Origin of the sequence: Microbacterium maritypicum (assembly GCF_008868125.1) — a bacterium.
Lineage (GTDB): Bacteria > Actinomycetota > Actinomycetes > Actinomycetales > Microbacteriaceae > Microbacterium > Microbacterium maritypicum.
On record NZ_WAAQ01000001.1, the window covers coordinates 668,556 to 1,585,829 of the forward strand.

A 917,274-nucleotide genomic window follows, 5' to 3' on the forward strand; every position below is an offset into this window, starting at 1 on the left:
CGCATGGCGAGGACTATCGGCTCGACTTCGCCTTTCGGGGAGCGCAGACGTTCGGCGAGTTCGACGGGCGAGGAAAGTACCTCGATCCGACGTTGCGTACAGGGATGTCGGCGGAGGCCGTGGTGCTCGCGGAGAAGCATCGGGAGGATGCGATTCGCGGTGTCACCGGGTGGTGGATCGTCCGCTGGGGATCCGAGCACCTCGTCACGTCAGATGCTCTCGGCGCGCGGCTCGGTGCGTTCGGCCTCCGCCCCTGATCCCGGGCTTCGAGACCTCTCGTGCGCTGGCCCGCGCCGCGCGCTCCTGTGCGCCACGTCCCCGAGACCCATGTGTGCCGCCGAGGCCCACGCTCGGATGCGTATCCAAGTGTGGGCCTCGGCGGGGAACGTGGGTCTCATCAGGGCGCGTGGGTCTCGTCAGGGGAGGGGGGAGAGGGAGAGGGACGGGGGCGAGTGGATTTGGGGGAGAGGTGCGGGTGGGGTACAGTTATCCCGAACCGAAGACCGCTGGTCATCGTCGTGTGCGAAAGCGCGCAGCGATCGAAGCTCTGCACAGCAGGGGCCCGCGCAGGACACGAACTTTCCAAAGCTCCGTGCGCTTGCGCCGGAGCTTTTCTCTTTGCAGGTGGTCCAGGTCGGCGCCTCACCACCGTGCGGCGCCTCGTACACACCAAGGAGTGACCATGGCGCAGAAGGATGCATCGGTCGCCGAGCTCACGAAGTCATTCGAGAACTCGACTGCCGTTCTGCTGACCGAGTACCGCGGTCTGACGGTTGCCCAGCTCAAGGAGCTGCGCAACAGCATCCGTCAGGACGCTGAGTACGCCGTGGTGAAGAACACGCTGACCAAGATCGCCGCCAACAAGGCTGGCATCTCCGCGCTGGACGACGACCTCAAGGGTCCGTCGGCTGTCGCGTTCGTGCACGGTGACTTCGTCGCCACCGCCAAGGCTCTGCGTGACTTCGCCAAGGCCAACCCGCTTCTCGTGATCAAGTCCGGCATCTTCGAGGGCAACGCCCTCACCGCGGACGAGGTCAACAAGTACGCCGCGCTCGAGAGCCGTGAGGTTCTGCTGGCGAAGGCTGCGGGCATGATGAAGGCGACGATGGGCAAGGCTGCCGCCACCATCGATGCTCTTCGCGAAAAGCTGGAGACCGCAGAGGCCGCGTAAGCGACCTGCGATCTCGTCTACAAACCCCATCTATCTAGGAGATACATCATGGCGAAGCTTTCCACCGAGGAACTGCTCGAGCAGTTCGCCGGCCTGACCCTCATCGAGCTCAACGAGTTCGTGAAGGCGTTCGAGGAGAAGTTCGAGGTCACCGCTGCTGCTCCCGTCGCCGTCGCCGGTGCTGCGGGTGGCGCAGGCGCTGCTGAGGCTGAGGAAGAGAAGGACTCCTTCGACGTCATCCTCGAGGCTGCTGGCGACAAGAAGATCCAGGTCATCAAGACCGTCCGCGAGCTCACCTCGCTGGGTCTCGGCGAGGCCAAGGCTGTCGTCGACGGTGCCCCGAAGGCTGTCCTTGAGGGCGCCAACAAGGAGACCGCCGAGAAGGCCAAGGCTGCTCTCGAAGAGGCAGGCGCAACGGTTACCCTCAAGTAATCGCGACGCTCACGCGTTTCTCAACGAAGGCCCCGGGTTCGCCCCGGGGCCTTCGTGCGTTTCCCGCCGGTCTCGCGGCCGCCCCGCATGCCGGAGTGCCGCAAGGTCAGCGCGGGGGAGCCGTGGAGCTGCGCACCACGAGGGCGGAGGCCGCGTCGACGAGTTCGAGCGGAGCATCGGGGTGTTCCATTTGCCGCGTCAGCAGGCGCACCGCCTCGTGTCCCTGGTCGCGTGGCGACTGCCCGATCGTGGTCAGGGCGAACATGTCCGCGTGCTCGTGGTCGTCGATGCCGACGACGCTCAGCTCGGTCGGCACGGCGATTCCCAGTCGCCGGGCGGCGATGATCGCGCCGATCGCGGCTTCGTCGCACACCCCGACGATGGCCGTCGGACGCCGTCGCCGGTCGCCGAGCAGCCCCGCCGCAGCCGTGTAGCCGCCCGGCATGGTCGGGGCGGCGCCGGCCACGCGTGCATGCGCCGCGAGTCCTGCGGCCTGCAGTGCGCCGCGGTACCCCTCGAGACGCTGGGCGTCGCCGAAGCTCAGCTCCGCGGTGTCCGTCGAGCCGCCGACGAAGGCGATGTCGGTGTGTCCGAGTTCGATGAGGTGCTCGGTGGCGATGCGCGCGGCCGCCGTGTCATCGATCGACACGGCGCTCGAGCCGTCGCTGTACGGACCGACGCTGACGAGCGGTCGTCCTGTTCGCTTCAGCCGCTCGAGCTCGTGAGCGCTCGGCTGGATGCCGACGGCGATGATCCCGTCGAAGCGCCTCCCGGGAAGCACGCTCTCGAACAGCCGCTCCCTGGTCTTCGACCCCTCGGGGACGCCGTACAGCGAAAGGTCGTAGTCGAGGGCGAACAGCGACTCCTGCACCCCGGCGAGCAGCTCGGCGAAGAACCACCGGTCCACGGGTGGCATGACGATGCCCACGGTCTGGGTGCGTCCTGTCGCCAAGCTCGTGGCGGAGGAGTGCGCGACATAGGAGAGATCGCGAGCTGCGCTCTCGACGCGCTGCCGGGTCGCCTCGGACACGTATCCGCGGCCGCTCAGGGCGCGACTGGCGGTGGCCTTCGATACGCCTGCACGTGACGCGACATCCGCGATCGTGCTCATCGGTCCTCCTCGACCTGATCACGCGGCCTGCGTGGCCTCGACGCGGGGTGCGCGCCGCGTCACAGCGTAGTCGTCGTCGCCGAAAAAGGGAACCGGTTCCAGGCGCATGGTGAGGGAGCGCTCCCATATCGTCGGGAGCCGGTGCATCGAATGGTTGCGAGCTTGTGACCCTAGCGTGTTGTGCAGGGATGCGGATGGCCAGTAGGTTGGCCTGGAATCGGTTCCCTAACGATGCCCCGGGGTGGCATCGCACAGCCGGGAACCTGTACTCGAAGAGGAGAATTCACATGGCTCTGTCACAGCGTTCCCGGCGTTACGCGCCGCTCGCCCTGCTGGGGGTCGCGGGCATCGCGCTCGCCGGATGTGGGGCTCCGGGTGGGGCACCCGGCACCGACGGGGGTGACGGGGGCGACGCCACCGTCACGATCTACGGCACGATCGTCGATGATGAGGCGAAGCTCCTCCAGGAGTCCTGGAAGGACTGGGCCGACGAGAACGGCATCACGATCAAGTACGAGGGCAGCCAGGACTTCGAGACCCAGCTCGGCACGCGTGCGCAGGGCGGCAACCCGCCGGACATCGCGATATTCCCGCAGCCCGGTCTGCTCAAGGACTTCGCCGACCGCGAGTACCTCAAGCCCGCGCCCGAAGAGGTCGAGAAGAACGCCAACGAGTACTGGACCAAGGACTGGGTCAACTACGGCACGGTCGACGGCACGTTCTACGGCGCACCGCTGATGGCCAACGTCAAGGGCTGGATCTGGTATTCGCCGACGAAGTTCGCGGAGTGGGGCGTCGAGGTTCCCACCACTCTCGACGAGCTCAACACGCTCACCGCCACCATCCAGAGCACGAGCGGCACCGCGCCGTGGTGTGCAGGCTTCGAATCCGGCACCGCGACCGGCTGGCCGGGAACGGACTGGATCGAGGACTACGTGCTGCGTCAGGCGGGCACCGAGGTCTACGATCAGTGGGTCGCCAACGAGGTGCCCTTCACGGACCCGCAGATCAAGACCGCCTTCGACTCTGTCGGCGAGATCCTGCTCAACCCGGACTACGTCAACGCCGGCTTCGGCGACGTGCGCTCGATCAACTCGACCGCATTCGGCGACGTGGCGCCGGCTCTGGCCAAGGGAGACTGCGCGCTGACGCACCAGGCCTCGTTCCTCTCGGGCTTCTACCCCGAGGGAACGAACATCGCCGAGGACGGCGACGTCTGGGCGTTCATGCTCCCGGGTGAGACCGCGGGCGAGACCACGGTCACGGGCGGTGGCGAGATCGTCGGCGCGTTCAGCGACTCCGAGGCCACCCAGAAGGTGCTCGCGTACCTGTCCAGCCCCGAGTGGGCGAACAGCCGCGTCAGCCTCGGCGGCGTCACCTCGGCGAACAACGGGCTCGACCCGGAGAACGCGAAGGACCCGATCCTGCAGGAGACCATCAAGATCCTGCAGGACCCGGAGACGACGTTCCGCTTCGACGCCTCCGACCTGATGCCGGGTGCTGTCGGCGCCGGTACCTTCTGGAAGGGCATGGTGGCGTGGGTCAACGGCACCCCCACGGACGACGTCCTCACGCAGATCCAGACGGGCTGGCCCGCCAGCTGAGAGAAGAGGAGGGCCGCCCTCTGGGGGGCGGCCCTTCTTCTCTCATGACGCCGCACGTCGATGTGCGGTCCGTCGATCCGCTCCGCGTGATGAAGGGGAATCCGTGAACGCGACAATTTTCTTCCAGTGGATCGGCTCGCTCCCGCCGATCCTGCAGGCGGTCGCCGTCGTCATCGCATTCGCGGTGGTCGTGGCGGTCATCCTGCTCCTCGTGGACATCGCTCCACGCAGGGGGGCGCTGTACACCGGCATCCGGCTGGCGATGTGCTTGCTCATCCCGCTCGCCGTGATGTGGTTCTTCAACTCCTACTACTGGGCGATGGGTGTGGCCGTCGCCGTGGGTGCGCTGTTCTTCTGGCTGGACTATCGATCACGCGATGGCGCGGGATACCTGATCCAGCTCGTCGCCTTCATGGCACCGGCGATCCTGCTGCTGCTGGTCGGCTTGATCCTGCCGTCGATACAGACGATGTACTCGTCGTTTCTGAGCTCGTCGGGCAAGGACTTCGTCGGGTTCGCCAACTATCTGTGGATCTTCACGCAGTCCGACGGCATCACCGCGGTGGTCAACACGATCATCTGGGTGCTCGTGGTCCCCACCGTCTCGACGATCGTCGGTCTCGCCTACGCGGTGTTCATCGATCGCACCCGCGGCGAGAAGATCTACAAGGTCCTCGTCTTCATGCCGATGGCCATCTCGTTCGTCGGCGCCGGCATCATCTGGCGCTTCATGTACGAGTACCGCGGGCCCCAGTTCGAGCAGATCGGACTCCTCAACCAGATCATGGTCTGGTTCGGGGGTGAGCCGCAGCAGTGGCTGCTGAACGAGCCGTGGAACACTCTGTTCCTCATCGTCGTGCTCATCTGGGTGCAGACCGGTTTCGCGATGGTGCTGCTGTCGGCGTCGATCAAGGGTGTGCCGCAGGAGCTTCTCGAGGCGGCGGAACTCGACGGTGCGAACGCCTGGGAGCGGTTCGTCTCGGTGACCGTCCCGTCCATCCGGCCCGCTCTGATCGTGGTGCTGACCACGATCTCCATCGCCTCTCTCAAGGTGTTCGACATCGTGCGGACGATGACCGCCGGCAACTACGGAACCTCGGTGCTCGCGAACGAGATGTACACGCAGTTCTCGAAGTTCGAGGCCGGCCGCAGTGCCGCGCTCTCCGTCATCCTGTTCATCCTGGTGCTGCCGATCGTCATCTACAACGCACGCCAGATCAAGAAGCAGCGGGAGATCCGATGACCGACACTGTGAAGTCCGAATCCGCTGTCAGCACACGAGCGATCACGACCGGGGGCGGCCTCGACGGCGCCGCAGGGCGCACTCGCAAGAAGCTGTCGCGCCCCTGGGCATCCGTCGCCTCCATCCTGATCGCGGTGCTGTGGACCCTTCCGACGCTGGGGCTGTTCATCTCCTCGTTCCGTCCTCGCGATCAGATCCAGTCGTCCGGATGGTGGACGTTCTTCTCCGACCCGCAGGTGACGTTCGAGAACTATGTCGACGTGCTGCAGTCCGGCACGACCCAGCTGACCATCCTCGAATCGTTCATCAACTCGATCGCGATCACCATCCCGGCGACGCTGGTGCCGTTGATGATCGCCTCGATGGCGGCGTACGCTTTCGCATGGATCGACTTCAAGGGTCGCAACGCGCTGTTCATCTTCGTGTTCGCCCTGCAGATCGTGCCGATCCAGATGGCGCTGGTGCCGCTGCTGAGCTCGTTCTCCCGAGGCATCAGCCTCTTCGGGCTGCAGGTCACGACGCCGCTGGATGCGTCCTCCGGCTACGCGCAGGTGTGGATCGCGCACACCATGTTCGCGCTGCCGCTGGCGATCTACCTCCTGCACAACTTCATGTCGGAGATCCCGGGGGAGATCATCGAGGCGGCACGCGTCGACGGTGCCTCCCGCGGACAGATCTTCTTCCGTGTGGTGCTGCCCCTGACGATGCCGGCGATCGCGTCCGTCGCGATCTTCCAGTTCCTGTGGGTGTGGAACGACCTGCTCGTCGGACTGGTGTTCGCCGACGGCGCCGCGGCGCCGATCACGAAGCTGCTCGCCGAGATCACGGGCACGAGAGGAAACGATTGGTACCTGCTCACGGCGGGCGCCTTCGTCTCGATCATGGTGCCGCTGATCGTGTTCTTCGCCCTGCAGCGCTACTTCGTCCGCGGCCTGCTGGCCGGATCGACGAAGGGCTGAGCTTCGAGAGACGGCGGGGGCCTTTCGAGAGGACGGATGCCGCGGTCGGGTGCAACACAGCCCCGGTCGCGGCATCCGCGCGTCTACCCTGAAGTCATGAAGTACGCAGACTCCATCGTGGACCTCGTCGGCGACACGCCCCTCGTGAAGCTCCAGCACGTCACCGAGGGCGTCGCGTGCACGGTGCTCGTAAAGCTCGAGTACATGAACCCCGGCGGCTCCTCGAAAGACCGCATCGCCGCGCGCATCATCGACGCCGCCGAGGCATCGGGCGAGCTGAAGCCCGGGGGCACGATCGTCGAACCCACCAGCGGCAACACCGGCGTGGGCCTGGCGCTGGTCGCGCAGCAGCGTGGCTACAAGTGCGTGTTCGTGCTGCCGGACAAGGTCGGTGAGGACAAGATCGACGTGCTGCGGGCCTACGGCGCGGACGTCGTGGTCACTCCGACGTCGGTCTCTCCCGACAGCCCGGAGTCGTACTACAGCGTGAGCGACCGACTGGCCAGGGAGATCCCCGGGGCGTTCAAGCCGAACCAGCACGAGAACCCGAACGGTCCGCGCAGCCACTACGAGACCACGGGACCGGAGATCTGGCGTGACACCGACGGCGAGGTCACGCACTTCGTGGCGGGCGTCGGCACGGGCGGCACGATCACAGGGACGGGCCGGTACTTGCGTGAGATCTCGGAAGGACGGGTGCGGATCGTCGGCGTCGACCCGGAAGGCAGCGTCTACAGCGGCGGCACCGGGAGGCCGTACCTCGTGGAGGGCGTGGGCGAGGACATCTGGCCCGGCGCGTATGATCCGTCGGTGCCGCATGAGATCGTCGCGGTCGACGATGCCGAGTCTTTCGCGATGACGCGGCGCCTCGCGCGCGAGGAGGGAATCCTCGTCGGCGGGTCGAGCGGCATGGCCGTCGTCGGTGCGCTGCGCGTGGCGCGGGAGCTGCCGGCGGACGCTGTGATGGTGGTGCTGCTTCCCGACGGAGGGCGCGGCTACCTGGGGAAGATCTTCAACGACGGATGGATGCGCTCCTACGGATTCAGCGAGGTGGAGGACGGGGAGACCGTCGCCGACGTGCTCGCAGCTCGTCCGACCCGGCAGGGCGCCGCAATCCCCGACCTCGTGCACGCCCACCCGACCGACACCGTGCTCGAGGCGATCGGCATCATGACCGAGTACGACGTCTCGCAGCTGGTCGTGCTCAGCGCCGAACCGCCGGTCATGATGGGCGAGGTGGTCGGCACGGTCGACGAGAAAGGGCTGCTCGATCTGCTGTTCCGTGGCGAGGCGAATGCGACCGATGCCGTCGGTGCGCACGTGGGGGAGCGGCTTCCGCTCGTCGGCATCCACACCTCGGTCGCGCAGGCCAAGGCCGCGCTCGCCGACGCCGACGCGCTTCTGGTGACCGAGGACGGCAAGCCTCACACGGTCCTGACGCGTCAGGACCTGCTGGCGTATCTGTCGCGCTGAGCCGATGCCCCGACCCGGAGCGTAACCGGGAGGCCGTCCCCGTGAGGGCGGACGTAGGCTGAGGGGCATGTCCGATCACGCCTTCGCCACCCGAGCCATCCACGCAGGACAAGCGCCAGACCCCGTCACGGGCGCGATCATCCCGCCGATCTATCAGTCCTCGACGCACGTGCAGGACAGCGTCGGCGGTCTGCGCGGCGGATACGAGTACAACCGTGCGGGCAACCCGACGCGTTCCTCGCTCGAGACGCAGCTCGCGGCCCTGGAAGGGGGTGCGAGCGCGCTGTCGTTCGCATCCGGACTCGCCGCGGAGGATGCACTGCTGCGCGGGATCCTGAAGCCGGGCGACCACATCCTCCTGGGCAACGACGTGTACGGCGGCACGTACCGGCTGCTCACCCGCGTGCTCGCTCCCTGGGGCATCGAGACCACAACGGTCGAGCTCTCCGACGTCGATGCCCTCCGTGCGGCGATCCGTCCCGAGACGAAGGTCGTGTGGCTGGAGACGCCGAGCAATCCGCTCCTGAAGATCGTCGACATCGCCCTGATCGCCGAGATCGCGCACACGGCCGGTCTGATCGTCGTCGTGGACAACACCTTCGCCTCGCCGGCGCTGCAGCAGCCGCTCGCGCTCGGCGCCGATGTGGTCGTGCACTCCACGACCAAGTACCTGGGCGGGCACTCGGATGTGCTCGGCGGCACGGTCGTGTTCGCCGACGACCGCTTCTTCGACCAGGTCAAGTTCCAGCAGTTCGCGGTCGGCGCCGTCTCTGCGCCGTTGGATGCCTGGCTGACCACTCGCGGCATCAAGACCCTGGCGCTGCGGATGCGGCAGCACTCCGAGAACGCCCAGGCCATCGCCGAGTGGGCGCAGGAGCGTCCGGAGTTCGCGCAGGTGTACTTCCCCGGGTTGCCCTCGCACCCCGGCCACGAGATCGCCGCGAAGCAGATGAGCGGATTCGGCGGGATGCTGTCGTTCGGGCTCGCCGCGGGAGCCGGCACGGCGCGGGCGTTCGTCGAGAGCACCTCGCTGTTCCAGCTCGCCGAGTCGCTGGGCGGCGTCGAGTCGCTCATCGGGTACCCGCCGGACATGACGCATGCCTCGGTGCGCGGCACCGAGCTCGCGGTCCCGGAGAACATCGTGCGGCTCTCGGTCGGCATCGAAGACGTGAGCGATCTGATCGCCGACCTCGAGCAGGCGCTGGAGCGCGTCTCGCGCTGACCGCGCGAGACGCGGTTTCCGAGACGCATCCCGCGCAGGTGCCAGGGTGCGTCTCGGATCTGTGGCGGTCGGAGGAGGGCAGAGCGGCGGTAACATAGGGGCTTCCCCAGGTCGAATCGATTCGACCCATGTATTCCCCCGAACTCTGGAAGGACGTCGTGTCCGACGCTCCCCGCACTGATTCCCTCCCCGTCGTGAAGGCGGACGATTCCGCTGCCGACGCGCAACAGGCCCCGCATCCGGAGCGCACCGCGACGGGGAGCATCCGCATCCCGAGCGCGACCGGCGCGATCCGCACACTCGGCGCGAACCCCGCGACCGCGCCGGTCATGCTGCACCCCGGAGATGCCATCTCCCTCGGACGCCGGACGCTGTACATCATCCTGCTCGGCGCGCTCACGGCCCTCGGCCCGTTCACGATCGACCTGTACCTCCCGGCATTCCCGGTGCTGGAAGAGGACTTCCAGACCACCGCCGCCGCGATCCAGCTGACCCTGACCGGGACGATGATCGGGTTCGCGCTCGGGCAGCTCGTGGTCGGACCGCTCAGCGACAAGGTCGGGCGTCGGGTGCCGCTCATCGCGGTCACCGCGCTGCACGTGCTCGCCAGCGTCGGGGCGGCCTTCGCGCCGGACCTCGGACTGCTCAGCGTCGCCCGCGTGCTCATGGGCGTGGGAGCGGCGGCCGGTGGCGTCGTGGCCATGGCGATCGTGCGCGACCTGTTCGGCGGGCGGCGACTGGTCGTCATGCTCTCGCGCCTCGCCCTGGTCTCGGGTGTGGCTCCGGTGATCGCGCCCCTGATCGGCTCGTGGCTGCTCACGCTCATGCCCTGGCGTGGGATCTTCGGCGTGCTCGCCGCCTACGGCGTGGTCATGCTGCTGTCGACGATCCTGTTCGTCCCGGAGACCCTGCCCGTCGCACGTCGCCAGGGCCGGGGAGGGGCGACCATGCTGCAGCGGTACCGCTCCGTGCTCTCGGACCGGGTGTTCCTCGGCGTGCTCGTGATCGGCGGGATGACCTTCTCCGGCCTGTTCTCCTACCTGTCGGCATCGCCGTTCCTGTTCCAGGTGACGCACGGGCTCGATGCGCAGCAGTACGGTCTGCTGTTCGCCGTGAACTCGCTCGGTGTCGTCTTCGGCGTGCAGACCGCGTCCCGACTCGCCGCGCGCTTCGGGCCGCAGTGGGTCATGGCCTACTCGACCGCGGTGCTGCTGCTCGCCGGAGTCGCGATCATCGTCACGGATCAGCTCGGCCTCGGGTTGTGGGGCACGGTGATCCCGCTGTTCGTGTTCATGACCGCGTGCGGATTCACGTTCCCGAACGTGCAGGTGCTGGCGCTCGACCGTCACGGAAAAGCCGCAGGAACCGCGGCGTCCATCATCGGTGCGACGAACTTCGGCGTCGCCGGCCTCATCTCGCCCGTCGTCGGATGGCTCTCGCACGACGCCGGGATCACCGCGACGACCATGGCCTCCGTCATGGTCGGATGTGCCGCGATCGGCATCCTGTCGCTCTGGTTCGTCGTGCGTCCGCGCACGGTCGGGATGCTCGCTCCCTGAGTGTTCAGGCATCGTCCGACAGAATGGGACGATGAACAGGCGGATGCTGCTGTGGTGGGGAGTGGGCCTCCTCGCGCTCGCGACGGTGCTGGGTGCCGTGGTCGTGTTCGCCTACCCGGCGACCCCCGGGTTCGATCGGTGGTGGAACGACACGATCGCCGGGGCCCGTGCGGACTGGATGGTCGACTTCGCCCTCGCGCTGAACTGGGTCGGTGGTGGCTGGGTCGCCATCCTCGGAATACCGCTGCTGACGATCCTGGTGCTCGTGATCGCACGGCGGTGGCGCGGTGCGCTGTTCGCCGCTCTCTGCTTCGCCGCGAGTGCCGCCGGTGTGCAGCTGCTCAAGCAGCTCTTCGGGCGTGCGCGGCCCGACGACATGCTGGTGGTGAGCGACTACGGCTCGTTCCCTTCCGGTCACACCGCGAACGCCGCGACGATCGCGCTCGTGCTCTGGGTGCTCTTCCCGCGGGTCTGGGTCGCGATCGTCGGTGCGGCATGGGTGCTCGCGATGGCGCTCTCGCGCACCTTCCTCTCGGTGCACTGGGCGACCGACACCCTCGGCGGTGCGCTGGTCGGCGCCGGTGTCGTGCTGGTGCTCGCCGCCTGGCTGCTCCCGTGGGTGCAGCGCAACAGAGTCGCGGTCGAGGCGCCGATAGGCTGACAGGACCCGTTCCCTCCCGAGGAGTCGCCGTGTCCCGCATTCGTCCGTACCGCCCCACCGATCGTGCCGCGCTGTACGAGATCTGCGTGAAGACGGCGGATGCCGGGGCGGATGCGACCGGTGTGCTGTCGGACGATTCGCTGTGGGGCGACCTGTTCGCGGTGCCCTACGCCGAGCGTCATCCCGATCTCGCGTGGGTGGTCGAGAGCGACGACGAGCGCACGATCGGCTACATCGTGGCGACGGACGACACCGACGCCTTCTACACCTGGTTCCGTGAGGAGTGGTGGCCGACGCTCGAGGGACGCCACCCCCGGCCGGTGGAGGTGGCCACGCGGGAGGATCGGATGATCGACTACGGATACAGCCGTGCCGCCGGCATCGAGCCGAACGTCGCGGATCACCCGGCCCACCTGCACATCGACCTGCTTCCCGAGACTCAGGGGCAGGGTCTCGGTCGCCAGCTCATCGAGACGCTGTTCGCCGAGCTGACCCGGCGTGGGGTGCGCGGGCTGCACCTGGGGATCGACCCGAACAATGCCGGTGCCGCCGCCTTCTACGAGCGGCTCGGGATGACGCGCCTGCCGGCGGAGCCGGGTGGTCAGATCTACGGCGTGCGCTTCGACGGCTGAGCCCTCGCGATTCCGGCGGCGAGGGCGGGCCCCGGTGCCCGCCCCTTCGGGGTCCCCAATGCCCCATAAACAAGAAGAGAGCCCCCGCACCAGCGGGGGCTCTCTTCTTGTTTGGCGGTGACGGCGGGATTCGAACCCGCGGTTGCTTGCACAACACACGCTTTCCAAGCGTGCTCCTTCGGCCGCTCGGACACGTCACCAAGGAACAACCTGTCCATCCTATCCGATGCCGGGCGTGCGACAGGACAGATCGCCGACACCCGGACCTTCGGCACCCCCGGATGTGAAATATTGCAAGTCACCTGCCGTCTGTATAGCCTCATCTGAGGACGTATCGCCTTCTATCGTGATACGACGTTTCTCTGGGGGAAGCATGCAGGCGAGTTCGACGGCGACACGAAGCGGCCACCGCACCGCGACGGCTTTCGAGCAGTATGTGAGCGCACGGCGCGGGTTCGTCGAGGGAGCGGTGTTCTTCCTGGAATCCGGCACGCACCTCGAGGCGGTGCTGAGCGGGAGCAGGGCGGGGGACGTCGTCTTCACCCCGGCAGGCACGGCCGTGCGGAGCGATCCGCGAGTCGTCGAATACGACGGGCGCTTCTGCAGGCCCGGAGACCAGCTGACCCTCGACGGCCGCCAGACGCTCGAACTGCAGGAGTACGTCGCCGTGCCCTTCGTGTCGATCGTCGGGCCCACCGTCATCCGGCAGTGCAGCGCGGAAGGCGTGGCCGCCTTCTTCAGCGACGCCGACACGGCGAGGGAATCCGGCGTCTTCGTCGAGCAGCTGCTGAGCAGCGCCGTTCTCATCGACTCCCTCGTCTCCTTCGTCGGGACCGACCACCAGCCGGACGCTCTCGTGCGGGTCCACGTGAGCGCAGATGGCGAGTATCGGGACGGCCCCGACGGACTCGTTATCGGGGAGGTCGGAGATGAGCGTGCGGACGTCGAGGCCCGCGCCGTCGACGGCGCGGGCCGAGGGCGGGCCTTCGCGCGCATCGTCGACCGCGGCATGTTCGAGGCCGACCTCGACGACAGACGGTGGCTCGCGCGGTACGTGGCGGCGCTCGAGATACTGCGTCAGTGGGACGGGATCCCGGCGCGTCCGGCGATCTCGGGGTTCGGTGGGCACATCGTGCGCGCGCTCGACGAACTCCCCGCGCTCCTGGGCGTCGTATCCGCGGACGCGCCGTTCCTGCTGACCGGCGGCGATGACGAGTATCTGCTGGTGGATCCCGTGACTCGTCGTCGGTTCCGCCTCGGGGTCGACGCCGCGCGTGCGGCCGAATGTCTGATCGCGACGGGAGACGAGTCGGCGGCGGTGTCCCTGCTCGCTGCCGAGCTCGACAGACGCGCGAGCAGCGTCGCTCCCGTGGTGCGGGAGGTCCGCGGCGACCTGGCAGCGGCGGGTCTCGACGTGGCCGCGAGCCGGGACGAAGGCCTCTGATGCGAGACGACGACCACGCTGCTCAGCCGGAGCTCTTCGGCGCCAGGGCGCTGCGCGAATGGATCACCGGCGAGCATACGGAGCACTCCCGGATCTTCCTCCTCGAGGGCGGAGCAGACGTCAGCGACCTCGACGACGTGGCCGGTCACGACGACGTGGTCCTGTTGCCGGCGGAGAGCGCGCCGTATGACGGGCCGGCCGGCACCGCCCGGTACAGCGGCGCGCTGCGCGAGGTCGGCGACGAGCTCTTCTTCGGCGAACGCGGCGTCGAGCTCCAGGACTACGTCGCGGCGGCGTTCGTGCAGATCATCGGTCCCACCGCCGTCCGCTTCTTCGATGAGACCAGCTGGCGAGCCTTCCTCGACGATGCGGAACTCGCGCGCCGCACCGGAGTCTTCCCCTCGGCGTTGACCGATCCGCGGGTGCTTCTCGCCGATCGCGCTGCGCTGGTGAGGCCGGATGGGCTGGAGGCCCCGAGCGCTCTCAGACTGAGCCCGGACGGCGCGGTCAGCCTGGGCCTGCAGGGCGAGATCCTCGGCAGCACCGCCGATCTCGAGGCGCTGCTCACGGTTCCGCTGCCCGGTGCTGCGGCACTGGGAGGCGTCGTGCCCCGTGATGTGCTCGCAGCCGACCTGGCGTGTCGCGAGTGGATCGCGCGATACCTCGGAGCAACGGACCTCATCAAGATGCTCCGGCTGGAGACTGCGACCGCCAAGATCTCCGGCTTCGGCTGGTCGCTCATCGATGACGGGCGCGCCGACGCCGAACCGCTGGCCACGGATCCGTTCCTGCTCGACACCGACGACGGCTTCCTGCTCGCGGACATCGGATCCCTGCGCCGCCAACTGCTCTCGGCGTCGACGGCCGTCGTCGTCGCCGCCACGCAGACCTCCCGTTCGACCGAGGTCGCGGCCGACCGCGTGGCTCGACGGCTCGGCATCGCGACATCCGACGCCCGCGCCCTGTGCCGCGAAGCCCGCACGGCGCTCAGCGTCCACGTCGGCACGCCCGACGATGCGCGCTGCCGAACCGCGGGGGTCGAAGGGTGAGCCTGCCGCACGCGCTGTGGACGTCGATGCTCCCTGCGGACGAGATCTTCACGCACGACCGCGTGGCCGTCGGCGCGGCAGGGAACCGCATCGAGTTCGCTGACGGATCCACACGTCTGTGCGCGACGAGCGGTCTGTGGAACGTTCCGCTCGGCTTCGGGAACCCGGCGGTCGCCGACGCGGTGGACAGGGCCACGCGTGACGCCTCGTACCTGTCGTTGTTCAGAGCGCCCCATCGGTACGCGCAAGACGCGGCGGAAGCCCTCATCGAATTGGCGGACCCGAGCCGCTACCGCCGCGTCATCTTCTCCACGTCGGGCGGGGCGGCGAATGACGCTGCGATGAAGCTCGCACGCCAGTACTGGTCGCAGAAGTCGGGCGGGTCCCGTTCGATCGTGGTCGGTCTCCGAGGCGGCTATCACGGCACGATGTACGGAAGTCATGCCCTGAGCGGAGACGACCTCCTCCAATCCGCCTACTTCGTCGACCGCAGAGCGGTGAGACACGTCTCTCACAGCGACGACGGCGAAGAGCTGGAGACGCTGCTCAAGCGAGAAGGATCCAGGGTGGCGTCGGTCGTCGTGGAACCCGTCCTCGGCAGCGGCGCGTACGCGCTGTCGGAAGCGTTCATCGATCGCCTCCTCGCCCTCAGGGAGGAGTACGGCTTCCTGATTGTCGCCGATGAGGTCGCCACGGGGTTCGGCCGCACCGGGACGATGCTCGCCACCGACACCTGGGCGGCGGCACCGGATGTCCTGATCCTCTCCAAGGCACTGACGAACGGCGCGATGGGCGCCGCGGCGCTTCTGGTGGGTGACCGGGTCGCTTCCGAATTCGTCCGCGGGGGCTGGACGTTCGTCCACGGCGAGACGCAGGCGGGGACCCCGGCCTGCGCGGCGGCCATCATCGCGGTGATCGAGGAACTGCGCCGCATCGATGTGGAATCGACCACCCGAGCGCTGGGAGCCGGGCTGGGGGAGTTGGCGACGTCGTTGCTGTCGGACGGCGTGGTCACGGAGATCACCGGAAGGGGATGCTTCATAGGGCTCGGGCTTCGCACCGAGGATCAGGCCCCGCTCTCCGGGGCGGAGGTGCTCCACGCCGTCGCGGCCATCGCGCGCAACGGCGTCCTGGTGCAGCCCGGTCCCAGCTCGATCGAGCTGATTCCCGCCTACGGGTTCACCGCGGACGAGCTCCATGAGGTGGGCGCAGCCATCCGCTCAGGGCTGGCTCAGGCGCAGGAGGCATCCGCATGACCTCGGACTTCGCTGGTCGAGTTCCCACCCTGTGGCACGGAGAAGGGATCGCCCGGCAGATGATGGAGCGCCTCACGGCGGGCCGCGAGACTCTCGTGGTGGCGGACGCGGCTGTCGCGGCCCCCTTCCTGGACGGCCACTCGGCGAGAACGGTGACGATCGACGCACCCGCGGTGAACGTGGCAGCCGTCGTCACGATGGCGCAGGAGATCGTCGACCGGTCGCCGAGCGTCATCGTGGCCGTCGGCGGAGGAACCGTGCTCGACGCCAGCAAGATCGCCGCACTGGCGCTCGCCCGCGGGCGCGTGTTCGACTACGCGATCGGGCATGCGTCGAGGTCGGCGCTCACGTTCCTGCCCCACGCTCTGCCGGCTGTGGACATCATCGCCGTGCCGACGACGCTGGGCACGTCGTCCGAGACGAACAGCGTCGGCATCCTCACGACCGACCGCGGTCACCGACTCATCGTGGGGCACGCCCTGAGACCACGGCACGCGATCATCGATCCCTGCAACCTCACCTCCCTCACGCCCGAAGCCGTGAGGGAGGGAGCGCTGGAGGCGTTCCTCCGTCTGGCGGGCGCCTCGACGAGCGCGCGGAGAAGCGCCAGGGGGAACCGCGACGCCGTCGCCCTCGGCCGAGCGCTCATCGACGCGGCGACCCGCGACCCCGACTCCGCGGCGGGAAGGCTCCGCATCGCGCGACTGAGTGCCGCGACCCAGCGCAGCGCGGCGCTCAGAGGGCGGGATCCCTACAGTGCCCGTCATTGGTATGTGGCGAACGAAGTGGCCTTTCTGCTGCAGGTCCGCAAGATCGTCGCCACGGCGGCGGTCATCGCCGCGGTCTGGCGACGAATCTGCTCGGGAGACACGCGCTGGGGCGATCGGAAGAGCCTGGAGGGGTTCTGGGCGCGGGCGTCGATCGGAACGACATTGCCCGTCGAACCGCCCGCCGGGATCGCTGCGCTCCTCGACCGCTGGGGGATTCCGCGTCCGCCCGAGCCGAGCGCTCATGACGTGGACCGCATCTCCGCCGCCACCGAAGCGGCATGGGGAAATCGCCAGCCGATGCTCCCCGGTCTCACCGCGGGCGACTTCCGTGATCTGCTCCGCGAATCGTGCTGGAGCCCTGAGCCGGTCGGCGCAGATCGCCGACCATCGACCGTGCTTTCGAAGGAGGTGAATTAGATGGGCAGAAATGAGGAGACGAGTATCCGGTTCCAGGAACTGGAAACGATGGAGGCCCCCAGCTGGGAGAGCTTCTATCAGGGCGCGATAGGTGCGCTGGTTCTCATCGGGATCGGCGCAGCCGCCGCGACGTGACCTCTGGTGGCGGAACACGAAAAGCGGAAGGGAGGTAAGAATGCACACCGCAATGCCGACGCTCGAGTTCACGGAACTCGAGGCCATGGAGACCCTGAACGACACCGATGACTACATTCGCGGATTCGCCGTGGGCGTGATCATCGGAATTCTCGCCTTGACCTAAGCCCAGCATTCGAAAGCTCGACAAAGGAGGTTCGCCTTGCAGACGGAATCGCTGGAATTCACAGAACTCGAACACATCGACGCACCGCTCGAATGGTGGGAGCACGCCAGCTACATCATCGCCATCATCGGCGGAGCGGCAGCGATCGCAACCTGACCGCGGGGTGCGGGCGTATCTCGCACGCCCGCACCCCCTGTTCCCCCGGAGAGGCGATGTGCGAATGTCAGACCTGATCACCGAAGCGCTGTCGGCGCGACTCGAGGCGGTCGGCGCGGTGCCCAAGGCACAAGACCTGTACGCCGGAGTCGGCACCGACTTCTACGAGCGGCTCGTCGGCGCGGACCGTGCCGAGATCCGCGAAGTGCTCGCGCTCGCAAGAGACTCCGCGGGGCCGATCCTCGACGTCGCGGCGGGGAGCGGGAGGCTGACGATCCCGCTGGTGAGATCGGGCAAGACGGTGACCGCGATGGATCTCTCCGACGACATGCTCTCCCACCTACGACGGGCGCTGCCGGACCACGCCTCACTCGACTGCGTCGTCGCGGACATGCGCGACTTCTCCCTGGGGCGTCTCTACGACCTGATCGTCATCGGGGCGACCTCCATCACGCTGCTCGATCGTGCGGGAAGGTCCGGCCTCTACGCGAGCGTGCGACGGCATCTCGCCGATAGAGGTGTCTTCGCCTTCACCGTCGCCGGCGGCGACGCTGCCGAGAGCCTCGCGGTTGCCCGAGATCACGAGATCGGTGTGCCCGGACCCGAGGGAGAGGAGACCTACCTCTTCTCACAGCAGCTGGACCATGACGGCGGGGCACGTGTGGTCAATTGGGTTCGCGCCTCCGACCTCGTGGCCGGTGCGGAGGTGACCGTCCTCACGAGCCGCCTGCAGGTGCTCAGCCAGGAGATGCTCTCTCGAGAGGCTGTGGAGGCCGGTTTCGCCCCACCCGCCGTCTCGCCCGTGCGCACGAGTCACGGAGTGGAGATCCTCCTCCTCACGACTTCGCTCGCGGGACCCAGGAGAGAGGCACCTGGCGATGCCTCCGACTAGTTTCGTGCGTCGAAGAGCGCCGCGGACCGCAACGGCGCTCACCCCCGACGCGCGCCCGCTCCTGGCCGCCGGCGTCGCCTTCGAGAAGGGGATCGACGAAGCGGCATGGATCGTGATGCTGCACGGCGTGCCTTCGTCGCGGGTCTCGGGCGCGGTCGTCGACATGCTGACGGCGCTGGACGGCGAGACCCCGCTTCACGCTCTGCACATGCGCTTCGCCGCCGCCGAGTCGTGGGAGAGCTTTCTCGGTCTGGTGCTTCGCTTCCGCGCGAGCGGACTCCTCGACGGAGACACGAAGCTGCCACCTGGCCGCTGGGACTATCGGCCCCCGTTCACCCTGCAGATCGCGACGCTTCGAGCGCCTGCCCTGTTCGGCCGCGTGGACCATCTGGTCGTTCCGCTCTCGGGCAGGGCGGTCCGTGCCACCGTCGCCGTGCTGCTCGGCCTCGGACTCGTGGCGGCGATCCTGCAGGCGGGAGAGCTGCGCAGCGCGCTCACCTCGCCGATACCGTTGTCCGGCCTCGTGATCCTCGTCGCCGTGCTCTCGCTCCTGACCCTGCTCCACGAGGGCGCGCACGGCCTCACGCTCACGAGGTTCGGGGGAAGACCCCGCAGGGCCGGCTTCATGATCTTCTATCTCACCCCCGCCTTCTTCGTCGACGTGACCGATGGCTGGCGCCTCCCCGATCGCCGGCAACGCGTCGCGATCGCCCTGGCCGGGCCCGCCGTGCATGCCGCCGTCGCCGCCGTGGCCCTTCTCGTCGCGCTCGCGCTGCCCGACACCGAGGTGCGCCAGACGCTGGTGCTTCTCGCGCTCGCCTGCGCTGCCATCGTCCTCGTCAACCTGATCCCGTTCGTGCGGTTCGACGGGTACATCGCCCTCATGAGCGCGCTGGATGAGCCCAACCTGAGAGCACGGACGATTCGTGACGGCGCGAACTTCCTGACCCGCTTCCTGTTCGGCGGGCAGAGGGCGGCCAAGAGCCTGAACACGTGGTGGAGCGTGCCGTTCGGCCTGGCGAGCCTGCTCGCTCCGGTGGTCCTGGTGCTGTTCGCCGTCGGCCGGGCGGCTCGAGCGGTCGCCGGCGGCGGACCGGTCCTCGGTCTGCTCGTGGTCGCCCTGGAAGCCGTCGTGGTCGTCGTCGGCGTCGTCCTCGTCTCGAGGGCACTGCACCGCGCCTTCCGGTCAGGTGTCTCGCGACTGCGGTTCTTCACCGTCCTCGCCGCACTGGTCTCGACCATCGCGGTCGCAGGAGTCCTGATCCCCGTACCGGTGACCACCACGCTCGGCTTTTCGGCGCAGGGCGGCCACGTGGTCCTCCTGCACGCCGGCGGCGCCGCCGAGACGGAAGTGCCGGAAGGCGCGCGCGTCGTGCTGATGAGCAGCGGCATCCTCGCCGATGAGCGGGTCGGCGAGGGGACGGTCACCCGACCGCGAGCGATACCGACGGAGGTGCCGCTCGACGCGCTCTTCCCCGTGACGGCGGAGGGTGTGACCCTGCCGGCGGTGATCGTCGCGGGCGTGGATCTCAGCGACGGGAACCCGAGACTGCCTGCGACGGGGCAGGCACGCGTCGAACTCGGCGTCCGAAACGTGTGGTAGTCGCTCTGGGCGACGGGCGTGACGCTGCCACTGGCGACCCTGCAGAGCGAGAGAGCGGAAGAGGATGAGAATGAACGACTACGCCATTGAGGTGCGCGGACTCACGAAGAGGTACGGCCAGCGGACCGCCGTCGAGGAGCTGTCCTTCGTCGTCCCGCGCGGATCGATCGTCGGGCTGCTGGGCCCGAACGGGGCGGGGAAATCGACGACTCTGCGAGCGATCGTCGGCCTTCTCCGGCCCTCGGGCGGAGACAGCCTGATCGACGGTGTGCCGTTCTCGGCCCTCGACAACCCCGCATCGCACGTCGGCGTCCACATGGACGGGTTCGGGTTCGAAGCGGGCATCTCCGCCAGAAGACACCTGGAGATCTGCCGACTCGCGGCTGGGGCACCGCGCAGCAGGGTCGACGAGGTGCTGGACGAGGTGGGGCTGGCAGCGGATGCCCGTCGCCGGGTGAAGACGTTCTCGACGGGCATGGCCCAGCGTCTCGGGCTGGCGACGGCTCTGGTGGGTTCCCCGCGCACACTCGTCCTGGACGAGCCGGCCAACGGTCTGGATCCCGACGGCATCCGCTGGCTCCGCCGGTTCCTGCGCGCCTTCGCCGAACGCGGGGGCACCGTCCTGCTCTCCAGTCATCAGCTCGCCGAACTGGAACAGGTCGTGGATGAGGTCGTCGTCATCAAGGGACGAGCCCTGTTCGCCGGGCGGCTTGGCGACCTGGTCACCAGCGACGACGATTCGCTCGAGAGCAAGTACTTCGACCTGGTCGGCGGTGCGTCCGCATGAGGAACGCGATTCGCAGTGAGCTGCTGCGCGCGGTGAGCGGACCCTCCGTTCTGCCGGTCTATCTCGTGGCCCTGCTCATGCCGCTGTTCGTGCTGTTCTCCGACGGCTCACGCTTCGACCTCGCCGGGGTCGACTCCCACACGGCGACCTCCCGTCTTCTGGAGCCGCTCGCGTGGTCGGTGATCTCCGCAGCGTTCGTCGGGGCGTACGCGGTCACGCGCGAGTACTACTACTCCTCGATGGAGCGAACCCTCACCGGGGTCGGCTTCCGACGTGCCTTCTCGGGAAAGCTCATCGCCGGGGCGCTCATCGCGATCGCGCTGTCCGTGTGCATCTTCGTCACCTGGACGCTGGGGATCTTCCTCGTCCTGGCCGAGAACGGGCTGACACTCGCTCTGTCGTTGCAGTCCTGGCAGCTGTACGCCGGCGCGCTGGCCGGTGCGGTGCTCGGTGCGCTCATCGGAGGAGCCGTCGGCTGGATCACCCGCAACTACTATGCGACGGCGATCATCGTCCTCGTTCTGCCGATGGTCCTCGAGTTCGCGTTGCTGCGCACGGCACCCGAGGTGGCGAAGTTCTCGCCAGGATTGGCCATCGCCGCCGTGGGGGTTCCCGGATTCCAGGACCGGCTGCTCGCGTTCGCCCCCGCCCTCGGAGTCGGACTCGCATGGACCGCAGGGCTCGTGGCGGTCGCCTGGTTCACAGGACGCCGGAGGGTGGGGTGATCGGCCGCGCCCTGCGAGCACAGGCGCGCAGCTTCGCGGGCGACATCGTTCTCCTCGGGGTGACCGTGGCGGCGCTGCTGATGTCCCTCTCCCTGGCGATGAGCATCCCACCTGACCTCGCGGGTGCTCCGCTCGAGGCCAGAGAAGCGCTCGCCGGGTCGCTCACGGCCGTGATCGCGATGTACGGCGCGGTTCTCGCAGCGGTGTACGGTTCGTTCCGCTACACGGTCGACCGGCGTGACGGTGTGATCGCTCAGCGCCTGATGCTGCAGTCCCGGTGGGTGACCCTGCTCGTCCGCGTACCCGGCGCCGTCGTCGGCGGGGCGGTCGTGTCCCTCGCAGGAATGGTCGGCGGTCACCTCGCACTGACCGTCACCGCGGGCGGCATTCCCGCGGAGTGGTCCACCGTCGGATCCACACTCGCCCTCGGCGCCGTGGCAGGACTGTGGGGGATGGGACTGGGAGTGGTCGTGCAGGTCCATCTCGTGGCTCTCTTCCTCGTGTCCCTGTCGATGAGCGGGCCGGTGCTTCTCGCGATGCTCTGGGGAGCGGGTGCCGTCTACCTTCCACCCCTCGTGATGCTCGAAGCCTTCCGCCTCGACATCGGCGCGCTCGGAGTCGCAGCGACCGATCGGCTCGACGGCTCCCTGGCCGCGGGGGTGACGGCCGGATGGATGGTGGCGGCTCTTCTGGCGGGGGCGCTCGCGTTCCTGAGGCGCGATGTGACGTAGCCGCCTCGACGGCGCGTCAGCGCAGGTTCGGATCGGCCGTGGCCCACGACGTAGGATCCCTAGGTGGCAACACCCAAGATCGTCCTCTTCTACGCGTTCACCCCGCTCGCCGACCCCGACGCCATCCGCGTCTGGCAGCGAGACATCGGCGAGGCGCTGGGCCTGCGTGGGCGTCTGATCATCTCGAAGGACGGGATCAACGGCACCCTCGGGGGCGACATCGGTGCGCTCAAGAAATGGCTGCGGTCGTTCCGCTCGTACCAGCCCTTCGCCGACGCCGACATCAAATGGAGCGAAGGCACCGGGGTGGACGCCCAAGGGCGCAGCGTCGACTTCCCGAAGCTCAGCGTCAAGGTGCGCGACGAGATCGTGTCGTTCGGCGCACCGGGGGAGCTGCGCGTCGATGAGAACGGCGTCGTCGGCGGCGGCACTCGTCTGACGCCCGAAGAGCTGCACGGTCTGATCGACGAGCGCGGCGAGGAAGTGGTGTTCTTCGACGGGAGGAACGCGCTCGAAGCGCAGATCGGGCGCTTCCGCGGCGCGGTCGTGCCCGACACCGAGACCACCAGAGACTTCGTCGAGCTCCTCGACTCTGGCGTCTACGACGACCTCAAGGGCAAGCCGGTCGTGACCTACTGCACCGGCGGCATCCGCTGCGAGGTGCTGTCGAGCCTGATGACGGCCCGTGGCTTCGGAGAGGTCTACCAGCTCGAGGGCGGCATCGTCCGATACGGCGAGAAGTACGGCGACGACGGCCTCTGGGACGGTTCCCTGTACGTCTTCGACGGCCGCGGCTCCGTCGACTTCTCCGACCACGCCGCGGTCATCGGAGAATGCGTCGGATGCGGGGCCGCGACCAAGCGCACCGCCAACTGTCCCGATCCGTCGTGCCGCTCGCAATTCGTCGTGTGCGAGGACTGCGTCGCGGTCCCCTGCACCGCCCACGCCGCCTGACCCGCACGCCGCCTGACCCGCACGCCACTTGACGCCTACGGTTCAGGCCGTCATACCGGGTTCGGCGGCTCGCGGCGCATACAGGGAGCGGGGCACCAGCACCGCCCGCACCCTCGTCGCTCGATCGGCGCTCTGTCGCAGGCTCGCGAGCACCTCACCCAGTGGTTCGGCGAGATCGTCCGATGCCTCGCCGGAGCGGGCATAGTTCGACCGCTCGACCGCATCCGTCAGCCGACGCATCGCGTGTGCATCCACCCCGTTCTGCCGTACCAGACCGGCCGCGCGCACGCGGGGAGTGTCGGCGTCGGTGACGGGAATCTGCAGGTCGATCAGGGTGTCGCGCAACTCCGCCCAGGCGGCGGCCGGGTCGCCACGGCGCGCCCTGCTCAGGCGCGCCCGACGTTCCGCGAGCCGGATGAGCGCGGGAAGCAGGAGCAGCACGACGACGCCGAGGGCGGTGAGGGCGACCGGTGTCGGGTCGAGGCGGCGCAGCTCGCCGCCGCTGGCCGAGTCTCCGCCGGCGTCGTTGCGGTCGACCTCGGGACCCGAGGTCTGCTCGGCCTGCGGTGCCGTGGTGGGTGCCGGTGCGGACGGGGTCCCGGATCCGCTGCCCTGCGTCGCCCCCGGGCGGAAGGCCGTGGGCACACCCAGCGACGCGGTGGGTTCGAACGGGACCCATCCGACACCGGGGAACAGCACCTCGGGCCAGGAGTGCAGCCGATCGCTGGTCACCGAGAACACCGACTCGCTGCCGCGCTTCTCGTCGGTGAGCGAGCCGGGGAGGTATCCCACGACGATGCGCACCTGCATGCCGAGGCTCTCTGCCATCAGTGCGAACGCCCCCGCGAAATGCACGCAATACCCGGATCGCGCGTCGAGGAACTCCGCGACGGCTTCTGCTCCCGTGCCGTCGAAGCCTTCCTCCACCGGGGTCTCCAGGGAGTAGGCGAACTGCGAACGGAACCAGTTCTGCAGCGCGATGAGCCGGTCGTAGTCGGCGCTCGCGGCTGCGGTCACCTCGGTGGCCAGCTCGCCGATGATGCCGGGCAGCTCGACCGGTTCGGCGTCGGGATCGACGACGGGAGCGGCGGCATCGATGGCTCGGATCTGCTCGAGCGTGGGGAGGAGTCGCGACGAGGTGACCGTGTAGTCGTTCCCGACGGCATCGGCGCCGCGGGAGTACAGCGTGCGGTTCTCGGGGGCGATCCGCCATGCGTTGCTGAGCCCCTGCACGGTGGTGGCGGGGTAGGGCACGGGGAGCCAGGAACTCGACATCCGCAGCACGCGGATGGAGGTGGTCTGCTCCTCCGTCGTGATGTCCTCTCCCCATTCCGGGGGACCGAATCCGTCGTCCTGCGACTGCAGATCCCCGTCGTCGGGTTGCCACACGCGTCCGTCGAACCGCGAGAGCGTCGTCAGGCGCAGATACGGCGCGGTCTCGCCTTTCGCCGCCACGGTCAGGACCTCGACCGGATTGGGCTGGCGCAGATCGTCACCCAGACGCAGCGATGCATCGACCGTGACGCCGACGCCGGTGCCGGCGAGGCTGGTGCTGACAGGAAGCATCGGGGCGACGGCGATGGTCGTCGCCATCGCGGCGGCCCCGATCGCGACGGCGACCGATGCGGAGGAGCGGCGTGGGGATTCCGGATGTCTGCGCGCCGTGTGGCGGAAGACGAGGAGGGCGACCGCACCGAAGAGCACGAACCAGACGACGTTCGTCTCGCCGAGGGTGACGATCATCGGCACAGCGCCGACGGCCCCGGTCAGCAGCACCGCCAATACGGCGGAACGGTGGGTGACGAGGTGGTCCAGGAGTATCGCGACGACCGCGAAGCCGATGCCCATGGCGGCCGCGAGCCCGGGGGAGGGATCCAGCGGCGCGGAGCCGAACACGACCGCCTCGACAGCGGAGGCGCCGAGCACCCCGAACAGCGTCAGCGTCGCGGAGGTCGGGATGATCCCGAAGAGGGCGGTGTCACCGGCGATGAGCAGCGTCACGACCGCGACGGCGACCACGACCTGCGTGGCGAGCGTGGCGAGGTCCTGCACCCACTCGGCTCGTCGGCGCAGCAGGTGCCGCATCAGCATTCCGGTGCCGGCCACGGCGACGATCACGGCGATGACGGTGAACGACCAGGCTCCGGGAGCGATGACCGAGGTGAACGGCCACATGGCCACGAGCGCCGCCGTCGCCGCGAGCGCCCCGGTGCCGACCACCCCGGCCGGCTCCTCGTGATCGCGGTGCCAGAACGCCGGTCGGCGCACCGCGGCGGGCGCGGCCGGCGGGGCCTGTTCAGCGCGGAACATCGCCGACTCCGATCCGTGCCGAGACGGCATCCTCCCAGGCGGCGGAGATGTCGTCGCCGAGCCGTGCCACGGTCCAGCCGTGACGGGTGGAGGCCTCGGTGGCGCCCGGGAGCAGTTCGGTGCTGAACAGCATCGGCGCAGCAGCGCCGGCGGCACGCAGCACCGCGGCGTCCTCTTCGTCGAGGCGGCCGGTGATGTAGACGAGTGGGCCGGGCGGTGTTCCGCCGATGAGTGCCACCAGGTCGCGGCTCTCGCCGCGGGGCGTGACCATCGCGAGAGCCGTGAGCAGCCCGTCGCGGTCGTCTTCGTGGCCGCGGAGAGCGCCGAGGAGGGTGCCCGCGCTGTCGAGAACGTCGACGCTGTAGCCCTCGGAGGCCAGGTGCACCGCAGCGGAGGCGCACAGCGAGACGGCGGCTTCGAAGGCCGGATCGGCCTCGGCCCCGGGGGCATCCCAGCGGCGACCGCTCCGGTCGAGCACGACCACCGCGTCGGGGCTGGACTCCTCCTCTTCCTGCCGCACCATCAGCTGACCCCGGTGCGCCGTCGCCCTCCAATGGATGCGACGCATCGAGTCGCCCGGGATGTATCCCCGCGGCGAGAGGTTGTCGCTGCCCTGTCCGAGCCGGGTCGACGAGGTGTGCGCGGTTCCACCGGCGGCACCGACCCGCACGGCGAGAGGTGCGAGGGCGAACACCTCGGGGACGACGGTCACGCTCCTGGTCTCCCCGAACGCCTGCTCGCGCTGTGCCAGACCGAACGGGTCCACCGTGCGCAGCATCAGCGGGCCGACGGGCCAGACGCCGCGCCGCACACCCGTGATCAGGTAGCTGAGCCGGCCGTTCTCCGGAGGATACTCGCCGCCGGAGTCCGCGGAGACGGCGTCGGGGAGCACGTCGTGCCAGAGTCCGCGCGGCACGCGGATGGCGCGCAGGGAGAACCGCACGGTCACTCGTGAGGTCTCGGACACGGTCAGCAGGTCGGTCGAGATCTGGCGGGTGACGGTGCCGGATCGTCGCGGCAGGCGGACCGCGAGGAGCGAGAAGAGGGTGACGGCAGCGAGCAGCACACCGAGGTAGAGCAGCACGCGCGCGCCCAGGAGGTTCGCAGCGATCAGGCAGCAGAGCGCGGCGACGAGCGCTCCGGCACCGCGGCCGGTGAGGGATCGACGTCGTCGCATGATGAGAGCTGTCAGGAACGCGTCGCGACGGGCACGCGCACCCGCTCGACGATCTGGGTCAGGGCGGCCTCGATCGGCTGTGCGCCTGCGCGGTGCGCGCCGCGCGCCGGGAGCAGACGGTGCGCGAGGACCGGGATGAGCAGGGCGGTGATGTCGTCGGGGATCACGTACTCGCGTCCGTCGAGGGCCGCCCACACCTTCGCGGCCCTGACCAGCTGCAGAGTGGCCCTGGGGCTTGCGCCGAGGTGGAGGTTCGGGTCGGAGCGGGTGGCCTGGGCGAGGGCGACCGTGTACTCCTCGAGAGCCGGGGCCACGTGCACCGCCCGCGCCCACGCGATGAGCTGGGCGATGGATGCCGCGTCCGCGACGGGCGTGACGGCGGCGAGCGGGCTGACGACGTCGCGCTGACGCAGCATGAGCGCCTCGGCGGCGGCATCCGGATACCCCATCGAGATGCGCATCATGAATCGGTCGCGCTGCGCTTCCGGGAGGGCGTAGGTGCCCTCCATCTCCAGGGGATTCTGCGTCGCGACGACCAGGAACGGCTGGGGCAGCAGGTGCGTGGCGCCGTCGACCGTGACCTGACCCTCCTCCATCGCCTCCAGCAGGGCGGACTGCGTCTTGGGGGAGGAGCGGTTGATCTCGTCGGCGATCACGATGTGGGCGAACACGGCGCCGCGCTTGAACTCGAACTCGCGATCGACCGGGTTGTAGACCGACACACCCGTGACGTCACCGGGGAGCAGGTCGGGCGTGAACTGGATGCGGCGCACGGTCGCGTCCACGCTCGCGGCGAGAGCCCTGGCGAGCATGGTCTTGCCGACGCCCGGCACGTCTTCGATCAGCAGGTGCCCCTCGGCCAGCAGGCAGACGAGAGCGCTGCGCACCGCATCCGGCTTGCCGTCGATGACCTGGCCGATCGAACCGAGGATCGCAGAGGTCTGCGCGGCGAACGTCTCGGCATCGATCGATACCGGGATCAGGGGGGCGTTCTCTGGCATGCGTTCCCTCTCACGTCGGCGCAGCGGTGCGCGTTATTCGATCGTAACCCTGCACAGGGTGCGCCGCTCTGGCAGGTTCCCCTGAGGATGCGCGGGGAGGAGAGACACGATTCGGACCATTGCGCCGGTCGGGTTAGGATGGTTGACGGCTCTCCGCGTGGCGGCATCCAGGCCAATTCCCCCAGGGCGGAAACGCAGCAAGGGTAACCGGGCTCTGCTGGGTGCGCGGAGAGTCATTTTCTTTTCCCGCGGGCTCTCCCGACCGCACGCTCAGGCCGCTCGTGGCTGCACCTGCGACAATCGTCCGGTGACCGTCACCCCGCCGCAGAAGGCGCAGCATCCGCTCGGCCGATTCGCTTCGCCGGTGCTCCTGCTCGTCGTGATGTGGGTCGTGCAGTTCGCTGATGCGATCCTTCCCGGCTCGTTCACCGGATTCGGGCTGCGGTCCTGGGACGCCTCGGGGCTCGGCGGCATCGTGCTCGGTCCGCTCCTGCACGCGAACTGGCAGCACCTCATCGCCAACTCCGTGCCTCTGCTCGTGCTGGGCTGTCTCGTGGCGGTCGAGGGAACGCGTCGGTTCTGGGCCGTCACCGCCATCGTCGCGGTCGTGGGCGGTATCGGCACCTGGGTGTTCAACGCCCCAGGAACCCTGACGGTCGGTGCCTCGGGTCTGGTCTTCGGCTACTTCGGCTACGTCGTGATGCGGGTGTTCGCCCCCGGTCGCGTCGCGCACCGCATCCTCTACGCCGTGATCGCCGTCATCGTGATCGCGCTCTACGGCGGATCCATGCTCGCCGGGGTCTTCGGCGTCGCCGAGGGCATCTCCTGGCAGGGGCACCTGTTCGGCGCGATCGGCGGCGGCCTCGCCGCTCTCGTCGGGCGTCGTGCTCGCACCTCCGGCGGAGCCCTCACGTCATGAGCGCCGCACCGGCATCGAGGGCGAAGCGCCGGCAGGCGAGGAAGAGGCCTGCGGCGAGACGCACCAGGACACCGAGACATCGCAAGACCGGGACGAGAGGGAAGGCGGCGAACCGTCGGCGACGTCGCGGGATCCTGCGACGGACGCTGCTGTCGGCCGGTGCGCTGGCCGTCGCCGTCGGACTGCTCGTGCTCATCCCGTTGGGCCTCGCGCGCGATCCCGCCCCGATCTGCATCGACGATCCGCAGACGTTCCCCGAAGCGGGGATCGAGGGCTGGAGCGGAGAGCAGCTCGAGAACGCCGCGACGATCATCCGCACGGCCGGCGCCCTCGGCTTCCCGAGAGAGGGGCAGATCCTCGGGGTGATGACGGCGATGGGCGAGAGCAGCCTGCGCAACATCGACTACGGCGACTGGGAGACGCGCGGATTCACAAATCCCGACGGGACGCGCACGACCAGCATCGGCCTCTTCCAGCAGCAGGAGTGGTGGGGGAGCGTCGAGCAGCGGATGGACCCGGCCACCGCGACGACGCTGTTCTTCGATCGCCTCGGGCGGCTGCCCGAGTGGCAGACGATGGAGCCCTCGCAAGCGATCCACCGGGTGCAGATCAACACCGACCGCGACTACTACTCGCGGTTCCAGACGGATGCCACGGCGGTCGTCGACGCGATGTCCGGCCCGTGCGAGTGATGCCGCGCCATTTGCTCCGGTGAGATGCTCGGTGGGTTCACGGGCGCCGCGCCTAAGCTGAAGCCGTGGCGCAGAGCATCTACATCACCTCGGCCGAAGGCCATACCGGAAAGTCGACGATCGCCCTCGGGGCGCTCGACGCCCTCATGCGCGTGTCGCCGCGGGTGGGCGTGTTCCGCCCCCTCGCCCGCTCGGTCACCGCGCGAGACGAGATCCTCGAGCTGATGCTCGCGCACGACGGGGTCAACCTCGACTACGAGGACTGCATCGGCGTCACCTACGACGACGTGCGAGCCGACCCCGAGGCTGCCCTGTCGACCATCGTGGCGAGGTTCAAGGCGGTCGAGGCGCAGTGCGACGCGGTCGTCGTCATCGGCAGCGACTACACCGACGTCGCGAGCCCCGCCGAACTCGGGTTCAACGCCAGGATCGCCGCCAACCTCGGAGCACCCGTTCTCCTCGTGCTCAGCGGCCGCGATCAGCAGCGCCAGGCCGAGCAGCTGGGGACCACCACGGCGCGTCCCGCCGGGGCGATCGCGCAGATCGCGGCCCTCGCGCTGTCCGAGCTGGCCGAGGAGCGGGCCGAGCTGTTCGCCGTCGCCGTCAACCGCGCCGATCCCGAAGCCCTCGACGCCATCATCGAGGCCGTGCACGCCGCACTCCCCGCCGAGAACACCCCGGTATGGGCGATCCCCGAGGACCGCGCGCTGGTGGCACCGTCGATCCGCGGCATCCTCGCCGCCGTCGACGGCACCCTGCTCCAAGGCGATGACGATCGTCTGACGAGGGAGGCGCTGACGATCGTCGTCGCGGGCATGTCGATGGTGAACGTGCTGCCGCGACTCACCGAGGAAGCGGTCGTGGTGATCCCCGCCGACCGTACCGAGGTGCTGCTGGCCGCGTTGCTGGCCGACTCCTCCGGCACGTTCCCCCGCATCGCCGGCATCATCCTGAACGGCCCATTCCCGCTGCCGGAGCCGATCGTTCGGCTGCTCGACGGCTTCGCCTCGTCGGTGCCGATCATCACGACGGACCTCGGCACCTACGACACGGCGGTGCGTGTGATGAGCACCCGCGGCCGCATCTCGGCGGATTCGCGCGCAAGGTATGACCGTGCGCTCGGTCTCTTCCAATCCCACGTCGACATCGCCGAGCTCACCGAGCAGCTCGGGCTCGCCGAGGCGCACGTCGTGACGCCCCTGATGTTCCAGTACGGACTCATCGAACGCGCCCGCGCCGACCGTCGTCGCATCGTGCTGCCGGAGGGCGACGACGATCGCATCCTGCGTGCCGCCGCCACGCTCCTCGCGAGGGAGGTCGCCGATCTGACGATCCTCGGCGACGAGTCGTCCATCCGTGCGCGGGCCGTCGAACTCGGCATCGACATCACCGCCGCCCAGGTGCTGAGCCCGACCGACCCCGACCTCGTCGAACGGTTCGCCGCGGAGTACGCGCGGCTGCGGGCGCACAAGGGCATCACCCTCGCCCAGGCCGCAGACACCGTGACGGACGTGTCGTACTTCGGCACGATGATGGTGCACCTGGGTCTCGCCGACGGCATGGTGTCCGGCGCCGCGCACACGACGGCGCACACGATCCGTCCGTCGTTCGAGATCATCAAGACCAAACCGGGCGTCAACGTGGTCTCCAGCGTGTTCCTGATGGCTCTCGCCGACCGGGTGCTCGTCTACGGCGACTGCGCCGTGATCCCCGACCCGACGAGCGAGCAGCTCGCCGACATCGCGATCTCGTCGGCGACGACCGCCCGCCAGTTCGGCATCGAACCGCGCGTGGCCATGCTGTCGTACTCGACGGGGGAGTCCGGATCGGGAGCGGACGTCGACAAGGTCCGCGCGGCGACCGCCCTGGTGCGCGAGCGTGCACCCGAGCTGCCGGTGGAGGGGCCGATCCAGTACGACGCTGCCGCGGATGCGGCGGTCGCCAAGGCGAAGCTCCCCGGCTCCGCTGTGGCGGGGCGCGCGACGGTCTTCGTGTTCCCCGATCTGAACACCGGCAACAACACCTACAAGGCGGTGCAGCGTTCGGCCGGCGCGGTCGCGATCGGCCCGGTGCTGCAGGGGCTCAACAAACCCATCAACGACCTCTCCCGTGGCGCGCTCGTCGACGACATCGTCAACACGGTCGCCATCACGGCCATCCAGGCCCAGGGGTCTGCGCAGACGGGAGGCGCTGCATGAGCGCGATCCTGGTGATCAACAGCGGGTCCTCCTCGCTGAAGTACAGCCTGATCGACATCGAGCAGGAGAACCTGCTCGCCAGCGGACTGATCGAGCGCATCGGGCAGGACGTCAGCCCGGTCGCGCACACGGTGCGCCCCGCGGTCGACGGCGACGCCGTGCCGACCATGCTCGATGCGACCTATCGCAGCGAGAGGCCGATCGCCGATCACGCCGCGGCCTTCGAGATGATGCGTGAGCAGTTCGCCGCGCACGGCCCCTCGCTCGAGGAGCATCGCCCCGTCGCGGTCGGGCACCGTGTGGTCCACGGCGGCGCCCGCTTCTACGCCCCGACGCTCATCGACGCCGACGTGGAGCGGCAGATCGACGAGCTCGCGGTGCTCGCGCCGCTGCACAACCCCGCGAACCTCGCCGGCATCGTCGCCGCGCGCGCGGTGTTCGACGAGGTGCCGCACGTGGCGGTGTTCGATACCGCGTTCCACCAGACGCTCCCGCCCGCCGCCTACACCTATGCGATCGATGCCGCGCTCGCCGCGGAGCACCGGGTGCGCCGCTACGGCTTCCACGGCACGAGCCACCAGTACGTGAGCGCGGCGGCGGCAGACTTCCTCGGCCGTGACCTCGCCGATCTCCGCCAGCTGGTGTTCCACCTCGGCAACGGGGCGTCGGTCACCGCGATCGACGGCGGACGATCGGTGGAGACCTCGATGGGCCTCACCCCGCTCGAGGGACTCGTGATGGGGACGCGCTCGGGTGACATCGATCCTGCGGCACTCGTGCACCTGTCCCGCCGTGCCGGTCTCTCGATCGACGACCTCGACTCCCTGCTCAACACCCGCAGCGGGCTCGCAGGTCTCGCCGGACGCAGCGACATGCGCGACATCCTCGCCGGGGTCGAGGCGGGGGAGGACGCGGCGGTTCTGGCCTTCGACGTGTACGTGCACCGGCTGCGCGCCTACGCGGGGGCCTACATCGCACAGCTCGGGGGAGTGGACGTCATCTCCTTCACCGCCGGTGTGGGCGAGAACGCCGCGCTGGTGCGCGCTGCCGCGATGGCCACGCTCGGCTTCGCCGGCGTGGAGATCGACCCCGTCAGGAACGCGGCACGCGAGCGCGGCATCCGTCGGATCTCCGCGGATGCGTCCCCGGTGACCGTGCTCGTCGTGCCGACCGACGAAGAGCTGCAGATCGCCCGGCAGACGGCCGAGCTGATCTGATCCGTCCGCGGGGGTTACCCCGCGGCGCGCCGCCGCATTACGCTTGCACAGTGGCACGGAGAGGTGCCGGCCCGACGATCGCCCTTCTCCTGGAGGCTCTGTGCCTGAAGCACTGCCCGACCTGTTCCACGCCGACGGCGTGCTCTTCGACCTCGACGGCGTGCTCACCCCGACGGCCGAGGTGCACATGCGTGCCTGGAAGGCCGTCTTCGACGATGTGTTCGCGCGATGGGGCATCACGGTGCCCTACACCGACGCCGACTATTACGACTACGTCGACGGCAAGAAGCGCTACGACGGTGTCGCGAGCCTGATGCGCAGCCGCAACGTTGAGCTGCCCTGGGGCGATGTCGACGACGAGCCGACCGCCGAGACCGTCTGCGGCATCGGCAACCGCAAGAACGCTGCGTTCGCCGCGTCTCTGCGCGCTCAGGGGATCGCGCCGTACCCCGGCTCGCTCGCGCTCGTCGAGAGCCTGCACGCCGTGGGCATCCCGCTCGGCGTGGTGTCGAGCTCCAAGAACGCCGAAGAGGTGCTGGGGGCCGCGGGCCTGCGCTCCTTCTTCCGGATCGTGGTCGACGGCGTCGTCGCCGAACGCGACGGACTCGCCTCCAAGCCCGCGGCCGACATGTTCGCCGCCGGTGCCGCAGCCCTCGGGGTCGACCCGGCACGTGCCGTCGCCGTCGAGGACGCCACCTCCGGCGCCGCATCCGCAGCCGCAGCCGGCTTCGCGACCGTGGTCGGCGTCGACCGCGGTGCGGGCGCCGACGCCCTGCGTGCCGCCGGCGCCACCGTCGTGGTCGACGACCTCGACGTGTTCCTTCCCGCTTCCCGCAACGACATCCCGGAGACCGCATGATCGACCGCGACCGCTTCCCCGTCGACCCGTGGCGTCTGATCGACACGCACTACTCGGAGGAGGGCGTCGGCGAGACGCTGTTCTCCGTCGGTAACGGCTACCTCGGCCTGCGCGGCAACCACATCGAGGGCCGCGGCGCTCAGGAGCACGGGACGTTCATCAACGGCCTGCACGAGACCTGGCCGATCCGTCACGCCGAGCAGGCCTACGGCTTCGCGGAGGTCGGGCAGACGATCGTCAACGCCCCCGACGCGAAGGTCATGCGCGTGTACGTCGACGACGAGCCCGTCTCGCTCGACGACGCCGACGTGCGCGAGTACCGGCGCACGCTCGATCTGCGCACCGGTGTGCTGGAGCGCCTCGTGGTCTGGGAGACCCCGTCGGGAAAGCGTGTGCGCATGCGCGACGAGCGCATCGTGAGCTTCGAGGAGCGCCACCTCGCGGTGCTGCGGCTCGAGGTCGTGGTGGAGAACTCCGATGCCCCGGTCACGATCAGCTGCCAGCTGCTCAACCGGCAGGACGGTGCCGGTGTCTATGCGGGCACACCGATCGGCACGAAGGCCGCGGCATTCGACCCGCGCAAGGCCGAGAAGATCGCCGATCGCGTTCTGGAGCCCGCTGAGCACTGGCAGGACGGGCTGCGCTCGGCCCTGTCGTACCGTGTCGCCGACTCGGGGATGACCGTCGCCGTGGTCGCCGATCACGTCGTCGAGACCGAGAACGAGTACAACGCCCGCACGCTCATCGAGGCCGACATCGCCAAGAACGTGTTCCGCGTGCAGGCGAAGGCCGGGGTGCCGATCACGGTCACCAAGCTCGTGAGCTACCACACGTCACGAGGCGTGCCTCCGCGTGAGCTGGTCGATCGCTGCCGCCGCTCCCTCGACCGCGCGGCGGACGAGGGCGTCGAGACCGTGTTCCGCCGTCAGCGGGAGTGGCTCGACGCGTTCTGGGAGCGCAGCGACGTGCAGATCGGCGGACGCGACGATCTGCAGCAGGCCACGCGCTGGTGCCTGTTCCAGCTCGCCCAGGCGTCGGCGCGCGCCGACGGGGCCGGAGTCCCCGCCAAGGGCGTCTCCGGTTCGGGGTACAGCGGGCACTACTTCTGGGACACCGAGATCTACGTGCTCCCGTTCCTGACATACACGTCACCGCGATGGGCGTACAACGCGCTGCGTGCACGGGTGCGCATGCTCCCGGCGGCGCGTCGACGGGCATCGCAGCTCAACGAGGCGGGGGCGCTGTTCCCCTGGCGCTCCATCAACGGCGAGGAGGCCTCGGCCTACTACGCCGCCGGTACCGCGCAGTACCACATCAACGCCGACATCAGCTTCGCGCTGGGCAAGTACGTGCGCGCGACGGGCGACGAGGAGTTCCTGCGGCGCGAGGGCGCCGACATCGCGATCGAGACGGCGCGGCTGTGGGCGACCCTCGGCTTCTGGCGTGCCTCGCGTCTCGTCGAGGGAGCGCCGGGAGACGGGATCGAGACCTTCCACATCCACGGCGTCACCGGGCCGGATGAGTACACGACCGTCGTGAACGACAATCTCTACACGAACGTGATGGCGCGCTACAACCTGCGCTACGCGGCCAAGATCGTGCGCGAGATCAAGGAGAGCCACCCTGACGACTACGTGAAGCTTGTCGACCGCACCGGCCTCGGTCCGGGCGAGGCCGAAGCGTGGGACCGCGCCGCAGAGGCCATGTACATCCCGTACAGCGAGGGGCTCGGCATCCATCCGCAGGACTCCCTGTTCCTCGAGCGCGAGGTGTGGGATCTGGCCAACACACCCGCCGAGCAGCGACCGCTCCTGCTGCACTTCCACCCGCTGGTGATCTACCGGTTCCAGGTGCTCAAGCAGGCCGATGTCGTGCTCGCGCTGTTCCTGCAGGGCAACCACTTCACGCCCGAGGAGAAGAAGGCCGACTTCGACTACTACGACCCGCTGACCACGGGCGACTCGACCCTGTCGGCGGTCGTGCAGTCGATCCTCGCGGCCGAGGTCGGCTACCAGGACCTCGCGCAGAAGTACTTCGAGCAGTCGCTGTTCGTCGACCTGCATGATCTGCACCACAACGCGGCGGACGGCGTGCACGTCGCCTCCGCCGGCGGGGTGTGGACGGCCCTGGTGTGCGGCTTCGGCGGCATGCGCGACTACGCAGGCGACCTGAGCTTCGACCCGCGACTGCCGGCGAGCTGGCCGTCGCTGTCGTTCCCGCTCCAGTGGCAGGGATCGACTCTGCACGTGACGGTGACGAAGGACGAGCTGCGCGTGCAGGTGCGCAGCGGCCCCCCGGTGCCGTTCAGCGTGCGGGAGGCCTCGTACATCGCGACGGTCGAGGACGAGGTCGTCGTGCCGCTCGCCGATCAGGGTCCGCTGATCCCCGGTCGCCCGACGCTCCGGCAGTTCGCCGACGCCCGACGCGAGGACGGCACGCGCATGTCGGCGTCCGTTCCCGTGATCACGACGACGATCCCGGTGATCGAAGCGATCGACTGACGCTCGGGCCCGCCGAAGGTCGGTGGCACGCCGTAGGCTGTTGAGGTGACCACAGCCCTCTACCGCCGCTACCGACCCGAGACGTTCGGCGAGATGATCGGGCAGTCCCAGGTGACCGATCCGCTCATGACGGCGCTGCGCGGTGACCGGGTCGGACATGCCTACCTGTTCTCCGGGCCTCGCGGGTGCGGAAAGACCACGTCAGCGCGCATCCTGGCGCGCTGCCTGAACTGCGCCGAGGGGCCGACAGACGTGCCCTGCGGCGTCTGCCCCAGCTGCGTCGAGCTCTCACGCGCCGGCGGTGGATCGCTCGATGTCGTCGAGATCGACGCGGCGAGCCACAACGGCGTCGACGACGCACGCGACCTGCGCGAGCGGGCGACGTTCGCCCCCAGCCGCGACCGGTACAAGATCTTCATCCTCGATGAGGCGCACATGGTGACGCCGCAGGGCTTCAACGCACTGCTGAAGCTCGTCGAAGAGCCGCCGGAGCACGTCAAGTTCATCTTCGCGACCACCGAGCCAGAGAAGGTGCTCGGCACCATCCGCTCCCGCACGCACCACTATCCGTTCCGGCTCGTGCCGCCGGCCGCGATGCTCGAGTACGTCGCCAAGCTGTGCGCCGAAGAGGGCGTGATCGTCGAACAGGGTGTCCTCCCGCTCGTGGTCCGCGCCGGTGGCGGCTCGCCCCGTGACACGCTCTCGCTGCTCGACCAGCTGATCGCCGGCTCCGACGCACCTGCCGGATCCGAGACCGTCACCGTCGGCTACGCGCGCGCCGTCTCCCTGCTCGGCTACACGCACGGCGCCCTCCTCGACGAGATCGTCGACGCGCTCGCCGCAGGAGATGCGGCAGCCGCGTTCCCCGCGATCGACCGCGTGGTGCAGACCGGGCAAGACCCTCGCCGTTTCGTCGACGACCTGCTCGAGCGCCTGCGCGACCTCATCGTGATCGCCGCGGTCGGTCCCGGTGCCTCGGCCGTTCTGCGCGGTATCGCGGAAGACGACCTGGAGCGCATGCGCACCCAGGCCGACGTGTTCGGCTCCGCGCGGCTCTCGCGCACGGCCGACGTGGTGAGTGCGGCCCTCGACGACATGTCGGGTGCCACATCGCCGCGCCTGCACCTCGAGCTCATGGTCGCGCGCGTCCTCGCCGGCGCGACCGAGGCTGCAGCCGTGGCGCCTGCCCCCGCGGGCGAGCGTGCGGTGGCCCCCGTTCGTCAGGCCGCCCCGACGGTCTCCGCTCCCGCCCCGACGGTCTCCGCTCCTGCTGCCGCGGCATCCGCACCGGCCGCACCGAGTGGCGCGGGCGCGCAGAGCCCCGCCGCAGAACCGAGCCCTGCTCCCGAGCAGAGCCCTGTCGCCGATCAGAGTCCTGTCGCCGCGCAGAGTCCTGTCGCCGCGCAGAGTCCCGTCGCCGAGCCGGCGAGTGAGACCACCGCGCCGGAGGCCGCTCCCGCCGAGCCGGCCGCCCCGCAGGGACCGGTCACGTTCGAGCGTGTCCGGGCTGCCTGGCCGGCGGTTCTCACGCGGCTCGAGAGCATCAGCCGCACATCCTGGCTCCTGGCCACGGCCGTGCAGCCGCTGGCGTACGTCACCGAGACCGAGGTGCTGACGCTCGGGTTCACCAGCCAGCACGACGTCGCGAAGTTCAAGGGGACGACTCCGGGCTCAGGCCCGTCCGATCACCTGCGCTCGGCGATCGAGAACGAGCTCGGCGTGCGGGTGAAGTACCTTCCCGCGCCGATGCCCGCCGGGGGCGCTCCGCGCCAGCCTGCATCGTCCGGCGCATCGACACCGGCCGATTCCGCCCCCGCATCGGAGCCTGCGTCAGCGGGGTCTCCTCGTTCGCAGGTCCGTGGCGCATCCGCATCGTCGGTGACGGAGTGGGCCGTCGCACCGATCCCGACCGCGCACGAGGAGCAGGTGCGCGACGCCCCGGCTCCTTCGGCGCCCCTTCCCGTCGACGAGGAGCCCGAAGAGGTGGAGGCTGCGGCCTCGGCTCCGGTTCCCCCTGCGGACGGTGTCGTGGACCGCGACGAGCCCCCGCTGCCCGGCGACGACGAGGCTCCGGCCTATGACGACGAACCTCCGTACGACCCGTCGTACGAGCCGCCGGCCGAGCCGTCCGTGTCGCGCCACTCTCCTCCCGAACGGTCCGCGCCGCAGACGCAGCGCACGGCCGTGGCCGCTCCGCCGGTCGTCATCGAGCGCTCGCCCTCCGTCGGGGGAGTGCAGCGCTATGGTGAGGCCGTGATCCGCCAAGTGCTCGGCGCGACGTTCTTGCGCGAAGAGCCCTACGAGCCCCCGACGAGGTTCTCCTGATGTACGACGGCATCGTTCAGGAGCTGATCGACGAGTTCGGTCGGCTCCCCGGCATCGGCCCGAAATCCGCCCAGCGGATCGCCTTCCATATCCTGCAGACGCCGACGTTCGACGTCGCACGTCTTGCCGAGCTGCTCAGCGAGATCCGCATCCGTGTGCGGTTCTGCGAGATCTGCGGCAACGTCGCCGAGCAGGAGCGCTGCGCCATCTGCCGTGACCCGCGTCGCAGCCAGGCACTGATCTGTGTGGTCGAAGACGCGAAAGACGTCGCGGCCATCGAGCGCACCAGGGAGTTCCGCGGCCTCTATCACGTGCTCGGCGGAGCCATCAGCCCCATCGCTGGCATCGGACCGGACGATCTGCGCATCGCCCAGCTCATGACCCGTCTCGCCGACGGCACGGTGCAGGAGGTCATCCTCGCCACCAACCCGAACCTCGAGGGGGAGGCGACTGCGAGCTACCTCAGCCGTCTGCTGACGACGATGCAGATCACGGTCTCCCGCCTCGCCTCCGGGCTGCCCGTGGGCGGCGACCTCGAGTACGCCGATGAGGTCACCCTCGGGCGTGCCTTCGAGGGCCGACGGATCCTGTGAGCCCGAACGCGGGTTTCTCGCGTCGCGGCTGGCTTCTCTTCGGAGCCATGGCGCTGCTGTGGGGAGTACCGTATCTGTTCATCAGTGTCGCGGTCGAGTCGTTCTCGCCCCCGGCGATCGTGGCGGGGCGCACGCTCATCGCCGCTCTGCTGCTGCTGCCGTTCGCGATCCGCAGCGGCGCGTTGCGTGCCGCGCTGAAGCACTGGCCCTGGGTGCTCGCCTTCGGCGCGGTCGAGATGGCCGGGCCCTTCCTGCTGCTCGGCCACGCCGAGATGACGCTGCCTTCGGGAATGACCGGTCTGCTCGTGGCGACCGTTCCGCTGTTCGCCGCACTGATCGCCCTCGGCGGCGGCGACCGTGGAGTGCTCCGGCCTGCCCGCGGGATCGGACTGCTCATCGGTTTCATCGGCGTCGCGATCGTGGTCGCAGGTCCCGGGCTCTTCGGCGGCGAGGTCAGTCTTCTCGCTGCGGGGGAGGTGCTCCTGGTCGCCGTGCTGTATGCGATCGCTCCCTTCATCGTCGCGCGCAAGCTCAACGATGTGCCCTCGCTCGGCACCATCACCCTGTCGCTTCTGATGATCGGCGTCTTCTACCTCCCGATCGGCCTGCTCACCCAGCATCAGGTGCCCAGCGTGCCCTCGATCGCCGCGCTCCTCGCGCTCGCCGTGATCTGCACGGCGGTGGCGTTCCTGGCGTTCTTCGCGCTCATCCGGGAGGTGGGGCCGGTGCGCGCACCGCTGTTCACCTACGTGAACCCGGTGGTCGCGATCATCCTCGGCGCGATCGTCCTCGCCGAACCCCTGACCCCCGGCCTGCTGATCGGCTTCCCGTTGATCATCATCGGCTGCTGGTTCGCCGCCACGGGCGGACGACTGCGTCCGGTCTCGGCCCAGGCGCTCCCGCCCGCCCTCTAGCCGCGCTCGCGCATCCGGTCACGCGGACGAGGCCAGACAACCGGACGGGTGACACATGCGCAACGGAGCATACGCGCCGATCGTAGAATGAGCGTGGGCGGATCCGCCCACCATCCCAGGGAGTGATCGTGGCCCTCATCGTGCAGAAGTACGGCGGCTCGTCCGTCGCCGACGCAGAGAGCATCAAACGCGTCGCCAAGCGCATCGTCGACACGCGTCGTGCAGGCCACGACGTGGTCGTCGCCGTGAGCGCGATGGGCGACACCACCGACGAGCTGCTCGACCTCGCGAACGAGGTCGCACCGATCCCCGCCCCGCGCGAGCTCGACATGCTCCTCTCCAGCGGAGAGCGCATCTCGATGGCGCTGCTGGCCATGGCGATCCACTCGATGGGGTTCGAAGCGCGCTCCTTCACGGGCAGCCAGGCGGGCATGATCACCGACTCCCAGCACGGGGCCGCTCGCATCGTCGACGTCACTCCCGTGCGGTTGCGTGAAGCCCTCGACGAGGGGGCGATCGTGATCGTCGCCGGTTTCCAGGGCTTCAACCGCGACACCCGCGACATCACCACGCTCGGCCGTGGTGGCTCCGACACCACGGCCGTCGCCCTCGCCGCTGCGCTCGACGCCGACGTGTGCGAGATCTACAGCGACGTCGACGGCATCTTCACCGCCGATCCGCGCGTGATCCCCAAGGCGCAGAAGCTCGATCATGTCTCCAGCGAGGAGATGCTCGAGCTCGCCGCCAACGGCGCCAAGGTGCTGTACATCCGCGCCGTCGAGTACGCGCGCCGTCACGGCGTCCTCATTCACGCTCGGTCGACCTTCTCGTCGGCCGAGGGCACATACGTTCTGGGCGAGGGTATGAAGAACCCCCGCGAAGCCGAGGGAGCAGTCATGGAAGAACCGATCGTCGCCGGTGTCGCCACCGACTTCAGCCAGGCCAAGATCACCGTCGCGGGTGTGCCCGACGTGCCGGGCAAGGCTGCCGAGATCTTCAAGATCGTCGCCAAGTCGGGCGCGAACGTCGACATGATCGTGCAGAACGTCTCTGCCACCGGACGCACCGACATCTCCTTCACGGTGCCCAAGGCCGATGCGGCGGGAGCTCTCAAGGCCCTCGCCGGTGAGCAGACCGAGGTCGGATTCCAGAACCTGATCCACGACGACCAGATCGGCAAGCTCTCCGTCGTCGGTGCGGGGATGCGCACGCATTCGGGCGTCTCCGCCACCCTCTTCGAGGCGCTGTCGGCCGGCGGCATCAACATCGAGATGATCTCGACCTCCGAGATCCGCATCTCCGTGGTGCTGCGCGACACCGACCTGACCGAGGCCGCACGCACCGTGCACACGGCCTACGGGCTCGACGGCGACGCCGAGGCCACGGTCCACGCCGGCACCGGCCGCTGATCTCTGCCGCTCGCCGCCGTTTTCCTGCCGACCGTGCGAGAGCCGGCAGCGCAGGGCCGGCGGCCTGTCGGGGGCACGGTAGACTCACCGAAACCCTGACACCGGCGCCAGGCGCAGCCTCAGCACCCCGACGCCGCGCCCGAAGCCTCGTACGCAGTACCGCACGACGCCAAGGAACATCATGACCCGCATCTCCGAATCAGGACTCTCCGTCGCCATCGTCGGCGCCACCGGCCAGGTGGGCACCGTCATGCGCGAGATTCTCGCCGAGCGGTCGTTCCCGATCCGCGACCTGCGGCTGTTCTCCTCCGCGCGCTCCGCCGGCACGGCCATCGAGTTCGGCGGCGCGACCGTCATCGTCGAAGACGTCGAGACGGCGGATGCCACGGGCATCGACATCGCCCTGTTCTCGGCGGGAGCCACGGCGAGCCGCGCCTATGCGCCGCGCTTCGCCGCTGCCGGTGCCGTGGTCGTCGACAACTCCAGTGCCTGGCGCATGGACCCCGAGGTTCCGCTCGTGGTCAGCGAGGTGAACCCGCACGCGATCGACGAGCGCCCCAAGGGCATCATCGCGAACCCGAACTGCACCACGATGGCCGCGATGCCGGTGCTGAAGGCGCTGCACGCCGAGGCCGGCCTCGAGCGTCTGATCGTGTCGACCTACCAGGCCGTGTCCGGCTCGGGACTCGCCGGCGCTCAGGAGCTGCTCGGCCAGGTCGAGGGTGTGCTCGCCCAGGGCGACACCCTCCGTCTCGTGCACGACGGATCCGCGGTCGATTTCCCCGAACCTGAGAAGTACATCGCCCCGATCGCGTTCGACGTGATCCCCTTCGCCGGCAACCTGGTCGACGACGGCGACAACGAGACCGACGAGGAGAAGAAGCTCCGCAACGAGAGCCGCAAGATCCTCGAACTCCCCGGCCTCCGCGTGGCCGGCACCTGCGTGCGAGTCCCGGTCTTCACCGGCCACTCGCTCTCGATCAACGTCGAATTCGCGCGTGACATCACTCCCGAGCGTGCCAGGGAGGTGCTGAGCGCGGCCCCCGGTGTCGTCCTCGACGAGGTTCCCACGCCGCTGCAGGCTGCCGGCAAGGACCCGAGCTTCGTCGGTCGCATCCGCGCCGACCAGTCCGCACCCGAGGGTAAGGGACTCGTGCTCTTCCTGAGCAACGACAACCTGCGCAAGGGCGCCGCGCTGAACGCCGTGCAGATCGCCGAGATCCTGGCTGAGCGCCTGGCGGTCATAGCCTGACGGTATGCCCGCGATGCGGAAGCGGTCTGGCGCAGCAGGCCCGCATGGTCTGCGACGACGCGCCCGCGAACTAGACTGGTTGGGTGACTGAAAACGTCGATGTCGTCCTGATCGGCGGTGGCATCATGAGCGCCACCCTGGGTACTCTCCTGCACGAGCTGCAGCCGGAGTGGAAGATCGTCGCCTTCGAGCGACTCTCCGAGGTGGCTCAGGAGAGCTCGAATCCGTGGAACAACGCCGGCACGGGGCACGCTGCGCTGTGCGAGTTGAACTACATGCCGCAGCAGGGAGACGCTCCGCTCGACCCGGCCAAGGCGGTCTCGATCAACGAGCAGTTCCAGCAGAGCCGTCAGTTCTGGTCGTCGCTCGTGGAGAAGGGTGTGCTCGACGCGCCGTCGACCTTCATCAACGCGACGCCGCACATGACGTTCGTGCGCGGCGAGAAGGATGTCGCGTACCTCAGGAACCGCTACGAGGTGCTCAAGAAGCAGCCGCTGTTCGCCGGTATCGAGTACAGCGAGGACTCCCGCGTCATCAACAAGTGGGCGCCGCTGCTCATGCAGCAGCGCGTCAAGGGTGAGCCGTTCGCCGCGACCCGCGTCCCCGCCGGCACCGACGTCGACTTCGGCGCCCTCACCAACCAGCTCTTCGACCACCTGACCGACTCCGGCGTCACGCTGCGCACGAACCACGAGGTGCGCAGCCTGAAGAAGCAGAAGGACGGCACCTGGCTGGTCAAGTACCGCAACCGCATCGGGCACACCCCGAACGAGGTCAAGGCGCGCTTCGTGTTCGTCGGGGCCGGCGGCTGGGCGCTCAAGCTGCTGCAGAACTCCGGCATCCCCGAGATCAAGGGCTACGGCGTCTTCCCCATCGGCGGACAGTTCCTCAAGACCACGAACCCGACCGTCGTCGCTCAGCACAAGGCGAAGGTGTACTCGCAGGCGTCCGTCGGTGCTCCGCCCATGTCGGTTCCGCACCTCGACACTCGTGTCGTCGACGGCGAGGCCTCCCTCATGTTCGGGCCGTTCGCGACCTTCAGCCCCAAGTTCCTGAAGAACGGGTCGATGCTCGACATCGTCACCCAGGTGCGCCCGCACAACCTGCTGCCGATGCTGCAGGTGGCGGTGAAGAACCCCGACCTCATCACCTACCTCGTCAGCGAGCTGCTGAAGAACCACGCCAAGAAGGTCGACAGCCTGCGCACCTTCATGCCGACCGCGAAGGATGAGGACTGGACCCTCATCGACGCCGGTCAGCGTGCTCAGGTCATGAAGAAAGACCCGAAGAAGGGTGGCATCCTGCAGTTCGGCACCGAGGTCGTCGCCGCGTCCGACGGGTCGATCGCCGGTCTGCTGGGCGCCTCTCCCGGTGCCTCGACCGCCGTCCCGATCATGCTCGATCTGCTCAAGAAGTGCTTCCCCGCGGAGTACCCGGGCTGGGAGCCCGAGCTGCGCGCGCTGATCCCCACCTTCGGCGAGAAGCTGAACGAGGACGCGGCACTCGCGGAGAAGTCGACCGAAGCGACCGCAGCCGCACTCGGCATCAACGTCTGAGCCGGCACCGTGGCGAAGCTCTACTTCCGCTACGGCGCGATGAACTCGGGCAAGTCGACGGCATTGCTGCAGGCCGCCTACAACTACGAAGAGCGCGGACAGCGGGTGCTGCTGGCGAAGCCGGCGATCGACACCAAAGGAGCGTCAGAGATCGAGAGTCGACTGGGCGTGACGCGCCAGGTCGATTTCCTCATCGCTCCCGACGACGATGCCCGCGTGATCTTCGCCACTCATCGAGGACGCATGCAGCACACGTCGGATGACGAGCTGCTCCCCGAAGGCCCGATCGACGTGGCCTGCCTGCTGATCGATGAGGCCCAGTTCCTCACACCGTCGCAGGTCGACGACCTCTTCCGCATCGCGGTGGTCGACGGAATCCCGGTCATCGCGTACGGCATCCGCAACGACTTCCTCACGCACGCGTTCCCCGGGTCCGCGCGCCTGCTCGCGATCGCGCACTCCCTCGAGGAGCTCAAGACCATCTGCCGCTGCGGACGCAAGGCCGTGTTCAACGGTCGCGTGGTCGGCGGGCGCTTCGTGTTCGACGGCGACCAGGTCGCGATCGACGAGGGCACCACCGGCTCGGCCTCGCCCGAGCTGACCACCTATGAGTCGCTGTGCGGCACCTGCTACCTCGAAGAGTCCGGCGGGCGCCTGGGCTGAGACGCCGCCCGGCTCATCTCTCTACGCTCCAGGAAGAGCGCCTTTCGTCGCGCGCGCTGAAGGTGCTCCCTCGTGGCTCCCGCGAGGGGCGGCTCTTCTGGCGCCTGTTTGCGTGGTCTGACCACAGGCGATACTCTGTGGTCAGACCACAGGAGGATCGATGGCGGAACAGCCGGCGCGCGCATGGCGACTCGTGCTCGAGCACATCGAAGGCGACCTCCTCGATGCCCGCCTCGGCCCGGGCGACCGGCTGCCCTCCGAGCGGGATCTGGCCACCGAGCTCGGCGTCGGCCGATCCAGTGTTCGGGAGGCGTTCCGCGTCCTCGAGGTGATGGGACTCATCCGCACCGCGACCGGCTCAGGCCCGCAGTCGGGCGCCATCGTCATCGCCACGCCCACCGGGGGCATGTCGGCGCTGTTGCGGCTGCAGGTCGCGGCTCAGGGCTTCCCTCTGGACGATGTCGTACGCACACGTCTGGTGCTCGAAGACGCGGTCGTCCAGGTGCTGGCTGCGGCGTCCGACCGCGACACGAGCCGCGCCCACGAACTGCTCGAGGCGATGGATGCTCGAGGCCTCGCCCCGGCGGAGTTCCTCGCCCTCGACGCTCAGCTGCATCTCGCCCTCGCCGAAGCCAGCGGCAACACGGTCATCGCCGCGATGATGGCGGGTCTTCGTTCCTCGATCGAGTCCTATGTGCAGGCGGGAGTCTCCGCGATCCCGGACTGGGAAGCGATGGCGACTCGTCTCCGCTCCGAGCACCGCGCCCTCGTCGCCGCCATCGATGCCGCCGACGTCGAAGCCGCGCGCGCGCTGGTCCATACCCACATCACCGGCTACTACACGTCCGCGGGGCTCACCCGTGACACCCACCCCCAGACCTGAGAGGCACATCATGGTGCAGCGCCAGTTCCCGAACCCCGTCGAGCTCCTCGAGCTGATGAAGTTCAAGAAGCCCGAACTCGACGGGCGCAAGCGGCGTCTGGAGGGTGCCCTCACGATCGACGATCTGCGTCTCATCGCCAAGCGGCGCACGCCCAAGGCCGCCTTCGACTACACCGACGGGGCGGCCGAAGGCGAGCTTTCCCTCACTCGCGCGCGCCAGGCGTTCCAGGACGTGGAGTTCCACCCCGGCATCCTGCGCCCGGCGCCCACGGTCGACACGAGCGTCGAGATCCTCGGCGGGCCTTCTGCCCTGCCGTTCGGAATCGCGCCCACCGGATTCACACGTCTGATGCAGACCGAGGGGGAGACCGCGGGTGCGGGCGCCGCGGCGGCAGCCGGCATCCCGTTCACGCTCTCGACGCTCGGCACCACCTCGATCGAGGGTGTGAAGGCCGCCAACCCGCACGGGCGCAACTGGTTCCAGCTCTACGTCATGCGCGATCGCGAGATCTCGTACGAGCTCACCCGTCGAGCGGCCGCCTCGGGGTTCGATACCCTGCAGTTCACGGTGGACACCCCCGTCGCCGGTGCCCGCCTGCGCGACAAGCGCAACGGGTTCAGCATCCCGCCGCAGCTCACCCTCGGCACGATCATCAATGCGATCCCGCGGCCCTGGTGGTGGTACGACTTCCTCACCACCCCGAAGCTCGAGTTCGCGTCTCTCAGCACCACGGGTGGCACGGTCGGCGAGCTGCTGGACGCGGCGATGGACCCGACGATCAGCTACGACGACCTCGCGGTCATCCGCGACATCTGGCCCGGCAAGATCGTGATCAAGGGCGTGCAGAACGTCGAGGACTCTGTGCGCCTGCGTGATGCGGGTGTCGACGGCATCGTGCTCTCCAATCACGGAGGACGCCAGCTCGACCGTGCGCCGATCCCTTTCCACCTGCTCCCCGAGGTGCGCAAGGCCGTCGGCGACGACTTCACCGTCATGATCGACACCGGCATCATGAACGGCGCGGACATCGTCGCGGCAGTGGCCCTCGGAGCGGACTTCACCCTGATCGGACGGGCGTACCTCTACGGGCTGATGGCGGGTGGGCGTCAGGGCGTCGACCGGACTATCACGATCCTGCGCAGCGAGATCGAGCGCACGATGCGCCTACTGGGGGTCGCCTCCCTCGCCGAGCTCGAGCCCGCGCACGTGACGCAGCTGACCCGTCTGGTCCCGGTCGCCCGGGCTGCCGCCGAGGCTCGCGTGCGCTGAGACCCCGCTCGTTCGATCCCGCTCGCGCGGTGGCTCTGCGGTCTCAGGACTGCGTGGCCACCGCTCGTGCGCGCGGGGGCCACGGCACGAGCATCGACGTCGTGCGGCGGTAGTCGGCGTAGGCCGGGTACTTCGACGCGGTGATCGACTCGGTGAAGATCGTCGACCCGATGAACAGCACCGTGAGCAGGGCGGGGCCGACGATGGTCGGGTTCAGTACTCCTCCGATGACACCGGCGCCGCCGGTGACCGCTGCGGTCGCGCCGATCGCGTAGAAGGCCCACCACTGCGCCTGTTCGAAGAAGAAGTTCGGGTGCCGGCTGTAGCGGAACAGGCCCGTCGTGGCGAAGCCGGTTGCGAGAGTGCCGCCCGCCTCCTTCTTGCGCTGATGGAACCGCCACTGCTGCTGGTCGGCGACGGTCTCCCCGGCCAGGAAGGCGACGAAGGCGGCGATGAACAGCGCATCCCACCCAGTGAGGGCGGAGGGATTCTGCGCGGCGACGGCGGCGGGGAGCGTGATGAGCACGAGCAGCGCCATCTGGTAGCAGATGATGAACAGCACGTTGAAGATCTGGAACTGCCAGGGGCGCATCCGTCCCCGCAGTATGGCCCACCGGTAGTCCTCCATCCCCGTGTAGCCGCCCTTGCGGGCGAAGTTGAAGGTCAGGCGTGCGCCCCACGCGGTGGCGAGCACTCCCATCACGACCACACGGGCGGATCCTTCGCCGTTCACGAAGGCCCCGGCGACGAAGATCCAGACGTAGACAACCGGCACGATCGACCATGCGCGGTCGACCCAGGATGTGTCTCGGGTGATCAGGGAGAGCACCCAGCAGGCGGCACTGGTGACTGCGGCGACGATGATGACGATCAGCAGGGCATCCATGACGCCATGCTAGGACCCTGCTGCAGTGTCGCGCTGCGCGACACTGCTGAGGTCAGAGCGTGAGCAGAAGAGCGTCGAGCTTGTCGGCGGTGTCTTCCCAGCCCTCCACAGCCACCGAGGGCACACCGATCGCGAGCACGGGGTAGTCGTTGCCGCCCTCGTCGAGCCGGTCGCCGTAGAACAGCATGTCGGTCAGCGCTATGCCCGTGCGGGCGGCGAGCTGCCGCATCCCGAAGGCCTTGTCGATGCCGGCCTGGGTGATGTCGATAGAGGTCGAGCCGCCCGAGCGCACCTCGAGACCGGGAAGACGCGCAGCGACCGCATCGCGCAGCGCACCGCGCTTGGCCCCCGTCGGGTCCCAGTCATGCTTCGCCTCGCGTGGGGCGCTCTGTCCCAGCGCCGAGAAAGTGATCTGCGAACCGCGGTCTTCGAGGATCTCACCCCACGGCTCGGCCTCCCAGAGTCCGAGTCGTTCGGCCTCTTCGCGCAGGGCCGTCAGCGCGGCCTGCTTCTCGGCGTCGCTGAGGTCGTGGGCGTAGACCGGCATGAAGTCGGTGCCGTCGTGGCGGAGGTAGCGGGTGCCGCACGTGGGCAGCAGGTGCAGACGCGCGAGATCCGCGGGGTCGGCGTCGCCGAGGCGTGACACCACCTGCGAGCGGAACTGGGCCTCGTTGCCACCCGAGATGATGGCGACGTCGACCGTGCGCAGGAGGGCGCGCAGCAGGGCGGCGATTCGCGGGTCGATCAGACCCTTCGAGGGAGCGAGCGTGTCATCGAGGTCGAAGGCGACGAGTGTGGGCGCGGTCATGATGTCTCCAGCCTAGAAGGTGGACGCTGGGAGGAAAGCGGGGCGACGAGCAGAGTGACCACGACAGCGAGGGCGACCCCGAGGATCGCGCCCGTGGAGTTGGCCACGACGTCGTTCACCGTCGCCGCGCGGTGGGGGAGTGCCACGCGCTGCGCTGTCTCGATCGCCGCCGAAAGCACGGGACCGACCAGGAGCGCGAGGAACCACACCCGACGGGGGAGGAGCAGGAAGGCGAGGATGCCGACCGGCACGAACACGAGCACGTTCGCGATGACCTCGAGGCGGGTGAAGTCGAGCGATTCCCAGCCGAGACGATGGGCTGTGGTGAGCACGACATCGAGCAGGTTCGGCATGGTCTCCTCGACCCGGGAGGGCGTGAGGGTGAGAGCGGCCAGGCCGATCAGGAAAGGGATGCCGAGGACGAGGGCCCAGGCACGTGTGAAGCGGCGCGGCGGCGGGAGCAGAGAGCTCATGCGTTCCCTTCGTGCGCGATCCCGATACAGAGAAGGCCGCCCCTGAGGGCGGCCTTCTGGTGTCACTGGTCGGGGTGACAGGATTTGAACCTGCGACCTCTTCGTCCCGAACGAAGCGCGCTACCAAGCTGCGCCACACCCCGTTTGCAACCCTCCGAGTCTACAGGGAAATGCTCTCTGCGCCGAATCGAGGCAGGATCAGTCCCGCGCGGTCAGCGTGAGCAGCGTCGCCTCGGGCCGACACGCGAAGCGCACGGGGGCGTAGATGGAGTGTCCGCAGCCCGCGCTGACGTTGAGCGGCACGGTGCGGTCGCCGTGCGACCACGTGCTCAGGCCCTTGGCTTGCTTGAGGGGGATGTCGCAGTTCGCCACGAGCGCGCCGAATCCCGGGAGGCAGACCTGACCGCCGTGCGTGTGGCCACCGAGGATCGCGTCGGCTCCGAGATCGGTGAAGCCGTTGAGCACGCGCTGATAGGGCGCGTGTGTGACCCCGAGCACCGGAGTCGTGGACTCGCGGGCCCCGAGAGCGGCGATGGCGTCGGGAAGCTCATCCAGCCGGTCCCAGTCGCGGTGGGCGTCATTGACGCCGAAGAGGTCGACCTCGGCGCCGGCGATGCGCAGCCGCGCCGCCGTATTGTTCAGGTCGGTCCAGCCGAGCTCGTCCGTGAAGTAGCGGTCCATCGCGTCGGTGTCCAGAAGCTCCGGCTTGTGGTGCTTCTTGGACGGTCCGAGGAAGTAGCGAAACGGGTTGCGCGGCGACGGCGCGGCGACGTCGTTCGATCCGTGCACGAAGACGCCGGGGACGCCCGCGAGCGGCGCGAAGGCGCGTCGGATGCCTTCCAGGCCGTTCTCGTGGCCGAGGTTGTCTCCGGTGTTCACGATGAGGTCGGGCTTCAACTCCGCGAGGGAGGCGAGCCAGTCCTGTTTGCGGTGTTGCCACGGTGCCATGTGCGCATCGGAGATATGCAGGATGCGCAGTGGCGCTGAGCCGGACGGCAGCGCCGGCGCCGTGGCCTCCCGCACGGTGAAGAGGTACCTCTCGATGCCGATGCCCCAGATCGCGGCCGCCGCACCCACGGCCCCCACCGCGCCGAGCGCGACGAGGGCCGGGTGTGCGGCGCGGCGTGCGACTACTGGCACGTCACACGGACGGACGTGGACTTGCTGGCCGCGGTACCCGGCGCAGGATCCGAACCCCCCACGACGGAGGTCGGTGGATTGCAGGAGTTGTCGAACTCGATGTTCGTGAATCCCGCGGCCCCGAGCGCGGCAGTGGCCTGGGCTCTCGACATCCCGACGAGATTCGCGGGAACGGTCGTGCCCTGTCCGTTGCTCGTGGCGAGTGTGACGGTCGCGCCGGTCGCCGCTTCCCCGTTGGGATCTTGAGCTGCGACGAGACCGGCGGCGAGGTCGCTGTCGACGGCTCCTCCGACGGAAACCTGGAAGCCCGCGTCCGTCAGGATCGCGGTCGCCTCCTCCACGGATTTACCGACGACACTCGGAACCGTCGCCAACTGCTGACGGGTGAGCTTGCCGTCGGGCTTCGGGAACGCGTCCCCACCGTATGCGGCGTTGGCTGCGGCCTGTGCGGCCTGCGCCACCGGGTAACGCATGTCGTTGAGGTTCCAGCCGTTGGCCCTCTTGCGGTAGATGTTCTCCTGACCCTGCCAGCGACCGGCCCAGACCGCCGTGGCGACCTTGGTGCTGGACTCGATCATCATGGTGGACCAGGTGTCGTGCGTTCCGGTCTTGCCGATCAGTGGCGTCCCGTCGTTGGGGTTGGCCCGGGAACCGGTGCCGCCGCCGCCCATCACGCTCTGCAGCGCGAAGGCTGCCGTCGCCGCAACCTCAGGCTGAAGCACACCGTCGGTGCACGACGATGCGGGAAGCTCACGGTCCTTCCCATCCGCGCCGATTACACGATCGATCGCGCGCGGTGTGCAGTACCTGCCCCCGCTCGCGACGGTCGCGTAGGCGTTCGCCATCGCGAGGGGTGAGATGTTCTTCGGCCCGAGTACGTCAAAGGGCACGTTCTCATCGGTGACCTTGTCGCCGTTCGCCAGCGTGACGCCCATGCGGTCCGCCACCTTGTTGATGTCGCAGATGTCGAGCTTCGACGCCATCGCGAAGTACCCACTGTTGAGGGAGTTCTTCGTGAAGCTCAGCACGGACCCGGTGCCGCCGCCACCGCCGCCGAAGTTGCCGATCTCCTTCGTGTTGGTGTTCTGTCTCGCGCCGCAGACGGGGATCTTGAGGTTCGTCTGCACGCTTCCGTTCAGTACCTCATTGACCGAGTGTCCCTTCTCGAGCCAGTCGATCAGGGTGAACAGCTTGTAGGTCGAGCCGACCTGGAACCCGCCGGAGTTGCCGTGCTCCCTGTCGCCGGCGAACACCAGCGACGAATATGCCTGATCGTCGGTGGGAGTCTCGGTGAACAACGTGTTCTGCGTCATCGAGAGGATACGTCCAGTGCCCACCTCGACCGAGACGCCGGCAGCGCCGAAGTACGCGTTGTCGGCGTTCACGGGTACGATCTCGGCCATCTTCTCGGCGGCGGGGGTCTGGATGCGGTAGTCCAGCGACGTGTAGATCTTCAGGCCGCCGCGGCGGAGCAGGTCCGTTCGCTCCTGCGGGCTCTTGCCGAAAGCCTCGTCGCTCAGCACGATCGACTTCACGTACTGGCAGAAATACGCGCTGGCCCCGGCGGACGCGCAGCCCTGGGTCGGAGGATTCAGGGCCGGCGCGACGTCCGAGGCGTCGGCCTCGTCGTACTGCGCCTGCGTGATCTTGCCGTCGGCGAGCATACGACCGAGCACGTAGTGGCGGCGGTCCTTCGTGAGCGCGTAGCCGTCAGCGGCGTTGTTCAGCGCGACGCCCTCGGCGTTCGTGATCGTGCCCTGTTCCGCCTTGTCGATGCGGTAGGTGTTGGGGTTCTGCACGATGCCGGCGAGCGTTGCCGACTGCGCGACCGTGAGGTTCGCCGCCGTCGTCGAGAAGTAGTAGTTCGCTGCGGCTTCGATGCCGTAAACGGTGCCACCGAAGTTGGCGATGTTCAGGTACCCGAGCAGGATGTCGTTCTTCGAGAAGTCCTTCTCGATCTGGATCGCGTACCGCATCTCCTGCAGCTTGCGCTCGATACCCTTGCTCCCTGTCGCGTTGGTCGCGTCGAGCCAGCACTGCTGGAGATCCTCGGAGTAGGTGTCGGAGGTCGTGTCGACCTCCTGCTCGCACTTCTGGATGAGCACGTTCTTCACGTACTGCTGACTGATCGTCGAAGCGCCGCGGCTGGACGTGCCGCGCACGTTGTCGACGAGAGCCTTCACCGTGGCGCCGATGTTCACGCCGCCATGGCTGTAGAAGTTCTTGTCCTCACTCGAGAGGATCGCGTCGTACAGGTTCGGGGAGACCTGCTCGTAGGTGACGGGGACGCGGTTCTGCTCGTAGAACGACGCGAGCTCGACCGTCGAGCCGTCCGGGGCGGTCGCGTAGATCGTCGACTGCTCCATCGGCGTGCTCGGGTCGAGGCTCTCGGGGAGCTGATCGAAGAGGGTGAGAGCCTGGGTGCCTGCGAGGCCGGTCATCGCGAGCACCGGGGTGACGCTGGCCGTGACGAGGAGACCGGCGACGGCGCTCAGGCCGACGAGCCCGACGAGACCGCCGAGCACGCCTCTCACCGTGCGATTCTTTTGGGGCATACGCTTGATCGTAGGGGAGTTCCCTGAATACCGCCTTTGACGAGCTCGCCCCGGAATTCCGGTGTCGCGCCCCGATCGACAGGAGTGCCATGACCACGTGGGAGTACCTCACCACGCCGCTGCTGATCCACAACACGGCAGCCATCCTCAACAACTGGGGCAAGCAGGGCTGGGAGCTCGTGCAGGTCGTGCAGGGACCGGAGGGCGGACTCGTCGCCTATCTGAAGCGCCCCGTGACCTCCGACGCGTCGGCCAACGCAGGCCTCGCTGCCGCCGAGCAGGCCGCACGCCAGTTCGAGGGAGATCAGGCATGAGCGTCTCGGACCGTCTCGCCGAGCTCGGCATCGAACTGCCCGCTGTCGCCGCTCCGGTCGCCGCCTACGTGCCGGCCGTCGTGCACGGCGGTCTCGTCTACACCTCGGGACAGCTGCCCTTCGTCGACGGCGCGCTTCCCGCCGTGGGCAAGGTGGGCGCCGAGGTCTCCGCGGAAGACGCGAAGACCTACGCCCGCACGTGCGCGCTGAACGCTCTCGCCGCAGCAGCGGATGCCGCCGGCGGCGTCGACCGCATCGCGGGTGTGCTGCGAGTCGGGGGCTTCGTCGCCTCCGCTGAGGGATTCACCGGTCAGCCCGGCGTGATCAACGGCTCGAGCGACGTGCTCGGAGAGATCTTCGGTGATGCGGGTCGTCATGCCCGTGCGGCGGTCGGCGTCGCGGAGCTCCCGCTCGGCAGCCCGGTCGAGGTCGAGGTCGCCTTCCTTCTCGCCTGAGTACGACGTGCGCGGCGTGGACCGTCGCATCAGAACGAGAGAACGCGCCTCCCCGGAAAGGGGAGGCGCGTTCTGTGTCTGTCACGCCTCGGAGGCGTGAGCCGACCTACTTCACCTGGGCCGAGATGATGCTCATCACCGCGGTGTCGGCGAGCGTGGTGGTGTCGCCGACCTCGCGGCCCTCGGCGACGTCGCGGAGCAGACGGCGCATGATCTTGCCGGAGCGGGTCTTCGGCAGCTCGCCGACGATGTAGACGTCGCGCGGGCGGGCGATGGCACCGATCTGCTCGCCCACCCACAGACGCAGCTGCTGGGCGAGGCCCGCAGGCTCGTGTGCGGCGAGGTAGCTCTCCTTGATGATGACGAAGGCGACGACCGCCTGTCCGGTCGTCTCGTCGGAGGCGCCGACCACGGCAGCCTCGGCGGTCGCCTCGTGCGCGACCAGGGACGACTCGATCTCCGCCGTCGACAGGCGGTGCCCCGAGACGTTCATGACGTCGTCGACGCGGCCCAGCAGCCAGAGGTCGCCGTCTTCGTCGAGGCGCGCTCCGTCGCCGGCGAAGTAGTAGCCCTGGTCCTCGAACTTCTCCCAATAGGTCTCGCGATAGCGCTCGGGGTCGCCCCAGATGCCGCGCAGCATGCTCGGCCACGGCTCGGTGATCACGAGCAGGCCGCCGCTGCCGTTGCCGACCTCGATGCCGCTCTCGTCGACGACGTCGATCGAGATCCCGGGGAGCGGGACCTGGGCGGACCCGGGCTTGGTCTCTGTGACTCCCGGAAGAGCGGACACCATGATCGCGCCGGTCTCGGTCTGCCACCAGGTGTCGACGATCGGCGTCTTGTTCGCCCCGATGACCTCGCGGTACCACATCCACGCCTCGGGGTTGATGGGCTCTCCCACCGAACCGAGCAGTCGCAGCGACGAAAGGTCGAACTTCGCCGGGACGCTGCGACCGATCTTCATGAACGAGCGGATCGCGGTCGGGGCGGTGTAGAAGATCGACACCTTGTACTTCTCGATGATCTCCCACCACCGGCCGGGGTGCGGGGCATCGGGGGTTCCCTCGTAGAGCACCTGGGTGGCGCCGTTGGCGAGGGGCCCGTAGGCGACGTAGCTGTGTCCGGTGATCCAGCCGATGTCGGCCGTGCACCAGAACACGTCGGTCTCCGGGTGCAGGTCGAAGACGTACTTGTGCGAGTACGCCACCTGGGTCAGATACCCACCGGAGGTGTGCAGGATGCCCTTGGGCTTCCCCGTCGTTCCCGAGGTGTAGAGGATGAAGAGCGGGTTCTCCGCAGGGAAGGCCTGTGCCGTGTGCTCGGCGGATGCGGCGGGAACGGCGTCGTGCCACCAGATATCGCGGCCGTCGGTCCAGTCGACCTCGTTCTCGCCGCGCTTGACGACCAGCACGTGCTCGACGGTCTGCTGCTCGCCGTCGCCGCGGTCGGCGAGAGCCTGATCGACGGCGGGCTTGAGCGCCGAGACGCGGCCCTTGCGGTAGCCGCCGTCGGCCGTGATGACCAGCTTGGCGCCGGCGTCGTCGATGCGTGAGCGCAGGCTGTCCGCGCTGAAACCACCGAACACGACGGAGTGGATGGCGCCGACGCGCGCGACCGCGAGCATCGAGGCGATCGCCTCGGGGATCATGGGCAGGTAGATCGCGACGCGGTCGCCCTGGCCGATGCCCAGTCCCTCGAGCACGTTGGCGACGCGCTTGACCTCGTCGGTGAGCTCGGCGTAGGTGATGCGGCGGGTGTCACCCGGTTCGCCCTCCCAGTGCAGGGCGACGCGGTCGCCGTTGCCCGCTTCGACGTGACGGTCGAGGCAGTTGTAGGCGACGTTCAGCTCGCCATCGTCGAACCACTTCGCGAACGGCGGGTTGTTCCAGTCGAGCACCTGGGTGAAGGGCTTGTGCCAGTGCACGAGTTCGCGGGACTGCTCGCCCCAGAAGGCCTCGCGGTCGGCGTCGGCGCGCTCGTACAGTTCGGGCGACGTGATGGATTGGGCGACGAACTCCTCCGACGGCGGGAACTTCCGGGTCTCGTCGAGAAGATGGTCGATCTGGCTGCTCATCGGCAGGCGCTCCTTTGCGGCATACGGGTCTTGCGAGCATGGTCGTGGGGGTCGGCGACCAGGTCACGGCGAATCTATCCGTGCGACCACCCATCGCATACTGCCGAAAGTCGGTAGTGCTGCCGGTTTTGTCCGGACGGTCGCCTTGCGTACACTCGACGACAGCCGAAATCTCATTCCGGCCTTGGCGTGCCCGATTCCCCCAATCGTGGACCGCCGTGGGCGGCATCTCATTCCCCCCGTGAGATGCCGCCCATTCCTTTGGGAGCGCTCCCTTCTCGTTCGACTGCGATCGTCACCCGGTCCTGCACCGCGGGCACAGGAGTCGGCTTCTTCACAGGGGTCGAGTCGTCCGGCGATCGGCGCCCTCTCCTCGGCGCGGCGCCGCATAGCGTCACCGTCATGCCCGATTCCTTCGTCATCCAGCCCAGGGGAGAGCGGTCTGCCGCATCGGTGGCGGAAGCCTCGCCCGAGCGCTTTCGCATGGATCCTGCCTTCGGACCGCTCCTCGCCCATCTCGACGATGCCGTCACCGATGTGTTCGTGAACGGGGCCGGCGGGCTGTTCGTCGACCGCGGGAACGGAGCCGAGCCCGCAGAGGGTTGGAGGGCATCGGAGCGAGAGGTCCGAGATCTCGCGGTCGCGCTCGTCGGCCTCGGAGGCCGGCATCTCGATGACCAGGCGCCCTGCGTCGACGTCCGCCTCGACTCCGGTATCCGCGTGCATGCGGTGCTCTCGCCGGTCTCGACCACCGGAACCGCGCTGTCGATACGCATTCCCCGTGTGCGCGCCGCCGACCTCGACGCGCTCGCCGCTCTCGGAGCCTTCGACGCGTCCCAGCAGGTCTGGCTTCTGGGACTGGTGGCCGAGCGGGCGAACATCCTCATCACCGGGGGAACGGGTACGGGCAAGACCACGCTGCTGTCGGCCCTGCTGTCGGAAGTGCCTCCGACGGAGCGCATCGTCACGATCGAAGACGTCGCCGAGCTGCGCCCGCGCCACCCGCATCACGTCTCCCTCGAGGCCCGGCAATCGAACCTGGAGGGAGCAGGCGCCATCACCCTGGCGCGGCTGGTTCGAGAGTCGCTGCGCATGCGTCCTGATCGGCTGGTGGTCGGTGAGTGTCGCGGAGAAGAGGTGCGCGAGCTGCTGACCGCTCTCAACACCGGGCACGACGGCGGCGCCGGCACTCTGCACGCGAGCGGGCTGCGTGACGTTCCCGCTCGGCTCGAAGCTCTCGGGGCCCTCGCCGGGATGGATGCGGTCGCTCTCGCACGTCAGGCGGTCAGCGCGTTCACCATCGTCCTCCATCTCGATCGGGCACCCGGAGGTACCCGTCGCATCCGCCAGGCAGGGCGGCTCGTGATCGCCGGGGATCGACTCGACATCGAAGAGGTGCAGCCGTGGTGATGCGGCCGCGTCGCTTGCCGCGAAAGGCGCAGACGGGTGCGACGGATGCCGCGACCGCGGTGCAGACGCTGGCCGTGCTGCTGCAGGCCGGGGCGGTGCCGGTCGTCGCCTGGCGGCACCTGGCTGACACCGATGATCCCCAGGCCCGGGCAGTGGTCGGCCGAGTCGATCGCGGAGTCCCGCTGCTCGACGCCATCGAGGCCGAGGGTGGGGCGTGGGTCGATCTCGCCGCCGCCTGGGAGATCGCGACGACCGTGGGCGCACCGCTCGCCGAGGTTCTCCGGACGATCGCGGAGACCCTGAGGGATGCGGCTGCCGCAGCCGATGACGTGCGCATCGCACTCGCAGAACCGGCGGGTACGGCGCGGCTGCTGCTCTGGATGCCGTTCGCCGGATTGCTGCTCGGGTTCGCGCTCGGCTTCGACACCATCGGCGTGATCTTCGGGAACGTCCTCGGCGCCGCCTGTGTGGTCCTCGGCCTGCTCCTCGTGGCGGCGGCACGCGTGTGGACAGCACGCCTGCTTCGTCGGGCGCGGCCTGATCCCGGCACCCCGGGCATGCGAGCGGAGCTGGTCGCCATCGCGCTCTCGGGCGGTGCCTCCATCGATCGCGCGTTGCAGCTGGTGTCGCAGAGCGGCACCTCGGGCGACAGTGAGGAACGCGTCCGCGCGGTGCTCGACCTCTCCCGTGCTGCGGGTGTGCCGGCTGCGGAACTTCTTCGGGCATCCGCAGCCCAGGACCGGCACGCCGCCAGGGTGCAGGGACGCCTCCGCGCCGCGAAGCTCTCGACGCGCCTGCTTTTCCCCCTCGGCGTCTGCACGCTGCCCGCATTCCTCCTCCTCGGGGTCGCGCCGCTCCTGCTCAGCGTCCTCGCCTCCACGCCGATGTCGCTGTGACCGTATCCAGCCCACCGCCACCATCCGATGCCCACGCATCCCATAGAAAGAAGGAACACCATGAAGAGCATCCCCCCGCTGGACCGTCGGCGTGCTGCGACTCTGTTCGGCGACGACACCGGCGCCGCCACAGCCGAGTATGCGATCACGACGATGGCGGCCGTCGCGTTCGCCGGGCTCCTCGTCGTCATCATGCGATCCGACGAGGTCCGCGGCATCCTCACCGATCTCGTGCGGCGGGCGCTGACGGTGTCATGATGCGCGGAGCTCGACGGATGCCCCCTCCTCGCACCCCCGAGGATGCGCCACGACGGCCGCGACACGCGGGTGACCGCGGGTCCGTCTCGGCGGAGTTGGCGCTGGCCCTGCCCGCGGTCGTGCTCGCGTTTCTGCTCGGCGCGGGTGCACTCGGTGCGGCATCTCGCCAGGTGGCGCTTCAAGATGCCTCGGCCGATGCGGCGCGTCTTCTCGGACGCGGCGAAGGGCAGGATGCGGCGGAGCGCGTGGTGCACGCGGCGGTCTCCGGAGCAGGCATGTCCTCCTCGCCCTCCGGCGACCTCGTGTGCGTCACCGCTTCGGTCGACGCCTCCATCGGGTCGCTGATCCGCATGCCGCTTCGGGCCACGAGCTGCGCGCTCGACGGGGGCCTCTGATGGCGGGCTCCGCTCTCGCGTCCGGAGTTCTCGCCGTCGCCGCTGCCCTGTCCCTCGGGCTCGCTGCCGTCGGCGGCGCGGCGGTGACGGCGCAGCGCACGGCGGGGGCGGCCGACGCCGCCGCGCTCGCCGCAGCAGACGCCGCGAGCGGCGCAGTGCCCACCGGGGAGCAGCCGTGCGAACTCGCCGCGAGGGTCGCGCAGGCGGCGGGTGCCACCCTCACGGGGTGCGTTCTCGAGGGCTTCGTGGCGACCGTGGAGGTGCAGGCGGCGTACGCTGGACTCGCAGCCGTCTCCCGAGCCCGTGCCGGGCCACCCGAGGGATAGCGACGGCAGCGCGACCTCGCTCACTGTGAACGACCCCACACAGTGGTGTGTATGGTGTGCTTCGAAGAAAGGACGCACCCTTGGCTGAAGGCAAGAAGCTCGTCATCGTCGAGTCCCCGACGAAGATGCGGTCTATTCAGGGATACCTCGGCGACGGCTACGAGGTGCTCAGCTCCGTCGGCCACATCCGCGACCTCGCTGACAAGAAGGACATCCCGGCCGCTGACAAGCAGGCCTATGGGAAGTACTCCATCGACATCGACAACGGATTCGACCCGTACTACGTCGTCTCCGATCGGAAGACCAAGACGGTCGCCGAACTCAAGCGTGCGCTGAAGAATGCCGACGAGCTCCTGCTCGCCACTGATGAGGACCGCGAGGGTGAGGCGATCGCCTGGCACCTGCTCGAGACTCTCAAGCCCAAGGTTCCCGTCAAGCGCATGGTCTTCCACGAGATCACCAAGGACGCGATCCAGGCTGCGGTCGGCAACACCCGCGAACTCGACCACGACCTCGTCGACGCGCAGGAGACCCGCCGCATCCTCGACCGCCTGTACGGCTGGGACGTCTCGCCCGTGCTCTGGTACAAGGTCAAGACCGGAATCTCGGCCGGACGCGTGCAGTCCGCGGCCACCCGTCTGATCGTCGATCGAGAGCGCGAGCGCATGGCGTTCACCTCCGCCGAGTACTGGGACGTCGATGCCGCGGCTTCGGCGACGGGCACCTCGTTCAAGATCCGTCTCGTCCGCGTCGACGGTGGCCAGCTCGCGCGGGGCACCGACTTCGATGACGACGGCAAGCTCAAGAAGGCCGTCGTCATCCTCGACGAGGCGGCCGCAACCGCTCTCGCCCAGGCGGTCGATGCCGTGGGCACCGGAAGCGTGACGAAGGTCGAGGCCAAGCCGGGAACGCGCAGCCCCTACGCGCCGTTCACGACCTCCACGATGCAGCAGGAGGCCGGGCGCAAGCTCTCGATGGGAGCCAAGCAGGCGATGGGTGTCGCCCAGCGTCTGTACGAGAAGGGCTACATCACCTATATGCGTACCGACTCCACGTCGCTGAGCACCCAGGCGGTGCAGGCGGCGCGGAGCCAGGCGGTGGCACTCTACGGCGACGCCGCGGTGCCGCTGAAGCCGCGGGTGTACAAGTCCAAGAGCAAGAACGCGCAGGAGGCCCACGAGGCCATCCGCCCCTCCGGTGACAACTTCCGCACGCCGGCCTCGCTGTCCTCCGAGCTCGATCGCGACGAGCAGCGCCTCTACGACCTCATCTGGAAGCGCACCGTCGCGAGCCAGATGTCGGACGCCAAGTACGAGACCACAACCGTCACGATCGCCGTCGACGCCGCCGGGAAGAAGGCCGAGTTCACGGCCTCCGGAACCGTCTACACCTTCAAGGGCTTCCTGGAGGCGTACGAGGAGGGCCGCGACGAGAAGCGCGGTGACGCGGACGCTGCGGAGAACCAGTCGCTGCCGGCTGTCGCGGTCGGCGATCAGCTCGCCGTGTCCGACGCCGAGGCCAAGGGGCACCGCACCACGCCGAAGCCCCGTTACACCGAGGCCTCGCTCGTGAAGGTTCTCGAGGAGAAGGGCATCGGTCGTCCTTCGACGTTCGCCTCGATCCCCGAGACGATCCTCGACCGTGGATACGCGGTCAAGCGCGGCCAGGCCCTCGTGCCGACGTGGCTCGCGTTCAGCGTCGTGCGTCTGCTCGAAGAGCACTTCGCCGACCTCGTCGACTACGACTTCACGGCTGCGCTCGAAGACGACCTCGACACGATCGCCCGCGGCGAGCAGAACCGGGTCGAGTGGCTCAAATCCTTCTACTTCGGCTCCGACAACCACGTGGGTCTGCGCCAGGTCGTCGACAACCTCGGCGAGATCGACGCTCGTGCGCTGAACTCCACGCGCATCACCGACACGGCCACGCTTCGCTTCGGCAAGTACGGCCCGTATCTCGAGGTGGCCGACCCCGCGAACCCCGAGGCCAAGCCGCGCATCGTCAACGTGCCGGAAGACCTCGCACCCGACGAGCTGACCGCCCAGAAGGCTCAGGAGCTCATCGACGCTCCCGTCGCCGGCGACCGCGTGCTGGGGGAGAACCCCGACAACGGCAAGATCATCGTGGTGAAGGACGGCCGGTTCGGGCCGTACGTGCAGGAGAACGACCCTGTGTCGGAAGACGCCGCGGTCGACGAGACCACCGGCGAGGTCGTCGAGGCTCCCAAGCCCAAGCGCGGCGCGAAGAAGGAAGCAGCGCCCAAGCCGCGCACGGCCTCGCTCTTCCGCTCGATGTCGGTCGACGAGATCGATCTCGACACCGCGCTGCGTCTGCTGAGCCTCCCGCGCGTCGTGGGCGTCGACCCGGAGTCGGGCGATGAGATCACGGCGCAGAACGGCCGGTTCGGGCCCTACCTGAAGAAGGGTGCGGATTCACGGTCGCTCGAGTCGGAGTCGCAGATCTTCGATGTGACGCTCGACCAGGCGCTCGAGATCTACGCGCAGCCGAAGTACGGCGCGGGTCGCCGGGCATCGAGCGCGCTCGCCGAGTTCGAAGCCGATCCCGTCAGCGGGAAGCCGATCCGCATCCGCGACGGACGTTTCGGCGCGTATGTGACCGACGGTGAGACGAACGTGACGATCCCGCGGGGTCAGACCGTCGAGGACATCACCTTCGAGGTCGCGGTGCAGATGCTCGCCGACAAGCGTGCCAAGGGTCCGGCTACCAAGCGCGGAGCGAAGAAGGCTCCTGCGAAGAAGCCTGCCGCGAAGAAGGCTCCTGCCACCAAGAAGCCGGCCGCGAAGAAGCCTGCCGCCAAGAAGGCGCCCGCGAAGAAGACCACGGCTGCCACGTCCGCTGCCCGGTCGGCTGCTGCGAAGAAGGCGGCAGCCACGCGCGCCGCCAACGCTGCGGCGAAGGCAGCGGAGAAGGCGGACTCGTGACCTCAGGTCACGGGGTGTGGATCACGCTCGAGGGCGGTGACGGCTCGGGCAAGACCACGCAGTCGAACCTGCTCGCGCAGTGGCTCGAAGACACCGGGCGTACCGTCGTCCGTACCCGCGAACCCGGCGGTTCCGAGGTCGGGCAGCTCATCCGCGACATCGTCCTGCACCATCGCGGCGACATCGCGCCGCGCGCCGAGGCGCTGCTGTACGCCGCGGATCGGGCGCACCATGTCGCGACCGTCGTGCGACCGGCGCTCCGTCGTGGCGAGATCGTGCTGCAGGATCGCTACCTCGATTCGTCCGTGGCCTACCAGGGCGCCGGACGGGTTCTCGACGCGACCGAGATCCGAGATCTGTCGCTCTGGGCGGCGGAGGGCGCGCTCCCGGACTTGACGATCCTGCTCGATCTCGACCCCGCCGAGGCCCGCACCCGTCTGGACTCCGCCGACAAGCCCTTCGACCGGCTCGAGGCCGAGCAGGCGGAGTTCCATGGCCGTGTCCGCGATGCCTTCCTCGATCTCGCGGCGGCCGAGCCGGACAGGTTCCTCGTCCTCGACGCGGCAGCGGCGCCGGAGGTCATCGCCGAGCAGATCAGGACCAGAGTCGCAGCGCTGCTCGACTGAGCCGGCTCTACCGAGCGAGGAAGCGATCCTCCGTGCCGTGAGCGTCGGTGGTCGCGATTAGGCTGAGACCATGCCCCAGACCGTTCCCGCCCCGTTTCCCTGGGCGGATGTGTGGGGGCAGGACGCCGCCGTCGACACGCTCCGCGCCGCGGCATCCGATCCGTCTGCCCTCTCGCACGCCTGGTTGATCACGGGCCCGCCGGGCTCGGGACGCTCCACCCTCGCGTACGCCTTCGCCGCCGCGTTGATCGCCGACCGGCCCGATGACGAGAATGTCATGCGCCAGGTGCTCGCCGGCACGCACCCCGACGTCACGGCGTTGCGCACCGACAAGGTCATCATCACCATCGCCGAGGCGCGCGGTCTCGTCGAACGCTCCTACTTCGCACCTTCTGCGGGGCGCTATCGGGTCATCGTCGTCGAAGACGCCGATCGCATGGTCGAGCGCACCTCCAACGTGCTCCTGAAGGCGCTCGAAGAGCCGCCGGAGCAGACGGTGTGGATCCTGTGCGCGCCCAGCGAGGCCGACCTGCTGCCCACGATCCGATCCCGCGTGCGCTCACTGCGGTTGCGGGAACCCGACGTCGCCGATGTCGCCCGGCTCATCAGCCTGCGCACCGGCGTCGACGAGGTCGTCGCAGAACAGGCGGCGCGGCACGCGCAGCGTCACATCGGCATGGCCCAGCGGCTCGCCACCGACGATGCGGCTCGGCGTCGCCGCGACGAGACTCTTCGCTCCGTCCTCGGTGTCAGGGGAGTGGGCGATGCGGTCGAGGTCGCCGGTCGCATCATCCAGGCCGCCACTGAGGATGCGAAGGCGCTCACCGCCGAGCGCGACGCCCAGGAGCGGGCGTCGCTGCTGCGCACGATCGGCATCGCCGAGGGGCAGGCGGTCCCGCCGGCCCTGCGCACGCAGCTCTCCGCGCTCGAAGACGATCAGAAGAAGCGTGCGACGCGCAGCCTGCGCGACGGGATCGACCGCGTGCTCACCGATCTGCAGTCGCTGTTCCGCGACGTCGTGATGCTGCAGTTCGGCCGTGGCGACGATCTCATCAACAGTGAGCTGCGCCCCGAGCTGACCGACCTCGCATCCGCCTGGTCCGAGACCCGTACGCTTGTCGTACTTGACCACCTTGCCGACACGCGGCAGTCGTTGGAGCGCAACGTCGCCCCTCTGCTCGCCCTGGAGAGCTTGCTCGTGACCATCACGAGCGGGAGGAAACCGTGAACAATCGATCGACTTCCCGCTTGCGTCGAGCCGCCGCGATCATCGCAGGGCTGGCCGCTGCGTCCGTCGCGCTCTCGGGCTGTCTGTACGCGATGATCCCCGAGCAGTCCTCGCGGCCGTCGACGACCAGCGCCCCCGATACCGTGGGCGTCGCCGAAGACCTGCTGCCCTTCTACTCGCAGGAGCTGACGTGGACGGAGTGCGGTGTCGGCTTCGACTGCACCGACGTCACGGCGCCTCTCGACTGGGAAGACCCGGGTAAGGGCGAGATCACCCTTTCGGTGGTTCGGCACCGCGCCGAGGGCACCCCCGTCGGCTCGCTGCTGATGAACCCGGGTGGCCCCGGGGCGAGCGGTGTCGACCTGATCCTCAACAACCTCGACTACGCCGTCGGCTCCGACCTCATCGAGAACTTCGACGTCATCGGGTTCGACCCGCGCGGGGTCGGGGCATCGACCGCGGTGACCTGCTACGACGCCCCGCAGATGGACGAGTACCTGTACAGCATCCCCGCTGCGGCCCGTGGCACGGCGGAGTGGGAGGCTGAGCTGCTCGACTCGCACAAGGCCTTCGCCGAGGCGTGCGACGCGAACAGCGGCGGCATCCTGCCCTACATCACCACGGTCAACGCCGCCCGCGACATGGATCTGATCCGCGCGGTGCTGGGCGACAAGCAGCTGAACTACCTCGGCTACTCGTACGGCACGTTCCTGGGGGCGACCTACGCGAAGCTGTACCCCGAGAAGGCCGGTCGTCTCGTGCTCGACGGTGCCATCGATCCCGCCGTTCCGGGGCTCGAGGTCGGAGCGACACAGGCGCTCGGGTTCGAATCCGCGCTGCGCGCCTACATGCAGGACTGCCTCGACTCGGGGGAGTGCCCGTTCAACGGCACCGTCGATGAGGCGATGACCGACCTGGGAGCGCTGCTCGCGAGCGTCGACAGCGCACCGCTCAAGAGTGGAGACGGCCGCATGCTCGGCGCGGACTCCCTGATGACCGCCATCATCGCGGCGCTCTACTCGCAGGACAGCTGGGGCTACCTCACGCAGGCGCTCGATGAGGCGCTGCAGGGCGACCCGACATCGGCGCTGTTCCTCGCCGACTTCTACAACGGACGCGAGAACGGCACCTACACCGACAACTCCGCCGAAGCTTTCCGTGCCTACAACTGCATGGACTACCCGGTGGAAGACGATCCCGCAGCAGAGGCAGCGATCAACGCGAAGATCGCTCAGGGCGCACCGACGATCGCGCCGTACTGGACCGGCCCCGATTCCTGCTCGGTCTGGCCGTACCCCCCTACGGGCACGCGTGGCGAGATCAAGGCCGAAGGTGCGGGCCCCATCCTCGTGATCGGCACCACGAACGACCCGGCTACCCCGTACGAGTGGTCCGAGTCACTCGCGAACCAGCTCGAAGAGGGTGTTCTGATCACGCGCGTCGGCGAAGGGCACACCGGGTACAACAAGGGCAACGCCTGCGTCGACGACGCGGTCGAGGCTTTCCTGCTCGATGATGTCGTGCCCGAAGACGGCCTCCGCTGCGAGTGATGCGGCCTCGATTCGCGAGAGAGCGCGAGACAGGGTAACATCGGTGATCGCGCCGCTCACGCGTCGCACGCCGCTTTAGCTCAGTCGGCAGAGCATTTCACTCGTAATGAAAAGGTCGTCAGTTCGATTCTGACAAGCGGCTCCGAAGGCCCCGTGATGCGAAGAACATCACGGGGCCTTTCCCGTTCCTCACGGCGTACTCTCGAAGCATGAGCAGAGCGCTTCTCATCGTCGACGTCCAGAACGACTTCACCGAAGGCGGGGCACTCGCCGTCGAGGGAGGCGATGCGGTCGCCGCGGCCGTCACCGTCTTTCTCACCGCCCACGCCGGCGACTACGACGTGATCATCGCCTCGCGCGACTGGCACGACGCCGACGGTGACAACGGAGGGCACTTCGCGCCGACTCCCGACTACGTCGACTCGTGGCCCGTGCACTGCGTCGCGGGAACTGAGGGGGCCGAGTACGACCCGCTTCTGGCGACCGATGCCGTCACCCACCATGTCCGCAAGGGGCAGGGGAAGCCGGCGTACTCGATGTTCGAGGGTCGGACGGAGGCGGGGGAGACGGTGGGCGCGATCCTGACCGCGGCGGGCGCGCTCACGGCCGATGTGGTGGGCATCGCGACCGACCACTGCGTGCGGGCGACAGCCCTCGACGCCATCGCGCACGGCGTTCGCGTCCGCATCTTCACCGACCTCGTCGCCGGAGTCGCACCCGCGCCCAGCGAGGCCGCACTCGCCGAGCTCGTGCACGCGGGAGCGGAACTGGCCGAGAGCCCCAAGGCGTGAGCCGGAGCGTCCTGCTCCTGCGGGCCGTGAACGTCAGCGGCCGCAACAGCGTTCCGATGGTGCGTCTCCGCGAAGTGCTCGCCGCCGAGACCGACCTGGGCGACGTCTCCACCTACATCGCCAGCGGCAACATCCTCTGCCGCACGCCACTGGATCCCGATGCCGCGTGCGACGCTGTGCGCGCGGCCATCCGGGTCGAGTTCGGGGTGGACACCCCCGTCATCCACCGCACGCACGCGCAGTTGGTGTCCTCGGAATCCGCGCAGCCGTTCCCCGAGGGCGACGTGAAGTTCGTGCATGCGATGTTCCTCCAGGGCTCGCCGTCGGAGGGTGCGATCGAAGCGTTGGAGCAGCGCCTCCTTCCGGCGGAGCGGATCGCGCTGGTCGGTGACGACATGTGGATCGACTACGGCGAGGGCGGCATGCACTCCACCCGACTCACGAAGGCGGTGCTGGATCGGGCGCTCGGCGTCGCGGGGACGGCACGCAACCTGCGGACGACGCGGACGCTCATCGAGTTGACGGCGTGACTCCGCCCAGATCTGTACTCATCGCTGCCGGTGGCGTGTGCGGGTGGGCTTGCAGGTCGACCCGGCGGGTGTCGCAGGCCGGGCACCGCACATAGAGCACGATGCCCTCGCTCGTCGGATGACGTGACTCCACGAGCCAGGCATGCTCGTGCGCCAGCGCAGCGGGGTGGACGCGGGGGATCGGAAGCGTGTTCAGCGAGGTCATGCATCCAGCGTGATGTAATGGTCTTATGCATCTCAACCCTTACGGCGAGTATGCCGTGCTGTTGGCCGCGTCACTGGCCAACGACTGGCCGGTGGATCGAGCAGGGATCGAGGCGCGCACACTCGAACTGGGGATGACGCAGACCTTCCCGCCCGCCGCGGATGACCATGAGCGGGTCAGGGTGGTCATCGACGAATGGCTCTCGATCGTCGATGAACCCGACCCCGACGCGCGAGCGGCCCTCCTCAACGCACAACTCGCCGCCGCAGCCGCCTACCCGCGCCTGACGAACCACGACGACGAAGGATGGCACCTGCACTACCGCGACGACGTGCCGTCGATGCCCTACGTGCTCCGGGCGGTCATCAGCCTGGGTACCTCGCTGCATCTGGTCACCCGGGGGATGAGCCGGCTGAGTCGTTGCCAGGCCGCGCCCTGCACGAGAGTCGTCGCGGACGTGACCCGCAACGGCCGCCAGCGCTTCTGCTCCGTGCGTTGCGCCAACCGTGCGGCGGTGCGCAGACACCGCGCCCGGATCTGACAGACGGCGAATCGAGACTTTCGGCCACACCATGCGCGAGGCTTCCGTGCCACGATGGCCGAGAGACGATGAGGAGACGACGTGTCTGATGTGATCGTGAATGTCGACAACTTCGCCCGTGCTGAGACGGACGTGATGATCGATCGGATTCTGCAACAGGCCGGGGCCGTGAACGCGATCTACCACGATCGGCAGTTGGCACCGCTCGACAGGCAGCCCGTGATCCGACAGAACCGCGACACGCTCTACTCGGTCGCGATCGTCGACATCTCTCACGGAGCGACGTTCACGCTTCCGCCGTTCGGCGACCGATACGTCTCGGTCATGATCATCAACCAGGACCACTACATCAACCGGGTGCTGCACGAGCCGGGAACATACGATCTCACGGTCGACGAGTTCGGTTCCGACTACGTGGTGGTAGCCGCCCGCGTGCTGTTCGATCCGACTGATCCCGACGACCTCGATGCCGTCCACCGCATCCAGGACGGCATGCGTGTGGATGCGGGCTCTGCCACCCCGTTCGCACCGTCGGCGTTCGACCCGGTGACCCATAAGGTCACCCGTGATCATCTCCTGGGGCTCGCGGAGGGTCTTCCCGGATTCTCGCGGAGCTTCGGGAGCGTCGAGCAGGTGGACCCCGTGCATCACCTGCTGGGAACCGCTGCCGGCTGGGGCGGGCTCCCCGACGATGAGGCGCAGTACGTCGCACTGTTCCCCGGGCTCGAGCCCGGGCGCTACCGGCTCACGCTCCGCGACGTGCCGGCGGATGCGTTCTACTCGGTCAGCGTGTACAACGGCGACGGATACTTCGAGCCGAGCGCTTCCGGCATCACGAACGTCAACGACGTGTTCGGCGTCAAGAACGACGACGGATCCATGACGGTGTGGCTCGGCGACTTCGACGACGATCGCCCCAACCGGATACCGACGCCCGAGGGATGGAACCTGTTGATCCGCCTCTACCGTCCACGGCTGGCCGAGGTGGCGGGCTGGACCGTTCCCTCGGTCGAGCCCGCCCACTGAAGACGGTCAGGCGGTCTGCCCGGCGTGCTTCCCCTCGCCGATCTCCTCGACGAGCTTCGCGTTGAACGCCGGCAGATCGTCGGGCGTGCGGCTGGAGACGAGGCCCTCATCGACCACGACCTCTTCGTCGACCCACGTCGCGCCTGCGTTGCGCAGGTCGGTGGTCAGGCTCGGGTAGCTGGTGAGCGTGCGCCCGTCGACGACACCGGCCTCGATGAGGATCCAGGCGCCGTGGCAGATCACGCCGACCGGCTTGTGCTGCTCGAAGAAGGCCCTGGCCAGATCGACGGAGGCCTTGTCCATGCGCAGATGGTCCGCGTTGACGACGCCGCCGGGCAGAACAAGCGCGTCGAACTGATCCGCAGTGGTCGCAGACGCGTGCAGATCCACCGCCAGTTCATGTCCGTTCTTGCCGGTGATGGCCGCACCGTCCGGGGCGATCATGGTCGCGCTCGCGCCTTCCGCCGTCACTGCATCCCAGGGACTCGTGAGCTCGCTGTCCTCGAATCCGTCGGTCGCGAGGAATGCCACGCGGCTGCCGCTGAGAGTCATCGTTCGTCCTTTCCTGGAGAGTCGTCCGCCGTTCGGGGGACGATTCCACGATCCCCCGCAGCGGAAGAGGAGGGAAGGGGGTAGCCGCGCAGGCGAGCCGGTGATACAGGTGAGCGGGAGAAGCGGCGGCCCGCGGAGCGCTCCGCTCGGATCGAGGAGCCTCGGCAGTACGATCCAGACATGCGCGTTCGTCCTGCACTCGTCCTCCTCTCGGCGCTCGTCCTGCTCGCGGGGTGCGCTCCCGAGCCGGCGGCGAGCCCCTCGCCCTCCGCCTCCAAGACGTCTTCGCCGACCCCCACGCCGTCTCCCTCGGCGTCCGAGACCGCGGAACCGCCGGCGGCGGGGACGGAATTCACTCCCTCGGTGCTCGTGCAGCTCTGCACCGAGAGGACTCGCGCCCTGGCCCCGAACGCGACGTACTTCGGCGACATGGCGACCACCGAACGGCTCGAACCGTCATCGCTCTGGTTCGTGGTCATCCCCAAGACGCTCGACGGTGCGGACAGCGTCGCGGTGTGCGGCATCGGCGGCACCCAGGAGGCGCCGGTGTTCGCCCTCGAAGGGGAGACCCTCCCGGATGGAGTGGCCGACATCCGCGAAGAACTGCTGACCGGAGCGCCTGGCGGCGAGTCCTGAGACGGCTGCCGAGAGGCGAACTGCGGCGGAGAGAGCATCCGCGCGTCTTCGACGTCACCGTAGAGTGATCCTGTCGGTGGGGCGACCTGACCGAACAAGAATGAGGGGGCCACGTGGTTGAGGGGATCGAATCGTTCTTCACCGTGATCGCGGTGGGCTTCGAGGTGCTCGGTGCGCTCGCGATGGTCGTCGGGTTCATCATCGCCGTGGTGCTCGCCGTCCGTTCGCTGCGACGGTCGGGCGACGGCCACGCCGCCTATCTGCTCCTGCGCAACACGCTCGGCGCCGCTATCCTGCTCGGCCTCGAAGTCCTGGTCGCTGCCGATCTCATCCGCACCATCACGTCGAAGCCGTCGATCGAGGACGCCGTGATCCTCGGCCTCATCGTGCTGATCCGGACGGTGCTCTCGATGTCGATCCAGATCGAGATCGAGGGTGTCGCGCCCTGGCGTCGAGCCCTCCTGACCAGTGGCGGCCAGCTGATCGCGGAGAACGTCCGCCGAGACCGTGCCGCGGAGGCGACGGCCGTTGCATCCGAAAAGCCGACACCCTGAGCGACCTGCGCGCGGTGCGCGCGGATGTGCCGTCCTCCTCGACGGAGGCGTGGACGCCCGGGGCTACTGACGGCTCGTGCGGATACCCCAAGCACATCGTCTTCTGGGTGGGCCCCGTGGGGCTCGAACCCACGACCCGCGGATTAAAAGTCCGATGTTAACTTCGTACTTTGCCGTGGTGTCTATACCGTCATTGCGGATCCTTCGGAGCTCCTGATATGTTCGGCGTATACACACAGCCAGCTATTGTCTAGACGGAGAATCCGTGCGCATACAGATCATCGGCAGGACGTCGTCCGGGGTTCCCGTTCGATGGGCGATCCTGGGAGCCAATGACGAACTCGTGGTTGAGCCCAATCGCTACCTGGCTTATCTCGAGAACATCCGTCGTTCTCCAAACACTTTGCGGGCGACTGCCTACGACCTCCGTCTCTACACAGAATTCCTCGAGGAAACGAAGAAGACGCTCGACGATGTGACTAACGAGGTACTCGCCGCGTTCGCTCGCTGGCTGCGCGACCCATCTGAGAACGTCACGGTGGTTGATGAGTCGGAAACCGTTCTCGCGGATAGCAGCGTGAATCGAGCACTTTCCTCAGTTGCAGCCTTCTACGCGTTCCTCGGTTCCCTGGGGCCGGGAGCGCCGGGCGAGCGCGGATTCCAGCGGCTGAAGGATACGGCCGCCACGGTGCGGCGACCGCGCTTCACGGTCGTCGACAGCGTTGGACGGGCGAACAAGCATCGGACGAGGCGAGTCTTAGGCCCGAGGATCCGGCGCAAGAAGAAGCGTACGAAGGTCCTTCGCCTTGATCAGGTTTTGGAGATCGTGCATGCATGCCGAGATCACCGCGACCGCCTTTTCATCATGATGGCGTTCTCAACCGGGATGAGGATGGGACAGATTCTCGGGCTGAAGCATGAGGATATAGACACGCGCGTCGCGACCCTGACAGTAGAGGCTCGTAACAACAATCCCAACGGTGCGCGGTCGAAGCGCCATGGGACCGGAACGATTCCGATCTCCGAGCAGCTTGCGCGTCTCTACATCGAGTACATGCACGAACAATACGGTTACATTGACAGCGAGTTCGTGTTCATCGACTTTCGCACCCTGCAGCCCATGAATGCCCGCGCGGGTCACTCTATAGTCGAGCGCCTACGACGAGCTTCCGGCGTGCACGACTGGTCGCTCCATACGCTGCGCCATAGCTTCGTCACGATGTGCCAGAAGTCCGGCATGTCCCCGAAGGTCATCAGCAAACTTGTGTTCCACGCGAGCGTGGCGACGACGATGGACATTTACTCCCATCTCGATGTCGAGGATCTCAGACAAGTCCTCATCGAGTCGGGAGCTTGGGAGGTCGAGTCGTCTTGAGTTCAGATGATGCTCGGATCTCCCCGGTCGCGACTGGTGGCAGCAGCGAAGGATCCTCCGAAGATGCTCGATACCTCGCTTGGCTCGTCGAGGAGACGCCGGAGGACTACCGTCGGCTTAAATTCCCGCCCGATCCGCGCGGCCTGTACTCGCCAAGACCGTGCAGCGTGAGTGGTTGCGAAAGGGGCTCCTCGTCCACCGGACTTACTCTTTGCAGGATCCATCGGGAACAGTACTTGGGGGGAGAGTGGTCAAGCCTAGGGGAGTTTCTGCCCAACGCTGCTGTAGCAAAGCCGGTTGTCGACAAGGGGCATGGTGGCAATTCGGGGAAGGGGATCATCAACCTCGAAGCTTGCTCCGCTGAGATCCTGCGTGCAGAGCTCGCGTTCGTGATCAGCCGAAGGGGCACCGGGGAGTACGGCGCCGCCTTCGTTGTAAGCACGATAAACGCATTCATTCAGCGGCTCGAGGCAGTCGGCGTGACGTCGATTCGTGATCTTGACTCCGAGCTGAAGCGCACCGAGGTGATAGGCGGTACGAAGAGCTACCTACAGCCGTTCGGAATGTATATGAAGGAGTTCCCGAGCTGGATACGGATGGCGGCGGGCGACGTCAACGTCAAGCGGCGCCTCGGCCGTATTCGTGGTGGCTCACACCGCTGGTCGGCCGGACAGCTCATCGAGATCCCCTGGCTGCGCCAAATGGTTTCACGCTGGGTGACATACAGGCTCAACACGCGCGCCGCGTCACCGCAGCACATCGGAGCACAGGAACGGCACCTCGTTCTGTTCGCCGAGTGGGCAAAGAAGAAGGGGCTGGCTGAACCGGAAGACCTAACAAGGGACCTGCTCCTGGCATGGATTGGCAAGGTCAACAGCATGCAGAACGAGGACGGGAGGCCTCAGTCTGCGGGGTGGAGAAGCAAACGGATCGCGGCGGTGAGCGCACTGATTCAGTTCGCTCGGATAGAAGTCACGGACCGAATCCCTGGCAACGCGTTCTATCTGCCCGGAGAGCTGCCCGAAAGAGATAAGCCGAAACCGCGTTTCCTGGAACCCCGAGTCATCGACACATTGCGGAGGCAGGAAAACCTCGCACTGATCTCAGACCCGTCGCATCGCACCGCCATGCTGATAATGATGCAAGTCGGGCTTCGCGCGGGTCACACATGCAGCCTGCCGTTCGATTGCCTCATCGATCTGAACCGAGGCGCGCCGAACAACAAGTGGGCTTTGTCATTTCTCGACACGAAGTCGAACGAAGTGTTGACCGTTCCTGTGGAGCCTCTCGTCGCGGCGGCCATTCGCGAGCAGCAATCGCGAGCTATCGAAACCTCCAAATCGATGGGGATGGCGCACGCTGAGTATCTGTTCCCGAACCCAGTGGCGCCCATAACGAAAAGACTGGCGCCGGAGCGGCTCAGCACGGTGCTCAAAGACTGGGTTCGGAAACTGGACGTTCGTGAGCATACGGGAGAACTTGTCGTAGTCACAGCTCATCGTTTTCGACACACGTTCGCAACGGAGATGCTGGCGAAGGGCGTGCCGATGGAGATCGTGCAGAAGCTGCTCGGTCATCGCAGCATCGCATCCACCGAGATCTATGCACACGCGACGGATACGCTCGTTCGCGCAGAGTGGGAAAAGGCCAAGTTCATCAACGTGCAGGGGGAGCTGCTGGATCTACCCACCGGAGAAGCTGCAGAGGCAGAGTTCCTCTTGTACAAGATCGGTAGGGCCGTGCAACCTCTTCCGAACGGTTGGTGCGGGCTTCCGATTCAACAATCATGTCCCCATGCGAATGCGTGCTTGGACAACTGCCCCAACTTCTTGACTTCCGCGGCGTTTCTTCCAGTCCACGAAGCGCAGAGTGCAGATTTTGACAGGACGATCAGCGCCGCGGAGAAAGCCGGACATCTTCGAATCATCGAGATCAATCGCCGCCCGAACGATAACCTGAAACGGATAATCGCGACCATCCGTGAACAGGAGGTGGAGGATGCGACCGAACCGTGAGGATCGAGTCGCCGTGCTGCAAGGCGCTAACAGACGAAAGTCTGCAAGGGCCAGAGCGGATGTTGAGCTTGGTGTCAGCGTGCTCAGAAAACGCGGTGCCACTATCAACGTGAACGCGGTAGCTCGCGAATCCGGAGTCTCGAGAGGCTTCATTTACACGCACGAAGATCTTCGCCAACTCATTGCCAAGGCTAGCGAGGAGTCGAAGGTTGGGATGCGACGAGTGGCGGCGACACCGAACGAGAAGTCGCTGACGGCCAGGCTTGCGACCGCGCTTCGCGAGATCGAGAAATTGAAACTCGCCAAGAAGAAGCTTGAGGATGAGAAATCAGAACTCGTGGCGCGAGTAGAGAACCTGACAGCCCAACTCTTCGATCAGGAAGCACGAAGGCGTTAAGGCCAAGACAGTGCCCCCACAGGGGCTCGAACCCTGGACCCACGGATTAACCTGCTGCACTGAGTTTCCCCAGCCACCGTCACCGGCTTGCAGTCTGGACTATATCTTCACCTTCGGCCGAGCCGGTCAGGTGCGCCGCGTGTAGTCTCTGAGGTTCCCTTGCGGTTACCTGCTGATTGCCCAATCCATCGGATTTTCACTGCCCTCGCGGGCGAGTACCTCAGGCTCTAAGGGTGTTCCAGCATATAGCGGCGGTCATCTGACGCATTTCTACGCCAGCGCTCCATTTTTTGTGTTGAAGTCCGTTGCTCTAACCAACTGAGCTATAGGGGCGGACCCAGCCTAGCAACTCGAACGCGCTTGGAGGTCCTTCAGCGGCTTCGAGGTGAGCATTGAGCGCGCAGACCCAGCGGGTGACGCGACGGAACGCAGGCTATCGCGTTGTCACGTCCGGGAGATCCGAAGGCAACAGCTTGTGGAGCGGCACATCAAGCACCTGCGACAAGGCGACCATCACGAACAGCGTCGGATTCGCCGGGGTGTGGGCCTGCGACCGACCTCGCTCGTAGGCTTGATACGTGTATCTCGTGAGGCCAGCTCGGTAAGCGACGGCCTCCTGTGAGAGGCCGGACGCGATCCGAGCACGATGGAGGTTCACACCGAGTTCGCCGGCGAAGGCTTCCCACTCTGCGCTGTGACTCGCCGGCTTCTTTCCCACACTTCTAGCCTGACGAGAAGCCTTCCTCGTATGGCCTTTCTGATATGGCATAATCGTGGACAGCCATACGAAACATTCACTCCATCGACAGACGCAACCGCGCGTCTCGACCTGCACGTGTGCCGCTGCGCATCGGCTCCGGGTCGCCTCGATGCGTAGGTCCCGTTCAGGTCGACCCCGATTGTTGAGTAGCAGTGATTGATTCGCGACCGATCTGGTGGAGTGCCACAGAGGTCGAGGCTCCTCGGGCTTGGATCGAAGCGTTTGACGCGCTCACCGAAGGTGCATCGGTGGGCCGGCGCGGTCTTGCCGCGGGCATCTTCATCGCGCGCGTGCGCCGCCGCACCGGACGCGGCCCAACGTTCTCGGAGCTCTTCTCCGAACTATTCAAAGACGAGCCTCTCCACCCGGAGTGGCCTGCCGGTCTGGCCTATCCCGTGCGCGCGAGCATTCACCACGCGTTCCGCCTCCACATCGCGATTCAATGGAGACGCAGCGGATGGATCAGCTGGGATCCCGGAGTGGAGCGCAGCCTTCGAGTGGGACCGGCGTTCCGAGAGCAGTCACGAGCCCGGCAGGCAGCGAGGTCGAGGTGAAGGCACTTGAGCACACGACGACCATCACGCTGCCGGACGAGCGGGTGGCGGTTTGTGGCGACTGGCACGGGAACCTTGGATGGGCGCGGATGCTGGCAAGGGCCCTCCCTGCCCTCGCGCCCGACGTGACCACGATGCTGCACCTCGGCGACTGGTGGATGTCGCCGGCGGCGACCGACGAGGTCTTCGCCGAGACGAACATCGAGCGCATCTACGTCACCCTCGGCAACCATGAACCCTGGGGCGAGATCACCCCTCTCCTCAACGAACATCCAGGCGCAGCCGTTCGCGTCTCCGACATCATCTGGCTACTCCCCCGCCCGGCGCGCCTATCCATCGGGGGACGTCGTGTTCTGTCCCTCGGCGGTGCCGCGTCCGTCGACCGGCAGTCGCGGATCGAAGGTCTGACGTGGTGGCCGGACGAGGCCATCAGCGACCAAAACGTAGCCGAGGCCAGCGCCGGTGGTCCTGCTGACTTGATGCTCACCCACGAGTCGCCTGCGGGCACTCCTGTCCGGCCCGTCCGGGAGATCCTGCGCACGAACCCGCACGGCTTCCCGAAGACCGCGCTCGACGCGTCCGCGGCATCTCGAGCTAGGGTCGCAGAAGTCTGGGATGCGGTGCGCCCAGAGCTGCTCACGCACGGGCACCTTCATGCGCCGGGCGGCGGTAAGACCGAGGACGGCCGCCGCGTCGCAAGCATGGGCCGCGATGGGCAGGAGGGGAATCTCGGGATCCTCGACATGAAGACGTTGATGACGGCGACGCCGAGCCTCGCCATCATCCGCGGGATGGCAGATCAGTGGGAGGAGGACTACCTCGCTCGCGAGAAGCGCGCGAAGGGGGCCGCCGAGGCACTGCACTCCGGGGTACTTGACGGGCTCTCCCCGAGTCCCGCGGCTCTCCAGGACGCTCAGGATTACGTCGACGGCCGGCGCACCCTTGACGAGATGATTGAAGACGTCCGTCGACGCCACACTCGACGGGAGAACGAGAGGCGCGACGATGACGGACGATGAGTCGCCGAGCCCCTGGGCCGAGATCGTCGGCCCCTGCTACACGGTGGTGTCTATCGCCCGCACACTCGAATGGACATCCGAGCAGGTGACTGCGGCCGTCGAATCACTCTCTCTCCTCGAGCTCGAGACAGACGACGGCGTTCTCCTTTACCCGGCATTCCAGATTGCCGACCGTCACGTCGTCGACGGCGTCGGAGATGTCCTTCATGTGCTGAGAACAGGGACCAAATCGACGTGGACGTGGGCGCAGTGGCTCAACACGCGAGTCGACGACGAGACCGGCGAGGAAACACTCAGCGCCATCGAACAGTTACGCGCCGGGCAGATCGACGACGTCCTCCGCGATGATTACCAAGCCGCAGCGGCGTGGACTAGCTGAGTGCTCTGCGTGCCGGAGCATGCCGCTGTCGTTGCCATGCAGAGCAACCGCTCTTCTTCCACGCCGGCAGCACTAGGGGGCGGCTTCTGGCCACGGAGAGCCACGTATTGGCCGTTCTGCGGACCCGGTACGGCCAGCCCCTGAACCCAGGCGCTATGGCTGAACACCGCGCTGACTGATGAGGGCCTGCCGCTCCATCGAGGCGCTGCGCGCGAAACGTCTCGACGAGGTGGCGCGCGATGCCGAGCGAGATGCATCGGCGTGGCGCTCATGAAGCTACGTGTTCAAAGTCCATTCTCTGCGCCGAGCTCTCCTCGAGCGTGGAGAACTTTCGGGTTCGACTGCACTGGAGTTTTGGTCTGCAGGGGTGCGACCTCGGTCCCGGAACTCCCCTTCAAATCGCGTAATAAAACCGCTGGTACTGCGTCTACTCAGTGAAGCCGACGCTGGTCCTAGGACCTGAGCTGGCTTTATCTGGGCCGCGTTCTCCCTTCAAGAGCAAGGCTCGCGGGTAGGGCTGCTCCCCAGCCCTACCCGCTGGCTCCGGCGAATCATGGGTTAGGTCCTGAGCGTCGAGGCCCCGTGGCGGCTCAACTTCCTGACGATCCCGCGCCCGTGCGGTCGCTAGCCGGTCGTCTGAATGCAGTTCTAGAATCACATCAAGGGGGAACCCAATGCCGCATAGGCGTCGTCTTCGCAGGGAATCGACGGTCCCTTTCGACCGCGCGAGTATCGCCGTGCGAGGTTTGGGAGCAGCGCGTCGCGACGATTCGCTGACTGACTATCTAGCGTTCGCGAACATCCAGATGGAATCTCTCGCCGACGAGCAGGCCCTTCGCGCTCAGATCACGCGGTTCAGTGACATCACCTTCGTGCACGTCACCCTTCCCCGGTCGAAGGTCGTCTGGCGACGCGATCAAATATCCCTCGACCGCGGTCTCGTCATGGCATGTCTAGTGGGCGGACTTGAGGTCGAGTCTGCGGGAGTCGTCTTCCGGAAGCCGCCTGGGTTGTTCCTCATCCCGCCGGGACTGCAGGAGGTCGTGTTCCATTCGACCGCTGAGAACAACGAGATTCTGTACATCAGCATGCATTCGCGCCTGATGAACGGCCTCGACCTTTCCGGCACTCAATACGATCCAGCTGCGCCGGTGCCTGGGGGGCTGCTCGCGCCGCTCTTCTCCTTCATGAGGACGGTGTGCGCGATCTCGGTCAACGAATCAGCCCTGGTCGCGCCGCTCGAGACGGCAGCAACCGAAGTTGCGCGGTCGCTCGTGCGGCTAGTCGCCGATGGAGTTCCCTCCGAACTCAGCCTATTCACGCAGACGATGCGCGTCATCGCTCGCGAATACTCACGGCCCCACATGAGCACTGCCAGTCTGGCGAAAAACGCCGGACGCTCCGAAAGGACCCTGCAAGCTGCCTTCGCCGTGGAAGGCACCTCGGTGATGCGAGAAGTACGCGCCATGAGGGCACGCGCCTCGCATGAATATCTGCGGGCGAAGCCAAAGGCCACGACAGCGGAGGTCGCCTCAGCCGTCGGATTCGGCTCAGTGTCTTCACTTACGCGAGCGCTTCGGGAGTTCCAGCCCGAGGGGCCGCGTCAACACACGGCCGACACGATAGACCAACCTCATGAGTGACTTCGGTCGACAGAGACACGGCGATGCCTGGTCGTTGCGAACCAACGCATGCAGTCCGCATCAGCGTCTAGACAACACGTCATTCTGCGCAGAAACCACGTCAATGCCCGCATGGATATACCGGCATTCGTCGCGTTCTGCCAGGTTCAGTTCAAAGCTGTGCTTGAGTTCCGCCCCGATGTTCAAGGGTGAACAAGGACAGTTCGGGGTAGTCAGTTTTCGCGTTCGTTACAGCCGCGCGCATCTAGGGGGAGTTTCTTGATGGTCAATTCATTCAGCATCGGCGAGGCACCGAACGGCGGGGTCGTCTGATGAGTCGTACTGCAATGGGTGGAACGCGACACGCTTCCCTCTCGCCGAATTCCATCGGCTTCAAGCTCAGCGCGATGCTCATCGTGCTTGTCACTGTGGCGATGTCCCTCCTCGGGGCAATGCCATCCGCTCAGGCCGCCGTGCCAGCTCCACCTCCTGGATCTGCGGTGATCTCGGTCAAGGTCGGCGGGGACCGCGCAGCGAACGGCACGGTCCAGGGCGTCGCGGGCGTCCAGCTGTCGCTGTTCGGCGCGGGCACGGCGTCGACTGAACCGACCGCTGTCTCCTTCAGCCAGGGCGCTGTGGGAGCGCAGTACGACAGCTCATGGTCCTGGACGACGTGTGTGTCGGATGCCGATGGCGACTGCAACTTCATCATCCCGATCCGCGCCGGCGCAGCATCAGCTACTGGCGTGCCGCAGGACACCCGATTCTGGGTCGCGCAGACGGGCGCTTCCCCGGCCGGGTGGTACTCGAACCCGGATGCTCGAGTCGGTGGATTCGGTGCTACTCCCGACTTCGACGTGGACTACCGATTCCGCACGGACACGCAGCTCCGTGCCGGCGTCACCTACCTTTCCACGACGGCGATGACAGACGCGGCCGCGTTCACGAACCCCGATCTGGGGTTCATGCGCAACCGACTGGATGCGAACACCGAAGGTGGGCAGGGATCGAACGTCACGCGCACGACGGGCCTCTGGAACCAGTCCCGCGTCAACCCGGCTTTCCCCGCTGCTCAGTGCGGGCTCAACATCGCCATCGTCGCCGACACATCGGGATCTCTCGGCGCGACAGGCATCGCCGCTCTGAAGGACACGATGGGCGGCTTCGTTGATGCCTTCCGTGGCACCCCCACAACGATGTCTCTCTTCTCGTTCTCGACGGTGAGCCCTGGTAACAACGCCAGCAACAACCCCACGCCGCTCTCTGTTACGACGACCGCAGAGGCCGACGCCTTCAAGGCGCAGTATGCGGCCTGGAACTTCGGCGGCGGCACGAGCTGGGATCGCGGCCTCGCCGCTGCGGCCAACTCGGGCAACGCGTACGACCTTGTCGTGATGCTCACCGACGGAAACCCAACGGTCTACTCTGACGCGCCCGGCGCCTCGTCCTCGGCGTTCAACGCCTTCCAGGACATCGACGCCGGCATCTTCTCGGCCAACCAGCTCAAGGCACAGGGTTCACGCGTCATCGCCGTCGGTGTCGGTCCCGCCCTGACCCCCGCCAGTGCCTATAACCTCCGCGCAGTGTCGGGTACCGTCGCGAACTCGGACTACGTCCTCGCGGCTGACTTCGACGATGCTTCCGAGTACCTCGCATCACTCGCTGCGGACTGTGACTCCAGCCTCCAGGTGCAGAAGATGATTGTCCCCGAGGGCGGGACCATTGCACAGGCGACTCCGGGCGAGAACTGGGAGATGACCGCGTCGACCACCGCGACCGGTACCTCGCTTGTCGGAGCCACCACGGCCCTCACGCTTGCGGATGGCACCGTGAACTACGGTGTCGCGTACACCGCCCCCACGACGTCTGGCGTCGTGCAGGTGCTCGAGACGCAGCAACCTGGCTACGAGCTGTTCCCCGTCGCGGGTTCCAACGCTGTTTGTATCAATCAGGAGACCGGCGCTCCCGTCGCCGTCACGAATGCAGGTACGACGTCGAACCCTGGCTTTGGCGTCAACACGCAACAGGGCGTTCAGGTTTCGTGCATCATCTACAACACTCCGGCAGCCGTACCCGCCGAACCGGGCTTCACGTTGACGAAGACCTCCGACCCCGTGTCCGGATCTGCGGTTGCTGGTGGCGACACCATCACGTACACCGTGACTGGCACGAACACCGGTTCGACGGTTCTCGACCCGGTGACGATCACGGACGACCTCTCCGACGTGCTGAACAACGCGACGTTGACCGGCACGCCGACGGCATCCGTGGGTGCCGCCCCGGTGCTCACTGGCGACGACCTGGCCTGGACCGGTAGCCTGCCTGTCGGTGGCTCGGTGACGCTGACCTATACGGTGACGTTGGATGCGAATGTCCCTGCGGGCACTGTCATCAATAACGTTGCCTCCGGCTCTGCGACGCCTCCGGGTCTGCCGCCCATCGTCCCGCCGCCCGTGGAGACCGAGCACCCCGTGCCTGGCTTCACTCTCACCAAGACGAGTGACCCCGAAACCGGTTCTGCCGTCGCCGGTGGCGACACGATCACGTACACCGTGACCGGAACCAACACCGGTGCGACGGTTCTCGATCCGGTGGCGATCACGGACGACCTGTCTCAGGTGCTGAACAACGCGACGTTGACGGGCACGCCCTCGGCATCGCTGGGAGCCGCGCCTGCGCTGACGGGTACGACGCTGACCTGGAACGGGTCGCTCACCGTCGGTCAATCGGTCGAACTGACATACACGGTGACACTGGATGCGGATGTTCCTGCGGGGACCGTGGTGAACAACCGCGTCGAGGGATCGGCAACGCCTCCGGGTCTGCCGCCCATCGTGCCTCCGCCCGTGGAGACCGAACACCCCGTGCCCGGCTTCACATTGACGAAGACCTCCGACCCCGTGTCGGGCACGACAGTCGACGGTGGCGACACCATCACATACACCGTGACCGGAACAAACACCGGTGCGACGGTGCTCGACCCAGTCACCATTACGGACGACCTGTCCGATGTTCTGAACAACGCGGCATTGACGGGAACACCGACAGCATCTGTCGGTTCTGCACCGGTACTTGCCGGCGACGAGATGACATGGACGGGTGTGCTGCCCGTGGGTGGTGTCGTCGTGCTCACCTACACCGTCACGTTGGATGCCGATGTTCCCACCGGCACTTTCGTGAACAACAGGGCTGAGGGCTCGGCGACACCCCCGGGCCTCCCGCCCATCGTGCCGCCTCCGGTCGAGACTGAACACCCCACGCCGGGTACCCCCGGTTTCGAGCTCACCAAGACCTCTGACCCGGTGTCGGGCTCCGCGGTCGCCGGTGGCAGCACCATCACCTACACGGTGACGGGTACGAACACGGGCGCGACAGTCTTGGACCCGGTGACGATCACGGACGACCTGTCGCAGGTGCTGAATCACGCCGAGCTCACCGGAACTCCGACGGCATCGTTGGGTGCTGCGCCTGTGCTGGCTGGGACGACTCTGACGTGGAACGGATCGCTCGCTGTCGGTGAGTCCGTGGTCCTGACGTACACAGTGACAATCGATGCGGATGTACCTGCCGGAACGATTGTGAACAACGTCGCTGAGGGCTCGGCAACGCCTCCCGGCCTGCCGCCCATCACCCCACCTCCGGTACAGACCGAGCACCCCGTGCCCGGCTTCGCGCTCACGAAGACCTCTGACCCGGTCTCCGGTTCCGCAGTCATCGGTGGCGACACCATCACCTACACGGTGACGGGTACGAACACCGGCGCCACCGTTCTGGACCCGGTGACGATCACGGATGACCTCTCCCAGGTGCTCAACAACGCCGAGCTCACCGGAACACCGACTGCATCGTTGGGTGCTGCGCCGGTGCTGACGGGGACGACTCTGACGTGGAACGGATCGCTCGCTGTCGGTGAGTCCGTGGAACTGACGTACACGGTGACGTTGGATGCGGACGTTCCGGCGGGGACGGTCATCAACAACGTCGCTGAGGGCTCAGCAACGCCTCCGGGTTTGCCGCCCATCGTTCCGCCGCCTGTGGAGACCGAGCACCCCGTGCCCGGCTTCGCCCTGACAAAGACCTCCGACCCTGTGTCGGGGTCTGCGGTTGCTGGCGGCAGCACCATCACGTACACGGTGACGGGTACGAACACGGGTGCGACGATCCTGGATCCGGTCACGATCACCGATGATCTGTCTGACGTGCTGAACAATGCGACGTTGACCGGAACCCCGACGGCATCCGTGGGTGCCGTCCCGGTGCTCACCGGCGATGAACTGGCCTGGACCGGCAGTCTGCCTGTGGGTGGTTCGGTCGTCCTCACATACACGGTGACGTTGGATGCGGATGTCCCTGCGGGGACGATCATCAATAACGTTGCTGAGGGCTCTGCGACGCCTCCGGGTTTGCCGCCCATCGTCCCGCCGCCCGTGGAGACCGAGCACCCCGTGCCCGGCTTCACCCTCACCAAGACCAGCGACCCCATCCCGGGCACGCTCGTCCGCGGCGGAGACACCATCACCTACACCGTGACCGGAACCAACACCGGTGCCACGGTCCTCGATCCGGTGACGATCACGGACGACCTGTCCCAAGTGCTGAACAACGCGACGCTGACGGGTACGCCCACTGCATCGCTGGGAGCTGCGCCTGCACTGACGGGGACGACGCTCACCTGGAATGGGTCGCTTGCCGTAGGTGAAGCGGTGGTCCTGACGTACACGGTGACACTGAATGCGGATGTTCCCCCGGCTACGGTCGTGAAGAACCACGTCGAGGGATCGGCAACACCTCCGGGTCTGCCGCCCATCGTGCCCCCGCCCGTGGAGACCGAGCACCCCACGCCGGGAGCTCCCGGTTTCTCGCTCACCAAGACGTCTGACCCGGCGTCGGGATCGACGGTCGTTGGCGGCGACACCATCACCTACACCGTGACGGGTACGAACACCGGTGCCACGGTTCTCGATCCGGTGACGATCACGGACGACCTGTCTCAAGTGCTGAACAACGCAACGTTGACGGGAACGCCCACCGCGTCACTCGGGACTGCCCCTGCTCTGACCGGCACGACGCTGACCTGGAACGGTTCGCTCGCCGTCGGTGAGTCCGTGGTCTTGACCTACACGGTGACTCTGGACGCGGATGTTCCTGCGGGAACAATTGTGAACAACGTTGCTCAGGGCTCAGCGACGCCTCCCGGCCTGCCGCCCATCACCCCGCCTCCGGTTGAGACCGAGCACCCCGTGCCCGGCTTCACGGTCACAAAGACCTCCGACCCGGCATCCGGGACACGAGTCAAGGGCGGTGACACCATCACCTACACCGTCACTGGCACTAACACCGGCGCGACGGTTCTCGACCCCGTGGTCCTCACGGACGACATGTCAAAGGTACTCAACCACGCCGAGCTGACAGGCACGCCGAGCGCGACTGTCAACGGGGCGGCGGCCACCGCGCCAACGCTTTCGGGAACGACTCTGTCCTGGACAGGTGCTCTGCCGGTCGGCGCACAGGTCGTGGTCGTTTACTCGGTGAAGGTCGACGCCTCGGTGCCGGGAGGCACGGTCGTGAACAACCATCTCGAGGGGTCAGCGCAGCCGCCGTCGACGCCGGAGAACCCCGTGCCGCCCATCACTCCGCCGCCCGTCGAGACAAACCACGACACTCCGCCAGCTCCTGGCCTCGCCATCACAGGTGGTGAGATCGCCACCGGCGTGGTCCTCGTCGGTCTGTTGATGCTGGGAGCCGGTGGGCTGCTGGTCATGGCTCGCCGCCGCCGAGACGACGCACAGGTCTGACGCGAAACGGATCAGACTGGAAACTCGGAGGCGCCGCTCAGCAGCGGCGCCTCCGAGCACCCGGCAAGAGGAAGATCAGCCACCGCACACGGTGACGGCAGGTCTAAGCGGGGATCTGCACCCCATGCATCACAACGAAATCGCCCACCGCGCTCGACCGCGTCAGCGAACCGGCCGAATGTCATCCGCCGGAAGCGAGCTAGCTCGTAGACTCTTCGTCCCTCTCAGGCGCCTCGAGAACCTCATCGATGAGCATGATGCCGCCGGTCGAGTTCGCCGAGTGCATGAGCTCCTCGATCCACTTCACATTCAACTGTGGAGCGTCTGGCTCATCGAAGGTGAAACGGAGCGGGATTGACGGATGGATCCAGATCGTCGAACGCCCGACCGGATCGCCCTCCGGATGCTTCCACGACAGGGTGAAGCTCTCATTCCGGCGCAGCTTTGTCGCGATGGCAACCTTCAGATGCGCGAGCGCACGGTCATCGATGTGGACTGGATCGTTCGCCGCACCGTAGTTGAGAGTCGCCATAGCTCAACGGTATCGGCAGCCCCGGCGAATGAGAGCGTCGGCGTCGTGAGACGTCACGCATCGACGGGTGGGTGGGGCTCCGCGCGCAGAGCTCTCCACGCGGACAACTTTGCTAGTCGTAGCTTTGGTGCACGTGCCAGCCATCCTCACCTCTGAAGACGTCGAACACCAGCGAGTAACCCTCGTCATCCGTGCCCTGGAACCGCCACCCGCACAGTCCTCGGTCCGACCCTGGAACCGCTGACCAAATCGAGCGTCTGAGTCGCGTGGGCCTGTCAGAGACCTTCCAACGACGCCCGGCGAAGACCATGCGCGAGGGGATGTCGTCGACCATCCATATAGTCGCAGGTAGATGAGCAGGAGCCGGTCGCATGAATCGACTATAGAACAAATCTTCGAATCTTGCTACCATTGTCACGGAGCCGGAGAAGGGAGCCGGCATGGGCACAAGCAAGCGCCTGGCGGCCCACTATGACATGCGCTCCCAGAATCAGACCATCCTCGCCGCCGCCCGTGTCGGTCCTCTTCAATCGCTGACGGACCGCGAGCTCGCGCTCCGGGAACAGCCGGTCACGATCTACCCGCAGCCGTTTCGTACGGTCCGCGCCTGGGTGCGCTTCGGAGCCGAAGCGGTAAGGGTCGATGCGAAGCTCGCGCGGTCGACGCCATTGGCTGCAGGCATCGAGTTCCGGGCCGGTGACCAGACGTTCCGCTGCTGGGTCTGGGGCAATGCTGTCGCCGTCGACGAGGATTATGCGTAACTGCCGACAACGCCTCGACGACTACGAGTCCGACACCAGCTGCTCGCGTTGGGCTCGTCGCGTCTTCAAGACCTTTCGAGAGTGCCAGGCAAGCAGCGCCGCCGACCCGGTCACCATGATCCCGATGAAGATCCATTGCGGGGACGGAGTAGGCGATGTTCCAGGTCAGCGTCAGCAGCAAGAGCCTGGCCATGTATGGGAAGAGCAGTGCGGAGCCGGCTGTCATCAACCACTCCCGGCGGTACCGCCGACCGGCTCCCCGCTTCGCCATGTGGTGAAAAAACGCGACAGTCGCCGATGTCCGTTCTAGGCAAGAGTCAGCGCCGCCTTCGTGATGCTGGCACGGCCTCCGGCAAGACAGAAACGGCGCTCCATCTGACACCGCTCCGGAAGTCGCCTGTCGCGCTGATTCGCGCTCTGCATCGCACTGATCACACGCAGGCTTATCGAAGAGCGCGCGCCCACAACAGTCAAGACACAGTTGGACCGTCAGGCGCCTCTCGGCATCGTAAACCGACCGCTAGCGAAGGCGTAGAGAAGGTATGACCCGGCGATGGCGACAGCAGTGCTCAACGAGATCATGAGCTCCCCGTTGGCGACGACCACCGCGCGACCGACCGGGTCGACAATGAAGAGGTTCACCCAGAGGAACATCCCGAGAACGATGAGTGTCGGGAGGACATTCTCTGCCACTCCAGCGCGCTCACGATAAACCCGAAGGTTGCGAGCACGTTCGTCGTACGACGCCTGCCACGCGCGTCGCTCGCGAGAGCCGGTCACCCGGTCCATAATGTTCTGATCGCGCTCGAGTTGACGTGACCAGCGCGCGGTCGGCTGGATTCGGGAGATCATCGCTCCAAGAACTGTGATCGTCAATGCGGTGATGACCGCGCGGGCGTCCGGAACAAGGTTCATACACCAACGTTACTGACAGGGGCAGACACGCCACCGGTCACACGCATGCTGGGTCTCGAACCTCTGCTTGCCTGGTCAGGTGGTGACTAGCCGGTCGTGGGCGTTGCTCTGCCGGAGGCGGAACCGGAACCGGGATGAGGAGGAAGAGCGCGAGCGAACACCGCGCTTCGAGTGACACGTGACATGAGGAGTTTCGCTGTACTCAACGTCGAGTCGACGACGGAAGCCCGCTGTTTCATTGGGACGGCACCTCCTCTACGAGACTTCTGTCCCGTCCTCGGTGTCGTGGTCGCCAGCTACCTCCCGTCAGCCTGGCTCAGTTGCGGCAGTCGGCTGAATCCGGGGTGTTCGCGTATCCCCTCGATTCCCCAAGGCTGAGGGATCACTACTTCGTCGGCCACGCCGGAAAGCGGGGGAGCGTAGAGGAGCCAGGGCAGGCCGTCGATGGGCCGGAGTGCGATCTTCATACCCGCCCCCTTGCCGTCGGCTAAAGCCTTGTTGAGCTGCTCGGCATCGTCAACCGTCGCGTGGTGTGCGTAGTAGCGAACCCTCTCAATTTCGAGCGGTTCTCCGAACAGCTCGACGCCGAAGCCGAGCTGCTCGATGAGGATCGCATTTCCTTCTCTGATCAGCGCCTCGAGGGTCTCGTCCGGCGTGCCGTCCAGTGTCCCGCCGAATGTTCCGTTGTACGGGTGCGCCACGGCCGAGCCCTCGAGAACCATGCGCATGATGCGAGCCCAGATGAAATCAGAACTGTCGATCTCCCTCGGCAGGCGAAGTGCTACGTCGAAATGGTCCTCGAGTGCGCAGACGTCGTCTATGAGCGCCGCAAACCGAGCGTCCGGTATATCCGTCCCGGCCTCGCCTACTGTCAGAACAGTGGGCCCTGCATCGTTCAAAGAGAAAGCGAGGATGGGGGTGTTGCTCGATGCAGCCGTGAACCGCAACGCTCGGCGGACCTCGCGCGCACTGTGGCCCTCGAAGTCGGTGCTGAAGGTGATGGTCCCAGGTTCCGTGTGGTCGAGTGGCAAGATCCAACGCTGATTAAGTCCACCTTCCATGGCAACGTCGAACGTGTAGCCACCGAACCCATGCGCGAAGGATGTCGTCTTACCTCGGAGCACCGCGTGCACCCGCCCCGCGTCATCCCGAGCTTCCAGGCGAACAGTCATCGGCTGGTGCTCTGCTCCGTTCGGGCCAAGGTGGATCTCGACCTGGTCCAGCACTTCGCGGAACCAGTCGGGCCCGGTCTTCTCGAAAGAATGGATGACGCGGGTCGGCAGGACGATGCGTTCGAGGGTCCCGAACTTCATAGCGGATTCCCACTGCACCTTCAAACGTTCATCGTCTTTGGTGAAACCCAATGTCACGTTCGCGCCGAGTGGTTCGCGTTTCAGGGCGTCGGGACGCTTCGGGAAGTAGGTCTCGGTGTAAGAACCATCGGGCTCGTAGGCGAAGGACGTGCCCCAATACTCACTGCGGCTGTTGAGCCGATCCGTGATGCGGCTGACCTCCGAGTGCAGATCACCGGGACGCGCGAGAGCCGCTTCCTCGCGATTCACAGCGCGAAGCAGCTCGACGGCGCGGTCGACGGAGAAGCGCTCTTCGATGTCAGGGTGTTTGGCGAGCAACGCGTTCATCTCGGTTGGTGTCACGAAGGAGATGCGGACGTCGTGGCCTTTGCGCATCGCACGCACAACCTGTCGCTCCTTGTTTGTGACGTTCCGCGGCACGACAAGCGTCCAGACAGGTGGCTTATGTGCCAATGCCTTGGTCAGCGATCTCTTGATCTGCTCCCGTCGCTTCACAAACCCTCCCGAGAAGCCTTCAGGGAAATGTTTGAGTTGGAAGATTCGAACCAGCTGATCCGTCCGTTTGACTCGCACGTCGATGTCGATTCCTCCGTCGCCGCCGCGTCCGTCGATTGCCATCGCCACGAGACCGTCGCCTGAGAACTCGCGCACAAGCAGCGTCTCCACCAGTTCATTGAATGTCGCTTCATCGAGGTGCGACCATCGGATCCGGGACTGCTGCATCTTCGTCCTCCGTTGTTGTCCTCTCAGACTAGAGCCGCGCCGGACGCCGGTTCTGGATCAATCACTACGGACGGAGGTGATTCACGAAAGGCTCTATCACGGTGCCCCCTCCGGCCCTGCGGGGCGCGTTAACTCGAAGCTACGGGACAAGGATCGGTTCAACGACGCCTTGAGTTCTCAGCGCGCCGACGAGATCGCTGGCGCCGACGGCGAAGAGTATCTCTTGTGCCGAACGCTGCCTCTGGTGCTTAGTTCCGCTCACTATTCCCGGGGGCGCTTTCTACTCGACCCGTCGTCGGCGTCAGGTGCTGCCGAGTCCGCCCCTCGGGTCGTTTCGTCGGACGATGAGGGATCAGCGGCGACCACGCTGCGTGTTGCGATCTGGATGACAATCGAATCGTCGTCGCAGAGCACGCGACGAGCGAGATGCGCCGCATGTGAGAGAACCGGGTGCTCATCCACGGCCTTCGACAAGACCGCCTGCGGGACGCCGAGCTCGTGGAGCAGGTTGAGGATCACCACCGCCGCTGTCACTTCGGTGACTGCGTGTAGGTGTTCCAGATCGTTTGAGGCTGTGCCGGTATGAGCGAGGAGGTTACGTCCGTCCTTGGCTGACTTGGCCCATATCCCCGGGTCATGCACGAGTCGAAGCCCAGCGTCCCCGAGACGGCTAACCAAGTCGAGGAGTCGTTGTTTGAGAGTCGGGACGTTTGAATGTTCGGTGAGTCGGTCGGCGAGCCATGCCTTTTGTTCGGGCGCGACGGCGCCCAGCAGGGTTCTTCTCATCTCCTTGAACTCGGCGGGCGGAATGGGCGGCGATGGTTCGAGTGCGCGGTGCATTGACTCGGCAGCGGCAACTGCTGTCACGAGGCGGGTCTCGACGTATCCGTTGCGCACATACCGCAGACCAAGGATCATGCTGCGCGCGGCTGCGAACTTGTCGCGCACCTCTAGCCAGCGCGGCATGAGCTCCTCGAAGGGTAAATCGTCGAGTGTGAGTACGTAGTTCCGAAATGGGAGAGCATCGTCGTCAGGACGCGGCTTGACGACCCTTTCCATGTAGATGGCGACCTCGTGCTGCTGGTCACGCATCGGATGATCTCCCGGCCACTGATCTGGTGTGGGCGGGACATACACTCGCATGCTGACGATGCCGCAAGCGCGAAGCGTTGACAGCGACATCAGGTCGGCAGTTGAGCTGAGCAAGTCGACCCAATACTTGAGCGGCTGCGGATCATCGCGCTCGAAGCGGATCACTTGGCTTTCCCGCACCCGGGTTACCCGTTGCGCACGGGAATCCTCCGAGAATGGATACCAGGCATAGTGGCTCAGCTTCACGCGGAGGGGCCCCGCTGTCGCAGTTAACGGAGCGAGGCGACGGAGCTCGATCTCACCCATCGTCTCGCCGCCCTGCGCATTGAACTGAACTCTTGAGTCAACGCCACTCCTTCGTGACCAGACAGTCAGATCCTCGATGTCACCGACGCCCGCAACGAACGCCGCTTCGTCCGGCGCTTCCATTAACGCCCCGACAAGAGCGGTGTTTGCTCGCACTTCGAGGGTGTCTGGCTCACCGAAGAAGCCGCCTCGGGCGGTGACAAGACTTACATTGAGGAGGGTGACAGGCGCGTTGTCGCCATACCCGTGAACCATCGGCCAGACCTTCGTCTGATCGGTGATGATCGTCGAGCCATTCGGACCTGGGCGGGTCACTTGGTAGTCCCAGCCACCGATGAGTCGGAGCCGAAGCCCGGTTCCCGGGGCAAAGGATAATATCCCGGGCACCTTCTTGTCCGGTTCGTCGGGAAGCCACCAATGCCCCGTCCAGTCGCGCGATTCACTTAGCTGGGCCTCAGTCATAGGGGCATCATTGCGCACACGTCCGACACGCGTCGGAAATCGAGTCGTTAGGCTCCTGCCAGTCGGAGGGCCCGCAACTCAGAAGGCTCAGGTGCCCAGCTCGCCATCTCGAGGGTGGCAGCGAACTGGCTGAAGCTCTCCACTCTCGTGAAGAACAGGTCGTCGTGACCCACGGGCAGAAGATCCCGCGAGTCCTTTCGCGGTGTGAAGATGAGCTCCGGGAGCAGAACAAAGCCCTCGATGTCGTATCCGGAGAAGTCGTAGTTGTCGCCTATCGGATCGGTACGTAGGGTCGCGATTCGGTCATGCCATTCGTCGAGAGCCTTATCGAGCCGGGTTCGTCCGTTCCTTGCTGCCGAATATTCCCCTGCCAAGTAGCTCACCTTGGTCAAGAACTTCTTGCATGAGACGAGGAATAGTTTGGTGCCCGCCACGAGTAGCGCATCGACGTCGGTGATCTGTTTGCCGTTCAACTTGAGAGTCCGCCCGCGCATCGCTTGTATTGATGCTGGGGGTGCGAAAACGCTCTGATTGATCAGCTCCTGGCTTGCGAGCTCAAACTCCTCTGCCGACAGGTTAGCGATTGCGCCCCCTGTGTGTGGCGAGAGCTTGAGCTCGTGAGTGACATGCCATGTGTACGCCCAAACGTCCACCGTTGTTCGTCCCTCGCGTTCCTGGACTATCGGGCCCGGCAAGCTGCGTTCGCCTTGAACGTATCTCTCGCGGACTTGATCGAGTACTCGCGCCGCCGTGAGGCCACTCTGCTCGTTTGCGTCCAGCCATTCGGCGACCGGCTGACTGTCGAGCGTTCGTTCGAGCAGTGATAGGAGCTCGTCGGCGGCGACGTCCACGAGTCCCAGACGAGGTATCGATTGCCCCGCGTTCTCGGCATGTTCAAGGATGAAGCCGAGTAAAGCGTTTCCCAGCACGATTAGTGAGGCGGTGGCCTCGGGATTATCGAAGGATGCGAGGACTCCATGCCTTCCAAGAACCGTGTATGTTTCGTCTCCGGTCGTGAACATGCGCACCGTGAACTGGACAATCTTCTCCTGCGTCTGATCCGACCGGAACGGCCCGTTCCAGGTCTGGTCAGGGGCAACACCGCCCTGGAATCTGTATGCCACAAGCATTGGGGGATCGCCATCAAGATCCACGCTCGTGTGTTCCGTCAGACGGGCTACGCCATCAGCCGTCTTCCAAGAGTTGCGGATGTCGAATTCTCGAAGAGACTCGCGGAGCTCGTCGCTGTTCCACGGGCGCGGACGACGGTGGCGAGCGACCTTGTACTTGACGCCTTTGGTAGCACTTCGTACTGCGCCTTCGAGGCTATCGACCATGCCAGCCAGAGCCATGAGTCGTGCGAGCTTCATCGAGACGTCAGTGGGCGTCGTCGTGGCTTCGGTGTCGAAGCGCGTACCTCGAGCAGTACCAACCAAGTTCTCAGCGACGCGTTGTGTCGAATCGCCTTCATGATCCATCGTCCCCGACTCTGCATATGTGAGCGCGTGGGGGCCGAGCCGACGGATTAACCGCAGCCATGTTTCGGAGTCGTACTGGCCGGCAACGTCGGTCGCTGCAAGCACCATCTGTTGTCGCAGCGCGACCATGTATTCAAAAGCTGCAGCGCCTTCGAGAACATCGCCGTCCTCCACCCTCGGGAGAGCGGCAAGGAGGCGATCCATTGCGGAGTCGAGTGCGGCTGGGTAACAGCGCACAAAGGCTTCGTCAAATGCATTGAAGTCAGATCGCGTCTGTGGCCCGGGATGCGTCCGCTCGAGCTCCGATGGGGTCGCAGGCAGAGCGACCGTCTTCGGCGCGGATGCGTCCGGAGTCGGACGTCTGAATGCGTCTCCTGCAGGCATACGACCATAGTGCCGCACTCGCGCGGACTCGACATGCCGGGATCGGTCTTGACATGTTCACGCCGTGAAATGTTCCGTGAACACGGGAGTGAACCCTCATCTGCGTAGATAACCGGTGCTCTGCCAACTGAGCTAGAGGCCCCTCATCAAAGTCTAGTGCGCACGACGAGGGGCCGTCGGCGACACAGCACCACCGACGGCCCCTTTCCTTCCCGGGTCTCTCCTCCAGAACCCGAGAAGGGCGTGTGCCGGGCGTCCTCCCACCCGGCTGTCCCTGGCTTAGGAAGCCGGGGGCATCAGAACCGTGTCGATCAGGTACACGGTCGCGTTCGCGGTCTGCACTCCACCGCAGATGACGCTGGCGCCGTTGACCTTCAGGTCATCGCCGCTGCCGGTCACCTCGAGGTCGGCGCCCTGCACGGTCGTGTGCATGCCGTCGATGTCAGCCGGCTCGATCTGTCCGGGGACCACGTGGTACGTCAGGATCGAGCTCAGCGTGGCGCTGTCGGTCTTGAGGGCCTCGATCGTGGCGGGGTCGATCTTCGCGAAGGCGTCATCCACCGGTGCGAAGACGGTGAACTCGCCACCGTTCAGGGTGTCAACGAGGTCGACGTCGGGGTTGAGCTGTCCGCTCACCGCAGCGACCAGCGTGGTCAGCAGCGGGTTGTTCGAAGCCGCGACCGCAACCGGGTCCTGCGACATTCCCTCGACCGAGCCTGCGCCGTCCGGCACGGCGTCGGCGTATGCCGCGCAGCCGGGGCCGACCAGGTTGGCCGCCGGGTCCATCTCCATCGGCGTCGACTCCGACGTCTCCGGTGCCGTCGGCTCGGACGATTCCGTGGTGCTGCCGCTGCCCATGGAACAGGCGGAGAGCAGGAACGCGCTCGCCAGGCCGAGGGTGATCGCTGCGGTGACCTTCTTCTTGGTGCTGAACATGTCGAGCTCCTTCAGAACTGAGCCACGGCCTCTCCGTGGCGTCGAGGGCTGTTCGGAGCCCGCTCGCGATCGGATGGGACGAATCTGAGAAATCTTTGAAACCGCCTCCACGACCGCGCAGGAGCGGACATTTCCGCGATCTCTTTTCCTTCACATTCGGGCGACGTCTGCACGTGATCGGGGAGGAGATACGGCATGCTTATGGAGATGGTCATCGATGGGTTCGACGTTCCCGAGGACGGAGCGACGCAGGATGCTGTCGCCGACCTCATCGTCCGCGTCGCCTCCGGTGATCAGGCTGCCTTCGCGACTCTCTATGACATGCTCTCCTCCCGCGTGTTCGGCCTCATCCTCCGTGTGCTGATCAATCGCGCGCAGAGCGAGGAGGTGCTCCAGGAGGTCTTTCTGGAGATCTGGCAATCCGCTTCCCGCTTCGCTCCGAACAGAGGTCAGGGACGAGCGTGGATCATGACGATCGCTCATCGCCGGGCCGTCGATCGGGTGCGAGCTTCGCAGTCGAGCGCCGACCGAGACGTACGAGCAGGATTCAAGGACATCGGCGTCGCGCACGACAGTGTCGCGGAGCAGGTCGAATTGGGGATCGAGGGAGGAAAGGTCGTCGAAGCGCTGTCGGGTCTTCCGGAAGCGCAACGCGAAGCGCTCGTCCTCGCGTACTACGGCGGTTACAGTCAGAACGAGATCGCGGCCCTCGTGGGAGCGCCGCTGGGGACTATCAAGACACGGATGCGAGACGGGCTCACTCGTCTGCGCACGGCGATGGGGGTGACGGCATGAACGAGAAGGACTTCGCGGAACTCGCGGCAGGTGCCGCGCTGCACTCGCTCGACGCAGAAGACGAGCGACGCTATCGCGCTGCCCTCACTGAGCACCCGGAATGGGAGGACACTGTGGATGCGGACACCGCCACCGCTGCGTCGCTCGCAGACCCGGTCGAGCCTGTCACCCCGCCCTCGCACATTCGTACCGCTCTGCTCGCGCGGATCGCGGACATGCCGCAGGACGATGGATCGCGAACGGATCCGGACCCCTCCTCGGCGAACGCCGAGAGCACAGCCGACTCGTACGGCGCCGGCGCCGGTGCCGAGCCCGCGATCTCACCGAAGCCGAAGCAGCGCCGCTGGACGCGGAGCGTGTTCGCCCTGGCCGCATGCCTCGCCGTGCTCGTGGGCGTCGGAATCGGTGCGGTCGCTCTCAATCAGCAGCTGAACCCGCCCGCGAGCGTGGTCGCTCTGCAGGAGATCGAAGCCGCCGGAGATGCCCAGCAGGCGACCGTCGAGCTCGACGACGGCGGCAGTGCCACAGCGCACTGGTCGGCGTCCGCCGGCAAGGCGGTACTGGTGGCCGACGGCCTGCCGAGCCCGGGTGACGGACAGACCTACGAACTGTGGTTCGTGCGCGGCGACGGCCCCGTCGCCGCCGGCGTCTTCGACGTCGACGGTGGGGAAGCCACAGCCCTGCTCACGGGGGACATGCAGGCAGGCGACGCGATCGCCGTGACCGTCGAGCAGGCCGGCGGCTCGCCGTCCGGTCAGCCGACCACCGACCCGGTGATCGTGATCCCCACGGCGTGAGCCGCACTGATCGCGCGTACCCTGGAGGGATGCCCGAGCAGTACCACCGCCCTGTGCGCCGCCCCACGAGTGCCTTCGACAACATCGTCGGCGCGCACGATCCCGCCGAGGAGACGCGCGTCGCGCATGCCACGGCATCCGCTCTGCTGACCCGTGTCCGCGCAGATGAGAGTGGGGTGAGTGCGGAACGTCTCGTGGCCTTCACCGCCGAGCACGGGATCGACGAGATCGCCGAACTGTGGTCGAAGGCGCCGTCGCGCACGCTGCCCGGCGCACTCTGGCGCCTCTACGTCCTGCAGCTCGCGATCCACGGCGACCCGCAGACCGCCGCACTCCTTTACGACCGGGGGCGCGTCGAACTGCCGTCGGCGGATGCGGTCATCGCGGGGGCGCCCGTGCCGGCGAGTCCGGGCGAGCTGGTCGCATTGATCGACACGATCCTGCGGGGGGCGTTCCGCGGCGACTTCGCCGTCGCACTCGACCGCGCGGCGGCGTTCTGCCGCGTGCAGGCCTCGGGGGCGACCCATGCCGCCGACGATTACGAGCCGACCGAGCCGGCTCGGGCCAGCGAGCTGACCACACGCGCGCTGCGGCTGAGCAGCTACGGTCAGGATCTGGGCGCGGCCGCTGTGCTGTGGCGGATGGATGCTCTCGCCTGAGGCGACGGAGAGACTGCCCGGACATGAAAAGACCGGGCCGCAAGAACGCCTCTCGGCGGAAGGCCGCTCAAAGCGGCAAAAATTGGAGCCCGGGGTTATGCGGCCCGGCCATTCAATTGTAACGCGATGAGGCGGTGGGTATTCCCGCCATCTAGGCTCGGATCATGACAGGGCGCTTTGCACTCATGATCGATCCCGTCGCCGCCGACGTGCAGCGCAGCGACTTCGCCGACACCTTCACGCAGGTCGACGCTGCGGCCCCCGCGCTCAGTGTCGGGGAGCTGAGCACACAGCGCGGTGACGGCGTGTTCGAGTCGATCGGCGTGGTCGACGGGCATGCCCAGGAGGTCGTGCCCCACCTGGAACGCCTCGCGCATTCGGCCCGACTGTGCGACCTTCCCGTGCCGAACCTCGCGCAGTGGCGCCAGGCCATCGACCACGCGGCCGTGCAGCTGGGTGCGGGCGAGTCGGTCATCAAGCTCATCCTCAGCCGTGGGGTGGAGCACGGCCCCACGCCGACCGCGTGGGTGACCGCGGCCCCGGCTGCCGACTTCTCGGCCGTGCGCGAGAGAGGCGTACGCGTCGTCACGCTCGACCGCGGGTACGACCTGGGTGCGGCGGAACGGGCCCCGTGGCTGTTGCTGGGCGCGAAGACGCTGTCGTACGCCGTGAACATGGCCGCCCTGCGTGAGGCGCACCGACGCGGCGCCGACGATGCGATCTTCCTCTCGAGCGACGGGTTCGTGCTGGAGGCTCCGACCGCCTCTCTGATCCTCCGCTTCGATGACCGGTTCGTGACCCCGGCTCCGAACGGCGGCATCCTGCACGGCACGACGCAGCTCAGCGTCTACGAGTATCTCGCCGCCCAGGGGTTCGACGTCGGCTACGACCGCATCCCGGCGACCGACCTCCCCCAAGCGGATGCCGCGTGGCTGGTGTCGAGCGTGCGTCTCACCGCCGCGATCACGGCCGTCGACGATGTCGCACTTCCGGTCGACCACACGCTGACCGCCGACCTGAACCGCTACCTGCTCTCGCCCCGCGACTGATCCCTCGAGGCGCCGGCACGCGAAGACGCGCCGGAACGCGAAGAGGGCCCGGAACCGAAGTTCCTGGGCCCTCTTCACGTGTTTGCTCAGCTCACCCGAAGCGGCCGGAGACGTAGTCCTCTGTGGCCTGCACGGAGGGGGTCGTGAAGATCGACGTGGTGTCGTCGTACTCGATCAGCTTCCCGGGCTTGCCGGTGCCGGCGATGTTGAAGAACGCGGTCTTGTCGGACACGCGGCTCGCCTGCTGCATGTTGTGCGTCACGATCACGATCGTGAACTCGTTCTTGAGCTCGCCGATCAGCTCCTCGATCGCATAGGTCGAGATGGGGTCGAGAGCCGAGCACGGCTCGTCCATCAGCAGCACCTGGGGCGACACAGCGATCGCGCGGGCGATGCACAGACGCTGCTGCTGACCGCCCGAGAGGCCGGACCCGGGCTTGTCGAGGCGGTCCTTGACCTCGTTCCACAGGTTCGCGCCCGTGAGCGACTTCTCGACGAGGGCGTCCTGGTCGCTCTTCGACATGCGGCTGTTGTTGAGCTTCACACCGGCGAGGACGTTCTCCTTGATCGACATCGTGGGGAACGGGTTCGGACGCTGGAAGACCATGCCCACCTGGCGGCGGACGAGCACCGGATCGATGCCGGGGCCGTAGAGGTCCTTGCCGTCGAGCAGCACCTCGCCCTCGACGCGGGCGCCGGGGATGACCTCGTGCATGCGGTTGAGGGTGCGCAGGAACGTGGACTTGCCGCAGCCGGAGGGGCCGATGAACGCGGTGACGCTGCGCGGCTGGATGTCGAGGGACACGCCCTCTACGGCGAGGAAGTCGCCGTAGTAGACGTTCAGGTCGTTGACTTCAATGCTCTTGGACACTGCAGTTCCTTGCTTGTCGGGTCGAGGCTCAGCGGCCGGTCTTGGGTGCGAAGATCTTCGCGACGAGCCGCGCGATCAGGTTGAGCAGCATGACGATAATGATGAGCGTCAGGGCGGCGGCCCAGGCCCGTTCCACGTATGCCTCAGCGGGGATGCCCTGGTACGCGTACTGCGAGTACGTGAACACCGGGAGGGTCTGCATGCGTCCGCTGAACAGGTTGTAGTTCATGGCATCGGTGAATCCGGCCGTGAGCAGCAGCGGCGCGGTCTCGCCGATCACGCGGGAGATGGCGAGCATCACACCCGTCGTGATGCCGGCGATCGAGGTCGGAAGGACCACCTTGACGATGGTGAGCCACTTCGGCACGCCGAGAGCGTACGACGCCTCGCGCAGCTCGTTCGGCACCAGCCGCAGCATCTCCTCGGTGGAGCGCACGACGACCGGGATCATGAGCACGGCCAGGGCGACCGAGCCCGCGATGCCCATGCGCACACCGGGACCGAAGATCAAGGCGAAGACCGCGTAGGCGAACAGACCCGCGACGATCGAGGGGATGCCGGTCATGACGTCGACGAGGAACGTGATGGTGCGCGCCATGCGCCCGCCCTTGCCGTACTCGACCAGGTAGACGGCCGTCATCAGACCGATCGGGATCGAGATGACCGCCGCGGCGAGAGTGACCAGGAGCGTGCCGATGACGGCGTGCAGGGCGCCGCCGCCCTCGCCGAGCACTCCGCGCATCGATGACGAGAAGAAGAGCCCGTCGAAGCGGGCGACTCCGTTGGCGACCACGGTGATCGCGACCGACACCAGCGGCACCATCGCGATCGCGAACGCCGAGGTGACGACGCCGGTGATGAGGCGGTCCAGCGCCTTCCGCGAGCCTTCGATGATGCGCGACATCACGTAGATGAGCACCAGGTAGATGACCGCCCCGAGCACGACGGAGCCTGCGACGTTGAGGTCGGATCCGCTGGCGACTGCTTCGAGCGCGAAGGGCGTGAAGCCGATGAGGAAGGAGAGGGCGAGGAGGGCCCAGGGCGACCAGCGGGGGAGGTGGCCCGAGCTGAGCGAGAGTTGGGAAGGAGCCGCGCTCGCCGTGCGAGCCGATTCAGGGGCGGTAACGGTCATGTCAGTTCGCTCCCGAGAATTCCTTGCGGCGGTTCACGAACCAGCGTGCGAGAGCGTTCACCGCGAACGTCACGACGAACAGGATCAGACCGGTCGCGATGAGGATGTTGATGTTGACCTGGTACGCCTCGGGGAACGTCAGCGCGATGTTGGCTGCGATCGTGGAGGGGTTCGTGGAGGTGAGCAGTTCGAACGTGACGGCCTTGCTCACCGAGAGGACCATGGCGACGGCCATGGTCTCACCGAGCGCACGGCCGAGGCCGAGCATGGAGGCGGAGACGATGCCGGAGCGGCCGAAGGGCAGCACGGCCATGCGCACCATCTCCCACCGGGTGGCGCCGAGGGCGAGAGCGGCTTCCTCATGCAGTCGTGGCGTCTGCAGGAAGATCTCGCGGCAGATGGCCGTGATGATCGGGACGACCATGACCGCCAGCACCATGGCTGCGGTGAGGATCGTGCGGCCGGTGGGGGAGACGACGCCGCTGAAGAGCGGGATCCAGGAGGCGTTCGTGTTCAGCCAGACGTAGATGGGCTGCACGGCCGGGGCCAGGACGAGGATGCCCCAGAGGCCGAAGACGACCGAGGGGACGGCGGCGAGCAGGTCGACCACGTAGCCCAGGCCCTGAGCGAGTCGTCGCGGGGCGTAGTGCGTGATGAAGAGGGCGACGCCGAGGGAGAGCGGCACGGCCAGCAGGAGGGCCAGGAAGGCCGCCCAGACGGTGCCGAACAGGAGCGGACCGACGTAGTCCCAGAAGTTCGTCTTGAGGAGTGAGGCGTCCTCAGCGGTCGCGGTGAAGGCCGGGATCGACTGAACGATGAGGAAGATCGCGACCGCGGCCAGCGTGATCATGATCATGGACCCGGCGGCGACCGCCGTTCCGGAGAACCAGAGGTCACCGGCGCGCTTCTTCGCGACGATGCGCGTCGACGCCGGCGAGGTCGTGGCTGTCATGGGAGCTGCTTCCTGCTCAGTGGAGATCGGGTGTCTGACGCGAGCAGACGGTCTCCGGGATGCCGTGAGGCATCCCGGAGACCGTCATTCACTCACTTGATGAGGTCGATCGCAGCCTGGGCCTGCGTGCGCAGGTCGTCCGAGATCGGGGCGCTGCCCGCGTTGGTCGCGGCGGCGTCCTGGCCCTCGGCGCTGATCGCGGTGGTGAAGAACGCCTTGGTCAGTGCGGCGACGTTCTCGTCCTCGTACTCGGCGCAGCCGATGAGGTAGCTGACGAGGAGCACGGGGTAGGCGCCGTCAGCGGTGGTGGTGCGGTCGATCGCGAAGGCGAGGTCGCCGTCGGTGCGGCCTTCCTCGATCTTCGATGCGTCGAGCGTCGCGGCGGCGCCTTCGGCCGAGTGCGGCACGAACTTGTCGCCGACCTTCACGTTGACGGCCGAGAAGTCGGCGGCCTGCGAGGAGTCGATGTAGCCGATGAGGCCCTGTCCGCCCTTGACGGCGTTGGCGACACCCGAGGTCTTCTCGGCGGACTCGCCGGCGAGGTCGGCCGGCCACTCCTCGACGCTGCCTGCGGTCCACACGTCGCCCGCGGTCTGTGCGAGGTAGTCGGTGAAGTTACCCGTCGTGCCCGACTTGTCGGAGCGGTGCACCGGCGTGATGGCGAGGTCGGGCAGCTTGGCGTCGGGGTTGTCCTTGGCGATCGCCGGGTCGTTCCAGTTGGTGATCTTGCCGGCGAAGATCGACGCGATCGTCTCGGGGGCGAGGTTCAGCTCGTCCACGCCGTCGAGCGAGAACACGATCGCGATCGGGGAGATGTAGGCCGGGATCTCGATGATGTCGGAGCCGTCGACGCACGCGCCGAAGCCGCCGGCCGAGATCTCGTCCGTCTTGAACGCACGGTCGGAACCGGCGAAGTTGACCGCACCCTGCTGGAAGGACTCGCGGCCACCGCCCGAGCCCTGCGGGTCGTACTCGACCTGGGCGTCGGGGTTGGTCTTCTGGAACTCGGCGGTCCACGCCTGGATGGCGACCTGCTGCGAGGAAGCGCCCGCGCCGACCAGGGAGCCGCTGACGGCGGAAGTGTTGGAGGTGGGCTCGTCGGTGGAGCCGGTGCCGCCTTCGTTCGCGGCGCAGCCGGCGAGGGCGAGAGCGGCGACGGCGCCGATGGCGCCGATTCGTGCGATTCGGGAGATCTTCACTGTGGATCCTTCGATCTGGAATGGGTGGGGCCCGGTGCAGGGCACACAGTGACGCTATGGGCGACGGTTAACGAGACTCTCCCGAGCAGGTGAACGGCAGGTGAACGACGGGCGACTCTCTGGGGTGCTCCCGCGAGAAATCAGGGGACGTCAGACTTTGGGGATGTGCGTCTCGATGGCGATGATCCCGGATCCGGGGTTCGTGGCCGAGAGGTGCACGACCGAGAACGCGGCAGGCTCGAGGTCTGCTGCGCTGCTGAGGTAGGACCCCTGGATGGTGCCGGTGGCCAGCGCGATCTCCGAGAGCAGGCCGGGGAGCACCGGGCCGTGGCTGCACAGCACGGCCGGCTTGCCGGCGCGGATGCGGCGGCCGACGACCGCACGCAGGTCGGACCCGCCGTCCTCCCAGGCGTCCTGGCTGATCTTCTCGGTCTTCACAGGCTTGCGATCGAGCGCGCGGGAGAGCGGGGTGATCGTCTCGACGCAGCGCACCGCGTCACTGGTCACGATCCGACGCACGCCGAACGCGCGCAACGGTCCGACGATGGACTTCGCCTGCGTGCGCCCGCGCTCGGTGAGCGGTCGCGAGGCATCCGAACCGTCCCACTCCGAACGAGGTGTGGCCTTCGCATGACGCAGCGCGATCACCGGGAAGGTGCGCAGCACGCCGTCGTCGACGAGGTTGGAGAAGAAGTCGAGGATCTCCAGGTCGACGGGGTAGCTCAGGCGTGCGCGCGCCTTCTTCACACTGACCCACTCCAGCGCGGCGATCTCGCGGTTGGGAACGAACGTCGATTCCCGGATCGCCGCGTCCGTCGCCTCCGCAGCCCAGTAGTGCACGACCTTCTGCTTCTGCGAGGCGAGGTGGTACCGGCTCACGCCGACCGACACCCCGAGAGAGACGCGGATGCCGGTCTCCTCGTGCACCTCGCGCACGGCCGTCTCGGCGAGCATCTCACCGGGATCGACCTTGCCCTTGGGGAGGGTGATGTCGCGGTACTTGGTGCGGTGGATCAGCAGGATGCGAAGTTTGCCGTCGACCAGGCGCCACACGACGGCCCCCGCCGCGTACACGGCCTTGTCCGTCCACTTCGAGCTCGTCGCCGTGTCGGCCGGGAGCTGCAGCTGTCGCGCAGTCATCGAACCGCCCGTGCGCGACGGCGCCGCTGGATCAACCCCATGGTCTTATCCTGCAGGTCGATGAGGGGCTTGCCCTCCGCATCGACGGCGTGGCGTTCCCAGACGCCGCCGGCGCCGAGGTGCCACGACGTCGTTCCTGCGTCCATCGCCAGGTCGAAGAACGTCCCGAGCTCCTTGAGGTGCGCGGGGTCGGTCACGCGCACCAGAGCCTCGACGCGGCGGTCGAGGTTGCGGTGCATCATGTCGGCGCTGCCGATGTACACCTGCGGGTCACCGGCGTTCTCGAACGCGAAGATGCGCGAGTGCTCCAGGTAACGCCCCAGGATGCTGCGCACCGTGATGTTGTCGCTGATGCCGTCGAGGTCGGTGCGGAGGCTGCAGATGCCGCGCACCCAGACATCGACCTTCACACCCGCTGCGCTCGCGCGGTAGAGCGCATCGATGATCTCCTCATCGACCATCGAGTTCACCTTGATGCGGATGTGCGCGGGAATCCCGGCCTCGGCGTTCTTCCGTTCGGCGTCGATCTGGCGGATCAGCCCCTTGCGCAGATGCAGCGGCGCCACCAGGAGGCGCTTGAACTTCTTCTCGATCGCGTAGCCGCTGAGCTCGTTGAAGAGTCGCGTCAGGTCTTTGCCGACCTGCGCATCCGCGGTGAACAGTCCGAAGTCTTCGTAGATGCGGCTGGTCTTCGGGTTGTAGTTGCCGGTGCCCACGTGGGAGTAGTGACGCAGCATCCCGTCTTCCTCGCGGATCACGAGCGCGAGCTTGCAGTGCGTCTTGAGCCCGACGAGCCCATAGACCACGTGCACGCCGGCCTTCTCGAGCTTGCGCGCCCAGACGATGTTGTTCGCCTCGTCGAAGCGTGCCTTCACCTCGACGAGGGCCAGTACCTGCTTGCCCGCTTCCGCCGCGTCGATGAGGGCCTGCACGACGGGGCTGTCGCCGGAGGTGCGGTAGAGCGTCTGCTTGATGGCGAGCACGTGCGGATCGCGTGCGGCCTGCTCGAGGAACGCCTGCACGCTCGTGGTGAACGACTCGTACGGGTGGTGCACCAGCACGTCCGACTTGCGGATCGCCTTGAAGATGTCGGCGCGGGCGCTCGATCCCGCGGGCTGGAACGCCACCGCCGTGGTGGGCAGATGCGGCGGGTAGCGCAGGTCGGGGCGGTCGATGCGCGAGAGGTCGAACAGACCGCGCAGGTCGAGCGGCCCGGGGAGGCGGTAGACCTCGAGGTCGGTGATGTCGAGCTCGCGGACCAGCAGGTCCATCGTGACGTCATCCATGTCGTCGGTGATCTCGAGACGGATGGGCGGGCCGAACCGCCTGCGCAGGAGCTCGGCCTCTAGCGCCTGGATGAGGTTCTCGCTCTCGTCCTCCTCGATCTCCACATCCTCGTTGCGGGTGAGGCGGAACGCGTGGTGGTCGAGCACCTCCATGCCGGGGAACAGATCGCCTAGATGGTTGGCGATGAGCTCTTCCAGACGCAGGAAGCGCTTGATCTCGCCGCCTCCTGGCACCTCGACGAAGCGCGGAAGCATGGGCGGCACCTTGAGGCGCGCGAACTCCTGGCGCCCCGTGCGGGCGTTGCGGATGCGGATCGCGAGGTTCAGCGACAGGCCGGAGATGTAGGGGAACGGATGGGCGGGATCGACCGCGAGCGGCATCAGCACCGGGAAGACCTGGGCACCGAAGTACTCCGACAGCGCCGCGCGCTCGCCGTCGGTGAGCTCGGACCACTCGGTGATCTCCACTCCGGATTCGGCGAGGGCGGGTCGCACCAGCGATGTCCAGGCGTCGGCATGACGCAGCTGCAGAGCGTGCGCCTCGCGAGAGATGTCGGCGAGCGCGTCGACGGGGGAGCGGCCGATGTTGGTGGGCACGGCCAGACCGGTCATGATGCGGCGCTTGAGTCCGGCGACGCGCACCATGAAGAACTCGTCGAGATTGCTCGCGAAGATCGCCAGGAAGTTGGCGCGTTCGAGTTCGGGGAGCGACGGATCCTCTGCCAGCTCGAGCACGCGCTGGTTGAAGGCGAGCCAGCTGAGCTCGCGATCCAGGTAGCGGTGGTCCGGGAGCTGGGAGTCGTAGGACTCGATGGCGTCGAAGTCGTCGTCTTCGGCGTCACCCAGCCCGGCGTCGGCGAGTGCGGGATCGATCATGGGGTACATCTAAGCACCGAGAGGTGACGCGCGTGTGAACGGAGTCGATCGTCAGACCACGCTCGCGAGGCTCTCGTCCTCGTTGACGTTGAAGCGGTAGCCGACGTTTCGCACCGTGCCGATGATCTGCTCCTGGTCGCCGAGCTTCGCCCTGAGCCGTCGCACATGCACGTCGACGGTGCGGGTGCCTCCGAAGTAGTCGTAGCCCCAGACCTCGCTCAGCAGCTGTTCGCGGGTGAACACACGAGCGGGGTGGGTCGCCAGGAAGTGCAGCAGCTGGAACTCCTTGTAGGTGAGATCCAGAGGCCTGCCGCGCAACTTCGCCGAGTAGGACTGCTCGTCGATCGTGACGCCGGATGCCTGCACGCGTGCGGGCTCGGCGACCTCGTCGCGTCGAGCCAGCGCGAGACGCAGCCGGGCATCGATCTCGGCAGGACCGGCTGTGGCGAGCAGGACGTCGTCGATTCCCCAGTCTCCCGAGAGCGCGCTCATCCCGCCTTCCGTGACGACGAGCAGCAGTGGCGCATCCTGCCCTGCTGTCCGCAGCAGGCGGCACAGCGACTTCGCGGCGACGAGATCGTGGCGGCCGTCGACGATCACGACGTCGTAGTCGGGGGCGCTGACCAGCTGCGACGTCTCTGCGGGGATCTGGCGCGTGCGGTGGCTCAGCAGCTCGAGCGCGGGGAGCACTTGCTCGGAGAGCGGAGCGTTGGTCAGAACCAGCACCTGGGCCACGCGCACTCCTCACAGACGCGGATCGACGTCGTGCCGCCATGATACCGGGAGCGATGCGCAACAATGGAGACATGACGGATCCCGCACTCGCACCACGCAATGCGTTCGTCGGTGTGCTCGTCGTCTGGGCCACGGCCTTCCTCGCCACCGTCGCCATCGGCATCTTCGTGCCGGAGGAATGGCGTGTGCCCTGGCTGCTCGTCGGGTTCGGAGGCGTCGTACTGCTCTCCTTCGCGGTGCAGCTCTGGTACGGGCGCACCCAGGGCTTCATCTTCCGCGTTTCCGGAAGCGTCATCGGCGCTCTGCTGCTGATGGGCATCATCTCCGTCGGTTTCGGCCTCGCGGCACTGATCCCCTCCTGACACCGGCGCGGCGCGGTAAGGTGGATGACATGGACCTCATGGCGCTCGAAATCTTCTTCATCGGCCTGCTGGGCCTTGCGAGCCTCGCTATCGTCTTCGTCTCGGCAGTGGTGCTGCGCAACCTCTTCCGCGGCCAGCGCTGACGCGATAATGCTCGAACTGCCCGTCGACCTTCCGGCCGATATCGTTCCCTTCGCGTGGCTTATCGGCGTCTGGGAGGGCACCGGCGTCATCGACTATCCGGTCGGGGATGAGCGTCTGCAGGGCGAGTTCACCCACCGGATCAGCTTCAGCCACGACGGCGGACCGTTCCTGAACTACTCCAGCACGGCCACGTTCCTCACGGAGGACGGCGCTCCCGCCGCGGCGCTCCTCGCCGAGACGGGCTTCTGGCGACTCGCGCGCCCGGCGACGGCCGCAGATCCCGGCCCCGCGCTGCTTCCCCCGACCGCGCCCGTGCACACGCGCACGGTCGACGACGTGGAAGAGCTGCGCGCACCGAGCGGTGGGTTCCCGATCGAGGTCTCGCTCGCGCACGCCGACGGCGCTCTCGAGCTCTACCTCGGTGAGATCAACGGTCCGCGCATCGACATCGGCTCCGACGCCGTCGTACGCAGCGCCGGTGCGAAGGTGCACACGGCATCGTCGCGCATGTACGGCCTCGTCGACGGACATCTGCTGTGGGCGTGGGACATCGCCGCGCTCGGCACCCCGCTGCGCTCGCACGCGTCGGCGCGCCTGGCCAAGGTCTGACGTGTCCGGCTTCAGCCAGATCGACGGCGTCGTGTCCGACGGCGACCTCATCGTGCACTTCGGAGACGCCTTCCGCGAGCAGCGGCGTCTTGCCGGTGGTTCGGCTTTCGCACCGCTCGGCGACCGCACCGTGATCGAGGTGGCGGGCCCCGAGCGGTTGACCTGGCTCGACTCGATCACGTCGCAGGCCGTGGGGCGTCTCACCCCCGGCGACAGCACAGAGCTCCTCGTGCTCGATCCACAGGGCCGCGTCGAGCACGCGGCCGGTGTGCTCGACGACGGCGCATCCACGTGGCTCATCGTCGACGCCGACGACGCCGATGCGCTCGCCGCCTGGCTGACGCGCATGAAGTTCCGCACCCAGGCCACGGTCGACATCCGACCCGACCTCGTGCTGGTCGGTTATGTCGAGGGCGGCTCCGTCGCATCGACGGTGACCGCTGCCGCGTCAGTTCCGAACGGCACCGCCCTCGTCTGGGCCGACCCGTGGCAGCGGATCAGCGTCGGAGGACACCAGTACTCCGAGGTCGCCGAGCACCCCGCCGCCGACTTCGCCTGGCGCGTCGCGATCCTCGAGGAGGAGGCTGCTGACGCCCTCGCCGCATCCATCGATCGGGAGTCGCTCGCGGGCCTCCTCGCCGCGGAGGCGCTGCGCGTGGCCGCCTGGCGCCCGCGGTGGAAGACAGAGGTCGACGAGCGCTCGCTGCCGCACGAGTCCGACTGGATCCGCAGCGCGGTGCACCTGAACAAGGGCTGCTACCGCGGGCAGGAGACCGTCGCGAAGGTGCACAACCTCGGTCACCCGCCCCGCCGTCTGGCCGCCCTCCACCTCGATGGCAGCGATGCGGTGCTGCCCGCGCCGGGTGCGCCGGTGTTCGCCGGCGACGACGAGGTCGGGCACCTGACCTCGGTGGCGCGTCATCACGAAGACGGTCCGATCGCGCTCGCGATCCTCTCTCGGCGCGCACCGATCGGCGACCTCGTGGTTCGCGCCGACGGCATCGACATCGCCGCCTCTCAGCAGGTGATCGTCCCGGCGGATGCAGGTGCGACGGCGGATATCCCGCGCCTCACCCGGCTGTCGCGACGGCCCACGGCTCCCGACCCTCGCGGTTCCGGCGTCGAGCTCTGACCCGCCCTCGGCGGCAGGACGACTCAGTCCGTCAGCGGAGCGACTGCGGCCCACGGCAGCGTGAGTTCCCCCAGACGCCAACGCGTGCGTCCGCCGAGGACCGGCCAGCCCTGCGCGCGAAGAGCGGATACGGCGGCGAGGAAGCGCTGCGTGGCTCCGAAGGTCGACAGGGGCGCCGCGCGGTCCCACTCGCGGTCGAGATCGACGAGCAGCCCGTGGATGCGTTCTCCGGTGACGTTGCGGTGGATCAGCGCCTTCGGCAATCGCTCGGCGACGATGCTCGGGCGCTCGAGGTCGGCGAGCCGGAGGGAGATCGTGAAGCGCAGCGGTGAGCCGTGCGCATCGACGTCGATCCAGCTCGAGACGCGGCCGATCTCATCACAGGTGCCCTCGAAGAGCAGCCCGTCCGGCGCCAGGCGTGAGGCCATGCGGGACCACGCATCGGGAACGTCCTGCTCGTCGTACTGCCGCAGAACGTTCATGGCACGGATGACCGCGGCCCGGCGTCCGCCGGGAAGCGGAACCTCGAAACCGCCGCGCCCGAACGAGACCGGGAGGTCCGGGGCGAAGGGTGTCCGCTCCGCGCGCACCTCGGCGAGCTGGGCGTCGGCCGTCGCGACGCGCGCCGGATCGATCTCCAGGCCGCGCACCTCGACGTCGTCGCGCACCCGGACGAGGCGCGTCGCGAGCTCGAACGCGGTCACGCCGCTGGCTCCGTAGCCGAGATCGACGACCAGCGGATCGGATGCTCGGCGCAGGGCGTCGCTTGCGGCGATCCAGCGATCGTTGCGTCGCAGCCGGTTGGTCCCCGTGGTGCCGCGGGTCGGCCGACCGAGGGGAGATGACGCCATGTCTCCATCCTCCCAGCATCCGACTAGGGCTTCGGCTCCGGGCGGATAAACTGGCCGCATGACTGCGACGCGCACCCTCATCCTGCTCCGCCACGGCCGGAGCGAGTGGAACGAACTGAACCTGTTCACCGGTTGGGTGGACGTCCGCCTCAACGCGCAGGGCGAGAAGGAGGCGCGCCGCGGCGGCGAGCTGCTGGCAGAGTCCGGCATCCTCCCCGACGTGCTGCACACCTCGTTGCTCAGCCGTGCGATCCAGACGGCGAACATCGCCCTCGACGCCGCCGACCGTCTGTGGATCCCGGTGACCCGCTCCTGGCGGCTCAACGAGCGTCACTACGGTGCGCTCCAGGGCAAGGACAAGGCGCAGACCCTCGAGGAGTTCGGCCCCGAGCAGTTCCAGCTGTGGCGCCGCTCGTTCGACGTGCCGCCGCCCGTGCTCGACGACGAGAGCGAGTTCAGCCAGGTGAACGACGTCCGCTACGCGGGCATCGACGGCGAGGTGCCGCGCACCGAGTCGCTCAAGCTCGTCATCGACCGTCTGCTGCCGTACTGGGAGAGCGCGATCGTCCCCGACCTCGAGGCCGGGAAGACCGTGCTCGTCACGGCGCACGGCAACTCGCTGCGTGGCCTGGTGAAGCACCTCGAGGGCATCAGCGACGACGACATCGCCGAGCTGAACATCCCCACCGGCATCCCGCTGGTCTACGAGCTGGACGAGAACAACGTTCCCACCGGCCCAGGACGCTACCTCGACCCGGAGGCTGCGGCCGCCGGTGCCGCAGCGGTCGCGGCCCAGGGCAAGAAGTAGGAGCCTCCGCTCCTCACGCAGAAGCCCCCGATGCGAAGGCATCGGGGGCTTCTGCGTTGCCGTGGGTGCGATCAGGCGTGGCCGAACTCCTGCTGGCCGAGCTCCTGCTGCTCGACGGCGAGGGGGATGTCCTCCTCGTCGACCGCCCAGTCGCCGGTGGCGAGATAGACGACCTTCTTCGCGACGGCGACCGCGTGGTCGGCGAAGCGCTCGTGGTACCGGCTGGCGAGCGTGGCGTCGACGGTCGCCGTCGCCTCACCCTTCCAGTTGTCGCTGAGCACCTTCTCGAAGACGGTGGCGTGCAGTTCGTCGACATCGTCGTCCGCGTTGCGGATGGCGTCGGCGAAGCGCAGATCCTGGGTGCGCAGCAGCTCGGAGAGCGTGCGGGCCACCTCGACGTCGAGCTCGCCCATCTTCACAAAGGTGCCCTTGAGGCCCTTCGGGATGGCGCGCTCGGGGAAGCGGAGGCGGGCGAGCTGGGCGATGTGCTCCGACATGTCGCCCATGCGCTCGAGCGAGGCGCTCACACGCAGAGCGGTCACGACGATGCGCAGATCGCGCGCGACCGGCTGCTGGCGGGCGAGGATCTCGATCGCCTGCTCATCGAGGGCGACGGCCAGCTCGTCGATCTTGGCGTCATCGGCGATGACCTCCTCGGCCAGTGCCACATCGCTCGTGGCGAATGCCCTGGTGGCCTTGTCGATCGAGACCGTGACGAGGTCGGCGATCTCGACGAGGCGGTTCTGAAGGTCCTCGAGGGACTGGTGGAAGACTTCGCGCATGTTGGGGCGCAACCTTTCATTCGGATCTCGGCTGTGTCAGCGCGAGACGGCGGGTCGTCCGCACGAGAGCAGGTCTGTGCTCCCGCACAAGCCCGAAGCGATTGTCTGCTTCGAAGGTTAACGAACGGTGCCCAGCACGTGAATAGTACTTCTCCTGTTCCCGCCAGGGCGCGGAAACCCGCCGGACGGACGGTGAACGCACTCTACGCTTATGTCATGACCTTGCCGCAGCTCGCGCTGTCTTCGCTCGCCATCGGGCTTGTGATCGGCGTCGGCCTCTCCCTGCTCGTCGTGTGGGCATACCGGGCGCGGGCCCGCGTGCAGGAGGAGACATCGCTGGCGATTCCCGCCGGCATCACCGATGTCCTGCACAGCATGGACGATGCCGCGGCGATCGTCGACACCTCCGGTCTGGTACTCGCCTCCTCGCAAGCGGCGACCCGGTTCGGGATCGATGTCGGCTCGACGCTCGACAACCCGGAGCTGCGCCAGCTCGTGCGCGGCGTCAGGGAGGCCGGCGGCACAGCCACCGAGTCGATGCGCCTCACCCGAGGGGGTCTGAGCCTCGACCCCCGCCTGGTCTCGGCCCGTGCCAGCGTGATCGGCACGCGTCTGGTGCTGCTGATCATCCGCGACGTCACGGAGCAGGAGCGGCTCGATCAGATGCGTCGTGACTTCGTGGCGAACACGAGCCACGAGCTCAAGACGCCCGTGGGCGCGGTGAGTCTTCTCGCCGAGGCCATCGAGTCCGCGGCCGACGATCCCGCCCAGGTGCGCATCTTCGCCGCGCGCATCTCCGCGGAGGCGGGGCGGCTCGGACAGCTCACCGGGCGCATCATGAGCCTGTCCCGGCTCCAGGCCGAGGACGGTCTGACGAAGGTCGGCCCGGTCGCGATCGACGAGGTGATCGCCTCCTCGATCGAGGCTCACGTCGTGCAGGCCGATTCCGCAGGGGTCGAGCTCACCAGGGGAGGGGACCGTGGCGTCTTCGTGCGCGGCGACGCCCAGATCCTGATCGAGGCGGTCGGAAACCTGATCGCCAATGCGATCGTCTATTCGCCCCGCGGCTCCCGCGTCGGAGTCGGCGTCCGCGCGGAGGACGGCGTGGTCGAGATCGCGGTGTCCGACCAGGGGATCGGCATTGCAGAAGCCGATCGCGAGCGCATCTTCGAGCGGTTCTACCGGGCCGATGAGGCCCGTTCGCGGCGCACCGGAGGGACCGGCCTCGGGCTCTCCATCGTCAAGCACGCCACCCAGCGGCACGGCGGCGAGGTGCGGCTGTGGTCGCGTCCGGGCCGCGGATCCACGTTCACGATCCGTCTTCCCCGGATCGATGCCCCCGACAACCTCGACACGGGCAAGAAGAGCAAGAAGAAGCGCGCGCGCAAAGCGGCCAAGTCCGCCGCATCCGCGCGCGTTCGAAACGGAGAGAGAGCATGACCCGAATCCTTCTCGTCGAAGACGAGCCCGACCTCGCCGACCCGCTCGCGTACCTGCTCCGGCGTGAGGGCTACGAGGTGGAGATCGCGGAGGACGGCCCCGGAGCGCTCGCGGCCTTCCGGGAGCGCGGGGCCGACATCGTGCTGCTCGACCTGATGCTTCCCGGCATGCCGGGAACAGAGGTGTGCAGGCAGATCCGGTCGACCTCCGCCGTTCCCATCATCATGCTCACGGCCAAGGACTCCGAGGTCGACATCGTGGTGGGCCTCGAACTCGGAGCCGACGACTACATCACGAAGCCCTACTCGTCCCGGGAGCTGCTCGCCCGCATGCGTGCTGTGCTGCGCCGGGTCGTGCAGGCGGACAGCGAGCTCGACGAGCGCGTGCTCGACGGCGGACGGGTCTCGCTCGACATCGATCGGCACACCGTCTCCGTGGCCGGAGCCCAGATCAACATGCCGCTGAAGGAGTTCGAGCTGCTCGAGGTGCTGATGCGCAACTCCGGGCGCGTACTGACCCGCGGCCAGCTCATCGACCGGGTCTGGGGGAGCGACTACTTCGGCGACACCAAGACGCTCGATGTGCACATCAAGCGGATCCGCTCGCGCATCGAGGAGAACCCGAGCGAGCCGGTGATGCTCGTCACTGTGCGCGGTCTGGGATACCGCTTCGAAGGCTGATCTCCCGGCGGGACGGAGAGCCCGTCGAGACAGCGAAGAGGCCGGCGCCCCTGGGCGCCGGCCTCTTCGTCTTCGTGCTCTGAGGTGTCAGTTGCTGGGGGCCGGAGCCGCCGTGTCGGTGGGCTTCGGCGTCGGCGTCGAAGGGGCCGTCTTCTCCGAGGGGGCGAGGTCCGAGTAGTAGGGGAGCGTTCCGTCGAGCACGGGAACCTCCGTCTTGACCCCGGTGGAGTCGCCGGACTGGAAGTGCATCTCCACCGTCGCGCCCGGCTTGGTGTCGAGGCCGACGATGCGCAGCGGTTCGGCACCGGCGCCCAGGCTCACCGTGTCGCCGGCGGGGACGGTGACGACGAGCGGGTCGACGCCCGCGACCGTGATCGTGAGAGTCGCCTTCTCATCGGTGGGGTTGACGAACGCCGCGATGAGATTGCCCACAGAGCCGTCTTCGGTGGCCACCACGAGGGCGTTGCGCACGTCGATCGGGCCGTCGGCGTCGGAGACGTTCACGCCGTCGGATGCGGCGTACTCGGTCTTGGTGGACTGTGGGGTGATGAACGTGCACCCGGTCGCGCCGAGCAGAACGAGGGCGCTGAGGGCTGCAGACGCAACAAGGCGCGATTTCATGGGTCCTCCTGAGGTCCGGCGGGGATATCCGCATCCATTCTATGCGTAAGTCGTGAGGCCTCCTGCGGCACCGGGGGCGCGAACCTTAGCGCATGTCCCCTGTGGTATCCTTGAGGTTGCCGAAAGGACACGTTTTTATGCTTTTTGAGGTTGGCGAGACCGTCGTCTATCCCCACCATGGCGCTGCGACCATCATCGAGGTCAAGGAGCGCATCATCAAGGGTGAGGCGAAGAAATACCTGAAGCTCAACGTCACCCAGGGTGATCTCATCATTGAGGTCCCCGCGGAGAATGTCGACCTGGTCGGCGTGCGTGACGTCATCGGCAAGGAAGGCCTCGATCATGTTTTCGAGGTGCTGCGAGCACCCTTCACGGAAGAACCCACGAACTGGTCGCGCCGGTACAAGGCGAACCTCGAGAAGCTCGCCTCCGGCGATGTGATCAAGGTGAGCGAGGTCGTACGCGATCTGTGGCGTCGCGATCAGGACCGCGGCCTCTCCGCGGGCGAGAAGCGCATGCTGGCGAAGGCTCGTCAGATCCTCATCTCCGAGCTCGCGCTCGCCGAGAAGACCGACGAGGACAAGGCGGGCGCACTGCTCGACGAGGTCCTCGCTTCCTGAGCTCTTTTCACGACGAAAGGCGGGTGCTTCGGCATCCGCCTTTCGTCGTCTTCGCCGGTAACGTGATGCTGTGACCATCCTCCCTGTCCCGCGTTCAGCGATCATCGTCGTGGCTGCAGGCTCCGGCACGCGTCTGGGTGCCGAAGCTCCGAAGGCCTTCGTCGGCATCGACGCCCGTTCCGTCCTCCGCCACGCGCTCGACGGCGTCTTCGCCGCATCGCCTGCGCAGGTCGTCGTCGTCGCCCCCGATGGATGGGAGGGCGACGCCGAGACGGAACTGCGCGCCGCGGCCGGCGACCGGGCTGATCTCGGTCGTGTGGTCACCGGTGGTGCGACCAGGCAGCAGTCGGTGGCGGCAGGTCTCGCCGCGCTCTGGGGAGACGTCGAGATCGTGCTGGTGCACGATGCGGCGCGCGCGCTCACCCCTCCGTCGCAGATCGACGCCGTCACCGCTGCAGTGACAGCAGAGCACGGCATCATCCCGGCCCTGCCCGTCGTCGACACGCTCAAGAAGGTCGTGGACGGGGCCGTCGTCGGGGCCGTCGACCGCTCTGAGCTCGCTGCGGCGCAGACGCCGCAGGGGTTTCCGAGGGGCCCGCTCGAGGCGGCGTACGCTGCCGCCGGCGACAGCGGGATCGAGTACACCGATGATGCGGCCCTGTTCTCGGCGGCCGGCCACCCCGTGCGGTACATCGCCGGTTCGGAACGCGCCTTCAAGATCACCACGCCCGCTGACCTCCAGCGCGCCCGCCACCTGCTGGGTGCGAGCGTCGCGGCGACCGGCACCCCCCGGGTGGGCATCGGCACGGACGTCCACGCCTTCGGGGGCGAGGGGAACCTGTGGCTCGCCGGCCTCGAGTGGCCGGGGGAGCGGCCCCTCTCCGGTCATTCGGACGGAGACGCCGTCGCCCATGCGATCGTCGACGCGCTGCTGGGTGCCGCGGGGCTCGGTGACATCGGAGAGCACTTCGGCACCTCCCACCCCGAGTACGCCGGCGCGCATGCGGACGTCTTCCTCGCTCGCACCCGGGAGCTGCTGGCCGAAGCCGGGTTCGAGATCGGCAATGTCTCGGTGCAGTTCCAGGGCAATCGACCGCGCTTCAGCCCGCGGCGGGCCGAGGCCGAAGGGGTTCTGTCCGCCGTCCTGGGCGCTCCGGTGTCCGTGACGGCGACGACCACGGACGGGCTCGGGTTCCCCGGCAGGGGAGAGGGCATCGCGGTGACGGCCATCGCGTCGGTGGTTCCCGGCGTTCATCGTCATCTGAAGGCGGGCGCTCAGCCGTCCCCGAGTAGGCTTGAGCGGTGACAGTCCGCCTCTACGACACCCGCGCGCAGCAGCTGCGCGACTTCGTGCCTCTCGATCCCGAGAACATCACGATGTACGTGTGCGGACCCACGGTGCAATCAGGCCCCCACATCGGGCACGTCAGGGCGGCCTTGAGCTTCGATCTGCTGCGCCGCTGGCTGCAGTACCGCCACGGTCGGGTCACCTTCGTGCGCAACGTCACCGACATCGACGACAAGGTGCTCGCGAACGCCACCGACTCCGAGCCGTGGTGGGCGCTCGCGTATCGCATGGAGCAGGAGTTCAGCGCGGCGTATGCGGGGGTCGGCATCCTGCCCCCGACGTACGAGCCGCGAGCCACGGCATCGGTGCCGCAGATGCAGGAGCTCATCGCGCTGCTGATCGAGCGCGGTCACGCATATCCGGCCCCTGATGGTTCGGGAGACGTGTACTTCGACGTGCGCTCCTGGCCGGACTACGGATCGCTCACCCATCAATCCCTCGATGCCATGGAAGCCGCGGAGGACGCCGACCCTCGGGGCAAGCGCAATCCGCAGGACTTCGCCCTGTGGAAGGGCAGCAAGCCCGAAGAGCCGGCAGACGCCACCTGGGCGTCGCCGTGGGGCGCCGGGCGTCCGGGATGGCACATCGAGTGCTCCGCGATGTCGAAGCGCTATCTCGGGCCCGAGTTCGACATCCACGGCGGTGGGCTCGACCTGCGATTCCCGCATCACGAGAACGAGCTCGCCCAGTCGACGGCGGCAGGTGACGGCTTCGCGCGCTACTGGATGCACAACGGTCTCGTCACCGTCGACGGCCAGAAGATGTCGAAGTCGCTTGGGAACTTCACGTTGGCAGCAGACGTGCTGGCCGCGCACCATCCGCTGGTGGTGCGCTACGCGCTCGCCGCCGCTCACTACCGGTCGAGCCTCGATCTCGGCGACTCATCGTGGGCCGAGGCCGAAGCGGCTCTGAGCCGGATCAGCACGTTCCAGCAGCGCGCCGCACGTGTTGCCGGAGGCGGCATCGGGTTCTTCCTGTCGCAGAGCCTCCCCGCGGCGTTCGCGGCGGCGATGGACGATGATCTCGGCGTGCCCCAGGCGCTCGCCGTGCTGCACGAGACGGTGCGTGCGGGAAATGCGGCGCTGGACGCGGGGGAGGACGACGCCGCGCTCGACGCGCTGCGCGCCGTGCTGGCGATGACGTCGGTCCTGGGCCTCACACACACATCCGGGGCGAAGGCCGACGCCTCGCAATCCGCTCTGGACGCCCTCGTCCAGACGATGATCACCCAGCGCGCTCAGGCACGCGCTGACAAGGACTGGGCGGCGGCGGATCGCATCCGAGATGCGATCGCCGCCGCAGGAATCACGCTGGAGGACACTCCGGCCGGAACTCATTGGAGTATCGATGGCTAAGCCAGGGCGCCCCGGCGCGAGCAAGGGAAACAAGAAGGGCCCGACCAAGGGCACCGGCGGACTCGGGCGCAAGGCGCTCGAGGGTCGGGGACCGACGCCGAAGGCGGAGGACCGCGCGTGGCACCCCGCCGGCAAGCGCAAGGCCGCGGCCGAGCGCTACGCCGCCGCGACGGGCGGCAAGGGCCGCCCCGGTGGCAGCCGGCCGGGCTCCGGTGGCGGGGGCAACCGTGCGCCGAAGGCCAAGGCGGGAGACGACACCGAGAACGTGACGGGTCGCAACTCGGTCCTCGAGGCACTGCGGGCGAAGATCCCGGCGACGGCGTTCTACATCGCGCAGCGCGTCGAGATGGACGACCGCGTGAAGGAGATGCTCTCGATCGCCACGCATCGGGGCATCCCCGTGATGGAGGTCACACGTCCGGAGCTCGACCGCATGGCCGGGTTCGACGGTGTGCACCAGGGCGTCGCGATCAAGGTGCCGCCGTACGAGTACGCGCACCCGCAGGATCTGCTCGAGCAGGTCATCGACCGCGGCGAGGTGCCGCTGTTCGTGGCGCTCGACGGCATCACCGACCCCCGCAACCTCGGCGCCATCATCCGTTCCACCGCGGCGTTCGGCGGTCAGGGGATCATCCTTCCCCAGCGTCGCTCGGCCGGCGTCAACTCCGCCGCCTGGAAGACCAGTGCCGGAGCCGTCGCTCGCACCCCGGTAGCGCTGGCGACCAACCTCACCACGCAGCTCAAGGAGTTCAAGAAGCAGGGCGTGTTCGTGCTCGGCCTCGACGGCGACGGCGATGTGTCGCTCCCGGAGCTCCAGCTCGCCGATCGTCCCGTGGTGATCGTCGTCGGCTCGGAGGGCAAGGGGCTGTCCCGCCTGGTCTCCGAGACCTGCGATCAGATCGTCTCGATCCCGATCTCTGCGGCCACCGAGTCGCTGAACGCCGGCATCGCGACCTCCGTCGCGCTCTACCAGGTCGCGTCGCTCCGCGCCGCGAAGAAGAACTAGACCGTTCGAGGGAAGGCAGACCATGGCTCGCATCATCGTGCTCGGAGGGACCGGTTACGCCGGTCGTCACATCGTCACGGAGGCGGTGAGCCGTGGCCATGCCGTGATCGCGATCTCGCGTTCCGCGCCGGCCGATCCGGTGGCGGGGGCCGCATATCTGCAGGGCTCCGCTCTCGACCTGGCGCCGCTCGCGGAAGCGTTCGTCGGCACGGACGCCGTGGTCTCGGCTCTCTCGCCGCGCGGTGACATGGCCGACCGTGCGCTCGAGGCGCTGTCGAATGTCGTCGAGCAGCTCGCGGGTACGGACACGCGTCTCGGCGTCGTCGGCGGCGCCGGCGGGAGCCTCGTGGCCCCCGGCGGGCCGCGCCTGTTCGATCAGGGCTTCCCGGAGGAGTACAAGCACGAGGCGCAGGTCGGCATCGACTCGCTGGCCCTCCTCGAGGCGACCGATGCGGGCCTGGACTGGTTCTTCATCCACCCCGCCGAGGTCTTCGGACCGTGGGCGGAGGGCGAGCGCACCGGTCACTACCGGGACGGCGGCGACGTGATCGTCCGCGACGCCGAAGGCAAGTCGTACATCTCGGGTGCCGACTTCGCCGTCGCGGTGGTCGACGAGATCGAGCAGGGCAACCACCACAGGGAGCGGTTCACCGTCGGCTACTGAGCCGCCGGTCGATCAGACCAGATCCCGCCAGTCGACGTCCTCGTCCTCATCGGCGACCGGCGTCATGCCGGTGATGACGGGAAGACTCATCGTCTCGGTGGGCGGACCCATGATGGTGGCTTCGTCGCGCCGATGCCGCAGCACCTCGTTGATGTAGCTGGTGAGCACCTCGGCGAGCGGGATGGAGCGTCCTTCCGCCTGAGACAGGTACCAGCGGTGCTCCAGCACCTGGTGGAACACCTCGGCCGGCTCGAGTTTGGCGCGCAGCTCGTAGGGGATCGCACGCACGACCGGCTCGAACACTCGGGTCAGCCACTCGTGCGCGTACATCTCCTCGTCCGCCCACTGCTTCGTCGAGCGGGCCCGGAACTCGTCGAGGTCGTTGAGCAGACGTCGTGCCTGGTTCTCCTCGACGTCGAGGCCGGTCAGGCGGATGAGACGGCGCTGATGATGTCCGGCATCCACGACCTTCGGCTGGATCTCCACCACGGTGCCGTCTGCGGTCGTCGACATCGACATCTCGTCGATGTCGAAGCCGAGGGCGTTGAGCCGCTCGACACGTTCGGTGATGCGCCATGTCTCCGCGGCGGAGAACGACTCCTGTGCAGTCAGCTCTGCCCACAGCGACCGATACGACGACACGATGCCGTCGGCGATCGCGACCGCGTCCACGCCGTGCTCGAGCCGTCCGCCGGCAGCGAGGTCCATGATCTCGCCGGCGATGTTGGTGCGGGCGAGGTCGAGGTCGTAGGCGCGCTGGCCGTCGGTGAGCCCCTCCTCATGCAGCTCTCCCGTCTCCGCGTCGACGAGGTAGGCGGCGAATGCGCCGGCGTCCCGACGGAACAGGGTGTTCGACAGTGAGACGTCGCCCCAGTAGAAGCCCACGTTGTGCAGGCGGACGAGCAGCAGCGCGAGTGCGTCCACCAGACGGTTGGCGGTGTCCGGGCGCAGAACGCGTGTGAACAGAGCGCGGTACGGCATCGAGAAGCGCAGGTGCGAGGTGACCAGCGCGGCGGGGAGTGGGTCACCATGCGCGTCGGTGCGCCCGGCGATCACGGCCACCCGGTCGACGCAGGGTACATCGAGTCGGGCGAGGTTGCCGAGCATGTCGTACTCGCGCTGCGCCATCTCCGCGGTGGTCTCCTTGACGGCGACGACGCGACCGGAGAGGTCGGCGAAGCGCACGAGGTGGCGGGAGAGCCCCTTCGGGAGCGAGACGATGTGCTCGGACGGCCACTTCGCCAACGTGGTGGACCAGGGGAGGGAGAGCAACCCCGGGTCGATCTTGCTGGCGGTGATCCGCAGCGAATCCTGCATGGTGCTCCCTGGTTGCGTGCGAAGAGGAAAAAGAGACGCGGCGCAGGCGACCGAAGTCAGCCTGCGCCGCGTCTGTGGATCCGATCAGGCGGAGACGACCGGCTTGTCGTTCAGGCGCTCGCCCGACTCGATGTCGAACGCGTGCACGTGGCCGGCCGAAGCTGCGAGCGTGACCGTCTCACCCGCGTTCGGGTGGTTGCGGCCATCGACGCGAGCGACGAGGTCGGCGCGCTTGCCGTTGATCTCGGTGTGCCCGTAGAGGTAGCCGTCAGCGCCGAGCTCCTCGACGAGGTCGACCGTGACCGAGAGGCCCTTGCCATCGGCGGGGCCGACGACGATGTCCTCCGGGCGCACGCCGACCGTGACCTGCGAACCGTTCGCGCGGCCGACGGTGTCGCGGTCGAGCGGGACCACCTCGGTGCCGAAGCGGATGCCGCCCTCGGCGAGGTCCGCCGAGAACAGGTTCATCGCGGGCGAGCCGATGAAGCCGGCCACGAAGACGTTGTTCGGCTTCTCGTAGAGGTCGCGCGGGGAGCCGACCTGCTGGAGCAGGCCGTCCTTGAGGACCGCGATGCGGTCACCCATGGTCAGCGCCTCGGTCTGGTCGTGGGTGACGTAGACCGTGGTGACGCCGAGACGACGCTGCAGCGACGCGATCTGCGTACGGGTCTGGACGCGGAGCTTGGCGTCGAGGTTCGACAGCGGCTCGTCCATGAGGAACACCTGCGGCTGGCGCACGATCGCACGGCCCATGGCGACACGCTGACGCTGACCACCCGAGAGGGCCTTCGGCTTGCGGGTCAGGTAGGGCTCGAGGTCGAGGAGCTTCGCAGCCTCGAGCACGCGAGTGGCGCGCTCTTCCTTGCCGACGCCGGCGATCTTGAGAGCGAAGCCCATGTTCTCGGCGACGGTCATGTGCGGGTACAGCGCGTAGTTCTGGAAGACCATCGCGATGTCGCGGTCCTTCGGCGGGACGTCGGTCACGTCGCGGTCGCCGATGAGGATGCGGCCGGCGTTGACCTCTTCGAGGCCGGCGAGCATGCGCAGGGACGTGGACTTACCGCAACCGGAAGGACCGACGAGGACGAGGAACTCGCCGTCACCGACCTCGAGGTTCAGCTTGTCGACGGCCGGACGGGTTCCACCGGGGTACAGGCGGGTGGCTTCGTCGAAAGTCACAGATGCCATTGTCGTTTCTCCTTCACCGGCAGGTACGTGCCGGACGATCCGTAGTGATGAAGCGGTGAGATGAGTCACCGTGACCCGTCTTTGGGTCGAATTCAGTATGACATGAACGGCTGTACCTGGGTATTTCTCAGCCTCACTGGTTAGCATCGAACTCGGCCGCGCGCAGCGGCGATCGTCGCTGAGCGGCGGTCGGGGCCAACCCGGACCCCCGCAGACTCACAAGAGGAACGATGTCGAGCGACGAAACGCCGAACGTCCCCACACCTCGCAATTCTCGCGAGGCCGTGCGGGAGAAGGCTCAGCAAGTGCACGCCCAGCAGTCGAGGGCGCGCCTCATGCGACGTATCATCATCGGCGCCGTCGCGGTCGTCGCGGTGGGGGCGATCGGCACTGCGGTGACCCTTGCGGTGTCCGCCCAGGTGTCCAAGCCCAAGCTCACCCCGACGGGGATGGAGTCGGACGGCGTGGTCGTCACAGACATCACCGCGGTCGCAGGATCCGACGAGGTCCCCGCGACACCGTCCGCAGAGCCGACCGATGCGGGTGCGTCGACCGAGCCGACGCCCAAGGCGACCACGTCTGAGAAGGTCGACATCCACGTCTACGTCGACTACCTCTCGCCGGACGCGGGGAAGTTCGAGCGGGCGAACGCGCGTCAGTTCGCCGGCTGGATCAGCGAGGGCGCCGTGACCGTCAGCTACCACCCGGTCGCTCTCCTCACCGCGAGCTCGAACGGCACCAAGTACTCGCTGCGCTCGGCGGCCGCAGCCGCCTGCGTCGCCACGCACTCGCCCGCGCAGTTCTACGCGTTCAACCACGACCTGCTGGACAACCAGCCCGAGGTCGGCAGCGACGGCATGTCCGATGAAGAGCTCGCGAACCTCGCCGCGGCGGTCGGCACCGACAACACCAAGGCCGTGCGGTCGTGCATCGAGAACGGCGACTTCGTCAGCTGGGCGAAGGATGCGACCACGCGCGCGCTGGACGGACCGCTCGCGGGCTCCAAGGACCTGGTCCTGCAGTCGGCTCCGATGGTCGTCGCGAACGGCGAAGCGTACGTCGGAGCGCTCGACGACCCGGCCGAGTTCTCGCAGTTCGTGCTCAGCGTCGCGAGCGATGCCTCGCGTGCCACGCCGACGCCGACTCCCACACCGACCACCACGCCTGCCCCCTAGGTCGAAGCGGGGTCGATGCCATCGCTAAGCTTGTGGGTGGCATCCGCCGACTTGGCGCAATTGGTAGCGCACCGTACTTGTAATACGGGGGTTACGGGTTCGAGTCCCGTAGTCGGCTCAACAAACACCGACGGCATCAGCCGAGATGCGTATTGCACGCTCCCGCATTGCTATCGTCGCCCTGATGGCGAACCTAGATAGTCGGGGGATGACTCCTGAAGAGCGTATGAACACGTTTCTGCTGCACCCGGAGTGGTTCGGAGGCGACCGGATACCGGAGAGGTTTGTGGTCTCAGCTGAGCTGCGAAAGCGGCTCCGGGAGTGGAATCAGGTCTGGGAGACCGTGCTGGATCCGGTCACTGAAATGCGATGGCCAGATCCACAGATCAGACGCACATGGATCGCTGAGGGCGAGCAGCTCGTGGCAGATCTGCAGGCAGAGCTCGGGCCGGGCTTGTCCGTCGTCGGCGATTTTGCCCGGTATGCCCCGCCGCGTAGGTCGTAGGCTCTGCGCATGAGCGAGCCCGATGCGGAGCCGACCCCGTCGCTGATCCAGCAGCGACTCGCCCTACAGCGCAGGCGGGTGGGGGCGGTATCTCAACTGGGGTTCTCAGCCGTCGTCTTGGCCGGCTGGATCTTCGTTCTCGTCCTCGACGGCCCCAACGTGTGGCGCTGGATCGGCATCGTCGTGTTCGCGCTCGGTGCCGCGATCGGGGCTGTCCAGCTCCGCACGGCGCTGCGGGAGACCCGGGCTTTCGAGACTCGACACGGCCCGGGAGCTGGCGTCCAGAAGCGAACGGAGTGAGCGGTTCTTCGCTTCGCTACCTCCGGCTCCGGCGGGTCGGCTGATGTCCGTCTCACGGGGGATGCGCCTGCTCACGTGCCTGCGTACCGTTGCACCCATGACCGCATCAGAGGAGAGTTCGAAGAAGAAGCCGGGGTATGGCATCGCCACAGGGATGGCGCTCGGGCTGCCGCTGGGCGTTGCGGCCGGGCTGATCTTCTTCGACAGCGTTGCGATCGGCGCAGGTGTGGGTATCTCTGTGGGTCTCGCGATCGGTGCAGGACTCGAGTATTCGTGGAAGAACGGCGAGCCCAAGGCCGAGGCCGAGGACGAGTAGGTCACTCTTCCGGCCCTTCGCAGAGCAGGGGTGCAGGGGAGTGAGCGGAACATCCGCCCCTCCCTCGTCCTAGGCTGGTGTGATGCTCCACGGACTGATTCGCCCTGTCGAAGCCCACAGCGTGACGCTGAAGGGCGAAGACCTCGCCGAGGTTCGCGCGCAGCTCACCGCTCAGGCTCCCGCCGGATGGGACCTCGTCTCGGCGATGGCGACGATGGAGAAAGCAGGATCGATGCGCTCGGTCGAAGGCAAGTTCCTGCGTCGTGACGGTATCCGTGAGATCGAAGGCGACGACATGGCTGCCCTCGAGTCGCAGGTGCCCGAGGGATGGCAGCTGCTCTCCGTATGGCGGACGAGCTGAGGCTCACGCGTCTCTGATCGTGGTCTCGGCGTACTCAGTCCACTGAGACGGGTTCTGGTGTGTCGACGACCTCGTCGATGAGGCCGATCCCGCCTGTCGAGCTCGCGGACTGCATGAGGTCCTGAATCCACGAGGGGTTCAGCGGGGGCGCCTCCGGCTCGTCGAAGGTGAAGCGGAGCGGAATCGAGGGGTGCAGCCAGATCGTCGAGCGTCCTGCGGGATCTCCGTCGGGATGACGCCACGACAGGGTGAAGCTCTCGTTGCGTCGCAACTTGGTGGCGATGACCACCTTCAGATGCGCGAGCGCGCGGTCCTCGATATGGATCTCCTCGCCGTTGCCGTACTGGATCGTTCCCATCTCTGCACCATAGCCGCCACCGCGCGCACTTTCCGCGCCAGATCGTGATGGTGAAAGAGCATATCGGAGTATCGCATTAGAGGGTGATATGTTACTGAACGTTGAGTTTCCTGGTGGGTACGACGTCGTGACACCAGGTGGATGACTGCGCAGGTGGCCGACTCCCCGCCGCGGCCACCTGCGCTTGCCCCTGAAGGGCGTGATCCATGGAGCACCGGGGGAGGGGTATGTCATGAGCAGCTCGCCGGAGTCGCAGCGGTCCATGCCGGAGTGGCAGAGCGGCGACCCCTATGAGACCGCGCTCACGCGGGAGGCGTACGCATGCGAGAAGCGCCTGCTGCAGATCGAACTCCTCAGACTCCAGGCGCACATCACGCGCTCGTCCGACCGCGTGCTCATCCTGTTCGAGGGAAGAGACGCGGCGGGCAAAGGCGGCGCGATCACGCGCTTCATGGAGCACCTGAACCCCCGGGGTGCCCGTGTCGTGGCACTCGACAAACCCACCGATGCGGAGCGGACGCAGTGGTATTTCCAGCGCTACGTCGCGCATCTCCCCTCCGGCGGCGAGATCGTGATGATGGATCGCTCCTGGTACAACCGCGCCGGTGTCGAGCGGGTCATGGGCTACTGCTCGTCGGCCGAGTACGAGGAGTTCATCCAGACCGTGCCGGAGTTCGAGCGCATGCTCGTCGGCTCGGGCATCCGCCTCGTGAAGCTGTGGTTCTCGATAGATGAGGCGGAGCAGCGGCGCCGCTTCGCGTACCGGGGCGAAGACGCGGTCGCGCAGTGGAAGCTCAGCCCGACTGACCTCGCGAGCGTCGACCGCTGGGACGAGTACATCGCAGCGGAGGAGGCGATGTTCCTCCGCACGGACACCCCTGCCCTCCCCTGGGTCGTCATCGCGTCGAACGACAAGAGGCGCGCGCGGCTGGAGGCGATGAGGTGCGTCCTCTCGCGGTTCGACTACCCGGGCAAGGATCCGTTGATCGCTCACGCCCCTGATCCGCGGCTCGTGGGGCGCCCCTCTCAGATCCGCCACGAGGGGGAGAGGCCGACGCGGTGATGTCTGCGGGTCGCCACCGGAGGGCATCCGGGAATGCGAGGGGTGGACTCGGAGGTTTTTCCCCTCATGACTCGCATCGGCACCAGTGATCTCGACGTCCTCCCGCTCTCGCTCGGCGGCAACGTGTTCGGCTGGACGGCCGACCGTGACACCTCCTTCGCGGTTCTCGACGCGTTCGTGGACGGCGGTGGCGACTTCATCGACACCGCTGACTCGTACAGCTCCTGGGTGCCGGGGAACGAGGGCGGAGAGAGTGAGACGATCGTCGGTGAATGGCTGGCTTCTCGCAGGCCCGCAGGGGTGGTCGTCGCGACCAAGGTGAGCCAGCACCCGAAGTTCCGCGGTCTTGCCGCGTCGAACGTCCGCAAGGCCGCCGAAGCCTCGCTGGCGCGCCTGGGCGTCGATGAGATCGACCTCTACTACGCGCACTTCGATGACGAGACGGTTCCGCTGGAGGAGACTGTCGCCGCGTTCGGTCAGCTCGTCGACGACGGTCTGGTGCGGCACATCGCCGTGTCGAACTACTCCGCCGATCGCATCCGCGAGTGGATCGAGATCGCCCGTCGCACCGGTGCCGCGCTGCCGGTCGCTGTGCAGCCGCATTACAACCTCGTGCACCGCAACGAGGTCGAGGACACGATCATCCCGGTCGCCGAGGAGTACGGGCTCGGTCTCGTCCCGTACTACTCGCTGGCGAGCGGCTTCCTCACCGGCAAGTACCGCTCGACGGATGCCGAAGGGCAGAGCTCGCCGCGGGCCCACGGCGCGGCGAAGTACGCGACGCCGGCGGGGCTGCGGGTCATCGATGCGCTCCAGGAGATCGGCGACGTGCATGACGCCTCGATCGCCGCGACCTCACTCGCCTGGCTCCGCGCGCAGCCGACGGTCGTCGCACCGATCGCGAGCGCGCGCAACGTGGACCAGGTTCCCGATCTCCTCGCCGGTGCCCGCCTCGAGCTCTCGGACGACGAGGTGCAGCGGCTCAACCAGGTCTCGGAGTGGACTCCGGCCCGGACCTGAGCTAGCCTCGCTCGTCGCCGACGAGTCCGTGCCGGTGCGCCAGGATGACTGCGTGGATCCTGTCGCGGGCACCGAGTTTCGCGAGCACGCGACCGACGTGCGTCTTCACCGTGGACTCGCCGACATAGAGAGTCTGGGCGATCTCCGCGTTGGTGAGGCCGCGGCCGATCGCGAGGAACACGTCGCGCTCGCGATCGGTGAGCGATTCGAGTGCGGCGCTCTCCTCGGCGGCCGGAGCGGCGGAAGAGGTCGCTCCGAGTCGGGGTGTCACATGCTCCATAAGCGCTCTCGTGACCCGAGGGGAGAGCGCTGCATCTCCGCGGGACACGGCGCGCACTGCAGAGATCATCTCGTGGCGCTGCGCGTCCTTCAACAGGAACCCACTCGCGCCCGCGCGGATCGCTCCGAACGCGTACTCGTCGAGATCGAACGTGGTGAGAACGAGCACCTTGGTCTGCGGGTGGTCGCGGACGATCGCCTCGGTGGCGGCGATGCCGTCCAGCTCCGGCATCCGGATGTCCATGAGCACCAGGTCGGGGGCGAGCAGGGCGGTCTGCGTGATCGCCGCCTTGCCGTCGCCGGCCTCACCGACCACCACGATGTCTTCCTCGGCGTCGAGCACCATCCGGAACCCGACTCGGATAAGCTCCTGGTCATCCACCAGCAGCACCCTGATCGCATCCGTCATCCGTCGTCCTCCATCGTCTCTCGTCGTGCGGCGGGTGTGCTTCCCGAGGTGGGGAGCACGGCGCGCAGAACCCATCGTCCCCCGTCCGCAGATGCCGACCGCACCGTTCCGTGAACGTGCGCAGCGCGCTCGGACAGTCCGCGTACGCCGAATCCATCCGACCCGACCTCGCCTGTGACGCCGTCGTTCACGATCTCGATCGTGACCGTCTCGGTCGTGTACTCCAGTCGCACCGCGATGGTCTTCGCGGTGGGAGCATGACGCATCGCGTTGGTCACCCCCTCCTGGACGATCCTTCCGATCGCATGCGCGACGGCGGGGGAGACCTCCGCCTGCCCGACGACGGTGAGCGTCGCCGGGTAGCCGGCTCGTTGCGCGGTCTCCACGGTGTCCCGCGCGGGTACGGGCTGCATCGGGGCCAGCGGCAACGGGGACTCGTCGTCGCGCAGCACACCGAGCATCGAGCGCATCTCGGTGAGCGCACCTCTGGCGGTGTCGGCGGCGGATGCCGCGGCCTTGCGTGCCTGCTCCTGGTCCGGTGTCGCGGCCGCACCTTCGGACAGGGCGACGATGACGGTGAGCGAGTGGGAGACGATGTCATGCATCTCTCGGGCGATGCGGGCGCGTTCGGACGCGGCTGCGAGCTGCGCCTGCTGGTCGCGCTCGATCAGGAGCTGGCGTGAGCGGTCGATGATGGCGAGGAGGTAGCGCTTGCGGTCACCGACGTTGACTCCGACGAGTGTGCCGATGAGACCGAGCGCGACGTAGCTGAGTGCGGTGTCGAGGCCGACCTGGAGCACGGTCGCGCCGGTCAGCATGAGCACCGTGGTGAAGCCGAGGAACCATGCCGCGCCGATCCCGTAGCAGATCCAGGCCAGGCGGGCCGAGCGATAGACCGCGACGCCGTAGCAGGCGACGAGCAGGAGGACGATGCCGCCGGACATGCCCGTGAACAGACCGACGGTACCCAGGATCACCGCAGCGAGGAAGGGGCCCAGCGGTGCTCGACGGCGCCAGAGAAGGGTGCTGCACCCGATCGCGACCATCGCCAGCGTCGCGATGTTGAGGGCGATGTAGGTGCCCTCCGGGAGCGAGGGGTCGGGGTAGGGCGCGGCCGGTGCGAGCGACAGGAACAGGCAGATCAGGGCGAGCAGGATGTCGGCGAACAGCGGGTGGCGCGCCCAGAAGCGTCGGAACAGGCCAGGGGCACGCGGAAGCCGCAGCTCCTCGTCCTCACGGATCGAGTCGCTGCGGCTTCGCGTTCTGCTCACAGGCCGACTTTACGCGTCGCGCGTGCGCAGCACGCCCCACGCGACCAGGGCACCACCGGCGACCCAGCAGCCCAGCGTCAGGAACGCGGTGGGTGCGTCGAGAGCCGCCGTCTCACTGGGCATGATCGCGGCTTGCGCAGCCGCCACCGGGAGGTAGGACGAGGCCTCGATGACCCACGCCCACGCCTCGCCGGCGAAGGAGAAGAAACTCGCGACGATAGGCAGCACGAACAGCACGCCGACGGTGGCGGCGATGGCTCCGGCTCCCGAGCGCAGGATGAACCCGAACGAGACGCCGATGAGGGCGAAGACAGCCATGGACAGCGAGGCTACGACGATCGGCAGGATCGAGGCCGACGGATCGGACCAGTCGATGCTCTGATCCCGCGGCGCCACGATGAGAGTGACGGCGAGGGCGGCGATGGCGAAGATCACCAGCGACGACAGGAACATGAAGACGGCCAGCACGGTCGACTTCGCCGCCAGCACCGATCCGCGAACAGGATTCGCCGTGAGCGTCGAGCGGATCATTCCGGTCGAGTACTCGCCGGTGACCGAGATCGCACCGATGATGCCGGCGAGCAGCATCGTGAACTGGATGGGCATGATGACGGCCTGGATCGGCTCGAAGTCCGGCATGTCGAGGGCCTGGGCGATGAGAACCGCGATCCCCACGGTCAGAGCGGCGGCGATCCCGATGGACCACCAGGTCGAGCGCAGGGTGGCGAGCTTGATCCATTCACCGCGCAGCGCGCGCACGAACGTCAGCTTTCGACCGGTGTCCACGCGCGGCCGTGTGGCGGCGGGGGCCTGTGTCGTGGTCATGAGATCTCCTTGGTGCGGTACTCGACGGAGTCGCCGGTGAGGGCGAGGTAGGCGTCTTCGAGCGAACCGGTGGTCGGGGTGAGTTCGTGCAGCGCAATGCCGCGGTCCGCAGCGAGGTCGCCGATGCGCGCAGCAGGCAGCCCCACGATGTCGAGCAGGTCGGGAGCCGAGCTCACGATCTCGACATCGGGTCCGCCGACGGCTGCGGCCAGATCGGCCGGGCGGGGAGTGCGCACCCTGACCGTGTTGCGGGTCCACGAGCGCACGAGTTCGGGGAGCGGCGCATCCGCGAGCACGCGGCCTCGTCCCATCACGATGACGTGGTCGGCGGTCTGCGCCATCTCGCTCATCAGATGGCTCGAGAGGAGCACGGTGCGCCCCTCGGATGCGGCGTGGCGGACGAACTGGCGGACCCAGCGGACGCCCTCGGGGTCGAGGCCGTTGACCGGCTCGTCGAGGATCAGCGTGTGCGGGTCGCCGAGCAGCGCCGAGGCGATACCGAGGCGCTGTCCCATGCCGAGCGAGAACCCGCCTGCACGCTTGCGGGCCACCGATCCGATGCCGGCGAGGTCGATCACCTCGTCGACGCGAGAGGAGGGGATGCCGTGGGTCGCGGCCATCGCGCGGAGATGGTTGCGCGCGGTGCGGCCGGTGTGCACCGCCTTCGCGTCGAGGAGCACGCCCACCTCGGTGAGCGGTGCGCGCAGCTTGCGGTACTCGCGGCCGGCGATGGCGGCACGGCCGGACGTCGGCCGGTCGAGGCCGACGATCATCCGCATGGTGGTCGACTTCCCGGCGCCGTTCGGGCCCAGGAATCCGGTGACGCTGCCCGGCTTGACCGTGAACGACACGTCATCGACGGCGGTCTTGTCTCCGAATCTCTTGGTGAGGCCTTCTGCTGTGATCATGAGGACAACGTTACGGAGCGACCCCGGGATCGCGCGTCCTCCTCAGGTACACATCTGATGGAGAGAGGGTCCGCCCGGCGACGGACATCCGCACCTCAGGGCCGAGGACGTGCCTGCACGCGCGCGGCCATCTCATCGGAGGCGAGGACCGCCTCGTCGATGATCTCCCTCGACGCCGGCGCGGTCAGCCAGTCGTGGCTCAACGAGGAGGGGACCAGCAGCGGCATCCGATCGTGCAGATCGACGAGGTGGGCCGGGGCGGGGCGCATCACGATCGAGTAGCACGTGAACCACTCGCCGTCGGCGGTGCGCCCGCGCTGGGTGACCGCGGCCATGCCGAACAGGGTGCCGTCGTCGATGATGAACTCGTTCCACTGGCGAGAGGGCTTCTGCATCTCGTACCAGCTCGTCGCCGGCACGATCGCTCTCGACTTCGCCCCTCCTGGACGCTCCTGAAGGCGTTCGGCGCGGGTGTTGATCGAGGGGAACTTCGCCGGCTCGCCGTTCACGAGGAAGCCCCACCACGCGGGCTCCAGGGTCGGCGCGGCATCGGGCTGCACGACCAGGGGATTGAGGTTGCGCAGGTTCTTGCCCGTGGGGCGGACGGTCTCACCCGCATTCTCGCGTGCCCACACCCGCAGGCCCTCGAGCACCGCGTCGTCGGCGGCGGCGAGGAGCTCCGCATCGGTGAATCGGGGATCGAGACCGTAGCTCGCGCACATGCCGCCAGCGTAGCGCCGGGCTCCGACATCCGCAGGAACGAGAGCGCCCACGGGCTCGGGTAGGGTCGACAGGTGCCAGAGCCCCGTCGACTTCCCGCCCCGGTGGCACTGGGCGGTGCGGTGGCGATCGGGGTGATGACGGCGATCCAGGCGCGGATCAACGGAGTGCTCGGAGTGCGTGTCGACGATGGGATCGTCGCCGGCTTCGTCTCCTTCTCCGTGGGCCTCCTGGCGCTCGCGCTCGTGATCATCTGTCTCCCCTCGGCCCGACGAGGAGTGGCGAGACTCCGCGTCGGCATCCGGCAGCAGACGATCCCGTTCTGGATGCTGCTCGGGGGCGCCTGCGGCGCGCTCACCGTCTCCACCCAGGGACTCACGGCGGGGGTGCTCGGCGTCTCGCTGTTCACCGTCGGCGTGGTGGCCGGGCAGACGGTGCACGGCCTCGTGCTCGATCGGATCGGCTTCGGCCCGGCCGGTGTCGTCGCGGTCACTCCCGGTCGGGTCCTCGGCGGTCTGCTCGCGCTCGCGGCGGTCGGCATCTCGCTCTCCGGCGATGTGCTCGCCTCCGCACCGCTGTGGATGCTGCTGCTGCCGTTCGCAGCGGGCGTCGGCATCGCGTGGCAGGCGGCGACCAACGGGCGGCTGGCGCAGCGCGCGCGCTCGCCGCTGGCCGCGACTCTGATGAGCTTCATCGCCGGCACCGTGGTCCTCGCGCTGGCGTCGGGTGTGAGCGTCGCGTTCCGCGGCGCACCTGCTGCGCTGCCGACGGAGCCCTGGCTCTACCTCGGGGGCTTCCTGGGCGCCGCCTACATCCTGCTCGGCACCTTCATCGTGGCCCAGACGGGTGTGCTGCTGATGGGCCTGGGATCGGTGCTCGGGCAGCTGGTCACGTCGGTCGTGATCGACCTCCGGTGGCCACCGGCGGCGGGACCTGCGCTCTGGCAGGTGCTCGCGATGGTCGTGGTCGCCGTCGGGTCGGTCGTCGTGGCCATGCCGTGGCGGCGTCGACGCTGAGGCGCTACTTCTTCTTCGCCTTCTCGGTGCTCGCCGCGGGCAGGCGCGTGACGAGCTTGCGGGCATCGACGCTCTTGCGCCGGCCGGGCTTCTTGCCTTCGGGCTTGCCACCCACGTAGAGCCAGCCGAGGAGCTCCTCGTTCTTGCCGAGGCCGTGGGCCTTGGCCACCGCCTTGGCACGCGTGTAGTGGCCCGTGCGCCAGATGACGCCCCACCCGGCCTCGTCGAGCAGAAGACTCAGCACGTGCGCGACACCGGACGCGACCGCCTCCTGCTCCCACCGGGGCACCTTCTCACTCTTGCGGTAGCTCGCGACGACGGCGATGAGCAGCGGAGCGCGAAGCGGCTTCGACGAGGGTGAGGAATCTCCCTGGGCCTTCGCGATCGCCGCGCCCAGCACCTCGCGATCCGCGCCGCGCAGCTCGATCAGCCGCCAGGGCCGCAGCGATGAGTGGTCGGCGACGCGGCCTGCCGCAGCGACGAACGTCAGCAGCTCCTCGCGGGTCGGCGCGGTGTCTTCGACCTTCGACCAGGACTGCCGTGCCCGGACGGCGTCGAGGGCGCTCACGACGCGTCGGGGGTGAAGTTCAGTGCGATCGAGTTCATGCAGTAGCGGTCGCCCGTCGGAGTTCCGAACCCGTCGGGGAACACGTGGCCGAGGTGCGACCCGCAGTTGGCGCAGCGCACCTCGGTGCGCACCATCCCGAGGCTGTCGTCTTCGATGAGCTCGACCGCATCGGGGCGGATCGACTCGTAGAAGCTGGGCCATCCGCATCCGGAGTCGAACTTCGTGCCGCTCTTGAAGAGCTCGGCGTTGCAGGCGCCGCACGTGTAGAGGCCCGCACGCTCCTCATCGAGCAGCTCACCGGTCCAGGCCCGTTCGGTCGCGGCCTGCCGCAGCACGGCGTACTGCTCCTCGCCGAGCTCTTCGCGCCATTCGTCTTCGGTCTTGTCCACGCTGTACGACATGTGTCCTCCTGAGTCGTCTCCATTCTCCCCCGCGCGGCGAGGTCTCGGGTGCTCCGGGTCAGAATGGACGGATGACGGATGCTGTGCAGGAGCGCTACGCACGATTCGCCCGTGACGAGGCGCCCGGTCGCAGCGCCCTCTACGCGGCATGGGCCACCGGAGTCGCCGCTGACGAAGAGGTGCGGGGTGTCCTGCTGCGGATTCCGGAGACGCGGAGGCAACCGCCTCTCGTGTTCGCCGTGACCCGGATGCTCGGCGCCGGACTCGCGGCGTATCCGCAGTGGCGGGAGTTCGTGCTCCGCAACGCCGACGAGGTCGTCGCGGAGTGCGCGAGTCGCAGCCTGCAGACCAATGAGCCGCTCCGCCTCGCCGCGCTGCTTCCCGTGCTGTCCGAGATCGACGGCCCGATCGCGTTGCTCGAGGTCGGAGCCTCTGCGGGGCTCTGCCTCTACCCGGACCGCTACTCGTATCGCTTCCTCGGTGACGACGGCGCGCTCCGAGCCGCGCTCGACCCCGTGGAAGGACCGTCGACAGTCGTGCTGGAGAGCACGGTGACCGGACCTCTGCCCCGGTTGCGTCTTCCGGAGATCGTCTGGAGGGCAGGCATCGATCTGGCTCCGCTGGATGCGGCGGACGAACGGGATCGGAGGTGGCTGCGCGGACTCGTGTGGCCGGGGGAGAGGGGGAGGGACGAGCGCATCGATGCCGCGCTGAACATCGCGGCATCCCATCCGCCTCTGCTCGTCGCCGGGGATGCTCTGGAGGGTATCGAGGCGCTCGCGGCCGCCGCACCGACGGAGGCGACGCTCGTCATCACGACACCCGGCGTTCTTGTCCACATCCCGCGGGAGCGCAGGAGCGCCCTGGTCGCGCGCATCTCCGCCCTGGACGCGCGCTGGGTCACGATCGATCCGCCCGGTGCCCTGGATGTCTGGGTGCCTCCGGTGGACACGGAAGATTGGCCGGGCTTCGTCGTCGCGATCGACGGGCAGGTGCGTGCGGCCGCGGATCCTCTCGGCGCCTGGTGGGAGTGGCGAACAGCCCTCCCCGCGGATGCGTCCTAACCTGGACCCATGCTCGGAGATCTCACGGAGCGCGACCGCGCGATCCTCGCGATGGAGGTCGCGTGGCCGCGCCACGGCTCGGCCAAGGAAGAGGTCATCCGTGCCCAGCTGGGGATGAGCGCGGCGCGCTACTACCAGCTCCTCGGGCGACTGATCGAATCGGAAGCCGCTCTGGAGTACGACCCGATGCTGGTGCGGAGACTGCGTCGGATCCGGGATTCCCGTGCCAGGCAGCGCTCGGCCCGGACGCCGGGTTTCGTGGGCTGAACGCACGCACTGACAGCCTTGTGCATCGCATGATCCGCGCCGAGGAACGGATTGCCAGGAAGGTGCCGCTAGCATCGAGGGGTGTCCAAGCCCTCCCGCGATCGCTTCGATGACGTTCCCCGTTCCTCCGGACGTGTAGGAGCGCACCGCGCCGAAGCGCCGGGGATGAACGGCTGGGTCGTGCTGCTGTGGTCCTTCGTCGCCGCGCTCGTGCTCATCATCGGCGGGATCTTCGGGTCCCTCGTGGTGATGGGTCGAGTCTCGCTCTTCCCCGAGGCCGTGCCCACCGCCGTGCCCACCCCGGAGGAGACCGGCGTGGTGGACACCTCGATCTCCGTGCTGATCCTCAACGGCACGCCGGACGAGGGCCTGGACACGCAGATGAGGGATCTGCTCATCAACAACGGGTGGGCGTCGGACATCGTCTTCGCGGGCGACAGCTCCAGCCAGGACTTCCCCGCCACGACGGTCTTCTACCTCAACGACGAGGACGAGCTCGCAGCGATCGGGTTGGCGAACCTCCTCGGCGGCGCAGCCGTGCAGCAGAGCGACTACTACTCCGGTCAGACGGAGGACGGGCAGAAGCAGTTCACCGTGGTGATCGGCCTCGATCGATCGAGCTCGGCGTCCGAGACGCCCGGGGAGACTCCGGCCCCCTGACCCCCGGGTGGACCTCACCTCCGGCGGCTTGCACTCGAAGGTGTCGAGTGCCAGAATGGCGTTAGCACTCTCTCACTCTGAGTGCTAAACCCAACGTCTACGTCCAGGAGGGACGAAAAAACTCATGGCAAAGATCATTGCTTTCGATGAGGAGGCCCGCCGCGGCCTCGAGCGCGGCCTGAACATCCTCGCCGACGCGGTCAAGGTCACCCTCGGCCCGCGCGGCCGCAACGTCGTTCTCGAGAAGAAGTGGGGCGCCCCCACGATCACGAACGACGGCGTCTCCATCGCCAAGGAGATCGAGCTGGACGACCCGTACGAGAAGATCGGCGCGGAGCTCGTCAAGGAGGTCGCCAAGAAGACCGACGACGTCGCAGGTGACGGCACCACGACCGCCACGGTCCTCGCCCAGGCTCTGGTCCGCGAGGGTCTGCGCAACGTCGCAGCCGGCGCCGACCCCATCTCGCTCAAGCGCGGCATCGAGAAGGCCGTCGCTGCGATCACCGAGGAGCTGCTCGCCAGCGCCAAGGAGATCGACTCCAAGGAGCAGATCGCCGCCACGGCCTCGATCTCCGCTGCTGACCCCGCGATCGGCGAGCTCATCGCCGAGGCGATCGACAAGGTCGGCAAGGAGGGCGTCGTCACCGTCGAGGAGTCGCAGACGTTCGGCACCGAGCTCGAGCTCACCGAGGGCATGCGCTTCGACAAGGGTTACCTGAACCCCTACTTCGTCACGGACCCGGAGCGCCAGGAGGCGGTCTTCGAGGACCCGTACATCCTCATCGCGAACCAGAAGGTCTCCAACATCAAGGACCTCCTGCCCATCGTCGACAAGGTGATCCAGGACGGCAAGGAGCTCGTCATCATCGCCGAGGACGTCGAGGGCGAGGCTCTCGCGACGCTCGTGCTGAACAAGCTCAAGGGCATCTTCAAGTCGGTCGCCGTCAAGGCTCCCGGCTTCGGCGACCGCCGCAAGGCGCAGCTGCAGGACATCGCGATCCTCACCGGTGGTCAGGTCATCACCGAAGAGGTCGGCCTCAAGCTCGAGAACGCCACGCTCGACCTGCTCGGTCGTGCACGCAAGGTGATCGTCACCAAGGACGAGACCACCATCGTCGAGGGTGCCGGCGAGGCAGACCAGATCGAGGGTCGCGTCACGCAGATCCGTCGCGAGATCGAGAACACCGACAGCGACTACGACCGCGAGAAGCTCCAGGAGCGCCTGGCGAAGCTCGCCGGTGGCGTTGCCGTCATCAAGGCCGGAGCTGCGACCGAGGTCGAGCTCAAGGAGCGCAAGCACCGCATCGAGGACGCCGTTCGCAACGCGAAGGCAGCCGTCGAGGAGGGCATCGTCCCCGGTGGTGGCGTCGCGCTCATCCAGTCGGGCACCAAGGCCCTCGACTCCCTCTCGCTCTCGGGCGACGAGGCGACCGGTGCGAACATCGTCCGCGTCGCGATCGAGGCTCCGCTCAAGCAGATCGCGCTGAACGCCGGTCTCGAGCCGGGTGTCGTCGCGAACAAGGTCTCCGAGCTCCCCTCGGGCCAGGGCCTCAACGCGGCCACGGGTGAGTACGTCGACATGTTCGCTGCGGGAATCATCGACCCGGCGAAGGTGACCCGCTCGGCGCTGCAGAACGCAGCCTCGATCGCGGCCCTCTTCCTCACCACCGAGGTCGTCGTCGCTGACAAGCCCGAGAAGGCTGCAGCTCCCATGGGTGACCCGTCGGGTGGCATGGACTTCTGATCCCGCTCTCCTGACAGAACGCCCCCGGCTTCGGCCGGGGGCGTTCTGCGTTGATGCCGAGGTGGTGTCACCGGAACAGACTGGCCGAGTACTGATCGGCGTCTGCGTACTGGGTGGCGACCGAGCCGAGAGAGCTGCCGATCGATTCGAGCACCTGCTCCACGTGGACCTGAGCGCCCTGCCACTGCTCCGCGCACGTCTGGAAGGCATTGGACGCCGTCCCCGACCAGGTGGACTGCAGCTGGCGGAGCTGGGCCATCAGGGTCGCGGACTCGCTCTGCAAGCGCTCGATGGTGGCGCGTGTCGCTGCGTGGGCCGCATGGACGGCTTCGGTGTCGACGGTGAAGACAGACATGGGAACTCCTTCTCGTAGGGGTTCCGAGGCTAAGCGGACGTCGCTGCCGTGTGCACCTACGAAGACAGTGAGCTCCGCGTGCTGTGCGCAATCGGTGCGCGGCAGCGGTGGTGCAGGGGCGCAGGCGGTCCGGGCCTGGGCTCAGGGCAGATCGAGCCGTTCCAGAGGCTGCGTGTCCTCGAGGAGATGCGCGGGAGTGGCCTGCGCCGGTGCGAGAGGAAGTGTGACGGTGAACGTCGCGCCGCCACCAGGGGTCTCCGAGACGTCGACGCCGCCGTGCAGCGCCTTCAGGATCGATGCGACGATGGCGAGCCCGAGGCCGGAGCCTCCCGTCTCCCTGGCGCGTGAGGTGTCGGCTCGCCAGAACCGCTCGAAGATCTGCTCACGGATCTGCGGAGGGATCCCCTCGCCGTGATCGACGATCGCGATGCTTCCGGTTCCCGCGACGCGGTCCGAGTCGACGACGATCTCGATCGGACCGTCTTCCGGGGAGAATCGGCGCGCATTGCCCAGCAGATTGGTGACCACCTGACGGACCTTGTTCTCTTCGCCGAGCACGATCGGCGGTGTGCGCACAGGGAGATCGGTGACCTCTGTGAAGTCGATGGCTGGGGCCTGCTCCTGCGGCCGGGGACGACGGCGAAGGCGCGAGAGCGTGGCGCGCGACAGGCCGCGCGGGGTCGGGGGCTGCGGCGGCTGAAGCGGTGGGATCTCGTGAACGGGGATCACGGTCTTGCTGTCGGCGGTGCGGTCGATCACGGTGACCGTGCGTCCGGGAGCCGCGGCACGCAGATCGAGGGCGGCGTCCCTCGCGATCGGCCGCAGATCGAGCGGCACGATCTCCGGCTCGCGTTCCTCGTCCAACCGGGCGAGAGCGAGAAGGTCCTCCACCAGGACACCCATCCTGATGGCTTCCTTCTCGATGCGCTCCATGGCCCGGGCCGTATCCTCCTCGCCCTTGATCGCGCCCATGCGGTACAGCTCCGCGTAGCCGCGGACACTCACCAGCGGCGTGCGCAGCTCGTGGCTCGCATCGCCGATGAACCGCCGCATGTGCTGCACCGTGCGGTCCCGCTGCGCGAGAGAGCGGTCGACGCGATCGAGCATCGTGTTGATGGCGGTGTTCAACCGCCCGACCTCTGTGGTCGGCTCGAGGTCGGTCAGCCGCTGCCGGAAGTCGCCGGCGGCGATCGACATGGCCGTCGCCTCGACCTGGCCGAGCCTGCGGAACGTCAGGGTCACGAGTCCACGCGTGAGGAGTGCGGCGATCAGGATGGTGATCAGGGCGATCGTGATGTAGATGCCGAAGTACTGGCTGATGATGCGATCGGCAGGCGAGAGCGGCAGGGCCACCAGCTGAATGCGCAGCACTCCGCCCTCCGAGGGGACCACGGCGACGGCGGCATGGAAGCGCTGGCCGTCGGCTCCCTCCATCTCGAGCGGGATCTGGTCGGTGTTCGCCGTCGCTTTCGTGAGGGAGTACTGGGCGGGGAACAGAGGCGCCTGGCCCGCGGTGCCGCGTGCCGTCGCGCGGAGCTCGCCCGTCGCGTCGTAGATCGCGAAGGAGAAGTCCCGAGGCTGCTCGTCGCGGGGGGTGTAGGTGCTGACGCCATCGACCGTCACGGTGTCGAAGTAGCGATCGACCAGGTCACTGGAGACCAGGGCGGGAAGCTGGGCGTCGATGTTCGCGACCAGGGCGTTGCGCAGGATCGGCACCGTGCCGATACCCGCGACGAGCAGGCCGAGGGCGAGTACCGCGACCGTGACGCCGGTGACCTTCGCCCGAAGGCTGATGCGTCGCCACCAGCTGGTGACCGCATCGGGCTTGTGCGCCATGCGGTCCTCCCTCATGCGGCGACTCCGCCGCGGGGCGGCGTCGATGGTGGTGCGGTGGTCGTCAGACCGTCTTGCCGACCTTGAGCATGTAGCCGAAGCCGCGCTTGGTCTGGATCAACGACTCTTCGGTGTGCGGATCGATCTTGCGGCGGAGGTAGGAGATGTAGCTCTCCACGATGCCGGCGTCGCCGTTGAAGTCGTACTCCCAGACGTGGTCGAGGATCTGGGCCTTCGACAGCACGCGGTTCGGGTTGAGCATCAGGTAGCGGAGCAGCTTGAACTCCGTCGGGCTCAACTCGATCGGCTCCTTGCCGACGTGGACGTCGTGCGTGTCCTGATCCATGGAGAGCTCACCGGCGCGGATGATCGACTCCTCGTCGGCCTGCATCGTGCGGCGGAGGATCGCCTGGGCCCTGGCGACGATCTCGTCGAGGCTGAACGGCTTGGTGACGTAGTCGTCGCCACCCGCGTTGAGGCCTTCGATCTTGTCGTCGGTGCCGTCCTTCGCCGTCAGGAACAGGATCGGGGCGGTGAAACCCGCGCCGCGGAGGCGCTTGGTCACGCTGAACCCGTTCATGTCGGGCAGCATGACATCCAGGATGATGAGGTCTGGCTCCTCTTCGAGGACGGCCGAGATCGTGGCGGCGCCGTTGGCGACCGTCTTCACCTGGAATCCGGCGAAGCTGAGACCCGTGGAGAGCAGGTCGCGGATGTTGGGTTCGTCATCGACGACCAGGATGCGCGGAGCAGTCATGTCCCCATTATGGTGACTCCGGCCATGTGGATGCTGACTATTGTGCGGAACGGCGTGGAGTCGCCCCCTTCGAGCGAGCCGGGCGCGCGGCAAGTGGACGGCGGGAGCCGAGATCGTCCCACGGTCGGATGCGGCGCACAGCTGCGCACGGGAGGATCGAGGTATGAGCTTGAACGAGGACGCCACCCCCGCCCCCGGAAACACCGTCGCACAGGCCGGACTGCCCGGTGTCGAGCAGCTCGCCTACCACCGGCTGGCACGCCTGCGGCCGCGGTATCGCTGGTGGCGCATGCTGCTGACCGGGCTCGTCGGCATCGCCCTCTACATCGCGATCCTGCTCATCGTGATCGTGCCGCTGGCCATCGTGTCGATGCTCGTCCCGGGGTGGGGCATCGATGCGCAGGTGCTCCTCACGACGTCGCAGTATTTCGACCTCGACCGCCCGTGGCTGCTCGTGGCGCTGGTGCTGCCGCTGATCCTGATGATCCCCGCCCTGCTGCTGGCCTCGCGGATCGTCGAGGGACGCGGGGTCGGTCTGCTGTCGTCCGTCACCGGGCGTCTGCGGATGGGATGGCTCGGCAGGAGTCTGCTGTTGGCACTCGCGGTGTTCGTCGTCTACTTCGCCGTCGTGCTGGGGTGGTCGGCGCTCACCGGCGACGCGGTGACCGCCGACTTCTCGCACCCGGGGCTGTGGATCATGGTGCTGCTCGTGCTGTTGCTGATCCCCTTCCAGGCCGCGGCCGAGGAGTACGTGTTCCGCGGGTATCTGATGCAGCTGGTCGGGGGATGGCTGCGTCATCCCGCCTTCGCCATCCTCCTGCCCGTGCCGCTGTTCGTGCTCGGCCACGGCTACGACATCTGGGGCGCGGCCAGCGTGGGCATGTTCGCGATCGTCGCCGCCTGGCTGACCTGGCGCACGGGTGGACTCGAGGCGGCGATCTCGCTGCACATCGTCAACAACGTGCTCATCTTCCTGCTCGGATCCGTCACCTTGGTCGACGCCAACGCGACCTCGGGCACGGCTGTCGACCTTCTCGCGTCAGCGCTGGCCATGGTCGTCTACGCCCTGCTCGCCGACCGTTGGGCGGCGAGGCTCGGGATCGCACGCACGGCGCGGGCCGCATCGCCCACCGTGGGGGCGACCGGTACCCATCACCTCGGCCTCGCCCTGCAGGGACGTTCCGCCCGAGCGTGATCTTCCGCGGTCAGGCGGCGATCGCGTCCGAGTCCATGATCGTGTAGCTGTATCCCTGCTCGGCCAGGAAACGCTGGCGGTTCTGGGCGTAGTCCTGATCGATCGTGTCGCGGGCGACGAGGGTGTAGAAGCTCGCGGTGTGCCCCGACTGCTTCGGGCGCAGCAGGCGACCCAGTCGCTGGGCCTCCTCCTGACGCGATCCGAAGGAGCCGGACACCTGGATCGCGACCGAGGCCTCAGGGAGGTCGATCGAGAAGTTCGCCACCTTGGAGACCACGAGGAGCGAGATGTCGCCTTCGCGGAAGGCGCGGTAGAGCTCTTCGCGCTCGTCGATGGGGGTCGCGCCGGTGATCTGCGGCGCGTTCAGAGCCTCGGACAGCGACTCGAGCTGATCGAGATACTGTCCGATCACGAGGATGCGCTCGCCCTCGTGCTTGGCGATGAGTTCACGCACCGCCTGGACCTTCGCCGGGGCGGAGGCCGCCAGGCGATAGCGTTCGTCGTCGGTCGCCGCGGCGTATTCGAGCCGGTCGCTCGGCGGCAGATCGACGCGCACCTCGTAGCACGCGGCGGGGGAGATGAAGCCCTGCGCCTCGATCTGCTTCCAGGGAGCGTCGAAGCGCTTGGGGCCGATCAGGCTGAAGACGTCGCCCTCGCGTCCGTCCTCGCGTACGAGGGTGGCGGTGAGGCCGATGCGTCGACGCGCCTGCAGGTCGGCGGTGAGCTTGAACACCGGAGCCGGCAGCAGGTGCACCTCGTCGTACACGATGAGGCCCCAGTCGAGGGCATCGAGCAGCGCCAGGTGCGCGTACTCGCCCTTACGCTTCGCAGTCAGGATCTGGTAGGTCGCGATCGTGACGGGCTTGACCTCTTTGGCCTGGCCCGAATACTCGCCGATCTCCTCGGGAGTGAGGCTGGTGCGCTTGAGCAACTCGTCGCGCCACTGGCGGGCCGAGACGGTGTTGGTGACGAGGATCAACGTGGTGGTCTTGGTCGCGGCCATCGCGCCGGCGCCCACGATCGTCTTGCCGGCGCCACAGGGGAGCACGACGACGCCGGAGCCGTCCTTCGAGAAAGCATCGACGGCATCCTGCTGGTAGGGGCGGATGTGCCAGCCGTCCTCGGCGAGGTCGATCTCGTGCGGTGTCCCCGGGGTGTACCCGGCGAGGTCTTCGGCGGGCCAGCCGATCTTCAGCAGCTCCTGCTTGATCTGCCCGCGAGCCCAGGCATCGACGACGAACGTCTCAGGCGTCGGGTGGCCGATGAGCAACGGCTGGATGCGCTTGTTGTTCGCGACCTGCGCCAGCACGGCGGGATCGGTGGAGCGCAGGATCAGGGTCCCCTCGTCGTCGCGTTCGATGACCAGCCGCCCGTAGCGGTTCACCGTCTCGCGCAGGTCGACGGACACGGAAGGCGGCACGGGGAAGCGCGACCAGCGATCGAGCGTCTCGAGCATGTCTTCGGCGGTGTGCCCTGCGGCTCTGGCGTTCCACAGCCCCAGACGCGTGATCCGGTAGGTGTGGATGTGCTCGGGGGCGCGTTCCAGCTCGGCGAAGATCGCCAGCTCGTGGCGGGCGCTCTCGGCGTCGGCGTGGGCGACTTCGAGCAGCACGGTGCGATCGCTCTGGACGATCAGTGGGCCATCAGACATAGCTCACCAGTTTAGCGGTCGAGACAGGTGCAGGGCCCTACGGCGCGACGATCGTCGCCGTGAGGATGCTCGACACCGGGAGGGTCCGCTCCACGTCGGCCGCCCGGTCTCGTCCGCGGAGCCTGCCGCCGCCGATCCCTGTCGCTTCCAGGAGGAGTTCCCTGGTCGATCCGTCCGGCATCCCGACCGTGACCTGGAGGACGGACTTCGCGCGCACGGCAGCCTCGAGCTCACGGTCGAGCCACGCCGCATCGGCATCCGGTCCCTGATGCGAGCGCAACCGGGTGATGAGCGGCATCAGGTCGATCGAGTCCCCGGTCGATGCCGACGACGGGGGCGCCGGATGCCGCTCGCGGACGAGCAGGGCGCCGTCGGGGCCGACGAGCGTCGCCGGATATCGCGCATCGGTGAGCGCCCAGTACACCGTGTCCCGGCCGACGCGGGTGGTCAGGGCGTCGAGGTGCGCGGTGAGGGCGAGCGGGCGGAGGGACTGATCCACCGCCATCGCCTGGATGAGGTGCGAGTCGGAGCTCTCGATCCGCGTGCGGCCGGTCTCGTCATCGGTCGAGACGCGGACCAGTCCGTGTCGCTGGGCGGTCTGGGCGATCAGGTAGCTGAGGGGCTGAGGGAGACCCGTGAGGGAGACGGAGGAGAGGAAATCGAGGATCGACTGCTCGGTCTCGCCTGCGACGAACGCGTGCGCCACCGACTCGGAGGTGAAGCGGTAGGACGACGCCTGGGCTGCGGACTCCCGGGCCGCGATCGTGCGCAGTCGCACGTCGAGCGCCGGCTCCAGCGGACCCGGTGCGATCGCCGTCAGATCGTTCTGCAAGAAGATGCGGTCGACCTCGGTCGGCAGCAGGCGCACGAGAGCTTCCGGGTCGGCGGCATCCCCGCGACGCAGGCTCACGGCCCACTCGGGCTCGGTTCCGTCCTCGGCGATCAGACCGAGCAGCGAAGCCGCTTCCTGCAGGGTGCGCGAACGCTCGGCCCAGGCGGGATCCCACGGGTGTGCGAACGGCCATACCTCGGGCGGGATCCATCCGCCGGTCTCGGAGCGGACTCCGCGTGGCAGCGCGTCGCGGAACGCGGTCGCAAGGACCGCCCATCGATCGGCAGCGGACGAGCGCAGCCAGTCCTCCGCCGACTGGCTCGATCGCAGCCGCCGGTCTGCGGAGACGGCGAGCCCGGACTGGAGGGCGATGGCGGCGAGGGTGTCGACGATCTCGGCGGGGACGCCGGCTTCGGTGAGCTGACGCTTCTCGCCGGCGCTGACGCCACCGCCCGTGAGCAGGGCGAACGGGCTCTCCCTCGCGATCATCAGAAGGTCGGCGAGCACGGCCACGGTCGTGAAGGCGCGCTCGGCCGCGTGCGCTGCGGCAGCCTCGGACGAGGCCGGTGCCGGTGCTTCGGCGGGCGGTCCGGAGGCGGTGCGCCCGGCGATCGCGGCGACCACCGGGGGATAGGGCGTGCCGTCGGGACGGAGCAGCGCGAGCGCTTTCAGTTGCTCCGTCTCGCGTCCGGCGTCCTGTCCGGCGGCGGCGGAGACCAGCGCGCTCGCCTCGGATGCCGTGAGCGTGGGGAGCACACGCGTCAGCGATGCCGGATCGAGCAGTGCCTCAGCGGCATCGAAGAAGTCCTGCCACGGCGCATCCGCTCGCACGCCCCGTGCGCGGAAGAGGTGGCGGAGGTCGTCATCGCTCGCTGCCGCCAGCCAATCCGCCAGCGGTCGCGCGTGAGTGCTCATGGCCGATGCCTCAGGAACGCGAAGACGCGCGTCCCTTCCGGATGAAGCTCATCGTCAGGAGCGTGATGATCATGAGGAAGGCGACCGGCAGTCCCCAGTAGGGGATCGCGGCGACGACGGGCCAGATGCCCTCGCCAAACGCGGCCTGGTCCATCCCGAGCGCGGTGCCGATGATGATCGCGAAGAAGCACACCACGGACGCCGCGGCGATTCCGAGCGCGGTGAACGCCAGGATACGATCCAGCCGGCGGATGGGAACCTCCGGTTCGGAATTCTGCATGCTCATCCGCCTCAGCCTACTCGCACTGAGGCCTTCGGCTGCGCGAGCGCCACGACCGGTAGGCTGGGGGCACGCGCACGAGCGCGTCCACTGTTCTGCATATCGATCTCAGCGAGGTTCTCCCATGCCCACCGGCAAGGTCAGGTTCTACGACGAAGACAAGGGTTTCGGCTTCATCGCCAGCGATGACGGCCAGGACGTCTTCCTGCACGCCTCCGCGATGCCCACCGGCACCGCGGTGAAGGCCGGTGCACGCGTGGAGTTCGGCGTCGCCGACGGCAAGCGCGGACTCCAGGCGCTGTCCGTGCGTGTGCTCGAGGCACCGCCCAGCCTCTCGAAGGCCAAGCGCAAGCCTGCAGACGACATGGCCATCATCGTCGAGGATCTCGTGAAGCTCCTCGACGGCATCGGCGGGGATCTGCGCCGCGGGCGCTACCCCTCTTCCGGACAGGGCCGCAAGATCGCGGCCGTCCTGCGCAAGGTCGCTGATGACCTCGACGCCTGACGCCGACGCGCGTCTCATCGCCGCCCACGACCTCGCGCTGGCCGCGCTGGCCGAGATCACCCCGGCGTCCACTGTCGGCCCCGCCGCCGGATACCTCGCCGAGGAAGACGGCTCGGTCTCGCTGCGCTTCCAGAACCGACTCCCCGGCTACCCGGGGTGGTTCTGGACCGTGACCGTCGCCCGCGTCGAGGGCGAGGAGCCTACGGTCCTCGAGATCGAACTCCTGCCCGGCGACGGCGCGCTGCTCGCGCCGGAGTGGGTCCCCTGGGCCGAGAGGCTGGCCGAGTACCGCGCCCATCAGGTCGAGCTCGCCGAGGCGGCCGCTGCTGCCGGCGGCGACGTGGCGATCGGCGACGATGCGTTGGCCGACGATGGTCTCGACGACGACGACCTCGATGACGACGACCTCGACGACGGCGAAGCGGACATCCTGCACGCCGGCGATCTGGACGGCGTGGACATCGACGAACTCGACGACGGCGCCGCCGAAGACGAAGAGTCGGAAGACGACGACGCCGACGCCCTCGATGAGGACGCCGGCGAGGTCGACGAGGAGGAGTGACTCCAGGCGCTCAGGCGCCCAGGTTCTCCAGCACGTACTCGATCGATCGGGTCAGCTGACGCACGTCATCCGGCTCGATCGAGACGAACGTGGCCACGCGCAGCTGGTTTCGCCCGAGCTTGCGATAGGGCTCCGTGTCGACGATCCCGTTCGCGCGGAGCGTCTTCGCGATCGCCGCGGCATCGATGCTGTCGTCGAAGTCGATCGTGGCGACCACGGGTGAGCGGTGTGCGGCTTCCGTGACGAACGGCGTCGCGACGGAGGAGGCCTCGGCCCAGTCGTACAGAACCGAAGACGACTCGGCGGTGCGCGCCGCCGCCCAGGCGAGGCCGCCGTTGTCGAGGATCCAGCGCAGCTGGCTGTCGAGCAGGTGCAGGGTCGTCAGTGCCGGGGTGTTCAACGTCTGGTTGAGCCGCGAGTTGTCGACCGCGTTCTTCAGGCTCAGGAACTCGGGGATGTAGCGACCCGACGCGGCGATGCGATCGATGCGCTCGATCGCGGCCGGCGAGACCGCGGCGAACCACAGGCCACCGTCGGAGCCGAGGTTCTTCTGCGGTGCGAAGTAGTACACGTCGGCCTGTGCGGCATCGAAGTCGATACCTCCCGCCGCGCTCGTGGCGTCGATGACGGTCAGTGCGCCATCGACGGCGATGCGCTGGATCGGTGCGGCGACGCCGGTCGAGGTCTCGTTGTGCGGCCAGGCGTACACGTCGACGCCTTCCACGACCTCGGCGACGGTCAGCGAGCCGGGCTCGGCCTTGCGCACGTCGGGTGCCTCGAGCCAAGGCGCGGCGGCGGAGGCGGCGAACTTGCCGCCGAACTCGCCGAACACGAGGTTCTGGCTGCGGCGTTCGATGAGGCCGAAAGCTGCCGCGTCCCAGAACGCGGTCGATCCGCCGTTGCCGAGGATGATCTCGTATCCCTCGGGAATGCGGAACAGGGCGGCGAGCTGCTCGCGGACGCTGCCGACGAGGTTCTTCACCGGCGCCTGACGATGCGATGTCCCCAGGATCGTCGACCCCGAAGAGACCAGTGCCTCGAGCTGCGCAGGGCGCACTTTCGAGGGACCGCAGCCGAAGCGGCCGTCGATGGGCAGGAGGTCACGGGGAATCTCGATCGCCATGGGTCGATTCTAGGGGGCGCTCGACCTGTCGCAGGACCGCTCGAGAGTCCGATGTCCGCCGAGGAATGTAGGCTTGCCTAAGAACCTCGGAGGGCCTGCACATGACCGACCTGATCGACACCACGGAGATGTATCTCCGCACCATCCTCGAACTCGAGGAGGAGAACATCGTGCCGCTGCGCGCGCGCATCTCCGAACGTCTCGGCCACTCCGGTCCGACCGTGTCGCAGACGGTCGGCCGCATGGAGCGCGACGGTCTCGTCATCGTCTCCGAGGACCGCACTCTCGAGCTCACAGACGCGGGGCGCAACAAGGCCGTCAACGTCATGCGCAAGCATCGGCTCGCCGAGCGTCTGCTGTCCGACGTCATCGGACTCGACTGGGCGTTCGTGCATGAAGAGGCCTGCCGCTGGGAGCACGTCATGAGCGAGCAGGTCGAACGCCGCCTCGTCGAGCTGCTCGGACATCCCACCGAGTCGCCGTACGGCAATCCGATCCCCGGACTCGACCAGCTCGGAGACGTTCCCGCGCGCACCTTCGACGAGGGCGTCATCGGACTCGTCCAGCGCCTGAACGCCGCGGGTGCACCCGTCGAGGGCACGGTCCGTCGTCTCGCCGAGCCGGCTCAGGTCGATCCCGAGCTGCTCGAGCAGTTGCGTGACGCAGGTGTCGTTCCCGGCGCCCACGGAGACTTCCGCTTCAGCGAGGGCTACGTGCTCATCCAGATGGACGGCAAAGACGAGGGGCTCGAGCTCCCGGTGGAGCTGGCATCGCACATCTTCCTGGTCGGCGAACCGGCCTGATCCCGCGAGAAATCCGGGGCCGACGCCAACTCAGCGGCGGGGCGCCGGAGGCTTCTGCGGTGATTGTCAGATTCCCGGGGTGACATGATCGTTATCTTCCGGTAACCTCGGACAGGTCGCCAGCGAAGAAGCCCGCTGGAGATGAACCCGCGAAGATTGCCTTCCAGGCTCGTCGTCTTCACGGCAGGAACGCACAAAGTACCCGAGCTACATTCGTGCCACGAGAGCAGAGTGCCGACGAGCCAGCGCTGACCCGAACAGCGCGAGGGCCCAGGAGGACCAAGTTTTGGCCGCAGACATCGAACCGCCCGCGAAGAAGACATCTGAAGACCGAGTACCCGCCCGCCGATCCGGTGCGCGCATGAGTGCTCGCAAGGCCGTCAAGCCACTCCGATCCATCGCCATCTTCGGGGCCGTCGGTGCACTGGTCGCCGGAATCGCGCTGCCCGCCTTCGCCTCGACGAAGCCGAGCGAAGCCGCGCCGACGACTGTTCAGCAGCTCGCGGCCGTCGACGCGCAGTCGCTCGTCGTCGCTTCGCAGGCCACTGCGGCACCGCTCGCTCGCGGCACCTTCAGCGCGACCACCCCCGAGGAGATCGCGAAGAAGAAGGCGGAAGAGGCAGCCGCAGCACGTGCAGCCGCCGCCGCTTCCACCGCAGGGACCGCCTCCTCGCGCTTCAACACCGCGGGCTACGCGCTCACCTCGCCGGGTTCCGGTGAGGTGCGCTATCCGCTTCCCATGGGTTCGTGGAACGTCAGTCGCACGGTGGGTGGTGCGCACAACGGTGCCGACATGCTCGCTCCGGCCGGTACGCCGATCTATGCGGCCGCCGCCGGCGTCGTCCGTGCTTCCGCCGAGAGCATCGGCGGCTACGGCGTTGCCGTGATGCTCGACAGCGTCGTCGGTGGGCAGCGTGTGCAGACCACCTACGGCCACATGCTCTACGGCTCGCGTCAGGTGCAGGCGGGGCAGTCGGTCTCCGCCGGGCAGCTGATCGGCTACGTCGGCAGCACCGGCCGCTCGACCGCCAACCACCTCCACTTCGAGGTCTGGATCAACGGCGGACTCGTGGAGCCCATGTCCTGGCTCTCGGTCAACGCCGGCTGATTTCCGGACACGCCTCACTCCATTCACCCGCTGTTTCGCCCTGCACCCAGCGCGATGGGTTAGCCTGATCCCGTTGTCGTACAGGTGGGAGAGGCTGATGGAGCGAATACCGAGCATCCGAACCATGGATGCCCTCGGTCGTCACGTCCTTCTGCATAGCCCGCAGGGATGCCACGGCGTTGCCGTGCGCGAAAGGCGCTGTCTCTAGACGGCGCCTTTTTTCGTCCCCGCGATCGATCTGTCTCCTGCACGACCTCGTGTGAGTCGAGAGTGCCGGGAAGCCGTCCCGGCGGATCGAGAGGATGACGAATGCGCACACTGGTCCTGAATGCCGGATACGAGCCGCTGGCGATCGTGTCGTTCAAACGAGCCCTGGTGCTGGTGATGAACGACAAGGCGACCGTGATCGAACGGGTCGAGGAAGACCCCGTCTGGGGCACGCACGGCGTCTACGATCGCCCGGCGGTCATCATCCTGGCCCGCTACGTGCGGGTCCCGACGAGCAGGCGTGTGCCGGTCACCCGGCGCGGTGTGCTCCGCCGCGACAACCACCGCTGCGGATACTGCGGGAAGGCGGCATCGACGATCGATCACGTGCTGCCGCGCTCGCGCGGGGGAGCGGACTCCTGGGAGAACCTCGTCGCGTGCTGCCTGCGCTGCAACAACGTCAAGAGTGATCGCACGCCGCAGGAGATGCGCTGGCAGCTGCGCTTCACCCCTCGACCGCCGCACGGCACCGCCTGGACCGTGCGCGGAACCGAACGCAGCGACCCGCGATGGGAGCCGTACCTCGCTCTGGCCGCCTGACGCCGCGGACCCGCTGACGAGGGCCTGAGACATCGAAGAGGGGCCACCCTCTCGGGCGGCCCCTCTTCTCTTCGACGTCGTGCCCGCGACAGGATTCGAACCTGCGACCTGCCCTTTAGGAGAGGGCTGCTCTATCCCCTGAGCTACGTGGGCGTGCATCCAGTCTAAGCGACTGGATGCACGCCGCCACGTCTCAGTCCTTCCCGCGCCGCCACAGCTTCGACGGCCACCAGATCGCCTTGCCGATGTCGTAGGTCAGTGCCGGGACCAGCAGCGAACGCACGACGAAGGTGTCCAGGAGCACACCGAAGGCGACGATGAAGGCGAGTTGTACCAGGAACAGGATCGGGATCACCGACAGCGCGGCGAAGGTCGCGGCGAGCACGAGACCCGCCGACGTGATCACGCCGCCGGTGATCGAGAGACCACGCAGGATGCCCTCCCGCGTCCCATGCGCCTTCGACTCCTCGCGCACTCGCGTCATCAGGAAGATGTTGTAGTCGATGCCGAGCGCGACGAGGAAGACGAAACCGAAGAGAGGAACTGCGGGATCGGCACCGGGGAAGGCGAAGATGCCGTTGAAGACGAGCGCCGACACCCCCATCGCCGTGCCGAAGGACAGCACCGTGGTGAGGATCAGCAGCACGGGCGCGAGGACCGAGCGCAACAGCAGCATCAGGATGAACATGATCACCACGAGGATGACGGGAATGATGAGGTTCCGGTCGTGGATCGAGGCGTCGTTGGTGTCGATCGAGGTCGCCGTGACTCCTCCCACCAGGGCATCCACGCCGTCGAGCTCGCCGCGAAGCTCGCGCACCGTGGAGGCTGCGGCCTCGGAGTCCGCGGCATCGGTCAGAGTGCCCTGCAGGAGCACGTCGCCCTTCACCGTGGTCGGCTCGGGGACCGGCGTTCCGGGAGGGCCCACGGCCGTGATCCCGTCTGCGGTCACAGGGGCCGAGCCGCTCGGGGAGTCGGCGGAGGTCACGGAGACCGCGTCGACGCCGTCGTTCGCGAGCAGGATGTCAGCGGCGTCCTGCAGCTGTTCCTCGGCGACGACGACGTAGACCGGACTGCCGGATCCGCCGGGGAAGTGCTCGCCGAGCGCCACCTGGCCGTCGCGCGCTTCCGATGCACCGAGGACCAGGTCGGACTGCGGTACGCCGTCCACATCGAGCTGGGTGACTCCCGCCGCTCCCGCGAGCAGGACGAGCGTGGTCACGATCCAGATTACGCGCGGACGGCGCTTGATGAAGCCGGCGAGTCGCGCCCACAGACCCGTGGTGCGCATGCCGTGCTCTGCGGCGACGACCTCCGGCTCGAAGCGCGGGCGTCGCGGCCAGAAGACGGCGCGTCCGAAGAGCAGCAGCAGTGACGGCAGCAGCGTCAGGGCGGAGAGCATCGCGAACACGATGCCGATCGCCGCGACCGGCCCGAGCGTGCTGTTGGATTTCAGATCGCTGAGCAGCAGGCACAGGAGCCCTGCGATCACCGTGCCGCCCGATGCGACGATCGGCTCGACCGAGCCCTTCCACGCCGCCATGATCGCGGTGCCCTTGTCCTGTGAGACGCGCAGCTCTTCTCGGAAGCGCGCGACCAGCAGCAGGGCGTAGTCGGTGGCAGCGCCGATCACCAGGATGAAGAGGATTCCCTGCGTCTGGCCGCTGAGCAGCAGGATCTCGAACTTCGCGAGCCACCACACCACGAGCAGCGCGACGCAGAGGGCGAAGAGGCTGGTGGACAGCACGACCAACGGGAGGAGGAACGAGCGATACACCAGCACCAGGATGACCAGCACGGCGAGGAGCGCGACGCCCAGGAGTAGGCCGTCGATACCGGCGAAGCCCGCCACCAGGTCGGCACTGAACCCCGCGGGTCCCGTGATGTAGACCGTGATCCCGTCGGGGACCGCAGCGCGCAGCTCTTCCCCGAGAGCGCTCGTCGCGTCCGCGAGCTCGGCGTCGGAGTCGATCGGGATGAAGGCCTGCACCGCGCGGCCGTCATCCGAGGGGAGTGCGGGAGAGACGTCTTCGCCGACGCCCTCGACCTTCGGCGCGTCCGCGACGGCGCCGGAGATCGCGTCGAGCTCGGCAGCGGTGAGCTTCTCGTCGGAGGTGAACACGGCGATGGCCGGGATCGAGTCGCTGTCGTTGAACTCGCCCAGCAGCTTCTGCACCTGGGTCGCATCCGCGGACTCGGGGAGGTAGGTGGTCTGCTCGTTGGAGGAGACCTCGTCGACCTTGCCGAACAGGGGTCCGCCGAGCGATGCGCCCACCAGCCACACGAGGATCAGGGCCACGGGGAGGAAGACGCGCACCCAGGAGTGTCGTCGTGAACGCTCCCTCGTGGACGGGGTCGGCGTCGGTTCGCGGCGGGACATCGGGTTCCTTTCGGGTGTGCTGCGGGTCAGGAGATCCACGCGAGGATGAGGATCATCGTGGCGAGGAAACCGGCGAAGTAGTTCAGGGCGATGAAACGTCGCCAGGCGCGGTTCGTGGAGCCGGAGGTCTCATCGGTCACGTTCCACCACCGAGCCGCGTTCACGACGTAGGGCAGAGCCAGGGCCGCGGCGAGCGGGCCCGGCCAGGGCGTCAGCAGCATGGCTGCGCCCGCGATCACCCACAGGGAGAGGGACAGGCGTACGGTCGCGCGCGCTCCGATGACGGTGGCGATCGACGAGATCCCGGCCTCCCGATCGGGCCCGATGTCCTGCACGGCGCCGAAGGCGTGTGCGGCCATGCCCCAGAGGAAGAAGGCGCTGAGCGTGATGACCGTGGCGGCGGTCGCCGGCGCCCCGGCGAGGGCGAGGCCGACGATGGCAGGACTCACGAAGTGCGTGCTCGAGGTGATGGAATCGAGGAACGGGCGCTCTTTGAAGCGCAGGACGGGGGCGGAGTACGCGATCACGGCGAACACGCTGACCGCCAGCCAGAGCCAGGACGCCGGATTCCCGACGATCACGAGGTAGACGAGGAAGGGGATGTTCGTCACCGCCGCCGCCCAGATCGTCGTCCGGTGCATGCGGGGTGCGAGGAGGGCCCCCTCGATCCCGCCCTTGCGGGGGTTCGCGAGGTCGGAGGCGTAGTCGAAGACGTCGTTGATCCCGTACATCGCGAGGTTGTAGGGGATGAGGAAGTACAGCGTGCCGATCACCAGCGTCAGATCGATCTCGCGTGTGCTGAGCAGATACGCGGCGGCGAACGGGAAGGCCGTGTTGATCCAGCTGATCGGACGCGACGACAGCACGATCTGGGCGATGTCGCGTCCGATGCTGTTCGACGGGGCTGCGGCAGTGCTCATCGTCGTTCCTCCTGTTCGAGCGTTCGACGATCCTGCACTCGCCTCCGGGCGCGCATCGCCGTCCACAGGGCCGGAAGGAGCAGCGCGCCCGCCAGGGGGTACGCGAAGTCCTCGATGGGAGCCAGTCCGATGTGCACCCCGAGCAGCGGGTCCTGCGCGTAGTGGAAGAGGCCGCTTGCGATCATCGCGGTGTCGAAGGCCGCGGTGAGCAGGAACAGCACGATCACGGTCAGCACGACGGCGAGCGGTCGCGGGCCCTTTCCGCGGGATGCGAGCGCGAGCCCGATGCCGCCGAGGACGGCGACGGCGACGAAGCACGCGGAGAGCTGGATGTAGGTCATGACCCGCCGCCTTCCGCCTGCTCGCGGCGCCGTGTCAGCACCCGTTCTGCTCCGGTGTAGATGATCATGGTGCACACCACGAGGAACAGCAGGAAGATCGGTTCCTCGAGGGGCAGCTCCGGCGCGAGCACCAATCCCGTCGCGATCATGCCGTCGCCCCGGAAGAAGATCCCGTTGGCGATGCCGGCGACATCCCAGATCAGGAAGAAGACGAGACCGACGGCCGTCACCACCGCAGCCGATACCGCATCGCGCCAGAAGAAGAGTCGAAATCGCCAGTCCAGCAGCAGCATGCAGCCCAGCGACAGGAGAAGGGCCGCCAGGTACACCACGCCCATCAGGACGCCTCTGTCCCCGCAGGTGAGGTGCGGGGGACGGGGAGCGGACCGGGGGAGTGATCGCCGCGGATGCGCTTGAGGACGATCTCCGCACTGATCAGGCACATCGGGACACCGACACCCGGCGCGGTGGTGGCACCCGCGTAGAACAGACCCTTTACGCGCTTCGACGTGTTCTGAGCACGGAACATGGCGCTCTGCGAGAGGATGTGCGCGGGCCCCAGCATGCCGCCGTGCCAGGAGTGGTAGTCGTCGCGGAAGTCGGCGGGACCCTTCGTCTCGCGCACCACGATGCGGTCGCGGAGATCGGGGATCCCGGCCCAGGTCGCGACCTGATCGATCGCCGCGTCCGCTGCGCGTTCGATCGCGGGTGATCCCTCTCCGTCGGGTCCACCGTGTCCGAGATCGACGTCCGCGGGTACCGGGATCAACACGAAAAGGTTCTCGTGGTCGGCGGGCGCGACCTCGGGGTCCGTGGCACTGGGGCGGCACACGTAGATCGACGCCGGGTCCGGCACGGTCGGGGAGGCCCCGAAGATCGCGTCGAAGTTCGCGTCCCAGTCGTCGGTGAAGAACAGGGAGTGGTGCGGGAGCTCGGGGAGCGCGCCGCGCACGCCGAGCATCACGAGCACGCCGCCCGGTCCGCTGGTGCGTCGCGCCCACCACGACTCGGGGTAGGTCTGCAGCGAGGGCGGGAGCAGAGTGGTCTCGGTGTGGTGCAGGTCGGCCGCGGATACCACCACATCGGCGCTCTCGAAGTGCGAGGAACCGGCGCCGTCGACCCAGCCGACACCCGTCACACGGGTGCCGTCGGCGCCGTCCTGCGTGCGGATTCCGGTGACGTTCGCCTCGGTGATGATCCGTACCCCCGCGTCGAGGGCCAGCGCTTCGATCCGCTCGATCACACGCCAGAAACCGCCCTGCGGATAGCTGACGCCCTGGTCGAGATCGAGCGCGCTCATGAGGTGGTACATCGCCGGCGCGCTTCGGGGGTCGGTTCCGAGGAACACCGCGGGGTAGCCGAGGATCTGGCGCACCACGGGGTGCGTGAAGCGTCGGGCAGCGAAGGACTGCAGCCGCGTTCCGAGCAGGGTGGCGAGGCGAGGCAGCGCCCGGAGCACCTCCGGTGCGAGGAGCGAGCGCATGCGGGTGAACGGGTTGTAGAGGAAGTACTTCTGCGCCATCGCTCCGGCATGCTGCGCGGAGTCGAGGTAGGAGTCGAGCTCCGCTGTGGAGCCGGGCTCCAGTTCTTCGAAGAGCCGGGTGACCTGCTCGCGTCCGGCGGGCACCGTCACGGGGGAGCGGTCGGCATCCGTCGCGTCCGGGGCGCGGAACACCCGGTAGCCGGGGTCGAGGCGGATGAGGTCGAGCTGCTCCGCGGTCGAGGTGCCCATCATCGCGAAGAAGTGGTCGAAGACCTCGGGCATGAGGTACCACGAGGGGCCGGAGTCGAAGCGGAAGCCGTCGCGCTCGATCGTCCCCGCGCGTCCGCCGACGCGGTCGTTCTTCTCGAGCACGACCACCTCGTGCCCGTCCCGAGCGAGCAGGCCCGCTGTCGCGAGACCGGCGACTCCTGCACCGATGACCACGACCCGGCTCATCGGTCGCGCTCCATCGCGGTGGTGAGGACGGCGCGGGTGGCGAGTGCGGCCTTGATCGGATCGGGAACGCGCACGCGGCGTCGGTAGAGGACGTCGGCAGGTGTCTGGGACACACGTCGGGTGAGCGCGGCGAACAGAGCCAGGGCGCTGCGCACCGCCGCACGGGCGTCCTTCGGCAGCAGCGGGATCGTGTCGCGGGCGTCGGACAGCTGCCGGAACACGGTCGCAACCCATGCGTCCCGATCGGCATCCGTCAGACGCGCGGTCCCACCGAGGTAGCCGCGGTGGAGTCGGTCGGTGTCGTCTGCGAGGTCTCGGAGGAAGTTCACGTTCTGGAACGCCGCACCGAGCTGGCGTGCACCGTGGCGCAGGGTCTCGAGCTCTTCGGGCGTGCGCTCGACTCCGCGCAGGAAGACCTGCAGACACATGAGACCCACGACCTCGGCGGAGCCGTAGACGTACGCCGCATGGGCGTCGATGTCGTAGGCGGCGAAGCCGGCGTCCTCCTCGATGTCCGCGCGCATCGAATCGAAGAACGGCTGTGTCAGGTCCTCGCCGATCCCGCACTCCCGTGCGGTCCGCGCGAACGCATGCAGGATCAGGTCGCTACTGTAGCCGCTGCGCATCGATCGATGAGTCTCGGCGATATAGGAATCGAGGGCGGCCGATTGCGCGGCGACGTCCAGCCCTGCCTCGGCGGCCACGCCGTCGACGATCTCATCGGCGATGCGCACCATGGCATAGATGTTGCGCACGTGCTGGCGATGGCGCTTTCCGAGAAGACGGGTGGCGAGCCCGAACGATGTCGAATAGGTGCGGATCACATCGGTCGTCGCGATCTCCGCCGTGCGGTTGAAGCGACGAAGGGCGGTGTCGTCCCTGTGGCCGGCCGAGTTCGCGGTCATCGGCTGCGGCTTCCGACTCGGGACGCGAGTGCGCGGATGGCATCCCCGGCCGCTGCCGGGAGCAGCCCGGCGGCCTCCGCCTCGCGCAGCGCGGCGTCCGCCGACTCGAGGTGCTCCCGCACCAGGCCTCGCACGAAGCTCTCCGAGCCGCATTCGCGCAGTCGATCGCGGGCAGCTGCTCCGTCCGTGGGGCTGAGGTCGGCTCTGCCGAAGTGCAGCTCGATCCCGTCCCACTGGCTCGTCATGCGCGCGTAGGCGATGATCGCGGTCTCCTTGCCCTCTCGCAGATCGGAGAACGGGTCCTTGCCGTGCTCATCGGGGTCGCCGAACACGGAGAGCAGATCGTCCTGCAGCTGGTAGGCGAGGCCGAGGTGCCGGCCGATCACGGCGAGGTGATCTTCTGCCGCGGTCGACGAGCCGACGAGCACCGCGGCCGCCCGCAGCGGGAGCACGAAGGAGTACGTCGAGGTCTTGTACGCGCTCGTGGAGAGTATCGTCCGCAGATCGGGGGTGATGATGCCGTCGCTGAGTGCCACATCGGCGTGCTCACCGGCGACGGTCTCGAAGATCGTCTCCTCGAGCAGGCCGAGCAGACGCTCGCGGGCCTCGTCCGTGACGCCCGCCCGCGCGAATCCCAGCACCGCCGACGACAGCAGCAGGTCTCCGAGGAGGATCGCGCTCGAGCGCGCCCAGTGGAGGGCGGGTTCGGTCGGGCCCGCCGGGCGTCCCGCGACGAGCGCACCGATCAGATTGGGGCGCCGCCGCCGCATCAGATCGCCGTCGATGACGTCGTCGTGCAGGAGGAAGGCGAAGTGGAGGAGCTCGACATGGGCCGCGACATCGATGGCGGAGCGCATCTCGTCGGCGGTCAGAGGGGCGGGTGCCAAAGCACGCGCGAGGTCCAGGAGCAGACGCGGGCGGATGAGCTTTCCACCGAGAGCGTGCTCCTCAGCCGCCTGCCACAGTCCGACGAACTCGCTCCCGTACCGTTCGGCGGCGGCGCTCCGCTCGGAGAAGCGGTGTCGCAGAGCCTGCTCGATCCGGGTCCCCAGCGATTCTTCCGTCGTCGTCGTGCTCATCTCTCACACCTCGCCGAGCCGCCGCAGCAGCGGGAGCTGCTCGACCAGCCAGGGACTGAAGGCGAAGGGCGCATGCGTGACGGCCTCGACGAGCGGACCGACGGTGACCCACGTCCATTCGGACACCTCGTCGGGGTTGGCGGCGGGTTCGCCGTCGAAGACCGCGACGTGCACGGGGCAGATCTCGTTCTCGACGATTCCGCTGGCATCCACCGCGCGGTATCGGTAATCGGGGAGGATCATCCGGATCTCGGAGAGCTGCAGGCCGAGCTCGCCGGCGCCGTGTCGACGCACGGCATCGGACATCGCTTCGTCGGGCCGAGGATGCCCGCAGAAGCTGTTCGTCCAGACACCGGGCCAGGTCTTCTTCGAGAGTGCTCGGCGCGTCAGCAGGAGTCGTCCTTCGCGGTCGAGGACGTAGCACGAGAAGGCGAGGTGCAGGGGAGTGTCGTGGGTATGGACTTCGCTCTTGGGAAGGGTGCCGATGGCTGTCCCGTCTTCCGCGAGGAGGGTCACGTCGTCCATGGCATCTCCCTGTTCTGAAGCTTCTCCATTTAGCTAACTTGGTGAGTAGTCAACTTAGCATGAAACTGTTGGTGTGTAACATGATCGCATGGACACGGAGCCCGGCACCACCCCGCACGCGGGCGCGCAGGATTCGCTCCCCGTCGCAGGCGAAGGATCGCGGTCATCCGGGGCGGCCCCGGACGGGTTGACCCATTCGGCCATCTACGACGTCGAGGCGAGCGATCCTCGCAGTGTCCTGATCGACCGGACCGGCGTCTCGCCGGAGGAGCTCAAGCAGATCTCGAGGGTCATGGAGGCGCTCGCCGGACTGCGCGAGGCGGAGCAGACGCTCTCCCAGGCATCGCGTCGATACATGCGCCTGAACGAGACCGACATGCGCGCGCTGCACTATCTGATCGTGTGCGCGAACCGGAACCTGGTGGCGACGCCCGGAGGGATCGCGCATCACCTGGGGGTCTCGACCGCGGCGACGACCAAGCTACTCGACCGTCTGGAACAGGGAGGGCACATCACGCGTGCCCCGCACCCGACGGATCGCAGGGCGCTGCAGATCAACATCACCGCGCAGACGCGTCATGCCGCGATGGAAACCGTCGGACGGCAGCAGGCGAAGCGCTTCTATTCTGCCGCCCGACTCGCGCCTGCCGAAAGGGAAGTCGTGATCCGATTCCTCATGGATATGACAGAAGAGATCACGCTCCGCGACGAACCCTGGTTGCAGGGAGGCGCTTAATACCCGCCTGCCGGTGCAGGCGGAAGTGCTGCTTAATTGCGACCGAGGTCAGTGTGCGGCGTTGTATGCGTCCACGACCTGTGCGGGAATGCGGCCGCGCTCGGAGAGCTTGTGTCCATTCTCGTTCGCCCAGGCGCGGATGGCTGCGACCTCGGGGTTGCGCGCGGGCCGCTTCCGAGCCGCGGAGGTGCGAGGAGCGCTCGAGGAGCCGGCCTTTCGCCCCGCAGTCACGTAAGGCTCGAGGGCCTTGCGCAATTCATCGGCGTGCGCGGAGTTCAAGTCGATCTCATAAGCGGCGCCGTTGAGCGAGAAATGTACAGTCTCGCCCTCGCCGACCTCCAGGATGCTGCCGTCGATGTCGTCTACCAGCTGATGCACAATTCGTCTTGCCATACGGGGACTTTACCCGTCAGGACGAGATGCGACAAGTCGGAACAATCATTAGCCCAATGGAATTCACGCGAAGCAATAAATCAATTCCCTGTGGTCAGGGAAGAAGTCCCGCACGCCGCGCTCTGGTGACAGCCGCATGACGCGTGGAAGCATCGAGCTTCGACATCGCGGTTCCGAGGTACGCCTTGATCGTGCCTTCGCGCAGGCCGAGCTGCGCGGCGATCTCCGCGTTCGTCGAACCGAGCGCCGCGCACGCGAGCACATCGGTCTCGCGGGGGGAGAGGCGGACCGTGGGGATGGGGCCTGTCGCCGGCGCGGATGTGCTCCCCGCGAGCATCATCAGTCGGCGTTCGACGTGCGCGATCCTCGCGCGGATATCGACGTCGTCGACAGAGGCGGCGATGCTGCGAAGTTCCGCGAAGCTCTGACGCAGTTCCTCCCGGTGCGCCGGTGCCACGCTGTCGACGCCGAGGGGCGCCTCCTGCATCCGTCGCTGCACCTCGTCGCGGATGCGCAGTTCGTCGGCGACGGACTGCGCGACCTGCATAGCGGGAGCGGTGGTCACCCCGCCGACCCGCTCCTCATCCCAGCCTCCTGCGTAGAGCACGCCGCGAGAACGACCCTGGACGACGATCGGAAGGGCGAGAAGAGTGCGCAGTCCCTCACCCAGCACGAAGACGTCGTAGTCGTGCGTGATCTGCTGCGAAGACCCGTAGTCGCTCGTCATCCTGGGGCGCAGCTCCATCATCGCCCGTCCGCCGAGTCCACGTTCCGGCCGCACGCGCAGACCGTCCAGTGATCGGGTGCGCGCACCGACGATGCTGGTGACGCTCACGACGCCTTCTTCTATGAGGCCGCCGAAAGCGACCGGGAAGCGCGTGCGCCTGGCAAGCTCGCGCACCGCATTGGCGATGAGATCCGCCTCGGATTCGCGGGTGACGGGTGAAGACACGACTACCTACTTCCGGGGTGACGACGCAGTTCCCCGTTTCGTAGCGTCGACGATATCACTCACATCGAGATGCGCGTGGGCCCGGCGGCCTACACGCCGGGCCCACGAGATCAGCGGCCGGCGGCTCTGCTCGCCTCGAGGTCGAGCAGGAACCGCTTGCGTTCGGGGTGCGCTCCGTACTGACCAGCGCTCCCATCGGAGCGCACGACGCGATGCACCGGCACGATGATCGAGAACGGGGTGATGCGGCACGCCGTGCCCACGGCGCGCGCCGCACCGGGGTGCCCGGCGAGCACCGCGACCTCTCCGTAGCTCATCGTCTCTCCCCACCCGATGTCGCAGATCGTCTGCAGCGCGGTCAGGGCGAACCCGTCGACGAGTCGCCAGTCGAGCCGGATGTGCTCCTCGAAGCGCACCGGTTCGCCGTCGAAGTACTCGGCGAGCAGGTGTGCGAGCTCGTCGGCGGCACCGGGGTCGGGCTCGGGCACCGCGCTCAGCTGCCGGGAGACGCCTTCGAGCAGCCAGGGCACGCGCGGGTCTTCGGATTCGGAGAGGTCGAAGCGCACGATGCCCTCGTCGGAGAACACCGCGAGAGCATCGCCGAACGGTGTCGGCGCGAAGTCGTAGCGGAAGGTCATGCCCCCATCCTGACCGCCCGATCCGACTCGGAGTCCTGCGCCGGCCGCTCCGGGTGGAGAACGCGAGCGGCGACCAGACCGGGCAGGAGGAGTGCAGGTTGCCTCTCGGGCGGCGGAAATTCGGCGGAAACCCGCCCGGGATACCCCGCCTCCACGGGTCACGCGCCTAGGGTGTCAGTGTGTGGCGACGTGAAGACAAGTCTGCGGACGACACAGCGGTGGACCCTGCTGTGCCGATCGGCGACCTGCACGGGACCACGACGGGCATCGACATCGCGCACGCGGCCGAGGCCGAGCGCACGCGTCTGAGGGCCGAAGCGGCCGATCTCGGCGGCCCCTCGCCGCTGGTCAGCTTCCGCGACACCCCGGAGTCCGGCATCGACATCTCCAAGGCGCACCCGGGCAGCCTGCCGCAGTTCATCACCGGGAAGTCGACGCTGCTGTCGAACCTCTTCCGTGATGAGGTCGGACTGCGCACGGCACGACTGGCCGCGGAGCGGATCACGGCGAAGAACACCGAGCTGCGTACGGTCCGCGGCATCGAAGCGGTGCATCTCGCCGTGGGCGTCGCACGGTGGCGCATCGGCGGCGCAGGTTTCGCCGCCCCCGTGCTGCTGCGCCCGCTGGCCATCCGCCGCCACCACTCCGATTTCGAGTTGAAGCTCCAGGGAACCTTCGAGGTGAACCCGGAACTCGTGCGGATCGCGCGCGACCACTTCGGCCTCACGATCGATGCCGTAGCCCTCGCCGCGCTGGCCTACGACGGCGGCATCTTCAAACCGCAGCCCGTGATCGACAGCCTGCGCGCGCTGACGCGCTCGATCGACACCTTCTCGGTCGAGCCGCGCCTGGTCGTCTCGACGTTCGCCGACGTGTCCGGCGTGATGTCCCGCGACGGCGGCAGTCTCGACCATCAGGTGCTGAACGCGCTCGCCGGCCACGTGGGCGACCGCGAGCAGGTCACCGCCCCGCGCGCCACCCCTCATCACATCGGCCCGGACGATCGCGCTCCGGCATCCGACAACCTCCTCCTCGACGCCGACGCGGAGCAGGAGGCGGTGCTCGCCCGTATCGCTGCAGGGCACTCCCTCACCGTGGCCACTCTTCCGGGTACCGGGGGGACGCAGACCGTCATCAACGCGCTCGGGGAGCTGGTGCGCGGCGGCAAGCGGGTACTGGTCGTCTCCGCCCGTCGCTCCACGCTGGACGGCGTGCGCCATCGACTCGCCGGGATCGGGCTCGACAGCCTGGCGATCTCGCCGGCGAGCGTGCGCCGCGACCTGGTGAGGGCGATCGGACGCAACGAGAAGGCCACGGCGCCCAAGGTCAGCGAGGTCGACGACGCGCTCGTGCGCCTGCGCACGGTCCTTCGCGACTACCGCCAGGCGCTCAGTGCGCCGGTGGCCGGGCTGAACGCCTCCGTGCTCGATGCGACCAGGCAGCTGACGCGGCTGGCATCGCTCCCGGTGCCGCCGTCGACCACGGCTCGGCTGGGACCCGATGCGCTGCGCCGTCTCGCCGCGGATCGCAGCGAAGCCGCCGAGGCTCTCGCGCAGGCCGCCCGTCTCGGAGAGTTCCGCTTCGGCCCGAACGATTCGCCCTGGTACGGGGTGACCTTCTCCAGCACCGAAGCGGCTCGTGCGGCTCATGAACTCGCCGGTCGCCTGCACTCCGACAGCGTGCCGGCCCTCCTCGAGCGCGGCTACGAGCTGATCGCCCAGACGCACATGCGCCCGTTTGCGACCATCGACGAGCTGGGCGAGTACCTGCGACTGCTGCAGGGCATCCGCGACTCCCTCGACCGCTTCAGCCCGACCGTGTTCGAGCGTCCGCTGGGTGAGCTCATCCAGGCGCACGGTTCGCGTCGCGACGCCCCTGGGCTGTCGGGTGCGAACAGGCGGCGGTTGCGGCGCTTGGCCAAGGAGTACGTGCGCCCCGGCGTGCATGTCACCGAGATGCACGAGGCGCTTCTGCGGATCCAGGCGCAGCGCACGCAGTGGCAGCGCTTCGTCGAAGCCGGCGTCGCGCCGGAGATTCCCCTCGGTCTCGCCGATGTGTACGCGGCCTGGCAGCGGGTCGAGGCTGAACTCAGCGAGCTCGACGCCGCACTGGGGCGTCGCGAACCGTTGGCCTCGCTCCCGGTCGCGCGACTCGTCCGCACCCTCGCGGGGCTCGCTGCGAAGTCCGATGTCTTCGAGAACCTCGTCGAGCGCGCTCAGCTGCGCGATCGGCTCGCCCTTCTCGGGCTGGAGCCCCTGCTCGCCGAGCTCTCGGTGCGCCATGTCGCGGAGTCCCAGGTGGGGGAGGAGCTCGAATTCGCCTGGTGGCAGTCCCTCCTCGAGCGTGCCCTGCAGGACAACCGCGCGCTGCTCGGCGCGAACACCGCTGTCGTCGACCGCCTCGAACGGGACTTCCGCCTGGTCGATGAGGCCCATGCCGCCATGGCCGGACCGCTGCTCGCATGGCAGTTGGCCAACCAGTGGCGGATCGCGATCGTCGACGAGCCTCAGCAGTCGCAGCACCTGCGCCGTGCGCTGACGCAGTCAGCGACCACGACCGCGCAGGTCGTCAGTGCCGCGCCCACCCTGGTCGATGTGCTCGCACCGGTCTGGATCTCGTCGCCGTACCTCGTCCCGGAGATTCCGGACTCCGTGGAGTTCGACACCGTGATCCTGGTCGACTCCGCAGCGATCAACCTCGCGGAGGCCGCCCCGGCGATCCGTCGCGCGCGCCAGATCGTCGCGTTCGGCGACCCGGTGACGCAGCGCCCGACTCCCTTCCGCATCGCGGTGGATCCTGAGGAGTCGTGGGAGCCCGAGGTGCCGTTCGACGACGTCTCGGCTTTCGAGCGTCTTTCCGAGCTCCTGCCGGTGATGACCCTGACCCGCAGCTATCGTGCCGGCGGTGAGGACCTCGCGGAACTGATCAACGACGCGTTCTATGGCGGCGAGATCGTCTCCCTTCCCTGGGCGGGTTCGTACCTCGGTCGTGGCAGCCTCACGGTCGACTACGTGGAGGGCGGGACGGGAACGCCCGATCCGATCTCCGGCGCGGTCGAGAGTCCGGATGCCGAGGTCGCCAGGGTCGTGACCCTCGTTGTCGAGCACGCCGTGCACCGTCCGGCTGAGTCCCTCATGGTCGTGACCGCGAGCGCCCGTCACGCCGAGCGCGTGCGTGCAGCCGTCACCTCGGCGTTCGCCGGACGTTCGGATGTGGCGGACTTCGTCGGGCGCGACACGGTCGAACCCTTCGCGGTGCTGACCCTCGAGGAGTCGGTCGCCGAGAGTCGCGACCGCGTGATCTTCTCGCTGGGGTTCGGGCTCACCAAGCACGGCCGCGTCCTGAGCGACTTCGGCGATCTCTCCACTCCGGACGGAGAGCGACTTCTCACGGTCGGGATGACCAGGGCCCGCCGGTCGATGGTGCTCGTGTCGTCGATCCGCCCCTCGTCCTTCGACGACGGACGCCTGGAGCACGGAGCGGCGACCCTGATGTCGATCCTCGGCGGCCTGGCCGCGCGCAGCAGGGATGCCCGCCTGGAGGATCTCGCCGATCCGCTCACGCTCGCCCTCGCACGGGAGCTGCGGCGACTCGGAGCCTCGGTGGATGTCGACTATCGCGGGCTGCTCCCGCTGGTCGCGCAGCACGGCGGCAAGGCGGTCGTCATCGAGTCCGACCCGGAGTCGCGAGGAGAATCGCTGCGGGAGACCCTGCGTCTGCGACCGCATGTGCTGCGTCGCCTCGGCTGGCATTACGTGCGGGTGCACGCCTTCGATCTCTACAGCGACCCCGCGACTGTCGCGACGCGGATCGCTGCGGTGCTCGGCATCTCGGATTCCGCCCCGCGTGCCGAGAACGACACGCAGCCGATCGACATCGTCGACCCCCGGAATGACTGACGAGCCCGACACCCCCGAACCGCGCCAGCGCGTCGTACGGGTATCCGGATCCCGACGTGCGCGTCTCACGCCGGTGCCGGGAAGCGATCCCGAACCGGAGTCCGGCCCCGCCGAGGTGTCGCCTCCGCCGACACGGCCGAAGGGCGCCAGGGGGCCGAACGACGATCAGCTGATGCGGGACGTGCCGCCGCACTACTGAGGGTGAGTCTCGGTCTGCGCCCGCCGACGAGAAACGCACGGCCCCTCCGAAGAGGAACCGTGCGTCTCGTCGTGCGAGTGGAAGCTCTCAGGCCCCGCGCTGTGCCTTGAGCAGATCGCGGATCTCGACGAGCAGCTCGGACTCGGTCGATGCGGCCGGCTCCTCCTCGGGCTCCTCGGCCGGCGTGCCCTTGCGAGCCTCGACACGGGCCTTGAAAGTGTTCATCGGCAGCACGAAGACGAAGTAGACGACGGCGGCGACGGCGAGGAAGCTGATGATCGCCGAGATCAGTTCGCCGATCGGGAACGTCACCATCTCTCCGTAGATGTTCGGGACCTGGATGCCGAACTTGCCTGTCGCATCCGCCTTCAGGAAGAGCGCGATGAGCGGATTGATGATGCTGTTGACGACAGCCGTGACGATCGCGGTGAAAGCGGTGCCGATGACGACAGCGACGGCCAGGTCGATGACGTTGCCGCGCAGCAGGAAGTCCTTGAAACCTTTGAGCATGGGATCCCCCAACAGATCGGGGCCTCAGGAAGAGGCCGGAGTCGACGCAGCCGCCGGTTTGGCGCTCGTCGTCGATTCCGTCTTCGATGATGCCGAACCATCCTTCGAAGCCCCGGATTTCGCGCGCGAGTCCGTGCGATAGAAGCCGGAGCCGTTGAAGGTCACACCGATCGAGCCGTACTGCTTGCGCAGCGCGCCACCGCACTCGGGGCACACGGTGAGAGCGTCGTCGGCGAAGCTCTGCACGGCGTCGAAAGTGTGTCCGCACGCGGTGCAGGCATAGGCGTAGGTGGGCATGGGGGTCCTTGCGATCAGCGCCGGCGTGGCGACAGGGTGAGGGTCTGCGACGGGGTGACGACGCCGTTCACCGGCTGGTCGTGCACCTCTCGCGGAAGTTCGTCGAGTACCTCGGAATCATAGATCACGGCGTAGACGGGAGGGCACTTCTCCATCGAGCCGATCGTCTTGTCGAAGTAGCCGCGTCCCCACCCCATGCGCATGCCGGTGCGATCGACCGCCGCGGCGGGGACGATCATCAGGTCCACGTCGTTCACCGCGATCGGGCCCAGCACCTCGCCGGTGGGCTCGGGCAGGCCGAAGAGTCCCTCGGTGACCTCGTCGTCATCGGTGGCGACAGCCCAGTCCAGCAGCCCGTCGGCGCGGGTGACGGGCAGGAGCACGCGGATGCCGCGGCGCACGGCCCTGGTCACGAACTCGCGGGTGCCCGGCTCGGTGGTGGTGGAGAGGAAGCACGAGATGGATCGGGCGCCGAGCTCGTCGACCAGGGCGTCGAGGCGTTCGCCGATGGCCGTGGCCGCGGCTTCGCGCTGCGTGTCGGAGAGGAGCTGGCGTCGTTCGCGGAGTTCGGCGCGGAGTGCGCGCTTCGCATGTTCGACGTCGTTCGACATGGCTCCGAGTCTACGTCGGCGCTCACCACTAGGCTGGCAAGATGGCTGACCACAAGATCAAAGCCGTCATTCCCGCAGCAGGCCTGGGTACGAGATTCCTCCCTGCGACGAAGGCGATGCCGAAAGAGATGCTCCCCGTCGTCGACAAGCCGGCGATCCAGTACGTCGTCGAAGAGGCGGCCAACGCCGGCATCGACGACATCCTCGTCATCATCGGACGCAACAAGAACGCCATCTCCAACCACTTCGACTCCGTGCCGGAGCTCGAGGTCAGGCTCATGGAGAAGGGCGACACCGGGCGTCTCGAGCGTGTGATGAAGTCGAGCGACCTCGCCGACATCCACTTCGTGCGCCAGGGAGAGCCGAAGGGGCTCGGACACGCGGTCCTTCGTGCACGCACCCACGTCGGCGACAGCCCCTTCGCCGTGCTCCTCGGAGACGACCTCATCGACGAGCGCGACGCGCTGCTGACCGACATGATCGCCGAGCACGAGCGCTCCGGCGCCGCGGTGATCGCGCTCATGGAGGTCGACCCCGCCAACATCCACATGTACGGTGCAGCCGCGGTCGAGCCGCTCGAAGGATCCGACGCCGTCCGCGTCACCGGACTCGTCGAGAAGCCCGCCCAGGAAGACGCACCGTCGAACCTGGCCGTCATCGGCCGCTACGTGCTTCCGGCCTCGGTGTTCGACATCCTCGAGCACACCGAGCCGGGCAAGGGCGGCGAGATCCAGCTCACCGACGCGCTGCAGGTGCTCGCGACCGATCCCGACGGCCCCGGCGTCGTCGGCGTCATCTTCGGCGGACGCCGCTACGACACGGGCGACCGCGTCGACTACATCAAGGCGATCGTGCAGCTCGCGGCAGACCGGGACGACCTCGGTCCCGAGCTGCGCCCCTGGCTCAAGGAGTTCGCGGAACGCCTCTAGGCGACTCTGCGGGCGTCGGTGCGGCATGGATCTGGCGGCGGGAATGCGACACGGACCCATAGAACTGCGGCTCGTCCGTGCCAAGGATGCGAGACCGCTGCAGCATGAGCTGCTCGCCAACAGGTCGTGGCTCCAGCCGTGGGAGGCGACGGTCCCGTACGGCTCGGTGTCGTTCGACATGAGGCTCAGCATCCGACGACTGCTCCAGCAGTATCGCGACGGCTCGGGCTACCCGTTCGTCATGGAGTACGACGGCGAGGTCGCAGGGCAGCTCAACGTGTGGGGAGTCTCGCGCGGGTCCCTGTGCTCGGCCACGATCGGGTACTGGGTGAGCGAGCGGTTCGCCGGTCGGGGAATCACCCCGACGGCGGTCGCGATGGCCACCGATGCGTGCTTCACCGAGTACGGGCTCCACCGGATGGAGATCTGCATCCGCCCGGAGAACGACGCGAGTCTGCGCATCGTGCAGAAGCTGGGGTTCCGCTACGAGGGACTGCGTCGTCGCTACATCCATATCGACGGCGACTGGCGCGACCATTACGCGTTCGCTCTGACCAGGGAAGACGTGCCCCAGGGTGTGCTCGCGCGCTGGCTCAGCGGCCAGGTGCCGCCCGATGCCGCGACGGTGCCGCCCTCGGACCGCATCTCGCACTGAAACGGGTGCTCCGGCGGCGGATCCGCACGGACTCGCCGCGACACGCGCCCGTGTGTACGGCGCTGCCCGCTCGCAACCCTTAGCGTGGACGGTATGGATGGGCCGGTGCTGAGCGGGGGAGTGATCGTACTCGTCTCCGTGCTGCTCTGGATGCTCTATCTGCTGCCTTCGTGGCGGGGCCGCTTCCAGTACAACGCCGCCGAACGCAATGCCGTGCGGCTGAACCAAGCCCTGCGCGTGCTCGCCGAGACGAGCGAGACCCCCGGTGAGGTGCGCTTCGAGTTGAACGCGCGCACCGCGCTCGCGCAGCAGAAGCTGGCCAAGCGCGTACAGTCCGAACGCGAGGCCGCCGAGCTCGAGGCGCTCCGTGAAGAACTCGCCGCCACCCGAGCCGATCCCGTGATCCGTCGTGCGCGCGCGCGTCGACGTGTGCGGGTCGCGGCGACCAGTACTCTCCTCGTCGGGCTCGTGCTCGCCGGCCTCGGTGTGTGGCAGCTGCTGGCCGCGGGAAGCGCGCTGCTGCTCTGGCTCGGCGGTGCCGCGATCGTCGTCGCCGGTGTCGCGCTGCAGCGCATGGCCGCCGTCGCCGGCCGGGTCGCGCGAGCGACGCACGTCGTCTCCGCTCCCGCCGCTCCTCGCGTCGCGCCGGAGCTGCACGATCAGGGACGGGCGACGTGGACGCCGCGGCCGCTGCCGGAGCCCCTGGTCTCGGTGGCGGGATCCCGCGCGCAGGCCGCGCAGGCCCAGCTGGAGGCGCAGGAGCAGCGTCGCAAGGCAGCCAGGGTCGCTGCTCTGCGCGAGCGTGCCGAGCAGATGGCGCCCGAGGCCCCGGTGGCCCTGCCTGCGGCCTCATCGCCGTATGCGCGGATGGGCTTCGTCGACGACGCCGAGATCGAAGCGCACGTGCGCGAGATGCTCTCGCGCCGCGCCGCCGGATGACCGTCCGCGGCACGAACAGCTTCTCCGTCGTGATAGCGTAGATGTCGTTCACGGGCCTATGGCGCAGTTGGTAGCGCGCCTCGTTCGCATCGAGGAGGTCAGGGGTTCGAATCCCCTTAGGTCCACCGAACACTGAAGCCCCCAGGCACATGCCCGGGGGCTTCAGTCATCTCCTGCGTGACGGCGCACGGGCGTTAGAGTGAGCTGTGCCGTCGCAACCCGGGAGCGTTCCGCTCGACAACGCCGTGATGCGCTCGCATGCGTTCCGATGAGTGAGGTGCTGGCCCGTCTGCGCGGGCAGATCCTCGATGGAACCTACGCCGGGGGAGCAGGACTTCCCAGCGAGATGGAGTTGGCCGCCCTCCACGGCGTCTCTCGACGCACGATCCGCACCGTGCTCGCCACCCTGGCGCGTCAGGGGCTGGTCGAGTCGCACCGGGGCTCCGGATGGTTCGTGCAGCCCAGCCAGCCGCAGGGATTCGACCGGATGCGGTCGTTCACGCAGTGGGCCCGCGGTCGCGGGCGCACACCCGGCGGTCTCATCGTGGCACGCGCGACGAGGAAGGCGACGGCGCGGGAGGCGCGTCTGCTGGCTATTCGGACGGATGCCGACGTCCTGACCTTCACCCGGGTCCGGACCCTCGACAAGCGTGCCGTGATGGTGGAGCGCTCGACCTGGGCGCCCTGGGTGGTGCCGCATGTGACCGGCGTCCCCGACGATGTCGTCTCCACGACACGGGTGCTCGCGGATGCCGGAATCCTGGTGTCGTCGGGGAACCACAGGATCGAGGCGGTGGCCGCAGCCACCGAGGATGCGCGTCTGCTCGGGGTGCGCAGGTCCAGTCCGCTCCTGCAGGTGCGACGGGAGACCTTCGCATCGAACGGCCGCCCCGTCGAATGCGCCGAGGACCGCTACGTCCCGCACACGATCTCGTTCGAGGCGCAGGCCTTCGGCGCCGCCGCGCTTCCGGGCGAGGACTGAAGTCCGGGCTGACGGCACGCGCCCACTGTGCGCACCGGGTCGCCCGGATCGTCGTGCGGGCGCGCGATGACACGCGCAGGTCGGTCGGAGTTCACCCACCGGACATCTCGCGGCGGTCGATTGGGTGGGTCCGATTTCTTCTCTTCTCACAGAGGATGCTCCGTGTCTCGTCGTAAACCGCCCGCCCCCGATCCGACCCTCTCCCGCCGTGGATTCACCCGGCTCCTGCGCCCCGCATCGCTGGTCGCCGTCGCCGCCTGCATCGCGGCGCCCGCTCTGACGGCGGCACCGGCCTTCGCCGCACCCAACTTCACTGCACCGGCTGTCGCCGCCTCCGACCGGTCGGCTCTCGCCGTGTCCGACAGCGAGGCTCCTGGCTCCACCGAGACCGGCGGCACCATCATCCGTCTCGACGGCGAGGCGCCGACGAGCGGTCAGGTCGGGCGCGCGATCGTGCTCCCGCCGGCCGCGGCGGTCGACGTCGACGGCTCCGCGAGCGAGCTCGTCGTCACGGTGAAAGACCCTTCCGGTGTCGTCACGATGGTGATGCCGGAAGAGTCCGGCGGGTATCGATTCACCCCGACGATCCCCGGCGAGTACGTCGTCGCCTACTCGATCAGCGATGCCGCGGGCGGTGTGAGCGAGGAGACCCGCACGATCACCGTGACCGGTGCGCCGGATGCGGCCGTGGCCGCGGCTCCGAGCGTCGCGGCGGCGCCGGCGGTCGAGGCCGGAGGACCGGACGTGCGCTTCGCGGCGATCGGTGACATCCACGTCAATTGGGACGAGCTCGCCGAGGCCTACGACTTCTGGGCGCAGGAGAACGTGCAGACCGCCCTGTTCGTCGGCGACCTCACCAACAGTGCGACGCCGGGCGAGTTCGCCGGGCTCAAGCAGACGATGGATTCGAAGGCAGGCCTCGGCATCCCGGCGATCGCGTCGCTCGGAAACCACGATGTCTCGGGCATCTCGTCGTACGACCTGTTCACGCAGGCGACGGGCGGTCAGAAGCCGAACGCCGACTACACCGTGAACGGATACCACGTCATCACGGTGTCGCCGGGCAGCGGCACCATCGACCCCGACACGGGCAAGCCCTCGGGAGCGAGCGGCGGCAACTACGCCTACGCCCAGTCCTGGCTGCAGCAGAGGCTGGCGGCCGCCACGGCCGAGGACCCGAACAAGCCCGTCATGGTGCTGGTGCACCACCCGCTCCAGTGCACCCACTACGTCTCGAACGAGTGGTACGGCACCGGTCTCTCCAGTGGGTGCGGCGACGGCTTCCAGTCCGTGTTCGATGACTTCCCGCAGGCTGTCGTCTGGGGTGGTCACATCCACACGCCGCAGAACATCCCGACCTCGATCTGGCAGGGCCAGGAGAACCGGAGCGGCGAGCGGTCCACTCAGGGATTCACCACCGTGAACGCGCCGCCGCTGGCGTACTACGAGTTCGAGTCCGGCGTCGTGAACTCGAGCCCGACCAGCCGCGGCAACGACACCACGCCGGATGACGCGGGCAACAACCGCCAGACGGCCATCGTCGAGATCACCGGCTCCACCGTCACCATCAAGAACTACGATCTGCTCGCCGATCAGTGGATCGACCAGACGTGGACCTGGGACGTGGCTGACTCCGTGGATGAGACCAAGAGCTACGACGAGCGGTTCCCGTTCAACGACACCTACCGAGCGAGCCAGTCCGCAGGACCGGTCTGGCCGGAGGGTGCGGCCGTGACCGTGGGCGACATCGCGAGCGCGAAGGCGATGGTCTCGTTCCCGCAGGCCGTCCCCGCGCCGAACTCCGTCGGCGACATCGTGCACAAGTACCGCTACTCGACGGTCGACGTGGCCACCGGCGAGGAGGTCAACTCCTTCCTGCAGTGGTCGGGCTTCTACAACCTGCCGATGCCTGCCGACCGCAGGCACGAGGTGTGGAACCTGCTCCCCGGAAAGGAGTACGAGGTGCGGGTCACCCCCATCAACGCCTGGGGCAAGGAGGGGTCGGCGTTGACGGCCCGGTTCACGAGCACCGAGGGCAGCGGCGGTGAGGGGCCCTTCGACCCCAGCAGCCTGACCTTCGACGACCTCCGCGCCGCCCTGCCCACGGCTGATCTCCTGGATGTCGGCTTCGCGGGCGGCACGGCGAGCGACTCCTCTCCGGCCGCGCGTCCGCTCACCGCAGGCGCCGATGCCCGGATCGAGAACGATCCCGCCGTGGGATCCGATGTCGTGATCGGCGCGGAGGGGGCTGCCACCGGCATCCGCACTCCGAAGTGGACGGACGCGGAGTATGCAGCGCTGCAGGACGGCTTCACGCTCGATGCGACCTTCCGTCTCGACGCGATCGCCGGCGGATACGTCGACGTGTTCGGCGGCATGCAGAGCGGCGGCATCGGTCTCGAGGCCGTCGGCACCAGCGCGACGACGTACGAGCTGCAGTTCTGGTACGCCTCGCCTCGTCCGGCGGTCAGCCTGAAGTACGGCCAGTGGTACCACGTGACCGCCTGGTATGACGGTCAGGATGCACGGCTGTACGTCGACGGTGTCCGAAAGGCCGAGTCCGAGGGAGTGTCGTTCTCCGTCAAGCCCAGCGCGGCCGATGCGCGCTACATGGTGATCGGCGGCGACGCGAACACGTCGGGCGCGCTCGACGACGCCACCATGGACGGGCGGATCGCCGGAGTCGAGGTCTACAGCGCTCCGCTCTCCGACAAGGACGTGTACCGGGTGGCGACGCGGGAGCTCACCGCATTGGACACCATGCCGCCGCTCGTGCGCGTTACCCCGGAACCCGCGGGTGAGGCCACGGTCGGAACCGCCTACACCGCCCCGCGTGCCGAGGCCGTGGACAACTCGGGGCGCGTGAGCACGATGCTCGAGGTGACCGACCCGTCGGGTGCCCCGGTGGCGGTCGACGACCCGGCGTCCGGCCTGCGGGCACTCGCCGCGGCTGCCGGAGACGGATACACGTTCACCCCGACCGCGACCGGCACCTACACCCTGAAGTACATCGCGACCGACGCGGCCGCCCGGCAGAACCAGGTCACGTTCACCGTGACCTCGACAGCCGGCTCCGACGGCGGCAACCCCGGCGGCAACCCCGGTGGCACCCCCGGCGGTAACCCCGGTGGCGGTAACACCGGAGGCGGCGCGAACCAGGGCGGCGGTTCCGTCGGTGGACAGTCCGATCCGCTGGCGGCGACCGGTGGCCCGGCCCCGACGATGCTCGCCTTCGCCGGACTGCTGCTGCTCACCGGAGGCGGCGTTCTGCTCCGCCGGCGGATGCTGCGCCGCCCGGAGGGACAGGAATGAGCACGGGGCGTCGGCATCCGGGTGCGCGCCAGCGCCCCCGACCGGCGATCCGCACCCTGGTCGCCGGAGTCGTCGCCCTCACCGGGGTCGCCGTCAGCGTGATGCTGACGGCGGCCCCGGCCGCGGCGCACAGCTATGCGGCGACGGTCTTCGCCGATGTGTCCGAACCCGAGCGCGGCGTCGTGCGCACCGTGCTCGACATCGAGTACGTCCTGCTCGCCACCGACGGAGCGCGGGCGATGGGCGACACGGCCTTCGAGCAGGACGCCTACGCCGACGTGCAGGCGAGCGGCCGGGATCCGGAGAAGCTCACGCCCGCGGTGCTCGAAGACCATGCCGACTCCGTCGAGGGATACGTGCTGCCTCGGTTCTCGGTGAGCGTGGCGCAGGACGGGGAGCCGTCGCAGGCGTGCCCCAACGCCGTGGTGGCGCCCTACGAGATCGTCATCCGGGACGGCGTGCCGCATGCGCGCCTGGTGATCGAAGCCGACTGCACGGCGCAGGTCGAGGCGATGCCCGTGCCGTATCGGATCATGACCGAGCTGTTCCCCGGAACGGCTCCCGGGGGCATGACGACGACGATCGTCGACTACGACGTGCGTTCGGGCGCGGGTGTGGCCAGTCTCGACACCGACACGAACCCCTCGATGGTCACCACGACCGACTGGGGCTCTCGGATGGGTGAGTTCCTCGTGCTGGGGGCGGAGCATCTGCTGCTCGGCCCCGACCACCTGCTGTTCCTGCTGGCGCTGATCATCGGATCTCGCCGGCTCAGGGACATCGTGCTGGCGGCGACGGCGTTCACGGTCGCGCACTCGGCGACCTTCATCCTCGCCGCCCTCGGGGTGGTGAGCATTCCCGCGTGGATCGTGGAGCCGGCCATCGCCCTGTCGATCGCCGTCGTCGCGCTCTGGGAGATGCGACGGTTCCGGCGTGCCAGGAGGACGGATGCGATGGGGGCGGACGGGACGCTTCGGCTTCTTTCCGGGAAGGCCCAGGGTCCTCTCGACGGGCAGCCGCTCGTCGGAGGCGGCGGGAGCGCTGTCGCTGTGCGAGAGCGGATCCTCGCGGCGCCGGCATCCGCACCGGTGGTCGACGGCTTCACCCGAGGGGATCTGCTGCGTATCGGCGTGGTCTTCGCCTTCGGGCTGATGCACGGCGTGGGCTTCGCCGGAGCGCTGGGAATCGACGAGCCGTTCTCGTGGGATCTGCTCGGGGCGCTCCTCGTCTTCAACGTGGGCATCGAGCTAGCGCAGCTTCTGGTGATCGCGGTGGTGTTCCCGCTGTTCGTGCTGCTGCGGCGGCGGCTGCCCTCGGCGGGATTCTGGATCGCCGCGGTCGTCGCCGCCGTCGGGCTGTTCTGGTTCATCGAGAGGCTGATCGCCGGAGCCTGAACCGGTGCACCCGCCTCCGTGGCGGAGGCGGGTACACCGGCCCCGAGGAGTTCGTTCACGACGAGGGTGCGCTGGCCTCGAGGAGCAGCCGAAGTCGTGCTTCAGGGCTGCCGGTGATCGTGATCGTGCGGGGGAGAAGGCCGTCGCGATCGAGATCGTCGACGAGCTCGGGCAATGCTTCGTCCATCGCGAGGCGCAATGCCGGGTCTTCGTCATCGGGCACGTGGATGATCCTGGCAGCCTCCAGCGGCACGATCGCGAGGAGATCGATGTCGGACATCGATGCCTCCACGAGAGCGGTCGCGCGCGGGAGGAGGTCGCCGTCGCTGCACCCGAGCCGCTCCAGCGCAGTGAGATAGGCGAGGAAGTCGAGCGGTCCTCGTTCGCTGATGACCGAAGACCAGCTGGCCGATTCCTGCACCCGTGAGGCGGTGACGCGCAGCTGCCGGGCGAAACTCCGCTCGCCGGTCGGGTCGTCGAGGTCGAGGTCGTCGAAGGGGTCGGTGAGGACGCGGAACTCGGGTCGGATGGCGTGGAAGTCCGAGATCAGCGTGCTCTTGCCGCTGGCATGCGTTCCCGAGACGACGATCCTCATCCGCGTGCGGCGAGGCCGGCGAGCAGCTCCAACACGCACAGCGCCGCCAGGCGCACGGTGCGGGCATCGTCGGCGTCGGCGGTCGCATCGACCTCTGCGAGGTCGGCACTCACCACACGGGAGTCCGAGGCCACGGCACGCGTGAGCGCCCGAAGCTCCCAGGCCTGCAGTCCGCCGGGAACGCTCGCGGGGCAGCCGGGCGCCACCGAGCGGTCGCACACGTCGACGTCGATGTCGAGGTGGATCCGCGGATCGGCTCCTGCTCCTGCGACGTCCAGGGCCTCAGCGATCACGTCGGCGATGCCGCGGCGGCGGAGCTCGTCGAGGGTGATCACTCGGATGCCCCAGTCGGCTGCGCGCCGGGCGTAGGCGGCGGAGTTCGCGAAGTCGGCGATGCCGATCTGCACGATCCGGGTCGGGTCGATCCGGGTGGTGTCGACCGGCGATGTGGCGGGGATGTCTTCCACGAGGCGTCGCACCGGCGTGCCGTTGGAGACGCCGTCGCGCAGGTCGAAGTGCGCGTCGAACGTGATCAGTCCGGTGGCCTCGACCCCGAGCGCCGTCGGATAGGTGAGCGAGTTGTCGCCGCCGAGCGCGATGACGAGCTTCGAGGCCGCGGCGAGTTCGCGCACGCGGGAGATGACCCGTGCCTCGCCGGCGGAACCGTCGGGATCGGCGACATCACCGGCGTCGGCGATGCGCAGCACCTCGTCGAGCTCGATCGCGGGCGGACCCATCAGCGTCGTCCCGTAGCGGGGGAGGGCCTCGCGGATCGCGGCCGGCGTCGCGTGCGCTCCCGTCGGTGACAGCGAGGTGCGCCAGGTCGGCACTCCGAGCACGACGGCGTCGGCGGTGCCGTCGAATGCGGGCCAGGATCCGGCACGCGGCCAGAGCGGGTCGTTGCTGAGCTGTGCGGTATGGGGGCTCATGATCAGACTCCGGGGATCAGGGCATGGGCGATGGAGAAGATGACGAGACCTGCCAGCGCACCGACGAACGTGCCGTTCAGTCGGATGTACTGCAGGTCGCGGCCGACCATCAGCTCGATCTTCTCGGTCGTCTCGGCGGGGTCCCAGCGCTCGACGGTGTCGGTGATGATCGAGGCGATGTCGTGCCGGTAGCGGTCGACGAGGAACACGGCCGCATCTGACACCCAGGTGTCGACGCGGTGCTGCAGTGCGGTGTCGGTCGTGAGGCGTTCTCCGACCTCCTGCAGGGCCTGCACCGCGCGGCGGCGCAGACCGCTCTCCGGATCTGCGAGGGCGCTGAGCAGGCCGTTCTTCGCGGTGTTCCACGCCTCGGCGGCCAGGGCGCCCACACGCGGGCTGTCGAAGAGCGAGGCCTTGGCGTTCTCGAGCTTCGCGCGGGTCGCCGGGTCGTTCTGCAGACTGTCCGCCAGACGCGCCAGATACCCGTCGACGGCGATGCGGGCCGGGTGATGCGGGTCGGCCTGCACGGCATGCACGAACTTGACGGCCTCGTGGTAGACCGTGTCGTCGACGAAGCGATGAGCCAGCTTCGGCACCCACCCTGGCAGGCGACGGGAGACGAGTCCGCTGAACGATTCGGCATTCGCGTCGAGCCAGCGCGCGATGCTGTCGGCGGCCAGGTCGACGGCGCCGTGATGGGCGTCGGCCTCGACGATCTTCTCGAGCCAGGCTCCCGCGGGCGGACCCCACTCGGGATCGACCAGGTGCTCACGGGCGAGGTCGGTGATGAGGTCTCGCACATCGTCATCGCTCAGCGCGTTGAGCACGGCCGTGGCGATGGTCGCGCCCTCGGCGCCCACTCGCTCGGCGTGCGGGGCCTCGCGCAGCCATTCGCCCGCGCGGAGCGCGATCCGCGTGCTCGACAACTTGGTGCGCACCACGTCGGCTGCGAGGAAGTTCGTCTCCACGAACTCGCCGAGCGTGCGGCCGATCTCGTCCTTGCGGTTGGGGATGATCGCGGTGTGCGGGATCGGGAGGCCGAGCGGACGGCGGAACAGTGCGGTGACGGCGAACCAGTCCGCGAGCGCACCCACCATGCCGCCCTCGGCCGCAGCGCGCACATAGGCGAGCCCCTCGAACCGCTGCTGGAACGCGAAGGCGAACACGAAGACGACGGCCATGAACACCAGAGCTCCGAGGGCGACGGCCTTCATTCTTCGGAGCGCGCGCAGGCGCTCCTGGTCGGAGGGGGACAGCATCGCCATCGGTGTTCGCGGCATGACGTCATCCTTTCACGCCGTCGTCGTCGCGGTGCCGACGGCGCAGGTGCGGTGTCTCGGTGCTCAGACAGCCGTCCGCCTCGACGGACGAGTACCCTCAAGGGGTGATCGAAGACATCAAGAAGCGTGCTCTGCACCGCACCAGCATCCTCGAGGGCCAGATGCGCGGCGTCGCGCGGATGATCGAGAACGAGGAGTACTGCATGGACATCATCACGCAGTCCCGCGCCATCCAGCGCTCGCTGGAGTCGTTGAACCGCCTGCTGCTGGAGAACCACCTCCGCACACACGTCACCCACATGTTCGACGAGGGCGGCGAGGAGCGCGACAAGGCCGTCGTCGAACTCCTCAAGGCCTTCGACTTCGACCGCAAGTAGGGCGTTCCGAGCCGGGCACGACACAGCGCCCCGACCGAGTCGTCGAGGCGCTGCGCGGTGATTCACCTGCCGCTGTCGTCGAAGACCTCACCCTCCATGGCGTCGTAGCCCTCGGCCTGCGGGTCGCCGTGGGTGCCGCCCGAGATCGCGTACTCCTCCTCGGGGGAGAGCACCAGGCGGTGGCGGAAGAAGAGTCCGAACCCGAGCAGGATCACGACGTAGACGATCGCGATCGCCACGATCGCCGGGCCGAACGTCGGGTTGAGCAGGAACCCGACGAAGATCAGTGCGGCGATCACCAGCGCGACCGCGGCACCGGGGATGCCCCACGGGCTGCGATACGGACGGTCGACGTTCGGGTACTTCTTGCGCAGGATCATGAACGAGACCAGCTGGAGGCCGTAGGCCAGCACGGCTCCCCACACGGCGATGTTCAGCACGATCGCACCGGCGACGGAACCCGCACCCTCGGCGTCGACGGCTGCGAGGACGTCGAGCACGATGAGGGCGACGAAGCCGATCGCCGCACCCACGACGAGGGCGACCCACGGGGTCTGGCGCTTGCCGGTCAGTGACAGGAAGCGCGGGTAGTAGCCGGCGCGTGACAGCGAGTACATGTTGCGGCCGTAGGCGAACATGATCCCCTGCAGCGAGGCGAGCAGTCCGATGAGGGCGAAGAGGGCGAGCACGGCGGCGAGCTGATCGCCGACGATCGCACGGAAGCCGTCGAGCAGGGGCTCGCCCGCAGTGCCGGTGGCCTCGGCTCCGATCACGCCGGTGTTCAGGAACAGCACGAGCAGACCCGTGACGATGAGCGTGCCGCGAGCCCAGAATCCGGCCTTCGGGATGTCGCGGGTCGGGTTGTGCGATTCCTCGGCGGCCAGCGGCAGCTCTTCGATACCGAGGAAGAACCACATCGCGAACGGGAGAGCGAACAGGATCGGCAGCACGCCGTGCGGCAGGAACTCCGTCTGGCCGGGGTCGGGGGCGATGTCCCACAGTGCGTCCCAGCTGAAGGCGCCGGAGAAGACCGCCATCGCGGAGAAGACCAGGATGATGCCGATCGAGATGATCGAGACGACGATCGCGAAGCGGAAGGAGATCGCCGCACCCGCGGAGTTCAGAGCAATGAAGACGATGTAGAGGATGAGGTACCAGGCCCACCCCGGCAGCTCGAGGCCGAGCAGCTCACTGGTGATGCCGTTCGCATACGACGCCGAGAAGTAGACGATCACCGCCGTGGTGGCGACGTACTCGATCGTCTCGGCAGCCCCGGTCACGAGACCACCCCACGGTCCCATCGCCGATCGTGCGAAGGAGTACGCGCCACCGGTGTGCGGCATCATCGCGGCCATCTCGCCGATCGCGAAGATCATGCCGTAGTACATGAGCACGAGGATCGCGAAGGCGATCAGCATCCCGCCGAAGCCCGCGAAGTCGATGCCGAAGTTCCAGCCGGAGAAGTCGCCGGAGATGACGGCAGCGACCGCAAGGCCCCACAGGCCCCAGACGCCGGCGGATCTCTTCAGCGTCCGTTTCTCGAAGTACTCGCTCCCGGCACGTGTATAGGTCGCCCCAGCGACCTTGCGGGATTCATTGCTCTGCTCAGACATCCGCTCTCCGTTCGCATGCACACAGGCGCCGGGTGCACCTTGCGGATGATTGTGGCAGTCAATGGTGGTTTCGTCTACCTTTAAACGCGACAGTGATCTACTCTGATGGCGAAGCCGGTCGGTCGATCGCTTCACCACGACGACGGGAGCGAGAAGATGTCGGGAAACCTCAGCATCGAGCAGCTGGATGCCGGCATCGCCGCCGGTGAGATCGACACGGTGATCGTGGCCTTCGCCGATGCGCAGGGTCGACTGGTCGGAAAGCGGGTCTCCGCGCGGCTGTTCCAGGACGACATCCTTCATCACGGCGCCGAGGCCTGCGACTACCTGCTGTCCGTCGACGTCGACATGAACACGGTCGACGGCTACGCGATGTCGGGGTGGAACCGCGGGTACGGCGACATGGTGCTGCGCCCCGATGTCGCGACCCTGCGGCGGATGCCGTGGCTCGAGGGCAGCGTGCTGATCATGGCCGACCTGGTCTGGCAGAACGGCGAGCCCGTCGGTCCCTCGCCGCGGGCGATCCTCGACCGGCAGCGCGACCGGCTCGCAGAGCGCGGATGGACGGCCTTCTCCGGCACCGAGCTCGAATTCATCGTGTTCGAGAACACCTACCGCGACGCGTGGGCGCGCAAGTACGAGGGGCTGACACCGGCCACCGACTACAACGTCGACTACAACCTGCAGGCCTCGACCCGCATGGAACCGCTGCTGCGCGACATCCGCCTCGGCATGGACGGAGCGGGTCTCTACTGCGAAGGCGTGAAGGGCGAGTGCAACCTCGGGCAGCAGGAGATCGCGTTCCGCTATGCCGAGGTGCGCGAGACGGCCGATCAGCACGTGATCTACAAGAACGGCGCGAAGGAGATCGCCGCGCAGCACGGGCAGTCGCTCACGTTCATGGCGAAGTTCAACGAGCGCGAGGGCAACAGCTGCCACATCCACCTCTCCCTGCGCGCCGACGACGGGACGCCGGTGATGGCCGGCGACGGTGCGCACGGCTTCAGCCCCGTCATGGAGCACTGGATCGCCGGCATCCTCGCCACCCTGCGCGAGTTCACGCTGCTGTATGCGCCCAACATCAACTCGTACAAGCGCTTCGCGAAGGGCAGTTTCGCGCCGACCGGCGTGGCCTGGGGCATCGACAACCGCACCTGTGCGCTGCGCGTGATCGGCAGCGGATCGGGGCTGCGGGTCGAGAACCGGGTGCCCGGCGGCGATGTGAACCCGTACATGGGCATCTCGGCGATCATCGCCGGTGGCCTGTACGGCATCGAGAACGAGCTGGCCCTGCCCGAGCGGTTCGAGGGCAACGCCTACGAGGCGGGCGTCGACCACCTGCCGACGACCTTGCGCGAGGCCGCACAGCTGTTCAGCGCGTCGACTATCGCCAGGGAGGCCTTCGGCGATGACGTCGTGGACCACTATCTGAACCAGGCGCGCATCGAGCTGGAAGCCTACGATGCCGCCGTGACCGACTGGGAGCGCGTCCGTGGTTTCGAGCGGCTCTGACCCGGCACCCCTGATCGGGGTCACGACCTACCTGGAGCGGGCGCAGCAGGGGGTGTGGGATGTGCGGGCGGCATTCCTGCCCGAGCAGTACCTGACCGGTGTGACGGCGTCCGGCGGCATCGCGCTGCTGCTGCCCCCGCAGGACCCGGAATCGGCGGATGCGGCGATCGCCGGGATGGACGGACTGATCCTCTCCGGCGGGGCCGATGTCGCGCCCGAGCTCTACGGCGCGCAGCGGCATCCGCTGACCGACCCCGCTCGTGTCGACCGTGACGCGTGGGAGCTGGCGCTGTTCCGGGCGGCGGAGCGGCGGCGCATCCCGGTGCTCGCGATCTGCCGGGGGCTGCAGCTGGTCAACGTGGCGCGCGGCGGCACTCTCCAGCAGCACCTCCCCGAGTCGCTCGGCACCGAACGGTACCGCCTCGGCGGAGGCGTGTTCGCCGAGAACGACATCGAGGTCTCGGACGAGACCGCGCTCGCCGAGGTGCTCGGCGCGGGAGATGTGCGGGTGCACAGCTACCACCATCAGGGCATCGATCGACTCGGGGAGGGGCTGGTCGCGGCCGCCCGCTCCGACGATGGACTCGTGCAGGCGTTCGTCGACACCTCGGCCGGCCGCATCGTCGGCATCCAATGGCATCCGGAGGAGAACGCCGAAGACCGGCGTCTCTTCGCAGATCTCGTCTCACAGGCGCGTGCGTTCGCCGCGCAGCGGAAGGAGGACGCCCGATGAGTGCGTTCACAGTCATCAACCCGTCGACCGGAGCCGCGATCCGCGACGTCGCGCGCGCGGATGTCGGAGAGACCGATGCGGCGATCGCCCGTGCGGTCGCCGCCCAGCGCCGGTGGGCGGCACTGGCTCCGATCGCCAGAGCCGACGCGCTTCGGGCGTTCGCCCGTGCGGTCGAGGGCGCGGTCGAGGAGCTGGCCCAGCTGGAGGTGCTCAACTCCGGGCATCCGATCGGCTCCGCACGGTGGGAGGCCGGGCACGTCGCCCAGGTGCTCAACTACTATTCCGCCGACCCGGAGCGGCTGTCCGGGCGGCAGATCCCGGTGGCCGGCGGGCTCGATGTCACCTTCCACGACCCCTACGGCGTCGTCGGCGTCATCGTGCCCTGGAACTTCCCCATGACGATCGCCTCCTGGGCGTTCGCGCCGGCGCTCGCCGCGGGCAACGCCGTGGTGCTGAAGCCCGCCGAACTGACCCCGCTCACTGCGATCCGCCTCGGTGAGCTCGCGCTCGAGGCCGGACTCCCGGAAGGGCTGTTCGAGGTCGTCACGGGCTCGGGCTCGGTCGTCGGTCAGCGTCTGGTCGAGCACCCCGACGTGCGCAAGGTGGTCTTCACCGGCTCGACCGAGGTCGGCATCGAGGTCGCGGCCGGCTGCGCGAGAGCGCTCAAGCCGGTCACTCTCGAACTCGGCGGCAAGAGCGCGAACATCGTCTTCGCCGATGCCGACCTCGAACGCGCGGCGGCGGGGGTGCCCGGTTCGGTGTTCGACAACGCAGGCCAGGACTGCTGCGCTCGCAGTCGCCTGCTCGTGCAGCGCTCGGTGTACGACCGCTTCCTCGAACTGCTCGAACCGGCCGTGGCCGCCTGGCGCGTGGGCGACCCCGCACGCGAGGACACCGACATGGGGCCGCTCATCTCGGCAGGGCACCGCGACACCGTCGCCTCTTTCCTCGACGGCGCCGACATCGCGTTCCGGGGAAGCGCGCCGGACGGGGACGGGTTCTGGTTCGCTCCGGCCGTCGTGCTCGCCGACCCCGCCGACCGCATCGCCCAGCAGGAGGTGTTCGGGCCCGTCGTCGCGGTGATGCCGTTCGAGGATGAGGCCGACGCCATCCGTCTGGCCAACGACACCGCCTACGGGCTCGCCGGCTCCGTGTGGACCGAGAGCCTGGGGCGCGGTGTGCGCGTGGCACGGGGTGTGCGCAGCGGCGTGCTGTCGGTGAACTCCCACTCCTCGGTGCGGTACTCCACACCGTTCGGCGGCATGAAGGCGTCGGGCCTGGGGCGCGAGCTCGGCCCCGACGCCGCCGAGCACTTCACCGAGACCAAGAACGTCTTCTTCGCGACCGATGAAGCCTGATCGCGTCGTCCCCTCACCCACCCGGAACGGAGAACCCACATGAGCATCGATCTGACCCAGCGACTGAAGGACCGCGTCGCCATCATCACCGGTGGCGCGAGCGGCATCGGGTTCGCCACCGCCCAGCGGTTCGCCGCGGAGGGCGCCTTCGTCGTGATCGCCGACGTCGATCCGACGACCGGAGAGGCGGCGGCGGCCGCGGTGGGCGGGGCGTTCCGTCCGGTCGACGTCGCCGACGAGGCCAAGGTCGACGCGCTGTTCGACGGCGTCGCCGAGGAGTTCGGCCGCATCGACATCGCCTTCAACAACGCGGGCATCTCGCCGGCCGACGACGACTCCATCGAGACGACCGAGCTCCCGGCCTGGGATCGGGTGCAGGACGTGAACCTCAAGAGCGTGTACCTGTGCAGCCGTGCGGCGCTGCGCCACATGGTGCCTGCGGGGCGCGGCTCCATCATCAACACCGCGTCGTTCGTCGCGCTGCTCGGATCGGCGACCTCGCAGATCAGCTACACCGCGTCGAAGGGCGGCGTGCTGGCGATGTCCCGTGAGCTCGGGGTGCAGTTCGCGCGTCAGGGGGTGCGGGTCAACGCGCTGTGCCCTGGACCGGTGAACACCCCGCTGCTGCAGGAGCTGTTCGCCAAGGACCCGGAACGTGCGCAGCGGCGCCTCGTCCACGTGCCGATGGGCCGCTTCGCCGAGCCCGCGGAACTCGCGGCGGCCGTGGCCTTCCTCGCCTCGGACGACTCGTCGTTCATCACCGCGAGCGCCTTCGTCGTCGACGGCGGGATCACGAACGCCTACGTCACCCCGCTGTGAGCGACCCTCACCTCGCTGTGACAGGGTGAAGGCATGAGCGAGCACCCCCACGACGGCGACCTCGTCGAGGTTCGCAAAGCGGTCTACCGACCGCTGCGGCGCGGCAACGCCCTCGAGGACACGGTCGCCCGCCTCGTGCAGACGATCCGGCTCGGCGTGGTCGCTCCGGGGGAGTCGCTGCCGCCGGAGCGCGAGCTCGCCGCGTCGTTCGGGGTGAGCCGGGACACCGTGCGCGAGGCGATCCGCGAACTGGCGGACACCGGCTACCTGCTGCCGCGGCGCGGGCGGTACGGGGGGACGTTCGTCGCCGACCCGCTGCCTCACCCGACCACGTCGGGGACGGTGACGCCCGAGGAGATCGACGACGTCCTCGGACTGCGCCGCGTGCTCGAGACCGGGGCCGTGCGCGCCGCGGCGAGTCGATCGCTCGACGCCTCGACCCGTGCCGACCTGTGGGCGCGACATGAAGCGGCGCTGCCGGCCGGACCGGAGGAGTATCGGCGACTGGACACGCTGCTCCACCTGGCGATCGCCGAGGCCGCGGGCATCCCGTCGCTCGTCGCGCTCGTCGCCGAGAACAGAGCCGATGTCAACGTGTGGCTCGACACGTTCCCGCTGATGCCGCGCAACATCCAGCACTCGGGCGAGCAGCACGAGAGCATCGTCACCGCGATCCTCGCCGGGCGTCCGGATGCGGCAGAGGCGGCGATGCGCGACCACCTCGCCGGCTCCGAGGCGCTGCTGCGCGGCTTCCTCATCTGATCAGCGCTAATCGGTCGCTTTTTTGAGATTTCGCAACGGATACAGTTGCGAACGGATCAAGAGACTTCCGATTTCGCTATACCTGGCGCCTTTCCTATGACAGACTCGCGACAAGCGAATCTCAATGGGGAGGCTCCATGCCCGACACCACCCGAACGTCGACGGCGACACTCGACGCACCCGCCACCACCGGTGCGGTCCGCATCGACGGCGTCACCAAGCGCTACGGTGCTGCCACCGCCGTCGACGACCTGAGTCTGGATGTGCAGCCGGGAGAGTTCCTCTCTCTCCTCGGGCCCTCCGGCTGCGGCAAGACGACGACTCTGCGCATGATCGCGGGCTTCGAGTTCCCGGACGCCGGCGACATCCTCATCTCCGGTCGCAGCGTCCTGAACCTCCCGCCCTATCGGCGCGAGGTCAACACCGTCTTCCAGGCGTATGCCCTCTTCCCGCATCTGACGGTCGCCGAGAACGTCGCGTACGGGCTGCAGCAGCGGCGCGTGCCGAAAGCCGAGCAGCGCGAGCGCGTGAGCGAAGCGCTCGACATGGTGCAGCTGCGGGCGTTCGCCGACCGCAAGCCGACGCAGCTCTCCGGAGGGCAGCAACAGCGCATCGCCCTGTCGCGGGCGCTCATCAACAGGCCGAGCGTCCTCCTGCTGGACGAGCCGCTGGCAGCGCTGGACCGGCAGCTGCGCGAAGAGATGCAGCTCGAGCTGAAGCTGCTGCAGGCACGGCTCGGCACGACCTTCGTGTTCGTCACGCACGATCAGGCCGAGGCGCTGTCGATGAGCGATCGGATCGCCGTGATGCGTGCGGGGCGGATCGAGCAGCTCGACGCACCGGCGGCCATCTACGCGGAGCCCGCCTCGGCGTACGTCGCCTCCTTCATCGGGCAGCAGAACTTCGTGCACGGCACCGTGCGCGCAGACGGGAACGCGGTCGACACCGCCATCGGGGCGATCTCCGGTCGGTGGGGTGGCGAGCGTGTCGCCGCAGGACAACCGGCCGTCGCCGCGATCCGGCCGGAGTACATCCGTCTGGAGCAGGGGGAGGGCGCCGGAGTCCCCGGACGTGTGCTGGGGGTCTCCCACCTCGGCGAGACCCTGCAGGTCGCGGTCCGCATCGGTGAGGACGCCACATTCCTCTCGCGTATGCCCGCACCGACCGCCCCGTCGGTGGGGGTCGACGACGTCGTCCGCTGTGTCTGGAGCCCGGCGGATGCACGGTTGTTCGCCGCCGAGGGCATCCCGACCACCGCGACGCACGTGATCACCCTGCCCAAGGACGGCGGCCGGTGACGGGCGTGCCCCCGGTGCGCGTGCTGGCGCATCGGAGCGCTGCGCGGGTGATCCGCACCGAGCTGACCCGGCGCGGCTTCCTCGCCACCGCGATCATGGCGGGAGGGGCGGTCGTGCTCAGCGCATGCGCGCCGGGGCAGAACGCCGCGGCGGTGCACGCCAAGGGCGGCCCCCTCGAGGACAAGCTCTCCATCTACAGCTGGGGCGACTACGACGCCCCGGAGGTGCTCGAGCAGTTCACCGCGGAGAACGGCCCGCGCATCGTGCTCGACGCCTTCAACTCGAACGAGGAGCTGATCGCCAAGCTCGTCGCGGCGCGCGGCACCTCGGGATACGACATCGTCGTACCGACCGGAGTCTTCGTCGGGCCGATGGCCGAGAACGGACTCCTGCAGAAGTTCAACCTCGACCTGCTCCCGAACATGAAGCACGTGGCGCCCGAGTTCCGCGGGCGCTCGTGGGACCCCGGCAACGAGTACTCGGTGTGCAAGGCCTGGGGGACCACGGGCTTCGTCTACGACAAGAGGGTGATCTCGCGAGAGCTCACGACCTGGAACGACTTCATCGACGCCGCGCAGAACGAGGCCTCCGGTTCGACCTCGGTGCTCGACGACCCGGCGCCGCTGCTGGGCATCTACTTCTGGGCCAACGGCATCGACTGGACGACCACGGATCCCGACGACCTCGACGCCGTCGAGAAGTTCCTGGTGAAGGATCTCGCGCCGCACGTCTCGGCGTTCGACTCGTATCCCGGCGGTTCATCGATTCCCCAGGCCTCGCACGCGCTGCTGCAGTCCTACAATGGCGACGCGCGGCTCGGCATCTTCGAGTCCGACGACCCCGACCGCTGGCAGTGGGTGCTGGGGAGCCCGGCGACCGAGCTGTGGATGGACAACTGGGCGATCGCCGCCGGTGCCCCGCACCCCGAGGCCGCGCACGCGTTCATCGACTTCGTGCTGCAGCCCGATGTGCAGCTCGCGCAGGTGGACTACATCGGCTACGACACCGGGATCAGCGGCATCCGCGAAGAGGCGGAGGCCGCGGGTCTCGAACGACTCGACATGGTGTTCTTCGACGAGAACCAGGTGGAGACCATGCACGAGGGCAAGCTCACCGATGCGCAGGACCGCGTCGTCTCGATCTGGAACTCGATGAAGGCGGCTGCCGGTGCCTAAGCTCAAGTTCGGTCTCGCCATCCCCGCGTGGGCCTGGCTGCTCATCTTCTTCGTCGCCCCGATCTTCATGGTCGTGGTGTTCAGCTTCGGCTACAAGCCGAGCATCTTCGCCACGCACGCGCTCGACCACCTCTCCTTCGACCGCTATCTCGAGGCGCTCTCTCCGACGTTCTTCAGCACCTTCCTGAACACGCTGTGGATCGGCATCCTCGGCACCGTGCTGTGCCTGGTCATCGGCGGCCCCGTCGCGTACTGGATCGCGGTGAAAGCCCCGCCGTCGAAGCGCGGGCTGCTGCTCGCGCTGGTGATGGTGCCGTTCTGGACGAACTTCCTCGTGCGCACCATCGGCTGGCAGGTGATCCTCGCCCCCGAGGGGTGGCTCTCGCAGCTGCTGCAGGGCATCGGGGTCATCCCCGGCCCGCTCGATCTGCTGTACTCGCGCGGGGCCGTGCTGCTCGGCGTCGTCTACAACTATCTGCCGCTGATGATCCTGCCCCTGTTCGTGGCGTTCGACCGGGTCTCCGGCCCGCTGCGAGAGGCGAGCAAGGATCTCGGGGCGAACAGCATCACGACCTTCCTCCGGGTGACCGTGCCGTTGGCCAGGCCCGGCATCATCGCCGGTGTGCTCCTCGTCTACATCCCGCTGATGGGCGACTACATCACCGCCACCGTGCTCGGAGGAGCGAAGGGCAACATGATCGGGCAGGTGGTGGCGAGTCAGTTCCAGACCGCCCAGAACTGGGCGCTGGGCTCGGCGATGGCCGTGCTGCTGATCATCGTCATCATGATCTCGATCGCGCTCGCCGCAGGTCTGCTCTGGCTCGTGACGCTGCCGCTCCGACAACGCCACCGCCTCGTCCTGGGGGAGGGATCATGACCGATACCAAGACCACCGTGCCGGCGCCGCGCGCGCGCCGCGGAGCCGGACGCTTCGTGCTCCCGATCTGGGCGGCACTGGTGTTCCTGTTCCTGTTCCTGCCGATCCTCGTGATCATCGCCTACTCGTTCAACGTCGGGCGCCTGCTGGTGTCATGGGACCACTTCGGGTTCGACTCCTTCCTCGCGATCGTGAACAAACCGGCGATCCGCGACGCCGTGCTCGTGTCGGTGCGCACCGGTCTGCTGGCCGCCCTGCTCGCGACAGCACTGGGCACCCTCGCCGGCATCGCGATGGCCCGTAACCCCGGCAAGTGGGTGTGGTGGTTCCTCGGACTCCTGCTGCTCGTGTCGGTAACCCCCGAGATCGTGGATGCCGTCGCGCTGCTGCCGTGGCTCGTCTTCCTCGGACAGGACGCGGGCATCGGCATCTTCAACGACGGCACCATGCGGCTCGTCGTCGGACAGTCGCTGTTCTCGATCGCCATCGTGTCGTACGTCGTGCGGGCCCGCCTGGTGGGACTCGACGCCCGCCTGGAAGAGGCCTCGGCCGACCTCTACGCTCCGCCCGTGCGCACCTTCTTCAAGGTCACGCTCCCGCTCGCGATGCCCGCGGTGCTCGCCGGGTTCCTGCTGTCGTTCACGCTGAGCCTCGACAACACGGTCGTGTCGGCATTCGTGCAGGTCTCGGGAACCACGCCGTGGCCGGTGTACGTGCTCAGCGCGCTGCGCAGCGGCCTGCGTCCCGAGATCGCCGCGGTGTCGACGATCATGCTGGTGCTCACGCTGTTCGCTCTCGCGCTGGTGGCGGTGGTGCTCAAGAGAGCGGGCGACTCGGCGACCGAGATCGCCCGCACGATGGCCGGGGGATGACAGTGACGTATGCAGATCTGGTGTTCACCGGCGGCGTGCGGGGAGGACGGGTGTTCCTCTCGGATGCCGCGCGTTCCACCGCGCGCGCCGTGGCGGTCACCGCCGGTCGCATCAGCGCGGTGGGGCACGACGTCTCGGCGCTGATCGGACCGGACACCGAGGTCGTAGACCTCGATGGCGGGCTGCTGGTTCCCGGGTTCCAGGACGCGCACGTGCACCCGGTCTGGGGTGGTCTCGACATGCTGCGCTGCGACCTGTCGGCGCTGGCGACGCGGGAGGAGTACCTGGCGCGGATCGCGGAGTACGCGGCGGAGCATCCGGACGACGAGTGGATCCTCGGCGGCGGCTGGCAGATGTCGGCGTTCCCCGGCGGCACACCGACCGCGGCCGACCTGGACTCCGTGCTGCCCGATCGCCCCGCGTTCCTGCCCAACCGCGACGGACACGGGGCCTGGGTCAATTCCCGGGCACTGGCGCTCGCCGGCATCACCCGCGACACCGCAGATCCTGCCGACGGTCGGATCGAACGCGACGCCGGCGGCGCCCCGAGCGGCACGCTGCACGAGGGCGCGATGGGTCTGGTCAACCGGCTCCTCCCGGTCGAGGTGCCGGAGCGACTCGTGGAGGCGCTCCTGCAGGGGCAGCGGCACCTGCACTCGTACGGTGTCACCGCCTGGCAGGATGCGATCGTCGGCACCGAGTACGGCGACGCGGGCGACCCGCTCCCTGCGTATCTGTCGGCCGCGGCCTCCGGTGCCCTCACCGGTCGCGTCGTCGGTTCCCTGTGGTGGGACCGTTCGCGCGGGTTGGAGCAGATCGACGACATCGTCGCCCGCCGCGACGCCGGCACTGTCGGCCGCTTCCGGGCCCGCAGCGTGAAGATCATGCAGGACGGCGTCGCCGAGAACTTCACTGCGGCCATGCTCGAGCCCTACTGCGACGGCCATGGGCATCCGCGCGAGGACTCCGGGATCTCGTTCGTCGAACCGGAGCTGCTCAAAGAGGCCGCGACCCGGCTCGATGCCCTGGGCTTCACACTGCACTTCCACGCGATCGGCGACCGCGCCGTGCGGGAGTGCCTGGATGCGGTCGAGGCCGCCCTCGTGCGCAATGGGCCACGCGGCAACAGGCATCACATCTCCCACATCCAGGTCGTGCACCCCGACGACATCCCGCGGTTCCGGGCGCTCGACGTCACCGCCAACATGCAGATGCTGTGGGCGACGCTCGAGCCGCAGATGGTCGACCTCACCATCCCGTTCCTCGGAGAGCAGCGCAGCACCTGGCAGTATCCGTTCGGCGACCTGCTGCGCTCCGGCGCCACGCTCGCCGCGGGCAGCGACTGGTCGGTGAGCACGCCCAACCCGCTCGCCGCTATCCACGTGGCCGTCAACCGCCGCTCCGCGCCGACCGAGTGGGAGGGCGACTACGAGGCGTTCCTGCCCGAGCAGGCGATCGACCTCGCCACCGCGCTCGTCGCGTACACCGCCGGCTCCGCACGCGTGAACCATCTCGACGACACCGGCACGATCGCGGTGGGCATGCGGGCGGACCTCGCCCTGCTCGACCGGGATCCGTTCGAGCATCCGGCGGAGGAGATCGGTCTGACCGAGGTGCGCGGCACCTGGGTCGAGGGGGAGCGGGTGTTCGACTCCGCGGGATGAGCCGCAGGAGGAGCCCGCACACACACGAAGCCCCGGCGACCTCGCGTCGCCGGGGCTTCGTCTGTGAGTGTGCGCGTGTCAGCCGGCGGCTGCCTCGTCGGCCACGGAGAGCGCGTCGTCGAGCGCGGCGAGTCCGCGCACCAGGTCGTCCTCGCTGATCACCAGCGGCGGCGCCACGTGCATGCGGTTGAAGTGCGTGAACGGCCAGACCCCGCCCTTCTTGGCGGCCGCGGCGAAGGCTCCCATCGGGGCGGCGTCGGCACCCGAGGCGTTGAACGGCACGAGGGGCTCGCGCGTCTGCGTGTCGCGCACCAGCTCGACCGCCCAGAACAGCCCGAGGCCGCGCACGTCGCCGACGCTCGGGTGCTTCTCGGCCCAGGAGCGCACCGTCGGCTCGACGATTCGCGTGCCGAGGTCGCGCACGCGCTCCAGGATGCCGTCACGGCGGAACACCTCGAACGTCGCCACACCCGCCGCACACGCCAGCGGGTGACCGGAGTAGGTCAGTCCGCCGGCGAACGGCATCGTGTCGAAGGCGCTCGCGATGCGGTCGGAGATCACCACGCCGCCGAGGGGCACGTATCCGGAGTTCACACCCTTCGCGAAGGTGATCAGGTCAGGGCTCGCGTCGAACGCGTCGATGCCGAACCACTCGCCCAGGCGACCGAAGCCGACCATGACCTCGTCGGCGATGTACACGATGCCGTAGCGGTCGCACAGCGCGCGCACGCCCTGCAGGTAGCCCGGCGGCGGCACGAGCACGCCGTTCGTGCCGACCACGGTCTCGATGATGATCGCCGCGATCGTCTGCGGTCCCTCGAGCTGGATCGTCTGCTCCAGATGGGCGAGCGCTCGCTCCGACTCCTGCTCCGGGGTCTCGGCGTGGAACGGCGAGCGGTACAGGTAGGGCCCGAAGAAGCGCACGGCCCCGGAATCGACGGTGTCGTTGGCCCAGCGCCGGGGGTCGCCGGTGAGCGAGATCGCGGTCGACGTGGAGCCGTGGTAGCTGCGGTACATCGAGAGCACCTTGCGGCGGCCGGTGAACTGGCGGGCCATGCGCACCGCGTATTCGTTGGCTTCGGCGCCGCCGTTCGTGAAGAAGACCTTCTCGAGTCCTTCCGGGGCGACCTCGGCGATCAGGCGCGCGAGCTCCCCGCGCACGTCGTTCGCGATCGAGGGCTGGATCGTCGCGAGACGCCCCGCCTGCTGCTGGATCGCGGCGACCAGGTCGGGATGCTGGTGCCCGAGGTTGAGGTTCACGAGCTGGCTGGAGAAGTCGAGGTACGCGTTGCCCTGGTAGTCCCAGAACGTCGAGCCCTCGCCCGTCGCGACGGGCATCGGGTCGATCATGCCCTGCGCGCTCCAGGAGTGGAACACGTGGCCGCGGTCGTCGGCACGCACCTGCGCCTCGGCCTCGGGGGCGGGGAGCGGGTGCGAGACGCCGTGGCGGTCGGTGAAGTTCGTCATCGTGGTCGCTCCTGTCAGTGGTTGCTCGGGAAGCCGAGGTCGATCTGCGACGGGGTGTGGTCGGGCCAGCGGGTCGTGACGACCTTGGAGCGCGTGTAGAAGTGCACCGACTCGGGGCCGTAGATATGGGAGTCGCCGAACAGCGAGTCCTTCCAGCCGCCGAACGAGTAGGCGCCGATCGGCACAGGGATCGGTACGTTGACCCCGACCATGCCGACCTCGATGTCGAACTCGTACTGACGGGCCGTGCCGCCGTCTCGCGTGAAGATCGCGGTGCCGTTGCCGTAGGCGTTCGCGTTCACGAGGGCCACCGCCTCGGCGTAGGTCTCGACGCGCACGACCGACAGCACCGGGCCGAAGATCTCGTCGTCGTAGACCTTCATGCCGGGGGCGACCTGGTCGATCAGGCTGACGCCGAGGAAGAAGCCCTCGGAGTCGAACTGCTTCTGCGTGCCGTCGACGACGACCGTCGCGCCCTCGGCTTCGGCGCCGGTGACATAGGAGGCGACCTTGTCGCGGTGCTCGCGGGTGATGAGCGGACCCATCTCGCTTTCGGCATCCGTGCCGGCGCCGATCTTCAGCCCGCCGATGCGGGAGGCGATGGCGGAGACCAGGTCATCGGCGATGTCGCCCACCGCGACCAGCACCGAGACGGCCATGCAGCGCTCGCCGGCGGAGCCGTAGGCGGCGGAGACCGCGGCGTCTGCGGCCGCATCGATGTCGGCGTCGGGCATGACGACCATGTGGTTCTTGGCGCCGCCGAGGGCCTGCACGCGCTTGCCGGCAGCCGAGGCGCGCTGGTAGATCGAGCGGGCGATCGGGGTGGAGCCGACGAAGCTGACGGCGTCGACCCTGGAGGAGTCGAGGATCGCGTCCACGGCCTCCTTGTCGCCGTGGACGACGTTGAGCACGCCGTCGGGGAGACCGGCCTCGGTGAAGAGCTTCGCGAGCCACACCGCGGCGGACGGGTCCTTCTCGCTCGGCTTGAGCACGACCGTGTTGCCGCAGGCGATGGCCGAGGCCACCATCCACAGCGGCACCATCACGGGGAAGTTGAACGGGGTGATCGCGGCGACGACGCCGACCGGCTGCTTGACCGAGTGCACGTCGACACCGCGCGAGACCTGCTCGCTGCGCTCGCCCTTGAGAAGGTGCACGAGTCCGGCAGCGAACTCGACGTTCTCGATGCCGCGCGACACCTCGCCGGCGGCATCCGAGAGCACCTTGCCGTGCTCGGAGGTGACGATCGCGGCCAGCTCGGGCGTGCGCTCCTTCAACAGCTGGCGAAGGCGGAAGAACACGTCGGCGCGTTTGATCAGGCTCGTCTCGCGCCAGGCCGTCAGGGCGGCCGCAGCCGCGGCGATCGCGGTCTCCACCTCGGCCGCCGATGCGAAGGCGACCTGCTTGGACACCTGACCCGTTGCGGGGTCGAAGATCTGACCGGTGCGGGCCGCTTCGGCGGTCTCCGTGCCGTTGATGACGTGACGGACGATGTCCACGATGTTCCTCCGAGGGCTGAAGAATGCGGGGTTCGAACACTCTGACCGGTGTTCGATAGGCTTGTGCTCCTCAATGATCACAGAGCGAGGGAGCTGATCGTGATGTCAGAACGTCAGGACTTCCGCTTCATCCGGACAGATCGTCCGACACGCGGTGACGCACTCCTCACGGTCGCCGATGTGCTCGCAGAGCCCGTGCTGCAGGCGGGCGCTCCCGAGCTGATCGTCGGCGGCAGTGCGCTCGATGCCGCCGTGCGCTGGGTGCACGTGTCCGACAGCGCCGGTGTCGCCCGTCTGCTCGACGGCGGGGAACTCCTGCTCAGCACCGGGGCCGGCTGGCCGACCGCTGCGGCGGAGCTGCGTGCTTTCGCCCAGGGACTGCACCAGGCCGGGGTCGCGGGCATCGTGGTCGAGCTCGGCTCCGGTCAGGCGCGCATCCCGGATGCCGTGGTCGAGGTGTGCGATCAGCGCGGGCTCGCGCTGATCGCACTGACCAGCGAGGTCAAGTTCGTCGCCGTCACCGAGACCGTGCACCGCGCGCTGATCGCCGCGCAGACCATGGCGCTGCGCGAACGCCAGCACCTGCACGAACTCTTCACGGCGCTGAGCCTGCGGGGAGCCCCGGCCGACGTCGTCGTCGCCGAGACGGCGCGGGCGCTCGGCGCACCCGTCGTGCTGGAGAACCTGGCGCGCGAGGTGATCGCGCACGAGACCCTGCGGATGCCGGTGGCCCAGGCGCTGGGAATGCTGCGCTCCGCCGACCGCGTGCCGGTGCAGGCGCGCGGCGTGCGGTGGGGGACCCTGCTCGCGCTCCCCGGACCCGCGCATCCGGCCGGCCGGCTCACCGTGCTCGAACAGGGGGCCACGGCCCTCGCCTTCGGGTGCCTCGCGGACGGCGGTGATTCCGAGTGGTCGCTGCTTGCACAGCGCGGCCTCATCGACGACCTGCTCGGCGCGCGGTTCGCGAGTCCGGATGACATCGAGGCCCGCCTCGCGACCAGCGGCTTCCTGCTCGCGGGGCGGCACTGCCACGGCATCGTGGCACGTGGCACGGAACCTGCGGTGCACCTTGCGCACCGCGCGGCGCAGCTCGGGGTCGCGGTGGTCGCCGCGCGGGTGGGTGACGACGATGTCGCACTGCTGTCGCTGCCGGCATCCGTTCCGCTGTCGGATGCGCTCGTCGCGAGCCTGGTCGGTCCTGACCGCACGGTCTTCGTCGGGCCCCCTGCGGAGGAGGTGCTGGGTCTGCTCGCCTCGCTGCGGGCCGCGCGCGATCTGGCGGCCAGCGACCGTTCGGATGGCGGTCCGCGCGTGCGGCGCGTGGACGACCGTCCGCTCGAGCGCTTCGTCGCCTCGTTGCGCGACGACCATCGCCTGCTCGCACACAGCGAGCGGATGCTGGCGCCGCTCGTGACGCACGACCGCGAGCGCCGTGGCGACCTGCTCGATGTGCTGGCGGCGCTCGTGGCGCACCCCGGCAACCGCTCGGCAGCCGCAGCCGCGAGCCACCTCTCACGCTCCGTCTTCTACCAGCGACTCACGCTGATCGGCGACCTGCTCGATGTCGACCTCGACGACGGGGAGACCCTCGCCGCACTCCACCTCGCGCTGCTGGCGAAGCGGAGCGCGGCGCCGGTCGTGTGACCTTCGCGCCGCGCAGTGCCGTATCCGCGACGGTCAGAGGACCGACTGCGCGCGCGTGAGCACATCCCGCAGGATCTGCTCGATCTCGCGGAACTCCGAAGGCCCGACGGTGAGCGGCGGTGCGAGCTGGATCACGGGGTCGCCGCGGTCATCCGCACGGCAGTACAGACCGGCTTCGAACAGGGCGGGGGAGAGGAAGCCGCGCAGCAGCCGCTCCGACTCGGCGTCGTCGAAGGTCTCCTTGGTCGCCTTGTCCTTCACGAGCTCGATGCCGAAGAAGTACCCGTCGCCGCGCACGTCGCCGACCAGCGGCAGATCGAGCAGCTTCTCGAGCTCGGAGCGGAACAGCGGGGAGTTCTCACGCACGTGCGCGTTCAGCCCCTCCTCGTCGAAGATCGCGAGGTTCTCCAGCGCGACCGCGGCCGAGACCGGGTGTCCGCCGAAGGTGTAGCCGTGCGGGAAGGACATGTCGCCCTTCGAGAAGGGCTCGTAGATGCGGTCGCTGATGATCGTCGCCCCGATGGGGGAGTAGCCGCTCGTCATGCCCTTGGCGCACGTGATCATGTCGGGCACGTAGCCCAGGCCCGTGCACGCGAACGTGTGTCCGAGGCGGCCGAAGGCGCAGATGACCTCGTCCGAGACGAGCAGCACGTCGTGGCGGTCGCAGATCTCGCGCACGCGGGCGAAGTAGCCGGGAGGGGGCGGGAAGCATCCGCCGGAGTTCTGCACGGGCTCGAGGAAGACCGCGGCCACGGTGTCGGCCCCTTCGAAGAGGATCATCTCCTCGATGCGGTCGGCCGCCCACCGGCCGAAGGCCTCGAGGTCATCGGCGGGCCCGCCCATCTCGGCCGCGCGGTAGAAGTTGGTGTTCGGCACGCGGAAGCCGCCGGGGGTGACCGGTTCGAACATCGACTTCATCGCCGGGATGCCGGTGATCGCCAGAGCGCCCTGCGGGGTGCCGTGGTACGCCACCGCGCGCGAGATGACCTTGTGCTTGGCGGGCTTTCCCTGCAGCTTCCAGTAGTGCTTGGCGAGCTTGAAGGCGGTCTCGACCGCCTCGCCGCCACCGGTGGAGAAGAAGACCTTGTTCAGGTCGCCGGGTGCCTCGTCTGCGAGGCGGTCGGCCAGTTCGATCGCCGCCGGGTGCGCATACGACCACAGCGGGAAGAACGCCAGCTCGGACGCCTGTGCCGCCGCGGCCTCTGCCAGTCGTCGCCGACCGTGGCCGGCGTTCACGACGAAGAGTCCGGCGAGGCCGTCGAAGTACTCCTTGCCCTTGGCGTCCCAGATCCGATGACCCTCGCCCTTGACGATGATGGGCACACCAGACTCGGCCATCGTGGACTGCCGGGTGAAGTGCATCCAGAGATGATCCTTCGCCATCGTCTGCAGCTCGGATTCCGACGGGATGGTGCGTGCGATGCTCATCTGGTCCCCCAGTTGTAGAGCTGCTTCTGCAGCTTGGCGTATATGAAGGTTTCGGTGGAGAGGACGCCCTCGATCGGGCGGATGACGTCGTTGATCAGTGCGAGCAGGTCGTCATCGTCCTCGCAGACCACCTCGGCGAGGACGTCGAAGGAGCCGACCGTGATGACGACGTAGTCCACGGCGTCGATCGCGGCGATCGCCTCGGCGACGCGGCGGGCATCGCCGGACACGCGCACGCCGATCATGGCCTGGCGATGGAAGCCCAGCTGCATCGGATCGGTGACGGCGACGATCTGCATGACACCGGACTCGGTCAGCCGCTGCACCCTCTGGCGCACGGCCGCTTCGCTCATCCCGACGGTGCGGCCGATCTCGGAGTAGGAACGACGGCCGTCCTCTTGGAGCAGCTCGACGATCGTCTTCGAGACCGCATCGAGGGAAGGGTGCTTCTTCGCCGGACTCATGGTGCGATCCTCGCACTCCACGATGCTCTCGGCAACCGATTTCGCAGAATATGGCCATTCGTCCAGCGGAATCGGCAGAAAAACTCAGCTTTCGAGAGGGCCCAGCCACGCGCTCGCCGCGGTGGCGTGCGCGGATTCGGGGTCGGAGGGGTGGAACGCCCCGGCCAGCACGTCGCGGTAGAGGCGGGAGAGCTCGTTGGCGGAGAAGTACGACCCGCCGCCGGCGACGAGCATCGCCTCGTCGACGACATGCTTGGCCATCGTGATCGCACGGTGCTTGACGCCGGAGAGCTGCGGGAACCACCGCGCGCCGTGATCGACACGGTCGTCCACATCGCGTGCGAGCGCGGCGATCTGCGGCGGCAGCGCGTCATAGGCGATCGCCATGTCGGCGATGCGCCAGCGGATGTCGGGATCCTGGCTGTAGGCGAGACCCGTCTTCTTCGAGTGCCGCTTCTGCGCCGTCGTGACGGCGAGTTCCAGTGCTCGGCGGGCGATGCCTGTGTAGACGGACGCGAGCAGGATCTCGAAGACCGAGAAGATGCCGAACACGATGGGGTCGGGGCTGGGGCCCGGGTCGATACGGCGCACCACGTGCGCGGCATCGGCGACGGCGCCGTTCAGCCGCGTGGTGCGACTCTGCGTGCCGCGCATGCCGAGGGTGTCCCAGTCGTCGGAGGTGGTGACCGCATCCGTCCGCTCGATGAAGGCGAACACGAGCTGGGGCGCGTCGGGGCTCGTGGTGTCGAGCCCGTGCAGGCCCAGTCGCGTCCACACCGGGGCGAGGGAGGTGAAGATCTTGGTGCCGGTGAAGGAGTATCCGCCGTCGCCATCGGGCACGGCTGCGGTGTCGCTGCCGAACAGCACCAGGTCGTTGCCTCCCTCGCTGATGCCGAAGGCGAAGACCTCGCCCGCGACCGCCCCGTCCTGCACGAACTCCAGTCCGGGTACGCCGCGGTCGGAGAAGACCTTGGCGACGCCCGTCCACACGAGGTGCATGTTGACGGCCAGGGCGGTCGCCGGTGCGGCACCCGCGAGACGCTGCTGCAGGATCGCGGCTTCGGCGAGTCCGAGTCCGGCGCCCCCGCGCGCGGTCGGCACCAGGATCGACAGGTATCCCGCGGCCCGCAGCTCGTCCAGGTCCTGCGCGGGGAAGGTGTTCTCGCGGTCATGGATCGGTGCGCGCTCGCGGATGCGCTCGAGAAGGTCGTCGGGGAGGAACTTCGCGGGATCGAACGTGCTCATGCCAGTGCCTCCAGAAGCTGACGGACGGATTCCTCCGGGCGATCGCGGTGCAGGGAGTGCCCCGCGCCCTCGACGACCGACAGGGAGATCAAGGGGTTCGCGGCGAGGACCTCGTCGGCGAGAGCACCCGTGAAGATGCTGTAGACAGCGGGGTCGGCGCCGATCACGTGCGTGGGCACGCACAGCCGCGCGGCCTCGGCGCGCACGTCCCACGGCTGGTTCTGGGCGCTGGTCTGCTCCACGGCCCAGGCGCTCGCGCGCAGGACGGCGTCGACCTTGAGCTCCTGATCCTGCGGATGCCAGTGCGGATGCTCCTGCTGCACGACCTCGAGCCGGGTGTCGGCGAATGCGCGCTCCTGGCTGCGGCGGACGATCGCCGCATCGCGTCCGTCCACGTGGATCGCGGGATCGATGAGCACGAGACGCCGCGTCCATTCCGCAGCGGATGCTGCGGCGACCGTGCTGGCGGCGCCGCCGAGCGAGTGGCCGATGACTGCGTCCCACGCGCCGCCGCCTTCGGGGAGCGTGACGGCGAGGTCGACACCGTATGCGGCGACCGAGTAGTCCAGGGAGCGCGGCGCGTCGCCGTGACCCCGCAGATCCACGGCTGTCGCCTGCCATCCCGCATCGGCGAGAGCGTCGCCGAGACGCCACATCAGAGCGCCGGACGACCCGAGGCCGTGAACCAGAAGCGCTCGCCGGGATGCCGACGGGGAGCCCCACGAGATGCGGGGCAGAGTGAGCGGTGCGGGCATGGCACCAGCCTACGACCGGGGGAGCGGGGTAGCCCTGGCGGGGGAGCCCGCGGCGTTCAGCTGAGCGTCACCAGCGGCGGAAGGTCGGCAGCGATCGTCAGCACGCGCTCGGCGGCCGCGTGGCCGGCGGACAGGCGTGCGGCGAGGTCGGCTCCCTCGAGGGTGGCCGCCAGGAATCCGGAGGCGAACGCGTCGCCTGCGCCAACCGGTTCGACGACGTCGACCACGGGGGCGGGGACGAACACCGGTTCGGCGTCGCCGTCGAAGGCGGTGGCGCCGACGTCGCCGTCCTTGACGACCAGCAGCGCGCAGTTCGGGAGGAATGCGCGGATCTCGGCCGGCGTCGCCGTGCCCCAGATGCGTTCGGCCTCGTCGCGGCCGACGAAGGTGATGTCCGCGGCGTCCGCGAGGCGGGCGAGAGTCTCGGCCGCCTCCTGCGTGCTCCACAGCGGACGACGGTCGTTCACGTCGAACGACACGAGAGCGCCTGCCGCCCGTGCGTCGTTGAAGAGCCGATCGACCATCTCACGACACGACGCGGAGAGCGCAGGGGTGATCCCGGTGGTGTGCACGATCCGCACGCCCTGGAGCTGCGCGGTCGTGAGGAATCCCGGCTCCATGCGGGAAGCGGCTGATCCCTGACGGTAGTAGTAGACGGAGGACGACTCCGCTCCCGGATCCTTGAACATGACGCCGGTCGGCGCGGTGGCATCGCGGTCGATCCACAGCTCCACGCCTCGGTGCTCGAGCTCGGTGGCGACGCGGTCGCCGAGGGGGTCAGCGCCCAGACGCGATGCCCAGGCGACGCGGTGCCCGGTGGAGGCTGCGCCGGCAGCCACGTTGGACTCCGCGCCGGCGAGACCGATCGTCGCCGCGGCGGCATCGGCCAGCCGGGCGTCCGTCGGGGTGATCAGCGCCATGGTCTCGCCGATGCAGACGATCTCGGGGGCAGAGGTCGAGGAGGAGGAGCTCATGAGGGGGTGACCGCCAGGGGTTCGGTGTCGGGATGCGGGCTCGCGTCGCGGTGACGCAGGTCGGGGAAGGAGCGGACGAAGACGACGGCGACGAGGAGCCCGACCGCGGCGAAGATCGTGGCGGCGAGGTACGCACCGCGCCAGTCGCCGACATCGACGAGGAAGCCTGCGACGGCGGACCCTGCCGCGGCGCCGATGAGCTGACCGGTGCCTGCCCATCCGAACGCCTCAGCGGTCTCGCTGAACTTCACGCTGGCCGAGGTGATGGCGAAGAGCACGGCGAGAGCGGGGGCGATGCCGATGCCGGCGAGGATCAGGGTGCCGCCCAGCCAGAAGACGTTGAGCATGACCATCGTCAGGCCGAGCCCGATCGTCACGATCAGCAGCCGGCGCGCCATGGCCCACGGCCCGATGGGGATGTGTCCGAACGCCAGACCGCCGGCGAGGCTTCCGGCCGAGAACACGGCGAGCACGAGACCGGCGGCGAGGCTTCCGTGCTCGAACGTCGCGACCACGCCGACCTCCACGGCGGCGCAGGCCCCGATCAGGAGGAAGCCGATCACGGTCGCCAGCAGCACGGGCGGCTTGAGCACGACCTTGCCGAGAGCGTTGCGACTGCGTGGGATGCGCACGCGCCCGACCTCGGGGGAGAGGATGAACCACGCTCCGCCGCCGACGAGGATGATCGCCACCAGCAGCAGTCCCTCCGCGGTGCCGACCTGGGTGGAGACGAGCGTGATCACGACGGGGGCCAGCACCCAGATGATCTCCTGCAGCGAGGCGTCGAGGGAGAACAACGGAGTGAGGTTCGACGAGTTCACGAGCTTGGGGTAGATCGTACGGACCGCGGCCTGGACCGGCGGAGTGGAGAGGCCCGCGACCATCCCGAGCGCCATGTACCCCGGTACTTCGAGCGGGAGCAGGGCGAGGCACAGCACCGCCACGACGCATACCGACAGGGTGAGGGTGATCACGCGACGCATGCCCCAGACGCCCATCCACCGGCTGGTGATGGGGCCGGCGATCGCCTGCCCCACACTGGTCGCGGCGAGCACCAGACCGGCAGATCCGTAAGACCCCGTCTGCTGCTCGACATGCAGCAGGATCGCCAGCGACATCATCCCGTTGGGGAAGCGCGCCGTCAGCTGAGCAGCGATCATGCGCGCCACTCCCGGCGTGCGAAGAAGATCCCGATATCCCGCCACCAGACAACGGTACCGGCACCCGGCGGGGAGCGTCGAAGCGGGTACGGATGCGACACGCCGCCGACACGCCGAGAGGGAGTTTCCACAGGTCTCGGAATGTCCGAAGCCCCTCGTATGGTCGCCCCTGTGGACAGATCGCTCACGGGTGCTTCCCAGCCGCGATTTCCTGCGGTTCGAGTGTCCCCGTACGGGGTCTCTGCCTGTGGAAGAAACGGTGGAGAACCTGTGTTGTATCTGTAGAGAACGGTGGATAACTACAAGGATGTAACTACTACCCCTTGTGGTCGCCCCCAATGTCGGTCCCCATATGTAGTATTGAAGTCCCGGCAGGGGTCTACCGGGAAACAGCCTGATGAGAAGCAGGCCAGAGATTTGAGGGGTTACGAAAAAGATGTCGATCACGGTCTACACAAAGCCTTCCTGCGTTCAGTGCAACGCCACCTACCGTGCCCTGGATGCCAAGGGCATCGAGTACGAGATCCTCGACCTGTCGGAAGACCCGACGGCGCTCGAGCAGGTCAAGGCGCTCGGCTACATGCAGGCACCCGTCGTCGTCACCGACGAGGGTCACTGGTCGGGCTTCCGTCCCGACAAGATCGACGAGCTCGCCTCCCGTCTGGCGTGACGCCCCATGAGCGCCGTCGCGACCGCAGCGCCGCTCCTGATCTACTTCTCGAGCGTCTCGGGTAACACCGCGCGGTTCATCGAGAAGCTCGGGCTCCCGTCCCGACGCATCCCCCTCCACCGGCACGAAGAAGACCTCGTCATCGACGAGCCCTTCGTGCTGGTCACCCCCACCTACGGCGGGGGAGCAGGGCGCGGCGTCGAGAAGGGCGCCGTTCCGAAACAGGTGATCCGGTTTCTCAACGACGAGCGCAACCGGCGCCACATCCGCGGCGTGATCTCCGCGGGCAACACCAACTTCGGCGAGGCGTTCTGCCTCGCCGGCGACATCATCAGCCGCAAGTGCAACGTGCCTCACTTGTATCGGCTCGAGATCTTCGGCACACAAGACGATGTGGATCGCGTGAGCGACGGATTGGAACGACGGTGGCAGCTTCAGTGACCGAGACAGCGGCATTCAAGGCGAACCCCTCCTATGAGGGTCTCGACTATCACGCCCTCAACGCGATGCTCAACCTGTACGACGCGGACGGCAAGATCCAGTTCGACGCCGACAAGCGCGCCGCACGGGAGTACTTCCTGCAGCACGTGAACCAGAACACGGTGTTCTTCCACTCGCTCAAGGAGCGCCTGGACTACCTCGTGGAGAAGGAGTACTACGAGGGTGCCGTCATCGAGAAGTACTCGATGGAGTTCATCCAGAAGCTCAACGACCTCGCCTACGGCAAGAAGTTCCGCTTCGAGACCTTCCTCGGCGCGTTCAAGTACTACACGAGCTACACGCTCAAGACGTTCGACGGCAAGCGCTACCTCGAGCGCTTCGAGGACCGTGTCGTCATGACCGCCCTCGGACTCGCAGACGGCGATGAGAAGCTCGCCGTCGCCCTCGTCGAGGAGATCATCTCCGGCCGCTTCCAGCCGGCCACCCCGACCTTCCTCAACGCCGGAAAGGCGCAGCGCGGCGAGCTCGTCAGCTGCTTCCTGCTGCGCATCGAAGACAACATGGAGTCGATCGCCCGCGGCATCAACTCCGCCCTGCAGCTCTCCAAGCGCGGCGGCGGCGTCGCCCTGCTGCTGTCGAACATCCGCGAATCGGGTGCGCCGATCAAGCAGATCGAGAACCAGTCCTCGGGCATCATCCCGGTGATGAAGCTCCTCGAAGACAGCTTCAGCTACGCCAACCAGCTCGGTGCGCGTCAGGGCGCCGGCGCGGTGTACCTCAACGCCCACCACCCCGACATCATGCGCTTCCTCGACACCAAGCGCGAGAACGCCGACGAGAAGATCCGCATCAAGACGCTGTCTCTGGGCGTCGTTGTGCCGGACATCACGTTCGAGCTCGCCAAGAACGACGAGGACATGTACCTGTTCTCGCCGTACGACGTCGAGAAGGTCTACGGCGTTCCGTTCGGCGACATCTCGGTCACCGAGAAGTACCGCGAGATGGTCGACGACCCGCGCATCAAGAAGACCAAGATCAACGCGCGCGAGTTCTTCCAGACCGTCGCCGAGATCCAGTTCGAGTCCGGCTACCCGTACGTCATGTTCGAAGACACGGTGAACAAGGCCAACCCGATCAAGGGTCGGATCAACATGTCCAACCTCTGCAGCGAGATCCTGCAGGTGAACACGCCGACCACGTACAACGCCGACCTGTCGTACGACAACATCGGCAAGGACATCTCCTGCAACCTCGGCTCGATGAACATCGCGCTGTCGATGGACGCCGACGACCTCGGACAGACCGTCGAGACGGCGATCCGCGCTCTCACCGCAGTGAGCGACCAGAGCCACATCGGCTCGGTGCGCTCGATCGAAGACGGCAACGACCGCTCTCACGCGATCGGCCTCGGCCAGATGAACCTGCACGGGTACCTCGCTCGCGAGCACGTGTACTACGGCTCCGAAGAGGGCATCGACTTCACGAACATCTACTTCTACACGGTGCTGTTCCACGCGCTGCGTGCGTCGAACAACCTCGCCATCGAGCGCGGCACCACGTTCGACGGGTTCGAGGACTCGACCTACGCATCGGGCGAGTTCTTCGACAAGTACATCGACCAGGCCTGGGTCCCCGCGACCGAGAAGGTCAAGGAGCTCTTCGCCGGCAAGCACATCCCGACACAGGACGACTGGGCTGAGCTGAAGGCGTCGATCCAGAAGCACGGCATCTACAACCAGAACCTGCAGGCCGTGCCGCCGACCGGTTCGATCTCGTACATCAACAACTCGACGTCGTCGATCCACCCGATCGCGTCGAAGATCGAGATCCGCAAGGAAGGCAAGCTCGGTCGCGTCTACTACCCGGCGGCGTTCATGACGAACGACAACCTGGAGTACTACCAGGACGCGTACGAGATCGGCTACGAGAAGGTCATCGACACGTACGCCGCGGCCACGCAGCACGTCGACCAGGGCCTGTCGCTGACGCTGTTCTTCAAGGACACCGCCACCACGCGTGACATCAACAAGGCGCAGATCTACGCATGGCGCAAGGGCATCAAGACGATCTACTACATCCGCCTGCGTCAGCTGGCGCTCGAGGGCACCGACATGGCCGAGTGCGTCTCGTGCATGCTCTGACCTGTTGTTGACCTGAGAACTCTGAATCCCGAGAAACGACGAAGAAAATGACTCCCGAAAGACTCAAGCTGGTCTCCAGCGTGCAGGCGATCAACTGGAACCGCATCCAGGACGACAAAGACCTCGAGGTCTGGAACCGTCTGGTGAACAACTTCTGGCTGCCCGAGAAGGTGCCGCTGTCGAACGACGTGCAGTCGTGGAACACGCTCACCCCCGACGAGCAGCTGCTCACCATGCGGGTGTTCACCGGTCTCACGCTGCTCGACACGATCCAGGGCACCGTGGGCGCGGTGTCGCTGATCCCCGACGCGATCACGCCTCACGAAGAGGCCGTCTACACGAACATCGCGTTCATGGAGTCGGTGCACGCGAAGAGCTACTCCTCGATCTTCTCGACGCTCGCGTCGACGAAGGAGATCGACGAGGCGTTCCGCTGGTCCACCGAGAACCCGAACCTTCAGAAGAAGGCTCAGATCATCATGGACTACTACCAGGGCGACGACCCGCTCAAGCGCAAGGTGGCCTCCACCCTGCTGGAGTCCTTCCTGTTCTATTCGGGCTTCTACCTGCCGATCTACTGGTCCTCGAAGGCGAAGCTGACGAACACGGCCGACCTGATCCGCCTCATCATCCGTGACGAGGCCGTGCACGGGTACTACATCGGCTACAAGTTCCAGAAGGGGCTCGAGAACGAGACCCAGGAGCGCCGCGATGAGCTCAAGGACTACACGTTCTCGCTCATGTACGAGCTCTACGACAACGAGGTGCAGTACACGCAGGACCTCTACGACGGCGTCGGTCTGACCGAAGACGTCAAGAAGTTCCTGCACTACAACGCCAACAAGGCCCTCATGAACCTGGGCTACGAGGCGATGTTCCCCTCCAGCGTCACGAACGTGAACCCGGCGATCCTGTCGGCGCTCTCGCCGAACGCCGACGAGAACCACGACTTCTTCTCGGGGTCGGGCTCGTCGTACGTGATCGGCAAGGCCGAGGCCACAGAAGACGACGACTGGGACTTCTGAGTCCGTCGCGTCGGCACCGGATTCGCTGACGTATCAAAGGCTCCGGCCGGCTGCTCACCACGAGCGGCCGGCCGGGGCCTGCATTTGTCTCCCGGAGCGCGTGGCCACCCCGCCCGGACCTAGAATCATCCCGATGACCGAGGAGACCGCCGCCGAAGCGCGCGTTCGCGTGAAGGTGACGCGGACGCTCGTGCGCACCCCACTGGTCGTGGGCACGGTGCTGCTGCTCGCGGCCATCGGTTTCACGCTCCTCGGCGACGACCTGAGCATCTTCCCGTTCCTGCTCATGCTGGTCGGGGGCTGGTGCTTCGGCTTCGCGTTCGTGAACGCGACCCTGGGCATGGTGCCGACTCGCAACGGCGCGATTCTGCATCTCGGCGTCGCCATCGTGCTCGGAGCCGTCCTGGCCTTCGTGGTCGAGTTCGGGGGAGACCTGATCGAGCCGTTCCCCGACGAGGTGCGCGGCATCGCCGTGGTGCTGCAACTCGCGGCCATCCCGGCGACCGGCTGGATCTGGCTCGCGCTCATCTCTCGGGTCACGGATCTCTTCGGGCGCAGAGACGCGAAGAAGAGGCCGTCGCCGGTGGCACCGGAGTGGGAACGGGAGGAGAGCGGCGACGGGTCGATCGTGCGCTTCCCCGCCGTCGAGCTGCGGCTGCGCACCCTCACGCAGGCGATCGTCGGGATCACTGTGGTCGGCGGGCTGCTCGGTGTCGCACTCGTGATCGCGCTCGACGACATCGTGATGCGGATGGGGCCTCGGATGATGATCCTCTTCCTGGGCATCACGGTCGCGCTTCCGGTGTATCTCGTGTTCACGGCGATCCTGCGTCGGCGAACAGTGCCCTGCACGGTCGCCTTCGGGAACGACGAGCTGCGTGTGGGAGTGGGGGACGAGCTGCACAGGATCCCGTTCCGGGAGCTCGAGTTCCTGCGCTGGCGGTGCCGCAGCGACTACGCGCGCATCGAGGTGCGCGGCGCCGGTGCCGATCTGTCGCTCTTCGCCGGGCTCGCCAAACCGCCCCGCGGCTTCTCCGCTGAGCTTCCCGCCCTGCCCCGCCGGGTCTATCGACGTCTGGAGCTCGCAGGATTCACGCTCGAGAAAGCGCGCAGGGGCGAGGTCATCACCTTCCGCGGGCGCTCGGAGCCTGCCTCGCGCGCCCCTGCGCACTGACCGGATGTCGGCGGCCGGCGCTCGACCTCGAGCCGTTGCCCCAGGTCACTCCGCCGGGTATTGCTGCGCCGCGAGCAGCCGCGCCAGGTGCGCGGCGTTCCTCGCGGCCGTCTCGATCGCGGAGGCGACCTTCTCGGGTGTCTCGTCGAGATCCTTGTAGTCGGTGGTGTGCATCGCCTCGCCGTTCCAGTAGACCGAGCTCTGGGCGGGAACCGTGAAGCCGACGTCGTTCAGCGACTGGAAGAGGATCGCGGCGATGTGATGGGCCCCGTCTTCGTTGCCGACGATGCCCGCGATGGCCACCTTGTCGAACAGCGTGGGTCGTCCGTCAGTATCCGTCTCGCCGAGTTCTGCATCGAGGCGTTCGAGCACACGTTGCGCGACGCTCGAATGCTGCCCCATCCAGGTGGGGGTGACGAAGATGAGGATGTCGGCGTCCAGCACCTGCTCACGGATGCGCGGCCACTCGTCGTCGCCGCCCATGTCCTTCTCGACTCCGGGGTTGAGGGAGAGATCCACGGCGCGGACCAGGTCTCCGGTGACGCCGTGCGCGGAGAGGGCTTCGAGCAGCTGCGTCGCGAGGAGATCGGAGCTGGAGGCTGCGGGTGACGGCTTCAACGTGCACGACACGGCGACAGCGGTGAGTGGTGTCTTCATGCTCAGAGCAGACCAGACGACGACGAACGTGCACAGGGGGTTTCCGAGTCCGGGCTATCCTGGTAGATGGCACCGACGACAGGAGATCCCGTGATCCTCAGCTTCCTCTTCTTCATGATCCTCTTCATCGGAGGGATCCTGCTGATGGGCATCTCGTTCGGGCTGCCCGCGTTCCAGGCGATCGCATTCTGCGGGGGGCTCCTTCTGGTCACGCTGGCCATGGCCTTCCTCCTCCGCCAGGGCGGCACCGCCACCCGTCGGTCGAACAACTGGTCGGGCAAGGCCGCCGAGTGACTCATCGCGGTCTGCGCGTCGCGCCGCGGCGCGTCTGACCGCTCACCGTCGTCTGGCGAGCCGCGCTTCGAGGTTCGCCCTGACTGCGGGCCACTCCGGCTCGATGATCGAGTACTCCACGCTGTCGCGCAGCGCGCCGTTGCGGTACCGGCTCATCGCCCGCATCACGCCGTCCTGCTTGGCCCCGAGGCGCTCGATCGCCGCGCGCGATTGGAAGTTCACCCACTGCGTCGTCAGGCCGACTCGGAACACTCCGAGCGTCTCGAACGCATGCCGCAGCAGCAGGAGCTTGGATTCGGCGTTGGTACCGGTGCCGTGCGCGGAGGGGCGGTTCCAGGTGAAGCCGATGTGCAGACGAGGCACGTCGGCGACGATGTCGTAGTACGACGTGAGTCCCAGGATGCGGCCGGACGCGTCGAAGGTCGTGAACGGGACCATCTCGCCCTTCTCGATGAGTCCGATCCGTCGCTCGACCTCTGCCGCCACCCCGTCCGGTGAGGGCACCGAGGTGTACCACGCCGTCTTCCACAGGTCGTCCTCCTGTACGGCCTCGATCAGTCCCTCGATGTGCGAGCGATCGAGAGGGCGCAGTTCGACGAGTCGGCCGGTGAGGGTGACGGGGGAGGGCGTGACGAGGAAGGCCATGTCGATATTCAACCAGCGACGAGCAGCGTCTGACGCAACAGGCGCTGGTAGGCCACGACCAGCTCGATCGTGACATCCATCTCGAAGGCGAGGCTCGCCAGATGCGGTCCCCGAACCTCCTCCGCCTCGGCGTAGGCGCGCGGGGTGATCAACCGGGATGCCGCCCATTCGTCTGCCTGGCGCTCCTGAAGCGCACGGATGGCGGGGGTGGGCGCGGGAAGATGGCCGAGGCAGGCGTGACCGAGTTCGTGGGCGAGGACGCTGCGAGTCGTGCGCGCGCTCATCCCGGGGCTGAGGCGGATCGTGCGCGTCACGGGGTCATAGCCCCCGCGCGTGCGGCCGACCCGTTCGACGACGCGCACCCCCTGCTCGTCGGCGAGGCGGAGAAGGTGCTGCATGGTCCCCCTCCTCGTGCCGGTCTCTCGCTCCGGGGCGGAAGCCCGGCCTATTCGTAGAGGTCGTCGGTGTCGGCATCGTGCCTGACGCCGGATTCGAAGGCGACCTCTCGGGTATCTTCGCGCGGGCCGGCGACATCGGGTGCGCGGCGGATCGGCGTGATGCGCGCGGTGGCATCGCCGTCTGCGCGCAGCCGCTCTTCTGCGCGGGAGAAGAGCACGTGGGGCTCGACGCCGAGGTCGGCGCAGACCGCGTAGACGACGGGGACCGGGATCGCGCGCTTGCCCGTCACGTAGTTGTCGAGAGCGCTCCGGGCGATCCCGATGCTGCGCGCCATCGCTGCGATGCTGCTCCGTGACGCGGCGATCTCCGCGCGCATCTGGCGACCGACAGCGTCGTTGAACTCCTCGGCAGGTGTCTTCACCTGGCTCACCATAGCAGCGTGGCGACTCCAGAATGCCGCTATTCTGGCTCATTCGAGCCCCATGCGCGTCTATTCGTGGCGCTAGTGTAGGCAGATGGGGCAGAATTACGTCATTTGCTGGCATCTGAGGTCGACGGGGCGCGGTTCCACGCGGGGGTGTCCTTCTCCGAGCTGTCCGAGCGCTCGGGTATCGGGCCCGACGCCCTGGGAAATCTGCTCGACGGCATCGACGACTTCACGGTCGTCGACCTCGCGCGCATCGCCGAGGTCCTCGGCGTTCCTGTCACCGCTCTGCTCCCCGGTGCGGCGCCCGACGACTCCTGACGACGTCGGCGCCGGAGGGTAGCGTTGTGCGCATGAAGACAGTGTCGTTCGGATCAGCCACCGCCCCCGCCGTCATCGCCGGAATGATGCGCATCGACGACAAGGACGACGCTCACATCCGCACGCTGTACGAAACCGCCCGCACCGCCGGTATCGACTTCTTCGACCACGCCGACATCTACGGCGGGAGCATGCATCACTGCGAGGCGCGGTTCGCCGATGCGCTGCAGCTCACCTCTTCCGAGCGCGACGAGATCGTCCTCCAGACGAAGTGCGGCATCGTGCCGTCGCAGGGGATGTTCGACTTCTCGTACGCGCACATCGTGGCGCAGGTCGAGGGATCGCTCGCAGCCCTGCGGACCGACCGCCTCGACGTGCTCCTGCTCCACCGCCCCGACGCCCTCGTCGAGCCCGAGGAGGTCGCTCGCGCCTTCGACGATCTGGAGAGCGCGGGAAAGGTGAAGGCGTTCGGCGTCTCCAACCACACGCCGCGCCAGATCGACCTCCTCCGCACGGCGGTCCGGCAGCCGTTGGTCGCGAATCAGCTGCAGCTGTCGATCACGCACGCGCCGATCATCGCGCAGCCGGTCGCGGCCAACATGGCCGGGCACGCGCAGAGCGTCGTGCGCGACGGCGGCGGCATCGTGGAGTACTGCCGGATCAACGGCATCACGATCCAGGCCTGGTCGCCGTTCCAGGACGGCTTCTCCCACGGCGTCTTCCTCGGCAATCCCGAGTACGCAGAGCTGAACGCCGTGATCGATCGCCTCGCGGCGGCGCACGACGTGACACCCATCGCCATCGCGACCGCCTGGATCACCCGCCACCCCGCGGGCATGCAGGTCGTCCTCGGCACCACGACGCCGCAGCGGGTGCAGGACGCGGCGGCCGGCGCCGACATCGAGCTCACCCGCCCCGAGTGGTACGAGCTGTTCCGCGCCGGCGGTCACCTGCTTCCGTAGCCCGAGCGGTATGCCGCGGCGTCGTCTACCCTGAATCCATGGCGTTCCTGTTCTCGCTCCTCGTCATCGCCCTGATGATCGGCGCGCTGATCGACATCATCACGCGGGACAGCTCGCTGGTGAAGTTCCTGCCCAAGCTGGCATGGATCATCATCGTCATCCTGCTGCCGTTGATCGGCGGGCTGCTGTGGTTCGGGCTCGGTCGCGAGTACGGCGAGTCCGGCATCCAGATGCCGCGGATGCGCAGAGCGGAACGCCCTGCGGCGCCGACCGACGTGCGTCCGGCACCGCCGAGGGACACCAGGACGACCGAGCAGCAGATCGCCGACCTCGACCGAGAGATCGAGGAGTGGCGGCTGCGCCAGGAGATCGAGAAGAACCGCGGGACCGACGGCGAGGGGTCGACCGGACCTGCGGGCACCGCCTAGGCGACGGACTCGGCCTCAGCGACCTGCGAGCGGTCGAACGACTCGCGGATCGCGTCTTCGAGCGTCGGGTACCGGAACTCGAACCCGGCCGCGGCGAGCTTCTCCGGCAGCACCCACCGGCTCTTCAGGATCAGCTCGGTCTCGGTGCGCATGCCGATCGCTCCGAGCTCCAGCATCCATCGCGGCATCGGCACACCGACACGCACGCCCAGGACGCGGCGCACCGTCGCCATGAACTCGGCGTTGTCGACGGGGTGCGGCGACGCGGCGTTGACCGGACCGTCCAGCGACGGAGTCTGCTCGAGGAACTCGATGATGCGGGCGACGTCTTCGATGTGCACCCAGCTGAAGCGCTGGCGGCCCCGACGCGCACCGGGGAGATGACCGGTTCCTGCCGCCCGTCGTGCCGCGCTGATCGGCCAGCGTCCGTCGTACTGCGACCCGCCGAGCCCGAACCGCGCGAGCTTCTCCACGGGACCGAGCACGCCCCCGTGGCCGAGGACGATCGTGCTGCGCAGGGCGACGCGGCGGGTGGAGGGCAGCTCGTCGGCGAACAGTGCCTTCTCCCATGCCTTCGCGACCTCGACCGAGAACCCGGTGCCGATCTCTCCGGTCGACTCGGTCATCGGGCGGTCTTCGGCGTGACGGTAGATGGTCGCCGTCGAGGAGTTCACCCAGAGCGCCGGAGGGGCCGACGCGCGCCGGATCGCGGTGCTCAGCGACGCCGTGGTGTCGAGGCGGGAGCGGAAGATCTCGGCGCGGTTCTCCGGCGTGTAACGGCAGTTGACGCTCTTGCCGGCGAGGCCGATCACGAGGGCCGCACCGTCGACGGCGCGGTCGATCTCGACCTGATCGCCCCAGCGGATGTCGGCACCCGAACGGGAGATCGTGACGACCTCGCGACCCTCGGCGCGGAATCTCGGCAGGAGGAAGCGGCCCATGAATCCGGTGGATCCGCCGATGACGACCCGTCCTGCGCTCATGTGGTCTGCTCCTTCTCGGAATGGTGGATGCGATAGGTGAAGTCGCCCCGGTACTCGTACACGCGGCCGAGGAACGGCGCGTCGACGGTCAGGGCCATGCGCTGCCGATCGAGGGCATCGTCGAAGCGCTCGGTGAGGCGGATGAGGGGAGCGATGGGCGCGGGGATGCGCATCCGGAGGCGTCCGAGGCGCAGGCCGACCGCGCGGCTGACGAGGTGCAGCGCGCCCTGGTGCACCTCGACGTCGAAGCACGCGGCGACCAGGCCCGGCTCGCCCAGCTCGTCGACGACGCGGCCGTGTCGTGTGAGCGCCGCCGCATCGCGCATGGTCCACGGTCCGCGGTCGAAGTGGAAGGTGCGTTCGCCGATGGCCCTGGAGGCGATCGTGCGGTTCTCCACGCGGAACGGCACGTCACTCTCCCAGACCGCGGCGACCACGCCCCGGCGCTCGAGGAGACGGAGGAACGGCCACAACCATCGTCGCGGGGTGCCGACGCGCTGGAACACGCCCTCGCCGATGCCCACTGCGCCATCGGGGATCGCCTCGAAGTACGCGCGCAGCCGGGGGTGCAGGTCATCGATGCGCTCGCCCAGCGCCCTGGCGTACGGGGACTGCGGCGGGGGCGTCACTCTTCGAGCCTAGCCCTGTCGTCGGCGCCTCTCCTCCGCGCCGGCGGAGCCCTCAGGAGGCGGGTCGCAGCAGCCGGTCGAGGAGGGCGAGCGCCTCGTGCTGAGGGGCGGTCTCGTCAAGCAGCCATTGCGTCTGGAGGCCGTCGGAGGCCGCCACGACGAGGGCGGCGACCGCGTCGGGATCGATGTCGTCGCGGATCCTGCCCTCGTCCTGCTGATGCCGGACGATGTCGGCGAGTCGGGCGCGGAGGCGGGTGAACCGACCGGTCGCGAACGTGCGCGCCGCCGGGTGCCCTTCCTCGAGCGCCGTGGCGACGAGGGTCGAGTACAGCTGCACAAGTCCGGGGATCGCGCGGTTGATGCGCGCGGACTCGATCATCATCTCCACCGGCGTCGCATCCACCGCGGGCGCGCTGGGCTGTCGGGCCGGCACCGTGCTCTCCTCGTAGACGGCCACGAGAAGCTCTTCCAAGGAGCCGAAGTAGTGGGTGAGAGCCGCGTGGGTGACGCCCACCTCGCGGGCGATCGCCCGCAGGCTCGTGCGATCGGCGCCGCGCTCGGCGAACACCTCGATGGCGCGATCGAGGATCTCCTGTCGTCGAGCGATCCCCTTGGCGTAGGTGCCGCGCTGTCGTGACGGCTCGGCGGGCTCGGACGTGTCGACGGGCATGAGGGGAGTCTAGCGAACCAAAACTTCCGCATGGAGGTATTTGGTGGTAGCGTGCCTGCACGGGACAGCGGTCCCGCCACGTCACCGATGACCGAAGGAGCACGACCGATGACGATTCGGACTTCCCTGCAGCTGTTCACGATCAAGGACGAGCTGGAGGCCGACCTCGAATCCTCCCTCGCGGCGGTGGCCGCCCGTGGCTTCACTGCGGTCGAGCCCTACGACTTCGTCCGCCGCGCCGAGCCCCTCGCCGCGGCGCTGACCGCCGCCGGTCTGGTCGCCCCTTCCGGCCACGCCTTCCTGGCGTCTTCGTCGTTCGTGAACCCAGACGGCAGCGGCACCACGGTGCCCGTGCCGACCCCGGCCGAGGTCTTCGCCGCGGCGAAGGTGCTGGGCATGGACACCGTCATCGACCCCTACACGGAGCCCGCGCGCTGGGAGTCGGTCGAGCAGATCGAGGAGACCGCGCGGCTGCTGAACGAGGCCGCCGAGGTCGGGGCCGGCGTCGGCGTGCGCGTCGGATATCACAACCACGCGCACGAGCTGGAGGCCGTGTTCGACGGCGTCACCGGACTCGAGATCCTCGCCGGTCTCCTCGACGAGCGCGTCGTGCTCGAGGTCGACCTGTACTGGGTGGCTCGTGGCGGCGTCGACCCCGTCGCGCTGCTCGGACGTCTGGGCAGCCGCGTGATCGCCGTGCACGCGAAGGACGGCACTCTCGACCCCGCACTCGCCGGTGCCTACCCGCCCGCAGACCAGGTGACGGCAGGAGACGGCTCGGTGCCGCTCGTCGAGGCCATCGCTGCGGCCCCCGCGCTCGAACTCGCGATCGTGGAGTTCGACCACTACGAGGGCGACCTGTTCGACGCCATCGAGCGCAGCCGGGTCTACCTCGACGAGAAGGTCGCCGGCTGATGGCGATCGGTGCAGGACCCGTCGGCGTCGGCATCATCGGCGCCGGGAACATCAGCGACCAGTACCTGTCGAACCTCACCACGTTCCCCGACGTGCGCGTCCTCGCGATCGGCGACCTCCTCGAGGAGCGTGCCAAGGCGCAGGCCGAGAAGTACGGCGTCCCGCGCTCCGGCGGCGTGGACACGGTTCTCGGCGACCCGGAGATCGACATCGTCGTGAACCTCACCATCCCGGCCGTGCACGTCGAGGTCTCCGAGGCGATCATCGCGGCGGGCAAGCACGTGTGGACCGAGAAGCCGATCGGCGTCGACCGCGAGGAGTCCCGTCGACTGCTCGAGAAGGCGGATGCCGCCGGTCTCCGTGTCGGCGTCGCCCCCGACACCGTGCTCGGACCCGGCGTGCAGACGGCGAAGCGTGCCATCGCGCGCGGCGACATCGGTCGTCCGCTGTTCGCGCAGACCACGTTCCAGTGGTCGGGGCCGGAGATCTTCCACCCGAATCCCGCGTTCCTGTACGCCAAGGGAGCGGGCCCCCTGCTCGACATGGGTCCCTACTACGTGTCGGCCCTCGTGCACGTCTTCGGTCCGGTCGCCTCGGTGGCCGCACTCGGGCTGCAGGGCACGCCCACCCGTCGCGTGCAGGTCGGCGAGCTGGCCGGTCAGGAGTTCCCGGTCGAGATCCCCTCGACGCTGAGCGTGCTGATGGACTTCGAGCAGGGCGGCCAGGCGCAGAGCGTCTACAGCACCGATTCGCCCGTCATCCGGCAGGGGATCGTCGAGATCACCGGCACCGAGGGCACCATCGTGATCCCGGACCCGAACACATTCGGCGGCGCGATCTCGATCACCCGACCGCTCACGCGCCTGTTCATCCCGCCGGAGCCGATCGAGCAGGAGGTCATCGACGTCGAGCAGGAGGGCGTGCTCTCCGGTCGCGGCGTGGGACTGCTCGACATGGCGCGCGCGATCGCCGCCGACCGTCCGCACGTGGCCACGGGAGAGTTCGGCTACCACGTGCTCGACACGCTGCTCTCGATCGAGGAGGCCGCGGAATCGCGCCGCTTCGTCGAGGTCGAGAGCACGCTCGATCAGGTCGGCTCCATCGCCGGTGACTTCGACCCGTTCGAGGCCACCCTCTGACAGGGCCTCGTGGCGGCGGAGACGCGGATCAACGCGCCTTCGCCGCCACGGCGTTGATCAGGCGGCGGGCTCGCGCAAGCGGACCAGCCGCTCGTGCCCGGTCTCCTCGAGCTCGGCGATGTCGTCGCGCGACTTCAGGAAGTCGGAGAACGAGCGGTAGCCGAGGGCCTTCTCGCTGAACGAGGGGTCCATGCGGCGCATGTGCGTCTTGACGGCGGAGCTGTGCAGCCACTCGTCGGCGTCGGCCTTGTCGTGACCGAGGCGCAGCGCGCGCTCCAGCAACTGCGTCGCCACCTCCTGGTCATCGACCTTGTCCTCGACCCGGGGCTCTTCCACCTTGGGCGCGGGCTTGGAGCGCGTGCGCTTGGAAGCGGTCTTCGGCTTCGAAGCGGTCCCCGCAGCGGTTTCGGCGACGGCGTCGGCGACCGGGGCAGGCGGCTCCACCACGGCCTGGGTCTTCGCGGCGGCGACCGGTGCGGCCTTCACCGGGCGGACGACGCCGGGCAGCGAGTCGTACGACTCGAACTCGTCGCACGCTGCGGCCAGAGACTTCGCGGTGGAACCCGACACCCCGACGCCGATCACGTAGCGACCGAGCCGCTTGCAGCGCTGGGCCAGCGGCACGTAGTCGCTGTCGCCGGCCACGATCACGACATGCGTGAGATCGGGGAGTCGGAACATGTCCTCGACCGCGTCGACGGCGAGGCGGATGTCGGCACCGTTCTTCGCGTAGGCGGCCGCCGGGAACAGCTGCACGAGGTCGACCGCACGGGCCACGAGCTGTGAGCGGTACTCGGCGTTCACCGGGGAGGACCAGTCGGCGTAGGCCCGGGTGAGCACCAGTGTGCCGAAGGAGGCGGCGTAGTCGATGATGGCGCCGACCTCGATCATCGCGCGGCTCAGCCGGTCGGTGACCTCCGGATCGTTCGGGTTCTCGCTGATCCGCTGGCGGTCCTTGCCGTAGGCGTTGCGTCCGTGGACGCGGTCGTACCAGGAGATGACGATGTTGTCGAAGTCGAGATAGACGGCGACGCGGGCATCGGTGGCCTCAGCCATGATCAGACCTCCTCACGGGGATAGCGGACGCCGATCTGCGCTCTGATCTCATCGAGGGTGCCCATGATCGCGACGCTCTCGGCGATCGGCAGGATGTCGCCCTCGAGGATGCCGTCGCGCACCAGCCGTTCGGCGGCGAGCGCCTGAAACTGCATGCCACGACCGTCGACCTCTGAGGTGTAGCTCTCCTGCACCGTGCCGTCCGGCAGGACCAGACGGAAGGTGGTGGGGCTGTACCAGACGGTGTCGATGTCGATGCGGCCGGCCGTGCCGATGATGCTCGCCACGTTGGGTCCTGCGGCGCGCGACGACGAGAGGCTGGTCGAGACTGCTCCTCCCTCGTGCGTCATCACGGTCGCGACCTCGGAGTCCGCTCCGGTCTCCACGAGTCGACCGACGGCGTGGATGGTGGTCGGTGCGCCGAGGATGTCCCAGATGAAAGAGATCGGGTAGATGCCGAGGTCGAGCAGGGCACCGCCGCCGAGTTCGAGGGCGTTGAGCCGGTGCGCGGGGTCGGAGGGGAGCAGCTGCGTGTGGTCGGCGCTCACCGCGCGGATCTCGCCGAGGGCGCCGTCGGCGATGAGCTCGCGGATGCGGACCATGTGCGGCAGGTACCGCGTCCACATCGCCTCCATGACCAGCAGGCCGCGCTCGGCCGCGAGCGCCTGCAGGTCTTCCGCCTCTGCCCGATTCAGCGTGAACGCCTTCTCGGCGAGCACGTGCTTGCCGTTCTCGAGCGCGAGCCGGGCGTTCTCATGGTGCATCGGGTGCGGCGTCGACACGTAGACGATGTCGATGTCGGGGTCGGCCACCAGGGCCTCGTACGAGGCGTGCGCGTGGGGGATGTCGAAGCGGGCGGCGAACGCGTCTGCCGACTCCTGTGAGCGGGATCCGACGGCCACGAGGTCGAGCCCCGCAGTTCGCAGATCGGACGCGAATGCGCCGGCGATACCGCCGGTCGCGAGGATTCCCCACCGAAGACCTGTCATGGTCTCAGCGTAGGGGGTGCTCCGGCCGTGACGGACTGTTACATCCCGTGACGCCCGGCATCGGCCCCGTGGCAGCGGCAGCCGAGGGCTCCTACCGTGACGGCATGACCGAACCCCTCATCATCGGCGCCATGGTGCGCACCCTGGGCGCGTACCCCTCGGGCTGGCGTCAGCCCGGTGCGCACCGCGACCCCGCGACCGACGCCGACATCCTGCGCCGCATCGCCCGCGAGGGGGAGGACGCTGGTCTCGACTACCTCTTCTTCGGCGACTGGCTCGCGACGGGGCCGGATCTGGAATTCCGCGACCCGTACCTGCTCGCCCGCATCGACCCCGTGAGTGCCGTGCTCTTCCTCGCCGGTGTGACGTCGCGGATCGGTCTGATCGCCACGGTGAACACGACCTACGCCGACCCGTACACGACCGCGCGCTCGCTGGCCTCGCTCGACGTGCTCACCCGCGGTCGGGCCGGCATAAACCTCGTCACGGGGGCCGAACCGCGAGCCGCGGGCAACCACGGTCGCGACGCGCACGCCGACAACGAGACCCGCTACGACCGGGCGGAGGAGTTCGTGGAGGCGCTGCGGCGGCTGTGGGGTTCGTGGGGAGAGGATGCGTGGATCGCGGATGCCGAACGCGGCGTGCTGATCGACCCGGAAGAGCTCCATGCCGCCGACCTGCGAGGCGCGCACGTGCAGGTCGCCGGTCCGCTCAACGTCGCCCGCCCACCGCAGGGGCAGATCCCGATCGTGCACGCCGGCACGTCGCCGCGGTCGAAAGCGCTCGCGGCCACCGAGGCCGATCTCGCGCTGATCGCCGCGCCCACCCTGGGCGATGCGATCGCCACCCGCCGGCTGCTGCGGGACATCGCTGCCGAAGCCGGGAGATCTCCCGATGCGCTGAACGTGATCGCCCCGGTGCTCCCCGTGGTCGCGGACACGGATGCCGATGCGCGACGCATCGTGGAGCGTCTACTCGCGCTGGTGCCCCTCGCCGACGAGCACCAGCGCGCACGGAGGGCTTTCCCGCACGACCGCACCGTCGCCGCGCTCGCCGACGCGTTCGATGTCCCGGCGGACGACCCGCTGCGCTCCGCCGCCTTCGACGCACCGGTGACCGCCGCCGAGGCCGTGCGACTGGGGGAACACGGCGCCCGGCTGATCGAGCGGCTCGGCCTCATCGCGGGACTGCGCGTGGCCGGAGCGGGCGTCTCCGGATCGGGAGCCGCCGGCGACGACCCCCTCACGTGGCGGCACCTCGTCGCCGCGCACGCGGTGCCCGCGGCCTTCGTCGTCGGAGATGCCGGGACGATCGCGGATCACTTCGAGACCTGGCGCGACGAGGGCGCCGCGGACGGATTCAACGTGCTGTCGGCCTTCCAGCCCGCGCAGTTCGAGGCGTTCGCACGCCAGGCCGCCCCCGAACTGCGCCGTCGTGGACTGCTGCGGAGTGCAAACGAGAGCGCGGGAGCGACGCTCCGCGATCGCCTGCGCATTTCCTCGTATGTCGACGCGTGACCACGCGTTTCCCCACGCGACATCCGGAGTCCGCCGGCTCGCGCCGCAAGAGCCGCGATTCCTACGGTGAGACCCACCTCACCTCACCACCGCGCCGCACCACAGCACCGCACCCGCAGCACCGCACCCGAAGCCTGGAGGGCCCACCCATGAACCGTCGTCTCATCCGCGTCGCCGCCATCGCGCTGCCGCTCGTCCTCGCCGGCGGCCTCGCCGCCTGCGCATCGACACCCGCACCGGCGAACGCGCCCGCCGAGGGCGGTGACCCCGTCGAGGGAGGAACCCTCACCTACCTCGAGCACCAGGCGTACACGAACCTGTACCCGCCGCAGGCCGGCTTCTACCCGAACGGCGGCATCGTGAACAACATCGCGGCCCGTCTCACCTGGCAGAACCCGGACACGCTCGAGATCGAGCCGTGGATCGCCTCCGACTGGACGGTGAACGATGACGCCACCGAGTACACGTTCGACCTCAACCCCGACGTCACGTTCTCCGACGGCACGGTGCTCGATGCCGCGGCCGTGAAGAAGAACTTCGACACCTACGGCCTGGGCGACGCGGAGCGGGGCCTCACGGTCTCGGAGGCGATCAACAACTACGCCAGCAGTGAGGTCGTCGACGAGGACACCGTGACGTTCCGCTTCTCGGCGCCGTCGCCCGGGTTCCTGCAGGCGACCTCCACCATCAACTCGGGTCTGCTGTCGCCGGAGACCCTCGACGGCACGATCGAGGACTTCGGCGCGGGCAACGCCGCCGAGATCATCGGATCCGGACCCTTCACGGTCACGGGCGAGAAGCTCGGCACCGAGTACACGCTCACCGCCCGCGACGACTACGACTGGGGTCCCGACAGCGTCGACAACGACGGCCGCCCCTACCTCGACGCCGTGCACGTGCTGATCACCCCCGAGGACTCGGTGCGCATCGGCTCGCTGCTGGCAGGCCAGGCCGACTACGTCCGCTACGTGCAGGCGTTCGACGAGGACCGCGTCGAGAGCGCCGGCTTCACGCTCTACGCCCCGCAGACCCGCGGCGTGAACAACTCCATCGCGCTGCGGCCCGAGAATCCGCTGCTCACCGACATCCGCGTCCGACAGGCCCTCATCGCCGCGGTGAACGCCCAGGAGGTCGTCGACACCCTCTTCACGGAGAACTACCCGGTGGCGACCTCGGTGCTGTCGTCCCAGGCGCTCGGCTACAAGGACGAGTCGGAGCACTACGCCTACGACCCGGAGAAGGCGGAGAAGCTGCTCGACGAGGCAGGATGGACGCCCGGCGCCGACGGCATCCGCGAGAAGGACGGGGAGCGCCTCTCGATCACGGTGTACGAGGCGAAGCCCCAGCCGCTGTCGAAGCAGACCCTCGAACTCGTCGCGCAGCAGCTCGCGAAGGTGGGCGTCGAGCTCTCGATCAAGCCCGGTGACGCCGGCAGCTACGCCGAGGACACCCGCGACCCGCTGAAGACCGGCTTCTACCACTCCATGGTCGGCCGGGCGGATCTCGACGTGATCAAGAGCCAGTACTTCACGAAGAACCGTGACGTGCTGATCTCGAAGGACGCGAAGCTCGACGAGCTGCTGCTCGCCGTGGCTTCGGAGCCCGACGCCGACGCGCGCGTCGCCGCGTCCCAGGCCGTGCAGGACTACATCGCCGAGCAGGCCTATGTGATCCCGCTGTTCGAGGAGCCGCAGGTGTACGGCACCGCGACCTCCGTGCACGGCGTCGCCTTCGAGTCGGTGGGACGCCCCACGTTCTCCGGCGTCTGGCTCGCCGAGCACTGATCGGCATGGTGCTTCGATGACGTTCGTCCTCCGACGAGCCGGGCAGGCCGCGATCGTTCTGATCGCGGCCTTCACGGCCACCTTCTTCCTGCTGCAGCTGCTGCCGGGCGATGCGATCCTGATCAAGTTCTCCGACCCCAGCCTCGGGCTGTCGCCGGACCAGCTCGACAGCATCCGCACCACCTACGGCGCCGATCTGCCCTGGTGGGAGCAGTACGTGCATGCGGGCCTCGGCTTCCTCGCCGGGGACTTCGGCTTCTCGACGCAGTTCGGCACGCCCGTGCTGACGATGCTCACCGAGGCGCTTCCCGCGACTCTGCTGCTCGCATCGCTCGGACTCGTCGTCGCCCTGCTGCTGGCCGTCCTGATCGCCGGGCTCTCCTGGCTCGCCCCCTTCGCCTGGCTGCGCGACGGCCTCCGCCAGGTGCCGGGCCTGTTCGTGGCGGTGCCGGTGTTCTGGCTCGGCATCCTGCTCATCCAGGTGTTCTCGTTCGGGCTCTGCTGGGTGCCCATCGTCGGAGCCGACCCGGTGAGCGGGCTCGTCCTTCCCGTGCTGACGCTCGCCGTGCCGATCTCGGCCCCGCTCGCCCAGGTGCTGGTCCGCGCGATCGACCAGGTGCAGGCGCAGCCGTTCATCACCGTGGTGCGGGCGAAGGGCGCCCCGCCGCTGTGGGTGCTCACGCGCTCGGTGGCCCGCAACGCCGCCGTGCCGACCCTCACGATCGCCGGAGTGCTGTTCGGCGAACTCGTCGGGGGAGCGGTCGTGACCGAGACCGTCTTCGGACGCACGGGCATCGGCCGCCTCACCGAGCAGGCCGTCGCGAACCAGGACATCCCGGTGCTGCAGGGCGTCGTGCTGCTCTCGGCCCTCGGCTTCGTGGTGATCAGCTTCGCGGTCGATCTCGTCACCCCTCTCATCGACCCCCGCCAGCGCACGCTCTCGCGCTCCACCGCATCCGCCGCCTCGCGACCCGCACCCCAGGAGGTGTCCGCATGACCGCTCCCGTGATCGCCGAGACGAGCGTCGACCCCGACGTCGTCGCGGCGCCGGTCGTTCCGGAGGGCACGCAGCCGCCTCGCTCGGACGGTCGTCTGCGCCGCCGCGGGTGGGGGCTGTACCTGGCCTTCGCCGTGGTCGCCGTCGCCGTGCTCTGGGCCGTCGTCCCCGGGGTGTTCGCGCCCGGTGACCCGCTCACCGGCGTGCCGGCGGACAAGCTGCTGCCCCCGAGCGTCGCGCACTGGTTCGGCACCGACACCCTCGGCCGTGACCTGTTCGGCCGCGTGGTCCACGGCGCCGTGCACTCGCTCTCGGGCGCGCTGATCGCCGTCACGGTCGGTCTCGCCCTCGGCACGGTGCTCGGCGCGATCGCCGGAGCCGTTGGTGGCGTGGTCGACGACGTCCTGATGCGGATCGTCGACGTGCTGCTCGCGATCCCCGGGCTGCTGCTGTCGCTCTCGGTGATCATCCTGCTCGGGTTCGGCACGGTCAACGCCGCCCTCGCGGTGGGCCTCGGCAGCGTGGCGGCCTTCGCACGTCTGATGCGCGCCGAGGTCGCCCGCGTACGGCGCACCGAGTACGTCGAGGCGGCCTTCGGCAGCGGTGCCACGTTCTTCGCAGCCCTCCGCCGACACGTGCTGCCCAACTCCCTCACCCCGATCGTCGCGCTCGCCGCGCTGCAGTTCGGCACCGCGATCCTCGCGATCTCGACCCTCGGCTTCCTCGGCTACGGTGCTCCGCCGCCCACCCCGGAATGGGGCCTGCTGATCGCCGAGGGCCGCAACTACGTGGGCACCGCCTGGTGGCTCACCGCGCTCCCCGGTCTCGTCGTCGTCGCGGTCGTGCTCAGCGCCAACCGCATCAGCCACCGCATCGGAAGGAGGACGCGATGAGCGTTCTGGCAGCGTCGGATCTGCGGATCTCCTACAACGGCAGGGAAGTCGTGCACGGCATCTCGTTCGAGATCGAGGAAGGCGAGACGCTCGCCCTGGTCGGCGAGTCGGGATCGGGCAAGTCCACGACCGCCCATGCGATCCTCGGTCTCCTGCCCTCCGGCGGCACGGTCGACGGAGGCAGCGTGGTACTCGGAGACCTCGACATCTCGGGATGGACCGATCGCGCGCTGCGGGGCATCCGTGGTGCGGAGATCGGTCTGGTGCCGCAGGACCCCACCGCCTCCCTCGACCCCGTGCGTCCGATCGGGGCGCAGGTCGAGGAGATCCTGCGCCTGCACGGACATCGGGACCGGCGCTCGCGTCGCGCACGGGTGATCGAGCTGCTCGACCGCGTCGGCATCGACGACCCGGATCTGCGGGCTCGGCAGTATCCGCACGAGCTCTCCGGCGGCATGCGTCAGCGGGTGCTGATCGCCACGGCGATCGCGCTGCGGCCCCGTGTGCTGATCGCGGACGAGCCGACCAGTGCGCTCGATGCCACCGTGCAGCGCACCGTGCTCGATCTGCTCGACGAACTCCAGCGCGAGGAGGGCACCAGCATCCTGCTCGTGACCCATGATCTCGGTGTGGCCGCGGACCGTGCCGAGCGTCTCGTCGTGCTCAAGGACGGACGGATCGTGGAACAGGGGCCGAGCGAGGCGGTGCTGGCCGCGCCCTCCGATCCCTACACGCGACAGCTGCTCGCCGATGCTCCGGCGTTCGCGACCGGATTCCGTCGGCCCGAGGCCCCGCCGTTCCTGCGCGATGCGGCGGCCGTGGCGGCGGAGAACCCCTATGCGATCGTGGCCGAGGGGCTCGTGAAGGAGTTCCGGGTGGCGGGGCGCGAGCGGTTCCGCGCGGTGGACGACGTCTCGTTCCGTGTGCGCCGGGGCACCACTCACGCGCTCGTGGGGGAGTCGGGCTCGGGCAAGACCACCACGGCGCGGCTGATCACGCGATTCCACCAGCCCGATGCCGGGGCCATCGAGGTCGCGGGAGAAGACGTCAGGCACGCGAAGCGCGAGCAGCTGCGCGCTCTGCGCCGACGCGTGCAGCTGGTCTACCAGAACCCCTTCGCCTCATTGGATCCCCGTCAGCAGATCGTCGACATCGTCGCGGAGCCGCTGCAGAACTTCCGCGTCGGCTCGCGTGCCGAGCGCAGGGAGCGGGCGCTCGCCCTCCTCGACCGGGTCTCGCTGCCCGCCGACCTCGCACGCCGCACCCCGCGCGAACTCTCGGGCGGACAGCGGCAGCGCGTCGCGATCGCCAGGGCCCTCGCGATCGATCCGGAGGTCGTGGTGCTCGACGAGGCCGTGTCGGCGCTGGATGTCACGGTGCAGGCACGCATCCTCGAACTGCTCACCTCGTTGCAGGCGGAGCTCGCGCTCACATACCTGTTCATCTCGCACGACCTCGCCGTCGTGCGCAGGATCAGCCACACGGTCTCGGTCATGCGCCGTGGCCGGATCGTGGAGGAGGGACAGACGGAGGACCTCTTCCGCGATCCGCAGCACGAGTACACCAGGGAGCTGCTGGCCGCGGTCCCCGGACGAACGGAGAACCTCGTATGACCACCGCCCCCACCGTCGCCTTCTTCACCCGCCTGCTCGACGACGCATCCGCGGCTTCGCGGTACGCGCTGGCGACCGCACAGATCCAGCAGGCGGAGCGGCACGGGATCGGGAGGGCCTGGGTCGCCCAGCATCACTTCCACGCGGCGGAGGGAGGCCTGCCGTCGCCGCTCGTCTTCCTCGCGCACGTGGCCGCCGCGACCAGGGACATCCGCCTCGGCACCGGGGTGATCACCCTGCCCTTGGAGGATCCGGTGCGCGTGGCCGAAGACGCCGCTGTCGCCGATCTGCTCTCCGGGGGGCGTGTGGATCTGGGACTCGGCAGCGGCGGCACCCCCTCGTCGTTCGTGCCCTTCGGGGAGGACGTTCGCGACAAAGCGCCGACCTACGACCGCAAGCTGCGAACACTGCTCGACGGCCTCGCCGGGCGCGACGTCGGCGCGGGCAACACGCTCTACCCGGATGCCGGCGACCTCGCCGACCGCATCTGGCAGGCCACCTTCTCAGCTCCCGGCGGGCACCGTGCCGGGGTGCACGGGCACGGCCTGCTGCTCTCCCGCACGCAGCCGCGCCGTGCTGACCGCCTGCACGCGCCGTTGTCGGAACTGCAGGACCCGATCATCGACGCGTACCTCGACGCTCTGCCGGAGGGAGCGACTCCGAGGATAACCGCCTCACGCACCGTGTTCGTCGCGGACGACCGTGCCGAGGCGCTGCGGTTCGCCGAGGTCGGGCTGCGCCGGGCGGCGGAGGGCTTCCGCCGGCAGGGGCAGACGATCCCCGGCGACAGCATCGACGAACTGATCGCCGCCCTCGATACGCACCTGGGCACGCCCGAAGACGTGGCGGAGTCTCTCGCCGCCGACCGCACCCTCGCCCGGGCGACCGAGGTGGCATTCCAGGTGCACTCGGTCGACGCACCGCATGAGCACGTGCTGCGCTCGATCGCCCTCTTCGCCGACGAGGTCGCTCCCGCCCTCGGCTATGCCCTCAGTCCCACCCCGCACAGAACCAGTGCCGATGAGAACCTCACCCTGAAGGAGAACGCATGACCGACGACATCGTGGACCGGATCGTGGAGGTGACGCCGGAGCTGGATGCCCTGCGCCGTCGCCGTCCCGTCACCAGGGAGCAGCTGCAGGCGAGCTTCGACGCCCTCTTCCGGCCGGTGACGGTCGCGCACGTCTCGCAGGCGGAGCGCGAGCTCGTCGCGGCCTTCGCGACCGGGCTGGCCGGAGCCGATGACGCGACCGCGGTGTTCTACGCCGTGCGTGCACGGGAGACGGACTCGCAGCGGGCGCGCGTCGTGTTGGCGGAGGCGGCCGATTCAGCCGTGCGCGGTCCGTTCGGCGCCTACACCGAGCTCGGCCTGCAGAACGAGAACACCGAGGGTGAGCGGTACGAGCCCGCCGGCACCGTCACCGCGGTCATCGGCGAGCGCCTCGCCGCCGCGCTCGCGCACACGCATCTGCTCGTGTTCCGCCCTCGTGAGGCCTCGGGCGCCGACCTCGGACGCCTGCTCGATGCCGGGTGGTCGGCGGACGGGATCGTGACGTTGTCGCAGCTGGTGTCGTTCCTCGCCTTCCAGCAGCGCGTGGTCACCGGGCTTCGGGCGCTCGCTGCCGCAGGGCTCGCCCGGACCGCGCTCGTCGAGGAGGAGGCAGCATGACCGCCGCTCAGACCGTGCTCCGTCACGACGACGCCCCGCACCCGCACGCCTTCACCCGCGGCGAGGTCGGCTGGGTCCCGCACCTGGAACCCCTCGCGGAGGAGGAGCTGACCGCGCGGCACTACGACGGTCTCGTCGACGTCGCGCGGGCGAAGAACGACTACTTCCGACTGTTGGCCCGCGACCCCGAGGTGCTCAAGGCGCGGACCTTGGTGGACAAGGACATCTTCTACAACGCTGCGGAGGGCCTCCCGCGTGCGGACCGCGAGCTGGCGGCCACGGCGGCATCGCGTCGCAACGGCTGCGTCTTCTGCGCCTCGGTGCACTCTCGCTTCGCCGCGCACCACAGCAGGCGCACGGACGACGTCGACCTGCTGCTGGAGGAGGGCGTCGATGCCGACCTGGGCGCGCGCTGGAACGCGATCGTCGCGGCATCCGTCGCCCTCACCGACACGCCCAGTGCGTTCGGCGAGGAGGAGATCTCGCGACTGCGCGCGGCAGGACTCGACGATCTGGAGGTCGCCGACGTCATCCACGGCGCCGCGTTCTTCAACTGGGCGAACCGGCTGATGCTGTCGATCGGACGGCCGGTGGCTCCGGCCTGATCCGGAACGGCTGCCGCTAGGGCAGCAGGATGATCTTGCCCGAGGCGGCGCCGGATTCCATGAGCTCATGGGCCCGCGCCGCTTCGGCGAGCGGCAGCTGCGGTCCGAGCTCGATCGTGAAGTCCCCGGCATCCAGGAGCGCGATCGTCTCGGGGAGGGCCTCGGCACGCCAGGCGAGTTCCTGCGCGGTCAACGGCACGGGGGAGCCGCCGGAGAAGGCGCGGATGCCGAAGGACGCGGCATCCGGCCCCCGCACGATCGTCGCGATGCGGTCTCGGTCGGCCACCAGGGCGAGGGAGGTCTCGATCGCCTCGTCGGTGCCGGCGCAGTCGAGCACCACCGTGACGGGGGACGACGCGGCCGCGCGGACCCGGTCGAGAAGGCCGTCGCCGTAGGCCACGGGGAGGGCGCCGAGCTCGCGCAGCTGGTCGTGACGGGCGGGGCTGCCGGTCGCGATCACGGTCGCACCCCAGGCGACGGCGAACTGCACGGCCGCTTGACCGACCGCTCCGGAGCCTCCGTGCACGAGCAGCACGTCGCCCTCGGCCACCCCGAGCGAGCGCAGTGCCTGGTAGGCGGTGCCGGCGGGGATGCCGATTCCGGCGCCTTCGGCGGTGGTGACGGAGTCGGGGAGCTTGGCGAGGTTCTCGGTCGGGATGGCGAGCGCCGAGGAATAGGTGCCGTGCCCGTCGCGGATGGCGACCCGGTCGCCGACGGCGAAGTCGTCGACGCCCTCACCGAGCGCTTCGATGACGCCGGCGCCGTCGAAGCCGACCGGACGCGGCTCGGTGATCGGCGGCGACGGGCGCTTGCCGCCGCGCAGCTTCGCGTCGATCGGGTTCGCCCCTGCCGCTTCGATGCGCACGACGACCTCGCCCCGTGCCGCGACGGGATCGGGGACCTCGATCAGATGCAGGACAGCGGGGGAGCCGATTTCGGTGTACACGATCGCGCGAGCCATGCGCTCAAGGCTACCCGCGGCGGGCCGAGCGGTCGCGGATCAGCGCCCCGACAGTGCCTTCATGATGCGCTGCGGCGACACCGGCTGCGCGGTGCCCAGTCGCTGTGCGAAGACGCTCACCCGATACTCCTCCAGCAGCCAGCGCACCTCGACGAGCGCGGGTGTCGCGTCGGCGGAGAGCGGGATCGTGCCGCCCGCGTCTTCGAAGGCCTTCGCCATCCGCTCGTACTCGGTCATGCGCGCGCGGTCCTTGCCGGGTTCGCTGGAGAGGGTCTTCAGCCGGTCGAGCATCCCCTCCAGGTATCGGGGGAACTGCGTGAGGCGGTCGGCGCCGGCGGCGGAGACGAACCCGGGGTGCAGCAGGCCGCTCAGCTGGGTGCGGATGTCGTTGAGGGGCCCGAGCAGGGCGAGCGAGTTCTGCGACTTGATGCCGCGCTCGACGTCGCGGGATTTGGTGAGGATGCGGGCGACCAGGGAGACGCACGCGAAGAGCTCGTCGACGAGGACGGAGGAGACCGCGTCGCGCACCCGCGCGAAGTCCGCCTCGTTGCGCACGATCCCGTCGGGCACGAGACCCTCGATGACCTTGCGCGCGACCGCCGCGCGGCAGTCCTCGATGAGGGCGGCGGCGGAGGGATAGGGCGAGGCGGCGAGCGCCAGCTTCTCCTGGCTGGTGAGGTGCTCCTGCACATAGGACGAGGGCGAGGGCACGCCGAGCAGCACGAGCCGCAGCACGCCGTCGCGCGTGGCGGCAGCGGCGGCATCCGGGGTGGATTCGACGCGTACCGAAACGGTCTTGCCCTGGTCGACGATGGCCGGATACCCCCGCACGACGCCGCCGGCGACGCGGGTGTCGAGCACCTCGGGCAGGTCGCCGAAGGTCCAGGCGGTGAGGCCCGTCTGCTCGAGCGGTGCGGCGGCCACGCGGTCGACGCCGCCGCGTTCGGCTCCGCGGCCCGCTCGTGGCGTGCCGGCGCGGGCCGGAGCGGCGATCGATCGGGCGACGCTGCTGCGTGCGCGGTCGGAGAGCTGGGCCTGCAGGGCACGCAGATCGCGCCCCGAGCCGACGATCCTGCCTCGCTCGTCCACGGCGCGGAAGTTCATGCGCAAGTGCGGCGGCACCCGCTCGTCGTCGAAGTCGGCGGCGGAGACCAGCTGATTCGCGAGCGGTTGGATGCGGCGGGCGAGGGCCTCCTTGAGCGTGCGCGGCGGCAGGCCGCCGTGCGACTCCGGTCCCTCCTCGACGAGCTCTGCACCGAACTTCTCGGCCCAATCGGCCGCGGGGACGACATGGCGGCGGATCGCCTTGGGGAGGGCGCGCAGAAGCCCGGTCACGAGTTCGGCGCGCAGGCCAGGAACCTGCCAGTCGAAGCCGCGGTCCTCGATCTGCGCGAGCAGCGGCAGCGGCACGACCACGCTCACACCGTCGTCGTCGGCGCCGGGCTCGAACCGGTACGCGAGGCCGAGCACCTGGTCGCCCTGCGTCCACCGCGTCGGGAACTCGCGCTGATCCGCTCGTTCCTCGTCATCGATCAGGTCGCTCTCGCGCATCACGAGCAGCTTCGGCGTCGTGGCCATCGCCTCGCGCCACCAGCTCTCGAACGAGCGCACGTCGAACACATCGGTGGGGATGCGTTCGTCGTAGAACCGGAAGACGGCTTCGTCGCCGGCGAGGATGTCGCGGCGGCGCTCGCGCTCCTCGAGCTTCTCGAGGCGTTTGCGCAATTCGGCGTTGCTGCGCCAGAAGGCGCTCACCCGCTTGTCGATCCGTGTCGGATCCCACTCGCCCTCGACGAGCGCATGCCGCACGAACAGCTCTCGCGAGGCGGCCCGGTCGATGCGGGCGAACTGCACGCGCCGACGCGGGATGATCTCGAGCCCGAACAGCGTCACCTTCTCGAAGGCGACCGCGGCGCCGGCATCCTTCGACCAGTGCGGCTCGGTCACCTGACGCTTGGCGAGGTCGCCGGCGAGCGGCTCGGCCCAGGCGGGATCGATCGCGGCGACCGTGCGCGCGAACGTGCGCGAGGTCTCGACGATCTCGGCGGCGATCACCGCGCGTGGGCTCTTCTTGCGCAGCCCCGACCCGGGGAAGATCGAGAAGCGGATGCCGCGGGCGCCGCGGTACTCCGCGACACGACGGCCCTTCGGCTCCTTGGCGGGGGCGTGCGATCTGCCCGCAGGGGCGGTGCGCTCGTCGAGGATGCCGATCTGCGAGAGCAGACCCGACAGCAGGGCGCGGTGGATGGCGTCGGGATCGCTGGTCGCGTCGCGCTCGTCCGTGCGGGCGTCGTCGCGCTGCCGGTCCGGTGTCTTCACGAGTGTGCGCAGCTGGCGATGCACGTCGAACCACTCGCGCACCCGCACGTAGTTGAGGTGCTCGGAGCGGCACAGCCGGCGGAAGGCGCTCGAGCCGAGTTCGCGCTGCTGCTCGCGCAGGTGGTTCCACAGATTCAGCAGGGTGAGGAAGTCGCTGGTCGGGTCGACGAATCGAGCGTGCAGACGGTCGGCCTCCTCCCGGCGTTCCTCCGGCCGCTCCCGCACATCCTGGATCGTCATGCCCGAGACGATCGCGAGCACGTCGCGCGTCACGGTGCCGCCGGAACCGGCCCGACCGGCTTCGATCAGCATGCGGGCGAACCGCGGGTCGATCGGCATGCGCGAGATGTCGCGACCCGTGCGGGTGAGGTGCGGGGCGCCGTCGCGGCGGGACGGCTCGACCGCACCGAGCTCGGTGAGCAGGTCGAACGCGGCCTTCACACCGCGGGAGTCGGGCGGGGTGAGGAAGGGGAACGCCGTGATGTCGCCGAAGCCGAGCGAGAGCATCTGCAGGATGACCGAGGCCAGAGACGTGCGCAGGATCTCGGGCTCGGTGTATTCCGGCCGCTTGGCGTAGTCCTCTTCCGAGTAGAGGCGGATGGCGATGCCGTCGCTGGTTCGACCCGCGCGGCCCGAACGCTGATTGGCCGAGGCCTGCGAGACGGCCTCGATCGGCAGCCGCTGCACCTTGGAGCGATTGCTGTACCGGGAGATGCGTGCGGTGCCGGTGTCGATGACGTACTTGATGCCGGGGACCGTGAGGCTCGTCTCGGCGACGTTGGTGGCGAGGATCACCCGGCGGCGCACCCCGGCCACCCGGCTGCGCTCGAACACCCGGTGCTGATCGGCGGCGGAGAGTCGTCCGAACAGGGGCAGCACCTCGGTGGGGGCGCGGTCGTTCGCATAGGCGCCCCGAACGGCGTCGGCGGCATCGCGGATCTCGGCCTCGCCGGGGAGGAAGACGAGCACGTCGCCCGGCGCCTCGCGGTCGAGCTCGCGCAGCGCGGCGACGATGGCCGAGACCTCGTCCTCCGGCTCGGCCGGCTCAGCCTCGTCGTCCGCATCCTCGACCGGACCGCGATAGCGGATCTCCACCGGGTAGGTGCGTCCCGAGACCTCGATGATCGGTGCCGGCGTGCCGTCGGAGGCGGCGAAGTGCTTCGCGAAGCTCTCCGGATCGATCGTCGCCGAGGTGATGATCACCTTGAGGTCGGGGCGCTCCGGGAGGATGCGGGCCAGGTAGCCGAGCAGGAAGTCGACGTTGAGGGAGCGCTCGTGCGCCTCGTCGATGATGATCGTGTCGTAGCGCGTGAGCAGCCGGTCGCGGTGGATCTCGTTGAGCAGGATGCCGTCGGTCATCAGGGCGATGCGGGTGGCGTCGGACACCTTGTCGGTGAAGCGCACCTTGTATCCGACGAGCGTGCCCATCTCGACCTGGAGCTCTTCCGCGACCCGTTCCGCGATCGTGCGGGCGGCGAGACGCCGGGGCTGCGTGTGCGCGATGCGCTCTCGCCCCAGCTCGAGCGCGATCTTCGGCAGCTGCGTGGTCTTGCCAGAGCCCGTCGCACCCGCGACGATCACGACCTGGTGGTCGCGGATGGCATCGGAGATCTCCGCCCTGGCCGCACTGACCGGCAGCTCCGGGGGATAGGAGATCACAGGGGAGGACATAGCCCTCCATCGTATGCCGGGATCGGGCATGTGCATGCCGATGTCAGCCCCTACGATCGGGGGGTGATCACTGCTCTCGCTCCCGTCCGGTGGTTCCACGAGTTCGGACGGCCCCCGCGCATCCTGGGCCTTGACATCGCCAGGGGGCTGGCGATCCTCGGCATGGCCGGAGCGCACATCGGCGAGACCGAGCCGTTCCAGTGGCTCGACCCGGCCACCTGGACCGATCTGGTGCACGGACGCTCCTCGATCCTCTTCGCGGTGCTCGCCGGCATCTCGATCGCCCTGATGACCGGGCGCAGCGCCCTCCCCGAGCGGGAGCGCATCCCGAGCATCCGGCTGAACCTGATCGGCCGGGGCGCGGTGATCTTCGTGATCGGTCTGGCCTTGGAGATGCTGAACACCCCGATCGCGGTGATCCTCACGCTCTACGGCCTGCTCTACGTCGCGGTCATCCCGTTCCTGCGCTGGCGACCCTGGCAGCTGCTGGCGGGAGCCGGGGTGCTCGCGCTCCTGGGCCCCGCGCTGCTCGCGTTCCTGAATGCGGTGATGCTCAACCCCTACGGTTCCGGCATCGGGTTCGTGCTGTACGGCACTTATCCGATCACCGTCTGGATGGCCCTGGTGCTGGCGGGCATGGCGCTCGGGCGCCTGAACATCGGGCGGCTGCGCACCGCGGTGGCGGCTCTCGGCATCGGACTCGCACTGATGGTGATCGGATACGGCCTCGGAGGCATCGGACAGGCAGCGGGTATCACCGGTGTCGTCGGCGGCAGCTCGTCCGCCGCGGAGCTCTCGTCGGGCAGCGGCTCGATCATCGACGGCGGTTCCGGCAGTTGGGCTCCGCCGGCCGGGTGGGAGGACTATCCGCAGGCGCTCGCCGCGTCCGACCCGCTTCGCGCCGTGCTCACGGCGGTCTTCGCGGTCGACCCGCACAGCGGCGGCACGGCCGAGATCCTCGGATCCGGCGGCTTCGCGCTCACGATCATCGCCCTGTGTCTGCTGCTGAGCAGGCCCTTGCGCTGGGTGCTGCTCCCGCTCGGTGCGCTCGGTTCCATGCCGTTGACGGCATACAGCGCGCACGTCCTCTCGATCATGGTGGTCGGCGGGCCGGGCGGGTTCTTCTCCAGCAACGCCTTCTGGGCCGCGACCGCGATCGGGCTGCTCGTGATCACGACGCTCTGGTCGATGTTCTTCGGACGGGGGCCGCTCGAACGTCTGGTCGGACGAGGAGCGGCGGCGATGGCGGCGGTGCCCCGGCGCTGAGCCGATCGGCGCCGGCACTCCCGGAAGCCGAGAGGGGCGATGTGCTAGCGTGGGATCGCGCACGCTGTCTGGCGTTCGCGACCGACCCGCATCTCGGGTCGGACTGGGGAGTTCTGAACTGGGGAGTTCACACCACCGCGTTGCGGCGTTCTTCGCCGCCTCGATGTCGTCGAGCGCGCGGTGGAGTGACGACCTCGCGTTCGGAACAGCATGGACTGGGGAGTCACTGTGGGGAATACGAGTTTCGGGCGACGAGCGCGGGGTGTCGTCGCGTCAGCGCTGACGGCGGGTCTGCTGATCGCCGGTCTGTCTGGTGTGGGCGCGACAGCGGCGGGTGCGGCAGAGGTGCCGCCGTCGATGCCGCCGCAGTTGCAGCGCGACGAGAACGTGGTGACGTCGGATCCGATCCCGACCGTGCAGATCGACAACGGCTACGTCTGGGCGCAGACCACGATCGGCACGACCGTCTACGCGGTGGGCAAGTTCGACAACGCGCGCGAGCCGAAGGCGGCCCCCGGTACGTCGTTGACCGCACGATCGAACGTGCTGGCGTACGACATCGTGACCGGCGCGCTGTCGTCGTTCGCCCCGAAGGTCAACGGAGTGATCAAGGCGGTCGCTGCGTCTCCTGACGGATCCCGCATCTACATCGGCGGTTCGTTCAACAGCGTGAACGGCAAGGACCGCTGGAACTTCGCCGCACTGGATGCGAAGACCGGCGAGCTCGTCCCGCAGTTCGCGCCGTCGATCGGCGGCAGCGGTGTGTACGCGATCACGACCGACGGATCGAACATCTACCTCGGCGGTCTGTTCACCCAGGCGAACGGCGTCGCCCGCAAGAACCTCGCCGCACTCGACGCCGGGAACGGCGCTCTGCTGAGCTGGGCTCCGCTGGCCGACCGTCAGGTCGATGCCCTCGTGATGGACCCGGCCGGGGCGAAGGTCATCGTCGGAGGCCGGTTCTCGACGCTCAACGGCAGCAGCCTGCGCGGATCTGCCGCGGTGGACAAGTCCACGGGGGCGGCTGACACCGACTGGGGCATCTCCAAGGTCGTCAAGAACAGCGGGAGCAGCAGCAACTCCGGCATCTTCGCTCTCGCTACCGACGCGAACACGGTCTACGGCACCGGGTGGAGCTGGTCCGGCGGGGGCAACCTCGAGGGCACGTTCGCCGCAGAGGCGGGAAGCGGCGCCGTGCGCTGGATCGCGGACTGCCACGGCGACCACTACGGCGTCTACTCCACCGGCAAGGTGGTCTACACGACGAGCCACATGCACTCCTGCAACACGATGGGGCTGCAGCCGCAGAAGAGCCCCGCGGTCTACCAGTACGCCGAGGCGTACACGACGGACGCGCGCGGCACCCTTTCCGCGAACACCTACTCCGGGTACGCCAGCTGGGCGGGAACTCCCGCACCGTCGCCGTATCAGTGGGCACCGGACTGGTCGGTGGGCACCACGACCGGACTCGGCCAGGCAGGCCTGTCGATCACCGGCTCCGGCGACATGATCTCGATCGGCGGCGAGTTCCGATCCGTCAACGGCGGTCAGTTCGAGGGACTGGTCCGGTTCTCCACCAACCCTCCGGCCGGCGCGAAGGACGGCCCCCGCGTCGCCGATGCGAACTGGAAGCCCACCGCGGGCACCTCGCCCGTTCCCGGTCGTGCTCGCGTGTCGATCCAGACCAACTGGGATCGGGATGATCTGACGCTCACCTACGAGCTGTACCGCGCCGGAACCGCTGAGCCCGTGGCGAGCACGACCGCAGACGGAACCTGGTGGAAGCGCGCGACGGTCACGCTCGACGACCCGTCGGCGACTCCGGGCGCGACCCAGAGCTACACCGTGGTCGCGAAGGACGCCGACGGCAACACCGCGACCAGTGCGAGCGTGAGCGCGAAGGCCACAGCGGGCACCGTGTCGGCATACACGACGAAGGTTCTCGCCGACAGCCCCTCGCTGTACTACCCGATGGGGAACGTCTCGAAGGACTGGGCGGGATCGAACAACCCGGTGAACGGGACGGGCGCCACGGTCTCGTCGTCCGGAATCGAGAACGGCGGCACCGGATCGACCACCGTCAACGGCACCACGAACGGACGGGTGTCCTCCGACGCCAAGGCAACTGTGTCGAAGGACTTCTCCTCGGAGATCTGGTTCAAGACCACGACGACGACCGGCGGCATGCTCATCGGCTCCGGCTCCGCCAAGACGGGGAGCTCGGCGACGGTCGACCGTCACCTCTACATGACGAACAGCGGGACGCTGACCTTCGGAGTCTTCGCAGCGCAGACCCGTGCCACCATCTCCGGAGACAAGGCGCTGAATGACGGCGCCTGGCATCACGCCGTCGTCTCGCAGAGCGCGGACGGGATGAAGCTGTACGTCGACGGGGAGCTCGTCGCGTCGGATCCGGCGGTGACGAACGCCAAGACCGATCCCGCGTATGTGCGCATCGGGGGCGACCTGCTCACGGGCTGGCCGTCGGCTCCCTCGTCGAACTACTTCAAGGGGTCGCTGGATGAGGCCGCGGTGTACTCGTTCGCGTTGAACTCCGAGCAGGTGCGCTCGCACTTCCAGGTCGGAAAGGGCCTCAAGGCTCCGACGGCGGTCTTCACCGCGCAGACGACCGATCTGAGCGTGGCGGTCGACGGCGCAGGTTCCGTCGCCGACGGTGCGGCCACCATCAGCGCCTACGCATGGGACTTCGGCGACGGCTCGACGGCCACCGGCGCCACGGCGTCGCACGAGTACGCGGCGGCGGGAACCTACACGGTGCGCATGACCGTGACCGACAGCAGCGGACTGTCCGCGTCGAGTGAGAAGCAGGTCGTCGTCACGGCGCCTGTCGCCGCCGATGTGGTGGCGGCCGCCGACGGATTCGATCGTGCGGTCGAGTCCGGATGGGGCACTGCGGACATCGGCGGTCTGTGGACGCCGATGCAGGGCAAGTCGACGGCGCTGTCGGTCAAGGACGGCGCCGGAGTGATCGACCTCGTCGCGGGACAGACGCGAGAGATGCTGTTGGACGATGCGTCTGTGCGCGATTCCGCCACGACGATGTCCTACTCGCTCTCGGGCGGTCCGGAGTCGGGCACGGTCTACGTCGGTGCGGGCTCTCGTCGCACGGGTGACGTGGGGTACCGCGCTCTGGCGTGGCATCGCGCCGATGGCTCGGTGTGGGTCGTGATCCAGCGCAACGGCACGGCGATCGCCAGCGCGGCGGTCCCCGGTATGACCTGGAGCGCGGGGACCGTGTTCCACCTGTCGACCGAGACGTCCGGTTCGCCGTCGACGACGATCCGCGCGAAGGTGTGGGCCGACGGGCAGCCGGAGCCGGCGGCGTGGCTGGTGTCCACGACCGATGCGACCCCCGCGCTGCAGGGCGAGGGCTCGCCGTCCGTGTTCTCCTATCGGGCCGGCGCCGCGACCGGCACCAACGTCGTGAGCGTGAACGAGGTCAAGACCCTTCGACAGGGCGAGTGACCGGGTGAGCGGGTGGGGGGTCCCGGCATGAGCCGGGCCCCCACCCTTTCTGTCAGAAGTGGGTGCCGCCGTCGATGCGCACCTCGGTGCCGGTGATGAAGGCGCCGTCCTCGCTCGCGAGCATCGCCACGACACCGGCGACCGACTCGGGGCCGGCGAAGCCCTGACCGATCGCGGGTGCGAGCTTCATGAACAGGCTCATGTCGGCGTCGGCAGGCAGGCCCGGTCCATTGCTCTGGTTGCTCCGACCGGATCCGTCCGTCATGCCGGAGGAGATCGAACCGGGCTGCACCGCGGTGAAGCGGATCCCGCCTTTGGCGTATTCGGCCGCCAGCGCGTGGGTCATCGACTGCACGCCGCCCTTGCTGGCGGCGTAGGCCGCCATGTACGGGTGGGCGAAGCCGGCTGAGGTCGAGCTGAAGTTGACCACGGCCGACGAAGTGCCCTCGAGCAGCGCGGGGATCGCCTCACGGATCACGAGGAACGTGCCTACCAGGTTGATCCGGATGACCTGCTCGAACTGATCGAGCGTCGTCTCGTGGGTGTGCGAGGAGCGCAGGATGCCGGCGGCGTTCACGAGGACGTCGAGTCCGCCCAGGGCGGCCACGGCCTCGGCGACGCCCGCGGCGACGGAGGCCTCATCGGCGATGTTCATCGTGACCGTCGTGAGCCGCGAGGCGAGGGTCCCGGCCCGGGCGATGGTGTCCTCGAGGCCTGCGGTGCTGACGTCGGCGGCGACGACGCTGCCGCCCTCGCGCAGCATCCGCAGCACGGTGGCCTGGCCGATGCCCGACCCTCCGCCGGTGATGAGCGCCCGACGTCCTTCGTAGCGGTTCATGGTCTTCCCTTCGTCGTGGTGTCGTGGTGCGACACTCCGTTGTAGGCAGACTATGCCTGTATGGCAGATCGTGCCACCTAGGCGTCTTCTGTCGAGCAGGCGGCCTCTTCCCGTACGCTGTGACGGTGGAGACCTCGACCCTCACCGAGCGCCGCAAGGCCGCGACCGAACGCGACATCGCCGCCGCTGCCGCCACCCTGTTCGCCGAGCAGAGCGTGACGGGTGTCACCGCTGAGCAGATCGCCGCGCGTGCCGGCGTATCGGTGCGCACGTTCTACCGGTACTTCGCGCGCAAGGAAGATGCGATCGCGCCGATCCTCAGTGTGGGAGCCCAGCGCTGGCAAGAGGCGTTCGCGGAGGTCGGAGAGCGGTCACTGCGCGCGCAGATACCGGCCGTGATCCGGGCGCAGCTCGTCGAGGACCGGTCCGATGCGGGGGAGCGCACCGAGACCGAGGGTCTCGAACTCGACACGATGCTCGGGGTGCTCCGGGGGCTCGACGACGACACCGCGATGCGCGACGTCTGGCTGCGCGTGAATGACGATTCCGAGCGTCGGCTGCGCGTGATCCTCCAGGATCGAGGGCTCGCGGTGTGGGAGGCGACGCTGCTGGCCACCGTCGCGACGGCCTCGATCCGTGTCGGGCTCGAACAGTGGGCGGCCGACCCCGACGGCCCTCGCCCCGCGGCGCGGGCGGTCGACGCCTTCCAGGCGATGTCGCAGGGGCTGCGCGGGCTCGACTGACGGCTGTGCTCGCGGGACGACAGGCGGGATGCGCCGCGCCTAGAGCGGGAGCGCCAGATACAGCTGATAGGCGGCTTGCCCGGCGAAGCTGTCCGCGGCGTTCGTCGGCGCTTCGACGATGTACAGACGCCCGGGGGTGTGCGGCCTCGATTGGGCGTCGAGATGCCACACGACGCGGCTGACGGTCGCGCCGTCGAAGTCGTATCGCGTGCCCGACCCGTCGTCGAACACCTGTTCCGTGTATGTCGGGTCGCCGATCCTGGCGCGGATGTCGAGGGCCGCCTGCGCGGCAGCGTCGTCGGTGGGGAACTGCAGCACCGTCACCGTGGCACGGCCGGCGTCGGAGGCGAACACCGCTGTTGCGGCATCGCGCGAGCCGAGGTCGTTCGCCGCGTTCGTCCAGTCGCCCTCGATCCGCCAGTCGCCGGCGGTGGCTCCGATCTCCTCGGTGGCCGCGGCGCAGAGCTCGCTGCACGCGGACGTCGGCCGATCGGGGGTCGGTGTCGGGGACGCGGATGCCGACGGCGTCGCCGATGTGCCGGGGCGTCCCTCGCCGATCTCGGCGCGCAGTCCGGCGGCGAGAAGGAGGTTCGTCGCGATCGTTCCGAGGAGCAGGACGGCGGCGACGACGGTGACCAGGATGACGATGGTTCGACTGCGCCTCTTGGTCGCGGCGACGATCCGGGTCTCCTCCTCGTCCGGCGCAGGCGTGTCCGCGGCAGGGGGAGGTGGCGGGAGATACTCCGCATCGTCGGAGGCGTCGCGCTCGTTCATCGTTCCTCAGCCTACGGAACCTCGGTTGCGGGCCGCGTCACCCGCACCGACTTCCCTCGTCATCGTTCGGATCCGCCTGTCATCACAGGTCATAGGCTGGAGGGATGACGATTCCTGCACTCGAACTGAACGACGGCAATTCCATCCCGCAGCTCGGCTACGGCGTCTTCAAGGTGCCGCCGGCAGAGACCGAGCGCGCGGTGAGCGAGGCGCTCGAGATCGGCTACCGCCACATCGACACCGCCGCGATCTACGGCAACGAGGAGGGCGTCGGTGCCGCCATCGCGGCTTCCGGCATCCCGCGCGACGAGCTGTTCGTCACGACGAAGCTCTGGAACGACCGCCACCACGACGACGAGCCGCGTGCGGCCATCGCCGAGAGCCTGGAGAAGCTCGGCCTGGAGAAGGTCGACCTGTATCTCGTGCACTGGCCCACCCCCGCCAAGGACGACTACGTGCATGCGTTCGCGAAGCTCATCGAGCTGCGGGACGCAGGGCTCACCCGCAGCATCGGGGTCTCGAACTTCCTGGTTCCGCACCTGGAGCGCACCGTGAAGGAGACCGGTGTCGTGCCGGCCGTGAACCAGATCGAGCTGCACCCCGCCTACCAGCAGCGCGACGTGGTCGCCTGGGCCGACGCGAAAGGTGTGCGCATCGAGGCGTGGGGTCCGCTCGGTCAGGGCAAGTACGACCTGTTCGGCGCTCCGGCGGTGGCGGATGCCGCGGCGGCCCACGGGGTCACGCCCGCCCAGGCCGTGCTGCGCTGGCACCTGCAGAAGGACATCATCGTGTTCCCGAAGTCGGTGCGCGCCGAGCGCCTGCGCGAGAACCTCGATGTCTTCGGCTTCGAACTGACCGATGCCGAGATCGCGGCGATCGACGCGCTCGACCCGCTCGACGGCTCCGGCCGCGTCGGCTCCCACCCGGACGAGGTCAACTGACCCGCTGCGGTGAGACGGAGCCTTCGAGCTCACATGACGCCCTGTGTCGCACCACGCGACACAGGGCGTCGTCGTGAGTACCGTCGAGGCATGACAGCTCCGTTCCGTGTCGTCGCCGTGTCGGGATCCCTGCACGAGCCCAGCAAGACGACCGCCCTCGTCCGCGCGATCACGGCCGCCGTCGCCGAGCGTGCTGAGGTCGAGGCGCAGCTCATCGAGCTGACGCGGATCGGTCCGGGACTGGCCGGCGCGCTCCAGCGCGACCAGCTGCCGCCGGAGGTCGAGGCGCAGCTGCAGGCGATCGAGTCCGCCGATCTGCTGATCGTGGGCAGCCCCGTCTACCGTGCCTCGTTCACCGGGCTCTTCAAGCACCTCTTCGACTTCGTCGGCCAGTACGACCTTGTGGGCACGCCCGTGCTGCTGGCGGCGACCGGCGGCGGCGAGAAGCATGCGCTGATCATCGAGCACCAGCTGCGTCCGCTGTTCGCGTTCTTCCAGGCGCTCACCCTTCCGGTCGGCGTCTACGCCAGCAACACGGACTTCGACGGCTACGAGATCGTCTCGGAGGTGCTCGAAGCCCGCATCGCCCTGGCGGCGGAGCGCGCTCTGCCGCTGGTGGGCTACGCGGCGTCGCGTCCGGTCGAGCTGCTCGTCGGCTGACCCCGCCGCGCCCCGCGGGCGTAGCGTGAAGGCATGACCAACCGGCTCGGCGACACCCTCAGCCCGTACCTCCGCGCGCACGCCGACAACCCCGTCGACTGGTATCCGTGGGGTGAGGAGGCGTTCGCCGAGGCGCAGCGGCGCGACGTGCCGCTGCTCATCTCGATCGGCTACTCGACCTGCCACTGGTGCCACGTGATGGCGCGGGAGTCGTTCGCCGACCCCGCCACCGCCGCGCTCATCAACGACGGGTTCGTGGCCGTGAAGGTCGACCGTGAGGAGCATCCGCAGGTCGACGGCGCCTACATGGCCGCAGCCTCGGCCTTCACGCAGAGTCTCGGCTGGCCGCTCACGGTCTTCGCCACCCCGCGCGGGCGCACCTTCTACGCCGGCACCTACTGGCCTCCGCAGGCGCGCCCCCCGATGCCCGCGTTCCGCGACGTGCTCGCGGCGGTGCGGGAAGCGTGGACGCTGCGTCGTGCGCAGGCCGAGGAGTCGGCGGATGCCGTGACCGACGCGCTCGCCCGCGCAGCGGAATCCGCGCCTTCGGCCCTGCCGGACGTCGTCGCGATCGGGACCGCGGCGCAGGCGATCGCGCAGCGCGAGGATCCGCAGTTCGGCGGCTTCGGGGGAGCCCCGAAGTTCCCTGTCGCCACGACGCTGCGCTTCCTGCAGCACCCGCTCGTGCGGGAGGGCGCTCCCGAGGCGTCGGCGGCCACCGCACGCGCGCTCGCCGCGATGGCGGACTCCGACCTTCGCGATGCGGATGGCGGGTTCTTCCGGTATGCGACCCAGCGCGACTGGACGGTGCCGCACTACGAGCGGATGCTGACCGACAACGCGCAGCTGCTCGATGTCGCGCGCGACGCGGGAGACGAGCGCACCGTGCGCGGCATCGCTTCCTTCCTGATCGATGTGCTCCGTCGCGACGGCGGCGGATTCGGCGCGGCGCAGGACTCGGAGTCGACGATCGACGGCGTGCGCAACGAGGGTGGGTACTACCTCCGCCCGCTCGCCGAACGGGCGGGGCTCGAGCCCCCGGCGGTCGACGGCAAGGTGATCACCGGCTGGAACGGACTCGCGATCGGCGCCCTCGCCAGGGCCGGCGCGGCGCTCGGCGAGCAGAGCTGGATCGATGCCGCGGCCTCTGCCGCGGACGAGGTGCTGCGGACCAACCGGGATGCCGACGGCGCCCTCGTGCGGGCGTCGCTCGACGGACGGGCATCCGTCGCGTCAGCGACCGCCGCGGACCTCGGCCTTCTCGCCGACGGCCTGTTCGCGCTCGCGCTGGCGACCGGCGAGGCGACCTGGGCGATCGCGGCGCGCAGCATCCTCGACGGGGCCCTCGACGGCACGGTAGGTGACGACCCGCTGCTGTCTGGCCAGGGCATCGCGGCCTCGCCCGACCAGACCGACGGCGACCTGCCCTCCGATGCCGCTGCGGTGGCCGGCGCCGCGCTGACCGCATGGTGGCTGGGAGCGGGGGAGCGGTATCGCGAAGCGGCGGTGACGACCGCGAGCGCGCTCGCCGCGCGTTCGCTGGAGCAGCCGTTCGCCCACGGCACCCTGCTGCGGGTGGCGGCGGGTCTCGCCGTTCCTCCCCGCCAGCTCGTCGTGGTCACCGGAGCGCGCGACAGTGCCCTCGCCGTGGTCGCCAGGGGCGCGGACGCCGAGGTCGTCGCCGTGGTGACCACGGAGGAGGCGCGGGCGTTCGCCGATGCCGGGTTCGAGCTGTTCGAGGGGAAGGACGCGTCGGCGGAACGCGCCTACGACTGCCGCGCGTTCGTGTGCCGGCTGCCGGTGAGCGACCCGGCCGAGGTCTCGCTCACGCGCTGACGGCGGCCCTCGAGGGCGCTGCGGCTCCTACGCTGGGGACTGACAGTGTTCGAGAGGGGAAGCTGCATGGCCGCGCAGCAGATCGAGTGGGTCGGCATCCCGGCGGGCACGCTGCAGCGGGGGACGCCGCCCGACGAGGTCGACGCCCTCACCGTCCGCTATGCCGACACGGGGGTTCCGCGTGCCTGGTACGAGAAGGAGACGCCGCGCACGCGGATCGTCGTCCCGGCGTTCCGGCTCGCCCGCACCCCGGTCACCGTCGCGCAGTGGGCCGCGTACGCGGAGGAGACCGGCGCCCGTGCCATCGCCGGGATCGACGAGCATCCGGTCGTCGGAGTCACCTGGGCCGAAGCATCCGCCTTCGCCGCCTGGATCGGCTCGCAACTCGGCGAAGAGGTGCGACTGCCGACCGAAGACGAGTGGGAGCGGGCGGCGCGCGGTGATGACACCCGCGAGTTCCCCTGGGGAGACGAGTACGTGCGGGGGAGGGCGAACCTGTTCGACCTCGGGCTCGGCACCACGACGCCCGTCGGGTCGTTCCCGGACGGTGCCAGTGCGTTCGGAGTGCTCGACATGGTCGGCAACGTCGACGAGTGGACCTCGACCCGGTACGCGCCGTACCCGGGTGCGCCCGACAGTGTCCCGACTGTCGAGGACTGGGCGGCCGACCCGCACATCACGCGCGGCGGCGCGTTCCGCCACGACGTCGACCTGGCCCGCTGCGCGCGGCGACACGGGGCCTACGAGGCCGACCTCGTCGCGGTGGGCATCGGGTTCCGGCTCGCGGCCTCCGCCGAGTGATCGTCGCGACTGTGCAATCTGCCTAGCAGTTCCCTGAGGAATGCCGGTCGATTGCGCGAGATGCGCAGCTTCCGGTGCGCCGATTGCCCAGTGGCCGCGATCCGTTCTACTGTTGCGCGACAGCAGGCGGTGCCGCTCGGGGGCCGCCCATGGATCACAGCAAGGACGCTCTGACGATGCCCCTCCCCACCCGCGCCGGACTCGACGCCGTTCCCGCATACCGTCAGGGGCGCTCCGCTCCGGCCGGTGCCTCGAAGCTCTCCTCGAACGAGTCCCCGCATCCGCCGCTGGCCTCGGTCGTCCAGGCCGTGCGCGATCGCCTCGACGGCATCAACCGCTATCCCGACATGAGCGCCGCCGCGCTTCGCGAACGGCTCGCCGAACGCTACGGTGTCGATGCGTCCGAGGTCACGGTCGGGGCCGGGTCGGTCGAGATCGCCTCCCAGCTCATCCACGCGGTGGCAGGTGAGGGCGACGAGGTCGTCTTCGCGTGGCGGTCGTTCGAGGCGTATCCCTCGCTGGTGCGCATCGCCGGGGCCACGCCCGTGCCGGTGCCGCTCGACGCGGACCACGGGCACGACCTCGATGCGATGATCGCGGCGATCACCCCGCGCACCCGCCTGATCTTCGTGTGCAACCCGAACAACCCGACCGGGACCGTCGTCGGCGCCGACGAGCTGGAGCGCTTCGTCTCCGCGGTTCCGCACGACGTGCTCGTGGTGATCGACGAGGCCTATGTGCACTTCGATCGCACCGAGAGCAGGGGCGCCGGTATCGAGCTGTTCCGCCGACACCCGCACGTGGCGGTGCTGCACACGTTCTCCAAGGCCTACGGGCTCGCCGGGCTCCGCATCGGCTACGCGATCGCCCCGGCAGCCGTCGCCGAGAACCAGCGCAAGGTCGCCGTGCCCTTCGGGGTGACCGACCTCGCTCAGGTCGCGGCTCTGGCCTCGCTGGACGCCGAGGACGAGCTCGCGACCCGCATCGACGACGTGGTCGCCCAACGCGATCGCCTCCACGCCGTGCTCACCGCAGCCGGATGGCCCGCCGTCCGCTCCCAGGCCAACTTCGTCTGGGTGCCGTCCGCCGACCGCACCGCAGAGCTCGAGAGCCTGCTGCAGGAGGGGGGAGTGATCGCGCGCGCCTTCGCCGGGGAGGGCATCCGCATCTCCTCGGGCTCCGCGGAGGACATCGACCGGGTGGAGGCTGCGCTCGCCGCATCCGCTCCGCTCGCGGTCGACGCTGAGCGTGTGGAGGTCGGCGCATGACCGATGACCGCATGACCGAGGTCCCCCCGACCACCACGACCACCAAGGGACTGCATCCGGGCCTGACCCGTCGTCAGATCTCGATGATGGGATTGGGCGGTGCGATCGGCGCCGGTCTGTTCGTCGGATCGGGTCAGGCGATCAGCATCGCGGGTCCCGCCGTGCTGGTGTCGTACCTCGTCGCCGGTGGCATCGTCGTTCTCGTGATGGCGATGCTCGCCGAGATGGTCGCGGCACGCCCCAGCTCCGGCGCCTTCAGCTCCTACGCCCAGAAGGCGATGGGGCGCAGCGCCGGCAGTGCGGTCGGGTGGCTCTACTGGATCCAGCTGGTCGTGGTGATCGCGGCCGAGGCGACGGGTGCGGGCGCGATCGTCGCCAACTGGACGCCGGGCATCCCCGCCTGGGTGTGGGTGCTGATCTTCGTCGTGGCGCTCACCGCGGTGAACCTGTTCGGCGTGCGCAACTACGGCCGCTTCGAGTTCTGGTTCGCGGCGATCAAGGTCGCCGCGATCATCGCCTTCCTCGTGGTGGGAGTGTGCGCGATCATCGGTCTCATCCCCGGCGTGGCGGCCACCGGCATCTCGAACCTCGTCGACGCCGGCGGCTTCGCCCCGAACGGCATCGCCGGCATCGCCGGTGCCCTGCTGATCGTGGTGTTCGCCTTCGGCGGCACCGAGGTGGTCGCGATCGCGGCCGCCGAGTCGAACGATCCCGCCCACAACATCCGCCGCATCGTCCGCGAGGTGCTCGTGCGCATCCTCGTCTTCTACGTCGGATCGATCTTCGTGATCGTCGCGGTGCTGCCCTGGAACGACCCGGCCGTGAAGGCAGGGCCGTTCTCGGCGGTGCTCGAGACCCTGAACGTGCCGGGCGTCGGACTGGTGATGGACCTCATCGTCATCATCGCGCTGCTGTCGGCCATGAACGCCAACATCTACGGCGCCTCCCGCATGGCGTACTCGCTGGGGGAGCGCGGGCTCGCGCCGCTGGCCGCCACCCGCACCAGCCTCAAGGGCGTGCCGTTCGTCGCGGTGCTGGCCTCGGTCGCCTTCGGCTTCGTCACGGTCGGGCTCAACTGGGCCTTCCCCGATGTGGTCCTGCCCGCCCTGCTCAACGTGGTCGGCTCGACGTTGCTCGTGATCTGGACGGCGACCGCCGTGGCGCAGATCATCCTCCGCCGCCGCGCGGATCGGGCGGGAGAGGCGATGCCGATGCGCATGTGGGGCTTCCCCTGGCTGTCGTGGCTGTGCCTGGTGCTGCTCGCGGCCGTGATCGCCCTCGCGATGATCGATGAGGCCGCGCGCATCCAGCTGCTGCTGACGCTGGGGCTCACCGCCGTGCTCCTCCTCGTCGCCCGCGCGACCAGGGGTGTGGCCCGGCCCGGCGTCCCCCGGGAGTAGCGATGCGCATCGATCGCCTCGACGCCCAGCTCATCCGGCTGCTCACCGAGTCGCCGCAGCTGCCCATCCTCGAATGCGCACGGCGGCTCGGCATCGCCCGCGGCACCGCGACGAGCCGGCTCGCCCGCCTGCACGAGGGCGGGGTGATCGAGGCGATCGTGCCGCGCATCGACCCGGCCGGCTTCGGCTACGGCGTCGTCGCGTTCTGCCTGGTCGAGATCGATCAGAAGGTGGGGCACGACGAGGTGGCCACGGCGCTCGCCGACGCCGTGCCCGAGATCGTCGACATGCACACCGTCACGGGTGCCAGCGACATGCAGCTGCGGCTGGTGGCGCGCGATGCCACCAGGCTGCAGGAGGTGCTCGACCGGGTCGCTCTGGTGCCGGGAGTCGCCCGCACGGCCTCGTCCATCGCGATGCGCACGCATCTCTCCGGACGGGTGCTGCCGCTCGTGGAACACGTCGCCACCGACGAGGTGCTCTCCGGCTAGCGGGTCACACCCAGCCGGGCAGCCAGTTGTGCAGGAGCCAGAACTCGTACGGCACGCTCATCCCGGTCCACAGGGGCAGGAAGAACGCCGACACCAGCACCACGAACGCGAGGAAGATCATCACCGTGCGCTCGCCGGACTGCCGACGGTGCAGCGGATCCTCGCGCGTGCCGGCGATGATCCGCAGCGTCATGGCCAGAGCGATCACGAGGAACGGCATCATCACGACCGTGTAGAACTGGAAGATCGTGCGATCGGGGAACATCAGCCACGGCACATAGGTGACCGCGAGGCCGACGAGGGGGATGCTCAGCTCCGGGCCGACGGGGCGCCGGGTGATCCAGCCGCGTACCAGGCGGTAGAGCAGGTAGATCGCCGCGGCCACGCCCGCGTACCAGATGAGCGGGTTCGGGATCGCCGAGATCACGCCGATGCAGTGGTCCGTGCCGCAGCCGGTGGGATCGGAGTCGACCCATACGGCCGTGGGACGCAGCAGCAGAGGCCACTCCCAGGCGGGGCTCGCATAGGGGTGCCCGCGAGTCAGGCCGACGTGGAACCCGAGCATCGACTCGTGGTACTTCCACAGGGCGATCAGCGGGTTCGGGTCGCTCTGGCGGTCATAGCCCCCTGCAGTCACCAGCCATCCGGTCCAGCTGATCAGGTACACGGCCAGGGCGGGGAAGACGAGCAGCACGAACGAGACGGGCCCCTGGCGGAAGGCGGCTGCCGTGGGCCACAGCACCACCCCGGCCCGCCGCCGGGCCAGCGCATCGGTGACCACGACGTACAGGCCGAATCCGGCCAGCACGTACAGCCCCGACCACTTCACGGCCGACGCTGCGCCCAGGGCCGTCCCCGCCGCGATCAGCCAGGGGCGACGCCAGAGCACCGGACCCCAGAACGGGTCGGGCTTGTCGGGGTCGCGCCTCTCGAGCACCGGGATGGTCCGCTGCCGGTCGATGATCACGAACAGCACGCCGAGCAGGACGAAGAAGGTCAGGATGCCGTCGAGCAGGGCGATGCGGCTCATGACGATGCTGAGGCCGTCGATCGCGAGCAGTGTTCCGGCCACGCTCGCGACCACCACGGAGCTGCTGAGTCGTCGCGCGATCAGGTAGACCAGCAGAACGGAGGCGGTGCCGAGCAGTGCCGTCGCGAGTCGCCAGCCCGCGCTGTTGTCGGGACCGCCGATCGCCATGCCCAGCGCGATGAGCCACTTGCCGAGAGGCGGATGCACGATGAACGCGCCCTGTTCGGACAGCGGCAGCTGCTGCAGGGTGGTGAACGCGTCGTTGGCGTTCTCACCCCAGGTGCCCTCGTAGCCGAGGGTCCACAGCGACCACGCGTCCTTGACGTAGTAGGTCTCGTCGAACGCCAGCTGATGCGGATGCGCGACGTTGATCAGACGGAGGAGGGCGGCGATCGCGGTGATCACGAGAGGGGCGAGCCAGCGGATCGCGCGTCCCCAGTCCGGATCCCGCAGCAGACGATCGCGGAGCTGCCCGTAGCGCGTCGACCGCTCCTCGGGAGCGGGAAGCAGGGGCACGGGCGCGGTCACCGCTCCAGCCTAGACAACCGGCCTTCTCCGCCGGCTGCATCCCGCCCGCCTAAGCTGGGCGGGTGATCATCCTCGCCGCCACTCCGATCGGAAATCTCGGCGACGCATCTCGCCGCCTCGTGGAGGTGCTGGAGAACGCCGAGGTCGTCGTCGCGGAGGACACCCGCACCACCCAGCGTCTGCTCAAGGCCCTGCAGATCGACAACAGGCCGCGCCTGATCGCCCTGCATGACCACAACGAGAAGCAGAAAGCGGCCGAGCTGGCAGCCCTCGCGGCGGAGACCGACATCGTGGTGATGAGCGATGCCGGGATGCCGACCGTCAGCGACCCCGGGTACGGACTGGTCGCCGAGGCCGTCGCCCAGGGCGTGACGGTGACCGCGATCCCCGGGCCGAGCGCGGTGCTGATGGCGCTCGCGATCTCGGGCCTGCCCACCGACCGCTTCACGTTCGAGGGGTTCCTGCCGCGCAAGCCGGGGGAGCGTCGCTCCACACTGCGCGCGCTGGCCGCCGAACCCCGCACCATGGTCTTCTTCGAGTCGCCCGCCCGCCTCGCCAGCGCTCTCGCCGACATGGGTGCCGCCTTCGGCGACGAGCGGCGGATCGCGGTGTGCCGCGAGCTCACGAAGCTCTACGAGGAGGTGCGCCGCGGCACCTCCTCCGAACTCGTCGCCTGGGCCGAGAACGGAGTGAAGGGCGAGATCGTCGTCGTGGTCGAAGGGGCGTCGCGTCGTGATGCCTCCCCGGAAGACGCCCTCGTCCAGGTGCAGAAGCTCGTCGCCGACGGCATCCGGCTGAAGGATGCCGCGTCCGAGGTCGCGGCCCTCACCGGTCTCTCCTCCCGAGACCTCTACCAGGCCGCCCTCGCCGCCCGATCCGGAGGGGCGTCGGCGTGAGCAAGGCGGCGACCGTGTACGACGTGGCCGATCGGGCCGGCGTCTCGATCGCCACGGTCTCGCGGGTGCTGCGCTCGCCGGACGCCGTGCGTCCGGTCACCCGCGAACGCGTGCTCGACGCCGTCGCCGCGCTGGGGTACGTCCCCAGCGGCAGTGCCAGGGGCCTCGCCGAGCGGCGGACAGGGGTGCTGGGGCTGTACTTCCCCGGATTCGACGCCGCGGAGGATGCCCCGCCTCTCGACGCCCTCTCCGCCGCCGACAGCGAGGCGCCGCCGTTCGCGATCGTCCGCGAGGAGGCGGAGGTCGACGGCCGGCACACCTCGATGCTGTTCCTCGACGAGGTGCTGCGCGGTGCGGAGCTGGAGGCGTGGAAGCAGGGCTTCGTGCTGATGGTCGGGGTCGGACGTGACGACCCCGATCGCTCCACCGTGCGGGACATGGCCGGCCGGGTTGACGGGCTCATGGTCCTCGCCAGCAGCGTGCCCGACGACGTGCTGGCTCGACTGGCGCGACGCATCCCCGTGGTGGTGCTCTCCGGCCCCCCGCGCGGCGATCACTACGACCACGTGACGGTGAGCAACGCCGAGGCGATGGCCGAGCTGACCAGGCACGTGCTGGCTCAGGTGGGGGACGGGCGGCTCGCCTTCCTCGCGGGGCCGGCGGACTCACCGGATGGACTGCAGCGCTGGGAGGGCTTCGCCGCTGCCGTGGCGGAGGCCGGCGGATCACTCGACGACGTGACGGTGCGGCGCGGCGACTTCACCCGGGCCTCCGGGCGCCAGGCCGCCGAGGAGCTTCTCGCGGCCGGCACGCCGGCCGCGCTCATCTGCGCGAACGATCAGATGGCCCTCGGCGCGCTCGACGTGTTCCGCGGCGCGGGCGTCCGGGTGCCGGACGACGTGCTGGTGACGGGCTTCGACGGCATCGAGGCCGCCGCGCTCTCGCAGCCGCCGCTGACCACGATCCGCCAGCCGATGATCGACCTCGGGCGCGCGGCGGTGCAGGTGCTCGCCCGCCGCCTCGAGAACGCCGACGCCGACCCCGTGGTCGCGCGGCTGCCGCTGCAGATCCTGCTGCGCGAGAGCTCTCTGCGCCCCGCCTGACGGCTCGACACATGCCCCGGTGGCGGTGTCAAGGGGTTGCGATCGCAAAATGTATGCGCTTACAATCACTGAGGCGGCGCAGGATGCCGTTCATGACAGAGACGACATGAGGTGGCAGATGTCCGGTGGAAGAACACCGAGAGGGCGCGTGATCCAGCGCTGGCGCCGAGCGGCGATCGTAGGCCTGGCGGCCGTCGCGGTCGCACTCAGCGGCTGCAGCATCCAGATCACATCCCAACCCGATCCGTCGATCGGCGCCGACACGATGCTGATCAACGCCGACAAGGGCAACCCGTTCTTCACGAAGAACTTCAACCCGTATCTCACCAACACGCGCACGGCGTCGCGGTGGATCTACGAGCCGCTGATCCTGATCAACCCGCTCGACGGCACCCAGAACCCGTGGCTCGCCTCCGAGTGGTCCCAGCCCGACGCCCGCACGATCGTGATGACGATCCGCGACGACGTGACCTGGAGCGACGGCGAAGACCTCACTCCCGAGGACGTCGCCTTCACGTTCCAGCTGTTGAAGGACAACCCGTCCCTCGACATCAAGGGCGCATGGCAGCACCTCGAGAGCGTCGAGACCGAGGGCGGCGACGTGATCCTGCACCTCAAGACCGACGACGCTCCTTCCCTGTCGATCCTCGGGCAGACCATGATCGTCCCTGAGCATCTCTGGGCCGATGTGAAGGACCCCGGCACCTACCGCAACGAGACGCCGGTCGGCACCGGCCCCTTCGTGCTCGGCAACTACAACGACCAGCAGTACTCGATGGACAAGAACCCCGACTACTGGCAGGCAGACTCGATCGAGATCGAGCACATCATCCTCCCCGCCACGAACTCGCAGCTGGACACCGTCAGTCGCGGCTACGACTGGGCCTACGCCTTCATCTCCGATGTCGAGGGCACCTGGGGCGCGGCGAGTGAGCACAACTCCTGGTGGTTCCCGCCGGGCGGCGTGATCGCGCTGATGCCGAACCTCGAGGTCGCGCCCTTCGACGACGTGAACGTGCGCCGTGGCATCGCGCTCTCCCTCGACCGTGCGGAGATCGCCGAGACCGCCTCCGAGGGGTACATGAAGCCGGCCGGTCAGACCGGGCTCATCCTCCCCAACCAGGAGCAGTACCTGGATCCGAGCATCCCCGACCAGGGCATGATCACGCAGGACAAGGATGCCGCCCTCGCCGCCTTCGCCGAAGCCGGATACTCCCTCGACGGCGATCGCCTGGTGGATGGGAACGGGGAGCAGCTGGAATTCGCCCTCACCACCGCCAACGGCTTCACCGACTGGACCAGGGCCGCGCAGACCGTGCGCAGCCAGCTCGCCGACGTGGGCGTGAAGGTCACGCTCAAGCTCCCGCAGCCCGCGGGCTACCAGAGCGCGATCAGCAACGGCGACTTCGAGATGGCGATCGGCGGCATGGGCAACGGCGACGTCTACCAGGCGTACAACAACCTGCTCTCCAGCGAGTTCTACGTGCCGTCGGGAGAGCCGACGGCGAACAACTTCGAGCGCTACAGCTCGGAGAAGGTCGACGCGCTGCTCGCGGAGTACCGCGAGACCGTCGACACCGCCCGCCAGGCCGAGATCGTGAAGGAGCTGCAGGGCATCGTCTACGACGAGATGCCCGTGATCGGCCTCTACTACGGCGGCATCTGGGGCCTGTTCAACGACGCCAAGTTCACCGGCTGGCCGAGTGAGGAAGACCCGTACATGATCCCGCAGAACTACGACTCCGCGCCGCTGATGATCTTCACGCACCTGAAGCGCGTCAAGGGGGACGACCGATGAAGTACGCGCTGCAGAAGTTCGGCCTGTTCGTGCTCACGCTGTGGGCCGCGGTCACCCTGAACTTCTTCCTCCCGCGGATGATGCCGGGTTCTCCGGCGGATGCCGCCATCGCGAAGCTGTCCCAGAACGGGCCGGTGTCCGATGCCACGCGTGCCGCCATCGAGGCGCAGCTGGGCGTTCCGACCGGGTCGCTGTGGGATCAGTACATCGCCTACCTCGGTCAGGTCGTCCGGCTCGACTTCGGCGTCTCGTACACGTTCTACCCGCAGTCGGTGTCGAGCATGGTGTCCACGGCCCTGCCGTACACGATCGGCCTCGTCGGCATCGTCACGATCCTCGCGTTCGTGATCGGAACGCTGATCGGCGTCTCGGCGGCCTGGCGACGGGGCACCTGGCTCGACAGCCTCCCGACGCTGACCGGCTCGTTCCTCAGCACGTTCCCCTACTTCTGGACCGCGCTGCTGCTGCTGTTCTTCTTCGGCTACGTGCTGCACTGGTTCCCGACCACGGGCGCCTACTCCGCGACGACGACCCCCGGATTCACATGGGAGTTCCTCGGAGACCTGCTCAGCCACGCGTTCCTTCCCGCGCTGACGATCCTGCTCACCTCGCTGGGCGGATGGATCATCGGGATGCGCAACGCCATGATCAACACGCTCGGCGAGGACTACATCACGTTCGGCGAGGCGAACGGCCTGCACGGGCGCACGATCGCCCTCCGCTACGCCGCGCGCAACGCGATCCTGCCCAACCTCACCGGCTTCGGGCTCACGCTCGGCGGTGTCGTCGGCGGATCGATCCTCGTGGAGCAGGTGTTCGGGTATCCGGGCATCGGGTATCTGCTGTTCAACGCCGTGATCGGGCAGGACTACCCGCTCATGCAGGCGCTCTTCCTGATGATCACCGTGAGCGTGCTCATCGCCAACTTCCTCGTTGACATCCTGTACGGGGTACTCGACCCAAGGACCCGCCGATGACTTCCACCATGAACGTCAAGATCCCCGCCGAGCGCATCGCCGCGCCCAGCCCGTGGCGTGCCTTCGGGCGCATGGTCGCCACCCTCTGGAGCAACGGCAAGGCACGGCTCGGACTGTGCATCCTCGCCTTCTTCGTGCTGGTGGCGGTGTTCGCCCCGCTCCTGGCCCCTTACGGCGCGAAGGACAACACCTTCGAGCGCAACGCCGATGCCTCCTGGGCGCACTGGCTCGGCACGACGGCGGCGGGAGAGGACGTGCTCAGCCAGCTCATCTACGGCGCGCAGATCAGCCTCCTGGTCGGCTTCGCCGCCGGCATCCTGTCCACCATCGTGGCCGTGCTCATCGGCCTCAGCTGGGGATACATGCGGGGCTTCGCCGGCGAGGTGGTCGGCTTCATCGTCAACCTCTTCCTGGTGATCCCCGGACTCCCGCTGATGATCGTGATCGCCGCGTATCTGCAGAACGGCGGCATCCTGATGATCATCGCGGTCATCGTGGTGACCGGCTGGGCGTGGGGTGCTCGCGTGCTCCGCAGCCAGACGCAGTCGCTGCGCGGCAACGACTTCGTCACCTCGGCGCAGTTCTCGGGTGACAGCAGGGCGCGCATCGTGTTCCGCGAGATCCTGCCGAACATGACGTCGATCATCGCCGGCACGCTCTTCGGAGCGGCCACGGCGGCGATCCTCGCGGAGGCGGGGCTGGAGTTCCTCGGCCTCGGCGACTCCAGCATCGTCAGCTGGGGCACCATGCTCTACTGGGCGCAGAACTCCAACTCCCTGCTCACCGGACAGTGGCTGCTGCTGTTCGCCCCCGGTCTGTGCATCGCACTGCTGGCGCTGAGCCTGACACTGATCAACTTCGGCGTGGACGGCATCTCCAATCCGCGCCTGCGAGAGGGGAAGGGCCGATGACCGCCATGGCACCCGAGACCACGCCGATGCCGAACGACATCCTGCTCGACGTGCAGGGGCTCTCCGTGGAGTACGCCTCGCCGGGCACGAAGCCCGTCACCGCGGTCGAGAACGTCTCGTTCTCGCTGCGCCGCGGCGAGTTCGTCGGGCTGGTCGGCGAGTCGGGGTCCGGCAAGTCGACCCTCGGCTTCGCGCTCACCCGACTGCAGAAGCCGCCGGCGCGGATCAGTGCAGGGCGCATCCTCTTCGGGGGCCGCGACATCCGCGAACTGGATGCGGAGGAGCTGCGTCGCCAGCGCCAGGGCGGGTTCGCCATGGTGCTGCAGTCGGGCATGAACGCGCTCAACCCGGTGCGCACGGTCGGCAACCACTTCCGCGACATCTTCGCCGCGCACGGCCACGTACCCAAAGACGCGCGCGATGCACGTGCCCGGGAACTGATCGGCAAGGTCGGACTCGACGCGTCGGTGCTCGCCCGCTACCCCGGTGAGCTCTCCGGCGGCATGCGTCAGCGCGCATCGATCGCGCTCGCGCTCTCGCTCGAACCGCAGCTGATGGTGTTCGACGAGCCCACCACCGCGCTCGACGTGCTCGTGCAGCACGCGGTCATGGACACGATCAAGGAGCTGCAGCGCGCCGAGCATTTCACGGCCATCCTCATCAGCCACGACCTCGGCATCGTGCTCGAGGCGACGGACAGGGTGATGGTGATGCACGAGGGCCACATCGTCGAGGACGCCAGGAGCATCGACATCCTCGAACGCCCGCAGGACGAGTACACGCGGATGCTGCTGAGCCACTACGCAGACCCTCGGGCGGAGAAGATCGAGATCCCCGGCTTCCTCGACGCCGGTACGCGTCGTCGCCAAGGACGCGCGCGGACCGATGTCACCGAGACGCTGCCGACCGTCTCCTCGCGCGACACCCGTCGTGCGGATGCGGCGATCGTGGTGCAGGGCGTCTCGAAGCACTACCCGGCACCGCGACGGGGACAGGACGCCGTGACCGCGGTCGACGACGTGTCGTTCCGGCTCGAACCGGGCGAGGCGCTCGCGCTCGTCGGCGCCTCGGGCTCGGGCAAGTCGACCATCGCCAAGATGCTCACCGGCGTCGAGAAGCCGACCTCCGGCACGGTGCACTTCGGCGATGTCGACGTGGCGTCCCTCAAGCGGCGGGGTCTGCGCGATCTGCGCAAGGACGTGCAGATGGTCTTCCAGGACCCGTATGCGGCACTGAACCCGCTGCACACCGTCGAGTACGCCCTCACGCGCCCGGTCATGAACTACACCACGCCGCGAGGATCCGAGGCCAGGGCCCGCGTGCTCGAACTGCTCGAGACGGTCGGCCTCACGCCCGTCGAGCAGTTCGCGGCGAAGCTGCCGCACCAGCTCTCCGGCGGACAGCGGCAGCGCGTCGTGATCGCCAGGGCACTCGCGAGCGACCCGCAGGTGCTGATCGCCGACGAGCCCGTCTCGATGCTCGACGTCTCGCTGCGCGCCGGGGTCCTGGCGCTGCTGGAGGACCTGCGCGAGAGATGGGGCATCAGCATGCTCTACATCACGCACGACCTGCTGAGCGCGAGGCTGGTGACCCAGAACATCCTGGTGCTCAACGGCGGACGCGTGGTCGAACGCGGCGAGACCGCGGAGGTGCTGCAGCATCCGGAGGATCCGTACACGATCCAGTTGCTGGACGCCGTGCCCAATCCCACACGAATCCGATAGAACCCTCGATCCGTACATCAACACCGAGAGGAGCACTCGTGCTCGCATTCCCCGACGGCTTCCTGTGGGGTGCCGCGACAGCGGCCCACCAGGTGGAGGGCAACAACACCACGAGCAACTGGTGGGCGATGGAACACGCCCCCGGCTCGCCCATGGTGGAGCCCTCCGGCGACGCCGCCGATCACTTCCATCGCTACCCGGAGGACATGCGGCTGCTCGCCGACGCCGGGCTGAACTCCTACCGATTCTCGGTGGAGTGGGCGCGGATCGAGCCCGAGCGCGGCTTCGTCTCCCGGGCGATGCTCGACCACTACCGCCGCATGATCGACACGGCGCGCGAGAACGGGCTCGACCCCACGGTCACGCTCATGCACTTCACGGTGCCGCAGTGGTTCCAGAAGGACGGCTTCTGGCGCGCCGATGATGCGGTCGACCTGTTCGCCCGCTACGTCGAGACCGTGCTGCCGATCCTCGACGGCATCGACTACGTGTGCACCATCAACGAGCCGAACATCGCCGCGATGCTGGCCGGGGGAGAGGACGCGGCGAATCTGGTCGCCTATGGCCTCCCGAACCCCGACCTCGCGGTGGCCGACACGCTGCTCGATGCGCACCACCGTGCCACCGAGATCCTGCACTCGGTACCGGGAGTCAAAGCCGGATGGACGATCGCCACGCAGGCGTTCCACTCCACCGGTGAGCCCGGCGCCGACGAGATGCTCGCCACGTACGGCGACCCGCGCGACCACTGGTACCTCGACCAGTCGGCCGGCGACGACTTCGTCGGAGTGCAGGCCTACACCCGCACCTTCATCGGCCCCGAGGGTCCGCTGCCCGTATCGCCGGACGTCGAGACCACGCTGACCGGCTGGGAGTTCTTCCCCGAGGCACTCGAGATGGGTGTGCGCAGCGCCTGGGAGCGCAGTGGCGGCGTGCCGGTGCTCGTGACCGAGAACGGCATCGCGACCGCCGACGACACCCGGCGAATCGCCTACACGCAGGGAGCGCTGGAGGGATTGCACCGCGCGATCTCCGACGGCATCGACGTGCGGGCCTACCAGCACTGGAGCGCCCTGGACAACTACGAGTGGGCCAGCGGCTTCCGGCCCACGTTCGGGCTGATCGGCTTCGACCACGAGACGTTCGCGCGCTCGCCGAAGCCCTCGCTCGCGTGGCTGGGTGAGGTCGCGCGCCGCAACGGTCTCTGAGACCGGTCGACGACCCCGCCTCGGATGCGCCCCCGGCATCCGTGGCGGGGTTACCCTCGGGTCATGACGAACGCCATGCACGCGACCAGGGAGGACACGCTCCGCTCGGCCGCAGCCGGACTGAGCGCATCGTTCCTCGCCGTCGGCCTGGCGGAACTCGTCGCCGCGGTGGTGGAGCCGAGCGCGAGTCCGTTCGCCGTGATCGGCAGCGGGCTCATCGACCTCGCACCGAGCTGGGCGAAGGACACAGCCATCGCGCTGTTCGGCACCGGCGACAAGGTGGCGCTGATCGTGGGCATCGCCTTGGTGCTCGTGGTCGTCGCCGCCGGCGCGGGCATCCTGGAGCGTCGACGGTCCGGTGTCGGCGCCGTGATCCTGGGAGCACTCGGCGTCCTCGCCGTCGTCGCCGCGATGATCCGCCCCGGTGCGGGGCCGTTCGCCTGGCTTCCCGGTCTCGTCGCCGGTCTGGTCGCGGTGATCGTCCTGCGCCTCCTCGTCGCTCGACTGCGTCCGGTCGCCGGCCTGCCACCCGACGGCGAGGATCGGAGACGGTTCCTGATCTGGACCGCCGGGGTCGCCGCCGCCGGCGCCGTCGCCCTCATCGTCGGGAACGTCGCCCGCGGCGCGACCCGTTCGATCGAGGCGGTCCGCGCGGCACTGCGACTGCCTGTCGCGGCACGACCGGCCGCCCCGGTCGCCGCCGGCGCGGAGCTGGGGATACCCGGCCTCGCCTCCGTCGTGACCCCGAACGCGGAGTTCTACCGCATCGACACCGCACTGATCGTGCCGCAGGTCGATCCTGCCGACTGGTCGCTGCGCATCCACGGGATGGTCGACCGCGAGGTGGAGATCACCTGGGACCAGCTGCTCGCCATGCCGATGCAGGAGTCCGACGTGACGCTCGCGTGCGTGTCGAACGAAGTGGGCGGCTCGCTGATCGGCAACGCCCGCTGGCTGGGTGTGCCGGTGCGGGAGCTGCTCGCACGTGCGGGCGTCGACGCCGAGGCCAACATGGTGCTCTCGACCTCCGCCGACGGCTTCACGGCATCGACCCCGATCGAGGCTCTGACCGATGACCGCGACGCCCTGCTCGCGGTCGGCATGAACGGCGAGCCGCTGCCGATCGAGCACGGCTTCCCGGTGCGGATGGTGGTGCCGGGGCTCTACGGCTACGTGTCGGCCACGAAGTGGGTCACGCAGCTGGAGGTGACGCGGTTCGACCGTGCGAAGGCCTATTGGACGACGCGGGGATGGTCCGATCGCGGACCGGTCAAGCTGCAGTCGCGCATCGACGTGCCACGCCGCGGGCAGTCGATCCCGGCGGGAGACGCGGTGATCGCCGGAATGGCCTGGCAGCAGCACGTCGGCATCGCCGGCGTCGAGGTGCGCATCGACGACGGTCCCTGGCGTGCCGCGGAACTCGCGACCGCCATCTCGGCCGACACGTGGGTGCAGTGGAGCATCGACTGGGTGGCGGAGAGCGGCGCGCACACCGTCGAATGCCGGGCGCTCAGCGTCGATGGCGAGACGCAGACAGCGGATCCGGCGGCGCCCGCGCCCGACGGCGCGCAGGGGTGGCATCGGATCGACGTGTCGGTGGCGTGAGCCGGGGGAGACCTCCGGCGCACGGCGTAACCCCCCGCGGTATCCCGCCTAGAATTGCTCCATGCCCGCAGGCGAATCCTTCTACATCACCACGCCCATCTACTACCCGTCCGACGTGCCCCACATCGGCCACGGGTACACGACGGTGGCCGTCGACACCCTCGCACGGTGGCACCGCCAGGCGGGGGATGACACCTGGATGCTCACGGGCACCGACGAGCACGGGCAGAAGATGCTGCGGGCCGCGGCGGCGAACAACGTCACCCCGCAGGAGTGGGTCGACAAGCTCGTCAGCGAGAGCTGGTTCCCGCTGCTGAAGACGCTCGACGTCGCCAACGACGACTTCATCCGCACCACGCAGGAACGCCACGAGACGAACGTGCAGACGTTCTTCCAGCGCCTGTACGACCGCGGCTACATCTACGCGGGCGAGTACGAGGCGCTCTACTGCGTGGGCTGCGAGGAGTTCAAGCCCGAGTCGGAGATCGTCGACGGCACCGGTCCCTTCGAGGGGCTGAAGGTCTGTGCGATCCACTCGAAGCCGCTGGAGCTGCTGCAGGAGAAGAACTACTTCTTCAAGCTCAGCGAGTTCCAGGACCGTCTGCTCGAGCTCTACAAGACCCAGCCCGACTTCGTGCGCCCCGACTCGGCACGCAACGAGGTCGTCTCCTTCGTGAGCCAGGGACTCAAGGACCTGTCGATCTCGCGGTCGACGTTCGACTGGGGCATCCCGCTGCCGTGGGACGAGTCGCATGTCATCTACGTGTGGGTCGACGCCCTGCTCAACTACGCCACGGCGGTGGGCTACGGCTCCGACGAGGAGACCTTCGAGCGTCGCTGGCCCGCGTACCACGTGGTCGGCAAGGACATCCTGCGCTTCCACGCGGTGATCTGGCCGGCGCTGCTGATGGCGGCAGGCCTCGAGGTGCCCAAGGGCGTCTTCGCGCACGGCTGGCTGCTCGTCGGCGGCGAGAAGATGTCGAAGTCGAAGCTCACCGGCATCGCGCCGACCGAGATCACCGATGTCTTCGGTTCCGACGCCTACCGCTTCTACTTCCTCTCCGCGATCGCCTTCGGCCAGGACGGCTCGTTCTCGTGGGAAGACCTGTCGGCCCGCTATCAGGCCGAGCTCGCGAACGGCTTCGGCAACCTCGCCTCGCGCACGACCGCGATGATCGAGAAGTACTTCGAGGGCGTCGTTCCCCCCGCGGCCGAGTACACCGAGAAGGATCTCGCTATCCAGAAGATCGTGGCGGATGCGGCGACGAACGCGGATGCCGCGGTCGCGCAGTTCCGCATCGACGAGGCGATCTCGTCGATCTGGACGATCGTCGACGCGCTGAACGGCTACATCACCGTGAACGAGCCGTGGGCGTTGGCCAAGCAGGCGAACAGCGGAGACGAGGACCAGCGCGCGCGCCTCGGCACCGTGCTGTACACCTGCGCCGAGGGCCTGCGCGCGCTCGCGGTGCTGCTCTCGCCGGTGATGCCGCAGTCGACCGAGAAGCTCTGGATCGCCCTCGGGGCCGCTGAGACCCTGGGCCGTCTGCAGGACCAGCCGATCCGCGAGGCCGGCACCTGGGGCGTGCTTCGTCCCGGTACCAGCGTGAACGGCCTCGCCCCGCTGTTCCCGCGGGTGGAGACCACGGCCTGAGTTGCGGCCCGACGACGGAGCCCGACGACATGGCCGAGACCTACGTGCGTGAGCGCTCGGGGGACGGACGCAAGGATCTGAAGTATCCGTCCGCCCCCGAGCCGCTGACGGTTCCGGTGTACGACAACCATGCGCACCTGGAGATCGTCGACGGCGACGAGCCGCTGTCGCTGACCGAGCAGCTCGACCGCGCGGCGGCCGTGGGCATCGCCGGGGTCGTCCAGGCCTCGGGCGACATCGAGTCGTCGCGGTGGGCTGTCGAGGCCGCGGCATCCGACCCGCGCGTGCTCGCCGCCGTCGCGATCCATCCCAACGACGCGCCGACCTATGCCGAGGAAGGTCGACTCGACGAGGCGATCGCGGTGATCGACGAACTCGCCGCCCACCCGCGCACCAGGGCGATCGGCGAGACGGGCCTGGACTTCTTCCGCACGGAGCCCGAGCGGCAGGCGCCGCAGTTCGAGTCGTTCGAGGCGCACATCGCCCTCGCGAAAAAGCACGGCATCGCGATGCAGATCCACGATCGCGACGCGCACGAGGCGGTGCTGGAGACGCTCGCCCGCGTCGGTGCGCCGGAGCGCACGGTGTTCCACTGCTTCTCGGGCGATGACGCGATGGCCCGCATCTGCGCCGACGCCGGTTACCACCTGTCGTTCGCGGGGAACCTCACGTTCAAGAACGCCCAGAACCTGCGCGACGCGCTGCAGGTCACCCCGCTCGATCGCATCCTGGTCGAGACGGACGCCCCGTTCCTCACTCCGGTGCCGCTGCGAGGCCGCCCGAACGCGCCGTACCTCGTGCCGATCACGGTGCGCTTCATGGCTGCGGAGCTCGGCATCGACGTGGATGAGCTGTGCGCCCAGCTCGCCCAGAACACCCTGCGGGTCTACGGCTCGTTCGCCGACTGACTCGCGGGTTCCGCGTCGTCGGGCCCGGTGTCGGCGATGGGCTTCGCCGACACGATCTGTGAGATGGGCTTCCACACCAGCAGCAGCGTGAGGGCCGCGCCGACGAACGCGAACCACCACGGCGCGGTTAGCCCCCATACCTGGGCGATCACGCCGCCGAGCGCCTGTCCGACGACCATGCCGCCGAAGACTCCGACCATGTTCACCGAGGCCACCCGCCCCTGCAGCTCGGCGGGCACCAGGCGCTGCCGCACGGTCGTGGAGATCGTGCCCCACACGAACGCATAGGCGCCGAAGAAGAACATGATGACCAGCGCGACCCAGCCGGTCGTGGTCAGCGCGAACGACAGGTGCATGAGCACTTCGAGCGACAGCACCACCCGCATCAGCGTCGCGAAGGACACGTGCCTCTCCAGCCAGCCGAAGCTGAGCGTCGCGAGGATGCCGCCGGCCGCTGACGCGGTCGTGAGCGCTCCGTAGCCGACAGCGCCCATGTGCAGGTGCTCGGTGGCGTACAGCACGAGCACGCCCCAGGGGGCTGCCCAGGTGATGTTGAAGACCAGGATGATGAGCACGAGCATGCGCACCGGAGGGTTGCGCCACAGCCAGCGCAGACCTTCGGCGATGTCGGTGTGCACGGGCGGGTGCGTATCGGTCTCGCGGGGCGGGACGGGCGTCTTGGCCATGCGCGAGATGAGCACGACCGCGAAGCTCACGCACACGACTTCGAGCAGGAACGGCCAGGCAGTGCCCGCGGCGAACAGGAACGCGCCCAGCGGCGGGCCGGCGAACTGGTTCGCCACGAGGTATCCGGCCTGCAGACGCGCGTTGCCGATCCCGAGGTCGGCGGGCTTCACGAGCATCGGCAGCAGAGTGCTGCCCGCCGTGTCGACGAAGACCTCGGCGGTGCCGTAGAGGAACGCGACGGCGAGCACGATCCAGATGTTCGCGAGGCCCGTGATGAGGAAGATGCACAGCGCCGCGAGCACCACGGCTCTGGCGGCGTTCGCGAACATGACGAGGCGCCGACGGTCGAAGCGGTCGGCGATCGCGCCCGCGTGCAGCCCGAACAGCAACCAGGGGAGGAACTCCAGGATCGCACCGGCCGCCACCAGGATCGGCGAGGATGTCATCGACGCGATGAGCAGGGGAGCGGCCGCGAGGGCGACGCCGTCGCCGATGTTGCTCGTCCACGAGGAGGCGAGCAGCCATCGGAAGTCCCGGCCCATGCGGCGGGGCGCGACGAGTTCACCGAGGGAGGGCACCAGAGAAGACTACTGACGGCGGGAGACATCGGTGCCGTGGGGGAGAATGGGAGGATGACCGTCACCCTGCTCGGCGCCACCGAGATCCGCCGCCTCGCCGCCGAGCTCGACGTCACCCCGACGAAGAAGCTCGGCCAGAACTTCGTCACCGACGCGAACACCGTGCGCAAGATCGTGCAGGCGGCCCGCGTGCAGCCGGACGAGCGCGTGGTCGAGGTCGGCCCGGGGCTCGGGTCGCTGACACTCGCGATCCTGGAGACCGGCGCATCGGTCACGGCCGTCGAGATCGATCACCGCCTCGCGGCCCGCCTCGCGCAGACCGCCGCCGAGCACGGCGTCGAAGCCGACCGCCTCACGGTCGTCGATGCCGATGCGCTGCGCATCACCGAGCTGCCTGGCGAGCCGACGGTGCTGGTGGCCAACCTGCCCTACAACGTCTCGGTGCCGGTGCTGCTGCACTTCCTCGAGAACTTCGCCTATCTGCAGCGCGGTGTCGTGATGGTCCAGGCCGAGGTCGCCGAGCGGCTGGCCGCGAAGCCCGGTTCGAAGATCTACGGCTCGCCCAGCGTCAAGGCCGCCTGGTACGGCGAGTGGAAGCTCTCCGGGAACGTCTCCCGTCAGGTGTTCTGGCCGGTGCCGAACGTCGACAGCCTGCTCGTCGGCTTCGACCGTTCCGCGGGGGAGCGGGGCACCGAAGAGGAACGTCGTCGCACGTTCCGGATCGTCGACGCCGCCTTCAACCAGCGTCGCAAGATGCTCCGTCAGGCGCTGTCCGGCATCTTCGGCAGTTCCGCGGCGGCCTCCGAGGTGCTGATCGCCGCCGGCGTCGCGCCGACGGCTCGTGGCGAGGACCTCACCGTCGAGGACTACCAGCGCATCGCACAGCATGCGGCCGCGTCCGAGGTTCTCACTGACGACGTCGCTCCCACCCAGTAACCTGGCACCGTGAACGAGTCCCCCCGCTTCCGCCCCGATGTCCCCGAGCTGCACCGTCCGTACGCGGCCGACGAGAGTCGCTATCAGCAGTTCGCCTACCGGCAGGTCGGCACCTCCGGCCTGTACCTGCCGCCGATCTCGCTCGGGCTGTGGTGGAACTTCGGCGACAACATCCCGCTCGACAATCAGCGCGCACTGCTGCGCCACGCGTTCGACCGCGGCATCACCCACTTCGATCTGGCGAACAACTACGGTCCGCCCTACGGCTCGGCCGAGAAGAACTTCGGCCGCATCTTCGCCGAGGACTTCCGCCCGTACCGCGACGAGCTGATCATCTCGTCGAAGGCCGGATGGGACATGTGGCCGGGGCCGTACGGAGACTTCGCGAGCCGCAAGTACATCCTCGCGAGCGCCGAGCAGTCGCTGACCCGCATGGGGCTCGACTACGTCGACATCTTCTACTCGCACCGGGTCGACCCGGTCACCCCGATCGCTGAGACGGTCGGCGCCCTCGATACCCTCGTCCGCCAGGGCAAGGCGCTCTACGTCGGCATCTCGTCGTACAGCGCCGAGCGCACGGCAGAAGCCGTCGCGGTCGCGAAGGATCTCGGCACACCGCTCGTCATCCACCAGCCGGCGTACTCGATCCTCAACCGCTGGGTCGAAGACGGACTGACGGACACGCTCGAGCAGTCGGGCCTCGGGGCGATCGCCTTCACGCCGCTGGCGCAGGGGCTGCTCACCGACAAGTACCTCGGAGACGGCACGGCCGAGCGTGCGCAGAAGCGCGGCTCGCTGCCCGAGGGCCGGCTCACAGAGGAGGCCGTCCAGACGCTGCGCTCGCTCAACGAGGTCGCACAGGGTCGCGGCCAGTCGCTCGCGCAGCTCGCGCTGCAGTGGACGCTGCGCACGCCCGTCGTGGCCTCCGCGCTGATCGGAGCCTCGCGTCCGGAGCAGCTCGACGAGAACATCGCGGCCGTGAACGGCCCTGCCTTCACCACCGAGGAGCTGGCCCGTATCGACGAGCTCGCCGGTGCCATCGACGTCAACCTGTGGGCGAAGTCCTCGGAGCTGTGAGCCGATCATGAGCCATGCCGCGTTCGCCGATTCCGTGCACGTGCGCGCCCCGGGCAAGATCAACGTCTTCCTCGGGGTCGGCGGCCGGCATGACGACGGCTACCACGCGCTGGCGACGGTCTTCCAGGCGGTCTCGCTCTACGAAGACGTGATCGCACGCCCTGCCGACGACTTCTCGGTCACGGTCTCTGGTGTGGAAGACATCGACTCGGTCCCCCTTGACGACCGCAACCTGGCGATGCGTGCGGCCAAGCTGCTCGCGGTGGCGGTGGATCACCGGGGCGGCGTCGCGCTCGAGATTCGCAAGAGCGTGCCCGTGGCCGGCGGCATGGGCGGCGGATCAGCCGATGCCGCGGCCGCGCTGGTCGCCTGCGACGCACTGTGGGGCACGGGCCTGTCGCAGACCCGTCTGCACGATCTGGCCGCCCGCCTCGGCGCCGATGTGCCGTTCGCGCTGCACGGCGGCACGGCGGTGGGCACCGGCCGCGGCGATCAGCTCAATCCGGCGCTCGCACGGGGTCGCTTCGACTGGATCCTGGTGCCCAGCGAGCAGGGCCTCTCGACGCCCGTGGTCTACGAACGTCTCGACCTGCTGCGCGAGGAGGAGGGCGCCCTCGCCGACGACCCGCCGCTGTCGCTGGACGTGCCGATCCCGGTGCTGCAGGCTCTCCGGTCGGGCGACCCGGTCCAGCTCGCCGAGACGCTGTTCAACGACCTGCAGGCCGCGGCCCTCTACGAACGGCCCGACCTCGCCGAGACGATCCGGCAGGGCGTCGCCGCCGGCGCGCTCCAGGGCATCGTGTCGGGATCAGGACCCACGGTCGCGCTGCTCTGCCCCGACCCCGAGACGGCACAGGACGTGCAGTCCTCCCTGCGGGAGACCGGCCTCGACCCGCTTCACGTGCACGGTCCGGTGCCCGGCGCGCGCATCATCGGCTGAGCGGACGCCGTTTCGGCACGATCCGGCCTCACCCCGCGTTGAGCAGGGCGCTCACGCGGTAGGGGATCACCTCGCGGAGGAAGAGACTCGTCGAGGTGCGGAGGATGCCGGGGCACAGGCGCACGACTTCTGCCACGCGGTAGAGGTCGTCCGGGTCCTTGGCGACGACCCGCAGCAGCAGGTCGGTGTCGCCGGCGGGAGCGAAGCACTCCAGCACCTCGGGCACGCGGCTGAGGGCATCGATGGCGGCGGTGATCTGATGCTGATCCAACTCGACCAGGATCGACGCCGCGACGCCGCGACCCAGGGCCTGAGGGAGGATGCGCGAGCTGTGCGCGCGCAGGTATCCGCCCGATTCGAGGCGGTCGAGACGGGCATGCACCGTGCCGCGGGCGAGACCCAGATCCTGGGCGATCAGGGCGACCGGCCGCCGCGGGTCCGTGTCGAGCACCGTGAGGATCCTCCGGTCGGTCTCGTCGAGGTTGGCCATTTCGATCACCGTCGCCTTCGTCATCGGGTCATGATTGATCGAATCGATCAATCAGAATCCACTCTATGGTCTTCGTGATCGCCGTGTGTTGGAATCAGTGTCAGAAACGCAGGATGTCGGCCACGAGCGGACATCGAGCACACTCGACGCGGAGGCCACGAGCCCGCAGTCGCCGAGTGCAGACGGCGACGGGCCACGAGCCTCTGTCGGCCCCGTCCCGATGAGGGGCGGGGCAGGCGCTGTCATCGCACGTCGAGCGTCAGTCCCGGGGCACCAGCAGGCGCAGCTGCACCATGGCCGAGAACCGGGCTTCCGGATCGGTCAGATCGAGTCCGCTGATCTCCGACAGGCGGCGCAACCGGTAGCGGAACGTGTTGGGGTGCGTGTAGACCCGTGCGGCGGCGACCGCCACATCTCCGAAGGCGTCGAGCCAGGCCCGCAGCGTCTCGACCAGATGCGTGCCCTTCTCCCGGTCCTGCGCCAGCAGCTGCGCGACCGGACCGGTCGGCTGGTCGCCCCGGGCGCGGACGAGGTCGCCGAGCTCGACCAGCAGGGCCTCCATCTGCACGGCCGTGAAGCGTGCCACGGGTTCGTGCGAGGGCGCCTGACGGACCACACGGAGCGCGCGGTCGGCGTTCGCGCGCGACGACGGGATGCTCGCTGCCTCCTGCGCCACGGTGCCGACCCCGATGCGGATCTCGCTCGTCGCGCCGAGCCGGCCGAGGAAGTCCGCCGCGACCCGCGCGGCACGGCTGTCGGCATCGCTGGTCTGTGCACCGCCGTGATCGGCGTCGCCCTGCTCCGGTCGGATGCCGACGACGGCGTACACGACGTTTCCGATCACGGCCACCGCCGAACGGAGATACACGGCGCCCAGATGCACGGCGAACGCATCGGCGATCCGCTGCCGCTCGGCAACTCCGCGGGCTCCGGCGGACGGCTCGTCATCGACCTCTTCTGTGGCCGACAGCGCGAGCACCACACACCGGTGGTCGCTCAGACGAAGTCGCGCCGTCGCATCCGTCGCCCCCGGGCCTCCTTCGAGGATCGTGGCGAGCAGGTCGGCGCGCAGCCGACGCTCGACGTCCGCTCCGGCGCGCAGCCGCAGCAGGTGCAGGGCCACCAGGCCCGCGGAGTCCTTGAGCGCCTGCACGCGATCGGGGGAGAGGGGCTCCTGCACCGCGGCCCAGATCGAGCCGAGGATCTCATCGCCCGCGCGCACCGCCAGTGCCACGCGGGGGAACGAGGGGAGGCCCTCGGTGTTGAGCACAGGACCGACGTCGATCGGATCCTCGCTGCGGTACAGCTCCTGGAAGACGCCGCGCTCCTCGAGCTGCCGGGCGAACCGTTCGGGCACCTGCCGACCGAGCACCGTCTCGATGCGGGCCGGATCGGCTTCGTGCTGGCGGCCGGAGAACGCGACCACCCGGGAGTTGCGGTCCTCGATCGTGACCGGCGCATTCAGCAAGGTCGCGATCGCATTCGCGAGCGCGAACAGGTCGCCGGAGGGCATCCCGCCCAGCGTCGTGGCCGCCTGGTCGCCGACGTCGCCCTCGGCGATCAGCGAGCGCAGCATCGCGGTCAGCTGTGCCCACGAAGCACCGCGGGTGAGGGCGAGGACCGGGATGCCGCTGGCCTCGGACGCTTCGCGCACCGGCTGCTCCGCCCGCACCGGAGCGCGCAGCACGAGGGCGGAGGCGTGCTGGGCGGCGAGGGTCCGCAGCAACGCGGCGATCTCATCCGGATCGCTCAGCCCGACGCCCAGCACGAGCGCACCGCGCATCGGCATCGCGTCGTCGAGAACGTCGTGGATCACGACGGTCTCGATCTCGGCGTCGTCGTCGGCCGCGCCGCTCACCACTTCGAGCAGTGTGGTGCCGAGGTCTTCGATGACCCGGCCGAGGCTGGCGCGGGGCCTGGTCGTCACGGACATGAGCACAGGGCCCAGGCTAGGGGGCGACCGCCGGTCGCGGAGCTGTGGGGCACGACGAAATCGTATCGACTCTTCGTCGATCTCGACAGGATCATCGTGCCCCACTCGGGACGTCAGCCCGCGTTCAGAGGGTGATCCACTCGGTGCGCACCGTCACGGCGTCCAGCGCGTCGGGGTCGGGGGTGACCCCGATCCCCGGCCCCGTGGGAACCGTGAGCGTGCCATCTTCCACGACGAAGGGATCGGTGATGTCGCGCGAGTAGTAGCGGCCGGAACCCGAGGTGTCGCCTGGGAGCGTGAAGCCCGGCAGGGCGGCGAGGGCGACGTTCGCCGCGCGCCCGATCCCGGTCTCCAGCATCCCGCCGCACCACACCGGGATGTCGTTGGCGACGCACACGTCGTGGATGCGACGCGCTTCGAGGTACCCGCCGACGCGACCCGGCTTGATGTTCACGATGGAGCACGCGCCGAGAGCGATCGCGTCCGCCGCCGCCCTCGCCGACACGATCGACTCGTCCAGGCACACCGGGGTCGTGATCGCCCTGGCCAGCTGCGCGTGGCCGAGCAGGTCCTCCTCGTCGAGCGGCTGCTCGATCAGGAGCAGGTCGAACGGATCGAGCTTGGCGAGATGCCGCGCATCCCCGCGGTGGTAGGCGGTGTTCGCGTCGACCTGCAGCAGCACGTCGTCGCCGAAGCGCTCACGCACGGCGCGCACGGGCTCGATGTCCCATCCCGGCTCGATCTTGAGCTTGATGCGCACGTACCCCTCGTCGAGGTAGCCGCCCACCGCGCCCAGCAGCTCGGGGATCGAGTCCATGATCCCCACCGAGACGCCGCAGTCGACCCGGTCGCGCACGGCGCCGAGCTCGCGGGAGAGGGGCACTCCGGTGGCCCGCAGCTCGGCATCGAGGATCGCCAGCTCGACGGCGGCCTTCGACATGCGATGCCCCTTGAACTTCGCGAGAGCGGGAGCGACGCCCCCGGCATCCAGATCCTTCACCTGGGCGAGCGCCGGCAGCAGGAATCGAGTGATCACATCGACGCTCGCCTCGACGTACTCCGAGGAGTACAGCGGGTCGTTCATCGCGACACCCTCGCCCCAGCCCTCCGCCTCGTCGGTGACGGCGCGGACCACCAGCGCCTCGCGCACGGTCTGCACGCCGAACGACGTCCGAAACGGCGACACCAGCGGCATCTCGATCACACGCAGCTCGAATCCGGTGAGCTTCATCCCTGTTCTCCTCTGTCGATGGTGTACGCGCCGGAGCGGTCGAACGAGAGCACGCGCCCTCCACCCTCCAGCGATGATCCGAGAGTCTCGCGCAGCGCCAGACGCCACGCGGTCGCGAGTGCCGGCTCCGTGAGGCGCAACGTCTCGATGTCGCGCGGCAGTGCCACGCGCACCAGGCGCGCGTCGGTGCGATGGCGGAGCGGTCCGAGATCCTCGCCCACACCGAGCAGCGGCTCGGCGGCCGCGATGTCGCCCGCAGCATCGAACGGCTCCCCGTGACAGGCCGCCACGACCCGGGGGTCGCGCACGTACCAGGTCACCAGCATCCGGTCGGTGTCGTCGGCACCGTTGAGAGCGTCGGCCATGTGCCCGTAGAAGTTGCGGTGGTACGACGTCGGCGTCGCGGCGAGCTTCACGAGGTTGAAGTGCGCGTTGCGGCTGATGAGCGGATCGAAGGTCCAGGAGATCTCGTCGAGTCCTTCCTCCAGCGCCCACGCGCGCTGATGCACCTTGAGGGCGAAGCCGACGCTGCGCCCCCGCATCCGCGAGGAGACACCGGCGATGTGGCTGTGCAGGGCGCGCTGATCGGGCGCGGCGAAGAACCCGAAGCATGCGCCGACGAGCTCGTCGTTCTCGAACGCGCCGCCCACATAGCTGCCGGCCTTCGACAGGGCCCGCAGCGTCTCGACGTTGACGGGGGAGGTCTCGCCCTGCTTCGTCCAGATGCTCTGGAACAGCGCGGCGACCCTGGCGAAATCGCCCACCTCGGAGAGCAGCCGGATCTCCACCCCGGCTCTCGTGGCGGCGGCGATCGCGGCGTCGGAGGCTTCCTCCGGCGAGGCGCGGAAGGCCGCGGCATCCGTCATGCTCATACCCTTCCTCCTGCCGGCGTCCCGTGCCCTGTAGCGGATCTCTCTCGGTCAGCCAGCGCGGCGGCGATCAGCTCCCGCAGCAGCAACGTGCGCTCGGGGATCATCGCGACCACCACATGCTCGTCGTCGGCGTGCGCGCCGCCGCCCACAGCGCCCAGGCCATCGAGTGTCGGCACGCCGAGAGCCGCGGTGAAGTTGCCGTCGGAGGCCCCGCCGACCGCAACACCCTGGAACGGCGTCAGGCCGGAGCTCTCGCCGATCGCGACGGCCTGTGCGAACAGGTGTGCCGATGATTCCGGCTCCAGCGGAGGACGGTTCGCGCCACCCTCCACGCGGATGGACGCACCCGGAAGCGTCGCGGGGATGGCGCGGAGTGCCGCATCCACCCTGTCCTGCTCGGCGACCGTGCGCACCCGCACATCGACCGCGAACTCCGCCTCGGCCGGCACCGTGTTCGTGGTGCTGCCGGCGCGCAGGAGCGTGGGGGTCACGCTGGTTCCGGCGTTCGCGTCGCCGAGCCGGGAGATCGCGAGCAGCAGGTGCGCGGCCTCGACCGCGGCGTTCACACCGCGTTCCGGTTCCAGTCCGGCGTGCGCCGCCCGCCCCGCGATATGCACGCGGTACAGCGAGACGCCCTTGCGGGCGATCTTCACGGCGCCGTCGTCGGCTGCCGCTTCGAGCACGAACGCCGCGGTGCAGCCGAGCGCCTCCTGCTCGATCAGCGTGCGCGAGCTGGGAGAGCCCAGCTCCTCGTCTCCCGTGATCAGGATGCTGACGCCGGTGCGGTCGGGCAGCGCCGCCACGGCGTGCAAGGCCATCACGACCCCGGTCTTCATGTCGAAGCATCCCGGGCCGCGCAGCACGCCATCGTCGACCCGGAAAGGAAGCCGCTGCAGCGAGCCGAGGGGCCAGACCGTGTCGTGGTGGCCGAGGACGAGCACGACCGGATCGCCGAACCGCCAGCGCAGGTGGGTGCGCCCGTCGATCACGATGCGCTCCGGCGCGGTGCCCAGAAGCCTCTCGCCGAGGGCCGCGAGCACATCGGCGCTGCGGGCGACGGCATCGAGGTCGTCCGACGGCGACTCGCAGGAGACGAGGGTCTCGATGTCGGCCAGGACCAGGTCGAGGTCCGGGCCCGCCTGCACGCTCATCACGACACCTTCGGCGCTGCGCGCACGCCGTGGTGCAGATAGCGCTCGCCGCTGGGCAGGGAGTAGAAGACCACGGCGTGCCAGGCCTGCTCGCCCTCCGTGCGCATCACGAACTCGCCGGGGCGGACGGGCACCAGCGGGTGCTCCTGCACGGGGTCGGGGAGTAGCGCCGCGAGGGGACCGTTCAAGGTCGTGCGCATGCGCAGTCCCTCGTCGTCGCGGAAGATCTCGGTGCGCACACCGGCCCGGTCGTAGATGCCCTCGAACTCCGAGAAGTCAGCGGTGAAGGGCTCCTCGGGCGGGACGAGTCCCGCAGGCAGGTGCACGTCGGCGACCTCGGCGAAGATCTCCCCGAAGAGCGCGTCGTACAGGTCGCGGATGTTCCCGCCGTTGGCGAGCAGCGTCACCGCGACGCCCTCGTCGAGCAGGATGCGCAGGAAGGACGACTGTCCGATGGTGTTGCCGTCGTGGCCGACGAGCTTGCGGCCGCCCCAGTCGAAGCGGATCCAGCCGATGCCCCAGCTGTCGCCGATCGAGTACGGATCCGGCACATCGACCTCGTGCTGCTGCATCCGCTCCACGCTGGCCTCCGAGAGCACCCGCGTGCCGTCGGCGGCCAGGCCCCCGGTGAGGTGCATGCGGGCGAACGCGAGCACGTCGGCGGTGGTGGAGTTGATGAGACCCGCCGGCCCCATCGAGCGGGGGAGCATCCACGCCGGGGCGAGCGTCGGTCCCTCGTCTCCGACCTCGGTGTGGCCGCTCGCCGCGCGGAACATGATCGCCTCCTCCGGCAGAGTGCACGAGTGCGTGAGCCCGAGCGGGGTGAACAGCAGGTCTCGCATGGCCTGATCCCAGCTGGTGCCGGTGATCTTCTCGATCACGCGGCCGGCGAGCACGAATCCCGAGTTGCAGTACGACATGGTCGCACCGAGCGGATGGTTCTGCGCGACCCCGTCGAGCAGCGCGACGTACTTCTCGAGGGTGTCGTCACCGCGACCGGTGTCGGTGAACACGTCGCCGTCGATCCCGCTGGTGTGACTGAGCAGGTGGCGCATCGTGACGGTGCGGGTGACTTCGGCATCGGACGAGGCGAACTCCGGCACGTAATCGACGATCGGGGCGTCGAGATCGAGCCGACCCTCGTCGACCAGGCGCATCACCACGGATGCCGTCCACACCTTGCCCATCGAGCCGATCTGGAACACCGAGTCGTCGGTGGTCTCGATCCCGGTGCGCACGTTGAGTATGCCGTGATGGGCATACACCGGATCCTCGCCGAGGCGGAGGATGCCGAGCGTCGCACCGGGAACCTTGTGCGCCTCTGCGAGGGCACTCAGTCGCTGCTGCCAGTGGCGGGCGTCGAGACGTGCGCGCACGGGCTTTCCCGCCGGCGGTGCGTACTGCTCCACCCAGTCGATCACCCGTCGGGAGTAGTCCGCCCGGTGCGAGGGAGGTCCGGAGAGCACGAACAGGTGCGAGCCGCCGGGGTACAGCACGAGCCGCGTGGGAACGTTCCGCTCGCGCAGCGCCGTGAACCATTGCTCGGCCTGACCCACCGGGCAGCGGTCGTCCGCCGCGCCATGCAGGATGAGCGTGGGAGTGGTGACCCGGTCGACCTGCGTGTACGGCGACTGCGCCGAGATGCGATCCTCGTCGCGCCAGGGCAGACCGCCGTTCTCCTTCGCGGAGAGATGGTGGCCGAAATCGGAGGTGCCGCCCATCGAGAACAGGTCGGTGACCACACCTCCGGCCACGGCCGCGGCGAAGCGGTCGTCGCGGGAAGTGAGGTAACAGGTCATGAAGCCGCCGTAGCTGTACCCGGTGACGGCGAGTCGGGCCGGGTCCGCGATGCCCTCTGCCACGAGCAGGTCGATCGGCTCGAGGAAGTCGTTCGCGTCACTGACGCCCCACTCGCCGGAGACCGCGGCGAAGAACGCGTCACCGTAGCCGTCGCTGCCGCGGGGGTTGAGGGTGAGGATCGCCCAGCCGCGGCGCGCGAGCACCTGGTGGTACGGGTGGATGAGGTCGGCGGCACCGTTCCAGGCGTTGTGCGGCCCGCCGTGCACGTCGAGCAGCAGCGGGAGAGGCCCCGTGGCGTCGGGATCGCGGCGCAGCCATCCGGTGACCACGGTGCCGTCGGAGATCGTGAAGCGACGTTCCTCGGCCGGGACGAGCTCGACGTCGGGCGTGCCGTATGCGGTGAGGATGTGCGTCGGTCCGCCGCCGAGGTCCACGAGGGCGACGTCGCCGAACGACTCCGGCGTCGCGAGCACGATCGCGGCCGAGGATCCGGCGATCGACAGCCCCGACACGTTCGCGGTGCCGTCCACGAGCGACACGGCGCCCGTGCCGTCCTGTGCCACGCGGTACACGTGCGAGTAGCCGTTGTCGCGCAGGCAGAACACGATGTCGCCGTCGTCCGTGAACTTCGGCATACCGCCGGGGTAGCCGGGACCGCCCGGCATCACGTTGCGGTCGAGGCTCGCCGTGACGTTCCGTGCATCGCCGCCGTCGATCGGGAAGAGCAGCAGGTCCGCATTGCCGACCTCGGTGTCGGTGCGTCCGACCGCGAGCACATGGCGACCATCCGGGGTCCAGCCCACGGCCGTCGCCTGCACATCGGCGGCGCTGACCTGCACGGCCTCGCTGTTCGGATCGGTCGAGGAGCGCACGAACACGGGGATCCGCATCGTCAGATCCGCGTCGTCGTCGACGCTCGTGGAGTAGGCGATCCGCGTGCCGTCGGGCGACCAGAACGGCTCGGATGCGTGCGAGCGCCCGTGAGTGAGCACCGTGATCTTCCCCGAGGCGACGTCGAGCACATGCAGCTGCTGCACCAGGGTGCCGAGGTTGCCGGCGCCGTCTGCCTTGTAGCCGAGCCGGTCGGCGGCGGTCGGTGCCGACCGGCGCGCGAGGATCGTCTCGGCCCCTTCGCCAGGGAGCGCCGCGCTGTCGACAGGCGCGGTGAAGGCGATGCGCTCCCCGTCGGGACTCCAGGCCGGTGCGCCGGCGCCGAGGGGAAGCGTCGTGACCCCGTGCGCCTCACCCCCCGCGGACGGAAGGAGCCAGATCTGCGCCGGTCCGTCCTGCGCACGCAGGAACGCCAGCTGCGAACCGTCCGGGCTCCACACCGGAGTCGAGTCCGCGGTCGCGCGGGTCAGTGCGACGGGGGTCCCGCCGGTGGCCGGCACCTGCCACAGCGCTCGCGTGTCGCGGTCGCCGTCACGGTCGGTCGTGCGCAGCACGAAGGCCACGCGCGTGCCGTCCGGAGAGAGGGCGGGCTGCTCCGGCGTGCGGACGGAGAGCAGATCGTCGACGGTGACGCAGTTCATGAGAACTCCAATCGGATGGTCAGTTCACTGTGTCCGCTGGGAGCGGGGACCGTGTTGTGGGCGGGGCCGAAACCAGGGGGATGCTTTGGGAGGTGGGCACAGTTCCGAGTGCCGCGTCGGCGTGCGTGCCCGCGAAGTGACAGGCGGCGCCGGCCGCGCCCGCGGGCAGCGGAGGTTCCGCGATCATGCAGATCTGCCGGTCCGGTCGCGCCGCAGGACCGATCGGGCACCGCGGATGGAAGCGGCATCCGCTGGGCGGCGAATGGGGGTCGGCGGGCTCGACGTCGACGGGCGCGAGCGGGTCGACCGCCAGCAGGTTCCCGTTCCGGGTGGGCGCCGCCTGGAGCAGATCCCGCGTGTAGGGGTGCTGCGGGTCGGCGAGCACCTGCTCGGTGGGCCCGAACTCCACGATGCGCCCGAGGTACATCACCGCGATGTGGTCGCTCAGGTAGCGAACGACCGACAGATTGTGCGAGATGAACAGCATGGTGAGGTCGAGTTCGCCGCGCAGCTCCCGCACGAGGTTGAGCACCGAGCCCTGGACCGACACGTCGAGCGCCGACGTGATCTCGTCGGCGATCACGACCTCGGGCCGGGCAGCGAGCGCGCGGGCCAGGGCGATGCGCTGACGCTGGCCGCCCGAGAGCGCGGCCGGGAGCGACTGCGCGCGGTCGGCGTCGAGGCTCACCAGGTCGAGCAGACGCGCGACCTCGGCCCGCCGGGCCGCGGAACCGCGGATGTCGCGGGGGAGGGCCTCGGCGATGGACTCGCCGATCGTCATGCGCGGGTCGAGCGAGGAGAACGGATCCTGGAACACCATCTGGAGGGGGCGGCGACGGCGGAAGCTGCGCACGTCCACGCCGTCGAGCGTGATCGCACCCTCGCTGATCGGTGCGAGCCCGATCGCGGCGCGGGCCAGCGTCGACTTGCCCGAACCCGACTCGCCCACCAGCCCCACCACGGATCCGGAGGGGACGACGAGGGAGACATCGTCGACGGCGGTGAGACCTGCCCGATGCGTGCCGTAGCGCACGCTGACCCGATCGAAACGCAGCTCGCTCATCGCAGGACCGTCTCTTCCTCTTCCGCCGCCGTGGCGATCGCCACCGGTACCGCTGTCTCACCGCTGACCGGATGCCAGCAGGCGACCCTGTGCCCATCGGTGTCGGCCACGAGTTCGGGGTCGCTCTCGCGACAGAGGTCGGTCGCGAGCGGGCAGCGTGCGGCGAAGGCGCAGCCGACGGGGAAGGCCCCCGGTGCCGGAGGACGGCCGGGGATCATCTTGAGCGGTTCGTCGCGGTCGGCGTCGAGCTCGGGCACGACGTCGAGCAGGGCGCGGGTGTACGGATGCCGGGCGTCGGTGTGCAGGGTCACCGCCGGCAGATCCTCGACGATGCGGCCCGCGTACATCACGAGCACGCGGTCGCAGGTCTGCGCGACGACGGCGATGTCGTGGCTGATGAGCAGGATCGCCGCATCGGTGTCGCGGCGCACACCGGCGAGGAGCTGGAGCACCTGCCGTTGCACGGTCACGTCCAGTGCCGTGGTCGGTTCGTCCGCGATGATCAGCCGGGGGTGGTTCATGAGCCCCATGGCGATCATGGCGCGCTGACGCATGCCGCCGGAGAACTCGTGCGGGTACTGGCGGGCTCGGCGCGCGGCCGCGGGCACCCGTACCGACTGCAGCCGTTCGATCGCCCGGTCCATGGCCTGCTTCCGCGTGATGCCCTGGTGCTCTGAGGCGGCTTCGGCGAGCTGCGATCCGATGCGCCTGGTCGGGTTGAACGAGGTCATCGGGTCTTGGAACACCATCGCGAGCGAGGTGCCCAGCAGGCTCCGCACCGCACGGTCTGACGTGGTCAGCAGCGGGGTGCCGCAGAAGTCGAGCCGTGCGGCGGCGACGTGGCCTGGCCGCTCGATGAGCCGGGCGGCGGCGAGCGCGGTGAGGCTCTTGCCCGATCCGGACTCGCCGACGACGCCGATCGCCTCGCCGCGCGAGACCGTGAACGAGACGCCGCGCACCGGGGTGACCCATCCGCCTGGCGTCGGGAAGGAGACGCGCAGGTCGTCGACGAGGAGCACCACTTCTTCACCGTCGACCTGCGCGGGCTGGGTGGCGCCGGAGAGCGCGATGGCGGGCAGACGCCGGCGGCGACGGGCCGATCGCCCGCCGAGGGCGGCGGCGGCGGTCTCGCCGAGGAGGTTGAACGCGAGTCCGGCGATCACCACGGCCACCGCGGGTCCGAGGGCGGCCGCCGGGTTGAGGTAGATCCGGTTCAGTCCCTCGCCGAGCAGGCGCCCCCAGTCGTACTCGGGCACCTGCACGCCCAGACCCAGGAACGACAGGCCGGCGAAGGCGAGCAGTGCGGAACCTGCCGCCACGGTCGCGTTCACGATGAGCGGTTCGCCGATGTTGGGCAGGATGTGCCGGAGCAGGATGCGCAGGCGCGAGACACCGGCCACCTGCGCGGCCGAGATGAAGTCGCGACCGGCGATCGCCGCCGACAGGGTCTGCGTGAGCCGGGCGAACTGCGGGGCCATCGCGAAGCCGATCGCGAGCACGGCGCCGGTGGAGCCGACGCCGAAGATCACCGCGAAGAACAGCGCGAGCAGGAGCCCGGGGAACGCGACCGCGATGTTCACGAACCCGACGATCGGTCGTCCGGCCCACCGCGGGAGCACCGACGGCGCCGTGCCGAGCAGGGTTCCCGCGACCACGCCGATGAGCACGGCGACCACGGCGAGCACCACGGAGAGCCGGGTGGCGACCAGGACGCGTGCGAGCACGTCGCGTCCGAGGGTGTCGGTGCCCAGCAGATGCTCGACGCTCGGGCCCTGGGTGATGGCGGCAGGGTTCACCTGTTCCGCCTGAGCGCCCCAGATCATCGGGGCGAAGATCGCGCCGAGGGTGACGAGCAGCATCAGGCCGAGAGAGGTGATCCCGAGCGGTGAGCGGACGATGCCTGACCATGCCGTGCGTGCCGACATCATGCCTCCCTGATGGTGGATCGAGGATCGAGGAGCGCGAGGATCACGTCGATCACGAGGTTCACGACGAGTACGCCGACGCCGTAGACGAGCACGATGCCCTGCACGACCGAGTAGTCCTTGGTGAGGATCGACTGCACGATCATGGTGCCGAGGCCCGGCCACGCGAAGACGTTCTCGACCAGCACCGTGCCGGCGACCATGCCCGTCAGCAGCAGGCCGGTGAGGGTGAGGGTCGCGGTCATGGCGTTCGGCAGCGCGTGGCGCGAATAGATGCGATGCGGCGCGAGACGCTTGGCGCGTGCGGTGCGGATGAAGTCCTGGCCCAGCACCGAGAGGACCTCGACCCTGATGATGCGCGAGAACACCGCGATCGGTCCGACCGCGAGCGCCACCACGGGCAGGACGAGCGAGAACGGGGCGGTGTTGCCTGCCACCGGGAACCATCCCAGTGACACCGCGAACACGTAGACGAGGCCCACGGCGAGGAGGAACTCGGGGATCGCGGCGAGGATCACGGATCCGGTGGCGAACGCCAGCTCGAGGCCACGTCGTCGACCGCCGCGGGTGGCGACGGCCATCGTCACCCCGAGGGGGACCGAGACCAGCAGCACCAGCAGCACCGCGAGCAGGGCGAGCTGCAGTGTGGCGGGGAGCCGCGTGGCGATGATCTGGGAGACCGGCTGACTGGTGATCATCGAGCTGCCCATGTCGCCGGTGAACAGGCCGCCGATGTAGCGGAAGTACTGCACGATGAGCGGCTGGTCGAGGCCGAGGGCTGCGCGCCGGGCCTCGACGAGCTCTGCCGGGGCGTTCAGCCCGAGGGCCGCGCGCACCGGGTCGCCCGGTACCAGGTGGATCATGAGGAAGGCAGCCGTGACCAGCACCCACACCGAGAGCAGGAACTGCCCTCCGCGCCGGACCAGGAAGGACACCCAGGGGTTGTCCGACCGTGCGGATCTGATCAGTATCGCCTGCGTGGCGGTGGTGCTGGCCATCGGCTGTCTCCGGTCTTCGGTCTACTCGTACATGCGGATCGACGTGGGGTCGATGCCGTCGCCCTCGGTGAAGGTGGCCTTGGTCGCGAAGGTCGACCGGTTGATGTTCGCGTACGGCATGACGCTGGTCGTCGCGTACAGGGCCTGCTCGGCGGCGCCCCAGTCGTCGCATCCCTCGCTGCCGGCCTTGGCTGATGCCGCGGTGACGGCCGCCGTGTACTCGGGGTTGTCGATGGAGGCGAAGTTGGTGCCGTCCGGCGGGTTCGGTCCGGAGTAGAACGGAACGAGCATGCTCGGCAGCGAGACCGTGAGCGGTGCGGCCGAGATGTCCCAGTCGCCGGTGGAGAACAGGGTCTCGCTCAGGGTCGGGGAGTCCACGGCGGCGACGGTGATGTCGACCCCCAGGTCCTTCCAGGCCGCCTGGGCGAGCTCTGCCGAGGCGTTTCCGGCGTCGCCGAGCTGCGAAGAGTAGATCATGCGCAGGGTCAGCTTCTCGCCGTCCTTGGTGCGCACGCCGTCGCTGCCGGCCTTCCAGCCCGAATCGTCGAGCGCGGCGGCCGCGGCCTCGGCGTCGAACTCGGGAAGGAAGTCCGCGAGCACATCCGCGCGGCACGGGTTCGGAGACACGGTCACCAGGCCCGTCGGCACGGTGCCGGCTCCGCTGCCGAGCACCTGGCGCATCTGGTCGAGGTCGAGCGCTGCGATCAGCGCTTCGCGCACGTCCTGGTCGGCGGTGGGGCGTCCCTCCGCCTGGTTGAAGATGAACTGCCCCACCGGGGTCGGGATCTCGGTGTGGAACAGGCCCGCATCCTTCAGCCGCTTGTTGTCCGGACCGATCACGAGGGCCGCGTTGACCTCGCCGGAGAGCAGCAGGTTGGTCGCGGTCGTCTCGTTCGGGACCACGCGGAAGACCACGGAGTCGGGGAGACCCTTCTGCTTCGGGTCCCAGTCGTCCGGTCCCCACGTGAAGTCGTCGCGGCGGGTCAGCGTGTACTGGCTGTTGGGCACGAGCTCGCTCATGGAGAACATGCCCGTGGCGCCCTCGCCCTTCGCGAGCGCGTCGGGGTCGTCGATCACGGTGCCGCAGACGATCGAGATGCTGCCGACGTTCTCGAGCAGGAACGAGTCGGGCCGCCCGCTGGTGACGGTGACGGTGCCGGCGGCGTCGTCGCCGACGGCACTGGTGCCCGGCTGCACCTGCAGACCGATCAGGGGTGAGCCGTTGGCCGGGTCGCCGATGTGGGTGATGTTGGCCGCCACGTCGGTGGCCGTCAGCGGCGTGCCGTCCTCGCAGGTGAGGCCGTCGCGCAGCGTGAAGGTGGCGGTGGTCGTGTCGGCCTCCCACGAGTCGGCAAGGCCGGAGGCGATGCTGCCGTCCTCCAGTACCTCCACGAGCCGCGCGTAGAGGAAGCGGTCGATGGAGCGGGCGACCGACATCACGGTGACGAACGGGTCGAGACTGCCCGGGTCGGTCGAGATCACCGAGGTGAAGGTCTTGCCGTCGGCGAGGACGCCGTCGGCTCCGTCACCTCCGCTCGGCGGGGCGCCGCCGGCGCAGGATGTCAGGGCGAGCGCCGCAGCGCCCAGCAGCGCGATCAGCGGGGTACGAGAACGCATCAGAAGCCTCCAGCAGTGTTCGGGATGGTGCAGGTGTGTCGTGCAGGGAGAGTGCAGTGGTGCGGGGAGTGCGGGTCAGACGGTCCGAGCGCGCAGCTGCTCGACGGCGGCGAACGCGGCGCGTCCGATCGACGCATCGACGAGAGGCTGCCGGTCGACGAGCGAGGCGGCCTGCGTGAACACCGCCACGGCGTACTGGCGGCCGTCGGGATACGTGACGACACCGGCCTCGTTGCGCCAGGTAGGGAGGGTGCCGGTCTTCGCCGCGATGCGCACGTCACCGGGGAACGCCGCGGTCAGCCGATGCGGCCAGGTCTGCAGGGCCATGATGTCGCGCGCCTGACGGCAGGCCTCGGCCGGTGCCGCGGTGTCGGTCCACAGCGCGTTCAGCAGGGTGGTGACGTCGCGCGGCGTGGAGTGCGAGGTGCGCAGCGGCTGCACGACGTCGAGTGCGAGGATCTGCTCTGCGGTCGCACCGGTGAACAGCTCGTCGAGGTCGCTGTCGGCGGCGCCGCCGAGGTCTGACACCACCGAGGCAAACAGGTCTTCGCAGCATCCGATGAGACGAGTGCTGCGCAGCCCCAGATCGGTGATGACCCGGTTGACGGCCTCGCCGCCGAGGCGGTGGTAGATGATGTCGGTGGCTGCGTTGTCGCTCATCGACATCATGTTCAGCGCCAGGTCGCGCCAGCTGACCTCGACGTCGTCGGCGAACCCGGCCGTGCCCACGCCGCCGATGCGATAGCGCGCCGTCACGGTGGTGCGCTCGGTCGGATCGAGCTCGCCCGCGGCGACCGCGCGGACGAAGGCGGTGAGCACCAGGATCTTGAACACCGAGGCGAGCACCACCGGCTCGTCGGCGCCGAAAGTCACCTCGGGGCCGTCGGCCCCGCCGATTTCCCGCGCATGCAGGAAGCCCGTGGCCCCCGCATCCGCGAAGATGTCGGCGACTTCGGGCACGGTCTGCGTGTCCGTCATCGAGGCGGGCGCGTTCGTCATGCGTCGATCCGGCGGTCGGCACGTCCGGTGTGCAGGTACAGGGCGCGACCGCTGCCGTCGTCGCCGACGAACGCGTGCGGCATGTGCATGCCGTTCTGCGGTTCGCGGGGGAGGAGCGTGTCCCCGGCCCAGCCGACGAGCTCGACGGGTTCGGGAGCAGGGCCCAGCTCGGCGAAGATGCCCTTCATGGTGCGTTCGAGCCAGATGCGGCCGTCTTCATCGACACGCACGGTCGAGTCGGAGACCGACGACGAGTACGTGCCGATCACCCGTTCGAGGTCGATCGCGACCGGCGATTCCGGAACAGAGGGGAGGGCCGGAACCGTGACTCCGGCGAGAGCGTCGAGCACCTTCGACGTGATCGCGTGATACGCGTCGACCGTGCGTCCGCCGTTCGTGAGCACAGCGACCGCGACACCCGCGCCCGGCACCATCCGCAGGAACGCGTTCTGCCCGATCGTTCCGCCGTCGTGACCGATGACGGGGCCGCCGTCCCAGTCGAAGATCTCCCAGCCCAGACCCCACGCATCGCCCATCAGTCCGAGTTCGGGAAGGTCGACCTGGCGCTCCTGCATGGCCCGCACGCTCTTCTCGGAGAGCACTCTGGTGCCGTCGGCTGCGACCCCGCCGTCGAGGTGCATGCGCGCATAGGTCACCAGGTCGCGTGCCGTCATGGCGAGCATCGATCCGGCCGGGGCGTTCGAGCGCACGAGGCTCCACACCGGTGCAGGTACCGGCTCATCGCTGCCGCCTGCGGGGATGTGTCCCAGAGCTGCACGGAACATGATCGCCTCGGCGGCCGTGGTGGCCACGTGCGTCAGTCCCAGCGGGGCGGCGAGGTGGGCGCGCAGCGCCTGGTCGTACGACGTTCCGCGCAGCACCTCGATGATGCGGCCGAGCACGACGAAAGCCGCGTTGTTGTAGGAGAAGCGCTCACCGGGGGCGAAGAGCTGCGGGGCGTCGGCGATCGTGGCGAGGTACTTCTCCACGGCGTCGTCGCCGACCCCGGTGTCGTTGAACAGGTCGCCCTCGAATCCGCTCACATGGCTCAGGAGCTGGCGGGTGGTGATCGCGCTCGCCGCCGCGTCGTCGCCGATCGCGAACGCGGGCACGGTGTCGCGCACCGGGACGTCGAGGTCGAGCAGACCCTCGTCGACGAGCTGCATGACGAGTGTCGCGGTCCACGTCTTCGTGATCGAGCCGATCTGGAAGACCGAGTCCTCGTCGGCTTCGACGCCGGTGTTGCGATTGAGGATCCCGGCGGCGGTGGTGAAGATCTCGCCACCGGCCAGGATCGCGACGGATGCTGCAGGGATGTGCGCGTCGGCCAGCATCGTGGGAAGGTTCTCCCGCACCCAGCTGCCGATTTCGTTCAGGTCGGACACGTGCGCTCCTCTTCGTCGAGTGGGCCGTCGTCTGCGGGCGACGGCGATGGGCCGAGACTATTCGCGCGCTCCCTCGCCTCGTTGGTGCGCGGCGACGAGACTTGCGCGGACCTTGGTGCGCTCCGACGAAGGATCGGCGGCTCAGCGGCGGCGCACCGCGCGCATGCCCACGTGCAGGAGCTGGGGGCCGCCCTCCGCCGGGTCGAGAAGACGGCCGACGGGCTGGTCCGTGTCGGTGATCAGGGCGCCGTCGGCACGCACACGCAGCCGCAGCGGCGGACGAGGAGGGATGCCGAGGGCCGCGATGTCCTCACGCAGCACCATCGCGAACTCGAGGGCGTCGCCGTCAAGGGTCACGTCGTAGCGCCACTGCCCGGCGTCGTACGTGCCGAGCAGTCCTTCGAGCTTCTCGACCGGCTGCAGCTGCGCAGCCTCCACGGACTTCTCGATGCCGCGCAGCCGCGCGAAGCACCAGTCGACGACCGCGGATCCGAGTGCCTTGCCGCTGCCGCTGTTCGTCAGCACGGTGATGGCCAGATCCTCATCCGGGGCGAGGACGAACTCGCTCAGCTGCATGTCGGAGATGTTCCCGCCGTGCATCACGACCCGTGCCGATCCGTGCCGCGTGAGCAACCAGGGCAGACCGATGGCGTCGATGGGCGGCCCCGCGGCGAGGTGGGGCTGCTGCATCAGGAGTCTGGTCGCCTCGCCCACGGGTGCTGCGCCCTCCGCCTCGCCGCGCATCTGGAAACGGGCGTAGGTGAGCTGGTCGCGCACGGACGACACGATGCCGCCCTCGGGCGCGATGTCGCGGGTCAGCGGCCACTGGGGGAACGCGGCCATCGCTGCGTCCTCACCGGGCACGTGTCCGACGGCATGGGGGCGTGCGATCACGTCCCACGGGAAGAAGAACGTCTCGGACATGCCCAGCGGGTCGAGGACGATGCGCTGCACCGCCTGCTCGAACGTCTCGCCCGTCGCCTCCTCGATCACACGACCCAGCAGGCGGATGCCGGAGTTGCTGTAGGAGGCGATCGTGCCGGGGGAGAAGAACTGCGGGAGCTCGGAGAAGCCGGCGACGCTGCGGGCGAGGGCGTCGTCGTCCCACCCCGGATGATCGTCCGCGTCGCCCAGGAAGCCGCCAGAGTGCGTGAGGAGGTGGCGGATGCGCAGCTCTGCGAGGGCGTCCTCGTCTCGGAGCCGGAAGTCGGGGAGCACATCGACCACATGGCCGTCGAGGTCGAGCACGCCGCTCTCGACCAGATGCATCGCGACGGTTCCGGTGAACGTCTTCGTCGTCGAGCCGATCTGGAAGAGCGTGCGCGCGGTCACGGCGGCACCGGTGTCGACAGCGGCGACACCGGTGGCGGCGATGACTTCCCGGTCGCGGTCGATCACGCCGACCACTGCGCCGGGCACGCCGAGCTCCGCGGCCGTGGCGTCCAGGAACTCCTGCAGCTCGTCGTCCATCAGGCATCCCCTCGTACGGCGCGCCCCGGCAGGGCATCGGTCACGATCTCTCCCGCGTGCACGACACGAGTGCCGTGCACGAAGAGCTCGCGCACACCCCGCGACGGGCGGGTCGGATCGGCATAGGTGGCTCTGTCCGTCAGCGTCGTCGGGTCGATCACCACGACGTCGGCATCCGCCCCGATCGTCAGATGGCCCTTGCCCCGCATGCCGGACGAGACCTCGTCGAGCACACGAGCGGGGAGGAACGAACAGCGCCGGAAGGCTTCGACCCAGCTCCACGTGCCGCTGTCGAGAACCATGAGCCGCAGCGACTTCGCGAACGTGCCCGCGGTGCGGGGATGCGTGTGCCCGCCCGCGGGAAGCGGCCACTCGTGCTGCTCGTACACCGTCCCCCCGCCGCTCGCCGCCCAGGAGATGGGCATCGCATCACTCGCCACGATCGAGTCGGGATAGGCCAGCGCACGGTGCAGATGCGCGCGGTCGAAGGGATCGGCCTCGTCGAGGAACGTCACGATGCAGGTGGCGCCGGGGTCGATCGCCCGCACCTCGCGCAGCCGGGCTTCGTCGGCGATGCGCTCGCCGGTGTCGACGAGCACCAGAGAACTCGGAGTGATGCCGAGCCCCGCGAGTTTCTCCGGGGCGAGGAAGAACGCGCCGATCGCCGTGCTGCCGGCGCCGTAGGGGTAGGCCTCGACCGTCACGCGGGAACCTGCGGCGCGGCTGCGATCCAGCAGGCCCAGCACCCGGTCGATGTGTCGCAGCGAGGTGCTGTTCACGTGGCAGTGATGCATCGCCGCCCCGGTCTCCGCGGCGGCGCGGACGAGCTCCTCAGAGCCGTCGATCGGTGTGCGCGGATCGGCCTCGATCAGTTCGCGCACGTGCGTGAAGGTCGGGGCGTGGGCAGCGGCGGCCAGCCGGGAGAGGGCGAGGTACTCGTCGGGGTCGGACCGCGGCGCGTAACCCATCAGCACGCCGATCCCCAGTGCGCCGGCACCCAGCTCATCCTCCAGCAGGCTCAGCCATCGGCGGCGTTCGGCGGGGGAGGAGGACCGCTGCCAGTCGGGTGTGCCGAGCAGATCCATTGACGCGGTGAAGTCGGCGACGGGCACCCGGTCGAGGTGCGCGTACGCCCGCGCCTGCGACCAGGAAGCCGAGAAGCCGTAGTTCAGCGGGCGTCCGTCCGCGGCGGCGCGGGCGAGGGCCTCGGCGATCGGCATGAGTCCGGCCTCGAGATCGAGGGCGGTGGTGACACCGTCCATCGCCTGCAGCCGGTGCCCCGCGATCGAGTGCACGTGGCTGTGCAGGTCGACGAAACCCGGTCCGACGATGAGGCCCGTCACGTCCACCACCTCGGCATCGGTCGGCGCCGTGAGCCCGTCGCCGACCGCGGCCACCCGCCCCTGGGCGATCAGCAGATCGGTGATCCGGTCGGTTTCCGTCTTCGGGTCGATGACGCGCCCGCCGCGCAGCAGTGTGTCCACGCCGCCACGATGCCATGCTGGAGGGAGCCGTTCCGGTGCCGCTCGACGAAACCGGGTGGTGCTTCCGGTGCTCGCGCACAACCCGTCACGCGCGGCAACGGCGTTCGAGTGGTGCACACGCGCGCGCCGCCAGACATAATGTAGTGACGATGTGACCGTGCACACGCGAGGAGGCAAGTGATGTCCACCGCCTCCGAGCGTGCGCGGTTGCCGAGCATCCGCGACGTCGCCAGGCTCGCCGGTGTCTCGCATCAGACGGTGTCCCGAGTGCTCAACGATCATCCGAGCATCCGTCCGGAGACGAAGGCCAAGGTCCTCGATGCGATCTCGGTGCTCGACTACCGGCCGAACCTGGCCGCCCGCGCTCTGGTCACCAGCAAGTCGAACATGCTGGGCATCCTGTCCGCCACGATCGGGGAGTTCGGTCCGACCTCGTCCATCGCCGGCATCGAGGATGCGGCGCGCGAGGAGGGGTACTCGGTCTCGACCCTGAACCTCGCCGACACGACGCCCGAGGCGATCGGCAACGCGGTGCGCCAGCTGTCGCGCGAGCAGGTCGACGGCATCGTGGTGCTCGCACCGCAGGTGCGGGTGTTCCATGTCCTTCGCGGCATGTCGGTGGACATGCCGTTCGTGACCCTGCAGACGGCATCGGGCTCGGACGGGGTGAGCCTGTCCGCCGACCAGGTGGCGGGCGCCAAGGCCGCGACGGCCCACCTGATATCGCTCGGTCACAGCGACATCCTGCATCTGGCCGGCCCGCAGGACTGGATCGAGGCGGAGTCGCGCATGCGCGGGTATCTCGACGGACTGCGCGAGGCCGACCTGCCGACGTTCCCGCCGATCCGCGGCGACTGGACAGCCGACTTCGGCTACTTCGCGGGCAAGGAGCTCTCGCGCCGTCGGGACTTCACGGCGGTGTTCGCCGCGAACGATCTGATGGCGATCGGGCTGATGCACGGCTTCCGCGATTCCGGGGTGCGGGTGCCGCACGACGTGAGCGTGATCGGGTTCGACGACATCCCGGTCGCCGCGCACGTGGCTCCGACGCTGAGCACGGTGCACCAGGACTTCCCCGAGCTCGGGCGCCGAGCCGTGCGCATCCTCCTCGCGCAGATCAGGGGAGAGCAGGTGCCGGAGTTCGGCCCGCTGCAGACGATCCTGCGTGCGCGCGAATCCGCCGCAGCACGCTGACCTGTCGCGGGACCGCTCCCAGCCGATCGGGCCGCATGCATCACGGTAGCGACACGAAATCGGCGCGCGGACTTGACAGCGGTTCGTCGTGAGTGGACTATGTAATCCAATGTGAACGGTCACATCGAAGGTGACCGCACGTCGCGAGGAAAGATCCGTGAGCACCACAGCAACGTTGCCTACCGTGTCAGGCCCCATCCTGGAGATGCGCAGCATCACCAAGGAGTTCCCGGGGGTCAAGGCACTCGCCGACGTCTCGATCACCGTCCGCGCCGGCGAGATCCACGCGATCTGCGGCGAGAACGGCGCCGGGAAGTCGACCCTGATGAAGGTCCTGTCCGGGGTGTACCCCTACGGAACCTACGACGGGGAGATCCTGCTCTACGGCGAGGAGCAGCGCTTCAAGGACATCGCCGCCAGCGAGCATGCTGGCATCGCGATCATCCACCAGGAGCTCGCCCTGATCCCCGAGCTCTCGGTCACCGAGAACATCTTCCTCGGCAACGAGATCCAGCGCGGTGGCCGCATCGACTGGAAGGCCCAGAAGGAACGGGCGATCGAACTGCTCGCCCGCGTCGGGCTGAGCGAAGACCCCGACGTGCAGATCAAGACCCTCGGTGTCGGCAAGCAGCAGCTGATCGAGATCGCGAAGGCGCTCAACAAGGACGTCAAGCTCCTGATCCTCGACGAGCCGACCGCCGCACTCAACGAGAACGACTCGCAGCACCTGCTCGACCTGATCCTGGGCCTCAAGGCCAGGGGGATCGCGTCGATCATGATCAGCCACAAGCTCAACGAGATCGAGCAGATCGCCGACGAGATCACGATCATCCGCGACGGCCGCACGGTCGAGACGCTCGACATCTCGCGCGGGGAGATCAACGAGGACCGCATCATCCGCGGCATGGTCGGCCGCTCGCTCGAGAGCCGCTACCCGGATCGCACCCCCGAGATCGGCGAGGTGTTCTTCGAGGTCAAGGACTGGTGGGTGCAGCATCCGACCGTTCCCGAGCGCATGGTCGTGAAGGGCTCGAACATCAACGTGCGCCGCGGCGAGGTGGTCGGCATCGCCGGTCTCATGGGGGCGGGGCGCACCGAGTTCGCGATGAGCATCTTCGGCCGCTCCTATGGCACCTACCTCTCCGGCACCCTGATCAAGGACGGCCAGGAGGTCGCCCTGCACGATGTGGCGTCGGCGATCAAGCACGGGCTCGCGTACGTGAGCGAGGACCGCAAGGTGCTCGGGCTCAACCTGCTCGACACGATCAAGCGTTCGGTCGTCGCCGCCAAGCTCTCCAAGATCGCCAAGCGCGGTGTCGTCGACGCCCGCGCCGAGTTCGCCGTCGCGGAGGAGTACCGCAAGGCGCTCCGCATCAAGACGCCCTCTGTGGAGGAGGGTGTCGGCAAGCTCTCCGGCGGCAACCAGCAGAAGGTCGTGCTGGCGAAGTGGATGTTCACCGACCCCGACCTGCTGATCCTCGACGAGCCCACACGCGGCATCGACGTCGGTGCCAAGTACGAGATCTACGCGATCATCAACCAGCTCGCAGCCCAGGGCAAGGGCGTCATCGTCATCTCCAGCGAGCTTCCCGAACTCCTCGGCATCTCCGACCGCATCTACACCGTCTTCGAAGGTCGGGTCACCGACTGCATCCCGGCCGATCAGGCGACACCTGAGGACCTCATGCGCAGCATGACCTCCGCGACCCAGAAAGCATCCGCATGACCACCGACACCACCGCAACGAAGCGCGGCTTCCATTTCAAGGACATCACCAAGATGTTCGGAGGCGGCCAGTCGACCCTCCGTCAGTTCGGCATCCTCGGCAGCCTCGTCGTGATCCTGGTCGTCTTCCAGGTGCTGACCTGGATCTTCAAGGGTCAGGGACTCACGCTCTCGTCGGGCAACCTGATCAACGTCGTCAACCAGTACTCCTACATCCTGATCCTCGCGATCGGCATGGTGATGGTCATCATCATGGGCCACATCGACCTGTCGGTCGGGTCGGTCGCGGCGTTCACCGGCATCATCGTCGCCAAGGCGATGGCGGACTGGAACCTGCCGTGGCCGCTGGCCATCCTCCTCGGCCTCGGCGTGGGCGTGCTGGTGGGCGCCTGGCAAGGATTCTGGGTCGCGTATGTCGGGGTGCCCGCCTTCATCGTGACGCTGGCGGGCATGCTGTTCTTCCGTGGCGCGAACCAGTGGGTCGGCGACTCGCAGTCGATCCCCGTCCCGCAGGGGTTCAAGGTCATCGGCGCCGGCTACCTGCCCGAGCTGTCTTTCATCCCCGTGCAGTTCAACGTGCTCACCATGGTCCTCGCCCTGATCGGTGTGCTCTGGATCGTCATCGCGGAGATCCGCACCCGCCGCGCGCAGGCCAAGATGGGTTCGGACATGGCGCCCCGCTGGGTGAGCATCACCAAGGTCGTGCTGATCTCGGCCGTGATCCTCATCGCCGGGTGGCTGTTCGCGACAGGGCGTGAAGGCACCAGCTTCCCGATCTCGGGCGTCATCCTGCTCGCCCTCGTCATCCTCTACTCGTTCATCACGAACAACACCGTTTTCGGCCGCCACATCTACGCCGTCGGTGGCAACCGCCAGGCAGCGCGTCTGTCGGGCGTGAAGGACCGCTGGGTCGACTTCTTCGTCATGATGAACATGTCGGTTCTCGCCTCGCTCGCCGGGATGATCTACGTGGCCCGTGCCACGGCCTCCGGTCCGCAGGACGGCAACGGCTGGGAGCTCGACGCCATCGCCTCGGTCTTCATCGGTGGTGCCGCCGTCTCGGGCGGCATCGGGACCGTGATCGGGTCGATCATCGGTGGTCTCGTGATGGCGTTCCTCAACAACGGACTCGCGCTGCTCGGCGCCGGTGCCGACGTGGTGTCGATGATCAAGGGCCTGGTGCTCCTGTTCGCGGTCGGTGTCGACGTCTGGAACAAGCAGCAGGGCCGCCCCTCGATCATCGGGTTCCTGACGCGCCGGTTCGGTCGCAAGGAAGACCCCGCCCTCGAGACCTTCGACCCGAAGGCGAACTACCCCACCAGCCAGAAGTACGAAGCCCCCGCCGTCGACGAGACGCGCGGAAAGTAAGGGTCGAGTCGCGCACCGCACACGCGCCTTGACCTTCACACACCAGAGAAAGAGATCACATGAAGAAGATTCTTCTGTCGGCGACAGCGCTTGTCGTCGCGGGCGCCTTCGCCCTCACCGGCTGCTCCTCGGAGCGCGGCGGTGACACCGGCTCCGGGTCGGGGGACGAGGCCAAGGGCTTCGCCGCTGATGCCACTATCGGTGTCGCCCTTCCTGACAAGACCTCCGAGAACTGGGTTCTCGCCGGTCAGCTGTTCACCGACGGCCTGAAGAAGGCCGGATTCAAGCCCGACGTGCAGTACGCACCGGCCAGCAACACGGTCGCCGAGCAGCAGAACCAGATCCAGGCGATGGTCACCGGTGGCGCCAAGGTCATCATCATCGGTGCGAAGGACGGCAAGCAGCTGTCGACGCAGGTCGAGGCAGCCCGCGACGCCGGCGTCACCGTCATCGCGTACGACCGTCTGATCGAGAACACCGAGGCCGTGGACTACTACGTCGCCTTCGACAACTTCAAGGTCGGCCAGCTGCAGGGCCAGGCGCTGCTCGACGGTCTCGCCGAGCGCGCGGGCCACGAGGCGCCGTACAACATCGAGCTGTTCTCGGGTTCGCCGGACGACGCCAACGCTCCCGTGTTCTTCAACGGCGCGATGGACGTGCTCCAGCCGAAGATCGATGACGGCACGCTCAAGGTCGTTTCCGGTCAGACCGAGATCTCCCAGACGGCGACCGAGGGCTGGAAGGCCGAGAACGCTCAGCGCCGCATGGACTCGATCCTCACGTCGACCTACGGTTCCGAGACGCTCGACGGCGTCCTCTCGCCGAACGACACGCTCGCCCGCGCCATCATCACCTCGGTGCAGGGAGCAGGCAAGCCGGTCCCGGTCGTCACGGGTCAGGACTCCGAGGTCGAGTCCGTCAAGTCGATCATGGAGGGCATCCAGTACTCCACGATCAACAAGGACACCACGCTCCTCGTCGAGCAGTCGATCAAGATGGTCGGCCAGCTCCAGAAGGGCGAGGAGGTCGACGTCAACGACACCGAGCAGTACGACAACGGCGTGAAGGTCGTCCCGGCCTACCTGCTCGACCCGATCATCGTCACCAAGGAGAACGCGGCCGAGGCATACGCCAACGTCCCGAGCCTCCTCGAGATCGTGAAGTCGTACCAGTAATCCGGATGCTCCTTCGAGGAACACCCCACAGCACCTCGCTGTGACCGAGAGCCACCCTGACCTTCGGGTCAGGGTGGCTCTCTCGTGTGCGGGCCGTGTCCGTCGCCGTGTTCGTCAGCCGCGGAGTGCGCGCGTCGCCTGACCCGTGCGCTGCAGGGCATCGACGGTCTCGGCGTACCGGCGTTTGGCGACACCGAGGAACAGGCAGTCGACGAGCGTGAGCTGCGCGATGCGGCTCACCATGGCGCCTGCGCGGAAGGTCGACTCGCGCACCTCAGTGAAGAGCGGGTGATCGGCCGCGCGGGTGAGAGGGGAGTCCTTCGCCGACGTGACGGCGATCGTGGTGGCGCCGCTGGTACGCGCCGTCTCCAGGAACCGCACGGTTTCGAGCGTCGAACCGGAGTGGGAGAAGCCGATCGCGACGGTCGATGCGGTCGGCAGCACGGAGACGGCGACGGCCTCGTGCGGGTCGGCGGGAATATGCGCGTTCCGTCCGACGCGGAGGAGCTTGTGGGCGAGATCCTCCGCGACGAACCGGCTGGCACCGAGCCCGTAGAGGATGATGCGCTCGGCCCCGTCGATCGCATCCACTGCCGCTTCGAGCACGGTGAAGTCGAGTCGGGCGACGGTCTCCTCGATCGCCAGCAGTTCGAGCGCCGCCACCTTCGACACCGCCTCCTGCAGGGTGTCGGCATCGGAGATCTCCGACCCATAGGCGCCGCGTGCGGAGAACTGGGCGGCTTCCTTGCCGAGCTCGGCGGCCAGGGCCATGCGCAGCGGGGCGTAGCCGCTGAAGCCGATCGCCCGGCAGAAGCGCACGACCGAAGCGACCGAGGTGTCGCATTCCGCGGCCAGCTCGTTGATCGTGTTGTCGATCACGACGGAGGGGTTCTCGCGGACGACCAGCGCGATACGGGCCAGCGACGGCGTCAGCGTGGAAGCGGCGGCTTCGATCGTCGACTGGATGCTCATCGGTTCTCCGTCTGCTCGGTGTAAATTCTTTTTGCAGAGTCTACTTCGCATGTAGTCTCTTTTCATCACCTGTTTCCACCGATCCCCGGGAGAGTCGATGAGCGCGAAGACGACCGCATCCGTCGATCTCGGCAAGTCCCGGTGCCGCGTCGTGATCGACGGCGACGGCGAGCGGGTCGCGCGCGCAGGCGTCGGAGCTCCCGGGCTCGCCGCAGCGGGCGGGGTGGAGAGTGCACTCGAGGCGATCCTCCCGCTTCTGGAGGGTGACCGCCTCGACCTGATCGGGGTGGGCGCCGCGGGCGCCTGGCTGGCGCCGCATGCGGCGCAGGAACTGTCGTCCCGGCTCGCCGCAGCGAGCGGAGCCGCGGTGGCCGTCGCCTCCGATGTGGTCACCGCTCACGCCGGTGCACTCGCCGGTGCCGGGGGAGTGCTCCTCATCGCGGGAACCGGAGCGGCGGCCCTCGGCGTCGACGCCGAGGGCGCGCGACTCGTCGACGGCTGGGGTCCGGAACTCGGCGACTTCGGCAGCGGCTCGTGGCTCGGGCGCGAGGCCCTGCGTGCCGTGCTGCGTGCGGACGACGCCCTGGGCGCCCGCACCGCCCTCACCGCGGCGATCGTGCAGCCGGTGGGTGCGCCATCCGACATCCAGGCCTGGCTCGCCCAGCGCGAACCCCTCCCTCGACGCCTCGCGACGCTCGCACCTCTCGTGCTGGATGCCGCTGCCGACGGCGATGCGGTCGCCGGCGAGATCGTGGCCGAGGCGATTCGACTCCTCACCGCGACGGCTGTCGCCGCATCCACCCGCACCACCGACGTGGTGATCCACGGCGGCCTCACCGACCACGCGTGGTTCCGCGCGTCATTGACCTCTTCCCTGCAGACCGCCGGACGCACGCTCGTGCCCGCGAGCGGCGATGCACTCGACGGCGCGCTGCTGCTCGCGCGCCGCACCGACCTCCCCCACGAAAGGTTCGTCCACCGTGCCGAATGACGATTCCCGCCTGGCCACCCTCCTCTCCGTGCTCGAGCGCCTCGACACCGAGGCCTCGACGACCGATCGCGGCGACCTCGACCTGCTGGGCACCGCCGAGCTCGTGCGACGCATGAACGCGGAGGATCGGCGGGTGCCGGAGGCCGTCGCCGAGCGGGCGGAGGAGATCGCCATCGTGGTCGACGGCATCACGGAGCGGTTCCGCCGCGGCGGACGCCTCATCTACATCGGCGCGGGCACGGCCGGGCGCATCGGCGTTCTGGATGCGAGCGAGTGCCCGCCGACCTTCGGCACCGACCCGTCGATGGTGGTCGGGCTGATCGCGGGGGGCGAGACGGCGATCCGCTCCGCCGTGGAGAATGCCGAAGACGATGACGCGGCCGCGGAAGCCTCGCTGCGCGAGCTCGGTCTCTCGGAGAACGACACGGTGGTGGGCATCTCCGCCTCCGGCCGCACGCCCTACGTCGTGGGAGGGCTGACCTACGCCCGCAGTGTCGGTGCGTTCACCGCGGCGATCGCCTCGAACGCCGGTTCCGACATCGGCGCGGCCGCGGAGGTCGCGATCGAGGTCGTCACCGGCCCCGAGTTCATCTCCGGCTCCACGCGCCTCAAGTCGGGGACGGCGCAGAAGCTCGTCGTCAACATGCTGACGACGCTGTCGATGATCAACCTCGGCAAGACCTACCGCGGCGTCATGGTCGATCTGCTGGCCACGAACGAGAAGCTGCATGCCCGCTCGATCCGCACGGTGTCGCAGCTCGCCGGCGTCGACATCGACCAGGCTGCGGCGGCGCTGCAGGCGGCGGACGGTTCGGTCAAGCTCGCGCTGCTGATGCTCGCTGCCGACGCGACGCCGCAGGACGCGGCCGCAGCTCTCCACGAGGCCGACGGCATCCTCCGCGACGCGATCGCCGCGCTCGCCTGAGGGTGATGCGAGCGCCCGGGGAGTCCGATACGGTGTGCGGATGCCCCTCGCTCTGATCACCGGCGCCGCGCGTGCCGACAGCATCGCCGCCGGTATCGTTCCTCGGCTGCGCGCCGCCGGTTGGACCGTCGTCACCAGCGACCTGCACGACGCCGATCACCTCGCCGACCTCGCCACGCCCGCGGGGCCCGAGGCGCTGATGGCTGAGGTGACCGCAGCCCACGGCCCGGTCTCGGCGCTCATCCTGAGTCATGCGCACGATGTGCAATCCGGCATCCTCGACACGACGGCCGAGAGCTTCGACCGGCACGTCGCCGTGAACGCGAGGGCGAGTCTGCTGCTGATCGCGGCCTTCGCGCGGCAGGTGGGCGACGGCGGAGGTGCGATCGTGGCGCTCACCAGCGACCACGTGACCGGCAACCTCCCCTACGGGGCCTCCAAGGGTGCTCTCGACCGGCTCGTGATCTCGGCGGCCCGCGAGCTCGGCCCGCGCGGCATCTCGGCGAACGTGCTCAACCCCGGGCCCATCGACACCGGCTGGATGGACGACGAGACGCGCCGCGGGCTGGCGGAGATGACACCGCTCGGGCGTCTCGGGCGCCCCGGCGACATCGCGGCCGTGGTGGAGTTCCTCGTGTCGGAGGAAGGGCGCTGGATCTCGGGGCAGCTGCTGCAGTCGGACGGCGCGTTCTCGGCGAGGTACTGAGCCGCGGGGCAGGCGCGGACTCGACGCGCAGAGCTCGACGCGTAGAGCTCGACGCGCAGAGGCGGCGAGACCGGGGGATGTCCCTGTGCGCCTGCCCCGGGCGGGCATCCGACTCAGTGCGCGCAGGTGCAGGTGTCTCCGCCGCAGCATGCGCTCGCTGTCGCGCCGCGGTGCGCCTGCGACGCCTCTGGCACATCCATGGCCGGGTTCTGGTCGAGGAAGCCGGCTGGCTTGAACCAGAATCCGGCGTAGTCGACCGGCATGATGGGCCAGTCCTCCGGTCGCGGGAAGTGCGTCAGGCCGAACGTGTGCCACAGCACGATGTCCTGGCCGTCGATGTCGCGGTCGGCGGCGGCGTACTCGGGCAGCCCTGCTCCGCCCTGGTGCGCGTTCGGATACCGACCGGCCGGCCAGATCTGCCCCGCCTCGAAGCGCGTCGCCCAGAGGTGCTTCGTCGCGAAGGCGGCACGCGCGGCGACGGAGGACTGCGGGTCGGCCATGAGCAGTGCCGTGGGCTGCGGCACCAGGTGGTACGCGGTGGGTCGGCCGACGTGGTTCGTGTGGGACGCGCTCTGCACCTCCCACACCCGCGCGACCGAGGAATCGGCCTCGCGCTGCGCCTCGTTCTCGGTGTGCAGAGTCGTCTCCGACCAGGTGAAGGCGTTGCCGAAGGGGTTCTCGGGGCCCATCGGCACGCGTTGGGCGTCGATCTCGACGAGCCGGTTGTCCTCGCCGTCGATCGCGACGTCGAGCCGTGCGCAGAAGAGGTGCTGGTGCACGGGGGCGAACACGCCGGGGGCCAGCTCCGTCGCATGGCGCTGGCGCACCCCGGGCTCACCGGCGCTGGCGAAGACGATGCCCGTGGCCTTGGCCACCACCTCGATAGACCCGTCCAGGCCGAAGTTCCAGTAGAACCCGTAGTCGTAGTTGCCGATCGTGGAGAAGTACGAGACCACGAACCGGCGGGAACGCCGCACGTCGGAGCGCCCGGCCAGATCGGTGTGCTTCCAGAGGATGCCGTAGTCCTCCTCGTGCATGCAGATCACGTTCGGGATGCGCACGGGGTGTCCGTGGTCGTCGGCGACGTAACCGTCGAGGTAGCGGATCACGCCCAGGCAGTCGCAGCCGAGCTCGAGGTGGTTCGCGTTCTTCCCGAGCAGGTACTCACCGGCGTCGAAGTAGCTGATCCAGAAGCGGCCGGGCGCGGTGTCGCCGTAGGGGACGACCATCTCGGGCACGCTCGCCCTGCTCAGCACCGATCGTCCCTGGAAGGTGACGTCGTGCAGCACGAGGCCTTCGCGTGCGTTGAAGTCCACGCGCATCGACCAGCCCTCCCACTCCACGAGCGAACCCGTGACGGCGAAGCTCGGCCCCTCGGGCTGGGTGATCTCGATCGGCTTCAGGGTGGTGCGCGCCTCGCCCTGCACCTCGGGGTAGTAGTTGCCGTGGCCGGCGGGAACGGGCACATCGCCGTGGTCCTCGACGCGGATCACGCTGTTCGCGGTGAGGTCGATGTGCACGATGAGTCCCTCGACCGGGTGCGCCCAGGGAGAGTCCTGCTCGTCGTACTTGAGGAAGGTCAGGGAGCGGATCACGCGTCGTCCGACCTCGTCGGCACGGCCCGTGTATCCGGGGGCGAGCGGTCCGCAGAAGGCGAGCGCCATGTGCTCTTCGAGGCCGCGGCGCTTCATCGCGGCCTGCCACTGCGGTGACGCCTTGGCGATGGCCTCGGCGCGCTCGTACTCCTCGAACAGGTACTGCGGTTGCCCGTAGGGCGGGGCGTCGTTGGGGACCCGCTGCGTGTGCAGCACCTCGCCCCGGGTGATCGAGACGATGGCTTCGGTGGCGACGCCGGTGGCGATGTCGAGCAGGGTGACGTCGACGCGGCGGTCGATGGGGGAGCCGGGCGTCCAAGTCGCGAGCTCCTCCTTGCGGGGTTCGTCGGGGAGGAGCATCGGCACCCGGGTGGTCTCGGTCATCAGGCCCGCGGCGTCGAGCACGGCGCGGGCGGCCGCGATCTCTGCACCCGTGAGGGGATCGTGGGGGTGCGGGGCGGCGATCTTCTCGATCGACACGGGCTGCGGAGCGTGGTGGGACATCATCGACCTCACTATTTTCGAGCGATTGCTCAATAAACGGGTTGGCATGATGATACGACGGACCGCCCGACGCCCGCAACGGGAGATTCGCGGGCGGGGAACTCCGTCAGGCCCGCCAGGGAGCGAGCGCCACCTCGAGCACCGCGAGGTGGGCGGCCGGTGTCTGCGGCTCCGTGACCTCGACGATCTGCTGTCCGTACGTGATGGAGCGCAGCAGTGTCACGATCGCCTCGGTGGGGGTGTCCGTGCGCAACTCACCGTCCTCGACCGCCTCGCGCAGAGCGAGTCGCGTCGTGTCCTGCCAGGTGGCGAGCGTGGGGGAGCCGGCGTCCGGTGTCGGCGCGAGCGCGGCCAGGCGCCCCCAGAATCCGACCACGACATGGGCTTCGGTGCAGGTGCGCTCATCGACCGGGAGCACTTCGCGCATGAGCGCGTGCAGTCGGTCGAGCCCGCGGCGGTCGGCTGTCGCCTCGGCGATGCGCGCCTCGGTGCGGCGGGTCACCTCGGCCGCAGCCGCACGCATGACCTCGTCGAAGCCGTCGAAGTAGTGCCAGAGCGAGCCCGTGGCGACGCCGAGTTCCTTCGCCACGGCACGCGAAGACACGCTCTCGTGTCCGTCGCGGGCGGCGACGGCCAGCAGCGCCTCGGCGATCTGCCGGCGGCGCTCATCATGGTCGACGATGCGAGGCACGCACCCATCTTGTCGCATCGCGCACAGGTATAGCTATATTGAGCGATCGCTCAATATACTTCCGGCGTGGATCACCTCATCGTTGCGGTGCCGTGGCTGATGGCCGCGGCCGCGATCGTCTCGGCCGTCGCCGGCGTGGCTGCCTGGCGCGCCGTGCCGTGGCAGGGGCGGCAGAGCGTGCTCGTCATGGCGGCGGCGATGCTGGCACTCGCCGCGACCGCCGGGCGCCACCCCGTCCTCGAGCTGGCGCTGGGGGTGGTTCTGCTGGGATCCGGCATGGTCGGGACCATGGGCGTTCGCGGCACCGCATCGGCGGCCCCGTGCTGTCACCGCGCTCTGGTCTCCCTGGTGATGGCGATGTGCGCGTTCCACGGAGCCGCCGGACCCGTCGCCGCGGTGGGTCCAGCGACGGTGACAGGACACGGCGGCCACGGGCTCTCCGGCATGCTCTCGGTGCTGCTCTTCGCGGGCGTCGGCGCGGTGGCGCTGTGGACCATCGTCGCGGAGTGGTTCGTCGCTCCGGTGCACCACGGCCGCACGGCGCGCCTGCTCCGCATCGAGTCGTGGGCGATGACCGCCGGTATCGCGGTGATGTGCCTGGGATTCTGACGGAGGGGCCGTCACCCCGCGGCGGCTGGGCGCACGAACAGCCAGGCGGCGACCGCGGCGACCGCCGCCGCTGCGGTCATCGTCACCGCCATCGTGACGGCGTTCGTACCACCGATCCCTGCGGCGACCGGCGCGAGCACCGGACCGAACAGGAACGTCGACATCCCGAGCAGAGCCGAAGCCGTGCCCGCTCGTGCGCCGTGGTGGGCGAGGGCGAGGGTCTGCCCGTTGGGCCCGCCGAGCCCTGAGCACAGCATGAATCCGATCAGCGCGGCGACGACTCCCGCGACGCCCACGTCGGCGAGCGCGAGCACCAGGAAAGCCGTCGCGGCGATCAGCGTGGCCGAGATGCCCCCGAGGTACACCCGCAGCGGTCCCCACCTGCTCACGACGAGACGGCTGAGCTGACTGCCGACGATGCTCGCGAGAGCTCCCGCCGCGAAGGCGAGGCTGAACGACTGCGGACTCAGGCCGAACTCGTCCTGCAGCACGAACGACGACATGGACAAGTACGTGAAGAAGGCGATTCCACCCCCGGCCGCCGCGCACAGCACCGCGACGAAGAGCCGATCGCGCAGGACCGCTCCGGTGTGGATGCGGAGGGTGCGCAGGCCGCCGCCGTGCCGGGCTGTGACGGGCAGCGTCTCCGGCAGGGCGAAGACGACGACAAGCAGCAGCACGACGCCCACGGCGCTGAGCACGCCGAAGATCCCGCGCCAATCCATGATCCTCGCGAGCTGACCTCCGACGACGGGCGCGATGATCGGCGCCGTTCCCGAGACCAGGAACAGCAGCGACAGCATCCGTGAGAGCTCCACGCCCTCGAACTGGTCCCGGGCGATCGCGAGGCAGATCACGATGCCCGCAGATCCCGCGAGTCCCTGCAGGAAGCGCGCGAGCAGCAGCAGCTCGATGTTCGGGGCGAGCGCGCACGCCAGGGAGAGGACGGCGAAGACGGCGACGCCGACCATCAGGGGGAGCCGTCTGCCCCATCGGTCGCTGAGGGGCCCGGCGACGAGCTGACCGAGCCCGAGCCCGATCATGCACGCCGACATCGTGGCCTGAGCGAGTGCCTCCGTGGTGCCGAGCGAGGCGGCGAGCTGCGGCAGCTGCGGCAGATACAGGTCCATCGACAGAGGGCCGAACGCCTCGAGCATGCCGAGCACGAGCATCGCGTGCACCGTGCCCATCCGCGGCCGCGAGGGCTCCCCGGGAACGGGAGTGCTCATCCTTCCAGGTGCAGCGTGCGCCGCAGCCAGCTCGCGCGCGCGGCGTCGGCCGCCTGCGAGACCTCGGCGTCGGGGGAGAAGCCGGAGAAGCCGTGGTAGCCGCCCGCCCACACATGCAGCTCGGCCTGTCCGCCGGTGGCCCAGATGCGCGTGGCGTAGTCGACCGCTTCGTCTCGGAAGGTCTCGGCCGCCCCGACCTCGATGAACGCGGGAGCGAGGCCGGACAGGTCGACGGCGCGCGCGGGGGCGGTGTAGGGCGATACCCGATCGGTGCCGCGGTCCTCGCCGGCGATCGCCTCCCACGCGGTGTGGTTGTTGTGGCGATCCCAGGCTCCGAACCCGTCGTACTGACGACTCGAGACGGTGTCGTTGCGGTCGTCGAGCATGGGGCATCCCAGCAGCTGTCCGGCCAGGCGCGGACCCCCTCGGTCTCGAGCGAGCAGCGCGACGGCGGCGGAGAGACCACCGCCCGCGCTCATGCCGGACGCGATGATGCGGTCGGGGTCGATGCCCAGGTCCTCCGCGTGCGCCGCCATCCACTCCAGCGCCGCATAGCAGTCCTCGGCCTGTGCCGGCCCCGGGTGCTCGGGGGCGAGGCGGTACTCGACCGCGACGCCGATCACCCCGTATCGCTCGGCCAGGTCGATGAGCTCGGAGGTGCCGAAGAACCGGGTGCCCAGCACCATCCCGCCGCCGTGGATCGACAGCACGGCAGGGGCCGGTCCGTTCGCCGGCTTGGTGGGCCGCACGATCGTGATCTCGATGTCCGGGGCTCCGGCGGGGCCGGAGACGGTCCGGTCCTCCCACGTGATCGCGCGCCCGTCGGCCTGCGCCGACATGGGCGGGATGATGGTCGCGAAGTGATCGCGATTGGCGTGGATGGTGTCGGCGCGCAGCGGGATGATCTCGACCATGTCGACGAAGGCCGCGAGACCGGCGACGAGCTCGGGATCGTAGGGGACCGGTGGGTGGGCGGTCATCGGGCGGCCCGCCAGATCCGTCGCAGCCAGGAGGCGCGCGCGGCGAGGGCGGCGCGGGAGATCTCGGCATCGGGCATGTACATGTCGAAGCCGTGCGCGCCGCCGCCCCACACGTGCAGCTCGGCCTGTCCGCCGGTGGCCCAGATGCGCAGGGCGTATTCGGTGTCCTCGTCGCGGAAGGCCTCGGCCTCTCCGACCTCGATGAAGGCGGGCGGCAGGCCCGAGAGGTCGGCCGCGCGGGAGGGGGCGGCATGCGCGGGTGCCTCGGGGCTGAAGGCGAGATCGTCGCCGAGCACGCACGACCAGGCGAGCAGGTTCAGCTCCCGCTGCCACGTGCCGATGCCGTCGTACTGCCGGCTCGACACCGTGGTGTTGGTGTTGTCGATCATCGGGCACAGCAGCAGCTGTCCCGCCATCACCGGGCCCCGTCGGTCGCGTGCCATCAGGGCGACGGCGGCGGTGAGTCCGCCCCCAGCGCTCCCGCCGCCGACGACGATGCCCGCAGGATCGATGCCGAGATCGTTCGCATGCGCATGCACCCAGGCGAAGGCGGCGTAGCAGTCCTCCACCCCGGCGGGGTAGGGGTGTTCGGGGGCGAGACGGTACTCGACGTTCACCGCCACCACGCGGTGCTGCGCGACGATGTCGACCACGCGCCCGGTCTCCCACGAGCGGTGACCGACGATCATCCCGCCGCCGTGGATGTTGACGAAGCCGGGAAGCACCTCGGCGCGGGTTCCGGCCGGTCGGAAGATCGTGATCTCGATGTCGGGAGCACCGGAGGGGCCGGGGATCATGCGGTCCTCCCACTCGATGTCACGGCCGGCGATGACGGTGTCGTTGTCGGGGAACATTCGGTCGGCGCCCGCGCGCGGCAGCGCGTCGCGAGTCAGGGGCGGCTGAGGATCCTTCGCGATCTCATCCAGCACGGCCTGCACCTCGGGGTCGAAGGGCACGGGGGTGACGGTGGGACGTCCGGCGGCGGTGGCGGTCATGGAACTCCTTGTGCGAGTGGTGGCGGGGGCGGTTCAGGGGCCTTCGGGGTCGAGGATGCCGCGGTCCGCCCAGAACGGTGCGACCAGGCGGCGCAGTTCTGCGGCGCCGACACGATCGACCAGATCGACGGCCACGAGGTTCGCGCGCAGCTGAGCGACGCTCGACGCCCCGAACAGCGTCGTCGTGAGAGCCGGGTGCGTGAGGGTGAAAGCGATGCCGAGCTGTGCCGGAGACGCGTCGAGCGAATCGGCGAGTGCCGCGAACGCCGGGACATCGGCGAGGATACGCCCGCGGATGTCGCCGGGGTCGCGACCGATCTGGCGGTCGCCGTTCACCTTGCCCGCCAGGATGCCGCCTTCGAGGCAGTCCGAGGCCTGCAATGTCAGTCCCTGCTCCCACAGGCCGGTGAAGGGCGCTCCGTCCGGGATGGCACGTCGCGAGACGCTGTACTTCAGCTGCGCGATCTGCGGGCCGGGCACGTCTTCGTCCGTCGCGATGTCGATCAGGGCCTGGATGCTCGACGCCGACCAGTTGTTCACTCCCCAGGCGCGGATGAGACCGGCATCGGTCAGGCGTGCCAGATCGAGCACGAGATCGCGCAGATCCAGGTCGTCGCGGCGCAGGTCTCCCAGGATCACGAGGTCGGCGTGCTCGACGCCCACGCGCATCAGGGCGTTGTCGAGTTGGGGGCGGAAGCCCTCGGTGTCGAACGTCTCGAGCCAGAGCTTCGACGACAGCAGCCACTCCTCGCGGTCGAGGCCCGCCGCGCGCACCATGGCCGAGAAGATCACGTCGGTGAACACCGGTGGGGCACCCGGTGCGGAGTAGAACCCGACATCGAAGAGGTTCACTCCGCGATCCACGGCCTCGCGGAGCATGGCCACCGCGTCGGCGAAGTCCATCCGGTCATAGGTGTGCCAGGAGCCGAGCGAGAACAGCGAGGAGTGCAGGCCGCTGCGCCCGATCTCACGGCGCGGAAGGGGAGTGGTCATGGTCGTCCTAACAGACTCGGGTCGATGACGGCCTTGACCTCATCGAGATGGTGCATGCGGGCGATCTTCGCCGAGGCCTCCGCGAGGCCGACGGGGGCGCTGAAGAGGTCATCCCACGGGAAGCGGTCGGCGAACGCCGCGAAGAAGTCGACGGCCCTGGCGTAGTCGGAGATGTCGCCGTTGAGGGATCCCACGACAGTGAGCTCCTTGCCCATGATCGTGCTGAGGGCGAATCCGTCTCCTGCCGGTCCGGTCGAACCGACGATCGCGATCGTGCCGCGCTGGGCGGCCATCCCGACGGCGTCCGGTCCCACCCCTGGGGCCCCGGCGAAGTCGAAGACGTGGTCGGCGCCGCGTCCGTTCGTCAGCTCCAGGACCTGGTCGACCACGGGACCGTCGCGGAAGTCGACGACGGCGTCTGCGCCGAAGCGCCCGGCCAGCTCCAGGCGCGCGGACGGTGCTCCGACGGTGATCACCTGGCCGGCGCCGGCGATCTTCGCGACGGCGGTGGCGAAGATGCCCAGGGCCCCGGAGCCCTGGATCACGACGCTCGATCCCGGGCGGATGCGTCCGGCACGCTCGAACGCGCGGAGCACGGTCTTGGCGGCGCATCCCGCCATCGACGCCCACGTGTCCTTGACGGCGGAGGGGAGCAGCATTTTCGCGGCGCCCGGAGTGACGTAGGCGTAGGCGGAGAGACCCGCGGTGGCGAAGGGATGCACGTCCGCGCGCTGGAGGAAGCCGTAGCCGCGGCGGGCGCACGCCACCGGTTCGCGCAGCACGACGCAGCCGTGGCATTCGCCACAGGTCGATTCCGACCAGCCGATGCGGTCGCCGGGGGAGAGGGCGCGGCCGAGGGCATCACGGGTGTCGGGGCCGGTGGCGACGATCTCGCCGACCATCTCGTGGCCGAGCACCATGGGGAGCATGCCGGGGAAGGTCATCTTCCCCTCCCAGATCTCGATATCGGTGCCGCACAGGGTCGTGCAGGTGATGCGCACCAGGGCGGCACCGGGTTCGATCTCGGCGGGGAGCGGCAGCTCCTGCAGGGTCAGGGGCTCGCCGTGGGCGGTGAGGACGGCGGCGCGGGTCGTGGTGGGCAGTTCTGCGGTGCGGGTCATGGTGTCGTCTCCGGGGAACGGTCAGACCAGGAGCTGTCCGCCGTCGACGGCGACGCAGACCCCGGTGATGTGGCTGGCGGCGTCGCTCGCGAGGAACAGCACGAGCGGGGTGACCTGGTCGACTTCGGCGATCGAGCCGAGCGGGATGCGCGACTCCCAGGCCGCACGGGCATCGGGGTTCGACGCGAAGTCGGCGGTCAGGGGAGTGAGCACGGGACCGGGGGCGACGGCGTTGACGCGGATCCCCGATCCGGCGAGTTCGATGGCGGCCGTGCGGGTGAGGGCATCGACCGCCGCCTTGGTGGCTTCGTAGTGGCCCAGACCCGGGGTGGGCTGGCGGGCGCCGATCGAGGAGATGTTGACGATCGAGCCGCCGCCGGTCGCCGCCAGCAGGGCCCCGAACGTGCGGAGCATGAGGAAGGTGCCGCGGACGTTGACGCGCAGGGCGGCGTCGACGGCCTCGACGGGCACCTCCTGCAGGGTGCCGCCGCCCGCGACGACGCCGGCGTTGTTCACCAGCACGTCGAGTCCGCCCGCGGCGGAGAGTCGATCGGCCGCCGACTGCACGGAGGCTTCGTCGGAGATGTCGAGGTGCACGGCCGTGGCGCCGAGCTCATTCGCGACGCTCTGCACGGCTTCCGCGTTCACGTCGCCGATGAACACCTCGTCCCCGGCCCGTGCGAACGCGGCGGCGATGCCTCTGCCGAGGCCCGAGGCTCCACCGGTGACGAGGATGCGGCGGGGGGATGCGGTCATGTTCGTCCTCACTGACGGGTGCTGCGACGGGGTGACTCCGTTATATTCTACAAACATAGAAAAACACAACCCCGTGTCAGAGAAGACGAAGGAGCCTTCATGCCCGAATCGACATATCCCCGCACGGCACTGCAGCACGGAGGGGTGCCGGTGCCTCCGCTGGCATTGGGGTCGTGGAACACCTGGGACCGGATGTCGAAGGATGAGGCGGTCGCGCTGATCCGGAGAGCCACGGAGCTCGATGCCGGATTCTTCGACATCGCGTACTACAACATGGGTCCGCACGCCGAGAACTCGAGGACCGACATCCTCTTCGGCGAGGCGCTGCGGGCGAGCGGCGTCGATCGCGACGGGATAACCCTGTGCGGCAAACTGTGGCTGTGGGACTGGCCGAACCAGGGATTTCGTCCACAGCTCGTCGAGTCGCTCGGGCGGGCCGGCCTCGAACGCTTCGACACGGTGGTGGTCGGCGACTACGGGGAGGCGCCCGACATGCCGCGCCTCGTCGCCGAGGTGAATGCGCTGATCTCGGAAGGCCTCATCGACAGCTGGGGCATCAACAACTGGCAGATAGCCCACACCAGGCAGGCTCTCGACGAGGCGGAGACGCAGGGGGTTGTCGCACCGGCGTTCGCACAGCTGAAATACGGCATCGCGCGCCGATCGATGGCCGAGGGGGAGGCGTACGGGGCGTTGTTCGATGCGGGCGAGCTCACCCTGCAGGCGTCCGACGTCTTCGAGGGTGGGATCCTCGCCACCGGGCGGCTGCCCGAGCGGAAGATCGGCGCGGATGTCGGAGGGATCCGCGAGCAGATCGCCGCGATCTACCCCGAGGTCGCGCGGGTGGCCGCCGGATTCGGTGTCACACCGGCGGCACTGGGCATCGCCTTCTGCCTCTCGAACCCCGCGACCGCGAACGTGCTGTTCGGTGCCTCCCAGCTCGCGCAGCTGGAGCAGAACCATGTGGCACTCGCGTTGGCGCTCGCGCATGGTCCCGAGGTGCGTGCGGCGCTCGCCGGGTGCTGGGTCGACCGTGACGTACGCGCCGACGGGGTGTGGTGAAGTCGGCTACGCCTCGCGCTCGTGCGCGAGGGCTACGGCACGCTCGAACGTCGAGACGATGACCTGGCGTCGGTCGGTGCGGTAGTCCTCGTCCGGTTCGAGCTCGTCGATGTAGTCGTCCCAGACCCGGATGTACCGGTCTCGCCAGCCCTCGAGCGTGCTGCTCGACGGGAATGTGGCACCCACTCGCCCCGCGGACCCGATGTCGGTGAGGATCTCCAACCACGCGGGAGCCATGGCTCCGCCCCATTCGTCCGGCTGCAGCTCGGTGTCGTCGTCCTCATCGGCGAACACCTCGGAGATCTTCGCGATGAGCTCGTCGGTGATCTCGCTCAGTGCGTCGGCGACCGTGTCGTCGTCGAAGTTTCCCGGTCCCCACGTACCCATGTCTTCCTCTTCCTGTCGGCTGTTGCGGTCGGACCCAGTGAACCATGTGAGCGTGGTGTCGGGCGGAGGGTCAGCGGCAGAATGCCGGCATTTATTCGAAGATGAGTTCGAATCTCGAGAGGTGATTCGGTAAAATCGAATCATGTCGAAGCTGGTCGAGTTGCACGAGGCGATGTCCCGCCTCGATGCGGCGTGGGCCGACGCCGATGGATCCGGTGAGCTGTCGCGAGAGCAGCTGATCGCCGTGAGCGCATCCATCGGAGTGCTGCAGCGGCGGCTGGATGCGGTGCACATCGAGGTCGCGGCATGCATCTCGCGCGAGTCTCGTCCCGAGTTGGGTGCGGAGGGTCTCGCGAAGCAGCAGGGCTACCGGAATCCGGCGACGTTGATCGCGGCGACCGTCGGCGTCTCGCGTGGCGATGCGACCCGGCTGGTGAAGGTCGGAGAAGCGGTCGCGCCGCGCGAGGATCTCCTCGGGGCGCCTCTGCCAGCGAAGTATCCGAGAGTGCGTGAGGCGCTCGGGTCCGGCGCCCTGAGTGCTCAGGTGGCTGCCGCGATCATCGCCCTGCTGGATCGGTGTCGCGTCTCGGTGGGTCCGGTGCGGGTCGCCGAGGCGGAGTCTCTGCTGGTGGAGAAGGCGGTCGGGCTCGCTCTCGACGACGTGCGCAAGCTGGTCGTGAGGGCGGAGGCGTGGCTGGACCCGGATGGGGTGGAGCCGCGCCTGGAGGAGCAGCGTTCCCGCCGAGCTTTGACCATTCATGAGCGCGACGGGATGGTGCATCTGAACGCCGTCCTCGACGCCGAGACCGCTGCTCCTGTCGTGACGGCCATCCGCGGCTACGTGACCGCCGCGTTCGCCGCGCGAAAGAACGCGGCCGCGCCGGACGCGCCGGACGCCGATCGTCGCACCGTTCCAATGATCCAGGCCGACGCTCTGTCCGTGTTCGCGGGCCACGTTCTCGAGTGTGACGCCCGGGTGCCGTTGGCGGGTGCGACCGTCGTGGTGCGGATGAGCCTCGACGACCTGGAAGCCGGCGCCGGTTCCGCTGAGATCGACGGAATCGAGCAGCCGGTCAGCGTCGGCGCGGCGCGACGGATGGCCGCAGGCGGGGGAGTGATCCCCTGCGTGCTCGGTGCGGCGAGCGAAGTGCTCGATTGGGGTCGGGAGAAGCGCCTGTTCACGCGCTCGCAACGGTTGGCGTTGGTCGAGCGGGATGGTGGATGCGCCATGTGCGCGCTGCCGCCCGAGATGACGAAGGCGCATCACATCCGATGGTGGAGTCGAGACCATGGTCCGACCGATCTCTCGAACGGCGTGCTGCTGTGCGAGACCTGCCACCATCGGATCCATGACAACGGGTGGGATATCCGTATCGATGGCGGTGGGAGCCGCGGCAGGGTGTGGTTTCTCCCACCGGCCACGGTCGACCCTGCGCGGGCTCCGCGCCTGGGTGGCAGGGCGCGCTTCGACATCGCCGCCTGAACGCGCTGCCTGAGCACGCTGCCTGCGCGTCTCGCCGGCGACCGGCGCTCCACCATGCCTGCACGCTCGGACAAGCCCGGTGCACGCCGGGGCATGAGCGGGGCCGCCAGGGAAGCGAAAGGCTCTTGCGCTCTTTTTCCACGCATGTAGACTAACCAGCGCGACACATCGAGGTGACGCCGGATCCGGCCTCCGGTCAGCGGCACTCCGAGCCTTCTTCACCACCCTTGCACCCGAGAGAAGGAACCATGAAACGAATGCCCCTCGCGCTCGCCGCAGCCGTGGCCGCGACCCTCGCGCTCACCAGCTGCAGCGCAGGCGCAACACCCTCCCCGTCCGACGGCAGTGCTGCCGACGGCCCCGACGCCCTCAACATCGGCAACTTCCTCGACGTCACGTCGTGGGATCCCTCGCTCGCCGACATCGGCTTCGACGGCCCCTACCTCTCCGCCGTCTACGATGCCCTGATCGCTCTGGACGCGGACGGCAAGCCGGTCCCGTCCCTCGCGACCGAATGGACCGTCGCCGACGACGACCTCAGCATCGACCTCGACATCCGTACCGATGCCGTGTTCAGCGACGGCACCCCGGTCGACGTCGACGCCGTGATCGCGAGCCTCGACTACCTCAAGCAGGGCGCGCGCTCCGGAGAGGCCTATCTGAACGTCTCCGCCTTCGAGAAGGTCGACGACGACACGGTTCGCATCCTCCTCACCCAGCGCGACGACACGATCCTCTACTTCATGGGGCTGGGCCGCAGCTACGTGGTCTCTCCGACAGCGATCGAGGCGGGAACCCTCGGCAGCGAGCCCATCGGCTCCGGACCCTACGTCCTCGACGGCGACACCAGCATCGCCGGCGCGGAGTACCACTTCACCAAGACCACCGACCACTGGGACGCCGACGCCTACCCGTTCGCCGACCTCGCGATCTTCCCGATCACCGATGCGACAGCGCGGCACAACGCCATGCTCAGCGGCCAGATCAATGTGCAGTACGGCGACGTCGCCAACCTCGAGCAGGCGAAGCAGCAGGGCTGGAACACCGCGGAGCGCGTCTCCGGCTGGGCGGGACTCGTCATCACCGATCACACCGGAGCCAAGAGCGAGCCCCTCGGCAAGCTCGAGGTCCGGCAGGCGCTGAACTACGCGTTCGACGGTGCCGCGATCCTCGCCGCCGTCGGCAGCGGTGCCGGCGTCGCCACCAACCAGGTCTTCCCGGACGGCGGCACGATCAACGATCCCGCCCTCAACGAGACCTACGCCCACAACATGGACAAGGCCAAGAAGCTGCTGGCCGACGCGGGCTACGCCGACGGCTTCGAGATCTCCATGCCGATGTCGCCGATCTTCGAGATGTGGAAGCCCTCGGCCGAGCAGGCGCTCACCGAGCTCGGCGTGAAGGTCACCTGGGACAACATGCAGATGCCGGACTACCAGCTCAACGCGCCGAACTACCCGATGTTCATCTCGTTCCTCGCGATGGACGGCAACGACGTGGCGACGGTCGCGCGCCAGGTGACCAGCGTGCAGTGGTTCAACCCCGCACCCGACTACGCCCAGAACGAGGTCATCGCCCCGCTCGTCGAGAAGGTGCAGACGGAACGCGGCGAGGCGCAGACCGACGCCGTCGAGGAGCTCAACAAGGCGCTCGTCGACCAGGCGTGGTGGTCTGTCTGGTACCAGGCGAACAACATCTACTACACGGCCTCCGGCATCCAGCTGCAGCCCATCGTCGGGATGATGTTCCCCACCCTGCGCTACATCACCCAGGGCTGACGCCCGCCGGGGCGGCCGCGACGTCGGCCGCCCCGGCATCCTCCCCCTCCGACCCCTCCACCCCCGAGAGGTTTCCATGCTTGTGTTCACGGCGAAGCGGGTGCTGTCCGGCATCCTCCTGCTCGTCGCGGTCTCGATCGGCACCTTCTTCCTGGCGCACCTCGCCATCAGCGACCCGACCGCATCGCTCCTCGGTACGACGGCGAGTCCTGCGCAACAGGCGGCGCTGGCCGAGAAGATCGGCCTCGACCGTCCGCTCCTGGTGCAGTTCTGGGACTGGCTGTCGCATGCCGCGCTGCTCGACTTCGGCGTCTCCTGGCGCAACTTCCAGCCGGTCAGCGCGCAGCTCGCGATCAAGGTCCCGGTGACCCTCTCGGTCGTGACCTTCGCGACGCTCATCACCGCGGTGGTCGGGATCGCCTTCGGCATGATCACGGGTCTGCGCCCCGGCACCTGGTTCGACCGCGTCATCAAGGGCATCTCCGTCGTGCTGTTCGCGCTCCCCGGCTTCTGGGTCAGCCTCGTGCTGGTGATGTGGCTCGCGGTACAGCTGAAATGGTTCCCCGCAGTGGGCTACGTGCCCCCGACGCAGTCCGTCGATGGGTGGCTGCGCTCCATCACCCTCCCGGCGATCTCGCTGGCGCTGGGCGGCATCGTCGCCGTCGCGGAGCAGCTGCGCAACGCCGTCATCGCGCAGAGCAGGCAGGACTGGGTGCGCACGCTGCGCAGCCGGGGCCTCTCGACCGCCCGCGTGAACCTGCACATCCTCCGCAACGCCTCACCCGCGGCGCTCACGGTGATCGCGCTGATGTTCGTCGGACTCCTCTCCGGCGCGATCGTGGTCGAGCAGATCTTCAGCCTCCCCGGTCTCGGCCAGCTCACCAACCAGTCCTCGCAGAACGGCGACATCCCGATGCTCCTCGGCATCACGGTCATCTCCGTCGTCTTCGTCGTCCTCATCAACCTCCTGCTCGACCTCGTGCTGGGCTGGATCAACCCGAAGGTGCGCGTCGCATGACCACGACAGATATCCGCGTCGCCTTCGATCGGGCAGCGCAGAAGCGCCGATCGAGCCTGTTCCGGCGCTTCCTCCGCCACCCCGGCGGCTACATCCCGCTCGCGATCTTCGTCCTCATCGTGCTCGTCGGCATCTTCGCGCCGCTGCTCGCGCCGATGGATCCGAACTTCGTCGACCTGTCCGCCGCCAAGGCCGCGCCGGGGCCGGAGCATCTGCTGGGTGGCGACTCCACCGGTCGGGACATCCTCAGCCGCCTCATCTACGGCACCCGCACCACGCTCTGGGGTGCGCTCATCACGATCGTGACCGCACTCGTGATCGGCGTGCCGGCCGGCGTCGCCGCCGGCTACTTCGGGGGAGCGTTCGACAGGGCCGCCACCTGGATCAGCGATGCCCTCCAGTCGATCCCCGGCATGATCATCCTGCTCGTCGTCGCCGCCGGCTCGCGCAACAACTTCGAACTGCTGATGGCCACGGTGGGTGTCTTCATGGTGCCGGGCTACTTCCGCATCGCCCGCTCGCAGACGCTCGCCGTGCGCGGCGAGCCCTACATCGACGCGGCGCGCGTCTCCGGTCTGTCCGACGGGCGGATCATCTTCCGCCATGTGATCACGGCCGTGTACCCGCCCGTCATCATCCAGACGGCCCTGACCGCCGGGATCGCGATGGGCATGCAGGCAGGGCTGCAGTTCCTCGGCATCGGCGACTCGAACGTCCCGAGCTGGGGCGCCATGATGCTCGAGGGCTTCCGACTCATGCTCACGTACCCGCTCATGCTGCTGTGGCCGTCGGCCGCGCTCGGACTCACGATCGCCGTGCTCGCGATCATGGGGTCGACCCTCGCAGAGCTCGTGCAGGTGCGGACGCCCCGGGTCGCCCGGCGAAAGCGCGATGAGGTCGCAGCGATGCCCGTCAGTGCTCCGACCGGCAGCGCTCACCACTCGGCGGAGGGGTCCGCGCTGCGGGTCGAGAACCTCCGCGTCGTGCACGCCACGCCGACCGGGGAGACGGAGGTCGTGCACGGCGTGACCCTCGACGTCGCGCCGGGCGAGGTGGTCGGCATCGTCGGCGAATCGGGATCCGGCAAGTCGCAGACCGTGTTCTCCGTGCTCGATCTCCTCCCCGCGACGGGGCGCGCCACCGCCGACGCCATCTGGGTGGGCGGGGTCGATGTCACATCGTCGACCCCGAAGCAGCGCCGGGCCCTGCTCGGGCGGACGATCGGCTACGTGCCGCAGGAGCCGATGAGCAACCTCGATCCGTCGTACACGATCGGTCATCAGCTCATCGAACCGCTGCGCCGCACGCAGGGGCTGAGCAGGTCGGCCGCGAAGGAGCGCGCACGCGCGATGCTCGTGCGCGTCGGCCTCACCGACCCGGACCGTGTGATGCGCAGCTACCCGCACCAGGTGTCCGGGGGGATGGCGCAGCGCGTGCTGATCGCCGGGGCCATCGCCGGCAAGCCCTCACTCCTCGTCGCCGACGAACCCACCACGGCGCTCGATGTCACGGTGCAGGCCGAGGTGCTCGAGCTGCTGCGCGAGCTGCAGGCGGAGTACGGCATGGCACTTCTCATCGTCACGCACAACTTCGGCGTCGTGGCCGACATCTGCGACCGCGTGATCGTGATGCGCAGCGGCGACATCGTGGAGTCCGGTCCCGTCGACGCCCTGTTCGCCTCCCCGGCCGAGCCGTACACGAGGGAGCTCATCGCCGCCTCGCTCGACGACGCCGTCGGCCGAGACGAACTCGACCGCACCACGACGGGGGTCCCCGCATGAGCCCCCTCCTCGAAGTGAACGACCTCGTCGTGGAGTACGGCCGCGGACGGCGGGCGTTCCGCGCCCTGCGCGGCGTCTCTCTCGACATCGCGCCGGGGGAGTGTCTCGGCCTGGTCGGGGAGTCGGGATCGGGCAAGTCCACGCTCGGCAAGGCCATCCTCGGGCTGGCTCCGGTCACCGCCGGCAGCATCCGCTTCGACGGGCAGGAGATCAGCCGTCTGAGCCATCGCGCGCGCCGAGCGCTCGCCGACGACGTGCAGGTCGTGTTTCAGGACCCCTACGGCTCGCTGAATCCGGCGATGACGATCGGAGACATCCTCGCCGAGCCCCTTCTCACGACGGGGATCGGCGCCAGGGCCGCCGAGACGAAGGTGCGGGAGATGCTCGATCGCGTGCGCCTCCCGTCGGCCGCCATGGATCGCTATCCGAGCGAGTTCTCCGGTGGGCAGAGGCAGCGAGTGGCCATCGCCCGTGCGCTGGTGCGCGGCCCGCGCCTGGTCGTGTGCGACGAGCCCGTGAGCGCGCTCGACCTCACGACCCAGGCGACGATCCTCGATCTGTTCATCGAGCTGCAGCGCGACACCGGCGTGGCCTACCTGTTCGTCTCGCACGACCTCGGCGTCGTGCGCAGAGTCTGCCACCGGGTGGCCGTGATGTATCGCGGCGAACTCGTCGAGGTCGGTGCCGGGGAGCAGGTCACCCGCGCTCCGCAGCATCCGTACTCCGAGCGGCTCCGTCTGGCATCGCCCGTCGCCGATCCGGCTGCGCAACGCGAGCGCCGTGCCCAGTGGCTCGCTCTGCGGGAGGTGCGCGATGCGGCGGTACGGTAGCTCCAGGCCGGAACACTCCACGCAGCAGAATCGGCCGGAAGGACGTCATGCCGAAGATCATCGACCACGACCAGCGTCGACGGGACATCGTCGACGTGGCCAAGAGCATCATCCTGAAGGGCGGGTTCGAGGCGGCGACGATGCGCAGCATCGCAGCCGAGGCCGGATTCGCGAACGGAGCGCTGAAGCACTACTTCCCCGGGAAGGAGAGCATCGTCGCCGCCACGTTCGAGACGGTGCTGCTCGAGCACGACACCTGGCTCCAGCAGTCGATCTCCGAGGGCGCGACGCCCGAGCGGATGCTGCAGCAGGTGCTCGAGGGCACGTTGCCCAGCAGCGTCGGCGAGATCGCGAGCGGGCGGGTGCTCCTCGCGCTGTGGGAGTACGCGATGTCGAACGATCAGCTCACGGAGCTGTACCGCACGCACCTCGGGCGGTGGCACGCGATGCTCGTCGAGCGGATGGAGGCGGCGCGCGATGCGGGCGCCATCCGCGATCAGGACTACGCGGCACTCGCGAACGAGTTCATCTCGGTCGCCGTGGGGGCGACCGTGATCAACCTCATGTATCCCGAGGGCGAGCGCATCGCCGACTATCAGGACTACATCCAGCAGTTCCTGGCGCGACTGCGCTGATCGCGAGGCGCCGCATTCGAGAGAAAGGCGTCTCATGACCGTGTCCCTGTCCGTCACCCACCGCCCCGGCCAGGGGCGTCCTGTCGCGTTCCTGCACGGCCTCGCCTCGCGGGGTTCCGTGGACTGGCCGGATCGGGAGTGGGAGGGTGTGCTCGGAGAGCGCCCGCGTATGGTGATCGATTTGCCGGCGCACGGCGACAGTGTCGCGCTCGGCTCCGCGACGACATCGGTCGTGCTCGACACCATCGCATCGTCCATCGGTGCGGAAGAGGTCGACCTGGTCGGCTACTCGCTCGGGGCACGGCTCGCGTGGGACCTGGCCCACCACCCCGGTGTCGCGGTCCGACGGCTGGTGCTCGGCGGACTCAGCGCGGGGGAGCCCTTCGCGTTCGTCGATCTTCCGGCGGCTCGAGCGGCTCTCGCGGGCGACCGCCCGCCCCGGGACCCGCTTACGGGCATGATCGTCCAGATGGTGTCGATGCCCGGAAATCGTCCTGCCGACCTGCTCTCGCTGATCGAGGGCCTGGCGGCGGAGCCCTTCGTCCCCGGCCACAGCGCGCCCGCCGTGCCCGTCCTGCTGCTCGGCGGGGCGGACGACGAGATGGCGGCGGGGATCGATGATCTCGCCGCGATGCTCCCCGATGCGCGAGCGCGGCGCGTGCCGGGCGATCATCTCTCGGCCTTGCACACGGCGGAGTTCCGCAGGGCTGTGCAGGAGTTCCTCGCGGCGTGAGCCCCCTCTCGCGGCCGGCTCTTTCATGACCTTTATTTCCAACATTTGTAGACAAATTGAAAGGCTCGTTCATGACTGACATTCCCACCGTCGATGCGGCGCGGATCCTCGACATCGCCACCGGCTACATGGCCTCCAAGCAGCTCTTCCAGGCCAGCCGGATCGGGCTGTTCGCCGCGGTCGCCGACGGGGCCGACACAGCGGGCGAGATCGCCGAGCGCTGCGGGGTCAGCGAGCGCATCGCGGCGCTGCTGGCCGACGCCATGGCCGCGAAGGGTCTGCTGATCCGCGCCGCGGGGCGCTATGAGCTCGCCGACGACGCCGCCGCGTACCTCGTCGGCGAGGAGGCAGCGATCGACCTCGCGCCGTTCCTCACCTTCCTCGACGAGATCAGCTACCCGCACTGGCTGCAGTTCGCGCACACGGTCGACACCACCGAGCCGGGCGATCTGCAGATGGACGACGCCCGCTGGGCGACCTTCATGGCGGGCGTCATGACGTACAACCGCCTGCACGCGCAGGAGTTCGGTCGTCTCGTCGACCTCGAAGGCGCGACCAGGGCACTCGACTTCGGTGGGCTCTCCGCCGAGTTCGCGCTGTCGGTCATGGCGAAGAACCCCGCGTTGCGGACGACCTTCCTCTACGCCCCCGGCTTCGAAGACGGCATCGTCGAGGCGGTGGCGGCCGCCGGGATGCACGATCGTGCCGCGGTCGAGGTCGGTGACACCGCGACCACCGCACCGGAAGGCGAGTACGACGTGGTGTTCGCCAACCACGTCATCCACCGCTTCTCCGCGCAGGAGAACGCGCAGATCTTCCGCAACCTGCGCGCGGCTGCCGTCGAGGGGGCGACCCTGACCGTGCTCGACTTCTTCCTGGACGAGGATGCGGAGCAGCGCGGCCTCGACGCGCTGCACGCGGGGGAGTACCTGGTGATCGACGGCACCGTCGTGTACCCCGAGGCGGAGGTGCGCGGATGGCTCGCCGACGCCGGGTGGTCGGTGCGCGACAAGGTGGCCCTGCCCGGCAGCCCGCGGGTGCTCGTGGCGACCGCGGTGTGAGACTCGCCCCGGCATCGGACGTGATCCGGTGCCGGGGCACACGACTGGTCCGAGGGGGATCAGAGGCGGGCGGCATGTGAGAGCATGCCGCCCGCCGTTTTCGTGTGCCACCCCTCGGCGAGGTGCGGTGGGCCGGTCGGCCGCGGGCCAGTCGGCCGCGGGGCGGTCGGTCGCGGGTGGGCCGGTCAGTCGCGGGTGAAGACCGTGCGCCCATCGACGATCGTGCGGGCGACCCCGATCGTCGCGAAGTCGCGGCCGGGGGTCAGCGGGTCCCCATCGAGCACAGTGAGATCGGCGACCCTGCCGACCTCCAGCGACCCCTTCCACGCGGAGGCGCCGTCCTGTCGGGCGGCCTCGACGGTCATGGACCGCAGCAGCCGGTTCCTGCTCTGCGCGTCGTCGGCGATCCCTGCAGCGGTGAGGAGGGCGAGCGAGGCATCGAGCCCGAGTCGCCAATCCGGGCTGGCGATGGGGGAGTCGCTGGTGACCGTGGTCAGGGCGTCGGAGGTCAGCATCTCGGCGAGCGGCCAGGCGGTGGCGAGCCGGGCCTCTCCGAGCTGCACCGCTGCCCAGGAGTGCGTGTGCGCCGCGATCAGCGGCTGCACGGCGAACCCCGCACCGATCCGCCCCATCCGGGCGATCTGCGCGGTCGTTGCGAGGTCGCCGTGCACGACGTAGTGCGGCCCCGCCGGCGTGGGGTGATCGCCGTGCCGCCGCTCCAGCACGGAGAGGAACTCGGCGATCGAGCGGTCTCCCGTCGCATGCACGGCGATCTGCATGCCGCGAGCCGAGGCGAGTTCGAGCATGCGTCGGAAGGCGGTGCGGGCGTCGGGTTCGCCACGGGTGAGCAGGCCGCCCGTCGTGCCGTCGGCATAGGGCTCATCGACCCAGGCGGTCGCCAGGGGTGGGATGCCGTCGGCGAAGATCTTCACTCCGGGGACCGCGAGCCACCGGGCATCCGAGGCGGGGGGAGGGGTGCGGATGCCTCTCTCGAAGTCGGCGAGGGTGCTCTCCCCGTCGATCGTGCCGAACAGCCGCAGCAGGGTCACGCGGGAGGTCTGCGTGCGTTCACGGTGCAGCTCGAGATAGGTGTCGAGCATGTCGGAGCCGAAGCACCCCGTCTCGCCGTCATCCTCGCCGGGGCCGATCCCGGGTTCCGTGTAGCTGGTGATGCCCAGTTCGGCCAGCAGCGCCCACGCCCGCCGCAGCGCTGTGCGGCGCTCTCCCGCGCTCGACACGAGCCGCCCGGATGGCTGCTCCTCGGGGGGAGTGTCGGAGAAGAAGAGGTGGGGCCACCGTGCGCCCAACCATGCGGCGTGCAGGTGGGCGTCGTTGATGCCGGGGATCACCGTGCGTCCATCCAGCTCGATCACGGCGCGGGCATCGAGGGATTCCGCATCGTCGCCTCGGGCGATGATCACCCCGTCACGGACGGCGAGAGCTCCGACGATCGCATCCGAGGGGTCGAGGGTGTGGATGCGGCCGCCGCGGATGATCAGATCGGCCTCGTCGCCGTGGAGTGACTGTGTCATTATTCCACCAGTGTAGACGAAAAATGACGACGAAGAGGAGCGGCTCGAGCAGACGCCGACGAGGGCTGGTGGTCAGTGTCCGCCGCCGAACTCGATCATCCCTACCCCGACGGCGATCAGCGCGACGCCGATGGCCATCATGGCCGAGAAGTGGTCCTTGAAGATCACCCGCCCCAGCACCGCGGTCAGCGCGACACCGGCCGCTGCCCAGATGCCGTAGGCGACGCCCACGGGCATCCCCAGCGCGAGGATCGTGCCCAGCAGAGTGAACGCGGCGAGATAGCCCACGACGATCACGGGGATCCAGCGGCGCCGGCGCAGGCCTTCGGAGGCGCGCAGGCTCAGCGTCGCGGTGACCTCGCTGGCGATCGCGAGGGCGAGGAGCAGCCAGGTCATGGGGTGACCTCCTTCGCCTCACGCGTGTGCGAGCCGAGCTCGACGAGCAGCACGCCGATCACGATCACGCCGACGCCGATGATCTGCACCGGTCCCAGAAGCTCGCCGAACAGCACGGTGCCGAAAACTGCGGTGAGCACGACTCCGATCGCCGACCAGATACCGTACGCCACGCCCACGGCCATGCCGCGATCGAGCACGACGGACAGCAGCCACAGCGAGCCGGAGTAGCCGATGACCACGACGATCAGCCAGAGCGGGTGGGTGAAGCCCTCGGCCGCGCGCAGCGAGAGGGTCGCGGTGACCTCGAGCGCGATCGCGAGCAGCAGGGGCGGCCACGCCGAGCGGCGAGGGTGATCTGTCATCGGCGGCCTTTCATCGAGCATCCGACGAAGAGAACGCACGCGCGGCGCGCGGGATTCCCGCCGGCGACCGGGCACCGTCGACGTCCCGATTCGGCACGCGTTCCCGCGACTTGTACGCTGGATGCATCCCCCGATTCACCCGGCAACCCGCGCGCCGGCGATCTCGGCGCGCGCTCACACATGCAAGGACGCAGATGAACGATTCCGCGGCACACCGCGACGACTGGACTGAGAGCGAAGAGCTGGCGGAGCGGATGATCCCGCTCATCGGGGCGCTCCGACGCGAACACGACGTGGTCACCTCTCTCCACGGGCACCGGCTGCTCGGCCTGTCGGCGACCGGCCTCGTCGAAGTGCACGAGCGCGTCGCGCAGCTCGGGCACGAGCGGCTCCCGATCGAAGACAGCCTCGCCGTGCTGGAAGCGATCCATGCCCTTGCTCCCGGCGCCTCCTCCCTCGACGTCGCCCGGCTCGTCGCCGGACACGCCGAGAGCGGGCAGCCGCTGGAGACCTACCTCGCCGAGGTGCTCGCGCCCGCCATGGGAGCCGTCGCCGCCGAACCCACCGACGTCGTGCTCTACGGCTTCGGACGCATCGGTCGCCTCCTCGCCCGCATCCTCATCGCCCACACCGGCGGAGGCAGCGGACTGCGTCTGCGCGCCATCGTCGTCCGCCGCGGCGCCGAGAACGACCTCGTCAAGCGCGCATCCCTGCTGCTGCGCGACTCCGTGCACGGTCGGTTCGCCGGGTCGGTCACCGTCGACGAGGAAGCCGAGCAGATCATCGCGAACGGCACCCGCATCCAGGTGATCTACTCCGACGACCCCGCGACCATCGACTACACCGCCCACGGCATCCACGACGCGATCGTCGTCGACAACACCGGGCGCTGGCGCGACGAAGCCGGCCTCTCGCAGCACCTGCGTTCCAAGGGCGTCGCCCGTGTGCTGCTCACCGCGCCGGGGAAGAGCCCTCTCAAGAACATCGTCCACGGGATCAACGACGATACGATCGCCGACACCGACCGCATCCTCTCGGCCGCATCCTGCACGACCAACGCCATCACGCCCGTGCTCGCGGCGATCGACGAGGCGTACGGCGTCGTCAAGGGGCACGTCGAGACCGTGCACTCGTTCACGAACGACCAGAACCTGATCGACAACTTCCACAAGGGCGACCGTCGCGGACGCTCGGCGGTGCTCAACATGGTCATCACCGAGACGGGGGCCGCGAAGGCGGTCGCCAAGGCGCTCCCGCAGCTGGAGGGCAAGCTCACCGGCAGCTCGATCCGCGTTCCCACCCCCGACGTCTCGCTCGCCGTGCTGCACCTGACGATCGCGCGCCCCGCCACGAAGGACCAGGTCAACGACTACCTGCGCCGCGTGTCGCTGCACTCGAAGCTGCGTCAGCAGATCGACTACGTCGAGAGCCCCGACGTGGTCTCCACCGACTTCGTCGGCTCCCACCGGGCGGGCATCGTCGACGGCCTCGCCACGATCGCCGACGAGGACACCCTCATCCTCTACGTCTGGTACGACAACGAGTTCGGGTACTCCTGCCAGGTCATCCGCGTGCTCGAGGTCATGGCGGGCTCGCACCCGATCGTGCTCCCCGAACGTCCAGAGGTCACCCTGCAGGGCTGACGCGATCCGTGCGCCGGGTCGGTGGCGCCCGGCATGATGAGGTCATGAAGACCGCGACCCTGCTCGCCGAGCGCCTCCGATCGCACCGGCTCACGGCGCCGGCGCGCACCGTGACGGATGCCGCGCATCACATGCTCGCCGTGCAGAGTCAGGACTTCACGGCCGGACGATGGGCGCTCGCCGTCCGCACCGGGAACCCGGTGCGGCTGCGCGACGTCGACCGTGCCTTCGACCGCGGTGACATCGTGCGCGGCTGGACCATGCGCGGCACACTGCACACGGTTCCCGCGCGCGACCTCGGCTGGATGCTCCAGGTCACCGCTGGGCGCCAGCGTCAGCAGGCGGCCTCCCGACACCGCGACCTCGGCATCGACGACGACATGGTCGTCGCGGCCGTCAGGGCACTGACCCCGGCGCTGCGCGACGGCGGGTGCACCCGTGCCGAGGTGTTCGAGATCCTCGAGAGCATCGGCATCGATCCCGCGGGCCAGCGCGGCATCCATCTGCTGTTCACCCTCACGATCGACGGCCTGATCTGCCAGGGACCCGTCGTCCCGCGGGAAGGTGTCACCCGCGAGCAGCGCTTCGTGCTCGTGGAGGAACACATCCGCGAGCACGCCGTCCCCGACGATCCGCTCGCCGAGTTGTTCGTCCGCTACATCGACGGACACGGCCCCGCCGCGATCGCCGACTTCGCCTGGTGGTCGGGGCTCACCCTCGGCCAGGCGCGCGAGGCGGCCGCGCGGGCGGCCGAGAGGGTGGAGGACCTCGGCGACGGACTCTTCGCGCCCCGCCGGCGCCCTCGACGCACGACCGGGGCGCCGCCCGTCCACGCCCTCGGCGCGTTCGACGAGTACTACATCTCGTACGCCGACCGCACGACCGTCTGCGCGCAGGAGCATCTCGCAGCCGTCGGCCCCGGCAAGAACGGGATGGTGCGTCCGACCCTGGTCGAGCAGGGGCGCGTGATCGGCACCTGGTCGCACGCGGGCGCGACACGCGACGCTCCGCCCGCGCTGTTCGAGCGGCCGGAGGATCCCGCCGCTGTGGCCGCCGCCCTCGCCCGGTTCGCCGCGTTCGCCGACGACTGAGCCGGCGCGGCATCCTCGCGCCTCGGCGCCCGCTCCCGCCTCGGCGCCCGCTCCCGCCTCGACCGGCGCCGGCTCCTGCCTCGACCGGCCGCCGCGACTACTCGCTCGCGTGGCGTGCGAGGAAGTTGTAGACCTCGTTGTCGTCGACACCGGGGAACGCGCCGCGGGGGAGCGGGGAGAACATGTGGGTGTGCACGCGTGCGCTCGGCCAGGCCCTTCCGCTCCAACGGTCGCTCAGCTCGGCCGAGGGGCGTCGGCAGCACGACTCGTCGGGGCAGGTCGACACGGCCCTGTCGCCGGTCTCGCGTCCACGCCACCATCGTGCGTCGTCGAAGGGCACGCCGACGGTCACCGAGAATTCGCCGTCGCTCGACGAGCCGGTCTGGGTGGAGCACCAGAACGTGCCGGAGGGGGTGTCGGTGTACTGGTGGTGCTCGACCGTGCGGTTCTGCTGCGTGAACGCCGCGCGCGCCTGGAACTTCCGGCACACCCGCTGTCCCTCGACCGCGCCCGTCACATCCATCGGCAGCGGCAGGTCGTCGTTCTCGTACACGCGGGTGATGGCGCCGGTGGAGTCGACGCGCAGGAAATGCAGCGCCATGCCGAGGTGCTGCGTCAGCAGGTTGGTCATGCGCATGCCCGCCGCCTCGTGCGTCACGCCGAAGCCGTCTCGGAAGTCCTCGACCGCGAGGTTGCGATCCTTCTTCGCCTGCTGCAGGAACGCGACCGATGCGGTCTCCGGCATCAGGCAGCACGCGGCGAAGTAGTTGATCTCGAGGCGCTGCTGCAGGAAGTCGGCGTAGTCGGTGGGCGGGGCGTGCCCGAGCAGGCGGTGCGCCATGGCCTGCAGCGCCATCGACCGCAGACCGTGACCGCCGGGGATCGAGGCCGGCGGCAGGTAGATGCGTCCGTTCTCGAGGTCGGTGACCGATCGGGTCGAATGGGGGAGGTCGTTGACGTAGATCAGCTCGAATCCGAGCTTCTCGGCCATGATGCTCACGGTGCGGTGCGTGAGAGCGCCCTGCACGTGTCCCGCGGCCTTGAGGTGCTTCTCGGCGAGCTTCTCGATCTCGGGGAGGTAGTTGTTCTGCGCGCGCATCCGCAGCCGCAGCTCGGTGTTCGCGCGCCGCGCCTCCTCCGGTGTGGCGATGGCCTCGCGTTCGCGACGCTCCAGCTCCCGGTGCAGGCCGAGGACCGATTCGATGGTCTCGTCGCTCATGCCCTTGGTCACGCGCACGGGCGCGACGCCGAGCTGGCGGAAGACCGGGCTCTCCTGTGCGCGTTCGAGGGCGATCTCGAGAGCGGCACGGCGGTTCGGCGGCTCCCCGGAGATGAGATCGGTCACCTCCGTCTTGGTCGCCTGGGCGATCGCCTGCAGCAGCGAGAGCTTGGGCTCGCGCTTGCCGTTCTCGATCAGGCTCAGCTGCGAACCGGCGACGCCGACGAGAGCACCGAGCTCGTCGAGCGTGAACCCGTTCTCCAACCGGTGGTGACGGATGCGGTGGCCGAGAGTCGTGAGGTGGATGCCGGAGGACGCCATTCCTTGAGTCTAGCGAAAGAATTGAAGTTCTTATCGCTCGAAATGGCCGAAAGTCGCGCTCGAACCGGAAGAAGATAGGTGCAACGCCCCACACTTCAAAGGAGCACACGTCATGGCTATCGCCGAAGTCTTCACCCCCCGCACGTCTCCCGTCGCACAGACGCGTACGTTCGGCGCGGCTCCGACGTATGACACCCCCGCGATGGCCGAGCTGGCCGCCTGGGTCGAGGAGATCCGCGCACTCACCCAGCCCGACGCGGTGCACTGGGTCGACGGCTCGCCCGCCGAGAACGACTGGCTCCTGCGCGGACTCGTCGACGAGGGCAAGCTGATCAAGCTCAACCCCGAATGGCGCCCCGGTTCCTACCTCGCCCGTTCGCACCCCAGCGACGTCGCCCGCACCGAGGGACGCACCTTCATCTCCTCCGAGCGCGAAGAGGACGCGGGCCCCACGAACAACTGGGCGGCCCCCGCCGAGATGCACGCCAAGATGGACGAGATCTTCGAGGGATCGATGCGCGGCCGCACGATGTACGTCGTGCCGTTCTCGATGGGACGCGTCGGCGGTCCGCTCTCGCACATCGGCGTCCAGATCACCGACAGCGCCTACGCGGTCGCCTCGATCGGCATCATGACCCGCGTCGGCGATGCCGTCACTCGTCAGATCGCCGAGGGGGCGCCGTGGGTCAAGACCGTGCACTCGGTCGGTGCTCCGCTCGCACCGGGCGAGCAGGATGCCGAGTGGCCCTGCAACGATGACAAGTACATCGTGCACTTCCCCGAGACGCTCGAGGTCTACTCCTACGGCTCGGGCTACGGCGGCAACGCGATCCTGGCCAAGAAGTGCTTCGCGCTGCGCATCGCCTCGGTGATCGCACGCGACGAGGGCTGGCTCGCCGAGCACATGCTGCTCATCCGCGTGATCGACCCCCAGGGCAAGGCGTACCACGTGGCCGCGGCCTTCCCGTCGGCCTGCGGGAAGACGAACCTCGCGATGCTCCGCCCGACCATCCCCGGCTGGCGCGTCGAGACCCTCGGTGACGACATCGCCTGGATCCGTCCGGGCGAAGACGGCCGCATGTGGGCCATCAACCCCGAGGCCGGCTTCTTCGGCGTCGCACCCGGCACCGGCGAGTCGACCAACGTCACCGCGGTCGAGACGCTGTGGGGCAACACGATCTTCACCAACGTCGCGCTCCGCCCCGACGGCGACGTGTGGTGGGAGGGTCTGACCGACGAGGCGCCCGCGCACCTGATCGACTGGGAGGGCAACGACTGGACCCCCGAGTCCGGCCGACCGGCCGCGCACCCCAACTCCCGCTTCACGGTGTCGGCGGCGCAGTGCCCGCAGATCTCCGAGGACTGGGAAGAGGCCGTGCCGCTCGACGTCATCCTGTTCGGCGGACGCCGCGCCAGCAACGTCCCGCTCGTGGTCGAGGCCACCGACTGGACGCACGGCGTCTTCCTCGGCTCGAACATCTCGTCCGAGCGCACCGCTGCCGCTGAGGGAACCGTGGGGGAGCTGCGCCGCGACCCGTTCGCGATGCTGCCCTTCTGCGGCTACAACATGGCGGACTACTTCGGTCACTGGCTCAAGGTCGGTCGCGGTCTTCGCTTCGACCGGGCGCCGCGCATCTTCCAGGTGAACTGGTTCCGCCGCGGTGCCGACGGCCGGTTCCTGTGGCCGGGCTTCGGCGACAACTCGCGTGTCGTCGACTGGATCATCCGCCGCATCGCGGGCGATGTCTCCGCGGTCGACAGCCCGATCGGACGCCTGCCGCGCGTGGAGGACCTCAACCTCGACGGACTCGACATCCCCGCCGCCGACCTCGACGAGCTGTTCTCCGTCGATGCCGAGGCGTGGAAGACCGAGGCCGACCTGACCGAGGCGTTCTACGACACCTTCGGTGACAAGGTTCCCGCGGCCCTGCGTGCCGAGCTGGCCTCGCTGCGCTACCGCCTCGACAAGGCGTAACCCCAGACCGGTGCCGGTTCGGGGGAGCCGGCACCCTCAGGGCTCCGTGCCCTGCAGACCCGCGAAGGCGGGACATCAGAGACGAACCCATGGCTGAGTGGTCTCCGACGTCCCGCCTTCGTGTTGCCCGGGAACAGGTGGCGTCAGGCGAGCAGCTGGTGACGTGCGAGGTCCCGGTACAGCGGCGTCGATTCCACGAGCTCGGTGTGCGTACCCTGGCCGACCACGACGCCGTCCTGCAGCACCACGATCAGGTCGCTGTCGACGACGGTCGAGAGGCGGTGCGCGATCACGATGAGCGTGCGGTCGGTGGATACCGCGTCGATGGCCTCGCGCATGCGCTGCTCGTTCACACCGTCGAGCGATGACGTGGACTCGTCGAGCAGCAGGATCGGGGCGTCGGTGAGCAGGGCGCGGGCGATCGCGAGGCGCTGACGCTCACCACCGGAGAGCATCACGCCGTCCTCGCCCACCGGAGCCTCGATCCCGAGCGGGTTGCGCTCCAGCACGTCGCCCAGGTTCACGGCGCGCAGCACTCGTTCGCAGTCGGCGTCCGTCGCTTCGGGGGAGGCGAGCCGCAGGTTCTCGGCGAGTGTGCCGGCCAGCGTCGGCGCATCCTGTTCGACGTAGCCGAAGTGGGCGCGGAGCTCGTCGCGCGGGTAGGTGCGCGCATCGTGACCGTGCAGGCGGATCGATCCGCCCGTGGGGTCGTAGAAGCGCTCGATCAGCGACAGGATCGTACTCTTGCCCGCCCCGCTGGGGCCGACCAGGGCGACGCGGGAGCCGTGCGGCACGGCGAAGGAGACCCCGCGCAGCACTTCGTGGTCCTGGGCGGCCGGTGCGGCATCCTCTGCCGACTCCAGGTGCGCGTCGGCGAGCAGATTCCGTGCCTCCTTGGCGGCGGCCTGACGCGCGGCCACGACATTCGCCGGGTAGTGGAAGCGCACGTCGCGGAATTCGATCGCCGGCGCATCCGGTGCTGCCGTCTCATGGGGCAGCGACGCGGCGATCTTCTCATCGTCCTGCGACTCGGTGGGCAGGTCGAGCACCTCCTGGATGCGTCCGAGCGCCCCGAGGGCCTGGTTCACCGATGTGATCGCTCCGAACGTCGTGGCCAGCGGCATCACGAGCAGGAACAGGAACATGATGAACGAGATCAGCGAGGCGATCGTGATGGCTCCTGCGGCCACGCGGAATCCGCCCACGCCGAGGACGACGAGCAGCGACAGCTGCAGGGCGATGCCGGAGACGGGCACGACCATCGAGGAGATCTTGGCGATGCGCACGCCGATGCCGTAGGCGTCGGACGCGAGCTCGGACACCGCGGTGGTCTCGCGCTCGGTCGCACCAGACGCGCGGATGGTGCGGATCGAGCCCACGGCGCGTTCGACACCGGAGGCCAGCTCGCCCACCTTCTCCTGCTGCGCGGTCGACGCGGTGCGGATGCGCCCGCTGAGCAACACGACCACTGCGACCGAGATGCCGATCACCACGACGATGAGCAGCAGCAGGAGGGGATCGATCACGAGCATCGCGATGAGCGCGCCGAGGAAGAGCACGGCGCTGCCGACCGCGTCTGCGAGGCCCTGGGTGAGCACGGCGTAGAGCAGGGTCGTGTCGGTGCCCACGCGCGAGACGAGGTCGCCGGTGCGGCGGGCGTCGAACTCCGACGTGGGCAGATGCAGGATGCGGGCGATCAGCTTGCGGCGGCTCGAGTACACGACCGCGGTGCCCGTGCGCTGGAGGAGGTAGTGCTGGAAGCCGGAGATGACAGACGACACGACCACGAAGCCCACGAGCAGCCACACGAGGATCCCGATGCCGGTGTCGGACTGCACCGCCTCGATGACCTGACCGACGAGCAACGGCTGCACGAGCGACGTCGCCGCGCCGATGACGCTGAGCACCGCGACCACGATGAGGGTGCGCTTGTGCTCGAAGAGGAAGGGGAGGAGCTGGCGGAAGGTGGCGCGGGGGCCTTCGGGCTGCGCGCCACGTCCGCGGCGGCGTGCTGTCGCCGAACCGGACATGCGGGACCTCTATCTGGAGATGGTACTTCGACCGTACTTCGTTCGCGGTCGAATCCTATGGAGGGGCTGAACGCGGCTCGGTGGCGGCAGAATCGTCGATGCATCTGGGGCGCCTGCTGCGGCACCGGCACCCACGAACTGATCGAGTGCGTGGCATCCGCACCGTGCGGCATCTCGAAAACACGACCACGATCGCCGCGATCGAGGAGTTCCTGCGGCCGTGACGTGAGTCGTCACGGCCGCAGCATCACAGCTCGACGGCCGCCGCGACGCCGAGGTCGTCGTCGTAGTCGTGGTCCTTGGTCTCCGGGCTGAGGAGGAGCGCGATGAAGGTCAGCACACCCATCGCCGACAGGTACAGGCCCACCAGCCACGGAGCGCCGTCACCGAGCGACCACAGCCAGAGCGCGATCAGCGGCGCCACGGCCGCGCCCAGGATCGACGACACGTTGTACGCGATCGCCGAGCCGGTGTACCTGACGTTGGTCGGGAACAGCTCGGGCAGCAGAGCGCCCATCGGGCCGAACGTTGCTCCCATCAGCATGAAGCCGAACACCAGGAAGGCCTGTGCGAGCGCACCGGTGAACTTCGGGTCGGCGGCAGGGAGCAGGAACGTGTTGAACGTGAAGCCGAACACGATGATCACACCTGTGACCCACAGCAGGAGCTTGCGTCGTCCGATCGCGTCGGCGATGGGACCGGAGAGCAGCGTGAAGATGCCGAAGAACACGACGCCGATGATCTGCATCAGCACGAAGTCGGTGTAGCCGAAGCCGAGGCCGGGATAGAACTGGGCCGCGAACTTGGTCGGGTCGAACGGGGCGCCCGTCGCCTCTGCCGCGGCCTTCGCTGCGGCCGATGCCGTCTCCAGCGAGGCAGGCTTGGTGCCGTAGGCGAGGGTGAAGTTCGTCATCAGATAGAACAGCACGTAGGTCGCCAGCATGATGAACGTGCCGAGGATGAGCTGCTTCCAGTGGTGACGGAAGACGGTCGCGAGCGGAAGCTTGCGGATCACGCCCTTCGTCTCGGCCTTCTTGAAGGTGTCGGACTCGACGAGCTTCAGTCGCACCCACAGCCCGATGATGACCATCACGGCCGAGAACAGGAACGGGATGCGCCAGCCCCAGGAGAGGAACGCCTCGGACTTCAGCACCGGGTTCTCGGCATGCGGCAGCAGCCAGTTGATGGCGAGGAAGAGGAAGTTCGCGATGATGAAGCCCAGCGGTGCACCCAGCTGCGGGAAGGTGCCGTACCAGGCGCGCTTGCCCTTCGGGGCGTTCTCGGTGGCGACCAGCGCCGCCCCCGACCATTCGCCGCCGAGCGCGAAGCCCTGCGCGAGCCGGAGGATCAGCAGCAGGAGTGCCGCCCACCATCCGATGTCCTGGTACGTCGGCAGCAGGCCGATGACGAAGGTCGCGATGCCCATCGTCAGCAGCGAGGCCACCAGCGTGGCTTTGCGCCCGAACTTGTCGCCGAAGTGGCCGAACACCACGGCGCCGATCGGGCGGGCGACCATCGCGGCGCCGAACACCGCGAACGACGACAGGAGCGAGGTGGTGTCGTTCCCGGTGGGGAAGAACAGCACCGGGAACACGAGTACGGCAGCCGTGGCATACGCGTAGAAGCCGTAGAACTCGATCGTGGTGCCGACCAGGCTCGCGGTGATGACGCGCGAGCGAGGATTCGCGGGCGCAGTGGCAGTACTCATGGAACTCCTCCGATCGAGTCCCCGGTATACCAAGGGACTCGGGCGAGTTTACGCCTTCCTGAGTGTTTGCTGTGCGCGCTTTTCGCGTGTCATCCGGGCGGGCGCCTCAGCGGTGCTATTCCTCCGTGTCGCCGAGCGAGGGGGCACCGACGAAGACGGCGCGCGGCTCCACGACGTTCTCGAGTTCCAGCACGACCAGACGGTTCGCACCCTCTCTCGTGGCAGGTGCGGGCACGGAGAGCGTGCGCTGCGGACCGTTGCGCCAATAGCGGCCGAGGAAGAAACCGTTCACGAACGCGTAGCCCTTGCTCCAGGCCATGGTGTCCAGGAAGAGGTCCGTCGGTGCATCCAGGGTGAACGAGCTGGTCCACGCAGCCGGGCCCGTCTTCAGGACATCGGCGGCGTCGGTGCCGGTAGTGGCGTCGAGCTCGGTATCGATCTCGGCGTCGACCTCCGCGGCGATCGCTGCGACATCCAATGGCGTCGAGCGCCAGCCCGTCACCGGCGCGCCGTCGAGGGTGATCTCGCCGATCAGACCCTTCTCCTCGCCGAGGCGGTGGTCGTAGTTCACCCGACCCTGATCCTCGACCAGGATGCTGAGGGTCCGGCCGTCCGGGATCCGGATCGCCCGGTCGTGCCGGGTGCGCGAGAGCGTGCCGACCACGCGGTCGTCGACGCTCACCCACGCCAGATCGCGCACCTCGTCGACGACGAGCAATCCGCCGCGTGCATCCCGAAGCTCGGTGTCGTAGCGCACGAGGGCGCTGAGGTGGCCGAGTGCGTCGAAGGTCTCGGGCTGCGCGGTCGTCGACGCAGGACCCGCGAGGTCCGTCCAGGCGCCCGCGGGCGTGAGCGGAACTTCGAACGCGGGCGCTGCCTCGGCCGCAGCCGGAAGCTCATCCGGCACCGGCGCATACCGGGCGATGACCTCGCGGAAGGCGAAGAACTTCTCCGTGGGGTTGCCGGCCTCGTCGAGCGGGGCGTCGTAGTCGTAGGAGGTCACCAGCGGCAGATAGCGACCCTTGTGGTTCGCGCCGTTGGTCAGCGCGAAGTTGGTGCCGCCGTGGAACATGTAGATGTTGACCGAAGCACCGGCCGCCAGCAGCTCGTCGAGGTCGGCGGCGGCCGTGGCGACATCGGTGGTGTGATGCACGCCGCCCCACCAGTCGAACCAGCCGTCCCAGAACTCCGAGCACATCAGCGGACCGGTGCTCTGGTGCCGGCGCAGGGTCGCCAGCCGTTCCGCGCTGCGGGAGCCGAATGACCCGGTCTTGTGCAGCTCGGGGAGGCTGCCGTCGCTCAGCATCTGATCGACGGGCTGATCGACGGTCGTCAGCGGAACGGTGATCCCGGCATCGCGGGTGACAGCGACCAGAGCCTCGAGATAGGCCCGGTCGGATCCGTAGGCGCCGTACTCGTTCTCGATCTGCACCAGCACGACGGGGCCGCCCCGATCGATCTGCCGCGGAGCGACGATGTCGTACACGCGGCGCAGGTAGGCGCTCACCTCGACGAGGAAGTCGGCAGCGGAGGAGCGCAGCCCCTCGACGCTCCCCGTCAGCCACACCGGAAGGCCCCCGTTGTGCCACTCGGCACAGATGTAGGGGCCGGGTCGCACGATCGCGTCGAGACCCTCGGCGTGGATCAGGTCGAGGAAGCGTCCGAGGTCGTTCCATCCGCTCGCGTCCCACTCACCGCGTCGCGGTTCGTGCGCGTTCCAGGCGACGTAGGTCTCGATCGTGTTCAGCCCCATCAACCGGGCCTTGCGGATGCGGTCCTGCCACTGGTCGGGGTGCACGCGGAAGTAGTGGATGGCGCCGGAGATCACCTGATGCGGCTGTCCGTCGCGGAGGAAGTCGGTGTCGCCGAGGGAGAAGGATGTCACGTGTCGTGGTGCTTTCGATGAGGCGGGCTGAACCGGTCCCGTGGGGTGGGGGATGGGGGGCCGGAACCGGTTCAGCCCGCGGGTATCACTTGTTGACGCTGAAGCCCTGCGCGTTGCCGTACTCGACCAGCGCGTCCTGCCAGGCGGTGAGGCCCTTGTTCAGGTCGGTGCCGTCCTGGTACGACTGGCCGACGGTGTCACCGAAGATGCTGTTCGCGTAGACCTGGTAGGGCAGGTAGCTCCAGCCCTCGACCACGTCATCGGCCGCAGCGGCGAGGACCTCGTTGATCTTCTGACCGCCGAAGTACTCCGGGGCCTCGGCGAGGAACTCCTTGCTCGACAGCTCAGCGGTGGTCGAGGGGAAGCCACCGGTCTCGAGGAAGATCGAGATGCTCTCCTCCGAGTTGTTCAGCCACCACAGGAATCCGGCAGCCAGCTCCGGGTTCTTGCTCTGCTTCGTGACGGCCTGGCCGCCACCGCCGTTCTCCGCGCTCGCGGGGGCGCCGTCGTACGTCGGCATCGGCGCGACGCGCCAGTCTCCGGCACCGTCGGGGGCACCAGAGATGAGGTTCGCGGGCATCCATGCGCCGATCACGAGGCTGGCGAGGCTGCCGTCGCCCAGGGCGCGGAACCACTCGTCGCTCCAGCTGCCGTACGGTGCGAGCAGGTCCTCCTCGACGAGGCGGTTCCAGTTCTCGGTCCACTTCACGGACCCGGCGTCCTGCAGGTCGATCGTGACGTCGGTACCCGAGGTCTCGAACGGCTTTCCGCCGGCCTGCCAGATCATCGAGGTCGCGAAGCCTGCATCTCCCGTGTCGTTGGTGATGTACGCGTCGGGGTTCGCCGCGTGGATCGCCTTGGCGGCCTCGTAGTACTCGTCCCAGGTGGTGGGCACGGCGACGCCGGCGGCGTCGAACACCGTCTTGTTGTAGAACAGCGCCATGGGGCCGGAGTCCTGCGGCAGGCCGTAGATCGCGTCGCCGTCGGTCACCGAGTTCCAGGTCGAGGCGGTGTAGTCGTCCTCGAAGTCTGCGAAGCCGTACTGGGACAGGTCGGTGAAGGCGTCGGTCAGGGCGAACTGCGGGAAGGCGTAGTACTCGATCTGCACGACATCCGGGGCGCCGGAGCCCGCCTTGATCGCGTTCTGCAGCTTGGTGTACTCCTCGTTGTTGGTCCCGGCGTTCACCAGCTTGACCTTGACGTTGGGGTATTCCTTCTGGAAAGCCTCGACCTGCGCCTCGGCAGACGGCGTCCACGACCAGTACGTGATCTCGCCGCCCTTCTCGAGTGCGGCCTCGATGGAGTCGAAGGAGCCGGAGCCCGCGTTGCCGCCTGCACCGGTGTCGCCGCCGGTGCTGCAACCGGCCAGCGCCAGCGCTGCCACGGTTCCCGCGGCCAGCACCGCGAGGGTGCGCCGCGTCGGGGAGGGAAGGTGCTTCATTGCTGTGTCCTTTCGGGAGGGGCGATCCAGCGTCGGATCGCTGAGGTGATGCAGGGGAGGTGCGGGCAGCTACTGCTTGACGCTTCCCGCGGTGAGACCTGACTGCCAGAAACGCTGCAGCAGCAGGAAGGCGATGACGATCGGGATGATCGTGAGCAGCGAGCCCATGATCACGAGGTTGTAGATGGGCTGGGATCCGGCCCCGATGGCCTGGGCGCTCCACTGGTTCAACCCGACGGTGAGCGGATACCACGCGGGGTCGGACAGCATGATCAGGGGCAGGAAGTAGTTGTTCCAGGTGGCCACCACCGTGAACAGCGCGACCGTCACGATGCCAGGTGCGAGTAGTCGCATCGAGATCGTGAAGAACGTGCGGAACTCGCCGGCGCCGTCGATACGGGCGGCTTCGAGCAGCTCGGTGGGCACCGACTCGGACGCGAACACCCAGATCAGGTACAGACCGAACGGGCTGATCAGCGACGGGATGATCACCGCCCACGGGGTGTTGGTCAGTCCGAGCTCGCTGAAGAGCAGGAAGGTCGGGACCGCGAGGGCGGTGCCGGGCACGGCCACGGCGCCCAGGACCACGGCGAACACCGCACGGCGCCCGGGGAAGCGGAACTTCGCGAGTCCGTAACCCGCCATGGTGGCCAGCAGCGTCGCTCCTCCCGCACCCACCACCACGTACAGCAGGGTGTTGCCCAACCAGCGCAGGAAGATGCCGTCGCGGTAGGAGAACGTGGCGACGAGGTTGTCGATGAAGGCGAAGTCGTCGGCGAACCACAGTCCGAACGAGCTGAAGAGTCCGGCCTGCGTCTTGGTCGAGCTGAACAGCAGCCAGACCAGCGGGACGAGGGTGTACAGCGCGTACAGGATCATGACGATGAGCAGCGTGTTGGACTTACGCGGATTCATCGGGTCATGGCGTCTGCGAGAGGGACGGGCGAGGGGGAGTGCCATGTCAGCGCACCTCCGACTTCGAGCCGCGCAGCTGCACGACGTAGGCGATGACCGCGGTGATGACGCCCATGATGATGGCGATCGTCGCGGCGTAGTTGAACTGCTGCCCGGCGAACGACAGGTTGTACGCGTACATGTTCGGGGTGAAGAACGTGGTGATCACGTTCGGCGCCAGCGGACGCAGGATGTTGGGCTCGTTGAAGAGCTGGAAGCTCCCGATGATCGAGAAGATCGTCGCGATCACGAGCGCCCCGCGCACGGAGGGGATCTTGATCGAGAAGATCGTGCGCCAGGCCCCGGCGCCGTCGAGGGAAGCGGCCTCGTACATGTCGGTCGGGATGGTCTTGAGCGAGGAGTAGAAGATCAGCATGTTGTAGCCGACGAACTCCCACGTGACGATGTTGCCGATCGAGAGCAGCATCCATTCCTTCGCGAACGGGGTGATCGCGTCGACCCCGAGGAAGTCGTTGATGTTGCTCGTGAGACCGAACTGGTCTCCGTAGATGTAGCCCCACATCAGCACCGCCACCACCGCGGGGACCGCGTAGGGCAGGAAGATCAGGATGCGGAAGAAGGATGCTCCGCGCAGGCGGGCGCTGTCGAGGGCGAGAGCGGCTCCGAGCGCGAGGATCAGCATGATCGGCACCTGCACGACGAGGAAGACCAGCACGCGGCCGAACGCCTCCCAGAACTGCGGATCGGAGAGTGCGCGTGCGTAGTTGTCCAGCCCGACGAAGGCGGTGCCGCCGATGAGCTTCTCCTGGAAGAAGCTCAGATAGAGCGCATAGGCGAGGGGTGTCAGGAACACCAGGGCGAACACGACCATGAACGGGCCGACGAAGGCCCATCCCTTCCAGTCGCGCTTGTCGCGGCGCCGGATGCCGGGGGCACCCAGGGCTGCGGGGATTTCAGTCGTCATCGACGAGTCCTTCTTACGTTTCGGGCGCACCGTGCGCCGTGTGTCAACGTCAACATATTGGATGGACTGGTAGTGTGTCAACGTCAACATATGAGGGGATGGGTGATCGTGACCCCAGAGCATCCGACAGAGACGTCGACGCGCAGACGCGAGCCCTCGATGGAAGACGTCGCCAGGGAGGCCGGTGTCTCCGGTCAGACGGTGTCCCGCGTCGTGAATGCCAGGGGATACGTCGGCGCCGCCACGCGCGAGCGCGTCGAAGCGGCCATGAACAGCCTCGGCTATCGACCCAACAGTGCCGCTCGAGCGCTGCGATCAGGGCGATTCCGCACCATCGGTGTCGTGATGTTCTCGTTCAGCTCGTACGGCAACCAGTGCACGCTCGATGCGATCGCCGTACGCGCCGCCCAGCTCGGCTACGCCCTCACTCTCATCCCCGTCGAATCCAGTGCCGGTGAGACTGTGGCCGGAGCATTCCGACGGCTGGAGGAACACGCGGTCGACGGCATCATCATCGTGATCGAGGCTCATCAGCTCGACGAGGCCGACATCGAGATCCCCGACGCGCTTCCGGTCGTGTTCGTCGACTCGAACCGCGGCGACACCCACCCGTTCGTGGACACCGACCAGGCGCAGGGTGCGCGTCTGGCGACCGAGCACCTGCTCGGGCTCGGGCACGAGACGGTGTGGCATGTCACCGGCCCTGCGCGCTCGTACTCGGCGGAGCGTCGGCGTGAAGCATGGCAGCAGACCCTCGAAGGGCACGGACGTGATGTCCCGGCTCCTCTGTCGGGCGATTGGACCGCTGCATCCGGCTACGCGGCCGGTGTGGAACTGCGCGAGATCGACGGGGTCACCGCCGTGTTCGCGGCGAACGACCAGATGGCGATCGGAGTGCTGCGCGCCTTCCGCGAGGTCGGGCGCGACGTTCCGGAAGACGTCAGCATCGTCGGGTTCGACGGCCTGCCCGATGCCGCGCAGCTGTGGCCGCCGCTGACGACGGTGCAGCAGCACCCGGAGCGTGTGGGAGCGCTCGCGGTGGACGCGCTGCTCGCGGAACTCGACGGCGTCGAACGGCAGCAGACCCCGCTGGTGGCCACCGAGCTCATCGTGCGCGAGAGCACGGCGGCACCGCGGAAGCGCTGAGTCGACTCACTCCGCGCGCTGTCGCGGAGAAGATCCTGCATGGGAAGGGGAGTGAGAACGGAATCCTCCTGAGGCGCGAGGCTCCGCCCGGGTTAGACTCCGCTCGCTCCCAGCCGCGACGAGAGCTCCCGTGCGGCGCGTGAGACGAAGACGCCCAGGGCGTCGAGGCGCTGTCCGATGCGCGCCTTGGGAGCGCTGACGTTCACCGCGGCGACGATGCGCCCCGTGAAGTCAGTGATCGGTGCGGACGCGGCGACGACGCCGAACTCGAGCTCCTCGTCGGAGAGTGCGTAACCCTGCTCGCGGATGCGGTCGAGCTCGGTCAGGAGGCTGGCGAGATCGGTCACGGGGGCGTTGCCGGGGGGCGGGGCATCGAGCACGGGGAACACCGAGGGGTCCGACTGGTCGAATCGGCCGACCAGCGGCCGGTCCTGACCGTGATCTTCGTACCATCGCGCGAGGGACTCCTCATCCCAGTCGCTCAGCAGTGCCCGCCCCGAGGGGGTGCGCCAAGCGGCCGTGGTCGTACCCGCCCAGCCTGTGGTCCGCACATCGTGCGGGCTGAGTTCGCTCAACAGGGTGAGGACGTTGCCTCCGCGAAGCACGCAGAGGTGGCTGGTCTCCCTCGTCGACTGGACCAGCCGGCGCAGGATGCTGCGCGAGGCGTGCACGAGGGTCGTGCTGGCGGTGTGGGCGGCGAGTGCGTACAGCCGCGGTCCCAGCAGGTAGCGCAGCGTGTCGTCGTCCCGTTCGACCAGGCCGCTCTCGGCCAGCGTCGCCAGGGTGCGTGACACCACCGCCTTGTCCCGTCCGGTCGACTGTGCGACCTGGGAGACGCCGAGCCCCCCGGATCTCAGCGCATCGTCGGTGCCGAGCAGTTCGAGGATCTCGATATCACGCCCCAGACCCGAGGAGTTCCGTCGGGGCGTGGGGGGAGTCGTCGAGGTGTTCACAGCGTGAGTCTATCTCGCCCAGTTGCCATAGTCACAACACCCTTTGACGAAATGGTTACAGCGGCTACGGTGAGTGACATCCCGGTACCGGCCTCAACGACGAGACAGGAGCCCTCTTGACCGGATTCAACTGGGAAGACCTCGTGGTCTTCCTCACACGTCGCGCAGACGACATCCTCGAGCTGACCCGCGATCACCTCGTCGTCGTGCTCATCTCCGTCGCGCTGGCCTCGGCCATCGGGATCGGGCTGGGGATCCTCGTCCGCAATCGACGCATCGCCCGGACGACGGTGCTGACCGCCGCCGCTGTCGCGATCACGATCCCCTCGCTCGCGCTGCTCGCCCTGCTCAGCCCGATCCTCGGCCTCGGCTGGCTGCCGACCGTGGTCGCGCTGGTCTTCTACTCCCTGCTCCCTGTCGTGCGCAACACCGTCGTCGGACTCCGTGAGGTGCCGATCTCGGTGCTGGAATCTGCACGGGGGATGGGCCTCAGCCCCACCCGGGTGCTCTTCACCGTGCAGCTGCCGATCGCCTGGCCGGTGATCATGACCGGCATCCGCGTCGCCGCGCAGCTCACGGTCGGCATCGCAGCGATCGCCGCCTATGTCGCCGGCCCAGGACTCGGCGAGTACATCTTCAAGGGGCTGTCCTCCCTGGGATCCAAGAACGCCCTCAACTACGCGCTCACCGGCACCGTCGCCGTGATCCTCCTCGCGCTCGTCCTCGACGGCATCCTCGTGCTCATCGCCCGTCTCACCACCTCAAGGGGCCTCCGTGTCTGACATCACCACGAACACCGGCGTACTCACCTCTCTCGCCTCGCAGCAGGGCGGCGTCGACATCGTCCTCGACCACATCACCAAGCAGTACCCGGGGCAGTCGACTCCCGCCGTCGAGGACTTCTCGATGCGCATCGAGCCCGGCGAGCTGGTCATGTTCGTCGGCCCCAGCGGCTGCGGCAAGACCACCACGATGAAGATGATCAACCGCATCATCGAGCCGTCATCCGGATCCATCCGCATCAACGGCGACGACGTCCTTTCCCTCGACGGCAACGAGCTGCGCCGCCACATCGGGTACGTGATCCAGCAGATCGGGCTGTTCCCGCACTTCACGATCGCGGAGAACATCGCCGTCGTGCCGAAGCTGCTCGGCTGGTCGAAGGCGCGCACCGCGGCACGTGTCGAGGAGCTCCTCGACACGGTGCAGCTCGACCCTGGTACCTTCGCGGATCGTTACCCGCGCCAGCTCTCCGGCGGGCAGCAGCAGCGGGTCGGAGTCGCTCGAGCCCTCGCCGCCGACCCTCCGGTGATGCTCATGGACGAGCCGTTCGGCGCGACCGATCCGATCACGCGCGAGAAGCTGCAGGCGGAGTTCCTCCGGCTGCAGGCCGACATCGGCAAGACGATCATCTTCGTCACGCACGACTTCGAAGAGGCCATCCGAATGGGTGATCGCATCGCGGTGCTGAGCGAGCGCAGCCGGATCGAGCAGTTCGACACCCCGGCGCGCATCCTCGCGAACCCGGCCAACGAGTACGTGCGCTCGTTCATCGGCGAAGGGGCGGCGCTGAAGCGGCTCGCGCTCATCCCCGTGAACGGCGCGCACGTGGGCGCACCGGACTCCCACGCTCCCGTGGCGACGATCGACGAGCAGACCTCGCTGCGCGAGGCGCTCGACCTCTTGGTCCTGACCGGCGCCCCGCGCGTCAACGTGACGCGTGGGGGGAGCATCGTCGGCTCCATCGATCAGGCGGCGATCTCCGCCGCGCTCGGAGCCATCGCACCCGCACGCCGCACGGAGGGCGAGTGACCATGCAGGCGCCCGATATCGTGCCCTCCGCGACGACGGTCCTGCAGACGCAGTCCGTCGAGCGGCGCGGTATGCCCGTGTTGCTGCGGAGGATGATGCCGCTCATCGTCGTCGCGGCCGTGCTGCTGGTCACGTTCCTCTGGATCTCGACGCTCGAGCTCGACTCGATCGAACAGCGCACGCTCAACGCCGACTACATCACGGCGCGCATCGGCGAGCATCTGATCCTGTCGATCACGGCATCGATCCTGGTGGCCGTGCTGGCGATCCCCGCCGGCATCGCGGTCAGCCGCTCGTCATCACGTGTCTTCCGTGGTGTCGTGATCGGCATCGCGAACATCGGACAGGCGACGCCGGCCATCGGCGTCGTGATCCTCCTCGCCATCGTGTGGCAGACAGGTTTCACGACGGCGCTCGTGGCGCTCGTCATCTACTCCTTCCTCCCCGTGCTCCAGAACACGATCGCTGGCCTCGCGCAGGTCGACCCGAACATCAAGGAATCGGCGCGGGGCATGGGGATGACCTCCGGCCAGGTGCTACGTCGGGTCGAGTTGCCGCTCGCCTCCCCCGTGATCCTCGCCGGGCTCCGCACCGCACTGGTGTTTGCGGTCGGAGTGGCGACCGTCGCGACCTTCATCAACGCTGGTGGCCTCGGCGACATGATCATCAACGGTCTGAAGCTGCAGCGCTACCCCGTGCTCATCGTCGGGGCGATCCTCGTCGCCGCGATAGCCGTGCTCATCGACTGGGCAGCCAGCGTCGTGGAAGACATCGTCCGCCCCAAAGGCCTCTGAATCATCGACTCTCGTAATCCCTCCCGAAAGGAACCTGCAATGACATCGCGCACCCTCGCAACGGCAACACTGGCGGCACTCGCCGCCGGAGCACTCCTCCTCACCGGCTGTACCGCCGGCGGCGCGGGCGGCTCCGGCGCCAAGGGCGACGAGCTGGAAGGTCTCACCGGTGAGATCGGCTCGAAGGACTTCTCCGAGCAGTACATCCTCGCCTACATGACCGCTGAGCTCCTCAACGCCCATGGCGCCGACGTCGAGGCGAACACCAAGCTCGTCGGCTCGGCGAATGTGCGCCAGGCACTCGAGAACGACCAGTTCCTGGGCTACTGGGAGTACACGGGCACGTCGTGGATCACCTACAACGGCAACACGACGCCGGTGCAAGGAGCCGAGGCGCAGTTCGAGGCCGTAAAAGAGGCCGACGCCGAGAGCGGCATCGCGTGGCTCGACCCCGCACCGTTCAACAACACCTACGCGTTCGCCATCCGGCAGAGCGAGGCCGACAAGCTCGGTGTGAAGACGCTCAGCGATGTCGCGAAGCTCCCCAGCGCCGACCAGACGTTCTGCATCGAGAGCGAGTTCTCGACGCGCGACGACGGATGGCCGGGGCTCTCTGCGGCGTACGGATTCGATGCACCCGCCGCCAATGTGACGATGCTCGACACCGGCGTGATCTACACCGCGACCCAGAAGGGCGACGACTGCAACTTCGGCGAGGTGTTCCAGACCGACGGCCGCATCCCCGCTCTCGACCTGGTCGTGATGGAGGACGACAAGGAGTTCTTCCCGAGCTACCAGGGCGGATTCACCCTCAAGCAGAGCACGCTCGACGAGCACCCCGGGATCGCCGACGTCCTCGCCGAGCTCAGCCCGCTGCTCACGACCGAGGTCATGCAGACGCTCAACGCGAAGGTCGATGTCGACGGCGAGGACCCGGAAGACGTCGCGATCGAATGGCTCGAGGACCAGGGACTCATCTGATGACCGCTGCTGTCCAGCTGGGCGAGAGTTTCGTCGGCGACGGCGTCAACGCTGCGCACATCAACACGGTCCTCGGCCACCGTGACGGGCCGGCGGGGACGGCGTGGGCCACAGCCCTCGCCAGCCCCAGTCAGGGTCACGTACCGTTCGTCGCGGTCCTGCGTCCCTCACTCCCGGTCAAGCCGATGACCCTGTTCGTCACGAAGGCAGCCCCGGCGGGCGACGAGCACGGGCTCCTCATCTGGGGTCCCGCGCAGGCCGGGGTCGCCGCGGGCGTCGCGGATGCCGTCGCAGATGGGGTCATCCCGCGCGAAGCAGCCGACACGCACGCGGTGATCGCCGCGGTGTGGGTCAACCCGGCCGCGGACGATGCCGAGACGGTCTACCGCAACAACCGCGAGGCGACCCGCGCGGCGCTCGCGAACGGGGCAGCGTCGTTGCCGGCCCTCGACGAGGTGCTCGCCGCCCGCGATCACCCGACCAATCCCTTCTTCACCCCCCTCTCCACCACGAAGGACACGTAAGCCCCATGAGTTCCCCCACGCCTCCGCTCGCCGAGGCCCTCCCCACCGTCGGGTTCATCGGACTCGGCAACATGGGATCAGGCATGACGAGGAACCTGCAGGCCGCAGGCTTCCCGCTCGTCGTCACGGATCTCCGCCGCGAGTCGGCAGCAGAGCTCATCGCCGGCGGCGCGCGATGGGCGGAGACGCCGCGCGAGGTCGCTGCCACGAGTGATCTCGTCATCACCATGCTGCCGACGCCGAAGCACGTCGCTGCGGTTGCTGCCGGGGCGGATGGCCTCATCGCCGGACTACCCGACGGCGGCACCTGGATCGACATGTCGACGTCGGTTCCCGATGTGCTCGAGGCCGTGCGCATCGAGCAGGCGGGCCGGGGGCTGCATCTGCTCGATGCTCCGGTGAGCGGGATGTCGGTCGGCGCAGCGACCGGCATGCTGCAGATCTTCATCGGGGGAGACGCCGACGACGTGGCCCGTCTGCGCCCGGTGTTCGAGGCGATGGGTGATCCAGAGCGCATCCTCCACGTCGGAGGGAACGGCGCGGGATACGCCGTCAAGCTCATGATCAACCAGCTGTGGTTCTCGCACCTGGTCGCCACCGCCGAGGTGCTCTCGGTCGGCGTCGCCGCCGGGGTGGACCTCGGGGTGCTGCGTGATGCGCTCATCGCCAGTCCGGCGAACAGCACGTTCGTCTCCCGCGACGTGCTCTCGATCCTCGACCACGGCGACTACGACGAGGGCTTCGCGATCGCGCTGGCGTGCAAGGATCTCGGCCTGTCCGTCGATCTGGCGCGCTCGGTCGGGATGCCGGTCGAGCTGTCGTCGCTGGTCGAGCAGATCTTCCGGCGGGCGCGGGCTCAGTACGGTGATCGCGCGGGGGAGATGACGCCGGTGCGACTGTACGAAGAACTCCTCGGCCGCGACCTTCGTCGGGAGGTGGCCGCATGAGCGCCGCACACGAGGCCGAGCTGCTCGCCGCCGTCCCCACGGGCCTGTTCATCGCTGGGCAGTGGCGCGTCGCGCACTCCGGGGCCACGTTCCCTGTCGTCGACCCTGCAACCGGTGAGGTGCTCGCCCAGGTGGCGGATGCGTCTCCGGAAGACGGCGCCGCGGCCCTCGATGCGGCCGCGGCCGCTCAGGCATCGTGGGCCGCCACCGCCCCGCGCGAGCGTGGGGAGATCCTGCGGCGGGCGTTCGAGCTGGTGACGGCGCGCGCCGAGGACTTCGCGCTCGTCATGACGCTCGAGATGGGCAAACCGCTCGCCGAGTCCCGTGCGGAGGTGGCGTATGGTGCGGAGTTCCTCCGGTGGTTCTCGGAAGAGGCACCGCGCATCTCGGGGCGCTACGCCACCGCGCCTGACGGCCGCAACCGCCTGCTCGTCGCGAAGCGACCTGTCGGTCCGAGCCTGCTCATCACGCCGTGGAACTTCCCGCTGGCGATGGCGACGCGCAAGATCGCACCCGCGCTCGCCGCGGGCTGCACCTCGGTGCTGAAGCCTGCCGCCCTCACGCCCCTCACCGCCCTCCTGTTCGCGGAGATACTGCGCGAGGCGGGCGTCCCTGATGGCGTCGTCAACGTCATCCCGACCACCCGCGCCGGTGCCGTGACCGGACCGCTCATCACCGACCGCCGGCTGCGCAAGCTCTCCTTCACCGGGTCCACCGAGGTGGGACGTCGCCTAATCGCCGATGCCGCGCACCAGGTGCTCCGCGTGTCAATGGAGCTCGGTGGGAATGCCCCGTTCTTGGTCTTCGAAGACGCCGATCTGGACGCAGCCGTGGAGGGCGCATTGCTCGCCAAGCTCCGCAACGGCGGAGAGGCGTGTGTCGCGGCGAACCGCTTCCATGTGCACGAGAGCATCGCCGAGGAGTTCACAGCTCGGCTGATCGAGCGCATGGCCGGCTACGTCAACGCCCGGGGTACCGAGCCCGCCTCCACTCTCGGTCCTCTCGTCGACGAGTCCACGCGGGAGAAGGTCGCCGAACTCGTCGCCGGTGCCGTCGAAGACGGTGCACGGGTCGCCCTCGGAGGTGTCGTGCCGTCCGGGCGGGGCTACTTCTATCCGGCCACGGTGCTGGTCGATGTGCCGCAGGATGCGCGCATCCTCCGCGAAGAGATCTTCGGGCCGGTCGCCCCCATCACGACGTTCCGCGATGAGGACGAGGCGGTGCGACTGGCGAACGCCAGCGAGTACGGACTCGTCTGCTTCGCCTACACCCGCGATCTGAACCGCGCGCTGCGTCTCGCGGAGCGCCTGGAGACGGGGATGCTCGGGCTGAACACCGGTCTCGTCTCCAATCCGGCCGCACCGTTCGGTGGCGTGAAGCAGTCCGGGATCGGTCGGGAGGGCGGATTCGAGGGGATCGACGAGTACCTCGAGACGACCTACATCGGCATCTCAGACCCTTTCGCCTGATCCGTCCGCACGTTCTGAAGGAGCCTGCATTGCACATCACTGATTTCTCCCTGGACCACTTCTCCCTGCGGGGTAGGAGAGCGATCGTCACGGGCGGGAACACCGGACTGGGGCAGGCATTCACGCTCGCCCTGGCCAAGGCGGGAGCGGACGTCTCCGTGCCGACACTCTTCGACGACGGCGGTGAGACCGCCGACCTCGTGCATGCGGAAGGCGGCCGGTACGAGCAGCAGATGATCGACATCACCGCGCCCGGAGCGCCCGCCAGGGCCGTGGACGCGTGCGTGGCGGCCCTGGGCGGAGTAGACATCCTCGTCAATTCCGCCGGGATAAGCCGCATCGCGGATGTCACGGAGTTCGGCCGGGAGGAATGGGACCCCATGGTCGCCGTCAACCTCACCGCGGCGTTCGACATGGCCCACGAGGTGGCGAAACGGATGATCCCGCAGGGTGCGGGCAAGATCATCAACATCGCCTCGCTGTTCTCCTTCCTCGGCGGTCTCGGCTCACCCGCCTATGCCGCGACCAAGCACGGCATCGTCGGACTGACACGCGCCTATGCGGACGAGCTCGGAGGAAGCGGCATCCAGGTGAACGCGATCGCGCCGGGCTACTTCAAGACCCGCATCACAGAGGAGTCCCGCGCCGACCCCACCGTCAATGGCCGCATCATCGATCACACCCCCGCGGGGAGGTGGGGCGATGTCGCCGACCTGATGGGAGCGACAGTGTTCCTCGCCAGCCCCGCATCCGACTTCGTCAACGGCCACGTGCTGACCGTCGACGGCGGTTATCTCGTGCGCTGATGCGCTGACCCGCTGCACCTCGAATCCACGAACGAACAGGAAATCTCTCCCATGGTTGCTTCACGATCCGCCCTCACCCGCGCGGAGATCGTCGACCGACTCCGCGATCTCATCGGCGATGATCAGGTCGACACCGACGCCCGGGAACTGCGCGAGGCGAGCGTCGATCGCTTCAAGAAGTACACGTCGGTGCACGGGATCTTCGACGGACCGATCCCCGCGGCGATCGCCTACGCCCGCTCCACGGAGGACGTCTCGGCGATCCTCTCCTTCGCAGAGGAGAACCTGATCAACATCGTGCCCCGCACGGGCAGGACCGCGACCGAGGGCGGGCTGGAGACCATCGTCGAGGACACGATCGTGCTCGACGGTTCGCGCATGGACGCGATCCTCGAGATCGACCCGATCGACATGATGGTCACCGCGCAGTGCGGGGTTCCGCTCCAGGTGCTCGAGGACACCCTCCGCGCGCAGGGCCTGACGACAGGACACTCCCCGCAGTCCAAGCCCTTGGCGCAGATGGGCGGACTCGTCGCGACGCGCTCCATCGGCCAGTTCTCCACGCTCTACGGTGGCATCGAGGATATGGTGGTCGGCCTCGAAGCGGTGCTCCCCGGTGGACGGGTCACCCGGATCAAGAACGTGCCCCGTCGTGCCGCAGGTCCCGACATCCGGCACATCGTGATCGGCAACGAAGGCGCACTCTGCGTGATCACCGAAGTGACGGTGAAGGTGTTCCGGTACCAGCCCGAGAACAACCGCTTCCTCGGATATCTGGTCGACTCGCTGCCCGCGGGCGTCGCGGGACTGCGCGAGATCATCGTCGCGGGGTATCACCCCTCGGTCGCCAGAGCATACTCCGAAGAGGATGCCGCGCAGCACTTCTCGCACTTCGCCGACGGCAAGGCCGTGGTCGTGGTCGTCACGGAGGGGCCGAAGGCGATCGCCGACGCGACCGCTGACGGCGTGGAGGCGATCTTCGCCGGCATCCCGCACGAGAAGGTCGACCCCGCACTCATCGAGAACTGGTTCGACAACCTTAACTGGGGCCAGGACAAGATCGATGCCGAGAAACGGGAGATGCTCGAGAAGTCGCACCTCGGCTACACCACCGAGGTCTCCATCGACTGGTCGGGTGTCGCGGAGCTCTTCGACTCCGTGATGCGGCGCGCGCGGACCGAGTTCCCGCACGCGGCCGACCTCACGATGCTCGGCGCGCACTCCTCCCACAGCTACCAGACCGGGACCAACCTGTACTTCGTGTACGACTACGACATCTCGTGCGAGCCGCGCGAGGAGATCACCGTGTATCACGAGCCGCTCAACGCCATCGTGGTCGAGGAGGCGCTGCGGCTCGGCGGATCCATGGTCCATCACCACGGCATCGGGAAGTACCGCACGCCCTGGACGCTCGAGGAACATGGCAGCGCTTTCGAGCTGCTGCGCGTGCTGAAGGACGGCATCGACCCTCACGGCATCATGAACCACGGCACCATCTATCCGCTGGATGCAGCGGAGACGGCGTCGCCGGCGTGACCGTGACGGCGCGAGGGTACGTCGTCGCCATAGACAACGGCTCCCAGAGCACGAAGGTGCTGATCGTCGACGGCGACGGGGTCGTGCACGCCAGCGCGCGCGTCCCGCTGCGCCCGTACGCGTCGCCTTCGCCCGGCCGCTGGGAACACCCGGACGACGACCTCTGGGACTCGGTGGTCGCCGCTGTGCGTGAGGCCCTCGCGCGCTTCGACGGTGATCACTCGGAGATCCGCGGCGTCGGCTTGTGCACCATCCGCTTCTGCCGTGCCGTGCTGCGCAACGACGGCTCCCTGGCGCAGCCGATCATGAGCTGGATGGACGAACGACTGCCTCACGCGTACGAACGAGAAGTCCAAGATGCGGCGTACGTCACGACCTCGTCGGGGTACATCGGGCATCGGCTCACCGGTGAACGTCGTGATGCTGCCGGAAACTATCAGGGCATGTGGCCGATCGACTCCGAACGGTGGACGTGGAGCGGGGACGCCTCCGAATATGCCCGCACTGGCATGGATCCGCAGATGCTCTTCGAGCTTGTTGCGCCGGGGGAGGCACTGGGACGTGTGACGGCAGCGGCTGCGCACCGGACCGGGCTCCCGGCAGGCATCCCCGTGATCGCCACTTCGAACGACAAGGCTGTGGAGGCGCTCGGGGCAGGCCTTCGGGAAGAGGGCGACGCGCTGCTGTCGCTGGGCACATATGTGGCCACCATGACGGTAGGGGATCGCCCGCTCGGCTCGAATGCGGACGTCTGGACCAACTTCGGAGCGGAGCCGGGCGCCTACCTCTACGAGAGCAACGGTGTGCGACGGGGGATGTGGACCGTCAGCTGGTTCCGTGAACTGATCTCGTCGTCCGGGTGCGGAATGACGGAAGAGGAGCTGAACGTCGGTGCCGCGCAGGTGCCTGTCGGCGCGGGCGGGATCGTCGCGGCGTTGGACTGGCTCGCACCGCCCGACGAACCGTGGCGTCGGGGTGCGCTCGTGGGTTTCGACGGAACGCAGGGCCGGTTCCACATCTACAGGGCGATCCTCGAGGCGCTCGCGATCGAGACGGCAGCCAGTGATGACCGCGCACGCGCAGTTCTCGGGAGGAGGCGGAGAAGTCTGGTGGTCACGGGCGGCGGGAGCAGTTCACCGCTGATGCTGCAGATCCTCGCCGCCGTGTATCGCGTGCCGGTGCGGACCCCGTTGGTGCGAGATGCGGCGGGCATGGGAGCGGCGATCTGCGCCGCGGTCGGTGTCGGCATGCATCGGAGCTGGGAGGGCGCGGTCGACGCGATGGTCCGGGAGGGCGAACGCGTCGACGTCGACCTCGAAATGGCGCGCGGCTACGAGGAGGTCGCGCGGACCTACGCGACGGTGATACCGCGCATCCGTCGGCTGTTCAGCGAGACGGACTGAGTGCGGTCAGCGCCAGATCGCGGCGATCGCGGCGTTAGCCGCGGTGAGGATGCCGACCAGCCAGAACACCGCGGACGGGATGGCTGCTCCGCGACGCTGACGAGCCAGGCCGATACCGAGCAGGGCGCCGATGACGAGCAGGATCACGAGCTTGACGCCGACCTTGACGTAGTTGAGCTCGTAGGAGAGCCCCCACGGTGCGGCGAGAGCGAGGCCGGCGACCGCGGCGATCGCCATGCCGATGTTCATCAGCCGGGTGAACTCCCGCTTGCCTCCGAATGCCTGGGCGGCCCAGGCGCCGAAGAGCACGGCGAATCCGATGAGGTGGACGAACAGCACGATGTGGCGGAGGGTCTCCATGCCCTCACCGTACGAGTGCGGCACCCTTCTGCGCTAGCAAGGGCAGGCTGACCTCAGCCGCGCAGCTCCCGGGTGACCAGGGCCGTCCGCAACGCGGCCTCGGCGGCTTCGGCGCCCTTGTCCTCCTTGGAGCCTTCGAGACCGGCGCGGTCGAGACCCTGCTGCTCGTCGTCGAGGGTGAGCACACCGAATCCGACAGGCTTGCCGGCATCGAGGGCGACGCGGGTGAGGCCGTCGGTGGTCGCCGCCGAGACGTACTCGAAGTGCGGAGTGCCTCCGCGGATGATCACGCCGAGCGCGACGACCGCATCCGCTCCGCCGGCGAACGCGGCCTGCGCGGCGATCGCGAGCTCGAACGAGCCGGGCACGCGCACCAGTCGGTGCGTGGCCTTCGCCTCATCCAGCACACGCTCCGCGCCGGCGATCAGGCCGTTGGAGATCGTCTCGTGCCAGGTACCGGCGACGATGACGACGTTCAGTCCCCGTCCGTCGATGTTGCCGGTCTCGGGTGCTCCTGCGCCGCTCATTCGTCGTCCTCTCCGTGGGCGAGCGCCTCTGCGAGTTCCGCTTCGCCGATGATGTGACCCATGCGGTCACGCTTGGTCTCCAGGTACTGATGGTTGTTGGGTCCCACTCCGACGATCAGCGGCACCTGCTCGATCACGTCGAGGCCGAGCTCACGCAGCTGCGCGACCTTGTCGGTGTTGTTCGTCAGCAGACGCACCTTCGACACGCCCAGGTCGGAGAGGATGCCGGCGGCCGCGGCGTAGTCGCGGGCGTCGGCGGGCAGCCCCAGCGCGAGGTTGGCATCGACCGTGTCGAGGCCCTCCTCCTGCAGGCTGTACGCGCGCAGCTTGTTGATGAGGCCGATCCCGCGCCCCTCGTGCCCGCGCATGTAGATCACGATCCCGCCCCCTTTCTCGATCGCGTCGAGCGCGGAGTCGAGCTGGGGGCCGCACTCGCATTTCAGCGAGCCGAACGCCTCGCCGGTCAGGCACTCCGAGTGCACGCGCACCAGCGCGGTCTCACTGAGTTCGCCCGAGACGACCGCGATGTGGTCGGTGCCGGTGACGCGGTCCTTGTAGGCCAGGAAGCGGAAGGTGCCGTGCGTGGTGGGCACCGTGGCGTCGGCACGCAGACTCACCCGGCGGCCCCGGTGCGCGCTCGGGTTCGCTCCGTCCGGGTCGATCTCGTTGAGGTGGGCGATGAGCTGCTCGATGGTGATCACCGGCACGCCGTCACGGGCACCGAGTTCGATCAGCCCGGGAAGGCGCATCATGCTGCCGTCCTCCGCGACGACCTCGGCGATCGCGCCGACCGGTCGGAGTCCGGCGAGCTTCATGAGCTCGACGGCGGCCTCGGTGTGGCCGCTGCGCTCGCGCACGCCGCCGTCGACAGCCCTCAGCGGCAGCACGTGCCCCGGGCGGATGATGCTCGTCGACGTCGACTCCGGGTTCGACAGCACGTTCAGGGTGTGGGCGCGATCGTGGGCGCTGATGCCGGTGGTGACGCCCTGGGCGGCATCGACGCTCACGGTGTATGCGGTCGAGCGGGCGTCTTCGCTGGCGGCCACCATCGGCGGAAGGTTCAGATGGTCGGCGAGGTCGGCCGGCATCGGAGCGCAGATGAATCCCGACGACCAGCGCACCGTCCAGGCCACCCACTCCGGCGTCGCGAGCTCAGCCGACAGGATGACGTCGCCCTCGTTCTCGCGGTTCTCGTCGTCGGCGACGAGAACGGGGCGCCCGGCGCGCAGCGCCTCCAGGGCCTCGGCGATCGTGGAAAGGCTCATCGCGAGCCTCCTTCCGGTGCGGCGCGGAACGCGAGCAGGCGCTCGACGTGCCGGGCGAGGATGTCGGTCTCCAGGTTCACGCGGTCGCCGACGGCGCGGATGCCGAGGGTGGTCGCGGCGAGGGTCTCCGGGATCAGTGAGATCTCGAACCAGGGGGAGGGGTCTGCGGGCGCGCTCACCGCGCTCACGGTCAGCGACGTGCCGTCGACCGAGATCGAACCCTTGTCGACGACGAGCGGGGCGAGGTCGGCGGGCAGGCTGATGCGCAGCACACTCCACTGGGCGCCCGGTCGTACCTCGAGCACGTCGCCGACCCCATCGACGTGGCCCTGCACGATGTGCCCGCCCAGTCGCGCCCCCACCGGCATGGCCTTCTCGATGTTGACGCGGGTGCCCACCGTCGCCGACCCGATCGCGGCGACGTCGAGCGTCTGCTTCATCACGTCGGTGTCGAAGGTGTCCGCGGTCGAGCCGACGACGGTCAGGCACACGCCGGAGACTGCGATCGACTCGCCGTGCACGGCGTCCGCTGCCGCGCGGGGTGCGCGCACGGTCAGGCGCCAGCCGTCGCCCGCAGGCGCGATCGCGGTGATCTCGCCCATCTCCTCGATGATTCCGGTGAACATCAGGCCGCTCCTTCGTTCCGCGGGTGTGCGTCGTGCGCAGGGTGCGCGATCGCGAGCAGATCGCTCCCGAGGGGGACCCATTCGTCGATGGTCAGGCGGCGTGCCTCGCCGATGGAGGCGACACCGATGTCGGTGAGGGCCAGGCGGCCGCCGCCGAGCAGCACCGGAGCGATGTAGACGAGCAGGCGGTCGGCGAGCCCGGCCTGGATGAAGGCGCTGGCGAGCGTCGGACCGCCCTCCACGAACAGGCTCTGCACCCCGCGGGCGTGCAGGTCGGCGACGACCGTGTGCAGATCGTGCGTGTCGAAGAACAGGGGGGAGTGCGGATGCCGGTGCACCGCGGCGTCGGCAGGGGTGGGCCGCGACCCGATGACCACCGGGATCGGCTGGTGCGGCAGCAGGGCGTCGCCGTCGCGGGCGGTGAGGGCCGGATCGTCGGCGAGCACGGTTCCGGTGCCGACCGCGATGGCATCGGCCTCCGCGCGGCGGCGATGCACGTCGGCGCGGGCTGCGGGACCCGTGATCCACTGGCTGGAGCCGTCGTCGGCGGCGGCGCGCCCGTCGAGGCTCTGCGCCCACTTGACGGTGATCTGCGGGCGTCCGAGGCGCTGGGCCGTGAGCCATCCGGCGATCAGGGCGTGCGCGGCATCGGCCTGCTCGCCCGCTTCGACGTCGACACCCGCGGACCGCAGACGCTCCGCACCGCCGCCCGAGACGGCGCCGGGGTCATCGAGTGCGTAGACCACCCGGGCGATCCCCGCTTCGATGAGCGCCACGGCACAGGGCCCCGTGCGGCCGGTGTGGTTGCACGGCTCCAGGGTCACGACGGCGGTGGCGCCGCGGGCTTCGCCGGGGGCGAGCTTCGAGAGCGCGTCGACCTCGGCATGCGGGGTGCCGGCGCCATGGTGCCAGCCCTCGGCGAGGACCGTACCGTCGGGGGAGAGGATGACCGCGCCGACCTGCGGGTTCGCCCCGCGCGGTCCTCGGGCGGCGAGGTGGAGCGCGCGATCCATCGCGTTGCGCTCTGCCGCGTTCACTGCCATCCGTCGTCCTCCTCTGAGGCTCCGGGGTCAGACAGGGGTGGCGGAACGGACGCACGGATGCGTCTCGTGCTGCCTCCCTTCCGGACTAGCGAGGTCTCCCTCGCATCACCGTCGGTCCCGGAATTCCACCGGATCGGCATCCCGATCTCTCGAGACGCTCGCGGACTGTCACCGCCGGTTCGGATTCCCACCGACCCCGGAGCACGTTGTTGCTCTGAGTGTACTCAACGTGTCTGCGCGCATTTCATTCCAAGACATGGATCGGCGCCCTCCGATCGCCCGCCGTCACTTGAGCAGTCGGGACAGACGCCGGTCGGCGAGCACCTTGCCGCCGGTCTGGCACGTGGGGCAGTACTCGAGAGAGCGGTCGGCGAAGAACACGCTGCGCACCGTGTCTGCGCACACCGGGCAGGCCTCGCCGCGGCGTGCATGCACCTGCATTCCCCGGCGTTTGGCGTCTTTCAGGTCGGCGGGGGGCTTGCCGGAGGCTGCGGCCACCGCCTCGCCGAGCGTCTCGCGCATGGCGGCGAACAGGCGGTCGATCTCGGCATCGTCGAGCTTTCCGGCGATCGCATACGGCGACATGCGTGCGGCATGCAGGATCTCATCGGAGTAGGCGTTGCCGATGCCGGCGATCACCGCCTGATCGCGCAGCAGCCCCTTGATCTGCATGCGCCGATCCTCGAGCAGTGCCGCGAACGCGTGGCGGGTGAAGGAGGAGTCGAGGGGGTCGGGGCCGAGTCGCGCGATGCCGGGCACATCGTGCGGATCGCGCACCACGTAGACCGCGAGCGACTTCTTCGTTCCCGCCTCGGTGAGGTCGAAGCCGCTGCCGTCGTCGAGCGCGATGCGCAGGGCGATGGGCGACTTGCCGGGTTTGATGAGCGTCGCCGGGAGCGTCTCGTACCAGCGCAGCCACCCGGCCTTGGCGAGGTGGAACACCAGGTGCAGGTCGTCGCCGCAGGAGAGCACCACGAACTTCCCGAGGCGAGCGGACGCCGTGATCGTGGCCTGCTGCAGCGCGGTGATCGGCGGATCGTAGGTCTTCAGCGCGGCGATCGCCGAGACGGTCGCGCGGGTGATCGTGCGCCCGACGGCACGTTCGGCGAGAAAGGCGGTCAGGCCCTGGACCTCCGGCATCTCCGGCATGCGTTCATCCTGTCATCGGCCGCCGACACTGTCACCTGGTGACCTGTCGCTCCTCGGGCTCGTACCCGGTGCGCTCGCGCCTCAGAGCACCGGCCAGTCCACCGGCGTGCGGTCGTCGTCCGGCAGCAGAGCGGCCATCCATCCGTCGTCGCGACCGCGGGGGCTCGTGAGCGCCTGCCGCTGGAGGCCCTCGTAGCGGAAGCCGAGAGCGCGGGCGGCGCGGGCCGAGGGGATGTTCCCGACGACGGCCTGCCAGCGGATGCGGACGAGCCCGAGCTCGCCGAAGCCCCAGTCGAGCACCGCGCGGGCGGCCTCCGTGAGATACCCCCGGCCCCGGGCGTCGGCCGTCACCCAGTAGCCGAGCTCGGCGGCAGCGCCCGTGAAGTGGTCGGCGATGTTGTGCAGCCCGATCATGCCCACGAGCAGGTCGTCGGCGTACATCGCCCAGACGACCTCCGAGCCGTCGGCCCACCACCCCGCGATGAGACGCACGAACTCCTCGGCGTCCTCGCGTGCATACGGGCTCGGCACCGTGGTCCAGCGCCCGATCTCCGGGTCCTGGCAGGCGACGGTGATCGCATCGATGTCGCCCTCCGTCGGGGGGCGCAGGACGAGGCGTTCGGTGGTGAGGGCGACGGAATCCATCCCGACAGCCTATTGAGGTGCGCACCCGTGGCAGGGGCAGCGGCCGGAGTGTCCGTGGGCGCGACTAGTCTTATCCGGTGACTGTTCCGGGGATTCTGCGCGCCTTGGAAGAGGCGTCTCTGTACCGTGACGCCCTCAGCTGGGCGCGCACCGATGCCGACCTCGGCTTGGTCGACGGGCTCGACGCCCCGGCGCTCGCCGGCCTGCTCGAGAAGCGGACGGCGGCAGGACACCCGGCCGCCCTCCTCGCCGTCGTGCCGACGGGCAGGCGGGCCGAGAGCCTCGCGCTGGCGATGCACGCCTATCTGCCCGACGCCGACATCCTCACCTTCCCCGCCTGGGAGACGCTGCCGCACGAGCGCCTCAGCCCGAGCCCCGACACCGTCGGGCAGCGCCTGCAGACGCTGCGACGGATCGCGGAGTGGTCGGGGGATCACCCGCTCGTCGTCGTGGCATCGGTGCGGGCCGCTCTCCAGCCGATCGCGGGGAACCTGGGCGAGATCGCCCCGCTCGAGCTCGCCGCCGGCAGCCGAGGACACGAACTCGACCGCGTGGTCGAACAGCTGGTCGAGCGCGCCTACTCGCGCGTCGACATGGTGTCGCGGCGCGGCGAGTTCGCGGTGCGCGGCGGCATCCTCGACGTCTTCCCTCCCACCTCCGAGCACCCGTACCGCATCGAGTTCTTCGGCGACGAGATCGACCAGATCCGCGCGTTCTCGGTTGCCGACCAGCGCTCGCTCCCGGGCGATGTCGCGAGCGTCGACCTTCCTCCGACCCGCGAACTGCTGCTCACGGCAGAGGTCCGCGAGCGCGCCCGCGCGCTCGTCGGCGGCTTCCCGGCGATCTCCGGAATGCTCGAGAAGATGGCCGAGGGCATCCCGGTCGAGGGCATGGAGTCGCTGCTGCCCGCCGTCGCCGGCCCGTTGAAGTCGCTCGCCGAGTATCTGCCCTCCGGGAGCGCCACGGCGGTCATCGACCCCGAGCGCGCGACCGCACGTGCGATCACCCTGGGCGACACGAACCGCGAGTTCCTGGATGCCGCCTGGAGCGCGGCCACCTCCGGCGCCTCCGCGCCCATCGATCTGGGCGCCGGCGACTTCCTGACGATCGCCGACCTCCGCGAGGTGGTGCGCGACCGGGGCGGCGTGTGGTGGCGGCTCAGCCCGTTCGGCGCCGGACTCGGCGAAGGCGATGCGGAGGCCACCAACCTCGGCGCCGCCGTCATCCCCTCCTTCCACGGCAACGTCGACGGCGCGATCTCCTTCGTCGAGGCGAAGGTCACCGACGGCTGGCGCGTGGTCGTGATCGCCGCCGGTCACGGCCTGGTCGACCGCGCACGCGACGTGCTCGCCGACCGAGGACTCGCGGCCCGTGTGGTCGAGACGCTCACCGAGGCGCCGGAGGGTGGTGTCGCGACGCTGGTCACCGGATCCGTCGAGGCCGGCTTCCAGGTGGCCGAGGCGAAGCTCGCCGTGCTCACCGACAACGAGTTCTACGGTCGCACGATCGGTGGCGACCAGCGCGTCGTCAAGAAGCTCGCATCGCGGCGCAAGAACGTCGTCGACCCGCTGCAGCTCAAGCAGGGCGACTTCGTGGTGCACGCGACCCACGGCATCGGCCGCTTCGTGGAGATGACCCAGCGCGAGGTGTCCACCGGCGGGCGCAACGCCACCAAGTCGATCCGCGACTACCTCGTGCTCGAATACGCGCCGTCCAAGCGCGGGTACCCGGGCGACAAGCTGTTCGTGCCCACGGATCAGCTCGACCTGCTCTCGAAGTACGTCGGCGGCGAGGCCCCGACCCTGTCGAAGATGGGCGGCAGCGACTGGTCGCAGGCAAAGGGCAAGGCCCGCAAGGCCGTCCGCGACATCGCGGTCGAGCTCGTGAAGCTCTATTCCGCACGGATGAGCGCCAAGGGCCATGCCTTCGGCCCGGACACGCCATGGCAGCGCGAGCTGGAGGAGGCGTTCCCGTTCGCGGAGACCCTGGACCAGTTGCAGACGATCGACGAGATCAAGGCCGACATGGAACGGCCCATCCCGATGGACCGCCTGCTCTCGGGAGACGTCGGCTTCGGCAAGACCGAGGTCGCCGTCCGGGCCGCATTCAAGGCGATCCAGGACGGCAAACAGGTGGCGATGCTCGTGCCGACGACGCTGCTCGTGAAGCAGCACCTCGAGACGTTCACCGAGCGCTTCGCCGGTTTCCCGGTCAAGGTGCGGCCGCTGTCGCGCTTCCAGACCGACAAGGAGGCGCGGCTCACTCTGCAGGGTCTGCTGGAGGGTTCCGTCGACATGGTGATCGGCACCCACCGCATCCTCACCGACCAGGTGATGTTCAAAGACCTCGGTCTGATGATCATCGACGAGGAGCAGCGTTTCGGCGTCGAGCACAAGGACGCGCTCAAGAAGATGAAGACCAACGTCGACATCCTTGCCATGAGCGCCACCCCGATCCCGCGCACGCTCGAGATGGCGGTGACCGGCATCCGTGAGATGTCGACGCTGGCGACTCCGCCCGAGGACCGGCATCCGATCCTGTCGTTCGTCGGTCCGCGCAGCGACAAGCAGATGGCCGCGGCGATCCGTCGCGAGATCCTCCGCGAGGGGCAGATCTTCTTCGTGCACAACCGCGTGCAGTCGATTCAGCGCGTCGCGAGCGAGCTCGCCGAACTCGTGCCCGAAGCCAGGATCGCCGTCGCGCACGGACAGATGGGCGAGCACCAGCTCGAACAGGTCGTCGACGACTTCTGGGAGCGCAAGTTCGACGTGCTCGTCTCGACGACGATCATCGAGACGGGTCTCGACATCGCGAACGCGAACACGATCATCATCGACCGCGCCGACAAGTACGGACTCAGCCAGCTGCACCAGCTGCGCGGGCGCGTCGGGCGAGGGCGCGAGCGCGCGTACGCGTACTTCCTGTACGACGAGATGAAGCCGCTGAGCGAGACCGCCGCCGACCGGCTGCAGACCATCGCGGTCAACAACGACCTGGGCTCCGGCATGCAGGTCGCCCTGAAGGACCTCGAGCTGCGCGGCGCGGGCAACCTGCTCGGCGCCGAGCAGGCCGGTCATATCGCGGGCGTCGGGTTCGACCTCTATCTGCGCATGATCGGCGAGGCAGTGGCGACCTTCCGCGGCGACGAGGTCGAGACGGGGCAGGAACTGCGTCTCGAGCTTCCCCTCGACGCGCGCATCCCCGAGTACTACATCGACAGTGAGCGGCTGCGCCTGGAGGCCTACCAGAAGCTCTCCGCCGCCTCGGCGGCGACGGCCAAGGACGACGCGATCGACCTGGTCATCGAAGAGCTCGTCGACCGGTACGGAACGCCGCCGGAAGAGGTCGATGGGCTGCTGGCGATCTCGCGCCTGCGCCGGCGCGCCGCGCGTGCGGGCCTGACGGACGTCGTGGTGATGGGGTCGAATCTGCGCATCGCGCCCGCCCGGCTCGAGGATTCGATCAAGGTACGGCTGCAGCGGCTCTACCCGAAGGCGAAGCTCGTGGGAGGGGGAGAGGCGCTGGTCGTGCCGATGCCCACGGTCCCCGCCGCCGTCGGCGTGGGGCTCGAGCCGCTTCCCGACGCGCAGCTGCTCGAATGGGTCGGTCAGCTGTTCACCGCGATCTTCCCTGAGCCGACTGCGTCCGAGTAGCGCGCCGCCGCGGCCGCGGGACTAGTCTGGCGGCATGTTGTACGAGCACCTCGGGGCTCGGCCCCGCGTCCATGACACCGCCGTCATCGCCCCCACCGCCGTGATCTCCGGCGACGTCGAGATCGGGCCGGGCTGCCAGGTGCTGCACGGCGCCGTGATCACCGCCGAGGGAGGAGCGATCACCCTCGGTGAGCACGTCATCGTGATGGAGAACGCGCTCATCCGCGCCACGGCGGCGAACGCCGTGCACATCGGGTCGCACACCCTGATCGGCACGCTGTCCAGCATCGCGGGCGCGACCGTCGGCGAGGAGACGTTCCTCGCCTCGGGGTCGCGACTGTTCAACGGTGCGCTGATCGGGCCGCGCTGCGAGGTGCGCGTCAATGCGATCGTGCTCCGTCGTGCCGTGCTGCCGGAGGGCACCGTCGTCCCGATCGGCTGGGTGGCCGTCGGCGACCCCGCGCAGTTGTTCTCGCCGGATCGCGAGGCCGAGATCGCGGCGGCGCAGCCCGATCTCGACTTCCCTGGGCATGTGTTCGGTGTCGACCGCGACACCCCCGACCTGATGGTGCAGCTGACCGAGCGCTACGGCACGTCGCTCGCACGGCATGCGCACGACGTGAGCATCGACGGCGCGCACCACCGGCAGCACCGCGCATGACGGGCGGAGTGGGCCTGGTCCGCCCCGACGTGAGCACGGCGGATGCCGCGCGCATCGCCCTGGACTGCTATGGGATCACGGCGAGCGCGCAGGAGCTCGGCAGCAATCAGGACCGGAACTTCCTCCTCACGGCGGAGGACGGCGCGAAGAGCGTGCTACGCATCGACAACGCGGTGTTCGGCGATGCGGCGCGCGACGCGCAGCATGCCGCCCTCGACGCCTACCGCGACGCGGGGGTCCGCGTGCCGGCGGTGCTCCCGGGTCTCGACGGCGCGCTCACCCAGCGCTGGAACGGATTCGCCGTGCGGCGCAGCGAGTTCGCCCCGGGGGAGCCGCTGGTGGATGCGGGGTATCTCGCCCCGGTGGTGCTCGCCGAGTTCGGCGCGCTCGCCGCCGCTTCCGTGAATGCGCTGGCGCCCCTCGGTCATCCCGGTCTCGATCGCCCGCAGATGTGGGACATGCGCGTCGCGCACGAGCAGACCACGGCACTCGCACCGTCCATCGCCGACGCCGCACTGCGAGGGCGCGTGCTGCGTGCGGCGGCGAAGGCGGATGCCGCTCTCGCCCCGCTCGCCGCGGGCCTTCCGGTGCAGGCGATCCACGGCGACCTCACCGACGACAACGTGATGGGCACGCGGGGCGACGATTCCCGCCTGCATCCGCACACGGTCCTCGATCTGGGCGATCTCGGACTCGGATGGCGCGTGGCCGAGCTTGCGGTGTGCGCATCGTCGATGCTGCACCACGAGCCTGAGCGGCCGCTGCGCGTGATCGAGACGATCGCCGCCTTCCACCGGGATGCCCCGCTGAGCGTGGCGGAGGCCAGAGCGGTCTGGCCTCTCGTGGTGCTGCGCGCCGCGCTGCTGGTGGCGAGCGGGTGGCGTCAGCTCGAGATCGACGGCGACAACGACTACGCGCGGGAGCGGATCGCGGGCGAGCAGGCGATCTTCGACGCCGCGACCCTGCTGCCGCTGGTCGAGATGACCGAGCACGTGCTCGTCGCGGTCGGAATCGACGAAGGCGGCTTCGATGCGGCGGATCTGGCGGCGGAGGCGGAGGTCGCCCCTCTCGCCTCGCTGCTGCCGGATCTCACCGGCCGCGTGGCCGTGATCGATCCCGGAGTCGAGTCCGCAGCCCTCGACGGCGGGCGCTGGATCCGGGAGGACGCGGAGGAGGAGCTGATCGCCGAGGCGATCGAGCTCGGGGTCGCCGTGGCGGTGATGCCGTACGGCGCGTTCCGGCTGACGCGAGCGCGCGTCGACGACGCAGAGGCGGGGCAGACCTGGGCGACCGCCTGCGAACTGCACTTCCCTCCGGGGCCCCGGGCGCGAGTGGCGGCGCCCGCGAGTGGGCGTGTGACGCAACGGGGCGGGACCGCTCGGCTCATCCTCGACCTCGACGGTCCTGGCGGCGGCCACGACTGGGTGCTCGAGATCACGGGACTCGATGCGGAGGAGCGCCGTGAGCGCCCTGTGGGCGCCGGCGAGACGGTGGGATGGCTCGCCGCAGCTTTCGAACCGCGGCGGCTGACGGTGGGCATCCGGCGAGACGATGCTCCGGAGCAACAGGCGGACGGCGCAGCCCTGGTCGCCCCCGACCGCGTCCCGGCGTGGAGCCGGCTGACCGCCGACCCCGCACCCGTCCTCGGACTGCCCTCTTTCACGCAGCACGACGAGGCCGCGGCGGAGCTCGGCCGTCGCGAGAGGATCTTCGCTGCGGCGCAGGAGCGCTACTACGAACGTCCCCCGCAGATCGAACGCGGCTGGCAGCACCACCTGATCGACACCACCGCGCGCACGTACGTCGACATGGTCAACAACGTCGCAGGTCTCGGCCACGCCCATCCGAAGGTCGCGGACGCCGCGGACCGCCAGCTGCGGACCCTCGCCACGAACTCCCGCTTCCTGTTCCGCGACCTCGCGGAGTACAGCGAACGACTTCTCGCCCTGATGCCCGAAGGCAGCGACCTCGACACGGTGCTGCTGGTCAACAGCGGCTCGGAGGCGGTCGATCTCGCCATCCGTCTGGCGCAGGCGGCGACCGGTCGTCGCACGGTCGTCGCGCTGCGAGAGGCCTATCACGGCTGGACGATGGCGAGCGATGCGGTGACCACCAGCGCCTATGACAACCCCTTCGCGCTCGCCACGCGCCCCGACTGGGTGCACATCGCCGATGTGCCCAACCGCTTCCGTGGCACGTATCGCGGTGCGGACGTCGCCGGCGCCTATCTCGCCGACCTCGCGACCGATCTCGATCGGCTGCGGGAGGAGGGACGGGAGGTCGCGGCGTTCCTGTGCGAGTCGATCCTCGGCAATGCGGGGGGCGTGGTGCTCCCCGACGGCTATCTCGCCGGGGCCTACGCGCAGATCAGGGCGGCGGGCGGGGTGTGCATCGCCGATGAGGTGCAGGTCGGCTTCGGGCGGATGGGGTCCGCCTTCTGGGGGTTCGAGCTCGCAGAGGTGGTGCCCGACATCATCACGATCGCGAAGCCGATGGGCAACGGATTCCCGATCGGCGGGGTCATCACCTCGAAGCGCATCGCGGACGCGCTGTCGACGCAGGGCCAGTTCTTCTCCTCCGCCGGCGGCAGCACGCTCAGCTGCCGGGTCGGCATCGCGGTGCTCGATGCGATGGCCGAGGACGGACTGCAGCACAACGCGGCAGTGATCGGCGCGCGCCTCGCCGAGGGCCTTCGGGGCCTCGCCGACCGGCATCCGCTGATCGGCGTCGTCCACGGCGAGGGGCTGTATCTCGGTGTCGAACTCGTCCGTGACCGCGACACCATGGAGCCGGCGGCCGCCGAGGCCGCGGCGATCTGCGAGCGGATGCGTGAACTCGGTGTGATCGTGCTGACGACATCCGAGCGGTCCAACGTCCTGAAGATCAAACCACCGCTGTGCCTCACGGCGCACAGTGCCGATCATGTCGTCGCGATGCTGGACAGGGTGCTGACCGAAGGGTGGTGACTCGGGTCCTCATCTTCGAATCCCGCTGTCCATCGGATTGTTAAAAGCGTATTTCGAACCGAATTCGTCGTAGCGCTGGCGATTACCTCCGGTCCATACTGTTCCTCAGCGTCGGACGATCCGAAGTCCGACCCATGCGCTGTTCCCCGAGGAGTACCCATGGCAACGAAGACGAAGCCGCTGGCGCAAGGCGGAGGGACGCTCCGACGAAATCTGGGGTTGTGGGCCATCGTCGGGCTCGGGCTCGGCTACATGACACCGACGGTCGTCTTCGACACCTTCGGCATGGTCGCCCGTGACACCGACAACGTCGTTCCGGCGGCGTACCTGGTCGCGCTGGTCGTGATGGTCTTCACCGCCATCAGCTACGGCAAGATCTCCAGCGCGATCCCGAGTGCCGGATCCGCCTACACCTACGTGCGCGAGTCGATCCATCCGAACCTCGGCTTCATGGTCGGTTGGACGTCGCTGATCGACTACGTGCTGCTGCCGATGGTGAACTGCCTCATCATCCGCAGCTATCTCGAGGCGCTCTTCCCCGAGATCCCCGGGTGGATCTGGGTCGTGCTGTACTGCATCCTCGTCACGAGCATCATCTACCTCACGATGCGCGGCACCTCGAACCTGAACATGATCCTGCTCATTTTCTCGATCATCGTGATGGTCGTCTTCGTGGTGATGGTGATCGCACAGCTGATGCGCGGCGAGGGTGCCGCGACCGTGGCCTCGATGACCCCGTTCTTCCACGACGGCGCCACGATGAGTGCGGTGCTGATGGGCGCCACGATCGTGTGCTTCTCGTTCATCGGCTTCGACGCCGTGACGATGTACGCGGAAGAGGCCAAGGACCCGAAGATCATGCCCAAGGCCATCCTGCTGACGGTGCTTCTGGGAGGCGCGATCTTCCTCATCTCCGGCTACCTCACGCAGCTGCGCTTCCCCGACTGGAACGAGTTCGCGCCGGGCGGCGACATGCAGTTCGTCGAGGACTCCACGCTGCCGGTCATCGGCAACCTGGTCGGCGGCCCCGTGCTCATGGCGGTGCTGACAGCGGCCGGCTTCTGCGCCACCCTCGCCTCCGGCCTGGCTTCGCACGCCTCGGTGTCGCGGATGCTGCTGGTGATGGGCCGCAACAACGTGCTGCCGCAGCGGGCGTTCGGCTACATCAACCCGCGCACCCACACCCCGACCTTCAACATCGTGCTGGTCGGCGCCATCTCGCTGCTGGCCATCCCGTTCACCCTCGAGCTGATCGCCGCGTGGATCAACTTCGGCGCGCTGATCGCCTTCACCTTCGTCAACATCTCGGTGATCGCGTGGTTCGCGATCCGCAAGGGCCGTCGCAAGACTCCCGGCGACATCTTCAGCTTCATCGTGATGCCCGGCATCGGCATGGTGCTCACCGGTCTGCTCTGGGCGAACCTGCACGAGGACGCCCTGCGCGGCGGCCTGGTGTGGACCGCGATCGGGGTCGTCTACCTCGCCATCATCACGAAGGGCTTCCGCAAGAAGGTCGTCGCCTTCGACGAGAACCAGGCGGTGACCGGATACAACAAGGTCGTCAAGGTTCCGGTCGACGAGAGCTGACCCGACATCCCGACACGAGAAGAGCCGCCTCCCCGGAAGGGAGGCGGCTCTTCTCGTGTCGAGGAACCTGTGTCGAGGAAGGGGTCAGATGACACCCTGGGCGAGCATCGCCGCGGCGACGCGCTCGAAGCCGGCGATGTTGGCTCCGGCGACGTAGTCGCCCGCGACATCGTGGCGCTCCGCGGCGTCGAAGGCCGCATCGTGGATGTCGGCCATGATCTCGCGCAGCTTGTTCTCGCTGTCGCCGAAGCTCCAGCGCTGACGCGAGGCGTTCTGGCTCATCTCGAGCGCGGAGGTGGCGACGCCACCGGCGTTCGCGGCCTTTCCGGGGGCGAACAGCACACCGGCCTTCTGGAACGCCTCGACCGCATCCGGCACGCACGGCATGTTCGCGCCCTCGGACACGGCGCGCACGCCGTTCGCGATCAGGGCCTGGGCATCGGCGAGGCTGACCTCGTTCTGGGTGGCGGAGGGGACGGCGATGTCGACCGGGACCTCCCACACGCTGCCGCCTTCGACGAAGCGGGCACTCGGGCGGCGGTTGGCGTACTCGACGATGCGGGCACGCTCGACCTCCTTGATCTGACGCAGCAGATCGAGGTCGATCCCGGCGTCGTCGACGACGTAGCCGGAGGAGTCCGAGGCCGTCACCGCGGTGGCGCCGAGCTGGGTGGCCTTCTGGATCGCGTAGATCGCGACGTTGCCCGATCCCGAGATGCCCACGCGCTTGCCGGTGAGGGAGTCGCTGTGCACCGCGAGCATCTCCTGCGCGAAGAACACCGCGCCGTACCCGGTGGCCTCGGTGCGCACCTCTGCACCGCCCCACCCCGTCCCCTTGCCGGTGAACATGCCGGACTCGTGGCGGTTGGTGACCTTACGGTACTGGCCGAAGAGGTAGCCGATCTCGCGGCCGCCGACGCCGATGTCGCCCGCGGGAACATCGGTGTGCTCGCCGAGGTGACGGTAGAGCTCGTTCATGAACGACTGGCAGAAGCGCATGACCTCGGCGTCGGACTTTCCGTGCGGGTCGAAGTCGGATCCGCCCTTGCCGCCGCCGATGCCCTGGCCGGTGAGCGCGTTCTTGAAGATCTGCTCGAAACCGAGGAACTTGATGATCGACAGGTTCACCGAGGGGTGGAAGCGCAGTCCGCCCTTGTACGGGCCGAGCACGGAGGAGAACTGGATGCGGTAGCCGCGGTTGACCTGCAGCCTGCCGGCGTCGTCGATCCACGGCACGCGGAAGAGGATCTGGCGCTCGGGCTCGACGAGTCGCTCGAGGATGCCGCCGTCGACGTATTCCGGGTGGCGCTCCAGCACAGGTGCGATCGAGTGCAGCACCTCGTGGACGGCCTGGTGGAACTCCGGCTCGTAGGGGCTGCGGGAGAGCACCGTGTCGAAGACGGGCTGCACGGATGCGGCGAGCGGATGGAAGTCGACGGGAGACGTAGCGGTCACGCGGAAGAGCTTTCTGGTGGGGGATGGTGGTGCAGGCGATCGTGTCGCGTGAGGCTGTGCCGGATCCGGCAGAGATTTCACTCTAGTGGGCACCGAAAGCGAGGGTTCCCGCTCGGTCGGTGGCGACGTCGGTCACCCGGTGTTCTGCAGGCCGGCGGCCACACCGCTGACGGACAGCAGCAGCAGCCGCTGCTGTTCCGGGTCGGCGCCGGAGCCGGTCGGATCCTCTGCGGCCGAGCGGAGGGCCCGCAGCGCGCGCAGCTGCAGCAGCGAGAGCGCGTCGACGTAGGGGCTGCGCAGCTGCACGGCGCGCTGCAGCACGGGCTTGTTCTCGAGCAGGCTCTCGCCCCCGGTGAGACGGATCACCCAGCGCCGCGTGGTCGCGAGCTCGTCGAGCACGAGCTGTGCCAGATCGTCGCGGTCGCCGAGGGCCAGGTACTGACGGGCGATGCGCTCGTCGGTCTTGGCGAGACTCATCGCGACGTTGTCGATCATGGTGCGAAGCAGCGGCCACTCCCGGTACGCCTCCACGAGCAGCTCTTCGTCGCCGACCGCGTCCAGGGCGGTGCCGAGTCCGAACCATCCGGCCAGGTTGATGCGGGCCTGCGTCCAGGCGAACACCCACGGGATGGCCCGCAGGTCTTCCAGCGATTCGACTGAGAGCCCCCGGCGGGCGGGGCGGGAGCCGAGAGCCAGCAGCCCGATCTCCTCCATCGGGGTCACGGTGGCGAACCAGGGGGCGAAGCCCTCCGCCTTCACGAGCGAGAAGAAACGCTCCCGGGAGGCCGCGTCCATGATCGAGGCGACCTCGGCATAGCGGGCGGCCGCCCGGCTCGTGCGCTCCTCCTCGGTGGGGGAGGAGGCCAGCAGCGTCGCCGCCGCGACCTGGTCGATGTGCCGCATGGCGATCGCGGGCTCGCCGTAGCGGGCGAAGATGACCTCGCCCTGCTCGGTGAGCTTGAACCGGCCGTCGACCGAGTGCGGAGGCTGCGCGAGGATCGCGGAGTTGGCGGGCCCGCCGCCGCGGCCGAGCGCACCGCCGCGACCGTGGAAGAGGGTCAGCTCGATGTCGGATTCCTGCGCCCACCGTGCGATCTTCTCCTGCGCCTCGTACAGGGCGAGGTTCGCGGCGACGGGGCCGACGTCCTTCGACGAGTCCGAGTAGCCGAGCATGACTTCGAGCCGATTGCCGGTGGCGGCCATGCGCTCGCGGAACTCGGGGAACGTCACGGCCTCCGCGAGGATGCCGGGTGCCGCCTGCAGATCGGCGAACGTCTCGAACAGGGGCACCACGTCGAGCACCGGGGCGTCGTCACCGAGCGCGTAGCGGGCGAGACGGTGCACGTTCGCGAGGTCGGAAGCCGCCTGGGTGAAGGAGACGACGTAGCGCCCGGCGGCGCGCAGGCCACGGTCGTTCTGGATGTCCGCGATCGCGCGGAACACCTCCAGCACCTCCTCGGTCTGCGCGCTGATGGCCTCGCCGGCATCGAGCTCGGCCAGGGCCTTCGCGTGCACCTGGGAGTGCTGGCGCACCTCGAGCTCCGTGAGGTGGAAGCCGTAGGTCTCGACCTGCCAGATCAGGTGCTGCACGCCGCCGAACGCGTGCCGCTTCGCTCCGGCGTCCGCGAGCGAGGACTGCACCGCGCGCAGATCCGCGAGCAGTTCCTCAGGACGCGAGTACGCCTGAGTGCTGTCACCGTGACGGGTCGCGGCGACGCGACGCGCCAGCACCAGCAGCACGCGACGGTGCGGCTCGTCGGGCGAGCGGGTGGCGAGTTCGGCCGCCAGGTTCGGCTCCGCCGCGGCGAACCGCTCCCACAGCGCCGTGACCTCGGCGCTGGGCGGAGTGTCGTCGGAGGCGAGAGTGAGGGTGCGGCCGATGCGATCGAGCGCGCGCTCGAGACCGCGCAGCACATGGTCGGCCGCGATCTGGGAGGCCTCGCGGGTCACGGATGCCGTCACGAAGGGGTTCCCGTCGCGGTCGCCGCCCACCCAGGAGCCGATCCGCACGAAGGCGGGAACGACCGGGGCGGTGGCGCCGGAGTCCTCTCCGCGGAGCGCATCGTCGATGCGGCGGTACACGTGCGGCACCGTCGTGAAGAGCGTCTCGTCGAACACCCCCATCACGGTGCGGACCTCGTCGGTCGGGGAGGGCTTCTGCGACCGCAGCGGGGCCGTGCGCCAGAGGGTGTCGATCTCCTCCAGCATCCGGCGGCGGGCACGGTGCTCCTCCGAGCCGCCCTCGCTCGCGGCATCGTGCTGCGTGAGCAGCTCGGACAGGCGGCGGATGCTCGACGACACCGCGCGTCGGCGGGCCTCGGTGGGGTGCGCCGTGAAGACCGGGTGGAAGCGGAGCCCCTCCAGTCGGCGGCGGGCCTCGTCGTCGCCGACCTCGGTGCGCAGCCGCGCGTACGCGGTCGCGACGGTGTCGGCGGCGTCCTCCCGGCCCGGCTGTCCGGCGCGCTCGCGCAGCACGCGCACGCGCTGGTGCTCCTCGGCGAGGTTCACGAGGTGGAAGTAGCAGGTGAACGCGCGGGCGACCTCGTCGGCCCGAGCCACCGTGAACGACTCGGCGATCGCCGCCGCGCGCTCGAAGGCGTCGGAGGTCTCCTCGTCATAGGCCTGGATCGTCGCCAGACGCAGCCGTTCGACGTCTTCGAAGAGGTCGTCGCCGCCGGCTTCGCGCAGCACCTGCCCGAGCAGCTGCCCGAGCATCCTGACATCGGTGCGCATGGCATCGGGGATGCCGCGGCCGGCTTCGAATCGGCCGATCACGCGGATGGCCTCGGTGTTCGTGGGCTCGGAGAAGGAGTGTGCGGGGGTCACACTTCGAGAGTATCCCTCGTCAGAGGAGTGTCCTGCACGCATGACGATCTGCTTCGCGATCGGGCGATGACGAGAGGCGCCGAGGCCTGTCGGCGACCTACGATGGGGGGAATGCGCATCTCAGCGAACCCCCTCCGCGGGCAGCAGTTCCCTGCCGTCCTCCTCCTCATCGCGGCCGGCCTCGGACTCCTGCTTGCGAACCTGCCGACGCACGACGCGCTCGCCGCCTTCCTCGATCTCCACATCGCGATCCCCGGCACGGCCCTGGATCTGTCGATCGCGCACTGGGTGTCCGACGGCCTTCTCGCCGTCTTCTTCCTCGTCGTGGCCATCGAGCTGCGCCACGAGCTGACCCACGGCGAGCTCGACTCCCCGCGCAAGGCCGTGCAGCCCGCCATCGCGGCGACCGGCGGCGTGCTGGTCCCGATCGCGGTGTACCTGCTGATCGCCGGCGGCGACAGCACGACGGCTCCGGGCTGGCCCATCCCCACGGCGACCGATATCGCGTTCGCCCTCGGCGTGCTGGCGATGTTCGGCAAGGGACTGCCCTCGCGCGTCCGCGTCTTCCTGCTCGCCCTCGCGATCCTCGACGACATCATCGGCATCATCTTCATCGCCGTGCTGTTCGCCGATGACGTGCAGTGGCTGCTGTTCGGGCTCGCGATCGTCGGCGTTGCCGTCTTCTGGGCGCTGAGCAGACTGCTGCACGCCAAGGGCCACCCGCTGATCGCCGTCGCCATGGCCCTGGTCGGCGTGATCACCTGGGGTCTGGTCGCCTCCTCCGGCATCCACGCCACGATCGCCGGCGTGCTGCTCGGTCTCGTGATGTCGCCCGTGCCCGCCGGGCGTACCAGGCACGCACTCGAGCCGTCCGTGAACGGCGCCATCCTGCCGCTGTTCGCCTTCGTCGCGGCGTTCGTGGTGATCCCCGCCGTCTCGATCACCGAGCTGTCGCCGGCGTTCTGGGCGATCGTGGTCGCGTTGCCCGTGGGCAAGATCATCGGCATCTCGCTGTTCGGCTGGCTCGCGATGCGCATCCGGCCGAAGGGCGCCGATCCTGCGCTGCCGTTCGCCGACATCCTCGCCGCCGGTGCCCTCGGCGGCATCGGCTTCACCGTTTCGCTGCTGCTGGCGAACCTCGCTTTCGCCGACGACGGCGGCATCAGGGACCAGGCGATCCTCGGTGTGCTCGTGGGGTCGTTGATCGCTCTCGTGTTCTCCGGGATCATCGTCTCCCTGCGGGCGCGCTGGTACCGTCGGGTCGCGTCCGCATCGTCATGAGGAATGTTCCGGCCCTCGCCGCTTCCGGCCGGGTCGATGCAAGGAGGAAGCGTGAGCTCTGAGTCCCCGGCCGCGGCGGACGCTGCCGATCCGCTGCGTCAGGCAGCCGAAACCATGCACGCCGTCCGGGAGCGTTGCGTGTGGTCGCAGCGGATCACACACCGCGACCTCGTGCCGTACCTGATCGAGGAGTCGCACGAGGTGATCGACGCCGTCGAGAGCGGCAGCCGCGACGACCTCCGCGAGGAGCTGGGGGATCTGCTCTGGCAGGTGCTGTTCCATTCGGCGATCGCGGCACAGGACCCGGACGATCCCTTCGACATCGACGACGTGGCACGCACGCTCACCGAGAAGATGGTGCGTCGGCATCCGCATGTGTTCGCCGGCGAGGTGGCCGAGACGCCGGAGCAGGTGCTGGTGCACTGGAACGCCGCGAAGGCGGCGGAGAAGCGCACCCGCCGCAGCGTGCTCGATGGTGTGCCGCGGGGGATGCCGGCGCTCGCGCTCGCCCAGAAGCTCGCCAATCGCGCGGCGGGAGTGGGCGTCGCGGTGGAGTCCGCCGCCGCCCCGGCATCGGAGGACGAGCTCGGTGAGGCGCTCCTGGCACTGGTGGCGACGGCGCGTGCGCAGGGCTGGGATGCCGAGCGGGCGCTGCGCGAGCGGTTGCGCGTACTGGAAGACGACGTGCGGGCCGCCGAAGCCGCATCCTGATCCCGGCACGGGGGCGTCGGCAGACCTGGGAAGATGGAACCGTGGCTACCGTGAACCCGCCGCGCGGCATGCGCGACATCCTCCCCGCCGACAAGGCCCGCCGTGAGCGCGTGCTCTCCGTCATCCGCGAGCGCTACCGCGCGCATGGATTCGACGAGATCGAGACGCCCGTCGTCGAGGACTACGATCGCCTGCACGCCGGCATCGGCGGCGACAACGAGAAGCTGTCGTACAACATCCTGCGCCGCGGCCTCGACGCCGACGCGATCCGCGCTGCCGCCGACGACCCGGCCGCCCTCTCGGACCTCGGCCTGCGCTACGACCTGACCGTGCCGCTCGCGCGCTTCTACGCCAGCAACCGCGGCCAGCTGCCCACGGTGTTCCGCTCGATCCAGATCGGTCCGGTCTGGCGCGCCGAACGCCCGCAGAAGGGGCGCTACCGCCAGTTCGTGCAGTGCGACATCGACATCATGGGAGATGACTCGTCGCGCGCCGAGGCCGAGCTGATGGTCGCCTCGCTCGACGCGGTCGACGCGCTCGGTCTCGACGGTGCGACCGTGCGGATCAACGACCGTCGGGTGCTGGATTGGATGCTGGACAGTTTCGGGTTCACCGCCGAGGAGCGCCCCGGGGTGCTCATCACGATCGACAAGCTCGACAAGATCGGGCCCGAGGGTGTGGCGGCCGAGCTGCGTGAGCGCAGCGCCTCCACCGCAGCCGCCGACGCGTTCGATGCGTTCCTGCGTCGTCCGCAGACCATGGAGTACAACCCGTTCGGCGAGCGGCAGATCCGCAAGGCGCTCCCCGATGGTGCCCCGACCGAGTTGGTCGAGCACCTGGTCGGAATCGGCGAGGCGGTGGCCGCGGGGCGGGGACACTCCGACATCCCCCTGGTCTTCGATCCGTTCCTCGTGCGGGGCATGGGGTACTACACCGGCACGATCTTCGAGCTCGCGCACCCCTCGGTCGGCTACTCGCTCGGCGGTGGCGGTCGCTACGACGGCATGATCGGCCGCTTCCTCGGGCAGCAGGTTCCCGCCGTGGGCTTCTCGCTCGGCTTCGAGCGCCTCGTCGACCTGATCGCCGACGAGGCCGATGCGACCGCGCAGGCCGTCGTGCTCATCCACGATGCCGACGTTCCGGTGCACGAGCTCGTCCGGCACAAGGCGGCGCTGATCGCAGGTGGCGCCAGGGTGCGGCTCGAGCGACGCACCAAGAACGTCAAGGCGCTGCTCGAGCGTTCGGCGGCCGACGGCTACACCGCCTTCGCGACCGTCTCCGCCGGCACCGGCGAGCTGGAGCTCAAGCCGCTGTCCTGACCGGTCTGGTCCGGTCCGGTCCGGTCCGGTCCGCCGCGCCGGGACACCTGTCGGGTGGATGCACGGATGTCGGGGGAATCGCCGTGGTTCTGCCCGACATCCGCCCGAAGTCCCGACAGGTGCACCCGGAATGACGGGGCGTCCTTGCTCCCGTTCACGCCGCGTTCACGATGTCGGGGTGGAATCGGGGCGTGAGTCGCGTTCGGATACCGGTCGTCGTGCCGCCTGTCCTGGTCGGGGTGGCACTCGTCGCGCTCCTGGTCGGCCTCCGTCTCGTGCTCCGGCAGCAGGCGGCGCTCGCACGACGGCGGATCGGGAAGCCGCTGGGCGAGGAAGCGCTCGACGCGGATCGCCTGTGGCGTCGAGGTCTCGACGGAGAGCCCCTCGAACTGCTCGTACTCGGCGACTCGATCGCCGCAGGCCTCGGGGCCGAGCATCGCAAGGAGACCCTCGGCGGGCGGCTGGCGAAGGCGACGGGACGCCGGATGCATCGGCCGGTGCGGCTGCGCACGGTGGCCGTCGTCGGCTCGGAGTCGCCCGATCTCCCCGGCCAGCTCGATGCCCTGCCCACGGATTACCGTCCGCACGTGGCCGTGATCGTCGTCGGAGGGAACGACGTGACGCACCGGTTGCCCGTGGCGCTGTCCGCACAGCACCTGCACGACACGATCCGCCGGCTGCGTGAGAGAGGGGCCGAGGTCGTCGTGGGCACCTGCCCCGACCTCGGTGCGCTGCGTGCGGTGCCGCAACCTCTCCGCCGCCTCGCCTCCAGCCTGTCCCGCCGTCTCGCCGAGATCCAGGACGAGACGGCACGGCGGGCGGGCGCCGAACCGGTCGATCTGCGTCGAGCGGTGGGACCGATGTTCTTCGACGAGCCCGAGGCGATGTTCAGCCTCGACCGCTTCCACCCGAGCGCGCTGGGCTATCGCCGCACGGCCGAGGCGCTGCTTCCCGCGGTGTGCCGTGCGGCCGAGGCATCGCTCAGCTCGCGCCGTCTGCCGGTGCCGCGCTGAACGAGGCCGCCCATTCCGCCACCCGGCGGCTGCTCTCCTCGTCGGAGATGTCCTCCACGCGGGTCATGACCGACCAGCGCACCCCGAACGGGTCGCGGATGCTGGCGAATCGGTCGCCCGAGACGAAGGGTGCCGGGGCTTCGCGCACGGTCGCTCCCGCGGCGACGGCCTTCTCGACGACCGCATCGACGTCGGAGACGTACAGCCCCATCGAGTAGCAGTCGTCGTCGCCCTCGGGGGAGCGCACGAGGCGGTACTCGGCGTTCGGCTCTCCGAGCTGGAGCAGGCCGAGACCGAAGTCGAGGTCGGCGTGGGCTACGACTCCGCCGAACTCGGTCACGTCGATGACGCGTGCGCCGAAGACCTCGCGGTAGAACTCGATGGCCTGCTTCGCATTCGGGATCGCCAGGAAGGGAGTGAGCGAGGTGGCGCTGTTCGGGCGGCCGTTCGTCGTGTACGTGCCGCTCGCGCCGGTCGTGGGGGTGTCGTGTGTCGTGGTGTCGTCGTTGCTCATGCCGCCACGCTAGGCCGGGCGAGGTGCCGGCGGCTTGAAGATCCGCGACAGCCTTCGGGCGTCGGCGGTGGACCCTACGCTGGGCGCATGGTGAATCCGACCCGTGGTGTGCTGTATCCCGCTCGCCTGCCGCAGTTCCACCGGCTGCCGGCACCGTCGGCGGTGACGGATCTGGTCGCATGGTTCTGGATCCCGGAGTGGGACATCGCACCAGGGCGCTCCTCGCAGCAGGAGATCGTCGCCTATCCGGCCCTCAACCTCGTCGTCGATGCGGAAGCCGTGACGCTGTCGGGCGCGACGACCCGCGCGTCGCACCGCGACCTGCGGGGGAGCGGATGGGCCGTCGGCGCACTTCTGCGTCCGGCGGCGGTCGCTGCGCTGATCGAGGATCCGTCATCCCTGGTCGACGGAGAGCGGGTGCTCGACCACGAGGCCGGCGATGTCACCGCGCTTCGTGATGCCGTCGTCTCGGCGATGGGCTCGGACGAAAGGCACAGAGAGCGTGCGGTCGAGGCTTTCTCCCGCTGGCTCGAGGAGCGCGCGTCACCGGTCGGCGATCCTGCACGCCAGGCCAACGCGGTGATGGACGTGCTGATGGGCGATGACCCGGCGTTCACCCCGGAGGAGGCGGCGACCAGGCTCGCCGTCTCGGTGCGCACCCTGCAGCGGATGACGCACCGCTACGTCGGCCTCTCACCCGCAGCGATGATCCGGCGTCGGCGGTTGCAGGAGGCGGCGCAGCGTGTGCGCGAGGAGCCGGGAGCCGATCTTGCCTCGATCGCCGCCGAGCTCGGCTACGCGGATCATGCGCACCTCACGCGCGACTTCCAGACCGTGCTCGGGATCGCCCCACGGGCGTACCGCTCCGAGGCGAGCGGCTGACCTCCGAGCGGCTGACCTCCGAGCGGTGAGCCTAGGCCCCGCACGGTTCTCACACCCGAGTGAACCGCAGCCGCAGCACCCGGTATCCCACACCGAGGAGCACCACGGCGGTTCCGACCAGCGACGCGAACACGGGCAGGGTGTTCACCAGGACCAGGCATCCGAGGGCTCCGAGCACCTGCAGGGCTCGCGGGTAGCGTCGTGCGCGTCCCGTCTGCCGGAAGGCGGCTGCATTCGCGATCAGGTAGTAAAGGAGCACGCCGAAGGACGAGAAACCGATGGCGCCGCGCAGATCGGCGACGAGCACGATGGCGATCACGATGAGGGCGATGGCGATCTCGGCGCGCTGCGGAACCTGATGGCGCCGGTCGATCTTCGCGAGGAATCGAGGAACATCGCCCTCGCGAGCCATAGCTAGAGTCGTGCGGCCGATTCCGGTCAGCAGCGCCAGGAGAGCGCCGAGCGAGGCGGCAGCCGCTGCCACGCGAAGAACCGGAGTCCACGCCGATGCGCCGGCGGCGGTGAGCAGGTCGACCAGCGGCGCCGTCGAACCGATCACATCGGCGCCGAGAACGAGCACGACGACCGCACCGACCAGTGCATAAACGACGACCGCGCCCCCCAGGGCGAACACGATGGCGCGGGGGATCGTGCGCGCGGGATCGACGACCTCTTCGCCCATCGTCGCGATGCGGGCGTAGCCGGCGAACGCGAAGAACAGCAGCCCGGCGCCCTGGAGCACCCCGTAGACCGTGGCATCGGGCAGCGGGGTGGGAGAGGCGGTCGGGGTGGCCGCGAATCCGAAGCCGACCGCGACCGCGAGCCCGAGCAGCGAGCACACGACGAGGATGCGGGTGACCAGGGCCGTGCGTGTCACACCGAAGCAGTTCACGACGGCGAGGAGCACGACCGCCGCGACGGCGACGGGCACCTGCCATCCGGCCGGGGCCGCATATGCGGCGAAGGTCATGGCCATGGCCGCGCAGCTGGCGATCTTGCCGATCACGAAGCTCCACCCCGCGATGAAGCCCCACCAGGGACCGATCTCCGCGCGGGCGTAGGCGTACGTGCCACCGGCGACGGGGTGCGCTGCGGCGAGCTGCGCCGACGAGGTGGCGTTGCAGTATGCGACGACGGCGGCGACCGCGAGGGCGATGAGGATGCCGCTCCCTGCGACGCCGATCGCGGGAGCCCACACCGCGAAGACGCCGGCGCCGATCATCGAGCCGAGGCCGATGGCGACCGCATCCGCGAGAGTCAGGCGACGGGCGAGGGGCATCCCGTCATCGTGGCACGCGACGGTGAACGGCGGGTGACGAGGCTCCCGCGTGAGCCGGGACCGTCACCTCGGCGGGCAGGGTGAGGGTGGCAGGATCGGTCCCTCCCACACGCACGGTCTGTTCGCTGGCGCGCAGGCGCGAGTGATCGGGCACCGGATCGTCCGTGCCGGGGTTGCGCAGATGCAGAGGGTGGGCACCGGACGACACCTGCACGCGCAGACGCGACCCGGCGGCGAAGCGGTGGGCGAGGGGCGCGAGTTCGAGCCGCACGGTGCCCGCCTCGATCCCCGCATCGTCGGGGGAGAGCCGTCGGTACCCGTCGGTGACCGCCCGCGAGACGCCCCGGGTGTCGACCTCGCAGAGACGCACGAACAGGTCGGCTCGGGGATTCGACGATGAGAACGGCAGGGCGATCTCGGGCACTCCGATGACCAGCAGGTCTTCCGGAAGCGGATCGCCGGTGAACACGAGCACATCGTCCCGGCGTTCGCGGACGCGCTGTCTGCGTCGTCCTGCAGAGAACGGATTGAGCGTGCGTCCGCCGCCGTCCGGGGTCGGATCCGCAGGGTCGTAGCGGTACGTCAGGTCGGCGGCGGGGTGCTCGGCACCGCTCCGGTCGAGTCGCCCGTCGGGGGTGAGCGTCACGGTCATCGCCGTGTGCGGCGGTGGCCAGCTCAGAAGCTCCCGCCGCCCACCGCCTCCGGTCACGTCGAGGCGCACGCCGTTCGTGGCCGCGTCCGCAGTGAAGGAGCGCAGCGCCTCGCGGACCCCGATGACGGTGATCTCCGGAGCGCCATGCACCCAGTCGCCGATGATGAGGCGCACCGGGCGGTCCGCGTCGCGGAGGGCGGCGTAGTCCGCCAGCTGACCGACCAGGAACAGGTCCTGCCATCCGGCGACGAGCGTGACGGGCGGGATGGTCTCCACATCCTGCGCGAAGTGCATCGGCTCCCACCACGGGTCGCCGTAGTCGCTGTGCTCGACCCAGTCGCGGAAGAACTGCGGGTCCGCGTCACGCGCCACGCGCACCGCCTCCGAGGGGGGAATCGCGAGCGCCCCACGACGGAAAGCGCGGCGGGCGCGCAGCAGCGCCCAGGCCTTCGACGGCAGCGACCGCTCCTGGATGTCCAGCGCGTAGGCCCATGTGAGAGGGGTGTCGATTGAGAATCCGCCGCCCGGGTAGAGGATCGCGTCGTCGAAGCGTCGCGCGGAGATCGCGATGCCCAGGGCGTCGGGACGCTCGTCGCCGTCGCAGTAGGCCCACTGCGTCACGCCGAAGTAGCTTCCGCCCCAGGAGTGCACACGGCCGGTCGCCCACGTCTGCGCGCGCAACCAGCGCATGGTCGCCTGCCCGTCGGCGACCTCGTCGTGCAGCGGGTCGAACGCGCCGCTCGAACCGAACGTGCCGCGGCAGCTCTGCACCACGACATGGTGCCCGCGTTCGGCGAGGAAGAGCGCCACCCCGGCGATGCCGTCACGCCCATAGGGAGTGCGGATCAGCACGGTGTGCCCGCCGGCCCCCTCCGCATGCCAATGGTCGGTGAGGAGAGTGACGCCGTCGTCCGCCGGGACGGGGATGTCGGCTGCCCGAACGACCTCGTGGTGCGTCCGTGGAGGCATGTCCGCGGCGCGGTTCAGGCGCCGGTACTCGCGACGGGCTGCGCCGCCGAGACGGGGAGCATCGGTCATCGCACGCCCTTCACTCGGGTGACCGCGAATGCGGAGATCACGGCCATCACGACCGCGCCGATGTAGAGGGCCGCGAAGTTCTCACCTGTCGGCGAGCCTATGCGGGTGGCGAAGAATCCGAAAACGGGTACGAGGATGCCCGGCAGCAGGTAGGCGAGCGCCACGATGCCGAGGTCCTTGCCCGCGTCCTCGACGGAGGGGAGGCACTCCGTCATCAGGGCGACGTCTGCCGCGATGTACGCTCCCTGCCCGGCACCGACGATCGCGATGCCGACGAGGAAGAACGCGATGTCGCCGAACGAGATCGCCAGCACCAGCCCGCCGGCGCTCGCGAGGGCGCCGATGATCACGCTCGGCTTGCGGCGCCCTGTCCGATCGGAGATCACGCCGAAGACGAATGCCATCACCAGGTTCATCAGGGTGAAGGCCGCGGTGGCCTGCGTCTGCACGGCGGCGATCTCGGTCGGGTCGTCGATCCCGAAGCGTCCGGAGATCGTCAGGTAGAGGTAGCTGGTGACCGACACGATCGATGCGGTCATGAAGAAGCGGCACACCCATGCCCAGGCGAAGTCGGGGTAGCGGCGCGGGCTCAGCCAGAAGGTATCGAGGACTCCGCTCCAGTCCATCGGCTCCGCGGGTTCCAGACGACGGATGTCCTTCAGGGTGAAGAACAGCGTGATCGCCAGGACGACGGCGAGCCCACCCGGGATCAGGAACATGCCGACCTGACCGATCGGGGCGACGGCACCCGCGAGGGAGACACCGCCCAGGATCCCGATCGCGGTGGCGGCACCGGTGACGGCCGACATGATGGCGCGGATGCTGCGGCGGATCTGGTCGGCGAAGAGGGTGTGCACGGTCATCGAGACCGCGCCCCACCCCACGAGCACCAGGATCGTGCCGACAGCGAGCACGAGGAGCGACGGGGCCGTGGCCTGCACCGCGTAGCCGGCCAGCGCGATCAGAGAGCCGGAGAGGATCCAGGGCCGACGGATGCCGAGCCTCGACATCGAGCGGTCGCTGAGGCGGCCGAAGATCGGCGTCGTGATGAGGATGGCGGCCCCGCCGAGAGTGAGGATGATGCTGAGGTCTCCCGTCGCCTGATCGGGATCCCACTCCTTGAGGAGCTGGGGGATCGCGACGCTGGCGACGCCCTGGGCGATGCCGGATCCGAGCCAGGCGAGCACGAAGGAGACCCAGAACCAGCGCGTCTGGCGCTGGCCCGGGATCGCGTCGGCGGTGAGCGGCGGAGCGGGGTCCGCGGGGAAGACTGGATCGACTGCGTGGGTGGACATCATCGTCTCCAGATCGGGGTCGGGGTGTGGAGTGGTCACCGGTGCGTACCGGTGGTCAGCGCCGGATCGGCGATCGGGAGGGGGCTCGTGCGGTAGGCGTCGGCGAGCTCGGCGACCACCACGTCGCGCCACATCCGAGCGCCCTCCCAGCGGCCGGTGAGACCGGGGGAGGCATGATCATGGCCGGGTCCGATGCGCAGCCTGACGGGGACCCCTGCCTTCCGCAGCGCATCGGCATAGGCGGTGGCCCCGTCCCTCAGGGGATCGAACTCGGCGGCGAGGATCAGTGCGGGGGCGAGCCGCCGGTGATCCGGCGCGTCCAGCGGAGAGGACTCTGCGAGGGGAGCTCCGGCGCGATAGACCTCGGCGAGGTGTTCGACGCTTTGTCTGTCGGCGGGGCGCAGGTGGCGGTGCATCGAGTCCCCGACGATCCGCAGCGCCGCGGGGAGCACTTCGAGCGTCTGGTGTTGCAGGGGTGTTCCGGCGTCGCGCATGCGCAGGGCCGTCGTGGCCGCGATCGTCGCGCCGGCGGAGTTGCCGCCGACGCCGAGTCGGTGCGCGTCGACCGCGAGCTCGTCGGCGCGCTCCCGGATGTCAGCGAGTGCGGCGACGGCGTCGTCGACCGGAGCCGGGAAGGGATGCTCGGGCGCCAGCCGGTACTCCAGTGCGATGATCTGCACCGCGGAGCGCAGGGAGCGATCAGCGCACAGGCGCTCGTTGAGAAGCTCGTCGATCGTGCCACCGCTCCAGCCGCCGCCGTGCAGCCACAACATCGTCGGCAGTGCACCGGTCGACGATCCTGGTCGGAATCGACGCGCACGCAGCGGACCCGTCCCACCGGCGACCACGAGGTCGTCGACCAGCACGCCTGCGGGAACCGCTTCGGTGAACTCCACCGCCAGGAGGTCGCTCAACTCCCGCTGCGCCCGGCGTCGCGCTCCCGGCTCGGGGGACTCGAGGTCGGGAAGGGCCGCGGAGAGCTCGCGGATGCGCTGGATCCACTCCAGGATCTCGGCACTCAACGGCGGCCGGCGGTACTCGTGGTCGCTCATGCCGCCCCTCTCGCGTGCAGCGTGCGCAGCTCGGAGACGACGAGACGGTGCGCGACGTCTGCGGCGGGCACGTATCCGGTCGAGCCGAGCGAGCCGTGCGTCTGCCCGATGAAGCGCATCGCGGTCACGGGCACACCTGCCGCGGAGAGCGCTCGGGCGTAGGCCTCTCCGTCGCCGCGCAGGGGGTCGAGCTCGGAGGTGAGGATGAGTGCTGGGGGGAGCCGCTCGTGCGACGTGGCCCGCAGCGGTGAGGCGTAGGGGAGGCGGGCGACTGCGGAGTCTTCTCCGAGGTACTGCCGAACCAGGGTGCGGCCGGCCGCGCGCACGATCACTCCCGGCATGCGCGCATCGATGCCGCGCATGTCGGCGTGCCCCATGGTCAGATCCAGCGCAGGGTTCTCCAGCAGCTGCAGGAGTATCGGGTGCGCTGAGCGATCGCGGTTCATGAGTGTCACGGCCGCGGCGAGGTCGCCTCCCGACGATGCTCCGCCCACGGCCATCCGCTCCGGCGACGCCCCCAGTTCCTCTGCGTGGGCGCGGGTCCATTCGAAGGCCGACCAGCACTGCTCCGGTTGCGCGGGGAATCGCTGCTCTGGCGCGTGCGCGTAGTCGGCCGCGACGATGACGATCCCCGCATCCCGCGCTCTCACACGGAAGCGGGCGTCCCAGGAGACCCAGTCGATCCCGGCGATCGTGAATCCTCCGCCGTAGAAGTAGACCAGCACAGGAAGACCCGATCCCGCCGGCGCGCGCTCCTCGCCGGGCCAATACACGCGGATGCGCACGTCGGGATGTCCGTCGACCGGAACCGTGTGCTCTTCCGAGGCCGTAGGGAGCGGCGTGATCCCGAGCGCGGCGCTCACGGTGTCGTCGTTGCGCGCAGCGACTCGGCGTCGTCCTGCGGGGTCTGCGGGTTCGTCTTCGAGCAGCGGGGCGACCCGTTCCTCCCACGCAGCGACCGCGCTGTCGAGCGTCGGACGCTGGAATCGGGACCGGGGTGTCGGCATCGGTCATCTCCTTCGACGAGTTCCGCACCGACGGGTTCCGATCGTGCGGGTTCCGACCTAGTCTGGGCAATCGAAGAACTTCGATGAAGAAGGAAGTCCGACCATGCGTGCACGACCGGGACGGGTCACCATCTACGACGTCGCGGAGCGCGCCGGAGTGAGCATCTCCACCGTGTCGCTGGCGGTGAGCGCCCCGCATCGGGTGCGACCCGAGACCCGCGAGCGCATCGTCGCCGCGGCCACCGCGCTCGGCTATCGGATGGCACAGGGACGACGTGTCGGAGCCGCGCGCATCGCGGTCGCCGCCCCGTTCACCACCTACCCCTCGTACCTGCGCCGCCTCTCCGGCATGCTCCGTCGGGCGAGGGACGCGGCAGTGGACATCATCCCGTACGACCTCGATTCCGCCGCGGCTGCCGACGAGCCGCTGCTCGACGTCCTGCCCACGCGCACGGATGCCACCGGGCTCGTGGTGATGGGGGTTCCACTGGGCGGGGCCGCACGCCGGGCGAGCAGGGCGGCGCGCATCCCGGTCGTCTACGTCGACGTGGTGCCGACGCGGTCGGACGTGGACGGTCCGGTCGTCCTCGTCGACGATCGCGACGGTGGTGCGCAGATCGGGCGTCACCTCGCCGAGCTCGGGCATCGCCGCGTCCTCTTCGTGCACGAGCCGCAGCGCTCGCCGGCCTACGTGTCGGCGGGGATGCTCCGTATCGAGGGGTTGACCCAGCATCTGGCGATGACCGATCTCGCCGTCGCCGACCCCTCCTCGGTCGATGGCCGGGTGATCGCCGCGGCCCGAGCCGCGGGTGCGACGGCGATCGTCGCGAACCACGACCAGTTCGCTGTGGAGGTGCTCGCGGTGCTGCGTGCGGATCCCGGCACCGCCCCGCTCGCGGTCGTCGGCTACGACGACGGCGAGGTCGCCGCGGCGCTCGACCTCACGACCGTGCGGCAGCCGTTCGAGGAGAGCGGGCGCACGGCTCTCGAACTCGTCCTCGGACTGGTGTCGGGCGCATCGACCGCTCACCGCACCCTCCGGCTCGCCCCCACCCTGATCGCGAGGTCGTCGACGCTCGCGGTCAGCCCTGGGAAGCCGTGACGCGCTTCTTCTCGCGGATGTAGACCTCGCGGCGTACCTTCGCGACGACGTCGCCCTCCCTGTCGGTGATGACCGTCTCGAACCACTCGAGCACCTTGGCTCCGCCGCGTGCGCGCTCACGGATCTCCTCGGCCTTCTCCTTCGACACCTCGAACTCGGCAGTGAGCACGCCACGGCCGGGCTTGAGGAACTCGATCTCGCCGCGGGTGTCCCACACGACGTGATCGCGTCCGAGCTGGTGCATCACCAGCATGAAGAAGTACGGGTCGGTCATCGCCGACATCGAACCGCCGAACGCGGTCTTGACGTAGTTGCGGGTGAAGACGTTCACGTGGAGCTCGACCGTGGCGTGGGTCCAATCCTCACTGAAGCGGCGGATGCGGATGCCGCTGAAGAGGTTGGGGATCCACAGGCTCATGCCGATCGCGAGACGGCGGGGAGTGATGCGCATCACGCCAGTGTGGAGGAACGAGCAGAGAGCGACAAAGACGTCTGGAGGGTTGTCACAGTTGTTATAGTTCGCATAGAATAAGTAGCGATTTTACGAGAGGAGAATCGGATGCTCATCCGTGTCGATCCCGACAGCCCCCGCGCGCTGTACGACCAGGTCGCGGCCTCCATCCGCTCCGACATCCTCACCGGGGTCCTCGCTCCGGGCGATCGCCTTCCCGCGGCACGCGATGTCGCCGAAGCGCTCGACATCAACCAGCACACCGTGCTGCACGCCTACCAGCGACTGCGCGACGAGGGCCTGGTCGATCTGCGTCGCGGCAGGGGAGCGGTCATCGCTGCCTCGGCCGCGCCGCTCGCAGAACTCGCCAACGACATCGACGATCTGGTGCGCCGTGCCGCGGCACTCGGCGTCTCCGCTGACACGCTCGCCGGCATCGTTCATGCGCACCGTGACGCCCGCACCGGCATGGACCCGATCGAGAACCACGAGGAGGATTCGCCATGACCCATCGTGACGCCACCCACGACCTCAGCCGCACCCCGCCGCAACTGCTGCGACGCGCACGAGTGGCCTTCTTCCTCGTCGCGGTGATCGTGCCGACCGTGATCACCGCCGTCGCCGTCGTGATCCTCCTCACCTGGTTGCCCACGCTGCCGGCTCAGGTCGCGACCCATTGGGGCCCTAGCGGTGCCGACGGATTCGGGGCGCCGTCCACGTACCTGTGGCTCCTCATCGCGCTCGGGCTCGGGCTGCCGGTGCTGATGGCGGTCGCGACGCTCGCTTCCGCCGGGGCGCACTGGGGCGGCACTGCCCGCCTGATGGGCGCGCTCGCCGCGGGCATGGCCGCGCTGGCGGCGATCCTGAGTCTCGGATCCCTCGCGATCCAGCGCGACCTCACCGATGTCTCCGACGTGCCGGGCATCGGCGAGACCTTCGCACTGGCCTTCGCCGGACTCGTGGCTGTCGGCGGCATCGCCTGGGCCGTGCAGCCCCGCGTCCGCCCCGAACGGGGGCGCACGCTGGAGCCACGGTATGCCGTGAACGTGGCGGAGGGAGAACGCGTCGTGTGGGTCGCCACGACGACCATGCCACGCGGCGCGCTCGCGTTCCTGTTCTTCGTGCTCCTCGGCCTGGTCGCGCTCGGTGCGTTCATGCTCGGCACCGGTGTCGAGGGTGGCTGGATCGTCGCCGTGGTGGTGCTCGTCGTGGGCCTCGCGCTGGCGGCGACAGCCTCCTTCCGCGTCAAGGTCACGCCGCAGGGCTTCTCGGCGCGGGCCCTGCTGAGGTGGCCGCGTATCCGCATCCCGCTCGACGAGATCGAGTCTGTGCGCGCAGTCGAGATCTCGCCGTTCGCCGAGTTCGGCGGCTGGGGGTGGCGCATCAGCGTCGACGGACGGTCCGGCATCGTCATGCGGCGCGGTTCGGCGATCGAGGTCTCCCGCCGTGACAGACGGCCGTTCATCGTGACGATCGACGGCGCGGAAGAAGCCGCGGCGCTGCTGCAGGCCTATGTCGACCGCTCACGAACACCCGGCACCTCCTCGACCGACTCCGGAAAGGCGACCTCATGAACCATCAGGCCCTGCACACGCGCCGCGTGCCGTGGACCGCGGTGATCGTCTTCGTGGCGGTCTCCTTCGCCCTCGCCTGGCTGGTGGCGCTGCCGTTGTGGCTGGGCGACGGTCTCGCTGAGCCGATCTCGGTCCTCCTGCTGCCGGTGATGATGTTCACACCCGCGGTGGCAGCCCTCGTCGTGACGTTCGTGATGCGCGTCCCCGCGCGCGGCCAGCGTGCACGGTTCCTCGGACTGTGGCCGATGCGGCCGGCGAAGCGGGTGATCTGGCTCATGGTCGCCGGCTGGCTCGTTCCGCCGCTGCTGGTGGGTCTGGGTATCCTGCTTTCCGCCGCGCTCGGCTTCGTGCAGCTCGATCTGACGTTCGCGGCGTTCGCCGCCGAACTCGAGAAGGCCGTCCCGGCCGGCACGCCGCTGCCTCCTGTCCAGGTCATCGTGTTCGCACAGCTCGCGATGATTCCCGTCGGCGGGCTGTTCAACAGCCTCTTCGCGTTCGGCGAGGAGCTCGGCTGGCGCGGATGGCTGCTTCCGGCGCTGCGTCCGCTCGGCACCTGGCCGGCCCTGATCCTCAGCGCGGTGATCTGGGGTGCGTGGCACAGCCCGGTCATCCTTCTCGGCTACAACTTCGGGCGCACCGACCTCACCGGCGTGCTGCTCATGATCGGCGGATGCGTGGCCTGGGGCATTCTGCTCGGTTGGCTGCGCCTGCGTTCGGCATCCGTGTGGCCGGCGGTCATCGCGCACGGCTCGCTGAACGCCGCGGCGGGGCTCGTCCTCATCGTCGCCGCGACGCAGCCCGACATGGCCCTGGCCGGACCGCTCGGCGTGGCGACGTGGATCGTCCTCGCCCTCCTCACTGTCGTGCTGGTGCTGACCGGGCAGTTCCGCGCCCAGCCCGAGCTCGCCGATGCACCGGGGCGCCTGCTCTCCGCACCGCGGTCTTGACGGACGGCAGCGGCGGGGGTTGGCTGAGGCCATGGAATCCACCCCCACCGCCTGGTCCGAAGCCGACGCCTTCCTCTCCGATCTGCTGGTCGGACCCGATGCGGATCTGGAGTCGGCGCTCAGCGCGCAGCGCGAGGCGGGCCTGCCCGAGATCGAGGTGGCTCCTGTCGCCGGCAAGCTGCTGAACCTCCTGGTCCGCATCAGCGGAGCGCGGCGGGTGCTGGAGGTCGGCACGCTCGGCGGCTATTCCACGATCTGGCTCGCGCGGGCCGTCGGCCCCGGAGGGCGCGTCGTGACGATCGAGGCGGAGTCGGACAACGCGGCGATCGCCCGCGCCAGCATCGATGCCGCGGGCGTCGGTGATCGTGTCGACATCCGCGTGGGTAGGGGAGTGGATGTGCTCCCCACCCTGGTCGGCGGGTTCGACCTGGTGTTCATCGACGCCGACAAGGAGTCGAACACGATCTACCTCGATTGGGCGGCGAAGCTCGGCCACCCCGGCACCGTGGTCGTGCTCGACAACATCGGGCGTGAGGGCGAGATCGTCCGCGATGACAGCACCGACCCCAAGGTCGTCGGCACCCGTGAGGGACTGCGGATGCTGGGGGAGGACCCGCGATTCGACGCCACGGCCCTGCAGACCGTCGGCGCGAAGGGCTGGGACGGCTTCGCCATCGCCGTGGTCGTCTGATATCGACGGCGTCGGGAGCGTGCGCGCGAACCTGTCGGTCGGGTCCCTGACCCTGTCGGAGGGCCGGGCTAGACTGAGCGCGGATCGACGACGCTCCACACAACGTTTTCCCCCTGAGCAAGGAGCACATCAGTGGCACTGATCGAGGCTGTAGGCGCACGCGAGATTCTCGACTCGCGCGGAAACCCGACCGTTGAGGTGGAGGTCCTCCTCGACGACGGCATCGTGCAGCGGGCGGCCGTGCCGTCCGGCGCATCCACGGGCGCGTTCGAGGCGTACGAGCTCCGCGACGGAGACAAGAGCCGTTACGGCGGCAAGGGCGTGCTCAAGGCCGTCGAGGCCATCATCGACGAGCTCGGACCGGCGATCGAAGGTGTCGAGGCGAGCGAGCAGCGCATCGTCGACGAGATCCTGATCGAGGTCGACGGCACCGAGAACAAGAAGCGCGTCGGAGCCAACGCCATCCTCGGCGTCAGCCTCGCCGTCGCGAAGGCAGCGGCCGACTCGGCCGACCTCCCGCTCTTCCGCTACCTGGGCGGCCCGAACGCGCACGTGCTGCCCGTTCCGCTGTTCAACGTCATCAACGGTGGCGAGCACGCCGACAACGGCATCGACATGCAGGAGTTCTTCCTCGCCCCGATCGGTGCGGAGACCTACTCCGAGGCGCTCCGCTGGGGCGTCGAGACCTACCACGTGCTGCGTGCAGAGCTGAAGGCCGCCGGCTACGCGACCGGCCTCGGCGACGAGGGCGGCTTCGCTCCCGACCTGCCCAGCAACCGCGAGGGACTGGACTTCCTGGTGAAGGCGATCGAGAAGGCCGGCTTCACGCCTGGCACCGACATCGCGCTCGGCCTCGACGTCGCCGCGACCGAGTTCTTCAAGGACGGCGTCTACCGTCTCGACAACAAGGACTGGGACGCCGCGGCGCTCACCGAGTACTACGTCGGACTCGTCAACGACTTCCCGATCGTCACGATCGAAGATGCTCTCGCCGAAGACGACTGGGACAACTGGAAGCACCTGACCGACGCGCTCGGCAGCAAGGTGCAGCTGGTCGGCGACGACCTGTTCGTCACCAACCCGCAGCGTCTCGCCGACGGCATCAAGCGCGGCGTCGCGAACTCGCTGCTCGTCAAGGTCAACCAGATCGGCACGCTCACCGAGACGTTCGACGCGGTCAGCCTCGCTCAGCGCTCCGGTTACACGGCGATGCTCTCGCACCGTTCGGGTGAGACCGAAGACACCACGATCGCCGACCTGGTCGTCGCGACCAACGCCGGACAGATCAAGGCAGGTGCTCCTGCTCGCAGCGAGCGCGTCGCGAAGTACAACCAGCTGCTGCGCATCGAGGAAGAGCTCGGCGACGCCGCGGTCTTCGCCGGCCGTTCCGCGTTCCCGCGCTACCAGGCCTGAGCGCACCGATACACCGAAGAAGCCGCCGTCTCGGCGGTGAACACCGCCGCTGAAGCGGCACGACGAAGGAGGAGCCGTGGCACGACGACCGGCTCCTCCTTCGGCGTCTCCGGGACCGCAGACGCCGCGACCCGCCGGCACGATGAAGTCGAAGAAGACGGCCACGCCCGCCGCATCGTCGTCCGCACCGCGCTCATCGAGCAGGAGCCGGGGTGAGGCGCCTCGCGTCGACGTCCGCGAGTGGGCGTCCGGCATCCGCCTCTCGGCCTTCTCTGTCATCATGCTCTCGCTGGTGGTGCTGGGTGCCTGGGTGCTCGTGCCCACGCTTGGGACCTTCATCGATCAACGTCAGAAGATCGCGGCCCTCGAAGCGTCGGTGAAGGTGAGCGAAGACCAGATCGCCTCCCTCGTCGCCGAACGTGAGCGCTGGAACGACCCCGTGTACATCACGACGCAGGCCCGCGAGCGCCTCTACTACGTCAAGCCCGGAGAGGTCGTGTATCTGATCGACAACGACCTCGATCCCGCGGCCCTTCCGCGGGAGCAGGAGCCCGTGAGCGACACGATCGTCGAGAAGCCGACGGACTGGATGCCGCAGTTGCTGCGCACCATCGTCTCGACCGGCCTCAGCGATACGGCCGCCGTCGCTCCCTGACCGTCCCGTCGAGCAACTTCCCCGGCGGCTCCCCTACGCTGGTGAGGTGACCACGCCGCCGTTCCCTGCCCCCACGCCCGCCGAGCTCGCCGTCGTATCGGCCCAGCTCGGTCGTTCCGCCCGAGGTGTGGTGGGCATCGCGGCCCGTTGCGCGTGCGGCAACCCGACGGTGGTCGCCACCACACCGCGTCTGCCGGACGGTACGCCGTTCCCGACGTTCTACTACCTGACCCACCCCGCGGCGACGGCGGCGATGTCGACGCTCGAGGCGACCCAGGTGATGCCGGAGCTCGCGGCGCTTCTCGTCGACGACGAGGCAGTGGCGTCGGCGTATCTCGCAGCCCACGAGGCCTACCTCGCTGACCGGAGGCAGTTCGGCGAGGTCTCCGAGATCGACGGCATCTCCGCCGGGGGAATGCCCACGCGCGTCAAATGCCTGCATGCTCTGGCCGGGCATGCCCTGGCCGCAGGCCCGGGAGTCAACCCGATCGGCGACGCCGCACTCGCTCGATCCTCCTGGTCGCCTTCGGTCTGCCGCTGTGAAGACCCCGGCGCCGCCCTGCGCGATGAGGCGGCTTCCTCGGTATGACCGCACGCCGGACGCTGCGCAGCGCTGCCGCCATCGTGGTGGTGGCGGCGACGGTGCTGCTCCTCGGCGTCGCACCGACTCCGGCCCCGATCCCCGACGACCCTGCCGACCCGGTGCGGGCTTCGGAGTACTGGCTCGACGGGGCGCGGATCCGTGAGGCCTGGCAGACCACTCGTGGCAAGGGCGTCACCATCGCGGTGATCGACACCGGCATCGGCAAGGTGCCCTCGGTCTTCGGCGACGCTGTGGTGGGTGGCACCGATGTCTCGGGGTCAGGCACTCCGGACGGGCGCACGCCCCTGGGCGCCGTCGATGGCAATCACGGTTCCTGGGTGGCTTCGCTGGCTGCCGGTCGCGGTGCGCCCGACGGCACCGGCATGATCGGCGTGGCGCCGGAAGCCAACCTGCTCTCGATCTCGGTGGGGTTCAGCGCGGCCGCCGCCGTTCCGTTCACCGAGCAGGTGGCGAAGGGCATGCGCTGGGCCGTCGACAACGGTGCCGACATCATCAACCTCTCGTTCACGACGAACACGCTCGATTGGGACAAGAGCTGGGACGACGCGTTCCTGTATGCCTTCGAGCATGACGTGGTGGTCGTGGTCGCCGCCGGCAATAGGGGGAGTGGGACGAACATCATCGGCGCCCCGGCGACCATTCCCGGTGTGCTCACGGTCGGTGGCGTCGACCAGACCGGCATGGCGAGCATCGAGGCGTCGACCCAGGGCATCACGATCGGGATCTCCGCGCCCAGCGAGGGGCTCATCGGCGTCTCCGCAGATGGCACGGTCGTGCCGTGGCGCGGAACCAGTGGTGCGGCGCCCATCGTCGCGGGAGTCGCAGCGCTGATCCGCTCGGCGCACCCCGACATCAAGGCGATCGATGTCATCAACCGCATCATCAAGACCGCGATCCCCGTCCCTGATGCAGTCAAACCCCAGGATCCCCTCTACGGATACGGACTGGTGGATGCCGCAGCGGCGATCTCCGCGAACCTCCCTGCGGTGAGCGAGAACCCCATGGGAGACCTCGCCGAGTGGATCCGCGTGTTCCGTCGCGCGGAGACGGAGCCGCAGCCGGTTCCGACGGTGACACCCGTCGCCGTCCCGCCTCTCCCCGCGCCCGATGCGCCCACCGAAGCCGGTTCACCGTTGCTTCCCAGCGCGGATTCATTGCGCTACGGTACCCTGCCGCTCATTGCGCTCACGGTCCCTGGTATCCTGGTAGCGCTTGGCGTCACCGCAGCTGCCCGGCGCATCCGATCGGCGCGCATTTCCGTACGCCACACCCCCGACTCCGAGGAGTAGTTCTTCTGTGCCTCAGAACAGCACTGTGCCCAAGATCCTGATCGTCGGCGGAGGGTACGCGGGTTTCTACACCGCGTGGAAGCTCGAGAAGCACCTGCGCAAGGGTGAGGCCGACGTCACCATGGTCGACCCGCTGCCGTACATGACGTACCAGCCGTTCCTCCCCGAGGTCGCCGCCGGCTCGATCGAAGCCAGGCACTCGGTGGTCGCGCACCGCCGTCACCTCAAGCGCACCAACGTCCTCACCGCCAAGGTGACGAACATCAACCACGCACAGAAGGTCGCGACGATCACGCCGCCCGTCGGCGAGCCGTACGAGTTCGCGTACGACCAGATCGTCGTCACGGCCGGTGCCGTCTCGCGCACCTTCCCGATCCCCGGGATCGCCGACAACGCGATCGGGCTGAAGACGATCGAAGAGGCCGTCGCGATCCGCGACAAGGTCATGTCGAACTTCGACAAGGCCGCCTCGCTTCCCGCCGGTCCCGAGCGCGACCGTCTGCTGACCGTCGTCGTCGTCGGTGGTGGCTTCGCGGGTATCGAGGTGTTCGCCGAGCTGCGTTCCCTGGCGTCCGCGCTGGTGGGCAAGTACCCGCAGATCAGCTTCGAAGACACCCACTTCCACCTCATCGAGGCGATGGGCCGCATCATGCCCGAGGTCTCGCTGCAGACCAGCGAGTGGGTGCTCAAGGACCTCGCCAAGCGCGGCGCCAACGTGCACCTCGACACGCAGCTGACGAGCGCGGTCGACGGCAACGTCGAGCTCTCCACCGGCGAGGTCATCCCGACCGACGTCATCGTGTGGACCGCAGGTGTCATGGCCAACCCGACCGTCGTGCGCGGCGGCGACCTGCCCGTCGAGGAGCGCGGTCGCATCCAGACCCGCGCCGACCTGCGCGTCGGAACCCCCGAGGCCTTCGTCGAGGGCGCGTGGGCAGCCGGAGACGTGTCCGCTGTCCCCGACCTCTCGGGCGGTGGCGTCGGCGGCTTCTGCGTGCCGAACGCCCAGCACGCGGTTCGCCAGGCGAAGCTGCTCGCGAAGAACCTCGTCGCCGTGCTGCGTGGGGAGAACCCCAAGGAGTACCTCCACAAGAACCTGGGCGCTGTCGCAGGGCTCGGCTTGTACAACGGTGTCTTCCAGTCCGGCAAGATCGCTCTCAAGGGCTTCGTGGCCTGGGTCGCGCACCGCGGCTACCACGGTCTCGCGATGCCGACGTGGGAGCGCAAGTTCCGCGTCATCTGGGGCTGGTGGAACAACCTGTGGCTCGGCCGCGACCTGGTGAACCTCGAGACCGTGCAGAACCCGCGTTACGTCTTCGAGGAGTTCGCCGCGCGCCCGCGTCCGGCCGCTCCCGCCGCTCCCGTGGCGGACGCTGCTCCGGCGGCATCGGCCGAGGCATCGGAGAAGCCCGCTGCGAAGAAGCCGGCTGCGAAGAAGCCCGCGGTGAAGAAGCCTGCCGCGAAGAAGCCTGTCGCCGAGAAGGCTCCCGAGCCGGCCGAGGCTGCAGCCAAGTAACTGACTCTCGAGTACGACGATCGGCCCTGTGCGCTCTGCGCCGGGGCCGATCGTCGTCTCTGCGGAGCGTCTCCGAGGCGGTGCACAGGTACAGCCGGTATCGTCGCGCAGGCAAGGGGAGTACTCCCGAATGCGGCGACGTCGTCATTACGAGCACGAGATCGTGCTCCGGCCCGCCGGCCCGTGAGGGTGGAGGAGACCTTGGCACCCGCATCGCGGGCTGCCGAGAGACCCTGCCGTCGTCCTGACGTGGTGGATCCTGGGCGGTCCGCACCACGAAAGGGACCACCCATGGGAAAGCTCTCCCGACTGATCGGCATGGCATCCGAGGCGCTCGAGAAGAACGCCGGTTCGGCGCGCAACGGTCACACGGCTGACGGATCACGCGCGCAGGACGGGTCCCGGTCGACGGATTGGGGCGGCATGCTCCGTGGCGCCGTCGACGCCGTTCGCGGGCAGGGAGAGCCGGAGCGGTCGCCGAGCCAGAGCCGTCCGGCGACGGCCGACCCGTACGCACCGCCCGCCGCGCCCAGTGAGCGGCTTCGGTCCACGAGCTCCGCACCGTCTGCCGCCGACCCCTACGCACCGCCGGTGCCCGGAGCCTCTCGGGCCTCGCAGGCCATGACCGATGCGGACCGTGCGGCCATCGCCCGCTACGACTACCTGCTGCAGACGGCGGATCCGCAGCGCGTCGAGCAGATCCACCGCGAGGCGTTCGCGCGCCTGACCCCTGAGCAGCGCTCGCTCGTCGAAGCCCGCATGCGACAGGAGCTCGAGCCGGGCGAGCGTCCGCGGTCGTCGTCGCCGGATGACCTCGCTCGCGCCGCCGGACGTGCCGAGGCCATGAACCCGGGGCGGATGCGCGGTCTGCTGTCGCGCGTGCGCGGTGCGGGTGTCGGCGGTGCTGCGGTCGTCGCTGGTGGCGCGGCGGTCGGACTGCTCGGTGCGGTGGCCGGGGGTGCGGTGCTCAGCACGGTGGCGGGTCCTCTTCTGGAGCAGGCCGCGAACATCGGCGTCGACTTCGGCGCGTTGGCAGAGGGCATCGATGTCGAGTCCCTCGCCGCCGGTATCGACGTCGAGTCCCTCGCCGGGGGTGCGGGCGATCTGATGGGCTCCGCGGGCGAGACGGTGTCGGGGCTGGGAGAGGCGGCGAGCGGCTGGGGCGAGCAGCTCGGCAACCTCGGCATCCCCGGTATCGGCGATATCTTCGGGCGCTGACCGCGGATGGCTCTCACTGCTGCTGCCGATCACGGCTTCACCGGGCTCACCGGATTCGCGGCCGATGTCCTCACCGCGCTGGGAGACATCGGCGTGGGCGTGCTGGTCTTCCTCGAGGTCCTGGTGCCGCCGATCCCGAGCGAGGTGATCCTGCCCTTCGCGGGGTACCTGAGCCAGAGCGGCTCTCTGAACCTGGGGTGGCTGATCCTCTGGAGCACGCTCGCGTCCTGGCTGGGTGCGCTGCTGCTGTACGGGCTCGGCGCGGCCATCGGGATGGATCGCGCGGTGCGGATGCTCGCGGCCACCAAGCTGGTGAGCCGCTCCGATCTCGAACGCGGATCGGAGTGGTTCGTGCGCAGCGGCGGCTGGACCGTGCTGGTGGGACGGATGGTACCCGGCGTGCGCAGCCTGATCTCGATTCCGGCCGGGGCCTCCCGCATGAACCTCGTGACGTTCAGCATCTACACCATCATCGGCAGCGGGCTCTGGAATGCTCTTCTCCTCGGAGTCGGAGCGGCGCTGGGCACGCAGCACGAGAAGCTGGAGCAGTACCTCGGGTACCTCGACTACGCCGTGTACTCGGCCATCGCGATCGCACTGGTCGTCCTGGTCGTGCGTCGCATTCGCGAGGCGGCAGGCGAGCGGAAGACGGTCGCGCCGGCGGAGGACTGAGCGAGGATGTGCCCCCGCTGGGACTCGAACCCAGACTGAAGCGATTTTAAGTCGCCTGCCTCTGCCATTGGGCTACGGGGGCCTCCTCGCCAGCCTATCTGCGTGCCCGGATGCGACGCGGTGCCTTCGGGGGTGATCCGCAGTCCGGGGAGGCCTTAGTGTGGGGGAGTGCTCGACCTCATCGACGAACTGAGCCCCGCCCACGGCGCGCCTGCGGTCGCCCCCGAATGGGAGGACCCGGCCCGCTACTGGCCGCGCCTGTCCGCCGCGACGGGGCATCTTCCCGCGCCGGTGGCGGTGATCGACAGGGAGGCGCTCCGCTACAACGCGATGGACCTTCTGGTGCGGGCGGGCGGGCTGCCGATCCGGGTCGCCTCGAAATCGGTACGGGTACGGTCCGTGCTCGATGCCGTGCTGAAGCTCCCGGGGTTCCGCGGCATCCTCGCCTTCACGCTCGAGGAGGCGCTGTGGCTCGCCGAGACCCATGACGACATCATGCTCGGGTATCCCACGGTCGATCGCGCGGGTCTGGCACGGCTCTTCGCCGACGAGCAGGCTGCTCAGCGCATCACCCTGATGATCGACGACCTCGTGCACCTCGACCTGATCGACAGCGTCGCAGGACCCGGTTCGCGTCCGGAGATCCGTGTCGCGATCGACGTCGATGCCTCCTGGCGCTCCTCGCTCCTCGGCCACATCGGCGTGCGCCGTTCGGCGCTGTTCAACGCGGGAGAGGTCGCCGCCTTCGCTCGCAAGGTCGTCGCCCGCCCGGGATTCCGGCTCGTCGGACTGCAGATGTACGACGCGCAGATCGCGGGACAGGGGGACGATGCCGGCCCCGATGCCCCGCTGATCCGGATGGTGCAGTCGCGCTCACGGAACGAGCTGCGCGAGCGCCGGGCGGCCATCGTCGCCGCGGTCGGAGAGATCACGTCGCTGGAGATCCTCAACGGCGGAGGAACGGGGTCGCTCGAGTTCACCGGAAGCGATGAGTCGCTCAGCGAGGCGAGCGCGGGAAGCGGGCTCCTCGGCGGCCATCTGTTCGACGGGTATCGCTCGTTCCGCCCCGCTCCGGCGTCCGCATTCGCGTTCGACGTGGTGCGGCGCCCGGCCATCGACATCGCCACGGTGCTCGGCGGAGGATGGATCGCCTCCGGCCCCGCTGTCGCCTCGCGCCAACCGCGGGCCGTCTGGCCACAGGGACTCCACACCCTCGCCCGTGAAGCTGCCGGTGAGGTGCAGACGCCCCTGCAGGGCCCGGCGGCGACATCGCTGGGCGTGGGCGACCGAGTCTGGTTCCGGCATGCCAAGAGCGGCGAGCCGGCCGAGCGCATCGAGAGCTATCACCTGGTCTCGGGCGACGAGATCATCGATGAGCTGCCGACCTACCGCGGCGAGGGAAAGGCCTTCCTGTGACGAGAATCGGCGGCACCTGGCAGAACTGGGCTCGCTCGGCCTCGGTGCGACCCGCACGCGTGGAGCGTCCGCGCAGCCCCGAGGGCGTGCAGCGGGCGGTGGTCGCCGCGGTGAAGCAGGGGCTTCCGGTGAAGGCCGTCGGCGCCGGCCACAGCTTCACGGGCATCGCGGTCTCCCCGGGCGTCCTGCTCGAGCTCGACGACCTGCAGGGACTCGTCTCGGCGGACGCCGCGACGGGACGCGTGACCCTGCTCGCCGGCACCCGGCTGCACCGCATCCCCGGACTTCTCGCCCCGTACGGGCTCGCGATGGAGAACCTGGGCGACATCGATCGTCAGTCGATCGCCGGCGCGATCTCGACCGGAACCCACGGCACCGGTGCCGAGTACGGTGGCCTCGCGACCCAGGTCGTCGGCGTCACCATGGTCACGGCCGCCGGCGAGTTCCTCCGCATCGACCAGGAGCACGAGAGCGAGCTGCTGCCCGCTGTGGCTCTCGGACTCGGCGCCCTCGGCATCATCGTCGAGGTGACCCTGCAGTGCGTGCCGGCGTTCGTCATGCACGCGATCGACGAGCCGGTACCCCTGGAGGAGGTGCTCGCCACCCTCGAAGAGCGCGTCGCCGCATCCGACCACTTCGAGTTCTATTGGTTCCCTCACACGGATATCGCGCTGACCAAGCGTCAGACGCGGCTGCCGGAGGCGACGGTGCGCAAGCCGCTCCCGGTGGTCGGGCGGTGGATCGATGAGACGCTGCTCTCGAACGGGGTGTATCGCGTGGCGTGCGCTGCGGGTCAGGTCGTTCCGGCGATCACTCCGTCCTTCAGCCGGCTCGCGGTCAGGCTCACCGGAGATCGCGAGTACACCGAACTCTCGCACCGGGTGCTCATCCAGAGCAGGACCGTGCGATTCCGGGAGATGGAGTACGCGATCCCCGTCGAGAACGTCGTGCCGGCCTTCGAAGCGGTGCAGGCGCTGATCGCGCGGCGCGGATGGACGATCGAGTTCCCGATCGAGGTGCGCTTCGCCGCGTCCGACGACCGCTGGCTGTCGACGGCTCACGGACGCGCAAGCGCGTACATCGCCGTGCACCGCTACTGGCGGGCCGACCCCACGGAGTACTTCGGCGCCGTGGAGGAGATCATGCACGAGTTCGGCGGGCGCCCGCACTGGGGCAAGCTCCACACGCTCACGACGCAGACCCTCCGGGAGCGATACCCGCGCTTCGACGACTTCGTCGCGTTGCGCGATCGCCTCGACCCGGAGCGTCGTTTCGGCAACCGCTACCTCGAGCGGGTCCTCGGCAGCTGATCGGGACGCAGGGACGCCCGCGCGCGCCCAGTCCACGTGCAGACTGCGCGTCTAGGATGAGAGAAACACGAGGAAGGGTGGGGCTCTGATGGAATGGCTCGTGCCGGTACTGATCGTTGTCGGAGTGATCCTGCTCGTCGGCATCTATCTGTGGGCCACGTACAACTCGCTGGTGCAGCTGAACGTCCGCGTCGATGAGGCGTGGAGCGGCATCACGGTGCAGTTGAAGCGACGAGCCGACCTCATCCCGAACCTCATCGAGACGGTGAAGGGCTACGCCTCCCACGAGAAGGCCGTCTTCGAGAACGTCACGCGGGCGCGTGCCGAGACCCTGTCAGCCGGAGGACCGGGCGAGGCGGGCATCGCCGAGGGGCACCTGCAGCAGGCGTTGCGGAGCCTCTTCGCGGTCGCCGAGGCCTACCCGCAGTTGCAGGCGAGCACGAACTTCCTCCAGGTGCAGCAGGCACTGGTCGACACCGAGGACAAGGTGCAGGCGGCGCGCCGCTTCTACAACGGCGGCGTGCGCGAGCTGAACACCAAGATCAAGGTCTTCCCCAACAACCTGTTCGCCAAGGGGCTGGGTTTCTCCGAGCGGGAGTTCTTCGAGGTCGCCGACAGCAGCGCGATCTCCGAACCGCCGCGCGTGCAGTTCTGACGCCGGTCGTTCACCACACCGACAGGAGGAGTCCGTCGGCGGTGAACGCCAGGTCGCCGCGCACGCTCCAGGAGTCCGTCCGATAGGTGGTAGTGCGGGTCTCGCCGTTATGGGCGGTCCCGGTGATGGTGGCCACGAGCACTCCACCCTCTGCGGTGAAACCGGCGGGAGTCAACGCGATGACCGGTGCCGTGTCGATCCGATAGCGGATCGCATCCACCTCGCGGAACTCGGTCCCCCAGGGGATCCGTATGCCGCATCCGTCGGGGACTTCTGTGCCCCCAGCGGTGCAGGTCTCGAGGAGCGTGTCGAGCTGGGCCTGCGCGACCGCCGTCGCCTCCGGCCGCAGCATGACGTCGAGCGTCGTCGTGGTCTTCACCCCTGGCAGCACCAGCGCCGCGCTCCCGCCCTCGAGCAGTGTCTCCGGTGCGGCCGCGAGGGCGTAGGTCGCGGGGAGCAGCGGTGCAGCCGTCTCCGCCGGAACGGTCGCATCGCCGATCGCGACATCCGACCCGATCGTCGTTTCCACGGTCAGTGTGCCGAGTCCCGTCGCATCGACGCTCCAGCGGCCGTCGACGATGCCGAGCGTCAGCTGCGCGGTGTGCGTCTTGCCGTCGAGCCGGAAGGAGATCGCGACGACGGCCGAAGTGTCGTCGTCTTCGCGTCGGACGGTCGTGACCTCGGAGTCCTCGATGAACGCGGTGGCGGCGGCGAAGGCGACCAGTGCGGTGTCCGAGACGTCGATCCCGGTGGCCGCCACGGCGTCGGGGTCACCGGACTCGAGCGCCTGGACATAGGCGAGCGCCGCTTCTTCCGGCGTGGAGGAGCGGTTCGTCGACGACCAGAGCCAGAGTCCCGCGGCGACGAGGACGAGACCGGCGACGCCGCCGAGCAGCCACCACCGGGCCCTGCTCACACCGGACTCTCTCGCGCGTGCACGTGACGACGCACGGAGGGACCAGTGCCTGCTCCGGCCGCCAGCGCCCCATGCAGTGCGTCGGTGGCGTCACCCCACCTCGACACCGAGACATGATCCAGTCCCTGCCACGCCGCTGCGAGTCGGAGCTCGGCAGCGATCTGCTCGGCATCGCCGGGGTGAGCCTGTGGTTCCCACCAGGCGGATTGCACCTGCAGCGTCGATGTCGCGCGGTCGGACTTGAGATCGACGCGCGCGACGATGCGGTCGCCCACGAGGACCGGCAAGGAGTAGTAGCCGAACCGCCGCTTCTCTGCCGGTACGTAGATCTCGATGCGGTAGTCGAGGTCGAACGCGCGGAGTGCGCGATCCCGAAACCACACCACCGGGTCGAACGGCGTCAGAATCGCCGCCGCGTCGACCTTGCGGGGCAGCACCGCATCCCGATGCCGCCAGGCGGCGAGTGGACGCCCGCCGCGTTCCCAGCCGCGCACCTGCACGGGCTCCAGCTCGCCGGCGTCGACGAGCTCTGCGATCGAGCGGGCGACGGCGGGCCGGTCGCGGATCCGGTAGTAGTCGGCCAGGTCGGACTGCGTCGCGACGCCGCTCGATCGGGCCGCGCGACGGGTCAGCTCACGGATGGCATCGGCGCGGGAGACCTCTTGCGAACGGATGGCGTCAGGGATGACGTGCTCGGCCAGCGCATAGGTGCGCTCGAACCCGCGGCGCCCGCTGATGGCGACATCGCCGGTGCGCCACAGGTGTTCGAGGGCGAGCTTGACGTCGTCCCAGTCCCACCAGGTGCCGCGTTCCCTGGGAGCATCGGCACGGAGATCGGCGGGACGCAAGGGCCCGCGCACACGCAGCTCGTCCTGGACCCACTGCAGCGTTCGCGCGTTGCTCGACATCCAGGACTCTTCGCCCGCCCAGCGTCGGCGGAAGTCGTCCATGCGAAAACGCCACAGCGGCCAGTCCTCGATCGGGATGAAGGTCGCCTCGTGAGCGAGGTATTCCACGTAATGGGTCGTGCGCGAGAGGAAGACACGGTCGAGCAGGGCCGGCTCGTAGGAGCCCAGCCGAGAGAACAACGGCAGGTAATGGGATCGTGCGAACACGTTCACGGAGTCGATCTGCAGCACACCGAGACGATCCATCACCCGGTGCACGTGGCGCCCCGCGACCGATGCGGGCCGCGCGCGGGTGAAGCCCTGCGCGGCCAGAGCGATGCGGCGTGCCTGGGTCGGAGTGAGGGTGTCGGTCACACGGTCAGGGTATCGCCGAGCGCCGACATGCACCCTCCAGGGAAAGATGCGTTCGAGGGCATACGGCGTGACCGTAGACTTGGGCGATGAGTGAGGACCAGCGACCCCGACTGAGAGATCTGTTCCGTCCGCGCCCGGTCTCCACCGAGCGCACCGTGTCGACCGAGGCCGACGAGGCGGTACCGCTGCCTCTGCGCATCACGGCGGGCTATGCCTGGCGGCTGCTGCTGATCGCGGCGGCGATCGGCGTCTTCATCTGGCTCGTGATGCTGCTCAAGCTCCTGGTCATCCCCCTCATGGTGGGTATCCTCATCACCGCGCTGCTGTGGCCGGCCTTCTCGTGGATGCTGCGGCGTGGTCTCCCTCGTTGGCTGGCGATCGCCATCTCGCTCATCGGGACGGCCGCCATCGTCACCGGGCTGATGTGGCTCGTCGTCTGGCAGGTGCGTGCTCAGCTGCCCGACGTGCAGCAGCGTTCGACCGAGGCCTTCGATCAGTTCCAGGTCTGGTTGCACGAGGGTCCTCTGAGCCTCTCCGACACGCAGATCGCGAACTACCTGCAGCAGGGACTCGACTTCCTCAACGAGCAGGCGCAGGTGCTGTGGACCGGCGCCCTGGCGATCGGGACCACCGTCGGCCACGTCGCCACGGGCGCCGTGCTGTCGTTGTTCATCCTGATCTGTCTCCTCGCCGACGGCGCCGGCATCTGGCGTTGGACCCTCCGGATCTTCCCGCGCATGGCTCAGCCGGCCGTCGACGGAGCGGCACGCAACGGCTGGACCACGATCGTGAACTACGCGCGCACGCAGCTGTTCGTCGCGACGATCGACGCGATCGGCATCGGACTCGGGGCGTTCCTGTTGCAGGTGCCCCTTGCGCTCCCGGTCGCCGTCCTGGTGTTCCTCGGCTCGTTCATCCCGATCGTGGGTGCGGTCGTGACCGGCGCCGTCGCCGTGTTCCTGGCGCTGGTGTACAACGGCCCCTGGATCGCGCTCTGGATGCTGCTGGTCGTGCTGGCCGTCCAGCAGATCGAAGGACACATCCTGCAGCCGATCATGATGGGTTCGGCTGTCAAGGTGCATCCGCTCGCCGTCGTCCTCGTGGTGGCGGGTGGAGCGATGATCGCCGGCATCCCCGGCGCACTGTTCGCGGTGCCGTTGGCGGCGTTCATCAACGTCGCAGCCGTGACCATCAGCTCGGGATCCTGGCGCACCGGCGCCGGGCCGAGCGGAGACCTTATCTGGAGCACAGTACCGCGCGAGCGGAGACGGAGGAATCGATGAGCGCAGTCCCCAGCCTGACCGAGTTCGAGCACGCTGCTCAGAGTCTGGCTGAGGTGATCTCGCACACGCCGACGCTGCCGTCGCGAGCGCTCTCCGACATCCTCGGCGCCCCGGTGCTGCTGAAGATGGAGAACCTCCAGCGCACGGGATCCTTCAAGATCCGCGGTGCGGCCTACCGGCTGTCGAAGCTGAGCGCCGAAGAGCGCTCGCGTGGCGTGGTCGCGGCCTCAGCCGGAAACCACGCGCAGGGAGTGGCGCTGGCGGCGCAGGCGCTCGGCATCCCGGCGACGATCTTCATGCCTCTGGGCGTTCCGGTGCCGAAGCTGCTCGCCACGCGCGGCTACGGAGCGGAAGTCGTGCTGGAGGGGGAGACGGTGGCGACCTCGCTGCGTCTCGCCGCGGAGTTCTCCGAGCGCACGGGTGCGGTGCTGATCCATCCGTTCGATCACCGCGACATCGTGATCGGGCAGGGAACGCTCGGACTCGAACTCCTCGAGGACGCGCCCGACGTCGACACCGTCGTGCTCGGCATCGGCGGGGGAGGTCTGATCGCCGGCGTCGCGGCAGCCGTGAAGGCACGCGCTGCCGAGCTCGGCCGCACGGTCCGCATCATCGGCGTGCAGGCTGAGAACGCCGCCGCCGTTCCGCCGTCGCTCGAGGCCGGCGAGCCCGTCGACATCGTCACCCGACCGACCATCGCCGACGGCATCCTGGTCGCTCGTCCCGGTGCCGTCCCGTTCGACATCATCAAGGACCTCGTCGACGAGGTCGTCACGGTCTCCGACGACGACCTGGCACGGGCCATCCTCATCCTGCTGGAGCAGGCGAAGGTCGTGGTCGAGCCCGCTGGTGCCGCCGGTGTGGCGGCGATCCTGGCAGGCAAGGTGACGGGCAGCGGAACCACCATGGCCGTGTTGTCGGGCGGGAACATCGATCCGCTCCTGCTGCAGCGCGTGGTCTCGCACGGACTCGCCGCTTCGGGTCGCTATCTCACGATCCGCATCCCTCTGCCCGACCGCCCCGGTCAGCTGGCCCGCGTCTCCGAGCTCATCGCCGAGGCCGGCGCGAACGTGATCGAGGCCATGCACACGCGCCACGGTCACGGTCTGCAGATCAGCGACGTCATCCTCGAGCTCAGCGTCGAGACGCGCGGTCCCGAGCACTCCGAGCACACGCTCGACACCCTGCGTCGCGCCGGCTTCGAACCCATCCTCGTCCCCGATTGAGCACGACTGCGCATTCACACAGAAGCGCCCCCGCGTCCTGAGGATGCGGGGGCGCTTCTGTGTGGTGTCTCAGCCCGTGTACGTCTCGACGTTCACGATCTCCACGCTGATCTCGCGGCCGTTCGGGGCCTCGTACGACGACTTCTCGCCGACCTTGAGGCCGAGGATGGCCTGGCCGAGCGGGCTGGCTTCGCTGTAGACATCGAGGTCGCTGCCGGCGGCGATCTCGCGGCTGCCGAGCAGGAACACCTCTTCGCCTCCGGCGACGAGGGCGGTGACCACGGTGCCGGGCTCGACGATTCCGCGGCTGGCCGGAGCTTCGCCCACCTTGGCGGTCTTCAGCAGAGCCTCCAGCGTGCGGATGCGCGCTTCCTGCTTGCCCTGCTCGTCCTTCGCAGCGTGGTATCCGCCGTTCTCCTTGAGGTCGCCCTCTTCGCGGGCCGCCTCGATGCGCTTGGCGATCTCGTCGCGGCCGAAGGTGGACAGGTGCTCCAGCTCGGCGACGAGCCGGTCATACGCTTCCTGCGTGAGGAAGGGAACCTGAGCATCGGTGGACATGACGAAGCTCCTTCTTTCGGGATCCCTCCGGCATGCTGCGGGGGATATGCCAAGACGCCCCGGCACGGTGCCGGGGCGTCGTCTTGTCTGGCACGAGTCTAGGCGACCCAGCAGGTGTTCACCAAACCTGTGGTGGCCTCCGACACCGTGGGGATCGTGACGGAGCGAGCCTGCGAGTGGCTGTCTCCGGCCTCGATCTCCACGATCTTCCAGCCGACGACACCGAACTCCTCGTCGAGGGCCTCGACGGCGCACACCACGTCTTTGCCCTGCACTCCGGTGACCTGGAAGGTGATGCTCACGGAGTGCTCGTCGACGAGCTCGAAGCCCAGATCGTCCGCGTCGACGGACGCCATCGACTGGGCCACGGTCATCCAGCTGAAGGCGCCGACGATCAGCAGTGCGATCGCACCGCCGATGATCCACGGCGCGCGGCGTCGTCGGGTTCGGCCATAGCGTTCATCGAGCTCTTGTGCGGTCGTCACGGGTGGGTCTTCCGGTCGTTAGGCTGGTGTTACCAGGTTATGCGACCTGCGTACGAAAGGCCGATTCATGTTCTCTCTGTCCGAGACCCCGATGCCGACGCCGAGCATGACCGTCGACCCGGTGTCGGTCACCCCGGGGTTCGTCGGCTTCGCCGCGATCGTCGTGGTCGTGATCGCGGTGATCCTGCTGATCTGGGACATGAACCGCCGCATCCGCCGTGTCCGGTACCGCGAAGAGGTGCGCGACGAGCTCGACGCCGAGGAAGCGGCGCGGGCCGAGGGCGATGCCGCCGCGGCTCCCGGAAAGGGTGCGCCGACCTCGGACGGCACCGCTGCCTCTGACACCGACGGCGATACGCCCGCTCGCTGACCTCGCGTCACGGCGCGCCCAGCGAGGGCGACAGCGGCGACAGGGCGATGAGCAGGCATGCGGTCCAGTGGCAGAGGAATGCGAGCACCGTGCACACGTGGAAGATCTCGTGGAACCCGAAGTGCCCGGGCCAGGGGTTCGGCTTCTTGAGCGCGTAGACGACCGCACCCCCGGTGTACAGGAGCCCGCCGACGATCACCAGCACCATCATCGCGAAGTTCGCGTTCATGAGATCGACGAGGTACATCACGGCTGCCCAGCCGAGCAGCAGGTAGAGCGCGACGTAGAGCCAGCGCGGGGCGTGGATCCAGAACACGCGGAAGAGGATGCCGACCAGCGTGCCTCCCCACACCAGGCTGAGCAGCAGCACGCCCTTCTCCGGCGGCAGCGCCAGCACCGCCAGCGGTGTGTAGGTACCGGCGATGAGCAGCAGGATGTTGGCGTGGTCGATGCGCTTGAGCAGCACCTTCACCTTCGGCCGCCAGTCGATGCGGTGGTAGAGCGCCGAGTTGCCGAACAGCAGCAGTGACGTGAGCATGAACACGGCGGAGGCCCACTTGGCCGCGGCGCCCTGGGACACGATGATCAGCACGACACCGGCGACCAGCGCCACCGGGAACGTGCCGGCATGGATCCATCCTCGCCAGGTCGGCTTGGTCTCGACGGCGGCATCGACGGCCGCGGCTTCGAGCAGAGGCAGCTGAGGGACGTCGGGACCGGAGGGCTCGGGAGTACTCACACGCTCACTCTAAGCCGACCCGCATACCGTGCAGGGCACATATATCCCAGCTTCCGCACACGATGCCGCAGGCCCTGGCACGGTAGCGTAGGGAGGTGATGTCACGCGAGAGCCCGGGGCGAGGGCCGCTGTATCGGCTCTACACCAACAGGTTGCGACGCCACCTCGATCCGGCCACGGTGCCGCATCACGTCGCGATGATGATCGACGGCAATCGCCGGTGGGCGCGTCAGCTCGGATTGGACACGCCTGCGGAGGGACACCGTGCAGGCGCTGCGAAGATGCGCGAGTTCCTCGGCTGGTGCGACGAGCTCGGCGTGCGCGTTGTGTCGCTCTATCTGCTCTCCAGCGACAACCTGAGAAAGCGCGACTCCGCGGAGCTCGCCGACCTCATCGAGATCATCGCCGAGCTCGCCGAGGCGCTGTCGCAGGAGGGGAACTGGCGAGTGAAGCACGTCGGACGCTCCGACATCCTCCCCGCAGAACTCGCACGGGTGCTCTCCGACGCGGAGAACCGCACCAAGGATCACACCGGACTGCACGTGAATCTCGCCGTCGGCTACGGCGGGCGCAATGAGATCGTCGACGCCGTGCGGAGCATCATTGCGAAGCATGAGGCCTCCGGTGGCACGCTGGAGGACCTCGCCGCCCACCTCACGCCCGAGATGATCGGCGAGCACCTCTACACGGGTGGGCAGCCCGATCCCGACCTCGTGATCCGCACGAGCGGGGAGCAGCGGCTCAGCGACTTCCTCCTGTGGCAGAGCGCACACAGCGAGTTCTACTTCGTCGAGGCGTTGGGCCCCGACCTGCGTCAGGTGGACTTCCTTCGCGCGATCCGCGACTACGCCGACCGCGACAGGCGCTTCGGTCGCTGACCCGGCGACGGGCCCGCGCAGACCCGTGCCACAATGACGAAGTGAGCACTTTCCAGGACTATGTCGACACCTTCGACAACGAGTCCGGCTACCTGAACTGGGCGGCGTTCGGCCCGCTGTCGCCTTCCGTGCGCGAAGAGGTGTTCGCCGACGCCGACCTGCTCGGAAGCGGACGACCGTCCTCCCTCTCGCTGGTGGCCGAGCGCATCGGTCAGGCCCAGGAACTCGTCGCCGAGCTGCTGGGCGGCGAAGCCGACGACGTCACCCTGCAGCCGTCTTCGACCCACGGACTCATGCACGCGCTGTTCGGCCTGTCCGGCGCTGTGATCGCGAGCACCGCCGAGTTCCCGAGCGTGAGCCTGACCCTGGAGCGCGCATCGACGGCATCGGACCGTGCGATCATCCCGCGGTGGATCACCCCGGAGGACGGACGCGTGACCGCTGATGCCGTCAGGGAGGCACTGGATGACGAGGTGGTCGCCCTCGCCGTGAGTCACGTCGACTTCCGCACCGGGTATCGCACCGACCTGGCGGCGCTTCGCGAGGCGATCGGTCCCGACCGCCTGCTCATCCTCGACGCCGTCCAATCGTTCGGCGTGATCGACGTCGACTACTCCGCGGCGGATGTGGTGGTCGGACACGGCTACAAGTGGCTGCGCGCCGGCCGGGGCAGCGCCTTCGCGTGGTTCTCACCCCGCGCCAGAGAGCGTATCTCGCCCGTGCTCTCCGGTATCACCGGAACGACGGCCGCCGGTCTGTTCGTCGACGAACTCCCGGCGCCAGCGCCCTCGGCTCGGGCCTTCACCGTGAGTCAGCCGGACACGCTCGCCGCGGGACGACTCGCGATCGGTGTGCGCGATGTGCGCGATGCCGGTGTCGCCGCCATCGAGGAGCGCCTCGCGGAACACGTCGACACCGTGATCGAGATCGCCGACCGCCATGGGATCGAGGTGCGCTCCCCGCGTGATCGCGTCGAGCGCGCCGGCATCGTGGCACTCGCCCCGGAGGAGCCCGCACGCCTCGCCGCGGCACTCGCCAACGCCGGTCTCGTCGTGACCGCACGTGGATCCTCGGTGCGGATCGCGCCCCACGCAGGCACGGATGCGGCGACGTTCGCGCTTCTCGATGAGGCCCTGCACGCGTTCGGCAACGAGACGTTCACCAGCGCTTAACGAATCGCTGGCGTGTCGAGTCCGCGTTAATCGCCCACGCGGTCGTACGTTCTAGGCATCGGGCAAGGCGCCCGTTCGAGTCGGCCTCAGGTTGACGACTCGTGACCCCCTGGTCGACTCGTTCGAATAGCCGGGATTACCCGGGTCGGGAGTGGGTCGTGACCACACGTACAGCGCAGCAGGCCACAAGCACCGCGCAGCAGTCCACCCGTAAGACCACGAGGCGAGCATCGTCCGCCGATCCGGATCAGGATCTGCGCACCTATGTTCTCGACACCTCGGTCCTGCTGAGCGATCCGCAGGCGTTCTTCCGGTTCGCCGAGCACTCGGTCGTCCTCCCCGTCGTCGTGATCACCGAGCTCGAGGGAAAAAGGCACGATCCGGAGATCGGCTACTTCGCGCGGCAGGCCCTTCGACACCTGGATGACCTGCGCATCGAGCACGGACGCCTGGATTTCCCGGTCGAGGTCGGTGAGGGCGGCACTCTCCGGGTCGAACTCGCGAACACCGACTCCTCGGTGCTCCCGGCCGGTATCCGCCTCAGCGACAACGACACCCGCATCCTCTCGGTCGCGATGCATCTCGCGCAGGACGGTCAGGACGTCACGATCGTCTCGAAGGACCTGCCGATGCGTGTGAAGGCCGCGTCCCTGGGCCTGCGCGCCGAGGAGTACCTCGCCGAGCAGGCGGTGGACTCCGGGTGGACCGGGATCTCGACGCTCGACCTCTCCGGCGACGACATCAGCGACCTCTACGAGAGCGAGGTCGGCATCAGCGAGCAGGCTCGCGGCCTTCCGGTGAACACCGGACTGATCATCCACTCCGAGCGCGGCTCTGCGCTCGGTCGGGTGACCGGAGACGGCGAGTACCGACTGGTGCGCGGAGACCGCGACATCTTCGGGATGCACGGCCGTTCGGCGGAGCAGCGCATCGCGATCGACCTGTTGCTCGATCAGGAGGTAGGCATCGTCTCCCTCGGCGGACGCGCCGGCACCGGCAAGTCGGCGCTCGCGCTCTGCGCAGGACTCGAGGCGGTTCTGGAGCGGCAGCAGCAGAAGAAGATCATCGTGTTCCGACCGTTGTTCGCGGTCGGCGGGCAGGAGCTCGGCTACCTCCCCGGTGACCAGGGCGAGAAGATGGGCCCGTGGGGACAGGCGGTGTTCGACACGCTCGGCTCGGTCGTCTCGGGCAACGTGGTCGAGGAGGTGATCGAGCGTGGATTGCTCGAAGTGCTCCCGCTGACCCACATCCGTGGGCGCTCCCTGCACGACGCGTTCGTGATCGTCGACGAGGCCCAGTCTCTCGAGCGCAATGTGCTGCTGACGGTGCTGAGCCGCATGGGACAGAACTCGCGCGTGATCCTCACGCACGACGTCGGCCAACGCGACAACCTCCGCGTCGGCCGACACGACGGGATCGCCAGCGTGATCGAGACGCTGAAGGGACACGAGCTCTTCGGCCACGTGACCCTGACCCGCTCCGAGCGTTCGGCGATCGCAGCGCTCGTCACCGAGCTCCTGGAGGGTGGAGAGCTCAGCTGACGGCGTGAGACAGCGGATGCCGCGAGGAACGAGTCCTCGCGGCATCCGCTGTCACATGTGCGGGGTGACTGTGCACAGCGGCCGGGCACTCGGCCGGGGTCAGCCCGGATGCATGAGCCATGGCCGCTTGCAGGATGGTTCCTCCTCCCCGGCTCAGACATTCGTCGGTTCCTCATGCATCCGGACAGGGGGGAGAAGGAGTATCGACCTGCACATCTGCGTGCTTCCAAGACCTGTCCACCAGTTGCGTGAGCGTGGCGGCGTCGCGGGGAGGTACGCAGCCAGGATCGAGGGATGATCGATGTCGAATTCATCCTCGGACACCTCGGCGGGGTCGCGCGCGGAACGCGACTTCAGGCATTCGGCTGTTCGCGCTCGCGACTGGGGGCCGAGTGCATGGCAGGACGGCTCGTGCGGGTACGGCCAGGCGTCTTCGCCTCAACGGGAGCGGCGTCGGAGGTGGTCGCCGCAGCGGCACACGGAGGCGCACTCACATGTGGGAGCGCGTTGAGGCTCCGTGGAGTATGGACCCTCGAGGTCTCGAATGAGGTGCATGTCTGGATGGGGCTGGGTGGGCGACGGCATCACCCGAAGCCGTGCGCGTGCGTCGCTCACTTCACTCCCGGGCGTATGGACGTCGGGATCGCCCCGATCGAGGTCGCACTGGTGCATGCGTTCGGCTGCTACGGAGAGGAGTTCTTCTTCGCCGCGTTCGAGTCGGCGTGGAACAAGCGGATGCTGACGGCGGTGGCCCGCGCGAACGTCCGCGCGGCCCTTCCCTCGACAGCGCGCTGGCTCATCGATCTCGCGCGCCCTGATGCGGAGAGCGGCCTGGAATCGGTGGTGCGGCTGAGGCTCCACCTGATCGGGGTCGCTGTGCGCACGCAGGTGATCATCGACGGTGTCGGACGCGTCGACTTCGTCATCGAGGGTCGAGTCATCCTGGAGGCAGACGGTCGGGAGAACCATGAGGGGCCGGCGAATCGCCACCGGGATCTCATGCGCGACGCCGTGGCCTCACGTCTCGGATTCGAGACGCTGCGTTTCGACTACGCGATGATCCTGCACTCCTGGGATGTGGTCGTGGCAGCGATCGCAGCGGCTCTCGGGCGGGCACGCGCCTGACCGTGACGCCTGCATGAGTTCTTGCCGGATGCATGACTGCTCACCGTCATGCGCTCCGGCATCCGTGGCCAGGTCATGCATGTGAGCGGTGCCCAAGAACAGCGGATGCCGCGAGGAACGAGTCCTCGCGGCATCCGCTGTTTCGTGGGGGAACTCAGCCCGGGTGCGTCATCGACAGCAGGTCGAGCTTCTCGTCGAGCTGCTCGAGGGTGAGGTCGCCGCGCTCGACGTAGCCGAGGTCGATCACGGCGTCGCGCACCGTGATGCCCTTGGCGACCGAGTGCTTGGCGATCTTCGCCGCAGCCTCGTAGCCGATGAGCTTGTTCAGCGGAGTCACGATCGACGGGCTCATTCCCGCGAATGCGGCGGCCCGCTCGACGTTGGCCTGAAGGCCGTCGATCGTCTTGTCAGCGAGCACGCGCGAGGCGTTCGAGAGCAGACGGATCGACTCGAGCACGGCCGTGCCCATGACCGGGATGGCGACATTCAGCTCGAAGGAGCCGGATGCGCCGGCCCAGGCGACCGTCGCGTCGTTGCCGATCACGCGTGCGCACACCATCAGCACGGCTTCGGGAACGACCGGGTTGACCTTGCCCGGCATGATCGAGGAACCAGGCTGCAGGTCGGGGATGTGCAGCTCGCCGAGACCCGTGTTGGGGCCGGAGCCCATCCAGCGCAGGTCGTTGTTGATCTTGGTCAGCGAGACCGCGATCGTGCGCAGCGCGCCGGAGGCCTCGACCAGTCCGTCGCGGTTGGCCTGCGCCTCGAAGTGATCCTTGGCCTCGGTGATGGGCAGCTCGGTCTCTGCCGCGAGCAGCGCGATGACCTTCTGCGGGAAGCCGAGCGGGGTGTTGATGCCGGTGCCGACCGCGGTGCCGCCCAGCGGGACCTCGGCGACGCGGGGGAGGGCCGACTGCACGCGCTCGATGCCCAGGCGGATCTGACGGGCGTAGCCGCCGAACTCCTGGCCCAGGGTCACCGGGGTGGCATCCATCAGGTGGGTGCGGCCGGACTTGACGGCGTCCTTCCACAGCTCGGCCTTCGCCTCGAGGGCGACGGCGAGGTGGTCGAGCGCGGGGATGAGCGTGTCGATGAGGGCCTGGGTGACCGCGATGTGCACGGAGGTCGGGAACACATCGTTCGACGACTGCGAGGCGTTCACGTGGTCGTTGGGGTGGACGGTCGCACCGAGGATGCGCGTCGCGAGCGTCGCCAGAACCTCGTTCATGTTCATGTTCGACGAGGTACCGGAGCCGGTCTGGTAGGTGTCGACCGGGAACTCGCTGTCGTGGTCTCCGGAGGCGACCTGGTCGGCGGCCTGGGCGATCGCATCGGCGATGGCACCGTCGAGAGTGCCGAGCTCCTTGTTGGCCAGCGCCGCGGCCTTCTTGATGCGGGCCAGGGCAGCGATCTGGGTCGATTCCAGTCCCTTGCCCGAGATCGGGAAGTTCTCCACGGCGCGCTGGGTCTGCGCTCCGTAGAGTGCGTTCACGGGCACCCGCACCTCACCCATGGTGTCGTGCTCGATGCGGTAGTCCTGCTCGGTCATTCCGAACCCTCCTTGGTTGCGGGGTCAGTTCCCTCGGTGGTGACGCCGTCGGCGTCGATTCCGACCGTGATCACGGGCACCGCGGTGCCCTCGGCCAGACGGTAGTTGGCGCCGACGATGCCCAGGCGACCCGCGGACACGGCGTCGCTGATGATCTCGGACGACTGCAGCAGATCACTCACGGTGTTGCGCAGATGCTCGATGCCGACCAGTTCCGAGTCGATCTCGGCGACGGTGGTCCCGCCGCTCTCGGCCAGCACCTTCCGCGCGGCGGGAACGATGGGGGCGATCAGCTTCCAGATGTGCGGGGGCAGGGGAGCGGCATCGATCGCGGTGCCGTCGATAGCCGCACGCACGGCGCCGCAGGAGTCATGGGCGAGCACGACGATCAGCGGCACCTCGAGCACCGCGACGGCATACTCCAGGCTCGCGACGATCGACTCGCCGATCACCTGTCCGGCGTTGCGCACCACGAACAGGTCGCCGAGGCCGAGGTCGAAGATGATCTCGGCGGCGAGGCGCGAGTCCGAGCAGCCGAACAGGGTGGCGACCGGATGCTGCGCTGCCGTCAGATCCTTGCGACGGGCGACGTCTTGATTCGGGTGCCGGGGCTCGTCCTGCACGAAACGGCGGTTGCCGTCCTGCATCTGCTTCCATGCGGCTGTGGGGGTCAACGGGTGCGTCATGGGGCCTCCGAGATGATGCGGATCTGCGGAATGAGGGATTCGGCGAGTTCGGCGGTCGAATCGGCCGAGCGCGAGCCGTAGAGCAGGATGTAGTCGTCGCCGGCCTGCGTGCCGATGGCATACGTCACGTTCGCGTTCGATTCGGCGTTTCCGGGCTTGTAGACGTCCCAGTCGAGGCCGCCGATGCGCACGGTGTCAGTCGGGGCGATGCCGTTCAGACGCTGCGGAGCCCAGGATGAATCGGCGTCGAAAGCCTGGGCCACCTTGATGAAGCCGCGCTCCGTGTCGGACTTCGGGGCCAGGGTGACCTCCCACACCACGGTGGCGCCACCCTGCATCTCGGCGCCGTTCGCACGCCAGAAGTCGCCGAGCTCCGGGATCAGCACGGGGCGTTCCATCGACGACTCCACGCCCTCGGCGACGGCGGCGACATCCAGTGGCTTCTGCTCGACCGGAGTGCCGCGAGGGACGGCGAAGATGATGACCGCGACCACGGCGACCGTGACCAGGAGCGCCGCCACGAGGTTTCGCACCGTCTGGCTCGACCGGTAGGCCTTGCTGAACGCGGCCTTGCGGGCGGCGGTCTCTTCCGGAGTCTCGGGGCGGCCGAGCTCGGCGATGATCGGGGGCTGCTTGCTCACGAGTCTCCTACCGGCGTCTCGACATCGGATGCCGCGGCGCGAGCCGCGTCGAGGCGGCGCTTGGCGCCCAGCAGCCACTCTTCGCAACGGGCGGCGAGAGCCTCACCACGTTCCCAGAGGGCGAGCGAGTTCTCGAGGGTCGGGGATCCCTGTTCGAGTTCAGCGACGACCTTGACGAGCTCGTCTCGAGCCGCCTCGAACGACAGCGTGTCCACAGGGGTGTCGTTCAGGGCGCTCACTCCTCCATCTTACGTCGTGTGCCGCGGGTGTCCGGCTCAGGCGTCTTCCGCGATCTCGCCCTCCGAGCGGGCGGTCAGCGAGCCCCGGTCGAGGGTGATCGTGAGCGTGCTTCCGGCCGGGGCATCGGCGGCGTCGCGCAGGATCACGCCCCCATCGAGGTGGGCGATCGCGTAACCGCGAGCCAGGGTCGCGGCGGGCGAGAGCGCGCGGAGCGAAGCCCGAAGCTCTCCGGTGCGGCGCCCGGCGTCGTCGAGCTGTCGGTTCACGGTGTCCCGGCCGCGTCCGAGCAGCAGCCAGATCTCCTGGGCGCGGGCGTCGATGATCGGAGCGGGTGAACGCAGCACCGGGCGGGAGCGGAGCTGCTCCAGTTGAGCGATGTCGTGTGTGAGGCGCTGCGTGAGCCTCGTGGTCGCGCGGGACCGCAGCTGCGCGATGAGTGCCCGCTGCTCACCGACATCGGGGACGACGCGCTTGGCGGCGTCGGTCGGCGTCGAAGCCCGCAGATCCGCCACATCGTCGAGCAGCGGATGGTCGTTCTCGTGCCCGATCGCGCTCACGACGGGTGTAGAGGCCGCGGCGACGGCGCGCACGAGCCTCTCATCGCTGAAACCGAGGAGCGTCTGCGGGTCTCCACCACCGCGGGCGATGATGATCACATCGACCTCGGGGTCGGCGTCGAGCCGGGCGAGGGCGGCGAGCGTGTCGGGAACGCAGCGGTCGCCCTGCACGGCGGCGTACTCGGTGCGGAAGCGCACCTGCGGCCAGCGCAGCTCGGCGTTGCGGTGCACATCCTTCTCGGCGTCCGAGCGCTCGCCCGTGATCAGACCGATCACATGCGGCAGGAAGGGTAGGCGCTTCTTGCGCGAAGAGTCGAACAGGCCTTCCTGTCGCAGCTGCGCCCGCAGCTTCTCGAGGCGCTCGAGCTGGTCGCCCAGCCCGACGTGCTTCATCGCGGAGACGGCGAAGCTGAAATCGCCGGCCTTGACGAAGTAATCGGCCTTGACCGCGGCGACCACATGATCGCCGATGCCGATGTCGGAGGGGATGCGCCCGCGCACACTCGACCACACCCGGATGGAGATCTGCGCATCGGAGCGGGTGTCCTTCAGCCGCGCGAACACGTTGCCGGCGCGCACATTCCAGGAAGTGATCTCTCCCTCGACCCAGACGGTGTTCCACCGCGCGATGAAGTCGCGGATGGTGGCGTTCAGCCGGGTGACCGAGGTGGGAGCGTCGGCCGTCGAGTCGCGGGGTGCGACGGAATCGGCCGGTGGCGTCTCGCCCTGGCCCGTGGTCGCTTCGAAGACTGTCATCCGCTCCCGTTCCCGCTCCCGAGTCTCCCCGGCCTCGCACAGCTGCGCGGCGGTAGAATTCAAGGGTGACTTCGACTGCCGTTCATCTCCCCGTGCCCCGCCTTCCACGAGTTCGTGCGGCGGCCGGGCGGCTTCAGGATAACCCGGTGGCCGGACACAAGCGGGTTCTGCTCGCCGCACCGCGCGGATACTGCGCGGGTGTGGACCGCGCCGTGGTGGCCGTGGAGAAGGCCCTCGAGCGCTACGGCGCCCCGGTCTACGTGCGCAAGCAGATCGTGCACAACATCCACGTGGTGACCGAGCTCGAGGAGAAGGGCGCCATCTTCGTCGAAGAGGTCGATGAGGTCCCTGAGGGGGCCCACGTCGTCTTCAGCGCTCACGGTGTCTCGCCGGCAGTCGTGAACGCGGCATCCGATCGAGGACTCCACGCGATCGATGCGACCTGCCCGCTCGTCACCAAGGTGCACCGCGAGGCCGTGCGCTTCGCACGCGACGATTTCGAGATCCTGCTCATCGGCCACGAGGGCCACGAAGAGGTCGAGGGAACAGCAGGGGAGGCCCCGGAGCACGTCACCGTCGTGAACTCTCCGGAGGAAGCCGACACCGTCGTGGTGAAGGACCCGAACAAGGTCGTCTGGCTCTCGCAGACCACCCTCTCGGTCGACGAGACGATGGAGACGGTCAACCGTCTGCGCATGCGATTCCCCGAACTCCAGAATCCGCCGTCCGATGACATCTGCTACGCGACGCAGAACCGTCAGGTCGCGATCAAGAAGGTAGCCGCCGGAGCAGACCTGGTGATCGTCGTCGGCTCATCGAACTCGTCCAACAGCGTGCGCCTCGTCGAGGTCGCCCTCGAGTACGGGGCGAAGGCCGCCTATCGCGTGGACTACGCAGAAGAGATCCAGCAGGAGTGGCTCGACGGGGTCGAGACCGTCGGCGTGACCAGCGGGGCATCCGTGCCAGAAGTACTGGTGCGCGAGGTGCTCGATGCGATCGGCGACGCCGGCTACCGCGACATCGAAGAGGTGAAGACGGCAGAGGAAGACCTCATGTTCTCCCTGCCCAAGGAACTGCGTCAAGATGCTGCGGGTCAGCGCGACGCGCGGGCCCTCGGAGGTCGCGCGTCCGGAGGAGGCGCTTAGCAGTGAGCGCCGCGGAGGCGGAGCCCACCCTCATCGGGTCGGTGCAACGCGCTCTGCGGCTGGTCGACATCGTCGCCAACTCACCTCGGCCGCTTCCTCCCAAGATGCTCGCGGCCATCACCGGTCTGACCCCCGGTACCACCTACAACCTGGTGCGCACGCTCGTGCATGAGGGATACCTCTCCTCGGAACCGGACGGTGTCGTGCTGGGCGCCCGGTTTCCGTCGTTCCAGCAGCAGATCGGCTCGCGGGGAGTGTTCCTCGCCCGCGTGCGCGCAGCGCTGCGGGAGGTGACCGAAGACGTCGGAGCCACGGCGTATCTCTCCCGCTTCGATGACGGGGAGATGCACATGGTCGACATCGTCGACGCCGTCCGCAATCCCCGGATCGAGCTGTGGGTGGGGCTGCAGTCCAGCGCTCACGCGACTGCGCTGGGCAAGCAGATCCTCGCGGAACTCCCAGAAGCCGATCGCCTGGACTACCTCTCGCGGCATCGTCTGCCCGAGCTCACACCGCACACCATCACCGATCGCAAGGCATTGCTGACGCAGCTGGAACGCTCTCCGGGGTGGACGATCGATCAGGAGGAGTACGCGATCGGCGCCACCTGCGTCGCCGTGCCGGTCATCGCCCCCGGGGTCATCGCCTCGCTGGCGATCTCGCTGCCGGCCGATGGCGCCGTGGTCGATCGCACCCTCGTCTCGACGCTCCAGCGCACTGCACGCCATCTCTCTCTGCAGCTAGGGGCTGACGTGCTGGACGAGGGTTCCTCCGGAGCCGAGTTCACTATCTGAAGGAGGGCCCCTGGCGCGTCGGCACGCGTTTTCCTACTATGGGAACAGTGGCGGCATACGTGAACGTCACCGATCGCCTCTAGCGTCCCCAGCGCTGGCGGTCAATCTGGATGAGGAGCGTCCCCACGCTCCACGTCCGCGGCCCCGAGAAGTCCCCACTTCTCCGGGGCCGCTATCGTTTGTGCCCCACAGGGTGCGGTCGCCCGCTGTGAACCGGCCCGAGGTTGTGCCGTTAGCATGGCGGGATGAGCGACCAGAGGCCCCAGTACGGCGAACTCGCGACCCCCGAGGAACAGCGACGAGCCGCCGGCCTGCCCCCGCTCGACGAGGTCGTGATCGCACCGCCGTCGGCGCCACTTCCGCCCGCGGTTCAGGCCGGGAACCCGGTGAACGAGTCTTCGACGAAGCGGTCGCATCCTGTCGATCGCTTCGCGACGATCGTGATGCTCGCCTACGGACTGATCAACGTCGTCATCACCGGTCTGTCGTACCTGGATCTGCCGAGCGTCATGAACCAGACCATGAAGGTCGTCGGCATCGAGGGGGAGTTCACGAACTTCGCGCAGGCGAAGACCTGGGGGATGATCGCCGCGATCGTCCTCGTCGTCGGATGGTCGATCACCGCCGCGCTCTCGATCCGACGCCTGCGTCGTGGCCGCCTCACCTGGTGGCTCCCGATCGTCGGAGCGATCGTCACCATGGGCGTGGTCTCCGTCTGCATCGCGGTGCCGATGATGAGTGACCCCGCCTTCGTCGCCCACCTCGAGCAGATGACGACCCCCTGACCTCAGCCGGTCGGCGTCGACGTACGCCGACCCATCGGGGACGCAGAAGGGGCCCGGCAGGAATGCCGGGCCCCTTCTGCTGTCTCGTTCGCGGATCAGCTCTGGGACTGTCCGTACGAGCCGAGCTGACGGGTCGACTCGACCACGCGGGCGGCCATCGCCGACTCGGCGATCTTGCCCCAGGCGCGCGGGTCGTACTGCTTCTTGTTGCCGACCTCGCCATCCACCTTCAGCACGCCGTCGTAGTTCTTGAACATGTAGTCGGCGATCGCACGCGTGTAGGCGTACTGCGTGTCGGTGTCGATGTTCATCTTGATGACACCGTTGGCGACCGCGAGGGCGATCTCCTCATCGGTCGAGCCGGAGCCGCCGTGGAACACCAGGTCGAGAGGCTTGGCGCCCGTGTTGTACTTCGCCGCGACCTCGGCCTGGATCTCGCCGAGCAGCTCAGGGCGCAGCTTGACGCCACCGGGCTTGTACACACCGTGCACGTTGCCGAAGGTCAGGGCGGCGATGTAGCGGCCCTGCTCGCCGAGACCCAGCGCCTGAACCGCCTGGTCGACATCGGCAAACGTCGTGTAGAGGGCCTCGTTCGAGCCCTCGTGCTGCACGCCGTCCTCTTCGCCGCCGACGACGCCGATCTCGACCTCGAGGATGGCGTTGATGTTCTTCATGCGGGGGAGCAGGTCCTTGGCGATCTCGATGTTCTCCGCGAGGGGAACAGCGGAGCCGTCCCACATGTGGGACTGGAAGATCGGGTTGCGGCCGGCCTTGACCTCTTCCTCGGAGGCGGCGATCAGCGGCTCGACGAAACCGGCCAGCGCGTCCTTCGGGCAGTGGTCGGTGTGCAGCGCGACGGTGATCGGGTAGTTCTTCGCGACCTCGGTGGCGAAGCGCGCGAACGCGAGCGCGCCCGCGGCGCGAGCCTTCACCGTGTGACCGGCGAAGTAGTCGGCGCCACCCGTGGTGACCTGGATGATGCCGTCGGAGCCGGCCTCGGTCAGCCCCTGGAGGACGGAGTTGATCGTCTGCGAGCTGGAGACGTTGAATGCGGGGTACGCGAAGCCGCCGGCCTTCGCGCGGTCGAGCATTTCGGCGTACTGATCCGGGGTGGCGACGGGCATGAGAACTCCTGCGATAGGGGAAGCCGGGACAGCTGCCACTCTATCGGGGCGCGCACGCTGATACCGCAGCCCAGATCTCCGCCGAGCACGATGGCTTCTGCCTGGCTGTTAAGAATCCGGATTCCTTCGTCGGATCCGGCTCGACAGGCGGCGGATTTGGACACGAGGGTGGCTAGGCTGACCGCATGGTGAGTCTGACAGCGGATCTGAGCCCTCTTCGTCCCGACCGTAACCTCGCGATGGAGCTGGTGCGTGCGACGGAGGCTGCGGCCATCCGCGCGGTCCCCTTTATCGGTCGCGGAGCCAAGGAGGCGGCGGACGGCGCCGCCGTCGACGCGATGCGCGCGTTCCTCGGCACGGTCGACTTCCAGGGACGAGTGGTCATCGGCGAGGGCGAGAAGGACAACGCCCCGATGCTCTTCAATGGCGAGGTCGTCGGCACGGGCCGTGGACCGCTGTGCGACATCGCGGTCGATCCCATCGACGGCACCTCGCTCACCGCAGCCGGTCGTCAGAACGCACTCTCGGTGATCGCCGTCTCGGACCGTGGCACCATGCTCGATGCCTCGACCGTCTTCTACATGGACAAGCTCGTCACCGGCCCGGCAGGCGTCGGCGTCGTCGACATCCGTCTTCCCATCGGCGAGAACATCCGCAAGCTCGCCGGCGCGCTCGACAAGCCTGTCGACGAGATCGTCGTCTCGGTGCTGAACCGTCCGCGTCACGAGCAGCTCATCCAGGAGATCCGCGATGCGGGTGCCGGCACGCGTCTCATGAGCGACGGTGACGTCGCCGGTGGCATCAACGCCGCCCGTCACGATGCTCGCACCGACATGTGCGTCGGCGTCGGCGGCAGCCCTGAGGGCATCGTCACGGCGTGCGCGATCAAGGCTCTCGGTGGACACATCCAGGGACGCCTCTGGCCGCGCGATGACGATGAGCGCCAGCGCGGCATCGATGCCGGTCTCGATATGGACAAGGTCTACGAGGCCGACGATCTGGTGCAGGGCAACAACACGATCTTCGTCGCCACCGGCGTCACCGACGGCCAGCTCGTCGCCGGTGTCCGTCGTGAACGCGGCTACGTCTACACCGAGAGCGTCGTGCTCCGAGGAGCCTCCGGAACGCTTCGTCGCATCGCTTCGGAGCACCTCGTCTCGAAGTGGCTCTGATCCTTCGCTCGTCCTCTGACACGTGATCATCGCCGGCGACATCGGCGGCATCGTTATCGAGCCGGTACCGCCTCACAGCCGCTCGATCCACGGTTCCCCTGGGTGCCGTGTCACAATTGTCACTGGGTTTGTCGCCGTCGACGGAGCCGCCAGGCACCGCAGGCACAGGAGGGCGAACAGATGACAACGCAGCACACGAGCGGTTCGAAGGCCGCCCCGACGAAGATCATCACGACCAACACGGGGCGCATCCTCCGGGTGAGCGCAGATGCGGAATCCGTTCCGACGCCCCCGGTCACGACGCCACCGGCCGCGATGGTCGATCCGGCTCGTCGCGCCGACGTCCTCTTCCGCGTCCGCCGCGATGAAGGGCACGAGATCAGCTCCTGGTGGATGATCGGAGCGTTCCTGGCCACCAGCGGACTCGTCATCCTGCTGCTCAGCGGCGTTCCCGGCATCGCCTGATCCGTCGTCGCTGAACGCCCGCGGAGCTACCGCACCACCGGCTGATGCTCTGCCGAAGGTGTCACCCTTCGTCGAGTCGAAGCCGCACGTCGCCCACATCGGCGCGGACGGCCTCGGGCTGGACGGCCTGTGTGGGATCGAGCGGGTCGATATGAGCAGAGTCGCCGTCTGAAAGAGCTTCCCGCGCCGCGGCCGAGTCTGCAGCGAGCAGCTCTGGTGCCGTAAATCGCCGGCCCGTGCTCGCCGTCGTCGAGGCGGCTGTCGCGAGCGCTGACGCGTCGACCCCGGGGAACTGACGAGCGGTAACGAGCACACGGGTCTCGAGCGATCCGGCGAACCGGTTGTAACTGTCGACAGTGCGCTCCAGCGCTCGACGCAGATCGTCGGCGTGCCCGGCGAGCGTTCCCAGCCGGTCGTAGAGCTGCGTGCCGAGCGCGAGCAGGGTACGCGCCTCAGTCGAGACCTCCTGCTGCGTCCAGGTGAAGGCCACGGTCTTCAGCACAGCCCAGAGGTTGACGGGGGAGGCGAGCGCCACTCGGCGACTGAACGCATAGTCGAGGAGGGTCGGGTCTTCATCGATGGCTGCGGCCAGCAGTGATTCGCTCGGCAGGAAGCAGATCACGAACTCCGGGCTCGCATCGAGGCCCGCCCAGTAGGCCTTCTTCGCCAGCGCGTCGATGTGCGCGCGGACCGCCTTGACGTGCTTCTGCATGAGGGTGCGGCGCTGCGGCTCCTGCGCGTCGCCGCCGGGAAGAGCGGAGGCCTCGAGATAGGCGTCGAGAGGAACCTTGGCATCGACGGCGATCGAGCTGCCCCCGGCGAGGCGGATCACCATGTCGGGGCGCCCCTGACCATGGTCGGAGGAGATCGTCGCCTGCAGATCGAAGTCGATGTGCCGGGTGAGTCCCGCGGCTTCGACGACGCGGCGCAGCTGAGTCTCGCCCCACACGCCGCGCGTGGCAGTGGAACGCAGAGCCCCGGCGAGCGACTCGGTCGTCGCCCGCAGAGCTTCATCGGACTCCTGGGCCCGGCGTAGCTGCTCTTCGAGAGTGCCGAACTGGGCGTGCCGTTCCCGCTCGATGGCGGTGACCTTGGTCTGCATCTGCTGCAGACTCTCGCGAACCGGCGCGAGCGCTGTCAGCACGGCGTTCTGCTGCTGGACGCGCTGCGCCTCTGCCCGCTGCTCGTTGCGCGCATGCTCGACGGCATCGCGGTACAGATCGTACTGGCGGTCGCGATCGTCTCGTGCGGCCGCCAGCTCGGCCTGAGCGCGCGCGAGATCGTCGGCACCGCGTCCGGCTCGCAGGAACCAGCCCATAGCGACACCCGCCGCGAGGGCGACGAGGAGAAGAACGACAGCCAGAGCATCCATGTGTTCATGATGCGGCCGGCATCCGACATTGTCCGGTCGCCGCGCACGGATGCCGCGTGACGAGTCAGACGCGACGAGGCGGGTCAGGCGACGGCGCGCTCCAGAGCGGGGGCGGCCGGAGCGACCGGCGCGGTGACACGCAGGCTCAGAGCATCGGCGAGGGCGAAGACATCGGCCGCACCTGCTCGTGCCGCCGCATCGATGACGATCTGCGCGCAGGCGCGGGCATCGGCGAGCGCATCATGGTGCGAGAACTCCTCGAACCCCGCGGCGGCCGCGGCGATCGGCAGGCGATACGAATCGAGCGTGTACGTCTTGCGGGCGACCTGCAGGCTGCACAGCGAGCGGTAGGGCGGGCAGAGCTGACCCGTCGCTTCGGATGCGCGGCGCAGCACGTTGAGGTCGAAGCCGGCGTTGTGCGCGACGAGCACGTCGGCTCCGGCGAAGGCGCACAGGCGGTCGAACTGGTCGACCCAGGTCGCGGCCGAGAGCACGTCCTCGGGCTGGATGCCGTGGATGCGCACGTTCCATTCCTGGAACTCGTCGTGTCCCGGCGGCGGCTGGATCAGCCATCCTGTGGTGGCGACGACTTCTCCGCCGCGCACACGGACGAGTCCGACCGAGCACGCGGAGGCCGGGCTGGAGTTCGCGGTCTCGAAGTCGATCGCAGTGAAGTCCAGTGGCACATCCCCACTTTCCCCCGGGTCCCCGAAGTGGGGTCGCAGACTCGCCGTATGCTGGCGACATGGCTGAGGACATGGCGACGTCGTTCGGAGCGCAGGCCGGAGACTACGAGGCCGGAAGGCCGGAGTACCCCTTCGAGGCGGTGGCCTGGATGCTCGAGCGGATGCCGGCGGATTCCCGCCGTGTCGCCGATGTCGGCGCGGGGACGGGCAAGCTCACCCGGGTGCTGACCCAGGCCCCTGACGCCGAGGTGGTCGCTGTCGACCCCGATCCCGAGATGCTCGCGGCCCTTCGCGGCGCCGTGCCGGGTGTGCCGACCTTCGTCGGGTCGGCGGAGCGGCTGCCTCTTCCGGATGCGAGTGTTGATGCCGTCGTCCTGGGCCAGGCCTGGCACTGGGTCGATCCCGTCGCGGGCTCGACAGAGATCGGTCGTGCGGTGCGCAGCGGGGGAGTGCTCGGCCTCATCTGGAACATCCGCGACGATCGCGTCGAGTGGGTGCGCAGGCTCACCGAGGTCATGCACGGCAGCCACGCCGAGATCATGCTCGCCGAGGGCGATCCGGTCGTCACCGCGCCGTTCGGACCGCTCGATCAGGAGCGCTGGGAATGGGTCCGACCCGTCACCCGCGATGTGCTGCACCGGATGGCGGCGTCGCGCAGCTACATCATCACCGCTCCCGACGAGGAGAAGGCGCGCATCCGCCGGGAGCTCGACGCTCTCTTCGACGAGCTCGACCTGCACGGCGACGCGACCATCGACCTCCCGTACGTGACCAGGGCGTACCGCGCCGTCCGCGACTGACGCGCAGCCTTCCGCAGGATCGCGGGGCTCCGGCCAGGTAGACTCGTGCCCCGTGGCTCTCACTATCGGCATCGTCGGCCTGCCCAACGTCGGCAAGTCCACCCTCTTCAACGCACTCACCAAGAACGACGTGCTCGCGGCGAACTATCCGTTCGCGACGATCGAGCCCAACGTCGGCGTGGTGAACCTGCCCGACCCGCGCCTCGAGAAGCTCGCGGAGATCTTCGGCAGCGAGCGGATCCTCCCCGCGGCAGTGTCGTTCGTCGACATCGCCGGCATCGTGCGCGGTGCCAGCGAGGGCGAGGGCCTCGGCAACAAGTTCCTCGCGAACATCCGTGAGGCCGACGCCATCGCACAGGTCGTGCGCGGTTTCGCCGACGACGACGTCGTGCACGTCGACGGCACGGTCAACCCGGCCTCCGACATGGAGACGATCAACGCCGAGCTCATGCTCGCCGACCTCGAGACCGTCGACAAGGCGATCAGCCGGTACGAGAAGGAAGTGCGCGGCAAGAAGATCGAGCCCATCGTGCTCGAGACCGCGAACGCGGCGAAGGACGCGCTGGAGCGCGGCGTGCTGCTGTCGGTCGCCGGTATCGACCTGACGCCGATCCGGGAACTGGGGCTGCTCACCGCGAAGCCCGTCATCTTCGTCTTCAACGTCGACGAGGCCGTGCTGACCGACGACGCACGCAAGGCGGAGCTCGCAGCCCTCGTCGCCCCGGCGAAGGCCATCTTCCTCGACGCGAAGATCGAATCCGAGCTCATCGACCTCGACCCGGAGGATGCGGCGGAACTGCTCGCCTCGACCGGCCAGGACGAGTCCGGCCTCGACCAGCTCGCCCGCATCGGCTTCGACACCCTGGGCCTGCAGACGTACCTCACGGCTGGCCCGAAGGAAGCGCGCGCCTGGACGATCCCCAAGGGGTCGAAGGCGCCGCAGGCCGCCGGTGTCATCCACACCGACTTCGAAAAGGGCTTCATCAAGGCCGAGATCGTCTCGTTCGAGGATCTGGTCGAGACGGGTTCCGTCGTCGAGGCCCGCGCCAAGGGCAAGGCCCGCCTCGAGGGCAAGGACTACGTCATGCAGGACGGCGACGTGGTGGAGTTCCGCTTCAACAACTGACCTCGGCCCTTCGGAGGACCCATGGCGACGGACGAGGTCTCGCAGGCGGCAGGGCTCGGGGATACGGGCATGTCGCTCGACTTCAGCGACCCGCAGTTCGACGAGTCGGGCAAACTGCGGTCTCTGCAGGCACGCCTGCACGGGACGCGGCTGGATGCTCAGCTGACCTTCTACGTGTGGGACGTCGCGGAAATCGTGTGCTACTTCCGTGCGCTCGACCAGGACTGGCGGGGGTGGTCGGGCGAGCGGCAGTACGAGTCCGTCGAGGGGGACCTGGTGCTGAGCGCACGTCATCTCGGGCGCATCGAGCTCTCGGTGACTCTGACGGGGGAAGCAGCGCGCGACATCTCGACCCACGTGGGCTGGACCGCTCAGGCGATCGTCGGAATCGAGCCGGGGGAGGAACTGTCGCTGTTCGTTCGCGACTTCGACAGCCTCGTGGCCCGAGCGACCGAATAGGTGACTCTCCTCTTCGACAGCAGACGCCCAGGAGGCCGTGATGGATGTTGACACACAGGAGGCGAACGCGCGCTTGATCGCCGTACGCCGCACACTCCTCATCCGCATCTGCCTGATCATCGTGATCCTCGGGCTCTTCGTGAGCGGGGTCACCGCCTTCCCGTTGCGCGAAGAACTCACGCTCGGGCGCGACATCCTGGGCAACACGGGCCTGAGCATGACGTTCCCCGATCTCGCCTTCTGGGTGCAGCGGGTCGCGGAGGGGCTCGACGTGACGGGGACCGACTATCCGTTCCTGGCCTACGGCACGGACTGGCTGGCATTCGCGCACCTCGCCATCGCGGTCGCCTTCGTCGGACCGCTCATCGATCCGGTCCGTAACGTGTGGGTCACCATCTGGGGTCTCATCATGTGCGCGGGCATCGTTCCGCTGGCACTCATCGCCGGGGCGATCAGAGGCTTGCCGCTCGGCTGGCAGCTCATCGACATCTCGTTCGGAGTGGTCGCCGCCGTGCCGCTGACGATCGCCCTCGTGCTGACACGTCGACTCGAGAGATCGCGCGTGGTCGTCCGCTGACGGCCCGCGTCCGCGCACCACCCGCACGGGTGACAGGATTGACGGATGACCGCAACACTCGTGGCCCACGGGCTGGCCGGCGGGTACGGCCACCGCACCCTGTTCGACTCCCTCGATCTGACCGTCACCGCGGGTGATGTCGTCGGCCTCGTCGGCGCGAACGGGGCGGGGAAGTCGACCCTCCTGAAGCTGCTGGCCGGTGTCGACGAGCCCCAGGCCGGGACGATCCGACTCTCACCGGCCGATGCCTTCGTCGGCTGGCTTCCGCAGGAGCACGAGCGCATCGCCGGCGAGAGCGTCACCGACTACATCGGCCGTCGCACGGGCTGCACGGCCGCGACCCGCGACATGGATGCCGCCGCCGCAGCACTCGGTGACCCCAGCCTCGCCGCACCGGGCACAGATCCCGCCGACACGTACTCGGCCGCGCTGGATCGTTGGCTGGCGAGCGGTGCCGCCGACCTCGACGAGCGACTGCCGGTGGTGCTCGCCGACCTCGGACTCGACCTGGGCGACGACCCGGCCGCAGCGATGATGACCTCGCTGTCGGGCGGACAGGCCGCCCGCGTAGGGCTCGCCGCGCTGCTGCTCTCGCGCTTCGACATCGCGCTGCTGGATGAGCCGACCAACGACCTCGACCTCGACGGGATCGAGCGGCTGGAGGCCTTCGTACGCGGACTCCGCGGCGGTGTCGTGGTGGTGAGCCACGACCGTGAGTTCCTCGCCCGCTGCGTGACCAGGGTGCTGGAACTCGACCTCGCGCAGGGCAGCAACCGGGTCTTCGGCGGCGGCTACGACGCGTACCTGGAGGAGCGGGCCACGGTCCGTCGTCACCAGCGCGAGAAGTACGACGAGTTCGCCGACAAGAAGGCCGACCTCGTCGCCCGTGCTCGCACCCAGCGCGAGTGGTCGAGCCAGGGCGTGCGCAACGCGATGAAGAAGGCGCCCGACAACGACAAGATCAAACGCAAGGCCTCTGCGGAGTCGAGCGAGAAGCAGGCGCAGAAGGTGCGTCAGATGGAGAGCAGGATCGCCCGGCTCGAAGAGGTCGAGGAGCCGCGCAAGGAGTGGCAGCTCGAGTTCACGATCGGTTCGGCGCCGCGCTCCAGCTCGGTCGTGTCGACGCTGAGCTCGGCCGTGTTCCGGCAGGGATCCTTCCAGCTCGGCCCGGTGTCGATCCAGGTGAACGCGGGGGAGCGGATCGGGATCACCGGTCCCAACGGCGCGGGGAAGTCGACGCTGCTGCGCGGGCTGCTCGGACGGCAGCTTCCCGATGAGGGAACCGCAAGCCTCGGTGCGAGCGTGCAGATCGGCGAGATCGACCAGGCCCGTGCGCAGCTCGTCGGCACGCAGCCGCTCGCCGTCGCCTTCGAGGAGCTCGTGCCGGAGATGGCGTCGGGCGAGGTCCGCACGCTCCTCGCGAAGTTCGGGCTCAAGGCCGATCACGTGATGCGCGCCGTCGATGAGCTCTCGCCGGGGGAGCGCACGCGGGCGGGGCTGGCGCTGCTGCAGGCACGCGGCATCAACCTGCTCGTGCTCGATGAGCCGACGAACCACCTCGACCTGCCGGCGATCGAGCAGCTCGAACAGGCGCTCGAGTCCTACGAGGGAACCCTGCTGCTCGTCACCCATGATCGGCGGATGCTCGCGACCGTGCAGACCGACCGGCAGTGGCGGGTGGAGGCGGGGCAGGTCGTCGAGATATGACGGCCGTCGACATCGACACGGTTCCCCGTGATCGTCTGAGCGCGAATGACCTGACGCGGCTGCGGGAGCTTTTCGATGCCGAGTACTTCGCCGAGTTCGGAGCGTGGGATCCCGATCAGCCCTACGGCTACGCGCCCCATGACGTTCACGTCATCGCCCGGTTCGGCCCTGCCGTGGTGGGGCACGTCGGCTGGGCGCCGCGGACGATCGGCGTCGGTACGGCGGAGGTCGTGGTCGCGGGCGTCGGTGGCGTCCTGATCTCCCCGCACGCGCGAGGGCAGCGAGCCGGTGCCCGGCTCCTCGCGCACGCAGCCCTATCGATGAAGGATGCCGGAGGCATCGATTACGGCTATCTCGGGTGTCGGGAAGAGGTCGTCGCCTTCTACGAATCGTGCGGGTGGCGCCGCATTTCGGCAGTCGAGCACTCGATCGACCGCGCCGGCCAACCCGTCGCGCAGACCCCGGGGCCGCCCCTTCTGACGCTCGCGCTCGATCCGAAACCACGGAATTGGCCCGCGGGCCCGATCGATCTTCGCGGGCGGGCCTGGTAGGCGGTCGGTGGAGGTCATCCGGATGTCATCGTCTCCCTGACCGCCCGCTCAAGATACGCTGGGACACGGCGGCTCCGGCCGCGGTCCGGTCGCTGGCGTCCGCCGTGGACGTTCCGCCTGAGTTCCTGACACCGACGGCACGAGGAGATTGACGCCGATGACCGACACCCAGATCTTCGAGCCCGACGGCCGCGCGATCCCCTTCGTCGACGAGGGCGACGGGCCGGTCAAGCTCGTCCTGATCCAGGAGCGCGATCTGGCTGCTGATGTTCTCGGCGTCGTCTCGCACTACCTCGCCGAGGAGGCGGGCTTCCACGTGCTGCGCATCGGTCATCGTGCCGAGGCCAAGCGCGAAGAGGTCTCGCTGGATGACCGTGTCGAGGATGCGCTCGCCGTGATCGAACACGTCGGGCTGGGCGACACGTGGGTCGGCGGCCATGGGTTCGGCGGCACTGTCGCGCGCGCCTTCGCTCTGGCGCACGCCGATCGCGTGAACGGTCTGGCTCTGCTCGCGGTCGAAGAGAGCGACATCCCGCTCGCGCCGGTGATGCCCGTCCTGATCATCCAGGGCACCAAGGACATCGATGCTCCGTTCGCCAACGGAGAGCAGCTGCAGTCGACGGCACCGGAGCGCGCGAGCGTGAAGAGCATCGACGGCGCCGATCACCTGTTCCCGATGACGCACCCGATCGAGACCGCGGTCGTCATCGAGGAGTACCTCGACTGGGACTGAGTCCTTCGCCGTCCCGCTAGCGGCCCTGCCGCTTCTTGTACGGCTTCGGCTGCCCCTTCACGGCGGGCGTGCGGCCCTTGCCCTTCGAGGCTTTGGCCTTTCCTCCGGCAGGGGCGGGGGCGTTGCGGACCGGCTCCGGAGCGGCAGCGACTGCCGTCTTCGCCTCCACCAGCAGGAGCTCGCCGACAGGTGTCAGCCGCGTCGGGCCCTCGCGATGGACGATCGGATGGCCGACCTCGGCCTCGAGCTTGTCGATCGACGTGTAGAGCGAGGCCAGCGGAATGCCGAGTTTCTCCGCCGCACGAGGGAAATGCAGTTCCTCCGCGAGGACGACGAAGCGGCGGAGCAGAGAGATCTTCACGGTGGCCTTTCGACTGTTCGCACGGGTTTGCGAGCTCGTTCCAGGTTACGCGGTGCAGACAGACGGATGCCGCGACCGAGTCGGCCGCGGCATCCGGAATCCTTCGGTCAGGCGACCTGAGGGGTGACGGCGAACGAGACGGAGCCTTCGTCGTCCACGCCGGCATCGAGGATCTTGTCGTCGAGAGCGGCAGCGGCCGACTCATCGAGGAAAAGCCGGGTGCCGGCGACCTCCACGACCTGATCCTGCGGCTCCGGGTCTGCGGCGACGAGCACGGCGAGGCGTGCACCGCCCTCCGGGCCCTGGGCCTCGGTCGAGTGGATGCGGAGCCCGGCATCCGGGGCGTCGGTCTGACGGCTGACGAGGGTCGTCACGATGGCGGAGGCGTTGTCGGTGAGGGTGAGCACGAGACTCTCCTTCCGGTCGGGGCATGTCACGGTCGCGACATGTCCGGGCTACGATGCCCCACCTCGGAGATGGTCTCAACCCCCTTGCGCGGATTCGGAGGAGGCTCTTACCCTGCTCGCAGCTGCTTGCGCAGAAACACCTGCGCGGTGCCGTCGCCGTCGGGCACGCGCTCGTGCTCCTCGTACCCGCACGCCTCGTAGAGACGGATGTTCGCTTCGCTCAGGCTTCCGGTGAACAGCTCGGCGACGTCAGCGCCCGACGCCTTCTCGGCGCTCTCGAGCAGCAGCCTTCCGATGCCCTCGCCCTGCATGTCGGGAGCGATCGCGATCCGGCCGATCAGGAGCACACCGTCCTTCTCGACGTATCGGATCGCGCCGACGAGTCGCCCGTCGATGCGTGCGGTCAGCCCGGACTCGGATCGGAGCTCCGCTTCCAGTTCGGGGAGCGTCTGCGTCAGGGGCGGCATGTCGACGCTTCCGTAGATCGCGGCCTCCGACACGAAAGCCGCGCGCTGCACGGTCAGCACCTCGCCGGCGTCGTCGTCGCTGATCGGGGAGATGACGATCTCCGGCGGCGTCGGGTCCTGGTCTTCTTTCACTGCGTCTGCATCACTCACCCGAGTCACATTCCGGGGTGCGTCCCCACGGTGTCAACCCCCTCGCCCCTGGCCACCGTCCGCACTAGCGTCACCCGCAGGAGGTCACACCATGGCTGAAAGCACAACGACCAAGAAGACCGGCTCGACGAAGGGCGCGGCGAAGACGACGAGGCAGCAGAACGCCGAAAAGGGATTCACCGCCTCGACGACGCTCGCGAACAACCTGCAGGCGGTGCTCGTCGACCTGCTCGATCTCGCGATCCAGGGGAAGCAGGCGCACTGGAACGTCGTGGGGCGCAACTTCCGCGACACGCACCGTCAGCTCGACGAGATCATCGACGACGCGCGCACGTTCAGCGACACGATCGCGGAGCGCATGCGCGCCCTGCACGCCGTCCCCGACGGACGCAGCGCGACCATCGCCAAGACGACGTCGCTTCCTGAGTTCCCTGCGGGCGAGGTGTCGACGACCGAGACGATCGACCTGGTCACCGAGCGCCTCGAAGCCGCAGTGGGCACGGTGCGCGAGGTGCACGACGCCGTCGACGAAGAGGACCCGACCTCGGCGGATCTTCTGCACGCCATCATCGAGCGGCTCGAGCAGTTCGCGTGGATGGTCAGCGCCGAGAACCGGAGTCCGGCAGGACGCTGAGCGCACGCGCGCTCGCGGAGCGCCGCGTCATTCCGATGCGCCTCCGCGGGCGCGGGCTCTGCCGCGCATGATGCGAGGCAGCGCCACCCAGAGCGCCGCCACGAGAACGAGGGCCGCGACGAGCGCGACGATCCCCGCCGTGCGGTTCACCGTGAAGTCGACGATCAGGGTGGTCACCCCGATGGTGAGCGCGCCGATCACGACCAGGTCGATGCGGACGATCCGGGCGGCGATGCGGACGAGGTCGGGCTTGCGGCGATACCCGAACAGCGCGCGATGCATCCCCACCGGCGCCAGGGCGAGGATGGTCGCCACGGCGGCGAGAGCGACGAGGATGACGTAGACGTCGCGCTGGAGCTCGTCCATATCGGTGAACCGGGGCTGGAACGCGACCGCCAGGAGGAAGCCGGTGAGGATCTGGGTGCCGGTCTGCATGACGCGCAGCTCCTGCAGCAACTCATCCCAGTTGCGATCAGCGCGTTCGTTCGCGGTCTCGTCCCGTCCGTCGGCACGATCGTCGAGCTCGTGCTCGCCACCCGAAGAGTCTGCTGTCATGGACTCAGTGTGGTTTCCCGGCGCGGGTGCTGTCCAGGTCTTCCCGCGGGAGGCGCAGCCTAGGTGGCGTCGGGCTCAGTGGTGGCGGGGAGCTCTTCGCGCAACCGCGGCTCGGTGCGTCGTTCGGGACGCACGCCGGCCTTGTCGGCGTAGAACGCGCGGATCCGGTCCATGTCCGCCCCGACATCCCCGGTCAGGTCGATCGTAGGCCCGAGCCCTGACGTCATGGTCGTCCTGTCGACGAACCCGAGGGTCACCGGCATGCCGGTTTCTCGCGCGATCCGGTAGAAGCCCGATTTCCAGTACTCGTTGCCGCCGCGGGTACCGTCCGGGGTGACGACGAGACCGAACACGGTCCCGGCGTGGACCTGTCCCACGACATCCTTGACCACGCGAGCCGGGTCGGAGCGATCGACGGGGATGCCGCCGAGGCGTCGCATGATCGGACCACGCCAGCCGCGGAAGAGGCTCTTCTTGCCGAGCCAGTGCACGTCGATGTCGAGCCGCCACGCGATGGCGAGCATCAGGACGAAGTCCCAGTTCGACGTATGGGGTGCCCCCACGAGAACGGTCGGACGTGTCGGTGCGGCCTCGCTCACGAGCGTCCATCTGCTGAACGCCCAGAACGTGCGGGCGAGGAGTCGTTTGAGCATGAAACAACCGTAAGCGAGAATCGCCGTCCGTCCACTGTCGAGGCGTCTCGCCCGGTTCGGCGCCACCTGCGTCGGGCAGGCGTACGATCGAGGGATGAAGAACACGCAGCAGGACTCCGTGCAGCAGGAAGCACCCCTCGGGCTGCAGCCGCTCCCGGGCTCTCTGAACCTGCTCGAAGGCGACGCCGTCGGCTACTGCAGCGATGGCGTCTGCCACATCCCCGCCCCGAAGAGCGAGTAAGAGGCAGACGCCATCGCGGGCCGTCTACGGACGGTCAGTGCCCTCCGTGGAGTCCCTCGCCGGCATCGTCTGCAGGCTTGCGGACGAACGGGCTGAGGGCCACCGCCGCGAGCGAGATGATCGCCGCGATCAGGAACGCCATGCGCGCGCCGGGGGCACCGGCGACCGCGGTCGACAGTCCCTCCTGTTCGCCGGCGTGCAGGATCGACGAGTACGTCACCAGCAGCAGCGCCACGCCCGCCGCGCCGCCGACCTGCTGCAGCGTGTTCAGCACAGCCGAACCGTGCGAGTACAGGGAGCGCTGGAGCGAACCGAGCGAGGCGGAGAACAGCGGCGTGAACGACATCGCGAGTCCGACCGACATGGCGGCCTGCACGATGATGAGGACCCACCACACGGTGTGCTCGCCCACGGTCGAGTAGAAGAACAGCGCGGCGGAGACGAGGATCGTGCCCGGGATCAGCAGCGGACGCGTGCCGCGCGCATCGTAGACGCGCCCCATGATCGGTCCGAGCAGACCCATCAGCAGCGAGCCGGGGAGCAGGATCAGACCCGACTGCAGCGGGTTCAGACCGGCGACGTTCTGCAGATACTGCGGAAGCAGCGTCAGGGTGCCGAACATCGACAGCGCCAGGATCGACATGATGATCACGGACAGGGTGAAGTTGCTGGAGCGGAACACCCGCAGGTCGAGCAGCGCGTCGTCGATGCGCTGCAGCACGAGCTGGCGCCAGACGAAGAGTCCGAGCGACAGAGCACCCACGACCAGCGAGACGATGCCGGTGGTCTCGCCCGATCCGCCCTCGCCGCCGAACTGGCTGAGTCCGAACACGATGCCGCCGAAGCCGAGCGCCGCGAGCGGGATCGAGAGAACGTCGAGCGGAACGGCTCGGGTCTCGCCGAGGTTCGTCATCCACTTCGCGCCCATGGCCAGGGCGATCAGGGCGATCGGGAGGATGATCCCGAAGAGGGCACGCCAGCTGGCGAATTCGAGGACGGCGCCCGCGAGCGTCGGGCCGATCGCGGGAGCGAGCGAGATCACCAGGCCGACACGGCCCATCATGCGGCCGCGGGACTGCGGCGGGACCACGTTCATGATCGTCGTCATCAGCAGCGGCATCATGATGCCGGTACCGGCGGCCTGGATCACGCGGCCGACGAGCAGCACCGTGAATCCGGGCGCGATGAGCGCGACGAGCGTGCCGAGCGAGAAGGCGATCATCGCGGCGATGAAGACCTGGCGCGTCGTGAACCGTTGCAGGATGAAGCCGGTGGTGGGGATCACCACAGCCATGGTCAGCATGAAGGCGCTGGTGAGCCATTGGCCGAGCTCGGGCGGGATGCCCAGGTCGGTGTTCAGATGGGGAATCGCGATCCCCATCGTGGTCTCGTTGAGGATGGCGACGAAGGCGGCGACCAGGAGGAGCCAGATCACCCGCATGTCCTTGCGGGAGATCTCGCCCCCCGCCGGTGCGGCGGTCGTGGAGAGGGAGCCGGTATCGACGGCAGACATGGGCGGCCTCCAGGGCGAAGAAGAATGGATATCGCGAGAGTTCGCAAGAGTCCTTCAGCGTAACGGCAGCCGCGGACATTTCATTCCGAACTCACAGATATCCGCGCTCGGCGCGGGCTCGGGTCTCGATGTCGTCGTGCGTGGGTACGCTGGCGCCATGAGCATGGGCGGCGGCATGGGTGGTGGACATCGCGGTGGTTTTCGCGGTGTCGATGAAGATGCGCAGCGGAGGCTGAACGCCGAGGCGCCTCGGATCAACGGCCTGGGCGCCCGGGTGGTCTCGCTGTTCCGGGCGTATCGCTGGCGCATCTTCTTCACGGGCATCCTGGTGGTGGTCGGGGCCGCGATCGCCGTCATTCCGCCCCTGATCGTGCAGCGCATCTTCGATGACGCGCTGTTCCCGGTGGCCGGGGGCGGGCCGCACCTCGAGCTGCTGGCCTGGCTCGTGGCCGCGATGATCGGATTGTTCCTGATCTCCGCGGTGCTGGGAGTCGCTCAGACGTGGCTGACCTCGACCGTCGGCAACAGCGTCACCGGAGACCTGCGGGTGAAGCTGTTCGAGCACCTGCAGGCGATGGAGCTCGGCTTCTTCACCCGCACCAAGACGGGCGTCATCCAGTCCCGGCTGCAGAACGACGTCGGCGGCGTCTCCGGTGTGCTGACCAACACCGTCACCAGCATCCTCGGCAACGTCGTGACCGTGATCGCCTCGCTCGTCGCGATGATCCTGATCGACTGGCGGCTGACGCTGATCGCGGTGATCATGATGCCGTTCCTGATCTTCGTGCAGCGCAAGGTGGGCCAGGTGCGGGCCCGCATCGCGGGGGAGACGCAGGAATCCCTGTCCGAGCTCACCTCGATCACCCAGGAGACGCTGAGCGTCTCGGGCATGCTGCTGTCGAAGGCGTTCAACCGGCAGCGCACCGAGTCGGAGCGCTACCAGGCCGAGAACCGCAACCAGGTCACGCTGCAGGTGCGTCGGGCGATGAGCGGTCAGGGTTTCTTCGCGGTCGTGCAGGTGCTCATGGCCAGTGTGCCCGCTGTCATCTATCTGGTCTCCGGCTACTTGATCGCCGGAGGCACCGGTGCGATCACCGCGGGAACCGTCGTCGCCTTCACCACCGTGCAGGCACGACTTCTCATGCCGTTGATGGGACTGATGCGGGTGTCGCTCGACCTGCAGACGTCGTCGGCACTGTTCGCCCGCATCTTCGAGTACCTCGACCTGGTGCCGGAGATCGAGGATGCCCCGGATGCGATCACGGTCGACGAGGCACCGGGGCCACGGGGGCGTCTGGAGTTCGCCGACGTCGTCTTCCGCTACCCGGACGCCTCCGCCGATGCCAGACCGACGCTCGACGGGGTGTCGTTCGTGGCGGAACCGGGGCAGCACGTCGCGTTCGTCGGACCGTCCGGCGCCGGCAAGACCACCATCCTGTACCTCGCGCCCCGACTGTACGAAGCGAAGGGAGGCGCGGTGATGTTCGCCGGCGCCGACGTGCGCGCGCTCACCCAGGAGTCGATCATCGACCATGTCGGGATCGTCTCCCAGGAGACCTACCTGTTCCACGCCACCATCCGCGAGAATCTGCGCTACGCCAAGCCGGATGCGACCGAGGACGAACTGATCGCCGCGTGCACGGCCGCGAACATCCACCACATCATCGCCGGGTTCGAGCAGGGGTACGACACGGTGGTGGGGGAGCGCGGGTACCGGCTTTCCGGCGGCGAGAAGCAGCGGATCGCGATCGCCCGTGTGCTCCTCAAGGATCCGCCGGTGCTGCTTCTGGATGAGGCCACCTCCGCGCTCGACACGGTGTCGGAGCGCGTGGTGCAGGAAGCGCTCGACGAGGCGGCGAAGGGGCGCACCACGCTCTCCATCGCCCACCGGCTCTCGACAGTGATGGGTGCCGACGTGATCCACGTGCTGGAGGCCGGACGCATCGTCGAGTCGGGAACCCATGCCGAGCTCCTCGCACTGGGCGGACTCTACGCCGAGCTCGCAGCCGAGCAGGTGGCGGCGTCGCGCGTGCTCGACACCGAGGCCGCGGTCGAAGAGGCAGTGACCGGCGGCGCCCCGGCACCCCTCGCCGAGCGCCGCGCGGACAAGGCTCCTGTCGACTCTGCGGGCGCCGATGCCGTCGCGGCCATCACCGCGGCGGTGCCGCTGTTGGCTGAGCCCCGTCCCGACGAGCGGATCTACCCGCCGGAGCCCTGAGCCGTCGGCACCGGTCCCGGAGCACCGAGGCGCCTCAGTGCACCGACAGTCCGCCGTCGACGAACAGCGAGTGGCCGGTGACGTAGGCCGATCCCGCCCCGGCGAGGAACACCGCGGCCCCGGCGAAGTCGCTCGGCAGTCCGTTGCGTCCGATCATGGTGCGTGCCGCGAGCTCGGCGACCTTCTGCGGATCCTGCTGCAGGCGGGCGTTCAACGGAGTCAGCACGAAGCCGGGGACGAGCGTGTTGCTCGTGACGCCGGTCCCACCCCAGGCCTCGGCCTCCGAGCGCATGAGCGATTCGACGGCACCCTTCGATGCGCCGTAGACCCCGCTTCCCACGAAGGCGCGGTGGGCCTGCTGGGAGCTGATGTGGAGGAGCCGGCCGTATCCGCGCGCGGCCATGCCCTTCGCGTAGCGCTGGCCGAGCAGGAAGGGCGCGAGCGCGTTGACCGTCATCGTCGCGTCCCAGTCGTCCTCGGTGATCTCCGGGAACGGCGGACGGATGTTGATGCCGGCCGAGTTCACGAGGATGTCCGGCTCGCCGAACGGCACCTCCGCGGCCTCTGCGACGGCGTGGATCCCGTCACGGGTGCCGAGGTCGCCGACGACCCCGGCTGCGCGGCAGCCGTGAGCACGCAGCTCGTCGACGGTCTCCCGGATGCGGTCCTCTCCGCGGGCGACGACGACCGTCGCCGCTCCGGCGCGTGCGAGCGCCGTGGCGATGCCGCGGCCAATGCCGGAGCTGCCACCGGTGACGATCGCTGTGCGTCCGTCGAGCGAGAAGAGGGAGGAGAGGTAGTCGTTCACGCGTTCACCGTTCCGTCGTCGGGAGGCTCGTTCTCACCACGCGAGCGCGGCGGCGATGGCAGGGTCTGGCACGGCATCGGCGAACTCGGGAAGGGCGCGGAGTTCGGCGACGAAGGCCTCGACGTCGACCGCGTAGGCCGGATCAGGGTGCGCGTCGGCGATCTCGAGAAGCGGCACGAGGTCCATCGCCAGGATCAGCTCCAGCCGTGCAGTCACGGAAGCGTGCGCCCCGGCCTCATGCAGCACCCGGATGCCGCCGCGCAGCGCCGCGAGATAGTCCCGCAGAACGGACAGCTGCGCCTTGCTCTGGGTGATCGAGGTGCCGTCGGCTCGGAGCCGCCAGCGCACGACGACATCGGGGATCACGTCGAAGGCGCGTGCCCGCGTGTACATCAGCTGGGCGACCACCTGGTCCTCGTAGGCCACGCCTTCGGGGAAGCGCAGATCGTGCCAGAAGTCGGTGCGACTCACCTTTGACCACGCGACGATGTTCGACACCACCCGCGGGTGGGACTCGAGAGTGGTCGCGAGCCGTTCGGGCGAGGTCGCCGCCGAGACCCAGGGCTGCACGCGACCGGCGACGTAGCCGCCGCCGTGCGGACGCGAGCGCACGTAGGCACCGGCGACGAAGTCGCTTCCCGTCTGCCCGAGCGTTCCCGTCAGGCGGGCCAGGGCGTCCGGCAGCAGTTCGTCGTCCGCGTCGAGGAAACCGAGGTAGGGGGTGGAGACCTGATCGAGACCGACATTGCGCGCCGCACCGAGACCGCGGGAGGCCTCGTGTCGGATCGACGTGAACCGACGGTCATCGGCCGCGGCGGCGTCGAAGATCGCCCCCGTCTCGTCGGTCGAGCCGTCGTCGATGAGGATCGCTCGCCACCGCGACTCGGTCTGCGCGCGCAGAGAGTCCAGGGCGGCGGGGGCGAAGGCGGCGATGTCGCGTCCGGGGACGATCAGCGTCACGATCGGGGCGGAGGCAGTCACCTGCCGAGTCTATGGCCGCGTGTCAGCCCCGAGCCGCGCGCACCGACTCTGTGACGAGCGCGGCCAGTCGTACGGGAGCGTCTTCGGGCAGCGGAACGCGTCCGAAGGTGAAGCGCACGGCGGTCTGCGCCACCTCGGGCGCCACGGCGCAGGCGAGGAGCACATGGGAGGGCTCATCGCTACCCGCCGCACACGCCGATCCGCTCGACGAGATGACACCGCGGCGCTCCAGCTCGAGCAGCACCGATTCCCCGCTGGTGCCGGCGAAGGTGAAGCTCGCCGTCCCCGGCAGACGATGCAGGGCGTCACCGGTGAGCACGGCTTCGGGGATGCTGTCGAGGACCAGGGCGATGAAGTGCCTCGTCGCCGCGCCGACGCGCGCGGCGACCACCTCGCGTTCGTGCTCGGCGATCTCCAGAGCCGTCGCGAGTGCCACGGCCCCCGCGACGTTCTCGGTACCGGAGCGTCGTCCGCGCTCCTGCCCGCCGCCGTGCAGCAGCGGCTCGACGGGCACCCGCCCGCGCACGGCCAGGGCGCCGATGCCCTTGGGGGTGCCGAGCTTGTGGCCGGCGATCGACACCGCATCAGCGCCGAGATCCCGCAGCCCCAGCCAGCCGGCCGACTGCACGGCATCCAGATGCAGGGGCACACGGGCGGCCCGGGTGACGGAAGCCAGTGCCGTCGCGTCCTGGATCGTGCCGATCTCGTTGTTCGCGTGGCCGATCGACACCAGCGCTGTGTCGTCGCGGATCGCCGCCGTCAGGTCGTCCGGTGCGATCCGTCCGCGCGCGTCGACGGGCAGCAGCGTCACCTCGACGGCATGGAAGCGTCGGAGGTATTCGGCGGATTCGAGGATCGACTCGTGCTCGATCGGTGAGATCACCAGGTGACGTCGCCCTGCCTCGAGAGCCGCCAGCACGATGCCCTTCACCGCGAGGTTGTTCGCCTCGGTGCCCCCTGCGGTGAACACGACATCGCCCGTGCGCATCCCGAGGATCCGGGCCACCCGTGCGCGGGCATCGTGCAGAGCACCCGCGGCGGCTTCGCCGGCAGTGTGATGGCTCGACGGGTTGCCGGACACCCCGGAGAGATACGGACCCATCGCCTCGAGCACCTCCGGTCGTACCGGGGAGGTCGCGGCGTGATCGAGATACAACATGCCAGGGTGCGACATCGCGGTCAGTCGATCCGTAGATCCAGGCCCAGGTCGAGGGCGCGTGCGGAGTGCGTCAGAGCGCCGACCGAGATCACATCCACTCCGGTGCGGGCGATGTCGCCGACGGTGTCGAGGTTCACCCCGCCGGAGGCTTCGACGGTGGCGCGGTCGCCGATCAGGGCAACCCCCTCGCGCAGGTCGTCGAGCGAGAAGTTGTCGAGCAGCACGGTGTGGGCACCGCCGTCGAGCACCGCCTCGATCTGGTCGAGACGATCCACCTCGACCACGACGTGGGTCGTGTGGGGAAGGCGGGACAAGGCCTCGCGCAGTGCGGTCGCGAGGTCGCGGCCGGAGCGTTTCAGCACCGCGAGGTGGTTGTCCTTCGCCATAACGGCATCGGACAGCGAGTAGCGGTGGTTGTGGCCGCCACCGGACTCGACGGCATGACGCTCGAACGCGCGCAGCCCCGGCGTGGTCTTGCGGGTGTCGGCTATCCGGGCGCCCGTGCCGTCGATCGCTGCCACGTAGGCGGCGGTGAGAGTGGCGATGCCGCTCATCCGCTGCGTGAAGTTCAGTGCGACGCGTTCCGCCGTGAGCACGCTGCGCGCTGAGCCAGAGACCGACGCGAGGACGTCGCCCGCGGCGAAGTCGTCACCGTCGCCGACGTGCAGGTCCACGTCGAGAGCCGTGTCGGTGAGCCGGAACGCGGCGGCGAACACCTCACCACCGCTGAAGACCCCGGCCTCGCGAGCAACGAGATCGGCGGTGGCGGTGGCATCTGCGGGCAGCAGCGTGGTGCTGGTCAGGTCGCCCCAGGGGGCGTCCTCTTCGAGGGCCGCGCCGACGACGCGGTTCACAGTGGCAGTGGTCAGCATCAGACGGTCTCCAGGATCGATGAGGGGGCGTGCGAGCGCGCACCGGGTTCGGGAATGGGGGCGTCGACACGATGATGAGCGCCGACCGACACCGTTCGCGCCAGCGCCGCAGATGCCGTCGCCTCCGCCAGAAGCAGCAGGTTGGCGTCTTCGTGGGCGCTCGCCGTCGTCGGCGCTGAGCTCGATGAAGACCACGCCCGCAGCGTGCGGAGTGCGTGGGTGAGCCCCTCGCCCGTCCGCAGCAGTCCGACCTCGTCCCACATGAGCTGCTGCAGGGCGGCCCGGGTGAAGGCGGGCGCTCCCGTGTCGCGGCTCTCGTGCGCGCGCGGGTCGACCGGGCAGGACTCGTGATCGACCTCCGTCCACGGCTGCGTCAGGGCGGCAGCCGCGCGGGCCCCGAACACCGCGCCCTCGAGGAGCGAGTTCGACGCCAGCCGGTTGGCCCCGTGCACTCCCGTGCGGGCGACCTCTCCCACGGCGAACAGACCGCGGACCGTCGTGCGTCCATCGAGATCGGTCACCACGCCGCCCATCAGATAGTGCGCGGCCGGTGTCACGGGAATCGGCTCATGCGCCCAGTCGAAGCCGCGCTCTCTGGTCACCCGGTCGATGGTGGGGAAGCGTCGCGCGAGGACGGCGGCGCCGAGCATCGTGGCGTCGAGCCTGACCGGTGCGCCCTGAGCCGCGGCGCGGCGGGCGATCGCCCGCGACACGACGTCGCGCGGTGCGAGCTCGCCGTCGGGGTGGCTGTCGAACACGAACCGGCGGCCCTCGTCGTCGATCAGCGTCGCACCTTCGCCGCGCACGGCCTCAGAGATCAGGAAGGCCGGGCCCGAGGCGAGGATCGTCGGGTGGAACTGGACGAACTCCAGGTCGGCGACCGCTGCTCCCGCGCGCAGCGCGGCGGCGATGCCGTCTCCCGTCGCTCCCGCCGGGTTCGTCGTGTGCGCATACAGGTGCCCTGCGCCCCCGGTGGCGAGGATCACCGCATCGGCCGACGTGTCGGAGACCACGCTGTCGCGAAGGGTCCGCAGACCGCGCACCGCACCCCCGACGCGCACGAGATCGATCAGGAAGGCGCGCTCGATGACATCGATTCGCGTCCGGCGCACAGACGCGACCAGCGCTGCGGAGATCGCCGCTCCCGTGGCGTCGCCACCCGCATGCACGATGCGGGCGTGGCGGTGCGCGGCTTCACGTCCGAGCTGCAGCGAGCCGTCAGCCGCGCGATCGAAGGCGACGCCGCGGGCGATCAGCTCGGCGATCCGGGACGCGCCCTCCGCGACCAGCACACCGACGGCTTCCGGGTCGGACAGCCCCGCACCGGCGTCCATCGTGTCGTCGGCGTGCTGCGCGGCGGAGTCGCGAGGCCCGTAGATCCCGGCGACACCGCCCTGGGCGAGTCCGGTGCAGCCGTCGCCGAGGTCGCCCTTGGTGACGATCGTCACCTCGTGGCCGGACTCGTGCGCGTGGAGCGCCGCGGTGAGTCCCGCGATGCCCGAGCCGACGACCACGACGTTCATCGCGCGCCTGCGACCGCCGGAGGCTTCGCCGCGAGCATCCGCTCCAGTGCCACCCGTGCGGGATCGGCGACGTCTTCGGAGACGGTGATCCGGTTCGGCGTGCGGCCGGCGACCAGCTCTTCCAGCACCCAGGCCAGGTATCCGGGGTGGATGCGGTACATCGTCGAGCAGGGGCACACCACAGGGTCGAGGCAGAAGATCTCGTGCTGCGGGTACTGCGCCGCGAGTCGGCGGACCAGGTTGATCTCGGTGCCGATCGCGAACGTGGTGGGCTCCGTGGCCGCGTCGATCGCGCGGCGGATGTACTCGGTCGAGCCCGCCTCGTCTGCGGCGTCGACGACCTCCATCGGGCATTCGGGGTGCACGATCACACGCACGCCGGGGTGCTCGGCACGGGCCTGGTCGATCTGGCCGACCGTGAAGCGGCGGTGCACCGAGCAGAACCCGTGCCACAGGATCACGCGTGCGTCGACGATCTCTGTCGCGGACGATCCGCCGAGCGCTCGCCGCGGGTTCCACATCGGCATCTGCTCGAGCGGCACACCCATCGCCTTCGCGGTGTTGCGGCCGAGGTGCTGGTCGGGGAAGAACAGCACCCGGTGTCCGCGCTCGAACGCCCACTCGAGGACCGTCTGGGCGTTGGAGGAGGTGCAGACGATCCCGCCGTGCCGTCCGACGAAGCCCTTGATCGCTGCGGAGGAGTTCATGTAGGTCACGGGGATCACCGGCACACGCCCGTCGGCGTCTACGGCGTCGAGGTCACCGAGCACCTCTTCGAGCTGCTCCCAGCACTCCTCGACCTGGTCGATGTCGGCCATGTCGGCCATCGAGCAGCCGGCGGCGAGGTTGGGAAGGATCACCGCCTGGTCGGGCTGTGAGAGCAGGTCGGCGGTCTCGGCCATGAAGTGCACTCCACAGAACACGATGGCCTCGGCGTCGGAGCGTCCCTTGGCTGCAGTCGCGAGCTGGAAGGAGTCCCCGACGTAGTCCGCGTGCTGCACGACCTCCTCCCGCTGGTAGAAGTGGCCGAGGACCACGACCCTGTCGCCGAGGGTGGCCTTCGCCGCCCGGATCCGCCCGTCGAGTTCTTCCTCCGAGGCTTCGCGGTACTCGACGGGCAGTTCGCCCTGTCGGGGTGCGCCGGTCGGGATGACATCCCCCATGGACGAGCCCGGTCCGTAGCCCGGTCGTGCGTCGAAATCCCAGGGGCCGGCTGCGAGATCGGTGGCGCACGTGGCATCGGTCGACGCTCCGCTGACGATGGCCTGGATCGCATGGTCGACCGAGGCGTCCAGGGGCGGGACAGCAGGAGCGGGTACGAAGGTGATGCTCATCGGGTGCTCGTTTCTTCGGGACCGAGCGGGCCACGATCGGCCAGCTCGACATCGGTGTTGTCGCGATACAGACGCGCGGGGCGGTGGCTTCCGGTACGGAACCGGTCGGTGGGGAGCAGGTTGCCCGCTGCCTCCACCTGGCGACGGAAGTTGGCGGGATCGAGGGTGCGGTCGAGGATCGCCTCATAGGCCTCCCGCAGCTCGGCGAGCGTGAACTCCGCGGGCAGGAATCCCTGCGCGACGCGGCTGTATCCGACCTTGTTGCGCAGTCGCCACAGTGCGTACTCGACGATCTCGGTGTGATCGAAGGCCAGCTGCGGCAGCTCGTCGACGTCGAACCACTTCACGTTCTCGGGGGCGGCGCCGGATGCGCGATGTGCTGCGCTCTGCGCCGTCACGTCGTCCTGTCGCAGCAGCGCCCAGTACACGATCGACACGACCCTGGTGGGGGAGCGGTCGACGGCGCCGAAGGCGTAGAGCTGCTCGAGGTAGCTGGGGGCGAGGCCGGTGGTCTCGGCGAGGGTGCGCGCCGAGGCATCGACGGGCGACTCGGTCGGCGTGAGCCACCCGCCGGGAAGGGCCCATTGGTCGGCGAAGGGCTCGCGGGTGCGCAGCACGAGCGGCAGCGCGAGCACCGCGCGTCCGTCATCCGTGCGTCGCAACGTCAGGATGACCGTCGAGACGGCGACGCGGATGTCGCTGCTTTGAGTCATGGGCACCTTAACCTCCGGGATCGATCTTAGTGTCATTCGCACCCTTAGTGCGCGTATATGACCACGATGGCGGTCGAGTCCGAAACGTTATCTGGCGGGCTCGGGGAGTCTTGTCCACCGGGACGGGGTTTGTTAGGTTACTGTCCTAACAAACCCCTTCGAGAGCGGCCGACCGGCCGCCTCCGCGGGGCCCATGAACCCCGCATCCGGGGTTCTGCTCCATCCGGAGCGATCCCTCCTGCAGTGCAGCACCGAGAGGAAACAAGAGAAATGATCCGTAACGGAAGGCGCAAGATTGCGCTCACCGCGATTGCCGGAGCATCCGTCCTCGCCCTGGGCCTCACGGCCTGTGGCGGCGGTAGCGACAGCGGCAACGCCGATGGCGACCGGGCCCTGCGTGTCTGGGCCGGCAGCCAGACCCCGATCACCGCGAACTACAACCCGTTCGCACCGACCGTGCTCCACGGCGCGCTGGGCCCGATCTACGAGCCGCTGTTCTTCTACAACAAGACGGCCGACTCCGAGCCGGTCGGCCTGATCGGCGACTCGTTCGAGTACAACGAGGACGGCACGGTGATCACCATCACCATCAAGCCCGACCTCAAGTGGAGCGACGGCAAGCCGCTCACCGCGAAGGACGTCGCGTTCTCCTTCAACTACGAGGCCAACAACCCCGAGGGCAACGGCCTGGTCTCCGCCGAGGCCACCGACGACACCACCGTCGTGCTGACCTACTCCTCGGCGCAGTACACCACCGAGTTCCAGCGCCTCGGGTCGACCTACATCCTCCCCGAGCACGTCTGGGCAGACGTCACCGACTTCGCGAACTTCGCGAACGAGGAGCCGGTCGGCTCGGGCGCCTACGTCGTCGACAAGACCACGAGCGAGTCGTACACCCTCGTCGCGAACGAGAACTTCCGCGACGCCGACAAGCTGGGTGTCAAGAAGGTCCAGTACATCGCCGTCGACAACAACCAGACCGCGCAGGACCTGCTGGCCGCAGGCAAGCTCGACTGGACCGGCATGTTCATCCCGAACCCGGATGATGTGACCGCCAACGGCAAGATCGACTGGATCAACACGCCGCAGGACCCGACGGTGCTCTACACCTGCTCGAACGCCGAGCTCGGCTGCACCGGTCCGCAGACCGACGTCGCCGTGCGTCAGGCGCTCAACGCCGCGATCGACCGCTCCACGATCAAGGACAAGGCGTTCGTCGGCCTCACCGGCGACATCTCGCCGACGTTCGCTCTGCTGCCCCGCGACGAGAAGTGGGTCGCCGACCCCGCCAACGAGGTCAGCCCGCAGGAGGCGAACGCCGCCGAGGCGGGTTCGATCCTCGAAGCCGCCGGCTACACCAAGGGCTCCAGCGGCATCTACGAGAAGGACGGCGCTCCGCTCGAGCTCACGCTCACCTCGGTCGACGGCTGGACGGACTACAACGACGCCGCGAAGCTGATCGCCGAGCAGGCCGAGGCCGCCGGCATCAAGATCACGGCCTCCACGGTGCAGTGGCAGGAGTTCTCCGACTCCCGTCAGGGTGGCGACTTCCAGCTGATCGTCGGTGGTGTGATCGGCACCTCCGTCGCCGACCCGTTCCAGATCTACCGTGACTGGTTCGGCGGTACCGCCGTCGAGTCGACGAGCCCCGTCGGCACGGAGATCCCGGCAGGGCGCTGGAACTTCAGCCGGTACAGCAACCCGGTCGTCGACACCGCCATCCAGGCGGCGATCAGCACGAACGACGAGGCCACGAAGAAGGAGCTGTACGGCACGATCCAGACCGAGATCGTCCGCGACCTGCCCTACATCCCGCTCGTCATCAACGCGACCCAGACCTTCTACAACACGAAGGACTACACGGGCTGGCCGACCGAGGAAGACCTCTACGCCTTCCCGCCGTCCTGGGGTGCCATCGCGGCAGGCTACGTCCTCACGCAGCTGCAGCCGGTCAAGTAGGAGAGGAGTCGGGGAAGAAGGCAGTCAGGAAACAAGTGACATGAAGTTCTATGCACGAAGAATCGGGTTCTACGCGTTCACGCTCTGGGCCGCGATCTCCATCAACTTCCTTCTTCCCCGGCTCATGCCGGGGAACCCGGCAGACATCATGATCGCCAAGATGCAGAGAGCAGGCGGTGAGGTCTCCGAGACCACCATCCGCAACATCAAGCTCCTGCTCGGCGGCGATGACTCCTCCCTCTGGGAGCAGTATCTGGCCTACTGGGGGCGCATGTTCCAGGGCGACCTCGGCGTCTCGGTCACCAAGTTCCCCACCCCGGTGACGGAACTCATCGCGGGTGCCCTGCCCTGGACGCTCATCCTGGTCGGCACCGCGACCGTGATCTCCTTCGTCCTCGGCGTCGTGCTCGGCGCCTGGGCCGGATGGAAGCGCGGCACCTGGGTCGATCACCTCATCCCCGCCACCACGGTGCTGCAGTCGATCCCGTACTTCTGGATGGCGCTGATCCTGGTGGCCGTGTTCGCGGTCGGTCTGGGATGGTTCCCCATCTTCGGCGGCTACGACGTCTTCGACTACCCTGACGGCCCCGAGCCGACCTGGGCGTTCTTCACCGACGCGGTGGCGCACGCGATCCTCCCGGCGCTCACGATCGTGATCAGCTCGGTCGGCGGCTGGATGTTCGGCATGCGCAACATGATGGTGTCCACGCTCGCCGAGGACTACGTGCTCACGGCCGAGGCGAAGGGGCTCCGGCCGCGCCGGGTCCTCACGACGTACGCTGCCCGCAACGCCGCCATCCCCTCGATCGCCGGCTTCTCGATCACCCTCGGGTTCGTCGTGGCCGGATCCATCGTGATGGAGCAGGTGTTCACCTATCCCGGCATCGGCAAGCTGATGTTCCAGGCCGTGACCAACAACGACTACGCGCTGATGCAGGGACTGTTCCTCGTCATCACCCTGACGGTGCTCGCCGCCAACTTCATCATGGACCTCGTCTATGGCTTCATCGACCCGAGGGCTCGCCAGAATGTCTGACACCAAGAACCCGCTCCTGACCCAGGAGCCGCCGATCACGGCACCGGCCAGCACGATCTCGCTCGCTACGCAGCAGGGACGCAAGCGTCGCCGCATCCTGCCCAGCACGTCGCCGAAGTTCATCGTCGGCGCGATCATCGTGGTCGCGATCGTGCTGTTCGCGATCATCGCGCCGATGTTCTCGCAGGACCCGCGCAGCACCGCCAACCCCGCGCTCCAGCCGCCTTCCGCGGAGCACTGGCTCGGCACGACCAAGCTCGGCAACGACATGTTCGCCCAGCTCGCGATCGGCGCGCAGGGCTCGCTGCTCATCGGCGTGACGGCCGGAGCCATCGCGATCGTGCTGTCCCTGCTGTTCGGTGTCCTCGCCGGATACCTGGGTGGCTGGCGCGAAGACGGTCTCGCGCTCCTCACCAACGTCATGATCGTGATCCCCGGACTCCCGCTCGTGATGGTGATCGCCTCCTTCGTGCCGCAGCGCAGCTGGCAGCTCGTCGCATTCGTGCTCGGCATCACCTCCTGGGCAGGGGCTGCCTATGTGCTCCGGCTCCAGACGCGCTCTCTCCGCACACGCGACTACGTGTACGCCGCGAAGGTCGCGGGGGAGCGGTCGTTCCGCGTGATCCTCGTCGAGATCATGCCGAACCTCCTGCCGTTGCTCGCGGCGCAGTTCCTGTTCGCGATCATCTTCGCGATCCTCGGTGAGGCAGGGCTCTCGTACCTGGGCCTCGGCCCCAACTCGTCGATCACCTGGGGCTCGATCCTCAACGACGCGCAGTCGGGGCAGGCTCTCGGACGCGGAGCCTGGTGGTGGTTCGTCCCGCCCGGACTCATGATCGCGCTCCTCGGTGCCGGCCTTTCGCTCATCAACTTCGCGATCGACGAGGTCATCAACCCGAAGCTGCGCAATGCGCCCGAAGCCGCGCGCCGCGTGCGCAAGGCTGCCAAGACCAAGGGAGTCACCGCATGAGCGAGCCCGTCCTGACGGCGCGGAACGTGTCGATCGAGTATGAGGTGGATCCGCCGGTGAAGGCCGTGCGTGACGTCTCCTTGACGCTGAACCGAGGCGAGATCCTGGGGCTGGCGGGGGAGTCGGGGTGCGGGAAGACGACCCTGGCGTACGGGATGAACCGTCTGCTGAAGGCGCCGGCCCTGATGACGGGTGGCGAGATCGTGTTCCATGACCGGGATGGTCATGACATCGACATCGTGGGCCTGGATGGAGAAGGCCTCAGGGCGTTCCGATGGGACAAGATCTCGATGGTGTTCCAGGGCGCGATGAACTCGCTGAACCCGGTCATCTCGGTCAAGGCGCAGATCTTCGACATCTTCGACACACACCGCCCGGGGATGAGCAAGAAGGCGAAGACCGCTCGGGCGGAGGAGCTGCTCACCCTCGTCGGGGTCGACCCGAATCGCCTGTCGAGCTTCCCGCATGAGCTCTCGGGCGGGATGCGGCAGCGCATGATGATCGCGATGGCCCTGGCCCTCGACCCCCAGGTGATGATCATGGACGAGCCGACCACCGCGTTGGACGTGGTCGTGCAGCGCGGGATCATCCGGGAGATCATGCGGTTGCGGGAGAAGCTCGGTTTCGCGGTGATCTTCATCACGCATGATCTGCCGATGCTGATCGAGATCAGCGACAGGATCGCGATCATGCTGCAGGGACAGATCGTGGAGGAGGGGACGGCGGAGGAGATCTACAGGTCCCCCCAGCACGAATACACGAAGCGGTTGCTGTCGAGCTTCCCGTCGCTCAAGGGCGAGCGGGGCGACTTCGTGCGTACCGGTGTGAGCCAGGAGGGCGTCCGATGACCACCCACAGCAACCGCGCCGACACGGCGCCGCCGCAGACGGCACGTCTGGAGGCGCGGAATCTGGTGAAGGACTTCCATCTGCGTTCCGGATTCCGCACCAACGTGCTGCACGCGGTGAAGGACGTGTCCTTCACGATCGAGGCCGGCAAGACGGTCGCTCTGGTAGGGGAGTCGGGGTCGGGGAAGTCCACGATCGCCAGGATGCTGATGAAGTTGGAGACTCCCACTAGCGGGGAGATCCTTCTGGATGGGAAGCCCTCTGGCGCCCGAGGGCGGGCCTTGGAGCGCTACCGCGCGGATGTGCAGATGGTGTTCCAGGACCCGTTCGCGTCTCTGAACCCCTTCCACACCATCGTGCATCACCTCGAGCGTCCGATCCGCCTGCACCACCCCGACCTGTCCCGCTCGCAGGTGCGCGAACGTGCGGTCGAGCTGCTGGAGCGGGTGCGGTTGACGCCGGGGGAGAGCTTCGCAGAGCGCCGCCCGCACGAGCTGTCCGGCGGGCAGCGACAGCGGGTCGCGATCGCTCGTGCCCTCGCTCCGGGGGCGCGGTTCATCGTCGCGGATGAGCCGGTCTCGATGCTCGACGTGTCGATCCGGCTGGGCGTTCTCAACCTGCTGGCTGACCTGCAGCGCGAGGAGAACCTCGGTGTGCTCTACATCACGCACGACCTGGCGACGGCTCGGCACTTCTCCGACGAGATCATGGTGCTCTACAAGGGCGACGTGGTCGAGCGCGGTCCTGCGGACGAGGTGATCCTGAATCCGCAGCACGAGTACACCCGGACTCTCCTCGGCGCGGCGCCAGAGCCCGACAACCTTGGCCGCCTCCGCGACGAGGTCCGTGCCGAACTCGGCATCGCGCGCTGACGGGCACCGGCCACACCCTCGCTCCCGTCGCACTCTCGGTCGCTCGCGCACGTTCGCAGCGGCCGAGGGCGCGACGGGAGCTTTGTTGTCGGGACGCAGGCCTCGGCGCGGGGGCCGCACCGGCTAGACTGAACCCACAACTGAAGACAGGCCGAATGACCCACGCGGGAGAGCCCCGGCGAACGCAGCCGGGCACCGAAGGAGCAAGCCTCCCCGCCAATCTCTCAGGTACGCGTACCGCGCGGTTCCGGCCACTCTGAAAAGCGATCCCGCGACCGCGCGGATCCGCCGACGGTGAAAGCCCCGCCTCCGTGCGCGGGTGAAACTCTCAGGCCTATGACAGAGGGGGAGTTCCGAGGAACGGCGATGCCGCCGTTCCGCCCGACACAGCCCGGGAGAACTCCATGTCCGACCCCCGCTACACCCCGCTCCGCGAACGCCATGAGGCGCTCGGCGCGTCGTTCACCGACTTCGGCGGCTGGCAGATGCCGGTGCGCTACACGTCCGACCTCGCCGAGCACCACGCCGTGCGCGAGAGCGCGGGCATCTTCGACATCTCGCACATGGCCGAGTTCCTGGTGACGGGCGAGGCCGCAGCGGAATTCCTCGACTACGCTCTGGCCGGCCGCATCTCGGCGATGCCGGTCGGGAAGGCGAAGTACTCGCTCCTGCTCGCGGAGGGCGGCGGCATCATCGATGATGTCATCGCCTACCGGCTGGCCGAGGACCGCTACCTCGTGATCGCGAACGCCGGCAATCGGGGCTTCGTCGACTCGGCATTCGCGAAACGCGTCCGTGATTTCCCGTCGCTCGTCGAGCGCGACCTCCCCGCTCGGGCACCGGGCGAGGAGCGCAGCTTCGCGGGGTTCCTCGGCGATCGCGGAGTCGACGTCGAAGACGTCTCCGACGACTACGCCCTCATCGCCGTACAGGGTCCGAACGCCGAGGCCATCCTCGCCGCGACCGCTGACATCACCGACGTGAGCATTCCCTGGTCCGAGCAGAAGTACTATGCCTGGGCGTCGGCGAACTACCGCGGCAAGCCGCTCCTCCTCGCGCGCACCGGCTACACGGGCGAGGACGGCTTCGAGCTTCTCGTCGCCGCTGACGACGCGGCGGCGCTGTGGGATGCTCTGCTCGCTGCCGGCACGCCGCACGGCCTGGTTCCCGCCGGGCTCGCCGCGCGCGACACCCTTCGCCTCGAGGCGGGGATGCCGCTCTACGGGCACGAACTGAGCCTTGACACCCAGCCGTCTCAGGCAGGCCTCGGACGCGTCGTCGTGACCGCGAAGGAGCACTTCGTCGGCAAGGAGGCGCTCTCCGCCGCCGCGGAGTCGACCGAGGCAGCGCAAGCGCCGGTCCTGGTCGGACTCGTGGCCGAGGGCAAGCGCGCCGGCCGCGCCGGATACGCCGTCGTCGACGAAGACGGATCGGTGCTCGGCGAGATCACGAGCGGGGCGCTCAGCCCCACGCTCGGTCATCCGATCGCGATGGCCTACGTGAAACCTTCTTCCGCGGAAGAGGGAACCGCAGTATTCCTTGATGTGCGGGGCACCAGGATCCCCGCGACCGTGACCGCCCTGCCTTTCTACCGGAGGACCAAATGACCGATCTCGCCGCACTCCACTACACCGAAGAGCACGAGTGGATCGCCGCTGACGGCGACACCGTGACCATCGGCATCACCGACTACGCCGCCGAGAAGCTGGGCGACGTCGTGTTCGTCGAGCTCCCCGCCGTCGGCACCGAGGTCACCGCGGGAGCGGTCGTCGGAGAGATCGAGTCCACCAAGTCGGTCGGTGAGCTGTACGCACCGGTCTCCGGCACGGTCGTCGAGATCAATGACGCGGCCGTCGATGACCCGTCGCTGGTCAACGCGGCGCCGTTCGAGGGCGGATGGCTGCTCAAGGTCGCCGTCGCCGCCGGTGCGCTGGATGGACTGCTCGACCGCGACGCCTATGTCGCACTCACGGAGGGCTGATTCGCCAGTGGTCACTTTCGCCGATCGTCACATCGGACCCACGGATGCCGCGCAGCGCACGATGCTCGCCGCCCTCGGTCTCGACAACGCCGGAGCGGACGATGCGCTGAGCCCGGTCGAGGCGCTCATGCGCCAGGCCGTGCCCGCGTCGATCTACACGGGCCCGTCATCCGAGGCGGCGGACGCGCCCTCGCGCATCCCGTCCGCCGCGAGCGAGACCGAGGCTCTCGCCGAGTTGCGCGCGCTCGCCTCGCGCAACACCGTGAACCGACCGATGATCGGCCTCGGCTACTACGGCACCATCACGCCGCAGGTGATCCAGCGCAACGTGCTGGAGAACCCGTCCTGGTACACCGCGTACACGCCGTATCAGCCGGAGATCTCGCAGGGGCGCCTGGAGGCGCTCATCAACTTCCAGACGATGGTCGCAGAACTCACCGGCCTCACCACGGCGAACGCATCGATGCTCGACGAGTCGACCGCGGTCGTCGAGGCGATGCTGCTCTCCCGTCGCGCCTCGAAGTCGTCGTCGACGGTGTTCGCGGTCGACGCGGACGCGCTCCCGCAGACCAGGGCGATGCTCGCCACGCGCGCGGAGGCGCTCGGTATCGACATCGTCACCGTCGACTTCGCTGCGGGCGAGGAGCTGCCCTCCGAGCTGTTCGGCGTCTTCGTCCAGTACCCCGGGGCATCCGGACGGGTGTGGGATCCGTCGGCCGTCTTCGAAGCGGCGCACCTCTCCGGTGCTCTCGCGGTCGCGGCCGCCGATCTGCTCGCTCTCACGCTGATCGCCTCGCCCGGTTCCCTCGGTGCGGACGTGTCGGTCGGCACGACGCAGCGCTTCGGCGTTCCGATGGGCTTCGGTGGCCCGCACGCGGGCTACATGGCGGTCCGCTCCGGTCTCGAGCGTCAGCTGCCCGGCCGTCTCGTCGGCGTCTCGGTGGATGCCGACGGCAAGCCCGCCTACCGGCTCTCGCTGCAGACGCGTGAGCAGCACATCCGCCGTGAGAAGGCGACGTCGAACATCTGCACCGCGCAGGTGCTGCTGGCCGTCATGGCGTCGATGTACGCGGTCTACCACGGTCCGGACGGGCTCCGAGCGATCGCCGTGGACGTGGCCCGCAAGGCGGACGCTCTGGCCACCTGGCTCATCGAGCTCGAACTCGACATCGAGCACAGGGAGTTCTTCGACACTCTCCGTGTCCGCGTGCCGGGCCGCGCCTCCGAGATCGTCGCCACCGCGCACGACGCGGGCTATCTCCTCCACGAGGTCGACGCCGACACCGTCGGCGTCTCGGTCGACGAGACCACGACGTTCACCGACCTCGACCGGGTCGCGGGCTGCTTCGCATCGGGTACAGGGCGCTCCTTCGGCTACATCGCCGCCTCCGAGCACGGCCGGCTTCCCGAGGCGCTGCTGCGTCAGGATGAGTACCTCACGCACCCCGTCTTCCACTCGCACCGCTCGGAGACCGCCATGATGCGGTATCTGAAGAGCCTCTCCGACCGCGACTACGCGCTCGATCGCGGCATGATCCCCCTGGGCTCGTGCACGATGAAGCTCAACGCGGCGACGGAGATGGCAGCCATCAGCTGGCCGGAGTTCGCCGGTATCCACCCGTTCGCTCCGGCCGCCGACGTGCAGGGCTACCTCGAGCTCATCGAGCAGCTCGAGGGCTGGCTGGCCGAGGTCACGGGGTATGACGCGGTCTCGCTGCAGCCGAACGCCGGTTCGCAGGGTGAGCTGGCCGGCCTCCTCGCCATCCGCGGCTATCACCACGCGAACGGCGACGCGCACCGCACGGTGTGCCTCATCCCGTCGTCGGCTCACGGCACGAACGCGGCCTCGGCCGTGCTCGCGGGGATGAAGGTCGTCGTCGTGGCGACGGACGAGCTCGGCAACGTCGACCTCGACGACCTGCGCGCGAAGATCACCCTGCACGCCGACGACCTCTCCGCTCTCATGATCACCTACCCCTCCACGCACGGCGTGTACGAGGAGCAGGTCGTCGAGATCACGGCCGCTGTGCACGACGCGGGCGGACAGGTGTACGTCGACGGCGCGAACCTCAACGCGCTGCTGGGCTATGCGCGCTTCGGCGACCTGGGCGGCGATGTCTCGCACCTCAACCTGCACAAGACCTTCGCCATCCCGCACGGCGGCGGCGGGCCCGGCATCGGACCGGTGGCGGCGAAGTCCCACCTCGCGCCGTTCCTCCCCTCGCACCCGCTCGCACAGAGCGCCGAGCACTTCGGCGGTTACACGTTCGGCGGCGGCGTGATCTCCGCGGCTCCGTACGGATCCGCGGGCATCCTGCCGATCTCCTGGGCCTACGTGCGCATGATGGGAGCCGATGGACTGCGTCGGGCCACCGCTGCGGCCGTGCTGTCGGCGAACTACATCGCGGAGCGCCTCAGCGCCCACTTCCCGGTGCTCTACACCGGCGAGAACGGCCGCGTGGCGCACGAGTGCATCCTCGACCTCCGCCCGCTCAAGGAAGCGACCGGCATCACGGTCGACGATGTCGCCAAGCGCCTCATCGACTACGGCTTCCACGCGCCGACCATGTCTTTCCCCGTCGCGGGAACCCTCATGGTCGAGCCGACCGAGTCGGAGGACCTCGACGAGATCGAGCGGTTCGTCGAGGCGATGGTCATGATCAAGGCCGAAGCGGACGCGGTCGCCGCCGGACGCTGGCCCGCGGACGACAACCCCCTCGTGCACGCGCCGCACACCGCGGTGTCGCTCATCGCGGGGGAGTGGAACCATGCGTACTCGCGAGAGGATGCCGCCTATCCCGTGCACGCCCTGGTCGCCGGCAAGTACTGGCCGCCGGTGCGTCGCATCGATCAGGCGTACGGCGACCGCAACCTCGTGTGCGCCTGCCCGCCGGTGGAGGCTTTCGCCTGAACCACGTGCTCATCTGAGCAGACGGTGCCGCGCTTCTGTATGGGAGCGCGGCACCGTCTGCTGTTTCGCGGTGTTTCCCCGGTGTTACAGATGGTCACCACTCAGTAACAGTTCGTTAGCTGAAGAGGACGGTTCGCGAACCGGCGGGTTACGCTCAGGTATCCCTGCGTGCTCGACGATGCGCACGCAGAACCCCGAATGTCCACAGGAGGACACAAAGTGAAGCGCAACAAGATCGCCCTTGCGGGCACCGCGTTGTTCGTGATCGGCGCCCTGGCGCTCGCGGGCTGCGCCAGCGGCGGAAACGAGTCGAACGGCGACGCCGGCGGAAACGTCAACGCGGACGCCATCATCACGACCAACGGATCCGAGCCGGAGAACCCGCTCATCCCGACCAACACCAACGAGGTGGGTGGCGGAAAGATCCTCGACGAGATCTTCGCAGGGCTGATCTACTACGACGCCGAGGGCAAGCCGGTCAACGACGTGGCTGAGGAGATCACCACCGAGGACCCCCAGAACCTCACGATCAAGATCAAGGAAGGCCTGACCTTCACCGACGGTGAAGAGGTCACGGCCGACAACTTCATCAAGGCGTGGAACGAGGGCGCGAAGCTCTCGAACGGCCACCTCTCCAGCTACTTCTTCGAGGACATCGAGGGCTTCAGCTACGACGAGGACTCCGAGCTCACCGGCCTGAAGCAGGTCGATGACTACACCTTCACGATCGCGCTCAACAAGCCGGCCTCCGACTTCGCGCTGCGTCTCGGCTACTCGGCGTTCTACCCGCTGCCCGATGTCGCATTCGAAGACATGGATGCCTTCGGTCAGAACCCGATCGGCAACGGCCCGTACAAGATCGCCGACGAAGACGCGTGGCAGCACGACGTCCAGATCGAGCTCGTCCGCAACGACGACTACGACGGCGGACGCAAGGCGGCCAACGGCGGCCTCACCATCAAGTTCTACGCGACGCAGGAAGCGGCGTACGCCGACCTGCTGTCGAACGAGGTCGACGTCATCGACGCGATCCCGACGAACTCGCTGGCCGTCTTCACCGACGAGCTCGGCGACCGCGCCGTGAACCAGCCCTCCGCTGTGTTCCAGTCGTTCACCATCGGCCAGTTCCTGCCGCACTTCAGCGGCGAAGAGGGCAAGCTGCGTCGTCAGGCGCTGTCGATGGCGATCAACCGTGACGAGATCACCGAGACCATCTTCTCGGGCTCGCGCACCCCGGCGAAGGACTTCACGTCGCCGGTCATCGCCGGCTGGTCCGACTCGGTCCCCGGCAGCGAGGTCCTCGACTACGACCCCGAGAAGGCGAAGGAGCTGTGGGCCGAGGCCGACGCCATCGCCCCGTGGGAGGGCACGTTCAAGATCGCGTACAACGCCGACGGCGGACACGACGCATGGGTTGACGCTGTGAGCAACAGCATCAAGAACACCCTGGGCATCGACGCATCGGGCGACCCGTACCCGACCTTCCAGGACCTCCGGTCCAAGGTCAACGACCGCACCATCACCACCGCCGCACGTTCGGGATGGCAGGCCGACTACCCGGGTCTGTACAACTTCCTCGGACCGCTCTACGCGACCGGCGCCGGTTCCAACGACGGTGACTACTCGAACCCCGAGTTCGACGACCTGATCAAGGCCGGTATCAGCAACCCCGACGCCGACGCGCAGATCGAGGACTTCACGAAGGCGCAGGAGGTTCTGTTCCAGGACCTGCCCGCGATCCCGCTGTGGTACTCGAACGTGACCGGTGGCTTCAGCGAGAACGTCGACAACGTGACGTTCGGCTGGAACTCGGTTCCGCTGTACTACGAGATCACGAAGGCCGGCGAGTAAAGCCCGACGGCACTTCACCTGTGAGGCGGTGACGATTCTTCGTCACCGCCTCACAGGCTTGTGTTCGCCTCGCTTCTCTCACCCCTCTAAGAAGGGACAAGCGGATGCTCGGTTACATTCTGAGACGTCTTCTGCAGGTGATCCCGGTCTTCTTCGGAGCCACCCTGCTCATCTATTTCCTCGTGTTCGCCATGCCCGGCGATCCGATCCTCGCCCTGTTCGGGGACAAGACCCCGAACCCCGCTGTCCTCGAGCAGCTGCGCGAGCAGTACCACCTGAACGATCCGTTCATCGTCCAGTACTGGTACTACATCACCGGTGTCCTCCAGGGTGACCTGGGCACGACCTACTCCGGTCGCCCGGTTTCGGCGGTCCTCGCCGCCACCCTCCCCGTCACGGGGCGCCTCGCCGTCATGGCGATCGCGATCGAGTTCACGCTGGCGATCATCATCGGAACCATCTCGGCGCTGCGCAAGGGCAAGCTGTTCGACAACGTGTCGCTCGTCGTCGCCCTCGTCGCGATCGCGATCCCCATCTTCGTGGTCGCGTTCCTCGCGCAGTACTTCCTCGCGATCCAGCTCGGATGGTTCAAGCCCACCGTGGGCGCGGACAACGACTGGGGCGGGCTGTGGCTCCCGGCGATCGTCCTCGGGTTCAGCCTCTATGCCGTGAGTATGCGTCTGATGCGCAGCTCCGTCATCGAGACTCTGAACCAGGACTGGGTGCGCACCGCGTACAGCAAGGGTCTCTCCCGTAACCGGGTGCTTCCCGTACACGTGCTGCGCAACTCGCTGATCCCCGTCATCACCAACTCCGCCACGAACTTCGGCGTGCTGCTCGTCGGCGCCACCGTCACCGAGGGAATCTTCAACGTCCCGGGTGTCGGTAACACGCTGTTCCAGGCGATCCAGCGCGGCGAAGGCCCCACTGTGGTCTCTTTCGTGACGGTATTCGTCATCCTGTACGTGCTGGTGAACCTTCTCATCGACCTGCTCTACGGTCTGCTCGACCCGAGGATCCGCTATGCCTGATTCCACACCTCAGCACTACGTCGCCCCGGTGGAGACCGAGTCGATCTCCGTCGACGCCGTCCGTATCTCGGACAAGCCCAGCAACCTGTGGAGGGACGCCTGGTTCGACCTGCGCCGTCGCCCCCTGTTCTGGTTCTCGATCGCGCTCGCGCTGTTCTTCCTCGTGATGGCATTGTGGCCGACGCTGTTCACCTCCACACCCCCCAACGAAGGCTGCCAGCTCTCCAACAGCAACGGCGGGCCGACCGAGGGGCACCCCCTCGGATTCACGTTCCAGGGGTGCGACATCTACGCCCGCATCGTGTGGGGATCGCAGACGTCGCTGGCTGTGGGCCTGATCGCCACCGTGATCTCGTCTGTGCTCGGCCTGATCATGGGAGCCCTCGCCGGTTTCTACGGCGGCTGGCTCGACGGACTGCTGTCGCGCATCGGTGACATCTTCTTCGCGATCCCGTACATCCTCGCGGCCGTCGTCGTGATGACCGTGTTCCGGGACGCCCGGTCGGTGTGGACTCTCGCGTTCGCCATCGGGGCGTTCGCCTGGGCCTCGACCGCGCGTGTCGTTCGGGCGGAGGTGCTCCGCGTCCGCCAAGCCGACTTCGTGATGGCATCGCAGGCGCTCGGGCAGTCGAAGTTCAAGATCCTGTTGAACCACGTCGTACCGAATGCGATCGCTCCACTGCTCGTCGTCTCGACGCTCGGCCTCGCTGCGGCCATCGTCGCTGAAGCCACGCTGTCGTTCCTCGGAGTGGGGCTCGGCAGCGACGTGATGTCGTGGGGCAACGACATCGCGAAGGCTCAGGCCTCGCTGCGCGTGGCGCCGATGGCACTCATCTATCCGTCGATCGCCCTCACCCTCGCGGTGCTGGCATTCGTCACCCTGGGCGAGCTCATCAGAGACGCCCTCGACCCGAAGGCGAGGGCACGCCGATGAGCGAGCGCGTCACCGAACAGGTCCCTCTGCTGAGCGTCCGCGACCTCACGGTCGCCTTCCGCACCCAGGAGGGGCTGCGCGAAGTGCTCCACGGAGTCAGCTTCGACATCATGCCGGGCGAGACCGTCGCCATCGTCGGCGAGTCGGGATCAGGCAAGTCCACGACGGCCACGGCCATCGTGAACCTGCTTCCCGGAACCGGAGAGGTCACCGCGGGGTCCATCACCCTCGACGGGCGAGAGCTCACGACACTGAACCGCCGTGAGATCGAGGCCGTGCGCGGTCGGGACATCGGCTTCGTGCCGCAGGACCCGATGTCGAACCTCAACCCCGTCTGGAGCATCGGATTCCAGGTCAAGGAGGCGATCCGTGCGAACGGCATCGCCCGGGATCGCGGGAGTGCCAAGGCGCGCACGATCGAGGTTCTGCAGCAGGCGGGCCTGGCCGATGCCGAGAAGCGACTGCATCAGTTCCCGCACCAGTTCTCAGGCGGCATGCGTCAGCGTGCGCTGATCGGTATCGGGCTCGCGGCAGACCCCAAGCTGCTCATCGCCGACGAGCCGACCTCGGCTCTGGACGTGACGGTGCAGCGCGTGATCCTCGACCACATGGCCTCGCTCACCCGCGACAAGGGCACCTCGATGCTCCTGATCACGCACGATCTTGGCCTCGCGGCCGAGCGTGCGAACAAGATCATCGTGATGAACGGCGGCAACATCGTCGAGGCAGGGCCGAGCCGCCAGATCCTCGAAAACCCTCAGCACCCCTACACGAAGCGCCTGGTCGCTGCGGCGCCCAGCGTCGCGTCGCAGCGCATCCAGGCAGTGGTGGAGGACCGAGGCATCGAGACGATCGAAGACCTCGCCGCCATCCCTCCGACGGTGCGTGTCGCGGGGCTCACGAAGGACTATCGGATCCGTCAGGGAGGGTTCCGCAGCGAGGCCTTCCGAGCGGTCGATGATGTGTCGTTCGAGATCCCCCGAGGAAAGACGCTCGCTCTCGTGGGCGAATCGGGCTCCGGCAAGTCCACGGTGGCGAAGATGGTGCTGAAGCTCGAGGAGCCCACCAGCGGCACCATCGAGATCGACGGCCGGGACGTGTCGAAGCTGTCGAGCGCTCAGGCGTTCGGCCTGCGTCGTCGCATGCAGCCGGTCTTCCAGGACCCGTACGGCTCGCTCGATCCGCTGCGCAACATCGGCAACACGATCGCCGAGCCGCTGCAGATCCACGGCGTGGGCGATCGCGCGTCGCAGCGCGAACGCGTCGAGGAGCTGCTCGATCAGGTCTCGCTGCCGCGCGTGCTCGCCACTCGGTACCCGAACGAGCTGTCGGGCGGACAGCGTCAGCGCGTCGCGATCGCGCGTGCACTGGCACTGAAGCCCGACATCATCGTGCTCGACGAGGCCGTCTCGGCGCTCGATGTGCTCGTGCAGGACCAGGTGCTGCAGCTGCTCGCCGAACTCCAGTCCGAGCTCGGGCTCACGTATCTGTTCATCACGCACGACCTCGCCGTCGTCCGCGTGTCGAGCGACCTCGTGTGCGTCATGGAGAAGGGCAGGATCGTCGAGCAGGGCACTGTCGACGAGATCTTCGCCAACCCGCAGCAGGAGTACACCGACCGTCTGCTCAAGGCGATCCCCGGGGCGTCGATCCCTCTCGGCGGTCGCTGACGGTGACCGAACCACAGCATCCCGAGGGCGCGCGAACGTATCGCGCGTCCTCGGGACTGGTCATCCTGATCCCGAGCACGCTGCTCGCGTTGTTCCTTCTCGGCGACACCGTCGTGCGAGGGAGCTGGGTGCAGATGCTGCTCATCGCCCCGTGGGTGCTGCTGGCTCTGTGGGTCGTCTACGAGCTCAGTTACGTCTCCTCGGTTCGGGTGGACCCCGAGGGCGTCGTCGTGCAGAACATGCTGCGCCGTACCAGCTTCGGCTGGAACAACGTGCGCGACATCGACCTTCGCTGGCAGCTCCAGTTCTCGCTCGACGATGGACGAGACCTCACCTGCTACGGCGGCCCCGCCCGTGCCAGGCCACCGCGCCCCGCACGGGGTGACGCCGCCGAACCCAAGGCTCCCGCCGGCCTCCGCGCCCTCACGGAAATCCGCGATCTCTGGGAGGCGGCGCCTCCCGTGCCCACGTCGATCCGTCGCACCTGGGACGCCCCCGCGCTCATCGCACTCGCCGTGATCGTGCTCTGGGCGATCGGGGCGATCATCGTCGCCGGCACCGCCTCGCCCTGAGCTGATCAGCCGGGCAACCCGAACAGCTCGGGCCAGGTGGCCGCCGCCCACGGGTACCCCACGAACGCGGCGGCGTCGATGACGAAGTGCGCCACGAGGAACGGCATCAGCCGGCCCGACCGCTGATACAGCCATCCGAAGAGCAGGCCCATCGCGAGGTTGCCGATGAACGCCGGATACCCCTGGTAGAGGTGGTAGCTGGCCCGCAGGACCGACGTGGAGACGATGATCGTCCACGGGTTCCAGCCGAGCTGCCGGAGCCGGGTGAACAGGTATCCGAGCAGGACGAACTCCTCCTGCAGCGATGCCCGCGCCGCGGCCAGCAGCAGCACCGGCACGGTCCACCAGTAGGCGTCGATCCCGGCGGGGTCGATCGCGACCGTGAGCCCGAGAGCCCGGCCGGCGAGGTAGAGGCCGAGGCCGGGGATGCCGATCGCCAGGACGAGGAGGACGCCGCGACCTGCATCCTTCGCGACCCCCGTGCCGTCGAGCCCGAGTCGCGCCAGGTGCGGGCGTCGGGACTGCCACAGCAGGAAGCACACCAGCACCACGGGCACGAGCGAGAAGCCGATCGCGAGCACCTGGTAGATGAGGTCGAAGACCTCCCTGTCGCTTCGCGAGGGATTGAGCTTCGCCACCTGCTCGGCGAGCGGCACCTCGTCGGTGAGGCGGTAGGCGAGCTGCACGATCGCGTACACGGCGGACTGGCCGAGGCCGAGGGCCAGGACGATCGCGATCTCCACCCACAGCCGGGCACGGGACGGGGCGGGGGAGAGGTCGGGGAGGTCCCACGGAGCCTGCGGTCGGGTCACGATCTCGATGCTACGACCTGCTTTTCAGGAACAAGCCCTGAGCTTGCGTTATCCTGGAACGTCGGCTTCCCGGCGAAACCCCACATCTTTTAGGACACCTGTATGGCGCACGCCCTCCGTTCTGACCTCCGCAACGTCGCGATCGTGGCGCACGTCGACCACGGCAAGACCACTCTCGTCGACGCCATGCTGCGTCAGACGGGCTCCTTCGGCGAACACGCTCACGTCGACGAGCGCGCCATGGACTCGAATGATCTGGAACGTGAAAAGGGCATCACGATCCTCGCCAAGAACACGGCGATCACGTACAAGGGCAAGCACGCCCAGGGCAAGGAGATCACGATCAACGTGATCGACACCCCCGGTCACGCCGACTTCGGTGGCGAGGTCGAGCGCGGCCTGTCCATGGTCGACGGTGTCGTGCTGCTCGTCGACGCGAGTGAGGGCCCGCTGCCGCAGACCCGCTTCGTGCTGCGCAAGGCGCTCGAGGCCAAGCTTCCCGTCATCCTCCTGGTCAACAAGACCGACCGCCCCGACGCCCGCATCGCGGAGGTCGAGGAAGAGGCGCACGACCTGCTGCTGGGTCTCGCCTCCGACCTGGTCGACGATGTGCCCGACCTCGATGTCGACGCTCTCCTCGACGTGCCGGTCGTCTACGCCTCCGGTCGTGCCGGTGCCGCATCGCAGAACCGTCCCGCCGACGGATCGCTGCCGGACAACGACGATCTCGAGCCGCTGTTCGAGGCGATCCTCGAGCACGTTCCCGCGCCCGCGTACGACGACGAGCACCCGCTGCAGGCCTGGGTCACCAACCTCGACTCCAGCCCGTTCCTCGGCCGTCTCGCACTGCTGCGCGTCTTCAACGGCACGCTGAAGAAGGGCCAGACCGTGGCCTGGGTCCGCGCCGACGGCACCCACCAGAACGCGCGCATCACCGAGCTGCTGAAGACCCGTGCCCTCGAGCGCTACCCCGCCGATTCCGCCGGCCCCGGCGACATCGTCGCCATCGCCGGCTTCGAGAACATCACGATCGGCGAGACCATCGCCGACCCCGAAGACGTGCGTCCGCTGCCGGCCATCACCGTCGACGACCCCGCCATCTCGATGACCATCGGCACCAACACCTCGCCCCTCATGGGCAAGGTCAAGGGGCACAAGCTCACCGCTCGCATGGTCAAGGACCGTCTCGACAAGGAGCTCATCGGCAACGTGTCGCTCAAGGTCGTCGACATCGGGCGTCCGGATGCGTGGGAGGTGCAGGGCCGTGGAGAGCTCGCGCTCGCCATCCTCGTCGAGAACATGCGCCGCGAGGGCTTCGAGCTCACCGTCGGCAAGCCGCAGGTGGTCACGAAGAAGATCGACGGCAAGACCTACGAGCCGTTCGAGCACCTGACCATCGACACTCCGGAGGAGCACCTCGGAGCGATCACCCAGCTGCTCGCGAACCGCAAGGGTCGCATGGAGAACATGACCAACCACGGCACCGGCTGGGTGCGCATGGAGTTCATCGTTCCGTCGCGCGGCCTGATCGGCTTCCGCAGCGAGTTCCTGACCACCACCCGCGGCACCGGCATCGCGAACGCGATCTCGCACGGCTACGAGCCGTGGGCCGGTTCCATCACGACACGTCAGAACGGCTCGATCGTCGCCGACCGTCAGGGTGTCGTCACTCCGTTCGCCATGATCGCCCTGCAGGAGCGCATGTCGTTCTTCGTGCAGCCCACGCAGGAGGTCTACGAGGGCATGGTCATCGGCGAGAACTCCCGCGCCGACGACATGGACGTGAACATCACCAAGGAGAAGAAGCTCACCAACATGCGTGCGGCGAGCTCCGACACCTTCGAGTCGATGACGCCTCCGCGCCAGCTCACGCTGGAGGAGAGCCTCGAGTTCGCCCGCGACGACGAGTGCGTCGAGGTGACCCCCGAGGTCGTCCGCATCCGCAAGGTGAACCTCGACGCGAACACTCGTGCGCGTGAGACCGCCCGCCTGAAGCGCCAGGACGCGAACGTCTGAGACCCGTCTCGGAGATGCTCCGAGTGAGAGGGCCTCGTGCCGCCGAAAGGCGCGCATGGGGCCCTCTTCTCATGTAAATCCCAGGTGAGGGATGGTTTTCGTTCAGGTTCATGGTTCAGAGTGGTTCACTTGCGCCTGGGACGAGCTCCCGATGAGTCTCCTGCAAGGGCGTACGACCACCCGAAAGTCGAACCCATGCTTCACAAGACCCGTGCGCTTCGGCGCGCCTCCGCGGCAGCCTCCGCCCGAAACGCCGCGCACCGCCCGATGACCATCCTCGGCGTCGCCTCGGCCGCCCTCGTCGGCATCACCTTGAGCGTCGGCCTCGCCTCCACCCCCGCCGTAGGTGCCATGAACGCCGCGTCCGCCGTCACCGCTCCCGCCCTCGCCGGCGCCGAGCCGCTCGCGCAGATCACGGAAGACGCCTCGACGACCCTGGCGCAGGCGAAGGGCGCTGTGGCGGCGGCCGAGACGCTGGAGTCCGAGGTCGTCGCCTCCGGGCTCGACGTCGGCGTCGTGACGTCGGTCGACACCTCCGACCTCGTCAGCGACATCGACAAGCTGGATGACAGCGACGTGACTCCGGTGCTTCTGGTGGGCATCCTCGCCGACAAGGCGGAAGAGGAGACGGCGAACGTCGTCGCCGATACCGCAGAGCTGCGCAGTGCACTCACCGCGGCGCAGCAGAAGCAGGCGGAGGAAGAAGCCGCGAGGATCGCGGCGGAGCAGGCGGCAGCTCAGGCCGCCGCGGAGCAGCAGGCGGCGGCCGCGCTGGCCGCAGCGAATACGCCGGAGGGCGCCAAGGCCTCCGCGCAGCAGATCATGTCGAGCACCTACGGATGGGGCGGCGATCAGTTCTCCTGCCTGGACTCCCTGTGGAACAAGGAGTCCGGCTGGAACTACCAGGCGTACAACCCGAGCGGTGCCACCGGCATCCCGCAGGCGCTTCCCGGCAGCAAGATGGCATCAGCCGGATCCGACTGGCAGACGAACGCCGCCACTCAGGTCGCCTGGGGACTGGGATACATCTCGTCGGTGTACGGCACTCCCTGCAGCGCATGGGCGCATTCGCAGGCCATGAACTGGTACTGATCCCCGCCCGTGCTCCCGAGGATTCTCTAGCCATCGGCGGGCGTCGAGCGCTACGGTGACTCTGACGACCTGGGGGGCGTCACGGATCCGAGGAGGAGATGTGCTCGACCCGGCAGCGTGGCGCGATGTGCCGCAGGAGGTCTCCACCGGCTCCCTGCCGGGGTGGGATCGCGTCGAGGAGATCGTGCGCGACGCGCACTCCCGCTATCGCGGGGAACGCGGCGGCACCGTCGCCGACTACATCCCCGTGCTCGCCGAGGTCGATCCGGAGCTCTTCGGTCTGGCGGTGATCGAGGTCGGTGGCGGGCTGCACGATGCCGGCGACGCTCTGCATCCTTTCTCCATCCAGTCGATCTCGAAGATGTTCGTCTACGCCCTGGCGATCCAGGAGCACGGCCATGAGCGCGTGCGCGACATCGTCGGCGTGAACAACACCGGACTCGCCTTCAACTCCGTCGTGGCGGTCGAGCTCAACGACGGGCATCCGATGAATCCGATGGTCAACGCCGGTGCGATCGCCACGACCGCCCTCATGCCCGGCGCCACCGCGGTCGAGCAGTGGGAGCGCGTTCGTGAGGGGCTCTCCGCCTTCGCCGGGCGTCCGCTGAGTCTCGACGGGGTGGTCTACGCATCGGAAGCGCAGACGAACGACCGCAATCGCGCTCTCGGTCGTCTGCTGCGCAGCTATGGTCGGCTGTCGGGCGATCCCGACGAGGTGGTCGACGTCTACACGCGTCAGTGCGCCTTGAGCGTCACGGCTCACGATCTCGCTGTGATGGGGGCGACGCTCGCCGACGGGGGAGTGAATCCGGTCACCGGAGAGCGGGTGGTCTCGGAAGAGGTGTGCCGCGACACTCTCGCTGTCGTCGCGTCGACGGGGTTGTACGAACGATCCGGCGACTGGCTGTTCGAGATCGGGCTCCCGGCGAAGTCCGGTGTCGCCGGCGGCATCGTCGCTGTCGCACCCGGCAAGGGCGCGGTTGCCGGATTCTCGCCGCGACTGGACGAGGCCGGGAACTCCATCCGCTCGCAGATGGCCATCGGGTACCTGTCACGTGTTCTGGGGCTGAACCTCTTCGCCTCGGCCCCGGCGCGTCGTGAAGCCTCCGCGACCGCACCCTCACCCGCACCGCAGGAGCAGTCATGACCCAGACGCAGCCGGAGCAGACCAAGACCTCGTGGTTCCCGATGGTCAGCCTGTTCCTCGCACAGGTGCTGATGTCGTTCAACGTCGCCGCGCTGCCGATCTCCCTCGGCGGCATGGTGAGCGAGTTCGGCGTCCCGCCCACGGTCGCGAGCACGACGATCGTCATGTATGGGCTCGCCGTGGCCGCGCTCGTGATGACAGGCGCGAAGCTCGGTCAGAGGATCGGCTGGGTGCTCATCTTCCGGATCGTGATCGCGCTGTTCGCGGCCTCCTCGGTGATGATGATCCTGGCGCCCACGGTGTGGTGGGCGATCGCCGGACAGGCCGTCGCCGGCGCGGCCGCAGCGATCATCGTGCCGTCGATCGTGGCACTCATCGCCGAGAACTACCGCGGCCAGCAGCAGGCGACCGCCATCGGCGCCATCGGTTCGGCGCGCGCGATCTCGGGTGTCAGCGCCTTCCTGATCGGCGGCACCCTGGGGACCCTGGTCGGCTGGCGGCCGATGTTCTTCATCGTGCTGGGGATCGCCGTCGTCGTCTTCGCACTGAGCTTCACCCTGCGCGGCGATCGCGGAGACGCGTCGATCCGCATCGACCTCGTCGCCTCACTCCTCATCGGCGCGGCGATCGTGCTGCTGACGCTCGGGTTCAACAACCTGAACTCCTGGGGTGCGGTGGCGGCGACGGCCGACGCCCCCTTCAACGTCATCGGGCTCTCGCCTGCCCCCGTCTTCATCGTGGTGGGGCTGGTACTCGGGCAGGCCTTCTTCCTGTGGACGCGGAGACGGATGTCGGAGGGGAGGGTTCCCCTGATCGATCTGAGCGTGCTCGGCTCGTCGCGTGAGCGGGCCGCCGTGTATGCCATGTTCATCGTGGTCGCCCTGGAGGCGTGCGTGAACTTCACGATCCCGCTCTACATCCAGATCGTGCAGGGCAGGACCCCGTTCGACACCTCGATGGCGATGATGCCGTTCAACCTCACCGTCTTCGTCACGGCCACGCTCGTGGTGCGGCTGTACCGGCGCTTCCCGCCGCGGACGATCGGCGTGGTCGGCTTCATCCTCACCACGGTCGCGCTGGTGTGGTTGTCGTTCGTCGTGAACAACAACTGGGAGACCATCCCGACGATCGCCGGGCTCATCGTCTTCGGCATCGGACAGGGCGCGCTGGTGACGCTGGTGTTCAACGTCCTCGTGACGGCGGCCCCCGCCGAACTCGCCGGAGACGTGGGTTCGCTGCGCGGCACCACGCAGAACCTCGCCTCGGCCGTCGGTACCGCGCTCGCAGGGGCGCTGCTGGTCTCTCTTCTCGGGCTCAGTATCGGTCGCGCTGTCGTCGAGCACCCCGAGCTTCCGCCGTCACTCGTCGCACAGGTCGACATGGACAACCTCAACTTCGTCAGCAACGACGATCTCCGTGCCGCGCTCGAGGCCACGGACGCGACGCCGGAACAGGTCGACGCAGCCGTCGCCGTGAACGAGGAGTCCCGGCTCGGCACTCTCAAGCTCGGCCTGCTCCTGCTCGCGGGTATCAGCGCGCTGGCGATCCTCCCGGCTTCGCGGCTCCCGCAGTATCGGCCGCACGAGATCCCCGACCCGTCGCCGGCGGCCGGGTCGGAGTGACGCTCAGCGCAGCTCGGAGATGAGCACCGCGCTGGTGCCGGGCGCCGTCGCCTCGAAGATGTGCGGAGCATCTCCGGCGTAGGTGAGGTAGTCGCCGGGGCCCAGCAGCACGGGCTCGTCGACCGGGCCGATCCGTGCCTGTCCCGTCATCATGATCACGTGCTCGATCGTCCCGGGGTGATGAGGGTCGGAACGGCGGGCGTCACCCGGCTCGGCCTGGATCAGGTAGATGTCCCGGCGGGCGCCGGGAGGGCTCGCCGACAGCAACGTCGCGCTGTACGCGGCTGCGGAGGACGGAACGCCCGCGAGGTCGTCTGCGCGGATGAGGGTCGGTGCGTTGGCCTGCTGATCGACCAGCACGGCGAAGGGTACGCCGAGCGCCACGCCGAGCGCCCACAGCGTCTCGACGCTGGGGTTGCCTGCTCCGCTCTCGAGCTGGGACACCGTCGCCTTGGAGATGCCGGCTCGTCGAGCGAGCTCGGACACCGACAGACTCGCCGCCTCTCGCTCCCGACGCAGGGTGCGGGCGATGCGTGTGCGAAGTTCCTCCATGTGTTCATCATGTCAAACGTTCGTTCGCTTGACTATCCGTGCGCTGGTGTTCAGAATTATGATCATGTGTTCAGTGAAGCGAACAGTGGTTCGAGTGGTGTGTGATGACCGCCGAGCGTGAGGTCTGGCGCGAGTCGCTCGGCGTCGTTCTCGCGACCAGTGCCTACGGCATCTCTTTCGGCGCCCTCGCCGTGGCCTCGGGTCTCGACGTCTGGCAGACGTGTGTGCTGAGCCTGCTGATGTTCACCGGAGGATCCCAGTTCGCCTTCGTCGGCGTCTTCACTGCGGGCGGCGTCGCCGCGCTGCCCTCGGCGATCGCCTCGGCGGCGCTTCTCGGGGTGCGCAACGTCGCCTACGGCATGCGGATGTCGCCGATCGTCGGGGGAGGACCCGTGCGCAAGGCGGCTGCTGCGCACTTCACGATCGACGAGTCGACGGCGGTGGCGATCTCGCAGAGCGACCCGCGGCTGCGGCAGGTCGGATTCTGGGTGACGGGGATCGGCATCTTCGTCGGCTGGAACATCACCACCCTCGTCGGGGCACTCGTGGGCGACGTGCTCGGAGACCCCAAGGCCTGGGGGCTGGATGCGGCGGCGGCTGCGGCATTCCTCGCTCTGCTGTGGCCGAGACTCCGCCAGCGTCAGGCCGTCGTGGTCGGCATCGCCGCGGCTGTGGTCGCCGCGGCCTTCACCCCGATGCTGATGCCCGGACTTCCGGTGCTCGTCGCCGCGGTCGTCGCGATCGCCGTCGGCTGGTTCAACTGGATGGGGCGGCCTGCGACATCGGTCGAGACGACCGACGCGGGACCGGAGGCGACGTCATGACTCTCTGGAGCGCCATCCTCCTCGCGGCGGTGATATGCCTCGCCCTCAAGGCTGCCGGCTACCTGGTGCCGCCCCGGGTGCTCGAGGCGCCGCGCACGGCCCGCATCTCTGATCTTCTGACGGTGGCGCTCCTGGCGGCTCTCGTGGCTGTGCAGACCTTGGGGGACGGGCAGGCGATCACCGTGGATGCGCGCGTGCCCGCTCTGCTGGTCGCGGGCGGGCTGCTGTGGCTGCGGCAGTCCTTCCTCGTGGTCGTGGTGGCGGCTGCGGTGGTGGCCGCCCTCCTTCGTCTGTTCGGAGTCGCGGCCTGACCCTGCCAGGTTCTGATCGGGATCGTGCGGGCCTCCTCGGTAGGATCGACAGGTGCGCGTGAGCTGGATGTCGAGAGTGTTGTCGTGGATCGCTGCCGCCCTGGTGGGCGGTGTCTACGGCATCGCCGGCACGATCAGCCACAGCGTGATGTGGGGTCCGATCCCGGTTGGCATGATCGTCGCCGCGATCGCCTGCGCGGCCATCCTGATCGCCGTGCGCGCGCTCACGCACGACCGCGGTGCCGCCGTGGCAGCGGGGCTGGGGATGATCGGCATGCTGGTGCTGATCTCGGGCGAGGGTCCCGGAGGCTCCGTCGTCGTGCCCGCGTCGTTCGCGGGGCAGATCTGGACCTACCTGGTGGCCGGAATCGTGCTGCTCGTGATCGCCTGGCCCTCGGTGCGACGTCTTCCCGTGCGCACGGAGGCACCCGCCGCGCAAGAACCCGAGGCTCGCGAGTCGTAGACTGAGGGGGTGACGTATGTGATCGCCCTCCCGTGCGTCGATGTCAAGGACCGCGCCTGCATCGACGAGTGCCCCGTTGACTGCATCTACGAGGGTGAACGCTCGTTGTACATCCATCCCGACGAGTGCGTCGACTGTGGTGCCTGCGAGCCGGTGTGCCCCGTCGAGGCCATCTACTACGAAGACGATCTGCCCGACGAATGGCAGGACTACTACAAGGCCAACGTCGAGTTCTTCGACGAGATCGGGTCCCCGGGCGGCGCCGCCAAGGTCGGCGTCTACTCGTTCGACCACCCGATCATCGCCGCTCTGCCGCCGCAGGGCGAGTAGGCGCGCTTCGTGAGCGTCCGCGACCTCGCCGACTACCCGTGGGACGCCGTCGTCCCGTTCCGTGAGCGTGCCGAGAGGCACCAGGACGGGCTTATCGATCTGTCGGTCGGATCTCCCGTCGACCCGACCCCCGAGATCATCCGGCGTGCGCTGGCCGAGGCGACGGACGCCCATGCCTACCCGCAGACGGTCGGCACGCCGACGCTGCGCGAGGCCATCGTGGACTGGTACGCCCGACGCAGGGGAGTGCCCGACCTCCGCGTCGACAACGTGCTCCCGACGATCGGCTCGAAAGAGCTCGTCGCGCTGCTGCCCACTCTGCTCGGTCTGGGGGCCGGCGACATCGTCGTGCACCCGCGCGTGGCGTATCCGACCTACGAGGTCGGTGCGCGCGTCGTGGGGGCCACGCCCCTGCCCGCCGATGACCCGCAGGACTGGCCGCAGGGCACCAAGCTCATCTGGATCAACACCCCGGGCAACCCGGACGGCCGCACCTGGACCGTGGACGAGCTCGCCGCAGCCGTGAGCCGCGCCCGCGAGCTCGGAGCCGTCCTGGCGAGCGATGAGTGCTATGCCGAGCTGGGGTGGGACGGCGAGTGGGCGACCGAGCCGATCCCCTCGATCCTCGACCCGCGGGTGACCGGCGGAAGCCGTGCGAATCTGCTCAGCGTCTACTCCCTGAGCAAGCAGTCCAACCTCGCCGGATACCGTGCGGCGTTCGTGGCCGGCTGTGCGCGCATCGTGGGAGAGCTGCTCACGGCACGCAAGCACCTCGGGCTGATGCCGCCCGCACCGGTGCAGCACGCGATGGCTGTCGCTCTCGGAGACGATGAGCACGTCGCCGTGCAGAAGGAGCTCTACCGCACCCGTCGCGATGCCCTTCGTCCTGCGCTGGAGGCGGCGGGCTTCCGCATCGAGGGTTCCGAGGCGGGGCTGTACCTCTGGGCGACCGAGGGGCGCGACGCCTGGGAGTCGATGGCGCGACTCGCTGATCTCGGCATCCTCGCAGGCCCTGGGCCCTTCTACGGAGCCGACTCCGCACAGCACGTCCGGCTCGCACTCACCGCGCCGACCGCGCACGTCCGCGAGGCCGCGCGTCGACTCTCCACAACCGATATGGCAACCGATATGTAGGTTCCCTCCTCGGAGGGTCCTTCTGTTTGGCGGATGTCACAGTAGGCCTGTGTGACTACTAGGCTGTAAAGGCGATTCGGTCGTGACCCGACCTGGCGCTTGAGCGCCGTGAGATCGCCAGTTCAGGCTTGATCAAGATCTTGTTCGACATCACCGCGACGAGCGGGGGCGGACACAACGAGGAGGTCCGCGTGAGTGCAGCGGCAGACCAGACGGCGAAGCTGACGATCGGCGACACGACCGCCGAATTCCCGGTGCTGCGCGGCACGGCAGGGCACGACAGCATCGATTTCTCGACGCTGACCCGACAGACCGGATACACCGGCCTGGACTACGGTTTCGTGAACACGGCCTCCACGAAGTCCGAGATCACCTTCATCGACGGTGACAAGGGCATCCTGCGGTATCGCGGCTATCCGATCGAGCAGCTCGCGGGCTCCACCAGCTACCTCGAGGTCGCCTGGCTCCTCATCTACGGCGAGCTGCCGTCCGCCTCCGAGCTCGCGGAGTTCGACGAGAAGATCCGTCGTCACACGCTGCTGCACGAAGACCTCAAGCGCTTCTTCTCGGCCCTGCCGCACACGGCGCACCCCATGTCGGTGCTGTCCTCGGCCGTCGCCGCCCTCTCGACCTACTACGAGGGGCAGACAGACCCGCACAACCCGGAGCACGTCGAGCTGAACATGGTGCGCATGCTCGCCAAGCTCCCCGTGATCGCGGCCTACGCGCACAAGAAGAGCGTCGGCCAGGCGTTCCTCTACCCGGACAACTCGCTGAGCTTCGTCGACAACTTCCTGAAGCTGAACTTCGGTGTGCACAGCGAGGAGTACGAGGTCAACCCGGTGATGTCGAAGGCTCTCGAGCTGCTCCTCATCCTGCACGAGGACCACGAGCAGAACGCCTCCACGTCCACGGTCCGTCTGGTGGGCTCCACCGGCGCGAACCAGTTCGCGTCGGTCTCCGCCGGCATCCAGGCTCTCTCCGGCCCGCTCCACGGTGGTGCCAACGAGGCCGTGCTGACCATGCTCGGTCAGATCCGCGACTCCGGTCAGAGCGTCGCTCGCTTCGTCGAGCGCGTGAAGAACAAGGAAGAGGGCGTGAAGCTGATGGGCTTCGGCCACCGGGTCTACAAGAACTACGACCCTCGCGCCAAGCTCGTCAAGGAGGCCGCCGACGAGGTGCTCTCCTCCCTGGGCGTCACCGACCCTCTGCTCGACCTCGCGAAGGAGCTCGAGGAGCTCGCGCTGGCCGACGACTACTTCCGCGAGCGTCGCCTGTACCCGAACGTCGACTTCTACACCGGCGTCATCTACAAGGCCATGGGCTTCCCGACGCGCATGTTCACGGTGCTGTTCGCGATCGGCCGTCTGCCGGGCTGGCTCGCGCAGTGGCGTGAGCTGCAGCTCGACCCGCAGACCAAGATCGGTCGCCCGCAGCAGCTGTACACAGGAGCGCCCGAGCGTTCCTTCCCGACGCGCTGAGTCCAGACGAGAAAGCGCCCCTTCCGCACGACGGAGGGGGCGCTTTCGTCGTCTGGCAGCGACGCGGTGGATTCGGATTCCCGGCATTCGTCGCGGGGAAACGGCACGGCGCCCCCTCCGACGAGCGGAGAGGGCGCCGTGCTGAGCTGAAGTCAGCGGCTCGAGTGTTCAGCGACCCTGCGAGCTGCGGCCGCCCTGACGGGAGCCGCTCTGCGTGGAGTAGCCACCACCTGCGCCCGTGCCGGAAGCACCGGCGCGGGGACGACGACGGCGACGCGACGGCGGGTTGGCCGCTCCGCTCTTCTCGCCGCCTGCCGGGCGCTGCTTGGAGGACTGGCGCTGCTGCTGCGGAGCCTGCACGGGGGCCGGGCGCACATGCGCTGCGCGCTCGGGCACCAGCGCGGTGACGGCCGCTGTGGTGACGTCTTCCAGCGGAGCCGAGATGGCGGCCTTGCGCAGGAGATCCTTGACGTCGCGGCGCTGCTCGGGGAGCACGACGGTCACGACGGTGCCCGCGGCACCCGCACGCGCGGTGCGGCCGGAACGGTGCAGGTACGCCTTGTGCTCGACGGGCGGGTCGACGTGGACGACGAGGTCGACGTTGTCGACGTGCACGCCGCGCGCCGCGACGTCGGTCGCCACGAGCACGCGCACTCCGCCGTCTTCGGGAGCGGCGGAGAAGGCGCCGAGGTTGCGCTCGCGCGCATTCTGCGACAGGTTGCCGTGCAGGTCGACGGCGGGGATCCCCGCGGCGGTGAGCTGCTTCGCGAGCTTCTTCGCCTGGTGCTTGGTGCGGGTGAAGAGGATGCGGCGACCGGTGCCCGAGGCGAGCTCGCGCACGAGGGCGGTCTTGTTGTCGGTGGAGTCGACGACCAGCACACGGTGGGTCATCTCGCCGACGGGCACGCTCTCCTCGTCGACCTCGTGGCTGACCGCGTTCGAGAGGAAGCGGCGGGCGAGGGTGTCGATGCCGCGGTCCAGGGTCGCGCTGAACAGCAGACGCTGTCCACCGGCCGGGGTCGCGGTGAGGATGCGGGTGACGCCGGGCAGGAAGCCGAGGTCGGCCATGTGATCGGCCTCATCGAGCACGGTGACCTCGATCGCGCTCAGGCGAACCACCTGCTGCTTCATGAGGTCTTCGAGTCGACCGGGGCAGGCCACGACGATGTCGACGCCGCCGCGCAGAGCCTGCTCCTGCGGACGCTGGCTGACGCCGCCGAAGACGGTCGTGACGCGCAGGCCCGCGGCCTCGGCGAGAGGTGCGATGGTCGCGGCGATCTGCGTCGCGAGCTCACGCGTGGGGGCGAGGACGAGTCCGCGCGGAAGGCCGGCACGGCGCTGTCCGCCGGAAGCGGCGAGGCGCGCGACGAGCGGCAGGGCGAAGGCGATGGTCTTGCCGCTGCCCGTGCGTCCGCGACCCAGGAGGTCGCGTCCGGCGAGGGAATCGGGAAGGGTGTCGCGCTGGATGGCGAACGCCTCGGTCTTGCCGGAATCGGCGAGAACGGCGGCGAGCTCGGCGGGAACGCCGAGTTCAAGGAAAGTAGACATGCAGAAACTCCGTCAGCGCCCGAATGAAGGGCGCGAGATAAAGGGGTGAGGTGGGCGACGGCGCAGGAATTGCGCATCGGTTCGCCGTTCGAAAGGCCAGCTGATGCTGGTGGTGGGAGCGGTTCCGCTCGCTTCGGTCCTCGGAGACCCCGTGACGACGACGATGTTACGAGACCGGCGGTACACGCAACTCCGTCAGTCTACCAGTGCGTGCATGCCGTCGGCCGCATGTCGACTTCCGCGCGGGTCGTCGGCCGCCTGCAGGAGCGGGGCAGGCGTGCCCTGGGCTGCGTTCTCAGGCGTGCAGCGCCTCGTTCAGCGTCACTCCCACACCGGCGCGACGCACGGCCTCCACCGCACCGCTGAGCGAGTTCCGGCGGAAGAGCACCCCATCGTGACCGGAGAGCTCGGCCCCCTTCACGCTCTTGCGTGCGCCATCGGCGGTTACGGGCCCGTCGACGAGGACGATCTTGGTGCCGGCCGTGACATAGAGCCCGGCCTCGACGACGCAGTCGTCACCGAGCGAGATGCCGATGCCGGCGTTCGCGCCGAGCAGCGTGCGGGCTCCGATCGACACGCGGTGCGTTCCGCCGCCGGAGAGGGTGCCCATGATCGACGAGCCTCCGCCGATGTCGCTGCCGTCGCCGACCACAACGCCCTGCGAGATGCGTCCTTCGACCATCGACGCGCCCAGCGTGCCGGCGTTGAAGTTGACGAACCCCTCGTGCATGACGGTCGTGCCGGGGGAGAGGTACGCGCCCAGACGCACACGGGAGGCGTCGGCGATGCGGACGCCGGAAGGCTGCACGTAGTCGGTCAGGCGGGGGAACTTGTCGAGCCCCTGCACCTGGATGCCGGCGCGCTGGAGGTGCGGGCGCAGGCGAGCGGCATCCGCGGGAAGGACGGGGCCGGCGTTGGTCCAGGCCACGTTCGGAAGGTGCCCGAAGATGCCGTCCAGATTCAGCTCGTTGGGACGCACCACCAGATGGGAGAGTGCGTGCAGACGCAGGTAGGCGTCCGCGGTCGACGCCGGAGCGGCGTCGAGGTCGATCTCCAGCTGCACGACCTCGAGCGTGACGTTCCGCCGTTCGTCGGGCCCGGCGAGGGGCTCGAGTGCGGCGATGGCGACGGTGACCTCGTCGGAGGTGGAGGCGCCTGTCCGCACCTCGGGGTACCACGCATCGAGGACGGTGCCGTCCCCGGCGATCGTGGTGAGTCCGATACCCCATACAGTGCGTGCGTCGCTCATCCCTCCACGCTATCGCCCCCGAGGGATGGCGACGTCACTCGTGACGGGGTAAGTAGTCTTGACCCATGGTGCTCGATCTGACCGTGTCCTCCGTCGACCTCACCCGTGCGATCTGCGATATCCCGAGCGTCTCCGGTGAGGAGAAGAGCTTGGCCGATGCGATCGAGGCAGCGGTGACGCCGTTGGAGCACCTCGACGTCTTCCGTCACGGGAACACGATCGTCGCCCGCACCGACCGCGGCCGGGCACAGCGCGTCGCGATCGCCGGTCACATCGACACCGTGCCGATCAACGCGAACCTGCCGACCCGCGACATCGAGATCGACGGGGTGCACTATCTCTGGGGGCGCGGCACCGTCGACATGAAGGCGGGCACCGCCGTGCAGCTGAAGCTCGCGGCCGAACTGACCGACCCCGCGATCGACATCACGTGGATGTGGTACGACAACGAGGAGATCGAGGCTTCGAAGAACGGCCTCGGATTGCTCGCCGCCGTGCGCCCCGATCTCTTCGAGGCCGACTTCGCGATCCTGGGGGAACCGTCCAACGGCGAGGTCGAGGGCGGGTGCAACGGCGCTCTCCGCGCGCTCGTGCGCACGAGCGGCGTGCGCGCCCACAGCGCACGCGCCTGGATCGGCGAGAACGCGATCCACCGCGCCGCGCCCATCCTCACCCGGCTGGCGGAGTACCGCGCCAAGGAGGTGCTGGTCGAGGGGCTGCTGTACCGCGAGAGCTTGAGCGCGGTGCGCATCGCGGGTGGAGTCGCGGGCAACGTGATCCCGGACGCGTGCGAGGTCGAGGTCAACTACCGGTTCGCGCCGAGCAAGTCGGCGGCCGACGCCGAGGCCCATCTGCGTGGAGTCCTCGCCGGCTTCGACATCGAGATCACGGATGCCGCCGAGGGTGCGCGTCCCGGCCTCGACGCCGAGATCGCGAAGCAGTTCGTGGCCGCCGTCGGCGCAGAGCCCCGGCCGAAGTACGGCTGGACCGACGTCGCACGCTTCTCCGCGCTCGGGATCCCCGCGGTGAACTACGGCCCCGGCGACCCGCATCTCGCCCACCACGATGAGGAGCGCGTTCCCCTCGCGCAGATCGACGCCGTGGAGCGGGGCCTTCGCGCATGGCTCACGTCGCGCTGAGCATCGCACGCCGCTGGGCGATGGCACCGGTCGCGCTGCGTGTGGCGGTCATCTACCTCGGCGCACGGGCCGTCACGACGGCGTTCCTGCTCATCGCCGCTTCGCTGTCGACCTCGTCCTCGCGTTTCGGCGCGGGGGCCGGGCTCATCGACTTCGTCCTCGGCTGGGATGCGCAGTGGTACTGGCTGGTCGCCGAGAACGGATATCCGAGCGAGCTGCCGCTCTCGGACACGGGCGACGTGGTCGAGAACCCCTGGGCGTTCATGCCGGTGTTCGCATATGCGGCCAAGGGCATCGGGTTCGTGCTCGGGTCCTGGGGCGCCGGGGCTCTCCTGCTGTCACTCGTGGCGGGGTACCTGGCCTGTCTCGCGCTTCATCGTCTGCTTCGCGAGCGTCTCGGGAACTCGGCGGCGATGTGGGCCGTGGTGTTCTTCGCCGCCGGGCCGATCGCGGCGATGTTCCAGGTCGGCTATGCCGAGACCCTGTTCCTTCTGCTGCTGTTCCTGGCCCTCGATGCGACGATCCGGCGCAGGTACGCCTGGTTGTACATCCTCATCCCGGTGATGGCCTTCACCCGCCCGGGGATCCTCGCCTTCGCCCTCTATCTGGGCCTGCACGGTGTCCTGCGCTGGATCCGGCGCGCACAGGATCCGCTCCCGGGACGCGAGATCGCGCACATCCTCGCTCTCGGCGCCCTCGCGACCGCGTCCGGCTTCGCCTGGCAGGCGATCGCGGGAATCGTCACGGGAGACCCCGGTGCGTATCTCGCGACCGAACTCGCGTGGCGTCAGCATTGGATCACCGGCGGTGTCGAGGGGTTCATCCCGTTCGAGGGATGGGTCCAGGCGTCGCAGTTCTGGTTCGCGCTCTGGGGGATGCCGCAGTGGTGGGGACCGCTCGTACTCGCCGTGCTGGTCATCGGCGCGTCTGCAGCGCTCCTGTTCTCCCCGCAGGTGCGGGCTCTCGGCGCGGATCTTCGGCTGTGGAGTGCGAGCTACCTGCTGTATCTGCTCGCCGTCTTCTTCCCGCAGTCGAGCACCTTCCGTCTGCTCTTGCCCCTCAGCCCGCTCTGGGGTGCGGTCGCCGTGCCTCGATCACGCCTCTGGCGCATCGGGGTGCTGGCCGCATGTCTGGTCGGACAATGGTTCTGGATCTACCACGTATATGCGCTCGGGAGCACGTTCTGGCAGGTGCCGTGATCGTGAAGCTCGAGCCAATTGTTGCTCCGTGACCTCCAGGTCCCGGTGACACCCGATAAACTCATCCCATACCACCGGAGGAAAGGGAGCCACGATGGCAGCGATGAAGCCGAGGACCGGAGACGGGCCTATGGAAGCCGTGAAAGAAGGACGACTCATCATCGTGCGCGTTCCGCTCGAAGGCGGCGGCCGCCTGGTCGTCTCTGTGAACGACGCCGAGGCCAAGGAGCTTCACGACGTGCTTGCCGCCGTCGTGGCACCGGCCTGATCGACCTGGGTCCGCTTCAGCGGATCCGAAAGGGCGGTGGATCCTCGGATCCACCGCCCTTTTCGTGTGCGAACGGTGCCTGTGCCCTGCGAGGTTCGTGCGTCAGTCGCGCTCTGCGAGGCTGATCAGCTGCAGCAGTCCTTCGCCGGCGGGGGAGAGCGTGGCCAGGACGGCCGAGGACTCCTGCGTCTCCTGCACGAGGGACCGGTAGGCCGAGGTGATCTCGTCGCGCTGCACGGGGTCGGCGACGCGGCCGCCTGCGAGCACCCGGGGCACGAGGACGAGCCCCCCGGTGCGTGCGAGACGCAGACCGTGCTCGACGTATTCGATGACGTGCTCGGGATCGGCGTCCACCAGCACGATGTCGTAGGAGTTCTCGTTCATTCGGGGGAGCACATCGATCGCTCGCCCCGTGATGAAGCGGGCTCGTGTGGACGGGATCTTCGCATCGGCGAAGGCCTGCCGTGCCGCGGCGAGATGCTCCGGCTCGTTGTCGATCGAGGTGAGCACGGCCTGCGGCGCTCCACGCAGCAGCCAGAGTCCGGAGACGCCGGCTCCGGTGCCGATCTCGACGATGGAACGGGCGCTGGTCGCCGCGGCGAGCACGGCGATCTGCGAGCCGACGGCCGCGCTGATCGGCATCGCTCCCAGCTCGACCGCATGTGCGCGGGCGCGGGTGATGGCGTCGGGTTCCACGATGGACTCGCGCAGAAAACGCGCGTTCGCGTCATACTCGCTCATGGCCTGTTTCTCCCTGCCTGCCCGGTGAACCTCTCCAGCGTATTCGGTCGGCGAGTGCGGGGACCGCAGGCGCGGCGGTAGCCTGTAGAGATGACGTTCGGGCTCACTTTCGAGAAGCTGCTGCTGATCGGCCTCATCGCGGTCCTGATCATCGGCCCCGAACGTCTGCCGCGGGCGGCGGAGAGCTTCTCCCGCATGGTCCGCAAGGCCGGCGAGTACCTGCGCGCGACCAAGACGAGGGTGCGCGAGGAGATGGGGCCCGAGATCGACGACGTCGACTGGCGCAAGCTCGACCCTCGTCAGTACGACCCCCGCCGGATCATCCGCGACGCGCTGATGGAGGAACCTCAGCCCGCGACTCCCATGCAGGCGCGCGAGACGATCGCGGAGCCGATCGCCGGAACCGTCGCCCCCACGCGTGTGGCTCCGCAGGAGTTCAGCGCGACCAATCGCCCGCCTTTCGACCCTGAAGCCACGTGACCCGAGGGCGGCTCGCCGATCGCGACGCCGTGGCCTTCTGGCTCGCCGCGCTGTGCGCGTGCGTGTCGGTCCTGATCTGGACCCTGTGGGTGCTGCCGGTCGCGGCCTCCGTCGATGACGCGGCTCCGTCACCGCTCGGGCGCTCCGCGGAGGTGGGGCTCGATTCCGGTGAGCGGGGTGGCATCTGGGGCAACGGGATCTCGGCGGCGCTGGGCACGATGGAGTGCGCGGTGGTCGGCCCGGATGGCGTCGGACTGCCGCTGTCGGGCGCGCCGTCGCTCACCTGGGACGACACGCTGTGGTGGATGACGCCCCGGCCGGGCTTCGCGCAGAGCGCGCAGTTCACCTCGGTCGAGGCCGGCATCCACACCGTGACCTGCGTCGACGCGCTGGACACCTACGACGGTGAATTCCTGGTCGCCGGTGACACCTTCGGACGCGGGTCTGTCGGTCTCGGTCGCAACGGAGGCAGCGATTTCGCCGTCGGTTCGCTCCTGGCCTTCGGCGCGGTGGCCTGCCCGCTGATCGTCCTGCTCGTCCCCGGCGTCATCCTGATCCGTCGCCTGGTCGCCCGGCGTCGTCGCGTCGACGGCCCTGAGCCTCGGAGGTCGTCGCCTGAGGTCTGGGAGAGCTAGGAGATCTTGGAGCGGAGAGTCGCGATGTCGTCGTCCGTGAGCAGGGCACGGGGGATCGCAGTGGCGACCGCGGCGTCACGCAGCTTCAGCAGCACGGCGTCCTTGCCCACGTGCATCTTCTGGAACGTGCGGTAGTCGATGTCGGATCGACGGCGACCGCTGCCCACCTGCAGCCTGTCGTCCTCGAGGGCCACCCACACCACCTGCTCCACCGGCATCGCGATCCGCACGGCCGTTCGGGCGCCCGAGATGGACATGAAGACGGCGAAGCCGGCGAGCCCGGCGATGATCACGGGCATCCAGCCCGCGGCGAACGGGGCTTCTTCCCCCGGTGACACGGGGGCGCTGAGATTGAGGATGCTGAGCACCAGCGCACCGGCGAGGGCGAACCACATCACGAGGGCGGACGGGCGGGTCAGCGAATAGATCGCGGCGTCGCGCGCCATCCGTCGCAGCAGGCTCTCGTCGACGGTCAGGGAGCGTGGGGACACTCGTTCATCCTCCCACGCGCTCAGCCGAGCGACATCGGCAGCGATCGACCGGAGAGGCCCCTGCCCTGCCGGGCGAGGGTGGCCGCGAGGTCGCGGATCGTCGCGGCCGCGGCATCGGTCGTCCCGCCGCCGACGATCGGCTCTCCCGCGTCTCCGCCCTGACGCAGAGCGGGGCTGAGGGGGATCGAGGCGAGCAGCGGGACCGTCGCTCCCGGCTCGGAGAGCGCCTCGGCGACGGCTGCGCCCCCGCCGGAGCCGAACAGATCGATCAGGGTGCCGTCGGGGAGCGTGTACGCCGCCATGTTCTCGATCACTCCGATCACGCGCTGACCGGTCTGACGCGCGACGAGACCGCTGCGGATGGCGACCTCGGCCGCGGCGGTCTGCGGGGTGGTCACGACGAGCACCTCCGCATGGGGGAGGAGCTGGCCGATCGAGATCGCGATGTCGCCCGTTCCCGGCGGCATGTCGATCAGGAGCACATCGAGATCCCCGAAGAAGACGTCGGTGAGGAACTGCGACACCGTGCGGTGCAGCATCGGTCCGCGCCACGCCACCACGGACTCGCCGTCGCGGAGGAACATCCCGATCGAGATCGTCTTCACGCCATGCGCGACCGGGGGGAGCATCAGGTCGTCGATGCGGGTCGGCTGGGTACCCGCCGGGATGCCGAGGAGCCCGGGGATCGAGAACCCGTGCACATCCGCATCGACGAGGCCGACGGACAGTCCCTGATCGGCGAGGGCGACGGCGAGGTTGGCCGTGACCGTCGACTTGCCCACGCCGCCCTTACCGCTGGAGACGAGGATCACACGCGTGAGCGAGTCCGGGCCGAACGGCATATGTCGTGCAGGTCTGCCCGCGCGGAGCTTCTCGGTGAGCGCCTTGCGCTCGGCCGGCGTCATCACGCCGACCTCGACCTCGACCTCGGTGATGCCGGGAACGGATGCGGCCGCATCGCGCACATCGGCTTCGATCCTCGCCGCCGCGGGGCACCCCACGATCGTCAGCACGATGCCGACGTGGGCGCGGTCGCCGTCGACGGAGATCTCGCGGACCATGTCGAGCTCACCGATGGGTCGGCGCAGCTCCGGATCCGTCACGGCGGCGACGGCCGATCGGACGCGCTCGGCCGCCGTCATGAGGCGGTGCCGGGTCGGGTCTTGTCCGGCGCGTCTTCGAGCTCGGCGAGAAGTGCCTTGAGCTCCTGCCTGAGCACGTCGCGGGTGACGGCCTGCGAGTTGCGCTCTTCGAGCGACATCCGCAGCGCGACGATCTCTCGGGCGAGGTACTCGGTGTCGGCGAGGTTGCGCTCGGCACGCTGCCGGTCCTGCTCGATCTGCACCCGGTCGCGGTCGTCCTGGCGGTTCTGCGCGAGCAGGATGAGCGGTGCGGCGTACGAGGCCTGCAGGGAGAGCATGAGAGTCAACGCCGTGAATCCGAGGGCGGCGTCGTCGAAGCGCAGCTCGTCGGGCATCAACGTGTTCCAGAGGATCCAGACCACGCAGAAGAGGCTGAGGATCAGCAGGAAGGCTGGCGTACCCATCGCACGAGCGACCCACTCGGTGAAGCGCCCGAAGCGGTCGCGAGAAGTCGCCCTGGGGCGGGTGGTGGTGCGGCCCGGTGCGTCGAGGCGCGGGGACCGGGCCATCAGCGCATCTCCTTCGCGGGGGAGCTGTCGTCGCTGTCGTGCGAGCGCCAGTCGTCCGGGAGCAGGTAGTCCAGCACGTCGTCGATGCTGATCGCTCCGACGAGGCGGTGCGCCGCATCGATCACCGGGAGCGAGACGAGGTCGTAGCTCGCCAGCAGTCGCGCCACCTCGGCGGCGGATGCGGTGACGGGTACGGGCTCGAGGCTGTCGTCGAGGATGGCGCCGAGCCGCTCGTGCGGCGGGTAGCGCAGCATCCGCTGGAAGTGCACGAGCCCGAGCAGGCGCCCGGTGGGGGTCTCGAACGGCGGGAGGGTCACGAACACCGCGGCGGCCAGCGCGGGGTGCAGCTCATGGCGGCGGATCAGGGCCAGCGCCTCGGCGACGGTGGCATCGGCCGACAGGATGATCGGCTCGGGGGTCATCAGACCGCCGGCGGTGTCGGGTCCGTACCGCAGCAGCATCCTGACGTCCTCGGCCTCCTCCGGCTCCATGAGTTCGAGGAGCTGCTCGAGACGGTCCGGGGCCAGCTGGGCCAGAAGGTCGGCCGCATCGTCCGGTTCCATCTGGTCGAGGATGTCGGCCGCGCGCTCGTCGCCCAGCCGGTCGAGGATGTGCACCTGCTCGTCTTCCGGCATCTCCTCGAGGGCGTCGGCGAGGCGGTCGTCCGACAGCTCCTCGGCGACCTCGATCATGCGCTGCTGCGGAAGGTCGAGGAGCGTGTTGGCGAGGTCGGCGGCGTGCAGCTCGGAGTACGAGGCGACGAGCTGCTCGGCCGACTGCGACTCGCCGGGCGCGCGCTGCTCGGTGACCTCGCTCCACCCCGCGAAAGTCGTCGGTCCCTTCGCGAACGGGGAGGCGCTGGTCTTCGGGCGGCGGAGGAACAGCTGGCTGATCGCCCATTCGCCGAGGCGGTTCGGCTCGATCGCGATGTCTTCGATCACCGCGGTGCCGCTGCCGTCGACGAAGCTCACGCGTCGCCCGAGCATCTCGGCGAGCACCCGCACCTCGCCGGCGCGGGGAGAGAACCGTCGCACGTTGATCAGACCCGTGCTGATGACCTGGCCGGCGCGGATCGAGGTGACGCGTCCGATGGAGAGGAACACCTGTCGGCGTCCCGGGATCTCCACGACCAGACCGATGACGCGGGGCGCCGCGGTACTTCGGTACACGACGACGACATCCCGGACCTTGCCGAGCCGGTCGCCGACGGGATCGAAGACGGCGCACCCGGCGAGGCGCGCGGCGAAAACCCGTTGTGTGCTCACTTCTCCAGAGTAGTCGGCGGCTCAGGTCTGCGGCGGGATGGTCGCGCCTCGGGCCGTCCGACGGTGCGCGTGGAAGAATAGCCGGATGAGCATGCTGAACCGGCCCGCGAGCGGCACAGACACCGGCGAGATCGTCGCGTCGATGCGCGACTACGAGAGCGCGCAGAAGACGGTCTCGAAGCTGATCGCCGGGGAGGTGCCCGCGCGCGACATCGCCATCGTCGGACAGAGCGTGCGCACCGTGGAGCGTGTGACCGGCAAGCTCGGCTACGCGGCCGCCGCGCGCTCCGGAGCGATCAACGGCGTGCTGATCGGCCTGTTCCTCGCCGCCATCCTCGTGCTGGGCAACCCCGAGGTTCCGATCCAGCTCTTCCTGGGCTTCGTCCTCATCGGCGTCGCGGTCGGCATGCTCCTGAGCCTCGTCACGTACGCGATCGTCCGTCGTCGTCGTGACTTCGCGAGCGTCACGCAGTTCGCGGCCGACCACTACGAGGTCACGGTCCTGTCCACATCGCTGGGCAAGGCCCGCCAGGTGCTCGGCGCCAACAAGGTCGCCCCGGTGCGCCCCCCGGTCAACCTCGATGAGCCGCCGCGTTACGGTGAGCGGATCACGCCCGGTGCGACCGCCCCCGCTCCCTCTCCCGAAGAGCCCGTCATTCCGCCGCGTCCCGCCGACCCGGTGGCCGAGCCCGTCGCCGAACCGGAATCCGGTGCGACGCCGGAAGCCGGGACTGCCGCTGCGTCGACGGTGACGCCGGTCGAGCCCGATGCCGCCCCCGATGCGGACGGCATCCAGGGCGAGCGGGCATGACGGCGATCTGCGCACTCTCCGTCTGATGGTCCAGATCCCGGTCGAACTCTCGAACGGTCCCACTGTCGTCTCCGCAGACTGGACCCCCGGTGACAACGGGGCGACGGTGATCGTCGCGCACGGCGCGGGTACCGGCAAGGACCACCCGTTCCTCACGGGCTACGTCGAAGCGCTCGGTGCGAGCGGCTTCTCGACCCTGCGTTTCAACTTCCCGTACGTGGAGCAGGGACGACGGATGCCGGGACCTGCCGCGCACGCGATCGCCACCTGGAACGCCGTCGCAGCCTTCGCACGAGAGTCCGCCCCCTCAGCGAGCCTGTGGGCGACCGGGAAGTCGTATGGGGGACGCATGGCGTCGATGGCGGTCGCCGAGGGCATGCTCGTCGACGGGCTCGCCTACCTCGGCTATCCGCTGCATCCGCCGGGGCGGCCGGAGAAGCCGCGCATCGAGCATCTGCCGGGCATCACGGTCCCGCAGCTGTTCGTCGAGGGGACGAACGATCCGTTCATCCAGCCGATCGCCCAGTTCGAGGAGGCCGTCGCGAGCTGCCAGGATGCGCGCGTGGTCTGGGTCGAGGGTGCCGGCCACACCTTCGAGGTCAAGGGGCACAAGCGCCCCGCGGCAGAGATCGGGGCGTCGCTCGCGCCGATCGTCGCCGAGTTCATCGATCGCTGAGCACGTCACCGCGCCGACGTCACCGATCCAGCGTCGCCAGCTCCTGGTCGTCGAGCAGGCGCCGCAGCGTCGTGAGCCCCAGCGTGCTCATCGGGGGATTCGACTGCTCGTAGTACCAGCCGAGCCCGATCGCCTGCTGGAAGGCCCACGCCGCGCCTCGCAGCCATTCGGTGTCGCTCACCCCCACTCCGTCGCGCAGCACAGCGCGGGCGGGAGCGTCGAACAGATGCCAGGCGCTGACCAGGTCGAGCGCCCGATCGGCGGGCCCGAAGCCGCCGCCGTCGAGAACCCCCACCAGTCGGGTGACGCGGTCGGCTTCACGGACCAGAAGATTGAACGGCGTGAGGTCACGATGACTCATCACGTCCGGGCCGTCCGATGGCAGGGAACGCAGCGCCGTCCAGAGTCGGGTGGCGCGGTCGGTGTCGAGAAGATGCCCGCTCCTGTGCAGGCACTCGGCCACCCATCCGTCATGGTCGGTGAGAGTACCTCCGCGGCCACGGCCGTCGAAGACCCGATCCTCGACCTCGGTCGCCCGCAGCCCCCGGATCAGCGTCACCAGGTCCTCGGCCAGCGACACGGATGCCGCCTGCGCGGTGGAACCGGCGGTCTCGCCGGTGAGCCAGGTCTGCAGCGACCAGGCCGAGGGGAAGGCTGCGCTGCCGTCGGCCACGCCGCGAGGCAGCGGTGCCGGGAAGGGGCTGCTCACCGCGAGCGCGGTCATCGACGCGGCCTCCGCCTCCGCCTCCGCCCGTGCGACGGGGAGGAGAGGGAAGCGGGCGACCAGATCCTCCCCGACACGGACGATCGTGTTCACCGTCCCGATGGTGGCGACAGGGCGGAGCACCGCATCGCCGTGTTCGGGGAACGACGCGGCGATCAACTCGCGCGCGAGCGCGAGGTCGACCGTGTGCGCAGCCTCGTGCATCGTCAGAACGGCCGAGCCCGCCCCTGTTTGCCCTGGTCGACCCATCGCGTGTGCGACTTGAGCGCGAGAAGAACGGCGAAGTAGATGACGGCACCAAGGACGAGCGCGGCGAGACCGTAGACCAGGATGATGGCGAAGAAGTTGACGAATCCGAACATCGGCGTCAGCTCTGCAGTCGCGCGATCCAGGCCTCGACCTCGTCGGCGGTGCGGGGGATGCCGGCCGAGAGGTTCACGGGGCCGTCTTCGGTCATCACGATGTCGTCCTCGATGCGCACGCCGATGCCGCGGAGTTCGGCCGGCACCGTGAGGTCGTCGATCTGGAAGTACAGTCCGGGCTCGATCGTGAAGACCATGCCCGGTGCGAGGATGCCGTCGTAGTACATCTCGCGACGGGCCTGCGCGCAGTCGTGCACATCGATGCCGAGGTGGTGCGAGGTGCCGTGCACCATGTACCGACGGTGCTGGCCGCCCTTGTCGGCGTCCAGGGCCTCTTCGGCGGTGACGGGCAGCAGGCCCCACTCGGCCGTGCGCTCGGCGATGACCTTCATGGCGGCGCCGTGCACGTCGCGGAAGCGCACCCCGACCCGGGCGGCGGCGAACGCGGCGTCGGCGGCCTCGCGCACCGTCTCGTAGACCCGTCGCTGCACCTCGGTGAACGTTCCGGAGACGGGCAGCGTGCGGGTGATGTCGGCGGTGTACAGGCTGTCGGCCTCGACGCCCGCATCCACCAGGATCAGATCGCCGGGGACCACGGTGCCGTCGTTGCGCGTCCAGTGCAGGTAGCAGGCGTGTGGGCCGGAGGCGGCGATCGTGTCGTACCCCTCGCCGTTGCCGTCTTCACGCGCACGGCGGTGGAAGACGCCCTCGACGACACGCTCGCCCCGTGCGTGCGCCGTCGCCGCGGGGAGCTCGCGGATGATGTCGTCGAAGCCCTTCGCGGTGATCTCGACGGCACGGCGCATCTCGGCGATCTCGAACTCGTCCTTGACGAGGCGCAGCTCCGACACGAATCGTGTGAGGGTCTCGTCTTCGTCGAGCACGAGCGCGCCCTCGACGGCTTCGAACTGGTCCAGGTGCGCGGTCGCGATCTCGAGGTCGGCTGCGACACCGGCGAGGGACGGGCGCGGACCGATCCAGAACTCTCCGACCGTGGCGTCGGCGTAGAACTCCGTCGTCGTGCGGTCGGCGCGCTCACGGAAGAAGAGCGTGATGTCGTGACCACCCTCGGTGGGGGCGAAGACGAGCACCGAATCGGGCTCGGCATCCGATGCCCAGCCGGTGAGGTGCGCGAAGGCCGAGTGCGCGCGGAAGACGTAGTCGGTGTCGTTGCTGCGCTGCTTGAGCGAGCCGGCGGGGATCACGAGACGCTTGCCGGGGAAGGCGGCGGAGACGGCTGCGCGCCGCACCGCGGCGTAGGGCGCCTGTGCGCGCGGCGAGGGGAGCGTCTCGGGACGCTCGGCCCAACCGGTCGAGATGGTGTCGAGGAAGCCCTGGGGGAAGGGCTGCTTGCGGTTGGTGGTGCCGTTCTCGACAGACGCTTCGACGGTGGGCTCTGCGATCGTGTCGCGCTCTCCAGTGCTCATCCCTCCAGTCTGTCACCTGGCGGGCTGGCGCGGGAATCAGCCGGCGGGCTCCAGCTGCACGACCAGGGCGCGGTGGTCGCTCCCCCCGGCGTCATCGAGCACGACGGATCCCGTCGGAGACCAGTTCTGCGATGCCATCACATGATCGATCGGCGCGCCCGCCAGCGCGGGCAGAGAGCTCGGCCAGGTGCCGGTGAGCCCGTTGCCGGTGCGGGAAGCGACATCGCGGCAGTAGCCGATGTCGCCGCCTTCCACGCCCAGCGGAGCCATGTGGTCGATCGTCGCGTTGAAGTCACCGGCCAGGATGAAGTCGCCCTGGGGGCACTGGTCGGCGATCCACTGGAGGTCGCTGCGCCACTGCTGCATCTCCTCCATGCGCGGGGCCACCGCGTGCACGGCGACGATGGTGGGGCCGGAGCCGTCGATCGGCATCAGCACGACGCTGGGCACCGAGCCGGTGTTGCTCGTGCCGTCCTTCGCCGACTCGATCACGGAGTACTCACCGAGGTCGGGGGCGACCAACACGGTGGTCTGCCATGACTGCGGACCGTCCTGCACATCGGGGCGGAACTGCACGTGGTGCACCCACATCGGATGCCCCTGCTCCCGCAGCATGATAGCGATGCGCTCGCCGACAGCTTCGGTGGTCTCCGGGAGGGCGACGATGTCGGCACCCTGATCGAGGATCCGCTGCGCGATCACCTCGGCGGGTACGGCTTCACCCGCTGTGTTCCACGTGAGCACCCTGACGCTGCCCTCGGTCTTCTCCGGGAGGTCGGAGCCGCCGAAGCCGCGGGTGGCGCCGATGGCCGCCGTCGCGCCGGCACCGAGCAGGGCGACGATCAGCACGGAGGCGGCGAATCCACGCAGCGGGCGGGCGAACAGCAGCAGGAGCGCGAGGACCGCGACCACGAGGAATCCGCCGAGCACGAGGCCGCGCGCCGACACGAGCTGTGCGAACGGGTAGGTCTGCTCGAGACGGAAGAACTGCGGCCACACGACGATCGCCGTCGCGATCGCGAGCAGCACGGTGAACAGGATCCCCAGGAGACGAAACATCCCCTCCAGCCTAGGAGCGCCGCCTGTGAAGTCCCTGCCTCGACATCCGCCTCCGTGCGCCTCGGCGCCTGCACCGGGCGACGCTCGGTACGCTCGGAGGATGGCCACTTCGTCCCACGGGTTCGCCGGTCCCGCCGACCTGCACCTGCACTCCAACCATTCCGATGGCACGGAGTCGCCCGCCGAGGTGGTCGCGCAGGCGCACGCGCACGGGGTGCGCACGCTCGCGCTCACCGATCATGACCGTTCCACCGGATGGGCCGAGGCGGGAGATGCCGCCGTCGCCCTCGGGATGACGTTCATCCCGGGGATGGAGCTCTCCGCGAAGCACGAATGGCGCAGCGTGCACGTGCTCGGCTATCTCTTCGACCCGCAGGACGAGGCGCTGCGCGCCGAGACGGATCGCATCAGGGGGGACCGGATCGGTCGTGCCGAGCGCATCGTGCGCAACATCGGGCGCGACTACGACCTGCACTGGGACGATGTGGTCGCTCAGACGACGCTCGACGCGACGGTCGGACGCCCTCACATCGCCGACGCTCTCGTCGCGCGGGGGATCGTGCGGGATCGGACGGAGGCGTTCGACGGCATCCTGCATCCGCGGGAGGGGTACTACGAGCCGCACTACGCGCCCGATCCGATCACCGCGGTGCGCTTGATCACCGAGGCCGGGGGAGTGGCGATCATCGCCCACCCCGTGACGGCGGGCCGCGACCGCATGATGCCGGTGCCGTTCATCGAGCGGCTCATCGACGCCGGCCTCGGCGGGTTCGAGATCGAGCATCGCGAGAACACGGAGTCGGGCAAGAGGATGCTGCGTGAGATCGCCGCGAAGCACGACCTCATCGTCACCGGCTCCAGCGACTATCACGGCACCGGCAAGCCGAACCGTCCCGGCGAGAACACCACAGCCGATGAGATGGTCGCCAGGCTCCTGGCGCGCGGCACCGGCATCGCCCCGCGCGTTCCCTGACCATCGCGCCGCGCCGCGCGCGCACGGGAAAGGGCGCATACGCCGGTGTGAACCGGACGTATGCGCCCTTTCGGTCGAAGCTCAGGCTCCGGTGACGGGAGCCGCGCCTGCGCCGGAACCGCCGCGGCGACGGCGGCGACGACGTGCCGGTGCCGGCTTGCCGTCGTGGTGCTCCTTGCCGGCGCCGTCATGCGTTCCTGCGCCCTCGGCACCGCGGTCGGCTGACGGCGCGGAATGTCCCTCGCCCGATGCGGGCTCCGCTGCACCCTCGGTGAAGGTCGATCCGACCGGGGTCGTGCTGTTGCGACGGCGGCGGCGACGGCGCGTGCCGCTCTCGTCGGTGCCCTCGGCAGCAGCATCGGCCGCGCGCTCCGGGCGACGGGTGCGCTCGGTCTTGACGGACTCGGTCTTGGGTGCCGACACCAGTCGGCCCTTGGTGCCCTGGGGGATGTTGAGGTCCTCGTACAGGTGCGGGCTCGACGAGTAGGTCTCGATGGGCTCCGGCTGGCCGAACTCGAGCGCCCGGTTGATCAGGGCCCACTTGTGCAGGTCCTCCCAGTCGACGAAGGTGACGGCGATGCCGGTCTTGCCCGCGCGGCCCGTGCGGCCGGCGCGGTGCAGGTAGGTCTTGTCCTCGTCGGGGATCGTGTGGTTGATGACGTGCGTCACATCGTCGACGTCGATGCCTCGGGCGGCCACATCGGTGGCCACGAGGACATCGCGCTTGCCCGCCTTGAACGCGGCCATCGAACGCTCACGCTGGTCCTGGCCCATGTCGCCGTGCACACCGCCGACGTTGAAGCCGCGGTCGCCCAGCTCATCGACGAGGCGCTGCGCCGCGCGCTTGGTGCGCGTGAAGATGACGGTCTTGCCGCGACCCTCGGCCTGCAGGATGCGGGCGATGACCTCGTCCTTGTCCATCGAGTGCGCGCGGTACACGAGGTGCTTGATGTTGGCCTGCGTGAGACCCTCGTCGGGGTCGCTCGCGCGGATGTGGATCGGGTTCGTCATGAAGCGACGTGCGAGGGCCACGATCGGGCCGGGCATGGTCGCAGAGAACAGCTGCGTGTGGCGGACGGCCGGAACCTTCTGGAAGATCTTCTCGATGTCGGCGAGGAAGCCGAGGTCGAGCATCTTGTCGGCCTCGTCCAGCACGACCTCGGTCGCGTTCGAGAGGTCGAGCAGGCGCTGGCCCGCGAGGTCGATCAGTCGCCCCGGCGTGCCGACGACGATCTGCGCGCCCGCCTTGAGCTGGTCGATCTGCCCCTCGTAGGCCTTGCCGCCGTAGATCGCCACGACGCTGGTCGAGCGGTTGCTGGTGAGCAGGTCGATGTCTTCGTACACCTGGACTGCGAGCTCGCGCGTGGGGACGACGATGAGCGCCTTGACCCCGTGCTCCGGGTCCTTGCCGAGGCGCTGGACGACGGGGATGCCGAAGCCGAAGGTCTTGCCGGTTCCCGTCTTGGCCTGACCGATGATGTCCTGGCCGGGAAGGCCGAGGGGGATGGTCTGCTCCTGGATGGGGAACGCGTCGACGATGCCCTTGGCGGCGAGTGCGTCGACGATGTCCTGGTCGATGCCGAGATCGGCGAAAGTTGTCACTTTATTCAGATTGCCTGTCCGGCGACCCTGTGGGATCGCCACGTTAACGGATCCACGCCGTCTCTTGTGCCACAGGCGCGGGGCCCCGCTCCGACGGCGGGGACACGCCCAGCCTACCCGAGGGGTGGTATCGGCCAGGAAGGTGGGTCCGGCACGAGTATTGTGAACGACGTGGTGGACTCGGGAGGACGACCTCGTGGTTAAGTGGTTCTGGCAGCGCGACGACGCGCCGCGACGCACTCTGGCCCTGCGCAGCAGAGGCGATCAGGGGGATGCGACGCGCATCGACTTCGCCGAACTCGCCCCCGAGCTCAACCGCTTCCTCGGTCAGGCCGCCTATCTGCAGCTGGGCTATTTCGAGACGCTGACGCGCCTCATCCGGGCCACGCCCGAGCTCTCCGAGAAGGAGTCGCTCTCGCGCGCCGCCGGAGCCGCTCTGACCAAGCACCGAGGAATCGTCGACCTCATCGCCGAGCGCGGGGACGACCCGACGCAGCTGATGCTCCCGTTCCGGGAGAACCTCGACGCCTTCCGCCGCAAGACCATCGGCGCGCGCCCCAGGGAGACGCTGCTGGCGGTGTACATCACCGCCGGGATGCTCGACGACTTCTACCTCGCGCTGGCCTCCAGCTACGGGGACACCGGGCGCCGCGTGGCGGAGATCCTCCGTGAGGACGACGCTCGGCACGAGATCGTCGCCATCGTTCAGGAGACCATCGAGAGCGACGAGGAGTGGCGATCGCTCCTGTCGATGTGGGCCCGCCGCCTGGTCGGCGACACGATCCTCGTGTGCCGCTCCGCGCTGCGGCCGGAGCGCCTCGACGTCGACGAGGAGCGCATCGAGCCGGTGTACACCGAGCTCATGGGCGCGCACGCGCGACGGATGGACGCGATGGGACTCGCGTCGTAGCGGACGATTCGCTCGAACCGTCCCGTCCGATCGCAGGCGGAGCCCGGCGGGTCAGATGCCGAGCGCTGCCCGGTTCTGAGCGTCGGAGCGCTTGCGGAGCCTGGTGAGGGTCACGGTCACCAGCGCCGCGACGATGGGCGCTCCCAGCACGCTCGCGAGCCACAGCCAGATGCTGTCCTCGCCGACGCCTGCCCACTGCAGGGCCGTGTACGTGATCGCCGAGACGGCGGTCGCGATCGACGGAGTCAGTGCGACGCCGCGCAGCTCACGGTCACCGATCAGGAAGTGCGCGGCGATTCCCAGAGCGCACGCGCCGATGAGTGCGAGGAGGATGTACATCGTCGGGTCAGGCGACGAAGCCGACGCGGCGCGATTCCTCGGTGCCCAGTTCGATGTAGGCGAGGTTCGCGGTCGGGACGATGTAGGAGTTGCCCTTCACATCGGCGAAGCTCACGTGCGATGCGCTCTGCTCGAGCGCCGCGGCGACCTGGGTGCGGACTTCTTCCGCGCTTGCGCCGGTGTCGAAGCTCAGTTCACGGCCGGTGTTGATGATGCCGATGCGGATTTCCACGCGTGCTCCTTGAAGTTCGGGGACTGCGCCAACTCTACCCCGCGAGCACGGGGCGGGATCGGCGGTGGCGCCCGGTTTCGCCGTGAGCGCACAGGCGGACGGGCCGCGGTCACGCGAGTGAGCGTGGCGGGTGCGGACGGCGATGTCCGCGCGTCCGGATAGCGTGGAGGCATGACACCGGATACTGCTCAGCGCGCTGTGATCGCCGCGGAGCCGACGGCATCCGGAGTCATCATCGGCGCCCCGGGAACCGGTAAGACGCGCACCCTGATCGACCGGATCGTGCACCTGCTCGATGCCGAGGCGCTCCGCCCGGAGCAGGTGCTCGCGCTCACGCCGAACCGTCAGGCGGCGACCGCTCTGCGCGACCGGATCGGCGTGCGCATCGGCCAGGCGACGCCCGGGCCACTGGCTCGGTCGCTCGGCTCCTTCGCCTTCCAGCTGGTGCGTGGAGCGATGGTGAGAGAGGGAGCGGAGCCGCCGGCGCTGCTGACGGGTGCCGACCAGGACCGGATCATCGCCGAGCTGCTCAGCGGCGATGCGGAAGACGGACGCATCCCGTGGCCGGATGCGCTGAGCCCTTCGGTGCGGGCGTCGAAGGGGTTCCGCTCGGAGCTGCGCGCATTCCTCGCCGAGTGCACGGAGATCGGTGTCGACGCCGCGGAGCTGCGAGCATCGGGCAACGAGGTGTGGGCGGCGACGGCGGAGTTCCTCGTGGAGTACCGCGCGGTGCTCGACGCGCTCCGGTCGGCCCACCGTGACGCCGCCGACCTGCTGAGCGAGGCGAGCACCATCCTGCACACGGCCGAGACGGCCGCCCTCGGCCCGCTCGCGCCTCTGCGCGTGGTGCTCATCGACGACGCGCAGGAGCTCACGCGTGGGGGGATCGCCGTCGTGAAGGCCCTGCGCAGCCGGGGGATCGCCGTGTTGGCCTTCGGTGATCCCGACATCTCCTCCGGCTCGTTCCGCGGAGCAAGCCCCGAGCTGTTCGCACAGCTCGCCGGGGTTCTGGGAGAGGTGCACGTGCTCGACGGGCCGCACCGCCAGCGTCCGGCGCTCACCGCTCTCACCCGCACGGTGACCCAGGCGATCGGTGTGTCGGGCCGGGTCGAGCATCGGCGCGCCCCCGTGCCCGTGACGGCCGAAGAGGTCGAGGCCGGGGTGTCGACGTTCGTGGCCCCGTCTCCCTACGAAGAACTCGATCGCATAGCCGGAGTGATGCGCGAGTGGCACCTCTCCGACGGCATCCGGTGGGATCGCATGGCGGTCATCGCCCACGACACGCGGCAGGTGACGACGCTGGAGACCGAACTCGCCGCCAGGGAGATCCCGACGCGTGCGGCCGGTGTGCAACGCCCGCTCGGCAGCGAGGGCATCGTGCGCGACATCGTGGGTATCGTGCGCCTGGCGCTCACCCCGGTCCAGGAGCGCACGTCGGAAGCCCTCGAGGAGGCGCTGCGCACCCCGTTCGGAGGGATGGACGCGATCGGCCTGCGGCGGCTGCGTGCCCGACTCCGCCACGTCGAACTCGAACAGGGGGGATCGACGCCGGCGCGCGAGCTGCTGCGGCGGGCCATGGCGAATCCGGCGGACCTCACCCTCATCGACGCCCCGGAGTCGCGCACGGCCGAGCGTTTCGCGCTGGTGATCGAAGCGCTGGCCCGTGGCGCGGCGGCGGGAGAGACGATCCACGACCTGCTCTGGCGGGTGTGGGATCAGGCCAGGGCCGTCGACGGCAGGCGTCTGCAGATCGCCTGGCGTGAGATCTCGTTGCTGCCGACGGGGGCGGAGACGGCCCGTTCTCTCGATGCGCTGGTCTCCCTGTTCGACGCGGCGAAGCGCTTCGTCGAGCGCACACCGAACGAGAAGCCCGAGGTCTTCGTGCGGGACATCCTCGACAGCGAGGTCCCCGAGGATTCGCTGTCGACACCCGACCGGCCGGGGAAGGTCACGCTGCTGACCCCCGCCACCGCTCTGGGTACGGAGTTCGACGCGGTCGTGGTCGCCGGTGTGCAGGACGGCATCTGGCCGAACGTGCGTCTGCGCGGCGGTCTGCTGCAGACCTGGCGCCTGCCCGACGCGATCCAGGCTGCGCGCACGGGGACCCTCATCGAGCCTCCGGGAGCCCTGGATCGTCGACGTGCGGCGCTGCACGACGAGCTCCGGCTGTTCGTCCGCGCCGTGTCGCGTGCGCGCGACCGTCTCCTGATCACGGCGGTGGACGACGACGACCTGACGCCCAGTCCGTTCTTCGGCTTCCTGCCCGCCCCTGAACCTCCGGAGCGGCACGCGTCGGCGGAGCACCCGCTCACATTGCGCGGACTCGTCGCCCGCCACCGGCGCACCCTCACCACGGTGTCAGCCGAGCCGGTGCGGCGGGCCGCCGCGGCGCAGCTCGCCGTTCTCGCGCGTGAGGGCGTGCCGGGGGCGGATCCGGCGGACTGGTACGGGATGACCCCTCCCTCGACCGCGGCGCCGCTGCGCGATCTCGCCGTCACGGGGGCGCGGGTCTCACCCTCGAAGATGGAGTCGTATGAGGAATGCGGTCTCAACTGGGTGGTCTCGGCTCTCGGCGGTGACACGGTGATGCCGCCCACGGCCGGCATCGGGACGATCGTGCACGAGGCGATGGAGCGGGTTCCCGAGGGAGATCTCGAGAAGATGCGCGCGATCGTGGCCGAGCACTGGCCGGAGCTCGATTTCGAGACCGAGTGGATCGGGCGCAAGGAGCGCCGTCGCGCCGACCTGCTCGTGGATCGGCTGCACACCTACTTGGGTGATGTGCGCCGCGAGGGTGGGCGGGTGATCGGCAGCGAGGTCGAGTTCCGCTTCGCCGTCGACGTGGCGGAGTCGGCCGACGACGCCGTTCCCACCGTCCACGAGGTGGGGGAGGACCGGGCGAATCAGGCGATCATCCACGGCTACATCGACCGGGTGGAGGCCTACCCGCCCGGAGCGGGCGAGCACCCCGCGGCGCGAGGTCGCGGCTGGGAGCGGATGTCGGGAGGTCCGGACGGGCCCACGGTCGTGGTGGATCTGAAGACGGGCAAGAACGATCCCGAATCCGACTCGGGCGTGCTCGCGCATGCGCAGTTGGCCGCCTATCAGGTCGCCGTGCAGCAGGGGCTGGTCGAGGGGGCGCCGCCGTCGTCACTGGCGGGAGCACGGCTCGTGATCGTCTCCAAGACCCTTGCCAAGAGCGACTACCGCATCGCCCATCAGCACACGTTGGACGACGAGTCGCGCTCGGCCTTCCTGCTGCGCGTCGCGGATGCGGCCCGCGGCATGTCGGCGTCGAGCTTCACCGCTCAGGTCGAGTCGCACTGCGCCGACACACAGCGTCGGGTGCATCCGTGCCGTATCCACACGGTGCCGGCGGTGAGCTCGTGACGGGGTGGAACCGGGCGGAGCAGGGTGGCGAGGGGATCTCGGCCACCGACATCGCCGCCGCACTGGGGCAGCCATCGCCGACGCCGGCCCAGCAACGCGTGATCGAGGCGCCGCCTGAGCCTGCTCTCGTGGTCGCGGGTGCGGGCAGCGGCAAGACCGAGACGATGTCAGGACGTGTGGTGTGGCTCGTCGCCAACGGGCACGTGCGCCGCGACGAGATCCTCGGTCTCACCTTCACCCGCAAGGCCGCAGGCGAGCTCGCGGAGCGGATCGGTCATCGTCTCGCGGTCATCGACGAGTACGGTCGCCGCGGCCTGCTCCCGCATCTGGCGGAGATCGTCGCCGACGGATCACTGCGCAGGGTCGAGGAGGCTGCACCCGGCCGTCAGCGCGAGCTGGTGCGCGCACACGTGCTCGATGAGATCGCCGCGCACCGGGGAACCGGGTGGGATCCGGCGACCCCGCGTGCCGCGGAAGAGCTGATGATCCGGCCCCGTGTCTCGACGTACAACGCCTTCGCCGACGGGATCGTGCGCGAACACGCAGCGCGCATTGGACGGGATCCCGACGTGGCGATGCTCAGTCAGGCCGCCTCCTGGATGCTGGCACGGGAAGTCGTGCTGCGCAGCGACCTCCCCGAGCTGGAGAACATCGAGTTCGCGCTCGGCACGGTCATCGATGCCGTGCAGAGGCTCGCCGGTGACGCCCTCGACCACCGTGTCGACCTCGATCTCGCTGAGCGCATCGCGCGGGATCAGGCCCTCGCCTTCGAGCCGTATCGCGGCAACGGCGATGTCGAGAAGGCGGCGGTGAACCTCCTCAGTCTGCCGACGCTGTCGCGCCTCGTGCGCGACTACATCGCCGAGAAGCAGCGCCGCGGCGTGCTCGACTTCGCCGACCAGGTGGGCGGTGCCTACGACATCGTCGAGTCCGCTCCCGACGTCCGCGACGAGCTCCGCGAGCAGCACCGGGTGGTGCTGCTCGACGAGTATCAGGACACATCGGTCATCCAGACCCGGTTCCTCGCGGAACTCTTCCGCGACACCGCGGTGATGGCCGTCGGCGACCCGCACCAGTCGATCTACGGGTGGCGGGGAGCCAGTGCCGACAACCTCTACGCCTTCTCCGGCACGTTCTCCCGCACCGGTGCGGCGCAGACCTACAGCCTCATGACGAGCTGGCGCAACGACCGCGGCATCCTCGGGATCGCCAACCGCGTGCTCGAACCGCTCCAGCGCCCGGGGCTCGACGTGCCGCCGCTGGAACCGCGTCCGGGCGCGGGAGAGGGCACCGTGACCGTGGAGTTCCCGTTCACGGTCGATGAGGAGGCGTCGGTCGTCGCGGAGTGGTTCGCCGAGCGCCGGGCCGCACACGAAGCCCGCAACGCCGGCGAGGCACAGGGCGGTAAGGCGCACACCGGAGCGATCCTGTTCCGGTCGAAGCGGCACATGCAGACCTTCGCCGCGGCGCTCGCGGCGCGGGGCATCCCGCACCGCATCCTCGGTCTCGGCGGACTGTTGGCGACGCCGGAGGTGGTCGATGTCGTCTCCACACTCCGGGTCGTGCACGACCCCACCGCGGGGTCGGCGCTCATCCGCCTTCTCACCGGACCGCGTTTCGGAGTCGGAGTGGCCGACATGGCCGCGCTCTACGACCTCGGCCGCACGCTGTCGGAGCGCGATCCCGCGATGGCGCCGCTGCCCGAGGAGGTGCGCGTGCGGCTGCGCTCCTCGCGCGGTGCCGATGAGGCGGTGTCGATCATCGACGCGGTCGACGTGGTGCGGGCGGTGCGCGACGACTACCGGCTCCTCGAGGCGATCACCCCCGACGGCAGGGCTCGGGTGCGCGCGGCGGGAGAGATGCTGGAGCGCCTCCGCCGCGCATCCTCGCAGCCGATCCCCGAGCTGATCCGCCTGATCGAACTCGAGCTGCGCCTCGACATCGAGCTGGCCGCCAACGAGACCAGAGGGCCCGCCCGCATCGCCGCGACGCAACTGCGTGCCTTCGCAGACGAGGTCCGCGCCTTCTTGGCCGCGGACGATCGGGGAAGCATCGGCAGCCTGCTGGCCTGGCTCGACAAGGCCGAGAGCACCGACGAGCTGATGCCGCGGCCGGAGCCGCCCGAGGCCGGTGTCGTGCAGCTGCTGACGATTCACGGGTCGAAGGGGCTGGAGTGGGATGCCGTCGCCGTGGTGCGGCTGGTGGTCGACGAACTCCCCAGCCGCGTCTCCGACACCTCCGGCTGGTTCGGATTCGGGGTCGTCCCGTTCGCTCTCCGCGGCGACAGAGACGCGCTTCCCCGATTCGAGTGGGATCCGGTCGAGGCGATGGGCGACGAGAAAGACCCCGTCAAAAGGCAGAGACTCGCGCAGGCATCGCTGTCCGGCGGTGCGACGAAGGCGAACCCGCAGGGCGGCGCGATCAAACGCTTCAAGGATGCCTACAGGGCATATCAGCAGCAGGAGGAGCGGCGTCTCGCCTACGTCGCGGTCACGCGTGCGCGCACCGATCTGCTCCTCAGCGGTGCGCACTGGGCAGGCCAGAAGTCACCGCGCACGCCGAGTCCCTATCTCGTCGAGGCCATCGATGTGCAGGGTCTCGATCCCATCGAAGCGGTCGACCCCGACGACAACCCCTATGACGGCCCCGGTGCCACCCTGCGCTGGCCGCTCGACCCGCTGGGGGCTCGACGAGGACTCGTCTCCGCCGCAGCCGCGGCCGTTGAGGATGCTGCCCGAGCCGGAACGGCGGAACCGTCCGTGGAGCTGGCCCGCCTGTTGGCCGAGCGTGCGGCCCGGCAGCGCGGCACCGATGCCGAAGCGCCCACGCGCGTGCCGGCATCGCGGTTCAAGGACTACGTCACCGACTTCTCCGGCACGCTGTCCTCCATCGTCAGGCCCATGCCGGAGCGGCCGTACCGGCAGACCCGTCTCGGCACGCTCTTCCACGCCTGGGTGGAGCAGCGGTCCGAGCTCGTGGGCGTCGGCAGCCGTGTGGACGAGGCGCTCTGGGAGCTCGACGAGGACGAGGCCCCGCCACAGCCCGCGTACGGTGACCCCGGGGCGGCCGAAGGGCCGAGTGCACCTGCCGACGCCGCCGATCTCGCGGTTCTGCAGGCGACGTTCGAGCGCAGCGAGTGGGGCGGGCTGCAGCCGATCGCTGTCGAGATCGAGATCGACTTCGCCCTCGGCGCCGGTCTCTCCGGGCCGGATGCGGGGGAGTCCCACATCGTCATCTGCAAGCTCGACGCCGTCTACCGGCGAGCAGACCGCGGCGATCGCATCGAGATCGTGGACTGGAAGACCGGCAAGGCTCCGCGGACGGCGGCCGAGCGCGAGGAGCGGATGCTGCAGCTCGCGCTCTACCGTCTCGCATACCACCGACGCTTCGACGTGCCCCTGGACGAGATCGACGTCGCGCTGTACTACGTCGCGGACGACCTGATCATCCGCGGCGACCGGGTCTACTCGGAGGAGGAGCTCTTCCAGCGCTGGAGCGCCGCACGCGCCGCGCGCTGAGCCTCGTCCGAGTCGTCTTCGTCGTACGCGGCCGCCGCGTTCGTCGCGGCGGGACGTGTTCCCTCGCCGACATCGGCGCTGTGGGTTCCTGCGAAGATGCTCCGCGCCTCGGAGAGGTCTTCCGTCTCGACGTTCAGCATCTCGGTGCGGTGGGCGCTGTCATCGTGATCCCGATCCGTGCCGACCGTGCGCAGCGGCTCCACCGATTCCGTGTCGGTCTGCGCCGAGTCGGACTCCTCCGGAACCTCGATCCACAGCTCTTCGGGATTGTAGGCATCCGTGTGCATGGAGGTGTCCACCTCGGTGACAGCGCCCCTCGGCACACGGTCGAGCGCATCCAGCGCGGAGTCGACGCCGGCGGTGCGGGCGTCGATGATGCTGAGATCGTCTGTGCGCAGGCCTTCGGCGAGAGCGTCGAGCAGCGCGGCCGCGTCGTCGACGATGTCCGGTCGGTGCATGGAGTCGCCGTGCACCAGCCAGCGGGCGAACTCGAGCTCGGCGAGCAGGCGAGCGCGCACCTCGAGGCCGGCATCGGGTGCACGGTCGATCGCACCGGCATAGGCGGCGTGCACGTCGGCGGCGGCGTCGGGTGCTGCCGAGAGCCAGGAGAGGTCGAGCGCGGGGTCTCCGACCGAGAGCCCGTGCCAGCCGAGGAGGCCGACGACCTCGGGGCCGAGCTCCGGGTCGTCCTCGAACAGGAACGAGGTCGACTGCACCCCCCCGAGAACCACGGTGGACTCGAAGCGCCACAGGGAGTCGTCGGCGACGGCGTCGCGCCAGCGCACGGTGAGACGCGCAGGCACCCGGCCGGTGGCGGCGGCGGTGTCGACCAGACGCTCCAGCTCGGCGCGGCTCTCCTCCGCGGTGCGCGTGGCGAGTCCCGCCCCGCGGACGACCGAGGTGGGCAAGCCGTGCACGGCGGCGATCGATGCGCCCATCGACTGCGCGGCTCCGCGTCCCGGCGGTACCAAGGGGGCCTCGATCTGAAAGCCGGGCAGAAGCTCGGTGACGAGTGCGCGTCCGTCGCCGATGCGCGTCTCGCCGATGTAGGCGGGCACGCGGAACGGCAGCATGGCACGGGCACCGTCGGTGAGCGCACGGAGCGCGATCGCCTCGGCGGCGAGTTCACGCGCCGTCTCGTCGTCGTCCGCGACGCGTATCGCGAGCTCGCGACCGTCGGCCAGCGAGGCGACGGCGGAGTCGAATCGCCCCTCGCCATCCGCGCTCAGACTGCGCGCACCCGTGACCTCCGCCCCGGGCAGTGCGGCGGTCACTGCCGCGGCTAGAGTGAAAGGAGAGCGTCCCATGCCCCCAGGGTAGGTCGGCTCAGGGGCGGTCCCGCCTCCGCCACGCCCGTGAGAGAGGGAGTCGATGACCATTCCGCGCCCATCCCTCGATCGTGCAGCCGAACTCCGCGAGGAGCCGGACGTGCTCGATCGTCTGCGAAACGACCCGGCGACCCGTGTGATCGTCGTGCGCGAGGGCCGGGTCAGGGTCGTGGATTCCGCGCTGCTGCGCGTCACCCCTGACGAGGTCGTCGAGGCGAGCTGGGCTCTTCTCGGACGCGATGCCGACGGCACCGTGCTGCTCCTCGCCGCCGCACCGCCGGAGAGCGACGCGCTCGACACCGCCCCGGACGAGATCTGGCTCGGCCTGCGTGATCTCGGCGGTCGCATCGACGGGCAGGAGTCCGAGCTCCTGATCGGCGCCATCGCCCTCGCCGGATGGCTTCGGGACGCGCCGTTCTGTCCGACCTGCGGTGGGGCGACCCAGCTGCAGCAGGGCGGATGGTCGCGGCGCTGCCTCGTGTGCGCACGCCAGCACTTCCCGCGCACGGATCCAGCCGTGATCGTCGCCGTCGAGAGCAGAGACGGCGAGCGGCTCCTGCTCGGCGCCAATGCCAACTGGGGCGGGCGCATGTTCTCCTGCTTCGCGGGTTTCACCGAGGCGGGGGAATCGCTCGAGTCGACCGCGTATCGCGAGATCGAGGAGGAATCGGGGGTGCGTCTTTCCGCCCTGCGGTACGTCTCCTCGCAGGCCTGGCCGTTCCCCCGATCGCTCATGGTCGGCTTCCGTGCCGTTGTCGACGACGAGTCCGCGGCGCGCGCCGACGGCGAGGAGATCATCGAGGTGCGCTGGTTCACGCGCGCCGAGATCGGCACCGCGCTCGCCGGACACGGCCCGGTGGGGCTTCCGGGGCCGGCGTCGATCGCCCGTGCGCTGATCGTCGACTGGTACGAGGATCGCGCGTGAGCGCACTCGATGCCCTCGACGAGCGGCAGCGGGCAGCGGCATCCGTGTTGCGTGGTCCCGTCGTCGTGCTCGCCGGAGCCGGAACCGGAAAGACCCGGGTGATCACGCATCGCATCGCACACGGCGTCGACACCGGCGCATACTCGCCCTCGCGCGTCATGGCGGTCACCTTCACCGCGAAAGCGGCGGGAGAGCTCCGCGGTCGCCTGCGGGCGCTCGGTGTCGAAGGCGTCGCCGCCCGCACGTTCCATGCGACCGCGCTCGCGCAGCTGAACTTCTTCTGGCCCACGCTGGCCGGATCGCCCGCGCCATCCATCATCGACAACAAGGTGCGGATGCTGGGGCAGGCGGCCGACGCGATCCGCCTCCGTCCCAGCACCGCGACGCTCCGTGACATCGCTTCCGAGATCGAGTGGCGCAAGGTGTCGATGCTGTCGATCGACCAGTACGCAGCGCTCGGCCGTCCGATCAGCGGGGTCGACGCGGGGCAGCTGATCGAGCTGATGCGCGGGTACGAGGCGTTGAAGGACGATCGTCGCCAGCTCGACTTCGAAGACGTGCTCCTCGCCTGTGCGGGCATGCTGGAGGCGGAGCCGCGCGTCGCCGCATCCGTCCACGAGCAGTACCGGCACTTCACGGTCGACGAGTTCCAAGACGTCTCCCCGTTGCAGAACCGCCTGCTGGAGCTGTGGCTCGGAGACCGGCACGACATCTGCGTGGTCGGCGACGCCAGCCAGACCATCTACTCGTTCGCCGGCGCGGAGCAGCGTTTCCTGCTCGAGTTCGAGCGCCGTCACCCGGACGCCACCGTGGTGCGTCTGGAGACGAACTACCGCTCGCAGCCGCCGATCCTCACCGCAGCCAACGCTCTGATGCACGGCCGGCCCGGAGCGCTGGAGCTCGTACCGGCACGGGAGCAGTTCACCGCGGATGCGCCGACCGTCACCGCATACGAGACGGAGGGGGAGGAAGCCGCGGGGATCGCCGCGTCGATCTCCGCGCGCATCGAGGCGGGGGCCTCGCCGTCGGAGATCGCCGTGCTCTATCGCGCTCACGCGCAGTCCGCTGTGCTGCAGCAGGCGCTCGCCGCCGAGGGCATCGCGACATCCGTTCTGGGCGGGACACGATTCTTCGCCATGCCGGAGGTCCGTCAGGCGATCCTCGCCCTGCGGGCCGCCGCTGTCGCCCCCAGCGAGCAGGGATTCCTGCCCGGGGTGCAGCGCGTGCTGCGCGAGCTCGGACTCACCGACGAGCCGCCGGCCGCAGGGGGAGCGCAGCGCAGCGGATGGGAGGCGCGTCGCGCCATCCTGAGGCTCGCTGAGGAGGCAGGAGCGGATGCGAACCTGCGCAGCTTCAGCGACGCGCTGATGGCTCGGGCCAAGGACCAGCACGAACCGACGATGCGCACCGTCACGCTCTCTACCCTGCACGCGGCCAAGGGCCTGGAGTGGCCGCACGTGTATCTGGCCGGATGGGCGGAGGGATCGCTGCCCATCTCGTATGCGACGACGTTCGAGGCGGTCGACGAAGAGCGACGGCTGGCCTACGTGGGGGTCACGCGCGCCGCGCGAACGCTGGCGCTGTCGTGGTCGAGATCAGCGGGGCGGGGTGAGCGTTCCCCGTCTCGGTTCCTCGCTGAGATGGGGACCACGGGGCGCGGCACCGGCATTCTTCGTGAAACGACACCGAACGCCACTCGAGCGAGCCGTCCGCGCTGACGCGCACCAGGCGCCCGTCGGCGGTCTCGTCGTCTGCGAGGAGCAGGGCCGCCAACCGCCCGGCCTCGGCGACCTGCGCCGCGCGGATCGGGCCGGGGTCGCGGCCGATCATCTGCGCGTGCAGCAGGGGCCAGGCCGGGTCGAGGTCTCGCGCGTGGGCGTCGCGACAGGCGAGGCAGGCCGAGGCGCCGGGTACCACCAGCGGCCCGACGGTCACGCGGCCGGGTTCGAAAGATACCGGCAGGTGCGGGATGTCCTCGCGCAGGAACCGGGCGAACTGCAGCGCGGCGGCAGCGCCGTTGACGAGCACGACGCCCACGCCGGGCCGACGGCCGACCTCGACGAGGGCGATGCCTTCGTCGGCGAGCGCCTCGCGCATGCGGTACTCGCTGCGCCCGTCGGCGATCCCGATGCTCTCGACCCAGGCGGATCGTGGCGGGGCGGCGTCGTCGAGCAACAGCGGATCGAGGCGGGCGAGGAGCGTGCGCGCCGCCTCCCGCGGCGCGCCAGCCGCGTGTGCGATCACGTCGAACGCCCCGCGCCGGAAACCGGAGCGCAGTCTGCTGAGCAGCGGCTCGACCCATGCATCGTCAGCAGCGATGCGCAGTCCGGCTTCGTCGCCGAGCTGGAGCGTGTGCGCGTCGCGCCAGAGCAGAGGCGAGCTCGGGTGCAGACGCGTGAGGAGCGGAGGAGTCAGCGGCATCTCTCCGATTGTGGTGAGGATGCGGTCGGTGCGGGGCCGGAACCGGGCATCCGTGGACAACTTCTCCGTGCTCGTCGAACGGGGCAGGAGCGGTGCGGGCGTCCGCGGAATCCGCGGCCCGCCCGCACCTTCGCGCTCAGACCGGCCTGTCGCCCTCCGGGGCGGCGTCGCCGTCTTCGTCCGCATCGTTCGTCGAGTCCTCGGCGGGAGCGTCCTCCGAGAAGTCGTCACCGTCGAGCAGGCGGGCGAGGGCCTCGTCGAACTCGTCGGCGGCCGGCTGCTCGCCGCGCTCGGCAGCCTGCAGGCGAGCGACGAGCGCACTCGGGTCGTCGATGTCCTCGGCGGTCGGCATGAGGTCCGGGTAGTCCCACAGGGAGTCTCGCCCGCTGATGCCGACGGCATCCGTCACCGTCTGCCACATGGCCGAGGCCTCGCGCATGCGCCGTGGACGGAGCTTGAGGCCCACGAGGGCACCGAGAGCGTCCTCGGCGGGTCCGCCGACCGCGCGCCGGCGCCGGGCGGCTTCCGCGATGCGCGCGCCGTCGGGAAGACGAGAGGTCGCCTGGGCGGTCACGACGTCGACCCAGCCGTCGATCGTGGCGATGAGGTTCTCGAGGCGGGTGAGCGCCTCGCGCTGGGCGTCGCTCTGCACGGGCAGGAGCGCACCGCCCTCGATCGCCGCGCGCAGTTCTTCGGGGTTCGAGGGATCGAGGCGGCTGGCGACGTCTTCGAGCGCGTCCACGTCGACCGTGACTCCGCGAGCGAAGTCGGTGATCTGCGCCATCACGTGCAGGTGCAGCCACTTCGCGTGCCGGTACAGACGCGCGTAGGCGAGCTCGCGGGTAGCGAGGTAGAGCGCGATCTGGTCTTCGGGGATCTCGAGGCCTTCGCCGAAGGCCGTGAGGTTCTGCGGGATGATCGCCGCGGTGCCTGCGGGCAGCACCGGGATGCCGACGTCACCGCCGGAGACGACTTCGAGAGAGAGGTTGCCGAGCACCTGTCCGAACTGCGCGGCGAACACCGAGCCGCCCAGGCCCCGCATCAGCCGGCCTGCGCCCTGAACCACGCCGCGCATCTCTTCGGGCACCTGCGTGTCCAGCGCCGAGGTCAGCGCGTCAGCGATGCTCGTCGACACGGGATCGGCGATCTCCTTCCACACCGGAAGGGTCTTCTCCACCCACTCGCCCCTGGTCATCGCGGTCGGGGTCTCGGAGAGCTCCGAGATGGTCGTCGCCTCGCCGAGCCACAGGTTCGCGAGCGCGAAGGAATCGGCGAGCGAGATGCGCGATCCGTCGGTCACGCCCTGTCCGTCGCGGTTGGCGATGAAAAGAGCCTGACGCAGCGCGTTCTCCCAGGGGTCGCCGCCGAAGGCGCCCTGCAGCTGCGACATGATCGTCTGCATCATCGCGGGGTCGAGTGTGAAGCCGTCCATCCCCTCGAAGGCGCCCCGCAGCGCCTCGGGATCGATGTCGCCGCCGCTCTGGTTCGAGAGCATCTTCCGCAGGAACTCCTGGAAGTCCTCGGGTGTCGGGTCGTTGTCTGCCATGTCGCTCGCCCTCTCAGCACTTCTGTTGCCGTGGCATCTACGCTAGTCACAGGTTTCTGCGCGCGAACCCGATGCGGGCAGATCGGTGTACGCCGCTCGCGAACGACGGAGGAATGCAGTGGATCGAACGCGGTCTGGGAAGCTCGGACTCGGAGTCTGGGCGCTGATCGTCGCGCTCCTCGCGCTGGTCGTGCTGACGTTCCTTCCGTCGCCCTACGTGATCCAGCGACCGGGGCCGGTGTACGACACCCTCGGCACCGCGAAGGGTGCTGACGGCGAGCAGGTGCCGCTGATCAGCGTCGAGGGCGCCGAGACGTTCGAGACCGCGGGGACTCTGGACCTCACGACGGTGCAGGTCGTGGGTAACCGCGAGCGCACACCCAGCTGGTTCGAGCTCGCCCTGGCGTGGATGGATTCGTCCAAGGCGGTCGTCCCCCTCGACTCGGTGTTCCCCCAGGGGGTGACGAGCGAGCAGCGCGACGAGCGCAACGCCACGCTGATGGTCGACTCCCAGCACGAGGCGACAGCGGCCGCGTTGAACGAGCTCGGATACGACACCGGCGCCGAGGTCGTCGTGGTCGAGGCCGTGGCGGATTCCCCGGCCGACGGCATCCTCGAAGCCGATGACGTCATCACCGCGATCGACGGCACTCCGGTCTCCTCGGCCACGCAGCTGCGGGAGGCGATCCAGGCCGCGGCGGGAGCGCCGGTGCAGCTCACCGTGTTGCGCGGCGGCGCCGAGCGGACCGTGGAGGTCACCCCGGAGAAGCACACCGAGGGCGACGCGACCGCATGGCTCATCGGCATCACGCTGCGCACCGACTACGACTTCGAGATCGACGTCACGATCCAGCTCGACAACGTCGGCGGCCCCAGCGCCGGGATGATGTTCGCGCTCGGGATCATCGACACGCTGACCGAGGGGGAGCTCAACGGCGGGAAGGACATCGCCGGCACCGGAACCATCGACGCGGCGGGCACGGTCGGTCCGATCGGCGGCATCCGTCAGAAGCTCTACGGCGCGCGAGATGCGGGGGCCGACTACTTCCTGGCTCCCGCGGCGAACTGCGACGAGGTCGTCGGACATGTGCCGGACGGACTGCAGGTCATCCGCACGGCGACGCTCGAGGAGTCGCTCGCCGCCCTCGAGGTCATCGCGGACGACGGCGACGTCTCGGCGCTCCCGACCTGCGACCTCGCAGGCAGCTGAGCGCAGACGTCACCGTGACCGCGCTGTGATCGGGATGACAGCCTGCGCACAGTGAGCGATGCCTAGGATGGTGGGGTGACCTCCTCGCCTTCAGCTCCGAATCCGGCCACGCCTCGAACCTCACGACGCATTCTCGGCATCTCCCTGGTGATCATCGCCGCCTTGATCGCGGTGTTCTTCGTGTTCGCCTCCCTCTACACCGAATTCCTCTGGTTCGACCAGGTGGGCTTCACCGGCGTCCTCACGACGCAGTGGATCGCCACGGCGGTGATGTTCGTGGTGGGCTTCCTCGGGATGGCCGTTCCGCTGTTCGTCGTCATCCAGCTCGCCTACCGGCTGCGTCCGGTCTACGTGCGGCTCAGCTCGCAGCTGGACCGGTACCAGGAGGTCATCGAGCCGCTGCGTCGCCTGGCGATGTGGGGCATGCCCATCTTCTTCGGACTATTCGCCGGCTTCGCGGCCGCGGGGCAGTGGAAGACGGTCTGGCTCTGGATCAACGGTGTGGCCACCTCGGACGTCGACCCGCAGTTCGGCATCGACACCGGCTTCTACATGTTCGCGATGCCGTTCTACACGATCCTGCTCGCGTTCGTCTCCGCCGTGCTCCTGCTCTCGCTCCTGGTCACGGCCCTCGTGTCGTACCTCTACGGCTCGGTGCGCATCGGTCAGGGTGAGCTGCGCATCTCGAAGCCCGCGCGCATCCAGCTCGCGGTCATCGCCGGTCTCTACCTGCTCGTGCAGGCGGCGAGCCTCTGGCTCGACCAGTACAAAACGCTCGTCGAGCCCGACGATCGCATCACGGGTGCGGCGTACACGGGCGTGAACGCGACGATCCCCGGTCTCGCCATCCTCGCGATCATCGCCGCTGTCGTGGCGATCCTCTTCTTCGTCACGGCCGTCATCGGCCGCTGGCGCTTCCCGCTGGCCGCGACCGCGCTGCTCATCGTGGCCTCGCTCGTCGTCGGCGTCGGATACCCGTGGGTGGTCACCACCTTCCAGGTGAAGCCGAACCAGAACGCCTACCAGGCCGAGTACTACCAGCGGAACATCGACGGCACGAAGGAGGCGTACGGGGTCGCAGACCTCGAGACCACGCCCTTCGCCGCCAAGACCGACGCCGAGGCGGGTCAGCTGCGCGCGGATGCGGAGACCACCGCCTCCACCCGCATCATGGACCCGAAGGTCATCCCGCCGACGGTGCGTCAGCTCGAGCAGTACCGCGGGTACTACCAGTTCCAGAAGACGATGGACGTCGACCGGTACGAGATCGACGGGAAGATGCAGGACACCGTGGTGTCGGTGCGCGACCTCGACATGTCGGGCCTGGGCGACGGTGACAACTGGAACAACCGCGTCGCGGTGTACACCCACGGCTACGGCCTCGTCGCCGCCGCGGGCAACCAGCGCACCACCGACGGCGAGCCGGTGTTCCTCGAGCGCGGTATCCCCACTTCGGGATTCCTGTCCGACCGGGAGAACTTCGAGCCGCGCGTCTACTTCGGTGAGAACTCGCCCGAGTACTCGATCGTCGGCGCTCCCGAGGGCTCGGAGCCCGCAGAGATCGACTACCCGCGCGGCAAGGACGGCTCGAGCGAGACGAAGACCACGTTCGACGGCGACGGCGGCCCGAAGGTCGGCGACACGTTCACCAAGCTCCTCTACGCGCTGAAGTTCCAGTCGGAGCAGATCCTGTTCTCGAACCTCGTGAACGAGGACTCGCAGATCCTGTACGACCGCGACCCCAAGACGCGCGTGCAGAAGGTGGCACCGTACCTCGAGCTCGACAGCGACCCCTACCCGAGTGTGGTGGACGGCCGCATTGTCTGGATCGTCGACGGCTACACGACGAGCCAGACCTACCCGTACTCGACGAGCGTGAGCCTGTCCGACGCCATCGCCGACTCCAACATCCCCTCGCCGACCCTCGCGATCGACGACATCAACTACATCCGCAACTCCGTCAAGGCGACGGTCGATGCCTATGACGGTTCGGTGAAGCTGTACGCGTGGGACGACGAGGACCCGGTGCTCAAGAGCTGGCAGAAGGTCTACCCGTCGACGGTGAAGCCGATCAGCGAGATGTCGGGGGAGCTCATGAGCCATGTGCGCTACCCGACCGACCTGTTCAAGGTGCAGCGCGACATCCTCGGCGTGTATCACGTCGACAAGGCCGGATCGTTCGCGCAGCAGGACAACCGCTGGCAGACGCCCAACGACCCCCGCAGCGAATCGATGCTGCAGCCGCCGTACTACCTGACCATGCAGATGCCGGGTCAGGACTCTCCCCGGTTCTCGATGTTCTCGACGTTCATCCCGAACTCGCAGGGAGCGGGCGGAAGCCGCGACGTGCTGATGGGCTACCTCGCGGTGGATTCGGATGCCGGCTCGGAGAAGGGCGTGAAGGCGGAGGGCTACGGCCAGCTGCGCATGCTCGAGATCGACACCGACACCACGGTCCCCGGTCCCGGTCAGGTGCAGAACACCTACAACTCGGACACTTCGGTCGTGCCTCAGCTCAACCTGCTCCAGCAGGGGGAGTCCGAGGTCATCTACGGCAACCTGCTGACGCTGCCCGTCGGTGGCGGTCTGCTCTACGTGCAGCCCGTCTACGTGCAGTCGTCCGAGGGAACGCAGCTGCCGCGTCTGCAGAAGGTGCTGGTCGCCTTCGGTGATCGCGTCGCCTTCGAGAACACCCTGACCGAGGCGCTCGACACCCTCTTCGGCGGTGACTCCGGTGCCACCGGCGGTGACGACACGGTCGAACCGGATCCGAACGCCGAGGTGCCCGACACCGGCGAGGTGCCGACGACCGAGCCCACGCAGCCGACGGGAGCCGAGGCTGAGGCCCTGGCTGCCGCTCAGACCGCGCTGCTCGACCGTGAGGCCGCGCTGAAGGCCGGAGACCTCGCGAAGTTCGCCGAGGCCGACGAGCGCCTCACCGCGGCGGTCCAGAAGCTGATCGAGCTGGACTCCGCAGCGGGCAACTGATCCGCAGCACCGAACAGAATGGGCGCCCCCGAGGGGGCGCCCATTCTCGTATCGTGGTGACGCCCGGCATCGTCCGGGCAAAGCGAAAGGTTCTCTGGCTTGGGTTTCTTCGTCCGTGAGCTTGACGCTTCGGCTGGGAGCCGGGGCGAGAATCGATCAAACCGACGATCGCGGGGGCGATACTTGAAGCATGGTGTCCTTCCGAGATCCTGAAAGTCAGCTCGGCGCAACAGGACGTGGATCGACCTGGTCGCGGGCTGAACGTGATCTGCTCGACACTCTCGCGGTCGTTCACGCCGAGGCATCGATGGTTGGCTGGGACTTCTCGCGCCTCGATGAGCGTTGGTCGGTTGATGAGCCTTGGTGGGATTTCGAGGACGATTGTCTCGAAGCGATGCGTGCGACCCGCCAGGGCATTCTCGATCTGGGAACCGGCGGAGGCGAGAGGCTTTCGTCTCTCGTCGGCTCGCTTCACGAGCCACCAGCTCCCTTGCCTCAGATTTTCGCTACGGAGGGGTGGGCGCCCAACATCGCCGTCGCGCGAAGGTCCCTTGCGCCATGGTCCATCCCCGTCGTGGAATATGACTCAGACGCCGGGGATGTCCTACCGTTTGCTGAGCGGAGTCTCGGTTTGGTGATGGCTCGGCATGAGAGCTACGAAGCCGCCGAAGTCGCACGAGTCCTCGCGCCTGGCGGCCGATTCCTCACGCAACAAGTCGATGGCTACGATGCTCCCGAGATCCACAACTGGTTCGGAGACGACTTTCGGTACCCGGGCGTCACCGCAGATGCCTACGCCCTGCATCTGCGGGATGCCGGAATGCGAATCGACCACGTCGACGAATGGTCGGGGCAAATGCGCTTCGCTGACGCGACCGCCCTCGTTACATACCTTGCTCTCGTGCCATGGGACGCTCCGGACTTCTCCGTTGAAGCTCACGCGCAACGCCTCTTGGACCTCGAAGCCTCGGCGCCCATCGTCGTGACTCAGCGTAGGTTCCGGATCTACGCCACCGTCGAATAGGACGGCCGGAAGCCATCGCGACCTGAGGAATCACAACGAGCTCGAGTGGCGGCCGACATCAAGGATGTTGAAGGGCTGCTCAAGAGCGCCACGGACTCGTGTTGGGGGAGTGCATCGCGCCCTCCCCTCACGGGACGCGGCGAGGTGAGCCAAGAGAGTCTTCATGCCGAGGCGCTTGGTTTCGTGGGACTCCGTGTGATTCGACACACGGTCGTAATGCTGACGTCACGCGCCTTCGCGATGTCTGTCACGCTCTCATCGGAGTCTCGAAGATTCTGGGCACGTTGTGCGGTCGGGTTGTCAGCCTTCTTCGGTCGCCTCCAAAACGTCCCTGAGCACGGGCTGCCTCAAGGCCGGCCATCGTTCGCTCCCTGATGAACGATCGCTCCAGCTCAGCGAAGATCGCGCGCATCTGGAGCATCGTCTTTTTGGTCGGCGTCGGCGGGTCCGTCGCTCGTGCTGCGAATGTGGATACCCCGATAAGTGAGGTCCGCGGTGATAGATGCGAAGTGTGCTGTCGCGCGTCCGATGCGGTCGAGCTTGTAGACCGTGATGATATGCGCGGCTCAAAAGGACAAGGCCCCGAGATCGTGATGATCTCGGGGCCTTTCTTGTTGCGGGGACAGGATTTGAACCTGCGACCTCCGGGTTATGAGCCCGGCGAGCTACCGAACTGCTCCACCCCGCGGCACAAGAAGTAACTTATCACGGATTCCGAAGGCGGGCGAATCCTGGGGGCCTCCGGGCGACGTCCCGGGCGTGTCGATGCGAGAGGATGGAGACATGTCCGAGACCGCAGCCGTCCCCGTCGCCGTGTGCCAGTTCGCGCCGACCGCCTCCCGAGCCGAGAACCGGGAGCGGATCGCCGCGCTGACGGCCGACGCCGCCGGGCGGGGGGCGAAGCTGATCGTGTTCCCTGAGTACTCGAGTTACTTCGTCGACCCCATGGACGAGAGCCTGGCTGCCAATGCGGAGGACCTCGACGGGGAGTTCGTCGAGACCCTGAGGGCACTGGCCGCCGAGTACGCCGTCGTGATCGTCGCGGGTCTGGCCGAACGGGCGACCGACGGGCATCGAGTGCGCAACACCGTGGTGGCCGTGCGGGGTGACCGCGTCCTCGCCGTGTACCGCAAGCAGCACCTGTACGACGCGTTCGGCCAGACCGAGTCCGACTGGGTGGAGCCGGGTGAGGTGGGGGAGGCCGCGACTTTCGAGCTGGGGGGCCTGCGTTTCGGGCTCATGACCTGTTATGACCTCCGCTTCCCTGAAGTGGCCCGTTCCCTGGTCGATGCGCAGGCCGATGCCCTGGTCGTGCCGGCCGAGTGGGTCAGGGGGCCGCTCAAGGAACACCACTGGACGACGCTGCTCGCCGCTCGTGCGATCGAGAACACCGTCTACGTGGTCGCGGCAGACCATCCGACCCCGATCGGGGTGGGACACTCGCAGATCGTCGATCCCCAGGGCGTCGTACTCGCCGGAGTGGGAACCGCTCCCGGGATCGCCGTCGCGGTGGTCGAGAGGGAGCCGATCGAGCGCGTGCGGATCACGAACCCGTCGCTGCGCGTGCGGCGGTACTCCGTCACTCCTCGTGAGGTCGTGGCCCCCGAAGCCTAGGCGCGAACCGGGCCCGGGGCAGGCACAGCAGGTGCGGTCACGCGGAGAAGCGGGCGAGGCGCGTCGCCGCCTCTTCGAGGACCTCGACGCGCTTGCAGGCGGCGAAGCGCACCAGGCCCGCGTATTCGCTCCTGTGCTCCTCGGAGACGAAGGCTGTGAGCGGGATCGCCACGACGCCCACGCGCTCCGGCAGGGCCCGGCAGAAGGCCGCGGCGTCCGGTCCGCCCAGCGCCGTCGCATCCGCGACGGTGAAGTAGCCGCCCTGAGGTGCGTGCACGGTGAATCCGGCCGCCCTCAGCCCGTCGCCGAGAATCCCGTGCTTGTGGGCGAGCACGGCGGCCGCGTCCGTGAAGTACGCGTCGTCCATCCGCAGCCCCACGGCGACAGCCGGCTGAAATGGCGAGCCGTTGACGTAGGTGAGGTACTGCTTCACGGTGAGCACGGCCGTGATGAGCGCGGCCGGTCCATGCACCCATCCGATCTTCCACCCCGTCGTGGAGAAGGTCTTCCCGGCCGACGAGATCGTCAGCGTGCGCGCGGATGCTCCGGGGAGCGTGGCGATCGGGGTGTGCGCGGCATGGAACGCCAGATGCTCGTACACCTCGTCGGTGACGATGATCGCATCGTGCTTCTCCGCCAGGCGCACCACCTCTTCGAGCACCTCACGCCCGAAGATCGCTCCCGTGGGATTGTGCGGGTCGTTGACCAGGATGATCCTGGTGCGATCGCTCACCGTCGTGGCGAGCCGCTCGAGGTCGGGTTGGAAGTCCGGCGCGCGCAGCGGAACCGTGCGCAGCCGTGCCCCCGCGAGGGCCACGGCGGCGGCATAGGAGTCGTAGTAGGGCTCGAACACGACGACCTCGTCTTCGGGGCCGTCGATCAGCGCCAGCAGGGTCGCGGTCAGGGCCTCCGTCGCTCCGGCCGTCACGATCACCTCGCTGGAAGGATCGACACGGAGCCCGTAGAAGCGCCGCTGATGCTCGCTGATGGCATCGAGGAGAACCGGTGTGCCGCGACCGGGCGGGTACTGATTGGCTCCGCTCGCGATGGCGGCTCGCGCCGCCTCCAGCACCTCTGCGGGACCGTCCTCGTCGGGGAAGCCCTGGCCGAGATTGATCGCCCCGGTTCGAGCCGCCGCTGCCGACATCTCTGCGAAGATGGTGGGCGCGACGGTTCCGTCGGCAGCGAGCAGACCTGCCCCCGCTGCGGTACGACGCCATGCGCCGGGAATGACACTCATGAAGAACAGGCTAAGGCCATAGCTGAAACTCATCTTCGGCATAAGGAACGCACAGATACAGGCGTCATTCTGAAATGGTCGTCGAAGGAGCACACACCATGAACGAAGACAACCCCCAGGACCAGTCGGCATCCGCGTCGAACGACGCCACGCCGTCCACCGAGGCCGCACAGATCGCCGCTCAGCCGGTGACGGATGCCGCCGCTGACACGACCGCGCCGGCCGCTGCCGCCCCGGCGCCCAACGCGCCGGCCGCTGCCGCCCCGGCGCCCAACGCGCCGGCCGCTGCCGCCCCCATGCAGGGGCATCAGATGCCGTCGACGTTCACCTCGCAGGCCCCGGCCGCGCCCGTGATCGCTCCGGTCCCTCACGGCTACGCAGCATCTGCCGCCGGCGCGCCGGGCGCAGCCACCGCGCAGGGAGCCGCCTTCGGCATCCCCACCGCGGCGTCCTACACCCAGCCCACGCAGCCGCTCGACGGCGGCGCCGCGTACGGCACGCAGGGCGATGGCGCGAAGATCAAGGAGCAGAAGGCTCGTGGGGGCGCGAAGTTCGCCGCCTTCATCGTCGCGGCCGCTCTGGTCGGCGGCGTCGCCGGGTTCGGCGGCGGTGCGCTGCTGAACGGCCTCCAGGACCGCCCGTCCTCCGGCACGGCCTCCGGTCCGCAGACGGTGACGGTGAACAACCCCGGATCGGTCAACGAGACCACAGCGGTCGCGACGGCCGCACTCCCGTCCGTCGTCACCATCGAGGTGGCGGGCGCCGATCAGGGAGGCAGCGGATCCGGTGTCATCATCAGCGATGACGGTTACGTGCTCACCAACACGCACGTCGTGACCCTCGGCGGCGCGGTCGCCGATCCGACGATCCGCGTGACCACATCGGACGGGCGCATCTTCGAGGCGACCGTGGTCGGGACAGACCCGATCTACGACCTCGCCGTGATCAAGCTGAAGGACGCCAAGGGGCTGACCCCGATGGACTTCGCCGATTCCTCGAAGCTCAACGTCGGCGACACCGCTGTGGCGCTCGGCGCTCCTCTCGGGCTCGCGAACTCCGTCACCACCGGCATCGTGAGTGCGTTGAACCGCAGCATCCAGATCGCCTCGTCCGCCCTGCCCGACTCCTCCTCCGAGGACGCCCCGGACCAGCAGCAGACGCCGGATCAGGGTCAGGGCCAGGGGCCGTTCCAGTTCGACATCCCCGGAAGCGGCACGCCGCAGACCTCGGACTCCATCTCGATCGCCGTGATTCAGACGGACGCCGCGATCAACCACGGCAACTCCGGCGGCGCGCTCGTGAACAGCAAGGGCGAGCTGATCGGCATCAACGTGGCCATCGCGAGTTCGGGAAGCTCCGAAGAGTCGGGGTCGATCGGTATCGGGTTCGCCATCCCGTCGAACATCGCCAAGCGGGTGTCGGACGAGATCATCGCCGACGGTGCGGCGACGCACGGCCTGCTCGGCGCGTCCGTCCAGGATGCCTCGAGCGTGCAGGGCGCTACCGTCTCCGGGGCGTACATCGCCAAGGCGACCGACGGCGGCGCCGCCGCAGCTGCGGGTATCCAGGAGGGCGACATCGTCACCAGGTTCAACGGCGTCCCGATCACCAGCGCGAGCGATCTCACCGCGCAGGTGCGCGCGGCGGCGGCCGGCAGCGATGCCAAGGTCACCTACGTGCGCGGCGGCAAGGAGTACGACATCGAGGTGACGCTCGGCGAACTCGCCGGCTGACCCCACCACGCACAGGGAAGGACGCCACCGCCGCGATAGGCTCGCGGAGTGGCGTCCTTCTCTTTCGGCACCGGCAATGCGGCCAAGCTCCTCCGGATCCCGTTGTATGCCGTCGGACGCATCGGCACCCTCCTCCTTCCGCGCGGCCGGCGCTGGGTCTTCGGCTGCGGTGCCGGAGTGGGCGACGGCGCTCTCGCACTCCAGCGCTACGCGTCGGAGGCGGGCCACGACACCGTCTGGCTCACGGCGTCGGAGCGCGAGGATCGGGACGCTGCCGCCCTCGGTATCCGCACCGTGCGCAAGAGCGGACTGCGCGGATGGTGGACGACCGCTCGGGCGGGGGTGCTCGTGGTCACCCACGGACTCGGCGACGTGAACCGCTACGCGAACGGCGGCGCTTTCGTGGTCCAGCTCTGGCACGGGATCCCGCTGAAGCGGATCGGGCTGGACTCTCCGGCGACGACCCAGGTTCCGAATGTTCCCGCGGCGGCGCTGTTGCGTCGCGCGGTCGGTATCCTCTACCGCGCCGCAGCCCAGCGCATCCGCGTGCTCCCGGCCGCTTCGCACCGCGCACGGGGGCGCTTGGAGTCCGCGTTCGGCCTGGGTGATGACCGTGTGGTGGTCACAGGGGAACCTCGCGTCGACGTGCTCTCGGCAGGATCGGCGGAACACGTGAGGTCCGCGGCATCCGCTCTGCTTCGCAGCGTCGTGGGGGAGATTCCCGATACCGCGCGCACCATCCTCTACGCGCCGACCTGGCGTGATGGGGCTCCCGACCCCGCCGTTCCCACCGCTGAGGAGTGGATCCGCATCGTCCGGGTCCTCGAAGAGCACGACGCCGTCCTGTTCGTGCGCTCTCATCCCCTGGGAGAGGGCGGATATGCGCCCCCGCTTCCGAGCCGCAGGGTGCACGCGCTCGGCGCTGCGATGCTTCCCGACGTGACGCCGGCGCTCGCCGCGTTCGACGTGCTCGTCACCGACTACTCCTCGCTCGCATACGACGTCGGTCTGCTGCGCATGCCCGTGCTGTTCCTGGCTCCGGATGCTGAGGAGTACGCCCGCACTCGTGGCTTCTACGGCCGGTACGACGACGTCGCAGGCCCCGACGCGGCCACCGACTGGGCGGAGCTCCTGGCACAGCTCGAAGCGCTCCTCGAAGACACCGCCGCCCACGACGCGGCGTCCGAGCGTTCCGCTACGCTCAGCGCGGAGATGCACGCATATCGGGACGGGCGCAACACCGAGCGCGTGTACCAGGTCATCCGCGCGCGGGGGATTCCCGCGCCGAAGGGAGCAGCATGACAACGGCCCGCATCGATGACGCGGCGGAGGCCCTGATCATCGAAGGGACCGGTCAGCGACCGGAAACGGCCGACCTGGTCGGACCACGAGCGCACGTCGAGGCTCGTGTCACCGGGGGCGGCAAGACCTGGAAGGCGACGTTCCCGTTGCAGGCCTCCCGTTGGGGCGGCCCTTCGCTTCCCCTGCCGACGGGGACGTACGAGCTGCGGATCGCCGACGTCGATCTCGATGATGTGCGACTCGCTCCTACCGTGCTCACCGGGGTTCGGATAGCGTTGAATGCCGGTACCGTCCGCATCGCCGCGCCGGTGGATCCGGTGTACGAGACCGCTGAGGGGCGCTCGACCCTCGAGGAACGGTACGTCGCTCAGGCGGGCGGCACAGAGAACGCCGTGTTCTTCGAGAGCTTCTACGGACGAAGCGTCGGATGCAACCCGCGGGCCATCGATCGCGAGCTCGCGGCGCGCGCACCCGAGGTGCGACGCTACTGGAGCGTCGTCGACCTCTCGGTCGAGGTGCCGGAGGGGGCGATCGCCGTCGTCGAGGGCAGCCCCCAGTGGTGGCACGCCCGCGGAGCCGCACGGCTGCTGGTGGTCAACGACTGGCTGCGTCGACGATTCGCCCGCAAGCCGGGGCAGAAGGTGCTCCAGACCTGGCACGGCACACCGCTCAAGCGGCTCGCCCTGCACCGTCCCGGCTTCGATCCGCGACGGATGGCCGCGGTCGTGAAGGAATCCCGGCGCTGGGACGTCCTGTTGGCCCAGAACACCTATTCCGAGCGCATCCTGCGCAAGGCGTACGCCTTCCTCGGGCGGCCGATCTGGGTGGAGGGATACCCCCGCAACGATGCGCTCACCAACGGCGACCCTGCCGAGGTCCGCGCGGCGTTGGGGATCGGGCCCGAGGAGCGCGTGCTCCTGTACGCACCGACCTGGCGCGATGACCGTGCCGAGATGGTCGACTTCGTCGATGCGGAGCTTCTGGCGCACCAGGCGAACGCCGTGGTCCTCGTGCGCGGTCACTCCCGCACTCTGGAACAGGGACGCGATCGCGCGGGTGCACGGGTCATCGATGTGACCGGGTACCCCGAGACGGCACGGCTGCTTCTGGCGGCAGACGCCCTGATCACCGACTACTCCTCGGTGATGTTCGACTTCAGCGTCACCGGAAAGCCGATGTACTTCCTGGTGCCCGACATCGATCACTATCGCGGACAGCTGCGCGGGTTCTACTTCGACCTCGCGGAGCGCGCACCCGGTCCGCTCGTGCGCTCTCAGGAGGAGCTCGCGGCCGCTCTGGACGACGCGGGCCACGTGGACGCGTACGCGGATCGCTATGCGGCCTGGCGGAAGCAGTTCAACTCCCGCGACGATGGTCATGCCGCGCAGCGTGTGGTCGACCGCATCCTCGATCTGGGGTTCGTCACGCCCTGAGTCCGCGCTGGCGCGTCAGGGGAGAGGTGTGTTCCGGGTGCCGAGGCGCGAGGCGTCGACGGTGTCGCGGGCACCGCGCAGCACACCACCCAGGAAGCCCAGGCCCCAGGAGATGTGCATCGTCGGCAGCACCAGGAGCGTCCACATCCGCTGGCGCACGCCCCCTCCGCCGGGCGCGAGCGCCACGCCGATCACGAGCAGCAGATACAGCGCGAGCGGCACGTAGACGAGGATCGATGCGATCAGAGACGCCGCTCCGCTGAGCGCCCCTGTCAGCTGCAGGACGCCGATGACCACGGCGAGGGCCACGACCACCACGAGCGCGGGCGGGGCGAAGTAACGGATCCCGTTGCGGCGACCGAACCGACGCACGAGCTCACCGCGCCAGGCGCCCGTCGCGCGGAACTGCCGAGCCAGCCGCAGCCAGCTCTCCCGCGGCCAGTAGGTGACCGACAGATCGGGGTCGAACCACACCTTGTGGCCGGCCTGTCGGATCCGTAGGTTGAGCTCCCAGTCCTCGCCACGTCGGATCGACTCGTCGAACAGCCCGACCTCATCGAGGACGTCGCGCCGCATCACGCCGAGGTACGCCGACTCCGCCTCGCCCTCCTGCGAACTCCCGTGATAGGCGCCTCCGCCGAGCCCGACAGGGGAGTTGTACAGACGAGCGACCGCCTTCTGGAAGGGCGTGCGCCCCTCGGCGTGCATCACGCCGCCGACGTTCGCCGATCCGGTGCGCTCCAGAGTCTGCAACGCCAGGGCGGCGTAACCGGGGGAGAGTTCGGAGTGCGCGTCGACGCGCACGATCGTGCCGTAGCGGCTTGCCTGGATCGCGGCGTTCAGCCCCACCGGGATGTGCGCCGCAGGGTTGTCCACCAGCCGGATGCGGTCGTCCGTCGCCGCGAGTCGTCGGGCGAGCTCGGTCGTGCCATCCGTCGACGGGCCCAGCGCGAGCACGAGCTCGGTGGGGGCATCGACATCCTGAGCGAGCACCGAGGCGATCGCGTGCTCGAGGTACGCGCGTTCGTTGAGCACCGGCATCACGAAGGACACCCCGGGCAGGGGAGCGGAGAATTCGTCGGCGCGCACATGATGATCATGGCACGGTGTCCACGCACGTTCCCTGATCGAGGGCGCGGCAGGGCGTCCGCAGTCCGCGGGACGGGCTGCGGCGGGAGGATCGGACGCGGACGAACTATTCTGGAGGGATGGGTGCACTGTCTGACGCGAAGAAGGCATACCGTCTGCTGAAGCGGGCGCTCGCGTCTCGCACCTCGGTGCAGCGCGTGCGACGTCGGCTCGCCGAGCGCGAGCCGTTTCCGACCGACCACTTCAAGGTCGCGGTCTACTTCGCCGACGGTGCCGTGAACATGTATCAGATGCGTCAGTGGTACCGCCCGCTCGCCGAGCTCGCGAAGCGCTGGCCCGTCGTCGTGCTCTCCCGGCAGGCCACCGGGACCGAGAAGCTCCTCGAAGAAGACGCCCCTCCGGTGGTGTTCGTCCCGAAGGTGCGCGATCTGGAGCGGTTCATCGCCACCCAGGACATCCGCATCGTGCTGTACGTCAACCAGAACACCAGGAACTTCCAGATGTTCCGGTACGGGCGGCGCTGGCATGTGTTCATCAATCACGGCGAGTCCGACAAGATGTACATGACGACGAACCAGTACAAGGCCTACGACTACGCCTTCGTCGCCGGACAGGCCGCTCGGGATCGTCTCTCGCGCACGCTGTGGGATTACGACGTGAACCACCGCACGATCGAGATCGGGCGCCCGCAGGCCGATCACTACTCCGGAACGCTTCCGTACACGCCCGATGAGCGGACCGTCGTGCTCTATGCGCCGACCTGGGAAGGCGACCGTCCCAGCGCCCACTACGGTTCGATCGCTTCGCACGGCGAGGAGCTCGTGAGCCGGCTGCTGGCGACCGGTGCCCACCGTGTGATCTACCGCCCCCATCCCCGCAGTGGCGTGGTCGATGAGGCGTACGGCGCCGCGCATCGACGGATCGTGGCCGCGATCGAAGCGGCGAATGCCGCGGACGCGACCGCTCACCATGTCTACGACGCGGCTCCGGAGTTGGGCTGGCAGCTCACCGCGGCCGACGTCGCCATCGTCGACATCTCCGCCATGGTCTACGACCGGCTCGCCGCCGGAAAGCCGCTGATGATCACGCGTCCGACGGACGAGCAGGCATCGATCGACACGCAGGGCTACCTGTCTGATTGCGAATGGCTGACCGCGGAGGCTGCGGTCGACATCGTCGCCGAGGTCGATCGGGTCCGAGCCGATGAGGCTGCGATCGCCCGGCTGCGGATGTGGGTCCAGCACTACTTCGGCGACACCACGCAGGGGGTGGCGACCGCGAAGTTCCATGCCGCGGTCGAGCGCCTCATGCAGGAGTGGGAGCGTTGGCAGGCGCATGAGGTCGGAACCGTCCGCGAAGACGAGGACGACGACGACGAAGAAACAGACGACGAGGACGCCTGAGGATGGACTTCCCGCTCGCGAGCGCGATCGTGCCTCGCCTCGAGCTGGTGGCGGACACCGGTTCGACGAATGCCGACCTACGGGCGAAAGCGGCTGACGCCGAGGGCTGGCCGCACCTGGCGACCCTGGTCACGCGCAACCAGACGGCCGGACGTGGTCGCCTCGATCGCACGTGGGTCGCGCCGGCGGATTCCGCTCTCGCGATCTCGGTGCTGCTGCGCACGATTCCGGCCGATCCGGCCGCGCGGGGATGGATCCCGCTCGCCGCTGGTGCGGCGATGACGGAGGCGATCGCCGAGCAGCTCGTCGGACATGACGTCGCCGTGAAGTGGCCGAATGATGTTCTCGTCGACGGGCGGAAGATCTGCGGCATCCTCGCGGAGGCGACGACGGCGGCGGTGATCGTCGGGGCGGGCGTCAACACGGCCATGACGATCGAGCAGCTCCCTGTGCCGACGGCGACGTCGTTCGCATCCCTCGGCGTCGTCGTGGACGAGGACCGTTTGCTGTCCGCCTACCTCGAGAAGTTCGACGGGCACCTGTCGGCGCTGACCGCCTCTGGAGACGCCGTCGTGAGCGGCCTGCACGGTGTCGTGTCCGCCCGCTGCGCGACGCTCGGGCTGAGGGTCAGCGTGTCTCTGCCGGCCGGCCGCTCCCTCGACGGGGTGGCCACGGCGATCGATGCGGAGGGCCGTCTTCTGGTCGAATCGGATGGTCGGGAGTACCCGATCTCCGCCGGCGACGTCGTGCACGTGCGGCCGGCCGGAACCTGACACGCCGCCGCACAGACGGCTTTGTCGCAGATCACGGGCACAATGGTGGGGTGACCCAGCCTGTGACGCTCGGCGGGAGGCCCCTGATGCCGCCGCCCGGTACGCCTTCGGAGGAGCTGCTGATCGCGCGCTTCCGGAGCCACGCACGTCGCCTGTTCTGGTCGGCACTCGTGCTCATCGCTACTTTCGGGGCGACGGGGTACTTCTTCGGCAATCTGCCGGAGGGTATCGAGGACTGGATGCTCCTCACCGCCGCCGGGGCTCTGGTGCTGCTGGCCGTCGTGCTGCCGTTCGTCATCTGGTACTCGCGGAGCACCACCGTCACGACCAGGAGGGTCATCGCCCGCCAGGGGATCGGTTCCCGTCGGCGTCACGAGATGTCCCATGCCCGGGGCTACACCATCGCCGTTCGCCGCGGTCCGCTGCAGCGGATGTGGGGCTCGGGCACGATCACGCTGTCGAACGGCGTCGACACGCCGCTGCGGTTGGCGAACGTCCCGAACGTGACCCTCGTGCATGAGACCCTCGCCGACCAGATCGAGGTCGGGCAGATTCTCGCGCACCGCGACGCGCAGGCCGTCGGCGACTGAATCCGGCGGCGTTCAGGCGGCCGAGCGCGGTGATCCGTGCCGTCGATCCGCAATCTGTCGTGCATGTCCGCATCGGTGCGGGAGAATGGGGGCAGACGAATGGAGGCGGCACATGGCGCTGCGTGTTGGCGTGATCGGCGGAGGACAGCTGGCCCGGATGATGATCGCTCCGGCGGTCGAACTCGGACTCGAACTGCGAGTGCTCGCCGAGGGTGAAGGGATGTCCGCCGGACTCGCGGCCACCGCGGTCGGCGACTACCGGGATCTGGAGACCGTGCGCGCCTTCGCGGCCGACGTCGATGTCGTGACCTTCGACCACGAGCACGTGCCGCAGGACGTTCTCCGTCAGCTCGTCGCAGACGGCGTCGTCGTGCACCCGGGGCCGGACGCCCTCCAGTACGCGCAGGACAAGCTCGTGATGCGCGCGCGTCTCGCGGAACTCGGAGTGCCCCAGCCCGACTGGGCGGCTGTGCGCACCACGACCGAGCTGCAGGCGTTCCTCGACGAGCACGCAGGAGCAGGAGTGGTGAAGACTCCGCGCGGAGGCTACGACGGCAAGGGCGTGCGCGTGGTCCGTGCAGCACAGGACGCGCAGGACTGGCTGGAAGCGCTCGCCGAGGGGGAGGCGCTTCTCGTCGAGGAGCTCGTCCCGTTCGTGCGCGAGCTCGCGCAGCAGGTCGCCCGTCGAGCGGGCGGTGAGATCGTCGCCTATCCCGTGGTGGAGACCGTTCAGCGTGACGGCGTGTGCGCCGAGGTCATCGCACCGGCCCCCGCCGCCGCCGAGCGCCTGACCGAGGTCGCGGAGGCGATCGGCCGCACCATCGCCGAAGGGCTCGGCGTGACCGGGATGCTCGCGGTCGAGCTGTTCGAGACCGACGACGAGCGCATCCTCGTGAACGAGCTTGCCATGCGGCCGCACAACAGCGGGCACTGGAGCCAGGACGGCGCCGTCACCGGCCAGTTCGAACAGCACCTGCGTGCCGTCGCCGATCTTCCTCTCGGGAGCACCGCGCCGCGAGCCGCGTGGTCCGTGATGGTCAACATCCTCGGCGGACCCGTCGAGGGGACGCTCGACGAGCGTTTCGGCGCGGCGATGGCCGAGCACCCGCAGGCGAAGATCCACACCTACGGGAAGGCGCCGAGACCGGGCCGCAAGGTCGGACATGTGAATGTCGCCGACGACGACCTCGACGACGCGGTCTACGTCGCCAGGGCCGTCGCCGCACACTTCGACTGATCCGCAGCCCGCATCGCCTCTTCGCCGACACATGCGGGGCAAGAGGCGTGCCGTTCGGGGAATCTCACAGCGGCAGACCGTACCCTGATCTGGTGACCGAGCCACTGCACTCTTCCGCCGAGCCTCTGGTCGGCGTCGTGATGGGATCCGACTCCGACTGGCGTGTGATGAGCGACGCGTCCCAGGCGCTCACGGACTTCGGCATCCCGCACGAGGTCGAGGTGGTATCCGCACACCGCACCCCGGACAAGCTCATGTCGTATGCGCGAGAAGCGCGCTCGCGCGGCATCCGCGTCATCATCGCCGGCGCCGGGGGAGCAGCCCACCTTCCGGGAATGCTCGCCTCGATGACTCCGCTCCCCGTGGTGGGTGTCCCTGTGCCTCTCGCGTATCTCGACGGCATGGACTCCCTGCTGTCCATCGTGCAGATGCCCGCCGGCATCCCGGTCGCGACGGTCTCCATCGGCGGCGCTCGCAATGCGGGTCTGCTCGCCGCACGGATCCTCGGAACGGCCGACACCGCTCTCGCTGACCGCGTCGAGGAGTACGCGCGCGATCTCGAGGCGCAGGTCGAGGAGAAGAACGAACGGCTGAAGGCCTCCCTGTGACTCTTGCGCCTCCGCGCGCAACACGGCGCCCGCTGATCGAGACCCGGCCGCTGCGGCACCCGGACTCCGCCGATTCGGGGATGATGGCCAAACGCGGGTGGTGGCTGGTCGCCGTGAACCTTCTGGTGCCGGGCTCCGCCCAGGTCCTCGCCGGCAACCGCCGCCTCGGCCGTTTCGGTCTCGGCGCCACACTGGTCTCCTGGGTCCTCGCGATCGTCGCTCTCGGACTCGCGCTCTTCGCACGCCCTGTCCTGCTGTGGCTCACGATCGGTGGCGGTTTCTTCTCGGCCGCCGTACTGACGATCGTTCAGGTGCTGCTGGTGGGATACGTCGTGCTCTGGGTGGTGCTCACGTTCGACACTCTGCGCCTGGTGCGTCTCGTGAAGGTGCCAGGAGTCTCCCGACTCGCCATCCCGGTCGTGGCGCTGGTACTGCTGGGACTCGTCGGCGGCGGGGCGGGATACGCAGCCACCGCCGTCGGATCGGTGCGCAACACCATCGGCTCGATCTTCGGACAGAGCGGTCCCAGTGTGCAGCCCAGCGACGGCTACTACAACATCCTCCTCCTCGGAGCCGACAGCGGCGACGGCCGCGACTCCATGAGGTTCGACAGCATCTCGGTGGTCTCGGTGAACGCCGACACCGGTGCCGTGACGATCACCGGCATCCCCCGAGAGCTCCCCAATGCGCCGTTCAGCGACGGCAGCCCGATGCAGGAGCTGTATCCGGAGGGGTTCGAGGGCCACAGCTCCTCTACCTGCGGCTGGAACGGATGGATGAACCACGTGCGCAACGCCGCCGAGGTCTGCCGGGAAGACGCCGGCGCCGGTCTCTACCCCGACGCCGTGGCCAACGGGTCGGAACCGGGTATCGAGGCGACGAAGGATGCGGCCGAAGGCGTACTCGGGATCGAGATCCCGTACTACGTGTTCGTCGACATGCACGGCTTCGCTGAGCTCGTCGATGCACTGGGTGGTGTCGAGATCGACGTCACGGAGCGGCTGCCCAAGGGTGGTCCGCCCGAGGGGTGGACGGGCACCGACGTGAACGAGTGGGCCATCGGCTGGATCGAACCGGGAACGCAGCGCATGGACGGCGACACGGCGCAGTGGTACGCCCGCTCGCGCTACACGACCAGTGACTGGGACCGGATGAAGCGTCAGCGGGAGCTGCAGGCCGCCATCCTCGCCCAGTTCACGCCACAGACCGTCCTCACCCGATTCAACGAGGTGGCAGCGGCCGGCACGGCCCTGATCAGCACGGATCTCCCGTCGGACAAACTGCCTGAGTTCTTCGACCTGATGCTCAAGGCGAAGGAGCAGCCGGTCACGTCGATCGAGCTCACCCCCGACGCCGGCGTGGACGAGCACCAGCCCGACTACGCCTTCATCCACGACTTGATCCAGCAGAAGCTGCATCCGCCGACGGAGACGCCGACGCCCGAGCCGTGATCACGCCCGCGTGAGGTCGAGCTACCCGCTCGGCACCCCATGCGCGCCCCTCTGTGCCGACGCCATGAACGACAAAGCCCACGGCCGTCTCCCGAAGGAGAACGACCGTGGGCTTCCGGTGGATTCCACCGGATGCACCAGACGACGGTGATCGGAGGGGGAGGGATCACCGTCGTCCAGTCGACCACCGCACGAGGCGGCAGCCGGACCTAGGCGCGCTTGCGGCGCGATGCTCCCACCGCGACGAGGGCTCCACCGGCGACCAGAGCTGCTGCTCCGCCGCCGAGGACCCAGGGCGACACGCTTCCGCCGGTGAGGGCCAGCTCGATGCCGCCACCGGTGAGCGGCAGCTCCGAACCCGCGGTCGCAACCCCGGGATCGTGGTCGCAGCTGGTGGCCGCATCGTGGCCGTGCGAAACCGTGATCGTGGCGGTGTACGAACGCGAGCCGTTGAAGGCGACGGCGTAGGAGCCCTCACCGTCGGACGGCGGACGGAACGTGAGGGTCAGGCTTCCGTCGGCGCCGGCGATGTTGCCGGAGACGGCGGCCTTGCCGGCGTTGTAGCCGGACACCGACACGTTGACGTTCTCGGATGCCAGGAAATACCCCGGACCGAACACGATCGTCGAGACTTCGCAGATGTCGATGATCGGGTCGCCGACCTTGGCGCCGGGAGGCGTCGGATACGAGTCGGACGACGCGGCCGGTACAGTCGGCGCAGCGGTGGCCACAGTGGGCGCGACGAGTACGAGCGCGCCAGCGGCAAGGCTGATGACAGCCAGTTTCTTCAGCATGATTTCTCCCCAGAAATTTCACGCGGAATCGCTTTTGGACACACCCCTGCATCCAACTGCGTGGCGTCTTCCTGCCCCCACGGCAGGATGGCAGACGCCAGATATTCCCCAGTGAGTCGACAGTACCCTATCGAGCCGGGAATGTCACGAGGCGCATCGGAGGGGCTCCCGTGTCGTGTCGGGGGTGTGGATCAGCGGGGTGTGCCGCACCTCCGTGAGTCGCTCTCCCGCACCGGTGCCCTGGAACTCGACCGTGATCGTCGTCGATTCGCCCGGCGCGAGGGAGACCTCGTGCTGCACAGCCGAGCGGTCGCCGATCATCGCCGTCTGCACGCCCTCTTCTGCGCCGTCCCGGTCGATGCGCGACGGCGTCGCCCCCTCGGGGCCGTACACGGCGATCAGCGTGCGCACCGTGCCTGCGGGCACGCCGTAGAAGCCGTCCGCCGTGACGTAGGGCGGCAACGAGGTGGCGGCGTCGGCGGGGGCCGTGTTGGTCCATGTCACCCGCACCTGCGTGGTCGGGGTCCCCTGGCAGCTCCCGACCGATGTCGAGATGGATGCGCGGGTGTAGAAGTCCATCTTGCCGCCGGTGGTGTCGTTCATCAGCACCCCCACGTAGGTCGCATCGACGCTGTCGGTGGGAATCGTGCCCCCCAGTGCAGAGCCGGCGAGAACGGCCTCTTCGTCGTCATGGGCGCTCCAGATCCGGATGCGGCCCTCCTCCGCCGACGTCGCCAGTTCTCCGATCAGTGCGCGCGGGTCTCCTCCGGACAGCGCGGCGCCGAAGAGCGCTCCTGCGGCCTGCGCGAAGATCTCGTCCTGCACGGCGGGATCGGGAACCGCGGCGTAGATCTCTGAGAGCAGGATGTCGGTGACGTTCTCGGGCGTCGCCGTGAACGGGCCGAACGTGAGGTCTCCGGTCGCCGCGATCAGATGCTTCGCGACGACGGCGTCCACGGCGATGACGCCGTCGACGGTCCCACCGAATCGACCCTCCCAGCGGGCGGCGATGGCAGCTCCTGCCTCGCTGAAGTCGGGGATGCTCGTGATGTTCTGCAGATAGCGGCCAGGACGGTCCTCGAAGAGCGCGATCGTCGAGTCGCTGAGGGGCAGCGCGGTGTCGAGCGGAGGGAAGTCCCGCGTCGACGCCTGGCTCTGGAGGGTGATCCTGCCCCCCTCGGCGTGCAACAGGGCGATGGATCCGATGATGCCGCCCGACGAGCGCAGCTCGGCGTTGTTCTGCATCGCGAGTACGTAGTTGCGCGGTCCCTCGCCGCCGAGCATGGTGGGCAGCAGCACGGCCGCGCCATGGAGCGAACCCACGACCGTCGCGGCCTCGGTGACGGATGAGCGCATGGTGCGGATGGCGTCGGCGAGCGGCGGGAGCGTGGCGTCGGCGTCGATGCGTCGTGCGTGCAGCTGCGCGGTGCTGAGCGCTGTGTCGGCCGTGCCGAGCGGGCCGGCGATCTCTGCGAACGGCGCCAGATCGATCGCCCCGCCGGCGAAGCCCAGGCTCGCCAGATCGAAGTCCGCCGCCACGTCGAGGAGGGGCGTGAGCGCGTCGGCCGACACGTCGTCGGCGATCTCGGCGATCTCGCTCACCGCGCTGAAGTTCGGTCCGATCCATGGCAGGGCGCCGAACGCGTGCCACACGGGGTCGGACGTCAGGCTGCGAGCGGACTCCGCGTTGTGCGCGATGCTCTTCGCCAGCGGCCTGGCGCCCTCGAGGTCTCCGGCCGCGATCGAAGACTTCAGCTGAGAGGCGCCTTTCGCCACCTGCTGGAGGTCGTTCACCGCGCCGATCCCACGGATGCAGACCCAGCCGATGGCGATCAGGAGAAGGGAGAGCAGAACGCCGACGGTCCACCCGATCCATCGGCGCCGGACGGGAAGTCGACCATCGCTCACCCGAGCATTCAAGCACGAACCGCTGCAGTGGTGGTGGGGGAAAACTGTGCGAACGCTGACATTCGGGCGGCGCGGTCGGCGCGTTCCGTGGGGGAGCGGCACGGCGAAGATAGCCTGTGGGCATGGGTGCTCGGCTGCGTGTTGTTCTGGATCAGCTCGTGAGCGTCGTCGATGCCGATCATGCGGACGCCGCGGTGGGACTCGCGGCAGGACTGGTCGCGACGGCGCCCTCCGGGTGCGCGGTCGATGCCATCGTCCCGTCGGGCGCGACCGTGCCCGTGGCGGGAATCGGGGACGTCCGCACCCTCGGCATGGGGCGCCGCGAACTCGCTGCCGCCTGGCAGCTCGGGATCGTTCCCGGTGTCGGCGGGGGACTGATCCATTCGCCGACGCTCATGGCCCCGCTCGTGCGCCACGATCGCGTGCACGACAACGACCAGACCACGGTCACGGTGTGGGATCTGCGCGCATGGGAAGCGCCGGAGACGCTCTCCAAAGGCAGCGTCGCCTGGCAGCGCGGTATGCTCCGACGCGCCGTCAGGCATGCCGACGCGGTCGTGGTGCCCTCTCACGCCGTCGCGGAGCGTCTGTCCGAGCTCGCGAAGATCGGCGACCGTCTCCGTGTGATCGCCGGCGCACCGCCTCAGGGATTCCGCGCTCCCGGTGACGCGTCCGAGCGTCGCCGCGCTCTCTCGCTGCCCGACGAGTACGTGGTTCTGACCGGGTCCGTCTCGAGTCTGTCCGACGGCTTCCGGGGTGCGGTGGCCGCCGGCCTCGACGCGGTGGTCATCGACGCGCCCGAAGGGGCGGAGCCTCGTCACGCCGACGCCGCTGCGGCGGCAGGACTGCCGGAGAGGCGCACGCATGTGCGGGGGGCACTGAGCGTCGAGGATCGTGCAGCAGTACTAGACGGCGCATCCGCCTATGTCGCGACGGATGCGGTGGCAGGCTGGCCGTGGCGCGCGGTGGAGGCCATGGTGCTCGGCGTTCCCGTCGTGGCGGTCTCCAGTGGGTCACATCGGGACGTCATCGCCGACGGGGGCATGCTGGTCCCCGCCGAGGCGATCGCCGACGCGGTCGCCGAGGCGACCGGTGGAGCGGCGGACAGACTCCGCGTGCTCGCCTGCGACCGGTCGCGAGCCTTCTCCTGGGCGAGCTCTGCGGAACGCCTCTGGGGCCTGCACGCAGACCTGTGATTCGCTGAGAGCAACCTGCGCATACGGGCGACACGCCGAAAAGTTGTGGCGCAAAGCGTGTAACAGTGGCATCATCACGCAACTTCCGTCACACTGGTCACATGTCTCGACGTGCCCCACGCTCGCGAAACAACATGAGGTTCCCCCGACTCCTCACCTGTTTCCTCGCTGTCTCCGCCCTTGTCATCGGAACGGTGGTCCCCGCCACTGCCGCCACCGCGTCCGTCTCCGCGAGCGGCTCGAGCAGCGCGAGCATCGCGAAAGCAGCCGTCGACCCGGTCTCGGCCGGGATGGTGAAGTCCACGCTTGCAGGTTTCGAGGCGGGCAATATCATCAGCGATGCGGTCTTCACGAACGCGGGCACGATGTCCGAGGCGCAGATCCAGGCCTTCTTCAACAGCAAGGTGTCGAGCTGTCAGAGCGGTTACGTCTGCATCAAGGACTTCCGCATCACGTCGGTGACCCGCCCCGCCGACGCCTACTGCGACGGCTACACCGGCGCGGCCAACGAGTCCGCGGCGCGGATCATCTACCGTGTCGCGCAGTCCTGCAACATCAATCCTCAGGTGCTGATCGTGATGCTCCAGAAGGAGCAGGGGCTGATCACCCACACCTGGCCGAGCGCGTGGCGATACAACATCGCGCTGGGGCAGGGGTGCCCTGACACCGCGCCTTGCGACCCGAACTACATCGGCTTCTTCCATCAGATCTACGGCGCCGCGCGCCAGATGCAGATCTACATGGAAGGCAAGTGGTTCCAGTGGTACGCACCGGGTCGGACCTGGAACATCCTCTACAACCCGAACGCGAACTGCGGCAGCTCGCCCGTCTACATCGCCAACAAGGCGACGTCGGCCCTCTACTACTACACGCCGTACCAGCCCAATGCAGCGGCGATGCGCGCGGGCTACGGCGAGGGTGACGGCTGCTCCGCGTACGGCAACCGCAACTTCTACAACTACTTCACCGACTGGTTCGGCTCCACACAGACGCCGACAGCCGTCGGACCCAGCCTCTCCTCGGTGAACACTTCGTCGTACGTCCTCGGCATCGACAGTGCCGGCGTGCTCTGGGGCTACCCGTTCGCGAAGAGCGCGTGGGGAAACCGGAAGCAGCTGGCCACCGGCGTCGGCGCGTCTTCCTCGGCCATGCTGGTGGGCGATCTCAACGGTGATGGCAACCGCGATCTGATCATCCGTCAGGGGCAGACCGCGATGGTTCTGCGCGGGAACGGTTCCGGATTCGATTCCGGCCAGGGGCTGAACGTCGATTGGAGCGGCGTGGTCCTCTCCGCGCCCGCCGGCGACGTGGATGGCGACGGCGTGCCCGATGTTCTCACGACGAATGCGGCCGGCGACCTGCTCCTGTGGCGCGGAGACGACCGAGGCGGTCTGCTCCCCGGTATCCAGATCGGGTGGGGCTGGGGCGGGATGAATCTGCTCGTTGGCAACGTCGACCTCAACCGCGACGGAAAGCCGGATCTGATCGGACGTGATTCCGTCGGTCGTCTGTGGGTGTATTACGGCAACGGCACCGGCGGGTGGGCGGGTCAGCGTCAGCTGGGTTCGGGATGGGCGTCGATGACCTCGGTCTTCGTGCCCGGGGACTTCACCGGGGACGGTGTGTCCGATCTCGCCGGTCGAGCTGCCGACGGCGATCTCTACCTTTATCCCGGTGACGGAGCAGGAGGCATCACCACGGCAGGTCGCATCGGGAACGGCTGGAACTCTCTCAACGGTCTGGCTGGCGCGGGGGATGCGGTGAGCAAGGTACGTCCCGTTCCGGCCGGAGCCGGCGATGTCGATCGCGACGGCGCGGCAGACGTCCTCGCGCTCTCGGGTCAGGGCTCTCTCAACCTCTACCGCGGCAACGGCTCTGGCGGTTGGCGTGGTTCGCAGCAGCTCGGTGGCGGCTGGAGCGCCGATGATCGGATCATCACGATGGGCGACTTCAACGGTGACGGGCACCGTGACCTCGGGCGGATCACCGCGAGCGGTCAGTTCCTGCTGTACCCGGGCCAAGCAGGCGGATACGGAGAACCTGTCACGATCGGTACTGGCTGGAACGGGCTCTCGTTGCTCGTGGGAGGTATCGACTTCGACGGCGATCGCATTCCGGATGTGATCGGACGCAACGGCGCGGGCAACCTGGTCTACTACCGTGGCAACGGCTCTGGCGGGTGGGCGGCAGGCCCGGTGGAGATCGGCATCGGCTGGGGCGGGTTCACTCTCGCGACGAACGCCGGTGATTTCGACGGTGACGGTCGGCAGGACCTCATCGCCCGCAGCGCCGACGGGAACCTCTGGCTCTATCCGACCAATGGGCGAGGCAGCTGGGGCGGGCCGCGACAGATCGGATACGGCTGGGGAGGCTTCACCTCGATCCTCGGTGCGGGCGATTTCGACCGCAACGGTCTGATGGATGTGATCACCAGGGCAGCGGACGGTACCCTCTACCTCTACCGCGGCAACGGTGCCGGTGGGTGGGGGACGAGTACGCCGATCGGCACCGGGTGGAACGGCTTTACCGCCCTCGGCTGAGAGGCCGCGGCCCGCATCCCCGCAGGGGGTGTCCTAGAATGTTTGAGATGTGCCGTGGCGCCCGCCACTGCAGCTGATTGAGTGGGCAGTGACAGATACTCGAGACCTTTTCTCCGTCGTCCCGCGTTCGGATTTCGACGTCCCCGGCACCAGCCGAGGCTTGATCGACGTCGTGCGCTGGCGCTATCTCCTGTACCTGCTGGTGCGCACCGGTGTGACCACGAGATACCGCAATTCCGTCCTCGGATGGACCTGGTCGTATGTGCGCCCCGGTGCGCAGTTCCTGGTCTTCTGGGTCGTGCTCGGTCTCTTCCTGAGTCTCAACAGGGATATCCAGAACTACCCGGTGTACCTTTTTTCCGGGATCGTGGTGATCAACCTCTTCTCGGAGGCGTTCAAGAATGCGACGACCTCGATCGTGAACAACGCCCCGTTGGTGCGGAAGGTGTTCCTTCCGCGGCAGCTCTTCGCGGTCTCCGCCGTGCTGGTCGCGTTTATCCACTTCCTCCCGCAGCTCGCGCTCCTGCTCATCGTCTGCCTCTTCATGGGCTGGATCGCCAACGTCACCCTCCTGGGGGTGGCCGCGATCCTGGCAGGGATCATCATCGTGGGTCTCTTCGCCCTCGGGATGGGGCTCTTCTTCGGCGCGCTCAATGTCCGCTTCCGTGACGCCGAGAACATCGTGGAACTGCTCCTGCTGCTGGCCACCTGGGCCTCGCCGGTTCTCTACGCATGGACCATGGTGCAAAGCGCCGTGGACAAGCTGGGATGGCCCGAGTGGATCGTCAACCTCTATCTGCTCAATCCGATCACCCAGGGGGTCGAGCTGTTCCACTACGGATTCTGGCGGCCGGTGACGGGTGTCACGATGCAACTGCCCCCGGATCTCGCCTGGAACACGCTGTGGACCTTCCTGATCTCCGTCGGCACGCTTCTGGTCGGGCAGTTCATCTTCCGAAGCCTCGAGGGAAGGTTCGCGCAAGACCTATGAGCACTGCGACCTCCGCGCGTCCGAGCATCATCGTCGACGGTGCGCGCAAGAACTTCACCCTCAACCACGCGTTGTCGTTCAAGGACACCGTCGTAGCGTGGATCCGCCGTCGGAAGACGAGCAGTTCCTTCGAAGCGCTCAAGGGCCTCGATCTCGTCATCAACGAGGGCGAGTCAGTGGCGATCCTCGGGCTGAACGGTTCGGGGAAATCCACTCTCCTTAAGCTGATCTCCGGGGTCATGGAGCCCGACGCCGGTCAGGTGCTCACCCGCGGCCGGGTCGCCGGGCTGATCGAAGTCGGTGCCGGCTTCCACCCCGAGCTCACCGGGCGCGAGAACGTCTTCCTCAATGCGGCGATCCTCGGGATGCAGCGCAAAGAGGTCGAAGAGCGTTACGACGAGATCGTCGCGTTCAGCGAGATCGAGCAGTTCATCGACCAGGAGGTCAAGCACTACTCCTCCGGGATGTTCATGCGCCTGGCGTTCTCTGTGGCCATCCACGTCGAGCTCGACGTGCTGCTCGTCGATGAGATCCTCTCGGTGGGCGATGCGCCGTTCCGAGAGAAGTGCCGACTCAAATTCGAAGAGCTGATCGCTTTGAAGAAGACTCTGGTCGTGGTGAGCCATGACATGGAGATGGTGCGCGAACTCTGCACGCGGGGTGTGGTGATCAACAAGGGCGAGGTCATCTACGATGGCGCGATCGAGGGTGCGATCGCTCTGGTCGACGAATGATCTTCGACTGGTTCGCGCAGTCCGGACTCTTCGCTCTGGCTCTGATTGTCGTCTTCGTCCCGGGCCTTCTCCTCGGCGCGGGTCTACGGCTGCGCGGACTCGTGCTCTGGGGGGCCGCTCCGGGTGTCTCCGTCGGCATCCTCGCCCTGCTGGCGATTGTCTTCCCGTTCCTCGGGATCCGCTGGGGGCACGGGAGCGTCGCTGTCGGCGTGCTCCTGATCGCCGCCGCCGTCTTCGGCCTCCCACTCCTGTTCCGCTCGCGTCGCCGGGGCGGGTGGGCCCGCACCGCGATGCCGCGCCACGGCCTCTTGCTGTGGTGCGCCCTGGTGGTGGGCGGCGGGCTCAACGCCGCGCGACTGATGACCTACGTCGGGGTGCCGACAGCGATCTCGCAGACCAACGACGCCGTGTTCCACCTGAACGCGTTGCGTTGGGTGGCGGAGACGGGCAGTGCCTCTTCTCTCGATCTCTCTGGACTCATCGGCGGGTCGAGTTTCTACCCGGCTGCATGGCACGCCGTCGCCTCGCTCGTCGCGCTCGACAACGGCCAGATCCCGATCGCCGCCAACGTCGTCGCACTCGTGATCGTCGCGCTCGTGTGGCCGTTGAGCATCGCCCTGCTCACGCACGTCGTAACGCGGGGCGATCGTGTGGTCACGGCCCTCGCAGCCGCATTGTCCGCCGGCCTGCTAGCCTTCCCGCAGCTCATGTTCGAATGGGGGGTCCTCTACCCCTACGCCCTCTCGCTCGCCGTCGTCCCCGCGGCTGTCGCCTTCACGATCGTCACGCTGCGCTGCTGGCTGGGGGCGCGACGGGGTGAGCGGTTCCGCGTCGCCGTGGCTCCCGGATTCGCCGCGCTTCTCCTCGTTGTCGCGACCACACTCGCGCAACCGTCATCGGTGTTGGTGTGGGGCATCTTCGTCATGCTCTGGCTGACGGGCATGCTGGTGCGTCGCCTCCGCCAGCGACGGCAGGCGCGTCTGGGCGCCCTCGCGACCATCGCCGTGGGGTGGGCCGCCATCGCCGTCGTGTGGCTGGCGCTCGCCTACCTCGCGGGTCCGGTGCTGTGGAAGGCCTACAGAGGAGTCCTCGGCGCCGTGGCTGATGTGCTTCTCAACAGTCACTCGTTGCTGCCGCCGGCCATCGGCATGAGTGTGCTGATGATCGTGGGAATCCTGATCTGCGCGCGCGATGCGCGCCTGCGCTGGCTGGTCATCGGGTGGGTGGGCGTGTCCGTGCTGTACGTGGTGAGCGTCGCCACCGATCTCCCGGTGGTCAAGCGCCTGCTGACCGGGCCCTGGTACGGGGACTCTTTCCGTCTGGCGGCGATCGTGCCCCTGGTCGTGGTGCCCATCGCCGCGATCGGCCTCGCGGCGTTGATCGACGTGATCGTGCGGCGCTGGCGGCGCGGCACGGTGCCGGGACGGGTACCGCTCGCCTTCATCGCGACAGCTGTGGTCGCGGTGATCGGCGTCGTCAGCGTTGTCGTCGCTCCGGTGATCCCCTTGCGCGTCGCCGCCAAGACCGACCCGCAGTCCCGCTACGCGCTCAATGACCGCAGTTATCTGTCCGCTGACGAGTCTGCGCTGCTCCGACGACTCCCGGATCTCCTCCCCGAGGATGCGCTGATCATCGCCAACCCCTCCACGGGGGCCGCCTTCGCCTATCTCCTGGGAGAGCGCGACATCATCCCGCGGACATGGTCCCCGCCGCAGTCGACAGCGTGGGACATCCTCTCGTCGCACCTGAACGATGCCGCCGATGATCCGGACGTCTGTTCAGCGCTCGATGCGTACGGAAGCCCCGGTTACGTCCTCGACTTCGGTCGCGGGGGCACCGGCCCCGGTCAGTACCTGATGCCGGGGATGACCGACTTCGACGGTAAAGCCGGGTTCGAAGAGGTCGACAGAGAGGGAAGGGCGAGTCTCTGGCGGATCACCGCCTGCGACTGAGTTTCCACTTTGTGCCGCGCGCGGCACACCGCGCCCTGGTCAGGGCTGATCGTTCGCGCTCGTCGGCTGCTCGGGGGCGTCGGGATCGGTGCGCCCTGTCTGCGGAGCGGGGGCGTCCTGGCGGCTAGCGGACGCCTGGAGCAGTGCCAGCTTCCGTGCCAGCAGGGTCAGGCTCCGCTGATGCGCAGCGTTGCGGCGCGACTGGGTGTAGACGAACACCAGGAACATGAGCACCAGGGCGTAGAGCAGCAGGTCGGTGCCGCGACCGACTCCGACGAGGTTCGCGACCCAGGTGAGCCACTGCGGGAACAGGATCGACAGCACGGCGACCAGCACGAAGGCCCCGAAGAGCAGTCGCCGGATGGCGAGGTGGCTGTCCGCGCCGGTGCGACGCATGAAGACGGCGCCGATGGCGATGATGCCGGCGATGAGGACGACCTGGATCCACATCGGGTTCACCGCACGATCAGATCGACGAGGATGTTGACCGAATTGAGCACCGATTGCCCCTTAGATTTCGAATAGTCGGTGTACAGCAGCTCGACCGGGTACTCGATCCACGGGAGACCGGTGTCTCCGAGCTGCAGGACGATCTCGGTGGCGTGCGCCATCCGATCCTGTTTCAGCTGCACCCGGGAGGCAGCGTCCGCTCTGATCACCCGTAGCCCGTTGTGGGCATCGGTGAGCTTCACGCTGGTGGTGAGGTTGGTGACCCAGACGGCGGTCTTCAGTATCACGCGCTTCATCCAGCCCGGGTTGGTCCGATCGTCGAGGAATCGCGATCCGAACACGATCGCCGCCCCCTGCTCACGTGCAGCGGCGACCATCCCGACGGCGTCGTCGACGCGGTGCTGGCCGTCGGCGTCGAAAGTGACGATGAACTCGCACCCCGGGTGGGCGAGGGCGTAGTCGATTCCGGTCTGCAACGCCGCGCCCTGGCCGAGATTGATCGGATGCTCGACGATGTGCGCGCCCGCGGCGCGAGCAGCCTCGAGGGAACCATCGGAGGATCCGTCGTCGATGCAGACGACATGGGGGAAGTAGGGGAGTAGCCCGTGGATCACGCCCGCGATCACGGATGCCTCGTTGTACAGCGGGACGACGACCCAGGTGTGCGGATCGGGGCTTGCTGGGATAGTCACGCTCCTATCCTCTCAGGAAACAGATGTGCGAGCAGATAGGATGATCCAGTCCCCCTCTTAGACCGCGAGGAGAAACCCGTATGCCCTCACCGACCGATGTCCGGATCGTCGATTCGGCAGATGTGTCCCCTGAGGCGAAGGTCGGAGCGGGAAGTTCGATCTGGCATCTGGCGCAGGTGCGCGAGAACGCGCAGCTCGGCGAGAACTGCATCGTCGGACGCGGTGCCTACATCGGCACCGGCGTCGTCATGGGTGACAACTGCAAGGTGCAGAACTATGCGCTCGTGTACGAGCCTGCACGGTTGGGCGATGGTGTCTTCATCGGCCCGGCCGTCGTCCTCACCAACGACACCTACCCGCGTGCGATCAATGCGGACGGATCTATCAAGAGCGCCCATGACTGGGAACCGGTCGGTGTCACGATCGAACGCGGTGCAGCGATCGGCGCCCGCGCCACCTGCGTCGCCCCTGTCACGATCGGAGCATGGGCCACCGTCGCGGCCGGTGCCGTGGTGGTGAAGGATGTACCCGCACACGCACTCGTCGCCGGAGTGCCAGCCCGCCGCATCGGCTGGGTGGGAGAGTCCGGTGTGCCGCTGACGCCCGGGGACGCCGAGAACACGTGGGTGTGCCCCGCCACCGGGGCGCACTATGTCGAGACTGATGGAACACTGACCAAGGAGACCGTGTGAGCGAGTTCATTCCCCCCGCGAAGCCGATCATCGGCGACGAAGAGCGCGAAGCTGTTGATCGGGTGCTGCGCAGCGGCATGGTGGCCCAGGGCCCCGAGGTCGCCGCCTTCGAACAGGAGTTCTCGGCGCACTTCGTGCCCGGGCGTCCCTCCGTGGCCGTGAACTCCGGTACAGCGGGGCTTCACCTCGGTCTTCTGGCTGCGGGTGTCGGAGCGGGCGATGAGGTCATCGTGCCCTCGTTCACCTTTGCGGCGACCGGTAACTCGGTGGCCCTCACCGGCGGAACGCCGGTCTTCGTGGACATCGAGCCGGAGACCTTCACGCTTGACCCCGAGGCCGTCGCCGCCGCAATCACGCCGCGCACCAAGGGAATCCTCCCCGTCCACCTCTACGGGCACCCGGCACGGATGCGGGAGCTCGAGGCTCTCGCCGCCGAGCGCGGAGTGGCACTGTACGAAGACGCCGCGCAGGCGCACGGAGCATCGCTCGACGGCCGTCCCGTCGGATCCTTCGGCGAGTTCGCGATGTTCAGCCTGTACCCGACGAAGAACATGACCAGCGGCGAGGGCGGAATGGTCACCACGGCCACCGACGACCTCGCTCGCGGGGTCAAGCTGCTGCGCAACCAGGGCATGGAGCGTCAGTACGAGAACGAGGTCATCGGCTTCAACGCACGCATGACCGACATCCACGCGGCCATCGGTCGTGTGCAGCTGACCAAGGTCGATGCCTGGACCGCACAGCGACGCGCGAATGCGGCCTTCCTCGATGAGAACCTGCGCGGCGTCGTCGTCCCGCCGGTGGCCGAGGGCGCAGCGCACGTGTACCACCAGTACACGATCCGCGTCCCCGAGGACCGCGACGGGTTCGTCGCCGCGCTCAAGAGCGAGCACAACGTCGGCGCGGGGGTCTACTACCCGATCCCGAACCACCGCCTTCCCTCGCTCGCGCACTTCGCGCCCGGACTCGACCTTCCCGAGACCGAGCGCGCAGCCCGCGAGGTCGCGTCCCTCCCGGTGCACCCGTCGCTGACCAAGGACGACCTGGAGCGGATCGTCACGGCGGTCAACGCCGTCGCAGGAGCGGGCGCCTGATGGCCGCGTTGCGCGCGGGACTTCTCGGCGTCGGCATGATGGGGCGCCACCACGCGCGCGTCATCCGTGATGTCGACGGTGTCGACCTCGTCGCGATCGCCGACCCTGGGGGAGACCCCCATGGTGTCGCAGGGAACCTCGAGATCCTTCCCGACATCGATGCCCTGATCGCGGCGGGCATCGATATCGCCGTGGTAGCCGTGCCCACGCGGTTCCACGAAGACGCCGCGCTCAAGCTCGCGGATGCCGGGGTGCACACCCTGGTGGAGAAGCCGATCGCGCACACCGTCGAGGCCGGACGCCGGATGTCCGACGCTTTCGCCTCGAAGGGCCTCATCGGCGCGGTGGGGCACGTCGAGCGCTTCAACCCGGCGGTGCAGGAGATGCGTCGACGGCTCGAAGCCGGCGAACTCGGCGACGTGTACCAGATCGCCACGCGTCGCCAGAGCACCTTCCCGGCGCGGATCGCCGACGTCGGCGTGGCCAAAGACCTCGCCTCCCACGACATCGATCTGACGAGCTGGGTCGCCCAGAGCGCGTACAAGACGGTTTTCGCACAGACGGCGCACAAGAGCGGTCGCGAGTTCGAGGACATGATCACCGTTACCGGTCGCCTGGCCAACGGCGTGATCGTGAACCACCTCGTCAACTGGCTCTCGCCCATGAAAGAGCGCATCACGGTCGTCACCGGCGACCGCGGCACCTTCATCGCCGACACCGCCACCGGAGACCTCACGTTCTACGCCAACGGCACGATCCCGCTGGAGTGGGAGTCCATCTCCTCTTTCCGCGGCGTCTCCGAGGGCGATATCACCCGATACGCGTTCGCGAAGCGTGAGCCTCTTCGCGTCGAGCACGAAGCGTTCCGCGACGCCGTCCTTGGAAAGCCCAGCGATCTCGTGACGATGGAACAGGGGTTGCACACGCTCGAGGTCGTCGAGGGCGCGGTCGCTTCGGCCGCCTCCGGTACGTCGACGACCTTCTGAGCGCCGACGGATGAAGCAGCTCTGGCCGGTCCTGAGGGGTCTCATTCCGCTGTTGCCCAAGGGGGCGCAGAGGTACTTCGTCTGGTACATGATCATCACGACGATGATCACTGCTCTCGACGTCGCCGCGATGTCGTTGCTGGCGCTCATGATCGGGCCCGCTCTGACCGGGGCGCCGCTCACCCTGCCGGTCATCGGTGAGATTCCCTCGGAGAGTCTCCCGCTTATCGGGCTCGGTGCCTGCGCGCTGATCATCCTGAAGTCCGCGCTGACGATCATCGTGCACTGGCTGGCCACGCGCCGTTTCGCCCGGTATGAGCTCGAGATCGGCGACCGGATGTTCAAGGCGTACATCAACTCGAGTTGGGAAGAGCGTTCGAAGCGCTCCGTCGCAGAGATCACCCGCATCGCGGATGCCGGCATTGCCAACACCATGGCCGGGTTCCTGTTGCCGTTGATGCGTGTTCCGAGCTCGATCTTCACTTTCGTCCTCATCATCGGCGTGCTCTTCGTCGCCGACCCCGTGACCTCGGTGATCGCCCTCGTCTATCTGACTCTGGTGGCGCTCGTCGTGCATTTCGTCATCACCAAGCGGGCGCTCGAGGCGGCCCAGGTCAACCTCGACTTCAGCTACCGTGTCGCGATCCTGATGACCGAGATGCTGGATGCGCTCAAAGAGCTCAGCCTGCGCAACCGTCTCTCCGAGGTCGCCGATCTCGTCACCGCGAACAGGCATCGATCGGTGCGCGCACGCGCCAATGGTTCATTCCTGAGCGTGGTACCCGGATTCGTCTTCGAGTCGGCTCTCATCGGCGGTGTCGTCCTTATCGGTGCGGTCGCCTTCGCGCAGAACGGCCTGGCGGGCACGCTGTCGTCGGTCGCACTATTCGCAGCGACGGGGTTCCGACTGATCCCGGCCATCAACGGGGTCCAGGGAGGTCTTGTCCAGGGCATCGCGAGCATCCCGTCTGCACGCGACGTGATCAATGACCTCACGGCGGCCGAAGCCGATATGAAGACCTCCCAGGCTCCGGCCGATACGGCAGAACTCGCCTACACTCCGCAGGAGCTGCGGCTCACGAATGTGCGATTCCACTACCCGAACTCCTCGGAAGATGTGATCCGCGGGATGTCGTTGACGATCCCCCTCGGTAGCTCTCTGGGCATCGTGGGACCCTCGGGGGCCGGGAAGTCGACGCTGATCGACCTTCTCCTCGGCCTCAGCCAGGCGTCATCCGGCGAGATCACGATCGACGGCGACCCGTTGCGGTCGGTGCTGCGGCAGTGGCGCGGACGTGTGGGATACGTCCCGCAGAAGGTGGCATTGTTCGATGGCACGATCGCTCAGAACGTTGCGTTGACCTGGACGGATGAGGTTGATGAGGAGCGCGTCCTGCGTGCCCTGGAGCGGGCCCAACTCGGCTCGCTGGTGAAGTCTCGCGCAGGCGGCGTCCACGAGCGCATCGGCGAACGCGGGATGTCGCTCTCCGGCGGACAGCAGCAGCGTCTCGGCATCGCCCGCGCGCTCTACACTGATCCGCTGGTGTTGGTGCTCGATGAGGCGACGAGCTCGCTCGACACCAAGACCGAGGACGAAGTCACCAAATCGATCCGCGCGCTGCAGGGCGAGGTCACCCTGATCTCGGTCGCGCACCGCCTGTCGACGATCAAGGACTACGACAGGGTCTGCTATCTGGACGAGGGCGTGATCGCCGCCTCGGGGACGTTCCACGAAGTCGCCACGAGCCTGCCCGCGTTCGCCGAACAGGTGTTCCTCGCAGGGCTGGCACGTCAACCCGGCGCGTAGCACTCTGGGCAGCGGCCCGACCGATCGGGCGCGGGGATCAGGCGGAGCCGGCGCGGATTCCTGCGGCCAGCGTACGCAGTGGCGCCTGTCTGTGCAGCGCCAGCAACGGGTTGCGAGGAGTCAGGGCGGCGATGGATCGGTAGCGCCATCGTGCCGCCAGGAGCGCGCTCAGCTCGTCGTCGTTCACGCGACTGGAGCGCAGCGCCTCCAGCACCCTTCGGTCCGCGAGGGAGAGCAGCCGCTCGACTCCCGGCGCCATGGCTTCGAGCCGCTCGAGGATCTGGACGAACGCGTCAGACTGCGTGCTGACCCCGCTCCCGCGCGTGAGGTGGGCGCGCAGCACATCGAAGAAGTGCAGCCGGATCAGTTTGACCACCAGCACGTCCCGTTCGCCGATCTCAGCGCGTGAGAACCATTCGAGCGCGCTGATGGCGTCGAGGAAGCGGAAGTCGTCGGCCACCGGTCGCGGTGCGCTGGTGACACGATCGCCGGCGTCGTCGTTGATGACGTACCCGGGACCGTGCAGGTCGTACGCGATCTCGGCTCCGCTGAACCACAACGCCGTCGTGTAGGCGAGGTCCTCGCCCGAGCGGAGACCAGTGGAGAAGCGGAGATGGCCGAATCTGCGGCGATCGATCAGCCCGAGGGGCGCGCTCCGATACGGCAATCGGTCCTTGCGGGGGTCGAGCGCTCGGGTGCGGCGTCCGTTGCGCACGGGGGGATAGGGATCGCTTCCTCCGCCGGGCAGACGGACCCGGGCGAGCACCATATCGGCGGACGTCGACGACTGCAGCGCGAGCCAGGAGTCGAGGGCGCCCGGTTCGAGTTCGTCGTCGGATCCCATCACAGAGAGGAACCGTGCATCGGAATGCGCGAAGCCGTGGTTCATCGGACCTGCCGGCGAGGGGATGCCGTCCTGAAGGTCGAGGAGGCGCACGCGGGGGTGGGCGGCGTACGCGCCGAGGGCCGCGCGGATCGCGTCCGGATCGACGTTGTGTGCGACCACCGTGACCCGCACGTCCGACTGCGTGTGATCGACGACCGAGGCGACGGCGCGCGCGATCGGACGTGCCGCAGTGTGCACGGGGATCGTGAGGTCGACCACGGGCGGCGAGTACATCGTCATCTCGGCTGTCACACGACCGTGGCGCGCAGCGTGCGGTAGGGCGCCTGACGGTGGAGCACGAGGAACGGATTGCGAGGGACGAGCGCGTCGATTGAACGTCCCCAGCGGGAGGACAGACGCTGCAGCACGCGGTCGGGGTCGATGTGCTCCGCGCGCATCTCTTCCAGCACGGCGCGGTCAGCGCGGGACAGGAGCGACACGGCGCGCGGGGCGAATGCCGAGACATCCGCGATCACCGATTCCAGGGCGTCCCTATGGGCAGTGAGCCCCTCCGGGGTCTGGAGACGCAACAGGATTGCGTCAAAGAGATGGAGGCGAAGAACCTTCACGCCCAGGGCTTCGCGCTGTGTGCGACCGAGGCGAGGGAACCAGGAAGACGAGGTGATCGCGCGGAGAAAGGCGAAGTCTTGTGCGACAGAGCGCCCGGCGAACGTGACCCGGTCATCGCCGTCCTCATGGACGAAGTAACCGGGGGCGGTGCGCTCATAGGCGATGTGTGAACCGGTGAACCAGAGCGCGGCGGTGAACTCGAGGTCTTCTCCGGAGCCGAGGCCGGGGGTGAAGCGCAGGTCGGGGAAGTGCGAGCGCGAGATCAGGCCCAGCGGAGCACTGCGGTAAGCGAGCCGGTCCTTGACAGCGTCGAGTTCGCGTGTGCGGCCTCGACGTGTCGGTGGGAGCGGGTCCGGCCCGGCGATCTGCCGATCGATGCGCGCGAGCACGGTGCTCGCGCCCGTGGTTCTGGCGGCCGCGAGCCAGGCGTCGATCGCTCCGGGAGAGAACTCGTCATCCGATCCGAGGAGGGCGACGTAGGGCGCGGTCGCCGCGTCGAGCCCGTGGTTCATCGGGCCGGCGGGGGAGCGGATGCCGTCCCTCAGCGCGAGCAGATGCACGTGCGGGTGCGTCGCGAACGCACCGAGCTGCGTGCGGATCTCACCGGCATCGATGTTGTGGGCGACGACGATAGCCCGGACGGCGGCCCGTGTGTCCTTCAGCACGGAAGAGACAGCCCGTTTGATCGGACGCGCAGCGGAGTGCACCGCAATCACCACGTCGACGTCGTATTCGCTCACCGGAACGATCCTACGGGGCGTCGAGCACCGTGGCCAACCGGTGCTCGACGAGGGGCGTTGATAGGATCGACGGTGACTTCCTCCCGAGAAGACACCACGACAGGAACCGCTCTGCACGCCTCAGCCACGCTCGCTCAGCCCACCGCGCGGCTCGACGCCCTCACCGGGTTGCGGTGGTGGGCGGCCTTCATGGTCTTCTTCTACCACATCCTCGTCTTCGCCCCGATTCCCGGTCCCCTCGCTACAGTTTTCGCGCAGGGCTATTACGGGGTGACGTTCTTCTTCGTGCTGTCCGGCTTCGTGCTGACCTGGTCGGCGCGACCGGGGGTGTCGACCTCCACGTTCTACTGGCGCAGGTTCGCCCGTATCTGGCCTTCGCACATCGTGGCGTTGCTGATAGCGATTCCCGTGTTCTACACGCTGAGCGCCGTGCCGGAGGGGAGCTTCCTCAAGCCCTTCGATCCGGCCGTGCTCTCCCTCTCGGTCGTGCTGTTGCAGGGATGGTGGGTGGCACCGCTCATCCTCTTCTCCGGGAACCCCGCCGCATGGACGCTGACCTGCGAGGCCTTCTTCTACGCCCTGCATCCCTGGATCTCCCGGGTGCTCGTGCCCACGCTGCGCCGCGGCGCTCTGTTCATCGCCGGCGGAGTCGTCTTGTATGCCTTCCTCTACCGGTTTCTCGTCATCCTCTGGCCCGAATCTCCCCTCGTGCTCGTGCCGCTCCCGGTGCAACGTGTTCCCGAGTTCATCCTGGGCATGGCGCTCGCCTGGGCGATGCGCTCCGGGTGGCGACCGAAGATCCCTCCGGTCGTGGGTGTCGGTTCGCTGGCGGGCGTGATCGCCGTCTCCCTGTTCGCGCAACAGTTCCTGAGCGGGATGTCCGTCCTGCGGCACATCCCCACCTTCACGAACGAACTGTTCACCGTGGCGTGTGCTCTCGCTATCGTCGCACTGGCCACGCGCGGGCTGGAAGGAAAGCGCTCGTTTTTCGAGTCGCGACTCCAAGTCAAACTCGGCGAGTGGTCCTTCGCCTTCTACCTCGTGCACGCGACGTTCATCTACCTGGCGCTGCGGATCTTCGGCTACCAGGAAGCATCTTGGCGCAACTTGTTGTGGTTCGCGGCGTTGCTCGCCGTCGACCTCGTCGCCGCCTGGGCGCTGCACAGCTTGGTCGAGCGTCCGCTCGAGAAGCGGATGCGGCGGTGGAAGGACCGCAAGGATCAGAAGCGGAGCCGGACCGCAGCCGCGGCGTCGTCAGCTGGTGGCTTCGATCCATTCGCCGACGAGAACACGAGCACTCGCTGAACCGGAGTGCACGGCGCTGACGAACGCCGGTCCTCTCGCGGCGATGCGCTGAGCCTCTTCCGGGTGGTCGAGAATGCCAGCGATGACCTGTCCGAGCGTGTCGGGGGTAGCCTCGATGATGGGCAGGGACAGGCCGGTGCGCTCGAGTACTCGCTGCCGCACGTTCGGCAGGACATGTCCGACCACCACGCGTCCGGCGGCCATCGCCTCGCAGGCGGCGACGCCGTACGACCCCAGACGGAACTGGTCGAGCACGATGTCGGTCGATGCGTACAGACCTGGCATCTCGACCGAGGACGCCCCGGTCACTAGTCGATAGGCAGCCCTTCCCGATGCGAGCAGCGGGGCCAGTGCCGGTTCGATCAGGTGGCTGCCCTTCTGAACCGCGGAGCTCGAGGCGTGCATGAGCGTGGGTAGGCCGTCGCTGAACACAGGGCGCTCGGCGGCGAAGCGCGCCACGTCGATCACCACGGGACACCAGATCGCGTCGGGCACATCGTCCAGAAGGTCCGGAGTAGACACGAACGTCGGCAGCGGCACAGCGCGCAAGAGCGCGAGGTTCCGCTCGGCATCGGCCTGGAGCGCGGCCGTGCGCGGGTCATCGGGATAGGGCGACCAGGGTGTGCGGCGCGCGTGCGCCGCCGGGTCACGGATGTCCGTGCCGTGACAGAGGTAGGCGACGGAGAGGCCGGCCGCTTGCAGGGCCGCGATCTCCCTGGCCGGATCGCGATCGAAGCGGCGACCGAACAGCGACCGTTCGGCTTCGATCAGAACATGGGTGAACTGTTGGGCTGCGGCCCATTCGGCGTCCGCCCACTGTGCGGACGCCGTCGTCGTCGCGATCGGTACCCTGGAATCAGCGGGAAAGCGATAGCTCCCCGGGAGCTCGACGGCAACGTTGCGCGCACCGATGCGCGGATCGTATTCCTCGACGGCCCGCGCCCAGGCGTATGCCTGTCCGGAATAGTTCGTCGGGGCGATGTACAGACGCAGCGCGGTATTGGGAACCGTGGTCGCTGCCACCTCGGCGTTCCCTCCGAGCAGACGTGCCGCCACGCGACCGAGCACACCGTCGGGATTGCGCGCTACGGACTCCATGGCGCGGTTCATCCACCCAGGAAGCGACGAGCGGTGGCGCATCAGCCATTCGGTCGCAGACGAGAACACCTTCGACATCTCAGCGCCGTCCTCGAGCTGCTACGCGCAACACGTCGACCACGCGGCGGACCACGGTCGACATCGAATGCTCGCGCGCCGTCCACTCGCCGAGGGCGAGCCGCTCCGGGACAGAGGGACGATCATCGGCGAGTCGGCGCATCGCGGCAGCGATCTCATCCGCCTCGTAGCCGCAGGCGATTCCCGCACGCACTTCCCGGTTGGCCTCTTCCAGCAGGGTCGCGGTGGGACCGGGGCCCGCGAACAGCACGGGGCACCCCACGGCGAGGGAGGAGAACGCCTTCGAGGCGTACGAGTACTCGTACACAGCACTCGGCTTGATCGTGGCGAGACTTGCGGCGGCTGCGGCGAGGTGCGGAAGCAGCTCGGACGGCGGGACTGGATCGAGGTACTCCACGTGCGCGCTCACCCCCAGCGCCTCCGCGCGCTCCTCGACGGTCGGACGCTCGCTGCCGTTGCCGATGAACCGCAGGGTGAAACCGGGGTGATCCACCAGGAACCGTGCGAAGGCATCGATCAGGATCTCTGCGCCATGGGCGGGAGAGTAGCTTCCGGCGTAGACGAAGAGCTGCTGAGGGGCGGCGATGGTCGGGGGGAACTCGCGTGTGTCCGCGCCGAAGCCCGTGACCGTCGCCGGCCCGTCGACGCCGAGCGCGCGCAGCCTGTCGAGCACACCGCGCGAGATCGTCACCACGTGTGCGGCTCCGCGCAGCCCGAATCGCTCCATCGAGCGCAGCACCGAGATGACCACGGACGACACCGGCTCGAGCTGGGCGGCATCGGACCAGATGTCAGCCGCGTCATAGACATAGGGGATCCTACGCAACGCGCATATGACCCTGACGACGAACCCGGTCGTGGGCGGTGGTTCCATCAGCACGACATCGGGTCGTCGGATGAACAGCAGCCGGAAGGCCAGGGGGATGTCGAAGCTGAGGTACGGGAGATAGCCGCGCACGTAGCCGTTCGCGTCGCGCAGTACCGGGAACGTGCGAACGCGCTCGCCCCGTGGTTCAACGACCGAGCCGTGCGGGGGTGCGGCGGTGAGCACATCCACCTCCGCGCCCTGAGCGCACAGCTCGTCGGCGACGGCGCCCAGGTAGATCGAGGCGGCCGCGGGCTCCGGTCGATAGATGCGCGAGACGATCGTGACCCGCATGTCATCCCTCCAGGAAATCGTGCAGCAGCACATCGCGGGAGAACGTCCCGTCGTGCAGACGGCGGACGTACTCCGGTCCCGTCGCCGCGAGAGCACTGTAGCGCGAACGGTGGGCGGCGATGTCGCGCAGTACATCCTCGAGAGTGTCGACCGTGACTTCGGGGATGGGCAACGGCATCTCCGCGTGGCGTTCGACCTCCTGGCGAACCTGGGCCGTCACATGGGTGAGCACGATCCTTCCCGCGGCCATCGCCTCGCATGCACCGACACCGTAGTCGCCCACCCGGAACTGGTCGAGGATCACATCGGCGTCGCGGAACACGGCGGGCATGTCCTGATGGGCCACACCGTTCAGTTCCACGTACTCGATCAGTCCCTCCTCGTGCAGCCGGCGCACGACGGGTTCGATCAGGTGCGTCCCCTTCACGTGCTTCTGCGTTGGAGCATGCACGACGCGCAGCCGGTCGCGGACGAGGGTCGGCTCCGAGGTCGCCCAGACGTCAGGATCGATCACGACACCGAGGAGCTTCGCCTGGGGCAGATCCGTCAGCAGACCCGCGGTGGAGACGAACACGGGGACGTCGAGATCCATGATGAGGCTGAGGTTCTCGGAGACGTTCTTCTCGATCTGCTCGACGGGTGCCCACTCCTGCGCCCCCGCTCCGAAGTGGGAGTAGGGCGTGCTGTGCAGATGAGTCGAGGGCAGGCGCACGTCGGTGCCGTGGCCGACGATGCCCACGCGCACGCCAGCCTCCTGCAGCAGTGCCACCTGGCGTCGGACATCGCCGCGGAAGAGGCCTCCCAGGATCGGGAAGCACGCCTCGATGAGAACGTGCGTGTAGTCGTCGCGGATCGCATCGAGCATCGCGCGCTGCCAGGCGCGGGAATGTTCGGCGGTGCGCCACGTCACGAGGTGGTCGGCGTCGTAACCGAACGGGTTGTTGCCGGTGTGGACGTAGTTGCGGGCCGAGACGAGTCCGTTCGATTCGACGGCGCGCGCCCAACGGTATCCTTGGCCGGCGTAGTTCACCGGTCCGATGAGCAGGCGGTGCGCAGCGGTGGGATCGGGCAGCGGGGGTGCGGGGACCGTCGCTCCCTGGAGGCGGTCGACCCCCGACGCGATCGCGTCCTGCAACGGCTTCGGGACGAGATGCCAGGCACGCTCAGCGAGCGGATTCATCGGACGAGCCCCTTCGGTTCTTCGGAGTGATCCTTCGCGATCCAGTGCGCGTGCAGGACCTCGGCGGACACACGCCCGTCATGCACGGTCTGCACGAACTCCTGCCCGCGTGCGCGGAGGTCATCCAGGCGTGACCGGGCGGCGAGGGTGCGCAGGACATCCTCGATGGTATCCACCGTCGCCTCCACGATCGGTGGGTCGATTCCGGTGTGCTGGGTGATCGACGCGCGGACATCGGAGGCGACATGCCCGACGACCACGCATCCGGAGGCGAGGGCTTCGACTGCGGCCACGCCGTAGGAGCCGATCCGCATCTGATCGATCACGACGTCCGCCGCGGCGAACACAGCGGGCATCTCTTCCGATGGCACCCCCGTGACGAGATCGAGTACGATCACGCCCTCGTCGACCAGCCGTTGCAGAGCGGGCAGGATGAGTGCCGTCCCCTTCACCGCTGTGACGGACGGAGCATGGGCGACCCGGAGGGGACGTCCCTGTGCTCTCTCCGCACGCATGACCTTCCACCGCTCGGGGTCGACGACGACCGGGCACCACCGGGCTCGCGGCAGGTCACGCAGCAGGTCGGGGGTCGAGACGAACTGTGGCCGGCCGCTGGCTTCGATCAGCGCGATGTTGCGGGCGGCGAGCGTTTCGGCGCGCGGGGTGTAGATGTTGTCGTCGTGGTACGGAGACCACGGATTGTCCCTGAGGTGCCGGGAGGGAAGGCGCACATCCGTGCCGTGCGCCAGATAGGCCACGTCCACGCCGCGATCGCCCAGAGCTTGGGTCTGCGCGGAGACCGAACGCCCCAGGAGACGTCCGAACGGCGGCTCCTCCGCCTCGATGAGCACATGCGTCGCCGTGGCAGCGGCCTCGAACTCGCGGCGCTGCCAGTCCGTGTCGTTGTGATACGTCGGCAAGGGCACGACGATGTCGGCATCGAAGGCGAAGCCGCCGGGGACGTCGATCGCGGTGTTCCGCGCCGAGATCTGCGGATACGTGCGTTCCAGAGCGCGCGCCCATTCCCGCGCCTGCCCGGAGTAGTTCACGGGGGTGATCAGAACCCGGACCGGTCGTTCGGCGAATGACGTCGCCGGGACGGTTCCTGGAGTGGGCCTGCCGTACTGTCGTGCGGCGAGGCGGCCGAGGAGGCTCATCGGCCGATCGGCGATGGCATCCATCAGCGCGTTGACCCAGGCGGGGAGACGATTGCGATTCATGAGGAGCTACTCGGCCGGAGGATGCCCGCGCGCCGGTCAGTCGAGGCCGTCTGCGACGGGCTCGGACTTCGCGGGGCGGAACACGAAGTGTCGATAGGCGAAGTAGTTCCAGATCGTCGTCGCGACCACGGCGACCAGCTTTCCGACGATCCAGGGGAGCCCGAGAGCGGGCGCCGCCCACACGATGCCCGTGGTGGCGATCGTGTTGAAGATGACGAGCAGCGTGTAGCGGAACACGCTCGTGCCGACCGGCGACTCGGATCCGAAGGCGATCACGCGTTGCATCGTGTAGGTGATCGCGAAAGAGGCGAGGAAGGCGACCGGGGTCGCGATCGGGAGGGGAACCCCCAAGACGTCATGGGCGACCCACAGGATAGCGACGTCGGCGAGGAAGCAGAACCCGCCGACGATGAGGTAGCGGACCTCCCCTCGACTCCAGAGCGCGACCAGAGCCTCCCGCACGCGACTCATCTACGCCTCGACCGTCGCGGTGTCGGGGCGGGTCGAGCGTTCCCAATCCTCGTTGCAGTAGTCGTCCTTGTAGATCGCCAGGCGCACGAATCCGATGACGGAGCGGATCGCATCTCCAGGGCGGAAACGGCTGGTACCGGTCTCGTGCCGTTCGACGAGGGAGACGGGCACCTCGTCTACCTCGTGCCCCTGCTGCTCGGCGGCCAGGACGAGCTCGGTCGTCCACATGAGGCCGTCTTCACGGGAGAGCCGTGCGAACTCGCGACCCCAAGCGCCGTCGACCCACAGGGTGCCCTGGCTGTCGCCGACCTTGGACTGCAGGAGGGATTCGCGGAGGAATCGGAAGATGCGGGACTGGATCATCCGCGCTCGTCCTCTCACCACGACGGATGCCGGGTGAGCCTTGGAACCGATGGCGACGGCGGTCTCAGGGGGAAGGGCACGGAACCCGCGGAGGTCCGTGAAGCCGAAGGGCAGGTCGTCGGCGGTGAGCAGCAGGCGGCGTCCGCGGCTCGCGAGCGTGCCGGTGCGTAGGGCCTCCCCGAGTCCGGGGGAGGAGTGGATCAGGACCAGCTTCGACGCGTGCTGCCAGGTCCGGGCGATCTCCTCCACGATCGCCGTCGTCTGATCGGTCGAACCGTTCTCTACAACGATGATCTCGTCATCCGCGCCCAGCTCGGCTCCGAGCTCCGCCAGCGTCTCGGGGAGCACATCGGCGCCGTTGCGCGTCGGTACCACCACGCTGAGCTCGACTCCTGCGCCCGATGGCGCGAGGGGCGAGATGAACGAGCTCCCGCGGCTGCTGATCCGGCCGCGTTCGACCGATCGCACGTGAGACGGCATCGATGTCACCGACCACACCAGCCCGCCGAGGGACAGGGCGACCAAGGATGACAGGCCGGCGGACAGTACCGAGAAGTTCTGCGTCACCGGCATGGTCGCCGCGGCGTAACCGAGTCCCAGCACGATGGCGGGGACGGCGATCATCAGCGCGTCGAAGAGGCTCCGGCTCTGGTGAGCGCGGCGGGTGAGGGCGAGCACGAGCCCGACGATGATGACGATGATCATCGCACCGTAGTGCTTCAGAGTGGCCAGAGCCTTCTGGAAGAGTGTCGCGGCGAATCCTCCGGGGTCGTTCGCGGCGGTCTCCAAGAACAGCTCGTGCGCGCGGTCGGACGAACCGCGAACGGCTTCGGCGTCGGCCACGGTGACCCCGGTCGCGGACTCGCGGTCGAGCATCGGCTGCGGGTAGGCGAGTCCGGCGTACAGATCTTCCCAGATCGATGCTTGCGTCGTATCTGGGGCGGAGATCGACGATGCGGCCCACACGGAGGCGGAGTGCGCGCCGACGGCACCGGCGCTGAGCACGATCGCGACAAGGACGGCGGGGATCGCACGTCGCCGCTGCGGGAGGTTGCGCCACCACAGCACGGGAGCGGAGAGTGCCACCGACACACCGGCGAGCCATCCGAACGTGCCGGCGACAGCGGCCAGCAGCAAGATGACGGCGGTCGCGCCCACCAGGCGCCCGCGGGTCAACCGGTATGTCGTGAACAGCAGGGCCACAGACAGGCCGAGGAAGGTGAGGGAGGCCACCATCCCGAGGGGGAGGGACACACGGTCGCCGCTGACCTCATCGGTGATGCCGAACTCAGTCCCCACCAGAACGGTTCCGTTGTTGAGCAGCCACATGAGCGGGGGCAGGAGCAGAAGGGCGTATCCCGCCCGCGCGCGGTGGAAGATCCTGGCGACCGTCAGCGGCATCCACAGGGACGGGATGGCGATCAGGAAGGCCATGAGCACGGTGGCCGAACGCCACGCGGTATCGGAGTCCACGCCGCCCAGCATGTTGAGCAGCAGGGTGAAGCCGGGATCGCCGCCGGCGACCTGTGCTCCCCCGTGCGGCGAGCGAACCGTCGAGCGGCCGGAGTTCCGGCATCGCCAGGACGACGATCAGAGATCCGAGCGCGACGACCCCACCGACGAGCAGGAGAAACAGTCGTGTGGAACGGGGAAGGTGCGCCTCCGGGCGCTCGATCTCGTCTGTCACACGTCCCAGCGTACCGCGAACGCACGAAGCGGCAGTCCGGAGACCGCCTGCGTAAGATGGTCGGGGTTTGGCCAAGGAGCGGGGCGAGAGTGACGACGGACGAGATGAAGACCAGCGCAGATCATGCAGTACACGCGCACACCCGGAGACGGTGGGGCTGGACGCTCCCGATCCTGCTCGCCTTGATCCTGGGGTTCCTCGAGTCCTCCAGCAGGACAGGTCTGGGCTACCTCGCCGGTTGGGCCGATCACTTCGTGCTCTCGACGGAAGGCATCCAGTGGGCACGGCCGGACGCGTACGCGAACGACTGGTTCATGCAGTCGGCGCCGCAGCCGCACTGGTTCTTCGACCTGATCACGTTCGGAGGGGAGTCCCTGCACATTCTCCCGTTCGTGTACGGCGCGTATTGGGCCGCGGGGTTGCTGGCCTTCGGTGCCGCGACGGTCTTGCTGGCGCGGCACCTGGTGCCATCCGCATCGACCGCCGTCGCCGTGCTCGTCACGGTCGTGGCCGGGCTGATGCCCTGGATGCTGGGCGGGACCGGAACGCCGGTCATCGCTATCGCGCTTCCCGCGGTGCTCTCGGCCAACATGATCTACCTGCTGATCGCGGGGATGCTGACCGGACGCCGCGTCCTCGTCGTCATCATGGGGCCTGCGGTGGCAGTGATCCATGTGCAGCAGGGCTCGATCGCCATCGTGCTGATGGTCGCGCTTCTCATCGTCGAGGCCGTGCGTGACCGCCGCGTCGACTGGTGGCTGGCACTCGCCGGCGCCCTGACCGCCGGTGTCGTCGGATTCGGTCTGCTGATCCGCCCCGTCGCCTCGAACCTCGCCGACTTCGTCGAGATCTGCGACACGATGATCCCCTATCACTGCGCCGCGCACACCTGGGACGCCCGGGAGATCGTCTCCACGATCGGTCTCATCCTGCTCACGGTGCTCAGCGTCTTCGCCGTGCCCCGTGCCCGCCGCTGGCTGTGGCTCAGCACGGTCGGGCTGGCCACGCTCGGCTACGCCGGGGGCTTCATCATGGACGCTCTGAGTGTGCCCTTCCTCGGCCCGCTTGCGCAGGGTGTGAACGTCTACCGTCTGGCGGCCGTCCTCATCCCCTTCGCGGTGTGGGGTGCGGTTTCGCCGCTTCTGACGCGGGCGCGCGGATGGCGTTTCCTGGTCCTCCTCGCCGCCTGGGGCCTCGGCTGGCTGATGATGCTCACCTCCTGGGGGTTCGGATCCGCCGGACTGCCGATCCCTCGCTTCATCCTCTATACGCTGGCGCTCCTGATCCCGTTCGCGGCATTCGCGATCCTCCGTCATCGCCGCAAGGACCGTCCACGCACACGCAGTCTCACGGCGCTGATCGCCTCGGTGCTGATCCTCGCTGCAGCCGCGGGCAACGGCGCCCTCACTCTCCGTCCGCTCGATCTGACACTCACGCCGTTCCCCGAGTTCCGCACCTGGGGCGAGCAGGCGGAGAAGCTGGTGCCCGCTGGGGAGACGATCGTCGCCTCGCCGCAGCTGGTGTGGATCAAGTTCGTCTCCGAACGCGCGGTGATCGCGGACTGCAAGAACGTGCCCTACGGCGGGGAGCCGTGGACGCAGTGGAAGCAGCGGCTGGATGAGATGGGCGGCTGGGAGCAGTGCATCGACATCACCGCCCCCGGCTTCAACACCCTCGATGCCGAGGACCTGATCGATCTCGCCGACCGGTACGACAGCGATTTCATCGCCGTGGCAACCGACGTTCCCGAGCAGCTGGACGGCATGCAACGCGCCGGTTGGGAGCCGGTGGTCGATGCCGACGGCGATGCCTACGCGGTGCTGTTCCGTCGCCCTGGCACGTGAGCGGGCTGTGAGCTCCTTCGCGTGACGGAGCTCACAGGTTCGCGCCGATACGATTGCTGTCATGGATCTTCTCGTCGTCGGGTCGGGTTTCTTCGGCCTCACCATTGCTGAGCGCGCTGCGGAAGCGGGCCGCAAGGTCACCGTCATCGACCGTCGTCCCCACATCGGCGGTAACGCCTACAGTGAGCGCGAGTCGCAGACCGGTATCGAGGTGCACCGCTACGGCGCCCACCTCTTCCACACGTCGAACCCGACGGTGTGGGAGTACGTCAACCGCTTCACGTCGTTCACGAACTACGTGCACCGTGTGTACACCACGCACAAGGGCACCGTGTTCCCGATGCCGGTGAACCTCGGCACGATCAACCAGTTCTTCCAGTCCGCGTACACCCCGGACCAGGCCCGCGCGCTGGTGCGGGAGCAGGCGGGGGAGTTCGACGCGAAGACCGCTGCCAACTTCGAGGAGAAGGGTATCGCCCTCGTCGGACGCCCGCTGTTCGAGGCCTTCTTCCGCGACTACACCGCGAAGCAGTGGCAGACCGATCCGCAGAAGCTCTCCGGCGACATCATCAGCCGCCTCCCCGTGCGCTACACCTACGACAACCGCTACTTCAACGACACGTGGGAGGGTCTTCCCACCGACGGCTACACGGCGTGGCTGGAGCGGATGGCGGATCACCCGAACATCGACGTGCAGCTCGATGTGGACTTCTTCGATGAGACGCAGCCCCTCAACAAGAACGCGACGGTCGGGCAGGTTCCCCTCGTGTACACGGGCCCCGTCGACCGCTACTTCGACTACGCGGAGGGCGCGCTCAGCTGGCGGACGCTGGACTTCGAGCAGGAGGTCCTCGACATCGGCGACTTCCAGGGTACGAGCGTGATGAACTACCCCGACATGGATGTGCCGTACACGCGCATCCACGAGTTCAAGCACTTCCACCCCGAGCGCAAGGATGTCTACGACGCCGATCGAACGGTGATCATGCGGGAGTTCTCGCGTTTCGCCGAGCGGGACGACGAGCCTTACTACCCGGTGAACACTCCGGCCGACCGCGGGGGCCTCCTGGCGTATCGGGAACTGGCCAAGGGGGAGCGGGACGTCCACTTCGGCGGGCGTCTGGGCACCTACCAGTACCTCGACATGCACATGGCCATCGGCTCGGCGCTGTCGATGTGGAACAACAGTCTCTCGTAGACTCGACATCGTGAGTCACGCTGCTGTCGGGGCGCCCGGGACGCCCCGGCGATATCTGCATTCGCTGTGGCTGCTGTCGGCCCGAGACCTGAAGGTCCGCTACTCGACCAGCATCCTCGGCTATCTCTGGTCGGTGCTCGATCCGCTCGTCATGAGCGCGATCTACTGGTTCGTGTTCACGCAGGTGTTCAACCGCGATGTCGGCGAAGAGCCGTACATCATCTTCCTGATCAGCGCGCTGCTGCCCTGGGTGTGGTTCAACGCCTCGGTGTCGGACTTCACCCGCGCCTTCAAGAAGGACGCCCGGTTGGTGAGGTCGACCGCGATCCCGCGCTCGATCTGGGTGAACCGCATCGTGCTCAGCAAGGGCATCGAGTATCTCTTCTCGCTGCCCGTCCTGGTGCTGTTCATCGTGGTGAACCTCTTCGTCGAGCTCGATCCCGGCCGGACCGTGCACGTCGGCTGGGGAGTGCTGTGGATGCCGGTGGCGATGCTGCTGCAGACGGTGCTCCTGGTCGGGCTCGGACTGCTCGTCGCCCCGCTCTGCGTCCTCTTCGTCGACCTCGAGCGCACGACGGCGCTGATCCTGCGCGCGATGTTCTACGCGACGCCCATCATCTACAACGTCACCGACCTCCCCGGCATCTTCCAGACCCTCGGGGCGTTCAACCCCCTCGCGGGAATCATGATGCTCTACCGCATGCCCTTCTTCCCCGATCAGTGGAATCCGTTCACGCTGACGATCAGCGTCATCATGAGCCTGCTGATCCTCGGACTCGGCATCTGGACCTTCCGGAGCCTGGAACGCCCCGTGTTGAAGGAGCTGTGATGCGCTCGGCCATCGAAGTCCAGGGTCTCGGCGTCCACTTCCGTCGCAACAGGCGCGGGAGCCGCAGCTTCAAGGATCTCTTCGCCGGAGCGTCTCGTCGTTCTCGTCCGGGTGAGTTCTGGGCACTGCGTGACGTCTCGTTCTCGGTGGAGCCGGGCGAGTCCATCGGCGTCGTCGGGCGCAACGGTCAGGGGAAGTCGACACTTCTCCGGCTCGTCGCCAAGGTGCTTCTGCCCGATGAGGGCACCGTCGCCGTCAACGGCGGAGTCGCCCCCCTCATCGAGATCACCGGAGGCTTCGTCGGAGACCTCACGGTGCGCGAGAACGTCCGTCTGACTTCCGGCCTGCACGGGATGTCCCGCGACGAGGTGACGCGCCGCTACGACGGCATCATCGAGTTCGCCGAACTCGCGGGATTCGAGGACACTCCGTACAAGCACCTCTCCAACGGGATGAAGGTCCGACTCGCCTTCGCGGTCGTCTCTCAGCTCGACGAGCCGATCCTCCTCGTCGACGAGGTGCTGGCGGTGGGGGACAAGGCGTTCCGCGAGAAGTGCTACACGCGCATCGACGAACTGCTGGCCGAGGGCCGCACGCTGTTCTTCGTGAGTCACAACGAGCGCGATCTCCGTCGGTTCTGCACGCGAGGGCTCTACCTCGACAAGGGTGCGCTGGTTCTCGACGCACCGATCGCCGAGGTCCTCGACAGATACAACGCCGACTACAACTCGTAGACGCTGCCGGAAGGCGATGGCACGGGCTCAGAACCCCACGAGAGTCTGCAGGTCCGTCACGGCAGCGCGAGCGGTGCCTATGGAGGCCGCGGTGTCGGAACCGTCTGTGATGGCAGTGCGCAGTTCCGCGAGGCGCTTCGCATAGGCGTCGACCCCGTCGCGCCACTGCTGCGCGATCGATGAGGGCGGCTGCGCGTCGGACAGGCGGCGCGCGTCCTCCTCCAGCGTGCTCACCACGGACAACGCGGCGTCTCCGGCGGTCCCGGCGACGATGTCGAGACCTCGCGGTGCGTCCGTCAGCCAGCCGCCCACCTGCTCGCGGAACGCGTCCACGGTCGGGTCGACGGGTGCCGGTGGCGTGACCTGCGGGGTGGGTGTCGCGGAGGCGGAGGCGGAGGGAGAAGGAGTGGACGTCGTGGTGGGGCTGGGGGTGCTGGTCGCGGCGGGCGCGGGTTCCTCGCCCCGGGGCAGCAGGAAGAACAGCAGGGCGCCGACGATCGCCAGTGCGGCGACGCTGATCCCGATGATTAGCCAGACGCGGCCCGTGTTCTTCGGCTTCGGCTCGATAGGCGCCCAACGGAGCTCGGGAGTCTGCTCGCTCATGATGCGTCTTCCAGCGGCGCCATCGGCTGCCAGGAGCGGTCGCGGCTGATCCTGCCGCCTTCCTTGAGCCCGCGGAACAGGTTGCTCGTGCCCCGCACCGTGCGCTCGACGAAGAGCAGCCGGATGAGCTCCTTCGCGAACGTCATCGCGGTGCCGAGGCCGAAGAGCACGGGGTTGTAGTTGTCATGCACGCGGTAGTAGTGCTTGATGTAGGCGCGATTGCGCATGATGTAGAAGCGGTACGCGTTGCTGGAGGCGTTCATGTGGCGGATGCCCATGTCCCACTGCTTGATCTCGCGCGTGCGCCGCAGCACGAACTCGTCGACGATGACGGCCGTCGTCTTGCGCGAGGCGAGCCAGCCGTACATCTGGTCATCCCAGTAGATGAAGAAGCGGTGGTCCGGCAGGCCGATCTGCTTCACGATCGAGCGGTGGATGAACATGCCCTCGAAGCAGCCGCTGTTCATCTCCTTGTATCCGGAGTCGTCGAAGCCGGACGGGGCGAACGGGATCGGAATACCCATGCGCTCCGCGATGCGGTACTGCCAGTAGAACTCGCTGCCGTCGTAGTCGTAGCGCCGGCCCTGGATGCTCTTGAATCGCGGGGCCCACTTGCCCATCTTCGCGAGTCCGTCGGGGAGCACCTCGACGTCGTCGTCCATCATCCAGATCCACTCGGAGCCGAGCTCGTAGGCGGTGCGCATGCCCTCGCTGAACCCGCCGGAGCCACCCGTGTTGGTCTCCAGGCGCCTGTAGACGATCTCGGTGCCGATGCTGTCGCGGAACGACTCGACGACGTCGGTCGTGTCGTCGGAGGAGGCGTTGTCGATGATCACGACGCGTCCGGGCTTCGGGTCCATCGCCGTGATGCTGGTGAGGAGTCCGGTGAGCAGATGTGATCTGTTGAAGGTGACGACGACGATCGTCGCCGCTTTCGGATCGAATGCAGCGGGTGCCGCGGTCATGCCTTCTCCTCGAAGATTTGCTGCCAGGACTGGGGTGATACGAGCTCGGGGAGCGCGTCGCGGTACTGCTTCTGCAACTCGGGCCAGCGGCGGCGAAGTTGCAGATGCAATCTCAACGAATCTCGGAGCATGCGCCGGAACTTCGCGCGGTCGTGGATGTAGACGGTCTTGCCGGATCCGTCTGCTGTGCTGATGAGTGCGCTGTCGAAGGCCGGAACACGCCACCAGTGGGCGTCACTCTTGCTGAGCTCGGCCTCGGGCTGCGCCACGTGGGCCGGGTCGGTGCGCTGGAACCAACGTGAGATCACGGTGGTGAGCGTATACACGCCCAGACGGACACCGCGCGGGCCCTCGTTGACCGGCTCGGACCGGTATATCTGGCGTCCCCGTATCGAACGTGGCGTCTTGGTCGGATCACGATGGACGATCGTCTCCGGATACTTCGCAGCCAGCGCCCGCGCTTCGGGCATCGCTGTCGAAAGCGTCCGCACCATGTGATCAGGGCCCGAGAGGATGTCGCGGAGCGCTCGGGCGCGCAATTCGACGGGGTAATACTGCATCATCATCAGATGTTTGAGATCGACTCGACCGCTGTGACGGATCAGCGTCCCCCCTCGCGGCATATCTGAGTGGAGCAGCGCGGCGACTATGCGATTGCGTGCATGGAAGTAGGCCTGCCAGTCGATCGTATCGTCCTTGTTGACCCACGACACATGCCAGAGCGCGACGCCCGGCACCGATACCGTGGGGAAGCCGGCTTCGCCGGCGCGCAGACAGAATTCCGCATCGTCCCACTTGATGAAGGCGGGAAGAGACAGCCCGACCTCGCGGATGGCATCGACGGGGATGAGGCACATCCACCATCCGTTGTAGTCGGCATCCATTCGTGCGTGCAGGAACATCGACTGACGCAGGTTCGAGATGCCGAAGTCGTGCGGCATCCTGTCCTGGTGGAGCGTGCGCCACATGAACGGGCCTTCGTCGACGACCTCCGCCCATCCGTGCAGCTTGGGGCGATCGAGCAGGTCGAACATGTGCCCGCCGACCAGAACGGGGTTGGTGGCGTACTGGCCGAAGACGATGGATCGCCGCAGCGATTCGGGCTCGATGCGCACATCGTCGTCGAGGAGCTGCACGAAGTCGCTCTCTGGGCGCTGCAGGGTTTCGTGCATGGCGCGGGCGAACCCGCCGGAGCCGCCCAGGTTGTCCTGACGGATCAGCTGGAGGGTGTCTCCGAGGCGCTCTGCGACATCGGCGTAGTCGTCCTGATCCGTGACCAGCTGCGTGCCCTGATCGACCAAGAAGATTCGGTCGATGAACTCCAGGGCGTCAGGAGAAGCGGCCAGCGCGCGCAACGTCTCGACGCAGTAGTCGGGCTTGTTGTACGTGGTGATGCCGAGAGATGCTTTTCCCGTTCGAACGGGCTCGTGCTCGGTGGTCCATTCTGCGCCCTCGAGAACGGCGGGCTTCTCGTCGGCGACGATGTCGAACCAGATCCAGCCGCCGTCGCTGTATTGCGTGAGTTCGAGATCGAACGAGGTCGTCGCCTCACCCGTCACCTCGCAGGTGGCGACTCGTTGCCGAACGCCCGAGCCGTTGGAACGGTAGACGAGGATCGTCGCCGGGCCGGTGGTCCGCACGGTCAGCTGCACTTCGCGGATACTCGTCCAGTGTTGCCAGTAGGAGGCGGGAAAGGCGTTGAAGTACGTCCCCATCGACACCCGGCGCCCGGCCACGATGCGGGCGCGGTGTCGGCCGAGGATGTTCCCGAGGTGTGCGCGGTTCGATACGCGGACCGGTTCATTCTCGATGACCGACCACGTTTCGGGGTCCGCGTAGAGCGGGAGAAGGTCGGGGTCGCGATCGAGTGGGAAGACGACGTTCTGAAGGACGTGGGCCACTGGGAGGTTCTCCGATGTTGGTGCCGCAGACCACTGCCGAAGGACAGTGCGGGGCTCGACGAGCAGTGAGTAGCCTACCGTCGATGACCTCTGCATCAGCGGAGAGCCTCCCGGCGATGTCGCAGGGGCTCTGGCTAGACTGAGCGCGATGAAGGTACTGATCACCGGCGGCGCCGGATACATTGGTTCGACTGTTGCGACCGCGTGCCTCGAGGCCGGTCACGAGGTTGTTCTCCTCGACGACCTCTCCCGAGGCCTCCGTTCCTTCGGTGAAGGGCGGCACCTGTACGTCGGAGATATCGCCGACGGTGATCTGGTCGATTCCCTGCTCGCCGACCACCCTGACATCGATGCCGTCGTCCACTGCGCGGCGCGCATCGTGGTGCCGGAATCCGTCGCGGATCCGCTGGGCTACTACGACACCAACGTCGGCAAGACGATCCTGTTGCTGCAGCGTCTGCGCGACGCCGGGATCGCTCGCATCGTCTTCAGCTCCTCGGCCTCGGTATATGCGGGGGAGACGGGCGAGGGCGTGGACGAGAGCGGGCGGCTCGCCCCGGCGAGTCCCTACGCGGCGACGAAGGCGATGATCGAGCAGATCCTCCACGATGCCTCGCACGCGGGTGACTTCCGAGCGATCGCGTTGCGCTACTTCAACCCGATCGGTGCCGACCCGCAGTTGCGCACCGGCCTTCAGAACCCGACCCCGTCGCATGCGCTGGGCAAGATCATGCAGGCTCGCGCCGCAGGCGAGCCGTTCACCATCACCGGGACCGACTGGCCGACCCGCGACGGTTCCGGGCTTCGCGACTACATCCACGTCTGGGACCTCGCTCTCGCCCACGTCGCCGCAGTGGAGAGATTCGACGACATCGCCACGGCCGCGGAGCCCTACGAGGTGATCAACCTGGGCACGGGAGACGGCGTCACCGTCCGCGAGCTCGTGGCGGCTTTCGAGCGCGTGACCGGAGAGGCCCTCGCCGTGACCGAGACCGAGCGTCGCCCCGGAGATCAGGCCGGCGCCTTCGCGATCGTGGATCGCGCAGCCGAGGTGCTGGACTGGCGTGCGCAGCGCTCGGTGGATGATGGCGTGCGGGACGCGATCGCCTGGGCCGAGAAGTTCCGATCGCAGATCTGAAGCCGGGCTCGTCGGCTACTTCTGAGGCCGCAGCGTCGGGATCGCGCCCGTGTGCGCCGCATCGATGTTCTCGCGCCAGGACCGCGATTGTCCGGCGCGCAGGGCGCACAGCACCAGCATGAACCATCCCGCACCCACCAGGGTGAAGCTCTCGAACATCGAGTCGACCGCGAGGGTGACGAGCATGATGGGCGTCCAGGCGTAGACCACGGAGCGGCGCGTGCTCGCGACGAGCCAGGAGCGGATCAGGGCGACGCCGCCCAGGAGCAGGAACACGACCAGGCCGGCGGCGCCGAGTTGCAGGAGCACATCGAAGAAGGCGTTCAGCGCACTCTGATGGCGTTCGTCGAGCTGGAAGTTGATGTACGTGAACGGGTACTCGCCGCGAGCCCAGTCGCCGAACCAGCCCCAGCCCTGAATCGGCTTGACCGCGACGAAGTCGAGGATCGTGTTCCACAGGGAGCCGCGCAGGGAGAAGTCGGAACCGGCGTCGAGCAGCGCGATGATCTGGTGGCGCAGGGCGAAGGCGGCGGCGAGAGCGAGGGCCACGACTGCAGCGAGCACCCACTGTACGATCGCTCGTCGCTCCGGCGGGGCATGGCGGACGATCGTGAGCGCGACGACCGCGACACCGACGGCACCGGCGAGAACTAGGACCGTCGGCGAGGAAGAGAGTACGGCCAGGAACCCGGCCAGGCCGATCGAGACCACGGAGAGCGGTGCGTTCACCGAATGCGTGCGCCACTCGATCACGAACGTGATCAGCGCGATGACCGCGATGAAGCCGAGCATGTTGCGGCTGCCGAACAGGCCCTGGATCGGACCCCCCGCCGCGAGATCGCCCTGGATGCCGAGGAATGTGAACGGCAGGTCGAGCAGGACGCCGGAGAGGATCTCTACGGCGAGGGATGCGGCCAGCAGCACGCGGAGAGTGTCTCCGATCGCCCGGACGGTCTGGAGGGTGTCGCGGATGTGTCCGATCGTGATGGCCAGGAACGCGTAGCCGAACAGCGACATCCAGCCGAAGAGCGTGTCGGACTTGTCGGTCGTCCAGAAGAAGCTCACGAGTGTCCATGCGAGAAACGCCAGCAGGGAGGACGGCGCGATGCGCAGCAGCGAGAGCTCCTCTCGGCGTACCCAGAGGATCGACGCGCCCAGTACGCACAGCACGGCGATGATCGTCCCCAGCGTGACGGCCGATGTCATCTGCCGGATCGCGTACGACCCGAACACCGCCGTCAGCGCCGCGAGCGTGAACGCACGGGCCAGCTCCACCGATCCGAGCAGGCGGACGAACGGGCGCACCGGCGTCACGGCACCCGCCGCTGCCGAGCGCCGCGTTCGAACAGGAGGTCGCGTTCGCCGACCCCTACCAGCGGCACCGACTTGAGCTTGAATGACAGCAGCACCAGGAGCAGCCAGCCCCACAGCATGATCGGCGTCGACTCGGAGAAGCCCTGCACGAGCAGTACCACCGTGAACAGGTTGGGCAGGAGGGTGAGCGGGGAGAAGGGGCGCTCGCCGTCGAGGTCCCAGCGGGGTCGGTCGACGGCGAAGAACCAGGAGCGCCACAGCAGCGTGCCGTACGCGACGGCCATCAGGATGACACCGACGACGCCGAGCTGGAGGAGCACGTCCAGCCACATGTTGTGGGCATGGAAGACGGTGATGCCGTGGTCGGTGATCCACTCGTCGAAGGCCGGGTCTTCGGGGATCCAGGGACTCGAGAACCCGTTGCCGAAGACCGGGTGCTCGCCCGCGCGCTGCAGCACCTTCGTCCAGATCTTGTCGGAGCGGCCGGTGAGATCCGCACTCCGGCCGAGAAGACCCAGCAGCGGCTCCCGAAGCAGCCAGGCTCCCAGCCCTGCGATCGCCGTGCCGCCGATGGCGACCACGTAGATCCGGGTGCGGGCGCCGGGCGTGCGCGCACGCCGCATCGCCAGTGCGACGACGAGGACCAGCGCGACCGCGGCTGCGCACACGAGCGCGGTGGCTGATGCCGTGCGCAGGAGGAAGTAGGCCGCGAGCAGCATCCACAGGGCGAGGGTGGTGCGCCACCGGGCCCGCGCCGCGAACAGGACACCGAACGTGATGAGCGCGAAGAGCGAGATGATCGCCAGGAGGTTGGCGTTGCCCACGATGCCCTGGATCCGCCCGCCGTCGAACAGGTTGTCGCGCACCCAGTACCACTGCGGGTCGATCTTGCCGTCCGGCAGCGTGAGGAAGTTCGGAAGCAGCGGGCCGTGCAGCACCAGCGAGACCCAGAGCTCGATCGCCAGCGAGAGGCCCAGGATCCACTTGAACGCCGAGGACAGGGCCCGGACGATCTCATGCCAGGTGAGCACGTGAGCGAGGAAGAGCCCGTTCACGGTGACGGCCGCGAGCAGCACCCAGGTGATGATCGTCGGGCCGCGCCACTGCGACCAGGCGACCGAGACGAGGGCCAGGGTCGTGTATCCGAGCGCGGTCCAGGGCAGGCGGCGCCAGCGGAACGGCTGCGGACGGTTCCGGGCGAGCATCGGGATGCCGATGGCGAGGGTCGCGAGGGTGAACACGGCGAGCGTGATCGCGGCGCCATCCCGTCCGAGCAGGTTGTACACGGCCGAGTGGGCGAACGTGACGAAGAGGACGAGGATCGCATAGCCGCGCAGCAGCAGATGCCCCGTCGACTCGCGCTCCGGCGCGGTTGGTGGGGCAGACACCGGATGCTTCGTGTACTGGGCCATCGCGTTCAGGCTACCGCGCCGTGCTCCGAGCGTCGCTGAACGCCGCAGCGCGGCTCTACGCTGGTGGCATGCTGCTGAGCCTCACGAACACTCCCCGCGACTACGCCTGGGGATCGGACTCGCTTCTCGCCGACCTCGAAGGCCGCACGCCGACCGGCGCACCGGAGGCCGAGGTCTGGTTCGGAGACCACCCCGGCGACCCCGCCGATGTGGCCGAGGGCGGCACGCTCGATCAGGTCACAGGGGGCACGCTCCCGTACCTGCTCAAGCTGCTCGCGGCGGGGCGCCCGCTCTCGATCCAGGTGCACCCGACGATCGAGCAGGCTCGCGACGGTTGGGCCAGGGAGAGCGCCCTCGCCTCGGACGACCCGCGGCGCAACTATCGGGACGACAACCACAAGCCGGAGCTCCTCGTCGCCCTCAGCGAGCGGTTCGAGTCGCTGAGCGGGCTGCGACCCGTCTCCGACACGCTCTCCCTGCTGGAGGCGCTCGACGACAGCGACGGCGTCCAGCAGCTGCGGGCGCGTCTGAGCGCCGAGGGCGATGCGCTGCGTGACGTGATCGCGTGGGTGCTCGGCGGCGAGGCGCTCACCGAGGTGGAGGAGATCATCGCCGCGATCGTCGCGGCCTCGACGCGCGCCGACGCGGGGGAGTGGGGCACCACACTCCGCGCGATCGCGGGTGTGGCGCGGACCTATCCGGGCGACCCGGGCGTCGTCGTGGCGCTTCTGATGAACCACGTCGTGCTGAAGCGAGGAGAGGGAGTCTTCCTGCGCGCCGGTCTGCTGCACGCGTACCTCTCCGGCCTCGGCGTGGAGATCATGGCCGCGAGCGACAACGTTCTGCGCGGCGGCCTCACCCCCAAGCGCATCGACGTGCCCGAACTCCTCTCGATCCTCGACACCACGCCCGGCGAGGTGCCCGTGCTGCGAGGGGAGGGTGAGGGGCCGATCACGTCCTATCCCGTTCCGGTGCCCGACTTCGCTCTCGAGCGGGTCGTCCTCGACGGCGCGCCGATCGGGCTCGAGATCTCGGGACCGACCATGGTGCTCGCGACCGCCGGCGAGGTCGCTGTGGCCTCGAACACGGGGAACGAGGTCGCGCTCCAGGTCGGCACCGTCGCGTTCGCCGATTCCGCGGAGGGGTCCCTCACCGTCTCGGGCGTCGGAGAGGTGTTCGTCGCGGGCCCCGGGCGCTGACCCGCACGCCGACGCTCCGGATTCCGACACGCCGATGACGGCCCAAGAACCTTAAAGAGTTGCTTGAGGGTTTACCATCCGCGACTTGACCGGAGCGAATGACACGGGTGTAATTAGTCATGCGCACGGCCCGCCGGGGGGCGGAGACAGGGTTGGAGATCGAGATGACGGGTTACCGTTCAGACGTACCGGAGAACTGGTTCGTCGATCCGATCAACCTCGGCGTTCCCGGGGTGCGGCGCACCGACGCCGCCGACGACGACAACGCCCTCGCCTGGCAGAGCGATGCGCTCTGCTCGCAGACGGACCCCGAGGCGTTCTTCCCCGAGAAGGGCGGATCCACCCGAGACGCCAAGCGGATCTGCACATCGTGCGACGTCCGCGGCGAGTGCCTCGAATACGCTCTCAACAACGATGAGCGATTCGGCATCTGGGGTGGACTCTCCGAGCGCGAGCGCCGCAAGCTCAAGCGCCGCGCGAGCTGAATCGCCCGCTACCGAACCGCGGACGATGAGGCCTCATGGCTTCGCGGGCGCGCCGCGTCGGGTACGCCCACGTCGACTGTCGCGCGCATAGGCTGACGACGTCATGCCAGCCCGAGTTCACGCCATCATCGTCGCGCGCACTGGATCCTCTTCCCGAGCGCAACTCCTCCGCACTCTCGAAGCCCTCCGCGCCCAGACCACGCCCGCAGCCGCCGTGACCCTCGTCGTCTGCGGCGATGCGTCGTCCGTGCGCGAGAGCGAGGCAGTGGCGAGCACCGTCGAGGGGATCATCGAGGCGCGCGCCACCACGTCCTTCGCTGAAGCCGTGGAACTGGCGCGACCGCGTGTCGCCGAAGGATCGGCGATCTGGCTGCTCGCGCAGGACACGGCGCCGCATCCGCGGGCGCTGGAGCGTCTGAGCGGCACGCTGGAGCGCTCGCCCTCCGCGGCCATCATCGCTCCCAAACTCGTCGCCACGGACAACGACCGTGAGATCGTCTCCCTGGGCGTCAGCATGACCACGCTCGGGCGCTCGGTCGAACTCGCCGCAGGGGAACTCGACCAGGGACAGCACGACCGCTCCGACGATGCCCTCGGCGCCGATGTGCGAGGCCTCCTCATTCGGGGTGAGGTCCGCGACGCCCTGCGCCCGGATCCCGCACTCGCCGGTGCCGACGAAGGACTCGATCTCGGTGTGCGCGCCCGCCTGGGTGGAGGCCGCGTCGTGCTCGCACCGAGCGCGCGGATATCCGTCTCTCCCGGCGGGCCTGCCGCGCTGCCGTCCGGCCGATCGCGCCGGGCCTACGTGACCCGCCTCGCTCAACTGCACCGGCGCCTGGTCTACGCACCGGCGGCTGCCGTGCCGCTGCATTGGCTCAGCCTGCTTCCGCTCGCGCTGTGGCGATCTGTCACCGACCTCGTCGGAAAGCGGCCGGAGGCCGTTCTGCCCGAATGGGGGGGCGCGCTCACGGCCATGTTCCGCTTCGGCGCGATCGCGCGCTCCCGTGCCAGGATCAGGGCCTTCCGCACGTCGACCTGGGCCAGCATCGCGCCGCTGCGCGTGACCTCGTCCGAGCTGCGACGGCGTCTGGACGACGGTCACGGCAGCGAGGGCGGTGCGGTCAGTGAACTGCGATTCTTCTCCGGAGGTGGAGCCTGGGCCGTGCTGGCGGCGCTCGTCGTCAGCATCGCGTCCTTCACGAGTCTGCTGGCTTGGCCGACGCTCGGGGGAGGAGGACTGCTCCCTCTCCGGCAGACCGTCGCCGCACTCTGGAGCGACGCGGCATGGGGAGTGCGCGACGTCGCCGTCGGCCTCGTCGGACCCGCCGATCCCTTCGCCGCCGTCGTGGCGGTGCTCGGCTCGCTCTGGCCTGCCGGTCCGTCCTTCGCCATGGTGCTGCTGTGGCTCCTCGCGCTCCCGCTCGCGGTCCTGGGCGGGTGGTTCGCCGCCACGCGCGTGACCGACCGCGAGGGGCTGCGCATCTTCGCCGGCGTCGCCTGGGCTCTCGCGCCCACCTTTCTCACCGCTCTGATCGACGGACGTCCGACCGCGGTGCTCGTTCACCTCCTGCTTCCCTGGCTCTTCCACAGCGCCGTCGTCGCGCACAGGTCGTGGGGCGCGGCCGGAAGCGCGTCCCTCCTCCTCGCCGCCGTCATCGCCTGCGCGCCGTCGCTGGCCCCCGCCCTCGCCCTGCTCTGGATCATCGCGCTGGGCATCGTGTTGGGAACCGCGCAGTTCCGAGGTGCGGGACGACTGCTCTGGCTGCCGCTGCCGACCGTCGCGCTCGTCGCGCCGCTCGCGATCTGGCAGCTCTCCCACGGCACGCCTCTCGCACTCCTGGGAGACCCGGGACTCATCTGGGCGGGGCCCCAGGCCGCGGCGGATGCCGTCGGGCGTCTCGCACTCGCCGGGGGGTTCCCGACGGAGGCGCTGGCCGGCTGGATGGACGTGATCCCCGCACCGATCGCCGCCTGGGCACCGCTGCTGTGCGCCCCCCTCGCCGCGCTCGCGCTCGGCGCGGCGGTGGCTCCGCGGTGGCGAGCGGGCATCACGCTGCTCGTCGTCGCGCTCTCCGGGCTTGCGACGGCGTTCCTCGCGGTCGGCGTCACGGTGAGTTTCGCCCAGGGCACTCCGGTCGCGATCTGGCCGGGCACGGGCCTCAGCCTGGCCTGGATCGGTGTGGTCGGCGCGGCTGTCGTCACCTTGGACACCGCTCTCACCCTTCCCCGGCTGCGGATCCTCGCCGCCGTCGTCGCAGCATCCGCCCTGGCGGTCTGCGCGGTCCCTGCGCTCAGCGCACTGCACATGGACCGTTCGGTGCTCACCAACGGCCCCGATTCCACGCTGCCGGCGTACGTCGCGGCGCAGGCCGCGGGCGATCGGCCGATCGCGACCCTCGTGCTCACCCCTCAGAACGACGGCGGGCTCGCCGCAGAGGTGGCTTGGGGCGCGAGCGAGACGCTGGGTTCGCAGTCGACCATGCTCTCCACCGCCGTCGAGCCGCAGGGCGCCGACATCTCCGGCCTCGCTGTGGATCTCCTCTCGGCCCGTGACTTCGATGCTCCCGGAGAGCTGGCGCAGATGGGCATCAGCTACGTGCTGGTCGCCCAGGTTCCGGGCGAGGGCGACAAGGCGAGGACTCTGCGTACGGCCGCGGTCGCCTCGATCGACCAGCGCGCCGGACTCGTCCACGCGGGAACGACCGATCGTGGCGTGCTCTGGCGGCTCGAGGCCGAGGTGGCCGCGCAGTCGTCGATGACCTCGAGCCAGCAGGGCACCGCACGACTCGTGATCACCCTCCAGCTGCTGGCGGTCTTCGCCGCGCTCCTGCTGTCGATCCCGACCCGTGCGTCACGCCGTGCGGCGCGCGCGCAGTCCCGGATCGTCGGTCGCGTAGCCGACGAGCCGATCGTCCTGCCGCGGCACGCGGAGGACAGGGAGCTCTTCGACGACGTCCCGGTCGGGTCGATCGAGGATCCCCAGGATGAGCCCGCCCTGAACGACGAGGCGATGGCCCCGATCGCCGAGCCGGTGATCGATGACGCGCCGGCACCGAGTGTCGAAGCATCGACCGCCATCGATGAGCAGCACCCGAAGTCGACCGAGGAGGACCGATGAGCAGCGGGACCCGCGCATTCCGAGTCGCTGCGACGGGCGCTCGAGTCATCACCGGTGTCGCCGTCATCGCCGCCTGCGTGGTCGGGGTCGCGGCAGCGGTGCACGCGCCATGGCCGGTCGTCGAACACGACCCCGCACAGGTCGAGGTCACGCCCGTTCCCGGCGACAGCACTCTCGTCTGCAACGGCGATCTCCGCGCTCTCGGACGCGACTCGTCGGCCCCGCTGGACATGCTCTCGGCAGCGTCGCCGACCCTGACGACCGGAGGCACGGGGGGAGACCCCGCGGCGGAGGGACTCGCGATGACGGACATCCCGGACGCAGGCGGGCCGCAGGTGCTCACCGGCGCCGTCGACGGACGCTCGGTGCCCCTGATCGCCGGCGCGGAGTCCGTCACGATCGCCGCCGACGACCTCGCGGGGTACGCTGCGCTGCCCTGCGGGGTGCCGCGGTTGGAATCCTGGCTGGTCGGGGGGAGTATCGATACCGGCACCGAGGACATCGTCACGCTCACGAACGCGGCCGATGTCCCGTCGACGGTGACACTCTCGGTGTACGGACCCGCCCGCAGCACCCGGACGGTCATCGTCCCCGCCCGGTCGCAGGCAGCTCTCCCGCTCACATCGTTCGCCACCGGCAACGACGTGCCCGTGGTCAAGGTGAGCGCGGTGGGCGCACCGGTGCGAGCCGCCCTCCAGTCCTCGCTCGTGCGCGTTCTCGATCCTGCCGGCATCGACCTCCAGGACTCGGTGGCGGGGCCGCAGCAGAAACTCGTCTTCACGGGAGTGCAAGCCTTCGCGGCCAGCGGCGATGATGCGGAGATGGCCGTCCTGCGAGTGCTCTCACCGGGTGTCGCCGCGCGCGTCCAGGTGACGGTGCGCGCGGAGGGCGGTACGGGCGCCGCTGACGCGTTCACGGTCCCGGTCGAGGCCGATCTGCCCTCCCAGGTGTCGCTTTCCGGCCTCGAGCCCGGGCAGTACACCGTCGAGGTCGAATCCGACGTGCCGCTGGTCGCCGCGATCAGGCAGCAGGACGGATTCGGTCTCGACTCGGACTTCGCCTGGGTGATGCCCTCCCCGGAGCTCGACGTCGACGTGGTGTTCGCTGTTCCGGCCGGCCCCGACGGCCGACTGCAGCTGGCGAACACGTCCGACCGCGATGCGACGGTGACGCTCGAATCCCTCGACGGCGGCCAGCCGCAGGAGATCGTCATCCCGGCGGGACGCACCGGCGGGCTCGAGGTGCCGGGGCGGACCACCTATCGGATGCAGACGACAGCCCCCGTGCATGCTGCGGTGACCCTCACGGGACCCGGGGCGCTCGCGGTGCTGCCCGTTCAGGCGAGCGGTGCCGGAGAGAAGCCGATCACGGTCTATCCCTGACCGAGGAGAGACTCTCCGCAGCGGGAATCTCAGTGGTCGTGGCCGAGATCCCACGGCTCGCGGCCGACGTACTCCGCCGCTGCCCGGAACACGGCGCTCTCGATCGCCATGCGGCGGTGCGCCGCATCGTCGTGCCCCGGGGGGAGGAGCCGCTCGATGGGAAGACGGAACAGCACGATGCGCTTGTTCTTGCGGTCGAGGTACCAGCGCGGCACCTCTTCGGTCGCATCGAATCCCGGGATCGCGCCGATCTCGAACCTCACGTCCTGCAACTCCGGCCATGTGCCGCGGAGGAATTCGACCGCGGTGCCGACGGTGAGATCGAATCTGTCGAGGCGGCCGTCGAGCGGAGCCAGCGGTGGCCGCACGACCTCGCTGCGGCCGAGGCGGCCGTGGCGGCCGTGCCGCGCCCCGCGCCGAGGGGCTGCGGAGGTGTGAGTGGCACGGCGACGAGGCATGACGAAAGTCTAGGCGGTGCCCGGCGCGCCCGGCGCGGCATCCGCGGCCGCGACGGGGTGCGCCGTACGCTGGCGGAGATGGACGGACGACTGTGCTCGAAGGTCGGCTGCGCGCGAGAAGCCGTGGCCACCCTCACCTACGACTACGGCGACCAGATGGCGGCCCTCGGCCCGCTCGGTGCCGCGAATGACCCTCAGGCGCATGATCTGTGTTCTCCGCACGCGGACCGGCTCTCGGTTCCCGCCGGTTGGCTCGTCGTGCGTCACGAGGCTCTGCGCGCCTGAGGTCCTCGCCTCGACACGCGGGCGCACCAGTCGGCCCGGATCCGAACTCTGGATACGCTGACCGCAGGCGTGCCAGGGCGGCGCTGCCGGAAAGGCACTCGTGATCGTCTGGCGTCGCTGGATCTTCCCCCTGCTTCTCGTCGTGATCTTCGGAGCGTGCGCAGCCGCTCTCGTCAAGATCGCCTTCTTCCCCGACCGCGCGGAGAGCGTCGTCAGCCCCGAGACCTCTGTCACGGATCCGATCGTCGCAGTGGAACGCGGGTCGGTGGTGAACGCCCTGAGCCTGAGCGGGAACGTCGCGCGTGACGACGCCTACGCCGTGCGTGGGGAGCTCAACGGCACGGTGCTCGCCGTGCACGTGGGGGAGGGGGCGGCGGTGGCTGCCGGCCAGAAGCTCTACACCGTGCGCCAGGACGACCCGCGCAAGGACATCGATGTGCTCGCGCCCGAGGCCGGCGACGTGTCGGAGCTCGCCATCGTCAAGGGACAGACCACCACGGTCGGGACCGAGACCTACAAGCTCACCCCGGCCCGATACCATCTGCTGGCCACCGTCGATCCCGTGCAGCTGTACCGCCTCGTCAACGCCCCGACCGAGGCGACCGTCACGATCACGGGCGGCCCGGCGCCTTTCGCGTGCACCGGCGTCGGGGTGCAGGTGACGGCGGAGGGCACCGCGAGCGTGCGCTGCGCGGTACCTGCGGACCAGACGGTCTTCGCCGGGCTCCCGGCGAAGATGGATCTCGCGCTCGGTCAGGTCGACGATGCGCTCGTGATCCCGGTCACGGCTGTCCAGGGCGGCGCGGGATCCGGCAAGGTGTGGGTCGACGCGGGCGACGGGTCCGACCCCGAGGAGCGGTCCGTGACGCTCGGCGTCAATGACGGCGTCATGGTCGAGGTGACGGAGGGACTGGCTGAGGGAGACAGCATCCGCCAGTTCGTGCCCGGCTTCGTCGCTCCGGTCGAGGAGTTCTGCTACGAGGTCTCCCCGGGAGTGGAGCAGTGCGACAGCGGGATGAGCTGGTGAGTCTCGTCGCGCTCGACGACGTCTCCAAGAGCGTCCTGCTGGCCGATGACTCGCGCCTGGAGATCCTTCGTGGCATCACGCTCGAAGTGGGTGCAGGAGACCACGTCTCGATCGTGGGACGGTCGGGGTCGGGGAAGTCTACGCTGCTCAACATCCTGGGGATGCTGGATGCACCCACATCCGGATCGGTCGCGTTCGAGGGACGCGAGGTGCGCCGGATGCGCTCGGGACGGCTCGACCGTCTGCGCGGCGACAACGTCGGCTTCGTCTTCCAGCAGTTCAACCTGCTCCCCGGGCGCACCGCGATCGACAACGTGATGATGCCGCTCGGCCATGCCAAGGGACGCATGTTCTGGAATCGTCGTCAGATCGCCGCCGACATGCTCGAGCGGGTCGGCCTCGGGCATCGCGTCGAGCAGATCGCCGACAGACTCTCCGGCGGTGAGCAGCAGCGCGTCGCCATCGCGCGGGCACTCGTTCGCGAGCCCGTGTTGATCCTCGCGGACGAGCCGACCGGCGCGCTCGACATCGACACGGGCGCATCCGTCATGTCCCTCCTCGACGAGGTGGCCACCGAGACGGACGCCGCGCTGGTCACGATCACCCACGACCTCCACGTCGCCGCGCGTGCGCGCCGGCACTACCGGCTCGACGCCGGGCGTCTGGAGACGGTCGACCTCAGCCGCGCCTTCGAGGCCTCGACACTGGCGGCCTCGGTGCCGTCCGCGCCGCCGGAGTTCGTCGCATGACCGGCTTCCTCGGCGCTCTCTCGGACGCCTGGGCGGAGATCCGCGTGCACAAGCTGCGCGTCCTGCTCAGCCTCATCGGGATCGCCGTGTCGGTGGGGGCGCTCACCGCGGTCGTGGCGATCTCGGAATACCAGCGCCAATTCCAGGCCGAGCAGTCCGACCGATGGGGAGGGCGAGCGGCGACGGTCGTCGTCTCCGTCAACAGCGATGACGGCACACCTGTCGACGCCGACGAGTTCGATGCGCGCTTCAGCCGTGTCTCCGAGCGCTTCGGGTTCAGCCACACGGCGCGTATCGCCCAGGGAGTGCTCCTCGACGTGCAGCTCCCCGACGGCATAACGCCGGTCTCCGCGCGTGTCATGGACCCCGCGTTCTCGCAGATCCACCGGGAGCGGCTTCTGGAGGGGCGCTGGTTCGTCGACTCCGACGTCGAGGCGATGGCGCCGCCCGTCGTGATCACCGAGCCGCTCTGGGAGCGTCTGGGACGAGTGCCGCTGACGCAGCACCCGACCGTGACACTCAGCGGCCCGGCCGGAGGCACCTACCAGGTGGTCGGCATCACACCGCGCCAGGGCTTCGGCGACGAGGAGCTGCGCGTCGACCTGCTCTACGACGCGTACCGCGCGCGCGTGGATGCGCTGCCCGCCGACGCCTGGACGCAGTACGAGATCTGGATGGGAACTGGGCAGGTCGACCAGATCGCGCCGGTGCTCGCGATGGATCTCCGAGCGGGCCTGCCCGAGGGACAGACGGTCACGGTGAACCGCTCCGACTGGGCGGCGCAGCCGGGGGCTCTGGACGCTCAGGCCACCTTCGAGATGGTCACCGGGGGTATCGCAGCGCTGATCCTCGCTCTCGGTGCGCTCAGCCTGATCAACATCCAACTCGTGGCGATGCGCCAGCGCGTGCGAGAGATCGGGGTGCGGCGCGCCTTCGGAGCGAGCTCGGGGCGGGTGTTCTTCGCCGTCTTCCTGGAGAGCCTGGTCGCGACGACCGTGGCAGGCGTGATCGGGATCGCGATCGTCGTCGCCGTGCTGCGCTCGGAGTGGATCATCACGTCGATGTTCTACGGGATTCAGGACATCCCACCCTTCCCCATGCGCGCAGCGCTCATCGGTCTCCTCGCCTCCGTCATCGTCGGTGCGGTGTCGGGATTCATCCCCGCCCTGGTCGCGCTGCGGGTGAAGGTGATCGATGCGATCCGTTTCTGACACGCGCCTGATGTCGGCCACTTCATGATGGAAGAATGAGCGCATGACCGAGCTCGAGTACCGCGTCGCCGACCTCTCCCTCGCCGAAGCCGGCCGTCACCAGCTGCGACTCGCCGAGAACGAGATGCCGGGGCTCATGGCGCTTCGTGAGGAGTTCGGCGCCGCGCAACCCCTGAAGGGCGCCCGGATCGCGGGCTCGCTGCACATGACAGTGCAGACCGCCGTCCTCATCGAGACGCTCGTGGCGCTCGGCGCCCAGGTGCGGTGGGCGAGCTGCAACATCTTCTCCACCCAGGACGAGGCGGCGGCTGCGGTCGTGGTCGGCCCCGGTGGCACCGTCGACGCGCCGGCAGGCGTTCCCGTGTTCGCATGGAAGGGCGAGACGCTCGACGAGTACTGGGCCTGCACCGATCGCATCTTCGACTGGTCCTCTGCAGGTTTCGACGGACCCAACCTGATCCTCGACGACGGCGGAGATGCGACCCTGCTCGTGCACAAGGGCGTCGAGTTCGAGAAGGCCGGTGCCGTTCCCGAGCCGACCGAGACCGACTCCCACGAGTACACGATCATCCTCGACCTGCTGCGCGCCTCGCTCGCGGTCGCACCCGATCGCTGGACCAGGCTCGCCGCGGGCCTCATCGGCGTCACCGAGGAGACCACGACCGGTGTGCACCGGCTGTACGAGCTCGCGGCCGCGGGGGAGCTGCTCTTCCCCGCCATCAACGTGAACGACTCGGTCACCAAGAGCAAGTTCGACAACAAGTACGGCATCCGGCACTCGCTTCCCGACGGTCTCAACCGTGCGACGGACGTGCTCATGGGCGGCAAGGTCGCCTTCGTCTGCGGCTACGGAGACGTCGGCAAGGGGGCTGCTGAGGCTCTGCGCGGTCAGGGTGCGCGCGTGATCGTGAGCGAGGTGGATCCGATCTGCGCGCTGCAGGCCGCCATGGACGGCTTCCAGGTCGCGCGTCTGCTCGACGTGGACGGCGAGGTCGACATCCTGGTGACCGGCACCGGCAACCGCGACGTGGTCACGACCGAGCATCTGCAGGCGCTGAAGCACCTCGCGATCGTGGCGAACGTCGGTCACTTCGACAACGAGATCGACATGGCAGGGCTCGAAGCACTCGACGGCGTGGAGAAGGTCGAGATCAAGCCGCAGGTGCACGAGTGGCGCATGCCGAACGGTCGTAGCGTCCTGGTTCTCAGCGAAGGACGCCTGATGAACCTCGGCAACGCCACGGGGCACCCGTCGTTCGTGATGAGCGCGTCGTTCACCAACCAAGTGCTCGCACAGCTCGAGCTCTACACGAACATCGCCGCCTATCCGACCGGCGTCTACGTGCTTCCCAAGGCGCTCGACGAGAAGGTGGCCCGCCTGCACCTCGACGCTCTCGGTGTGCAGCTGACCACGCTCACCGACGAGCAGGCCGCCTACATCGGGGTACCCGTGAAGGGGCCGTACAAGCTCGAGCACTACCGGTACTGAGCACCCCCACTGCGGAACGGTGCTGACAGGAGGCGCCGCGTACCGGCTCAGACGCCGACGCGTCTACCGGTGAGCCGCTCGGCGCGCCGATCGGCGTTCTGCAGTGCTCTGCGCTCGCGCTCACGGCGCAGCACGGTGATCCCGATCAGGATCTGCTCCGGCGGTGCGGAGGGCATCGGGGAGACGAAAGGGCTCGCCTCGGTGAGCAGATCGAGGGCGACCCGCTCCCGCGCGGCCGGGATCATGCGGGGAGCACTCTGCAGGAACTGGGAGATCCGGCGGGCGAGCCGGTCGGGGAGACGCGCGACGTCGGCGATCTGGGCCCAACCGGCCAAGGCCGGAGGGAGCACCGGGACGTGCGAGACGAGTGCCGGTGTGCGCACGCGCTGACTGTAGGTTCCGGCGACCAGATCGCCCAAGCGCTGCGACCGCGCGTTGAACGCGCCGGCGAGCACGGCGACGCCGCCGAAGGTCATGTAGATCTCGAGCACACCCAGAAGGGCTCGGATGAAGGCGTGACGGAACCCGGCGGCACCACCGTCCACGCGGACGATCCTGCCGCCGACCGCCAGCTTGCCGAGACTGCGCCCCTTCAAGGCGACCTCCATCGTGATCGGCAGGACGACGAAGCTCACGACGAACGCCGAGACCAGGGCGATGCGGTCGGTGGTCTCATCCAGCACGCCGACATCCAGCAGCCAGATGCGCAGGAAGATCCACAGGATGAACACGGCGTATCCGAGGAGCATGTCGATCGCGGCGCCGAGCGCCCGCAGGAGGAACCCCACGGGCTGCACATCGATCGCGACGGCTTCGCCGGAGAGCACCTCGTCGGAGACGTCGATCGGGACGGACATGAGTACAGTAAATCAGGTGGATGCCGATGCGCTGACCGATGCACGCCGCGCCGAATGGGAGCGACTGGACGAACTCAGTCGCGCCCGACTCGACGGCGACGGGGTGGACGAGCTCATCGTGCGATACCGCGCCGCCTCCGCCGATCTGGCCGAGCTGAAGACATCCGTCGGCGACTCGCCCCAGGGCGCGTATCTGTCCACCATCCTCGTTCGCGCCCGGCTGCGCCTCACCGGCGCGTCCGACAGCATCCTCACGCAGACGGGACGATTCTTCCACCTGCAGCTTCCTGCTGCGCTGTACCGCCTGCGCTGGACGACGCTGGTGATCGCGATCTCGTTCATCGCGGTCGCCGTCGGTACCGCAGCCTGGATCGCGAGCGATCCGGCGCTGGTGGCGACCCTGGGCTCCCCGGCGGCCCTCGAGCAGTACGCGGACGAGAGCTTCACGGGCTACTACACCGAGAACCCGGCCGCTGCCTTCATGGGGATGGTCTGGACGAACAACGCCTGGATCGCCATGCAGTGCGTGCTCTTCGGCGTCACCGGGATCTGGCCGGTCTACGTGCTCGTGCAGAACGCGATGGGACTCGGCACCACCGGGGCCGTGATGGCCGTCCACGACAAGGCCGACCTCATGGTCCTGTACATCCTCCCGCACGGAATGCTCGAGATGACGTGCATCTTCGTGGCGGCTGCCGCCGGCTTGCATGTGTTCTGGGCCTGGGTCGCACCCGGCCACCGCACGCGAGGGGAAGCGCTCGCCGAGGAGGGGCGAGCGCTGGCGACCGTCGCGATGGGGCTGGTGTTCGCCCTCTTCCTCGCCGGTCTCGTCGAGGGCTTCGTGACCGGCTGGGCACTGCCGTGGCCGGTGAAGATCGGCATCGGCGCCGCCGCGCTCGCCGTGTTCCTCATCTACATGCTGGTGATCGGCGGGAGGGCGCATCGCCAGGGCGAGACCGGCGATCTCGTCGAATACGAAGCGGGCACCCCGCGCCTGGTCGTCGGCTGACTTCCGGCACCGGGTGAGGCCGCCCCGGGGCTCGGGCTCGGTCTCGATCGGTTCGGCGTCAGAGACGACCCGCCGCCTTCAGCTCGAGGTAGCGATCGGCGATCCTCGGGGGAAGCTCCTCCGGGTCGGCGGCGATCGCCTCCCCGCCGGCTCTGCGGATCGCGTCCGCGACGTTCTCCGCGTCGCGGAGGGAGCGTTCGGCGGCCGCTGCCAGGTACACCTCTTCCCGGGAGTCGCGACGGCGCGCGAGCGCGGAGATCCCGTCGTCGGTCACGGATCCGACGAGCACGGTCGTCGCACGAGACGCGTTCGGGAAGGCTCCGAGGAACCCACGGGCCGACTCGGCGGCATCCTGCGCCGTCAGTGCCACGATCAGCGAGGGACGCGTGGTGAGCGTGCGCACGGCGGCGAAAGCCCCATGCCAGTCCGTATCGACCAGTCGAGCGTGCACGGGAGCCATGGCGTCGGTCAGCGCCGGGAGGAGAGCAGCGCCATCGACGCCCGTGACACGACCGCGCACCACCCTGTCGTACATGAGCAGGTGCACGTGGTCGCCCGCGCGCGAAGCGAGCGCGGCCAGCAGCAGGGCCGCCTCGAGTGAGGCGTCCACGCGCGTGCCGTCGCCGACACGCGCCGCCGCGGTGCGCCCCGTATCGATGATGATCACCACATGGCGGTCGCGTTCCGGTCGCCAGGTGCGCAGCATGGTCGTTCCCGCCCTGGCGGTCGCCCGCCAGTCGATCGAGCGCACGTCGTCGCCGCGGACATACTCGCGCAGCGAATCGAACTCGGTGCCCTGGCCGCGCACCTGGATGCTGGTGTTGCCATCCAGTTCACGCAGCCGCGCGAGGCGGGACGGAAGGTGCTTGCGCGAGGAGAACGCGGGAAGCACGCGGATCGAACCACGAACCGAATGACGTGCCTGCCGGCCCGCGATGCCGAGAGGGCCGCGCGATCGGATCATCACGAACTCGCTGACCAGCTCTCCGCGGCGGCGCGGAAGCAGCGGAATCGCGACACGGCCGCGTTCGCCCGGGGGCAGGAGCAGACGCTGTCGCTCCGTCGGCGCGCCCGCCGTCGGCTGCCAGGCGTCACGGATCACCGCGTTCAGAATCTTCGTACCGTGGTTGTGCACGGCCACGCTGACGGGGACGGGCTCTCCGATGCGCACCCGTCGGGGGAGTCTGCGGCTCACCGTGACCGAGCGAGGACTCGCGGCGAGGGCGACGTCGGTGGCGACGAGCAGCAGGCACAGACCGATCCACGCACCGAGAACCGCGTACGCCGGGTAGCCCGCGAGTCCGGCGATGACGAGCGGGATGAGGCCCACGGCGAGGGCGACGGCGAGGCGGCCGGTGACGAACACCTAGATCGGCACCCTGGTCTGCTGCACCACGGAGGTGAGCACCGCATCGGCGGACACGCCCTCCATCTGGGCATCGGGTCGCAGCTGGAGGCGGTGACGCCACACCGGCACCAGCATCGTCTGCACGTGGTCGGGGGTGACCGCGGAAGAGGCGTTCAGCCAGGCCCACGCCTTCGCCGCGGCGAGCAGACCGGTCGAGGCGCGCGGGCTGGCTCCCAGCTCGACGGACGGCGACTGGCGGGTCGCACGTGCGAGGTCGACGACGTATCCGAGCACGTCGTCGGTGACCTCGACCGCTGCGGCTGCCTGCTGCGCCGCCCTGATCTCCTCGGCGGTGACGACGGCCTCGACGCCGGTGAGCTCGCGAGGGGAGAAGCCCTCGGCGTGTCGGCGCAGCACCGACACCTCCGCGTCGCGCTCCGGCATGCCGACGACGAGCTTCATCAGGAAGCGGTCCAGCTGCGCCTCGGGCAGCGAATACGTGCCTTCGTGCTCGATGGGGTTCTGCGTCGCGGCGACGAGGAACGGGTCGGGCAGGGGACGGCTGACGCCGTCCGCCGACACCTGGCGCTCCTCCATAGCCTCCAGGAGTGCCGCCTGGGTCTTCGGCGGCGTGCGGTTGATCTCGTCGGCGAGCAGGATGTTCGTGAACACCGGACCCGCGCGGAAATCGAACTCGCCGGTGCGTGCGTCGTACACGAGCGAACCGGTGACGTCGCCGGGCATCAGGTCGGGAGTGAACTGGACGCGTTTGGTGTCGAGCCCGAGTGCCCTGGCGAACGAGCGGACGACCAGGGTCTTCGCGACACCGGGGACTCCCTCCAGGAGCACGTGGCCCCTGGCGAGGAGGGACACGAGGAGTCCGGTGACGGTGCCGGCCTGGCCCACCACCGCCTTGTCGACCTCGGTGCGCACCCGGTGCATGGCCTGACGCAGCGCGGCGTCGTCGATGGGATGGTTCTCAACGGTCACGTGTTTCCCTCTGATTCTCGGGGATGGGTGGTCGGATCTGATCGGTCGGCGTGGGTGCTGTCGTCCACGGCGGTCTCGAGCTGGTCGAGGCGTCTGGCGAGGTCGACCAGGCCTGCGTCGTCGTCGGGGAGCGGCCCGGCCAGCAGGGTCTGCAGTGTGCCGCGCGGGATGCGCAGTCGGTCCGAGGCCGCATCAGCGACCTCGTCGGCGCCGGCGTGGACGGCGAGACCTAGTCGTCGGGCGAGCCGGCGCTGCGTCCCCTCGCGGAGAGCCTGCGCGGCGTGCGCCGCATCCGCAGCTCTCGCCGTGAGACGTGCACGTCCGTGCATGGTCTCGGATGCGCGCACGGTGACCGGAAGCGTCTCGGTGACGAGGGGGCCGAACCGCTGGCCGCGCCAGATGGCAGCGGCTATCCCTGCGGCGATCAGCAGCAGGATCGCAGGAGTGACCCAGGTCGGTGTGAGGCTGCCGAGCGTGTCGATCGGCTCGGCTTCGATATCGGAGTCCGCGAAGCTCGGGACGTACCAGACGATGCGGTCGGTCTGGCCCAGCAGGGCGAGGCCGAGGGCGGCGTTGCCGTTCTCGGCGAGAGTCGCGTTGCTGAAGAGCCTCGTGCCCTCCACGACGACACGTTGCGGACGGGTGCGGCGGTCCACGAGCACGGCCGCACCGTCGGCGTCTCCGAAGCAGGCCTGCACGCCGTCCGCGGGAGTAAACAGGCGGTCGGCGCGGATCGTCCCCACCTCGGCGAACTCGGCGACGTCGCAGTCCGCCGTCGCTGCCGACAGCGTTCCCGTGGCGTTGTCGCCGATGCCGAGCTCGCTCAGCAGGTGTGTGCTGGTGGAGAGGAAAACGACGCGCTCCGCGGGCTCGGTGAGCGTCTGCAGGGCCTCGTCGGTGAGCGTGTACGGGTTGGACATCACGAGCGTCGTGCTCTCGTCGATCGCCGCGCGCGCCTGGGATCGAGACCGGTGCACCTCGATGTCGACCCCCTGGTCGCGCAGGATCTCGGCGAGCGCGAGCGCGCCGGCGTCATCGCGTGCCTCCGGATCGAGCGCTCCTCGTGCTCCGGGTGCGGTCGCGGCGACACGAAGACCGACCAGCGCGACGATCAGCACGAGGGCGGCGACGATCGTCCACCCGATGATCGTCTTCGCCCGACTCGGGCGGTGCTCCGCGGTGGAGGGATCACCCGGGGACGATGCGGCAGTGGGGGAGACCGTGGGCTCGTGATCGATCACACTCATGCCGGCACTCCTTCGGGGCGGCGCGCGCGGATCCGGTCATCGGTGTCGACGAGGTCGCGATACGTCTCCGGCGTCGCGGAGTGCCCGAGGTAGCGGACGTCGTCGAACGAGACGGCCGCTCGACGCATCGCGCCGGCCTCGTCGGCGAACACCGTGCTCGCCTCGCGGGCGATCGACTGGGCCGTCGCGCCGGGGGCCGGATCGATCAGGTCGCGCTCGCGCAGGCTGCGCGCGATGGCCCGGTAGCGGAGGATGGTCGCTGCGTCCCAGTCGCGTTCGCGCGCGGCCCGGTCGGCGTCCGACCTCAACTGTGCGGCGCTGCGATCGTCGGCTGCTCCGAGGAGGTCGCCGGTCGGGCGCCTGACCGCGCGGGAGCTGCGCGGTCTTCCCCAGATGATGAGAGCGGCGATCAGTGCGGCCGCGATGATGACGGTGACGATGATGAGCGCGGACGGCCCCACGTTCGCGCCGTTGCCCGAGCTGAAGAGGTCAGCCAGGAATCGGCCGATGTCACGGGCGAGGAGATCGAACCACGTGGGCTTCGCGTCGGCGTAGCGGGGATTCGAGAGCTCTTCCTCCGCCCAGCGTCGTGCGTCGTCCCCATCGGGGACGAAGAGGTCGTCGAACCGTCGGATCATGCGGCGCCGTCGGCCCCTGGCGCTGTCCAACCGCCGTCAGTGGGAGCGTCTCCGGCGGCAGGGCTGCTGGGCGTCGGGGACGCGCTGGTCCGGACGGGAGGCGCGGGAGGCGCAGGTGGCGGCGGTGCGGGGAAGGCGACGGAGGGCGTCGAGGCCGCTGCTCCGTTCTGCGTCTGCACAGGAGGCTGCGCAGGAGGCTGTGCAGGTGAGCCCGGTGCGTACGAGTACGGCGTGCCCGCGTACGGCTGTGCCGGAGAGTACTGCGGTGCGAACGACGGCGCAGCCCCCGGCTGCGTGACCGTTTGCTGTGCGCCGTACTGCGCGTACGCATACCCCTGCGACATCATGACGTGCTCCGGCACCTGGCGGGGCGGCGGCGCCGAGGTGACAGCGCGCGTCGGGTCGACGCGGAAGGGGTCGTCCTGCTGCTCATCGGTCCAGCCGAGGTCGCGGCGCTCGACATACGCGATCAGGGTCTGATCCAGCCCCTCGTAGCGCATCCGGCAGTCGAGGTAGACGAGTGCGGAACCGGTGCTCTGCACCACGAGCGTGATCGCCTGGATGACCAGGAGCAGGATCTGCGGGGCGATGAGCGTCACGATGAAGGCGATGACAGCGCTGGGGTCCTCGGCGCCCGTGGGTGCGACCACGGAGCCGAGAAGGGAACCGAGCAGTGTGACGGGCACGCTGACGACCTGCGCCGCGATGCCCATGATCGCGCTGATGAGGAAGGTCACCCCGAACGCGACCCAGAAGCGCCCGCGGGTGAGTCGCCAGGATCGCACGAAGGCGTCACGGAAACGCGCACGCTCGAGGACCAGGATCGAGGGCACCAGCAGCAGCTTCGTGGTGAGCCACACCGCGAGCGGGATGCAGGCGAGGACGATGACGATCACCACGAGGACGACGACGCTGACCATCTCGACGCTGCCGCCAAGACCCCCGGCGATGAAGGCGGCGATGATCACCGCGGCGATGATGAAGATGCCGAACACGGCAGCCACCGAGAGGGAGGCGAACCCGGCGAGTCGCCAGAACGCGGGGGCCATCCGGCGCCAGAGCATGCGCAGCGTCGCCTTCACCCCGATCGCGGCGTACCCGATCTCCGCGGCGACGACGCCCTGCATCATCGCCGTGAAGGCGATCGAGGCCAGTCCCACGGCGAGTCCGGCGATCAGGTTCACCGCGATGGTGCCGGCCATCACCGCTTCGAAATCCGGAGAGGAAGGCGAGACCGTCTCCAGGCGGCTGAAAGTGGTGAAGAGGACGACGCCCATGACCACGGCGGTGACGACGACCACGACGAGCTGGATCACGACGGCGAAGCCGAAGAGCACCTTGGGGTTGTGCCGCAGCGCCGCGAAGGCCTTGCCCAGCAGCATCCCGAACGACAGTGGATGAAGGGGAATGATGCCCTTCTTCGGGGCAGGCGTCCACGTCTGGCCGGTCACAGGCACTCCCTCTCCATCGCGCGCTCCCATCGTGTCATATCCGATGCGTGGCGCGCAGACCTGGGGTCGGCGGGACTCGGTGCCATAAGGTAACTCTTATGACCTCACGTATTCTCGTGGTCGACGACGACACCGCGCTCGCCGAGATGATCGGGATCGTGCTCCGCACCGAAGGCTTCGAGCCGGTGTTCTGCGCGGACGGTGCGCGCGCCGTCGACGAGTGGCGCACGCAGCGGCCCGACCTGGTGCTGCTCGATCTCATGCTCCCCGGTATGGACGGAATCGAGATCTGCACCCGCATCCGTGCCGAGTCCGGCGTGCCGATCATCATGCTCACCGCACGCAGCGACACCGCCGATGTGGTCCGCGGACTCGAGGTCGGCGCAGACGACTACATGGTCAAGCCCTTCAACCCGAAGGAACTGGTGGCGCGCATCCGCACGCGGCTCCGGCCCACGCCGCAGGCCACGAGCGAGCAGCTCCGGGTCGGGGATCTCACCGTCGACGTCGACGCGCACGAGGTCCGTCGCGGCACCGCCCCGATCGCTCTCACGCCGCTGGAGTTCCAGCTTCTCGTCGCGCTCGCCTCGAAGCCTCAGCAGGTGTTCTCCCGGGAGATGCTGCTCGAGCAGGTCTGGGGCTATCACTACAAGGCCGACACCCGGCTGGTGAACGTGCACGTGCAGCGTCTGCGCGCGAAGGTCGAGCTCGACCCCGACAACCCGAAGATCGTCATGACGGTGCGCGGCGTGGGCTACCGCGCCGGGAGCGTCGGCTAGGAGCACGATGGCCGCGACGACAGCGACCACCACGACGGTCGCTGTCCTGCGCGACTGGCGAGGCTGGCCGACGATGCTCGCCATCCTCTGGCGACGCTCGCTCCGCTTCCGCACGCTCTCGATAACTCTGCTCGCCACCTCCCTGGCGATCTTCATCACGTGCGTGACGATGGCCCTGGTCATCCAGAACGATCTGTTCATCTCGCGCAAGGACGTCGCTCTCGAAGACTCCCGCCGCGCGGTCGATCAGGCGCAGGGGATCCTGGATGTGGCCGAGGTGGGAGACGACTCCGCTGCACTCACGGAACTGTGGAACAGTGTCCAGTCGAATCTCACGCGCACATCGAGCACGGATCAGCTCGCCGGGTTCAAGATCGACAACGCGAAGGGCGTCCGCCTGAACGGCTTCGAGGCGGGGTTGAGTCGGAGCCTGCTGAGCCCCGAGCTCCAGGCCCGCGTCGTGGAGTTCGACGATCGCCAGGCCTGGCAGTCCGTGGCGCTGCCCGTCGCGGACGGGGGAGAGGTCCCCGGCATCATCGTGGGCCAGCAGCTCCAGGTGCCCGAGGCGGGAGCGTTCGCGATCTACTTCGCCTACGACCTGGGCGATGCCGATCAGACCCTCGTCTTCGTGCAGCGCACGCTCTGGATCGCGGGGATCGGTCTGGTCGCGATCGTCGCCGCGATCTCGTGGATCGTCCTTCGCGCGGTCTCCACCCCGATCGTGCAGGCCGCAGAGACCAGCGCACGGCTCGCGGCAGGCGACCTCGGGGTGCGCCTCGAGGTGCACGGAGAGGACGAGTTGGCCACGCTCGGACGCTCCTTCAACGCGATGGCGGACAGCATCGAGTCGCAGATCAAGGAACTCGGCGAGCTGTCGATGGTGCAGCAGCGCTTCGTGTCGGATGTCTCGCACGAGTTGCGGACACCGCTGACCACGATCCGCCTCGCTGCGGACATGCTCAACGACCAGCGCGAGGAGTTCGACCCCACCACCGCGCGGACGGCGGAGCTGCTGCACGCCCAGGTGCAGCGGTTCGAGACGCTGCTGTCGGATCTGCTGGAGATCAGCCGCTACGACGCGGGATCGGTGCAGCTCGAACTCGAGGCGACGAGCCTCACCCACCTGGCCGAGGACATCATCGAGCAGATGCGCCCGCTCGCGGAGGGCCATGGCACCGAGCTGCGGCTCGTGGCGCCTGGCGGCTACTCACCCGTCGACATGGATCCGCGGCGCGTGCGCCGGGTGCTGCGCAATCTGATCGGCAACGCGATCGAGCACGGTGAGGGGCGCCCGGTCGTCGTCACGGTCGACAGCAACCAGCACGCCGTGGCGGCGGGGGTGCGAGATTTCGGCCTCGGGATGCAGCCCGCCGACGCGGAGCGGGTCTTCGACCGCTTCTGGCGCGCTGACCCTTCTCGTCAGCGCACGATCGGCGGCACGGGACTCGGGCTCTCCATCGCCCTGGGGGATGCGAGTCTGCACGGCGGCACGCTCGAGGTCTGGTCGGAGCTCGGTGTGGGAACGAACTTCGTGCTCACGATCCCCCGGCACGACGGGATCCTGGACGGTCCGAGCCCGATCTCCATCGAGCCGCAGGAGCCGTTCGCGGAGATCGGCGACGCGACGCAGCCGATCTCGTTGACGGATGCGCCCGCGGGTCTGTTCGACGAGGAGGACCGGTCATGACCCGGCGACGAGGGACACGGAGGATGCTGGCCATCGCGCTGGCACTCACTGCGCTTGTGCTTCCTGCGTGCGCGGGACTGCCCACCAGCGGTGATGTCGCCGTCGGCCTGAAGCTCGGGGAGTCCCCGCAGGACGTCGACATCCTGCCGGTCGCCTCCGGCCCCATCACGGGTGCCGGGCCCGAGGAGATCGTCGAGGGCTTCCTCGAGGCCGGGATCACGACGACCGAGAACTGGGACACCGCACGCGACTTCCTCTCGCCCTCGCTGCAGCGGAGCTGGAGTCCCTCGGCAGGTGTGTCGATCGACGTCGGTACGGATACCAGGACCATCACCTCCTCGGTCCCCGACGACGAGGTGGAGGGTGCGGACACCGCTGAGGTCCAGGTCACGCTCGACCTGGTCGCGAGCGTCGACGACTCCGGCGGCTACTCCGAGGCCCTCGGGTCATCCAACGTGGCGTTCACGCTGCAGCGGATGGAGAGCGGCGAATGGCGCATCACGCAGGCGCCGGACGGTGTCGTGATCGACGAGACGCGCTTCACCAAGGTCTTCGAAGGGTATCCGCTGCAGTACTTCGACCTCGGCTGGTCGAGACTGGTGCCTGACATGCGCTGGTTCCCGCGGCGGCAGAGTCCCGCGACGACCGTCACGCGGGCCCTCATCGGCGGCGAGCCCAGCGGATGGCTGGACCCGGCGGTGCAGAACGCCTTCCCCGCCGACGTGCAGCTGGCACAGGACGCGGTGCCCATCGTCGGACAGGTGGCCGATGTCGCGCTCACGCGCCCCGCTTCGGGCCTCGATACGGCCACTCTCGCCCGCATGCGCACCCAGCTTCAGGCGACCCTCCGCGGCGCCGGCGTCGCGGTCACCCAGGTGCGGTTCACCGTCGACGGGCGCGACCTCGGTGCCGGCGTGGCGGACGTGGTGGAGCCGTCGGCCGAGGTCGGCACACTCGTGCTGCAGAACGGCGCCTTCGGGCGGATCGTCGGCGATGAGATCTCGCCCCTCACCGGTATCAGCTCGGAGATCACCGCCATCACGCAACCCATCGTCTCGATCGATGTGGCTGCGGATGACTCCCGCGCCGCCACGCAGCTCGGTGACCAGCACGTCTATCTGATCGGCGAGGGAAGCCTCGACGAGCTCGATTCCCGTCCAGGGCTCATCAGACCCTCGCTCGACTCCTACGGGTACACCTGGTCCGTCCCCGCGGGAGCGCCCACGGCCTTGCAGGCGTCGGGGAGCGATGCCGTGGCGCATCAAGTCGCGACGGCGTGGCCGAGCGCCTCGGCGATCTCTCATCTGAGGGTCGCACCGGACGGCGCCAGGGTGGCTGCCGTGGTGACCGTCGGCAAGCAGATGTGGGTCGTGGTCGCAGCCGTGGTTCGCGACTCGGCGGGCATCCCGATCGAGCTCGGCGAGGTCAAGCAGTTGACCCAGTTGTTCGAGCCGGCGACGGGGCTGTCCTGGCTGGGTGCAGACCGTGTGGGAGTCCTCGTCGATCCGAACAGCCCGCGTCTTCTCACTCAGATGGTGGGAGGGCCCGGTTCGGCAGAGGCGGCCCCCAGCAATGCGATCTCGATCGCAGGCGCTCGCACCGCTTCCGGCGTGCGGATCCTCGGAGCGAACGGCGAGCTGTTCGCCCACGCGGGGTCGGCATGGCGCGAGGTCGCGTCCGGCGTCTCCGTGCTCGCCACTCGCGTCGGCGAGTGACATTCCCTGCACCGACGGCGGTCGTCACACGATCGTGCGCAGAACGGAGTTCTCTGGCGGAACCGGGCGGATCCACGGCCGCATACTCCTCGCATGTGGACGAAGCCCCAGCTGCTCGGCGTCGGCGCGGAGATCGCCGCGTTCCTCCTCGCAGCGTCGTGTGCCGGCTGTGATGAGCCGGGAACACTCCTGTGCCCGCAATGCCGAGAGGCGCTCGCACCGACCCCGCAGATCGCGGTGACGCCTCGAGGGATGCAGGTCACGGCCGCCCTTCGGTTCGAGGGTGTCGCGGCCCGGTGCATCCGTCGCCTCAAGGGTGAGGGCGAGACGCTCCTCGCCCGTCCGCTCGGCGCGGCCCTGGCGACGGTGCTCGCGCCTTCGGTGGGCGCGGCGACGTGGGTCGTGCCGGTGCCGACGACCAGGAGCGCGTTCCGTCGGCGCGGCTATCGCGTCCCCGACCTCCTGATCCGTCGAGCGCAGTCCGAGCCGCAGCGGCTGCTCTCCCTCGCGAGCCGCACGGTCGACCAACGTGATCTCGGTGTGCGGGCACGAGAGGCGAACGTACGCGGAGCCTTGCGTGCGCGTCGGAGGGGGGAGGGCGCCGAAGCGGTGATCGTCGACGACGTCGTCACCACCGGGGCGACGCTGGATGAAGCGTCGCGAGCCCTGAGATCAGCCGGATTCCGTGTGGTGGCGGCGGTCGCGCTCGCCGCCACGCCGCGTCGCAGCGGATTCGGATGAACCTCATCGGGGATGCACCGGCGACACAGGGGAACCAGGCCGTGACATCCGCCGATCAGCGGACTACGGTGGGGGGACACAAGGCGACCACGGTCCGCCCTTGGCCGGGAGGACCGGGACAAGGAGGCAGCAATGGAAACAAGCATCGTTGGCGTCGGAGTGGGTATCACCGATCGCTTCCGAACCGTTGTCGAAGAGAAGATCGCCAAGATCCAGATGCTCGCGTCTCGCGCGCAGAGACTGGATGTGAAAGTCACCCATCGCGTGTATCGCAACGGTCGTGTCCCCGACGAGACCGTCGAGCTGACACTGATCGGGAAGGGACCGGTCGTTCGCGCAGAGGCGACGGACGGAGACAAGTTCGTCGCCCTCGATCTCGCTGTCGACAAGATGTCCGAGCAACTGCGTCGCGCCAAGGAGAAGCGAGTCGACGGACGACAGCACCCCCGCGGCGCGCACTTCGAGAAGGGAAGCGGATCGCTCGAGGGCATCGACGTCCAGCCGGCGTCGGCCGACATCCTCCACGCGGTGGCGACCGGCAGCATGCCGGTGCAGCAGAGCGAAGAGGAAGAATACTCGCCCGTCGTCATCCGCACGAAGAGCTTCGATGCGGAGTGGATGACCGTTGAGGAAGCCGTCGACAGGATGGAACTGGTCGGACACGACTTCTTCCTCTTCGTGGATGTGCGCACCGACCACCCGAGCGTCGTCTACCGCCGCAAGGGCTGGGATTACGGTGTGATCGCGTTGAGCACTCAGGCTCCGCCCTCCGAGGCTCTCGCCTCCTGATCCGCAGTGCACGACGGCCCGATCCCGGAAGGGATCGGGCCGTCGTGATGTCCGGATGCCGAGACGCGTCGGAATCAGTCGAAGATGCCGTCGAGCAGACTGCCGATCACGAGACCGCCGAGGATGCCGGACGCGAGGTCTCCGCCACCACCGCCGCGCCGTCCGCCGCCACCGCCCCAGCCGCCGCCACCGCCCCAGCCCTGGTCCTGCGGGCGGGAGGAGTCGATGTCGCGCTGGGCGAGCTGAAGTGCCTCGGATGCGAGGTGAGCGACCCGGCGGGCTTGCACGAGTGCCGCCTCGCGGGTGTCCTCGGCGGGCAGCAGATCCGACAGATCCACACGAAGCCTCTCCGCCTCGGCGAGGCGGGTGCGGGCGTCTGCGCCGATCCATCCGCGGTGTCCGGAGATGAGGCCGCGGGCCACGCCCAGCTGGCGGTCGGCGTCATCGATCGCGTGCTGCACCTGCGCGATGCTCGGCAGCGGGTTGTCCGCGCGATGACGTGCCTTGGCGATCGCCTCGTCGAGCGCCGAGTTGGCGTCACGCAACTGGGAGAGCTCGGCGAACGGGTCGTTCGGCTGTCCGGAGGGCGTGAGCGCTGCGAGGGCGCTCTGCAGCTCGGCGACGGCCTGGGCGACGGCGGGTACGTTCGGCGCGGTGCGAGCGGCGATGAGATCCCCACGGGAGTCGGCCACGACCTCGGCGAGGGTGGACTCGGCGCGCAGCGCCTCGATCTCGAAGTCCTCCACCGCATCGAGCAACGCGGACGCACGTCGTGTGGCTTCGGTCGCCGTCTCCAGGGCGACGTTCGCCTCCTCGTTCTGCTTCGCCGCGCGACGACGCTCCGAGACATCGGCGCTGTGCGTCGCGAAGCTGATGAGCTGCTCGGCCTCCGCCGCGCTGGCCGTGATCTGGTGCATGGCGGAATCGGAGTATCGGGCCGAGAGCCGAGCGACGGCCTCGTTGGTCTGCGGGATCCGAGCGCTGAGGGCGGCTGCCTCGGCCCGTACCTGCGCGATGATCTCGGGCGCGCGGCGAACCTTGGCGACCGACTCGGCGAGGACCGACGTCTTCTCGTCGAGCAGGTCCTGGGCCCAGTCGCAGAGCTGGAGGATGCGGGCGTTGCGGGTACGGAGCTCCTCGACGGTGTCGGGAATCTCGTCGTGGTTCAACTGGTGGAGCTGGAACGCCTCGCGCAGGTGGGTGCGCACCGCGGCGAGAGCCTTGCGCAGGTCACCGGTGAGCGACTCGCCGAGTTCCGCTTCGGCGAAGGAGAGCTCGTCCGAGGTCGTGCGGATCCGCTCGTCGGCGCTGACCAGGGCCTGTTCGGCACGGCGAGCCAGATCGGCGTCCTGTGCGGCGAGTTCTTCCTGTTCGCGTTTGCGTTTGCCCCAAAATCCAGCCATGAACCGATCCTAGTTTCCCCGGGGCCTGTGGTGGCTGAGCATCCGCTCGGGGCGAACGGGGATCTCACGCCCGTCGCGGCGTGCGGAAGACGTCGGCGACGCCGGTCACAGGGCGGGCACGGGCGCGGCGATCGGGGCTCCGGCCTTCGCCGGCCTCCCGCGCTTGGGGCGTTCGGCGGTGAGCTCGAGCGACAGCGCATGGCGGGGATGCCCGCTGAGGCGCTGCGCCGCGTGATCGAGCCAGCGGACTTCGGCCTCCGCGGCGAAGATCATGGAGTCGGCGACCAGCGACCACGCGAGTCCTTCGGGGTCGTCCCCGTCTCCTCGCGCCTGTCGCTCGTGCTGGAGCGCTTCCAGCTGTCGCATCGATGCCGATCGCTGCGCGTCGATCGTGGCTGCGGCGTCGACGCCGGGGAGGGTCGCTGCGACGGCCAGTTTGATCGCCAGTTCGTCGCGGGTGCCCTGGGAGCGCACGACGGGGGAGGAGAGCCAGTTCTCGACGTCCGTGTGCCCCGCATCCGTGATCTGCCAGTACACATGACCGTGGTCGTCGGCATCGCCACGCGAGACCAGCCCGTCGCGTTCCAGGCGCTCGAGGGTGTTGTAGATCTGTCCGACGTTCAGCGGCCAGATCGAGCCGGTGCGGCGATCGAACTCGTGTCGGAGCTGGTAGCCGTAGCAGGGCCCCTGCGCGAGGATGGCGAGCAGGCTCTGGCGTACTGACATCGTTCATCTCCGTTACCGTGCGTGGGAATGCGATACCGAGTATATGGTTATCGGTCGCACCCCCGGACCGACGCGCGGGACCACCATGCAGGCGACGTGCAGGTCACGGCCCGGTAACATGGCGAAGTATGCCTGGCGTCGGGTTCACCGATGGCCGGCGATTTACCCACTGACAGGGAGATGACATCCGTGGCCAATCCTCTTGAGAAGCTGCTGCGTGCGGGCGAGGGGCGGGTCATCCGCCGCCTGAATCAGGTCGTCAAGGCAGTGGGAGCGCTGGAAGAGGACATCTCCAAGCTCACCGACGACGAGCTGCGCAACGAGACCGTCGAGCTGCGCGCCCGCTTCGAGAAGGGTGAGACCCTCGATCAGCTGATGCCGGAGGCGTTCGCCGCGGTGCGAGAGGCCGCCAAGCGCACCCTCGGCATGCGTGCCTACGACGTGCAGATCATGGGTGGTGCCGCCCTTCACCTCGGCAACATCGCCGAGATGAAGACCGGTGAGGGAAAGACCCTCGTCGCGACGCTGCCCGCGTATCTGAACGCGATCGCCGGCAAGGGCGTGCACGTCATCACGGTCAACGACTTCCTGGCCAGCTACCAGGCAGAGCTCATGGGGCGTGTGTTCCGTGCTCTCGGCATGACCACGGGCATCATCGTCTCCGGTCAGACGCCTGCGGTGCGCCGCGAGCAGTACGCCGCCGACATCACCTACGGCACGAACAACGAGTTCGGCTTCGACTACCTGCGCGACAACATGGCGTGGCGCAAGGAGGACCTCGTCCAGCGCGAGCACTTCTTCGCGATCGTCGACGAGGTCGACTCGATCCTCATCGACGAGGCCCGCACCCCGCTCATCATCTCCGGCCCGTCGTCGGGCGAGGCCAACCGCTGGTTCGCCGAGTTCGCCAAGATCGCCCGCACCCTCGAGGTCGGCGTGGACTACGAGGTCGACGAGAAGAAGCGCACCGTCGGCGTGCTCGAGCCCGGTATCGAGAAGGTCGAGGACTACCTCGGCATCGACAACCTCTACGAGTCGGCGAACACGCCCCTGATCTCGTTCCTCAACAACTCGATCAAGGCGCTCGCGTTGTTCAAGAAGGACACCGACTACGTCGTGATGAACGACGAGGTCATGATCGTCGACGAGCACACGGGTCGCATCCTGGTCGGTCGCCGCTACAACGAGGGCATCCACCAGGCGATCGAGGCGAAGGAGGGCGTGCCGGTCAAGGCAGAGAACCAGACCCTCGCCACCGTCACCCTGCAGAACTACTTCCGTCTCTACGACAAGCTCGCCGGCATGACCGGTACGGCCGAGACCGAGGCCGCCGAGTTCATGTCGACGTACAAGCTCGGCGTCATCCCGATCCCGACCAACCGGCCGATGATCCGCAAGGACCAGTCCGACCTCGTCTACAAGAACGAGACCGCGAAGTTCGCTCAGGTCGTCGAGGACATCGCCGAGCGGCACGCGGAGGGCCAGCCGGTTCTGGTCGGAACGGTCAGCGTCGAGAAGAGCGAGTACCTCTCGCGCCTGCTCGCGAAGAAGGGCATCAAGCACGAGGTCCTCAACGCGAAGAACCACGCGCGCGAGGCCGAGATCGTCGCGCGCGCCGGCCGCCTGGGCGCAGTCACCGTCGCCACGAACATGGCCGGACGAGGAACCGACATCATGCTCGGCGGAAACGCCGAGTTCCTCGCGGTCCAGGAGCTCAAGGGCAAGGGGCTCGACCCCGTGGAGACGCCCGAGGAGTACGAGATCGCGTGGGACGAGACCTACGAGGCGATGAAGAGCGTCGTCGCGGAGGAGGCTGAGAAGGTCATCGCGGCCGGCGGTCTCTACGTGCTCGGCACCGAGCGCCACGAGTCGCGCCGCATCGACAACCAGCTTCGCGGTCGTTCCGGCCGTCAGGGTGACCCCGGTGAGAGCCGCTTCTACCTGAGCCTCACCGACGATCTGATGCGTCTGTTCCAGTCGGGGGCGGCCGAGGCCATCCTCGCCCGCACCAACTTCCCGGACGATGTGCCGATCGAGTCGGGGCTCGTCTCCCGAGCGATCCGCAGCGCCCAGTCGCAGGTCGAGTCCCGCAACGCCGAGATGCGCAAGAACGTCCTGAAGTACGACGACGTCCTGAACCGCCAGCGTGAGGCCATCTACGCGGATCGTCGGCACATCCTCCAGGGCGATGACATCGCCGATCGTGTGCAGCACTTCATCGAGGACGCCATCAGCGGCGTCGTGCGAGACCACACCGGCGAGGGCCACAACGAGAGCTGGGACTTCGATGCCCTCTGGACCGAGCTCAAGACGCTCTACCCGGTGGGCGTGACGATCGACGAGGTCGTGGCCGAGGCCGCCGACCGCAAGGGCGGCATCGATGCGGACGGGCTCACCCGCGAGCTGCTCTCCGACGCGAAGATCGCGTACCAGACGCGTGAGGAGTCTCTCGGCGAGGCCGCCACGCGCGAGCTCGAGCGTCGTGTCGTGCTGCAGGTGCTCGATCGTCGCTGGCGCGACCACCTCTACGAGATGGACTACCTCAAGGACGGCATCGGCCTTCGTGCGATGGCTCAGCGCGACCCCCTCATCGAGTACCAGCGTGAGGGCTACGCCATGTTCCAGTCGATGATGGGCCAGATCAAGGAGGAGTCGGTCGGCTACCTCTACAACCTCGAGGTCGAGGTGCGTCGCGCTGGTGACTCGGAGACGGCCGAGGTCGAGGCCAAGGGGCTCGCCTCCGACGGCGGTGAGCAGCGCCTCGAGTACTCCGCGGCGAATGATGCGGGTGAGGTCGAGGTCCGCAACGATCGCGGTCAGGTCCAGCAGGCAGCGACGGATCGCGTCCGTCAGGCGGCGGCTCGTGCTCAGGCTCCGCAGGCCGAGGCTGAGGAAGCACCGCGTGGCGCCTTCGGGCAGCGCGCCGAGGCCGAGGCTCCCGCCGCCGGCAACCGCGAGCAGCGGCGCGCCCAGGGCAAGAAGAAGAAGTAGTCTCTCCGCACAAAGGAGGGCCAGTCCGCGTGGATTGGCCCTCCTCTCGTCGCTGTAGGCTTGGTCGATGACCCCAACGCGCAACTTCGACCAGTCGTCGAAGCTCAAGAACGTCCTGTACGAGATTCGCGGAAACGCCCTCGTCGAGGCGGCGCGCTTGGAGGCGGAGGGGCACCAGATCCTCAAGCTGAACACCGGCAACCCGGCGATCTTCGGCTTCGACGCCCCGCACCAGATCGTGCGCGACATGCTCGCCGCGCTGCCGACGGCCCACGGATACAGCGACAGCAAGGGCATCGTCTCGGCTCGACGTGCCGTGGTGAGCCGGTACGAGGAGATCGAGGGCTTCCCGCGGTTCGACCCCGACGACGTGTACCTCGGGAACGGTGTCTCCGAGCTCATCACGATGACGATGCAGGCGCTGCTCGACGAGGGCGACGAGGTCCTCATCCCGGCGCCGGACTACCCGCTCTGGACGGCGATGACCAGCCTCGCCGGCGGCACTCCCGTCCACTACCTCTGCGATGAGGATGACCAGTGGCAGCCCGACCTCGAGGACATCCGATCGAAGATCACGCCGCGCACCAAGGCGCTGGTCATCATCAACCCGAACAACCCCACGGGAGTGGTGTACTCCCGCCAGATCCTCGAGGGCTTGGTGCAGATCGCTCGAGAGCACCAGCTGCTGCTGCTCTCCGACGAGATCTACGACCGCATCCTGTTCGACGGCGCCGTGCACATCCCGACGGCGACTCTCGCCCCTGATCTGCTCTGCCTGACCTTCAACGGCCTGTCCAAGACGTATCGCGTGGCCGGATTCCGCTCGGGATGGATGGTCATCACAGGGCCGCAGGACCACGCCAAGGGGTTCATCGAGGGGATCACGCTGCTCGCGTCGACCCGACTCTGCCCGAACGTCCCGGCCCAGCACGCCCTGCAGGCGGCGCTCTCCGGCGTGCAGTCGATCGAGGCGCTCATCGCTCCGACCGGGCGCCTGCACGAGCAGCGGGACATCGCCTGGGAAGGTCTCGAGTCGATCCCCGGCGTCTCGTGCGTGAAGCCCCAGGGGGCGTTGTACGCATTCCCACGGCTCGACCCGAACGTGCATGAGATCAGGGACGACGCGCGGCTCGTCTACGACCTGCTGGTCTCGGAGCACATCCTCCTGGTCCAGGGCACCGGCTTCAACTGGGCCACCCCTGACCACCTTCGCCTGGTCACGCTCCCCGAGCCCCGAGTGCTGAGCGAAGCCGTCGAACGACTGGGGAACTTCCTCGCGAGCTATCGGCAGTAGCGGACGCGGCGTCCGCCGGGAAGAGCGTCGACGCCAGTCGTCTCACGGCTGCGAGGAACGGCGAACGGGGCGCGACATCGGTCATGGGCCGGGCGTGCAGCAGAGCGGCATCCGCTGCGCGCTGGTCGAACGGCAGGAAGACGACATCGGTGATGCCCGCGAACCTCTCGAGCGTGCGTCGCACCTGACCACGCGCATCGATGCCGAGCGGGCCCGGTCGCACCTGATTGACGACGACGACGACGGGCGTGGGGGCGGTGAGACGCCGCAGTTCGGCGTGCTCACGTACGAATCTGCTGATGCCGAGCGGGTCGGCCGATGCGACCGCGATGATCAGGTCTGCCTCGTTCAACGAGGCCGTGGTCGCCGCATGGCGCCGGGGCCCGGCAAGGTCGTACGTGACCTCCTCGTCGGCGTCGAAGGCAGCGGCCACATCGACGACCGTCTCCTCGGACCACTCGCGGCAGGCGCCGAGCGTGGCCCGCAGGCGGATCGATGACAGCTCGGGCCAGCGGCTGGGACGATTGATACCGGGCAGCACCTCGATATCACCGCCGCCCGTGGCCACCGTCGTGGCGAGTCTTGTCAGCTCGGCGGAGTCGAGCGCACCGCGTTCCGCCCGCCGGCACGCTGCGGCGACACCGGGCGCGTCGTCGCTGAGACCGAGAAGCAGGGCGAGCGCGGGCGCGACCGTGTCGGTGTCGACCAGCGCTGTCTTGCGTCCGCGGCGGGAGAATTCCACGGCCAGTTGGATAGCGAGGGTCGACCGCCCCGGAGCGCCGTGCGGTCCCCAGACCGCGATCACGCGATGCGGAAGGACGGACTGCGGGCGTGGCACGGTGTCTGTCTCGGATGCCAGCGCGGCAGCGATCTCCCATCCTGCCGCTTCCGGGCGGAGGGCCGCCGACAGCCCGAGACGCCCCAGCAGGCGGCTGTCTGCGCCGCCGAGCGCCAGGATGCGCACCCCGGCACGGTCGCATGCGGAGATCAGCTCGGCGCTCAGCACCGCTCTGGTGGCGGGGACGATGATCGCCTCCGCGCCCGGAGGCACCTCGATGACGGCGGTGGGGGAGAGGATCGCGACGACGTCGATGCCTTCGAGCGCCAGCTCCGCCGCCAGCTCGCCCGCCCGTGGCTGAGGGATCGCCACCACGACGCCGGTCACGACCCCGCCCCGACCGGCACCACGGAAAGGGCGGCGCCACCCGTGATGGCGGCGAGCACGTCGGCCACATCGGCCCGATCGATCACGATCTCGAGCTGGGTTCCGGTGTCGGCGAGCACGCCTTCCGCATCGAGCACGTCGTGCACGATCACGTCGGCGACCAGGATGCGGGGGACATCGTAGGAGCGTCCTTCGTCGAGGGGCGGCGCCTGCCAGACCTCCACGACCGTGCCCGCCTCCACTCCTTCCGGGATACCGGTGCTGCTCTGGATGACGATCGTGGTGGAGCGGCTGCGGTCGGCATCGGTCACAGCCGAGGACGGAACGAGTTCTCCGCTCTCGAGAGTGCGGGACGCGATGCTGCCGGTGGGGACGTCGTCCGGGCCGAGGTAGTCGTCGGCCAGCGACCCCAGACCGACGTCGACGACCTGGAAGTCGTCGGACGTCAGCACCTCGCCCTGCGTGATGGTCCGGGTGGCCTGGAGCGTCGGAACGGCATCGTCGAACGCCGACACGATGAGCCAGACACCGGCGATCGAGAGAGCCACCAGCGCGATGCCCACGAGGAAGCGGACGTCGCCCCAGAACGCGCGCCGAGGAACAGAGAAGGAAGCCATGGCGAATATCGTCACAGAAACGGCGGCGGGGCTCCGGGAGTTATCCACAAGGGACGAGCGGACCCGAATCCGGCGAGCCTGTGGGCGAGAATGAGGGGATGCCTGCATTCCCTGTTCGCGCACCGCGTTACCTCGCCCCCTCGCAGGTGGCGGAGCTGCTGAGCATCGGGGTCGACGAGGTCGTCGCCCTGGTGCAGGAGGGAAGACTGCGGGGAGCGCAGCTGGGATCGCCGCCTCGTTGGCGAGTGGAGGAGTCCAGCCTCGACGGGTACCTGGCCGAAGAATCGGAGAACTCTCGGCGGATGGCGCTGTGGCGCCAGTCCCAGACCGCGAGCTTCCCCGAGGTCTGGGGCACCTCTTCGGCTCACGGCACCTGATCGACCGGAGTACGCACGGCCACGAGTGACGCGAACGGGATGATGCGGAACCCGTGCACCGCTCGGGCGAGGCGCGCTTCGCCCGGATCATGTACGGCGAGATCGAGGTGATCGGACGCCGCTCGATCGATCGTGCCGTGGACGTCGTCGCCCACATGGGTGCTGATGTGCACGGGCACACGACGGCGTGCGAGGTCACGCAGCACGAATCCGAGGGTCATCCGCTCTCGGAGCGGGGAGTCTGCGGTGGGTGGTTCGTCGAGGCTCGCCAGGATCATGCCGTGATCCGTCGTGATGCCGGTGACGGCCGCGAGGGGGAGGAAGAAGCCGGCGGGTGCGCTGCGTTCCTCGCCGGTGCCGCGCGTGGAGACGGCGACCCAGTCCGCTCCGAGCGTCTGCAACGAGACCGGAATCCGTCGCCCGTTCACGAGACCGATCGTGACGTCCGCCCCCGCGCTGCACAGCGTCCGCAGCCGCGCGCGCAGGTCCAACCGTGCGATGCGCAGCCGTTCGGACTCGGCGTCCAGCACCGCTCGTTCCGCCTCCCACTCCGCGGTCAGCTGGCCTTCGAGGTCTTCGAACAGTCGGTCCCAGTGCATCCGACAGAGCGTAGGCGACCCCGCTCGGGCGCGTACGAGTTATCCACATTCTTCGCCTCACCCCACTCCGGCGCTGGCGGCACGGTGCTGTACTGCTCACTCGCAGACCTCCCCGACCGAGAGTTCGACATGACGCCGCACGAGTACTTCGCACCCCAGCCGACATCGACCAGCGAGCTTCCCGACCCCGTGCCGCTTCTGCGCAGCCTCACGCACGGCGTCCTCGAGGTGCTGGCCGGTGTCAGGGAGGTCGATCAGCTCGCCAGGTGGTTCAGCGAGGACGCATTCCGAAGTCTGGTCACGCGCGCGAACCTCTCCTCGAGGGCACGCAGCGCGCGCGGGGTCGCTCCCGCCCGACCCACGTTCGAGATCAGGGCGCTGAGGGTCACGGACCCGCTCGACGGCGTGATCGAAGCCGTCGTCGTGGTGGCCGGTCCTGGGCGCACCCGCGCCGTCGCCGTGCGCCTGGAAGGGATCGATCGTCGCTGGCGGGCGACGTCGCTGGCCATTCTCTGAGGCATCTGACCGTAGGCTGGTCAGGTGTCAACCCTCAGTGATCTCGCCCATGCCCAGGGGCGCCTGAACGACAGCGATGTCGAATGGCTCCACCGTCTCGCCGGGGACGGACAGCTCCTCGCGGACCTCGCCTCCGCCGACATCGTGATCTGGATCCAGACCGACGACGGTTCGTTCATCGCGGTCGCGCACGCGCGACCCAGCGGCGCGGCTACGCTCTTCTATCGCGACATCGTCGGAGAGCGGGTGCGGCCCCAGTGGCGCACCCAGGTCCAGGGCGCCTTCGAGTCGGCCGAGATCGTCGACTCCTCCTCGCCCGACTGGTTCGAGGAGACACCGACGCGCGTGCGGGCCGTGCCGATCCTGAGCGTCGGTCGCGGTGCCGACGCCCACTCGACCGTGATCGGAGTGGTGACCCGGCACACGAACCTCGGCGAGGTGCGCACGCCGTCTCGCCAGCAGATCACCTTCGACGAGTGCGCGAACGACCTGTTCCGCATGATCGCCGACGGGAGCTTCCCCGACCTCACGGCTCCGACGTCACCGCGTCGGGGAGCGCCCCGTGCCTCCGATGGTCTCATTCGCATCGATGTCGACGGGATCACCACCTTCGCCAGCCCGAACGCGCTCTCCGCCTTCAACCGGATGGGCTTCGACGACGAGCTCGAGGGGGAGTCTCTCGCCGAGGTGACCACTCGTCTCGTCCCGCCGTCCCGGCAGGTCGACGAGTCGCTGCCCGTGGTGGTCACCGGGCGCGCTCCCTGGCGCACCGACATCGAAGCCCGCGGTGTGACGGTGTCCTTGCGTGCCATCCCGCTGAAGGACCACGGCACCCGCATCGGGGCGATCGTGCTGTGCCGCGACGTCTCAGAACTGCGCCACCAGGAGCAGGAGCTCATCACCAAGGACGCGACGATCCGCGAGATCCACCACCGGGTGAAGAACAACCTGCAGACGGTCGCCTCGCTTCTGCGCATCCAGGCGCGACGCACCCACTCAGACGAGGCGCGCGACGCCCTCACACAGGCCATGCGCCGCGTGGATGCGATCGCCGTGGTGCACGACACGCTCGCCCAGGGGCTGACGCAGAAGGTCGACTTCGACGAGGTCTTCCACCGCGTGCTCAAGCTCGTGGCCGAGGTCGCCTCGGCTCCGAACACGCGCGCGCGGACGCAGTCCACCGGACGGTTCGGAGTTCTTCCGAGCGAGTACGCGACACCTCTCGCGCTCGCCCTGACGGAGGTCGTGACGAATGCGGTCGAGCACGGTCTCGCAGGTCAAGAGGGCTTCGTCACGATCGACGCCAAGCGCACCGAGGACAATCTGCGCGTGACGGTGCGGGACACCGGTCTCGGTCTGCCGGAAGGGCGCATCGGCCAGGGCCTCGGCACTCAGATCATCCGCACGCTCATCCAGGGTGAGCTCGGCGGCACGATCGAGTGGCACGGGAGCGATGGCGAGGGCACCGAAGTGGTCATCGACATCCCCCTGCGCTGGCTCGAGAGGTGAGAGCTGCCGCATCCGAACAGACGAAAGCGGCCTGAGAGTCGATCTCAGGCCGCTTTCGGATGTTCAGGAGGCGCGGCGTGCGCGAGCGGCGCGACGCTTGAGAGCGCGGCGCTCGTCTTCGGAGAGCCCGCCCCAGACGCCCGAGTCCTGGCTGGTCTCCAGGGCGTACTGCAGGCAGATCTCGGTGACGGTGCAGGTGGCGCACACCGTCTTCGCCTTCTCGATCTGATCGACGGCAGGGCCAGTGTTCCCCACGGGGAAGAAAAGCTCGGGGTCGACAGTCAGGCAGGCGGCCTTATCGCGCCAGTCCATGGGGGCTCCTCGGTGTGGATTTCAAGAGATGTCGCGATGCGACCTCTCGGATTCGGGTAGAAGTTCGGGTTCCGCTACCCTGTTGAGATGCGGACGGAATGCCCGCGAATTGTGATGCGAGCGTGAATGCTCGCCCCACGCCGCTGTGGGAGCACATGACTTTCTCTATTCTGTTACATGAAAACCATGAAATCAAGGGTTTTCTCTTCTTTCGATCCTTGGGAGACACCGTGCGCGCACCCGGAATCGCCTTGGCGGCAGCGGCGATCCTCGCCCTCGAAGCAGTGGCGCTCCTGGTCTTCGCCGTGGTCGAACTCGCCGGTCTCGGGGCGGGCGATGCGGCATCCCTGCCGACGGCCCTGGCGCTCATCGTGCTCACGCTGATCGGCACCGCAGCCCTCGTGGCATTCGCGGTGGGCACGCGGGTCGGGAAGTCTTGGGCTCGATCAGGCGGAGTGGTCTTTCAGGTACTCGCCGTAGCCCTCGCGCTCGCCTCTCTCACGCTGCAGCCGATCTCTTGGCCGTTCACCCTCGGGGTCGGGCTTCCCGGACTGCTCGGGTTCGCGCTGTTGATCTCGAGCGCACGTCGAGAAGGTCCGCAGCGCGCAACGGAGTGACCTCCGAGAGCTGCGGACGTCGGGGAGGTCTGCCGACCTCGGGGACAGCTGCGGGTCAGGCGTCGATGCCGAGCTGCTTGCGCAGCCGTGCCACGTGACCCGTGGCCTTCACGTTGTACTGCGCGAGAGCGATCTTGCCGTCTTCGTCGAGCACGAACGTCGAGCGGATGACCCCCTCGACGAGCTTGCCGTAGTTCATCTTCTCGCCCCACGCACCGTAGGCGGAGTGGACGGCGTGGTCAGGGTCGCTGAGGAGCGGGAAGGTCAGCCCATCGCGCTCGCGGAACTTCGCCAGCGTGGCGGGCTCGTCGCGTGAGACCCCGATGACGCGGTAGCCGGCGCCCTGGAGGGACGAGATGCTGTCGCGGAAGTCGCACGCCTGGGTGGTGCAGCCGGGAGTCATCGCCGCCGGGTAGAAGTACAGCACGGTCTTCTGGCCGCGCAGATCCTCGAGACGGACGATGTTCCCGTCCTGGTCGAGGAGGGAGAAGTCGGGGGCTGCGGTTCCTGGTTCGAGGCGCTGGGTCACGTCTCCAGCCTAACGGCCGGGGGCCTGATCCGCCTTGTCCGCGAACGTCTGCAGCAGACGCTGCAGGGAATCGAGTCGGGCACGCCCGGTCTCGCGCAGCTCTCCGCGCTCGGCGGCCTCGATCAGAGCGCAGTCGGGTGCATCGGCGAGATGGGTGCAGCCCCGGGGGCAGTCTTGGGCGATCGCGGCGAGTTCGGTGAACGCGGCCAGGATGTTCGCCGGATCGACGTGTCCGAGTCCGAAGGAGCGCACGCCGGGGGTGTCGATCACCCAGCCGGTGCCGTCCGCACCCTCGTAGCGCAGCGACACGGTCGATGACGAGGTATGCCGACCGCGTCCGGTGACCTGGTTCACGTGCCCGGTGGCGCGCAAGGCCGACGGCACGAGGGCGTTGACGAGCGTCGACTTGCCCACCCCGGAGTGTCCGACGAAGACCGTGGAGTGTCCGACCAGCGCGTCGCCGATCTCCTCGAGGGGCATCTCGTCCTGCGCACTGGTGAACACACGCAGGTCCAGGCCGTCGAAGTGCGTCAGGAACTCGGTCGGATCGGCGATGTCGGTCTTGGTGACGACGAGCAGCGGGCGGATGCCGGCATCCAGTGCCGCAACGAGGTAGCGGTCGACGAGGCGCGCGCGGGGCTCCGGGTCGGCGGCCGCGACGACGACGAGCATCTGATCGGCGTTCGCCACGATCACCCGTTCGACCTGATCGGTGTCGTCGGCGCTGCGGCGCAGCAGAGAGGTGCGATCGACGATGCCGATGATGCGCGCGAGCGTGCCCTCGTCTCCCGAGGTGTCGCCCACCACCCGTGCCTGATCGCCCGTGACGATGGGCATGCGTCGCAGCTCGCGCGCGCGCGTCGTGGTGATCATGCGCTCCTCGGCGGTGCCCTCACCGAGGAGGACCGAGTATCGTCCGCGGTCGACGCCGAGCACTCGTCCCACCTGCGCGTCCTCATGCGCGGGTCGCCGTTTGGTGCGGGGGCGATTCGCCTTCGGGTTGGGACGGGTGCGGATGCTGCTCTCGTCGAAGTCCTCGAAGTCGTCTTCGAGGTCGTCGGCGTCGTCCAGCCAGCTCACCCTCAGCCCCGCAGCATCCTCTCCCAGAGCATCGTGAACTCCGGGAGGGTCTTCGCGGTGGTGCCGATGTCGTCGATCTCGACGCCGGGGACGCGCAGGCCGATGAGCGCTCCGGTGGTGGCCATCCGGTGATCGTGGTGTGCGGCCCAGCTTCCGCCGTGCAGAGGCCGGGGGATGATGCGCAGTCCGTCGGAGAGCTCCTCGGCCTCGCCGCCGAGCGCGCGGAGGTTGCCGATCAGCGCCGCGATCCGGTCGGTCTCATGCATGCGGATGTGTCCGATGCCGCGGATCGTGGTCGGAGACTCCGCGAAGGCGGCGAGGCCGACCAGCGTCGGGGTGAGCTCGCTCGCCGCGGACAGGTCGAGGTCGAGGCCCCGGATGCCGGAACCGGCGCGCACGGTGAGCGTGCCGCCGTGACGGCCGACGTGCGCCCCCGTGGCCTGCAGGATCTCGGGCAGCAGGGCGCCGGGCTGAGTGGAATGTGCGGGCCAGCCGGTGATCGACACCGATCCGCCGGTGACCAGCGCGGCGGCGAGGAACGGCGCGGCGTTGGAGAGATCGGGTTCGATCGCGATCTCCTTGGCCCGCGGAACGCCCGCCTCGACCAGCCATTCGCCGACGGCGGGGCGTTCGATGCGGATGCCGCGGCGGCTCAGAGCCTCGATCGTCATGTCGATGTGCGGAAGGCTCGGCAGGTGCTCGCCGGTGTGGACGAGGTGCAGGCCGACGTCGAAGCGGGGAGCGGCGAGGAGGAGACCGGAGACGAACTGGCTCGACGCGGAGGCGTCGATCTCCACGCGTCCGCCGCGGATTCGCCCGTGGCCGCGGATCGTGAAGGGGAGAGCCCACGTGCCCTCGTCGTCGATGTCGACGCCGAGGTCGCGCAGCGCGCTGATCAGCGCGCCCATCGGACGATGCAGCGCCGTCTCGTGCGCCGTGAGGTGCACGTCGTGCGCCGCGAGGCCCGCCAGTGGGGCGATGAAGCGCATGACGGTGCCGGCCTGACCGCAGTCGATCGTGGTGCCGCCGCTGAGCTTCGCGGGGGTGACGACGAGGTCGGGCCCGAACTCGTTCCCGGCGTCGACCTCTTCGATGCCGACGCCGAGGGCGCGCAGCGCATCGACCATGCGTGCGGAGTCGTCGGAGTGCAAGGGGGCGATCAACCGGCCTGGTCCATCGGCGATCGCGGCGATCATCAGCTCGCGGTTGGTCAGCGATTTGGAACCGGGGATCGTGAGTTCGGCGTGCACGGGCACGTCGGTCGTGGGCGCGGGATAGGCGCCCTGCACACGGGAGGGGGAATACCTGTTGGCGCTCATCGGTTCTCACCTTAGTAAACGCAGGGAGCTTCGTCGCGAAAGACAGGCCTCCCGACCCGAAGGAGAGAGTATGCCGGCGACGTTGGAGCGCGAGGTGATCGACATCAGCGGCCTAGACTGGCCGGTGATGGATGACACCGTAACCGCAGACACCGTCGGCGACCCTCGGCGCGAGTTCGAGGAGCAGGCGATCCCCTTCATGGATCAGCTCTACGCCGCCGCGATGCGCATGACGCGCAACCCGGCGGATGCCGCCGATCTCGTGCAGGAGACCTTCGTGAAGGCCTACGGGTCCTGGGCGACGTTCTCGCAGGGCACGAACCTCAAGGCGTGGCTCTATCGGATCCTCACCAACACGTACATCAACATCTACCGCAAGCGCCAGCGCGAGCCTTTCCAGGGCACGATCGACGAGCTCGAGGACTGGCAGCTGGGCGGAGCCGAGTCCACCACGGCGTCGCACAGCCGTTCGGCCGAGGCGGAGGCCATCGACCGGATGCCGGCCTCGGTGGTCAAGGATGCGCTGCAGGCCGTGCCGGAGGACTTCCGCCTCGCGGTCTATCTCGCAGATGTCGAAGGTTTCGCGTATCAGGAGATCGCCGACATCATGAAGACCCCCATCGGCACCGTGATGAGCCGCCTGCACCGTGGCAGGCGGATGCTGCGGGAGCTGTTGGCAGATTACGCCGCTGAGCGGGGCATCGCCGCGGCTGAGACGAGGAGCAAGAAATGAGCGACTGCGGCTGCGACAAAGCCCGTCAGGATCTGGAGGAGTACCTCCGCAACGAGGTGTGCAAGACCGAGCACACCGAGATCCGCGAGCACCTCGAGAACTGCCCGTCATGTCGGGATGAGGCTCTCGTCGCCACGACCCTCACCGAGGTGATCGCCCGCGCCTGCAAGGAGACCGCTCCCGAGCAGCTGCGCGACCAGGTCTTCGAGCGTCTGCGCGCCGTTCAGGCCTCGCAGCACTGACCGCACGCCGGAGGCCGTCGGTAGTGTGGACGGATGACCTCCATCGATGCGCGCGACGTACCCGCTGACACCACCTCGACGGAAAGACTGGCCGGAGCCGGCCTCGACTACCGCGTCGTCGATCTGAGCGATGACGCGAGCGCCTCGGGTTTCGAGCGTGCCGTCGACCGCGGATTCCTCGGCCCCGAGCCGACGAGCGACATGCTCGCCCAGGTGCGAAAGACCTTCGCGGAGCGGCGGAACGTCGGGGTGTACGAGAAGAACGCCCCGGCCGCTGCGCTGCCCGTGGCGACCATAGACGGCTGGATCACACCCCTCACCGTCCCCGGCGGCGCCGAGATCGGGATGTGGGCGATCAGCGTGGTCACGGTCGCGGCGACCCACCGCCGCCGTGGGATCGCCAGGGCGCTTCTCGAAGGGGAGCTGCGGGCTGCGGCATCCGCCGGAGTGGCCATCGCCGGGCTCACGGTGTCCGAGGCGACGATCTACGGCCGCTACGGCTTCGGTGCAGCGATTCCGGTCGCGCGCCACACGGTCGACACGCGACGTGCGGGCTGGAGCGGACCGACTCCGACCGGCACTCTCGAGTACATCGATCGCGAGACGCTCGCCGCCGACCTCGGTGCGGTGCACGAGCGCGCCCGAGGCAGAGCATCGGGACAGATCCCCGGCTGGGAAGGCCGATGGGAGGGTTACGCAGGAGTCGCGCCCACCCCGGATCGCGACCAGGCCCGCGGTGTGCGCTACCGCGACGAGGACGGTGCGCTGCGCGGGGTGATGGCCTACACCGTGGGTGAGGCGACCGGCACCTTCCGCTTCCGGATGGACGTGCGTCTGCTCGTCGCGGAGACGGCTGACGCGCGCGCCGCGCTCTGGCGCTTCGCCCTGCAGCACGACCTCGTCGACGAGGTGGTCGCCGACCTCCGCCCGATCGATGACCCCCTGCCGTGGTTGGTGCACGACACCCGCGGGGTGAAGCAGGAGGTGCACGACCACGGGTGGCTGCGCATCCTCGACCTCCCGACGGCGCTGAGGGCACGTCGCTACTCGGCCCCGATCGACACGGTCCTCCGGGTCGAGGACTCGCTGGGCTTCACGAACGGCGACTGGCGCCTGCGCGTGGACGACGACGGCATCGCGACAGTCGACGCCGCAGACGCGGGCGCCGAGGCCGACATCACGCTCGACGTCTCGATGCTCTCGGCGCTCTATGCCGGTGGAGTCCGCGCCACGACACTGCACGGTGCCGGACGCGTCACGGCCAGCCCTGCGGCCGTCGAGGCGTTCGACCGGGCGCTCATCTCTTTTCCCGCTCCGTCTCTCGACATCTGGTACTGATCCGCACCGCACAGACGAGAGAGGGCGCTGCGACCGGAGTAGCAGCGCCCGAACTCGTCTGACGATCAGCCGAGGGTGACGGCCGCGCGGATCAGTGCTGCCTGCTCGGCGGCGTGGACCTTCGACGATCCCGTCGCCGGCGATGCCGAAGCCGTGCGCGAGACCGGGCGGAACGATCGGTCGCCGGGAACGTCGGCGAAGGCGAGCGCGAGGAACGGCCAGGCGCCCTGGTTCTCCGGCTCTTCCTGCACCCAGACCAGCTCGGCGTTCGGGTAGGAGTCGGTGATCGCCTTGAGCTCATCGATCGGCGTCGGGTACAGCTGCTCGAGCCGGACGAGGGCGACCTCGGGATTCGGGTTCTTCTCGAGCTCGGCCCGCAGATCCCAGTGCACCTTGCCCGAGTGCACGAGCACGCGCTTGACGGCCGTGCGGTCGAGACCGCGGTCGTCGTCGATGACCGGCTCGAACCGACCCTGGGTGAACGCTTCGACCGGGCTCGTCGCGCCGCGCAGACGCAGCATCGCCTTCGGGGTGAAGACGATCAGCGGTTTGCGCGGACGGGCGTACGCCTGGCGGCGCAGCAGGTGGAAGTACGACGCGGGCGTCGACGGGCGCGACACGATCATGTTGTCCTGCGCGCACAGCTGCAGGAAGCGCTCGATGCGCGCCGACGAGTGGTCCGGTCCCTGGCCTTCGTAGCCGTGGGGGAGGAGCAGGGTGACGCTGGACTGCTGTCCCCACTTCTGCTCGGCCGCGGAGATGTACTCGTCGATGACCGACTGGGCGCCGTTGACGAAGTCGCCGAACTGCGCTTCCCAGAGCACGAGGGCCTCAGGAGCCTCGACCGAGTAGCCGTACTCGAAGCCGAGAGCGGCGTATTCGCTGAGCAGCGAGTCGTAGACGAAGAAGCGGCCCTGTGCGTCGGACAGGTTCGACAGCGGGAGCCACTCCTGGCCGTTCGCGCGGTCGTGCAGAGTCGCGTGGCGCTGCACGAACGTCCCGCGACGGGCATCCTGACCAGCGAGGCGCACCGGGGTGCCTTCCACGAGGAGAGAGCCGAACGCGAGCAGCTCGCCGAAGCCCCAGTCGATGCCGCCGTTGCGGCTCATGTCGAGGCGCTTCTCCAGCAGCTGCTGGATCTTGGGGTGCACCGTGAAGCCCTCGGGCTTGTTCACGAAGGCGTCGCCGATCATCTGGATGACCTCGTTCGGCACACCGGTGATCTCCGGAGCGCCGACCTGGTCGTCGACCGGCGGCAGCTCCGGGGAGATCGGCAGAGCGCCGGTCTCGGCGGCGTGCGTCTCGGCGAAGGCGATCTCCAGACGGTTCTGGAAGTCGGCCTTGGCCTCGTCGTACTCCTGCTCGGTGATGTCACCACGACCGACGAGCGACTCGGTGTACAGGCGGCGGACGGACCGCTTCGCCTGGATGAGATCGGTCATCAGCGGCTGCGTCATCGAGGGGTCGTCTCCCTCGTTGTGGCCGCGTCGGCGGTAGCAGACCAGGTCGATCACGACATCGCGGTGGAAGCGCTCGCGGTACTCGAAAGCGAGCTGAGCGACGTGGATGACCGCTTCGGGGTCGTCGCCGTTCACGTGGAACACCGGCGCCTGGATCGTCTTGGCGACGTCGGTCGAGTAGATCGAGGTGCGACCGTCGTTCGGCGTCGTGGTGAAACCGACCTGGTTGTTCACGACGACGTGGATCGTGCCGCCGGTGCGGTAGCCGCGCAGCTGCGACATCTGCAGCGTCTCGACCACGACGCCCTGGCCTGCGAAGGCCGCGTCGCCGTGCACGAGGATCGGCAGCCAGGCGAACGTGCCGATCGGCTTGCGGTCCTGCTTGGCGCGGACGATACCCTCCAGCACGCCGTCGACCGTCTCGAGGTGCGAGGGGTTGGCGGCGAGGTAGACGGGAAGCTCGGACTTGTTGTCGGCGACGAAGGTGCCCTCGGTGCCGAGGTGGTACTTCACGTCTCCGGAGCCGCGCTGGTTGCCCGGTGTCTGCGTGCCCTCGAACTCGCGGAACACCTGACCGTACGTCTTGCCTGCGATGTTGGTGAGCACGTTCAGGCGGCCGCGGTGGGCCATGCCGATCGCGGCGCCCTCGAGCCCGGCGGTGGCCGCGCCCTGCAGGATCTCGTCGAGCAGCGGGATCAGCGACTCGCCGCCCTCGAGCGAGAAGCGCTTCTGGCCGACGAACTTGGTCTGCAGGAAGGTCTCGAAGGCCTCGGCCTCGTTGAGCTTGCGGAGGACCCGCAGCTGCTCGTCGTGGCCGGGCTTCTGGTACTTGACCTCGACCTTCTCCTGGAACCAGCGGCGCTGCTCCGGGTCCTGGATGTGCATGTACTCGATGCCGAGCGTGCGGCAGTAGGAGTCGCGGAGCACGCCGAGGATGTCGCGGAGCTTCGCGATGCGCCGTCCTCCGAAGCCGCCCGTGACGAATTCGCGGTCGAGGTCCCAGAAGGTCAGACCGTGGCTCTCGATCTCGAGGTCGGGGTGCGAGCGCTGCACGTACTCGAGCGGGTCGATGTCGGCCATCAGATGACCGCGCACGCGGAAGGAGTTGATCAGCTCCTGCACCCGCGACTGCTTGTCGACGCGCTCGGCGAGGTCGACGGCGATGTCGGGGTTCCAGCGGATGGGGGCGTACGGGATGCGCAGAGCGGCGAAGATGTCGTCGTAGAAGCCGCGCTGACCGATGAGCAGCTCGTGCACCTTCTTGAGGAACTCGCCGGAGCCCGCTCCCTGGATGACGCGGTGGTCGTAGGTGCTGGTGAGCGTGATGGTCTTGCCGATCGCCAGCTCGTTGAGCGTCTTCTCGCTCGCACCCTGGAACTCGGCCGGGTACTCGAGGGCGCCGGCGCCGATGATGCAGCCCTGGCCCTTCATCAGACGCGGCACCGAATGCACGGTGCCGATGCCGCCCGGGTTGGTGAGCGACACCGTGGTGCCCTGGAAGTCGCCCGCGGTCAGCTTGTTGCCGCGTGCGCGCGTGACCAGGTCCTCGTAGGCGGAGAGGTACTCGGTGAACGTCAACGTGTCGGCGCGCTTGATGCTGGGCACCATGAGGGCGCGCGTGCCGTCGGGCTTGGGCAGGTCGATCGCGATGCCGAGGTTGACATGCGCCGGCGCCACCACGGAGGGCTTGCCGTCGACCTCTGCGTAGAACACGTTCTGGCTGCGGAACTCGTCCAGCGTGCGGATGAGCGCCCAGCCGATGAGGTGGGTGAAGCTGATCTTGCCGCCGCGGGTGCGCGCCATGTGGTTGTTGATGACGATGCGGTTGTCGATCATCAGCTTCGCCGGCACCGTGCGCACACTGGTGGCGGTCGGGACGGTGAGCGACTCGTCCATGTTCGCCGCGAGTGTCTTGGGCAGACCGCGAAGGGGCGTGACCTTGTCTTCTTCGACGGGGGCCGGAGCCTCGGCCGACTCGGACTTCGCTGCGGGCTTCGGAGCCTGCGCCGGGATCGGTGCTGCGGCGGCGGGCTTGGCCGTCGTGCGGGCGACGGGCTGCGAGCCGATCACGGGGATCGGCGCCGTGACGGGATGAGCCGTCGGGGCCGGTGCGTCGGACGCTGCTGCGGGAGCCGCGGTCGCCGTCTCGGAGTGGTATTTCTCCAGGATGGGCCACCACTCCTTGTCGACGGAGTCGCGGTTCACCTTGAACTGCTCGTAGAGCTCTTCAACGAGCCAGGAATTGGCTCCGAACCCCCCGTCGCCGTTGACGCCGGTCACCTGGTTCGACACGCTCGATCGCCCTCTTTCATCGCTGAAGCTCTCTGGTGCGGACGTCGACGCAGGATGCGTTCGGGCCCGCACACTCTCGACCAACAAGCCTAACGTGTTTCGCTCGGGGAATCGTCGAAGCCGTGCGCCACCGCGTCGCGATCTGAGTACCGTGGAGGCATGAAGTTCTCTGGAGAGCAGCCGACCGTCGATCTGACCTACTCCGACGTCTTCCTGGTGCCGCGCAGATCCGCTGTCACCAGCCGTCTGCAGGTCGATCTCGCCCCGCAGGACGGCACACCGGCGACGTTGCCGCTCGTCGCCGCGAACATGAACTCCGTGACCGGCCCCCGCATCGCTGCCGTGCTTGCGCGGCGTGGCGGCCTCGGCGTCCTGCCGCAGGACATGCCGTTGCAGGATCTGGACGCCGCGATCCGCGAGGTAAAGTCGCAGCCGGTTCTCTGGGACACGCCTCTTGTGCTGCCGCCGGAGGCATCGGCCGCCGACGCGCTTCGTCTGCTCCCGGCGGCCAGCGGTCACGGGATCGTGGTCGCCCGTGGCGCGGCGCCGATCGGCGTCGAGCACATCCTCGGCATCCTCCCCGCGACCAGACTGGCCACGGCGCTTCCCGACGCGCAGCTCGGCGACCTGGTGCACCACGGCACGCCGTCGATCGACGCGGACGACATCGGTTCGGAGCGGCACGCGTTCGATGTGATCACCGACGCGGGCGTCGAGATGGTGACGGTCGTGCACCACGGCCATCTCGTCGGCACGCTGAGCGCCCGCAGCGCGCTGCGCTCGACGCTCTACCGTCCGGCGGTCGATGCCGACGGACGTCTCGCGGTCGCTGCCGCCGTCGGCATCAACGGCGATGTCGCCGCCAAGGCCAAGGCACTCGCCGCCGCCGGTGTCGACGTGTTGGTGGTCGACACCGCTCACGGCCACCAGGAGGGCATGCTGCGGGCTCTGCGCGCCGTCGCCGAACTCGATCTCGGCCTGCCCGTCGTGGCGGGCAACGTCGTCACAGCCGACGGCGTGGCCGACCTGGTCGACGCCGGAGCGTCGATCCTCAAGGTCGGCGTCGGTCCTGGCGCGATGTGCACCACCCGCATGATGACGGCGGTCGGACGCCCGCAGTTCTCCGCCGTGCTCGAGACCGCCCAGGCGGCACGTGAGCTCGGCGCGCATGTCTGGGCGGACGGCGGGGTGCGCTATCCGCGTGATGTGGCGCTCGCCCTCGCCGCCGGTGCGGCGTCCGTCATGGTCGGATCGTGGTTCGCCGGCACGATCGAGGCGCCGGGGGAGCTGCAGCGCGATGCCGATGGGCGCCTGTTCAAGGAATCCTGGGGCATGGCGTCGACCAAGGCGGTCCAGGCGCGCTTCGGTCGGCTCGACGCCTACGAGCGTGCCCGCAAGGAGCTCTTCGCCGAGGGCATCTCCTCGTCGAAGATCTACCTCGACCCGCTGCGTCCGGGCATCGAGGACCTTCTGGACATGATCACCTCCGGAGTGCGCTCATCCTTCACCTACGCGGGGGCGGCGACCGTGCCCGAGTTCCACGACCGCGCCGTGGTGGGGCTGCAGTCGGCGGCCGGCTACGAGGAGGGCAAGGCGCTGCCGGTCAGCTGGTGATCGTCGAGCGCACACCCCGCTGTCTTCGGTACAATCGTCGGCATAATGGACGACCCTCCCAGTTGTAGAACATCGCCCCACTGTCCGCCTCTCTCACCGGAGAGGAACCTCTGATGGACTACATCATGTTGGGCGTGGGGCTCCTGCTCACGGTCGGCACAGGCCTCTTCGTCGCGAGCGAGTTCGCACTGGTGAACCTCGATCGCGCCGAGCTCGAGGCCAGGCAGGCGCGCGGTGAATCCCGGCTCTCGCTCACGATCAGCGCTCTCAAGCACACGTCGACGCATCTCTCGGCGGCGCAGCTCGGCATCACGCTGACGACGCTGCTCACCGGTTACACGATGGAGCCGGCGCTGTCGAACCTCCTGCGTCCGACCTTCATCGCCTGGAGCATCCCTGAGGCCGCCGTCGCGCCGATCGCGACCATCGTGGCCATGCTCGTGGCGACGGTGCTCTCGATGATCCTCGGCGAGCTCGTCCCCAAGAACTTCGCCCTCGCCCTGCCTCTGGCCACCGCGAAGCTCGTGATCCCGTTCCAGATCGCGTTCACGACGGTGTTCAAGCCCGCTGTGGTGGTGCTCAACGGCAGTGCGAACGGTGTGCTGCGCGGGATGGGCATCGAGCCGAAGGAAGAGCTCTCCGGCGCCCGCAGCGCGGAGGAGCTGTCCTCGCTCGTGCGACGGTCCGCCAACGCGGGCCTGCTGGAGGCCGACACCGCGTCGTTGCTCGATCGCACCCTCATGTTCTCGCGGCTGACGGCCGATGACGTGATGACCGCTCGACCGAGCATGCACGCGATCGCCGCGGGCGATTCCGTGGATGACGTCATCCAGCTCGCGCGACGCACGGGCCACAGCCGCTTCCCGGTCTACGGCGACGACCTCGACGACATTATGGGCGTCGTGCACCTCAAGGCGGCGATCTCCGTGCCGCGCGATCGTCGTACCGAGGTTCCCGTCGGCGCTCTCGCGACGGAACCGCTCCGCGTGCCGGAGACGGTACACGTCGACGCCCTGATCGCGGAGCTGCGCGCCCGCGGCTACCAGCTGGCGATCGTCGTGGACGAGTACGGCGGCACAGCGGGTCTCGTGACCCTGGAAGACCTCGTCGAGGAACTCGTCGGTGAGGTCGCCGACGAGCACGATCGCACCAGGGCCGGAGTCATCCGCAACCGGGAAGGCATCACGTTCCCCGGTGAGCTGCGACCCGATGAGCTGCGTCGTCGTGCCGGTGTGGAAGTGCCGGAGGGCGACGTGTACGACACGGTGGGCGGTTATGTCATGAGCGTGCTCGAGCGCGTCCCTTCGGTCGGCGACGAGGTGCCGCTCGACAGCGGTGTGCTGCAGGTGGTGCGCATGGACGGGCGACGGGTGGATCGGGTGCGCTACGTTCCGAGACCGCTCGACGACGTCAACGAGGAGGTGGCCCGATGAGCGATTGGGGAGGACTCGCCTGGCTCGTCGTGCTCCTTGTCGCGAACGCCTTCTTCGTCGGCGGAGAGTTCGCGGTGATCTCGGCCAGGCGGTCGCAGATCGAGCCTCTCGCCGATCAGGGCTCGCGCGCGGCCAAGACGGCCCTGTACGCGATGGAGCACGCGACGCTGATGCTCGCCACATCGCAGCTGGGCATCACGATCTGTTCGCTGCTCATCCTGAACGTCTCGGAGCCGGCGATCCACCACCTGCTCTCCGTGCCGCTGCACGCGCTCGGCTGGCCCGATGGCGCGGTCGACGCGGTCTCGTTCACGATCGCGCTGCTGATCGTCTCGTTCCTGCACGTGGTGTTCGGCGAGATGGTGCCGAAGAACCTGGCGTTCTCGGTGCCGGATCGGGCCGTGCTGTTCCTGGCCCCGCCGCTGGTGTGGGTGTCGAAGGTGTTCATGCCGGTGATCTGGGTGCTCAACGCGGCCGCGAACGGCGTGCTGCGCCTGTTCCGCGTCGAGCCGAAGAACGAGGCGGCGTCCACGTTCACGCTCGACGAGGTGGCGACCATCGTCAGCCAGTCGCGTCGCGAGGGGGTGCTCATGGACACGGCGGGAACCGTCGCCGCTGCGGTGGAGTTCACCGACAAGAAGGCACGCGACGTCGCCGTTCCCCTGAGCGATCTGGTGACGCTGCCGCAGTCGACCACGCCCGAGGACATCGAGAAGGCGGTCGCCCGCTACGGCTTCTCGCGCTATGTGATCGTCGACGACGAGTCCGTGCCGATCGGCTACGTGCACCTGAAGGACATCCTTCGGGCATCCGAGGGCCCGGACGCGGAGGCCAAGATGATCGAGCCCGTTCCGGCCAAGCGCATCCACCACATGGTGCCGGTGCAGGAGGACACGGATCTGGAAGACGCTCTCGCGGTCATGCGTCGTGCGGGTCGGCACCTGGCGAAGGTGCGCGACGGACAGGGGAACACCACCGCTGTGCTATTCCTGGAGGACATCCTGGAGGAACTGGTCGGAGAGGTGCAGGACGCGACCCGTCGCTTCCGCGGACGCTGATCGTCGATCGCGACGATGAAGGCCGCCGGACCCCTCAGGGGACCGGCGGCCTTCATCGTGCCGAGGAGACTCAGCGCAGGCGCGCGCGTTCGTACTGCGGCGGCCAGGCGATGTCGGCGTCGAGCTCATGGGCGGCGCGAAGAGCGAAGTGCGGGTCGCGCAGCCACTCCCGGCCGGCGAAGATCGCATCGGCCGCGCCATCGGCGAGCACCCGCTCGGCCTGGGCGGCCGCTGTGATGAGACCGACGGCCGACACGGGGATCCGACCGCCTTGACGCACGGTCTCGGCGAGAGGCACCTGGTACCCGGGGAAGACGCTGATCCGCTGGTGCGCGACGAGGCCGCCGCTGGAGACGTCGATGAGGTCGGCGCTGTGCTGCACCGCCCAGTCGCCGACGATCGCCGCCTCCTCGGGCGTGAAGCCTCCATCGGCGTGGTCCGTGGCGGAGATGCGGACGAACAGCGGGAGGTCGTCACCCGCAGCCTCACGGACGGCGTCGATCACGCGCAGCAGCAGCCGGGCGCGGTTCTCGAGCGATCCGCCGTACTCGTCGTCGCGCAGATTCGACAGCGGGGACAGGAACTGGTGCAGGAGGTAGCCGTGCGCGCCATGGATCTCCAGCACGTCGAACCCGGCATCGACCGCACGCCGCGCTGCGACGGCGAACGCCTCGACCACGCGGTCGATGCCTGCGAGGTCGAGGGCGACCGGCGCATCGAAGCCGTCGAAGGCGACGGCCGACGGCGCGGCTGTCGTCCACCCTCCCTCAGCCGCCGGCACCGACCCGCGCTCGGGAGCCCAGGGCCACCACGTCGACGCCTTGCGGCCGGCGTGGGCGAGCTGGATCCCCGCACGCGCTCCGCGATCGTGGATCGCCCGGACGATCGGGGCCAGGGCGTCGCGCTGCGCGTCGTTCCACAGGCCCACATCACGCGGCGAGATCCGGCCTTCGGGAACGACGGCCGTCGCCTCGGCGACGATGAGCCCGGCGCCACCGGATGCGAACTGGGCGAGGTGGGTGTGATGCCACTCCTGCACCACGCCGTCCTCAGCGCTGTACATGCACATCGGCGATACCCAGAGACGGTTGCGGAAGGTGACGGAACGGATGCGCAGCGGGGAGAAGAGAACACTCACGCTTCGACGCTACCGCTCGGCGGGTGCAGGACGGGCCGTCGCACTAACGTGGAGTCATGGTCGAAGTGCGCGAGTGGACACGCGGCGACACGGCGCGGTTGTTCCGTGTGCCCACCGCGGACGACGACAAGTACGCCCGCGGTGTGGTGGCTCTTCGCACCGGATCGCCCGCCTATCCCGGAGCCGCGGTCCTCGGAGTCGAGGCCGCATGGCGCGCAGGGGCCGGTTTCGTCCGCTACATCGGGGCGGAGCGGGTTGCCGATGCCGTGCTCGCCCGGCGTCCGGAGACCGTCACCGGCGCGGATACGGGTCGCGCTCGGGTCGACGCCTGGGTGATCGGCTCGGGGACCGACCCGACGCACCGCAGCGCCGCGGAGACCACCGCGCTGCGCGACATCCTCACCGGGCCCGCGGCCGTCGTCATCGACGCCGGAGCGCTCGATCTCGCCGAGGGGACGACGGCACCGTTCCTCGTGACGCCTCACGCGCGCGAGTTCGCACGGCTGCAGGAGGGCCTCGGCGTCTCCTCGGCCGAGGAGGATCGTGCGCAGGCCGCGCAGCACATGGCGGACAGGCTCGGGGGCACCGTGCTGCTCAAAGGATCACGCACGCTGATCGCGTCGCCCCACGGAGACGTCATCGCCGTGGATGCGGGGACCGGATGGCTGGCGACCGCGGGGACGGGCGACGTGCTCGCCGGGGTGTTGGGTGCGGTGCTCGCGGCGAACCCCGGACGACCGATCGCCGAAGTCGCCGCTGCGGGAGCGTGGGTGCACGGTCATGCCGGGCGGATCGCCGCCGGGACGCGCGACGGTGCGGCGGGGCATCCGATCGTCGCGATGGATGTCGCGGCAGCACTGCCGCACGCGATCGCGGACGTCCTCGCGTGAATCGCACGTCGACGAGCAGGGTGGTCGCGCTGTGGTGCGTCTTCCTCCTCGTGCACCTGCTCACGGCCTGGCTCGGCTGGGTGTATCCCAGCCAGCCGATGGGCGATGTCGTGCTCGTGTACGAGCCCTGGGCGACCTCGGCGCTCAGCGGAGGAGGCATCGTCGGCATCGACGAGACCTGGGTCTACCCCCAGCTCGCCCTCGTGCCGATGCTCATCGCCGCCGCTCTCTCCGCGCCGCTGGTGCCTCTGCTCGGCGTGTCCAGCGCGTACCTGGTGGGGTGGGCGGCCCTGGTCGTCATCCTCGACGCGATCGCCTTCGGTGTGCTCATCGGGCGCTCTCCCGCGCGCGCTCGACGCATCGCCGCCTGGTTCTGGTGTGCGGCCGTGCTTCTGCTCGGGCCGATCGCGCTCTATCGGATCGATGCGATCACCGTTCCGATCGCCGTGATCGGTGGACTCTGGTTGGTGTCGCGGCCGGCGGTCGGCGCCGCGCTTCTCACGATCGGCGCCTGGATCAAGATCTGGCCCGGTGCGCTCGTCCTCGCCGCCGTCGTCGCGCTCCGGGCACGGATGCGGGTGCTGTTCGCCGCAGCGGTGGTCACCGCCGGCGTCGTCGCGACGCTGCTGCTGCTCGGAGCGGACACCGAGATCCTCGGGTTCCTGACGGAGCAGACCGGACGAGGGCTGCAGATCGAAGCCGTGGCCGCCACGCCCTTCCTGTGGCTCGCGGTCGCCGGGGCCGCCCGTATCGAGTACAGCTTCGAGATCCTGACCTTCCAGATCACCGCGCCCGGTGTCGATGCCGTCGCCGCCGCGCTCACACCGCTCATGGCTGTCTCCGTGCTGGCGGTCACCGCGGTGGGCGCGCTCAAGGCGGTGCGCGGTGCGACGTTCCCGCGGCTGTTCCCTCCGCTCGCTCTCACGCTGGTGACGCTGCTGATCGTCACCAACAAGGTCGGCTCACCGCAGTTCCAGACCTGGCTGATCGCCCCGGTCATCCTGTGGCTCGTGCTCGATCGGGTGAGGGCACGCACACCGGCCGTCGTCGTCCTCGCCCTCTGTCTGCTCACCTGCCTCGTCTATCCGCTCGGCTACGACGCGCTGCTGCGGGCCGATGCCCTCTCCGTCGCCGTGCTCACCGTGCGCAACGTGCTTCTCGTCGTCCTGCTCGTCCTGGGCATCCGCGCTCTCGTGCGGGTGCCCGTCCGTCATCCCCGCACCCAGGAGTGAACCCATGCTGATCGCCTTCTCCGTCGCCCCCAGTGGCACCCCCGCCGATGGTGCAGAGCGCACCGACGCCTCCGTGCACGACGCGGTGGCCGCTGCCGTGCGCGTCGTGCGCGAATCGGGGCTGCCGCACCGCACCACGAGCATGTTCACCGAGATCGAGAGCCCGGACTGGGACACGGTCATGGACGTCGTGAAGCGCGCGACCGAAGCGGTCATGCCGTTCGGGTCGCGGGTCTCGCTCGTGCTCAAGGCCGACATCCGCCCGGGGTACTCCGGAGAGCTCGACGCGAAGATCGAACGTCTGGAGAGCGCGATCGAGGAGGCAGCCGTCGAGGAGTCCGGTGACTGATCCCGTTTCGCTCTCGTCGGTCGTTCTCCGACCGGCGCTCGCCGAGGATGCGGAGTGGATCGCCGAGCTGCGGGCCGATGTGCTCCGCGCCGACCTGGAGCGTCTGGGGCGCTACGACCAGACGCGCGTCCGGCAGCGGTTCCGCGATGCGTTCGAGCCGGCGTACACGCGGATCATCGTCGTGGACGCCGCGGACGTCGGTTCTGTCGCCCTCCGCCCCGACGGAGACGCCTTCTGGCTGGAGCACCTCTACATCGACGCCTCGCACCAGGGGAGGGGCGTCGGCAGCCGGGTCCTGGCGATGATCTTCGATGACGACGGGCTGTACCGGCTCAACGTGCTCCAGGGCAGTCCGGCGCGCAGCCTCTACGAGCGTCACGGGTTCGTCGTCGACTCGCAGGACGACGTGGACGTGTTCATGACGCGAGAGCGGACCGGGCGGGCGGTCGCACCAGGGACGGCCGCTAAGCTGATGCGGTGAATCCCTCGACGCAATCGAGGGGTGCGGCGAAGTGGGCGCTCCTCTCTCTCGCCATCGGCAGCTTCGGCATCGGCATGACCGAATTCGTGGTCATGGGTCTGTTGCCCAACATCGCCGCCGACCTGCTGCCTTCGCTCTGGGCGACCAGTCGGGAAGACGCCCTGAGCCAGGCCGGCTGGCTGATCTCGCTGTACGCGCTCGGCGTGGTGGTCGGTGCGCCGACCATCGCTGGCTTCGTCGCCCGCTATCCGCGGCATCGTGTGATGATCGTGCTGGCCCTCGCCCTGACGGTGTTCAACGCGCTCACGGTGGTGCTGCCCACGTTCGAGCTCGTCGCCGCGTCCCGCTTCCTCGCGGGGCTTCCGCACGGCGCCTACTTCGGCATCGGAGCGCTCGTCGCCGCCGATGTGATGGGACCGGGCAACCGTGCCAAGGGCGTGGCCTTCATCCTCACCGGGCTCACGGTCGCCAACGTTATCGGCGTGCCGCTGGGAACGTTCCTCGGACAGCAGTGGGGCTGGCGCTCCGCCTTCGCGGTCGTGGCGCTCGTGTTCGCTCTCGCGACGCTGTGCATAGCCGTCTTCGTCCCGGAGCATCCCGGAGACCCCGGCCGCACGATGCGCCAGGAGCTGCGGGTGTTCCGCATCCCGCAGGTGTGGTTCACGCTCGGTGTCGGAGCCATCGGCTTCGGCGGATTCTTCGCCGTCTACAGCTACATCGCCCCGCTGGTGACGGAGGTCTCCGGTTCACCGGAATGGGTGGTGCCGATCGTCCTCGTGTTGATGGGACTCGGGATGACGGCGGGGAACCTGGTCGGCGGTCACCTCGCCGACATCGACCTGCGCCGCACGCTGCTGTTCGGCCTCGCCGCGATGGCCGTCGTCTTCGCGCTGCTGGCTTTCCTCTCGTTCTGGATCGTCAGCCTGGCCGCGGTGGTGCTCGTGGTCGGTTTCGTGTCGTCGGTGCTGAGCCCGACGATCCAGACGCGGCTCATGGACGTGGCGGGCGACAACCAGTCGATCGCGGCGGCCATGAACCACTCGGCGCTCAACATCGGCAACAGCCTGGGCGCGTTCCTCGGCGGCGTCGTGATCGCCGCGGGCTGGGGCTTCACCGCACCGGCGTGGACGGGGGCAGTGCTCGCCGGGGCCGGCCTGCTGATCGCGCTGCTGTCGTATCGCGTCGAAGAGCGTCGCGCTGCGGCGAAGGAGCTGGTCGCGTCGTAGAGTGACGGGGTGAGCGCCCCTGAGTCGTCCCTGCCCGTCGCCGGCACCGTCGTGGTGCTGCGCGCAGCGGACCCGGGGTTCGAACTGCTGCTGATGCGGCGCCCCGATCGCGGGTCTTTCGCGGGAGCCTGGGTCTTCCCCGGGGGCAAGGTCGAGCCCGGCGACGTCCGCGACGGCGACGACGAGGCCGAAGACGCCCGCCGCGCCGCGATCAGGGAGACCCGCGAGGAGGTGGGGCTCGCGGTCGATGACCTCGTGCCGCTGTCGCAGTGGCAGCCGCCGGTCGAGGCCCCCACCCGCATCCGGACGTGGTTCTTCCTGGCGGAGGCGCCGGATGAGGAGCCCTCGCCCTCTGCGGAGGAGGTCGCGGAGATCGCCTGGGTGCGGCCGGCGGAGGCGCTCGCCAGACACGCGGCAGGGGAGTGGACGCTGTATCCCCCGACGTGGATCACCCTCCACCAGCTCTCGGTGTTCGACGATGTCTCCGCTGCCGTGGCGGCGAGTGGCGTCGCGCAGCTGTTCCGGACCAGGGTGCTCGATTCCGACGCCGGCCGCGCCTTCACCTGGGATCAGGGACGCCTGGAAGCCGGTGCCCTGCCGTGGCGGTTCATCGAGACCTGAGCGGGCGGGATCAGCTGTCCAGCAGACGGCGCAAGTTCGTGCCGACGGCCTCGGTCTCGATGAGGAACCCGTCGTGCCCGAAATCGCTGGTGATGACCACCGCCTCGTCGTCGATGACGTTCGGGATGCTGCGCGCGATGCGCTGCTGCCCGTCGACGGGGAAGAGGCGGTCGCTGTCGATGCCGAGCACCAGCGTGGTCGCGGTGACGGCACGCAGCGCCTCCTCGACGCCACCGCGCCCGCGGCCGACGTCGTGCGAGTTCATGGCCTCGACGAGCGTGATGTAGCTGTTCGCGTCGAACCGGCGGGTGAACTTGTTGCCGTGGAAGTCGAGGTACGACTCCACCGCGAAGCGACCGCCGTGGCCGAGGGGCGAGACATCCGATTGCCAGGATCGCTGGAAGCGCTGGTTGAGCTCGATCGGGCTGCGGTAGTTCAGCAGGGCCATGCGCCGTGCCAAGGCGAGGCCACGATGCGGACCGTCGCCGTCACCGAGGTCGTAGTATTCACCGCCCTGGAATCGCGGATCCATCCGGATGGTCTCCAGCTGCACCGTGTTGAGCGCGATCTGGTCGGCGGTCGTCACCGGTGGCGACGAGAGCACAGCGAGTCGCCGCACGCGCTCGGGATGCGTGGCCGCCCATTCCAGCGCGTGCATGCCTCCCATGGAGCCGCCGATCACGGCTGCCCAGCTCTCGATGCCCACAGCGTCGGCGAGGCGCACCTGAGCGGCGACCTGGTCGCGGATGGTCAGGTACGGGAACCGTGACGCCCACTCGTAGCCGTTGGGGGCGACGCTTGCCGGCCCCGTCGAGCCCTGGCAGCCTCCCAGCATGTTCGGGGCGATCACGAACCAGCGGTCGGTGTCGAGCGGAGCACCGGGACCGGTGATGTCCTCCCACCAGCCGCCGGTGGGGTGACCCGCGCCCGCGGGGCCGCGCACATGGCTGTCTCCGGTGAGCGCATGTAGCACCAGGACGGCGTTGTCACGGGCGCTGTTCAACTCGCCCCAGGACTCGTAGGCGATGCGGATGGCGGGCAGCTGCGCACCGCTCTCGGTGGAGAAGGGACCGGAGGCGGCGAAGCGTCGCCCTCCCACAGGGTCTCCGTCTCGCCATGCGCCGGTCGCCGGCGGGCGGGCACGGAGCAGCCGGACGTCGGCCTCCGTCACGGGTGCCGAAGGCACCGTGTCCTCGGAGGTCGTCTGCCAGTCCATGTCCCCATTCTCGCCTGGTGCGGAGCCTGTCGGTGGCAGGTTACGATCCGACCTGCTTGCGGCGCCGCTGAGACTGCCGATCGAGACGTCGGGCCCAGCGCACTCGGCGTCAGCGCACTCGGGTCAGCGCACTCGGGTCAGGGTGGCGAGATGGTCGCTGTTCCCCGCCCGCATCGTGGTCGAGGTGACGACGTCGAGACCGCGCACGAACACCTGGTCGATGCGCACGAGGGGGAAGGGGACGGGCCACGTGAACCCGAGCGTCCCGTCGGTCGGACGCACCCCGTCGGCCTCCGCGCGCAGAGCGGACAGGCTCGGATCCGTCCACGGCGCATTGAAGTCGCCGACGACGAGGAGCGATTCTGCAGGATCGACGGCGACCTGTTCCGCGATTCCGCTCAGCATCGTGTCGCGGTCCTGCTGGTGTCCCGGCCGCACCGATGCGGCGTGCAGCACATACACGGCGACCGGAGCCGACGGGGCCTGCACCTCGACGCGGAGCGCCCGCTTCCAGCTGAGCCCCAGCGTGAGCGGCTCGGCGTTCGCGAGCGGATAGCGACTCCAGACGCCGACGGTTCCGACCGTGTACGAGTGCGGGTAGTCGGCGGCGAGGGCGCTCTGAGCGGCCGAGAGGCTGTCTCCGTCGAGCTCGACGAGGGCGATCACGTCGGCACCGCTCTGCGCGAGCTCGGTCGCGGACGCGGCGGCTCCACCGGATCGTGCGCGCACGTTCTGGCTCACGACCGTCAACGCGGATGCGGATGCCGACTCCGCGCTCGTCTGACCGGGGAGCCCGGGAAACGCCGGTGCCATCGCGAGCACCCACAGCAGGGCAGGGACCAGGACGAGCACGATCACCCTGCGCGCGCGGAGAAGCGCAGCGACCACCAGCGCGAGCAGCACGAGTCCGAGCCAGGGGAGCACGGCCGCGACCGCGGTGCCCACGACACCCGGGATCCAGCCGCAGGCCACGATCAGCAGCAGCGCGGCGCTGGCGACGGCGATCCACCGTGCGGCGGCGGTGGCGGATCGCCGGATGCGCGGCGGTCGGTGTTCGACGTCGATCATGCTCTCCTCACGGCGGTATCCCATTCTCGACGGAACCGCCTGTGGGTCAGCCGGACGAGCGAGCCGTGCACGCCAAGATGCCCCGGAGCGGTGAGCTCCGGGGCATCTTCGCAGTGCAGGCGGGTCAGGCGCGCGCAGCCTCCGACACGCGGCGTGCCGCGGCGAGAGCCTGGTCGAGGTCGGCCTTGAGGTCGTCGACGTTCTCGATGCCGACGGAGAGGCGGACGAGGCCCGGCGTCACACCGGCGGTCAGCTGCTGCTCGGGCGTCAGCTGCGCGTGGGTGGTGGATGCGGGGTGGATGACGAGCGAGCGCACGTCGCCGATGTTGGCGAGGTGGCTGAACAAGGACAGGCTGTTCACGAACTCGCGGCCCGCCTCGACTCCGCCCTTGAGCTCGAAGGACAGCACAGCGCCGACGCCCTTGGGGGCGTACTCGTTCGCCTTGGCGTACCAGGGCGAGGAGGGCAGACCCGAGTAGTTGACGGTCGCGACGTCATCACGGCTGTCGAGCCACTCGGCGATCTCCTGGGCGTTCTGCACGTGACGCTCGATGCGCAGCGACAGGGTCTCGACTCCCTGGATGAGGTTCCAGGCGCTCTGCGGGGCGATCGCCGAGCCGAGGTCGCGGAGCAGCTGCACGCGAGCCTTGATGATGTAGGCGAGGGCGTCGCCGACCGCGGCCGTGTAGCTGGCGCCGTGGTACGAGGGGTCCGGCACGGTGAGGCCGGGGAACTTGTCGACGTTCTTCGACCACTCGAACTTTCCGCCGTCGATGATGACGCCGCCGATGGTCGTGCCGTGGCCGCCGAGGAACTTCGTCACCGAGTGCACGACGATGTCGGCGCCGAACTCGAACGGACGGATCAGGTACGGGGTGGCGATCGTGTTGTCGACGATCAGCGGGACGCCGCTCTCGTGCGCGACGTCGGCGACGGTGCGGATGTCGAGGATGTTGATCTGCGGGTTGCCGATCGTCTCCGCGAAGAACAGCTTCGTGTTCGGGCGGACCGCGCGACGCCACTCCTCGGGGTCGTCCTGGTTCTCGACGAACGTGACCTCGATACCGAGCTTCGCGAGCGTGTACTTGAAGAGGTTGTACGTGCCGCCGTAGATCGAGCTGGAGGCGACGAAGTGGTCGCCGGCCTCGGCGATGTTCAGGACCGCGAAGGTCGATGCGGCCTGGCCGCTGGCGAGGACGAGGGCTCCGGTGCCGCCTTCGAGAGCGGCGAGACGCTGCTCCAACACGTCCTGCGTCGGGTTCTGGATGCGGGTGTAGATGTTGCCGAACTCCGCGAGGGCGAACAGGTTGGCGGCGTGGTCCGCGCTGTCGAACACGTAGGAGGTGGTCTGGTAGATCGGCGTGGCACGTGCCTTGGTGACCGGGTCGGGGGCAGCGCCCGAGTGGATCTGCTTGGTCTCGAAACGCCAGGACTCGGGTGCGGACATGTGGTTCCCCCAGAAGTGGTCGGAAGGTCGGGTGGCGGATGCCGTTGCTGCGAGAGTACGGAATATCGGTGCGTGTCAACAACAGACGGGAAATGTGACGTAACAGAGCGGAGGCCCGGAATCACGGGGCTGAGGGATCCGCGACAGCCCCGTGGGGGAGTCCGCGATCCGGGGAGAACGCCGTACGGTGGAGGCATGGTGAACAGACGTGCAGTGGTGACAGGTGCGAGTTCGGGCATCGGCGCAGCGACGGTGCGTGCGCTGCGCGCCCGGGGATGGGACGTCGTCGGCGTCGCGCGGCGGGAGGATCGACTCGCAGCGCTCGCCGCGGAGACCGGAGCCTCGGCCATCGCCTGCGACCTCACGGACGCCGCGGCCGTCGAGGCACTCGTGGGCGAGCTCGAGAGTTCGGGTCCGGTGCACGCGCTGGTGCAGGTGGCCGGAGGCGCACGCGGCACCGACCGCATCGAGGACGCCTCGGTCGAGGATTGGCAGTGGATGTTCGACGCCAACGTCCTGGCCAGTCAGCGCCTCGTCGCCGGTCTGCTTCCGCTGCTGCGCCGCGCGGCCGCCGCCGACGGCCATGCCGACACGATCTTCGTCACCTCCACTGCCGCGCAGAACGCGTATGCCGGGGGCGCGGGCTACAACGCCGCGAAGGCCGCCGAGGGGATGCTGGTGAAGGTCCTGCGTCAGGAACTCAACGGCGAGCCGATCCGTGTGGTCGAGGTGGCACCGGGAATGGTGCACACCGAGGAGTTCACGCTCAACCGACTGGGTGGCGACTCCGTCGCGGCCGAAGCCGTGTACGCGGGCGTGGACGCCCCGCTCCTGGCCGACGACGTCGCCGATGTGATCGCCTATGCGCTGGAGTCTCCGGGCCACGTGAACCTCGATCTGATCACGATGCGCCCGGTCGCGCAGTCGGCACAGCATCTGCTCGCCCGGGGTCCGCTGCGCGTGCGGTCCATCGACTGACGATGGCGCAGACCCTGGCAGAGCTCGCCACGGACGGTCGGATCGACGCCGGCTGGGCGGACGCACTGGCCCCGGTCCAGGACACGATCACCTCTCTGGGGGAACGCCTTCGCTCCGAGCAGGAGGCGGGCCACGGCTACCTGCCCTCCGGCGAGAACGTGCTCAGGGCCTTCCGTCGTCCTCTCTCGGACGTGCGCGTGCTGATCACCGGGCAGGATCCGTATCCCGCTCCCGGGCATCCCATCGGGCTGTCGTTCGCCGTCGACCGTGACGTGCGTCCGCTTCCGCGCAGCCTCTCGAACATCTACAAGGAGCGCGAGAGCGACCTGGGCATCCCGCCGGCACCGCACGGAGACCTCACCGCCTGGAGCGAACAGGGCGTCCTCCTGCTGAACCGCGTGCTCACGGTGCGCCCGGGCGTTGCCGCCTCGCACCGCGGCTGGGGGTGGGAGAAGGTCACCGAGCTCGCGATCCGCGCGCTCGTGGCCCGTGATCAGCCCCTCGTCGCGATCCTGTGGGGCAAGGATGCGGCCAACCTGCAGCCCCTCCTGGGCGAGACGCCGGTGATCGTATCGGCGCATCCGTCTCCGCTCTCGGCCCGTCGCGGCTTCTTCGGTTCCCGCCCGTTCTCGCGCGCGAACGCGCTGCTCGAGGAGCAGGGAGCCGATCCGGTCGACTGGAGAGTGGAAGGCGAAGCCGGTCCGTCTCTAAGCTGAGCGCATGCAGTTCGAGCCGGGGGACCGTCGCCGCGTTCTGCCGCGCCATCTTCGGCCCGCACCTGCCCCAGAGGTCTTCTCCTACACGATCCGTGCTGCCCGGCCCGCAGACCTCCCTCACGTGCGGGAGATCTACAACCACTTCGTGAGCAACTCGGCCGTGACGCTCGACGAGCGGCGCAGCAGCATCCCCTACTGGCGGGACAAGTACGCGCTGCTGACCAGGCTGCAGCTGCCGTTCCTCGTCGCGGTGTCGCCGGGCGGTGAGGTGATGGGCTACGCGCTCGCGCAGCCCTGGGCGGGCAAGAACGCCTACAAGTACACGGTCGAGGATTCGATCTACCTCGGTCCCGGCGCCGGGGGCAAGGGCCTGGGGGCAGCATTGCTGCAGGCGCTCATCGACGCCTGCGAGCAGCTCGGGCTGCGCGAGATGGTCGCGGTCATCAGCGACCACGGCGCCGAGGCGTCGATCCGGCTGCACGAGAAGCTCGGCTTCATCGAGGCCGGACGGATGGGGCGCGTCGGATACAAGTTCGGCCGCGACCTCGGCACCGTCTACATGCGCCGCGTGCTCAAGCCCACAGGACGGCGACGGGGGAGTCTGTTCGGCGCGCGGCGCTGACCGTCGGCGTCCGCTCGAACCGGCGTCGGATCACCGCCCGGGAGAGCCGGGGATCACGGGGATCGCCGCGAGGAGCTTCTTCGTGTAGTCCTGTTCCGGGTGCAGGAGCACGTCCGTCGTGGAGCCGCGTTCGACGATCCGCCCGTCTTTCATCACGACGACCGTGTCGCACAGGTTCTGCACGACGCCGATGTCGTGCGAGACGAGCACGAGGGTCAGATCGCTCGTCCGTCGCAGCTCGATCAGCAGGTCGAGGATCTGCGCACGCACCGTCACGTCGAGCGCCGACAGCGGTTCGTCGCCCACCAGGATCCGCGGGCGATGCACGATCGCCCGCGCGAGGGCGATCCGCTGCCGCTGCCCGCCCGAGAACTCGTGCGGGTAGCGGTCGCCCATCTCCGGTTCCAGACCCACCTGCGCGAGCACCTCGCGGACCCGCGCACGGTGGTCGCCCTCGACGCCGAGTGCCCAGAGCGGTTCTCGGACGATCTGACCGGCCGTCATGCGGGGATCGAGCGACGCGTAGGGGTCTTGGAACACCAGCCCGGTCTCCCGGCGCAGCCAGTGCAGAGACTTCGCCGAGGCTGTGGCGTCCACCGCGCGACCGTCGATGCGGACGGTCCCGGAGGTCGCTCGGTCGAGCCCCAGGAGCAGTCTCACCAGGGTGGACTTTCCCGATCCGGACTCGCCGATGATGCCGACGGATGATCCTTCGACGACATCGAGGTCGGTGGGGGCCAGGGCGGTCTGGGTCCGGGTGCGCTCGAAGGCGGAGCGCTTCGGGGCGAAGAAGTCCCGTCCGAGTCCGCGGGCTTCGATCAGGCTCATCAGGCGTCCCCGTCCGGTCGCCATAGCGTCGCCGTCGCATCTCGCAGCAGTCCCTGTGTGACCGGGGACGCAGGGGTCGACAGGAGGGTCGAGACCGGAGCGGCCTCGACGACCCGCCCGTGTTCGAGCACGACGCCCTCGGTCGCGACCTGGGCGAGCACGGCGAGGTCATGCGTTATGAAGACGAGGGACATCCCCTCGTCGGCGACGAGGGACAGCAGCAGGGAGAGGATCTCGGCCTGGATCGTGACGTCGAGCGCGGTCGTCGGCTCGTCGGCGATGAGCAGGCGTGGGCGACAGGCAAGCGCCATCGCGATGGCGACGCGTTGCCTCTGGCCGCCGGAGAGCTGATGAGGGTAGCGGTCGACGATCGACTCGGGATCGGGAAGCCGGACGCGGGCGGCCTCGACGATCGCCCGCTCCCTGGCCTCGCGGCGGCCCAGTCCCTGATGGATGCGGATCGACTCCGCGATCTGCCGACCGACCGTCCTGATGGGGTTCAGAGCGGTGCGCGGTTCTTGGAACACGATGCCGATGTCGTCGCCGCGCAGACGGGCGAGCTCGCGATCGGGCATCCCGATCAACTCGGTGCCGTCCCAGCGGATGCTGCCGCTCGCGGTCGCGCCGTCGGGGAGCAGGCCCAGCACCGCGAGGGCGGTGAGCGACTTGCCGGAGCCGGATTCGCCGATCAGACCGAGTCGAGCGCCGTCCGGCACGTCGAAGGAGACGCCGTCGACCACCGTTCGTCCGTCGATCTCGATCACGAGGTCGTGCACCGACAGGCTCATGCGACCACCCCCGGGGTGTGGATCTCGGCGGCGCGATGCCGCAGGGTGGGATCGGTCGCCTCGCGCAGGCCGTCGCCCAGCAGGTTGAGGGCGAGCACGGTGATCGTGATCGTGAGTCCTGGCCAGATGACCGAGAGCGGATGCACCCCGATGTACCGCTGGAGATCGGCGAGCAGCAGGCCCCAGCTCGGCTCGACCACGGAAGCGCCGAAGCCCAGGTAGGACAGCCCGGCCTCGGCGAGGACGGCGACGGCCATAGACCACGACAGCTGCACGATGAAGACCGGCGCCACGTTCGGAAGCAGGTGGCGCACGAGGCTCTGGGAGGGAGTGAGTCCTGCGGCTCGCGCGGCCAGGACGAAGTCGCTCTGCTGCACGCGGCGCAGCTCCGGCCGGGTGACCCTCGCGATGTTCACGCCGAATCCGATGCCCACCGCCCAGATCACGACCCAGAGCGAGCCACCCCAGACGGAGGAGATCATCATGGCGATCAGCAGCACGGGGAAGGCGATCAGGATGTCGACGAGCACGGCGACGGTCTCTCGCAGCCAGCGCGCCGTCAGCGCTCCGAGCGCGGCGAGGGAGATGCCCACCACGGTGGCCACGATGCCGGCGCCCACGCTGACGAACACCGTCGTGCGTGCCCCCGCCATCAGCAGGCTCAGGATGTCGCGTCCGGTGTCGTCCGTGCCGAGGAGGTGCGGCCAGCTCGGTGGCAGCCAGCGATCGCCGATGTCCGAGGCCTGCGGGTCGAACGGCGTCCACAACAGCGACACGAGAGCGGTGACGGCGATCACCGCGACGACGATGATCCCGAAGCGCCCTGTCGAGGCGGCCCAGAGTCGGTCGAGCCAGCGCGGAATCATGCGGCCTCCCGTTGCCGAGGGTCGATCGCGCGGTGCAGGAGATCGACCAGGAAGCCCACGACCAGCACGAAGCCGGTGAGCACCAGCAGTTCGCTCTGCACCTTGATGAGGTCGCGGGTGCCGACATCGGCCACGAGCATGCGTCCGATCCCCGGCAGGGTGAACAGCTGCTCGATCACCACCGAGCCGACGATGATGCCGGCCACCTGCAGGCCGAGCACCGTGATGATCGAGAGGCCGACGGCGGGGATGCCGTGCTGGATGAGAGCGCGGGTGCGGGTGAGGCCCTTCGCCGCGGCGGTGCGGACGAAGTCCTGCCCGGCGGCCTGCAACGTCGCGCTGCGGACGAATCGCATGAGCATCGCCCCCTCGACGATGCCGATCGTCAAGGCGGGGAGCAACAGGGACTCGATCGCCTTCCCCGGGGTCGACCAGCCGGTGCGGGGGAAGCCCTGCGGAGGAAGCCACCCCAGCCAGACCGAGAACACGACGATGAGCATCATGCCGGCCCACACCACGGGTACGGCGGCCAGCGTCTGGGCGCCGACGCTGAGTGCGGTGCCGCCGCGACGGTTGCGCAGGAGCGCGGCCAGGATTCCGAAGGGCACGGCGATGAGCACGGCGATCAGCAGCGACATGACCCCCAGTGGAACGGTGACCTGGGCCTTGAGGAACAGCTCTTCCCCGACGGATGCCCCCGACAGCAACGAGGTGCCCAGGTCGCCGCGGAAGATCCCCCCGATCCAGTCCGTGTACTGGGCGAGCAGAGGACGGTTCAGACCCAGGGACTCGCGAAGGGCTTCGACCTCGACGGGGGAGGCCTGCGTGCCCGCGATGAGCTGCGCGACGTCGCCGGGGAAGACGCGCAGCGTCAGGAAGATGAGCACGCTCGAGACGAGGAGCCCTGCGATGAGCAGGGCTCCTCGGACGAGCGCGTAGCGGAGCACGAAGGGGTGACCGCTCGCTACTTCTCGGCGGAGACGGTGACGCCGGCGAGGTTGATGCGCGAGTTGATGGAGTCTTCGGGGAATCCGGTCACGTTGGGACTCACCGCCGTGATGGTCTCGCCGTTGTACAGCCAGTCGGCGGCGTGGTCCTCCGACACGAGGCGTGCAGCCTGTGCGAGCAGTTCAGCGGACTTGTCGGGGTCGACCTCGGCCAGCGCCTTCGCGTACAGGCTCTGCACCTCGGCGTTGTCGTACCCGAAGTAATAGTCCGGGTTGGCGAAGTTGCCGAAATCTCGGGGCTCGACGTGCAGCACGAAGCTCAGGTCGTAGTCCTGGTTGGTGTAGACGTCTTCCAGCCAGGTCGGGAACTCGACCGCGTTCACCTCGAGGGTCACACCGACCTTCTTGAAGTCGGAGATCAGCACCTTGGGAACGGTCGTCCCGTAGAACGAGGGGATCGTGAGCGTCAGCTCCAGATCCTTCTGGCCGGCCTCGGCGAGCAGCGCCTTGGCCTTCTCCGGGTCATAGGAGACGACATCCGACAGATCTTCATAACCGGGGTCGAGCTCGGGGATCGGACCGTACAGGGGCGTTCCCGCGCCGACCGCCTCGATGAGGGCGTCGTGGTCGATGGCGAGGCGCAGCGCTTCGCGCACGCGGACGTCGTCGAGCGGTGCCTTCTTGTTGTTGAAGGCGAGTGTCGCCTTGTCGGTCGTGCGTCCCGTCGTGAGGGCGAAGTCGCCGGAGTCCTCGAGCTGAGACGCGAGGTTCGGGTCGACGGCGGTGAGCACATCGACGTCGCCGGCCAGCGCTGCGTTGACGCCGGCAGTGAAGTCGGGGATGTACTGGAACTCGACCTGGGCGACCCCGGCAGGATCCCCCCAGTAGGCGTCGTTGCGCGCGAACGTGATGGTGCTGCCCTTGTTCCAGCGCGTCAGCGTGAAGGGTCCGGTGCCGTTCTCCGCGGTCTTCAGCTCGGTCGTGTCCGCGGACTTGAAGACGAGACCTGCGGGCCCGGTGAGGGCGAACAGGAAGTTCTGGTTCGGCTCGGACAGCGTGATCTCGACCGTCGTCTGGTCGGGCGCGGTGATCGCCGTGACGGCAGCGAAGTCCGCGTTGCCCTGCACGGTCGCATCGGTGCGGACGGTCTCGTAGGACGAGACGACGTCGGCCGAGGTGAGAGGCGTTCCGTCATGGAACAGGACACCCTCGTTCAGCGTGAACGTGTAGGTGAGGCCGTCGGAGGAGACCTCGTAGTCCGAGGCGAGCCGACCTTCGATCTCGTTGTCCTGCGTGCGGGTCACGAGGCCTTCGTAGATGTTGTCGATCAGGATCTGCTCGAGGGCGGCGCCGCTGGTGTGACGGATGTCGAGGTTGGTCGGCTCGAGGACGAGACCGACGTGCAGCGTCGCGTTCGGGTCGGGTGTTCCCGGCGCGCTGCTGGGCTCGGGGTCGGGAGTGCCGGAGCATGCGCTCAGGATCACGGCGGTGGCCGCGAGCGCGGATATCAGCGCGAGACGTCGGGTACGTCGGAACATGGGCGTTTCCTCTCGGTGCGGCAGCTGCTGTGTGCCGTGGGATCGAGCCTAGAGATGTGTGGCGGGGTGAGGGTCGGGTATGGAACGGAACGTCATATTCTGCGGGCGGGGGTCGCTGATTCGATGAGCCCGGCCAGAGCGACCGGAGCCGTCTCCTGCACATTGTGGGTCGCATCGAGGACGACCAGATGGGCCGTGGGGACGCGTCGCTGGAGCTCCGCGGCATCTTCTTCGCTGACGAAGCCGCGTGCAGCGCGCACCAGTGTGATCGGCGCGGTGACCGCTGCCAGGTCGTCCCAGCCCGTCTCGTGGAGCACCGACGGCGCCGTCGCCGATCCGGGATCGTGAGCCGCCAGTGCCTGGGCGGCGAGATGGGCGAAGTGGTGCTTCCACTCCACACGTCCGTCCGCGCGCACGCGCGTGTTCAAGAAGACGCCACGTTCCGTCTCGGGGCGCGTCCCGCCGAAGCCGAGCGAGATCGCCTTGTCGACGAGTTCGTCCCGTGAGGCGAAGTCAGTCGGGCCGGCGTAGAACTCGCGCAACGCCGCAGGACCGGCTGTCACGTCGATGCCGGGCGTGATGTCGATGATGATGACTTCGGACACCAGATCGGGCCGCGAGGCGGCGAGAGCGGCGCCCGTGAGGCCTCCGAGCGACTGCCCGACCACCAGCTGGGGCTGTGTGGTCCAGGCCTCGATCGCGGCAGCGACGTCGCGGGCGAGGGTGCGCGGCGTGTAGTCGACGTCGTCTCGCCAGGAGGAGTCGCCGTGCCCGGCGAGATCGATCGCGAGGAGGGGCTGCTGCAGCGCGAGCGTTGTGGTGTCCCAGGTGTGCGCGTTCAGGCCCGCGCCGTGCAGCAGCGTCACGCGCGGGGCTTCGCTTCCGAAGCGGAGGGCACTCAGGGTGCGTCCGTCGGCGAGCGGAAGGGTGAGACGTTCCACCGGGGGAAGGGGGACGCCGAGCGCTTCGGCCTGTGCGGGAAGATAGCTGAACTCGCTGTTGTCGATCGCCACCTCCACATTCTGCTCCCTCCGCCCGACATGCCGGAAATGCCGGATCAATATGGCAAGAGAATGCCGTCTCAAGGCTCGCAATATGTCCACTTTTGGCAAGGTTCCCTTGTCGTAGTGCATCTCAGTGGTGGATGCGTCCGGTCGGGGCCCCGCTGTGAGACGCCGAATATCATGGAGTCATGAGCGAGACGCGTGTGCACCTGTCCAAGACCGAGCCGGCCGCGTACCAAGCGCTTGACGCATTCTCGAAGACCGTGGGGCAGATCTGCGCGGCCAACGGCATCGACGAGCGCCTCAAGGAGCTCGTCATGATCCACTGCTCGCAGCTCAACGGCTGTGCCTACTGTGCGCGGATCCATGTCGACAGGGCGGTGGCGGCCGGAGTCGACATCGACACCCTCACGCAGATTCCCACCTGGCGAGAGAGTGGCGTGTTCAGCGATCGCGAGCGCGCTGCGCTCGAGCTCGCCGAAGCCTTCACGTTCATCGCCGAGGACGGGATCTCCGATGAGGTGTACGACCAGGTCGGAAGCGTGTTCACCGAGAAGGAGTACGCGGCGCTCAGCTGGGCGTGCGTATCCATCAATGCGTTCAACCGCATCGTGATCGCCGGACGATACCCGGTTCCCGTTCGCGCCCCGCAGGCCCAGGCATGACCATCCTCGAGATCGAAGGGGTCTTCAACGTCAGGGACGTCGGGGGCATGCCGGCGAACGGCGGGCGCATCCGCTCCGGCGCTCTGCTGCGAGCAGGGCAACTCTCCGGGGCGACCACCTCGGGCGCTGCCGCGTTGCGGGCCCGCGTCCAGCACATCGTGGATCTGCGTGACGGCGAAGAGGTCGCAGCGGAGCCCTCGGAGATCGAGGGGCCTGACACCACGCACCTGCCGCTGTTCCTGGGGTCGGTGCGATCCTTCTTCGAAGCCGACACCAGCCTCGACGACCTGTATCTGCATCTCCTCGAAGAGAGCGGGGAACGGCTCGCGGACGCCATCCGCATCATCGCCGCGGGGGAGCGCACGCTGGTGCACTGCACGGTCGGCAAGGACCGCACGGGGGTCACCGTCGCCCTCGCCCTCTCCGCCGTCGGCGCCGATCGGGAGGCCGTGATCGCCGACTATGCGCTCACGGAGTCTCAGCTCCCGGCTCAGCGTTCGCAGCGGATCGCCGACTACCTTCGTACCCAGCACCCGGAAGCCGTGCACGCGGTGGCGCTCGCCACCCAGTCTCCGGCGCCCGTGATGCGGCGCCTGCTGGAGCAGGTGGACGAACGGTGGGGGTCTGCTGCCGGATACCTGCGCGCGCAGGGGATGACCGACGCAGAGCTGGCCGCGCTGTCGGCGGCACTCGTGGAGGATGCGTCGGAGCCGTCGACCTCGTCGCTGCCCAGCTGATGCAAGGTTAGGCAAGCCTTCACTTGGTGTACGATGAAGACACCATGAACACCTCGCTCGAGACTCGCGGCACGCGCGCCGAACGTCGCGCAGCTCGTCGGCGTTCCCACCACCTGGTGACGGCGGACGAGCGCTCGCTGACCGAGCTCGAGGTGTTCCTGACGACGTTGCCGCTGTGCGCGTCCGGCCGCATCTTCATCGAGGTGCCCGAGGTCGCCGACATCGGCTTCATCGAGGCCCCTGGCCGCATGACGGTGACATGGCTGGCGCGAGAGCAGCGATCGGGTGCCCCCGGAAGCGGTCGTGCATGCGCACCGGGCCAGGCGCTGGCGCGCGCGACCTGTGCGTGGGCCGACGAGATGATGTGCGACGACGAGATCGAGACCCACGTCACCTTGCTGGGCGGCTACCTGGGCACGGCGGACATCGTCGAGCACCTGACGACCTCGTTGGAGATCTCGCCGGCGCTCATCCATGCTCCCGAGCGCTTCGGCCTGCTGCCCGTCGAACACTGACACGGCCTCTGCCGATCCGCGTTCGCGCGCAGCGATGGTCCTCCTGAGCGCGGTGCTGTGAGCTGCGGTGCGTCTCGCGGACGGCCGCGATCTATCGGCGCGTGCGTCGCACGTAGTTTCCGTCCTCCAGCCCCGCTTCGATCTCGAAGCGGTTGCGCAGCGGGTCTCGGCCGGCGAACAGGTAGAGAACGGGCATCAGGAAGCCGTAGCGGAGCCACTGCGCCTTGTGCACAGCCTCGTGACGGAGCACCGCCTCGCTGGGACGGCTGTCGCCGGTCAGGAAGCAGCCGCCGACGCACACTCCTCCGCGGTTGAAGGTCCGGCTCGGCATGCCCTGGAAGATCCACAGTCCGGCACGCCGCTCGACGGGGCCGGTGCTCCACAGGGATCCCCAGACCCAGCCGACGGCCGTGCCCCAGAGGTAGCCGAGCCTGCTCACCGGAGAGCGTAGCAGGAAGGACGGGATGCGACGGTCGAATCGTCGTCCACGAGTGAGGATCTCATCGGCTCGCGTTCGCCAGTCGGCCGCGGCGGTCACGCCACCGCTCCGACCAGCCGCAGCAGTGCACCGAGGTCGTCGACGGCATCGGCCGGAGAGCGGGGTGCGAACCCGGCGATGGTCGCGCCTGCGAGCGGCACCTCGGTGCGCAGGGCGCGGATGGCCGCGCTGAGCGCTGCGGGGGAGAGCCCGAAGGGCACCGAGGACGAGACGCCGGCGAAGTCTGAGGGGTCCAGCACATCGACATCGATGTGCACCCACACTCGTGAAGCCCCGGTCGCGCGGACCGCGTCGAGCAGCGCCTCCGGGCGGGCGAGGTCGTCGACCGAGAGGTTGGTGAGAGGGGCGATCTGGTCGACCTCCTCGTCATCGAGATTGCGGATCCCGACCGTGATCACGCGGCTCGCAGGGATCGCGGGGGTGAGCACGAGCTGCTCCTCTCCTTCGCCGAGCAGAGCGCGCAGCGCCATGCCCGAGAACGCACCGGACGGCGAGGTCTCGGGGGTGTGCATGTCGGCGTGCGCATCGCACCACACCACGGCAAGGCCCTCGGTGCCCCCGGGCAGTGCATCGAGGGCGGCGACGGTGACGCTGCAATCACCACCGATCACGACGGTGTCGGAGTCGATGTGCCCGTGGACGAGTTCGCGGGTGCGGAGCAGCGCACTCAGACGGCGGACTCCGGTGCCCAGGGATTCGCCGGCCTCGACCGGCACATCGAGCACGGTCGTGGCAGCCCGGGGGAGATCACCGGAGATCGCCGAGGCGCCGTCTGTGAGCAGCATCGCGCGCGGTGCGGGCGAGCCCTGCCACTGCGGGATGACGAGGAATCTCACCATGGGTGCCTCCGAAGAAGAGAGGGCGGATGCCCCGGGCACGCAGCTCGGGGCATCCGCCGGTCGTGTCAGTTGCCTTCGATGGCCTGGCGGGGAGCGGTGCCGCCGGCCTTGAGCTCGGCGAGGCGCGCCTCGACCTCGGTCAGCTCGCCGAGGTCTTCCAGGCTCTCGAACTGGGCGTCGAGGCTCGACGCTGCGAGCTCGATCTTGCCCTGTGCGATGGCCTCCTGGCGGCGGACCTTGTCCTCGAAACGGCCCAGCTCGCTGGTGGGGTCGAGCACGTTGATCGAGCCGACCGCGTCCTGCACCTTGGTCTGCGCCTCGGCGACCTTGGCGCGGGCGAGGAGTTCGCTGCGCTTGTTCTTGAGCTCGACCAGCTTGTCCTTCATGCCGTTCAGGCCGCTCTTGAGCTTGTCGACGATCTCGGTCTGGGCCGCGATCTGCGGCTCGGCGCCCGTGGCCTCGCGCTCGGCGCTGATCTGACGCTGGAGAGCGATCTTGGCCAGGTTGTCGAACTTGTCGGCGTCGGCGGTGTTGCCGCTCGCACGCATCTCATCGGCCTTGCGGCTGGCGGCGAGAGCCTTGTTGCCCCACTCGGTCGAAGCCTGGACGTCTTCCTCGTGGTCCCGCTCGAGCAGGCGCAGGTTGCCGATGGTCTCCGCGATCGCGGACTCGGCGTCGGCGATGCTGTTCGTGTAGTCGCGAACGAGCTGGTCGATCATCTTCTGCGGGTCTTCCGCAGAGTCCAGCAGGGAGTTGATGTTCGCGCGGACGAGGGTCGAGATACGTCCGAAGATGGACTGCTTGGTCATGCGTGGTTCCTTTCAGAGGGCGTCTTCGAGAGCTTGTCGTAAGTGTCTGTGTAGGGGATCAGAAGCGTCTACCTCCCGATCGGCCGCTGCGGCCGCTGCTGCGCGAGCCTCCGCCTCCGAAACCGGAGCTGCGGAAGCCTCCCCCTCCCGAGGAGCGCCAGCCGCTGCTGCTTCCTCGACGAGAGGAGCCTCCGCCTCCTCCGGCGAGCAGGCCGCCGATGATGCCGCCGAGGATGTCGCCGCCGATCCCCGAACCGCCCGACGACGATCCGGAACCGCCGAAGGGGCCGCCGAAGCCGCCCTGGTCGAAGCCGGGAGGGTTGTAGGACTGCACGTCGGACTGCGCCGCGGACGTTGCCTGTCCCGCCAGAGCGAGCGCACGATTCGCTTCCTCCAGCGCGGCGTCCGGGTCGGTGGCTCGCAGATTCAGCGCCTGCGACAGACTCGCCTCGGCGTTGGCGAGACGCGTGCGTGCGGTGGAGCCGACGGTCCCACGACGGGTCTCGATGAACTCGCGAGCGGCACGGATCTCGGAGTTCGCCTGCGCGAGGGTCTGCTCCAGCATCTGCTGCACACGGCGGGCGCGTTCGACGCTCTCCCGACCCTGCGCGATCGCCGCGTCGATCTGTGCGTTGGCCGCGCTGAGCGCCTCGAGCACGCGCTGCGGATTGCGCGCGGAACCGGCGAGCTCGGTCTGCGCCACCTGAAGCTGCTGCGCGGTCGCGGAGGCCGCTGCGGCGATCGTGCCCGTGGGGTCGGGAAGCTGCTGCGCTGCGGCGAGGTCTGCCTGCAGCTCGGCGACGAGCGCCTGGGACTGCGCCTCGATCGCGGAGAGCTCGGTCCCCAGCGTCGAGACAGCCTGTGTGAGCTGTGCGGCCTGCGCGACGGATTGCTCAGCCGTGCGGATGGCGAAGGCCGCCTCGCCCGAGCGGCCGGCCGCGATCGCCTGCGCCGCCGCCTCGATCGACCGATCCGCGAGATCGGCGCGTTCGCGCGCCTGCGCGGGGTTGTCTGCGACCATCGCGAGTGCCGCCGGGGCGTAGGTCGTCGACAGCGCGGCGAGAGCCGGGGCAGCCGAAGCGAGGACGGGGTCGAGGGCTGCGCGCTCACCGCGGACCCGCTCGAGTTCCTGCGGGGCGTTCTGCTCCAGCTTGCGGAGGGCGTCGAAGGCCGCCGTGTTGTCGTCGAGGATGTCGTCGATCTCGTCTGCGATCCGGATGATGCGGATGTGCCAGGCCCTGCGGTCGTGGATCGTGTCCTCGATCTCGTCGTCGAGCTTCTGCTTGAGGTCGAAGGCCTCGGAGATCTTCGCCTTCGCGGCGTCGACGACGCGCGTGAACTCCTCGGTCGCTCCTTCACCGAACTGCGCGACGGCGAAGCCGAGTTCCTCTCTGCTGGAGGTGATGGCGTCGTCGGCCTGCACCAGCGCGAGTCCGGCCTGCGTCTCGACCTGCTGGTCGGTGAGGGTGGAGAAGGGATCGGCGGGGTCGGGCGTCTCCGGCATGGCTCCGCGCTCGCGGATCTCGGCCCTGCGGCGTGCGCGGCGCACCAGGGCGATGACGAGCCAGAGAAGAAGCGCCACCGCGATGATGGCGACCACGATCAGTCCGATGCGCAGTGCGCCGGCGCCCCCGTCTCCCTGGATCTCGTCGGCGGCGAGGGTGATCGCTCCGACCCAGTCGCCGTCTGCGGCGAAGGGGACCATCTTGTCTTCGATGCTGTCGAGCTGGCCGAAGCTCACCGGACCGTCGGGCGCAGCGGAGATGTAGTAGCTGCGCCCGTCGACCGCGATCGCGAGGAGATACTGCTCGGTGCCGAGGTTGTTGTTCTGCGCGACCGTGTCGGCCCACTGCACGTTGTCGGTGGGATTGGTGAAGTCGTCGACGAGGACGACGAACAGATCGGCGTTCGAGTTGTCGGTCAGCTCTTGGAGCCTGGCCTCGACGGTGGCTTCTTCGTCGGCGCTCAGTACTCCGGCCTGGTCGGTGACGTAGCCGGCGTCGAGCGTGACCGGATCGGTGGCGGATGCCGCGGAGGCGGTGAACGCCCCGGCGACCGCAGCGAGGGTGAGTGCGGCCAGCGCGAGCCACCGTTTCGTCATCGTGTTCCCTCCGACCGGCAGCCGAGCCCCATGCCTTGAGTCTATGCACTCCGTCCGACACGCGACAGCACTCACGGCGGGTTCGCCGTTCGCCCTCAGCGCAGACACATACGCTGGGAGGCATGGACGACATGTACGGTTCGGATGTGCTGGCGACGGGCTGGCGCGACCGCGGCGCGAAGAAGGTGCCACAGGTCGCGGCGGAGGCGGATCTCGTGGTCGAGGTCGCCGACGACGGCTTCTGCGGTGCGGTCACCCGAGTGCAGGGCGGCAACGTCGAGCTGGAGGACCGCCTCGGGCGCCGGCGCCTGTTCCCCCTCGGCGGGGGGTTCCTCATCGACGGCGCACCTGTCCGGCTGGTCGTCCCCGCAGCGAAGGAGCAGGGACCTCGCCGGACGGCATCCGGTTCCTTCGTCGTCGCCGACCAGCGCGCCCGCGTGGCCCTGCCCAGTCGGATCCTCGTCGAGGGCAAGCACGATGCCGAACTCGTCGAGAAGGTGTGGGGCGCCGACCTGCGGGTCGAGGGAGTGGTCGTCGAGTTCCTCCAGGGCGTGGATCTGCTCGATGATCTGCTGGCCGCCGAGCCGCCCAGTGCGACGCGACGCTACGGCGTCCTCGTCGATCACCTCGTCGCGGGCTCGAAGGAGTCGAGGATCGCCGACGCCGTCGCGCGCGGCCCGCACGGACGCCATCTCCGCATCGTCGGGCATCCTTTCGTCGACGTCTGGCAGTGCGTGACGCCGCGAGCTCTCGGCATCGCGAAGTGGCCGGAGATCCCGCGCGGCATCGAGTGGAAGGTCGGAATCTGCCGCGCGTTCGGCTGGCCTCACGAGACACAGGCCGACATCGCCCGCGCCTGGCAGCACATCCTCTCCAAGGTCACGACGTATCGAGACCTGGAACCGGCGCTGCTGGGCCGTGTGGAGGAGCTCATCGACTTCGTCACGGCACCGGCGGTCTGAGACGCCGCGGTCGCCGCGGCACCGGAGGCCACGACGCCGGCGGCTACCCTGGAAACATGCCCGAACCCCGTACCTTCCGAGACGAGCCGGTCTCGTTCGTGCGCCGCAGCGGCCGGATGTCCGACGCGCAGGAGCGCGCGTTCACCGAGCTCGGCCCGCACTATCTGCTCGACGTGCCGCGCGATGTCGCCTGGACCTCAGTGCACCCCGAGGCGCGCTTGGACCCCGCGACCGAGTACGGACGCTCGGCGGATCTCTATGTCGAGATCGGCTCGGGGCAAGGGCATGCGATCGTGGCGGCGGCCTCGTCGCGCCCGGATGACGACTTCCTCGCCGTCGAGGTGTTCCGCGCCGGACTCGCACGGACCATGCTCGATGCCGATCGCGAGGGCGCTCGGAACCTGCGCGTGGTCGAGGCCAACGCACCCGAGGTGCTCTCCTCGTTCCTGCCCGAGGCGGCCGCGCGTGAGGTGTGGATCTTCTTCCCCGACCCGTGGCACAAGAAGAAGCACACCAAGCGCCGTCTGGTGCGGCCCGGATTCGGCGACACCGCCGCGAGGGCACTGCGTGACGGCGGACTGCTGCGGCTCGCGACGGACTGGGAGGACTATGCGCTGCAGATGCGCGACGTGCTCGATGCCGAGCCGTCGTTCGAGCGCGCGTTCGACGGAGAATGGGCAGATCGCTTCGACGGTCGGGTGATGACCGCGTTCGAGCGCAAGGGCATCGCCAAGGGGCGGGACATCCGCGACCTCGTCTATCGGCGCAGGACGCGCACATGACCGACGTGCGGCGCGACACGAGGCAGCGGTGGAGCTTCGTTCCGGCGCTGCTCGTGTGCGCCGCGGCTCCGGCGTTCTTCGTGCTGGAGATCCCCTGGCTCGGCTGGACGCTGCTCGCGGCTGGCATCGCCGTGGCCGCTCTGATCGAGCGGGGTCGGCATCCCGAGGACCAGGTCGTGAGCGTGGGTTCGCGCCGGGAGAGCGCGAGGGCGATCGGCCTGCACCGGCCCCCGTCTCTCACGAGGGATCTCTCCCTGATCGCGATCGGCCTTCTGATCGTGAGCATCATCCCGTTGGCCGCAGAGCTCGACAATCTCGCGATGCTGCGATTCACCCTCGCACTGGGTGGGGCGGTCGCGGTGCCGTACCTGATCTCTCGGTTCGTCTATCGAGACCGCGCGATCAGCTTCCCCTGGCGGACCCGTAGGCGCTGGGGCCGGCTGCAGTGGGGCTGGCTCGTGGCGGTGCTGGTGCTCGGGTGGCTGATCCTGCCCTTCTACTTCATCACCAGCGGCGTGTACCAGAACTGGCCGGTGGTCGACACGCCCGATCTCATCGCGAGACTCTTCGTCGGCGTGGGTGCTGTCGGCATCTGGGATGAGCTGTTCTTCATCTGCACGGTGTTCGCTCTGCTGCGGCGCCACTTCCCGGATCTCGTCGCGAACCTGCTGCAGGCGATCGTCTTCGTCTCGTTCCTGTGGGAACTGGGCTACCGCGAGTGGGGACCACTGCTGACCATTCCGTTCGCCCTGCTGCAGGGCTACATCTTCCTCCGCACGCACTCGCTCGCCTACGTCGTCACCGTGCACCTGCTCTTCGACGCCGTGGTCTTCGCCGTTCTGGTGCACGCGCACAACCCGGGACTGCTGTCGATCTTCCTGGTCTAGAACGGCACATCGAGACGCGCCGGGTGCCCGGGGGCGTTTGGTGTGCGGCACCCCGGCGCGGGACAATCGCCGTATGCTCATCGTCGGTCTGGTCCTCGCCGCGGCTGCCGCCGCGTTCCACGTGTTCATCTTCGCGCTCGAGTCGCTGAAGTGGACCGAGCCCGAGACGAGGAAGATCTTCGGCGTCGCCAGCGAGGCGGATGCCGTGACGATGAAGGCGCTCGCGTTCAACCAGGGCTTCTACAACCTGTTCCTCGCGCTGACCGCGCTGCTCGGAATCGGTCTGACGATCGTCGGCTTCGCGACTGTGGGTCTGACCCTCGTGTTCGCCGGCACCGGCATGATGGTCGCCGCTGCTCTGGTGCTCGTCCTGTCGGACTCCACCAAGGTCCGCGCCGCCGCGATGCAGGGAACCCTTCCGCTGCTCGCGATCATCGCCACGGCCATCGCCGTCGCCATCGGTTGAGCTCTGCTGGGGTCGCATTCAGTCGCGGGAGAGGTCACAACCCGATCGCGCGATTGGGGCGTGGCGGCGGGAACTCGACTCCTGGGAGTGCCCTCACTAGGGTGACGGGATGAGCACACTGTCGCTGGAGACCGCACCGGTTCTCGCCCGGCCCGTGCCGTGGTGGTCCCGCCGACGGGTGATCCTCGTGTTGAGCGTGGTCGTCATACCTGTGCTGCTCGCGGTACTGCTCAACAGTTATGGCCCGTTGACCGTCGAATCGGCGATCCGCATGGCGTGTGCCACTATCGCCGGGCAGACAGTGGCGATCGGCGGCGCGGCGACGGCGCTCGTGATCACCATCACCCGTCGCCGCAACATCGCCGGGATCATCGTGTTCGCGGTGATCCTGATAGGTGTCGTGGTCTACGCGGCGTCAGCGATGGAGGGCGCGGGATACCTGTTGGTCGATCGTCTCGACAGGATCGCCGAGGCGGACGAACTCAACTGAGCGCGGCCGCCGCAGGGCGGGTATGCGAAAGGGCCGCCCGCATGCGGACGACCCTTTCGAAGCGGCAGATCGATCAGAACTGCAGCAGCACCTTGCCCACGCGGCCAGGCGTCATGCTGAGACGCACGGCATCGGCGACATCGGCGGCGTCGAACACGCCGGCGACCGGGAGGGTCAGCGTCCCATCGGTGACGCGCTGGATGAGCTCGCCGAACAGGGCCCCGCGCGTGGCGGCGTCGAGCTGCTGGATGACCTTGCTGCCCCAGAAGCCCTTGACGATGGCCTGCTTGAAGATCACATCGGAGGAGGCGATCTCCATGACGGGGGAGTTCATCGCCCCGAACGCGACGAGCGTGCCGCCTTCGCTGAGGAGCGAGAGCACGTCGCCGGAGGCCGAGCCGCCCACGGAATCGACACCGGCGACGATCGGCGCGCCGCCGGTCAGGCGCGCAGCCTGCTCGCGCCAGTCGTCCTGATCGGTCGAGATGACGTTGTCGATGCCCTGGGCACGCAGCTCCTCGACACCCTCCGCGCGGCGCACGAGCCCGAGCACGTGCACGCCGCGCGCGGCGCCGAGCTGCGCGAGCATGCGTCCGACAGCGCCGTTCGCCGCGTTCTGCACGATCCAGTCGCCCTCGTTGACGTCGAGGAACTGCAGCAGGCTGATCGTGCTGAACGGCATCGAGACGAGCTGGGCCGCGCTCTCGTCGGAGAGGGAATCGAGCACGGGGATGAGTCCGGCGGCGTTCGCCACGATGTACTCGGCCCAGGCGCCGAAGGTGCCGCCGGTCGCGACGCGCTGTCCGACCGCGAGGTGCTCGACGCCCTCACCGAGGGCGTCGACGATGCCCAGGGCCTCGGTACCGGAGGCCGCAGGCAGCTCGGGCTTGAACCCATAGGTGCCGCGCACGGTCCACAGGTCGTGGTTGTGGATGGGGGAGAGGACGATGCGCAGGCGGACCTGCCCTGCTGCGGGCTCCGGAACGGGACGCTCCTCGACCGCGAGGACGTCTTCGGCTTCGCCGAATCGGGAATGGATGAGTGCACGCATGATGTGGTTTCCTTTCCTTCCGTTGATCAGTCGTCCGACACGGTGATCGTGACGTCGATGTTGCCGCGCGTCGCGTTCGAGTACGGGCAGACCTGGTGTGCGGCGTCGGCGAGTGCCTGGGCCTGATCGTGCGCGAGCTCGGGGATGACCACCTCGAGTTCGACCGCGAGGCCGAAGCCGCCGGCGCCGTTCGACCCGATCTGCACGCGCGCGCCGACCGAGCTGTGGTCGATCTTGATCTTCTGCGCCCGCGCGACGGACTGCAGAGCGGAGTGGAAGCATGCGGCATATCCGGCCGCGAAGAGCTGCTCGGGGTTGGCCCCGTCGCCGCTGCCGCCCATCTCCTTGGGGATGGCGAGATCGAACTCGACGCGACCGTCGTTCGTGGCGACGTGTCCGTTGCGGCCGGCGCCGGTGGCGAGGGCTTCTGCGGTGTAGAGGGCTTCCATTGAGGGGTTTCCTTCCGGGAGGGTGGTCATTCGCCGGCGCGCAGCGCGGTGGCGCCGGTGGCCGGTGTCGAGACACCGCTCTGCAGCAGAGCGGTCAGTTCGTGGAGTTCTGCGATGAGCCGGCGGCGGTGCGCGTCGTCGCGGATGCCGGAGAGCTGCGCGATCTGGGCAGGGATCTTCGCGAGGTCCCCGCGGAGCGCCTGGCCTGCGGAGGTGAGCTGCACCGTGACGACGCGCTCGTCCTGGGGGCTGCGCGTCTTCGCAACCAGGCCCGCCTGCTCGAGGCGGCGCACCAGGGGCGAGAGGGTCCCGGAGTCGAGTTGCATGGCGTCTCCGAGCGAACCGATCGTCTGATCGCCCTCGTGCCACAGGATGGCGAGGACCAGATACTGCGGATACGTCAGCCCCCAGGGGGCGAGCAGAGCCCGGTACGCCTGCGTGGTGGCGCGCGCAGCGGAGTAGAGGGAGAAGCACACCATCTCATCGGTCACGGGCATGAGTAAAGCATTGCATGCGATTCAATTGTGCACAACTCGATTGAACGCGCGAGGATGCCCTTGAAGGTGCATCCGGCACAGCACTAGCTTTGGTGCCATGTCGCACCCCGTACGCTCGACGAGGCCGGGACCCACGGTGCGATTCCGGCCGCCGGCACCCCAACCGGGTGCCCTTCGACGCGATCGGGTGAGCGCGGTGATCTCGGAGGCCGTCGCCAGAGACCCGCTGACCGTGGTCAGTGCCCCCAGCGGATTCGGGAAGACGACCTCGGTTGCCGAGTGGGCGGCAGGGCTCGAACACGTGGCGTGGCTCGGGCTCAACGCTTTCGACTCCGACCCGTCGCGGCTGACCCAGGGCGTGGTGAACGCGCTGACCCGGGGCGCGGAGCGCTCGGGGCGTCGCCTGGACCTGGACCGGGATCTGGACGACCCGCACCGGGCGTACCAGGAGATCTGCAGAGTTCTGGAGGATGCGGACGAGCGCGTGCACCTGATCGTCGACGATGCTCAGCGCGCAGGGGAGGACTGGCGTGCGGGACTTCTGGGGATGCTGGCCGAGCAGGCGCCGGACAGCCTGCGGATCGTGCTGGTGGGGACGACATTGCTCGAGGTGACCCTCTCCCGGCACCGCGTGACGCATCCGGATTCCTTCGTCGGCGCGGACACGCTCAGCTTCACGGAAGAGGAAGTGCGGCTGCTGCTCGACGGGGAGACGGACGGCCTCTCGGCGCAGACCATCTTCGAGGAGACCCAGGGGTGGCCGATCGCGGTCAGACTGATGATGATCGGCGGAGCGAGGCCCGACCAGCGCGCACAGAGCGCCGCCGGCTTCCTGGGCAACTACGTGCGGGAGCACGTGCTCGCGACGCTCCCTCCTGAGGTCGCCGACTTCGTTCTCGAGGCGAGCGTCTGCAGCGAGCTGACCCCTGCGCTCGCGGCCGCGGTGACCGGACGCCCCGACGCGGCGGCCCTGCTCGAGACCTGCGTGCGCCTCGGATTGTTCCTCGACCGCTTCGAGGGCCCTCACGGGGTCGTGTACCGCTGGCATGCCTCCTTCGCCAGGCGATGCGCCGAGATCCTGGACATCGATGCCGAACGCGCCGCTGGATGCCACCGCCGCGCCGCCGCCGCGCTGCAGGCGACGGATCCGACGGCATCGATCACGCACTCCCTCCATGCGTCCGAGTTCCTCACCGCACGGGAGACCCTCCTTCATCATTGGCTCGGTCTGGTGGTGGGGGCGAGGGCCGACGAGGTCGAATGCACAGCGATGCTGATGCTGCGACGCACGCCCGATGACGCGCAGGTGCTGCTGGTGCGCGCGTGTGCGAGCGACGTGCTCGGCGATCATCGGGTGGCCCGTGAGCTGTTCCGGCGCGCGGAGGCGATGATCGGTCGATCGGGCGACGACGATGAGCCCGCGGTGCTGCAGATCGCCCGGCTCTTCATCGCCGACGAGCGTGCAGAGGTCGCGGATGCGAGCGCGAAGGTGCAGCAGATGCTCCTCGACGCGGACTCGACGGACCTCGGCGACCGCGCGGCGCTGAACTATCTCCTCGGGTGGACCGAGATCCGGCACCGCGGCAACCCGATGGTCCCGCTCGAGTACTTCTCCGCCGCGGCCAGGGAGGCGCAGAGCTCGGGCGATCGAGAGCTGGCGAAGCGCGCGCTGGGGCATCTCGCCTTCGGGCAGACCTGGGCCGGTCATCTCATCGAGGCCCGACGGTCGCTCATCGCCGTTCGTGGGGCGGAGGATGTCGGTCTTCCCTGGAGCACCTACGCCGGGGGCAGTGCTGCCGCGGCCGCGGGATACGTCTCGTACTGGTCGGGTGAGCTCGACGAAGCGGTCCGCGAGTTCGGAACCGTGATCGCCAACGGGGGCTCCGATCGTTCGTTCACCAATGTGGCGCGCATGATGATCGCCTACGCGGCGGCGGAATCGGGTGATGTCTCCGCCTGCCGTCGTGCGGCGATCGGCATCCAGGAGATCCCCCTGGAGGTCGTGCACGGCGTCTCCTGGCCGGCGTTCCGCGAATCGTCGGTCGCCCTGCTCGAAGAAGCCGTCGGACGAACGGATCGAGCGATGCGGATCGCGCGCAAGTACATCCAGTGCCCGGACCTTCCCGTCGTCAACGTCGCCCTCGCCGGCGTTCTGCGCCGCGCCGGCGACTACACCACCGCCCTGGAGATGCTGCGGGCTCCGCGCGTCTTCGCGGAGGTGTCCTACGTGAAATCGGCGACTCTGCTCACGGCAGCCCTGCTCCGACGTCAGGCCGGACACCACGACCAGGCGCATGAGCTGTGCGAGGCGGGTGTCGCCGTCGCCTCGGGGGAGAACATCCGCCTTCTCTTCGGGCCCCGCGAGACGGCCGTGCGCAAACTGCTCGGCGAGCATGTGCACTTCGGCACGCAGTTCGAGGACTTCATCGGCAGGTGTCTCGCGAAGGGCTCGGCAGGGTCGTTGGTGGATGCCCTCTCCGGGCGTGAACGCGATGTCTTCCAGCAGCTGCAGACCGCTCGCACGTTGCAGGAGATCGCACGTGAACTGGCGGTGTCGATCAACACGGTGAAGACCCACCAGCGCGCGATCTACCGCAAACTCGGGGTGTCGTCCCGCCGCGAGGCGGTGCGCACCACCGTCTGATCGGGACGGGCGCGCCGATGCGGCTCTCGCTGCCCGCCGCGGATGCAGGTCAGCTCAGCGCACGCGCCTTGATGGCGGCGAACTCGTCGGCGGTGATGGTCCCTGCGGCGAGCAGTTTGGATGCCTTGTCGATCTCGTCGCTGGGACTGGAGCCGGCGACGCTGCGGATGTAGGAGTCGGCGGCATGCTGCTGCTCACGGTACGCCGACGCGCTGCGCTCGCCCATGCCTCTGCCGCGGGCGATCAGGTAGACGAGCGCCGTCAGGAACGGGACGAAGATGAGGAAGATGATCCACACGGCCTTCCACCCGCCGTTGAGCGTGTGATCGCGGAACAGGTCGGCGACGATGTTGAAGAGCACCATGAGGTAGGAGACGAACACGAAGACCCAGAAGAACCACCAGATGATGTCCCAGAAGCTTTCCCAAATGGACACTTCGCACCTCTTTCGTCGAGTTACTGCGTAGGGCGATCGTGGCAGGGTGAGCAGATGAGCGGGGGCGTCCCTCACCCCGAGCGGGCGACCCCGTGACGGGCTGCCGGCGACGGAGCACTCATCCTCTCGGGGTGAGGCCGGACTCCTCGCCCGTGACCGCGATGCGAGCATGGATCCCAGTCACGGGCGACGTGCGCCAGGAGAAGGGACGACCCATGAATGACTTCCGTTTCGGCCCGGCCGAGGTCTACCTCGTCGGGTTCGAAGGTCAGCGCCCCGATCCGGCGACGTTCCGCGCGCTGACGGAGCTCGTGGACAGCGGCGTCGTGCGACTGCTCGACTTCGTCGTGCTCGCGAAGTCGGCGACCGGAGAGGTCGAGATCGTCGAGCTCGACGATGAGGACGGAAAGCTCGATCTCGACGGCTTCGAGCCGATCGCGGCGGGTCTCGCCGGTGAGGAGGACGTCGAAGCGCTCGCCGCCGCGATCGCCCCAGGGCAGTCGGCCGCGCTGGTCGTGCTCGAGCTCGCCTTCGCCCGCACCCTCGCGCAGAAACTCGCCGCTGCGGGAGGACAGGTGCTGCGCAGCGAGCGCGTGCCGGCGCCCGTCGTGAATGCGGTGATGGACATCCTCGACCAGGAAGATGAATGACATGCCCATGAGAAGATTCGGCCGCCCCGGACTGATCGGCCTCGCTGCCAGGACCGCAGTGGTCGCAGGGACGGCTTCGGCCGTCGGCGGCGCGATGTCGCGGCATCAGCAGGAGCGTGCGCAGGGCGAGTACGAGCAGCAGCAGTACGCGGCCGCGCAGCAGCAGGCGCAGGTCGATGCCGCCGCCAAGAATGCAGCGGCCCAATACTCGTCTCCGCCTCCGGCGGCACCCGCCGCCGCTGACGATCTGATCGCGAAGCTGCAGCAGCTCGCATCCCTCAAGGACTCCGGCGTGCTCTCCGATGCGGAGTTCGCCGCGGCGAAGCAGAAGCTCCTGAGCTGACGAGACCGGCAGCCCGCCGTCGGAACGACAGCCGAGACGAGGACAGCGAATGAGTGAACTGGAAGACCTGCGTGCCCGCGTCGTCCTCCTCGAGCACGAGAACGAGACGCTCAAGCGGCCCCGCCGCCGGCCGGTGGGGAGGAGCATCGTCGCGGGGATCGTGCTCGCCCTCGCGGTCCTGATGGCTCCGATAGCAGCGATGGGCACCTGGGCCCGGCTGCAGCTCGTCGATGCCGATCGGTTCGTCGCGACCTTCGCGCCGCTCGCCGAGGATCCCGACGTGCAGGACTTCGTCGCGGATCAGGTCAGCGCCGCCATCCAGGAGCAGGTGGACTTCAGTGCGATCGTCGCAGAGGTGTTCGACGGAATCCGTGAACTCGACCTTCCGCCCCGCGCGTCATCCGCACTCTCCCTGCTGGAGGCCCCGGCGGCCAGCGGGCTCACCTCCCTCGTCGACGGCGTGATCCACGACGTCGTGGCATCCGATCAGTTCGCTGACATCTGGGCGCAATCGCTGCGGTTCACGCACGAACGCGCGGTCGCGATCCTGCAGAACAGCCCGGACACCGCCGTGCAGCTCGCTGACGATGGAGTGCTCTCGATCGACCTCGGTCAGGTCGTCGACCGGGTCAAGGTGGTGTTGACCGAGCGTGGCGTCGGATTCGCCGCACTCATCCCCGAGATCGACAGGTCGGTCCCGATCGCCCAGGCCGACGCGCTGGTCCTGGTGCGCACCGTCTACCAGATCGCGGTCGCCGCGGGGTTCTGGCTGCCATGGGTGCTGCTCGGGCTCGTCGTCGTCGGCATCCTGATCGCGCGAGATCGCGCGCGTGCCCTCCTGTGGACCAGTCTCGGCTTCGCCGTCGCTTTCCTGCTCCTGTCCGCGGGGATGGGAATCGGGAGGACGTTCTTCATCGGCGCGGTGAGTCCGTCGGTCATGACTGCGGGGGCGGCCCAGTCGCTGTTCGACGAGGTCACCTCGCTGCTGAGCTCGACGATCGTGGCGCTCGCCCTGGTCGGAGTGCTCGTCGCCGTGTGGGCCTGGCTCGCCGGGTCGAGCCGCAGCGCTGTGGCCATCCGCGGCCTCCTGGAGAGTGGGTTCACCGCGATCCGGAGCACGTGGGAGCGACGAGGGCTGTCGACCGGCCGCCTGGGCGTCGCGGTCGATCGCTTCCACGGACCGATCCTCATCGCCGCCTTCGCGCTCGCGGTTCTCATCCTCATCACGTCGCGGCCGGTCGCGTTCGGCACGGTGATCGGGGTGACCGTGGGGCTCGTGGTCTTCGCGGTCGTGATCGAGCTGCTCCGGCGCCCGCGCGCGGCGGACGCGTCCACGGCGGAGGAGCTCCCGACAGAGGAGCCCGGCGAATCCGCGACGGTCGATCACGACACCGCAGAGACGGACTCCCACGCCACGGCGCCGGCTCCCTGAGCCGCGGATGGCACCTGAGGGTGCGAACGTCGGGGCGATGTGCGGGTGGGAATACCCCAGGAGGGTACTCGGTTGACCCGAAGGAGTGAGCGGGACGACCCGCTCCATCTGTGCGGGGCTTCCATCCGCCGCCTGCACGGCATCGTCTTTCCGAGGAGGAGAGCAATGAGCGCTTCGCACCACGAGGGCACCGCACACGCCGCGTCGCATCACGAGTCGGACGGCTCCGCACCCATGCACGCGGCGCACGAGGGCCACGACGATCACCCGGGTCACGGCGACCACGCAGGTCACGACGACCACGCAGGTCACGGGGGTCACGACGACCACGCAGGTCACGGGGGTCACGGCGACCACGTCGCACAGTTCCGGCGGCTGTTCTGGATCATGCTCGTCCTCGCCGTCCCGACCGTCGCGCTTTCCGGCATGTTCGCGATGATCCTCGGATACACGCTCCCCGACGTGCCGGGCCTGGCATGGGTCTCGCCCGTGCTCGGAACCGTGATGTACGTGTGGGGCGGCAAGCCCTTCCTCGTCGGGGCCGTCAGTGAGATCAGAGCCCGTACGCCCGGCATGATGCTGCTCATCGGTCTGGCGATCACGGTGGCCTTCCTCGCGTCGTGGGGAGCGAGTCTCGGCATCCTCCACCATGAGCTCGACTTCTGGTGGGAGCTGGCGCTCCTCATCGTGATCATGCTGCTCGGGCACTGGATCGAGATGCGCTCGCTCGCGCAGACCACCTCTGCTCTCGACTCGCTCGCCGCGCTCCTGCCGGACGAGGCCGAGCGCGTGGAAGCCGGGCAGGTCGTCATCGTCTCACCCGCAGACCTCGCGGTCGGCGACGTCGTGGTCGTGCGACCGGGCGGAAGCGTGCCCGCGGATGGGCGCATCGTCGACGGCCGGGCGTCCATGGACGAGTCGATGGTCACGGGGGAGTCGCGCACGGTCGCGCGAGGCATCGGCGACCAGGTCACCGCCGGCACGGTGGCCACCGACTCTGGGCTCCGCGTCGAGATCACCGCCACCGGGGACGACACCACGCTCGCCGGCATCCAGCGCCTGGTGACCGAGGCGCAGAGCTCCTCCTCGCGCGCGCAGCGCCTCGCCGACACCGCGGCGGGGTGGCTGTTCTGGTTCGCGCTCGGGTCCGCGGCGATCACCGCGATCGTGTGGAGCCTGGTCGGGTTGCCCGATGCGGCCGTGATCCGTACCATCACCGTGCTCGTGATCGCCTGCCCGCACGCACTCGGGCTGGCGATTCCGCTGGTCGTGTCGATCGCCACCGAGCGTGCGGCCCGCGGAGGAGTGCTGGTCAAGGACCGCCTGGCGCTGGAGAGCATGCGCACCGTCGACACCGTGCTGTTCGACAAGACCGGGACGCTCACCAAGGGCGAGCCGGTCGTGTCCGAGGTGTCCGTGTCCGGGGAGCACGACGGCGATCGAGTGCTGGCGCTCGCCGCCGCTGCCGAGGCTGACAGCGAGCACCCTCTCGCGAAGGCGATCGTCCGCGCCGCCGCCGCGAAGAACCTGTCCGTTCCGGAGAGCCGCGACTTCACGTCGTCACCGGCGGTCGGGGTCACGGCGACCGTCGAAGGGACGACTGTGCGCGTCGGCGGCCCGCATTTGCTCGCCGAGGAGCACGCGGATGAGCTCGCCGTCGCCGAGGGGTGGCGCGGGGACGGGGCCATCATCCTGCACGTGGTTCAGGACGGTCACGTCATCGGGGCGTTGAAACTCGCCGACGAGGTGCGGCCGGAGTCCCGCGAGGCCGTCGACGCACTGCACGCACTCGGTGTGCAGGTCGTCATGATCACGGGCGACGCCGAGGCCGTCGCGCAGACGGTCGCGGCAGATCTCGGTATCGACCGATTCTTCGCCGGCGTGCGCCCCGAGGACAAGGCAGCGAAGGTGCAGGAGCTGCAGCACGAGGGGCGCAAGGTCGCGATGGTCGGTGACGGCGTCAACGATGCACCCGCGCTCGCACAGGCCGACGTGGGTCTGGCGATCGGTGCCGGCACCGATGTCGCGATCGCCTCGGCCGGGGTGATCCTCGCCGGCGACGACCCGCGTTCCGTGCTCTCGGTGATCGAACTCTCGCGCGCCGCGTACCGCAAGATGAAGCAGAATCTGTGGTGGGCGGCGGGGTACAACCTGCTCTCGGTGCCACTCGCGGCCGGCGTTCTGGCACCCATCGGCTTCGTGCTGCCGATGTCGGTCGGAGCGGTCCTGATGTCGCTGTCGACCATCGTCGTGGCGCTCAACGCCCAGCTGCTGCGGCGCCTGGACCTGCGCCCGGAGGTGACGACCCGCGCCATCCTCGATCGGTGACCGCCTGAGGTGGGCGTCGCCGACATTGCGCCACGGTTCCCCCTTCAAGAGCCTCCTCGGTGGATGAGAGGTCGTCGCTTCTGGCCGAAGGTCGTATGGCGCGACGCTGACGAGCTTGCGATAGTGGTCGGCACACGACCAGCGACGAGGATCGAGCGTGTCGCCGGCGTGAAGCCACGCGATGCGAAAGGTTCCGGACATGAGTGCTCCCTCCAGCGACGACCAGCCGATGTTCACAAGGCCGGGGGAGGCGACGCTCACATCGCGTCACGTCATTCCCACGACAGAGTCTCTTCCCGATACGGCGAAGCAGATCGTGGAGGACGAGACGATCCTCGACGGCAATGCGCGGTTGAACCTCGCGACGTTCGTGAGTACCTGGATGGACGACGACGCCAAACAGGTGTACGCGGCGTCATTCGACAAGAACATGATCGACAAGGACGAGTACCCGCAGACGGCGGCGATCGAGGACAACTGCTGGCACATGCTGGCGAATCTCTGGAACGCTCCGGATGCGGAGAAGAGCATCGGCACCTCGACCATCGGCTCGTCCGAGGCGTGCATGCTCGGCGGCCTCGCGTTCAAGCGGCGGTGGCAGCAGGCGAGGCGCGCCGCGGGGAAGGACGCGTCGTCGCCGAACCTCGTGATGTCCTCGGCGGTGCAGGTGTGCTGGGAGAAGTTCTGCAACTACTTCGATGTCGAGCCGCGGTACGTGCCGATCAGTGCGGAGCACAAGACGCTCGACGGGCATGACCTGGCGAAGTACGTCGACGAGAACACGATCGGCGTCGTCGCGATCATGGGCGTGACGTACACCGGGATGTACGAGCCCGTGGCCGAGATCGCTGCGGCGCTGGACGAGATCCAGAAGAGCACCGGGCTCGACATCCCCATCCATGTCGATGGCGCGTCCGGAGCGATGATCGCGCCGTTCCTGCAGCCGGACCTGGTGTGGGACTTCCGTCTCGACCGGGTGCACTCGATCAGCACGTCGGGTCACAAGTACGGTCTCGTCTACCCGGGGCTCGGATGGGTGGTCTGGCGCGACGCGCAGTGGCTGCCGGAGGACCTGGTGTTCCAGGTCAGCTATCTCGGCGGGGAGATGCCCACGTTCGCCTTGAACTTCTCGCGACCCGGTGCGCAGGTGGTGCTCCAGTACTACCTGTTCCTGCGCCTGGGGTTCGAGGGGTACCGCGCCGTGCAGCAGGCGTCGCAGGACGTCGCGAAGTTCCTCTCCGCCGGCATCGCGAGACTCGACGCGTTCGAGCTCTGGAACGACGGCAGCGACATCCCGGTGTTCGCCTGGCGTCTGAAAGACGGGCACACGAAGAACTGGACGCTCTACCATCTGCAGGATCGGTTGCGGATGAAGGGCTGGCTGATTCCGGCGTATCCGATGCCCGCGGATCTCGAGCAGATCACGGTGCAGCGCATCGTAGTCCGCAACGGACTGAGCATGGACCTCGCTGCCGAGCTGCTCCAGGCCATCGAGACCGAGGTCGCGTACCTCGACGCACTCGAGTCGCCGATGCCGACCGAGAAGCCCCAGTCGGCCTTCCACCACTGAGCCGACGATGTCCACCTCGAACACGGGGGCCACCCCCGAACCGAAATCCGCCCCTCAGATCTCGGCCGCTACGCAGGTGTCGCGGCCCGCCGTCGCCATCCTCGGCGTCGGACAGCTCGCCCTGCTCACCCTCGTCGTCGTCGCCAGCCTGCGCTCGCTGCCGGCGATGGCGACGTACGGCCTCGGCAGCATCATGCTGTACCTGATTCCGGCGATCGTCTTCCTGGTGCCGACCGCGCTCGTGGCGGCGGAGCTCGCGACCGGATGGAAGGGCGGCATCTACGTATGGGTACGTGAGGCCCTCGGCAACCGCTGGGGCTTCACGGCGGTGTGGCTGCAGTGGATCCAGAATGTCGTCTGGTTCCCCACCCAGCTCGCCTTCATCGCGGGAGCGCTCGCCTTCGTCTTCGTCGACCCGTCGTTGTCGAGCTCCGGCTTCTTCACCGCCGTGGTGATCATCGTCTTCTACTGGGGTGCGACGTTCGTCACGCTGCGCGGCGGCAACCTCTTCGCCAAGCTCGGCTCCTGGGGCGGCATCCTCGGTACGCTGCTCCCAGCGGCCCTCCTGATCGTGTTCGGGGCGATCTGGGTGTTCAGCGGCGAGAAGAGCCAGGTGCCGCTCGAAGCGTCGGCGATCATCCCTCCGTTCACCGGCTTGGCATCGATCGTGCTGATCGTGTCGAATGTGCTGGCCTACGCGGGCATGGAGGTCAACGCCGTGCACGTGAACCAGATGAAGGATCCCGGCAAAGGCTTTCCACGCTCGGTGTTCCTCGCCGCCGGTCTGATCCTGCTCGTGTTCATCCTCCCGACGTTGGCGATCTCGGTCGCGGTCCCATCGAAGGAGCTCGGGCTCACCAACGGCATCATGCTCGCATTCGGGGTCTACTTCGACCACTGGGGAATGGGCTGGGCGACGGCCGTCGTATCGGCGCTCATCGCCGCCGGTGCCCTCGCTTCGGTGATCACCTGGGTCGCCGGCCCTTCCAAGGGAGTGCTCGCCGCTGCGGAGACGGGCCTGCTCCCGCCGATGCTGCAGAAGCGCAACAAGGCCGGAGTGCAGTCGGGCATCCTGATGCTCCAGGGAACGATCGTCACGATCCTCGCGGCGATCTTCATCGTCGTTCCCAACGTCAGCGCGGCCTTCGTGGCCTTGATCGACATGGCCGCGGCGCTGTACCTGATCATGTACATGCTCATGTTCGCGTCCGCTATCGTGCTGCGTCGCAAGGAGCCGACGGTGCACCGTGCTTATCGTGTGGCCGCACTGCCGCTGGTGGCGGGGGTCGGATTCGTGGCGTGTCTCGCGGCCTTCCTTCTCGCCTTCATCCCTCCCGATGGATTCACCGCCTTCTCTCCTGCCGCGTACCCATGGATCGTCGGGGCGGTCATCGTGATCCTCGGTGGCCCTCCGCTGCTGTTCTACGCTCTGCGCAAGCCTGCGTGGGACCGTCGCCCCGCTGACGGCAGTCTCCTGAGCGATGCCCACCCTGAGGCGCCGGTTCCCCCGGGGCCGGGGCCGTCAACAGCGGCGAAGAACCGCTGAGCCGCTGGTCTCTGGGGGTGACCCGAGCATGGGAGCGGTGGCTCGTCAGTCCGCGCGCGGCGGAGCCACCGCCTCGGTCCTCGTGCTCGGGCGGGCCGGTGCTGCGGGAAGCACCGTGGAGGGGCCGCTCAGGGCGCGGAGCGCGTAGAGGATCGTCGCGAGATCGACGAGCTCCTGGACTAGCGCACCGACGACGGCGGGGATGAGTCCGGTCATCGCCACGATCATGAGTCCGATGCTCAGTCCTATGCCGATCCAGATCGCGGTGAGCGCGACCCGCAGGGTGTGACGGCCGATCGCGACGGCGTCGACGAGCTTCGCCAGCGAGTCGACCAGGATCACGACATCAGCGGCGTCCCCGGCCGCGGTCGCGCCCTTCGCCCCCATGGCCACGCCGATGTCGGCGGCGGCGAGTACGGGGGCGTCGTTGACGCCGTCGCCGACCATCATGACCGGGCGCGGTTGCAGCTCAGCGGCGAGCGCGACCTTCTCGGGAGGGAGCAGCTCGGCATGGATCTCGGAGATGCCCACCTGGTGGGCCACCGACTCCGCCGTCGGGCCGACGTCGCCCGTGAGCATGACCACGCGGTCCACCTCGTGCGTGCGCAGCCACGAGACGACGGCCGCGGCTTCGGGCCTCGGGTGGTCGGCGAGCACCAGCACCCCGGCGAAGCGTCCGTCCACCGCGACGTAGGCCGCGGCCTGGCTCAGCTCCAGCGTCGCCCGCACGGTGTCGGGCGCGAGTGCGGCCACGTAGGCCGGTTTGCCGACCACGACCGATCGGCCGTCGATCTCGGCGACGACGCCGTTCGTGGCCTCCTCCCGGGCTTCGGAAGCGCTGCGGAGCGCGAGTCCGCGCGCGTGCGCAGCGCGACGGATGCCTTCGGCGAGCACGTGCGTCGAGTACTGCTCCGCAGAGGCGGCGAGCTGCAGGATCTCATCCTCGTCGAAGCCCTCCGCCGGGCGGATGGCGACGAGTTCGGGTCGTCCCTGCGTGAGCGTGCCGGTCTTGTCGAACGCGGCCGAGCGCACGCGGGCGATCTGTTCGATCACGGCGCCGCCCTTCATGATCACCCCGGTCTTCGCCGCGCGGGAGAGGCCGCCGAGGAACGCGACCGGTGCGGCGATCAGGAGTGGGCACGGCGTGGCGAGCACGAGTACCTCGGCGAAGCGCGTCGCATCCCCGGAAAGGGCCCAGGCGGTTCCGGCCAGCACGAGCGAGACCGCGGTGAACGGGATGGCGAAGCGGTCCGCGAGTCGTACGACGGGGGCATGGGAGTCTTCCGCCGCATGCACGAGCGCGACGATCTGCTGGTACTGACTGTCCGAACTCGTGCGCACGGCTCTGATCCGCACGGCCCGACTTCCGTTGATGGCGCCGGACAGCACCTCGCCCCCGGACTCGCGGGTCACGGGCATGCTCTCGCCGGTCAGCGAGGACTCATCGAAAGTCCCGGTCTCGGTGAGCAGCTCGCCGTCGACGGGCACGATCTCCGCCGGACGCACGAGCAGAACGTCGCCGATGGCCACCTCGTCGACGGGCAGATCCCTGACCTCATCCGAATCCGCGGACTGCGGGCGCAGGAGCACGTGCGCGATGCGCGGAGAGCGATCCAGCAGGGCGGACAGGTCACGCTTCGCACGGCGCCCGGCGAAGTCCTCGAGAGCCTCTCCGCCGGAGAGCATCAGCACGATGATGAGCGAGGCGATGTACTCCCCGACGGCGAGAGTCGCCACCATCGCCACCACGGCGAGGATGTCCAGCCCGACGTGACCGCGGAGCACATCGCGCACCATCCCGACGAGGGTCCAGACGACGAACGCCGCCACGTAGCCGGTGGCGATCCATCGACCGGCGACCGTGGCGTCGATGGCGTGGAGTACCAGCACGCCGACGAACACGAGAACGGTGGTGGTGATGGCCGGGTAGCGCCACAGCAGGCGGAGAAACCTCATGCCCCAGCTTCCCGCGAATCGGTACGCAGTACCAGCGGGAGACGGCGTGCCCCGGCGAATCCCATGGAATCCCTGTGAGTCCTCTGAGGTACATCGTTCCTTAGAGCTGTCTCAGAGCCGAGTCCGCACCATGGCCTCATGACCACGCTGACGACGCGACCCCGAGCCTCCGTCCCTCCGAAGGCCGGAGCCTCGAAGCACACGAGCCGTCGCCGTGCGCGGGCATGGCGGGTGGGAGCGATCACCGTCATCTGGGCGACCAGCCTCTTCGTGGTGGCGCTCTGGGTATCCGGGGGAGGCGTCGCCGCCGTCCTAGGACTCGACGGCGAGACCGTGACCACGCTGGGGCGATTGACCGGTCTGGTCGCTTCGAATCTGCTGCTGTACCAGGTGCTGCTCATGGCGCGTGTGCCGCTCTTCGAACGCGGATTCGGTCGTGATGGCATCACGCGCATGCATCGCTTCGTCGGGTTCTGGTCGTTCTGGTTGATGGGCGCGCACATCGCCCTGCTCGCCCTGGGCTACGCGATCACGGCCGGCATCAATCCGGTCGTCCAGCTGTGGGGGTTCATCTGGGACTACCCGGGTATGCTCCTAGCCGCGGCGGGCACGCTGCTGATCCTGCTCGTCGTGATCACCTCGATCCGCCGTGCTCGTCGGCGTCTGCGCTACGAATCGTGGCACCTCCTGCACCTCTACGCCTATCTGGGCGTGGGGCTGGCACTCCCGCACCAGCTGTGGACGGGCGCGGACTTCCTCTCCTCGCCACTCGCCACCCTGTACTGGTGGTCGATCTGGGCGCTCGCTGCGGCGTCCGTCCTGGTCTTCCGGATCGGCATGCCGCTGCTGCGCTCCACCCGTCATGGCCTGCGTGTGGCGAGCGTCGAGCCGGACGGAGCGCGGGGAGTGACCGTGCGGGTCGCCGGACGCGACCTCTCGTCGCTGGGCGCCCGCGCCGGGCAGTTCTTCGTCTGGCGCTTCCTCGACGGGCCGGGGTGGACGCGCGGGCATCCCTTCTCCCTGTCCGCTGCACCGGGGCGAGAGCTCACCCTGACGGCCCGCGTGGTCGGTGACGGCACGCGCCGCCTCGCGGGGCTCGCACCGGGCACTCGGGTGATCGTCGAGGGGCCCTACGGGGAGATGACGGGGGAGCGCCGCACCGGGACGAAGCTGCTCATGATCGGTGCGGGAGCGGGGGTCGCGCCCCTTGTCTCCCTCTTGGAGGCCGAGGAGTACGCGCCGCGGGACGCCATCCTGCTCACGCGGGACTCGGTCGCCGAGGATGCCCTTCGTCAGAGTGCGATCGCTGACCTCGTCTCCCGTCGCGGGGTGCGGTATCTGCCGTTCGTCGGGCCGCGCTCGTCGGGCCCGTCGGGTTGGATCGCGGCCAGCCACAGCGCCTGGGCCGGACCCGATCTCCTCCGCCACCTCGTCCCCGACCCCGAGGCCTATGACGTCTTCATCTGCGGAACGGCGGCGTGGATGAAGGACCTCACGCGCGACCTCGAGAGCGCCGGGTTCCCTCCGCACCGTCTCCACTCCGAGTCCTTCACGATCTGACCAGGGAGAACACCATGAAGAAGATCCTGTATGCCGTGCTCGCGACCGTCAGCGGCCTCGTGCTCCTGTTCAGCTATCGCACGTCGCTCGACGCGGTGGCGCCGCAGGACACCGCTCCGGCGGCGACGGGATCCGTGGGCAGCTCGGGGACGCCGACTTCGGGCTCGACCTCCGGGACGGCCGCCCCCGGCACAGCCTCGGCCACCGGGCTCGTCGACGGCACCTACACGGGCCAGTCGTCGCAGACGCGGTATGGCCCGGTACAGGTGCAGATCACGGTCTCGGGCGGTCAGATCAGCGACGTGCAGGCGATCCACTATCCCGACAGCAACGGCAGGGACCGCCAGATCAACGGCACAGCGATCCCGCGTCTCGTATCGGAGACATTGCAGTCGCAGAGTGCGCAGATCCAGATGGTGTCCGGCGCGACATACACGAGCGACGGCTACCTGTCGTCGTTGCAGAACGCGATCGATCAGGCGCAGAGCTGATGCGCGCGGCACATCGACAGACGCGGGTCTGGGTCGAGGAGATCATGGGCATCCCGATGAGCGTCCAGCTGATCTCCGCGGGGGAGCGGGATGAGCCGACGACCGAACGTGCGGTCAGAGCGTGCTTCGACGAGCTGCACGAGATCGACCGTGTCTTCTCGACCTATCGGCCGGATTCCGACATCAACCGCATCCGTCGGGGAGAGGTGGCGCTCGCCGATGCGGACCCCCGGGTGGGGGTGGCCGCTGCGGCCTGCGAACGTGCGGAACAGGCGACCGGTGGATTGTTCTCGGGACACTGGCAGGGGTGGTTCGACCCGACGGGCTGGGTGAAGGGGTGGGCCGTGGAGGAGGCAAGTCGTCGACACCTCGCTCCGCTGCTGTCCTCGGCACTCGCGGTCGGGATCAATGCCGGCGGAGACCTGCAGCTCTTCACCGCGGCGGGAGCCGATTGGCGCTGGCACGTGGGGATCGCCGATCCGCACGACCGAGGTCGGATGATCGCGACCCTTGACATCGCCGACGGCGCCGTCGCCACGTCGGGCACCGCCGAGCGCGGCCTGCACATCCTCGACCCCCGGACGGGTGAGCCTGCGACCGGGGTCGCGTCGGCCACGATCGTCGCCGATGGGCTCGCTCAGGCGGATGTCTGGGCGACCGCAGCCGTCGTCGCCGGACGCACGGACCACTCGTGGATCGGGCCGTCGGCAACACGGACCGGCATCGTCGTGGATGACGACGGAGCCGTGACGCGCTGGCTCGGTTCGACGGTGATCGATGTGTGCGAGGTCAGCGGATCGCAGGCAGCGTGAGGAGGAAGGTCGTACCGTTCGAGCTCGAGCGCTCGACCTCGATCGAGCCGCCCGCCCGGCGCGCGACGTCGCGCACGAGTGAGAGTCCGAGACCGAAGCCGCGGGGTCGACCGCTCTCGGCGGGCCGGGCGAACCGCTCGAAGATCTGATCCGGGGGGATCCCCTCGATCCCGGTCCCCTCGTCGATGACACGCACGGTGACATCGCGGGCAGCACGCCCGATGCGGACCGTGACCGATCCTCCGGACGGCGAGTGCTGCACGGCGTTGTCGAGCAGGGCCACGAGGATGCGCACCAGTGTCACCGCCGGGATCCGGGCCACGGCGTCGGCCTCGGCGTCCACAGCGAGAGTCACGGCCGATTCGCTCGCGATCGTCGACAGCGAGGCGACGGCCGTGGAGGCCGCGTGTGCCACGTCGGCCTCACCTTCGGCGTGGGACTCGCCCTCGGCCGAGATGAGCAGATCGTTCAGCACGTCGCCCAGGGAGTCGGCGTCGCGACGCAGCTCGACCAGGCCCGGCCCGATGCCGTCCCCCCGTTCGAGACGGCGTTGCATCACCTGGATGCGGCTGGTCAGCGTCGTCAACGGCGTGCGCAGCTCGTGGCTCGCGTCGGCGACGAAGTTGCGCTGGCGGCGCAGCGCCTCGCCGAGGGGCCGCACCGAACGGCGCGCAGCGATGGCGGCGACAAGACCCAGCAGCACGACGCCGATGACTCCCAACACGATCACGGTCGGCACGACCACGTCGATGTCGACGATGAAGTCATCGCGGGTACCGCCGGGACCGTCGAACCATCCGCCGCCGTGCTCCTCGCCTTCGCGGCGCGACGTGGCGAGGATCACCGCGATGAGGATCCCGATCCCCATCGCGACGATCACGCCCGATGCCACTCCCACCCACAGCCCGATCGACAACGCCGCTCGACGGACCTGCGCCGCGTCGTCGCTCATGCGGGAGTCCCCGCTCGATAGCCGCGTGCACGGATCGTCTCGATCACGTCGGGGGTCGTCTTCCGCCGCACGTAGTGCACGTAGGTGTCGACCGAGCTCGTCGTGTCGCCTTCGTGGAATACGGCACGGAGGATCTCCTCCCGGGAGAACACGTGCTCGGGACTGTCCGTCAGCAGCTCCAGGAGCGCGCTCTCGGTCGCGGTCAACGCCACGCGGAATCCCGAGGGGTCGTAGACCGCCTGGGCAGCGGGGACGAAGACCCACTCACCCAACGGTCTGCGCGTGCCCTCCGCGCGGAAGGCTCTCCGCAGCGCTCGAAGGCGGGCGAGCAGCTCGTCGTAGTCGAACGGCTTCACCAGGTAGTCGTTCGCACCGCCGTCGAGACCCGTCACGCGGTCGTCGACCGTGCCGAGCGCCGTGAGCATCAGGACGGGCGTCGTGATGTGCGCCGTTCGCACGGCGCGCACGAAGGCGATGCCGTCCATGCCGGGCAGACGCCTGTCGACGACCATCGCGTCGTAGCGCCTGCTCAGCGCGAGCCGCAGGGCACTCTCGCCATCCGAGGCATGATCCACGTCGTACACGTCGCCCAGCACTTCGACCGTCAAGGCAGCGATCTCCGCATCGTCTTCCACGTAGAGGAGCGATCCGCGCGGCGCATCGGTCGGGTTCATGGCGGCCGTCCTCGGGAATCGTCCGTGATCTAGGTGATCAGAGTACGCCCGCCTCCGCCTCCTGATGCTCGCGGCGTCCCCGTGCGTTGCGTCGGGCGAGGATCACTCCACCCAGGATCGCGGCGACGAAGGATCCGACGAGCACTCCGATCTTCACATGCTCGTCCGCCACGGAACTCGACCCGTAGGCGAGTTCTCCCACGAGCAGGGAGACGGTGAAGCCGATTCCGGCGAGGAAGGCCATACCTGTCAGATCCGGCCAGCGCAGCGTCTCGTCGAGCCGCAGTGCGGGGAATCGGCTCAGCAGGAAGGTCGTGACGAGGATGCCGATCGGCTTGCCGGCGACGAGTCCGACGACGATCCCGATCGTGATCGGGTCGGAGAACGCGGAGACGAGTCCGTCCCACCCGCCGACCGTGACGCCGGCGGCGAAGAAGGCGAAGACGGGAACGGCGAACAGCGTGGCCACGACGCTCCAGCGGTCGGCGAAGTGGGCGGCCATGCCGTCGTAGACGGGGAGGCCCTCATCGTCGCTGCCGGTGCGGACCCTGGCGCGTTCGGTCGCCGTGACGGGGACGACGAAACCGAGCAGCACACCCGCGACGGTCGCGTGCACACCGGATGCGTGGATGCACACCCACACGGCGATGGCGAGCGGGAGCAGCAGCCACCATGCGCGGACGCCCTTCGCGACGAGCGCGGCGAACCCGGCCAGCGGCAGCACGGCGAGGATCAGCCACGGGAAGCTGATCGAGTCGGTGTAGAACGTCGCGATGATGGTGATCGCGATCAGGTCGTCGATGATCGCCAGGGTCAGCAGGAACACACGCAGCGCCGGGGGGAGGAACTTGCCGACCACGGCGATCACCGCGACCGCGAACGCGATGTCGGTCGCGGTGGGGATCGCCCACCCGCGCAGCGCATCGGCTCCGCTGCCCGCGTTGATCAGGACGAAGATGAGCGCGGGCACCACGACGCCGCCCACAGCTGCGGCGATCGGCAGGGCGGCCCGGCGCGGGTCGCGCAGACGCCCGGCGACGAACTCCTCCTTCAGCTCGAGGCCGACGACGAAGAAGAAGATCGCCAGAAGCCCATCGGCCGCCCACGCGCCGATGCTGAGCTCGAGGTGCAGCTCGGGGATGCCGAACGTGAAGTCGCGCACGGACTCGTACCAGGAGGCGGCAGGACTGTTGGCCAGGATCAGGGCCGCGAACGTCGCCGCCAGCAGGAGGGAGCCGCCCAGGACGTCGCTGCGGGCGTTGGAGCGGATGCCTTGCCACAGCGCATGCGGGGCGAGGGAGAAACGGGCAGGTGATGAATTCGGGGACACGGAAAGACCTCACGCGAGAAGGGGTGAATGGCGCAGAAGACCACCGCCCCGTTCGAGGCGTGGTCTAGTTCCGTGGCGGCGGGCAGCCGGCGATCTCGCCGTGCGAGAGCGTGCCCCACACACTGGTCCACCCGTTCGTGCCCGGGTGCAGGATGACCCGCATCCATTCCCTCATCGGGGTCGCCGAGCGAAGACGGTGCGGGGCACGCGTCGAGCCGGCGATCGAGAGGAGGGGCACGCGTCCAGCCTAGCCGTGCGCTGCTGAGATCTATCTGCGCTCCGCGGAGACCACACCTACCCGAATCCCACTTAGCTAACTAAGCTAGCGATCATGGAACGGTACGTGCGCCTGCGGTGGCTCGGGCTCGTCTTCATCAGCATCGCGGTCTCGCTGATCATCGTCGACTCGACGATCGTCAACGTGGCGATCCCTGCGATCGTGGAGGACCTCGGCATCACCTCGACCGAGGTGCAGTGGGTGCAGGAGTCGTACACCCTCGTCTTCGCCTCCCTGCTGCTGGTGTTCGGCAGCCTCGCCGATCGCTTCGGCCGGCGGCGGGTGATGCTCATCGGCGTCGTCGTGTTCGCCCTGTCTTCGGTGTTCGCGGCGCTGTCGCCGGACGGGGGGATGCTGATCCTCGCGCGTCTGGCCCAGGGCGTCGGTGGAGCGATGATCCTGCCCACGACGCTCTCGATCATCAATGCGACCTTCCGAGGACGCGAGCGAGGGATCGCCTTCGCCGTGTGGGGGTCGACGATCGGTGGCATGGCTGCTGTCGGCCCTCTCCTGGGCGGGTGGCTCACGACCGCGTATTCGTGGCGGTGGGCCTTCGGGATCAACATCCCCGTCGGCATCATCATCGTGATCGGCGTGCTGCTGACGGTGGCGGAATCTCGCAGCGATCGCATCAGCAGAGTCGACGTCGTCGGCGCCGCGCTCTCCATCGTGGCGATGGGGAGCCTCGTGTTCGGCCTCATCGAGGGGCGGACCTACGGCTGGTGGCTCATCGATACGCGTCCGCAGATCGGCGACTGGGCGTGGCCGTGGGAGCTGTCGCCGATACCCCTGCTCTTCGCGGTCGCCGTCATCGCCGTCATCGGGTTCATCCTCTGGGGCCGCTACCGCGAGCGCGCGGGAAAGTCGACACTGCTGGCGCTGCGGCTGTTCTCGATTTCCTCCTTCCGCAACGGCAACATCGCGGCGGCGGTGGTGTCGTTGGGGGAGTTCGGCATCATCCTCGCGCTCCCGCTCTGGCTGCAGTTCGTCCTCGGATTCGAAGCGGTGCAGACCGGATTGCTCCTGCTGGCGCTGGCGGGTGGCTCGTTCCTCGCCAGCGGTGTCGCCGGCGCCGCGAGCGGGAAGATCGCTCCGGTGTGGGTGGTGCGTGTGGGCCTCATCGCGGAGATCGTCGGTGTCGCGGGGGTGGGGTTCGTGATCGGGCCCGACGCCTCGTGGGGACCGCTCATCCCGTTCCTGTTCGTCTACGGGCTCGGCGTGGGCCTTGCTACCGCGCAGCTGACAGGAGTCGTGCTCGCCGAGGTCCCGGTCGCGGACAGTGGGGCCGCATCCGGCACGCAGTCCACCTCGAGGCAGATCGGCGCCGCTCTCGGCGTCGCGGTGCTCGGCACGGTGCTGTTCACCAGCACGGCTGGAATCCTCGCTTCCTCGCTCGACGAGCGGGGCGTGCCCGCCGCGCAGCGTGACCAGATCGTCTCGGCCGTCGTGGACAGCGCGGGAGCGGCGATCAGCGGGCTCGAGGCGAACGCTGCGACGGCCGACGCGGCTGAGGATGCGAAGGCGGCATTCTCCGAGGGCACGCGCTATGCGGCGTGGACGGCCGCGGGGTTCCTCGCGCTCGGGCTGCTGGCGACCGTGTCCCTCGGATCGGCCACGGTGCGCGCCCGCCCCGAAGAGGCCGAGGTCTGAGGGACGCGACGGAGTTTCCTCGCCGTTCGACTTCGGGCGCTACATTCCATGCAGGTGCATTCCGACGTGTGCGCCGGTGAGGAAGCCATGGTCATCTCCCGCCCTGATCTCAGCGTGCTCGCTCGTGTGCGTGCCTCGTCGTCCCTGCTCGGGCCCAGTGAGTCGCGAGTCGCGGCGCTGATACTGGAGCGGCCGGCGGAGGTCGTCATGTGGTCGACGGCCGAACTCGCCCAGGCCGCGGGAACGTCGACGGCAACCGTGATCCGCGCATGCCAGAGCCTGGGCTTCCGAGGTTTCCAGCACCTCCGTCTGGAACTCGCTCGCTCGACGCCCCTGCGTCCCCGGGAAGACGATGTCACCTCCGACACCTTCGATGACGCCGTGGAAGCGGTGCGCCTCGTCCAAGACAGCGTGAATCCGGTGCTCCTTCAGGAGGCCGCGACGGCGCTGCGTCATGCCCGCCGCGTGGTGCTGGTCAGCAACGGGTTCTCCGGGCCGCCGCTGCAGGACTTCGCGATGCGTCTCAGCATCCTGGGGCGTCCGGTGGAGGCGCCCGTCGACCCGCTCGCCCAGCAGTTCGCCGTCAACAGCCTGACCGAGGACGACCTGTGCTTCGGGCTGAGCTACTCCGGTGCGAACGTCCAGACGCTCCGTGCCTGCGCTGCCGCTGCGGACCGCGGAGCACGCGTCGCCGTCGTCACCAGCTTCGCTCGTTCGCCCATCGGGCGCACCGCCGACATCGTCGTCGCGACGGGTCCTGCAGCCCTGACGCACGACGTCGACCCTTTCCTCGCGCGAATCGGACACACCGTCGTACTGCACGCGCTGCACTCTGCCCTCGCCAGCGATGTGGCCCCGTCGGACGCTGCGGGCATGCGTCACGTCGTCGCTGAAGCGATCGCCGAGGAGTAGCGCACCCGACCGTTCACCTCCCGGCCAGCCGGGCGTCATCGCCGGGTCAGCAGACGGTGACGTACCCCGACTGTAATGACGTTTCGTGTGGTTCGAAATACATGTAACGGCGGGACGGTCTCATGCTGGCGATTGACGTGGACGGGCTCTTCAACGTCCGGGCGAGTGACACCAGGAGGCCATGGCTGGTCCGCTCCGGTGCGCCCGAAGCGCTGAGCGAAGCGGGGGAGAAGCTCCTGATCGCGCTCGGGGTGAGCGTGATCGTCGACCTGCGCGAGCCCGCGGAGAGCGAAGCCGTCGTCCACGGCATCCCTTCGGCGTCCGTCCCGGTCTACGGCACCGAGCCCCCGGCCACGGGCACCCTCGAGGAGATCTACGAGGGGTTGCTGCGAAGCCGAGGGCGCGCGCTGACCGCGGCGGTCGGAGCCATCGCGGATGCCGAGGGTGCAGCCCTGGTCCACTGCACCGCCGGCAAGGACCGCACCGGCCTCGTCGTCGCGCTGGCGCGCTTCGCCGCGGGGGCGAGCGAGGGCGACGTGGTCGCGGACTACGTGCTCTCCGCACCACAGGTGCGTCCGGTGCGAGGGGAGCATGCCGAGCGCATCGCCGCCTCTGTCGAAGCCCGGGAACGCGCCGATGTTCTGCGCCTGCACCTGGAGAGCCCCCCGGAGGCCATCGTGCACGCGCTGGCGGTCATCCGCGAGTTCGGCGGGGCGGAGGAGTACCTCCGCGCACACGGTCTCCGCTCCGATCAGCTCGCGGCGCTGCGCCGCAAGGAAGGGGCGTCGGCATGAGTCGCGCGACCGGTCGGTTGACGGTGCTGCACCTCAGTGATGTCCATGCCATGAGCAGCGGCCTTCTGTACGACACCGTGGACGGGTTCGCTCGCCTGCGCGCCGTCGGCGCGTACCTGCGCGACGCCGGGATCACACCGGAGGCGGTCGTGGTCACCGGCGACCTGGTGCAGCGGGGGAACGCGGATGCCTATCCGGCACTGCGCGAGGCGTTCGACGAGCTCGCGGAGATCGCCGGTGTCCCGGTGCTCACCGCGCTCGGCAATCACGACGAGCCGGAGGCCGCGCGGGTGCTGCGCGGCCACGAGCAGACCCACCACAGAGTGCATATCGTCGACGAGCTCCGCTTCATCATCCTGGATTCGTCTCGCGGCGAGCTCGGAGTCGACCAGCGGGCGTGGCTCCGCGACGTGCTGCGCACTCCGCACGGCCTCGGCACGGTCGTCGCTGTTCACCATGCGCCGCTGGGCTCTCCGCTGCCGACACTGGCGAAGGCGGGGCTGCGGGACGCGGACGACTTCCTCGACGCCATGGCCGGCTCGGACGTGCGGGCGGTTCTGGCCGGGCACTTCCATCACCCGCTGTCCGCGACCCTGCGCGGCATCCCCGTCTTCGTCGGTCCCTCGCTGGCCTATCACCAGGTGATGGACGCCGGCCCGAACCGCGTCAGCGGCCACGACCTGGCGATGTTCTCCCTCGTGCATCTGCTGCCGGGCGGCGTCGCCGTCACCAACGTCGGGCTCGACTCGCCCGCACCGATCTTCTCCTCCGTCATCTCCACCTGAACCCTGATTGGACACCATGTCATTCCTTCGCAAGACCGCTCCCGTGGCACTGTTCGGCGTCGCCGCACTCGCCCTCGCCAGCTGCTCCTCGACGCCGGCTCCCGCCGCGACGCCCGAGGAGTCCGCCGCAGCCCTGGAGCCGGCGACCATCACGCTGTACACCTCCGAGCCGCAGGAGAAGGCCGATGAACTCGTCGCCGCCTTCAACGAGGTCCACCCCGAGATCACCGTCGAGGTGTTCCGCGCCGGCACCGGCGACCTGACCACTCGAGTCGCGACCGAGCAGGAGTCCGGTGGCATCCAGGCCGACGTCTTCCTCGCCGCCGACGCCGGCACCTTCGAGGGGTACGCCGCCGACGACCTGCTGCTGAAGTACACGCCGGCGGACGTGGACGCCCTGAATCCCGACGTCGTCGACCCCGAGGGCTTCTACACCGGCACCAGGATCATCCCGACCGTCATCGCGTACAACACCGGCATCATCACCGAGGCACCCGAGTCGTGGAAGGACCTCACCGACGCCGAGTACGCCGACAAGATCGTGATGCCGAACCCCGACGTGTCCGGAGCAGCGGCGTACAACGCCGCCGTGTGGCTGGACGACGACCAGCTGGGTGAGAAGTGGATGACGGCCCTGGCCGAGAACCGCCCGGTGATCGCCGACAGCAACGGTCCCGTGTCTCAGGCCGTCGCCACGGGCGCGCAGCCCGTCGGCATCGTGGTGGACTACCTGGTGCGCGAGCTCGCCGCACAGGGGTCGCCCATCGCCGTGTCGTACCCGAGCGAGGGCGTGCCGTACGTGTCCCAGCCGGTCGGCATCTTCGCCGACACCGACGAAGAGGCAGCATCCAAGGCGTTCGTCGACTTCCTGGTGAGCGCCGCCGGCCAGGAGCTCGCCGTCGAGCAGTCGTACCTGCCGGTGCGCTCCGACGTCGGCACGCCCGAGGGCGCCCCGTCGATGGATGACATCGAGATCCTCTCCCCGGACCTCGAGACCATCCGCAGCACGCAGGACGCTGCGGTCGAGACCTTCCGCTCGCTGTTCCTCTAAATGACCGAGATCTCCACTCTCGCCGCGGGTCCGGCATCGCGCCGGGCCCGCGGTGACGGGCGCCGGAGGCTCGACGGCGTCAGCATCCTCACCCTCGTCCTGTGGCTCGCGTGCGGCGCGTTCATCCTGCTCCCCATCGGCGCGATCCTCGTGCTGGCGAGCCGCGGGCAGCAGGCGGAGGTGCTCCTCCAGGGCGACGTCCTCGAAGCCGGAGCGAACAGCCTGCTCTCCGCCGGTGTGTCTGCGGTGCTGGCCGTCATCGTCGGCACTGTCTTCGCCGTGCTCCTGGACCGCACCGACCTGCCGGGGCGGTCTGCGCTTCGCCTGCTCGCTCTGAGCCCACTGCTCATGCCCCCGTTCGTCGGCGCCATCGCATGGCTCGGAGTCGCGGGCCCCACGAGTCCGCTGAACCTGTGGTGGCGAGACATCTTCGGCGGACCGCTCTGGTCGATCTACGGGGCGGACGGCGTCATCGCGCTGCTCACGATCCACAGCTATCCCATCGCCATGCTCATCGTCTCCGCGGCGTTGCGCCGTATCCCCACCGACCTGGAGCAGGCCGCGCGGGTCGGAGGCGCAGGTCCCGTGCGAGCGCTCACCTCGGTGACGATCCCTCTGCTGCGGCCGGCGCTGCTGTCATCGTTCGTATTGATCGCCGTCGGGAACCTCGCCGACTTCGGCATCCCGTCGATCATCGGCCTCCCTGAACGCTTCACCACCCTCGCAACCCTCGTCTACCGCTACCTGCAGTCGGGCACCGTCGAGGACCCGCTGGCCGTGGTCGCGACGATCGGCGTCGTCCTGTTGATCCTGGCGGTCCTCGCCCTCGTCGCCGACGCCATGGTCGGTCGGCGCGGGTGGGAGCTGGATTCGTCGAGCGCCGTCGTCGAACGCGTCTCCCTGGGCCGCGCCCGTGGGGGACTGGGGGTGGCGATGTGGCTCGTGGTGCTCCTCATCACGGTCCTCCCGCTCTTCGCCCTGCTCACGCAGACGCTGCTGCGTGCTCCCGGCGTGCCGCTCACCTGGGACAACCTCACCCTCGACCACCTCGTCCGCGCGCTCACCACGCGCAGCGCGCTGGAGGGGGCGGCGAACTCCGTGATGCTCGCGATCATGGCGGCCGTGATCTGCGGCGTCGTGGGTCTGGCCATCGGGCTGCTCGTGGCGCGGGTGCCGAGCCGAGCCAACCGAGCGCTGGGGGCCGTCGCCGTGGTGCCGCAGGCCGTCCCCGGCATCGTCATCGCGGTCGCATGGCTGGTGCTCGCGCCTGCGTTGGGGCTGTTCAACACGCCGTGGCTTATCCTCGCGGCCTACGTCACGTCGTTCACAGCGCTCGTCGTGCAGGCCGTCGCCGCTCCGCTCTCCTCGACACCGACCAGTGCGGAAGAGGCGGCGCGGATCGGCGGCGCGACACGGGTGCGCGCCCTGATCGACATCTCCTGTCGGATGGCGGCACCGGCCGCGCTCTCCGGCGCGGTGATCGTCGCGGTCACCGCCGTGCGCGAGCTCACGCTGTCGGTACTCCTGCTGTCGCCAGGGGCGCAGACCCTCGGCGTCGCGATCTTCAGCTTTCAGCAGGCGGGTGCCTTCAGCACCGCCGCCGCATGGTCGCTCATCGTGGCCGTGCTCGGACTCGCTGTCATCGGGTTCGCGATCCCGAAGACGAAGTAACAGAAAGGGTGCCCATGGCCTCCGTCACACTCGAACACGTCTCTCTGCGATACCGCTCCGGTGCCGTCGGCCTCGCCGACGTCGACCTGCAGGTCGCGGACGGGGAGTTCCTCGCTCTCGTCGGCCCTTCGGGATCCGGGAAGACGACGCTGCTGCGCAGTATCGCCGGGTTCTTGACTCCCACAGCGGGCCGTATCCTGCTCGATGACCGCGTCATCGCCGGTCCCGGTGTCGCCGTGCCGCCGGAGCAGCGCCAGCTGGGGATGGTGTTCCAGCAGCATGCGGTCTGGCCGCACTGGGACGTGGGTCGCAACGTCGAATATCCGTTGCGACGCGCCAAGGTGCCCCTCGCCGAGCGCCGCACCCGTGTCGGCGAAGCGCTCGACCTCGTGGGACTCGCCGGTTACGAGCGCCGGGACCCGGCGACCCTCTCCGGCGGGCAGCGGCAGCGTGTCGCCCTGGCCCGGGCGCTGGTCGCCCGCCCCCGGGTGCTCCTGCTGGACGAAGCGCTCTCCGCCCTCGATGAGCCGCTGCGTGACCGGCTTCGCCTCGAGCTGCACACCCTCACCCGGGAGATGGGCCTGACCGTCGTGCACGTGACCCACGACCGCTCAGAGGCTCTCGCGCTCGCCGACAGGGTCGCGGTGCTGGATGGGGGCCGTCTCCAGCAGGTCGACACCCCGTCGAACCTGCTCGCCCGCCCCGACAGTCCGTTCGTCGCGAAGTTCCTCTCCGACGCGACGCTGGTCAACGGGCGCGTCACCGACGGCCTGTTCTCCGCCGGCGACCACCCGCTGACCGTGCCCTGCCCTGGAGTGGCGAATGCGGTGCGGGCTACCGCTGCCGTGCTTCCGGCCGCCGTCACCCTCACTCCCGGCGGTGATGCCACCGTCCGCTCCTCGCTTTTCACACCGGACGGCAGCGACGTCGTCGTGGACTGGCGCGGCACGCATCTGCGCGTGCGCACCCACGGCAGCCGGCACCGGGTCGGCGACGCCGTCTCCGTCCACATCACGGATGCGGTGGTCTACCTGCAGGCTGTGGAAGACGCGCCCGAGCGCGAGGCGGTGATGTCGGCATGACCCTCGCACTGGTCAGGCACGGACGCACCGCATGGAACCGCGAGCGCAGAATGCAGGGGCAGTCCGACATCGCTCTCGATCCGGTCGGCGAAGCCCAAGCCGAAGCGGCCGGTCGTCTGCTGGCGACGGCGGTCTGGACACGGATCGTCTCGTCTCCTCTGCGACGTGCCTCGCAGTCGGCCGAGATCATCCGTAGGCACATGCCCCATGCGGAGTACCGCGTGCATGACGGCCTCGTCGAACGTCACTACGGTGAGGCCGACGGTCTGCAGGTCACCGAAGCGTGGGAGCGATGGCCCGACCAGAACTATCCCGGCGCAGAATCCGTCGCTGCCACCGCCGACCGCGCCGCCAGCGCGCTGAGAGAGCTTCTCCGCGACGACGTGGACACCGTCGTCGTGGCTCACGGGACCCTGTTGCGGCTCGGCATCGAAGCCGTGACGGGGCACCCGTGCTCACGGCTTTCGAACGGAGACGTCGTGTTGCTCGAGGGGAGTGAAGCCGTCGGGTACACCGCACGGTGGTTGACGGAGTAGCCCCCCGCGCGCCACGGAGCACGAACGACAGAAGCCGCCTGGAATCAGGCGGCTTCTCTCGTGATGAAGAACTTCATGTACGGGCTCACGGACGTGACCCGTACAACCTTTGTGCCCCCGACAGGAGTCGAACCTGCGACCTACGGTACCGGAAACCGGCGCTCTATCCACTGAGCTACGGAGGCGTACCGATCGACAATATCACTCGTCGGGGGTGGACTCCGACCCACCGGCCTCGGTGACCGGGGCGGTGCGCAGTTCATCGAGGGCGGCGGCGAGTCTCTCCGCCAGGTAGCGGTGCCCGTTCGTGGAGGGATGCTTGCGCCCCACCTCCACGTCGATCACGTCGAGATAGTTCTGTGCGGTGATCCACTCCTGGGCGATCGGGGAGATGTACCACCAGCCACGTGCGGCGGCGAGCGCGGAGAGATCGGTGTCGATGCGTGCGGTGGCCGCTCCGACGGGGAGCTCGTGCGGAGCGGGGCCGAGCACCACGATCGTCGCCTGCGGGTACGTGGCGGCCAACGTGTCCCACGCGGCGTTCACGGCGTCACGGTAGCCGGCGGCGCCCTGTGCACGGTCGTTGATCGATCCCTGGATGATGACCAGGTCGGGAGTGGCGGACGGGTCGAGTGCGGCGATGCGCTCTCCGAAGGTGGGGCCGTCGAGTCCGGGCTTGAGATATCCGCTCCCGCGGACGCCGTCCACGATCGTCTCGCCGCCGAGAAGGTCGGCGAGGAGGTAGGCGTAGCCGAGGGTCGGGACGGTCGCGGCAGAGCCGTAGGTCCACGAGTCCCCGAAGACGAGCACCGTGGGCTTCTCCGGCAGCACGAGCGGTGCCGGTGCGATGACCGTGGACGTCTCGGATGCGCCATCGGCGGCGGCGCTGATCGGGGTCGTCGCCGGTGCGGGGATCCACGGACGCCACACCCCGAGAACCACGGCTGCGACGGCGAGCAGAAGCCCGGCGACGATGCCCGCCGCACCCACACGGCGTCGGGCGGTGGGCGGCTTCATGGCATGAGAGTAGATCACCGGAGGCCGAACGCAAATTCGTCGTCGTCCGCGCCGTCGGCCGAGGTCTTCCGGCCCCGTAAACTGGGGAGGCTATGAACCCCGAAACCCTCGCCGCAGCCCTCCTCGCCGTCCTCGCACCGATCGCCGAGGAACGACGTCCCGGCGAGCCGCTGGAGCTCTCCGCATCCGACATCGTGCTGGAGCGCCCCCGCAACCGCGACCACGGCGACTGGTCCTCGAACATCGCCATGCGCCTGGCCAAGCCGCTCGGCACGAACCCGCGCGAGCTCGCCCAGCAGATCGTCGACGGCCTCGCCGCCGTCGACGGCATCGCGAGCGCCGAGGTCGCAGGCCCGGGGTTCATCAACGTCCGTCTCGATGCCGCTGCCGCCGGTGCACTGGCGAAGGTCATCGTCGATGCCGGCTCCGCGTACGGCACGAACTCGTCGCAGGCGGGCGTCAGCGTGAACGTCGAGTTCGTCTCGGCGAACCCGACCGGACCCCTGCACATCGCCCACACGCGCTGGGCAGCTCTCGGCGACTCGATCGTGCGCCTGCTCCTCGCCAGCGGTGCGAACGCCGTCCGCGAGTACTACATCAACGACGCCGGCGCGCAGATGGAGCGCTTCGCCGTCTCGGTCCTGGCCGCGGCCAAGGGCGAGCCGACCCCCGAGGGCGGCTATCCGGGGGAGTACATCACGACCCTCGCCGGTCGCGTTCTCGAAGCGCGTCCCGACCTGCTGGCGCTCCCCGACGCCGAGCAGTCGAGCGTCGCACTCGAACTCGCCTACGGGTTCCAGCTCGCCGAGATCAAGAGCTCGCTCGATCGCTTCAACGTGCCGTTCGACGTCTGGTTCTCCGAGCGCACGCTGCACGCGAAAGATGCTTCCGGAACGAGCCTGATCGATCAGGCCGTCGATCGCCTCCGCGAGCAGGGCCACGTGTTCGATGACGAGGGCGCCGTCTGGGTGCGCACCACCGACTTCGGCGACGACAAGGACCGTGTCATCCGCCGCTCGAACGGCGAGTACACCTACTTCGCCGCCGACGCCGCCTACTACCTGAACAAGGGCGACCGCGGCTTCCAGAACAAGATCTACCTGCTCGGCGCCGACCACCACGGCTACGTGCACCGCCTCAAGGCCGTCGCGGGCGCCGCGGGGGAGGACCCGGAGAAGAACGTCGAGGTGCTGATCGGCCAGATGGTCTCGATCAACGGGGCCCGTCTCAGCAAGCGCGCGGGCAACATCATCGAGATGGACGACCTGCTCGACTGGCTCGGCACCGATGCGCTGCGGTACTCGCTGGAGCGCTCACCTGCGGACTCTCCGCTCGATCTCGACCCCGAGCTGCTGCAGAAGCGCACGAACGACAACCCGGTGTTCTACGTGCAGTACGCCCACGCGCGCACGCACAACGTCGCCCGCAACGCCGGTCAATCGGGCATCGATCGCTCCGAGTTCGCGCCGGAGACGCTGACGCACGAGAGCGAGAGCGCATTGCTCGGCGCGTTGCAGGAGTTCCCGCGCATCGTGGCGTTCGCCGCCGAGGTGCGCGAACCGCACCGCGTCGCCCGCTATCTCGAGGAGCTCGCCGGCCTGTATCACCGCTGGTACGACAACTGCCGCGTGATCCCGCTGAGCGACGACCCGATCGAGAGCGTGCACCGCACCCGCCTGTGGCTCAACGACGCCACTGGCCAGGTGCTGCGCAACGGGCTCGACCTCCTCGGAGTCTCCGCGCCGGAGCGCATGTAGCGCACGCACGCCTCCTGCTCGGTACGGCAGGATGGCAATCATGAGCGACGACAACCAGACCCTGCCGTATCCGGATGCCGCGGCGGAGCATCCGACGCTCGTGATCCCGGGTTCCGCGCCTGACCCTGCGGACGCCGCACCGCGGACACGGCCGCGGTGGCCCTGGGTGCTGCTCATCGGTTTCGTGGTCCTCGCCGCTCTCGTGGTCGCCGCGGAGTTCATCGCACGAGCCGTGCTGCCAGGAGTAGTGCGGTCGATCGTCGTGGAACAGCTCGATCTGCCCTCCGACCAGCAACTCGATGTGCAGACGGAGGGTCTGCTGCTGCCGCAGTTGATCGGCGGCACACTCGACACTCTGCGTCTGTCCACGGATTCCGTGACGCTGGAGGGCATCACCGGAGCTGCCGATGTGACCGCGACGGGCGTCCCGCTGCGCGGCGGCGATATCGGTGGTGCCACCGGGACGATCCGCATCGATCAGGAGCAGTTCACCGCACTGCTCGCCGGCACCGATCTGCCCGTGGAATCGGTGGAGTTCGCGGCCCCGAACGCCACGGTGAGCGGGTCGATCAGCGTGCTCGGAGCCGCGGTGCCGCTCTCGCTGACCCTCACGCCCGGCACGGTCGACGGTGACCTCGAGCTCACACCCGTCGGGGCGAGCATCGGCGGACTCGACATCGATCTCGACCGGGTCGCCTCCACTCTCGGCTCCCTCGGCGAAGGCCTGACCGAGCCCCAGAGGGTGTGCATCGCCGATCAGCTGCCGGCCGGGCTCACCCTCACCGGGCTCGAGATCATCGATGGCGCGGCCGTGATCGACGTCGACGTGAACGGAGCGATCGTCACCGACACGACGCTCCAGGACAAGGGCGTCTGCCCCAGCTGACCCTCAGCGCCCCGGAGGCTCAGCGACGTCGGGACGGTCGCCGAACGTCGCGGCGATGTGGCGTGCGAGCCAGGCGGGCCGCTGCAGCGGGATACCGTGTCCGCACCCGTCGACGACTTCCAGGTCGCTGTGGGGGAGTGACGCATGCAGGAGTGCGGCCGACCGCTTCATGAGCGACCTCTCCTTCGCGCCGACGAGGATGGACGCGGCGCCCGGGTAGGACCGCCAGGTGTCCGGAGGTGCGAAGCGGAGGTTCTCCTCGACGGAGCGCAGCAGTGTCTCTCGGGAGATCGTGCCCGATGCCTGCAGGTAGTCGTCCAGCAGCTCATCCGGGACGAACAGCTGCCGTGCCTGCACCCTCGCGAACCACTCCCGCTTCGCCAGTCCCGCCGTCGCGGAGAGGAGCGCGAGTGTGGGGCGGGTCGCCCGCATCGGCACGGCCTGCGCGCTGATGACGACGGCATTCCTCACGCGGTCGGGGTGCAGTGCGGCGAGCTGGACCGTCAGCTGCGCCCCGAGCGAGAACCCGACGACGGTCGCCGCTCGGCCCTCCTGCTCCAACACGCGGGCGAGTGCCGCGACCGTCGCCGGGTGAGAGACATAGGTCTCGCCTGCGCTGCGTCCGTGACCGGGCAGGTCGGGGACGATGACGCGCACGCCCTCGCCGAGATGGGTACGCAACGGTTCCCACATCCATCCGGCGACGCCTCCGCCGTGCAGGAGCAGCAGCGGATGCCCGTCGCGGGCGCCGAAGGTCTCGACGTGCATGGTCAGTTCCTCTCGAAGGTCTCGGCCATGCGGCCGATCGTGTCGATGGCCCGTTCGAGGTGGGCGGGCTCGAACGGGCCGAGCAGTCGCGCCGCGGAGAGCAGCCCGATCGAGGCGCTCGACAGCGCCAGGGCGAGCGCCTCGACGTCCACGTCCGCCACGATCTCCCCCCGGTCCTGCAGCGCGCGGAGCCACTCGATCACGCGTCGCTGCCGATCGCGATACCGGCCGTCGGTGACCTCCGCCACGTGTTCCCCGAGGATGCCGCGATCGTCGAGGAAAGCCGCCGTCATCAGCGCGTCGTCGCTCAGGGCGCGGGCGCTCGCGCGATACGCCGCACTCAGTCGCGGTCGGTCACCCAGCTCACGGCTCACACGGTCGTTCATACGCGTCGTCCCGCGCTGCAGGAGCGCATCCAGGATCTCGTGCTTGCTGGCGAACTCCAGATAGACCGCGCCTTTGCCGATCCCTGCACGGTCGGCGATCGACGCCACGCTCATGGCGTCGAACCCGTGGGCGAGCACGAGTTCCTCCGCGGCATCGAGGATGCGGTCGCGACGGTCAGGGACGCGGGGCCGGGGCATCGGTGGTCCTCTCCAGGTGATCGAGCATCGCGGGGATGACGACGTCCGGACGATCGCGCTGCACCCAGTGGCCGGCACCGGGAGCGGTCACCAGCGACCCCGCGGGCAGCAGCTCGGCGGCGGTGCGGATGCGCGCGAGCGGGACTCCCGAGTCGCGATCACCGTGCACGAGGAGCGTGGGCGTCGTGATCGATGGCAGGTGCGGGGTGTAGAGCGTGCGCAGTCGATTCCAGAGCACCTGATCGCGCTGCCACTGTGCGAAGGTCTCCAGACCGGTGCCGACGGCGGCCTCGGTGAGCACGGCCTCGACGAGCTCGGGAGTCCGTGCCTGCGGAGTGCGCACCAGGTCGCCGAGGCCGCGTTCCATCGCGGAGAGGTTGCGCGCGTAGGAGCGGGTCATCGCGGCGAGCAGCCCGGTGCGCAACAGCATGAAGGTGCCGAAATGGGTGATCCGGCCGATGGGGCCATCGGCCAGCCGCGGCATCAGCCCATAGCATCCGAGCAGCACGGCGGATCGCGTGCGCCCCGGCTGATCCAGGAGATGCCCGAGCGTCATCCCGCCGCCGAGGGAGAGGCCCGCGATCGCGTAGTCGTGCAGACCGAGCCCGTCGACGAGTTCCCCCACATGCCGCACGAGTCGCTCCTGCGTGAGCGGCCACTCCGCGCGGGCGCTGCGCCCGAAACCGGGATGGTCGGGCGCGAAGACGCGGTGTCCGGCTGCGGCGAGGGCTGCTCCGACCGCGCCCCAGGAGAGCTCGGCACTGTCGGCGCCGCCTCCGTGCAGAAGCAGCACCGGCACTGCGGACTCGCACTCGGGTCGCCATTCCAGGGTCGAGACCGTGGCATGGGGGAGGGTGATGCTCGTGCGTCGGGGATCCATGATGCCCTCTCGTTGTGACCAATCTAGACGATCTGGTCACAACGAGGCGCGCGGATCAGGAATCCGCGTCGGCGGCCGCCGCCTTCTGCGCCGCGCGGAGCTCGGCCGTCGCGATCCGCACCTCGACCTCCGCGCGCTGCAGACGTCGCTCGGGGAACGTGGTCGCCGCGTATCTCGCGTGCACCCGGTCGGTGCTCTCCTCCTCGGCGGTCACGATGTAGGCGCAGGCGAACAGCATCACCTGAGCCGAGAAGTTCAGCCAGATCAGCAGCGCGAGCAGCGAGGCGAACGAGGCCAGGAGCGGGTTGCTGGTGGCGCCGCCCACGAAGAGGCTCGACAGCTCCTGCAAGGCCAGCAGACCCAGCGCACCCAGCAGCGCGCCGGACCAGAGCGACCGTGCTGACGGGCGGACACCGGAGAGCAGGAGGAACACGCCGATGATGATCACCGCGTCGAGCGCGAACACGACGATGAGCGACACCAGGCGCACCGTCCACGCGGCCACCGGAGAGTCCTCGGGGAGTCCGAGCAGGCCGGTGATCCACACGATGCCGAGCTGGCCGGCGAAGGTGAGGAAGGCCGAGGCGACGAAGGCGAGACCGATTCCGATCGCGAGCGCGAGGTTGCGCAAGATCACCCAGATCCAGAGGATGTCGTCCTGCAGGGTCCCCGCCAGCACGCGCACGGCTGCGCGCAGGGAGCCGATGGCTCCGAGCGCCGCGCCCACGAGCGCGACGAGCGAGATGATGCCGGCGATCGACAGCGAGGCCGGTGCGCGCAGGTCCTCGGTCTTGATCACACCGTCCTCGCCGATCAGCCCCGGCACCGCCGACTGCACCGCGTCGATGATCGCCTGCCACGCGACCGGGTTCCCGGCGAGCCAGAGCGCAGCGATCGAGAAGCCCAGCAGCACGCCGGCGAACACGCTGAAGAGCGCGCGGTACGTGACGCTGTCGGCGAGCATGGGGCCGCGGCGTTCGGTGTAAAGCAGTGCAGCGCGCACCGGGCGACGTGCGAGCGCCCAGGCGATCAGCGGCCCGGTGATGCGCGCGATGAGACCCGGACGCGCCGGGGAGTCTGTTCGTGTTTCGCTGTTCGTCACGACCCCACCCTAAGAGGCGACGATGACAGGATGCAGGGGCTTGACGCCGCGCGTCGCCGTGACGAAGGTGGCGGGGCCGGTGCCCTAGAATCGGGTCAACCTCGATGTGCGCGCCCTGCCCGAGATCCTTCCCACGATTGGTGATCAGTGCTTCTCCCTGCCGATTCGCTCGCTCCGGAATGGCTTGCCGTCCCTGAAGACGCGAACGATCTCGCCGACGGCGTCTGGCCGGCCTCCGCGACGCGGGACGCCGATGGTGCGATCGATATCGCGGGCGTCAGCGCCACCACGCTCGCCCGCACCTACGGCACCCCGCTGCTCGTGCTCGACGAGGACGAGGTGCGCGGCCGTGCGCGGCGGTTCCGGCTCGCCTTCGACCAGGCGGCTGCCGAGAACGGCACCACGGCGCAGGTGTACTACGCGGGCAAGGCCTTCCTCTGCACCACGGTCGCGCGCTGGGTCGTCGACGAGGGACTGCGCGTCGACGTGTGCACCGGGGGAGAGCTCGCCGTCGCCCTCGCCGCCGGAGTCGCACCGGCCTCTCTCGGTTTCCACGGCAACAACAAGTCGGTGGCCGAGCTCGAGCGGGCGGTCGAGGTGGGCGTGGGCACGATCATCGTCGACAGCGCCATCGAGATCGAGCGGCTCGCGGCCATCGTCGCCCGCACCGGAGCGACGCAGCGTGTGCTGGTGCGCGTGATCAGCGGCGTCCACGCCGAGACCCACGACTTCCTCGCCACGGCGCACGAGGACCAGAAGTTCGGCTTCCCCTTCCCGGACGCCGAGCGGGCGGTGGCACGCATCCGCGAGATTCCCGGCCTGGTGTTCGCTGGCCTGCACTGCCACATCGGCTCGCAGATCTTCGGCGTCGCAGGTTTCCGCGAATCGGCGTCCCGCGTGCTCGACCTGCACACGTCCCTGCTCGCGGACGGACCGGTGCCGCAGCTCAACCTCGGCGGCGGCTTCGGCATCGCCTACACGCGGGTCGACGACCCGACTCCGATCGAGGGACTGGCGGCCGCCATCGTCACCGCGGTGGCCGAGGACTGCGCGGCCAGGGGCATCCCCCTCCCGGCATTGTCGTTCGAACCGGGGCGCGCCATCGTCGGCACGGCCGGTGTGACGATCTACGAGGTCGGCACCACGAAGGACGTGACGATCGAGTCCGGAGCCGTGCGCCGTTACATCAGCGTCGACGGCGGAATGAGCGACAACGCGCGTCCGGCCCTCTACGGCGCGCAGTACTCGGCTCGCCTCGCCTCGCGCGTCGGAGAGGGCGAGCCCCGCCTCAGCCGCGTGGTGGGCAAGCACTGCGAGTCCGGTGACATCGTCGTCGATCACGAGTACCTGCCCGAAGACCTCGTGCCGGGCGATCTGCTCGCTGTGCCGGCCACCGGTGCGTACTGCGTCTCGCTCGCGAGCAACTACAACCATGTCCCGCGTCCTCCTGTCGTCGCCGTACGCGGCGGGCGCTCGGCGGTCATCGTCCGTGGCGAGACCATCGATGACGTGCTGGCCCGCGACGCGGGCATCGACGGGGCGAACGCCCCCGAGGGAGACCAATGACCCACCTCCGAAGGAGTAACCATGACTGACTACCGACGACTTCGTGTGGCGCTGCTGGGTGCCGGAGCCGTCGGCTCTCAGGTCGCGGCGCTCCTGCTGCGCCACGGCGATGAGCTCGCCGACCGTGCCGGTGCTGAGCTGGAGCTCGCCGGCATCGCCGTGCGCGACGTCGACGCTCCGCGTGACGTCGACCTGCCCAAGGAGCTCTTCACCACCGACGCCGAGTCGCTGATCCTGGGCGCCGACATCGTGATCGAGCTCATCGGCGGCATCGAGCCGGCGCGCACGAGCATCCTGCAGGCGATCGGCTCCGGCGCCGATGTCGTCACCGCCAACAAGGCGCTGTTGGCAACGCACGGCCCCGAGCTGTTCGAGGCCGCCGACCGCGTCGGTGCCTCCGTGTACTACGAGGCTGCAGCCGCCGGCGCGATCCCGATCATCCGTCCGCTGCGCGACTCGCTCGCCGGCGACCGCGTGGTGCGCATCATGGGCATCGTGAACGGCACCACCAACTACATCCTCGACCGGATGGACACCGAGGGCGCCGACTTCGCCGACGTGCTCGCCGACGCGCAGCGTCTGGGTTACGCCGAAGCCGATCCGACGGCGGATGTCGAGGGCTACGACGCCGCGCAGAAGGCGGCGATCCTCGCGAGCCTCGCGTTCCACACCGCTGTCCCGCTGGAAGCCGTCTACCGCGAGGGCATCACCTCGATCACGGCATCCATGATCGAAGAGGCACGCGCCGCCGGTTTCGTGATCAAGCTGCTCGCCGTGTGCGAGCGGATCGAGGCGAACGGTGCCGAGTCGATCTCGGTGCGGGTCTACCCGGCCCTTGTGCCCGCGTCGCACCCGCTCGCCTCCGTGCACGGCGCGAACAATGCGGTGTTCGTCGAGGCCGAGGCCGCCGGATCCCTCATGTTCTACGGAGCAGGGGCCGGTGGAGTGCAGACCGCATCCGCCGTGCTCGGCGACGTCGTCTCCGCCGCCCGCCGTCACATCGCCGGCGGCGTCGGGGTGGGGGAGTCGACCCGCGCGAACCTCCCCGTCGTGCCGATCGGCCACGTCACCACCCGCTACCAGATCACTCTCGAGGTCGCGGACGCGCCCGGCGTGCTCGCCACGGTCGCCGGCATCCTCAGCGACGGCGGCGTCTCGGTCGCGACGGTCGTGCAGACCGTCGAGGGAGAGGACGAGCCGACGGCACGTCTCATCATCGGCACCCACCGCGCCACCGAGCAGGCGCTCAGCGCCACGGTCGATGCTCTCGCCGACAGCGAGGTCGTCGCCCGTGTGGTCTCGGTGCTCCGGGTGGAAGGCGAGTGACGATGGCGGCAGCCTCCGCGACCGCGTCGGGAGGTGCGGTCGAAGGCCGCACGGTCGAGGTGCGGGTTCCCGCGACCAGCGCGAACCTCGGCCCCGGTTTCGACACGCTGGGCCTTGCTCTCAGCGTCTACGACACCCTTCTCGTGACGGCACTGCCCGCGGGCCGGCTCGAGATCGAGGTGACGGGCTCCGGCGCGAGCGAGATCCCGCGTGACGAGTCGAACCTGATCGTGCGCACCATCGCCTACGTCTTCGCCGACGCCGGGCGTCCGGTCCCCGGGCTGCGCATCGTCGCCGAGAACGCCGTGCCGCACGGGCGGGGGCTCGGCTCCTCCGGCGCCGCCGTCGCCGCAGGAGTGCTCGCCGCAAAGGGCCTGCTCGAGGGCGATGTCGAGATCGGCGACACCGACCTCCTCCGCCTCGCGACCGAGCTCGAAGGCCATCCCGACAACGTCGCGCCGGCTCTCTTCGGCGGTCTTACGATCGCGTGGATGTCGGAGCGCGGACCGCAGCACAAGAAGCTGCTCGTCCACCGTGGCGTCTCGCCCCTCGTGCTCGTTCCCGCGTACACGATGTCGACATCGCAGGCGCGGTCGCTGCAGCCGCCGCAGGTCTCCACCGCGGATGCCGTGTTCAACGTCTCGCGCTCCGCGCTGCTGATCGCCGCGCTCATGCAGAGCCCCGAGCTGCTCCTGGACGCCACCGCTGACCGGCTCCATCAGGACTACCGGGCAGGAGCCATGCCCGAGACGCAGCGTCTGGTGCAGGCGCTGCGCGCAGCGGGCTTCGCCGCCGTCGTCTCGGGAGCGGGCCCCAGCGTGCTCGTGCTCGCAGACGGGCCGGGCAGCCGCCAGGACGCGGTCGAGCTAGCCGATCGAGTCACCGACACCCCGTGGGAGGCGCTCCTGCTCGCAGTCGACGTCCGTGGTGGTACAGTGGGGACTCGAGCGGAGGGCTCCACGTAACTGCGTGAATCTGGCCCCATTGCAAATCTTGCAAGACCCGCACGCAAATCCCTGTGGCACAAGTGCCGAGGCTGGCTGGCGCCGAGCGTCAGCCCGTGCGATCGCGCGCAGCACCCGTTGTGTGCGTTCAACGCTCATTCCCCATGACATATAAGGGAGTACTCGTGGAGAACCTCTCCGAGACCCAGAACGACCAGTCGGCGCCTACCGCCGAAGCACCCGCGGCATCCGCGGAGTCGGCCACCGAGTCCGCACCGGCGCGTAAGCGCGCACCGCGTCGCGCCAGCACCGCCACGGCGGCAGCCAAGGCCGAGAAGGCCGAAGCGGCGAAGGCCGAGAAGGCCGCGAAGTCGGATGCTGCGCCCGAAGCCGCCGCCCCCGAGACGGCATCCGCAGGTGCGGAGCCCACCGAGGCCGCGCCCAAGGCGAAGGCGCCGCGTCGCAGCCGCGCCAAGAAGGCCGATGCCGAGGCTCCGGCCGCCGACACCGCTGTTGCGGAAGCACCCGCCCCCGAGGCGGCACCCGCCGAAGCTCCTGCCGAGCCCGCCCCCAAGACGACCGGGCGTGGACGCCGCGGTGCGCAGAAGCCGGCCGCCGATGCCGAGGCACCCGCCGCGGAGCAGGCAGCGGAGTCCGCCTCCGAAGCCGCTCCCGCGGAGACCTCGCAGAACAACGACTCCGACTCCTCCGATGGTGGCGAGGAGCAGGGCGGTCGCGGCCGCAACCGCAGCCGTAGCCGCAATCGCGGACGCGGGCAGAACGGCGCCGCGCAGGAACAGCAGCAGCAGGCGCAGCCGGCGGCGGACGATGACCAGGCCGGCGGCAACAACCGCAACCGTCAGCGCAACAAGCGCCGCAGCGGCACCCCGACCGACGAGTTCGACACCGAGATCGGCGAGGACGACGTCCTGATCCCGATCGCCGGCATCCTCGATGTGCTCGACAACTACGCTTTCGTCCGCACGACCGGCTACCTCGCCGGCCCCAGCGACGTGTACGTGTCCCTCGGACAGGTGAAGAAGTACAACCTGCGCAAGGGCGACGCCGTCGTCGGTTCGATCAAGCAGCCCCGCGAGGGCGAGCAGCAGGGTCGCCAGAAGTACAACGCGCTGGTGAAGGTCGACTCGATCAACGGCCTCTCGGTCGACGACGCCGCCACCCGCGTGGAGTTCGGCAAGCTCACGCCGCTCTACCCGCAGGAGCGTCTGCGTCTGGAGACGGCCCCCGAGAAGCTGACCCAGCGCATCATCGACCTGGTAGCCCCGATCGGCAAGGGCCAGCGCGGCCTCATCGTCGCGCCGCCCAAGGCGGGCAAGACCATCGTGCTGCAGCAGATCGCGAACGCGATCGCGCAGAACAACCCCGAGGTCCACCTCATGGTCGTGCTCGTCGACGAGCGCCCCGAAGAGGTCACCGACATGGAGCGCACGGTGAAGGGAGAGGTCATCGCCTCGACCTTCGATCGCCCCGCTGAGGACCACACCACGGTCGCCGAGCTCGCGATCGAGCGTGCCAAGCGCCTGGTCGAGCTGGGCCGCGACGTCGTCGTGCTGCTCGACTCGATCACCCGCCTCGGCCGCGCGTACAACCTCGCCGCCCCGGCCTCGGGTCGTGTGCTGACCGGTGGCGTCGACGCCTCGGCGCTGTACCCGCCCAAGCGCTTCTTCGGTGCCGCGCGCAACATCGAGAACGGTGGATCGCTCACCATCCTCGCGACCGCGCTCGTCGAGACCGGTTCCAAGATGGACGAGGTCATCTTCGAGGAGTTCAAGGGCACCGGCAACAGCGAGCTGCGCCTGTCGCGCTCGCTCGCCGACAAGCGCATCTTCCCGGCCGTCGATGTCAACGCGTCGAGCACCCGCCGCGAAGAGATGCTGCTCTCGGCCGACGAGGTCAAGATCACGTGGAAGCTGCGTCGCGCCCTCGCCGGCCTCGACCAGCAGCAGGCCCTCGAGGTCGTGCTCGGCAAGCTCAAGGAGACCAACTCCAACGTCGAGTTCCTCGTGCAGATGCAGAAGTCGATCCCGACGCTCCCCTCGGGCGCGCACGGGCACGACAACAACATCCGCTGAGCGGCTGAGCCGTGTTCGAGTCCGTCCAGACTCTGATCGACGAGCATCGCCGGGTGCAGGAGGAACTCTCCGACCCGGCGGTGCACGCCGACGCCGCCCGAGCGAAGCGCGTCAACCGCCGCTACGCCGAGCTGTCGCGCATCGTCGCCGCCTACGAAGCGTGGGTCGCTGCGACCGACGATCTGGAGACCGCTCGTGAGTTCGCTCGCGAGGACGAGTCGATCGCCGCGGAGATCCCGGCGATGGAGGAGGAGCTTCAGGCCTCGCAGGAGCGTCTGCGGCGTCTGCTGATCCCGCGTGACCCGGACGACGCCCGCGACGTGATCATGGAGATCAAGGCGGGGGAGGGCGGTGCGGAGTCCGCGCTGTTCGCCGCGGATCTCCTGCGCATGTACATCCAGTACGCGGCCTCCAAGGGCTGGAAGACGGAGCTGCTCGAACGCAACGAGTCCGACCTTGGCGGCTACAAGGATGTCCAGGTCGCGATCAAGGGCTCGTCGTCCGATCCCGCTCAGGGCGTCTGGGCGCACCTGAAGTACGAGGGCGGCGTGCATCGCGTGCAGCGTGTGCCGGCGACCGAGTCGCAGGGGCGCATCCACACGTCGACCACCGGCGTGCTCGTCTTTCCCGAGGTCGATGAGCCGGAGGAGATCCACATCGACCAGAACGATCTCAAGATCGACGTGTTCCGCTCCTCCGGTCCCGGTGGGCAGTCCGTGAACACGACGGACTCCGCGGTGCGCATCACGCACGTGCCGACGGGCATCGTCGTCTCGATGCAGAACGAGAAGTCTCAGCTGCAGAACCGCGAGGCGGGCATGCGCGTGCTGCGTGCCCGACTGCTCGCGCGTCAGCAGGAGGAACTCGACGCTGCGGCATCCGACGCCCGCCGATCGCAGATCCGGGGCATGGACCGCTCGGAGCGCATCCGCACGTACAACTTCCCTGAGAACCGGATCGCGGATCACCGCACCGGGTTCAAGGCCTACAACCTCGATCAGGTCATGGATGGAGCGCTCGATCCACTGATCGAGAGCGCCATCACCGCCGACGAGGAAGCACGGCTCGCCGCGGTCGGCTCCGACTCCTGACGAACGCTCTCACGCGTCGTCCGCTCAGGTGCGGGCGGCGTACCGATGCTCGGGGCGTCCGGTCGAGCCGTAGTTGAGGCGCACCTCCACGACGGTCCTGGCGGCCAGCGCCGCCAAGTGCCGCTGCGCGGTCGCGCGGGAGATCCCGACGCGTTCGCCGACCTCCGCGGCCGAGGCCTCACCGTCGCCGAGCGCGGCAAGCACGAGTTGCTCCGTCGCCGAGCGCGAGATCGACACGGGCTCACCCGCACCGTGCAGGATCGCCAGAGCGCGATCCACGTCCTCCTGGCGCAGTGCGCGGTCACCGCTGAGGAGATTGCGATAGCGGATGTAGCGATCGAGGAGGCTCGACAGCGCTCGTCTTTCGAACGGCTTCACGAGATAGCCCACCGCCCCGGAGCGCAGTGCTCTGCGCACCGTGGCGGCGTCGTCGGCCGCGGAGATGAGGATCGCGTCGATCCCGGATTCCCGCACGAGCGCGATGCCGTCCCCGTCGGGAAGGAAGACGTCGGCGATCAGGAGATCGGGGCGAGACGCGCGCACGCTGTCGCGGGCCTCCGCGAGAGAGCGCACCGCTCCCGTCACGGCGAAGCCGGGATGATCGTCCACGATGCCCTGGTGCAACTGCGCCACCCGGAAATCATCGTCGAGGATGAGCACGCGTACAGGCTCGGTCATGTGTTCTCCTTCTCGTCGGGTGAGGTCCGTGCCACGGCTCCGCCGATGCGCGCGGCGAACACCGCACCGCTGTCGGCACCGCCCTGATCGATGACCCAGAGGTCCCCGCCGCTGCGACGGGCGATCTCGGTGGAGAGGGGGAGCCCGATCCCATGCCCGTGCACGTCGTCGTCCGCGCTCCCCTCCCTCGACTGTGCCGGCGACGGCTCGATGCCTCCGAGGCCGGGTCCGGAGTCGGAGACGGTGAACACGAGAGCATCGCCGTCATCCAGCAGCGCCACCTCGACCCAGCGCGAGGTCCGCTCGCCCGAGACGGCGGCGGTCACCGCGTTGTCGATCAGGTTGCCGAGCACGGCCGCGACGTCCTCCGCCTCCTGCACGGTGCCGATCAGCTGGGTGTCCTCCGCTATCCGGAGGGCGACGCCGCGCTCTCCCGCCTCCACTCCCTTGGCGCCGAGGAACGAGTGCAGGAAGGGGTCGCCCACGAGGTCGAGTCCCACGACGGGAAACGCCACGGGGCCGCGCTCCACGAGCTCGCCCAGGAACGCCCGGGCCTGCGGCACCCGGTCGGCGTCGATGAGCCCGGCGGCCACGTGCATGCGGTTGGCGAACTCGTGCCGCTGCACGCGCAGCGCCGCCGTCATCGTCCTGACGGTCTCCAGGCGCTCGGTCAGGGCGACCAGATCCGTGCGATCACGCACGATCAGCACGTCTCCGAGCGCGTGGCCATCGCGCACCACGGGTCGCGAGTCGAGGTAGAGCATCCGGTCTCCGACGATGGCACTCGAGCGAGTGCGGTCGCCGGTCGCTGCATCGAGGACAGCCGGGGCGAGCCCGAGATCGTCGATGGACCGCCCGACAGGTTCGTCCAGGCCGAGCAGGCGATCGGCGGCGGCGTTGCTCACGCGCACCACACCTCGTGTGTCGACCGCGAGCACCCCGTCGTCCACGCCGTCGAGCACGGCGGTCTGATTCTGCACGAGCGCGACGAGCTCCTCCGGTTGGACACCGAGGGTCAGCCGCTCCCAGCGCCGCCGGAGCAGGTGGAATGCGAGGACCGCCAGCGCGAGCGCACCGGCGGCGGTGCCCGCGATGACCGCCAGAAGCGGTGGCAGGTCGTCGAAGACGCCTGCGCGCTCGAACCCGACGCTGACCTCGCCTACGGGGGAGCCGGCGGCGTCACGGACCGGCACCTTCGCGCGCGCGGATTCCCCGAGCGTCCCGGTCTGCCAGTCGACCACCTCGGCGCCGGCGAGCACGGCCTCGTACGGCGTGCTGACCTCTTCGCCGATGCGGGAGGGGGTGGGATGAGCGAGACGGATGCCGTTGTCGTCCGTGATCACGACGAACAGGGCTCCGGTGCGGGCAGCGACCTCGGACGCGAGGCGCTGCAGTTCGCCGTCGCGGAGTTCTTCTGCGTCGGGCGCTCCTTCGGCGAGCGAGATGCGGGCGACCTCGGCGCGAACCTGCGGGTCCTCCGCCAGCGTGCGGGCGATGCCCAGAGCGGTCGATTCGGCCTCGGCCCGAAGCTGCTGCAGGGTGAGGAGCAGATACACGCCGGTGCACAGGGCGACGACGAGGGTCACCGTGGCGAGCTGGAGCAGCAGGGCGCGCGTGGCGAACCGTGGTCTGGTCGACGTCGTCCTCGGCACCGCGCTTCTCCCGTAGCTCTCCGCGCAATATGCGCAGAACCCACGCTACGCGCACAACGCAAGGGAATGCGGGATACCGCTCCCTGAGCGCCCGGATTCCCTAGTCTCATCGGGATCCGTCACGGACGACGGAGCCACGACGAAGGAGTCAACGCAATGCCCGACGCACTCACCGGCCTGTTCGCGGCCGCCGAAGAGGCGCCAACCTACGACGTGGCCTTCGTGCCACCCGAGTGGGTGCTGGTGCTCCTCGGATTCACGATGGTGCTCGCGTTCATGACGCTCATCATGACCAAGCGCCTCACTCCGATGGTCGCGCTGATCCTCGTTCCGACCGTCTTCGGCCTCTTCGCGGGAGCAGGCCTCGGCCTCGGCGACATGATCCTCGACTCGATCGGCGCGATGGCACCGACCGCGGCCCTGCTGATGTTCGCGATCATGTTCTTCGGCATCATGATCGACGTGGGGTTGTTCGACCCGCTCATCCGGCTGATCACGCGCCTGCTCGGTGACGACCCGGCCAAGGTGGTGCTCGGCACCGCGATCCTCGCCGGAGCGGTGTCGCTCGACGGCGACGGTTCGACGACCTTCATCATCACGACCTCGGCGATGCTGCCCATCTATCTGCGCCTGGGGATGAGTCCCGTCGTGCTGACCTGCGTGGCCGGCCTCATGAACGGCACGCTGAACATCGTGCCGTGGGGCGGACCCACCGTGCGGGCCGCGACGGCCCTGGGGTTGCAGCCGACAGACATCTTCGTGCCGATGCTGCCGGCGCTCGGAGCGGGGATCGTCGTGACCCTCGGCTTCGCATGGATCCTGGGCCTGCAGGAGCGCCGGCGACTCGGTCGCCTGGATTCCGAGGGGCTGCTGGTCGGTGCTGACGGCGGGACGCTCTCCACGGTGCCGAAGATCTTCCGCGGGGCAGAGCCGAAGCCGGGTGCGCGCGCCTCGCTGCGCACCGGCAACCTCGTGGTCGTCGCCGGCGGACACGCTCCCGTCTCTGCCGCGAGCGTGGATCCTGCGGACACGGCCATGGCCGACACGATGCTGGACCCTGAACGGCCCACCCTCCGGCCGAAGCTCATCTGGTTCAACCTCGCTCTCACCGTCGCGGTCATGGTGCTGCTGGTGCTCGACATCCTGCCGCTGCCGTACGTGTTCATGGTGGGAGCGGGCCTCGCGCTCGTCATCAACTTCCGTGGCATCAAGGAACAGGCCTCGGAGATCGTCGCGCACGCACCGAGCATCGTGGGCGTGGTCTCCATGGTGATCGCCGCAGGAGTCCTGGTCGGCGTGCTCACCGGCACCGGGATGGTCGATGCGATGGCCACGTGGATCACCGACGTGCTCCCACCGGCGCTTGGTCCGTTCCTCGCGCCGATCACCGGTGTGCTCTCGATCCCGTTCACGTTCTTCATGTCGAACGATGCGTTCTACTTCGGCATCCTCCCGGTGCTCGCCCAGAGCGCCGCGAACTTCGGCATCGATCCCGTGGAGATGGCGCGGGCGTCGATCACCGGCCAGCCCGTGCACCTGCAGAGTCCGCTGGTACCCGCCATCCTGCTGCTCGTGTCGCTCGCGAGCGTGAACCTGGGCGACCACCACCGCAAGGTGCTGTGGCGCGCCACGATCGTCTCGCTGGTCATGCTCGGCGTCGGCATCCTGACCGGAGCCGTCCCGTTCTTCGTGGCGCAGTGACGCTCCGGTGGTGGGGAGCGCGGACGCCGTGCTCCCCACCATCGTGCGTGCACAGCGCTATGCTCGGCCCGTGATCACTTTCCTGTTCCGCGGCCTGCTCTACGTGGTGTCCGCCGGTCTCGGCCTGATCGCCGCTGACCTCCTCCTCGACGGCTTCACGATCGAATGGGACAAGTGGTGGGGCTTCGTCATCTGCATCCTGATCTTCGCGATCCTGCAGAGCGTCCTCGCGCCCTGGGTCGGCAAGATGGCCAACCGCTACGCGCCGGTGCTGATGGGCGGTATCGGGATCTTCTCGACGCTGATCTCGCTCGTCGTCGTCGTGCTGCTGCCCATCGGCGGACTCCGGATCACCGACCTGACCGGGTGGCTGCTCGGTGCGGTCATCGTCTGGCTGATCACGGCGCTCGGCAGCGTGCTGCTCCCGCTCCTCTTCCTGCGCAAGAAGGTCGCGGCGGTCAAGGGCCAACGCCGCTAGGACGTGTTGCTGAAGTGGCTGTCCCTTTGTGGCTGTCGGAACAGCTCGCCTCGCTGTGCGTAGTCGGTATCGATGGAATTTGAAGGGCGAGAACAATCGCGGTTGGAGCTCGTCGCACTCCCCACGGCTGACGGACGCCGGGGTCTTGACCGGTTCAGTGTCGCGCTGATCAAGGGGGCGTCGTCGTTCGCTGAGCTGTTTGACGCATTCCAGCAGGTCGGCGCTGGACAGGTTGCCAATGGGCGCAGCTTCGTAACCTTGGACGACCTGAATCAGTGTCTCTATACGAGCGGACACGCGGCGAACGAGCACGGCTTCGGCGATGACCTTGATTACCCCGACGATGACGATGCGAAAGCGGTCGACACGTACGAAGCAGCGCTCTTCGAAGCCACAGGGCGAGCGCTTCGCGATCTGGGCAGAATGGTTGCGTGGGAGCAGTTGCGTGGCGAGCTCACGACCAGCGAAACCGACATTGATGCGCTGTCGGACCTCAACCGCCAGCCTGATCTGCTGCTCGACGATGCGCATGTCGTGCAGTGCCTCCCCGGCCGGCATGATGACGATCTGCTTGCGAACATCCCAAATGGGTACTTCTCGGTTGACTGGAATCCATTTCAGCTCCGTGCGGTAGTGAAACGCATCTGCGAACGCCACAACTACGTGCTCTTCGGAATCGGCGCGTCGACGCTCGGGTTCGTCCGCCAACTCGACAGCACCACCGATCAAGACGTTCCGGCGTTGGTAGAGGACCTCAAACACCTCTATGGACAGCAGGAGAGCAGCGCTTGGCAGCGGCTAGAAGCCACGCTTGCCACCTCCCCGATATTGATACTCGGATACACCGAAGACTTTGCCCACCTTGTCGAGTAGTCGGCTCCGGGTTTCGTCGCGATCACGGTCCTGGTTGTCGGGCTGCTAGGCCGTATTGCTATAGGTGTGTGGAGCCTAGGCCCGGGCTGGTGGCTCGGCAAGATAGCGTGGCTGCATGCAGTTCAACGCCTTCGCGGTCTACTCGGCGGAGGTGGGCGTGACCGCTGAAGTCATCCCCGAGACCCAGAACAGCGACTATGAGTCCGGGATTGTCCAGATAGGCGAAGAGGCTTGGCATATTCGCACAGCGCGGAACACTCCGACCAAACCGGGGGCCTTCGTCGCGTTCTGGCAAAGGGACGCGGAGGGGAACACAGTGCCGTTCAGCGATGCCGATCCCGCAGCGGGGCTGCTTGTCTTCGTGGAACAGCATGATCAGCGAGGGGTGTTCCGGTTCACCAGCGCGCACCTGACAGCGCTCGGCGTCACGTCAGGAAGGCGGCCAGGCAAACGTGGGTTCCGGGTGTATCCGAGCTGGTGCGCGGGCTTGAATGCCCAGGCCGCGACCACGCAAAGCGCTCAAGCGCCCGCGTTTCAGGAGTTCTGAGCTCACCGGGTCGTCCAGCACCCGCGCCCACCCGCCCTGCTCGGACCACCGGTCGAAGGTCTTGTAGATCGTGTTCCAGCTCCCGAACCGGTCCGGAACATCCCGCCACGGCGCGCCCGTTCGGTACTGCTACGCAGTCACCTCGTCCACGGTGCGCCGATCCGCCGGTGACCGTCCCGTCGACTTCACGTTCGGGAACAGCGGGCCGATCACAGCCCAGGCCTCGTCAGAGATCGCATCACGCGACACGCATCCAACACCCGCCCACAAGGCGCCCGAAGGTGTCTGGCAACACCGCCTAGGGCGTCCGCCGTTCTCGTCTACTCAGATCGCGTAGTGGTCCGGCGCGGTGAGCAGAGCCCTGGTGTCCTCGCCGACCGTGCGATGACGCGGCTTCGCCGGCACTCCGACGAGCACGCTGTCGGCGGGGGCGTCACGAGTGACCACGGCGTTCGCACCGACCACGGAGCCGGCCCCGATCGTCACGGGGCCGAGGATCTTGGCGCCGGCGCCGACGGCCACTCCGTCTCCGAGCGTGGGGTGCCTCTTCCCGGAAGCGCGTGTGCGTCCGCCGAGCGTGACGCCGTGGTAGAGCATCACATCGTCGCCCACCACGGCGGTCTCGCCGATGACCACGCCCATGCCGTGGTCGATGAAGAAGCGACGGCCGATGTTCGCGCCGGGGTGGATCTCGATCCCGGTCAGCCAGCGCGACACCTGGGAGCCGGCGCGTGCGAGCAGACGCAGGCGGCGCCGCCAGAGCGCATGCGAGACGCGGTGCGCCCAGACGGCGTGCAGCCCGGGGTAGAGCAGAGCGACCTCGACGGCGCTGCGCGCGGCCGGATCCCGAAGGCGTGCGGCCGCGATGTCCTCGCGCATCCGCCCGATCATGCCCATCGCCGGTCTCAGTCTTCGCGCAGATCCTCGAACAGCGCGGTGGAGATGTAACGCTCACCGGTGTCGGGGATCATGACGACGATCGTCTTGCCGGTGTTCTCCGGTCGGGCCGCGACCTTCAGTGCGGCGGCGACCGCGGCGCCGGATGACATGCCCACGAGGAGACCCTCCTTGGCCGCGAGCTCACGGGCGACGCGGATGGACTCGTCGAACTCGGCGGTGAGGATCTCGTCGAGCACCTCGCGATCGAGCACACCGGGGACGAAGTTCGGGCCGATGCCCTGGATCTTGTGCGGGCCGGGGTGTCCCTCGGTGAGCACCGGGGAATCCTTGGGCTCGACCGCGATCACCTGGACGCCGGGCTTCGCCGCCTTGAGCGCCTGCCCGGTCCCGGTGACGGTTCCGCCGGTGCCGACGCCCGCGACGAGGATGTCGACCGCGCCGTCGGTGTCGCGGAGGATCTCCTGTGCCGTGGTCTCGCGGTGGATCTGGGGGTTCGCGGCATTCTCGAACTGGCGGATCCAGATGGCTCCGGGAGTCTCGGCGACGATGCGCTTGGTCTCCTCGATCGCACCGCTCATGCCCTTGGTGGGGTCGGTGAGCACGATCTGCGCGCCGAACGCCTTCAGCAGGACCCGGCGCTCCTTCGACATGGAGGCGGGCATCGTCAGGATCACGCGGTAGCCGCGCGCGGCGCCGACCATCGCGAGAGCGATGCCGGTGTTGCCGCTCGTGGACTCCACGATGGTGCCGCCCGGCGTGAGCTCACCCGATGCCTCGGCGGCGTTGACCATGGCGATCCCGATGCGATCCTTCACGCTCGAGGCGGGGTTGTAGTACTCGAGCTTGGCGAGGACGGTCGCACCCAGTCCCTCGGTCACCCGGTTCAGGCGGACGAGCGGTGTGTTGCCGAACGCGGTCGTGATGTCGGAGTGGATGCCGGGCATGATGAACCTTCCTGTGCGGGGTCGCTGCGGACCAGCCTAGGGGAGGGGTCCTATGGGGAGGCCTTTGTGACGGCCGCTCGCACTCTACGCTGGAAGGCATGTCTGACACCTCTCTCGCTGCGGTCGTCCGCACGGCGGCCCAGCGTCTGGCCGATGTCGGAGTGCCCGACCCTCTCGTCGACGCAGAGCTTCTCGCCGGCCACATCCTCGGACGACGACGCGGCGAGGTGCAGGCGGCGATCGTCCGTGGCGACGGCATCGATGACGCAGCGGTGTCGGCGCTCGATGAGGCCGTGACGCGTCGTGCAGCCAGGGAGCCGCTGCAGCACATCACCGGAACCGCGCCGTTCCGTCACCTCGAGCTCGCCGTCGGCCCCGGCGTCTTCGTACCCCGTCCGGAGACGGAGACCGTCGTGCAGTACGCGATCGACGCCCTGCTGAGCTCCCCGGAGTCCGCACCGGTCGGCATCGACCTCGGCACCGGCAGCGGGGCGATCGCCCTCGCGATGGCCACCGAGGTGCCGCACGCGCGCATCTTCGCCGCCGAGCTCTCCGAGGACGCGCATGCCTGGGCGAGCCGCAACGTCGCGGGAGTCGACAACCTCACGCTGGTGCTGTCCGACCTGGGGGAAGCCTTCCCGGAGCTCGACGGCACGGCCTCCGTGGTCATCTCGAATCCGCCGTATGTGCCCGATGCCGCCATTCCCCGCGATCCGGAGGTGCGGCTGTTCGATCCGGCCATGGCGCTGTACGGGGGAGAGGACGGTCTCGACATCGTGCGTGTGCTCAGCTCACGGGCCCTGCGGCTGCTGCGCCCCGGTGGTCTCCTCGTCATCGAGCACGGCGAACTGCAGGGCGAGTCGATCAGGGACCTCCTCACGGCCGACGGCTGGCGCGCGCCGGCGACACACCGCGACCTGACGCTCCGGGATCGCACCACCACCGCGCTCCGACCCTGATCAGCAACCTCCGAGCGTGCTCACTGGCCGCGCCGCATAGAATCGAACCGTCATGTCAACCATCTTCGACTGCAGCGACGAGTCGCAGCTCCTCGCCGGCATGCGCCACGCGCGCCAGGCGATCGGCCGTGGCGACCTCATCGTCATCCCCACAGACACGGTGTACGGCGTCGCCGCCGATGCCTTCTCCCCGGCCGCCGTCCAGCGCCTCCTCGATGCGAAGGGGCGCGGGCGGGATCAGCCGCCGCCCGTGCTGATCGGCACGAAGGAGACGCTCGCCGCCCTGGCCGAGTCCGTTCCGGAGCCGGTCGAGCGCCTCGTCGAGGCATTCTGGCCCGGCGGACTGACGATCGTGCTGCCCGCGCAGCCGTCGCTGGTGTGGGACCTGGGAGAGACTCTCGGCACGGTCGCGGTGCGCATGCCGGAGGGCCGGGTCGCCCTCGAACTGCTCGCGGAGACCGGCCCGCTGGCCGTCTCCAGCGCGAACCTCACGGGCGAAGCCGCGGCCATCTCGGCGTACGACGCCGAGAAGATGCTGGGTGACAGCGTCGCGGTCTATCTCGCAGACGGCCTGAGCAAGGACGGCATCGCGTCCACCATCGTGGATGCCACCTCGCTGGTGCGCCGCGGCGCGGATTCCGAACCCGGGACGGTGCGCATCCTCCGTGACGGCGCCGTGACCAGGGAGCAGCTCGAGGAAGTCCTCGGCGACCTCCTCGAGCCCGAGGACCACGCCGGACACGAGCATGACCCTGAGCGCGCGCAGGAGCAGGACGGGGATTCGTGAAGCAGTACCTCTTCACGATCATCCTCACCGCCGCGATCACGTTCGCGCTGACCTGGGCGGTGTGGAAGCTGAGCCTCCGGTTCAAGCTGTACCCCGCGATCCGCGACCGGGACGTGCACACCACCCCCAAGCCACGACTGGGCGGCGTCGCGATCTTCCTCGCCATCGCCGCGGCGTTCGGCTTCTCCGCGGTGAACCCGTTCTTCCAGAGCATCTGGGTGCCGCCGCAGACCATGTGGTCGATCCTCGGCGCGTCCCTGCTGATCGCGATCATCGGGGTCGTCGACGACCTCTGGGACATCGACTGGATGATCAAGCTCGGCGCGCAGTTCCTCGCTGCCGGCGTCATCACGGTCGGTGGGGGACTGCAGATCCTGTCTCTGCCGTTCGGTGACCTCATCGTGGTGTCGAGCTGGCTGAGCATCACGATCACGATGTTCGCGATCGTCATCGTGATGAATGCGGTGAACTTCATCGACGGACTCGACGGGCTCGTCGCCGGTGTGTGTCTCATCTCGAACGGCGTGTTCTTCGCCTACTCTTACATCTTCACGCGCGACTCCGGCGCCTCCAGCTACTTCAACCTCTCGACCTTCATCGCCGCCGTCCTCATCGGAGCCTGCCTCGGCTTCCTGCCGCTGAACTGGAGCCCCGCGAAGATCTTCATGGGCGACTCCGGTGCACTGGTGATCGGCCTCCTGATGGCCACATCGGCGATCGCGATCACCGGGCAGATGGATCCGTCCGCCCTCGACCCCGAGCGGCTCGGGCGTTCCCAGCTGGTCGGAGCCTTCCTACCGATCCTGCTCCCGCTGCTGGTGGTCCTGCTGCCGCTGCTGGACTTCGGACTCGCCGTGCTCCGACGCATGAGCGCGGGACGATCGCCGTTCTCGCCCGACCGGAAGCACCTGCATCACCGCATGCTCGATCTGGGTCACCGCGACCGTGACGCCGTGCTCATCTTCTACGCCTGGACGGCCGTGGTCTCCCTCGCCGTCCTGCTCATGTACGTCGGTGCCCGAGAGGACTGGCCCGGCCAGTACCTGCCGGGTGTCGGCTTCGGCATCGTGGGCATCGCCGCCTGCCTCGTCGTCACGCTGAGTCCCACCCGCCGCAGGAAGAGCGCAGCGGGCGCCGAACCCGATCCGACACCCGTGGAGTCCTGATGAGCCCGAGTCCTGTTTCCAGCACGCCGATCCTGCGTCGCACCCTCATCTGGTCGGCGGTCGCCACCGTCGTGCTCGCGATCATCGCCGGGGGCATCGGCTACCTCGTCGCTCAGGGGGAGGGGCTCGTCAGCGGTCTGCTCGGCGTGCTCCTGGCCGCCGTCTTCCTGGCGATCACCGGCATCAGCATCCTGATCGCGAACCGCTGGTACGGCGACCCGATCTACGTGCAGTTGTTCTTCGCCATCGTCCTGGGCGGCTGGCTGCTCAAGCTCGGGCTCTTCGTCGTCGCGATGATCATGCTCGCCGGTCAGCCGTGGCTGCAGCCGATGGTGTTCTTCCTGTCGATCGTGGCCGGCGTGCTGATGTCGCTCGCGATCGACGTCATCGTCCTCACGAGCATGCGGCTGCCCAACGTCAGCGACACGAACCTGCCGACGGAGGTTCCCGAAGACCGTGCGCCCGGCTCGGCGAATCACATCGGAGACGGACCCGTCGAGGGTGGCCAGCGGTCTTAGGAGACCCTCAGATTCTGATACTGTTGATACGTGCCCGCCGCTCGCCCGCGAGCGCTTGCGCTGTGTAGCACACCGACCATCGTCGCCCCGGTTTAGACCGGTGCCCCGAAGCTGGAGCCCGCGCTGTTTAATCTTGCTGCGACCCTGACCCCCCGACTCGCCTCCGACGGCGAGTTCCACGGCCCTTCGATCGACGATTTCTTTCCGGAGATCCTCTTCCACGTAGGCCCCATCCCGGTCAACCGGATCCACCTGGTCCAGTTGCTCGCGGTGATCGCCGTGGTTCTGATCCTCTGGCTCGGCACTCGCCGTATGAAGGTCGTCCCCGGCCGCTTCCAGAGCCTCGTGGAGATGGGGCTCGGCTTCGTCCGGACCAACGTCGCCCACGACATGCTCGGTCGCAAGGACGGTGACCGCTTCCTGCCGATCCTGACCACGATCTTCTTCATGGTCCTGTTCATGAACATCACGGGCATCATCCCGTTCCTGAACATGCCGGGAACGGCGATCGTCGCGGTGCCGCTCACGCTGGCTGTCGTCAGCTACGTGACCTTCATCTACGCCGGTATCAAGCGACACGGCTTCAAGTTCTTCAAGAACTCCCTGTTCCCGCAGGGTGTGCCGGTCGCCGCGATGCCGATCGTCGCGATCATCGAGCTCATCTCGACGTTCATCCTGCGCCCCGTCACGCTGACGCTGCGTCTTCTCATGAACCTCGTCGTGGGGCACATGATCCTGGTCCTCGCGTTCTCCGCGACCCAGTTCTTCTTCTTCACCGCAGGTGGCGGCTGGGCCGCACTCGGTGTCGGAACCCTCGCCTTCGGTGGCGCCTTCACTCTCTTCGAGATGCTGGTCGCCGTCCTCCAGGCATACGTCTTCACCGTCCTCACCGCGGTCTACATCCAGCTCGCGGTCGCAGAAGAGCACTGAGCGGGCAGGCATCAGCCTTCCCACCCAACGAAAGGAAAAACCCGTGGACGCTACTACGGTTCTCGCTGAAATCAACGGTCACCTCGGAGCGGTCGGCTACGGCCTCGCAGCCATCGGCCCGGCCATCGGCGTCGGCATCGTCGTCGGCAAGACCATCGAGGGTGTCGCTCGTCAGCCCGAGCTGGCCGGTCGTCTCCAGGTCCTCATGTGGATCGGTATCGCCTTCACCGAGGCACTTGCGTTCGTCGGCATCGCCGTCGCATTCATCCCCTTCCCGTAATCCTCACCGACTTCTGAAGGAGACAGGATGCTGAACGCTCTTGTCACGAACCTCGCAGCAGAGGGTGAGCCGAACAACCCCCTCATCCCTGCGTGGTACGACATCATCTGGTCGGGCCTCTGGTTCATCGTCATCCTCGTCGTCGTCTGGAAGGTCGCCCTTCCCCGTCTGACGAAGATGCTCGACGAGCGGTCCGCCGCCATCGAGGGCAACATCGCCAAGGCCGACGAGGCGCAGAAGCAGGCGGAGGCGGCACTCGAGGAGTACACGCGTCAGCTCGCTGAGGCGCGCACCGAGGCCGGTGAGATCCGCGAAGCCGCCCGTGAGGACGGCAAGAAGATCGTCGCCGAGGCGAAGGAGTCTGCGACCACCGAGGCCGCACGCATCACCGCCACCGCGCACACGCAGATCGAAGCGGAGCGTCAGACCGCTCTCGTCTCGCTGCGTAGCGAGGTCGGAACCCTCGCGATCGACCTCGCCGGTGGCGTGGTCGGCGAGACGCTCTCCGACGACGCGCGTGCGACGGCTGTCGTCGATCGCTTCCTCGCCGAGCTCGAGGCATCCGAGAAGGCGGCTCAGTAATGGGCAGCGCGACCACTCAGGCACTCGCGGCATCCATCAAGACGCTTGCCGCAGCGAAGGACGTCACTCTCGACACCGCACGGGAGCTGTTCGCTGCCGCGCATGCCGTGAGTGCATCGTCCCAGCTGAGCGGCGCGCTTGCTGATCCTTCCGCTCCCGCCGCGGCACGACAGAATGTCGTCGCCGCGGTGTTCGGCGGGTTCTCCGCAGGTGCCCAGGGCGTCCTGAAGACCGTCGTCGCAGAACGCTGGTCCAACGCGGGCGAGCTCGTCGACGGTATCGAGGAGCTCGCGATCCGCGCGGCGGCGATCGCCGAGCCCGGAACGGACATCGAAGGGGAGCTCTTCGGCTTCTCCCGGGTGATCGCGGCCAACCCCGAGCTCGAACTCGCTCTGGGTAGCCGCGTCGGCGGAGAAGACGCCAAGAGTGCGCTCGTCGAGCGTCTCCTGGCCGAAGGCTCCACCGGCTCCGCGACGACGCTGATCATCACGTCGCTTGTGCGCGAGCCGCGCGGGCGTCGAGTCCGACGGCTGCTGAACCGGGCGATGAGCGTCGTCTCGAGCCAGCGCGGTCGAGTGGTCGCCACGGTGCACACTGCGGCCGCCCTCACAGACGCACAGCGCGCCCGTCTCAGCGACTCGCTCTCGCGTCGCTACGACGGTCAGGTATCGCTCAACGTCGTCATCGACCCTGCCGTCGTCGGAGGCCTGCGCGTGCAGATCGCCGATGACGTCATCGACGGCAGCATCTCCGCACGACTCGCCGACCTTCGCCAGAAGCTCGCGGGCTAACACGACTTCGCGCGGGGAACCGCGCACCCAGATACAAAGGGAAGACAATGGCAGAACTATCGATCAGCCCCGACGTCATCCGTGACGCGCTGAAGGACTTCGCCGCAGCATACGAGCCCTCCGGGGCCGGGGCGACCGAGGTCGGCACCGTCATCGACGCGGCCGACGGCATCGCGCACGTCGAGGGACTGCCCGGCGTCATGGCGAACGAGCTCGTCATCTTCGCCGACGGCACCAAGGGTCTCGCACAGAGCCTGAACGAGCACGAGATCGGTGTCGTCGTCCTCGGCGAGTTCACCGGTGTCGAGGCCGGTCAGGAAGTCACCCGCACCGGTGAGGTCCTCTCGGTTCCGGTCGGCGACGGCTACCTCGGCCGCGTGGTCGACCCGCTCGGCAACCCGATCGACGGACTCGGCGCGATCGAGACCGAGAGCGTCCGCGCCCTCGAGCTCCAGGCGCCCGGCGTCATGCAGCGCAAGTCGGTGCACGAGCCGATGCAGACCGGCATCAAGGCCATCGACGCGATGATCCCCGTCGGTCGTGGCCAGCGTCAGCTGATCATCGGCGACCGCCAGACCGGTAAGACGGCCATCGCGATCGACACGATCATCAACCAGAAGGCCAACTGGGAGTCGGGCGACGTCAACAAGCAGGTTCGCTGCATCTACGTCGCGATCGGTCAGAAGGGCTCGACCATCGCTTCGGTGAAGGGCGCCCTCGAAGAGGCCGGTGCGCTGGAGTACACCACGATCGTGGCCGCTCCCGCATCCGACCCCGCCGGCTTCAAGTACCTGGCTCCCTACACGGGTTCTGCCATCGGCCAGCACTGGATGTACGGCGGCAAGCACGTCCTCATCATCTTCGACGACCTGTCGAAGCAGGCTGAGGCCTACCGCGCCGTGTCGCTCCTCCTGCGCCGCCCGCCGGGCCGCGAGGCCTACCCGGGTGACGTCTTCTACCTGCACTCGCGTCTGCTCGAGCGTTGCGCGAAGCTGTCCGACGAGCTCGGCGCTGGTTCCATGACGGGTCTCCCGATCATCGAGACCAAGGCGAACGACGTCTCGGCCTACATCCCGACCAACGTGATCTCGATCACCGACGGCCAGATCTTCCTGCAGTCCGACCTCTTCAACGCGAACCAGCGTCCCGCGGTCGACGTGGGTATCTCGGTCTCGCGAGTCGGCGGTGACGCTCAGGTCAAGTCGATCAAGAAGGTCTCCGGAACGTTGAAGCTGGAGCTCGCGCAGTACCGCTCCCTCGAGGCTTTCGCGATGTTCGCGTCCGACCTCGACGCGGCTTCGCGTCGTCAGCTCTCCCGTGGTGCGCGCCTGACCGAGCTGCTCAAGCAGCCGCAGTACTCGCCGTACCCCGTCGAGGAGCAGGTCGTCTCGATCTGGGCCGGCACCAACGGCAAGCTCGACTCGATCGAGGTCTCGGACGTCCTGCGCTTCGAGCGCGAGCTCCTGGACTACCTGCGTCGCAACACCAAGGTTCTCGAGACGCTCCGCGACACCAACGTCCTCGATGACGCCACGGTCGCAGAGCTCGAGAAGCAGACGGATGCCTTCATCCTGGAGTTCCAGGGTGGCAAGGGACACGCCATCGGCGCCCCGGGCCACGAGGAGCACGCTGCAGCCGAGGCTGAGGACGTCAACCAGGAGAAGATCGTCAAGGGTCGTCGCGCGTAACCGCGTGAGGTACTGACATATGGGCGCTCAACTCAGGGTCTACAAGCAGAAGATCTCTTCTGCTCAGACGACCAAGAAGATCACGAAGGCGATGGAACTCATCGCGGCTTCGCGCATTCAGAAGGCGATGGCACGCGTCAAAGCGTCCACACCCTTCGCGCGTGCCGTGACGAGGGCCGTGTCGGCCGTCGCGACGCACTCGAACGTGGATCACCCGCTGACCCGCGAGTCCGAGAACATCACCCGCTCCGCGGTCGTGATCTTCTCCTCGGACCGCGGTCTCGCCGGAGCCTTCAACTCGCAGATCCTCCGTGAGGGTCTCGAGGTCGCAGAGCTCCTGCGCGAGCAGGGCAAGGAGCCGGTCTTCTACCTCATCGGTCGTAAGGCCGTCGGATACTTCCAGTTCCGACGCCTCGCCGCCGCTGCGGAGTGGACCGGCGACACGGACACCCCGTCGTTCCACACCGCGGAGGAGATCTCCGCGACGCTGCTCGAATCCTTCTCCCGCGGGGGACAGGATGGCGGCGTCGACGAGATCCACCTCGTGTACAACCGTTTCGTCAGCATGATGACGCAGTCGCCCGAATCCGTGCGTCTGCTCCCGCTGGAGATCACGGAAGCCGATGAGTCGGAAGCCGGTAACACCGTTTACCCGCTGTACGAGTTCGAGCCGGATGCCGAGACCGTTCTCGACGCGATCCTGCCGGTGTACATCCAGAGCCGCGTCTTCAACGCTCTCCTGCAGTCGTCTGCCGCGAAGCAGGCGGCGACGCAGAAGGCGATGAAGTCGGCCAGCGACAACGCCGACAAGCTCATCACCGACTACACCCGTCTGCGCAACAACGCGCGCCAGGCGGAGATCACGCAGCAGATCGCCGAGATCGTCGGCGGCGCCGACGCCCTCTCGAGCAAATAGACCATCAGGAAAGAGACGAAAATGACCCTCACCGCTCCGGCTGACCAGCCGGCGACCGCGGTCGTCGGGCGCGTCGCACGCGTCAACGGTCCGGTTGTCGACATCGAGTTCCCTCATGACTCGATCCCCGACATCTACAACGCGCTGAAGACCACGATCGCGATGGGCGAAGAGTCCACCGAGATCACGCTCGAGGTCGCTCAGCACCTCGGCGACGACCTCGTCCGCGCCATCGCCCTGAACCCGACCGACGGCATCGTCCGCGGCCAGGAAGTCCGCGACACCGGTGAGGCCATCTCGGTCCCCGTCGGCGACGTGACCAAGGGCAAGGTGTTCAACGTCATCGGCGAGGTGCTCAACCTCGAGCCCGGCGAGACCATCGAGGTCACCGAGCGCTGGCCGATCCACCGCAAGGCGCCGAACTTCGACCAGCTCGAGTCCAAGACTCAGATGTTCGAGACCGGCATCAAGTCGATCGACCTCCTCACCCCGTACGTGCTGGGTGGAAAGATCGGTCTGTTCGGTGGCGCCGGTGTCGGCAAGACCGTCCTCATCCAGGAGATGATCCAGCGCGTCGCGCAGGACCACGGTGGTGTGTCGGTGTTCGCCGGTGTCGGTGAGCGCACCCGTGAGGGCAACGACCTCATCCACGAGATGGAAGAGGCGGGCGTCTTCGACAAGACCGCCCTCGTCTTCGGCCAGATGGACGAGCCGCCGGGAACGCGTCTGCGCGTCGCCCTGTCGGCTCTGACGATGGCGGAGTACTTCCGTGACGTGCAGAAGCAGGACGTGCTGCTCTTCATCGACAACATCTTCCGCTTCACGCAGGCCGGTTCCGAGGTCTCCACGCTGCTGGGCCGCATGCCCTCCGCCGTGGGTTACCAGCCGAACCTCGCCGACGAGATGGGTGTGCTCCAGGAGCGCATCACCTCGACGCGCGGCCACTCGATCACCTCGCTGCAGGCGATCTACGTGCCCGCCGATGACTACACCGACCCGGCTCCGGCGACCACGTTCGCCCACCTCGACGCGACGACCGAGCTTTCTCGTGAGATCGCCTCGAAGGGTCTGTACCCGGCCATCGACCCGCTGACCTCGACGTCGCGCATCATGGACCCCCGCTACTTGGGCGAGGACCACTACCGCGTCGCCACGACGGTCAAGCAGATCCTCCAGAAGAACAAGGAACTGCAGGAGATCATCGCCATCCTCGGTGTCGACGAGCTCTCCGAGGAAGACAAGATCGTCGTGTCGCGTGCACGTCGCATCCAGCAGTTCCTCTCGCAGAACACCTACATGGCCAAGAAGTTCACGGGCGTCGAGGGTTCGACCGTCCCGCTGAAGGAGACCATCGAGTCGTTCGACGCGATCACCCGCGGTGACTTCGACCACGTGGCCGAGCAGGCCTTCTTCAACGTCGGTGGCATCTCCGACGTCGAAGAGCAGTGGGCGAAGATCCAGAAGGAGAACGGCTGACCATGGCGCTGCACGTCAGCCTCGTCTCCGCTGATGCGGAGGTCTGGACGGGAGAGGCGAGCCTCGTGGTCGCCAAGACCGTCGAGGGTGAGATCGGCTTCATGACCGGCCACGAGCCGGTGCTGGCCATCCTCGCCGAGGGCCAGGTTCGCATCACCCAGTCGGATGGCACCAAGGTGCTGGCCAACGCGCAGGACGGGTTCCTCTCCATGGAGGGCGACACCCTGACGATCGTTGCCGGCAACGCGGCTCTCATCGCCTAGCAGTACCAGTTTCACGCGTCCGCCTCGGCACCCGCACGGGTTCCGAGGCGGACGCGTCTGTATCCACCGAGGTTTCATGAAGATCCTGCTCCCTCCGTCGGAGACCAAACACGAGGGTGGCGACGGTTCCCCTCTCGATCTCGACTCGCTGGTGCTTCCGTCGCTCAACGAACGACGCTCGGCGGTCCTCGAGGCGCTGATCGACCTCGCCGCCGATGAAGAGGCCGCACGACGCGTGCTCAAGCTGAGCGAGCGGCAGCGGGGGGACATCGCACACAACAGGGCGCTTCGATCGTCGCCCACCATGCCGGCGATCGACCGGTACACGGGCGTGCTGTTCGATGCGCTCGATGCGCGTTCCCTCTCCGCGGTCTCCCGACGGTGGATGGGAGAGCACGTGTGGATCCACAGCGCTCCGCTGGGCCCGGTCGGAGCCCTCGACGCTCTTCCCACCTACCGCCTCGCCGCCGGGACCTCACTACCCGGACTCCCGGCGCTTCGCCGGCACTGGGCCGAAGCCACCTCCGCAGCGATCGCCGAGGCCGACCCGTCGTTTGTCCTGGACCTGCGCAGCGAGGCCTATGTCGCGCTCGGGCCCGTGCCGAGTGCCGTCTCCTCCGCGTACGTCCGTGTCGTGACCGCACACGGAAGAGCCCTCAACCACTTCAACAAGAAGTCGAAGGGTCTGCTCGTGCGGGCGATCGCCGAGGATCGGCCGCGTGTCAGCTCGCTCCGTGGCCTTCGCGCGTGGGCGCAGAAGCGGGGGATCGTCTTCCGCGACGGCGCAGAACCGGGCACTCTCGAGCTCGTCGTCGAGGAGTGAGTCGGCTCCGGGCGACGCAGCCGGCTCGTGCGCGGATGGTGGTGATCTGAACGCGCCCGACGGCGAAAGAGATCTGCGGGGAAACCCCGTGACGCGCTAGTGTGATCAGCGCATGATGCCGCATCATGAATTTTCTGGAGGGAACTATGGACGACTACTACGGCTATGGCGGCCTATCAGGTGGCGCGCTGGTCGCGTTGATCCTGGTCTACACGATCCTGCCACTCGCCATCTACGCGCTCTACTCGTGGTTCTACATGAAGATCTTCGAGAAGGCGGGAGTGCAGGGCAAGTGGCGCGCCTGGGTGCCCGTCTACAGCACCATGATCTTCTACAAGCTCGGTGACCTGAGCCCCTGGCTCGTTCTGTACCTGATCGGTGGCGGTATCATCGGCTCGATCATCCCGTTCCTGGGATGGTTCCTGATCCTCCCGCTGATCGGTATCGCCGGTCGCGTCATCGACCTGATTGCCGCATGGCGGGTCGGCCTGAAGCTGCAGAAGGACGCCGTCTGGGTCGTTCTGTACTTCTTCCTGCCGCCGGTGTGGCTCGGCATCAACGCGTTCGACAAGTCGCGTTGGAACGCGGGCATCCAGCCCGCTTCCTGGGCAGCGAACAGCCTGCTCGGCGACCGCACGGTGTGGGACGGGATCCCCGCTCAGGCATCGGCTGCGGCTCCGCAGGCCGGCTACGGCGCGCCCCAGGGCTACGCACCCCCCGCGCAGGGTTACGCGCCGCCGGCCCAGCCCGGTTACGCGCCGCCCGCTCAGCCCGGCTACGCACCGCCTGCAGGTCCCGCAGCTCCGGCGACCGGCGCACCGGTTCCCCCGGTTCCGCCGACCACGCCGCCGGCTCCTCCCGCGGCGCCGCCGGCAACCCCGCCTGCGCCGCCCGCAGCTCCGCCGGCACCGCCCGCAGCTCCGCCTGCCGACCCCACGCAGCCTCCGGCGTGATCGTCTGACACAGGGCCCTCGACTCCGGTCGAGGGCCCTGTGCTGTCTCGGGTGGTGGACGATCCTCAGCGGCCGCTAACGTGGATGACATGGTCTTGTCGCAGCGCCGCGTGGGTGCTTCCGGTCTCCCTGTGTCCTCCACAGGCCCCGGCTGCGACGACTTCGGACGTGCTGGCACGACGACGGAGGATCTGGTCGTCATCGACGAGTTCTTCCCGTTGCCGGTGGATGCTGGAGCCCAGGTGTGATCGAGGTGCGCGTGACTTCTACTACGATGTGTTGTGAGTATCCTGCGACCGTCCGATCCGCCGCAGGCCTATCGGAGGCAGCACGTGGCTGAGACGAAGACGCACCGAATCACGGTTGCGCAGCGCCCGCTGCTGCTGTCGTGGTCCGGGATCACCGATCAAGGCCGACGCCGCGAGACGAACCAGGATGCTTTCCTGGCCGACTACCCGCTGTTCATCGTCGCCGACGGGATGGGTGGTCACGCCGGTGGCGAGATCGCCAGCCAGAGCACGGTCGCCCGCCTGCAGGCCGTGGTCTCCTCAGGCAAGGTCGATGGGCCGTCGATCGAGAATGCGCTCGAGCTGGCTGTCGGTGACATCGCCGACCACCCCGAGACGACCGACGAAGGCACCGGGACGACGCTCACAGGGGTCTACTTCGACTCCGACGGTGACGAATCGCACTGGATCGCACTGAACATCGGCGATTCGCGGGTGTATCTGCTCCGTGACGATCGACTCGTGCAGATCACGACAGACCACTCGGTCGTGCAGGAACTCATCACGGCGGGGAAGCTCAGCCCGGAAGAGGCCGAAGGGCATCCGTACAGCAACGTGATCACCCGCGCGGTGGGAGCGAGTGAGCTCACGGCCCCCGATTACGTCTCCATCGATGTGCGCGCAGGTGACCGCTTCGTCATCTGCTCCGACGGTCTCACCAAAGAGCTCACCGACTACGGCATCCAGCACTTCCTCCGGGAACACGAAGACCCGGGTGCGGCCGCCGATGCGATGCTCGCAGCGGCTCTGGAGAACGGCGGACGGGACAACGTCACGCTCATCATCGTCCAGGTGACGGCAGAAGACGACTCGTCCTCCCCAGTCGAGTACACCGCGGAGTAGCCGTCCTGCGCTGTGGACAGCGCTCATCCCAGGATCGCGATGCGATCCACTGGGGGGATGGACTCCCTCCCGATCGTACTTCCGACGGCTCCGGCCGCCTCGCGTCGCGCCCCGCTGCCGTTCTTGGCGGCGCTCGTGCCGATCGCGGCGGGCGTGGTGCTGTGGACGGTCACCGGCTCGCTCCTCGCGCTCTGCTTCGCGGCGTTGGGGCCCCTGATGATCGGGGCCTCGCTCGTGGACTCCGCACGCACCCGGCGTCGCGAGCGTCGACAGGTTGAGAAGCAGAACGAAGCGGAGTGGGCCGAAGCCGAGGCAGAGCTGCTCCGCCGGCACAGTGACGAGCGCGAGATGCTCTGGCAGCGGCGCCCCGACGCGGCGAACTGCATCGCGCAGCCGCCCCTTCGCGGCGCTCAACCGCTCGACACGATCACGCCCGTCGTCGTCGGCGCAGGCGAGGCGACCAGTGAGGTGCGCTGCAGCGGCGGAGATGATGCCCGTGGGCGGGAGTTCCGCGAACGATGCGGTGTGGTCGAGGATGCGCCGATCGCAGTGCCGATCGGTGGAGGCATCTGTCTCCGAGGCCCACGACCGCTGACCCAGGCGGCGGCGAGGGCCCTGATCGTGCAGCTGTGTCTGCGCTTCAGCGCCGCACAACTGTCCCTGGTCGGCGCAGATCCGGGCGGTGCCGCCCTCTCCGCCTACGGGTTCGAGAGTCTCCCGCATACGCGACGTGGGCATCGAGGCGGCTTCCGGGTGGGGGTTGGCTCGACCGCTGAGGGACGGCCGCAGGCGGATGCGATGATCTGGCTTGCCTCGGTCGAAGAAGACGTGCCAGAGGGCATCACGACGGTCATCGACATCATCGAACCGCGACGGGGGACGTTGCGCACCCCGAACGGCTCGATCGCCATCGCTGTCGAGTGCTTGTCGTTCGCGCAGGCAGGCGCCGTGGGTGCAGAGCTCGCGCATCGGGGCGACGAGGTCGATGTGCTCCCCGACGCGGTGTCGCTCTCCGAGCTCGCACAGCCTCAGGACGCAGACGGATTGGCCGCGACGATCGGTCGCGGTGAGAGGGGGAGCATCACGGTCGACATCGTCGGCGACGGGCCGCACGCGATCGTGACCGGTATGACGGGGACGGGCAAGAGCGAGCTGCTTGTCAGCTGGGTCACAGCCATCGCGTCGGTGAACGGACCGGATCGCGTGACCTTCGTGCTCGCCGACTTCAAGGGCGGCACCGCATTCGAGCCGTTGCGCGCGCTGCGACAGGTGGTCGCCGTCATCACCGACCTCGACGAGGAAGGCGCCAGGCGCGGCGTCTCCAGCCTCACGGCGGAGCTGCGGCGGCGAGAGGCGGTGCTGGCCGCTGCGGGAGTTCGTGATGTGCGTGATGTCTCGATGCCGCGGCTGGTCATCGTGGTCGACGAGTTCGCGGCCCTGCTGTCAGAACACCCCGACCTCGGCGCGGTGTTCACCGACATCGCAGCCCGCGGCCGCGCGCTCGGCATGCATCTCATCATCGGCACGCAGCGTGCGTCCGGGGTCATCAGAGACGCACTGGCCGCGAACTGCCCCCTTCGCATCAGTCTGCGGGTCGGAGACGTCGCAGACAGCCGACTCATGATCGGCACGGACGCGGCAGCGATGCTCGCGGGCGACGCGAGCGCGCGCGGGCACGGGCTGGTGCGGCGGCCTGCGGACGACGAGCCCGTCGCGATCCGCGTCGCCTTGACCGCGGCCGCCGATCTGAGGGACGTCGGGATGCGGTGGGCGGAAGCAGATGTGCCGCCCAGCCCGTGGCTCCCCGCTCTTCCTGCCGTTCTCCCGCTCGTGGAGGTCATCGACGAAGCCGGTCCGTCGCCCGATACGGTCGTCCTCGGTCGCGTCGACGACCCCGGCCGCCAGTCGCAGCCAGCGGTGCTGCTGCGGTGCGCAGGCGAGCGAGGACTCGCGCTTCTCGGTGCGCCCGGCTCCGGCCGCACTGCGGCGCTGAGGGCGGTCGCGGCGCAGCGCCACGACGCCGTCTGGCTGCCGAGCGACCCTGAAGACGCCTGGGATCTGCTCGCCGCATGGGCGGACGGGAGGGAGCGTCCTCCTGCGGTCGTGCTGGGCGACGACCTGGACGCGCTTACCGCCGCTCTGCCACCGGAGTACGGCCAGCAGTTCGTCCACCGCTGGGAGCAGGTTCTTCGTGCAGCGCGGGGGACGACCTTCGTCCTGACCGCGACCAGAGCGAGCGGAGCGCTGGGGCGGGTGCTCGATCTGCTGCCGCGTCGAGTGCTGTTGCGCATGCCGAACCGGATGGAGCATCTGGCGGCCGGGGGAGAGCCGTCGGGATTCGTGCGCGACCGCGCTCCCGGGCGAGCCAGGATGGGCGACCACGAAGTGCAGCTGGCCTGGGTCGACGAAAGCGAAGTCGACCGGACCGCGGCACCGTCGATGGCGGCGTGGGCTCCGACCTCTGCGATCACGGGCGTCGTCAGCCCCGGAGCTGAGGAGGTGATCGCCCGGATGCGCGACGCGTATCCTGCGTGCGAGGTGGTGGCCGTCGGCACCGAGCCCAAAGGTGTGGGACCGCGATGCATCGTGGTCGCTGATGCGGAGACATGGCAGCGCAACTGGCCCGTGTGGCAACGCGTGAGATCAGTCGGTGAGGTGCTCATCCGCTGTGAGCACCCGGCCGACCTCCGCCAGCTGGTCGGCGCCCGCGAGCTTCCGCCCTACGCGCGCCCGCATGCAGGCCGGGCGTGGTCGGTGATCGGCGCGCGTGCGCCGAGACGCGTCCACCTCACCGAGCTGTCGCCGGCATGAGCATCCTCGCGCGCGGCCGAGAGGAAGACGCGGTGTCAGATCCCGGCACCGGGACGGATGGCACCGACGTCCGCCCCGCCGCCGAGCACGGCGAGCGGAAGCGCGCCGCTGAGAGCCGCGACGTCGGCGTCGCTCAGCCCTCCCGCGCGGGCGAGAAGCGTGGCGGCCACGATCGTCGAGGCGCGAGTGGCCCCGTCGAGCATCTTCAGCGCCACGGTCGTTCCATTGGGGGCGACCATCACCATGACGCCCTCGGCGCCGTACTTGGTGAACACGCCGAGCGTCTCCGTCGCGATGGTGTCGGGGCGGCCGGGGCCCTCGATCGTCCAGGGGTTCTCGCGCACCGCGCGGACGAGGGAGCCGGCCACCCGGTGAAGAGCGAAGGGCGAACGATCCGAAGCGGTGCCGATGCGGTGGATCGCGCGCGCCAGACCGGTCAGCGTCATGGCGTGGACCGGCGCACCGCACCCGTCGATCGCGGTGTGCGCGATCTTCTCGCCCGTGAGGCGCTCGATGACGTCGCGGATGTGCTGCTGCAGAGGATGAGCGGGATCGAGGTAGCCTGCGGTCGGCCAGCCCGTCGCCACACAGGCGCGCAGCATCGCGGCATGCTTACCGGAGCAGTTCATGCGCACCCGCGTCGGCACACCGTGTTCACGAACGAGCTCATCGCGTGTCGCCGAGTCACTCGGCCAGGCGGCGGGACAGCCCAGGGCGTCCTCCGTGAGACCACCCTCGGTGAGGATGTCGCGTACCACCGAGGCGTGACGGTCGGTGCCGATGTGGCTCGCCGTCGAGATCGCCAGCTGCTCGCCCTCGAGCACCGCGCCTGCAGTGATGCACGCGATGGCCTGCAGGGGCTTGAGGCTGGAGCGCGGCAGGATCAGCGCATCGGCATTGCCGTGACGGGCGACGACGTCGCCGTCGGGCGAGAGCACGACGGCCGCACCGGCGTGGCGGGATTCGACGAATCCGCTCCTCTCGACGACGGCGAGTTCCACGGAATCCTGAACGGTGAGAGTCTCCAGCACCCGTCAACTCTAGCCCGGGGTGTGCGGCGTCTCGCGTCGTGTCGGAGGAGCCTGACAGACTGATCCCATGGCAGAGACGACCTCGCGCACTCTCGGCGAACACCACTATGCGCTCACCGCGACGTGGACCGGCAATACCGGCACCGGAACCACCGGCTACCGTGACTACCGCCGAGACGTGACGATCGAGGTCGGCGGAAAGCCCGATCTGCTCGCCTCAGCGGACAAGCCCTTTCGCGGTGACCCCTCACGATGGAATCCGGAAGACCTTCTGCTGGCATCCCTCTCCGAGTGTCACCTGCTGTCGTACCTGCACGCGTGTGTCACTGCCGGCGTCGTCGTGGTGTCCTACCGTGACCGCGCGAGCGGAGTGATGCGCGAAGACGGCGCAGGCGGCGGCGCGTTCGTGGAGGTGCTGCTGCGCCCAGAGGTCGTCGTCGCCGAGGCTTCGATGATCGAGGCCGCCGAGCGCGCGCACGCCCAGGCGAACGAGTGGTGTTTCATCGCGAATTCGATGAACTTCCCGGTGCGTCACCAGGCGACGGTCAGCGCTCTCGCCTGACCACGCGCTCGCACCTGGCCACGGGCTCTCGCCTGACCACGCGCTCTCGCCGCGTCAGCGACGTTCGTGCGGCAGAGCCTGCTTGATCTTCTCGATCGTGCCCTGCGCAGGTGCCTCGTTGTACGCGCCCGCGAGCTCCTGGCCGGAGAGCCCGTGGATCGCGGCCATGATCTGATCCGTTGCGAGTCGACGCGCCCGTCCGCTGGTCGCCGGGCCGTGCGGGGAAAGGTCGAGCGGTTCGCCGAAGCGCACCGTGATGCGCTCCTTGAGCGTGGGCATCTTCGCCCCCACCGGCATCACCTTGTCGGTGCCGATCAGACCGACCGGGACCACGGGTGCGCCGGTCTGGAGCGCGAGGAACGCGACGCCCGTGCGGCCCTTGTACAGCCGGCCGTCGGTGGAGCGGGTGCCCTCCGGGTACAGCGCTACGGCGAGTCCCTCGTCGAGGAGCTGGCGTTGCAGGTCGAGGGCATCCAGGGCGGCCTGTCCGGCGCCGCGGCGCACCGGAATCGCACCGATCGACTCGAAGAACGTCTTGCTCATCCAGCCCTTGAAGCCGGTGCCCTCGAAGTACGTCGACTTCGCCAGGAAGTGCACCGGACGGGGTGCGGCGACCGGGATCGCGATCGAGTCGATGAAGGACAGGTGATTGCTCGCGAAGATGACGGGACCGCTCAGGGGGACGTTCTCGCGCCCTTCGATCCGGGGGCGGTACACCAGTCGAGCGAGAGGGGTGATGAGGCTGCGGCCGAGCGTGTAGGCGAACCCGGCGTGACGCGGCTTCGTCGTCTCCTCTGACGAGGCTTCCTCCGGTGACGAGGATTCGGGCTCGACGGACTGCTCAGAGGTCATCAGAGCAGATTACTCCCGGATCCATGCCAGCGTGGGAATGAAGACTTGCGCCGCGCCTCCCAGCGCGAGCAAAGGGGTATGAGGCAGGATGGAGTTTCCTGTCCGCGATCCCGAGGTCTCACTGTGCGCAAGCGTCCGCTCATCGTTCTGTCCACCGTCGCCGCGGCGACCCTTCTGCTGGCGGGCTGTGCCGGTGGCGCTGCGCCGGAGAGCTCCGGCACGCCTTCGCCGACCGCGTCCAGCGGATGTCTGCTGAACGCGCAGCCCGGCGCGACGTCCGACGCGGTCGTCGTCGACGGCGAAGGCCTCGACGCGAAGGTCACCGTCCCCGTGGACGCGCCGTTCGCCGACGTGGAGCGCACGATCATCTCCAAGGGCGACGGCGACGAGGTCGTCGCGAACGACCTCGTGGGCGTGAAGTTCCAGATCATCGAAGCCGCGACGGGTGAGATCGTCGACTCCTCGGCTCGCAGCGACGGAGGGGAAGCCTCCGTCCTCCTCGACCAGAACAACGCTTCGCTGTTCATCGCAGCACTCGAGTGCCAGCCCCTCGGCACCCAGGTGGTCCTGGCGCTTCCCGGCAAGGTCTTCGGCGACGGCGGCACAGCCAAGGTCGTCTATGCCGAAGCGGTCGAGCAGCTCCCGGAGGTCGCGACGGGAACGCCGGTCGACCCGACCCCGGGCATGCCGACCGTCAAGCTCGACGACAAGGGCGCCCCGACCGTGACGATCCCGGACGGCGAGGCGCCGACCGAGACCAAGGTCGCCGTCCTCAAGCAGGGTGACGGCGCGACGGTCGCCTCGGGCGATCTCGTCGTCGTGCAGTACCTGGGCGTCAAGTGGTCCGACGGCACGGAGTTCGACTCCAGCTGGAGCCGTGACGCCGCCCCGGCGCAGTTCCAGACCACTGGTGTCGTCGCAGGCTTCCAGAAGGCTCTCGAGGGCCAGCAGGTCGGCTCTCAGGTCATCGTCGTGATGCCGCCGTCGGACGGTTACGGCGCGAGCGAGGGACACGAGCTCCAGAAGGAGAGCCTCGTGTTCGTCGTCGACATCCTCGCCACGACCCCGGTCCAGCAGCAGCAGTAACCGCGGGGGGAGCCGTGGGCGTGACCTAGGCTGGCGTTATGCGTCGCGTCATCGTCCTCGGCTCCACCGGCTCCATCGGCACCCAGGCACTGGATGTGATCCGGGCCAACCCTCGTCGATTCGAGCTGGTCGGTCTCGCCGCCGGTTCGAACGCAGAGATGCTGGAGGCACAGGCCGCGCAGTTCCAGGTCGAGTCCACCGCTCTCGGAGCCGTCGAGGCCGAGCAGCTCGTCCGCGATGTCGAAGCCGACGTGGTGCTCAACGCCATCACCGGCTCGATCGGGCTCGGCTCGACCCTCGCGGCGCTGAAGGCGGGCCGCACACTCGCCCTCGCGAACAAGGAGTCCCTCATCGTGGGCGGCGACCTCGTGCTCGCCGCGGCAGCTCCCGGTCAGATCGTCCCTGTGGACTCCGAGCACTCCGCGCTCGCGCAGGCGCTGCTCGCCGGCACTCACGCAGAGGTGCGGCGGCTCGTGGTGACGGCATCCGGCGGTCCGTTCCGCGGACGCAGCCGCACGGAACTGACCCAGGTCACCCCGGCGGAGGCGCTCGCGCACCCCACGTGGGACATGGGGCGCATGGTCACGACGAACTCCGCGACCCTGGTGAACAAGGGACTCGAGGTGATCGAGGCGCACCTGCTCTTCGACATCGCGTATGACGACATCGACGTCGTCGTGCATCCGCAATCGATCGTGCACTCGATGGTCGAGTTCATCGACGGCTCCACGATCGCTCAGGCCTCGCCGCCCGACATGCGCCTGCCGATCTCTCTCGGTCTGGACTGGCCGCACCGTGTCGGCGGTGTCGGACGACCGCTGGACTGGTCGTCCGCCACCTCCTGGACCTTCGAGCCGCTCGATGCAGAGGCCTTCCCGTCCGTGGCGCTGGCGAAAGCCGTCGGACGCGCGGGCGGTACGTTCCCCGCCGTATACAACGCGGCCAACGAGCAGGCCGTCGACGCGTTCCATGAGGGACGGCTCTCGTTCCTCGGCATCGTCGACACGATCGCCCGTGTCATCGACGCGCATGATGCGCCGGACGCGCTCACGGTCGAAACTCTTGCCGCGGCCGAATCCTGGGCGCGTGCGACCGCCGACCGCATGATCGCGGCCGTCTGAGGAGTCCGCCAGGGCGCTTCACCGCCCTGGCGTTCGGATCAGTCCTCGTCGGGGTAGGGCACCGGCCAGCGCGAGTCGGGCACCGGCCAGCCGGCGGCGCGCAGTGCCCGGCGGGCGAGCTCGCGTGCCGAGTAGGGCGTGCGGACCCCGCGGATGTCCCGGTAGTCCTGATGCCCGGGGCCTGCCCAGAGGATCGCATCGCCGTCGCCCACGAGTCCGACCGCGGTGACGATCGCGTTCTCGGGCGGCGAGGCCTCGTGGATCTCGGCATCCGGTCGTGCCTTGCGGGCGCCTTCGATGAGAGTCGCCCGGATGGAGGCAGGGTCCTCGAAGCGCGGGTGGTGGTCGGTGACCACGAGGATGTCGCTGCCTTCGACAGCGGTGCGCGCCATGTCGAAGCGTTTGCTCGCATCGCGGTCGCCATCGGCACCGAACAGCATCAGCACCTTGCCCGGGGTCACTCGGCGGACGGCGGCGAGCGTCTTCTCGAACGCGTCGGGGGAGTGACCGAAATCGACGAACACGGCGGGGCCGGTCGCTCCGGAGACCAGTTGGGTGCGACCGGGGAGATAGGCGCGGATACCGCCGTCGCGGGTGAGCGCCTCGACGATGCGATCCCAGGCGTAGCCGCCTTCGAGCAGCATCACGATCGCCAGGGCCGCGTTGGCGGCCATGTGCGGCCCGATCACCGGGACCGTGGTCGTGAGGGAACCGGCGGGGCCGGTCATCGTGAACGTGGTGCCGGCTGCCCGCTCCTCGTCGATGACGACGACCCAGTCCGCGGCGGTCGCGGCCTCGGGGTCTGCGGCGATGGACGGAGTGCCCACCGTGACGACAGGGATCTCGGCACGGTCGACGACGATCGCCCCCGAGGGGGAGTCGAGGCAGATGACGCCGCGCTCGGCACGATCGGGGCGGAACAGCGGCAGCTTCGCCTCGAAGTACTCGTCCATGTCGGCGTAGTCGTCGAGGTGGTCGTGGCTCAGGTTGGTGAAGCCGGCGACGTCGAACCGGATGCCGTCGACGCGGTGACGGGAGAGCGCCTGCGCGCTGACCTCGACGGCGACGGCTTCGACCGCACGTTCGCGCATGAGTGCCAGCAGTGCGTGCATCTCGGAGGCTTCGGGGGTGGTCAGCCTCGAGACGATGACCTCGCCGGCGATATGACGTTCGGCGGTGGAGGAGAGTCCGGTGACGACGCCGATCTGATCCAGGATGCCTTCGAGCAGGTGGGAGACGCTGGTCTTGCCGTTGGTTCCGGTCGTCGCGAACAGCAACGGGAGCGGGTCGCCTGCTCCGGTGCCGTAGACCCACGCGCTGAGGTCGCCGAGCACAGCGCGAGGGTCATCGACCACGAGGATCGGGAGTCCCGCCGCTTCTGCGATCTCCGCGCCGGCCTCGTCCGTGATGACGGCGACGGCGCCCTTCTCGGCGGCGGTGACGGCGAAGTCCGCACCGTGCCGATTGACGCCCTGGATCGCGACGAACGCCTCGCCGGGGCGGAGATCCGCCGTCGCGAGGGTGATGCCGGTGAGGGCGATCCCGTCGACGTCACCGCGAACGGTGCGGGCGAAACGGGAAGCGAGTTCGGACAGCTCACGCCGGGGCGGGTTCGCGGGGCGGAGCACGGGAGGCAAGCTCGGTTGTTGTTCAATCGACATGGCGGATCCATGATCTCACGACCGCGGTGGGAACCACTCGCGGCACGGCCCCTCGCGCTCCGGAGAGCGCAGCGCGAGGGGCCGTGCAGGCCGTCAGGCGCGGCGTCGGTAGGCGAGGATCGCGACCACGAGGGCGGCGAAGCCGGCGACGAGACCGCCGGCGCCGAGAGCCACCCCCAGGGGGTCGGAGACCGCGGACGTGGCGGTGGCCTCGTCGCCCTTGTCGGCATCTTCGGTCTCGGCGTGCTCGCCGTGCCCGCCGGCGGCGGCCGCGGTGACGGAGACGACCGGGGCGGGTGCGTCGAGGCTGTGCGGGTCCTCGCCGTTCTCGGCGAGCTGCGTCCACTCGGTCGAACCCTCGACGCACTCCTGCACGACGGGGAACGCCAGCGTGTCGGGCGTGTTCTCGTCCAGGCCGACTCCCATGCTCACCGCGCCGCGAAGGTCGGTGGGCACCGGCGCGACGGCGGTGTACGTCACGGCGCTGACGAGGCCGTCATCACCGCGTTCGACCTCGATGTTCCAATTGCTGTCCATGGTCGGTGCCACCGAGGTGAGGCCCTCGGGCATCGTGATGCGCAGGGCGGTGGTGGGGGAGTTCTCGCAGCCGTGGGAGAACGAGAAGGTGAGCACGCCGTGGTCTCCTGCGGCGAGCTCGTCGGGGCTGACGCCCACGTGGGCGCCGGCCATGGCGGGGACAGCGAGGGCGAGGGTGGCTCCGCCGAGGACGCCGAGGGCGGCAAGGCTGAGACGACGGGTACGGGTGTTGCGGGACATGAGAGATCTCCTGGTGCTCGAAGTGCGGGCGCGCCACGACGGCGCGTCTCCGCGAAAGGGGTGATGCCGCCCCGTCGGGGGTCGGCGGACTCCGGTGCGACGGATCAGTCGCGGGCGAGCGCAGGAGGACCGCGTCTGGGCACAGCGGCCGAGACGGCGGCGTCGAAGGAGACGACGGTGACCGAACGCAGTCGAGGCGGTCGGCGATGCATCGCGGGCGCCAGCGCGGATGCGCGTCGGAAGAGTGCGTCGACCCAGCGGGCGACGATGCGCACGACCGCTTCCGCACGCCACACCAGGATCGTGGTGAGCACGGCCGCGACGACGTGCGCGAACAGCATCAGTGCGCCGGGAGCCGCTGCGGGTGCCGTAGACCCGAGAAGCGCCACGTCGAGATGGTGGGAGTGTGCGCCGCCGGCGATCGGCGTCGTACCCGTCGGGGCGCCCAGCAGCTGGAACAGGACGTGGAAGGCGCCCTGCGCGAGGAAGACCGTCAGGGCTACACGGCCGCGCGACTGCCTGACGCCGACCAGCACGGCGGACAGCGGTGTGACCAGAGTCGCGATCGCGAGGATCAGCAGCGCATGCGGAGCCGCTCCGCCGCCCAGAGTGTGGGACAGTGCGGCGAGCAACGTCGCCACCGAGGATACGGCGGCAGCGCGCACGAGTCGCAGCTGCCGGGTATTCACGCTCTCAGCCTAGCTGTGCCGCGGCGCCGGGCGGATTCCTAGCTGGGGGCACTAACGTTGGCACGTGGAATTCCTGCTCTATCTGGCCGGCATCCTGTTCATGCTGATCGGCCTCGGGCTGTCGATCGGCCTGCATGAGGTCGGGCATCTCGTCCCCGCGAAGCTCTTCGGCGTGCGCGTCGGTCAGTACATGATCGGCTTCGGCCCGCGGCTGTGGTCTCGGCGCATCGGCGAGACGGAGTACGGGTTCAAGCTGCTTCCGCTGGGGGGCTTCATCTCGATGTCGGGCATGTACCCGGCGTCGAAGAGCTCCGGTCCGGCCTCCGGCGTCTTCCGCTCATTGATCCAGGATGCGCGTAGCGCGAACGACGAGACCATCGCGGAGGGCGCGGAGGATCGGGTCTTCTACCGCCTGCCCGTGTGGAAGCGCGTGGTCGTGATGCTCGGCGGTCCCGCCATGAACCTCGTGCTCGCCACGGTGATCTTCACCGTGCTGCTGTCAGGGATCGGCCTGCAGCAGGGAACCACCACGATCGCATCGGTGACCGAATGCGTGGTGCCCGCGGGCTCGACGGCGACCGAGTGCACACCGGATGACCCGGCCTCACCCGCCGCGGAAGCCGGGATCAAGCCGGGAGATGTCATCGTGTCCGTCGACGGACAGCCGGTGTCGACGTTCGCCGAGGCCACCACGATCGTGCAGGCGGCACCGGGCGAGACGCTCGACATGGTGGTGCGACGTGATGGGGCGGAGAAGTCGCTGCGTCTCACGCCGATCGCGGCAGAGCGCACGATCACCGACGCCAGCGGCCAGCCGGTCCTCGACGACGCGGGAAAGCCTGTCGTCAAGGAGGTCGGCTATGTCGGGATGGGGGCGCAGATGGGCTACGTGCAGCAGCCCCTCACCGCCGGCCCCGAGATGGCCGCGGACAGCACCGCTCGGGTAGCATCCATGATCGTCACGCTCCCTGTGCGTCTGTGGGACGTCGGCGTCTCCCTCGTCACCGGCGGAGAACGCGACCCGAATGGACCGCTGAGCGTCGTCGGGGTCGGACGCCTTGCAGGTGAGGTCGCCGCGACCGATGCGCCCATCCTCAACAGGTTCGCCTTCCTGCTCGGTCTGCTGGGCTCGCTGAACATCGCGCTGTTCGTCTTCAACCTCATCCCGCTGCTCCCGCTCGACGGTGGTCACATCGTCGTCGCGCTGTGGGACGGTATCAAGCGCGCGTGGGCCAAGCTCTTCCGCAGGCCGCCCCCGGCGCCCGTCGATGCGACGAAGCTCGTGCCGCTGACCGTGGTCGTCGCGGTGCTTCTGATCGCGATGGGAGCGCTGCTGCTCGTCGCCGATCTGTTCAACCCGGTGAATCTTCTCGGCTGAGGTGTCGAATTCGTCCTTGCCCGTTCGCTGAAGGGGTGAAACGGTTCTCAAGACGAAAGGACGAACCTCATGAAGTACGTCATCATGTTCACATCCACCCCCGAGCACGACGCCGCCGTCTCGCCGGAGGTCGCTCAAGACGTGTACGCGCGTGTCTACCAGTGGTTCCAGGACAATGCCGACTCGATCGAGGACAGCGGCGCAGAACTGCAGCCGGTTGATGCGGCGACCACCGTGCGACACGGGGCCACGGGCGCAGTCGTCGTCGACGGTCCCTTCACGGAGGCCCGTGAGGCCGTCGGCGGCTTCACTCTCATCGATGTGGCCGACCTCGACGCCGCGATCGCCCTGGCGCGGACGTGGCCGATGCTCGAGCTCGAGGGCACCTCGGTCGAGATCCGTCCGATCGTGACGGACTACAGCCAGTTCGAGCAGTGAACGCCTCGGATGCCGCGTCATCGGGGGACGCGGCATCCGATCGCGCCCTGGAGCGGGTGGTCCGAGCCGAATCCGCCCGGATCGTCGCGGCCCTCACCACGTCGCTCGGCAACCTCGATCTCGCGGAGGAGTCCGTGGCCGAGGCTGTCGCCGAAGCTCTGGTCGGATGGCGCGTGAGGGGAGTCCCGCCGAATCCGGCCGCGTGGCTCACTACGGCTGCGCGTCACAACGCACTCGATCGGCTGCGCCGCGACAAGCGCTACCGCCAGAAGCTCGCGATCCTCTCCGACCGGGCGCCGCTGGTCGACACCGAAATGGACGAGCGACTGCCTCTGCTGTTCGGATGCTGCCATCCGGCGCTGTCCGAGCCCGCACAGCTCGCGCTCACCCTGCGCGCGGTGTGCGGCCTCACGACCGAGCAGATCGCCAGGGCGACGATGAGCACTCCGACCGCGGTCGGACAGCGCATCGTGCGCGCCAAGCGCAGGATCGGCGCGGCAGGGATCCCGCTGCGTGTGCCGGAGGGCGGGGAGCGGGCACCGCGCCTGGACATGGTCCTCACCGTGATCTCGGTCATGTACAACATGGCGCATCTCCTGCCGGGCGCGGACTCCGGGGCGGATCGCGACGTCGCAGAAGACGCACTGTGGCTGGCGGAGGTCGTGGCGCACGCCCTCCCTGGTGAACCCGAAGCATGGGGGCTGGTGGCGCTGCTGAAGTTCCATCGCAGCAGGGAGCCCGCGCGAGCGCTCGAGGGCGAGATGGTGCTGCTCGCCGACCAGGACCGGACGCGGTGGGACGCCGCGCTTCAACGCGATGCCCATCGAGCGCTCTCGCGCGCTGCCGGGATGCGGCGGTCAGGTCGTTGGCAGTTGCATGCGGCCATCGCCGCGTGCCATTCCGATGCGCAGCACTTCGCCGACACGGACTGGGCCCAGATCGTCGCGCTCTACGATCTGCTTCTCGTCCACGATGCGTCGCCCGTGGTTCGTCTCAATCGCGCCGTCGCGGTCGGGCAGACCGGCGACGTGAAGCACGCGCTCGCAGAGGTGGAGGTCCTTCATGATGATCTGGTGCGCTTCCACCTCTGGCATGCCGTGCGCGGTGACCTGCTGCGGCGAGCCGGACGGGAAGACGAGGCTCTCGCCGCTCTCCACGATGCCCACGAGCTCACGGTGAACGACGCGGAGCGACGCCTGCTCCGCTCCCGAGTATCGCTCGAGCTCTGACCGACCCCGGTTCGACGGATCAGGCGAGGGCGTGCGACACGAGGCGCTCGAGCGTGCGGATCCCGTCGCGCGAGAGGATCGACTCGAGATGTCCCTGCACCGAGGCGAAGTGCGCCCCGCGGAGCGCGTACACATCGCCGGAGTCGGGATCCGCTGACACGTCGGCATCCCCGACGGTCATCGTGCCAGGGCTGACCCGCGCGGTGAAGGTGTTGTAGAAGCCGATCGATGCGTCCTCTCCGAACACCGGCACGGACTTCTGCAGACCCTGATGCGGGGTATCGAGCGGAGTCAGCGAGATGCCGAGCCTGTCGGCGAGGATCTGGTGGCTGAGGCACACCGCGAGCAGCGGTGCGTCGGAATCGAGTCGACGCGCGACCACGGCGCGCATCCTGGCGATGCGGGCGTTCTCCGTATCCCGCGGATCTCCGGGACCTGGGCCTGCGACGACGAGGTCTGCGGCATCCAGATCGGCGTCCCGCACCTCGCTCCAGGGGGCGATGGTCACCGCGAGACCCAGATGGCGCAGCTGGTGGGCGAGCATGGTCGTGAAACGGTCCTCGGCATCCACGACGAGGGCCGAGTGTCCGGCGAACGGGCCCGTGAACTCCTCGCCCTGCGGGTTGAGCCAGAACTCGGCCAGACGGGCGTTGCGCGACGAGAGCAGCTCGGCGATCGCGGGGTCGTCGGCGAGGGCACGTGCCCCGCCCGGAGCGTCCGCATCGCTGCGTGCCTCGGCGACGCGGTCCCGGTCGATCGCTCCGATGGCACCCAGCACACCGGCGGCCTTGCCGTGCGTCTCGGACACCTCGCCCATCGGGTCGGAGTGCCGAACGAGCGTCGCACCGACCGGCACGCGGAGGGTTCCGTCCTGGAGGTACACGGTACGGATGAGGATCGGCGCGTCCAGGTCGTGGCCGCCGTCGGCGTTCGGGGTGAACAGGGCGGCGACTCCGGAGTAGTAGCCGCGGGGTTCGTGCTCGTGGCGACGGATGACGGCGCACGCGTTCTGCATGGGCGACCCGGTGACGGTCGGCGCGAACATGGTCTCGCGCAGGATGTCGCGCGGATCGAGGGAGCTGCGTCCGCGAAGCATGTACTCGGTGTGCGTGAGCCGCGACATCTCCTTGAGGTGGGGGCCGGTGATCCGCCCACCGTCGGAGCACACGGCGCTCATCATCTTGAGTTCCTCGTCGACGACCATGAACAGTTCCTCGGTCTCCTTGGTCGAGGCGAGGAAGTCGATCAGCGTCTCCTTCGTCGAACCACCGGCCGGGTGACGGAACGTTCCGGAGATCGGGTTCATCGTGACGATGCCTTCGCGGGCGACCACATGGGCCTCCGGGCTGGCGCCGACGGCGATGTGCCCGGGAGTGACGACGGCGAAAGTCCAGTAGGCGCCGCGTTCGTGCGTGAGCAGCGCACGGAACCAGGTGAGGGCGGCCGTCCGGTCGTCGACGTCGATGCCGGCGGTGAAATCGCGCCGGATGACGAAGTTCGCACCCTCCCCACGGCCGATCTCTTCGGCGATGACCTTCTCGACGATCGCGGCGTACTCGGCGTCGGCGATGTCGAAGCCGTCGTCGTGGAGCGCGACGGGTGTGCGGGGGAGGGCCGTGAGAAGTTCCGCGGTGGGCAGGTGCAGGTGCTCGTCGACGACCACGCACCGCAGCGGCGCACCGTCGTCCTGGGCGACGAACCCGCGTTCACGCACCTGGCGATAGGGGACCATCGAGAACACCTCGCGAGGGGTGCCGTCGATGGTCAGCGGGATGTCCGCGAGCAGATCGACGTCGACGACCTCCCCGCTGAGCAGCTCGACGGTGTCGGCGCCGTCACGGGCGATCAGCACGAAGGACGCCGTCGGATCGGCGCTGAGCTCGGCGAGTCGTGAGAGGGTCATCGATGTCTCCTGTGCTGTGCTCCGGCTCGGCGCAACGAAAAGACCGCCGAGGTCGGCGGTCTGAATTCGTGGGAACGCGAACACACCGCCTAGAAGGCGGGCCACCAGGTGAAGTTCGCGAGCATGGGGCCGAAACTACCACATCGCGCGTGGCGGCCCGAGCGCGATGACGTCACCAGATGCTGCCGCCCGGCTCTTTCGTCTCGGTGTCGAGGGCGTGATCGACGACGAGACGCACCGCGCGAGCCAGCTGCGCCTCGGCGAGATGCGGAGCGTCTGCGGGAGCGGTGCCGGTCGACCAGGGGAGGTGCACGAACCCTGCGATGGCATTCGGGCCGATCGCACCCAGCGCGGTGTACAGCACGTGGTTGCACACGTACGCGCCCGCCGACAGCGAGAGCCGCGCCGGGAGTCCTTCGGCGATCAGCTCGTCGACGAGACGCTTGACGGGAAGCGTCGAGAACCGCGCCGCAGGGCCGCCGGCCTCGCTGGGCACGTCGACGGGCTGAGCGTCGTCGTTGTCGGGGATGCGCGCATCGATCAGGTTCACCCCGATGCGCTCGAGGGCAATGTGCGAGCTCCCACCGGCGAGTCCGGTGGCGATGACGACTTCAGGGGAGTGGCGCTCGATCAGGGCGCGCAGGCGGCGCGCCGAGGCGTCGAACGCGACGGGAAGAGTCGCGACGACCAGGTCGTGCGGGCCGTCGTAGTCGGCCACGACGGCGTTCACCGCATCCGCAGAGGGGTTGCGCGCGGCGCCGTCGAAGGGTTCGAAGCCGGTGAGGAGGACGACTGCCATTCATCCAGCGTAGGTGCGTCCGTCCAGCCCACTTGCATCCTGGCGGCGTAGGCTTGAGGGGTGCCAGCAGTGAACCTCGGAATGCCGAAGATCCCCGAAGTCCTCGCCCCGCGCCGTAAGTCCCGGCAGATCAAAGTGGGCAAGGTGCTCGTGGGCGGCGACGCTCCCGTCAGCGTGCAGTCGATGACGACCACGAAGACGACCGACATCAACGGGACTCTCCAGCAGATCGCCGAGCTCACGGCCTCCGGCTGCGAGATCGTGCGCGTCGCAGTGCCGCATCAGGACGATGCCGACGCGCTGAAGATCATCGCGATGAAGAGCCAGATCCCTGTGATCGCGGACATCCACTTCCAGCCGCGCTACATCTACACGGCGATCGACGCCGGATGCGGCGCGGTTCGAGTGAACCCCGGGAACATCCGGGAGTTCGACGGCAACGTCGGCAAGATCGCGGAGGCGGCGAAGGCCGCGGGTGTTTCGCTGCGCATCGGTGTCAACGCCGGATCGCTCGACCGCCGCATCCTCACCAAGTACGGCAAGGCGACGGCCGAGGCGCTGGTCGAGAGCGCCGTCTGGGAGGCGTCGCTGTTCGAGGAGCACGACTTCCACGACTTCAAGATCTCGGTCAAGCACAACGACCCGATCGTGATGGTCAAGGCGTACCGGCTGCTGGCTGAGCGGGGCGATTGGCCTCTGCACCTCGGCGTGACCGAGGCCGGCCCGGCGTTCCAAGGCACGATCAAGAGCGCCACGGCGTTCGGCATCCTGCTCGGCGAGGGCATCGGCGACACGATCCGGGTGTCGCTGTCGGCGCCGCCGGCCGAAGAGGTCAAGGTGGGCCACCAGATCCTGCAGTCGCTGAACCTGCGTGAGCGCAAGCTCGAGATCGTCTCGTGCCCCTCGTGCGGTCGTGCGCAGGTCGACGTCTACACGTTGGCCGAGAACGTCACCGAGGGACTCAAGGACATGACCGTCCCGCTGCGGGTCGCGGTGATGGGCTGCGTCGTCAACGGACCCGGCGAGGCTCGAGAGGCCGACCTCGGCGTCGCCTCGGGCAACGGCAAGGGGCAGATCTTCGTGAAGGGCGAGGTCATCAAGACCGTGCCCGAGGCGGACATCGTCGCCACGCTGATCGAAGAGGCCAACCGCATCGCCGCCGAGATGGGCCCGGAAGCGCCGCTCGGCACCGCCCAGGTCGTCACGGTCTGAGCCAGGAGGCGCACCAGATGTCCGATCACACCCTTCCCGCTCCTGTGCAGGCGATGATCCACGCGATCAACGCCGCCGACACCGAGGCATTCGTGGATGCCTTCACCGTCGACGGTTTCGTCAGCGATTGGGGTACGGTCAAGGCCGGTCACGCTGGAGTGCGCGAATGGGCGGGCAGCGATGCGATCGGCGCCGGTGCGCAGATGACCGTGCTCTCCGCCGAGACCGAGGGCGACACCACGCGCCTCCGTTTCGGATGGGCGAGTCGCGTCTTCAACGGTGAATCCGACGGCATCTTCGTCGTCGAGGGCGACAAGCTCGCCAGCTTCACCATCCCCCCGTCCCACTGACACGTCAGTTGCGGGCCGTGGAGCCCGCGCGCCGACTGCATGCCGTCGAATCCTAGGAGAGCCATGTCGACGCCCACCATCGTGACCTTCGCGGCAGGGGCCATCGCCGGAGATGGCATCGTCACCCGTGTCGAGAACCACCCGGACGGCCCCGTCGTGGTCGTCGACACGACGCCGTTCCACCCCGTCGACCACACCTGGCCGGATCAGCCCGGCGACACGGGGACCATCGCGGTCGCCGGCGACACCGTCCAGGTGACGGAGGCGCTGATGGCCGCGATCTCGGATGAGGGCGAGTTCGCCGTCGGGAGCGACATCCCCGTCAAGCGCGGGGCCGACGGCTGGACCTGGCTCGTCGGGCATCGGATCGAGGGTGCCGCTCCGGCTGCTCTCGTCGAGGGCGCGCGGGTGACGCTCTCGGTCGAGGGTGCGCGTCGTGTCGGCCTCAGCCGCGGCCACACCGCATGTCACCTCGCCTCTCTCGCGCTGGACCGGGCCCTGGCGGACCTCTGGCGCAAGGACCCCGGTGTCGACGCCCTCGGTGCCCCCGACTTCGAGGGCCGCGCCAATCAGTCGAGTCGGATCCACGAGGACGGGGCCGTCGACGAGTACCGTCTGGGCAAGAGCCTGCGCAGGGCCGGGTTCGACACCGAGACGTTCGCGGCGACGCTCACTGATCGGGAAGCACGCGTCAACGACCAGCTCGCGGCATGGGTCGCCGCCGGTGTCTCCAGCAGCGTCGAGACCGAGGGCCCGTCCATCGTCGACCGTCGTCGTTGGCACTGCGAACTCCCCGAGGGCGAGGCCGTGATCCTCTGCGGAGGAACGCACGTCGACTCGCTCGCCGCGTTCGCCTCGATCACGGTGTCGCTCGACCTGAGCGATCCTCAGCTCCTGGTCATGACGACCGTGGCGACGCCAGCCGACTGACGTCAGCGGACGAATCCCGCCTGCACCCGTCCGCCCGCGCGCTCGAGTTCCGCCTCGACGCGATCAGCGAAGCCGGCGAGGTCGTCGGCGAGCAAGGGGGTACTCAGCAGGTCAGCACGCTCCTGGCTCAGATCGCGCAGGCGTCGCGGAAGCCACTTGCCGGTCGCGACCCAGCGTCCACCGTCCAACAGCATCAACTCCGCGATCCGCTCGAACAGCGTGCCGGCGATCACCCGTTGCTCCAGAACGTCCGTCGCGTCCCTCAGATCGTCGAGCAGGTCGGTGATCATGTACCGCCGCAACCGAGACTCCGTCACATCCAGGCGTGGACCGGCGGCGAGAATGTCACTCCACCGCGATCGAAGAGCGTCGAACGCGGCGTTCTCGCGGATCGCGACCCCCTCCACGAGCATGTGCGCGATCACCGGGCGCTGCTGGGTAACTCCGCGATCCGCCCATTCTTCGAAGCCTTGCGGCGTGTAGGCGAACACCTCGAAGATCTCGCCTTCGAACTCATGAGTGGCGGCCTCGCCGGACTGCGGAACCTGGCCGAAGAGATACGCGCCGATGAGCAGAAGATCGATGTCGCTGGTCGCGGTGCGTTCCTCGCGTGCTGTGCTTCCGGCGACGATAGCGATCTCGGCGTGAGGGTACGTCGATGCGACGAACCTCTCAGCGCGCTCAGCATGATCCATCTCGACAGGGTAGCGGTGGTCGAGATGTTCAGATCGCGAACTCGACCTCTCCCTTCGCGATGTCAGCCCGAGCCACCCGGAGCTGAACGACATCGCCCGGCTTCGCCCCCATGGGCAGGGGTGCCGTCGCCGTGACCGCGGGGTCGGCGAGTTGGATCGCCGCACGCTCGCCCCGCAGCTCGATCACGGTCGCTTCCATCGTCGAGCCGACCAGCGGCGTGAGGAGCGCGGCTTCGACGCTGTTGATCGTGGCGGCGTTCAGTCGTGAGGCGCGCTGACCGGACTCCTGCATCAGCGCGGGCAGCTCGGCGAGTGAGGCGCGTGCCCAATCGGGGGCAGGCGTGCCGTTCGAGGCGGCGAGGCAGATCGCGAGGGCCCACCGATCGACCAGCCGGCGCAGGGGAGCGGTCGCGTGAGCATAGGGGGCGGCGATGGCGGCCTGCACAGCATCCTTCGGCGTCTCGCCGTCGAACACCAGATACCCCGCTCCGCGGAACAGTGACGAAGCGGCCTCCAGCACGGGGAGCGTCATCGGGTCGGCGCGGTCGAGGTTTCGCAGGTACTCGCCGTAGGTGCCCGTCGTCCACGGTCGACCGAGGGCTTCCGTCTGGTGCCGGAACGTCTCGAACGCAGCGTCATCCGGTTCCGGCATGGTCCGAAGGATCCCCACCCCGGCATCGAGCATCAGGGTCGCGGCTGCCATCCCCGTCATGAGCGAGAGCTGGGCGTTCCATTCCTCCACGGGCAGCGGGCTGCGACGCTCGATCGCATAGGTGCCGTCCTGGGCGCGCACGACCTCTTCATCGGGCAGGTTCAGGCTCGCTCCGCCGCGCAGGCGCTCCTGCTCCATCCGCAGGGCGCCGATCTCGGGCAGCAGCGCGGCCGGCCCGTCTTCGCCGAGATCGAGCGACATCTGGGTCGTGGCGTAGTCGAGCTGGGCGCGCGAGCGGATCAACGCGCGCTCCAGACGGAAGGTCGAGACCACGCCGGCGGAGTCGAGGGCGAATGTCCACACCAATGCCGGTCGATCGACATCGGCGAGCAGCGACGCGCGATCCTCGCTCAGGACCCGCGGATGCAGGGGGATCGAGCCGTCGGCGGCGTACAGGGTCTGTCCGCGCCGCCGAGCCTCGGCATCGACCGCGCCACCCGGGACGACGAAGCCGGGGACGTCGGCGATCGCGTAGCGAACCGTGTAGCCGCTGCCGTCGCGCTCGAGATGAAAAGCCTGATCGAGGTCGCGAGAACCCTCGGGATCGAGCGTCGCGAAGGGGATGTCGCGAAGGTCGAGTTCGGGTACGGTCGCCGTCGATGCCTCAGCTTCGGCGATCACATCCTCAGGGAAGTCGACGGGGACTTCGGCCGACTCGCGCAGAGCGGCGAGCGCCGAGGCCAGTTCGGTCTGGGCGGCAGACGGGGCGACGTGTGATCGGCGCTGAGGCATGGCTCCACCCTAGGCGCGAGTGATCGCGAGGAGCTCGGCGAACCGGCCCTGCGGATGCCAACCCGCGTTAGCGTGGACTCATGACCACTGCAGCCAAGGCCCAGACCCTTGTCGGACTCTATGACGTACCGGAGATCCTCCGCGTCGTGAATGTGTGGGACGTCGTCTCCGCGCGGGCGGTCGCCGCCCTCCCCGAGACGAAGGCGATCGCCACGGCCGGACACGGCATCGCCGCGTCGTTCGGCTATGACGACGGTGCCACTCCGCGCGAGATCATGATCGACATGGTGGGTCGCATCGCGGCTGCCGTCGCGGTGCCGGTCTCGGCCGACCTCGATGACGGATACGGCGACGCGGGCGAGACCACGCGCCTCGCGATCGGCGTCGGGGTCGTCGGCGCGAACATCGAGGATCGCCTCAAGCCGCTCGACGAGTCCGTCGCCGCTGTCGCAGCGATCGTGAAGGCGGCGGAGGACGAGGGCGTCCCGTTCGCCCTCAACGCCCGCACCGACGCGTTCGTCCGCGCCGGAGGGCGCCCGGTGCCGGAGAGCATCGCCGACGCCATCCAGCGCGGTCGGGCGTACCTCGACGCGGGAGCGACGGCCGTGTTCATCCCCGGCATCCTCGACATGAACGTCACCCGTCAGCTCGTCGAGGGCATCGGAGAGCGCAAGGTCAGCGTCATCGGGCTCCCCGGTGCCCTCGCCGCCTCCGAGTACGAGAAGCTCGGCGTCGCGCGCATCTCGTACGGTCCGCTGCCGCAGCGCGTCGCGCTGACCGCGCTGCAGGAGCTCGCCGCCGACCTCTACGCGGGCGGTGTGGTCCCGGGGAACCTTCCGGCGCTGAACTGACACGGTCGAAGACGAGTGACCGCGGCTCACTAGACTTGCTCCGTGGTCACTCGTCTTTCGAACTTCTTCCTCCGCACGCTCCGTGAAGACCCTGCAGGCGCAGAGGTCGCCAGCCATCGGCTGCTGATCCGGGCCGGATACATCCGCCCGCAGGCCGCCGGCATCTTCGCGTGGCTGCCACTGGGGCTGCGCGTCAAGTCGAAGATCGAGACCGTCGTCCGCGAGGAGATGGCTGCTGCCGGCGCGCAGGAGGTGCACTTCCCGGCTCTCATGCCGCGTGAGGCCTACGAGGCCACCGGCCGCTGGGACGAGTACGGCGATCTGCTCTTCCGTCTTCAGGATCGCAAGGGTGGCGACTACCTCCTCGCGCCCACGCACGAGGAGGCCTTCACCATGCTGGTGAAGGACCTGTACTCGTCGTACAAAGACCTGCCGCTCACGATCTACCAGATCCAGGACAAGTACCGTGACGAGGCGCGCCCCCGGGCGGGCCTGCTCCGCGGCCGCGAGTTCACGATGAAGGACGCGTACTCCTTCGACTCGTCCGACGAGGGTCTCGACGCCAGCTACCAGGCGCAGCGCGACGCGTACGAGCGCATCTTCCAGCGGCTCGGACTCGAGTACGTGATCGTCCAGGCCGACGCCGGCGCCATGGGCGGATCCCGCAGCGAGGAGTTCCTGCACCCGACACCGGTCGGAGAAGACACCTTCGTGCGCAGCGCCGGTGGATACGCGGCCAACGTCGAGGCGTTCACCACCGCGGTTCCGGAGGCGATCGCCTACGACGCCGACGCGACCCCGGTGATCTTCGATTCCCCGGACACGCCGACCATCGAGACGCTGGTCGTGCACGCGAACCGTGAGCTCGAGGGCGAGTACACCGCGGCCGACACCCTCAAGAACGTCGTGCTCGCACTCACGCACCTCGACGGCACGCGCGAACTGGTCATCGTCGGCATCCCCGGCGATCGCGAGGTCGACGAGAAGCGCGCCGAGGTCGCCTTCGCGCCCGCCGAGGTCGAGACGGCGACCGCCGACGACTTCGAGAACAACCCGCTGCTCGTGAAGGGCTACATCGGCCCCTGGTCGCCCACAGGGGCGGTGCTCGGCGAGGAGTCCGCGACCGGGATCCGCTACCTGGTCGACCCGCGTGTGAGCGAGGGCACGAGCTGGATCACCGGCGCGAACATCGACCAGAAGCACGCGCACTCCGTCGTCGCCGGACGCGACTTCGCCGCCGACGGCGTCGTGGAGATCGCGAACGTGCGCGCGGGGGACCCGGCGCCCGACGGCTCGGGGCCGGTCGAGCTCGCGCGAGGCATGGAGATCGGACACGTCTTCCAGCTCGGCCGCAAGTACGCCGAGGCCCTGGGGCTGAAGGTGCTGAACGAGAACGGCAAGCTCGTCACGGTGACGATGGGTTCGTACGGCATCGGTGTGACCCGCATCCTCGCGATCATCGCCGAGCTCAACAACGACGACAAGGGCCTCATCTGGCCGGCGTCCGTCGCGCCGTTCGACGTGCAGGTCGTCGCCGCGGGTCGCGATCAGGTCGCGTTCGAGGTGGCGGAGAGCATCTCCGCGCAGCTCGAGGCCGCGGGACTCGACGTGCTCTACGACGACCGCCCCAAGGTATCGCCCGGTGTGAAGTTCGGGGACGCCGAACTCGTCGGCGTCCCGAAGATCGTCATCGTCGGACGTGGGGCCGCCGAAGGCCAGGTCGAGCTGTGGGACCGCGCCACGGGGGAGCGTGACGCGGTCACCGTCGACGAGGTCGTCGGGCGGCTCTCCACCCGCTGAGCCCGTGCGGCCGCGTCGTCAGCAGACGATGCGGCCGTGGTTCATGATGTCGTCGTCAGGCGTGTCGCGGGTGACGAGGGACTTGAGCGCACCCGCAGCAAGCGCGAGCCTGCCCTTCGAGGGTTCCCAGAACTCCGTGACCTTCGGGGTCACCTTCAGAAGCGCGATGCCGGGAGTGTCGAGGCCGTCGGCGAACCAGATCTCCAGAGACGCGGCGTAGAGCTCCTCCATCTTCGCGCGGTCATGCACGACCTCTGCCGTTCCCGCGACGGACACGTAGCGCATCCCCTTCGCATCGCAGTAGGCGAGTCCGACGTCACGGTGCTTGCGCGCTTCATCGACCTTCTCGGTGTCTTCGGAGGTGAAGAACCAGATGTCGCCGGCATCGTCCATCTGCCGGGTCGACATCGGTCGACTCACGAGGTTGCCGTCGTCGTCGGTGGTGGTGAGCATCGTGATGTCGATGTCCTCCACGAGCTCGGCGACGCGGGCGAGGGCTTCGGGTCCTGTGATCTCGGTCATGGCATCAGCGTGCCGCCTGCCGTGGTGGTGGTCACGGGCATTGACACCGTGGCGGTGCCGTGACAGGGAGGTGCCGGCGTCTCGCAGCGACACCCCGGCGTTGCGGCCCGCGGTCGCACCGTCCCATGACACCCTGGTGACATGATCGACGAACCACTCCCCGAGGCCCTCAGCTCCGAGATCAACGCCGTGCTCGACGACGCGGGAGTGCACGCCGATCGACGATTGATCATGCGCATGCTGCGCACGGCGATCCTGCTCGGCGAGGACGGTGCCGATCGTCTCGACCTCAAGATCGCCTCGGCGGCTCTGGCTGAGATGCGCGATGCGTTCCGGCTGTTCGCGCCGTTCCGCGGAGTCCCCAAGGTGACCGTCTTCGGATCGGCCCGCACCCGGCATGACGATCCGCTCTACCTCACGGCTCGCGATGTGGCGGCGGCCCTGGCGGGCGACGGCTGGATGGTCGTCACGGGTGCCGGACCCGGCATCATGCAGGCGGCGTCGGAGGGAGCGGGCCCCGCTCTCTCGCTGGGCGTCTCCATCCGGCTGCCCTTCGAGGAGAAGCCGAACGGCTTCGTGACCGGTCAGGACCACGTCGTCGCGATGAAGTACTTCTTCACGCGCAAACTCATGCTGATCAAGGAATCGCTTGGATTCATCTGCCTTCCCGGCGGATTCGGCACTCTCGACGAGATGTTCGAGCTGCTCACCCTTCAGCAGACGGGGAAGGCCGAGCCGACCCCCATCGTTCTCCTCGACGAGCCCGGGGGCACCTTCTGGCAGGGTCTGCGCAGCTTCATCGACGATCACCTCGCTCCGACCGGGGTGATCTCGGAGGGTGACTTCGACCGCGTCGTGATCACGGATTCGGTGGAGGCGGCGCGCGCGGAGATCACCGGGTTCTGGCACAACTACGACTCGTTGCGGTGGGTGGGCGACGCCCTGGTGCTGCGCCTGAAGGCCGTGCCGACGGATGACGAGATCGAAACGCTCAACCAGCAGTTCGCCTCGATGCTCTCGACGGGCCGGATCGAGCGGACGGCTCCGCGGCAGCCCGAGGTCGCCGACGACGACAACCTCGACCTGCCGCGTCTGATCCTGCACCTGGATCAGCGGCAGGTGGGCAACCTGTTCCGGCTGATCGGAGCGATCAACGCGCTTCCGTCTGCTCCCGCGCGGTGATGCGGGCCGCGAAGTCCGTGAGGTCGACGGGGCGATGGAGGATGCGCTCCGCGGCCCGGTGCCCGGAGTAGAACGCCGCACCGACCGTTGCCGGTTCGTCGCCCCAGGTGGCCTCGCCGGCGAAGTGCAGTACCCCGTCGACGGGCCCTGCGAGCGCGTCGTGGTCGTGATGCGTGGAACCCAGTGCGAGGTGCGAGTAGGAGCCGTTCGAGAACTCGTCCTCACCCCAGCGGGTGACCCAGTGGGCGAGCGGCTCGCCCACGGCATCCGGGTAGAGGACCCGCAGTGCACTCACCGCGTCGGCGACGATCTCCGCATCGGGAAGCTCCTGCATACGGCGACCGAAGGGTCCGGCGGCGAAGGTCAGCAGTGTCGGGATGCCGCTGACGGCGGAGACGTCGTACCAGGAGTGCCAGTGCTCGCCGGCCTCGCCGAGGGCACGGATCACGTAGGTCCCCTCGTTCCAGAAGCGCTCGGGGAACTGGACGAACACCTTGTTGAAGACGCCCATCCCGAGCCGGGAGACGGGGCCTGCGACCGCGTCGGGCAGTGCCGGCTCGAACGCGATCGTCCCCGCCTTGAGCACCCCGAGGGGCACGGTCACGATCGCCCTGGCGGCCCGGTACTGCGTCTCGCCCGCGTGCACGACGACGCCGTCGCCCGACCGGCTCACCCGCGTCACGACCGTCTCCAGGCGCACATCGAGGCCGGAGCCGATGCGTCGGGGCAGCTCGTCATACCCGCGCGGGAAGATCACCTCGTCGCCCTCGATCGCGTCCTCGTCGAGGCCATGGGCGTCGAGGTCGCCGATCCAGGCCCCGCACTGCTCCTCGACCCGATGGCGGAAGAACTCGCGGATGTCGTCGATGCGCTCCGGCGCGAATCCCGACCGGTCGAGGGCACGCTCGGTCACATCCAGGTAGGTGTCGCCGGGGGAGGAGGCGGCGATCTCCTCCACGAGCAGACGATCGGCCATGTCGACGTCGGCGATCCACTGCGCGGTGGCCCCCTCGTCCATCGGATGCCCGTCGCCGTCGAAGTTCTCGATCGGGCGCCCGCCCACCTGGAAGCTCCCCACGGTGTATTCGATCGCCGGGATCCTCAGCGCGTGGACGAGGTTCCACAGAGGCGAGTCCTCGATCCCATGGATCCACGACGCGCCGAGGTCGACCGGGAATCCGGCGCCGCGGTCGGTGTGCATCCGACCGCCGATGCGGTCGCGTCCTTCCAGGACCACGACGCTCTGGCCCGCGTCGGCGAGCATCCGGGCGCTCGTGAGCCCCGACATCCCGGCGCCGATCACGATCGTGTCGAATGTGCTCACGTGCTCCTCCTCGAGCGGCTCGTGTATCCCGACGCCGCCGCCGCCGTGCGGGAGCCGGTGGGCACAGGGTATCGTGGTACGGATGTCGCGCGTGCGAACAGGCGCGACGAGAGCTGAATAGAGAGGCCGTCATGGACATCGAACTGAGTCTGCTGCGAGGGATCGAGAAGGAGAAGGCGATCCCCTTCGAAGAACTCGTCGCCATCATCGAGCAGGCGATCCTGACCGCGTACTCCAAGCACGTCGCCGCCGACGGCGTCACGCCCGAGGGCGTTCGCGTCGACCTCGACCGCAAGACCGGCCACGTCGCCGTGCTGCAGGTCGTCAAGGACGAAGAGGGCGCGATCATCGGCGAAGAGGACGCCACGCCGGACGATTTCGGGCGTATCGCGGCCTTCGCCGCCAAGCAGGTCATCAGCCAGCGTCTGCGCGACATCGCGGACGACGTCGTGCTCGGTGACTTCAAGGACAAAGAGGGCGACATCGTCGCCGGCGTGATCCAGCAGGGCCCGAACCCCCGCATGATCCACGTCGATCTCGGAGCCGTCGAGGCGATCCTGCCCCCCGAGGAGCAGGTGCCGGGCGAGGAGTACACCCACGGTTCACGCCTGCGCGTGTACGTCACGAGCGTCGCCAAGGGACTCAAGGGCCCGCAGATCACCGTCTCCCGCACCCACCCGGGGCTCGTGCGCAAGCTCTTCGCGCTCGAGGTGCCGGAGATCGCGGCGGGACTGGTCGAGATCGTCGCGCTCGCCCGCGAGGCCGGCCACCGCACGAAGATCGCGGTCAAGGCGAACGACCCGTCGATCAACGCCAAGGGCGCCTGCATCGGCGAGATGGGCCGTCGCGTGCGCGCCGTGACCGAGGAGCTCGCGGGGGAGAAGATCGACATCGTCGACTACGACGCCGATCTGCCGACCTTCGTCGCCCACGCCCTCTCGCCGGCGAAGGTCACGAGCTCCTTCGTGCTCGATGCCGGCACCAAGGCCGTCCGCGCCCTGGTGCCCGACTACCAGCTGTCGCTGGCGATCGGCAAGGAGGGTCAGAACGCGCGTCTGGCCGCCAAGCTCACCGGTGCGAAGATCGACATCCAGCCGGACAGCGTCCTCGACTGATCCCCTTCGGCCTTCCGCCGCGCCCGGGAACGGGCGAGGCGGGGTGAAACGCAGGTGTAAGATGGAACCCGTACGAACGTGCGTCGGTTGTCGCACGCGTGCTCCCCGCTCCGCCCTTCTTCGGGTGGTGGCCCAGAACGACACCCTCATCCCCGATGAGAGTGCTGTCCTGTCGGGGCGCGGCGCGTGGGTGCATCCGACACCTGATTGCATCCAGGCCGCTCTGCGGCGACGAGCTTTCGGACGAGCACTGCGTGTGACCACTCAGCTGGACACACGGACCTTCGAACAGCACCCACCAAGAAACAAAGGCTGAACAGCTATGGAAACAAAGTGAACGGCTCGAAATGAGACCCGTCCGCGACTAGTGGTCTGCCCTGTCTGGGTGGACCGACTCAGACAGGAGAATTGTGGCTGGTAAACCACGCGTACATGAGATCGCCGCCGAACTCGGCGTCGACAGCAAGATCGCACTTGCAAAGCTCAAGGAACTCGGCGAGTTCGTGAAGAGCCCGTCTTCGACCATCGAACCGCCGGTGGCGCGCAAGCTGCGCGCGGCGATCGAGGCCGACAGCTCGCTCAAGGGCGCAGCCCCCGCCGCTCCTGCGGCGAAGCCTGCCGCGGCATCCGCGACGAAGCCCGGTACGGGCTCCGCTGCCAAGCCGGCGCCGACCCCGGGTCCGAAGCCCGGTCCCAAGCCTGCCCCGGAGGCTCCGGCCCCCGCGGCGCCCGCGCCTGCCGCGCCCGCTCCTGCCCCCGCGGCAGAGGCTCCTGCGCCGGCAGCCCCGGAGGCACCCGCGCCCGCTGAAGGCGGCGCACCCACCCCCGGCGCTCCGCGTCCGGGCAACAACCCCTTCTCCTCTGCGCAGGGCATGGGCCAGCGTCCGGCCGGCCCCCGTCCGGGCAACAACCCCTTCGCGTCCGCACAGGGCATGGGCCAGCGTCCGACGCCTGGCAACATCCCCCGTCCGCAGGCTCCGCGTCCCGGCGCACCCCGTCCGGGTGCACCGCGTCCCGGCTCGCCTCGTCCCGGTGCCCCTCGTGGTGGCCAGGGCGGTCGTCCCGGTGCTCCGTTCCAGCAGCGTCCCGGCGGCCCCGGTCGCCCCGGCGGTGCTGGTGGACCCGGCGGTGCCGGTGGTCCCGGAGCACGTCCCGGTGGCGGCGGCGGCTTCGCCGGTCGTCCCGGCGGCGGTGGCGGTCGTGGCCGCGGCCCCGGCGGTGGTACCGCAGGTGCCTTCGGTAAGGGCGGCGGCAAGAGCAAGCAGCGCAAGTCGCGGCGGGCGAAGCGGCAAGAGTTCGAGATGCGGAGTGCTCCGGTCGTCGGTGGCGTCAACGTCACCCGCGGTAACGGAGAGATCATCCGCATGCGTCGCGGCGCATCGATCGCGGACTTCGCCGACAAGATCGAGACGCTGACCGGCTACACGGTGCAGCCCGGAACCCTCGTGACGATCCTCTTCAACCTCGGCGAGATGGCCACGGCCACCGAGTCGCTGGACGAGGCGACGTTCGAGGTCCTCGGTGCCGAGCTCGGCTACAAGATCCAGATGGTCTCGCCCGAGGACGAGGACAAGGAGCTCCTCGAGGGCTTCGGTCTCGACCTCGAGGCCGAGCTGGAAGCCGAGAGCGAAGACGACCTCGAGATCCGTCCCCCGGTCGTCACCGTCATGGGTCACGTCGACCACGGTAAGACGCGACTGCTCGACGCGATCCGTCAGACCAACGTCATCGAGGGTGAAGCCGGCGGCATCACCCAGCACATCGGTGCCTACCAGGTCTGGACCGAGCACGAGGGCATCGAGCGCGCCATCACGTTCATCGACACCCCGGGTCACGAGGCGTTCACCGCCATGCGTGCCCGTGGTGCGCAGGTCACCGACCTCGCGATCCTCGTGGTCGCAGCCGACGACGGCATCATGCCGCAGACGGTCGAGGCGCTGAACCACGCGCAGGCGGCGAACGTGCCGATCGTGGTCGCGGTGAACAAGGTCGACAAGCCCGACGCCAACCCCTCGAAGGTGCGTCAGCAGCTGACCGAGTACGGCCTGGTCGCCGAGGAGTTCGGTGGCGACGTCATGTTCGTCGACGTGTCCGCTCGTGCCGGCACCGGTATCCAGGAACTGCTGGATGCCGTGTTGCTCACCGCCGACGCTGGTCTCGACCTCACCGCCAACCCGAACAAGGGTGCTCGCGGTGTCGCCATCGAGGCGAAGCTCGACAAGGGCCGCGGTTCGGTCGCCACGGTGCTGATCCAGTCCGGAACGCTCCGGATCGGTGACGCGATCGTCGCAGGCACCGCCTATGGCCGCGTGCGTGCCATGGCGGACGAGAACGGCGAGCAGGTCCTCGAGGCCTACCCGTCGCGTCCGGTGCAGGTGCAGGGTCTGAACTCGGTGCCCCGTGCCGGTGACGTCTTCATCGTCACCGAGGAAGACCGCATGGCCCGCCAGATCGCTGAGAAGCGTGAAGCAGTCGAGCGCAACGCCCAGCTGGCCAAGGCCCGCAAGCGCATCTCGCTCGAGGACTTCACCCGTGCTCTCGAAGACGGCAAGGTCGAGTCGCTCAACCTCATCATCAAGGGTGACGTCTCCGGTGCCGTCGAGGCCCTGGAGGAGTCGCTGCTCAAGATCGAGGTCGATGATTCGGTGCAGCTGCGCATCATTCACCGCGGTGTCGGTGCGATCACCGAGTCCGACGTGAACCTGGCGACGATCGACAACGCGATCATCGTGGGCTTCAACGTGCGCCCCGACACGAAGGCGCGCGAGCGTGCCGCCCGTGAAGGCGTGGACATCCGCTTCTACTCCGTCATCTACAACGCGATCGACGAGATCGAGAGCTCGCTCAAGGGCATGCTCAAGCCGGAGTACGAAGAGATCCAGTCGGGTGTGGCCGAGATCCGCGAGGTGTTCCGCTCCTCGAAGTTCGGCAACATCGCCGGTGTCATCGTGCGATCGGGAACGATCACGCGCAACGCCAAGGCCCGCGTCATCCGCGACGGCGTCGTGCTGGCCGATGGCCTTGCCATCGAGTCGCTGCGTCGCTTCAAGGACGATGTCACCGAGGTCCGTACGGACTACGAGGCCGGTATCGGACTCGGAAAGTACAACGACATCCAGATCGGTGATGAGATCGAGACGACCGAGCTCGTCGAGAAGCCTCGCGGCTGATCAATTCGAAACACCTTCGGGCGTCTCCCTCTCCTGCTCCTTCCGGAGCACGGAGACGGGGGACGCCCTGAGGGTTCCTGGACAGGGAGAGAACAATGGCAGGCGAAAGACAGGCCCGTCTCGCGGATCGAATCCGCGTGATCCTCGCCGAACGGCTGGAGAAGGGGCTGCGCGATCCGCGCCTCGGCTTCGTCACCATCACCGACGTCCGCGTGAGCGGCGACCTCCAGCACGCATCGGTGTTCTACACGGTGCTGGGCACGGAGGAGGAGCGCATCTCCAGCGGTGCGGCGCTCACCTCGGCGACCGGAATGCTGCGCAGCGAGGTCGGACGGCAGCTGAGCACCAGGCTCGTGCCGACCCTCGAGTTCATTCCCGACGCGCTTCCGGAGAACGCCGACCACATCGGCGCGCTGCTGCGTGAAGCGCAGCAGCGTGATGCCGACGTCGCCAAGCTCGCGTCCTCGGCTTCCCACGCCGGCGACGCCGACCCGTACCGTACCGACGACGACGCGGAGTAAGCGCCGTTTGATACGCTCGGCTTCGCGGGACGGCGTCCCGCGAAGCTGAGGGGGATCGGCATCGAGGGTGCGAACACGTCTGGGGGGCCGTTTATCGCGCCCGCTGCCGTCGGGCTCCTCCTGGAGGAGCTGCTCGAGCAGGATCTCGGTTGCGCGCCCCACGTGCTCGCTCGCCTCGCCGATGATCTGGACGCGGACGCGGCGACGATCCGTGAGGTCGTCCAGCGGTTGACGCCGGATCAACGACACGGTCTGCGCCCGGCGCCGACGCCCCTGCCGCTGGTGCCTGCGATCGCGCAGAGGTTCGAGGGAGTGGCATTCGACGAACGCGATCGCAGGCTGCTTCTCGCACTCGCCGTGTGCCTGGACGATGCTCTCGATCCGATTCTCGAATTCGACGGGCGCTCGGCGGCCGAGGTCACCTCCGCCCGCGTCGGTGCCCACCTCGCCGTGCACGCCGGTCGGATGCGCTTCATCGACGCCCGACTGGCGATCTGGCTGCGGGCGGCCACCAGTGCGGCAGAGACGGCGGCGGTGCACGGGCGACTGAGCGCGGTCTTCCGCCGTCGCGGCGAACGAGTGAGCGCGGACTGGCATCGGGCGCGGGCGTCGCTCGAGGCAGAGCCGACCGCCGCGCCGGAACTCACCCTCATCGCCAGGGAGCTCAGCGAGGCGGGGTACCCGGATCGTGCGTTGCTGCTCGCCAGGGAGGCCTGCGAGCATGCGGTGGGCGAAGACCAGGACGAGGCGCGCCTCGTCGCCGGCGCGTCGGCGGTGGGCGCCGGGTTCGCTGCGGAGGCGGCCGCGTGGCTGGGGGCCCTGTACCCGCACGGCACCGAGCGATACCGGTTGGCAGGTCTGGGGGCGCTGATCGTCGCCCAGACCGTCGTGCAGGGTGCTGTTCCCGAGGTCGATCCGACGTCGCTGCGGCCGGAGACATCTGACGCGGACGACTGGCATCACTGGACCAGGGCGGCCGCCCTCGCCGCGATACTCTGCGCCGAACGCGGCGACCGTCGCGGTATGCGCACGTGGCTCGACGCGCTCCGCGACGGCGCATCCCGGATCGGTTCCGAGCATGAGCTGAGGGATCCCGTGGTGGCGCTGAGCTGGCTCCTCGTGGGGGACCGCGACATCGAAGAAGTCGCGGGGTCCGGCCCGGTGAGCGGCGGGATGCTGCGCACGCTGCGCGCCGCCGTGGAGGGGGACGTCGATCTGGCGCTGCGTCTCATCGCGACCGACGAATCTGCGTTGTCCGGCGAGCCCGACCCGTTCGTGCCGGGATACGAGCACAGCCCGGTCGTTCAGGCGTATCGCGCCGTCGTCGAGGTACTGCTGCTCGTGTGGCGGGGTGACATCGGTGTCGCGCGGGACCGGCTGATCCAGGCGGCGCTCTCCCTTCCGATCGCGGTGCCGTTCGCCGGATTGGGAGTGGTGCTCGCCAGACGCCTCGATCTGGCGGTGCTCGGCGAGCTGGGACCCTTCGCCCGGTCACTCACCGTCGCCCTGCCCGGGGGAGCGAAGATCGACCTCCTCGTGGACCGCGGCATCCAGTCATTCCTCGCCGGCTCGTTCGACGATGCCGCCGCCACGGTTCGGCTGTGGTCCGACCTCGGTGGGCCGCAGACCACGATGGCGGTACCGGGTTTGGACGAGTTGGCCTTCATCTCTGCCGGTCGCACCACGACGGAGGCGTCCATCGAGCCTCCGGAGATCGCGCTCGCCCAGCACCTGCGGGTCCGTGTCGCGACGGCAGGCGACGGGCGGTGGCGTGCCGAGAGCGATGAGGTCCGCGACATCGCACGCACGTTGACCTCGCCGTTCGCCAGGGCGCGAGTGGAGACGATGCTCGGAACACAGCATGCGATTCGCGACGATCACTCCTCGGCGAGGATCCACCTCCAGTACGCCGAACGGCTGTTCGAGCTCTCGGGTGCGACGGCGTGGGCGAGGGCGGTGCGCGGCAGACTGGATCGGCTCGATGCGAGAGAGGGGAGCATCGTCTCCTCGGTCGGCGCTCTCTCCGCGTGCCGCGCGGCCTGGTCGCCTCAGCTCACGGCGCGCGAGCTGGAGGTGGCGATGCGCGCGGTCGGCGGTGCGGCGAACCGCGAGATCAGCGAAGCCTTGAACGTCTCCGTCCGCACCGTCGAAGTCCACCTCGGCCGGGTCTTCACCAAGCTCGGCGTGCGGAGCCGGGTCGAGCTGACTGTGCTCGCCCACCGCACAGAGCAGCACCTCTGAGCCGTCGCGCCTGAGCCGGTCGTCGTCACCGCGGCAGGAACAGAGAGACCCCATCGGCTTCGGCGAGTCCGTCGGCGATGAGCGAGTCGATAGCCCGATCACGCTGCCCGGGATCGGGCCAGTCCGGCAGGACGGCGTCGAGCGGGACGGCGTCTGGGTCGATGTTCCGCAGCAGCTTCAGCACCGCGCCGCGGGCCTGTCGGTCGGACCCCTCGTATGCGGCCTGGCGTCGGCGCTCATCACCCGTGTCCGGTCTCCCGGCGGCCAGCCATGCGCAGCTGCCGGCGAGAGGGCACAGCTCGCACCGCGGCGCCCGGGACGTGCACACCGTGGCGCCGAGCTCCATCGCTGCGGCATTGAACACCGCAGCTTCGGCGACATCGTCCGGCAGCAGGTCGGCCATCAGGTCGAGGTCCCGGCGCGAAGGGGGTCCCGGCTGCGCCCTGCCCTCGACGGCGCGCGCGAGCACCCGTCGGGTATTCGTGTCGACCACGGGATGCCGGTCGCCGTAGGCGAACACCGCGACGGCGCGAGCGGTGTAGTCACCGATACCGGAAAGGGCCAGCAGGGCGTCCACTTCTCGCGGAACGATCCCCCCGTGCCGCTCGGTGATCTCGACCGCGGCACGGTGCAACCACAGCGCGCGCCGGGGATATCCCAGGTTCGCCCACTGCTGCACGACGTCCGCTGTCGATGCGGTGGCCATCTCCGAGGGCGTCGGCCACCGCTCCAACCACGCCTCGAGGTGAGGGATGACTCTCGTCACGGGCGTCTGCTGCAACATGAACTCGCTCACCAGGACGCCCCAGGCGCCGAACTCGTCATGGAAGGAAGGTCGACGCCACGGCAGGTCGCGAGCGGTCGCTCGATACCACGTCGGCAGGGGCGACATCAGCTCGAGAGAGGCCGGTGTGAGAGGCACCCGTCCAGCCTATGCGAGCGGATCGACGGCCAGGAGAGGGGAGCCACCGGGCATCCGCACGCGCAGATCCCGCTCGCGCGCTCGGTAGGCTGGGGGGATGGTCTCGCCCGGCATCCTCCTCGTCGACAAGCCCGCAGGGCTGACCAGTCACGACGTCGTCGCCCGCACGCGACGCGCGTTCGGCACCCGCAAGGTGGGGCACGCCGGAACACTCGACCCGATGGCGACCGGACTGCTGGTGATCGGCATCGAGGGCGCGACCAGGCTCCTGACCTACATCGTCGGTGCGGACAAGACCTACGTGACGACGATCCGTCTCGGCCAGACGACGGGCACGGACGATGCGGAAGGGGAGATCCTCACCACGGCCCCGCCCGAAGCGTGGGACGCGGTGACCGATGAGGCGGTGTCGGCAGGCATCACGCAGCTCACGGGTGAGATTTCCCAGGTTCCCAGCGCCGTCTCGGCGATCAAGGTGGACGGTCGTCGCGCTTATGAGCGCGTGCGCGCCGGCGAAGAGGTCGTGCTCGCCGCACGCGATGTCGTCGTGTCGCGCTTCGACCTCCTCGCAACCAGGCGAGGTGACGGCCATCTCGATCTCGACGTCGTCGTCGACTGCTCGTCCGGAACATACATCCGCTCCCTCGCCCGCGATCTCGGGGCCTCGCTCGGCGTCGGCGGTCACCTCACCGCGCTGCGCCGCACGCGGGTCGGTCCGTTCGATGTGTCCGATGCGGTCGGTCTCGACGCGCTGGAGGGCGCCGCGACTCTGACCCCGGGTGAGGCGGCCGGCCGGATCCTCCCCGTGCTGGAGATGTCCGGTGACGAGGCACGCGACCTCCGTCACGGCAAGCGGCTGAGCGGCCAGGCCGCGCGCCTCGAAGAGACGATCGGTGCAGCGATCGACCCGGAGGGGCTCCTGATCGGCATCGTCGAGAAGCGCGGTGCCGACCTCAAGAGCGCCATGAACATGCCGGAGGGCGACCGATGATCCTGTGGCTCACGATTGCGCAGATCGTCATCGCCATCGCCGCCGGCATCTTCTGTCTCGTCGCGGGTCTGATCGGCAGACGGCCGAGCGACTTCAGCGTCGGCGCCCTCGCCCTCGTCGAGGTGCTGCTCATCGTGCAGGTGATCGTCGCCATCGTTGCGCCGCTGACCGGGAACCCTCCGACCGGAGACCTGCTCGAGTACTGGGTCTACCTGGTCTCCGCGGTGCTTCTGCCCGTCGGCGCGGTGCTGTGGGCGCTCATGGAGCGCAGTCGCTGGAGCACGGTGATCCTCGGGGTGGCGGCGCTCGCGATCGCGGTGATGCTGTGGCGTATGCAGGTCATCTGGTCCGTCCAGATCGCGTGACGCGGCGGGTCGGAGCGCAGACCCGACCTCTTCTGCGGCTCTAGGATGGAATGCGCTATGAGCTCCACCGCCCCCTCCTCTCGGATGACCGGAATCGGTCGCGTCCTCGTGATCGTCTATGCCGTGATGGCGCTGGCCGCGACCGGACGCAGCTTCGTGCAGATCGTCCGTCGCTTCGACGAGGCGCCGCTGGCGTACGCGCTCTCCGCACTCGCCGCCGTCGTGTACATCCTCGCCACACTCGCCCTCGTCCTGGCCCGCCGCCGCGGCTGGTACTCGGTCGCTTGGGTCGCGATCGTCTTCGAGCTCACCGGCGTCCTCGTGGTGGGGGTGCTGAGCCTTCTGATGCCCGACCTGTTCCAGCATGAGACCGTGTGGTCGCTGTTCGGGCGCGGTTACCTGTTCATTCCGCTGGTCCTGCCCCTTTTCGGCATCTGGTGGCTGCGCACGCACCGCCCGGCCGACGTCGTGCGTCCGGTCGAGGTCGGCGCGTGATCGTCTTCCGCAGCCCGGAAGAGGTGCCGGACGACTTCGGACCGAGTGCGGTCGCGATCGGCAAGTTCGACGGCGTCCATGCCGGCCACCGAGCCGTGATCGAGCGCCTCGAGGAAGCGGCTGCAGCGACGGGCAGCCGGTCGGTCGCCGTCACGTTCGACCGCAACCCGCTGGCCGTGATCCGCCCCGACCGCTGCCCGGAGAACGTCGTCACGGTCGAGCGCAAGCTCGACCTCCTGGGCGAGCTCGGGCTCGACGCCACTCTGGTGCTCACGTTCGACGAGGAACTCGCCGCCCGCAGCGCTGAGGACTTCGTCGTCGACATCCTCGTCGGAGCCCTTCGGGTCTCCACGGTCCTCGTCGGGCAGGACTTCCGGTTCGGCGCTCGGGGAGCCGGCACCCCCGAGCTTCTGCGCGAGCTCGGTCCTCGTCACGGCTTCTCGGTCGAGGTCATCGACGACGTGTACCTCCCCGGCTCCACGCGACGCGTGTCGTCGAGCTGGATCCGCGAGCTGCTGATGGAGGGCGACGTCGCTGCGGCGACGACCGTGCTCGGACGCCATCCCGATGTGCGCGGAGTCGTCGTGCACGGACTCAAGCGCGGGCGGGAACTCGGGTTCCCCACGGCGAACCTCTCGACCATCGTCGATGCGTTCGTGCCGGCGGACGGCGTGTACGCGGGATGGCTCGTCGACCACGACACCGGGATCCGGCATCCGTCGGCGATCTCCGTCGGGACCAATCCCACCTTCGACGACGTCCTCGTGCGACAGGTCGAGGCTCACGTGCTGGGAGAGACGGGTCTCGACCTCTACGGGCACGACGTCACGGTCGAGTTCGTGGAGCGGCTGCGGGGCATGGTGGCCTTCGAGGGCATCGACAAGCTGATGGTGCAGATGGGTGCCGATGTCACGGATGCGGCGCGGGCTCTCGGGCTCTCGTCCTAGCCGAGAGCTGATCGCCGGTTCGACCGTGCGGGATGGACGGCTCGGCGTGGGCGATCTCCGCTGAGCGAGCGAGATGGCATAGAATGATCATCGGCTCCCGCCGAACTTCGCGACTCTCGCGTTCCCCGGCGGGAAGAAGATCCACTGTTCGTACGGTCCTGGCTCACGCCACACGCGGACAACGAGAACGGCTCATGGTTTCCTGGGGAAGCCGGAGCCTTCACGCTCAGGAGGAGCATGCCGACTACGGCAACCGCCGCCACGCGGCGCAAGAAGACGTCCCGTCGCGACGATGAGGCACCCCTCATCCCGATCCTCGCGCGCAAGGTGCGCGAGATCGAGGCGAAGTCGCAGCGAGGGAAGCTCGGTCCCACGAATCGAGTGAAGTTCCAGGTGATCGCCTTCCTGGTGCGCGAAGAGCGCGCCAGGGTGAAGGCGGATGCCGAGATCGGCGATCCCGCCCGCGCCGAGTTGCTGAAGCGGCTCGACGGCGTGGCCACGATCCTCGCGAAGACGGCCGCCCGTGACACCTCACTGATCCAGCTCCTGGAAGCCGACCAGGCGACATCGCCGGTGGCTAAGCGCATGCGCCGGGACTGGCTGCTCGAATCCGGAGCCGAACTCGCCCCGGAGGAGCTCATCATCGCCGACGCCGCACCGGTGCAGATCTCCGCGATCCCGGCGGCGATCGCGGAGCGCCAGGTCACTCCGCCGTCCGTCGAGGCGCGACAGTTGGCCAACCCCTTCCTCGCTCCCGACCTGACGCCGCGTTCGACGGCCACGCCGCGCCGCCGTCTCGACGGCTGGGAGCTCATGGGTCCGCTGTACAAGGCTTTCGAGACCGGGGCCGGTGGGTCCGCCGCGTCGATGGATCTGCCGCCGGCGCCGGAATTCGACCACATCTCGCCCAAGGGCCTCGAGGTCATGGTGCATCAGTCCCGGTTCCTCGAGGCCGTCAAGGCCGGACACCGCAGCTTCCTCCTCGCCGACGAGCCCGGTCTCGGCAAGACCGCGCAGTCGGTTCTCGCCGCTTCCGTCGCGGGTGCATATCCGCTGCTGGTGGTCGTGCCCAACGTCGTGAAGATGAACTGGGCGCGCGAGGTCGAGCGCTGGACGCCCCAGCGCCGGGCGACGGTGATCCAGGGCGACGGCGATGACATCGACGCGTTCGCCGACGTGTTCATCGTGAACTACGAGATCCTCGACCGGCACATGTCGTGGCTCGCCTCCATCGGCCTGCGCGGGATGGTCGTCGACGAGGCGCACTTCATCAAGAACCTCTCCTCGCAGCGGTCGCAGAACGTGCTGTCGCTGGCCGCCCAGGTGCGCGAGCGCACTCCGGGGCACGATCCTCTGATGCTCGCCCTCACCGGTACGCCGCTCATCAACGACGTCGAGGACTTCGACGCGATCTGGCGCTTCCTCGGCTGGACCACCGGTGAGAAGCCGGGTCCTGAGCTCATGGAGAAGCTCGACGCCACAGGGTTCACCCCGGCAGACAAGGCGTTCTATCCCGAGGCCCGCGATGCGGTGATCTCCATGGGGATCGTCCGTCGCAAGAAGAAGGACGTCGCCGCCGATCTCCCGGACAAGCTGATCGCCGATCTGCCGGTGCAGCTCGACGACGAGTTCGGGCGCAGCATCCGCCAGGCCGAGCGCGAGCTGGGGGAGCGGCTCGCCGCTCGCTACCGCCGTATCATCGAGGCTCGCGGAGACCGTGGGCTCGCGTCGGGAGAGATCGACGAGGACATCGTGCGGCTGGTCGCCCAGAACGAGCTCGAGGAGTCCAAGGCCGCCGGCACCGGGGGAGACAACGTCTTCACCATGGTCCGTCGCATCGGTCAGGCCAAGGCGCCGCTGGCTGCCGACTATGCCGCTCAGCTGCAGCGCTCGGTCGGCAAGGTCGTTTTCTTCGCGAAGCACATCGACGTCATGGACCAGGCCGAGGCGCACTTCGCCGCGGCAGGCATCCGCTCGGTGTCGATCCGTGGCGACCAGACCTCCACGGTCCGGCAGCAGGCCATCGACGACTTCAACGGCGACCCCGAGGTCGGCATCGCGGTCTGCTCGCTCACCGCGGCAGGCGTCGGGCTCAACCTGCAGGCCGCGTCTAACGTCGTGCTCGCCGAGCTGTCGTGGACGGCCGCCGAGCAGACGCAGGCCATCGACCGTGTGCACCGCATCGGCCAGGGCGAGCCGGTCACCGCGTGGCGGATCATCGCCGCGCACACGATCGACACGAAGATCGCGGAGCTGATCGATCAGAAGCAGGGGCTCGCGGCGCGCGCTCTCGACGGTGAAGCGGTCGAGGAGTCGGCCGCAGAGCCGGTGCAGCTGGCGGCACTCATGCACCTGCTGCGACAGGCGCTGGGCGGAGCATAGGCGTCAAGAATCACCGTTCTTAACGTCGGATCCGGTGTGAGAACACTCGAGACCGGGAAGTTCGACGATATCGGTGAATCAGGTCGTCAAGATCGACGTTTTTCGCCGCTCCCGAATGGCGCCCGAGCGTGCCGGGGCGCTAGTGTCGATCGAAGGCAGCGTCGCCTGTTCCCCCATCTCCCGAACGTCTGAAGGCACCAGCATGAAGATCGGCATCCTGACGAGCGGCGGCGACTGCCCCGGCCTCAACGCGGTCATCCGCGGCATCGTGCTCAAGGGCACGACCTCATACGACCTCGAGTTCGTCGGCATCCGCGACGGATGGCGGGGCCTGGTCGACGGTGACTTCATGCCGCTGACCCGACACGAGGTGAAGGGGCTGTCGAAGGTCGGCGGCACGATCCTCGGCACCAGCCGCACGAACCCGTACGAGGGCGAGCGTGGGGGAGCCGACAACATCGCCAAGACCCTCTACGGGCACAAGATCGACGGCATCATCGCGATCGGTGGTGAGGGCACGCTCGCCGCAGCGGACCGTCTCGCCAAGGACGGCATCAAGGTCATCGGGGTCCCTAAGACGATCGACAACGACCTGCAGGCGACCGACTACTCGTTCGGCTTCGACACCGCGGTGAACATCGCCACGGATGCGATGGATCGACTGCGTACGACCGGCGACTCGCACCAGCGCTGCATGGTCGCAGAGGTCATGGGCCGTCACGTCGGCTGGATCGCACTGCACGCCGGAATGGCTGCCGGCGCACACGTCGTCTGCATCCCCGAGGTGCCGATGTCGATCGACGAGATCACGGAGCTGGTGACCAGCGCGCATGATCGCGGTCGCGCGCCTCTGGTCGTCGTCTCCGAGGGGTTCAAGCTCCTCGGAATGGACGAGGCCTACAGCGACAAGGGCCTCGACGCCTTCAACCGCCCCCGCCTCGGCGGCATCGGCGACCTGCTCGCGCCCGAGATCGAGCGCATCACCGGCATCGAGACGCGGGCGACGATCCTCGGTCACATCCAGCGCGGCGGATCGCCCTCGGCGTTCGACCGCGTGCTCGCGACACGACTCGGTCTGCACGCTGCCGACGCGATCGTCGACGGCGCCTGGGGCCAGATGGTCGCCATGCAGGGCACGGATATCGTCCGGGTGCCGTTCGCCGACGCACTGGGCGAACTGAACACGGTCCCGCGCTACCGCTACGACGAGGCGGCGGCGCTCTTCGGCTGAGCCGCCTGAGGCTGAGTCCGCCCTTCGCGGACGAGCTCAGCCTCAGCGATTCACTCCTCGGCGAGGCCGAGAGTGTCCAGCAGCCAGGCGAGTTCGAACGCCCGCTCCTTCCAGGAGTTGTAGCGCCCGCTCACCCCACCGTGTCCGGCGACCATCTCGCACTTGAGGAGCACGTCCTTCGCCCCGGCCTCGCGCAGGCGTGCGACCCACTTCGCGGGCTCCACATAGAGCACCCGCGTGTCGTTCAGGGACGTCACGGCGAGGATCCGCGGATAGCCCACGCCGTCGCGGACGTTCTCGTAGGGGCTGTAAGACTTCATGTAGGCGTAGACGTCTGGGTCATGGAGCGGGTCGCCCCACTCGTCCCATTCGATGACGGTCAGCGGCAACGACGGATCGAGGATCGTCGTCAGGGCGTCCACGAACGGCACGCCGGCGAGGATGCCGGCGAAGAGCTCGGGCGCGAGGTTCGTCACCGCGCCCATCAGCAGGCCGCCGGCGCTGCCGCCCTCGGCCACCATCCGACTCGGCGTGGTCACACCCGACTCGACCAGGTGCTCGCCGCAGGAGACGAAGTCCGTGAACGTGTTGCGCTTGTGCAGGAGCTTGCCGTCCTCGTACCACTGCCGGCCCATCTCGCCGCCTCCGCGCACGTGCGCGACCGCGAAGATCACACCCCTGTCGAGTTCGGAAAGGCGTGCCACGGAGAAGCCGGGATCGATCGAGTGCTCGTACGATCCGTAGCCGTACAGGTGCACCGGACGCGGCTCGACGCCGGGCTCGCCGAACGAGCGCTTCCACACGAGCGAGATCGGCACGCGCACGCCGTCTGATGCGGTCGCCCACTCGCGTCGCTGGCCGTAGTCGGCGGGGTCGTAGCCCCCCAGCACCGGCACCTGCTTGCGCAGCACCAGCTCCCGGGTCGCGAGGTCGAGGTCGTACACGGTCCCCGGCGTCACGAACGAGGTGTAGCCCAGACGCAGGAACGGCGAGTGCCATTCGGGATTCCCGCTCACGCCAGCCGAGTAGAGCGGTTCGTCGAACACCAGCTCATCGACCGCATCCGTGGCGTAGTCGAGCAGACCGACGCGCTCGAGTCCCTCGCTGCGGTACTCCACGGTGGCGAAGTCGCGGAACGCATCGACACCGAGGAGTCGTCTGCCCTGCTCATGCGCGAGCACCACGTGTCGCTCGCCCTGCGGCTGGGACGCTGACACCGAGACGAGCTCGAAGTCGAGCGCTCCGTCGTTGTGCAGCACGAGCAGGCGATCCTCGCCGTCTACGACCGCATGCTCGACCGAGTACTCCACGCCTTCGCGACGCGGCCACACGAGCTGCGGCTCCGCGGTCAGCTCGCCCGTCAGATCGACGAGGTACTCCTCGCTCGTGATGCTCGAACCGACCGCGATGACCAGATACCGGCGGCTACGGGTGATCCCGGCACCGAGCCAGAACTTCTCATCCGGCTCGTGGAAGAGCTTCACGTCGTCGGTGACGGGCGTGCCGAGGCGGTGCAGCCACAAAGTGTCGGGCCTCCACGCCTCGTCGCGGGTCGTGTAGATCACACCCCGACCGTCTGGTGTGAAGAAAGCGCCGCCCGTGTTCGGGATCTCGTCGTCGAGCGTGGTGCCGGTGGTGAGGTCGCGCACGTGCACGGTGTACAGCTCGTCACCTTCGAAGTCGGTGGACCACAGCAGCTTCGTGGCGTCGTCGGACGTGTCGAACGCTCCGAGCGAGAAGAACTCGTGCCCCTCCGCCTCGATGTTGCCGTCGAGGAGCACGACCTCGCCGGGAACCGGGACACCGGGCTCGAGGCGCGGAGGAGTCCAGTCGTCGGGCTCGGCGGCGGCGCGGCAATGGATGCCGTACTGCGCGCCCTCCTCGGTGCGGCTGTAGTACCACCAGTGGCCGCGGCGGGTGGGAACGGAGAGGTCCGTCTCCTGCACGCGGCCCTTGATCTCTTCGAAGAGCCGCTCGCGCAGAGCAGCGAGGTGTGCCGTCTCGGCATCCGTGTGGGCGTTCTCGGCCTCGAGGTGGGACACGACCTCCGCGGACTCCTTTGCGCGGAGCCATTCGTACGGATCGTCGAAGGTGTCACCGTGGTGGGTGCGGAGGGAGGAGCGGCGGTCGGCGGTAGGAGCGTCAGTCACCGTCTCACGCTATCCCAGGTCGAGTTGACCGGCACGGGGGAGGGTGGGAGGATCTACCGGGGCCGGTTAACGGAAGTCAAACCCACGGTGAACTCTTCGTTCATCACGTCGATCACGTCGACATCTCCTTCTTCCTCAAACGACCGAAAGCGAACGGTGGAAACCGCAGCCCTCATCGTCGTGCTTGTCATCGCGCTGGCACTCTTCTTCGACTTCACCAACGGCTTTCACGATACGGCGAACGCCATGGCGACGCCGATCGCCACCGGCGCGCTGAAGCCCAAGACAGCCGTCCTCCTCGCCGCCGTTCTCAACCTCGTCGGCGCCTTCCTGTCGACCGAGGTCTCCAAGACCATCTCCGGCGGGATCATCCGTGAGGATGCGATCATCGAGGCCGGGGCGGATCTGTTCCTGTCGTTGATCTTCGCCGGTCTGATCGGTGCGATCACCTGGAACATGCTCACGTGGCTTCTCGGTCTTCCCTCGAGCTCGTCGCACGCGCTCTTCGGTGGACTCATCGGCGCCACCCTCGTCGGCGCAGGCATCGGCGGCATCGACTTCGGCATGGTGCTCTCCAAGATCGTGCTCCCCGCGCTGATCGCTCCGGTCACGGCAGGCCTGATCGCCTTCGCCGCGACGAAGATCGCCTACTCGATCACCCGTCGCTACGACGGAAAGCCCGACGGTCGCGACGGATTCCGGTGGGGGCAGATCTTCACCTCCTCGCTGGTCGCGCTGGCTCACGGCACCAACGACGCCCAGAAGACGATGGGTGTGATCACCCTCGCGATGATCACGATCGGCTGGCAGTCCGGCGCTCACCACGAGCCCGAGCTGTGGGTCATCATCGCGTGTGCGTTCACGATCGCGCTCGGCACCTACCTGGGCGGCTGGCGCATCATCCGCACCCTCGGCAAGGGCCTGACCGACGTCAAGCCCGCACAGGGCTTCGCGGCGGAGAGCTCGACAGCCGCCACCATTCTCGCCTCCAGCGCCCTCGGATTCGCACTCTCGACCACGCAGGTCGCCTCCGGATCGGTCATCGGATCCGGCCTCGGTCGCCGCGGGTCCACGGTGCGCTGGCGGACCGCCGGCCGCATCGGCATCGGCTGGCTGCTGACGCTTCCCGCCGCCGGTGGAGTGGGAGCGCTCGCTGCGCTGCTCGTGGTCTGGCTGGGCAACTGGGGCGTCGCGATCGACGCCGTGATCGCGGTCCTGATCATCCTCGGTCTGTACATGCGCTCGCGTCGCAACGCCGTCACGCCCGCCAACGCGATGAGTGATGTCGCCGAGTCCGGCATGGCCATCGAGCTTCCCGACACGCCCCCGCCGACGCGTCGTCAACAGCGCATCGAGCAGGCCAAGGCTGAGGCCAGGGCCCGTGCCGAGGCCAGGGAGAAGGCGAAGGCGCAGGCGAAGAAGGATGCCGCGGCCAAGGCCAAGAAGAAGGCTGAGGCCAAGGCGGGCGCCGGTGCGTCCAAGTCTGCGGCATCGAAGAAGAAGGCAGATGCCGATCGGAACGGGGAGTCCGCATGAACGTCGTGATCGACTGGTTCGCGTTCCTCCAGGTTTTCGCGGCAGCCCTCATCGGCGCCGCGGCCATCGTCACGTTCTACGCGCTGGGTCTGCGTCTGCTCGTGCGCAGCGGTCGGGCTCCGGTGGTGAGCCCGGCGGAGTTCACGGACGCCATCACGGTGATCACCGAGAAGGAGCTCAAGCGCGCCGAGAAGCAGGCGGCGAAGGCCGCGCGCAAGAGTCCGTTGACCGAGGGGCAGAAGTCGCTGGCCCTCGTCGGGGCCTACGGCTGCTTCGCGCTCTGCGCCGCCGCAGTGGTGAGCGGCATCCTGCTCCTCGTCATCGGTCACTGACGACGGCGGAACGGGGGCCCGGTGCGGGGGCCGGTGCGGCCATAGGCTGATGTCATGTCCGCAGGAACCGGCACTCCCTACGTCTTCGGCAGGCACGAGCCCGCGTCGCACGTGCTCATCCACGTCAGCGACCCGCATTTCCTCGCCGGGGGAGTGCGGCTGGGCGGACGCTACGACGTCGAGGAGAACTTCGCCCGCACATTGGAGGCGATCCGCGCGGTGCATCCGCACCCCACGGCCATCGTCGTCACGGGGGACTTGGCCGACCTGGGGGAGCCCGACGCCTATCGTCGTCTTCGGGCCGCGGTCGAGCCGGTGGCCGAGGAGCTGCGGGCCCCGGTCATCTGGGTGGCAGGCAACCATGATGAGCGGCCGGCTCTGCGAGAGGGCCTGCTGGATCTGACGCCGACCGAGGAGCCGGTGACCGGTGTCTGGAACCTCGACGGCCTCCGACTCATCGCGCTGGACACCAGTGTCCCGGGGTGGCATCACGGAGATCTCGACGACGGTCAGCTCGCCTGGCTGGCGGAGGTGCTCGCCGAGCCCGCCCCGCACGGGACGCTGCTGGCGATGCATCATCCGCCGATCCCGAGCCATCTGCCGCTGTTCGACATCCTGGAGCTGCGGCATCAGGACGAGCTCGCAGACATCGTGCGGGGGAGCGATGTGCGCGGCATCCTCGCCGGGCATCTGCACTATTCCTCTCACGGCCTTTTCGCCGGGGTTCCCGTGAGCGTCGCCTCGGCGACGTGCTACACGATGAACGTCGCGCGTCCGTCGGCCGAGGTCAACGGCATGGACGCCGCGCAGGCCTTCCAGATCGTCCACGTCTACCCCGACACGATCACGCACACCGTGGTCCCGGTGACCGAGGCCCCGACCGGCGACTACTTCTCCGAGGTCTGGCTGGAGCGCATGGCGAAGCTCAGCACGGAAGGGCGGCTCGAGGCCTTCTCCCGCAAACCCGGACGCTGAGCGGCGTAGACTGGGGGCATCCCCCACCCTTCTCACCCGCCACGACCCACGAGGATGTGACATGGCTTCTGCCGCGCCTACCCCGACCCGCACCGAGACCGATTCGCTCGGGAGCATGGAGATTCCCGTCGACGCGTACTGGGGGATCCACACCGCCCGCGCCGACGCGAACTTCCCGATCACGAAGCGACCCATCTCGGTGTATCCCGACCTGGTGGTCGGCCTCGCGATGGTCAAGCAGGCCAGCGCCCGCGCGAACCGCGAGATCGGAGTGCTCGACCCCGAGCGCGCTGACCTGATCGATCGTGCCGCGCAGCGAGTGATCGACGGCGAGTTCCACGAGCAGTTCACGGTCGGTGTCATCCAGGGCGGCGCCGGCACCTCGACCAACATGAACGCGAACGAGGTCATCACCAACATCGCGCTCGAGATGGCCGGCCGCGAGAAGGGCGACTACGCCTTCCTGTCGCCGATCGATCACACCAACCGCAGCCAGTCCACCAACGACGTGTACCCGACGGCAGTGAAGATCGGCCTCTCGCTGACGCTGCGCTCGCTGCTCGAAGAGCTCGACCTGCTGCGGCTGTCGTTCCTGGGCAAGTCGCGCGAGTTCCACGACGTTCTGAAGGTCGGGCGCACCCAGCTGCAGGACGCCGTGCCCATGACGCTGGGCCAGGAGTTCAACGGCTTCGCCACGACGCTCGGCTACGACCACACGCGCCTCACCGAGAACGCCTCGCTGATGTTCGAGATCAACATGGGCGCCACGGCTATCGGCACCGGCATCACGACCCACCCCGGTTACGCGCCCGCTGTGCTCAAGCACCTGCGTGAGATCACCGAACTCGACCTGCGCACCGCCGGCGACCTCGTCGAGGCCACCAGCGACACCGGATCGTTCATGTCGTTCTCCTCGACGCTCAAGCGCAACGCGATGAAGCTGTCGAAGATCTGCAACGACCTCCGGCTGCTCTCGTCGGGCCCCCAGGCGGGCTTCGGCGAGATCAACCTCCCCGCCATGCAGGCGGGCTCCAGCATCATGCCCGGCAAGGTCAACCCGGTCATCCCCGAGGTCGTGAACCAGGTGGCGTTCGCCGTGGCCGGTGCCGACATGACGGTGACGATGGCGGCGGAAGCCGGGCAGCTGCAGCTGAACGCCTTCGAGCCGGTGATCGCGCACTCGATCTTCCAGTCGATCACCTGGATGCGTCAGGCCATGTGGACCCTGCGCGTGAACTGCGTCGACGGCATTACCGCCAACCGCGACCGCCTGGGGGCGATGGTGGGAGCCTCGGTCGGTGTCATCACCGCACTGACGCCCTTCATCGGCTACGCAGCAGCGGCAGCCCTGGCGAAGACCGCGCTGTTGACCAACCGCAGTGTCGCCGATCTGGTGGTGGAAGCCGGTCTGATGTCCCGCGAAGAGGTCGTCAAGCAGCTCTCGCCCGCACGCCTGTCCGGGCTCGAGACCATCACGGCGGCGATCCCGGTGATCGCGTCGGAGGACCTGATCGAGATCTGATCACGCGGATACGAAGAGAGGGACGGATGCTCCGGCATCCGTCCCTCTCTCCGTGCCGGTGAGGTCAGTCGGTGATCCGGCAGTGGGTGGTGAGCTCACCGATGCCGTCGATGCCGACCGTGACGGTGGAGTGGTCGCGGAGGAAGATCTGCGGGTCGCGCGAGTAGCCGGCACCTCCGGGGCTGCCGGTCGAGATGAGCGTGCCGGGGAGCAGGGTGAGCGACTGCGAGAGGTGCGTGATCAGCTTCGCCACCGAGCGCACCATCTGGTCGGTGCTCGCATCCTGCACGGTGTGACCGTCGACGACGGTCCAGATGTGGAGGTCCTGCGGGTCGGCGATCTCGTCCGCGGTCACGGCGAAGGGTCCGGTCGGGGTGAAGCCGTCGAACGACTTGCAGCGGGACCACTGCGCCTCGGAGAACTGGATGTTCCTCGCGGTGATGTCGTTGACCACCGTGTATCCCCAGACGTGCGACAGTGCGTCGGCTTCGGCGACGTCCTTCGCGGGCGAGCCGATGAGCACGCCGAGCTCGGCCTCGTAGTCGACGGCTTCGCTGAGAGCGCGCGGCCACGACGTGGTCTGCTCGTGTCCGGTGAGCGAGTTCGGCCAGAGCGTGAACACCGTGGGTGCGGCATCCGTCTTCAGGCCCAGCTCGCTGGAATGCGCGGCGTAGTTGAGGCCGACGGCCAGCACGGCCGGGGGAGCGAGCACGGCCGAGGCGAACGCCCAGCCGTCGAGAGGGTGCCGCCGGGCGGAACCGGTCGCCAGCGCTGCGCGCAGGGCCTCGAGCGCGTCGTCTCCTCCCTCGATCAGCTGCTGCAGCGTGGCAGGAGGGTCGTTCAGGAGGTCAGAGACGAGGATGGCGTCCGAGCCCTCGACCACGGCGAGAACCGCGAGAGGGGAGTCAGGACGGCGCAGGTGAGCGAACCGCATGCTTCTACGCTACCGGGTGGCTGGTGGTCGCCGGGTGGAGGGCGTCGCCATATCCGGGCGGTCTGCGTTGTGCCCATAAGCTTTGCCTATGAGTTCCGGAGGACCGTCCCAGCCGCAGCAGCCCTCGCCCTACGCCCCTCCGCCGGCATCGCCGCAGGTGTCGAGGCAGCCCTACATGCCCGCGCCATCCGCTAGTCCGCTTCCTGTGCCTGCGACCGGGGCTCCGTCCACCGGGTACGCCTCGTCTCTCGCGCAACCGACCCCGTACACGCCACCGGCTCCCGTGGCCCCGTCGCCGGCGGAGTCGCTTCCCGCGTTGCCCGTGCCCACCAGGAAGGGGCGCACGGTGTCGCTCTGGCTCTTCGGAGTGCTCGGGTTCCTGCTGATCGCGCTCGTGGGGTATTTCGTCTGGGCTCTCGGATCCTTCGCATCGGTCGTCGGCCTTGTGCTCGCGCTCATCCCGTTGACGATCGTGTTCCTCGGCGTGCGCCTGATCGACCGGTGGGAGCCCGAGCCCAAGCGACTCGTCGCGTTCGCCATCGCCTGGGGTGCGGTGGCGGCGGTCGGGCTCACCCTTCTCGTCGACACGGCACTGACCCTCCTGCTCGACATCCGATCGGAGGAGTTCACCGCCGTCGTGCAGGCACCCATCGTGGAAGAGCTCTGGAAGGGGCTCGGCGTCTTCCTCATCTTCCTGCTCGCCCGACGAGCCTTCGACGGCCCCGTCGACGGCATCGTGTACGGGGCGCTGGTCGGGGCGGGATTCGCGTTCACCGAGAACATCCAGTACTTCGGGTTGAGCCTGATCGAGGGCGGCGGTGAACAGCTCACCGTCACGTTCGTGGTGCGTGGGCTCTTCTCGCCCTTCGCGCATGCCATGTTCACCGCGATCACCGGTTTCGCGATCGGTCTCGTCGCCCGTCGGCATGGTTCGGCCCAGGCGGCGCTCGGCGCCGGGGCGCTGGGCCTGGTCGGGGCGATCCTCCTGCACGCGCTCTGGAACGGCTCCGCGACGTTCGCGGACTTCTTCGGGCTCTACTTCACCCTCCAGGTGCCGCTGTTCGTCGGATTCATCCTGTGCATCGTCGCCCTGCGTCGCGAGGAGGCCAGGCTCACCAGAGCACGCCTGGAGGACTACGCCGCCGCGGGGTGGTTCACGCCCGAGGAGGTGACGATGCTCGCGACCCCCGCCGGACGGAAGGTGGGACTGGCCTGGGCCTCGCAGCTGCGCGGGGACCGACGGCCTCTGATGCGCGCGTTCATCAAGGACGCGACCGCACTCGCCGCCGTGCGCCAGCGCGCGATCACCGGTCGGGATCCTCTGGCCGTGGACGACGAGCGCGCTCTCCTGATCCGCACCAGGGCTACCAGGGCGGCTCTGCTCTCCTACTGACACGGAGCGAGGCAGCGGGCCCGCCCCCCGGCAAGACTCAGCGCCCGGTGCTGCGGCGATGCCTGCGAGTCTCCCGGGCGCTGAGTTGATCTGTAAACAGGGTGCACCCGGCCCCGTGCGGGTGTCAAGAGCGTCTTGCCGAGGTTCGACGGTGCGTGCACGAGAGGTTCGACGGTGCGTGCACGAGGTGTTCGCTGTGAGCAGGTGCGCGCGCGTTGACCCCGTCCGTCGGCCTCGGGTTTGATGGAGACATGACTGAACGCACAAAGCCTGAGTTCGACGCCCCCAGCACCCCCGCTCCGGCGGACCTCGTCATCCGCGACATCATCGAAGGTGACGGCGCCGAGGCGAAGCCCGGCGACACGGTGACGGTCCACTACGCCGGTGTGGAGTTCGACTCCGGCGAGGAGTTCGACTCCTCCTGGAGCCGTGGCAAGACCCTCCAGGCCCCCCTGCTCAGCCTGGTCCAGGGCTGGCAGGACGGAATCCCCGGCATGAAGGTCGGCGGGCGCCGCGAGCTGATCATCCCCCCGCACCTCGCGTACGGCCCGGCCGGTGGAGGGCACTTCCTCTCCGGCAAGACGCTGATCTTCATCATCGATCTCGTCGCCGTCGGCTGACTTCGATCTTCTCCACGAGGCGCGCCTCTCCTTCGGGAAAGGGGCGCCTCGTGGCGTTCCGGAAGAGATTCTCCATTCAGGGGAATACATGCGACTGAATGTAAGTTGTCACAGTAGTCGCGGCAACGCGGCCCCTGTCCCTTGCCGCAGCAGCGGCTGAAGTCTCCAGAGGAGAAGCAATGACCAGCATCGACATCCCCGGCTACCGTCCCGGCACCTGGGTCCTGGACCCTTCGCACAGCGAGGTCACCTTCAGCGTGCGCCACATGATGATCTCGAAGGTGCGCGGCACGTTCGGCGTCAAGAGCGCGACGCTCGTGGCCCCGGAGAACCCCCTCGAGGCCAAGGTCGAGGCGACGGTCGACGTCACCTCGATCGACACCAACGACGAGGGCCGCGATGCGCACCTGCGCTCGGGCGACTTCTTCGACACGGAGAACTTCCCGACCATGGAGTTCGTCTCCACCGGTGCGCGCGTCAAGGGCGATGACCTGTACGTCGACGGAGACCTCACGATCCGCGGCATCACCAAGCCGGTCAGCTTCGAGCTCGACTTCGGTGGCTTCGGCACCGACCCGTACGGCAACTACAAGGCCGGCGCTTCGGCCAAGACGGTCATCAACCGTGAGGACTTCGGCCTCACCTGGAACGCGGCGCTGGAGACCGGCGGCGTGCTCGTCGGCAAGGACGTCACGATCAGCCTCGACCTGCAGGGCGCGCTCCAGCAGGACTGACCCCGTTCGCGCGGTCGCCGGAACCCCGAGCCCGTCAGGGCTCGGGGTTCTCTGCGTCATAGTCGTGGAACCGACGGCTGCGGCGCGCGAGCATGGCGACGAGTGCGATGACCAGGACTCCGCCGAGAAGCGGCGGGAACCAGAGGGTGGTCAGGGTCGCGAGCGTCCCGGCGTAGAGAGCCCCGACTCGCGGACCCCCGGCGACGACGACGATGAACAGGCCCTGGAGGCGTCCGCGCATCGCGTCGGGCACCGCGGCCTGCATCATCGTGTTGCGGTAGATGGAGCTGACGTTGTCCGAGGCGCCGGACAGCGCGAGCGCGACGCACGCGGCGACGATCAGCGCGACGTGGGGCGCGTTCTCGCTCGCCGGCGCGGAGAAGGCTCCGATGAGCAGCACCAGGCCGAACAGCAGGATGGACGCGCCGTAGGCCTGCACAGCCCGAGCGATGCCGCGGCCGTGCCAGCGGTACTGCACGACGCGGCCCGAGAACAGGCTCGAGGCGAACGTGCCGACCGCGACGGCGGCGGTGAGGATACCGGTGGTGAGTGCACCGCCGCCGAGGAGCACCGTGCCGAGGGCGGGGAAGAGCACGAGAGGCTGCCCGAACGTCATCGCGATGATGTCGATGATGTACTGCATCCGGATGTTGCCGGCCTTGCGCAGGAATCGCCAGCCGTCGACGAGCGACTCGAGGCCCGGACGGACGACCGCGCCCTCCGGCCTCAGTGACGGCAGCGTCCACAGGCCGAGGAACATCGACAGCATCAGCACGACGTCGATCGTGTAGGTCCACCCGTAGCCGGTGAGGGCGACGAGCAGGCCGGCCAGCGCCGGCCCCGCCATCACCGTGAGTCCGAAGGCCACACCGTTGAGGGCGGATGCGGCCGCGAGCTTGTCGCGAGGGATGAGGCGAGGCACGATGGCGGTGCGCGTGGCCATGCCCACCGAGTTGGCGGCCGAGTTGATCATGCTCAGGACGTACAGCCACCAGATCGTCTCCATGCCCGTCCAGGTGAGCGCCGCGAGCAGGGCGGTGGATGCGAAGGTGATCGTCGCCGCGATCAGGGCCACACGGCGTCGGTCGAACGCGTCAGCGAGCATGCCGCCGTACAACCCGGCGAGGATCATCGGCACGAGGCCGGCGACCGCGATCATGGAGACGGCGAAGGTGTTCTGCGTCAGGGCGAACACATGGAGCATCACCGTGACGATGGTGAGCTGGCCGCCGATGCCGGCGAGGGTGGATCCGATCCACATCCGGGCGAATGCCGGGCTGGACCTCAGGGGGGAGAGGTCGATCAGGTGGCCGCGGCGGGCGCTCACTCGTCGAACTTCTTCTGCACCTTTCGAGCCTAGTTGAACCGTGCGGGCCTCCCTCCCGGCCGGTGGCGCCGGAGGCAGTCGCCGGCTGGTAGACTCGTCAGGTTGCCGTTTGATCGGCCGCGGATAAAGAGAGCCCACGTATCAGGCGTCGGGCGCCGCGCAACAAGCAGAGAGGGGATCGAATCTATGGCACTGGAAGCAGACGTCAAGAAGGCGATCATCGAAGAGTACGCGACGCACCCCGGTGACACCGGATCCCCCGAGGTGCAGGTCGCAATGCTGACGCAGCGCATCAAGGACCTCACCGAGCACCTCAAGGAGCACAAGCACGACCACCACTCGCGTCGTGGGCTGTTCCTGCTCGTCGGTCAGCGCCGTCGTCTGCTCGGCTACCTCCAGGACATCGACATCGCGCGCTACCGCTCGCTGATCGAGCGTCTCGGACTCCGCCGCTAAGGCACTGCAGACCTGCGTACAATCGCGCAGAACATTCTTGAGAAGGCCGCCCCACGGTGTGGGGCGGCCTTCGTCATGTCCGGGGACGTGCGGGCAGGGCGGACGGCACCTGCAGATCGACCGGGCGGCAGCGGATCACGAGACCCACGACGAGCGAGAGCGCCGCGGCGCACACCATCATGAGGACGAGACTCGCGGTCCACCCGCCCGTAAGGTCGTGCAGCACGCCGACGAGGAGGCTCCCCGCGCCGGCGAAGGCGTAACCGACACCCTGCGCGACGGCCGACAGCGTCCCCGCGGAGGCCTCGTTCGCGGCGAGCATCACGATGAGCGCCAGGGAGAGCCCGAAAGCCGCACTCTGGACGGCGCCGAGCACGACCGTGATCGTGATGTAGGACTCGTCACCGGAAGCGAGCCAGGTGAACGCCGCGAACATCACGACGCCGAGCGCAGGACCGAACCAGCGCAGCACCCCATGGCGTCGCGCGAGAATCGGTGCGACGAGCGTCGGGCCGAGGCCGGCGATGCTGGTCAGGGCGAGCAACCAGCCCGCGGTCTGGGCATCCACTCCGCGATCGCCGAGGATGCGGGGGAGCCAGGAAGCCACGGCGAAGAACAGCATCGCCTGAAGTCCGAACATCGCCGTGACGAGGGCGACGGTCGCTCGTGCGGATCGGGGGAGCGTCATCCGCGAGGTCGTCGGCGATGGTGCGTCCGAGTTCAGTGCGACGCCGATCATGGCGCCCGCCGCGATCAGCGCGGGGACGGCCCACAGTCCGAGTGCCACGGCGGGTCCGCCGGCCGCGTTGCTCAGCGGCACCGTGAGCCCTGCCCCCAGCGCGGCGCCCGCGCTGAAGGACATGCTGCTCAGTCCGATCCAGAGTCCGCCCGCATGAAGGGACTTCAGGTACTGCGGAAGCAGCGTGCCCGCTGCCATGATCGACACTCCGGCGAGGAACGTACCGGGGAGCATCGCTCCGGGGATGAGCACCCGCAGCGCGAGAGCGCCCGCCAGGGCCACCATGGTCCAGATCAGCGCCCTGGTCACGCCGAGTCGACGGGCGAGCAGGGGGCCGATCGGCGCGCTCAGGCCGAAGGCGATCACCGGCAGCGTGGCCAGCAGGTTCAACTGCACCGGAGCGAGGTCGAACGCCGCCCTGGTCGGCTCGAGCAGGGCGGCGACCGAGGTGATCGCCGGGCGGAGATTCAGTCCGATCAGCAGGGCTGCGCCGAGCCCTACCGCCCGGTCGCGGAACTCGCTGCCTCGGCGCTCAGAGCGCGAGGACACGAAGGCCATCGGCGACCACACGGCCGTCGTGGATGACGAGACGATCGGTACCCCGGTCCATCACCGCGCTGGTCGGCGTCTCGCCGTCGACCAGGAGCAGGTCGGCGCGATCGCCGACCGCGAGGCCGGGCCGATCGGTCACGCCGGCCAGGCGCGGCGAGGCGTGGGACATGATGCTCGCTCCGCCCATCGTCGCGACCGCGAGCGCCATCTCGATGTGGTCGTCACGGCGGAATCCGTTCGTGAACGCGAGCTGCCACGTCCGGTCGAGCATGTCGGTGTTGCCGTAAGGGCTCCAGTAGTCGCGCTGACCGTCCTGGCCGAGTCCGATCCGCACCCCGGCTTCGACGAGCTGCACGAGCGACAGCTGGTTGCTGGTCGAGGGGGCCACCGTCGCCATCGAGATGTCCAGCTCGGCGAACTCCTCGATCAGTCGACGACTGGTGGCCTCGTTCACGGAGCCGAGCTCGTAGGCGTGCGACATCGTGACCTTGCCCTGCATCCCGAGCGCGCGCGTGCGCTCCATCACGAGCTCCGTGCTGAACACTCCGAGCGCTCCCGGCTCGTGCAGGTGGATGTCGACCTCGACCTGGTACTTCTCGGCGAGTCCGAACACGATGTCGAGATGGCGCGCCGGGTCCCGGTCGAGCTGTGACGGGTCGATGCCGCCGATCACGTCGGCGCCCTGCTTGAGTGACTCCTCCAGGTAGGCGACGGTGCCCTCCTCCCGGAGGATGCCGGCCTGCGGGAAGGTCATGACCTGCACGTCGGCGTGCGCGGCGAACTTCTCCTTCGCGGCCATGACGGCATCGAACTTCTCGAGCCGGCAGTCGACGTCGACCTGCGCGTACGAGCGGACGCGGGTCGTACCGCGAGCGATCATCCGCTCGAGGGTGCCGGCCACTCGCGTGGGAAGATCGATCTCCGCCGTGCGCCAGTTCTCGCGGTCGTTCATCATCATGCCCCAGACACCGGGCGCCCCGGTGTGCGCCCGGAAGGGCAGCCCGATCCGGGTCGAGTCCAGATGTACGTGCACGTCGCTGAAGGATGGCAGCAGGAGTCGCCCCCGTCCGTCGATGTCGTCTGCGGCGACGGGCGCCTCCTCGTGGGGACGGATCCGGGTGATGCGCCCGTCCTCGATCAGGACATCGGAGGCGGAGCCGCCCCACGGGCGCACGTCACGAATCAGCATGGACTTTCCTTTCTTCGGGGGAGCCGAACCGCGACGCGAGGTCGGCGGCTTCAGCGAGATGATGGCATGCGGCGTCGCCGGTGGGAACCTGTTCCACGCACTGCCGGCGCCGATCCTCGTCGAGGAGGGGGAGCACAGGGCATCGCGTGCGGAACACGCACCCGCTGGGCGGGTTGGACGGGTGGGGGAGATCTCCGACGAGACGGATCCGACCGCTGCGGTCGGCCGTCGGGTCCGGGCTCGGCACGGAGGACAGCAGCGACTGCGTGTACGGGTGCTGTGCAGCGCCGAACACGGTGTCTCTGGTGCCGTGCTCCATGATGCGTCCGAGATACATCACGGCGACCTCGTCGGCGAAGTGCTTGACGACGGACAGATCGTGAGCGATGAACACGTACGAGATACCGGTGTCGGCCTGGATGTCCTGGAGGAGGTTGATGACCTGCGCCTGCACCGAGACGTCGAGGGCGGATACGGGTTCGTCGCAGATCACGACGTCGGGCTCCAGGGCGAGCGCTCTGGCGATTCCGACGCGCTGCTTCTGCCCGCCCGAGAATTCGTGGGGAAAGCGGTTGTAGTGCTCCGGCCGCAGACCCACACGGTCCATCAGTGCCGACACCCGGTTCTTCATGCCCTCCTTGGGCGAGATGCCCTGGGCCTGCAAGGGCGCCGCGATCGCGGCGCCGACGCTCTGCCGGGGGTTCAGCGACGACGAGGGATTCTGGAACACCATCTGCACGCGCCGACGGAACTGCTGCAGATCGGCGCCGCGGAGCTGCGAGACATCGGCACCGTCCAACAGGATGCGCCCCGAGGTGGGGGTGAGCAGGCGCATCAGCAGTCGTCCGGTGGTGGACTTCCCGCAGCCGGATTCGCCGACCAGCCCCAGGGTCGATCCGCGCTCGAGGGTGAAGGAGACGCCGTCCACAGCCTTCACCTGCGAGGACCCGCGCAGGAATCCCCTGCTGACGCTGAAGTGCTTGGCGAGGTTCTCGACCTTCATCAGCGGCTCGTTCATCGGACGACCTCCTGCAGATCGAGTGCGGGGATCGGGGCATCGACCTCCGTGAGATGGCAGCGGGCCCGGTGCCCGGAACCGACCACCGTGAGGGCGGGGCGCTCGGTGCGGCACCTGTCGTCAGGGACGAGAGCTGCGACCGGGCAACGATCGGCGAAGAGGCATCCCCGGGGGGAGGTCGAGCAGCGAGGGCGGGAAGCCGGGGATCGGGGTGAGACGCCCGGCCTCGTCGACCATCGAGGGCATCGACGCGAGCAGACCCTGGGCGTAGGGGTGGGCGGTCCGGAAGAACAGATCGTGAACTCCGGCCTCTTCCACGCACTGCCCGCCGTACATGACCACGACACGGCGGCAGACCTCGGCGACCACACCCAGATCGTGGGTGACGAAGATGACGGCGGAACCCGTCTCCGCCTGGAGAGAGCCGATCAGATCGAGGATCTGTGCCTGCACGGTGACATCGAGCGCCGTGGTGGGCTCGTCGGCGATCAGCAGCTCCGGTTCGCAGATCAGAGCCATCGCGATCATCGCGCGCTGCCGCATGCCGCCGGAGAACTCGTGCGGATACGAGTCGTAGCGCGCGACCGGATCGGGGATTCCGACCCGGTTCAGCATCTCGATCGCCTGGGCCTTCGCGGCCTTGGCACTCACTCTGTTGTGCACCCGGTAGGCCTCGGCGATCTGTCGGCCCACGGTGTAGAACGGGTGCATCGCCGACAGCGGATCCTGGAAGATCATCCCGATCTTGCGGCCGCGATAGGGACGCATCTCCTTCTCGCTGAGCGGCACCAGATCGGTGCCGTCGAACAGGACTTGGCCGGTCACCGTGGCGTTGGTGCCCTTGAGAAGCCCCATCAGGGTCTGGCTCGTCACGGTCTTGCCCGAGCCGGACTCGCCGACGATGCCGACGGTCTCTCCGCGCTGCACGACCAGGTCCATGCCGTTCACGGCATTCACCAGACCGTCGTCGGTGGGGAATGCCACCCGCAGGTCGCGGATGTCCAGGATCGGCGTGGTCATCAGTTGACCCTTACTCTCGGGTCGACGCTCGCGTATACGAGATCGACGATGACGTTCGCTGTGATGATGAAGAAGGCGGCGAGCATCGTGATCGCCATGGTCACCGGCAGGTCTCCCGATGTCGCGGCGCGCACCGCGGTGAATCCGAGACCGGGGACGGAGAAGATCTGCTCCGTCAGGACGGCACCGCCCAGGAGAGCGCCGATGTCCAGGCCCAGCATCGTGATGATCGGGGTGATCCCCGCCCGGACGCCGTGCGTCGTGATCCGACCGGGGCCCAGCCCCTTCGCGCGGGCGGTGCGCATGTAGTCCTCGCCGAAGGTCTCGATCATGTTGTTGCGCGTGATGCGGATGTACTGCGCGCTGAACAGGATCGCCAGCGCCACCCAGGGCAGCAGATAGTTCGTGAACCACGCGCCGGGGCCGGCCGGGCCGAACGGAGAGGAGATCTGATTGCTCGTGAAGGGCAGCCAGTGCAGCACGCTCACGAACACGAGCAGGAGCAGGAGCCCCGTGACGGGAACGGGGAGCGACACGCCGACGGAGGCGGCGCCGACGATGAGCTTGTCGGTTGCCCTGCCCTTGCGCAGAGCCGCGAGCAATCCCAGACCGACGCCGACCACGGTCCACAGCACGACGGCGCCGACCGCGATCGAGATCGTGTAGGGGAGTGCCCGGACGATGACGTCGGTGACGTTCTCGTTGGTCTGGAAGGACTTGCCCAGGCACGGCCAGGCGCACACCTGCTCGGCGCCCGGAGCGCCGATGAGCCGCTCTCCGAAGAGGCCGCTGAGGTAGGTGAAGTACTGCACCAGGAACGGCTTGTCCATGCCGAGGGCGACGCGCGCCTGGGCGATGCGGTCAGGGGTGCACTCCTGTCCGCAGGCGGCGGCCGCAGGGTCTGCGGGGCCGACCTGGAACAGGGCGAACGTCACGAAGCTCACGACGAGCAGGAGGATGACCAGCGCGGTCACGCGGCGGACGATGAATCCGAACATTTCTGTCCCGTACGGGGCCGACCGATCGCGCGGTCGGCCCCGTCCTTTCCGGAGGTGTCGTGTCGGCCGTTACTGCTCGACGCCGATGGTGGACAGATCGATGCTTCCGAAGAAGTACCCCACCTGGGCGTTATGGATCTTCGAGCCCACGACGCTGTTGGTGAAGGTGCGGATCAGCGGGACGAGCGGGTAGGACTCCATCGCCTCGTTGTACAGCTCGGCCCACTGGGTGTTCAGCTCTTCCGAAGTGCCGTTGGTGTTGCGCAGCTCGTACATCTCGCCGGAGAGCGTGTCGTCGAAGAAGCGGGAGATGTTGCTGAAGCCGTAGGTCGTGCCGTCCAGGCTCGGTCCGATGTTGGGATCGACCGTGGTGCGTGTCGAGCCGGATGCCGCACCGCCGCACCAGCCTGCGCGTGCGATGTCGGGCATCTCGTCGCTGGCCAGCACCGTGTAGTAGTTCGCCGAGGGGATCGGCACGAGCTGCAGGTCGATGCCGAGCTCCGTGAAGTTCTGCTGAAGCACGGTGCCGAGGTTCTTGTAGCGGTCGATCGCGTTCGAGTAGCCGTAGGTCAACGAAGCGGGGACGTCCTTGCCCTCGAGGAGCTTCTTGGCGGCGTCGAGCTGCGGGGCGCCGTCGATGTCGAGGTCGGTGGTCTCGGCGACGTACCCGACCTGGGCGTCGTTCAGGTACGAGTTGGTGAGCTTGCCGAAGCGTGCTCCGCCGTACTGCACCTGGATCGCCGCACGGTCCATGGCCAGCGCGAGAGCGTGACGCACCTCGGGGTCCCTGATGGTCTCGGTGTTGAAGTTGAGCACGTCGGTGCAGCCGAGCAGCCCGGACGCGGTGCGGTCGGCGACGGATGCCTCGGTTAGACGCGCCGTGTCCGATGCCTGGAGTGCGCCGTTCGAGTCGAGCGTGATCGCGGTGGGATCGGCGTCGGAGATCAGCTGTTGGCTGATCGTCGCCTGCGCGGTCGACAGCGAGAACGTGAACGTGTCCGGCAGCGCGGTGCGGTTCTCGTCGGTCGCGGGATCCCATGAGGGGTTGCGCACGAGCTTCAGCTCGCGGCCGCGGTCGTAGCTCTCGATCATGTACGGGCCCGACGAGATCGGGTGGTTCGTGTAGTCGAGCATGGTGTCCTTGGCCTGCGGCACCGGTGCGGTGTTCGAGCGGGACACGAGGGCAGCGAAGTCGGGGTTCGGCTGCTTCAGGTGGAACACGACCGTCTTGTCGTCGGGGGTCTCCACGGCGGTCAGGTCGCCGCCGCCGGAGTACGGGCCCTTGTAGTCGTCGGCGGCGAGGGCGGAGTTCAGCTCCTTCGGCGCCTGCGTGAAGACGTCGCGCGCGAAGGTGCGGGCGATGCCGTACTTCACATCGGCGGCGGTGATCGGCGTGCCGTCCTCGTACTTCAGGCCGTCCTTGAGCGTGTAGGTCCAGGTGAGGCCGTCTTCCGAGGCGGTGCCGGTGTCGGTCGCCAGATCGGCGACGATCGTCGGCGGCTCGCCCGCGGTCTCCTTCGCCATCGTCAGGGTGCGGTAGTAGAGCTGGCCGACGTTCGCGGTCTGCACGTAGTTGCTGTTGCCGGGATCGAGGGTCATGAAGTCGCTCGACATCAGCACGTTGACGTTGCCGCCGGCTTCATCGAAACCCGGCTGGACGATGTGCGCGGCATACGGATCCTTCGAGCCGGTGGGCGCGGACTGCCCGTTCTGGGCGGTGACGCTGGTGCAGCCGGTGACGACCAGGGCGATGGCCACGGTCGCAGCGGCGAGCAGGGGACTGCGGTGTCTCATGACTCGTTCTCTTTCGGTGAGGGTCGGGTGTTCGGGGTCGGGAGGGTCAGTTGCGGGAGGCCTTGGGATCGAGCGCATCGCGCACGGCGTCGCCGAGAAGGTTGAAGGCGAGCACCGTGATGATGAGGGCGGTGCCGGGCACGATGAGGAACCAGGGGTCGCTGAGGTACCAGTTGCCTGCCTGGGCGGCGTTGAGCATCTGCCCCCAGGAGGGGGTCGGGTCCTTCACGCCGACGCCGAGGAACGACAGCGCGGCCTCGGCGGAGATGTTCGCGGGGATCATCATGGTCGCGTAGACGAGGACGACACCGAGGACGTTCGGGATCACCTGACGGAAGATGATCGTCCGGTGCGAGGCGCCGTACGACTTCGCCGCCTCGATGTACTCCTGCTCGCGGATGCTGAGCACCTGCCCGCGGACGACCCGTGCCAGGTACGCCCAGCCGAAGAAGCCGAGGATCAGAACGAGCGACGCGATCGGAACGAAGCTGCCCTGGCCGAGCGGGGTGTCCCGCAGCCGGGACTGCAGGATCGGGGTGAGGGAGAGCACCAGGAGCAGGTGCGGGAACGCCAGGAACAGATCGATGATGCGGCTGATGACCATGTCGACCTTGCCGCCGAAGTAGCCGGCCGCGGCGCCGAGAACGGTGCCGAGGACGACCGAGACCACGGTCGACAGGAGGGCGATCAGCAGGGAGACCTGCGCTCCGTAGGCGATGCGCGCGAAGATGTCGCGTCCGAGTCCCGGCTCGACGCCGAGCCAGTGCTCCACCGACGGGTACATGTATGCGGGCAGGGGCAGGCCGGGGGTGTTGAAGTTGTCGAGGACGTCGGGCCCGGTGTTCGTGGTGAACGGGTCTTGGCCTTCGATCGCGACCAGCACGGGGGCGAGGAGGGCGAAGAGCACGATCGCGACCACGACTCCGAAGGAGACGAGGGCGACCGGACTCCGGCGGATGCGCAACCAGGCCGTGCCGAGAAGCGAGCGTCCGGTCGCGATCTTCGGCGGCGCTGTGGGCAGCGCCTCCGTCTTCGGGGTCAGCGTCTGGGAGTCCGTCACGATCTTCCTTGATGGTTCGGGGAGCGGGTGCTCAGAATTGTATACCAGCGTTCGCGATGTTGGGATACCAAAATTCAGAAAATCCCGAGTTTCAGTCTTAGAAGTCGACGGTGCTTGAAGAGCTGGAGTGGCGTGGGGTAGATTTTGGATACCAAATCGCATCTCAGATCATCGGGGCTCTCATGCGCACACTTCTCACCGCCGACCACGTGCTGGTGTTCGACGGCACCTCCCACCGGGAGATCCGGACGGGGGCCGTGGTCGTCGAAGACGATCTGATCGTCTTCGCCGGTCCCGCTGAGAGCGCGCCGTCCGACATCGACGAACGCATCGACCTCGGCGAGAGCCTGCTGATGCCGGGGCTCATCGATCTGGATGCGCTCACCGACATCGACCACCTGATCCTGGACGCCTGGGGTACACGCGAGCAGGCTGCTCGTCTGCAGTGGTCGGAGGAGTACTTCGATGCGCGGCACCACGTCTTCGACGACGATGAGCGCGCTCGCATCCGCGAGATCGCCCTCGTGCAGCTCGCCCTGCACGGCATCACGAGCTACATGCCCATCGCATCGGAGGTGCACTCGGTCTGGGCGGAGTCGGCGGCCGATCTGCACCGGATGGCGTCCTTCTCGCGCACGCTCGGTCTGCGCGGATTCCTCGGCCCGTCCTATCGCTCGGGCGTGAACGTCGTCACGGCCGAGGGTGAGCGTGTGGTGCGCTTCGCGCCGGACGAGGGAGAGGCCGGGCTCGCCGACGCCGTCCGCTTCCATGACGAGATGGCCGCGCTCGGCGACCCACTGCTCACGCCGGTCTTCCTGCCCTGCCGTATCGAGACGCTGACTCCCGAGCTTCTCTCGGCGACGGCCGTGGCGGCTGCGGAGCGTGGCGCGATCGTGAGGTTGCACGCGTTGCAGGGTGAGGTGGAGCGCGAACTGATCCTGGAAGAGCACGGCTGCACGCCGCTCGACCTGATCGAGGAACGAGGGCTCCTGAACGATCGCCTCATCGTTCCGCACGGCGTGTTCCTCGACGTGAACCCGCGTGTGCACGGTGAGGACAGGGGCGATCTCGCCCGTCTCGTCGCGGCCGGGGTGTCGATCGTGCACTGCCCGTTGACCAACGCGCGCTACGGCTCGGAGCTCGAGACGTTCGGGCGGTATCGCGATGCCGGGGTGAATATCGCCCTCGGCACGGACTCGTTCCCGCCCGACCTCATCCGCGGCATCGACACCGGTGTGTCGGTTGCGAAGGTGCAAAACGGCAGTCTCGCTGCCGGTGACCTCGCCGGATACGTCGATGCGGTGACGCTCGGCGGTGCGAAGGCGCTCCACCGAGCGGACCTCGGTCGGATCTCCGTCGGCGCCCAGGCCGACCTGACGGCCTTCCGACTGGACGACGTGCGGATGGGTGCTGTGGAGGACCCGCTGCGCACTCTGGTCCTCAACGGCACGGCCCGCGATGCCTGCCTGACGATGGTCGCCGGCAGGGTCGTCATGCGCGACGGCAGGATCGACGGCATCGACCTCGACGCGATTCGCGACGACACGCAGATCCTCTTCGCGCGTATGCGGAACGCCTACACTGGGCGCGACCATCGGTGCGGAACGACGGGCGAGCTCTTCCCTCCGGTCTTCCCCCTCCATGCCTGACATCCCGAGAGGTTCCGCGATGAGTTCCGACAGCACGATCACCGATGGATCCGCCCTCGCCGAGCGGGTCTATCGCGGCGTGCTGCACAGGATCATCGTCGGGGAGCTCACGCCGGGGGCGTGGCTGAAGGAGAGGGACCTCTCCGAGCGGTTCGAGGTCTCACGCGTGCCCGTCCGTCAAGCGCTGCAGCGTCTGGAGACCGAGGGATTCGTCGTCGCCACGCGCAACAAGGGAGCCAGTGTCACTCCGGTGACGAGAGCCGACGTCGAGGAGCTCTACGACGCGCGTCTGTGCATCGAACCCTATGCCACGCGGCACGCCGCGCAGCGTGTGCACTCGGGAGCAGCCAGCGCCGATCGGCTGCGCGAGCTTCTCGAGCGCGCTCTCGCGCCGGGGGAGACGGTGGAGCTGGGGGAGTCCAATCTCGGCTTCCACCTCGAGATCGTCCGGCTCTCGGGGAACCGCATCCTCGAACGCAGTCTCGCGCCGATGCTCGGTCGGATGCAGTGGATCTTCGGGATCACGCATGCCACGCGCGAGCAGGAGCACGCGGTGGAGCATCAGCAGCTGCTCGATGCGATCGTCGCCGGTCGCGGAGAGGTCGCCGCCGCCCAGGCCTACGCGCACATCGAGCAGGGTCGAGAGCCCATCATCGAAGCCCTCGCCGAGGCGCTCCACTGGTAGCGAGGGGTTGACCCCCTCCCGGGTTTCCGATAGGAAAGTAGAAAGCTTTCCATACGGAAAGTGGAGGAGGTTCGACGTGCAGCAGAAGCCGATTCCCGGTCAGGATGCCCTCGATCCGCCCGATGCCGACGTCGCGCGCCAGTATCTGGCGGCCGCGGATGCGGTGGTGGAGCGCCGGGACCGTGCCATCGACCGACGCGCGCTCGCCGGGCTCCAGATGGTCAATGCGGCTGTCACGGCCGGGTATCTCGTGGCGTTCGCGCTCGTCCTCCGGCAGGACGACGTCCTCGCCTCCCAGGTGATCCTGTTCACGTTCCTGGTGTGGGTGCAGCTGGCGAGCGGGATGGCTCAGCGCCACGGGATGCAGTGGCGCTGGAGTGCTTCACGGTGGCCGCTTCTTCTGGGTGGCGGCGTCGTTCTCGTCGGCGCGGTCCTCGTGTTCGGATTCGTGGCGTTGGATACGAGGCTCCCCGTCGGCATGCTGCTCATCCCGGCGGGCTTGGTCCTGGTGGGTATAGGAGGTTACGGCGCGGTTCAGCTCGTGCGCGCGGCCGGTGATCCGCGACCCCCGCGGCCTTCACCCCTCGCGCTCCCCACCGCCCTTCGGTGGGGGACTGTTCTCGTCGGCGTCGTACTCGGTGTGCTGACCATGCTCGCCGGAGCGCCCGACGGTGTGCTCAGGAGCGTGATCACGCTCCTGGTGATGCTGGCGCTGTTCACCTGGCTGGTGGTGTTCAACACACCCGTGGGCCTGCCCGCCGTCGGGGCCTCGTGGCGCTGGCCGCACGTCACGGCCTTCCTTCTGGCGGCCTGCGTCCCCGTGGCACTCGTGCTCGGCGGAGACGTGCTCGGTGATCGGGGGCTCGCGGGCGTCGTCGGCGGCGCGGTCGTGATGGTGCTCGTCATCGTCGCGTCCTTCATCCCCGGGCGGGCGAGCCGTGGCTGAGTCGCCCCCGAGGCCCCATCCGCGGACGCAGCTGGACGACAACTTCGCCTCACCGATCCGGTTCTCGCTCATGGCCGCGCTCGGTGACGGCATGGAGCTCGACTTCCCGGCGCTCCGCGACATCCTCCAGTGCGGCGACTCGCCCCTGAGCAAGGCCATCACGCATCTGCAGGCAGCCGGCTACGTGCTCGCGCGCAAAGGCACCGTCGGGGGCCGTTCGCGCACCTGGGTGCGGTCGACGAAGACGGGACGTGACGCCTTCGCGGCGCATCTCCAGGCGCTGCGCGAGATCGTCGCCCTCGGCGGCGCACAGATGCTGTGACCCTTCGGTCAGACCGGGGCGCCCACGAGGTCGGCGTGGTGGATGGCGGCGACGTCGGGGTGCGCGCGCAGACGTGATTTGAGCGCGTTCTCCCCGTAGAGGGCGTGGATGGGGTTGCTCGGGTCCTCGGTCACCCCTTTCGCCTCCGCCGCCAGTTCCTCCGGCAGCTCGATCAGCGGCAGGCGCTTGTCGAGCGCAGGGTTGAAGAAGAACGGGATGGAGATCCGCTCGTCCGGTGCCTGCGGCGACACCACGCGGTGGTTCGTGGCCTTCAGGTAGCCGCCGGTGGCGTACTCCAGCAGCTCTCCGATGTTGACGACGAACGCGCCGGGCACCGGGGGAGCGTCGACCCACGCTCCGTCGCGTTCGACCTGCAGGCCGCCCTTGCCCGGCTCCACCCAGAGCAGGGTGAGCACGCCGGAATCCTTGTGTGCACCCACGCCCTGCTGCGGCTCCGGCTCGTGGGTTCCCGGGTAACGGACGATCTTGATGAGCGTCGACGGCTCACCGAAATGCTCGTCGAAGTAGGACTCGTCCGCGCCCAGAGTCTGCGCCCAGGCGCGCAGGAGCTTGCGCGCGACCTCGGACAGCGTTTCGTGCCACTCGGCGACGACGTCCTTGAGGTCGGGCTGCGCCGACGGCCAGAGATTGGGGCCGATGAGCCGGTTGAAGGCGGGGCCGTCGTCGACGGGCTGGCGCTCGGGGCCGATGTCGATCTGCTCGCGCCAGTCGACCTTCCCCTGTGTCCGCTCGCCGCCGATGCGGGTGTAGCCGCGGAAGTGCGGGCTGTTCACGTTCTCGATCGCGAGCTTCTCCTCGTCGGGAAGCGCGAAGAAGTCCAGGGCCGCCCGGTGCAGTCGCTCCTCGAGTTCGGGGGAGATCCCCGTTCCCGTGAGGTAGAAGAATCCGACGTCGTGCGTCGCCGCACGGAGGTCGTCGCGGAATCGTGCCGCGGCGTCGGGGCCTTCGTCGAGCTGCGAGAGGTCGAGGATGGGGAGCGAGAGTTCAGCCATGGACAGAGGCTACGTCGCTCGCCCGGGGGTGCGATCCTCTGTTGCGCTCCGTTACTTCCGGTGCGTGCGTTCGGAGCGCTGTCGTGACGGTGCTAGAGTCTCTGAGGTAAGGGCTGCCTTACCTCAGTCACCGCCAGAGAGTGTTCTTCCGTGCTCGCCACTTTTCTCATCGGGCTCCGCGAGGGTCTCGAAGCCGCGCTCGTCGTCGGCATCCTCGTCGCCTACCTCCGTCGCCTCGGCCGGCAGGATGCGCTGCCGAAGATGTGGGCCGGAGTCGGCCTCGCGATCGCGCTGGCGCTGGGCATCGGCGCGGTACTGACCTTCGGCGCCTATGAGCTCACGTTCCAGGCGCAGGAGCTGATCGGGGGAGGGCTCTCCCTGCTCGCCGTCGCGATGGTCACCTGGATGATCTTCTGGATGCAGCGTGCCGGTCGCAGCATGAAGGCGACCCTGGAGGGCGGTATCGACCGCGCCCTCACCGCGGGCGGCCTGTGGGCGCTCATCGCCATCGGCTTCGTGTCCGTCGCTCGCGAGGGCATCGAGACGACCCTGCTGCTGTGGTCGATGGTCCAGTCGTTCGGCGATGCCCCCTCGGCGCTCCTGGGCGCCCTGCTCGGGCTCGTCGCAGCCGTGATCATCGGCTGGCTGATCTCGCGCGGTGCGCTGCGCCTCGATCTGCGTCGCTTCTTCGCCTGGACCGGCGGCTTCCTCGTCATCGTCGCGGCCGGCGTCCTGGCCTACGCGTTGATGGACCTGCAGGAGGCGGGGGCCCTTCCCGGGCCGTTCACGGCGCTGGCGCCCATCGACGCCGTGACCGGCGGCGTTGCCGTGGGTTGGACCGCGTTCCCCTTCGGGTGGGCGTTCGACGTCTCGGCGACGATCGCCCCCGGTGGGCCGCTCGCCTCGATCCTGCAGGCGACCGTCGGCTTCATGCCCGCGATGACGTGGCTTCAGGTCATCGGATGGGTGCTCTACATCTCGATCGTCGGATGGCTCTACATCCGCGGTCTCCGCTCGAGGCGTCCGTCGAAGCCGCACGGCTCGACCGAACCCTCATCCGAATCCCCCTCTCTCTCACAACAAGGAGCAGCATGACCACCTCGCACCGGATCCTGGGGGTGCTCGCCGCCACGGGAGCAGCCGTCCTCGTCCTGAGCGGCTGCGTCGCGAAGAGTGACGCGCAGGCCACCGCGGCCTTCGACGTCTCGTCGACCGCCACCGACTGCGCCGTGTCCGCGGCGACGGCGAAGAGCGGGACGCTGACCTTCAACGTCAAGAACGACACCGATCAGGTCTCGGAGTTCTACCTGCTGGCCGAGGACGGGCTGCGTATCGTCGGAGAGGTCGAGAACATCGCCCCCGCGGCATCGCGCACGCTCACGGTCGTCGCGCAGCCGGGAGACTACTTCACCCTCTGCAAGCCGGGCATGATCGGCGACGGCGTCGGCAAGACGGCGTTCACCGTCACCGGAGACCGCGTCGCGGTGGACGGCCCTGATGCCGAGCAGAAGCAGAAGGCCGTCGATCTCTACGCCGCGTTCGTGAAGGACCAGGTGGGTCAGCTCGTCCCGGCCGTCGAGGACTTCGTCGCCGCCTACGAGTCCGGTGACGACGAGACCGCGCGCACGCTCTTCCCGCAGACCCGCGCGTTCTACGAGCGCATCGAGCCCGTGGCCGAGGCGCTGGGCGACCTCGACCCGCGCATCGACTACCGCGAGGTCGACGCGGTGGCCGAGGGGCTGGACTGGACGGGCTTCCACCGCATCGAGAAGGACCTGTGGGTCCCGGCGCAGGATGCGCTGAACGCCGACGGCGAGACCCCGGCATGGCAGGACTGGGCGCCGTCGACGCCGCAGGAGCGCGCCGACTACGGCGACCTGCTGCTCGCCGACGTGCAGGAGCTGTACGACTACGTGCACTCGGACGCTTTCACCACCGCGCTCGACGATCAGGGCATCGGCGGCATCTCGAACGGAGCGATCGCGCTGCTCGACGAGGTGGCCACCGGGAAGATCTCCGGTGAGGAGGACTGGTGGTCGGGCACCGACCTCTACGACTTCGCCGCGAACGTCGAGGGCTCGAAGATGGCGTTCTCGCTGGTGCAGGACTTCGCCGTCGCGCAGGGTGATGACGGCGAGGCTCTGGTCGCTCAGATCGAGTCGGGCTACGCCGCCCTCGAGGAGTCCCTCGCCGCCCATGGTTCCCTGACCGACGGTTTCGTGGGTTACTCGGAGCTGACCGAGGCGGACAAGCGCGAGTTCACCGATCTGATCAACGCCCTGGCCGAGCCGCTGTCGCAGCTCACCAGCACGGTCCTCGACTGACCAGCGTCGCGCTGGACTGACCGAGTACGATCACGGACGTGAACGAACCAGAAGCGGGTGCCGCACCCGAGGAATCATCGACGGGCGCGGCATCCGCTCCCTCCGGGCTGAGCAGGCGAGGCCTTCTGGGCCTCGCCATCGGCGGGGGCGTCGCAGGGCTTGCAGTCGGCGCCGGCGCCGGGCTCACCGGCGGGGTGGCGATCGGCCGGGCGCGCGCAGCGGAAGACGCGCATTCCGCGTACGAGTTCTTCGGCGCCCACCAGGCGGGCATCACCACTCCGGTGCAGGATCATCTGCACTTCGCGAGCTTCGACATGATGCCGCGGACCGATCGCGAAGACCTGATCTCGCTGCTGCAGGACTGGTCCTATGCCGCATCGCGCATGGTGCAGGGCCTCGAAGTGAGCGCGACGGGTGCGGTGGGCGGGCCGGCCGAGGCTCCGCCGGACGACACGGGAGAGGCTCTCGGGCTTCCGGCGGCCGGACTCACGCTCACATTCGGCTTCGGGCCCGGACTCTTCGAGAACGAGGACGGCGACCGCTACGGGATCGCCGCGCAGCGTCCGGCAGGCCTCGAACGTCTGCCCGCCTTCCTCGGAGACGATCTCGATCCGCAGACCTCCCACGGCGACCTCTGCATCCAGGCGTGCGCCGACGATCCGCAGGTCGCGGTGCACGCGATCCGCAACCTCAGCCGCATCGCCTTCGGGCGCGCGCGCCTGCGCTGGTCGCAGCTCGGGTTCGGCAAGACGTCGCGCACCACAGCGGCGCAGGCGACGCCGCGCAACCTCTTCGGGTTCAAGGACGGCACGGCGAACATCCTGGCCGACGACACCGAAGCACTCGCCGACCACGTCTGGGTGTCCTCGAACGACGAGCCGGCGTGGCTGTCCGGCGGCTCGTATCTCGTGGCGAGGAAGATCGCCATGCTCATCGAGACCTGGGATCGAGTTCGTCTGTCCGAGCAGGACAACATCATCGGTCGCGACAAGGGCGAGGGGGCGCCGCTCTCGGGCGGGGACGAGTTCACCGCCCCGGTCTTCGACTCCACCGCGATCGATGCGAACAGCCACGTGAGCCTCGCGCATCCCGATCAGAACGACGGCATCCGCATCCTCCGCCGGGGCTACAACTACGTCGACGGGAACAATGCGCTCGGCCGGCTCGACGCCGGACTCTTCTTCCTGTCCTATCAGCGCGACCCTGCGCAGTTCATCTCGTTGCAGCGACGGCTCTCGACCGACCTGATGAACGAGTACATCCGCCACGTCGGCTCCGGGATCTGGGCTGTGCCGGCGGGGGCGGAGCCGGGATCCTTCGTGGGCGAGGCCCTGTTCGCCTGACGGGTCAGGACGCGCGCGCGAGCGTCTCCACCGCGAAGGCGGCGATGTCGTCGGCGCCGAAGTGGTCGTCGGCGGTGATCGTGACCACGGCGTCGTCGACGAAGATCAGCAGCTGACCGTGGGCGCCGTGCAGCCGCCAGGCCGGGCCGGGGCCGGCCCATCCCGCCAGAGCGTATCTCTCATAGATCGCACCTTCCCCGGCGGCGCCCCAGTCGCTGTGCATCTGGTCGATCCACGCGGAAGCGACCAGCCGGCGCCCCTCCCATACGCCGCGATCGCGGATCAGCAGGCCGAGACGGGAGAGTTCCTCCGTGCGCAGAGGAAGGCCGCCCCCGGCGAGGATGCGACCACGGGGGCTGCGCTCCCACTCCACGTCGTCGATGCCGAGCGGGGCGAACAGGCGGGGGACGAGGTAATCGCCCACGTCGCCCACGCGTGCGGCCAGGGCGGCCATCGCGGTGTAGGTGCTCGCATTGGAGTACTGGAAAGTCCGTCCGCGCGACGGTCGCCGCAGGAACTCGCGCGCGAGGTCGGGCCAGTCGGTCATCATCGTCTCGGACCAGGGCAGATCGACGCCGCTCGTCATGGAGAGCAGATGCCGCAGAGTCACCTCGTCGACGCCCTCTCCGAGCTCGAAGCCGGGAAGATACGTCGACACGGGCTCGTCGAGGGACACAGCGCCCTCATCCGCTGCCATCCCCGCGGCGAGTACACAGACGCCCTTCGCGATGGAGTGGACGTCCTCGCGCACATCGGCGGTCCACCGGTGCTGGGCGGTGTCGGGCGCCACGCGCACATGCAGGCCGTGGGCGCCGAATCCCGAGGACTCCACCTGTTCGACGATGCGGTCTCGGACGGTCTGCGCGCGGGTCACGCTCTCGAGGTTATCGCCCGCCTCTAGCGCGGTCGCCGCGATCCGGTCGGGTCATTCCTGCGGCCCTCCTTGGAGGCGAGCTCCGGATCGGCGAACAGCCAGCCCGGCCGCGGTTCGACCAGCGGGCGGAACACCCGTCTCACCGGTCTTGTCGCCAACGCGAGCGCGATCACGACCGACAGGATGGTCACGAGCGGGAGCCAGATCCAGGTGGGCTCCAGGTCGCGCAGGATCCCGCTCTCCCGGAACGGGTAGAGCACGAACGAGTGCAGCAGGAACACGTACATCGTGTACTGACCGAACGTCGTCCACCTGTGCGCGCCTCGGGGGACCAGGCAGAAGAAGGCGGCGCTGAGGATGACGGCGAGCAGCATCAGGAGGATCCGGACACCGCCGGCCCACCACTGCTCACCACCGAGGTCCGCATAGGAGTCCTCGTAGAAGAGCCAATGGCGCAGGTCGATGGCCTGCCACACGGGAAGCCAGTTCCAGGCGGCCCAGCCGATCGCCGCGAAGATCGCGACGGCACCGGCGCGCAGCCACCACGGACGGAAGTCGAGGAGTCTGAACCTGTCGACGATGTCGTGCTCGCGAAGCCACCAGCCGAGTGTGAAGAACGGCAGCAGACCCAGGGTGCGCGAGAGCGAGAAGGTGCTGTCGATGTTGGGCAGGTAGCCCACGCCGACCGAGATCACGATGGTCCACAGCAGGGGCCAGCGCAGCAGGGCGAGGTAGGGGAGCACGAGTCGGAAGATGCCGAGGGCGAGCAGGAACCACAGCGTCCAGCTCGGCCGGGTGAGGTTCGGGTCGGCCTGGCCTTCCACGAGCCATTTCGTGAGCGTCCAGAGCGTCTCGAAGATGACGTAGGGGAGGATGATGTCGGTGATCACCCTGGCCATCTGCGTCTTGGTGGGGGAGCCGGACTTCGAGAAGTAGCCCGAGATGATCGCGAACGCCGGCATGTGGAACGCGTACAGCGCCAGGTAGAAGGCGAAGGCGATGTCGGAGTCGTAGATGAGGCGCTGGATGGCATGACCGAGGACGACGAGGACGATGCAGACGTAGCGGGCGTTGTCCCAGAACGGCACGCGCCTGCGCTTGCGGGGAACCGATCCTGTGGGGGGACCTGCGATGTCGGCGCCGGCACTGCTCATCGTTCGAGGGTACAGGCCGGGAATAAAGTTGCTGTGAGCGCGTTGACACAGATACATTCAAATGAATAGAAGCGGATGCGAGTCGTCCGGTTCGGAGACACGGAGCAATCATGAGCGAGCAGTCAGGCGCGCAGGCGATGCAGTTCGGCATCATGTCGGTCAGCGACATCACCCGCGATCCCACCACGGGGATCACCCCGAGCGAGCAGGAGCGCATCAAGGCCACGACGGCGATCGCGGTGCACGCGGAAGAGGTCGGGCTCGACGTCTTCGCGATCGGCGAGCACCACAACCCGCCTTTCTGGTCCTCCAGCCCCACGACCTTCCTCGCGGCCCTGGCCGCGCAGACCGAGCGTCTGATCGTGTCCACGTCCACGACGCTCATCACCACGAACGACCCGGTGCGCATCGCCGAGGAGTACGCGATGCTCCAGCACGTGTCCGACGGTCGCATGGACCTCATGCTCGGTCGTGGCAACACCGGACCGGTGTATCCGTGGTTCGGCCAGGACATCCGCCAGGGACTGCCGCTCGCCATCGAGAACTACGCGTTGCTGCACAAGCTGTGGCGTGAGGACGTCGTCGACTGGGAGGGCAAGTTCCGCACGCCGCTGCAGGGCTTCACTTCGACCCCGCGTCCGCTCGACGGCATCGCACCGTTCGTGTGGCACGGCTCGATCCGCACGCCCGAGATCGCCGAGCAGGCGGCCTACTACGGCGACGGCTTCTTCGCGAACAACATCTTCTGGCCGAAGGAGCACTACCAGCGTCTGATCGAGCTGTACCGTCAGCGCTACGCGCACTACGGACACGGCACGCCCGAGCAGGCGATCGTCGGGCTCGGCGGTCAGGTGTTCATGGCAGCGAAGTCGCAGGACGCCGTGAACCAGTTCCGGCCGTACTTCGACAACGCACCTGTCTACGGTCACGGTCCGAGCATGGAGGACTTCACCGAGATGACGCCCCTGACGGTGGGATCACCGCAGCAGGTCATCGACCGCTACGCCGCCATGCGCGAGCACTACGGCGACTACCAGCGTCAGCTGTTCCTCATCGACCACGCCGGTCTGCCGCTGAAGACGGTGCTCGAGCAGCTCGACATCCTCGGTTCGGAGGTCGTTCCGGTGCTCCGCAAGGAGATGGCGAAGGACCGCCCGGCATCCGTGCCCGACGCGCCGACCCACGCGGCGCGGGTGACGGCCGAGTTCGGCGACGGCCCGACCCGACAGGCGCGTCCCGGTGCGAACCGCGGCGACAACCTGACCGGCGACTCGCCCTACCAGGACAGCCCGGCCCCCGCCGGTGCGGCGTTCGGACTCGCCCGGAAGGAGGCGTGAGATGACCACGCGTCGCATCGCGGTCATCTCGGCCGGCCTGTCGAATCCGTCCTCCACGCGGATGCTCGCTGATCGACTCGCGGCGGAGACCGTGAAGGCGCTCGCCGGGCACGACGTCGACGCGAGCGTTGACGTGATCGAGCTGCGCGACTACGCGCACGACATCACGAACAACATGCTCACGGGGTTCGCGCCCCCGGCGCTGGAGACGGCGATCAACACGGTGGTCTCCGCCGACGCTCTGATCGCGGTGACGCCGATCTTCTCGACGAGCTACTCGGGTCTGTTCAAGTCGTTCATCGATGTGCTCGACCCCGATGCTCTCACCGGCACACCCGTGCTGATCGGTGCGAACGCCGGCACCGCGCGGCACTCGCTGGCGATCGACTACGCGATCCGGCCGCTCTTCGCCTATCTTCACGCGGAGGCCGTGTCGACCGGCGTGTTCGCGGCGTCGAGCGACTGGGGTGGCGCTGGTGACGACGTCGCCCCGCTGGCGAAGCGCGTCGAGAAGGGTGCCAGAGAGCTCGCAGAGGCGATCGTGCGTCGCGAGGCTTCGGCTGTCGTCGATCCGTACGATCCCGCGACGTACCTGGGCGAGGGACGCTCTTTCGGTCATCTGCTGGGCGGTCTCGCAGGCGAGTGAGTCGCGCATGACGCCATCGACGATGTCCGAGGGATGTCGTACGGTGGCGTCATGCCCACGCCCCCCGCGATCATCGCGCTCCAGGAACGATTCACCGGCACCCTCCTCCTTCCCGATGACGCCGGCTACGAAGAGGCTCGACGGCCGTGGAACCTCGCTGTCGAGCAGCGTCCGGAGGCGGTCGCGACGCCCGCCGACGTCGAAGACCTCCGCGCACTGCTGATCGCCGCCCAGGAGTCGGGCGTGCGGATCGCGATCCAGCCCGGCGGGCACGGAGCCCTCGACTCTCTGCGCGGCGCCGTGCTGGTGCGCATGGGTGCGTTCGACGCTCTGGAGATCGACGTCGAGAGCGGCATCGCGAAGATCGGTGCCGGCGTGCGCTGGGGATCGGTCGTCGAGGCCCTGGAAGGCACCGGATGGGTCGCACCGGCCGGCACCAGCCCCGTCGTCAGCGTCGCCGGGTACACCCTGGGCGGCGGACACTCGTGGTTCAGTCGCACGGCAGGTCTCGGCTCGGACAACCTCCGTGCGGCCTGGGTGCTGCGCACAGACGGCACGCACGAACGCGTCGATGACGATGTCGACCCCGATCTCATGTGGGCACTGCGAGGAGCCGGCGGACTCGTGGGCGTGGTGACCGCACTCGAGATCGACCTCATCAGCGCGCCCGCCGTCTGGGGTGCGAATCTCACCTTCGACGTCGCGGATGCCCCGGCGGTCGTCCGTGCCGTCCGCGACCTCGCCGCTTCCGCTCCACCCACGCTGAACGTCTTCCTGGACTCGATGCGCATGCCCGATGCCCCCCAGCTCCCCGAGCAGATCAGGGGGCGCAGCTTCCTCACCGTGCAGGCCCTGTCGACGGACGGGCCGCAGGAGGCGCTGATCGACACGGTGCGCCAGGCCGGCGAGGTGAGCAGCGACGTCACCGGTCCGACCTCGCCGGCGGCTCTCGCTGCCGCCTCCGGCGAACCCACGGACCCGACGCCCGGGGGCGGCGCATCGATGGCGTTGAGCGTCCTCGACGATGCGACCATCGATGCGCTGCTCGAATTCCGCGAGCTCCCGGAGCAGTCGCCGATCATGGGCATCGGCATCCGCATGCTCGGCGGCGCGCTCGACGTACCGCGACGCCAGGGCCTCGCCTCTCTGGAGTCCGTGGGGTGGCTGCTGCACGCTCTCGTGCCGATCATCCCGGGAGTGCCCACCGCACCGGGAGAGGCGAGTCTGGTCGCGTTCCGGGAACTGCTGGCACCGAACGAGGCCCCGCAGACCGTGACGACCTTCCTCGATCCGGAGCAGACGCTCCAGAACTGCGGGTCGGCCGACGAGATCGCCCGGCTTCGCGATCTGCGGATGCGCTTCGATCCTGACGCCGTCCTGCACGACGGGCGCCTGCCGCGCTGAGGATCAGGTCGCGGGTCCGCGGCTCCGCTTCCAGTGGTACTCGGTCTCCGGCCGTCCGCGCGTGCCGTACCGTGCGGACCGGGTGAGCACGCCTTCCGCGACCAGATGCTCCAGGTAGCGGCGCACCGCCACCCTGGACATGCCCAGACGCTCGGCGGCCTCGCTCGCCGACAGGGGACCGTCGGTGCGCAGTTCTGCGGTGACCCTGTCCAACGAGGCCGCCGAGAGCCCCTTGGGAAGCACGATCGTTCCGGTGGAGCGGCCGAGCAATGCGTCGATCTCCGCCTGCGTGGCTTCGCCGTCTGTGGCACGGGCCTGCTCCCGATGCGTGCGGTACTGCTCCATCCGCTCGCGGAACACCGCGAAGGGGAACGGTTTGACGAGGTACTGGAACACACCGAGCGCCGCCATCTGCCGCACGGCCTCCGCGTCGCGCACGCCGGTGATGGCGATCACGTCCACGGCGGCGGAGCGGCCGCGCAGCGCGCGGAGCACATCGATGCCGGAGCCGTCGGGCATCGTGATGTCGAGCAGAACGAGGTCGAACGTGCCAGGGCGATCGAGCACGGCCGTCACGGCGGCACGGGCACCCGTGCATTCGCCGGCGACCTCGAACCCTTCGAGACGTGCCACATAGTCGCGATGCAGTTCGAGGGTCAGAGAATCGTCGTCGACGATGAGGGTGCGGATCATTGCTGCGACCTCCGCGGTGACGCGGCCGGAAGGATGACCCGGAATGTCGTCGGGTCGTCGCTCACCGTCACCGAGCCGCCCGCTCCTATCACCACGGAACGCACGAGCGCCAGGCCGATGCCGCGTCCCTGCGCATCGGCGGGCTTCGTGGAGTAGCCCTGGTCGAAGATCCGCTCACGCACGGCCGGCGGGATTCCGGGACCGCTGTCCGAAACCTCCAGCACGATCCCCGCACCCTCGTGCGAGCGGAGAGAGACCTGCACCCAGCGGTCGTCCGACTCGACGGCGGCATCCATGGCGTTGTCGACGAGGTTGCCGAGCACCGAGACGGCATCGACGGGCGACAGCGGCGTGCGGGGTGCGTCCGGCTCGATGTGCACCCGCCAGTCGATGCCGCGCTCCTTGGCCTGGGAGGCCTTGCCCAGCAGGAGCGCGCCGACAGCGGGATCACCGTGACGTCGCGCGGTCACCTGATCGACGAGCGACTGGCTCTGTCGAGACGTCTCCGTGAGGATCTCGATCGCCTCGTCACGGCGTCCGAGCTCGAGCAGCGCCACCGCCGCGTGCATCCGGTTCCCGTGCTCGTGGGTCTGTGCACGCAGGGCCTCGCCGAGGGTGCGGATCGACTCGTACGAGGACACCGCGTCGCGCACCTGCCCGGGCGGCAGGTCGCCGGCGATGCGACGGGTCACCCGACGGGCGATCACCGCGCCGCCGGCGCCGAGCGCGACGAGGCCCACCGTGATACCGAGCGTGAGCGGCAGGCGGCGGATCAGGGTATCGGTGATGGATTCTGTCGTCACACCGGCGGCGACCCAGCCGATCAGTTCTCCATCCGCTGCGGTGACGGGAGTGATCGTGCGCACGGAGGGTCCGAGGGTTCCGGTGAACTCCTCGGTCAGAGTCTGCGGTGACGCGGGGATCGTGCCCAGGTAGATCCCGCCGATCTGGTCGGCGTCGGGGTGGGTGATCCGCGTGCCGTCCGGGGTCATGACCGTGATGAAGTCGAGCCCCGCGCCGGCGATCACGTCGAGGGAGTACGGCTCGAGCACCTGGGTCGCCGCGCCCTGATCGTTCGAGCGCAGACCGTCGATCACCAGAGGCGAGGCGGCGAAGGAGGCCGAGGTGGCCGCCGTCACCCGTTCGGCCTCGGCGCGGATCGATCGTTGCGCTTCGATGACGAGGAAGACCGCCACGAGGGCGCCGATCACGACCGCCGCGACAAGCAGCACCACGAAGACGCGTGAGGCGGTGCTGCGGCTGCGGGAGGTGTGCGCCATCGCTTCCTCCGATCGTCGATGCTCAGGTGCCGTGACCAATACGACCACAACTCGCCCCGATGCGTGAAGTCGGACACCGTGATCACTGATCGGCGGCGAAGCAGCCGCCCACCCGGACGAAGACGTCGAAGATCGAGGAGGACGCGATGGCGCTCACAACAGGATTCTCACTGCCGAAGTTCAATTGGCGCCGAGGGAAGCAATCGTGGGATCGGCACACGTGGCTGTATGTGTCCGTGCTCCTCGCGGTCGTGCTCGGCGCCGTCGTCGGCCTCGTCTGGCCGGAGGTCGGACAGGCGTTCGAACCGCTGGGCAAGGGTTTCGTCGCGCTGATCAAGATGATGATCGCGCCGATCATCTTCTGCACGATCGTGGTCGGGGTGGGTTCCATCGCAAAGGCGGCCACCGTCGGCAAGATCGGGGGGCTGGCGCTGCTGTACTTCATGATCATGTCCACCTTCGCGCTCGCGATCGGACTCGTCGTCGGCAACATCATCCACCCCGGCGCGGGACTGGACATGGCCTCCTCCACCTACGACGCGGTCGAAGCGGAGGCCAAGACGACGCAGGAGTTCATCCTCGGCATCATCCCGACCACGTTCTTCTCGGCCTTCACCGGGGAGAGCGTGCTGCAGGTGCTGTTCATCGCGCTGCTCGTCGGCTTCGCCCTCCAGGGGCTGGGGGACCGCGGCGCCCCGATCATGGAGGCCGTCAAGCAGCTCCAGAAGCTGGTCTTCCGCATCCTCGGGATGATCCTGTGGCTCGCGCCGCTCGGAGCGTTCGGTGCGATCGCGGCCGTCGTGGGCAAGACCGGCGTCGCGGCGATCTGGAGCCTGGGCACGCTGATGATCGCGTTCTACATCACCTGCATCCTGTTCATCGTCGTGATCCTCGGGGTGCTGCTGTGGACGGTGACCCGCGTGAACATCTTCGCCCTCATGAAGTACCTGGCCAGGGAGTACCTGCTCATCGTCGGCACCTCCTCGTCGGAATCGGCGCTTCCTCGACTGATCGCGAAGATGGAGTTCGTCGGCGTCTCCAAGCCCGTGGTGGGCATCACCGTCCCGACCGGGTACTCGTTCAACCTCGACGGTACGGCGATCTACCTCACGATGGCCTCGCTGTTCATCGCCACGGGCATGGGGCAGCCGATGACGATCGGTGAGCAGATCGGTCTGCTGGTGTTCATGATCATCGCGAGCAAGGGTGCAGCGGGGGTCACCGGTGCCGGTCTTGCCACCCTCGCCGGTGGTCTCCAGGCCTATCGTCCCGATCTGGTGGACGGTGTCGGCGTGATCGTGGGCATCGACCGGTTCATGTCGGAAGGGCGCGCGCTCACGAACTTCACGGGCAACGCGGTGGCGACGCTCCTCATCGGCACCTGGACGAAGCAGATCGACCGCGACCGCGTGCGTCGGGTGCTCAGCGGCGAAGTCCCCTTCGACGAGTCGCTGCTCGACGGCGTGGACGCCCACGGGCAGGTGGATGCCCCGCAGGCCGCTGACGTGCAGGAGCTTCGTGAGGCGGCCGTCGCAGAGATGGCGGCGAAGGAGGAACGGGCCAGAGCTCGCGCAGAACGCGCCTGAGGAGAGGGTGAGGGATGCGGGAGACCGGCTGAGCCGGCTCCCGCATCCGCGCGGTCAACCGCTCTTGCGTCGGAACTCGCGCCGGGTCTGCGGGGCGTTCGCACTGTGCACGGCGGAGTCGCCGTCGAGGTGTGCCTCGCCCTGCCGGTGGTGCGCGTTCTTCTTCTCGAGCGCTTCCTTGAACTTGCGCTTCATCTCCTCGGAGGAGGAGGCGCCTTCTTCGGTGCTCATGCCCCGAGCCTAGAGCACGCGCTCTGGCGGGTCACCCTCGCCGGTGTCGCACACACACGTCGATCAGCGCTCCGAGCCCGATCGCGAGCACGATCGACACGGGCACCGCGACGAGCGGTCCACCGGGGAGGATCGCCGCGACGGCCGCCCCTACGGCGGCCTGGTACAGCGCCCACCCGGTCGCAGCGAGGGCGACGAGGGCGAGGTAGCGGGGAGGAGGGATGCGCGAGGCCCCCGCGACCAGGTTGATCGCCAGTCGCGCGAAGGGCACGAACCGGGCGGTGAACAGCACCGTCGCCATCCCGCCGTCCAATCGGCGTCGGGCCCACGCCAGAGCCTGTTGCACGCGGGGGACCCGCATCCACCGCCAGCGCTGCGTACCCACCGACCACCCGATCAGGTAGCAGCACGCGTCTCCGACGGTCGCGGCGACCGCGGCACACACCACCACGGCCCAAAGTGGTGGTGAACCGGTCGTCACCGCGATGGCACCGAGTGCGGTCACCGCGACCTCGCCCGGCACCACGACGAAGAAGGCATCCCCGACCACCAGCAGGCTCATCAGCACCAGACTCCACGGGCTCGAGAGCGATGCGGTCAGCAGATCCATCGGCACGTCGCCCACTGTGCCCGCAACGGGTGAACGGGAACCAAAGACCGGATAGCCGGTGACCCGCTCTCCAGCATCCGGTGAACATCTGGTGCGCAGGGGCGTCTGCGGCGAACACGGCCCCCGAGGCCCGTCATCCTGGGGCTGTGAGAGTAGCGATCGTCACGGAGTCCTTCCTTCCGCACATGAACGGCGTCACCGGTTCGGTGCTGCAGATCCTTCGCCACCTCGAACGGCGAGGACACGAGGCGCACGTGATCGCGCCCGCCGCCGTCGGCGCACCGACCGAGATCAGCGGGGCCAGGATCGAAGCGATCCCCAGCCTCCCGCTCCCGGGGTACCGTCACGTCAGGCTCGGCACGTCGAGCGCTCGCCGCGTCGCCGCCTCGCTCGCGCGCTTCCAGCCCGATGTGGTGCACCTCGCCTCTCCGTTCGCTCTGGGGTGGCGGGGGGTGCTCGCGGCCGAACGCCTGGAACTCCCCGCCGTCGCTGCGTATCAGACCGACGTCGCGGCGTACACCGAGCGCTACGGGATCGCCGCCACCACAGGTATCGCCCACACTCACATCACCCGTCTCCACCGGCGCGCGACGATGACTCTGGCGCCATCGGCGGATGCGGCCCAGCAACTCGCCGCGCTCGGCATCGATCGCGTCCGACGCTGGGGGAGAGGAGTCGATGCCGAGCGTTTCCACCCCTCCCGGCGAGAGAGCGCGCTCCGCGCCGGCTGGGGCGCCGAAGTCGTCATCGGCTACGTCGGACGCCTCGCTCCCGAGAAGCAGGTCGAAGACCTCGCCGCGCTCCGTGGCATCCCGGGGACGCGTCTGGTGATCGTCGGGGACGGACCCAGCAGAGCGCGGCTGGAGAGCCGGCTCCCCGATGCCCTGTTCCTCGGCCACCTCGAAGGCGGAGCGCTGGCGGCGGCGATGGCGTCGTTCGACCTGTTCGTGCACCCGGGAGAGAGTGAGACCTTCGGGCAGACCCTGCAGGAAGCGCACGCGAGCGGCGTCCCCGTCGTCGCCACGGGTCGCGGCGGCCCGCTCGACCTCGTGCGCATGGGGATCGACGGATGGCTGTATCGGCCGGGAGACCTCGACGACCTGAGGATGCGCGTGGCCGACCTGGCCGGAGATACGCGCAAGCGACGCGCCTTCGGCGAGGCGGGCCGCGACGCCGTGCAGGAACGCAGCTGGGAGAGCGTCTGCGATCAGCTCCTCGAGCACTTCGCGGAGGCACGACGGCTGCACGCGGCGGACACCGGGGCTCGCGCTCGCCGCATCGTGCGCCCCGAGTCGCCCGCACCGGTCGCCGCCCGCCGATGGCAGCGCTACGTCGCGCTCGGGGACTCGCTCACCGAAGGACTCTGCGACCCGGCCCCGGACGGAGCCCTGCGAGGGTGGGCCGACCGCCTCGCGCTGCTGCTCGCCGCCAGGGGAGGCCTGCACTACGCGAACCTGGCCATCCGCTCGAAGCGCGTGCAGGACCTGTCCGGCCCCCAACTGGCGAGGGCGCTCGAGCTGCGGCCCGACCTCGTGTCGATCCTGATCGGAGCCAACGACCTCGTGAAGCGCCGTGTCGATGTCGCCGCGCTCGCCGCCGAGGTCGAAGGGGCGGTGCGGCAGCTGCGGGGGATCGGCGCCGACGTGCTCCTGGTCACCCCGTTCCTGCCCGGCCGACGCGCTGCAGCCCTCTACACCCGGCGGTTCTCCGCCTTCGCCACCGCGCTGACGGGGATCGCGACCCGCACCGGGGCGATCCTGATCGATACGGATCTGCACCCCTCGCTGGCCGAGCGTCCGAACTGGGGGGAAGACCTCGTGCACCTGAGCAGCCGAGGCCACCGCTTCCTCGCCTACCGGGCCGGTGAGATGCTCGGGGTGCCCGATGCCGACGCGCTCGGAGCGCTCGATGCCGCGATGCACGAGCACGAGCCCATCGGCGCGGGGGTGTGGTGGCGTCGGCACGCGCTGCCCTGGGTCTGGCGTCGTCTGCACGGTCGGGCAGCCGGTGACGGGAGGGTCGCGAAGCACGATGACTACGTCTACCTCGGTCGGTCGTCCGCAGCGCGTTCCGCGTTCGTGGGGTGACCTCGGCCAGGGCGGGCGGTCAGCGTCGCCCCATGCCGTGGTACTGCCAACCGGCGGCACGCCAGGCCGCGGAGTCGAGACAGTTGCGACCGTCGACGATGATCCGTCCGCGCACGAGAGCGCCGGCATGCTCGGGGGAGAGGTCGCGGCGGTACTCGTCCCACTCGGTGACGACGACGACGGCATCGGCTTCCCTCAGGGCGTCGTCACGGTCGCGGGCGTAGCCGAGCTGAGGGTGAAGAGCCGCCGCGTTGTCGAGTGCGGCCGGATCGGTCACGACGACGTCCGCACCCAGCCCCCGCAGGCGGACGGCGACGTCGAGGGCAGGGGAGTCGCGGATGTCGTCGCTGAAGGGTTTGAAGGCGGCGCCGAGCACGGCGATCCTGCGGCCGAACACCAGTCCGCCCAGGGCGTCGACCACGATCTGCACCGCTCGGTCGCGACGCCGGAGGTTGATCGCGTCGACTTCGCGCAGGAAGCCGACCGCTTCCCCTCGACCGAGTTCCTCCGCCCGGGCGGTGAACGCTCGGATGTCCTTCGGGAGGCAGCCCCCGCCGAAGCCGATACCCGCGCCCAGGTATCGTCGCCCGATCCGGGTGTCGTGGCCGAGCGCGTCGGCGAGCAGAGCGACGTCGGCGCCCGACGCTTCCGCGATCTCCGCCATCGCGTTGATGAACGAGATCTTGGTGGCGAGGAAGGCATTGGCCGCGCCCTTCACGAGTTCGGCCGTCGCGAGGTCCGTGACCAGGAACGGCGTCCCGGCGTCGATGCTCGAGGCGTACACCTCTCGAAGCACGCCGACGGCGCGCTCTCCGGCGGCATCCGCCTCGGCGCCGACCACGAGGCGATCCGGTGTCAGGGTGTCGTGCACCGCCCATCCCTCGCGGAGGAACTCGGGGTTCCACACGAGTGCGGCTCCGGCGGCGACGACGCGCTCCGCCAGTCCTGCGGCGGTTCCCACCGGCACGGTCGACTTGCCCGCCACCACGTCTCCCGCACGCAGGTGGGGGAGCAGGGCATCGAGCGCCGCGTGGACGTAGTGGAGATCCGCGGCGTGACCCCCAGGAATCTGAGGGGTCCCGACGGCGAGGAAGTGCACCTGCGCACCCGAGGCGTCCGCCATCCGGCTGCTGAAGCGCAGCCGTCCCGAGCTCAGGCCGTCCGCGAGGAGCTCCGAGAGCCGCGGCTCGAAGAACGGCGCCGATCCGGCGGCCAGAGCGCTCACCTTCTGCTCATCGACGTCGATGCCGATGACGTCGTGTCCGATCGAGGCCATGGCGGCGGCGTGCACGGCACCGAGGTACCCGCAGCCGATCACTGACAAGCGCATGGGCTCCACCACAGCGGATGCTCCTCACACGGGAGCGACCGCGCGGTGAACGGGCTGTGACCGGCCGATGTCGTATCCACGATGCGTGACGACGCGCTGGATTCGAGGTCCGCGCTGGTAGGGTGGATGAGGTTGACCTGTGTCAACTGCACAATTTCACATCGACTCATGGAGCGATCGGCGGAGAAGCTGGTCCCCTGTGGTGGGTTCCTCGGCGAGTGTCGGGTGGCTTTCTACTGGTGGCCAGCGCAGGCGAGATTCGCGGGAGTGCCCGCGCGCCCGAACCCTTCCGTTCCGCTCCTTTGAACACGCTCGCGCGTCACATGGATTCGCGAGTCTAAACAAAGAAGGAGAGACCTCTTGGAAGGTCCTGAAATCACCGCCACCGAGGCCGTTCTCGACAACGGCCGCTTCGGCACCCGCACCATCCGCTTCGAGACCGGCCGCCTCGCGCAGCAGGCTCAGGGCGCAGTCGCCGCGTACCTCGACGGCGAGACCATGCTCCTCTCGGCCACCAGCGCAGGAAAGCACCCGCGCGAAGGCTTCGACTTCTTCCCGCTGACGGTCGACGTCGAAGAGCGTTCCTACGCTGCCGGCAAGATCCCGGGCTCGTTCTTCCGCCGCGAGGGTCGTCCCTCCACCGAGGCGATCCTGGTCTGCCGTCTGATCGACCGCCCGCTGCGCCCGTCGTTCGTCGACGGACTGCGCAACGAGGTCCAGGTCGTCATCACCGTCATGTCGATCGCACCGGGCGAGTTCTACGACGCGCTCGCGATCAACGCGGCTTCCGCGTCGACCCAGATCTCTGGTCTGCCGTTCTCCGGCCCCGTCGCCGGTGTGCGCCTCGCGTTCATCCCCGGCCAGGGCGAGCACGCCGACCAGTGGGTCGCGTTCCCGAACGCGGAGCAGGTCAGTGAGGCTGTGTTCGACCTGATCGTCGCCGGTCGCGTCGTCACCAAGTCCGATGGCTCGGAAGACGTCGCCATCATGATGGTCGAGGCTGAGGCCACCGAGGGCAGCTGGAACCTGATCAAGGCCGGCGCCACCAAGCCCGATGAGGCTGTCGTGGCCCAGGGTCTCGAGGCATCGAAGCCCTTCATCGCGCAGCTCGTCAAGGCTCAGGCCGAGCTCGCCGCCACCGCGTCGAAGGAGCCGGGCGTGTACCCGGTCTTCCCCGCATACAGCGACGAGGTCTACAGCTTCGTCTCAGAGCGCGCGTTCGCCGAGCTCAGCGACGTCTACCAGATCGCCGACAAGGTCGAGCGTCAGACCGCTGACGATGCGATCAAGGACCGTGTCAAGGCAGAGCTCATCGAGGCCACAGAGGCGGGTTCGCTCCCGGCTGCGGCTCCGCTCGAGTTCTCCGCCGCGTACAAGTCCGTCACGAAGAAGATCGTCCGCGGACGCATCCTCACCGAGGGCGCTCGCATCGACGGTCGCGGACTCGCGGACATCCGTCCGCTCGACGCCGAGGTGCAGGTCATCCCGCGCGTGCACGGCTCCGCGATCTTCCAGCGCGGCGAGACCCAGATCCTGGGTGTCACCACGCTGAACATGCTCAAGATGGAGCAGCAGATCGACTCGCTGTCGCCCGTCACGAGCAAGCGCTACATGCACCACTACAACTTCCCGCCCTACTCGACCGGTGAGACCGGCCGCGTGGGTTCGCCGAAGCGTCGCGAGATCGGGCACGGCTTCCTCGCCGAGCGCGCGCTCGTGCCGGTTCTGCCGAGCCGCGAGGAGTTCCCGTACGCGATCCGTCAGGTGTCCGAGGCGCTGAGCTCCAACGGTTCCACCTCGATGGGTTCCGTCTGTGCATCGACGCTGTCGCTGCTCAACGCGGGTGTGCCGCTGCGTGCGGCCGTCGCCGGTATCGCCATGGGTCTCGTCTCCGACGAGGTCAACGGTGAGACCCGTTACGCCGCGCTGACCGACATCCTGGGTGCTGAGGATGCTCTCGGCGACATGGACTTCAAGGTCGCGGGTACCAGCGAGTTCGTCACGGCCATCCAGCTGGACACGAAGCTCGACGGCATCCCGACGTCGGTGCTCACCGGCGCGCTGACCCAGGCCCGTGACGCTCGTCTGACGATCCTCAACGTCCTGAACGCCGCGATCGACGCTCCTGACGAGATGGCGCCCACCGCGCCCCGCGTCATCAGCGTGCAGATCCCCGTCGACAAGATCGGCGAGCTGATCGGCCCGAAGGGCAAGACGATCAACGCGATCCAGGACGAGACCGGCGCGCAGATCTCCATCGAGGAGGACGGCACCGTCTACATCGGCGCGACCGATGGTCCGTCGGCCGAGGCCGCTCGTGCCCAGGTCAACGCGATCGCCAACCCGACCAATCCGGAGATCGGCGAGCAGTTCCTCGGAACCGTCGTGAAGATCGCCACCTTCGGTGCGTTCGTCTCGCTGCTCCCGGGCAAGGACGGCCTGCTCCACGTCACCGAGGTGCGCAAGCTCGCCGGTGGCAAGCGGGTCGAGAACGTCGATGACGTGCTCTCGGTCGGCCAGAAGATCCTCGTGAAGATCACGAAGATCGACGACCGTGGCAAGCTCTCGCTCGAGCCCGTCCTCGACGACGCTCCGGCCGCTGACGCAGCGCCCGCAGAGGACGCTGCCGCCGAGTAAGCGCACGCTCTGAACCGGAACCCGGGTTCCTCCGCACAGGAGGGGCCCGGGTTCTGTCGCGCCGTGGTGTGATCAAATCGTTATCGGACGTTTCCGCGCCGTTCCCTGGATTGGTCGGGACGTTCGGCGAATTCGCCTACTCTCGAAGTACGCACCGGGGGGTGCAGATCCAGCAGGTACGCAGGTCGGCACGCACCGATCGATGCGGGGGTGAGAGAGTATGCGGTTGTTCAGCGTAGGCGCAGGAGCGTCGGATGAACGCGCCCGACAGGGTGTCGCCGAGCATCCCTCTGCACCCATCCCGATCGTCGGTCCCGGCATAGGGGAGACCATCCGTGTCGCCCTCGGCGAAACCGGCTTCGAGACGTTCCCGCTCATGCTGGGTGCTGCGGAATTCGGCTGGAACGTCGATCTCGAGACCAGCCACGGCATCCTCGACCGCTACGTGGAGTTCGGCGGCAACGCGATCCACACCGCCGACGGCTTCTCAGGCGGGCGCAGCGAGCACATCATCGGGCAGTGGCTGCGTTCGCGGGGGCAACGTGATCGCAGCGTCGTCAGCGTTCGGGTCGGCGCGCATGCCGACAACCCGGGTCTCGGCTCGGTCAACCTCGTGCGCGCGGTCGAGGGCTCTCTGACGAGGCTGGGTGTCGATCGCATCGACGTCCTCTATCTCGACGCCACTCTCGATGCGACCACCAACCTCGAGGACACGCTGGCGACCGTCGAATGGATGACCGAGGCCGGGAAGATCGGTGCCCTGGGTGCCTTCGGCTTCGCGCCGGAGCGTCTGGTGGAAGCCCGTATCCTCGCTTCGGCCGGCTATCCGCGCATCCAGGTGATCGACGCGCCGTACAACCTCGTCCGTCGCCAGCCGTTCGAAGGCGATCTTCGACTCGTCGCCGGTGCGCAGAACCTCGCCGTGACGCCCTCCCATGCGCTCGAGCACGGTTTCCTCTCCGGGCGACACCGCAGCAAGGCGCTGACCTCACGCGGTGTGCGGGGCGAACAGCTGCGCGGGCATCTCAACCGTCGCGGGATCAAGATCCTGCGGGCGCTCGATCAGGTCGCCGAAGAGGTGAGCGCTCCCGTCGCGGCGGTCTCCATCGCGTGGCTACTCGCTCAGCGCACGATCGCCGCCCCCATCGTGAACGCCTTCGCGAGCGATCACGTCGACGAGCTCATGCAGGGAGCCGGCGTGTCGCTCTCACGCAGCCAGGTCGCCGAGCTCACCCGGGCAGGGAACTGAGCATCGTCCCACCCGTGACATAGGGTGGAAGGGAGGCCCGGCGGATGCTGGCGATGAAGCGAGCGAGTTGTGACGCACTACATATATCTGGTCAGACACGGTGAACATCAGGACGCAGAGCATGGTCTCGCCGACGGACCCCTCTCCCCTCGGGGACAGCGTCAGGCGGAGTTGATCGCCGACCGGCTGTCGGGGCTTCCTCTCGATGCGGTCTGGCATTCGCCTCTGCTGCGCGCCAACGAGACGGCGCGGGCGATCGCCGCTCGTTTGCCGTCGGTCGACCCGGAGCCGACCGCACTGCTGTTCGACTGCGTGCCCACCGGTATGACCGATGAGACCCCGTCCGTGTTCGAGCCGTTCTTCGGCTCCATCACCGAGGCGGAGATCGAGGCGGGCCGGGCGCAGATGTCCGACGCCGTGAACGAGTTCCTCGTGCGCAAGACCGGCGACGTGCACGAGGTGCTCATCACGCACAACTTCGTCATCTCCTGGTTCGTCCGCGAGGTGCTGGCTGCCCCCGAATGGCGATGGATGACGCTGAACCAGTCGCACTGCGGCCTGACCGTCATCGCCCAGAAGCAGGGGCGCCCGTGGACGCTGCTCACCCACAACGACACCGGGCATCTTCCGGTCGAACTGCGCACGGGCATCCCCGACGCACTCCTGGTCTGAGCCGACCGCTCGCGGCGGACGACTGCGTGACGGACCCGCGCGCCCCGGGCCTGACTCGGGCGCCCGCGAAATAGACTGAGCGCATGACCACGCAGGTAGCACTCGTCGGCGGAACCGGGAAACTCGGCTCGATCATCCGTGCGGTGATCGACGAGCTCGAAGGCTTCGAGGTGAGCCGCGTGCTCACCTCCTCGAGTGATCTCTCCGAACTCGACGGCGCCGACCTGGTGGTCGACGCGTCGACGCCCCAGGTGAGCGTCGAGGTCGTGCGGGCCGCGGTCGAGCACGGCATCAACGTGCTGGTCGCCACCTCGGGCTGGTCCTCCGAGCGCATCGCCCTCGTGCGTCCCCTCGTCGAAGCCGCCGGCACCGGCGCGGTCTTCATCCCCAACTTCTCGCTGGGCTCGGTCCTCGGATCCGCACTGGCTGCTGCCGCAGCGCCTTTCTTCGGATCCGCGGAGATCATCGAGGCACACCGTGAGACCAAGATCGACTCACCGAGCGGGACAGCCGTGCGCACCGCCGAGCTGATCGCCGCCGCTCGCGCGGATCAAGGCCCGGTCAGTGCACCGCACGCCGATCAGCGCGCACGTGGACAGCAGGTCGGCAGCGTGCCGATCCATTCGCTGCGCCGTCCCGGCGTCGTCGCCAAGCAGGAGGTCATCCTCTCCGGCCCCGGTGAATCGCTCACGTTCACCCACGACACGATCGACTCGGCGCTCGCCTACGCCCCCGGCATCCGGCTCGCCGTGCCGTTCGCGGTGAAGGCCACCGGTGTGTTCGTCGGTCTCGAGCACATGATCGACATCGGCATCCGGTCGTGATGTCGCGTATCGGCGTCGCGCTCATGGCAGCGGCGCTGCTGGTCTACCTCGCCGTCGCGATCTGGCTCGCGGTGATGTTCATCTCGGTCGGCACCCCGGTCTCGATCGGCATGGGCATCACTCTTCTCGTGCTGGCACCGATCGGAGCCTGGGCACTCGTCCGCGAGATGATGTTCGGCTTCGGTGCCGACCGGCTGGGGCGCCTTCTCGATGCGGAAGGCGGGATGCCGCCGGTCGAGACCGAGTTGACCCCCAGCGGGAGGATCGCTCGCGCCGACGCGGATCCGCTCATCGCGCGGTACACCGCGGAGGCGGATGCCGCAGGCGACGACTGGCGCGCGCGCTACCGGCTCGGCGTGGTCCAGGATGCGGCCGGCCGCCGCAAGGATGCCAGGGCCAGCATCCGTGAGGCGATCCGCCTCGCGCGACGCTGACCCCGACGGCATGCTCAGGCGAGCGTGGCCTCGAGGGTGATGTCGATCCCGGCGAGCGCCTGAGACACCGGGCATCCGGTCTTGGCGCCGTTCGCGATCTCCTGGAACGCCTCGGGCGTGAGGTTCGGGACCGTCGCGTTGACATTGAGGTGGCTGCCGGTGATGCCGACGCCGGGCTTGAAGGTGACCGATGCCGTCGTGTTGACGCGCTCCGGCGGGGTTCCGTTCTCGGCGAGGGCGTGCGAGAGCGCCATGCTGAAGCACGACGCGTGCGCGGCGGCGATGAGCTCCTCCGGCGTCGTCGTGGTGTCGCTGCCTTCGCTGCGGGCCTTCCAGTTGATCGGGAAGGTGCCCAGGCTCGACGACGAGAACGCGACCGTGCCGGATCCCTCCATGAGCGATCCGGTCCAGGTGCTGGCGGCTTCGCTGGTGACGGGCATGATTCCTCCGGTTCTCGCACTGCGGGCGCAGCATCGACTCGTGGTCAGCCTAGCGATCGTCCCTCTGCCGGGGAACAGTCGTCAGGAGGCGGGCGCTTCACCTCCGATGAGGCCGGCGCGCTGCAGCAGGAGGTAGAGCTGGCAGCCCAGGCAGAACGCGAACGCGGCGTTGAGGAAGGCGGCCAGGAACGCGGCCGCCGTCGCGATCGGGAGAGCCCACGCGACGCCGAGGAGGTGCAGGACGAGGCCGATTCCCACGACGACGAGTCCGACACCCTGCGAGAACCGCGGCGGACGCGGATCCTCGAGTTCGGTGGGCGGCGTCAGGCGTGGTCGCACCACTGAGCGGAAGAGCGCACCCCAGGGCGCCGTCCGCGGCGACACGAGCCCCCACAGGAACAGCAGCGCGATGACGAGTGCCAGGAGGAAACCGGGGTCGAGGGCACGCTGGGCGAGGGATACCGAGGCGATCGCCCATCCGGACGGCGTAAAGGTCGCATCGGCGAGCGGCTGGTAGGCGAACCAACCGGTGCCGCCCCTGGCCGTCGAAATCCCGATCAGTGCCAGGAACGTCGCCAGCAGCAGCAGGACCGCGGTGATCGCAGCGGCGAATCGTGGGCCTCGGGGGTCGATGCCTGCGGGAATGCTCATGGGGCTCCAGTCTTTCCGCTCACACGGCGGCGAGGGCGTCGGTGAGCGCGTGGCGGTCGGGGACACCGTGGAATCGTGCGCGGACGGCGCCGGAATCGTCGACCACGAAGGTCGTCGGCGTCTGCAGGACTCGGTAGCGAGCCGAGAGATCCGGGCGGTGCGTCAGATCCACCTCCAGATGACGGAGATCGTCGTGCTCGGCTGCGTAGGCGCCGAGCAACCGTCTCACCTGGGGGCACCGTGCGCACATCTCCGTGCTGAACTGCACCAGTGTCGCTCGGGAACCGAGTTCGGCGGCGGCATCTGCGGGGTCGAAGAGGAGGGCGCCGCCGTCGCGTCGTCGTCCATCGCGACGGCGCAGCACGATGCCGACGATCGTCGCGAGCACGAGGAGTGCGGCGGCGATCCCCAGGGCGGCTGCGGGCGACATAGGTCGAGAATATGTCGTGCGGTGAAGGGCCAGGGCCGATGTTTCCGACCATGACGAACGTCCCACGCCCGGGAGCTCATCCGCCCGTGGGAGGTGAGGGTGGCGGTATCGTGGCTTTCATGAGCGCAGCCGTCCCGACTCCTTACGAAGACCTGCTCCGCGACGTGCTGGAGAGCGGCACGCACAAGTCCGATCGCACCGGAACGGGCACGACGAGCGTCTTCGGTCGACAGATCCGCTTCGACCTGTCGAAGGGATTCCCGCTCATCACCACCAAGCGTGTGCACTTCAAGTCCATCGCGTACGAGCTCCTCTGGTTCCTGCGTGGCGATTCCAATGTGGGGTGGCTCCGCGACAACGGCGTCACGATCTGGGATGAGTGGGCAGACGAGTCCGGCGACCTGGGGCCGGTCTACGGGGTGCAGTGGCGGTCGTGGCCCACCCCGGACGGTGGGAGCATCGACCAGCTGTCCGAGGTCATCGAGCAGATCCGCCGCTCGCCCGACTCCCGGCGGCTCATCGTCTCGGCCTGGAACCCCGCTGACATCCCCGACATGGCTCTCGCCCCCTGCCACGCCCTGTTCCAGTTCTACGTCGCCGACGGCAAGCTCTCCTGCCAGCTCTACCAGCGCAGCGCCGACATGTTCCTCGGCGTGCCCTTCAACATCGCCTCGTATGCGTTGCTCACGATGATGATCGCCCAGCAGGTCGGCTTGGAGCCCGGAGACTTCGTGTGGACGGGCGGCGACTGCCACGTCTACGACAATCACGTCGAGCAGGTGCGTGAGCAGCTCAGCCGAGACCCCTACGAGTATCCGACGCTGCGCTTCGCGCGGAAGCCGGAATCGATCCTCGACTACCGCTACGAGGACTTCGTGGTGGAGAACTACCAGCACCACGCGCCGATCAGGGCGGCGGTGGCGGTATGACCTGGGTCGGGCTGATCTGGGCCGAGGCCCACGGCGGCGTGATCGGCGCCGAGGGCGGGATGCCCTGGCACGTGCCGGAAGACCTGGCGCATTTCAAGGACGTCACCCTCGGCGCGCCCGTGGTGATGGGCCGCAAGACCTGGGATTCGCTTCCGGAGCGCTTCCGACCGCTCGCCGGCCGCGACAACATCGTGGTGACTCGGCAGCAGGACTGGTCCGAGGACGGTGCGCGCCGAGCGGCCACGGTCGCGGAAGCCGTGCGCGGGCTCGACAGGGCATGGATCATCGGCGGTGCGGAGATCTTCCGCCAGGTGATCGGTGACGCGGATCGGCTGGAGGTCACCGAACTCGATCTCGACGTCGCCGGCGACGCCTACGCGCCGGCCAAGACGGGCTGGCGACTCGTCGACGAGGGGGAGTGGCGCACCTCACGCACCGGCATCCGCTACCGCTTCCTCGGATACGAGCGCTGATGCCCACTGCACTGATCACCGGAGCCAGCGCCGGACTGGGCGCAGAGTTCGCTCGTCAGCTCGCGCGGCGTCGCGCCGATCTCGTCTTGGTGGCGAGGTCGGAGGAGGCTCTCGCGGAGCTGGGTGCGCAACTGCGGAGCGAGTACGGTGTCGCGGTCGAGATCATCGCCGCCGACCTCGCGGATGAGAGCGGTGTGGAGAAGGTCGCCGAGCGGCTGCGCGACGCGGCTGACCCGGTCGACCTCCTGGTGAACAACGCCGGGTTCGGTCTTCCCCTGCAGTTCGCCGACAATTACATCGACGACGAGGTGCGTCACCTGCGGGTGCATGTCGAAGCATCGATGCGTCTCATGCACGCGGCGCTGCAGTCCATGCGCGGCCGCGGCGGGCGCATCATCAACGTGGCGTCGGTCGCGGGGTTCATCTCGCGGTCGACGTACTCCGCCTGCAAGGCGTGGTTGATCGGTTTCAGCCGCTGGGCGAACGCCGAGTACGGCCGTGACGGCGTCTCCGTGACGGCGTTGTGCCCGGGATTCACTCATACGTCGTTCCACGAGCGCATGGGGCTCGCGGTCGGTGAGGAGGGTGTTCCCGCCATCATGTGGCTGAATGCGCGCGACGTCGTCCGCGTCGGTCTGCGTGATGCGGCCCGCGGCAAGTCCGTCTCGGTGCCGTCGCTGCGCTACAAGGTGCTCGTGGCGCTGACGCGCGTCCTGCCGAGCTCGCTGACATCTGGTGTGGCGCGTCGGGGCCGCGTCTGACCCTGGCGCGTGCGATCCGCAGAGGTCAGCGGAAACGGCCGAGCCGGATCGCTGCCTTCGCGATCGCGGCTATCGACTCCCCATCGGTGATCGTGCCGTCCGCGATCATGCCCAGCACGGTCTCGAACGGAACCCATGAGACGGCCTGGATGCCCTCTTCGGCCTGAGTCTCAGCAGTGCGCGCGTCGCCCTCGCCGGATGCCTCTTCGTCTTCTGCGGCAGGTCGGAGGTCGCGTGCGAGGAAGACGTGTTCGGCGGCCTCGGCGATACCGTTCAGCGCGTGCATGGTGCCCAGCGGCACCCAGTCACCGGCCTCGAAGCCGGTCTCCTCGCGAAGTTCCCGCCGGGCCGCGACGAGCGGAGCCTCACCGTCGCTGCCTCCCGCAGGCACCTCGATGGTGGTGCCCACGGTGTAGCGGTCGATCGTGACGAGACAGATGCGGTCGTCGTCATCCACGGCGACGATGAAGACCGCCGGATGCTGCATGGTGACGACGCCGTAGATGCCGTCGTCACCGGCCGGTCCTGTCACCCGATCCTCACGCACACGGATCCAGGCGTTCTCGTACTTCGTCTCGCTGTCTCGTGTGACCCATGCCATCCTTCGAGCGTACGGCGCACCTGCGACCGCATCCGCGTCACCGCGTCCGCATGAGCGGCAGTCGAACCTATACGCTTGGGTCTATGACGCATTCGGGCAACCCTTTCGGACAGGTTCTCGTCGCGCTCGTCACTCCGATGACGGCCGACGGTGAAGTCGATTGGCCCGCCGTCGAGAAGCACATCGATGACGTGATCACCGCGGGAGCGGACGGCATCGTCGTGACGGGGACGACCGGCGAGACCTCGACCCTGACGGACCCCGAGAAGCTCAAGCTCGTCGAGGTCGGCAGATCCGTCTCCGCCGGTCGCGCCAAGATCATCACCGGCGGTGGCTCCAACGAGACCGCCCACGCGATCGAGCTATACAAGGCCAGCGAGAAGGCCGGCGCCGACGGCATCATGATCGTCACGCCGTACTACAACAAGCCGACTCAGGCCGGCATCCTCACGCACTTCCGTCTGGTCGCCGACGCGACCGACCTCCCGGTGATCCTTTACGACATCCCCGGCCGCACGGGTGTGCCGATCAAGTACGAGACCATCCTGCGTCTCGCGAAGCACCCGAACATCCTCGCCGTGAAAGACGCCAAGGGCGACTTCTCCGAGGTGAGCCGCGTGCTCAACCAGACCGACCTGATGTACTTCTCAGGCGACGACGCGAACGTGCTCCCGCACCTCGCGATCGGGGCCACCGGCCTCATCGGTGTGACGGCGAACGTCGCCGCTGCGCCGTACCGCACGATCATCGACGCGGTGAACGCGGGCGATCTCGCCACCGCCACCGCAGAGCACAAGCGCCTCGAGCCGCTCGTGCGCGCGGTGATGACGCACGTTCCGGGAACGGTCGCGGCCAAGTACATCCTGCACGGACTCGGCCGCATCTCGAGCCCGCGCGTCCGACTTCCCCTGGTCGGCCCCGAGGAATGGGAGGCCGCGCTCATCGAAGATGAACTCGACCTGGTCCAGAACGTCCCCGGTGCCGACTTCTCGAACTTCCGCCCCGACCGCAACGCGGCCGCGGGCGGTGCCCTGCCCAAGGTGCACGGCACGACGCGCTGAGTCGCGTCGCCACGAACGAACGGACGCGCGGAGTGTCCGACTGAGGAGACAGCATGTCCATTCCCCTGGTAGAACCGACCGCTCTCGAAGACGGGACGCTGCGGGTCGTCCCGATCGGCGGCCTCGGCGAGATCGGTCGCAACATGACCATGTTCGAGTACGACGGCAAGATCCTGATCGTCGACTGCGGCGTGCTCTTCCCTGAGGAGCACCAGCCCGGTGTCGACCTGATCCTGCCGGACTTCGAGCCGATCCGCGATCGCCTGGATGACATCGTCGGCGTGGTGCTGACGCACGGACACGAGGACCACATCGGCGCGGTGCCGTATCTGCTGCGCCTGAAGAGCGACATCCCGCTGATCGGATCCGGGCTCACCCTGGCACTGGTCGAGGCGAAGCTCAAGGAGCATCGCATCAAGGCCTTCACCCTCACGGTGAAGGAAGGTCAGCAGGAGCGGGTCGGTCCGTTCGACCTGGAGTTCGTCGCGGTCAACCACTCGATCCCGGATGCGCTGGCCGTCGCCATCCGCACGCCCGCAGGCATGGTGCTCGCCACCGGTGACTTCAAGATGGATCAGCTGCCGCTGGATGGCCGCATCACCGACCTGCGCGCATTCGCCCGCCTCGGTGAAGAGGGCGTGGATCTGTTCCTCGTCGACTCGACGAACGCCGATGTCCCCGGCTTCACGCCGACGGAGCGCTCCATCGGTCCCGTGCTCGACCAGGTGATCGCGAAGGCGCCTCGTCGTGTCATCGTCGCGAGCTTCTCCAGCCACGTCCACCGTGTGCAGCAGGTGATCGACGCGGCGCACGCCAACGGTCGCCGCGTCGCATTCCTCGGCCGCAGCATGGTGCGCAACATGACGATCGCGGAGCAGCTCGGCTACCTGAAGGTGCCGGACGGAGTCCTCATCGACTTCAAGAAGGCCCGCGACCTCCCCGACGAGCAGATCGTGTACATGTCCACCGGCTCCCAGGGCGAGCCGATGGCGGTGCTCAGCCGTATGGCCAACATGGACCACGCGATCGAGATCAGCGAGGGCGACACGGTCATCCTCGCCTCCAGCCTCATCCCGGGCAACGAGAATGCGGTCTATCGCGTGATCGACGGGCTCACCAAGCTCGGTGCCAACGTCGTCCACAAGGCCAACGCGAAGGTGCATGTCTCCGGGCATGCCGCGGCGGGCGAGCTGATCTACTGCTACAACATCCTGAAGCCGAAGAACGTCCTCCCGGTCCACGGCGAGTACCGGCACCTGATCGCCAACGCCAAGCTGGCGCAGGACACCGGTGTGCCCGAGGAGAACACGATCATCGCCTCCAACGGCACCGTGATCGATCTCAAGGACGGGGTCGCGAAGGTCACCGGTCAGCTCGACCTCGGATTCGTGTACGTCGACGGCTCCACCGTCGGCGAGATCACCGATGCCGACCTCAAGGACCGCCGGATCCTCGGCGAGGAGGGCTTCATCTCGGTGATCGTGGTGGTGGATGCCGGCACCGGCCGTATCATCTCGGGACCGGAGATCCACGCGCGCGGCGTCGCCGAGGACGATTCGGTGTTCGACGACGTCACGCCGAAGATCATCGCGGCGCTCAAAGAGGCATCGGGCAACGGCGTTCGGGACACCCATGCGCTGTCGCAGGTCGTTCGACGCACGATCGGTCGCTGGGTGAACCAGCGGCTGCGTCGTCGTCCGATGATCGTTCCGCTCGTCATCGAGGCGTGACGCTGGGGGAGTCCGCTCCCCGCTCACGGGTGGCCGTCACGTCGATGTAACACCGCGGGCCTATGCTCGCGTCATGTACAGGGACTTCTCCCTTCGCAGGGCGGCGCAGACGGATGCGATGTTCCTCGGCGACATGCTCGTCGAGGCCGCCAATTGGCGTGCCGGGGGAGTGCGTCCGCGGCACGAGGTGCTGACCTCTGCCGACCACAGGCGTTACCTCGCGGGGTGGAAGCGCACAGCCGACGACGGACTGGTGGCCACCGCTTCGGACGACGTCCCGGTCGGGGCCGCGTGGTATCGGGTGCTCCCGCAGGACGCCCCGGGATTCGGCTTCATCGGCGTCGCCGTCCCGGAGCTGATCATCGGAGTGCATCCCCTCTGGCGTGCGCGCGGCGTCGGACGCTCGCTGCTGCGCGGCATCGTGCACCTCGCCGGCTCTCAGGGACATGCGCGCATCAGCCTGAGCGTCGAGCGGGACAACTTCGCGCGCAACCTGTATCGCGCCGAGGGCTTCGCCGTGGTGAGGGAGAGCGAGAGCCGGGACACGATGGCGCGCGGCACGGCGTAGCCGCGCCCTCTCGGATCCGGGGAAAGCCGCGTCATTACGCGGAGATGTCGGCTGGTGGACGTAACGTGAGAGCATGGCCAGGAGTACCACGAAGACAGAGAGCGCGTCGACCAGCGCACCGTCGCGCCCCAAGCGGCAGACGGCTCCCAAGGCCCCACCCGCGCGCAAGGCGCAGCCCGCTCCCAAGAAGTACATCGACGAGGCAGACAAGCCGCCGGTCGCCGTCCGGGCCTGGGTCGGGCTGGCGCACGGCGTCGGCGGACTCTTCCGCGCGTTCGGCCCTGAGACTCTCGAGAAAGACGATCGTCGCGACGGTTTCCCCTTCCTCCTCGTGCTCCTCGCCGTGCTCGGCGCGGTCAACGAGTGGTTCTTCATCGGCAACGAAGTCGCTGCGAACATCAGCGCGTACTCCGTCGGAGGGCTGATCGGACGGGTCGCGTTCGTGATGCCCGTGCTTCTGCTCCTGCTCGCCGGATGGTTGTTCCGTCACCCTTCGTCAGTTCATGACAACGGCCGTATCGGCATCGGGTTCGGTCTGTTCGTCCTGACCCTCGCCGGCTTCTGCCATGTCGCGGGAGACGGCCCTCAGCCCAAGGAGGGCATGCTCGCATTGAGCGAGTCCGGCGGGCTGTTCGGATGGATGCTCGGACAGCCGCTGAGCTACCTCACCGACATTCCCGCGTACATCGTGCTGTCGCTGCTTGCGGCACTCAGCATCCTGATCCTCACCAAGACACCGCCGAACCGCATCGGTGCCCGCCTCGGCGACCTGTACGCCTGGATGTTCGACGCCGAACGCCCGGAGAAGCCTGCCAAGGACGTTGCGGCGATCGATGACGCCGACAAGGTCGACGACCCCGACGTGCTGCCCTGGTGGCGGCGCAACAAGACCGGTCGGGAAGAGGAGCCCGACGAGGGCACCCTCGGCTCGGATGACATCACGGCGCTGCTCACGACCTCCGATCCGACTCCCGCCTACGACCAGGCGGTCGTCGTCGAGAACCCGTATGACGCGGCCACCGAGGTGCTGTCCGATGTGAGGTCCGTCGCCGACTCCCTCGCGGAGCAGCAGACCACGGCGCTCCTCGACGACTCCTCCGACACCGGAGAGGTGCCGGAGCTTCCCGGACTCGACGGCTTCGGCACCGAGGGCCCTGGCGACCGCGGACCGCAGGCTCCCGTGACGCCGTACATCCTGCCCTCTCCCGGCCTCCTGGTCGAAGGTCCACCGCCGGTGATGCGCTCCGAGGCCACTGACAAGGTGATCGAGCAGATCACCAGTGTGCTGTCGCAGTTCAAGGTCGATGCGAAGGTCACCGGGTTCTCCCGCGGACCGACGGTCACGCAGTACGAGGTCGAGGTAGGCCACGGCGTCAAGGTCGAGAAGATCCTGCAGCTGAGCAACAACTTCGCCTACGCGGTGGCATCGAACGACGTCCGCATCCTCTCGCCGATCCCCGGCAAGAGCGCGATCGGCATCGAGATCCCCAACGCCGACAAGGAGATGGTGGCGCTCGGCGACGTGCTGCGCTCGCCCGTCGCGCAGAAGAGCACACACCCGATGACGATCGGCGTCGGCAAAGACGTTGGCGGCAACATCGTCATCGCGAACCTCGCCAAGATGCCCCACCTCCTGGTCGCCGGTTCCACAGGCTCTGGTAAGTCGAGCTTCGTGAACTCCATGATCACGAGCCTGCTGATGCGCGCTCGCCCCGCCGACGTGCGCATGGTGCTGATCGACCCGAAGCGTGTGGAGCTCACCAGCTACGCCGGTGTCCCGCACCTGATCACGCCCATCATCACGAACCCCAAGAAGGCGGCGGAAGCGCTGCAGTGGGTCGTGAAGGAGATGGACATGAGGTACGACGACCTCGCATCCTTCGGCTTCCGTCACATCGACGACTTCAACCGAGCCGTGCGTGCGGGCGAGGTCGAGCTGCCGGTGGGCAGTGAGCGCGTTCTGAAGCCGTACCCGTACCTCCTGGTCGTGGTCGACGAGCTCGCCGACCTCATGATGGTCGCCCCTCGCGACGTGGAGGACTCGATCGTGCGCATCACGCAGCTCGCGCGAGCCTCCGGCATCCACCTCGTCCTCGCGACGCAACGTCCGAGTGTCGACGTCGTCACCGGACTCATCAAGGCGAACGTCCCCTCTCGTCTGGCCTTCGCCGTCACCAGCGTCACCGACAGCCGCGTCATCCTCGACAGCCCCGGCGCCGACAAGCTCATCGGTCAGGGTGATGCGCTGTTCTCGCCCATGGGCTCGTCCAAGCCGTTCCGTCTGCAGGGCGCCTGGGTCGACGAGAAGGAGATCGACGCGGTCGTCAAGCACGTCACCCGTCAGGCACGTCCGGACTACCGTCCCGATGTGCAGGAGGCGATGGAGCCGACCAAGAAGAAGGAAGTCGACGAGGACATCGGCGACGACCTGGAGCTGCTGCTCGCGGCCGCCGAGCTCATCGTCTCGTCCCAGTTCGGCTCGACGTCGATGCTCCAGCGCAAGCTTCGTGTCGGCTTCGCGAAAGCCGGTCGCCTCATGGACCTGCTGGAGTCGCGCGAGATCGTCGGTCCGTCCGAGGGATCCAAGGCGCGAGACGTGCTGGCCACGGCCGAGCAGCTCCCGCAGGTCATGGCGAAGCTCCGCGGCGACGACGTGCCGGCGTCGCCGTCCGCAGCCCCGGTCGCTCCGCCCGTCCCACCCCTTCCTCAGACACATGATCCCATCGCGGCCCAGTACGAGGGGCTTCCCGAGGTGGAGGCCGAGGGCGACGAAGACGCCTGGGGCCTGACGGGACGCGACTGATGGCCATTCCTCGGCAGCTTCCCAACGCCATCACCGTCGCGCGCATCCCGCTGGCGGTCGTCTTCTTCATCCTGTTGCTGCTGGGCGGCCAGTACGGCCTTCCAGACCCCGGCCTCCGTTGGGCTGCCGCGATCATCTTCATCGTCGGCATCTCGACGGACTGGGTCGACGGCTACCTCGCACGCAAGTACGACATCGTCAGCGACTTCGGCAAACTCTGGGATCCCATCGCCGACAAGATGCTCACGGGCGCTGGGTTCATCGGGCTCGCCATCCTGGGCGAGGTCAGCTGGTGGATCGTGGCGATCATCCTGGTGCGCGAGTGGGGGATCACGATCCATCGACTCATGGTCGCCAGCGAGCATGTCGTCGCCGCGGCCTGGATGGGCAAGATCAAGACGGCATTCCAGGGGGTGGCGCTCGGCTGGGCACTGCTTCCGTTGCACTACCTCATCGGCCTCGACGCCTGGACGCTGATCACCTTCATCCTCATGCTCATCGTCCTGGTGCTCACGGTGGTGAGCGGCATCGACTACATCGTGGCGCAGGTGCGGGGTTCGCGCCGGAAGCCTTGAGCGAAGAGAGCGCCGCGGTCCTCGCAGCGCTGGGCAGGCGCGGGTGGACGCTCGGGATCGCCGAATCGCTGACAGGTGGCGCTCTGTGCGCGGATGTCGCCGCCATCCCCGGCGCATCCGCGGTGCTTCTCGGGGGCGTCGTGGCCTACGCGACGCCGGTGAAGGCGACCGTGCTGGGAGTGGACGCGGTTCTTCTGGACGCACACGGACCGGTGCACCCGCAGGTCGCTCTGCAGATGGCCGACGGCGTCAGAGACGTGGTCGGTGTCGGGGGTGCGCCAGCCGATGTAGGCGTGTCGACGACGGGGATCGCCGGCCCGGACTCCCCGGACGGCCAGCCGGTCGGCACTGTGCACATCGGAGTCGTGACCCCTGTGGCGTCGCGGACCACGGCCTTCCACTTCAGCGGGGACCGCGACGCGATCCGGACGCAGGCCGTGGCGGCAGCACTTCGAGAGGTGCTCGCGGTGGTGGCGGAATAGTGACGCCCTCGGCCTGGTTATCTCTCTTGTGCTCACACTAAAACCACAGAGTGCAGGGGTAGATTCTGTGCAGGCCAGGGGTACTAGACTGGCTGTCTCATCGGGGGAGACCTCGAACGATCACATGGGGAGGAGGTTCCGATGATTCTTGTTCGACAGGAAATCGGCGATGTGCTGAGGGACTTCCGCCTGCAGAAGGGGCGCACGCTCCGGCAGGTCGCAAGCAAGGCATCGGTTGCCCTCGGCTACCTCAGTGAGGTCGAGCGCGGGCAGAAGGAGGCGTCGAGCGAGATCCTCGCATCCGTCGCCGATGCGCTCGACGTTCCCATCTCGACGATCATGCGCGAGGTCGGAGATCGCATCTCCGTGCTCGAGGGCATTCAGGTGTTCCCGGATGTCGTTCCGGACGACCTCGTGGCCTCGATCGAACCCCAGCTCTCGCTGCACTGACCCACGGTCAGACCAGCGATGCGTCGTAGCGAGTTTCTCCGCGCCGTCGAGACAGAGTTCCAGGCGCGTGCCTCCTCTCTGGTGAACGACCTCGGTCTCAGCGCCGTCGGCGGCCGTACGGCTGTGGAAGCGCTGGCCGACGGCACTCCACCGCGCGAGATCTGGTTGGCGCTGTGCGCCGAGATGGACGTGCCGGAGAACAGGCGGCATGGCGTCGGCAGGCAAGAGCCGCGCGGACGCTGATCCGTCCCTCGATGTCCGATGCCTACGGGACACGCGATGAGATCCACGGCGTGTCGTCGAAGATCTGTTCGAAGCGGGCGTAGTCTTCTGCACAAGTGGTTCAGGGAGTCTGTTCTCCACGGTATGTGAGCTCGCGGCGTCGATGTCGGTGGCCTCTCCTACGGTGGAAAACGAGCCGAAGAGCCATTACGCCTTGTCGGAGAGTTTCTCCCAACCGGGAGAGCCGCGACAGCCTACAGGCGGCATCACGCGCGCAGAAGGAGCACATCATGCCATCACCCGCCGACCGCGAGAAGTCCCTCGAGACCGCCCTCGCCCAGATCGACCGCCAGTTCGGAAAGGGCTCGGTCATGCGGCTGGGCAGCGATGAGCGTGCCCCCGTGGCCGTCATCCCCACCGGCTCCATCGCCCTCGACGTCGCCCTCGGCGTCGGAGGTCTCCCGCGTGGTCGAATCGTCGAGATCTACGGACCGGAGTCCTCGGGTAAGACGACTCTCACCCTGCACGCGATCGCGAACGCTCAGCGCGCCGGCGGCATCGCCGCCTTCATCGACGCCGAGCACGCGCTCGACCCGGATTACGCCGCGAAGCTCGGTGTCGACATCGACGCGCTTCTGGTCTCCCAGCCTGACACCGGTGAGCAGGCGCTCGAGATCGCCGACATGCTCGTGCGCTCGGGGGCCATCGACCTCATCGTCATCGACTCCGTGGCCGCGCTCGTCCCTCGCGCCGAGATCGAGGGTGAGATGGGCGACTCGCACGTGGGTCTGCAGGCGCGACTCATGTCACAGGCGCTGCGTAAGCTCACGGGTGGTCTGAACCAGACCAACACCACGATGATCTTCATCAACCAGCTTCGCGAGAAGATCGGTGTGTTCTTCGGCTCGCCCGAGACCACCGCCGGTGGTAAGGCGCTGAAGTTCTACGCCTCGGTCCGCATGGACATCCGTCGTATCGAGACGCTGAAGGATGGCACCGACGCCGTCGGAAACCGCACCAGGGTGAAGGTGGTGAAGAACAAGATGGCACCGCCCTTCAAGCAGGCCGAGTTCGACATCCTCTACGGCGTCGGCATCTCCCGCGAAGGCAGCCTGATCGACTTCGGTGTCGAGCACGCCATCGTGAAGAAGTCGGGCTCGTGGTACACCTACGACGGAGACCAGCTGGGCCAGGGCAAGGAGAACGCGCGAACGTTCCTGCTCAACAACCCCGACATCGCGCTGGCCATCGAGACGCAGATCAAGCAGAAGCTCGGCATCGGCGGCGCGGCTGTGCCGGCGGCTGCAGACGAGCTCGCCGAGCGTCGTCCGGCCTGATGAACGACACTCGTGGGGGCGATCCGGATCGGGTCGCCCCCATCATCCCTCTCTTCGGCGGTGCATCGAAGAAGCCTGCCTCGACGCGACCGGCTCAGAACCTGGAGCGTGGCCAGGAGGCGGAAGAACCTTCGTCACGTACCGGCGATGCGGCCGTATGGCGTACGACCTGGGACGCGCCGCCCGCGGGGGTTTCCCGTATCGACGAGAGCGACGCAGGCACACCCAGCGATCGGCACCCCGCACGAGGAGTCAGGGGCAGCTCTGCCACAGCGTCTCGCTCGGCAGGTTCCGCTCCTCGTCTCCGTGCGCTCGGCGACGAGCCGAGCGACGGGATCGACAGCGGAGAGACGGCGTCGCTCGACGAGATCCGAGTCTCTGCAGAAGAGTCGCTCGTGCGCAAGCTGCGGGCTCGGTCGTTGTCCATCTCCGAGTCGCGGCAGGTGCTGAGGGGTGTGGGGCTCGACAGCGGCATGATCGACGATGTGATCGACGACTTCTGTCGTCGTGGCTATCTCGATGATTCCGCTCTCGCGGGGGTCCTCGTGACGTCGGGTGTGGAACGGAAAGGCCAGGGAAGAGTGGCCCTGTCCCGCGCGCTCGCCCAGCGGGGCATTCCGCGCGACGTGATCGACGCTGCTCTCGACGAGCTGCCTGACGATGATGACGAACGCGCGCTCGAGTTCGCACGTGGCAAGGCGCGATCGATGGGGCGACTCGACCCCGACACGGCTCTCCGGCGATTGGTGGGTCAGCTCTCCCGTCGCGGCTACAACGGAGCTGTGGCGATGAAGGCCGCGAAGTCCGCGCTGCGGGAGGCCTCCTTCGGCGGTCCGACCTCCGGCGTCCGCTTCGTCGATTCCGACTGAGGCGGCGACACGCCCCTGCTCAGCAGCGGCTCGTACAATGGGGTGATCATGACTATCCCGCGCAGTGAACCGACGATCATCGGCGCGTCCTCGGCAGCCGTCGACGACGACGGACGACAGCGATCGTATGAAGTGCGCACCTTCGGGTGCCAGATGAACGTGCATGACTCCGAGCGTCTTTCGGGGTCGCTGGAGAGCGCGGGCTACGTACGTGCGCTCGACGGCGCCGAAGCCGACGTGGTGATCATCAACACGTGCGCGGTCCGCGACAACGCCGCGGGCAAGCTGTACGGCACGCTCGGACACCTCGCATCCGTCAAGCGGCGCAAGGACGGCATGCAGATCGCGGTCGGCGGTTGTCTGGCGCAGATGGACAAGCAGGCGGTCCTCGACAAGGCCCCCTGGGTCGACGTCGTGTTCGGCACGCACAACATGGGCTCGCTCCCGGGGCTTCTCGAGCGCGCACGGCACAACGGCGACGCCGAACTCGAGATCCTCGAATCGCTCGAGGTCTTCCCCTCCACGCTGCCGACCAAGCGCGACTCCGCACACAGCGGCTGGGTCTCCATCTCGGTCGGATGCAACAACACGTGCACCTTCTGCATCGTGCCGAGCCTTCGCGGCAAGGAGAAAGATCGACGTCCCGGCGACATCCTGAACGAGATCCGCCTCCTCGTCGAAGACGGCGCGATCGAGGTCACGCTTCTCGGCCAGAACGTGAACTCCTACGGGGTGGAGTTCGGTGATCGTCAGGCATTCGGCAAGCTGCTGCGGGCGGCAGGCGAGATCGAAGGACTGGAGCGCATCCGATTCACGAGCCCGCATCCTGCGGCGTTCACCGATGACGTGATCGACGCCATGGCCGAGACCGCGAACGTGATGCCGCAGCTGCACATGCCGCTCCAGTCGGGAAGCGACCGCATCCTCAAGGCGATGCGCCGCTCGTACCGCAGCGAGCGATTCCTCGGGATCCTCGACCGGGTTCGCGCCCGCATCCCGAATGCCGCCATCACCACCGACATCATCGTCGGCTTCCCCGGCGAGACCGAGGAGGACTTCGAGGACACGATGCGGGTCGTCGAGCAGGCTCGTTTCTCCAGCGCTTTCACCTTCCAGTACTCGATCCGCGAGGGCACGCCCGCCGCGACGATGGAGGACCAGGTGCCGAAGGAGATCGTGCAGGCGCGCTACAACCGCCTGATCGCGCTCCAGGAACGCATCTCTCTGGAGGAGAACCAGAAGCAGGTCGGTCGCGAGATCGAAGTCCTGGTTTCCACGGGCGAGGGCAAGAAGGACACCGAGACCCACCGCCTCACGGGGCGTGCCGAAGACAACAGGCTCGTGCACTTCGAGGTCACGGAAGGCTCTGAGCTGCCCCGCCCCGGTGATGTCGTCACCGTGACCGTCACGCACGGCGCCCCGTTCCATCTGCTGGCCGACGATCCGACGGGGGCGCCGCTGAAGATCCGTCGCACCCGCGGTGGAGACGCCTGGGACCGCTCGCAGTCCGAGTCGTGCGCCGTTCCCGCTCCGAGTGGCGATGGCGGGCCGAAGGCCGTCTCGCTCGGGCTGCCCACGCTGCGTGTCGGCGTGTGACCGGACCCCGACTCTGGGCGATCGTCGGGGCGACCGGCACCGGCAAGAGTGATCTCGCGATCGACCTGGCGGAGACGCTGCGGGAGCAGGGCAATCCGGCCGAGATCGTGAATGCCGACGCCATGCAGCTCTATTGCGGAATGGATGTCGGCACCGCCAAAGTGCCGATGGGCGAGCGGCGGGGCGTTCCGCATCACCTCTTCGACGTCCTCGAGGTCGATGAGGACGCGGCCGTCGCGTGGTACCAGCCCCGGGCACGTGCTGCGGTGGAGGATATCCACCGCAGAGGCGGTGATGCGATCCTCGTCGGCGGTTCTGGCCTCTACGTGTCGAGCGTCGTGTTCGACTTCCGGTTCCCTCCTCGCGATGCGGAACTGCGTGAGCGCCTCGAGCGGGAACTCGAGACCCATGGAACCGCGCAGCTGCTCGAACGTCTGCGCATACTCGATCCCGAAGCGGCCGCGCGTGTCGATCCGCGCAATCCTCGTCGTGTCGTGCGTGCCCTCGAGGTACTCGAGCAGGGGAGCGCGACACACGGTGCGACCCTCCCCGAACGTCCCGTCCTCTGGCATCCGCACACGCGTCTCATCGGTCTCCGCGTCGACCGCGCAGCTCTCGTCGAGCGCCTCGATGCCCGCGTGGAGCGCATGTGGGACGGCGGGATCCTCACCGAGGTGGGGGAGCTACGCGCACGGGGCCTCGAACGCGGTACGACGGCGCCGCGTGCGATCGGCTATGCGCAGGCACTCGCCCAGCTCGAGGGAACCCTCACCGAGGCCGAGGCCATCGCACAGACCCAGGCGCTCACGCGGCGTTATGCCCGCCGACAGGTGTCCTGGTTCAAGCGCTATCCCGACCTCGAATGGTGGGATGCTCCGGCGGAGGCCGCCACGCTCCTGCGCGCCTGACCATCTCCATGTCGGTGCCTCCTGCGATGCTGGCCGCATGACGAAGACCCACTTCTATACCGCTTCCAGTCTCGACGGGTTCATCGCCACCGAGGAGCACTCCTTGGACTGGCTGCTCACGCAGGACATCGACCAAGACGGACCGATGGCGTACGCGGGGTTCGAGCGCAGCATCGGAGCGCTGGCGATGGGGTCGTCGACCTACGAGTGGGTGATGCGCCACGAGGAGGGACGGTGGGGCTACACGCAGCCCACGTGGGTGTTCACGCACCGTGAGCTGGAGCTGCCGGCCGGTGCTGACGTCAGACTGACCCAAGCCGACGTCAGCACGGTGCATGCAGAGATGGTGCAGGCGGCAGCGGGGAAGGATCTCTGGGTCGTGGGCGGGGGAGACCTGGCAGGCCAGTTCGCCGACGCGGGGCTGCTCGACGAAGTGTGGGTGCAGTACGCACCGGTGACGCTCGGCTCGGGCGCTCCACTGCTTCCGCGCAGGCTCGACCTCGAGCTGCTCGAGGTGGCTCGCAACCGCAACTTCCTCTGCGGGCGTTACCGACTCGCGCGGCACTGAGTGGTCGTGCGTGATCCCTAGACTGGAGCCATGGTCGCATTCACCAAGGGTCACGGCACGGGCAACGACTTCATCATCATCGCTGACCCGGACGGCGAGCTCGATCTGACCATCGAGCAGGTCGCGGTGCTGTGCGATCGTCATTTCGGCATCGGCGCTGATGGAATCCTTCGCGTTGTGAGGTCCTCGGCCATTCCCGAAGGCGGTGCGACCCTCGACGAGGAGCCGCAGGCGGAGTGGTTCATGGATTACCGCAATGCCGACGGATCGATCGCCGAGATGTGCGGAAACGGCATCCGCGTGTTCGCTCACTATCTCGTGCGCTCCGGTCTCGCGACGATCGAACCCGGCTCGACCTTGCCGATCGGCACGAGGGCGGGTGTGCGCGACGTCACCCGAAGCGCCACCGGATACCAGGTAGATCTCGGTCGCTGGAAGCTCTCCGGTGACGACCCGCTCGTACGCGTCGACGGGCTGTCCGTCACCCGGCCGGGTCTCGGTATCGACGTGGGTAACCCGCACGTCGTTGTGGCCCTCGCCTCGGAGGCCGAGCTCGCGTCTCTGGAGCTGCACCGCGCGCCTGACCTCGACCCGCTGCTTCCCGCGGGCGCCAACATCGAGTTCGTCGTTCCCGGTGAACCGCTCGTCCGCGACGGCATCGGCCATGTGAGCATGCGCGTCTACGAGCGTGGCGTGGGAGAGACGCTCAGCTGTGGCACGGGGGTCGCCGCGACAGCCCTGGCGGTGCGGTACTGGGCGGGCGAGAAGGCTCCGAACAACTGGCAGGTCGAGGTGCCGGGAGGTACGCTCGGCGTGCGCATGTTCCCTGCGGAGGACGGCGAGCACGTCGCCCTCTCGGGGCCCGCGCAGCTTGTGTTCCAGGGCGAGGTCGACCTCGCCTGAGCACCCGACTCGGGTGCCACCGAGAATCAGAGAACCGCGGGCTCAGCTGAGGATGATCGGCTCCGTCGGCGGGTTTCCGTGCTTGCGTACCTTGAGGATGCGGTAGCCCTTGCCCGTGGCGGTGCGGAAGACGCTATAGCCGGGGTGGAAGGTCGATCCGATCCATCGCTGAAGCGAATCGGCACCGAGGTTGCGCTGCACGACGAGCCACGCGTCGCTGCGCTCATCGAGGCGCGGGATCCAACGCTCGAGAAGCCCGTGCAGCTCGTTCTTCCCCACGCGGATCGGCGGGTTCGAGCGGATCGTGCGGAAGGTGACGTGCTCGGGAACATCGTCGGGCAGAGATGCGTTGACATTGGTGAGCCCGAGAGCTGCCGCGTTTCGACGCACCAGATCGAGGGCGCGCTCGTTCACATCGACGGCCCACACCGTCGCGTGGGGAGCGGCCAAGGCCATCGAGAGCGTCACCGGACCCCAGCCGCTGCCGAGGTCGAGAAGATCGCCGCCCGGGGGAACCGGGGGCATGTTGGCGAGGAGCACTGCAGTGCCGGCATCCAGACGATCCGGGCTGAAGACTCCACCGGCGGTGGTGACTTCCAGCTCTCGACCTGCGAGCGATACGCGGATCTTACGCAGATTCTCGGGGCTTGCCGGGGCCGCAGTGAAGTAGTGATCTGACCCCATACGGTGAGCGTACCGGACAGCGCGGGCTAAGGTTAAGGCTCGCAACAAAACCCAGAGATAAGGAACGGATGACGGAGACCACCACACCCTCCACCGGCGACCACACGGTCGATCGTGTGCTCGCGAACGCGGAGAAGCGCTCGGACGTCCACGTCTTCGGCGCTGCGCAGGCGCTGCAGGATGAATCGACGGCATCGCACACGAGCTCGGACGGCGCGCAGTGGGATCTCGAGGACCGTCATGCGCTTCGACGCGTCGGGGGGCTCTCGACGGAGCTCGAAGACGTCACCGAGGTCGAGTACCGACAGTTGCGCCTGGAGAACGTCGTCCTCGTGGGCGTATATCCCCAGGGGGCTCAGGAAGACGCGGAGAACTCACTCCGGGAACTCGCCGCGCTTGCGGAGACCGCTGGTGCGGTCGTGCTCGACGGTGTTCTGCAGCGTCGTCCGCACCCCGATGCCGCGACCTACCTCGGCCGAGGCAAGGCCCAGGAACTCAAGGACATCGTCGCCGCCGTCGGAGCCGACACCGTCATCGCCGACACCGAGCTCGCACCGAGCCAGCGTCGCGCACTCGAGGACGTCGTCAAGGTCAAGGTCATCGACCGGACCACGGTGATCCTCGACATCTTCAGCCAGCACGCGAAGAGCCGCGAGGGCAAGGCCCAGGTCGAGCTGGCCCAGCTCGAATACCTGCTGCCGCGTCTGCGCGGCTGGGGCGATTCGATGAGCCGCCAGGCCGGTGGCCAGGTGGGCGCCGGCGGCGCCGGAATGGGCTCCCGTGGCCCCGGTGAGACCAAGATCGAACTGGATCGCCGACGGATCCGCACCAAGATGGCTCTGCTCCGACGGCAGATCCGCGACTTCGGTCCTGCCCGTGACGCCAAGCGCGCGGAGCGCAAGCGGAACACGATCCCCTCCGTGGCGATCGCCGGATACACGAACGCGGGCAAGTCCAGCCTCCTCAACGCGCTCACCAGCGCGGGAGTGCTCGTGGAGAACGCGCTGTTCGCGACGCTGGATGCGACCGTGCGTCGCACCGAGACGGAGGACGGCCGCGTCTACACGTTGACCGACACCGTCGGATTCGTGCGCAACCTCCCGCATCAGCTCGTGGAAGCATTCCGTTCGACGCTGGAAGAGGTCGGCGAGGCCGACGTCGTCCTCCACGTCGTCGACGGGTCGCACCCGGATCCGGCAGGTCAACTCCAGACCGTGCGAGATGTGCTCGGCGATGTCGGCGTCCGCGACCTCCCGGAGATCGTCGTCTTCAACAAGGCGGATCTGATCGACGAGGACGAGAGGCTCGTGCTTCGCGGTCTCCAGCCGCACGCCCACTTCGTGTCATCACGATCGGGCGAGGGAATCGCGGAGCTTCGCGCTGCGGTGGAGGAAGCACTCCCGAAGCCTGCCGTCGAGGTGCACGCCGTGATCCCCTACGATCGCGGTGACCTGGTCGCGGCGATCCACGAGTCCGGCATGCTCCTCTCCGTGGAGCACACGGAGGACGGCACTGCTGTGCACGCCCGCGTGTCGGAGCGTCTCGCCGCCGAACTCGCTCCGTTCGCCGCACAGAGCTGAGCGGATCTCATCGGGCGAGGAAGCGCGCCTCCACCGTGGCGGAGATCACGATCTCCTCGGGTTCGTATTCCATGGACGGTGCCGCGTCGGCCGCGAACGCCACCCCACCACGCGCTTTGAGCATCGGAGCACCCTGTGACGGCTGTCCGCTGGAGATGAGACCGACGTCGGCGATCTCCAGGGGAGTGACCTCATGCAAGCCGAGCGCGCCCGCGTAGGCCTCGGCTCGTGTGACCGCGACACCGACGGCTGCGGCGGCCACATCGCGCTCGATCTGCGCGCGCGTGGCGGTCGTCAGATGCCAGTCCACCCAGCCCACCTCGACCCCGTCCCAGGGGGAGATGTCGGAGACCCAGATGGACAGGTCGGAGGCCTCCGCGAACGTGGCGGTGAAATCGATGCTCGCGTAGTACACGGGAGCGAGACGCTTGCCGTCGTTGCTCCACGGGCGTTCGGCCCGCACCGAGAGCCGCTTGCTCGTCCACTCGACGACGCTGCCCGTGTCCGCACGGTCGGTGATACTGCTGCGCACCGGTTCGGCAAGGCGCATCACGTTCTCGACGACGGCTGTGCGCTCGGGCCCATCCGCACGCACTCCGACGCGGATGGTGGCGCGCTCAGGGGCGACCCGCGCCTCGTGCTCGCCGCGGACGGTGACGGTGACTTCGCTCATGGGGCGACTCTACGCCAGCCGTCGGACCGGATGCGGAATGGCGTAGCCGCGGAGAACGTTGTAGTCTGTGATGCTCGGGCGTTCACCGCTCGGGCTGGTAATTCCACAGTGTGACAGCGGCTCCTTCGAGAGAAGGACCACGGGGCTGATCGGTTTCGACAGCGCCTGTGAATCCACGAGAAGCGGGCCGAGGATGCAGAGTTATCTCGTAAACGCTCTCTGCAAAAAAATAGTTGCCGAAACCAAGCGCAACGACTTCGCCCTCGCTGCATAAGCGAGCCCGATAGTCCGTCAGGCCGTATGTGATTCCGATACGGATCCTGGCGTCATCTAGGAATCTTGCTGCGTGATGGCGTCTGGACGTCACGTGGGACTCTTCCCAGGCTGGGCTTGTCGACTTAGGTGTCTGTGACAAAGGTCGGAGCCGAGTAGAACGTCTTCACAGACTGCGCCCGGAGAAGGCGTGGAGACTCAGCGTTGGACGGGGGTTCGATTCCCCCCAGCTCCACCACGTCGCTGTCACACAGGAATGAGGCCCGCCTCTCCCAGGAAACTGGGGGAGGCGGGCCTTTCTGCGTCGGGGCGGCAACACGAGAACGACCCCGCGCCGTCCCTCCGGCGCGATGGCATCGCGACGCACTCGACAACGGCCGGGGGCGCTCTATATTGAGGTCTGTGGACAACACTTCGGAACCACCCACGAGCGGTCTCACCAGGACCGAGGTCGCCGAACGCGTCGCCGCCGGCAAGACCAATGCGTTCGTCGCCGACACCAGTCGCAGCGCGTGGAGCATCGTACGCGCGAACGTGTTCACCCTCTTCAACGGCATCGTCTTCGCCTGCTTCTTCGTGTTGTTCCTCGTCGGGCGATGGCAGGATGCCCTCTTCGGACTCGCGGCATTCGCGAACGCGATCATCGGGTGCGTGCAGGAGTTCCGGGCGAAGTCCGCACTCGACCGTCTCGCGCTGATGAACGCACCGCGCGCGCTGGTCCTCCGAGACGGTGAGGAGGTCGAGGTCGCGCCGGGAGAGGTCGTCCTCGACGATGTCCTCGTGTTCCGGGCCGGAGAGCAGGTACCGGCCGACGCGCGGGTCCTCACCGCGCGAGGGCTCCAGATTGACGAGTCGATGCTCACGGGGGAGTCGGACCCGGTGGAGAAGCAGCCCGGCGACGACGCGCTCTCCGGAGCCGTGGTCGTTGCGGGAGAAGGAACCGCGACCGCGACACGCGTGGGCGCTGACTCCTATGCGAACCACTTCGCGGGTGAGGCCAAGCGCTTCTCTCTCGTCTCCAGTGAGCTGCGCACATCGGTCAATCGGGTCTTGAAATGTGTCAGCTGGATCATCGGCCCGGTCGGGCTTCTCGTGCTCAATGCGCAGATCATCGTTCTCGGCGGTTACTCCACGGTCTTCTCGAGCGGTGCCTGGGTGCAGGCGGTGGTGAACACGATCGCGTCGTTGACGGCGATGATCCCGCTCGGCCTCGTGCTCATGACGAGCATCGCGTTCGCGGTGGGAGCGTCACGGCTCGCCCGCAGGCAAGTGCTGGTGAACGAGCTGCCGGCGGTGGAAGGCCTCGCGCGCGTCGATGTGGTATGCCTCGACAAGACCGGCACGCTCACAGTCGGCGAGATCGGGTTCGACGAGGCGCACCGCCTCGACGGGCTCACCTCGCCGCAGGAGGAGGACGCGGCGGCGGTATTGGCGTGGTACGCCGCGTCGCCCGATGCGAACGCGACCGCACGGTCGATGCGAACGGCCTACCCTGTGATCTCGCCTGTCGTCGTCTCGGGCTACATCCCGTTCTCGTCCGCACGCAAGTGGAGCGCGGTCTCGTTCGCCGAGATCCCTGGGACATGGGTCATGGGGGCGCCGGAGATGGTGTTCGGCGATGCGGCGACGTCGTCGGCCACGCAGCTCGGTCGCACCGTGACCGCGTTAGCCGAGACCGGCCGACGCACGCTGGTCCTCGGTCATGCCGACGCGGTGCTCTCCGAGGCCGATGTCGATGCCGAGCGGCTCCCTGACGGTCTCAAGGCCATCATCGTGCTCACGTTCCGGGAGCAGGTGCGCCCCGACGCCGCACAGACCCTCGCGTACTTCGGGCGCCAGCAAGTCGGCATCCGCATCATCTCGGGCGACAACCCTCGCACCGTCGCAGCCATCGCGCGCGAGGTCGGTCTCGACGTCGCCGAAGGGTTCGATGCCAGAGGGCTTCCCGACGATGATGCCGAACTCGCCGACGTGCTCGACCGGCACACGGTGTTCGGACGCGTCACCCCCGAGCAGAAGAAGCGCATGGTCACGGCGCTGCAGAGCCACGGGCACACCGTCGCGATGACCGGCGACGGCGTCAACGACGCCCTCGCCATCAAAGCGGCCGACATCGGGATCGCGATGAACTCGGGATCGCCGGCCACCAAGGCCGTCGCAAGGCTCGTGCTGCTGGACGGACAGTTCTCGCACCTGCCGGATGTCGTCGCCGAGGGGCGCCAGGTCATCGCGAACATCGAGCGCGTTTCGATGCTGTTCCTGAACAAGACGGTCTATGCGACGCTCTTGGCGATCATCTTCGGCGCATTCGTCCTCGAGTTCCCGTTCCTGCCGCGTCAGCTCTCCATCACCGACGGCCTCACCATCGGCATCCCCGCGTTCTTCCTCGCGCTCATGCCCAACGCGGCGCGCTACGTCCCGGGGTTCCTCCGGCGCTCGCTCAGCTTCGCGATCCCTTCGGGCATCGTCGTCGCCCTGGGACTGACCTGGTACACGTTCGTCGCGCACGGACTGGGCGTGCACGAGGAGCAGCTGCGCACAGGAGCCACGGTCATCCTCGCCGTCGTGGGCATCTGGGTGCTGGCCGTCCTCGCGCGCCCGCTCAATCGGTTCAAGGTGGCCGTCGTGGGGGCGATGTTCATCCTGCTCATCGCCGTGTTCAGCATTCCGCTGGCCAGACAGTTCTTCGTGCTCGTCGATCCCGGGCCGGAGCTCGCCGTCGCGCTCACCGGGATCACGATCGTCATGGTCGCAGCGATCGAGGTCGTGCGGCTGCTGCACCGCCGCCTCGTGCTGTCACCGCCGCCGCGGAAGGATCCGAGCGTCGCCACCAGCGCATCCGAACCGCCGGTATCCGCTCCCCGTGTCGTCGCCGGTGTCATCACGACCGTGGTCGCCGTCCTGGCGTACGCTTTCGGCGCCCTGGCGACCGGGTTCGGCATCCTGGTGTTCCTGGGGCGCTACGACCCGGATGTGAGCGCCTCGGTGTTCTCCCTCACCGGGGCGGCCATCGCGCTGTTCGGCCTCCTCGTCTTCGCGGTCGCCGCAGGCATCCGCCGGGGGAGCGGACTCTCGCGCCTCATGCTCACGATCTTCCTCGGGCTCGCGATCGCGCTCAGCGTGATCGTGCTCGTCTTCGGGGACCGCTGGGACTGGGGAGCCGCCCTGACCGCCGCGTTCGCAGCCGGGATCATCGTTCTGCTGTGGACTCCGCCGGTGTCGCGAACCTTCGGACGCATCCTCGAGAGCTCGATGGGCTCAGCGGCCCCGTAGCGGGCGCTGACGTCTGCTCATCTTCAGCGAGGCCACTCGATGAGGATGAGCCCCTGCCGAGTGTCGGCGAGGCGCACCCAGCCGTCGCCGAACAGGTAGGTCATCCCGTAGCCGTCATCATCCGTACCCATTGCGTATCTGGGGTCTTCGGTGAAGTAGACACCGTCCGCTCCGTCCTCGCGCTTCCAGCCCTCGGCGAGGAGAGCGGACTGCGCCGAGGCGGCATCGGCGTCGTCGATGGCCGACCAGCCGTAGAGCTGCCCGTGGTCGGAACCGACGGTGTAGTCGGCCCAGAAGCACAGCAGCCCCTCGGTCAGCTCGACGCCCCCGGCGACGAACTCCTTCGTCTCGGCCGTCCAGCCGGCCTCGGCGAGGGCCGCGACCGTGCCCGCCGAGATCATCGATTCGCAGGTCAGCTCCGTTTCGGGCGCCTCGGGTGTCGGAGAGCTCACGGGGGCGGTGGTCTCGGTCGGGCGGGGGTCGACGGCTTCAGGCGTCGACGAGGGCCGTGGTTCCGGTGCAGAGCACGCGCTGAGGGCTGCGGCGAGCAGCAGCACGCCCGCAGCGGCGGACATGATCCGGGAGTTCATCGCGGTCCTCGTCGTTCGGTTCAGCTCTGCATCAGGGTCAGGAAGTCACCGTGAAGGGTTCCGTTGGTGGCAAGTGTCGAGCGCGCGGAGATCGTCTCGGTTCCGTCGACAGCCGTCATCCGTCCGCCGGCTTCGCGGACGATCGGCACCGCTGCGGCGATGTCGTACTCCTTGACGCCGAACTCGGCGACCATGTCGATGCGCCCCTCTGCGAGGAGCATGTAGGAGTAGACGTCTCCGTAGGCGCGGTCGCGCCAGACTCGTTCAGCGACGGTCAGGAGCGTGTCGAGGCGGTCGGCCTCCGCCCACTGCGCGATGCTCTGGAAGCTCACACTCGCGTCGTCGAGAGAGGAGACGGACGAGGTGCGCAGCCGGCGCGCTTCGCCCTCGACGGTCGTCCAGGCGCCTTGTCCTTCTGATGCCCACCAGCGTCGTCCGAGCGCCGGCATGCTGACGACACCGATCTGGGGGACGCCGTCGATCGCGAGTGCGATCATCGTGCCCCAGAGCGGGACGCCACGAAGGAAGTTGGCCGTTCCGTCGATCGGATCGATGATCCACTGTCGCTGTGTGCTGCCCTGAGCGCCGAACTCCTCGCCGAAGATGCCGTCCTCCGGACGCTCGGTCTCGAGGATGCTGCGGATCGCACGCTCGGTGGCGAGATCGGCGTCCGTCACGTGGGAGTTGTCGGCCTTGGTCGAGATCTCGAGGTCCGAGGCATCGAACCGGGGGAGCGACTGCGCATCGGCGGCATCGGCCAGGCGGAGGGCGAGCTCGAGGTCGTGGCGCAGGGCTTCAGCGTAGGGGGAGGTGGTCACGGTCTAAGAATAGTCGTCGGGTCCACGCCGTCGGAGGGCCGAAAGGCCATGTTTCGACGCCGTTTCCGGGGCGGCGCGCCCGGGGTCCGAGCTCGATTTCACATGGACCCGGTCGGCTGGTAATGTAATTCCTCGGTCGGGGTTATCCCGGGCCACGCACCTCTAGCTCAATCGGCAGAGCAACTGACTCTTAATCAGTGGGTTCTCGGTTCAAGTCCGAGGGGGTGCACGGAATAGCCTCAGTAGATCTCGCCATCTACCGGGGCTTTTCTGCTTTCTGTGCTGCGTCACGCGATACGTCGAGTCCGACTCCGGTCGCGTCTGGTGCGGCCGGTTGCCCTCCGCTCCCGCAGCGCTGTCGTCGATCCCGTCGTGGTTCCGAGTCGGGTCCGTGTGGGGAATCCGGCGGTATCGCGTAATGGATCGGCCTCGACGTGGTCTCTCAGGTGGGGACACACGCCTCGCGCCTTCGGAGGCACAGCTGCGCAGCAGCCGCGCCGGAGGAGTGGGGCCATCAAGAAACTGGGGAAGATCTTGCACGAGAGAAGAGGCGGCGCCGTCGTGCGCCGAAAGACGACCGCGATCATCGCCGCGGCAGCTGCAGTGCTCACCACCGTGATCACTCTCGCGGGGGCGGGGGCCGCTTCGGCGGCGGAGTACGACTATCCCGCGGCCATCGATCCGTCGTCGATCACCGTGACGACCGTGGGCGGTGGTGGCGGCGTGTCGCAGTGGGACCGGGTGCGTGTCGACGCCGACTGGGCGGTGCCGGATGGGGCCGTCGGCGGTCAGACCTTCGGATTCACGCTCCCGAAGGAGTTCGCCAGCGCCGGGACGTCGTTCTCCGTGCCCTCGGCCGAGGACCCGAGCAAGGCGATCGCCGAGTGCACCGTGAGCTCCGATGCCTCTCCGGTCGTGACATGCACGCTCACCGACTACGTGAACGGGCGCACCGGGGTGACCGGATCGCTGTGGTTCGTCGCCTCGGCTGACGAGCAGACGACGGAGAGCACGGTGGAGTTCACGGTCGACGGCACCATCACGCCGGTCGAGATCCCCGGTGGCGGTATCGGTCCGTCCTCGCCGCTGCCCACCGACCCGCAGAAGTGGTCGTGGCAGACCGCTGACGGCAGGATCGCGTGGCAGCTGATGCTGCCCGGTGCGAGCTTCGAGGGTGCGGAGTCGATCGTGGTCGACGACACCCTCACCGGTGCGGGTGACGGGCTCGCGGAGCATCACAACGAAGACGGTCAGCTCGTGGTGTGGAGCACGACGATGCAGGACCAGGATCCGCAGCCGATCACGAACTGGACCGGATCCTGGAACGCCGACGGAACCTCCTTCCACCTCGAGATCCCTGGACCGGTCGACCCGACGCGGATGTACTTCGTGAAGTACTTCACCGTGCCGAGTTCGCAGGCGGACGGCGCGACCTTCGCCAACACGGCCGACGTCAACGGCGTCAAGCTCAAGGAGACGAGGGCGTGGACGGTCACGGGCGGAGGGACCGGGGACGGCGACGCGACCGGTGCGTTCACCGTGACCAAGCTCGTCGGCGGATCCGGTGCGTCCGGCGTGCCGGCCGATGCCGAGTACACGGTGCGATACAGCTATGGTGATCCGGTCGTCGAACGCACCGTCACCGTCACGGCCGGGGCCACTGCGCCGCTCATCCAGCTGCCGGCGGGGACCGTGGTGACGTTGTCGGAGCTGACTCCGCCGGTCCTCGACGGAATCGAGTGGGGTGCGCCCGTGTTCTCAGGAACCGGGGTCACCGCGCTGGCCGATGGGGGAGCTCAGCTCACCGTCGGAGCTGGCACCACGCTCGCAGTCACCCTCACCAACACAGCCACCACGACGCCGCCGGTGATTCCGCCGACGACGCCGCCGACCGTCGTCACGCCACCGACCGAGCTGCCGCTCACGGGCGGATCGTCGCTGGCCACCACCGGAGGGAATGTACCCGCCGGGATGCTCTGGGCTGGGGGCGCGGCGCTGGTGCTCGGTATGGCGCTCACCGTTCTCGGAGCCGTGCGCGCTCGTGCGCGCGTCACCCAGGACTGATCGATCGCACGAGGCCGGTGCCGAGGAGCTTCCGCTCCTGGGCGCCGGCCTCGCCGTTTCCGCGGGTGCCTGCGGCTCGCGAGGGACCGCGGTGCTGCGCCAGTCAGACCACAGAGATGACCGTGCCGTCGGTGATGGTGCGGAGCTGTTCGAAGGTCAACGGCATGACGGTGTGAGGGTGCCCCGCGGCCGCCCAGAGCGTCGCGTGCTGCTGCAGCTCTTCGTCGATGTAGGTGCGAAGCGGTGCGGGGTGTCCGACGGGCGCGACGCCACCGATCGCCTGGCCCGTGGCAGAGCGGACGATGGACGCGGGGGCCATGGCCACCTCGTCCACCCCGATGCTGCTCGTCAGGGTGACGAGATCCACGCGGTGTCCGCCGCTGGTCATCACCAGAACGGGCGCGCCGTCGGCGAGGAAGACGAGGCTGTTGGCGATCGCCGACACCTCGCATCCGATCGCCGTCGCGGCCTCCGCCGCCGTGCGCGCCGAATCGGGGAGCACACGGATCACGGTGTCGACGCCCGCTTCCGCGAGGTGTCGCTGCACGATCCTGCTGCGTTCGGGGAGAGAAGCCGTTTCACTCATCGCCCCACGATATCCAAGGAGCGTTCGGCCGTGCCGACTCAGGCGGCGTCACCGACGAGGATCGCTGCGGCGTCTTCCGTCGTGGCGTCAGCGGGCTCGTCGTCGATGTGGGCCAGTGCCCGGCGTCCGAGGAGGACGGTGAGGGCGGCGAGCAGCACCGAGGCGGCGGCGAAGAGGTAGGGCACCGTCGCGTTGAACGCATGCCACAGCAACGCCGCGATCGGGGGAGCCATCGCGCCGCCGAGGAAGCGGACGGCCGAGTATGCCGAGGAGGCGACGGAGCGGGGGAGGTCGGTCGCCTCCATCACCGCTTCGGTCAGCACGGTGTTCATCACGCCGAGGAGGAGTCCACCGACGACGATGCAGGTGACCAGCGCGGCGGCGTTCGCCACCAGGAGTCCGGCGGCGATGAGATCGATCGCCAGCAGGGGGAGCACGACCAGGATGATGCGGGTGCGGGGCATCCTGCGCATGAGGAGCGGCGCGACCCAGACGCTGGTGACGGCGAGTGCGACACCCCAGCCGAAGAACGTGAGGCCGATGCCCATCGCCCCGAAGCCCAGGGGGAACGGTGAGAACGCGAGCAGGACGAAGAAGCCGATGTTGTAGAACAGGGCCGTGATCGCCAGTACCGCGAGTGCGGGGCGTCGCAGGGCGGTGAACGGGGCGGAGAACTTCACGGGGACCCGCTTCTCCCGGGGCCCGGGCAGGAGGACGAGCACGGCGACGAAGGCGATCGCCATCAGCACGACGACGCCGAAGAACGGTCCGCGCCAGCTCTGCTCACCGAGGAGACCGCCGAGGAGCGGACCGATGGCGATGCCGAGGCCGAGCGCCGCTTCGTACAGGACGATCGCCGCGCTGCTGCCCCCGGAGGCTGCGCCGACGATGGTCGCCAGCGCCGTCGAGATGAACAGGGCGTTGCCGAGACCCCAGCCGGCTCGGAATCCGATCACCGCATCGACGCTGCCGCTCAAGGCGCACAGCAGCGCGAACACCACGATCAGCGCCAGTCCGATGAGCAGGGTGGCCTTCGCGCCGATGCGGCTGGAGATCCAGCTGGTCACGAGCATCGCGAGCCCGGTCACCAACAGGTAGCTGGTGAACAGCAGCTCCGTCTCGACCGGGGATGCCTGGAGCGACTCGGCGATCGCGGGAAGGATCGGGTCGACGAGTCCGATTCCCATGAAGGCGACGACGCAGGCGAAGGCGACGGCCCAGACCTGTGCCGGCTGCTTCCACACCGAGGGGGTGGCGGGGGTGTTCACCGAGATTCTCCTGTTCGATCAGTGGCGGTGTGCGCGGCGAGGATCTCCGCCGCGCGGGTGAGGGCAGACCATTCCGCATCGGTCAACGCGGCGAACCTCGGCGCGAGCGTCTCGCGGAACTCGGCGCGCCACGAGGCGAGCGCAGCAGTGCCCCGGGAGGTGATGTCGACGACGGTCGCGCGGGAGTCGTCGGGATCGGGGGAGCGGCGCACGAGTTCCTCGCGCTCGAGCGCACCGAGCAGACGCGTCATGCCCGGTTGCGTGGTCCGCGCTGCGTGGGCGAGTTCACCCACTCGCCTGGCTCCTGCCTGCTCGAGCAGACTCAGCACCCGCCACTGCGCCGCAGGGGCGTCGTTTCCGGCGTCCTGAGCGGCGATGCGGCCGAGTGCGTATCCCGAGAGGACGAGGGAGGGGATGACATCCGCACGATTCATACCAGCGAGTATATACCCGATGGTATGCAATCGGATCACCGCCTCGTGCTGGAGATCCGCGCGGAGAGCTGATGTGCGTGCGCGAGGAGGGTCCGCCCGAGCTCGGCCATCCGGTCGGGGCCGAAGCGGAACGCGACGCCCGTCAGGCTCAGCGCCCACTCCGGGCGGCCGGAGCGATCGAAGACCGCGGCGCCCAGGCCCCAGCTGCCCTCGACGATCAGACCGGGGTTGACCGCGTATCCCCGTTCCTTGGTCTCGGCGAGACGTGTCCGAAGGGGCCGCTGACCGTGGACGCGTCCCCAGGAGCCCTCGAGCTCGGGATGACGTTCCAAGTAGGCATCCACATCGTGGTCAGGGAGGAAGGCGAGGATGGCGAGCCCGGCGCTGGCGACACCGAGGGGGAAGCGCACTCCTTCACTGAGGACGAAGGATCGGATAGGGAAGGAGCCCTCTTCGCGGAGCAGGCACACCGTCTCGTCTGCGCGCCGGACGGAGAGGAACGCGCTCTCCTCGGTCTTGACCGCTAGTGAGCGCACGATGTCCCGGGCCAGTGCTGTCACGTCGTACCGCGCGGCCGCCACCGATCCCATGAGGAACAGCTCCGGACCCGGCATCCACCTGGTGCTCGCGCCGTCGCGGTCGACGAGGCCCTCCGACTTCAGAGCGCTCAGGAGCCGGTGGGCGGTCGAACGCGAGAGGTCGGCGGCTATGGCGAGCTCCTGAAGTGAGGCCCCGTCGGAACCTGCGGCCGTGACCAGACGTAGAAGACGTGCGGCCCTGGCGATCGCCTGAGTGCCGGGCACCGAGGTTGTGGGTTCCATAATGTGGACGCTACCTCTGGGTTCGGCCACATCGCAAGATCCGGCTTTCCCGGACGGCTCCCCCGGACGGATGCTGAGGAGAGCACGGAACCGAAGGAGCCGACGTGATCGACAAGCAGTGGGAGTCAGCGGAGGCGGCCGTCTCCGACATCGAGGACGGATCGTCACTGGCGGTCGGCGGGTTCGGCCTGTCCGGGAACCCGATCGCCTTGATCGAGGCTCTTCTGGCGCAGGGGACGAGAGACCTCAGCGTCGTGAGCAACAACTGCGGAGTGGACGACTGGGGCCTCGGCGTCCTGCTCGCCGCCCAGCGCATCCGCAAGATGACATCGTCGTATGTCGGGGAGAACAAGGAGTTCGAGCGCCAGTTCCTCAGCGGTGAACTCGAGCTCGAACTCACCCCGCAGGGCACCCTGGCCGAGAAGCTCAGGGCCGGCGGCTCGGGGATCGCGGGTTTCTTCACCCAGACGGGCGTCGGCACGCAGGTCGCCGAGGGGGGCCTGCCGCGCAGGTACAACCCGGACGGCACGATCGCGGTCGCCTCGCCGGTGAAGGACGTGCGCAGCTTCGAGGTGAACGGGGAGGCGAGGGACTTCGTGCTCGAGGAGGCGATCACCACCGATTTCTCTCTGGTGCACGCCGCCCGCGGAGATCGCCACGGCAATCTCGTGTTCAACAAGGCGGCGCGCAACTTCAATCCGCTCGCCGCGATGGCCGGTCGCATCTGCATCGCCCAGGTCGAGCAGCTCGTGGAGCCGGGGGAGCTCGATCCCGACAGCATCCACCTCCCCGGGGTCTTCGTGCATCGCATCGTCGAGGTCGGCACCGACATCCCCAAGCGCATCGAGCGGCGCACGGTCGCCGCGGAAGGAGCCTGAGATGACACTCACCCGAGAGCAGATGGCCGCCAGAGCGGCCGCCGAGCTGCAGGACGGCGCCTACGTGAACCTGGGCATCGGCTTGCCCACGCTCGTGCCCAACCACGTGCCGCGCGGTATCACCGTCGTCCTGCAGTCGGAGAACGGCATCCTGGGCGTCGGTCCCTACCCGAGCGAGGAATCCGTCGACCCCGACCTCATCAACGCGGGCAAGGAGACGGTCACCACTCTTCCCGGCGCCGCGTTCTTCGACTCGGCGACCAGCTTCGGCATGATCCGCGGAGGCAAGATCGACGCGGCGATCCTCGGGGCGATGCAGGTCTCCGCGACCGGCGATCTCGCGAACTGGATGATCCCGGGCAAGATGGTGAAGGGGCCCGGCGGTGCGATGGATCTCGTGCACGGGGCCGGCCGGGTCATCGTGCTCATGGAGCACGTCGCGAAGGACGGTTCGGCGAAGATCGTCGACGAATGCTCGCTGCCGCTGACCGGTCGCGGTGTGGTCGATCGGATCATCACCGACCTCGCCGTGATCGACGTGACCGCAGAGGGGCTGGTGCTCGTCGAGACCGCACCCGACGTCACGGTCGACGAGATCATCGCCGCGACCGAACCACCCCTCATCGTCTCCCACGCTCTGCTCACCGGAAGGATCATGGACCATGACTGAGAACGACGTCGTCATCGTCGCCGCTGCTCGCACCCCGCAGGGACGCCTCAAGGGGCAGCTCGCCGCGTTCACCGCCCCCCAGCTCGGCTCCTTGGCCATCCGTGGAGCCCTGGAGCAGGGCTCCATCGCACCCGCAGACATCGACGCGGTGATCGTCGGTCAGGTGCTGGCCGCCGGATCCGGGCAGAACGCAGCCCGTCAGGCGGCCATCGGCGCGGGCATCGGCTGGGACGTTCCCGCGCACTCCGTGAACAAGGTGTGCCTCTCAGGGCTGACCGCGGTCATCGACGCGGCGCGGATGATCCGCACCGGAGACGCCGAGGTGGTGGTCGCCGCCGGGATGGAGTCGATGACGCGCGCACCCCACCTGCTCATGGGATCGCGCGACGGCTGGGCATACGGGAGCGTCGAGGTGCTCGACCACATGGCCTACGACGGGCTCACGGATGCGTACGACCGGGAGAGCATGGGGGCATCCACCGAACGGCACAACGCGCGTTTCGATCTCACCCGGCAGGCGCAGGACCGCGTCGCCGCGCTCTCGCATCAGCGCGCCACCGCCGCGCAGGAAGCGGGCGTGTTCGATGAGGAGATCGTCGCCGTGGACGTTCCCCAGCGCCGCGGCGAGCCCGTGCGTGTCACGAGGGACGAGGGCGTGCGCCCCGACACCACGGTCGAGACCCTCGCGGGGCTGCGCGCAGCTTTCGCCGAAGGCGGTTCGATCACCGCGGGGAACTCCTCACCGATCTCGGACGGCGCCTCGGCCGTGGTCGTGACCACTAGACGGACCGCCCAGGCCAAGGGATGGCCCGTGCTCGTGACCGTCGGCGCGAGCGGGCAGACGGCTGGGCCGGACAACTCCCTGCAGGCGCAGCCGGCGCGGGCGATCGAGCGCGCGTGCGAGAAGCAGGGCATCGCCCCCTCGGATCTCGACCTCGTGGAGATCAACGAGGCGTTCGGTGCGGTCGTCGCGCGTTCGCAGGTCGAACTCGGCCTCGACGAGGCCATCGTGAACATCCACGGCGGCGGCATCGCGATCGGCCACCCGATCGGCGCTTCCGGCAACAGGCTGGTGGTGCATGTCGCGCACGAGCTCGCGCGTCGAGGCGCAGGAACGGCAGCCGTCGGCCTGTGCGGCGGCGGCGGTCAGGGCGAGGCGCTCATCCTCACCCGGTGACGGGAGTCGCGGGCGGGACCGCGCTCAGGGACGTGCGTCCTTGGCGTGGTCCTGCGTGTCGGCGAGGGCCTTCTGCGAACGGAACTGCAGTCGCTGCGCTTTCTTCGCCTTCTTGACCGACTGCGGGGAATCGGCGTCGACCCGCACACCGCGTCGCTCGCGGTTCATGTCGACCACGGCGCCGACGGCGAGAGCCATGGTGATCGCCCAACTCACCCAGGACAGGACGGCGCGCCAGGTGACGGGCTGCTCGCGGGTGCCGCGCAGCAGGGAGACCCCGGCGGAGATCGCAGCGACAAGTCCGGTGCTGAAGAGGTAGCGCATTCCCCCACGGTACCTTCCCGCACCCCCGGTCGCACCGAGCCTTGACAACCCCTCCCCGATCCTGGCAAGGGAGGGGCAGATGAAGCGCAGCGCCCGCAGACGAGCGAGTCGAATGCGGCGTGCGTGTCGAGCGCGCGCGGAGAGCACGGACCCGGAGTCTCCCTGCCGATGCCCGGGTGCACCCGCTATCATGGCCAGGTCGCGGCTCGCCCGCGGCCGCACAACCGTGTATCTACCGGCCGTCGGCATTCCGACGGACAGCGGCGGCACCCGACATCGCGTCTTCGACGCGCGAGAGCCATGACACGCGCAACAACATCGCAGCAACTCGCCGAGCCGAGCCTTCTCCGTCTCGCCGGCCTTCCCTACTTCCTCATCGCCTTCATCGCGCGACTGCCGTTCGCCATGATGGTGGTCGGCGTGCTGACGGTGGTCGTCTCCGCTCGCGGCTCCCTGTCGCTGGGCGGGCTCACCTCCGCGGCCGTCGGCCTCGGCACCGCCTGCTTCGGGCCGCTGCTGGGAGCCGCGGCCGACCGGTTCGGACAGCGGACCGTGCTGCTGGTGCTCGCCCTGGCGAACGGGGCGATGCTCCTGCTGTTCACGTTCGTCGTCTACGGCACCGCCGCCGACGGCTTCGTGCTGCTCGCGGCGGTCGGCATCGGGGCCACGGCTCCGCAGGTCGCGCCGCTCTCGCGGTCGCGTCTGGTGACGATCATCAGCGACCGGATGCCCGAGGGGCGCCGCGCCAAGACGGTATCGGGCACGATGGCCTACGAGTCGGCCGCCGATGAGACCGTGTTCGTCTTCGGGCCCTTCATCGTCGGCATCCTCGCCTCGGCGATCGCGCCGTGGGCGCCGCTGGTGGGAGCCGCCGTGCTGACCGTGGTGTTCGTGGGGGCTTTCGCCCTGCACCCCAGCGGACGGCACGTCTCGCAGGATCGGGATGCGGATGGCAAGGCGCCGTCGACCGTCTCCGAGCTGTTCCGGCCCCAGCTGCTGATCGTGGTCGTCGGCATCCTCGGTGTCGGGATCTTCTTCGGAACGATGCTCACCTCGCTCACATCGTTCATGGCCGACCGCGGTGCACCAGAGCAGGCCGGCCTCCTCTACGGCGTCATGGGCGTCGGCTCCGCGATTCTCGCGCTCGGTGTCGCGTGGCTTCCCGCCGCGTTCTCGATGCGTGCGCGGTGGCTCGTCTTCTCGGGCATCCTGCTGGCGGGAACACTCCTGCTCGGCTTCGTCGACACGCCGGGAACCATGATGGTGGCGCTCGCGATCATGGGCATCGGCATCGGCCCCACACTCGTCACGCAGTACAGCTTCGGCGCCGCTCGCAGCCCGCGCGGGCGCTCGGCCACCGTCATGACCATGTTGGGCTCCGGCGTCGTGGTCGGGCAGTCGATCGGCGCCGCCTTCGCGGGCGAGATCGCCGAGAGCGTCGGGACTCCGGCTGCGCTCCTGCTGCCGATGGTCGCCGCGTTCATCGCGTTCGCCGCGGGAGTCGCGAACTGGATGCTCAGCGGTGAGAAGCGTCGAGCGGCTCCCGTCAAGCCCTGACGATCGATCCGCGGAAATCGAGGTTCCTCGATAGCCTGGAGGAAACCCCCGGGAGGAGCCCTCGTGGCCGCAGCAGATTTCGTCGTCGTCGCCAACCGCCTGCCCGTGGACCGCGTGGTGGGCCCCGATGGCGAGGAGGCGTGGCGCACATCCCCCGGCGGCCTCGTCGCGGCCCTCGAGCCGATGATGCGCAGCGTGCACGGCGCCTGGGTCGGTTGGGCCGGTCAGGCCGACCTGGAGCTCGCGCCCTTCGAGGCCGACGGCATCGATCTCATCCCGGTCGCCCTGAGCGCCCAAGAGGTCGCCGAGTACTACGAGGGCTTCGCGAACGACACCATCTGGCCCCTCTACCACGATGTGATCGCACCGCCGCAGTACCACCGTGAGTGGTGGGACGCCTACGTCACCGTGAATCGCCGTTTCGCCGAGGCGGCGGCTGCTGCTGCGGCGCCGGAGGGCACGGTCTGGGTGCACGACTACCAGCTGCAGCTCGTGCCGCAGATGGTGCGTGAGCTGCGCCCCGACGTCACGATCGGGTACTTCCACCACATCCCGTTCCCCGCGCACGGTCTGTACGCGCAGCTGCCCTGGCGCGATCAGGTGCTGCGTGGCCTGCTCGGTGCCGACGTGATCGGCTTCCAGCGCGCACAGGATGCCACGTACTTCCTCACCGCCGTGCGCCGCCGACTGCGCTACGAGGTCAAAGGTCCGCATGTCGCCGTGCCCGAGGGGGAGGGCGAGGGCACGCGCACCGCGATGGCGCGAGCGTTCCCCATCTCCATCGACACCACTCCCTACCTCGAGCTCGCCGCTCGCGAGGACGTGCGTGCGAGGGCAGCGGAGATCCGCGCGAGCCTCGGCAATCCGAAGCGCATCCTGCTCGGGGTCGACCGCCTCGACTACACCAAGGGCATCCGCCACCGCATCAAGGCGTACGGTGAGCTCCTCGCCGAGGGCCGGCTCAAGGTCGAGGACGTGACGCTCGTGCAGGTCGCCAGCCCCAGTCGCGAGCGTGTGGACGCCTACGTGCACCTGCGTGACGAGATCGAGCTCGCCGTCAGCCGCATCAACGGCGACACCGACACCATGGGCCACTCCGCGATCCGATACCTCCACCAGGGATACCCGCGCGAGGAGATGGTCGCGCTGTATCTGGCCGCGGACGTGATGCTCGTCACCGCTCTGCGCGACGGCATGAACCTGGTCGCCAAGGAGTACGTCGCCACCCGTGTCGACGACCGCGGCGTGCTCGTGCTGAGCGAGTTCACCGGCGCGGCGGATGAGCTGCGCCAGGCCGTCCGGGTCAACCCGCACGACATCGAGGGGCTCAAGGACGCGATCATGACGGCGGTGGAGATGCCGCCCGCTGAGCAGGGTCGCCGCATGCGGTCGCTTCGCCGACGTGTGCTCGACAACGACGTGAACGCCTGGTCGTCGTCGTTCCTGAAGGCCCTCTCCGAGGTGCGCGGCCGCTGAGCACCCGCGACACCGAACCCGAGCCCACACGCACGACCCCTGTGATTGGAGCATCCATGACGCGCCCCTGGATCCCCGGAACCGCTGACGACGACCTCAAGGCCCTGGCCGCCACGCCCCGGCTGGTGGTCGCCCTCGACTTCGACGGCACAGCCTCTCCGCTGGTCGCCGACCCGATGGCGGCGCGGGCGCTCCCCGAGGTCGCCGTCCAGGTCGATCGTCTTGCAGCACTACCTGACACGGTCGTCGCCTACGTCTCCGGACGCAGCATGCACGATCTCCGCGTCATCACCGAGCACTCCGACGACTCCGCGATCGCCCTGGCAGGCTCTCACGGCGCGCAGTACTGGTTTCCGGGCGAAGGCGACGTCGACGCTCCGGGCGAGGCGACAGAAGACGGTGCGCGCGAAGAGCTCTGGGCGGCGGCCCAGCCGATCATCGACCGCTACGACGGTGCCGAGTTCGAGCCCAAGACCTTCGGCATGGGCGTGCACACCCGTCGCGCCGATGCCGAGACCGAGCAGCGCGTCTTCGCCGAGATCGACGCCCTCGTGGCCGAGCGCTTCCCGCACTGGAGGCGCCGCTCCGGTCACCGGGTGCTCGAGTTCTCCTCGCGCACCGAGGGCAAGGATGCCGCGATGGCGGCCCTCCGCGAACGGTTCGACGCGACCGGCATCCTGTTCGCCGGCGATGACGTGACCGACGAGGACGCGATGCGCGTGCTGGAGCCCGGTGACCTCGGCGTGCGCGTGGGGCCGGGGGAGAGCGTGGCGACCCTGCGTGTGGACACTCCACAACAGATCGCCGAGCTTCTGGAGGCGTTGGCGGACGAACGCACCTCCGCACGGCAATAGACTTCCGTCATGTCCTCGCATGATCCCGCCAGCAGCGCGCCCATCGACATCAAGCCCCGCAGCCGCGTCGTCACCGACGGCATCGAGGCCACGACCTCCCGCGGTATGCTCCGTGCCGTCGGCATGGGCGACGCCGACTGGGACAAGCCGCAGATCGGCATCGCCTCGAGTTGGAACGAGATCACTCCCTGCAACCTGAGCCTCGACCGGCTCGCGCAGGGGGCGAAGGAGGGTGTGCATTCGGGCGGCGGCTACCCGCTGCAGTTCGGCACCATCTCGGTCTCCGACGGCATCTCGATGGGCCACGAGGGGATGCACTTCTCGCTCGTGTCGCGCGAGGTCATCGCCGACTCGGTCGAGACCGTGATGATGGCAGAGCGCCTCGACGGCTCGGTGCTCCTGGCCGGGTGCGACAAGTCGATCCCCGGCATGCTCATGGCCAGTGCGCGCCTCGACCTGTCGAGTGTGTTCCTGTACGCCGGATCGATCGCTCCGGGTTGGGTCAAGCTCTCGGACGGCACCGAGAAGGACGTCACGATCATCGACTCGTTCGAGGCTGTGGGTGCGTGTCGCGCCGGCCTCATGAGCGAGGAGGACCTGAAGCGCATCGAGTGCGCCATCGCTCCGGGTGAGGGCGCGTGCGGCGGCATGTACACCGCCAACACCATGGCTTCGGTCGCGGAGGCCCTCGGGCTCAGCCTCCCGGGCTCGGCGGCTCCGCCCGCAGCGGACCGCCGTCGCGACTACTACGCCCACCGCTCGGGCGAGGCCGTCGTGAACCTGCTCCGTCAGGGCATCACGACCCGCGACATCCTCACCAAAGAGGCGTTCGAGAACGCGATCGCCCTCGCGATGGCCCTCGGCGGCTCCACCAACGTCGTCCTGCACCTGCTCGCGATCGCCCGCGAGGCCGAGGTCGAGCTGAGCCTGCACGACTTCAACCGCATCGGCGACAAGGTTCCGCACGTCGCCGACATGAAGCCCTTCGGCAAGTACGTCATGAACGACGTCGACCGTCACGGCGGCATCCCCGTGATCATGAAGGCGATGCTCGACGAGGGACTGCTGCACGGCGACGCGCTCACAGTCACGGGCAAGACGCTCGCCGAGAACCTCGCCGACCTCGACCCGCAGCCGATCGACGGCGAGGTCATCCACACGTTCGACAACCCGATCCACGCCACGGGCGGCCTCACGATCCTGCACGGCTCGCTCGCTCCCGAGGGTGCCGTCGTCAAGACCGCCGGCTTCGATGCGGCCGTCTTCGAGGGTCCCGCCCGCGTCTTCGAGCGCGAGCGTGCCGCGATGGACGCCGTCGCCGAGGGGGAGATCGAGCCCGGCACCGTCATCGTGATCCGCTACGAGGGCCCCAAGGGCGGACCGGGCATGCGCGAGATGCTCGCCATCACGGCGGCCATCAAGGGCGCTGGGCTCGGAAAAGATGTACTACTCTTGACTGACGGACGATTCTCAGGCGGCACAACCGGCCTGTGCATCGGCCACATAGCACCCGAAGCGGTGGACGCAGGTCCTATCGCCTTCGTGCGCGATGGTGATCTGATACGGGTCGATATCGCAGCTCGCTCTCTCGATCTACTCGTCGACGAGGCAGAGCTCGCCTCCCGCCGTTCTGGCTGGGAGCCGCTTCCCCCGCGCTACACCCGAGGCGTTCTTGCCAAGTACTCGCGTCTCGTGCGGTCCGCCGCCGAGGGCGCGACCACCGGCTGACCCGGACGCTCCGGCATCCGGCGTCCTGCACAGATCATCAGAAGGAAACTCATGACTGCTGATTCCGCCCCGGCCGTGCCGAGGCCGCCCGCCCGTCAATCCTCTGCGCCGGAGATCACCGGTGCGGAGGCCGTGGTCCGCTCGCTCGAGCTCCTCGGCGTGACCGACGTGTTCGGTCTTCCCGGCGGCGCGATCCTCCCGGTCTACGATCCGCTGTTGGACGCCTCCGAGCTCCGCCACATCCTGGTGCGGCACGAGCAGGGCGCCGGCCACGCGGCCGAGGGTTACGCGTCGGCATCCGGCAAGGTGGGCGTGTGCATCGCCACCTCCGGCCCCGGTGCGACCAACCTCGTCACCGCGATCGCCGACGCCTACATGGACTCGGTGCCCATGCTCGCCATCACCGGCCAGGTGTTCTCGACGCTGATGGGGACGGACGCGTTCCAGGAGGCCGACATCGTGGGCATCACGATGCCGATCACCAAGCATTCGTTCCTGGTGAAGGATGCGTCCGAGATCCCCGGTGCGATCGCTGCGGCCTACGAGATCGCCGGTACCGGACGCCCCGGTCCTGTGCTGGTCGACATCACGAAGGACGCGCAGCAGGCGACCGCCCCGTTCGTGTGGCCGCCCAAGATCGACCTCCCCGGCTACCGTCCGGTGACTAAGGCGCACGGCAAGCAGATCCAGGCCGCAGCGACTCTGCTCGCCGAGGCCAAGAAGCCGGTGCTGTATGTCGGCGGTGGCGTGATCCGCGGCAAGGCGTCGGCGGAGCTCCTCGAGCTCGCGGAGTCCACCGGTGCACCGGTCGTCACGACGCTGATGGCGCGCGGCGCGTTCCCCGACTCTCACCCGCAGCACCTCGGCATGCCGGGCATGCACGGCACGGTTCCCGCGGTGCTGGCGCTGCAGGAGGCCGACCTGCTCGTGTCGCTCGGCGCACGGTTCGACGACCGTGTCACGGGCAAGGCGGCACTGTTCGCACCGAACGCGAAGGTCGTCCACGTCGACATCGACCCGGCTGAGATCTCCAAGATCCGCACAGCCGATGTGCCGATCGTCGGCGATGTGCGCGACGTGCTCACCGACCTCGATGCGGCCTTCCGCGGAGCGACTGCAGGCACCAAGCCCGACATCGACGAGTGGTGGTCGTACCTCGACGGTCTGCGCACCGAGTTCCCGCTCGGCTACGCGCCGACCACGGACGGCCTCCTCGCCCCGCAGTACGTGATCCAGCGGATCGGCGAGCTCACCGGCCCCGAGGGCATCTTCGCCTCGGGCGTCGGCCAGCACCAGATGTGGGCGGCGCAGTTCATCAAGTACGAGCGTCCGAACGCCTGGTTGAACTCCGGCGGCGCCGGAACGATGGGCTACTCGGTGCCCGCAGCGATGGGTGCCAAGGTGGCGCAGCCCGAGCGACCGGTCTGGGCGATCGACGGCGATGGCTGCTTCCAGATGACCAACCAGGAGCTCGCGACCTGCACGATCAACAACATCCCGATCAAGGTCGCGATCATCAACAACTCGTCGCTGGGCATGGTGCGGCAGTGGCAGACACTGTTCTACGACGGCCGTCACTCCAACACCGACCTCAACACCGGTCACGGCACGATCCGCATCCCCGACTTCGTCAAGCTCGCCGAGGCCTACGGCTGCCTCGCGATCCGCGTGGAGAAGGAGGAGGAGGTCGACGCCGCCATCCAGCTCGCGCTCGAGACGAACGACCGCCCCGTGGTGATCGACTTCGTCGTGAGCGCCGACTCCATGGTATGGCCGATGGTGCCGCAGGGAGTCAGCAACAGCTATGTCCAGTACGCCCGCGAGCACGCGCCCGCATTCGACGAGGAGGACTGATCCATGTCGACCCACGTGCTGAGCCTGCTGGTGGAGAACACCCCCGGCCTGCTGACCCGTGTCGCGGGGCTCTTCGCCCGCCGCGGCTTCAACATCGACTCCCTCGCCGTCGGCGTGACGGAGGTGCCGGGGATCTCCCGCATCACCGTCGTCGTCGACGTCGACGAGCTCCCGCTCGAGCAGGTCACCAAGCAGCTCAACAAGCTGATCAACGTGATCAAGATCGTCGAGCTCGACTTCGCCACGTCGGTGCAGCGCGAGCACATGCTCGTGAAGGTGCGCACCGACAACGCCACGCGATCGAACGTGATCGAGGTCGTGAACCTCTTCCGCGCCTCGGTGGTCGACTACGCCTCCGACGCCCTCGTGATCGAGGTGACCGGCGACAAGGGCAAGGTCGACGCCATGCTGCGCGCGCTCGAGCCCTTCGGGATCAAGGAGATCGCGCAGTCGGGTCTTCTCGCGATCGGCCGTGGCGGCAAGAGCATCACCGAGCGCGTCCTGCGCGGCTGACCAACCTGAGTACCGAGTTTTCGCCGCTCATCGAGCACGCGAAGCCAGACGAAACGCAAAGAACAAGGAGAAACACAAAGTGAGCACCGAGATCTTCTACGACGCCGATGCAGACCTGTCCCTGATCCAGGGCAAGAAGGTCGCGATCGTCGGCTATGGCTCGCAGGGCCACGCCCACGCGCAGAACCTGCGCGACTCGGGTGTCGAGGTCGCGATCGCCCTCAAGGAGGGCTCCAAGTCGGCCGCCAAGGCCGAGGAGGCCGGCTTCCCGGTGAAGACCGTCGCCGAAGCCACCGAGTGGGCCGACGTCATCATGATCCTCGCGCCGGACCAGCACCAGCGCACGATCTACAGCGAGTCGATCGCGCCGAACCTCACGGCCGGCAAGACGCTCGCCTTCGCGCACGGCTTCAACATCCGCTTCGGCTACATCGACGCTCCCGAGGGCGTCGACGTGATCCTGGTCGCCCCGAAGGCTCCCGGCCACACGGTCCGTCGCGAGTTCGTCGCCGGCCGCGGCATCCCCGACATCATCGCCGTCGAGCGCGACGCATCGGGCAAGGCCTGGGACCTGGCGCTCTCCTACGCGAAGGCCATCGGTGGCACCCGCGCCGGTGTCATCAAGACCACCTTCACCGAAGAGACCGAGACCGACCTGTTCGGTGAGCAGGCTGTTCTCTGCGGCGGCGTGAGCCACCTGGTGCAGGCCGGCTTCGAGACCCTGACCGAGGCGGGCTACCAGCCGCAGATCGCGTACTTCGAGGTTCTGCACGAGCTCAAGCTGATCGTCGACCTGATGTGGGAGGGCGGCATCGCCAAGCAGCGCTGGTCGATCTCCGACACCGCCGAGTTCGGCGACTACGTCTCGGGTCCGCGCGTCATCGACGAGCGCGTCAAGGAGAGCATGAAGGGTGTGCTGGCCGACATCCAGTCCGGCGCCTTCGCGAAGCGCTTCATCGACGACCAGGACAACGGTGCCGAGGAGTTCCTGGCGCTGCGCGCCAAGGAGGAGCAGCACCCGATCGAGGTCACCGGCAAGGAGCTGCGTTCGCTCTTCGCATGGAAGCAGCAGGACGAGGACTATGTCGACGGCAGCGCTGCTCGCTGATTCGATTCTCGAAAGAACGGGCGTCCCCTCGGGGGCGCCCGTTCTTCGTTTTCTGATGAACCCCAAGGCGCAAACATCCGATGTCTATGCCAGGATGGGAGACATGCGACAGGAATGGTTTGACCGGGCTCGGTTCGGCATGTTCGTCCACTTCGGCCTCTACAGCGGCGCCGCCAGGCACGAGTGGGTCCAGAACTACGAACGCCTCACCGACGAGGATTACCGGCAGTACTTCGAGCACTTCGACCCGGATCTCTTCGACGCCGCGGCCCTCGCCCGCACCGCGAAGGAGACGGGCATGGGATACGTGGTGCTCACCACGAAGCACCACGACGGCTTCTGCCTCTGGGACTCGAAGCTGACCGACTACACGTCGGTGGCGAACACCGGACGCGACCTCGTGCGCGAGTACGTGGAGGCGCTGCGGGCCGAGGGGCTCAAGGTCGGGCTCTACCACTCGGTCATCGACTGGCATCACCCCGACTTCACCGTGGACTGGAACCACCCGCGCCGCGATGACGAGGGCGCCGCCGAGCTCAACGTCGGCCGCGACATGGCGGCGTACCGCGCCTACCTTCACGGGCAGGTGCGCGAGCTCCTCACGGACTACGGCGACATCGACTACCTCTTCTTCGACTTCACATACCCCGAGGAGAAGGACGGCTGGGCAGGCAAGGGACCCGACGACTGGGACGCCACCGCGCTGCTCGCGCTGTGCCGGGAGCTGCAGCCGAACATGCTCGTCAACGACCGTCTGGGCATTCCGGCCGATTTCGTCACCCCCGAGCAGTACCAGCCGACCTCGCCGATCGTGCGTGACGGCGTGCCGTTGACCTGGGAGGCCTGCCAGACGCTCAACGGGTCCTGGGGCTATCACCGCGACAACACCGACCAGAAGTCACCCACGATGCTCGTGCAGATGCTGGTCGACTCGGTCTCGATGGGCGGCAACATGCTGCTGAACATCGGCCCGGACGGACGCGGGGCGATCGCGCCCCGCGATGCGCAGACGCTGGGGGAGATCGGTGAGTGGATGCGCCTGCACCGTGGCGCCGTGGTCGGCGCCGGGTATGCGGCATTCACTCCGCCGCGCGAGGGTGTGTACACACGCAGCGGGAACCGCCTCTACCTGAGCCTGTTCAGCTGGCCGATGGGCTTCGTGCATCTTCCCGAACTCGCCGGCAAGGTCTCCTATGCACGACTGCTCAACGACGGTTCGTGGCTCGAGACGAGCGTGTCCGATCCCGAGCGCGAGGCGGAGCTGATGACGCCGGCCGGCGAGGCGGAGGGAACTCTGACCGTGCACCTTCCGGTGCGTCGCCCTGACGTTCTGGTGCCCGTGATCGAGCTGACCCTGATCGGGGAGTGACCCTGTCCGTGGCGGCGGCTCAGGCCGTCGCCACGGGGAGGTCCATGCCCTCCAGCGCGAGGCGTGCGGCACCGTGCAGGATGGCATCGGCGCCCGTGGTCGCCGACTCGATCCGCAGACGCTGGGTCGCCAGCGGGTGGCACGCCTCGTACACCCGACTGCGGACGGCGGCGATGAACGGCTCGGAGGCGCTCATGCTGCCCGTGAGGAACACCGCGTGCGGGTTGAAGAAGTTCACGACTCCGGACAGCGCCTGTCCGAGGTGAGTGCCGGCGGTGCGCACCAGAGTGGTGGCCAGCGGATCGGCGTCGCGGGCGAGGCTCAGCACGTCGGTCGTCGTGTGCACGGAGTCGCTGCCGCGCTCGCGCATCTGCCGCACGAGGCTCGCGCCGCTGGCCACGGTCTCCAGGCAGCCGGTGTTGCCGCACGAGCACGGGATGTCGCCGCTGCCGTCGATGCGGGTGTGGGTGATGTCACCCGCGGCTGAGGTGGCTCCTCGATGCACCCGTCCGTCGACGATGATGCCGCTGCCGATCGCGGTGCCGGCCTTGACGGTGATGCTGTGTCCCGTGTGTCCGAAGCGCTCACGGTGCTCGCCGAGAGCCGCGAGGTTGGCGTCGTTGTCGACGGCCACGGGGACGCCGTAGCGCGCCGAGAGGTGCTCGCCGACGCGGAATCCTGGCCAGCCGGGCATGCGAGAGGGCTGGTCGACCGATCCGGTCGCGATGTCGACGGGCCCGGGGAGGCTGATGCCGATCGCATGGACCCTACCCGTGCTCGTGAGGCGGTCGAACACGACGGCGAGGCGATCGAGCGTGGCCTCGGGCCCCTCGGTCACGTCGACGGCGATCGACTCGCTGTCCAGCAGTGCGCCGCTGAGGGAGTGCCTGCCGATCCGGGCGTGTCCGCCGCCGAGGTCGGCCGAGAGCACGAAGCCGTCTGCGGCGATCTGCAGCACCCGGGGACGTCGACCACCGCGAGATGTGCCGTCTCCCGCTTCCCTGAGCACCCCGGCATCGAGCAGGGACTGCACGCGGAGCCCGACCGTCGACGCGGCAACCCCCAGCAGTGCGGCCAGCTCTGTGCGTGAGCGCGCCTCGCCGCGGGCGACGAGGTCGAGGATCCGCCGCGTGTGGGGATCGTCGACGGTGGTGTCTGCGGAGTTGGTCATGGGAGCACTTTCCTGTCGGAGCATCGTCAGCGTAGCGGGGGATCGTCGTGTTTCCCGGGAGTTACGAATTATCAAGGTCCGATAAACATCGGATGTTCAGCTTGCGGCCCCTTGCGAAGTATGAAACGGTGACTTCATACGAAATCCTACTAGGTTAATTCGAACCTCGAAATAACCAGTTCCCTTCCAGGAGGCATTCAATGAAGAAGTTGCGTGTAGGGGCTGTGGTCGCCGTCGCCGGCGTCGCAGTCGCGATGACCGGCTGCGCGAGCGGCAGCGGCACCGGTGGTTCCGCCGACGGCGACACCATCGTGGTCGACATGTGGGCGGGTAGCGAGTCCGACGTGGATGCCCTCGAGGCGCAGGTCGCGTTCGCTCAGGAGCAGAACCCCGATATCAAGATCAAGCTGCAGACGTCGCCGTGGAGCGACTTCTTCACGAAGCTGACCACGAACATGGCCAGCGGCAACATGGCCTGCGTCACCGGCATGAGCGGTGCGCAGCTCGGCGGCTACACGGGCGGCTTCCGCGAGCTGAGCGACGCCGACCTCAAGACGGCCGGCATCGACTGGGCGGACTTCAACCCGAGTGCCGACGGCATCCTCAGCTTCGAGGGCAAGGTCTACGGCGTGCCCTTCGACGTGGCCACCATGCTCGTCTACTACAACCAGGACATGCTGACCGCGGCCGGCGCCCCCACCCCGGAGATCGGCTGGACGTTCGACGACTTCGACAGCATCGCCGCCGCCGCGACGAAGGACGGCAAGTACGGCTTCGGCATGGGCATGGGCGGCTACCAGTGGATGTCGATGCCCATCGCGTACTCCGCGACGCAGCCCGCTTCCGAGGACGGGACGCTGCACATCGACGAGAAGGCCTTCGTCGACGCGTCGACCTGGTATGCCGAGCTCGTCACCGAGAAGAAGGTCGCCGCACCCGTGGCATCCGCCTCCGACACCGGATGGGGCGAGAACCAGTACACGGGCGCCAACGCGGCGATGGCTGTGGACGGCACGTGGAACGCCGTGAGCTACCTCGACAACGAGTCCGGCTTCGCGGCCGGCATGGTCCCGCTGCCCGCCGGCGCGAACGGCAACCCCGGTCCGATCCTCGGCTCGGGCTACGGCATCTCGGCCAACTGCAAGAACCCCGAGGCCGCGCTCAAGGTCATGGGCTCGCTTCTCGGTGAGGACGCACAGGACTACATCGCGTCGTCCGGCCGTTCGTACCCCGCGCGCACGTCGTCGCAGCCGCTGTACTTCGAGTCGATCGACGAGCAGTACCGCGACCAGGTCCAGTCCGTCTTCGAGGCGGCCTTCGGCGACACGGTCCCGCTGTACATGACGAAGAACTGGCAGAAGCTCGACAGCTACATCCAGCCGAACCTGGTCAGCGTCTACAACGGCCAGATGACGATGGAAGAGCTGCTCTCGAACGCGCAGGCGCAGTTCGGCGAGTGACCCGGCTCCGGCCACCGCAGCAGCAATGCAGTAACAGAGAAAGAAACTGAGATGACGATCACGACGAGACGTCGACGATCGCTCGCCAAGGTGGAGGCCGGTCAGGCGCTGGGATTCGCAAGCCCAGCCCTGATCGGGCTCGCCCTGTTCACGATCGTGCCCGTCGGGCTCTCGATCGTGATGAGCGTCTTCGACTGGCCGACCTTCGGCGAGCGGACCTTCAACGGGGTGGACAACTACGTCAAACTGTTCACCAGCAGCCCCGACTTCTGGCCGGCGCTGCGCAACTCGGCGGTGTACACGCTGCTCTACGTGCCGCTGAGCGTCGCTCTCTCGCTCGTGCTCGCTCTCGGCCTCGGTTCGCGCATCCGCGGACGAGGTGCCCTGCGCGTGCTCTTCTTCATCCCCGTGGTGACTCCCATGGTCGCCAACGTGCTGGTGTGGAAGATGATGCTGCAGCCGCAGGGACTGTTCAACGGTCTCTCGCAGACCTGGTTCGGCATCGAGCTGCCGAACTTCCTCGCAGACCCGTCGTGGGCCATGATCATGGTCGTCGTGATGAGCGTCTGGCAGGGGCTCGGCTACAACATGCTGATCTTCTCGGCCGCTCTCGAGCAGCTTCCCGAGAGCGTGCTCGAGGCGGCCAGCATCGACGGCGCCAGAGGGTTCCGACGGGTGTGGAGCATCATCATCCCGATGATCTCGCCGTCGATCTTCTTCGCAACGATCATGACGATGATCACGTCTCTGCAGGTGTTCGTGCAGCCGCAGATGCTCACCGGTGGCGGTCCGGGCAACGCCACCAAGCCCCTGGTGATGTACATCTGGGAGCAGGGATTCACCTTCGGCGACCTCGGCCTCGCCGCCGCAGCCGCCTGGATCCTCTTCGCGATCATCATCGCGATCACCGGGCTCCAGTTCGCAGCGCAGAAGAAGTGGGTGCACTATGAGCACTGAGACCCTCGTCCGGCCCACCGGCCGCGCCGGCCGCACCGAACGCGAGCGGGCTCGCGGCGCGGCGACGACCCCCGGCGCCCGCGCCCGGCTCATCCTCGCCCACGTCGGGATCTACGTCGCTGCGCTGATCTTCATCTCCCCGCTGATCTACGCCTTCTTCTCGGCGCTCAAGCCGAACGCCGAGATGTTCTCGATGCCGCCCACGCTGGTGGGCTCGGAGCTGCGGTGGAGCAACTTCGTCGACGTGTTCGCCTACGGACCGTTCCTGACCTACATCATGAACTCCTTCATCGTCGCGATCGGCGGAACGCTGGTCGTGCTGGTCGTCTCGACCACGGCCGGATATGCCTTCGGGCGTCTGCGGTGGAAGGGGCGCGACGCCGTCTTCGTCCTGTTCCTGGCCACGCTCATGGTGCCGGCCGAGGTGCTCGTCATCCCCATGTTCCAGGTGATGCAGTGGTTCAGCTGGGTCGACACGTACCAGGCGCTTATCCTGCCCTTCGCCTTCGGCGCCTTCGGAACCTTCCTGATGCGGCAGTTCTTCCGCGGCATCCCGTACGAGCTCGAAGAGGCGGCCCGCGTCGACGGCGCAGGCCCCGTGCGCTCGTTCCTGCAGATCATCCTGCCGCTGTCGAAGTCGGCCGTCGCCGTCCTCGCGGTGTTCACATTCCTCTCGTTCTGGAACAGCTACCTGTGGCCGCTGATCGTGACGGTCGACTACAACGCGCACGGCACGCTCCCGGTGGGACTCGCGAGCTTCGCCGGACTCACCGGCACCCGGTGGGACCTGCAGATGGCTGCGGCCATCATCTCGATGGTCCCGACCACGATCCTCGTGATCGTTCTGCAGAAGCACCTCGTCAAGGGCATCGCGATGGCAGGACTGGGCGGGCGCTGAGCATGATCGGTCAGGAACACGGGACCACCATGCCCATCGCCACCTCTTCGGCCCGCGGTGCGGGACTGGTCGGGATCGATATCGGGGGTACCAAGATCGCCGCACTCCTGGTGAGTGACGACGGTACCGTCCTCGCCCGGGGCAGTGTGCCAGCGCCGGCCGCACTCGGCGGCGGTGCGATGGCCGATGCGGCCGCCAATCTCGCGGGGGAACTCGCGGCGCAGGCCGAGGTGTCGCTCGCCGCGGCCGGCGTCGGCGCGGCCGGAGTCATCGACCATGAGACCGGCACCATCCGCGCCGCATCGGCGACCTTCGTCGGGTGGGCGGGATTCCCGCTGGCCGACGAGCTGGAGCAGCGTCTCGGAGTGCCGGTCCGCGTCGAGAACGATGTGAACGCGTTCCTTCTCGGCGAGGCGGCGGCCGACGGCAGGACCGATCGCGACGTGCTCGGCGTCATGCTCGGCACGGGCGTCGGCGGTGCACTCATCATCGATGGAGATCTCCACCACGGTCCGCACGGCGCGGCGGGGGAGATCGGGCACACACCCGGCTACAGCGAACTGGTGTGCACCTGCGGCCAGATCGGTCACCTGGAGACCCTGGCCTCCGGTACGTCGATCGCGCTCCGCTATCAGGAGCGCACGTCCGCTCCCGTGCGCGACGCGCGAGAGGTCGCCGACCGTGCCCGTGGCGGCGACGCCGAGGCGATCGCGGTGTTCGATGCCGCCGGGCGCGCCCTCGCCCTCGCGTGCGCCAGCGCGGCGACGATCCTCGACCTGCCCTGCGCGATCGTCGGCGGCGGAGTCACCGCGGCCTGGGATCTGCTCGAGCCGTCCATCCTGCGCACGCTCGACACGGATTCTCCGGTGTCGGGCATTCCGCTGCGCATCATCCCCGCCGTCCTCGGCTCCGATGCGGTCGCGCTGGGCGCGATCGAGACCGCTCGCCGCGCGCTCGTGCCGGCGGGGGCACACTGAGTCCGAACCTCTCGGTCCGGCCCCGCCGTCCGACCCGCACCGACAAGGAGCACATCACGTGACCGCACGTCCCGAAGCCCACGAGATCTGGATGGGCCCCCTTCCCACCATCGCCGACGGCGGGCTGTCGAAGCCCCGGATCGGCATCGCCGGAATCTCGATCGAGTCGAGCACGTTCTCCCCGCACATCTCCGGCGACGAGGCCTTCACGGTCCGTACGGGGGAGACACTGCGCGGGTACTACCCGTTCCTGGACGACGGACGCGAACTCGCCGGCGCCGCGGAGTGGGTGCCGCTGACGCATGGTCGCTCGCTGCCGGGCGGTGCCGTGGCGCCGGAGACCTATCGACGGATGAAGGAGGCGATCGTCGCCGGTATCCGCGAGCAGGGCCCCTTCGACGGGTTCTTCTTCGACATCCACGGAGCGATGAGCGTCGTCGGCATGGACGACGCCGAGGGCGACCTCGCTCTCGCTGTGCGCTCGGCTCTCGGCCCCGACACGCTGGTGTCGACGTCGATGGACCTGCACGGCAACGTCTCGGAGGTGCTGCGTGACGCGGTCGATCTGCTGACCTGTTATCGGATGGCGCCCCACGAGGACTGGATGAACACCAAGGAGCGGGCCGTGTGGAACCTGCTCGCGCGACTGCGGGGTCCGCACGGCGCCGACCCGCTGCGTCGTCGTCCGTTCTCCGCATGGGTGCCCGTTCCCGTGCTGCTGCCGGGGGAGAAGACCAGCACCCGGCTGGAGCCGGCGCGCAGCATCTACGCCCAGCTTCCCGAGATCGAGGCGCTCCCCGGCGTCGTCGACGCCTCGGTGTGGATCGGCTATGCCTGGGCGGACGAGCCGCGCTGTCAGGCGTACGTGGTGGTCACCGGTGACGACGAGGAGCTGATCGCCCGTGAGGCCGAGCGCGTGGCGCGGATGTTCTGGGACGCCCGCGAGGACTTCGTCTTCGTGGCCGAGACCGGATCCCTCGATGAGGCGCTCGAGAAGGCGCTCGCCCCGGGAGCGCCGCATCCGTACCTGATCTCCGACTCGGGGGACAACCCGACAGCGGGCGGTGCGGGCGACGTGACCTGGACGCTCGCGCACCTGCTGCAGCGTGCGGAGCTCACCGACGGCAGCCGCACGACCCTGGTCGCCTCGATCTTCGACCGCGAGGCCGTCGCGCGGGCGGTCGCCGCCGGAATCGGCGCCACCGTCACCCTCGACGCCGGTGCAGGGGTAGACGCGGGCCCGCACGGCCCTGCGACGATCACCGGGACCGTGTTCTCCATCACCGACGGCGACCCGGATGCGGGCACGCAGGTCGTGATCGCGGTGGGCGGGTTGCACGCCATCATCACCGAGCGTCGCAAGCCGTTCCATCACCTCTCGGACTTCCGGATGCTGGGGCTGGAGCCCACGACCGCCGACATCGTCGTGGTGAAGATCGGCTATCTGGAACCCGAGCTGTACGAGCTCGCCGAGGGCTGGACCCTCGCACTGACACCCGGCGGCGTCGACCAGGACCTCCTGCGTCTGGGGCACCACCGCCTGCAGCCGGGTGTCTTCCCGTTCGAGACGGACGGGAATCCCGACCTGAAAGCGGTGGTCGTCCGCCGCGGAGTCTCCGAGGAGCAGAACGCATGATGAACTTCGAGAAGCGCACCGGTCCGGACTTCGGAGCTGACGCTCCGGTGTACCCGGCCCAGGATGTGCCCGAGTGGTACCGCGATGCGAAGCTCGGCTTCTTCGTGCACTGGGGGCTCTACTCCGTGCCGGCATGGGCGGTGCAGCACGGCGAAGGCGTGAACATCCCCACCGAGGATGCCTACGCCTGGCACCAGTACGCCGAGTGGTACGGGAACACCGTGCGGATCGCGGGGAGCCCCACCTGGGAGCGTCATCAGCAGCTGTTCGGCCCGGGGACCTCCTACGAGGACCTCGCGGATCAGTGGGACGCCTCGGCCTTCGACGCGGACGCCTTCGTGGGCGAACTGGTCGGTGCGGGGGCGAAGTACATCGTCCCCACCACGAAGCACCACGAGGGTTTCTGCCTGTGGGACACGGCGACGACCGGCTTCAACGCGGCCGCACGCGGTCCGCGCCGCGACCTGATCGCCGAGTTCCACGACGCCACCCGGCGGGCGGGGGCGAAGTTCGGCGTGTACTACTCGGGTGCACTCGATTGGCACGTGAGCGACTTCCCGCCGATCGAGTCGGACACCGACCTCTTCCGCTTCCGCCGCAACGATGAGCACTTCGCGCGCTACTCGGCCGCGCAGCTCGACGAACTCGTCTCGCGCTTCTCGCCCGACGTCCTGTGGAACGACATCGAGTGGCCCGACGGCGGAAAGGGGCGAGACGAATACGCGGTCGCGGCCCTGCTGGAGCGCTACTTCGCCGCGGTGCCGGACGGCGTCGTCAACGACCGCTGGGGTGTGCCGTACCACGGCTTCCTCACCCGCGAGTACACGGACATCCCCGAGATCATCTCGCAGCCGTGGGAGTCGACGCGCGGCCTCGGCTTCTCGTTCGGCTTCAACCAGGCGGAGGACGAGCGGCACTCGCTGTCGGGCGCGGCCCTGATCCGCCTGCTTGTCGACGTCGTGGCGAAGAACGGCAACCTGCTGATCAACGTGGGCCCAGCGGCCGACGGCTCGATCCCCGAGCTGCAGCGTCGCGCGATGCGCGAGCTGGGCACGTGGCTGGAGGCGAACGGCGACGCGATCTACGGCACACGTCCGTGGATCCGCATGGGGGAGCGCACCGGCGCCCCGCGTCGGTACACGACCACCGGGGCGACCGTGCACGTGCACGCCCTCGACCCGAGCACGGGCACGCTCGAGCTGCCCGAGGAGCTCCTGGGCTCCGACCTGCGCTGGACCGACGGCAGCGTGGTCGAGAGGCAGGCGCACGACCAGACGGTCGCGGTGATCCCGGCCGGGCTGCGCGAGGAGGCTGTCGCGGTCCTGTCCGCAGGCTGAGACGGATCGGACCGCGACGAGGCGAGGGCCCTCCCGAAGACGATTCGGGAGGGCCCTCGCTGTGTTCGCCGGCACTCAGGGGCGGGTGAGCTCCTCGAGCACCTCGATCACGTGGCGGTACGGCCGGCCGGTGGCGCGGGTCATGCCGATCTCGCACGTGCGGTTCGCCGAGACGAACGCATCGAAGCCGCCGCGTGCGCTCTCGGCCTCGGCGATCTCCGCGGACTCCTGGGCGGTCGCACTGGCGGTGAGTTCCGGATGCAGCATGCCGCGATCTCCCGCGAAGGCGCAGCAGCCCCAGCCCTCGGGAATGAACACGTCATCGGCGACGGCCCCGGCGATCGCCGTCAGCGCCCCTGTCGCTCCGAGCGCGGTCGTGGAGCAGGTCGGATGCACCGCGACGGTGGGGAGCTTCGCCGACACGCTCAGCCGGGGGAGCACCTCACGGGCCACGAACGTCGTGGCATCCTCGATGCGAAGCCCGGCGTAGCGCGGGTTCTTCGCGACGGACTGGGCGAGCATCACATCCAGACCCTCGGTGCACGACGCGGCGTCGCACACCACGGGAAGCTCGCCGTGGCGGCTGGCCTCCCAGAGCGAGTCGAGCACCCGGTCCGACATGAGGGCGTAACCGTCGAGGTGGCCCTTCGACTTCCATGGGGTGCCGCAGCAGAGGCCGCCGTTCTCCTCCGGGATGACGACGGGGATGCCTGCGCGGTCGAGCAGCTCGCGCAGCGCGTCTCGAGAGCCCTGGCCCTCGCCTTCCGCGCCGAACATGGTGCCGATGCAGGCGCCGAAGAAGACCGCCTGCGCATCGGCCGGTGACACAGGGCGCGGTGGCTTCGAGCCGCCGTGGGGGAGTCCGCCGTCGTAGAGCGGCACGGTGTCGGCGCCGAGCACCGCCCGGCCGAGGTGCGTCACTCCGCGCACGAGCGGAGCGGGGAGCGCATCGGCGACGGTGAGCGCGACACCTCCGGCGCGGGTGACCGTGCTCCAATGCTTGGCCGCGGTGCCCCACACGGCTCCCTCGAGCGCATTCGACTGCTCTGCCCTGAGCCGGCGCACGAGATCACCGGTGTTGATGTCGACGGGGCACGCCACACCGCACATGCCGTCGACCGCGCAGGTCTGCACGCCGTCGTAGTCGTAGTCCTTCTGCAGATCGCGGAGCAGTTCGGTGTCGCCCTGCTCCTCGGCCCACGCCATGTCGCGGCGGATCACGATGCGCTGCCGCGGCGTGAGGGTGATGCTCTTGCTCGGACAGGTCGGCTCGCAGTAGCCGCATTCGACACAGCGGTCGACTTCCTTCTCGACCGTCGGCACCCGCTTCAGGTCGTGCAGGTACGAATCGGGGTCATCGGAGAGGACCACTCCGGGGTTCAGGATGCGGTCGGGGTCGAGCAGGTGCTTGATCTCCCACATCATGTCGGTGAGTTCGTCACCGTACTGGCGTCGCACGAACGGCGCCATGATGCGTCCGGTGCCGTGCTCGGCCTTCAGGGATCCCTGCTGGGAGAGCACGAGGTCGACCAGGTCGTCGGTGAAGCGCCGGTAGCGCGCGACGCTGTCGGGATCGTCGAAACGCTCGTTGAGCAGGAAATGGATGTTGCCGTCCTTGGCGTGCCCGAAGATCACCGAGCCCTCGTAGCCGTGCGCGGCGAACAGCTCGATCAGCCGCTCGCAGGTGTGCAGAAGTCGTGGCACCGGCACCACGATGTCCTCCAGAAGCGCGGTCGTGCCGGAGGGACGCGCACCCGCCACAGCGGTGTAGAGGCCCTTTCGCACGTGCCACAGCGCGGCGCGCTCGCTCGCATCCGTGGTGAGGCGGGGTGCCACCGCCAGCGGCAGCGCCTCGAAGTGCGCCTGCGCCGCAGCGCTCGCCTCGACGAGGGCCTCCGCGTCGGCGGCGTGAACCTCGACCAGGAGAGCGGCGTGTCCGCGGACCTCGATCTCGGCGATGGCCGCCGGGACGTCGCTCAGCCCCTGCGCGACGCGCAGCGACGCGGCATCCAGCAGCTCGATGGTGGCGAGACCGAGCCGGGTCAGGTCGGGAAGAGCGGTCATGGCCGCGGAGAGCGTCTCGAACACCAGCAGACCGGTGGCGATCGAGGGGCGCACCTCGATCGTGCGGAAGCGGGCCTCGGCCACGAACGCGAGCGTGCCCTCGGATCCGATGATGAGGTGCTCGAGGATGCGTACCGGATCGTCGAAGTCGAGCAGTGCGTTCAGGCCGTAGCCCATGGTGTTCTTCATCGAGAACTGCTGGCGGAGGAACGCGACGTGCTCGGGCGAGGCGAGCAGACGTGCCCGCAGATCGAGAAGGCCGTCGGCGATCGCGGGCTCTGCCGCGCGCAGCACCTCGTTCGCATCCGGGCGACCCGTGTCGAGGATCGTCCCGCTCGGCAGCACGACCGTCATCGACTCGATGGTCTGGTACGAGTTCTCGGTGATGCCGCACGCCATGCCGCTGGAGTTGTTCGCGACGACTCCGCCGATCGTGCACGCGATCTCGCTCGCCGGGTCGGGGCCGAGCTTGCGGCGATACCGCGTGAGCCTGGTGTTGACCTGGCGCACGGTCGCGCCGGGTCCGACGCGCACCATGGCACCGTCGTCCTCCACGCGGATGTCGCGGAAGTTGCTGCGTGTGTCGACGAGGATGTCGCCGCTCACGCTCTGCCCGGACAGGCTGGTACCCCCGGAGCGGAACGTCATGGTGCGTCCGGCGGCGCGGACGGCGCCGAAGGCGCGGGCGACGCCCTCGGCATCCGCGGGGGAGAGCACGGCGTCGGGGATCAGCAGGTAGTGCGAGGCATCATGAGCGCGGGCGAAACGATCGATGGAGCGCGAGTGGACCTGTGTCGTGGAACCCAGCAGTGCGGGATCCAGCGGCTCGGCGAGGGTGGTCGTCACGGTGCTCCTCTGCTCCGTCGGAAGATTGTCTGACAAGTGTACCGACATGGTGCGGCTTCGATAGGCTGACCGGATGACCAGCACACCGGAGACACCGCTGGGAATCGTCGGCGTCGTGGATGCGGTGACGGCCCAGCTGCGTGGTCGTATCCTCAGCGGCGAGATCCGTTCGGGAGATCCGCTCACGGAAGCCGCGGTGTCACAGTCGTTCGGCGTCGCCCGCCCGAGCGCGAAGGCGGCGATCGAGCAGCTCGTGGCGAGCGGGCTCCTGGTGCGTACTGCGCATCGGAGCGCGCGTGTGGTCGGGATCGATCCCGAGGCCGTGCGCGACGTCTACCGGACCAGGACCCGCCTCGAGAGCGCCGCACTTCGCGACCTCGCCGTGACCAGGACGGTTCCGCGTGCCGCGCTCGAGGCGAATGCGGAGATCCTCGCGATGCCCCCCGGCCCCGACCCGGCGACCGTGGATCCGGACCTGCGGTTCCACACCGCTCTCATCGATGCGCTCGACAGCGAGCGCACCGGACGCATGTACCGCAGCGTCCTCGACGAGGTGCGGCTGTGCATGGCGCAGGTGCAGGGGCGTCGCCTTCTCGACGCTGCGGCCATCGCCGCTCAGCACGCCGACATCCTCGCTGCCGTCGCCTCGGGAGACGGGGAGCGCGCCGCAGCCCTCCTCGATGCGCATCTGTCGTCGGCGGAGGAGCGGCTCGTGGAGGCGCTCGACGCGGACTAGCGTCGAGCCGTCGTCACTCGGCCGGTGCTTCCTCGACCACGATGGGCGCCTCGGCGGGGTCAGCCCACACCGGGGCGGGGAGCACCGTGTCGACCTGGCCGGCCTGGATCGCGCGGAGTGCCTCTGCGATCGCCTCGTCGTTCTCCGGCACCGGAAGATCGCACGCGCGCAGCTCGGAAGCGAACTGCAGTGTCAGACGGATCTTCCCGGCCTCGACGGCCTGAGCGGTCGTTCCGGTGCGGATCTCGCTCCCGGTCTGGATGGCCGAGACCTCATCGCAGACGTGATAGACCTTGCCGCCGTCGACCCAGACGACCTCGTCCTTGCCCAGGAGCTGGATCACGGCGGACTGGTCGGCCGTGTACTGCTCGACGGAGGGCGGCGTGAAGTCGACGCCGACGAAGACGGCCAGTGCCGCGAGGACCACGCCGACGATTCCGGCGGTGGTCTTCTGACCCTTGTCCATGTCCTTGTTGAGGAAGATCAGGATGACCAGAGGAAGGAACGCGACGACCGCGATGATCGCCCCGAGCTGGTTCTGCACGAAGAACCGCGTCTTGTCCGCCTTGCGCGCGGGGTCGAGACGGTTCGCCTTCTTCCACAGCACCGAGCCGGTGATCGACAGGGCCGCGATCACGACGAGCAGCACGAGGAGGGCGATGAACGCCCACTGCGGGAATGTCGCGGTGACGCCCTGCTCCTCGAGCAGGCCGGTGTCGGGGTTGCGGAGGAGTTCGCCGTCCTCGCCGACGAACACGCGCTGACGCAGGAGCCAGAAGATGCCGACGCCCTCGCCGACGATCGCGACCGCCCAGAGGATGCCGGCGATCCAACGGAAACGCGTGGCCCTGGCCTTGGCTTCGGGAGTGGGGACCCAGCCGGCGGGCGGTTCCGCGGCTGTGCTCTTCGCGGACCGTGCGACGCCGGTGTCGGTGTTGTCGCTCTGGGCGTTCTCGCTCGCAGCCACGGTGTTCCCTTTCCCCTCCGGTGCCCGCCGTTCCGGCTCAAGGCAACCCCGATCCTAGTGGACCTGGTGTCCTACGCTGGGGACATGACTTCCGATTCCGACGACGCCCTCAACTGGGACGGCGACGAGGCCCCGACGCCGAAGGACCGCGCTCTCCCGCACGGCTGGAACGCCGTCGGCAAGGGCAGCGACGACGTGGGAACGATCGAGGACGACGGCACCGTGACTCCTGCGCCCGTCGACGAACCGGCCGGCTTGAGCACGCCGATGCTGCTCCTGGTCGGAGTGGTCGGCGGGGTGTACCTCCTCTACACGATCGGCTGGATCGTCGGCGGGCTGCGACTTCAGCCGCTGGCGTCGTTCCTGGTCTCCGACGTGATGTTCCTGCCGTGGTTCGTCCTCGCGATCGCCGCGCCCGCACTGTGGTTCCTGGCGAGCTGGGTGCTCACGCGGGGGAGGGCGGCGTGGATCCGCGTCGCCGTGCTGCTCGCGGGAGTCGTGCTGCTCGTTCCCTGGCCCTTCGTCACCGTGGGGGTGATCGGATCATGACCACGTCGTCGACCGAGGCGCAGGTGTCTGCGGGTTCTCCGCGCTGGCTCGTCGGGCTCGTCATCGGCCTGGCGGGACTCTTCTACGCCTATGCCGTCTGGAATGCCGTGGCGCATCTGATCACGATGGCGCAGACCGGGCTGACCGGCGGCGGGTGGGCGACCCTGTTGTTCGGCGTCGCTTTCCCTGCCATCGTGTTCGCCTTCGCGTATGTGATCGGTCGGCGGCGGCGAGTGGGCGAGCTCGCGCTCGTCTTCCTCGCAGGACTCGGTGTGGTCGCGGTGTTCTGGATGAGTCTCATCGCGCTGAGCCTCACCATGCCCAGCGCCTGAGCCGCCTGTCCTGCCGCGTCATACGGCACGGAGGCCCGCGTCCGCTCCGGTAGAGTTGACGCGATCGCGCCCCCATGGTGTGCGGCGCATCGGCCCCTGCCGCGCTGCCCCGAAGGATCCACTGTGCCGAAGCCTGTCGTGCTTATCGCCGAAGTACTCTCTCCCGCCACGATCGACGCTCTCGGTCCCGACTTCGACGTCCGCGACGTCGACGGCACCGACCGGGAGGCGCTGTTCGCGGCGCTCGCGGACGCGGACGCCGTGCTGGTCCGCTCGGCGACCCGCATCGACGAGGAGGCTCTGACTCACGCCCCGAAGCTGAAGGTCGTCGCCCGCGCCGGCGTGGGCCTCGACAACGTCGACATCAAGGCCGCCACCGCGGCCGGTGTCATGGTCGTGAACGCGCCGACCTCGAACATCGTCTCGGCCGCCGAGCTCACGGTCGGCCACATCCTCAGCCTCGCTCGCCGTATTCCGGCCGCGCACGCCTCGCTGTCCGCCGGCGCGTGGAAGCGCAGCTCGTTCACCGGCGCCGAACTGTTCGAGAAGACCGTCGGCATCGTCGGCCTCGGACGCATCGGTGCCCTCGTCGCCGCCCGACTCGCGGCGTTCGACATGCGCGTCGTCGCCTACGACCCTTACGTCACCTCGGCACGTGCCCAGCAGCTGGGCGTGCAGCTGCTCTCGCTCGACGAGCTCGTGGCCGAGTCCGACTTCCTGACCATCCACATGCCCAAGACGCCTGAGACGACGGGCATGATCGGCGCCGAGCAGTTCAAGGCCATGAAGCCGACCGCTTTCGTGGTCAACGTAGCGCGCGGTGGGCTCATCGACGAGGAGGCGCTGCACGCGGCTCTCGTCGCGGGCGAGATCGCGGGTGCCGGCCTCGACGTCTTCACCTCAGAGCCCCCGGCAGAGGGGGGCACCGCCCGCCCGCTCCTGGATCTTCCCAACGTCGTCGTCACCCCGCACCTCGGTGCCAGCACGGAAGAGGCGCAGGAGAAGGCGGGCGTCTCGGTCGCGAAGTCCGTGCGCCTCGCGCTCGGCGGCGATCTGGTGCCGGACGCGGTGAACGTCGCCGGTGGTGTGATCGATCCCTACGTGCGCCCCGGCATCTCGCTCGTCGAGAAGCTCGGACAGATCTTCGCAGCGCTCGCGACCTCGCCGCTCACCAGCCTCGACGTCGAGGTGCACGGTGAGCTGAACGACTACGACGTGAGCGTGCTGAAGCTCGCGGCGCTCAAGGGCGTCTTCACGAACATCGTCAGCGAGACCGTCTCGTACGTGAACGCTCCGCTGCTCGCCGAGCAGCGCGGCATCGCGGTGCGGCTGCTCAAGGACGATGTGAGCGACGAGTACCGCAACGTGATCACGCTGAGCGGTGCGCTCTCCGACGGCTCGCAGCTCTCGGTCTCCGGAACGCTGACCGGTCCGAAGCAGACCGAGAAGCTGGTCGGCATCAACGACCACACCCTCGAGCTGCCGATCGAGAAGAACCATGTCGTGATGCTCTACACCGACCGTCCCGGCATCGTGGCGGTCTACGGCCAGAAGTTCGGCGAAGCCGGCATCAACATCGCGGGCATGCAGATCGCCCGTCGGGCGGCCGGCGCGCAGGCGCTCAGCGTGCTGACGCTCGACTCGCCCGTGTCGGAGGAGCTGCTCGAAGACGTGAGCGCCGCGATCGACGCCGACCTCTTCCGCCAGATCGAGATCACCGAGGTCTGATCGGCGACAGTCGAAGGAGGGCGGGAGCGCGATGCTCCCGCCCTCCTTCGCGTTTCGACGGGTTCAGGCCGTCGCCTTCAGCACCAGTGCGATCAGCTCACGGAGTTCATCGCTGCGAGGGACCAGTCGCTCCGGTCCGTGCACATCGAGCGAGTTGTTGAAGTAGAGCCCGTCGCTGACGAGCATCACGAGATCGAGGCTCGCACTGTCGCGCACGTGCGGGCGAATCGTCCCCGCCCAGCGACGCCTCGTGTCGCGGAGCATGTCCGCCGCGGGGATCGAGCCGCCCTGCGCGAGGCGGGTCGTGGCGATCAGCACCCGATCGAGCGCGTCGTCCTCCATCACCGAGGTGCGCACGTAGTAGGCGACGGGGCCCTCGTCGGCAGTTGTCATGCGCTCGAGGTCGAGGGTCGTGAGGCGGTCCAGCCGCTCGACGAGCCCGGCCTCGAGCTCATCCTTCGACCCGAAGTGGTACAGCAATCCGCCCTTCGAGACGCCGGCCGCCTTGGCGGTGGCTTCGAGAGTGGCGGCACGCTCTCCCTCTTCGATGAGGATCGCTTCGAAGGCGTCGAGCACCTTCTCGCGGGCGAGGGGAGGTCGGGGCATCGTGGATCCTTTGCACAGGGGAAGGGAGGGAATTCTGTTACTATACCATCCGGACGGTTCACTAACCGTGCGATCACGATCCTGAGAGGTGTTCCATGACCCGTACTGCGTCGATCCCGACGACAGAGACGGATGCTCCCCGCGTCGGAGCCCGCGGCTGGGCGGCGCTCGTCGTCCTCATGCTGCCGGTGCTGCTGGTCTCGGTGGACAACACGGTGCTGAGCTTCGCGCTCCCCGAGATCTCCATCGCGCTCGCCCCCACGGGTGCGGAGCAGCTGTGGATCATCGACGTGTACCCCCTGGTGCTCGCCGGACTCCTCGTCACGATGGGCACGCTGGGCGACCGCTTCGGTCGACGCCGGATGCTACTGATCGGAGCGACCGGCTTCGCCGCGGTCTCCGCCCTCGCGGCGTTCGCACCGACCGCCGGGCTGCTCATCGCCGCCCGCGCGCTCCTGGGCTTCTTCGGCGCCATGTTGATGCCGTCGACCCTCTCCCTCCTGCGTTCGATCTTCCAGAACCGCGACCAGCGCCGCATGGCCATCGCGGTGTGGGCCTCGGCGTTCTCCGCCGGGTCGGCGCTGGGCCCGATCGTGGGCGGCATCCTCCTCGAGCACTTCGCCTGGGGATCGGTCTTCCTGATCGCCGTTCCCGTGCTCATCCCGTTGCTCATCGCCGCGCCGCTGCTGGTCCCGGAGAGCCGTGACCCGAACCCGGGGCGGATCGACCTGATCAGCATCGCGCTGTCGATGGCGACAATGATCCCGGTGGTCTACGCGATCAAGTCCCTGGCGGTGGACGGCCCGAGCCTCACGGCCGGCGCGTGGGCACTGCTCGGCTTCGGGATGGGCTACCTGTTCGTCCGTCGCCAGCTGCGGGTGAAGAGCCCGATGCTCGACATGGCGCTGTTCCGTCGCGGTTCGTTCTCCGGAGCGATCCTGGTGAACCTGCTCAGTGTCGTCGCACTCGTCGGCTTCCTCTACTTCGTGTCGCAGCACCTGCAGCTCGTCCTTGGGCTGTCACCGATGATGGCCGGTTTCGCACTGGTCCCCGGCATGCTCGCGATGATCGTCGCCGGGCTCTCGGTCGTGCCGGTCTCGCGTCGGGTGCCTCCGCACATCGTCATCCCCGCCGGGCTGGCGTTCTCGGTGGCCGGATACCTCATCGTGGCGTTCACGACGCATGAGCACGGTGTCCTGCCGCTCGTGGTGGCGTTCGTGGTGCTCGGCATCGGCATCGGTGCGGCGGAGACGATCTCCAACGAGCTGATCCTGTCGAGCGCGCCCGCGGCCAAGGCGGGGGCGGCGAGTGCCGTGTCGGAGACCGCGTATGAACTGGGCGCCGTGCTGGGCACGGCCGTCCTCGGCGGCATCATCACCGCCTTCTACCGCGGGGCGCTCGTGCTTCCGGACGGGCTGCCTGCCGATGTCGCGCATGCGGCGGGCGAGACGCTCGCCGGTGCCTACACCGCCGCTCAGGAGCTGCCCGATCAACTCGGGACCGCGTTGTGGGATGCCGCAGCCGCGGCGTTCGGCTCCGGCGTGATGGTGACGTCGCTCATCGGTGCGGGGCTCGTGGTCGTCGCCGGCGTGATCGCCGCCGTCACACTGCGCAAAGCCCCCTCGCACTGACCAGTACGCTGGGAGGACCGGCTCGTTCGCCCCGCGGCGGGCGTGGGCCGGTCCATCCCCGTGCAGTGCGCAAGGAGTCTCATGTCGCGTGTCGTGAAGCTGGCCGTCATCCCCGGTGACGGCATCGGTCCCGAGGTCATCGCCGAGGCGGAGAAGGTGCTCGACGCCGTCACCGCCGACAGCGGAGTGGTCTTCGACAAGACCCGCTTCTCGCTCGGTGCCGGGCGTTTCCTTGACACGGGGGAGACCCTCACCGATGACGACCTCGCCGCGATCGCCGCGAACGACGCGATCCTGCTGGGCGCGGTCGGCGGAAAGCCGGGCGACCCTCGCCTCAAGGACGCCAACATCGAGCGCGGTCTGCTCCTCAAGCTGCGCTTCACGCTCGACCACTACGTGAATCTGCGGCCGTCCAAGCTCTTCGCCGGCGCCCCGGGCCCGCTGTCCGACCCGGGTGAGATCGACTTCGTCGTGGTGCGTGAAGGCACGGAGGGGCCGTACGTCGGCAACGGCGGCGCGATCCGCAAGGGGACCCCGCAGGAGGTCGCGAACGAGACCTCGGTGAACACCGCCTTCGGCGTGGAGCGTGTGGTGCGCTACGCGTTCGACCTCGCCGAGCGCCGCCGCAAGAAGGTGACGCTCGTACACAAGACCAATGTGCTCGTGCACGCGGGGGCCATCTGGCAGCGCATCGTGAACGAGGTGGCGGCCGAGCACCCCGACGTCGTCGTCGACTACCTGCACGTCGATGCCGCCACGATCTTCCTGGTCACCGATCCCTCGCGCTTCGACGTGATCGTGACCGACAACCTGTTCGGCGACATCCTCACCGACCTCGCCGGTGCCGTCACGGGCGGCATCGGTCTCGCCGCGTCGGGGAACATCAACCCCGATGGCGCCTTCCCGTCGATGTTCGAGCCGGTGCACGGCTCGGCGCCCGACATCGCGGGGCAGCAGAAGGCCGATCCGACCGCTGCGATCCTCTCGATCGCGCTGCTGCTGGACCACCTCGGCCTCACCGAGGAATCCGCACGTGTGAGCGCGGCGGTCGAGGCCGACATCGCCGCCCGCACCGCGGCTCGCACGACGGCGGAGATCGGCTCCGCGATCACTGCACGCCTCTGACTGCAGGCGTAGGCTGAACGGGCGCGAGGATGCGCCCACCCACGAGGAATGGATGATGAGATGACGACCATCGATGCCGAGGCGACCGTGGCTCCCCTGGAGTTCGCCGTCACGAAGAACCTGACCGCAGCGTCGCCCGCACGGCTGGCCGAGGTGCTGGAGAACCCGGGCTTCGGCGTGGTCTTCACCGATCACATGGTCGACATCTGCTGGTCGGCCAAGGGCGGCTGGCACCGTCCGCGCGTGCAGCCGTACGGCCCGATCCCGCTCGACCCCGCAGCGTCCGTGCTGCACTACGCGCAGGAGATCTTCGAGGGCATCAAGGCCTACCGTCACGCCGACGGCTCGATCCACACGTTCCGCCCCGACCGCAACGCCGCGCGCCTGCAGGCCAGCGCCCGCCGCCTCGCGCTGCCCGAGCTTCCGACCGAGTACTTCATCCAGTCGCTGCGCGAGCTCATCGCCGTCGACGGACGCTGGGTGCCCACGGGTGCCGACCAGAGCCTCTACCTGCGTCCGTTCATGTTCGCCAAGGAGGCGTTCCTGGGTGTCCGTGCCGCGCAGAAGGTCGCGTACTACGTGATCGCCAGCCCCGCAGGCGCCTACTTCTCCGGTGGCGTGAAGCCGGTGCGCATCTGGCTCTCCGAGGAGTACGCCCGCGCGGGCAAGGGCGGCACCGGCAAGGCCAAGACCGGCGGCAACTACGCATCGAGCCTGCTCGCGCAGAGCGAGGCCAGCGCCAAGGGCTGCGACCAGGTCGTGTTCCTCGACGAGAAGCGCAACGTCGAGGAGCTCGGCGGCATGAACGTCGTCTTCGTCTTCAAGGACGGGCGCGTCGTCACCCCCGAGTCCGACAGCATCCTCGAGGGCATCACCCGCGACTCGCTGCTGCAGCTGGCGGAAGACCGCGGCTACACGGTGGAGAAGCGGCCGATCTCGATCGACGAGTGGCGCGAGGGTGTCGCGTCGGGCGACATCGTGGAGGTGTTCGCCTGCGGCACGGCTGCCGTCGTCACCCCGATCGGCGCTCTCGTGGGCGACGGGTTCGACGAGCCGCAGCCGCTGGGCGAGCTCGCGCTCTCGCTGCGCGAGGAGCTCACCGACATCCAGTACGGCCGCCGTGAGGACAAGCACGGCTGGCTGCTGCGCCTCGACGCCTGAGTTTCCAGTTGCCGAGACCCACGCTCCCCGCCGGGCGCGCTCGGTAGGCTGGATCCCATGAAGATCGCCCGGTTCAGCCACGACGAAGCCATCATGTACGGGATCATCGACGAGCGCGAGCTCGTGGTGCTTGCCGGGGACCCGATGTTCACCGGGTACGAGACCACCGGCGCTCGGGTGCCGCTCGCGGATGCCGCCCTGCTCGCCCCGGTGATCCCGCGGTCGAAGGTCGTCTGCGTCGGCAAGAACTATCACGATCATGCCGCCGAGATGGGGGGAGAGGCCCCTGAGGAGCCCCTGCTGTTCCTCAAGCCGAACACCGCGGTGATCGGCCCCGGAGACGCGATCGTGCGGCCGACGCTCTCCGAGCGCACCGAGTACGAGGGCGAACTGGTCGTCGTGATCGGCAAGATCGCGAAGAACGTCAAGGCCGAGAATGCGCTCGACTACGTGCTCGGCTACACGATCGGCAACGACGTGACCGCTCGCGACCTCCAGCGCAAGGATGGTCAGTGGTCGCGCGCGAAGGGCTTCGACACGTTCTGCCCGCTGGGACCGGTTATCGAGACCGACTTCGACCCGGCGAACGCGACGATCGAGACGCGGGTGAACGGCGAGGTGCGCCAGCACGCCCCGCTCACCGACATGATCCACTCGGTACCGGCGATCATCGAGTACGCCTCGGCCGTGTTCACCCTGCTCCCCGGCGATGTCATCATGACCGGCACCCCGGCCGGTGTCGGCACGTTCGCGGCCGGTGACGTCGTCGAGGTCGAGATCTCGGGATTGGGCATTCTGCGCAACACCGCGCGCGACGCCGTTCCCGCGTCATGACCGATGTCGCCCTGACGGCGGCGCAGCAGACGGTGGTCCAGCGGCGCACCGTGCTGGTGCTGTCGTTCGGGCAGGTGCTCGGCGGCATCGCCTTCGGGGCCACGGTCTCGCTCGGCGCGCTTCTTGCTGCCGACATCTCGGGGAACGACGCGCTCTCCGGTTTGGCGACGGCTTCCGTGACGCTGGGAGCGGCGGCGTGCGCCATCCCGCTCGCCCGCCTCGCCGCGCGCGTCGGACGCCGCCGCGCGCTCACGCTCGGCAACCTGTTCGCGCTGGTCGGCATCGCGGTGGTGATCCTCGCCGCTGCCCTGCGGATCTTCCCCCTGCTGCTCGCCGGGATCCTGATGATCGGCGCAGGCAATGCGGGAAACCTCCAGTCGCGATTCGCGGCGACCGATCTCGCCGCCCCGCAGCACCGAGGCCGCGACCTGTCGATCGTCGTCTGGTCGACGACCATCGGCGGTGTCGCCGGCCCTCTGCTGCTGGGCCCTGGGGAGATCGTCGGGCAGGCGGTCGGGATGCCACCGCAGACGGGCTCGTATCTGTTCTCCTTCGTCGCGCAGTGCGCGGCGCTGCTGCTCTACATCGTCGCGCTGCGTCCTGATCCGCTTCTGGCGGCCCAGCGGCTCGCCAAGGCGTCGACCGCGGCCGCCGGAGCGGTGGCGGTGGATCGCCCGCGGGTCGCCCGCTATGCGATCTTCGCGATCGCCGGCTCTCATGTGGTGATGGCCTCGGTCATGGCCATGACTCCGGTGCACCTGTCGCACATGGCCCACGGCGCCGGGGGCATGGCCGCGAGTCCGGCAGATGTCTCGGCGCTCGTGGGGATCACGATCGCCCTGCACGTCGGTGGCATGTACGCCCTGTCCCCGGTCTTCGGTGTGCTGGCCGATCGATGGGGCCGACTGCAGGTCGTTCTGCTCGGACAGGTACTGCTCGCCGGAGCTCTCGCGTTCGCCGTGTTCACCGGTACGGAGGCGTGGGGCGTGATGGTGGCCCTCATCCTGCTGGGGCTGGGGTGGAGCGCGGCGACGGTCGCCGGCGCCGCACTGCTCACCGAGGCTTCGGCGCCCGAGCTGCGCACCCGCAGGCAGGGGCGCAGCGATTCGCTGATGAGCCTCTCGGCTGCCGCCGGGTCTGTGCTTGCCGGTGTGGTGCTGTCGAACTTCCAGTACTCGGGACTCGGCATCGCGGCTTTCGTCCTGGTCGTCGCGATCGTGGCGCTCTCCCCGCTCGCCCGCTCCGGCGTCCGATGAAGGACTGGGTCGGCGTCGGCGAGGCATATTCCGCTTCCTACGCCGCACTCTGCGCAGGGACCTTCTCGGCGATGCAACGCGCACTCGGCGCACCGGGAGGGCGCAGCCTGCTCGATGTCGGCGCGGGCGACGGCAGGCTCGCTGCACTGTGGGCGGAGACGGGATGGAGCGTCCAGGCGTGCGAGCCCGAGGAGTCGATGCGTAGGGTGTCGCGCCGCGAGCGACCGCAGGTCGACACGATCGATGCGGGGCTGCCGGATCTGCCGTTCGCCGACGGTGCCGTCGATGTGGTGGTCGCGAACTTCGTCCTGAACCATGTCGCCTCTCCGCGCAGGTCAGCCGCCGAGCTGCGGCGCGTGAGCCGTGGCGCCGTGGTCGCGACGACCTGGACGCTCTCGCCCTCCTGGTTCTGGGCGGAGGTCACCGAGCGCGCGAGGGTGACCCCGTTCGCCGGTGCGAAGCTCCCGGCCGACGAGGATTTCGAGCGGACCGCCGACGGCTTCGCGCGGATGCTGCGGGACGCGGGTCTGGAGCGCGTGGTCGTCACCGAGCACGGCTGGACCTGGAACGCGGACCCGGATGTGCTCTGGCATTCGGTCGAAGGGGGCGTCGCCGGGGCCGGTGCTCTCTATGCCCGTCTCGACGCCGATGATCGTCGGCGATTCCGTGCGGCGTTCGAGCGCGTCGTGGATGAGCGCGCTGCGCACGGCGCGCTCCCGCTCGAGCATCGTGCGGCCGTGGCTGTGAGCCCATTTTCCTGAGGGCCCTCCGCCCACCCGCGATGCGACGGCCGTCCCCGTAGAATCGAAGGGCTATGGCTACCCCTCACCCCCTCACCACGACTGTCAGTGGTGCCGACGTCCGCGTCCGCTTCTGCCCCTCGCCGACCGGACTGCCGCATGTCGGCATGGTCCGCACGGCTCTCTACAACTGGGCCTACGCCCGTCACAACGGCGGGAAGATGGTGTTCCGCATCGAGGACACCGACGCCGCCCGTGACAGCGAGGAGAGCTTCCGCCAGCTGGTCGATGCTCTGACCTGGCTCAAGATCGACTGGGATGAGGGCGTCGAGGTCGGCGGACCGCACGCTCCGTACCGGCAGTCCGAGCGTCATGACATCTATCGCGAGGTGATCGACAAGCTCATCGCCACGGGCGCCCTCTACGAGAGCTTCTCCACGGCCGAGGAGATCGACGCGCGCAACGAGGCCGCAGGCCGTGCCAAGCAGCTCGGCTACGACAACTTCGACCGCGATCTCACCGAGGAGCAGAAGGAGGCGTTCCGCGCCGAGGGTCGCCAGCCTGCGCTGCGCCTGCGGGTACCGGACGAGGACGTCACCTACGTCGACCTGATCCGCGGCGAGGTCACCTTCCCCGCCGGCTCGTTCCCCGACTTCGTGGTCGTGCGTCCGAACGGCGTGCCGCTGTACACCTTCGTGAACCCGGTCGACGACGCCCTGATGGGCATCACCCACGTGCTGCGTGGCGAGGACCTCATGCCCTCGACCGCACGCCAGCTCTCTCTGTACGCCGCGCTCATCGACGCGGGCGTCACGACGTTCGTGCCGCGCTTCGCGCACATGCCCCTGGTGTTGGGAGAGACCGGCAACAAGAAGCTCTCCAAGCGCGACCCGCAGGCCGACCTGTTCCTGCACCGGGACCGCGGCTTCATCCCCGAGGGGCTGCTCAATTACCTCGCGCTGCTCGGCTGGTCGATCGGTCCCGACCGCGACGTGTTCTCGCTCGACGAGTTCACGGCCGCGTTCGACATCGTCAACGTCAACCCGAACCCGGCCCGTTTCGACCAGAAGAAGGCCGAGTCGATCAACGGCGACCACATCCGGATGCTGGGGGAGAAGGACTTCGCCGAGCGCACGATCCCGTATCTCGCCGCGGCCGGTCTGTTCGACGAGCCCACGCACGAGCAGCTGGTGACGGCCTTCCGCGTCGCACCTCTCGTGCAGGAGCGCGTGCAGCTGCTGGGCGAGGTCCCCGGCATGGTGGGCTTCCTGTTCGCCGACGAGGTCACGTACGCCGAGGATGCGCTCAAGGGGCTGCCGGCGAACGCCGCCGAGGTGCTCGATGCCTGCGTCGTCGCGCTCGAGCCGCTGGAGGAGTTCACGCCGGAGAAGATCCAGGAGGCCCTGGCCGCGGAGCTGGTCGAGAAGCTCGAGCTCAAGCCGCGCATCGCCTACGGCCCGCCGCGCGTGGCCATCACGGGCCGCCGGATCTCCCCGCCGCTGTTCGAGTCGATGGAGCTGCTGGGCAAGGAGGAGTCGCTTCGTCGTCTGCGCTCCCTGTCGGCGTTCCTCGCCAGCTGAGGCGCGACGCGCCCGGGCGGCGGATCACGGCCCACCGGTTTTGGTGTTCCGCCGCCGCTCGGGTAGGCTTGATTCTCGGTGCGAGGCTCCGGTTTCGCCCTTGGGGTATGGTGTAATTGGCAACACGACGGTTTCTGGTTCCGTTATTCTTGGTTCGAGTCCAGGTACCCCAGCAAGTCGAAAACCCCCGCTCAGGCGGGGGTTTCGTCGTTTCCGGACCAGTATCGCCAGAGCAGTTCGGCTGCGTGTCCACCGCGACGACGAAAGCCCCCTGCATCCCGTGTCAGCACAGGATGCAGAGGGCTCTCGTGATGGCGCGTCAGGCCGAGCGGCGGCGCAGGTGGAGCAGCCACGTGCCCGCGGCCAGCAGAGTGAGGGCAAGGCCCGTCCAGACCCAGCCGATCGCGCCGTCTGCGCCGGTCGTCGCCAGGGGGTCGGGAGAGCTGTCGGCTCCGGGCTTCGTGGCGGTGCCGTGCCCGTCGCCGGGGCTTCCGTTCCCGGTGCCTCCGTCGCCGCCCTCTCCAGGTGTTCCCGCGTCGACCGCGGCGAACTCCACCGAGGCGAGCACTCTGCTCTGGACGCCGGTCAGCACCAGGTCCGACCCCTCGATGGCGAAGCTGTCGACGCCGCTGGCCGTGACCGTGGAACCCGCGATCCGGAAACCGGCCGCCGGGGTGAGGGTCAGCCGCACCTGGCCCCCACGATCGGCGACGCCCTCTGCGGGCGAGACGGCGCCCCCGCGCACCTCGGTGCGATAGCTGAAGCGCACGGTCTGAGCCTCCACCGCGTCGACGGCGGCCTTCAGTGCATCGAAGCTCGTACGAAGCTGCTCGCTCGTCGGCGCCGCTGCGGCACGTCGGTCGAGCGGGGCTGCTTCCCCTGCGAGCAGAGCGGCACTGTTCGACGTCGCGGTGGCGAGCGCCTCGCCGAGGGTCTGATCGAAGACCCGGCCGTTGGCGGCCTCGACCTCGTTCGCGTTCATCAGCTCGGTGGCGTACTCCACGGCCTGGGTGAGCGCGGCGTTCTCGGCGGTGGAGTCGCCCGCCGCGAACAGGGCGGCGACCTCGGTTCCGGTCAACGCCGTGTCCCACATCCGCAGGTCGTCCATGTCGAGACCGATGCCGTAGCTCTTGCTGCCGTCGACGCCCACGAGCATGTTCAGACCACTGGTCATGCTGCCGATGCCCGCGATGCTCATCTCCTTGGCCTGCACGCCGTCCAGGTAAGTGCTCGCCACGTTGCGCGTGCGATCCACGGTCACGGTCATGTGGTGCCACGAACCCCGGTAGTCGCCGACATCACCGGTCGCATATACGCCGTTCGTGCCGTCGCCGAGGGTGAACTCGAGCTTGCCGGTGTTGGTTCCCTCCGGCGCGAGGTTGATGCCGGAGCGGTACCAGTTCGCCCAGTTCTTGTTGCTGATGATCGCGCCGTAGCCGCTGACTCCTGTGACCTTCGTCCAGAAGCCGATGGTGAGGTCCTTGTCCGTGCCGAGTTCGAACTCGGGGCGGGATCCGAGGTCGATGTAGTTGCTCGCGCCGCCGCCGATGCGTACCGCCGTTCCCGACGCGCCGGGGCGGTCGGTGTCGACATAGGAGACCGATCCGACCGGCTTCGCCGCGGGAGCCGTGCCCGCGTGTGCGCCGGTGTCTCCGAGATCGCCCTCGAAGGCGAGGTGCAGGAATTCGCCGTCCGGCGCAGGCGCCGGTACCTCCGGGAAGTCGGGGAAGACGAGCTCGCCGGCCGTGCGCACGATGCCGGTGAGCGGCTCGGACGCGTTCTGGAAGTCATCGTAGGCGGTGACCGTGACGGTGTAGTTCTTCGCCGCCTTCAGGCCGCGGATGTCGAAGCCCATCGTGTTCGGGGTCATGTAGAACCGCGAGTACGCCTTGAACGAACCGGCGACGGACTTCGGGGCGTTGCTTCCGAAGTCGGGCACCTGATTCGCCGTGAACGGCACGGGGTTGCCGGCCTGGTCGCGGATCTCGACCTCGTAGTGGTTCACGAGCTCATCGTCCTTCGCCTGGTCGAAGCGCAGCGTGAGGGACTCCTCTGCGATGTCGCTCGCGGTCACGGCAGCGGCACCCCACCACGGTGCGACCGTGCTGCGCTGATCCGCGGTGTACGTGAAGCCGCTCTTGCCCTCGGTCGTGTCGATGACCCAGGGCATGCCGATCCACCGCTGATGGGTGACATCGAATCGGCGGATGACCGTGCGCCCGTCGGTGAGCACAGACACGAAGTTCGCGCTCTTCTGCGGGACCCCGGCGGCGGCATCGCCCTGGTTGCCGCCGAAGTAGCCGCCGCCGATGAAGTCAGCGGGGACATCTTGGTAGATGTAGTTCATCGACGCGTTCTCGTAGACGGTGAAGTCCTTCTGGAAGATGCTCGTCTCCGGGTTCGATGAGAAATGGGTGTGCGCGGAACCCAGCATCACCTGCGGGTAGTCCGCGAGGATGCGCTGCAGATCGGGTCCTGCCATGTCGTAGTCGGCATGGAAGGGGCCACCCAGCGAGGTGCCGGCGTACCCGCTGTGGATCGAGACGAAGATCGGCGAGGCCGGGTCGTAGTCGGGCTTCGCCGCGATCTCCTGGAGCGTGCTGCGGAGGTAGGCCTGGTAGCCGGAGCGCTGGCCGCTGTATCCGAACGTGTTCGTGCCGTTGTAGTCGAGGCCGATGAAGTCGATGCCCTCGATCGTCGTGTGGAAGTTGCTCACGTAGCCGGTGTCGGCGTTCGGGTAGAACCACTCCGGCGCACCAGCGGGCGCGTTCGAGCGTGCGGCCTCGAACGTCGTGCCCATCAGATCGGCGATGTCGTGGTTGCCCTGTGTCAGAAGCACCTGCGACTCTGGGAACGTCTCGCGCATGACGCGTTCGACCGCGCGGTACCAGCCGGCGACCTTCTCGCTGTCGCCGGCGAGGTGAGCGGAGTGCTCGGGATCGTTCGCGCCGACGACGTCGCCGTTGTCGACGACGACGCGGGGTTCGAACCCCTTCGCCTCTGCCCAGGAGCGCAACGCCTGGAAGTGCGGCTTCGCCCCCTCGTAGGCGACCTGCTCCGATGTCTTGTCGGCCGTGGCGGAGCCACCGAGCTCGGTGTCGGACATCGTGATGAACTCGAGCGTCGCCTCCGCATCGTTGTAGGCGTCGTTCGCGGCCTCGATGCGCTGCGGGGTCATCGGCTCGGTGGCAGGAAGGGAGGCGGGGTCCGCCATCGGTGCGATCGCCGCGGCGGGCAGGGCGGGCAGGAGCAGGGTGAGCGCTGCAGCGGCGGCGATCACCCCTCCGCCCAGAGCACGGCGCCGTGCCGGTTCGGGGCGGGGGCGCGTCTTCATCGGATCATCAGGGGTCAGCATGGAGCTTCCTCACGGGGTGTTGGTCGGGTGCGAACGGGGAGAGATCGGACGAGCAGGTCAGGGGAGTGCGGGCTCGAGGGCCATCACCGAGGCCACCCACGCGGCGGTCACAGGGCGGAGGTCGGGGATGCACGCGGTCGCGCCGCTCGTGGCGCGCAGATCGGCTCGTACCTGTACGACCCGGCTTCCGGCCGCGACGGCGGCCCGGACTCCGACCTCCGAGTCCTCGAACACCAGGCAGGTGCCGGGGTCGATGCCGAGCAGATCGAATGCCTGCAGATAGGGCTCGGGATCCGGCTTCGTGTGCTGCACGTCATCAGCCGTGACGACGACGTCGAATGCGCCCAGAGCGAGGCTTTCGGCGACCGCATCGACCCAGCGGTGCGTCGAGCTCGTCACCAGCGCGATGCGGATCCCTTCTCCGCGGAGGTGTCCGAGCGCCTCCTCGGCGCCGGAGACCCACGACAGGCGGTCGGCGAAGGCGTCGATCGTGAGCGCCTCGAGGTCGGCGGCGACCTCGGCGGCTCGGGCGGACAGGCCGCCGACCTCGATCAGCGCGTGGGCGGCCTCGATGCTGGAGAGACCCTCGAACTCGACGAGCTGTGCAGACGAGACCGCCGCGCCGTCGAGCGCGAGCCGGGCGCGGATCGCGTCGAGCCACAGCCGCTCGCTGTCGACGAGCGTGCCGTCGAGGTCGAAGAGCACGGCAGCGGGCTGCGCGGAAGGGCGGTGATCGGAGGAGGGCGTCGACGGGGTCACGGGTTGATTACCCCGCCTGACGGTGTGCAGAGGAGGGCGAGCAGATGAACGGCGACGGAACGATCGGTGTCTCCGGGCGCGACACGCGGGACAACTGTGAACTGCTGTCCCGTTCGCGCGATCGCGGGCCTCGTGGCTCACCTAGTCTGAGATGGTGCCACCGGCGAACCCGCGCCCCCATCGCGAGATCATGAGCGATCTGATGACCAGGATCATCGACGGAGAGTTCGCCCCGGATTCCCGGCTTCCGTCCGAGACGAAGCTGGGGCACCATTACGGCTCGACCCGGGGAACGGTGCGCCGAGCACTCGCGGGGCTCGAGGAGCGAGGGCTGGTGTCGCCGGTTCAGGGCACGGGCTGGATCGTGCGTTCGGGGCGTCCGAGCCAGTCGTTCGAAGAGCTGCGGTCGTTCGCCCAGTGGGCGCGGTCGAAGGGGATGACACCCGGAGGGCTGGTGCGACGCAAGGAGTTCGGAGAGGCGACAGCAGCCGAGGCGCGCCGTCTGTGGGTGAGCCCGAGGGCACGGGTGCTCCGCGTGACGAGGACGCGCAGCATCGACGGGCGCGACGTCATGCTGGAGCGCACCTCCTATCCCGACTGGATCGCCGATCGGGTCGCCGCGATCGCCGACGACGAGGCCTCGGTCGTCGAGGCGCTCACTCGCGACTTCGGCGTCGTGACCGCCTTCGCCGAGCACGCCATCGACGCTGTCCCGGTCTCCAGTGCGGACGCCACCCTGCTCGGGGTCCGTCGCGCGAGCCCGCTGCTGCGTGTGCGCCGGGTGAGTTACGCCTCGGCCGGTGAACCGATCGAGTACGGGGAGGATCGCTACCTTCCGGATGCCGTGACGTTCCTGGTCACGGCATCGCGGGAGAGCACGCCGCTCACGCGTACCGAGTTCTCGCGGTAGATCCGGGGCCTGCCCGGGCACCAGTCCCGCGTCGCGTCCGGCGACGTCGAGGGCGCCGAGTAATGTGAATACGTGACAGGAACACGAGCAGAAGCGGCATTCTCCCGCGCTGTCACCGCATTCAGCACTCCTACGCTCGATCTGCTGCACGGTCGCTTCGCGCCCTTCGTGGTGGCGTCGCTCTCGCTTCTGTTCACCGCCGACCGGGCATCCATCCCGATCGCCGATGCGCAGGCCGAGCTCTCCGAGATCCTCGACGAGTTGCGGGGAGCGGGCGACGATGAGGACGACCGTCGGGTACCGGCGGGGACGGGACGCGACGTCGCCAGGAACTGGGTGCGGCTGGGCTGGCTGGTGCAGCAGATCGATGAGGACATCGAGGTGTACCGGCTGTCCGCGCACGCGGTGGAGGCACTGGAGATCGCGGGACGCACGGGCGGAGGCCGCACGCGTGTCTCCAACTCACGGGTGCGCACGCTCCTCGAAGCCGTGGAGCATCTGGCCGACAGTGCCGAGGCCGATCCCCTTCGCCGGCTCGCCCGTCTGCGTGAGGAGCGCGCCGCGCTCGACGCTGAGATCGACCGGATCGAGGAATCGGGCCGGGCCGATCCGCTGGACGACGAAGAGCTCTACGAGGAAGCCGAGAACGTGCTGCATCTGGCGCGCGAGCTCCCGGCCGACTTCACACGGGTCGCCGAGTCCCTCAAGCTGATGCAGCGCGACGTCGTCGCCCATCTGCGCCGCGACGAGCGGCCGACGGGTGAGGTGCTCCGCGAATACCTCCAGCGCGCGCAGGACGTGATGAACTCGACGCCGGAGGGGCGCGCGTTCGCCGGTGCCCTGAGACTCATCGGCGATCCGGACCGCATCGATGCGCTCACCGAACAGCTGCACGGCCTGCTCCGGCAGCCGTTCGCCCGCATGCTCGACGCCACCCAGCGTGCCGAACTCGATGCGATCGGGCGTCGAGTGGAACTCGGCGTCGAGGAGGTCCTCGCCGCGCAGCGGCGGGCATCCCATGTCATCACTGGCCAGGTGAAGACCCATGATCCGCTGCGGGACCGTCAGATCGACGACCTGCTCCGCGACGTCATCGCCGCGCTCCACGTCTGGGATGGCACGGGGGCGAGCGCTGCGCCGGTGCGCAGCCTCCCACTCATCGATCTGGGTCACCTCAGACAGACGGTGAGCAGCATCCGCCCTCCCGCCGTCCCCGCCCCGCTCGCGGATGCCGAGGATGTCGAGTTCCCCGATGTCGACACGCGAGCGTGGGGTGGTCCGAGGTATGCGGAGCTCGAAGAGTACGTCTCGAACCTCGGCCCGGAGTTCGATCTCGCGACCGCTTTCGAGGACGCCGCCGACGACACCCGCCGGCCCGTCGACCTCGTCGGACTGCTCGAGATCGCTCATCGCAACGGCATGACCGAGAGCGATGCGGTCTCGGTCGTCGAGGCGCTGCGTCCCGACGGCTCGACACGACGTTTCGCGTTCGGCGCCGTCACGGCGCGCAACCCGAAGGAAGAAGCACATGCCTGAAGAGAGCCTCGTGACGGAAGCGCCGGTGGACGACGCGTTCATCGCCCCCGTCCCGATGGAAGACGACATCGAGGAGCACTTCGCGGGTGATCGAGGGACGCTCGATCCCGAGATCCGACGGCTGCTCGCGCACATCCTCCAGCGTCGTTTCATCGCCGCGGAGCGCAATCGTCGGGAGTGGACGCTCCTGCTCGACCACCAGCAGGTGATCGAGTCGCGGCTGAACGACCTCTACCTCCGCCTGGTCGTCGACCACGGTCGCGGTTTCGCCTACAAGCAGCAGTTGCGCTCCGATGAGATCGACATGCCGGTGCTGCTGAAGGACGCGCCCTACACGCGAGCCGAGACCCTGGTGCTGGTGCATCTTCGCACGGTGTATCAGCGCGAGTCCGCCGCCGGTGAGGCATCCGTGCGCATCGACATCGAAGACCTCGAGCAGACGGTGCTCAGCTACTTCACCGACGTCGACGGGGGCACGGCCCGACAGCAGAAGGCCATCCGGAACGCGATGGACCGTCTGGATCGAGAGGGCATCGTCCAGGAGGAGACCAGTGGGCGCTATCGGATCAGTGCGCTCGTCGAGGTCGTCCTCAGCGCCGAGACCCTGAAAGAGCTTCGCGATTGGCTGCGGTCGCAGGAAGTGGTGGAACGATGACCATGGTCGACACGCTCTTCGGACTCATCCCCGCGGGGTCGCGGGGACAGCAGTGGGTCGCGGAGGAGCTGCAGCTGATCAACTGGGGCGGATACGACGCCGGCCCCCATCGTGTGCGCTTCTCACCCGACGCGACCCTGCTCTGCGGGGGCTCGGGTTCCGGCAAGTCCACCCTCATGGATGCGTACATCGCCTTGATGATGCCCCACACGACGCCGTTCAACGGCGCCTCGAACGGCGGAGTGACGGGTCGCCCTCGCGGCGACGAGCAGCGGAACATCCTCTCCTACGGGCGCGGGAAGATCGACGAATCCCGCACCGAGGACGGCACGAAGCTGCGTGTGCTGCGCGGCGACGGCGAAGACACATGGAGTGCGATCGCGACGACGTGGCTCGACCACGACGGATCGCGTTTCACCGCGGTGCGCGCGTGGTACATCCCCGCGGATGCTCGCACTCTGGAGGACACGACCCGGGTGCGGGCCACCGTGAACGGGGCATTCGATCTGGGGCTTCTGGAGAAGGCGGCCACGCAGAGGCTCTCCGATGCGTCGGTACGGGCGACGGGACTGGAGACCCTGGCGACGGACCGCGAGTTCTCGGCGCGGCTGCAGGCGGTTCTCGGCATCGGGGCGGCAGGTTCCGGTGCGAAGGCGATCAGCCTCCTGGCGAGGATCCAGGCGGGGCAGCAGATCACGACGGTCGACGATCTGTACAAGAAGCTCGTGTTGGAAGAGCCAGAGACCATGGCCACCGCCGATGCCGTGGTGGCGCATTTCGACGAACTCGAGAGCACGCGCACGAGGATGCTCACCGCGAAGCAGCAGGTGAGCGCGCTCGAGCCGATCCGCGGGATCAAGGACCGCATCGCCGCGGCCGCCGAACGCGTGCGGGTGATCGACGAGGTCGGCGTCTTCACCGATCCCTCCTCGCTCGCCGCGCTCTGGAACGCGCAGCGGCGCCTGGATCTGCTGCGCGAGGTCGAGGTCGAGCTGGGGGATCGCACCCGCGCGCTCAGCCTCGCCGTCCGCGAGAAGCGCGCCCTCGTCGATGCCGCCGATCTCGAGCGTGAAGGCCTCCTCGATGTGCTGCGGCAGTCCGGCGGCGACCGCCTGGAGACCGCACAGCGTGAGCTGCGCGTGGCCGAGCGTCGTCTGGAGGACGTCCGGCGGGAGAGGGCGAAGTTCGACGCGATCGCCGAGGAGCTCGGGGTGGAGGTCGAGACCGCCGCGCAGTTCGATGCCTTCGTGGCCGGCACCCGGGGCTCATCGCCGAAGTCCGACATCCGCGACGCGCGTGCGGCCTTCGCGGATGCGGAGACGGCGCGCAGGACCGCCGAGGCCGAGATGCGGAGTCTGCGCGACGAACGCGAGAGGACCATCCGCGTGCGCGGCAGCATCCCCGCGCACCTCGACGAGTCACGCGCACTGCTCGCACAGGCGGTCGGACTCGCGCCATCGGATCTTCCGTTCGTCGGGGAACTCATCGAAGTGCGCACGGAGTTCGAGCCATGGCGCGAGGCCTTCAACCTCGCGCTCGGCGGCTTCGCGAGGACGCTTCTGATCGACGTCGAGCATCTGGCAGAGTTCCGTTCGGCCATCAACGCGGTGCGCACCCCGGAACGGCTCAATTACGAAGGCGTCCAGACGGGGCTCCCCGAGATGCGGGGCGCCGACCCGAAGACGCTCCCCGGGCGGCTCGACCACCTGCCCACGCCCTTCACCGGCTGGCTCCAGCAGAGACTCCAGGAGCGCTTCGGGTACGTCTGCGTGGACTCGTCGTCGCAGCTGGGCGCGCACCAGAGAGCGCTCACCATCAGCGGTCAGGTCTCGCAGGGGAGTCGCGGCGCGCACGGCGGGCAGGGCCGCGCCAACATGCTGGGCTTCACCAACGACCGTCGTCTGCGTGAGATCGATGAGCAGCTGCGGCAGCTGAGCGCACGGCATGACGAGTGCGCCGCCTCTGCGGCGGACGCCGAGGCGGCCCTCGACCGGATCGAGGCGCGGTCGACCGCGTTCGCGAGGATCGATGACCTGACCTGGGAGCAGATCGATGTCGCCGCGGTGGAGGCGGAGCGAGAGCGCTGGGTCGCCGTCGAAGCCGAGGTCACCACGGCCAGCCCCGAGATCGGCCAGCTCCGGCACCAGGCCGACGACCTGAGGACTCGGGCGGCCCGGCTCCGCGACGACGAGGCGCGTCTGAGCAATGAGCTCGCACAGACGCAGGATCACTGGGGCCAGGTCACCGACGACGTCGACGCGTGTCAGAGCGTCATCGATGCGGCCGCGGCATCGGGACTCGAGATGGGGGAGCGGCACGCGTCGTTCCTCGACGGTCGATTCCTGCATTCCGAGACGGGGGACACCCCGTCCGCGGCGGAGCGCCTGACGCACCTGGACACCGCGCTGAGAACCGCGGCCCAGCGCCTTCACGAGGATCGCCGCGAGGCCGCCGAGGCCCACGAGCAGCAGCGCGAGAGCATGCGACGACTCATGACCGGGTTCCTGGAGCGGTGGGACAATCTGACGCTCCTGCCGGATCCGGACGCGTCGGTCGGGGAGTTCGAGAGCATTCTGGAGGCGCTCCAGACCAACGGACTGCATGAGCTGGAGACCGAGTGGCGCGACAGCCTCCTCAAGCTCTCCGGCAACGATCTGACGAGTCTCGACTCGACGCTCAGCCGTTCGCTGCGCGAGATCAAGGATCGCATCGATCCCATCAACCGCATCATGGAGGAGCTGCCCTTCTACGATGACGATCACCGCCTGCAGATCACCCCGCGGGAGAATCAGACGGAGGCGCGCAAGCGCTTCCGACGTGAGCTCCGCGAGGTGCGGGGACTGATCGATGCGGCCTCGACCGATGCGGAACGGGAGGCCGTGTATCGCAAGATGAGCCGCCTCATCGCCCGGATGCGTCGGACGGCGCCCGACTTCGCCGAACTCATCGACGTGCGAAACCACGTGCGGGTGAGCGCGGAGCGGGTCACCGCCGCGACACGAGAGCACGTCGCGCTCTACGATCACATCGGCGAGAAGTCCGGAGGGGAGTCCCAGGAGCTCGTCGCCTTCATCGTCGGCGCTGCTCTGCGCTACCAGCTCGGAGACGCGGGGGCGGCACGGCCGCGCTACGCGCCGGTCTTCATGGACGAAGCTCTGATCAAGGCGGATGCCCACTTCACCAAGCGCGCGATCGGCGCCTGGAGAGGACTCGGCTTCCAACTCGTGATCGGTGCGCCGAACGACAAGTACAGCGCGATCGAGCCGCACGTCGATGTCGAGTACAACATCCTCAAAGACACGCGCGGTCGCTCCTGGGCGAAGGCGAAGGTGGGGCTTCCGCAGGAGGCGGTCTGAGGAGAGGCGGTCTGAGGCGGCCGGTCGTCCTCCGTGCCGCTACTCGCACTCCCCGAGGAAGCCGAGGTAGCAGACGGCCTCGTGGGTGACCGCCGCTTCAAAGTCGTTGTTGGACACCTGCCGCGTCGCGGTCTCGGGCGTGCGGGTGAGGTGGCCGAAATCGCCGAGCGAGGCGACGACCGAACCCTCCGAATCCTCCGCGCGCATGCGGTCGATCTCGGCGCGGTGCTGTCCGCAGAGGGTCACGGCCGCAGGAACGAGTTCGACGCCGGCGCAGGCTCCGGCGTAGTTGACCTCCATCGCATCGATGCAGTCCGTCCAGTCCTGGTCGACGGCGCACGGGCTCACTCCGTCGTCCGACACGAGGTACAGGCCGGTCTCGTACTCCTCGCTGTGGAACGTCTCCGGCTTCTCCGGCGAATCGACCTTCGTCCAGTGACGAGCGGTCGTGAAGGCCACCACCACGATGATGACCGCGATCAGCAGCAATGCACCGACGATCGAAAGCGCCACCCAGAGGCCGACCCGGCTCTTCTTCTGCGGCTCGCCGGAGGTCGGAGGAACGGCGTGGCCGGCGTATTCCGCCGGGCCTCCGCCGTAGGCCGGGGGAGCGGATGCGAACGCGGCCGCCCGCGCGAAGTCATGCCCGCCGAGGGGAATCGTCTCGGCGGTCGGCGAGGCGTCCGGCGTCGAGGACGCGTCGACGGCAGGCGCCGTCTGCGGGTTCGTGGACAGCCAGTACTCGTACCAGCTCCGGCTGGCCTGCGGGTCGGCGGCGACCTGCTGCGCCTCGGCATCCGTGAGCTGGATGCCCAGTCCCTGCCGGGAGACGGCGTCCAGCAGGGCGGAACGGAATTCTTCGAGAGACAGCGCCATGCTCGTGATGATGGCAGATACCGGGCCGTCCGACAATCCGCTCCCGAACGGCGATGTCGCAGGCATCGGGAAGAATGTCGAGGTGATCGGTATGAGGAGCTTCTGGAACGCGCTGCCCACCGAGGGGCGCTGGTTGCTGTCGACCGTGGCCGTTCAGACGCTCGGGCGCGGCATGACACTGCCGTTCACGATCATCTACTTCCACGAGGTGCGCGGTTTCGACCTCGGCATCTCGGGGGCACTGATGAGTCTCATCGCGATCACGGGTCTGGTCGTGACCGGTCCAGGGGGCACTCTGATCGACCGCTTCGGCGCACGGCGGGTGCTGATCGTGGGGCTGCTGTCCATGATCGCCGGATGCACGCTTCTCGCCTACGCCACGCACCCGGCGGTCGCCGCGGTCGCCGTCATGCTCATCGGCGTGAACTTCGGTGTGTCCTGGCCGGGGTTCAATGCACTCATCGCCACCGTGGTCGAGGGGGAGGTGCGCCAGCAGTACTTCGGCGTCAACTTCGCACTGGTGAACCTCGGGATCGGCGTCGGAGGAGTTATCGGCGGCTTCTTCGTCGATGTCACCGATCCCGCCACCTTCACGACGATCTTCCTCGTCGACGCCGCGAGCGGCCTGATCCCGCTCGCTCTGATTCTCGGGCCGCTCCGCCACGTGCGCACGCAGCATGAGGCAGCGGTCGACGCCCCGCCCGTCGGGGGATACCGGGAGATCCTGCGTCGACCCGCCGTGCTGTGGCTGACCCTTCTCACGTTCCTGTCGGTCTTCATCGGATACGGGCAGATGGAGGCCGGCTTCCCGGCTTTCGCGCGACAGGTCTCCGAGGTCTCCACCCAGGTCGTCGGCATCTCCTTCGCCGTGAACACCGCGGTCATCGTGCTGCTGCAGTTCGCCGTCCTGAAACTGATCACCGGCAAGAGGCGCACGAGGGTCATGCAGGTGATGGCACTCATCTGGGCGCTGTCGTGGGTGCTGCTCGGGGCGACCGGATTCCTGCCGGGCACTCTGGTCGCGGCCATCGGGGTGATCGCCTACATGGGCGTCTTCGCGTTCGGGGAGACGATGCTGCAGCCCACCGTCCCCGCGATCTACAACGACCTGGCCTCCGACCGTACTCGCGGTCGCTACAACGCCATCAACTCCGCGGCGTTCCAGGGCGGTGCCATCATGGGGCCGCTCGTCGCCGGCGTCCTGCTCGGCGGTGGGCTGGAGGGCTGGTTCATCGGCCTGATGATCGCGGGGAGCCTCGCTGTCGGGCTGCTGGCCCTGGTGCTGGAGCGCGCGGTCGACCCGGCGGCCAACGGAGTGGTCGACATCCATCGAATGGAGGAGCCCGACGAGGTCCGCACGCAATAGGCTCCGATCATGGCTCTGGAGTCTCTTTTCCTCCGACTGGATCGGATCGCCGGCGGGCGGCAGGCGGGCGTCGCCATCAGCGAGGCCGACCGCACGCACCCCAAGACCGTGCGTGCGTTCACCTGGATCATCTGGCTCCTGGTCGTCGAGCTGATCATCGGGGTCGGCGCCGTCGCCGTCGCACTCGCGTTGGCAGTCGACGGCGCATCGGTCTCGTTCGCCGTCTGGATGCGCACGCTCGTCGTGCTGGCGATGACCGCGACCCTGTTCTACTTCGCGTGGCGGGCGCAGCGCGGATGGCGGTGGGCGTATCAGCGTCTGCGCCTGTTCGCGCAGATCTTCCCGGTGATCACGCTCGTGATGGCAGCGATCCCCGGGCTCTACCCACTCTGGATGGTGTCGGAGCAGATCGTGTTCAGCCTGATCATGATCGGTATCGCCGACTTCCTGACGAGCGATCACATGCGCAGCACCTTCGCGGCGCCCCGCGCCGAGCCCGACGGGGAATAGCACGACGGCACCCCGCCACGCCACTCCCTTCCGCTGGCAGAAACGGCCGGGCATCCTCGATCGCAGACAGTCGAGGAGGGGAAACACGATGGCAAGACTCATCCGGGTGGTACCGGGGCAGGATCCGGGCTTCCGGCGCGTGCGATCGGGGTCGGGGTTCCGCTACGTCGATCCGGCAGGGGACACCGCACCCGAGGCCGATCGTGAGCGTATCCACGATCTCGTGATCCCTCCCGCCTGGCAGGACGTGTGGATCGCGGCCGACCCGCTGGCGCACATCCAAGCTGTGGGGGTCGACGGTGCCGGGCGCAAGCAGTACCTGTATCACCCGCTGTGGCGTGTGACGCGGGACCGCCGGAAGTTCGTGCGTGCGCTCGATCTCGCGGCCGCCCTTCCTCGCGCCAGAGCCCAGGTCACCAGGGCGCTCGCGCAGGAGGGGCAGACGAAGGAGCGCGCTCTCGCCATCGCGTTCCGTCTTCTCGACGATGCGGCCCTGCGCATCGGATCGGAGCGATATCTGGTTCGGCACGGCAGCCGCGGTCTCACGACGCTTCGACGGCGTGATGTGCGCGTGGCGGGCAGCGAGGTCGCCCTGTCGTTCCCGGCCAAGAGCGGTCGCACGGCATCGATCGAGATCACCGACGAGTCACTCGCCGACGCGCTCACGGACTTCGCGGCCGGGAAGTCGGGGGCCTTCCTGCTCGCGTACCGCCGGGGACGCCGTCGCATGCGGATCACACCCGCCGAGGTCAACGCCTACTTGCGGGAGGTCACGGGAGCGTCCTTCACCGCGAAGGACTTCCGCACGCTTCACGGGACGATCATCGCCGCGGATGCCCTCGCGCGGATCGGTGAGCTCGACAGTCGCAACCACCGGAGCCAGGCCGAGCGCCTCGCCGTGCAGGCGGCGGCGACGGCGCTCGGCAACACCACCGCCGTCGCGCGCGGCAGCTACATCGATCCCCGGGTGTTCAGCCAGTACGCCCGAGGGCGGACGCTCGATCTCTCGGTGACGCCCGAGACGGCCATCCGTCGTCTCCTCGGCGGCCCGGAGATCTCCCGGAAGGTCAACCGGCGAGCAGGAGCCAGACGACGGCGATGAGCATCGGGACGAGAGGCGTCGCCACGGCAGCCAGGACCGGCCACCACCGCACGCGTGTGTCGACCCGGCGCGCCCTGGCGGCGAGCGCGTCGCCGTCGCGGCGGTAGGCCTCCGGATCGAGGGGAGCGGCGGCTTCGTCGCGATAGAGCAGGGTGCGACGTCCGAAGCGGTCATGCAGTGCTGCGATCACGGTGAGGAACCGGTGCAGCTCTGCGTCGTCGGTCAGGTCGACGGCGGGGAAGTACACGTGCAGCGTGCTGTCGACGATCTCCAGGTCGAGGTCGGCGCTCGCATCGAGGAGGATCACCATGAGGTCGGGAGTGAGCACATAGAGCGCATCCGTCTCGTAACCCGTCGGTACCGACACGTCGAAGACGTCGCTGAAATCGCCCTCGAGTCGGAACCGCGATCGGCCGGTCGGGCGTCGTGGGAGCACACTGAGTGCTCCTCCGCCGCGCCGCGACCGGAGCGTGATCCGCGGCGCCTCGGACGGCAGTGGGATCCGCACCGCGCGCACCGTGTGCACGGTCGCCCCTTCGCGGTCGCCGACGACGAAGGTGCGCTCGACGCTGTCGAAGGGGATCTCGGAGCGACGCCCGTCGAGGTGGTCTCGTGCGGTGCGACTCGCGCGGTCGATCTGCTCGTCGATGGAGCCGCCCCACACGTGGTCACCGATGTCCGCGCGATACTCCCAGCCGAGTGCCGCGGCGACCGCGGCGAGGGCGGCACGTCGCCGCTGGTGCCGGCGGATGGTGATCGTCGAGGAGGCGACGAGCGCTGCACCGAGGAGAATCGCCCCCACCTGGGCGAGCGCGAGGATCGCGCCCGTCAGGCCGAACCCCACGGGCAGCAGGTAGAACGCCAGTGCTCCGGCGATCCCGAGGGTCGCAAGGGACGCCGCGACGAGGATCAGAGCGCCCCGCGCGCCATCCTCTGCGCGCGGTGCGGTCGCGCCGACCGAGAGCGTCGGCACCGTCAGGGCTTGTACACGATGGCGATGTTCAGCTGATCGCCCTCGCGGGCCCAGGCGAGCCATCGGGGTTCGCCCGTGCTGGTGAGCCGTTGGATCGGGATGACGTAGACGCCCTGCTCGGGGCGGCTCAGTGCTCGGAACTCGGGCTTCTTCGAGATCCAGATGGTGCCGCCACCGTCCCAGGGCTCGAGGCAGGTGTAGACGTAGCCGTGCGCGCGCAGGTTGACCCGGTCCGTGAGGGCTTCCGCCTGCTGCTTCAGCTCCGAGATGATCTCCTCGGGGACCTTCCCGTCGAGGGTGAAGGCCGCCACGTCGTACACGTTTCCCTCGCCGTAGTCCCTCGTGGTGAGCAGCGTCAGCTCGGTGACCCCCTTGTCGGAGGCACGGGTCCACAGCGCGTGCGAGTTCTTCGCGCGCTTGTTCATCAGGAACCCGCCGAAGTTCATTTTCTGGAAGGAGAAGTCGTCGAGCTTCGCCGCGATCTCTGCGCGTGTCGTCATGGGTGTCATGTCCTTGTCCGGGAGGTCGGATGGCCTCTCCGTCGAGTGAGCCTAGGGGTGCGGCGCGTCGGTTCGTCCGACTCCGAACGACCCCGAACGAACCCTGTCCGCAGACGCGCGACAGCGTGCCATAGGCTCGACTCATGCCCGCCCCGAGCACCCTCGATGAGCTCTGTCTGGGCCTCGGACGGATGCGTGCGGACGCGGGATCGCCGTCGTATGCCGAGATCGCCCGAAGGATCGGCAGCCTGCGCGACGGCGCCGAGCCTCCCAAGGTGACCGTCTACGACTGCTTCCGCCCCGGGCGGCGGCGGGTCGACGATCGTCTGGTCGGCGATATCGTGCGTGTGCTCGGCGGTGGGCGCACCGTGGCGGCTCGCTGGCGTGAGACCGCACGCGCCCTCAACGGCCAGAGATCGGGAGTCCACGTCGAGGTGACGCTCGGACCACGAGACGCCACCGGTGCGGATGTCGGACGAGAAGCGCTGCTGGCTGCGGTTCCCGCAGCGGACGTCCTCATCCTCACGGGCCTGCCAGGAGCGGGCAAGACCACTCTCGCCTCTGCACTGGCCGGCTCGTCGCCGGTGCTCACCGTGCACCTGCGGGAGTCGGAGCCCGACCGTCCGTACGCCGACCCGATCGACATCCTGCGGCGCATGCTCGGAGCGCTCGGCGTTCGCTCTCTTCCCTACGAACTGCCTCGTCTGCGGGAGCGGCTGCAGGCGGCAGCCCGCGACATCCTCGTGATCATCGAGGACGCGGGCGATGCCGGCCGCCTCGCGGCGCTGCTGGTTCCCGGTGTGCGCTTCATCGTCACAGCCCGCGTCGACCTGGCCGACCTCGAGCAGCGCCTTCCCTCGTCAGACGTGCATGTGGCGAGGGTCGTCGTCCCGCCGATGTCGAGTGGCGAAGCCCGCCGCCTCCTCGCTCGTCTGCTGCCTGTCGAGGAGGGGACATCCGCGAAGGGCGCAGAGGAAGCCCTGCGTGCGGATGCTCTGCGCCGCATCGTCGCGGTCGGAGGGGGGCTCCCGCTCGATCTCGTGATGCTGGCGGGAATCGTCCGCGAACACGAGGGCTGGTCGTTCCAGGACCTCGCATCGAGATTCGAGCACGAACCTCGCGACGCGCGCATCCGTCCGGTCCTGGAGGCGGCGACGCGTTCCCTGTCTCCGGCCGAGGCCGACCTTCTCGCCGATGCCGCGCTGCTGGACAGGGACATCGAGGAGGGCGTGCTCATCGCCGCGGCCGGTCCCTCCGCCGCGCGGGATCTGCGCCGCCTGCACGCCCGTCATCTGGTCGAGCTGCGTGAGGGGCATGTGCGCATGCACGACACGGTCTTCGCCTTCGCGGCAGAACGGTCACGGTCGCTCCGGCCGTCGTCGGTGCGCCGACGGTTTGTGGACAGATCCGCGTCCGAGGTGCTCTCCCGGATCGGGGAGGACCCCGACTTCGCCGCACGTGAAGTCTCGACCGTGCTCGCAGTCACGACCGCGGCCCGCGAGCACGGCCTCGACTCCGCCGTCGAGCAGGTGGCGATCGCGGCGCATCCCGCGCTCTCGCGCTGGTCGCTCTGGAGCGAATCCCTGCAACTGCACGACTTGGCGGCGCGAGGGGAGGGGCTCGATCTCGTGCCGGACATCGCGCTCGGCGTGGCGCATTGCGCGGAGAAGCTCGGACGCCTCGACGAGGCGCTCATCACGCTGCAGCGGGTGCGCCGCATAGCCGCGGGATCGGCTCTCGCCCGCACTTGGAACCAGATCGGCAACGTCCAACGGTGGATGAGTCACCTCGATGAGGCGCTGGAGTCGTATGAACGCGCGGTCGCACATGCGCGGGATGCGCGGGACCGTGTCGTGGAGGGACGCGCCGCCGGCAACCATGCAGACACCCTGCGCATCCTCGCCCGTTATCCGGAGGCGCTGGAGGGGTACGCCCTCGCCCTGTCGATGGCGCGGGCGGAAGGCGACGATCTCAATGTGGCCGTCGTGCGCGGCAATCGCCCGCTGCTGCTCCTCGCGATCGGGCGGCTCGACGATGCGGAGAGTGAGCTGCACGAACTGCTGGACGCGTCCGGCGGTGAATCCCTGCCTTTCGTCCGACGCACGCTCGCCCTCGTCGCCGAGGCGCGGGGTGACGACAGGCAGGCCAGCGACCTGTCCGCGGTCGCGATGCAGAGCCTGCAGACGGCGAGGGAGTTCGCGACCTCGGCCGATCTCGAGCTTCTCGACGCGCGGATCGCCGGACGAGCCGGAGATGTCGTGAGGGCGAGGACCGCGGCGGAACGGATTCTCCGAGAGGCGGAGCGTGCGGGCTCGCCGCTGATCGCGACGGAGGCGGCGAACTCGCTCGCCGAGATCCTGGTGTCGGCAGCCACGAGGGGTGCGGAGGATGCGGATGACCTCCTGCGGGAGGCCGAGCGGCACGCGCAGGAGGCGCGGAGCATCGCCGAGGCGACCGGGGATCGTGCAGAAGTGGCTCGCAGCGATGCGATCCTCGCTTCTGTCGCGCGATCGAGAGGCGACCAGCCCACCGTTCTCGTGCGCGCGCAGGCCTCCGCACAGGTCTACGCCGAGATCGGACACCGCCTGCAGACCGCGTGACGTCTCGGTCCACGGCGGTTCGTGCGGCATCCGGATGCCAGGATGGATGCATGGACACCGCCAACCTCACCCGCGAGGAGACCGCAGCGCGATCCGCTGCCGTCACCGTGCACCGCATCCGCGTCGAGCTCGACCTGACCGGAGCGCCGGAGCGCGCTCGCACCGGGTTCCCGACCGTGACGACGCTCGAGTTCTCGTCGACCGTCGACGCGACCTGGCTCGACTTCATCGGCGAAGGCGTCCAGCGAGTCTGCGTGAACGGCGTCGATCAGGAGATCGTCTACGACGGTGCCCGCATCTCGCTCTCGGGACTGGTGGATTCCAACGTCGTCCGCGTCGAGGCGATCGGCGCGTACAGTCGCTCCGGTGAGGGGCTGCACCGGTTCCACGATCCGGTCGACGACGAGACCTACCTCTACACGCAGTACGAACCGGCCGACGCGCGGCGGGTGATGGCCTGCTTCGAACAGCCCGACATGAAGGCCGAGTACACCTTCGTCGTCGACGCCCCCTCCGGATGGGAGGTGCTCTCGAATCAGTCTCCGACGCACACCGATCTCGGTGTCGGCGTGCAGCGCGTGGAGTTCGCACCCACCCTGCCGATCTCGAGCTACATCACGGCCGTGGCCGCGGGACCCTACTCGCGGGTGGACGGCGAGTGGCGCCGCGACGATCAGAGCGTCGCCCTCGGCGTGTTCGTCCGCCGATCACTCGCTGCGCACCTCGAGGCCGAGGAGATCCTCGAGGTCACACGCCAGGGGCTGGACTTCTTCACCGATGCCTTCGCCTATCCGTATCCGTGGGGCAAGTACGACCAGATCTTCGTTCCGGAGTACAACCTCGGCGCGATGGAGAACCCGGGACTGGTGACGTTCACGGAGTCGTATCTCTCCCGTGGCGCGGCGACCGACGCGCAGCGCGCCGCGCGAGCCAACACGATCCTGCATGAGATGGCGCACATGTGGTTCGGCGACCTGGTGACGATGATCTGGTGGGACGACCTGTGGCTCAAGGAATCTTTCGCCGACTACATGGGCGCCCATGCGTCGGCAGTCGCCACGCGCTATCACGATGCGTGGGTCACCTTCGCCGCCAGCCGCAAGGCGTGGGCGTACCAGCAGGACCAGCTGCCGACGACGCACCCCATCGTGGCGGACATCACCGATCTCGAGGCCGCGAAGCTGAACTTCGATGGGATCACCTACGCCAAGGGTGCCGCCGTGCTCAAGCAGCTGGTCGCCTTCGTCGGGGATGAGGCGTTCTTCGAGGGCGCCCGTCTCTACTTCGCCGCCAACGCGTTCGGGAACACGACGCTCGACGACTTCCTGGTGCAGTTGAGCGCCGTCTCGGGGCGGGACATGAGCGATTGGTCGGCGGCCTGGCTGCAGACCTCGGGCATGTCCACGCTGTGGACCGAGACCGAGACCGAGGCGGACGGGCGGAGCATCCTCGTGCAGACCGACCCTCGCCCGCATCGACTGCGCATCGGGCTGTACGAGCGTGTCGACGGCCGGGTCGTGCGGCGCGAGCAGCGTGAGCTCGACGTGGTCGGCGAACGGACCGAGATCGACCTGCCCGATGCCGATCTGGTGCTGCTCAACGACGACGACCTCACCTATGTGAAGGCTCGTCTCGATGCGCGTTCGCTCGCGACGGTCGAGGAGTCCCTCTCTGCGATCGACGACCCGCTGGCGCGCGCCCTCGTCTGGTCGTCGCTGTGGAACGCCACCCGCGACGGCGAGCTCGCGGCGGCGCGGTACCTCGAGATCGTGCGCACCCATGCGCCCGCGGAGTCCAACATCGGGCTGTTGACGGGCGTCCTCGCGAACGCCAGCTACACGATCCGCCACTTCGTCGCGGAGGCGAGCCGCGACCAGGAGCAGCGGCGCTGGGTCGAGACCGTGTGGACCACGCTGGAGGCTGCGGACGCCGGGAGCGACGCGCAGCTCTCCTGGGCCCGGGCGTTCGCGACGGCATCCGCCTTCGACGACGGGCATCAGGAACAGGTGCGGGCACTGCTGGACGGGCAGGCACCCGAAGGCCTCGTCATCGATCCCGATCTGCGCTGGCAGCTCCTCACGGCGCTGGTCACCACCGGGCACGCCGATCTTGCGGATGTGGCGGCAGAGCAGCAGCGGGACGACACGGGCGACGGACGTACAGCCGCACGGCGGGCGCGGTCGTCGCGACCGGATGCCACCGTGCGCCGCGAGGCATGGGACTCCGCTTGGAACGACCTCGCGCTCAGCAATGATCACCTCGATGCCGAGATCGGGGGTTTCCGCGCCGGCGGGCGCCGTGATCTCGTCTCCGGCTTCGATGACGAGTACTTCGCGCGGATCGGGCAGGTCTGGGGCGCGCGCAGCATCGAGATCGCGCGACGGCTGGTGGTCGGGCTGTTCCCGGCCGGCGATTCGTTGGAACCGGTCGATGCATGGCTGGCCGCGAACGCGGAGGCGCCGGCCGCTCTCCGGCGGCTCGTGATCGAGCAGCGTGATCACCTCGCGCGTGAGCTGAGGGTCAGGGCCGCGCAGGCCTGAACCTGTGTGCTCTGTCCGGTACGACGGTCGCCGGCTTCTCGACGATCGCGCCCGACGGGTGTGGTCGCGGGTGACCGGAGTGCTCACAGGCGCGCGGCGTCAGGTCGTCGGGGCCGTCCGCAGCTGAGCGGATGTCTCGTAACCGAGCGCGCGCAGATCGGGTCGGTCATCGCTCGAATGGCAGAGGATGATCGCGATCGCGGCCGCCCAGGCGCGTGCCCGCACCCAGGTCTCCTCGTCGTATCGGCGTCCCGTGGCTCGGCGGAACACATGTCGGCCTTCCGCGTCGAAGGCGAGCCATCCTGCGGCGAGGTCGTAGGCCGGGTCGCCGGCTGTGACGTCGCCGAAGTCGATAAGAGCCGACAGCCGATCACCGTCGACGAGGATGTTCCCGGGGTGCAGGTCGCCGTGGATCCAGACGGACTCGGTCGCGGGGGCGGCGTCGAGCCCGGTCTGCCAGATATCGGCGAGATTTTCGGCGATCGTCGCGGGAAGGTCTGCGAGGCGGGAGAGGATGCTGTCGTCCCGCACCGCCAGCGGCACCCCGCGGACCGGGTTCCGGGGTGCGTCTGCAGGTGCATCCCGGTGGAGGGTGAGCAGGACGGCAGCGAGTTGAGCGGCCCAGACGGTGTTGTCCCGACGGGGGCGACCGAGAGCCTGGCCGCCGGGCAACCACGGCACGATCGACCAGGGCCAGGGGAAGTGCGGGGTCGGTGAACCTGCGAACACCGGTAGGGGCGTGCGGACGTTCGCCGCGGCCAGGTGCATCGCGATCAAGGGGAGCGCACGCTGCTCGTGCCGGATCAGCGGCGCCGCCTGGAGTCGGCGGGGGATGCGCACCGCGAGATCCGCCCCGAGACGCCAGGTGACGTTGTCCCATCCCTCGGCAGACCGCGTCAACGGAAGTGCCGCCAGCTCCGGGGCGACGGTGCGGACGAGTTCGCGGACGTCGCGCTCATCGAGTGCTACCTCCGCGCCGGGGGAGTCCGCCATGCTCAGAGATCGAGGGAGTCGCCGGGCTCCAGCACGAAGAACTCGCCGCCGCCCTGTTCCGTGGCCCACTGCAGCCGCTGCCTGTGCATGTTCTTCCCGATCACCGACAGCGTCATGTCGTGGGTCCCGAAGGAGCGACGAGGGGCGACCGCGAGCACGAAGTCCATCGCTTCGCCGATCTTCAGCCAGGGAGCGCCGAGCGGTGCGGCGAGAGTGCCGACCGCGACGCCCTCGGGGACCGCGTAGGAGTCGCCGGGGAAGTAGAGCTCGTCGTTCACGAGCACGCCCACGTTCTCGACGGTCGGGAGGGAGGAGTGGATGACTTCGTGGGTACCCCCGAAGAATCGCAGGGTGAATCCGCCGACGTCGACGGTGTCGCCGGGAGAGACGACGGTGATGTCGTATCCCTCTGCGGCGCGGGCGACCCCGGCGGGGGCGAAGATCGGCGTGCCGGGTGCCGCGCGGAGGAGTCTGTCGAAGTGGTCGGCCGTCCAGTGGTCCGGGTGCTCATGGGTGATCACGATCCCGACCAGATCGGCGAGGTCGTTCAGGGGCGTCGTGAACGACCCGGGGTCGATCAGAAGGGTCTTCTCGTTCGCATCGAGACGGAGGGCGGCATGTTCGAACTTGGTGACGCGCATGGGAAGAGTCAACTCCTTCCGCTCGCCCACGGCAAACGTATTCGGCGTCGGATTCGGTGCGCCACGCCCGGGATTCGGGAGAGGGTGGCGTCGATTTGGCGCAGTGAGAATCGCCGTGGCATACTTGAACGGTTGTCGCGGGACGGAAACGTTCCGCCAGACGGCCCCATCGTATAGCGGCCTAGTACGCTGCCCTCTCACGGCGGTAACGCGGGTTCGAATCCCGCTGGGGTCACACAACAGAGAAAGCCTCCGGTTCGCCGGAGGCTTTCTTGTTTCCCCCCCTCAGTGCCGGGGATTCAAGGACAGGGTGCGGAACGTCCGGTTCCTCAACGGCAGGATCATCAGGGCCATCATCGCGCCCCCGAAGAGTGCGAACGGCACCCCGACGGTCGTTGCCGATGCGAGAGCGCCGAAGCCGGCCATCGCGAGCGGCATCAGACAGTCGTCGCCGAGGCGCGTGAGCGCGCCCATCCGGCCGAGGTAGGCCGTGTCGACGGTCGCCGAGAAGGTGGCGCTGAGCAGCACCGAGGCGTATCCCGCGGTCGCACCGATCACGAACGCGGCTGCAGCGACGGTCCAGGCCGGCCCGAACCCGAGCGCCACGATGCCTGCCCCTTGCACGACCAGCGCCCAGAACCCGGCGCGCGCCTCGTGACGTGGCCGCCACTTCGCCACCGAGACGGCCCCCAGCGCCGCGCCGAGACCGAGGAGCGCTTCGAAGAGCCCGACCGCCTGAGCGCCCCACCCCTCGTCGTGAGCACGGAGGGCGAGTCCGAGCCCGATCGCCGGGCCGACCGCCAGATTCAACCCCGACAGTGCGATCACGAGCGTGCGGGTCGTGGGGTTCACGGAGAGATGGGTGAACCCGCGGGCGATGCCGCGCAGCGCGGACTCCTTCTCCGCGCGGGCGAGGCGGAAGCGCGGGCGCAGCCAGATCGCGATGAAGGCGACCACCACGGTGAAGGTCAGGGCGTTCACCGACGCGCTTGCGGCAAGGCCTGCGTGCGCCACGACGAACCCGCCTATCGCTGCACCTCCCATGGTCCCCAGGCGTGAGGCCGTCTGGGCCGCAGCTCCGTAGGACGGAAGATCGACGGCTCTGACCAGCTGGCGCGCGATCGTCCCGGCTGACGGCTCGTACAACGCATCGCACACCCCGAACGCGATGGCGGCGAGGAGGAGGACCGCGACCGAGGGCGGTGTCGTGAGCACCCACACGGCCACTGCGACCAGGACGCCGACCCGGAGCACGTTGAACGCGAGCATGATGCGGCGGGCGTCCGCACGGTCGGCGATCACCCCTCCGAACAGGAGGATCACCGCGCGGGGCAGTGTTCCTGCGGCGACGATCAGCCCGGCGACCGCGGGGGAGGCGATCTGCACGGCTGTCCAGGCGAGGGCGATCGTCCACACGGCGTCACCAGCATCGGAGAGCGCCTTCACACCGATCCATGCATGCGCGAGGTGGTCCCGGCGGAACGCAGGAGGCGCGGTCACCTCGACGGGATCGCTGACCGTCGCCATCACGGCTCCGTGGGGAAGGCGTGCGCGAAGACGAAGACGGGGACGCGCTCCTGACCGTCGTCGAGGTCGATGCCCTCCTGCCACTCGCGGATCGTCCCGAGGATCCGCGCGGAGAGGTCGCGCAGCTCGTCGGGCGACGCCCATGCGGTCGTCTCCGTGTTCGAGCCGTCGTATCCCGCGTACGCGGGGTCTCGGCGACTGCGGTGCCAGCGCTGCAGCCGGGCTATCTGCATCCGGATGCCCTGCCGCTGGGCTTCGCGCGCGAGCAGGGCATCGGCGGGGGAGTCCGCGTAGTCGTCGGTCGACCAGGTCAACCCGCGTCGAGCCACCTTCCACCAGCTGGTGCGCTTGTCACCGGCGGGATCCGGTGCGCGTTCGACGACGCCTGCGCGCTCCAGCATCCGCAGATGATGGCTGATGCTGCCGACCTGGTTGTCGAGTGCGCGGGCGATCGCGGTGACCTGTGCGGTTCCGTACAGGAGCAGATAGTCGTAGATGCGGCGGCGCAGCGGGTGATGCACGGCGGTGATCACGGAGATGTCTTCCACGGGAGAAGACGCTAATCCCGCGGTGGTAGACGCACAAGACTTCTTGTATACCTCGGAATATCAACGAGAAGGCTCGCCCGGAAGCACCCGGGCGAGCCTTCTCCTACGGGGCGGCGTCAGTTCTCTTCGACGGATGTCCCGCTTGAGGATCCCGCGGCGTCACGGCGGTTGCGACGCGTCCGGCGCAGGAGCCAGACGAGGAGCACGACCACCGCGGCGAGTGCGAGCCACGGGAGGATGAAGCCGAGGGCGATGACCAGTGCGTTCAGCGACACCACGAGACCGTTCCAGCCGGCCAGCAGGCCGTCGCCGAAGCCGGCCGGGTCAGCGGTCGTCGGTGCGCTCGCCTTCGTCAGCTGCACCTGCAGGGAGGACATCGCGACCTGGTCGTCGAGAGCGGCGAGCTGCTGTTCGTAGGATTCGAGCTGGGCCTGGCGGTCGGTCAGTGCGACCTCGGCCTCGATCAGCTCGGACACGCTTCCCGATTGCGCCATGAGCTGCGTGAGCCGCTCGACCGATGCCTTCGTGGAATCGACGCGGGCGCGCAGATCGATCGCGGCAGACGTCACGTCCTGCTTCGACGTCGACGACGCGAGCACCTCTCCGGTGTCGGCGAGAGCGGCGATCACGTCGGGAAGATCCGCCGACGGCACCCTGATGCCGACCCAGCCGTACGCCGAATCGGCGGTGTCGGTGGCGGGATCGGTGCGGCCGTCGAGCGGGACCGACTTCCCGATCTCCGTGCTCTCGACGTAGCCGCCGTGCTCCTCGGCGAGGGCCGCGATCGCCGTCGCCGCCTCGGGGATGCTCTTCACCTGAACGGTCGCCTGCGCGGTGGCGATGATCTCGCGCCCGCTCTCCGCGTCAGCGGCACCGGGGAGCGTCGCCGCGTTCGCATCGGAGCTCACGGCGCCACCGTCCGACAGCGACTCGGGAGCCACACCCGTGAGCCGCTCGGGCGATGAGGGCGCGGAGTCGGCGACCGTGCCGCTGGAGAAGCCGATGCCTTCGGACGTCACGGAGGTTCCCCCGCCTACGGCGCCGAGGATGGGGGGCGTCACGAGCACGCCGACCACGAAGGCCGCGGCGATGCCGCCGCCGGTGAGCCACCGCCGCCGACGAGCACGGGACTTGGCCTCGGCCGGGCGCGCCGGCGCGCGCTCGGAGGCGATCTCGGCGAAGACGGCGTCTTCGATACGGGCGATCGCCTCGTCCGAGAGGGCGGGCAGGTCGCTGCCGCTGGTCTTGTCGTTCATGCGTCTCTCACTTCCGTCACGGCGCCACGCAACTGCGTGCGCACTCGAGAGAGACGGTTCCTGACGACGGCGTGGGTCACCCCGAGCTTTTCCGCAGCCGCCTGATAGGCATAGCCCTCAGACGCGCACAGACGGAAGATCTCACGATCGAGTTCGCTCAACGTGCCCACTTCTCGGGCTATCCGCGCCGCCAGCTCGGCCGTGATGACCTGCTCCTCGACGCTCACCGTGTCCGGCAGCAGGGTCTCGTCCACGGCCTCGGCGGTGTGCGCCTGATCGCGCCGACGCTGACGGAGCCGGTTTGCTGCCTGGAATCGGCAGATCGTGGCCAGCCACGGCAGGATCGACTCGCCCTGGAGCTCGAGGTCGGGGATCTTCCGCCAGGCGACGACGAACGTCTCCTGGGTCACATCCTCAGCGTCGGACGGCGAGGCGAGGATGCCCTGCGCGATCCAGTACACGGGACGCACGTGTGCGCGGTACAGCTCGCGAAAGGCGTTCTCGTCGCCGGCCGCGGCCTGCGCCGCCCATCTCTGATCAGTTGTCTGCAGGGGCATCCTGGTTCCGTTCGGTGTCTCTCACGAGGAGAGTGTCGATCGATGCCCCATCGTCTCAGATCCGGTGCAGGGGATTGCGTGCGGGCCGCAGGGAGTTTCCGACGACATCCGTTCCCACTGATGCCACGGCTCCGGTAGCATTGCCCGGGCGAGAGGGAGTATCCCGAATCCGCGCGTAACGTCATCACGAGCACCGTCATCGCTGCTCCGGGCGCGCGCCGCACATGTGTGCGGGGGAGAGACTTTCGACTCATTCCCGACCCCTCCGCGAAAGGTGCAGTGCGCCCTTGGAAATCCCCGTCTGGTTCGAGATCACCTCGATGGTCGTCCTCACGATCATCCTGATCGGCGACCTGCTCCTCATCCGGCTGCGGCCGCACATCCCGTCGACGAAGGAGTCCACTCTCTGGGTGGTCTTCTACGTCGGGCTCGCGCTGCTGTTCGCGGTGCTCCTCGGCAATGTCGGAGGTTGGCAGAACGCGGGTGACTTCATCACCGGATGGGCGTTGGAATACAGCCTCTCCATCGACAACCTGTTCGTCTTCGTCCTGATCATGGCCCAGTTCGCCGTGCCGCGGCGGCTGCAGCAGCAGGTGCTCATGGTCGGCATCATCATCGCGCTCATCCTGCGCGGCCTGTTCATCCTCGCCGGTGTCGCGATCGTCGAGAACTTCTCGCCGATCTTCTACATCTTCGGCGCCTTCCTCATCTGGACGGCGATCCGTCAGGCCATGCCGGACGGCGATCACGAGGGCGAGGTGCAGCGCGAGAACTTCATCGTCCGCCTGCTGCGTCGCCGCGTCGACATCAGCGAGACGTACGACGGGTCCAAGATCCGCACCACGGTCGACGGCAAGCGCATGTGGACGCCCATGGTGATCGTCTTCATCACCATCGGTGTCACCGACCTGATCTTCGCGATCGACTCGATCCCCGCGATCTTCGAGATCACCACCAACGGCTTCCTCGTCTTCTCGGCCAACATCTTCGCGCTGATGGGGCTGCGCCAGCTCTACTTCCTGCTCGGTGACCTGCTCGACCGTCTGCGCTACCTGCACTACGGCATCGCCGTCATCCTCGGTTTCATCGGCGTCAAGCTGATCCTGCACGCTCTGCACGTCAACGAGCTGCCGTTCATCAACGGCGGCGAGCACGTCGAGTGGGTGCCCGACATCAGCAACATGGTCTCCCTCGGCGTGATCCTCGCCTCGATGACCATCGCGACCGTCGCCAGCCTGATCGCCTCGTCCCGCGAGAAGCGCGCGGCGAGGTCCACGACGACCGTGGAGTGAGATCATGGCGGCATGACCCGCCACTGGACACCCCTCGCCCTCGTCTATCTCGTGCTGGCGGTGGTCGGTCTCATCGGCACCTGGACGTTCAACGTGCTGGCCATCACGCAGATGGTGGACTTCGTCGGCGATCTCGTCGGCAGCGGTCCGGCGGTGTCGTCGATCACGGTCGATCTCCTGATCGTGGCGATCGCGGGGAGCGTGTTCATCATCGTCGAGGCGCGACGGATCGGGATGCGGAGGGGCTGGCTCTATGTCGTGCTGTCCGGAGTGACGGCGTTCGCCTTCACCTTCCCGCTCTTCCTGGCGATGCGCCAGCGCCACCTCACCCGTCTGACCACAGAAGCTCGGCGTCGAGCGTGAGGTCGATGATCTGACGAAGCAACGCCCCCACCGTGGCGGACTGCAGCAGCGCGTATCTGTCGTAGTCGCCGAGGGGAGCGATCGCGGCGAGCTGCCACGCGGCGGCGATCGGATCGTCCGAGAGCTCGGTGTCGGCATCCCACTGCGCCTCGGGCGCGCGGGCGAGTGTCCGTCGCACGATCGCCTCCGCTTGCGTGCGCAGCGGGGTGAGCTCGTCGCTCCAGTCGAGCTCGGGCAGTGGCGTGACCTCGGCGCGGGGATAGGGGTCGTCATCCAGCCACTCATCGACCGTGAAGCGATCGGTGCCGACGGCGACGGCCAGCAGAGCGTCGGCACCCGCGGAGACGCTGACCAGCCGCGCCATCGTCCCGATGCGACTGCGCCGATCGCCACCGCCGACCTCATGGCCGCGTTCGATGAGCACGACACCGAACCGCGGGTCCTCCTCATCCAGGAGCCGCCCGATCATCGTGAGGTACCGCGGCTCGAACACGCGAAGCGGAAGCGGGGTGTGCGGGAAGTGCACCGAGCCGAGCGGGAACATCGGGATGGCGGTCATGGCACCAGTCAACACCGAGAGACGTAAAGTGAACAGATGCGCAGACCTCGCCCCCTCACCCCGTCCGCCGGACAGGAATCCGTCTGGGACTATCCGAGGCCGCCGCGCGTTGAACCGGTCGCCGAACGCATCACGATCCGCCTCGGCGGTGACCTGATCGCCGACACACGCGATGCCGTGCGCGTGCTGGAGACCAGCCACCCTCCCGTCTACTACCTTCCGATCGCCGACTTCATCCCCGGTGCGCTGGTGGAGGCCCCCGGTGCCTCGTTCTGCGAGTTCAAGGGCACCGCCCGCTACTTCGATGTGCGCGGTGGAGACACCCTTCGCCCTGGAGCGGCCTGGAACTATCCGCACCCGTCGCCCGGCTTCGAGGCGCTGACCGACCGGGTCGCCGTGTACGCGGCGCCGATGGACGAGTGCACCGTCGGGGACGATGTCGCGGTCCCGCAACCGGGCGGGTTCTACGGCGGGTGGGTCACGTCTTGGGTCGTCGGTCCCTTCAAGGGCGTTCCCGGCTCCATGGGCTGGTGACGTTCGGCCTGACCGCCGCTCAGAACGCGCGCAGGTTCGCCTGCAGGCCGCCGTCCGCGTATTCACGACGAAGGATGCCTCGACGGCGGAGCACAGGCACGAGCTCGTCGAGAGTGCGGTGCAGGGTGACCGGATGGAAGTCCCCCCACAGCAGCACGCCGTCGTTGCCCCATTCGCCGAGCTCTTCGATCAGGTCGGCGAACTCCTCGGCCGTTCCGACGAAGCCGGTGCGGTCCGAGATCCGACCCGCACGGGCGAGCGCGCTGAGGTGTGCGCGCAGCGGCGCCTCCTGGCCCCGGTCGCCGATCAGACGCTGGATGCTGCCGCGGGAGACGTGCGCACCGAAGACAGAGAGGTCGAGCGGACGGTCGAGGTCGAGCGACGTGAGATCGGTCTCGAGGTCGCTCGACTGCTTGCGGGCGATCTGCACGAGCGCGGCATCGTCGGGGTGTGCGGACGCGGCCACGATGCGGTCGGCCTCCTCCACCGACGGGGTGATCACGGGCTGGATGGCGAAGAGGATCTTGATGTCCTCCGGACGTCGTCCTCTCTCGATCGCCGCGTCGTGCACTTTGGCGCGGTAGTCCCGCACGGACTTCTCGTTCAGCGGCGCCAGAGCCAGTTGGACGTCGGAGTTCGCGCCGGCGAAGCCGAGCCCTCGGCCCGAGCCGCCGGGTGAGACGATCGCGGGGTCCCCGTCGGTGAACGGCACGGCGTTGAGCGGGCCGTCGAAGGCGAAGTGCTCACCGCGATGCTCGACCGCACGCAGGCGGGTGCCGTCGGCGTAGACATCCGTCTCCCGATCAGCGAGGAGAGCGCCGTCGTCCCAGCTGCGCCAGAGGGCGCGGATGCCGTCGAGCCATTCCTCGGCGCGGTCGTAGGCCTCGTCGTGCCCGAGCTGCGGGGCCGCGGAGAAGTGTCGTGCGCTGCCGGTGTCGGTGACCACGTTGAGACCCAGACGATGGCCGCTGAGGTGCTGTAGCGTCGCGAACTGCCGGGCGGCCGTGTAGGGGAGGTACGCCGCGGGATTCACCGTCGGCACCACGCCCAGGTGCCTGGTCGCCTGGAACAGATAGGGAGCCAGCAGGAGCGGGTCGTGCTTCGGGCCGCCGAACGCGTGCCGGACGCGCAGATCGATCGTCGAAGGCGATCCCAGGGAGGGCGCGTCCTCGATGATGACCAGATCGAAGCCGGCCTGCTCCAGGGTGCGCGCGGCGTCCTGATAGATCTCGGGGCGCGTCCAGTCGTAGTCCCATTCGAGGGACGGATAGCCCCAGCCCTGCGGTCCGAAGCCGCGGGCGAGGAACCAGCCGAAGTGCTGAGGGCGGCTCATGCCACCGTCTCCCGTACGTTCTGGAGCACACGGGACAGATCCGTGATCAGATCGTCGACGTCCTCGATGCCGATCGACAGCCGCAGGGTGCCCGGCCGCACGCCGAGAGCCTCGCGCTCCTCCTCGGTGCGCTGGGCATGACTGGTGGTCCCGGGGTGCAGCACCAGAGAGCGCACATCTCCGATGTGGGTCATGTGGGTGAAGACCCGCACATGCTCCACGAATCGGCGTGCCGCAGGGAGCCCGCCCCGCAGAGTGAAGGTGAAGATCGATCCGGACCCGCCCTCGAGGTAGCGTTTGCCGACCTCGTGGTCGGGGTGCGAGGGGAGCCCGACGTAGTCGACGCTCTCGACCTCCTCGTGCCGTTCCAGCCACTGGGCGATCTGCAGGGCGTTGCGAGACTGTCGCTCGACCCGCAGGCCGAGCGTCTCGACGCCCTGTCCGATCAGGAAGGCGTTGAGAGGGGACGGCGATGCGCCGAATCGCGGGGCGACGGATTCGCGGGCGTAGGCGATGCGGGCGCGGCCCCCGTGGCGGGCGAAGACGCTGGGTGCATCCCCCCGGCCGGGGAGGACGAGATGGGGCGCGTTGTGGCCAGCGAGAGCGGCGTCGAAGCGCCCGTCATCGATGATGACGCCGCCGAGCACGGAGCCGTGCCCGGCCAGGAACTTCGACGCGGAATGGACCGCGATCGCCGCGCCGTGCTCGAGAGGGCGCAGCAGTGCCGGCGTCGCCAGCGTGTTGTCGACGATCAGTGGGATCGCGTGCTCATCGCCGACGTCGCTGATGGCGCGGACGTCGAGCACATCGTTGCGGGCGTTGGCGAGCGACTCGGCGAACAGCGCGCGGGTGTTCGGGCGGATCGCCGCCCTCCAGGCATCCGCATCGGCGATGTCGTCGACGAACGTGGTCTCGATGTCGAGTCGAGCGAGGTTGTCCAGGAACAGGCCCCTGGTGCCTTCGTAGATGTGGGTGGACGACACGATGTGATCGCCCGCGCCGGCGACGGTAAGAAGGGCCGTCGCCACTGCTGCCTGGCCGCTGGCCACGAGCACGGCGTCGGCGCCGGACTCCAGGGCTGCGAGCTGGCGCTCCACGGCGCGCACCGTGGGGTTCCCTGTGCGGGTGTAGCCGAAGCCGGTGCCGGTGCTGAAGTGGTCGGCCGCGTGATCGAAGTCGTCGAACTCGAAGCCCGCCGTCAGGTAGATGGGCGTCGCGCGGGAGCTGGCCGTCTCCCGGCTTCTCGCCGCGTGGACCGCGCGGGTGGCGAAGCGGGCGGTGTCGACGGTCATGCGGTGCCTCTCGGTCGTTCGGGTGCTCAACAGAGTGTCATGACGGGTCGGAGCACGTCTCAGCGGTGGTAATCTGACGTCATGCGGACCGTGCTCCTTCTTCTTAGGCGCCGCGACGAGACCTCGATCTGAGCCCCTCCTCGTCGCGGAGTCCATCGTGGGCCGAACCGCCAGCCACAGGAGACACGCAATGACCACCCCCGCAAACGGTGCCGATTCCGCACGCCGCAGGACTCTCGCCGAGAAGGTCTGGGACGACCACCTCGTCGTCAAGGGCGAGAACGGCGAGCCGGACCTCATCTACATCGACCTGCACCTCGTGCACGAGGTCACCAGCCCGCAGGCCTTCGATGGCCTCCGCAGCGAAGGGCGGCCGCTTCGTCGCCTCGACCTCACGATCGCGACGGAGGACCACAACACTCCGACGTGGGACATCGACAAGCCGATCGCCGACCTGACCAGCCGTACGCAGATCGAGACGCTGCGCCGCAATGCCGCCGAGTTCGGAGTGCGTCTGCACTCGCTCGGCGATGCGGAACAGGGCATCGTGCACGTGGTCGGGCCCCAGCTCGGGCTGACCATGCCCGGCATCACCGTGGTCTGCGGCGACTCGCACACCTCGACCCACGGCGCGTTCGGCGCGATGGCGTTCGGTATCGGCACCAGCGAGGTCGAGCATGTCATGGCCACGCAGACCCTGCCGCTGAAGCCTTTCAAGACCATGGCGATCAACGTCGAGGGCACGTTGCGCCCCGGTGTGACGGCGAAGGACATCATCCTCGCGGTGATCGCGAAGATCGGTACCGGCGGGGGACAGGGCTACGTGCTCGAGTTCCGCGGCAGCGCCATCCGCGCGCTCTCCATGGAGGGCCGCATGACGATCTGCAACATGTCGATCGAGGCAGGGGCCCGCGCGGGCATGGTCGCCCCCGACGAGACGACGTTCGCCTACCTCGAGGGTCGCCCGCACGCGCCGAAGGGGCAGGACTGGGAAGACGCCGTCGCCTACTGGCGCACGTTGCCGACCGATGAGGGCGCGACCTTCGACGCCGAGGTGTTCATCGATGCCGATCAGCTCGAGCCGTTCGTGACGTGGGGGACCAACCCCGGTCAGGGCAGCTCCCTCTCGGCCGCCGTGCCCGACCCCGCCGAGATCGACGACCCGAATGAGCGCGCAGCCGCGGAGCGGGCGCTGGAGTACATGGACCTGAAGCCGGGGACACCGCTCAAGGAGGTGCCGGTGGACGCGGTCTTCATGGGGTCGTGCACCAACAGCCGCATCGAGGACCTCCGGGCGTTCGCGTCGATCATCGAGGGCAAGAAGAAGGCCGACGGCGTGCGCGTCATGGTCGTGCCGGGATCGGCCAGGGTGCGGCTGGAAGCCGAGGCGGAGGGCCTGGACAAGGTGATCAAGGACTTCGGGGCGGAATGGCGTTTCGCCGGATGCTCGATGTGCCTGGGCATGAACCCGGATCAGCTGTCTCCGGGCGAACGCTGCGCCTCCACCTCCAACCGCAACTTCGAAGGACGCCAGGGCAAGGGAGGGCGCACGCATCTCGTCTCACCTCTGGTCGCCGCAGCGACCGCGATCCGCGGCACCCTGTCCAGCCCGAGCGACCTGACGGAAGGGTTCTGAATCATGGAGAAGTTCACCACTCACACCGGTATCGCCGCTCCGCTGAAGCGTTCGAACGTCGACACCGATCAGATCATCCCTGCGGTGTTCCTCAAGCGCGTCACCAAGACCGGATTCGAGGACGCGCTGTTCCATGCATGGCGCCAGGATCCCGATTTCGTGCTCAACCAGACAGCGTTCCACGGGGCCTCCGTGCTCCTGGCCGGCTCCGATTTCGGCACCGGTTCGAGCCGCGAACACGCGGTGTGGGCGTTGCGTGACTTCGGCTTCAAAGTCGTGCTGAGCCCGCGCTTCGCCGACATCTTCCGGGGCAATTCGGGCAAGCAGGGGCTGCTCGCCGCGACGATCTCGGAAGAGGATCTCGAGCGGTTCTGGGCCGAGATCGACCGGAATCCCGGGGTCCAGATGACCGTCGACCTCGAGGCGCGCACCGCCTCGATCGGTGACGTCCAGGCCGAGATCGGGATCGACGATTACACTAGATGGCGGCTCCTCGAAGGGCTCGATGACATCGGGCTCACGCTGCGCAACGAAGACAAGATCGCGCAGTTCGAGGCCCGTCGCGAGTCGTGGCGGCCCCGAACCCTTCCCGTTCAGTAGACGGTGGGGGCGGGGGAGCCAGGGGCAACCCGCCCCCGAAATCCGTAAATGAAGTGAGGCTCCGAATGACGACACCTGTGCGCGACGCTCTTCCGGACGGAGTCCCTGCACTCACCGGAGACGTCCTCGCCATTCGAGGCGGACGCCCGCTTCGCGGTCGGGTCGACGTCAAGGGGGCGAAGAACCTGGCGACGAAGGCCATGGTCGCCTCGCTCCTCGGCGAGACCGTGAGCACCCTGCGCGACGTACCGGCGATCAGCGATGTCGCCGTCGTGCGCTCGCTGCTCGAGGTGCACGGTGTGCGTGTGTCCGAAGGCGATGAGCCCGGTTCGCTGGTGTTCGACCCGAGCGACGTGGAATCCGCGCACTTCGAGCAGATCGACGCTCACGCCGGTGCCTCGCGCATTCCGATCCTCTTCTGCGGCCCGCTGCTGCACCGTCTCGGTCAGGCGTTCATCCCCGACCTCGGTGGATGCCGCATCGGTGACCGCCCCATCGACTTCCACCTGGACGCTCTGCGCAAGTTCGGTGCGATCGTCGAGAAGCTCCCCAGCGGCATCCGCCTCTCCACGGGGGGAAGCCGCCTGCACGGGGCGAACATCCACCTCCCGTACCCCAGCGTCGGCGCCACCGAGCAGGTGCTCCTCACGGCCGTGCGCGCCGAGGGCGTCACGGAGCTGCGCAACGCCGCCATCGAGCCCGAGATCATGGACCTGATCGCCGTGCTGCAGAAGATGGGCGCGATCATCTCCTACGAGCCGAACCGCGTCATCGTGATCGAGGGCGTCGAGAAGCTCCGCGGCTACGACCACCGGTCGATCTTCGACCGCAACGAGGCCGCGTCCTGGGCCTCCGCCGCGCTCGCGACCGATGGCGAGATCTTCGTCGGCGGCGCGAAGCAGCAGGAGATGCTCACCTTCCTCAACATCTTCCGCAAGGCCGGCGGCTGGTTCGACATCCAGGAAGACGGCATCATGTTCCGTCGCGACGGCGAGATCAAGCCCGTCGTGATCGAGACCGACGTGCACCCCGGCTTCATGACGGACTGGCAGCAGCCTCTCGTCGTCGCCCTGACTCAGGCGCACGGCCGTTCCGTGGTGCACGAGACCGTGTACGAGAACCGCATGGGCTTCACCGACGCGCTGGTCAAGATGGGCGCCGACATCGTCGTGCACCCCCGAGGCCTCCAGGACGGTCCGCGTCGTGTTCCGCGTCGCGACCTCGAGCAGGCTGCGGTCATCACCGGTCCGACGCCGTTGCACGGCGCCGACATCGTGGTTCCCGACCTGCGCGGTGGCTACAGCCACGTGATCGCGGCGCTGACGGCCACCGGCGAGTCGAAGGTGTCCGGTGTCGACATCCTCAGCCGCGGCTACGAGAAGTTCCTCGCCAAGCTCGACGCGCTCGGCGCCGACTTCGACGTCATCCGGTGACCGCGGTGACGTCCCGGTCATCGGAGACGAAGCGGCCGAGCATCTTCTGGCCGCTCGCCGCGCTGATCATCCCTCCCGTCTCGCTGATCGCGAAGATCCGCGTGAGCGGTGCGGAGAAGCTGCCGCGCGAGGGATCGTACGTGCTCGCCCCGAACCACTACTCGGAGTTCGATCCGCTCATCGTCGCCGTCGCCGTGTGGCGGTCCGGTCGCGCGCCGCGCTTCATGGCGAAGGAGAGCCTGTTCAAGGTGCCGGTGCTCGGCTGGTTCCTGCATCGCACCGGGATGATCCCGGTCGCGCGCACGTCGTCGGCGTCGTCGGCACGGCAGACGATGAAGCAGTCCGAAGAGCTCGTCGAGCACGGTCGGGGCGTGATCGTCTACCCCGAGGGCACGCTCACGCGCGATCCCGATATGTGGCCGATGCGCGGCAAGTCCGGCGCGGTGCGTCTGGCCCTCGCCGACGGCATCCCCCTGATCCCGATGGCGCAGTGGGGTACCCAGGCGATCATGGGGCGCTACCAGAAGGGCCTGAGCCTGTGGCCGCTGCGCAAGCCGGTCAGAGTGCTCATCGGCGACCCCGTCGATGTCTCCGATCTGCGCGAGCGGGCAGGAGAGCCTGCGGCGCTCACCGAGGCGACGAACCGTCTGATGAACGCGATCACCGCACTCCTCGAAGAGCTGCGCGACGAGAAGGCACCCGCGGAGCGCTGGAACCCCGCGAGTCACGGACAGAAGGAGACCGGACGCCTTGACTCCTAAGAGAACCGCTGCGGCCGGGCCGCGGGCCGCGGTCGTAGGATCTGGCAGCTGGGGAACCACGTTCGGCAAGATCCTCGCCGACGGTGGCGCTCAGGTGACGATGTGGGCTCGGCGCCCGGAGCTGGCCCAGGAGATCAACGAGGCCAAGCGCAACTCCCGCTATCTGCCCGGCATCAATCTGCCGCGCACGATGGCGGCGACGCACGAGCTCGCAACCGCTCTGGACGGCGTGGACCAGGTCTACCTGTCGGTGCCGAGCCAGTCGCTGCGCGAGAACCTGAAGGCGCTGCGGCCGCTGCTCGCCGACAGCGATGCCAAGATCATCAGCCTCATGAAGGGCGTCGAGCGCGGAACCGGACTTCGCATGAGCCAGGTGATCCAGCAGGAGCTGCGCTGCGACCCCGATCGCGTCGCCGTGGCCTCGGGGCCGAACCTCGCTCTCGAGATCGCCCGCGAGCAGCCGACCGCCGCCGTGATCTCCTCGCGCAGTCAGGAGACGGCGGAGATCGTCGCGCGCGCGGCTCGGAACAGCTACTTCCGCACCTTCGTGAACACCGATGTGATCGGCACGGAGTTCGGCGGCGTCCTGAAGAACCTGATCGCGGTGGCCATCGGCATCGTCGACGGCGTCGGCTACGGCGAGAACACCAAGGCGTCGATCATCACCCGCGGTCTCGTCGAGATGACCGACTTCGCGGTGGCGAACGGGGCGCACCCCGAGACGCTCCAGGGGCTTGCCGGACTCGGCGACCTGATCGCGACCTGTCAGTCGCCGCTGAGCCGGAACAACACCGCAGGGCGACTGCTCGGTCAGGGCTACAGCTTCCAGGACGTCGTGAAGCAGATGCAGCAGACGGCCGAGGGATTGGCCTCCGTTGCGCCCGTCCTGCAGCTGGCGCGCGAGGCCGAGATCGACATGCCCATCGTCGAGCAGGTGAAGATGGTGCTCGACGGCAAGATGAATCCGCGGGACATCGCACCGCACCTGACGACGGACGACGACACCCCGCAGGGTGAGAGGACCAACCATGGACAAGCAGACGGTGGTGGTGCTCTTCGGCGGGCGCTCCAGCGAGCATTCGATCAGTTCCGCAACGGCGGGGGGAGTGCTGGGCGCGATTGACCGCGACCGCTACGCCGTGATCCCGGTCGGGATCACCCGTGAAGGCGCGTTCGTCCTCGAAGACGACGATCCCGCGAAGTTCCCGCTTGACGCGGCGCATCTCCCCGAAGTGGTCGACAACGGCACCCGCGTGCTCTGGCCGGAGCCGGGCGGTGACCGCACGCTGCGCGTCGTGCAGACGGACGGCACCGTCGAGGGGCTGGGAGAGATCGACGTGGTGCTGCCGATCCTGCATGGACCGCACGGCGAGGACGGCACCATCCAGGGCTTCTTCGACACGCTGGAGGTCCCTTACGCGGGCGGTGGGGTCCTCGACTCCGCACTCTGCATGGACAAGCACTTCATGAAGATCGCGCTCGAGGCCTCCGGCATCTCGGTCGCTCCCTGGGTGACGGTGCGCCGCACGGACTGGGATCGCGATGCCGCAGTCGTGCGTGCGCGGGCCGCGGAGCTGGGCCTGCCGGTGTTCGTGAAGCCCGCACGTGCGGGCTCGAGCGTCGGGGTGTCCAAGGTCGAAGCCGCCGACGAACTGGACGCGGCCCTGGCCGTGGCCTTCGCCGAAGACGACAAGGTGCTGATCGAGACCGGCGTGAGCGGTCGCGAGATCGAGGTCGCAGTGCTCGAGAGCGCCGACGGGGTCCGGGCATCTCTTCCCGGCGAGATCGTGCTGACCTCGCGGGGCTTCTACGACTTCGAGGGCAAGTACCTCGGCGGCGACGGGGTGGATGTCGTGTGCCCGGCCGAGGTGACCGACGCAGAGCTGGCGGCCATCCAGCAGGCGGGTATCCGCGCGTTCGAGGCCGTCGACGGCCGTGGGCTGGCCCGCGTCGACATGTTCCTGACGCCGTCGGGCGAGCTCGTGGTGAACGAGCTCAACACGATGCCGGGCTTCACCCCGATCTCGATGTTCCCCAAGTGCTGGGTCGCCTCGGGCCTGAGCTACGGCGATCTGATCACCGAGCTCGTCGAAGCCGGTCTGCGCCGCTGAGCGCGCGGTTCCCCGCGGCGATCAGCTCGCGGGGAACTCGACGCGGTCCGTGCACTGTCCGGTCGCGGGCTGGAGCCCGGACTGGATGCTCGCGGAGATCTTGTCGACGATCGCCTGGAAGTCGATCTGCTCGCCGCGGCGGATGGTCACCTCGACCGCGGGGTCGCGTCCGAACGTGACCAGCCTCTGACGCTCCTCTTCCTGCTCGAGGACCAACCAGTCGACGCCGCCGAGGGTGGTGCACACGAGTGCAGACGGTGCGGGGGGCTCGACACCGCAGCGCAGCACGACGGTGGGGTCGCCCCAGGCACCTGTCGCCTGCGCGTCGGTCCAGACCCGATCGAATCCGCCGACGGTCTCCGGCAGGAGCACGGAGACGTTCGCGCATGCGGGGTTGTTCGCATCGGCGGCGGGTTCGAGGTGCACGGTGGTCGAGCAGCCGGCGAGCATCGCGGCCAGGGACACCGCGCCTGCGAGGACAGCGAGGCGACGGGAACGGGGCATGCTTCCAGGCTACCTTTGACAGCATGCCCTCCCGACCCGATACCGACGATCCGCGCCTGGGAGATGTGTCCGAGGGGCGTATTCTCCAGGCGATCCTGACCCGGACCCCCGCGGCGTCGCACACGCTGATCGGTCCGGGCGATGATGCGGCCGTCATCGCCACGCCCTCCGGCTCGGTGGTGGCGACGACAGACACGCTCGTGCACGGTCCCGACTTCCGTCTCGCATGGTCGAGTGGGTACGACCTCGGCTGGAAGGCTGCGGCGGTGAACCTCGCCGATGTGGCGGCGATGGGTGCCCGCCCGACCGCGCTGCTCGTCGCTCTGGCCGTCCCGCGGGAGCTGCGTCTGTCGTTCGTCGAGCGCCTCGCCGACGGCTTCCGCGACGCCTGTGCATCTCTCGCGCCCGGATGCGCTGTGGTCGGCGGCGATCTGACGGTGTCCGACGTGCTGACGGTCGCCGTGACCGCGCTCGGCGACCTGGAGGGGCGTGTCGCGGTGACGCGGAGCGGTGCGCGAGCTGGTGATGTCGTCGCGGTGGCCGGGGAGCTCGGGCATGCCGCTCGCGGTCTCGCGGTGCTGTTCGGGCGGTTCCGAGACGGAGATGTCCCCGTGCCGGTGGATCCGGCGAAGCTCGCTTCGGGCGAGAGCGCGGCGCTGGCGGCACAGCTTCGACCCGCACCGCCGATCGGCCTCGGTGCGGTCGCGGCCACGGCGGGCGCCACGGCGATGATGGACGTCTCCGACGGGCTCGCTCTCGACGCACGACGGATGGCCGCGGCTTCGGGCGTCACGATCGCCCTCGACCGCTCTCTTCTCGGAGGCGACCCGGAACGCGCGCTGGCGGGGGGAGAGGACCATGCGCTGCTCGCGACGTTCCCCGAGGGAACGCTGCCGCCGGGATTCCGCGTCATCGGTTCGGTTCGGGCTCGCGGAGAAGAAGACCTGCTCTGCGACGACCTTCCTGTCGACCTCTCCGGGTGGGACCCCTACCGGGACTGGGACTCGGTCGCTGGCTGATCGAGCCGCTCGGAGTCCTTCGCCTCCGGGGCAGGTTCAGCCCACCACACTGTGGTGTCGCCGTAGCTCTTCTCGCGGAACTGCTCCAGATTCGCTGCTCCGAAGTCGGGCGGCGTGGAACGGCGGGCCCGCTCGACGACCACCACGGCGTCCGCCGACAGCAGCGGAGCGAGCGCGACGAGATCCGCGGTCATGGCGGTGTCGTCGAGATCGTAGGGCGGATCGGTGAAGACGAGGTCGAAAGGTCCCGTCGCGCGCTGCAGGAACGCGTGCGCGGTGCTCTCGTGGACGCGACCGGGCGGCAGACCGCCCGCCTTGGCGACGACGGCGGCGTTGCGTCGGACGATGGCCGCGGCCTGGCGTGCGCGTTCCACGAACTCGGCACTCGCCGCTCCGCGGCTGAGCGCCTCGAGCCCGAGGGCGCCTGATCCGGCGTAGAGGTCGAGCACTCTCGCGCCCTCGATCGCGCTCAGGGATTCCAGCGCGCCGAACAGCGACTCGCGCACCCGATCACTCGTGGGGCGTGTGCCCGAGCCCGGCACCTCGAGTCGGGCGCCTCGGGCGCTGCCTGCGATGATCCTCGTCACCCGTTCACGATACGACAGCCTGCGTGCCGGCTGTGTCCGTCGTGTTCCCTAGACTCGGAGCATGTCGCTCACGCTCGATTCCTCGCTGGAGGATGCGCTCGGTGCGGCGTCTGCCAAGACGCTCGGTCGTGCCTTCGGCATGCAGAGCGTCGGAGACCTGCTCGCGCACTATCCGCGCCGCTACGCCGACCCGGGCGAGCTCACGCCGATCCGCGACCTGCCCCTCGGAGAGACGGTGACCATCGTCGCCGAGGTGCTCTCCTCGAGCTTCCGTCGCATGCGCAACCGCCCCGGTGCCATGGTCGATGTCGTGATCGGCGACGGGATCGGACGCATGTCGCTGACCTTCTTCGCCAAGAACGCCGGTGCAGCCGAGTGGCGGTCGAAAGACCTCGCCGTCGGACGACGCGGTGTGTTCTCCGGCAAGGTCGGGGAGTTCAACGGGGTGACGCAGTTCGCGCACCCGGAGTACGAGCTGTTCGACGACGAGGATTCCGCTCGACGCAGTGCCGACGCGCGCGCAGCCGTGCCGATCCCGATCTATCCCGCGACTTCGACGATCCAGACCTGGCAGATAGCCAGACTCATCGGTCGCGTGCTCGACGACCTCTCGGAAGCCCCCGACCCGTTGACCGCGGAGATCCGAGAACGCGAAGAGCTGCTCACCGCTCGCGAGGCTCTCGAACTGGTGCACCGCCCCCGCACCCGGAACGACATCGACCCGGCCGTGCGCACCCTGCGCATGCATGAGGCGCTCACCCTGCAGACGGCGCTCCTCCAGCAGCGGGACGCGATTCGTGCGCTCTCCGCCACGTCGCGGCCTGCGAGCGCGGGCGGACTGCTGGAACGCTTCGACGCGAGCCTCCCGTACACGCTCACTCCCGATCAGGAGACGGTGGGACGGCAGATCGCCGCTGACCTCATCGGTGCCTGGCCGATGAACCGTCTTGTTCAGGGTGAAGTCGGATCCGGTAAGACGCTGGTGGCCCTGCGAGCGATGCTGCAGGTGGCCGAGAGCGGCGGCCAGGCCGCGCTGATCGCCCCCACGGAGGTCTTGGCCGGTCAGCATCTGCGCTCGATCGCCAAGATGCTCGGTCCCGATCTCGCGCCGTTGCTGATGCCGACGCTGCTGACTGGTCAGATGCCCGCGGCCGAGCGCCGCAAGGCCGCCCTGCGGGTCGCGTCCGGGCAGGCGCTGATCGTGGTCGGGACCCATGCCCTGCTGGGGGAGAAGACGACGTTCGCCGACCTCGGTCTGGTCGTGGTCGACGAGCAGCACCGCTTCGGTGTCGAGCAGCGCGAGGCTCTGCGGGCGAAGGGCTCGAGTCCTCACGCCCTCGTGCTGACGGCGACGCCGATCCCGCGGACGGTCGCGATGACGGTCTTCGGCGACCTCGACACCTCTGTCATCCGCACTATGCCGGCGGGCCGCGCCGGCATCGAGTCCTTCGTGGCTCCGCTCGCGGAGCACCCCGGGTGGTTCAATCGCGTCTGGGAGCGGGCCGCGGAGGAGATCGCCCAGGGGCGGCAGGTCTTCGCGGTGTGCGCGGCGATCGACACGACCAAGAAGACGGCCGAAGCAGGGGAGCAGCCCGCGCTCGCGCCCGAGGGCGCCTCCGGGCCCCGCTGGGGCGTCGTCCAGCTCGACGAGGCTCTCGCGACCCACCCGACGCTCGGCGGGCTGCGGCGCGCCGTGCTGCACGGTCGTATGCCGTCGGATGAGAAAGACGCCGTGATGCAGTCTTTCGCCCGCGGCGACATCGACCTCCTCCTCGCCACCACGGTGATCGAGGTCGGCGTCGACGTGCCCAATGCGTCGACGATGATCGTCCTCGATGCCGACCGGTTCGGCGTCTCGCAGCTGCACCAGTTGCGCGGGCGAGTCGGTCGAGGCGGCGTCCCCGGGCTCTGCCTCCTCGTGACCGAGGCCGAGGCGGGGTCGCTCGCGCGGGACCGCGTCGATGCCGTCGCCGCGACTCTCGACGGCTTCGCCCTCGCCGAGGTCGATCTGGAGCTGCGCGGTGAGGGTGATGTGCTCGGGGCGGCGCAGGCGGGCGTCCGCTCCTCCCTCAAGCTCCTCCGCGTCGTCAAAGATGCCGGCCTCATCGCCCGGGCGCGTGAGCTGGCCGAGGGTATCCTCTCCGCCGACCCCGACCTGGCCGATCACCCGGGCCTTCGCGAGGCGATTGCACGACGTGTGAGCGATGAGGATCGCGCGGCGCTGGCGAAGAACTGACGCGTAACCGACGTGCCCTAGGCTGGAACCATGAGCAGCCGGATCGCCGTCGTCCCGGGTTCCTTCGATCCGCCTACGCTGGGTCACCTCGATGTGATCAGGCGCGCGGCCGCTCTCTATGACGAGCTGCACGTGCTGGTCGTGCACAACCCGGGCAAAGAGGCCATGCTGCCGATCGCGCAGCGGCTCTCCCTGCTGGAGAAGTCGATCGCCGACGACGGCATGCAGGGCAACATCGTCATCGGTTCGTGGAGCATGGGTCTCCTGGTCGATTACGCCCGCGATGTGAACGCCGGTGTGCTGGTGAAGGGCATCCGCTCCCAGATCGACGTCGCGTACGAGTCTCCGATGGCGATCGTGAACCGACACCTCGCCGGCATCGAGACCGTGTTCCTCCTGCCCGACCCCTCGCACGCCATGGTCTCCAGCTCCCTCGTGCGCCAGGTCGCATCTCTCGGCGGCGATGTGACGCCCTTCGTCCCCTCGGCGGTCGCGGCGTTCCTGGACACCGGGTCCCGCGGGCTCTGACGCCCTTCCCTGAACGCGCGGTCAGAGCGACCGTGAGCCCTGGCCGGTAGCATGGAAGCGTGCGCTCTCGAATGAACGGCCCTTTTGTGCTCCCTGCCCGCGACATCGTCCGGCGACCGGGAGAGATGCGCGAACACGAGTTCACCGTCGCTCTCTCCGAGGCGTGGGGTGAGGGGATCGTGTCGTACGAGGCCGGGTCCGAACTCGATCTCGATGTGCGCTTGGAGTCTGTCCACGAGGGCATCCTCGTGTCGGGAACCGCTGATGCGGAATACGCCGGCGTGTGCGGAAGATGCCTGATCGACATCACTCGGCCCGTCGAAGTCGAGTTCCAGGAGCTTTTCGCGTATCCTGGTGAGGAAGAAACTGACTTCGAGGTTCAAGACGACCACGTGGATCTTGAAACTCTCGTCAGGGATGCGGCCGTACTGGCACTTCCTTTTCAGCCGGTGTGTCAGCCGGATTGCCCGGGTCTCGACCCGAAAACGGGTGAACGACTGACCGTGAGCACCGGAACGGAGCAGGCCGCTCCCATCGATCCTCGGTGGAGTGCGCTCCAGAACATCACAGACCAAGACGGCACGGAAGAATCTCGTGCCGCCGAGAAAGAAGAGAGCTAGTCATGGCTGGTAACCCCCCGAAGCGCAAGGTATCCCGTTCGAACACCCGCTCGCGCCGCGCGCAGTGGAAGGCGGCGCCCGTCGCGCTCGTCAAGACGATCGAGAACGGCCAGGTCGTCTACAGCCGTCCCCACCAGGCGAAGGTCGTCACCGACTCGCAGGGCACGGAGCTCTTCCTGGAGTACAAGGGCCGCAAGGTCGCCGACGTCTGAATCGCGTACGGTGACGGAGGTCCCCGGGGGGATGAGGCCTCTCCCAGATAAGCTCCGCGTCGATATCGACGCGGAGCTTCTGGAGTTGGCCCTCACCCATCGCTCGTACGCGTACGAGCACGGCGCCATCCCGCACAACGAGCGTCTCGAGTTCCTCGGGGACTCGGTGCTCGGTCAGGCCGTCACCGTCATGCTGTTCACCACGCACCCTGATCTCGATGAGGGCGAGCTGGCCAAGCGACGCGCGAGCGTCGTGTCGACCGTCGCCCTCGCCGAAGTCGCCCGCGGGATCGATCTCGGCAGTCATCTTCTGCTCGGGCGCGGTGAGGAGCAGACGGGCGGTCGCGACAAGGACTCGATCCTCGCCGACACGATGGAAGCCGTCATCGGGGCCACCTACCTCTCGGCCGGGCCCGAAGCCGCCACAGAACTCGTGCTGCGTCTGACGAAGCCGCTGCTGGCCGATCCGGAGCGCTATGGCGCCGCGATGGATCCGAAGACCAGTCTGCAGGAGCTCGCCGCCCGTGTCGGTGCGACGCCTCCCCGCTACTCGGTGGAAGCGAGTGGGCCTGATCACGACCGGCGGTTCGTCGCCACCGTCATCGTGGGCGATGTGAGCATGACCGGCGCGGGCAGCAGCAAGAAGACGGCCGAGATGGCTGCGGCCCTCAGCGCCTGGCGCACCCTCAGCGAGCGTGCCTGAGCTTCCTGAGGTCGAGGTCGTCCGTGCGGGCCTCGCCCCGGCTGCCGTCGGATCCCTGATCACCGCGGTGAGCGTGTTCGATGAACGCGCGCTCACGCGGCACGTCGCGGGTGCCGCTGATTTCGTCGGTCTGCTCGAAGGACGCACCTTCACCGCAGCGTCCCGCCGGGGCAAGTTCCTCTGGCTCCCGCTCGACGACGGCGACTCCGCGCTGATCGCGCACCTCGGGATGAGCGGCCAGATGCTGCTTCGTGCTCCCGATGCGGGCGCCGAACGCCATGAGCGCGTGCGCATCGGCATCGAGCATCCGACCCACGGCGAACTCGCGATCGTGTTCGCCGACCAGCGGACCTTCGGCTCGCTGGCGGTGGACGCACTGATCGACGACGCAGGATCGCGGATCCCCACCCAGGTCGCGCATATCGCCCGTGACCCGCTGGATCCTCGTTTCGATGATCCAGCTTTCCGCGCGGCTCTGGCCACACGGGGGAGCGCGATCAAGCGCGTGCTGCTCGACCAGGGGGTCGTGAGCGGGATCGGCAACATCTACGCCGACGAGTCGCTGTGGGCTGCGCGCATCCACCCGGAGACACCCGCCGCCAGCCTGTCGACACAGGCCGTTCGCCGGCTGCTCGCCGAGGTGCGCCTCGTGCTCGCGAAGGCCCTCGCCGAGGGCGGGACCAGCTTCGATGCGCAGTACGTCAACGTCAACGGTCAGGCCGGCTACTTCGCGCATTCGCTCAATGCGTACGGACGTCAAGGCGAGCCGTGCCCGCGCTGCGGAGCGCCGATCGTCCGCGAGAGTTTTATGAATCGCGGGTCGCACTTCTGTCCGCGGTGCCAGCGACGGCCGTGAGGAGGTACTGAGGCTCAGCCGTTGAGCAGTACCGATGCGATTGTGCTGTCTTTCATCGTTGCGACCGCGTACACTCCGTCGTCGAAACCATAGGCGAGGGAAACGCTGGGAGCATTCGCCTCTGAATCCCAAACGGCGCTGAGCGAGCTGAGCTCACACCTGGCGAACATGTTCCGGTCTGCCTCGCAGGGCAGTTCGGCCGCGACTTCGGCATGCAGTAGCGACGGCTCTTTCTGCTGCACGAACGCAAAGGCTGCGCCTACAGCCTGCAGCGCTCTCTTCGTTTTCTCGTCGTCAAGCGGGCAGTCGAAGATGACGCCGGATGAATATGTGCTGTCAGCGATTTCTATCGTGCAACGGTAGAACGTGGGCCCCAAAGCTTCGAACTGGAGGTCGGCCATCGGCTCAGTCTAGAGGTCGTCGCCTCGCCTGGTTTGAGGATCAACATCCTCCGTGTAAGGGGCCCTGCGATGTTCGCGCTTCTCCGGTGGCTCGGACCCATGAGGACAAGCTCGCCAGGTCAACGTGACTAACTGTGCCAGTCGGGCTACTTCGCGCACTCGCTCAACGCCTACGGGCAGCAGGGCAAGCCGTGCTCTCGATGCGGCACCTCGATCGTGCGCGAGAGCTTCATGAACCGGGGTTCGCGCTTCTGCCCGCGGTGCCAGCGGCTGCGCACGTAGAGCGGCTACGCACGTAGAGCGGCTACCCGCGCGGGACCGCGGCGATCATGTGCTGCCCCGTTCCGGGGAGAGCCGCGAGAGGACCGCCCTCGTCGAGGACGACGTCGGCGAACAGTATCGGTAGGCCTTGAGCCGTCCACGGCGATGCTCTATCCATGAGCTGCGCGTGGACATGCGGTTCACTGCTGTTTCCGGAGTTCCCACAACGTGCGATCCGGGTCCCGGCGCGTACCGTCTCACCGACCTTCACGGCGACGGACCCCTGCTCCAGGTGAGCCACGGTCGCGAAGTCGCCGTTCGCCCCGCGGATCGTCACGTGGTTGCCCAAGATGAATCCGGGTCCGCCGAGCTCGCGCACCGCTCCCTCGATCAGCATGTAGGCGATCGCCAACCCGCTCGATCGGGCTCGATGGTCGCGCCGCCAGTCGGTGGCGCGCACGACGACGCCGTCGATCATGGCGAACACCGGCTCGCCGAAGGCGGGGTACTCCCGCGCCGGCCGCATGGCGGACCCGCTGCCGAACGACGGGCGGGCGGTGTCGTCGGGTTCGTGCACGAGATCGATGGCGTACGCCTGTCCGTACAGACGGATGCCGTGGCTGGGAACCTTGGTCGCAGGACTGTTCACGCTCAGCCACCGCCCGGACACCGGAGCCGAGATCGCCACGGCGTCTCTGGTCGGAATCAGGCGTGGCCCGATGAGGACCAGAAGCACGCAGACCGCCAGCACACCGACCGAGATGACGGCGACGATGCTCCTCGCCTGACGAGCGCCATCGCCCAGGCTGATCCCACTGGTGAAGGCGATGGCGACGAGGATGAGAGCGGTGACGCCGTAGAGAGGCCCGCGTACACGGTAGAGGGCGAGCAGAATGCGCCTCATCGTTCTGCTCCCAGCACGCAGACGAGCAGCGGTACGATGCGTGCGGCCGGCACCTCATAGCTGCCGCGCCCACTCTGGCGCACCCATCCGGCCGACACGAGCTGGCGCAGATGATGATGTAGCTGTCCGGTCGTCCCGAGGCCGTCGACGGCGGCGAGCTCCGACGTGGCGTGGGTTCCCGAGACGATATGACGAAGGAGCTCGAGGCGCACAGGGTGTCCGAGCGCCGCGAAGACGGATGCGCGTTCCGACCACGTGGCCTCCAGCTGTCCTGCGGTTCCCACGGTCTGCTGCCAGGACACCGGTGCTCCCGTCGGCAACGTCAGCGCGCCGACGAGCATCACCGCTCCCTCTGTCGTCGAGGCGTCATCGGGGAGGCGCGCCTGCAAGCCGTTCAACGCCCAGAAACCGCCCTCGTCGAAGGGTGCGCTGTGTGAGACGTGGCGCGTCTGCTCCAGCACTGCCACCCGCTCGGTCAGAGCAAGCAGTGCTTCGCGGAGGTGGGAGATCTCATCACTCATGGTCGAATAATACGTCATTACGTATTATTCGACCATGAGTCGCTCTCACACGGTCTGGAAGGAACGCTGCAGCAGTGGGCGCGTGGCCCACGTGGTGGCCCAGACCACGCCGATCCCGACCGACACGACGGCGGCGATGGTCATCAGCGAGAGTGGGGCCGTGATGAGCGCGATCCCGACGAGCGGGAAGACCAGGACGGCTGCGACCAGCGCCGACCCGATCGCCGTGACCAGCAGAGGCGACATGATCGCGCGACGACGCGCCCGATCCACGGTCTCGATCGGCATGCCCAGGTGGTGCAGGCTGCGGTGCAGGTCGCGCTGGTCGAGCACATCGGACGCCTGATTGACCCCGACCGACGCCGCGACCATCAGGAACGAGCCGATGAGTGTGATGATGAGCCCGGTGCGGATGTCGTCGGCGAGGGCGATGTCGGACGCGGCGGCGTCGGCGGTGCTCATCATGTTCAGCAGGGCGACTCCCGTGCCGGCGAACACGGCCATGAAGCTCGCCATCGCGATGCCTCCGACCTGACGCCAGGCCGCCTTCGGAGAATCCAGCACGATCCGCGCGGCGAGCAGTCGCTCGGGACGTTCGGCGCGGCGCAGCTGGCGTCCCGCTGAGACTTTGAGCACCCACGGGCCGACCAGATTCAGCACCGCCAACGCAGCTGCGAACAGCCCGGCGAGGATGACGATCGTCATCAACAGGCCGCCGACCGAGGGGAACACCTTGATCAGCACGAAGGCGATTGCGATCGCACCGGCGGCGATCACGGCGCGAATCCAGTGCACCGGTGGCACATCCGTGCGCGTGCGCACGCCCAGGGGCGAGATGACGACGCGGCGAAGGCCGATGACGGCACTGGTGGCTGCGAGTGCGAGCACGGCCGCGACGACGATCACGGTCTGCAGCGGCGGAAGGACCACGGCTGCGAACCCGAGTGCTTCGCCCCGGAACAGGATCAGCCCGATGAGAGGGCTGATCGCGACATGCCCGATGACACCGGCGAGAGCGCCGACCGCAGCCACGAGCACCGACTCCGCGACGGTGGCGACCGTGACTCCGGCCGGTGACACTCCGAGCAGGCGGAGGGTGGAGAGCCGCTCGTCTCGCCGACGTGCGGAGAGCCGCGCCGCTGCGCCACCGAGGGACATCAGCGGCACCACCAGCAGGACCAGCGCGATGGCCGCGAGTGCCTGGTAGAGAGGAGCGATCTCATCCGTCCATCCCCAGAAGGACTGCGCACCTCCGATGACCGTGAGGACCAGCATCGTCACCACGGCGAAGGCGACCACCGGCAGTGCGAGGACGGTGTTCTGGCCGGGAGCAGGCCGCAGCAGGAGGGCGAGGACGTTGCGGTTCATGCGGCCACCGCCGACGAGATGATGCGTCCGTCGCGCACGGCGACCGTGCGTGTGCAGCGGGCGGCGACGTCGGGATCGTGCGTGACCACGACGAGTGTGCGTCCCTGCCCGGTCGTCGACCACAGGAGGGCGTCCATGACCTCGGAGGACGTCGTCGAATCGAGGGCGCCCGTGGGCTCGTCGGCGAAGACGAGCTCTGCGCCGGTAGCCTGAGCGCGGGCGATGGCGACGCGCTGGGCCTGTCCGCCGGAGAGCTCGCCGATGCGACGATCCTCCATCCCGGCGAGCCCGAGAGCCGCGAGCCACGACGCCGCGTGCTGCACGGCGTCCTGGCGGCGGACGCCGTTGATCATGGACGCCAGCGCGACGTTCTCCACTGCCGTCAGCTCGGGGATGAGAAGACCCTGTTGGAAGACGAACCCGAACCTCTCGCGACGCAGACGCGAGCGCGCGGACTCGCTGAGCGCGGTCACCTCGACGGGGGCGCCCTCGGCGGGGCGGAAGACGACGCTGCCGGCATCGGGCGCCGTGATTCCGGCCAGCACGTGCAGGAGCGTCGTCTTGCCGGAGCCGGAGGCGCCCATGATCGCCACGGATTCGCCTCGATGGATCGCCAGATCGACGCCGGCGAGAGCGCGCGTGGTCCCGAAGGTCTTGATGAGGGCGTGGGCTTCGATCACGGGAGTGTTCATGCTTCCAGCCTCGCCACCCGCCGCGGTGCCGTCATCGCTCCGGCGGATGACGGTGCGGACCCGACGTCATCCCGAAGAATGAGATCGGGTCCGCGCGCTCGTCAGATCATCTTCTGCCAAGCCCCGGCGTACGAGACGGGCACGAAGCCGATCGCCTCGTTGATGCTCAGCATCGGCCTGTTCTCCTCCGCATTGAAGGTCGAGACGACGGTGGAGTGCGGCATCAGCTCGCGCCAGCGAAGCAGGTTCGCGCACTTCACTATCGTCCCCAGACGATGCCCGCGGTGGTCCTTGCGCACCAGGGTGCCGTACTGTTCCGTGACACCGGTGCGGTCGGCGGCGATGACCAGCTCGTTGTAGGCGACGAGCTCTCCCGTCGGAACGTGCTGTACCGCGACCACGGAGACGGCTTGACCGGAGCTCAGGATCCTCGCCTCCCGGCGGGCGACGCGATCGGCGTCCCAGCTCTCCTCGGCGAAGTCCATGTCGCCGCTCGGCGCATCCGTCGACAGCCGGGCGAGGACGTCCGCGAAGCCGTCCCGGAGTTCGGGCGGAGTCGGCATATCCCATTCGAGGACGCGGTAGTCAGGGCCGGCGAACGCGGTCGCGTCCGTCAGCGCTGCGCGCAGGGGAGCGGGGTCCGCGTGGAGGTCGTACTCGCTGTTGCGCTCGACCTGCTCGAGCACATAGCCGTCGCTCTCGACGAGGTCGGAGAGCGGAGTCGCCGGGATCCGTCCCCACTTCGTGCGCGGCACGAGCATGCGCTCAGCGCCCTCCGGACGATGCAGCGTCCAGGTCTGCAGGACGTTTCGATCATGTACCCGCGCCTCGGCTTCTGCCTGCGCGAGCAGGGCGTCCTCGATGCCCTGCCCCCAGTGTTCGCGCGGCACCAGCAGGTCGAACTCGATCGCGTGAGCCTCATCTTCGAGGGCGATGTAGATCGTGATCATGCCGACGATCTGCCCGTCGATGCGGGCGACGAACCCCCGGTGGAGTGCGTCTGTCTGGTCCTGCCATCCGGGCAGCATCTGCTCGGCTGTGGAGGCGAGATCGGGGAGGCCGACCAGTTCATCGCAGATCTGGCGGTTGAGTGCGGCGCAGGCGCGGAAGTCGGCCGCGTCATCGGCGTCCAGGGAGACCGGCACGATCAGCGGCGTGATCGTCGGTTCGACGGTCGTCATGTGATGTTTCCTTCGTAGGTGTTTCCAGCGGGTGAGCTCCGCGACGGGCGGAGCAGGGGAGAGGGCCGGCGATGGTTCCCCGCCGCCACCCGCACGGAGCAGGCGGGGGTGGGGAACCATCGGAGGAGAGACGAGCATCACCGACGCCCGATCATCAGCGCATTCCGCGCTGCAGGTCGAACATCAGCAGTGCCTGGGATTCCGCGGCGGAGCGATGACGCTGCTCACCGAGCAGAAGCATGTCTGCCGGATCGATGTGCAGGCCGCGGCGCGGACGCCGGGGGCGCTGCGCCCTCTGGAAGAGCCAGAGGCCGATCCGGAGGGAGAGACGATCTGCGAGCGACAGGCGACGCAGCTCGTCGGGGCGGGGGATCTGGAGGACCTCGCGGTCCTCGATATCGGGCGGGTGGATGTCGCTGCGATGCAACGTGGTGTTCACGATGGTTCCTTCGAGAGAAAGGCGGTGATGGATGCGGAAGCACCGCACGTCGACCGAGGAAGCGGCCAGGAGCGATGCGGAAGAACGCGGGGCGACGGGGTCACGCAAAAGTGACCCCGCACGCGGGGATGAGCCGTGACCTGGGATGCAGGTCAGCAGACGGGGCGCGGAAGAGCCGACCGGATAGAGCCCACTACGGGCACGGAATCTCGGGGTGCGGTTCTACGAGAGAGCGCTGATGCGGACGCCGGCGGTTACCGAGAACGCGTGGCGCGGCGCGAAGTGCGCGGGCGCGGCGAGGCCAGTGGCCTGTGCGTTGAGCTGAGTCGTAATCATCGGTAACCTCCTTTCGTGTGGCGATCCGGACGCAACCGTAGCGAATCCACCGGGCGGGCGTCAAGCACATGTGGTCCCGCTCGGCGTGTCGTCTGGTGCTCGAGTTCTCTCGCCGCCCGCGCGGGATAAGGCTGAAACCGCGTGATTCCGGTAGCGTAGCCGCGTGATTCTCCCCGGACGAGCGGTGCCCGCATGCATCTGAAGAGCCTGACTCTCAAGGGGTTCAAGTCGTTCGCGCAGCCGACGAGTTTCGTCTTCGAGCCCGGTGTCACCTGCATCGTCGGTCCGAACGGCTCGGGCAAGTCGAATGTCGTCGACGCCCTGGCCTGGGTGATGGGCGAGCAGGGTGCGAAGACGCTGCGTGGCGGCAAGATGGAAGACGTCATCTTCGCCGGAACGTCGACGCGCGGTCCGCTCGGTCGCGCCGAGGTGCAGCTGACGATCGACAACGCCGACGGTGCGTTGCCGATCGAGTACGCCGAGGTGACGATCAGCCGCACGCTCTTCCGCAACGGTTCCAGTGAGTACGCGATCAACGGCGAGGGATGCCGTCTCCTCGATGTGCAGGAGCTTCTGAGCGACTCCGGCCTGGGCCGCGAGATGCACGTGATCGTCGGCCAGGGCCGTCTCGACACGGTGCTCCAGGCGTCTCCGGAGGATCGCCGCGGGTTCATCGAGGAAGCGGCGGGAATCCTGAAGCACCGCCGACGCAAGGAGAAGACCCTCCGCAAGCTCGATGCGATGGAGACCAACCTCACCCGCCTGAGCGACCTCGCCGGCGAGATCCGCAGGCAGCTCAAGCCGTTGGGACGCCAGGCCGAGATCGCCCGGGAGGCGCAGACGATCGCTGCGGTCGTGCGCGATGCCAAGGCTCGTATCTTCGCCGATGACGTCGTCGCCCTGCGCGCCGCCCTCGCGGATCACACGCGCACGGAGCACGAGCGCCACACCGAGCGGCTGGTGCTCTCGGACCAGGCCGAGACCGTGCGCGCGAGCATCGCGCGACTGGAGCAGGATCAGAATTCCGTCGCCGTCGACGAGGCACGCAGCGTGGCGTTCGGCCTCGAGCAGGTGCAGGAGCGCATGCGTGGCCTCTTCACGCTCGCGAATCAGCGGCTCGCCCTCCTCGGCACCGAAGACGACGACGCCGCAGTCACCGCGGTCACGGTCACGCAGGCCACGATCGACGAAGCCAAGGAGGAGATCGATCTGATCTCGGCCGGTCTCGGAGATGCCCAGGATGCGGCGGCAGCGGCCAGCCGCGAAGTGGTGCACGCGCGTGCCGAACTCGACACGCTCGACGTCGACATCGCCGAGCAGAGCGCCCTCGTCTCCGCATACGACATGCGGGTGTCGGCTCTGCGCGGAACTGCGGATGCCGCCGCATCCGCCCTCGCTGCTGTCCGGGGAGCGGTGCTCCGTCAGGAGAACGCCCTCGAGGCGGCGAATGTGCGCCGACGCGAGGCCGCGCAGGCCCTCGAGTCCATCGACGACGCGGAGGCGCCCGAAGGAACGGCGGCCGAACACGCGGCCGCCTACGAGAGCGCACAGCGCGCCGCCACGGCTGCGGAGTCCGAGCGCGAGGCCCTTCGGGAGCGCCTGCACGCCGCCGAGCGCGAAGTCGACTCTCTGACGGCGAAGGCATCGGCTCTGAGCAGCGCGCTCGCATTGTCGGGTGGCGCTGCCGAGATCGTCAGAGCGGGTGGCAAGGGCGTGCGCGGCCTCGTCGGCGATGCCGTGCAGGTGCGCGCCGGTTTCGAGGCCGCTATCGCCGCGGTCCTCGGTCCGCTCGCGGAGGGCGTGCTCATCGACACGGCTGCCGACGCTTTCGCACTGGCGATGGATGCAGCGGAGCAGCGGAGGGGCGTGGTCGACTTCGTCATCGCTGACGCGTTCAGACCCGACCCGGTACTCCCCGTCGTCGCAGGGGTCACGCCCGCCGTCGACACGGTCACGGCTCCCGACGGCGTGCTCGGCGTGTTGTCCCATGTGCTGATCGCCGACGATCTGGACTCGGCGCGCGCGGCACGAGCGGCTCTCGATGCGACGGGCGACACCTTCACGACCATCGTCACGGTCGCGGGTGAGGTCGTCACGGCCCAGACCTTGCGCACGGGTTCCGGGGGAGAGCGCTCCCGCTTGGAGCTCGCTGCCGAGAGGGACGCCGCGACCGAGCGGCTCGCCGAGATCCAGATCGTCGTCGACTCGCTCCGCGAAGCGCGCGAGGAGGCGAACGAGGCGGTCGAGACGACCAGACGTCAGGCCAAGGACGCGTTGCGGGCACTTCGGGAGCACGATGCGGCTCTCGCCACCCACGCCGAGCAGGTCAACCGCGTCACGGTGCGCCACGAATCCGCTGTCGCCGAGTGCGAGCGCCTCGAGACGGGGCTCGCTCAGGCGCAGTCCGCCGTCGCCGAGGCCGAGGCCAAGGCCGAGTCGGCGAAGGCGGCGCTGGACGACGCGATCTCCGCGCCGCGTCCCGTGCTCGATGCCTCCGCGCGAGATGGGCTGCTCGAAGCTCTGGAACTCGCACGAGAGGGTGAGGTACGGGCACGGCTCGAGATCGAGACCCTGCGTGAGCGCGTGCGTGCGGCGCAGTCCAGGGTCACGACCCTGGAGCGGCAGCGCGAGCACGAGAGGGATGCCGCGGCCGAGGCTGCTCGCCGAGCGGTCATCCGCCGTGCTCAGCGAGAGGCGGCGTCGGGTGTGGCCGAAGAACTGCCTCGCATCCTCGACTCACTGGATCGCTCGGTCACGGAGGCGCGCCTCGCTCTGCGCGAGGCTGAAGCTGCGCGATCGGCGCAGAATCAGGAACTCGTCGCCCTGCGCGCGCAGGAGAGCTCTCTTCGGGAGCGGCTCGCCGGGCTCACCGAGAGCGTGCACGGACTCGAGCTGCAGATCCACGAGAAGAAGCTCCACCTGAACAGCCTTCTCGAGCGCGTCGCTTCCGAGCTGGCTCTCGACGAAGATATTCTCGTTGCGGAATATGGTCCTGACCAGCTGGTCCCGCGCGATCCGGGCGTGGCGCCGCACGACGGCGATGAGCACACGGATGACACCGCCATACCCTTCGACCGTCGCATCCAGCAGCGTCGTCTCGCCGAAGCGGAGCGCAAACTCGCCCAGCTCGGTCGCGTGAACCCGCTGGCACTCGAGGAGTTCGCCGCTCTCGAGCAGCGGCACGCCTTCCTCACCGAGCAGCTGGCCGACCTCACCCAGACGCGCCAAGACCTCCTGACGATCATCACCGATCTCGATGAGCGGATGCAGACGATCTTCGCCAGTGCCTTCGAAGACACGAAGGAGGCGTTCGGTCAGGTCTTCCCTCTGCTGTTCCCCGGTGGGACAGGGAGCATCTCGCTGACGGACCCCGACAACATGCTGACGACGGGCATCGAGGTGTCCGTCCGGCCGGTCGGGAAGAAGATCGAGCGCCTCTCCCTCCTCTCCGGCGGGGAGCGGTCGTTGGCGGCCGTGGCGCTGCTGGTCGCGATCTTCAAGGCGCGGCCGAGCCCGTTCTACATCCTGGACGAGGTCGAGGCCGCTCTGGACGATGCGAACCTCGGCCGGCTGCTCACCGTCTTCGAGCAGCTGAGGGAGAGCTCGCAGCTGCTGGTCATCACGCATCAGAAGCGCACCATGGAGATCGCCGATGCGCTCTACGGCGTCTCGATGCGCCAGGACGGCGTCTCGGCGGTCGTGGGGCAGCGTGTCGGAGATCGAGCGGCGGCGGCCGTTTAGCGGATCGAACCGCCTCGCGCGGAGCATCCACCCGCGCAACCCGTAGGCTGGAGTGATGGCGGAGAAGTCCTGGTCTCTTGGTCGCGCACTGCGCGGCATGTTCGTCAAGCCCACCATCGATGAGACGACCTGGGAGGACCTCGAAACGGCTCTCATCACAGCCGACTTCGGACCTGACATCAGCGAGCGCGTCGTCGACGAGCTGCGCGCGAAGGTCGAACGGTACCGCACTACCGACCCCAAGGACCTTCAGCGCATGCTGCGGGAGACCCTCGAGGAGCACTTCGCCAAGTTCGACACGACGCTGAAGCTCACGGAGCGTCCCGCTGTCGTGCTCGTCGTCGGTGTCAACGGCGTGGGCAAGACGACGACGATCGGCAAGTTCACGAAGTTCCTCCGCGGCTATCAGCGCAGCGTGGTCGTGGGCGCGGCCGACACCTTCCGCGCGGCAGCGGTCGAGCAGCTCGCGACGTGGGCGCAGCGCGGCGGGGCCGCGATCGTGCGTCCGCAGCAGGAGGGCCAGGACCCGGCATCCGTCGCCTTCCAGACGGTCGAGTACGCCAAGCGTGAAGGCATCGAGATCGCCATCATCGACACGGCGGGGCGTCTGCACACCAAGGGCGGCCTCATGGATGAGCTCTCGAAGGTCCGGCGCGTGATCGAGAAGCAGGCCCCGATCAGTGAGGTGCTCCTCGTGCTCGATGCCACCACGGGCCAGAACGGCGTGATGCAGGCCGAGGCTTTCCTCGAGCACGCCGGCGTCACCGGACTCGTCCTCACCAAGCTCGACGGCTCTGCCAAGGGCGGCTTCGTGCTGGCCGTGCAGGAGCGCACCGGGATCCCGGTCAAGCTGCTCGGCCAGGGCGAGGGTATCGACGATCTGACCGGTTTCACCCCCCATGTGTTCGTCCAGTCATTGGTCGGTTGATGACGGGACTACCGCAGTGAGCACGAGGCTGGTTTCATAGCGTTATGGCGATCGAACACGACTACTTCGGACTCCTGTCCTCGGGTCCCGACGGCTCGATCTTCTGGTCGGAGACCGTGGAGCTCGGCGACCAGAGCGTCACCGTCGATCTGACCGCGCCGGATCAGGACGACGTGTCCTCCGATGCGCTCGACATCGCCGCGTCGCTCATCGCGGGCTTGGAGAGCGTCGACGACACCGCCCGGCGGGGCATGCTCGCCGAAGTCGACGACCGCACCAGTGAGGTGACCGAGTACATCCTCCAGCAGCAGGAGACGTACGGCGATGACCTTCCCGACGTCCTCGTCGACGTGTCCGGCGATGCGGCGGTCGACATCATCCGTTCGCTGCGCCTGATGAGCATGACCATCCTCGCTGATGAGCACGGAGGATCCGAGCCCTTCGCGGTGCTCGAGTACGCCCTCGACGACAGCTCGACGGACGACGTGCTGCTGGTGAACCTCGGCTCGGACGGCAGCGTGCAGTCCGTCATGAGCGCGGACTGAGCAACACCCCGGAGCGCGTCCGGGTCAGACGGCCTGGGCGAAGCCGAGGTCTGCGCTCTCCGCGATGTGCGACAGATGAGCGGGGATCTCGCGACCCTTCGACACCATCGACTGCGCCCACAGCCGCCCGGCCCGATACGAGGACCGCACCAGGGGGCCCGCGAGGACGCCGAGGAAGCCGATACGCTCCGCCTCCTCCTTGAACTCGACGAACTCCGCGGGCTTCACCCATCGCGAGACCGGGAGATGACGAGGTGAGGGACGCAGATACTGCGTGATCGTGATGATGTCGCATCCGGCGTCGTGCAGGTCGTTCAGCGCCTGGACGACCTCTTCCGGCTCCTCACCCATCCCGAGGATGAGGTTCGACTTGGTGATCAGCCCCGCGTCTCGCGCCTGGGTGAGCACGTTCAGCGACCGCTCGTAGCGGAAGGCGGGACGGATGCGCTTGAAGATACGGGGCACGGTCTCGACGTTGTGTGCGAACACCTCGGGGCGGGCGTCGAAGATCTGGCCGAGGAATGCCGGATCGGCGTTGTGCTCGTTCGCGAGCAGCTCGACCCCGGTGTTCGGATTGAGCTCGTGGATCTTGCGCACCGTCTCGGCGTTGAGCCATGCTCCGGTGTCTGGCAGGTCGTCGCGCGCCACGCTCGTCACGGTCGCGTAGCGCAGGTTCATGCGGACCACGCTCTCGGCGACACGACGCGGCTCATCGGTGTCGTAGTCGGCGGGCTTCCCGGTGTCGATCTGGCAGAAGTCGCACCGGCGCGTGCACTGAGAACCGCCGATGAGGAAGGTCGCCTCCCGGTCCTCCCAGCATTCGTAGATGTTCGGGCAGCCGGCCTCCTGGCACACCGTGTGCAGATCCTCGCTCTTCACGAGGGAGTGCAGGGCCGTGTACTCGGGGCCCATCTTCGCCTTGGTCTTGATCCACTCCGGTTTGCGCTCGATCGGCGTCTCGGCGTTGCGGATCTCCAGGCGCAGGAGCTTGCGCCCCTCGGGTGCGGCGGTCATGCGGTGGCTCCTGTCAGCTCAGTGGTCGCGTACTCGGCCAGGAAGGCGCGGGTGACGGCGTCGACGAGGTCGAGCGGGGAGACGGCGGAGCCGGCCACCTCGCTCACCGTCGTGACCCCGGCGTCGGTGATCCCGCACGGGATGATCCCGCGAAACCCGGTCAGCGAGTTGTCGCAGTTGATGGCGAAGCCGTGCATCGTCACTCCCTGTTGCACGCGCACCCCGATCGCTGCGACCTTGTCTTCGGAGAGCGGTCGGCGCACCCAGACGCCGCTTCTGCCGTCCACCTGATAGCCGTCGACGCCGAACGGGCGCAGCACATCGATGAGCACGCGCTCGAGCCGACGCACATGGGCGACGACATCGATGGGCTCGACGAGGCGGACGATCGGATATCCCACGAGTTGCCCGGGGCCGTGCCAGGTGATCTTGCCGCCGCGGTCCACGTCGATCACGGGAGTCCCGTCCTGTGGGCGCTCCTGCGGTTCCGTCCGCTTTCCCGCGGTGTACACCGCCTCATGCTCGAGGAGGATCAGTGTGTCCGGACGTGTACGTCCGACGACATCGGCGTGGATACGGCGCTGAAGATCCCATCCGTCCAGGTACGGTACGGGCGTCGGAGCGAATCCAGGGGTGAGGATCTCGAGCATCGCAGAACCGCTTTCCTTGAGTAAATGGACTGGGAACAACAATACCCCTCCGCACTGCCGACGGCGTCGTCGTGGTGGTCCTCGCGGTAGCGTGAGGGCATGAGTTCCCCTGGCAGGGCCGGTCGCCCCAAGGCGTCTTCGCGAGAGACGCTCGCAGAAGCTGCGTGCGAGCTCTTCCTCGAACGCGGATACGACGCCACGTCAGTCGCTGACATCACCCAGCGCGCCGGCGTCAGCCGATCCAGCTTCTTCAACTACTTCGCGTCGAAGAGCGACGTGCTGTGGTCGGGTGTCGACGAGCGCATCGGTCAGGCCATCGCTTCTCTCGAGCGGCTCGACAGGGCAGCGACCGGGGACGAGGTTCGCGACATCCTGCTGCGTGTGGTGCACGACTTCGCCCCTGATCCGCTCGCGCTCGCTCTTCGGAACGCTCGGGCGATGGGGTTGGAGGACGAGCTCGTCCGCGACACCGGACTCCGCCTCGCCCGCCTGTCCACGGCGGTGTCGCGTGCGGCGTCCGCCGCCGGGGTCGATGTCATCCGCGCCGATATCCTGGGGGCCGCTCACGCGGCGGCGGTGCTGTCATCCTTGCGGGTCTGGGCGGAACAGGGAGCCGGACGCGGCACTCCCGAGACCGTCCTCCGGGAAGCGCTGGGGACGATCCACGACCTGCCCTGGTCCTGAGTCCGCACGGCGCTGAGCAACCGGCCTCCGCTCGCGTAGAATCAGAGCACCATGGCTACATTTGGCACGCTCTCCGATCGGCTCACCGAGACCTTCCGCAATCTGCGCACGAAGGGAAAGCTCACCGCGGCCGACGTCGACGGCACCGTGCGCGAGATCCGACGCGCCCTGCTCGACGCCGACGTCGCGCTCGTGGTCGTCAAGGAATTCACGGCGAAGGTGCGCGAACGCGCCCTCGGCGACGAGGTCAACAAGGCGCTGAACCCAGCCCAGCAGGTCGTGCAGATCGTCAACGAGGAACTCGTGCAGATCCTCGGCGGAGAGCAGCGTCGTCTGCAGTTCGCGAAGACCGCGCCGACCGTGATCATGCTCGCGGGCCTGCAGGGCTCCGGTAAGACCACCTTCGCAGGCAAGCTCGCCAAGCAGCTCGAGGGTGAGGGGCACACGCCGCTGCTCGTCGCGGCTGACCTCCAGCGCCCGAACGCGGTCACCCAGCTCCAGGTCGTCGCGGAGCAGGCCGGCGCATCTGTCTACGCACCGGAGCCGGGCAACGGCGTCGGCGATCCCGTGAAGGTGTCGCGTGACGGCGTCGAGTACGCGCGACGGCAGCAGCACGACGTCGTGATCATCGACACCGCCGGCCGTCTCGGCGTCGATGCCGAGCTCATGAAGCAGGCCGCCGACATCCGCAAGGCTGTGAACCCGGATGAGGTCCTGTTCGTCATCGACGCGATGATCGGTCAGGACGCCGTGAACACCGCCAAGGCGTTCCAGGAGGGTGTCGACTTCACCGGAGTCGTGCTGTCGAAGCTCGACGGCGACGCCCGCGGTGGCGCCGCACTCTCGGTGGCCTCCGTCACCGGCCGCCCGATCATCTTCGCCTCGACGGGCGAGCGTCTCGAAGACCTCGAGCCGTTCCACCCCGACCGTATGGCGAGCCGCATCCTCGACCTCGGCGACATCCTGACCCTCATCGAGCAGGCGCAGCAGGCCTTCGATGAGGAAGAGGCCATGAAGATGGCCGAGAAGCTCGCGACCGAGGCCTTCACGCTCGAGGACTTCCTCGACCAGCTTCAGCAGATGAAGAAGATGGGCTCGATGAAGAAGATGCTCGGGATGCTCCCGGGCATGGGGCAGATGAAGCAGCAGCTCGAAGATTTCGACGAGCGTGAGATCGACCGCACCGAAGCCATCATCCGCTCGATGACGCCGGGCGAGCGACGCAACCCCAAGGTCCTGAACGGATCACGCCGTCTGCGTATCGCACGCGGATCCGGAATGACGGTCACCGATGTCAACCAGCTCGTGCAGCGCTTCGAGCAGGCCGCGAAGATGATGAAGACCGTTGCTCGTGGCGGCACCCCCAACATTCCCGGTATGGGGGCCGTTCCCGGCATGGGGCGTCCCGGTGCATCTTCCAAGCGCGGCAAGAAGGCCAAGTCCTCCGGCGGCTCCCGCTCGGGAAACCCCGCCAAGCGCGCGGCCGAGAATGCGGGGATCGCGTCATCCGCGACGCCCACCGGTTCCGGTTCCGGGTTCGGCCTCGGCGGCGGAGCGGCGAAGGCTCCGAGTGAGGCGGACCTCGCGGAGATCCAAAAGCTCTTCGGTAAGAGCTGAGCTCTTTCAGCGCGGCGCTGTGAGAGACGGCGACACCGTCGCCTGCATGCTTCGAGCGTGAGGTGGCTTCGGCCGCGAGACGAGCTGTCCCAGTACCAGAGCGCCGAGGGTGAGCACGAACCCGGTCGCCTGCAGCGGCGTGAACCGCTCGCCCGAGATCAGCACGCCCAGGACCGTCGCGACGATGGGGGAGAGCAGGGCCAGAAGGCCCGGAGCGATCACCGGCAGCTGCTGCACACCGCGGAACCACAGCGTGTAGGCGACGATCCCCCCGGCGGTGGCCAGCCACAGGTATCCGAGGGCTGCACCGCCGTCGATCGTCGCCGGCACGCCCTCGACGATCAGCGTGAGCGGCAGCAGCAACAGGCCGCCCGCGCTGAGCTGCCAACCGGCGTAGGACACGGGGCCCACCCCGACGGGACGGCCCCAGCGCTTGGTCAGGATCATCCCGACACCCGTCGCCGTGACGCCCCCGAGGGCAGCCAGGATTCCCCAGAGGTCGAGCTCAGCGGCGGGCCCCAGGACCACCAGAGCCACTCCTCCCGCGCCGACGGCCGCTGCGGCAGCGGTGAGCGGTCGGATCCGTTCGTGCAGCACGAGGGCTCCGAGCGCCAGGACGATGAGCGGCTGTGCACCGGCGACGGCGGCGGCGACGCCTCCCGGGAGTCGCTCGGCGGCGAGGAAGAGCAGCGGGAAGAAGGCGCCGATGTTGAGCGCTCCGAGTGCGAGAGACTTCCACCACCAGGAGCCGTGGGGGAGTCGACGACTGATGAGGACGGCGAGCAGCCCCGCGGGGAGTGAACGGAGGAGCCCCGCGAACAGCGGATGGCCGGCGGGAAGCAGATCTGTGGTGACCAGGTAGGTGGTTCCCCAGGCGATGGGGGCGAGGGCGGTCGACAACACCAGTGTCAGGCGGTTCATGCTTCCAGCCTGCGTCCGCCAAGTCGATGAGTCCAACGCATGGTTGTCACGTCATCGATGAACCCACATCATGGAAGCATGGAACTCCAGCAGCTTCGCTATGTCGTGGAAGTCGCCGACACTCTGAGCTTCACCCGAGCGGCCGAGCGGTGCTTCGTCACGCAATCGGCGTTGAGTCACCAGATCGCATCGCTGGAGCGAGAACTCGGTCGTCGATTGTTCGTCCGATCCAGCCGGAGCGTCCGCCTGAGTGAAGCCGGGGCGGCGTTCGTCGCCCACGCGCGCATCGCGCTTCGTGCCGCGGAGGAGGCGAAGGCGGACGCTGCCGCCGCCGACGGTGTCGTGGAGGGCACGCTCCGGATCGGTGTGATCCCGACGGTGACCGCCGTCGATGTGCCTGCGCTGCTCGTCACGTACCGTGCGGCGCATCCTCGGGTGCGAGTGGAACTGCAGGTCGGCAACAGCGACACCCTCACGACGAAGCTCCGCAGCGGCGAACTCGACGTGGCCCTGCTCGGTTTGCGTGAAGGGGTGCCGCCGAAAGGTGTCGCCTCACGCGTGCTCTCTCGTGAGCGCCTCGTCGTGGTGTTCCCGCCGGGGCATCCACGGGGCGGCTCGAGTGCTGTGGAGCTCTCGGACCTGGCCGGGATGACCTTCGCCGACTTCCCGGCCGGCACCTCCGGCCGTGCGCAGAGCGATGGCGCCTTCCTCGCGGCGGGGCTGAGCCGTGACGTCGCGTTCGAGGCCGATTCGGCGACCCTCATCCTCGGTCTGGTCGAGGCGGGCCTGGCAGTGACCCTTCTCGCACCGGGGACCGTGGCCCGCTCTGCGGCGCACGTGGTCACAGCCCAGGTGCACGGCGGCCCGGTGCGCGTGGAGTACCTCGCTTGGGACGCTGCGGCAGCGCGTCAGGTCGCTCGAGCATTCGTCGCGGTCGTGGATGCCCTCGTGGATGCCCCGCATACGACGAGGCGGGTCCGGAGATGAACTCCGAACCCGCCTCGCACTGAAGACGACTACTTCACGTCGTCGTCGACCCAGTCCATCGACTTCGTGATCGCCTTGCGCCACAGACGAAGCTGACGGTCGCGTTCGGCTTCCTCCATCGACGGCTCCCAGCGCTTGTCCTCCTGCCAGTTGGCAGAGAGGTCGTCGAGACCGTTCCAGAACCCGACCGCGAGTCCCGCGGCGTAGGCCGCACCGAGTGCCGTGGTCTCGGCGACGACCGGCCGAACGACCGGAACACCGAGGACATCCGCCTGGAACTGCATGAGCGCGTCGTTCGCGACCATGCCGCCGTCGACCTTGAGCTCGGTGAGGTCCACGCCGGCGTCCGCGTTCACGGCGTCCAGCACATCACGCGTCTGGAAGGCGACGGCCTCGAGCGCTGCGCGAGCGATGTGGTTCTTGTTCGCGTAGCGTGTGAGACCGACGATCGCGCCGCGGGCGTCCGGACGCCAGTACGGAGCGAACAGACCCGAGAATGCGGGCACGATGTACACGCCGCCGTTGTCCTCGACCTTCTCGGCCAGCTCCTCGACCTCGGGGGCCGACGAGATGATGCCGAGCTGGTCGCGCAGCCACTGGATCAGGGACCCGGTGACCGCGATGGAGCCCTCGAGCGCGTAGTGCGTCGGCTGGTCGCCGAGCTTGTAGCCGACGGTCGTGAGCAGCCCGTTCTTCGAGTGGACGATCTCCTCGCCCGTGTTGAAGATCAGGAAGCAGCCGGTGCCGTAGGTGTTCTTGCTCTCGCCCTTCTGGAACGCCGCCTGACCGAAGGTCGCCGCCTGCTGGTCGCCCAGGATGCCGGCGATCGGCGTCTCGCGCAGCAGGGAGGAGTCCTCCGCGGCACCGTAGACCTCGGAGGAGGAGCGGATCTCCGGCATCATCGAGCGCGGCACGCCGAACGCTTCGAGGATGTCGTCGCGCCACTCGAGCGTCTCGAGGTCCATGAACATCGTCCGCGAGGCGTTGGTGACGTCGGTCACGTGCACACCGCCGTCGACACCGCCCGTGAGGTTCCACAGCACCCAGCTGTCGGTGGTGCCGAAGATCAGGTCACCGGCTTCGGCCTTCTCGCGTGCGCCGTCGACGTTCTCCAGGATCCAGGCGATCTTGGTACCAGAGAAGTACGTCGCGAGCGGCAGTCCGACGATGGGCTTGAACCGCTCGACTCCACCGTCCGCAGCCAGACGGTCGACGATGTCCTGCGTGCGCGTGTCCTGCCACACGATCGCGTTGTAGGCGGGCTTCCCGGTGGTCTTGTCCCACACGACCGCGGTCTCGCGCTGGTTGGTGATGCCCACCGCCGCGATGTCGTGACGGGTGAGGTCGGCCCGGCTGAGGGCCAGACCGATGACCTCCTGGACGTTGCGCCAGATCTCGGAGGCGTCGTGCTCGACCCAGCCGGCCTTCGGCAGGATCTGCTCGTGCTCCTTCTGACCCGTCGCGATGATGCTGCCCTTCTTGTCGAAGATGATCGCGCGGCTGGAAGTCGTTCCCTGGTCGATGGCGAGGATGTAGTCAGCCATTGTGTTCTCCTTTGAATTCAGGTCGTTCAGGCGAGGTGCAGCAGGACGGGCGCTGCGGCGGCGGCGAGTGCACCACCGATGAACGGACCGACCACCGGCACCCACGAGTAGGACCAGTCGCTGGAGCCCTTGCCCTTGATCGGGAGGATCGCGTGAGCGATGCGCGGACCGAGGTCACGAGCGGGGTTGATCGCGTAGCCGGTCGGACCACCGAGGGAGGCGCCGATCGCGACCACGAGGAGCGCGACGGGAAGCGCGGTGAGCGGTCCGAGGCCTCCGGGCGTGCCGACCTCGATGTCGCCGTAGTCGGCGAACGCGAAGATCACGAAAACGAGCACGAAGGTGCCGATGATCTCGGTGACGAGGTTCCAGCCGTAGGAACGGATCGCGGGGCCGGTGGAGAAGACGCCGAGCTTGTTGGCCGCCTCCGGCTCCTCATCGAAGTGCTGCTTGTACGCGAGCCATACGACGATCGCACCGAGGATCGCTCCGACGAGCTCCGCGGCCGTGGCTGTGAGGAACATGACGAAGCTGATCTTGCCAGCCAGCAGAAGGCCGATACCGACGGCCGGGTTGAGGATCGCACCGGAGTACGCGGAGACGAGCACACCGGCGAAGACCGCGAGGCCCCATCCCCAGTTGACCATCAGGAAGCCGCCGCCGAAACCCTTGTTCTTGGCGAGGGCGACGTTGGCGACGACACCACATCCGAGCAGGATCAGCATCGCTGTGCCGACCAACTCGGAGAGGAAGTAGAGACCGAGATTCACATCAGCCATGTCTTCTTTGACCTTTCTTGTGTGTCGGGGCCCCTCTGCCCCGACACTTTATGGGAGTTGCGCCGCGAGGAGGGCGGCAGTCCGAGACCCCGTCAGCCGCGGGTGCGGGACGGGATATCGAGTCCGTGTCGTTCGTTCAGCAGCTGGCGCGTCTGATCGAGCTCGGCGTCGTGGCGCGAGCGATCCCAACCGAGCATCGGCGCGAGGGCGTCGGCGATCTCGTCGAGGACCTCTGCGTTCGCGCCGCCGGTGAAGGCGATGCTGGTGCGACGGAGCACGACGTCTTCCAGGCGTGCCACCATCTCGTTCTGCACCATCCACTCGAGCTCGCGCGTGGAGAGGTCGCCGCCGGCGAGCGGTGCGTCCGTGCCCTGCTCGACATACTCCCAGACCTGAGCGGCGCGGGTACCGTAGCGGGCGAGAAGCTGATCGGCGCGAGCCCCGGCTCCGGGCAGGTTCTCCTGGATCCAGATGCGCTTGGCCTTCTCGGTGCGCGGGAATTCGCGACCGCCGCCGATGGCCCGTCCGGCGGTGGAGACGGTCCTGGTGCGCTCGATGAGGCCGAGCACGACGTCGGACAGCGACTCACCGAGGGCGCGGAAGGTCGTCCACTTGCCGCCGACCAGGCTGACGAGAGGGACAGCCCCCTTGTCGTCGACCTCGATGCGGTAGTCACGCGAGACGAAGCCGGGAGCGGTGTCCTCGTGGCGCGGGAGCGGGCGGATGCCGGAGAACTTGTAGACGATCTGGTCACGCGCCACGGGAATCGTCGGGAACACGTGATGGATCAGGTCGAAGAAGTAGTCGACCTCCTCCTCGGTGCACACGGGGACCTCGCGAGGGTCGGCGTCGATGTCGGTGGTGCCGACCAGGACGCGCCCCTTGAGCGGGTAGATGAGCACGATGCGCCCGTCGGAGTGCTCGAAGAAGATCTCGCGTCCCTGCGTCGCCTCGAGCAGCTCGGGGTGATCGAGGACGATGTGCGACCCCTTGGTGCCGCCCATGAAGCGGGTGTCGGTGCCCAGCGCATCGTTGGTCAGGTCGGTCCAGGGACCGGAGGCGTTCACGACCACGTCGGCCTGCACGGTGAACTCCGTGCCGCTCTCGCGGTCGCGGAGCACGACCTTGTCGCCGTCACGGGCGATGGCCTCGACGTAGTTGAGGGCATGCGCTCCGGGGTGCGCCGTGCGCCCGTCCTGCAGGACGTCGAGGGCGAGCCGCTCCGGGTCGTGCATCGAGGCGTCGTAGTAGGTCGCCGTGTACTTGATCTTCGGGTCGAGCGACGGCAGCTCGG

General features: G+C 68.6%; 843 protein-coding genes, 13 tRNA genes, 2 other RNA genes, 3 pseudogenes and 3 riboswitches (2 of these 864 running past the window's edge). Of the genes and pseudogenes, 527 read left to right on the top strand and 334 right to left on the bottom strand.

The window, feature by feature from the left end; genetic code table 11:
* The 3 genes from F6W70_RS03340 to rplL form a co-directional block, all read left to right on the top strand.
* Positions 1-257, top strand: the end of a protein-coding gene (locus tag F6W70_RS03340; RefSeq protein ID WP_151485907.1) for a type IV toxin-antitoxin system AbiEi family antitoxin. It extends 721 nt beyond the left edge of the window; only the last 257 of its 978 coding nucleotides appear in the window; the start codon falls outside the window, past its left edge; it ends in the stop codon at positions 255-257.
* A gap of 425 nt (positions 258-682) precedes the next feature.
* A complete protein-coding gene (rplJ, locus tag F6W70_RS03345) occupies positions 683-1,171 on the top strand; it encodes a 50S ribosomal protein L10 (protein ID WP_017829129.1) in 489 nt (162 codons plus the stop codon).
* Positions 1,172-1,219: 48 nt separating this feature from the next.
* Entirely contained in the window at positions 1,220-1,603 is a 384-nt protein-coding gene (rplL, locus tag F6W70_RS03350; RefSeq protein WP_017829128.1) for a 50S ribosomal protein L7/L12, read from the top strand.
* Positions 1,604-1,709: 106 nt separating this feature from the next.
* Here rplL and F6W70_RS03355 read toward each other — a convergent pair whose 3' ends face one another.
* A complete protein-coding gene (locus tag F6W70_RS03355; RefSeq protein ID WP_151485908.1) occupies positions 1,710-2,714 on the bottom strand; it encodes a LacI family DNA-binding transcriptional regulator in 1,005 nt (334 codons plus the stop codon).
* 287 nt (positions 2,715-3,001) lie between these two features.
* Here F6W70_RS03355 and F6W70_RS03360 point away from each other — a divergent pair, with 287 nt between their 5' ends.
* From F6W70_RS03360 to F6W70_RS03395, 8 genes are all read left to right on the top strand, one after another.
* A complete protein-coding gene (locus F6W70_RS03360; RefSeq protein ID WP_151485909.1) occupies positions 3,002-4,318 on the top strand; it encodes an ABC transporter substrate-binding protein in 1,317 nt (438 codons plus the stop codon).
* Positions 4,319-4,421: 103 nt separating this feature from the next.
* Positions 4,422-5,561, top strand: coding sequence for a carbohydrate ABC transporter permease (locus F6W70_RS03365; protein ID WP_200942436.1), 1,140 nt, complete (start codon positions 4,422-4,424; stop codon positions 5,559-5,561).
* Entirely contained in the window at positions 5,558-6,520 is a 963-nt protein-coding gene (locus F6W70_RS03370) for a carbohydrate ABC transporter permease (protein ID WP_151485910.1), read from the top strand. Before F6W70_RS03365 ends, F6W70_RS03370 begins: the two co-directional genes overlap by 4 nt.
* 96 nt (positions 6,521-6,616) lie before the next feature.
* Positions 6,617-7,993: a cystathionine beta-synthase gene (locus tag F6W70_RS03375; protein ID WP_151485911.1), complete on the top strand. Its 1,377-nt coding sequence runs from the start codon at positions 6,617-6,619 to the stop codon at positions 7,991-7,993.
* Positions 7,994-8,060: 67 nt separating this feature from the next.
* Positions 8,061-9,215 (top strand): cystathionine gamma-synthase, encoded by a 1,155-nt coding sequence (locus F6W70_RS03380; protein ID WP_151485912.1) that lies wholly within the window; start codon positions 8,061-8,063, stop codon positions 9,213-9,215.
* A gap of 128 nt (positions 9,216-9,343) precedes the next feature.
* Positions 9,344-10,774 (top strand): multidrug effflux MFS transporter, encoded by a 1,431-nt coding sequence (locus tag F6W70_RS03385; protein WP_373695294.1) that lies wholly within the window; start codon positions 9,344-9,346, stop codon positions 10,772-10,774.
* 31 nt (positions 10,775-10,805) lie between these two features.
* Complete coding sequence (locus tag F6W70_RS03390; RefSeq protein WP_170287850.1) at positions 10,806-11,435, top strand: phosphatase PAP2 family protein; 630 nt, start codon at positions 10,806-10,808, stop codon at positions 11,433-11,435.
* A 29-nt stretch (positions 11,436-11,464) separates the two neighbouring features.
* Positions 11,465-12,067: a GNAT family N-acetyltransferase gene (locus tag F6W70_RS03395; protein WP_127482873.1), complete on the top strand. Its 603-nt coding sequence runs from the start codon at positions 11,465-11,467 to the stop codon at positions 12,065-12,067.
* Between the two features lie 112 nt (positions 12,068-12,179).
* Here F6W70_RS03395 and F6W70_RS03400 read toward each other — a convergent pair.
* A tRNA-Ser gene (locus F6W70_RS03400) sits at positions 12,180-12,267 on the bottom strand.
* 236 nt (positions 12,268-12,503) lie between these two features.
* Here F6W70_RS03400 and mpaB (F6W70_RS03405) point away from each other — a divergent pair.
* From mpaB (F6W70_RS03405) to trhO, 13 genes are all read left to right on the top strand, one after another.
* Positions 12,504-13,511, top strand: coding sequence for a daptide biosynthesis RiPP recognition protein (gene mpaB, locus F6W70_RS03405; RefSeq protein WP_318278784.1), 1,008 nt, complete (start codon positions 12,504-12,506; stop codon positions 13,509-13,511).
* On the top strand, positions 13,511-14,560 hold the full coding sequence (gene mpaB, locus F6W70_RS03410; protein WP_151485914.1) for a daptide biosynthesis RiPP recognition protein: 1,050 nt from the start codon (positions 13,511-13,513) through the stop codon (positions 14,558-14,560). The genes mpaB (F6W70_RS03405) and mpaB (F6W70_RS03410) overlap by 1 nt, the downstream gene beginning before the upstream one ends.
* Positions 14,557-15,816, top strand: a complete 1,260-nt coding sequence (gene mpaD / locus F6W70_RS03415) for a daptide-type RiPP biosynthesis aminotransferase (protein ID WP_151485915.1) — start codon at positions 14,557-14,559, stop codon at positions 15,814-15,816. The genes mpaB (F6W70_RS03410) and mpaD overlap by 4 nt, the downstream gene beginning before the upstream one ends.
* Positions 15,813-17,003 carry a daptide-type RiPP biosynthesis dehydogenase gene (gene mpaC / locus F6W70_RS03420; protein WP_151485916.1) on the top strand — a complete coding sequence of 397 codons (1,191 nt, stop codon included), beginning with the start codon at positions 15,813-15,815 and terminating at the stop codon, positions 17,001-17,003. The genes mpaD and mpaC overlap by 4 nt, the downstream gene beginning before the upstream one ends.
* On the top strand, positions 17,004-17,138 hold the full coding sequence (gene mpaA1 / locus F6W70_RS17935) for an MpaA1 family daptide-type RiPP (protein ID WP_017829103.1): 135 nt from the start codon (positions 17,004-17,006) through the stop codon (positions 17,136-17,138). It begins immediately after the preceding gene.
* A gap of 40 nt (positions 17,139-17,178) precedes the next feature.
* Entirely contained in the window at positions 17,179-17,304 is a 126-nt protein-coding gene (mpaA2, locus tag F6W70_RS17940; RefSeq protein ID WP_318278785.1) for an MpaA2 family daptide-type RiPP, read from the top strand.
* A gap of 36 nt (positions 17,305-17,340) precedes the next feature.
* Positions 17,341-17,460 carry an MpaA3 family daptide-type RiPP gene (mpaA3, locus tag F6W70_RS17945; protein ID WP_017829101.1) on the top strand — a complete coding sequence of 40 codons (120 nt, stop codon included), beginning with the start codon at positions 17,341-17,343 and terminating at the stop codon, positions 17,458-17,460.
* Positions 17,461-17,524: 64 nt separating this feature from the next.
* On the top strand, positions 17,525-18,352 hold the full coding sequence (mpaM, locus tag F6W70_RS03425) for a daptide-type RiPP biosynthesis methyltransferase (RefSeq protein ID WP_151485917.1): 828 nt from the start codon (positions 17,525-17,527) through the stop codon (positions 18,350-18,352).
* Between the two features lie 4 nt (positions 18,353-18,356).
* Complete coding sequence (mpaP, locus tag F6W70_RS03430) at positions 18,357-19,955, top strand: daptide biosynthesis intramembrane metalloprotease (RefSeq protein WP_151485918.1); 1,599 nt, start codon at positions 18,357-18,359, stop codon at positions 19,953-19,955.
* A gap of 70 nt (positions 19,956-20,025) precedes the next feature.
* Positions 20,026-20,742, top strand: a complete 717-nt coding sequence (locus F6W70_RS03435; protein WP_055874017.1) for an ATP-binding cassette domain-containing protein — start codon at positions 20,026-20,028, stop codon at positions 20,740-20,742.
* Positions 20,739-21,467 carry an ABC transporter permease gene (locus F6W70_RS03440; RefSeq protein ID WP_151485919.1) on the top strand — a complete coding sequence of 243 codons (729 nt, stop codon included), beginning with the start codon at positions 20,739-20,741 and terminating at the stop codon, positions 21,465-21,467. Before F6W70_RS03435 ends, F6W70_RS03440 begins: the two co-directional genes overlap by 4 nt.
* Positions 21,464-22,198 carry a hypothetical protein gene (locus tag F6W70_RS03445; protein ID WP_151485920.1) on the top strand — a complete coding sequence of 245 codons (735 nt, stop codon included), beginning with the start codon at positions 21,464-21,466 and terminating at the stop codon, positions 22,196-22,198. Before F6W70_RS03440 ends, F6W70_RS03445 begins: the two co-directional genes overlap by 4 nt.
* A gap of 63 nt (positions 22,199-22,261) precedes the next feature.
* Complete coding sequence (trhO, locus tag F6W70_RS03450; RefSeq protein ID WP_055874011.1) at positions 22,262-23,152, top strand: oxygen-dependent tRNA uridine(34) hydroxylase TrhO; 891 nt, start codon at positions 22,262-22,264, stop codon at positions 23,150-23,152.
* Between the two features lie 42 nt (positions 23,153-23,194).
* Here trhO and F6W70_RS03455 read toward each other — a convergent pair whose 3' ends face one another.
* The 3 genes from F6W70_RS03455 to F6W70_RS03465 are packed head-to-tail and all read right to left on the bottom strand — an operon-like array spanning position 23,195 to position 27,640.
* A complete protein-coding gene (locus F6W70_RS03455) occupies positions 23,195-25,462 on the bottom strand; it encodes a transglutaminase TgpA family protein (RefSeq protein WP_151485921.1) in 2,268 nt (755 codons plus the stop codon).
* Complete coding sequence (locus F6W70_RS03460; RefSeq protein WP_151485922.1) at positions 25,449-26,639, bottom strand: DUF58 domain-containing protein; 1,191 nt, start codon at positions 26,637-26,639, stop codon at positions 25,449-25,451. The genes F6W70_RS03455 and F6W70_RS03460 overlap by 14 nt, the downstream gene beginning before the upstream one ends.
* 11 nt (positions 26,640-26,650) lie before the next feature.
* Positions 26,651-27,640 carry an AAA family ATPase gene (locus F6W70_RS03465; RefSeq protein WP_151485923.1) on the bottom strand — a complete coding sequence of 330 codons (990 nt, stop codon included), beginning with the start codon at positions 27,638-27,640 and terminating at the stop codon, positions 26,651-26,653.
* A gap of 144 nt (positions 27,641-27,784) precedes the next feature.
* On the opposite strand from F6W70_RS03465, the gene ffs reads away from it, so the two are divergent.
* The 16 genes from ffs to F6W70_RS03545 all read left to right on the top strand — a co-directional run bounded on the left by ffs (position 27,785) and on the right by F6W70_RS03545 (position 46,891).
* An RNA gene (gene ffs / locus F6W70_RS03470) (signal recognition particle sRNA small type) lies at positions 27,785-27,881 on the top strand.
* A 66-nt stretch (positions 27,882-27,947) separates the two neighbouring features.
* Positions 27,948-28,559, top strand: a complete 612-nt coding sequence (locus tag F6W70_RS03475) for a rhomboid family intramembrane serine protease (RefSeq protein WP_055873999.1) — start codon at positions 27,948-27,950, stop codon at positions 28,557-28,559.
* Positions 28,556-29,251 carry a hypothetical protein gene (locus F6W70_RS03480; protein WP_151485924.1) on the top strand — a complete coding sequence of 232 codons (696 nt, stop codon included), beginning with the start codon at positions 28,556-28,558 and terminating at the stop codon, positions 29,249-29,251. Before F6W70_RS03475 ends, F6W70_RS03480 begins: the two co-directional genes overlap by 4 nt.
* Positions 29,252-29,316: 65 nt before the next feature.
* Complete coding sequence (gene pta, locus F6W70_RS03485) at positions 29,317-31,449, top strand: phosphate acetyltransferase (RefSeq protein ID WP_127482859.1); 2,133 nt, start codon at positions 29,317-29,319, stop codon at positions 31,447-31,449.
* On the top strand, positions 31,446-32,666 hold the full coding sequence (locus F6W70_RS03490; protein WP_151485925.1) for an acetate/propionate family kinase: 1,221 nt from the start codon (positions 31,446-31,448) through the stop codon (positions 32,664-32,666). Before pta ends, F6W70_RS03490 begins: the two co-directional genes overlap by 4 nt.
* Before the next feature lie 100 nt (positions 32,667-32,766).
* Complete coding sequence (locus F6W70_RS03495) at positions 32,767-33,525, top strand: HAD-IA family hydrolase (RefSeq protein WP_151485926.1); 759 nt, start codon at positions 32,767-32,769, stop codon at positions 33,523-33,525.
* Positions 33,522-36,026 carry a glycoside hydrolase family 65 protein gene (locus tag F6W70_RS03500; RefSeq protein WP_055865336.1) on the top strand — a complete coding sequence of 835 codons (2,505 nt, stop codon included), beginning with the start codon at positions 33,522-33,524 and terminating at the stop codon, positions 36,024-36,026. The genes F6W70_RS03495 and F6W70_RS03500 overlap by 4 nt, the downstream gene beginning before the upstream one ends.
* Before the next feature lie 45 nt (positions 36,027-36,071).
* On the top strand, positions 36,072-38,351 hold the full coding sequence (locus F6W70_RS03505) for a DNA polymerase III subunit gamma and tau (RefSeq protein ID WP_151485927.1): 2,280 nt from the start codon (positions 36,072-36,074) through the stop codon (positions 38,349-38,351).
* Positions 38,351-38,944: a recombination mediator RecR gene (recR, locus tag F6W70_RS03510; protein ID WP_017829084.1), complete on the top strand. Its 594-nt coding sequence runs from the start codon at positions 38,351-38,353 to the stop codon at positions 38,942-38,944. Before F6W70_RS03505 ends, recR begins: the two co-directional genes overlap by 1 nt.
* A complete protein-coding gene (locus tag F6W70_RS03515; protein WP_055865328.1) occupies positions 38,941-39,858 on the top strand; it encodes a DMT family transporter in 918 nt (305 codons plus the stop codon). Before recR ends, F6W70_RS03515 begins: the two co-directional genes overlap by 4 nt.
* Before the next feature lie 128 nt (positions 39,859-39,986).
* A complete protein-coding gene (locus F6W70_RS03520) occupies positions 39,987-41,267 on the top strand; it encodes an aspartate kinase (protein WP_031205603.1) in 1,281 nt (426 codons plus the stop codon).
* A 181-nt stretch (positions 41,268-41,448) separates the two neighbouring features.
* On the top strand, positions 41,449-42,519 hold the full coding sequence (locus tag F6W70_RS03525) for an aspartate-semialdehyde dehydrogenase (RefSeq protein ID WP_055865326.1): 1,071 nt from the start codon (positions 41,449-41,451) through the stop codon (positions 42,517-42,519).
* Between the two features lie 125 nt (positions 42,520-42,644).
* A complete protein-coding gene (gene mqo, locus F6W70_RS03530; protein ID WP_229778826.1) occupies positions 42,645-44,075 on the top strand; it encodes a malate dehydrogenase (quinone) in 1,431 nt (476 codons plus the stop codon).
* A gap of 9 nt (positions 44,076-44,084) precedes the next feature.
* On the top strand, positions 44,085-44,738 hold the full coding sequence (locus tag F6W70_RS03535) for a thymidine kinase (RefSeq protein ID WP_151485928.1): 654 nt from the start codon (positions 44,085-44,087) through the stop codon (positions 44,736-44,738).
* A 160-nt stretch (positions 44,739-44,898) separates the two neighbouring features.
* On the top strand, positions 44,899-45,621 hold the full coding sequence (locus tag F6W70_RS03540) for a FadR/GntR family transcriptional regulator (RefSeq protein ID WP_151485929.1): 723 nt from the start codon (positions 44,899-44,901) through the stop codon (positions 45,619-45,621).
* A gap of 10 nt (positions 45,622-45,631) precedes the next feature.
* The gene (locus tag F6W70_RS03545; RefSeq protein ID WP_151485930.1) at positions 45,632-46,891 is read left to right on the top strand and encodes an alpha-hydroxy acid oxidase; all 1,260 of its coding nucleotides are present in this window, start codon (positions 45,632-45,634) and stop codon (positions 46,889-46,891) included.
* A gap of 43 nt (positions 46,892-46,934) precedes the next feature.
* Here the strand turns inward: F6W70_RS03545 and F6W70_RS03550 are convergent, their stop codons facing one another.
* From F6W70_RS03550 to F6W70_RS03575, 6 genes are all read right to left on the bottom strand, one after another.
* Positions 46,935-47,777 (bottom strand): DUF1295 domain-containing protein, encoded by an 843-nt coding sequence (locus tag F6W70_RS03550; protein WP_151485931.1) that lies wholly within the window; start codon positions 47,775-47,777, stop codon positions 46,935-46,937.
* Between the two features lie 52 nt (positions 47,778-47,829).
* Positions 47,830-48,585, bottom strand: a complete 756-nt coding sequence (locus F6W70_RS03555; RefSeq protein WP_017829074.1) for an HAD-IIB family hydrolase — start codon at positions 48,583-48,585, stop codon at positions 47,830-47,832.
* Positions 48,582-49,058: a VanZ family protein gene (locus tag F6W70_RS03560; protein WP_151485932.1), complete on the bottom strand. Its 477-nt coding sequence runs from the start codon at positions 49,056-49,058 to the stop codon at positions 48,582-48,584. The genes F6W70_RS03555 and F6W70_RS03560 overlap by 4 nt, the downstream gene beginning before the upstream one ends.
* A 66-nt stretch (positions 49,059-49,124) precedes the next feature.
* Positions 49,125-49,201, bottom strand: a tRNA-Pro gene (locus F6W70_RS03565).
* Positions 49,202-49,256: 55 nt separating this feature from the next.
* Positions 49,257-50,198, bottom strand: a complete 942-nt coding sequence (locus F6W70_RS03570; RefSeq protein ID WP_151485933.1) for a metallophosphoesterase — start codon at positions 50,196-50,198, stop codon at positions 49,257-49,259.
* The gene (locus tag F6W70_RS03575; RefSeq protein ID WP_318278786.1) at positions 50,189-52,753 is read right to left on the bottom strand and encodes a transglycosylase domain-containing protein; all 2,565 of its coding nucleotides are present in this window, start codon (positions 52,751-52,753) and stop codon (positions 50,189-50,191) included. The genes F6W70_RS03570 and F6W70_RS03575 overlap by 10 nt, the downstream gene beginning before the upstream one ends.
* A gap of 89 nt (positions 52,754-52,842) precedes the next feature.
* On the opposite strand from F6W70_RS03575, the gene sp36 reads away from it, so the two are divergent.
* Both sp36 and F6W70_RS03585 read left to right on the top strand, forming a co-directional pair.
* Positions 52,843-53,067 (top strand): Sp36 family protein, encoded by a 225-nt coding sequence (gene sp36, locus F6W70_RS03580; protein WP_017829070.1) that lies wholly within the window; start codon positions 52,843-52,845, stop codon positions 53,065-53,067.
* A complete protein-coding gene (locus tag F6W70_RS03585) occupies positions 53,064-53,522 on the top strand; it encodes a RidA family protein (RefSeq protein WP_017829069.1) in 459 nt (152 codons plus the stop codon). Before sp36 ends, F6W70_RS03585 begins: the two co-directional genes overlap by 4 nt.
* A 106-nt stretch (positions 53,523-53,628) precedes the next feature.
* Here F6W70_RS03585 and acs read toward each other — a convergent pair whose 3' ends face one another.
* The gene (gene acs, locus F6W70_RS03590) at positions 53,629-55,596 is read right to left on the bottom strand and encodes an acetate--CoA ligase (protein ID WP_151485934.1); all 1,968 of its coding nucleotides are present in this window, start codon (positions 55,594-55,596) and stop codon (positions 53,629-53,631) included.
* Between the two features lie 402 nt (positions 55,597-55,998).
* Here acs and F6W70_RS03595 point away from each other — a divergent pair, with 402 nt between their 5' ends.
* The 14 genes from F6W70_RS03595 to F6W70_RS03665 all read left to right on the top strand — a co-directional run bounded on the left by F6W70_RS03595 (position 55,999) and on the right by F6W70_RS03665 (position 68,320).
* Positions 55,999-57,006, top strand: coding sequence for a TadA family conjugal transfer-associated ATPase (locus tag F6W70_RS03595; RefSeq protein WP_373695295.1), 1,008 nt, complete (start codon positions 55,999-56,001; stop codon positions 57,004-57,006).
* Positions 57,006-57,902 carry a type II secretion system F family protein gene (locus tag F6W70_RS03600; protein ID WP_151485935.1) on the top strand — a complete coding sequence of 299 codons (897 nt, stop codon included), beginning with the start codon at positions 57,006-57,008 and terminating at the stop codon, positions 57,900-57,902. The genes F6W70_RS03595 and F6W70_RS03600 overlap by 1 nt, the downstream gene beginning before the upstream one ends.
* Before the next feature lie 60 nt (positions 57,903-57,962).
* The gene (locus F6W70_RS03605) at positions 57,963-58,160 is read left to right on the top strand and encodes a DUF4244 domain-containing protein (RefSeq protein ID WP_017829065.1); all 198 of its coding nucleotides are present in this window, start codon (positions 57,963-57,965) and stop codon (positions 58,158-58,160) included.
* A 17-nt stretch (positions 58,161-58,177) separates the two neighbouring features.
* Positions 58,178-58,555 (top strand): TadE family type IV pilus minor pilin, encoded by a 378-nt coding sequence (locus F6W70_RS03610; protein WP_170287851.1) that lies wholly within the window; start codon positions 58,178-58,180, stop codon positions 58,553-58,555.
* Entirely contained in the window at positions 58,555-58,881 is a 327-nt protein-coding gene (locus tag F6W70_RS03615) for a hypothetical protein (RefSeq protein WP_017829063.1), read from the top strand. The genes F6W70_RS03610 and F6W70_RS03615 overlap by 1 nt, the downstream gene beginning before the upstream one ends.
* An 80-nt stretch (positions 58,882-58,961) precedes the next feature.
* Complete coding sequence (topA, locus tag F6W70_RS03620; protein ID WP_151485936.1) at positions 58,962-61,823, top strand: type I DNA topoisomerase; 2,862 nt, start codon at positions 58,962-58,964, stop codon at positions 61,821-61,823.
* Positions 61,820-62,449, top strand: coding sequence for a dTMP kinase (tmk, locus tag F6W70_RS03625; protein ID WP_151485937.1), 630 nt, complete (start codon positions 61,820-61,822; stop codon positions 62,447-62,449). The genes topA and tmk overlap by 4 nt, the downstream gene beginning before the upstream one ends.
* Positions 62,450-62,519: 70 nt before the next feature.
* Entirely contained in the window at positions 62,520-63,677 is a 1,158-nt protein-coding gene (locus F6W70_RS03630; RefSeq protein ID WP_151485938.1) for a DNA polymerase III subunit delta', read from the top strand.
* A complete protein-coding gene (locus F6W70_RS03635) occupies positions 63,674-65,227 on the top strand; it encodes an alpha/beta hydrolase (protein ID WP_151485939.1) in 1,554 nt (517 codons plus the stop codon). Before F6W70_RS03630 ends, F6W70_RS03635 begins: the two co-directional genes overlap by 4 nt.
* Before the next feature lie 69 nt (positions 65,228-65,296).
* Positions 65,297-65,369: transfer RNA gene (locus F6W70_RS03640), tRNA-Thr, on the top strand.
* A 67-nt stretch (positions 65,370-65,436) separates the two neighbouring features.
* The gene (locus tag F6W70_RS03645; RefSeq protein ID WP_151485940.1) at positions 65,437-66,018 is read left to right on the top strand and encodes an isochorismatase family protein; all 582 of its coding nucleotides are present in this window, start codon (positions 65,437-65,439) and stop codon (positions 66,016-66,018) included.
* Positions 66,015-66,548, top strand: a complete 534-nt coding sequence (locus F6W70_RS03650; RefSeq protein ID WP_151485941.1) for a DUF1697 domain-containing protein — start codon at positions 66,015-66,017, stop codon at positions 66,546-66,548. Before F6W70_RS03645 ends, F6W70_RS03650 begins: the two co-directional genes overlap by 4 nt.
* Positions 66,549-66,778: 230 nt before the next feature.
* Positions 66,779-67,294 (top strand): CGNR zinc finger domain-containing protein, encoded by a 516-nt coding sequence (locus F6W70_RS03660; protein ID WP_055865274.1) that lies wholly within the window; start codon positions 66,779-66,781, stop codon positions 67,292-67,294.
* Between the two features lie 81 nt (positions 67,295-67,375).
* Positions 67,376-68,320, top strand: a complete 945-nt coding sequence (locus tag F6W70_RS03665) for a DUF1254 domain-containing protein (RefSeq protein WP_127482831.1) — start codon at positions 67,376-67,378, stop codon at positions 68,318-68,320.
* 6 nt (positions 68,321-68,326) lie between these two features.
* On the opposite strand, the gene F6W70_RS03670 is transcribed toward F6W70_RS03665, so the two are convergent.
* Positions 68,327-68,872: a type 1 glutamine amidotransferase domain-containing protein gene (locus tag F6W70_RS03670; protein WP_151485943.1), complete on the bottom strand. Its 546-nt coding sequence runs from the start codon at positions 68,870-68,872 to the stop codon at positions 68,327-68,329.
* A 180-nt stretch (positions 68,873-69,052) separates the two neighbouring features.
* Between F6W70_RS03670 and F6W70_RS03675 the strand changes: the two genes are divergently transcribed.
* On the top strand, positions 69,053-69,508 hold the full coding sequence (locus F6W70_RS03675; RefSeq protein WP_127482830.1) for a hypothetical protein: 456 nt from the start codon (positions 69,053-69,055) through the stop codon (positions 69,506-69,508).
* Positions 69,509-69,621: 113 nt separating this feature from the next.
* Positions 69,622-70,062, top strand: a complete 441-nt coding sequence (locus tag F6W70_RS03680; protein WP_151485944.1) for a DUF1622 domain-containing protein — start codon at positions 69,622-69,624, stop codon at positions 70,060-70,062.
* Between the two features lie 108 nt (positions 70,063-70,170).
* Here F6W70_RS03680 and F6W70_RS03685 read toward each other — a convergent pair.
* A tRNA-Lys gene (locus tag F6W70_RS03685) sits at positions 70,171-70,232 on the bottom strand.
* A 95-nt stretch (positions 70,233-70,327) separates the two neighbouring features.
* Here F6W70_RS03685 and F6W70_RS03690 point away from each other — a divergent pair.
* The 3 genes from F6W70_RS03690 to F6W70_RS03700 all read left to right on the top strand — a co-directional run bounded on the left by F6W70_RS03690 (position 70,328) and on the right by F6W70_RS03700 (position 73,849).
* Entirely contained in the window at positions 70,328-71,437 is a 1,110-nt protein-coding gene (locus F6W70_RS03690) for a tyrosine-type recombinase/integrase (protein WP_151485945.1), read from the top strand.
* A gap of 236 nt (positions 71,438-71,673) precedes the next feature.
* Positions 71,674-73,452: a tyrosine-type recombinase/integrase gene (locus F6W70_RS03695; RefSeq protein WP_151485946.1), complete on the top strand. Its 1,779-nt coding sequence runs from the start codon at positions 71,674-71,676 to the stop codon at positions 73,450-73,452.
* Positions 73,436-73,849, top strand: a complete 414-nt coding sequence (locus tag F6W70_RS03700) for a DUF6262 family protein (protein ID WP_151485947.1) — start codon at positions 73,436-73,438, stop codon at positions 73,847-73,849. Before F6W70_RS03695 ends, F6W70_RS03700 begins: the two co-directional genes overlap by 17 nt.
* Before the next feature lie 433 nt (positions 73,850-74,282).
* Here F6W70_RS03700 and F6W70_RS03705 read toward each other — a convergent pair whose 3' ends face one another.
* Positions 74,283-74,618 (bottom strand): helix-turn-helix domain-containing protein, encoded by a 336-nt coding sequence (locus F6W70_RS03705; protein WP_151485948.1) that lies wholly within the window; start codon positions 74,616-74,618, stop codon positions 74,283-74,285.
* 541 nt (positions 74,619-75,159) lie between these two features.
* On the opposite strand from F6W70_RS03705, the gene F6W70_RS03710 reads away from it, so the two are divergent.
* The 4 genes from F6W70_RS03710 (at position 75,160) to F6W70_RS03725 (ending at position 83,978) form a co-directional block, all read left to right on the top strand.
* Entirely contained in the window at positions 75,160-76,182 is a 1,023-nt protein-coding gene (locus tag F6W70_RS03710) for an antitoxin VbhA family protein (protein WP_318278787.1), read from the top strand.
* The gene (locus tag F6W70_RS03715; RefSeq protein ID WP_151485950.1) at positions 76,169-76,561 is read left to right on the top strand and encodes a hypothetical protein; all 393 of its coding nucleotides are present in this window, start codon (positions 76,169-76,171) and stop codon (positions 76,559-76,561) included. The genes F6W70_RS03710 and F6W70_RS03715 overlap by 14 nt, the downstream gene beginning before the upstream one ends.
* Before the next feature lie 806 nt (positions 76,562-77,367).
* Complete coding sequence (locus F6W70_RS03720) at positions 77,368-78,204, top strand: helix-turn-helix domain-containing protein (RefSeq protein WP_170287852.1); 837 nt, start codon at positions 77,368-77,370, stop codon at positions 78,202-78,204.
* Positions 78,205-78,683: 479 nt separating this feature from the next.
* Positions 78,684-83,978, top strand: a complete 5,295-nt coding sequence (locus F6W70_RS03725) for a beta strand repeat-containing protein (protein ID WP_170287853.1) — start codon at positions 78,684-78,686, stop codon at positions 83,976-83,978.
* Between the two features lie 199 nt (positions 83,979-84,177).
* Here F6W70_RS03725 and F6W70_RS03730 read toward each other — a convergent pair whose 3' ends face one another.
* A complete protein-coding gene (locus F6W70_RS03730; protein ID WP_151485953.1) occupies positions 84,178-84,510 on the bottom strand; it encodes a DUF7882 family protein in 333 nt (110 codons plus the stop codon).
* 440 nt (positions 84,511-84,950) lie between these two features.
* On the opposite strand from F6W70_RS03730, the gene F6W70_RS03740 reads away from it, so the two are divergent.
* Positions 84,951-85,271, top strand: a complete 321-nt coding sequence (locus F6W70_RS03740; protein WP_318278788.1) for a hypothetical protein — start codon at positions 84,951-84,953, stop codon at positions 85,269-85,271.
* Between the two features lie 489 nt (positions 85,272-85,760).
* Here the strand turns inward: F6W70_RS03740 and F6W70_RS03745 are convergent, their stop codons facing one another.
* The 5 genes from F6W70_RS03745 to F6W70_RS03765 form a co-directional block, all read right to left on the bottom strand.
* On the bottom strand, positions 85,761-86,186 hold the full coding sequence (locus tag F6W70_RS03745; protein WP_151485955.1) for a hypothetical protein: 426 nt from the start codon (positions 86,184-86,186) through the stop codon (positions 85,761-85,763).
* Between the two features lie 296 nt (positions 86,187-86,482).
* Positions 86,483-88,222, bottom strand: a complete 1,740-nt coding sequence (locus F6W70_RS03750) for a hypothetical protein (protein WP_151485956.1) — start codon at positions 88,220-88,222, stop codon at positions 86,483-86,485.
* A 261-nt stretch (positions 88,223-88,483) separates the two neighbouring features.
* A complete protein-coding gene (locus tag F6W70_RS03755; protein WP_151485957.1) occupies positions 88,484-90,082 on the bottom strand; it encodes an ApeA N-terminal domain 1-containing protein in 1,599 nt (532 codons plus the stop codon).
* Between the two features lie 47 nt (positions 90,083-90,129).
* Positions 90,130-91,764 carry a hypothetical protein gene (locus tag F6W70_RS03760; protein WP_151485958.1) on the bottom strand — a complete coding sequence of 545 codons (1,635 nt, stop codon included), beginning with the start codon at positions 91,762-91,764 and terminating at the stop codon, positions 90,130-90,132.
* Positions 91,765-92,223: 459 nt separating this feature from the next.
* Positions 92,224-92,880: a fasciclin domain-containing protein gene (locus F6W70_RS03765; RefSeq protein WP_017828978.1), complete on the bottom strand. Its 657-nt coding sequence runs from the start codon at positions 92,878-92,880 to the stop codon at positions 92,224-92,226.
* Between the two features lie 195 nt (positions 92,881-93,075).
* Between F6W70_RS03765 and sigK the strand changes: the two genes are divergently transcribed.
* From sigK to F6W70_RS03785, 4 genes are all read left to right on the top strand, one after another.
* The gene (gene sigK, locus F6W70_RS03770) at positions 93,076-93,675 is read left to right on the top strand and encodes an ECF RNA polymerase sigma factor SigK (protein WP_031205569.1); all 600 of its coding nucleotides are present in this window, start codon (positions 93,076-93,078) and stop codon (positions 93,673-93,675) included.
* Entirely contained in the window at positions 93,672-94,472 is an 801-nt protein-coding gene (locus F6W70_RS03775) for an anti-sigma factor (RefSeq protein WP_055873930.1), read from the top strand. The genes sigK and F6W70_RS03775 overlap by 4 nt, the downstream gene beginning before the upstream one ends.
* 29 nt (positions 94,473-94,501) lie before the next feature.
* Complete coding sequence (locus tag F6W70_RS03780) at positions 94,502-95,131, top strand: DNA-directed RNA polymerase subunit beta (protein ID WP_151485959.1); 630 nt, start codon at positions 94,502-94,504, stop codon at positions 95,129-95,131.
* Positions 95,132-95,295: 164 nt separating this feature from the next.
* Positions 95,296-96,180, top strand: a complete 885-nt coding sequence (locus tag F6W70_RS03785) for an aminodeoxychorismate lyase (protein ID WP_151485960.1) — start codon at positions 95,296-95,298, stop codon at positions 96,178-96,180.
* A gap of 91 nt (positions 96,181-96,271) precedes the next feature.
* On the opposite strand, the gene pstB is transcribed toward F6W70_RS03785, so the two are convergent.
* The 7 genes from pstB to F6W70_RS03820 all read right to left on the bottom strand — a co-directional run bounded on the left by pstB (position 96,272) and on the right by F6W70_RS03820 (position 104,371).
* Complete coding sequence (pstB, locus tag F6W70_RS03790; protein WP_017828973.1) at positions 96,272-97,051, bottom strand: phosphate ABC transporter ATP-binding protein PstB; 780 nt, start codon at positions 97,049-97,051, stop codon at positions 96,272-96,274.
* A 28-nt stretch (positions 97,052-97,079) separates the two neighbouring features.
* Positions 97,080-98,183 carry a phosphate ABC transporter permease PstA gene (pstA, locus tag F6W70_RS03795; RefSeq protein WP_151485961.1) on the bottom strand — a complete coding sequence of 368 codons (1,104 nt, stop codon included), beginning with the start codon at positions 98,181-98,183 and terminating at the stop codon, positions 97,080-97,082.
* Between the two features lies 1 nt (position 98,184).
* Complete coding sequence (gene pstC / locus F6W70_RS03800; RefSeq protein WP_055865259.1) at positions 98,185-99,135, bottom strand: phosphate ABC transporter permease subunit PstC; 951 nt, start codon at positions 99,133-99,135, stop codon at positions 98,185-98,187.
* A gap of 92 nt (positions 99,136-99,227) precedes the next feature.
* The gene (gene pstS / locus F6W70_RS03805) at positions 99,228-100,334 is read right to left on the bottom strand and encodes a phosphate ABC transporter substrate-binding protein PstS (RefSeq protein ID WP_055865256.1); all 1,107 of its coding nucleotides are present in this window, start codon (positions 100,332-100,334) and stop codon (positions 99,228-99,230) included.
* A gap of 150 nt (positions 100,335-100,484) precedes the next feature.
* Entirely contained in the window at positions 100,485-101,474 is a 990-nt protein-coding gene (locus F6W70_RS03810; RefSeq protein WP_055873917.1) for an NUDIX hydrolase, read from the bottom strand.
* On the bottom strand, positions 101,471-103,636 hold the full coding sequence (locus F6W70_RS03815; RefSeq protein WP_055873914.1) for an RNA degradosome polyphosphate kinase: 2,166 nt from the start codon (positions 103,634-103,636) through the stop codon (positions 101,471-101,473). The genes F6W70_RS03810 and F6W70_RS03815 overlap by 4 nt, the downstream gene beginning before the upstream one ends.
* A 51-nt stretch (positions 103,637-103,687) precedes the next feature.
* Positions 103,688-104,371 carry a winged helix-turn-helix transcriptional regulator gene (locus tag F6W70_RS03820; protein WP_055865247.1) on the bottom strand — a complete coding sequence of 228 codons (684 nt, stop codon included), beginning with the start codon at positions 104,369-104,371 and terminating at the stop codon, positions 103,688-103,690.
* Positions 104,372-104,442: 71 nt separating this feature from the next.
* Between F6W70_RS03820 and F6W70_RS03825 the strand changes: the two genes are divergently transcribed.
* The 3 genes from F6W70_RS03825 to ygfZ all read left to right on the top strand — a co-directional run bounded on the left by F6W70_RS03825 (position 104,443) and on the right by ygfZ (position 106,618).
* Positions 104,443-104,733, top strand: a complete 291-nt coding sequence (locus tag F6W70_RS03825; RefSeq protein ID WP_017828966.1) for a hypothetical protein — start codon at positions 104,443-104,445, stop codon at positions 104,731-104,733.
* 150 nt (positions 104,734-104,883) lie between these two features.
* Positions 104,884-105,486 carry a heme-binding beta-barrel domain-containing protein gene (locus tag F6W70_RS03830; RefSeq protein WP_055873911.1) on the top strand — a complete coding sequence of 201 codons (603 nt, stop codon included), beginning with the start codon at positions 104,884-104,886 and terminating at the stop codon, positions 105,484-105,486.
* A gap of 1 nt (position 105,487) precedes the next feature.
* Positions 105,488-106,618, top strand: a complete 1,131-nt coding sequence (gene ygfZ, locus F6W70_RS03835) for a CAF17-like 4Fe-4S cluster assembly/insertion protein YgfZ (RefSeq protein WP_151485962.1) — start codon at positions 105,488-105,490, stop codon at positions 106,616-106,618.
* Between the two features lie 23 nt (positions 106,619-106,641).
* On the opposite strand, the gene F6W70_RS03840 is transcribed toward ygfZ, so the two are convergent.
* Positions 106,642-107,469, bottom strand: a complete 828-nt coding sequence (locus F6W70_RS03840; RefSeq protein ID WP_151485963.1) for a class I SAM-dependent methyltransferase — start codon at positions 107,467-107,469, stop codon at positions 106,642-106,644.
* A gap of 58 nt (positions 107,470-107,527) precedes the next feature.
* Between F6W70_RS03840 and F6W70_RS03845 the strand changes: the two genes are divergently transcribed.
* Positions 107,528-108,277 (top strand): phosphoglyceromutase, encoded by a 750-nt coding sequence (locus F6W70_RS03845; protein ID WP_021199094.1) that lies wholly within the window; start codon positions 107,528-107,530, stop codon positions 108,275-108,277.
* A gap of 71 nt (positions 108,278-108,348) precedes the next feature.
* Here the strand turns inward: F6W70_RS03845 and phoU are convergent, their stop codons facing one another.
* Positions 108,349-109,059, bottom strand: coding sequence for a phosphate signaling complex protein PhoU (gene phoU / locus F6W70_RS03850; RefSeq protein ID WP_017828961.1), 711 nt, complete (start codon positions 109,057-109,059; stop codon positions 108,349-108,351).
* A gap of 216 nt (positions 109,060-109,275) precedes the next feature.
* On the opposite strand from phoU, the gene F6W70_RS03855 reads away from it, so the two are divergent.
* Positions 109,276-110,499: a sensor histidine kinase gene (locus F6W70_RS03855; protein WP_151485964.1), complete on the top strand. Its 1,224-nt coding sequence runs from the start codon at positions 109,276-109,278 to the stop codon at positions 110,497-110,499.
* A complete protein-coding gene (locus F6W70_RS03860) occupies positions 110,496-111,179 on the top strand; it encodes a response regulator (RefSeq protein WP_017828959.1) in 684 nt (227 codons plus the stop codon). Before F6W70_RS03855 ends, F6W70_RS03860 begins: the two co-directional genes overlap by 4 nt.
* Before the next feature lie 87 nt (positions 111,180-111,266).
* Here the strand turns inward: F6W70_RS03860 and F6W70_RS03865 are convergent, their stop codons facing one another.
* The gene (locus F6W70_RS03865) at positions 111,267-111,800 is read right to left on the bottom strand and encodes a hypothetical protein (RefSeq protein WP_055865231.1); all 534 of its coding nucleotides are present in this window, start codon (positions 111,798-111,800) and stop codon (positions 111,267-111,269) included.
* A gap of 137 nt (positions 111,801-111,937) precedes the next feature.
* Between F6W70_RS03865 and F6W70_RS03870 the strand changes: the two genes are divergently transcribed.
* The 5 genes from F6W70_RS03870 (at position 111,938) to F6W70_RS03890 (ending at position 116,793) form a co-directional block, all read left to right on the top strand.
* Entirely contained in the window at positions 111,938-112,420 is a 483-nt protein-coding gene (locus F6W70_RS03870) for a CarD family transcriptional regulator (RefSeq protein ID WP_017201416.1), read from the top strand.
* A gap of 70 nt (positions 112,421-112,490) precedes the next feature.
* Positions 112,491-113,726, top strand: coding sequence for a 2-C-methyl-D-erythritol 4-phosphate cytidylyltransferase (gene ispD / locus F6W70_RS03875; RefSeq protein WP_151485965.1), 1,236 nt, complete (start codon positions 112,491-112,493; stop codon positions 113,724-113,726).
* Positions 113,723-115,123, top strand: coding sequence for a cysteine--tRNA ligase (cysS, locus tag F6W70_RS03880; RefSeq protein ID WP_151485966.1), 1,401 nt, complete (start codon positions 113,723-113,725; stop codon positions 115,121-115,123). The genes ispD and cysS overlap by 4 nt, the downstream gene beginning before the upstream one ends.
* A complete protein-coding gene (gene rlmB / locus F6W70_RS03885; protein ID WP_017828955.1) occupies positions 115,116-116,129 on the top strand; it encodes a 23S rRNA (guanosine(2251)-2'-O)-methyltransferase RlmB in 1,014 nt (337 codons plus the stop codon). The genes cysS and rlmB overlap by 8 nt, the downstream gene beginning before the upstream one ends.
* A 22-nt stretch (positions 116,130-116,151) precedes the next feature.
* Entirely contained in the window at positions 116,152-116,793 is a 642-nt protein-coding gene (locus tag F6W70_RS03890) for an NAD(P)-dependent oxidoreductase (RefSeq protein ID WP_055865223.1), read from the top strand.
* A gap of 12 nt (positions 116,794-116,805) precedes the next feature.
* On the opposite strand, the gene F6W70_RS03895 is transcribed toward F6W70_RS03890, so the two are convergent.
* Together F6W70_RS03895 and F6W70_RS03900 are read right to left on the bottom strand one after the other, a co-directional pair.
* On the bottom strand, positions 116,806-118,110 hold the full coding sequence (locus F6W70_RS03895) for a DUF4032 domain-containing protein (RefSeq protein WP_055865219.1): 1,305 nt from the start codon (positions 118,108-118,110) through the stop codon (positions 116,806-116,808).
* Positions 118,111-118,194: 84 nt separating this feature from the next.
* Complete coding sequence (locus F6W70_RS03900; protein WP_055865216.1) at positions 118,195-119,298, bottom strand: ABC transporter ATP-binding protein; 1,104 nt, start codon at positions 119,296-119,298, stop codon at positions 118,195-118,197.
* 230 nt (positions 119,299-119,528) lie between these two features.
* Here F6W70_RS03900 and F6W70_RS03905 point away from each other — a divergent pair, with 230 nt between their 5' ends.
* From F6W70_RS03905 to F6W70_RS03930, 6 genes are all read left to right on the top strand, one after another.
* The gene (locus tag F6W70_RS03905; RefSeq protein ID WP_017828951.1) at positions 119,529-120,473 is read left to right on the top strand and encodes a DsbA family protein; all 945 of its coding nucleotides are present in this window, start codon (positions 119,529-119,531) and stop codon (positions 120,471-120,473) included.
* A 45-nt stretch (positions 120,474-120,518) separates the two neighbouring features.
* A tRNA-Thr gene (locus tag F6W70_RS03910) sits at positions 120,519-120,591 on the top strand.
* A 90-nt stretch (positions 120,592-120,681) separates the two neighbouring features.
* Positions 120,682-120,978 (top strand): immunity protein CdiI family protein, encoded by a 297-nt coding sequence (locus F6W70_RS03915; protein WP_151485967.1) that lies wholly within the window; start codon positions 120,682-120,684, stop codon positions 120,976-120,978.
* Positions 120,979-120,987: 9 nt separating this feature from the next.
* Entirely contained in the window at positions 120,988-121,278 is a 291-nt protein-coding gene (locus F6W70_RS03920; RefSeq protein ID WP_151485968.1) for a hypothetical protein, read from the top strand.
* A 97-nt stretch (positions 121,279-121,375) separates the two neighbouring features.
* Positions 121,376-121,594, top strand: coding sequence for a glycine zipper domain-containing protein (locus tag F6W70_RS03925; protein WP_151485969.1), 219 nt, complete (start codon positions 121,376-121,378; stop codon positions 121,592-121,594).
* An 82-nt stretch (positions 121,595-121,676) separates the two neighbouring features.
* Complete coding sequence (locus F6W70_RS03930; RefSeq protein WP_017828944.1) at positions 121,677-121,955, top strand: hypothetical protein; 279 nt, start codon at positions 121,677-121,679, stop codon at positions 121,953-121,955.
* 34 nt (positions 121,956-121,989) lie between these two features.
* Here the strand turns inward: F6W70_RS03930 and F6W70_RS03935 are convergent, their stop codons facing one another.
* Positions 121,990-122,313, bottom strand: coding sequence for a DUF7882 family protein (locus F6W70_RS03935; RefSeq protein WP_055865203.1), 324 nt, complete (start codon positions 122,311-122,313; stop codon positions 121,990-121,992).
* Positions 122,314-122,545: 232 nt separating this feature from the next.
* Here F6W70_RS03935 and ppk2 point away from each other — a divergent pair, with 232 nt between their 5' ends.
* Positions 122,546-123,376 (top strand): polyphosphate kinase 2, encoded by an 831-nt coding sequence (gene ppk2 / locus F6W70_RS03940; RefSeq protein ID WP_151485970.1) that lies wholly within the window; start codon positions 122,546-122,548, stop codon positions 123,374-123,376.
* 66 nt (positions 123,377-123,442) lie between these two features.
* The gene (locus F6W70_RS03945) at positions 123,443-124,396 is read left to right on the top strand and encodes an aldo/keto reductase (RefSeq protein ID WP_055865199.1); all 954 of its coding nucleotides are present in this window, start codon (positions 123,443-123,445) and stop codon (positions 124,394-124,396) included.
* Position 124,397: 1 nt separating this feature from the next.
* Here the strand turns inward: F6W70_RS03945 and F6W70_RS03950 are convergent, their stop codons facing one another.
* From F6W70_RS03950 to F6W70_RS03970, 5 genes are all read right to left on the bottom strand, one after another.
* Positions 124,398-125,084, bottom strand: a complete 687-nt coding sequence (locus F6W70_RS03950) for a response regulator transcription factor (RefSeq protein WP_055865196.1) — start codon at positions 125,082-125,084, stop codon at positions 124,398-124,400.
* Positions 125,081-126,355, bottom strand: coding sequence for a sensor histidine kinase (locus F6W70_RS03955; protein ID WP_151485971.1), 1,275 nt, complete (start codon positions 126,353-126,355; stop codon positions 125,081-125,083). The genes F6W70_RS03950 and F6W70_RS03955 overlap by 4 nt, the downstream gene beginning before the upstream one ends.
* Positions 126,356-126,364: 9 nt before the next feature.
* Entirely contained in the window at positions 126,365-127,180 is an 816-nt protein-coding gene (locus F6W70_RS03960) for an ABC-2 transporter permease (RefSeq protein ID WP_055873869.1), read from the bottom strand.
* Positions 127,177-128,088, bottom strand: a complete 912-nt coding sequence (locus F6W70_RS03965) for an ABC transporter ATP-binding protein (protein ID WP_055865189.1) — start codon at positions 128,086-128,088, stop codon at positions 127,177-127,179. The genes F6W70_RS03960 and F6W70_RS03965 overlap by 4 nt, the downstream gene beginning before the upstream one ends.
* A 95-nt stretch (positions 128,089-128,183) precedes the next feature.
* Positions 128,184-128,810, bottom strand: a complete 627-nt coding sequence (locus F6W70_RS03970; protein WP_151485972.1) for an SOS response-associated peptidase family protein — start codon at positions 128,808-128,810, stop codon at positions 128,184-128,186.
* Between the two features lie 102 nt (positions 128,811-128,912).
* Between F6W70_RS03970 and F6W70_RS03975 the strand changes: the two genes are divergently transcribed.
* Entirely contained in the window at positions 128,913-129,824 is a 912-nt protein-coding gene (locus F6W70_RS03975; RefSeq protein ID WP_151486623.1) for a DMT family transporter, read from the top strand.
* 4 nt (positions 129,825-129,828) lie between these two features.
* Here the strand turns inward: F6W70_RS03975 and F6W70_RS03980 are convergent, their stop codons facing one another.
* Positions 129,829-130,392 carry a nitroreductase family protein gene (locus tag F6W70_RS03980; protein WP_151485973.1) on the bottom strand — a complete coding sequence of 188 codons (564 nt, stop codon included), beginning with the start codon at positions 130,390-130,392 and terminating at the stop codon, positions 129,829-129,831.
* The gene (gene msrB, locus F6W70_RS03985; RefSeq protein WP_017828933.1) at positions 130,389-130,793 is read right to left on the bottom strand and encodes a peptide-methionine (R)-S-oxide reductase MsrB; all 405 of its coding nucleotides are present in this window, start codon (positions 130,791-130,793) and stop codon (positions 130,389-130,391) included. Before msrB ends, F6W70_RS03980 begins: the two co-directional genes overlap by 4 nt.
* 71 nt (positions 130,794-130,864) lie before the next feature.
* On the opposite strand from msrB, the gene F6W70_RS03990 reads away from it, so the two are divergent.
* The 4 genes from F6W70_RS03990 to groL all read left to right on the top strand — a co-directional run bounded on the left by F6W70_RS03990 (position 130,865) and on the right by groL (position 134,528).
* Positions 130,865-131,857 carry a DUF2332 domain-containing protein gene (locus F6W70_RS03990; protein ID WP_151485974.1) on the top strand — a complete coding sequence of 331 codons (993 nt, stop codon included), beginning with the start codon at positions 130,865-130,867 and terminating at the stop codon, positions 131,855-131,857.
* A 9-nt stretch (positions 131,858-131,866) separates the two neighbouring features.
* A complete protein-coding gene (locus tag F6W70_RS03995; protein WP_017828931.1) occupies positions 131,867-132,124 on the top strand; it encodes a DUF3263 domain-containing protein in 258 nt (85 codons plus the stop codon).
* An 81-nt stretch (positions 132,125-132,205) separates the two neighbouring features.
* Positions 132,206-132,784: a LytR C-terminal domain-containing protein gene (locus F6W70_RS04000; protein WP_229778816.1), complete on the top strand. Its 579-nt coding sequence runs from the start codon at positions 132,206-132,208 to the stop codon at positions 132,782-132,784.
* Between the two features lie 124 nt (positions 132,785-132,908).
* Positions 132,909-134,528 (top strand): chaperonin GroEL, encoded by a 1,620-nt coding sequence (groL, locus tag F6W70_RS04005; RefSeq protein WP_017828929.1) that lies wholly within the window; start codon positions 132,909-132,911, stop codon positions 134,526-134,528.
* Positions 134,529-134,595: 67 nt separating this feature from the next.
* On the opposite strand, the gene F6W70_RS04010 is transcribed toward groL, so the two are convergent.
* From F6W70_RS04010 to F6W70_RS04020, 3 genes are all read right to left on the bottom strand, one after another.
* Positions 134,596-134,883 (bottom strand): WXG100 family type VII secretion target, encoded by a 288-nt coding sequence (locus F6W70_RS04010; RefSeq protein ID WP_151485975.1) that lies wholly within the window; start codon positions 134,881-134,883, stop codon positions 134,596-134,598.
* 141 nt (positions 134,884-135,024) lie between these two features.
* Positions 135,025-136,719, bottom strand: a complete 1,695-nt coding sequence (locus tag F6W70_RS04015) for a sensor histidine kinase (protein WP_082524257.1) — start codon at positions 136,717-136,719, stop codon at positions 135,025-135,027.
* A gap of 61 nt (positions 136,720-136,780) precedes the next feature.
* Positions 136,781-137,473: a response regulator transcription factor gene (locus F6W70_RS04020; RefSeq protein WP_017828926.1), complete on the bottom strand. Its 693-nt coding sequence runs from the start codon at positions 137,471-137,473 to the stop codon at positions 136,781-136,783.
* 163 nt (positions 137,474-137,636) lie between these two features.
* Here F6W70_RS04020 and F6W70_RS04025 point away from each other — a divergent pair, with 163 nt between their 5' ends.
* Entirely contained in the window at positions 137,637-138,668 is a 1,032-nt protein-coding gene (locus F6W70_RS04025; RefSeq protein ID WP_151485976.1) for a CPBP family intramembrane glutamic endopeptidase, read from the top strand.
* Positions 138,669-138,678: 10 nt separating this feature from the next.
* On the opposite strand, the gene F6W70_RS04030 is transcribed toward F6W70_RS04025, so the two are convergent.
* From F6W70_RS04030 to F6W70_RS04040, 3 genes are read right to left on the bottom strand one after another with little or no spacing between them, the layout of a single operon-like run.
* Entirely contained in the window at positions 138,679-140,319 is a 1,641-nt protein-coding gene (locus F6W70_RS04030) for a DNA repair helicase XPB (RefSeq protein WP_151485977.1), read from the bottom strand.
* A 37-nt stretch (positions 140,320-140,356) separates the two neighbouring features.
* Entirely contained in the window at positions 140,357-142,066 is a 1,710-nt protein-coding gene (locus F6W70_RS04035; RefSeq protein ID WP_151485978.1) for a helicase-associated domain-containing protein, read from the bottom strand.
* Positions 142,067-142,076: 10 nt separating this feature from the next.
* Entirely contained in the window at positions 142,077-142,352 is a 276-nt protein-coding gene (locus tag F6W70_RS04040; RefSeq protein WP_151485979.1) for a multidrug ABC transporter ATPase, read from the bottom strand.
* A 118-nt stretch (positions 142,353-142,470) separates the two neighbouring features.
* Here F6W70_RS04040 and F6W70_RS04045 point away from each other — a divergent pair, with 118 nt between their 5' ends.
* Both F6W70_RS04045 and F6W70_RS04050 read left to right on the top strand, forming a co-directional pair.
* Complete coding sequence (locus F6W70_RS04045; RefSeq protein WP_017828921.1) at positions 142,471-142,851, top strand: cold-shock protein; 381 nt, start codon at positions 142,471-142,473, stop codon at positions 142,849-142,851.
* Complete coding sequence (locus F6W70_RS04050; protein WP_055865161.1) at positions 142,835-143,413, top strand: DUF3027 domain-containing protein; 579 nt, start codon at positions 142,835-142,837, stop codon at positions 143,411-143,413. Before F6W70_RS04045 ends, F6W70_RS04050 begins: the two co-directional genes overlap by 17 nt.
* Positions 143,414-143,423: 10 nt before the next feature.
* Here the strand turns inward: F6W70_RS04050 and serC are convergent, their stop codons facing one another.
* On the bottom strand, positions 143,424-144,536 hold the full coding sequence (serC, locus tag F6W70_RS04055; protein WP_055865158.1) for a phosphoserine transaminase: 1,113 nt from the start codon (positions 144,534-144,536) through the stop codon (positions 143,424-143,426).
* 101 nt (positions 144,537-144,637) lie between these two features.
* Here serC and F6W70_RS04060 point away from each other — a divergent pair, with 101 nt between their 5' ends.
* From F6W70_RS04060 to F6W70_RS04070, 3 genes are all read left to right on the top strand, one after another.
* Complete coding sequence (locus F6W70_RS04060; protein WP_055865154.1) at positions 144,638-145,339, top strand: iron-dependent transcriptional repressor DtxR; 702 nt, start codon at positions 144,638-144,640, stop codon at positions 145,337-145,339.
* 361 nt (positions 145,340-145,700) lie between these two features.
* Entirely contained in the window at positions 145,701-146,447 is a 747-nt protein-coding gene (locus F6W70_RS04065) for a M23 family metallopeptidase (RefSeq protein WP_151485980.1), read from the top strand.
* Positions 146,448-146,756: 309 nt separating this feature from the next.
* The gene (locus F6W70_RS04070) at positions 146,757-147,254 is read left to right on the top strand and encodes an HNH endonuclease (protein WP_029258662.1); all 498 of its coding nucleotides are present in this window, start codon (positions 146,757-146,759) and stop codon (positions 147,252-147,254) included.
* Positions 147,255-147,334: 80 nt separating this feature from the next.
* On the opposite strand, the gene F6W70_RS04075 is transcribed toward F6W70_RS04070, so the two are convergent.
* The 9 genes from F6W70_RS04075 to idi form a co-directional block, all read right to left on the bottom strand.
* Positions 147,335-147,407 (bottom strand) — tRNA-Arg (locus tag F6W70_RS04075).
* Positions 147,408-147,447: 40 nt separating this feature from the next.
* Entirely contained in the window at positions 147,448-149,634 is a 2,187-nt protein-coding gene (locus tag F6W70_RS04080) for an MMPL family transporter (RefSeq protein ID WP_151485981.1), read from the bottom strand.
* A gap of 26 nt (positions 149,635-149,660) precedes the next feature.
* Entirely contained in the window at positions 149,661-150,554 is an 894-nt protein-coding gene (locus F6W70_RS04085) for a prenyltransferase (protein WP_151485982.1), read from the bottom strand.
* A complete protein-coding gene (locus F6W70_RS04090) occupies positions 150,551-150,895 on the bottom strand; it encodes a lycopene cyclase domain-containing protein (protein ID WP_055865146.1) in 345 nt (114 codons plus the stop codon). The genes F6W70_RS04085 and F6W70_RS04090 overlap by 4 nt, the downstream gene beginning before the upstream one ends.
* Entirely contained in the window at positions 150,892-151,233 is a 342-nt protein-coding gene (locus F6W70_RS04095; RefSeq protein WP_055865142.1) for a lycopene cyclase domain-containing protein, read from the bottom strand. Before F6W70_RS04095 ends, F6W70_RS04090 begins: the two co-directional genes overlap by 4 nt.
* Positions 151,233-152,834 carry a phytoene desaturase family protein gene (gene crtI, locus F6W70_RS04100; protein ID WP_151485983.1) on the bottom strand — a complete coding sequence of 534 codons (1,602 nt, stop codon included), beginning with the start codon at positions 152,832-152,834 and terminating at the stop codon, positions 151,233-151,235. The genes F6W70_RS04095 and crtI overlap by 1 nt, the downstream gene beginning before the upstream one ends.
* On the bottom strand, positions 152,831-153,739 hold the full coding sequence (locus tag F6W70_RS04105; RefSeq protein WP_055865136.1) for a phytoene/squalene synthase family protein: 909 nt from the start codon (positions 153,737-153,739) through the stop codon (positions 152,831-152,833). The genes crtI and F6W70_RS04105 overlap by 4 nt, the downstream gene beginning before the upstream one ends.
* Positions 153,736-154,818 carry a polyprenyl synthetase family protein gene (locus F6W70_RS04110; protein ID WP_055865133.1) on the bottom strand — a complete coding sequence of 361 codons (1,083 nt, stop codon included), beginning with the start codon at positions 154,816-154,818 and terminating at the stop codon, positions 153,736-153,738. The genes F6W70_RS04105 and F6W70_RS04110 overlap by 4 nt, the downstream gene beginning before the upstream one ends.
* Before the next feature lie 3 nt (positions 154,819-154,821).
* Entirely contained in the window at positions 154,822-155,343 is a 522-nt protein-coding gene (gene idi / locus F6W70_RS04115) for an isopentenyl-diphosphate Delta-isomerase (protein ID WP_151485984.1), read from the bottom strand.
* Between the two features lie 88 nt (positions 155,344-155,431).
* On the opposite strand from idi, the gene F6W70_RS04120 reads away from it, so the two are divergent.
* Positions 155,432-156,079, top strand: a complete 648-nt coding sequence (locus F6W70_RS04120; RefSeq protein ID WP_081603847.1) for a MarR family winged helix-turn-helix transcriptional regulator — start codon at positions 155,432-155,434, stop codon at positions 156,077-156,079.
* Between the two features lie 48 nt (positions 156,080-156,127).
* On the opposite strand, the gene F6W70_RS04125 is transcribed toward F6W70_RS04120, so the two are convergent.
* The 3 genes from F6W70_RS04125 to F6W70_RS04135 all read right to left on the bottom strand — a co-directional run bounded on the left by F6W70_RS04125 (position 156,128) and on the right by F6W70_RS04135 (position 158,062).
* Positions 156,128-156,472 carry a histone-like nucleoid-structuring protein Lsr2 gene (locus F6W70_RS04125; RefSeq protein WP_151485985.1) on the bottom strand — a complete coding sequence of 115 codons (345 nt, stop codon included), beginning with the start codon at positions 156,470-156,472 and terminating at the stop codon, positions 156,128-156,130.
* A gap of 94 nt (positions 156,473-156,566) precedes the next feature.
* Complete coding sequence (locus F6W70_RS04130; protein WP_151485986.1) at positions 156,567-157,424, bottom strand: LuxR C-terminal-related transcriptional regulator; 858 nt, start codon at positions 157,422-157,424, stop codon at positions 156,567-156,569.
* 110 nt (positions 157,425-157,534) lie between these two features.
* Positions 157,535-158,062, bottom strand: a complete 528-nt coding sequence (locus F6W70_RS04135; RefSeq protein ID WP_055873828.1) for a methylated-DNA--[protein]-cysteine S-methyltransferase — start codon at positions 158,060-158,062, stop codon at positions 157,535-157,537.
* 179 nt (positions 158,063-158,241) lie between these two features.
* Between F6W70_RS04135 and F6W70_RS04140 the strand changes: the two genes are divergently transcribed.
* On the top strand, positions 158,242-161,961 hold the full coding sequence (locus tag F6W70_RS04140) for an AAA family ATPase (protein ID WP_373695296.1): 3,720 nt from the start codon (positions 158,242-158,244) through the stop codon (positions 161,959-161,961).
* Positions 161,954-162,160 (top strand): hypothetical protein, encoded by a 207-nt coding sequence (locus F6W70_RS04145; RefSeq protein ID WP_017828903.1) that lies wholly within the window; start codon positions 161,954-161,956, stop codon positions 162,158-162,160. The genes F6W70_RS04140 and F6W70_RS04145 overlap by 8 nt, the downstream gene beginning before the upstream one ends.
* Positions 162,161-162,247: 87 nt before the next feature.
* Here the strand turns inward: F6W70_RS04145 and mscL are convergent, their stop codons facing one another.
* The 3 genes from mscL to F6W70_RS04160 are packed head-to-tail and all read right to left on the bottom strand — an operon-like array spanning position 162,248 to position 163,578.
* Positions 162,248-162,670, bottom strand: coding sequence for a large conductance mechanosensitive channel protein MscL (mscL, locus tag F6W70_RS04150; protein ID WP_141385877.1), 423 nt, complete (start codon positions 162,668-162,670; stop codon positions 162,248-162,250).
* 24 nt (positions 162,671-162,694) lie between these two features.
* Positions 162,695-162,967: an FmdB family zinc ribbon protein gene (locus F6W70_RS04155; RefSeq protein WP_017828901.1), complete on the bottom strand. Its 273-nt coding sequence runs from the start codon at positions 162,965-162,967 to the stop codon at positions 162,695-162,697.
* 14 nt (positions 162,968-162,981) lie between these two features.
* Positions 162,982-163,578: a 5-formyltetrahydrofolate cyclo-ligase gene (locus F6W70_RS04160; protein ID WP_017828900.1), complete on the bottom strand. Its 597-nt coding sequence runs from the start codon at positions 163,576-163,578 to the stop codon at positions 162,982-162,984.
* A gap of 41 nt (positions 163,579-163,619) precedes the next feature.
* Here F6W70_RS04160 and galU point away from each other — a divergent pair, with 41 nt between their 5' ends.
* The 7 genes from galU (at position 163,620) to F6W70_RS04195 (ending at position 171,789) form a co-directional block, all read left to right on the top strand.
* Positions 163,620-164,507 (top strand): UTP--glucose-1-phosphate uridylyltransferase GalU, encoded by an 888-nt coding sequence (gene galU / locus F6W70_RS04165; protein ID WP_151485987.1) that lies wholly within the window; start codon positions 163,620-163,622, stop codon positions 164,505-164,507.
* Between the two features lie 43 nt (positions 164,508-164,550).
* The gene (locus tag F6W70_RS04170) at positions 164,551-165,162 is read left to right on the top strand and encodes a GNAT family N-acetyltransferase (protein WP_127482785.1); all 612 of its coding nucleotides are present in this window, start codon (positions 164,551-164,553) and stop codon (positions 165,160-165,162) included.
* Positions 165,163-165,255: 93 nt separating this feature from the next.
* Positions 165,256-166,101 (top strand): hypothetical protein, encoded by an 846-nt coding sequence (locus tag F6W70_RS04175; protein ID WP_055865100.1) that lies wholly within the window; start codon positions 165,256-165,258, stop codon positions 166,099-166,101.
* 52 nt (positions 166,102-166,153) lie between these two features.
* Positions 166,154-166,226: transfer RNA gene (locus tag F6W70_RS04180), tRNA-Ala, on the top strand.
* 143 nt (positions 166,227-166,369) lie between these two features.
* Positions 166,370-167,083, top strand: a complete 714-nt coding sequence (locus F6W70_RS04185) for a GntR family transcriptional regulator (RefSeq protein WP_082531366.1) — start codon at positions 166,370-166,372, stop codon at positions 167,081-167,083.
* Between the two features lie 162 nt (positions 167,084-167,245).
* The gene (locus tag F6W70_RS04190; RefSeq protein ID WP_170287854.1) at positions 167,246-170,395 is read left to right on the top strand and encodes a LamG-like jellyroll fold domain-containing protein; all 3,150 of its coding nucleotides are present in this window, start codon (positions 167,246-167,248) and stop codon (positions 170,393-170,395) included.
* Positions 170,392-171,789, top strand: a complete 1,398-nt coding sequence (locus F6W70_RS04195) for a HupE/UreJ family protein (protein ID WP_318278789.1) — start codon at positions 170,392-170,394, stop codon at positions 171,787-171,789. The genes F6W70_RS04190 and F6W70_RS04195 overlap by 4 nt, the downstream gene beginning before the upstream one ends.
* A gap of 55 nt (positions 171,790-171,844) precedes the next feature.
* Here the strand turns inward: F6W70_RS04195 and F6W70_RS04200 are convergent, their stop codons facing one another.
* Genes F6W70_RS04200 through F6W70_RS04210 form a run of 3 tightly spaced genes read right to left on the bottom strand, consistent with a single transcriptional unit; the run spans position 171,845 to position 174,593 of the window.
* On the bottom strand, positions 171,845-172,384 hold the full coding sequence (locus F6W70_RS04200) for a DEAD/DEAH box helicase family protein (protein WP_151485989.1): 540 nt from the start codon (positions 172,382-172,384) through the stop codon (positions 171,845-171,847).
* A complete protein-coding gene (locus tag F6W70_RS04205) occupies positions 172,381-173,313 on the bottom strand; it encodes an agmatinase family protein (protein WP_151485990.1) in 933 nt (310 codons plus the stop codon). Before F6W70_RS04205 ends, F6W70_RS04200 begins: the two co-directional genes overlap by 4 nt.
* Before the next feature lie 2 nt (positions 173,314-173,315).
* On the bottom strand, positions 173,316-174,593 hold the full coding sequence (locus F6W70_RS04210; RefSeq protein ID WP_151485991.1) for a DUF445 domain-containing protein: 1,278 nt from the start codon (positions 174,591-174,593) through the stop codon (positions 173,316-173,318).
* Positions 174,594-174,697: 104 nt separating this feature from the next.
* On the opposite strand from F6W70_RS04210, the gene F6W70_RS04215 reads away from it, so the two are divergent.
* Positions 174,698-174,970 carry a metal-sensitive transcriptional regulator gene (locus tag F6W70_RS04215; RefSeq protein ID WP_017828890.1) on the top strand — a complete coding sequence of 91 codons (273 nt, stop codon included), beginning with the start codon at positions 174,698-174,700 and terminating at the stop codon, positions 174,968-174,970.
* A 62-nt stretch (positions 174,971-175,032) separates the two neighbouring features.
* On the opposite strand, the gene F6W70_RS04220 is transcribed toward F6W70_RS04215, so the two are convergent.
* A complete protein-coding gene (locus tag F6W70_RS04220; protein ID WP_141385887.1) occupies positions 175,033-176,583 on the bottom strand; it encodes an amino acid permease in 1,551 nt (516 codons plus the stop codon).
* Between the two features lie 105 nt (positions 176,584-176,688).
* Here F6W70_RS04220 and F6W70_RS04225 point away from each other — a divergent pair, with 105 nt between their 5' ends.
* The 10 genes from F6W70_RS04225 to F6W70_RS04270 all read left to right on the top strand — a co-directional run bounded on the left by F6W70_RS04225 (position 176,689) and on the right by F6W70_RS04270 (position 187,653).
* A complete protein-coding gene (locus F6W70_RS04225; RefSeq protein ID WP_151485992.1) occupies positions 176,689-178,095 on the top strand; it encodes a glutamine synthetase family protein in 1,407 nt (468 codons plus the stop codon).
* Positions 178,076-178,828 carry a gamma-glutamyl-gamma-aminobutyrate hydrolase family protein gene (locus tag F6W70_RS04230; RefSeq protein WP_055865075.1) on the top strand — a complete coding sequence of 251 codons (753 nt, stop codon included), beginning with the start codon at positions 178,076-178,078 and terminating at the stop codon, positions 178,826-178,828. Before F6W70_RS04225 ends, F6W70_RS04230 begins: the two co-directional genes overlap by 20 nt.
* The gene (locus tag F6W70_RS04235) at positions 178,825-180,186 is read left to right on the top strand and encodes an aldehyde dehydrogenase family protein (protein ID WP_151485993.1); all 1,362 of its coding nucleotides are present in this window, start codon (positions 178,825-178,827) and stop codon (positions 180,184-180,186) included. Before F6W70_RS04230 ends, F6W70_RS04235 begins: the two co-directional genes overlap by 4 nt.
* A 39-nt stretch (positions 180,187-180,225) precedes the next feature.
* Complete coding sequence (locus tag F6W70_RS04240) at positions 180,226-181,005, top strand: 3-oxoacyl-ACP reductase (protein ID WP_055865069.1); 780 nt, start codon at positions 180,226-180,228, stop codon at positions 181,003-181,005.
* Positions 181,006-181,038: 33 nt separating this feature from the next.
* A complete protein-coding gene (locus tag F6W70_RS04245; protein WP_055865065.1) occupies positions 181,039-181,767 on the top strand; it encodes a FadR/GntR family transcriptional regulator in 729 nt (242 codons plus the stop codon).
* Between the two features lie 137 nt (positions 181,768-181,904).
* Entirely contained in the window at positions 181,905-183,065 is a 1,161-nt protein-coding gene (locus F6W70_RS04250; RefSeq protein WP_055873811.1) for an ABC transporter ATP-binding protein, read from the top strand.
* Positions 183,062-184,240: a polyamine ABC transporter substrate-binding protein gene (locus tag F6W70_RS04255; RefSeq protein ID WP_151485994.1), complete on the top strand. Its 1,179-nt coding sequence runs from the start codon at positions 183,062-183,064 to the stop codon at positions 184,238-184,240. Before F6W70_RS04250 ends, F6W70_RS04255 begins: the two co-directional genes overlap by 4 nt.
* A complete protein-coding gene (locus F6W70_RS04260) occupies positions 184,233-185,117 on the top strand; it encodes an ABC transporter permease (protein ID WP_055865053.1) in 885 nt (294 codons plus the stop codon). The genes F6W70_RS04255 and F6W70_RS04260 overlap by 8 nt, the downstream gene beginning before the upstream one ends.
* A complete protein-coding gene (locus F6W70_RS04265) occupies positions 185,114-185,989 on the top strand; it encodes an ABC transporter permease (protein WP_318278790.1) in 876 nt (291 codons plus the stop codon). The genes F6W70_RS04260 and F6W70_RS04265 overlap by 4 nt, the downstream gene beginning before the upstream one ends.
* On the top strand, positions 185,986-187,653 hold the full coding sequence (locus F6W70_RS04270; RefSeq protein ID WP_151485995.1) for an amidohydrolase: 1,668 nt from the start codon (positions 185,986-185,988) through the stop codon (positions 187,651-187,653). Before F6W70_RS04265 ends, F6W70_RS04270 begins: the two co-directional genes overlap by 4 nt.
* A 78-nt stretch (positions 187,654-187,731) precedes the next feature.
* Here the strand turns inward: F6W70_RS04270 and F6W70_RS04275 are convergent, their stop codons facing one another.
* Positions 187,732-189,120 carry an aspartate aminotransferase family protein gene (locus F6W70_RS04275; protein ID WP_151485996.1) on the bottom strand — a complete coding sequence of 463 codons (1,389 nt, stop codon included), beginning with the start codon at positions 189,118-189,120 and terminating at the stop codon, positions 187,732-187,734.
* Between the two features lie 14 nt (positions 189,121-189,134).
* Positions 189,135-190,619 carry a CoA-acylating methylmalonate-semialdehyde dehydrogenase gene (locus F6W70_RS04280; protein ID WP_151485997.1) on the bottom strand — a complete coding sequence of 495 codons (1,485 nt, stop codon included), beginning with the start codon at positions 190,617-190,619 and terminating at the stop codon, positions 189,135-189,137.
* Positions 190,620-190,721: 102 nt separating this feature from the next.
* On the opposite strand from F6W70_RS04280, the gene F6W70_RS04285 reads away from it, so the two are divergent.
* The gene (locus F6W70_RS04285; RefSeq protein WP_151486627.1) at positions 190,722-192,263 is read left to right on the top strand and encodes a PucR family transcriptional regulator; all 1,542 of its coding nucleotides are present in this window, start codon (positions 190,722-190,724) and stop codon (positions 192,261-192,263) included.
* Positions 192,264-192,296: 33 nt separating this feature from the next.
* Here F6W70_RS04285 and F6W70_RS04290 read toward each other — a convergent pair whose 3' ends face one another.
* The 6 genes from F6W70_RS04290 to F6W70_RS04315 form a co-directional block, all read right to left on the bottom strand.
* Positions 192,297-193,691 carry an aspartate aminotransferase family protein gene (locus F6W70_RS04290; protein WP_055873797.1) on the bottom strand — a complete coding sequence of 465 codons (1,395 nt, stop codon included), beginning with the start codon at positions 193,689-193,691 and terminating at the stop codon, positions 192,297-192,299.
* Complete coding sequence (locus F6W70_RS04295; RefSeq protein ID WP_017828874.1) at positions 193,688-194,155, bottom strand: Lrp/AsnC family transcriptional regulator; 468 nt, start codon at positions 194,153-194,155, stop codon at positions 193,688-193,690. Before F6W70_RS04295 ends, F6W70_RS04290 begins: the two co-directional genes overlap by 4 nt.
* An 84-nt stretch (positions 194,156-194,239) precedes the next feature.
* Entirely contained in the window at positions 194,240-195,400 is a 1,161-nt protein-coding gene (locus tag F6W70_RS04300; protein WP_151485998.1) for an acyl-CoA dehydrogenase family protein, read from the bottom strand.
* Positions 195,397-196,155, bottom strand: coding sequence for an alpha/beta fold hydrolase (locus F6W70_RS04305; protein ID WP_151485999.1), 759 nt, complete (start codon positions 196,153-196,155; stop codon positions 195,397-195,399). Before F6W70_RS04305 ends, F6W70_RS04300 begins: the two co-directional genes overlap by 4 nt.
* Positions 196,156-196,211: 56 nt before the next feature.
* Positions 196,212-197,129 carry a sugar kinase gene (locus F6W70_RS04310; RefSeq protein WP_151486000.1) on the bottom strand — a complete coding sequence of 306 codons (918 nt, stop codon included), beginning with the start codon at positions 197,127-197,129 and terminating at the stop codon, positions 196,212-196,214.
* The gene (locus tag F6W70_RS04315) at positions 197,126-198,289 is read right to left on the bottom strand and encodes an MFS transporter (RefSeq protein ID WP_055873783.1); all 1,164 of its coding nucleotides are present in this window, start codon (positions 198,287-198,289) and stop codon (positions 197,126-197,128) included. Before F6W70_RS04315 ends, F6W70_RS04310 begins: the two co-directional genes overlap by 4 nt.
* Positions 198,290-198,725: 436 nt before the next feature.
* Between F6W70_RS04315 and nrdH the strand changes: the two genes are divergently transcribed.
* The 5 genes from nrdH (at position 198,726) to F6W70_RS04340 (ending at position 203,740) form a co-directional block, all read left to right on the top strand.
* Positions 198,726-198,959, top strand: a complete 234-nt coding sequence (gene nrdH / locus F6W70_RS04320; protein ID WP_017828869.1) for a glutaredoxin-like protein NrdH — start codon at positions 198,726-198,728, stop codon at positions 198,957-198,959.
* 6 nt (positions 198,960-198,965) lie between these two features.
* The gene (gene nrdI, locus F6W70_RS04325) at positions 198,966-199,400 is read left to right on the top strand and encodes a class Ib ribonucleoside-diphosphate reductase assembly flavoprotein NrdI (RefSeq protein WP_055865024.1); all 435 of its coding nucleotides are present in this window, start codon (positions 198,966-198,968) and stop codon (positions 199,398-199,400) included.
* Positions 199,397-201,541 carry a class 1b ribonucleoside-diphosphate reductase subunit alpha gene (gene nrdE, locus F6W70_RS04330; RefSeq protein WP_055865022.1) on the top strand — a complete coding sequence of 715 codons (2,145 nt, stop codon included), beginning with the start codon at positions 199,397-199,399 and terminating at the stop codon, positions 201,539-201,541. The genes nrdI and nrdE overlap by 4 nt, the downstream gene beginning before the upstream one ends.
* 47 nt (positions 201,542-201,588) lie before the next feature.
* Positions 201,589-202,566, top strand: coding sequence for a class 1b ribonucleoside-diphosphate reductase subunit beta (gene nrdF / locus F6W70_RS04335; RefSeq protein ID WP_017828866.1), 978 nt, complete (start codon positions 201,589-201,591; stop codon positions 202,564-202,566).
* A 133-nt stretch (positions 202,567-202,699) separates the two neighbouring features.
* A complete protein-coding gene (locus F6W70_RS04340) occupies positions 202,700-203,740 on the top strand; it encodes a hypothetical protein (protein WP_151486001.1) in 1,041 nt (346 codons plus the stop codon).
* A 45-nt stretch (positions 203,741-203,785) separates the two neighbouring features.
* Here F6W70_RS04340 and F6W70_RS04345 read toward each other — a convergent pair whose 3' ends face one another.
* Entirely contained in the window at positions 203,786-204,397 is a 612-nt protein-coding gene (locus F6W70_RS04345) for a flavodoxin family protein (RefSeq protein WP_151486002.1), read from the bottom strand.
* 66 nt (positions 204,398-204,463) lie between these two features.
* Here F6W70_RS04345 and F6W70_RS04350 point away from each other — a divergent pair, with 66 nt between their 5' ends.
* Positions 204,464-204,691: a hypothetical protein gene (locus F6W70_RS04350; protein ID WP_229778819.1), complete on the top strand. Its 228-nt coding sequence runs from the start codon at positions 204,464-204,466 to the stop codon at positions 204,689-204,691.
* A 42-nt stretch (positions 204,692-204,733) separates the two neighbouring features.
* Here F6W70_RS04350 and F6W70_RS04355 read toward each other — a convergent pair whose 3' ends face one another.
* Genes F6W70_RS04355 through F6W70_RS04365 form a run of 3 tightly spaced genes read right to left on the bottom strand, consistent with a single transcriptional unit; the run spans position 204,734 to position 206,156 of the window.
* Positions 204,734-205,336 (bottom strand): GNAT family N-acetyltransferase, encoded by a 603-nt coding sequence (locus tag F6W70_RS04355; protein ID WP_151486003.1) that lies wholly within the window; start codon positions 205,334-205,336, stop codon positions 204,734-204,736.
* An 8-nt stretch (positions 205,337-205,344) separates the two neighbouring features.
* Positions 205,345-205,734 carry an ImmA/IrrE family metallo-endopeptidase gene (locus F6W70_RS04360; protein ID WP_055864974.1) on the bottom strand — a complete coding sequence of 130 codons (390 nt, stop codon included), beginning with the start codon at positions 205,732-205,734 and terminating at the stop codon, positions 205,345-205,347.
* 47 nt (positions 205,735-205,781) lie between these two features.
* On the bottom strand, positions 205,782-206,156 hold the full coding sequence (locus tag F6W70_RS04365; RefSeq protein ID WP_318278791.1) for a helix-turn-helix domain-containing protein: 375 nt from the start codon (positions 206,154-206,156) through the stop codon (positions 205,782-205,784).
* A 114-nt stretch (positions 206,157-206,270) separates the two neighbouring features.
* Between F6W70_RS04365 and F6W70_RS04370 the strand changes: the two genes are divergently transcribed.
* The 3 genes from F6W70_RS04370 to F6W70_RS04380 are packed head-to-tail and all read left to right on the top strand — an operon-like array spanning position 206,271 to position 207,870.
* Entirely contained in the window at positions 206,271-206,480 is a 210-nt protein-coding gene (locus F6W70_RS04370; protein ID WP_055864969.1) for a helix-turn-helix domain-containing protein, read from the top strand.
* A gap of 32 nt (positions 206,481-206,512) precedes the next feature.
* Positions 206,513-207,442: an aldo/keto reductase gene (locus F6W70_RS04375; protein WP_055873745.1), complete on the top strand. Its 930-nt coding sequence runs from the start codon at positions 206,513-206,515 to the stop codon at positions 207,440-207,442.
* A gap of 38 nt (positions 207,443-207,480) precedes the next feature.
* A complete protein-coding gene (locus F6W70_RS04380) occupies positions 207,481-207,870 on the top strand; it encodes a PLDc N-terminal domain-containing protein (RefSeq protein ID WP_055864964.1) in 390 nt (129 codons plus the stop codon).
* Here the strand turns inward: F6W70_RS04380 and F6W70_RS04385 are convergent.
* From F6W70_RS04385 to F6W70_RS04395, 3 genes are read right to left on the bottom strand one after another with little or no spacing between them, the layout of a single operon-like run.
* Positions 207,867-208,853 carry an epimerase gene (locus F6W70_RS04385; RefSeq protein WP_055864962.1) on the bottom strand — a complete coding sequence of 329 codons (987 nt, stop codon included), beginning with the start codon at positions 208,851-208,853 and terminating at the stop codon, positions 207,867-207,869. The genes F6W70_RS04380 and F6W70_RS04385 overlap by 4 nt on opposite strands.
* Positions 208,850-209,482, bottom strand: a complete 633-nt coding sequence (locus tag F6W70_RS04390) for a DUF4166 domain-containing protein (protein WP_055873736.1) — start codon at positions 209,480-209,482, stop codon at positions 208,850-208,852. Before F6W70_RS04390 ends, F6W70_RS04385 begins: the two co-directional genes overlap by 4 nt.
* A 52-nt stretch (positions 209,483-209,534) precedes the next feature.
* Positions 209,535-210,152 carry a TetR/AcrR family transcriptional regulator gene (locus F6W70_RS04395; protein ID WP_151486005.1) on the bottom strand — a complete coding sequence of 206 codons (618 nt, stop codon included), beginning with the start codon at positions 210,150-210,152 and terminating at the stop codon, positions 209,535-209,537.
* A 108-nt stretch (positions 210,153-210,260) separates the two neighbouring features.
* On the opposite strand from F6W70_RS04395, the gene F6W70_RS04400 reads away from it, so the two are divergent.
* Both F6W70_RS04400 and F6W70_RS04405 read left to right on the top strand, forming a co-directional pair.
* Positions 210,261-211,067 (top strand): sugar phosphate isomerase/epimerase family protein, encoded by an 807-nt coding sequence (locus tag F6W70_RS04400; RefSeq protein ID WP_151486006.1) that lies wholly within the window; start codon positions 210,261-210,263, stop codon positions 211,065-211,067.
* Positions 211,067-212,206, top strand: a complete 1,140-nt coding sequence (locus tag F6W70_RS04405; protein WP_151486007.1) for a Gfo/Idh/MocA family protein — start codon at positions 211,067-211,069, stop codon at positions 212,204-212,206. The genes F6W70_RS04400 and F6W70_RS04405 overlap by 1 nt, the downstream gene beginning before the upstream one ends.
* A 57-nt stretch (positions 212,207-212,263) precedes the next feature.
* Here the strand turns inward: F6W70_RS04405 and F6W70_RS04410 are convergent, their stop codons facing one another.
* Together F6W70_RS04410 and F6W70_RS04415 are read right to left on the bottom strand one after the other, a co-directional pair.
* A complete protein-coding gene (locus F6W70_RS04410) occupies positions 212,264-213,262 on the bottom strand; it encodes an NYN domain-containing protein (RefSeq protein WP_055873726.1) in 999 nt (332 codons plus the stop codon).
* A gap of 2 nt (positions 213,263-213,264) precedes the next feature.
* Positions 213,265-214,251 (bottom strand): Gfo/Idh/MocA family protein, encoded by a 987-nt coding sequence (locus F6W70_RS04415; protein ID WP_151486008.1) that lies wholly within the window; start codon positions 214,249-214,251, stop codon positions 213,265-213,267.
* Positions 214,252-214,355: 104 nt separating this feature from the next.
* Here F6W70_RS04415 and F6W70_RS04420 point away from each other — a divergent pair, with 104 nt between their 5' ends.
* From F6W70_RS04420 to F6W70_RS04455, 8 genes are all read left to right on the top strand, one after another.
* Positions 214,356-215,768, top strand: a complete 1,413-nt coding sequence (locus tag F6W70_RS04420) for an NtaA/DmoA family FMN-dependent monooxygenase (RefSeq protein WP_151486009.1) — start codon at positions 214,356-214,358, stop codon at positions 215,766-215,768.
* 149 nt (positions 215,769-215,917) lie between these two features.
* Entirely contained in the window at positions 215,918-217,552 is a 1,635-nt protein-coding gene (locus F6W70_RS04425) for a TIGR04028 family ABC transporter substrate-binding protein (RefSeq protein ID WP_127482717.1), read from the top strand.
* 16 nt (positions 217,553-217,568) lie between these two features.
* A complete protein-coding gene (locus tag F6W70_RS04430; protein WP_151486010.1) occupies positions 217,569-218,549 on the top strand; it encodes an ABC transporter permease in 981 nt (326 codons plus the stop codon).
* The gene (locus F6W70_RS04435; protein ID WP_151486011.1) at positions 218,546-219,442 is read left to right on the top strand and encodes an ABC transporter permease; all 897 of its coding nucleotides are present in this window, start codon (positions 218,546-218,548) and stop codon (positions 219,440-219,442) included. The genes F6W70_RS04430 and F6W70_RS04435 overlap by 4 nt, the downstream gene beginning before the upstream one ends.
* Positions 219,439-221,055, top strand: a complete 1,617-nt coding sequence (locus F6W70_RS04440; RefSeq protein WP_151486012.1) for a dipeptide ABC transporter ATP-binding protein — start codon at positions 219,439-219,441, stop codon at positions 221,053-221,055. Before F6W70_RS04435 ends, F6W70_RS04440 begins: the two co-directional genes overlap by 4 nt.
* Complete coding sequence (locus tag F6W70_RS04445; protein WP_151486013.1) at positions 221,052-222,107, top strand: putative FMN-dependent luciferase-like monooxygenase; 1,056 nt, start codon at positions 221,052-221,054, stop codon at positions 222,105-222,107. The genes F6W70_RS04440 and F6W70_RS04445 overlap by 4 nt, the downstream gene beginning before the upstream one ends.
* A complete protein-coding gene (locus F6W70_RS04450; protein ID WP_141385908.1) occupies positions 222,104-222,724 on the top strand; it encodes a CMD domain protein in 621 nt (206 codons plus the stop codon). Before F6W70_RS04445 ends, F6W70_RS04450 begins: the two co-directional genes overlap by 4 nt.
* Positions 222,721-223,329 carry an alkylhydroperoxidase domain protein gene (locus F6W70_RS04455; RefSeq protein WP_151486014.1) on the top strand — a complete coding sequence of 203 codons (609 nt, stop codon included), beginning with the start codon at positions 222,721-222,723 and terminating at the stop codon, positions 223,327-223,329. The genes F6W70_RS04450 and F6W70_RS04455 overlap by 4 nt, the downstream gene beginning before the upstream one ends.
* 16 nt (positions 223,330-223,345) lie before the next feature.
* Here F6W70_RS04455 and F6W70_RS04460 read toward each other — a convergent pair whose 3' ends face one another.
* Both F6W70_RS04460 and hrpA read right to left on the bottom strand, forming a co-directional pair.
* Positions 223,346-224,290, bottom strand: a complete 945-nt coding sequence (locus F6W70_RS04460; RefSeq protein ID WP_055873701.1) for a quinone oxidoreductase family protein — start codon at positions 224,288-224,290, stop codon at positions 223,346-223,348.
* A gap of 39 nt (positions 224,291-224,329) precedes the next feature.
* The gene (hrpA, locus tag F6W70_RS04465) at positions 224,330-228,280 is read right to left on the bottom strand and encodes an ATP-dependent RNA helicase HrpA (protein WP_151486015.1); all 3,951 of its coding nucleotides are present in this window, start codon (positions 228,278-228,280) and stop codon (positions 224,330-224,332) included.
* A gap of 63 nt (positions 228,281-228,343) precedes the next feature.
* On the opposite strand from hrpA, the gene F6W70_RS04470 reads away from it, so the two are divergent.
* Positions 228,344-229,546, top strand: coding sequence for a heparan-alpha-glucosaminide N-acetyltransferase domain-containing protein (locus tag F6W70_RS04470; RefSeq protein ID WP_318278792.1), 1,203 nt, complete (start codon positions 228,344-228,346; stop codon positions 229,544-229,546).
* Positions 229,547-229,774: 228 nt separating this feature from the next.
* The gene (locus F6W70_RS04475) at positions 229,775-233,032 is read left to right on the top strand and encodes a LamG-like jellyroll fold domain-containing protein (RefSeq protein WP_318278793.1); all 3,258 of its coding nucleotides are present in this window, start codon (positions 229,775-229,777) and stop codon (positions 233,030-233,032) included.
* A 52-nt stretch (positions 233,033-233,084) separates the two neighbouring features.
* Here the strand turns inward: F6W70_RS04475 and F6W70_RS04480 are convergent, their stop codons facing one another.
* Entirely contained in the window at positions 233,085-233,870 is a 786-nt protein-coding gene (locus F6W70_RS04480) for an SDR family NAD(P)-dependent oxidoreductase (RefSeq protein ID WP_151486017.1), read from the bottom strand.
* Between the two features lie 125 nt (positions 233,871-233,995).
* Here F6W70_RS04480 and F6W70_RS04485 point away from each other — a divergent pair, with 125 nt between their 5' ends.
* Positions 233,996-234,613, top strand: coding sequence for a TetR/AcrR family transcriptional regulator (locus F6W70_RS04485; protein ID WP_318278794.1), 618 nt, complete (start codon positions 233,996-233,998; stop codon positions 234,611-234,613).
* A gap of 39 nt (positions 234,614-234,652) precedes the next feature.
* On the opposite strand, the gene F6W70_RS04490 is transcribed toward F6W70_RS04485, so the two are convergent.
* Positions 234,653-235,387: a hypothetical protein gene (locus tag F6W70_RS04490; RefSeq protein WP_151486019.1), complete on the bottom strand. Its 735-nt coding sequence runs from the start codon at positions 235,385-235,387 to the stop codon at positions 234,653-234,655.
* Positions 235,388-235,491: 104 nt separating this feature from the next.
* On the opposite strand from F6W70_RS04490, the gene F6W70_RS04495 reads away from it, so the two are divergent.
* The 7 genes from F6W70_RS04495 to F6W70_RS04525 all read left to right on the top strand — a co-directional run bounded on the left by F6W70_RS04495 (position 235,492) and on the right by F6W70_RS04525 (position 242,784).
* Positions 235,492-236,328: an aldo/keto reductase gene (locus F6W70_RS04495; RefSeq protein ID WP_151486020.1), complete on the top strand. Its 837-nt coding sequence runs from the start codon at positions 235,492-235,494 to the stop codon at positions 236,326-236,328.
* A 90-nt stretch (positions 236,329-236,418) separates the two neighbouring features.
* Entirely contained in the window at positions 236,419-236,988 is a 570-nt protein-coding gene (msuE, locus tag F6W70_RS04500) for an FMN reductase (RefSeq protein WP_055873680.1), read from the top strand.
* Positions 236,989-237,021: 33 nt separating this feature from the next.
* Entirely contained in the window at positions 237,022-238,824 is a 1,803-nt protein-coding gene (locus F6W70_RS04505; protein WP_151486021.1) for a thioredoxin domain-containing protein, read from the top strand.
* Positions 238,825-238,890: 66 nt separating this feature from the next.
* Positions 238,891-239,625 (top strand): formylglycine-generating enzyme family protein, encoded by a 735-nt coding sequence (locus F6W70_RS04510; RefSeq protein WP_151486022.1) that lies wholly within the window; start codon positions 238,891-238,893, stop codon positions 239,623-239,625.
* Between the two features lie 176 nt (positions 239,626-239,801).
* Complete coding sequence (gene hisC, locus F6W70_RS04515; RefSeq protein ID WP_288968943.1) at positions 239,802-240,893, top strand: histidinol-phosphate transaminase; 1,092 nt, start codon at positions 239,802-239,804, stop codon at positions 240,891-240,893.
* Positions 240,890-242,293 carry an amino acid permease gene (locus tag F6W70_RS04520; RefSeq protein ID WP_055873673.1) on the top strand — a complete coding sequence of 468 codons (1,404 nt, stop codon included), beginning with the start codon at positions 240,890-240,892 and terminating at the stop codon, positions 242,291-242,293. Before hisC ends, F6W70_RS04520 begins: the two co-directional genes overlap by 4 nt.
* 2 nt (positions 242,294-242,295) lie before the next feature.
* A complete protein-coding gene (locus F6W70_RS04525; RefSeq protein WP_017828828.1) occupies positions 242,296-242,784 on the top strand; it encodes an Lrp/AsnC family transcriptional regulator in 489 nt (162 codons plus the stop codon).
* Positions 242,785-242,788: 4 nt separating this feature from the next.
* On the opposite strand, the gene F6W70_RS04530 is transcribed toward F6W70_RS04525, so the two are convergent.
* The gene (locus F6W70_RS04530; protein WP_151486024.1) at positions 242,789-244,342 is read right to left on the bottom strand and encodes a dolichyl-phosphate-mannose--protein mannosyltransferase; all 1,554 of its coding nucleotides are present in this window, start codon (positions 244,340-244,342) and stop codon (positions 242,789-242,791) included.
* A gap of 62 nt (positions 244,343-244,404) precedes the next feature.
* On the opposite strand from F6W70_RS04530, the gene rsmI reads away from it, so the two are divergent.
* From rsmI to F6W70_RS04580, 10 genes are all read left to right on the top strand, one after another.
* Positions 244,405-245,238, top strand: coding sequence for a 16S rRNA (cytidine(1402)-2'-O)-methyltransferase (rsmI, locus tag F6W70_RS04535; RefSeq protein WP_055864887.1), 834 nt, complete (start codon positions 244,405-244,407; stop codon positions 245,236-245,238).
* Positions 245,235-246,341, top strand: coding sequence for a LacI family DNA-binding transcriptional regulator (locus tag F6W70_RS04540; RefSeq protein WP_055864884.1), 1,107 nt, complete (start codon positions 245,235-245,237; stop codon positions 246,339-246,341). The genes rsmI and F6W70_RS04540 overlap by 4 nt, the downstream gene beginning before the upstream one ends.
* Before the next feature lie 148 nt (positions 246,342-246,489).
* On the top strand, positions 246,490-248,139 hold the full coding sequence (locus F6W70_RS04545; RefSeq protein ID WP_082524250.1) for an ABC transporter substrate-binding protein: 1,650 nt from the start codon (positions 246,490-246,492) through the stop codon (positions 248,137-248,139).
* A complete protein-coding gene (locus F6W70_RS04550; RefSeq protein ID WP_017828823.1) occupies positions 248,136-249,116 on the top strand; it encodes an ABC transporter permease in 981 nt (326 codons plus the stop codon). The genes F6W70_RS04545 and F6W70_RS04550 overlap by 4 nt, the downstream gene beginning before the upstream one ends.
* A complete protein-coding gene (locus tag F6W70_RS04555) occupies positions 249,113-250,027 on the top strand; it encodes an ABC transporter permease (RefSeq protein WP_055873668.1) in 915 nt (304 codons plus the stop codon). The genes F6W70_RS04550 and F6W70_RS04555 overlap by 4 nt, the downstream gene beginning before the upstream one ends.
* Entirely contained in the window at positions 250,024-251,751 is a 1,728-nt protein-coding gene (locus F6W70_RS04560; protein ID WP_151486025.1) for an ABC transporter ATP-binding protein, read from the top strand. The genes F6W70_RS04555 and F6W70_RS04560 overlap by 4 nt, the downstream gene beginning before the upstream one ends.
* 38 nt (positions 251,752-251,789) lie before the next feature.
* Entirely contained in the window at positions 251,790-252,959 is a 1,170-nt protein-coding gene (locus F6W70_RS04565) for a glycoside hydrolase family 1 protein (protein WP_127482699.1), read from the top strand.
* 63 nt (positions 252,960-253,022) lie between these two features.
* A complete protein-coding gene (locus F6W70_RS04570; protein WP_318278795.1) occupies positions 253,023-254,564 on the top strand; it encodes a molybdopterin-dependent oxidoreductase in 1,542 nt (513 codons plus the stop codon).
* Between the two features lie 61 nt (positions 254,565-254,625).
* The gene (gene metG / locus F6W70_RS04575) at positions 254,626-256,218 is read left to right on the top strand and encodes a methionine--tRNA ligase (RefSeq protein ID WP_151486026.1); all 1,593 of its coding nucleotides are present in this window, start codon (positions 254,626-254,628) and stop codon (positions 256,216-256,218) included.
* A gap of 29 nt (positions 256,219-256,247) precedes the next feature.
* Complete coding sequence (locus F6W70_RS04580; protein WP_141387345.1) at positions 256,248-257,126, top strand: TatD family hydrolase; 879 nt, start codon at positions 256,248-256,250, stop codon at positions 257,124-257,126.
* Here F6W70_RS04580 and F6W70_RS04585 read toward each other — a convergent pair.
* Positions 257,105-258,355 carry an MFS transporter gene (locus F6W70_RS04585; RefSeq protein WP_151486630.1) on the bottom strand — a complete coding sequence of 417 codons (1,251 nt, stop codon included), beginning with the start codon at positions 258,353-258,355 and terminating at the stop codon, positions 257,105-257,107. The genes F6W70_RS04580 and F6W70_RS04585 overlap by 22 nt on opposite strands.
* A gap of 90 nt (positions 258,356-258,445) precedes the next feature.
* On the opposite strand from F6W70_RS04585, the gene rsmA reads away from it, so the two are divergent.
* Genes rsmA through F6W70_RS04600 form a run of 3 tightly spaced genes read left to right on the top strand, consistent with a single transcriptional unit; the run spans position 258,446 to position 261,344 of the window.
* Positions 258,446-259,327 (top strand): 16S rRNA (adenine(1518)-N(6)/adenine(1519)-N(6))-dimethyltransferase RsmA, encoded by an 882-nt coding sequence (rsmA, locus tag F6W70_RS04590; RefSeq protein WP_055873656.1) that lies wholly within the window; start codon positions 258,446-258,448, stop codon positions 259,325-259,327.
* Positions 259,328-259,336: 9 nt separating this feature from the next.
* The gene (mgrA, locus tag F6W70_RS04595; RefSeq protein WP_127482696.1) at positions 259,337-260,404 is read left to right on the top strand and encodes an L-glyceraldehyde 3-phosphate reductase; all 1,068 of its coding nucleotides are present in this window, start codon (positions 259,337-259,339) and stop codon (positions 260,402-260,404) included.
* Between the two features lie 7 nt (positions 260,405-260,411).
* A complete protein-coding gene (locus F6W70_RS04600) occupies positions 260,412-261,344 on the top strand; it encodes a 4-(cytidine 5'-diphospho)-2-C-methyl-D-erythritol kinase (protein WP_082531362.1) in 933 nt (310 codons plus the stop codon).
* 28 nt (positions 261,345-261,372) lie between these two features.
* Here F6W70_RS04600 and F6W70_RS04605 read toward each other — a convergent pair whose 3' ends face one another.
* The 14 genes from F6W70_RS04605 to F6W70_RS04670 all read right to left on the bottom strand — a co-directional run bounded on the left by F6W70_RS04605 (position 261,373) and on the right by F6W70_RS04670 (position 281,294).
* Positions 261,373-261,834 carry an Lrp/AsnC family transcriptional regulator gene (locus F6W70_RS04605; protein ID WP_055866768.1) on the bottom strand — a complete coding sequence of 154 codons (462 nt, stop codon included), beginning with the start codon at positions 261,832-261,834 and terminating at the stop codon, positions 261,373-261,375.
* A 259-nt stretch (positions 261,835-262,093) separates the two neighbouring features.
* Entirely contained in the window at positions 262,094-263,767 is a 1,674-nt protein-coding gene (locus F6W70_RS04610; RefSeq protein ID WP_318278865.1) for a helix-turn-helix domain-containing protein, read from the bottom strand.
* A 124-nt stretch (positions 263,768-263,891) separates the two neighbouring features.
* Positions 263,892-264,998: an o-succinylbenzoate synthase gene (menC, locus tag F6W70_RS04615; RefSeq protein ID WP_055864852.1), complete on the bottom strand. Its 1,107-nt coding sequence runs from the start codon at positions 264,996-264,998 to the stop codon at positions 263,892-263,894.
* Positions 264,995-265,870 (bottom strand): GNAT family N-acetyltransferase, encoded by an 876-nt coding sequence (locus F6W70_RS04620; protein ID WP_318278797.1) that lies wholly within the window; start codon positions 265,868-265,870, stop codon positions 264,995-264,997. Before F6W70_RS04620 ends, menC begins: the two co-directional genes overlap by 4 nt.
* The gene (locus F6W70_RS04625) at positions 265,867-267,021 is read right to left on the bottom strand and encodes a M20 family metallopeptidase (protein WP_151486027.1); all 1,155 of its coding nucleotides are present in this window, start codon (positions 267,019-267,021) and stop codon (positions 265,867-265,869) included. The genes F6W70_RS04620 and F6W70_RS04625 overlap by 4 nt, the downstream gene beginning before the upstream one ends.
* Complete coding sequence (locus F6W70_RS04630) at positions 267,021-270,353, bottom strand: serine hydrolase (protein WP_151486028.1); 3,333 nt, start codon at positions 270,351-270,353, stop codon at positions 267,021-267,023. Before F6W70_RS04630 ends, F6W70_RS04625 begins: the two co-directional genes overlap by 1 nt.
* A 19-nt stretch (positions 270,354-270,372) precedes the next feature.
* A complete protein-coding gene (locus F6W70_RS04635) occupies positions 270,373-271,416 on the bottom strand; it encodes an ABC transporter ATP-binding protein (RefSeq protein ID WP_082524247.1) in 1,044 nt (347 codons plus the stop codon).
* Positions 271,413-273,344 (bottom strand): dipeptide/oligopeptide/nickel ABC transporter permease/ATP-binding protein, encoded by a 1,932-nt coding sequence (locus F6W70_RS04640; protein ID WP_151486029.1) that lies wholly within the window; start codon positions 273,342-273,344, stop codon positions 271,413-271,415. The genes F6W70_RS04635 and F6W70_RS04640 overlap by 4 nt, the downstream gene beginning before the upstream one ends.
* Positions 273,341-274,339: an ABC transporter permease gene (locus F6W70_RS04645; RefSeq protein WP_055864836.1), complete on the bottom strand. Its 999-nt coding sequence runs from the start codon at positions 274,337-274,339 to the stop codon at positions 273,341-273,343. Before F6W70_RS04645 ends, F6W70_RS04640 begins: the two co-directional genes overlap by 4 nt.
* 21 nt (positions 274,340-274,360) lie before the next feature.
* Positions 274,361-275,956, bottom strand: a complete 1,596-nt coding sequence (locus F6W70_RS04650) for an ABC transporter substrate-binding protein (RefSeq protein WP_151486030.1) — start codon at positions 275,954-275,956, stop codon at positions 274,361-274,363.
* A gap of 75 nt (positions 275,957-276,031) precedes the next feature.
* Positions 276,032-276,955 (bottom strand): serine hydrolase, encoded by a 924-nt coding sequence (locus tag F6W70_RS04655; protein WP_318278798.1) that lies wholly within the window; start codon positions 276,953-276,955, stop codon positions 276,032-276,034.
* Positions 276,952-278,340: a serine hydrolase domain-containing protein gene (locus tag F6W70_RS04660; protein ID WP_055864830.1), complete on the bottom strand. Its 1,389-nt coding sequence runs from the start codon at positions 278,338-278,340 to the stop codon at positions 276,952-276,954. The genes F6W70_RS04655 and F6W70_RS04660 overlap by 4 nt, the downstream gene beginning before the upstream one ends.
* Positions 278,341-278,481: 141 nt before the next feature.
* Positions 278,482-279,810, bottom strand: coding sequence for a serine hydrolase domain-containing protein (locus F6W70_RS04665; protein WP_151486031.1), 1,329 nt, complete (start codon positions 279,808-279,810; stop codon positions 278,482-278,484).
* A complete protein-coding gene (locus tag F6W70_RS04670) occupies positions 279,810-281,294 on the bottom strand; it encodes an amidohydrolase family protein (RefSeq protein ID WP_151486032.1) in 1,485 nt (494 codons plus the stop codon). The genes F6W70_RS04665 and F6W70_RS04670 overlap by 1 nt, the downstream gene beginning before the upstream one ends.
* A gap of 180 nt (positions 281,295-281,474) precedes the next feature.
* On the opposite strand from F6W70_RS04670, the gene F6W70_RS04675 reads away from it, so the two are divergent.
* From F6W70_RS04675 to F6W70_RS04690, 4 genes are all read left to right on the top strand, one after another.
* On the top strand, positions 281,475-282,488 hold the full coding sequence (locus tag F6W70_RS04675; RefSeq protein WP_017828810.1) for a LacI family DNA-binding transcriptional regulator: 1,014 nt from the start codon (positions 281,475-281,477) through the stop codon (positions 282,486-282,488).
* Between the two features lie 184 nt (positions 282,489-282,672).
* Positions 282,673-284,214, top strand: coding sequence for a multiple monosaccharide ABC transporter ATP-binding protein (gene mmsA / locus F6W70_RS04680; RefSeq protein WP_055873614.1), 1,542 nt, complete (start codon positions 282,673-282,675; stop codon positions 284,212-284,214).
* Positions 284,211-285,581, top strand: coding sequence for a multiple monosaccharide ABC transporter permease (gene mmsB, locus F6W70_RS04685; RefSeq protein ID WP_055873611.1), 1,371 nt, complete (start codon positions 284,211-284,213; stop codon positions 285,579-285,581). Before mmsA ends, mmsB begins: the two co-directional genes overlap by 4 nt.
* A 59-nt stretch (positions 285,582-285,640) precedes the next feature.
* The gene (locus F6W70_RS04690; RefSeq protein ID WP_055864815.1) at positions 285,641-286,756 is read left to right on the top strand and encodes a substrate-binding domain-containing protein; all 1,116 of its coding nucleotides are present in this window, start codon (positions 285,641-285,643) and stop codon (positions 286,754-286,756) included.
* Between the two features lie 114 nt (positions 286,757-286,870).
* Here F6W70_RS04690 and F6W70_RS04695 read toward each other — a convergent pair whose 3' ends face one another.
* Positions 286,871-287,728: a MurR/RpiR family transcriptional regulator gene (locus F6W70_RS04695; RefSeq protein ID WP_055873608.1), complete on the bottom strand. Its 858-nt coding sequence runs from the start codon at positions 287,726-287,728 to the stop codon at positions 286,871-286,873.
* A 97-nt stretch (positions 287,729-287,825) separates the two neighbouring features.
* Between F6W70_RS04695 and F6W70_RS04700 the strand changes: the two genes are divergently transcribed.
* From F6W70_RS04700 to F6W70_RS04710, 3 genes are read left to right on the top strand one after another with little or no spacing between them, the layout of a single operon-like run.
* Entirely contained in the window at positions 287,826-288,719 is an 894-nt protein-coding gene (locus tag F6W70_RS04700; protein WP_151486033.1) for a BadF/BadG/BcrA/BcrD ATPase family protein, read from the top strand.
* Positions 288,709-289,644: an N-acetylmuramic acid 6-phosphate etherase gene (gene murQ / locus F6W70_RS04705; protein ID WP_055873602.1), complete on the top strand. Its 936-nt coding sequence runs from the start codon at positions 288,709-288,711 to the stop codon at positions 289,642-289,644. The genes F6W70_RS04700 and murQ overlap by 11 nt, the downstream gene beginning before the upstream one ends.
* A 40-nt stretch (positions 289,645-289,684) precedes the next feature.
* Entirely contained in the window at positions 289,685-290,350 is a 666-nt protein-coding gene (locus F6W70_RS04710) for an SDR family oxidoreductase (RefSeq protein ID WP_151486034.1), read from the top strand.
* A 113-nt stretch (positions 290,351-290,463) separates the two neighbouring features.
* Here F6W70_RS04710 and F6W70_RS04715 read toward each other — a convergent pair whose 3' ends face one another.
* Together F6W70_RS04715 and F6W70_RS04720 are read right to left on the bottom strand one after the other, a co-directional pair.
* Positions 290,464-292,452, bottom strand: a complete 1,989-nt coding sequence (locus F6W70_RS04715; RefSeq protein WP_151486035.1) for a primary-amine oxidase — start codon at positions 292,450-292,452, stop codon at positions 290,464-290,466.
* Between the two features lie 103 nt (positions 292,453-292,555).
* Positions 292,556-293,140 carry a TetR/AcrR family transcriptional regulator gene (locus tag F6W70_RS04720; RefSeq protein ID WP_151486036.1) on the bottom strand — a complete coding sequence of 195 codons (585 nt, stop codon included), beginning with the start codon at positions 293,138-293,140 and terminating at the stop codon, positions 292,556-292,558.
* 66 nt (positions 293,141-293,206) lie between these two features.
* On the opposite strand from F6W70_RS04720, the gene F6W70_RS04725 reads away from it, so the two are divergent.
* Positions 293,207-293,749 (top strand): hypothetical protein, encoded by a 543-nt coding sequence (locus F6W70_RS04725; protein WP_055864795.1) that lies wholly within the window; start codon positions 293,207-293,209, stop codon positions 293,747-293,749.
* An 11-nt stretch (positions 293,750-293,760) separates the two neighbouring features.
* Here F6W70_RS04725 and F6W70_RS04730 read toward each other — a convergent pair whose 3' ends face one another.
* The 6 genes from F6W70_RS04730 to F6W70_RS04755 are packed head-to-tail and all read right to left on the bottom strand — an operon-like array spanning position 293,761 to position 299,823.
* Positions 293,761-294,978 carry a multidrug effflux MFS transporter gene (locus tag F6W70_RS04730; protein WP_318278799.1) on the bottom strand — a complete coding sequence of 406 codons (1,218 nt, stop codon included), beginning with the start codon at positions 294,976-294,978 and terminating at the stop codon, positions 293,761-293,763.
* Positions 294,975-295,958, bottom strand: coding sequence for an alpha/beta hydrolase (locus F6W70_RS04735; RefSeq protein WP_151486037.1), 984 nt, complete (start codon positions 295,956-295,958; stop codon positions 294,975-294,977). The genes F6W70_RS04730 and F6W70_RS04735 overlap by 4 nt, the downstream gene beginning before the upstream one ends.
* Positions 295,955-296,953, bottom strand: a complete 999-nt coding sequence (locus F6W70_RS04740) for an alpha/beta hydrolase (RefSeq protein WP_151486038.1) — start codon at positions 296,951-296,953, stop codon at positions 295,955-295,957. Before F6W70_RS04740 ends, F6W70_RS04735 begins: the two co-directional genes overlap by 4 nt.
* A 33-nt stretch (positions 296,954-296,986) precedes the next feature.
* Positions 296,987-297,946: an aldo/keto reductase gene (locus F6W70_RS04745; protein WP_151486039.1), complete on the bottom strand. Its 960-nt coding sequence runs from the start codon at positions 297,944-297,946 to the stop codon at positions 296,987-296,989.
* Positions 297,943-299,067, bottom strand: coding sequence for a zinc-binding dehydrogenase (locus F6W70_RS04750; RefSeq protein ID WP_318278800.1), 1,125 nt, complete (start codon positions 299,065-299,067; stop codon positions 297,943-297,945). The genes F6W70_RS04745 and F6W70_RS04750 overlap by 4 nt, the downstream gene beginning before the upstream one ends.
* A gap of 21 nt (positions 299,068-299,088) precedes the next feature.
* Positions 299,089-299,823, bottom strand: coding sequence for an SDR family NAD(P)-dependent oxidoreductase (locus tag F6W70_RS04755; RefSeq protein WP_055873573.1), 735 nt, complete (start codon positions 299,821-299,823; stop codon positions 299,089-299,091).
* Positions 299,824-299,922: 99 nt separating this feature from the next.
* Here F6W70_RS04755 and F6W70_RS04760 point away from each other — a divergent pair, with 99 nt between their 5' ends.
* A complete protein-coding gene (locus F6W70_RS04760) occupies positions 299,923-300,885 on the top strand; it encodes an aldo/keto reductase (protein ID WP_151486040.1) in 963 nt (320 codons plus the stop codon).
* Between the two features lie 6 nt (positions 300,886-300,891).
* Here the strand turns inward: F6W70_RS04760 and F6W70_RS04765 are convergent, their stop codons facing one another.
* Entirely contained in the window at positions 300,892-301,272 is a 381-nt protein-coding gene (locus F6W70_RS04765; protein ID WP_151486041.1) for a DUF4259 domain-containing protein, read from the bottom strand.
* Between the two features lie 142 nt (positions 301,273-301,414).
* Between F6W70_RS04765 and F6W70_RS04770 the strand changes: the two genes are divergently transcribed.
* The 8 genes from F6W70_RS04770 to F6W70_RS04805 all read left to right on the top strand — a co-directional run bounded on the left by F6W70_RS04770 (position 301,415) and on the right by F6W70_RS04805 (position 310,591).
* A complete protein-coding gene (locus F6W70_RS04770) occupies positions 301,415-302,755 on the top strand; it encodes an HNH endonuclease signature motif containing protein (RefSeq protein WP_151486042.1) in 1,341 nt (446 codons plus the stop codon).
* A 248-nt stretch (positions 302,756-303,003) separates the two neighbouring features.
* A complete protein-coding gene (locus tag F6W70_RS04775) occupies positions 303,004-304,533 on the top strand; it encodes an ABC transporter substrate-binding protein (protein WP_318278801.1) in 1,530 nt (509 codons plus the stop codon).
* 76 nt (positions 304,534-304,609) lie between these two features.
* Complete coding sequence (locus tag F6W70_RS04780) at positions 304,610-305,551, top strand: ABC transporter permease (protein ID WP_055864765.1); 942 nt, start codon at positions 304,610-304,612, stop codon at positions 305,549-305,551.
* Entirely contained in the window at positions 305,548-307,332 is a 1,785-nt protein-coding gene (locus F6W70_RS04785) for a dipeptide/oligopeptide/nickel ABC transporter permease/ATP-binding protein (RefSeq protein ID WP_151486043.1), read from the top strand. Before F6W70_RS04780 ends, F6W70_RS04785 begins: the two co-directional genes overlap by 4 nt.
* Complete coding sequence (locus tag F6W70_RS04790) at positions 307,329-308,162, top strand: ATP-binding cassette domain-containing protein (protein WP_055873555.1); 834 nt, start codon at positions 307,329-307,331, stop codon at positions 308,160-308,162. Before F6W70_RS04785 ends, F6W70_RS04790 begins: the two co-directional genes overlap by 4 nt.
* A 47-nt stretch (positions 308,163-308,209) precedes the next feature.
* On the top strand, positions 308,210-308,797 hold the full coding sequence (locus F6W70_RS04795) for a TetR/AcrR family transcriptional regulator (RefSeq protein WP_017828786.1): 588 nt from the start codon (positions 308,210-308,212) through the stop codon (positions 308,795-308,797).
* A gap of 34 nt (positions 308,798-308,831) precedes the next feature.
* Complete coding sequence (locus F6W70_RS04800; RefSeq protein ID WP_151486044.1) at positions 308,832-309,530, top strand: alpha/beta fold hydrolase; 699 nt, start codon at positions 308,832-308,834, stop codon at positions 309,528-309,530.
* A 71-nt stretch (positions 309,531-309,601) separates the two neighbouring features.
* The gene (locus F6W70_RS04805) at positions 309,602-310,591 is read left to right on the top strand and encodes a methyltransferase family protein (protein ID WP_151486045.1); all 990 of its coding nucleotides are present in this window, start codon (positions 309,602-309,604) and stop codon (positions 310,589-310,591) included.
* A 185-nt stretch (positions 310,592-310,776) separates the two neighbouring features.
* Here F6W70_RS04805 and F6W70_RS04810 read toward each other — a convergent pair whose 3' ends face one another.
* The 3 genes from F6W70_RS04810 to F6W70_RS04820 all read right to left on the bottom strand — a co-directional run bounded on the left by F6W70_RS04810 (position 310,777) and on the right by F6W70_RS04820 (position 312,884).
* Positions 310,777-312,123, bottom strand: coding sequence for an amidohydrolase (locus F6W70_RS04810; RefSeq protein ID WP_151486046.1), 1,347 nt, complete (start codon positions 312,121-312,123; stop codon positions 310,777-310,779).
* Between the two features lie 72 nt (positions 312,124-312,195).
* Complete coding sequence (locus F6W70_RS04815; RefSeq protein WP_127482672.1) at positions 312,196-312,519, bottom strand: DMT family transporter; 324 nt, start codon at positions 312,517-312,519, stop codon at positions 312,196-312,198.
* A complete protein-coding gene (locus F6W70_RS04820; RefSeq protein ID WP_055864747.1) occupies positions 312,516-312,884 on the bottom strand; it encodes a DMT family transporter in 369 nt (122 codons plus the stop codon). Before F6W70_RS04820 ends, F6W70_RS04815 begins: the two co-directional genes overlap by 4 nt.
* Positions 312,885-313,078: 194 nt before the next feature.
* Here F6W70_RS04820 and F6W70_RS04825 point away from each other — a divergent pair, with 194 nt between their 5' ends.
* Both F6W70_RS04825 and F6W70_RS04830 read left to right on the top strand, forming a co-directional pair.
* On the top strand, positions 313,079-314,527 hold the full coding sequence (locus F6W70_RS04825) for a glyceraldehyde-3-phosphate dehydrogenase (protein ID WP_055873543.1): 1,449 nt from the start codon (positions 313,079-313,081) through the stop codon (positions 314,525-314,527).
* A gap of 44 nt (positions 314,528-314,571) precedes the next feature.
* Positions 314,572-315,618, top strand: coding sequence for a winged helix DNA-binding domain-containing protein (locus F6W70_RS04830; protein WP_151486047.1), 1,047 nt, complete (start codon positions 314,572-314,574; stop codon positions 315,616-315,618).
* 97 nt (positions 315,619-315,715) lie between these two features.
* On the opposite strand, the gene F6W70_RS04835 is transcribed toward F6W70_RS04830, so the two are convergent.
* The gene (locus F6W70_RS04835; protein WP_017828778.1) at positions 315,716-317,158 is read right to left on the bottom strand and encodes a helix-turn-helix transcriptional regulator; all 1,443 of its coding nucleotides are present in this window, start codon (positions 317,156-317,158) and stop codon (positions 315,716-315,718) included.
* A gap of 112 nt (positions 317,159-317,270) precedes the next feature.
* On the opposite strand from F6W70_RS04835, the gene F6W70_RS04840 reads away from it, so the two are divergent.
* Positions 317,271-319,133, top strand: coding sequence for a phosphoenolpyruvate carboxykinase (GTP) (locus F6W70_RS04840; protein ID WP_055864739.1), 1,863 nt, complete (start codon positions 317,271-317,273; stop codon positions 319,131-319,133).
* A gap of 143 nt (positions 319,134-319,276) precedes the next feature.
* Here F6W70_RS04840 and F6W70_RS04845 read toward each other — a convergent pair whose 3' ends face one another.
* The 6 genes from F6W70_RS04845 to F6W70_RS04870 all read right to left on the bottom strand — a co-directional run bounded on the left by F6W70_RS04845 (position 319,277) and on the right by F6W70_RS04870 (position 328,076).
* Positions 319,277-321,163, bottom strand: a complete 1,887-nt coding sequence (locus tag F6W70_RS04845; RefSeq protein ID WP_151486048.1) for an ABC transporter ATP-binding protein — start codon at positions 321,161-321,163, stop codon at positions 319,277-319,279.
* A 247-nt stretch (positions 321,164-321,410) separates the two neighbouring features.
* Positions 321,411-322,871, bottom strand: a complete 1,461-nt coding sequence (locus F6W70_RS04850) for an MFS transporter (RefSeq protein WP_151486049.1) — start codon at positions 322,869-322,871, stop codon at positions 321,411-321,413.
* Between the two features lie 115 nt (positions 322,872-322,986).
* Positions 322,987-324,756, bottom strand: a complete 1,770-nt coding sequence (locus F6W70_RS04855) for a glycoside hydrolase family 35 protein (protein ID WP_151486050.1) — start codon at positions 324,754-324,756, stop codon at positions 322,987-322,989.
* 85 nt (positions 324,757-324,841) lie between these two features.
* Positions 324,842-326,197: an ABC transporter substrate-binding protein gene (locus tag F6W70_RS04860; RefSeq protein WP_055873532.1), complete on the bottom strand. Its 1,356-nt coding sequence runs from the start codon at positions 326,195-326,197 to the stop codon at positions 324,842-324,844.
* A 69-nt stretch (positions 326,198-326,266) separates the two neighbouring features.
* Positions 326,267-327,112, bottom strand: a complete 846-nt coding sequence (locus tag F6W70_RS04865; protein ID WP_017828771.1) for a carbohydrate ABC transporter permease — start codon at positions 327,110-327,112, stop codon at positions 326,267-326,269.
* A 46-nt stretch (positions 327,113-327,158) separates the two neighbouring features.
* Positions 327,159-328,076, bottom strand: a complete 918-nt coding sequence (locus F6W70_RS04870) for a carbohydrate ABC transporter permease (RefSeq protein ID WP_017828770.1) — start codon at positions 328,074-328,076, stop codon at positions 327,159-327,161.
* 159 nt (positions 328,077-328,235) lie between these two features.
* Here F6W70_RS04870 and F6W70_RS04875 point away from each other — a divergent pair, with 159 nt between their 5' ends.
* Entirely contained in the window at positions 328,236-329,222 is a 987-nt protein-coding gene (locus tag F6W70_RS04875) for a LacI family DNA-binding transcriptional regulator (protein ID WP_151486637.1), read from the top strand.
* Positions 329,223-329,314: 92 nt separating this feature from the next.
* Here the strand turns inward: F6W70_RS04875 and F6W70_RS04880 are convergent, their stop codons facing one another.
* A complete protein-coding gene (locus F6W70_RS04880; protein WP_151486051.1) occupies positions 329,315-330,175 on the bottom strand; it encodes an IclR family transcriptional regulator in 861 nt (286 codons plus the stop codon).
* A 116-nt stretch (positions 330,176-330,291) separates the two neighbouring features.
* On the opposite strand from F6W70_RS04880, the gene F6W70_RS04885 reads away from it, so the two are divergent.
* Genes F6W70_RS04885 through F6W70_RS04930 form a run of 10 tightly spaced genes read left to right on the top strand, consistent with a single transcriptional unit; the run spans position 330,292 to position 340,447 of the window.
* Positions 330,292-330,957, top strand: a complete 666-nt coding sequence (locus tag F6W70_RS04885; RefSeq protein WP_055873523.1) for an ABC transporter permease — start codon at positions 330,292-330,294, stop codon at positions 330,955-330,957.
* The gene (locus F6W70_RS04890; protein WP_288967751.1) at positions 330,950-331,987 is read left to right on the top strand and encodes an ABC transporter ATP-binding protein; all 1,038 of its coding nucleotides are present in this window, start codon (positions 330,950-330,952) and stop codon (positions 331,985-331,987) included. Before F6W70_RS04885 ends, F6W70_RS04890 begins: the two co-directional genes overlap by 8 nt.
* A gap of 2 nt (positions 331,988-331,989) precedes the next feature.
* Complete coding sequence (locus F6W70_RS04895) at positions 331,990-332,781, top strand: ABC transporter permease (RefSeq protein WP_055873520.1); 792 nt, start codon at positions 331,990-331,992, stop codon at positions 332,779-332,781.
* A 39-nt stretch (positions 332,782-332,820) separates the two neighbouring features.
* The gene (locus F6W70_RS04900) at positions 332,821-333,762 is read left to right on the top strand and encodes a glycine betaine ABC transporter substrate-binding protein (protein WP_017828764.1); all 942 of its coding nucleotides are present in this window, start codon (positions 332,821-332,823) and stop codon (positions 333,760-333,762) included.
* Positions 333,762-334,286: a formaldehyde-activating enzyme gene (gene fae, locus F6W70_RS04905; protein ID WP_017828763.1), complete on the top strand. Its 525-nt coding sequence runs from the start codon at positions 333,762-333,764 to the stop codon at positions 334,284-334,286. Before F6W70_RS04900 ends, fae begins: the two co-directional genes overlap by 1 nt.
* 5 nt (positions 334,287-334,291) lie before the next feature.
* Positions 334,292-335,233, top strand: a complete 942-nt coding sequence (locus F6W70_RS04910) for an NAD(P)-dependent oxidoreductase (RefSeq protein WP_055873517.1) — start codon at positions 334,292-334,294, stop codon at positions 335,231-335,233.
* A complete protein-coding gene (locus F6W70_RS04915; RefSeq protein WP_151486053.1) occupies positions 335,230-336,702 on the top strand; it encodes an NAD-dependent succinate-semialdehyde dehydrogenase in 1,473 nt (490 codons plus the stop codon). Before F6W70_RS04910 ends, F6W70_RS04915 begins: the two co-directional genes overlap by 4 nt.
* A gap of 29 nt (positions 336,703-336,731) precedes the next feature.
* Positions 336,732-337,508 (top strand): SDR family oxidoreductase, encoded by a 777-nt coding sequence (locus F6W70_RS04920; RefSeq protein ID WP_017828760.1) that lies wholly within the window; start codon positions 336,732-336,734, stop codon positions 337,506-337,508.
* A gap of 51 nt (positions 337,509-337,559) precedes the next feature.
* Positions 337,560-339,044, top strand: coding sequence for an FAD-binding oxidoreductase (locus F6W70_RS04925; protein WP_151486054.1), 1,485 nt, complete (start codon positions 337,560-337,562; stop codon positions 339,042-339,044).
* Positions 339,041-340,447 carry an FGGY-family carbohydrate kinase gene (locus tag F6W70_RS04930; RefSeq protein ID WP_055873503.1) on the top strand — a complete coding sequence of 469 codons (1,407 nt, stop codon included), beginning with the start codon at positions 339,041-339,043 and terminating at the stop codon, positions 340,445-340,447. Before F6W70_RS04925 ends, F6W70_RS04930 begins: the two co-directional genes overlap by 4 nt.
* A gap of 6 nt (positions 340,448-340,453) precedes the next feature.
* On the opposite strand, the gene F6W70_RS04935 is transcribed toward F6W70_RS04930, so the two are convergent.
* The 7 genes from F6W70_RS04935 to F6W70_RS04965 all read right to left on the bottom strand — a co-directional run bounded on the left by F6W70_RS04935 (position 340,454) and on the right by F6W70_RS04965 (position 346,062).
* The gene (locus F6W70_RS04935; RefSeq protein WP_017828757.1) at positions 340,454-340,807 is read right to left on the bottom strand and encodes a hypothetical protein; all 354 of its coding nucleotides are present in this window, start codon (positions 340,805-340,807) and stop codon (positions 340,454-340,456) included.
* Between the two features lie 53 nt (positions 340,808-340,860).
* The gene (ribH, locus tag F6W70_RS04940; RefSeq protein WP_151486055.1) at positions 340,861-341,334 is read right to left on the bottom strand and encodes a 6,7-dimethyl-8-ribityllumazine synthase; all 474 of its coding nucleotides are present in this window, start codon (positions 341,332-341,334) and stop codon (positions 340,861-340,863) included.
* A complete protein-coding gene (ribA, locus tag F6W70_RS04945) occupies positions 341,331-342,599 on the bottom strand; it encodes a GTP cyclohydrolase II (protein ID WP_151486056.1) in 1,269 nt (422 codons plus the stop codon). The genes ribH and ribA overlap by 4 nt, the downstream gene beginning before the upstream one ends.
* On the bottom strand, positions 342,596-343,225 hold the full coding sequence (locus tag F6W70_RS04950; RefSeq protein ID WP_055864704.1) for a riboflavin synthase: 630 nt from the start codon (positions 343,223-343,225) through the stop codon (positions 342,596-342,598). The genes ribA and F6W70_RS04950 overlap by 4 nt, the downstream gene beginning before the upstream one ends.
* The gene (ribD, locus tag F6W70_RS04955; RefSeq protein ID WP_055873500.1) at positions 343,225-344,268 is read right to left on the bottom strand and encodes a bifunctional diaminohydroxyphosphoribosylaminopyrimidine deaminase/5-amino-6-(5-phosphoribosylamino)uracil reductase RibD; all 1,044 of its coding nucleotides are present in this window, start codon (positions 344,266-344,268) and stop codon (positions 343,225-343,227) included. Before ribD ends, F6W70_RS04950 begins: the two co-directional genes overlap by 1 nt.
* Positions 344,269-344,331: 63 nt before the next feature.
* Positions 344,332-344,476: riboswitch (FMN riboswitch) on the bottom strand.
* A 77-nt stretch (positions 344,477-344,553) separates the two neighbouring features.
* The gene (locus F6W70_RS04960; protein WP_151486057.1) at positions 344,554-345,417 is read right to left on the bottom strand and encodes an Fpg/Nei family DNA glycosylase; all 864 of its coding nucleotides are present in this window, start codon (positions 345,415-345,417) and stop codon (positions 344,554-344,556) included.
* Between the two features lie 81 nt (positions 345,418-345,498).
* Positions 345,499-346,062, bottom strand: coding sequence for a GNAT family N-acetyltransferase (locus tag F6W70_RS04965; RefSeq protein ID WP_055864695.1), 564 nt, complete (start codon positions 346,060-346,062; stop codon positions 345,499-345,501).
* Positions 346,063-346,139: 77 nt separating this feature from the next.
* Between F6W70_RS04965 and mfd the strand changes: the two genes are divergently transcribed.
* From mfd to F6W70_RS04985, 4 genes are all read left to right on the top strand, one after another.
* Entirely contained in the window at positions 346,140-349,715 is a 3,576-nt protein-coding gene (mfd, locus tag F6W70_RS04970) for a transcription-repair coupling factor (RefSeq protein WP_151486058.1), read from the top strand.
* 34 nt (positions 349,716-349,749) lie between these two features.
* Positions 349,750-350,376 carry a gamma carbonic anhydrase family protein gene (locus F6W70_RS04975; protein ID WP_017828749.1) on the top strand — a complete coding sequence of 209 codons (627 nt, stop codon included), beginning with the start codon at positions 349,750-349,752 and terminating at the stop codon, positions 350,374-350,376.
* Complete coding sequence (locus F6W70_RS04980; RefSeq protein WP_170287857.1) at positions 350,373-353,342, top strand: aminotransferase; 2,970 nt, start codon at positions 350,373-350,375, stop codon at positions 353,340-353,342. The genes F6W70_RS04975 and F6W70_RS04980 overlap by 4 nt, the downstream gene beginning before the upstream one ends.
* 159 nt (positions 353,343-353,501) lie before the next feature.
* The gene (locus tag F6W70_RS04985) at positions 353,502-354,929 is read left to right on the top strand and encodes an APC family permease (protein ID WP_235562436.1); all 1,428 of its coding nucleotides are present in this window, start codon (positions 353,502-353,504) and stop codon (positions 354,927-354,929) included.
* Positions 354,930-355,013: 84 nt separating this feature from the next.
* On the opposite strand, the gene gdhA is transcribed toward F6W70_RS04985, so the two are convergent.
* A complete protein-coding gene (gene gdhA / locus F6W70_RS04990; RefSeq protein WP_017828746.1) occupies positions 355,014-356,384 on the bottom strand; it encodes an NADP-specific glutamate dehydrogenase in 1,371 nt (456 codons plus the stop codon).
* 132 nt (positions 356,385-356,516) lie between these two features.
* Positions 356,517-359,210 (bottom strand): phosphoenolpyruvate carboxylase, encoded by a 2,694-nt coding sequence (locus tag F6W70_RS04995; RefSeq protein ID WP_127482664.1) that lies wholly within the window; start codon positions 359,208-359,210, stop codon positions 356,517-356,519.
* 111 nt (positions 359,211-359,321) lie between these two features.
* Here F6W70_RS04995 and nhaA (F6W70_RS05000) point away from each other — a divergent pair, with 111 nt between their 5' ends.
* The 4 genes from nhaA (F6W70_RS05000) to F6W70_RS05015 all read left to right on the top strand — a co-directional run bounded on the left by nhaA (F6W70_RS05000) (position 359,322) and on the right by F6W70_RS05015 (position 363,534).
* Positions 359,322-360,491: a Na+/H+ antiporter NhaA gene (gene nhaA, locus F6W70_RS05000; protein ID WP_151486059.1), complete on the top strand. Its 1,170-nt coding sequence runs from the start codon at positions 359,322-359,324 to the stop codon at positions 360,489-360,491.
* 36 nt (positions 360,492-360,527) lie between these two features.
* Positions 360,528-361,202 carry a nucleoside triphosphate pyrophosphohydrolase gene (locus F6W70_RS05005; protein WP_373695312.1) on the top strand — a complete coding sequence of 225 codons (675 nt, stop codon included), beginning with the start codon at positions 360,528-360,530 and terminating at the stop codon, positions 361,200-361,202.
* 68 nt (positions 361,203-361,270) lie between these two features.
* Positions 361,271-362,521, top strand: a complete 1,251-nt coding sequence (gene hisS / locus F6W70_RS05010; protein ID WP_288968837.1) for a histidine--tRNA ligase — start codon at positions 361,271-361,273, stop codon at positions 362,519-362,521.
* Positions 362,522-362,739: 218 nt separating this feature from the next.
* The gene (locus F6W70_RS05015; RefSeq protein ID WP_151486640.1) at positions 362,740-363,534 is read left to right on the top strand and encodes an SGNH/GDSL hydrolase family protein; all 795 of its coding nucleotides are present in this window, start codon (positions 362,740-362,742) and stop codon (positions 363,532-363,534) included.
* Here the strand turns inward: F6W70_RS05015 and F6W70_RS05020 are convergent.
* On the bottom strand, positions 363,503-364,048 hold the full coding sequence (locus F6W70_RS05020) for a VOC family protein (protein WP_151486061.1): 546 nt from the start codon (positions 364,046-364,048) through the stop codon (positions 363,503-363,505). The genes F6W70_RS05015 and F6W70_RS05020 overlap by 32 nt on opposite strands.
* Positions 364,049-364,135: 87 nt before the next feature.
* Here F6W70_RS05020 and F6W70_RS05025 point away from each other — a divergent pair, with 87 nt between their 5' ends.
* A complete protein-coding gene (locus F6W70_RS05025) occupies positions 364,136-364,930 on the top strand; it encodes an AraC family transcriptional regulator (RefSeq protein WP_151486062.1) in 795 nt (264 codons plus the stop codon).
* Positions 364,931-364,979: 49 nt separating this feature from the next.
* On the opposite strand, the gene F6W70_RS05030 is transcribed toward F6W70_RS05025, so the two are convergent.
* Genes F6W70_RS05030 through F6W70_RS05050 form a run of 5 tightly spaced genes read right to left on the bottom strand, consistent with a single transcriptional unit; the run spans position 364,980 to position 371,253 of the window.
* Positions 364,980-366,209 (bottom strand): APC family permease, encoded by a 1,230-nt coding sequence (locus tag F6W70_RS05030; RefSeq protein WP_055864660.1) that lies wholly within the window; start codon positions 366,207-366,209, stop codon positions 364,980-364,982.
* Positions 366,210-366,213: 4 nt separating this feature from the next.
* Positions 366,214-367,899 carry a CocE/NonD family hydrolase gene (locus tag F6W70_RS05035; RefSeq protein ID WP_151486063.1) on the bottom strand — a complete coding sequence of 562 codons (1,686 nt, stop codon included), beginning with the start codon at positions 367,897-367,899 and terminating at the stop codon, positions 366,214-366,216.
* Positions 367,896-369,194, bottom strand: a complete 1,299-nt coding sequence (locus F6W70_RS05040; RefSeq protein WP_151486064.1) for an MFS transporter — start codon at positions 369,192-369,194, stop codon at positions 367,896-367,898. The genes F6W70_RS05035 and F6W70_RS05040 overlap by 4 nt, the downstream gene beginning before the upstream one ends.
* A gap of 35 nt (positions 369,195-369,229) precedes the next feature.
* On the bottom strand, positions 369,230-370,246 hold the full coding sequence (locus F6W70_RS05045; RefSeq protein ID WP_151486065.1) for an alpha/beta hydrolase fold domain-containing protein: 1,017 nt from the start codon (positions 370,244-370,246) through the stop codon (positions 369,230-369,232).
* A complete protein-coding gene (locus tag F6W70_RS05050; protein ID WP_151486066.1) occupies positions 370,243-371,253 on the bottom strand; it encodes an alpha/beta hydrolase in 1,011 nt (336 codons plus the stop codon). Before F6W70_RS05050 ends, F6W70_RS05045 begins: the two co-directional genes overlap by 4 nt.
* Before the next feature lie 103 nt (positions 371,254-371,356).
* Here F6W70_RS05050 and F6W70_RS05055 point away from each other — a divergent pair, with 103 nt between their 5' ends.
* Positions 371,357-372,355: a LacI family DNA-binding transcriptional regulator gene (locus F6W70_RS05055; RefSeq protein WP_151486067.1), complete on the top strand. Its 999-nt coding sequence runs from the start codon at positions 371,357-371,359 to the stop codon at positions 372,353-372,355.
* Here the strand turns inward: F6W70_RS05055 and F6W70_RS05060 are convergent.
* Positions 372,336-372,806, bottom strand: a complete 471-nt coding sequence (locus tag F6W70_RS05060) for a PaaI family thioesterase (protein ID WP_055875935.1) — start codon at positions 372,804-372,806, stop codon at positions 372,336-372,338. The genes F6W70_RS05055 and F6W70_RS05060 overlap by 20 nt on opposite strands.
* Positions 372,807-372,914: 108 nt before the next feature.
* Here F6W70_RS05060 and F6W70_RS05065 point away from each other — a divergent pair, with 108 nt between their 5' ends.
* The 11 genes from F6W70_RS05065 to F6W70_RS05115 all read left to right on the top strand — a co-directional run bounded on the left by F6W70_RS05065 (position 372,915) and on the right by F6W70_RS05115 (position 383,385).
* The gene (locus tag F6W70_RS05065; protein ID WP_151486068.1) at positions 372,915-373,313 is read left to right on the top strand and encodes a GntR family transcriptional regulator; all 399 of its coding nucleotides are present in this window, start codon (positions 372,915-372,917) and stop codon (positions 373,311-373,313) included.
* Positions 373,310-374,380: a DUF1648 domain-containing protein gene (locus tag F6W70_RS05070; RefSeq protein ID WP_151486069.1), complete on the top strand. Its 1,071-nt coding sequence runs from the start codon at positions 373,310-373,312 to the stop codon at positions 374,378-374,380. The genes F6W70_RS05065 and F6W70_RS05070 overlap by 4 nt, the downstream gene beginning before the upstream one ends.
* Positions 374,377-375,327: a CPBP family intramembrane glutamic endopeptidase gene (locus F6W70_RS05075; RefSeq protein ID WP_151486070.1), complete on the top strand. Its 951-nt coding sequence runs from the start codon at positions 374,377-374,379 to the stop codon at positions 375,325-375,327. The genes F6W70_RS05070 and F6W70_RS05075 overlap by 4 nt, the downstream gene beginning before the upstream one ends.
* A 31-nt stretch (positions 375,328-375,358) precedes the next feature.
* Positions 375,359-376,018 carry an O-methyltransferase gene (locus tag F6W70_RS05080; RefSeq protein ID WP_141386712.1) on the top strand — a complete coding sequence of 220 codons (660 nt, stop codon included), beginning with the start codon at positions 375,359-375,361 and terminating at the stop codon, positions 376,016-376,018.
* A gap of 132 nt (positions 376,019-376,150) precedes the next feature.
* Positions 376,151-377,431, top strand: coding sequence for a phosphopyruvate hydratase (gene eno, locus F6W70_RS05085; RefSeq protein WP_055864618.1), 1,281 nt, complete (start codon positions 376,151-376,153; stop codon positions 377,429-377,431).
* A gap of 76 nt (positions 377,432-377,507) precedes the next feature.
* The gene (locus F6W70_RS05090) at positions 377,508-378,086 is read left to right on the top strand and encodes an FtsB family cell division protein (RefSeq protein WP_200942432.1); all 579 of its coding nucleotides are present in this window, start codon (positions 377,508-377,510) and stop codon (positions 378,084-378,086) included.
* Positions 378,087-378,132: 46 nt separating this feature from the next.
* Positions 378,133-378,675: a DUF501 domain-containing protein gene (locus F6W70_RS05095; RefSeq protein WP_151486071.1), complete on the top strand. Its 543-nt coding sequence runs from the start codon at positions 378,133-378,135 to the stop codon at positions 378,673-378,675.
* Positions 378,672-379,979 carry a S8 family peptidase gene (locus F6W70_RS05100; RefSeq protein WP_055873442.1) on the top strand — a complete coding sequence of 436 codons (1,308 nt, stop codon included), beginning with the start codon at positions 378,672-378,674 and terminating at the stop codon, positions 379,977-379,979. Before F6W70_RS05095 ends, F6W70_RS05100 begins: the two co-directional genes overlap by 4 nt.
* A gap of 25 nt (positions 379,980-380,004) precedes the next feature.
* Complete coding sequence (locus F6W70_RS05105) at positions 380,005-381,495, top strand: NAD(P)/FAD-dependent oxidoreductase (protein ID WP_036322989.1); 1,491 nt, start codon at positions 380,005-380,007, stop codon at positions 381,493-381,495.
* 291 nt (positions 381,496-381,786) lie between these two features.
* On the top strand, positions 381,787-382,713 hold the full coding sequence (locus F6W70_RS05110; RefSeq protein WP_151486072.1) for a cation-transporting ATPase: 927 nt from the start codon (positions 381,787-381,789) through the stop codon (positions 382,711-382,713).
* A gap of 6 nt (positions 382,714-382,719) precedes the next feature.
* Complete coding sequence (locus tag F6W70_RS05115) at positions 382,720-383,385, top strand: DedA family protein (protein WP_151486073.1); 666 nt, start codon at positions 382,720-382,722, stop codon at positions 383,383-383,385.
* A 9-nt stretch (positions 383,386-383,394) separates the two neighbouring features.
* Here the strand turns inward: F6W70_RS05115 and F6W70_RS05120 are convergent.
* Positions 383,395-383,467: transfer RNA gene (locus F6W70_RS05120), tRNA-Leu, on the bottom strand.
* Positions 383,468-383,553: 86 nt separating this feature from the next.
* Here F6W70_RS05120 and F6W70_RS05125 point away from each other — a divergent pair.
* The 3 genes from F6W70_RS05125 (at position 383,554) to F6W70_RS05135 (ending at position 386,766) form a co-directional block, all read left to right on the top strand.
* On the top strand, positions 383,554-384,801 hold the full coding sequence (locus F6W70_RS05125) for a type III PLP-dependent enzyme domain-containing protein (RefSeq protein ID WP_151486074.1): 1,248 nt from the start codon (positions 383,554-383,556) through the stop codon (positions 384,799-384,801).
* Entirely contained in the window at positions 384,798-386,111 is a 1,314-nt protein-coding gene (locus F6W70_RS05130; protein WP_151486075.1) for a D-arabinono-1,4-lactone oxidase, read from the top strand. The genes F6W70_RS05125 and F6W70_RS05130 overlap by 4 nt, the downstream gene beginning before the upstream one ends.
* Positions 386,112-386,199: 88 nt before the next feature.
* On the top strand, positions 386,200-386,766 hold the full coding sequence (locus F6W70_RS05135; protein WP_017828718.1) for a LemA family protein: 567 nt from the start codon (positions 386,200-386,202) through the stop codon (positions 386,764-386,766).
* Positions 386,767-386,776: 10 nt separating this feature from the next.
* Here the strand turns inward: F6W70_RS05135 and F6W70_RS05140 are convergent, their stop codons facing one another.
* The gene (locus tag F6W70_RS05140) at positions 386,777-387,682 is read right to left on the bottom strand and encodes a hypothetical protein (protein WP_151486076.1); all 906 of its coding nucleotides are present in this window, start codon (positions 387,680-387,682) and stop codon (positions 386,777-386,779) included.
* A complete protein-coding gene (locus tag F6W70_RS05145) occupies positions 387,679-388,944 on the bottom strand; it encodes a winged helix-turn-helix domain-containing protein (RefSeq protein WP_151486077.1) in 1,266 nt (421 codons plus the stop codon). Before F6W70_RS05145 ends, F6W70_RS05140 begins: the two co-directional genes overlap by 4 nt.
* Before the next feature lie 86 nt (positions 388,945-389,030).
* Between F6W70_RS05145 and F6W70_RS05150 the strand changes: the two genes are divergently transcribed.
* Together F6W70_RS05150 and ilvA are read left to right on the top strand one after the other, a co-directional pair.
* Complete coding sequence (locus F6W70_RS05150) at positions 389,031-390,227, top strand: AI-2E family transporter (RefSeq protein WP_206516623.1); 1,197 nt, start codon at positions 389,031-389,033, stop codon at positions 390,225-390,227.
* Positions 390,224-391,453 carry a threonine ammonia-lyase gene (ilvA, locus tag F6W70_RS05155; protein WP_017828714.1) on the top strand — a complete coding sequence of 410 codons (1,230 nt, stop codon included), beginning with the start codon at positions 390,224-390,226 and terminating at the stop codon, positions 391,451-391,453. Before F6W70_RS05150 ends, ilvA begins: the two co-directional genes overlap by 4 nt.
* 69 nt (positions 391,454-391,522) lie before the next feature.
* Here ilvA and greA read toward each other — a convergent pair whose 3' ends face one another.
* Positions 391,523-392,011, bottom strand: a complete 489-nt coding sequence (gene greA, locus F6W70_RS05160) for a transcription elongation factor GreA (RefSeq protein ID WP_017828713.1) — start codon at positions 392,009-392,011, stop codon at positions 391,523-391,525.
* A gap of 98 nt (positions 392,012-392,109) precedes the next feature.
* A complete protein-coding gene (locus F6W70_RS05165) occupies positions 392,110-392,496 on the bottom strand; it encodes a DUF4307 domain-containing protein (RefSeq protein WP_151486078.1) in 387 nt (128 codons plus the stop codon).
* 67 nt (positions 392,497-392,563) lie between these two features.
* Here F6W70_RS05165 and F6W70_RS05170 point away from each other — a divergent pair, with 67 nt between their 5' ends.
* Positions 392,564-392,866 carry a hypothetical protein gene (locus tag F6W70_RS05170; protein WP_017828711.1) on the top strand — a complete coding sequence of 101 codons (303 nt, stop codon included), beginning with the start codon at positions 392,564-392,566 and terminating at the stop codon, positions 392,864-392,866.
* Between the two features lie 7 nt (positions 392,867-392,873).
* Here F6W70_RS05170 and trhA read toward each other — a convergent pair whose 3' ends face one another.
* Positions 392,874-393,605 carry a PAQR family membrane homeostasis protein TrhA gene (trhA, locus tag F6W70_RS05175; protein ID WP_055873418.1) on the bottom strand — a complete coding sequence of 244 codons (732 nt, stop codon included), beginning with the start codon at positions 393,603-393,605 and terminating at the stop codon, positions 392,874-392,876.
* Between the two features lie 98 nt (positions 393,606-393,703).
* Here trhA and F6W70_RS05180 point away from each other — a divergent pair, with 98 nt between their 5' ends.
* The 4 genes from F6W70_RS05180 to F6W70_RS17950 all read left to right on the top strand — a co-directional run bounded on the left by F6W70_RS05180 (position 393,704) and on the right by F6W70_RS17950 (position 398,321).
* Entirely contained in the window at positions 393,704-394,483 is a 780-nt protein-coding gene (locus F6W70_RS05180) for an isoprenyl transferase (RefSeq protein WP_017828709.1), read from the top strand.
* A gap of 41 nt (positions 394,484-394,524) precedes the next feature.
* Complete coding sequence (locus F6W70_RS05185; RefSeq protein WP_151486079.1) at positions 394,525-395,655, top strand: aminotransferase class V-fold PLP-dependent enzyme; 1,131 nt, start codon at positions 394,525-394,527, stop codon at positions 395,653-395,655.
* 158 nt (positions 395,656-395,813) lie between these two features.
* The gene (gene phoH2, locus F6W70_RS05190; protein WP_055864581.1) at positions 395,814-397,196 is read left to right on the top strand and encodes an RNA 5'-3' helicase PhoH2; all 1,383 of its coding nucleotides are present in this window, start codon (positions 395,814-395,816) and stop codon (positions 397,194-397,196) included.
* A gap of 630 nt (positions 397,197-397,826) precedes the next feature.
* On the top strand, positions 397,827-398,321 hold the full coding sequence (locus F6W70_RS17950) for an endonuclease domain-containing protein (RefSeq protein WP_318278803.1): 495 nt from the start codon (positions 397,827-397,829) through the stop codon (positions 398,319-398,321).
* Between the two features lie 154 nt (positions 398,322-398,475).
* On the opposite strand, the gene F6W70_RS05200 is transcribed toward F6W70_RS17950, so the two are convergent.
* The 5 genes from F6W70_RS05200 to xseA are packed head-to-tail and all read right to left on the bottom strand — an operon-like array spanning position 398,476 to position 402,750.
* Positions 398,476-399,870: a class II fumarate hydratase gene (locus F6W70_RS05200; protein WP_151486081.1), complete on the bottom strand. Its 1,395-nt coding sequence runs from the start codon at positions 399,868-399,870 to the stop codon at positions 398,476-398,478.
* Positions 399,867-400,556, bottom strand: coding sequence for a carbonic anhydrase (locus tag F6W70_RS05205; protein ID WP_017828705.1), 690 nt, complete (start codon positions 400,554-400,556; stop codon positions 399,867-399,869). Before F6W70_RS05205 ends, F6W70_RS05200 begins: the two co-directional genes overlap by 4 nt.
* Positions 400,553-401,197: a DUF4245 family protein gene (locus tag F6W70_RS05210; RefSeq protein ID WP_055864566.1), complete on the bottom strand. Its 645-nt coding sequence runs from the start codon at positions 401,195-401,197 to the stop codon at positions 400,553-400,555. The genes F6W70_RS05205 and F6W70_RS05210 overlap by 4 nt, the downstream gene beginning before the upstream one ends.
* Complete coding sequence (locus tag F6W70_RS05215) at positions 401,194-401,436, bottom strand: exodeoxyribonuclease VII small subunit (RefSeq protein WP_174799562.1); 243 nt, start codon at positions 401,434-401,436, stop codon at positions 401,194-401,196. Before F6W70_RS05215 ends, F6W70_RS05210 begins: the two co-directional genes overlap by 4 nt.
* A gap of 36 nt (positions 401,437-401,472) precedes the next feature.
* Positions 401,473-402,750, bottom strand: a complete 1,278-nt coding sequence (gene xseA / locus F6W70_RS05220; RefSeq protein WP_055864563.1) for an exodeoxyribonuclease VII large subunit — start codon at positions 402,748-402,750, stop codon at positions 401,473-401,475.
* Between the two features lie 92 nt (positions 402,751-402,842).
* On the opposite strand from xseA, the gene F6W70_RS05225 reads away from it, so the two are divergent.
* The 3 genes from F6W70_RS05225 (at position 402,843) to F6W70_RS05235 (ending at position 405,474) form a co-directional block, all read left to right on the top strand.
* Entirely contained in the window at positions 402,843-403,895 is a 1,053-nt protein-coding gene (locus F6W70_RS05225) for a 4-hydroxy-3-methylbut-2-enyl diphosphate reductase (protein WP_372446049.1), read from the top strand.
* A 2-nt stretch (positions 403,896-403,897) separates the two neighbouring features.
* Positions 403,898-404,689 (top strand): IclR family transcriptional regulator, encoded by a 792-nt coding sequence (locus F6W70_RS05230; protein WP_055864560.1) that lies wholly within the window; start codon positions 403,898-403,900, stop codon positions 404,687-404,689.
* A 245-nt stretch (positions 404,690-404,934) separates the two neighbouring features.
* Positions 404,935-405,474, top strand: a complete 540-nt coding sequence (locus F6W70_RS05235; protein ID WP_055864555.1) for a DUF6264 family protein — start codon at positions 404,935-404,937, stop codon at positions 405,472-405,474.
* A 95-nt stretch (positions 405,475-405,569) separates the two neighbouring features.
* Here F6W70_RS05235 and fbaA read toward each other — a convergent pair whose 3' ends face one another.
* Positions 405,570-406,598 carry a class II fructose-bisphosphate aldolase gene (gene fbaA, locus F6W70_RS05240; RefSeq protein ID WP_017828698.1) on the bottom strand — a complete coding sequence of 343 codons (1,029 nt, stop codon included), beginning with the start codon at positions 406,596-406,598 and terminating at the stop codon, positions 405,570-405,572.
* 185 nt (positions 406,599-406,783) lie between these two features.
* Between fbaA and glpX the strand changes: the two genes are divergently transcribed.
* Both glpX and F6W70_RS05250 read left to right on the top strand, forming a co-directional pair.
* Positions 406,784-407,770, top strand: a complete 987-nt coding sequence (glpX, locus tag F6W70_RS05245) for a class II fructose-bisphosphatase (RefSeq protein ID WP_017828697.1) — start codon at positions 406,784-406,786, stop codon at positions 407,768-407,770.
* Between the two features lie 180 nt (positions 407,771-407,950).
* Complete coding sequence (locus F6W70_RS05250; protein WP_017828696.1) at positions 407,951-408,235, top strand: hypothetical protein; 285 nt, start codon at positions 407,951-407,953, stop codon at positions 408,233-408,235.
* A 61-nt stretch (positions 408,236-408,296) separates the two neighbouring features.
* On the opposite strand, the gene F6W70_RS05255 is transcribed toward F6W70_RS05250, so the two are convergent.
* Positions 408,297-409,607 (bottom strand): DNA recombination protein RmuC, encoded by a 1,311-nt coding sequence (locus F6W70_RS05255; RefSeq protein ID WP_151486082.1) that lies wholly within the window; start codon positions 409,605-409,607, stop codon positions 408,297-408,299.
* A gap of 83 nt (positions 409,608-409,690) precedes the next feature.
* Complete coding sequence (locus tag F6W70_RS05260; RefSeq protein WP_017828694.1) at positions 409,691-410,293, bottom strand: 3'-5' exonuclease; 603 nt, start codon at positions 410,291-410,293, stop codon at positions 409,691-409,693.
* Positions 410,294-410,352: 59 nt separating this feature from the next.
* Between F6W70_RS05260 and F6W70_RS05265 the strand changes: the two genes are divergently transcribed.
* The 7 genes from F6W70_RS05265 (at position 410,353) to F6W70_RS05295 (ending at position 416,246) form a co-directional block, all read left to right on the top strand.
* Entirely contained in the window at positions 410,353-411,093 is a 741-nt protein-coding gene (locus tag F6W70_RS05265; protein WP_151486083.1) for a class I SAM-dependent methyltransferase, read from the top strand.
* Positions 411,094-411,145: 52 nt separating this feature from the next.
* Complete coding sequence (gene ychF, locus F6W70_RS05270) at positions 411,146-412,219, top strand: redox-regulated ATPase YchF (RefSeq protein ID WP_055864540.1); 1,074 nt, start codon at positions 411,146-411,148, stop codon at positions 412,217-412,219.
* Between the two features lie 21 nt (positions 412,220-412,240).
* Positions 412,241-412,678 carry a DUF6228 family protein gene (locus tag F6W70_RS05275; RefSeq protein ID WP_151486084.1) on the top strand — a complete coding sequence of 146 codons (438 nt, stop codon included), beginning with the start codon at positions 412,241-412,243 and terminating at the stop codon, positions 412,676-412,678.
* A gap of 40 nt (positions 412,679-412,718) precedes the next feature.
* On the top strand, positions 412,719-413,255 hold the full coding sequence (locus F6W70_RS05280) for a hypothetical protein (RefSeq protein ID WP_151486085.1): 537 nt from the start codon (positions 412,719-412,721) through the stop codon (positions 413,253-413,255).
* 45 nt (positions 413,256-413,300) lie between these two features.
* Positions 413,301-414,962, top strand: a complete 1,662-nt coding sequence (locus F6W70_RS05285) for an ABC-F family ATP-binding cassette domain-containing protein (protein ID WP_151486086.1) — start codon at positions 413,301-413,303, stop codon at positions 414,960-414,962.
* Entirely contained in the window at positions 414,959-415,513 is a 555-nt protein-coding gene (locus F6W70_RS05290) for a GNAT family N-acetyltransferase (RefSeq protein ID WP_151486087.1), read from the top strand. The genes F6W70_RS05285 and F6W70_RS05290 overlap by 4 nt, the downstream gene beginning before the upstream one ends.
* A 157-nt stretch (positions 415,514-415,670) precedes the next feature.
* Positions 415,671-416,246: an alpha/beta fold hydrolase gene (locus tag F6W70_RS05295; RefSeq protein WP_055864520.1), complete on the top strand. Its 576-nt coding sequence runs from the start codon at positions 415,671-415,673 to the stop codon at positions 416,244-416,246.
* A gap of 16 nt (positions 416,247-416,262) precedes the next feature.
* Here the strand turns inward: F6W70_RS05295 and F6W70_RS05300 are convergent, their stop codons facing one another.
* The 3 genes from F6W70_RS05300 to F6W70_RS05310 form a co-directional block, all read right to left on the bottom strand.
* On the bottom strand, positions 416,263-416,607 hold the full coding sequence (locus F6W70_RS05300; RefSeq protein WP_017828685.1) for a LysR family transcriptional regulator: 345 nt from the start codon (positions 416,605-416,607) through the stop codon (positions 416,263-416,265).
* Between the two features lie 107 nt (positions 416,608-416,714).
* Positions 416,715-417,014, bottom strand: a complete 300-nt coding sequence (locus tag F6W70_RS05305; RefSeq protein WP_017828684.1) for a hypothetical protein — start codon at positions 417,012-417,014, stop codon at positions 416,715-416,717.
* A 107-nt stretch (positions 417,015-417,121) separates the two neighbouring features.
* Positions 417,122-417,631 (bottom strand): GNAT family N-acetyltransferase, encoded by a 510-nt coding sequence (locus F6W70_RS05310; protein WP_318278804.1) that lies wholly within the window; start codon positions 417,629-417,631, stop codon positions 417,122-417,124.
* 91 nt (positions 417,632-417,722) lie between these two features.
* Here F6W70_RS05310 and F6W70_RS05315 point away from each other — a divergent pair, with 91 nt between their 5' ends.
* Complete coding sequence (locus tag F6W70_RS05315; RefSeq protein ID WP_127482637.1) at positions 417,723-418,265, top strand: Dps family protein; 543 nt, start codon at positions 417,723-417,725, stop codon at positions 418,263-418,265.
* 27 nt (positions 418,266-418,292) lie between these two features.
* On the opposite strand, the gene F6W70_RS05320 is transcribed toward F6W70_RS05315, so the two are convergent.
* Together F6W70_RS05320 and F6W70_RS05325 are read right to left on the bottom strand one after the other, a co-directional pair.
* Positions 418,293-418,820: a DUF6328 family protein gene (locus tag F6W70_RS05320; RefSeq protein ID WP_151486088.1), complete on the bottom strand. Its 528-nt coding sequence runs from the start codon at positions 418,818-418,820 to the stop codon at positions 418,293-418,295.
* A 59-nt stretch (positions 418,821-418,879) separates the two neighbouring features.
* On the bottom strand, positions 418,880-419,473 hold the full coding sequence (locus F6W70_RS05325; protein ID WP_151486089.1) for a 1-acyl-sn-glycerol-3-phosphate acyltransferase: 594 nt from the start codon (positions 419,471-419,473) through the stop codon (positions 418,880-418,882).
* Positions 419,474-419,567: 94 nt separating this feature from the next.
* Here F6W70_RS05325 and F6W70_RS17765 point away from each other — a divergent pair, with 94 nt between their 5' ends.
* Positions 419,568-419,714 (top strand): hypothetical protein, encoded by a 147-nt coding sequence (locus F6W70_RS17765; protein WP_170287859.1) that lies wholly within the window; start codon positions 419,568-419,570, stop codon positions 419,712-419,714.
* A 34-nt stretch (positions 419,715-419,748) separates the two neighbouring features.
* Here the strand turns inward: F6W70_RS17765 and F6W70_RS05330 are convergent, their stop codons facing one another.
* Complete coding sequence (locus tag F6W70_RS05330; protein WP_141386681.1) at positions 419,749-421,227, bottom strand: MDR family MFS transporter; 1,479 nt, start codon at positions 421,225-421,227, stop codon at positions 419,749-419,751.
* Between the two features lie 163 nt (positions 421,228-421,390).
* Here F6W70_RS05330 and F6W70_RS05335 point away from each other — a divergent pair, with 163 nt between their 5' ends.
* A complete protein-coding gene (locus F6W70_RS05335) occupies positions 421,391-423,445 on the top strand; it encodes an ABC transporter ATP-binding protein (RefSeq protein ID WP_151486642.1) in 2,055 nt (684 codons plus the stop codon).
* 34 nt (positions 423,446-423,479) lie between these two features.
* Here the strand turns inward: F6W70_RS05335 and F6W70_RS05340 are convergent, their stop codons facing one another.
* Genes F6W70_RS05340 through F6W70_RS05370 form a run of 7 tightly spaced genes read right to left on the bottom strand, consistent with a single transcriptional unit; the run spans position 423,480 to position 430,835 of the window.
* Complete coding sequence (locus F6W70_RS05340) at positions 423,480-424,253, bottom strand: SDR family NAD(P)-dependent oxidoreductase (RefSeq protein WP_017828676.1); 774 nt, start codon at positions 424,251-424,253, stop codon at positions 423,480-423,482.
* Between the two features lie 33 nt (positions 424,254-424,286).
* On the bottom strand, positions 424,287-425,234 hold the full coding sequence (locus F6W70_RS05345) for a glycosyltransferase family 2 protein (RefSeq protein WP_151486090.1): 948 nt from the start codon (positions 425,232-425,234) through the stop codon (positions 424,287-424,289).
* A 22-nt stretch (positions 425,235-425,256) separates the two neighbouring features.
* Positions 425,257-426,393 (bottom strand): cysteine desulfurase family protein, encoded by a 1,137-nt coding sequence (locus tag F6W70_RS05350; RefSeq protein WP_151486643.1) that lies wholly within the window; start codon positions 426,391-426,393, stop codon positions 425,257-425,259.
* Positions 426,394-426,413: 20 nt separating this feature from the next.
* Positions 426,414-427,265 carry a carboxylating nicotinate-nucleotide diphosphorylase gene (gene nadC, locus F6W70_RS05355; RefSeq protein WP_151486091.1) on the bottom strand — a complete coding sequence of 284 codons (852 nt, stop codon included), beginning with the start codon at positions 427,263-427,265 and terminating at the stop codon, positions 426,414-426,416.
* Entirely contained in the window at positions 427,265-428,788 is a 1,524-nt protein-coding gene (nadB, locus tag F6W70_RS05360) for an L-aspartate oxidase (protein WP_151486092.1), read from the bottom strand. Before nadB ends, nadC begins: the two co-directional genes overlap by 1 nt.
* Positions 428,785-430,122, bottom strand: a complete 1,338-nt coding sequence (gene nadA / locus F6W70_RS05365; RefSeq protein ID WP_151486093.1) for a quinolinate synthase NadA — start codon at positions 430,120-430,122, stop codon at positions 428,785-428,787. Before nadA ends, nadB begins: the two co-directional genes overlap by 4 nt.
* A complete protein-coding gene (locus F6W70_RS05370; protein ID WP_055864489.1) occupies positions 430,119-430,835 on the bottom strand; it encodes an NUDIX hydrolase in 717 nt (238 codons plus the stop codon). The genes nadA and F6W70_RS05370 overlap by 4 nt, the downstream gene beginning before the upstream one ends.
* Positions 430,836-431,105: 270 nt before the next feature.
* On the opposite strand from F6W70_RS05370, the gene F6W70_RS05375 reads away from it, so the two are divergent.
* The 13 genes from F6W70_RS05375 (at position 431,106) to F6W70_RS05435 (ending at position 447,470) form a co-directional block, all read left to right on the top strand.
* Positions 431,106-432,794, top strand: a complete 1,689-nt coding sequence (locus F6W70_RS05375) for an ABC transporter substrate-binding protein (protein WP_055864487.1) — start codon at positions 431,106-431,108, stop codon at positions 432,792-432,794.
* Positions 432,795-432,834: 40 nt separating this feature from the next.
* The gene (locus tag F6W70_RS05380) at positions 432,835-433,830 is read left to right on the top strand and encodes an ABC transporter permease (RefSeq protein ID WP_055864485.1); all 996 of its coding nucleotides are present in this window, start codon (positions 432,835-432,837) and stop codon (positions 433,828-433,830) included.
* Positions 433,823-434,800 carry an ABC transporter permease gene (locus tag F6W70_RS05385; RefSeq protein ID WP_017828667.1) on the top strand — a complete coding sequence of 326 codons (978 nt, stop codon included), beginning with the start codon at positions 433,823-433,825 and terminating at the stop codon, positions 434,798-434,800. The genes F6W70_RS05380 and F6W70_RS05385 overlap by 8 nt, the downstream gene beginning before the upstream one ends.
* Complete coding sequence (locus tag F6W70_RS05390) at positions 434,797-435,648, top strand: ABC transporter ATP-binding protein (protein ID WP_017828666.1); 852 nt, start codon at positions 434,797-434,799, stop codon at positions 435,646-435,648. The genes F6W70_RS05385 and F6W70_RS05390 overlap by 4 nt, the downstream gene beginning before the upstream one ends.
* Positions 435,645-436,520 (top strand): ABC transporter ATP-binding protein, encoded by an 876-nt coding sequence (locus F6W70_RS05395; protein WP_151486094.1) that lies wholly within the window; start codon positions 435,645-435,647, stop codon positions 436,518-436,520. Before F6W70_RS05390 ends, F6W70_RS05395 begins: the two co-directional genes overlap by 4 nt.
* Before the next feature lie 155 nt (positions 436,521-436,675).
* Positions 436,676-436,770: riboswitch (glycine riboswitch) on the top strand.
* A gap of 1 nt (position 436,771) precedes the next feature.
* A riboswitch (glycine riboswitch) is annotated at positions 436,772-436,870 on the top strand.
* A gap of 54 nt (positions 436,871-436,924) precedes the next feature.
* Positions 436,925-438,127, top strand: coding sequence for a glycine cleavage system aminomethyltransferase GcvT (locus F6W70_RS05400; RefSeq protein WP_151486095.1), 1,203 nt, complete (start codon positions 436,925-436,927; stop codon positions 438,125-438,127).
* Complete coding sequence (gcvH, locus tag F6W70_RS05405) at positions 438,124-438,501, top strand: glycine cleavage system protein GcvH (protein ID WP_127482628.1); 378 nt, start codon at positions 438,124-438,126, stop codon at positions 438,499-438,501. The genes F6W70_RS05400 and gcvH overlap by 4 nt, the downstream gene beginning before the upstream one ends.
* Complete coding sequence (gcvP, locus tag F6W70_RS05410) at positions 438,479-441,412, top strand: aminomethyl-transferring glycine dehydrogenase (protein WP_151486096.1); 2,934 nt, start codon at positions 438,479-438,481, stop codon at positions 441,410-441,412. The genes gcvH and gcvP overlap by 23 nt, the downstream gene beginning before the upstream one ends.
* 219 nt (positions 441,413-441,631) lie before the next feature.
* Positions 441,632-443,263: a peptide ABC transporter substrate-binding protein gene (locus F6W70_RS05415; protein WP_017828661.1), complete on the top strand. Its 1,632-nt coding sequence runs from the start codon at positions 441,632-441,634 to the stop codon at positions 443,261-443,263.
* A gap of 104 nt (positions 443,264-443,367) precedes the next feature.
* A complete protein-coding gene (locus F6W70_RS05420) occupies positions 443,368-444,294 on the top strand; it encodes an ABC transporter permease (RefSeq protein WP_055864468.1) in 927 nt (308 codons plus the stop codon).
* Positions 444,287-445,228, top strand: a complete 942-nt coding sequence (locus F6W70_RS05425; RefSeq protein WP_017828659.1) for an ABC transporter permease — start codon at positions 444,287-444,289, stop codon at positions 445,226-445,228. The genes F6W70_RS05420 and F6W70_RS05425 overlap by 8 nt, the downstream gene beginning before the upstream one ends.
* On the top strand, positions 445,225-446,898 hold the full coding sequence (locus F6W70_RS05430; RefSeq protein ID WP_017828658.1) for a dipeptide ABC transporter ATP-binding protein: 1,674 nt from the start codon (positions 445,225-445,227) through the stop codon (positions 446,896-446,898). The genes F6W70_RS05425 and F6W70_RS05430 overlap by 4 nt, the downstream gene beginning before the upstream one ends.
* A gap of 2 nt (positions 446,899-446,900) precedes the next feature.
* On the top strand, positions 446,901-447,470 hold the full coding sequence (locus F6W70_RS05435; protein WP_151486097.1) for a PH domain-containing protein: 570 nt from the start codon (positions 446,901-446,903) through the stop codon (positions 447,468-447,470).
* Positions 447,471-447,475: 5 nt separating this feature from the next.
* Here the strand turns inward: F6W70_RS05435 and F6W70_RS05440 are convergent, their stop codons facing one another.
* Positions 447,476-448,282 carry a CPBP family intramembrane glutamic endopeptidase gene (locus F6W70_RS05440; RefSeq protein WP_151486098.1) on the bottom strand — a complete coding sequence of 269 codons (807 nt, stop codon included), beginning with the start codon at positions 448,280-448,282 and terminating at the stop codon, positions 447,476-447,478.
* A 102-nt stretch (positions 448,283-448,384) separates the two neighbouring features.
* Between F6W70_RS05440 and typA the strand changes: the two genes are divergently transcribed.
* From typA to F6W70_RS05460, 4 genes are all read left to right on the top strand, one after another.
* Positions 448,385-450,298 carry a translational GTPase TypA gene (gene typA, locus F6W70_RS05445; RefSeq protein WP_053095568.1) on the top strand — a complete coding sequence of 638 codons (1,914 nt, stop codon included), beginning with the start codon at positions 448,385-448,387 and terminating at the stop codon, positions 450,296-450,298.
* Positions 450,299-450,493: 195 nt separating this feature from the next.
* The gene (locus tag F6W70_RS05450; protein ID WP_151486099.1) at positions 450,494-451,390 is read left to right on the top strand and encodes an aggregation-promoting factor C-terminal-like domain-containing protein; all 897 of its coding nucleotides are present in this window, start codon (positions 450,494-450,496) and stop codon (positions 451,388-451,390) included.
* Between the two features lie 100 nt (positions 451,391-451,490).
* Complete coding sequence (glsA, locus tag F6W70_RS05455; RefSeq protein WP_055873336.1) at positions 451,491-452,537, top strand: glutaminase A; 1,047 nt, start codon at positions 451,491-451,493, stop codon at positions 452,535-452,537.
* Positions 452,534-454,159: an MFS transporter gene (locus tag F6W70_RS05460; protein WP_055864448.1), complete on the top strand. Its 1,626-nt coding sequence runs from the start codon at positions 452,534-452,536 to the stop codon at positions 454,157-454,159. Before glsA ends, F6W70_RS05460 begins: the two co-directional genes overlap by 4 nt.
* Before the next feature lie 3 nt (positions 454,160-454,162).
* Here F6W70_RS05460 and F6W70_RS05465 read toward each other — a convergent pair whose 3' ends face one another.
* On the bottom strand, positions 454,163-454,711 hold the full coding sequence (locus F6W70_RS05465; RefSeq protein WP_127482623.1) for a helix-turn-helix domain-containing protein: 549 nt from the start codon (positions 454,709-454,711) through the stop codon (positions 454,163-454,165).
* Positions 454,712-454,815: 104 nt separating this feature from the next.
* On the opposite strand from F6W70_RS05465, the gene F6W70_RS05470 reads away from it, so the two are divergent.
* From F6W70_RS05470 to F6W70_RS05495, 6 genes are all read left to right on the top strand, one after another.
* Entirely contained in the window at positions 454,816-455,535 is a 720-nt protein-coding gene (locus tag F6W70_RS05470; RefSeq protein ID WP_151486100.1) for an AzlC family ABC transporter permease, read from the top strand.
* Positions 455,532-455,846 (top strand): AzlD domain-containing protein, encoded by a 315-nt coding sequence (locus F6W70_RS05475; RefSeq protein WP_055864439.1) that lies wholly within the window; start codon positions 455,532-455,534, stop codon positions 455,844-455,846. The genes F6W70_RS05470 and F6W70_RS05475 overlap by 4 nt, the downstream gene beginning before the upstream one ends.
* A 52-nt stretch (positions 455,847-455,898) precedes the next feature.
* A complete protein-coding gene (locus tag F6W70_RS05480; RefSeq protein ID WP_055873324.1) occupies positions 455,899-456,309 on the top strand; it encodes a hypothetical protein in 411 nt (136 codons plus the stop codon).
* 9 nt (positions 456,310-456,318) lie between these two features.
* A complete protein-coding gene (gene fdxA / locus F6W70_RS05485; protein ID WP_055873321.1) occupies positions 456,319-456,639 on the top strand; it encodes a ferredoxin in 321 nt (106 codons plus the stop codon).
* A 9-nt stretch (positions 456,640-456,648) separates the two neighbouring features.
* Entirely contained in the window at positions 456,649-457,773 is a 1,125-nt protein-coding gene (gene dapC / locus F6W70_RS05490; RefSeq protein WP_151486101.1) for a succinyldiaminopimelate transaminase, read from the top strand.
* A 191-nt stretch (positions 457,774-457,964) separates the two neighbouring features.
* Positions 457,965-459,254, top strand: a complete 1,290-nt coding sequence (locus tag F6W70_RS05495; RefSeq protein ID WP_055866746.1) for a citrate synthase — start codon at positions 457,965-457,967, stop codon at positions 459,252-459,254.
* Between the two features lie 168 nt (positions 459,255-459,422).
* Here the strand turns inward: F6W70_RS05495 and F6W70_RS05500 are convergent, their stop codons facing one another.
* Both F6W70_RS05500 and dapD read right to left on the bottom strand, forming a co-directional pair.
* Positions 459,423-460,802 carry a DEAD/DEAH box helicase gene (locus tag F6W70_RS05500; protein ID WP_127482621.1) on the bottom strand — a complete coding sequence of 460 codons (1,380 nt, stop codon included), beginning with the start codon at positions 460,800-460,802 and terminating at the stop codon, positions 459,423-459,425.
* 295 nt (positions 460,803-461,097) lie between these two features.
* Positions 461,098-462,051 (bottom strand): 2,3,4,5-tetrahydropyridine-2,6-dicarboxylate N-succinyltransferase, encoded by a 954-nt coding sequence (gene dapD / locus F6W70_RS05505; RefSeq protein WP_055864425.1) that lies wholly within the window; start codon positions 462,049-462,051, stop codon positions 461,098-461,100.
* Between the two features lie 65 nt (positions 462,052-462,116).
* On the opposite strand from dapD, the gene dapE reads away from it, so the two are divergent.
* The 3 genes from dapE to F6W70_RS05520 all read left to right on the top strand — a co-directional run bounded on the left by dapE (position 462,117) and on the right by F6W70_RS05520 (position 464,657).
* A complete protein-coding gene (gene dapE / locus F6W70_RS05510) occupies positions 462,117-463,190 on the top strand; it encodes a succinyl-diaminopimelate desuccinylase (RefSeq protein ID WP_151486102.1) in 1,074 nt (357 codons plus the stop codon).
* The gene (locus F6W70_RS05515) at positions 463,172-464,389 is read left to right on the top strand and encodes a putative hexosyltransferase (protein WP_151486103.1); all 1,218 of its coding nucleotides are present in this window, start codon (positions 463,172-463,174) and stop codon (positions 464,387-464,389) included. Before dapE ends, F6W70_RS05515 begins: the two co-directional genes overlap by 19 nt.
* 94 nt (positions 464,390-464,483) lie before the next feature.
* Positions 464,484-464,657, top strand: coding sequence for a DUF3117 domain-containing protein (locus tag F6W70_RS05520; RefSeq protein WP_017203323.1), 174 nt, complete (start codon positions 464,484-464,486; stop codon positions 464,655-464,657).
* Positions 464,658-464,759: 102 nt separating this feature from the next.
* Here F6W70_RS05520 and F6W70_RS05525 read toward each other — a convergent pair whose 3' ends face one another.
* The gene (locus tag F6W70_RS05525; protein WP_141386658.1) at positions 464,760-465,398 is read right to left on the bottom strand and encodes an O-methyltransferase; all 639 of its coding nucleotides are present in this window, start codon (positions 465,396-465,398) and stop codon (positions 464,760-464,762) included.
* A 90-nt stretch (positions 465,399-465,488) separates the two neighbouring features.
* On the opposite strand from F6W70_RS05525, the gene F6W70_RS05530 reads away from it, so the two are divergent.
* Both F6W70_RS05530 and F6W70_RS05535 read left to right on the top strand, forming a co-directional pair.
* Positions 465,489-465,878: a twin-arginine translocase TatA/TatE family subunit gene (locus tag F6W70_RS05530; protein ID WP_055864411.1), complete on the top strand. Its 390-nt coding sequence runs from the start codon at positions 465,489-465,491 to the stop codon at positions 465,876-465,878.
* Positions 465,875-466,513 carry a hypothetical protein gene (locus tag F6W70_RS05535; RefSeq protein WP_151486104.1) on the top strand — a complete coding sequence of 213 codons (639 nt, stop codon included), beginning with the start codon at positions 465,875-465,877 and terminating at the stop codon, positions 466,511-466,513. Before F6W70_RS05530 ends, F6W70_RS05535 begins: the two co-directional genes overlap by 4 nt.
* On the opposite strand, the gene F6W70_RS05540 is transcribed toward F6W70_RS05535, so the two are convergent.
* The 4 genes from F6W70_RS05540 to F6W70_RS05555 are packed head-to-tail and all read right to left on the bottom strand — an operon-like array spanning position 466,510 to position 469,920.
* Positions 466,510-467,004 (bottom strand): YcxB family protein, encoded by a 495-nt coding sequence (locus F6W70_RS05540; RefSeq protein WP_151486105.1) that lies wholly within the window; start codon positions 467,002-467,004, stop codon positions 466,510-466,512. The two genes, F6W70_RS05535 and F6W70_RS05540, sit on opposite strands and share 4 nt — an antisense overlap.
* A 20-nt stretch (positions 467,005-467,024) precedes the next feature.
* Positions 467,025-468,146, bottom strand: coding sequence for an Mrp/NBP35 family ATP-binding protein (locus F6W70_RS05545; RefSeq protein ID WP_151486106.1), 1,122 nt, complete (start codon positions 468,144-468,146; stop codon positions 467,025-467,027).
* Entirely contained in the window at positions 468,143-468,655 is a 513-nt protein-coding gene (locus tag F6W70_RS05550) for a DUF1003 domain-containing protein (protein ID WP_055864400.1), read from the bottom strand. Before F6W70_RS05550 ends, F6W70_RS05545 begins: the two co-directional genes overlap by 4 nt.
* Entirely contained in the window at positions 468,655-469,920 is a 1,266-nt protein-coding gene (locus tag F6W70_RS05555) for a magnesium transporter MgtE N-terminal domain-containing protein (RefSeq protein WP_017828633.1), read from the bottom strand. The genes F6W70_RS05550 and F6W70_RS05555 overlap by 1 nt, the downstream gene beginning before the upstream one ends.
* An 85-nt stretch (positions 469,921-470,005) precedes the next feature.
* Here F6W70_RS05555 and F6W70_RS05560 point away from each other — a divergent pair, with 85 nt between their 5' ends.
* Both F6W70_RS05560 and F6W70_RS05565 read left to right on the top strand, forming a co-directional pair.
* The gene (locus F6W70_RS05560) at positions 470,006-470,731 is read left to right on the top strand and encodes a YflT domain-containing protein (protein WP_127482615.1); all 726 of its coding nucleotides are present in this window, start codon (positions 470,006-470,008) and stop codon (positions 470,729-470,731) included.
* A gap of 25 nt (positions 470,732-470,756) precedes the next feature.
* Positions 470,757-471,407, top strand: a complete 651-nt coding sequence (locus F6W70_RS05565) for an alpha/beta hydrolase family protein (RefSeq protein WP_318278805.1) — start codon at positions 470,757-470,759, stop codon at positions 471,405-471,407.
* 19 nt (positions 471,408-471,426) lie between these two features.
* Here the strand turns inward: F6W70_RS05565 and F6W70_RS05570 are convergent, their stop codons facing one another.
* From F6W70_RS05570 to F6W70_RS05580, 4 genes are read right to left on the bottom strand one after another with little or no spacing between them, the layout of a single operon-like run.
* Complete coding sequence (locus tag F6W70_RS05570) at positions 471,427-472,335, bottom strand: phosphotransferase (RefSeq protein ID WP_151486108.1); 909 nt, start codon at positions 472,333-472,335, stop codon at positions 471,427-471,429.
* A 2-nt stretch (positions 472,336-472,337) separates the two neighbouring features.
* Entirely contained in the window at positions 472,338-472,493 is a 156-nt protein-coding gene (locus F6W70_RS17770; protein ID WP_157535549.1) for a hypothetical protein, read from the bottom strand.
* Between the two features lie 5 nt (positions 472,494-472,498).
* Positions 472,499-473,920: an aminopeptidase P family protein gene (locus F6W70_RS05575; RefSeq protein ID WP_151486109.1), complete on the bottom strand. Its 1,422-nt coding sequence runs from the start codon at positions 473,918-473,920 to the stop codon at positions 472,499-472,501.
* A gap of 36 nt (positions 473,921-473,956) precedes the next feature.
* On the bottom strand, positions 473,957-474,979 hold the full coding sequence (locus tag F6W70_RS05580) for an endonuclease/exonuclease/phosphatase family protein (RefSeq protein ID WP_151486110.1): 1,023 nt from the start codon (positions 474,977-474,979) through the stop codon (positions 473,957-473,959).
* 100 nt (positions 474,980-475,079) lie between these two features.
* Between F6W70_RS05580 and F6W70_RS05585 the strand changes: the two genes are divergently transcribed.
* The gene (locus F6W70_RS05585) at positions 475,080-475,952 is read left to right on the top strand and encodes a PHP domain-containing protein (protein ID WP_151486111.1); all 873 of its coding nucleotides are present in this window, start codon (positions 475,080-475,082) and stop codon (positions 475,950-475,952) included.
* 81 nt (positions 475,953-476,033) lie between these two features.
* Here F6W70_RS05585 and F6W70_RS05590 read toward each other — a convergent pair whose 3' ends face one another.
* Complete coding sequence (locus F6W70_RS05590; RefSeq protein ID WP_055873273.1) at positions 476,034-477,554, bottom strand: DEAD/DEAH box helicase; 1,521 nt, start codon at positions 477,552-477,554, stop codon at positions 476,034-476,036.
* A gap of 196 nt (positions 477,555-477,750) precedes the next feature.
* On the opposite strand from F6W70_RS05590, the gene F6W70_RS05595 reads away from it, so the two are divergent.
* Entirely contained in the window at positions 477,751-478,464 is a 714-nt protein-coding gene (locus tag F6W70_RS05595) for a ferritin-like fold-containing protein (protein WP_017828625.1), read from the top strand.
* Between the two features lie 51 nt (positions 478,465-478,515).
* Here F6W70_RS05595 and F6W70_RS05600 read toward each other — a convergent pair whose 3' ends face one another.
* Both F6W70_RS05600 and F6W70_RS05605 read right to left on the bottom strand, forming a co-directional pair.
* Positions 478,516-478,803: a hypothetical protein gene (locus F6W70_RS05600; protein WP_151486112.1), complete on the bottom strand. Its 288-nt coding sequence runs from the start codon at positions 478,801-478,803 to the stop codon at positions 478,516-478,518.
* A gap of 7 nt (positions 478,804-478,810) precedes the next feature.
* Positions 478,811-479,035, bottom strand: a complete 225-nt coding sequence (locus tag F6W70_RS05605) for a DUF3107 domain-containing protein (protein WP_017828623.1) — start codon at positions 479,033-479,035, stop codon at positions 478,811-478,813.
* Positions 479,036-479,206: 171 nt separating this feature from the next.
* Here F6W70_RS05605 and F6W70_RS05610 point away from each other — a divergent pair, with 171 nt between their 5' ends.
* A complete protein-coding gene (locus tag F6W70_RS05610; RefSeq protein ID WP_082524241.1) occupies positions 479,207-482,425 on the top strand; it encodes an ATP-dependent helicase in 3,219 nt (1,072 codons plus the stop codon).
* Positions 482,422-485,943 (top strand): ATP-dependent DNA helicase, encoded by a 3,522-nt coding sequence (locus tag F6W70_RS05615; protein ID WP_151486644.1) that lies wholly within the window; start codon positions 482,422-482,424, stop codon positions 485,941-485,943. The genes F6W70_RS05610 and F6W70_RS05615 overlap by 4 nt, the downstream gene beginning before the upstream one ends.
* On the opposite strand, the gene F6W70_RS05620 is transcribed toward F6W70_RS05615, so the two are convergent.
* On the bottom strand, positions 485,889-487,250 hold the full coding sequence (locus tag F6W70_RS05620; RefSeq protein WP_318278807.1) for a protein kinase family protein: 1,362 nt from the start codon (positions 487,248-487,250) through the stop codon (positions 485,889-485,891). The two genes, F6W70_RS05615 and F6W70_RS05620, sit on opposite strands and share 55 nt — an antisense overlap.
* Positions 487,251-487,314: 64 nt before the next feature.
* On the opposite strand from F6W70_RS05620, the gene nudC reads away from it, so the two are divergent.
* Together nudC and F6W70_RS05630 are read left to right on the top strand one after the other, a co-directional pair.
* Positions 487,315-488,196 (top strand): NAD(+) diphosphatase, encoded by an 882-nt coding sequence (nudC, locus tag F6W70_RS05625; protein WP_151486113.1) that lies wholly within the window; start codon positions 487,315-487,317, stop codon positions 488,194-488,196.
* The gene (locus F6W70_RS05630) at positions 488,193-489,914 is read left to right on the top strand and encodes an ATP-dependent helicase (RefSeq protein ID WP_055873256.1); all 1,722 of its coding nucleotides are present in this window, start codon (positions 488,193-488,195) and stop codon (positions 489,912-489,914) included. Before nudC ends, F6W70_RS05630 begins: the two co-directional genes overlap by 4 nt.
* Positions 489,915-490,753: 839 nt before the next feature.
* Here the strand turns inward: F6W70_RS05630 and F6W70_RS05635 are convergent.
* Positions 490,754-492,163 (bottom strand): zinc-dependent metalloprotease, encoded by a 1,410-nt coding sequence (locus F6W70_RS05635; RefSeq protein ID WP_151486114.1) that lies wholly within the window; start codon positions 492,161-492,163, stop codon positions 490,754-490,756.
* Positions 492,164-492,281: 118 nt separating this feature from the next.
* Between F6W70_RS05635 and F6W70_RS05640 the strand changes: the two genes are divergently transcribed.
* The 3 genes from F6W70_RS05640 (at position 492,282) to F6W70_RS05650 (ending at position 497,385) form a co-directional block, all read left to right on the top strand.
* Complete coding sequence (locus F6W70_RS05640) at positions 492,282-493,373, top strand: YlbL family protein (protein ID WP_151486115.1); 1,092 nt, start codon at positions 492,282-492,284, stop codon at positions 493,371-493,373.
* Between the two features lie 75 nt (positions 493,374-493,448).
* Positions 493,449-496,361, top strand: a complete 2,913-nt coding sequence (locus F6W70_RS05645) for a UPF0182 family membrane protein (protein WP_055873250.1) — start codon at positions 493,449-493,451, stop codon at positions 496,359-496,361.
* Between the two features lie 190 nt (positions 496,362-496,551).
* Positions 496,552-497,385: a class I SAM-dependent methyltransferase gene (locus F6W70_RS05650; RefSeq protein WP_318278808.1), complete on the top strand. Its 834-nt coding sequence runs from the start codon at positions 496,552-496,554 to the stop codon at positions 497,383-497,385.
* 247 nt (positions 497,386-497,632) lie between these two features.
* On the opposite strand, the pseudogene F6W70_RS18030 reads toward F6W70_RS05650, so the two are convergent.
* Together F6W70_RS18030 and F6W70_RS05665 are read right to left on the bottom strand one after the other, a co-directional pair.
* Positions 497,633-497,942, bottom strand: a pseudogene (locus F6W70_RS18030) (recombinase family protein).
* A gap of 57 nt (positions 497,943-497,999) precedes the next feature.
* Positions 498,000-498,073 (bottom strand) — tRNA-Met (locus tag F6W70_RS05665).
* 95 nt (positions 498,074-498,168) lie between these two features.
* Here F6W70_RS05665 and F6W70_RS05670 point away from each other — a divergent pair.
* Positions 498,169-498,999: a carbon-nitrogen hydrolase family protein gene (locus F6W70_RS05670; protein ID WP_151486117.1), complete on the top strand. Its 831-nt coding sequence runs from the start codon at positions 498,169-498,171 to the stop codon at positions 498,997-498,999.
* A gap of 37 nt (positions 499,000-499,036) precedes the next feature.
* On the opposite strand, the gene F6W70_RS05675 is transcribed toward F6W70_RS05670, so the two are convergent.
* Complete coding sequence (locus F6W70_RS05675; RefSeq protein WP_151486118.1) at positions 499,037-500,239, bottom strand: aminotransferase class I/II-fold pyridoxal phosphate-dependent enzyme; 1,203 nt, start codon at positions 500,237-500,239, stop codon at positions 499,037-499,039.
* A 98-nt stretch (positions 500,240-500,337) separates the two neighbouring features.
* Between F6W70_RS05675 and F6W70_RS05680 the strand changes: the two genes are divergently transcribed.
* The 3 genes from F6W70_RS05680 to F6W70_RS05690 are packed head-to-tail and all read left to right on the top strand — an operon-like array spanning position 500,338 to position 504,707.
* The gene (locus tag F6W70_RS05680; RefSeq protein WP_318278809.1) at positions 500,338-501,972 is read left to right on the top strand and encodes a S1C family serine protease; all 1,635 of its coding nucleotides are present in this window, start codon (positions 500,338-500,340) and stop codon (positions 501,970-501,972) included.
* Between the two features lie 48 nt (positions 501,973-502,020).
* On the top strand, positions 502,021-503,274 hold the full coding sequence (locus tag F6W70_RS05685; protein WP_151486120.1) for a CDP-glycerol glycerophosphotransferase family protein: 1,254 nt from the start codon (positions 502,021-502,023) through the stop codon (positions 503,272-503,274).
* Positions 503,271-504,707 carry a CDP-glycerol glycerophosphotransferase family protein gene (locus tag F6W70_RS05690; RefSeq protein ID WP_151486121.1) on the top strand — a complete coding sequence of 479 codons (1,437 nt, stop codon included), beginning with the start codon at positions 503,271-503,273 and terminating at the stop codon, positions 504,705-504,707. Before F6W70_RS05685 ends, F6W70_RS05690 begins: the two co-directional genes overlap by 4 nt.
* A 15-nt stretch (positions 504,708-504,722) precedes the next feature.
* On the opposite strand, the gene F6W70_RS05695 is transcribed toward F6W70_RS05690, so the two are convergent.
* Positions 504,723-505,796, bottom strand: coding sequence for a glycosyltransferase family 2 protein (locus F6W70_RS05695; RefSeq protein WP_318278810.1), 1,074 nt, complete (start codon positions 505,794-505,796; stop codon positions 504,723-504,725).
* Between the two features lie 119 nt (positions 505,797-505,915).
* Here F6W70_RS05695 and F6W70_RS05700 point away from each other — a divergent pair, with 119 nt between their 5' ends.
* The 6 genes from F6W70_RS05700 (at position 505,916) to F6W70_RS05725 (ending at position 511,858) form a co-directional block, all read left to right on the top strand.
* Positions 505,916-507,199: a CDP-glycerol glycerophosphotransferase family protein gene (locus tag F6W70_RS05700; RefSeq protein WP_151486122.1), complete on the top strand. Its 1,284-nt coding sequence runs from the start codon at positions 505,916-505,918 to the stop codon at positions 507,197-507,199.
* A gap of 2 nt (positions 507,200-507,201) precedes the next feature.
* A complete protein-coding gene (locus F6W70_RS05705) occupies positions 507,202-507,972 on the top strand; it encodes a biotin--[acetyl-CoA-carboxylase] ligase (RefSeq protein WP_151486123.1) in 771 nt (256 codons plus the stop codon).
* An 86-nt stretch (positions 507,973-508,058) separates the two neighbouring features.
* Complete coding sequence (locus F6W70_RS05710; RefSeq protein WP_127483427.1) at positions 508,059-508,562, top strand: PH domain-containing protein; 504 nt, start codon at positions 508,059-508,061, stop codon at positions 508,560-508,562.
* Between the two features lie 112 nt (positions 508,563-508,674).
* Entirely contained in the window at positions 508,675-509,799 is a 1,125-nt protein-coding gene (locus F6W70_RS05715) for a 5-(carboxyamino)imidazole ribonucleotide synthase (RefSeq protein ID WP_151486124.1), read from the top strand.
* Between the two features lie 140 nt (positions 509,800-509,939).
* Positions 509,940-510,407 carry a 5-(carboxyamino)imidazole ribonucleotide mutase gene (purE, locus tag F6W70_RS05720; RefSeq protein WP_036322962.1) on the top strand — a complete coding sequence of 156 codons (468 nt, stop codon included), beginning with the start codon at positions 509,940-509,942 and terminating at the stop codon, positions 510,405-510,407.
* The gene (locus tag F6W70_RS05725; protein ID WP_151486125.1) at positions 510,404-511,858 is read left to right on the top strand and encodes an LCP family glycopolymer transferase; all 1,455 of its coding nucleotides are present in this window, start codon (positions 510,404-510,406) and stop codon (positions 511,856-511,858) included. The genes purE and F6W70_RS05725 overlap by 4 nt, the downstream gene beginning before the upstream one ends.
* A gap of 209 nt (positions 511,859-512,067) precedes the next feature.
* Here F6W70_RS05725 and F6W70_RS05730 read toward each other — a convergent pair whose 3' ends face one another.
* Positions 512,068-512,652, bottom strand: a complete 585-nt coding sequence (locus F6W70_RS05730; protein WP_055864321.1) for an LAVTG motif-containing sortase-dependent surface protein — start codon at positions 512,650-512,652, stop codon at positions 512,068-512,070.
* A gap of 144 nt (positions 512,653-512,796) precedes the next feature.
* Positions 512,797-514,560, bottom strand: a complete 1,764-nt coding sequence (locus F6W70_RS05735) for a DUF4012 domain-containing protein (RefSeq protein ID WP_151486126.1) — start codon at positions 514,558-514,560, stop codon at positions 512,797-512,799.
* 122 nt (positions 514,561-514,682) lie between these two features.
* On the opposite strand from F6W70_RS05735, the gene F6W70_RS05740 reads away from it, so the two are divergent.
* The 5 genes from F6W70_RS05740 to F6W70_RS05760 all read left to right on the top strand — a co-directional run bounded on the left by F6W70_RS05740 (position 514,683) and on the right by F6W70_RS05760 (position 521,973).
* Complete coding sequence (locus F6W70_RS05740) at positions 514,683-515,756, top strand: glycosyltransferase (protein WP_055864315.1); 1,074 nt, start codon at positions 514,683-514,685, stop codon at positions 515,754-515,756.
* A gap of 134 nt (positions 515,757-515,890) precedes the next feature.
* Entirely contained in the window at positions 515,891-518,296 is a 2,406-nt protein-coding gene (locus tag F6W70_RS05745; RefSeq protein WP_151486127.1) for an FG-GAP-like repeat-containing protein, read from the top strand.
* Between the two features lie 88 nt (positions 518,297-518,384).
* Positions 518,385-519,287 carry an ABC transporter permease gene (locus F6W70_RS05750; RefSeq protein WP_151486128.1) on the top strand — a complete coding sequence of 301 codons (903 nt, stop codon included), beginning with the start codon at positions 518,385-518,387 and terminating at the stop codon, positions 519,285-519,287.
* The gene (locus F6W70_RS05755; protein WP_151486129.1) at positions 519,284-520,021 is read left to right on the top strand and encodes an ABC transporter ATP-binding protein; all 738 of its coding nucleotides are present in this window, start codon (positions 519,284-519,286) and stop codon (positions 520,019-520,021) included. Before F6W70_RS05750 ends, F6W70_RS05755 begins: the two co-directional genes overlap by 4 nt.
* The gene (locus F6W70_RS05760) at positions 520,018-521,973 is read left to right on the top strand and encodes a DUF6541 family protein (RefSeq protein ID WP_151486130.1); all 1,956 of its coding nucleotides are present in this window, start codon (positions 520,018-520,020) and stop codon (positions 521,971-521,973) included. The genes F6W70_RS05755 and F6W70_RS05760 overlap by 4 nt, the downstream gene beginning before the upstream one ends.
* Positions 521,974-522,012: 39 nt before the next feature.
* Here F6W70_RS05760 and F6W70_RS05765 read toward each other — a convergent pair whose 3' ends face one another.
* Entirely contained in the window at positions 522,013-522,423 is a 411-nt protein-coding gene (locus tag F6W70_RS05765) for a DUF2304 domain-containing protein (protein ID WP_151486649.1), read from the bottom strand.
* A gap of 5 nt (positions 522,424-522,428) precedes the next feature.
* Positions 522,429-523,115, bottom strand: a complete 687-nt coding sequence (locus F6W70_RS05770; protein ID WP_151486131.1) for a glycosyltransferase family 2 protein — start codon at positions 523,113-523,115, stop codon at positions 522,429-522,431.
* Positions 523,116-523,195: 80 nt separating this feature from the next.
* On the opposite strand from F6W70_RS05770, the gene F6W70_RS05775 reads away from it, so the two are divergent.
* From F6W70_RS05775 to F6W70_RS05790, 4 genes are read left to right on the top strand one after another with little or no spacing between them, the layout of a single operon-like run.
* Positions 523,196-523,807: an acyltransferase gene (locus F6W70_RS05775; protein WP_151486132.1), complete on the top strand. Its 612-nt coding sequence runs from the start codon at positions 523,196-523,198 to the stop codon at positions 523,805-523,807.
* On the top strand, positions 523,804-524,901 hold the full coding sequence (locus F6W70_RS05780; RefSeq protein WP_151486133.1) for a DegT/DnrJ/EryC1/StrS family aminotransferase: 1,098 nt from the start codon (positions 523,804-523,806) through the stop codon (positions 524,899-524,901). The genes F6W70_RS05775 and F6W70_RS05780 overlap by 4 nt, the downstream gene beginning before the upstream one ends.
* Entirely contained in the window at positions 524,901-525,887 is a 987-nt protein-coding gene (locus F6W70_RS05785) for a Gfo/Idh/MocA family protein (RefSeq protein ID WP_151486134.1), read from the top strand. Before F6W70_RS05780 ends, F6W70_RS05785 begins: the two co-directional genes overlap by 1 nt.
* 10 nt (positions 525,888-525,897) lie before the next feature.
* Entirely contained in the window at positions 525,898-527,694 is a 1,797-nt protein-coding gene (locus F6W70_RS05790; protein ID WP_151486135.1) for an ABC transporter ATP-binding protein, read from the top strand.
* 37 nt (positions 527,695-527,731) lie between these two features.
* Here the strand turns inward: F6W70_RS05790 and F6W70_RS05795 are convergent, their stop codons facing one another.
* Complete coding sequence (locus F6W70_RS05795) at positions 527,732-528,820, bottom strand: glycosyltransferase family 2 protein (RefSeq protein WP_318278811.1); 1,089 nt, start codon at positions 528,818-528,820, stop codon at positions 527,732-527,734.
* A gap of 8 nt (positions 528,821-528,828) precedes the next feature.
* Positions 528,829-529,890 carry a glycosyltransferase family 2 protein gene (locus F6W70_RS05800; protein ID WP_151486136.1) on the bottom strand — a complete coding sequence of 354 codons (1,062 nt, stop codon included), beginning with the start codon at positions 529,888-529,890 and terminating at the stop codon, positions 528,829-528,831.
* A 72-nt stretch (positions 529,891-529,962) separates the two neighbouring features.
* Here F6W70_RS05800 and F6W70_RS05805 point away from each other — a divergent pair, with 72 nt between their 5' ends.
* Positions 529,963-531,195, top strand: a complete 1,233-nt coding sequence (locus tag F6W70_RS05805) for an acyltransferase family protein (protein ID WP_318278812.1) — start codon at positions 529,963-529,965, stop codon at positions 531,193-531,195.
* Here the strand turns inward: F6W70_RS05805 and F6W70_RS05810 are convergent.
* The 6 genes from F6W70_RS05810 to F6W70_RS05830 are packed head-to-tail and all read right to left on the bottom strand — an operon-like array spanning position 531,145 to position 538,237.
* On the bottom strand, positions 531,145-532,371 hold the full coding sequence (locus F6W70_RS05810; RefSeq protein ID WP_151486137.1) for a glycosyltransferase family protein: 1,227 nt from the start codon (positions 532,369-532,371) through the stop codon (positions 531,145-531,147). The two genes, F6W70_RS05805 and F6W70_RS05810, sit on opposite strands and share 51 nt — an antisense overlap.
* Before the next feature lies 1 nt (position 532,372).
* Positions 532,373-533,530 (bottom strand): glycosyltransferase family 4 protein, encoded by a 1,158-nt coding sequence (locus F6W70_RS05815; protein ID WP_170287860.1) that lies wholly within the window; start codon positions 533,528-533,530, stop codon positions 532,373-532,375.
* Position 533,531: 1 nt separating this feature from the next.
* Positions 533,532-534,710 (bottom strand): glycosyltransferase, encoded by a 1,179-nt coding sequence (locus F6W70_RS17780; RefSeq protein WP_170287861.1) that lies wholly within the window; start codon positions 534,708-534,710, stop codon positions 533,532-533,534.
* Positions 534,707-535,930: a glycosyltransferase family protein gene (locus F6W70_RS05820; RefSeq protein ID WP_151486139.1), complete on the bottom strand. Its 1,224-nt coding sequence runs from the start codon at positions 535,928-535,930 to the stop codon at positions 534,707-534,709. Before F6W70_RS05820 ends, F6W70_RS17780 begins: the two co-directional genes overlap by 4 nt.
* Positions 535,931-535,966: 36 nt before the next feature.
* On the bottom strand, positions 535,967-536,401 hold the full coding sequence (locus F6W70_RS05825; protein ID WP_151486140.1) for a GtrA family protein: 435 nt from the start codon (positions 536,399-536,401) through the stop codon (positions 535,967-535,969).
* Positions 536,402-538,237: a glycosyltransferase gene (locus tag F6W70_RS05830; RefSeq protein ID WP_170287862.1), complete on the bottom strand. Its 1,836-nt coding sequence runs from the start codon at positions 538,235-538,237 to the stop codon at positions 536,402-536,404. It lies immediately after the preceding gene.
* A gap of 303 nt (positions 538,238-538,540) precedes the next feature.
* Here F6W70_RS05830 and F6W70_RS05835 point away from each other — a divergent pair, with 303 nt between their 5' ends.
* From F6W70_RS05835 to F6W70_RS05850, 4 genes are all read left to right on the top strand, one after another.
* Positions 538,541-540,295, top strand: a complete 1,755-nt coding sequence (locus tag F6W70_RS05835) for a DUF6798 domain-containing protein (RefSeq protein ID WP_151486142.1) — start codon at positions 538,541-538,543, stop codon at positions 540,293-540,295.
* A gap of 61 nt (positions 540,296-540,356) precedes the next feature.
* Positions 540,357-541,493, top strand: a complete 1,137-nt coding sequence (gene glf, locus F6W70_RS05840) for a UDP-galactopyranose mutase (RefSeq protein WP_151486143.1) — start codon at positions 540,357-540,359, stop codon at positions 541,491-541,493.
* 10 nt (positions 541,494-541,503) lie between these two features.
* Positions 541,504-542,322, top strand: coding sequence for an ABC transporter permease (locus F6W70_RS05845; RefSeq protein WP_055869104.1), 819 nt, complete (start codon positions 541,504-541,506; stop codon positions 542,320-542,322).
* The gene (locus tag F6W70_RS05850) at positions 542,322-543,056 is read left to right on the top strand and encodes an ABC transporter ATP-binding protein (RefSeq protein WP_017831125.1); all 735 of its coding nucleotides are present in this window, start codon (positions 542,322-542,324) and stop codon (positions 543,054-543,056) included. Before F6W70_RS05845 ends, F6W70_RS05850 begins: the two co-directional genes overlap by 1 nt.
* A gap of 27 nt (positions 543,057-543,083) precedes the next feature.
* Here F6W70_RS05850 and F6W70_RS05855 read toward each other — a convergent pair whose 3' ends face one another.
* From F6W70_RS05855 to F6W70_RS05865, 3 genes are read right to left on the bottom strand one after another with little or no spacing between them, the layout of a single operon-like run.
* Positions 543,084-543,659: a hypothetical protein gene (locus tag F6W70_RS05855; RefSeq protein WP_318278813.1), complete on the bottom strand. Its 576-nt coding sequence runs from the start codon at positions 543,657-543,659 to the stop codon at positions 543,084-543,086.
* Positions 543,656-544,624 carry a glycosyltransferase family 2 protein gene (locus F6W70_RS05860; RefSeq protein WP_151486145.1) on the bottom strand — a complete coding sequence of 323 codons (969 nt, stop codon included), beginning with the start codon at positions 544,622-544,624 and terminating at the stop codon, positions 543,656-543,658. Before F6W70_RS05860 ends, F6W70_RS05855 begins: the two co-directional genes overlap by 4 nt.
* Positions 544,621-546,525 carry a glycosyltransferase gene (locus F6W70_RS05865; RefSeq protein ID WP_151486146.1) on the bottom strand — a complete coding sequence of 635 codons (1,905 nt, stop codon included), beginning with the start codon at positions 546,523-546,525 and terminating at the stop codon, positions 544,621-544,623. Before F6W70_RS05865 ends, F6W70_RS05860 begins: the two co-directional genes overlap by 4 nt.
* A gap of 148 nt (positions 546,526-546,673) precedes the next feature.
* Between F6W70_RS05865 and galE the strand changes: the two genes are divergently transcribed.
* Entirely contained in the window at positions 546,674-547,663 is a 990-nt protein-coding gene (gene galE / locus F6W70_RS05870) for a UDP-glucose 4-epimerase GalE (RefSeq protein ID WP_151486147.1), read from the top strand.
* Between the two features lie 15 nt (positions 547,664-547,678).
* On the opposite strand, the gene F6W70_RS05875 is transcribed toward galE, so the two are convergent.
* Both F6W70_RS05875 and F6W70_RS05880 read right to left on the bottom strand, forming a co-directional pair.
* Positions 547,679-548,977: an O-antigen ligase family protein gene (locus F6W70_RS05875; protein ID WP_151486148.1), complete on the bottom strand. Its 1,299-nt coding sequence runs from the start codon at positions 548,975-548,977 to the stop codon at positions 547,679-547,681.
* The gene (locus tag F6W70_RS05880; RefSeq protein ID WP_151486149.1) at positions 548,974-550,389 is read right to left on the bottom strand and encodes an O-antigen ligase family protein; all 1,416 of its coding nucleotides are present in this window, start codon (positions 550,387-550,389) and stop codon (positions 548,974-548,976) included. Before F6W70_RS05880 ends, F6W70_RS05875 begins: the two co-directional genes overlap by 4 nt.
* A gap of 68 nt (positions 550,390-550,457) precedes the next feature.
* On the opposite strand from F6W70_RS05880, the gene manA reads away from it, so the two are divergent.
* From manA to F6W70_RS05900, 4 genes are all read left to right on the top strand, one after another.
* Positions 550,458-551,588, top strand: coding sequence for a mannose-6-phosphate isomerase, class I (manA, locus tag F6W70_RS05885; RefSeq protein ID WP_151486150.1), 1,131 nt, complete (start codon positions 550,458-550,460; stop codon positions 551,586-551,588).
* A 164-nt stretch (positions 551,589-551,752) separates the two neighbouring features.
* On the top strand, positions 551,753-552,073 hold the full coding sequence (locus F6W70_RS05890) for a WhiB family transcriptional regulator (RefSeq protein ID WP_081603945.1): 321 nt from the start codon (positions 551,753-551,755) through the stop codon (positions 552,071-552,073).
* A 103-nt stretch (positions 552,074-552,176) separates the two neighbouring features.
* Positions 552,177-555,191 (top strand): glycosyltransferase, encoded by a 3,015-nt coding sequence (locus F6W70_RS05895; RefSeq protein ID WP_151486151.1) that lies wholly within the window; start codon positions 552,177-552,179, stop codon positions 555,189-555,191.
* Positions 555,188-556,573: a DUF5719 family protein gene (locus tag F6W70_RS05900; RefSeq protein ID WP_151486152.1), complete on the top strand. Its 1,386-nt coding sequence runs from the start codon at positions 555,188-555,190 to the stop codon at positions 556,571-556,573. Before F6W70_RS05895 ends, F6W70_RS05900 begins: the two co-directional genes overlap by 4 nt.
* A gap of 29 nt (positions 556,574-556,602) precedes the next feature.
* Here F6W70_RS05900 and F6W70_RS05905 read toward each other — a convergent pair whose 3' ends face one another.
* Positions 556,603-557,031, bottom strand: coding sequence for a hypothetical protein (locus tag F6W70_RS05905; RefSeq protein WP_229778928.1), 429 nt, complete (start codon positions 557,029-557,031; stop codon positions 556,603-556,605).
* A 78-nt stretch (positions 557,032-557,109) separates the two neighbouring features.
* Between F6W70_RS05905 and F6W70_RS05910 the strand changes: the two genes are divergently transcribed.
* The 5 genes from F6W70_RS05910 (at position 557,110) to ahcY (ending at position 561,792) form a co-directional block, all read left to right on the top strand.
* Entirely contained in the window at positions 557,110-557,316 is a 207-nt protein-coding gene (locus tag F6W70_RS05910; RefSeq protein WP_021199833.1) for a DUF3499 family protein, read from the top strand.
* A 100-nt stretch (positions 557,317-557,416) separates the two neighbouring features.
* Positions 557,417-558,343, top strand: a complete 927-nt coding sequence (locus F6W70_RS05915) for an efflux RND transporter periplasmic adaptor subunit (RefSeq protein WP_151486153.1) — start codon at positions 557,417-557,419, stop codon at positions 558,341-558,343.
* Positions 558,340-559,092 carry an ABC transporter ATP-binding protein gene (locus F6W70_RS05920; protein ID WP_151486652.1) on the top strand — a complete coding sequence of 251 codons (753 nt, stop codon included), beginning with the start codon at positions 558,340-558,342 and terminating at the stop codon, positions 559,090-559,092. Before F6W70_RS05915 ends, F6W70_RS05920 begins: the two co-directional genes overlap by 4 nt.
* Positions 559,089-560,303, top strand: a complete 1,215-nt coding sequence (locus tag F6W70_RS05925) for an ABC transporter permease (protein WP_151486154.1) — start codon at positions 559,089-559,091, stop codon at positions 560,301-560,303. The genes F6W70_RS05920 and F6W70_RS05925 overlap by 4 nt, the downstream gene beginning before the upstream one ends.
* Positions 560,304-560,346: 43 nt before the next feature.
* Positions 560,347-561,792, top strand: a complete 1,446-nt coding sequence (ahcY, locus tag F6W70_RS05930; RefSeq protein ID WP_151486155.1) for an adenosylhomocysteinase — start codon at positions 560,347-560,349, stop codon at positions 561,790-561,792.
* Between the two features lie 47 nt (positions 561,793-561,839).
* On the opposite strand, the gene F6W70_RS05935 is transcribed toward ahcY, so the two are convergent.
* Positions 561,840-562,649, bottom strand: a complete 810-nt coding sequence (locus tag F6W70_RS05935) for an RDD family protein (RefSeq protein ID WP_151486156.1) — start codon at positions 562,647-562,649, stop codon at positions 561,840-561,842.
* Positions 562,650-562,665: 16 nt separating this feature from the next.
* On the opposite strand from F6W70_RS05935, the gene F6W70_RS05940 reads away from it, so the two are divergent.
* Positions 562,666-563,658 carry a stage II sporulation protein M gene (locus F6W70_RS05940; protein ID WP_151486653.1) on the top strand — a complete coding sequence of 331 codons (993 nt, stop codon included), beginning with the start codon at positions 562,666-562,668 and terminating at the stop codon, positions 563,656-563,658.
* Positions 563,659-563,716: 58 nt separating this feature from the next.
* Here the strand turns inward: F6W70_RS05940 and F6W70_RS05945 are convergent, their stop codons facing one another.
* Genes F6W70_RS05945 through F6W70_RS05965 form a run of 5 tightly spaced genes read right to left on the bottom strand, consistent with a single transcriptional unit; the run spans position 563,717 to position 569,332 of the window.
* The gene (locus F6W70_RS05945) at positions 563,717-565,024 is read right to left on the bottom strand and encodes a DUF58 domain-containing protein (RefSeq protein ID WP_151486157.1); all 1,308 of its coding nucleotides are present in this window, start codon (positions 565,022-565,024) and stop codon (positions 563,717-563,719) included.
* On the bottom strand, positions 565,025-565,948 hold the full coding sequence (locus tag F6W70_RS05950) for an AAA family ATPase (RefSeq protein ID WP_236610993.1): 924 nt from the start codon (positions 565,946-565,948) through the stop codon (positions 565,025-565,027).
* Between the two features lie 44 nt (positions 565,949-565,992).
* Positions 565,993-567,243, bottom strand: coding sequence for a DUF4350 domain-containing protein (locus tag F6W70_RS05955; protein ID WP_151486158.1), 1,251 nt, complete (start codon positions 567,241-567,243; stop codon positions 565,993-565,995).
* On the bottom strand, positions 567,240-567,881 hold the full coding sequence (locus tag F6W70_RS05960) for a DUF4129 domain-containing protein (RefSeq protein WP_055869087.1): 642 nt from the start codon (positions 567,879-567,881) through the stop codon (positions 567,240-567,242). The genes F6W70_RS05955 and F6W70_RS05960 overlap by 4 nt, the downstream gene beginning before the upstream one ends.
* Positions 567,878-569,332, bottom strand: coding sequence for a glycerophosphoryl diester phosphodiesterase membrane domain-containing protein (locus tag F6W70_RS05965; RefSeq protein ID WP_151486159.1), 1,455 nt, complete (start codon positions 569,330-569,332; stop codon positions 567,878-567,880). The genes F6W70_RS05960 and F6W70_RS05965 overlap by 4 nt, the downstream gene beginning before the upstream one ends.
* Positions 569,333-569,430: 98 nt before the next feature.
* On the opposite strand from F6W70_RS05965, the gene mtrA reads away from it, so the two are divergent.
* The 5 genes from mtrA (at position 569,431) to hpf (ending at position 575,043) form a co-directional block, all read left to right on the top strand.
* Complete coding sequence (mtrA, locus tag F6W70_RS05970) at positions 569,431-570,111, top strand: MtrAB system response regulator MtrA (protein ID WP_017831103.1); 681 nt, start codon at positions 569,431-569,433, stop codon at positions 570,109-570,111.
* A 7-nt stretch (positions 570,112-570,118) separates the two neighbouring features.
* A complete protein-coding gene (gene mtrB, locus F6W70_RS05975; protein ID WP_055869085.1) occupies positions 570,119-571,798 on the top strand; it encodes an MtrAB system histidine kinase MtrB in 1,680 nt (559 codons plus the stop codon).
* Complete coding sequence (locus F6W70_RS05980) at positions 571,795-573,513, top strand: LpqB family beta-propeller domain-containing protein (RefSeq protein WP_318278814.1); 1,719 nt, start codon at positions 571,795-571,797, stop codon at positions 573,511-573,513. The genes mtrB and F6W70_RS05980 overlap by 4 nt, the downstream gene beginning before the upstream one ends.
* A 93-nt stretch (positions 573,514-573,606) precedes the next feature.
* Positions 573,607-574,254, top strand: coding sequence for a ComF family protein (locus F6W70_RS05985; protein ID WP_151486160.1), 648 nt, complete (start codon positions 573,607-573,609; stop codon positions 574,252-574,254).
* Positions 574,255-574,386: 132 nt separating this feature from the next.
* Positions 574,387-575,043: a ribosome hibernation-promoting factor, HPF/YfiA family gene (gene hpf / locus F6W70_RS05990; RefSeq protein WP_055869082.1), complete on the top strand. Its 657-nt coding sequence runs from the start codon at positions 574,387-574,389 to the stop codon at positions 575,041-575,043.
* Between the two features lie 74 nt (positions 575,044-575,117).
* On the opposite strand, the gene F6W70_RS05995 is transcribed toward hpf, so the two are convergent.
* Positions 575,118-576,446, bottom strand: coding sequence for a coiled-coil domain-containing protein (locus F6W70_RS05995; protein ID WP_055869081.1), 1,329 nt, complete (start codon positions 576,444-576,446; stop codon positions 575,118-575,120).
* A gap of 105 nt (positions 576,447-576,551) precedes the next feature.
* Positions 576,552-577,172, bottom strand: a complete 621-nt coding sequence (locus F6W70_RS06000; RefSeq protein WP_127482566.1) for a PadR family transcriptional regulator — start codon at positions 577,170-577,172, stop codon at positions 576,552-576,554.
* A 189-nt stretch (positions 577,173-577,361) separates the two neighbouring features.
* Between F6W70_RS06000 and secA the strand changes: the two genes are divergently transcribed.
* Positions 577,362-580,163: a preprotein translocase subunit SecA gene (secA, locus tag F6W70_RS06005; protein ID WP_055869191.1), complete on the top strand. Its 2,802-nt coding sequence runs from the start codon at positions 577,362-577,364 to the stop codon at positions 580,161-580,163.
* Between the two features lie 67 nt (positions 580,164-580,230).
* Positions 580,231-581,457, top strand: a complete 1,227-nt coding sequence (locus tag F6W70_RS06010) for a pyridoxal phosphate-dependent aminotransferase (RefSeq protein ID WP_127482565.1) — start codon at positions 580,231-580,233, stop codon at positions 581,455-581,457.
* Here F6W70_RS06010 and F6W70_RS06015 read toward each other — a convergent pair.
* Together F6W70_RS06015 and F6W70_RS06020 are read right to left on the bottom strand one after the other, a co-directional pair.
* On the bottom strand, positions 581,381-582,622 hold the full coding sequence (locus F6W70_RS06015) for a CpaE/TadZ family protein (RefSeq protein WP_151486161.1): 1,242 nt from the start codon (positions 582,620-582,622) through the stop codon (positions 581,381-581,383). The genes F6W70_RS06010 and F6W70_RS06015 overlap by 77 nt on opposite strands.
* Positions 582,619-583,239, bottom strand: coding sequence for an SAF domain-containing protein (locus F6W70_RS06020; protein WP_127482563.1), 621 nt, complete (start codon positions 583,237-583,239; stop codon positions 582,619-582,621). The genes F6W70_RS06015 and F6W70_RS06020 overlap by 4 nt, the downstream gene beginning before the upstream one ends.
* A gap of 98 nt (positions 583,240-583,337) precedes the next feature.
* Here F6W70_RS06020 and F6W70_RS06025 point away from each other — a divergent pair, with 98 nt between their 5' ends.
* Entirely contained in the window at positions 583,338-583,616 is a 279-nt protein-coding gene (locus F6W70_RS06025; protein ID WP_017831092.1) for a helix-turn-helix domain-containing protein, read from the top strand.
* Here the strand turns inward: F6W70_RS06025 and F6W70_RS06030 are convergent.
* Entirely contained in the window at positions 583,604-584,215 is a 612-nt protein-coding gene (locus tag F6W70_RS06030) for a hypothetical protein (RefSeq protein ID WP_151486162.1), read from the bottom strand. The two genes, F6W70_RS06025 and F6W70_RS06030, sit on opposite strands and share 13 nt — an antisense overlap.
* 129 nt (positions 584,216-584,344) lie before the next feature.
* Between F6W70_RS06030 and F6W70_RS06035 the strand changes: the two genes are divergently transcribed.
* Together F6W70_RS06035 and F6W70_RS06040 are read left to right on the top strand one after the other, a co-directional pair.
* Positions 584,345-584,731 (top strand): Rv3235 family protein, encoded by a 387-nt coding sequence (locus F6W70_RS06035; protein ID WP_055869077.1) that lies wholly within the window; start codon positions 584,345-584,347, stop codon positions 584,729-584,731.
* Between the two features lie 24 nt (positions 584,732-584,755).
* Complete coding sequence (locus F6W70_RS06040; RefSeq protein WP_055869076.1) at positions 584,756-586,240, top strand: sensor histidine kinase; 1,485 nt, start codon at positions 584,756-584,758, stop codon at positions 586,238-586,240.
* Positions 586,241-586,303: 63 nt separating this feature from the next.
* On the opposite strand, the gene F6W70_RS06045 is transcribed toward F6W70_RS06040, so the two are convergent.
* Positions 586,304-586,552, bottom strand: a complete 249-nt coding sequence (locus F6W70_RS06045; RefSeq protein ID WP_017203224.1) for a WhiB family transcriptional regulator — start codon at positions 586,550-586,552, stop codon at positions 586,304-586,306.
* A gap of 230 nt (positions 586,553-586,782) precedes the next feature.
* Here F6W70_RS06045 and F6W70_RS06050 point away from each other — a divergent pair, with 230 nt between their 5' ends.
* The gene (locus F6W70_RS06050) at positions 586,783-587,169 is read left to right on the top strand and encodes a hypothetical protein (protein ID WP_055873205.1); all 387 of its coding nucleotides are present in this window, start codon (positions 586,783-586,785) and stop codon (positions 587,167-587,169) included.
* Positions 587,170-587,224: 55 nt separating this feature from the next.
* Here the strand turns inward: F6W70_RS06050 and bcp are convergent, their stop codons facing one another.
* The 3 genes from bcp to aroA are packed head-to-tail and all read right to left on the bottom strand — an operon-like array spanning position 587,225 to position 590,097.
* Positions 587,225-587,698 carry a thioredoxin-dependent thiol peroxidase gene (gene bcp / locus F6W70_RS06055; RefSeq protein ID WP_055869075.1) on the bottom strand — a complete coding sequence of 158 codons (474 nt, stop codon included), beginning with the start codon at positions 587,696-587,698 and terminating at the stop codon, positions 587,225-587,227.
* A gap of 9 nt (positions 587,699-587,707) precedes the next feature.
* Positions 587,708-588,778 carry a ribosome small subunit-dependent GTPase A gene (gene rsgA, locus F6W70_RS06060; RefSeq protein ID WP_151486163.1) on the bottom strand — a complete coding sequence of 357 codons (1,071 nt, stop codon included), beginning with the start codon at positions 588,776-588,778 and terminating at the stop codon, positions 587,708-587,710.
* Between the two features lie 2 nt (positions 588,779-588,780).
* Positions 588,781-590,097: a 3-phosphoshikimate 1-carboxyvinyltransferase gene (gene aroA / locus F6W70_RS06065; protein WP_055869073.1), complete on the bottom strand. Its 1,317-nt coding sequence runs from the start codon at positions 590,095-590,097 to the stop codon at positions 588,781-588,783.
* A 70-nt stretch (positions 590,098-590,167) separates the two neighbouring features.
* Between aroA and F6W70_RS06070 the strand changes: the two genes are divergently transcribed.
* Genes F6W70_RS06070 through F6W70_RS06080 form a run of 3 tightly spaced genes read left to right on the top strand, consistent with a single transcriptional unit; the run spans position 590,168 to position 592,410 of the window.
* Positions 590,168-590,830 carry a sigma-70 family RNA polymerase sigma factor gene (locus F6W70_RS06070; RefSeq protein WP_055869072.1) on the top strand — a complete coding sequence of 221 codons (663 nt, stop codon included), beginning with the start codon at positions 590,168-590,170 and terminating at the stop codon, positions 590,828-590,830.
* The gene (locus F6W70_RS06075) at positions 590,827-591,072 is read left to right on the top strand and encodes a zf-HC2 domain-containing protein (RefSeq protein ID WP_017831083.1); all 246 of its coding nucleotides are present in this window, start codon (positions 590,827-590,829) and stop codon (positions 591,070-591,072) included. The genes F6W70_RS06070 and F6W70_RS06075 overlap by 4 nt, the downstream gene beginning before the upstream one ends.
* Positions 591,073-591,105: 33 nt before the next feature.
* Positions 591,106-592,410 carry a GNAT family N-acetyltransferase gene (locus F6W70_RS06080; RefSeq protein ID WP_151486164.1) on the top strand — a complete coding sequence of 435 codons (1,305 nt, stop codon included), beginning with the start codon at positions 591,106-591,108 and terminating at the stop codon, positions 592,408-592,410.
* A gap of 65 nt (positions 592,411-592,475) precedes the next feature.
* On the opposite strand, the gene F6W70_RS06085 is transcribed toward F6W70_RS06080, so the two are convergent.
* Complete coding sequence (locus tag F6W70_RS06085) at positions 592,476-596,162, bottom strand: multifunctional oxoglutarate decarboxylase/oxoglutarate dehydrogenase thiamine pyrophosphate-binding subunit/dihydrolipoyllysine-residue succinyltransferase subunit (protein ID WP_151486165.1); 3,687 nt, start codon at positions 596,160-596,162, stop codon at positions 592,476-592,478.
* A gap of 159 nt (positions 596,163-596,321) precedes the next feature.
* Here F6W70_RS06085 and guaB1 point away from each other — a divergent pair, with 159 nt between their 5' ends.
* The 3 genes from guaB1 (at position 596,322) to F6W70_RS06100 (ending at position 600,267) form a co-directional block, all read left to right on the top strand.
* The gene (gene guaB1, locus F6W70_RS06090; protein WP_055869069.1) at positions 596,322-597,776 is read left to right on the top strand and encodes a GMP reductase; all 1,455 of its coding nucleotides are present in this window, start codon (positions 596,322-596,324) and stop codon (positions 597,774-597,776) included.
* Between the two features lie 113 nt (positions 597,777-597,889).
* Positions 597,890-599,209 carry a hemolysin family protein gene (locus F6W70_RS06095; protein ID WP_055869068.1) on the top strand — a complete coding sequence of 440 codons (1,320 nt, stop codon included), beginning with the start codon at positions 597,890-597,892 and terminating at the stop codon, positions 599,207-599,209.
* Positions 599,206-600,267 carry a hemolysin family protein gene (locus F6W70_RS06100; RefSeq protein ID WP_127482557.1) on the top strand — a complete coding sequence of 354 codons (1,062 nt, stop codon included), beginning with the start codon at positions 599,206-599,208 and terminating at the stop codon, positions 600,265-600,267. Before F6W70_RS06095 ends, F6W70_RS06100 begins: the two co-directional genes overlap by 4 nt.
* Before the next feature lie 70 nt (positions 600,268-600,337).
* On the opposite strand, the gene F6W70_RS06105 is transcribed toward F6W70_RS06100, so the two are convergent.
* Complete coding sequence (locus tag F6W70_RS06105; protein WP_151486166.1) at positions 600,338-601,405, bottom strand: NADH:flavin oxidoreductase/NADH oxidase; 1,068 nt, start codon at positions 601,403-601,405, stop codon at positions 600,338-600,340.
* A gap of 56 nt (positions 601,406-601,461) precedes the next feature.
* Here F6W70_RS06105 and F6W70_RS06110 point away from each other — a divergent pair, with 56 nt between their 5' ends.
* The 6 genes from F6W70_RS06110 to F6W70_RS06135 are packed head-to-tail and all read left to right on the top strand — an operon-like array spanning position 601,462 to position 606,204.
* A complete protein-coding gene (locus F6W70_RS06110; RefSeq protein ID WP_055872948.1) occupies positions 601,462-602,295 on the top strand; it encodes an NAD(P)H-hydrate dehydratase in 834 nt (277 codons plus the stop codon).
* Positions 602,292-603,527 (top strand): hypothetical protein, encoded by a 1,236-nt coding sequence (locus F6W70_RS06115; protein WP_235562528.1) that lies wholly within the window; start codon positions 602,292-602,294, stop codon positions 603,525-603,527. The genes F6W70_RS06110 and F6W70_RS06115 overlap by 4 nt, the downstream gene beginning before the upstream one ends.
* Positions 603,528-603,531: 4 nt before the next feature.
* The gene (locus tag F6W70_RS06120) at positions 603,532-603,876 is read left to right on the top strand and encodes a thiamine-binding protein (protein WP_151486167.1); all 345 of its coding nucleotides are present in this window, start codon (positions 603,532-603,534) and stop codon (positions 603,874-603,876) included.
* Entirely contained in the window at positions 603,869-604,357 is a 489-nt protein-coding gene (locus tag F6W70_RS06125; RefSeq protein ID WP_151486168.1) for a GNAT family N-acetyltransferase, read from the top strand. The genes F6W70_RS06120 and F6W70_RS06125 overlap by 8 nt, the downstream gene beginning before the upstream one ends.
* The gene (locus F6W70_RS06130) at positions 604,354-605,583 is read left to right on the top strand and encodes an MFS transporter (protein ID WP_151486169.1); all 1,230 of its coding nucleotides are present in this window, start codon (positions 604,354-604,356) and stop codon (positions 605,581-605,583) included. The genes F6W70_RS06125 and F6W70_RS06130 overlap by 4 nt, the downstream gene beginning before the upstream one ends.
* A gap of 9 nt (positions 605,584-605,592) precedes the next feature.
* The gene (locus F6W70_RS06135) at positions 605,593-606,204 is read left to right on the top strand and encodes an NUDIX hydrolase (protein WP_151486170.1); all 612 of its coding nucleotides are present in this window, start codon (positions 605,593-605,595) and stop codon (positions 606,202-606,204) included.
* Between the two features lie 10 nt (positions 606,205-606,214).
* On the opposite strand, the gene metX is transcribed toward F6W70_RS06135, so the two are convergent.
* The 3 genes from metX to F6W70_RS06150 all read right to left on the bottom strand — a co-directional run bounded on the left by metX (position 606,215) and on the right by F6W70_RS06150 (position 609,935).
* A complete protein-coding gene (gene metX / locus F6W70_RS06140; protein ID WP_151486171.1) occupies positions 606,215-607,420 on the bottom strand; it encodes a homoserine O-acetyltransferase MetX in 1,206 nt (401 codons plus the stop codon).
* 123 nt (positions 607,421-607,543) lie between these two features.
* The gene (locus F6W70_RS06145) at positions 607,544-608,488 is read right to left on the bottom strand and encodes an endonuclease/exonuclease/phosphatase family protein (RefSeq protein WP_170287863.1); all 945 of its coding nucleotides are present in this window, start codon (positions 608,486-608,488) and stop codon (positions 607,544-607,546) included.
* 124 nt (positions 608,489-608,612) lie between these two features.
* On the bottom strand, positions 608,613-609,935 hold the full coding sequence (locus F6W70_RS06150; protein WP_017831068.1) for a bifunctional o-acetylhomoserine/o-acetylserine sulfhydrylase: 1,323 nt from the start codon (positions 609,933-609,935) through the stop codon (positions 608,613-608,615).
* Between the two features lie 195 nt (positions 609,936-610,130).
* Here F6W70_RS06150 and F6W70_RS06155 point away from each other — a divergent pair, with 195 nt between their 5' ends.
* The 3 genes from F6W70_RS06155 to F6W70_RS06165 are packed head-to-tail and all read left to right on the top strand — an operon-like array spanning position 610,131 to position 612,251.
* The gene (locus F6W70_RS06155; RefSeq protein ID WP_200935138.1) at positions 610,131-610,913 is read left to right on the top strand and encodes an SDR family oxidoreductase; all 783 of its coding nucleotides are present in this window, start codon (positions 610,131-610,133) and stop codon (positions 610,911-610,913) included.
* A gap of 2 nt (positions 610,914-610,915) precedes the next feature.
* Positions 610,916-611,629 (top strand): uracil-DNA glycosylase, encoded by a 714-nt coding sequence (locus F6W70_RS06160; protein WP_151486173.1) that lies wholly within the window; start codon positions 610,916-610,918, stop codon positions 611,627-611,629.
* A 4-nt stretch (positions 611,630-611,633) separates the two neighbouring features.
* Complete coding sequence (locus tag F6W70_RS06165; RefSeq protein WP_151486174.1) at positions 611,634-612,251, top strand: GNAT family N-acetyltransferase; 618 nt, start codon at positions 611,634-611,636, stop codon at positions 612,249-612,251.
* 30 nt (positions 612,252-612,281) lie between these two features.
* Here the strand turns inward: F6W70_RS06165 and F6W70_RS06170 are convergent, their stop codons facing one another.
* The 6 genes from F6W70_RS06170 to F6W70_RS06195 all read right to left on the bottom strand — a co-directional run bounded on the left by F6W70_RS06170 (position 612,282) and on the right by F6W70_RS06195 (position 618,237).
* Complete coding sequence (locus tag F6W70_RS06170) at positions 612,282-613,079, bottom strand: ABC transporter ATP-binding protein (RefSeq protein WP_318278815.1); 798 nt, start codon at positions 613,077-613,079, stop codon at positions 612,282-612,284.
* Complete coding sequence (locus F6W70_RS06175) at positions 613,079-613,867, bottom strand: ATP-binding cassette domain-containing protein (protein ID WP_055872927.1); 789 nt, start codon at positions 613,865-613,867, stop codon at positions 613,079-613,081. The genes F6W70_RS06170 and F6W70_RS06175 overlap by 1 nt, the downstream gene beginning before the upstream one ends.
* On the bottom strand, positions 613,864-614,733 hold the full coding sequence (locus F6W70_RS06180; protein ID WP_151486175.1) for an ABC transporter permease: 870 nt from the start codon (positions 614,731-614,733) through the stop codon (positions 613,864-613,866). Before F6W70_RS06180 ends, F6W70_RS06175 begins: the two co-directional genes overlap by 4 nt.
* The gene (locus F6W70_RS06185) at positions 614,730-615,680 is read right to left on the bottom strand and encodes an ABC transporter permease (RefSeq protein ID WP_055869054.1); all 951 of its coding nucleotides are present in this window, start codon (positions 615,678-615,680) and stop codon (positions 614,730-614,732) included. Before F6W70_RS06185 ends, F6W70_RS06180 begins: the two co-directional genes overlap by 4 nt.
* A gap of 17 nt (positions 615,681-615,697) precedes the next feature.
* Positions 615,698-617,218, bottom strand: a complete 1,521-nt coding sequence (locus F6W70_RS06190) for an ABC transporter substrate-binding protein (RefSeq protein WP_151486176.1) — start codon at positions 617,216-617,218, stop codon at positions 615,698-615,700.
* A 92-nt stretch (positions 617,219-617,310) separates the two neighbouring features.
* On the bottom strand, positions 617,311-618,237 hold the full coding sequence (locus F6W70_RS06195; RefSeq protein ID WP_055869052.1) for an alpha/beta fold hydrolase: 927 nt from the start codon (positions 618,235-618,237) through the stop codon (positions 617,311-617,313).
* Positions 618,238-618,410: 173 nt separating this feature from the next.
* On the opposite strand from F6W70_RS06195, the gene F6W70_RS06200 reads away from it, so the two are divergent.
* Genes F6W70_RS06200 through F6W70_RS06210 form a run of 3 tightly spaced genes read left to right on the top strand, consistent with a single transcriptional unit; the run spans position 618,411 to position 620,139 of the window.
* Positions 618,411-618,887: a carboxymuconolactone decarboxylase family protein gene (locus F6W70_RS06200; RefSeq protein ID WP_055869051.1), complete on the top strand. Its 477-nt coding sequence runs from the start codon at positions 618,411-618,413 to the stop codon at positions 618,885-618,887.
* Entirely contained in the window at positions 618,884-619,624 is a 741-nt protein-coding gene (locus tag F6W70_RS06205; protein ID WP_055869050.1) for a tyrosine-protein phosphatase, read from the top strand. Before F6W70_RS06200 ends, F6W70_RS06205 begins: the two co-directional genes overlap by 4 nt.
* Before the next feature lie 44 nt (positions 619,625-619,668).
* A complete protein-coding gene (locus F6W70_RS06210) occupies positions 619,669-620,139 on the top strand; it encodes an SIP domain-containing protein (protein ID WP_055869049.1) in 471 nt (156 codons plus the stop codon).
* 91 nt (positions 620,140-620,230) lie between these two features.
* On the opposite strand, the gene F6W70_RS06215 is transcribed toward F6W70_RS06210, so the two are convergent.
* The 4 genes from F6W70_RS06215 to F6W70_RS06230 form a co-directional block, all read right to left on the bottom strand.
* Positions 620,231-620,677 (bottom strand): Fe-S oxidoreductase, encoded by a 447-nt coding sequence (locus F6W70_RS06215; protein ID WP_318278816.1) that lies wholly within the window; start codon positions 620,675-620,677, stop codon positions 620,231-620,233.
* Positions 620,674-621,477, bottom strand: a complete 804-nt coding sequence (locus tag F6W70_RS06220) for an arginase family protein (RefSeq protein ID WP_055872913.1) — start codon at positions 621,475-621,477, stop codon at positions 620,674-620,676. Before F6W70_RS06220 ends, F6W70_RS06215 begins: the two co-directional genes overlap by 4 nt.
* A 65-nt stretch (positions 621,478-621,542) precedes the next feature.
* A complete protein-coding gene (locus tag F6W70_RS06225) occupies positions 621,543-622,286 on the bottom strand; it encodes a PspA/IM30 family protein (protein WP_055872910.1) in 744 nt (247 codons plus the stop codon).
* A gap of 58 nt (positions 622,287-622,344) precedes the next feature.
* Positions 622,345-624,387 (bottom strand): TPM domain-containing protein, encoded by a 2,043-nt coding sequence (locus F6W70_RS06230; protein WP_151486177.1) that lies wholly within the window; start codon positions 624,385-624,387, stop codon positions 622,345-622,347.
* Between the two features lie 122 nt (positions 624,388-624,509).
* Between F6W70_RS06230 and F6W70_RS06235 the strand changes: the two genes are divergently transcribed.
* From F6W70_RS06235 to F6W70_RS06255, 5 genes are all read left to right on the top strand, one after another.
* The gene (locus F6W70_RS06235) at positions 624,510-625,349 is read left to right on the top strand and encodes a DUF3097 domain-containing protein (RefSeq protein ID WP_055869044.1); all 840 of its coding nucleotides are present in this window, start codon (positions 624,510-624,512) and stop codon (positions 625,347-625,349) included.
* Between the two features lie 56 nt (positions 625,350-625,405).
* Complete coding sequence (trmB, locus tag F6W70_RS06240) at positions 625,406-626,131, top strand: tRNA (guanosine(46)-N7)-methyltransferase TrmB (protein ID WP_055869043.1); 726 nt, start codon at positions 625,406-625,408, stop codon at positions 626,129-626,131.
* The gene (locus F6W70_RS06245) at positions 626,128-627,018 is read left to right on the top strand and encodes a CPBP family intramembrane glutamic endopeptidase (protein WP_151486178.1); all 891 of its coding nucleotides are present in this window, start codon (positions 626,128-626,130) and stop codon (positions 627,016-627,018) included. The genes trmB and F6W70_RS06245 overlap by 4 nt, the downstream gene beginning before the upstream one ends.
* A gap of 73 nt (positions 627,019-627,091) precedes the next feature.
* Positions 627,092-627,484, top strand: coding sequence for a DUF1304 domain-containing protein (locus F6W70_RS06250; protein WP_127482541.1), 393 nt, complete (start codon positions 627,092-627,094; stop codon positions 627,482-627,484).
* A 109-nt stretch (positions 627,485-627,593) separates the two neighbouring features.
* Positions 627,594-627,974, top strand: coding sequence for a hypothetical protein (locus F6W70_RS06255; RefSeq protein ID WP_127482540.1), 381 nt, complete (start codon positions 627,594-627,596; stop codon positions 627,972-627,974).
* 73 nt (positions 627,975-628,047) lie between these two features.
* Here F6W70_RS06255 and F6W70_RS06260 read toward each other — a convergent pair whose 3' ends face one another.
* From F6W70_RS06260 to F6W70_RS06270, 3 genes are read right to left on the bottom strand one after another with little or no spacing between them, the layout of a single operon-like run.
* Complete coding sequence (locus F6W70_RS06260) at positions 628,048-629,025, bottom strand: zinc-binding dehydrogenase (protein ID WP_151486179.1); 978 nt, start codon at positions 629,023-629,025, stop codon at positions 628,048-628,050.
* Between the two features lie 26 nt (positions 629,026-629,051).
* Positions 629,052-629,474, bottom strand: a complete 423-nt coding sequence (locus F6W70_RS06265) for an organic hydroperoxide resistance protein (protein WP_017831045.1) — start codon at positions 629,472-629,474, stop codon at positions 629,052-629,054.
* A 26-nt stretch (positions 629,475-629,500) separates the two neighbouring features.
* Positions 629,501-629,971 carry a MarR family winged helix-turn-helix transcriptional regulator gene (locus F6W70_RS06270; protein WP_164743678.1) on the bottom strand — a complete coding sequence of 157 codons (471 nt, stop codon included), beginning with the start codon at positions 629,969-629,971 and terminating at the stop codon, positions 629,501-629,503.
* Between the two features lie 187 nt (positions 629,972-630,158).
* On the opposite strand from F6W70_RS06270, the gene F6W70_RS06275 reads away from it, so the two are divergent.
* Positions 630,159-632,615 carry a winged helix-turn-helix domain-containing protein gene (locus F6W70_RS06275; RefSeq protein ID WP_151486180.1) on the top strand — a complete coding sequence of 819 codons (2,457 nt, stop codon included), beginning with the start codon at positions 630,159-630,161 and terminating at the stop codon, positions 632,613-632,615.
* 49 nt (positions 632,616-632,664) lie between these two features.
* On the opposite strand, the gene F6W70_RS06280 is transcribed toward F6W70_RS06275, so the two are convergent.
* The gene (locus F6W70_RS06280) at positions 632,665-633,051 is read right to left on the bottom strand and encodes a PLDc N-terminal domain-containing protein (RefSeq protein ID WP_055869037.1); all 387 of its coding nucleotides are present in this window, start codon (positions 633,049-633,051) and stop codon (positions 632,665-632,667) included.
* A gap of 215 nt (positions 633,052-633,266) precedes the next feature.
* On the opposite strand from F6W70_RS06280, the gene F6W70_RS06285 reads away from it, so the two are divergent.
* The 6 genes from F6W70_RS06285 (at position 633,267) to gadC (ending at position 640,920) form a co-directional block, all read left to right on the top strand.
* A complete protein-coding gene (locus F6W70_RS06285) occupies positions 633,267-633,701 on the top strand; it encodes a DUF6325 family protein (RefSeq protein ID WP_055869036.1) in 435 nt (144 codons plus the stop codon).
* A gap of 1 nt (position 633,702) precedes the next feature.
* Positions 633,703-634,044, top strand: coding sequence for an SHOCT domain-containing protein (locus tag F6W70_RS06290; protein WP_055872888.1), 342 nt, complete (start codon positions 633,703-633,705; stop codon positions 634,042-634,044).
* Positions 634,045-634,093: 49 nt separating this feature from the next.
* Complete coding sequence (locus F6W70_RS06295) at positions 634,094-635,476, top strand: hypothetical protein (protein ID WP_151486181.1); 1,383 nt, start codon at positions 634,094-634,096, stop codon at positions 635,474-635,476.
* A gap of 165 nt (positions 635,477-635,641) precedes the next feature.
* Positions 635,642-637,804 (top strand): heavy metal translocating P-type ATPase, encoded by a 2,163-nt coding sequence (locus F6W70_RS06300; protein ID WP_151486182.1) that lies wholly within the window; start codon positions 635,642-635,644, stop codon positions 637,802-637,804.
* Positions 637,805-638,003: 199 nt separating this feature from the next.
* Positions 638,004-639,374, top strand: a complete 1,371-nt coding sequence (gene gad, locus F6W70_RS06305) for a glutamate decarboxylase (RefSeq protein WP_235563086.1) — start codon at positions 638,004-638,006, stop codon at positions 639,372-639,374.
* A 7-nt stretch (positions 639,375-639,381) separates the two neighbouring features.
* On the top strand, positions 639,382-640,920 hold the full coding sequence (gadC, locus tag F6W70_RS06310) for a glutamate/gamma-aminobutyrate antiporter GadC (protein ID WP_318278817.1): 1,539 nt from the start codon (positions 639,382-639,384) through the stop codon (positions 640,918-640,920).
* A 45-nt stretch (positions 640,921-640,965) separates the two neighbouring features.
* Here the strand turns inward: gadC and F6W70_RS06315 are convergent, their stop codons facing one another.
* Positions 640,966-642,876 (bottom strand): heavy metal translocating P-type ATPase, encoded by a 1,911-nt coding sequence (locus F6W70_RS06315; protein WP_151486183.1) that lies wholly within the window; start codon positions 642,874-642,876, stop codon positions 640,966-640,968.
* Positions 642,877-643,014: 138 nt separating this feature from the next.
* Between F6W70_RS06315 and F6W70_RS06320 the strand changes: the two genes are divergently transcribed.
* Genes F6W70_RS06320 through F6W70_RS06330 form a run of 3 tightly spaced genes read left to right on the top strand, consistent with a single transcriptional unit; the run spans position 643,015 to position 645,739 of the window.
* Positions 643,015-644,436, top strand: coding sequence for a ferredoxin reductase family protein (locus F6W70_RS06320; RefSeq protein WP_318278818.1), 1,422 nt, complete (start codon positions 643,015-643,017; stop codon positions 644,434-644,436).
* Positions 644,437-644,450: 14 nt separating this feature from the next.
* The gene (locus F6W70_RS06325; RefSeq protein ID WP_151486184.1) at positions 644,451-644,927 is read left to right on the top strand and encodes an FMN-binding protein; all 477 of its coding nucleotides are present in this window, start codon (positions 644,451-644,453) and stop codon (positions 644,925-644,927) included.
* Positions 644,927-645,739, top strand: a complete 813-nt coding sequence (locus F6W70_RS06330; protein ID WP_151486185.1) for an FAD:protein FMN transferase — start codon at positions 644,927-644,929, stop codon at positions 645,737-645,739. The genes F6W70_RS06325 and F6W70_RS06330 overlap by 1 nt, the downstream gene beginning before the upstream one ends.
* Here F6W70_RS06330 and F6W70_RS06335 read toward each other — a convergent pair.
* The 4 genes from F6W70_RS06335 to F6W70_RS17785 form a co-directional block, all read right to left on the bottom strand.
* Entirely contained in the window at positions 645,717-646,691 is a 975-nt protein-coding gene (locus F6W70_RS06335) for a sensor histidine kinase (RefSeq protein WP_151486186.1), read from the bottom strand. The two genes, F6W70_RS06330 and F6W70_RS06335, sit on opposite strands and share 23 nt — an antisense overlap.
* Entirely contained in the window at positions 646,688-647,365 is a 678-nt protein-coding gene (locus tag F6W70_RS06340; protein ID WP_151486187.1) for a response regulator transcription factor, read from the bottom strand. The genes F6W70_RS06335 and F6W70_RS06340 overlap by 4 nt, the downstream gene beginning before the upstream one ends.
* A gap of 37 nt (positions 647,366-647,402) precedes the next feature.
* Positions 647,403-648,695, bottom strand: a complete 1,293-nt coding sequence (gene nhaA / locus F6W70_RS06345) for a Na+/H+ antiporter NhaA (RefSeq protein WP_151486188.1) — start codon at positions 648,693-648,695, stop codon at positions 647,403-647,405.
* Positions 648,696-648,759: 64 nt separating this feature from the next.
* Positions 648,760-648,933, bottom strand: coding sequence for a hypothetical protein (locus tag F6W70_RS17785; protein WP_017831028.1), 174 nt, complete (start codon positions 648,931-648,933; stop codon positions 648,760-648,762).
* 93 nt (positions 648,934-649,026) lie between these two features.
* Between F6W70_RS17785 and F6W70_RS06350 the strand changes: the two genes are divergently transcribed.
* From F6W70_RS06350 to F6W70_RS06385, 8 genes are all read left to right on the top strand, one after another.
* Positions 649,027-650,622: a DHA2 family efflux MFS transporter permease subunit gene (locus F6W70_RS06350; protein ID WP_151486189.1), complete on the top strand. Its 1,596-nt coding sequence runs from the start codon at positions 649,027-649,029 to the stop codon at positions 650,620-650,622.
* Positions 650,623-650,709: 87 nt separating this feature from the next.
* A complete protein-coding gene (locus F6W70_RS06355) occupies positions 650,710-651,534 on the top strand; it encodes a MurR/RpiR family transcriptional regulator (RefSeq protein ID WP_151486190.1) in 825 nt (274 codons plus the stop codon).
* Positions 651,535-651,656: 122 nt separating this feature from the next.
* On the top strand, positions 651,657-652,328 hold the full coding sequence (locus F6W70_RS06360; protein ID WP_151486191.1) for a tyrosine-protein phosphatase: 672 nt from the start codon (positions 651,657-651,659) through the stop codon (positions 652,326-652,328).
* Entirely contained in the window at positions 652,325-653,113 is a 789-nt protein-coding gene (locus F6W70_RS06365) for a metallophosphoesterase family protein (RefSeq protein WP_055869024.1), read from the top strand. Before F6W70_RS06360 ends, F6W70_RS06365 begins: the two co-directional genes overlap by 4 nt.
* 16 nt (positions 653,114-653,129) lie before the next feature.
* Positions 653,130-654,164 (top strand): ABC transporter substrate-binding protein, encoded by a 1,035-nt coding sequence (locus F6W70_RS06370; RefSeq protein WP_141386420.1) that lies wholly within the window; start codon positions 653,130-653,132, stop codon positions 654,162-654,164.
* Positions 654,165-655,835, top strand: coding sequence for an ABC transporter permease (locus F6W70_RS06375; protein ID WP_318278819.1), 1,671 nt, complete (start codon positions 654,165-654,167; stop codon positions 655,833-655,835).
* 14 nt (positions 655,836-655,849) lie between these two features.
* Complete coding sequence (locus tag F6W70_RS06380) at positions 655,850-656,917, top strand: ABC transporter ATP-binding protein (RefSeq protein ID WP_151486192.1); 1,068 nt, start codon at positions 655,850-655,852, stop codon at positions 656,915-656,917.
* Entirely contained in the window at positions 656,914-657,453 is a 540-nt protein-coding gene (locus tag F6W70_RS06385) for a histidine phosphatase family protein (protein ID WP_017831020.1), read from the top strand. The genes F6W70_RS06380 and F6W70_RS06385 overlap by 4 nt, the downstream gene beginning before the upstream one ends.
* A gap of 112 nt (positions 657,454-657,565) precedes the next feature.
* Here the strand turns inward: F6W70_RS06385 and F6W70_RS06390 are convergent.
* A tRNA-Arg gene (locus F6W70_RS06390) sits at positions 657,566-657,638 on the bottom strand.
* Between the two features lie 16 nt (positions 657,639-657,654).
* Positions 657,655-658,470 carry an SGNH/GDSL hydrolase family protein gene (locus F6W70_RS06395; RefSeq protein ID WP_151486193.1) on the bottom strand — a complete coding sequence of 272 codons (816 nt, stop codon included), beginning with the start codon at positions 658,468-658,470 and terminating at the stop codon, positions 657,655-657,657.
* A 92-nt stretch (positions 658,471-658,562) separates the two neighbouring features.
* On the opposite strand from F6W70_RS06395, the gene argS reads away from it, so the two are divergent.
* Together argS and F6W70_RS06405 are read left to right on the top strand one after the other, a co-directional pair.
* Positions 658,563-660,227, top strand: coding sequence for an arginine--tRNA ligase (argS, locus tag F6W70_RS06400; protein ID WP_151486194.1), 1,665 nt, complete (start codon positions 658,563-658,565; stop codon positions 660,225-660,227).
* Between the two features lie 40 nt (positions 660,228-660,267).
* On the top strand, positions 660,268-661,113 hold the full coding sequence (locus tag F6W70_RS06405; protein WP_151486195.1) for an LmeA family phospholipid-binding protein: 846 nt from the start codon (positions 660,268-660,270) through the stop codon (positions 661,111-661,113).
* Between the two features lie 3 nt (positions 661,114-661,116).
* Here the strand turns inward: F6W70_RS06405 and F6W70_RS06410 are convergent, their stop codons facing one another.
* Genes F6W70_RS06410 through F6W70_RS06425 form a run of 4 tightly spaced genes read right to left on the bottom strand, consistent with a single transcriptional unit; the run spans position 661,117 to position 664,447 of the window.
* Positions 661,117-661,881 carry an alpha/beta fold hydrolase gene (locus F6W70_RS06410; protein WP_151486196.1) on the bottom strand — a complete coding sequence of 255 codons (765 nt, stop codon included), beginning with the start codon at positions 661,879-661,881 and terminating at the stop codon, positions 661,117-661,119.
* A gap of 2 nt (positions 661,882-661,883) precedes the next feature.
* Entirely contained in the window at positions 661,884-662,465 is a 582-nt protein-coding gene (locus tag F6W70_RS06415; RefSeq protein WP_151486197.1) for a TetR/AcrR family transcriptional regulator, read from the bottom strand.
* Positions 662,443-663,345 (bottom strand): alpha/beta fold hydrolase, encoded by a 903-nt coding sequence (locus tag F6W70_RS06420; protein WP_151486198.1) that lies wholly within the window; start codon positions 663,343-663,345, stop codon positions 662,443-662,445. The genes F6W70_RS06415 and F6W70_RS06420 overlap by 23 nt, the downstream gene beginning before the upstream one ends.
* Positions 663,346-663,400: 55 nt before the next feature.
* A complete protein-coding gene (locus F6W70_RS06425) occupies positions 663,401-664,447 on the bottom strand; it encodes a YihY/virulence factor BrkB family protein (RefSeq protein ID WP_318278820.1) in 1,047 nt (348 codons plus the stop codon).
* 147 nt (positions 664,448-664,594) lie between these two features.
* Here F6W70_RS06425 and lysA point away from each other — a divergent pair, with 147 nt between their 5' ends.
* From lysA to prfA, 5 genes are all read left to right on the top strand, one after another.
* Positions 664,595-666,013, top strand: a complete 1,419-nt coding sequence (gene lysA / locus F6W70_RS06430) for a diaminopimelate decarboxylase (RefSeq protein ID WP_151486199.1) — start codon at positions 664,595-664,597, stop codon at positions 666,011-666,013.
* Positions 666,014-666,034: 21 nt separating this feature from the next.
* Positions 666,035-667,339, top strand: coding sequence for a homoserine dehydrogenase (locus F6W70_RS06435; protein WP_055869010.1), 1,305 nt, complete (start codon positions 666,035-666,037; stop codon positions 667,337-667,339).
* A gap of 2 nt (positions 667,340-667,341) precedes the next feature.
* Entirely contained in the window at positions 667,342-668,304 is a 963-nt protein-coding gene (gene thrB, locus F6W70_RS06440) for a homoserine kinase (RefSeq protein WP_127482515.1), read from the top strand.
* A 143-nt stretch (positions 668,305-668,447) separates the two neighbouring features.
* Positions 668,448-670,376 (top strand): transcription termination factor Rho, encoded by a 1,929-nt coding sequence (gene rho, locus F6W70_RS06445; RefSeq protein WP_318278821.1) that lies wholly within the window; start codon positions 668,448-668,450, stop codon positions 670,374-670,376.
* 11 nt (positions 670,377-670,387) lie between these two features.
* Positions 670,388-671,467, top strand: coding sequence for a peptide chain release factor 1 (prfA, locus tag F6W70_RS06450; protein ID WP_017831008.1), 1,080 nt, complete (start codon positions 670,388-670,390; stop codon positions 671,465-671,467).
* A 24-nt stretch (positions 671,468-671,491) separates the two neighbouring features.
* Here prfA and F6W70_RS06455 read toward each other — a convergent pair whose 3' ends face one another.
* On the bottom strand, positions 671,492-672,145 hold the full coding sequence (locus F6W70_RS06455; protein ID WP_151486200.1) for a response regulator: 654 nt from the start codon (positions 672,143-672,145) through the stop codon (positions 671,492-671,494).
* The gene (locus tag F6W70_RS06460) at positions 672,142-673,797 is read right to left on the bottom strand and encodes a sensor histidine kinase (protein WP_151486201.1); all 1,656 of its coding nucleotides are present in this window, start codon (positions 673,795-673,797) and stop codon (positions 672,142-672,144) included. The genes F6W70_RS06455 and F6W70_RS06460 overlap by 4 nt, the downstream gene beginning before the upstream one ends.
* A 156-nt stretch (positions 673,798-673,953) precedes the next feature.
* Here F6W70_RS06460 and F6W70_RS06465 point away from each other — a divergent pair, with 156 nt between their 5' ends.
* From F6W70_RS06465 to F6W70_RS06480, 4 genes are all read left to right on the top strand, one after another.
* On the top strand, positions 673,954-675,498 hold the full coding sequence (locus tag F6W70_RS06465; protein WP_017831005.1) for a CitMHS family transporter: 1,545 nt from the start codon (positions 673,954-673,956) through the stop codon (positions 675,496-675,498).
* A gap of 70 nt (positions 675,499-675,568) precedes the next feature.
* Positions 675,569-675,976 carry a phage holin family protein gene (locus tag F6W70_RS06470; RefSeq protein ID WP_031206276.1) on the top strand — a complete coding sequence of 136 codons (408 nt, stop codon included), beginning with the start codon at positions 675,569-675,571 and terminating at the stop codon, positions 675,974-675,976.
* 72 nt (positions 675,977-676,048) lie between these two features.
* Positions 676,049-676,849: a hypothetical protein gene (locus F6W70_RS06475; RefSeq protein ID WP_170287864.1), complete on the top strand. Its 801-nt coding sequence runs from the start codon at positions 676,049-676,051 to the stop codon at positions 676,847-676,849.
* A gap of 115 nt (positions 676,850-676,964) precedes the next feature.
* Positions 676,965-677,396, top strand: coding sequence for a MepB family protein (locus F6W70_RS06480; protein WP_017831002.1), 432 nt, complete (start codon positions 676,965-676,967; stop codon positions 677,394-677,396).
* Between the two features lie 30 nt (positions 677,397-677,426).
* Here F6W70_RS06480 and F6W70_RS18035 read toward each other — a convergent pair.
* From F6W70_RS18035 to cysK, 3 genes and pseudogenes are all read right to left on the bottom strand, one after another.
* A pseudogene (locus tag F6W70_RS18035) lies at positions 677,427-677,510 on the bottom strand (transposase); the annotation flags it as partial.
* A 210-nt stretch (positions 677,511-677,720) separates the two neighbouring features.
* Positions 677,721-678,293 carry a serine O-acetyltransferase EpsC gene (epsC, locus tag F6W70_RS06490; protein WP_055869005.1) on the bottom strand — a complete coding sequence of 191 codons (573 nt, stop codon included), beginning with the start codon at positions 678,291-678,293 and terminating at the stop codon, positions 677,721-677,723.
* Positions 678,294-678,301: 8 nt separating this feature from the next.
* The gene (gene cysK, locus F6W70_RS06495; protein ID WP_055869004.1) at positions 678,302-679,240 is read right to left on the bottom strand and encodes a cysteine synthase A; all 939 of its coding nucleotides are present in this window, start codon (positions 679,238-679,240) and stop codon (positions 678,302-678,304) included.
* A gap of 98 nt (positions 679,241-679,338) precedes the next feature.
* On the opposite strand from cysK, the gene prmC reads away from it, so the two are divergent.
* From prmC to F6W70_RS06580, 17 genes are all read left to right on the top strand, one after another.
* On the top strand, positions 679,339-680,199 hold the full coding sequence (prmC, locus tag F6W70_RS06500; protein WP_151486202.1) for a peptide chain release factor N(5)-glutamine methyltransferase: 861 nt from the start codon (positions 679,339-679,341) through the stop codon (positions 680,197-680,199).
* Between the two features lie 52 nt (positions 680,200-680,251).
* On the top strand, positions 680,252-680,986 hold the full coding sequence (locus tag F6W70_RS06505) for an L-threonylcarbamoyladenylate synthase (protein WP_151486203.1): 735 nt from the start codon (positions 680,252-680,254) through the stop codon (positions 680,984-680,986).
* Positions 680,983-682,152 carry an MraY family glycosyltransferase gene (locus F6W70_RS06510; protein WP_017830997.1) on the top strand — a complete coding sequence of 390 codons (1,170 nt, stop codon included), beginning with the start codon at positions 680,983-680,985 and terminating at the stop codon, positions 682,150-682,152. Before F6W70_RS06505 ends, F6W70_RS06510 begins: the two co-directional genes overlap by 4 nt.
* Positions 682,152-682,670, top strand: coding sequence for a Cg1360 family ATP-synthase-associated protein (locus tag F6W70_RS06515; protein ID WP_017830996.1), 519 nt, complete (start codon positions 682,152-682,154; stop codon positions 682,668-682,670). Before F6W70_RS06510 ends, F6W70_RS06515 begins: the two co-directional genes overlap by 1 nt.
* A gap of 111 nt (positions 682,671-682,781) precedes the next feature.
* Positions 682,782-683,600 (top strand): F0F1 ATP synthase subunit A, encoded by an 819-nt coding sequence (atpB, locus tag F6W70_RS06520; RefSeq protein ID WP_051056608.1) that lies wholly within the window; start codon positions 682,782-682,784, stop codon positions 683,598-683,600.
* 43 nt (positions 683,601-683,643) lie between these two features.
* A complete protein-coding gene (atpE, locus tag F6W70_RS06525; protein ID WP_017830994.1) occupies positions 683,644-683,880 on the top strand; it encodes an ATP synthase F0 subunit C in 237 nt (78 codons plus the stop codon).
* 27 nt (positions 683,881-683,907) lie between these two features.
* Positions 683,908-684,462 carry a F0F1 ATP synthase subunit B gene (locus F6W70_RS06530; RefSeq protein WP_017830993.1) on the top strand — a complete coding sequence of 185 codons (555 nt, stop codon included), beginning with the start codon at positions 683,908-683,910 and terminating at the stop codon, positions 684,460-684,462.
* Complete coding sequence (locus F6W70_RS06535) at positions 684,462-685,253, top strand: F0F1 ATP synthase subunit delta (RefSeq protein ID WP_055869001.1); 792 nt, start codon at positions 684,462-684,464, stop codon at positions 685,251-685,253. The genes F6W70_RS06530 and F6W70_RS06535 overlap by 1 nt, the downstream gene beginning before the upstream one ends.
* A 47-nt stretch (positions 685,254-685,300) precedes the next feature.
* Complete coding sequence (atpA, locus tag F6W70_RS06540; RefSeq protein WP_017830991.1) at positions 685,301-686,941, top strand: F0F1 ATP synthase subunit alpha; 1,641 nt, start codon at positions 685,301-685,303, stop codon at positions 686,939-686,941.
* A gap of 19 nt (positions 686,942-686,960) precedes the next feature.
* Positions 686,961-687,857 (top strand): F0F1 ATP synthase subunit gamma, encoded by an 897-nt coding sequence (locus tag F6W70_RS06545; protein ID WP_017830990.1) that lies wholly within the window; start codon positions 686,961-686,963, stop codon positions 687,855-687,857.
* 21 nt (positions 687,858-687,878) lie between these two features.
* Positions 687,879-689,333 (top strand): F0F1 ATP synthase subunit beta, encoded by a 1,455-nt coding sequence (atpD, locus tag F6W70_RS06550; protein ID WP_017830989.1) that lies wholly within the window; start codon positions 687,879-687,881, stop codon positions 689,331-689,333.
* A 2-nt stretch (positions 689,334-689,335) separates the two neighbouring features.
* Positions 689,336-689,596 (top strand): F0F1 ATP synthase subunit epsilon, encoded by a 261-nt coding sequence (locus F6W70_RS06555; RefSeq protein WP_017830988.1) that lies wholly within the window; start codon positions 689,336-689,338, stop codon positions 689,594-689,596.
* Positions 689,597-689,672: 76 nt separating this feature from the next.
* Positions 689,673-690,419, top strand: coding sequence for a YaaA family protein (locus F6W70_RS06560; protein ID WP_151486204.1), 747 nt, complete (start codon positions 689,673-689,675; stop codon positions 690,417-690,419).
* Between the two features lie 125 nt (positions 690,420-690,544).
* Positions 690,545-691,372, top strand: coding sequence for a DUF5684 domain-containing protein (locus tag F6W70_RS17960; protein WP_318278822.1), 828 nt, complete (start codon positions 690,545-690,547; stop codon positions 691,370-691,372).
* 89 nt (positions 691,373-691,461) lie between these two features.
* Positions 691,462-691,620: a hypothetical protein gene (locus F6W70_RS06570; RefSeq protein WP_318278823.1), complete on the top strand. Its 159-nt coding sequence runs from the start codon at positions 691,462-691,464 to the stop codon at positions 691,618-691,620.
* A gap of 84 nt (positions 691,621-691,704) precedes the next feature.
* Positions 691,705-692,502 (top strand): PP2C family protein-serine/threonine phosphatase, encoded by a 798-nt coding sequence (locus F6W70_RS06575; RefSeq protein ID WP_151486205.1) that lies wholly within the window; start codon positions 691,705-691,707, stop codon positions 692,500-692,502.
* Positions 692,503-692,559: 57 nt separating this feature from the next.
* The gene (locus F6W70_RS06580) at positions 692,560-695,313 is read left to right on the top strand and encodes an FtsK/SpoIIIE domain-containing protein (protein ID WP_151486206.1); all 2,754 of its coding nucleotides are present in this window, start codon (positions 692,560-692,562) and stop codon (positions 695,311-695,313) included.
* Positions 695,314-695,348: 35 nt separating this feature from the next.
* Here the strand turns inward: F6W70_RS06580 and F6W70_RS06585 are convergent, their stop codons facing one another.
* Positions 695,349-696,344 carry an asparaginase gene (locus tag F6W70_RS06585; RefSeq protein WP_055868852.1) on the bottom strand — a complete coding sequence of 332 codons (996 nt, stop codon included), beginning with the start codon at positions 696,342-696,344 and terminating at the stop codon, positions 695,349-695,351.
* A 67-nt stretch (positions 696,345-696,411) separates the two neighbouring features.
* Here F6W70_RS06585 and F6W70_RS06590 point away from each other — a divergent pair, with 67 nt between their 5' ends.
* Positions 696,412-696,906: an OsmC family protein gene (locus F6W70_RS06590; protein WP_151486207.1), complete on the top strand. Its 495-nt coding sequence runs from the start codon at positions 696,412-696,414 to the stop codon at positions 696,904-696,906.
* 54 nt (positions 696,907-696,960) lie between these two features.
* Here F6W70_RS06590 and F6W70_RS06595 read toward each other — a convergent pair whose 3' ends face one another.
* Positions 696,961-697,758, bottom strand: a complete 798-nt coding sequence (locus F6W70_RS06595) for a lysophospholipid acyltransferase family protein (protein WP_017830981.1) — start codon at positions 697,756-697,758, stop codon at positions 696,961-696,963.
* A gap of 123 nt (positions 697,759-697,881) precedes the next feature.
* Between F6W70_RS06595 and F6W70_RS06600 the strand changes: the two genes are divergently transcribed.
* Both F6W70_RS06600 and dxr read left to right on the top strand, forming a co-directional pair.
* Positions 697,882-698,844, top strand: coding sequence for an FKBP-type peptidyl-prolyl cis-trans isomerase (locus tag F6W70_RS06600; RefSeq protein WP_151486208.1), 963 nt, complete (start codon positions 697,882-697,884; stop codon positions 698,842-698,844).
* Positions 698,845-698,882: 38 nt separating this feature from the next.
* Entirely contained in the window at positions 698,883-699,965 is a 1,083-nt protein-coding gene (dxr, locus tag F6W70_RS06605) for a 1-deoxy-D-xylulose-5-phosphate reductoisomerase (RefSeq protein WP_055868846.1), read from the top strand.
* Between the two features lie 38 nt (positions 699,966-700,003).
* Here dxr and F6W70_RS06610 read toward each other — a convergent pair whose 3' ends face one another.
* The 3 genes from F6W70_RS06610 to F6W70_RS06620 form a co-directional block, all read right to left on the bottom strand.
* Positions 700,004-701,626: a Mur ligase family protein gene (locus F6W70_RS06610; protein ID WP_055868844.1), complete on the bottom strand. Its 1,623-nt coding sequence runs from the start codon at positions 701,624-701,626 to the stop codon at positions 700,004-700,006.
* A 93-nt stretch (positions 701,627-701,719) separates the two neighbouring features.
* Entirely contained in the window at positions 701,720-702,403 is a 684-nt protein-coding gene (locus F6W70_RS06615) for a YcnI family copper-binding membrane protein (protein WP_151486209.1), read from the bottom strand.
* Positions 702,404-702,507: 104 nt separating this feature from the next.
* Complete coding sequence (locus F6W70_RS06620) at positions 702,508-703,092, bottom strand: hypothetical protein (protein ID WP_151486210.1); 585 nt, start codon at positions 703,090-703,092, stop codon at positions 702,508-702,510.
* A gap of 64 nt (positions 703,093-703,156) precedes the next feature.
* Between F6W70_RS06620 and F6W70_RS06625 the strand changes: the two genes are divergently transcribed.
* The 3 genes from F6W70_RS06625 to F6W70_RS06635 all read left to right on the top strand — a co-directional run bounded on the left by F6W70_RS06625 (position 703,157) and on the right by F6W70_RS06635 (position 706,137).
* Positions 703,157-704,470: a M50 family metallopeptidase gene (locus F6W70_RS06625; RefSeq protein ID WP_127482502.1), complete on the top strand. Its 1,314-nt coding sequence runs from the start codon at positions 703,157-703,159 to the stop codon at positions 704,468-704,470.
* Between the two features lie 69 nt (positions 704,471-704,539).
* Positions 704,540-704,908 (top strand): YciI family protein, encoded by a 369-nt coding sequence (locus F6W70_RS06630; RefSeq protein WP_055868837.1) that lies wholly within the window; start codon positions 704,540-704,542, stop codon positions 704,906-704,908.
* Positions 704,905-706,137: an RNA polymerase sigma factor gene (locus tag F6W70_RS06635; protein ID WP_151486211.1), complete on the top strand. Its 1,233-nt coding sequence runs from the start codon at positions 704,905-704,907 to the stop codon at positions 706,135-706,137. Before F6W70_RS06630 ends, F6W70_RS06635 begins: the two co-directional genes overlap by 4 nt.
* Before the next feature lie 19 nt (positions 706,138-706,156).
* Here F6W70_RS06635 and F6W70_RS06640 read toward each other — a convergent pair whose 3' ends face one another.
* Both F6W70_RS06640 and F6W70_RS06645 read right to left on the bottom strand, forming a co-directional pair.
* On the bottom strand, positions 706,157-708,040 hold the full coding sequence (locus F6W70_RS06640; protein ID WP_151486212.1) for a chorismate-binding protein: 1,884 nt from the start codon (positions 708,038-708,040) through the stop codon (positions 706,157-706,159).
* 172 nt (positions 708,041-708,212) lie between these two features.
* Entirely contained in the window at positions 708,213-708,839 is a 627-nt protein-coding gene (locus F6W70_RS06645) for a pyroglutamyl-peptidase I (RefSeq protein WP_151486213.1), read from the bottom strand.
* 60 nt (positions 708,840-708,899) lie between these two features.
* On the opposite strand from F6W70_RS06645, the gene ispG reads away from it, so the two are divergent.
* The 3 genes from ispG (at position 708,900) to F6W70_RS06660 (ending at position 711,331) form a co-directional block, all read left to right on the top strand.
* Positions 708,900-710,051: a flavodoxin-dependent (E)-4-hydroxy-3-methylbut-2-enyl-diphosphate synthase gene (gene ispG / locus F6W70_RS06650; RefSeq protein WP_174233197.1), complete on the top strand. Its 1,152-nt coding sequence runs from the start codon at positions 708,900-708,902 to the stop codon at positions 710,049-710,051.
* A 17-nt stretch (positions 710,052-710,068) separates the two neighbouring features.
* A complete protein-coding gene (locus tag F6W70_RS06655; RefSeq protein WP_151486214.1) occupies positions 710,069-710,401 on the top strand; it encodes a nuclear transport factor 2 family protein in 333 nt (110 codons plus the stop codon).
* A gap of 63 nt (positions 710,402-710,464) precedes the next feature.
* Positions 710,465-711,331 carry an alanyl-tRNA editing protein gene (locus F6W70_RS06660; protein WP_151486215.1) on the top strand — a complete coding sequence of 289 codons (867 nt, stop codon included), beginning with the start codon at positions 710,465-710,467 and terminating at the stop codon, positions 711,329-711,331.
* 2 nt (positions 711,332-711,333) lie between these two features.
* Here the strand turns inward: F6W70_RS06660 and F6W70_RS06665 are convergent, their stop codons facing one another.
* A complete protein-coding gene (locus F6W70_RS06665; RefSeq protein ID WP_151486216.1) occupies positions 711,334-712,026 on the bottom strand; it encodes a nucleotidyltransferase family protein in 693 nt (230 codons plus the stop codon).
* 28 nt (positions 712,027-712,054) lie between these two features.
* On the bottom strand, positions 712,055-713,470 hold the full coding sequence (locus tag F6W70_RS06670) for an RNB domain-containing ribonuclease (protein WP_151486217.1): 1,416 nt from the start codon (positions 713,468-713,470) through the stop codon (positions 712,055-712,057).
* Between the two features lie 80 nt (positions 713,471-713,550).
* Here F6W70_RS06670 and F6W70_RS06675 point away from each other — a divergent pair, with 80 nt between their 5' ends.
* Both F6W70_RS06675 and F6W70_RS06680 read left to right on the top strand, forming a co-directional pair.
* Positions 713,551-714,321 (top strand): isocitrate lyase/PEP mutase family protein, encoded by a 771-nt coding sequence (locus F6W70_RS06675; RefSeq protein WP_151486218.1) that lies wholly within the window; start codon positions 713,551-713,553, stop codon positions 714,319-714,321.
* A gap of 42 nt (positions 714,322-714,363) precedes the next feature.
* Positions 714,364-716,121 carry a proline--tRNA ligase gene (locus tag F6W70_RS06680; protein ID WP_151486219.1) on the top strand — a complete coding sequence of 586 codons (1,758 nt, stop codon included), beginning with the start codon at positions 714,364-714,366 and terminating at the stop codon, positions 716,119-716,121.
* Positions 716,122-716,139: 18 nt separating this feature from the next.
* Here F6W70_RS06680 and F6W70_RS06685 read toward each other — a convergent pair whose 3' ends face one another.
* Positions 716,140-716,643 carry a pyridoxamine 5'-phosphate oxidase family protein gene (locus tag F6W70_RS06685; protein ID WP_151486220.1) on the bottom strand — a complete coding sequence of 168 codons (504 nt, stop codon included), beginning with the start codon at positions 716,641-716,643 and terminating at the stop codon, positions 716,140-716,142.
* A 141-nt stretch (positions 716,644-716,784) separates the two neighbouring features.
* On the opposite strand from F6W70_RS06685, the gene F6W70_RS06690 reads away from it, so the two are divergent.
* A complete protein-coding gene (locus F6W70_RS06690; protein WP_055868809.1) occupies positions 716,785-717,825 on the top strand; it encodes an LOG family protein in 1,041 nt (346 codons plus the stop codon).
* Here F6W70_RS06690 and F6W70_RS06695 read toward each other — a convergent pair.
* Positions 717,794-719,149 carry a flavin monoamine oxidase family protein gene (locus tag F6W70_RS06695; protein ID WP_151486221.1) on the bottom strand — a complete coding sequence of 452 codons (1,356 nt, stop codon included), beginning with the start codon at positions 719,147-719,149 and terminating at the stop codon, positions 717,794-717,796. The genes F6W70_RS06690 and F6W70_RS06695 overlap by 32 nt on opposite strands.
* 131 nt (positions 719,150-719,280) lie before the next feature.
* On the opposite strand from F6W70_RS06695, the gene nusA reads away from it, so the two are divergent.
* The 5 genes from nusA to F6W70_RS06720 all read left to right on the top strand — a co-directional run bounded on the left by nusA (position 719,281) and on the right by F6W70_RS06720 (position 726,196).
* A complete protein-coding gene (nusA, locus tag F6W70_RS06700; protein ID WP_055868799.1) occupies positions 719,281-720,264 on the top strand; it encodes a transcription termination factor NusA in 984 nt (327 codons plus the stop codon).
* A 61-nt stretch (positions 720,265-720,325) separates the two neighbouring features.
* Positions 720,326-720,580, top strand: coding sequence for a YlxR family protein (locus tag F6W70_RS06705; RefSeq protein WP_151486222.1), 255 nt, complete (start codon positions 720,326-720,328; stop codon positions 720,578-720,580).
* 94 nt (positions 720,581-720,674) lie between these two features.
* Complete coding sequence (gene infB, locus F6W70_RS06710; RefSeq protein ID WP_151486223.1) at positions 720,675-723,434, top strand: translation initiation factor IF-2; 2,760 nt, start codon at positions 720,675-720,677, stop codon at positions 723,432-723,434.
* Positions 723,435-723,529: 95 nt separating this feature from the next.
* On the top strand, positions 723,530-723,955 hold the full coding sequence (rbfA, locus tag F6W70_RS06715; RefSeq protein ID WP_021199404.1) for a 30S ribosome-binding factor RbfA: 426 nt from the start codon (positions 723,530-723,532) through the stop codon (positions 723,953-723,955).
* A gap of 162 nt (positions 723,956-724,117) precedes the next feature.
* Positions 724,118-726,196, top strand: a complete 2,079-nt coding sequence (locus tag F6W70_RS06720) for a helix-turn-helix transcriptional regulator (protein ID WP_151486224.1) — start codon at positions 724,118-724,120, stop codon at positions 726,194-726,196.
* A gap of 25 nt (positions 726,197-726,221) precedes the next feature.
* On the opposite strand, the gene F6W70_RS06725 is transcribed toward F6W70_RS06720, so the two are convergent.
* The gene (locus tag F6W70_RS06725) at positions 726,222-727,088 is read right to left on the bottom strand and encodes an iron-sulfur binding domain-containing protein (RefSeq protein ID WP_055868794.1); all 867 of its coding nucleotides are present in this window, start codon (positions 727,086-727,088) and stop codon (positions 726,222-726,224) included.
* 127 nt (positions 727,089-727,215) lie between these two features.
* Here F6W70_RS06725 and truB point away from each other — a divergent pair, with 127 nt between their 5' ends.
* The 6 genes from truB to F6W70_RS06755 all read left to right on the top strand — a co-directional run bounded on the left by truB (position 727,216) and on the right by F6W70_RS06755 (position 733,529).
* Positions 727,216-728,109, top strand: coding sequence for a tRNA pseudouridine(55) synthase TruB (gene truB / locus F6W70_RS06730; protein ID WP_151486225.1), 894 nt, complete (start codon positions 727,216-727,218; stop codon positions 728,107-728,109).
* Complete coding sequence (locus F6W70_RS06735) at positions 728,106-728,474, top strand: hypothetical protein (protein ID WP_151486226.1); 369 nt, start codon at positions 728,106-728,108, stop codon at positions 728,472-728,474. Before truB ends, F6W70_RS06735 begins: the two co-directional genes overlap by 4 nt.
* Before the next feature lie 57 nt (positions 728,475-728,531).
* Positions 728,532-728,969 (top strand): hypothetical protein, encoded by a 438-nt coding sequence (locus F6W70_RS06740; RefSeq protein WP_373695298.1) that lies wholly within the window; start codon positions 728,532-728,534, stop codon positions 728,967-728,969.
* Positions 728,966-729,916, top strand: coding sequence for a bifunctional riboflavin kinase/FAD synthetase (locus tag F6W70_RS06745; RefSeq protein WP_055868787.1), 951 nt, complete (start codon positions 728,966-728,968; stop codon positions 729,914-729,916). The genes F6W70_RS06740 and F6W70_RS06745 overlap by 4 nt, the downstream gene beginning before the upstream one ends.
* A gap of 237 nt (positions 729,917-730,153) precedes the next feature.
* The gene (locus tag F6W70_RS06750) at positions 730,154-732,298 is read left to right on the top strand and encodes a DEAD/DEAH box helicase (protein WP_055868785.1); all 2,145 of its coding nucleotides are present in this window, start codon (positions 730,154-730,156) and stop codon (positions 732,296-732,298) included.
* Between the two features lie 202 nt (positions 732,299-732,500).
* The gene (locus F6W70_RS06755; protein WP_017830949.1) at positions 732,501-733,529 is read left to right on the top strand and encodes a 6-phosphofructokinase; all 1,029 of its coding nucleotides are present in this window, start codon (positions 732,501-732,503) and stop codon (positions 733,527-733,529) included.
* A 50-nt stretch (positions 733,530-733,579) separates the two neighbouring features.
* On the opposite strand, the gene F6W70_RS06760 is transcribed toward F6W70_RS06755, so the two are convergent.
* Positions 733,580-735,679, bottom strand: coding sequence for a S9 family peptidase (locus tag F6W70_RS06760; RefSeq protein WP_151486227.1), 2,100 nt, complete (start codon positions 735,677-735,679; stop codon positions 733,580-733,582).
* Between the two features lie 156 nt (positions 735,680-735,835).
* Between F6W70_RS06760 and F6W70_RS06765 the strand changes: the two genes are divergently transcribed.
* The 4 genes from F6W70_RS06765 (at position 735,836) to F6W70_RS06780 (ending at position 740,044) form a co-directional block, all read left to right on the top strand.
* Positions 735,836-737,215 (top strand): inorganic phosphate transporter, encoded by a 1,380-nt coding sequence (locus tag F6W70_RS06765; RefSeq protein WP_017830947.1) that lies wholly within the window; start codon positions 735,836-735,838, stop codon positions 737,213-737,215.
* On the top strand, positions 737,212-737,547 hold the full coding sequence (locus F6W70_RS06770) for a hypothetical protein (RefSeq protein ID WP_017830946.1): 336 nt from the start codon (positions 737,212-737,214) through the stop codon (positions 737,545-737,547). The genes F6W70_RS06765 and F6W70_RS06770 overlap by 4 nt, the downstream gene beginning before the upstream one ends.
* Positions 737,548-737,601: 54 nt before the next feature.
* Entirely contained in the window at positions 737,602-738,522 is a 921-nt protein-coding gene (locus tag F6W70_RS06775) for a phosphodiesterase (protein WP_151486228.1), read from the top strand.
* A 61-nt stretch (positions 738,523-738,583) separates the two neighbouring features.
* Positions 738,584-740,044, top strand: coding sequence for an aspartate ammonia-lyase (locus F6W70_RS06780; protein ID WP_055868778.1), 1,461 nt, complete (start codon positions 738,584-738,586; stop codon positions 740,042-740,044).
* 64 nt (positions 740,045-740,108) lie between these two features.
* On the opposite strand, the gene F6W70_RS06785 is transcribed toward F6W70_RS06780, so the two are convergent.
* On the bottom strand, positions 740,109-740,978 hold the full coding sequence (locus F6W70_RS06785; RefSeq protein WP_055868776.1) for a fumarylacetoacetate hydrolase family protein: 870 nt from the start codon (positions 740,976-740,978) through the stop codon (positions 740,109-740,111).
* Positions 740,979-741,066: 88 nt separating this feature from the next.
* Here F6W70_RS06785 and F6W70_RS06790 point away from each other — a divergent pair, with 88 nt between their 5' ends.
* From F6W70_RS06790 to F6W70_RS06800, 3 genes are all read left to right on the top strand, one after another.
* Entirely contained in the window at positions 741,067-742,371 is a 1,305-nt protein-coding gene (locus tag F6W70_RS06790) for a PrsW family intramembrane metalloprotease (RefSeq protein ID WP_318278824.1), read from the top strand.
* 251 nt (positions 742,372-742,622) lie between these two features.
* Positions 742,623-742,991, top strand: a complete 369-nt coding sequence (locus F6W70_RS06795) for an FKBP-type peptidyl-prolyl cis-trans isomerase (RefSeq protein WP_151486229.1) — start codon at positions 742,623-742,625, stop codon at positions 742,989-742,991.
* Between the two features lie 179 nt (positions 742,992-743,170).
* Positions 743,171-743,725 (top strand): YceI family protein, encoded by a 555-nt coding sequence (locus tag F6W70_RS06800; RefSeq protein ID WP_017830940.1) that lies wholly within the window; start codon positions 743,171-743,173, stop codon positions 743,723-743,725.
* Between the two features lie 34 nt (positions 743,726-743,759).
* On the opposite strand, the gene F6W70_RS06805 is transcribed toward F6W70_RS06800, so the two are convergent.
* On the bottom strand, positions 743,760-745,052 hold the full coding sequence (locus F6W70_RS06805; RefSeq protein ID WP_151486230.1) for an MFS transporter: 1,293 nt from the start codon (positions 745,050-745,052) through the stop codon (positions 743,760-743,762).
* Between the two features lie 186 nt (positions 745,053-745,238).
* Here F6W70_RS06805 and rpsO point away from each other — a divergent pair, with 186 nt between their 5' ends.
* Positions 745,239-745,508, top strand: a complete 270-nt coding sequence (gene rpsO, locus F6W70_RS06810; protein WP_017830938.1) for a 30S ribosomal protein S15 — start codon at positions 745,239-745,241, stop codon at positions 745,506-745,508.
* A gap of 73 nt (positions 745,509-745,581) precedes the next feature.
* Here the strand turns inward: rpsO and F6W70_RS06815 are convergent, their stop codons facing one another.
* From F6W70_RS06815 to F6W70_RS06845, 7 genes are all read right to left on the bottom strand, one after another.
* On the bottom strand, positions 745,582-746,805 hold the full coding sequence (locus F6W70_RS06815) for an MFS transporter (protein WP_151486231.1): 1,224 nt from the start codon (positions 746,803-746,805) through the stop codon (positions 745,582-745,584).
* Entirely contained in the window at positions 746,780-747,988 is a 1,209-nt protein-coding gene (locus F6W70_RS06820) for an amidohydrolase (protein WP_055872779.1), read from the bottom strand. Before F6W70_RS06820 ends, F6W70_RS06815 begins: the two co-directional genes overlap by 26 nt.
* The gene (locus F6W70_RS06825) at positions 747,975-749,006 is read right to left on the bottom strand and encodes an ABC transporter ATP-binding protein (protein WP_151486232.1); all 1,032 of its coding nucleotides are present in this window, start codon (positions 749,004-749,006) and stop codon (positions 747,975-747,977) included. The genes F6W70_RS06820 and F6W70_RS06825 overlap by 14 nt, the downstream gene beginning before the upstream one ends.
* 120 nt (positions 749,007-749,126) lie before the next feature.
* The gene (locus F6W70_RS06830; protein ID WP_318278825.1) at positions 749,127-750,026 is read right to left on the bottom strand and encodes an ABC transporter ATP-binding protein; all 900 of its coding nucleotides are present in this window, start codon (positions 750,024-750,026) and stop codon (positions 749,127-749,129) included.
* Entirely contained in the window at positions 750,026-751,024 is a 999-nt protein-coding gene (locus F6W70_RS06835; protein WP_151486233.1) for an ABC transporter permease, read from the bottom strand. The genes F6W70_RS06830 and F6W70_RS06835 overlap by 1 nt, the downstream gene beginning before the upstream one ends.
* 69 nt (positions 751,025-751,093) lie before the next feature.
* Complete coding sequence (locus F6W70_RS06840; protein ID WP_151486234.1) at positions 751,094-752,818, bottom strand: ABC transporter substrate-binding protein; 1,725 nt, start codon at positions 752,816-752,818, stop codon at positions 751,094-751,096.
* Positions 752,819-752,864: 46 nt separating this feature from the next.
* Positions 752,865-753,878 (bottom strand): ABC transporter permease, encoded by a 1,014-nt coding sequence (locus tag F6W70_RS06845; protein ID WP_235563080.1) that lies wholly within the window; start codon positions 753,876-753,878, stop codon positions 752,865-752,867.
* A gap of 182 nt (positions 753,879-754,060) precedes the next feature.
* Between F6W70_RS06845 and F6W70_RS06850 the strand changes: the two genes are divergently transcribed.
* The 4 genes from F6W70_RS06850 (at position 754,061) to F6W70_RS06865 (ending at position 757,480) form a co-directional block, all read left to right on the top strand.
* A complete protein-coding gene (locus F6W70_RS06850; protein WP_151486235.1) occupies positions 754,061-755,527 on the top strand; it encodes a chlorohydrolase family protein in 1,467 nt (488 codons plus the stop codon).
* Between the two features lie 19 nt (positions 755,528-755,546).
* Positions 755,547-756,212: a GntR family transcriptional regulator gene (locus tag F6W70_RS06855; RefSeq protein ID WP_055872768.1), complete on the top strand. Its 666-nt coding sequence runs from the start codon at positions 755,547-755,549 to the stop codon at positions 756,210-756,212.
* Between the two features lie 76 nt (positions 756,213-756,288).
* On the top strand, positions 756,289-757,158 hold the full coding sequence (locus tag F6W70_RS06860; protein WP_151486236.1) for a hypothetical protein: 870 nt from the start codon (positions 756,289-756,291) through the stop codon (positions 757,156-757,158).
* Entirely contained in the window at positions 757,151-757,480 is a 330-nt protein-coding gene (locus F6W70_RS06865) for a transcriptional regulator (RefSeq protein ID WP_017830936.1), read from the top strand. The genes F6W70_RS06860 and F6W70_RS06865 overlap by 8 nt, the downstream gene beginning before the upstream one ends.
* An 8-nt stretch (positions 757,481-757,488) precedes the next feature.
* On the opposite strand, the gene F6W70_RS06870 is transcribed toward F6W70_RS06865, so the two are convergent.
* The gene (locus F6W70_RS06870) at positions 757,489-758,493 is read right to left on the bottom strand and encodes an isopenicillin N synthase family dioxygenase (protein ID WP_151486237.1); all 1,005 of its coding nucleotides are present in this window, start codon (positions 758,491-758,493) and stop codon (positions 757,489-757,491) included.
* Between the two features lie 150 nt (positions 758,494-758,643).
* Here F6W70_RS06870 and efeU point away from each other — a divergent pair, with 150 nt between their 5' ends.
* The 3 genes from efeU to efeB are packed head-to-tail and all read left to right on the top strand — an operon-like array spanning position 758,644 to position 762,160.
* A complete protein-coding gene (gene efeU / locus F6W70_RS06875) occupies positions 758,644-759,588 on the top strand; it encodes an iron uptake transporter permease EfeU (RefSeq protein WP_151486238.1) in 945 nt (314 codons plus the stop codon).
* Positions 759,585-760,817, top strand: a complete 1,233-nt coding sequence (gene efeO, locus F6W70_RS06880; RefSeq protein ID WP_141386362.1) for an iron uptake system protein EfeO — start codon at positions 759,585-759,587, stop codon at positions 760,815-760,817. Before efeU ends, efeO begins: the two co-directional genes overlap by 4 nt.
* Positions 760,818-760,855: 38 nt before the next feature.
* Positions 760,856-762,160, top strand: coding sequence for an iron uptake transporter deferrochelatase/peroxidase subunit (gene efeB, locus F6W70_RS06885; protein ID WP_318278826.1), 1,305 nt, complete (start codon positions 760,856-760,858; stop codon positions 762,158-762,160).
* Positions 762,161-762,164: 4 nt separating this feature from the next.
* On the opposite strand, the gene F6W70_RS06890 is transcribed toward efeB, so the two are convergent.
* Positions 762,165-763,034: a serine hydrolase domain-containing protein gene (locus tag F6W70_RS06890; RefSeq protein ID WP_151486239.1), complete on the bottom strand. Its 870-nt coding sequence runs from the start codon at positions 763,032-763,034 to the stop codon at positions 762,165-762,167.
* A 23-nt stretch (positions 763,035-763,057) separates the two neighbouring features.
* On the bottom strand, positions 763,058-764,188 hold the full coding sequence (locus F6W70_RS06895; RefSeq protein WP_151486240.1) for an acyltransferase family protein: 1,131 nt from the start codon (positions 764,186-764,188) through the stop codon (positions 763,058-763,060).
* A 110-nt stretch (positions 764,189-764,298) separates the two neighbouring features.
* Here F6W70_RS06895 and F6W70_RS06900 point away from each other — a divergent pair, with 110 nt between their 5' ends.
* The 3 genes from F6W70_RS06900 to F6W70_RS06910 are packed head-to-tail and all read left to right on the top strand — an operon-like array spanning position 764,299 to position 767,575.
* Positions 764,299-765,525 (top strand): LLM class flavin-dependent oxidoreductase, encoded by a 1,227-nt coding sequence (locus tag F6W70_RS06900; protein ID WP_151486241.1) that lies wholly within the window; start codon positions 764,299-764,301, stop codon positions 765,523-765,525.
* Position 765,526: 1 nt separating this feature from the next.
* Positions 765,527-766,171 (top strand): FMN reductase, encoded by a 645-nt coding sequence (locus F6W70_RS06905; RefSeq protein WP_151486242.1) that lies wholly within the window; start codon positions 765,527-765,529, stop codon positions 766,169-766,171.
* A 51-nt stretch (positions 766,172-766,222) separates the two neighbouring features.
* Positions 766,223-767,575, top strand: a complete 1,353-nt coding sequence (locus F6W70_RS06910; protein WP_170287865.1) for an FAD-binding oxidoreductase — start codon at positions 766,223-766,225, stop codon at positions 767,573-767,575.
* Between the two features lie 3 nt (positions 767,576-767,578).
* Here the strand turns inward: F6W70_RS06910 and F6W70_RS06915 are convergent, their stop codons facing one another.
* Positions 767,579-768,268 (bottom strand): response regulator, encoded by a 690-nt coding sequence (locus F6W70_RS06915; protein WP_151486244.1) that lies wholly within the window; start codon positions 768,266-768,268, stop codon positions 767,579-767,581.
* Complete coding sequence (locus tag F6W70_RS06920) at positions 768,265-769,548, bottom strand: sensor histidine kinase (protein ID WP_055872753.1); 1,284 nt, start codon at positions 769,546-769,548, stop codon at positions 768,265-768,267. Before F6W70_RS06920 ends, F6W70_RS06915 begins: the two co-directional genes overlap by 4 nt.
* Before the next feature lie 146 nt (positions 769,549-769,694).
* On the opposite strand from F6W70_RS06920, the gene F6W70_RS06925 reads away from it, so the two are divergent.
* Positions 769,695-771,134, top strand: coding sequence for a cation:dicarboxylate symporter family transporter (locus tag F6W70_RS06925; protein WP_055868747.1), 1,440 nt, complete (start codon positions 769,695-769,697; stop codon positions 771,132-771,134).
* A gap of 54 nt (positions 771,135-771,188) precedes the next feature.
* Here the strand turns inward: F6W70_RS06925 and F6W70_RS06930 are convergent, their stop codons facing one another.
* Positions 771,189-771,365: a DUF5302 domain-containing protein gene (locus tag F6W70_RS06930; RefSeq protein ID WP_017830923.1), complete on the bottom strand. Its 177-nt coding sequence runs from the start codon at positions 771,363-771,365 to the stop codon at positions 771,189-771,191.
* Positions 771,366-771,396: 31 nt separating this feature from the next.
* Positions 771,397-771,975: a DedA family protein gene (locus F6W70_RS06935; RefSeq protein WP_151486664.1), complete on the bottom strand. Its 579-nt coding sequence runs from the start codon at positions 771,973-771,975 to the stop codon at positions 771,397-771,399.
* 146 nt (positions 771,976-772,121) lie between these two features.
* Between F6W70_RS06935 and F6W70_RS06940 the strand changes: the two genes are divergently transcribed.
* On the top strand, positions 772,122-774,062 hold the full coding sequence (locus F6W70_RS06940) for a GDSL-type esterase/lipase family protein (RefSeq protein ID WP_151486245.1): 1,941 nt from the start codon (positions 772,122-772,124) through the stop codon (positions 774,060-774,062).
* Positions 774,063-774,081: 19 nt separating this feature from the next.
* On the opposite strand, the gene F6W70_RS06945 is transcribed toward F6W70_RS06940, so the two are convergent.
* Positions 774,082-775,392 (bottom strand): UDP-glucose dehydrogenase family protein, encoded by a 1,311-nt coding sequence (locus F6W70_RS06945; RefSeq protein ID WP_151486246.1) that lies wholly within the window; start codon positions 775,390-775,392, stop codon positions 774,082-774,084.
* Between the two features lie 360 nt (positions 775,393-775,752).
* Between F6W70_RS06945 and F6W70_RS06950 the strand changes: the two genes are divergently transcribed.
* The 5 genes from F6W70_RS06950 (at position 775,753) to F6W70_RS06970 (ending at position 781,208) form a co-directional block, all read left to right on the top strand.
* Positions 775,753-778,029 carry a polyribonucleotide nucleotidyltransferase gene (locus tag F6W70_RS06950; protein ID WP_141386351.1) on the top strand — a complete coding sequence of 759 codons (2,277 nt, stop codon included), beginning with the start codon at positions 775,753-775,755 and terminating at the stop codon, positions 778,027-778,029.
* Positions 778,030-778,249: 220 nt separating this feature from the next.
* On the top strand, positions 778,250-779,278 hold the full coding sequence (locus F6W70_RS06955; protein WP_127482475.1) for an aldo/keto reductase: 1,029 nt from the start codon (positions 778,250-778,252) through the stop codon (positions 779,276-779,278).
* A gap of 69 nt (positions 779,279-779,347) precedes the next feature.
* A complete protein-coding gene (locus F6W70_RS06960) occupies positions 779,348-779,950 on the top strand; it encodes a histidine phosphatase family protein (RefSeq protein ID WP_055868738.1) in 603 nt (200 codons plus the stop codon).
* 83 nt (positions 779,951-780,033) lie between these two features.
* Positions 780,034-780,774, top strand: coding sequence for a 4-hydroxy-tetrahydrodipicolinate reductase (gene dapB, locus F6W70_RS06965; protein WP_055872742.1), 741 nt, complete (start codon positions 780,034-780,036; stop codon positions 780,772-780,774).
* Entirely contained in the window at positions 780,774-781,208 is a 435-nt protein-coding gene (locus F6W70_RS06970) for a hypothetical protein (protein WP_017830915.1), read from the top strand. Before dapB ends, F6W70_RS06970 begins: the two co-directional genes overlap by 1 nt.
* A 14-nt stretch (positions 781,209-781,222) precedes the next feature.
* On the opposite strand, the gene F6W70_RS06975 is transcribed toward F6W70_RS06970, so the two are convergent.
* The 3 genes from F6W70_RS06975 to F6W70_RS06985 form a co-directional block, all read right to left on the bottom strand.
* Positions 781,223-781,648 carry an OsmC family peroxiredoxin gene (locus F6W70_RS06975; RefSeq protein ID WP_017830914.1) on the bottom strand — a complete coding sequence of 142 codons (426 nt, stop codon included), beginning with the start codon at positions 781,646-781,648 and terminating at the stop codon, positions 781,223-781,225.
* Positions 781,649-781,729: 81 nt separating this feature from the next.
* Positions 781,730-782,299: a DUF4395 family protein gene (locus F6W70_RS06980; protein WP_151486247.1), complete on the bottom strand. Its 570-nt coding sequence runs from the start codon at positions 782,297-782,299 to the stop codon at positions 781,730-781,732.
* Positions 782,300-782,318: 19 nt separating this feature from the next.
* Positions 782,319-782,729 (bottom strand): thioredoxin family protein, encoded by a 411-nt coding sequence (locus F6W70_RS06985; protein ID WP_055868733.1) that lies wholly within the window; start codon positions 782,727-782,729, stop codon positions 782,319-782,321.
* 119 nt (positions 782,730-782,848) lie between these two features.
* Between F6W70_RS06985 and F6W70_RS06990 the strand changes: the two genes are divergently transcribed.
* The 3 genes from F6W70_RS06990 to F6W70_RS07000 are packed head-to-tail and all read left to right on the top strand — an operon-like array spanning position 782,849 to position 784,892.
* A complete protein-coding gene (locus F6W70_RS06990; RefSeq protein ID WP_055873172.1) occupies positions 782,849-783,658 on the top strand; it encodes a thymidylate synthase in 810 nt (269 codons plus the stop codon).
* Entirely contained in the window at positions 783,655-784,131 is a 477-nt protein-coding gene (locus tag F6W70_RS06995; protein ID WP_055868731.1) for a dihydrofolate reductase, read from the top strand. The genes F6W70_RS06990 and F6W70_RS06995 overlap by 4 nt, the downstream gene beginning before the upstream one ends.
* Positions 784,131-784,892 (top strand): SDR family NAD(P)-dependent oxidoreductase, encoded by a 762-nt coding sequence (locus F6W70_RS07000; RefSeq protein ID WP_151486248.1) that lies wholly within the window; start codon positions 784,131-784,133, stop codon positions 784,890-784,892. The genes F6W70_RS06995 and F6W70_RS07000 overlap by 1 nt, the downstream gene beginning before the upstream one ends.
* Positions 784,893-784,917: 25 nt before the next feature.
* Here F6W70_RS07000 and F6W70_RS07005 read toward each other — a convergent pair whose 3' ends face one another.
* On the bottom strand, positions 784,918-785,493 hold the full coding sequence (locus F6W70_RS07005) for an NUDIX domain-containing protein (protein WP_151486249.1): 576 nt from the start codon (positions 785,491-785,493) through the stop codon (positions 784,918-784,920).
* An 83-nt stretch (positions 785,494-785,576) separates the two neighbouring features.
* Between F6W70_RS07005 and dapA the strand changes: the two genes are divergently transcribed.
* The 14 genes from dapA to dapF all read left to right on the top strand — a co-directional run bounded on the left by dapA (position 785,577) and on the right by dapF (position 799,565).
* Entirely contained in the window at positions 785,577-786,554 is a 978-nt protein-coding gene (gene dapA / locus F6W70_RS07010; RefSeq protein WP_017830907.1) for a 4-hydroxy-tetrahydrodipicolinate synthase, read from the top strand.
* Between the two features lie 53 nt (positions 786,555-786,607).
* Positions 786,608-788,284, top strand: a complete 1,677-nt coding sequence (locus F6W70_RS07015; protein WP_055868726.1) for a ribonuclease J — start codon at positions 786,608-786,610, stop codon at positions 788,282-788,284.
* Positions 788,285-788,357: 73 nt separating this feature from the next.
* Positions 788,358-788,852: a GNAT family N-acetyltransferase gene (locus tag F6W70_RS07020; RefSeq protein ID WP_151486250.1), complete on the top strand. Its 495-nt coding sequence runs from the start codon at positions 788,358-788,360 to the stop codon at positions 788,850-788,852.
* A gap of 73 nt (positions 788,853-788,925) precedes the next feature.
* On the top strand, positions 788,926-791,655 hold the full coding sequence (locus tag F6W70_RS07025) for a DNA translocase FtsK (RefSeq protein ID WP_151486251.1): 2,730 nt from the start codon (positions 788,926-788,928) through the stop codon (positions 791,653-791,655).
* Positions 791,655-792,230: a CDP-diacylglycerol--glycerol-3-phosphate 3-phosphatidyltransferase gene (gene pgsA / locus F6W70_RS07030; protein WP_017830903.1), complete on the top strand. Its 576-nt coding sequence runs from the start codon at positions 791,655-791,657 to the stop codon at positions 792,228-792,230. The genes F6W70_RS07025 and pgsA overlap by 1 nt, the downstream gene beginning before the upstream one ends.
* Entirely contained in the window at positions 792,227-792,712 is a 486-nt protein-coding gene (locus F6W70_RS07035) for a CinA family protein (protein WP_151486252.1), read from the top strand. The genes pgsA and F6W70_RS07035 overlap by 4 nt, the downstream gene beginning before the upstream one ends.
* Before the next feature lie 141 nt (positions 792,713-792,853).
* On the top strand, positions 792,854-793,162 hold the full coding sequence (locus tag F6W70_RS07040; protein ID WP_017830901.1) for a helix-turn-helix domain-containing protein: 309 nt from the start codon (positions 792,854-792,856) through the stop codon (positions 793,160-793,162).
* A gap of 18 nt (positions 793,163-793,180) precedes the next feature.
* The gene (locus tag F6W70_RS07045) at positions 793,181-793,405 is read left to right on the top strand and encodes a DUF3046 domain-containing protein (protein WP_055868718.1); all 225 of its coding nucleotides are present in this window, start codon (positions 793,181-793,183) and stop codon (positions 793,403-793,405) included.
* Positions 793,406-793,674: 269 nt separating this feature from the next.
* Positions 793,675-794,721: a recombinase RecA gene (gene recA / locus F6W70_RS07050; RefSeq protein WP_055868716.1), complete on the top strand. Its 1,047-nt coding sequence runs from the start codon at positions 793,675-793,677 to the stop codon at positions 794,719-794,721.
* Positions 794,722-795,116: 395 nt separating this feature from the next.
* Entirely contained in the window at positions 795,117-795,590 is a 474-nt protein-coding gene (locus tag F6W70_RS17965) for a regulatory protein RecX (RefSeq protein ID WP_318278827.1), read from the top strand.
* A gap of 48 nt (positions 795,591-795,638) precedes the next feature.
* Positions 795,639-797,186: a tRNA (N6-isopentenyl adenosine(37)-C2)-methylthiotransferase MiaB gene (gene miaB, locus F6W70_RS07060; protein ID WP_151486254.1), complete on the top strand. Its 1,548-nt coding sequence runs from the start codon at positions 795,639-795,641 to the stop codon at positions 797,184-797,186.
* Positions 797,183-798,094 carry a tRNA (adenosine(37)-N6)-dimethylallyltransferase MiaA gene (gene miaA, locus F6W70_RS07065; protein ID WP_151486255.1) on the top strand — a complete coding sequence of 304 codons (912 nt, stop codon included), beginning with the start codon at positions 797,183-797,185 and terminating at the stop codon, positions 798,092-798,094. Before miaB ends, miaA begins: the two co-directional genes overlap by 4 nt.
* A gap of 37 nt (positions 798,095-798,131) precedes the next feature.
* Positions 798,132-798,662, top strand: coding sequence for a dihydrofolate reductase family protein (locus F6W70_RS07070; RefSeq protein WP_151486256.1), 531 nt, complete (start codon positions 798,132-798,134; stop codon positions 798,660-798,662).
* Between the two features lie 30 nt (positions 798,663-798,692).
* Positions 798,693-799,565, top strand: a complete 873-nt coding sequence (gene dapF / locus F6W70_RS07075; RefSeq protein ID WP_151486257.1) for a diaminopimelate epimerase — start codon at positions 798,693-798,695, stop codon at positions 799,563-799,565.
* A gap of 42 nt (positions 799,566-799,607) precedes the next feature.
* Here the strand turns inward: dapF and F6W70_RS07080 are convergent, their stop codons facing one another.
* Entirely contained in the window at positions 799,608-800,249 is a 642-nt protein-coding gene (locus F6W70_RS07080; protein ID WP_055868707.1) for a class I SAM-dependent methyltransferase, read from the bottom strand.
* Positions 800,250-800,317: 68 nt separating this feature from the next.
* Between F6W70_RS07080 and hflX the strand changes: the two genes are divergently transcribed.
* A complete protein-coding gene (gene hflX / locus F6W70_RS07085; RefSeq protein ID WP_055868706.1) occupies positions 800,318-801,829 on the top strand; it encodes a GTPase HflX in 1,512 nt (503 codons plus the stop codon).
* Positions 801,830-801,836: 7 nt separating this feature from the next.
* Here hflX and F6W70_RS07090 read toward each other — a convergent pair whose 3' ends face one another.
* Entirely contained in the window at positions 801,837-802,502 is a 666-nt protein-coding gene (locus tag F6W70_RS07090) for an SIMPL domain-containing protein (protein WP_151486258.1), read from the bottom strand.
* A gap of 141 nt (positions 802,503-802,643) precedes the next feature.
* Between F6W70_RS07090 and ssrA the strand changes: the two genes are divergently transcribed.
* Positions 802,644-803,013: a transfer-messenger RNA gene (ssrA, locus tag F6W70_RS07095) on the top strand.
* A gap of 164 nt (positions 803,014-803,177) precedes the next feature.
* A complete protein-coding gene (locus F6W70_RS07100) occupies positions 803,178-806,048 on the top strand; it encodes an HAD-IC family P-type ATPase (RefSeq protein ID WP_151486259.1) in 2,871 nt (956 codons plus the stop codon).
* 23 nt (positions 806,049-806,071) lie between these two features.
* Here the strand turns inward: F6W70_RS07100 and F6W70_RS07105 are convergent, their stop codons facing one another.
* Positions 806,072-806,638: a hypothetical protein gene (locus F6W70_RS07105; protein WP_055868701.1), complete on the bottom strand. Its 567-nt coding sequence runs from the start codon at positions 806,636-806,638 to the stop codon at positions 806,072-806,074.
* Positions 806,639-806,658: 20 nt separating this feature from the next.
* Complete coding sequence (locus tag F6W70_RS07110; protein WP_151486260.1) at positions 806,659-807,456, bottom strand: inositol monophosphatase family protein; 798 nt, start codon at positions 807,454-807,456, stop codon at positions 806,659-806,661.
* A 156-nt stretch (positions 807,457-807,612) separates the two neighbouring features.
* Here F6W70_RS07110 and F6W70_RS07115 point away from each other — a divergent pair.
* Positions 807,613-807,685, top strand: a tRNA-Lys gene (locus F6W70_RS07115).
* Between the two features lie 332 nt (positions 807,686-808,017).
* A complete protein-coding gene (locus tag F6W70_RS07120) occupies positions 808,018-809,520 on the top strand; it encodes an Ig-like domain-containing protein (RefSeq protein WP_151486261.1) in 1,503 nt (500 codons plus the stop codon).
* A 103-nt stretch (positions 809,521-809,623) separates the two neighbouring features.
* Here F6W70_RS07120 and F6W70_RS07125 read toward each other — a convergent pair whose 3' ends face one another.
* From F6W70_RS07125 to F6W70_RS07140, 4 genes are read right to left on the bottom strand one after another with little or no spacing between them, the layout of a single operon-like run.
* Positions 809,624-810,106, bottom strand: a complete 483-nt coding sequence (locus F6W70_RS07125; protein WP_151486262.1) for a YbaK/EbsC family protein — start codon at positions 810,104-810,106, stop codon at positions 809,624-809,626.
* Between the two features lie 38 nt (positions 810,107-810,144).
* The gene (locus F6W70_RS07130; RefSeq protein WP_151486263.1) at positions 810,145-811,374 is read right to left on the bottom strand and encodes an MFS transporter; all 1,230 of its coding nucleotides are present in this window, start codon (positions 811,372-811,374) and stop codon (positions 810,145-810,147) included.
* On the bottom strand, positions 811,371-811,808 hold the full coding sequence (locus F6W70_RS07135; protein ID WP_017830827.1) for a MarR family winged helix-turn-helix transcriptional regulator: 438 nt from the start codon (positions 811,806-811,808) through the stop codon (positions 811,371-811,373). Before F6W70_RS07135 ends, F6W70_RS07130 begins: the two co-directional genes overlap by 4 nt.
* Positions 811,809-811,843: 35 nt before the next feature.
* A complete protein-coding gene (locus F6W70_RS07140; protein ID WP_151486264.1) occupies positions 811,844-812,629 on the bottom strand; it encodes an IclR family transcriptional regulator in 786 nt (261 codons plus the stop codon).
* A 104-nt stretch (positions 812,630-812,733) separates the two neighbouring features.
* On the opposite strand from F6W70_RS07140, the gene F6W70_RS07145 reads away from it, so the two are divergent.
* From F6W70_RS07145 to F6W70_RS07155, 3 genes are read left to right on the top strand one after another with little or no spacing between them, the layout of a single operon-like run.
* On the top strand, positions 812,734-813,507 hold the full coding sequence (locus F6W70_RS07145; protein WP_055868674.1) for a CoA transferase subunit A: 774 nt from the start codon (positions 812,734-812,736) through the stop codon (positions 813,505-813,507).
* A 1-nt stretch (position 813,508) separates the two neighbouring features.
* A complete protein-coding gene (locus F6W70_RS07150) occupies positions 813,509-814,177 on the top strand; it encodes a CoA transferase subunit B (protein ID WP_170287867.1) in 669 nt (222 codons plus the stop codon).
* The gene (locus F6W70_RS07155; RefSeq protein WP_151486265.1) at positions 814,170-815,354 is read left to right on the top strand and encodes an acetyl-CoA C-acetyltransferase; all 1,185 of its coding nucleotides are present in this window, start codon (positions 814,170-814,172) and stop codon (positions 815,352-815,354) included. Before F6W70_RS07150 ends, F6W70_RS07155 begins: the two co-directional genes overlap by 8 nt.
* A gap of 24 nt (positions 815,355-815,378) precedes the next feature.
* Here the strand turns inward: F6W70_RS07155 and F6W70_RS07160 are convergent, their stop codons facing one another.
* The gene (locus tag F6W70_RS07160) at positions 815,379-815,678 is read right to left on the bottom strand and encodes a hypothetical protein (protein ID WP_017830822.1); all 300 of its coding nucleotides are present in this window, start codon (positions 815,676-815,678) and stop codon (positions 815,379-815,381) included.
* Positions 815,679-815,978: 300 nt separating this feature from the next.
* Between F6W70_RS07160 and F6W70_RS07165 the strand changes: the two genes are divergently transcribed.
* From F6W70_RS07165 to F6W70_RS07200, 8 genes are all read left to right on the top strand, one after another.
* Positions 815,979-817,235, top strand: a complete 1,257-nt coding sequence (locus F6W70_RS07165; RefSeq protein WP_055872690.1) for an MFS transporter — start codon at positions 815,979-815,981, stop codon at positions 817,233-817,235.
* A 63-nt stretch (positions 817,236-817,298) separates the two neighbouring features.
* Positions 817,299-818,711, top strand: a complete 1,413-nt coding sequence (locus F6W70_RS07170; protein WP_055868667.1) for an alpha,alpha-trehalose-phosphate synthase (UDP-forming) — start codon at positions 817,299-817,301, stop codon at positions 818,709-818,711.
* A gap of 56 nt (positions 818,712-818,767) precedes the next feature.
* The gene (gene otsB / locus F6W70_RS07175) at positions 818,768-819,565 is read left to right on the top strand and encodes a trehalose-phosphatase (protein WP_151486266.1); all 798 of its coding nucleotides are present in this window, start codon (positions 818,768-818,770) and stop codon (positions 819,563-819,565) included.
* Between the two features lie 9 nt (positions 819,566-819,574).
* Positions 819,575-821,293, top strand: a complete 1,719-nt coding sequence (ilvD, locus tag F6W70_RS07180; protein ID WP_017830818.1) for a dihydroxy-acid dehydratase — start codon at positions 819,575-819,577, stop codon at positions 821,291-821,293.
* Positions 821,294-821,344: 51 nt separating this feature from the next.
* Complete coding sequence (locus F6W70_RS07185) at positions 821,345-823,147, top strand: acetolactate synthase large subunit (protein ID WP_151486267.1); 1,803 nt, start codon at positions 821,345-821,347, stop codon at positions 823,145-823,147.
* A gap of 3 nt (positions 823,148-823,150) precedes the next feature.
* Positions 823,151-823,660 carry an acetolactate synthase small subunit gene (ilvN, locus tag F6W70_RS07190; RefSeq protein WP_017830816.1) on the top strand — a complete coding sequence of 170 codons (510 nt, stop codon included), beginning with the start codon at positions 823,151-823,153 and terminating at the stop codon, positions 823,658-823,660.
* A gap of 79 nt (positions 823,661-823,739) precedes the next feature.
* Complete coding sequence (gene ilvC, locus F6W70_RS07195; protein WP_017830815.1) at positions 823,740-824,768, top strand: ketol-acid reductoisomerase; 1,029 nt, start codon at positions 823,740-823,742, stop codon at positions 824,766-824,768.
* A 94-nt stretch (positions 824,769-824,862) separates the two neighbouring features.
* Entirely contained in the window at positions 824,863-826,137 is a 1,275-nt protein-coding gene (locus tag F6W70_RS07200; RefSeq protein ID WP_373695300.1) for an alpha-L-fucosidase, read from the top strand.
* A 19-nt stretch (positions 826,138-826,156) separates the two neighbouring features.
* On the opposite strand, the gene F6W70_RS07205 is transcribed toward F6W70_RS07200, so the two are convergent.
* Positions 826,157-827,308, bottom strand: coding sequence for an ROK family transcriptional regulator (locus F6W70_RS07205; RefSeq protein WP_127482453.1), 1,152 nt, complete (start codon positions 827,306-827,308; stop codon positions 826,157-826,159).
* Positions 827,309-827,508: 200 nt separating this feature from the next.
* Here F6W70_RS07205 and F6W70_RS07210 point away from each other — a divergent pair, with 200 nt between their 5' ends.
* The 6 genes from F6W70_RS07210 (at position 827,509) to F6W70_RS07235 (ending at position 834,573) form a co-directional block, all read left to right on the top strand.
* Complete coding sequence (locus F6W70_RS07210) at positions 827,509-828,768, top strand: ABC transporter substrate-binding protein (RefSeq protein WP_235562516.1); 1,260 nt, start codon at positions 827,509-827,511, stop codon at positions 828,766-828,768.
* Positions 828,769-828,819: 51 nt separating this feature from the next.
* Positions 828,820-829,725, top strand: coding sequence for a carbohydrate ABC transporter permease (locus tag F6W70_RS07215; protein WP_017830811.1), 906 nt, complete (start codon positions 828,820-828,822; stop codon positions 829,723-829,725).
* A complete protein-coding gene (locus F6W70_RS07220; protein ID WP_055868656.1) occupies positions 829,715-830,623 on the top strand; it encodes a carbohydrate ABC transporter permease in 909 nt (302 codons plus the stop codon). Before F6W70_RS07215 ends, F6W70_RS07220 begins: the two co-directional genes overlap by 11 nt.
* Before the next feature lie 29 nt (positions 830,624-830,652).
* Positions 830,653-831,600, top strand: coding sequence for an ROK family protein (locus F6W70_RS07225; RefSeq protein WP_170287868.1), 948 nt, complete (start codon positions 830,653-830,655; stop codon positions 831,598-831,600).
* 91 nt (positions 831,601-831,691) lie between these two features.
* Positions 831,692-833,236 carry a M81 family metallopeptidase gene (locus F6W70_RS07230; protein WP_318278866.1) on the top strand — a complete coding sequence of 515 codons (1,545 nt, stop codon included), beginning with the start codon at positions 831,692-831,694 and terminating at the stop codon, positions 833,234-833,236.
* Positions 833,233-834,573: an alpha-L-fucosidase gene (locus F6W70_RS07235; RefSeq protein ID WP_151486271.1), complete on the top strand. Its 1,341-nt coding sequence runs from the start codon at positions 833,233-833,235 to the stop codon at positions 834,571-834,573. Before F6W70_RS07230 ends, F6W70_RS07235 begins: the two co-directional genes overlap by 4 nt.
* Before the next feature lie 75 nt (positions 834,574-834,648).
* Here F6W70_RS07235 and F6W70_RS07240 read toward each other — a convergent pair whose 3' ends face one another.
* The gene (locus tag F6W70_RS07240; protein WP_373695302.1) at positions 834,649-837,531 is read right to left on the bottom strand and encodes an FAD-binding and (Fe-S)-binding domain-containing protein; all 2,883 of its coding nucleotides are present in this window, start codon (positions 837,529-837,531) and stop codon (positions 834,649-834,651) included.
* Between the two features lie 25 nt (positions 837,532-837,556).
* Between F6W70_RS07240 and F6W70_RS07245 the strand changes: the two genes are divergently transcribed.
* Positions 837,557-838,219: a GntR family transcriptional regulator gene (locus F6W70_RS07245; RefSeq protein WP_055868647.1), complete on the top strand. Its 663-nt coding sequence runs from the start codon at positions 837,557-837,559 to the stop codon at positions 838,217-838,219.
* A 13-nt stretch (positions 838,220-838,232) separates the two neighbouring features.
* Here F6W70_RS07245 and F6W70_RS07250 read toward each other — a convergent pair whose 3' ends face one another.
* Positions 838,233-839,186, bottom strand: a complete 954-nt coding sequence (locus F6W70_RS07250) for a hypothetical protein (RefSeq protein WP_055872670.1) — start codon at positions 839,184-839,186, stop codon at positions 838,233-838,235.
* A gap of 84 nt (positions 839,187-839,270) precedes the next feature.
* Between F6W70_RS07250 and F6W70_RS07255 the strand changes: the two genes are divergently transcribed.
* The 3 genes from F6W70_RS07255 to serA all read left to right on the top strand — a co-directional run bounded on the left by F6W70_RS07255 (position 839,271) and on the right by serA (position 841,795).
* Entirely contained in the window at positions 839,271-839,735 is a 465-nt protein-coding gene (locus F6W70_RS07255) for a hypothetical protein (RefSeq protein WP_055873164.1), read from the top strand.
* Positions 839,732-840,067, top strand: coding sequence for a hypothetical protein (locus F6W70_RS07260; RefSeq protein ID WP_127482447.1), 336 nt, complete (start codon positions 839,732-839,734; stop codon positions 840,065-840,067). Before F6W70_RS07255 ends, F6W70_RS07260 begins: the two co-directional genes overlap by 4 nt.
* Positions 840,068-840,190: 123 nt before the next feature.
* The gene (gene serA, locus F6W70_RS07265) at positions 840,191-841,795 is read left to right on the top strand and encodes a phosphoglycerate dehydrogenase (protein WP_151486273.1); all 1,605 of its coding nucleotides are present in this window, start codon (positions 840,191-840,193) and stop codon (positions 841,793-841,795) included.
* Positions 841,796-841,858: 63 nt separating this feature from the next.
* On the opposite strand, the gene F6W70_RS07270 is transcribed toward serA, so the two are convergent.
* Complete coding sequence (locus F6W70_RS07270) at positions 841,859-842,401, bottom strand: TetR/AcrR family transcriptional regulator (protein ID WP_151486274.1); 543 nt, start codon at positions 842,399-842,401, stop codon at positions 841,859-841,861.
* A gap of 95 nt (positions 842,402-842,496) precedes the next feature.
* On the opposite strand from F6W70_RS07270, the gene F6W70_RS07275 reads away from it, so the two are divergent.
* From F6W70_RS07275 to F6W70_RS07310, 8 genes are all read left to right on the top strand, one after another.
* On the top strand, positions 842,497-844,032 hold the full coding sequence (locus F6W70_RS07275; protein WP_127482445.1) for an MFS transporter: 1,536 nt from the start codon (positions 842,497-842,499) through the stop codon (positions 844,030-844,032).
* Positions 844,033-844,113: 81 nt separating this feature from the next.
* On the top strand, positions 844,114-845,157 hold the full coding sequence (locus F6W70_RS07280) for a 3-isopropylmalate dehydrogenase (RefSeq protein ID WP_055872666.1): 1,044 nt from the start codon (positions 844,114-844,116) through the stop codon (positions 845,155-845,157).
* 60 nt (positions 845,158-845,217) lie between these two features.
* Positions 845,218-846,318, top strand: a complete 1,101-nt coding sequence (locus F6W70_RS07285; RefSeq protein ID WP_055873161.1) for a branched-chain amino acid aminotransferase — start codon at positions 845,218-845,220, stop codon at positions 846,316-846,318.
* 57 nt (positions 846,319-846,375) lie between these two features.
* Positions 846,376-847,152 carry a fumarylacetoacetate hydrolase family protein gene (locus F6W70_RS07290; RefSeq protein WP_017830796.1) on the top strand — a complete coding sequence of 259 codons (777 nt, stop codon included), beginning with the start codon at positions 846,376-846,378 and terminating at the stop codon, positions 847,150-847,152.
* The gene (locus F6W70_RS07295) at positions 847,149-848,408 is read left to right on the top strand and encodes an MFS transporter (protein WP_151486275.1); all 1,260 of its coding nucleotides are present in this window, start codon (positions 847,149-847,151) and stop codon (positions 848,406-848,408) included. The genes F6W70_RS07290 and F6W70_RS07295 overlap by 4 nt, the downstream gene beginning before the upstream one ends.
* Positions 848,405-849,169, top strand: coding sequence for a class I SAM-dependent methyltransferase (locus F6W70_RS07300; protein ID WP_055868632.1), 765 nt, complete (start codon positions 848,405-848,407; stop codon positions 849,167-849,169). Before F6W70_RS07295 ends, F6W70_RS07300 begins: the two co-directional genes overlap by 4 nt.
* Before the next feature lie 53 nt (positions 849,170-849,222).
* Complete coding sequence (gene gltX, locus F6W70_RS07305) at positions 849,223-850,728, top strand: glutamate--tRNA ligase (protein ID WP_151486276.1); 1,506 nt, start codon at positions 849,223-849,225, stop codon at positions 850,726-850,728.
* 101 nt (positions 850,729-850,829) lie between these two features.
* Positions 850,830-850,901 (top strand) — tRNA-Gln (locus F6W70_RS07310).
* A 146-nt stretch (positions 850,902-851,047) separates the two neighbouring features.
* Here the strand turns inward: F6W70_RS07310 and F6W70_RS07315 are convergent.
* Together F6W70_RS07315 and F6W70_RS07320 are read right to left on the bottom strand one after the other, a co-directional pair.
* A complete protein-coding gene (locus F6W70_RS07315) occupies positions 851,048-854,083 on the bottom strand; it encodes a LamG domain-containing protein (protein ID WP_318278828.1) in 3,036 nt (1,011 codons plus the stop codon).
* 57 nt (positions 854,084-854,140) lie between these two features.
* The gene (locus F6W70_RS07320; protein WP_170287869.1) at positions 854,141-854,842 is read right to left on the bottom strand and encodes an HAD family hydrolase; all 702 of its coding nucleotides are present in this window, start codon (positions 854,840-854,842) and stop codon (positions 854,141-854,143) included.
* Positions 854,843-855,032: 190 nt separating this feature from the next.
* On the opposite strand from F6W70_RS07320, the gene F6W70_RS07325 reads away from it, so the two are divergent.
* The 4 genes from F6W70_RS07325 to F6W70_RS07340 all read left to right on the top strand — a co-directional run bounded on the left by F6W70_RS07325 (position 855,033) and on the right by F6W70_RS07340 (position 861,299).
* Entirely contained in the window at positions 855,033-855,752 is a 720-nt protein-coding gene (locus F6W70_RS07325) for a GntR family transcriptional regulator (RefSeq protein ID WP_082524212.1), read from the top strand.
* A gap of 72 nt (positions 855,753-855,824) precedes the next feature.
* A complete protein-coding gene (locus F6W70_RS07330; RefSeq protein ID WP_055872658.1) occupies positions 855,825-857,288 on the top strand; it encodes a DUF3375 domain-containing protein in 1,464 nt (487 codons plus the stop codon).
* Positions 857,281-857,943 (top strand): DUF4194 domain-containing protein, encoded by a 663-nt coding sequence (locus tag F6W70_RS07335; RefSeq protein ID WP_055868619.1) that lies wholly within the window; start codon positions 857,281-857,283, stop codon positions 857,941-857,943. The genes F6W70_RS07330 and F6W70_RS07335 overlap by 8 nt, the downstream gene beginning before the upstream one ends.
* Positions 857,940-861,299, top strand: a complete 3,360-nt coding sequence (locus F6W70_RS07340; RefSeq protein WP_151486278.1) for an ATP-binding protein — start codon at positions 857,940-857,942, stop codon at positions 861,297-861,299. The genes F6W70_RS07335 and F6W70_RS07340 overlap by 4 nt, the downstream gene beginning before the upstream one ends.
* Positions 861,300-861,338: 39 nt before the next feature.
* Here F6W70_RS07340 and F6W70_RS07345 read toward each other — a convergent pair whose 3' ends face one another.
* Positions 861,339-862,175 carry a hypothetical protein gene (locus F6W70_RS07345; RefSeq protein ID WP_151486279.1) on the bottom strand — a complete coding sequence of 279 codons (837 nt, stop codon included), beginning with the start codon at positions 862,173-862,175 and terminating at the stop codon, positions 861,339-861,341.
* A 10-nt stretch (positions 862,176-862,185) separates the two neighbouring features.
* Here F6W70_RS07345 and F6W70_RS07350 point away from each other — a divergent pair, with 10 nt between their 5' ends.
* The 3 genes from F6W70_RS07350 (at position 862,186) to F6W70_RS07360 (ending at position 865,153) form a co-directional block, all read left to right on the top strand.
* Positions 862,186-863,541 carry an MFS transporter gene (locus F6W70_RS07350; protein ID WP_318278829.1) on the top strand — a complete coding sequence of 452 codons (1,356 nt, stop codon included), beginning with the start codon at positions 862,186-862,188 and terminating at the stop codon, positions 863,539-863,541.
* 9 nt (positions 863,542-863,550) lie between these two features.
* Entirely contained in the window at positions 863,551-864,051 is a 501-nt protein-coding gene (locus F6W70_RS07355) for a hypothetical protein (protein ID WP_055868615.1), read from the top strand.
* Positions 864,052-864,139: 88 nt separating this feature from the next.
* Positions 864,140-865,153 (top strand): DNA topoisomerase IB, encoded by a 1,014-nt coding sequence (locus F6W70_RS07360; RefSeq protein WP_151486281.1) that lies wholly within the window; start codon positions 864,140-864,142, stop codon positions 865,151-865,153.
* Here F6W70_RS07360 and F6W70_RS07365 read toward each other — a convergent pair.
* Together F6W70_RS07365 and F6W70_RS07370 are read right to left on the bottom strand one after the other, a co-directional pair.
* Entirely contained in the window at positions 865,119-866,126 is a 1,008-nt protein-coding gene (locus F6W70_RS07365; protein ID WP_151486282.1) for a hypothetical protein, read from the bottom strand. The genes F6W70_RS07360 and F6W70_RS07365 overlap by 35 nt on opposite strands.
* A 2-nt stretch (positions 866,127-866,128) precedes the next feature.
* Positions 866,129-866,626, bottom strand: a complete 498-nt coding sequence (locus F6W70_RS07370; RefSeq protein WP_055872647.1) for a hypothetical protein — start codon at positions 866,624-866,626, stop codon at positions 866,129-866,131.
* Between the two features lie 143 nt (positions 866,627-866,769).
* On the opposite strand from F6W70_RS07370, the gene F6W70_RS07375 reads away from it, so the two are divergent.
* Both F6W70_RS07375 and pepN read left to right on the top strand, forming a co-directional pair.
* On the top strand, positions 866,770-869,226 hold the full coding sequence (locus F6W70_RS07375; RefSeq protein WP_151486283.1) for a tetratricopeptide repeat protein: 2,457 nt from the start codon (positions 866,770-866,772) through the stop codon (positions 869,224-869,226).
* Between the two features lie 50 nt (positions 869,227-869,276).
* Complete coding sequence (gene pepN / locus F6W70_RS07380; protein WP_151486284.1) at positions 869,277-871,766, top strand: aminopeptidase N; 2,490 nt, start codon at positions 869,277-869,279, stop codon at positions 871,764-871,766.
* A gap of 99 nt (positions 871,767-871,865) precedes the next feature.
* Here pepN and F6W70_RS07385 read toward each other — a convergent pair whose 3' ends face one another.
* Together F6W70_RS07385 and F6W70_RS07390 are read right to left on the bottom strand one after the other, a co-directional pair.
* Positions 871,866-872,759, bottom strand: coding sequence for an aminoglycoside phosphotransferase family protein (locus F6W70_RS07385; RefSeq protein ID WP_151486285.1), 894 nt, complete (start codon positions 872,757-872,759; stop codon positions 871,866-871,868).
* 2 nt (positions 872,760-872,761) lie between these two features.
* Positions 872,762-873,400, bottom strand: a complete 639-nt coding sequence (locus tag F6W70_RS07390; protein ID WP_151486286.1) for an MBL fold metallo-hydrolase — start codon at positions 873,398-873,400, stop codon at positions 872,762-872,764.
* 162 nt (positions 873,401-873,562) lie between these two features.
* Here F6W70_RS07390 and F6W70_RS07395 point away from each other — a divergent pair.
* A tRNA-Glu gene (locus F6W70_RS07395) sits at positions 873,563-873,635 on the top strand.
* A gap of 50 nt (positions 873,636-873,685) precedes the next feature.
* Here the strand turns inward: F6W70_RS07395 and F6W70_RS07400 are convergent.
* The 4 genes from F6W70_RS07400 to F6W70_RS07415 form a co-directional block, all read right to left on the bottom strand.
* Entirely contained in the window at positions 873,686-874,927 is a 1,242-nt protein-coding gene (locus tag F6W70_RS07400) for an MFS transporter (protein WP_151486287.1), read from the bottom strand.
* A complete protein-coding gene (locus F6W70_RS07405) occupies positions 874,927-875,475 on the bottom strand; it encodes a helix-turn-helix domain-containing protein (RefSeq protein WP_151486288.1) in 549 nt (182 codons plus the stop codon). Before F6W70_RS07405 ends, F6W70_RS07400 begins: the two co-directional genes overlap by 1 nt.
* Before the next feature lie 116 nt (positions 875,476-875,591).
* Positions 875,592-876,731, bottom strand: a complete 1,140-nt coding sequence (locus tag F6W70_RS07410; RefSeq protein WP_151486289.1) for a DUF4349 domain-containing protein — start codon at positions 876,729-876,731, stop codon at positions 875,592-875,594.
* Complete coding sequence (locus F6W70_RS07415; protein ID WP_151486290.1) at positions 876,728-877,288, bottom strand: RNA polymerase sigma factor; 561 nt, start codon at positions 877,286-877,288, stop codon at positions 876,728-876,730. The genes F6W70_RS07410 and F6W70_RS07415 overlap by 4 nt, the downstream gene beginning before the upstream one ends.
* 287 nt (positions 877,289-877,575) lie before the next feature.
* On the opposite strand from F6W70_RS07415, the gene F6W70_RS07420 reads away from it, so the two are divergent.
* Positions 877,576-878,580: a TerC/Alx family metal homeostasis membrane protein gene (locus F6W70_RS07420; RefSeq protein ID WP_017830772.1), complete on the top strand. Its 1,005-nt coding sequence runs from the start codon at positions 877,576-877,578 to the stop codon at positions 878,578-878,580.
* Between the two features lie 12 nt (positions 878,581-878,592).
* A complete protein-coding gene (locus F6W70_RS07425) occupies positions 878,593-878,943 on the top strand; it encodes a DUF2834 domain-containing protein (RefSeq protein WP_055868589.1) in 351 nt (116 codons plus the stop codon).
* Here the strand turns inward: F6W70_RS07425 and F6W70_RS07430 are convergent.
* Positions 878,906-879,502 (bottom strand): LON peptidase substrate-binding domain-containing protein, encoded by a 597-nt coding sequence (locus F6W70_RS07430; protein WP_055868587.1) that lies wholly within the window; start codon positions 879,500-879,502, stop codon positions 878,906-878,908. The two genes, F6W70_RS07425 and F6W70_RS07430, sit on opposite strands and share 38 nt — an antisense overlap.
* A 36-nt stretch (positions 879,503-879,538) precedes the next feature.
* Between F6W70_RS07430 and F6W70_RS07435 the strand changes: the two genes are divergently transcribed.
* Positions 879,539-880,036 (top strand): DUF427 domain-containing protein, encoded by a 498-nt coding sequence (locus tag F6W70_RS07435; protein ID WP_151486291.1) that lies wholly within the window; start codon positions 879,539-879,541, stop codon positions 880,034-880,036.
* Between the two features lie 19 nt (positions 880,037-880,055).
* Here F6W70_RS07435 and F6W70_RS07440 read toward each other — a convergent pair whose 3' ends face one another.
* Complete coding sequence (locus tag F6W70_RS07440; protein WP_151486292.1) at positions 880,056-881,369, bottom strand: LLM class flavin-dependent oxidoreductase; 1,314 nt, start codon at positions 881,367-881,369, stop codon at positions 880,056-880,058.
* Positions 881,366-882,661, bottom strand: coding sequence for an O-acetylhomoserine aminocarboxypropyltransferase/cysteine synthase family protein (locus F6W70_RS07445; RefSeq protein WP_151486293.1), 1,296 nt, complete (start codon positions 882,659-882,661; stop codon positions 881,366-881,368). The genes F6W70_RS07440 and F6W70_RS07445 overlap by 4 nt, the downstream gene beginning before the upstream one ends.
* Positions 882,662-882,851: 190 nt before the next feature.
* On the opposite strand from F6W70_RS07445, the gene leuC reads away from it, so the two are divergent.
* The 6 genes from leuC (at position 882,852) to F6W70_RS07475 (ending at position 889,202) form a co-directional block, all read left to right on the top strand.
* Complete coding sequence (gene leuC / locus F6W70_RS07450; protein ID WP_055872626.1) at positions 882,852-884,297, top strand: 3-isopropylmalate dehydratase large subunit; 1,446 nt, start codon at positions 882,852-882,854, stop codon at positions 884,295-884,297.
* A 3-nt stretch (positions 884,298-884,300) separates the two neighbouring features.
* Entirely contained in the window at positions 884,301-884,897 is a 597-nt protein-coding gene (leuD, locus tag F6W70_RS07455) for a 3-isopropylmalate dehydratase small subunit (RefSeq protein WP_055872625.1), read from the top strand.
* A gap of 65 nt (positions 884,898-884,962) precedes the next feature.
* Complete coding sequence (gene murA / locus F6W70_RS07460) at positions 884,963-886,330, top strand: UDP-N-acetylglucosamine 1-carboxyvinyltransferase (protein ID WP_151486294.1); 1,368 nt, start codon at positions 884,963-884,965, stop codon at positions 886,328-886,330.
* Entirely contained in the window at positions 886,327-887,091 is a 765-nt protein-coding gene (locus tag F6W70_RS07465) for a lysophospholipid acyltransferase family protein (RefSeq protein WP_055868575.1), read from the top strand. Before murA ends, F6W70_RS07465 begins: the two co-directional genes overlap by 4 nt.
* On the top strand, positions 887,081-888,214 hold the full coding sequence (locus tag F6W70_RS07470) for an NAD(P)H-dependent glycerol-3-phosphate dehydrogenase (protein WP_151486295.1): 1,134 nt from the start codon (positions 887,081-887,083) through the stop codon (positions 888,212-888,214). The genes F6W70_RS07465 and F6W70_RS07470 overlap by 11 nt, the downstream gene beginning before the upstream one ends.
* On the top strand, positions 888,120-889,202 hold the full coding sequence (locus tag F6W70_RS07475; RefSeq protein WP_055868574.1) for a D-alanine--D-alanine ligase family protein: 1,083 nt from the start codon (positions 888,120-888,122) through the stop codon (positions 889,200-889,202). The genes F6W70_RS07470 and F6W70_RS07475 overlap by 95 nt, the downstream gene beginning before the upstream one ends.
* A gap of 21 nt (positions 889,203-889,223) precedes the next feature.
* On the opposite strand, the gene F6W70_RS07480 is transcribed toward F6W70_RS07475, so the two are convergent.
* Positions 889,224-889,706, bottom strand: a complete 483-nt coding sequence (locus F6W70_RS07480; protein ID WP_055868572.1) for a DUF3515 domain-containing protein — start codon at positions 889,704-889,706, stop codon at positions 889,224-889,226.
* A gap of 23 nt (positions 889,707-889,729) precedes the next feature.
* On the opposite strand from F6W70_RS07480, the gene thiL reads away from it, so the two are divergent.
* Complete coding sequence (gene thiL / locus F6W70_RS07485) at positions 889,730-890,725, top strand: thiamine-phosphate kinase (protein ID WP_055868570.1); 996 nt, start codon at positions 889,730-889,732, stop codon at positions 890,723-890,725.
* Here the strand turns inward: thiL and rsmD are convergent.
* Positions 890,695-891,312, bottom strand: a complete 618-nt coding sequence (gene rsmD / locus F6W70_RS07490; RefSeq protein WP_055868568.1) for a 16S rRNA (guanine(966)-N(2))-methyltransferase RsmD — start codon at positions 891,310-891,312, stop codon at positions 890,695-890,697. The genes thiL and rsmD overlap by 31 nt on opposite strands.
* Positions 891,313-891,373: 61 nt before the next feature.
* On the opposite strand from rsmD, the gene F6W70_RS07495 reads away from it, so the two are divergent.
* The 6 genes from F6W70_RS07495 (at position 891,374) to mutM (ending at position 896,467) form a co-directional block, all read left to right on the top strand.
* Complete coding sequence (locus F6W70_RS07495; protein WP_151486296.1) at positions 891,374-893,548, top strand: ATP-dependent DNA helicase RecG; 2,175 nt, start codon at positions 891,374-891,376, stop codon at positions 893,546-893,548.
* A 30-nt stretch (positions 893,549-893,578) separates the two neighbouring features.
* The gene (gene coaD / locus F6W70_RS07500; RefSeq protein WP_017830756.1) at positions 893,579-894,076 is read left to right on the top strand and encodes a pantetheine-phosphate adenylyltransferase; all 498 of its coding nucleotides are present in this window, start codon (positions 893,579-893,581) and stop codon (positions 894,074-894,076) included.
* Positions 894,077-894,147: 71 nt separating this feature from the next.
* Positions 894,148-894,696, top strand: coding sequence for a YceD family protein (locus F6W70_RS07505; protein WP_017830755.1), 549 nt, complete (start codon positions 894,148-894,150; stop codon positions 894,694-894,696).
* Between the two features lie 2 nt (positions 894,697-894,698).
* The gene (gene rpmF, locus F6W70_RS07510; protein ID WP_017830754.1) at positions 894,699-894,908 is read left to right on the top strand and encodes a 50S ribosomal protein L32; all 210 of its coding nucleotides are present in this window, start codon (positions 894,699-894,701) and stop codon (positions 894,906-894,908) included.
* A 31-nt stretch (positions 894,909-894,939) separates the two neighbouring features.
* Positions 894,940-895,611 (top strand): ribonuclease III, encoded by a 672-nt coding sequence (rnc, locus tag F6W70_RS07515; RefSeq protein ID WP_017830753.1) that lies wholly within the window; start codon positions 894,940-894,942, stop codon positions 895,609-895,611.
* Entirely contained in the window at positions 895,604-896,467 is an 864-nt protein-coding gene (gene mutM, locus F6W70_RS07520) for a bifunctional DNA-formamidopyrimidine glycosylase/DNA-(apurinic or apyrimidinic site) lyase (RefSeq protein WP_151486297.1), read from the top strand. The genes rnc and mutM overlap by 8 nt, the downstream gene beginning before the upstream one ends.
* Positions 896,468-896,481: 14 nt before the next feature.
* Here mutM and F6W70_RS07525 read toward each other — a convergent pair whose 3' ends face one another.
* The gene (locus F6W70_RS07525) at positions 896,482-896,868 is read right to left on the bottom strand and encodes a hypothetical protein (RefSeq protein WP_055872619.1); all 387 of its coding nucleotides are present in this window, start codon (positions 896,866-896,868) and stop codon (positions 896,482-896,484) included.
* 141 nt (positions 896,869-897,009) lie between these two features.
* On the opposite strand from F6W70_RS07525, the pseudogene F6W70_RS07530 reads away from it, so the two are divergent.
* Positions 897,010-897,150, top strand: a pseudogene (locus F6W70_RS07530) (zinc finger domain-containing protein); the annotation flags it as partial.
* Positions 897,151-897,172: 22 nt separating this feature from the next.
* Here the strand turns inward: F6W70_RS07530 and F6W70_RS07535 are convergent.
* From F6W70_RS07535 to F6W70_RS07560, 6 genes are all read right to left on the bottom strand, one after another.
* Complete coding sequence (locus F6W70_RS07535; protein WP_151486298.1) at positions 897,173-898,033, bottom strand: M23 family metallopeptidase; 861 nt, start codon at positions 898,031-898,033, stop codon at positions 897,173-897,175.
* A complete protein-coding gene (locus F6W70_RS07540; RefSeq protein ID WP_318278830.1) occupies positions 898,030-898,554 on the bottom strand; it encodes an ArsR/SmtB family transcription factor in 525 nt (174 codons plus the stop codon). The genes F6W70_RS07535 and F6W70_RS07540 overlap by 4 nt, the downstream gene beginning before the upstream one ends.
* 45 nt (positions 898,555-898,599) lie before the next feature.
* Complete coding sequence (locus F6W70_RS07545; protein WP_151486300.1) at positions 898,600-899,922, bottom strand: FtsX-like permease family protein; 1,323 nt, start codon at positions 899,920-899,922, stop codon at positions 898,600-898,602.
* Complete coding sequence (locus tag F6W70_RS07550; protein ID WP_151486301.1) at positions 899,919-900,614, bottom strand: ABC transporter ATP-binding protein; 696 nt, start codon at positions 900,612-900,614, stop codon at positions 899,919-899,921. The genes F6W70_RS07545 and F6W70_RS07550 overlap by 4 nt, the downstream gene beginning before the upstream one ends.
* A 101-nt stretch (positions 900,615-900,715) precedes the next feature.
* Complete coding sequence (locus tag F6W70_RS07555) at positions 900,716-901,795, bottom strand: GNAT family N-acetyltransferase (RefSeq protein WP_055868554.1); 1,080 nt, start codon at positions 901,793-901,795, stop codon at positions 900,716-900,718.
* A 154-nt stretch (positions 901,796-901,949) separates the two neighbouring features.
* Positions 901,950-902,234 carry a hypothetical protein gene (locus tag F6W70_RS07560; RefSeq protein ID WP_017830746.1) on the bottom strand — a complete coding sequence of 95 codons (285 nt, stop codon included), beginning with the start codon at positions 902,232-902,234 and terminating at the stop codon, positions 901,950-901,952.
* 528 nt (positions 902,235-902,762) lie between these two features.
* Here F6W70_RS07560 and smc point away from each other — a divergent pair.
* From smc to F6W70_RS07575, 3 genes are read left to right on the top strand one after another with little or no spacing between them, the layout of a single operon-like run.
* Complete coding sequence (smc, locus tag F6W70_RS07565) at positions 902,763-906,311, top strand: chromosome segregation protein SMC (RefSeq protein WP_151486302.1); 3,549 nt, start codon at positions 902,763-902,765, stop codon at positions 906,309-906,311.
* Positions 906,312-906,366: 55 nt separating this feature from the next.
* Positions 906,367-907,239 carry a signal recognition particle-docking protein FtsY gene (gene ftsY / locus F6W70_RS07570; RefSeq protein ID WP_055868548.1) on the top strand — a complete coding sequence of 291 codons (873 nt, stop codon included), beginning with the start codon at positions 906,367-906,369 and terminating at the stop codon, positions 907,237-907,239.
* A gap of 44 nt (positions 907,240-907,283) precedes the next feature.
* Positions 907,284-907,784, top strand: coding sequence for a DUF2004 domain-containing protein (locus tag F6W70_RS07575; protein ID WP_151486303.1), 501 nt, complete (start codon positions 907,284-907,286; stop codon positions 907,782-907,784).
* 24 nt (positions 907,785-907,808) lie between these two features.
* Here F6W70_RS07575 and lipA read toward each other — a convergent pair whose 3' ends face one another.
* Both lipA and lipB read right to left on the bottom strand, forming a co-directional pair.
* Positions 907,809-908,798 (bottom strand): lipoyl synthase, encoded by a 990-nt coding sequence (lipA, locus tag F6W70_RS07580; RefSeq protein WP_017830741.1) that lies wholly within the window; start codon positions 908,796-908,798, stop codon positions 907,809-907,811.
* A complete protein-coding gene (gene lipB / locus F6W70_RS07585) occupies positions 908,795-909,448 on the bottom strand; it encodes a lipoyl(octanoyl) transferase LipB (protein ID WP_127482411.1) in 654 nt (217 codons plus the stop codon). Before lipB ends, lipA begins: the two co-directional genes overlap by 4 nt.
* A 99-nt stretch (positions 909,449-909,547) precedes the next feature.
* Here lipB and F6W70_RS07590 point away from each other — a divergent pair, with 99 nt between their 5' ends.
* Both F6W70_RS07590 and ffh read left to right on the top strand, forming a co-directional pair.
* Positions 909,548-910,132, top strand: a complete 585-nt coding sequence (locus F6W70_RS07590) for a TetR/AcrR family transcriptional regulator (RefSeq protein WP_017830739.1) — start codon at positions 909,548-909,550, stop codon at positions 910,130-910,132.
* Between the two features lie 51 nt (positions 910,133-910,183).
* Positions 910,184-911,749, top strand: a complete 1,566-nt coding sequence (gene ffh, locus F6W70_RS07595) for a signal recognition particle protein (RefSeq protein WP_151486304.1) — start codon at positions 910,184-910,186, stop codon at positions 911,747-911,749.
* Positions 911,750-911,755: 6 nt separating this feature from the next.
* On the opposite strand, the gene F6W70_RS07600 is transcribed toward ffh, so the two are convergent.
* Positions 911,756-912,670 carry an EamA family transporter gene (locus F6W70_RS07600; RefSeq protein ID WP_151486305.1) on the bottom strand — a complete coding sequence of 305 codons (915 nt, stop codon included), beginning with the start codon at positions 912,668-912,670 and terminating at the stop codon, positions 911,756-911,758.
* Positions 912,671-912,748: 78 nt separating this feature from the next.
* On the opposite strand from F6W70_RS07600, the gene F6W70_RS07605 reads away from it, so the two are divergent.
* Complete coding sequence (locus F6W70_RS07605) at positions 912,749-913,657, top strand: LysR family transcriptional regulator (protein WP_151486306.1); 909 nt, start codon at positions 912,749-912,751, stop codon at positions 913,655-913,657.
* 29 nt (positions 913,658-913,686) lie between these two features.
* Here F6W70_RS07605 and glpK read toward each other — a convergent pair whose 3' ends face one another.
* The 3 genes from glpK to F6W70_RS07620 all read right to left on the bottom strand — a co-directional run.
* Positions 913,687-915,201 carry a glycerol kinase GlpK gene (gene glpK / locus F6W70_RS07610; RefSeq protein WP_127482408.1) on the bottom strand — a complete coding sequence of 505 codons (1,515 nt, stop codon included), beginning with the start codon at positions 915,199-915,201 and terminating at the stop codon, positions 913,687-913,689.
* Between the two features lie 26 nt (positions 915,202-915,227).
* The gene (locus F6W70_RS07615) at positions 915,228-915,980 is read right to left on the bottom strand and encodes an MIP/aquaporin family protein (RefSeq protein WP_151486307.1); all 753 of its coding nucleotides are present in this window, start codon (positions 915,978-915,980) and stop codon (positions 915,228-915,230) included.
* Between the two features lie 92 nt (positions 915,981-916,072).
* Positions 916,073-917,274, bottom strand: partial view of a glycerol-3-phosphate dehydrogenase/oxidase gene (locus F6W70_RS07620; protein ID WP_151486308.1) — the 3' portion only. The gene runs 508 nt beyond the window's last position; only the last 1,202 of its 1,710 coding nucleotides appear in the window; its start codon lies off the right edge, out of view — the gene reads right to left on this strand; it ends in the stop codon at positions 916,073-916,075.

Coding starts and splice junctions, on each gene's coding strand:
- rplJ (WP_017829129.1), top strand. CDS start 683: ATGGCGCAGAAGGATGCATCGGTCGCCGAGCTCACGAAGTCATTCGAG.
- rplL (WP_017829128.1), top strand. CDS start 1,220: ATGGCGAAGCTTTCCACCGAGGAACTGCTCGAGCAGTTCGCCGGCCTG.
- F6W70_RS03355 (WP_151485908.1), bottom strand. CDS start 2,714: ATGAGCACGATCGCGGATGTCGCGTCACGTGCAGGCGTATCGAAGGCC.
- F6W70_RS03360 (WP_151485909.1), top strand. CDS start 3,002: ATGGCTCTGTCACAGCGTTCCCGGCGTTACGCGCCGCTCGCCCTGCTG.
- F6W70_RS03370 (WP_151485910.1), top strand. CDS start 5,558: ATGACCGACACTGTGAAGTCCGAATCCGCTGTCAGCACACGAGCGATC.
- F6W70_RS03375 (WP_151485911.1), top strand. CDS start 6,617: ATGAAGTACGCAGACTCCATCGTGGACCTCGTCGGCGACACGCCCCTC.
- F6W70_RS03380 (WP_151485912.1), top strand. CDS start 8,061: ATGTCCGATCACGCCTTCGCCACCCGAGCCATCCACGCAGGACAAGCG.
- F6W70_RS03385 (WP_373695294.1), top strand. CDS start 9,344: ATGTATTCCCCCGAACTCTGGAAGGACGTCGTGTCCGACGCTCCCCGC.
- F6W70_RS03390 (WP_170287850.1), top strand. CDS start 10,806: ATGAACAGGCGGATGCTGCTGTGGTGGGGAGTGGGCCTCCTCGCGCTC.
- mpaB (WP_151485914.1), top strand. CDS start 13,511: ATGCGAGACGACGACCACGCTGCTCAGCCGGAGCTCTTCGGCGCCAGG.
- mpaC (WP_151485916.1), top strand. CDS start 15,813: ATGACCTCGGACTTCGCTGGTCGAGTTCCCACCCTGTGGCACGGAGAA.
- mpaA1 (WP_017829103.1), top strand. CDS start 17,004: ATGGGCAGAAATGAGGAGACGAGTATCCGGTTCCAGGAACTGGAAACG.
- mpaA2 (WP_318278785.1), top strand. CDS start 17,179: ATGCACACCGCAATGCCGACGCTCGAGTTCACGGAACTCGAGGCCATG.
- mpaM (WP_151485917.1), top strand. CDS start 17,525: ATGTCAGACCTGATCACCGAAGCGCTGTCGGCGCGACTCGAGGCGGTC.
- F6W70_RS03435 (WP_055874017.1), top strand. CDS start 20,026: ATGAACGACTACGCCATTGAGGTGCGCGGACTCACGAAGAGGTACGGC.
- F6W70_RS03440 (WP_151485919.1), top strand. CDS start 20,739: ATGAGGAACGCGATTCGCAGTGAGCTGCTGCGCGCGGTGAGCGGACCC.
- F6W70_RS03455 (WP_151485921.1), bottom strand. CDS start 25,462: ATGTTCCGCGCTGAACAGGCCCCGCCGGCCGCGCCCGCCGCGGTGCGC.
- F6W70_RS03460 (WP_151485922.1), bottom strand. CDS start 26,639: ATGCGACGACGTCGATCCCTCACCGGCCGCGGTGCCGGAGCGCTCGTC.
- F6W70_RS03465 (WP_151485923.1), bottom strand. CDS start 27,640: ATGCCAGAGAACGCCCCCCTGATCCCGGTATCGATCGATGCCGAGACG.
- F6W70_RS03480 (WP_151485924.1), top strand. CDS start 28,556: ATGAGCGCCGCACCGGCATCGAGGGCGAAGCGCCGGCAGGCGAGGAAG.
- F6W70_RS03490 (WP_151485925.1), top strand. CDS start 31,446: ATGAGCGCGATCCTGGTGATCAACAGCGGGTCCTCCTCGCTGAAGTAC.
- F6W70_RS03500 (WP_055865336.1), top strand. CDS start 33,522: ATGATCGACCGCGACCGCTTCCCCGTCGACCCGTGGCGTCTGATCGAC.
- recR (WP_017829084.1), top strand. CDS start 38,351: ATGTACGACGGCATCGTTCAGGAGCTGATCGACGAGTTCGGTCGGCTC.
- F6W70_RS03525 (WP_055865326.1), top strand. CDS start 41,449: ATGACCCGCATCTCCGAATCAGGACTCTCCGTCGCCATCGTCGGCGCC.
- mqo (WP_229778826.1), top strand. CDS start 42,645: ATGAGCGCCACCCTGGGTACTCTCCTGCACGAGCTGCAGCCGGAGTGG.
- F6W70_RS03540 (WP_151485929.1), top strand. CDS start 44,899: ATGGCGGAACAGCCGGCGCGCGCATGGCGACTCGTGCTCGAGCACATC.
- F6W70_RS03545 (WP_151485930.1), top strand. CDS start 45,632: ATGGTGCAGCGCCAGTTCCCGAACCCCGTCGAGCTCCTCGAGCTGATG.
- F6W70_RS03550 (WP_151485931.1), bottom strand. CDS start 47,777: ATGGATGCCCTGCTGATCGTCATCATCGTCGCCGCAGTCACCAGTGCC.
- F6W70_RS03555 (WP_017829074.1), bottom strand. CDS start 48,585: ATGACCGCGCCCACACTCGTCGCCTTCGACCTCGATGACACGCTCGCT.
- F6W70_RS03560 (WP_151485932.1), bottom strand. CDS start 49,058: ATGAGCTCTCTGCTCCCGCCGCCGCGCCGCTTCACACGTGCCTGGGCC.
- F6W70_RS03575 (WP_318278786.1), bottom strand. CDS start 52,753: ATGCCCCAAAAGAATCGCACGGTGAGAGGCGTGCTCGGCGGTCTCGTC.
- sp36 (WP_017829070.1), top strand. CDS start 52,843: ATGACCACGTGGGAGTACCTCACCACGCCGCTGCTGATCCACAACACG.
- F6W70_RS03585 (WP_017829069.1), top strand. CDS start 53,064: ATGAGCGTCTCGGACCGTCTCGCCGAGCTCGGCATCGAACTGCCCGCT.
- acs (WP_151485934.1), bottom strand. CDS start 55,596: ATGAGCAGCCAGATCGACCATCTTCTCGACGAGACCCGGAAGTTCCCG.
- F6W70_RS03595 (WP_373695295.1), top strand. CDS start 55,999: ATGCCCGATTCCTTCGTCATCCAGCCCAGGGGAGAGCGGTCTGCCGCA.
- F6W70_RS03600 (WP_151485935.1), top strand. CDS start 57,006: ATGCGGCCGCGTCGCTTGCCGCGAAAGGCGCAGACGGGTGCGACGGAT.
- F6W70_RS03605 (WP_017829065.1), top strand. CDS start 57,963: ATGAAGAGCATCCCCCCGCTGGACCGTCGGCGTGCTGCGACTCTGTTC.
- F6W70_RS03610 (WP_170287851.1), top strand. CDS start 58,178: ATGCCCCCTCCTCGCACCCCCGAGGATGCGCCACGACGGCCGCGACAC.
- F6W70_RS03615 (WP_017829063.1), top strand. CDS start 58,555: ATGGCGGGCTCCGCTCTCGCGTCCGGAGTTCTCGCCGTCGCCGCTGCC.
- F6W70_RS03630 (WP_151485938.1), top strand. CDS start 62,520: ATGCCCCAGACCGTTCCCGCCCCGTTTCCCTGGGCGGATGTGTGGGGG.
- F6W70_RS03645 (WP_151485940.1), top strand. CDS start 65,437: ATGAGCAGAGCGCTTCTCATCGTCGACGTCCAGAACGACTTCACCGAA.
- F6W70_RS03660 (WP_055865274.1), top strand. CDS start 66,779: ATGCATCTCAACCCTTACGGCGAGTATGCCGTGCTGTTGGCCGCGTCA.
- F6W70_RS03670 (WP_151485943.1), bottom strand. CDS start 68,872: ATGACTCTCAGCGGCAGCCGCGTGGCATTCCTCGCGACCGACGGATTC.
- F6W70_RS03675 (WP_127482830.1), top strand. CDS start 69,053: ATGCGCGTTCGTCCTGCACTCGTCCTCCTCTCGGCGCTCGTCCTGCTC.
- F6W70_RS03700 (WP_151485947.1), top strand. CDS start 73,436: ATGCGACCGAACCGTGAGGATCGAGTCGCCGTGCTGCAAGGCGCTAAC.
- F6W70_RS03705 (WP_151485948.1), bottom strand. CDS start 74,618: ATGCCATATCAGAAAGGCCATACGAGGAAGGCTTCTCGTCAGGCTAGA.
- F6W70_RS03715 (WP_151485950.1), top strand. CDS start 76,169: ATGACGGACGATGAGTCGCCGAGCCCCTGGGCCGAGATCGTCGGCCCC.
- F6W70_RS03720 (WP_170287852.1), top strand. CDS start 77,368: ATGGAATCTCTCGCCGACGAGCAGGCCCTTCGCGCTCAGATCACGCGG.
- F6W70_RS03730 (WP_151485953.1), bottom strand. CDS start 84,510: ATGGCGACTCTCAACTACGGTGCGGCGAACGATCCAGTCCACATCGAT.
- F6W70_RS03740 (WP_318278788.1), top strand. CDS start 84,951: ATGGGCACAAGCAAGCGCCTGGCGGCCCACTATGACATGCGCTCCCAG.
- F6W70_RS03745 (WP_151485955.1), bottom strand. CDS start 86,186: ATGAACCTTGTTCCGGACGCCCGCGCGGTCATCACCGCATTGACGATC.
- F6W70_RS03750 (WP_151485956.1), bottom strand. CDS start 88,222: ATGCAGCAGTCCCGGATCCGATGGTCGCACCTCGATGAAGCGACATTC.
- F6W70_RS03755 (WP_151485957.1), bottom strand. CDS start 90,082: ATGACTGAGGCCCAGCTAAGTGAATCGCGCGACTGGACGGGGCATTGG.
- F6W70_RS03760 (WP_151485958.1), bottom strand. CDS start 91,764: ATGGATCGCCTCCTTGCCGCTCTCCCGAGGGTGGAGGACGGCGATGTT.
- F6W70_RS03765 (WP_017828978.1), bottom strand. CDS start 92,880: ATGTTCAGCACCAAGAAGAAGGTCACCGCAGCGATCACCCTCGGCCTG.
- sigK (WP_031205569.1), top strand. CDS start 93,076: ATGCTTATGGAGATGGTCATCGATGGGTTCGACGTTCCCGAGGACGGA.
- F6W70_RS03775 (WP_055873930.1), top strand. CDS start 93,672: ATGAACGAGAAGGACTTCGCGGAACTCGCGGCAGGTGCCGCGCTGCAC.
- F6W70_RS03780 (WP_151485959.1), top strand. CDS start 94,502: ATGCCCGAGCAGTACCACCGCCCTGTGCGCCGCCCCACGAGTGCCTTC.
- F6W70_RS03785 (WP_151485960.1), top strand. CDS start 95,296: ATGACAGGGCGCTTTGCACTCATGATCGATCCCGTCGCCGCCGACGTG.
- pstA (WP_151485961.1), bottom strand. CDS start 98,183: ATGACCGTTACCGCCCCTGAATCGGCTCGCACGGCGAGCGCGGCTCCT.
- pstC (WP_055865259.1), bottom strand. CDS start 99,135: ATGACAGCCACGACCTCGCCGGCGTCGACGCGCATCGTCGCGAAGAAG.
- F6W70_RS03810 (WP_055873917.1), bottom strand. CDS start 101,474: ATGACTGCGCGACAGCTGCAGCTCCCGGCCGACACGGCGACGAGCTCG.
- F6W70_RS03815 (WP_055873914.1), bottom strand. CDS start 103,636: ATGATCGATCCCGCACTCGCCGACGCCGGGCTGGGTGACGCCGAAGAC.
- F6W70_RS03825 (WP_017828966.1), top strand. CDS start 104,443: ATGACGGATCCCGCACTCGCACCACGCAATGCGTTCGTCGGTGTGCTC.
- F6W70_RS03830 (WP_055873911.1), top strand. CDS start 104,884: ATGCTCGAACTGCCCGTCGACCTTCCGGCCGATATCGTTCCCTTCGCG.
- F6W70_RS03840 (WP_151485963.1), bottom strand. CDS start 107,469: ATGGCGTCATCTCCCCTCGGTCGGCCGACCCGCGGCACCACGGGGACC.
- F6W70_RS03845 (WP_021199094.1), top strand. CDS start 107,528: ATGACTGCGACGCGCACCCTCATCCTGCTCCGCCACGGCCGGAGCGAG.
- phoU (WP_017828961.1), bottom strand. CDS start 109,059: ATGCGCGAAGTCTTCCACCAGTCCCTCGAGGACCTTCAGAACCGCCTC.
- F6W70_RS03855 (WP_151485964.1), top strand. CDS start 109,276: ATGACCTTGCCGCAGCTCGCGCTGTCTTCGCTCGCCATCGGGCTTGTG.
- F6W70_RS03860 (WP_017828959.1), top strand. CDS start 110,496: ATGACCCGAATCCTTCTCGTCGAAGACGAGCCCGACCTCGCCGACCCG.
- F6W70_RS03865 (WP_055865231.1), bottom strand. CDS start 111,800: ATGAAATCGCGCCTTGTTGCGTCTGCAGCCCTCAGCGCCCTCGTTCTG.
- F6W70_RS03870 (WP_017201416.1), top strand. CDS start 111,938: ATGCTTTTTGAGGTTGGCGAGACCGTCGTCTATCCCCACCATGGCGCT.
- rlmB (WP_017828955.1), top strand. CDS start 115,116: ATGGCTAAGCCAGGGCGCCCCGGCGCGAGCAAGGGAAACAAGAAGGGC.
- F6W70_RS03890 (WP_055865223.1), top strand. CDS start 116,152: ATGGCTCGCATCATCGTGCTCGGAGGGACCGGTTACGCCGGTCGTCAC.
- F6W70_RS03895 (WP_055865219.1), bottom strand. CDS start 118,110: ATGCAGGATTCGCTGCGGATCACCGCCAGCAAGATCGACCCGGGGTTG.
- F6W70_RS03900 (WP_055865216.1), bottom strand. CDS start 119,298: ATGGCATCTGTGACTTTCGACGAAGCCACCCGCCTGTACCCCGGTGGA.
- F6W70_RS03905 (WP_017828951.1), top strand. CDS start 119,529: ATGTCGAGCGACGAAACGCCGAACGTCCCCACACCTCGCAATTCTCGC.
- F6W70_RS03915 (WP_151485967.1), top strand. CDS start 120,682: ATGACTCCTGAAGAGCGTATGAACACGTTTCTGCTGCACCCGGAGTGG.
- F6W70_RS03920 (WP_151485968.1), top strand. CDS start 120,988: ATGAGCGAGCCCGATGCGGAGCCGACCCCGTCGCTGATCCAGCAGCGA.
- F6W70_RS03925 (WP_151485969.1), top strand. CDS start 121,376: ATGACCGCATCAGAGGAGAGTTCGAAGAAGAAGCCGGGGTATGGCATC.
- F6W70_RS03930 (WP_017828944.1), top strand. CDS start 121,677: ATGCTCCACGGACTGATTCGCCCTGTCGAAGCCCACAGCGTGACGCTG.
- F6W70_RS03935 (WP_055865203.1), bottom strand. CDS start 122,313: ATGGGAACGATCCAGTACGGCAACGGCGAGGAGATCCATATCGAGGAC.
- ppk2 (WP_151485970.1), top strand. CDS start 122,546: ATGAGCAGCTCGCCGGAGTCGCAGCGGTCCATGCCGGAGTGGCAGAGC.
- F6W70_RS03945 (WP_055865199.1), top strand. CDS start 123,443: ATGACTCGCATCGGCACCAGTGATCTCGACGTCCTCCCGCTCTCGCTC.
- F6W70_RS03950 (WP_055865196.1), bottom strand. CDS start 125,084: ATGACGGATGCGATCAGGGTGCTGCTGGTGGATGACCAGGAGCTTATC.
- F6W70_RS03960 (WP_055873869.1), bottom strand. CDS start 127,180: ATGACCACGACACAGGCCCCCGCCGCCACACGGCCGCGCGTGGACACC.
- F6W70_RS03965 (WP_055865189.1), bottom strand. CDS start 128,088: ATGATCACAGCAGAAGGCCTCACCAAGAGATTCGGAGACAAGACCGCC.
- F6W70_RS03970 (WP_151485972.1), bottom strand. CDS start 128,810: ATGTGCGCGAGCTACGGTCTCGATCCCCGATTCACCGATGCGGAGCTC.
- msrB (WP_017828933.1), bottom strand. CDS start 130,793: ATGTCGTACAGCGTGGACAAGACCGAAGACGAATGGCGCGAAGAGCTC.
- F6W70_RS03990 (WP_151485974.1), top strand. CDS start 130,865: ATGACGGATGCTGTGCAGGAGCGCTACGCACGATTCGCCCGTGACGAG.
- F6W70_RS03995 (WP_017828931.1), top strand. CDS start 131,867: ATGCTCGGAGATCTCACGGAGCGCGACCGCGCGATCCTCGCGATGGAG.
- groL (WP_017828929.1), top strand. CDS start 132,909: ATGGCAAAGATCATTGCTTTCGATGAGGAGGCCCGCCGCGGCCTCGAG.
- F6W70_RS04010 (WP_151485975.1), bottom strand. CDS start 134,883: ATGTCTGTCTTCACCGTCGACACCGAAGCCGTCCATGCGGCCCACGCA.
- F6W70_RS04015 (WP_082524257.1), bottom strand. CDS start 136,719: ATGGCGCACAAGCCCGATGCGGTCACCAGCTGGTGGCGACGCATCAGC.
- F6W70_RS04020 (WP_017828926.1), bottom strand. CDS start 137,473: ATGACTGCTCCGCGCATCCTGGTCGTCGATGACGAACCCAACATCCGC.
- F6W70_RS04025 (WP_151485976.1), top strand. CDS start 137,637: ATGAGCTTGAACGAGGACGCCACCCCCGCCCCCGGAAACACCGTCGCA.
- F6W70_RS04030 (WP_151485977.1), bottom strand. CDS start 140,319: ATGTCTGATGGCCCACTGATCGTCCAGAGCGATCGCACCGTGCTGCTC.
- F6W70_RS04035 (WP_151485978.1), bottom strand. CDS start 142,066: ATGAGCACTCACGCGCGACCGCTGGCGGATTGGCTGGCGGCAGCGAGC.
- F6W70_RS04040 (WP_151485979.1), bottom strand. CDS start 142,352: ATGAGCATGCAGAATTCCGAACCGGAGGTTCCCATCCGCCGGCTGGAT.
- F6W70_RS04045 (WP_017828921.1), top strand. CDS start 142,471: ATGCCCACCGGCAAGGTCAGGTTCTACGACGAAGACAAGGGTTTCGGC.
- F6W70_RS04050 (WP_055865161.1), top strand. CDS start 142,835: ATGACCTCGACGCCTGACGCCGACGCGCGTCTCATCGCCGCCCACGAC.
- serC (WP_055865158.1), bottom strand. CDS start 144,536: ATGGCGATCGAGATTCCCCGTGACCTCCTGCCCATCGACGGCCGCTTC.
- F6W70_RS04060 (WP_055865154.1), top strand. CDS start 144,638: ATGACCGACCTGATCGACACCACGGAGATGTATCTCCGCACCATCCTC.
- F6W70_RS04065 (WP_151485980.1), top strand. CDS start 145,701: ATGAGTGCTCGCAAGGCCGTCAAGCCACTCCGATCCATCGCCATCTTC.
- F6W70_RS04070 (WP_029258662.1), top strand. CDS start 146,757: ATGCGCACACTGGTCCTGAATGCCGGATACGAGCCGCTGGCGATCGTG.
- F6W70_RS04080 (WP_151485981.1), bottom strand. CDS start 149,634: ATGTCCCGCCGCGAACCGACGCCGACCCCGTCCACGAGGGAGCGTTCA.
- F6W70_RS04085 (WP_151485982.1), bottom strand. CDS start 150,554: ATGAGCACTGCCGCAGCCCCGTCGAACAGCATCGGACGCGACATCGCC.
- F6W70_RS04090 (WP_055865146.1), bottom strand. CDS start 150,895: ATGACCTACATCCAGCTCTCCGCGTGCTTCGTCGCCGTCGCCGTCCTC.
- F6W70_RS04095 (WP_055865142.1), bottom strand. CDS start 151,233: ATGGGCGTGGTGTACCTGGCGGCCCTTCTCCTGTCGCTGGGCTGCATG.
- crtI (WP_151485983.1), bottom strand. CDS start 152,834: ATGAGCCGGGTCGTGGTCATCGGTGCAGGAGTCGCCGGTCTCGCGACA.
- F6W70_RS04105 (WP_055865136.1), bottom strand. CDS start 153,739: ATGACCGCGAACTCGGCCGGCCACAGGGACGACACCGCCCTTCGTCGC.
- F6W70_RS04110 (WP_055865133.1), bottom strand. CDS start 154,818: ATGAGCACGACGACGACGGAAGAATCGCTGGGGACCCGGATCGAGCAG.
- idi (WP_151485984.1), bottom strand. CDS start 155,343: ATGGACGACGTGACCCTCCTCGCGGAAGACGGGACAGCCATCGGCACC.
- F6W70_RS04120 (WP_081603847.1), top strand. CDS start 155,432: ATGGACACGGAGCCCGGCACCACCCCGCACGCGGGCGCGCAGGATTCG.
- F6W70_RS04125 (WP_151485985.1), bottom strand. CDS start 156,472: ATGGCAAGACGAATTGTGCATCAGCTGGTAGACGACATCGACGGCAGC.
- F6W70_RS04135 (WP_055873828.1), bottom strand. CDS start 158,062: ATGACCTTCCGCTACGACTTCGCGCCGACACCGTTCGGCGATGCTCTC.
- F6W70_RS04145 (WP_017828903.1), top strand. CDS start 161,954: ATGACTGACGAGCCCGACACCCCCGAACCGCGCCAGCGCGTCGTACGG.
- mscL (WP_141385877.1), bottom strand. CDS start 162,670: ATGCTCAAAGGTTTCAAGGACTTCCTGCTGCGCGGCAACGTCATCGAC.
- F6W70_RS04155 (WP_017828901.1), bottom strand. CDS start 162,967: ATGCCCACCTACGCCTATGCCTGCACCGCGTGCGGACACACTTTCGAC.
- F6W70_RS04160 (WP_017828900.1), bottom strand. CDS start 163,578: ATGTCGAACGACGTCGAACATGCGAAGCGCGCACTCCGCGCCGAACTC.
- galU (WP_151485987.1), top strand. CDS start 163,620: ATGGCTGACCACAAGATCAAAGCCGTCATTCCCGCAGCAGGCCTGGGT.
- F6W70_RS04170 (WP_127482785.1), top strand. CDS start 164,551: ATGCGACACGGACCCATAGAACTGCGGCTCGTCCGTGCCAAGGATGCG.
- F6W70_RS04175 (WP_055865100.1), top strand. CDS start 165,256: ATGGATGGGCCGGTGCTGAGCGGGGGAGTGATCGTACTCGTCTCCGTG.
- F6W70_RS04185 (WP_082531366.1), top strand. CDS start 166,370: ATGAGTGAGGTGCTGGCCCGTCTGCGCGGGCAGATCCTCGATGGAACC.
- F6W70_RS04195 (WP_318278789.1), top strand. CDS start 170,392: ATGAGCACGGGGCGTCGGCATCCGGGTGCGCGCCAGCGCCCCCGACCG.
- F6W70_RS04200 (WP_151485989.1), bottom strand. CDS start 172,384: ATGAGGATCGTCGTCTCGGGAACGCATGCCAGCGGCAAGAGCACGCTG.
- F6W70_RS04205 (WP_151485990.1), bottom strand. CDS start 173,313: ATGAGCCCCCATACCGCACAGCTCAGCAACGACCCGCTCTGGCCGCGT.
- F6W70_RS04210 (WP_151485991.1), bottom strand. CDS start 174,593: ATGCCGCGAACACCGATGGCGATGCTGTCCCCCTCCGACCAGGAGCGC.
- F6W70_RS04220 (WP_141385887.1), bottom strand. CDS start 176,583: ATGTCTGAGCAGAGCAATGAATCCCGCAAGGTCGCTGGGGCGACCTAT.
- F6W70_RS04225 (WP_151485992.1), top strand. CDS start 176,689: ATGGCGAAGCCGGTCGGTCGATCGCTTCACCACGACGACGGGAGCGAG.
- F6W70_RS04235 (WP_151485993.1), top strand. CDS start 178,825: ATGAGTGCGTTCACAGTCATCAACCCGTCGACCGGAGCCGCGATCCGC.
- F6W70_RS04240 (WP_055865069.1), top strand. CDS start 180,226: ATGAGCATCGATCTGACCCAGCGACTGAAGGACCGCGTCGCCATCATC.
- F6W70_RS04245 (WP_055865065.1), top strand. CDS start 181,039: ATGAGCGAGCACCCCCACGACGGCGACCTCGTCGAGGTTCGCAAAGCG.
- F6W70_RS04250 (WP_055873811.1), top strand. CDS start 181,905: ATGCCCGACACCACCCGAACGTCGACGGCGACACTCGACGCACCCGCC.
- F6W70_RS04265 (WP_318278790.1), top strand. CDS start 185,114: ATGACCGATACCAAGACCACCGTGCCGGCGCCGCGCGCGCGCCGCGGA.
- F6W70_RS04270 (WP_151485995.1), top strand. CDS start 185,986: ATGACAGTGACGTATGCAGATCTGGTGTTCACCGGCGGCGTGCGGGGA.
- F6W70_RS04275 (WP_151485996.1), bottom strand. CDS start 189,120: ATGACGAACTTCACCGACCGCCACGGCGTCTCGCACCCGCTCCCCGCC.
- F6W70_RS04285 (WP_151486627.1), top strand. CDS start 190,722: ATGTCAGAACGTCAGGACTTCCGCTTCATCCGGACAGATCGTCCGACA.
- F6W70_RS04290 (WP_055873797.1), bottom strand. CDS start 193,691: ATGAGCATCGCACGCACCATCCCGTCGGAATCCGAGCTGCAGACGATG.
- F6W70_RS04295 (WP_017828874.1), bottom strand. CDS start 194,155: ATGAGTCCGGCGAAGAAGCACCCTTCCCTCGATGCGGTCTCGAAGACG.
- F6W70_RS04300 (WP_151485998.1), bottom strand. CDS start 195,400: ATGAGCACGTTCGATCCCGCGAAGTTCCTCCCCGACGACCTTCTCGAG.
- F6W70_RS04305 (WP_151485999.1), bottom strand. CDS start 196,155: ATGCCCGCACCGCTCACTCTGCCCCGCATCTCGTGGGGCTCCCCGTCG.
- F6W70_RS04310 (WP_151486000.1), bottom strand. CDS start 197,129: ATGAGCTCCTCCTCCTCGACCTCTGCCCCCGAGATCGTCTGCATCGGC.
- F6W70_RS04315 (WP_055873783.1), bottom strand. CDS start 198,289: ATGATCGCTGCTCAGCTGACGGCGCGCTTCCCCAACGGGATGATGTCG.
- nrdH (WP_017828869.1), top strand. CDS start 198,726: ATGTCGATCACGGTCTACACAAAGCCTTCCTGCGTTCAGTGCAACGCC.
- nrdI (WP_055865024.1), top strand. CDS start 198,966: ATGAGCGCCGTCGCGACCGCAGCGCCGCTCCTGATCTACTTCTCGAGC.
- nrdF (WP_017828866.1), top strand. CDS start 201,589: ATGACTCCCGAAAGACTCAAGCTGGTCTCCAGCGTGCAGGCGATCAAC.
- F6W70_RS04340 (WP_151486001.1), top strand. CDS start 202,700: ATGACCGAGGAGACCGCCGCCGAAGCGCGCGTTCGCGTGAAGGTGACG.
- F6W70_RS04345 (WP_151486002.1), bottom strand. CDS start 204,397: ATGAAGACACCACTCACCGCTGTCGCCGTGTCGTGCACGTTGAAGCCG.
- F6W70_RS04350 (WP_229778819.1), top strand. CDS start 204,464: ATGGCACCGACGACAGGAGATCCCGTGATCCTCAGCTTCCTCTTCTTC.
- F6W70_RS04355 (WP_151486003.1), bottom strand. CDS start 205,336: ATGGCCTTCCTCGTCACGCCCTCCCCCGTCACCCTCACCGGCCGACTC.
- F6W70_RS04360 (WP_055864974.1), bottom strand. CDS start 205,734: ATGCAGCACCTTCTCCGCCTCGCCGACGAGCAGGGGGTGCGCGTCGTC.
- F6W70_RS04375 (WP_055873745.1), top strand. CDS start 206,513: ATGAAGACAGTGTCGTTCGGATCAGCCACCGCCCCCGCCGTCATCGCC.
- F6W70_RS04380 (WP_055864964.1), top strand. CDS start 207,481: ATGGCGTTCCTGTTCTCGCTCCTCGTCATCGCCCTGATGATCGGCGCG.
- F6W70_RS04385 (WP_055864962.1), bottom strand. CDS start 208,853: ATGAGCGCAGGACGGGTCGTCATCGGCGGATCCACCGGATTCATGGGC.
- F6W70_RS04395 (WP_151486005.1), bottom strand. CDS start 210,152: ATGCCCGTCGACACGTCCGAGCCCGCCGAGCCGTCACGACAGCGCGGC.
- F6W70_RS04400 (WP_151486006.1), top strand. CDS start 210,261: ATGACGATTCGGACTTCCCTGCAGCTGTTCACGATCAAGGACGAGCTG.
- F6W70_RS04405 (WP_151486007.1), top strand. CDS start 211,067: ATGGCGATCGGTGCAGGACCCGTCGGCGTCGGCATCATCGGCGCCGGG.
- F6W70_RS04410 (WP_055873726.1), bottom strand. CDS start 213,262: ATGGCTGAGGCCACCGATGCCCGCGTCGCCGTCTATCTCGACTTCGAC.
- F6W70_RS04415 (WP_151486008.1), bottom strand. CDS start 214,251: ATGACAGGTCTTCGGTGGGGAATCCTCGCGACCGGCGGTATCGCCGGC.
- F6W70_RS04420 (WP_151486009.1), top strand. CDS start 214,356: ATGACCGAACCCCTCATCATCGGCGCCATGGTGCGCACCCTGGGCGCG.
- F6W70_RS04425 (WP_127482717.1), top strand. CDS start 215,918: ATGAACCGTCGTCTCATCCGCGTCGCCGCCATCGCGCTGCCGCTCGTC.
- F6W70_RS04430 (WP_151486010.1), top strand. CDS start 217,569: ATGACGTTCGTCCTCCGACGAGCCGGGCAGGCCGCGATCGTTCTGATC.
- F6W70_RS04435 (WP_151486011.1), top strand. CDS start 218,546: ATGACCGCTCCCGTGATCGCCGAGACGAGCGTCGACCCCGACGTCGTC.
- F6W70_RS04440 (WP_151486012.1), top strand. CDS start 219,439: ATGAGCGTTCTGGCAGCGTCGGATCTGCGGATCTCCTACAACGGCAGG.
- F6W70_RS04445 (WP_151486013.1), top strand. CDS start 221,052: ATGACCACCGCCCCCACCGTCGCCTTCTTCACCCGCCTGCTCGACGAC.
- F6W70_RS04450 (WP_141385908.1), top strand. CDS start 222,104: ATGACCGACGACATCGTGGACCGGATCGTGGAGGTGACGCCGGAGCTG.
- F6W70_RS04455 (WP_151486014.1), top strand. CDS start 222,721: ATGACCGCCGCTCAGACCGTGCTCCGTCACGACGACGCCCCGCACCCG.
- F6W70_RS04460 (WP_055873701.1), bottom strand. CDS start 224,290: ATGGCTCGCGCGATCGTGTACACCGAAATCGGCTCCCCCGCTGTCCTG.
- hrpA (WP_151486015.1), bottom strand. CDS start 228,280: ATGTCCTCCCCTGTGATCTCCTATCCCCCGGAGCTGCCGGTCAGTGCG.
- F6W70_RS04480 (WP_151486017.1), bottom strand. CDS start 233,870: ATGAACCGCTACGAAGGACGTCGGGCGCTCATCACCGGCGGAGGGTCG.
- F6W70_RS04490 (WP_151486019.1), bottom strand. CDS start 235,387: ATGAACGAGCGCGACGCCTCCGACGATGCGGAGTATCTCCCGCCACCT.
- F6W70_RS04495 (WP_151486020.1), top strand. CDS start 235,492: ATGACGATTCCTGCACTCGAACTGAACGACGGCAATTCCATCCCGCAG.
- msuE (WP_055873680.1), top strand. CDS start 236,419: ATGACAGCTCCGTTCCGTGTCGTCGCCGTGTCGGGATCCCTGCACGAG.
- F6W70_RS04505 (WP_151486021.1), top strand. CDS start 237,022: ATGACCAACCGGCTCGGCGACACCCTCAGCCCGTACCTCCGCGCGCAC.
- F6W70_RS04510 (WP_151486022.1), top strand. CDS start 238,891: ATGGCCGCGCAGCAGATCGAGTGGGTCGGCATCCCGGCGGGCACGCTG.
- hisC (WP_288968943.1), top strand. CDS start 239,802: ATGCCCCTCCCCACCCGCGCCGGACTCGACGCCGTTCCCGCATACCGT.
- F6W70_RS04520 (WP_055873673.1), top strand. CDS start 240,890: ATGACCGATGACCGCATGACCGAGGTCCCCCCGACCACCACGACCACC.
- F6W70_RS04525 (WP_017828828.1), top strand. CDS start 242,296: ATGCGCATCGATCGCCTCGACGCCCAGCTCATCCGGCTGCTCACCGAG.
- F6W70_RS04550 (WP_017828823.1), top strand. CDS start 248,136: ATGAAGTACGCGCTGCAGAAGTTCGGCCTGTTCGTGCTCACGCTGTGG.
- F6W70_RS04555 (WP_055873668.1), top strand. CDS start 249,113: ATGACTTCCACCATGAACGTCAAGATCCCCGCCGAGCGCATCGCCGCG.
- F6W70_RS04560 (WP_151486025.1), top strand. CDS start 250,024: ATGACCGCCATGGCACCCGAGACCACGCCGATGCCGAACGACATCCTG.
- F6W70_RS04570 (WP_318278795.1), top strand. CDS start 253,023: ATGACGAACGCCATGCACGCGACCAGGGAGGACACGCTCCGCTCGGCC.
- metG (WP_151486026.1), top strand. CDS start 254,626: ATGCCCGCAGGCGAATCCTTCTACATCACCACGCCCATCTACTACCCG.
- F6W70_RS04580 (WP_141387345.1), top strand. CDS start 256,248: ATGGCCGAGACCTACGTGCGTGAGCGCTCGGGGGACGGACGCAAGGAT.
- F6W70_RS04585 (WP_151486630.1), bottom strand. CDS start 258,355: ATGGGCCGGGACTTCCGATGGCTGCTCGCCTCCTCGTGGACGAGCAAC.
- rsmA (WP_055873656.1), top strand. CDS start 258,446: ATGACCGTCACCCTGCTCGGCGCCACCGAGATCCGCCGCCTCGCCGCC.
- F6W70_RS04600 (WP_082531362.1), top strand. CDS start 260,412: ATGAGCCATGCCGCGTTCGCCGATTCCGTGCACGTGCGCGCCCCGGGC.
- F6W70_RS04605 (WP_055866768.1), bottom strand. CDS start 261,834: ATGGCCAACCTCGACGAGACCGACCGGAGGATCCTCACGGTGCTCGAC.
- F6W70_RS04610 (WP_318278865.1), bottom strand. CDS start 263,767: ATGTCCGTGACGACCAGGCCCCGCGCCAGCCTCGGCCGGGTCATCGAA.
- menC (WP_055864852.1), bottom strand. CDS start 264,998: ATGAAGCTCACCGGATTCGAGCTGCGTGTGATCGAGATGCCGCTGGTG.
- F6W70_RS04620 (WP_318278797.1), bottom strand. CDS start 265,870: ATGAGCATGACGGATGCCGCGGCCTTCCGCGCCTCGCCGGAGGAAGCC.
- F6W70_RS04625 (WP_151486027.1), bottom strand. CDS start 267,021: ATGAGCGTGCAGGCGGGCCCGGACCTCGACCTGGTCCTGGCCGACATC.
- F6W70_RS04630 (WP_151486028.1), bottom strand. CDS start 270,353: ATGAACTGCGTCACCGTCGACGATCTGCTCTCCGTCCGCACGCCGGAG.
- F6W70_RS04635 (WP_082524247.1), bottom strand. CDS start 271,416: ATGAGCGAGCTGCGTTTCGATCGGGTCAGCGTGCGCTACGGCACGCAT.
- F6W70_RS04640 (WP_151486029.1), bottom strand. CDS start 273,344: ATGATGTCGGCACGCACGGCATGGTCAGGCATCGTCCGCTCACCGCTC.
- F6W70_RS04645 (WP_055864836.1), bottom strand. CDS start 274,339: ATGGCCAGCACCACCGCCACGCAGGCGATACTGATCAGATCCGCACGG.
- F6W70_RS04650 (WP_151486030.1), bottom strand. CDS start 275,956: ATGCGTTCTCGTACCCCGCTGATCGCGCTGCTGGGCGCTGCGGCGCTC.
- F6W70_RS04655 (WP_318278798.1), bottom strand. CDS start 276,955: ATGACGAACGCGCCCGCCTCGATGACGGACACGCAGACCGTGCCCGAA.
- F6W70_RS04665 (WP_151486031.1), bottom strand. CDS start 279,810: ATGGACGACGAGCTGCAGGAGTTCCTGGACGCCACGGCCGCGGAGCTC.
- F6W70_RS04675 (WP_017828810.1), top strand. CDS start 281,475: ATGTCCACCGCCTCCGAGCGTGCGCGGTTGCCGAGCATCCGCGACGTC.
- mmsB (WP_055873611.1), top strand. CDS start 284,211: ATGACCACCGACACCACCGCAACGAAGCGCGGCTTCCATTTCAAGGAC.
- F6W70_RS04690 (WP_055864815.1), top strand. CDS start 285,641: ATGAAGAAGATTCTTCTGTCGGCGACAGCGCTTGTCGTCGCGGGCGCC.
- F6W70_RS04695 (WP_055873608.1), bottom strand. CDS start 287,728: ATGAGCATCCAGTCGACGATCGAAGCCGCCGCTTCCACGCTGACGCCG.
- F6W70_RS04700 (WP_151486033.1), top strand. CDS start 287,826: ATGAGCGCGAAGACGACCGCATCCGTCGATCTCGGCAAGTCCCGGTGC.
- F6W70_RS04710 (WP_151486034.1), top strand. CDS start 289,685: ATGCCCCTCGCTCTGATCACCGGCGCCGCGCGTGCCGACAGCATCGCC.
- F6W70_RS04715 (WP_151486035.1), bottom strand. CDS start 292,452: ATGATGTCCCACCACGCTCCGCAGCCCGTGTCGATCGAGAAGATCGCC.
- F6W70_RS04730 (WP_318278799.1), bottom strand. CDS start 294,978: ATGAGCACTCCCGTTCCCGGGGAGCCCTCGCGGCCGCGGATGGGCACG.
- F6W70_RS04735 (WP_151486037.1), bottom strand. CDS start 295,958: ATGACCGCCCACCCACCGGTCCCCTACGATCCCGAGCTCGTCGCCGGT.
- F6W70_RS04740 (WP_151486038.1), bottom strand. CDS start 296,953: ATGACCGCCACCGCCGCCGGACGTCCCACCGTCACCCCCGTGCCCTTC.
- F6W70_RS04745 (WP_151486039.1), bottom strand. CDS start 297,946: ATGACCACTCCCCTTCCGCGCCGTGAGATCGGGCGCAGCGGCCTGCAC.
- F6W70_RS04750 (WP_318278800.1), bottom strand. CDS start 299,067: ATGACCCGCACCGCAGAACTGCCCACCACGACCCGCGCCGCCGTCCTC.
- F6W70_RS04755 (WP_055873573.1), bottom strand. CDS start 299,823: ATGACCGCATCCCCCCGCCGCATCCTCGTCACCGGTGGAGCCTCGGGC.
- F6W70_RS04760 (WP_151486040.1), top strand. CDS start 299,923: ATGCCCGAATCGACATATCCCCGCACGGCACTGCAGCACGGAGGGGTG.
- F6W70_RS04765 (WP_151486041.1), bottom strand. CDS start 301,272: ATGGGTACGTGGGGACCGGGAAACTTCGACGACGACACGGTCGCCGAC.
- F6W70_RS04770 (WP_151486042.1), top strand. CDS start 301,415: ATGTCGAAGCTGGTCGAGTTGCACGAGGCGATGTCCCGCCTCGATGCG.
- F6W70_RS04775 (WP_318278801.1), top strand. CDS start 303,004: ATGAAACGAATGCCCCTCGCGCTCGCCGCAGCCGTGGCCGCGACCCTC.
- F6W70_RS04780 (WP_055864765.1), top strand. CDS start 304,610: ATGCTTGTGTTCACGGCGAAGCGGGTGCTGTCCGGCATCCTCCTGCTC.
- F6W70_RS04785 (WP_151486043.1), top strand. CDS start 305,548: ATGACCACGACAGATATCCGCGTCGCCTTCGATCGGGCAGCGCAGAAG.
- F6W70_RS04790 (WP_055873555.1), top strand. CDS start 307,329: ATGAGCCCCCTCCTCGAAGTGAACGACCTCGTCGTGGAGTACGGCCGC.
- F6W70_RS04795 (WP_017828786.1), top strand. CDS start 308,210: ATGCCGAAGATCATCGACCACGACCAGCGTCGACGGGACATCGTCGAC.
- F6W70_RS04800 (WP_151486044.1), top strand. CDS start 308,832: ATGACCGTGTCCCTGTCCGTCACCCACCGCCCCGGCCAGGGGCGTCCT.
- F6W70_RS04805 (WP_151486045.1), top strand. CDS start 309,602: ATGACTGACATTCCCACCGTCGATGCGGCGCGGATCCTCGACATCGCC.
- F6W70_RS04810 (WP_151486046.1), bottom strand. CDS start 312,123: ATGACACAGTCACTCCACGGCGACGAGGCCGATCTGATCATCCGCGGC.
- F6W70_RS04815 (WP_127482672.1), bottom strand. CDS start 312,519: ATGACCTGGCTGCTCCTCGCCCTCGCGATCGCCAGCGAGGTCACCGCG.
- F6W70_RS04820 (WP_055864747.1), bottom strand. CDS start 312,884: ATGACAGATCACCCTCGCCGCTCGGCGTGGCCGCCCCTGCTGCTCGCG.
- F6W70_RS04825 (WP_055873543.1), top strand. CDS start 313,079: ATGAACGATTCCGCGGCACACCGCGACGACTGGACTGAGAGCGAAGAG.
- F6W70_RS04830 (WP_151486047.1), top strand. CDS start 314,572: ATGAAGACCGCGACCCTGCTCGCCGAGCGCCTCCGATCGCACCGGCTC.
- F6W70_RS04835 (WP_017828778.1), bottom strand. CDS start 317,158: ATGGCGTCCTCCGGCATCCACCTCACGACTCTCGGCCACCGCATCCGT.
- F6W70_RS04840 (WP_055864739.1), top strand. CDS start 317,271: ATGGCTATCGCCGAAGTCTTCACCCCCCGCACGTCTCCCGTCGCACAG.
- F6W70_RS04845 (WP_151486048.1), bottom strand. CDS start 321,163: ATGTCCGGTTCGGCGACAGCACGCCGCCGCGGACGTGGCGCGCAGCCC.
- F6W70_RS04850 (WP_151486049.1), bottom strand. CDS start 322,871: ATGAGTACTGCCACTGCGCCCGCGAATCCTCGCTCGCGCGTCATCACC.
- F6W70_RS04860 (WP_055873532.1), bottom strand. CDS start 326,197: ATGAAGCACCTTCCCTCCCCGACGCGGCGCACCCTCGCGGTGCTGGCC.
- F6W70_RS04865 (WP_017828771.1), bottom strand. CDS start 327,112: ATGAATCCGCGTAAGTCCAACACGCTGCTCATCGTCATGATCCTGTAC.
- F6W70_RS04870 (WP_017828770.1), bottom strand. CDS start 328,076: ATGACGACTGAAATCCCCGCAGCCCTGGGTGCCCCCGGCATCCGGCGC.
- F6W70_RS04875 (WP_151486637.1), top strand. CDS start 328,236: ATGGAAGACGTCGCCAGGGAGGCCGGTGTCTCCGGTCAGACGGTGTCC.
- F6W70_RS04895 (WP_055873520.1), top strand. CDS start 331,990: ATGCAGGCGCCCGATATCGTGCCCTCCGCGACGACGGTCCTGCAGACG.
- F6W70_RS04900 (WP_017828764.1), top strand. CDS start 332,821: ATGACATCGCGCACCCTCGCAACGGCAACACTGGCGGCACTCGCCGCC.
- fae (WP_017828763.1), top strand. CDS start 333,762: ATGACCGCTGCTGTCCAGCTGGGCGAGAGTTTCGTCGGCGACGGCGTC.
- F6W70_RS04910 (WP_055873517.1), top strand. CDS start 334,292: ATGAGTTCCCCCACGCCTCCGCTCGCCGAGGCCCTCCCCACCGTCGGG.
- F6W70_RS04915 (WP_151486053.1), top strand. CDS start 335,230: ATGAGCGCCGCACACGAGGCCGAGCTGCTCGCCGCCGTCCCCACGGGC.
- F6W70_RS04925 (WP_151486054.1), top strand. CDS start 337,560: ATGGTTGCTTCACGATCCGCCCTCACCCGCGCGGAGATCGTCGACCGA.
- F6W70_RS04935 (WP_017828757.1), bottom strand. CDS start 340,807: ATGGAGACCCTCCGCCACATCGTGCTGTTCGTCCACCTCATCGGATTC.
- ribH (WP_151486055.1), bottom strand. CDS start 341,334: ATGAGCGGCGCAGGAGCACCCGAGACCGGCAACATCGACGGACGGGGA.
- ribA (WP_151486056.1), bottom strand. CDS start 342,599: ATGAGCCTTTCCACGATCGCCGAGGCCCTGGAGGCGCTGCGCGCCGGG.
- F6W70_RS04950 (WP_055864704.1), bottom strand. CDS start 343,225: ATGTTCACCGGAATCATCGAGGAGATGGGCGAGATCACCGCGATCGCG.
- ribD (WP_055873500.1), bottom strand. CDS start 344,268: ATGGCAGTGAACGCGGCAGAGCGCAACGCGATGGATCGCGCGCTCCAC.
- F6W70_RS04960 (WP_151486057.1), bottom strand. CDS start 345,417: ATGCCGGAGATGCCGGAGGTCCAGGGCCTGACCGCCTTTCTCGCCGAA.
- F6W70_RS04965 (WP_055864695.1), bottom strand. CDS start 346,062: ATGGATTCCGTCGCCCTCACCACCGAACGCCTCGTCCTGCGCCCCCCG.
- F6W70_RS04975 (WP_017828749.1), top strand. CDS start 349,750: ATGTTGTACGAGCACCTCGGGGCTCGGCCCCGCGTCCATGACACCGCC.
- F6W70_RS04980 (WP_170287857.1), top strand. CDS start 350,373: ATGACGGGCGGAGTGGGCCTGGTCCGCCCCGACGTGAGCACGGCGGAT.
- F6W70_RS04985 (WP_235562436.1), top strand. CDS start 353,502: ATGGCAACGAAGACGAAGCCGCTGGCGCAAGGCGGAGGGACGCTCCGA.
- nhaA (WP_151486059.1), top strand. CDS start 359,322: ATGCGCATCTCAGCGAACCCCCTCCGCGGGCAGCAGTTCCCTGCCGTC.
- F6W70_RS05005 (WP_373695312.1), top strand. CDS start 360,528: ATGCAAGGAGGAAGCGTGAGCTCTGAGTCCCCGGCCGCGGCGGACGCT.
- hisS (WP_288968837.1), top strand. CDS start 361,271: ATGCGCGACATCCTCCCCGCCGACAAGGCCCGCCGTGAGCGCGTGCTC.
- F6W70_RS05020 (WP_151486061.1), bottom strand. CDS start 364,048: ATGAGCAACGACGACACCACGACACACGACACCCCCACGACCGGCGCG.
- F6W70_RS05025 (WP_151486062.1), top strand. CDS start 364,136: ATGGTGAATCCGACCCGTGGTGTGCTGTATCCCGCTCGCCTGCCGCAG.
- F6W70_RS05030 (WP_055864660.1), bottom strand. CDS start 366,209: ATGCCCCTCGCCCGTCGCCTGACTCTCGCGGATGCGGTCGCCATCGGC.
- F6W70_RS05035 (WP_151486063.1), bottom strand. CDS start 367,899: ATGACCGATGCTCCCCGTCTCGGCGGCGCAGCCCGTCGCGAGTACCGG.
- F6W70_RS05040 (WP_151486064.1), bottom strand. CDS start 369,194: ATGTCCACCCACGCAGTCGATCCAGTCTTCCCCGCGGACCCCGCTCCG.
- F6W70_RS05045 (WP_151486065.1), bottom strand. CDS start 370,246: ATGAGCGACCACGAGTACCGCCGGCCGCCGTTGAGTGCCGAGATCCTG.
- F6W70_RS05050 (WP_151486066.1), bottom strand. CDS start 371,253: ATGCCGACACCCCGGTCCCGATTCCAGCGTCCGACGCTCGACAGCGCG.
- F6W70_RS05055 (WP_151486067.1), top strand. CDS start 371,357: ATGCGTGCACGACCGGGACGGGTCACCATCTACGACGTCGCGGAGCGC.
- F6W70_RS05060 (WP_055875935.1), bottom strand. CDS start 372,806: ATGCGCATCACTCCCCGCCGTCTCGCGATCGGCATGAGCCTGTGGATC.
- F6W70_RS05065 (WP_151486068.1), top strand. CDS start 372,915: ATGCTCATCCGTGTCGATCCCGACAGCCCCCGCGCGCTGTACGACCAG.
- F6W70_RS05070 (WP_151486069.1), top strand. CDS start 373,310: ATGACCCATCGTGACGCCACCCACGACCTCAGCCGCACCCCGCCGCAA.
- F6W70_RS05075 (WP_151486070.1), top strand. CDS start 374,377: ATGAACCATCAGGCCCTGCACACGCGCCGCGTGCCGTGGACCGCGGTG.
- F6W70_RS05080 (WP_141386712.1), top strand. CDS start 375,359: ATGGAATCCACCCCCACCGCCTGGTCCGAAGCCGACGCCTTCCTCTCC.
- F6W70_RS05100 (WP_055873442.1), top strand. CDS start 378,672: ATGACCGCACGCCGGACGCTGCGCAGCGCTGCCGCCATCGTGGTGGTG.
- F6W70_RS05110 (WP_151486072.1), top strand. CDS start 381,787: ATGGGAAAGCTCTCCCGACTGATCGGCATGGCATCCGAGGCGCTCGAG.
- F6W70_RS05115 (WP_151486073.1), top strand. CDS start 382,720: ATGGCTCTCACTGCTGCTGCCGATCACGGCTTCACCGGGCTCACCGGA.
- F6W70_RS05135 (WP_017828718.1), top strand. CDS start 386,200: ATGGAATGGCTCGTGCCGGTACTGATCGTTGTCGGAGTGATCCTGCTC.
- F6W70_RS05150 (WP_206516623.1), top strand. CDS start 389,031: ATGAGTGAGGACCAGCGACCCCGACTGAGAGATCTGTTCCGTCCGCGC.
- ilvA (WP_017828714.1), top strand. CDS start 390,224: ATGAGCGCAGTCCCCAGCCTGACCGAGTTCGAGCACGCTGCTCAGAGT.
- greA (WP_017828713.1), bottom strand. CDS start 392,011: ATGTCCACCGATGCTCAGGTTCCCTTCCTCACGCAGGAAGCGTATGAC.
- F6W70_RS05170 (WP_017828711.1), top strand. CDS start 392,564: ATGTTCTCTCTGTCCGAGACCCCGATGCCGACGCCGAGCATGACCGTC.
- F6W70_RS05180 (WP_017828709.1), top strand. CDS start 393,704: ATGTCACGCGAGAGCCCGGGGCGAGGGCCGCTGTATCGGCTCTACACC.
- F6W70_RS17950 (WP_318278803.1), top strand. CDS start 397,827: ATGGACGTCGGGATCGCCCCGATCGAGGTCGCACTGGTGCATGCGTTC.
- F6W70_RS05200 (WP_151486081.1), bottom strand. CDS start 399,870: ATGACCGAGCAGGACTACCGCATCGAGCACGACACCATGGGTGAGGTG.
- F6W70_RS05205 (WP_017828705.1), bottom strand. CDS start 400,556: ATGACGCACCCGTTGACCCCCACAGCCGCATGGAAGCAGATGCAGGAC.
- xseA (WP_055864563.1), bottom strand. CDS start 402,750: ATGACAGTCTTCGAAGCGACCACGGGCCAGGGCGAGACGCCACCGGCC.
- F6W70_RS05235 (WP_055864555.1), top strand. CDS start 404,935: ATGAGCGACCAGAGGCCCCAGTACGGCGAACTCGCGACCCCCGAGGAA.
- fbaA (WP_017828698.1), bottom strand. CDS start 406,598: ATGCCCGTCGCCACCCCGGATCAGTACGCCGAAATGCTCGACCGCGCG.
- glpX (WP_017828697.1), top strand. CDS start 406,784: ATGGTGAGTCTGACAGCGGATCTGAGCCCTCTTCGTCCCGACCGTAAC.
- F6W70_RS05250 (WP_017828696.1), top strand. CDS start 407,951: ATGACAACGCAGCACACGAGCGGTTCGAAGGCCGCCCCGACGAAGATC.
- F6W70_RS05255 (WP_151486082.1), bottom strand. CDS start 409,607: ATGGATGCTCTGGCTGTCGTTCTTCTCCTCGTCGCCCTCGCGGCGGGT.
- F6W70_RS05265 (WP_151486083.1), top strand. CDS start 410,353: ATGGCTGAGGACATGGCGACGTCGTTCGGAGCGCAGGCCGGAGACTAC.
- F6W70_RS05275 (WP_151486084.1), top strand. CDS start 412,241: ATGGCGACGGACGAGGTCTCGCAGGCGGCAGGGCTCGGGGATACGGGC.
- F6W70_RS05280 (WP_151486085.1), top strand. CDS start 412,719: ATGGATGTTGACACACAGGAGGCGAACGCGCGCTTGATCGCCGTACGC.
- F6W70_RS05285 (WP_151486086.1), top strand. CDS start 413,301: ATGACCGCAACACTCGTGGCCCACGGGCTGGCCGGCGGGTACGGCCAC.
- F6W70_RS05290 (WP_151486087.1), top strand. CDS start 414,959: ATGACGGCCGTCGACATCGACACGGTTCCCCGTGATCGTCTGAGCGCG.
- F6W70_RS05295 (WP_055864520.1), top strand. CDS start 415,671: ATGACCGACACCCAGATCTTCGAGCCCGACGGCCGCGCGATCCCCTTC.
- F6W70_RS05315 (WP_127482637.1), top strand. CDS start 417,723: ATGGCTGAAAGCACAACGACCAAGAAGACCGGCTCGACGAAGGGCGCG.
- F6W70_RS05320 (WP_151486088.1), bottom strand. CDS start 418,820: ATGACAGCAGACTCTTCGGGTGGCGAGCACGAGCTCGACGATCGTGCC.
- F6W70_RS05325 (WP_151486089.1), bottom strand. CDS start 419,473: ATGCTCAAACGACTCCTCGCCCGCACGTTCTGGGCGTTCAGCAGATGG.
- F6W70_RS17765 (WP_170287859.1), top strand. CDS start 419,568: ATGAAGAACACGCAGCAGGACTCCGTGCAGCAGGAAGCACCCCTCGGG.
- F6W70_RS05330 (WP_141386681.1), bottom strand. CDS start 421,227: ATGTCTGCCGTCGATACCGGCTCCCTCTCCACGACCGCCGCACCGGCG.
- F6W70_RS05335 (WP_151486642.1), top strand. CDS start 421,391: ATGGGCGGCGGCATGGGTGGTGGACATCGCGGTGGTTTTCGCGGTGTC.
- F6W70_RS05350 (WP_151486643.1), bottom strand. CDS start 426,393: ATGTTGTATCTCGATCACGCCGCGACCTCCCCGGTACGACCGGAGGTG.
- nadC (WP_151486091.1), bottom strand. CDS start 427,265: ATGCTGACCACTGCCACTGTGAACCGCGTCGTCGGCGCGGCCCTCGAA.
- nadB (WP_151486092.1), bottom strand. CDS start 428,788: ATGAACGTCGTGGTCGTCGGCTCGGGCATCGCGGGACTCACCGCGGCG.
- nadA (WP_151486093.1), bottom strand. CDS start 430,122: ATGAGCATCACCTTCGTACCCGCTCCTGCTGTCCCGCCCCTGGACGCC.
- F6W70_RS05370 (WP_055864489.1), bottom strand. CDS start 430,835: ATGACTCAAAGCAGCGACATCCGCGTCGCCGTCTCGACGGTCATCCTG.
- F6W70_RS05375 (WP_055864487.1), top strand. CDS start 431,106: ATGATCCGTAACGGAAGGCGCAAGATTGCGCTCACCGCGATTGCCGGA.
- F6W70_RS05380 (WP_055864485.1), top strand. CDS start 432,835: ATGAAGTTCTATGCACGAAGAATCGGGTTCTACGCGTTCACGCTCTGG.
- F6W70_RS05385 (WP_017828667.1), top strand. CDS start 433,823: ATGTCTGACACCAAGAACCCGCTCCTGACCCAGGAGCCGCCGATCACG.
- F6W70_RS05390 (WP_017828666.1), top strand. CDS start 434,797: ATGAGCGAGCCCGTCCTGACGGCGCGGAACGTGTCGATCGAGTATGAG.
- F6W70_RS05395 (WP_151486094.1), top strand. CDS start 435,645: ATGACCACCCACAGCAACCGCGCCGACACGGCGCCGCCGCAGACGGCA.
- F6W70_RS05400 (WP_151486095.1), top strand. CDS start 436,925: ATGTCCGACCCCCGCTACACCCCGCTCCGCGAACGCCATGAGGCGCTC.
- gcvH (WP_127482628.1), top strand. CDS start 438,124: ATGACCGATCTCGCCGCACTCCACTACACCGAAGAGCACGAGTGGATC.
- gcvP (WP_151486096.1), top strand. CDS start 438,479: ATGTCGCACTCACGGAGGGCTGATTCGCCAGTGGTCACTTTCGCCGAT.
- F6W70_RS05420 (WP_055864468.1), top strand. CDS start 443,368: ATGCTCGGTTACATTCTGAGACGTCTTCTGCAGGTGATCCCGGTCTTC.
- F6W70_RS05425 (WP_017828659.1), top strand. CDS start 444,287: ATGCCTGATTCCACACCTCAGCACTACGTCGCCCCGGTGGAGACCGAG.
- F6W70_RS05430 (WP_017828658.1), top strand. CDS start 445,225: ATGAGCGAGCGCGTCACCGAACAGGTCCCTCTGCTGAGCGTCCGCGAC.
- typA (WP_053095568.1), top strand. CDS start 448,385: ATGGCGCACGCCCTCCGTTCTGACCTCCGCAACGTCGCGATCGTGGCG.
- F6W70_RS05450 (WP_151486099.1), top strand. CDS start 450,494: ATGCTTCACAAGACCCGTGCGCTTCGGCGCGCCTCCGCGGCAGCCTCC.
- F6W70_RS05460 (WP_055864448.1), top strand. CDS start 452,534: ATGACCCAGACGCAGCCGGAGCAGACCAAGACCTCGTGGTTCCCGATG.
- F6W70_RS05465 (WP_127482623.1), bottom strand. CDS start 454,711: ATGGAGGAACTTCGCACACGCATCGCCCGCACCCTGCGTCGGGAGCGA.
- F6W70_RS05470 (WP_151486100.1), top strand. CDS start 454,816: ATGACCGCCGAGCGTGAGGTCTGGCGCGAGTCGCTCGGCGTCGTTCTC.
- F6W70_RS05475 (WP_055864439.1), top strand. CDS start 455,532: ATGACTCTCTGGAGCGCCATCCTCCTCGCGGCGGTGATATGCCTCGCC.
- F6W70_RS05500 (WP_127482621.1), bottom strand. CDS start 460,802: ATGTCTACTTTCCTTGAACTCGGCGTTCCCGCCGAGCTCGCCGCCGTT.
- dapD (WP_055864425.1), bottom strand. CDS start 462,051: ATGAGCGACGCACGCACTGTATGGGGTATCGGACTCACCACGATCGCC.
- dapE (WP_151486102.1), top strand. CDS start 462,117: ATGGTGCTCGATCTGACCGTGTCCTCCGTCGACCTCACCCGTGCGATC.
- F6W70_RS05515 (WP_151486103.1), top strand. CDS start 463,172: ATGGCTCACGTCGCGCTGAGCATCGCACGCCGCTGGGCGATGGCACCG.
- F6W70_RS05520 (WP_017203323.1), top strand. CDS start 464,484: ATGGCAGCGATGAAGCCGAGGACCGGAGACGGGCCTATGGAAGCCGTG.
- F6W70_RS05525 (WP_141386658.1), bottom strand. CDS start 465,398: ATGAGCGAGTATGACGCGAACGCGCGTTTTCTGCGCGAGTCCATCGTG.
- F6W70_RS05530 (WP_055864411.1), top strand. CDS start 465,489: ATGACGTTCGGGCTCACTTTCGAGAAGCTGCTGCTGATCGGCCTCATC.
- F6W70_RS05545 (WP_151486106.1), bottom strand. CDS start 468,146: ATGACGGCGGCCGAGCGCGTCCGATCGGCCGTCGCCGCCGTGACGGAT.
- F6W70_RS05550 (WP_055864400.1), bottom strand. CDS start 468,655: ATGGCCCGGTCCCCGCGCCTCGACGCACCGGGCCGCACCACCACCCGC.
- F6W70_RS05560 (WP_127482615.1), top strand. CDS start 470,006: ATGAGCATGCTGAACCGGCCCGCGAGCGGCACAGACACCGGCGAGATC.
- F6W70_RS05565 (WP_318278805.1), top strand. CDS start 470,757: ATGGTCCAGATCCCGGTCGAACTCTCGAACGGTCCCACTGTCGTCTCC.
- F6W70_RS05570 (WP_151486108.1), bottom strand. CDS start 472,335: ATGCACGAGGCTGCGCACACGGTCGACCTCGCGCTCGCGCGCGAGTTG.
- F6W70_RS17770 (WP_157535549.1), bottom strand. CDS start 472,493: ATGTTCGGATTCGTCAACTTCTTCGCCATCATCCTGGTCTACGGTCTC.
- F6W70_RS05575 (WP_151486109.1), bottom strand. CDS start 473,920: ATGAGCACTGGAGAGCGCGACACGATCGCAGAGCCCACCGTCGAAGCG.
- F6W70_RS05580 (WP_151486110.1), bottom strand. CDS start 474,979: ATGTTTCGTCTCCTGGGGATCCTGTTCACCGTGCTGCTCGCGATCGCG.
- F6W70_RS05585 (WP_151486111.1), top strand. CDS start 475,080: ATGGCCACTTCGTCCCACGGGTTCGCCGGTCCCGCCGACCTGCACCTG.
- F6W70_RS05600 (WP_151486112.1), bottom strand. CDS start 478,803: ATGTACATCCTCCTCGCACTCATCGGCGCGTGCGCTCTGGGAATCGCC.
- F6W70_RS05610 (WP_082524241.1), top strand. CDS start 479,207: ATGACACCGGATACTGCTCAGCGCGCTGTGATCGCCGCGGAGCCGACG.
- F6W70_RS05620 (WP_318278807.1), bottom strand. CDS start 487,250: ATGGGACGCTCTCCTTTCACTCTAGCCGCGGCAGTGACCGCCGCACTG.
- nudC (WP_151486113.1), top strand. CDS start 487,315: ATGACCATTCCGCGCCCATCCCTCGATCGTGCAGCCGAACTCCGCGAG.
- F6W70_RS05635 (WP_151486114.1), bottom strand. CDS start 492,163: ATGGCAGACAACGACCCGACACCCGAGGACTTCCAGGAGTTCCTGCGG.
- F6W70_RS05650 (WP_318278808.1), top strand. CDS start 496,552: ATGGTGTCCTTCCGAGATCCTGAAAGTCAGCTCGGCGCAACAGGACGT.
- F6W70_RS05670 (WP_151486117.1), top strand. CDS start 498,169: ATGTCCGAGACCGCAGCCGTCCCCGTCGCCGTGTGCCAGTTCGCGCCG.
- F6W70_RS05675 (WP_151486118.1), bottom strand. CDS start 500,239: ATGAGTGTCATTCCCGGCGCATGGCGTCGTACCGCAGCGGGGGCAGGT.
- F6W70_RS05680 (WP_318278809.1), top strand. CDS start 500,338: ATGAACGAAGACAACCCCCAGGACCAGTCGGCATCCGCGTCGAACGAC.
- F6W70_RS05690 (WP_151486121.1), top strand. CDS start 503,271: ATGACAACGGCCCGCATCGATGACGCGGCGGAGGCCCTGATCATCGAA.
- F6W70_RS05700 (WP_151486122.1), top strand. CDS start 505,916: ATGGGTGCACTGTCTGACGCGAAGAAGGCATACCGTCTGCTGAAGCGG.
- F6W70_RS05705 (WP_151486123.1), top strand. CDS start 507,202: ATGGACTTCCCGCTCGCGAGCGCGATCGTGCCTCGCCTCGAGCTGGTG.
- F6W70_RS05710 (WP_127483427.1), top strand. CDS start 508,059: ATGCCGCCGCCCGGTACGCCTTCGGAGGAGCTGCTGATCGCGCGCTTC.
- F6W70_RS05715 (WP_151486124.1), top strand. CDS start 508,675: ATGGCGCTGCGTGTTGGCGTGATCGGCGGAGGACAGCTGGCCCGGATG.
- purE (WP_036322962.1), top strand. CDS start 509,940: ATGGGATCCGACTCCGACTGGCGTGTGATGAGCGACGCGTCCCAGGCG.
- F6W70_RS05730 (WP_055864321.1), bottom strand. CDS start 512,652: ATGCTGAAGAAACTGGCTGTCATCAGCCTTGCCGCTGGCGCGCTCGTA.
- F6W70_RS05740 (WP_055864315.1), top strand. CDS start 514,683: ATGGGTGCTCGGCTGCGTGTTGTTCTGGATCAGCTCGTGAGCGTCGTC.
- F6W70_RS05745 (WP_151486127.1), top strand. CDS start 515,891: ATGAGGTTCCCCCGACTCCTCACCTGTTTCCTCGCTGTCTCCGCCCTT.
- F6W70_RS05755 (WP_151486129.1), top strand. CDS start 519,284: ATGAGCACTGCGACCTCCGCGCGTCCGAGCATCATCGTCGACGGTGCG.
- F6W70_RS05760 (WP_151486130.1), top strand. CDS start 520,018: ATGATCTTCGACTGGTTCGCGCAGTCCGGACTCTTCGCTCTGGCTCTG.
- F6W70_RS05765 (WP_151486649.1), bottom strand. CDS start 522,423: ATGTGGATCCAGGTCGTCCTCATCGCCGGCATCATCGCCATCGGCGCC.
- F6W70_RS05775 (WP_151486132.1), top strand. CDS start 523,196: ATGCCCTCACCGACCGATGTCCGGATCGTCGATTCGGCAGATGTGTCC.
- F6W70_RS05785 (WP_151486134.1), top strand. CDS start 524,901: ATGGCCGCGTTGCGCGCGGGACTTCTCGGCGTCGGCATGATGGGGCGC.
- F6W70_RS05790 (WP_151486135.1), top strand. CDS start 525,898: ATGAAGCAGCTCTGGCCGGTCCTGAGGGGTCTCATTCCGCTGTTGCCC.
- F6W70_RS05795 (WP_318278811.1), bottom strand. CDS start 528,820: ATGACGATGTACTCGCCGCCCGTGGTCGACCTCACGATCCCCGTGCAC.
- F6W70_RS05810 (WP_151486137.1), bottom strand. CDS start 532,371: ATGTCGAAGGTGTTCTCGTCTGCGACCGAATGGCTGATGCGCCACCGC.
- F6W70_RS05815 (WP_170287860.1), bottom strand. CDS start 533,530: ATGCGGGTCACGATCGTCTCGCGCATCTATCGACCGGAGCCCGCGGCC.
- F6W70_RS17780 (WP_170287861.1), bottom strand. CDS start 534,710: ATGAATCCGCTCGCTGAGCGTGCCTGGCATCTCGTCCCGAAGCCGTTG.
- F6W70_RS05820 (WP_151486139.1), bottom strand. CDS start 535,930: ATGAATCGCAATCGTCTCCCCGCCTGGGTCAACGCGCTGATGGATGCC.
- F6W70_RS05825 (WP_151486140.1), bottom strand. CDS start 536,401: ATGAGTCGCGTGCGGGAGGCTCTGGTCGCGCTCTGGAGTCGAGGGGAG.
- glf (WP_151486143.1), top strand. CDS start 540,357: ATGGATCTTCTCGTCGTCGGGTCGGGTTTCTTCGGCCTCACCATTGCT.
- F6W70_RS05850 (WP_017831125.1), top strand. CDS start 542,322: ATGCGCTCGGCCATCGAAGTCCAGGGTCTCGGCGTCCACTTCCGTCGC.
- F6W70_RS05855 (WP_318278813.1), bottom strand. CDS start 543,659: ATGAGCGAGCAGACTCCCGAGCTCCGTTGGGCGCCTATCGAGCCGAAG.
- F6W70_RS05860 (WP_151486145.1), bottom strand. CDS start 544,624: ATGACCGCGGCACCCGCTGCATTCGATCCGAAAGCGGCGACGATCGTC.
- galE (WP_151486147.1), top strand. CDS start 546,674: ATGAAGGTACTGATCACCGGCGGCGCCGGATACATTGGTTCGACTGTT.
- F6W70_RS05880 (WP_151486149.1), bottom strand. CDS start 550,389: ATGGCCCAGTACACGAAGCATCCGGTGTCTGCCCCACCAACCGCGCCG.
- manA (WP_151486150.1), top strand. CDS start 550,458: ATGCTGCTGAGCCTCACGAACACTCCCCGCGACTACGCCTGGGGATCG.
- F6W70_RS05890 (WP_081603945.1), top strand. CDS start 551,753: ATGACGGGTTACCGTTCAGACGTACCGGAGAACTGGTTCGTCGATCCG.
- F6W70_RS05895 (WP_151486151.1), top strand. CDS start 552,177: ATGCCAGCCCGAGTTCACGCCATCATCGTCGCGCGCACTGGATCCTCT.
- F6W70_RS05900 (WP_151486152.1), top strand. CDS start 555,188: ATGAGCAGCGGGACCCGCGCATTCCGAGTCGCTGCGACGGGCGCTCGA.
- F6W70_RS05905 (WP_229778928.1), bottom strand. CDS start 557,031: ATGCCTCGTCGCCGTGCCACTCACACCTCCGCAGCCCCTCGGCGCGGG.
- F6W70_RS05910 (WP_021199833.1), top strand. CDS start 557,110: ATGGACGGACGACTGTGCTCGAAGGTCGGCTGCGCGCGAGAAGCCGTG.
- F6W70_RS05925 (WP_151486154.1), top strand. CDS start 559,089: ATGACCGGCTTCCTCGGCGCTCTCTCGGACGCCTGGGCGGAGATCCGC.
- ahcY (WP_151486155.1), top strand. CDS start 560,347: ATGACCGAGCTCGAGTACCGCGTCGCCGACCTCTCCCTCGCCGAAGCC.
- F6W70_RS05935 (WP_151486156.1), bottom strand. CDS start 562,649: ATGTCCGTCCCGATCGACGTCTCCGACGAGGTGCTCTCCGGCGAAGCC.
- F6W70_RS05950 (WP_236610993.1), bottom strand. CDS start 565,948: ATGCACCGGGTGCGCACCGAGGTCGACAAGGCGGTGGTGGGCCAGGCC.
- F6W70_RS05955 (WP_151486158.1), bottom strand. CDS start 567,243: ATGAGTGTGATCGATCACGAGCCCACGGTCTCCCCCACTGCCGCATCG.
- F6W70_RS05960 (WP_055869087.1), bottom strand. CDS start 567,881: ATGATCCGACGGTTCGACGACCTCTTCGTCCCCGATGGGGACGACGCA.
- mtrA (WP_017831103.1), top strand. CDS start 569,431: ATGACCTCACGTATTCTCGTGGTCGACGACGACACCGCGCTCGCCGAG.
- mtrB (WP_055869085.1), top strand. CDS start 570,119: ATGGCCGCGACGACAGCGACCACCACGACGGTCGCTGTCCTGCGCGAC.
- F6W70_RS05980 (WP_318278814.1), top strand. CDS start 571,795: ATGACCCGGCGACGAGGGACACGGAGGATGCTGGCCATCGCGCTGGCA.
- F6W70_RS05985 (WP_151486160.1), top strand. CDS start 573,607: ATGTGGACGAAGCCCCAGCTGCTCGGCGTCGGCGCGGAGATCGCCGCG.
- hpf (WP_055869082.1), top strand. CDS start 574,387: ATGGAAACAAGCATCGTTGGCGTCGGAGTGGGTATCACCGATCGCTTC.
- F6W70_RS05995 (WP_055869081.1), bottom strand. CDS start 576,446: ATGGCTGGATTTTGGGGCAAACGCAAACGCGAACAGGAAGAACTCGCC.
- F6W70_RS06000 (WP_127482566.1), bottom strand. CDS start 577,172: ATGTCAGTACGCCAGAGCCTGCTCGCCATCCTCGCGCAGGGGCCCTGC.
- F6W70_RS06010 (WP_127482565.1), top strand. CDS start 580,231: ATGACCCCAACGCGCAACTTCGACCAGTCGTCGAAGCTCAAGAACGTC.
- F6W70_RS06020 (WP_127482563.1), bottom strand. CDS start 583,239: ATGGCTTCCTTCTCTGTTCCTCGGCGCGCGTTCTGGGGCGACGTCCGC.
- F6W70_RS06025 (WP_017831092.1), top strand. CDS start 583,338: ATGCCTGCATTCCCTGTTCGCGCACCGCGTTACCTCGCCCCCTCGCAG.
- F6W70_RS06030 (WP_151486162.1), bottom strand. CDS start 584,215: ATGCACTGGGACCGACTGTTCGAAGACCTCGAAGGCCAGCTGACCGCG.
- F6W70_RS06035 (WP_055869077.1), top strand. CDS start 584,345: ATGACGCCGCACGAGTACTTCGCACCCCAGCCGACATCGACCAGCGAG.
- F6W70_RS06045 (WP_017203224.1), bottom strand. CDS start 586,552: ATGGACTGGCGCGATAAGGCCGCCTGCCTGACTGTCGACCCCGAGCTT.
- aroA (WP_055869073.1), bottom strand. CDS start 590,097: ATGAGCGCCAACAGGTATTCCCCCTCCCGTGTGCAGGGCGCCTATCCC.
- F6W70_RS06070 (WP_055869072.1), top strand. CDS start 590,168: ATGCCGGCGACGTTGGAGCGCGAGGTGATCGACATCAGCGGCCTAGAC.
- F6W70_RS06075 (WP_017831083.1), top strand. CDS start 590,827: ATGAGCGACTGCGGCTGCGACAAAGCCCGTCAGGATCTGGAGGAGTAC.
- F6W70_RS06080 (WP_151486164.1), top strand. CDS start 591,106: ATGACCTCCATCGATGCGCGCGACGTACCCGCTGACACCACCTCGACG.
- guaB1 (WP_055869069.1), top strand. CDS start 596,322: ATGAAGTTCTCTGGAGAGCAGCCGACCGTCGATCTGACCTACTCCGAC.
- F6W70_RS06095 (WP_055869068.1), top strand. CDS start 597,890: ATGGACTACATCATGTTGGGCGTGGGGCTCCTGCTCACGGTCGGCACA.
- F6W70_RS06100 (WP_127482557.1), top strand. CDS start 599,206: ATGAGCGATTGGGGAGGACTCGCCTGGCTCGTCGTGCTCCTTGTCGCG.
- F6W70_RS06110 (WP_055872948.1), top strand. CDS start 601,462: ATGGTCGAAGTGCGCGAGTGGACACGCGGCGACACGGCGCGGTTGTTC.
- F6W70_RS06120 (WP_151486167.1), top strand. CDS start 603,532: ATGCTGATCGCCTTCTCCGTCGCCCCCAGTGGCACCCCCGCCGATGGT.
- metX (WP_151486171.1), bottom strand. CDS start 607,420: ATGGACTGGCAGACGACCTCCGAGGACACGGTGCCTTCGGCACCCGTG.
- F6W70_RS06145 (WP_170287863.1), bottom strand. CDS start 608,488: ATGATCGACGTCGAACACCGACCGCCGCGCATCCGGCGATCCGCCACC.
- F6W70_RS06150 (WP_017831068.1), bottom strand. CDS start 609,935: ATGTCCGCACCCGAGTCCTGGCGTTTCGAGACCAAGCAGATCCACTCG.
- F6W70_RS06155 (WP_200935138.1), top strand. CDS start 610,131: ATGGTGAACAGACGTGCAGTGGTGACAGGTGCGAGTTCGGGCATCGGC.
- F6W70_RS06160 (WP_151486173.1), top strand. CDS start 610,916: ATGGCGCAGACCCTGGCAGAGCTCGCCACGGACGGTCGGATCGACGCC.
- F6W70_RS06165 (WP_151486174.1), top strand. CDS start 611,634: ATGCAGTTCGAGCCGGGGGACCGTCGCCGCGTTCTGCCGCGCCATCTT.
- F6W70_RS06170 (WP_318278815.1), bottom strand. CDS start 613,079: ATGAGCCTGATCGAAGCCCGCGGACTCGGACGGGACTTCTTCGCCCCG.
- F6W70_RS06175 (WP_055872927.1), bottom strand. CDS start 613,867: ATGAGCCTGTCGGTGCACGACCTCGTGATCGAGATCGACGGACGAACG.
- F6W70_RS06180 (WP_151486175.1), bottom strand. CDS start 614,733: ATGATTCCGCGCTGGCTCGACCGACTCTGGGCCGCCTCGACAGGGCGC.
- F6W70_RS06190 (WP_151486176.1), bottom strand. CDS start 617,218: ATGTTCCGACGTACCCGACGTCTCGCGCTGATATCCGCGCTCGCGGCC.
- F6W70_RS06200 (WP_055869051.1), top strand. CDS start 618,411: ATGAGCGAGACGCGTGTGCACCTGTCCAAGACCGAGCCGGCCGCGTAC.
- F6W70_RS06205 (WP_055869050.1), top strand. CDS start 618,884: ATGACCATCCTCGAGATCGAAGGGGTCTTCAACGTCAGGGACGTCGGG.
- F6W70_RS06210 (WP_055869049.1), top strand. CDS start 619,669: ATGAACACCTCGCTCGAGACTCGCGGCACGCGCGCCGAACGTCGCGCA.
- F6W70_RS06220 (WP_055872913.1), bottom strand. CDS start 621,477: ATGGTGAGATTCCTCGTCATCCCGCAGTGGCAGGGCTCGCCCGCACCG.
- F6W70_RS06225 (WP_055872910.1), bottom strand. CDS start 622,286: ATGACCAAGCAGTCCATCTTCGGACGTATCTCGACCCTCGTCCGCGCG.
- F6W70_RS06230 (WP_151486177.1), bottom strand. CDS start 624,387: ATGACGAAACGGTGGCTCGCGCTGGCCGCACTCACCCTCGCTGCGGTC.
- F6W70_RS06235 (WP_055869044.1), top strand. CDS start 624,510: ATGGACGACATGTACGGTTCGGATGTGCTGGCGACGGGCTGGCGCGAC.
- trmB (WP_055869043.1), top strand. CDS start 625,406: ATGCCCGAACCCCGTACCTTCCGAGACGAGCCGGTCTCGTTCGTGCGC.
- F6W70_RS06245 (WP_151486178.1), top strand. CDS start 626,128: ATGACCGACGTGCGGCGCGACACGAGGCAGCGGTGGAGCTTCGTTCCG.
- F6W70_RS06250 (WP_127482541.1), top strand. CDS start 627,092: ATGCTCATCGTCGGTCTGGTCCTCGCCGCGGCTGCCGCCGCGTTCCAC.
- F6W70_RS06255 (WP_127482540.1), top strand. CDS start 627,594: ATGAGCACACTGTCGCTGGAGACCGCACCGGTTCTCGCCCGGCCCGTG.
- F6W70_RS06260 (WP_151486179.1), bottom strand. CDS start 629,025: ATGCGTGCACTCATCCATTCCCGATTCGGCGAAGCCGAAGACGTCCTC.
- F6W70_RS06265 (WP_017831045.1), bottom strand. CDS start 629,474: ATGGAAGCCCTCTACACCGCAGAAGCCCTCGCCACCGGCGCCGGCCGC.
- F6W70_RS06270 (WP_164743678.1), bottom strand. CDS start 629,971: ATGCCCGTGACCGATGAGATGGTGTGCTTCTCCCTCTACTCCGCTGCG.
- F6W70_RS06285 (WP_055869036.1), top strand. CDS start 633,267: ATGAATGACTTCCGTTTCGGCCCGGCCGAGGTCTACCTCGTCGGGTTC.
- F6W70_RS06290 (WP_055872888.1), top strand. CDS start 633,703: ATGCCCATGAGAAGATTCGGCCGCCCCGGACTGATCGGCCTCGCTGCC.
- F6W70_RS06295 (WP_151486181.1), top strand. CDS start 634,094: ATGAGTGAACTGGAAGACCTGCGTGCCCGCGTCGTCCTCCTCGAGCAC.
- F6W70_RS06300 (WP_151486182.1), top strand. CDS start 635,642: ATGAGCGCTTCGCACCACGAGGGCACCGCACACGCCGCGTCGCATCAC.
- gad (WP_235563086.1), top strand. CDS start 638,004: ATGAGTGCTCCCTCCAGCGACGACCAGCCGATGTTCACAAGGCCGGGG.
- gadC (WP_318278817.1), top strand. CDS start 639,382: ATGTCCACCTCGAACACGGGGGCCACCCCCGAACCGAAATCCGCCCCT.
- F6W70_RS06315 (WP_151486183.1), bottom strand. CDS start 642,876: ATGAGGTTTCTCCGCCTGCTGTGGCGCTACCCGGCCATCACCACCACC.
- F6W70_RS06320 (WP_318278818.1), top strand. CDS start 643,015: ATGACCACGCTGACGACGCGACCCCGAGCCTCCGTCCCTCCGAAGGCC.
- F6W70_RS06325 (WP_151486184.1), top strand. CDS start 644,451: ATGAAGAAGATCCTGTATGCCGTGCTCGCGACCGTCAGCGGCCTCGTG.
- F6W70_RS06330 (WP_151486185.1), top strand. CDS start 644,927: ATGCGCGCGGCACATCGACAGACGCGGGTCTGGGTCGAGGAGATCATG.
- F6W70_RS06335 (WP_151486186.1), bottom strand. CDS start 646,691: ATGAGCGACGACGCGGCGCAGGTCCGTCGAGCGGCGTTGTCGATCGGG.
- F6W70_RS06340 (WP_151486187.1), bottom strand. CDS start 647,365: ATGAACCCGACCGATGCGCCGCGCGGATCGCTCCTCTACGTGGAAGAC.
- F6W70_RS06350 (WP_151486189.1), top strand. CDS start 649,027: ATGGAACGGTACGTGCGCCTGCGGTGGCTCGGGCTCGTCTTCATCAGC.
- F6W70_RS06355 (WP_151486190.1), top strand. CDS start 650,710: ATGGTCATCTCCCGCCCTGATCTCAGCGTGCTCGCTCGTGTGCGTGCC.
- F6W70_RS06360 (WP_151486191.1), top strand. CDS start 651,657: ATGCTGGCGATTGACGTGGACGGGCTCTTCAACGTCCGGGCGAGTGAC.
- F6W70_RS06365 (WP_055869024.1), top strand. CDS start 652,325: ATGAGTCGCGCGACCGGTCGGTTGACGGTGCTGCACCTCAGTGATGTC.
- F6W70_RS06370 (WP_141386420.1), top strand. CDS start 653,130: ATGTCATTCCTTCGCAAGACCGCTCCCGTGGCACTGTTCGGCGTCGCC.
- F6W70_RS06375 (WP_318278819.1), top strand. CDS start 654,165: ATGACCGAGATCTCCACTCTCGCCGCGGGTCCGGCATCGCGCCGGGCC.
- F6W70_RS06380 (WP_151486192.1), top strand. CDS start 655,850: ATGGCCTCCGTCACACTCGAACACGTCTCTCTGCGATACCGCTCCGGT.
- F6W70_RS06385 (WP_017831020.1), top strand. CDS start 656,914: ATGACCCTCGCACTGGTCAGGCACGGACGCACCGCATGGAACCGCGAG.
- F6W70_RS06395 (WP_151486193.1), bottom strand. CDS start 658,470: ATGAAGCCGCCCACCGCCCGACGCCGTGTGGGTGCGGCGGGCATCGTC.
- argS (WP_151486194.1), top strand. CDS start 658,563: ATGAACCCCGAAACCCTCGCCGCAGCCCTCCTCGCCGTCCTCGCACCG.
- F6W70_RS06405 (WP_151486195.1), top strand. CDS start 660,268: ATGAGCGACGACAACCAGACCCTGCCGTATCCGGATGCCGCGGCGGAG.
- F6W70_RS06410 (WP_151486196.1), bottom strand. CDS start 661,881: ATGCACGTCGAGACCTTCGGCGCCCGCGACGGGCATCCGCTGCTGCTC.
- F6W70_RS06415 (WP_151486197.1), bottom strand. CDS start 662,465: ATGCCCCGGCCCCGCGTCCCTGACCGTCGCGACCGCATCCTCGATGCC.
- F6W70_RS06420 (WP_151486198.1), bottom strand. CDS start 663,345: ATGGATCCCCGACGCACGAGCATCACCCTCCCCCATGCCACGGTCTCG.
- F6W70_RS06435 (WP_055869010.1), top strand. CDS start 666,035: ATGACTGACTACCGACGACTTCGTGTGGCGCTGCTGGGTGCCGGAGCC.
- thrB (WP_127482515.1), top strand. CDS start 667,342: ATGGCGGCAGCCTCCGCGACCGCGTCGGGAGGTGCGGTCGAAGGCCGC.
- rho (WP_318278821.1), top strand. CDS start 668,448: ATGACATATAAGGGAGTACTCGTGGAGAACCTCTCCGAGACCCAGAAC.
- F6W70_RS06455 (WP_151486200.1), bottom strand. CDS start 672,145: ATGACCGAGCCTGTACGCGTGCTCATCCTCGACGATGATTTCCGGGTG.
- F6W70_RS06465 (WP_017831005.1), top strand. CDS start 673,954: ATGCCCGACGCACTCACCGGCCTGTTCGCGGCCGCCGAAGAGGCGCCA.
- F6W70_RS06475 (WP_170287864.1), top strand. CDS start 676,049: ATGGAATTTGAAGGGCGAGAACAATCGCGGTTGGAGCTCGTCGCACTC.
- F6W70_RS06480 (WP_017831002.1), top strand. CDS start 676,965: ATGCAGTTCAACGCCTTCGCGGTCTACTCGGCGGAGGTGGGCGTGACC.
- epsC (WP_055869005.1), bottom strand. CDS start 678,293: ATGGGCATGATCGGGCGGATGCGCGAGGACATCGCGGCCGCACGCCTT.
- cysK (WP_055869004.1), bottom strand. CDS start 679,240: ATGCCCGGCATCCACTCCGACATCACGACCGCGTTCGGCAACACACCG.
- prmC (WP_151486202.1), top strand. CDS start 679,339: ATGTCTGACACCTCTCTCGCTGCGGTCGTCCGCACGGCGGCCCAGCGT.
- F6W70_RS06505 (WP_151486203.1), top strand. CDS start 680,252: ATGTCAACCATCTTCGACTGCAGCGACGAGTCGCAGCTCCTCGCCGGC.
- F6W70_RS06515 (WP_017830996.1), top strand. CDS start 682,152: ATGAGCCCGAGTCCTGTTTCCAGCACGCCGATCCTGCGTCGCACCCTC.
- F6W70_RS06530 (WP_017830993.1), top strand. CDS start 683,908: ATGCTGAACGCTCTTGTCACGAACCTCGCAGCAGAGGGTGAGCCGAAC.
- F6W70_RS06535 (WP_055869001.1), top strand. CDS start 684,462: ATGGGCAGCGCGACCACTCAGGCACTCGCGGCATCCATCAAGACGCTT.
- atpA (WP_017830991.1), top strand. CDS start 685,301: ATGGCAGAACTATCGATCAGCCCCGACGTCATCCGTGACGCGCTGAAG.
- F6W70_RS06545 (WP_017830990.1), top strand. CDS start 686,961: ATGGGCGCTCAACTCAGGGTCTACAAGCAGAAGATCTCTTCTGCTCAG.
- atpD (WP_017830989.1), top strand. CDS start 687,879: ATGACCCTCACCGCTCCGGCTGACCAGCCGGCGACCGCGGTCGTCGGG.
- F6W70_RS06555 (WP_017830988.1), top strand. CDS start 689,336: ATGGCGCTGCACGTCAGCCTCGTCTCCGCTGATGCGGAGGTCTGGACG.
- F6W70_RS06560 (WP_151486204.1), top strand. CDS start 689,673: ATGAAGATCCTGCTCCCTCCGTCGGAGACCAAACACGAGGGTGGCGAC.
- F6W70_RS17960 (WP_318278822.1), top strand. CDS start 690,545: ATGAATTTTCTGGAGGGAACTATGGACGACTACTACGGCTATGGCGGC.
- F6W70_RS06570 (WP_318278823.1), top strand. CDS start 691,462: ATGGTCTTGTCGCAGCGCCGCGTGGGTGCTTCCGGTCTCCCTGTGTCC.
- F6W70_RS06580 (WP_151486206.1), top strand. CDS start 692,560: ATGGACTCCCTCCCGATCGTACTTCCGACGGCTCCGGCCGCCTCGCGT.
- F6W70_RS06590 (WP_151486207.1), top strand. CDS start 696,412: ATGGCAGAGACGACCTCGCGCACTCTCGGCGAACACCACTATGCGCTC.
- F6W70_RS06595 (WP_017830981.1), bottom strand. CDS start 697,758: ATGACCTCTGAGCAGTCCGTCGAGCCCGAATCCTCGTCACCGGAGGAA.
- dxr (WP_055868846.1), top strand. CDS start 698,883: ATGCGTCGCGTCATCGTCCTCGGCTCCACCGGCTCCATCGGCACCCAG.
- F6W70_RS06610 (WP_055868844.1), bottom strand. CDS start 701,626: ATGTCGATTGAACAACAACCGAGCTTGCCTCCCGTGCTCCGCCCCGCG.
- F6W70_RS06615 (WP_151486209.1), bottom strand. CDS start 702,403: ATGTCCCGCAACACCCGTACCCGTCGTCTCAGCCTTGCCGCCCTCGGC.
- F6W70_RS06630 (WP_055868837.1), top strand. CDS start 704,540: ATGAAGTACGTCATCATGTTCACATCCACCCCCGAGCACGACGCCGCC.
- F6W70_RS06640 (WP_151486212.1), bottom strand. CDS start 708,040: ATGACCCTCTCACGACTCGCCGAGCTCAGCGCCGATCCGACGGCGTCC.
- F6W70_RS06645 (WP_151486213.1), bottom strand. CDS start 708,839: ATGGCAGTCGTCCTCCTCACCGGCTTCGAACCCTTCGACGGCGCCGCG.
- F6W70_RS06655 (WP_151486214.1), top strand. CDS start 710,069: ATGTCCGATCACACCCTTCCCGCTCCTGTGCAGGCGATGATCCACGCG.
- F6W70_RS06660 (WP_151486215.1), top strand. CDS start 710,465: ATGTCGACGCCCACCATCGTGACCTTCGCGGCAGGGGCCATCGCCGGA.
- F6W70_RS06665 (WP_151486216.1), bottom strand. CDS start 712,026: ATGGATCATGCTGAGCGCGCTGAGAGGTTCGTCGCATCGACGTACCCT.
- F6W70_RS06670 (WP_151486217.1), bottom strand. CDS start 713,470: ATGCCTCAGCGCCGATCACACGTCGCCCCGTCTGCCGCCCAGACCGAA.
- F6W70_RS06675 (WP_151486218.1), top strand. CDS start 713,551: ATGACCACTGCAGCCAAGGCCCAGACCCTTGTCGGACTCTATGACGTA.
- F6W70_RS06685 (WP_151486220.1), bottom strand. CDS start 716,643: ATGACCGAGATCACAGGACCCGAAGCCCTCGCCCGCGTCGCCGAGCTC.
- F6W70_RS06690 (WP_055868809.1), top strand. CDS start 716,785: ATGATCGACGAACCACTCCCCGAGGCCCTCAGCTCCGAGATCAACGCC.
- nusA (WP_055868799.1), top strand. CDS start 719,281: ATGGACATCGAACTGAGTCTGCTGCGAGGGATCGAGAAGGAGAAGGCG.
- F6W70_RS06705 (WP_151486222.1), top strand. CDS start 720,326: ATGGAACCCGTACGAACGTGCGTCGGTTGTCGCACGCGTGCTCCCCGC.
- rbfA (WP_021199404.1), top strand. CDS start 723,530: ATGGCAGGCGAAAGACAGGCCCGTCTCGCGGATCGAATCCGCGTGATC.
- F6W70_RS06725 (WP_055868794.1), bottom strand. CDS start 727,088: ATGTCGCCCCTGCCGACGTGGTATCGAGCGACCGCTCGCGACCTGCCG.
- truB (WP_151486225.1), top strand. CDS start 727,216: ATGGTCTCGCCCGGCATCCTCCTCGTCGACAAGCCCGCAGGGCTGACC.
- F6W70_RS06735 (WP_151486226.1), top strand. CDS start 728,106: ATGATCCTGTGGCTCACGATTGCGCAGATCGTCATCGCCATCGCCGCC.
- F6W70_RS06740 (WP_373695298.1), top strand. CDS start 728,532: ATGAGCTCCACCGCCCCCTCCTCTCGGATGACCGGAATCGGTCGCGTC.
- F6W70_RS06750 (WP_055868785.1), top strand. CDS start 730,154: ATGCCGACTACGGCAACCGCCGCCACGCGGCGCAAGAAGACGTCCCGT.
- F6W70_RS06755 (WP_017830949.1), top strand. CDS start 732,501: ATGAAGATCGGCATCCTGACGAGCGGCGGCGACTGCCCCGGCCTCAAC.
- F6W70_RS06770 (WP_017830946.1), top strand. CDS start 737,212: ATGAACGTCGTGATCGACTGGTTCGCGTTCCTCCAGGTTTTCGCGGCA.
- F6W70_RS06775 (WP_151486228.1), top strand. CDS start 737,602: ATGTCCGCAGGAACCGGCACTCCCTACGTCTTCGGCAGGCACGAGCCC.
- F6W70_RS06780 (WP_055868778.1), top strand. CDS start 738,584: ATGGCTTCTGCCGCGCCTACCCCGACCCGCACCGAGACCGATTCGCTC.
- F6W70_RS06785 (WP_055868776.1), bottom strand. CDS start 740,978: ATGCGGTTCGCTCACCTGCGCCGTCCTGACTCCCCTCTCGCGGTTCTC.
- F6W70_RS06790 (WP_318278824.1), top strand. CDS start 741,067: ATGAGTTCCGGAGGACCGTCCCAGCCGCAGCAGCCCTCGCCCTACGCC.
- F6W70_RS06795 (WP_151486229.1), top strand. CDS start 742,623: ATGACTGAACGCACAAAGCCTGAGTTCGACGCCCCCAGCACCCCCGCT.
- F6W70_RS06800 (WP_017830940.1), top strand. CDS start 743,171: ATGACCAGCATCGACATCCCCGGCTACCGTCCCGGCACCTGGGTCCTG.
- rpsO (WP_017830938.1), top strand. CDS start 745,239: ATGGCACTGGAAGCAGACGTCAAGAAGGCGATCATCGAAGAGTACGCG.
- F6W70_RS06815 (WP_151486231.1), bottom strand. CDS start 746,805: ATGGCCTTCGTGTCCTCGCGCTCTGAGCGCCGAGGCAGCGAGTTCCGC.
- F6W70_RS06820 (WP_055872779.1), bottom strand. CDS start 747,988: ATGCTGATTCGTGACGTGCGCCCGTGGGGCGGCTCCGCCTCCGATGTC.
- F6W70_RS06825 (WP_151486232.1), bottom strand. CDS start 749,006: ATGAACGAGCCGCTGATGAAGGTCGAGAACCTCGCCAAGCACTTCAGC.
- F6W70_RS06830 (WP_318278825.1), bottom strand. CDS start 750,026: ATGACCACGCCGATCCTGGACATCCGCGACCTGCGGGTGGCATTCCCC.
- F6W70_RS06835 (WP_151486233.1), bottom strand. CDS start 751,024: ATGTTCGGATTCATCGTCCGCCGCGTGACCGCGCTGGTCATCCTCCTG.
- F6W70_RS06840 (WP_151486234.1), bottom strand. CDS start 752,818: ATGAGACACCGCAGTCCCCTGCTCGCCGCTGCGACCGTGGCCATCGCC.
- F6W70_RS06850 (WP_151486235.1), top strand. CDS start 754,061: ATGCGCACACTTCTCACCGCCGACCACGTGCTGGTGTTCGACGGCACC.
- F6W70_RS06855 (WP_055872768.1), top strand. CDS start 755,547: ATGAGTTCCGACAGCACGATCACCGATGGATCCGCCCTCGCCGAGCGG.
- F6W70_RS06870 (WP_151486237.1), bottom strand. CDS start 758,493: ATGGCTGAACTCTCGCTCCCCATCCTCGACCTCTCGCAGCTCGACGAA.
- efeO (WP_141386362.1), top strand. CDS start 759,585: ATGACCACCTCGCACCGGATCCTGGGGGTGCTCGCCGCCACGGGAGCA.
- F6W70_RS06895 (WP_151486240.1), bottom strand. CDS start 764,188: ATGAGCAGTGCCGGCGCCGACATCGCAGGTCCCCCCACAGGATCGGTT.
- F6W70_RS06900 (WP_151486241.1), top strand. CDS start 764,299: ATGAGCGAGCAGTCAGGCGCGCAGGCGATGCAGTTCGGCATCATGTCG.
- F6W70_RS06905 (WP_151486242.1), top strand. CDS start 765,527: ATGACCACGCGTCGCATCGCGGTCATCTCGGCCGGCCTGTCGAATCCG.
- F6W70_RS06910 (WP_170287865.1), top strand. CDS start 766,223: ATGCCCACGCCCCCCGCGATCATCGCGCTCCAGGAACGATTCACCGGC.
- F6W70_RS06915 (WP_151486244.1), bottom strand. CDS start 768,268: ATGATCCGCACCCTCATCGTCGACGACGATTCTCTGACCCTCGAACTG.
- F6W70_RS06920 (WP_055872753.1), bottom strand. CDS start 769,548: ATGGCGCACACCTCCCGCAGCCGCAGCACCGCCTCACGCGTCTTCGTG.
- F6W70_RS06925 (WP_055868747.1), top strand. CDS start 769,695: ATGGCGCTCACAACAGGATTCTCACTGCCGAAGTTCAATTGGCGCCGA.
- F6W70_RS06930 (WP_017830923.1), bottom strand. CDS start 771,365: ATGAGCACCGAAGAAGGCGCCTCCTCCTCCGAGGAGATGAAGCGCAAG.
- F6W70_RS06935 (WP_151486664.1), bottom strand. CDS start 771,975: ATGGATCTGCTGACCGCATCGCTCTCGAGCCCGTGGAGTCTGGTGCTG.
- F6W70_RS06945 (WP_151486246.1), bottom strand. CDS start 775,392: ATGCGCTTGTCAGTGATCGGCTGCGGGTACCTCGGTGCCGTGCACGCC.
- F6W70_RS06955 (WP_127482475.1), top strand. CDS start 778,250: ATGCGGTTGTTCAGCGTAGGCGCAGGAGCGTCGGATGAACGCGCCCGA.
- dapB (WP_055872742.1), top strand. CDS start 780,034: ATGACCACGCAGGTAGCACTCGTCGGCGGAACCGGGAAACTCGGCTCG.
- F6W70_RS06970 (WP_017830915.1), top strand. CDS start 780,774: ATGTCGCGTATCGGCGTCGCGCTCATGGCAGCGGCGCTGCTGGTCTAC.
- F6W70_RS06975 (WP_017830914.1), bottom strand. CDS start 781,648: ATGCCCGTCACCAGCGAAGCCGCCAGCACCTGGACCGGATCGCTCATG.
- F6W70_RS06980 (WP_151486247.1), bottom strand. CDS start 782,299: ATGAGCATTCCCGCAGGCATCGACCCCCGAGGCCCACGATTCGCCGCT.
- F6W70_RS06985 (WP_055868733.1), bottom strand. CDS start 782,729: ATGTCGCCCGCAGCCGCCCTGGGGATCGCCGCCGCACTCCTCGTGCTC.
- F6W70_RS06990 (WP_055873172.1), top strand. CDS start 782,849: ATGAGCGCAGCCGTCCCGACTCCTTACGAAGACCTGCTCCGCGACGTG.
- F6W70_RS06995 (WP_055868731.1), top strand. CDS start 783,655: ATGACCTGGGTCGGGCTGATCTGGGCCGAGGCCCACGGCGGCGTGATC.
- F6W70_RS07000 (WP_151486248.1), top strand. CDS start 784,131: ATGCCCACTGCACTGATCACCGGAGCCAGCGCCGGACTGGGCGCAGAG.
- F6W70_RS07005 (WP_151486249.1), bottom strand. CDS start 785,493: ATGGCATGGGTCACACGAGACAGCGAGACGAAGTACGAGAACGCCTGG.
- dapA (WP_017830907.1), top strand. CDS start 785,577: ATGACGCATTCGGGCAACCCTTTCGGACAGGTTCTCGTCGCGCTCGTC.
- F6W70_RS07015 (WP_055868726.1), top strand. CDS start 786,608: ATGTCCATTCCCCTGGTAGAACCGACCGCTCTCGAAGACGGGACGCTG.
- F6W70_RS07020 (WP_151486250.1), top strand. CDS start 788,358: ATGTACAGGGACTTCTCCCTTCGCAGGGCGGCGCAGACGGATGCGATG.
- F6W70_RS07025 (WP_151486251.1), top strand. CDS start 788,926: ATGGCCAGGAGTACCACGAAGACAGAGAGCGCGTCGACCAGCGCACCG.
- pgsA (WP_017830903.1), top strand. CDS start 791,655: ATGGCCATTCCTCGGCAGCTTCCCAACGCCATCACCGTCGCGCGCATC.
- F6W70_RS07040 (WP_017830901.1), top strand. CDS start 792,854: ATGATTCTTGTTCGACAGGAAATCGGCGATGTGCTGAGGGACTTCCGC.
- F6W70_RS07045 (WP_055868718.1), top strand. CDS start 793,181: ATGCGTCGTAGCGAGTTTCTCCGCGCCGTCGAGACAGAGTTCCAGGCG.
- recA (WP_055868716.1), top strand. CDS start 793,675: ATGCCATCACCCGCCGACCGCGAGAAGTCCCTCGAGACCGCCCTCGCC.
- miaB (WP_151486254.1), top strand. CDS start 795,639: ATGACTATCCCGCGCAGTGAACCGACGATCATCGGCGCGTCCTCGGCA.
- F6W70_RS07070 (WP_151486256.1), top strand. CDS start 798,132: ATGACGAAGACCCACTTCTATACCGCTTCCAGTCTCGACGGGTTCATC.
- dapF (WP_151486257.1), top strand. CDS start 798,693: ATGGTCGCATTCACCAAGGGTCACGGCACGGGCAACGACTTCATCATC.
- F6W70_RS07080 (WP_055868707.1), bottom strand. CDS start 800,249: ATGGGGTCAGATCACTACTTCACTGCGGCCCCGGCAAGCCCCGAGAAT.
- hflX (WP_055868706.1), top strand. CDS start 800,318: ATGACGGAGACCACCACACCCTCCACCGGCGACCACACGGTCGATCGT.
- F6W70_RS07090 (WP_151486258.1), bottom strand. CDS start 802,502: ATGAGCGAAGTCACCGTCACCGTCCGCGGCGAGCACGAGGCGCGGGTC.
- F6W70_RS07105 (WP_055868701.1), bottom strand. CDS start 806,638: ATGAACTCCCGGATCATGTCCGCCGCTGCGGGCGTGCTGCTGCTCGCC.
- F6W70_RS07125 (WP_151486262.1), bottom strand. CDS start 810,106: ATGAGTGAAACGGCTTCTCTCCCCGAACGCAGCAGGATCGTGCAGCGA.
- F6W70_RS07135 (WP_017830827.1), bottom strand. CDS start 811,808: ATGAATCGTGCGGATGTCATCCCCTCCCTCGTCCTCTCGGGATACGCA.
- F6W70_RS07140 (WP_151486264.1), bottom strand. CDS start 812,629: ATGGAACCCACAACCTCGGTGCCCGGCACTCAGGCGATCGCCAGGGCC.
- F6W70_RS07150 (WP_170287867.1), top strand. CDS start 813,509: ATGACACTCACCCGAGAGCAGATGGCCGCCAGAGCGGCCGCCGAGCTG.
- F6W70_RS07155 (WP_151486265.1), top strand. CDS start 814,170: ATGACTGAGAACGACGTCGTCATCGTCGCCGCTGCTCGCACCCCGCAG.
- F6W70_RS07160 (WP_017830822.1), bottom strand. CDS start 815,678: ATGCGCTACCTCTTCAGCACCGGACTTGTCGCTGCGATCTCCGCCGGG.
- F6W70_RS07165 (WP_055872690.1), top strand. CDS start 815,979: ATGACACGCGCAACAACATCGCAGCAACTCGCCGAGCCGAGCCTTCTC.
- otsB (WP_151486266.1), top strand. CDS start 818,768: ATGACGCGCCCCTGGATCCCCGGAACCGCTGACGACGACCTCAAGGCC.
- ilvD (WP_017830818.1), top strand. CDS start 819,575: ATGTCCTCGCATGATCCCGCCAGCAGCGCGCCCATCGACATCAAGCCC.
- F6W70_RS07185 (WP_151486267.1), top strand. CDS start 821,345: ATGACTGCTGATTCCGCCCCGGCCGTGCCGAGGCCGCCCGCCCGTCAA.
- ilvN (WP_017830816.1), top strand. CDS start 823,151: ATGTCGACCCACGTGCTGAGCCTGCTGGTGGAGAACACCCCCGGCCTG.
- F6W70_RS07200 (WP_373695300.1), top strand. CDS start 824,863: ATGGGAGACATGCGACAGGAATGGTTTGACCGGGCTCGGTTCGGCATG.
- F6W70_RS07205 (WP_127482453.1), bottom strand. CDS start 827,308: ATGACCAACTCCGCAGACACCACCGTCGACGATCCCCACACGCGGCGG.
- F6W70_RS07210 (WP_235562516.1), top strand. CDS start 827,509: ATGAAGAAGTTGCGTGTAGGGGCTGTGGTCGCCGTCGCCGGCGTCGCA.
- F6W70_RS07215 (WP_017830811.1), top strand. CDS start 828,820: ATGACGATCACGACGAGACGTCGACGATCGCTCGCCAAGGTGGAGGCC.
- F6W70_RS07220 (WP_055868656.1), top strand. CDS start 829,715: ATGAGCACTGAGACCCTCGTCCGGCCCACCGGCCGCGCCGGCCGCACC.
- F6W70_RS07225 (WP_170287868.1), top strand. CDS start 830,653: ATGCCCATCGCCACCTCTTCGGCCCGCGGTGCGGGACTGGTCGGGATC.
- F6W70_RS07230 (WP_318278866.1), top strand. CDS start 831,692: ATGGGCCCCCTTCCCACCATCGCCGACGGCGGGCTGTCGAAGCCCCGG.
- F6W70_RS07235 (WP_151486271.1), top strand. CDS start 833,233: ATGATGAACTTCGAGAAGCGCACCGGTCCGGACTTCGGAGCTGACGCT.
- F6W70_RS07240 (WP_373695302.1), bottom strand. CDS start 837,531: ATGTCGGTACACTTGTCAGACAATCTTCCGACGGAGCAGAGGAGCACC.
- F6W70_RS07245 (WP_055868647.1), top strand. CDS start 837,557: ATGACCAGCACACCGGAGACACCGCTGGGAATCGTCGGCGTCGTGGAT.
- F6W70_RS07255 (WP_055873164.1), top strand. CDS start 839,271: ATGACTTCCGATTCCGACGACGCCCTCAACTGGGACGGCGACGAGGCC.
- F6W70_RS07260 (WP_127482447.1), top strand. CDS start 839,732: ATGACCACGTCGTCGACCGAGGCGCAGGTGTCTGCGGGTTCTCCGCGC.
- F6W70_RS07270 (WP_151486274.1), bottom strand. CDS start 842,401: ATGCCCCGACCTCCCCTCGCCCGCGAGAAGGTGCTCGACGCCTTCGAA.
- F6W70_RS07275 (WP_127482445.1), top strand. CDS start 842,497: ATGACCCGTACTGCGTCGATCCCGACGACAGAGACGGATGCTCCCCGC.
- F6W70_RS07280 (WP_055872666.1), top strand. CDS start 844,114: ATGTCGCGTGTCGTGAAGCTGGCCGTCATCCCCGGTGACGGCATCGGT.
- F6W70_RS07285 (WP_055873161.1), top strand. CDS start 845,218: ATGACGACCATCGATGCCGAGGCGACCGTGGCTCCCCTGGAGTTCGCC.
- F6W70_RS07290 (WP_017830796.1), top strand. CDS start 846,376: ATGAAGATCGCCCGGTTCAGCCACGACGAAGCCATCATGTACGGGATC.
- F6W70_RS07295 (WP_151486275.1), top strand. CDS start 847,149: ATGACCGATGTCGCCCTGACGGCGGCGCAGCAGACGGTGGTCCAGCGG.
- F6W70_RS07300 (WP_055868632.1), top strand. CDS start 848,405: ATGAAGGACTGGGTCGGCGTCGGCGAGGCATATTCCGCTTCCTACGCC.
- gltX (WP_151486276.1), top strand. CDS start 849,223: ATGGCTACCCCTCACCCCCTCACCACGACTGTCAGTGGTGCCGACGTC.
- F6W70_RS07315 (WP_318278828.1), bottom strand. CDS start 854,083: ATGCTGACCCCTGATGATCCGATGAAGACGCGCCCCCGCCCCGAACCG.
- F6W70_RS07325 (WP_082524212.1), top strand. CDS start 855,033: ATGAGCGATCTGATGACCAGGATCATCGACGGAGAGTTCGCCCCGGAT.
- F6W70_RS07335 (WP_055868619.1), top strand. CDS start 857,281: ATGCCTGAAGAGAGCCTCGTGACGGAAGCGCCGGTGGACGACGCGTTC.
- F6W70_RS07340 (WP_151486278.1), top strand. CDS start 857,940: ATGACCATGGTCGACACGCTCTTCGGACTCATCCCCGCGGGGTCGCGG.
- F6W70_RS07345 (WP_151486279.1), bottom strand. CDS start 862,175: ATGGCGCTGTCTCTCGAAGAATTCCGTTCCGCCCTGCTGGACGCCGTC.
- F6W70_RS07350 (WP_318278829.1), top strand. CDS start 862,186: ATGGCAGATACCGGGCCGTCCGACAATCCGCTCCCGAACGGCGATGTC.
- F6W70_RS07355 (WP_055868615.1), top strand. CDS start 863,551: ATGGCTCTGGAGTCTCTTTTCCTCCGACTGGATCGGATCGCCGGCGGG.
- F6W70_RS07360 (WP_151486281.1), top strand. CDS start 864,140: ATGGCAAGACTCATCCGGGTGGTACCGGGGCAGGATCCGGGCTTCCGG.
- F6W70_RS07370 (WP_055872647.1), bottom strand. CDS start 866,626: ATGACGACACGCGCAGAGATCGCGGCGAAGCTCGACGACTTCTCCTTC.
- F6W70_RS07375 (WP_151486283.1), top strand. CDS start 866,770: ATGCCCGCCCCGAGCACCCTCGATGAGCTCTGTCTGGGCCTCGGACGG.
- pepN (WP_151486284.1), top strand. CDS start 869,277: ATGGACACCGCCAACCTCACCCGCGAGGAGACCGCAGCGCGATCCGCT.
- F6W70_RS07385 (WP_151486285.1), bottom strand. CDS start 872,759: ATGGCGGACTCCCCCGGCGCGGAGGTAGCACTCGATGAGCGCGACGTC.
- F6W70_RS07390 (WP_151486286.1), bottom strand. CDS start 873,400: ATGCGCGTCACCAAGTTCGAACATGCCGCCCTCCGTCTCGATGCGAAC.
- F6W70_RS07400 (WP_151486287.1), bottom strand. CDS start 874,927: ATGGCGACGGTCAGCGATCCCGTCGAGGTGACCGCGCCTCCTGCGTTC.
- F6W70_RS07410 (WP_151486289.1), bottom strand. CDS start 876,731: ATGAACGACAAGACCAGCGGCAGCGACCTGCCCGCCCTCTCGGACGAG.
- F6W70_RS07415 (WP_151486290.1), bottom strand. CDS start 877,288: ATGCCCCTGCAGACAACTGATCAGAGATGGGCGGCGCAGGCCGCGGCC.
- F6W70_RS07425 (WP_055868589.1), top strand. CDS start 878,593: ATGACCCGCCACTGGACACCCCTCGCCCTCGTCTATCTCGTGCTGGCG.
- F6W70_RS07430 (WP_055868587.1), bottom strand. CDS start 879,502: ATGACCGCCATCCCGATGTTCCCGCTCGGCTCGGTGCACTTCCCGCAC.
- F6W70_RS07435 (WP_151486291.1), top strand. CDS start 879,539: ATGCGCAGACCTCGCCCCCTCACCCCGTCCGCCGGACAGGAATCCGTC.
- F6W70_RS07440 (WP_151486292.1), bottom strand. CDS start 881,369: ATGAGCCGCCCTCAGCACTTCGGCTGGTTCCTCGCCCGCGGCTTCGGA.
- F6W70_RS07445 (WP_151486293.1), bottom strand. CDS start 882,661: ATGACCGTCGACACCGCCCGCTTCGCCACCCGCGCGGTCCACGCGGCG.
- leuC (WP_055872626.1), top strand. CDS start 882,852: ATGACCACCCCCGCAAACGGTGCCGATTCCGCACGCCGCAGGACTCTC.
- leuD (WP_055872625.1), top strand. CDS start 884,301: ATGGAGAAGTTCACCACTCACACCGGTATCGCCGCTCCGCTGAAGCGT.
- murA (WP_151486294.1), top strand. CDS start 884,963: ATGACGACACCTGTGCGCGACGCTCTTCCGGACGGAGTCCCTGCACTC.
- F6W70_RS07475 (WP_055868574.1), top strand. CDS start 888,120: ATGGACAAGCAGACGGTGGTGGTGCTCTTCGGCGGGCGCTCCAGCGAG.
- F6W70_RS07480 (WP_055868572.1), bottom strand. CDS start 889,706: ATGCCCCGTTCCCGTCGCCTCGCTGTCCTCGCAGGCGCGGTGTCCCTG.
- thiL (WP_055868570.1), top strand. CDS start 889,730: ATGCCCTCCCGACCCGATACCGACGATCCGCGCCTGGGAGATGTGTCC.
- F6W70_RS07495 (WP_151486296.1), top strand. CDS start 891,374: ATGTCGCTCACGCTCGATTCCTCGCTGGAGGATGCGCTCGGTGCGGCG.
- coaD (WP_017830756.1), top strand. CDS start 893,579: ATGAGCAGCCGGATCGCCGTCGTCCCGGGTTCCTTCGATCCGCCTACG.
- F6W70_RS07505 (WP_017830755.1), top strand. CDS start 894,148: ATGAACGGCCCTTTTGTGCTCCCTGCCCGCGACATCGTCCGGCGACCG.
- rpmF (WP_017830754.1), top strand. CDS start 894,699: ATGGCTGGTAACCCCCCGAAGCGCAAGGTATCCCGTTCGAACACCCGC.
- rnc (WP_017830753.1), top strand. CDS start 894,940: ATGAGGCCTCTCCCAGATAAGCTCCGCGTCGATATCGACGCGGAGCTT.
- F6W70_RS07525 (WP_055872619.1), bottom strand. CDS start 896,868: ATGGCCGACCTCCAGTTCGAAGCTTTGGGGCCCACGTTCTACCGTTGC.
- F6W70_RS07535 (WP_151486298.1), bottom strand. CDS start 898,033: ATGAGGCGCATTCTGCTCGCCCTCTACCGTGTACGCGGGCCTCTCTAC.
- F6W70_RS07540 (WP_318278830.1), bottom strand. CDS start 898,554: ATGAGTGATGAGATCTCCCACCTCCGCGAAGCACTGCTTGCTCTGACC.
- F6W70_RS07545 (WP_151486300.1), bottom strand. CDS start 899,922: ATGAACCGCAACGTCCTCGCCCTCCTGCTGCGGCCTGCTCCCGGCCAG.
- F6W70_RS07550 (WP_151486301.1), bottom strand. CDS start 900,614: ATGAACACTCCCGTGATCGAAGCCCACGCCCTCATCAAGACCTTCGGG.
- F6W70_RS07555 (WP_055868554.1), bottom strand. CDS start 901,795: ATGACGACCGTCGAACCGACGATCACGCCGCTGATCGTGCCGGTCTCC.
- smc (WP_151486302.1), top strand. CDS start 902,763: ATGCATCTGAAGAGCCTGACTCTCAAGGGGTTCAAGTCGTTCGCGCAG.
- ftsY (WP_055868548.1), top strand. CDS start 906,367: ATGGCGGAGAAGTCCTGGTCTCTTGGTCGCGCACTGCGCGGCATGTTC.
- F6W70_RS07575 (WP_151486303.1), top strand. CDS start 907,284: ATGGCGATCGAACACGACTACTTCGGACTCCTGTCCTCGGGTCCCGAC.
- lipA (WP_017830741.1), bottom strand. CDS start 908,798: ATGACCGCCGCACCCGAGGGGCGCAAGCTCCTGCGCCTGGAGATCCGC.
- lipB (WP_127482411.1), bottom strand. CDS start 909,448: ATGCTCGAGATCCTCACCCCTGGATTCGCTCCGACGCCCGTACCGTAC.
- F6W70_RS07590 (WP_017830739.1), top strand. CDS start 909,548: ATGAGTTCCCCTGGCAGGGCCGGTCGCCCCAAGGCGTCTTCGCGAGAG.
- ffh (WP_151486304.1), top strand. CDS start 910,184: ATGGCTACATTTGGCACGCTCTCCGATCGGCTCACCGAGACCTTCCGC.
- F6W70_RS07600 (WP_151486305.1), bottom strand. CDS start 912,670: ATGAACCGCCTGACACTGGTGTTGTCGACCGCCCTCGCCCCCATCGCC.
- F6W70_RS07605 (WP_151486306.1), top strand. CDS start 912,749: ATGGAACTCCAGCAGCTTCGCTATGTCGTGGAAGTCGCCGACACTCTG.
- glpK (WP_127482408.1), bottom strand. CDS start 915,201: ATGGCTGACTACATCCTCGCCATCGACCAGGGAACGACTTCCAGCCGC.
- F6W70_RS07615 (WP_151486307.1), bottom strand. CDS start 915,980: ATGGCTGATGTGAATCTCGGTCTCTACTTCCTCTCCGAGTTGGTCGGC.